The sequence below is a fragment of the Emticicia sp. GW821-FHT11C11 genome (assembly GCF_058808615.1).
Genome location: NZ_JBXARV010000002.1, coordinates 1 through 922,746, shown reverse-complemented (window position 1 = coordinate 922,746; position 922,746 = coordinate 1). Strand labels below are relative to the sequence as shown.

Sequence of the window (922,746 nt, the reverse complement as noted above, 5' to 3'; positions counted from 1 at the left end):
AAATTTCAGCTACACTCATCTTATCGGCCATAAGCAATTTACAGGCGTGCTCAATACGTATTTCAGCAAGAAATTGAGAGAAAGTACGTCTTGTACGTTTTTTAAAGTATCTGCTAAAGGCCGATTCGCTCATATTGGCTAACTCGGCTACATCACTTAGCTGAATCTCTTCCTGATACTTCAGCATTACAAACTCAAATACTTTATTCATACGTGCCGAATCCACCTCGTTCCGCAAAGATATCGGGTTAGTGGTCAGGTCTTGTTTATCTTCGCTTTCACTCAGGATTGTCAGAATCGAAATCATTTCCAGCAGGCGGCTCATCCCTGTAAGATTAGGCAGATTCTTAAATTTAGGCTCTACCTTCTGAACCGTTTTAGCACCGAAAATAAGGCCTCTTTTTGATCGTTCAAGTAAAGCTTTTATAGATTGGCTTTCAGGAATCTCCAGAAACTTTTCTCCCAGAAAATCCTCCAGAAAATGGATTACCAGCGAGCGCGCCTTCAGGCCCGAATCCTTGGCATAAAACTCATCATCATTTCTGTAATAATGGGGCAGATAAGAACCAATCATACACAGGTCGCCGGGGCCGTAGTCGGTTATGCTGCTGCCGATAAATTTCTTTCCGGTGCTTTCAAGAATCAGAACAATTTCATATTCAGGATGATAGTGCCAGGGTGTTGGAAAGAAAGGGCATTCCTGCACATATAAGTTAAATGAGTAGTCGGCCGGGTTCGATATTTTCAGTAGTTGAGGTTTCATTTAACTTGTCGCAATTAACGCCTGTCCAGTCTATACTCTTCGACTATTGATAGCAGTTCTTAAAAAACATGTAAATATAGTATCAAAATTCATTACCCCTGCGTTTTATTTCCTTAATGTTTGGATTATTAGTCAAAAAAATATTAGAAAATGACTAAATTTTAGTGGTAAAACCCTATACATATCCCTAAATTTGTAATTATTCCAATAATAAATTTTCATTTTTTTAGCGGAATCCTAATTTTATATTAATCTTAATTAATTTGTATGAAACAACTACTACAAAAAATGTTGTTTGTGTTTACTGTATGCTTAAGCGTTCAGTTCGCACAAGCCCAAAACCGGACTGTCTCGGGTAAAGTATCTGATACAGGAGGCTCTTCTCTCCCGGGCGTTAGTGTTACGGTAAAAGGTACTACGCAAGGTTCAATCACCGATTCTGATGGTAAGTTCTCGGTGCAGGCTGCTGGTAATGCAGTTTTAGTGTTTAGCTACATTGGCTACAAAGCTATTGAAGTTAATGTTGGTGGCAAAACTACCTTAAACGTAAGTTTGGAGGAAGACGCCGCCACTTTAAGTGAGGTAATTGTTGTAGGTTACGGTTCACAAAAGAAAAGCCAGACCACCGGTGCTATTTCGCAGGTAAGTGCGAAACAGATTCAGGAAATGCCTATCACCAGTTTAGGTCAGGCCATGCAAGGCCGTGTGGCCGGTGTTGACGTTTCTCAGGCAGGTTCAAGACCCGGTTCAGTACCAAAAATTCTGATTCGTGGTCGTCGTTCATTCAATGCGAGTAACGACCCCCTGTATGTAGTTGATGGTATTCCGTTATCTGCGGGGTATGAAGACCTGAACCCTAGTGATGTTCAGTCGATGGAAGTATTGAAAGATGCAACCGCAACAGCTATTTATGGTGCTCGTGGTGCCAATGGGGTGGTATTGGTAACTACCAAAAGAGGGGCTGTAAAAGGAAAAACTACTGTAAGTTTTGACACTTACGGTGGGGTGTCTACGCCACTAGACAAAATTAAATTATTCAGTGGCCCTGAATTTCTTGAGTATGTTAGAGAAGCCTACAGAGCTACCAACAATTATAAAGATGCTAATGGTAACCCTGTACCAACAGGCGTAGGTGACCCTGCGGCTGATGCCAAAGTGGCCGTATTAGGTGGTGACCCTGCCGTTGCCAGAGGGATTGCCAATGGAACAGATACTGACTGGCAGGATTTGATTTTGCACAATGGTGTAATGCAAAACCACTCTTTGGGTGTTCAGGGCGGAAACGATAAAACTCAGTTTTATATTTCCGGAGGTTATTTTCAGGATAAAGGAATTAACGACGGATTGGATTATACTCGTATGTCGTTGAGAATTAATCTTGACCATAGTATTAATAATAATCTGAAAGTTGGTATTTCGTCTTATACTATGTATAGCATCAGAAATGGAGAGGGTCTGAACCCTTTTGGTATGACCATCCAGCAAAATCCTTTGGCGGTACCTTATGATGACAAAGGTAAGATTATCTTCTCGCCAACGAACGATGCGTTATTAACTAACCCATTGGCAGAGATCGTGCCGGGTGCTCAAATTGAAGAGAATAAAAAATACCGCTTGTTTAATAGCCTTTATGCAGAGGTTAAAATTATTGAAGGTTTGAAATACCGTGTAAACTTCGGCCCTGACTTTACGATTTCAAGATGGGGAAGATTTATCGGTGCGGCTACCAATGCCCGTAAAGGAGGAGATGCTCAGGCGCTGTCCCAAAGTAACCTAGGGTTTAACTGGACACTTGAAAATATCGTAACTTATAACAAAACATTTGGTGGCAAACATAATCTTGGTGTTACAGGATTACATTCAATCCAGAGAGATAATTATGAGAATTTCAGAACTGAGGTACAAGGTGTTCCGGCTGAATCACAGGAATTTTACGGACTAGGTTACGCCAGTTCAGTACAAGCAGTTAGTAGTAGCATTACTCAGTGGACTATTAACTCTTATATGGCGCGCGTTAACTACGATTTCAACGATAAATATCTTTTAACTGCAACGCTACGTCGTGATGGTTCAAGCCGATTCGGTAAAAATACCAAGTATGGTAATTTCCCTGGTATAGCTTTGGGTTGGAATATCAGCAATGAGCCTTTCATGAAACAAGTAACATGGTTAGACTTATTGAAACTAAGAGTGGGTTGGGGTGTAGTGGGTAACCAAGGGGTGGCTCCATACCAGACACAAGGATTATTAGCCAGAACAGCTTATGCCTGGAATGCTACTGCTGCGTATGGTTACAGACCTAATACAATCGGAAATCCTGATTTGAAATGGGAATCTTCTGCAACAGCCAATATCGGTTTAGACTTCAGCTTCCTGAGAGGAAGAATCCAGGGTTCATTAGAATTGTATGAAACTAATACCACTGACCTTTTATTATCTGATCAGTTACCAGGTTCAATCGGATTTAATGCCGTAACAAGAAACGTTGGTCAGACACGTAATAAAGGTATTGAGCTAGGTTTCTCTACTGTAAACGTAAACACTCCGGGTGGTTTCAAATGGACTACCGACTTCACGTTTACCAAAAACAAAGAGGAAATCGTATCATTATATAATGGAAAAGTAGACGATTTCGGAAACCGTTGGTTCATAGGCAAACCACTTAATTCATACTATGATTACAAGAAAGCCGGTATCTGGCAAACCAACGAAGCTGACCTTGCAAAATCTTATGGTAGTGAGGTAGGGCAGATCAAAGTACAGGATACCAATGGTGATGGTAAAATTACGGGTGATGACAGAGTAATAATTGGCTCTGATATTCCGGACTTCAGTGCAGGCTTCACAACCAGATTTGAGTATAAAGGGTTTGATTTGTCAGCTTTCTTATTTGGCCGTTTCGGAAACATGATTGTGAGTGGTTTCCACCAAAACAGAAACCAGTTAGCAGGTCGTTACCAACAAATTGAAGTAGATTACTGGACACCAAATAACCCTACTAACGAGTTCCCTCGTCCGAAGAGTAATCAGGAGTTCCCTGTATACAACACCACTTTGATTTACTATGATGGTACTTTTGTTAAAATAAGAAATATCAATTTTGGTTACACATTCTCACCAAAAATTGCCAAAAAATTGGGAATGGAGTCTCTGCGTGTGTATACAAGTATTCAGCAGCCTAAAATCTGGTCTAAATATCGTGACAAATACAATGGTATTGACCCTGAAGCAACGATTACTTCTACCAATAACGGAACAACATCAATTAGTGAAAATATTGTTCCTGCCACTTCGGTTACCACCTTTGGTTTAAATGTGAGATTCTAAGTCGGCCATATTTACAAGATATTTTAATTATATAAGAAAATGAAACTAAAAAATATATTAAAACCAATCAAGGTCTTAGGAGTAATGTCAATACTTTTGACAACTCAATCCTGCAAAGATTTATTGGACGAAAAAGTAATAAAGGATATCCCTAACGATTACGTAAATACTCCGAAGGGTTTTGAAGATGCCGTAAAAGCGGCTTATTCTTCACTTCGTTATTATTATGGTGGAGAAGAAGGCTTGACTATGAGCGAGTATGGTACTGACATTTATGCTACCGGAGCTGATGGCGGCTATAAAGGATTCCATTTTTATGATGCGCAGTTAAATCCTAACGTTGATTATCTGGGAAACACATGGGATGAGCTTTACAAAGGTGTTAATGCCTGTAATGCCATCATAGAAAGAGCACCTAAATCAACAGTTGCAGATGCCACTAAAAAGCTAAGAGTGGCTGAGGCTAAATTTTTGAGAGCACATTATTATTACCTTTTGCATCAGCAATGGGGTGGTGTTGATTTAAGATTGACAGAAACCTTAGCTCCTACCAAGGACACTAAAAGAGCTACTGATGCAGAAATGTATAATGCAATCATTAAGGATTTGACTGAAGCTATCGCAGACTTAGAGGCAAAAGCACAGTCAACGGATTATGGGCGTGCCACAAAACCTGCAGCTGAAATGCTTTTGGCAAGGGTTTATCTGACAAGAGCTTATGGAACGTCAAAAGCCGCTGATGATTTCAGTAAAGCTGCAACACTTCTTAAATCAGTTACAACTAACTATGGTTTTAAGTTGTTAGATGATTTTGCAAGTGTATTTGACGAAAATAATCAGGTAAATAGTGAGATTATTTTTGCTGTACAGTTTACGTCAGACCCGTTATCCAACCTTACTAATAACACTGCTGCTGCCAATGGTGGTAATAACCTCCACTTATTCTTTGGCATGCAATATGATGTGCAACCGGGTTTGAAACGCGATGTATTTTATGGCAGACCATTTAAACGTCTGCGTCCTACACCGTATTTATTGAATACTTGTTTTGCAGACAGAACCAATGATTCTCGTTATAAGAAGACTTTCAGAGATACCTGGTTGAGCAATAACCCGGGTGCAAACCTGAATGCTTCTTTTGATAACTCTAAAAGCAAGCTTACTTTTGCCGCAGGCGATACCGCCATCTTTATTCCGGGCTATGAGATGCCTTTAGCAGAACGTGCTGCAAAGAAATATCAGGTATTGGTACCAAGTGCTTATAGCGAAGCATTGTTCCCGACTTTGACTAAATTCTTCGATACCAAACGCCCTGACTTAACTTATGAGCCGGGAAGCCGTGACTATTTTGTATTCCGTTTAGCAGATGCTTATCTGTTGTTGGCTGAAGCAGAACTAAAATCTGGCAATACTTCAGAAGCGACCAAAGCGTTGAATATGGTACGTTACAGAGCGGGCTGGCCAGGTAAAAAAGATGCCATGTTAATTACCGATGCTCAGATGACATTCGATATGATAATTCAGGAAAGAGCAAGAGAACTGGCTGGTGAGTGTGTACGCTGGTTAGATTTGAAACGTTGGGGTTTATTGGTAGAAAGAGTAAAACAATATAACCCACAAGCCGCGGTTAATGTTAGTGATAAATTTTATGTGCGTCCGATTCCTCAAACGCAAATTGACAGATCTGCTAAAGGAGTGTTTGCACAAAATCCAGGATTTTAGTTAGTTTTGTTTCATCATAGTTATGGGAGAGGCTCCTTCATTTCAAGGAGTCCTCTCTTTTTAAGTTTTAGTAAATTCAATATTCATTCATATTAAACCACTTCAACCCCATGAACCGCAGAGATTTCCTGGCTCAGGCATCAATACTGACAGCTTCTTCACTTATTTCTCTTGAAAGCTTAGCTGCTGCAAAAGGCAAACACAAAATGGCTTATTCAGCTATTACCTGGAACGGTAACGACCTTATTGCCATTAAAGATATTGCAGCTTTAGGCTTTAAAGGTATTCAGTTAAGAGCTAATACCTATGCACCTTTTAAAGACAAACCACAGGACTTAAAAGATTTATTAGACCAGAATGGACTTACACTGGCTATGTTCTCTAGCGGAAACGTAGGCATACAGGATGATATCACTAAAGATATTGAAACGCATGTGAACCATGCCCGCTTTGTAAAAGCCTTAGGAGGAAAATCACTGCAGATAACCAACGTTTCTCGTCCGAAAGACAGAAACCCTACTACCGAAGAATTGAAAAAATACGCAAAGAATATGTCGGAGGTAGCCAAACGAGTGTTGGAAGAAACTGGTGTTCAACCTGCATGGCATAACCACATGCATCAATTGGGTGAAACACCTGAAGAGGTAGAAATTGTTGCTACAAGTATGGACACTAAATACATTAAGTTGGAATTGGACGTGGCACATTATACACAAGGAGGAGGAAACGCAGCTGACGCAGTAATTAAGTATAAAGATATTCTACACGCTACTCATATAAAGGATACAAAGCCAGTAGAGAGTAAATCGGGTTATCAGTTTGTAGAATTGGGACAAGGACGTGTAGATTTCCCGGCTATCTTTAAGGCATTAGATAAAATCAAGTTCAATGGCTGGAATGTAATTGAATTGGACTCTGTACCAGTAAAAGGGCGTACGGCATTAGAGAGCGGACAGACCAGCAAAAAGTATCTGGAAACAATAAATGTGAAATTTTGACCTATAGCTTTGAATGTTTGTCAAATTTTATGAATTTTTAGCTAAATTGATATTAGACAGATTGATGCATAGCACGTAATTTTGATAGAAATTATTCAACTCTATTTTAGGTAAATGAAAAAAGTATTTATTGTTTGTTTGCTCATGCATTTTGTTCTGGGCACAACTACTGCACAAAAATGGACAAGCCTGTTTAACGGCAAAGACCTGAAAGGTTGGAAACAACGGAATGGCAAAGCTAAGTATACGATTGAAAACGGCGAGATTGTAGGTACTACTGTAGCCGATACACCTAACTCTTTTTTGGCTACTGAGCAGGATTATGGCGATTTCATCCTGGAATTAGAACTGAAGGTCGATAACTCGATGAATTCAGGTATACAATTCCGTAGTTTGTCGAAGGCAGACTACAAAGATGGCCGCGTACATGGATATCAGATGGAAATAGATCCATCAGACCGCGCCTGGTCGGGTGGTATTTATGATGAAGCCCGCCGCGACTGGTTGTATATTCCAAATGCAAATCCGGAAGGTAAAAAGGCCTTTAAGAAAGATGCATGGAATAAATACCGCATTGAAGCCATTGGTAACATTATCCGCACTTGGGTAAATGGTGTGCCTGTAGCGTATCTGGTTGATGATGTAACCGCTAAAGGCTTTATTGCTTTGCAGGTGCATGCCATTGGTAAAGACGATAAACCGGGCAAACAGATTCGTTGGAGAAATATCAGAATCCAGACAGAAAACCTGAAACCAAGCCCTGCTGATAATACACCGGTAGTGAATCTGTTGCTGAACAATCTTTCTCCACAGGAAAAGGCACAGGGTTTCAAATTGCTTTTTAATGGCAAAGACTTTACCGGCTGGAGAGGGGTTCACCAAACCAAAATGCCTGAGAAGCACTGGCATGTAATTGACGGTACCATCAACGTGAGTCCGTCAGATGGTTCAGAAACTGGGAATGACATCGTAACAGACGAACAGTTTGGTGCATTTGAACTTACTTTTGAATTCAGACTGACAGAGGGTGCCAATTCAGGCTTAAAGTACTTTGTGAATGAAGCTTTCGACTCAGGGGGTAAATCAGGGATTGGGCTGGAGTTTCAGGTACTTGATGATGAACGCCATCCTGATGCCAAAATGGGCGTGGTAGGCAACCGTACACTGGCAAGTTTGTATGATTTGATACCTTCTTATAAGCTGGATAAGCGTTTCCAACGCAAAATCGGTGACTGGAATCAGGCACGATTGGTGGTGTATCCGAATAACATCGTTCAGCACTGGCTTAATGGCTTCAAGGTATTAGAATACGAAAGAAAAAGTAATATTTTCAATGCTTTAGTAGCCCGAAGTAAATATGCGAAGTATAATAACTTTGGAGCAGGCGATAAAGGTAATCTATTGCTACAAGACCACGGCAATAATGTGTCTTTCAAAAACCTGAAAATAAGAGAATTAAAATAATTGTATAAACACTAACATCTGTCACTCATATTCAATCCAATAAAACTATGACAACCCGCAGAGATTTTATTATCAAATCAGTGCTGGCTACTGCAGCTACTGGTTTTTCGGCAAAAAGTTATGGAAAAATAATAGGAGCCAACGACCGCGTGCGTGTAGGCTGTGTGGGTTTTTCAGACCGCCACCGTGCCTCTCACGTAGCTCCGTTTAAAGCCATGCAAAAAGGCATGAATTTCGAAATGGTTGCGCTTTCAGATCTGTGGAATCGCCGTCGTGAAGAAGGAAAAGCGTATTTAGATAAACAATTAGGTAGCGATGTAAAAGTTTTCCGTAACAACGAAGAGCTTTATGCCTCTAAAATGGTAGATGCGGTATTTATTTCAACTGCTGACTTCCAACACGCTTTGCATACTATTGAAGCCGTAAAAGCAGGCTGTGATACTTATACAGAGAAACCATTGGCAGAAACAATGGAAGACAACCGTGCGGTATTGAAAGCTGTAAAAGCATCAGGCAAAATTGTTCAGATTGGTTCTCAACGCAGAAGTGGTGAAAACTACTTTGCGGCAGAAGACTTCATTAAATCAGGCAAATTCGGCCCGATTGTAATGGTTGAATTGATGTGGAATGTAAACCAACCCGGCCGTTGGAGAAGACCTGAACTGACTAAAGATTTGAAAGAGTCTGATGTTGACTGGAAACGCTATCTGATGAACCGTCCGATGGTTCCGTTCGACCCACGTAAATATCTAGAATATCGTTTATTCTGGCCTTATTCGTCTGGTATTCCAGGCCAATGGATGAGCCACCAGATTGATACTGTACACTGGTTTTCAGGTTTACCACACCCTCGTTCGGTGGTTGCCAACGGTGGTATCTACCAATGGAAAGACGGCAGAACCAATGCCGATACATTAACAGTAGTATTTGATTACGGCCCGTTGAATGACCCTAAAACCGGCTTCCAGGTACAGTTTACTTCACGCTTCTCTAACTCAGCAGGTGAAACAAAAGAATTATACTACTCTAACGGGGGTATGATTAACCTAGACACCAACGAGATTTCTCCGACGGGTGGTCTTCGTGAGCGTGAAGCAGGTGCGATGGGCCTAAAAGCTAACTTGTTGCCTACCGTGAAACTGGAAGGAGCAAAAGTAGAATCAGGTGCTAACACAGGTGGTGACCCGTTGACATTTGCTCACATCAAAAACTGGATGGAATGCGTACGCAGTCGTAAAACTCCTCATGCGCCAATTGAAGCAGGATACTCGCACTCAATTGCAACTATCATGTCGAATGCGGCTTATCGTACAGGTCTGAAAGTAACTTTCGATGAAAAAACACAGGAGGTATTAGCCGGTGGCAAACCGTTTAAATATTGATATTTCGACGAGTACAATAAAACAGGGCTTCTTTCCAACCGGAGGGAAGCCCTGTTACTTTATTTCGCCCGCAATTCCCGCTTCAATATCTTACCTGAAGCTCCCATGGGCAGGCTTGACAGAAACTCCACAATGCGCGGGTATTTGTAAGAAGCAATTCGCTCTTTTGTCCAACTTATCAAGTCTTTCTCTGATACCTCAATGCCTGGTTTCAGAACCACACAGGCCTTTATTTCTTCTCCGTATTCTTGGCAGGGCATACCGATTACTGCTACCATCGAAACCGCCGGGTGTTGTATCATCAACTCTTCTATCTCTCGCGGATAGACATTGTACCCACCTCTGATAATCATGTCTTTGGTACGGTCAACAATAAAATAATAACCGGCTTCATCCCGATAGCCCACATCACCGGAGTGTAGCCATCCGTTTATAATGGTTTCTGCGGTGGCGTCCGGGCGTTTGTAATAGCCTTTCATTACATTGTGGCCACGGTAACATACTTCTCCTTTTTCGTTTGCACCTAGCTGATTCCCATGTTCATCCATGATGCAGACCTCTACCCCCCACACAGGCCATCCTATCGAGCCGGGTTTCCGTGATTTGCCCTTCTGATTAAAAGTAACTACCGGTGAGCCCTCTGACATGCCATAACCTTCAAGAATCGGCACGTCAAACTTTTGTTCAAAATCTTTTAATACCTGTACAGGCAAAGCTGCCCCGCCTGACATACACAGTTTGAGATTATTTTTAATGGCTGCCATATCAAACTTATGCGTATCGGGGTAACTTAATAATCCCCAGTACATGGTGGGTACTCCGGCAAAATGAGTGATTTTTTCGTTCTGCATCAGTGTAAGCACCTGTTCAGCATCAAACCTTGATACAAGTACAGATTTAGCACCTATATAAATACTGGCCAGCATACACACCGTTTGGCCGAAAATGTGAAACAAAGGCAACACCAGCATCGACGTATCGTCCGGCCCTAAGTCCTGCAAATCTTTGCTCAGAACTGCATTCAGAAACAGATTTGAATGGGTCAGTTCGGCGCCTTTTGGTCGACCGGTAGTGCCTGAAGTATAAATGATTACGGCCGTATCGTCTGGTGAGGTAAAATAACTTTGAAACACAGGCGATTGACCTGTCATCAACATGCCCAATGTCTTCGTGCCTTCTATAGGAGAAGCATCAGTAAAAGAAGGGGTTATTATAAAGAAATCTTTACAGGTATCGGTCATTTCAAAACCTGCATTTCCCTCTTGTCCCATAGGCATTTCGGGTGTTCCTGTAAAACAGAAGTAGGCTTTCGCGTCCGAATCCTGCAAATGATACGCTATTTCATGGCGTTTTAATAACACGCTTAAAGGAACTACCGTCGCGCCCGTCTTCAGGATACCGAAGTAAACCATCGGAAAATAAGGCAGGTTCGGACAAGTAAGAGCAACCTTATCGCCTGATCCGATACCCAAAGCAGCGAGCCCGTTAGCGATCTGATTACTAACGGCGTCTAATTGCCCGAAAGTAATGCGTTTATCGGCAAAAATAAGTGCCTCTTTGGCTGGTGATGAGCGTGCGTGGTGTTCAAGAATGGTTGATAGGTTAAACATAGGGTTACAGGTTTTATTGCTTGTGCAATTTATAGATTAAATAGTACTATGAAAAGAATTGTTGCTTTGAAAATTCTTTTCCGACTTCATATATTTATTGCATATCAGGTCAGGGCTTCAGTTGATTTTCAATAGTTATACTAAAAAACTACTTAAAAAGCACATTCCTACAGAAGATAAATCTTAACTTCGCACTCTTAAAACACAATTACTACCATAATCACAATGAAACGATTCAACGTAAAGTTATTTATTATCTGTACCATTATTTCAGTTTCCGGTTTTACGCAAATCAATACCCCTGCTGCCAGTCCCTCAACAACAGTTTCTCAAGGATTGGGTCTTACTAAAATTACCATAGATTATAGCCGTCCGTCGGTAAAGGGGCGTAAGATATTCGGCGATTTAGTGCCGTTTGGTAAAGTATGGAGAACCGGAGCAAACAAAATCACTTCTATAAAGTTTGATGATGAAGTAATAGTAAACGGAACACAGATTAAAGCAGGTAGCTATGGTTTATATACCATTCCTAATGCTGCCGAGTGGACAATCATTCTGAATGCTGATGATAAACAGTGGGGCTCATATGGCTATGACGAAAAGAAAGACGTGTATCGTTTTAAAGTAAAGCCGGCCAAAACGAAATATTTTGTAGAGCAAATGGCGATTGATGTTGAGGGAATAAATCCTACGACAGCTGATATCGTGATTAAATGGGAAAACACCGAAGCCAGATTTAGGGTAGAACAACAGGTTGACGCCAAAATTATGGCCGAAATTGAAGAGAAAACAGCAAAGCCGGACGCATCTATTGATACTTATTTCTCAGCCGCTGATTACTATTATCAGAAAGGTGTTCATCTGGATAAAGCGTTGGTTTGGGCCAATAAAGTAACAGAGAAAAATAAAGAATACTGGGCATACCAATTGGTAGCAAGAGTAGCAGCAAAACAAGGAAACTGTGCGGTAGCATTGCCAAACGCCGAGAAGTCGATGGAGCTAGCTAAAAAAGCAGGTGATGACGCTTACATCAAGCTGAATGAGGCTGTTTTTAAGCAATGTAAAAAATAATTTAAGCCTGAACGATAACTCCGCGGACCAGGTTCTGTGGAGTTTTTTTTAATAGTGTGATAAACCTATGTTAGAACAGTTAGAAGCCATAAAGGAGAGATTTGAAGAGGTTTCTCAGCAAATTACGATGCCCGAAGTAGTATCGGACATGACAAAGTTTAAGCGCTTAAGCAAAGAATATAAAGACCTCGACAAGATTGTCAATCAGTTCAATGCTTTTAAGAATATCCTGTCGAACATTGAGGGAGCCAAGGATATTATTGCCAATGAGAAAGACGAAGAAATGCGCGACATGGCAAAGGAAGAATTGGACATTCTGGTGCCACAGAAAGAAGAAGCAGAGGCTATTCTGAAGGAAATGCTGATACCCAAAGATCCGAATGACAGCAAAAATGTGATTCTGGAGATACGGGCAGGTACCGGCGGGGACGAGGCTTCAATTTTTGCCGGAGATTTATTCAGAATGTATCAGCGTTATATTGAACGGCAGGAAGGCTGGACCATGTCTCTTCTTGACCATAACGAGGGTACGGCCGGTGGCTACAAAGAGATTATTTTACAGGTAGAGGGAGAAGATGTATACGGTAAGCTGAAATATGAGTCAGGAGTACATCGGGTACAACGTGTTCCGGCTACTGAATCACAAGGTCGTGTGCATACTTCTGCAGCATCGGTAGCTGCCATGCCTGAGGCCGACGAAGTAGACGTTCAATTGAATATGAATGATATCAGGGTTGATACCTTCAACTCATCGGGTGCAGGCGGGCAGTCAGTAAACACCACTTATTCTGCCGTGCGTATGACACACATTCCGTCAGGAATTGTAGTGTCTTGTCAGGACGAACGTTCGCAGATTAAAAACCGCGAAAAGGCTTTGTCAGTGTTGCGTTCACGACTATATGAGATGGAACTCGCCAAGCACAATGCAGCCATTGCTGACGCCCGTAAGATATTAGTAGGAACCGGCGACCGTTCAGATAAGATTCGCACGTATAATTATCCGCAAAGCCGCGTAACAGATCACCGCATCGGATACACTGTGTATAACCTGCCGAGTGTAATGGACGGTGAGATAGACGATTTTGTTGAGCAATTACGTATTGCCGATAATACTGAAAAAATGAAAGAAGGCTATGCTTAAGAACAATGGAGAACGGAACAAGGTTAAAGCAAAAGCGAAGTGTTTTTCGCATTTTCCCTGTTCCGTTCTCCATTGTTCGTGTTTATAAATAGAAAATTCCTTTCTCCTTTAACCTTTCTCCAGATTTACTATGGTACTATGTCTCGCAACCAATAATCAGCATAAAGTAGAAGAACTGCAGGCTATGTTGGGCAGCAGGTATGAACTGAAAACATTGGCTGAAATAGGCTGTTTCGATGAAATTCCGGAAACAGAAAATACTTTTCAGGGAAATTCACGTCAGAAAGCCATTTATGTACGAGAAAGGTTTGGGGTGAATTGCATCTCAGACGACTCAGGGTTGGAAGTAGATGCCTTAAACGGAGAACCGGGTGTTTTTTCGGCCCGTTATGCCGGTGAGCATGGTAACCATGCCAAGAACAATGCCCTGCTTCTTAAGAATCTGAAAGATATAAGCGACCGTGGGGCACAATTCAGATGTATTATTACGCTGATTCTGGGTGATGAGGTACATCAGTTTGACGGTATCATCCGTGGCACTATCACACATGAGACAAAAGGTATAAAAGGCTTCGGGTATGATCCGCTCTTTATTCCTGACGGCTACGAAAAAAGTTTTGCAGAAATGAGTCCGGATGAAAAGAATCCGATCAGCCATAGAGGAATAGCGGTGGCAAAACTGATAGACTTTTTAGACACGTTTCCGGAGCATTAATAAATTAACATCGTAAGAAAACACAGTAAAACGATGCGTTGGATGGGTAATGAGGAGAGAAAATAAAAAAGCGAAGCCTTGGCTTCGCTAAATCAATTATCATAGGTAAAGTATATTTGTCAAAAGAAAGGCTACAACTCTGCGCCGTTACAGTTACAAAATTGTGGTATTTTTCTACAATAAACTATTCCATCATTATCAAATACTTGTACTTTATTAACATATTCTATAATTTTGTTATGCTGATAATGATAATAAAGTATGAAAGTTGAATACGAAAAAATCTCTCCAGACACGGGCAGTTCTTTCCGTTTCATTCATTGGAAATCGCAAAACGACAGGTTTTTCTGGCACTACCATCCGGAGTATGAAATCGTATTCGTACGTAAAGGTTCAGGGAAATTGCATATCGGAAATCACCTGACTACCTACAAGGAGGGAGAATTAGTGTTTATTGGGCCTAATTTACCCCATACAGGTTTTGGATATGGCATAATCGGAGAACACGAAGAAATAGTAGTGCAGCTGAAAGAGGATTTTCTGGGTGAAAGGTTTTTGCATACGCCCGAAATGCAACAAATAAGAGCTTTATTTGATAAAGCAAGGCAAGGGCTATCCTTTCATGGCAAAGCGCAGAAACTTGTGGCAGCGAAACTGCAAAAAATGCTTCATCTGTCTCATTTTGAGCGCCTGGTTGAATTATTGAACATATTTCAGGTGCTAGCCACTACTACTGAATATTCAGCCTTGAATCCATCCGAAATCTCGTTTGACTTCAGCCATAAAGATGAAGACCGCATCAATAAGGTATATGAGTACGTAGAGCAGAATTATCAGCAACCGATTGATATTCAGGTCGTGTCAGATCTCGTAAATCTTACCGTACCCTCTTTTTGCCGATATTTTAAAAAAATCACCCATATTACTTATACCGACTTTGTGAATGAATACCGTGTGAATCAGGCTTGCAGGATGTTGCTCGAAAACCATTCCATTGCTGATATCTGTTTCGAGGTAGGCTTTAACAATATTTCTCATTTCAATAAAACTTTTAAGCAGCTGAAGGGTAAAAGCCCTCGTGAATATAGGCTGGCCCTGTCAAAATGATTGAACTAGACAAAGTATTTGTACAGAAAGGAGACCGGACGGTCTTGCACAACATTAGTTGGCAAGTGAAAGAAAATGAAAACTGGGTGATAACAGGCGGCAATGGCGCCGGTAAAACCACACTTCTGGAAATCATTGCCGGTAAAATATTTCCGTATAAGGGTACTGCCACTACTCCGCATCACTCTAAAATAGCTTTTGTAGCCAAAGATTACAGTTTTAACCGGATAGTCCAGTCGGCTACTCAATATTATCAGCAACGCTTCAATTCGATGGATGCCGAAATTGCACCTACAGTAATTGAAATTCTGCGGAACAGAATCAAACCTGTAGGTACTGTTGATGAGGCTTCGGTTAAACTGTCACCTCCGGAGCATACAGATGAAGAAATAAACCGTGTGGCAGGTTTATTGAAAATCACTCATTTGCTTGATCGCAGCATCGTTACACTATCAAACGGAGAAACCCGCCGGGCACTTATTACTTTGTCGTTGCTCAAAAAGCCTCAATACATTGTTTTAGATAATCCTTTTATTGGCCTTGATGTTGAAAGCCGCAAAACGCTTCATGAGGTACTAAATCATATTGCTCAATCAGGCATTCATATTATATTGGTCAGTTCTGCCAAAGAGATACCCGATTGTATCACTCACCTGCTTGAGTTGGAAGACGGCAAGATCCGTAATATTCAAGCCAGACCTTTCGATTTTGGAAAAGAAGAAACGAAAGCCGAAAAACTGTTGTATCCGGCTATTCTGGAAAAACTTAAACAGAACCCTGCCCGGGGCGATTTCCAATATGCTTTGAATATGCGCAAAATCACGGTTACCTATAAAAACAAGAATGTGGTTGACGGGGTAAACTGGAAAGTAAAAAGAGGGGAGAGGTGGGCATTGATGGGACCAAACGGCTCGGGGAAAAGTACTTTATTGAGCCTGATTACAGCCGATAATCCACAAGGATACCAGAATGATTATGAGCTGTTTGACAGAAAGCGCGGTTCGGGTGAAAGTATATGGGATATTAAGCAGCGGATAGGATACGTTTCTCCTGAGCTACACTTGTATTTTAATCGACATACAGAGGTATGGAAAGCGGTGGCTTCCGGATTATTTGATTCAGCCGGTTTGTTTAAAAAGCTGACACCCGAAGAACAAACTACAGTAGAGGACTACATGAAGCTGCTCAATATCGGGCATCTTGCCAAGCGACAGATTACCCAGCTTTCGTCCGGTGAGCAAAGACAGGTATTTCTTGCCAGAGCCTTAGTTAAAAATCCATCTTTACTGCTGTTAGATGAACCATGCCAGGGGCTTGACTATAACCACATGGTATATTTCAGAGAGTTGGTAAATGAATTGGTGCTTGAACTTAACAAGACGCTTATTTATGTAACTCATTACACCGACGAAATTCCTGCTTGTGTTGACAAGGTAATCAGACTTGAAAACGGGAAAACCGTAGAACTGGGCAAGAGAAAATCCGGATGAGGATATAGATACTTGAAACTTTCAATAGTAATGGTAGAGGAAAAACCCAAAAGAAAAACACCCGAAAGACGAATTGGTCAGATAAACACGTTCTTAAAAAAAGATGAATTTGATTTCAAGACCGGATAATTTAGGCTAATTTTAAATCAGATAATAAACTTCTATTCTAGCTAATGAAAAAAGTTTTGTTGTTTTTATTGATACCTGTTATTTATCTTTCTTGTAATCACTCCAAATCTTCTGATGCAGACTCCTTGCAGTTAGCTAAGCCTGAACCCGTTGTATTAAGTTCAACCGACTCCGTTTCAATTGATTTGTTAGAACTGAAAGAAAAGGGCTTGCTGGAGGAAACAAAGATTATCACCATAAGCAAAGACCCGGTATATCTGAAAAAGAAACGATACAATGCTATTTCGTTGAAGGAGATACTTGAAACCTACTCTTCGGCTAAAAAACAAAAACCTGCCGATACAAAAGTAGTATTTGAATGTGAAGACGGTTACAAACCGGAAATGTCGCTTGAAAAACTCTTAAACTCGAAGGCTTATCTGGTAGTGAGTGATGTAGATGCTCCGAAAGGCAAAGAATGGGAACCCCTCTTTGATAAGGGAGATGAAATAAAAATGGAACCGTTCTATGTGGTTTATGAAGGCGTATCAGCCGAAGATATTACCTATAAATGGCCTTACAATTTGGTAAAGATACATCTGGCGCCTTTGCACGAAAATGATGCCGCCCTGTTGCCCAAATCAGAAGCAGCAACAGCCGGATACGAACTGTTTAAAACCCGATGCCAGACCTGCCACAGCATCAATAAAATAGGTGGAAAAATGGGGCCGGAATTGAATTTCCCGAAAAGTGTAACAGAGTATTGGAAAACAGAAGATTTGAAAGCCTTTATTCAGAATCCGGAGGCTTATCGGAATGAGGTGAAAATGCCGAATCTGGGAATAAAACCGAAAGAAGCAGAAGCAATTATAAGATATCTGGAATATATGAGTAACAATAAAATAGACTGAAAAGAGGAAACGCCTTTCTCAATCAGAAAGGCGTTTCCTGCTTAATCAAAACCGGTAATTAAAGCCATAATTTAGACCAAACATTTGTGGCCTCATGTTCAGATCTACAGAAGAGGTCATGCCCGAAAATAAGGCTCTCTGATATGATGTTCCTATATTGGCCTGCCAGTGCTTGCTGATCAGATAAGTTGCTCTTACACCACCCAATCCACTGAAATTAACAGGTTTATAGATTCTGTTTTCTCCGCTAATAGTATTTTTGCTTTTTACGAGCCCGTTATCCGTCGTGATACTATTTTGTAGGAAGATATCCGTCGAAATCCCCGCCAGCAGGTTCAGCCCCAGTTTTTTGGTAAGCCCTATTTCATAAGCCATCTGCATCGGAACCATCAGGTACTCATACCTGTTGCCAAACGCTGAGGCATCGGCCACTACGGTATTGCTCTTATAAGCCGATGAATATTCTTTTGCAGAGTTTTGAAGAAGGTAATTAGTCAGAAAAGTATTCACATAGCCATTGTTCTGAAAGGCGTAAGTGTTGGTCTCTAAAGTTGAATTACCCCTTAAGTATCTCACACCGCTTTCTATATGCCATTTTTTAGAAACCTTATAACCAAAAGCTACACCATTATTAATGGCAATACCCGATCTCATAACATTTTGTGGTTTTGAAACCGTTAATGAGCCTTTATCTCCAGGATTAGCCAAACTACCATTGGCAAGCTGGGCAAAATCGTTAGCCGCACTGTAGGCCATACTGTTTATCCCTCCGAGTTTCATATTAGGATCAAACGGAGCAATGCCGGATTGTAACCCGACCCAGAATTTCGAATCGTTCGAGGCAAGTGCTGTATTCTCATCATTTTCAAGCATTTCCGGATCAAAAGCCAGCTTATTTCTTTGCATGGTGTATCGGCTACCAAGATAACGGTACTTTTTACCCTCCAATTTATCTATTGGGTTCAAAGCATTAGTATTTGCAGCCAATGCGTCCGTCGTTGTCAGAGTAGCTTTATCATTAATGCTATTGGTTAAACCTTTTACATCAGCCTTGCCGGTTTCAGTAAGTGTTATATTAATTGCCGTTGATGTTTCAGCAATACGGGTGTAACGGGTCTTTCCGACAATGGCAAGCGAACCTGCTTCCTTCGAATCAGGAGAATTTGCTCCTGTTGTACTTGATTTTTTAACATCTGGTGCAATCGCAGCTGTTTCAGCAAGTAAGGTTTCAGAACCCTGCTTATTGGCTTCTATTTTATTCTGAGGTTTTTCTCTGGCAGCAATCGAACCATTCTTTTCTCCTGAAATGCCGTTTGTGTTTTGAGCTATGTCTGCTTTGGGTTCCTGGTTAAAGAATAAAATACCTCCCAACACCAAAGCTAAAGCTGCTGCCAGCCCCGTAGCCATTAGTGATGGTTTAAGGAAAAATATAAAAGGGCGTTTCTTCTTCTTTTCTAATTCCGACTCAATGCGCCCCCACAATTCATCCGAAGGAGTCATTGAAGCGCTTTCAAACGCTTTTCTCCATTCTTCTTCAAAATTGTTTTGTTTTTCAAATTCCATTTTTTTGTATCACGAAATTACCGTATTCGTGTCGTAAGTGTTTACTATTAAATTTTGTTTACCGGGGTTTTACTTTCCATTTTCTTCGTACTGCCCCCCAGTTTTACTTGTAATAAAGTTCGAGCCCTTGAATATTGCGATTTAGAAGTACCTTCTGATATCCCCAGTAGTGCTGCTATTTCATTGTGCTGATATCCCTCAATGGCATACAGGTTAAAAACGGTTCTGCAACCATCAGGCAGGCTGTTTACCATTTCAAGCAGTTGTTCAAACTGAAAATTCGAAAGTGTAAAATCGGCATCTTCAAGTTTATCACTCACCAGCTCACTATCTGTATGCTGCATCCAGTTGGGTTGATTCTGAAGTTGTTTCAGGGCGGTGTTTACTAAAATTTTTCTTAGCCATGCTTCCAGTGGACAATCGAATCGAAAGGTAGGTAGCTTCTGATAAATCTTCATAAACGCGTCTTGCAGAACATCTTCGGCATCTGGCTTATTTTTCATGTACCGCATAGCCGTAACAAGCAACTTCGACGCAAACATCTCATAGAGTCGTCGCTGCGCCACACGTTCTTGTCGAATACAAGCCTGCACTAATTCATATTCGCGGTGCATGAAAAGGGTAATTTTTTATCCAACCGTCTGGACTGAAAAGGTTTCTTATACAAGAAGATTACTTTAAGCCCGAAAAGGTTGGAACATAAGGGAAATATTTATCAATAATACACGGCAAAATTACGCTAAATATTTTCAGTAAGTAATTTTAATGTGTGTACTTCAATAACTCAAGGATGAAAGGTATTATTGTCGGCCAAAGCTCCTTATAGGTTGGCTGTTGATATACCACATCTGGATTTTAACTTGTTTCTAAAAACCCTTCCTACCTGTTTTTTGTTCCTATTAAGTAATTTTGCAATTGATGTTCATACAGTAACAGAAAAGTATATGATGGAATTTGGAAAGCTCTCAGATATTTCAGGAGTAGATTTCACGCTGCCTGCCGATAACACGCTTACAGAGAAAATACTATTGTCAACAAACGATACAACACCTCCCAGGATTTACGTTGGTTTGCCTGCATGGGCAGAAAAGAGCTGGAAAGGAAAGTTATATCCACATGATGCAAAAGATGGTGAATATCTATATCATTATTCCAGACAATTTAATGCAATTGAGTTGAATCAGTCACTTTATAGAATGCCGGATGTTGACACACTTAATAAATGGAAAGCAGAATGTGCCGAAGGATTTAAGTTTTTTCCCAAGTTTCATCAGAGTATCAGTCACGAGCGGAAATTAATAGGTGCCGAAGTGCAAACCGCTGAGTTTTGCAATGCAATATTTTCATTGGGTGATAAGCTCGGAAGGGCGTTCCTGCAAATGTCAGAAACTTATCAGCCCAATCAGTTAAAAAATCTGGAGAAGTATTTACAGTCTCTGGCGCCCACATTGCCTGTATCTGTAGAATTAAGGCATGAAAAATGGTTTAAGCCAGGTATCTGGCAGGAAACCTGTGCCATGCTGCAATCGCTTGGTGTAGGTACGGTGATAGCTGATGTAGCCGGAAGGAGAGATGCCCTGCACATGACGCTGACCACCAACCACCTGATGCTTCGTTTTACAGGTAATGACTTACATCCCACTGACTATGCAAGAACCGATGAATGGTGTGTAAGAATAATTGACTGGATACAGAAAGACCTGAAAAATATCTACCTTTTTATTCACTGCAACAATAATAAATTTGCTCCCGAGCTGGCGCTTTACTGGATAAAAAAACTAAACGAATTGGGCAATTTACGTATACAGGAGCCGAAGCTCAGAGAACAGGGTTTTCAGGGCAGTCTCTTCTGAAAAATATCTTGCATTATTACAGTTTAGTCTATAAATTGCACAATAATCATTCGAAAAACGGGCATAAATTGTACGTATATCCATGAGTGATTTAACCACCTGAAGCCATTGAAAACAAAGATTTTTTTCCTGACAAATTTAGCGAACAAATAAACCCGGCACCTTGTTGGGTTTTATTTTTTTGAAAAATTAAACCCTGAAAATATCCAGAAAACAAATGAAAAGCATTTTAGTGTATTGTGGCGCAAACGAGGGCAAAAGCCCCGCCTATAAAGAAGCTGCTCAGGCATTGGGCAACAAATTGGTTGAGAAAAACATGAAGCTGGTATTTGGCGGAGGAAGTGTGGGGCTGATGGGTGTAGTTGCTGATACTATGTTGGATTTAGGCGGACATGTGATTGGCATTATCCCCGATTTCCTGATTAAAATGGAAGTAGGGCATAAAGGGCTATCAGAACTGCATACGGTTGAGTCGATGCATGAACGCAAAGCGCTGATGGAAAAGATGAGCGATGGCATTATTGCCATACCCGGTGGCTTCGGTACCATAGACGAACTATTTGAGATATTAACCTGGGCGCAACTGGGTTTGCACGAAAAACCCATCGGCATACTGAATGTCAATGGGTTTTATAATTTCCTGCTGAAGCAGTTGGAAGTGATGATGCAAGAGGGTTTTCTGAAACAGGAAAGCCTCGATTTGCTGCTCGTATCTGACAATATTGAAGATCTATTGCAACAAATGGAGCACTTCAAGCCGTCGCCTCACAAAAAATGGTTGAAGCGAGGTGATACCTGATGCGCTTTATTTCTTAGCAGGATTATCTATCACTAAAGTAGGAGACCGGATAACACTTTTCAGATAGATGTTCTCATAATAATCAGTAGTCATCAGATCAATCTGAAAATAGTGCTTGCCATAATTAATAGCGTTTTTCATTAGTTTACTATTAAAGTAATTCCCTATGTCGCTGGCCTTATATTTAGCTAATTCGCTATTGGCAATTCTTTTGTCGTTCAGCCATATTCCATACATTTTAGAGTCTTGCCATTTTTCCATTTGTTCCTGAGTGGGTACTTCTCTTTCCAGATATAGTACCCTCATGGGCATATTTTTCTCTGCTTCTGTTAATTCGCTGTATTTTTTGTGCTCAGGAAGAATACCTTTTCCTCTAACCAATACAGTTGCATTTTGGTAATTGACATCCTCTTTAGTTAGTTTATGAGGTTTCAGTGCCAGTGTAAGCACAGGAGAGCTAAGTTTTAAGGTTACAGGCTCTTGTGCTATTAATTGAAAATTGGCCAGGCAAAAACCTAATGCAATAAATAATGAGGCACACATAGCTTTTTTTACAAAAGCCGTTGATGCGGAGGTGATTTTGGTCATCATGAGTAAACGCTTTTTAGTTATTTGAAAGTTTAAGTTGCTTGTTAAAGAGAGTCCACTGGCTTGTGAAGCCTTGCTGAGTAATAAATACTGATAAGCCCTTACATCCTGATAAGTTGTATTAACCGCCTCATCAGCCAGAAATTCATGGTTCAATTGAATAGCCCGCTTGAACAGATAAAGCAGCGGATTAAACCAGAAAACAATGCGAAGTAATTCAAGCAAGAGTACATCTAAAGAGTGCTTCTGCCGCACATGTGCCAGTTCATGACTGAATAGCTCAGGTTCAATATTAGATTTATTGTAATGTGCCCTGTTAATAAAAATGTAGTTCAGAAAAGTATAGGGTAGTATCTTTTCTTCCATCAGCACCAATGTGGCCCCCTGCCATTTAATGGTGGTGTTTTTCTTTATCGTTTTGTGAATACTGTTGAGATTATACACAAAGCGCACAAAGAAGAAAACAGAAATGAGGCCAATGGATACAATCAGGTATTCTGACCATGTATTTGCTTGCGGCGCTATTGCGGCTTCTACAGCATCTGTACCGTATAGTATGGCAGGTTGCGCTTCTAAAGTCTTGACCAACAGGCTCATATTATTTTCTGCGGAGGAATCTAACTCTATACTTACCAAAGGAATAGTAAAAGCGAACACAAGGCTTGCCAGCAGGTAGAACCTGTTAAATACATGCATTTTTTCAGCCTCTAAGAATAGCTTATAGATACCCCAGAGTATGACTAAAGCCGCCGTTGATTTTAAAAGATAGAGTATCATTGGTCTTTCTTTTTTTGAATCTCATTTTCAATAATTGCTTTCAATTCATCTAATTCCTTGCCCGACAGGTTGGTTTCGGTCGTAAAAAAAGAAGCAAACTGTGACGCCGAGTTATTAAAAAAGGTTTTGATTAACCCATTGACATGATTACTAAAGTAGTCAATTTTATTGATTACAGGATAATACTCTCTCGAATTGCCATATTCTTTATAACCTATAAAGCCTTTATCCGTCATTCTTTTCAATAAAGTGGCAATAGTAGTAACTGCTGGCTTAGGCTCAGGATAGGCCTCAAGCAAATCTTTCATAAAGGCTTTTTCAGCAGTCCATAAATACTGCATCAAGGTTTCCTCAGTGGGTGACAACTTCATGTTCTACAATGTTAGAGTTTGTTCTACAAATGTAGAGATAAATTTTTTTCTTCCAAATATTTTTAACTAATTTTTTAGTTTATTCTTTTCTTCATCAGCTCATTGTCATGCCCAATTGTTTTTACATCACCGGAACAAACGTTCATCATGAAAAACTTCTGCTTTATCATTTAAAACTTTCTGCCTTGGGCTATCGTTAATAGTTTTGTAATCAACTTCATTTTGTTTTATTATTTCCGCATAAAACATTTGTTATCAACAGTAGTTGCTTGAAAAAATACAATTTATGAAAAGAATACTCCTATTTGTTTTATGCCTGTTTTGCTTTACACATCTGCATGCACAAGAAAAGTTTACGGTTAGTGGTTATATTAAAGATGCTGCCAACGGGGAAGGGTTGATTGGTGTTTCGGTATATGTACAGGAAATAAAATCGGGTACCCAAACCAATGCCTATGGTTTTTACTCACTTACCTTACCCAAAGGGAAATATAATCTGGTGTATACATATGTAGGTTATGAAAAGATAACCAGAGCCATTGATTTAGAAACCCAGGATCAGAAACTGGACATTGAGTTAAAAGATGACTCGAAAGTGCTGCAAGAGGTGGTAATTACTACTAAAAAGGCTGACGAGAACGTGAAAAGTCTGGAGATGTCGGTCAATAAGGTGGATATCAAGACCATCCAGAAAATGCCTGCTTTACTAGGCGAGGTAGATATCATCAAGAGTATTCAGTATTTACCGGGTGTAACTTCAGTTGGCGAAGGCACCTCGGGTTTTAATGTGAGAGGAGGAAGCATTGACCAGAATCTGGTATTGCTCGATGAGGCTCCCGTATATAACTCATCGCATCTGTTCGGGTTTTTCTCAGTCTTTAATCCGGATGCCGTTAAGGATGTCAAGCTCATTAAAGGCGGGATACCGGCGCAATATGGTGGCAGGGTATCATCTATTCTGGATGTGAGGATGAAAGAGGGCAATGCTAAAAAGCCACAGTTTTCTGGGGGTATCGGCAGCATTTTTTCAAGATTTACTTACGAGCGACCAATCTTTAAAGATAAAGGCTCTTTTATAGTAGCGCTTCGTCGTTCTTATATAGATATTCTGGCCAAGCCATTTCTGAAAGATGATTTGAAAGGGTCACGTTTCTATTTTTATGATTTTACTGCCAAAGGTAATCTGCGAATTAATGACAAGAACACCATATTTCTTTCGGGCTATTTTGGTCGGGATACTTTTGGTGCCGATTTTGGTTTCAACTGGGGCAATTCCACTACCAGTTTACGCTGGAATCACGTGTTCAACAACAAGCTATTCCTAAACAACACCATCTTCTATAGTAATTACGATTACGCACTGCAGTCAGACTTAAAAGAAAAGAACACGCAGGATGCCTTCCGCTGGAAATCAAACATTATTACCTATAGTATCAAGCCTGATTTTACTTACTATCCCAATGCCAATAATACCATTACTTTCGGTGGGCAGCTAACTTATTATTCATTCAACCCCGGACAGGCCGTAGCTATTTCAGGCGGTGTTGAAAGAGCGATAGGTCTTGATGATAAATTTGCTACAGAGTCAGCCTTGTATGTAGGTAATGAGCAAAAAATCAATTCGAAGATTTCGTTACAGTACGGACTCAGATATTCTTTGTATGACTATATGGGCAAAGGCACAGCCGTTGAGTTAGGCGAAGCTCCATCTCCGGGTGAGCGACGTCCGGTAGTGAGTACCACCTCGTATGGACAAGGTGAGTCGATTAAGAAGTACGGTAATTTTGAGCCGCGTTTTGCTGCCAATTTTAGCTTAGGGGAGAATAACTCAATCAAGTTAAGTTATAACCGCCTGGTGCAGTATCTGCATTTATTGTCAAATACCACGGCGTCATCTCCACTCGATGTCTGGACACCGAGCAGTAACAATATCAAACCTCAAATTGCTGATCAGGTAGCCCTAGGATATTTCCATAATCTGGCCGACAATATGTATGAGACCTCGGTAGAAGTGTACTATAAAAAGCTATATAACCAGATAGACTATGTACGGAATGCCGACTTGCTTCTAAACCCTAACGTAGAAGCAGATTTGTTGTTTGGCGATGGAAGAGCGTATGGCGCAGAATTTTATGTCAAGAAAACACAAGGTAAATTCAATGGCTGGGTGAGTTATACACTGGCACGAACAGAAAGAAAAATACCCGGTCTTAATCAAGAACAGTGGTTCCCGAGTAGAATTGATAAATTGCATAATCTGGCCATTGTCGGAATCTATGACCTGAACAGCAAATGGTCGTTCTCAACGAATTTCATATTTAGCACCGGCACACCGGCCAGTTTCCCGACCAACAAGTTTGTATGGCAGGATATTGCGCTACCGCATAATTATTACGACAGCCGCAACTCTTACCGGATTCCTGCCTCGCACCGCTTAGATATATCGGCTACCAGGCAAAACAAGCATGCTTTCTTTAAAAAGGGCACGAGTGAGTGGGTATTCTCTATCTATAACGTGTATAACCGTCGCAATCCGTTCTCGGTATTTGTACGCCAGAATGAAAACAACCAGACACAGACCGAAGCCGTGAGATATGCCGTTTTCGGAACGGTGATTCCGGCAGTAACCTACAATTTTAAATTCTGACAAATCCGACAATGAAAATGATAAAACCAATGAAAAAGATATTTGTAATTGTTTCTATAAGCCTGTTATCGTTCTCACTGTTTTCGTGCGAAGATGTAGTTGACCTTGATGTACAGGAGGGCGTTTCTCAACTGGCGGTTGATGCGCTGGTTACCAACAAGGCAGAGGTTCAAACCATTAAGCTTTCGTTATCGCAGGCTTATTTTGATAATTCACCCGTGAAACCGGCTTTAGGTGCAACAGTCACAGTATTTGATGAAGACAGTGTAGCGCATGAGTTTGTAGACATAAAGAACAACGGTAACTACGTGTATGATGCCACCAAAAAGCCGCTGAACAAAACTGGCAAGCAGTATGCGTTGTATATTAAATATCAGGGGGAAGAATACGTGTCGTTATCTAAACTGAACCGTGTGCCGAAAATAGATTCGATAGACTACAAGGTAGAGCGTTTTCCTATCAAGCCGGATAACGGCCCGCAGGATGGTTTTCAGCCTCAGTTTTATGCGCACGATTTTGAAGGCGAGGGCGATTGTTACTGGATAAAATCGGCCAAAAACCACAAGTATTTTTCTAAGTCCACGCAAATCAGCGTATCGTATGACGGTGGATTCAGTCCCGGTTCCAAAACAGATGGTCTGTTATTTATCTTACCTGTTCGTCAGTCGCTGGGAGGAGAATTATATTCAGATAAAGACACGCTTACAGTAGATGTTTATTCCGTTACCCAAGAGCAGTTTTACTATTTACAGATTGTTCAGCAGGTTTCATCAAACGGAGGGCTTTTTGCCACGCCTTTGTCTAATCTGCCTACCAACATTCTCAATTATAATACACAATCAACCAAGAAAGCAGTTGGTTTCTTCGGGATTTCAGCAGTTAGCTCGGCAGAAGCGGTCATTGATAAAACTAAAGCCAAGCCGAAGGACTGATTTCAAACGAAAAATTTCACCCAATGAATCCGGTGTCTAAAGAAACAAAGGACATTTTTATGAATTATAGCCGACTTAAGTCGGCTTTTGCAATGCAATAATACCTTTGTTATAGTAGCTGGTGAATTCATTCACCGAATCCAATAAAAAAGAGAGACGCACTGACGCGTCTCTCTTTTCATATCCCAAGGAATCAATATCAATACAAAATCACCATCATGCTTCTGGCGCCGTGCGCACCTATTACCAATGCCTGCTCAATGTCGGCCGTTTTAGAGGGGCCAGCAATAAAAGCGCCATAATTACCTACAGAACTTAGCTTTTGGTAGGCTTCATGCATATTAGCTACTACGTTTTGCCTATCAAGCACCAGAACCAGATGCTGGGTAATGAAAGGTAATGCTCTGTTTATCATGTTTACTTCCGGCACCCAGATGGCTCCGTTTTCTGCGACACCTATTTCACCCTCAATTACGGCTAAATCAACGTCTTTAAGCACTTCTTTAGGTGTGTTTGTATCAATGGTTACAGTGGCTTTCACCAATTCTGACGCAACGGTTTTCAGATCTGAATAATGCGTATCGATTACCTCCTGACAATCAGCCTTACTGTTTACTTCTACAGCATGGCCGCCAATGCTTAATAAAACGGTTTTGAATCGTTCAATGCTGCCGTCTGCTTCAAATACCGGAACAACAGGCATATCCACAAACACCGGCTTGTTGGCTTTTACATTGGCTAATATTTTCTCTCGACTACTCATGGGCTGTCAGGACATTTTATTTTTGCTATACCACTCCTTAAAGCTTTGCTTCGGAGCATCGGGCAGTTCTCGGGCTTTTGCCCAGGGGTTAAGGCCTTGTGCATGTGTAAGGCCATGCGGAAGTATCCGTAAGGCACCTCTCGCCAGCTTACCGCCAAGGTTATACACTTTAGGCATAGCCAGCATTTTAGCCAGACCTTTCATGCCCCATTTTTTGGCTGCGGGCAGTTCATTTTCTTTTGCCACTACCTGTCGCCATTTATACAACTGCACATGAATGTCTATCTTCACAGGGCAAACATCAGAACAAGAGCCGCATAACGTACTGGCAAAGGGCAAGGAACTGTATTTATGTAAATCTATATTCGGTGATAGAATGGCTCCGATTGGCCCCGGTACGGTGAAATCGTAACTATGCCCGCCACTGCGTCTGTAAACAGGACAAGTGTTCATACAGGCACCACAACGAATACATTTCAGAGAATTTCTGAAATCGGAGCGGCCTAATTGCTGCGTACGACCGTTGTCTACAATCACAATGTGCATTTCTTTACCTTCTGGCGGGCTCGTAAAATGCGAAGTATAGGTAGTAACGGGTTGTCCGGTAGCACTGCGTGCCAACAGACGGATAAAGACCGATAAATGCTCAACTCTGGGTATCAGTTTTTCCATGCCCATGCAGGCAATATGTACTTTAGCCAGATTAACACCTAAATCAGCATTGCCTTCGTTGGTGCAAACCACCACACTGCCTGTTTCGGCTATGGCAAAGTTTACACCCGTAAGTGCGATATCAGCCTCAATAAATTTCTCTCGAAGGTGCTGGCGGGCAGCTTCTGTTAAGGCCTGCGGGTCTTTTTCGCCTTTAGGCGTACCCAGATGTTCATGAAAAGTTTCGCCCACATCTTCTTTTTTAAGATGGATGGCGGGCATTACAATATGGCTTGGGGGTTCGTTTCTGAACTGCACAATGCGTTCACCAAGGTCAGTATCAACTACTTCGATACCGTTTTTTTGCAGATAAGGGTTCAAGTGGCATTCTTCAGTAAGCATCGACTTACTTTTTACCATTTTTATAGGGCCTGTCTTATCTTTTACCGAAGCCGCATTTTTAATGATGTTGAGTACAATCTCATTGTGCTCATGTCCATCGGCTGCCCAATGCACCTTTACTCCATTTTTTCTGGCGTTTTCTTCAAATTCAATCAGATAATTATCCAGGTTGCCTAAAGTATGGTCTTTAATCTGCGATGCCAGCTGACGTAACTCCTGAAATTCGGGAATAGGATAGATGGCCCTGTCTCTTTTCTGACGGACAAACCACAGCGTTTCATCATGCCAGGTGGTTCGGTCGAAATCTTTATTGAATTTTTCAGCTAAGGCAGGGTGGTTCATGGTTGGCTTCCGTTCAGAATTTCTGCAATATGCATTACTTTCATGGGTAACTGTTGGCGTTTCACTATTCCTTCCAGATGCATCAGGCAGGACATATCTCCTCCGGTAAGTACTGTGGTACCATTACGTACGTGGTCAGCAATTCTGTCGTGTCCCATGCGTGCCGAAACAGCTTCTTCCGAAATACAGAAAGAACCGCCGAATCCGCAGCATTCGTCGTTGCGTTCCAGTTGGGTAATTTCAATGCCACGCAGTTTTTTTAGCAGAGTAAGAATCTGGCCGCCTTTATCACCAGTTACTTCAGAAGCATTGGCTTGCCGCAAACCTCTCTGTCCGTGGCAACTTAAATGCAAGCCCACCTTGTGTGGAAAATCAACCGGTATTTCTTCTACTTTCAGCACGTTCTCCAGAAAGTCTACCAGTTCATATACGGTTTTTCTTACCTTTTGTACAGCCGGAGTCTGGTCGATGATGTCATAATGCTTGCGTACATGATACGTACAACTGCCTGATGGGGTAACCACGTAATCGTAATTGGCAAAGGTATTTACGAAATGATGATATACTTCTTTAGAGTCCTGTTCACAGCCGCTATTGGCCATGGGTTGTCCACAGCAGGTTTGCTGCATGGGGTAATGCACCTCTACGCCCAGTTTTTGCAGCAATTGCAGGGTGTTGATGCCCACATTCGGATAAAACTGGTCAACATAACATGGAATAAACAGGGCTACTTTCATCGCTTTCTCACAGATACACCTTATTTCTTGCCTTTTTTCTTATAAGTGCAAGTTTTGTTATCAGACTTTACGTAATAAGATTTATAATTGCTTGCTTTCGGGTCCGTGCAACCACAAAGGTTTAAGATTTCTACCTTGCGGAAATCGACAGGGTGGCTTTCGCTTTGCAGAGAAATAGTACCTTCTGCCAGTGGTTTACCTTCTACCATCAGGCTTGGGTCATGGCCGCTTACGTTTCCACCTCCGGTTTGTGTTTTGGTATATTCCAATACCTGCTCACCATTGATGTAGTGACGGATTAGTGAGTCGCCCAATACCAGTACTTCTGCACGAACCCATTGCTCACCATCGTATGTTTTTGAAGTAGAGTTAATGCAGTGGCGTTTATCCAGTTTATCCTGATAAAATACGTTCGTGCCGGGTGTACATAGATTACAGGTAGTGCGTTTGCCTGTACCTAAACCGCCTAATAACTGCACTTCTATAGAGATGGGGAAATCCTGATCTTTACCCATAGTTTCAGGAGCCTGTCCATGGATCATAATACCGCTGTTGCGGGTAGCCCAACCCGGGCCGTCTTTTGCCTGATCGCCTACGAAACGGTACTCGGTCGCAATCCGGTAATAGGAGTATTTATCCTTATAAAAGATATGTCCGAATTTCTCCGCAAAAGAATCATACGCATCATAACGAACTTTCATGAGTCCGTCTTCTACTCTGAACGTCTTACCGAAGTTGTCGTCTAAGGCATAATTGCGGATTTTCACATGCCAGCCGTCCAGGTTTTTTCCGTTAAAAATTTGCTTCCATTCTTTAGGGTCAATTTCTTGCGAAAAAGCTGAAGAGGGAAGAATGGCGAATAAGGCCAAAGTCAGGATTTTTTTCATGAGTTTAATAGTCGGGTGTGATTGATAATAAATGATTGAAACCATGCAAAATAACATCAAGTTTTGTAAAGAAAGACATCACTTGATGAGTATTTTACATTAAAAAGTTCAGGTACGCAATTTACAGGCCGGTAGCTACACTCAGTTTGCCTCTTTTCGTGATTAAACCATCGCGAACTTTCTCATTCCGGAAAGTAGCAACGGGGTCAATGGCGCCACCTACCTGATGGCTGGCTTCTGCCACTAAGGCTCGCACATCTGTAAAGAACGTATCTCTCAGCAATTCTTCGGCGCGTAGCACATCATTGCTATCCTGCGCATCGGCTAAAGCCTCCCGGTCTACCAGTAGGGCTTTGGTATAAGTAGCCAGAATAGCATTGACCGATTGCAGCAAATCCTCGATTGGGTCTTTGGTGTTGTGGCTGGCGTCAATCATCCAGGCCAATGGTGGGTTTTTCACCGCCGCATCCTGCATCCCGTCTACCAATTCATTGAATATTAAGAAAAACTGATAGGGTTTGATACTTCCCGTAGTTAAATCATCGTCGCCATACATAGAGCCATTGAAGTGAAAACCACCCAAACGGCCGAAGTGCATCAATCGACCTACAATCTGCTCTATGTTGGTGTTTGGTAGATGGTGTCCTAAATCGACCAATACCTGAGCGTTTTTACCAATCTGTTGGCAAAGCGAGTAGGAGGTACCCCAGTCGGGTATTACCATTGAGTAGAAAAACGGCTCATAAGGCTTATATTCAATCAGCATGGTCCAGTCAGACGGCATGGCTTCATAAATATTGGTCAGTGCATCGGCCGTGCGTTGATACGCCTTACGGAAATGCTGTTGTCCCGGGAAATTGGAACCATCGGCCAGCCAGACTGTCAGCACTTTTGAGTCCAATTGTTTGCCATATTCAATACATGCTATATTGTGTTCTATGGCCAGACTGCGGCTATCGGTTTGCGTGTGCGATAAAGAGCCGAATTTATAGGAAAAAGGCTGATCTTTCTGATCCTGAAAAGTATTTGAATTGACAGAGTCGATAGTCAGATGGTGCGCTTTCAACAATTGTTTGATAGCATTGGAGTCTGATGGGATATCCCACGGAATATGTAAAGAGATAGAGTTAGACGACCCGTTCAGTTGGTGGATCAAGCCTACATCTTCAATTTTTTCTTCCAGATTTCTGGGTTCTCCGCCATTCGGGAAACGACCGAAACGAGTACCACCAGTACCCAGCGCCCAACTCGGAATAGCTACCTGAAAAGCTTTTATTTTATCAATAATGGCCTGGGCATCAATGCCTTTGCGATGGAGTAATTCGGTAATATAAGCTAGTTTAAACTGATGCTCGGCTTCTAAGGTTTTATTATGGTCTTGAATAATGTCAGTAGTAAGCATGTAATTATAGGGTTTTGGTTGAATCGGACTTAAAGGCTTTTACGGCGGATAATATAGAACGGATTTTTTACTTTAATCTGTTTCTTGTCAAGCAGCAGGGCAGCGGCTGTTCGGCCCATGGTTTCAAAATCAGTGGTAATTACGGTTATTTCCAGTAATTCTTTCAGAGTGGTATCGTTGAACGAAACAATGCCGATATCCTGCCCCAGAATATAGTTAGTCTGCCGGGTTTTCTTGATTAAATCGGCCAGATCAGTTTCTTCTACTATTACATAGGCAGTTTTAGGCTGAAGAATCTCATCAATGGCATTTTCTTTAATGCTGAACTCCTTGTGCGTATTGATACAGAAGAAACGGAATCCTTTGACGATTTCTTTCGGATAATTACCATCGCTCGGGAAAATAAGTACCAGTTGTTCGTATTTGGCCAGCAAATCGTTGGCAGACTCCAGGGCATCGAAAATATCGTTTTCGAAATCCTGATACACACTCAAGGTCGGTTTTTGGTATTCGGGCAGGTCTTTGTCTAAAAAGACCAGTTCCTGGGCCGGAATTTTCTCCAGTGTTTTTAAAGCCAGGGCTTTATCGTTTTCCGGGAAGAAATGAGGCATCACCACGTAATAATTATACTTGCCCAGGTTTTTCTCGATTATTTCCTCAAAAATACGGGCATTATAATGGTGTATCTGCAGGTCGACAGTTGCTTTATTGCCCAATGCTCTCAGAAAGGCATAGTAAATAAGTTTTTTGTAAGAACTTAGTTTGTTGAAAATCAGCAGGATACGCATCCTGTTGTGTTCTTCACCGTTGACATAAAAGCCTTTACCCTGTACAGCAGTAATGAACCCCAGCTCCTTTAGTTCCCGATAGGCTTTTTCAACTGTATCCCTTGCCAGATAGTATTCTTCGCTTAGTTCGCTGATAGACGGCAGTTGCTCATTTTTCTTTAAAACTGTTCGCTCTATATCCGCAATGACCGACCGTACAATCTGCTTGTACTTGGGGGTTTTATCATTGGGGTTGAGTTGTAGCTTATACATTTTTTCGAATAGTTTAAAAGTCGGAGTACATGCATGGCACATTGCCTCCACTCTCTACGCAGCGGTAGCCGCACCCCAATTGTGGAGAGAGAAACTTGTATTCCCTTCCCCACAATTGGGCAACCCGTGTAGGGAAGGGTTGGAGATGGGGTCGAAATTATCTCACAAAAGCAACCGCTACGCCACCATCTACATTCAGGATATTTCCGGTCGATTTAGATAAACTGCCATCAACAAATACTCTTACGGCTTTGGCAATGTCTTCGGTCAATATTTCTTCGTTCAGAAGCGTACGGGCGGCATACATTTTAGGCAATTCTTCTACTTTAATGCCATAAGCCTTGGCGCGCCCTTCGGCCCACTCACCTTCCCATATTTTACTGCCGCGAAGCACCGCGTCAGGGTTAACGGTGTTTACTCGTATTTTATCTTTGCCCAGCTCAGCAGCCAGTAGGCGGCTCATGTGTGCCTGAGCGGCTTTGGCTGTTCCGTACCCCACATTATTGGGCCCGGCAAATAATGCGTTTTTGCTGGCAATGTTTACAAAATCACCATCTAGGGCCTGTTTGCGCATAATTTTTACAGCTTCCTGCGATATCAGGAACTGCCCTTTCACCAGTACATCCTGTAGTATATTCCAGTCGGCCAGCGTATGGTCTTCCAGAGGTTTCGAAATGGATAGACCGGCACAGTTCACCACAATATCTACTCCTCCGAATTGCAGCACAGCCTGTTTAAAAGCTTCGGCGATCGGTTCGGGCTGGGTAACATCAATTTTTACTGTCAGCACTACATCTTTCCCATATTTTTTGCGTAGCTCGGTTTGCGTTTCTTCCAACAGATCGCGGTCGGCTGCTACAATACAGGCGCCTTCTTTCAGTAGTTCTTCACAAATGGCCTTGCCTATGCCACCGGTGCCACCGGTTACAAAAGCTATTTTGCCTGATAGCGACTTAGGTTTTGGCATGCGTTGAAGCTTAGCTTCTTCCAATAGCCAGTATTCAATATTAAAGGCTTCCTGTTCGGCTAATCCCACGTATTCAGATATGGCCTCGGCACCTTTCATTACATTAATGGCATTGGTATAAAATTCAGCTGCTACACGGGCGGTCTGTTTGTCTTTGGCAAAAGAGAACATACCTACACCCGGATACAGGATCACTACTGGATTGGTATCTCTGATAGCCGGACTATCCGGATGTTTGCAACGTTCATAATATGCAGTATAATCAGCTCTATAGGCTTCAAACTGAGCTTCTATCTCTTCTTTAGTAGTTCCTTTCAATACCAACGGACGAATTTTGGTACGCAAAAAGTGGTCAGGGCAGCTGGTGCCTTTCTGAGCCAGTCTTTCAAGGTCATTAGAGTTAACAAATTCAAGTACGCGGGCGTCGTCAGTAAAATGCCCTACCATTCGTCTGTAGCTTGATGCCAGCCCTCTGAGCGTTGGCATAATTTCGGCAGCGGCAGTTTTTCTGTCTTCTGCTACTTTCGACTCTATTCTGGCTCCGCCAAATACCGGGCTTTTTTTGCCGTAATTTTGCTCCAGATACACCGAAGCCATTTCAATAACCTCTAAGGTGTTGATGTAAGACTCATACGAGGTATCGCCCCAGGTAAAGAGCCCGTGGCCTCCTAAAATAACGCCTCTCAGATTCGGATTCTCTTTTACTGTTTGTTCCAGCTTTAGCCCTAAGTCAAAGCCGGGGCGTTGCCAGGGCAACCAGGCTATGGTATCTCCCCATATCTCTTTCATAATCTGCTCGCCGTCTTTACTGGCGGCAATGGCTATCAGGGCATCGGGGTGCAGGTGATCTATATGTTTGAATGGCAGTAAACCATGTAAAGGTGTATCAATAGAAGGAGCCGCGCATTTAGGGTCGAACAGGCTGTGGTCAAACAGACCTACCATTTCATCTTCAAACTCCAGGCCTCTATAGCGTTTCTTTAAAGCATGCAGGCGGTCTACATATAAATTAGCGCAACCTTTTTTTGTAAGTGTGCCAATGTCTCCGCCTGAACCTTTTACCCACATCACTTCTACCGGGTCACCTGTCAGTGGATCAGTTTCGGTGATTTTACATGAAGTGTTACCTCCGGCATAGTTGGTTAATCGTAGGTCGGCTCCGAGCAGATTAGAGCGGTAGATAAAGAGGTCTACTTCGTTATTGGCTAATTCGGCGGCTTTGTTGTAGTCCCACAGGTAGCTAACATGTTTGAATGTTAGAGTATTTTCCATGCTTTTAAATCAAATTTTGTTGCGTTAAATCATTTTCACTAGCGACAAAATTCGTTATTTTTTTGCAAATATCCTCATGTACTCTCCTGTAAGACGAAGCTTTTACGAGAAAGTTTTCAGAATATGAAAGTGGGGGAATCATAAAAAAATAAAGTGCCAGATTAGCCAGCACTTTATTATCGTAACCCAAAAAGTAAAAAATAATTCTTTCAATATCCTTTAAGACATCCGGATGGTTGTCTTCAATTTTATTGTCGAGGAAACGTTCTGTCCGGTTGTGCGTAAGAATTTTCTGTACTTACGCCGGAACTCCGCAGCTTTTCTTCTCGATATAATGATTTTCTCGTCTTGTATCAGTACTTCGCCACCACGGCAATTAAAATAAAGATCCTTTACGTGTCCGAGGTTTATGATATATGAGCGATGTAATCGCACAAAATTTGTAATATCGTCTAATTCTTCTTCAAATATTCTCAGTGTTTTAGAGCTGATTATCTCTCTTCCGTCTGCCAATTTAAATATTGTATAGTTTTTTGCACTTTTCAAGTATAAAATATCTTCAAGGCTGACCATGTTCCGTTTACCGGCAACTCTCATTGACAAATTAGCCCCGGTATTTTGGCTTTCCACATGTGGGACGATCGTAAACCCTTCAGTATTAAACGGCGTCTTGTAAATCAGCTTACTCATTCTACCCGGAAAGCTTTAAATTGGAGAAAATTTACAGCAAGTTAAAATTGAGGTATAACTGCTACAACTACGATTCGGTAAGTGGCAGAAAAGACTAGATAAGTGGCTGTTAATGACAAAGAGGTAATTTTTTATAAAATAAAAACCGGTTTAGCGGTTTCTATTTATGATCACAAGCGTTTTTTTGCCGGTTTGTGCGAAAAATCGCTAAGTAGATATATTTTGTTTGTTACTTAAGAAATTGATAAAGGCAAAAAAAGACAATAACTGCCAATAATAAAGAACAACAATTAAGCTCCGGATTAAATAGAAAGTAGGCTTCAATGAAATCCTGCAGAAGATAATAAAGAAGTGAACATGATGTAATTGACAACCACAGATTAGATGTTACTTAACCATTCCAGAAACTCTGACTTACGACGGCGCGAAACAGGAAGCTCAGTACCCTGCTCGGTAGTAATGGTTCCTCCTTCTCCTTTGGTATAGCGTTTGATGTAATCGCGGTTGACAAGAAAAGAATGGTGAATACGGAAAAAATCGTAATTGGCCAGTAGGTCTTCAAAGTCTTTGATGCTTTTTGAGACAGTTATTTTCTGGTTGTCGTTCAGATAAATATGTGTGTAGTCTTCGTCGGCTTCACAGTATATAATGCTGTTAACAGGCACAAACTGGAAACCATTAAGAATCGGTAAAGGAATTTTATTGGTTTTATCGCGTGGATTCCGAAGATTCTGAATCAGATGATTGAAATTCTGCTGGCTGTTTTTCTTCTCAATGCGTTCTTTAGCTTTGGCAATAGCCTGTTTCAGCTCTTCAATATTGATTGGTTTTAGTAAATAATCTAAGGCGCTGAATTTTATGGCTGTAACCGCATAATGATCAAAGCCGGTAGTAAATATAACTTCAAATTTTGGGTTGCTGAATTTTTCCAACAGGTCAAAACCACTGCCATGCGGCATCTCCACGTCTAAAAAAACAATGTCCGGTGATTTCTCCTGAATAAGTTGATAAGCCTCTTGTATTGAATTAGCAGTACCGATTACCTCAACTTCTGACGAGCAGAACAGATAAATAATGCTATTTAAAGTTTCAACACTTCGATTTTCGTCATCAACGATTATAGCCTTATACATAAAAGGATTCGTTTACAAGTTTACGCTGTTGTCAACACGATTGACATTGCCACTGGCCAACTGTTAATGAATTACAAAAATAGTCAAAGATAAACCCATTCCAAATTAACTAAATCGCGGAAATTTAATTTCAATTGCCGTGCCAATGTCTGCTCCGGGTTCATAGGGAGGTTTCAGACAGTCTTCAACCATAAAATGAATATCTGCATCTGCAATTAAATTAAAGGTTTGCAGGCGTTCTTCTGTGATTTTCAAACCTTGCGATTTATAACCTTTTCGTGACTTCGATTGTATTTCTTTTGCACGTTGCCGGCCTACTCCGTCATCTTCTATTCTGCATACCAGATACTTACCCTGGTTAAAAAAACTCATATATAAATTACCTTTTGCTTCCTTATATCGCAGTCCGTGATTAATTGCGTTTTCTATAAACGGCTGGAGTATCATGGTCGGAATCTCTATAAAGCGATCAATATCCGGTGCCACATTCAGATGAAACTCAAACTTGTTTTCGAAACGCATCATCTCGATTTCGACATAAAGGCTTAAAAGTTTTATTTCGTCAACAAGTGTAATATATTTACTACGTGAAGAATCCAGAAACAGTCTAATCAGATTGGCAAATTTTGATAAATAATTATTGGCTGCGATGATATCACGGTTCAATATAAAGCTTTGTACGGCATTCAGGGCATTAAATACGAAGTGCGGGTTCATCTGTAACTGCAATGTTCGCAACTCGAGCTCTGTTACTTGTCTGTGATGTCTTTGTTCTTCGTCCGACCAGAATTTCAGAAACCGCTCACGACCGTAGAAAAGACCAAATAAAGTAACAAAGCAGGCTCCCCAGAACCACCATGACCGCCACCAGGGATATTCTATTTTGAACTCTATAATTGTAGGCCGGCTTTCTCTTTTGGCAGTATCAATCGCAACCAGTTCGAAATGATAAACGGCCGGTTTAAGACTATCTACTTTAACTGAGGTATCGGTTGTATAACGCCAGGTAGAAGGTTTAGCGCCTTCAAAACTATATTCAACAATGCGATATTTGTAAGTGGAACTGTTCTCTGCCGGAATTGTTCTGAAACTGAATTTCAGAACATTGTTGTCGTAGTCAACAAGATAATTATTCTGAAGAGGCATGTCTCTGCCTGCAATCTCTACATGTGTAATCTGAACTTTGAAATTGTTAGTTTTTGGAGGTGTTCCTGTTTTCTGACTATAAACAGCATAATTTATAAATAAACACAACAAAACTATTTTTGAGGGCAGCTTTAACATCGGAAGAAATAGGTATTTTGGAACAAGGTAACCTTCTGATGTAAAAATACGTGTTATAATGAGAATCTAAAAATCAGATTCATGATTTGTTGCAGGTAGTGCAATGGCAGTGCTGAAGAATAGCAGGAGATTGATGGAAAAGAAAGACGGTGTAGCCGATTAAAACAGAAGAGCCAGACCTTTGATAATGGCCTGACTCTCCCGATCTGTTAAACCAGATTTAATTCTGTCTGAATAGATGTTACCTTCTCTTTCAAAGAAACCAGTGTAGCATCAAACTCATCTTTTTTCTTTAGCTTGGCGCGTACACCTACATAAAATTTAATCTTTGGTTCAGTTCCTGACGGGCGACAGGTAAATTTGGTGCCGTCGGCCGTAAAAAACTGGAGAACATTAGATGACTCTATCCCCATTTTGCCTGCAGGTATATCTGTTGTTTCACCGGTTTTAAGGTCAGTTGTAGTCAGGGCTTTGTAATCATCCATACGGATTACCTTCGAGCCCGCCAGGCTTTTCGGTGGTTTTGCTCTGAAATCAACCATCATCTGCTGAATCTCCTCCGCTCCGGTTTTACCTTTTTTCGTTAATGAGATGAGCCCTTCATAATAGAAGCCGTTTTTCTGATACATTTCGGCCAGGAAGTCGAACAGACTGATACCCTGATCTTTCGCAAAGGCTGTCAGCTCGGCAATCATGGCGCAGCTGGCAATGGCATCTTTGTCACGAACCTTGTCACCAATCAGGTATCCGTAGCTTTCTTCCCCACCCCCTATGAAAGTCTGCTGACCTTCCAGTTCTCTGATAACCTGCGCAATGTATTTAAAGCCCGTAAGTGTATTATAACAATTTACCCCGGCTTTGGCTGCCATTTCATCAATCAAGTCGGTAGTCACAATTGTTTTAGCTACAAATTCCTTACCGGTAAGTTTTTTGGCTTTTTTCCAGGCTTTCAGTAAATAATAGATGATTAAGCTCGCTGCCTGATTACCATTTAACAGTTGCCATTCGCCTTTCGGGTCTTTCACGGCCATGCCCACACGGTCAGCGTCAGGATCGGTAGCAATAACCAGGTCAGCATTGATGGCCTTCGCCTTTTTCAAAGCAAGGCTCATTGCTTCTTGTTCTTCCGGGTTAGGGTACACCACCGTCGGGAAGTTCCCGTCCGGAGTAGCCTGTTCTTCAACAATATTTACGTTCGTAAAGCCTAACTGAGCCAGTGCTTTAGGTACCATAGTGATACCTGTGCCGTGAATAGACGAAAAAACGATGTTCAAATCAGACTGGCGTTTTATCATACGTGGGTTCACGCAGATGCTCTTCACAGCCTTCAGATAGGCCTTGTCTATCACTTCGCCAATCAGTTTGATGCGTTTTTTTACACCCTTAAATTTAATGTCTTTAACATTCGTAATGGCATTTACTTCGGCCACTATGTTTTTGTCGTGCGGAGCAACAACCTGAGAGCCATCTACCCAGTATACTTTATAACCATTATATTCTCTCGGATTATGCGACGCCGTTATTACAATACCGCTCTGGCAACCCAGCTGGCGAACCGTAAATGACAATTGCGGAGTAGGACGAAGCTCTTTATACAGATAAACAGTAATGCCGTTAGCTGAAAGGATATCGGCGGCAACACGTGCAAATTCAGGAGAAAAATTCCGGCTGTCATGTGCAATGGCTACTTTTATTTCCTGCCCTTGAAAAGTTTTGTTCAGATAGTTTGCCAAGCCTTGGGTAGCCGCTCCAACGGTATATTTGTTCATGCGATTAGAGCCAACTCCAATCTCTCCGCGCATTCCGCCTGTTCCGAACTCCAGATTCTTGTAAAACGAATCGGTTAATTGAGTGGTATTATTTTCGTCAACGAGTTTCTGAATTGCAGTTTTGGTTTCTTCATCATACCTGCCCTTAAGCCAGGTTTTGATATTCTTCTCTGCTGTTGTATCTAGTTTAAGATTTTTTAGCATGACTATGCGAATGAGTTTAATAATAAATAGTTTTGGGCAAATTAAAACAAGTTTTTGATGTTTTTCAAGAATGATTTAGATTTTACTAATATTTATTTGAATGACTCTCAAAAACAGGTTGACAGATTGCCCGGGTGCTTGATATATATCAGAAAATTGACTCAAAAGACTATTAAAAGGGGACAATATCGCCATAAAAAACCTGATAAGCTATGCGGTGTTCTGATTTTCGAATCTTTTGTCTATTTTTATAAAAATCTTCATATATACCATAAACACAATGAAAAAATACTTCATCTTTGGTTTGATGCTCTGTGCCATTGTTGCTGTAGCGCAAGACAAACCTAAACCTCCACTTACCTGGAAAGACGTAGCTTCATGGAAATCTATCCCTACTTTCGGCGGAACACAGTTGTCATCAGACGGCGCCTGGTTTGCCTATGTATTAAACCCGAATGAGGGCGACGCCGAGTTAATCATCAGAAAAACGAGCGATACTACCCAGATCAAGTATCCGATCGGCGCAAATACCTTTTTTTCTATCAGTTTCTCTGACGACGCCAAATGGCTGGCATTTAAAGTTTATCCAAAGGATAAAGACAAAAAAGCAGCAGCCAAAACTCCGGCAGCTAAGCCGCTTTCAGAAAAAGTATTCGTTGTGAACCTTGCCAATAAGAAGAAAACAGAATTTGACAGAGTAAAATCTTTCGCTTTTAACGGTGAACAATCATCAGTACTGGCTCTGCATCTTACACCTGTTACGGCACCTGGCCCTCCAAACCCGGATGGTCCTAAAGGCTCAGACCTGCTTTTGTTCGATTTGGCATCCGGCAAAACTCAGAACATCGGAAATATAGCCGAATATGCCTTTAATAAAAAAGGAGACTGGCTGGCTTTAACGGTAGATGCCGCAGAAAAAGCAGGAAATGGCTTGTGGTTGCGCAACATGGCTACCAATGTAGTGATGATTCTGGATAACGACAAAGCGAGTTATAAGTCGTTGAACTGGACAGAAAAGGGCGACGGCCTGGCACTTCTGAAAGGCATTAAAGATGAAAAATACAAAGCTGATTTAAACAGTGTGCTGGGTGTGAAAAACTTTAGCGCCATACCGGAACTGGTAAGCTATGAGCCTAAAAAAGATACGGCAACTTTTCCGAAAGGAATGACCGTCAGCGGCAACAGAACACCTTATTGGTCAGAAGACCTGGGCAAGCTGTATTTTGGTATAGCCAAAACCGAATTGGCAAAGAAAGAACCGCCAAAAGCCGAAACAAAAAAAGACACGGTCAAAAAAGAGAGTGATACAGAAAAACTGGCAAAAATAAAGGCAGATACCAGCATTAAAACGCTTGATGACCTGACCAAAGCGATTAACAAAGTAAAGACAGATACTACAAAAAAAATTGCAGCTATGCCTGATGCCAATAAAGAAAAACCGGATATGACTATCTGGCACTGGCAGGATAAACGATTACAATCACGCCAGCAGGTAGTTGAAAGCCAGGATAAGAATTTCAGCTTTATTGCCAATTACGATATAAGCAGCAAGAAATTTTTAAGATTGACCGATAGCAGTCTTAAAACCCTGAATATCGCACCGAAGCAATTGTACGGAATAGGGGGTGATATTACTAATTATGAGTTGGATAACAACCTCGATGGCCAGAGCTATGTAGATATCTACACAGTAGATTTAAGTACCGGCAAGCGTACAAAAGTACTGGGAAAGCACTATGTTCCTAATTTTTATGCAAATCCGGGAGCGTCGCCGGACGGCAAGAAATTTTTATACTGGAAAGACGGCAGCTGGATGGTGTACGATTTAACAAATCAGACAACCCTTAATATTTCCAGCAAAGCAGGTACATCTTTTGTTGATGTGGAAGATGACCACAACGTTCGTAAACCACCTTATGATGTGTATGGATGGACGAGCGACAGCCGTTTTATATTGGTTGGTGATGGCTGGGATATCTGGCAATTATCTGCCGATGGCTCTGCAACGCCACAAAACCTGACTAAAAACGGTAGAACAGAGCAGATCCGCTACCAGAACCGTTACGCACTTGATCTGGAAGAAAAAGGTATTGATTTAGCCAAAACACAATACTTTAAAACTTATGGAGAATGGACCAAGAAAAGCGGATTTATAGCTCTTGAGAACGGCCAGATAAAAAGCCTTTTATGGGAAGATACCTCTTTGGGAGGCCTGACCAAAGCAAAAAAAGCGAACGCTTATATTTATACCCGCCAGACATTCAAGGCGTCGCCGGAATATTATCTTTCTACGGCAGTAAGCCTGGAAAACCCACAAAAGGTTAGCCAGAATACACCTTCTCTGAATAATTATGCATGGTCGCCATCAGTAAAACTGATTGATTACAAGAGCGATAAAGGAGATAAACTACAGGGGGCATTATTCTTGCCGGCAGGTTATGAAGCAGGTAAAAAATACCCGACTATTATTTATTACTACGAAAAGCTGTCTCAAACCCTGAATAACTTTACTAATCCGTCATATCCCGGTGGAGGCTGGAACCCAAGCGTCTATACTTCCAACGGTTATGCTGTATTTATTCCGGACATTGTGTATAAACTCAATGACCCGGGTATGTCTGCCGTATGGTGTGTGTTGCCGGGTGTAAAGGCAGCTATTAAGACCGGAATCATCGATGAAACCAAAATGGGTATTCATGGGCACAGTTGGGGTGGGTATCAGACCAGTTTCCTGATTACCCAGACCAATATGTTCAAGGCTGCGGCAGCGGGAGCGCCCCTGACTGACATGATATCGATGTATAACCTGATTTATAAAAACACAGGGACATCTAACGGGGCCATTTTTGAAGCCTCACAAGGCCGTTTATTACCACCCTGGGAAAACTGGGAAGCCTACAACCGTAACTCACCCTTGTATCATGTCAAGAAAGTAAATACACCGCTGTTGCTGTTACATAACGATGCCGATGGTGCCGTAGACTTCACGCAAGGTATTGAGTACTACAACGCATTGCGCCGTCTGAAAAAACCTGTCGTTCTGATTCAGTACAAAGGTGAGAATCACGGTCTGGTTAAATTACCGAACCGTAAAGACTATGCTGTCAGAATGATGGAATTCTTCGACTACCATCTGAAAGGCAAACCGGCTCCTGATTGGTTGGAAAAAGGTATCGACCGCCTGACACTGGACGACCACCTTGAAAAAAGAGCCATGAGTGAAGAGTAATAAAAGAAGTTAATAACCCAGAGGCTTGTTCAAAACAACCTGTGTTTGAAACAAGCCTTTGGGCTATTTTCTTTAGCTATCTCATTTTGAATAAGACAGCAAACCTATTGACAAATAGGTCATCAGATTAAAAGTAATTTTATATAGATACAGATTTGTATCTACTTTTGTGAAAATACAATTTGTTTTTTGATGCACAACTACTATCAGATTTATGGCGTATCGGTCATTTCAGAAATTGAACTTCCAGCATTAGTAATTAACCCGTCAGAGGATACCTCATCGCCCCCGATTTATGTCAGGTTGGGTAACGTACCTGCCGGACTTACAAGCCCGGAATGGGGCAAGACGATCTACAGCGTATTTAATGAAAACGAGTGCCTGACTTCTGTTCCTGAAGTAGCCAACTACTATACAACCGATGGAAACAGTATTGTCGTAGAACCAATCAGTGGCAATATTGAGGAAGTGGCTCTGTTTATTTACAGTACGTGCTTTGCAGTGGTCTTTATTCAGCGTAATCTTTTCCTGATGCATGTTTCCGGTTGTTTTGTGGCTGAGCGAGAAGTACTTCTTCTGGCTGCACCATCTGGCACCGGAAAATCTACTACAGCGGCGATGCTTAACCAAAGCGGATATCCTACATTTACGGACGACACAGCATTGCTTTATATTGAAAATGGTCGATGCTATGCCCGGTCATCCTATCCTGAAACAAGGATTTGGAAAGATGTAGCAGAGATTCAGCAGGTTTATGGTGAGACGGAAGGGAGAAGGGTGAGGCATAAAATAGATAAGTTTGCTTTCTCTTTTGCCGATAGTTTCATTAGCGAAAAGGTAGAGGTTAAAGGTATTGTATTCATGGAAGCCAGTGGTGATGAAATAAAGTTAATGAAATTGTCAGGAGCAGAAATATGGCAATTGTTGCATGAGAATATGTATGGAATCCGATTGATAGAGGGAATGAAAAAGGGGAAACTTCGTTTCAGTTATTTGAGCTCTCTGGCAAACACATTACCTGCCTGGAAAGCAACAAGACCTGAAACCACCAGAAGTTTCGAGACATTCAGCAAAGCTATTGAAGAGCATGTAATAAAAAAACTGAACTGAAAAAACCAGAACGATGAAAATCAATAATGAGAAAATCCTTTTTACACGACTTGGCGATGAAGGGGTAATTTACGATGCTGAAAACAATACGCATTTTACTTTGAATGAAACATTCATCACGATACTGCAAGCTATTGAAGAAGGGCATGACGAAGAAGCAATAGTGAAAAACCTGTGTGAGGAATACGATATCCCTGAAACAGTTTGCAAAAGTGAAGTGCAGAAGGCACTGAAAATATTGGCGGAAAGGGGATATATCATCTATTGAAAAGATAGAAACAGAATTTTCTGTTGAGCAGAAAGATCCTATTTTCGGTCAGAAAGTTATATGTCGGGAAATACCCCGGTCAAGAGCAGAAATTATTGTTAACAAAACAAAGAGTTGCACGCGCATGAGTCTGATTTTTGGTATTATTGATGAACACACAGAGCAGGTATCCACCGCTTTACAGCAAATGTATACGGGTATCAGCGCCATGCCGCACGAAAACCATAGTCATAAAACAGAAGGCGTAGCAGGATTCGGGCATTTACTTACCTATAATACGCCGGAGGCTTTGTTTGAAAAACAGCCGGTTTATCTGCCGGAGCAGCAATTATTGATTACCTCTGAGGCCCGGCTGGATAATCGGGAAGAACTATCCTGGCAATTGGGGCTTCGTCTTCATGCAGAGCTATCTGATGGCGAGCTTATACGGGCTTCGTACCTTAAATGGGGCAAACACAGTCCGAAGTATCTGCTTGGCGACTGGTCGTTTGCTGTGTATGATTACCGCGAGCGGGAGCTTTTCCTGGCACGTGATCACCACGGATACAGAGCTATTTATTACTATTCCGATGGCCGGAGGTTTGCTTTTTCTTCTTCCGCCAAATCCATTTTCGCTTTAGATGGCTTTCATAAGAAAATCAATATGCAGTACTTCATTGGCAGGTTGCTTTTATGGAAACAGGAAGAGGCCAACAGGCAGGCTTATGAAGAGCTTTATACGGTACCGCCTGCGCATACGTTGAGTTTCAAAGAAGGTAAAATAACATTGGCTCGTTATTGGTTTCCTGAAAACGTTCAGGAAAGGAAGTATAAAAATTCTAATGAATACGTCGAAGAGTTCCGCGAGATTTTTAAAGAGGCAGTGCGTGTAAGGCTCCGCAGCCATAAACCGGTGGCTTCTATGCTTAGCGGTGGGCTGGACTCAAGTTCAGTATCAGCCATGGCTGCCTACCTGTTAAAACAAGAAGGCAAACAGCTGACTACTTTCAGCCATGTACCCTTGTTTCCTGAGAAGCTGGATGGCGGAGCATGGCCCCGGCGATTACTGGATGAAACACCACACATCAAGGCTACGTCAGCCCATGCAGGCAACATAGTCCCGATATTATTGAATTCTGCACATATGTTGCCAACAGATGGATTTATCCGGGCAATGGAAGTTTTTGACAGTCATTTTCATGCAGCATCTAATGCGTTCTGGCTGGTAGATTTACCGGAACAAGCCTCTCAGCAGGGTTTTGGAACCATACTATCAGGAGAGATGGGCAATGCCACCATTTCTTATACCGGAATAGATTATCTGCTTCCATGGCACCATCCGGGAATGTTGAGCAACCCGGTAAAACTGGCCAAAAAAATTGCTAAAACACAAATACTTAAATATTACCCAACGTGGTTTGAAAATAGAAAGGGCGGCCTTGTAAAGTATATAAATGCAGGATATGTGAAAGAAGATGTGCTTGAAAAATGGGGTGTGTTAGAAGATATTAAAAAGAACACAAAGGGTTTCAGCAGATATTATGCAAATGCCAAAGAGGGAATACTACATTTACTGGATGCAGGAGCCAATGTACGTTGCCAGTTTGGCGCCAACACATCTAATGCTTTTGGATTGGAGTACAGAGATCCCACCGGAGATGTGAATGTAATAGAGTACTGCTTATCCATTCCTAATCATGCTTTTTTTGACAATAAGCTCAACAGAAAGGCTATCCTTAAAAGAATGATGACAGGTTATTTGCCTGATGAAGTACTTTATTCGTCTAAAAAAGGGGTTCAGGCTTCAGACATTTTGTACAGAACCCAACAGGACGGCAAACATGTCAATGAGCTGTTGTCGGCTTTTGGTACCAGTCCTGCGGTCAAAGAAGTAGTAGATGTAGTGAAACTATCTGAAGATTGGCTTCATATTAATAGAAGCGAAGAGGTAGACCTGCTTAAAATTCAAACTTTTGTGAAAGGATTGATGTATAGCTACTTTATTTGGGATAATGAGCGGAAGTAAGGTGTATGAGTATCTGTAAATTAGCCTGATAGAGAGTGTATAAGTTTACACAAATCTATTATAAAAGAAGGCTACGAGGGAGAAGGCCATCTACACGAATGCCGCTGAAAATACAGTATGTTTTGCTGAAAATTGCACAAAGCCAAGATGAGACCGTCTGACAACAAAAAAGTCCAATCCTTAAGAGAATGGATTTTAAGTACGTATACTTAATTATTTCCAAGGGAAGCCCAGTTAATCTGATCACTATCCCTACACTCAATCTTAAATGACAGGTAAAGTGTATTATGAATCTACTGAACCAGTGTCATTGAAGTCAGTATTCCCAGGAAGTGTATCCTTGATATCAACCTCTTTTATTGTAGGTGTCACCCAGTTTTTTTTCTTTTTATTGTTGTTTTTCATAACGAACAATGGAGTTTAAGATTTATAGATACTGATTACAATAAAGTCTGAAAACAGAAGAAAAACAATTTAATAATCAAAAGAGGTTAATTACTGTACCCAATTGTCAGCAATAGGTAGCAATGCATTAGCCTGCCTGTGAACCAGTACCAGGACCGTCACCGAACTCAAGTACGTCAGACTTGATATCGATTTCTTTTATTATAGGTGTTACCCAATTTTTTTTCTTTTTATTGTTATTTTTCATAACGAATAGTAAAGTTTAAGGTATAGATAAGATTTAATCAATCAAATATAGAAGATTTACATTAATGAAGCAAAAGGAGCTACAGGATTTTTTGAAATAGCATTTAATGTGGATATTCTCCTGGTGTTTCTATTGGCTAAAATCTAATTTACATAGAGTCTGGAAAGTCCGGTTAATTGTGCTTCAAAATTCTTTGTGAAATCTGTTTTTTTGGAAGCCAATATGTGGCACTTTTACTTTGGTGGGTCGCTGTGAGAGTTTTAAATTCAAAGAAATTGGGCATAATAATACTACCGGTTGTAATAGACTAACCAGATTAAGCCACAACTATTACAAAAAATGGAATAATAAAAACCCAATGGTTCATAGATATGAAACCATGAAGATAGAAGAAAACCGACTTAGAATGTTAATAGGATATTAATTGCTACATCTAATTTTTAATAGCATGTAACAATGTATCAGGTATTAATCGAACCAGTATTACTAAAGTCGATATTTCCAGGATTCGAATCCTTAATACAAACTTCTTTTATAGTGGGCGTTATCCAAGTTTTTTTCTTTTTCTTATCATTTTTCATAACAAATAGTAAGGTTTATAAATGCAAAATTACGTATATAGACAGTCAAAGATACATAATTTTCATTAAATTAAGCATTTAGGGTGATTTTTTTTAAATAGGGATTGTTGTGGATGGCCTCTTGGTTAGAAACAGCTTTATTTCGACTTTCGAAGAGATAGTAGATCGGGAACCTTGATATAAGTGTTCCTTATGATTCATAAAGCCAATAAATATAAGAAAAACGGTTTGACAAGTGTATCAATTGCCAGTAATTAGTTAGTAAGCTATTATCTAACGCCAGTCTCCTGAACCTGTTTCATCATAGTCAGTAAGCGCAGTACCCGAATATTTGATATCAATTTCTTTTATGGTGGGCGTTACCCAGTTTTTTTTCTTTTTGCTTTTCTTTTTATTGTTATTTTTCATAACGAATAGTAAAGTTTAAGATTTATAGATACAAATTATGTTATGTATATAAGTAATCAAGTATAGATGATTTCCATTAAATGAAGTGCTCAAAAATCACAACACTCGTTATTAAAAACAACACAAATCAAAGAGCTTCTAAAAACAGAAAATCCAATCTTTTATAGACTGGACTTTTAAGTATCTTCTACTTTGAATCATATAAAACCATAATTCATAAAGCCTGAAAACAGAAAAAAAACGGTTTGACTGTCAAAAGATATTAATTACTACACCCAATTGTCAATAGCCTGTAACAATGTATTAGGTCTCAATCGAACCAGTATTCGCTCCATCTGTAGGCACAGAACCATTATAATTAATATCAACTTCATTTATTGTGGGCGTTACCCAAGTTTTTTTCTTTTTATTGTCATTTTTCATAACGAATAGTGGAGTTTAAGGTATAGATAAAGATTACGTATATAGATATCAAAGATAATTGATTCATATTGATGAAGCAAATGCGGCCATAGGTTTTTTGGAAAATAGAGTTTGATTCACCCTGCTATGTCACTTAATCCTGAAAGCGGCCTTCATTTTATAGCTGAGCTTTATTTTCTGATGCTCAAGGCTGCTGTCTTCCATCGTTTCATCGACTTTCATCATTCGCACATTGGCCAGCATGGGCTGTGGTGTATAGTACTGGTCATCCAGCTCTTCTATGGTCAGTACATCACCTAATTTTTCGTTGATAGATTCTAACAGATATGTTGCCTTCTCTTTAGCTGCCTGCAAGGCTTTTACTTTTATCTCTTTTCTGTATTCCTTTATTTTTGAATGGTCAACATGGTCTATAGATACATATTCAATTCCCCGGTCGTCTATTTCATCCAAAATAACATCCGATTTATAGAGGTTATTCATTTTCAGAATATATCTTTTGCCTTCTAAGAAATACAACGGCTTTTTCTTGCCTGTCCAGTTTCTGTAACCCGAAATAGTGCCGATAGTCAGATTCTCCTTTGGGAAACCCGCCTTGGTAATAGAGGCAATCAGTTGTTTTTCGAGCACATCAATGGTTACCTTGTCTTTCTGGTTTTTTTCATCTTTAAAATACTCTTTCAATGAAATGGCGAAGTAAATTTCGTCGGGCGTAATTTCTATTTCAGACGAACCCGTAACTTCAATTTTTTTAACCGGATCTTTGTCGGTTCTGTCTTGTGCGTTTGCGGTAAATGCTAAGCCTGATAGCAGGAAAGCAAAAAATAATGATTTCATAGCCCTTGTTTTTTATGTTGAGAAATATACGTTGTGTTTGCGAATCATAACGCAATACCCGGCACGATTGTTACATATAGCTCTTCATAAAAGTGTTAATAACGAGTTAACACCTAGCGAACAAAACGCAATCTTTGCCCTCTCTGGCTTTCGTTAAACTGGCCGTTGGCAAATACAATATTCCCGGACACAATGGTATGAGTTACTTTTGAACGAAACTCCGTTGCTTCAAATGGCGACCAGCCGCATTTGCCGTAAAGACTGTTTTTATCAACAAGTGTAGTCTCATTCAAATCAACCAGTGTTAAATCGGCCCAATACCCTTCTCTGATATAACCCCGGCGCTCAATCTGAAAACAATCAGCTACCGCATGCGACATTTTCTCTGCAATGCGTTCCAGCGATATTTTGCCTTGTTTATAAAATTCGAGCATTACGTTGAGCGAGTGTTGTACCAGAGGTAATCCTGAAGGAGCTTGCCAGTATGATTGTTGTTTTTCGTCCCAGGTATGTGGTGCGTGGTCAGTGGCAATTACATCAAAGTGGTCGTCAAGCAGCGCCTGAAACAGTTTTTCTTTGTGGCCGTGTTTAATTGCCGGATTACACTTAATCTGATTGCCGAGCTGTCTGTAATCGTCAGCATCGAACCACAGATGATGTACACACACTTCTGAAGTAATATGTTTATGGGCTATGGGGCCTTTCTCAAACAGAGGTATTTCCTCACTGCTCGAAATGTGCAGTATATGTAATCTGGTTTTGTGTTTCCGGGCCAGTTCTACCGCCAGCGAAGAAGATTTATAGCATGCCTCTTCATTTCTGATAATGGCGTGTATATCATATGGGGGGGTATCGCCGTACAAATTTCTGTATTTTCCCAGATTGGCTTTTACTGTTGCTTCGTCTTCACAATGCGTGGCTATCAAAGCCGGGAAATTGGCAAAAACTTTCGATAATACATGCTCATCATCTACCAGCATATTACCCGTTGAGCTACCCATAAATATCTTGAGCCCGCACACATCCTGAATATCCGTCCGCATTACTTCGTCATAATTGTCATTCGATGTACCCATGTAAAATGAGTAATTGGCAAGTGAGGTCTGAGAAGCTATCTGGTATTTATCAGCCAGCAATTCCTGCGTGAGCGCATTTGGAACAGTGTTCGGCATTTCCATAAAACTGGTAGTGCCGCCTGCTACTGCCGCTTTGGCTTCGGTATAAATGGTAGCCTTATGGGTAAGCCCAGGTTCACGGAAATGTACCTGGTCGTCAATAACACCGGGTAGCAGATATTTGCCTGTGGCATCAATGATACGGTTGGCCTTATGGCTCGATAAGTCGGAGCCTATCTGTTCAATAATGCCGTCTTTGATGAATACATCACGCGGTTCAATCTTTCCTTCGTTAACCAACAGGGCGTTTAATATCAGAATTGTCATAATATGCTGAGTGTAAAGTCTGGCACGAAATTAATAAAAATAAAACGAGCGCGAGTGTATTTATGTAATATATAACCGGGGGTGTATTAAACAGGGCGGGATATTTGCAACTGCAAATATCCCGCCCTGTAAATCAATTGATTCAATAGATCAGATCATTCTTTTCAACTTAAAACTGGTAAATTGTAGTTCACCTTTGCGTCTGATAAATAACTCGACGTCTTTGCCTTCTTTTCTTGACAGAATTTTGTAAATCTCGCTGATGGACATGTTCTTCACATTCTGATTATTGACAAAAATAATCTCATCTCCTTCTCTCAAACCGGCCTCATAGGCAGGAGAGGCATCAAGCACTTTATTGACAAAATATTGATTGAAATTATCACCTTTTGCCCGCACATCCATCCCGCTCATGTCATGTTCAAACGTTTCTTTTAAACGATTCTTAATAGGCTTCAGTATCATGTAGCCATCTCTGTAATTCAGGGTAACGGTAAATCTTCTTAGCAATTCACAACCGATACTGCCCTGGCGCCCCTCTGTTGATGGTGGGAATTTCATACTGAATGAAAGACTATCGGGAAACGATGCCAGAATATCTTTCATTTCGAGTGTGCCCATGCGTATTTTATCAACCCTGCCTATATGGCCGTTAATCTCGCCGTTCAGGCCCCTGCCCAGATTTGCCCTCATTACCTTTTGAGGCAGCTGAATTGGTTCTTTCTCGCTGGCACTCAGCAATAAAGCATGCCCGGCACCGGTGTCAATTACCAGGCGCATCGGTATCTCCTTATTGTTGCTTACCATGGCAATGGCATCTGTGTAAGGCTTAGACTGGGTCAATACAATCGGATAAATGGTACCCTTGGAATTTTTGTATCTGAATTTGTTCGGGTCTGTCAGGTAGAGCATTTTTTGCTCAAAATCGATAGTTACCACAAAGTTATTGAAGATATCATGTCCGAAAATACCGTGAATCGGCACTCCCAGAAATTCAGATAATTTCAATACGTCTTCATCCAGCACAACAATATTTTGGTGTAAGGCCACAATGTCTCCCATTTTGATGGTGTGCCCCACCGACACATTGGCTGTTAGCTCACCCCCTTCACCGGCACCTGAGATCTTTACGCGCCGAACATATTTGAGATCGAGTGTCTGGGCTCGCTTAGGGTCAGTTACAATGGTAGAGGTTACACCTGTATCCAGAATAAAACGCAGTGTATCAGAATCATCAAGTGTAGCTTTTAAAACAATGAGATTCGCATGTAGATCAAATGGGAACTTGGCAAATTTTTGCTTTTTCCCCTTAAAGTGATACCCATATCTGGTATCTTTTTTCCGGTCTTTTTGAGCAAAAGCCGATAGGCTAGTAATCAATAAGATGGCTATTAAGCAGAGCTTGTACAACTTTTCCATAGCTATAGCCTTTTCTGTAAATCATAGGTATTAAAATTCTAAGGAAATTTAGAATAATTTTGATGAAAACAAAAGTTTTTTCAAAAGAGTTTTAGCTTTTCGGGTCATTTTCCGGAATTTTCTCTAAAAAAGGACGTATAATTCTAAATTTCCTTACAACTAACCGACTTTTACCGATTTTACGTAGCTCACTACATCATTCCTGATATCGGATGAGGCTTGAAGAACCCGTATAAACTGGCTGCCAATGATGGCTCCGGCAGCATATTCAGATGCTTTTGTAAAGGTTTCGTGGTCTTTGATACCGAAACCTATTAAACGTGGGTTTTTCAGGTTCATGGCATTTACCCGGTTAAAGTAGGCTTCCATGGTGTCAGAAATACCCGAAGTTTTACCCGTAACACTGGCGCTGCTCACCATGTAGATGAACCCGTCTGAAATCTCGTCGATACGGCGTATACGAGCCTCTGAAGTCTGTGGGGTAATCAGGAAGATATTCAGCAGGCCATACTGGTCAAAAACCGGTTTGTATTCTTCATAATACTCGTCGACGGGCAAATCGGGTAGAATCAAACCGTCAACGCCAACTTCCTGACATTTGCGACAGAAATTTTCTATGCCAAACTGTAGTACCGGGTTCAGATAACCCATCAGAACGACTGGTATCTGCACCTTTTCACGCATGTTTTGCAGTTGCTCAAAAAGTACTTTCAGGCTCATGCCATTATCAAGGGCAATCTGGTTCGACTGCTGAATGGTTTCGCCATCAGCAACGGGGTCTGAGTAAGGCATACCTATTTCGGCAATGTCGGCTCCGGCCTCCTGCAATGCTTCCAGTATAGGTATGGTATCATTTAGAGTCGGATATCCGGCCGTAAAATAGAGATTCAAAACACTATGAAGCTTGGTTTGAAAAAGCTTTGTTATGCGATTCATATAAATATCGGGAAAATATAAAGCGAAGATGAAAAAAGCAGGCGAACGCTTCAACGCGCAGGAATCAACCGTTCGCCTGATAGCAGCACTAGTTATTTAGTAACCCAGTAGTCAAGCACAACTACTTTGTCTAAATACGGCCCCAGTACCTTTCCAAAAGCTTTATGAGCAGGGTGAGGCAGGTAAACTTCACGGTCTTTCTCTGATTTGAAACTCAGAAAAAACATGTGTGTCAAACCCTGGTTCAGATTCTCAGGGCTGTTGTTGGTGCCCCATTCGAAATCGGCGATTTCTTTAATCTGTTTAGGTAGCGCTCTGAACGCATCTTCTACCTTTTTGATGTCTTCAGGACTACTCGAATCTTTAAATTTGAATAAAACAGCGTGGCGAAGTAGTTTCGCAGGCTCATTTTTTTGTGCATTTGCCATGTAACTAAAAGAAAGTAAAGCGATTGCTAATAGAAGGGTTCTCATTGTGTATTAATAGATTTTGATTGACTGATTAAGGTTTCCGCGTTTCAAAGATACTTCATATAAGTAGCCAGATCTTTATCTCCACGGCCCGATAGATTGACAACTACTGTTTCTTGTGCCCCTGCCTTCAGGTGTTTCAGAACGGCCAATGCATGCGCCGATTCTATGGCAGGGATGATACCCTCCAGTTTGGTCAGTTCAAAACCTGCTTCGATCGATTCGTCGTCAGTAATGGCATAGAACTTGGCTCGTCCCGACTCCCATAAATGGGCGTGCAAGGGGCCGATTCCGGGATAATCAAGCCCGGCAGAAATACTGTGCGGCTCAACTACCTGTCCGTCTTCGGTTTGCATCAGGATACTCTTGCTGCCATGTAAAACTCCCGGTTTACCCAAAAAAGTAGTCGCTGCCGACATACCAGAGTTGACACCATGCCCGGCTGCTTCCGCGGCAATGAGTTGTACCGTAGGTTCGTCAAGAAAATGATAGAAAGCACCGGCGGCATTTGAACCACCACCCACACAGGCAATTACGTAGTCAGGATTCTCCTTACCGGTTTGTTCCAAAAGCTGTGCACGGATTTCTTCTGAAATAACTGACTGGAACCGGGCTACCATGTCAGGATAGGGGTGAGGACCCACCACACTTCCGATAATATAGTGCGTATCAACAGGATTATTAATCCAATGTCTCAAGGCCTCGTTGGTAGCATCTTTAAGGGTTTTTGAACCACTGGTGGCGGGGCGTACTTCTGCACCCAGCATTTTCATGCGGGCTACGTTCGGTGCCTGGCGCTGAATATCTATCTCACCCATGTATACAATACATTCCAGACCCATTAAGGCACAAACAGTAGCAGTAGCTACACCGTGTTGCCCTGCACCGGTTTCGGCAACTATTTTATTCTTGCCTAAGCGCTTAGCCAGTAAGATTTGGCCGATCGTATTGTTTACCTTATGCGCACCGGTGTGGCAAAGGTCTTCTCGTTTCAGATAGATGTTGGTTTTGTATTTTTCCGACAAGCGGTTAGCAAAATACAAGGGAGTGGGGCGGCCGACATAGTTTTTCAGTAAGCCGTGAAACTCTTCCTGAAAATCATGACTGTAGATAATATCAAGGTAATTTTGTTGTAACTCTTCAACATTAGGAAAGAGCATTTCCGGAATATAAGCTCCGCCAAACCGGCCATAGTAGCCTTTTTCATTTACTCCGAATGCTGTTTTCTGTTTTTTAGGTTGTTCTATGCTCGTCATTTTTCCTTAGTTGTTCAATATCGTTCAAGTCTCTTGGTCTTCCCGCAGATTTTTTCGCTTCAATTAAATCAGAGTAATTAATTAGGTTAATTTTTAAATTATCCTTTAAAAATCCCATTGAAGATGTTTGCCATTAGACTTCATGTTTACGCATGGAGAAAACGGTTCTGTCCACTTTAGGCGGATTATCTACGCTATAATTATATGCCACACTATTTAAATAGCAAGCCGCGTTTAGTCTGTCTGATGCTGATTGATCGAACCAGAAGTTCTTTATACACTCTTCATTCTCGTCATGCTTTCCTGCCCAAAAAGCTGTCCTGTCAAATCTGAAATTTTCTTTCATACTTTCTCCGATTTTCTTTCCCGCAATTTTGCAATCAATTCTTCAATCTTCTTAATATCTTTCACAGCAGGGGCTGTTTCAAATTTACTGTTGATGTCAATGGCGTAAGGCTTAGGGGTAATCAAATCTAAATCCTCAAGGTTTTCGAGGCTGATGCCACCAGCCAGAAAATAGGGTTTCTCGTTGTTGTATTTTTTCAGAATGCTCCAGTCGAATGTAACACCGTTGCCTCCATAACTATCTCCTTTGGCATCGAAAAGAAAGAAGTCTATATGCGGTTTGTAATTGTTTAACTGGCTGAAAACAAATGTTTCGTCTACACGAAATGCCTTAATGATGTTGACGCCTTTTGTTCGGAGGCTTTTACAGAAGTCCGGCGTTTCATTACCATGTAGCTGAGCATACTGAAGCCCGTACTTTCTGACATTCTGTAAAATGTAATCGACCGATGCATTTACAAAAACCCCGACTTTTCTGATTTCTCTGGGTATTGACTGTACCAGTTCAACATCCAGTTGATTTCCGGCAAACCGTGGTGACTTATCGTAGAGGATAAAGCCAATGAAATCAGGTTTCAGATCAACAAGCGCTTTGATATTCTCGGCATCGCGCATGCCACATACTTTCAGTTTCATAAAAATACTCCCCTGCCCCAAAGGAATTTTAATTTTACTCATACTCAGGACAAAAGCATGAACTTAGAAAAACCTACAAAAAGACGTCAAAATTAACATATTTTATTAGATTTCAGCAATAAATTCAGCGAGTTTTACACCCGGATTTTCGTCTTTCATGAAGGTTTCACCAATGAGAAATCCCTTATATCCTGCCGACCTTAATAATCGGATATTCTCCGGCTGGCTGATACAACTTTCAGAGATTTTCACAATGCTTGCAGGTATCTTGTCGGTCAGATTTAATGAAGCATTGACGTTGTTCTCGGCAAAGTTTTTCAGATTGCGGTTATTGACACCGATTATATCTATGTTGGCTAACGGACTTCTGTTCAATTCTTCTTCGTCATGTATTTCTAACAGTACCTCTAAGCCTAACTCATGGGCTTTCTGACTTAATTCTTCAATCTGATCAGGGCTCAGGCAAGCCGCTATGAGCAGAATTACATCGGCTCCCCAGGCTTTGGCTTCATATATCTGATAGGAATCTATCATGAAATCTTTTCTGAGTAGGGGTGTAGCCGGATTTGCCTCGCGGGCTTTCAGTAAATCTTCTTTAGCCCCTCCAAAAAAATCAACGTCGGTCAATACTGATAAACCTGCCGCACCGGCTGAGGAATAGCCCTGCGTAACAAACTCAACGGTTAATCCGTCGTTAATAACACCCTTTGAAGGAGACTTTCGCTTATGTTCGGCAATGATTCCTGACGACCCATCGGCTAAAAGCACTGCTTTCAATGAATTGGTTTTTCGGGAAAAAAGAGGCTCCCCGCTTAAGTCTTCTATTGAAATGCTGGCTTTAGATTCGGCAACTTCTATGGCTTTGCGTGCTACTATTTTATCTAAAATCGTCATGTTGTGGTTTTGTTGGTTAATCTTCAATGAGTTTCCGGAGGGCATTCAGGGCTTTTTTACTTACCAGCGATTCTTTTGCCTGTTCAATACCTTCAGCGATAGATATTCCTCTGGCCACACTCAAAGCCACACCTGCATTGGCCAGTACCACATTTGTTTGTGCCTGTGTGCCTTTGTTTTCAAGAATATTGATAAGAATACGAGCCGACTCTTCCAAAGTATTGCCTCCATGCAAAGCCGATTGCTCGGTCAAATCAAAGCTAAAATGGGTAGGGGAATGAACTACTACCCCATGCCTGGTACCTATGTTGAAATCGTTGGTAAAAGATATTTCATCGTATCCGCCCAGGTCATAAATAATACCAAACTGTGCGGCTGAGCGATTGAATAACTGCGTGTATAAATCAAACACTTTCATGTCGTAGACACCCGTTAGCTGTTTTTGTACTTTAGCCGGGTTTAGCAATGGCCCCAGCATATTGAAAAAAGTTTTCAGACCTAATTCTTTGCGAATCGGTGCTACGTATTTCATAGCCGGATGAAACAGAGGCGCATGCATGTAGCAGATGCCTGCCGTTTCCAGTTTGCGTTTTAGAAAACTTTCATCATTGGTAAATTGTACTCCCAGATGTTCCAGCACTGTACTTGAGCCTACAGCCGAAGATACCCCATGATTACCATGTTTGGCGATGGCTTGTCCTGCCCCGGCCACTACAAAAGCCGAGGTGGTAGAGATATTGAAGGTATCTTTACCGTCACCACCGGTGCCGCATACATCCATGGGGTCAAAGTCTGATAAATCAATAGGTACGGCCAGTTCAAGCATGGCTTGCTGAAAGCCCTCCAATTCTTCAACAGTAACGCCCCGCATCTGTATAGCCATTAGAAAAGCTGCAATTTGTGATGGATTGCTTTCTCCGCGACCAATCTTCAATAAGGCCTCTCTGGCCTCCTGACCTGAAAGAGGCTGATGCTGAAGTAAAATCTGCAAATATTGTTTCATGATCAGGAGAATTAATTTTTTAACCAGTTTTCTACCATTTTTACCCCATGTTGCGTCAGGTATGCTTCCGGATGGAACTGTACGCCCCTCACATCATATTTGGTATGTGCTTCTGCCATTACAAATCCTTTTTCATCAATGGCCGTTACTTTCAGTTCAGCAGGCATAGTTTCGGGTACTACCGTCCATGAGTGATAACGGCAAACCTCTATTTTTTCCGGAATGCCCTGAAAAAGCTTTTCATTTTTATCTGTAATCAGGCATGAAGTAGTTACACCATGCAGCACGTCACCCATGTTATGAAGTTTGGCTCCGAAGGCTTCGCCGATAGCCTGATGACCCAGACAAACCCCGAAAATGCTTTTCATTGGCGCATATTCTTTAATGAGGTCAATCATGATTCCGGCTTCTTCCGGTATGCCAGGCCCCGGCGAAAGCAGAATCTTGTCATATTGAGCTACTTCTGCCAGTGTTATTTTGTCGTTTCTGAAAACGTCTACATTCCCGCCTAAATCTTTCAGAATATAGACCAGGTTATAGACAAACGAATCATAATTATCAAGAACCAGAATTTTCATTGTATGCCTTTTTAATGAGTGATTTAGTGAATGTGTGATTGAGTGAATGAACAATTATGACTCATTATCACTGCATTCTTACTTTTTCCATTTTTCTTTCTTCTTTCTCCAAAGAAATTATATTTCTTCTGCCATTTCAATGGCTTTTCTTAAAGCGGCCAGTTTCAGATGTATTTCTTTCATTTCCAACTCTATGTCTGACTTGGCCACTACGCCCATACCGGCTTGGTAAAAGAGTGTATTGTTTTTGCTAAGGAATGTACGAATAGCTATGGCATGGTTGAAATTACCTTTGAAATCCATAAACCCGATGGCGCCACCGTAAATGCTTCGGTTGGTAGGCTCAAAACGGTTAATGATGGTCATGGCGTTGTGTTTGGGTGCGCCGGAAAGGGTGCCTGCCGGGAAAGTGTCGGCCACCAGTTGCAACGGATTAGTACCGTTGTGCATTTTTCCGGTTACTTTAGATACCAGATGTATCACATGGCTGTAGAACTGTACTTCCTTAAAAATATCTACTTTCACAGAATCAGAACTGCGAGATAAATCATTGCGGGCTAAATCAACCAACATTACGTGTTCGGCTGATTCTTTAGGGTCTGCATGTAATTGGCGTGCCAATTCAGCATCGCTTTCGTCGTCACCTGTTCTTCTGAAAGTACCCGCAATCGGATGGATTTCGGCCTGTCCGTCTTTAATAAATATCTGTTTTTCGGGAGAGCTGCCAAAAATATGATAGTCGCCGCCATCAAAATAGAATAAATAAGGAGAAGGGTTAATAGAACGAAGCGCCCGGTAAACGTTGAAATCGTCACCTTCAAATTTTCTGGAGAAGCGTCTGGAAGGTACTATCTGAAAAACATCACCTCTTAAACAGTGACCAATACATTTTTTGATGATTTCACGCATGTCATCATCGTTAATGTTGGTCTGTTCATCAGTATCGGCTTTGAATTTCGACGCCGTTACTTTCGGATTCTTCACAAAAAACTCCAGCGTTTCCAACCCTTCCGAAACCGGTTTGGGTTCTTGTCCGTCAGGCGTATAAGTATGCTCAAATATGTATAATTCGTCTTTAAAGTGGTTGATTGCTATTACATAACGATAAACCCTGTAAAGAATCTGCGGAATGGCGTTTTCAGGGCTTTTTGCCTGTATTTCAATATCTTCGAAATATTCTACCGAATCGTAAGTGATGTGTCCGAACAAACCGTTGGTGATAAACTGAAAGTTACTTTTGGGCATTTCAAATCTGGCTGCAAACTCCTGTAGTACACCTACGGCATCTTTTCTGTTGGTGAGCGGAAACTGAGCTGTTGATCCATCAGGAAATTTCTGTGTTACTATGTCGTCATCCAGTTTGAAACTGCCCACTTCGTCGCAGGCAATATAGCTGAAACTGTTATGCATGGCGTGATAGTCGGCACTTTCAAGAATAACCGAATGAGGAAAATGGTTACGGATTCTCTGGAAAATCCCGACCGGAGTCAACATATCGGCCAGTAAGCGTTTGTATCGGGTAGTAATACCAAACTTTTGCATGGGTGTGTCAGAGGTTTGTGCTAATGTTTTTATTAATCAATGTCAATGTTTCTATAAATTCGGCCTGCCGTTCGGGAGAAATAATGACGGAATCATATTTGCCATAGGTAATTTCAATCCGGTGTTGTAACGACAAGGCCGGCGAACTAAGCGGGCTATTGGTTTTTTCTACTTTACGGATACTTTCTACGTCAATTTCCTGCTTAAAAAGAAACCCGCAGATAATGGTCAGCGTATGGTTTTCTATCACATAATATGTCCGAACCAAAAGGTTGACAATTAGTCCCGTTACGAATACCATAATAATCAGCATCGGCCATTTTTTATCAATAACAGCCGTTATTATCAGGGCTATGAATAAACACAGTATTGGCACAAAAAGCCAGTAACTTATTTTGGAATTATATCTTTTGTACATGTTTTTGAACTGTAAAGCGTTGAAAAATGGCACAAAAAAACGGCCTACAGGATGAACTGTAAGCCGCTGAGTATTATATCGTTTGTTCAATACATAGCTAAACTGTTCATCCTTTGTCGGAAGAACGCCACCACCAGATGTTAGCTATAATATTGCCTTGAGTCATTGTTCGTGTCTAAATTCTGGTTACAAAAGTATTTACTATTTTTTAAAAACAAAGAGTTTTTTGAAAATTTTATAAAAACACTTTCTATTAGCTTAATTATGCTAAAATGAAGCACCTGTTGTCATTACTTATACGTATCAATAATACCTCCGTTCTGAAACGATACCTCTTTCACCAGGCTGGCTGCATTAAAATACAGCAGCATTGAGCGTGAATTGGTCGGGTTCTGGATGTGTTCACATTGTGGGCCTTTTTCCAGAAAATACACAAACACTTTCTCATTACGGCGACTTAAAATCTGGTAATCGTATCGCCCGAAATTATCAACAATCTGGTTTTCGGTTAACCCGAGAATCTTCGGTCTCAGGTCTTTCAGAGGGTCAATCAGTTTTACTCGCTTGTCTTCACAACCGCCACGGTCGGTTTTGAAACTCTGTAAATCAAAATCTCCTAAATCAGCTTTTTTATTTTTGCAGGCACCCAGTGCCAATAGAGCAACTATTAATAGTTTACGCATCAGTATTTATATTTTTACTTCTACCATCTGTTTACTTAAACGACTTTTCTCGGCCATAAAGCCCATCACGTGGCTTTCTATGGAAGCCTCAATTGTTGAGGTCAGCAGTTCAGGTTTTTTCTGTGCTACTGCCTGTACAAAGTTTCTGGCTAAGCCATAGTCTCCTCCGGCATGACCGGAAGCCTGACTTTTATATTCAGGCAACTCGCTTGCCCGCCATTTGGTGTTTTGTTTGGTACGGAAATCGTAGGTCTGAATCTCGTCCATATCTCCCCACACTTCTCCGTGCGAAAACATCAATCTCGTTTTGCGGGCCTCAAACGAAGTGAAGGCCTCCATGGCAAAACTAACAGTGGTGCCATCTTCAAACTCCATTGAGGTTGTGTAATGGTCGGGCTGATCATTGTTCATTCGGTATACACATCGGCCGTAAGGTGATGTCTTCAGTTTTTCCATAATCTCATCACCCTGTCTGGTCATATCATCAGTTACATCCAATACTCTTATACGCAGGCGTTGCTTGTGGTAAATATTGATGGCCGAAAACGGGCATTCTTTTTCCACCTTACAACCATCAGTACAGCGTTCGGTGCTGCCTTCAGGTGCATTTTCTTTTCTGAACCAGCTTAATGAACCGTGCGCAGAAATACTCTTACATGGCTTACCGATTACCCATCGCAGGATGTCAAGGTCGTGGCATGATTTAGCCAGAATTATCGGGTTGGTATCTTTCGATACATGCCAGTTGCCACGCACATAAGAATGCGCCATGTGCTGGTATTCAATGCCTTCCAGATGATTAACACTAATCAGCTTACCGAATTGCCCGCTTTGTGCTATTTCTTTCAGTTTTCTGAAATACGGAGTGTAGCGCAACACATGGCACACGGCTATTATCCTTTTGGTTTTTTTAGCCATCGCCAATATATCCAGACATTCCTGATACGAAGGTGAAATAGGTTTCTCCAACAGTACATCATAACCCATTTCCAATGCTTTCATGGCAGGGCCGTAGTGCAGGTCATCTGGCGTTGATATGATAACAGCATCAGCAAATTTCGGAACCTTGAATACATCTTCCCAGGTTTTGAAGCGGTTTTTGTCTTCAATATTATGAGCTTGGGCAAATTTATCGTTCCGAAACGGCACAGGTTCTGCAACACCAATCATATCCAGTTCGTTGGGGAAAGCCAGCGCAAATCGTCCGTAAACACTTCCACGGTTTCCTGCTCCTAACACAATTGCCGTAACCGGTCTATCGAGCGCAACGTATCGGTCATCATGTGGAATTTCTATAGGGGCATCATCAATTGTTTCGGCAAATGATTCTGTATTTAAAAAAGATAATCCTCCGGCGGTAAGGCCAAAGGTCTTAAGAATGTCTCTTCGTGAAAAACTGTCCATAGAAGGGTAGAATAATTAAAGCATGCTTTGCATTTGCAAATATAACACAAACCGGATACATAGATGACCCCGACGAAATTAGAAAGCTGTTCTAAGTTTTTATTTCTGCCATTCCCACACACGCAGTTTGGTTACTTTTGCTTTGCCGCCATTGGCGAACAGTTGCCAGTCCAGACTCTGTGTTTCCGGAAACACCAGACTGGTAATTGTGGCTTCGCCGTCGTTTCCGAATACTTCTACGGCCATTTTATCAACAAATATCTGTAGCCTCACCACGCCTCTGTCCGGTTTCATGGGGTTCGTATCCATAGAAGCAAAGTTTGGAGAAATGATTTTGCCTGAATTAATACGGTTGATATAAAGCTGTTCGCTGTCAGCCTTATATCCAACCAGTGTTTCCTGATTAGTGCCCTGTTTTTTCAGAATCTTTACGCCTACCTCTCTGGCTCCGTTCAGTTCAAACTCTACATCTATCATGTAAGAATCCGTTTGAGCCTTTCGTATAGTACCATTGTCGCCTTCCACACTCAGGTCTTCCATTTGTACTACACCCTTCCAGTTTTTAGCTTTCAGTATTTCTTCGGCAGGTTTTTGTACCAGCCGCAGGCCTTCTTTTGTTCTTTTTAATGACAGTTCTCTGGGCAGACTCATTTGCCCTTTCCATGGAAACGTCGGTATGGCATCTGTAAATTGGGGGCCGGCCATCCAGCCCAGTAAAATCTTTTTCGGTGTGTTGTAGAAAGGAATAGCGGCATATAAATCTTTCCCGTAGTCGACATACAGTTTAGTACTGGCCGGATTATCGTTCGTGAATGTTTTCCCGTCAAAATTTCCCACAAAGTATTGCATCCCCACGTAGTCCTGATGTGGGCCGTTCGAAGACATCATCAGGAGCCATTTTGACGTTTGTTCTCCCTCAACAGGTAGTTCCATCAGCGATGGGCACTCCCATATTTTTCTCATATCCCCATGTGCGGCAAATTCACTCAGAAACGTCCAGTCAGTCAGGTTTTTAGAACCATAAAAATGTGCTTTAAATTCTGAAGGTAGCACTACCGTCAGAATCCACTGTTTAGTAGGTTCATGCCAGAACATGTTAGGGTCACGAAAATCTTTCATCACTTTACCGTTCGGCAGTGGAACCGGTATAATAGGGTTTTTCGCATACTTGGTCCATGTCCTGCCGTTGTCTGTCGAATAAGCCAGATGCTGGTTCTCTTTTTTGCCGTGGTAGTCGGCCGTGTAAATCGCTACCAGGCTATTGGCACCAAAACCACTGGTGTTGTTTTTATCTATAACTATGCCGCCCGAAAAAATCCAGACCGAATCTTCCGGAATCGCCACAGGCAGGTGTTGCCAATGCACCATATCCTTGCTCACGGCGTGTCCCCAGCTCATGTGTCCCCACTTATTTTCAAACGGATTGTGCTGATAAAATATATGCCATTCACCTTCATGATACACCAGACCGTTGGGGTCGTTTGTCCAGTTTTTGGCCGGAGAGAAGTGAAATGCAGGCCTCCATTGTTCAGTAGGGGCCTGTTGTGCCAAAGCCACATAAGAAACTGATAAACACAAGGTTAGCAGAAGATTTTTCATATAAAACAGGTTAAAATAAACTACCTGCAAACATAAGGGAAATTATCAAATCAGCAGGATTTATCTGATTTATTTCTTCAGTTACTGATTGTACGAAATCAGCCACATTATGAAATGTTAAAAAACTGTAAATTATCGTATTTACACATATGTATATCGGCCTTTATATTCGTTTTAGGGCTGTTTGTTTTCCCGGCATTACTTTGTACCTTTGCGGCGCTATGCAAGAGTTTTTCACTGATTCAATACAGAAAATACAGGAATTTAACCATTTATTGGCTTCGCCCAAAAGAATCGTTATCACAACTCATCAAAACCCTGATGCCGATGCGCTTGGGTCGTCGTTGGGTTTAGCTGCTTATTTAAAAAAGAAGAATCATTCAGTACATGTGATTACGCCGACCGATTATCCCGAGTTTCTGCAATGGATGTCGGGCGAGAAAGAAGTAATCAATTTTGAAAGTGAAAAGCAGGAAACGGCCAGACGTTTGATAGCCGAAGCAGAGATGATTTTTTGCCTTGATTTTTCTGCTTTAGGGCGTATCAAAACCATGGAAGGATATGTGAGAGACGCCTCTGCAATAAAGGTTTTGATAGACCATCATCAACAACCGGAGCGTTTTGCTGATTTTGTGTTCTGGAACGAAAAGGCAGCGGCCACCTGCGAGTTAATCTACCAACTGATTGAAATTCTGGGCGACAAAGCACTGATAGATGTATCAGCTGCTGAATGCCTTTATGCCGGTCTGGTAACTGACACGGGGTCATTCCGGTTCGATAGCACCACGAAAGATTTGCATCGCGTAGCAGGCGAATTGATAGAAATAGGTGTAGAAACGAATAGTATTCATAGAAAAATATTTGATAATAATTCTCTGGAACGGATTCAGTTTCTTGGATTTGCATTGAGCCAGAAATTGGTATTTTTGCCTGAATATAAAGTGTCATATATGACAATATCCAAAGAAGAGCTGGCCAGATACGGTTCAAAAAATGGAGATACTGAAGGAATTGTGAACTACGGCCTTTCAATAAAAGGTGTGGAAATGACAGCCATGTTTGTGGAAAGAGACGACATGATCCGGATATCTTTCCGCTCAGTAAAAGATTTTTCGGTAAGTGAATTCGCCAGAAATAATTTCAATGGCGGAGGCCATAAAAATGCAGCAGGGGGGCGGTCGTACGACAGTCTTACCAAAACGCTTGACAAATTTCTGAGCCTTTTGCCTCAGTATCAGGCACAACTTCTAAACAACAATTAATTATTTTAATTCGTAATATCTTATAATCAATAAATTTCATGACAAAATTTTTGAAAACTACCTCGGGTCTTGTGCTAGCAGCAAGTTTGCTTTTTTCTTGTGATCAGTTTAAAGTAACCGAGGAAGCCGACGGCTCAAAATTTCAGATCCACAAATCAGGCAATGGCAAAAAACCCAAAGAGGGCGATATCATAACTTTTGATCTGGTTGTAAAAGCACCAAACGATACTGTATTTACAGATACCTATAAACGCGGCGAACCAATTATGATGCGTTTACAGAAAGGTGTGTTCAAAGGATCGTTCGAAAACAGTCTTTTTCATATTTCTGAGGGTGACAGTGCAACCATTTTCGTCAGTTCAGACTCCTTGTTTACGAGAGCACAACAACCGTTGCCTGTTGGGGTAACAAAAGGCTCGAATATGCTGTTCCTGCTTAAGGTAAAATCGGTACAGACAATGGAAGAATTCCAGAAAGGTCAGGAGGCAAAAAAGAATGATGAAGTGAAAATAATGGATGAGTATGCCAAAAAGAATTTCCCTAACGCAACGAAAACACAATACGGCATGTATCGTATCGTTCAAAAAGAAGGTAGCGGTGCAACCATTGTGTCAGGAAATTCCGTCAAAGTAGAATACACCGGAAAACTTATTAGCGGAAAAGTATTTGATACTTCGGTAGGCAGACAACCATTTGAAGTAACAGTAGGACAAGGACAGGTGATACCGGGTTGGGAGCAGGCACTGATGACGATGAAAAAAGGAGAAAAAAGTATTTTCTTTATCCCGTCAAATCTTGCTTATGGCGAGCAGGGAGCCGGTGGGGTAATTCCTCCGTACAGTCCGCTAATTTTTGAAATGGAAATTATCGATGTGAAATAATTAATTTAAACGTAATGAGAAAGATAGTACTCGGATTAGTTGTTTGTTGTGCTGCTCTGCTGAGCTCTTGTGGAAGCTTTTTGGCTAATGATCTGGAAGAGACCATGAGAAAGAATGAGCAGGAGATGTTGACGTATATCAATTCCAAAAATCTCAACATGACCAAAGCAGATAATGGAATGTATTACCAGATTACAAAGACCAATTCTGCAGGTAAAAGTGTTACTTTGGGTGATGAAGTATTGATCCATTATGTTATTTCATTATTGGACGGAACCAAGGTTGATAGTACTGAAAGACTAAAAAATAAGCCATTATCTCTTATATATGGCGGTACTATCGGTTTGCAGGGGGTGTCTGATGCTATAGGCAAGTTGAAAGAAGGTGAAAGAGGTTTTTTCCTGATTCCATCTTACCTGGCCTACGGCTCACAAACGTATGACAAAATTCCTGGTAAATCTGTTATAGCAATGGATATTGAAATCATCCGTTATCGCACGGAAGATCAACAGATTGAAGATTACATTGCAAACGGAACAGGTGGAGCAACCTTCGTGTCAAGTGAAAAGACAGAATCCGGAGTGCGTATTCTGAAAATGACGCAATCAACAGGTGCGCAATTAACCTCAGGACAAACCGTAGGCGTAGTTTATAACGGCTATCTGGCAAGCACGGTGACAGAATTTGATAAAGGTCAGATTGACGTTTATTTAGGCGGTGGCGGTGTAGTGAAAGGCTTTGAAGAAGGCTTATTAAAACTAAAGGTTGGAGAAAAAGCTGTGCTGGTTTTCCCATCGTCGCTCGGATACGGAACCCAGGGTGTCAGAGATAATAACACAGGTTTGTTTAAAATACCACCTTATTCGCCATTGATTTTTGTGGTTGAAGTAAAAACTGCAAAATAAGATTTAATGATATATTAATCTTTATTGAGGCCCCTGAACTTTTCAGGGGCCTTATGGTTTTATAGGGATAATACTTTTTAAAACGATGCCTAAATTACATAAAGAGCTTGAGAAAGCCATTTTAAGCCTGCCTGCCAAAGAGAAGGATAAAATGCTTCTACGATTAATCGGCAAAAACAATTTGCTGGCGCAGCAATTGCAATACCAGCTGCTTGAAAACGAATCGTTTCTCGGCGACCGGCGGGAGGAAGTAAAAAAGGCAATTTTATCGGTGTCGAAAATGTCCTATAGCCTGCCGGGATGGATGCTGAAAGATATACGCGAACTCAATAGTAAGATTACCACCCATGTAAAGGTTACAAAAGATAAATACGGCGAAGTTGAGCTTACACTATACCTGCTCAATACCTTTTTTGAAAATCAGTTTAAATTACTGGAGAAATACAGTAGTAAATCGGACACGCTGGCGTTATACATAGCCAAGCGTACTGAATTTGTATTAAAAAAACTGCACAAACTGCACGAAGATTATTACGTAGAGTTTGAGCAGGATATCAACAAATTATTACATCATATACACACCTATGCTCCGGCCTATTACGCGCGGCAGATAAGATTACCCCAAAGCTGGGAATATTAGTAACACTGCGCGGGTCTGTTATTAAGAGTAGCGCCTATTCAAAGCTTTTAATGGTATCTGAAATAATTTCAATACAATCCCAGAGTTGAGATTCTGTCATAACCAATGGAGGAGCCAGTCGTATTTTATTACCATGTGTAGGTTTTGCCAGTAAACCATTTTCTTTCAATTTCAGACAAATATCCCAAGCCAGATCCGATTCTTCTGTGGTGTCTATTAGAATGGCATTTAATAAACCTTTACCCCGTACCTGCGTCACAATAGTGGTTTCATGAGCCAGTTTTTGTATTTCATGACGGAAAATCCCTCCCAGATAATCGGCATTCTGTGCCAGGTTTTCATCCTTTACTACTTCCAGTGCCTCCATAGCTACAGCGCAGGCAAGCGGATTACCACCATAAGTTGAGCCATGTTCTCCGGGTTTCAGCGTAAGCATGATTTCGTCATCTGCCAACACTGCCGACACCGGCAACACACCACCCGAAAGAGCTTTGCCGAGAATAATCATATCAGGCCTGATGCCATAATGGTCAGTAGCCAGCATTTTGCCTGTACGGGCAATGCCGGTTTGAATTTCGTCGGCAATAAAAAGTACATGGCTGGCCTTGCAGAGCCGATACGCTTCTGGTAAATAATGGTCGTCAGGTACCACAACGCCGGCTTCGCCTTGTATTGGTTCTACAATAAAACCTGCTATATACGGATCATTGATCAGGGCTTCTTCAAGCGCTTCAATATTGTTATAAGGCACAATTTCTATGCCGGTCATATAAGGCCCGAAATCTTTCCGGGCGGTTGGGTCAGTGGAAGCTGAAATAACAGATAAGGTTCTGCCGTGAAAATTACCTCCGGCAAATATAATTTTTGCTTTGTTTTCTGGAATCCCTTTAACCTGATAGCCCCATTTCCGGCATAATTTCATGGCGGTTTCTACCGCCTCTACACCCGTATTCATAGGCAAAACCCGGTCATAGCCAAAGTATTGCGTAATATATTCTTCGAAACGCCCTAATACTGAATTATAAAATGCGCGGGAAGTAAGTGTGAGCTTTTGAGATTGCTCAATTAAGGCATTAATAATACGAGGATGACAATGCCCCTGATTAACCGCTGAATAGGCCGACAGGAAATCATAATATCTTTTCCCTTCTACATCCCATACATACACACCTTTGCCTTTATCCAGTACTACAGATAGCGGATGATAATTATGGGCTCCATAACGTTCTTCCAGTTCAATCAGTTGTTCGCTTAAATGTGTGTCGGTTATCATGATATAGTAAATTTCTTTGGTTTGGTTCATAAAAGTGTTAAAATGACTCATTATAACCAATTAATGAGTTATATTTACTATAAAATAGGTTATTAAGGTTTATATTTATTTTTAAATTACAATAATAAGTAAAATATGACTTATGGATAATTTGAATTTTTTAGATGCTTATGATAAACAGATTCTTATTCATCTGGAAAAAGACGGCCGGAAGCCCTATTCCGAAATCGCCAAAAATCTGAATATTTCCAATACAATGGTGCATCAGCGTGTTGCCCGTATGAAAAAAGCAGGGATATTGAAAGGAGCCGGAATTATTCTTGATGAACGTAAGTTAGGGTATGAGTGGAGCGCCTTTACAGGTATTATTCTGAAAGAAGACTCAGATTCCAAACTTATTATTGAAGAACTCAGGAAAATACCCGAAGTAACCGAATGCTATTACATAACCGGTCAATATACGCTATACATACGCATTGTTGCCAAATCGAGCGAGCACATGCGGATGGTATTGTATGATAAAATTGACAATATTGACGGTGTACTTAAAACAGAGTCTATGATCGACTTCGGTGCAGCCTTTAAAAGAAACGCCAGCGTGGAGCTGTGATGGGTAGCAAATGATACTTTTGCCAAAGAAAATTTGCTTAGTCTATTAATTCTATGGGTTGTACAATAGAAAAACAAGTATTAATTTTGCAAAAACCAAATAAAGAATGCCTCGCATCTATCTTGACAATGCTGCTACTACTCGTCTTGACGACGAAGTTCTGCAAGCCATGCTGCCTTTAATGACCGAAAACTTCGGTAATCCTTCATCCATACATGCACATGGGCGTCAGGTGCGTTCGGCAATAGAAAAAGCACGCAAATCCATTGCATCGTTATTGAACGCCTCTCCATCTGAAATATTCTTTACATCCGGAGGAACAGAAGCCGATAATACGGCCATTACCTGCAGCATTGATACCTACCAACTGAAGCATGCCATTACGTCTCCTATCGAACACCATGCGGTGTTGCACACTTTAGAGCACCTGGCAAAGCAAGGGGTTGTTGAGCTAAGCTTTGTAAAGTTAGATGAAAAAGGCCGCATTGATTTAAACCATCTGGAAGAGTTGTTGCATACCAAACCGCGTTCGCTGGTTTCTTTGATGCACGGAAACAATGAAATAGGTAACTTGCTCGATTTGAAGCGTGTCAGTGAAATCTGTAAACAGTATGAGGCCGTTTTTCATTCGGATACGGTGCAGACAATGGGGCATTATAAACATGATTTGCAGAACCTTGAAATTGATTTTATTGTAGGAGCTGCCCATAAGTTTCATGGCCCAAAAGGAGTAGGTTTTTTATATATCAATGCCAATAATAAGATACATCCTTTTATTCATGGTGGATCTCAGGAGCGAAACATGCGTGGCGGAACAGAAAATGTATATGGCATTGTAGGTTTGGCCAAGGCGCTGGAAATAGCCTACAGAGACATGAGGGAGCATCAGGCACACATGCAAAGCCTGAAAGCCAGAATGATTGAAAAACTAAAAGCGAATATACCCGGTATCGACTTTAATGGTGATTCAGCAGATGTGGAAAATAGCTTGTATACCGTTCTGAATGTAAGTTTTCCGCCGGGTGAAGATAACGATATGTTGCTGTTTAATCTTGATATTGCTCAGATATCCTGCTCAGGTGGCAGTGCCTGTTCAAGCGGTACCGACGTAGGTTCACATGTATTAGGAGCATTGCAGGTACACCCCGACCGAGGTAACGTACGGTTTTCGTTTGGTAAATATAATACCGTAGAAGAAATAGACAAGGTAATAGAAGTACTGACAGATATTTACGCCAAACAGATATTGGCTTAAAGTAAAAGAAGCTGCCTCTTAGAGGCAGCTTCTTTTACTTATTGATAACTTCCATTGTAAAATAACCTGACATAACACGAGAGCCTGCTTTTTTTTCTGAAATCTCTTAACTTCGCTAATTCCTGCTACAATTGCGTCTGTCAATTCTTCCGTATCCGAAACTAATACAATTGTTTATCTGAATAGACTGAGTATCAAAGCCAATAAAACCTGAGCATAGAGTAGTTACGCAAGGTATTATGACATGAGGCGTAAAAACAAAAAAGGCAGCCTATTGACTGCCTCTTTGCGATATATGTGTTTCGGTAATTATTCTTATTTTTTATCCCACCATACGCGGGTATCTTGTGTATCAGCTCCCTGAGTAGCAATGGCCTTATCGTAATTTACTTTGTTAAGGGTTTGCTCGGTTACCGGATACGCCAAACGGTGTGGAATCTGTCCACTTGGGTTTAGAGTACTGGCCGGTGGGGCCAGAACAGGATATCCTGTGCGGCGCCACTCTGCCCAGGCTTCATTACCCTGATAGAACAGTGCAACCCATTTTTGAGTAGCAATCTGCTCTAATGCTTTGGCATCATTGTATTGCACATCTGGTTGTTGCAAAAAGTCGTTTACTACAGTTGTTGTAGCGCCCGCACCCAGCCATTGTTCTAGCGATGCTTTGATGGCACTCTCATACAAAGCTTTAGCATCACCTGAAATCCAACCCAATTTAACTGCTTCCGCTTGAGAAAACAATACTTGTGCATAAGTTACGACGTTTGCCGGCGAATTTTGTGCGCGCATTGCGCTTGCTGCCAATGAAACATCCTGCGCTTTCCAGGTCGGAGGGAACACACCATAAGGCACACCCACGTACTGTTGAAGAATGTTTTGATCTGCCATTGCTGGCACACGAGGGTCTTTTGTTTTAAGCAGATAATTAACATAAGTGTTACTTAGTGCATAATCCTTGCGGTTAGCAGTGATATAGTTATTGTAGAGAGGGTGCTCGTTATTAGCCTCTGCCAAATAACCATATTTTACATTGTCCGCATTTGAAGCCAACGGGCCATCTGCCAACGCAGCAGCAAATTCAGTTTTACCTTTCGCGGCATCAACCTTTGAAAGACGAAGTGCCATAATCAGGCGTAATGTATTGGCAAACTTCTTCCAACGAGTAGCATTGCCACTCAATAAAATATCCCCCTTTACGGTAGCACCACCGTCAAACTGAGCCTGTGCTTCTTTCAATTCTTTAAACAAGTCAGTATAAATGGCTTGTTGCGTATCGTATGCAGGACTGAAATTATTCTTTCCTTTCAACGCATTAGAGTAAGGAATATCACCCCAGCGGTCGGTCATCCACAAATAGGTATATGCCTTTGCAATACGGGCAATAGCTATCTGGTTATTGTTTGAGCCATTAGCTGCTGCAGTAGTTTTTGTGTCAGCATTTGTGTTCAGATCAATAATGGCCTGGTAAGTAACCAAAGGGCCGGTGTAATAATTATTGAAATTGAAGTTGATGCTTTTATAGCGAGATTCCTCAATATAGGTCACATCACCGAATTGCTGTGTATACAATGCAGGAACGATGTCGGTAGCCATGATACCAACATTGCGCAAAGCTCCAGTCAGGAATGCCGACGTATTAGGTGTCGACGGGTTGTTGGGACTAAGGTTCATATTACCAAAATCACCAGGGTCGCAGGAAGTAGTGACAATTGCTAAACCAAGAGCCACTGTCAGTGATTTGTATGTTGCTAATTTTTTCATGTTTCAATAAGATTTTAGCAGCTGAAAGAAAAATCTTTCATACTGAATTTCTGAATTAGAATCCTAAACTAAGATTGATACCAAATGAACGAACCGGAGGCAGCTGACCGCCCTCTGTCCAGTAAAGCTCAGCTTCCGAAATGTCAATTCCACCACCTGCGGCACTGTAAAGCAACACTGGGTTACGAACAATAAGTGCCACTTTAGCAGATTTGAATGCCTTGCCATTCAAAAATCCTTTAGGAATGTTGTATCCTATAGATACCTCTCTCAGTTTTACATAAGTTTGGTCATAGATCCACGCTTCGTTGAAAGAGAACATTTTGTCTTCATAGAAAGATTGTGTTTCTACGCGAACTGTATTCGGTTTACCATCGGCTGTTACACCAGGTAGTAAAATACCTCCACCATCAGCAACCGGATCACGTTTAGGTTTACCCAATTCGTTCAAGCCTGCTGTTTCTGCTGCCAAACCTGCATATGCATTAAACATACGGGTAGTTGAGAAGAATTTACCACCAACAATAAAGTCGATGTTAGCACGCAGCGAGAAATTCTTATAAGTGAATACGTTCAGGAATCCACCTTTAAATTTCGGAAGAACAGAGCCAAGTTTCTTAGTATTCTGTACTAAATAGTGTCCATCAGCTCCTACTACTCTTTCGCCTTTATCGTTAGTTACATAACCTATACCTTCCAATAGTCCCCATTGCTCACCAACGCGGGCATTTACTGTCAATGTTCTCCAGGTTGGTCCTCCTAATTGATAGTTATTCAGGCCGTCAGCCAGCTCTACTATTTTCGAAGTACTACGATCGAAGTTGATGTCAGTGTCCCAGGTAAAACCTGAAGTTGTTTTTACAGGTGTCGCACCAATATGTAATTCAAAACCTTGTGTTTGAATCAAACCGGCATTGATAAGTGTAGAAGCATAACCACTGGCAGCCGGAACTGTCAGAGGAAGAATCTGGTTTTTGTTGTCGTTTTTATAAGCTGTAAACTCCAGGCTAATACGATTGTTGAAGAATTTCAAATCGATACCTCCTTCATAAGCGGAAGAAAGCCCCGGTTTCAGATCAGCATTAGGCAACTGCGTTGGTAAATATTGTGTTGGGTTTGAACCAAACGCATTACCGGTTGTATAAACCTGATAAATATTATATGGGCCTACATCAGTACCTACCTGTGCATAGCTACCTCTGATTTTAGCAAATGATAATACACTGTTTTTAGGCAGTAACTCTGTAAGCACAACACTGGCACCAATAGAAGGATAAGTGTAAGAATTGTGTGCCACCGGAAGTGTCGACGACCAATCGTTACGAATAGTTCCTTCCAGGAAGTAGGTGTTGTCATAGCCTAAGCTTACGCTACCATACAAGCTGTTAACTTTTCTTTCAAATGTGCTGTTCGAAAAACCCGGACGGTCTTTTGAAGCAGCTATGTTGTAGAAACCAGGAGTTGTAAGACCACCTACTGTGGATTGTGAAATTACTGTAGCTTTAGAGTATCTGATGTTACCTCCAGCATTAGCTACTATTGAGATTTTGCCAAGTGTTTTATCTAATGCCAACAAAGCTTCGTGGTTGTTTTCATATTGTGTTGTAGCATAGTTAGCATAAGCCCCCAAACCACCGGCATTCAACGTACCACTTGCAATTCTTCCTTCTCCATAGTAATTTCTCCAGTCTCTGCGAGTAGTTACAGAAGCTGTCAGGAAGTCGAGTATCTTATAGCTTAATCCAAAACTACCATAGATACGGTCGTTATTGTTCAAGTTAGTGCTCTCATACATTTGCGTGTAGGGGCTATCCCAGTATTTTGGTTTAGGATCAAGAGGCCCTCCGATGTTCCAGCTTCTGAACGTGCCATCCGGGTTTTTGTAGTTTCTTAGATCTTCTATTTTCAACTGACGTTGGAACCACTGGTTGAACGAACCGACAGTTTGGTTATAGCCAACTGCAGCCACTGGCACACCTGTAGGAAGACCTATGCTTCCGGTTGTACCACCCGAAGAACCGTAGTTATCGGCAGGTACATTTTGTGCGCGTGTTGCGGAATAAGTGATGTCAAGTGTAGCGGCAAATCTCTTTGTAATATTGAAAGTATTTTTTGCACTGATGAAATCACGTAATTGCTTACTATTCGGAATAATACCGTGGTTATCTAAGTGCGTATATGATACACGGCTTTGAAAGTTGTCACCACCTCTTGCAAACGCCAGGTTGGTGTTGTGACTGAAAGGTTTTTCGAAGAAATCCTTTACGTTATTTGGTGAGGCCTCATATGGGGTTAATTGCCCGAATTCAGGGCCTTGTTGCCATGAAAATGCAGAGCGGTGAGGTGACCCATCTAAACGTGGCCCCCAGCTTTCGTCAGCTGAATAGTCTAAAAGCTTCTGTCCGTTGAACGAAGCCCAGGAAGCCGGGTGAATGGCAGGATTATATGCGAATGTTTCCCAATCTTGCGAATAACCACCACCATATTCGTTCTGATATTTTGGCAAAAGAGCTACCCGGTCCATCGTGGTGCTGTGATTGATTGTAAAACTGGTTTCTCCAGCTTTCGCACGTTTGGTTGTAATTACAATTACACCACCTGAAGCACGGTTACCATATAGTGCAGTTGCAGAAGGTCCTTTCAGTACAGTAAGGTTTTCTACATCATCCATGTTTACGTCGGCAATACTACCCACAGGTGTACCATCTACTACGTAAAGAGGATCACCACCCGTAAGGGAGTTAACACCACGGATACGGATGTTTGGTGAACCGAATTTGGCACCCGATTGCCCCAATACATGTACCCCGGCAATTTTACCGGCAAGTGCATTACCAACATTGGCATCGCGCGACACAGTCAATTTTTCTGAATTGATGCTTTGGGCCGTGTAAGTAAGCGACTTCTTTTCGCGGGAAATACCCAAAGCGGTTACAACAACTTCGTTTAATTGTGCGGCATCGCTCTTTAAGGTTACGTTAATTACCGACATATTGCCAACGGCAATTGTTTGTGTTTCGAAACCAATAAAGCTGAACAGGAGCGTAGACCCCTTTGTTGCAGCAATAGTATAGTTACCATCAGCATTTGTTTGAGTACCTTTCGTTGTTCCTTTCAGTACAACGCTTACTCCCGGAAGTGCAGATCCGTCATCAGCAGTAACCTTTCCGGTTACAGTCACGTCTTGGGCAAAAGCAAAACTCGCCCACGCCAGCATAAAGCAGGCTAGTAGAAGTTTCTTCATACAGTTCGTTAGTTTGTTTTAACGTTAATAATAGTACAATAAGTTTGTACTTTAACGCTAATATATAGTCTTTTTCTGATTAAATCAGAGAGTTCTTAAAAATTTTTAAATAGGAGGTGAGATTAATCTGTCAATTATAGCGACAGTCTTCTTACAATTTTCGACAAAGACAGGAGAAAAAAACTGAATTATTTAGGGAGGTTTGAATAGAATTTTACGAAATAAAAAAATCGGATCCGGTATTTCGTATTAAAATAGTATGGATTAATTATTTTAAATCTATGTCGTCGTCCGGATATAACTCAGGGCAAATAGTAGGTGGTCTTTTGGTGTATAGAATTTGATTTTTTTCTATATATGGCAACTTGTATCGTGGATGAGTGAAATAATTCAACCAATTCCAGAATTCTCCTGACTGTATTTGAAAGGTTCTATACAATTGAAAATCTGTACTTTTGGGATGACATCTCAGATAATTTTTATGCATTTTTTTTATGCCTTCAACTGAACTACCTTTAAAATTGTCTTCAGTGGCTGAAAATTCTCCGTGCAGTGTCACATACTCTTCAAAAGAAGATACATTTTTTGCTCCTAAAAAGGAAGAGAGAATAAGCGATCGAAATATATCTGAAAAATTACTTAGTAGCAAAAACCCTAAGATAATAGCTACTAATCGTATTATTTTTTTCATTTGTTTTAACCTGCGTTTTTTTTAACCAGTGGCGCTATCGACAACTTCTATTACCGCCGTTTCAAATGTAAAATTTAGTTTTTACAAAGCTCATGAAAGCAACTCTTCAAAAAATTGATTGAGATCATTTTTTATTTCATTCTGGATTTTATTTTCACATGAAAATCCCTGAGAGAATATGTAATAAAAAAAGGGTCTCGGAAGAGACCCTTTTTTAAATATGGTTGAGTGTTGATTAATCAACATCCCAGAAAAGCTTGGTCGCAAACACATCAATAGTACCTTGTGCTTTTACGTTATCTCCGTTTGAACCTAATTCAGTACCAGGATAGAAGAAACGAAGCGGGCGTTTGGTTTCGCCAACCAACTGGATACTTTGAGGAGTAACCGGAAGGTTAGTTCTTCTGTATTCAGCCCAAGCCTCAAGACCGTTGAAGTTTACAAATGAAATCCATTTTTGAATAGCAATGGCGGCCAATTTATCTGTAGAGGCGGTCCAGTCATAATTAACAATGCCGCTACCTTTGTAAGCATCAGCACCTGCTGTGCTTGCACCAAGTACACGGAACGATTGTTTGATACCTTCTTCAAAGTATTCCTGTGCTGTTTTAGGCAGCGTAACATCAGCATATCTTTGTTTTGCTTCGGCCATCAGGAACTGAATTTCAGAAGCAGTCATCAGAATGTACGGTCTGCTGTATTCACCTTTTACAATAAGGCTTGGCCCAAGAGATACTGTGTTGGCAGGCAGATAGCCAGAGCTAACGCCAAAAGGAGTACCTGAATAGTTAGCGGAAACTTCTTTCAACAAACTTGTACCAGGAGCATTACCATTCTCACCACTGTTAGCATAAGCAATTCTTTTCATACGTAGTGTATCACCGGCAGCTTTCAGGCTGTTAATCAGGAACTGAGTAGGGCGAGGGTAATTGTTCAATGCTCTTTTGGCACCGTTTGCATCATATCCCCAACGGTCATAAACCGGGTTCAGTTTACCTGCAGTGGCAAGGAAGAAAGACGAACCACCAAAGCTTACGTCTTCACCAGCAATAACACCTGAACCTTCGCTAACAATTTTGTTGATTTCAGGCTTGATGTATGCATCTCTTCCGGCTATTTTCGACTGACGAATCAGAATACGCAGCTTAAGAGAGTTAGCAAATTGCACCCATTTGGTAGTATTTCCTCTGAAAACCAAATCTGAGCCGGCAAATGCACCTTCAAAAGCATTTGCTTTCAGGTCGGTAATGGCCTCATCAAGTAATTTAATAAGGTTTTCGTAAACTGTTTTCTGGTCATCAAATTTTGGAGCCAGTGAAGATGTTCCTTTCAAAGCATCAGAGTAAGGGATGTTTCCATACATATCAACCAGTTGTTGAAACAATATAGCTTTCATTACTTTTGCAGGTCCTTTCAGAAAGGATTGCTTGTTGGCATCTGCATTCGTTATTACATACTCATAATCAGAAAGGTTATCATAGTAACCATCCCAGTAGTTAAAATCACCATTGGTGAAGAGATAGGCAAACTGAGCGGTGTTTATGATATAACCGTTTCCTTGCGTCCATTGTCCGGCCCAATAAAAGCCAATCTCGCTTGAACCTGTTGAGTTAGTATTCCCGGCAATGTTATTGGCAGATATATTCAAGGCATTGGTAAATACGTAGTTTGGCGAGGCAGTAGGTAGGGAGTTAGGGTTAGTGTTGATGTCGAAGTATGATTCTTGACAACTACTACCAACCAAAACAACCAGTGCTGATATGATTATTGATTTGAATTTCATGTTTTTCAATGATAATGTTGATTAAAATGTAAGATTAATGTTTACACCATATTGACGAACAGGAGGAGTTTGACCTGTGCTGTTAAGACCCAATCCATTTCCGGTACTTCTACTGTATTCAGGGTCAGTATAGTAGTTCATTTTGTCAACTATTGTAAATAAGTTACGTCCATATAGTGCGATACTTGCAGCAGAGAAAATTTTAGTTTTGCTTAGCAGGCTTTGTGGAACGCTATAAGAAAAGTTAATATCGCGCAATTTGATAAACCAGGCCGGGGTTACGAAGTTCTCAGCAATGTTACGGTATTGGTCAACCCAAAGTGCGTATTCAGGCTCGCGAACTTTAACAGTAGTGTTTGGAACAACCTTGCCGTCAGCATCCAGATAAGCAGAGTTCGGGAAAATCTGGTCTGTTCTATTCTCAGTCCATTTACCAGAACCTGTAAAGGTCATTTGTCTTCCTAAGTCGCTAAACATGTAGTTACCACCACGATATTCGAAGTTAAACGTAAAGGCGAAATCACCATAGCTCATTCTTGAACCCAGCCCAACGATATGGCGTGGTAATGTGCCACCTCTAGGTGTAAGGGTTGTCTGACGCAAAGGATAACCTGTAGAAGAGCTTACTAAACGATACCCTGAGCCATCAGACGCATATTGGTAGCCGTCAGTTTTCAGCATTGGGAAGCGAGAACCCTTGATTACGTTGGTGTTTGCATAAGAGAAACCATCAGCAAGTACAAACTCGTTGATACCCGGATATAATTCCAATACTTTATTATCGTTGTACGAGTATCTCACGCTGGCATCCCAAGAGAATTTACTGCCTCTTGAAATCAGATATTTAAATTCACCTTCATATCCGAAGTTTTTAGTTTCACCAACGTTAATTAGCAAGTTAGGGAAACCGGTAGAGTTAGGAACTTTAACTGTAATTACCTGGCCTTTCGAGTTTTGTGTATAGGCCGACACGTCGATGTTCACTCTGTTATCGAACAACTGAAACTCACCACCAATTTCGCCGGATGTTACCGATTCCGGTTTCAGATTCGCGTCTGGTAAGGTATTACCTACTGTTAAACCTACTGTATTACCGAATGGAAAACCTGTACCGTTTGGATAAGTCAGATCCAGACCATAGGTGTCGATATTATCGTTTGCATTTTTGTTATAGTTCACACGTAATTTCGCGTAATTCAATACATTGCTCTTCAATGACGGGAATGCATCAGTCGGGATGAATGACAACGCTACCCCATAATATGGATATGACCAAAGATTTGCAGGACGGCTAGGTTTGTAGAACAATGAAGTCTGATCATAACGGAAAGTACCGTTCAAAATCAACCAGTTTTTGAAATTACTTGATAAGTCAGCATAGTAACCTACACGACGGTTCATATAAGTGTTTTCAAAACCTGTTAACTCACCCTGGCGGTTCGAAACGTTGTATACGTCTGGAACAACAATAGAGCTTGATCCTACCTGTACTTCTTTGATATAACGTTGGTAAACACTGTTACCCAGAATTAATTTGTTAGAGAACGGGCCGAAGTCTTTTTCCAACAAAAGCTGGAACTCGTTGTTAATTACATTTTCAGTTTTTGTATAATCAGTTACACCTCCCAAGATATCGGTAATAGCACGATAGATACCGGTACCGTCACCATCGCGGAAGAATGGCTCAGCAATAAATGCTTTCGATTTGGCGTAGTCAGAGTACAAGAATTTACCAGTAGTACTTTTTTGTGTACGTGAGTTGTTCATTGCACCTAAACGGTTGCTGATTGTTGCCCATGGAGTAGGCTTATAAGTTAAGCTAAGTGTACCAGAAATATTTGCATCTTTATAGACACGACGGTTATTATCCGCATTAAAATACGGGTTATTGTAATAGTCATTGAAGAAACCATTCGGATTAGCAAATTTATCAGTTTGCCAATCACGGTAATCCTGCAAAGGAAGGTTAGCGGGCTGATTGATTACGTCATTATAGAAATCAGACGAAGTTCTGTCATATTTTGCCTGTGTATAGCTTGCGTTGAAACCAACATTTAATTTATTATAGTCTCTTGTAGAGGCAATGCGGGCACCGGTTCTTTCACTTTTGTCATTAGGTACAATACCTTGAATTTTCTGATTTTCTAACGACATATAGAATGAACCGTTGTCGTCGCCACCTGTGAAACTCACTTGGTTGTTCATCGAAACACCGGTATCAAAAGCTTTCATACGGGCACCTTTAGCAGCAGCATAAGGAATTATATTGGTAGAGCCATCTGACGCTGAACGACCTAACTGGCGAAGTGAACCATCAAACGGATCTCCGAATTGTTGGTTTTCATAAGCACGCCAGTTGCCTTTCATACGTACAAGAGGATCGCTGCTGTAGCCTGCCGAACCATAAGAAGGATAGTAGTGAGAACCTGACCCGTATTTATCCTGAAATTCAGGTAAGAAACTGATTTGCTCAAAATTGGTACTGTTTGAGTAGCTTACCTTCAATTTGCCTTTAGATCCTTTTTTGGTTGTAATAACCAATGCACCGTTGATACCGGCAGAACCATACAATGTGGCAGCCTGACCACCTTTCAGAATTGAAATGTTATCAATGTCATTAGGGTTAATCAGTGCTAACACAGTAGAGGTAGTCTGAATACCGTCAAGTACGATCAAAGCTTCGTTGTTACCTGTCAATGAACGGAAACCGCGAAGTACCACTTTTACCTGTGGATCAACGCTATTGTTTACGTTATAAACGGCCAGACCAGTCACTTTACCAGAAAGAGCCTGAGCTAACTGAGGTGAACGACCTACAGTTACATCTTCAGTGCTTACTCTGGAATAAGCATAACCTACTTCTCTCAGGTTTTTACGGATACCCTGAGCAGTTACAACCACTTCATTTAATTGAGCTGCATCACTTTTTAAAGTGATATCGATAGTAGAAGAATTACCGACAGCAACCGTTTGTGATTCAAAACCGATAAAGCTGAATAAAAGGGATGCTCCTTTTTTTGCAGAGATTTTGTAAACACCGCTGGCGTCTGTTTGTACACCTTGATTTGTGCCTTTTACTACGACACTTACTCCTGGTAGAACGGAGCCATCGTCAGCCGTAACTTTTCCAGTTACATTGACATTTTGGGCATAAGCATAGCTACCCAATACCAGCATAATGCCGGCAAGTAGAAGTTTCCTCATACAGTTTGTTTAGTTTGTTTTTTAGTTTAGTAAATATATATGGTGCGTTAAACCATATATGAAGCGTTAAGTTAATAACTTTTTTTGTTAATGTGTCAAGAGAAATTAAAAAAAAATAAAATTTTCATTTTTTTTACAAATAAATGTACAATGAGCCCAATAACATTGGACTATTCCAAGAAAACAACAAAGACCTTCAGAAGAAGGCCTTTGTTGAAAATTTTATCAAAACTTATTTTTGCAGAATATTATTTGGGCATTTGGTTTCTTACTATCATTGAAAGAATGCGCGGGAAAAAGCGTTTCAGGTAAACACCCATTACTTCTTTACGCCCGATGTACACTTCTTCTTTACCCTTATCAATAGCATTGACAATGCTGGCCGCACAGTCTTCCGGAGATATGCCTTTTTCCTGATTCTTGTCCATTTTACCATGCTTGCCGCCATCGCCCGAAATGGCATTGACAGATATATTGGTATGTATATAACCGGGACAAACAATTGTAACCCCGATATTCTCTTTCCAGACTTCGGCTCTTAATGAATCAAAGAAACCATGCAATGCATGTTTGGTAGCACAATAGCCCGAGCGCATGGGTGTTCCCAGTTTACCCGATATACTGCTTGTAACCGCAATGTGCCCGCTTTTTTGCTGAAGCATAACAGGTAATACTGCTTTAGTGAGTGCCACCACACCAAAATAGTTGATATTCATAATTTTATGATACACCTCCATGTCGGTCTCGGCAACGGTACTTCTTTGCGATATACCTGCGTTGTTAAACAGTACGTCGATTCTTCCGAAATGCCGGATCACTTCCTGTACTTTTGCCGGAAACTCATCTTGTTTTTCAACATCAATCGGCAAAATCAGCACATCAGCGTAGGGCAAGGCGGTGTTTTTCTTTACTCTGAGGAGTTCGTCCAGGCGTCGGGCCGATAAAACAAGTCTGGCACCTGATTTGGCAAATTCATAGGCCGTGGCCTCACCGATACCGGATGACGCCCCGGTAATCCAGACAACTTTATTTAAAAATCTTTTCATTTTGGTTTAATTCTTTCAGGAGCTTAAACTTCTATTCGTTTATTATTGTTTACCTAAGCCGGGGTTTAACCATGATAATTTACGATATTTTGGTAAAACCCCCGAATATTTCAGAACTTTGCAAAATAGTTGAAGAAAATATGGAAAAACAAGATATAAGAAAGCTTTCTGTTGACCAGCTGAAAACATGGCTCTCAGCCAATGGTGAGCAGGGCTTTCGGGCTAAGCAGGTTTCGGAATGGTTATGGAAAAAATCCGTAAGAAGTTTCGATGAAATGACGAACCTTTCATTGAAAACCAGAGACCTGCTTAAAGAGAACTACGAGATAAGACCGGTATCTGTTTTAAGAAAGCAGGTTTCGAATGATAAGACCATTAAGTCAGGATTCAGGCTGTTTGACGGCAACCTGGTAGAAGGGGTGTTGATTCCTGCCGATGACCGTATGACGGCCTGTGTGTCATCACAGGTTGGATGCTCGCTTACCTGTAAGTTTTGTGCTACCGGATACATGCCTCGCAAAAGGAATCTGGATGCCGCCGAAATCTACGACCAGGTGGTGTTAATAAAAGAACAGGCTGAGCAACATTATCAAGCTCCACTTACCAATATAGTATATATGGGTATGGGTGAGCCTCTGTTAAATTATGCCAGTGTGTTGGAGTCGGTGAATCGGATTACCTCGCCAGACGGGCTTGGCTGGTCGCCTAAACGTATCACGGTGAGTACAGCCGGTATTGCCAAGATGATTCAGAAATTGGGTGATGATGAAGTGAAGTTCAATCTGGCTTTATCTTTACATGCGGCCAATGATACCAAACGCAACGAGATTATGCCAATTAATGAGACCAATTCGTTGAAAAACCTCGCAGCGGCATTGAATTACTTCTACAAAAAGACCGGTAACCGTATTACTTTTGAGTACATCGTTTTTAATGATTTTAATGACAGCCTGCAGGATGCCAAAGAATTATGGGAGTTTACCAAGAAGGTTCCTGCTAAGGTGAATATTATAGAGTATAACCCCATTGCAGAGGCAGACTTTGTTAATACAACAGAAGATAAGCTCGGCAAATTTGCAAAGTTTCTGGAAGATAGAGGCGTAATAGTTAATGTGCGCCGAAGCCGTGGGAAAGACATTGATGCCGCCTGTGGGCAATTAGCTATTAAAGAGCCCAATGTAGCTGCATAGAACTTTAAACGGGGTACCTGATGAAGGTACCCCGTTTGTTATAGGGGCTTTTACAAAATTCCTCAAGTATTGGAGAAGCTGAACTCCATTCTTCTTTTGAATTTAAATGTATTCAAACCTTTCAGTCTTATTTGCCTATTGGTATATTTGTTCAGGTGATGATTTCTACCCGCCCACTGACAATTTAGAATTACATACAGCACAATTACTTATTGTCACCGGCTATTTGCATACAATTTGCTTGGAGCAAAATAGAATGAACTATGGCCAACAACGACTTAGCAGAAGCACTCGTATTTGAACACAGAGATGTCTGGAGAAAATGGTTGTCAGAAAATCATGACAAAGGAAAAAGTATCTGGCTAAAGCTGTATAAAAAACAGAGCCAGACTGCCGGTCTTTCTTATGATGAAGCCGTAGACGAAGCCCTGTGCTTTGGATGGGTGGATAGTTCTATAAAAGGTAGCAATGAGGATTATTATTATCAGTTTTTTGCGCGTCGCAACCCAAAAAGTAACTGGAGCAAAATAAATAAAGCTAAAGTTGAAAAACTGATAGCCGGAGGACTAATGGCTGAGCCCGGTATGAAGATAATTGATTTTGCTAAGGAAAACGGCAACTGGACAGCCCTGGATGATGTAGATAACCTCATAAACCCTCCTGACTTACAATTGGCCTTAGATAGTAACCCCGTTGCTAAGGCCAATTTTGAGGCATTTCCCCGTTCGGTCAAAAGAAGTATACTGGAGTGGTTGCTGAATGCTAAACAGGAAGAAACCCGAAAGAAGAGGATACTCGAAACAGTAACACTGGCCGAACAAAACATACGCGCAAATCAATATACGCCTAAAGAGAAGTAATAATACCCTTGGCAAACGCAAAAACTACTAAACTAAACTTCCATGAAAAAAAACCTCTTTTTAGCTTTTCTACTCTTGTCGATTGTCAGTTTTGGACAAACGCAGTTTTCCATAACAGTCTATAATCAGAAAGGATTGTTAGATGGCCGTTTGTTGGTCATGCTTTCAACAAACCCAAACCGGGAACCACGCTTTGATGTAACCGATGCCTTGAATACTCAATTAGTATTTGGGATCGATGTTGAGAATTGGAACGCCTCACAAGCAAAAACAGTAAACAACGCCAACGGCTTCGGGTATCCGAAAAGATATATGAAAGAAGTGCCTGCCGGCGAATATTATGTACAGGTATTGTTGCACAAGTATGAAACCTTTCATCGTAAAGACGGGCATACCGTAAAAATGCCAATGGATAGGGGAGAAGGACAGCAGTGGAACAGTGCCCCGGGTAATTTATATTCCAAGCCCGTTAAAATCAGATTTGACCCCAAAGGAGCTTCCATAGTAAAGTTGAGTTTAGACCAGATAATACCACCTGTTCCAGAACCTAAGGATACGAAGTATATTAAGCACATTAAGGTTCAGAGTAAAATGCTGACGGAGTTCTGGGGCAGGCCAATGTATTTGGGTGCACATATTCTACTGCCGGAAGGATTCGACGAGCACCCCGATGTAAAATATCCGCTCGCTATTTTTCATGGGCATTTTCCTGATGATTTCGATGGTTTCCGTACAACTCCGCCGGATGAAAACCTTCCGAATGATTATAATGCCCGTTTCAAGATATACGGTTATAGTAAAATAGTACAGCAGGAAGCCTACGATTTTTATAAAATGTGGACAGGTAAAGATTTTCCACGGGTAATTGCCATTGAAATTCAGCATCCATGTCCGTTTTATGATGATTCGTATGCGGTAAATTCGGAGAACATCGGTCCTTATGGCGACGCCATAACTTATGAGCTGATTCCTGAAATTGAAAAGCGTTTCAGAGGCATAGGTGAAGGTTGGGCAAGGTTTACCTATGGCGGCTCGACAGGCGGATGGGAGGCATTGGCGGTTCAGGTGAAATATCCGGATCAGTACAATGGCTGTTATGCAGCCTGCCCCGACCCGATAGACTTCAGAGCCTTTACAACCGTAAATATCTATGAGGATAAAAACGCTTACTGGTATGAAAGCCAGTTTAAAAAATTACCCAAACCAGGACATAGAGATTATTTGGGTCAAATATCGGCCACAGTAGCAGAAATGAATTTACGAGAACTGGCACTAGGCACCAAAACACGCAGCGGGCAGCAGTTCGATATATGGGAGGCAGTTTATTCGCCGGTTGGTAAAGACGGATACCCCAAAAGAATATGGAATAAAGAAACGGGGGTAATTGATAAGGAGGTGGCGAATTACTGGAAAGAAAATTATGACCTGGCTTATATTATGAAAAGAGACTGGGGTAAAAACGGCGAAAAGTGGAAAGGGAGAATACACATTTATTGTGGAGATATGGACAATTACTATCTTAATAATGCCGTCTATCTGACAGAAGAGATGTTGAAAGGCTTATCGAACCCGGTTTATGATGGTGAGGTAGATTATGGCGACAGAGCTGAGCATTGCTGGAACGGAGACCATACACAACCAAATTATATATCAAGGTTACGCTATCACCGGATGTTTATTCCCAAATGGGCAGAAGAAGTGAAAAAAACAGCGCCGAAAGGTGTAGACCTGAAAAGCTGGAGGTATTAATTGCAGGGCGGACTTAGTGTCTGCCCTCAATATTTAATATACCTGCCTCATAAATTTTTATTACTTTTGGCGTTCTGTTATTAAAGCAATGAATTAACCAAAAGTAAAAAGTAACAACAGTGATAAGATTAGAAGGCAAACTGGCTAAATATAAAGAACTGATTTCGTATTTTCTGATCGCCTGTTCGGGTGTAATGGTGCAGCTTATTGTAAGTTCAATCACACAGAATTTCTTTGGATTCTCGTTTCAGTTGTCAATAGCAATAGGCTACATAATTGCGTTTATTATTGGTTTTTTTCTTACCAAATTCTTTGCCTTTAATCAGCGACACTCAAAAAACTCTTTCCGCGAAGGCATCAAGTTTTTACTCGTTTCTCTTATTTCGGGTATTATTACCGTGAAAGGAGCCTATTATTGTCTGTATCTATTAAATGAGTGGGGAATTTTCGGTAAAGAGCAGATTCTGTTTGGTAAAAGCATTAATATAGCCGCACTCATTTCCCACTTTTTTGGCATGGGTATGAGCTTCGTGATTAATTTTATTTCGCACAAGCATTTTACCTTCAAAACAACAGGTCTCTACCGTAATTTCAAGCTATTATTTCAACGGAATTAATAGATTACGATAGTATAATGACTGATTTCTTCTTCAAAAAAACGCTGAGATAATACTTCTGGCCATTAAAACTCATCTTTCAGTTTTTCATACAGACGCTCAAATTTCTGATGTAAACGCTGATAGATTTCACCGGTAGCAGTATTTGGTAAAAACACCTTACCTGTACTGACACAATTATCGGCTTCTTTCATATTCAGTGCCCGCATGGCTAATATTGCTGCTCCCCAGGCAGAACCCTCAACAGTTTCGCATACAACCACTTTCTTCTGGAATATATCAGCTACGAGTTGCAACCAGAAATCACTTTTGGCAAATCCTCCACTGGCGCATATTTCATGAATACTCTGTTGCTCCATCAGTATTTTACCGATTGAGTACATGTTCAGAATCAGTCCTTCCATTACTGCTTTTACCAGATGCGCCTGTGTATGTGTAATACTTAAGCCGAAAAACACGCCTCTGGCTTCAGCATTCCAGACAGGTGCTCTTTCTCCGAGCAAGTAGGGTAAAAATATTAAATTATCGCTTCCTATTGCCAGCTTTTGCGCTTCCTTTATCAGTTCATTTTTAGAGTTTTTAGATAAAAATATCTGTTCTTCCAGCCATTGCAGGGCAATGCCTCCATTGTTGGACGCACCACCGATGATGAATTCATTTTTATCAAGAAAGAAATTGAAAGTGCGCATGGTCGGGTCAGTGTAAGGCTGTGGCAGACACATTCTCACAGCTCCGCTGGTACCCATGGTAAAAGCCATCTGGCCTGGTTTCATGGCACCGGAACCCAGATTTGCCAAGGGGCCGTCTCCGGCACCAGCTACATAATTTACCAAAGGGAGTAATTGATTCGTCTCATTTTTCCGGATATGAGTAGTGGCAACCAGTTGGGGCAATTGCTTTTCTGAAATACCCAGCATTGATAAAGCCAACGAATCCCAGTTCATTTCATTAAAATTGAACAAACCGCTGCCTGATGCCAGCGAGTAATCAATAACATATTCTCCGAACAGACGAAACCACAGATACTCTTTGATACCGATAAATTGATGGGTGTGGTTAAAAATCTCCGGTTCGTTTTCTTTCAGCCACAATATCTTGCTGAAAACCGAGAACGGGTGTATAGGTATACCCGTGCGGTGATACAATGCCTTACCGGCATCTGTAGGTTTTAACCGTCTGGCTATGTCGGTCGCCCGGTTGTCTGCCCATAGTATCAGATTGGTAAGAGGTTTCCCGGTCTTATCTACTGCTATTAAGCCATGCATGGCCGACGAAAAAGAGATAATGCTCCTATCTGCTATATCAGGAGTTACAACCGCATTTAAGGCTTCCTGAAAGGCTTCATAAATTTCATCCGGATTCTGCTCGCTCCAGTTGGCTTGCGGGTGGGTCATACCATAGCCGACACTATACTGCCGCAACACGTTGCCTGTTTTGTCAAATGCAACGGCTTTGGTGGTAGTGGTGCCCACATCAATACCTACAAAATATTCCATCGTTGTTTCTGTCATACGCTCTATCAGCCGTTCACTTTTTCTACGGCATGTCCGCCAAATTCATTTCTAAGAGCAGCCACCACTTTTCCGGAGAAAGTATCTGCCTGTTGTGAGCGATAACGCATCATTAACGACAAAGCAATTACAGGCGTAGGTACGCCTAAATCAAGGGCGGTTTCCAATGTCCATTTACCTTCTCCTGACGAGTGCATGATCCCCTTGATAGCATCCAGGTGTGGGTCTTTTCTGAAAGCATTTTCGGTTAGTTCCATCAGCCAGCTGCGTACTACCGAGCCATGGTTGAATAACTTGGCAACGGCTTCAAAATTGATATCATATTCTGAATGTTCAAATACTTCGAAGCCTTCAGCAATGGCTTGCATCATGCCATATTCAATACCATTATGAACCATTTTTACGAAATGCCCGCTGCCCGAAGCACCCGTGTAGAGATATCCGTTTTCTAATGAAATATCTTTAAATACGGCTTCAACGTAATCGAAAGTTTCTTTATCGCCGCCAATCATGGTACAGGCGCCGTGCAAAGCACCGCTGGTTCCGCCGCTGGTTCCGCAATCGAGGTACTGAATCTGCTTTGTTTTTAAATAATTATAGCGACGGACAGACTCCTTAAAGTGAGAATTCCCCCCGTCAATCACAATGTCATCAGGTGAAAGGTAGTTCAATAATTCTTCGATGACACCATCAACAATATCTCCTGCAGGAACCATCAACCAGATAACCCTTCTCCCTGTTAGTTTGTCACACACTTCCTGAAGCGTGTTTGCTGTTGTTATGCCACCTTCTTCTCCTATTTTTGCTACCGACCCGGCGTTTACATCCTGTGCCACTACATCGTAGTTATGGTTACGTAAATTAAGAGCCAGGTTATAACCCATTTTACCTAGTCCGACAATTCCGATTTGCATGTTTATGTACCCTCCCGGGTCGATTTAAATGATGAATAGTCTATCCGGCTTGCAATAAATAAAAGCCTGTACATTTTTTCCGGATACAATGTATGTCGGACTCAAAGCTACAAAATTTTCTGTTTCTGTAGCATAACAGACTAACCACAAATGGTAGATTTTATACAGGCAGCAAAGGTATCTGAGTATAATCAAAGATTAATCATACAGGGTAAATTGCTGAAAATGAAGATATTCGCTAACTTGCTGAGAATAACCTAACCCTGACACCAATGAAGCAACGCTTAACTTCATTAGACGTTTTCAGAGGCATGACCATCATGCTTATGACCATTGTAAATAACCCCGGCGACTGGGGGCATATTTATCCGCCTCTTGAGCATGCCGAGTGGCACGGGTGCACACCTACCGACCTCGTATTTCCATTCTTTCTTTTTATTGTGGGTGTTTCAATAGTTTTATCAATGCCTATCAAAAGGCTTGACGGCGCCACCTTTGAACGGATAATTACCCGCACTTTGCGGATTTTTCTTTTGGGTTTATTTCTGAACTTTTTCTCTAAAATACATCCGGGAGGGCTTACGGGTATTCCGCTCATGTTGGTTCGTTTAGCGTTTACGGCCATCATAACTATAGCCCTTTTAGGAGATTATGATAAACGAAGGCAATTTTTTGTAGCCATTGGTTTATTGGGGCTCATGATTACGCTGGCTTTTATGGCAGACGATTTCAGTCAGGTACGTATACCGGGTGTATTGCAACGGATAGCCATAGTATATCTGATTGTTTCAATTCTGTATGCTGCCAGCAATACCCTCACACAGATTTTTGTGGGGCTGATATGCTTGTTCGGATACTGGGCCGTAATGAGTCTGCTGCCAGTTCCCGGTATAGGAGAGGCCAATTTTGAAAAAGGTACCAATCTGGCTGCATGGTTGGATAATCTGCTGCTGCCCGGACACTTATGGGCCATTTCAAAAACCTGGGATCCGGAAGGAATTCTGAGTACAATCCCCGCCATTGGAACAGGAATATTAGGCGTGTTAACAGGGAAACTGCTGACTGTGGGTGGCTTCACCAGAAATAAAAAGGCGCTGTACTTATTAACAGCCGGTGCATTTGGCGTGGGGATTGGCTTATTATGGGATATCGTTTTTCCGATTAACAAAGCCCTCTGGACAAGCTCGTTTGTATTGTATACTGCCGGATGGGCACTGATAACCCTAGCGATATTATATTATTCAATTGATGTAATCGGGTTCGATTTCTGGACAAAACCCTTTGTGATTTTCGGAGTAAACCCCATGGTGGTGTTTTTCTTTTCGGGCATCATTCCTCGAGCACTTGATATGATACAGATTCCGGTAGGAGATAAACCTGCTGACGAAAATCCGGGATTGATAGCGTGGCTCTATGAGTATGGCATTGCTCCGTTTTTTACCGAACCTAAAAATGCTTCTTTAGCCGGGGCTCTGGTTTATGTGTTGATATGGTTCGTTATTCTGCTTTATTTTTACCGGCGAAAATTAATTTTTAAGGTTTAATTTTTGTTTCTTAGTGCAATATTTTCAACATCAATCAACCTTTTATTTAATATGAAGAAATTACTGATTTTAACTTTAACATTAAGCGCCATGAACGCATTTGCTCAGAAAGGGAAATGGGTGAAATTATTTGACGGAAAAACAACCACAGGCTGGCATAACTGGCATGCTACGGGTGTAAAAGGATGGCATGTAATGAACGGCACTTTGATGACTCACGGTAAAAGCGGTGATCTGGTGTCAGATAAAGAATATGAAAACTTTGAACTGGAATTTGAGTATAAGGCGGCTCCTAAGGGCAATAGTGGCATTATCTATAAAGTACTTGAAAAACCAGAGTTGGATGCGTCTTACATGTCAGGCCCTGAGTATCAGATAATTGATGACGTTGCGTATCCTGCCAAGTTGAAAGATACACAAAAAACAGCAGCCAATTATGATATGCAACCAGCCAACGACTTTACAGTAGTGAAACCGGCAGGTGAATGGAATATAGGTAAAATTATTGTGAAAGACAATCACGTAGAACATTGGTTGAACGGGAAGAAATTAGTAGAGTATGAATATGGCAGCACCGACTGGATTGCAATGGTTGCTAAGAGCAAATTTGCTAACTGGGAATACGCCAAGCCACATGCAAAAGGGAAAATAGCCCTGCAAGACCATGGCGATATGATTTCTTTCAAATCAATAAGAATCAAAGAGTTATAATTAAATCAAATGCGGTAAACTCAAGTGCAATGCCCTCAAAAGTTAGTATCTAACCTTTGAGGGCATTTTGCATGTTTGTAAACAAAAGACACGAATCCGGATTAAGGCTTGTTAATGATTACTACCACAGGTAATTGGTTTACCCATTATCAGAACGAACGGGTAAATAACCACGGGGTCTTTGGCTAAGGAAAATATTCTTTCCGAAACTTCTTCCATTGGCTAACAAACAACCACTTCCGAAACTGGCGCAGAAAGAATTACTATCAGCAGAGAAAACATAATAAATCTTTATAGGGGAAATGATGGCTATGGTTGTCTATGAATACAGAAAGGTTACTAAAATACAAAGGTAACAACCGTTATAGGTGCAAAAAGTGGAGACCAGAAACCACACTTAAACGGGGCGTATTCCGAAAAGCCTGATGAGTAGGAGCAGAATTATAAATTTAAATTAAAAATGACAAAAAGATTTGTTTTCCTGGCTATTATCAGCCTTATGATGACCAGTTGTGCCACTATTTTCACGGGTACTAAAGACAGAATTACCTTCAACAGTACACCTGAAGGGGCAACGATCTATAAAGATGGTATTGAGCAATGTAAGACCCCATGTACGCTTAATGTGAAAAGAAGCCTAAGTGACACCCAATTTGAGTATAAATTGGATGGTTACGAAACAAGACTAATTACGCTTGACAAAGAGTTCAATGTTGTAAGTGTAATAAATCTGGGTAATTTATTGGGTTGGGGTATTGATGCGTTGTCGGGTGCGGTATTGAAATATGATAGAAAGGTTTATGATATTACACTGTCGAAAAACAGTAAAACAGCCATGCTGAATCCGGCAAGAATTGATATTGATTCAAAGAAAAACGTTGTTGAATTATATGTAATGGCTAAATAATGTAATAGCCGGACAAAAATAGCCTGTAGAAGAGCCTGGTAATAATATTTAAACAAGTGAGTACCCAACCAATACAGTTTAATTGTGGAGTATGGTATTGGTTGGGTATCTGGGCTCGGCAGCAAGTTTATCTGTTGAACAGTAAGATTTTTACTATGCCCATTAAGGTGTTATTGCCGGAAATCAGAACTTAAGCGTTACGCCTAATGAGGTATAGGGAGCACCGAGTTCTATATATACACCTAGTTTCTCCTGAAAAAAGTACCTGCCCCCTACATACAGCCCGACCAGTCCACGTGTGTAAGAATCTACATAGTTTTCGGCTCTGAAACCAACCAGTAAACCTGCATAAGGGTCAAACTTACTGTCATCAATCCCTAATTCATCGTTAATCAGAGGTCCGAAATGAAAACTCCCTCTGGCGCCTAAACCAACCGAAGTGCGGTTAGGGCCTGCATAATTGCGAGAAGTAAACGCACCGATGGCACCTACACTGATCAATTCATGAACGCCTACATCAAATGATGCGCTCAATCCTGCTCCATAACCTACAGTAAGACCGGCATTAAGGGTTTTTGTGCCTTTTTGAAATGCTTGCGCCTGTACTTTAGGCGCAAAAAAGCAACAGATTGCTGCAATAGCAGCGAGTGAAAGTAAATTTTTCATAATTGTCAATTTTAAATAAACCGAAGATTAGCGAGATGCCGTTCTTAATTATGATAAGAACGTTTAAAAAGACTGAAAAATGTATTTTATGGTCAAATATGCTGATTTATTGTTTAACCAATCAATGTAGATTTATTTGGAAACTTCGTCCAAGAGTTGATTGTAAACTTTCGACCTTCTTTTTTTCTTTTGATTTTCGGCAATAATCGCAGCTTTTTTGTATCCTCCCATGTAGTATCTTTGAAACCATGGAACCATCGTAATAAAAATATCAAAACGTGAAGTGCTGTTAATGGCGGCTAATACAGCCCATGCTACTATTCCGCCGGTCAGAAGTAAAGAGTTAAAGCCATTTTTTACATCACCTGCATAAAACTGCCCCAATCCCGGAAGTATTATACTTAAAGTCTGCGCTGTTTTAGGGTTCAGTCGGCTTATTTTATTGTTTTTTACGAATAACTGATTGATCCGCTGCTGAGCATCCAAATCAGTTGAATCAATTAATGTAAGAAATTCTTTTTTAGAATCTTCATACTTCTCTGTTGAAAAATGAAGAATGGCAGAATAGAAAGTTTTTTTTCTTTGCTGTTCAGGCGTTAGATTTTCAGGAATATTGAACAGCTCTATTTCTGCATATTCAAAATTATTGAGAATCAGGAAACAGGATAATTTCCGGAATAGAATCTCGGCCTTTGTGCTATCAGTTTTTTGTTGGTAAAAAGCCAGTTCATAATAGTCGGCCGCTTCTTCAAAGTTCTGTGTAGCATATAGGCAATCAGCAATGTTTTTATAGCAAAGTTTCCGGAATTCTTCTTTTTTATCAAAAAAAATTACTCTTCTGTAGGTATTGGCTGCTCCCTCATAATCTTTCTTTTCATAGAGTATATTGGCAAAGTCAAAGGTTTGTTTTAAATCTTGTGAATACACAAGACAGGGGCCTGTTAAAAAGAGTAGTATTAAAAATCTGAATATAAACATAAGAAAATGTTGTGCAAGCATTAGAAATAACTGTTGAACAGATTATCAACCCGGTGACGGATTGTCTTATAGCTTTTTTTATTATAGTTTTTTGCCGAAACGACCGAACCATGAATGTTACCTAAATAAAAACCTAACCCAACAGTGCCGTATACCCAGCCTCGGGTACTTTGTGTTCCGCTTTTGCTAAAGCCTCTTATCGACTGAAAGGCCATAGTACCGACAAAAAACATAGATACGATTCCATCTTTCCAGTCCTTTGCGTAAAAACGCCCGGTTCCCGGAACAATTGCTGACATGATTCCGGCCAGAGCAGGGCTTTTCTTCTTAATTCTGACAGCCTCGGCCGTGAGAGATTTATAATCAAAAGCCAGTTTATGGTCTTCGTCTTTTAGTATTGCCAAAATCTCGTTGGCCTCCTTATAGTCGTCTTGTAGTATTTCAGAAGTTGCCAGCAATATTACTTTGTCTGGTTTAGATAATTGGGTATTGATTGCCCAAAAATCTTTTGCAGTTTTAAACTCATTTTTTAATAGCAGAGTCCGGCTGAATTCAATAGCAGATGGCGCTGTCATTAAAGAAAGATTAGGGTATAATTGTCTGCCACGTAGCACGGCGTCTTCCAGTTTCCCTGAGCGGCGATACATCGATAACAGAGAGGTTTTCAGGGTGTCATTCTGTGGGAACATGAAAGTTAAACGTTCATATTCTCTCGACGCTAATTCATATTGTCTTGATTTAGAAAGATACTCGGCAAATTTTTTTGAGTTATCGTAATTATACAGGTCTTGAGCTGAAGAATCTATGAATTTGAAAATAATTAAAAGAATTAGCGTGGTTCGTTTCATCAACTTAGGGTTTATCAATCAATAACTTAGCCTTTAGGTCAAACTCATATTTGGTAGGGGTTAAACCATTGCATCTGGTCAGTCTATCCATCGTTCTGATTCCGCCCATTACCATGCCGTATTTTTTTACAGATAATATGCCGTACTCAGAGCATGAAGGCGAAAATGTGCAAGAAGTTAAATCTTGTGAGGAGAAAAATGTTTTGTAAAACAGGAATAGTCCTGAAAACAGATATTGCACTTCATTTTTGTTGCCTTGTGCCTCTTTATAATTCTTTTTAGGAGCTTGCTGTATGATGTTTCTATGCAGATTTATCTCATCTTTACTTTGGGCCACTAACCGGCTTGGGCAAAGTACGAACAGGTAAAATACGATTATAGATGCTATCTTCACCATTTTCATCAATCATGATATTTTTATAGGTTGTCTGCTGAATATTCTGAGTGCCATCAGAATTATAAGTAATTTGTGTGACCTGTCTTGGAAAAACCACTCCTTTTACATTGACATAGTCTTTAAAAAACTGTTGACTCAGGAGTTTATCTGATACGTCGTAAAAGGCTATAGCGTCTAATTTTTTATCAATATTAGCCATTTTTATTTTACCCATAATTTTTACCAATCTTTTTTCAGCTACTTTCCAGGTTGTAATCACTCTTCCATCCTTATCCTTTTCTACTTTTTCCACTTTGTAAATACCATTTACTTTTCCGGAATTAATTCCGTAATCGGCAAGCCTTCCCGATAGCGATAAGTGAAATATTGAGAATTCGTTCATTATCGATACACTTTGTAAAGCCAGTAGAGAATCCTTTTTATTTAATCTGTATAAAGTGGTATCTCTGATAATGACCGTCTCTTCATTTGGAAAATGAAGTTTATAAGTCAGACTTAAAGAGGGTTTATCATAATATACCTTTCCTACTGTCAGGCGGTAAGCTCCTGTGGAAAGTTTATCTTTAATAGAGACATCGGCTTTTAAGCGATAGAATTCTTGTGCAAAAGAATATTGATATCCAAGAACAAAAAGTAAGAAAATAAGTTTTTTCATAATACAGAATGAACTTAAACAGAAAAAGCTCAACAAGCCGTTGAGCTTTCTACTGTCAGATCTTTATCAAAAGAAGAAGAAGCTTCTACTATATTAATTTGCCGCGGCAACCAAGAGCAAGTATATAAGCCAGATGCCCGTCCAGGTTAAACAACCATATAAAGCCATTCTGGTTTGTGCCTTGTCTTTTTCAGTTATAATATAAACAAGTATTACACCCACTAACCCTAGTACGCAACCCCACCAGAAAGCTGGAATATTTAATGGAAGCTCATCTACGGCAAGCGTAGCTGTAGAGTTAGTGTCAAGTTTTACGTCTTTCACCAATTCGGTTTCTTTTATATCTTCAAGTGTAGTGCCTTCATTGGCATTTACATAGGTTTCAAGTTTGTTTAACTTTTCAAACGCGGCATCAATGTTTTTTTCATCATACTTTAATGTTTCAACTGAAGCCGGAGTAGTCAATGCTGTAGTAGGAGCAGTTATTTCAGTTGATGCCGTGAAGGTCTCAACCGGATTGGCTATCGTAGTAGCAATTTCTTCAGAACCGGTAATGGTTACTTTTTCAGTAGTTGAAGCAGCAATTGAGGTTGTTTTATTATTGGTTTTTTGTGCCTGCGCATAAGTCTCAACTTTTTCTTGTTGAACGTAAGCATATTGCTTCTTCTGGCAAGCTACAAAAAGAAAAGAAATGGCAGTTGCAAAAATGATAGGTAGTTTTTGTTTCATTTACTTAAAAGTTTTTGAAAGTAATAAAGGAGAGTTTTCTGATTGCAATATACAATTGTGTTTTAAAAAAAGTAATTTTTTGATCAATAATTTACTGTAAACTTAGTTAACGGTCCTCCATTAAAATAGACTATAGATAATTAATGATATTTTTAAAGTTTGGTGAACCTCTATATTATCTTACCATAAATTCCTGTTCTAATTTCTTACACTTTTGGTTTTTACTGAAAAAACTTGTAATTTTGCACCCCGAAAGAAGCCCTTAAGGCTTTTTCTCAAAAAATCAATAATTAGTTATTGATAATCTTTTTAGAAACTCTTTATATTATATAAAATCATGAATATTACAGCAGCAGATGTAAATAAACTCCGTCAGATGACTGGCGCTGGTATGATGGACTGCAAAAAAGCTTTAACAGAAGCGGAAGGCGATTTCGAAAAAGCCGTTGAGATTCTTCGTAAAGCTGGTCAGAAAGTAGCAGCTAAACGCGCTGACAACGAAACTAAAGAAGGAATTGTATTAACAAACGTAAGCGCAGACGGTACAAGTGCTACTATTTTAGCCCTTGCCTGCGAAACCGAGCCGGTATCTAAAGTTGAGGCTTTCCGTACCCTGGCAGAAGAAATTCTTCAGGTTGGTGTTGCAAACAATATTAAAGATAAAGAAACGCTATTGAGTACTACTTTAGCAGATGGCCGCTCGGTAGAAGAAGGCATTACTGAATTGATTGGTAAAATCGGTGAGAAATTAGTGATTACCGACTACACTAATCTTGAAGCAGCACAAGTGGTTTCATACAACCACTCAACAGGTAAACTAGGTGTGTTAGTGGCATTTGACAATACGCAGGGAAGTGATGTAACGGAAGTAGGTAAAGATATTGCCATGCAGATTGCTGCCATGAAACCGGTAGGTTTGGATAAAGAAGATGTTGATCCTGCGGTTGTTCAGAAAGAAATTGAAATCGGTATGGAAGTGGCTCGTCAAGAAGGTAAACCGGAAGCAATGTTAGAGAAAATCGCTTTGGGTAAATTAGGTAAATTCTACAAAGAGAATACTTTGTTGAATCAGGAGTTCGTAAAAGACAGCTCTATCACTATTGCTCAATTGCTTGAAAATACGCAAAAAGGTTTGAAAGTTACAGCATTCAAACGTGTACAAATCTAATTTGTAACACGATTTTGATACGTTGTTTATCGCAATTGACCCCTTTCTCCGGAAAGGGGTTTTATTTTTTATGAGCGCCCCGGAAAATAAAAGCGAATAGTGATTGACGGTTGATCGGTCGTTTTTAAATGAGCTATTTTAGCTAAGTAGTTTTTGTAACTTTGTAAACAATTGAATAGAGTCTTCGTCATGAATCAGTGCGCAGAAATAAACTGAGTAAGACGACTTTACTAAATCATAGATAATGAAATTACCCGAAGCTTTTGCACAGCAAATGCAGTCTGTTCTGGGAGATGACTATCCGGCTTTTGTTAAGAGCCTTTCAGAACCGGCACCCGTTACTATCAGGCTGAATGATAGAAAGAAAACAACAGAACCTGCTGTATTGCAAGATAAAGTGCTGTGGCATCCTGATGCGGCTTATTTAGCTGAGCGGCCTGTTTTTACGTTAGACCCGGCCTTCCATGCGGGGGCGTATTATGTGCAGGAGGCCTCATCCATGTTTGTGGCAGAGGCAGTTAAGCAAACAACTGATTTGAGCCATTCGCTGCGGGTAATGGATTTATGCGCGGCACCGGGTGGTAAAAGTACGTTATTGGCTTCTTTGCTAAACGATAGAAGCCTGTTGGTTGCCAATGAGGTAATCAAAAGCAGGGTAGGGGTTTTGAAAGAAAATCTTGAAAAATGGGGATTCCCGAATTATCTGGTTAGTAATCAGGATCCTGAAGAAATGATTGATTTGGAGGGCTTTTTTGATGTGGTTTTAACAGATGCTCCATGCTCGGGTGAGGGACTATTCAGAAAAGACCCCAAGGCGATGAATGAATGGTCGGAGAATAGCGTTCAGATGTGTTGTGCCAGACAAAAACGGATTTTACAGGCAGCGGCCATGTTGGTAGCACCCGGAGGCATTTTGTGTTATTCGACCTGTACCTACAATGATAAAGAAAATGAATTAAACGCACAATGGTTAACACAGATGGCGGACTTCGAACCTGTTAAGCTGAATATACCTGCTGAATGGGGGATAACCGAGAGAAAATTCGGGTATCAGTTCTTCCCGCACAAAGTGAAAGGAGAAGGGTTTTATCTGGCGGTTTTTAGAAAAACCAAAGGCAAAAGACAAGAGGGTAGCGGCAAAGTAAAACTAAACCGTGTGCCTCAAAAAAAAATAGATGTTCTGAAAGACTGGCTGCACGAACCTACTGCTTTTGAATATTTTGAAAAGCCTGACGGACAGATAGTAGCCATACCTGCAGCATTGACTGCCGATTACGCCGTGGTTTTCAGAGCCCTGCAAAAACGTTCGTCGGGTTTGGAAATCGGTCAGTTTAAAGGTAATGACTTTATTCCTAGTCATGACCTGGCTTTAAGCACAGCTATTGCCAGAGATTTGCCTGCCATTGAATTGTCGAAAGAAGAAGCCCTGCGGTTTCTGAAAAAAGAGAATCTTTCTATTGATTTCTCAGACCAACCGAAAGGATGGCTACTGGCAAGGTATCAGGGTTTAAATCTGGGTTTCATGAAGGTAATCGGTGATAGAATTAATAATTACCTGCCCAAAGAATGGCGCATACGAATGGAGATTCCGGAGTAAATAGATAAGCAAGGGCTAAGCGGGTTAATCGTTTAGCCTTTTTGTTTCAGATATATTTCTTCATCAGATAGTCAGTCTGTACGTCATCTCCTAGCAGAAAGGTATGCTCACCAAAGCGCTCGTAACCCATCTTTTCATAGAACCGAAGTGCATTTTGGTTATGTTCCCAGACACCCAGCCATATTACTTTAAAATCGTTTTCTTTTGCCCAGCCGGTACAGAAATCGATTAGTTTACGACCCAATTGCATGCCATGAAAAGCTTTCTGCACATATATTCGTTCTATCTCCACGGCATTTTCGGTCTCTAAGCTTTTGGCTGTGTGATTCCTCACCAGCTTTACGAAAGCTATTAGATCCTCTCCTTTTTCGCAGACCACATATTGAGTAGCGGAATTCTGCAGCTCTTGTTGGATCTGCTCAATAGAGAAATTTTTGCTTACATGTTTCTCCATGTTTTCAGGAGTATTGTATGCTGTATAGGTATCACGAAAAGTAGTTTCTGAAAGCTCACGTAGTCGTGGCCCATCGGCCGGAACAGCAAGTCGGAATAACATAAATCAAACGATAGTTTTTGCAAATAAAAGCGATGGTGGGCTTTGAAGCAAAGGAAAAATAGGAGTAACAACCTTTTTGTATTCCGTCGTTGATTAATCTATGAAATCGATAGTCAAAAATGCAATTTTTAATGTATATCAATTATGATAAAATGTTTACATTTAAGCAATTAAACCTAAGCCCTAAAAAAATGAGTGAAAGTACTCCTTCACAAAGACTCTATTCGCTTGATGCACTGCGCGGTTTCGATATGTTCTGGATAATGGGCGCAGAAGATTTTTTCCACGAATTAATGCTGGCTACCAAGCATCCCACAGCTATCTGGATAGCCACCCAGCTTTCACATGTTGAATGGAATGGTTTTCGTTTCTACGACCTCATCTTTCCTTTGTTTTTATTTATGTCGGGCGTTTCGACTCCTTATTCTGTTGGACGTGAACTGGAGAAAGGCACAGATAAATCTAAGTTGCTCGGCAGAGTAATTAAAAGAGGGCTTATTCTGGTTTTGTTAGGGGTCATCTATAATAATGGCCTGCATATTAAACCATTAGAAGAAATACGTTTCCCTAGTGTATTAGGGCGTATCGGAATCGCCTATATGTTTGCCTGTATTATTTATTTATATGCCAGCCAGCGGTTCCAGTATGTGTGGTTTGCAGGTATTCTTATAGGCTATTGGCTGTTGCTGAAGTTTACCTCGGCACCGGGTTTCCCTGCCGGCGACTTAACAATGGAAGGCAACTTTGCTTCGTGGATCGACAGAAGTATTCTTCCGGGGCACCTGCACCGGGGTATTCATGACCCCGAAGGGCTCGTGTCGGCTTTTCCGGCTATAGGTACGGGTCTATTAGGAATCTTTGCAGGTAATTTTCTAAAAAACAGTCCTATCGATATAAAAAGAAAAGCACCCTCGTTAGCGCTTGCCGGAGTGGTATGTCTGATAATAGGTGGTTTCTGGGATTTATTCTTTCCCATCAACAAGAATCTCTGGACTAGTTCTTTTGTGCTCTATGTGGGTGGATGCAGTTTGTTGCTGTTAGCCGTTTTTTATTTTATCATCGATGTGCTCGGATACCGCAGATGGGCATTTTTCTTTATGATCATAGGTGTGAACTCTATTCTGATTTATATGTCAGTAAAGTTCATCAACTGGTATTATACTTCTAAAGGATTCTTTCAATGGTTGGCTGATATAGCCGGAGAAAATTATGAGGGTGTAGTGTTAGTAGGGGGCGTAATAGTTGTAAAATGGGTTTTCTTGTGGTTGATGTACCGAGGCAAGATATTTTTGAGAGTGTAACCGGAATAATCAAAAACAGAAGTGGCCTGTGTTTAAAGCATCAGGCCACTTCTGTTTTTATATCTTGTTTCGATTTGAAAAATCGAGATACACACCCTTTAAATCTTTTTAATCAATTCTGATATCACAAAACTACCTATCAGAATAGCAAAAAATACAAGTGCCAGCATAGGGTTATAGATAGTCATGGCTAATAGCGCAACAGAGGCTATTATTAAGGCTATCATAGGCGAAACCGGATATAAAGGTACACGAAACGGTCGGTTGAGTTCAGGCTCTTTTTTGCGCAAGACCAGTAAAGAAACAACCGAGAAAATATACATGGTCAAAGCGCCGAAGGCTGAAAGGATGATGATGTCGGCAGTAGAGTTAGTAAGCAAAGCCAGAATACCAAGAACCATATTGAGTAATAAAGCATTGGCAGGAGTTTTGAATCGTGTATTCACTCTGCCTAGAAACTTAGGCGCATTACCTACACGGCCAAACTCAAACGTAGAGCGTCCTGCGGCTAAAACCAGTCCGTGGAATGACGCAATCAGTCCGCAGGTGCCAATACCTACTATCATTTGATAAATGATGCTGGTATTGCCAATTACCTTGCTCATAGCCATAGGCAGAGGAGAATCAGAAGTACCTCCGTCAGCATTAAATACGATGGTTTCCCAGCCGTTTACACCCACAGCAGCAAGAAAAGTAAGCAAGCAAAGGATAACCAGGGTTGTCATGGCCGAACCAAAACCCCAGGTAATATCTTTTTGCGGATTAACAGATTCTTCGGCTACATTGGCCAGGCCCTCAATCCCCAGAAAAAACCAGATGGCAAAAGGCAAAGCCGCAAAACTGCCCGACCAACCATTAGGCAAAGCGTTTATATGCAGGTTTTTAAATTCGAAATCAGGGAACACAACTATCCAGAAAATAATCAGACCTAATACGGCCAGTATGGTAATAATCAACTCAAATGCAGAAGCCAGTTTAGTACCAAGTATATTCAGTAGCGTGAAAAGCAGATAAGCAGTAATTGCAATGGCAGTAACAGAAAATTGCGGAAAAATAACATTGAAATAAGAACCTATACCCACAGCTATTGCCGGAGGGGCAAAAAGAAACTCAATGTTTTGCGACATACCTGCCAGAAACCCCCATTTTTTGCCCAGTGCCCGGTTGGCATAATCAAAAGCACCTCCGGCCTTAGGAATAGCACAGGCTAATTCGGCATAACTCAACGAAAAAGTGATATACAGAATAATGACTACAATAGTAGCAATAGCCATACCCAGCGTGCCGCCTTTTTCGAGGCCCAGATTCCAGCCGAAATACATTCCGGAAATAACGTAACCAACACCTAAACCCCATAGTAGTGTAGGGGTAAGACTTTTCTGTAGTTTTTCTTCTTGTGATTGTGCCATGTGTAAATTTATTAAATACTTCGAATAAATGAAATCAGAGCATTTAAAAAATACAATTTATTTTGGCGGTTTGGAATCATGAACTTAAATTTGTGCAAATTTAAAGACCATCATTTTTTGACATGAAAAAGGTAAGCGTGTTATTATTTGCAGTTGTTGCTATTTCATTGGCTTCATGCAGTTATCAAAAAAATAATGTAATAGAGCAAAAAAATGTCCGTCAAGGAGATGAGTGGGTGTATGGTGTAAGCCCGGATTCTGCTGCCAGACAGTTAAAAAATAAATATACGGCTAATCCTGATCTCGAAAAACGTGCGAGCGATATTCGTGAGAAATTATATGGGAAAACCGGAGCTTGATTATCAGCTCATATAGTAGGCAAATTACAATCTCCATGAAGCGATAAGCAACTGTGCGTTTGTAATATGCCTATTTTTGTTTTTCACACTTTTATAATAACTAATACTCGGAAATGAAAATAGCACTAGTAACTGGTTCTGCGGGTTTGATAGGTAGTGAGTCGGTAGCTTTTTTTGCAGAAAAATTTGATTTAGTAATTGGTGTAGATAACAATCTTCGTTCTTATTTCTTTGGTTCTGAAGCCTCAACCGACTGGAACCGGAACCGCCTTGAAGAGCGATTCAGCAATTATAAACACTACAATGCAGATATCCGTTCGGAAGAGCAAATCGGTAAGATTTTCAAAGAATACGGCAATGATATTAAGTTGATTGTTCATACTGCTGCGCAACCAAGCCACGACTGGGCGGCCAGAGAACCTTTTACCGATTTTACTGTAAATGCAAATGGTACGCTTGTCATGCTTGAGATGACCCGCCAGCATTGTCCGGATGCAGTTTTTATTTTTACTTCTACCAACAAAGTATACGGCGACACACCTAATTATCTGCCATTGGTAGAATTGGAAACACGCTGGGAAATAGATCAGGCGCATCCTTATTACAAAAATGGTATTGATGAGCTGATGTCTATCGATCATTCAAAACACTCCATTTTCGGAGCGTCGAAAGTGGCTGCAGATGTAATGGTGCAAGAGTATGGTCGTTATTTTGGTATGAAAACTGCAGTTTTCCGCGGCGGTTGTTTAACAGGCCCTAACCATTCAGGTGCGCAGTTGCATGGTTTTCTGGCTTATCTGATGAAATGTGCCATTACCGGAAACCACTATACTATTTTCGGATACAAAGGAAAACAGGTAAGAGATAACATTCACAGCTGGGATCTGGTGAATATGTTCTGGCATTTTTACAATGCCCCTCGCCCGGGTGAAGTCTACAATGCCGGTGGTGGACGTTTTGCCAACTGTTCAATGACGGAAGGGATTGCACTTTGTGAGGAAATAACAGGCAATAAAATGAAATATAGCTACGCAGAAGATAACCGTAGCGGCGACCATATCTGGTATATTTCAGATTTGACCAAATTCAAAACACATTATCCGGAATGGACCTGGAAATATGACCTGAAAGAAACACTGACACAGATGTATGATAACATCAGCAAGCGTGTTTAAGAAGATATCAAACGAAAAAATCCTAATCGGTATCGATTAGGATTTTTCATTTATAACAAGATTGGTGCTGGTCATCAAGTACTTTTCAAAAAGCAATGGCCGGATGGATAAATTATCTCATTCTATCGGCGTCTCTTACTGTTTTCTCATCGCGGCGAATCAAACGATTGGCTATCCAGTTAGATACCAAAGCGACGAATGCCGCCCAGAAACCGATACCAAACTCACCTTGTTGTTCCGGTGCGAAAAACTTCGTGGCTTCAAATTGTATAAGATAGACCGTTGCACCAAGCAAACCGGCACCTATCAATGAGTTAAGCGCTACATAAAGCATCTGGCGTACACGGTTTTTATACTGAAAAACAGTGAATATGGATACTCCGGCCGAAAAAACAGCCATTACGGCCAGATAATAAACAGGTTTGGCCACAGCGGCCAATGTGCCTTTCATATGTACCAGATAGTAAGGACTCAGTATGGCTTCTTCTCCTATGCCTACCTTATGCCACACAGGGGTAGCTAAAAACAGGATCATACAAATGGTGGTAAGAAGCAATAATAAAGATTGGGGGCGTTGTAACATTTCAACAATACGTTAATAATTTTAAATACAGATTTTAATACAAAGGTAAAGAATCGTGCAAAACCTTTCTGAATCCCGGGTGTTTTTTTATTAGAGTGTCAGAAGTTTGATTATTTCACTGTGTTCGGGATACTTCTGCAAAAGCTTTTCCCGGCTTGCCAGTTCGAAGTCGGCAAAACTGAAACCCGGAGCAACGGTGCATCCAACCAGTGAATAACTATCAGGTTGAACAGGCTTACTGCCAAACCACACACCGGCAGGCACAACTGCCTGAAATACCTCACCATTCTCTGGGTTACTGCCCAGCTTTATGGTTTGCACCAGGCCCTGATGGTCAATGTAAAAAATATATAAAGGTGAGCCATAGTAAAAATGCCACATTTCGTCAGATTGAATGCGATGCAGTGAAGAAAACTGGTGGCCTTCGAGCAAAAAATAAATTCCGGTACTAAAATTTCTATCTCCCTCAAAACGTTTAGGAAGAGCATCTTGTGGAATAATTTCTGCCGAACGGTAAGTCTCAGCAAAGTAACCACCTTCCGGGTGTGCCTGCATCTGATATTTTTCGATCCAATATTGGGCGGTTTTCATTTTAATGTGGAAATAGATGAACGAATATCTTATTTTTGGGCAAAATTAAAAGAACCGGTTTCTTCCGAATACCTTAATGAAAAGTAAATTTATAAAAATCCTTTCTATTGTTGGTGGTATCGTGGTGCTAAATGTGCTGGCATCTTTTGTTTTCTTCCGAGTTGACCTTACGGAAGAGAAACGTTATTCAATTTCTGATGCGACTAAAAGCCTATTGGAAAATCTGGATAAAGAGGTACTGATAAAAGTGTATCTGGAAGGAACAGAGTTGCCCGGAGGCTTTGAAAGACTGAAACGTGCCGTGAATACAACGCTTGATGAATTTAAAGTATACGGAGGCACAAACATTGAGTTCAGGGCAATAGACCCCAATGCAGAAAATGACACCAAAAAGCGTGAAGAATTTTATGCTGAGCTTATGAAGCGGGGCATGCAACCCACAAGGGTAGTAGATAATAAAAACGGCCGTCAGATTGAAAGCATTATTTTCCCCTATGCCTCAGTTGTTTATGAAGGCAAAGAAGTGCCTGTACTATTGCTGAAAGGAACAGAGGGCAGAACTGCTCAGGAAAAACTCAATCAGTCGTACGAAAATGTAGAGTATGAACTGGCTACGGCCATTCGTAAGCTGACCCTGAAAGAAAAGAAGAAAATAGGTTTGCTGACAGAGTTCACGAAACTGAAACCTATCAGCTTTGCTGACCTGATTACATCTCTGCAGGAGCGTTATGATATTTTTATAGTAGATGCCAAATTATCGCCGACTTTTGATGGTTTGGATGCACTTATTTTACCCAAACCAGATTTACCGATTGACGACAGCACCAAGTACAAGATAGATCAATATGTAATGAGTGGGGGCCGTGTCTTGTTTTTTGTAGACGGATTAAAGGTGGATTCTGTAAGCCTTGAAAGCACCTACGCTCAACCTCTGGAATTGAATCTGACAGACCTGTTCTTTAAATATGGTGTGCGCATCAACAGCAATATCGTGAAAGATGGTGCGAGTTCGGCGGCTATTCCGATGGTAGTGGGTAATATGGGCGATAAACCTAATATCCAACCTATTCCATATAGGTATTTTCCGGTTATTAATAATTTTGGCAAGAGTCTGATAACGAATAATCTGGACTTGGTTTTCTGTCGGTATGTGGCGTCTATTGACACGGTGAGTGCTCCAGCTATTACTAAAATACCCTTGCTGATGACCACCCCATACACAAAGGTATTGAATGCCCCGGCATTGGTTACTTACAACGAGGCACATACAGAAGCCCAACAGGATGAATACAACAACGGGGTAAAAACCATAGCGTATTTGCTGGAAGGGAAATTCGAATCGCTCTATAAGAACCGCTTGCTGCCTTCAGACCCTAATTATAAAACATTCAGAGCCGGAAGTGCACCGACAAAAATATTGGTGTGTTCGGATGGAGATTTGATTGTGAACGAAATTAATCCAAAAAACGGTAACCCACTGCCACTGGGTTTCGATAAAACCACCCAGCATGTATTTGGTAATAAAGACTTTGTGATGAACGCCGTCGACTACCTGATTGATGAAAACGGGGTGATACAGGCACGTAGCAAAGAAGTAAAACTACGACCTCTGGATAAACTACGCACCCGCGATGAACGCACCAAATGGCAGGTTATCAATATCGCTATACCGTTAGCGCTAGTAGTTTTATTTGGAATGAGTTTATATATATTGCGCAAAAGAAAATTTGCCTACTGAAAGGTCTTTTTTTTAGTAAAAAAAGTACTACATTTAAATCTCGAATTTTTTTCTTATACTCTATTTACGACCAGATAAACATGAACCTGTTTGAAATTAAAGAGCAGCCCAAAGTCTATGATGTTGTTATTGTGGGCTCAGGTGCTGGTGGTGGTATGGCCGCTTATCAGCTTACTAAAGCCGGTGCAAAGGTTTGCTTGCTAGAAGCGGGTGGATACTTCGACCCCGCAGATCCTAAATACATCACTCAGTTAAAAAATCCTTGGGAATCTCCTCGTCGTGGTGCCAGCACGCGCACTCGTCCATTCGGAGATTTTGATGCAGCCTGGGGCGGTTGGGATATTGAAGGTGAGCCTTATACTGCTATGCCGGGCACTCAATTCCGTTGGTTCCGCTCAAGAATGCTTGGTGGTAGAACCAACCACTGGGGGCGTATCTCGATGCGCTTCGGTCCGGACGACTTCCGCAGAGGCTCTATGACTGGTATCGGTGACGACTGGCCTACCAGCTATGAGGATTACGCACCTTATTACGATAAAGTAGATAGATTAATCGGTTTGTTTGGTACAAAAGAAGGTATCCGTAACGAACCGGATGGTATTTTCTTGCCTCCTCCAAAACCACGTCTGCACGAGTTGATGTTGAAGAAAGCGGCAACTGGTATTGGTATCCCCGTTATTCCATCACGTATGGCCATGCTTACCAAGCCTATCAATGATTCACGCGGTGCCTGTTTCTATTGTGCGCAATGTGGTAGAGCTTGTCAGGCCTATGCAGATTTCTCGTCTTCGTCAGTATTATGTATTCCTGCGGCTAAAACAGGAAACCTTACATTGATTAACAACGCGATGGTAAGAGAAGTGTTGACAGACCCTAATACAGGTCTTTCTACAGGCGTTTCTTATGTAAATAAACTTGATCTGAAAGAATACCAGATAAAAGGCAAAATTGTCATTTTAGCTGCCAGTACGTGTGAAACTGCCCGTATTATGCTTAACTCTAAATCGTCAAGATTCCAGAGAGGTATAGCTAACGAAAGTGGCGTTATCGGTAAATACCTGAACGACTCAACAGGTGCCAGCCGTTCGGCATTTATTCCTGCTTTGATGGATCGTAAACGCTACAATGAAGATGGCGTAGGCGGTATGCACGTATTTACACCTTGGTGGGTAGATAACAGCAAATTAGATTTCCCGCGTGGTTATCATATTGAATATGGTGGCGGTATGGGCATGCCGGGCTTTGGCTTTGGCGGTGGCATTGAACGTGTAAACGGACTTTTCCCTGATAAAAACGGTAATAAGAGAAAAGCGGGGGGCTATGGTTCACGCCTGAAAGAAGATATCCGTCTTACATATGGTGCTTATATCGGTATGGCAGGTCGTGGAGAGCCTATTCCGTTGGAGTCAAACTATTGTGAGATTGACCCTAATGGTGTAGATAAATATGGTATACCAACGTTGCGTTACCACTACAAATGGAGCGAAAACGAAGTCAAACAGGCCAAGCACATGCAGGATACTTTCGAGCAGATTATCCACGCAATGGGTGGAATTCCGATGGGTAAAAAACCTGATGCAAGCAATAATTACGGTTTAGCTCAGCCGGGTGAAATTATCCACGAAGTAGGAACCGTTCGTATGGGTAATGACCCTAAAAAATCGGCTCTGAATGGCTGGCAACAAGCGCATGATGTGAAAAACCTGTTTGTGGTTGATGCAGCTCCGTTTGTATCTCAAGGTGATAAAAACGTTACGTGGACTATCCTTGCAAGCTCGTGGCGTACTTCTGATTATATCATTGAGCAGAGAAAAGCAAAAACCATTTAAAACCATTTTCAAGACATGAAACGTAGAGATACACTAAAAGCACTTTCATTGAGCTCGTTGGGAATGGCTGTTTTACCTACTACCGAGCTAGTAGCTGCACCAGACCCGAAGCCGTTTAAGACTACTCCGGCACGTATTCCGGAAGAAATAGAGAGAGATAAAAAGATAATGGCTGATAAATTCCTGACGGTATCAGAATTAGCCACTATTGCCATATTAGTAGATATTATTATTCCGGCAGATAGCAAATCGGGTAGCGCTACGCAAGCTGGTGTACCTGCTTTTATCGAATTTATCGTAAAAGATATGCCGCAATATCAGACACCTATCAGAGGTGGTTTGAAATGGTTGGATAACCAAAGCGGCAAACGATTCGGCAAATCTTTTGCGCTAATTACCCCGGCACAGCGTATTGAGATAATAGAAGATATAGCCTACCCGGACGATGTAAAACCGGAATACAGTCAAGGTGCGTCTTTTTTCTCACAAATCCGAAATCTGACAGTTACTGGCTTTTATACAACTCGTATGGGTTTTGATGACCTGGGCTACATGGGGAATACTCCTAACGACTGGAAAGGCGTACCGCAGGATGTATTAGATAAATACGGTCTGAAATACGATCCGCTTTATGACAAGCAGGATGGATAAGTAAAATTCATCGGGTAAGGAAAAATTTTGAAAATACCGGATTAAGTATCATAGCCTGCCTCTTCCAGAGGTGGGCTATGTTGTTATTGAGATTGTTTAGAAGTAAAAGCCTGAAATTAAATGTGTCAGAAATTGAAGTTTATATAATAGGTATTAATGAACATTTAAAGTAGTTGGCTGGTTTAAATGATTTCTTAGAGTAGTTTTACTATCTTGTCGAGAAAACTTACTGTGTTTAGCATTATTATAAAATGACTACCCTATTATTAGTTATCTGCCTTTTATTACTCATCATCAATTTTTATTTTCTTATTTTACCAGTAGTTAAGGGTAAGATAAGTCATGAAAAGATGATTGCGTTCCAAACTTTGGATGATATAAGGACGCCGATAATTAACGCCGGGCTAAAGATGCTTACTTCAAAGAAAGTCTATATGTCTTTTTCTGAAAAACAAAGCTTTTACATTTTTTTATCAAGAATTAAGAGTAAGCTCAGAGGCAAGAAAAGGGTATATGCGTATTTTAATTTCCCCAGAGCATTTTTAATGAACGGCCTGCTGGATATATATGATAAAAATAAAGATAATACCATTTTTAGCTCAATTAAAGAGCAGGTATCTAAAGTTATTGATGATACCGGAAACCTTAAATTTAAGTTTGATAAAGTAGACCAGGCATTATTTGGTTTGGTCTTGTTAAAAATGTACCAGATTGAAAAGGAGGACAAATATCTGAAGGCATTAGCTCATATCGAAAAGGGAATGAGGCAATTTATTAATTCAGAGGGATTAATCCTTTATCGGGCGAATACTAATGTTCTATTTGTGGATACTTTGGGAATGATTTGTCCGTTTTTGTATGCTTACGGTAGTTTCTCAGGCAAAGAAGAATTGATTGAACTAGCCAACAGGCAGCTTGAATTCTATATTGATAAAGGCTTTGATAAAGAAAATGCATTGCCTTTTCATGCATTCGATCTCAATAATCAATTTAGACTTGGCCCGACAAACTGGGGCAGAGGGATAGGGTGGTTCATGACTGGTGCGGCTTATGCACTTAAATATACAACACCCGGCAGCAATCCAGTTTATTCATTATTTAAAGAAACATTTGAAGGCATTAGCAATAAACTTGCAGATTTAAGGATTAGTAATAGCTATTGGTCACAATTTGTCGGACATACTAACGATGTAATGATTGATTCATCGGTTACGTTTATGATGTATCATGCTGAAATACTAAGTGGTAAGCCGTTGGATCGTACTCTTCTTGAAAGTATATTAAAACTCTCGGTGAATAAAGAAGGCTTTGCTGTAAACTGCTCCGGCGATACATTTTATATAAATCGATATGCCACTAAAAAAACGAAGTCTGAGTTAGTCCAGGGAGTATTGTTATCCATTCTTTCAAAGACCTGAGTATCCTGTAGTACTAATATTTAATAAGCATGATATACAAAATGATATAAACGAGAAAAGTCCTATTAATAGGACTTTTCTCATTTATATCATTGATTAAAATAGTAAGGAAATAGCTCTTAATACAACATCCTGAACCGTATCGTCTCTTCAATATCCTTAATCTCTTGGATGAACTCGTCAGTATATCCTTTGTCGATATCCATAATCACATAACCTATTTTTTCGTTCGTTTTCAGGTACTGACCATTGATGTTAATGGCGTGTTTGGCAAAAATATTGTTGATTTTAGCCAGAATACCCGGCACATTCTTATGGATGTGCAACAAACGATGTGAGTCTTTCAAAAGTGGTAATTGCAACTCAGGGAAGTTGACACTGCCGGTTGTGCTACCGTTATTCATGAACTCCAGCAAGCGTTCAGGTACGTAGTGCCCGATGCTCTCCTGGGCTTCTTCGGTGCTGCCGCCTATATGCGGGGTCAGTATTACATTTGGTAAACCCCGTAATTCATTGATAAACTCTTCGTTATTGGTTTTCGGTTCGTACGGAAACACATCTACCCCGGCACCGGCTACTTTGCCTTCTTTAATAGCTTCTACCAGCGCAGGTACATCTACTACATGGCCGCGGGCAAGGTTCAGGAATATAACCCCGTGTTTCATCAGTTCAAACTCACGCTTGCCAAAAATATTGGTGTTGTCCTTACGTCCGTCAATATGCATACTCACTACATCTGCTACTCGCAGCACTTCTTCTAAGGAACGGCATTTTTTAGCGTTACCGATAGGCATTTTATCTACAATATCATAAAAGTATACCTCCATACCCAGCGCCTCACCAATAACCGATAACTGCGTGCCTATATGACCGTAACCTATTAAACCTAGTTTTTTACCTCGTACCTCAAAGCTGTTATTGGCAGACTTATCCCATTTGCCGGCGTGCATGCCAATGCTTTTCTCGAAGATGTTACGGATCAGCATAATCATTTCGCCAACAGCCAGCTCAACAACCGAGCGGGTATTGCTGTAGGGTGCGTTGAAAACGGCAATGCCCCGTTCGGTGCAATCTTTTAAGTCAACCTGATTGGTGCCGATACAAAAAGCACCGATAATCATCAGTTTATCTGCATTTTCGAGTACTTTTTTGGTGACGTTGGTTTTTGAGCGTAATCCCAGAATAGAAACCCCCTTAATTTTTTCAGCCAGTTCGGCTTCGTCCATTGCTCCTTTGTGGAATTCTACATCGAAACCTTCGAATCTGAAAGATTCTATCGCTACCGGATGCACATTTTCCAGTAAAAGTACTTTGATACGGCTTTTCGGATAAGACTGGCTGCGGGGCAGCTTATTCAGGTACAAAAATTCGTCAAGTGAGGGCACTATGTGGTCGGCAATAGCAATTACTTTTTCACGTTCTACGTTTTCAGTAAACGCATAAAACCGGTTAGCTAAGCCCGAGGCTCTCAATTCATAGTCGGTATAGCCGTCACCAATGGCATAGATATCACCCTCCAGATTCAACGAACGCAGCAAATTTACCTTACCGTTGGCGTGAGCTAATACGTTATCATTGTCAACACCGATAATGTTTCCTTCTTCATCAAATATAAAACTATTGGCATAGACGTTGGCTTCTCGCAGACCCATAGCTGTTACAACAGGTACGATAAATTCTTTGAAGCCGCCGGATAAAATCAATATGTTATCAGCATATTCACGAAGAAATTTCCCATTTCTTTGAAAAGAATCTGATACTTTAGTGTGCAGAAAATCAATCAGTTTTTCAATATGGCTGCGGTTAGCGCTCAACAGTTCAATTCTTCTGCTCAGGGCTTCGCCGAAAGAAATCTCACCATTCATGCCCATTTCGGTCAGTTTTCTGATCTCCCCAACAATTTTTTCCTGATTGGCATTACCGGTTAAGGCTATATTGGCTAGTTCGTCCAGTCCTTCTACTTTCGTAAAGGTGCTGTCGAAATCTATAATAAAATAAGGATTGCTCATGAATTAAGATTCTCTAAAGAATAGGTAATGATGTTAAATTCTGATTAAGCGTAAAAGAATTACTGCGGATTCTCCAACGCAATTTTGATATGTTCCAGATGATGCACACAGTGCCAGGCTCCCATGTGTAAGGCCTGAGCCAAAGTCACGTTAATCTGGCGCCCTACATGGAAAAAGCTTCTGCTGAAGTCACCGGATGTCATCGTTTTCAACAAATGTGTCCATCGTTTATGTGTTGCCTCCAATAGCAACAGTGCATCGGCCAATGGTATACTCGGTACCTCCGGATTATTGGCCCAACCATTAATATTGGGGCCGAATCCCTGTGGGTTATCCTCACATAGCGCCTGTTTAAAACGGGCAAAATGTAAAATGTGCATGTCTGAAACATGCACTACCACCTTATGGATATTCCATGCACCTTCCCGATATGACCTTGCCAGTTCTTCTGCAGAGAGGCTTTCCGTCAACGCGGCATACTTAGCCGGATAATGCTCAATAATGCTGATGTTCTGAGCTATTTCTTCATCAGAATAAAACTGTTCTGGTTTCCACTTGCCAATCGGAAACTGCCGCTCTTCGAGAGTCATTACTTTAGGGAGGTTTTGTTGCAGGCTCAAATTTACAGACTATTTCAGAAGCAAAAATGAGCTAAGCTATTGATTTTCAATAAATAAATAAATTATCAAGGTTTTTCTTGATATAATACAAAATATCAATAGTTGATGAAGAAGAATGCAAATATAACAATTTTCAGGGAACCGGATCATATCCGTGGCCACCCCAGGGATGACAACGACCTATACGCTTGACGGTAAGGAGCAAGCCCTTAAAAAAACCATATTTCTGGAATGCTTCAACCGAGTACTGAGAGCACGTGGGAGTATAACGACAGGAAGCAGGAAACCAGGGCGAAATGCCTGCCTGATAGAGTCGGACCAGAAAAATGGCGATGTACTTCATGGCTTATTCGAATAAAAAATATAGGGTAACGGTGTGCGTTGTAAGGCGGTCTATCCCTGCTATGGCTGTTCCTCGCGAAGTAGCCGGATTGATCAGATTTGCTATGCCATGTGAAAAATGGAGTTCGGGCGAAAACTTGAAATATTCTCTGAAAATCTCAATCCCGGTGCCGTATTCTATGCATAAATCGCTTGTTTTAGTGCTAAATTGCTGGCGACTTTTTCTATTAACGGTATTGGTTTCAATACCATAGCGAAGCCCTCCAAAAATATACATGCGCACGTTACCACGGCGTTCTGACTTGTATTTCAGCATCACGGGTAACTCAAACCAGGCACTTTCGCGTGTTTCTTTTCTTTCGCCCAGTAGGTTATCTGGGTCTGTTGAGTCCGTATCTACATAACGGTACTCAAGTTTTCTTCCATAAAGGGCTACTGTAGGCAAAATCCGGAAATCGAAGTAATCGTTCAATCGTATATTGGCCAGGCCACCAATTTTTATACCTAAGGCGCCCGGTGAAGTAATAGAATAGTAATTGTCCTGATTAACGAAGTAATTATTGAATTTTACATTGTAGTTGGTATAAGGTATACCAATAAAATATCCGAATTTTACCGTTTTCGCATCATAATCCTGCTGATAAAGTCGTCTATTCTGCTGTGCATGCAAAGCCTGCACCGAAAGAACGGAGATAACCAGATAAACCGCCCCTGACAGGAAAGTTTTTCGTAAAGTAGTGGTTAGATAAAGTGAAAAGAGTACCTTAAAATTTTTCATTCAATATAAGAAAAGGAATCATCCATAATCCGATGGCAATGTCAGGCCTTTTTCTTACCAATATAGACCGTACAAATGCCGAAAGTAAGAGGCACACTTTTGGTATCAGAATAGCCCGCTCTCTCAAATACCCGAAGAAAGTCTTCTCCTTCAGGAAATGCCTTGACCGACTCGGGCAGATAACTGTAAGCTGCTTTGTCTTTAGAAATTATTTTCCCGATTAAGGGTACAATAGTAGAATTATAGAACCAATATAATTGCTTGATAACAGGTGTTTTAGGCTTTGAAAATTCTATGATCAGACAAGTGCCTCCCTCTTTTGTTACACGATACATGTCGGTAAGCCCTTTCTCCAGATTTTCAAAGTTCCTTACTCCAAATGAAACGATGACGGCATCAAAAGTATTGTTGTCGAACAGTAATTTCTCCGAGTCGCCGCTTCTGAGTTCTATTACGTCATCCATGCCGATTTTTTTCATCTTCTCACGGCCCATAGCCAGCATTCCTTCCGAAATATCAACACCGATTACTTTTTCGGGCTTTAATTGTTTTGCTGCCTCAATGGCCAGGTCACCAGTACCTGTAGCAATATCCAGAATCAACTTTGGCTGAGCCACGCGCAACATTGAAATAGCTTTTTTACGCCACCATACATCAATGCCTACACTCAATAAACGATTCAGAAAGTCATATTTTGGCGAAATGTTATCAAACATCTCTGCTATTTGCTCACGCTTTCCCTGTTCTTTTTCTTTATAAGGTACAACCATATTTCAATCGGCAAAATCATTGTTACAATTACAAACAGCAAAGTTACAATCACAATTCCACATTAGATAGATTTTAGGTCGATAAATACGGCCTGTACAGTAAATTATTTGAGATAATCTATATACGAATACTGCCGGAAATAAGCCTGCAGAAAGTCCTGAAACAAGATAAAAAAGTACACTATACGAATAGGGTCATTGTTGGAACTGAAAGAAATTTCGTAATTTTTTTTAATTTTTTATTTATCTGATTTTCAGTCAGATAAGCCCTTTTCAAAATAATTCTTGGCTGCAGATTCCAACCATATTTTTTTAAACCGAATCAATATAGCAAACAAATCAAATAGAAATTTATGAAAAAAATCATTTTAAGTGTTGTTTCGGCAGCTATTTTGTTCTCTTGTTCAAAAGAAGAAACCACCACCCCACAACTGTCGTTAAACGACCAGTTTAATGTTACAACGCAAGGTTGGAGTGCAGATTTTGCAGATTATCCGGTGGGAGAGGAAACTTTCTATGAATTGGCGACTAAAAAAGATGCCAAATTACCGGCTCCGTTAGACACACTGAAAAAAGGATTCCGGATTTCAGGGAATAATCACAGCGATGACTTGTTTATGTTCCTTACCAAGAAAATGACCGTTCCGAAAGCCAATCAGTCGTACAAAGGTACTTTTGAAATTGAATTTGCTTCTAATGCTCCGGACGGCTCAGTAGGTGTTGGCGGTTCTCCGGCCGAAAGCGTGTACGTAGGTATTGGTCTTACATCTGTAGAACCAAAGAAAGTAGCTAATACTACTACCAAGCATTATGATATGAACATCAAGAAAATGCAACAAGCTACTAGTGGCGATGACATGAAAGTGATTGGTAACATTGCCAACGGTACTACTGAAAGCAAGTACAAGCTAATAAAAAGAACCGGTGAATTTACTGGTAAATCAGATGCTAACGGTAACCTTTGGGTAATTATCGGTACAGATTCAGGCTTTGAAGCTACAACTACACTTTATTATACCGGTGTGAAAGTAGATTTAAAAGAAGTAACACCTGCAGCTCAGTAAGTATTTTATCTGGAAAGGCTTCATGAGCCGTTTCCGGGGTTTGTTCTCAACTTAAAGCCGCTACGACTAAAGTCAAAATGCAATCGCAATTTATGAAGCGATAGCTTATAAGAATTTGAGATACATGTTTTTCGGTAATTAAATAACGATTTTTAAAAGGCCCATAAGTTTTCTTATCGGGCCTTTTTCATTGTAATTACCTTCTGCTAGCTAAAAAATGGAGACAATTAAACTTTAATAGTCGTGTAATGTCGCCGTTTAATCAGTTATTGTAAAAAATATAGATGTATTGCAGTGAAATTTGCAGATTGAAGCAGAGTTTTAGGCACACTTGTTGCTATTATATTTTTTTATAAATTGGGGTGTGATATTCCTGGACGACAGAAAATCTCGCAACGAAACAGGAAGAATCCTGGCAAGTAACAGACAATTGGTATTTACGGTTTTTCTGTAGATTAATTGGCCGGAATACATAGAAAAGCCTGCAAAACGATTACACTGATACATGATAAAACTTTTATGGAATGCTAAAAGATGCTTTGCATTAATACTGACAGGGATTTTCCTGTTGGCAGGGATTTCAATATCTTTTGCGCAGTCACTTAAAGACGGTGAGTTGGATTTAAGAAAAATTGATTTTAGCAATACCGATAATCACATCGATTTATCGGGTGAATGGGCTTTTTACTGGAATAAATTACTTCAACCCGGCGAGGTAGCAGGTCTTAAACCCGATTATTACGTACCGCAAACAACCATCTGGAATAACCATGAAAAATTGGGGAAGCCTTTTAAAGCATTTGGTTATGCTACCTATGCATTAAAAGTCTATATTGATCATAAAACAAATCCTCAGATTTCTTTTTTTGTACCGGCAGCTTATTCTAGTTATAAATTATGGATTAACGGTCAGGAGTTCACACAAAACGGGGTGGTAGGAACCAGCAAGGAAACCTATAAGCCATACTGGATGCCGATAAAGAAGCTGTATCTTGCTCAGTCTGATACCCTGCAACTGGTAATGCAGGTATCGAATTTCGACCATTATAGAGGCGGTTTTTCCCAACCGATTGTTCTGGGTAGCAATCAGTATCTGGAAGACTTCTGGATTACCGAACTCTCAATTGTGCTGATTCTGACCGGAATACTCCTGATGGTGTCTCTTATTTTCTTCGGTTTGTATTTTCTGGGGCAAAAAGACCCGGTCGTGATTTACTTTGCCCTGTACTGTTTATGTTATATATATAGGTTAATAGGAGTCGATAAAATTTATTACCTCAACCAGAAATTCCCGAATATTGATTTCAGGATTACCTTCTTCTTCGAATATTTTACTATTTTCTTCTGTATTTACTTATTTGCTAAGTTTTTAAAGGCATTGTATGTCGGGAAAGATTTTATCATAGATCTGATAGGGTATATCTGTCTGTTTTATATTGCAGTGCTCATTCTTGCGCCTATTTACATCATTACCTTTATATCGCAGGCATTCTTTTTTATTATTCTCTTTTTTGTAACGTATAATTTTTACAAATCGCTGATAGCATTTATACGAAAGCGAAAAGGGGCGATTTTTGCCTTGCTCAGTATGTCTTCCATTGGTATGGCGGTAGCACTGAATATTCTGGGCTACTTTGGTTATATCCAGTCTTCATCCTACTATCTGTTTTTTGGATATTTCGGGTTTATTTTCTTTCAGGTGCTTATTCTATCATATCGATTTGTGTTTTCGTTTCGTAGAGCGCGCGAAGAAGCAGAGCAGGCCGCCAAGGCAAAATCGGAGTTTCTGGCCAATATGAGTCATGAAATCAGAACGCCTCTGAACGGTGTAATCGGGTTTACAGACCTGCTGATGAAAACCAGATTGGACAACACCCAACAGCAGTATATGTCTACCGTTTTTCAGTCGGCTAATACTTTGCTTGATATTATTAATGATATACTCGATTTCTCAAAAATTGAAGCGGGTAAACTTGAAATTGTGATAGCGAAAACTAACATACATGAGATGATGACTCAGGTTACCGATATCATTACCTTTCAGGCAAGTCAGAAGAATCTGGAAGTGTTATTGAATATTCCGGTAAATGTACCCAAGTATATTTGGGTAGATGTAGTACGATTAAAACAGATTCTGGTCAATTTGCTGAGCAATGCCGTAAAATTTACAGAAACGGGAGAGATAGAATTAAAGGTAGAGATTTCAGGCAATGTGAAGAGCAACAGCAATACATTCAGATTTATAGTAAAAGATACCGGAATTGGCATTGCTCCTGAGAATCAGGAGCGGATATTCCAGGCATTTTCACAGGAGGACTCCTCCACTACCCGTAAATTCGGAGGTACTGGTCTGGGGCTGACGATTTCTAACAAGCTGCTGGCGTTAATGCAAAGCAAGCTGAATGTAGAGAGTGTAATCAACAAAGGAACTTCGTTTTATTTCGACCTTAAATTGAAGTCGGAAACAGGAGAAACGGATGAATGGGAAAATCTCGAAATATTTAAACGGGTATTAATTGCCGATGACAATAAAACCAACCGCTCGCTGTTGAAGAGCATGCTTGACCTACGGAACATTGCCTATGAAGAAGTAGAAAACGGACAGGAGGTAATAGATATATTGGAAAGCGGGGAAAAGTTTGATCTGTTGATTATTGATTACCACATGCCGTTTCTTGACGGGCTCGATACCGTTCGTATTTTAAGACAAAAACCTGAATTCAGCGCTGACAAACTACCCGTAATGTTGATTTACAGTTCTCATAATCATGAATACATCAATTCAGAATCTGAGAAACTGCAAATCAGGCAGCGATTGGTGAAACCGGTGATAATGCAGAAAGTGTTTGAGGCGATGTCGAAAATTGCCACCAAGTCTATGGAAGAGATTCAAAAAGCAGAAGCCCCGAAACCTGCGCAATACACAGACCAAAGATACCTGACCATTCTGATTGTAGAAGACAACAAAGTAAATATGTTGTTTGCCCGGACCATCTTTAAATCGGTTTTTCCGAACGGGCGTATTTTGGAAGCCGAAAATGGAAAGCTGGCTGTTGATATTTTCCAAGCAGAGCAGCCTGATATTATTTTTATGGATATGCAGATGCCCGAAATGAATGGCCTGGAAGCCACACAAGAGATACGCGGAATGGAAAAAAACAAGAACAGAGTGCCGATTATTGCCTTAACAGCCGGAACAGTTAAGGGAGAAAAGGAGAAATGTCTGGAAGCAGGAATGGACGATTATATCACTAAACCATTTGTGAAAGATACGATTGTAAAAGTTATTCAACGCTTCTTAGGTAAACCCTGAAACGGCAGCTTTACCGGTGCAGGCGTTTACCATAAAACATAAACTTGGTAGTGTTGCCAAGTTTTTTTTATTTTGTTGCTCACTTGTTAATGAACAGATGCCTTTAGAAGATTTTTTTAGTGCAATTGAAAGCGAGATCGGCCGCATAGAATACGGCGAAAATCCGATAGAATTATACCAACCCATCGAATATCTGATGTCGCTTGGGGGAAAACGGATTCGCCCTTTGCTTACAGTTTTGGCCACGGATATATTCTCGGATAACTGGCAGGCGGCAGTTAAACCGGCTATTGGAGTAGAAGTTTTTCATAACTTCACCCTGATGCATGACGACATAATGGATGCAGCTCCATTGCGACGAGGAAAACCAACAGTTCACGAGAAATGGAACCCGAATGTGGCGATTCTCTCTGGTGATGTGATGTTGATCTGTGCTTATGAATTAATGACAACCGTAGAAGATGATATTTTCAAACAGGTGATCAGAAGATTTAATCGTACGGCTGCCGAAGTGTGTGAAGGCCAGCAACAGGATATGAACTTTGCCGTCCGTAAAGATGTAACAGAAGAAGAGTATATAGAGATGATCAGGCAGAAAACTTCTGTTTTACTGGGTTTTGCCCTGGAGTTGGGAGGAATAATTGCCAAGGCAGACGAGGCCAATACAAAATTGCTTTTTGAAATAGGCACTAACGTAGGTATTGGTTTTCAGCTGAAAGATGACATCCTTGATGTATACGGCGACCCCAGCAAATTTGGGAAACAGGTGGGGGGTGACATTATAGAAAACAAGAAAACGCTTTTACTGATAGAAGCACTTGCCCAGGCCAAAGGCAAACCCGAAGAAAAGGAACTAAATCAATGGCTTTCAGTTACTGATTTTGATAGAGCTGAAAAGGTAAAGGCTGTTACTTTTATCTATGATAAGTTGAAAATAAAGCAAATGGCTGAAGCCAGAATGAACGAATATTTTACCAAAGGGCTTAGCGATTTAGAGAAATTAAATGCTCCGGCAGAAAAAAAACAACCATTGCTTCAGCTGATACAAAATCTGATTGAACGCGAAAACTAAAACACGATGTCTATAACAATTATTATCATTATTATTACTGCGGTTGTGAGCATTGCAGCATTTAATAACAGTCGTTTAATGTACCAGTATATACTGAATCCTTATACTGTACACCGACGCAACGAATGGTGGCGATTACTTACCTCCGGCTTTCTTCATGGCGACTTCGGCCATCTATTTTTTAATATGTTCAGTTTATATATTTTCGGCGAAGGTGTAGAAGCTTATTTCCGGAGTATTTTCGGCGCAAAAGCTACCCTTTTATATTTACTCTTATATTTGTCGGGTATCATTGTAGCCAATCTGCCTGATACCTTCAGTAAAAAGAACAATTCGGGCTATAATGCTTTAGGAGCATCAGGTGGGGTAGCATCTGTTGTTTTTGCGTTTATTATGTTCGAGCCTACGGCTAAAATGGGCTTTATTCCACTTCCTCCAATCATTCCTGCATGGATATTCGGTATTTTATACCTGTTATATTCCCGATACATGGCTCAAAAACAGTATGATAACATTGGCCATACTGCACACATGTGGGGCGCTTTATGGGGTGTTATATTCGTCATTCTGTCATTTCCGTCAATAGTTCAGGTGTTTTTCCAAAAGATTGCCCATACTTTTCAGTGATGTTTAAAATATTACAGCAGCCGTATCCTTATCATCGAAAATCAATACGCAACCGTTTCTGGATGTGTCTGGTAGAAGGGGGTGGGGTTGCTTTGTTTTTTTTGATTTTTCAGCCTTTCGGCCTCAATGAATGGGAGCATCCGGCCAAAGTATGGGTGTTTGCAGGTTTTGGGGCTATTGTAAGTGTTTGTACGGCCATTCATCGTTTCTTATTGCCCTCGCTTTTTCCAAAGGTTTTTAATGAACAACACTGGGTAGTATGGAAAGAGATAGCAGATATACTCCTTTTGCTGTTGCTCATTACATGTGCCAATATGTTGTATTCCAAATATTTTTTCAGTTACATTCCGCTTTCGCTGCTGGGTTTTCTTGTCATGTTTTTTATTGTGGCCCTGATAGGCCTTATCCCCATTTCGTTCGGTGTGATGTCGAACTACATCTATCAGCTGAAAAAGTATAACCAGACCATTATGGTGCATGCGGGCAATCCTGTTTCGGCAGAAGGAAAAATAGAACGGACCTTAAAGCTGATTGCTGAAAATGAAAAAGATATACTGGAATTAAACACGAATGATTTACTTTTCATAGAGTCGTCTGATAATTACTCTACTGTTGTCTATCAGGAGTCTAATACACTTCATAAAGAATTAATCAGAAGCAGCCTTACCCGGCTGGAAAGCCAGATCAATCAACCCTCTGTTGTTCGTTGTCATCGATCATATATTGTCAACCTGGATAAGGTCGAAAAAGTGACAGGCAATGCGCAGGGGTATAAATTGCATCTTCAATCGCTCGACAGCGCGGTTCCTGTTGCCCGCAAGTATTCAGAAATAGTCGAGAGGCTGAAATGATTGCTCAATCGTTTGCTTTGTGATTCTTCCCTAAAGCATGCCGTTCTTCCCACCGCTTTGTCAAACAACCCAAAGCCTTGATAACCAACCCTTTCATTTGACCATTACGGGCGGGCTGATATACATTTGTGTCATCAAAAACACGAACGTAAATCAATTATACAAATGAAAAATCTAGTCAGAACCTTCGCTCTTTCAATTATTCTTGGTTTTATTTCTGCTTTCTCTTTCGCACAAAACAAATACACGGTTACCGTAGTGGTGAACGGCATTCAGTTACGCCAGGGCAAAGTGTATGCGTCTATCACCAACGATGCCAATAGTTTTCCGAGAGGAGGTATGAAATCTGCCATAGCCGAAGTAACACCTACGGGTGAAGTCTCTTTGAAATTTGAGAATATACTCGAAGGCAAATATGCCATAGTACTATATCAGGACCTGAACGACAACAAGCAACTGGATATGAACGGCGAAATACCTGCTGAACCTTTCGGTTTTTCGAACGTGACCATGCTGATGGGGCCGCCGAATTTTGAGCAATGTGCCTTTGACGTAAACGAAAACAAAGTGATTGCCGTAGGACTGATGGCATTCTGATAATCAGTATAGTGCCCTTACTATTCTTTCATCTCTGATATTGACAAAACTATGGAAAAGCTAATTTTCAATTTCTTTCTGGTGATACACGTAATCTGCGGTTTTTTATCTCTGCTGACCGGATTAATAGCCATGATAGCCGAAAAAGGAAAAAAAGTGCACAACATGAGCGGTATAATCTTTTATTGGGCCATGATGGGCGTATTCATCACCACCATTATATTCTTTGCTATCTACCCGTCGCAATTGAAGTATCAGTTTTTTCTTACCATAGGTATCATCAGCTTTTATCCTAATTTTTCGGGAAAACGACTGTTAAGCATGAAAAAAGCCATCAATCCGAAATTGATTGATTGGATTGCCGCCTGGGGAGTAGGTCTGTGTGGAATAGTAATGATGGGTTATTCAGCGTATGGATTTTTGAATCTACAGGGGTTGAATGGTATGGCCATCTTATTTGCTGTTTTTGGGGTTGTGTGCCTGATAAATGCTTATGGCGATTTAAAAATATATCTGGGTTACCAGAAACCAGAAAAAATGCACTGGTTTTTAGGACATGGGGGTAAAATGATGGGCGCCTATTCTGCTGCTTTAATTGCCTTTTTTGTAAATATAGTGCCAAGATATTTGCCACAGAATACACCAGCATTTGTATTTATTATGATATGGATATTGCCGGGTGTGGTTGTCGGTATAGTTGCAGCCCGAATTCTGAAGAAGTATAAAATGAAGTTTAATGTAAAAATGCCAAAACCGGTTTTGCAGGAAGCCTGATTAAAGGATTTCGAAATTATCGGCATCAAGATAAGCCGGGAAATTCCGACGGAATTCGTCTAAAACAGCTTTATTGAGGGTGTGTTGATGAACTACTTCTCGGTCAACCTCCCGAAACAGTACTTTACCGGTAAAATCAATAACAGCCGAATGGCCTGCATGAGACATATTGTTGCCATCAAGGCCTGTACGGTTTACACCCACTACATAGCTTTGATTTTCAATGGCACGCGCTACCAGCAGCGAATCCCAGGGGTGCATGCGTATCTGCGGCCAGTTAGCTACATAAATGAGCAGGTCATAAGCAAGGTCAGTATTGCGGCTCCAGACCGGAAAACGGAGATCATAACAGATAAGCGGACAGATTTTCCAGCCTTTAAGTTCCTTGATAAGCCTTTGAGTTCCACCGGCATAAATCTCGTGTTCATTACCCATTCTGAAAAGATGGCGCTTGTCATAAGATTCCACTTTTCCGTCAGGGCTAACCCAAAGCAGGCGATTATAATAGTTGTTCTGATCTTTTATGACTACGCTGCCCGTTATTACGGCACCTGTTTGAGCGGCCATCTGTTGCATCCAGCGGGTAGTATACAGATTCATCGGCTCTGCCACCTTAGCCGGATTCATGGAGAAGCCTGTAGTAAACATTTCAGGCAGAATAATCAGATCTGTAGGGCTGGAAATGCCGAAAATCTTCTCTTCCAACATGGCTCTGTTGGCGGTGGCATCTTCCCAGTACAAATTGGTTTGTACGAGCGTCACGTTTAAATCCTGAAGAGAAGAAGTCGGTTCGGCCATCTTAGCGATTACTTAGGGAATTTCATTCGGTATTCTACATCTACATCACCTTTGGTAATATTTGCCAGTTTTTTCTTCAGCATTTGTTTTTTCAGAGGTGTAATCAGATCGGTAAACAGAATACCGTCAATGTGGTCATATTCATGTTGAATAATTCTGGCAGCCATACTTTCGTAGGTTTCAGTATGTTCTACCCAGTCGGTATCAAAATACTTGATGGTTACAAACTCAGGGCGGTATACATCGGCACGGATACCCGGGATACTCAGACAGCCCTCTTCGTAGGCCCATTCGTCGCCATCTTCTTCAATAATTTCGGCATTAATAAATACTTTTTTGAAATCAATCAGCGACTCGTCAATATCCTCTTCCGTTTCAGCACTTTCGTTAATAGGCGTGCCGTCTACTATAAAAATACGGAGGTCGAGCCCGATTTGAGGAGCTGCCAACCCTACGCCTGAGGCCGCATACATGGTTTCGAACATGTCTTCAGCCAGTTTTTTTACATCAATTTCGCCAGGCACAATATCACGCGCTTCTTTTCTCAAAACAGGATCTCCGTAGGCTACTATAGGATAAATCATTGTATCAGTTTATATGGTAAGTGATTAATTTCTTTCGAAGAATAATTCTATAATCTTCAATATTTTCTTTTGGTTCCACTTTTTCAATGCAGAAGCCGTTTTTCAGGGCAAATACCAGCATGGCTTTAAAGCGGTTGCGCGTTTTTAGCACAATGGCGTTAAATCCCTCGCTTACAGCCCATTCTTCCTGTTTGCCTGCCAGTCTTTGGGCAATGTGTAGTTTTCTGTAAGCCGGTAAAACTCCACCCAGCCAGGTATAAAAACTGCCGTCAGTATCCCGCTGATACCCCACCTTAAACCCAACGGGGGTTTCTTGGTCGAGCGCAACTAAAATCAGATATTTGGTGTTAAATAAGCGTTCTGCGTAGGCTTTTTCGTCATAATTCCCAGTCAAAAATTCAGGAATTTGCTTAGAAATCGCTACACATTCGGCAATGGTGCCTTTCCGAATCGTTACATTTGCACCCGTATTCATATTACAAAGTTACAAAACTGATGAATAATATTCTTAATAAAAAAGTAAGGTTTGTTAATTTAGGGCTGATTGACTACCAGAATGGCTGGGATTTTCAGGAAAAACTTTTTGCCGAAATCATAGATCTTAAAGTAAAAAACAGAAATCTTGCACCGGAACAACAAATAGCAACCCATAATTATCTGCTTTTCTGTCAGCATCCACACGTATATACTTTGGGTAAAAGTGGTAAAATGGAAAACCTTTTACTGGATGAACAAAGTCTTTCGGCCAGAGAGGCAAAATTCTATAAAATCAACCGGGGGGGCGACATTACGTATCATGGCCCGGGTCAGTTAGTTGGGTATCCTATTCTGGACCTGGAAAACTTCTTTACTGACATACACAAGTACATGCGGTTGTTGGAAGAGGCAATTATACGCACACTGGCAGAATATGGCTTGGACGCAGGAAGAATTGACGGACTGACGGGCGTATGGCTGGATTATAAAGAACAGAAGAACCCCCGGAAAGTATGCGCCATGGGGGTGAAATCGAGCCGATGGGTAACCATGCATGGCTTTGCCCTGAATGTAAATACCGATCTGGGCTATTTCAGCAACATAGTTCCCTGTGGAATTGATGACAAAGCCGTAACCTCTTTGGCCCTGGAATTGGGCCGGCTGATTGAAATAGATGAAGTGGCAGAAAAACTGAAAGGGCATCTGGCCGAATTGTTTGAAATGGAGCTTGAAGTGTCTGTAGAAGAGAAATTTGTAGAGAATTAACTTTAAATTGGAATATTTCCTTGCTACAAATTATCTTCATTGAGATTTATTTTTAATTTTGAGGGAAATATGAAAAACCTTTTGAAAAATTACTTTTTAAGATACTTAAACCGAATAAAATAACAAAACTATAATAAATGGCAACGGAATATTTGGGCATTGATATTGGCGGTACAAATGTCAAAATGGGCATTGTAGAAGCAGAAACTGGTAAACTTTCGAATTTTTATAGTCACGATACTGCCAGTTGGCGCAAATCAGGACGTTTTATAGACCGCTTGGGAGATGCCATAGCTATTCAGTTAACAGAAAACAAAAGTGTTCAGAAAGTCGGAATCGGCGTCCCGGGTCTGATAACCAGAGACAGATCTACGCTTATTGAAATCACGGCTATTCCCGAAATCAATGGTATAACCATTATACCCGACCTGAAAGAGCGTTTCCCGAATCATGATTTTTTCCTTGAAAATGATGCCAATGCAGCCGCTTTAGGTGAATATTACTTTGGTGAAGGAGATATTCCGGAAGACTACATCATGGTTACGCTCGGCACAGGTATTGGCGGAGCAGCTATTATAGATAAACAGGTGTTTAAAGGTGGTGGCGGTAATGCCATGGAGCCGGGACACATACCATCAAAAAACGGAAAAGTATTAGAAAGAAACATAGGTAAAAATGAGTTGCTAGACCTGGCTAATGCGATGCGAAAAGGCTATTCAGGTAAAACACAGCTTCCTGATGATGGCACTATTTCTACTACCGGACTGGTAGCAGCAGCAGCAGAGGGCGATGAATTGGCACAGAAAATATTTGATGAAGTAGGTGAAATGCTGGGCAGCGGACTTGTATCAATGATCAGAATTCTGGACATCACCACAATATTGATAGGCGGTGGGCTGTCGGCATCTTTCGATTACATTATGCCGGCTATTAACAAGCAGCTGGAATATTGGCTTACTCCTTATTACTTAAAGACCCTGAACATCAAAAAAGCAACATTGGGCAATGATGCCGGCCTTTTAGGCGCAGCAAGCTTGTGTTTCTGATGTAGAGATATACCTCATGCAGGAAGTATTCTGAGGAGTACTTCCTTTTTTTATGATTTTCTAAACCAGATTGTGATTGATGGAACTCTCGCATGCCATTTCAGATGCTGTACTTACCCTGACAGGTTTTTTTGTTTTCTTCCGCTATTTACTCAAACTTAAACTATCCGTTTGTCTCACCTGGGGAGCCTTTATTCTATCAGTAACTCTGGCTGCTCTTTTTGGAACACTGCGTTTCCTGGGAGTATGGTCTTATGCCATTACTGTTTCTGAATTTTTTCAACATTCGGCAGGGAGTATCGGAGCATTCGGATTAGTATTTGCCAGTTTGTATCTGGCATTAAGAAAACCAATGCCCGCCTTTGCGGCATATGCAGTATTGGCGCTTGGACTTGTAATTTTTGGATGGGTGAAACTGACAAATAACCATCAATTACTCAGCACTATACTGACCGTGGCGGTGCCTGCGGTATTTCTTATCGGTCTATTAGGATTAATTAAAGGAGAACGAACTGCAGCAATATGGTTGATTATGGCCGTAGTGGCACTAATTGTAGGGACTTTTAACAAGAATCTTATTACGAATGTAGTTGTTGATAGCACTGATATCTATCATTATATGCTAAGTGTAAGTCTGCTTTGCTTCGGAAAAGCGGCACGGTATCAGACTTATTGATTATTGTTCAATTACTTTCGGCACCAGAAAGTATTCACCATCTTGTTTAGGTGCGTTTTTCAGACCCTTCTCGCGGGATAACTGGTTTTTTGCAACATCTTCTCTGAACACATTTACCTCTTCGCTCATGTGGGTCAAAGGTGCTACCTCTGTAGTATCCAGTTCTTTGAGTTGATCCATCCAGTTAAGAATTTTAGATAAATCTTCTACCATTTTCACTTCTTCCTGCTCGGTCAACTCTAATCGCGCCAGGTGCGCTATTTTCTTTACAGTTTGCTGTTCTATTTTCATACTCTGCCACTATCGTATTTAAACAAGAATATCCGGCTATAAAATCTGATCATTATCGGTGCTGCAAATGTACGGTTAATCCTTAAAATGATTCGCGATTAGTCCTTATATTTATCTAAAGTACTCTGAATAACCTCATAAACCTGTTTTTTCAGTATGTCTACGTCTTTTTTCGTCAAGCCTGTGGTTTCTACCGGCTTGTGAAATATGACTCGTATCCGGTGTGGGCGCATCAGTATTTCGGGCATCACTTTATAATTATCAACCAGAGAAATAGGTACAACAGGTACCTGTTGTTCGATAGCCATAGAAAAAGCCCCATCCTTAAAAGGGTGAATCATTTGTGGAAAATTGGTTGAATGAATACCACCTTCTGGGAAAATCATGATACTTCTACCGGATTTCAAGGCTTTCAGCGAGCGGGCAAGCGCTTTAGTACGGCTGCCTTTATCGCTTCTGTCGACCTGTATATGCAGTTTGGCAAACATATAGCCAAACAAGGGAATACTTTTTACCGAGCTTTTGCCTACAAATGCAAAATAGTTCTTAATAACTGTACCCATAAGGGCTATGTCGAGGTAGCTGAAGTGATTGGCACAAAATACGTAGTTCTTTTTCGTGTCGATTTCCGCCTCATAAATGATTTTTACAGGCATACCTGCTATGAAAAAAAAGATATGTCCCCAGATACGGTTGCAATGATGGGCTACGATTTTCCACTTTTCTTTTTGCAAACTAATGTAGACAACCGGGTATAGCAGCAGGAAAATTAATAAAAACCAGAAAATACACCAGCCAGTATAAAGTTGGGATAGTAGTTTTTTCAGACTGCGCATCGGTACTTGTTCAGGGGAATGATAACACAAATATAAGTGTAATCTATTCCCCTGAAAAAGAATCAGTTTATTTTATCTCTTTGCGTAAATCGACAGGTTTGTCGCTTTTGCGCATTTTGATGTTCAATATTTCGACTAAGAATGAGAACGCCATGGCAAAATAGATATAGCCTTTAGGTACATGTACTTTAAATGCTTCTGCAACTAATAAAGTACCTATCATTACCAGAAACGCCAGTGCCAGCATTTTAACTGTTGGGTGTTTCTCAACAAATTCGCCTACACTGCCCGCAAATAGAAGCATGGCAATGGTTGATAATATTACTGAAATAGCCATTACTGTTATGTCGCTGGTCATACCGATGGCAGTAATAATAGAATCAATAGAGAAAACGAGATTGATAACCGCGATGTCAAGAATGGCTCTCGAAAGTTTGGATGCGGTTTTCTTGCCGGACACGTTTTCTTCATGACCCTCCAGTTTGTGATGGATTTCAGAAGTTGATTTGTATAATAAAAACAACCCACCCAGCAACAGAATGATGTCTTTACCGCTGAAACCGATTTCAAGTGGTAGACCGATATCCTGGAGATTGAATAATTCTTTTTCTAAACCGAGGATCCACCCTAATACAAAAAGTAAGCCGATACGTATGGCCATGGCCATGATAAGCCCGATGCGTCGTGCCTTCTTTTGCTCAGTTTTAGGAAGTTTCGACGAAATGATAGAAACGAATATGATGTTATCCACTCCCAATACAATTTCTAAAATTGTAAGGGTAATAATACTTGTCAATGCTGCGGTTGTAAAAATCTGTTCCATTATTGTTTGATACGGTTTATTTACTTACGAAAGTATTGGTTTTAATGTTTTATGCCAAATATGAACTTGATAAATGGATAATATAATACACTGACCACGCCCGAACACCTGATGAAAATATGGATGGTCGCAAAAAAGTATTAGAATTAAATGGAATATTAGTTGATATAAGAACCTGTATTCTCTATTTTTGTTCTACTCAATCTATTTTACGTTAACCTTAATGAAACTTGATAAATCGTTACTTTCTGAACCTTCTTTAACTCAGCTTCCCGAAAAAGTCTTACAATTTGGTACAGGTGTTTTACTTCGCGGTTTGTGTGATTATTTTATTGACAAAGCTAATAAAGAAGGGATTTTCAATGGCAGAATCGTTGTTGTTAAATCGACCGATTCTGGTGGAGCCGATACTTTTGCCGAACAGGATAATCTATATACTATCTGTGTAAGAGGTATTGATAAGGGTATGCCGAAAGAAGAAAATATTGTTTCTTCAGCTATCAGCCGGGTGCTATCAGCACAAAGCCAGTGGGCCGATATTCTGGCAACAGCCAACAACCCTGCTATTGAAATCGTTATATCGAATACGACCGAAGTCGGTTTGCAATATGTTGAAGAAAGCATTACTCAGACGCCACCGGCTTCGTTCCCAGCAAAACTGACAGCTTGGTTATATCAGCGGTTTCAGGCAGGACTACCAGGAACAGTAATTATACCAACCGAACTGATAGTAGGCAATGGAGATAAACTAAAAGAAATTACTCTTCAACTCTGCGCATTTAATCAATTGCCTGACAACTTTATAGATTGGCTTAATAAAGAGAATCATTTCTGTAATTCGCTTGTCGACAGAATTGTGCCGGGCAAACCCAAGGGAGAAAAACTAACACAATTATACGAGAAACTGGGATATGAAGATGACCTGCTGACTATTGCCGAGGTGTATCGCTTATGGGCCATAGAAGGAGGTGAGAAAGTGAAAGAAGTTTTATCTTTCCATGAAGCCGACCCGGGCGTGAAAATAGAAAAAAACATAGAGCAGTATCGGGAACTGAAACTCCGCATGCTGAATGGTACCCACACCCTGATGTGCGGAATAGCCTATTTATCAGGCTTTGAAACCGTTAAAGAAGCTCTGGCAGACGAATTGACAGAGAAATATATTACGAATCTGATGACCACCGAAATTGTTCCGGCTATTCCGTATAAGATAGAGCCGAAAGTTTCGCAGCGTTATGGAAGAGAGGTGTTAGACCGGTTCAGAAACCCCTATCTGGAACACCAATGGATTAGCATTACCCTGCAGTATACCATGAAGATGCGTATGCGGAATATCCCGCTGTTGCTCAATTACTACAAAGAGTTCAACACCGTGCCGCAGTATTTCACCCGTGGGTTTGCCGCTTATCTGTTGTTCATGAAAGCAGTAAAAGAAGAAAACGGTAAATATTACGGCCAAAAAGACAATGAATTATACCTGATTCAATGTGATTCGGCTGAGTATTTCTATAAAGTATGGCAGAATCATACAGTAGAGCAGGTAGTAGACAAAGTGTTAGCTAATACAGCACTTTGGGGTAATGATTTGACCAAGCTACCGGGATTTGCGGAAAACGTAAGTACGCACCTGTCGAACATGAGGATGGCTGGTGTGCGCGAAGTAGTTGCGGCATTAAATGTTTACGCATAAGTAATATACCAGACATAAAAGAAGAAGCCGTCTCAAATCTAATGATGAGACGGCTTCTTCTTTTAATATAATTTAACTGATTTACCCTTTCCTGTTAAACCACAAATACACCGGTACACCAATGGCAACAATGCCGAGCCCCGGATATGTAAACTGCGGTTTTTCTTTGATCAATATCAGAACAATAACCGAAGCGATAATTACATACAACATAGGAATTATCGGGAAACCGGGCGCTTTGATAGGGCGCTCTGCATCCGGCATTTTACGACGCAGAATAAATATGCCATAGATAGTAAAGGCATAAAATAAAATAACCACACCCATCAGGTAATCAAGCAGGTCACCGTATTTACCGGTCAGGCATAAGAAGCTTGCCCAGAAACACTGCCACCAAAGGGCATTCTGAGGTACTCCTCTGTCAGATAATTTACCGAAATTTTTGAAGAACAAACCATCTTTGGCCATGGTATAATATACCCGCGCACCCGAAAGGATAAGCCCGTTATTACACCCGAAAGTAGAAACCATAATCAACAAGGCCACTACAATAGAAAAACCTTGTCCGCCTATTAGATTAGCTGCAGCTGCAGCTACACGATCTTCACTGGCAAACTGTATACCTCTGCTGAAAACATCGGTACCGTTAGGGTCTCCTTTAAGCGGTAGAATACACAAATAGGCTACATTCATAAGCAGATAGAGTACCGTTACCACCATAGTACCGATGGCCAACCCTCTCGGAATCGTTTTCTTAGGTTCTACCACTTCATCGCCGGCAAAGGTAAGGCCGTTCCAGGCATCGCTCGAAAATAAAGTACCTACCTGGGTTACACCTATCGCCAGAATAATGGCAAAACCGCCAATGGCAGTGGTAACCCACTCATCACCTACCTTCGCAGAGCTTGTGGCATCAAATATATTGGAGAAGTTCAACGAAATCACGTCGGCATTAGCACCCAGAATAAAACCCAGAATAATCAGCAGGGCTATGGCCCCCAACTTGGTAGTACTGAATACATTCTGAATAATCTTACCTTCTTTCACCCCTCTGGTATTGGCATAAGTTAGAATAATGATGCTTACAATGGCCAGTAAACGTTGGGAAGTTAATTTAAATGAAGTATCGCCCAAGGCAAAAATTTCATGTTTATCACTGATGAAATCAGGAAACAACACACCTGAGTACTTGGCAAAAGCAACTGCTACTGCGGCAATGGTACCGGTCTGTATAACGGCAAAAAACGACCACCCGTAAAGAAACCCCGTTAGTTTACCATAAGCTTTTTGCAAAAATACATATTGCCCACCTGCGTGAGGGAACATGGCCGTTAGCTCGCCGTAGCACAAAGCGCCAACCATAGTGAGTACACCTGCCAGCAGCCATGAGGCCAGTAACCAGCCTGAAGAACCAACCTGGCGTGCCACATCGGCACTTACAATGAAAATTCCGGAGCCAATCATAGACCCCGATACGAGCATCACAGCATCGTATAAGCGGATTTCTTTCTTAAAATTTGCCAATTGTGTTTTGTTAAGGTTTATAGATAGAATGATGGTTAATCAACCAAATTGTGTTCTTTCAGGTAGTCAAATATGAGTTTGTCAACGGCTGAGCTTTTCTCTTTATCTGCATAGGTAAGCCAGGCTATTTCTTCAATTTCGGCATCAGGTTGTAATGAACCTATATAGTCAGCCTCATAACAGGTCATCATTACCTGTATTCCTTCCGCATGCCCGTGTGCCTGTGCTTCAAATCTTCCGAAGAATTGGATAGATTCCGGCAGTAAATCAACTGTTAACTCTTCTTTTATTTCCCTCCACAGTGCCGCTTCGTCATTTTCACCGGTTTCTCTTTTACCACCCGGAAAATAAAAAGTATCCTTGCCCCGGCTTCTGGTACTTAAAATCTTACGGTTTTCGATCCGTATCCAGGCAAGTTTATCAATCTTTTTCATGGCTTACTGCTTGGCCAGTTTACTGTTCTGGTAGCCGTAAGCAAAGTAAATTACCAGCCCTAGAATCATCCAGATAATGAACATACGCCAGTTAGACCAGCCCAGTTCTGTCATCAGATACAGGTTCGTTAAGATACCCAGCACAGGCAGCAGAGATAAATTATGTTTGAAGCTTAAAACCGCCATAGTTATCCAGACCAACCAGAATACAAACAAGAGGGGTCTTTCTTCCATATGCTTCAGCACGTCACCCTCCGAATAGGTCAGATACAAGGCTACCAGCATCAGCAGTGCGGTGAGATATTTGGCATTGACATAAGGAATCCTGAATTTGGCATCTTTGCTGAGTCCTTTGGTATCCAGATACAAAACACCGGCACAAACCAGAATAAAAGCAAAGAAAGTGCCCACACTGGTGAGGTCTACAAAGAAGCTCATTTTGAAGAAAAGAGATGGCACGGCCACTAAAATACCGGTGATAATAGTAGAAAAACCCGGCGTTTTGAATTTAGGGTGAATCTCACCGAATTTTTTACCCAGTAAACCATCACGGCTCATGGCCATCCAGATACGTGGCTGACCGATTTGATAAGCAAGTAAAGCACTGGTAATGGCAATTACGGCACTTACTGAAATAATTCCTGCCACAAAATCGAAACCTACTTTTGAAAACACGTAAGCGAGCGGGTCAGCTACGTTTAATTCCGTGTAATTCACCATTCCGGTCAGCACGGTTGTAATGAGTATATATAAAACTGTACAGATAAGCAGACACAACAACATGGCTCTGGGTAAATCTCGCTGTGGATTTTTGGCTTCTTCGGCAGTAGTAGAGATGGAGTCAAATCCAATGAAAGCAAAGAAAACAGAAGCAACCCCGCTGAGTACCCCCTCAACACCGTTAGGTGCAAAAGGTGACCAGTTTTCAGGTTTTATGTAAAACGCACCAGCCAGAATTACTAATAAAATAACCCCCATTTTTAGGGCAACCAATATGTTACTGGCATTGCGCGATTCCTTAATACCAATATAGCAAAGTGAAGTAATCAGTACGGTAATAAGCCCGGCAGGCAGATTGAATATAATTTTGATGAATCCCAGATCCGGAGCATTCTGAAACGCACTGGCGAATAGTTTTTGGCCTTCGCTTATATTAAGGCCTCCGGCCTGTACGGCCTCATAGGCTTCTTTGGCAGATGTATAATCAATAGCCAGCCACATGGGAAACTGAATGCCGAACCCTGCAAGCATGGATACAAAATAGCTTGACCATGAAATAGCCACCACCATGTTAGATACCGCATATTCAAGAATAAGCGCCCAGCCGATTATCCAGGCCAGCACTTCACCAAATGATACATAAGCATAAGTATAAGCGCTACCACTCACGGGTACCATTGATGCAAACTGTGCATAGCTGAGTGCCGTGAAAACACAAGCAATAGCAACAAATACAAATAGGAGTGATACGGCAGGGCCACCGTTGAAACTGGCCAGCCCGATGGTACTGAATATACCCGCGCCAACAATGGCGGCAATTCCCAATACGGTTAGGTCTCTTACACCAAGAATTCTCGCTAAAGAGTGGCTTTCATCACCTGATTCTGATTCCTGAACGGCCTTATTGACATCTTTCCTGCGAAATAGCGAATTACTCATGAGTGTTTAGATATTTAGGTTTTTATGAGTTTGTTATGGTATATTCTTCAAAACTAATTGAAAAAAGACAATACTTTTATCAAAAATAAGATTTTTGTCGGAGTAAGCTTATTTTTGGAAGTAATTTTTGAAAATACGATATGATTGAAAGGCAGTATTCTGAAATTTTATTGGTCAAAATCTTGTCTGTACCTGATTTGAAAACTAACTTTGTTGCACTCAACTTGTCTAGACAAGTTAGATAAAAAAATGATTCTTCAATTTTTAAGTATATAAAAGTGAAAGCAGCGGTTTATCGTGGTAAAGAAGCAATAGCAATAGAAGAAGTAGCTGTGCCGACTCTTGATGAGGGCGAAATACTGCTTGAAATTGAAACCTGCAATGTATGCGGAACAGATTTGCGTACTTACCGGCATGGAGATAAGAAAATAACACCACCGCGTATTTTAGGACATGAGTTCTGCGGCAGGGTGGTGGAATCAAGAAATACGGATACCGATATAAAAGTAGGCGACAGGGTGCTGATGTACATTGTTTTGTCGTGCGGGGAATGCCGATACTGCAAAGCCGGAAGAGAGAATCTTTGCCAGAGCCGTACAACCATGTCCTATCACCTCGATGGTGCTTTTGCCCCTTATATGAAAGTACCTGCCAAAGCGGTGCGTCGTAAGCAATTATTTAAAGTAAGTGAAGAACTGCCTGCGGAGCATCTGAGCCTTGCCGAGCCTTTAGGTTGTGTGATTAATGCACATGGGCGTGGCCGGCTGGAAGTGGGCCTGAAAGATAAAGTGGCTATAATAGGTGCCGGGCCAATCGGGGTAATGCATGCATTGGTTTCACGTTATCAGGGGGCACAGCAGGTAGATATGTATGATGTAATGCAAACCCGGTTGGAAAAAGCCACTACCTTTGATATCGACCATGTGATAAAAGCCGATAAAGAGGGCAGCCATTTGGAAAGAGCGCTTGAACTGACCGATGGACTGGGCTACGACGTAGTGATTGTTGCCGTAAGCGTGGCACAGGCACAGGCCGATGCCCTTGAAATAGCAGGAAAAGCGGGCCGGGTAGAATACTTTGGTGGGTTACCAAAAAGCAATCCTTTTGCTACGCTCAATACCAATCATCTGCATTATAAAGAATTGCGTATCAGCGGGTCTTATTCCGAAAAAATGAGTGATTTTCAGGCTGCTACGGCTTTGGTTCAGAAAAAGAATTTCCCGGCAGATAAGATTGTAACACACCTATTGCCATTGGACAGAATTACGGAAGCATTCACGTTGATGGAGTCGGGCGAGGCTTTAAAAGTGAGTATCAAACCTAATTTGTAGAGACATTTTATGAATACAGCATTGATAAATAGTGTAAAAGGGCTTGAATGGGGGCTTTTTATTGATGGGGAATCTGTTCCGGCAGAAGATGGGTCAACTATTACCATCTATTCTCCTGCTGACAGAGAGCCTGTTGCTACCATTGCGCGTGCTACACCCAATGATATAAATAAAGCTGTTGAAACAGTTCAGACGGGATTTAAAGAATGGGCAAAGCTGACGGCCTATCAGCGGGAGAGTATCATTAAAAAAGCTACGGCTTACGTACGCACACAGGCTGACCGGATAGGTATGCTGATGGCGCTGGAACAAGGTAAGCCCTTCAACCAGTCGAAATCTGAAATTACAGGCTCCTGCGATACACTCGATTATTTTGCCTCAGAGGGTGTGCGGGTAGAGGGATATGTAAACCAGACTGAAAAACAAGGGGTTTTCTCGATGGTAAAATATTATCCAGTGGGGGTTTGTGCACTCATTACACCCTGGAACTACCCCGTTTCTTTATTATCCTGGAAACTGGGGCCTGCTTTGGCTGTCGGTTGTTCTGTAGTGGTTAAACCTACCACAGTTACACCGTTATCGCCAATGGCGTTTTGTCAGGCGCTGGTAGAAGGAGGCATTCCGGCTAAGGTTATCAGTGTGGTAACCGGACAAGGTGCGGTAGTGGGTGACGCGCTTGCAAAGCACCCATTGGTGAAGAAAGTAGCTATGACGGGCTCAACAGAAACCGGCAGGAAACTGATGCAAACCGTAGCGCCTTATCTGAAAAAAATATCATTGGAACTGGGCGGGCAATGCCCGGCTATTGTTTGCGAAGATGCCGATATAAAGAATGCAGCGGCAGTAATAGCCTATAAGGGATTCAGAAATATGGGGCAGTCGTGCAGTAGCGTCAACAGAGTATATGTGCATGCCACAAAACATCAGGAACTCGTGGCAGAATTAAAGAGGAACGCAGAAAAACTAACCATTGGTGACGGCGTAAGCGATGGCGCAGTGGATTTAGGGCCAATGACTACAGCCGACGGCGTTATGACCTCAAAACAACATATTGAAGATGCTATCGGTAAGGGCGCTTCATTGGTTACAGGAGGAAGGGCGCCGGAAGGTGCGCCATATGAAAAGGGATTTTATTTTCTGCCTACCATACTAGATAACTGCAATGCTAACATGAAAGTAATGCAGGAAGAAACATTTGGTTGTTTAGTAGGGGTTGAAACCTTTGAAACACTTGATGAAGCTATCACCAAGGCCAATGATACCAGCTACGGGCTGGTGGCTTATGCTTTTACAAAAGATTTTAAAACAAGTATGCACCTGAGTGATGCTCTGGAGGCTGGAACGGTATGTATCAACAATGGAGCAGTAAATACCAATTATGCACCCTATGCAGGCTGGAAAGATTCGGGTTATGGGGTAGAGTTATCAAGAAATGCTGTTTTTGAATACCTTGAAACCAAGCATATTAAAATTGAAAGCGTATAGCTTTTAAGAGCGATACCGGGCAAAAATATGTTCGTCGTACAATTGTCCTTCTTTGTACAGAGATTTTTTCAATATACCCTCTTTTTCATAACCTGCCTTTTGAAGTGCTTTCATAGAGGCAAGGTTATATTCAAATACTCCGGCATAGATCCGGTGAATATTGTAGTTGGCAAAGGTGTAGTCGGTTATCTCGGCAATAGCTGTTGAGATAATGCCATGACCCCAATACGGCTCACCCAACCAGTAGCCTATTTCTGCATTTTGGCGGTAGATATCGTCTTTCAGCATAATACCAATGCCTCCGACAGCTTTGTTGCCAACTTGTATGGCAAAATTCTCGGGAGAATCTCCTGCAATTTTCACCCATTCATAAGCGTCTGTAATGGTATAGGGGTGAGGGAAAATGTCTTTCAGGTTCTTCCAGATGCGATAATTATTGGCATTTTCGGCCAAGGATTGCTCATCGCCTGCCTGCCATTTTCTTAAGAAGAAATTCATTCAGTTCGGTAGATAATCTCTTGTTTAGTCAAAAGCTCCTTGATTCGTGCACTGTCAGAAAACGCAAAAATAAGTTCTTTTTTAGGCAAATCGTTATCTCCGTCTTCCCAACGCCAATCTTCACAGATAGCATCCAGTAAATTGAACAGCGTGCCAATTTTTTCCGGGTTTCGTTCTTTTTCAATAAAATGCTCAGACGGAGATATGTATAATACTATTTTCTCGTCTTCCAGCCACGACAGGTCGCTTAACAGTTCGTCGAGCTCGTCTAATGTAAAACCGAATTCTTCCGGAAACGCCAGCGCATCGGCTATTTCTTCGTAGAAGCCGCGCAGTGTCTGCGTTTTAAGACCGTCCAGTTCAACGATGGAATAATTATCCGGAAGTTCTAAATTATTGGTAATCAGAAAATTAGGCATAAGATTGATTAGGCAGGAATAATTTGTGGTCTGAAACTCAGACCACATAAAAATCAGTTCAATGAAAATGTAGGGACCTTCATCACTATCGAATTATTAAACATTAATTCGGTAATGGTGGGAGTCATATAATCTATCAAAGGAAATTCGGCAATAATATCCATTACTTCCAGCTCGTCCTGAGCGTTTATAATACACCATAATCTGCTTCTGTCAGACGACAACGCGTATGAATGCAGTTTTCCTTCTTCTAACAATTGATTTACAGCAATTCGTTGATAAGGAATTTTGGCAATGAAACCTTCAGGGAAAGGCACCGGCAAATCAAATTCCACCATAAATTGAGTCATAATCTCTTCTCTTGTTTTATTAAATAGCACAAAATCTATACCACACTACCGAATTTACTTTGGTTTAGCTTTATGAAGTAGTGTTCAGGTCATAAATTTCTATCACTAATATAAACAAGTTTTCTAAAAAAAACGTTTTCTTTGCACAACTTATCTCAAAAGGGGTGCCTTAATATAACGGGCTGAGATTATACCCATTGAACCTGATGCAGGTAATTCTGCCGAAGGGACAGAGAATAGTACTGTAGGATGCGCACCTGCAGAGCTATTTGCTTTCATTTAAAATTTTGTTTAACCAAATGAGCCTGATAGGGCTCACAAGATTTTACTCCTTTGCCTTGTTAAAATTTTCGTGATACAATGAAAAAATTAACAAAAAGTGTTTTAAGTACCTATTTAAATCAATCAAAATTCTTCCGATTGACCGTATCGGTCGTTTTACTGTTTCAGATTTTTGCTTTTTCTGCCATTGCTCAGGATTCTACCAGAATCAATGCACTGAATGAGGTAGTGGTGAAGTCGACCCGTGCCAATGAAAAAACCGGGATGGCTTTTACGAACGTGTATCAGCGCGACATCAAAAAACAGAATCTGGGGCAAGACCTGCCTTTTCTGCTCAATCAGCTGCCGTCAGTAGTGGTCAGTTCAGACGCCGGAGCCGGTGTCGGCTATACCGGTATCCGTATCCGTGGGTCCGATCCTACCCGTATCAATGTTACACTTAATGGAATACCCTATAATGACTCTGAGTCGCAGGGTACATTCTGGGTAAATATGCCCGATTTTGCTTCCAGCGTGCAGAGTATTCAGGTGCAAAGAGGGGTTGGAACTTCCACCAATGGCGCCGGGGCTTTCGGAGCCAGTCTGAATATCAGTACTTTGGGCTATGAGCGTGAGGCTTTTGGAGAAACCAATCTGTCGTATGGCTCATTCAATACCGTGAAAGCCAATGTGCTGGCAAGCACAGGTTTGCTGAACAATCATTTTGTAGTAGATGCCCGTTTATCAAAATTATCATCAGACGGATACATCGACAGAGCCAGTTCAGACCTGAAATCGTTCTATTTTTCGACAGGCTACTACAATAAAAGCAATTTTGTAAGACTGAATATTTTCTCAGGGAAAGAAGTGACCTATCAAGCCTGGGAAGGAGTGCCGGAGTACTACTTAAAGACGAATCGTACTTACAACCCGTATACTTATCCTAACCAAGTGGATAACTACCAGCAGGATAATTATCAGCTGATTTCTTCTTTTAAACTGAACGAGAAGTGGACTTTTAACCCGACTCTACATTATACCCGTGGAAAAGGGTACTATGAGCAGTTCAGAGCAATGGATGAGCTTTCGGTCTATAATCTGCCGAATCTGGTGCTGGGTGGAGATACCATCACAAATACTGATTTGGTGCGAAGAAAATGGCTTGACAATCATTTCTATGGTGTTACCTATTCATTCGACTATCAGAGCAATAAAAAGCTGTCGGCCAATATCGGTGGCGCATGGAACAAGTATGACGGGTATCATTTCGGAGAGGTAATCTGGACAAAAATGGCTGAGACACCGTCGAACGATTACCGTTGGTACAAGAGCCGTTCCATCAAAACTGACTTCAATATTTTCGGTAAGCTATTCTATCAGTTCACCGACAAGTTTAACTTATTTGCCGATGTGCAATATCGTACAGTTAACTATGATATGAATGGCATAGCCGATAAACTGCAGGATATTACCCGGAATACTTCGTTTCAGTTTGTTAATCCTAAGCTGGGGCTTAATTACCAGTTAGGCACCGTAGCATCAGTCTATGCTTCTTATGCAGTGGGTAATAAAGAGCCGAATCGTACGGATTTTATTGATAATGTGAAAGTACCGAAACCGGAGCATCTGGAAGATTTAGAAGCAGGATATCGTTGGGCGAATCAAAAACTGAGTTTTGATGCCAACTTTTACTATATGAACTACCGGAATCAGTTGGTACTGACCGGGCAAGTGAACGGAGTAGGGGAGGCAATCCGTGTGAATGTTCCGAAAAGTTACAGAGCAGGCATAGAGTTGGTAGCCAACTGGAAATTTGCTCCGCAATGGAGGCTCAATGCCAATGCTACTTTTAGTCAGAACAAGATTAATAACTTTACTGAAACCGTTGTGAACTATGACGGCGACCCTGATAAAGTAAATCAGTTTGCCAAAACAGATATCTCGTTTTCACCCAATGTAATAGCAGGAGGGCAGTTGTCATATTCTCCAATAAAGAATCTGGAATTTACCTGGTTGCCTAAGTATGTAGGCAAGCAATATATGGACAATACATCGGACGAGAACCGGAAACTGAATGGCTTTTTCGTGAATGATCTGCGAGCCAATTACACCGTGCATCCAAAGATTGTGAAAGAGATAACCTTTAGCCTTTTAGCCAATAATACCCTTAATCATCTGTATGAGTCGAACGGGTATACTTACAGCTACATTTACGGGCAACAGGTAGTTACCGAGAATTTCTACTATCCACAGGCAGGCACTAATTTCCTGCTGGCAGTTAGGGTGAGGTTGTAAAGCAAGGTAAGTTAAAACCGACCCTGACCCTACAGTTGGGGAGAGGGTCGGTTTATAATGTCATAGTTCTCATAATAACAGACAATGGATTGTGTAGCATTTGGATTAGAATCGACTAGTTTTTTTTTGTGGCTTTCTGATAAAAAAGATGCGAATGCCTTGATTATTCAGAAGCCGGTTCAGAGGGGTGAAAAATCTCTCTTTCTTCCTCTTTAGACTTACGAAAATCTACGCTTAATTTTATTTACTTCTACAGGTTTTATGATTATTGATCCACAAAATGTTTATCAATTGAAAGTGGTACGTTCATTGCCGATTTTATTGCAAATATGAGGAGAGAAAATGTAGATATGAAAAAGTAAAGCCTCACAATCTATTGATTATGAGGCTTTTATCAGTGTGGGAGTTATAGGATTCGAACCTATGACCCTCTGCTTGTAAGGCAGATGCTCTGAACCAGCTGAGCTAAACTCCCATATCCCCGTTGTGATTTGGGACTGCAAAGGTGCAGGTTTGTTTTTAAATATCCAAATCGCATCTCAAAAAAAGTTGAAATTTTTTATTTTTCTTGGTAAAGTTATATTTGAAATTTCCATAGTTCAATTAAATAAAATGCTTCCAGGTGGAATCGCCTTTTCTGCTGTCAAAAAAGTACTTATTTTTATCAAAATATTATTTGAAGACTCAGCTACTAAAACATAATTTTGTAGCTTACCATTTCAACCTTTAATCTTATGGCTCTTGAGCAAACCTGGCGTTGGTTCGGCCCAAACGACCCTGTAAGTTTGTCAGATGTGAAGCAGGCAGGAGCAACGGGAATCGTATCGGCTCTTCATCATATTCCGAACGGACAAGTCTGGACAAAATCTGAAATAGAAATCCGTAAAACCGAAATAGAAAAACAAGGCCTCACGTGGTCGGTGGTGGAAAGCGTGCCCGTGCATGAAGACATCAAGAAAGCCTCTGGAAATTACAAACAGTATATAGAAAACTATAAAGAAAGTCTGGCTAATCTCGCGGCTTGCGGTATTGATACGGTTTGCTATAATTTCATGCCGATACTTGATTGGACCCGTACAGACCTTGACTATCCCATGCCCGACGGTTCTACAGCCTTGAGATTCGATATGACAGAATTCTGCGCTTTCGAGATTTACATTCTCAAAAGAACCAACGCAGAGCAATCCTATTCTGAAAGCCAACTGAAAAAAGCCAAAGAATGGTTTGATAAAGCAAGTGAAGCAGACGTTCATCGTCTTACCAGAAATATAATAGCCGGCTTGCCCGGTAGTGAAGAAAGCTTTACTATCGAGGCTTTCCGCGATACACTTGATACTTACAAATTTGTCGGAGAGGCAGAACTCCGTAAGAATCTGTATAGCTTCATTCAGGCCATTACGCCGGTTGCTGAAGAAAATGGCGTATTGTTATCGATTCACCCGGATGACCCACCTTATCCGATTCTGGGTTTGCCTCGTGTGGTAAGTACTGAAACAGATGCTGAACAGTTGTTAGCAGCAGCCGAGAGTAAAAATAATGGCTTGTGTTTCTGTACAGGCAGCTACGGTGTAAGAGCTGATAATGATCTGGTAGGTATGGTTGAAAGATTAGGAAACAGAGTTAACTTTATACACCTGAGAGCTACAAAGCGTGATGCCGAAGGGAATTTCCATGAAGCTGATCACCTGGCCGGTGACGTAGATATGTATGGCGTTGTAAAAGCACTACTTAGCGAGCAACAAAGAAGAATTAACGAAGGCAGAAAAGACATCAGATTACCTTTCAGACCCGACCACGGGCATAAAATGCTGGACGACCTGAACGCTGGTAAACGAACCAATCCAGGCTATACAGCCATTGGACGTTTACGTGGTCTGGCCGAATTAAGAGGCCTGGAATTAGGAATTATTCGTTCTTCATTCGGCAAGTAATAATCAGTACCTTTGTTGGGTATTGAATATATTTAAAGATTTATACAAGATATAGCACCTACGCAAATGCCTAAAATAGTCACATTCGGCGAGATACTCCTTCGTCTGTCAACACCCAATTTTCAAAAGATTGAGCAGGCTCAGTCTTTCAATGCTACTTTTGGTGGCACTGAAATGAATGTGGGGGCATCTCTGGTAAAATTCGGTTTCGATGCCACGCACGTAACCTGCTTCCCAAATAATCTCATGGGACAGAAAGCGAAGGCCTATTTACGTTTTTTAGGTATTGATACCACTCACGTAAAACTGGAGGGCGATCGCGTAGGCCTATTCTTTCTTGAAACCGGAGCCGTAATGCGGGCAAGCCAGATTGTATATGACCGTATGGATTCAGCCTTTGCCAATCTAGACCCAAGCTGGTTTAACTGGGAAGAGATTCTGAAAGATGCCGATTGGTTCCATTGGTGTGGTATCACTCCTGCCTTGTCGGAAGGAGCAGCTAAAGCTTGTCTGGAGGCCGTTAAAACTGCCAAAAAATTAGGTATTACAGTTTCGTCTGATATTTATTACCGCAGCAACTTATGGAAATACGGCAAAACTCCTCAGGATATTCTGCCTGAACTGGCTTCTTATTCTGACATAATATTGGCAAGCCGTAAGAATATAGAAGAGATTTTCTCATTGAAAGTAACTGCCGAGAAAGGTAAATTTGTAGAGTCGTGTAAATTACTGATGCAGCATTATCCGAATGTGAAAAAGGTGATAGATACTGACCGTGTACAGGTAAGTGCTTCTCACAATCAATATAACGCCAAAATGTGGAACGGTGAAGAACTGCTGGAAACCGACTATCAGGAAATTACCCACATTGTAGACAGAATAGGTACCGGTGATGCGTTTTTAGGTGGATTTATTTATGGACAGCTTGTTTTGCAGGACGACCTGAGATCTCTGCAGTTTGGGGTAGCCGCAGGCGCATTGAAACATACCATTGAGGGCGACCAGAATCTGGTAACTGTGCCTGAAGTGGAAGCAGTAATGGGGGGCGATAAGTCTGGTCGATTGAAAAGATAATATAGTACTAAAAAAATTTGAGCATTAGATATGGCACGATTCGATAAAAATACAACCTTAGCACAGGTAAAAGCCACTGGTCTGGTACCTTTATTTACACACAACGACCTCGATATTTGTCTGGGTGTTTTAGGTGCTTGTTATGAAGCCGGTGTGCGAGTATTTGAATTTACCAATCGTACCGAAAATTCATTCAAAAACTTCAAAGAGCTGATCAGTATCGCGGCAACCGAATTTCCCGAGATGATTCTGGGTATCGGTACCATCTATGATGCCGCCACAGCAAGAAAATACATTGAAATCGGCACTAATTTTATTGTAGCGCCTATCATGAATCCGGAAGTAGGGGCGGTTTGTGTGGAAGCGGGTATTCCGTGGATGCCGGGTGTAATGACCGTTACCGAAATTTACAATGCCCGCCAGGCTGGAGCAGAATTTATTAAGATATTCCCTGGAGAGGTGTTGGGACCGGCTTTTGTGAAAGCGCTCAAAGCACCTATGCCCGATGTACAGGTGATGGTTACCGGAGGTGTTTCTCCAACTGCCGAAAGCCTGAAAACATGGTTTGGTGCCGGAGCAACTGCCGTAGGAATCGGCTCACAACTGGTGCCTAAAGATGTGCTGGCCAGTAAAGATTTCACACAAGTTACAAGCATTGTGGCCAATGCCCTTCAAATTATTCAGGAAGTAAGGGCTTAATCTTCCATAAAATTTTATTTTTTAAATATTTTGCCTCAAAAGGGCAAAAGCGTATCTTTGTGCCACAAAATTCAAAAAGCCCATGTCGTTGACCGCTTCGGTTCGCTAAGAGCGAACATCATTTCTTCTTCAGTTTCTTAATTTACAAAAGTTATTCAGATAGCTTTTTGTAAAACTATATTCATTTATCCTTTTACATTATCCTATTCTATACCTCCGGGTAGGCGGTGCATTGTAGTTTGTATGTAATAAACTATTTTTTATTCATGCGGAAATTCTTCAATTTATTGATACAGGCCATTCGTGGTGAGGAACAAAACTATACAGAGCTAAACGTCAACAAGGCTATTTTCCTCTTGTCGGTACCTATGATACTGGAAATGGTCGGGGAGTCACTTTTTGCCATAGTGGATGCTTTTTTTGTGGCTCGTTATGTAGGTATTGAAGGTGTGGCAACAGTAGGGCTTACCGAATCGGTGCTGACTTTGATTTACTCGGTTGCCATCGGGCTAAGTACGGCGGCCACGGCTATTGTAGCGCGCCGTGTAGGTGAAGGCAACAAAAAAGAGGCAGGTGTGGCGATGGCACAGGTAATCATTATATCGCTCGCCTTTGGTATATTAGTGGGTATTCTGGGCTTTGTATTTGCAGAAGATATCTTACGTTTAATGGGTGGCGATGCGCACCTGATTGAAAAGGGCTCGGGTTTCACCCGGATTATTTTTGCCAGTAGTCCGTCTATTATTTTGTTATATACCCTGAGTGGTGCTTTACGTGGGGCCGGCGATGCCTCTACGGCTATGAAATCAATCATTCTGGCCAATTTCATTAATATCGGTATGGACTTCCTGCTGATTCCCGTATTGGGTTTCGGAGTGGAGGGCGCAGCCATTGCTACCACAATAGGCCGTACAATAGGTGTGATTTATCAGTTATATGCTATTTTTAAAGGAAACGGCAACATGCAGATTACCAAAGACCAGTTTAAACCTAATACTGAGGTAATCAAGAGTTTAATTAACATTTCAGCGGGTGGAACCGGGCAATTCCTGATTCAGTCAGCCAGCTGGATATTCCTGACACGTATTCTGTCAAGCTTTGGCAGCGACGTAGTGGCCGGCTATACCATTGCCATCCGTATCATTGTCTTTACCATATTGCCGTCGTGGGGTATGTCTAACGCAGCCTCAACACTGGTTGGGCAGAATCTTGGAGCTGGTAAGCCCGAGAGAGCGGAGAAATCTGTCTGGCGAACGGCTTTCTTTAATATGGTTTTCCTGCTTCTGGTGGGTATCTTTTTCTCGTTTTTTGCCAGAAATTTCATTAGTATCTTTAATGACAACCCCAAAGTAATAGAAATAGGTGTAGAGTGCTTACAGATAATTTGTCTGGGTTATGTTTTCTTTGGGTATGGAATGGTTATCGCACAATCGCTCAATGGGGCAGGTGATACCAAAACGCCAACCATCATGAACCTGATTTGTTTCTGGGCGCTTGAAATACCCTTGGCTTATCTTTTCGCCATTACTTTCGACTGGGGGCCGTCGGGTGTTTTCTGGTCAATTGCCATCAGCGAATCCATTCTGGCTGTGATTGCCATCTTTGTATTCAGAAGAGGAAAATGGAAAACCATGCAAGTATAGAAGCCGCGTGGCGATGTTAAAATTCATGGCGATAAATAGGATTGTATGCTTCCTTCATCCCGATTCCCTTCCCCATTATTGGGAAGGGGATTGGGATTGGTTTAAGACAATATGTCAACATCAAAATATCAGAATAAATAAACTTTTCAAATCGGCATCAGGCTACTGTGTATTTATATAAATGCCTTATTGACAGATATTTTGCTGGTATATTTTACTTATCTTCTTCCTTTTTCACCATTACCTATTCTTGTTTTTCTTCTATTTGTTTCTTTATTTGCTATATTCGTTCAAATTAATGAAACAAAAGCATGGCTTCTGAAAAGAATAAAGGGGAACTTCTCAAACTTCTGGGTGTTGGTTTCGGTATTGCTGTTACTATCGGTGGTACAATCGGAACAGGGATTCTTCGCAAACCCGGTCCGATTGCTGCTAATCTGGGCGACCCGTCTATAATCATGCTGGTTTGGGTATTAGTTAGTATCTATGCTTTTTTAGGAGTGCTTTGTGCCATTGAACTGGGGGTGTCTATACCTAAAGCCGGAGCCTGGTATGTATATGCTCGCCGCGCTTTTGGCGATTACGTAGGTTTTGTAACCGGAATAACCAGCTGGATGGGTACTGTAGCGGCACTGGGTTTTGGTGCCTATACCATGAGCGAGTTTATAGCCCTGATGATACCCGATGTTGAGCCGGTCGTCAGATATGTGGCTATAGGCATCCTGATACTACTGATGAGTTTCCACTGGTTAGGCACGAAATCGGCAGGGAAATCGCAGGAGATTATCTCTTTTCTGAAAGCCATAGGCCTGTTTGCTTTTGTAATTGTCTGTTTTGTGTATGGCGGTGAAGTAAAAGGCCAGCAATTGGTAGAAACCACAGAAAAAGTATCCGGCCCTGCTATATTGACCGGGTTGATAGTATCGCTTCAATCAGTGTTTTATACGTTTGATGGTTGGCACACGGCAGCCTATTTTTCGGAAGAAAGCACAGACCCTGTCCGTAATCTGCCCAAATCAATGATTAGCGGAGTGCTGGTGATAATTGCCATTTATCTGTTGGTAAACCTGGCCATCTTATACATTATGCCTTTAGATATGCTTGCCAATTCGAAACTGGCGGCGTCAGATGCCATCAAGTTGATTTTTGGGAGTAAATCGGCCAGTATTGTAACTTTTTTCCTGACTATTTCTATTTTCGGTATTCTCAATGCGCAGATTATGTTCTCGCCCAGAGTTATCTATTCTATGAGTAGGGATGGACTGTTCTTAAAGCAGGCGCAGAAAGTTAACAGCGGTGGTACGCCGTCAATCGCTATGCCTTTAACTGGTATTTGCTCGATATTGCTGATTTTAAGTGGGAAAGAAACCTGCGAGAAACTATCTGATATTGCGGTTTTCTTTTTTGTGATGTGCTACATTGCAGGCTTTGCAAGTATTATTATGCTCCGCAAAAAAGAGCCCGAACTGCCAAGACCTTACAAGGTGATAGGATATCCGTTTATACCTTGGTTATTGATTGTTATCTCTTTGCTGTTTTTAGTTGGTGCCGTGTATCAGGATATCAGCAGCAGTGGTTATGCCTTAATCTTCCTCATTATCAGCTATCCCTTGTTTTTATTGACTAAAAAATTAAACCAATAGCGCCTTGTTATTGTTTTTCAAATAGCCATATTTGTGGCAAATTTCGGACTGTTGAAAACAATGAAGTTTAAGACAGCCCATCAGCTATTGTTCATTATTATACGTATTTGATTTTTGCCAAAGAAAGATGAGAAATTTTATTTCGCTGAAAGATGTTGAGAATGTCCGGGATTTAGTGAATGAGGGGCTTCGTCAGAAAAAAACACCTTTTGCAGAACAAGAGTTGGGGAAAAACAAAACCATAGGCTTAATCTTTTTTAACCAGAGTTTAAGAACCCGCCTGAGTACCCAGAAAGCCGCCGAAAACCTGGGCATGAAAGTGCTGATGATGAACGTGGGGCAAGACAGCTGGCAGCTGGAAATGGAAGACGGCATAATAATGAATGGCGATAAAGCAGAGCATGTAAAAGAAGCAGCGGCCGTGATAGGCAGCTATTGCAATATCATTGCGGTAAGAGCTTTTGCTGGCTTGCAAGACCGTGATGCAGATTATCGTGAGCTGGTTATGGAGAAATTCAGACAGTATGCAGGTGTACCGATAGTCAATCTGGAGTCGGCTACGCGGCACCCTTGTCAGTCTCTGGCCGATTTAATTACTATAGAAGAGCATAAGAAAGTAGAAATACCGAAGGTAGTGCTTACCTGGTTGCCTCATTTCAAGCCTTTGCCGCAGGCGGTAGCCAATTCGTTTTGTGAATGGGTAAACCAAACGGATTACGAATTTGTGATTACTCACCCGCAGGGGTACGAACTGGCACCTGAATTTGCCGGAAACGCAAAGGTAATCTACGACCAGAACGAGGCTTTGAAAGGTGCTGACTTTGTTTACGGCAAAAACTGGTCATCATACACGCATTACGGGAAAGTGCTGACGCAAGACCCCTCGTGGATGATTACCAAAGAAAAAATGGATTTGACCAATAATGGTCTTTTTATGCACTGTTTGCCCGTACGCCGGAACCTGAAAGTAACCGACGAGGTGCTCGATCACCGTTCGATAGTAATTCCGCAGGCGGCTAACCGAGAGTGGTCGGCGCAGGCTGTTTTGAAGACAATCCTGAAAAATTTATAAATTGAAACTAAAGTCAGTGACCTATTTTGACTGACTTTTCTGCTTTTTCTGAATTATAGTATGCTTGCATACTATTTTATTTTCGTTTATTTTTACTATTCTATCACAAACAAAAACATTACTAAAATCTCATGGCAGCTACAACATTAGAAGGTATTAATTTTAATCTAACCGAAGAACATCTGGCCGTGCAGGAGGCCGCCCGTGAATTTGCTCAGAACGAGTTGCTCCCTACTGCAATAGAACGTGATACACATTCGAAATTCCCTCATGAAGAAATTAAAAAAATGGGGCAACTGGGTTTTCTGGGCATGATGGTATCACCTGAGTATGGTGGAGGAGGAATGGATACTATCTCATATGTACTGGCCATGGAAGAAATATCAAAGGTAGATGCCTCGGCTTCGGTGGTGATGTCGGTCAATAACTCTCTGGTTTGTTGGGGGCTTGAGAAATTCGGTACAGAAGAGCAAAAGCAAAAATACCTTACCAGGTTAGCGTCCGGAGAAATAATAGGTTCGTTCTGTTTGTCAGAGCCGGAAGCGGGCTCAGATGCCACTTCGCAACAAACCACTGCTATTGACAAAGGAGACCATTATCTGCTCAATGGCACCAAAAACTGGATTACCAACGGCGAATCTTCTTCTGTATCGTTAGTAATTGCGCAAACGAATGTTGAATTAAAGCATAAGGGTATCAACTGTCTGATTGTAGAAAAAGGCTGGGATGGTTTTACTGTCGGTAAAAAAGAAGACAAAATGGGAATTCGCTCATCGGATACGCATTCGTTAATGTTTACCGATGTAAAAGTGCCCAAGGAAAACAGAATTGGTGAGGATGGGTTCGGTTTTAAATTTGCCATGAACACACTGAACGGGGGTAGAATCGGTATTGCGGCACAGGCATTGGGTATTGCCGCCGGAGCCTATGAACTATCGGTGAAGTACTCGAGAGAGAGAAAAACCTTTGGGAAAGCCATTTCAGAGCATCAGGCAGTTCAGTTTAAACTGGCCGAAATGGCCACTAGAATTGAAGCCGCCCGCCTATTGGTATACAAAGCCGCCCGTTTGAAAGACGAAAACAAGGACTTTATACAGGCTGCTGCCATGGCCAAGCTATTTGCCTCTGAGGTGGCCATGTGGGTCACAACTGAAGCGGTGCAAATACATGGTGGATACGGCTATGTGAAGGAGTATCATGTAGAGCGTTTGATGCGTGATGCCAAGATTACGCAGATTTATGAGGGTACTTCAGAGATACAGAAATTGGTAATTGCCCGCGAAATACTCAAGTAATACATTATTTGTTGGTACAAATCATATATTTCGTTGGATTAAAAAAGGCTCAAAAAGAGCCTTTTTTTGTGGGTTAAACGCACATAATATTGGAATATTACCTTAGAATCGGAACAAAGCTATCGCTTCATACTTGCTTTAAATTAGACTTTTTCTAGAAAAATGGTCATATTGCAGTAAAAAAATATAATTAAAGGAACATCTTTTGGTTTCCTATTGTTAGAAAAAAAGAGAAAATATATTAGTTTTGTCCAATATTAGTTAATACATTGCGTTTAGTATTCTAAGCTATTAAGAAAATACTCCTACAAAATGGAAGATTACAATAAGATTATCGAATCGCTGGGTGTGAAATTCGCTAAGGCGCGTCACATTAGAATCTTGCAAACTATCAAGATTAAAAACGTTTATGACGTTGAAAACTCTATTCTGGTATTATACGACGGTGATGTGAAGCTGGCAGGTAATGATGAGCGCGTGCAACCGGGAGATTTACTGTTTATACCCGGAGGGAAAGCAGCGACGATCAGCTATGGAGTAGGAGAGCCTAAAAATATTTCGTTCGAAGAGTTCATGACACGCCGTGAAAGTTATTTCGAGAGCATGACAGACTCTTCAGTTATTGGAAAGGTACCTAATTCATTTGGTCTGATAAATTTCGAAGCCAAGGTTTTTGACTCAGTAAACTTCTTTACGTCGTTAGATATACCTCCGTTTTTCATTAAACAACATTCAAAATTAGGTTCGCTGATTCATGATATTCTGCAAGAGGATTTTCTGGATGAGGTGGGCCGCGGACGAGTTATCAGAAATAAAACTGAAGAGATTGTCATTGAAATTGTTCGCCATATTCTGAAAAACAGAATGTTTGTAGAGCAGTTGGCAACTAACAGTACGTATTTCAAAGATCCACGTCTGATAGATATCTTCACGTATATCAAGAATAGTCTGGCGGGTGATCTGTCGAATAAACAATTGGCTAATGTGGCTAACGTTTCTGAAGATTACGTGGGTCAGTATTTCAAGATGCTGACAGGTATTAATCCGCAGGATTACATTGAATATCAACGTATGGAGGCAGCAGTGAATTTGTTGCGTACCTCTAAGAAAAGTATTCGCGCCATCGGGCATGAGGTGGGTTACAAGGATACAGCCTATTTCTGTCGTCGTTTCAAAATGATGTTTGGTATTCCGGCAGGGAAAATGCGTCGCAGAGAGTCTTTAATGATAGGTTAATCATCTATCTGAATATAAATATAAAAGCCGCTGTCGGGATTCCTGACAGCGGCTTTTAAGTTTATAACCGGATTTCCGTTATTTAATTATTTTCAAATCTTCCAGCTTCTCAATTACCAATTGATTTCTGCCTTTGAAAACGCTTATCTTGCCAGTAGCTACTATTTTTTTACCGGTTATTTCTTCCGGTTCAATAGTGGTTTTTTCCAGTACTTCTTTATAAACAACTACAGTAAGTGGGCTATTCGGGTAATTTTCGTCCAGATTAATCAACAAAAACGGGGCACGCTCATTACCTGAATCAAATCGTCTGGCTCCGGCTACCACTCCTTTCACCGTAACCTGCTTATCAACATAATTAGCTACTTTATCAGTAGTTAAGGTATCTGTTTGGGCATAAGCAGAACTAACTGCGCAGCATAGGAAAGTTATTAAAAGTAATTTTTTCATTGCAAACTGTTTTAAATACCGTATTGTTAATTGATAGAGGGCATTCAAGTGTAAATGTAACGATGTACCGAGAAGTACACATGCCGATACAAAAGCAAAAGAGGTAATTACTTGAAAATCAAATAACTACCTCTTTTTGTTGTTGACCTACTAGGATTCGAACCTAGACATACAGAACCAAAATCTGTTGTACTACCCTTATACTATAGGTCAATCCTGAACTTGTGGGTGCAAAATTAATAGTTTTTACCAAACCAAGCAAGTCATGGTAAATAAAATTTTACCAATTTTTTACTTTAGTATTAATTAGGTCAAGTAAGAATTGAGTCTTCTGTCCGATTTTCCCTGAACCCAATACCGCATCATCCACTCTTGTGATCGGTAAAACCCTTTTGGTCGTGCTTGTTGTAAAGACCTCGTCAGCTTCCAGCAATTCGCTGAATGTCACACTTCTTTCCTCAACTTTAAAATGTGGCTTAGCCAGTTCAAGGGTTGTTCTGCGGGTAATGCCTTTCAGAATATCGGTATCAGGAGTAACCAGTGTATCTCCCTTAAAAATGAACACATTGCTTCGGCTGAGCTCACTTATATATCCGTTTTTATGATACAGTACATCCGACGCCTGAGCGGCTTTGATATCGGCCTGCAGAATCATGAAATGCTTGTAGTCGGTACTTTTAACCTCAGGCAGATCCCTTACAAAATCATAGGCTATTACTTTTATACCATTGATGTATTCTTCTGGTTTTACAGGATGAATATCTTCGCTAATGATAAGCAGGTTGGGTTGAGCCATTGAGACGCTGTCTTCCGAGTATCCACCCGTCAGTATGAAGCGTATGGCGCAATCTTCCAGTCCCGATTTCTCTACCAGTTGCATCACAATTTTGTAGGCTTCATCTTTTTGAACCGGATTTGGTAATCGCAAAAGCCTTGCCGATCGCTCATATCTTTCCCAGTACCAGTCCCACTGGAACGGGCGACCGTTGTAGGTACGGAAATAGTCGAAAAGACCATAGCCACGCATAAGCCCGAGGTCAGTAATGTGTATATTTGTTTGCTCTGCAGCGTCTATTTTGCCATTAAGGTAGCAGTGATGGGCCATTGGTATTGCTTAATTTATTAGAATGCACAAAATTATCATTTTCCGGTATTTATCTCAAAAAAATCTCCCTTATTCCAGGTAGGTCTTTCAGGATTCTGTGCTATCAGATAGCTTATGAGGAAGTTCACCTGAGCATATTTTCTTCCGGCCGACCATACAAATGTGTCATTCACTTCGTCAGACGGTTTATGATAATTGGCCTCTCTCCATGTTTTTACCTTTTGCGCCAGGTTTTTCTCCAGGGTTGTTTTTTTGTAGCCGTATTTGATATGAAGCGCCGGAATACCCGCCTTTACAAAATTGTATTGGTCGCTTCTTACAAAACGCCCTTCTGTGGGGTCTGGATCCGGTTCTACGTTCAGTCCTACATAGCCAGCAGCTTCTTCTACCACTTTAAGCAAACTGCTGTGTTCGGCACCAAGCGGGGCAACCGACTCTAAAGGAGCCAGTATGGTAGGCATATCAGTATTGATGTCGGCTACGATCTGTTGTTTAGGCAAAGTGGACAGGGCATTGAAATAACCTGAACCCAGCAAGCCTAATTCCTCGGCTGTCATCATGGCAAATACGATAGAACGCTTGGGTCTGGTACTGAGTTTTGAGTAGGCCCGGGCAATTTCTAATGCACAGGCTACACCTGAGGCGTTGTCGTGCGCACCATTATAAATTGAATCGCCGTTAACGGGTTTCCCTATTCCCAGGTGATCAAGGTGGGCAGAATGAATCACATATTCATTTTTTAATTTAGGGTCTGAGCCTTCAATCTTACCGATTACATTATAGCTTTGAGTGTCTTCAAAATTCGACTCATAATGGCCGCTCATGGCGCTTTTCAGAGTTCTGCTTACGTATCTGCCTTTTTCCAGAGATTGCCATATTGAGTCTAAATTTTCACCTTCGGCCTGCATCAGGTCTTTCAGCAGCGGTACTGTTATAGCGCCTGCCACTTGTATTTTTCCTCCCAGGGCAGATGCAGAGCTGGCTCTTTTACCGTCGGGTAAAATAGCCGCGCCAATGCCATTGACAGACATATTGTTCGATAGCGCTTTAAACTGCACGCTATTGCTGGTAAAATTACAAACAAACACACCGATGGCACCGTTTTTGGCGGCGAATTCCTGCAATGTAGCTGGATATTGCAAATGCAATTTAACATTGGCCGACAGGTGGTCTGGTACCTTGCGCAATATGATCACTATTTTGCCTTTTACGTCAAGATTTTTGTAATCCTGAATATTGATTTTCGGTGCGTCGAAACCCGTGCCTACAAAAGCCAGAGGCGCATCAAAATCGATTGTTTTTTTCTCCGGATGAGGATATACATAAAAATCAGTGCCCGGTGTCAAAGGTTTTTTATCTCCGTTAGGCAGGGTCAGTACCAGCGTAGTATTGTCTTTGTTTAAACGACTTTTGCGAAGTAGCACTTTTTGCAGATAAGTACCGTTTTCGCCCGCAGGTTGTAAACCAATTTCTTTGTATTGTTTCTGTACATAATCTACAGCCATCTGAAAACCCTCTTTTCCGGGTTGGCGCCCTTTCAGTTTGTCGTCGGCCAGATATACCACATGAGCTTTAATCCGATTAGAATCAATCTGATTGATGGCCCCTAAAGCATCGTTATTTAAAGTTTTTTGAGCGCAGGCAATAAAAGGTAAAAAAGCAAGAAAAAGAGAGAGCGGTCGCTTCATAATTATTATCCGGTAGTTTTGAGATGAAAACATTTCCGCTAAGTTAAGGAAAAAATGTTTAGAGGTGGTTTGTCCTTTTAATAATGTGTATCCTCTACCATCTCTGAATGAAATTTCGACCAAAAAACCTTAACGTGGGTGCTATGTGAATCGTAAAGTTTTATTGATGTTGGGGTCTTTTTTCAAGGAATAAGAGAACTTTTCTCAGATAGTGCCAAATCCCGATTTCCCATCAGGAATTGAAAGGTTTTTTCTGAGAATATGTATAGCTTCCTGATACCTTTTGTCATCCCAGCCTAATTTTCTGACCAGCTGCATGGCTTCTTCTTTTGTTCCGGCTACGAACTTTCCCCTGTCGACATGAAAAGTGCTGATTGTAAATTTTCGGGCTCCTGTTTGCAGCAGCCGTTTTGCGAATTCTTCAGGGTCTTCTAAAGGCAATAGCGGGCTTAATGAGATGCATGTTCTGATGCCAGCTTCATGAAGTTTTTGGATGGCCTCGAGCCTTGCTCTAATTGATGGGCAAAGCGGCTCAAATGTTTTGCGAACTTCTTCACTGTCAGTAGTGACAGACATGTTTACCTGCATATTCTTAAATTGCCTGAACAGGTCAATGTCTCGTACAACAAGCGGGCTCCGTGTTTGTACCACCAGCCGGACCTGATGGTATTTTGTCAGCTCCTCCAGTAGGCTCCTTGTTAATTCCAATTCTCTTTCTATCGGCTGATACGGGTCAGTAGCGCTGCTTAAATAAATCATTTTATTCATTAGCGGGGCTTTTCTGAATTTCATCAGTAAGCGCAAGGCATTGTCTTTAACCCTGACCCAGTATCCCCAGTTAGCCCTGGCGGTGTCTGAATCAACAAAAAAAGCAGCATAACAATAACTACAGGCAAACGAGCAGCCTACATATGGGTTAAGTGTGTAATCAAAGGCTTTCAGAGAGCCTGTGCCCGGTGTCAGAATAGACGATGCTTCATAATAGGAAACACCTGCATGCCCGATTCTTTCCTTTTTGTGTCGGTTGTTTACAAATAATTCAAGTTGGTTCGATTTCATGAGTTATGTGGATTTTTTAAATATCTTTTTTCCTACAAATTATTGCCGCTTTCTCTGTCAGCCGGACCTTCTGATTGATACAATCAGCTAGGTTAGAAATTGACATCAAAAGCCCATTTTTATCAATAATGCTATCAGGGTTGTGCTTTTTTCTTTTGTGTTACACATTTTGTGTGATAAACATAACACAAAATGTGTTTAATTTTATTCCGGAATCGAAGAAATTTTTTAATCCGGTTAATTAATTGGCAAAACGGCATCGACAACAGAGTTACAAATGCTAATAGGAATGATATTAATGTATAGATGAATTGTAGCATCTGATTAAAACCGAGAGAATCCTGATTGTAATTGCTCTATTATGGAATATGTATTAACGAATAATTTTAGTCCTATAAAGGTATTATTGGCAGAAGACGATGCCGATGACCAGTTCTTTTTTTCTGATGCCCTCTCTGAACTTCCGTTTCCGACAGAACTGACCATCGTTAGTAATGGTGAGGCTGTTGTTGAGAAACTTCAATGGACGGAAGCCGTGCCTCATATTATTTTTCTTGATTTGAATATGCCTAAAATGGATGGGAAGGAGTGTTTGAGAATGATCAGAACGAACAAATTATACAGAACCATTCCTTGTATTATTCTTAGTACATCATCGTCGCCTTCAGAAATTGAAGAGACCTATTATGCCGGAGCTAATCTATATATGCTTAAACCCAATCTTGCAGGTAACCTGTTGAAACTGGTCGACAATGTTTTGAAACGGGATTGGAAAGAGCATTTTATTCCCAAAAAAGAATCTTATTTTATATCAGAAAGAACCCTGCAAAGGGCATAAGATAGATATTGTATATAATGTGAGATGTCCCCGAGAAGTACCGGCTCATGCTTTCAGATAAGAGGCATGAGCTTTTTATTTTATGACAATCTTCCCGTCATTACTGCCAGAATATTCAGACAAAAGCGAAGAGATTCTGGAATCTTACAAAAAAATTTTGTGTTTTACACCAAACAGTACCATCTTCGAAATAAAGTCGGTGAACCTACCAGTATTTAAAATCGGTTAAATGAAAATTGAATTTACAGTTAATGGCAAAGCCACTGTTGTTGATGTCGACCCTGACATGCCTCTTCTATGGGTAGTAAGGGATGAACTCGGACTGAAAGCAACCAAATACGGATGCGGAAAAGCCCTCTGTGGTGCCTGTACATTACACATTGATGGTGATGCCGTGCGTTCATGTTCATTTCCGGTGCAATATGCAGCCAATAAAAAAATAACCACTTTAGAAGGTTTGTCGGTTAGTGAGGAATCACTTCACCCTATTCAGCAAGCCTGGATGGATGAAAACGTACCTCAATGCGGGTATTGCCAACCCGGCTTTATGATGGCAGCGGCCAGTTTCATTGAAAAAGGTGGAAGCCCGACAGAAGATGATATTAAGTCAGCCATTACCAACATTTGTCGCTGTGGTACACATCCACGTATATTGAAAGCCATTAAAAGAGCGGCTGATATCAAACAATCTACCCTATCAGAAAAGAAATCATGACCACTGCCAAGGATAAAAAATTTTCGAGACGCAAGTTTTTTCAGAGAGGCGCTATTGTGCTGGGTGGGGTTATAGTGGCAACTTATCTGGGTCGGGGTGTTATCAGACGTTTCGTGGCGCAAATGGCTGAAAATATGGATGCCCCTGCGTTGATTGCCAATAACGAACCTTTAATCTGGTTTGAAATCCAGGCCGATAATACGGTGCTCATTAAGTCGCCCAAATTGGAAATGGGACAGGGCATCTTTACAGGCTTTGCCATGCTGGCTGCCGAAGAACTGGATGTTGCCCTTGACCAGATAAAAGTTACCCATGCCAATACCTTAACCGGACCGGTTGACAGAGTCAGTACCGGGGGGAGCAGCTCGACCTCTTCATTGTATCATTCTATCAGAGAAATGGCGGCTTTTGTGCGTGAAATGCTTAAAGAGACTGCCGCTAAAAATTGGAATGTGCCCGTAGAAACCATCAGTACCAATAATGGCGTATTGATTTCAGGAAAACAGCAGACAACTTATGCGGCACTGGCGAAATCGACCACCCAATGGGAGATGCCGAAGCAACCTGAGTTGAGGTCGCCGGATACATTTAAATTTGTAGGAAAAGAAGTCAAGCGAATCGACCTGAAACCAAAAGTGCTCGGTGAACCGATTTATGCCATAGACCAATCCATTGAGGGTATGGTATATGCGGTTCTGATACAATCGCCATACATTGGGACAAATATTAAAAGTATACAGACATCAGAGGCTGATAAGCAGCCGGGGGTATTGAAAATCATCAATGAATGGGGGCTGCTTGCCGTAGTGGCAAAGAACAGATACGCAGCAGAGAAAGGGCTGGAAAAGATAGTTGCAGAGTGGGAGGTAAACAAAAAATGGCAGCAGGAAGAAATTAAGAAACTAACACAGGTAGGCTTTGGAACCGAGGTTAGTGTTCAGAAAGAAGGTTCGGCAAAATCGGTTTTAGAAGAAAAAGAAGTAGAGATTTACACGCAACAATACCATACGTCTCTGGCGGCACATGCGCATATGGAGCCCAATGGAGCCATTGCACACTTTCAGAAAGATAAAGTTAAAATCATTATTGGTACGCAGGCGCCTGATCTGTTAAGAAAAGCAGTAGCCTCTGCTTTAGATCTGAGCGGCGATGCGGTCGAAGTGCAAATCACCTATTCAGGTGGAGCATTTGGTAGACGGATGGATCCTAAACTGGCGGTTAATGCTGCGCGTCTTTCAAAAATAATGGGTGCGCCGGTATATCTTTTTAACACCCGGGAGCAGGAATTTCAGAACGGTATTTATCGTCCGCAAACACACCATGTATTAAAAGCAGGGATTGCCAAAGACGGAAACATTGTGGCCGTGACGCACGACCAGGCAACGCCGGATCAGATATTTGCCCAGATACCTGCCAATCTGGGGCCAACCATTCTTGGTGCCGATTTCATTTCAGCCGGGCATGGCGCAAGCATCATGTATAACATAGAAAACAGAGCAGCCACTATGTGGCACAAAAAACTGCCGGTTGAAGTGGGCATCTGGCGGGGGGTAGGCATGTTTGCCAATACATTTGCTATTGAGAGCTTTTTCAATGAACTGGCGCATCAGACAGCAAAAGACCCTATAGCCTTACGGATAGAATTGCTTAAAGGAACTGAGAAAATAAATACAAGAGCAGTAAAGGTTCTGGAAACATTGACAGAAAAAACCAGCTGGAAGCAACCAAAACAGGAAGGGATTGGCAGAGGAATGGCTATATGCAATGACAGGAAAACGATTTCGGCGGTTGTGGCAGAAGTAGCCATTAAAGACAAGGCAATAAGTGTAACAAAGATAACTCAGGTAATAGATGCCGGATTGGCCGTGAATCCGGATGGTATCAGAATGCAGGTAGAGGGCGCAACCATGATGGGTATCACGGCTGCTTTATACGAGCAGATTAACATTAAAGACGGACAAATTGTGAATACCAACTTTAACAGTTATCCGATGGCTATGCTTAGAGATACACCAGAAATAGATGTCGTAATTATAGAAGGAGAAGATATTCCATATGGTGTCGGCGAGCCGCCGATTGCTCCTGTTGCTCCGGCTATTGCTGCGGCAGTGTTTGATTTAACCGGACAAAGGCTCAGAAGTCTGCCTCTGACGCTTGCCTCAACTTAAAAATCTGCAATTTTTTATAATAATTTTTCTGCTTTGAAATAAAGAACTGAAATTTTTTCAAAAAAAATGAAAAATGTCTTGGTTCGAATTTTTATATCAATTTACTTTGTCTATCGAATTAGTAGATTAATAAGGTTCGTATGAAAACTGCTGTTGTAGTTATCAGAAATCTTACGAAGGATTTATTCAAAAAAGATTCACATTGCTGGTGTTGTTTTTAATAAAAACTGCTCGCATTCTACTAATTCAGCAACCACTCTTTCATTATTGATTACACTTTAAATTTTTGTAAAATGAAATTTACAGAAAGCACAATCTATTACGAGATACTGGCGCTCTTAATCCTTTTTAGCTTAGCAGAATTTTTCACTGGAGCGTTTAAAAGCGGAAAATGGACAAAAAATGAATGGCACATTACCGTAGCCGGGCTGGCGTTATCGAGTGTCATTACTCGCCCGCTGAGTTTTTTGTTTACTACGTATGTACTGGGTTATTTTTTCTCAGACTACTACAATTATTTTGAGAGTGTGCCTTTCTGGGCCGGATTGCTAATTACCTGTGTGCTTGAAGATTTCACCCAATACTGGTGGCACCGGGCAGCCCACACTTACCCCTGGCTTTGGAAAGGACACAGAGTGCACCACAGTGCTCCGGAAATGAGCGTGTTTCTGTCAGGCCGTAATTCATGGGTATATCTGTTGTTGTTTCCTTCAAGAATAGTATCGGCAACGCTGGTTTTCCTGGGTTTTGGTGAAGCTTTTATCGTAGGGTATTTTCTTAAAATTCTGATAGGTATTTCGTCACATTCAAGTATTCCCTGGGATAAACCCCTTTATAAAATTAAATGGTTGCACCCGATTATGTGGGTGGTAGAACGGATTATTTCGACTCCGGCTACGCATCATGCGCACCACGCAGCCAACGACCATGACGGTATAGGTGTGATTAACGGTAATTATGGCAATATGTTTTTTTTCTGGGATGTGCTGTTTGGTACTGCTAAAATCACCAGGAAATTCCCTGAGAAAATCGGTCTTGATGATTATCATGAAGAACCATGGTACGTTCAATTGGGATATCCGTTATTCAAATCAACAAACGAAAAGAGTGAAATGTCTAAATAAGCAGATTTTTTTAGAGTAGAAACAGCTGCTTGTCTCAGGCAGCTGTTTTTTGGATTCTTTCAGTAAGAATAATTACAAGGTATTATCGTGCTTAGGGCTTTATTATAGAAATATGAGTTTAAACATCAGGTTTTTTATTGTTCTGTTATTGTTCTCCCTACATGCTTCTGCGGGAGATTTCGAGCCTACTCCTGTATTCCAGAAGGCATATTCTGAAATTTTTAAGTTTAAGATTCGGGCGGGCAGGAGCATTTTACTCAATGAGAAGAAAGACAGCCCGTTCAGAGTCTACCTTGAAAACTACATTGATCTGATCGAACTACTGAATGCTGACGATGAGGAATACTATGAGAAAATAAAACACAGAGAGGATGAGCGGCTGGATTTGATAAAAGAACTAGATAGTAAGTCTCCTTATAACAGGTTTCTCAGAGCCGAAATTAAAATGCATTGGGCTCTGATTAAGCTGAGGTTCGGGCATGAGTTTAAAGCGGCATACAATATTATTGAGGCGTCGAAACTTCTGGAAGAGAACCAACGGTTATTTCCTGCTTTTCTTCCCAACAACAAATCACTGGGTTGTCTGCACATTATCATTGGGTCAGTTCCGGATAATTTCAGATGGGCGCTTAGAATTTTAGGTCTGAAAGGTAATGTTAATCAGGGTTTGCTTGAATTAGAGAAAGCATCTAAAGACCCTGTCTGGGGCAATGAAGCTTTATACTGTACTTATTATATTCAGGCATTTGTAACAAAACTGGATGAAAAAGAGCAGGCAAGCCTCTTAAGATTTATCAATGCCCAACCCGACAATTTTAATGTGCATTTTATAGGATTAGCCGTCTCTATGAGATCAAACAACGCTGAGCAGGCGCAAAAAATATTGAAGAAATTACCGGTCGGAAGCGAATATACGGCTTGTCCTATTATTGATTTATACAGAGCCGACGTAGCGTTAATGAAAGGACAGTACCAGCAAGCCAATGGATTTTATACCGATTATCTGAGAAATACAAAAGTAAAAACTTTTCTGAAAGACACTTACTACAAACTTTTTTTGAGTAATTATCTATTGCATAATGATAAACAGGCCATTGCTTATCTGGAAAAAATCCCATCGGTTGGCCATACCATAAGCGAGGCCGACAAAGCAGCAGGTAAGTTTTATGAGACCTATTCCAGAAGCCGCTTGCTACCTCATAAAACTTTGCTGCAAACAAAACTTGCCTTAGATGGTGGCTATTTCCAGCAGGCGCTTGAGATCATACAAACGATTACGTTGCAGGACCCAACGACTCAGAAGGAGAGAACGGAGTATTGTTTTTTAGCCGGTAAAGCCTATCAACAAAACGGGAATACCGATAAGGCTATCACTCATTTTGAAAGAGCTATTGCCCTGAACGAGAAACAGTCATGGTATTTTGGCGCAGGTTCTGCTTTGCAATTGGGCTATATATTTCAGGAAAAGGCTCAGAAAAACCAGGCGAAGGTCTACTTCGAGAAAGCAATTTCTTATAAGAATCACGAATATAAAAATACGATTGACAGCAAAGCAAGGGCCGCCCTTTCTGAAATGGGCTTTGGGCAATAGAGTTTTAGCACTTATATGATATTAAATTAATCAGTCGCCCGAAAAATCCTGAATCACTATATCTGATAAAACCCGGATTTGTATTTCCGATATTAGCACTTGCTTTGATTTGTGTACAATAAAACATCCGATGATATAGTCCACAAAAGCATTTTTTCCTCCGTATCCTCTTGTACTTCATTTTCATAGATTTACGCTACCTCTAAATCTAATATATCTTCCGGAACGAAATTAACAGAGGAAGAAAAGAAGATTCTGTAACTACCGACCACAACAAACGGCTTTTTGAGCTTATTCTTAGTATTATCCTGATATCTTTCCGAACTTTGCATCGTTTAAAATTGTAGTATTCAGAGACTCTCAGTATAGAGTTGATATGCACACCAATGAAGAATTACCTCAGATTACTTTCATACGCCCGTCCTTTAGGAAACTTCATCGTTCCTTTTATTATTACTTCTCTACTGGCGAGTATTTTCGGCGTATTGAATTTTACCTTGTTGATACCGCTTTTAAAAGTGCTTTTTAAGCAGGTAGATGCCGCAGACCTCAACTCGATGCTGGTGGCTCCATCGGGCTTCAACCCTGTACGCGAATTTAATTACCATTTTGCCGGTTATCTGAGCCAACATGGCACACAAGGGGCATTGCAGTTTGTGTGTGTGGTATTGGCAGTTACCATTGTTTTGTCTAATATTTTCAAATACATAAGCATCCGGCTCTTAGAAAAATTCAAGTCGAACATGGTTTCCAACCTGCGTCAGGCAGTGTTCGGCAAGGCTATTCATCTGCATCTGGGCTTTTTCAGTAACGAGCGCAAGGGCAATCTGATTTCCCGTATCGTAACTGACGTGCAGGAGGTTGAAAACTCGGTTGCCAACACTTTCTCGGCAGCTACAAAAGAATTCTTTCTGTTTGTGTCTTATATCGTTACACTCTTTGCAATTTCCTGGAACCTCACGCTTTTTGCCTTGGTGGTAATTCCGATTTCAGGAATATTTATTTCGTCTTTAGTAAAGAAAATGCGACATAATGCCGGTGAAGCCCAAAGAAGATTGAGCAACTTAATCAGCTTGATGGACGAGGTATTTGGCGGTATGCGCGTAGTAAAAGGCTTTGTGGCAGAGAATTTCGTAACCCGGAAATTCAGAGAAGAGAATCAGGCCTACCGCAAATCAGTTTTCAGTCTGGCAGCCAGAAGAGAAATGGCATCACCATTTTCTGAAATCATGGGAGTTTTTGTGGTAATAGGTATTTTGTTGTACGGGGGCTCGCTGATTCTATCAAATGAGTCAACGCTGGAAGCAGCAGAGTTTATTACTTATATCGGCATCTTTTCACAGGTTATGCGCCCGGCTAAGGATATATCCAATGCCTTTAGTTCGGCACAGAGAGGGCTGGCATCAGGGGAAAGAGTACTGAATCTGATAGACAGCCATTCAGAAGTTTTGAACGCCAAGGATGCCATTGAAATAAAGGAATTCAGTGAGCGTGTAGAATTCAAACAAGTAGACTTCTCGTACGATGCCTCTGTTCGGATATTGAACAACATTAATTTCACATTGCCGAAAGGTAAAACCATAGCTTTAGTGGGCTCATCCGGTGGTGGAAAGTCTACCATTGCCGATCTGGTACCTCGATTCTACGATCCTACCGCCGGTGAAATTCTGATTGACGGACAGGATCTTAAAAATGTCTCTCAACAGTCGCTCCGAAATTTAATGGGTATTGTAACACAGGAGGCCGTGTTATTCAATGATACCATTTTTAATAACATTGCGTTCGGAAAACAAGTTACTGAAGCAGAAGTAATGCAGGCAGCCAGAATTGCCAATGCGCACGATTTTATCATGCAGCAGCCTGAGGGGTATCAAACAGTAATTGGTGACAGAGGAACGAAGCTTTCTGGCGGCCAACGCCAACGCTTATCAATTGCCCGAGCTATTCTGCAGAATCCACCGATTCTGATACTGGATGAAGCCACCTCGGCACTGGATACCGAGTCTGAAAAACTGGTGCAGGACGCCCTGACCAAACTGATGCAAAACCGCACTACACTGGTAATAGCCCACCGCTTAAGCACCATACAAAGTGCCGACGAGATTCTGGTGGTGCATAAAGGGGAAATCATTGAAAGGGGCTCGCATGAAGATTTATTGAAAATTGAGAACGGATTTTATAAAAAACTGAGCCTTTTACAGACGCTATAAAGTCATGATTGGGAAGGATAATCTTGTAAAAGCGGCCAATTACTGCGCTTATCAGGAACGCACACAAGCAGAAGTGCGCGAGCGGTTGCAGAAATGGGGAGTATACGGAGACGAAGCTGAAGAAATAATAGTATATCTGATAGAAGATAACTACCTGAACGAGGGACGCTTCGCCAAGGTATTTGCCGGAAGCAAGTTTCGGGTAAAACACTGGGGTAGAAAAAAGATTCTGCATGAACTGAAAGCCCGTAAATTGTCAGAACACGTCATCAGAGAGGCGATGGCAGAAATTGAGGACGAAGATTATCTGGAAACGCTCAAAGAACTGATTGATAAGAAGCGTCACGAGCTGCGAACCGAAAAGAATCCCCTGATTCTGAAACAAAAACTGGTACGCTATGCCGTGGGCAAAGGTTTTGAAAGTGATTTGGTTTGGGAAATAGTCAATAAGATTCTTAATAATAGTCTTTTAAACAGAAGAGCCGGTCTTTAATCAGGGCTGGCTCTTCTGTTTATACTGATTATCTCTTTCTTATTGTTTAGTAAAAACAAGTCTGAACGATGAAGAAGACCCACCTGAGCCCGAAGCATCGCTCCACGACATCTGGTTATTGCTGAAACTGATAATCATTGTTTGTGTAGTGCCTTTACTATCTTTAATAATGAGCTGATCGCTCTTAACTTCATAAGTGCTTCCGTTAAGATCACCTACAAAGCCATTCATAGCAGCCTGGCAAGCTTCCGGTACAGAGGCCGAAATAAGTCCGTTGGCATTGAATGTCATAACAATATTCGAAAAGCATGATAAGGACTGCACAATTAACGGATATTGATCAACTTCTGCCGAATTTCCTGATTTTGTATAAACGGCTGTGATTTTCCAGCTACCCTCTATTGATGTGGTAGGTCCCGATGGTTCATCTTTATCTTTTTTTGAACAATTAATCACTAGTAACGGCAATACAGATAAAGTAAGTAATACAGTAAATTTGCGGATCATAGAAATAGTCATTGAAACGGTCTTTAATGGAAAAAAAACGATTGAAATATATTAACTAACGAACGTTTAGCGAGAAACTTGTTTATGAATTAATTTAATTGTCACTTGGGTATCGTCTGGTGGCCGGTAGGTCTCACTATTATTTTCTTCCGTTTCGTTCATAATTTCTTGATGCTTTTCTAAATTACTTCTCTATTTGTAGTGTGGAACCAAAACCCGGTTTCAGTTTAAATACGAGGCATTAATAGTCTCATTGACATCATCACATGAAAAAAACTTCCATCTTTCTGGCTGGTATCACAGCGTTGCTGATTTCCTGTAGTAAAGGGAAAGAACAGGCTACTTCACCGCAATATAAATCTTTAACCGAAGCCGTCTATGCCTCGGGTAATATTTATCCTGAAAATGAATACAGGCTTACGGCCAATGCTGATGGTTTTTTGGTAAGACAGACGGCATTTGAAGGAGATATTGTAGCCAAAGACCAACTGATTTTTCAATTGGAAAGTGTCTCGCAGGATGCCCGTCTGGAAGCAGCGAGTAATATATTACGTCAGGCTGAGGCTAATTATGGAGCGAATTCTCCGGTATTGGCCGAGCTCACTTCTCAATTGCAAAATGCACGAACAAAATTAGCCAACGACTCAGTGAACTTTAACAGACAAAGAGAATTGTATGACCGTAATGCCACTACCAAAGTAGAATATGAACGTGCCGAACTGGCTTATCAGACCTCAAAAAATGAAGTGATTACCCGGCAAAAAGCCCTGCAAAGAACCAGAAGCCAATTGTATGTAGACTTGCAGAATTCACAGTCAAGTTTTCGGGTCAATGCCCGTGAAGGAGACAATTACCGGATTAAGACCTTTGAAGCGGGTAAGATATATGAGATTTACAAAAAGCAGGGAGAATTGGTACGCAGAGGAGAGCAGATAGCCCTGATTGGCAATGCTAATGAGATTTATGCGCAACTGGCTATTGATGAAAGCGATTTTTCGAAAGTGAAAATAGGACAGGAAGTGCTGGTTAAGATAGATGTGTATAAAGACAAAGTATTCAAAGCCAGCGTAACGAAATTGTATCCTAAGCTCAATAAAGCCGACCAGACGTTCAGGGTAGATGCTGAATTTATTGGTGAGAAACCCAATGCTTTTTATGGCATGACAGTAGAGGCCAATATTATTATTTCTCAGAACGCACGGGTACTGACCATTCCGAAAAGTTATCTGGTGGGTAAAGACTCGGTCTGGATTGATGAAAATGGCGACAAAAAGAAAATCAGAATTACCAAAGGTGTTGAAAACCTTGACCTGATAGAAATAAAAGGTGGCTTGAATGAGAAATCGGTCATTGTAACAGGTAACTAGCAGCTATTGCGATTAAATTTAATACAATGGATATCAAAATATCTTTTCAGATAGCAAAAACGCATTTACTTACCAAAAAGAAGCAAACCCTGATAGCCATGCTGGGTGTAACTTTCGGTATAGCCATGTTTATTGTTATGATTTCGTTCATTAAGGGGGTTAATAAATTTCTGGAAGACTCCGCCCTTGATGCTACACCTCATGTAAGAATCTACAAGGAAATTACGAGTAGTCACCCCAGTCTGATAGAAGAAGCAAATCCGGGGGCTTTTAATGTGATCTATCACCAATTACCCAAAAACGAATTGGCCAACATTAAAAACGGTTTGCAGATTGTATCTAATATCGAAAAAGAACCTACAGTATTGGGGGTTTCACCGCAGATAGGTTCACAAGTGTTTTTTAACAAAGGACCGATTCCTGTCGCAGGGCAGGTGTCCGGGGTTGATATCCTGAAAGAAGATAAGATCTATAATATTAGAAAAAGAATCAAAGCCGGTAGCATGGATGCATTGCTGTCGACTCCTAACGGTATTCTGATGGGAACCATTCTGGCGCGGAATCTGAACGTGAAAGTAGGAGATAAACTGACTATAACCACACCGACGGGGAATCTGAAACTGGTAAAAGTAGTAGGTATTTATGGCTTTGGTATACAGACGGTTGATGGCGTGAAATGTTACGCCAATATGTCGATGGTGCAGGAGATACTGCAGAAAGACAAAAGCTATGTGACCGACATACACATAAAAATGAAAGACTCGCAAGTTGCTATTGATTTTGCTAAAGTGCTGAAAAACCAGTATGGCTACAAAACACAGGATTGGGCCGAGGCAAACTCTGCCTTTATGACCGGTGATAAAATACGGAACGCCATGGTAATTATCGTGTCTATCACCTTGCTGGTTGTGGCTGGCTTTGGTATTTACAATATCATGAATATGAATGTCATCAATAAAATGAAAGACATCGCTATTCTGAAAGCCACAGGTTTTGGCGGAAATGATATCGTAGCTGTTTTCCTGATTCAGTCTATTATTATAGGCGTTCTTGGGGCTTGTCTGGGGCTTCTGATAGGTTTTGGTTTGAGTTATCTCTTATCTATTACTCCTTTCGATGCCGGCGATTTTCTGGATGTAAAAACGTTCCCGGTTATTTTCAGTATCAAATATTATATCATGGGGTTGGGTTTTGGAGTTATCACCACCATTCTGGCCGGTTACATGCCTGCCAGAAAAGCCGCCAGAATAGACCCTGTGGCTATTTTGAGGGGATAAATTATATAATTTTTTGAAAGCATGAACGTCCTATCAGCAAAACATATCAACAAATACTTTTATGAACCTGAAAAATTTCAGGTGCTTAAAAACATATCCTTCGACGCACAGAAAGGCGAGTTTCTGTCATTGGTAGGTAAATCGGGATGCGGCAAATCAACCCTTCTGTATATACTCTCTACTATGGACACCGACTATGAAGGGAATCTGGAAATGAATGGGGAACGCCTTACCGGCAAAACCCAGGATCAGCTGGCCGCCTTCCGGAACGAGCATCTGGGTTTTGTTTTTCAATTTCACTTTCTGCTGCCAGAATTCACCGTGTTACAGAATGTAATGCTACCCGCATTGAAACTTGGGCGGTATTCATCGAAAGAAGTAGAAGAGCGGGCATATCAGAAACTGAAGCTGGTAGATATGCAAGACCATGCTTTGAAACAATCATCGAAACTTTCAGGTGGACAACAGCAGCGGGTGGCTATAGCGCGTGCCTTGATTAACGACCCCACCATTGTGATGGGGGACGAGCCCACCGGAAATCTGGATAAGAAGAATTCGGAAGTGGTATTTAATATTTTCAAGCAAATTGCGCATGAGAATCATCAGACAATCATTACTGTAACACATGACCCCGATTTTGCCAAAGGCAGCGACAGAATCATTGAGATGTCAGACGGACAAATCATCAGAAGCCATAAGACTGAATGAAGAGAAAGAATAAAATAGCGGCTGTTTGTGTAATGATGATGGTGTGCATATCAACCTTTATCAGGTGGTATGTTTTTGAGGTAGATACGAGAACCAATATCATACTGGCTATCATTTCTATTTTTGTGCTGGGGAGTACTGTTGTTTTTTTTCGGAAGCTATATGGATATTTCGACAGAGTGCTTCCCTACGATAGTGGTATTGCGAGGCGTCTTGTTTTACAGATTTTTATTACTTTTATTTTCCTCAGTTTGCTTACACAACTGGTTTTATACATGGCTATCCATGTTTTCAGAATTGAAAAATTCGATTATCTGGTTCGGAATGAGTTTACTCATTTAGCCAAGGTGACCGGATACGTAACCCAGATACTGGCAGTGGTATTGTTAAATGTAGCTCATTTTACTTATTATTCTTTGCAGAAATGGCGGGAGAACTCATTGCGGGCAAGTAATCTGGAAAAAGAGAAGTCGCAGGTGCAGTTCGATAATCTAAAGAATCAGCTGAACCCCCATTTTTTGTTCAATAGCCTTACTTCATTGGATTCGCTGATTCAGGAGAACCCTCCACTGGCAAGAGAATTCCTCCAACAATTGTCGAAGGTGTTCAGATATGTACTGAAAAGCAAAGAAAAAGGGCTGGTAAGTCTGGAAACGGAACTCGGGTTTATTAAAAACTATGTAAGTCTGCTGAACACCCGTTTTGGGGATGCCTTACAGGTAAATTTTGATATGGCCGACAACACATTGGATTTACAGATTACACCTGTTACCTTGCAGATACTGATTGAAAATGCAATTAAGCACAATATTGTTAATGAAAATAACCCTCTGACGATTAACATCAAAAGTGAGGGAAGTATACTGTGGATTGAAAACAATATACAAAGGAAAAAACAGGTGGAATCTTCGAATGGGCAGGGGCTGGTAAATTTACAGGCACTTTACAATTTTTTGAGCGACCGGGAAATAGAAATAAGTGAAAGCGGAGATGTCTTTCTTGTAAAAATACCATTGATCTGACATGAATATATTGATTATAGAAGACGAGCCGCTGGTAGCTAAAAACCTGGAGAAACTGGTGAGCGAACTGGAACCCGCAGCCACACTTATGGCAACCATAGGCAGTGTAAAGGAATCTCTGCACTGGCTTAAAACGAAGCCGGTGCCGGATTTGATATTGTCTGATATTCAGCTTTCAGATGGCGTAAGTTTTGATATATTTCATGAAGCAGGATTAAACTGTCCGATTATTTTTACAACGGCTTATGACGAATACGCCATACGGGCATTTAAGCTAAACAGCATAGATTATCTGCTGAAACCCATCGACAAAACAGAACTGAAAGCAGCGTTTGAAAAATTCAAGAAGACTAGTGCTGTTATTAAATCTGATCTTTATCAGGAGCAACTCGAAAGCCTGCTGACAGATTTGAAGTCAAAGGTGATTATTCAGAAATACAAGACCCGTTTTACGGCGCATCACCAACGAAGTATAGTGGCGGTGCCGGAAAACAAAGTGGCGTGTTTTTACAGGGATGAGGTAATATGGATGCAGACATTTGATGATAAAGATACACAACGCTTGATAACCGACTACAATTCGCTAGATGAAGTAGAAGAATTACTGAACCCGGATAATTTCTTCCGGGCTAACCGGCAGTTTATCGTCAATAAAACAGCTATTGAAAGCTACCGGACACATTTCACCGGGAAAATCGAATTAAAACTACAGGTGCCGGCCAAAGAAGAGATTATTATCAGCAAAGAAAAAGCCCATCATTTTCGTGGATGGTTTGAGCAGGGTTAAACCATGAGCAGGCGCCAGATGCCCGAAATGAGCAGAAACACCAGACAGAATGGCGTAAGAACTTTCCATGACAAGTGCATCAATTGGTCTACCCGTAAACGAGGGAGCGTCCAGCGCAGCCACATCTGAACAAAAATCAGTATATAGGCCTTTGAAAGCAACCAGAAAGCTCCCCATAAGTTACCTGACCAATGGCCCGGTTCTCCGCTTGTCCAATTCGCCAGTTCTATAGGGCCGATATTAGGGAAAGGGGTATTCCAACCGCCTAAGAAAAGGATAACTCCCAGAATACACACCAGAAGCATCATGGCGTACTCCGAAAGCATCATTACTGCCCATCTGAAACCGGAGTATTCGGTATGGAAACCTGATATTAGTTCTGATTCTGCTTCGGGCAGGTCAAACGGTGCCCTGTTACTTTCAGCCAGCGCCGCTATGAAGTATATAACAAAAACAATAATCAAAAACGGATTCCGGAATATATTCCAGGTCAGAAACCCGCCAACGGCACTGGTTTCTATGCCTAATGCTTTAATGCCAAACAGATAGTTTTTCTCGTCCCAGAATATCCCTTGCTGAAAACTGATTTCCTGCAGATCAAGGGTTTGGGTAATCAATATCACGCAAAGCACCGATAAGCCAAGTGGAATTTCATACGAAATAATCTGTGCCACCGAGCGCATGGCGCCCAGCAAAGAGTACTTGTTGTTTGATGCCCAACCGGCCATCAGAATCGCCAGAATATCCAGAGAAACAACCGCCAGCAGAAGAAAAACCCCGGTTTTAGTACCCGAACCGGGCAAGCCTGCAGAAAGTGGGAAAACCGCAAAGCCTGCAAATACCACCATAAACAACATGATAGGAGCAAACTTGAATAAATTGCGGTCGGCATTGGCAGGAGTGATGTCTTCTTTCTGAATGAGCTTCAGTAAGTCGGCAATTAATTGCAGCAACCCCCATTTGCCTACTTCCATAGGGCCGAGGCGGTCTTGTATAAAAGCAGAAACCTTACGCTCGAGATAAACCCCGACCACTACATTGGTAAAAGCAATAGCAAGAAATATAGCGAGCGTAAGGAGCATTAGTAGCTATGATTAAAATTCGGCACTCTTAGGTGTTCTTGGGAACGCGATTACGTCGCGGATGTTGGTCATGCCGGTTACAAACAATACCAGGCGTTCAAAACCTAAGCCAAAACCAGCATGTGGCGCAGAACCGAATTTACGGGTTTCCAGATACCACCAGATGTTTTCAGGGTCTATGCCTACTTCTTTCACACGAGCCACCAGTTTTTCGTAATCGTCTTCACGCTGTGAGCCGCCAATGATTTCACCAATACCCGGGAACAACACGTCCATCGCTCTGACGGTCTTACCGTCGGCATCCTGTTTCATGTAGAATGCCTTGATTTCGCGTGGATAGTTGGTCAGAATAACAGGCTTTTTGAAGTGTTTTTCTACCAGATAACGTTCGTGCTCTGATTGCAAATCTATACCCCATTCAACCGGATACTGGAATTTCTTCTCTTTATGCGCTTTTGATTTCAACAGAATATCAATGGCCTCAGTATAAGTCAGACGCTCAAACTGATTGTCAACCACCAGACGTAATTTTTCAATCAACGACATCGGGCTACGCTCATTCTGTGGTTTGTTTTTCTCTTCTTCCAACAGGCGTTTTTCTAAGAAAGCCAGATCATCAGCGCAGTTTTCGAGTGCATATTGAATCACATACTGCACAAAATCTTCGGCCAGGTTCATGTTGTCTTCCAACTCATAGAAAGCTACTTCCGGCTCTATCATCCAGAACTCAGCCAGGTGGCGGGTGGTATTTGAGTTTTCAGCGCGGAAAGTAGGCCCGAAAGTATAAATTTTCGATAAGGCCATCGCACCTAATTCTCCTTCCAACTGGCCAGATACTGTCAGGCTGGTTTCACGGCCAAAGAAATCTTCTTTATAGTCAATATCGCCTGACTCTGTTTTAGGAGGATTTTTGATGTCCAATGTCGTTACATGAAACATTTCGCCTGCACCCTCGGCATCAGAAGCCGTAATGATAGGCGTATGCAGGTAGAAGAATCCTTTATCGTTAAAATACTTGTGGATAGCAAAAGCCAGCGCATGACGAATGCGAAATACCGCACCGAAAGTGTTGGTACGGAAGCGAAGGTGAGCTTTTTCGCGCAGAAACTCCATTGAGTGGCGTTTCGGTTGCATCGGGAAAGTCTCATCGGCTGTGCCATACACTTCTACTTTTTCTGCTTTTACCTCAACCGCCTGTCCTGAACCTACCGATGCAATGAGTTTTCCGGTTATAGCCACACAGGCTCCGGTAGTAACCAGTTTAAGGGTTTCCTCATTAACTATATTTCCCTCTACTACAGCCTGAATATTATGGATGGTTGAACCATCGTTAATTGCAATGAATGTTACGGCTGCCTGCCCCCTCTTTGTACGCACCCAGCCTTTTACCGTTACTTCTTGTTGTACAGGTGTTTGTGTAAGTATTTCTTTAATCTGCATAAAAATAAAATCTTGTATGAACCGCAAAAATAGAGAAAAATAGCTAGTTATAAGTGGCTTTTTTGGAAATAAAAACAAAGGCTTAATAATAAAGTTAGGAGATTGTTGTAACTTAGTTTCATAAAATAAAAAGAGTGATGGTGATTGAGACAACGAAAAAGACGACTAAGAAGAAAATTCCTGAGGAGTTCATCTATGAAATAATGGATGGAGAGCCGATTTACTATAATGGCTATAAAGAGGCCATGAAAAAACAACTTAATGCTGAAGAAATAATGGGTAGCAGTTCACTACAATCTGAATTAGTAGTTTTTATTTTAGAGATAATTCTTAGGTCTTATAATCGTACAAAGTATAGAATACATACTAATGAATCTGGATTAAAGTTAGGATACAAAGATACTTTGGCAGGAGATATTCTGGTTTATGATAAACAGGTGCTGACACCCGATAAGATTACCACCAAATACTCAGATGTACCACCCAAGTATATTATTGAGATTGACACAAATGCCGATTTGAGTGAAAGTAGCTTTATGGAATACCTGACTCGTAAAACCGGAAAGCTGTTTGAGTTTGGAGTAGAAAAAGTTTTTTGGGTTATTACAGCAACTCAACAGGTAATTGTGACTTCTCCCGATGAAGACTGGTTAATTAAGGACTGGACTAAAGATGTAGAGTTATTTGATGGTATTACCATTAACATCGGGAAGTATCTGGATGATGAAGGCATAAAAGTATCCTAACAGGAGATACCAAAGTAGTACCTCCTGCGGATTTATTCTTCATTCTTCTTGCTCTTTTTTCGTTTTTTCAGAGCATCGTTCAAGATGAATTCTATCTGTCCGTTCAGGCTCCTGAATTCCTCTGCTGACCACTTCTCCAGTTCTTTAAGCACTTCGGGACTGATTCGTAATACAAATGCTTTTTTTTCGTTGGCCATTAGTTATACAAGGTTCCGGTATTTACTACAGGGCTTACAGATTTATCGCCACATAAAACTACTAATAAATTACTTACCATAGCCGCTTTGCGTTCTTCATCCAGGTACACAATTTCTTTTTCAGATAATCTGGCCAAAGCCATTTCTACCATACCTACGGCTCCTTCCACAATTTGTTTACGGGCAGCTACTACAGCTGTGGCTTGCTGACGTTGAAGCATAGCGTGTGCAATTTCCGGCGCATAAGATAAGTGGCTGATACGCGCTTCCATTACCTCTACACCCGCCTGTGTAATGCGCTCGTTCAGTTCTTTTTCCAGCATTTCATTAATTTTGCCTGAGCCGTCACGCAAGGTAATGTTGGCATGTTCGTCTTCAATATTATCATAGGCATACGAACTCGCCAGGTGGCGTACTGCAGCTTCTGACTGGATATCCACAAATTTTTGATAATCATCTACCTCAAAAAGCGCCTTGGCAGTGTCACTCACCCGCCATACTACCACAGCGGCAATCTCTATTGGATTTCCCATTTTGTCGTTTACTTTCAGTTTTTGTCCATTCAGGTTACGGGCACGCAAACTGATTTTCTTACGGCGAAACAGCGGATTCACCCAGCGTAATCCGTTTTGTTTCATAGTACCTTCGTAATTACCAAAGAAAGTAGTAACGGCTGCTTCGTTCGGATTAATGACCGTCAACCCGATAATGAGAATCAAACCTGCCACAGCAGTAATAATAGCCAGAGCGGGCGCATAAGTAACAAAGGTGACAAATGGTACTATCATTAAAAGCAATCCGGCTATTAATAGTAAATAACCCGACTGAGAGTATAATTCTTTTTCTTTCATAGGAAGTTTGATTTGATATTAAATTGATATCACAAAGATATTATAATTTATGAGAATGCAAAAAGAAAAAAATGATGGAAGATGCTTTTTACAGATGAATGGCAATAATTAAATAATCGACATTTTTTTTTAACTTTGCGGCTCATAACGAATTGAAAATAAAAAGATAAAGCGATGGTTCTTAGTGAACAAGAAATTTTACGCCGTCAGAAAAGACAAGATTTAATGGCTATGGGCATTGATCCGTACCCTGCCGAATTATTTGAGGTAAATGTAAATACTGCCGATATTCATAAAAACTACGAGAATAATAAGCTGGACTATAAGAATGTTTCAATTGCCGGCCGCCTGATGAACTTCCGTATCATGGGAAGTGCCTCATTTGCCGAACTGCAGGATTCTACCGGTAGAATCCAGTTGTATTTCCGTCGTGATGATTTGTGCCCGGATGAAGACAAGACTTTATACAACACCGTTTTTAAGAAACTACTCGATATAGGCGATATTATCGGCGTGAAGGGATATGTATTTACTACCCAAACCAACGAGATATCAATACATGTAACAGAATTTAAAATTCTGAATAAATCATTACGCCCGCTTCCGGTTGTGAAAGAGGTAGACGGCAAGGTATTTGATGCCTTCTCGGACCCTGAACAACGTTATCGCCAGCGTTATGTTGATTTAATAGTAAATCCGCAGATCAAAGATATCTTTATCAAAAGGGCAAGGATAATCAGCACCATGCGCCAGATGTTCGACGAAAGAGGTTGGTTAGAGGTAGAAACGCCGATATTGCAGCCTATTCATGGGGGAGCAGCGGCACGGCCGTTCAAAACGCACCACAATACGCTTGATATGCCTTTGTATATGCGTATCGCCAACGAGTTGTATCTGAAACGATTGATTGTAGGTGGTTTTGATGGTGTCTATGAATTCGGCAAGATGTTCCGCAATGAAGGTATGGACAGAACCCACAACCCGGAGTTTACATCTCTTGAATTCTATGTGGCCTACAAAGACTACGAGTGGATGATGAGCATTACCGAAGAAATATTTGAAAAAGTAGCCCTAGCTGTTCATGGGAATACGAAATTCAAATCAGGAGAGCATGAATTGGATTTTGTAGGACCGTTTGCCCGTTTAAGTATTCTGGAAGCCATAGAAAAGTATACAGGCGTTGATGTTGGTGCATTGTCGGAAGAAGAAACACGTCAGTATTGTCGTCAATGGGGAATGGAGATAGACGATACCATGGGTAAGGCAAAATTGATAGATGAGATTTTTGGTGAAAAAGTAGAAGCAAATCTGATCCAGCCGACTTTTATTATTGATTATCCGGTCGAAATGTCGCCATTGACCAAAAAGCACCGCACTAAACCGGGTCTGGTAGAGCGTTTCGAGTTGTTTGTAAACGGGAAAGAGGTAGCCAATGCGTATTCAGAGCTAAACGACCCGATTGACCAGCGCGAGCGTTTTGAAGAACAATTGAAATTGGCTGAAAGAGGAGACGAAGAGGCGATGGCTATGGACGAAGACTTTATCCGTTCGTTGGAATATGGTATGCCTCCAACCGCAGGGATTGGTATCGGTATAGACCGCCTGACCATGATGCTGACAGATAATGCCAGTATTCAGGAGGTGTTGTTTTTCCCACAAATGCGTCCTGAGAAAAAACAGGAAGTATCAACCGATGCAGACTATGAAGCCGTTGGTGTACCAAAAGTCTGGATCCCGGCTTTGCAGAAAATGGGCTTTGTAATGACTGAACAACTGAAAGGTGCCAATGCCAATAAGATTTTCAACGATTTGGGCGGACTGAGGAAAAAACTCAAAATAGAAGAAAAAATGCCGACACTTGATGAAGTGAAGGTGTGGGTGGAGTGATAGATAAAATGAGTCTTCAGCAAAGAGTTGACAACAAAAAATTCAAAAGTTAAAACTATGGTAGCTATTTTTTTTAATATTTAGTGATAATATGTATTTTTCAGTGTATATACGACTTGGAAAACCTTTAAAATCACTTTTTAATGCCTCAGAAGCGATTTATTCGGAATTGTTTGAATCTAATATTACATAAAATACTTATGAAACGATTCAAGTTTTATCTAATATATTAACAATATAAAATAAAGGATTTTTTGTCTATTCACGGACTTAAGTCCGCGAATGTTAAATAAAAAATATGCTTTTTTGTAGATACTTAATCTCTTCTTTTAAAGCATCAATAAACATGATTGCTTTGAGAAATTTAATTATATAAATGTAAAAATAAGAATATGGAAAAAGCGTTACTATTTTTTTGCTGTATTACAATTCTCTCTTCTTCTAGTTGTTCGAAAAGTGAGAATGAATCGATAGATGTATCAATTTCTACTGAGTCAACATTTTATAATGGTGTAGAGACAACTATTACTGCTACAACAAATAAGCAGGTCAATGAAGTCGCTTTTTACTTTGATGGCCAAAGTATAGGCTCATCAATCAAGTCACCTTATAGTATTAAATTTATTCCTAAAGATATAAAACCTAAAATCCATACTATAACATGCATCGCAAGAATTGGCAAAGAAAACCATACAGTTGAAAAGAAAATAGACGTAGCTTTAAGACTAGGTGATGAATTTGGAGGTGGTAGAATTTTTTATCTAGACTCCTCTGGAGAACATGGACTTATCGGTTCAAAAACTGACTTAACTTATGAAAATGAAAGTACTTTTATATGGGGAGGGACAAAATACTTAGGAACAACTCTCGGTAATGGAAAAGCCAATACCGCTCTTATGGCGGCAAATTCAGCCAATGATGGGTACGCTGGCTTTCATTTTAAAAACGGAGTTTACACACAAAACGGTTATTCAGATTGGTATATTCCAAGCTCTAATGAATTAGAGTTGCTTAAAGAAAATAAATTCCATGTTGGAGGTTTCTCAACTTTTTCGGACATACGTGCTATTTATTGGTCTTCTTCCGAATCCTCTGTTACAAATAACGCATTATTGTTAAATTTCAACGCTCTCATGGGAAACTATTGGGATAAGTATCGAGCTTTTCGAGTGCGACCTATTCGTAGCTTTTAATTTTTTGGTTCTTCCATTTTTACATCTTATAGTTGAATTGTTATAATATTATGAAAGAAGTATGACTTTCAATTAATGATAAAAAATATTCTGTTAATTGACAAATGCCTCATTTAGCTTAAGTTGAATATTATCCTCCAATCTATATCTTATAAATGTAAAAGCCATTCTAATGGCCGTCCCGCAAGGCAGCCTTCTTTGCTTTATTTCATTCTCACAATCGTTACACCCTGTCCGCCACGGTCGGCATGTTCGTCGGTCATGCCTGCCACCTGCTTGTAGGTCCGTAAGTGCTGGCGTATCAGATTTCTCAGGATACCATCGCCTTTACCATGAATGATGCGTAATTCCGGATACCCCAGCATGATGGCATCGTTCATCAGACTATCCACTTCTCCCAGCGCTTCTTCTCCACGCTTACCCCGTAAATCGAGGTTGAAACTGAAATTCATCATCTTTTCATTCAGATCTATGCCTGTCATTCTCGGTTTGATGCTTTCCTTTACCGCTTCTTTAAACTCTTTTCGGCTGAGCTTTTCGAGTCTGCTGAGTTTTATATTTGTTTTTAGCTCACCAATGGCCACCTCTGCATCTTTACCTTTCAATGAGAGTACCTCACCAATAGTGGGCTGACCCTTGATTCTCACATAACTTCCTATGGTTATTTCTCCCACTGCCAATTCCCACTCTTCCGAAGCCGGTTTCTTCTCCTCAATTTTTTCAAGTTTGAGTTCCTGATTTTCAAAGTTCTGCAGCTCCTGACGGATAAGCCTTGTTAAATCTTTATCGGCCTTGCCTTCTTTTATGTCCTTGATAGTGCCTTCAATCTTACGATTGGTTTCTTTCAATAGCTCTCTGGCTTGTGCTTTGACGTCGTTCAGAATTTTCTTTTTTTCCGTTTCCAGAAAACTCTTCAGCCCGTTATATTGCTCCAGTGTATTTTTCAACTGCTGGTTTTTCTCAATAAACTCCTTATTTCTGTCTGAAAAAACCTTCCGCTCAATTTCAAGCTCTTTAATCAACTTCTCGAAATCTATCTGCTGGGTACCCAATTTGCGTTTGGCGTTATCTACCACCTGTTTAGGCAGACCTATTTTCTGGGCTACTTCCAGTGCAAAAGAACTACCCGGCTTGCCTATTTCGAGTTCATAGAGCGGTTCCAGATGTTCGGCATCAAATTTCATGGCGCCGTTGATGGTTCCACTGTTTTTGTTGGCAAATACTTTCAGGTTGGTATAGTGCGTATTAATAACACCGTAGGCGTTTGAGCGCAACAATTGTTCCAGAATCGATTCTGCAATGGCTCCGCCCAGGCTGGGTTCAGTGCCTGTTCCGAACTCGTCAATCAGAAACAAAGTGTATTTGTTTGCGAAATTGACAAAGTGTTTCATGTTCGTAAGGTGCGAACTATAAGTACTCAGGTCGTTTTCTATGCTCTGCTCATCACCAATATCAATAAATATATTCTTGAATATACCTACTTTAGAGTCGGGAGAAGCCGGTACTAAAAGCCCGCATTGTGCCATGTATTGCACCAGGCCAATGGTTTTCAGCATGACCGATTTACCTCCGGCGTTTGGCCCCGAAACGAGTACAATTCTATTCTCGTGGTCTAACTTTATCGAAAGCGGAACAATCGCTTTGTTTTGTTTCTGATGCGCCAGATACAACAGCGGGTGTGTTGCTTTAAACCATTCCAGAGCCTGGTTTTCAACTAAAAGGGGCGCAGTTGCATTAATGGTTAAGGCAAATTTAGCCTTAGCTCTTATGAAATCAATTAACCCTAAGAACAGGTAAGCTTTGCGTAAGGCCGGCACATGCGGACGTAAGAATGCGGTGAGTTTCTCCAGTATCTTCACTATCTCGCGGCGTTCGCGGGCTTCCAGTTCTCTTATTTCATTGTTGGCTTCCAGTACTTCGGCAGGCTCTACAAAGGCCATTTGTCCGGTGGCCGATTCATCATGCACAAAGCCTTTCAGCTTACGTTTGTGCTCCGATAAAACCGGAATCACCATTCGCCCGTCACGGATGGTCAGAGACATATCGTCACCAATCCAGCCGCTGTTTCGGGCTGTCCGGAGAATACGTTCGAGCGTTTTTCTTAGTTCGCTTTGTTCAGCTATCAGACGTCGGCGGATATCAGCCAGCTCGGGTGATGCCGAATCACGTACTTTGCCTCGTTCGTCAATAATTTTATCAATCTGAGAAATAACCCCTCCCCAGCCGTCATCGCTTGATGCCGGTAATGAGTTGCTTGTCAGTAATTTTAACTCCGGATAAATGGCTTCTTCTTTGGTTTTGAAGAAATGGATAATCTGCTGAATGGTACGGAGTGAAAGTTTTATTTCAAAAAACTGCTCTTCCCCAATGAATGCCCCCTCGATAGAAGCCCTTGCCAGCGCATCGCTTACATCAATGTAGTTCTGCTCAGGGAAGCCCGGTTCAACCTGTAGAATCAGCTTAAACTCGGCCGCCTGTCTGATTAAACGGTCTATTATTTTATAATCATCCGAAAAACGTATTTTTTCAACAAAGGCTCGCCCGAGCGAACTCACACATTGCTCAGCAATGAGTTCACGAATTTTATCAAATCCTATTTTTTGTTCTATATTTTGTGGGTAAAGCATTTTTTTTATTTGAAAACGGGTGCAAATTTACTAAAAATTTCCGGTCTTTTTTCAGGAGAAGACACACACAAACCTATTCCGTCAGGATACTACATATATCAATTCAAAAGAATTTAAACATTCTTGTTGAATTGATAGTATAAATTATAAAATAAAAACGATGTTTGACATACCTGCTTTTATCCGAACAGAAAATCATATTAAGCCGATTTCTGCTCCATTGCTTTGCTGGGATATAGCCAATCTTGACCTGGACAGACGCATCAGGATTCAGCATGACATAGAACAACTCGATTATCTGACAGAATTGTATCAATGGAAACTTGATAAAAGCTATCATTCATACCTTATTGATAATTGCACATTGGTAGTTACTAATCTTTCAAAAGAAATTATCTGGGCGAGCCGGGCTTTCCGACCCATGACTGGCTATGAAACAGACGATATTATTGGTAAAAGACCCTCGTTTCTGCAAGGGAAAAGAACGAATCTGCAAACGTTGAAGTTTATCAGCGAAAAACTTTTTAATTTTGAACCTCTTGCTGCCCGGATACTGAATTATCGTAAAAGTGGTGAGGCATACTGGTGCGGTATTAAAATTGCTCCGGTTCAGAATAAAGAAAACGTTGTGACACACTTTATTGCCATTGAAAAAGAAGTAAATTAATCGACTACAATCTTTGGTTACACATTCATCACATATTTGTCCCAGATGCCAGCAATTATTTGAGTGCAAGGCGGCAGAAATCGGTATTTGCCAATGTAGTGGCGTTCAACTGAGCAAAGAACTATCTCAACTAATCAGGGCACAATATGAGGCATGTTTGTGTATTAATTGCCTGAAAACCCTTAAACAAGCGCATGACAATCAAAAACAGAAAAATAGTTCTGTATAGTTTTACGGATATGTATGCTTGTTTTTAGATTATCCTTTTAGTTTTTGTCTGATTCTTTCCTTATTTGCGGTAGATTCAGGAAATTTGAATTAAAGTGACTATAAAAAGACAGATTCAGGTTTGATTACCTTCTTAACCAATCATGATAAAGATTGTCCCTATTGCACTACTACTTGTTATTGAGTTAGTAATATTTTATGAAGTGAGCCCCTCATATGCCTACCCGCTCCGCGGACTAATTCATCTGTATATGGCGTACTGGTATTATTCTGAAAGAAAGCATTCGCTTAATATTATCGACCGGCTATTTATTATTTCATGCCTTATTCCAGCCATTACGCCCATTCCTATTTTCATATTCGGCTTTACCTGGGGAACTGTACTGGAAGTTATTTTATTGCTGGTAAGTTATCAGTTGCTTATCAGAATCTTTGCATTGGAAGGGGCGAGAATCAGGTTTTCAAACAATTTCAGAACCTTTAGCAAGGTGCTGGTTCCGTTTGTGTTTTTTCCGCTGGTTTACTTTGTATTCACTATACTTCCGATCGGCAGGGTTGATGTAATCTTAATCTTGTCTGTCTATCTGTTGCAGATTATGTATATGTCGGTGTTGTCGGCATATTTACCCTATCAGGAAAAAAGCAAGTTGTATGTATCTTTAGGAATGTTCTTTATTCTGTTCGCCAGCGGTGCCAGTTTTAATCGGGTGTATGTAGCTTCTTATTTTTTCGATTACGGCATAGTGCGTATCGCCGCTAATATGGGCAGAATACTGATTATTGTAGGGTTATTAAACCGTGTACGGAAAGAGGTTCGGTTATCCCGAACAGCCTAAAATCTATTTTTCAGTATCTTTCTTGCGGTTACGAAGTTTTTTGTCATCAACCGTATTATTCAAAAAGCTGTTGATTTTATCAATTTCAAAGCTCATCTGGATTTCACCGAAAGAGTTTATTTTGATATCAAAGCCATTAAGATCTTTGTGTACACGAGGATTTTCGGCCTGCGCCTTATCGTCTGTTTTCTTCTTTGCCATAGTTTTAGAAGTTTAATAGGTCTAATAGACTTAAACCTGTTTGTTTATACTTTGTTCACTATCACCTGCTGCCCTATCTCGCTGTTATCACATAAGCAACAAAACAGCTTTCACAAATTTAACGGAATAACGCTATCTCTCTACGTGAATGCTCAGATATTTAATCGTTATATTTTGTGTGTTTCATAACCGAGGTTAACTGAAACACACAAAACAATACTATTTTATCCGAGCGTTGTTGTCGCTTTTTCTATTCTTGCAATTACTTCAGCTTTACCCAGAATCTCGAGCATAAGCATCAAATCAGGGCCTTTGCCTACGCCTGTAATCGACAGGCGGAAAGCCTGCATTACTTTACCCGGCTTAAGACCGGCTGCTTCTAATGCCGGGAAGATAGTATCATGAATATTATGTGCCACAAATTGCTCTTCACCAATGCCTTGTAGGGCTTCTTTAATGGCTCCCATTGCCTTGCGGGCATCGTCATTCCATTTGGTTTTCACAATCTCTTCATCATAAGCGGCGGGCGCTTCAAAGATAAAAGGCACTTCGGTTACAATTTCCTGAGGAAAAGTAACACGGTCTTTCATCAGGCGTACCAATTTAGGTGCAATGTCAGCAGATGTTCCTGCCGGAAGCTGAATGATAGCTGCCAGTTCTTCATCCGATTTCTCTTTCAGATAATGCTGATTAAACCATTTGGCTTTGTCAACCATGAAACGGGCACCTGCTTTATGTATTTTTTCAAGGCTGAACGATTCAACCAACTCTTCCATTGAGAAAATCTCCTGCTCGGTTCCCGGATTCCAGCCCAGAAAAGCCAGAAAGTTGACAAGCGCTTCGGGGAAATAGCCGTCTTCTCTGAAACCTCTTGCTTCTTCACCGGTAAAAGGGTCTTTCCATTGGAGCGGAAACACCGGGAAGTTACCCAGTAAACCATCCCTTTTGCTGAGTTTACCGTTCCCTTCGGGTTTCAATAAAAGGGGTAAGTGTGCAAACTCAGGTGCCTGCCAGCCTAAAGCTTTGTACAATAAAATATGAAGCGGAGCCGATGGCAACCATTCTTCTCCGCGAATCACATGCGTGATGCCCATCAGGTGGTCGTCAACTATATTGGCCAGATGGTAAGTAGGCATACCATCTGATTTCAGCAACACTTTGTCGTCAATGGTAGATGAGTGTACAACCACCCACTCACGTATTATGTCTTTAAAACGGATTTCTTCTTTTAAAGGTACTTTCAGGCGTATCACGTGCGGTTCTCCGTTCGCAATTCTTGCGTCTACTTCTTCTTTCGGAAGCGTCAGAGAGTTTTTCATCTGCATTCGGGTAACGGCATTGTAAGACGTATTATCTACTTTGGCTTCTTCCAGGCTTTTGCGCATTTCTTCCAGTTCCTCGGCTGTATCAAAGGCATAATAAGCTTTTCCGGCTTCTAACAGCTGGTCGGCATACTGGCGGTAGATGGCTTTTCTTTCCGATTGTCTGTATGGGGCATCCGGCCCGCCGACACCCTGGCCTTCGTCTATTGTAATACCTATCCAGCTCAGGGCTTCTAATATGTATTCTTCTGCTCCGGGTACGTAGCGGTTCTGGTCGGTATCTTCGATACGAAGCAACATCTTACCGCCCATTTTGCGGGCAAATAAATAATTATACAAAGCCGTGCGGACCCCTCCGATATGGAGCGGGCCTGTCGGGCTGGGAGCAAATCTTACACGAACAGACATAATTTTATACAATGAATTTCTTAATCCCCTGAATCTGAAAAGGGTCTTTGTGACCAAAAATTAAAACGGGGCGCAATTTACGAAAAAATGCAGGCCAATGAGCTAATTTTTAAAAATTAGCAATTCCATAAAGAAGGAGTTTATACTTTGGGTTTCTTATACAAGGGCACTGTACTGCAGGGTTCACCAAACATAATACTCTGTGCATAAGGCTTTAACCGACGAGTGATTTCGACGTAAGCAGCAATTGGTACAGGTACTTTGCTACATCCTTTTACTACCACTTTGGCTCCTGTGTAATCATGGTAATCGATTTTTGCAATGGCTTCATCGTATAGTTTTCTTTCCAGATCATCCAGAGTGCCAAATACTATCATGTTCGCATAGGGCTCCAGATAGGTGGTCAAAAGCATATAGGCCCAGGTAGGTATAATCGCGTCTTCAGAGCAGGTAATGGCAACATTTTTATTGGTATAGTAAACCCAGTCGTGGGTTTTCAGAAATTCACGAAAGTCTTTTTCCCGCAATATTAACCCCATATACAGATTATCCTTAAGGTCGTAAACTATCCTGTCGCCGGGATGATAAAAACCTTCCAGATCTAAAGAAATCAGGCCACTTTTGCTTACTCTGTTTATGATTAGTTCTTCTTCCATAGTAGTAAAATAAAAAAAGTACCATTGAGGGCGTTAAGCACACTACCAATGGCACAATGACTTATGCTCTGATATAACATTTTCTTTAGTCAGAAAGTTTGCTATCGACAGAATCAGATTCTCCTTTTGCTGTATCAGTATTTTGTTTTGTACTGACGGCAAGGGGGACAGGCTTTAAAGAAATATATTCAAATGCCCCGCTGAGCATCCATATTTTAACAAAAACCCTACAGAAAATGAAGGCCTGCTGAACAATAAACATAAGGGCAATTTTAAATGCCGACGTCATACCTACAGCAGATTCAAGAAACAGATATATCAGAATCAGCGCCAATGCTACAATAAGAATGGCCCAGTAGATACGCATGGTTTTGAAATTGTGAAATAGATAGTTTGCAGCTTTCCAGAAGCCCGCTCCGGCACTGAGCGACAGGTTTTTGAACAGGATTACCTTGGCATAGTTGCCGATATTTAACACGATGGTCAGCAAAAAGCCTGAAAGTAACAAAGATGGTGTAAGCCATGCCAGTTGTAGTGGCTCGGTGCTGCCGTCGGAAACTACGAGAGAGACACCTATAAAAGCGAAAGAAATGATTCCTGCTCCAAGCAAAACCACCAGTTCAATCAGAAACACAAGCAGGAATTTACCAAAATAATGCGCTGAGTTTTTGAAAAAGTCGTTTAATCTGAATGTGCCTCGCTTAGCAAATTGAGAGAGTATACCCCCCGCAAAAAAGATATTGAGTATCAGATAAACAACAGACAGCGCAAAACCCAGAAGCCAGAAAGGGCGCAGTGATTTGCGGTTTTCATTGAGAAAATCAGAAATAACGGTAAAATCAAAACCGATAAGCAGTTTTTCGAACTCCAAAGAGTTTTGTGCTTCCGACTGAAGCATATTATAAAGCGGTGTTGCCAGTATTAATCCAAGAGAAAGGTTGAGTATAAAAACTGTCAGAACCATTTTCCAGTTTTGAGCAGTTCTGTTAAAAGCCTGGGAGAGTATCGTAAACATATTACATATTGGTTAGTTTTTCGTTGTTTTGGTGCCGCAATTTATCTCTTTTTGTTTTCTTATCAATGTTTTTGCGAAAAGCTTCTGTTAAATCTATATTTGTTTGATTAGCCAGACATATCAGTACAAACAATACATCGGCCATTTCATCAGCCAGATCTTTATCTTTATCAGATTCTTTTTCTGATTGCTCACCGTATCGGCGGGCCATTATCCGGGCTACTTCTCCTACCTCTTCGGTGAGTATGGCCAGATTGGTAAGTTCGTTAAAATATCGTACTCCAATTGTTTTTATCCAATTATCAACTTCTGACTGGGCCTCGGCTATAGTCATATCAATCATATTTTTTTGAGTGCAAAACTACGCAAAAATAATACTCTGCGAAATACAAGGCCTGGCACATCGTTGTTTTATAACGATACAAAGCGGTATTGTGGTAAAATAAATTGTAAGTTATTTATTATCAGTATGTTGTGAAAATATTTTAGATGATTTCATATACGAATTAATTTTATTTTAATAGCTGAACCGAAAATAAATACCTTTGTAGTTAAAAATTCATGCCAGAGCTGACTTGAGTAAATAAGTCGAATCTAGAGTCAATATTAATTAAATAATGATGAAATCATTTCAAAACCAGACAATCAAAAGAATATATTCCCCCTATCGGGTTATAGTGTTTTTAGTAGCGGTGTTTGTAATAGCAGTTTCGTGCAGGCATAATACGAGCTCTGGTACAACTACCGGAACCGAGCAGATAAAGCTGGCCACCACACCGGATTTCAACGCAGACTCTGCCTATGCTTTGATTGAATCTCAGGTAAAATTCGGTCCGAGGGTACCCGGCACACCTGCGCACGCAAAAACCGGAGACTGGATGATTAAGAAGCTGAAAGCGTATGGCTTTGAAGTAACCGAGCAGCGTTTTATGCCGGTAACTTTTGATGGCAAGGTTCTAAATGCCCGTAATATCATCGGCAGCTATAACCCCGCAGCTACTAAAAGAATATTACTGGCGGCTCATTGGGACACCCGCCCGTTTGCAGATAAAGATACAAAGAAAAAAGAACGGGCTATTGCCGGTGCCAACGATGGCGCCAGTGGGGTAGGCGTGTTGCTGGAAATTGCCCGTGCTATTCATTCGTCACCGCAAAAGCTTAATCTGGGTGTCGATATTATTTTCTTTGATGCCGAAGACTGGGGTGAAAAAGATGACATGCAACCGGCGCAGAATAAAGTGTTCTGGTGTTTAGGCTCACAGTATTGGGCAGCCAATTTGCATAAACCTAACTATTCTGCCTATTTTGGTATTTTGCTTGATATGGTAGGAGCCAAAGGCGCTACTTTTCCGAAGGAAGCGCAGTCGGTACAATTTGCGGGAAGCATTAATAACCGGGTATGGGATATTGCCGGTCGCCTGGGCTTCGGGCAGTATTTTATTCAGCAGGAAGCAGGCGGTGTTACAGATGACCACTACTTTGTAAACACTGTTGCAAGAATACCCATGATTGACATTCTGCATCAGGAGTTGAGCGGTAACCGAACTTTTGGTGCCTATCATCATACTCATGCCGACAATATGAGTATCATTGATAAAAGTACCCTGAAGGCAGTAGGGCAGACGGTTACACAGGTATTATATCAGGAAGACAACGATACTTTCTAAAATAAAAACGGGAGTTAAGGCTCCCGTTTTTATTTTGATTAAAACCTCTTTTCTTTTTCCAATTTCTCCGCTTTTGCAAAGCTCTTCATAGCGGTTGTAATCATCGGGTCGTCGTTAAAGACAATCTGATAGTATTCGTTGTTCAGACCATTCTTTACACTGCGTTGCCACACATGCCTTGCAATAGCCGCTTTAAGCTGCAGTTTTACAAATTCTTTTGAGTCTGCAAATTCCTTAGGATTATACTTTATACCTGTCTGTTCCAGATCTTTGTTCATGCTGCCGAGCATGGCGTCACTAACGGTAAAGTTTTTCAGATAAGCTTCAAACGATTGTTTCAACAAGGCTTTGCGGTTTTCGTTCGCATAGCTCATGGCATATTCGCGGATAATATTCCGGCCGTACAACTCCATCAGATACTTGGTGATATGGCTGGTATCACGGGGTACGAATATGTCAGGACTAATACCACCACCACCGTACACAGTTCTACCTCCTACGGTTTTGAAGCGCATTTTCGGGTTGTTTTTGATACTATCTGCTATAAAATATTCGCCTGATTTACCCCTGTCGTCCAGTTCGTGTTCATAGTTATCCAGGCTACCTTTTACATAAGGTTTCTGAATGCTTCTGCCGCTAGGTATATAATAGCGCGAGATAGTGAGGCGTAATTCAGAACCATCAGAAAGTTGAATAGGTTGTTGTACCAGACCTTTACCGAAAGTTCTGCGACCTACCACCAGAGCTCTGTCATAATCTTGTAGTGAGCCTGATACAATCTCTGAAGCCGAAGCGCTTCCTTCATCAACCAGAACCACAATCGGGCCTTCCTCAAACATGCCATCGGTATGGGCAAAGGTTTTACGATTGTTGCGGGTGTCTTTTCCGTCAGTATATACAATTACTCCTTTTCCGGCTACCATTTCATCTACTATGTCGGTAGCTCTGTCCATATAACCACCCGGGTTACCTCTCAGATCCAGAAGCAATTGCTTCATGCCCTGTTTCTGTAAAGCAGTAAGGTGCCCCTTGAATTCGTCGTAGGTAGTTTCAGTAAAACGGTTAATTTTCAGGTAGCCGGTCTTGTGGTCGTCCATAAGATAGGCCGCATCAATAGAGTATTGCGGTATTTTATCACGAATCACCGAAAATGTCAGCAAATCTTTAAAGCCCTTTCTTTTTACTTCAATTTTCGCTTCCGAGCCGCGTTTCCCTCTCAGGTTTGAAAAAATATTGGTCGAGCTAGACTCCTTGCCTGTCAGGCTATTATTATTGGCTTTGATGATGGCATCACCGCTTTGAATACCTACGGCTTCAGAAGGGCCCCCGGCCAATGCAGTGACCACATATACAGTATCATTGAATACGTTGAATTCGATACCGATGCCATCGAAACCGCTTTCCAGTTGCGAGCGAGCCAGCAGAGCGTCTTGCGGAGGAAAATAATAGGTGTGCGGGTCTAGTTTTTCAAGCATTTTGGTGATTGAATAATCAACCAGACTATCGGTATTGACACTGTCTACATAACTTCTGTTGATGTAAGAAAGAATCTCACGGAATTTACTCGAACTCCGTGACACATCACCGGCCGCACGTCGTCCACCGAAAAACGTTGCCCCGATCAATATCCCCAATGCCAGCGTAGTACCCACAATAATAGGAGTACGAACAGTAGCTTTGTTATTCTGAATTTTATTCTCTTCCACTTTCAGGCTTTATTTATAATAGATGCTTATTTGTAAATAAATATAGTAAATAACTAACAAAATGCTACATCAAAATGTGATTATTCCACGGTTGATACCGTAGCACATTATTAACAGAAAATACGCCAAATAAATTTTGCAAGTACTTGTTTTTCATTACTTTGATAGTTCTTTTGCCCGGCGCTCAGCAGCCAGAATACCACTAACCAATCCTTCAGGCAATTGGCGTTCTTCAAAGGTTCGTAATGCGGCCTCGGTAGTACCTCCTTTCGAAGCCACGGCTTTGATCAAATCGTCAAGACTTTTCTCGGCATTGTTAATGAGATGATAAGACCCCAGCATAGTTTGTTTTACCAGCAGGCTGGCCATTCCTTCATCAAATCCCATTTGTTTACCGGCTTCAATCATGTGTTTTACCAGATAATAGAAATAGGCAGGGCCGCTGCCGCTGAGTGCCGTTACGGCATCAATCATACTTTCGTCTTCCAGATACACCGAGCGGCCGGTGGCATTAATCAAGTTTTCGACCTTACGCAATTTAGAAGCATCTACCTCAGCGGCCGCTGTAAAACCGGTGATTCCCATACCCAGCATGGCAGGAGTATTCGGCATGGCTCTTACAACCAGTCTATGATTGAGGGTCTCCTGTATTTTGCTGATGGGAATCCCGGCCATAATAGACAATACCACCTGTTGCGGCTGAATAACCGTGCTCAGTTCGTCTCTCAATGACGCAAAATCCTGCGGCTTTACCGAAAGTATTATTAGCTCATAGTCGGCTATCTGCGCATTGATGGTGCTTACTACTACACCTTCTTTGGCGCTTTTGAGAGTCTCGCTGCGTTCCTGACTTTTTTCTATCAGTAATAAATCTTCTTTTTTTACTAAATCATACTGCAAAAATGAACGGGCAAAAGCCATTCCCATGTTCCCGCAGCCTATAATGGCAATTTTCATGTATCAGCAGCTCCATACCCTTTATTGGAGCATTTTTGGTGAAAGATGATTACCCTTTAGGGTGAAAGGTAACCGGTTCTACAAAAGTAGCGATGATTTGTAAATTGTCAGTTCATCGCCCGATAAGTTTTGCTTATCAGTTATATCAATATTCTTAGGCATTATAGGTGCTGCTACGCCTTTATGAAAATGACCTGAACAGCGAAAAACACGGATTTCATCAAAAAGCTGCGCCTCAATAAAACTCTCTAACAGTTTAGTGCCGCCTTCAACATAAACCGACTGTATTTTCCTTTGATAAAGCTCATCCAGCAGATTTTTAATAAATGCTTCGCCGAATCCAACCTTAATGTGTGTGTTTCTTCCTTCTGATTTACTTATTGACTCGTTAATAATCCATGTATCCTGTGTCTGGTCGAACAGGTGCAGCGATTGCGGTAATTGCAATTGCCTGTCGACAACGATTCTTATCGGATTTTTACCCCCCTGCCATTCCCGTACGTTGAGCCTGGGATTATCATATCTGGCAGTGTTAGTGCCTACCAATATAGCATCTTCTTCACTACGCCATTTGTGCGCTGCCTTGTGCGATAACGCATTGCTGATTTTCAGGGGTTGATAATTTTCTCCGGCTATAAAGCCGTCGGCAGTTTCAGCCCATTTCAATATGATATAAGGACGTTTTTTTTCAACATAAGTAAAAAAGCGTGCATTGAGTGCCCGTCCTTTTTCTTCCAATAACCCTTTTTCAACTTCAATGCCGGCATTTCGGAGTTTCTCTATCCCCTTGCCAGCTACCAGCGGAAAAGGGTCGTCATTGCAAATGACCACTTTTTTTACCCGGTGTTGCACGAGCAAATCGGCACAGGGAGGGGTTTTGCCAAAATGAGAGCAGGGTTCTAGCGTAACATATACGGTAGATTCGGGCAACACTGAAAGGTCTTTTACTGCATTCACCGCATTCACTTCTGCGTGCCAGTCGCCGTATTTTTTATGCCAGCCTTCACCTACTATCCGGTCGTTATGCACAATCACGCAACCAACCATAGGGTTAGGACTTACCAGTCCCAGACCCAGTTCGGCCAATTGCAAGGCTCTCAGCATGTATTTTTCTTCCATTCTCAATTTACCGGATTAGTGATTAAGCAAATTAGTCAATAATTTTGTGTCTCATTATATTTTAATACATTGAAAGACGGCATCACCGCTAAACAACTTTTTAATCAATTATTACACCAAATTACGGTGTACGACACACAGGAAGCAAAAGAAATTGTTTTCTGGTTGCTTGAGCATGAGCTGAATCTCAGAAAAACAGATATTCTTGCCGACAAACCGTTGAATAATGCTTTAACTATTGACTGGGCTTCGATTATCAGCAGGCTTAATAACCATGAGCCGATTCAGTATATTATAGGTGAAACAATTTTTTACGGAAGAAAATTTCTGGTTAATGATGCGGTTTTAATACCCAGGCCCGAAACTGAAGAACTAATAGCCTTGATTAGTAAATGGGAAGGAGAAACTAATAACCGGACAAAGCCGAAAACGGTACTCGATATAGGCACAGGCAGTGGATGTATTGCCGTATCGTTGGCAAAAGAATTGAGCCATGCCACTGTTTTTGCGTATGATATTTCGGAGAAGGCGCTTGACATGGCACAGAAAAATACATTGATTAATGAGGCAACGGTGACTTTTGAAAAAGTAGACATTCTTCAATACCTGGCGAAAGGCACATCCATTGAACCGGAGTTTGATGTAATTGTCAGTAATCCGCCTTATGTTACCCGGCAGGAGGCCATGAAGATGCGACAGAACGTGCTGGGTTTTGAACCCCATTTGGCACTTTTTGTAGAAGACCATGAGCCTTTGATTTTCTACGAGGCCATTGCCCGCTTTGCCTCCGGGGCTTTGAAAGAAAACGGTGTGGTAGCTGTTGAGATTAACGAGAGCCTTGGGAACGAAACGGCCGGAGTATTTTCAAAAGCAGGTTTTGCAGATGTTTCGCTGATTAAAGACATTCATCAGAAAAACAGATTTGTACTGGCTGCATTTAGCAAAAAGATGAAAAAGGATTAAGGGGTTATGAGGGATTTTCCTAACTTCACACTTTGTAAATCATGATACACAGATGATTTTCCTAAAGTCATCTGATTTTTATATTAACCCTGGCATTTGGTCAAAATCCTGATAAATAGAATGGAAAGTTCGAGAATTTTACATAAAAAGATAAGAGAAGTTTTTTCAGAGACAAGCAAAGTAGTGATTGGTCAGGAGCGATTGATTAACCGCTTGTTGATCGGACTTTTTACAGGGGGTCATATTCTATTAGAGGGCGTTCCCGGGTTGGCCAAAACTAAAACCATTAATATACTAGCCAAGGTGTTAGACCTGGGCTTTAACCGTATACAATTCACGCCCGATTTACTACCGTCTGATCTGGTGGGCACCATGATTTATAACCAGAAATCAGGAGATTTTGAAGTAAAAAAAGGGCCGATTTTCTCAAACCTGATTCTGGCGGACGAGGTAAACCGTGCCCCGGCCAAAGTACAATCGGCATTACTGGAAGCAATGGCCGAAAAACAGGTAACTATCGGCGATGAAACGCATCAACTGGATAAGCCATTTCTGGTAATGGCTACTCAGAACCCGGTAGAGCAGGAGGGAACCTATCCACTGCCGGAAGCACAAGTAGACCGTTTTATGATGAAAGTTTTTGTGGATTACCTTGATAAAAACTCTGAGCTGGAAATGGTAAGAAAAATGGCCAACCTGAACTTTAACTATGTTCCACAACCGATTTTAAATAAGGAAGAGATTTTTGCCATCAGGGAGGAAATTAACCGGATTACTATTTCGGAGGTGCTGGAGAGATACATCATTGAATTGATTTTCTCTACACGCCGTCCGGCGGAATATGGTCTGAAAGACGAAGCCCGCTACATACAATTCGGGGTTTCGCCACGGGCGGGTCTTTCTCTATACAATGCTGCCAAGGCATTAGCATATTTCGACGAAAGAGACTATGTATTGCCGGAAGACATCAAGGCCTTAGTGCATGATGTTTTCAACCACCGGATTATCTTGAACTATGAAGCCGAAGCAGACGGCATCACCACCCGACAGGTGATAGATACGCTGTTGAAGAAAGTAGCAATTGGCAGATGATGGTTGTTATTCATCCAATTTTCGTAAAGACGTATTGCCATACGTCTCCGGTGGCCTTGTAAAACCAGTAAGTTGTTTTTTGCCTGTTCAACAACAAATTCGTAGATAACCTGATTCGCTGATAAGCCGTAATGCATTACGGCTCTACCAGATTCTTTATTGATTACTCATAAACCACACTCAATACCTCCGCTACGCAGGCGGGTTTTTCTGAACCCTCCAATTCAAAAATGGAGTCAATCGTTAACTTCACACCATTCGGTTGCAGGTTTTCAGCATCTTTCAAAACAGCTTTCATACGTATTCTGCTACCTGATGGTACCGGTGAAATAAATCTAACCCTGTTAATGCCATAGTTAAGCCCCATTTTAGCGGATTCAATTTTATACAATTCATAGATGAATCTGGGGAAAAGCGATAATGATAAAAAGCCATGGGCAATGGTTTTACCGAATGGAGAAAGCTGCTTGGCCATTTCTTCATTGACGTGAATCCACTGGTTGTCAAAAGTGGCTCTGGCGAAGTCGTTAATCATTTCCTGCGATACGGTTTGCCAGCTTGATGTCCCCAGTTCTTTGCCTTTAAAATCTTTCAGCTCAGCAATGTTCTTGAAAATAATCGTATTACCCTCTTTTTTTGTTTCCTGCGGTTTTTGCTCTTCTGCTCTTATTTCTTCTTTCGGCGCTTCATATTGCGGCATTTGTATTTCATCAGAAGTTACTACCACGGCTTTACCTACTACCTTCCGGTTCATCATGTCCTGAAGTGCCTCGGCAGCTTTTTCAAGCGGATACAACTGATGAATATGTGGACTAAGCTTACCTTTCATGAAAAATCCGGCCAGTTCCTGAATATTCTGAAAACTTTTGGCTGATTCTTTTTCTGCAAATTGTCCCCAGAAAACACCTACAATAGAACAGCCTTTCAGCAAAGCCAGATTCAACGGTATTTTGGGTATTTCTCCGGCAGCAAAACCTACTACCAGATAGCGGCCTTTCCAGGCCATTGAGCGTAGTGCCGGTTCTGCATATTTATCTCCAACGGCATCATAGACTACGTCTACACCTTTCCCATCGGTTAATAGTTTGATTTGGTCTCGCAGGTCTTCTGTGCTGTAATTGATGGTGTGTTCCGCTCCTTTTTCCTTGCAGACTGCCAGCTTTTCGTCTGTTGAGGCTGCTGCTATTACTTTAGCTCCCATCAGTTTTCCTAATTCAACTGCTGCCAAACCTACTCCACCGGCTGCTCCTAAAACTAGCAGGGTTTCACCAGCCTTTAGCTCTGCCCGGTCTTTCAATGCATGGTAAGAAGTACCATAGTTGTACATGACTGAGGCCGCTGTCACGTAATCCATAGACGGTAACATCGGGAAGACCCTACGGGCATCAACCAGTACTTCTTCCGCCATTCCTCCCCAGCCTGTCAAAGCAAAAGCCTTATCACCCGGCTTCACATGTTTTACGCCTTCGCCTACTTCTTTCACAATACCGGATACCTCTCCACCCGGAGAAAAAGGCAAGGCAGGTTTGAACTGATACAGATTCTGAATGATGAGTGTATCGGGGAAATTAACACTGCAGGCTTTTACACTGATAACCACTTTGCTGGCTTCAGCTTTCAGGGGTTCAATGTCTTCCAGAACCAATGTGTCGGGTGTTCCGAACTGCTTGCACAAAAGGGCTTTCATAGATGGTTTTGTTTAGTAGGGAGGGTTAACGTTATTTTAAAGCAGTAGGCTTAGTCTGTCAATCGGGTAATAGGTGTAAAATCAACTTTACGGAACTCAACCTCTGAACCCTCAGCTTGTAAGGCAATCTGACCCTGGCTGACGGTACAGTTAAAGCCATGATTCACCAGATCTCCGTTCACCCATACTTTTACCTGATTCCCCAGGCATTCTACCCGCATGGTATTCCATTGACCAACCTGTTTTTCTGAGTTATCGGTCAGGTTAATAATTCTACGCTCTTTTCCATCGACTGAGCCCCAGTTCTTTTTCGGGCCTCTTCTTTTTTCCATATCCGGCACACTGATGTCTTCACCAATACACCAGAAATCCCCGGCATTTTTGTGCATCAATTGGGCTTCAATAGCTTTCGGGAACATGCCATACAATACCCGTGGTGTGGAGGCATGCACCAAAACCCCGCAATTGCCCGGTTTGGCAGCAAAGCGATATTCTACTTCCAGCCGATAGTTTTTATAAACCGAATCAGTAATGATATGCCCTTGTGGGTCAGCCAGACTTACCAGCATGCCATTGCGAATAATAAACGGATTTTTGGCGTTGGAGTTATTGTCCATCGCCGGAACGTCAATGTGCCAGCCAGCAAAATTTTTGAAATTAAACAGGCTCCTGGTTTGCCCGCTAGCCACATTAAATGCCAGTATTGATAGAAAGCCCAGAACGAAAATCTTCTTCATGAAAAATTGATTGTGTATGACAGGATTGAACAGGTATTCTATAAAAATAGCCAATAGCTTTTTAAAAGTACTATTGGCTACCTTATTTTTTCTTTCAGATTATTTCAAGAGCCCGGCAGGTACGGGTTTTTCGAGTAAATATTTGTATATAAATCGAGTTTTCAGGTTATCAAAATGCTGCCCTTTATTACCTCTCCAGCCGTGTCTTCCGCCGGGGTACAGCATAAATTCAAAATCCTTTTTGCTGTCTTCCAGCTTGCTGATTAACTGAATACTGTTTTGCATGTGCACGTTGTCGTCCATGGTACCATGTACAATCTGTAGCATGCCTTTGTATTTATCGGTATGTGTCATTACACTGCTGGTTTTATAACCTTCGGGGTTTTCGGCAGGGGTATCCATAAAACGTTCCGTATAAGCGCTGTCGTATAGACTCCAGTCGGTTACACTACCTCCGGCCATGCCGTGTGTAAAGACATCACTGCCATAAGTAAGGGCATAGCAACTCATATAACCACCATAGCTAAAGCCTGTGATGCATATTTTAGTCGGATCAGCAATGCCTTTGTCTATCAGCGATTTTACCAGTGTGGTGTAGTCTTTCATTTCCCAATAACCCAGGTTACGGTGCATGTATGCTACGCCTTCTTTACCAAAGTGCCCACTGGCGCGATGATCAAGCGATACCTGAATCAGTCCTTCCTGCGCATACCATTGGCTTTTAGGCGACCATGTCCATTGATCATATACAGTACCTGCATCCGGGCCACCGTAAATACTGATTAATACAGGATACTTCTTGCCCGCTACCATGTTTTGAGGATAGGTAATGGTCATAGGTAAATCAAACAGACCATCATCGCTTTTTACTCTTAACAGCTCTGTTTTGGCCCGGTTATAATTGTCCATTTCGGAGCCTTTTATACTACCAAGGTCTTTAATTATTTTGCCGTTGTTATCCACTACGGCTATTGAAGTCGGCGTGGTGATACTTGAATAAGTAGTAACGAAGTATTTGAAATCGGGTGAGAGTTGAATCAGACGGTGATTGAAATCTCCGAAAGTGAGACGTTTCAGATTTTTTCCGTCGAAATCCACTCTGTAAAAATCGAAGCGGGCTGAATTCTCCAGTCCGCGTGCCTGGAAATAAACCACTCTGTTTTTCTGGTCAATGCCCTCTACCGATTTGACAGTGAACTTTCCGTCGGTAATGTTGTTTCTGAATTTTCCGTCAGTACCATACAGGTACAGCTGGTTCCAACCGCTTTTATCACTCAGAATAATCATTTCTTTGTTTCCGTCCAGCAAGGTAAGCCGATTATCGGCGTCACTGATATCAATCCATGCTTTTTGAGTTTCGGCATATACTTCTTTTTTGCTGCCATTAACCGGCGAAACATTATAGATTTTCAGGTTGTCGTTCCCCCGGTTAATCCATTGCACGGCCAGGCCACTTCCATCCAGTAGCCACTCCGGCCATCCAAAATATTGTTCTTCTTTTTCGTTGAAATCAGCCCAGACTGTTTTGCCCCCCAGTGGAGAAACAAAACCGATTTTAGCTTCGGGATTCGGGTCGCCACTTTTCGGGTATCTTGTTTCTTCAATAAACCCGTGCTGGCCTTCACTGTTATAAAGCGGAAACATCTGAATTTTGCTTTCATCAAAGTGCATGTAGGCTAGTTTCTTGCTGTCCGGACTCCACCAGAACGCTCTGAAACGCGTAGCACGACCAAAGATTTCTTCCCAATACACCCACGTGGCATAGCCATTTAATGTCGTCTTGGTACCATCGGTAGTGAGTTTAACCTCCTTACTGGTTTTCAGGTTATAAGTATAAAGGTTATTGTCTTTTGTATAGGCAATGAAGTTGCTGTCCGGCGAAAACGTCGGGTTCTTCTCTTCGGCCTTATCGTTAGTCAGTTGTTTCTCCTTGTCGCCATCTTTTAAAAAAATGTCATTGTCTTTTACCAGAACTGATAATCGGGGTTGCGGTATTTTAGAAGAAATATCAGCTTTCCCTTCGGTCATGTTGCCGGTTGTAAGATCCAGTACAAAACTTTTGTTGCCTCCGGTTCTTTGCACCACTGATAGTTTGTCGCCATTGGCCCATTGCACTTGCGGCAGCAACTGCTGGAAATCCTTAGGTGTACGCTCTGCTTTTAAATCATTGATGTCAAATTCCTTTTTTTGGGCAAAAGCGAAGGTATTGCTGATGAGTAAAAGTACTATGACTTTTTTCATGGTTTATGAAGTGTTTAGTTTAATATGATATGTAATCTGTGCCTAAAAATAGATAAATTTTTAATTCTTCTCTTACACAACAGAGGAATTGTAGATAAGTTCTGCGAAAAGATACAGGCAAAAACCGGAGTGAGACATTTTAACATTACGATTGGGTATACAGAAAATACTCCTTGCCAATAAGCCGTTTATGATTTTTTTATTTTTAGTTAATATTAAGATAACATACCGATTCTACTTTTGCGACCTAACTAAAAGAACTTTTATGAAAAAAATTATCCTTCTGGCTTTAGCAGTAAGCATAGCCGTTGTAGCCTGTAATGAAGACGAAGTACCCGCATTAGAATTCACTGTTGAAGAAGATGTAGCAAGCTATCAGGAAATTGCCTCGATTAACCTGGGGGGTTTAGGGGCTGCCGAGATTACTACATTCGACCCTCTTACGAAGCGTTTGTTTGCCGTGAATAACGGAACTACCAACAAAATTGATGTGATTGATTTTGCCAATCCTGCCAGTATCTCGGTTATTCATTCTATCAGCATGACACCATACGGGGGTTATGTAAACAGTGTGGATGCCTATAATGGTAAACTTGCGGCGGCAATTGAGTCTACCGATAAACAGGCTGCCGGAAAGATAGTGGTATTTAATGCCTCTACTTATGCAGAAGAAAAAGTAATTGCTGTAGGATCATTACCTGATATGGTTACCTTCAGCCCTGACGGAAAATACATTTTAAGTGCCAATGAAGGCGAACCGAACACCAGTTATACTAACGACCCTGAAGGCACAGTTTCAATTATTGATGTAGCCAACAACTATGCCGTAAAAACAATCAACTTTTCAGCTTTCAGCAGCCAATTGGCTGACTTAACAGCCAAAGGGTTCAGAATTTTTGGCCCGGGTAAGGATTTCGTGAAAGATATTGAACCTGAGTATATTACAGTGGCCGACGATTCAAAAACGGCATGGGTAACCCTGCAGGAAAACAACGCTATTGCTGAAATTAACCTTACTGCCGGTACTATCACCAAAATTATGCCACTGGGTTTCAAGGATTACAATGCTGCAGGAAACATGGTTGACATCAGCGACAGAGATAATGCTGTAAGTTTCGCCAACTGGAAAGTGTTTGGTACTTACATGCCTGATGCCATTTCATTTCTACGTCATAATGGTGTGCCCTATTTGTTCACGGCTAATGAAGGTGATGCCCGCGAGTATGATGCTTTTGCCGAGGTAAAACGTATGAAAGATTTGAAACTGGATGAAACGGCTTTTCCGAATGGGGCTGCTTTAAAGGCTGACGGACAATTAGGCAGACTGAATCTTACAAGCACATTGGGAGATACAGATGGTGACGGAGACTATGATGCGCTTTATAGCTTTGGCGCGCGCTCGTTTTCGGTATGGAATGCACAAACCGGACAATTGGTTTTTGACAGTAAAAATGAACTGGATGTAAAAGTGAAAGATGCCAATAGTTATGACGATACCAGGAGTGATGATAAATCGGTAGAACCGGAAGCCATTACAATTGGGAGAGTAGGCAGCAAACGAATAGCTTACGTAGGAATGGAAAGAGTAGATGCGGTTGCTATTTATGATGTTACCAACCCTGTGGCTCCTACTTTTATAAAAATACTTCCTACAGGCGATGCCCCGGAAGGTGTATTGTTTATATCAGCCTCGAAAAGCCCTATTCAACAAAGTTTGGTGGTAGTGAGCAGTGAAAACGATGGAGTAGTGAAAGTTTATAAGGCGAATAAATTGTAATAATATATCTGTTTGTAAAATTTGAAAAAGGTGCTAACTCTAGCACCTTTTTTTGTGTCGTTGATTCAATGTTACATTCGCCATTTAATACCGCAGCCAATAGCTTTGGTACTTGTCAGATTCACTGGTTTATTCTCTAACAGTGCATCAACGGCCTGTTTTACGTAATGTGCACTGGCGGCGGCAGCATCGTTCGAATTGTTGTCGATAGCTCCGTGGTAAGCCAGTATGTAATCATTCCCTTCGCGCTTTACTACATACACGGTCGGGGTGCTTTTAGCGCCATAGGTTTTGGCTACTTCCTGAGTGGTGTCGAGCAGATAAGGGAAACCATAGTTCTTGCTTTTGGCTCTTTGCTGCATTTGCTCGAAACTATCGCCGGGTGATAATCCTGCATCGTTGGCGTTGATGGCTATAACCGGGTAACCTTTTGGCGCATAAGTTTTGTTCAAATCTACCACGCGCGCTTCATAAGCTTTGGCTACCGGACAAGTATTGCAGGTAAACACAACAATGTATCCTTTGGCTGACGCATCATGACCCAAAGCAACCATCTTGTTGTCAATGTTTTTCAGATTGAAAACCATCACCTTGTCTCCTACCTTGTAGCCGTCGGCCGGTAAAAGAAAACTGCCAAGCACAAAAACCAGTGCTACTGACAGGCTTAGAAAGATTGTTTTTTTCATAGTTTTAAAAAATTGTGTTAAACAATAAGGAAAGATCTGACTCGTCCTGAAAAAGGATTTATCATTTAATAAAAGCTTTTAATTCGGTCTCTAGCTGACCTTGGGTCAGCGGTTGTTCGAAAGTCTTTCTTGATTTGTTTTGTGGTGCTACTATTAAAGTGAATGGCAGCGCGCCTGACCAGTTGGCTGATACCAGATCAATCCAGCTATTGTAATCGGGTTCGTCCAGAAGATAAATGGCCGATGCTCTCAACTTATTTTTTGCTATGAAGGGCATTACTTTTTTATTCAGGTCAGTCACCATGTCCAGATTAATCAGCACTACCTTCACATTTTTGTCTTTATATTTTGCACTGATTTTTTCAAAATGCGGAAGTTCCTCTATGCAGGGTTTGCACCAGGTTGCCCAGAAATTGACCACCAGCACTGTATCTTTCGTTTGCTTGATTATCTTTTCCAAGGCCGGATACTTAATAGCCTTTACAGCCTGGGCATTAGCAACACACCCGGAGCAGACCAGAAGAAAAAACAATATGTATCCTTTTATTTTCATGGTAGCAAGATAACATTTCCATGAGTGTATAATAAAAACGTCTTTAAAACTGAGATATTTTACGGCGGCAGAATGAATAGGTATGTGCCTGATGCACGGGGTGATAAACAAATTTAACACTAAAAGCCTATCTAAGTCAATGTTTTATTGTTTTTTGTTAATATGGTAATTGCTCCTGCTCTGCGAAGCTCTTGTTTAAACTTAGTGAAGCTCCATAGTAAAGCTGCTGAGTGAAGAATATTATAATGAGTTGTATATTCTTCTGTTGTTACTTTTTTTGCCTGAAAAAAAGTAACCAAAAAAGCAGGCATCATTTAAACTCACACAATTAAAAATCTGAGAGTTTTTTGCTTCTTCTCTGAATCTATATCTCGATTTTTAATTGTGCTCAAACAGGAAATGATGTTTTAAGGTCTTTTATTTTTAGTTGTTATTTTTTGTGGGCATTTAACTTTTACTTAGTAAAGGGATGTAGTTTATTTAGCCTTCACTCCAAACAACAACCTCATAAAATTAAACGGCCTGATGAGAAAATGGAAGATAAACAGGCTGAATCCGAATGTACCCAGTACTAATATCAGGAGCTTTAACCATACATTCATATTCCAATCGGCAATGTGGAAACCAATGGTTACGGTAATAGTCTGATGCAGGATGTAAAAAGGATACACAGCCTCGGTACTATAAGTGAGAAAAGCATTTTTGAAATTGAGGTAGTGCCGTGCAAATCCACAAATGGCCAGTATGGTTGTCCAGAGACTAACCATCGTCAGGAAGCCATTGAGTAGTAATATAAAAGGTCCGTCTTCCGGGATACTTCCGAAAATAGCATCAAAAGACATACGAAACGCAACAATAAAAATGCCCACAGATGCAAGAGGAAATCTGTATCGCTCCATAATAGACCATATCGCCTGATGAGTGCCAATCAGATAACCGTAAAGAAAAATAACCAGCGATATAGAAAAATTATACCAGTCAGAAATCAGGTTGTTGGTTACTTCCCATCGTTCGCGAAGTGTCCAATAGATAATCATAGGTACTACGCTTAATAGCAGTATGCTCCAGATGTTTGAGAAACGTGTGCTGATAGCCTTTACCAGTTTTTTAGAATTATCAGATTTCAGCCATAAAAACAGAGGCGTGGCTATTAGTGAGAAAACCCATAAGTAAGCCACAAACCATAAATGATGCCACGAAAAATCTCCTTTAGGATAAGGGATAAACTGAAGTACTTGTGAGTAAAAGTCGATGTAAGAGCCGTTGAACTGTCTGCTTTGCAAACGCTCGAAGTAAATCTGTGGAGGTACAATTACAAACATACCAAATACAAGGGGCAGCAATAAGCGTTTGGTACGTTCGCCAATAAATTGCCAGCCTGTACGCGACTTCATGGCCAGACTCACGCCTACACCCGAAATAAAGAATAATAAAGGTAAGCGCCACAAGTGTAGCCACTCCATGGGTATTTCCATGGTATGATTGATAACGTTGTTCTTGACATGCCAGCCCCAGCCGACAAAGAACATACTGCTATGGAAAAAGATAAGAATACAAAAAGCCAGTACCCGTATCCAATCTATATAATACTGGCGCTTTGAGGAATGTGTTGTGGTTGTTGAAGTAATAGGTTCCATAATTTTGTTTTGGTTTAAATGATGCCCAAAACTAGATGAACCTATTATAAAAAGAGGCTTTTGCCGATAAGCGTGGCGTTCGAGATTATAAGAAAGAACATTAAAACCGCTTATTTGTGTGTGCGAAACTGTGAGGGAGTCTGCCCCACAATCTTTTTAAATGAGGTATTAAAGGCCGATTTTGAGTTGTAACCTACCATTTCGGCTATTTCTTCAATCTTGATGTGGGCGTTTTCAGGTGCAAGCAGTAATTGCCGAGCCTCTTCAATGCGGTAGGCAGCCGTGAAATCAAAAAAGCTTTGCCCCAGTTTTTCGTTCAGAATTTGTGACAGATGATGTGGAGAAACAGCCAGCATTTTTGCAAGCACCGGTAGTGAAAAGGAAGCATCGAGAAATGGTTTTTGAGTGGTCATCAGCTCAGTTAGCTTAATCAACGTGTTATCCTGAATGTCGGGAGTAAGAGAAGACTTTTCATATTTCTTCCCGGGTTTTACCTGCTCATCATGAAAGAATTTTGAACGACTGATAATTGAGAAGGTAATAGCATAAATAATGAGTGTGATATGCCCGGCGAGGATATGGTCGCCCAGATCATGAATAAAGGTCAGTTTGATAATCAGAAAAATTACGACCATAGAGGTCAGAGAAATGACCTGTGTTCGGCACCAGCTTAATTTTGGATTCCGGTTAGACGTGAACGAAATACCTTCTTTTTTAAAGGCACGCATAACTACGTAGAAACTGGCAGCAAGATAAACAACCATGTGCGCAAACATCAGGTCGTTTACATGATGTTTAAACCAGTAATACCATTCTCTCTCATGATAGTCACAAGGTACTCGGGTAAGGTCCGGATGGAAAGCGTATAAATATGAATTATAATGATGTATGTCTGGAAGCGGGTAAAACAAAACGGACATATAAAGCAGATAAGCCAAAAAAGGGATAAAGTGCAACAACTGGGTTTTATTGAACCGCTCGGTTATGTAGGTCTGTATATAAAGAAAAGAGAGAGGTGCCAGTACAAAATTGGTTGGTTCGGCCATATCTACCAGATACAGCGTGCGAAAAGTATAATTGGTGTAACCCATTAGCACCTCTGTAATGGCAAACGCCATTGAGAATAATAATAAACCCAGATACCGATGCGCTACTTTGTTACCTCTCTGAACTGTCAGGAAGAAAAATGCCAGAAAGAAGCCCTGTACCACTCCGAGCAGTATAATGATGGCAAATAAATCAATTTTGAGAGGTAATGTCCGGAGCATCAGGATGAATTTTCAAGGCAAAATACAAATAAAAAAATACCCCGGCAAATCTGAAAACCTGCCGGGGTAAGCACATCTGACAATAAATTCTTATTTCTCCAAAGGATACTCAGCCAATAATTTAGAGGCGTTGTATATATCCTTCTGATTTTTGGTGGCGGCTCTTACGGCTTTTACTTTCTCCGGTTGTGTGGCCGGGGCATTGTTGCCAAAAGAATTACGCACATAGGTAAGCACGGCCGCTACTTCTTTGTCTGTCAGTAATCCCTCAAATGGGGTCATTGGTACTTGTCCGGGATACTTCTTGCCGTTTACTTCTATCGGCCCCAGTAAACCTTTCAGTACAATCTTGATGGCGCGCTCTTCATTGCCGGTTACCCAGTTGGTACCTGCCAATGGCGGGAATCCCGAGGCTGTAAGGCCCTTGCCATCCGGCTGATGGCAGGTTGAGCAATAACCCTCCTTGGCATAAATAGCTTTACCTATATTGTATAATTCAAGTTCGGCGCCTTTCAGGGGCGATTTTTCTGCTACTTCTTTTGCTTTCTTCACGGGTACACCGTTCAGGTGAGCCACTGCTGTTTCATAGGCATGAATCATCCAGTCGTCCAATGGTTTCTTTTTGGCTTCTGCCAGAATCGGCAGACCTTTTTCTTTACCAATCCATGAAGCCGCTACAATAGCGCCCAAACGTACACGACTGTTTTCGTCACGCGCAGCCTGCATTAGCAAGGCTGCCTGGTCAGGAACCTGATGACCTGTAAACCGAATGACCTCTACAACCCCGGCTCTTACATGATAATCTTTGGCTTTGAGCAACTGGCGAAGCAAATGCTGGTCCACTTTGTCCAGTCCCCAGGTAACCCAGAGAGCCTCTAATGCATGATGTTCGTAACGAGGGTCGGTTTTGTCTAAAGCAGCCACCCATTTGGTCACTTTGGGTAGCACTTCAGCGGCACTTCTGCCTCTTAACTCATTACGTGTACGGTAGCGTGTGCGGTATTCAGGCAGTTTCAGGTTGTCTAACAGGGTTTCAACACTGGCTCCGGCAATTTTAGCGGGTGTTATCAGTGGTCTTGACGGATACGTTATTCTGTAGACACGTCCGTGAGAGTGGTCGCGCAGCGGGTCACGGGCATTGTGTTGCATGTGGCCAATCAGAATATTGTGCCAGTCAATTACATATAGAGAACCATCAGGTGCAAATTCCATATCAACCGGACGGAAGTTACGGTCTTCGCTCACAATCAGGTCTACCCGGTGTTTGCTTTTATAACCTGTGCCATCATCGACAAGACTATGCATTTTGGTGCCTAAAAAACCGATGGTATTGTTGATTAACAAATCGCCCTGAACTTCATCGGGAAAATGGCGGCTAGATACAAATTCTAGTCCGGAGGTGGGACGCACCATGTGGTCTTTTTCAATCAACTGCACGCTTTTGTGGGTATACTCTCCATATCGGGGCAATACACTGCCCGGCATCATCCAACGCACATCAGGGCTTGATGTCTCGGCAAAGAAAGGCTGTCCCCATTCGTCAAAAGCAATCCCCCAGGGATTCGGAATAGAAAGCTGGGCGGTGCGTTCCAGTTTACGCAATTGCGGGCTGTATCTGTAAAAGCCACCATTGGTAGCACGTATGGTGCCGTAAGACGTTTCAACATTGGTGTGCAGGAATACACCCTCACCTGAATAAATAGCCCCCGAAGGGTCAACGGTGTAGGCATGGCTGTTATGATGCGTATCGTGGTCGTCAAAGCCACTCAGAATTATCTCCACTTTATCGGCTTTGTCGTCGCCATTGGTATCAGTATACAATTTTAGATTAGTACCCTGCGATACAAAAACACCCTGATGCGTAATCTCGAATCCTAATGGCAGGTGCAAACCATCGGCAAAAACCGTTTGTTTATCGGCTTTGCCATCGTTGTTGGTATCTTCCAGAATAATTATTTTATCATTAGGCCTGGTATCGCCGGGTTTATAGTGCGGATAACTCGGCATGGCTGCTATCCACAGGCGGCCTTTGTTATCGAACGACATCTGCATAGGTTTAGCCAAATCGGGGAACTCCTGTTCTGAAGCAAAAAGCTCGATTTTGTATCCGGCAGGTACTTTTAGTTTACTCAGAGCCTCTTCTCCATATAGATAAGTCAGGCTGCCATTCTTTTCCGGATTAAAATTGGTTTTTACTTGTGGCAGCGTTTTTGTGTTTTTATCGGCTGTGGACACATCCATTTTTTCTCCTTTCGATGCCGCCAGCCAAATGGCCTGATCGCGGATGTTCGTCATTTCACGAATCTTCTCAATTTCAGCCGGATAATTATCAGGCCCGAACGGATTATAGCGACGCCCATAGACGTGCACTCCATTAGGGATTTTATAATCGTTGTGCCACATCCAGTTTTTTTCATTCACCGCATTCAGAACCAGAGCTCTGTTGGCTTCTGCTGTGGCAGGAACTTTACCGAAAACAGCGTCTGTCAATAAAGTGCTCAGCTTACTGTAGCCTGCTTCGTTTAATTGCGAGCCGTCGATCGTTAAAAACTCCTGAGTAGTATCATACCATTTTTTAGAGGGGGTGTAAGCATCTACAAACAAAACCTTATTGGCATCTGCCACTTCCTTCATGGCTTTGGTATACAACAAAAGGTTTTCGTTTTCTTTCACACCATCGGGCAAATCATATTTGCTGCTTAAGTCTTCAAAGGCTATTGGTGAAACAATCACCAGCTGGGGGGCACTGCTGCCATTGTATTGTTGGTTGAGGGTATATTTAATGAAGGCGTCGAGTTCTGCTTTATAGGTAGCCAGATTGGCTTTGCCCTGAAACGATTCGCTATAACCAAAAAAAGCAATGATGATGTCGGTTTTCAGGCGGGTGAGCCATTGGTCGGGTGTTTCAAAATGGCCTTCGCTGTCAGATTTTTTTGCATATTCGGTCTGAAATTTTTCAGCGCCCGGAAATGCCCAGGGCAGATTACGGCTGGCGTGAGGTCTGAAGCCTGGGGTGTCGCCGCCATCGCACATATTTCTGATATATAAAGAATAATCAGGATAACGAACATGCATTTCGGTTTCAAACAGGCCGTAGTTCATCATTCTGGAACCAAGGTTGCCACCAATCAAAGCAATATGAGCGCCTTTCTGAAGGGTAAGTGCCTGGGGTGGGGGGCTTGTCTGAAATGAGCTGATGCCAAAAACCACCAGCACAAATAAAACAATGAATAATCTGAAATTCATTTTCATAAGTTAGGATAATATGGTCGTATGATAATAGTCGCTAAAGTCTGATTAATGGCATACAATCACTTGGTCATGCCACGGTAAGGTACATTGATATCAATTTTACCTTTCCATTGTTTAGGTACCTTTTTGCCCAGCTCCCAATGAATGGCGTTGATAACGAGCCGCTGAAATGCTTCTACCTGAAAATCTTCCGGATGCCCTAGGGTTGTCATGAACACCTTGCCGCCGAAAGAGTTGGTGCCGGTCCAGGCAACAGGATTTTCGATAGCGGCCTTGTCAGGATTCACCGATTTACCCATCAATAGCCATTCTGAACCTTTGGTCGGGTAATCGGGTAAAACTCTGTACAACCATGAGCGCGCATGAAAATTTGATGATACACCGGTCAGAATCGGGTGTTTGGCTGCTGCCGGGATAACACTCACATCAGTACTGCTTTCATGCCCGTAATGGGTATGTGCTGCTTTGCCACCCCAACCCGGAGGAGAATTGAGCGCAAATTCACCAAACGCATTCCACTTTTCCAGTTCGTGGCCTTTCGGATAGTTGAACGAATGAGTTGAGGTCCGGAAACCCATCACAGGTTTACCTGTTTTCAGATAGGCTTCAATGTGATCCAACTGTTCTTTGGGCAATTGGCGCCAGCGTAGGTAGAAAACGGCCAGATCGGCATCCTTCAGCGCTTCCAGACCTGGAATATCCTTTTCGGCATTCTGATCGGGATACGATTTTATTACTTTGGTTCTAAAACCATAGTTTTTTTCCAGTTCGGCAGCAATAAGGGGCAAGGTGTGTTCACCGCTGTATTCGTGGTCACCGGCTACAAAAACAATCAGGGGAGCGGTTTTCGATTGGGCAAGCAACGTACTGGTGGTTGCGTGGAAAAATAGAACCAACAAGAAAGTGGATAATATGGACTTTGCCATAGTTAACAAAAGGTTTATAGGTATAAGAGGTTTGAATATTCAGATTGCAATTTACATAATTTTAAATAATATCATTCGCCGATACGGTATATTAAAATATGGGTAATTATACGTGTTTAAATCCCGTATTTCTGATAAAAGATTGATAATTAAGACCTGTTTCTACTAAAATATTTAAAAACTGTTTTCTATTTTCAAAAAAAGTATCTACCTTTGCAGCCCTATTTAGGAAATTAGTAACTAAACGAAAAAATAATTTTCAAGACAAAATGCCTACTATACAACAATTAGTAAGAAACGGTAGAGAGCAAATGACTTGGAAGTCGAAGTCTCCGGCACTTGACTCATGCCCGCAACGTCGTGGCGTGTGTACGCGTGTTTACACTACGACTCCAAAGAAACCAAACTCGGCGCTTCGTAAAGTTGCCCGTGTTCGCTTGAGTAACCAAAAAGAAGTAAATGCCTACATTCCGGGCGAAGGACACAACCTGCAAGAGCACTCAATCGTATTGATTCGTGGTGGTCGTGTAAAAGATCTTCCCGGTGTACGTTATCACATTGTTCGCGGAGCCCTGGATACTTCAGGTGTGAGCAATCGTAAACAAAGTCGTTCAAAATATGGTGCGAAACGTCCTAAACCAGGTCAGGTTGCAGCTCCACAAAAAGGCGGCAAGAAAAAATAATCGCATTCATGTTTAGTACCGTCACTACGGCAATTCGTTTAGTTACGGGGTAGTAATCCTGATGGTTCAGGGTGAATTAGTTGTCAAAACGAAACCTTATTAAAAAAAGCAATGAGAAAGGCAAAACCAAAAAAACGTTACGTATTACCTGATCCTAAATTCAGAGATGTAGTAGTAACAAAATTTGTAAACAACTTGATGTACGACGGCAAGAAAAGTATTGCCTACAGCATTTTCTACGGTGCTCTTGACCTTGTAGAAAAACGTACAAAAGAAAACGGCTTGGAGCTTTGGAAAAAAGCTTTGAGTAACGTGTCACCTGCAGTAGAGGTAAAAAGCCGTCGTGTAGGTGGAGCAACATTCCAGGTACCAACAGAGGTACGTTCGGAGCGTAAACAATCTTTAGGGATGAAGTGGTTGATTAGCTATTCACGCAAGCGCGGAGAAAAAACCATGACAGAGCGTCTGGCAGGTGAAATCATCGCGGCTTCAAAAGGTGAAGGTGCAGCAGTGAAGAAAAAAGATGATACGCACCGTATGGCAGAAGCAAACAAAGCGTTTTCACACTTCAGATTCTAATCAGATATCAGAAGTGCTTACATACAAAACCGCAGGTTCCGCAAGGTACCTGCGGTTTTTGTTTTTACTGCAGGTGTGTTAATCAATCTTGTACACGTATTTTTTTGCTATTACGGCCTTATAATTAAACCTGTATCAAAAGAACAATTGAGTGATAAGATTTGAAACAGATTGACCGAAAACGAGCGAAGTGGCATTTGGCAAGGCAGTCTTAGTAAATAAAGTGAAACACTTGTACCCTGCGAATTTGCGACAAGGCAATACTTATATTGCAAGCATCCAAAGCGGTTTAGCTTTTCTGTTTCTGAAAAGTGAGAATAAAAATATGCGAATAAATTTTTTATTATGGGTTCGTCATATATTTTTGTTTTTAATCTTAATATACGTAAATGATTGTGTGAGAGAGAAAAAACATGCACCGTAACATGTTGAGCAGACTTAGATATTGTCCCGGGTATTCAATAAACGACCTTAAACTGACCTATTATTATGTCGAAAGAAGAATTGAGTGACTGGTTTGAAAGCAAACTGGCCGATGAATTAGGTAAAAAACCAAGCGAAGTATCGCTCGCTGTTTCTATTAAAGAATATCACCTCGACTCCATTTCATTAGTATCACTTTCTCAGGATTTAGAAGATTTTGTTGGTTTTTATGTTGAGCCTACTGTTTTCAGTGAATTCGAAACTATTAATGAAGTAATAGAATGGATACTAACTCGCCCAAACTAGTAAGATGGAATCCTACAACGAGTGAATATAATGAAAATCCGTATATAAATCTTGAGGAATGCCTGCAGCATGCTCCTGTTCAGCAAAGTTTGCATGGAGAATGGGTCGTGTTCAAACATGAGCATGTGAAGCAATTGTTGAGAGATCCGACGATTATTACATCCGACCTGGGCGGTTTCTTTGAAAAAAAGGAAAGTGTGCTTTTAAAAAATACTAATCAGTGCCCCTTTTTAGCAAAGAGCACAAAAAGATGGTTAATGTATCAGGACGGAGAAGAACACAAGAAAGGACGAGAACTGGTAGAAAAAGCACTGAAATGCTATGACCTGGAAAGTGTCGTGAACAATTGTGGAGAAAAATGGCTTGCCGGTTTTTTCGAGGAAGACCAACTGGATATGGCTTTTGTGGCATCAGTGTTACCATCTCTGATATTTATGTCGGTTTATCAGCCAAATAGTGATGAATGGTTTTCTTTTGAACAGATGAGAAAAATATGCGGCTCATTGGGCAGGTCGCAGGATTTATTTGTATCTATTAAACAATACCAGGACTACAACGCCGATGCTGGATGGTTGTTTACTACTATAAGTAAGGATTTTGAAGAGACAAGCATGAAAAGTAACAGTCTTGTCAGAAATTTCATAAAGATTAATGAAGAAATTGGTAATCCGTTTACAAACGATGAGCTTGTTTCAATAATCATGGGTTTCTTCCTTGCTTCTATGGAAACAACCATCGATACGATTACTATCTGCGTTATTGAATTTTTGAGAAACCCGTCTCTTCTTGACTATATACAGAATGCAGATGCTAAGCAGATGAATATTTTGGTTGAGGAGCTATTTCGATTTGCTTCACCTCAACAATGTACAGTCAGAATTAACACCCAGCCTATTGAAATAGAGGGCCACCTGATTCCGGCATATTCAAGAATTTCCCTTTGCCTGGCCTCAGCTAACCGCGATCCGGCGGTTTTTGAGAAGCCCAATCAAATATTGACAAATAGAAGCCATAATCCGCATCTGACGTTTAGTAGTGGCGTACACGCATGCCCGGGAGCAAAACTGGCCAGAGTGGAATTGCGCACTTTGTTGAAGCCTTTAGTAGGAATCCTGAGAAATTACAGGTTAGATGATAGCAAGGAAATAGTGTGGAAGAAAGCTATTTTCAAGAGAGGGGCAAAGAGCCTTTGGCTAGTGAAAAAATAGATGCTGAGATAAATACAAAAATGTTTTTATTTACAGGATACCTAGAAAATAGGACATGTATAGTTAAAGTGGATAAAGCATTTTAAGGTTAAGATTACCAGAAAATTGAGCTAAAAATATTCCGATATATTTTATTGTTCGGGATTTGAAGTATATATTTGTTTTGTTGTGCTAAAAAACTAATCCGGGATACCTCGGTATTATCTTGTTGTAAGTTTGAATATAATTCTGATTACTATAACCTAAACTACATTTAAATTGCCCTTTATTATGTCAAAAGAAGAATTGAAAGACTGGTTTGAAAACAAACTGGCCGACGAATTAGGTAAAAAACCAAGCGAAGTGTCACTCGCTGCTCCCATTAAAGAATATCACCTTGATTCCATTTCTTTGGTATCGCTTTCTCAGGATTTAGAGGATTTTGTTGGTTTCTATGTTGAACCTACAGTTTTTAGTGAATTTGAAACTATTAATGAAGTAATAGAATGGATACTAACTCGCCCAAACCAGTAAAGTGGAGTCCTATATCAGCTGAATACAACAAAAATCCGTATATAAACCTCGGTCAATGCCTTGAGCATAACCCTGTTCAGCACGACGGGAATGGAGAGTGGATTTTGTTCCGATATGAACATGTAAAACAGATGTTGAAGGAGCCTACTACACTTACAATGGACCTGCCGGGTTTCTTTGAGAAAAAAGAAGATGTAGTTCTAAAAAACACTAATCAATGCCCTTTTTTAGCCCGGAGTACAAAACAATGGCTATTGTATTTGAATGGAGACGAACATAGGGAATCTCGGGAATTGGCAGATAAGGTGCTGAAATGCTATGATTTAGATAACAAAGTAAAAGAGTGTCTGGAAGAATGGTTTACGAATTTTTTCCTTGATGATACACTCGATATGGCTTATGTAGCATGGATGTTGCCCGCGCTTATTTTCCGGTCGCTTTATCAGCCTGTTACCAATGAATGGTCGTCTTTAGCAAACCTGAATAAGGTGTCCGATTCGGTAGCGATGTCATTAGATATGTACATATCCATTAAGCAGTATCAGCAATACAACGCCGATACCGGATGGTTGTTTGATACCATCAGTAAAGATTTTGAAAAGAACAATCTTGGTGAGAATGCACTTGTAAGCAACTTTATAAGAATTAATGAAGAAATGGGTAGCCCTTTTACTAAAGATGAGCTGGTTTCTTTAACTACTATGTTGTTCTTTACTTCTATAGAAACAACCGTTGATGCCATTACGAACAGTATCAATGAATTTTTTAAGAATCCTGAACTTCTTGACTATATTCTTAAAGCAGATGCAAAGCAAATTAATATTCTGGTTGAAGAATTGTTCCGATTCGCATCACCCGTACAGTATACTATGCGAATAAACACTCACCCTGTTGAAATAGGCGGCCATCTGATTCCGGAAAATTCTAAAATTTACGGGTGCCTGGCTTCTGCTAACCGCGATCCGTCTGTTTTTGAAAGCCCTGATACAATCATACCAGATAGAAATAATAACCCTCATATCGCCTTTGGAAGTGGCTCTCACGTTTGCTTAGGAGCGAAACTGGCCAGAATGGAATTGCGTGCTTTATTGAAACCGTTGGCTGAGATTTTACAAAACTATCGGTTTGATGAAAACAGAAAGGTAGAGTGGCAGAAAGCAATACTTCTGAGAGGAGTGAAAAATATATGGAGTGTAAAAAAATAAGCAAATGACGATAAGCATTCTGTTGATTTTGCTATTTATTCTACTTATTGTAATTGGATTATTAGTGTTTAATAAGCTTGAGGAAAAATGGAAGGTTTTACTTTCAGGAAGTATACTATTCTATATTTTGATAGCCAAATGGGCAATAGTGCTTATTTTTCTTTTTTCTCTGCTTATATATTTCGGAGGGAAACTGACTGAAAGAGCAAAATCTAAAGCAATTTATTATGTGACCATTTTTTTGAGTTTATCGCTTTTATTGACTGATAAACTTGGCATTTTTCCTGAGTTCGGGCTATCTTCCACATTTGCACTTATAGGTGTTTCTTATATTACCTTTAATGGGCTTAGCTATCTTTTTGATATAAAGAAGGGCTACCTGAAGGCAGAGGAAAACTATGGGCTCCTGTTGTTATATCTGCTTTATTTTCCTTATATCTCGGCAGGTCCCTTGAATCGTTATAAGCGAACCGTTGAACAGTTTAAGAACGGGATTGAGCTGTCTAATGAAAATTTCTCATTAGGTTTCAGACTTATTTTGTGGGGGAGCTTTAAAAGCCTGGTGATGGCTCAATTCCTGAAAAAAATTGTAGAGATCGTTATTGATTATCCGGATGCCTATAAGAGTTTTTCTGTCATAATAGGTGGCTTCTTTTTCTTCCTTTATATCTATTGCGACTTCAGTTCGTATATAGATATTATTCGTGGCACCTCTCAGATTTTTGGCATAAAGCTTTCACAGAATTTTCGTAATCGCGTTTATTTATCTTCTTCCAGAAAGCATTTCTGGGATGGCTGGCATATGACGCTTAATCATTGGTTTAGAGATTATGTTTTTTATCAGATAGCCGGTAAGGCGAGAAAAAGATGGCAGATCGACCTGGCCATGTTGTTTACATTTGTGCTGATTGGGCTTTGGCATGATGTATCTCTGAGGTTTATGTTGTGGGGTTTTATAAATGGTATATGGATGATAACGGAGAACAAACTAAGGAAATACTTCCAGTTTGGTCCGGCTGGCGTGCGCCGGATTTTAGGTGTAATTTATCATATTTCTATTGCATCATGTATAGCAATTGTGTTCAGAAGTAACAACTTAGAGGCATCTGTAAAAGCTATATTCTCTGAAAATACGATGTCCAGGACTAGTTATCTCATATTACTTAAGCAGTTTATTACTGTTGCTCCTTTTTTTATATTAATGGACTACTTCTATAAAAAAGCAGGAGAGATGCCGATTGAAGAGTATTTTGGTACTCTCTCTACCAGAGCAAGGTGGGGGATATACACCCTCCTTACTGTTTGTATTATTATTTTTGGCGTGAGTGCAAATGCAGGCGCTTATTACATACAATTCTAAACATGCGATACTCATTAAAAAAATCACTTAAAAAGCTACTAGGCTATTGTTTAATCTTTAGTTTGTTATTAGTGATTGTCTTTGTGTGTATTTCAATTCTTTCTCATAAAAGCAAGGCAAAAGAACATCTGTTAGAGTATATTGAAGTAGACAATACCCTACCCAAGGCTATTTTTATTGGCTCGAGCAGAGTAAAGGCAAGCATTGACCCAACTTTACTGAAGCAGCAATTACCGGCTTATAATTTTTACAATTTTGGGGTATCTGGCTTAGGTGTTTTATATGGCTGCCAATTTGCCGAGAAAATAATTCCGAACATACCCTCGGGTAGTGTTGTTTATGTTGAGCTTTCAGATTTTCGGGTACCTCCATCTCACAGTTTCTATTATTTCAGTACGTATGATGATTTACATCAGATATTGAAAAAAAGATACATGCTTGGTATTGAGTTAGATGAATTAGAGCAGATATTTTTCTCTCTTGTCAATATTTCGACACCTATGAAAGCACATTTTTATCCCGCCAGTAAATTTTTGAATGAAATTGGTTTCAAAAAAGATAAGGCGATGTATACAGGTACAAAGAATCTGTTTTTGAACAAATCCGATATGGTCCGTGCAGAAACGATATTGACTTCTCAGCAGAGAGGTCTTCTTGATATATTAAATAATGTTATAGAATTGGGGAAAAAGAAAAATACAAAAGTTGTGTTTATTATGCCGCTCAATGCAAAAGGAGCTGAGCTGTTACCTATATTTCATGCTATTCCGGAAGCCCATAAATGGATTTATTCAACAGAGTTTCTTGAAAATATATCTCACAATAAATACCTGAAAGACGAATTTCACTTAAACACATTTGGAGCACACCTCTATACGACAGAACTGGTGGAAGAAATAAGAAGACGCAATAATTGATAGTTTCTTTATCAGTATTATTCGATATTCTGATTTTTTTTATGTTTTTTGTATTTTACTAAAAAACTAAAACCAAAATCAACGCATGATGAGAATAATCCTGACTCTATTCTTCCTTTCAAACCTGGTCTTCGCCCAAACTAATTCACAGAAAATCCTGGTAACCGACCTGACTCGAATCAAGCAAGTGATATCTGTCACGGCCTCACCTGACGGAAAAAAAGCTGTCTATGGTATACGCACTATCGAGACCAACGCCGACAATAACTTAGAGTACGATTACCGCACACATTTGTATTTGATTGATTTACAGGCGGGAAGCGCTCCTAAAGCCCTCACCAGAGGTGCAGAGAGCGCCTCGCAGACAACTTTTTCGCCTGATGGCAAAACCATAGCATTTGTACGGGCTACCAAAGGCAAAGCACAGATTTTCATTATGCCATTAGATGGCGGTGAAGCCTGGCAGCTGACCAATTCTAAATATGGTGCCGGCAATCCGTCTTTTTCACCGGATGGTTCAAAAATCCTTTTTAGCGGAGGGCTATCTTTTTCTGAATTGTTGAAAGACTCTACGCTAAATCCATCAAAGGCAGGCCCTTTGTGGTCTTTAGAGAAACCGGGTTTTCCTAAGAACGAGTTTTTGACAAAAGATAAAAAACTAAAAGCTAATCCGGACGGAAGCATTGAAGAAATACGGGCGTATCTGGATAAAGACGTAGAAGATAAGAAAGCAAAGGTGGTGAATCGTCTGAATTTCCAGGGTGAGGCTACCGTAGAGCCGGAAATGAATTTCTCACACATTTTTGTGATTGACGTAAAAGAAAATGCCAAAGCTACACCGCTTACCAAAGGCTTCTTGTCGCACGGACAGGCAACCTGGACCCCTGATGGTAAAAGAGTACTGGTTGTTTGCGGTAAAGATGCCGACCAGCATCCTGACCGTGAGCAGGAAAGCATTGTGATAAGTATCAATCCTGACGGTAGCGATAGAAAAGTATTGGTTTCTGAAAATGGTAAGAGCTTCTCAGGTATTGAGCCATCACCTGACGGTAAATTATTGGCCATGACCATGAATACGCCCAACCTGCTTTCATTCGGGCAGTTGGTGATTGCCAATGCGGATGGCTCAAACCGCCAGGTGGTTGACTTCGACCGGGTGCCGGGTAATCTGAAATGGACTGCCGATAATAAATACCTGTATCTTTCTGCTTCATCAAACGGGGGCATTCCGGTTTTCAGAATGGATGCCAAAACACGTAAAATTGAACGTTTAAGCGATTATGAGTCGGGTGCCACCCCATTTGATTTGGCGGCCGATAAAGTGATATTTGCCAAAACTGAAGTCACTAACCCGTCTGAATTATACATGGCCGACCTGACCATGAAAAATGGAGTGAAACTAAGTGCTCATAATGACAGCTGGTTGAAAGACAGAAAGCTGAGTTTCCCTGAAAAAAGAGTGTATACCAACTCGAAAGGTGAGAAAGTAGATTACTGGATTATGAAGCCTACTTTTATAGAAGCCGGTAAGAAATATCCTTTGGTATTGCAATTGCATGGTGGCCCAACGGCTATGTGGGGCCCGGGAGAGTTTTCTATGTGGCATGAGTTTCAGTATTTCTGTTCTCAGGGCTATGGGGTAGTGTATCCGAATCAGCGTGGCTCTGGTGGCTATGGTAAGACTTTCCAGTTCTCTAACTACCGCGATTGGGGCAAAGGCCCGCAGGAAGATGCGCTAAGCGCCTGTGCTGATGCTGCTAAGGAGGCTTGGGTGGATACAGCCAGACAGGTGATTACGGGCGGATCTTACGCCGGTTATTTAACGGCATGGATTATTGCGCAAGACCACCGCTTTAAGGCGGCTTTTGCTCAGCGGGGCGTATATGACCTGACCACCTTTATGGGTGAAGCCAATGCCTGGAGACTGGTACCCAATTACTTTGGTTTGCCGTGGGAAGATGAGAAAGTAACTAAAATAGATGCGAATTCACCGTATACCTTTGTGCATCAGATTAAAACGCCGTTTCTGATCAAGCATGGTGAAAACGATTTACGCACAGGTGTTGTGCAGTCGGAAATGATGTTTAAAAGTTTGAAGTATCTGGGTAAAGATGTTGAGTATGTGCGTATGCCTGGTGCAACACATGAGCTTTCCCGTACAGGAAATGTACGCCAGAGAATCGACAGAATCCTGCGTATCTACGAGTTTTTTGAGCGTTTTGTTGGGGTGAGGTAATAGCCATCTTAACTTTCTGCCTTCACCGAATGAAGTGGTTCGCCACCGCGGTCGGTGGCTTTTCAAACAAAGGTCTGTTTTTCATTATAAAGCCGACTTATTTATAAAATAATCCCATTGTTTCAATAGACGGCGAATTCATTCGCTGATTTATCGGATAATTTTAAGGAAGGATTCCGCGTTGCAAATGACCATATACCAAACAAAAAAGGCTTCTCACCGAGAAGCCTTTTTTGCTAACTATGATTTTATCTTACTCAGCTACAGATTCAGAATCTTTCTTTTTAGAAAGTTTCTTTTTCTCTCCTTCTACCATTTGCTCTTTCAAAGCAGCAAGGGCATCAAGGTCTCCAAGTGTTGATTTCTCTTCGCTTGTAGAAGCGGTAGATTCTTTTCCACCTTTTTTCTTCACTTCTTTCTTCTCTTCTTCCTTAGGAGCTTCCCAGGTTTTTGAGTGAGAAAGCATGATTTTTTTCTCTTCTTTGTGGAATTCCAATACCTGGAATGGCAATTTCTCACCGGTTTCAGCTGTCGTTCCGTCAGCTTTAGCCAAATGTTTCAACAAGGCGTATCCTTCAATACCGTAAGGTAGTTCAAGCGTTGCTTGTTTGTCATTTTTAGAGATGATTGTACACTCATGTTCAGAACCTACTGTGAAGATGTGCTCGAAAGTATCCCAAGGATTTTCTTCCAGGTGTTTGTGGCTAAGAGCTAAACGACGGTTTTCAACGTCAAGTTCCAGTACCACTACTTCAAGCGTATCACCTACTTTCACGAAGTCAGAAGGATGTTTGATTTTCTTGGTCCAAGACAAATCAGAAACGTGTACAAGACCATCGATACCTTCTTCCAATTCAAGGAAAATACCGAAGTTAGTCATGTTACGTACAGTACCGGTATGTTTAGTACTAACACCGTATTTGCTTAATAAGTCTTGTTTTGTCCAAGGATCTTCAGTCAATTGTTTGATACCCAAAGACATTTTACGCTCTTCACGATCAAGAGTCAATACAACTGCTTCGATTTCGTCACCAATTTTCAAGAAATCAGATGGGTTACGAAGGTGTTGAGACCATGACATTTCAGAAACGTGGATAAGACCTTCAACGCCCGGTTTCAATTCAAGGAATGCACCGTAGTCGGCAATGTTTACAATCTTACCTTTTACTTTAGAACCTACTGAAAGACCTTCAGCCAGTGAATCCCAAGGATGAGACTCTAGTTGTTTCATACCCAACGAAATACGTTTTTTGTCTTCGTCGAAGTCCAGAACAACCACTTTAATGCGTTGATCCAGTTTAAGTAATTCGTTCGGATGGTTGATACGTCCCCACGAAATATCAGTAATGTGAAGTAGACCGTCAACACCACCCAAGTCGATGAACACACCGAAGTTAGTAATGTTTTTAACCACACCTTCCAATACCTGACCTTTCTCCAAGTTATTAAGAATAACCTGACGTTGCGTTTCAAGGTCTTTTTCGATAAGGATTTTGTGAGATACAACCACGTTATCGTTAGTATGGTTGATTTTCACAACTTTAACCTCCATTTTCTTACCTACGAAAATATCAAAATCGCGGATTGGCTTAACGTCGATTTGTGAACCTGGCAAGAACGCCTCGATTCCGTAGATGTCTACAATAAGACCACCTTTCGTACGACGTTTAACAAATGCATCGATGATAGCGTCTTCTGTAAATGATTTTTCGATGTTGTTCCAAGCGGTTAGTACTCTTGCTTTTTTGCGAGAGATAACCAACTGACCCATGGCATCTTCTTGTTTTTCGATGAAAACCTCTACCTGATCACCTACTTTCAGGTTAGGTAGATCGCGGAACTCTGAAATTGAAACAAGACCATCAGATTTAAAACCGATGTTCAATAATACCTCGCGGTCTGAAATACCTACCACTGTAGCCATTACTACGTCTTTCTCGTCAACTTCAGTTAGCGTGTCGCTGTAAAGTTTTTCAAGTTCTGCTTTTTCAGCAGCAGTGTAACCGCTACCGATACCTCTTTTTGAGACTTTGTCCCAGTCAAATTCTGCAACTTGTACCATAATTGATTGATAAATCACCCATTTGTACATCAACTCACCGGGCCTTTGAGCTGAAATTTGGTTAAAATAAAAATCCTTGCGAAAAGGACTGCAAAGGTAGAATATTTTCTAACAAAAACCTAAGCTTAATATATTTATTATTAATTAGTTAGATTGTTTTTGCAGATGAGTTTATTTTGAAGCGCCGCTGAATTTTTCAAGCCAGAATCGCTGCGTTTAAAGGAGTAGGAAATATTATGCGTGCCGAATATTTTTCATTTTTTCTGGCTTCTTTTCGATAAATCGTCTTATTTTTACATTAAAAAATACAACACCTGTTCACTAGTATATAATTTTTAGAAACTGTTATGCCTATTAAAACACAACCGTATCCCTGGTTAAAATTTTATCCGGAGGGGATACCCTATGAAATCAACCCGGAAGCCTATCCGTCTCTGTTAGAACTGATAGATGAAGGCTTTCAAAAATATGCCGATAAATCGGCGTATTCATGTATGGGCAAAGAACTCACTTTCGGAGAGCTTGATAAACACACGCGTAATTTTGCGGCGTATCTTCAGAGTGTCGGCCTTCAGAAAGGTGACCGGCTGGTGATTCAGATGCCTAATTGCCTGCAGTATCCGGTAGCCATGTTCGGTGCGTTGAGAGCCGGTTTGATTATCGTTAATACCAATCCTCTATATACGCCTCGTGAAATGGAGCATCAGTTCAAAGATTCGAGTGCAAAGGCGATTGTGATTGTAGCCAATTTTGCTTCGAATCTGGAAAAAGTGATTGATAAAACCTCCATCAAGCATGTATTTGTAACACAATTGGGCGATATGCTCGGTTTCCCGAAAAAGCAATTGGTAAACTTTGTGGTAAAAACCGTGAAAAAAATGGTGCCGGAGTATCATTTGCCGCAGGCAGTTCCGTTTATGAGTGCCGTTGGCAAAGGAGGTAGTCTGAACTGGACAAAACCTAAACTTACCAATAGCGATTTGGCCTTTATTCAATATACAGGTGGTACTACCGGGGTTTCGAAAGGTGCCATGCTGACACATCGTAACATAATAGCCAACCTGGAGGCCAACTATATATGGCAAAGCGTAATGACCAACAAGATAAAGGCGGATAAAATTGTGGTGGTAGCAGCCTTGCCTTTGTATCATATCTACGCCTTAACGGTCAATGCCCTTACCTCGTTGAAAACAGGTACCATGAACCTGTTGATTACAAACCCGCGCGATTTGAATGCTTTCATTAAAGATTTGAAGAAAAATCCTCCGCATGTATTCACAGGTCTGAATACCCTTTATAACGGTTTATTGAATCATCCGCAGATTAACGAAGTTGATTTCAGTAATCTGGTTATTACCTCTGCTGGCGGTATGGCACTGCAGGGTATCGTAGCGAATCGCTGGAAAGATCTGACAGGTAATCTGCCAGCGGAAGGATACGGTTTGTCTGAAACCTCTCCGGTATTGACCTCGAACCCATTGGTGGGTGAAAACAGAATAGGCACCATTGGTATACCATGGCCAAGTACTGAAATCAGAATATTGAAAGACGACGGTACCTGGGGTGCCGCCGGAGAAGTAGGAGAGATTTGCGCCAATGGCCCACAGGTAATGGCCGGATATTATAACCGACCTGATGAAACCGAAAAAGTGATGCTAAAAGATGAAGATGGTAGAGACTGGTTTAAAACCGGCGATGTTGGTGTGATGGATAACGATGGTTACTTTAAGATAGTTGACCGTAAGAAAGATATGATTCTGGTATCGGGCTTTAACGTGTATCCAAACGAAATTGAAGATGTAGTAGCCACCTGCCCCGGCGTATTGGAAGTGGCCTGTATCGGGGTACCTGATGAAAAATCGACAGAGGCCGTGAAGGTATTCATTGTGAAAAAAGACCCTGAACTGACTGCCGAACAGGTAAAAGCGTATTGTAAGCAAAATCTGACCGGCTATAAGTGCCCGAAACACATTGAGTTCCGTACAGAATTGCCTAAAACCAATGTAGGTAAAATTTTACGCCGGGCCTTGAAAGAAGAAGCGCTGGCGAAAAATTGATTATACATCCCGATTTTAATCGGGATACTGTTATGGCATTTATTCCTTTGTTACAATAGACGGTGAATTTATTCACCGAACTTTAGAGAATAAGCATAAAAATGCCCTCAATCTTTCGATTCGAGGGCATTTTTTTTGATGAAGCATCTGAAATTTAAGCAACCGCTTTATCGATAGAGCCTATTACTTTTTTCATAAAAGCATTGGCTGCATCTTTTTCAGGCATGCCATCAGCTATCAGCTGATGTACTTCCAATGCGCCGCACAGGTTTGAAATCAATTCTCCGATTACATTCACTTCTTCCTCTTTCAAAGACGGAGCTTCAGAAATATTTTCCAACACTGTTATGGCGGCCTCAATCTCTGCTACAGACGAGGTACGCTGCGCTTGTCTAATTAAGGGTAATTTCATCTATCAAAGATTTTAATTGTTCTTCTTTATTAGTTTGAGCCTGGTTCACCAGACTGCCACCTTTAAAACCGGCAAATGTGGGTAAGTTGTTAACACTGGCCAATTTGCGCGACTGTGGAAACTTCTCGGCATCTACAATTACAAAAGCGGTGCTTTCATTTTCGGTAGACAGACGCTTGAATTTCGGCTTCATCAACCGGCAGTTGCCACACCACGATGCCGAAAACTGCACCATTACTTTGTCATTCTGTGCAATGATATCGGCCAGATTATCTTCTGCTAATTCAATTAACATAGTTGTGAGTGTTTCTTAGTTTTGAGAGAAATAACCTACTACACCTGCATTGGTTGCTACCATAGCGGTGTCTCCTTCTTCCCAGTTTGCAGGACAAACCTCGCCGTATTTTTCAACGTGCAATTGCGCATCCAACAGACGAAGATACTCGTCGATATTGCGGCCAAGTGGAATATCATTGATAGATTCATGACGAACAATACCCTCTTTATCAATCAGGAATGTACCGCGGAAAGCTACCGGATTACCCACAAATGACCATGTTCTGGTTTCGTTGTTGAATACATACTCACCACCTAAAACTCCGCTGTTTAATGCAACAACTTTAGATGTATCGGCAATGATAGGATAAGTAATGCCCTGTATACCAGCTTGGTCTTTCGGAGTGTTTAACCAGGCAAGGTGGGTTTCTTCGGTATCAGTTGAGCAGCCCACTATTACAGCGCCTCTTTTCTCGAACTCAGAAAGTTTCTCCTGAAACGCATGTAGCTCAGTAGGGCATACGAAAGTGAAATCTTTCGGATAAAAGAATAAGATTACATAATTTTTGCCCAGATATTGGTCTAAGCTGAAATCTTCTACGATTTCTTCACCATTAATTACGGCAGCTGCCGATATGCGTGGATATTTTTTACCTACAAGTGACATTGTATTATTATTAGTTTATTTGATTTACTATTTAAAATCTCAACACAAAAAAATGCAAAAAAACGGTATCAGCAGGCCAATTATTTGAAACTTCTATTAAGTTCTTTTAATTGTCCAACTGTTGTGCAAAGCTATATTCTGGAGTATAAATAAAATATGATGACAGTCAGGTATGTACTAAAAATGCAATTTTTCTAGTGAATGTAATGTGTATTAAAATTGTTTTTTTAGTAGAATGAATAGTCCGGGAAAGCTGATTTCATGAAGAAAACCAGTATTATTTTGTGCCTAAAATCTTTATAATCAGTTACTAATTATAGTGGTGGGTCTGTTTGTATTCGATATATGGGGTTAATTCTGCTTAGTATATCATAGGCAATTGGCTTAGACCACCATTTTTTTAGGGTAGTCCGTCTTAAAAATCATTTAATCACCTAACTTTGCGAACTTATTTTTATCATGAGCGATTTTAGTTTTGTTTGAGTACTTATTCGCGCAATACCTTTACCTATGCAAAAATACACTGTCACAGCAGCGCTGATTTATGCCAACGGCCCCATTCATATCGGGCATCTGGCGGGTTGTTATATCCCTGCTGATATTTATGTGCGTTATCTTCGTTCTACCGGGGCCGACGTAGCCTTTATCAGTGGTACCGATGAGCACGGCGTGCCTATTACCGTTAAAGCCAAAAAAGAAGGTAAAACGCCGCAACAGGTGGTAGATTTCTACTACGGGCAAATCAAAAAGTCTTTTTCAGATTTCGGGATTTCGTTCGATACCTATTCTCGTACTTCGAACAAAACACACCATGAGCTGTCGCAGGAGATTTTCACTACCTTATATGATAAAGGCTATTTCGATGAAGATGTAAGCGAGCAATATTATGATGAAGTAGCGCAGCAGTTTCTGGCTGACAGATACATTGTAGGCGAATGCCCGGTTTGTGCCAACCCCAATGCCTATGGCGACCAATGTGAACGTTGCGGTTCTACGCTTTCACCAACCGAATTAAAGAATCCGCATTCAACGCTTTCAGGCTCAAAACCTGTCATGAGGTCGACCAAAAACTGGTATCTACCGCTCGACCGCATGCAGCCAGATATTGAAAAATATGTAAACAGCCACACCGAGTGGAAAACCAATGTTTTTGGGCAGTGCCAGTCGTGGTTGAAAGAGGGTCTGAAACCCCGCGCCATGACCCGTGATCTGGACTGGGGTATTAAAGTGCCTTTACCTGATACCGATGGTAAGGTATTGTATGTATGGTTTGATGCACCTATCGGATATATCACCTTTACCAAAGAATGGGCTGACCACAACGGTAAAGACTGGAAAGACTATTGGAAAAACAAAGACACCAAACTGGTACACTTCATAGGTAAAGATAATATCGTTTTCCATTGTATCATTTTCCCGGCTATGCTGATGGCCGAGGGAAGTTATATTTTGCCGGATAACGTACCCGCCAATGAGTTCATGAATCTGGAGGGTGACAAAATCTCTACTTCAAGAAACTGGGCGGTGTGGTTACATGAATATCTGGAGGAATTCCCCGATAAACAGGATGTATTGCGTTATGTGTTATCGGCAAATGCTCCTGAGACCAAAGACAGTGAGTTTACCTGGAAAGACTACCAGACCCGGAATAACAGTGAACTGGTAGGGATTTTCGGTAATTTTGTGAACCGCGCCTTGGTGCTTACGCACAAAAACTTTAATGGAATTGTACCTGCCAGAGGAGAGTTGAAAGAGATAGATACCAAAGCGCTGGAAGATTTAAACAACCTGCCCAATGCTATAGGTGCGGCAATTGCCGGATACAAATTCCGTGAGGCTTTGAGTCTGGTAATGGATTTGGCACGGGTTGGTAACAAGTATCTGGCTGAAACCGAACCTTGGAAAGAAAAAGATCCTGAAAGAGTAGGTACCATTATGAACATAGCCTTGCAGATTACTGCAAGGCTTGCCATTGTAAGTGAGCCTTTTTTACCTTTCACGGCTAATAAAATATTTAGTATGCTGAATATTGACGCCCGGAAATGGGATTCTGCAGGTAATGCAGATATATTATCAGCAGGTCATCAACTGAATCCTACTGAGTTATTGTTTACCAAGATTGAAGACAGTGTAGTAGAGAAACAAGTGCAGAAATTGTTAGATACGAAGAAAATGAACGAGTTAGAGAATAAAAAAATACCGGAACTGAAACCGACTATTCAGTATGATGATTTCTCGAAACTGGATATTCGCGTAGGTACTATTCTGGAAGCAGAGAAAGTAGCCAAGAGTGATAAACTATTGAAGTTTCTGGTTGATGATGGCTTTGAGAAACGGACCATTCTGAGTGGTATTGCCAAGCATTTCACGCCGGAAGAAATGATAGGTAAACAGGTAACGTTTCTTGCTAACCTGGCCCCTCGTAAAATGATGGGAATAGAATCGAACGGAATGATTCTGATGGCTGAAGACCGCGACGGAAGTTTGGCACTCTTACAACCGCATAAGGCAGTCTGGAACGGTGGGCCGGTGAGTTAAAGGAATTGTAATATAATATTTGAGATGGGAATGCGTGTGAACACATTCCCATTTTTATTAATTTTTAAATGCGAAAATCGTTATATTTGTAAAAGAAACGAAACAATTGTGTATGAATCTGAATCGAATCACTTTTGACCCCAATGTTATGGGAGGCAAGCCCTGTATTCGCGGTATGCGGGTTACAGTAGGAACAATTATAGGTTTAATAGCCTCCGGACGTTCAAATAATGAAATCATAGAGGCATATCCTTACTTAGAAATGGAAGATTTACGTCAGGCACTTTCTTATGCAGCTTGGCGCGCAGAAGAGGTGGATATCCCGGTAGTATTTTCATGAAAATATTAATTGACATGAATCTATCTCCCCGTTGGGTTGAATTCTTCTTGAAGAATGATATTGAGGCAACTCATTGGATTATGGTTGGGAAACCTAACGATGCAGATAAAGTTATATTCCAATTTGCTTCTAGCAATAACTACACTGTCTTTACGAATGACCTAGATTTCGGAGCAATTTTAGCAGCTACGCAAACAAAATCTCCCAGTGTTTTTCAATTGAGGAGTCAGGATTTACTCCCTGATACAATAGGTGAAATGGTTATCAAATGTCTGAATCAATACAAAAATTATATTGAAGAAGGGAGTCTCATAACTTTTGACATTAATAAAGTCAGAGTCAGAATACTCCCTTTAAAATAGCCGTTTCACACTCCCGGTTTCACAAATGGAGTTTTAGCAACTACTGCTTTCAACAGCTTATCTCTTACTTTAATAAATACTTCGGTTCCGGCTTTTGAGAACTCAACAGGTACATAACCCATCGCAATACCTTTCTGCAAAGTTGGCGACATCGTTCCCGAAGTAATTTCTCCCAGTTTATTACCATCGGCATCACAGATTTCGTAATGTGAGCGAGGGATCCCCCTGTCAATCATTTCAATTCCAACTAGTTTCCGTTTCAGACCGTTGGCTTTTTGTGCTTGCAGATTAGCTGAATTAACAAAGTTTTTGTTGAATTTGGTTACCCAGCCTAAACCTGCTTCCAGCGGAGAAGTAGTATCTGTAATATCATTGCCGTAAAGACAATAGCCCATTTCCAGTCGCAGGGTGTCTCTTGCTCCTAAGCCAATAGGTTTAATATCAAACTCGGCACCTGCTTCAAATATGGCGTTCCAAAGTGCTTCTGCGTCTTTGTTATCTACGTATAATTCAAAACCACCTGCACCCGTGTAGCCTGTTGCAGATATCAACACAGGCTCAATACCTGCAACAGTACCAGATTTGAACGTATAATAATCCATAGACGCTAAGTCTAAATCGGTCAGTTTCTGTAATGTATCAATAGCCTTTGGTCCTTGCACAGCAAACAGACAGGTGGAATCTGACAGATTCTTCATCGGTACGTTATCTGTATTATGGCTCTGAATCCAGTCCCAGTCCTTTTCAATATTTGCGGCATTTACTACCAGATAATACCAGTCTTCCGTCAGTCTGTAAACCAGCAAATCATCTACTGCGCCACCTTGTCTGTTTGGCAGGTAACTGTATTGTACCTTACCGTCAAACAAGGTTGAAGCATCATTCGCCGAAACTCGTTGGATAAGGTCAAGGGCTTTATCTCCGGTCAACATGAATTCTCCCATATGAGACACATCAAACACGCCCACACCATTGCGCACGCAGTTGTGTTCTTCAATATCAGACGAATACCTGACAGGCATTAGAAAGCCGGCAAATGGCACCATTTTCCCACCAATTTTTTCGTGCAGATCGCTCAGAGGGATTTTCTTTATTTCTGTTGATTCCATGTAATTTAAGATGTGATAGTTTTGGCGACAAAAATAGACAAAATATCGGTTTATGAGGGTATCAAATAAAAAAAGTAGAAGCATGAATCATCATGCTTCTACTCGATATGGCTGCTGAACTAAACCTTAGTTCGGATTTTGATTCTGGTTAAATTGCTCGGTAATTACTTTCCGAAGTGCCTGATGTGGGCGTAGACCATTGTTACGGTATACTTTCGGGCCGGAGTCAGATTTTGAATCCTGCGCATGGCGCATTTGTCGTACAGACGAACTCCTGAACTCCTCATATTCATCGTCGGTCATCTCGCCTCTGTTGGCTGTTCCTTTAGCTACACCGTCATTGAATGAGTTGATACGACGATCCTGATCGGCCAATTTCGCATGCTCAAGCATGTTTTCAATTTCAGCCAGAATCGCCTTTTTATCTTCTTTCAATTCAGCAACTTCAGGCAGAGTCACCAGGTCGTTTTCAAGAATATTCTTTTGCGCCATTTGTTCGGCCAGCGCTTTTTCAGTTTCTTTCAGTGTTTCGGTCAGTTTTACGTTCTTCTTGCGCAATCTTCTTATGGCCGGACCTGACTGCAACCATCGGTACCAGTAAGCATGCATAACCGGCAGGGCAATACCCAGACAGATAGCCCCGGCAATAGCAAATAAAATACCGCTCAAAACAAACGACATCAATGCCCAGGGGCTGTTTACCAGATCGATATTCAGTTTATCATAGGCCTTCAACTGCTCGTCCATTTTCTGAATAAGCGCCTGATTATCGGTTGGTTGTGCCGCTGAAGGGTCTAAAGGCGTGCTGTTTAATTGCATAGCCTTTATCTGTTTGTTAATTCCCTCTTTCAGTTTGTCGGTTTTATAAGCCTCATACCTGAACCACCCGAGAACAAGCATGGTACCAATTGAAAATACCAACAGAAAGCCTTGAAAGATTCCATATACCTTTTTGGTTTTTGGATTATAGTTATGCAGATACGGATGTTCTACCAGACGTTCGTAAGCAGGCTTCAAGAGGATTGACAACATGGCCAAACCGATGGCAAAAGCCCACGCTTCAAAATTATTACGGATATTAAGTGCATAAGCCACAATCTCGTGAGAGATAATCAGATCACCCGACACGAAAGCCGCCCCTGCCAACAGATACAGAATACCGGCAAACAGTGAGTATGGCGACTCATATTTTTTGTGTTTTTCTTCCAGCAAAACAATTTTCTCAGTATTGGCCTGTATTTCTTTCTGAATATAGCCAATATGTAGGGTCTGGGTGTTTGCGCCCAGCACATGTTCCTGCAGCTTATCGTAAGATGCTTTGCGTTTTTCACGATTTTCGGCAATAGCGGTATCTATTTGTGCCAGCTCTTCACGCTTATCATTAATGCGGCCCTGTAGCCATTCATGGCTTACGTGGCTAGACAGATAGCTCTCGTAAGTAGCTTTGTCGACATTCTCAACACCGGTAATGTAACCGTGCTGAAAATCTGTATTATAATAATTTTCGTTTTCTTTTTCCATGTCAGAGATAATGGCTTTTATGCATGAAGATGCTATTCCAGAATTTTCTTGATTTCTTTATTGGTCAGTTTTTCGCGGTAGCTTCTGGCCAGATTAAACTCACTTTCAAAGAGTTTTATCATCATTTCACGTTTTTCGTTCAAACGTTTCAATTCAGCCTCGGGTGCTTTCAACACATCAATAATCTGCCACTTCGCTATTCGTTTTTCATCAATTTCGTGTTTCAATTGATTCACTTCGTTTTCCCAATCGTTCGTCTTATCGGTTTTATCTCTGGCCAGTTTCAGGTTGCTTATCCATAGCCCGGCATCATTTTTAAGAAGCGTGAGGTTGCTCAGAAATAACTTACCGGCAAAAAGGAACAGAAAGAAGCTGAAAAGAAGCAGTGCCAATGCCCTTGCGGTAGACTGATGCTCCAGTGCTTGTACAAATACAAAAACGGACGCGGCTATGGGCATACCGATTTCTTCTAGGATATTTTTCCATGAAATTTCGGTTTCCTTTTCGTGGAAAAGCGACTTCGGTGTGAAAAGATTGAACATACCCGCCAGTAAGATTCCCAGTGCAATAAACTGGTGGTTCTGCGGGAAATTCGGTAGAATAGACTCATCTATCAGGTAGTAATTGCCTATGCACATAGCAGTTGACAACAAAAAGCCGGCTATGGTGCGAGGCAGGTGATGGATGAAAGCCTCCCGGTTTTCGAGCGTAACGGCCTTTTCTTTCAGCTCGTTAATTCGGGTTTCCTTTTGCTCAATGAAAAGATTCAGCTCTCCGATTTTCTCCGAGTAGTACTCAACCGTTTTCTCTAAATTGGCTGTTTTATGGGCGAAATAATTTCTTATAACCCCTATTTTTTCTTCTGCTTTTGATTCCGATAATCCGAAAATCACACCTTCGTCGCGAAGCGCATCTTCATTTTCAAGCCAGAAAGGGGCTAATGGTGCTTCTGCAGGTTGAGGTAACTCCTGAACGGGAACTTCAACAGAATTTGATACAACAGGAGGTTCATTCACAATTAAGGGAACCTCTTCAGGCTCTTCTGAGGGCTGTTCAGACAGCAGCCAGTTTTTTAAACGATTGAGCAGAGACATGGGTTAATTAGTGTTTTAATTATTTCCCCTGGGTACTTAGAAATAATAGCTTTTTTCGGAAATGATGTTAGTGAAACGTATTAATAAGACCACTGAATATCAGCGCTTATAATGCCATAATAACAATAAATTTAGAGAAATATTATGAAATTTCTTAAATAATATGTGAAGAGGGGCTTTGGTGGTGTGTAGGTGGTTGTTTTTGTGACGAAATCTGTTTTGCATTGGTTCGGCTGATAATATAAACCAGATTGAAAAGAGGTTTGGGAAACCATTGTTAATTATCTGAAAAGTGGCTTTTTAAAAGGTTTTTTGTAGGTTTGTCCTAGTTTTAGTTTTTAATTAACCCCAGCAGGATGCTCAATTTGTTTTATAATCTGTCTATATACGCCTATGTGTCTTTGCTTAGGCTGGTATCTCCGTTCAACAAAAAAGCAAAGCTTTGGGTAGAGGGCAGAAAGAATCTTTTTGATAAATTGAAGACCGATGCAGAGCGCAAGCACTGGCGATCAGGCGTTACGAGGCTGGCTTGGTTTCATTGTGCTTCATTGGGGGAGTTTGAGCAGGGCAGACCCGTAATTGAGGCATTCAGAAAAGAGCACCCTGATTATAAAATTCTGCTGACTTTCTTTTCGCCATCAGGCTATGAAATACGGAAAAACTATACAGGCGCAGACTACATTTATTACCTCCCGGCTGATACGCCCGAAAACGCAGCCAGATTTGTAGAGATTGTTAAGCCAAGCATTGCCTTTTTTGTGAAGTATGAATTCTGGAAAAACTATTTGACTCAACTGGAAAAACGCAGAATCCCTGTTATTTCATTTTCAGCCATTTTCAGACCTGACCAAATGTTTTTTAAATTTTATGGCGGATTTTACAAAGAGCTGCTTCATAAATTTGCCCATATTCTAGTGCAGAATCAGCAGTCGCTTGATTTACTGCAAAGCATTGGAATAGAGAATACCACGCTGGCCGGAGATACCCGTTTTGACCGTGTAAAACAGATTGTAGATAATCGGAAAGAGATTCCTGTATTTGAGAAATTTAAAAATGGTAAACAAATATTCATTGTAGGGTCGGCGTGGCAGGCAGATATAGATGTATTGATTCCGCTCATGAACGATTTAAAGGATGATACCAAATTCATTATTGCTCCTCACGAAATCCACGATGCTGAAATTGAAATATGGCGCAAGCAACTCAGTTTAAGAACCGTTTTGTTTTCAGATGCCAGAGAGATTGCAGATTTGGAATCTTACGACGTGTTGTTTATCAACAACATAGGCATGTTGTCGTCGCTCTACCAGTATGCCGAATATGCTTTTATTGGTGGGTCTTTCGGTAAAGGTTTGCATAATATACTGGAGGCAGCCACTTTTGGTATGCCGATTTTCTTTGGTAATAAAGCCTATCACAAATTTCAGGAGGCTACTGATTTGATTCAAGAAGGTGGAGCGTTTCCTATAGAGAGCACGGAAGAACTGAAATCTTTATATAGCGGGCTGAAAACCAATGAGAGCAGCAGAAAGAAAGCGGCAGCAATATGCAGTAATTATGTAATAGATAACATTGGAGCAACCCGGAAGATAATGGAAGTAGTCGGAAGCATAATTAAGCGGTAATCATGCTTCCGAGCCGTCTTAGTTTTTTACAATCATATAAACGCCAATCACAGTAACAATACCGCCCACAATTCTCCACAGTGTGATAGGATGAATTTTGTAGCCAAGCAAACCGTAGTGATCCAGAATCATAGCCGTCAGCAACTGGCCTGCCACAATCAGTGCCAGCATGTTGGCTGAACCAATTTTCTGTACAATCAGAATAACCGTTGTTACAAAAAAGGCTCCCAATATTCCGCCAATCCATTTCCACCAAACCAATGATTTAAGCGTTGACAAAGTAGGGATAGGTTCCTTGAAAAACGGCGTGATAAGTATCAGCCCAACAAGCCCTACAGAAAACGAAATAATGGCCGCAAAAACAGGATTATTAATGCCCTTGCGTAACTCGGCATTAACGCCCGACTGAACGCTGTTGGCTACTCCGCAAAGGATGGCGAAAAAGTAAAAAATGATATTCATTAATTAAAAGCACTGCTATAGGCAGTATATGTTTAGAGAATTACTTTTTCTAACATCTGGATATACAATTGAATACCCTCTTCTATCTCATTCAGGTAAATGTATTCATCGGCGGTATGTGAACGTGCCGAATCACCGGGCCCCATTTTAAGAGAAGGGCAATCCAGCAAGGCCTGATCTGATGTGGTGGGAGAGCCGTAGGTATTTCGTTCCATACTTATCCCTGCCTGCACAATGGGGTGTTCCATCGGGATACTTGAAGGACGTAAACGAATAGAACGCGGTGCTACCTCGCTGTCAATGTTTTTTCTTACTGTTTCAATAATCTCTTCCAGTGTATACTGTTCCGTTACCCGGATATCGACCGTGAACTTGCAGGTATCAGGCACTACATTGTGCTGGGTTCCTGCACCAATGATGGTGACGGTCATTTTGATTGGACCGAGGTTTTCTGATACTTTAGGAAATTGGTAAGTCTGAAACCAGTTGATATCCTGTATAGCTTTATAAATGGCGTTTTCGCCTTCATTTCTTGCTGCATGGCCAGACTTGCCGTGGGCGGTACAATCCAATACCAGAAGTCCTTTTTCTGCCACAGCCAGGTGCATCTGGGTGGGCTCACCCACAATGGCGAACGAAATTTCCGGCAGTTCCGGCGCTACTATTTCAAGCCCTTCACGCCCGGAAATCTCTTCTTCGGCAGTAGCTGCCATTATCACATTATAGGTTAAATCCTGGCGATAGTAGAAATAACAGAAAGTGGCAATTAATGATACCAGGCATCCGCCTGCATCGTTGCTGCCAAGCCCGTATAGCCTGCCGTCTTTCAATAAAGGATTAAACGGGTTCAGTGTCCATGAAGGATTAGGCTTAACGGTATCGTGGTGAGAATTAAGTAAAACAGTAGGTTTTGAGGCATCGAAGTACTTATTTCTTGACCATATATTATTTTTCATTCTACGGTAAGGAATATTTCTTTCCCTGAAAAATTCTTCAATGAGGCCCGCCGTTTCATCTTCCTGCTTACTGAAAGATTCGGTCTGAATTAAATCTTTCAGCAGTTCGATGGCATCTTTTGTCAATGTTTCAACCAGATTGGAGTTCTGAATCATATATCTTCGTAATGAATGGTAGTTCTGCAAAGTTAAAGAATAATTTGTGTTCCGCTTTGTCCTAGCGCTACTGCTTGCTGTAATTCGTCGGCATGGCAGATAATAACCTTGGTTACGCCTTTCTGCAAAGCGGCAAAGGCGTTATCCAGTTTTGGAATCATACCCGCATTAATGGCTCCCGAAGCCTTATAATCGGCATAACTGGCCGGGGTAAGAGAAGGTATCACCGAGTCGTTGTCTTCCGGGTCAGATAACACACCTTTTTTCTCAAAACAATAAATCAGATTCACTTCATAATGCGGCGCCATGGCAACCGCTACTGATGATGCCTGCGTGTCGGCATTGGTATTCAGTATATTGCCGTCTTTATCAAAAGTGAGCGGTGCAAATACAGGTGTCAGTTCGTTGTCTACAAAATTCTTAATGATTTTGTCGTTTACTTGTTCCACATCGCCCACATAACCGTAATCAATTTCTTTTACAGGGCGTTTTCTGGCAAGTATTACTCCGGCATCGGCACCTGTCAGGCCAATGGCATTGCAATGTAAAGCCTGCAGTTGCGCTACTATCTGCTTATTCACCAATCCGCCATAGACCATCGTTACCACCTCCAGCATCGGCAGGTCGGTAATGCGTCTTCCCTCTACCATTTTGGTTTCCACATCAAGCTTAACCGCTATTTTGGTGGCAATTTTACCTCCCCCATGAATCAGAATCTTAGCATCAGATAAAGCCGAGAAGTCTTTCAGGAATTTTGACAAAGCATTAGGATTGTCAATTACATTGCCGCCGATTTTTATAATGTTAAGTTTTTGCTTCATTTATTGGTTATATTTGCCGCCATCGAGGTGGTTATTGAGAAGGAGTACTACCGATAGCCGTTATTAATCCCCAAAATTACACATGAAATTAGAAACTCTAACCATACACACCGGAAATCATGGTGAACCCACCACCGGAGCAGTGACACCACCCATTATTCTTTCTACGACTTTTGAACGTGCCGACGATGGAACTTTTGTGGAAGGAAGAGATATTTATGCCCGGGCATCGAATCCCAACCGACGTATGCTGGAAGAAAAGCTGGCTGTTTTAGAAGGAGGAACCGATGCCATTGCGTTTTCGTCAGGGCAGGCAGCTACCATGAGCGTTTTTCATGCTTTGGGTACCAACAACCACGTGATTCTGCCGGATGATATCTATTATGGCACCCGCTACATGATCGAGAGCCTGTATACACACTGGGGCATGACCTGCACGCCTGTTGACATGACTGACATCAATCAGATAAAGAAAGCAATCAGGAAAAATACTAAGCTTATCTGGATTGAAACGCCCTCCAACCCGAGTTTGAAAATAACTGATATACAAGCGGTAGTGAAACTTGCTAAGACAAAAAATATACTGGTAGGTTGTGACAACACCTGGGCAACTCCCTACTTTACACGCCCGTTCGATTTTGGAGTAGACATCATCATGCACTCTACCACCAAGTATTTCGGGGGGCATTCAGATATTCTCAGTGGTTGCATTATTGTCAATGAAAACTGCCCGCCGGAATTGAAAGCCCGTATCAGGAATTTCCAGACTACAGGTGGCGTGATACCTTCCCCGTTCGACTGCTGGTTGCTTTTCCGCAGCTTATCGACTTTTGCAGTCAGAATGCCGGTGCATGCGCACAATGCCATGAAGCTGGCTACTTTCCTGGAGGCGTATCCTCAGATAGAAAAAGTAAACTATCCGGGTCTGAAATCTAACGAATACCATAAGGTTGCTAAAAAGCAAATGAAGAATGGTTTTGGCGGGATGATGTCGATACTCGTAAAAGGAGGACAAGAAGCAGCCCTAAAGTTAACCTCGAATCTGCAACTGGTAAAACATGCCACAAGTCTGGGAGGTGTAGAAACCTTGATTGAACACCGTAAATCGGCCGAAGGAGCCCATTCTGTAAGCCCTGAAAACCTGTTACGGATTTCAGTGGGTATCGAAAGCATAGACGACCTGCTTGAAGATTTCAGACAGGCGCTTGAAAAAATATAACAAAAAGATAACCCACTCAATAAAATAACCCATTATGGGTTAAATAAAATTTAAAGCAAATCGTTTATATTCGCAATTAACTTATTTTCTTCTGCCGGGCAACAACCGGTAAAGACGATATACTTTAACAGACAAATCTATTTTTAACGAAAAAATTACGCAATGAAGAAAGTACTTGTTTCAATTTTTCTCCTTTCTTTTTTTCTTCAGACTTATGCGCAACAATTAAAAACTAAACCAAACTGGCAAAATCTTGATTTCGAGAAAGACGGTGTGAGAGGTATGAGTGTTGAGCGTGCTTATGCAGAATTACTAAAGGACAGGCCGTCGAAAACCGTTCTGGTGGCTGTAATAGATGGCGGCACGGACATAAATCACGAAGATTTGAAAGACAGAATCTGGGTGAATCCCAAAGAAATCGCCGGCAACGGTAAAGACGACGATAAGAACGGGTTTATTGATGATATCAACGGTTGGGATTTTCTGGGTGGTAAAGACGGTCAGGATGTAAATCATGAGCAGGTTGAGTTAACCCGCCTGTTAAAGCAACTGAAAGATAAATTCGGAGATAAACCTTCTAAAAAGCTGATTCGTAAAAATCAGGCAGATTATGCGCTGTATCAGAAACTTCAGAAAGAATACGAAGAGAAGAAGTCGGAGGCTGAGCAATATGCCCCTTTTTACGCCCAATTGTATAAAAACTACATTGAGTCGGAGAACGTATTAAAGACCTATCTCAAGACTGACAACCTGACCCGTGAAAACATAGCCGATATCGACGAAAACAGTGCCGATCGTGGTGTGAGAGCCGCTAAGCGTACACTTGAGAAATTTATGGAGCTGGGCGCTACGGGCAGTGATATTAAAGATGCGGTGGAACACTACGAAAACGAGCTGAAGTATAATTATAACCTCGATTTTAATCCGCGTATAGTAGTGGGCGACAAGCCGGATAAATTGCAATACGGCGAATACGGCAACAACGAAGTGGTTGGCCCGGACGGTGTTCATGGTACACACGTAGCAGGTATTATAGCGGCAAACCGTAGCAACAATGTTGGTATTAGAGGTGTATGTGACGATGTGCGGATAATGGTGGTGCGTACAGTGCCCGATGGCGACGAAAGAGATAAAGACGTTGCCAATGCCATTCGTTATGCTGCTGATAACGGCGCACAAATTATTAATATGAGTTTCGGGAAACCGTATTCTCCTGAGAAAAAATGGGTAGACGATGCCGTGAAATACGCGCAGTCGAAAGGAGTATTGCTGATAGCCGCCGCTGGTAATGATAATCAGGATACAGACGTGGACATGCATTATCCTACAAATACCTATGAAAACGGCGCAAAAGCCGAAAACTGGATTTCGGTAGGAGCGTTGTCATGGAAAAGCGCACCCGATGCCGTGGCCGAGTTTAGCAATTATGGTAAAAATAACGTAGATGTATTTGCACCGGGCGTAGATATTTATTCTACTATACCGGGTTCTAAATATGAAGAAAAAAGCGGCACGAGTATGGCGGCACCGGCAACTACGGGTGTAGCAGCGCTTTTGAAATCCTATTTCCCTGATTTAACAGCCGCTCAGTTGAAAAAGATTATTCTTGAGTCAGCCGTGAGAGTGCCTGAACTAAGAGTATACAAGCCGGGGTCTAAAGAAATCGTAAAATTTGAAGATTTGTCGGTAACCGGTGGGATAGTAAACGCCTATAACGCCATAAAAATGGCAAAAGAAATGAGCAGAGCAGAATAACAAATGTGTAATATTCAGTTCGGAATCCGTAGTAATCTTTACTACGGATTTTTTATTTTATCGAATCGAAATAATAACAGGAGAGTAGATGAGTGTATTATTGTAGTTTTGATTTTATTTTGTAGAATAGTGCAAAATATTATGGATAAAATTAAATAAGCAATGAGACAAATACTTACCCTGATCATTTGTTTGATGGGCATGAGCGCATTGGCGCAAAACCTGAGTACGTATGATTTAACCTGCGAAAATCGTGTAAATCCCATTGGGCTGGACATCACCAAACCCCGTTTCACCTGGAAAATTGCCGGAACCGGCAGAAACATCCTGCAAACGGCTTATGCCATCAGGGTAGCCACCTCTGCCGATTTCTCAAAGAAAAATCTGGTGTGGGATTCAGGCAAGATAAATTCTGAAGAATCAGTCCTGCAAACCTATCAGGGTGCTCCGCTTAAATCCGGTCAGAAGTATTTCTGGCAGGTGAAAGTCTGGGATAATCAATCGCAGGAATCACCCTGGAGCACTACTGCTTACTGGCAAACAGCGCTTTTGAACCCTGTTTCTGAAATAACAGCACAATGGATTTCATCAGGTATTAAAGGCGACACTGCCTATGGCGTGGTACCACAATTCAGAAAATCATTTAATGCTTCAAAGAAGATTAAATCGGCAATGGCCTATATTACCTCTAAAGGGCTTTATGAGGCCAATATTAACGGACAAAGAGTGGGAGAGGCCTATCTAACCCCGGGTTGGACCAGCTACAACAAGCGTTTATTGTATCAGACCTACGATGTAACTAATCTGGTAAAGCAAGGCAAAAACGCCATTGGTGTTAGCCTGGCTAACGGTTGGTACAGAGGTGAATTAGGCTGGGAGAAGAAGGTCAACTTCTATGGCAAAGAAACTGCCCTGATATGCCAGATAAACATTACCTACAGTGATGGTAAAACAGAAACCATTGTTTCTGATGGTTCATGGAAAGTATCAACAGGGCCGATATTATTCTCAGAACTTTATGACGGAGAGGTGTATGATGCAAGGCTGGAAAAAGCCGGCTGGACAACCGCCGGATATGACGATAAAAACTGGCAAGCGGCCGTAGTAAAAGATTTTCCGAAAGATATTCTGTTTTCATCAAACCATGAATTGATTACTAAGCACGAGACCTTTAAGCCTGTAAAAGTTTTGAGAACCCCGAAAGGTGAGCAGGTGCTTGACTTTGGCCAGAATCTGGTAGGCTGGGTACAAATGAAAGTATCGGGCAACACAGGTGATAAAATAGTGCTTTCGCATGTGGAAGTATTGGACAAAACAGGTGGTCTGTATTTTGATAACCTGAGAAACGCGCTGGCGCAGGATACCTATATTCTGAAAGGACAGGGAGTTGAAACCTATGAGCCTCGTTTTACTTTTCACGGGTTCAGATACGTAAGAATTGAAGGGCTGAAAGAACCGCTGAACCCTGATAACTTTATGGCTGTGGCCTTGTATTCAGATATGAAACCGACAGGCAGCTTTGAGTGTTCGAATCCGCTGGTAAATCAATTGCAAAAGAATATCCAATGGGGGCAAAGAGGCAACTTTCTGGATGTGCCGACCGACTGTCCACAGCGTGATGAACGTCTGGGATGGACGGGCGATGCGGAGGTTTTTTCTCGCACGGCAGCTTTCAACTTCAATGTGAATAACTTCTTTTCTAAGTGGTTAAAAGATGTAGCTGCCGACCAGAACCCTAATGGTGCTATTCCGTTTGTGATTCCCAATGCACTGAAAGGTACTTTCTTTGATACCCCAATTGGAGCAGCGGGTTGGTCTGATGCAGGGATTATTGTGCCCTGGAACATGTATGTAGTATATGGCGACAAACGGGTAGTGGAAGATCAGTATCCGAGCATGAAAGCCTATCTGGAATATGTAAGAAAGGCCGCAAAAAATGACCTATGGAACACGGGCTTTCAGTTTGCAGACTGGCTTTCATACAGAGTTGATGATTCTAAAGGCATGATTGGTCAGAAATCAGCAGTTACAGATAACTATCTGGTAGCACAATGTTTCTTTGCCTATAATACCGAATTGATGATAAAGGCGGCCAGGCTATTGGGCAAAACAGATGATGTGAAAGATTTTGAAGCATTGTTGGAACGTGTAAAAGGAGCATTCCGCAAGGAATTTATGACTGCCGGTGGAAGATTAATCTCTGAAACTCAAACAGCTTATATTCTGGCATTGCAGTTTGATATGCTGCCTGAAGAACTACGTCAGCAGGCAGCTGGTCGTCTGGTAGATAATATCAAAAGCTATAATTATCACCTTACTACCGGGTTTTTGGGCACGCCATTTCTTACGCCCGTACTGACACGTTTCGGTAAAACGGATGTAGCTTATCGCCTATTGTTGCAAGACACATATCCATCATGGTTATATCCGATTAAAATGGGAGCAACCACTATTTGGGAAAGATGGGATTCGATGAAACCCGACAGCACATTTCAGGATCCGAGCATGACCTCATTCAACCATTACGCTTATGGTGCTGTAGGAGACTGGATGTACAGAGATGTAGCCGGAATAGATGTGGATGAAGAAGGAGCAGGGTATAAGAAAATTATCATTAAACCCCATTTGGGAGAGGGACTGACCTCTGCCAGTGCCAGGCTGAATACAAACTATGGCTTAGCCTCATCAGGCTGGAGAAAAGACGGGAAAACTACCGTTTATACTATTGAGGTTCCGGTAAATACCACGGCCACGGTCTATTTACCTACAACAAATATCCCTGATATAGAAGAAGGGGGTAAGCCGGTTTCGTCTGACATCAAAATTGCAGGTATAGAAGGCATTTATACCAAGTTGCAGGTTGGCTCTGGTAAGTATGAATTCAGGGTGAGGAATTGAGATTATTAACCAGCGTATAAAAAGTAAAGCCGAAGCGTATATGCTTCGGCTTTACTTTTTATACTTTATGTGTAAGAATTAATTCTTTCCGCTGGTTTGTACACCTGAAGGCTGATTTTGTTTCGCCTGCTGCATAGGGTTTGGCCCTTGCTGAAAGGCCCTTTGTTTAAACGCCTGAAACTTGCTTGGCTGCTCAGGTTCACGTGGAAATGCGTTATTGGCGGTATCGATATCAGCAATTTCATAGAATGGATCAAGGGTAAACTTCTTAACCTTTTTAGTAGTCGGAAGTGTCTTCTTGACTTCCTTATCATTCAATCGCCATATTTCAGCAGGTATTCTCACAATTTCGTGCGTACCATCTTCAAATTCAAGTTTCACAATCACCGGCATAGGCAAACCGCCTTTGTTCTTGATTTTCAGCACGTAGAAATTTTTTCCTTCTGCCAGCATTTTACGCTCATCATCAGATAAACTCGCTTTGTACTGATCCGATTTTTGTTTGTCGGTAGCAGTTACAGCAAATTTATCATAAGAATTATAGAAGTCTTTCATGGTTGAGTCGGCCTCTACCACTGTTTGTTTAATATCTGTTTTGTTACGGATATTGCTCAACGTTTCACGTTTCGCATCAAAATCGGCTTTATCTGCGGCTTTTTTAGCAATCGGATCCTGATTGTCGATTGAGTACCACTCTACCTCGGCCAGATCCTGATCTACAGGTTCAACTCCGTAGAACCAGCCTTTCCAGAACCAGTCCAGGTCAACACCGGAGGCATCTTCCATTGTGCGGAAGAAGTCGGCAGGTTGAGGCGATTTGAAAGCCCAGCGGCGTGCATATTCCTTGAAGGCGTAGTCGAACAATTCGCGACCCATGATAGTCTCACGAAGCATATTCAAGCCCGTAGCGGGTTTAGCATAGGCATTTGGCCCTAATGAGATAACGTTGTCGGAACTCGACATAATAGGCACCTGCTGTGTCTTATCGGTTTTCATATAAGGCACAATGTATTGTGGCTCACCACGGCGCGATGGGAAGTTACGATCCCACTCCTGTTCAGCCAGATACTGACAGAAAGTGTTCAGACCTTCGTCCATCCATGTCCATTGGCGTTCGTCGGTGTTGACAATCATCGGGAAGAAGTTATGACCTACTTCGTGTATAATTACGCCAATCATACCCGCTTTTGTCAGTTCAGAATAAGTGCCGTCTGCTTCTGGACGACCACCGTTGAACGATATCATTGGGTACTCCATACCGCCGCCTGCAGTGGCGTGGCATGAAATAGCTACCGGATAAGGATACTGGATAGTACGGTTACCATAGCTTCTCAAAGTGTGTTCTACCACACGGGTTGAGTATTGCCCCCAAAGTGGATTACCCTCTTTTGAATAGAATGACATCGACCAGATTTTACGACCGTTGTTGTATACATCAGTCTGCATGGCATCCCATATAAATTTACGAGACGATGCAAAAGCGAAGTCGCGCACGTTGGATGCCTTATAAATCCAGGTTTTTTTACCTGTCGGTTTACCTTTTTCAGCGGCTTCTGCTTCTGCCTGTGTAACAATTACAATAGGTGTTTTTGAGTTTTTAGCCTGATCAAAACGCTTTAATTGCGTAGCAGACAATACTTTGTCGTAGTTCTGGCATTCGCCGGTTGCACCCACCACGTGGTCATTTGGTACAGTGATTTCCACTTTATAATCACCAAAAGGAAGTGTAAACTCACCCTGACCCAGAAACTGTTTGTGCTGCCATCCGTTTACGTCGTCATACACAGCCATCCGTGGAAACCAATGTGCAATAAAGTAGTTATAGTTACCATCTTTCGCGAAATATTCCATACCCGAGCGACCATAGTATTCGGTAATGTTATAGTTCCAGTCTACGCGGAAAGAGTACGATTGTCCTGTTTTCAGAGGAGTAGGTATTTCCACTCGCATCATGGTGTTGTTGATGGTGTAAACCAGATTGGCACCGGTTTTGGCATCTTTCACAAGTGTGATTTTGTATCCGTATTCTTTGTTGCTGGCAATAGTGGCTCTCACAGAGCTGGGAGCATTAATGCCCTGAATGGCTCCGAAAGACATCTGGTTTTCTATGCCACCTGTTTTTGTCATGGCATTGATAGATGTTTTTTCGAACAGGTTCTGATCCAGTTGAAGCCAGATATAGCGCAACTCGTCCGGCGATTTATTGGTATACGTAATTACCTCTGTGCCGATTATGCGCTGATTGGCATCATCCAGCTCAACTTTAATATCGTAGTCCGCTTTTTGTTGCCAGTAATCTTTACCCGGTGCACCTGAAGCGGTACGGTAAGTATTAGGCGTTGGGAGTTCGGTACCCATTTGCTCAAAGCGCGTATTCGCGTTGTATTGAGTGGTGGTTGGCATCTGTGCAAATGCAGCAAATCCAGCCAGTAAACAGATAAATAGAATGGTGTTTTTCATGAACATGATGAAGAAATAGAATGAATAACAAAAATAGTTAAAAACCCGAACGGTTCACATTAAAAATGCTCTTTACGGGTGGTTTAAAGATAATATTTGTCTTATTTACGGCGAACCTGAGGTAAAACAGCTATTACGGCAATTTCAATATTGGCGCCACCGGGCAGATTCGCCACGCCAATGGTAGTGCGGGCAGGGTAATTACCGGTGAAATACTTGCCATATAAATCGTTAACCTTAGCAAAATTGCCAATATCCTTCATATAAATGGTAGTATTCACGAGGTCTTCCATTCTGGCTCCGGCGGCTTCTACAATGGCTTTGATGTTTTCCATTATCTGTACCGTTTCGGCTTCTACTCCTCCTTCAACCAGTTTCCGGCTTTCGGGGTTCAGGCCTATTTGTCCGGCAACATACAGCATGCCATTGGCTTTTACACCCTGACTGTAAGGAGCAATGGGTACGGGAGCTTTATCTGTTTTGACAATTTCTTTCTTTTGTGCAAATGCGAGCGTGGAAGAAAGGGCTATAAGTGCGGTAAATAGAAGTTTGTTCATACAGTTTTAATTTGTGCATACAATTTTCTAAATTTTGTATGTAAAATCAAAGCGTATGAATAGCTAAATCTGATTGAGGGATTCAGAGTTGGGTCTTTTTATGGAACTTTCACGGCATTGAGGCGAAAATGTGGATGTAGCGCGTAAATATTCTACGCTTCATCCTTTGTGGCCCTTATGAGACTAATACCTGAAAGGAAAAATATAAAGCCGATAACACCATAAATGATAAGTGCTTTAATGTTTTTGGCACCTCCAGAAGTATTGACAAACAAAACGGCCGAATAAATAAGACCGATTATACCCAATACGGTTAGCAATGAGCCGAAGATTCTTTTAATATTCATACATTTATTTAAGATTTATGTAAACAGACAGTTGTAAAAAACGGTCTTTCTTTAATAAATGTATGAAAAAACTGTGCCACTGCTGATTGAGCAAAACTGACAGCAAATATCGGTTCTGAGCTATCGTCTATCAACTTAGATCTCCATCAACCTTTTCAGATTGTCTCCATAAGTAGAGCCTGTTTCCAATTTTGTGGTTTTACTATCACGCATCACAACCAGATATTTGCCGTTGAAGTACTTCTGCAATTCTTTAATCAGGAATGAATTAACAATGGCTGAGCGACTCACCCGCACGAAGTTATCGGGCAGTTTTTCTTCCAGGCCTGATATGGTATAATTGGTCAAATACTGTTTGCCCTCAGTTGTATTCAAAAACACATATTTGTCTTCTGCCTCAAAGTAACTGATTTCTGTTAGCGGAATAAACAAAATCCTCTCCCCGGATTTCACTGAAATAGAATGAGCTGTGGTCTGTTTCTGAGTTGGCGCCCGCAGTGCATCTTCTTTCACTTTCAGTTGTTCCAGCAGGTGCATCAAGTTATTACTCAGCGAACTATCTTCCTTTTTATCTCCCAGTTTCTTTAGTTTTTCTATGGTTTTTTCCAGCCTTTCGGGTTCAATGGGTTTCAACAGGTAATCAACAGAGTTTTCTTCAAAGGCTCTGATGGCATATTGGTCGTACGCTGTAGAGAAAATAACCATAGGCATATAAGACAGATTTGCCAGCATCTCAAAACCTGTCAGCAATGGCATTTCAATATCGAGAAATATCAAATCAGGCTTCTGTGATTCTATCTTTTCTAATCCTTCCTGCCCGTTATGCGCTTCATCAATGATTTGAATAAAGGCACTATGATTGGCTAATAATCGTTTCAATCGACTGATGGCCAATGGTTCGTCGTCTATTAATATGGTCTTCAACATAATATGCTGCGGTTTTGTCTTTCTAAACTTCTATATTGGTTTTGTCGGTTGCCTCAACCGGAACTCTGATGATAATAGCTTTGAAATCGTTGTTTTGTATTTGTACTCCGGCTTCATTGCCGTAGATTAATTGCAGTTTATCATTGATGCTTTTCAGTCCGTAACCTCCGCTCAAATCTTCTTTGAACGCCGGGCCGTTGTCATGTATCTGAAAAACAATCAGGGTATCATCCTTACTGATTTTTACATCAATAATGCCATGCTCTGGGATTTTGGAAATACCGTGTTTAATAGCGTTTTCAACAACAGGTTGTAACAGAAAGCGCGGTATTTTAATGTTTTCGAGTCCGGGCTCTATATTGATAGCATAATTGAGGCGGTCACCGAAGCGCATCTGCTCGATAGAAAGATAAGATTTTACGATGTCCAGCTCTTCGGCAATGCTATGGAAACTCTGGTCGGAGCGACCCGTAGTGGCTCTGAACAGTTTCGATAGCTGGATGGTCATTTCTTCGGCCTTATCGGGGTTTTCGTGGATAAGCCCAGTAATGCTGTTCAATGAATTATACAGAAAATGCGGATTGATTCGGGCCTCTAATGCGTTCAGTTGTGCTTTGGTTTTTAGTTTTTCAAGATTCAACAGTTGGTATTCCTGTTCCGAAATTTTACGGTCGAGGTCTTTGGATCGTTGCCAGTTATAGAAAAAAATACAAACGGCTATCATCGGGATTAATAAATACAGCGTACCGGGGTTGATGATACCGGGTCCGTCGAACTTCACCGACATGATTTTCCAATAATGTGTCCAGTATCTCCCACCATCGTTTTCCAGCAGATAGAAAGCCTTCTGGAAAAGACGTATCAGCATCAGCATGCAATAGGTGAAAATAACCAGTATGATGTATTTCGACCAGTTTTTGACAAGGAAACGCTCAATGAACAATATAAACAATACCAAACTGACAAAACACGAAAACCCTGTGGTAAGATTGGCCAGAAATACTGCCTTGTTCTGCTCTGCTTCCAGAGAGGTAGGATTCAGCAGCTCCAGGGAAAAATATAAGATGCTGTTGAGTCCATAAATAAAGAACGTAGCAAAAAACAGGGTATATAATAAAAACTTGGGGTTAAGCCTGTTAACGGCATTTTTAAAGCCCGTTCTGAACCTGTTATGGTGCTCTTTATAATAGGGTCTGACAGGCTTGGAAACAGCAGGGACAGGCTCATTGGGAGAAGCCTTCGAACTGACGTCCGGAGCTTTCTCTACATTCAGACTATCTACCCATGTATACTGTTTTTTTTTAAAGTCTGTTTCCGGAAAATGAGGCTCAACTTTGGGGGCATAGATTTTAATATTGCCCCCGAAAGCCTTTAGTTTTACACTTGCACCCCCACCATTGACACTACCTGACAGGAAACCTGTTCTGTTGATGCCTTGAAAACCCTGTAAATGCGGTGCATTTACCGCTGTTCCATCGGCTTCTATTTGTAAGCCCTGGTGTAAAGGCAATTGCGCCTTTATATTGCCACCACTGGTTTCAATCCAGAGATACTCGTTGATTGACACTGCCTGAATACTGATATTGCCGCCCTTGGTAGATGCACCTATATTTCCTTGCATGTTTTCAAGCCGAATATTACCACCGAAGGTATACGTCTTGAACTCGCCCGAAATGTTATAGGCTTTTATATTGCCGCCGCTGGTTTTAGTGTAGAGTTTTCCGGTGAAATTCTCCATTTTGAAATTACCGCCACTTGTAGAGCAGTTAATTTCTCCCTTAGAATTATGTATGAATATGTTTCCACCTGCTGACGAAAGATCGGCCTTGATGTCACAATTAGCCACTTTTATATTTCCTGCCGAAGCCTTTCCCTGAATATCTCCTGTAGTGTTGGCAATTTTTACATCTCCTACTGTGGTGCGTAACATTTGCTTACCACTGATATTATTCAACGAAATATCTCCGACAGTGGTTGTTATAACAGCATTGATGTTCTTAGGCAGAAAGACCCGGAATGAAACTTGAAAGAAACTCAGCCAGTCCCATTTCCAGAAACCGTTGTTGCGGGCAGCAATTCTGAGATGGTCTCCCTGCTGGGTTACATTCACCAGCTCATAACCCACGTCTTGCGATGTAATGCTTTCCTTTCTGAAGAAATTAATAACCAGGCGTTTCGATGCATATATTTCTATTCGGATCTGGTCTTCCTCATGGCCTAGCAGTTCTATATCACCCGTAATGGTTTCAATCTGCAGGTTTCTGATGCCTTCTGCCGGAATCTCCTTTATTTCTGACGGTAAATAATTCATTATTCAATTAGTTTATTTCTTTCTACAATCCACATCACAAAGCGCGTCTCAAAAACAAGCGTAAACGGAATAATAGAAATATTTTTAAGAAGTAACAATACCGGCCATTTAGATGTGGCCGGACTGATTAACTCAGTCGATTTCAGCCATGCCATAAATGAAGTGTATTCAAACAAGGCAAATAGTGCAATATTGATGATACCTGCTATGATAACATAAATGATAAAGTTGACTAAAATAGCCGGAAAGTTATTAGAGAAATTGTACTTAACATTGGCCCATACCTCATACCAATTGTTTGTTTTCAGGCGAAGTATATTCATAAAATTATTGAACCCAGCCTGTAAATATCCCTGACCAATAATTACAAAAATGATTAAAAGCCGCGCTAAGTTGACTAAAATTTCCAGAATACCGTGGGTGGAAGCGGATATTTCTCCGGCACTCCCCTCCTGAACAAACCTGCCTATGCCCGCCATTAAGCCTAGAATAAATATCAGCAGAAAGTTCTTTTTCAGGTCTGTGTCAGTACTTTCGATGAGGTCTGAGTAACCCAATAAAACAAAGCTATCTTTCATAACAATTAAGGTTAGGCTTAATTAGCTTGTGATAATAACCAGTTGGCAGCTCTTTCTCCCCAGTTAGGTGCAATGCTTGAGGCAGGCTTAAATCTGGCAAACTTCTTCAGGGCGTCTTCAAACAGTGGTGCTGATTTTTTCTTGCCGCCACCGTAGGCCTCAGGGGTAAAGAAAATTCCCTGTGCTTCCAACAATTTGGCTCTTGGGTTTTCAGGGTTTAGTTTGTTAGCATTTTGTAAACCCATGCTTACGGCGCCACCATATTTTTGCCAACGGTCTTGCGGGGCTACAGCCATTCTTGCTCCGGCTATATAAGCTTTCAGTACTTCGATTTCATCATTGCCCGGTTGCAGTTTTTCAGCACTTGCCAGAAATTTGTCGGCCTCGTCGAGCAGCAGGTCTTTCTTGTCGGCATCGGGTTCAGCAAAACTCAGGTTGGTCAGGCCATATGCTGCCCAGTAACCGGGTAGCCACTCTTTAGGTTCGGCTGCTGCAATGCGTTCCAGTTGGCTTACCCCCTGTTTAGTATTTTCAATGTTTTCAAACTCGTTGAATAAACTGATAGCGTTTTCCATAGCCGACACATACTCGGCTTTCTGTGCAAAAGTTTCGACGAAAATTAAAGATAAAAAGCTGATAGTTAAAATAATTCGTTTCATTTTTAACGGTGTTTAAATGATAGATAAATGATTGTCTCCGGTTGATGCTTCAAAATTATAGAGTAGTGGAGGCGCACGACAGGAGTTTCTGACAAAGCCCCTGTTTGCGGGAGTGAAATAGGTTTTTGCAGGAGTAAATACTTTACTATTTTTGATGCACAATAAATATCCCCTGAAAGAAATGAATCGAATAGACCGTCTGATGGCTATCGTAACTACGTTGCAGTCAAAAAAATATGTGAGTGCCGAGAGCATTGCCGATAAGTTCGAAATCAGCATACGTACGGTTTACCGCGACATCAAGGCGCTGGCAGAACTGGGCATTCCGGTTGGATTCGAAAATCAGAAGGGGTATTTTGTAGTAGCGGGGTATTTTCTGCCGCCGGTGGCATTCAGTATTGAAGAAGCCAACGCCCTGTTATTAATGGAAAGCGTAGCGATAGGTTTTGCGGATAAGTCAATCAGGAAGCATTATTCGTCGGCTCTGAACAAGGTGAAATCAGTGTTGCGCGCCAGTCAGAAGGAAGAAATGGAGATGCTGACAGACAATATCAAATTGCAGGTACCTCAAAGGCTGAATAATGACTTTGAATACCTGAGCAGCATTCAGAATGCCATTATCGCAAAAAGTATACTTGAAATTGTCTACGTCAATAATAAAGAAGAAACCAGCCACAGACAGGTAGAGGCCATTGGTCTGGTTTTCTATGCCTTCAGCTGGCACATGATTGCCTGGTGTCATCTGCGGGACGAATACCGCGACTTTAAGGTTTCTCGCATTCGTACTATTCATGATACCGGGCAGTCTTTCCGAAAGAAAAATCACATTAATTTAAACGACTATCAGCTTCCGGTTGAGTATTGAATTTTTTTTAAATTTTCAAAAACAGACTGACATAGGGTTGTCAGTGGGGCCTGTTTTCTTTGCATTATCATTCATTTAAACGCAAAAAAACTATGTCTTTCTTTCAACAATTTGCAAAAGAATTTGAGCAGGAAGCTCTGACTACCCGCAAAATGTTAGCCATTGTACCCAACGACAAGTATGACTGGAAACCTCATGAAAAAAGCATGAGCATCAAGCAACTGGCCACGCATATTGGCGAGCTGCCCTCATGGATAAAAATGACCATGACTACCGATGAGCTCGATTTTGCCAGTAATCCATATACCCCTGCGCAGATTAATGACAATACAGATTTAATGGCGTATTTTGAAAACAATCTGAATGAAGGGAGAGAATATCTAAAAGAAGAGTACGAAAACCTGATTGATAAGGACTGGACGCTTCGCAATGGAGAAACCATCTACGATGTGACCCCCAAGAAAGATGTATTGCGTATGTCGCTGAGCCAGATTATTCACCACCGGGCACAGTTGGGCGTATATTTACGATTGTTGAATATCCCTATCCCGGGTAGTTACGGGCCAAGTGCTGATGAGGGTTTCTGATATTGATTGCGTAACATGGAAAAACTTGATTTAAGCAAACAGCGCCGGAAAAACTAAAAACCATATTACGAGAACCAGTAAAAAGAGTTTAACCATTAAACCTATTAAGAGATGACAAATGAAATAAAAAAAACCATTACAGTGAAAGCATCGGCAGCAGCCGTATGGGATGCCTTGACCAACCCTGAGAAAATAAAACAGTATTTGTTCGGCACCGAAACCAAAACTGACTGGCAGGTGGGTAGCCCGATTGTATTCTCAGGCCAATGGGATGACAAACCTTATGAAGACAAGGGAACCATTCTGGCCATTGAGCCGGGTAAATCAGTTACTTATAATTACTGGAGTAACCTGAGCGGAACAGAAGATATACCTGCAAATTATGCAAACATCACCTACACAGTTGAAGAAAAAGGAGAGGAAACCTTATTGACTGTAGCGCAGGATGGTTTCAAAGACGAGGCCGCAGCCGAACGTTCTGAGAATGACTGGGGCTATGTGCTGGAAGAGTTAAGGAAAGTAGCAGAGCAGGGTTGATGAAAAGGGAGAAAGTGCTTCTCCCTTTTTTGTTTTTCACTTCTTGCGTCTATTGAGAAGTATAATATTTATGTGCGTTTGAAGCAATAGGCAGCCCAATCATCAGCATTAATACGAGCATACCGACTATTGCCTGTGTTAAATTAAACGGTCCGGTGGGGACGTTTGATAATGGCACTATTACTCTGTTCATAATTACCCACACAAAAGCCCCGTACAGAATACCCGATAAAACCCGGTTCGCAGCCAGAAAACCGATTTTGGGGTAAATCCAGAAATAAAGAAAAGTAAAAGTATAGGCAATCAGGTAGTGGAACAACAAACCCCAGAAGATCATTGCATTGCCTCCGGTAAAAGCTTCTTTCCCGAATACACCACTGGCAATGTAATGGAAAATCTTATAAGGGATTTTCTGATTCAGAATAGTAGATGAAACAATGGCGCCTATCAGGTCCAGCGTTCCTGCAATAAGACCCGTCTGTAAAATAACTTTGTAATAAGAATTCATCAGAATGAATAGTTGGATTAGGTTGACAACTGCACAAAAAACCGGATTTTCATTGTATTTTTACAATCAAAAGTTGTTCAATCGCCGTTAAAATACATTCAAAATGAATAGGAGGGATGATAAAGCGCTGGTGCAGCAATGTTTATCTGAGCTAAAAGAGCGGATGGGCTATACCGGTCAGTTCCACGTATCGCAACGCGACCTCGAACATCTTTCTGAGCTGATCGAGACCAGGACCGGAATCAACATCAGTCTGTCTACATTGAAACGCATTCTGAACGGACAATTCGACCACCTGCCTCAAACGTCTACACTCAATGCCCTTACTATTTTTATTGGCTATGAAGGATGGTATGATTTCAAAACAAAGAAACTTTCAGCGAATACGACTCCTACCGGTTTTCCACAAGAATTGGCTACACCTGTTAAAAAGAAACTCCCTGTCTGGATTGCCCTGGTTATAGTTATAATCGGAACGGCCATAGCATTGGCCTTAAAAACCCCCTTGTTTGGTTCTGAGAATGCCAATGTTGATTTTGCTGCACGACAAACAGATGCGGAGCAGATACCCAACAGCGTGATATTCAGCTATGATGTCAGTAAAATGGAAGGCGACAGCTTTTATTTTCAGCAGTCGTGGAATGAGAAAACAAGGGTGGGTATTTCGAAAGATAATCATACACTGACCGACATTTATTATGAGCCCGGGTATCACCGCGCCAAACTAATGCTCAATAATAAAGTGTTGAAAGAAGCGGGTGTGCATATTACAGCCAAAGAGTGGTTTTGTTACGCCAAAGCTGACTTTAATACCATTAAGCCGGATTATCTTAACAAGGGAAATGCTGTGCATGATGGGGTATTGGGTGTAACCGACGAAGCCATTGCAGCCAATGGTGTCGATTTTCAGAAAAACCAGATTTATTTCTATACGTTTCACCCGGGATTGATGAATGTGGAAGGAGATAATTTTCGGTACAAAGCCCGCTTGCGTATGCGCAAAACCAAAGAAACCCATTGCCCCTGGATGATGACAGAAGTATTTTGTGAAAACTCTTTTGTGTTTTTTACCAATACCAGTCCGGGCTGTGTCAGCGATATCAATGCTAAAATAAGCGAGCATTCCTTGAGCGGAAAAACCACTGATTTGTCGGCTTTCGGCTGCAATTTAATGGAATGGCAGGAGATTGAAATACTGTCAGCTAATAAAAACGTTATGGTTTATCTGGCAGGTAAAAAGGTTTTTGAACAAGTGTACTCCCAATCTCTGGGGCGTATAGCCGGAATAGGCTTTGCAGCTAACGGCCTGATTGAAGTAGATAAAGTAGTATTAGAGAATTTGAATGGGAAAGTAATTTATGCGAATGAGTTCTAATATTCGTAGAGCCACAGTGCATTGTGGCTTTTGAGTTAGAGAGTTCTTAAATAAGCCAAAGGCAATTATATATTTTGGCGTTGTTCACCCTTTTTCCATTTTCATTCCTCCAACCAAACAATCCCTACAAATTATCCAGATCCGCTTCCTTCGGTTTATTCATTTGTTTCGATAAATTGATGGAAACGCCTACAAAGAAAGTGCGGTACATAGGCGGAATTACCTCAAAGCGTTGCTTGCCATCGACTGAATAGCGATACCCGAATACATTCTTTCGGGCAAAGAGGTTGTCTAATGTGGCATAGAACACCACAAAATTGCCTTTGATAGTGCGTATATGGCTGGCCGATAAACTCACATTCTGATAGGGTCTGGTGTATTCGGGTACAAAAGAAGTAGTGGCGAAATCGTAATTAGGGCGTCCGCTGGTGTGTGTAAAGGTAACACCCACATTGGTACCTATTTTTTCAATGAATTGTTTGTAGACTACACTTACATTGTGTTTGGAAGCAAAGGTCGGCATGGTTTCTTTCAGGTAATTTCTGAACAGACGCTCAGTATCCAGAAATGAATAGGTCAGCCAGAACTCTCCGCTTTTAATACTTTTCTTGTCTCTGTAGAATACGTCGAATCCCTGTGCATAACCTTTACCGGTGTTATCGGTCGGCCCGGTTGGAAACCGATACGGATTCGGGTCATAATAACTGGTATGTTCCAATATCAGATTTTTGTAGTCTTTTCTGAAGCCCTCCATTCTGAAAGTACGGTCGTTTTTGATGATCTGATAATTCAGAATCAGGTGATTGGCCAGTTCATAGTCCAGATTCTGATTGAGGTACAGATAATTTTTTTCCGGAGTCTGGTAGAACTGCCCTGCAGCGAGTGATACCTGGCTGTATTGCCCTGTTTTATAGGCCAACGATACCCGTGGGGCAATGTTAGCTCTGTCAATCACGCTGGTATATTCAGCCCTCATGCCAAACCTGCCTGCCAGTTTGGGAGTAATGTAAAGTTCAGTTTCAGCAAAAGCAGCGCTGTAATTATCACGTAATCCGAAATCATATTGATTGTAGATATTTCCGACTTTTATAGCATGAAACTCAGCACCGAATAAAACCGAACTGGCATTGTTTTTACCAAATAGCCGGGTCAATACTGTTCTTACCTGTGTGCGTTCATCAAGGCGGTCGCCGTCATCCTTGCCTATTTTTATCTGGTCGGTGTTGCGACTATAAGATAAACCTGTCAGTAATATCCATCGGCCTTCATCAAAACTAACCTGATAGGTGCCGTTGGTGAATACATTTTTATTTTTCAGGTTGAATTGATAAAATGAGTCTGTGGATTCATAAGACGGAAAAGAAATAACCGATTGATTATCGGAATAAGTGCCGTATAATTTCAATGTGCTGTTTTTTGTAAGATTCTCATTGATAGTCAATGATGTATTGAACCCTTGTGGTACTTTATCGAATAAGATGTTCGATTTCATCAGGTTAAAGAAAGGAGTCAAGTTAGTGTAATACAATGCACCTGAAATACTACCCTTATGGGTATAAGTGGCACCTAAGCCTGCCATGTTAGCGTTTATATTCCAACCGCTTGCCTCATCGGTTTTATCTTTGGTTTGCAGTAATAGTACCGACGAAAGCGCCTGACCGTATTGTGCTGAATAACCACCGGTGCTAAACGCAGTACCCTTAAACATAAAAGGGGTAAAACGCCCACGTTGGGGAACATCAGGTGTGCTGCTGAAAAACGGGTTCTGCACAATCATGCCATCAATTACGGTTTTGGTTTCATTGGCCGAGCCACCTCTCACAAAAAGCCCTTCCTGTTCGCCTACTCTTTGTGCACCGGGTAATAGCTGCATCACAGCCGTAATATCGGCACCACCTCCGGCCGTTGTTACAATGTCGAGAGGTTTCAGCATCACCATCTTTTTGCTGTCTGAGGCCTCAAATGTTCCGGCAGTAATGGTGACCATATTCAGCACATTCATTGACTCCTGCATTTTAATGCTGATTTCAATAGAGACATTGTTTACTAAAATTTTCTTTTCATAGTTTTCGTACCCAACAAAACTCGCTACAAGAATAACGGTGTCTTTTTTGCCGGTTCTGAAAGAAAAGGCTCCTTCGGTATCGCTGGAAGTGCCGTCATAGCTGCCTTTGATGAAGACATTCGCACCTGGAATGGCCTCTCCTTTTTTGTCGGTTACTTTGCCTTTGATGTTGGTCTGCCCCCACAACTGTGGGATAAGAAACAGAAAAAACAGAATAAAAGGTAATAGCTTGCTCATGTGAATGCGGGTTTAAATGATGAGACAAACCTATCTGAATCAGGCGTAGAAGGGTAGGAATTTCCGACAGACCCGGTTTTTTGAGGAGTAAATTCTGCTTATTGAGCGATGGAAGAATAGGAATATATAAGAAGATTATCTGGTAGTTTACATACCCGTCTATGGGTAAGGCTATAATCTGGACATAATTTTACCGTTTATCAGTCAATAGAGCCGCTTATCAAAATATTTACAATAGCAAGGTACTATGTATAACAATGTATCTTTTATCGCACTATATTTGTTCATCTAAACGATTCCGAACTGTTTTAATCTTACAATTATGAAAAAGCTATTTAATTTATTTTTGAGTATTGCTTCGGGTCTTATACTGTTCACTTCTTGTGAAAACAAAGGAAATACTTCAATTTTGCACAATGAATCGCCCGAATTGTATAAATTCACTGCTGAGTTTCCGAAAAGCAGAACTAAGGAAGTGCAGCGTTATCTGGATAAAAAATTGGAAAACGAGAGCGATTTCTCATTTGAAAATGCCCGCATTGATGGAGATTTGGTACTTGATAATAAAATGGCATTTTATATCAGGATGTATCCGGGTAGTTTGAAAATAGAGTTTGATAAAACCAAAAATTCATACGAGAATTATACGCTTATGAAAAAAATGGGAGATGATTTAGGAAATGTACTTGCCGATAAAGAATAAAATGAATGGTTGAAATTTTTGACAATATTCATAAAATATATCAGTATCAGTCACCGTGTGACGAACTGGTTGATTATATTGAATTTTTTTCAGAATCTTCACCCGCTGCAACCGGCCTGCACCTGGCCGGACAATCGTTTAATGTCCGGCTGTTTCCAAGCTGGACACCCACTTTCTGGTTTAACCTTGGCTCTCCCTATCAGTTACTGATTGGGGATAAACGCCATGCTGTCGGCTCTGGCGATGACGTTTTGCTTTTAAGAAACAGCATTGTTGAAAGATGCAATCTACCTGCCGACCATATCTTTACTGTTAAATTTTCTCCCGGAGGATTCGAAGCTATTTTTGGCATTCAACAAGGCTATTTTCAGAATAAGCTGATTAATCTTTCGTCGTTTATACCCTATTCGCTGATACAGACACTCAAATCCATTGACAATTTTGAGGAAAGGGTAATTTTATTGCAGACCTATTTTCTGAGTACAATGAAACCTCAAAGCAAGCAGGAGCATTATTTCAGAACAGTACAAAAAGCTATAGAGACTTACCATATCAGCAATATGGAATTTAACAGCACTCAGGTGGCAAAAGAGGTTTTTGCGACGGGTAAAACCATTTATCGGTACTTTAGCCAGGTGGTGGGTACCAATCCTAAAAACTATTTTGCTACGGTTCGGGTCAGAACAGCACTTCAAAATTATGTGGCAGATAAGGCCGGATTCAGTCCCTACGATTTCGGCTATTATGATATGAGTCATTTCTATAAAGACGTAGTGAAATTTACAGGCAAAAAACTAATCGACAACCTCGCTTAAATTGTCCATTTTTTACTAAATTCCTTTCCTCAAAGCCGATAGATTTGTTGAAAAAAACAATAACAATGAAAAAGCTTTCAACAATCATCATTAGTCTTGCATTTCTTTCCTGTCATTTCTCATTCGCACAGAAAAAGGCTGTTTACACGCCTAAAATAGAACCATGTCCCTGTGCTTTCAAGGCTGATAGCAGCCTGAAAACTACCTGTGCTTATCTGATTGTGCCAGAAAACAGAAATAAGCCCAACGGTAAAACTATCAAACTCCCTTTTATTATTGCAGAGAGTAATAATCCAAACAAAAAGAAAGACCCAGTGCTTTTTACGGGCGGTGGGCCAGGTGCCAGCTCATTAAGTTTTATTCGCTCTGTACATAACCGTTCTTTGATTAAAGACCGCGATTTTATTACCTTCGAGCAACGGGGTACTCACTTTGCTGTGCCAAATTTAGATTGTAACGATATAGGTGAGGCTCTGAAAAAAGCCTTTATATACAATCTGCCTAAAGACAGTATGATATTGGTAGGAGTAAAACAATGCAAAGCCAAGCTATTGGCACAAGGCATAGATTTAGCAGCCTACAATACTGTTGAGAGTGCAGCAGATATAGAAGATTTGCGTAAAGCTTTAAAAATTGATTCATTAAATCTGTTTGGAGCCTCTTATAGTGGTGGCCTCATGCCAACCGTTCTTAAAAACCATCCATCCGGTATCAGGTCTTTAATTCTGGATTCGCCATTGCCTGAGTTTGTTAATATTGATGAAGAAGAACTGGTCAATTTTAATGAAGCGCTCAACACGGTTCTGACCAAATATGAAGCTGGTAGTGAATTGAAATACGGACTTCTAAAAGATAGATTCAAACAATATTTTACTGCCATTACCGGTAAAGACTTTACGATTAAGTACCTTCCCAAAGAGGCCAAAGACAGTTTGACTATCCATTATTCTCAAAGTGAATTGATAGGCGTGCTATTAAATACACTCTATGATTTCTCGCGCATTAAAGATGTCCCATTCATCGTTTCGGAAATGATAAAAGGGAACCATCAGATATACATAAAAGACTTTTTAGATGGTATTTTCCATGGCGGGGGGCCGTCAGGTATGCGTATGTCGGTATATTGCTCCGATAAAATGGCTTTTGCATGCGATGTCATTATTAAACAGCAATATGAGTTATATCCTTATATGAAAGGAGCAGGGTTTTATATCAATGATGTATACCGAAGCATGTGCGATTGCTGGAAAGTACCTGCCATACCTGCTGCTACCAAACAACCGTTTTACTCTAAAGTGCCGGTATTATTAGGTGCAGGAGATACAGACCCTGCTACCAGGCCTGTGTATAATGACATGCTGTATCATTTCATGCCTAATAGCCAGCGGATACTTTTCAAGGGGAGGTCGCACGGACCTTTGATCAGAAAAGAAGGGAATGATTTTATAAGTCAGTTTCTGGAGAATCCTTATAAAAAGCTGAAGTCAACCAATGAAGAGATTATTGTTTATTAGAAGTATGAAATGGGGTAAATCAGGTAACTTACCCCATTTCTTATTTTATCTCAGATGCAACGCGCCAAAATATTCGGGTCTATGAAATGCCGGGGTTTTACCGCTCATGGTGGGGCTCCAGCACAAGAAATTGCATTCTTTCGGATTACATTTCCAGTCGCCTTTCTTGTGCGATTGAGTCGATACAATTCTATAGAAATTTACCCGGTAGTCTTTTGTATTCCCTGAGCCAATCAGGCTCAGGGGTATCTGTAAAGTGCCGCTCCAGGTTTCATCTCCTGTTTTTATACTGTGTTTAATACCTGCCTTGTCGTAGCCAATCATTTCTGTTGAATTCCCACCGCCATGCCCTTTGGTCGGGTTGTGTATCTTACCTATCCACAAAACATTGTTGGGGTTAATTTCTAACTCCAGATATCGCTCAGGCACTTCGATGCCTTCTGCTATAAACACCTCAAATACTTCCTGATTATATAACTCACTGTTATGCATCTGATAAGTATTTTCTTTCCAGAAGGGATTCTGCAGACATGCGAAGGTTACGTAAAGGTATTGGTCGTCATACTTCAGCTTCACCAATGTTTCCTGCGGAGCAGTTTCTCCCGTGGTTGAATGTCTGAAATATTTCGCGTCAAGGTCTTTCCATTCGTTTTTCGATAAAGAAATGCTGTAATCGGTTGCTGACATAAACAATAACAGAATATAAGGGTAAAGGAAAAGAAACATTGTATAAGCTTAGTAAAGTGGATAAATAAAAACGTCAGAATCCGGAAGATTCTGACGAATATGCATGCACAAAGACTGAGGTCAGGCGATTATCATGTTATGATAAACATTCTGCACGTCGTCATCTTCTTCCAGTTTTTCTATCAGTTTCTCTACATCGGCAGCTTGCTCTTCTGTAATCGTCTTCATGTCTGTCGGTATTCTCTCAAAATCAGCTTGTAATAATTCAAAGCCTTTTTCTTCCAGAAACTTCTGAATAGCACCGAAGGCCGTAAACTCACCATAGATATTGACCTGACCGGTTTCTTCGTCGAGGAACACTTCTTCTGCACCGTAATCAATCAATTCAAATTCCAGTTCTTCTACATCAATTTTATCAGTTTTAGCAATCTTGAAAACTGATTTTTGGTCGAAAATGAAATCAAGCATGCCCGATGTACCCAAACTACCGCCGCATTTGCTAAAATAGCTGCGCACGTTGGCTACCGAGCGGTTGGTGTTGTCGGTGGTACACTCAACCAGTATGGCAATACCATGTTGTGCGTATCCTTCATATACCATTTCTTTGTAGTCTTCCTGATCTTTAGAAGACGCCCGCTTGATGGCATTCTCTACGTTTGCCTTGGGCATATTGGCTGCCTTGGCATTCTGGATGATGGCTCTCAGGCGCGAGTTACTGTTGGGGTCTGGTCCGGCTGATTTTACAGCAATGGCTATATCTTTGCCAATACGGGTAAATGTTTTGGCCATTTGCCCCCAACGTTTCATTTTACGAGCTTTTCTGAATTCAAACGCTCTTCCCATAATATATAAAGTAAATTCTAATTTTTAATAATATTCCAGCCGGAGGTAATTCTACCGGAAGCCGGAAGTTGAGAGCGCGAAATTAGAAAAATTTACTTTAATAATCCACTTATTTTGTTCTGTATGGTAAATGCTTGGCCACTTGTGCTATCAACTGGCTTGTCAGCTGGTGCGGTGTGTCCATCCTGTTATTCGGGCGTTGTTTCAGATTGGTCTTCCACAAAAGCTCACCACTGGCGGCATCATATAGGTTTACGTTGGTTTCCACACCATCATTGCCTCTGTAGGCCGGCATCATAGAGTATCTGTCCTGGCGGCTGATGACAATTTGTAAATCTCCCCATATAACCGCGTCTACACCCAGTATCCGGGCCAGTTGTGCTTTGTCATGCTTGCCGATATCTTCCAGTCTGATACCCCTTTCAGCCAGTATGTTATTAGTTTTTGTGAAATCCTGAAAAGCCAGCTCATACCTGCCTTTTTGTACTTGTCTGGCGGCATAGGCAAATAACTCCTTTTGGGTGTCCAGACTTGCCTCACGCTCCTGCTGGCTGAAAAAACGTTGTGTGCGAGCATTTGGATTTTTATTAACCGGATTTTCGAACTGTACATCAAATGGCAGTATAGCTACCCGCTGATGTGTGGTTCTTGCCTTCGAAAAGTTATCTGAAAGAAAATCTCTTTGCGCAGAACAGGCCGACAGCACCACGGCCAGAAGAATTATAGCTGCGAAATTTTTATTTATGTGTTTGGTTTTCATTTTTTTATTGTTTTACCGAGTATTTAACGAAATTTGAGAAAATTTCTTTTGTGGTGTATCACGATTTTTTAAATCGTAATCTATATTAGGGTATAATAGTTTCAAAAAAGATTAACAGGAGTCGTTGTTTTCATTTCACGCTGACAAGCTTTAAAATTCATGAGGCATTTTGCGATTGGTATCATTCTACGTATTAGTGTTTTAAGTTTAATCCTTTTAGGGCTGGTCTATTTTTTCTTGCAAAACCAATGGTCGGCTGTAGGATTGTTCAGCATATTTGGGGCACTGGTTTTTTTCTGGTTATTTAATTATACCACTACCATCAACCGTAAACTGGCTCGTTTTTTCGAATCGGTGCGGTACTCCGACTTCGCCGTTAAGTTTCGCGCCGATAATAAACTGGGTAAAAGCTTTGAAGAAGTAAACCAGCAATTCAATGGGGTGCTGGAAGCTTTCCGGCAGGCACGTGCTGAAAAAGAAGCCAATCTGCACTATATAAATACTATTGTGCAACACGTAAATGTAGGGCTTTTGTCTTATGATTCCTCAGGCAATATTGAGTTAATCAACAATGCGGCTTTTCGTATCTTGAATATCTATCGGCTTCGTAATATTAGTGAGTTGACAAAAACGGCCCATGCCGAATTGTATGACATCCTGAATAACATTTCATCAGGCAGCAAGGCGCTGTATCAGACATCCAATGAAAAACAGATTTCAATCAATGCAGCTACCGTAAGCCTGAGAGGGCGCGTGATTAAACTGATTTCCCTGCAGAATATTCAATCCGAACTGCAGCAAAAAGAGCTGGAAGCCTGGCAGAACCTGACCAAGGTACTACGCCATGAAATTATGAACTCGGTAACACCGATTGTTTCGCTGGCCAGCACCATGCGTGAAATTATTGAATTGGATCTGAGTAAAGAAGAGGGGATTCAGGAAACAGTCACTGACTTGAAAGAAGCACTCTACACCATAGAAAACAGAAGCAAAGGCATTATGAACTTTGTGAATGCCTACCGTGAGTTTACGAGTATTCCGAAGCCTGAGTTTGAAGACACAACTTCTGTAAATTTGATCAGTCAGGTGTTGAATCTGGTTCAACCGCAACTGAAAGAAAAACAGATAGAGCTTAAAACGGATTTCAAGGAGACTTTTGAACTGCTGGCCGATACCGAGCTGATAGCTATGGTGCTGATAAACATCATTAAAAATGCAGTTGAAGCGGTTGAGTCTCGCCTGAACCCGCAAATCAAAATCAGAACCTACGAGATAGACGAGCAGAAAATAATAGAAATTTCTGATAACGGAAGCGGTATAGAACCTGAGGCTTTGGAGAAGATTTTCATTCCATTTTATACTACCAAAAAGACCGGTTCAGGTATCGGGCTGAGTCTTTCAAGACAAATTATGCAGATGCACGGGGGCAATCTGAAAGTGGCGTCAAAAGTAGGTGAAGGCACCAGATTCCTGATTATATTCTAGGGTGCCGCATGCTGAAACCGATTGACCAGAATAGGGTATTGCTGCGCTGATATCTGCGGTAATCTGTATTTTCTGCAATGAATAACGGTGTAAGAATCTACAAGCTTTAGAAATCAACATGAAGAGAACAATTACCTTATTATTGTAGGCATGACTCTAAACAAAAAACCAGTGAAGTTACCTCCACTGGTTAATATTTTTGTCAGCCTGTTTCAGGGCAACTTATGAAATCGAGCTAAATTACGCTGCTGTTTCTTCACCAGCTGTTGCAGTTGGCGTTTCTTCAACTGCTACAGCTACAGGTGCTACTGCTGCTGCAGGTGTTGCAGGAGTTTCATCTACTGCACGTTTAGCATCTTCTTCTTCTTGTAAAGCGGCGTTGTCTTTATCCATTTTACGCTCCATGATACCTTCTTCGATAGCCTTACCTAAAGCAAGAGTTACCAAAGCTACAGATTTGTAGGCATCATCGTTCGCAGGGATAGGATACTCAACTGCCTCAGGGTTTGAGTTGGTATCGCACATAGCAATTACCGGAATACCCAAACGATGTGCTTCAGCTACAGCAAGGTGTTCACGTTTTACGTCAACCACAAACAGAGCTGCAGGAAGTCTTGATAGATCAGCTACACCACCCAGTAATCTTTCCAGTTTGATACGTTCACGGTCAAGCATTAAACGCTCACGTTTAGCTATGTTGTTGGCAGTTGCTTCGTCTTTCAACATGCGTTCTACATTCTGCAATTTTTTCAAGGATTTCTTGATAGTTGCAAAGTTAGTCAACATACCACCTAACCAGCGCTCAGTAACGTAAGGCATTTTCAAGCGTTTTGCTTCTTCTGCCACGATTTCCTGTGCTTGTTTTTTGGTAGCAACAAACATGATTTTACGACCAGAACGAACAATTCCTTTTACAACTTGTTGTGCTTCATCTAAACAAGCTAAAGTTTTGTTAAGGTCAATGATATGGATACCGTTTTTCTCCATAAAGATATACGGAGCCATTTTCGGATCCCATTTGCGGGTAAGGTGGCCAAAGTGTACACCTGCATCCAGAAGGTCTTTGTATTGTAATTGTGCCATTTTTGGTAAAATGATAAAATGATGAAAAAAATTAAACTACGCAGCACAGCACGTCGGCATCACTGTAAGTGCTGTCTGGACAAAAAATTCACGAATTACATGCAGCCCACCAAGAATAAACCTCGGAAAAGCCGGATGTAATTCGTAAAAAATATTAACGTTTTGAGAATTGGAATCTCTTACGAGCTTTACGGCGACCGTATTTTTTACGTTCAACCATACGAGAGTCACGAGTTAAGAAACCTTCCTTTTTCAATGCCGGACGGTTCTCTGTGTTAGCTTCGCACAACGCACGGGCAATTGCCATGCGTACGGCTTCTGCCTGACCAGAAATACCACCACCCTGTACATTTACTTTAAGATCATACTGGCCAGTAGCATTTACCGCAGTAAATGGTTGGTTTAGTACAATTTGAAGAATTTCAGAAGGAAAATACTCCTTTAATTCACGACCATTCACAGTAACCGCTCCATTACCCTGTTTCATATAGATACGGGCAACGGCTGTTTTTCTTCTACCTACTGCGTTGATAACTTGCATTATTATATAGGATTTTTGAAAATTTTCTAAAATTATAAATTATTACCCGTTGATGATTACAGTTCAATTGTTTTTGGCAATTGTGCTGCGTGTGGGTGATTTGGTCCTGCGTAAACATACAGATTTGTATAAAGACGACGACCCAAACGACCTTTTGGTAACATACCTTTTACGGCATATTCTACTACGCGACGACCGTCTTTTGCCAATACCTCACGAGGTGTAGCAAAACGTTGTCCACCCGGATGACCAGTATGACGAACATAAACTTTATCAGTCATTTTCTTACCTGTCAGACGGATTTTCTCGGCATTGATAACAATTACGTTATCACCGCAATCAATATGCGGAGTAAAGTTTGTTTTGTTTTTGCCACGAATGATGTTCGCAATCTGGCTGCACAAACGGCCCAATACTTTGTCGGTAGCATCTATAACCACCCATTCTTTATTAACGGTTTCGCTGTTGGCAGAAATCGTTTTGTAACTTAAATATTTCACAATCTTAAATGTTAAATGTGTTTGAAAAAAACAGTTGCCATTCGTAATTCAATAAAGCCCCCAAAGCTGATATTAAACACTATGGCTTTTTTTCGACAATTTTCGAGGTGTTGAGACAACACATAGCAACTCCGGAAACAGTCACTTCTCAAAATTGAAAGACCCCTTGAACTAACGGGCTACGTCTCAAGGGCAGTATTTTGGGGCTGCAAAATTAGAGATTTTCTGAAATAAAAGCAATTGTTTCTTAAATTTTTCTGCTAAATCATTGAAAATTAGTTCCTTTGGCCGGAAGGAGCTAATTTTGTAAGATAATGTGCAAGCAAAAAGCAGGCAATCAAAACAATAGTATGTCCGTTGTATGCATTTGCATAATTAATCACCCGGTAATTAGTAGATATTAAAGTTTTTCCGGTTTCGGCAGCGCCGGCCGGCTAATAAGAATAAAATGGCATTAAAGACATATTTCCTTCAGGTAAAAGAAATTGTAAACGAAACACCTGATTGCGTAACGATTTATTTCTGGCATCCGCTTAGCGAGCAGGTAAAATATAAAGCGGGGCAGTTCATTACTGTAATTGTACCGGTTGAAGGCAAGAAAGTACGTAGAAGTTATTCGATGTCCACGTCACCACATACTGATACTTCCATTGGCATAACCGTAAAGAGAGTAAAAGGAGGGATAGTCTCTAATTACCTTAACGATAAAGTGAAGGTTGGAGATTTTATTGAGGTAATTGAGCCTTTGGGTAACTTTTATGTAGAGCCCGATGCGGCCAACATCCGCCATCTGGTGCTTTTTGCTGCGGGCAGTGGTATTACTCCTATTCTTTCTATAGCCAAATCAATCCTTAAAATGGAGCCGGAATCAAAGGTTACTTTGATTTACGGTAACCGTAGCGAGAGCAGTATTATATTTAAGGATAAAATAGAAGAGATGGAGCGCACCTATCGCGAACGCCTGAAAGTGCACCATATCTTATCTCGGCCGTCAAACTACTGGGTAGGGCAGGTAGGACGTATCAGTCAGGGTATAGGAATCCGGTTCATGAAAGATTCATACACCAATTTCGCAAAAGACGAATTCTTCTTATGCGGGCCTATAGGTATGATTGAAGACGTGGTAAAGGGACTGAACATATACAATGTTGAAAAAAGCCGCATTCATCGTGAAAATTTCCATGCGCCTATGCTCGACGAAATTCATGTGGATGAAAAAGATGATTCGCTTAAACCTCAATTGGTAAAAGTTGTCTATGAAGGTGAAGAATATGAATTTGAGGTGAAACCACATCAGAGTATTCTGGAAGCAGCACTAGATATTGATATAGATTTACCGTATTCGTGCCAGGCAGGAATGTGTACGGCCTGTATGGGTAAATGTATTTCAGGTAAGGTGAAGATGGATGAAGAAGAAGGCCTGACAGACAAGGAAATTCAACAGGGGTATATTCTTACCTGTGTGTCTCATCCGTTAACCGAAGGAGTAGTAGTAGAAATTGATTAAAAAAACATTAAAATGGGTATATACGAATTTCGAAATCTATAATCAACGTATAACTTTACTTAGCGTTTAAAATATAAAAGCTTCTATGCTGGTGTTAAATTTTTAAAATGGAGGGATTCTGTTAGTGAGGAAGATTATTATTGCGGGGGCTTTTGCGTTAACGTTGCTTTCAGTTTTTAGTTCGTTTACATTATCCCCCAACAAACCTAAAGACTATCTGATTGTACAAGGAAAGTGGGCCGACAGCCTGCTATCCACTATGTCGCTGGACCAAAAGGTAGGGCAGCTATTCATGATGGCTACCTACTCTAACCGTACTGAGAAGTACTACCAGCAGGTTGAAAACAACATTGCCAATTACCACATAGGCGGTCTTATCTTCTTTCAGGGTGGGCCTCACCGTCAGGCCAGGTTAACCAATCGTTATCAACAGATTTCACGCATTCCGCTTATGATCGGCATTGATGCTGAATGGGGGCTGGGCATGCGGCTCGACAGTGTCATTGATTTCCCGAAGCAGATTACGCTGGGAGCGATTCAGGACAATCGCTACATTGAGAAATTCGGACAGGAAATAGGCCGGCAATGTAAAAGGCTGGGTATCCAGATCAATTTTGCCCCCTCTATTGATGTCAATACCAATCCGGATAATCCTATTATCAATTATCGCTCCTTTGGTGAGTCGCAGGTAAATGTAGCCGAAAAAGGACTGGCTTACGTGCGTGGTATGAAGAAGTACAACGTACTGGGAAGCGCCAAGCATTTTCCGGGGCATGGAGACACCGATCAGGATTCTCACCATACTTTGCCTGTAGTGTCTCACACGTTAAAGAGATTGAACGAGGTTGAGCTTTATCCGTTTCGCCGATTAATTGCCGATAGCATTGCAACAGTGATGACAGGTCATTTGTTTGTTCCTGCATTGGATTCGAGGGGTAACACTCCCACATCCATTTCCGAACGGATTGTGACAGAAGTGATTAAAAACCAGATGGGCTTTACGGGATTGACCATAACCGATGCTTTGAACATGAAGGGAATCACTCAGGGTTTGCAACCCGGCGAGCCTGAGTTTCTGGCATTTATGGCTGGTAACGATATTTTACTGCAAACGGGAAACCTGCCTGCTGCATTTAACAGGATTAAAAAGGCAGTAGAAACCGAGCAGATTTCTATTGACGTGCTAAATGCAAGGGTAAGGAAAATCCTGATGGCTAAATATTGGGCGGGGCTAAGTAATTATAAACCCGTTGATCTTGCAGGGTTAAGAAACGATCTGAACGGGAAAAAATCACTGGAACTGAAAGCGGCACTTTTTGAACAAGCCATTACCATAGCCAGGAATCAGGATAACCTGATGCCATTTACAAACCTAGATACCCTTTCGTTTGCCTCGGTAGCTATTAGTGCCGACTACGAAAATGACTTTCAGAAAACACTCGGTCAATACGCTAATTTCAAGAATTTTACGGTGCCATTTAAGCCCAGCTCTGATAAAGACCTTACCTGGGTTTTAGATGAGGCAGCCAAATATAAAGTAGTAATAGTAAGTGTGCATGGCATGAACAGCCGGGGCGACAGAAACTACGGGGTGACACCTGCCACGGTAGAGTTTATCAACCAATTGGGTAAAAGGACCAATGTAGTAGTTTGTGCGTTCGGCAACCCTTATGGTTTAAGATTATACGGTCAGGCCCGTAATCTGATATGTGGATATGAAGACGACCCCGTCTCACATCGGATAGTACCACAAATATTGTTCGGTGCTTTGCCGGCTAAAGGACGGCTCCCCGTGTCAGTAGCCAATGATTTGAAAGTAGGAAATGGCATCCAGATGCCCGGATTAGGGCGGGTATCATTCGGCGATGCAGAAAGTGTAGGCATGAATGGTGCAAAACTGGATGAAATCGAGCAGGTAGTAAAACAGGGGATAGACAACAGGGCTTTCCCGGGGTGCCAGGTGCTGGTAGCCAGAAAAGGTAAAATAGTGTATAACCGTAGTTTCGGAACTTTACGTTATGGCGTTTATGAACCTGTAAACAATCAGACGCTGTACGACATTGCCTCCATGACCAAAGTTACCGCAACCTTACAAGGAGTAATGATGCTGAACGAACGTGGAGCTATTCAAATGAACGACAGAATATCTACCTATTTGCCGGAGCTGAAAGGCACAAATAAAGAAAATATGTTGATTTCAGACATATTATTGCATCAGGCAGGTCTGGTAGCATTTGTGCCTTTCTGGGAAAAGACCAAAACAGGCAATACTTTTAAACCGGAATATTACAGTTTTACTAAAGACAGCCTGCAGATACCTGCCAATCTACAAGTAGCTAATGACCTGTACATTAAACCTGCCATTAAGGATTCGGTCTGGAAATGGGTGATTGATTCTAAACTATTGAATGCTCAGGACAGGCAAGGGGGGTATCGCTATACCTATAGTGACCTCGGACTGATAATGCTGCAAAAACTGGTAGAACGGGTAACCAACCAACCACTTGATGAATTTCTGGAGCAGAATCTTTATGAACCACTCGGAATGACCTCTACCCTGTTTAATCCCCTGCAGAAATTTCCGAAAAACAATATTGCACCTACTGAAAATGAAGCTGTTTTCAGAAGCACACAGATACAGGGCACAGTACATGACCCCAACGCTGCCTTGCAAGGTGGGGTTTCAGGTCATGCGGGTTTGTTCAGCAATGCTACTGATCTGGTAAAACTGTTTCAGATGAATCTGCAAAACGGGTTTTATGGTGGCCGGAGTTATCTTTTCCCTGAAACTACCCGCCATTTTGCCAGAAACTATACCACAAAAAGTCACAGAGGCTTAGGTTGGGATAAGCCCGGCTCAACAGAGAGCCCCATTGTGGGCAGCTCAGCTTCACCTAATAGCTACGGGCATTCAGGATTTACAGGCACGGTTGTCTGGGTAGATCCTGACCGCGAGCTTATCTTCATTTTTCTGTCTAACCGGGTTTATCCGGTAGCTACCAACAACAAAATCAATACTCTGAGAATCAGAAAGCGGATTCATGAAATAATCAATGAGTCGCTTATTCTTCAATAGATATTCTCTCTTTTTACCTGTTAAAAAACTCATTTTAAAGAGGTACTAAATCGATTTACGACAGTATTAATATCAGCATGTCAGATGCCGTTCGTTCAACCCTGAAAGAACAAATAATATCTCTGAAAAATCAAAAAACTTAAACAAATACTGTTATTTTTGCCCTTGTGCATCATACCCTGATGCCCGCTTGAATATTCAACTCATATAATCTTTAAAATGGAAATTTCTATTCACAACTGGATGCGCGCAGAATCCATAGGGACTACTATTAAACGAATTGCCGCATTAGGATATGACAAACTTGAAATTGCTGGAAGCCCTGAAGCCTACGACACACAAAAAATCGGTAAACTACTCAAAGACCACGGATTGAAATGCTGGGGCTCGGTTACCCTGATGCTGGAAGACCGCAACCTGCTTGCCAAAGACAAATCTCAAAGAGCAAAATCAATACAATATGTAAAAGATGTGGTGCGGATGGTGAAGGAACTGGAAGGAGAGATGGTATCGGTAGTACCCGGTACAGTAGGTAAGATTATTCCGGAAGGCAGACCTGAAGAAGAATGGAAATGGGCTGTAGAGAGTATGAAAGAAGTATATGAATATGCCGAAAGTGCAGGGATAATTCTGGGTATTGAGCCGATTAACCGTTTCGAGACCTATTTTATCAATAGAGGTGACCAGGCATTAGCATTGGCAAAAGAAGTGGGGCCGAATTGCGGTGTTTGTCTGGACACTTTCCACATGAATATTGAAGAAGACAATACTTATGATGCCATCCGACGAGCAAAAGACCGTCTGGTAGGCTTCCACGTGGCCGATAGCAACCGTATGGCACCTGGAATGGGCACCATCAACTGGCCTAAAATTATTGAAACGCTACGTGAAATTGATTACGACAAAGTCTTGTCGGTTGAATTCTGCTCTCCTTTAGACCGAACACCTGCTAATCCGTATCCGAATTCTATCGAACTGACACCGGAAGGATTGAGTCCTGAGCAAAAGAAATTCCTGGAAGACCACGGAAGTTCTTCAGTTACTGAAGAATTCTATACCATGCTTACCAGGAAATCGATAGAAACACTAAGACCGCTTATCTGATTTTGTGAGGCGAACTTTCAGTTCGCCTACTAAGACTTATATCGTTAAAATGCGTGTGCTATCTGCCACCACCAATCTTTTAATCTTTTTTTGAATGAAAATTACTAATGTAGAAGCGTTCTGGCTCCGTTGTCCTATACCTAAAGAAAAACAACATTTTTCAGACTACGGTCTGCTGACCGATTTTGACATGACGCTGGTGGTGATTACCACCGATACCGGATTGCAGGGATTCGGAGAAGCAAAAGCGGCCGTAGGCTCTTCGGGCGTTTGTGCATCTATCGTGAGTTGTATAGAGAATGAAATAAAACCTTTGCTGATAGGTAAAGATGCACATCATATTACTCGTATCTGGGAGCATATTTACAACGGTACCCGCGACCACTATGCACTGAAAAGAGGGCGTAAATTCCCGATATTAGGTAGAAGAGGCTTAACCATTTCGGCTATGAGTGGGGTAGATACTGCTCTCTGGGATTTGAAAGGCAAAGCTTTGGGTGTGCCGGTGGTTGAGTTGTTGGGAGGAACATGCAGAGAAAAAATGCCTGCCTATGCCAGTGGTGGTTGGGCCGGAACCGATAAAATCGGGGAGCAATTGCTTGGGTATGTATCGAAGGGCTTTCAGGGAGTGAAAATGCGCGTAGGTGTAATGGACGAAACCGTACAGGAAAGTATCCGTCGTGTAAGAGCTGCCAGAGAAGCATTGGGAGAAAATATTAAACTGATGACCGATGCCCACGGCACCTTCAGTGTACCTGAAGCCAAGCAGTTTTGTCGTGGTGTGGAAGACTGTAACTTATACTGGTTCGAAGAACCCATCAGTCCGGATAACAGACACGGTACCGCAGAAGTGAAAGCCTCAACGTCCATCCCGATTGCGGCCGGTGAAAGTGAATATACGGCATTTGATGTAAGAGATTTAATAGAAGTACGTGCGCTGGATGTAGTACAGCCGGATTCGGCCATTATAGGTGGCATTACAGAAGCCATGCGTGTGGCGCATCTGGCACATGCCTATCAGTTAGAACTGGCTCCGCATTGCTGGGGGTCAGCGTTTTCGTTCATGGCCGGGGTAAACGTGGCTTTTGCGGCACCCGCGGCAACTATTATAGAGTTTTCGTCAGGAGGTAACCCGATGATGTATGACCTCGTGAATGAGAAAATTCAGGCGGTTGATGGCATGATAGATGCTCCGACAGCACCGGGTCTGGGGCTAACCCCTAACTGGGACTTTGTAAAAGAATTTAAACAAACGATTTAAGTATTCACCCGAAATATTCTATTAGGCAGCCATGACTTTTCATCTACAAGGCCACCAATAAAATAACCTCTTATAACTATGGCAAAAGCAGTTAAAATAAATCATGTGGCGTTGATTGTAAGCAATCTTGAAAAGGCCTGTGAGTTTTATGAAAATGAATTAGGACTCGAACCACTTCCGGCATTTTTGTTCGACTACCCCACCGCCTTTTTCAAGTTTAACGAAGAACAACAATTGCACTTGACTGAGTGGGATGACACTTACTCATTCAGGGGGCATGTATGTGTTCAAGTCGATGATTTCAATAGTATTTTTAGTCGTATGAAAGAACTCGGTATAATAGATATTCAGCCCTGGGGTAAAATACGGCAATTACCAGATGGCGCCATGCAGATGTTTGTACGTGACCCATCAGGTAATTTGGTAGAGATATCTTCAGCTCCGGGTAGCAATATTAACCCTGCCATTTTTGAAGATGAACTGTATCAGGCAGGAATCTATGTTTCAGGACGTAACGATTTCAGAGGATATAAATCAGCAAACGCTACTTTGTATCACGACAGATAATGAAGAAAAACGTATTGTTATTAGAAACCGTTGCCAACGAGGCAATGGATTTGCTCAATCATGCTGCTGCGGCAGGAGAAATAGAGATTTTTACGGCTTATGGCGAAAAGCTTGTTGCCGATATCCTGAGTGAAAACTCAATTCATGGGGTAATCACCCGTGGAAAAGGGCAGGGAAACAGGCAATTGATGGAAGCATGCCCTGATTTGCAGGTAATAGCCCGTTGCGGAGTTGGATTAGACAATGTGGATATCCGTGAAGCTACATCGCGCCAGATTATGGTAGTAAACGCACCGGGTTCCAACTCAAGCACCATAGCCGAGCACGCCATCACGCTGATGCTGATGTTGCAACGCAATTTATATGAATCAGCCCGGCAGGTAAAAGCCGGTAACTGGGAATGGCGGAACCGGTTTGAAGGAGATGAACTACAAGGCAAAACCCTGGGTGTGTTAGGCATGGGTAATATAGGTAAGCGGGTAGCCAAACTGGGAGATGCTTTCAGCATGAACGTGGTTTACTGGGATAAATTCCCCGTGCAATCTGAATATCAGGCATTGCCATTGGAAGAAGTACTGAAAGTATCAGATATCATCACTTTACATCTGCCATTGTTTGAAGACACTAAGAATCTGATTGGTGAAAAAGAATTGAGTTTAATGAAACCCAATGCCATCTTAGTCAACACAGCCCGGGGAGCATTAGTAGACCAGACAGCTTTATTAAATGCTTTGAACAATAATACTATTTCCGGCTTTGGGGCAGATGTGCTGGTAGTAGAACCTCCGGCCGCTGATGAGCCTTTACTGAGCCACCCGAACACAATTATTACGGCGCATGTGGGTAGCCTCACAGCTACTACTTATAAAAATATGTGTGTGTCAACGGTTAAAAACGTCCTGGCTATATTAGCAGGCAAAGCACCACAACCTGAAAGCGTTTTCAACAGAAGAGAACTGAATTTGTAGTTGTTTTTTATATGCACTGAATATTTCAACCAAGTTTTCGACAGTATTTCACCCCTAAAAAATAAACTATGTATACTCAACCAAATGCACTGAAACTTCTTCTGGGTGTGACGGGGATATTCCTGATGGTGGCTTCTTATACCAGCATAAAGGAGAATCCGGCCACGGCAGAAGAGAACCCTAAGATAGCCAAACTAAAGCTGCAACCCGGTTTTAAAGCGGAGCATCTGTATAGCCCTTCTGAAAACGAACAGGGCTCGTGGGTATCGATGACTTTTGACGACAAAGGCCGTCTGATTGCTTCAGATCAGTATGGCATCTTATATCGGCTGAATATCCCGGCTATCGGCCAAGGTACAACTCCGAAAGTAGAAAAACTGATTGTTCAGGGCGACACCGTTGCTTTAGGAAACGCACAAGGGCTGCTATATGCTTTCAACAGCTTATATGTGATGATGAACAACAGCAGCAATAAGAAATTTCCGAGAAAAAGCGGTTTGTATCGTTTGCAGGATACTAACGGAGACGACCAGTTCGACAAGGTAACTTTATTAAAAGAACTACAAGGTGATGGCGAACATGGCCCACATGGTGTGATACTATCGTTCGATAAAAAATCTTTGTACATAGTGGCTGGTAATTATACCGATCCTCCGAAATTTGACTCGTACCGTTTACCTCCTAACTGGAAATACGACAAGTTATTCCCGCATATCAAAGACCCGAGAGGCCATGCTACAGACCGTAAGGAACCGGGTGGCTGGATAGCCAACGTTGACCCTGAAGGTAAACACTGGGAAATGGTAAGCGGTGGCTACAGAAATACGTATGACATAGCCTTTAATGAAGTGGGCGATTTATTTGCCTATGATTCGGATATGGAGTGGGACTTCGGACTACCGTGGTATCGCCCGACACGTATCTGTCATGTAACAAGCGCCAGTGAATACGGGTGGAGAACGGGCTCAGGAACCTGGGAACCGGTTTTGCCTGATAACCTGCCTCCGGTTTTGAACATCGGTCAGGGCTCACCAACCAACCTTTTACATACCAAAGACGCGAAATTCCCGGCGAAGTATAAAAATGTCTTGCTGGCATTTGACTGGAGCTTCGGTATTGTACATGCCATTCACTTAAAACCAAATGGCTCATCTTATAGTGCAGAAAGAGACGAGTTCTTATCAGGTCTGCCATTACCATTGACAGATGGTACAATCGGTCCGGATGGTGCTTTATACTTCCTGACAGGTGGCCGCAGACTCGAATCAGATTTATACCGTGTCTATTATAATGGCAATGAAGCCGTAGAGTCATCTCTGGCGACAACCCCTACTAAAGAAAATACGCTTAGAAGAGAGATTGAGACTTTCCATACTGATCCTAATCCGCTGGCAATAGATAAAGCCTGGCCTAATTTAAACCATCCTGACAGATTTATTCGTTATGCTTCCAGACTAGCGCTTGAGCATCAACCCGTGGCAGAATGGCAACAAAAAGCCCTGGCTGAAAAAGACCCTGTCAAGGTTATTAATACCATGATTGGCCTGGCTCGTCAAGGCTCACCTGAGTTGAAAGAAAGTATTCTGAAATCTTTGCTAAGTGTAAACTATGCGACTTTGTCAGAATCCCAGAGAATAGATATCCTCCGTGCTTTTGAGTTGGTGATTGTCAGAATGGGTGAACCTGCGGCAACTACCAAACCGAAAATGATTGCGTATCTGAATCCTCAGTTTCCTGCTGCCAGTGATGAACAAAACAAGCTATTAAGCAGAATTCTTGTACATCTGGAAGCTCCGGGTGCTGTGGCCAAATGTGTAGCGCTTTTAGATAAAAAAGAGGCGGCAGGTACCATAGCCGGTGGAAAAACCGCTACGTCATCAGCAGACTTGATCATGAGAAACCCGCAGTATGGTCTCGACATTGCCAAAATGTTGGAAAAGACACCTCCGGTGCAACAAACCTATATTGCTACCGTGCTTACCTCTGCCAATACAGGCTGGACACCACAGTTGAGAGAAAGATACTTTAAATGGTTGCGTAATGCGCTTAACTATAAAGGTGGTGTAAGTTACATTGGTTTCATCGATAGAATGCGTAAGCTGGCCTTGGAACACGTACCGAAGCAACAGGTGGCCTATTATGATAAATTATCAGGAGCAGATATGTTTACCAAGTCGGGTAATGACCTCGTGATACAGAATTATCCGAAAGGCCCCGGCAAAAACTGGAAAGTAGATAACGCCGTGAATGTAGTAGAGAATGGGCTCACCAACCGTAATTTTCAACAGGGTAAAGACATGTACAATGCCATTACCTGCGGGCGTTGCCATAGCATACAAGGCGAAGGCGGCAATGTTGGCCCTGATTTGACCCAGCTAGGTACCCGTTTCTCGACGAAAGATATCCTTGAAGCCATCATAGACCCAAGCAAGGCGGTTTCTGATCAGTATGCGGCTACCCAGCTCATCCTGAAAAACGGTGACTCAGTAGTAGGCAGACTGGCCAATGAAGATAAGAATGCCTATTATATATCGCAGAACCCTTACGCACCTGACGTGTTGATAAAGGTAGCCAAAAAGGATGTGGTTTCAAGTAAGTATTCATCAGTATCAGTAATGCTTCCGGGCTTGATAAACGGTCTGAATGAAGAAGAATTGAAAGACCTGATTGCCTACCTGAAGTCGGGGGGAAATGAGGGTCACGAAATGTTTACCCGCAAAAGCGGAAAATAGATTTTGTATCATCTAAATGAAAGTTCTGAAGTAATGAGAGCATCAATAAAAAAGCGAAGTTTTGCGGGCAGACTTTTGATTATTCTGGCAGCGTTTTTAGCCCTGCCGGCAGAGAATGTCTGGGGGCAGAAAAAAGCAAAACAGCCGATTAATGTTTTGATTATTGATGGGCAGAACAACCACAAGAACTGGCCGCAGACCACACAGTTGATGAAGAGCTACCTGGAGGAAACAGGGCTTTTCAAAGTAAGTGTAGCTACCACTCCTCCGGAAAAAGGTGACATGGAGAGCTTTAAACCCGACTTCTCGGCCTATCAGGTTGTGTTATCGAATTATAACGGAGATTCATGGTCTGATGCCACCAAAGCGGCTTTTGAAAAGTTTGTAAGCAATGGCGGAGGTTTCGTAGTGGTGCATGCAGCTGACAACGCATTTCCGGAATGGGAAGCCTACAATAAAATGATTGGCATTGGCGGTTGGGGCGACCGCACCGAAAAATCAGGCCCTTATGTGTATTATGATGAAGAAAAGCATAACTTCGTACACGATAAAAGTGCCGGTCGGGGAGGTAGTCATGGAGTGGAGCACCAGTTTCTGGTAAAAGTGCATAATACCACGCACCCGATAACCAAAGGCTTGCCTGAAGCATGGCTTCATGAAAAAGACGAATTGTACGATCGACTCAGAGGTCCGGCCGGGAATATGGAAGTGCTGGCAACGGCCTACAGTGATAAGGAGAAACGGGGTTCCGGTAGAATTGAACCCATGCTGATGACCATCAGCTATGGCAAAGGCAGGGTTTTTCATACCACACTGGGGCACGGCAACTATTCTCAGAAATGTAAGGGTTTTATTACTACCCTGCAAAGAGGCACTGAATGGGTAGCTACAGGCAAAGTAACGCAGGTAGTGCCGAAGGATTTCCCTACGGCTGAAAGCGTAAGTATAAGAGATTAAAAACTATTCAAATTTAACTTATATAAACAATGGAATCTAAATCATCCCGTCGTTCGGCCTTGAAGAATATCGTTGGCAGTGCGGCCATATTGTCGGCTCCGATGACATTAACAGAGACCTTTGCGGCCAATGAGAAAGTATTGGGAGCGGACCTGAACGGCAAAATCAACCATTCGGTAGCCCGTTGGTGCTATAGTAAAATACCTTTGGAAGAACTTTGCAAAGAGGCCGCCAGAATGGGTATTAAATCGGTAGAACTACAAGGCCCGGAAGATTGGCCGACGATTAAAAAATATGGCCTTACCTGTGCTTTGCCCTGGGGTGCGGGCTTAGGTATTGAAAAAGGCTTCAACGATCCTGCTTTGCATGCCGAATTAATTGCCAGTTATGAGGGTATTTTCCCGAAACTGAAAGCATACGGTTACAACCAGGTAATTTGTTTCTCGGGCAATAGGAGAGGAATGTCTGATGAGCAGGGTATGGAGAACTGTGCCGTAGGTCTGAAAAAGCTGATGCCATCGGCAGAGAAACATGGTATTACTATGGTGATGGAGCTGCTTAACAGCAAAGTGAACCATAAAGACTATATGTGCGACCTCTCTAAATGGGGAGTAGCCCTTTGTGATAAAGTAGGTTCTGATAAATTCAAGTTGTTGTACGACATCTACCACATGCAGATTATGGAAGGTGACGTAATTGCAACTATCAAGAAATATCACCCGTATTTTGCGCATTATCATACAGGAGGAGTACCGGGCCGTGCAGAAATTGATGATACGCAGGAACTGAACTACCCTGCCATTATGAAAGCCATTGTAGAAACAGGCTATAAAGGCTTTGTAGGACAGGAGTTTGTACCGAAACGTTCAGATATGCTGGCTTCATTGAAGCAAGGCGTTCAGATATGCGATGTAGCTTAATTGCGAAGAGCCTGAGAAACGACAAAAGCCGCTCTCCAGCGGCTTTTGTCGTTTCTATATGATTGTGAAATTTGTGTCTACAGTGTACTTTGTGGCAAAATCAAAAATGCTATTTCTTAAACAACGAATCCACAAATTCCATTTTGTTGAATACCTGCAGGTCGTCCATTTGCTCGCCTACACCAATGTATTTCACCGGAATCTTGAATTCATCAGAAATACCAATCACAACGCCACCTTTGGCAGTTCCGTCCAGCTTGGTAATACTTAATGAGTCTATTTCTGTCACTTTCGTGAACTCACGGGCCTGTATAACCGCATTCTGGCCTGTGCTGCCATCTAATACCAGCATTACCTCATGCGGTGCCTCCGGCAAAAACTTCTGAACCACCCGCTTGATTTTGCCCAATTCATTCATCAGGTTTACTTTGGTATGCAAGCGCCCTGCCGTATCGATTATAATCACATCGGCATCCATTTCCATTCCTTTTTTAACGGCATCGAACGCTACTGACGAAGGGTCGGTATTCATGCCGTGGTCTATCACCGGTACACCCACCCGTTGTCCCCAGAGTTTAAGCTGATCTACAGCGGCAGCTCTGAAAGTATCGGCAGCACCCAAAACAACCTTTTTGCCTCTTTTCTGAAACTGATGTGCCAATTTACCGATAGTAGTGGTTTTACCAACACCATTTACACCTACCACCATCAATACATAAGGTTTGGGCAGATGCTCAGTTTCAAAACTATCTTTCACATCCTGCGAGTTGTTTTCAGCCAATAAAGCTGCCACTTCTTCACGCAGGATTCTGTCTAATTCTTCAACGTTTGTGTATTTATCTCGTTCTACTCTTGCTTCTATTCTTCTGATAATCTTCACGGTTGTTTCCACGCCTACGTCTGAGCTAATCAGAATCTCTTCCAGTTCGTCCAGGATTTCCTCATCCACCTTCGATTTACCGACAATGGCACGAGAAAGTTTATCAAAAATGTTTGTTTTTGATTTTTCTAATCCTTTATCAAGTGTTTCTTTTTTTTCCTTTGAAAAGAAGTCAAATAAGCCCATTTAATAACAATAGTGTAAAATGAATAATCGGATAAGATTGTGCGAATCAGGACAAATCTATAACAATTTTGTTGTACATTCAGTTTAATTTTAAAGATAATCTCAATTTATTCCCTCTCAGCGCCAAAAAACAGACCTGCAATTTCTTCGCTCACTCTTTTGGGTCTGAAGGTCAGGGCATCAAGTGAAACCCACACGGTGCGGGAGCGTGCCAGTACTTCATTTTCCCGTAAAATTTCACAATGGCGGTCGCTTGTTACTCCTGTAAAATTATCTACCCAGGTTTTTACTGTCAGTTCATTATCCAGAAAAGCAGGTTTCAGGTAATCAATCTCATGCCGGCGTACTACCCAGATAATCTGTGAACTCAGTTCTTTGGGTACAACCGTGCGCCAATGGCTCTCTGCGGCTTCCTGCACATAGCGGAGATAAACTATGTTATTGACATGATTGAGGTCATCGATATCAGTGGCAATGACTTTGATCGGGAAGAGGTGATAATTGCTGTGCCGGGTTTCCAAGACTTTAAGCGGTTTGTTAAGAACGTAATTCAAAAATGAATAAAATCGGCTGTAGAACCAATAATATTTAGCCTGAGTTTCCAAAACAAAAAAGCCCTCTTGTTCGTCAAGAAGGCTTCAACCAATATTTTATCGGAATTATGCTTTCAAAGCATTTTGCAATTCTTCCATAGGAACCATTTCTTCCTTAAAAGAATATGCACCGGTTTTAGGAGACTTCACAGCCTTGATAACTTTTGCGAAGTTTTTTCCTGCGGTTTTATCACGAAGCGTAGCGACTACTTTCTTTGCCATTTTAGTATCTTTTTATGATGTATTGATTCAAATGATTTTTCAGGATTCTGATAAAATCTGATGAACCCCTGCAATCAAAAATTATTTAATTTCTTTGTGTAATGTTTGTTTTTTCAGGAATGGGTTATATTTCTTTAACTCCAAACGACTGGTAGTGTTTTTACGATTTTTGGTCGTTACGTAGCGAGACATACCTGCTACACCGCTTGTTTTTTGCTCAGTGCACTCTAAGATAACTTGTACACGATTGCCTTTCTTCGCCATTGTTTTATGTATTTTATATCTTTGCTAATCTAATTCGGGCTGCAAAGATACTAAACTCCTGATTACTAACCAAAACTCTTTTAAAAGTTTTTTAAATATTTCTGAGTTTTTTTACTTACAGTGGCAAATTTATATATAGTGACACGAATTCATCTGAAAAAATGACAATATTTTATTTTAATATCATAGTTTTGAAAAATGGAGATAAAATCAACCTGAAAGCTTATGAAAAACACACGCATTAATTTACAGGCCCGCCCTATTGGTAACCCTACGCCTGAATGTTGGGAGATTGAAGATGTAGATGTTCCTGATTTACAGGAGAACCAGGTGCTGGTTCAGGTACAGTATTTGTCAATTGACCCTGCCATGCGTGGCTGGATGAACGAAGGCAAATCGTATGTCAGACCTGTCAATATCGGCGAAGTAATGCGTGCGCTGGGAGCAGGGGTGGTGGTTGATTCCAAACATCCGGATTTTGTAGCAGGCGATTATGTGACCGGTATTACTGGTGTGCAGGAGTATGCGGTGCTGGATGGCGCGCATCTGGTAAAGGTTGACCCGAATTTTGTACCATTGCCCGCTTATCTGGGTACTTTGGGTATGTCGGGCCTGACAGCTTATTTCGGGTTGCTGGATACCGGCCAGCCTAAAGCAGGCGAAACCGTAGTGATATCAGGCGCGGCGGGTGCGGTAGGGAGTGTAGCCGGGCAAATAGCAAAAATTAAAGGGTGCCGGGTAGTTGGTATAGCCGGTGGTGAGGACAAATGCCGATATGTGGTAGAAGAACTGGACTTTGATGCCTGTGTGGATTATAAAGCGAGAGACTTGCGGAAGAACCTGAAAGAGGCTTGCCCGAACGGAGTAGATGTCTTTTTTGATAACGTTGGTGGTGAAATACTGGATACCGTATTGACGCTGATTAACTTCAAAGCCAGAATAGTTATTTGTGGAGCTATTTCTCAATACAACGCTATTCAGAAACCGGCAGGGCCAAGCAACTATATGTCTTTGTTGGTGAATCGTGCCCGTATGGAAGGTATCGTGGTTTTTGATAATGCAGCCAATTATGGTAAAGCTATTAAAGAAATGGCAGGGTGGGTGGCTCAGGGCAAGCTCAATGCAAATACGGATGTGGCCGAAGGAGGCATAAGGGCTTTTCAGGATACCTTAATGAAACTGTTTAAAGGTGAAAACACAGGTAAACTGGTTCTGAAAATTTAGCTGACGATGATTCAGAAGCCTTCAGATAGTTGTATTGAAACAATCATTCAGAAAATTGCCTCGTTGCAATCACAGGGTGATGCGTATTTCCCGGAGGGTATTTTTCCGTCTTATCGGCAAAATACCTTTTTGCTATATAAACGCCCTGATAACAATATTTTTTATACAGCTTCTATTGTATTGGTGTTAAACCAACTGAAAGCTAATCTGCCTGCCGACAGCCAACTTGTGGTTGAAGAAATTACTTCAAAAGCTATCAGAAATTACCCCGCCTATCAGAACAAAGACGGTTTAAATACCTATAATTTCTGGCAAACACCCAAAGCTGGCAGGGATTCCGGTCATTTTCCCAATGGATATATCTTCCGCCGGATGGAGCATTTCAGGCTTCCGGATGACATTGACGATACGGCCCTGGTGTATCTGACGAGCAAAGCAACGAAGGAAGAGGTTGTGTGGTTGAAAGAAAAGCTAAAATCACATGCCAATTTATCGGCAGGGTCAGCAAAAACAAGACAGGTTAAAAACACATTCGGGTATTATAAAGACCTGAAAATTTACTCAACCTGGTTTGGTAAGAACATGGCCATTGAGTTTGATGCCTGTGCCTTGTGTAATCTGATGTATCTGTTCGAATCGCATGGGTTGCCTTACAATGAATATGATCTGGATACGTACAGGTATCTGGAAGGAATCATTGAACGGAAGGAGTTTATCAGTAATCCGTTTCTGGTTTCACACAATTACGCTACAGCTCCTTTAATTATTTATCATTTTGCCCGTTTGCTCGGAGATTTTGAGGTGAAGCCTCTGGAACATTGCCGTAAGAAACTCATTGAAGCGGCACTCATATTGTTCAAAACCGAAAAATCGGCCATGAATAAGATTATGCTGCAAACAGCACTGATAAAACTTAGCCGGAACAATGACTTTGGGTATAAAGAAGCCATCAACGAATGCTTGCAGGTTAAACTCGAAGTGAAAGTACCTGACCCTGATTTCTGTTATTTTCTGGGGCCTCTGTTAAGCTCCTATGAGCACCCGGTTTTACGGTTCCTGGCGCCTATGAAAATCACACAGATGGATTGGAAATGTGAAGCCCATGAGTGGGCTTTGGTTCTGGAGAATTACATTGAACGTAATAAAAACTAACATTTCATCCTGTGTTTTCCTCGGGTAGTACAGATTCCATTGGCATTGTAAGGCTAAAGTTGTAGTATAGCATACTGATATATCTGGTATTGCCGTTTGTCATTAACAGAAACTTCAATAACGGTTGTTTATAAATAAAGCGCTTATGTATCTTCATTTACCAACACACAGGTCTGTGAATCGCTTGAAAAACAGACTCTTCATTTTATTAGCGATAATTGCTCTGGTGGCTGTAGGTCTGATATTACTATTGATTAACTATTGGAATGGTAACAGGCTTTTTTATGCTGAGCCGGCTCCTTATCAACTTGAGAACGCTTTCCCGAATCTGAAGTTTAATAGTCCCGTTGAAATGGTACATGCCGACGATGGCACAAACCGCCTTTTTGTGCTGGAACAGGAGGGCCGCATCAAGGTATTTAATAATAATCCGGCAGTAAAAGCAGCCACTGACTATCTGGATATCCGCGACAGAGTGGATGATCAAGGGGAGATGGGTTTATTGGGTTTAGCATTTGACCCCAACTTTAAAGAAAACGGATATTTCTATGTGAATTATAACAGAAGAAACCCGTTAGAAACAGTAATCTCCCGTTTCAAGGTTAATAATTTTAAGGATTCGAAAGTAGCAGCGTCGTCAGAAACGGTGCTGATGAGATTTGCTCAACCTTATGATAATCATAATGGGGGCAAAGTAGCCTTTGGCCCTGACGGTTATCTGTATATTGCTGTCGGGGATGGCGGAGCCTGGGGCGACCAGCATAATTATGCACAAAACCGTAGCTCTTTGCTAGGGAAGATATTACGGATTGATGTACATAAAACCGACAAGGGCAATTATGGTATTCCTGCTGATAATCCTTATGTAAACAATAGTGAGGGTTTCAGAGAAGAGATTTATGCCTACGGATTACGTAACCCCTGGCGGTTTAGTTTTGATACTCAAACCGGACAACTGTGGGTAGGTGATGTAGGACAAAATGAGTTTGAAGAGATAGACATTGTGATCAAAGGAGGTAACTATGGTTGGCGGTTGAAAGAAGCAAGCCGATGCTATAACCCAAGAAACGATTGTGACCCTGATAATAGATTAATAGACCCTATTCACCAGTATCCGCGAAATGACGGCGTTTCAATAACAGGAGGGTATGTGTATCATGGAAAACGAATACCTGCTTTACAGGGCAAATACCTGTTTGCTGATTATGCCAAAGGCAATGTATGGGCTCTGTCTTTTAATGGCAGTACCAAGACAGCGGTCGAATTGCTAACGGATGCAGGCGGCTCGGTTTCTTCATTTGGAGTAGATGCCAATCAGGAAATTTACATACTCGACCACTATAGCGGCCAAATCAAACGATTTGCAATGGGTAAATAAAACAGGTACGAGGTTAAATTCGTATAGATATGCCCTTATCTCGCAGGTAATGCTTTAACTCAGGAATACCGATTTCTTTGAAATGGAAAATACTGGCGGCTAGTCCGGCATCGGCTTTTCCGTTGGTGAATACCTCATAAAAATGCTCCATTGTTCCGGCACCGCCTGAGGCTATAATGGGTATATTGGCATTATCTGAAATCTCCGCTGTTAATTCCAGCGCAAAGCCGGCTTTGGTGCCATCAGTATCCATGGATGTCAGCAGTATTTCACCGGCGCCTCTGTCTTCCACTTCCTTGGCCCAGGCAATGGTTCGTAATTCAGTAGGTTTCCGTCCGCCATGCGTATGCACAATATGTTCCTGTAAACCACTCTCAAGCGTAATGTATCGGGTATCAATAGCTACAACAATGCATTGAGAACCAAACTCCAAAGCCAATTCATTAATCAGATCCGGATTACGAACGGCCGATGAATTGATAGAAACCTTGTCGGCTCCGGCATTAAGTAATTTTGATACATCAGAAACCGACCCTATTCCCCCACCCACACAAAAAGGAATATTGACAGTACGGGCCACTCTTCGCACCAGGTCAATCAGAGTTTTTCTTTCTTCAACCGTTGCCGTAATGTCCAGAAACACCAGTTCGTCAGCACCTTGTTCTGCATAAGTGGCGCCTAACTCTACCGGGTCACCGGCATCACGAAGGTTCACAAAATTAGTGCCTTTTACCGTGCGCCCGTCTTTTATATCTAAACAAGGAATAATTCGTTTGGTAAGCATCGTTGTCTGATTAATAAATTTAGTGATTGGGTGAGTTAGTGAATGAGTGATTGAGGTATCGATTCATGAAATCATTAAATCAGATAAATCATAGTTCAGAATTACTCACACATTCACTCAATATTTCCTTCAGTATTCTTCTCTTTCATTTCCACATAAATATTCGGCCGGGCAATCTGCATGATTACATCGGGGTTATCCAAAGGAGTAAAACCGAATTGTGCATATAAGCCGTGGGCATCGCGTGTGGCGAGCGTCCAGCGTCTCAAGCCCTGCAATTCAGGCAATTGCAGTATGCATTCCATCAGCCATTTAGATAATCCCTTGCCACGTTCCGACTCCAGCACAAATACATCGGCCAGATACGCAAAGGTAGCACAGTCAGAAATCACCCGGGCATAGCCCACCTGTTCTCCGGTATTTTTGTAAATACCAAAAGTAATGGAGCCTGCAGCTGCCCGCTTCACTACATCCATAGGAATTTCAGGCGACCAGTAGCTGGTTTTTAGAAAATCATGAATTGCATCAAACTGCAACAAAGTTTGATTGGTACTAATGAGGTACCCGTCTTTTCTGAATTCGTGGCTCATAAAAATCTGCGTTCTATGTCTTTCAGACTAATGCGGTTTTCGTAGATGGCCTTTCCTACAATGACGCCGAAAATATTCAGCTCGGCCAATTCTTCCAGGTCTTGCATGGAACTGACCCCGCCGCTAGCAATCACTTTCAATGTCGGGAATTGATCCTGCATGTTCTTGTATAGATCTACCGATGGCCCCTGCAGCAAGCCATCTTTGGCCACATCGGTGCTAATAGTATATTGAATACCTTTCTGAATCCACTCGCCCACAAAATCATATACCCACACACTGGTTTCTTCTTCCCAACCACTAACCGCAATTTTTTCCTGCTTTGCATCAGCTCCAAGAATGATCGTGTCACCGCCATAGGTTTTTATCCATGATTCAAACAGTTCAGGGTTTTTAATGGCAATACTGCCACCGGTTATTTGGCGAGCACCACAATCAAAAGCCAGTCTAATATCTGTATCAGACTGCACACCACCACCAAAATCAATATGCAGGTTGGTTTTGGAAGCTATTGTTTCAAGTACTTTGGCATTGACTATTTTTTTTTGTTTGGCGCCATCCAGGTCAACCAGATGCAGCCGTTTGATTCCGGCATCTTCAAACATGCGGGCTACCTCAAGCGGATTTTCATTATAGGTTTTCTTCTGTGAATAATCTCCCTGGGTAAGGCGTACGCATTTTCCTTCGATGATGTCAATAGCAGGTATGATTTGTAGCATGGTTTTGTCGTATTCAGGTATCAGGAATGAAGATTTTACAATTTCAGAAAATTCTCAAAGATTTTTTGCCCCACGTCTCCGCTTATCTCCGAATGAAACTGCGCCGCATAGAAATTGTCTTTCTGCAGCATGGCCGAATACTCAAGCATATAATTGGTTTTGGCTACAGTAAAATCGGACAAAGGAGCATAATAGCCATGATTATAATAGACATAAGCGTGAGAGTCGAGCCCGTCAGTCAGCGAAGATGAATAATCGTAAATGTCGTTCCAGCCCGTTTGTGGTACTTTGAAGCCTTTGATTTGCGGAAAACGCAGAATGGGCACATCAAATACGCCCAGACAATCAGTATTATTTTCTTCCGATGACCGGCAGAGCAATTGCATGCCTACACAAGTACCCAGAAAAGGTTGTTTCAGAGTAGGTATCAGCTGGTCAAGACCATTCTCACGCAGGCTTTTCATGGCGGTGCTGGCCTCGCCCACACCCGGGAAAATAATGCGCTCAGCCGAACGAATAATTTCCGGGTCGTCAGACAGCTCATAAGCTACGCCAATGCGTTCCAGCGCATACATAACCGACTGCACATTGCCTGCATTATATTTAATAATGATGACTTTCAAATCAGAAAAAATTGAAGATGATTATTATGGTGTTGTTATTACAAATCTAGGTTTATATACTAATAGTTGCATGTGTTTATAAAAAAAGTACTATTATTTCTTTTCTTGATTCAAGTTATTTGGGAAATTCCGGAAGTATTCAAAAAAACTAGGGGTGAGGGTTCGGGTAAATCAATCTTTATACCCGATTATAAACCCTCCTTTGTATCTTGCAGCAAAATTTGAAACGATACATGAATTGGCAAACGCTTTTTTCGAATAAACGATTAGGAAGAGAAGACAGAATGGCTCAGGACATTTTCCGTAACGATTATATGCGTGATTACGACCGCCTCATATTTTCGTCACAGTTCAGGCGTTTGCAAAACAAAACGCAGGTATTCCCTTTGCCCGGAGCGGTTTTTGTGCATAATCGCCTTACCCATAGTCTGGAAGTAGCCTCTGTGGGGCGTTCATTAGGAAAGGCCATAGGAGAGAAGATAGTAGCTAAATATGAAGAAGAGCTAAGTCAGGAAGCCAGAGAATTTTATAAGTTTGAGTTGTCAGCAGTAGTGATGACCGCCTGCATTGCGCATGATATCGGTAATCCACCTTTCGGACATTCGGGCGAAGATGCCATCCGTACGTTTTTCAAAGAGCTGGAAGGAGATAAACTCAGTACTTTGGAGAAAGAATTGAGCGAAAACCAGTTTAATGATTTTAAGAATTTTGAGGGCAATGCCAACGCATTCAGGATTCTTACCACTATTTTCAACCAGAGCAGTCTGAATCTGACTTATGCCACATTGGCATCTATTGTGAAGTATCCGGCCGATTCAACTTCCGGATTCAAAAAGAATGGATTGGTATCCACCAAAAAATCAGGTTTTTTTGATTCGGAAAGTGCTTTTTTTCAACGCATTGCTGCAGAACTAGGACTCAACCGGCTCAATGAACAAACCAATATTTTTGCGCGCCATCCGTTTGTGTTTCTGGTTGAAGCCGCGGATGATATCTGTTACAGAATCATAGACCTGGAAGACGCCCACAGGCTGGGGATTTTATCAACGCACGAAGCCCGACAATTGCTGGAACCTTTTTTTGAAAAAAGAGAGGGTAAGCCGGACATAGCCGAAACAGTGGATGGAATTGATGACGATAAGCAGAAGTTGTCGTTCCTGAGAGCTACGCTGATAGGGAAGCTGATTGCCAAATGCACCGATGTCTTTTTTGAGTATGAACAAGAGCTATTAGCCGGTACCCTGAACAAGCCCCTGATTGATTTATTAGATGAAAAGACGACAGATCTGATAAAAAAGATAGACGAGATATCTGTCAGAAAAATATATAATGATAAGTCGGTGATTGAGATTGAAATAGCGGGGTATCATATCATAGGAGGTTTACTGAAAGAGTTTGTGTCAGCTGTTCTTTCACCTGAGGCTCCTAAATCCAGAAAATTGCTTAAACTGATACCGAAACAATTTATGATTGGTAAAGACAGAAGCCTTTATGAGAATCTACAGGCAGTTGTAGATTTTATTTCAGGCATGACCGATCTTTTTGCCATTGATTTGTATAGAAAAATTACCGGTATTCAGATACCGCAATTGTAAGAGAAACATTATTTTTTCTTCTTACCCAGTATATAACCAATACCCAGATTTGCCCTGAAAACACCTAAGTCAAATTCTTTGTTGGCGTAAGGAGATAATTCGAAAATCCCCTGAAATTGTGGTAGTTTGCTGAATGGTGAGACCCGCACACCCAGATTCATGAAATATCCTTCCAGCGGGTTTCTTTTTTGAGGGTCATCGTTCAGATAATTCAGAAAATTGGCCTTGACACCCGCACCAACGTAAAATTTGGCTTTTTGACCTTTTGTCAGGTTTACCATGGGCGAAATCTCAGTGCTTAATGAAGAGAAATAAGAATTCATCTGAAACCTGAAATCGGCCCACATGGGTTGATTGGGGTTTGAAGCAATTGAAAAAATAGAGTTAAACGGATAATAGGTAAATGCTTGTGCAAAGCAATTGCTAGTGGCGATGGTAAAAAGACAGATAAACAGTAATTTTTTAAGCATAAACTTACTTTTTTATTGTGGCCGCTAAGTTAAGACAAATATTCGTAGTACTTAGGCAACATTTTTAAGTAATATTGAATATCAATTCGCTTCGTTGCTTAATTGATACTTTTTATTAAAATTTGCATAGCCGATAGTATCTTTCATTGTGAAAATTATTAATCAGAGTACTACTGCCAGCGTAATTTCTGACGTCAGTATCCGGGTTTTGCTGTTTAGGATGTCTGATATTTATCAATGCTATTCAACACAGACATACAGAGGGCAAACCTGTAGGTCGTTTAACTCACAAATCGGAAACAACACCATACCATTCAATGAAAGCCTACAAAACTTTACAGGGATTCGTTATTGAGCACCAGAATCAGTATTTTCTTTCGCGTCATCATGACTGGGACTTATTCATTAATCGCGAAAACCTATTTTTTGAGTTACAGCGTGAAATACAATTGCTGGAACCTGTTACAGAGTATCAGTCATTAATTGAAAACGGTTTGCAGGCACCTATCCAGTCGCAGGAAGTCTGGGCTTCCGGAGTAACCTACCTGAGAAGCAGAGATGCCCGCATGGAAGAGTCTAAGAACTCGGGAGGAGATAATTTTTATGACAGAGTGTACGATGCCGAACGCCCCGAATTATTTTTTAAGTCTGCCCCGGGCAGGGTAGTTGGTTCCGGACAAAAGGTACGTATACGTCGTGATTCTAAGTGGAACGTGCCTGAACCCGAACTGACTTTGTTTATTAATTCGAAAGGCCAGATATCGGGTTATACTGCAGGTAATGATATGAGTTCAAGAGACATAGAAGGTGAAAATCCGCTGTATCTGCCACAGGCCAAATCATACGATAAAAGTGCGGCCATTGGCCCCTGCATTGCCATTCTGGATGAACCTATTTCTTCTGACACACAAATCAAACTGGAGATTCTTCGTTTTGATATTCCTTATTTCACTGATTCTGTGGCTATCAACCGGATGAAACGCAAGCATACTGAGTTGGCGGAGTTCCTGTTCAGAGAAATGTCGTTTCCAAATGGCTGCTTCTTAATGACAGGAACCGGCATTGTGCCGCCTGATGATTTCACGCTTGAAGTGGGAGATGAAATACGAATTACTATTGAAGGAATCGGAACATTGATCAATACAGTAGAAATAAAATAAATCAATTTAAACACGAAAGGGGCTTTATCATAAATTAGAGCTGCTTATTATAACCCTGCTATGCAACTTACAGGAAGAAATATTATAGGTTTTGAGACTTTCTCAGAAGGAACGGTAGCCATACAAGGCATTAATCCGGCAACTGGAGAGACTTTGTCGCCGCTTTTTTTTAAAGCGACGCTTGATGAACTGGATTATGCGGCTGAAAAAGCTGAAAAAGCTTTTCAGATATACCGGAAAAAGTCAGGTTTTGAGAAAGCCAATTTCCTGGAGAAAATCGCTGAAGAGATAGAGAATCTGGGCGAAACCCTGCTGGAAAGATACATGTTGGAGTCGGGTCTGCCACAAGGAAGGGCCATTGGAGAAAGAGGCAGAACAGTAGGGCAGTTAAGACTCTACGCCCAGCTTTTAAGAGAGGGCTCATGGGTGGATGCGCGCATTGATGCGGCTATATTTGATCGCCAACCTGCACCCCGCCCTGATTTGCGCTCAATGGAGCGGCCTTTAGGGGTAGTCGGTGTTTTTGGAGCGAGTAATTTCCCACTGGCATTTTCGGTGGCGGGTGGAGATACCACCTCTGCGTTTGCTGCCGGATGTTGTGTCATTGTGAAGGCACATCCTGCACACTTGGGTACATCAGAATTAGTTGGCCAGGCTGTTCAGAAAGCAGCAGAGGCTACAGGCATGCCTGACGGAGTGTTTTCGTTATTATTTGACGACGGACACGAGATAGGCATGGCATTGGTGAAACATCCTGTAATAAAAGCAATTGGCTTTACAGGCTCCCTGAAAGGCGGTAGGGCATTGTTTGATGCGGCCGTGAGCCGCCCGGAACCGATTCCTGTATATGCGGAAATGGGTAGCGTGAATCCTGTGTTTGTTTTGCCGGGAATTCTGGCTTTAAAGGGTAGAGCTATTGCAAAAAACTACCTGACTTCTGCTACAATGAGTGTCGGACAGTTTTGTACCAATCCGGGAATTTTATTTTTACAAAGCAATAAGGAATTTATTGAAGAAATAGAAAAGAATGCGCCCAATACGCAAGGAGGGATTATGCTTACGCCCGGAATCAGAGACACGTATGTAAGAGGTACGGAACATGCGAAACAATTTACCGATGTTGTGGGGGTAGGTAAGGCTCCTGAAGGGTTTACAGCAGTAGAACCAATTTTTTTACGTACAGACATTGCCTCGTTAAATGCCAAACCCGAACTGGCAGAAGAGATTTTTGGTCCTACCAGCCTGATTGTAGAAGCTAATACAAAAGAAGAGATTCTGATTGCTGCGGGTAATCTGGAAGGACACCTGACGGCAACTGTCCACGGGACACCTGAGGATTTAGTAGAATACGCTGATTTATTAGATATACTTGAGCAGAAAGTAGGGAGGTTAATTCTTAACGGTTTCCCGACGGGAGTAGAAGTGAATCATGCTATGATACATGGCGGGCCTTTCCCGGCTACAACCGATTCGCGCAGTACTTCAGTAGGTACAAGAGCTATTACTCGTTTTACGCGTCCGGTTAGTTTCCAGGATTTCCCTGATGAACTGCTACCTGATGAATTGAAAAGCGATAATCCGCTGAGTATCTGGCGAATGGTAGAAGGCGAGATGAAGAAATAATAAAAAAGAGGAACTGCAAAGTTCCTCTTTTTTGTATGCATTCAATTGAAAGATTATTAAATCAGATTCATTACGTCTTCCGAGATACCGGTATTCACGAAACCACCATCGTGGAATAGGTTCTGCATGGTTACCATTTTGGTAAGGTCAGAGAAAAGCGTGATAACGTAATCTGCACAGGCATCTGCCGAAGCATTACCCAAAGGAGCAATTTTATCGGCAAAATCATAGAATTTATCAAAACCTCCGATACCTGTACCTGCAGTGGTTTTGGTAGGTGATTGTGAAACCGTATTAACACGCACATTTTTCAATTTACCGTAACGATAGCCATAGCTGCGGGCAATTGATTCCAGCATAGCTTTGGCTTCTGCCATATCAGTATAGAATGGAAATGTACGCTGCGCGGCCATATAGGATAAGGCTACTACCGAACCCCACTCGTTGATGGCATCCATTTTCTCGGCTACCTGTAAAAACTTATGGAATGATAAAGCCGATACATCAACACTTTTCAGGAACCAGTCGTAGTTCAGATCACCATACGCTTTGCCTTTACGGATATTAGGAGACATACCGATAGAGTGAAGTACGAAGTCGACCTTTCCACCCAGTACATCCATTGATTTGGTGTAAAGATTTTCGATTTCTTCTACCACAGTGGCATCTGCCGGAATAATCTCGGCTTCACAGGCTTCGGCCAGTTTCTTAATCTCGCCCATGCGCATGGCAATGGGGGCATTTGTTAAAACGATAGATGCACCTTCTTCTTTCGCTTTCAGTGCTACCTTCCAGGCAATAGATTTTTCATCTAATGCGCCTGAAATAATTCCTTTTTTACCCTTAAGTAGTCCGTATGCCATGATATGTAAGTTTAAATCTGAGTCCGTAGCATTAACTACGATAATGTCATAATAGTTTTTAGAGTGCCAAAGGTAGTTAATTTCAAAAAAAATAAAAAACCATCCTGTTTTTTTACTGGCGTAACTCTTATACTAGGCTTACATGGGCAACGGACTACTTTATGCCGCACCTTTCTCAAATAATTCGTCCAGACGTTCAAATCCTTCCTTCACTCCCCGCTCCATGTCAGATCGCAGCATCATGTCAAGGTCTGCTATTGATTGAAAAACAGATAGTGAAGTCACTCTGCTACGGTTTCCCGGTAATGATTCAAAGGAGGCTGTTTCCAGCGATACATGCCCTTTGGCGCCTTCATACTCAAAAGTCTGAATAATGGTTTCCGGAGCTGACACCTCATGGAATATACCTCTGAACGCATAAGCCTCTCCTTTGCCATCGGTATGTATGTATCGGTATCGTCCGCCGGTATGAGCGTCAAAAATTTCAACAACCATTTCATATCCTCTTGGCCCGAGCCATTGTTTTACCATTTCTGCGTCGGTATAGGCTTTAAACAGCAATTCTATTGGGGCTTCAAATTCTCTGGTAATCGTAAGAGCCTGCCCACCCGGCTCTCTGCTGATCGTAGTTTCATTTTTGGTTTTCATAATTGTGTTTTGTTTAATTTTATGAATTGAATAGAGTTTTTAGCATTCATCATTCTCCTGCATGCGCATCTTTCAGTTTCTGAATATCCAGTTTATTCATTTGAAGCATCGCATCCAGAGCTCTTTTGGCTTTTGCCGGATCAGAATCACTCAACAATTTGCCCAGAATATCGGGAACAATTTGCCATGACAAGCCGAATTTGTCGACCAGCCAGCCGCATCTGCTGGGTTGTCCACCATCTGCTATCAGTTTATCCCAGTACTCATCTACTTCTTCCTGTGTTTTGCAATTGACAAACAGCGATATGGCCGGATTGAATGAATAATGAGGGCCGCCATCCAAAGCCAGAAGAACCTGGCCTTCCAGCTCAAATTTGGCATTCATGATTTTGCCATTGACCTTATTAGCATAGTGTACCTTTGTGTTTTTGAAAACAGAAGTATAGAGTTCGATGGCTTCGGCAATATTGCCGTTGAACCATAAGAATGGGGTGATTTTTTGTTCGTTTTCCATCAGGTTTATTTTATTTAATAGTTATGGTATTGTCAGATGTATTTGTATTAAACAACCGCTTGAGCCTGTTACTATCCGGCTTGTGGATTGCCATCATTACTCTGGTTATCTTGTTGAAGTTTGTATAGTAAGTCATCAAGCGCTTGAAACTTGTGTTCCCAAATCTGACGGTACTGCTCAAGCCAGTTCGATACTTCGCTCAATTTCTCAAGTCTGGCAATACAGTAATTCTCCCGGCCTTGCTTTTGGATAACGATCAGACCGCATTCTGTCAGTATCTTAATGTGTTTTGAAACCGCCTGTCGGCTGATGTCAAAAGTCTCGGCAACTGAGTTCAGATTTAATGCCTGTCTGGCTATCACGCCTATAATCTCTCTTCTCGTCGGGTCGGCAATTGCCTGAAAAACATCTCGTCTCATGTGCACTTAGTTTTAATTTGCAACCAATCAGTTGCAAATATATTGGCAACTGATTGGTTGCGCAAGTATTTTTTGGTTTTTTTTCAGGAAAGATAAAATGATTGAGAATGAAGCGGAAAAGAACTGTTTATTAAGAAGTACGAAGAGGCAAACTAAAATAAAAAACCGTCCTCCAAAATGAAAGACGGTTTGTTGATTTTTAGTTATTGATTATTTGAGCTTTAAAAAATGTATTTATTCTCCTCAATCATAGCCTCTGCTACTCTGCGACGGGCATTTTTGAGGTTGAATGGTTCAATCTTTGTAAATCGTTTCAGACCCATCAACATGACACGTAACTCATCGGCTTCGGCAAATGAGGTAATGGCTTCGCGGCCGGCAATATTAATTCTGTTTACGGCCTCATGCAAGTAAATGATGGCCATGTCTTTTTGCAGGGCTGCGTTAGCCTCTCCTTTGGTATTAATGAGTTTTTCAACTCTCAGTAATATTGATTCGGTCACATAGATTTCAATGGCCATATCAGCCAGATTCATCAGAATTTCCTGCTCTTCTGATAGTGACATCATGAATTTCTGTACCGCCGAGCCTGCAACCATTAAAGCTGCCTTTTTCAGGTTTTTCAATACTCTCTTTTCAGCAGCAAAAAGGCCTTCGTCATCAGACCCGCCAAAATCAGGAATAGACAGAATCTCTTTGGCAACAGCCATAGCCGGTGTCATCAGGTCAATTTCACCTTTCAGGGCGCGTTTCAAAAGCATATCGATAATCAACATACGGTTGATCTCGTTGGTGCCTTCAAATATTCTGTTGATGCGTGCATCGCGGTAGGCACGCTCCATCGGAGCATCAGCCGAATACCCCATACCTCCGTATACCTGTAAGCTTTCGTCTACAGTATAATCAAGCACTTCTGAACTATGCACTTTCATAATCGCACATTCAATAGAGAATTGCTCCAACGCTTTCAGTTTGGCTTCGGCATCATTTAAGCCCTGTGCTTTCAGGTCTTCAATGGCGTCATCAATGTTTTGCCCGGCTCTGTAGTTAGCCGATTCAGAAGCAAAAATACGTGTGGCCATTTCAGCCAGCTTGTATTTAATGGCACCAAAAGTAGCAATGGAAACACCGAACTGCTTGCGTTCGTTGGCGTAATTAATGGCATGACCCAACGCGCCTTTAGACCCGCCGATAACAGCAATACCCAGTTTAATACGACCTATATTCAGGATATTTACAGCGATTTTGAAACCATTCCCACGAGAAGACAGCATGTTTTCAACTGGTACGTGGCAATCGGTAAAGAAAATCTGGCGGGTGTCAGAACCCTTGATACCCAACTTATGCTCAGGCTCGTTCATGGTAATACCACTAAACGATTTTTCTATAATGAATGCCGTCAGATTCTTGTCATCGTCAATTTTGGCAAAAACAATGAACAAATCGGCAAAACCACCGTTGGTAATCCACATCTTTTGTCCGTTAATGACATAGTGCTTTCCATCAGCTGACAAAGCAGCTTTGGTTTTACCAGAGTTGGCATCAGAACCCGAATCAGGTTCTGTTAAGCAATAAGCGGCTTTCCATTCGCCGGTGGCTAGTAGCGGGAGGTACTTGGCTTTTTGTTCTTCATTACCGTAATAAACGATAGGTAGCGTACCAATACCCGTGTGTGCTGATTGTGCAACTGAAAACGAATGTCCTTGTCCTAATGCTTCTGCTACCAGCATTGAGGTATTGAAGTTCATGCCGAATCCACCGTATTCTTCCGGAACGGCCGTACCAAGCAAGCCTAATTCACCGGCTTTGGTCATCAACGATGACATCAGCTCGGGCGACTTGGCGTTGTCGATTTCGTTCAGGCGTGGGTGGATCTCTGTACGCAAAAAATCACGACAGGTATTGGCAATCATTTGTTGCTCTTCTGAAAATTCTTCCGGAATGAAAATCTGATGTGCTTCCACATCTTTTATCAAGAACTCTCCCCCTTTAATTGAGGCTTTATTTTCAGTTGCTACCATAATATTATTAGTTGGAATTCGTCGGTTTAGAAATATGCCCATTATTATGCGTGCATACTGTTACAAAGATACTGAAATTTGAAAATATTATGCAAGCATACTATTGATTTTTTTTAGACTTTCAGGATATTAATTTGTTATTATTCAAGGAGCTCAATTGGTAGAAAACTACCGGTTTCTTCCCTTTTCGTCGGGATATAAATCAGGTAGTCTGTCGCTTTGCCAGAATTGTTTGGTGTCTACATCCATTATGGTCAGGCTTCCCCAGAAAGCCGCTCCGGTGTCAATATTCCATACGTTGCCACCATTCATGGGTACTGTTTCGTCATAGTTAAGCGTAGGGGTATGGCCAATGTATATTTCATCAAAAAGTGAGAGTCTTTTAGGATACCGGTTAGAGTCTCTGTCAATGTGGTTGTCCAGAGAGCGGGCTACTTCCCACAGGGTGCGATCCCATTCAAAATTAGAGGCGTGGAATTCCTGTGCAGGCCCATGCATGGAGGTAAATCCGGCATGGACAAACAGCCGGTTATGATGGTCGATGTAATACATCCGCATTCTTTCGAAGAAATTGAGATGTGCCAGGCGCTCTGCATCATTCAGTGATTCATAGCTCTTTACTGTTGAGAAACCCCCATGGAACCCCCAGGTTTTATCCCAGTCTTTCTCTCGTAGCCATTCTTCACACCATGAATCATGATTGCCTTTTATGAATACACAATTGAATGTCTGATCCAGTTCTATCAGAAACTGTATTACCTGTGCCGATTCGCTCCAACCGTCTACATAATCTCCCAGAAAAACGAGCGTGTCGTTTTCGGTCACAGACGACCTCTCCATCACCTGCTTTAGTGCACGTAGTCCGCCATGTATGTCACCTACCACTAAGGTTCTGGGTTTCATAGTAATTCAGTCTATAGAATGGTTGTATTAGTCATCAGCATTTTGATGAAAACCAGCCTGGTAACAAAGAAAGTAGAAAAACACCTTTATGCAAAGCACCTCAACCTGTTTTTGTTTTGATTATTACCGTTAAATGTCAGATACGCGCTACTTGTTTGTTTGAATGGTTCTTTACAAAATCAAGTTTTATAAAGGGGAGCCGTGTGTGGTTGACGGGTGATTATTCTGGTAAATTCAGGCATTTGGCCATCAGGCATAAGGGTTTTATTAGCTGACTAACACCATTTTGAGGGTATGAAAAAATGAGTTTTTCTAATCAGGAAAAAGTACTTAAAATTGTACCCTTGAAAGGAAACTTGTCTTAACAACTATTTTTGCATTTTTCCTTGACAATTTGGTATATTCTTTGTTGTTTCGCAATTGAAATTTTATTTGAGCTTATTTAATATAGTTTATTATGACAGAGACATTAAACTTCGATGTGACCACAGTAGCTGAAAGCAGGATTCATCAGCTTGACCCTAATAATATTCAGTTCGGCTCCCTTTTTACGGACCACATGCTGGTTGCCGATTATGTTAACGGCGAATGGCAGACTCCGAAGATTTTACCATTCGGTGAAATCAGTTATAATCCCGCGCTGGCATCTCTTCACTATGGGCAATCGATTTTTGAAGGAATGAAAGCTTTCAAAAATGATAACGATGAAGTGCTGATGTTCCGCCCGAGAGAAAACTGGAAGCGATTCAATGTTTCGGCAGAGCGCATGTGTATGGCTCAGGTACCGGAAGAAATATTCATCGGAGGCCTTGAAGAATTACTGCGTTTAGATGCCGCCTGGGTACCGAAAGGTGAAGATAACTCTTTGTATCTGCGTCCGTTTATGTTCGCGAGCGATGTTTATCTGGGTGTGCGCCCGTCTCAGAACTATCGTTTTATGATAATCATGAGTCCTGCCGGTCAATACTACTCTACCCCTCCGAAAGTGAAAGTAGAAACAGAGTTTATCCGTGCGGCTCCGGGTGGTGTGGGTTATGCCAAATGTGCCGGTAACTATGCGGCATCGTTGTATCCGGCTAAGTTGGCACAGGAGCAAGGCTATACACAATTGTTGTGGACAGATGCCATTGAACACAAATATTTTGAGGAGTCGGGTACGATGAACGTCATGTTTGTGATTGACGGCAAATTGGTTACTCCTGCCGTGAGCAGCACTATTCTGAAGGGAATCACCCGTGATTCTCTATTGCAATTGGCGAAGTCTTTGAGTATTGAAGTGGAAGAAAGAAAAGTGTTGGTTGAAGAAATATTATCGGGCATTAAAAACGGAAAGGTTACCGAAGTATTCGGTGCCGGAACCGCCGTGGTAGTGTCTCCTTTCTCAGCAATTGGTTATAACGGTGAAGACTATGTATTACCTGCCCTTACAGAGGAGTCGGTTTCATCTAAACTGAAAAAGGCGTTGAACGATGTACGCACAGGCAAGGTAGAAGATACTTTTGGCTGGGTTTGGAAAGTAAACAACTGATAGTATAGAAAACAGTACGAGATCATATCAGGAGCGACCGGGCATGCCCGGTCGCTCTTTTAGTTTTATAACCGGGAGAATGCAGATAATATAAAAGTGGGAATGAGAGTTAAGGAAAAACTAATATTATAAAAACACGGAAGACTTCGTATTCTCAAAATAATTTCTTTAACAGTATGCCTGCATACTGATTTTTTTCTACTTTTGTTTTACCCGAAGCAAAAAATACCAATGAGGAAAGAAAAAACGATAGATTTTTATATTAAATGGGCATGGCACGCCATCTCGCGTATGTATAATGGCTATGCAAGCCAGTATGATATTACAATGGCCATTGGATATGTATTGCTGAATATTGATTCGGAGAAAGGAACACCGGCTACTAAGATAGGTCCTTCAATCGGTATGGAACCAAGAAGCCTGACCCGCATGCTGAAAACACTTGAAGAAAAGGGCTGGATTTATAGGGAGACAGATGCCGACGATAAACGCTTTGTAAAGGTGTATCTGACAGAGGAAGGAAAGAGGAAAAGGAATTTTGCGCGGGAAGGAGTAATTATCTTTAATAAAAAGATTCAGGAGACCATTCCTGCCGAGAAACTGGCTGTTTTTTTTGAGGTAATTAAAGAAATCAATAACCTTGTAGATGAAGAAAACAGTAAGGTAAAAGACAATATTATTTTTGACATAATATCTTAAAGATAAAGGTCTGAGTTAAACTCAGACCTTTATCTTTTCTTTCAGAAACGCTGCAGTATAGTTATTTTCCAGTTTAATCATGTCTTCCGGAGTACCTGCAAAAGTCAGATATCCTCCTTTTTCTCCACCTTCGGGGCCTAAGTCGATTATCCAGTCTGCCGATTTAATGATTTCCATGTTGTGTTCAATAATAATGACTGAATCCCCCTGGTCAACCAGTGCATTAATAGCTTTCAGCAGTTTCTTGATGTCATGAAAGTGGAGCCCGGTGGTAGGCTCATCAAAAACAAAAAGTGTCTTGCCCTTATCGGCATTGCCTTTGCTTAAGAAGAAAGCCAGTTTAACACGCTGTGCCTCTCCACCTGACAAGGTGCTTGACGATTGACCCAAACCTATATAACCCAGACCTACATCCTGCAATGGTTGCAGCTTTTCGGCCAGTTTCGGGTCTGTGTCTTTGAAGAACGCAATGGCCTCATCAACCGTCATGCCCAGAATATCGGCAATGTCTTTGTCTTTATATTTTACTTCCAGAATCTCCTGTTTAAAGCGTTTTCCGCCACAACTTTCACATTTCAGGCGTACATCGGCCATAAACTGCATTTCAATGGTTTGTTCGCCCTCACCCTGGCAAGCCTCACAACGGCCTCCGTCTACGTTAAATGAGAAGAAAGCGGGCTTATAATCACGGGCTTTAGCCAATTGCTGGTCAGACATCAATTGTCTGATAGCGTCATAGGCCTTAATGTAAGTGACCGGATTTGAACGGGAAGATTTACCGATAGGGTTTTGGTCAACCATTTCTATCTGCGTAATTCTGTCCAGCGAACCTACCAGCTCACTATATTTCCCGGCTTCTTCACTGTATTCACCTTTGAGCCTTGCAATAGCAGGGAAAAGGATTTTGCGCACCAGTGTTGATTTCCCTGAGCCGCTAACCCCGGTCACAACCGTAAGCGTACCTAAAGGAAATTTTGCATCTACTTCTTTTAAATTGTTTTCGCGGGCACCTTTAATTTCAATAAAATCAGTAGGTTTTCGTCTTTTCAGCGGAACAGGCACCTGGTCTTCTCCTGTCAGGAACTGGATGGTGTGGCTGATAACCCCACCCCGACCCTCCCCAACTGTGGGGAGGGTTAGGGTTTTAAACCTCATAATATCCTCCCAGTTTCCCTGAAAAATCAGATGTCCGCCCAATGTCCCGGCTTCAGGGCCTATGTCAATGATTTCATCGGCTGCCAGCATTACTTCTTCTTCGTGTTCCACTACCACCACGGTGTTTCCTAAATCTCTCAGCGATTCCAGCACACTTACCAGGCGGCGGGTGTCTCGCGGGTGTAAGCCAATACTTGGCTCATCAAGTATATACATAGAGCCTACCAAAGCACTACCTAAGGAAGTAGCCAGTTTGATACGTTGAAACTCCCCACCTGATAATGAAGAAGTCAGTCGGTTGAGTGTCAGATAACCTAAACCTACACGTTCCATGAAATCAAGCCGACTGTTGATTTCAATCAATATTCTTTTCGAAATACCTTGCAGATAATCAGGTAATTCAAGGTTCTTAAAGAATTGTATCACCCCCGAAATCGGCATCAGAACCAGATCCGTAATAGAAGCGCCGCCCACTTTTACGTAAGCTGCATCTTTGCGAAGGCGAGACCCACGGCATTCAGGACAATCTGTGCGGCCGCGATACCGGGACAGCATGACCCTGTACTGAACCTTATGTACCTGGCTTTCGATGTCGTCAAAGAAAGCATTCAGGCCCTCAAAATAAGAGTTGCCCGTCCAGAGCAAGTCTTTCTGCTCTTGTGTAAGATCTTTATAGGCTCTGTGAATGGGGAAATCGAAACGAATGCCGTTTTTAAGTAAAGGTGCAGCCCATTCGCTCATGCGTTCGGTTCTCCAGGGGGCTACAGCGCCCTCAAAAACAGAAAGGTTTTTGTCAGGAATCACAAGTTCGGGGTCTATCCCTAATATTTTGCCGAATCCTTCGCAGCGTTTACAGGCTCCGTAAGGATTATTGAATGTGAAGAGGTTGACACTCGGTTCCTCAAACGCCATTCCGTCCAGTTCAAATCTGTCAGAAAATGTCTGCTTTTGCTGACCGATTACATCTACAATACATTCGCCCTCTCCCTCAAAAAATGCAGTCTGCACAGAGTCAGAAAAACGGAACTGAGTATCTTCGTCATGCTTTACCACATTGCGGTCTATCAGAATCTCTATGTGATGATGCTTTTCACTAATGGCATCGTCGCCCTCTATTATCTCTTCAATTTGTTTAATTTCTCCATCAATTACCACGCGGGTATACCCTTTCTGAAGCAGTAAATCTAGTTCTTTTTTAATCTTACGGTCGTCTTTTATTTTCAGAGGAGTTAAGATCATCACACGGGTTCCCTCTTCCTGTGAAAGAATAAAATTAACCACATCGGTCACCGTATCTTTTTTTACTTCTTTTCCTGAAACCGGCGAATAAGTGATGCCGATCCGGGCAAATAATAGTTTAAGATAATCATATATCTCGGTGGTGGTACCTACAGTTGAGCGGGGATTTTTAGTAGCTACTTTTTGCTCAATGGCAATGGCCGGAGACACACCTTTAATGTATTCAACATCGGGTTTTTCCATACGGCCCAGAAACTGACGGGCATAAGAGCTGAGGCTTTCTACGTACATCCGCTGGCCTTCGGCAAATAGCGTATCAAACGCCAACGATGATTTCCCGCTACCTGAAAGCCCGGTAATTACCACCAGTTTGTTGCGTGGAATGGCAACATCAATATTTTTTAGATTATTTACTTTGGCGCCTTTAATGATGATGAATTGCTTGGGGTCAAGTGTATCAACATCAGTGTACTTTATAAAATTAAGTGCAGAATTTTCCATTCAGAGAAAGCCCGGTTTCCTTTCTTAGGATTCAGGTATATATATAATTTGGAATTATTTAAATCGTACTGGTAAGATTGAAAAACCTCAAACAATGTAACCAAATATTTGCAGAGATAGTTCTTTTCTTTAATACTAATAATGAAGCCTCAGAGTTCCTTAAAAACCTTTCAATCATTTGCTTCATTATCCGGTTAAAGATAAGCAAAAATTCTCGTGCCTGCTTTTAAATAGATTATTTCATCGGTATCCTTGCTTTATCTGGTGGTATGGTCAATGGGGTACTATAATTGGTAAATAAATGCGTAGCAAACGCAGATCAAAAGCCGTAATTTTACGAAAAATTTGAATAAGAGAAGTATTGGAAACATCATTTGCAGTAATTTTTGACATGGACGGGGTGATTTGTGACACCAACCCTCACCATTCACTGGCCTGGAAGGCCTTCCTGAAAAAATATGATATCGATGCCACTGAAGAAGAGTTTATAGCTCACATGTATGGCAAAAGTAACAGCTATATTCTGAAGTATTTTCTGAAAAGGGAGATTATCGGAGAAGAGTTTAATCTGATGGAATTTGAAAAAGAAGCGCTTTTCAGACAATTGTATGAGCCAGAAGTAATAGCTATTGACGGCTTATTGGAATTTATTGATGATCTGAAAGCGAATGGTATCAAAACTGGGATAGCAACATCGGCTCCCGTAGAAAATCTGGAACTGATTTTAAGCAAACTACCGCTGGCAGATAAAATGCAATCGCTGTTGTCTAGTGCCGATGTGATACACCATAAACCCAACCCGGAAGTATATCTGAAATCAGCCGCGAATCTGGGTATATTACCCGGCAATTGTGTGGTATTTGAAGATTCGCATTCGGGAGTAACAGCCGGAAAAGCAGCCGGGGCAAAAGTAATAGGAGTGTTGAGTACTTATAAAAGGGACGAACTCCCGGTTTGTAATGATTATATTGTTAATTACTGCGGCCTGAGTTATGAGAAAATAAAATCGATGTTTGAATGATAAAAATTGAGCATCTGGCCATTTGGGTACGGGACCTGGAATTGATGCGGCGCTTTTACGTGCAGTATTTCGGCGGAGTGTCGAATGAAAAATATAGAAACGACAGGAAAAACTTCGAATCGTATTTTATCTCGTTCAACTCAGGAGCCAGATTAGAACTCATGCAAATGCCGGGCATTACTGATACCGCCAACAATGGGCATGGGCAATTCATAGGGTTGACACACTTTGCGGTATCGGTGGGCAGCAAAGAAAAAGTGGATGAGCTGACCGAAACTTTCAGAAAAGACGGCTATGAAAATGTAGGTGAACCCCGATGGACAGGAGACGGCTATTATGAAAGTGTGATTCTGGACCCCGAGAAAAACAGAATTGAAATTACCGCTTAGGTGTCGGTTTAAAATTATTTTTAAAAGAAAGTGTATTATCTGCCATCAGGTCAGTATTGTATATGAAATCTCTTATTGGCCCTGTTATTTATGTTTAAGCACCTGTCTACTTTTTTCTTTCATCGGCAAAGTGTTGCCGTAGCGATGGTTTTTACTGCCATGGGAGTCCTGTTTGGCAGTTGGGCTACGCTTATCCCGTTTGTCAAACAAAAATATGCGCTTGACGACGCCCAACTGGGCTTACTGCTGCTTTTTATGCCCCTGGGCGCAGCCGGTATGAACCCGTTCACTACCATTCTCATCAACCGGTTCGGCATGAGAAACACTACCATTGCCGGACTCATCTTTATGTCTGTTGTATATGCCATGCCCGTAACAATGGACTATTTGCCGCTGGTGGCTTTCAGTTTGCTTTTGGTGGGTATCAGCATTTCTACTACCAATGTGGCCATGAATACCTGTGTTACCAGTCTGGAGCACCAATATAGTATCAATATTATGTCAACCTGCCATGGTATGTTCAGTGCCGGACTGATGCTGGGGTCTATTCTGGCAAGTTTCACGCAAGGCATGAAAATACCACCGACGTATCTTATGTGGCTGATCGCTGTCTGTTTTATTTCTCTGGCTTTGTTTATACGCCCTACGGTAATCAGTATTCATGAAGAGAAAATAGAAGCAGACAAAGGTGCAAAATTTGTTTTCCCGAAAGGAGCCTTATTGCTAATGATTCTTATCAGTCTTTGTACCAATATTACCGAAGGAACAATGGCTGACTGGACAGCCGTTTACATGAGAGATGTAGTGCAGACGCAGGACTATTTCATTGGCTGGGGGCTGGCCGGATACTCACTTTGTATGTCGCTCGGTCGTTTTGCCGGTGATGCCCTCATCCCTCGTTATGGTGGGAGTAAAGTGCTAAGAGTAGGCGGCATTATAGCTGCTGCGGGTATTGGTTTGTCTATTTTATTACCTTATACTCTTACGGCCATTATAGGCTTTGCCATGGTGGGTGCCGGGGTTTCCTGTGGAGCGCCCATATTATATGGCAGCTCGGCTCGTGTGCCGGGCATGGCTAAAGGAGCCGGCTTAGCAACTATGAATACCTTTAGTATGGCCGGTTTTCTGGCTGGCCCGGTTTTGATTGGCTTTGTATCTAAAAGTATCAGTCTGCCTTTTGCTTTCGCCCTCATCGCTTCTCTGGCGCTGGTTTGGGTGCTTCTGGTGAACAAAGTGAAACTCTACTAGGCAAGGATTTTCAGTATTTCCAGATGTGGTTTTTATAAGGTGATAAAAAACTGATAACTGCTCGGTATCCAAAGAGAAAAGTAGTTTCAGCCCTTGTAAAAAAATGGCGATAAATGAAAAATAGTAAAATACTATTACCCAATTCCGTCATAAAGCCTCTCATTATTTTCCCATAGGTTATAAAACCATATAATAGAATTTATAAGAAAATATTTTTCTTATAATTAAAATTCTATATTTTTATCAGGTAAAATTAAAGAAGGGTTATATGAAGAAAATTTTCTACTCTTTAGGTGTATGCCTGGTGGCCGGTCAACTACAGGCACAGGTATATAACGGAGCCGAGCTTTTTGTGGGCGAAGGAGCTGTTGTAAGCTTTAATGCCGATGTTGTGAATGAAGGGAAAATCACAAACAACGGGAAGATACATTTTCAGAAAAATTTCGATAACCTGAACCTTGTTAAATCGACCGGGACGATTGCTTTTGACGGTATTGCTGCTCAGACGTTGAAAAGTTCTAAAGAGTTATCCTTCAGCCATCTGCTGCTTGATAATGATTTAAAACTGGAATCACCTTTGCGCATAGAGGAGTCTCTTTCTTTTCGCAGAGGGGTGATCGAATCATCAGCGAAAAATCCGTTGATATTTAGTAGAGGCGGTAAGTATGATGGTGCGTCAGATTTTTCTCATATAAAAGGAGTTGTAAGCAAAGAAGGAAACGAAGCTTTTGAGTTTCCCTTGGGCGACGGCACCAGTTATCGTTCGTTCAGAGTAGCAGGGAATAACGAAAACCAGACACTTACAGCCTCTTATTTATACACAAGTCCACTTACCATATCTGAACAGGTGTCAGAAAATGTGGATGCGATTAATCAGCAGGAATACTGGTCGCTTCAATCGGAGTCATTAAGGGCATCGGCAAAGATTTCCCTGAATAGTAATTCAGATTTAGAGGGTATTGCTTTTCTTGACAGAGGAATCTGGTCAATGAGTGACGATGCCAGTCTTTCATCGGCTACTGACCTTAAAAATGGTACGCTGTTCACACTGGCGAGAAGCCGCAATACGCAAACCGCTATTGGGGTATATCCTAATCCGACAGAAGGTGAGTTTTTTCTGAAACTTTCGGGGATGAATGAAAATGAGCAGATTACCGTAGATATTACAAATCAGGATGGCACTAAAGTTTTACAAAAATCAGGATTTGTAAAAGATCTCCGCAAAGCGTATTTACTGCCTGAGCATCTGCCGGCTACAGAGCTGACAGTGAGGGTTATCAGAGGAGATTCTAAAAAAGCGCTCTACCAGAAAATGATTTTAAACAAGTAATTATTGATAGAAAATACATACAGGAAAGCTGTCTTTGTGAAAAGGCGGCTTTTTTTGTTTTGATAGAAGTAAAAGACAGAAAATTCTGATGGCTTTATGCAACCTTTTTATATTTTTATCATCTATTATTATGTATATACAAAAAAATAACAAAATCATGAAAAAACTATTCATTTTATTCATCTTTTTCTCTACAGTAGCCCTTGCTCAGGAGTCTAAACGTACGTTCGATTTATCAGGCTTTGACAAATTGGATATGGGCAATGCATTTATCATTACAGTTACGAAGGCGAGTAGCTTTAAAATAGAAACAGCCGGCCGTGAGCAGGACCTGAAAGACCTGGTAGTGAAAGTTTCAAACGGTAAATTACATATCGGCTATCCATCGAACTGGAGTGGCTGGAGAAACCATAAAGAAGTGTATGTTACTATCACCATGCCTAGTTTGACAGCCGTTAATTTCTCAGGTGCCAGTAAGTCAAAAGTATCAGGTTTCAGCAGTGAAAGTTTTGATATTAATGTATCCGGAGCATCGCACGCCACTTTTGATATCAACGCGAAAGACCTTGCGCTGGATTGTTCGGGAGCGTCAGGCATTACTATTGTTGGTGACGGACAGAAACTGACTGCAGATGTATCGGGGGCTTCAAGTATCAATGCTTTCGATTTTAAAGTATCTACCGCAAATATTGATGCCTCTGGCGCCAGTGGTGCAAAGGTGTATGTAACAAGTAAAGTTGTAGCTGAAGCCAGTGGAGCGAGCAGTGTACGTTATAAAGGTGGGGCGACATCGGTAGTTGCTAATACCTCAGGGGCAGGTTCGGTGAAATCAGCAAATTAATAGTTGAAACACTCAACAAAAAAGGGGAATGTACATTCCCCTTTTTTGTTACATTACTATTTCTTTTTCGGTCATAATCGTGAGTACTTCCGGATCCATAAGACGGGTCGCTAATCCTTGTGTTTTAGGGAGCTCGTAATGGAAGAAGTATTTCATGGTATGAATCTTACTTTCATAGAAATCGGCATCGTTCGCTCCGGGAATTAATTTCTCCTGCGCCACAACTCCCTGCTTTAACCATTGCCAGGCTATTACATTCAGGCTGAAGAGTTCCATATAAAGCGTGGCATCAGATAAGAATCTTTCAATGTCACCCGTACCGGCAATACCTAATAAGTGTTTGGTTACTTTTTGTAGTTGTCCTGTACTATCGGTGAGCAAACCTGCATATTTCTTTAACTCCTCGTACTGATTAGCCGAGCTGATTGTTTTGCCTACTTCAGCGGCAAGCAATTGCATTGGTTTACCACCGGCCAGCATTACTTTTCTACCCAGTAAGTCTTGTGATTGAATACCCGTTGTGCCTTCATAAATAGGTGTAATACGGATATCCCTATAGTATTGTTCTACCGGAAAATCTTCAGTAAAACCATATCCTCCAAAACATTGAACCGCATTGCTGATAGACTGAACACCGTATTCGCAAGGGAAAGTCTTGGCAATAGGTGTTAGTAATTCAACCAGCAAATGTGCATTTTCTTTTTCTTCGGGGTCATCACCGGCTTCCGACAGGTCGAAATATTTTGATGTTTCAAGAAGCAATGATAAGCTGCCTTCTACTACCGATTTCTGAAACAACAACATCCGTTTTACATCAGGATGCTGAATAATAGGAATCTGCGGCGTATCAAGGGCTGTTTTGGTATTAAGCCTGCGGCTTTGAGGCCGCTCCTGCGCATATTCTAATGCGGCATAATAGGCAGCAGAAGTAATTGAAACGCCTGTAAGACCCACCCCGATACGTGCCTCGTTCATCATCTGAAACATATAGGAAAGACCTTTGTTGGGTTCTCCTACCAGGTAACCTATGCAGTCGTCATTTTTATCGCCGAAACCCAGATGCATGGCAGGAACACCCTTTTGCCCCAGTTTATGATAAATACCCATTGAGGTAATATCGTTGTCGGCTCCATCAAGTCTGTATTTGGGTACTACAAACAGAGAGATACCCTTGGTACCTTTCGGAGCACCTTTGATTCTTGCCAGAAACAGGTGAATGATGTTTTCGGTAGCATCGTGGTCTCCGGCAGAAATGAAAACCTTCTGCCCCCTGATTTTATATGTACCGTCTTCTAAAGGCTCTGCCGATGAAGTAATATCTGACAGAGAACTCCCGGCTTGTGGCTCGGTGAGACACATGGTTCCTTGCCATTTGCCCGAAATCATGTTTTCAATGTATTGTTGCTTGAGCTCATCTGAGCCGAAGCTGGCAATTAAACGGGCGCCTCCGGCTGTCAGTCCGGTATACATCATACCATTATTGGCCGACATCAATATGTATCCTACAGCGCTCGTAATGGTAACCGGTATCTGAGCACCGCCGTCTTCATAATTGAAATCAGCGCCGATAATGCCCGATTCTCCTACTGATTTCAGGTAATTTCTTATAGAAGCATGTACCTGTACTTTGCCGTCTTTCAGTTCAGGTTGGTTTTTATCGACGTCTTTCAGAAACGGGAACATCAGGTTTTCGGCTATCTGAACAGCCGTATCGATGGTCATGTCAAACGTTTCCTTGTTGTGGTCGGCGAAATAACTGTGTCCGGTTAATGATTCTACATCATGCACCTCATAAAGTAGAAAATTTACGTTTCTTTTGCTGAAGAAATTCTTTGCCATGATACTGAGTTGAGAGGTTTTAGAATGCTGAATTCAGGTATAGCAGGCAGCTTGTTACATCAGGCCTAGCATTTTAGCATATTTCATCATGGCACCCGGATTCGATATTTTCAATTTACCCATCATCATGGCCATCATCGGATTCATATCGCCCGTTGCTATTTTTACAAAATCATCTTCTGAAGCTTTAATTACACACTCAGCGTCTCCCTCCATACCTTCTTTTAGTTCAGCTTTTCCGTCTGCCACGTGCATGGTGAAGGCTTCACCACCAAAATCAAAATGCAATGTAGTGTTTACATCTTCAATTTCTGAGGTGTTAAGTTTGGCAGCTGTATTTTGCAAATATTCTTTTGCGGTCATAGTCGTAATTTTTGAATTTAAATGAGAATAGAATGCATAAAGTTAAGAAAATCACTTTGATATTATGCAAGCATACTAATTTTTTTGTGAAAAATTTGATTTTTTGATTGAAACATTAAATATTTGATGCCTCAATCTGAAGCGTTTTAAGCACTGATTGAGGGAATTCCGAAAGGCTTGTATGCCAGAATAAGCAGGAAATGTTGTAAATATTCAGTATCGGAACATGACGCTTAACCGCAATCTTTTTGATTGAACAAACCCCTGATAAAATGAGAAATGTAGTAGTTTTGTTAATTGGTATTTTGTCTGCTTACCCTACATTTGCGCAGGAACCTAAGAAAGCAAAAGCTGTGCCTGACACACTTAAAGAAGTGAAAACACTGAAAGATGCAAAGACGCATGAAGACTCTCTGAAACTGGGATTCTGGAAACCCAGAAATGCGCAGTTCGGGGTCAATTTCAGCCAAGCCTCTTTTAATAACTGGCAGGGTGGGGGTATCAATAACTGGAGTATCGGAGCTCTGTTTAACAACAAGTCGGAATACTATAAGAACAAGGGCTCTTTTATGGGCGATATTCAGTTTCAGTTGGGTACTGTCAATAACCTGGGCCAAAGGCGTGCCAAGAGTATAGATCGTCTGTTTATGGAGGCGAAGTATTCACATAAGATTAATCCGAAAATAAACTGGTTTGGGGGAATCAACTTTTTGTCGCAGTTTGCACATGGGGTTGTTTATGAAGATGATGGCCTGCCTACCGAGCGCAAAAGAACGATATCGGCTTTTCTGGCGCCGGGTTACCTGGCAGAGGTAATAGGTATAGAGTATAAACCGGTTAGCTATTTTGTAGTACAGCTGGGAGGAGCCACTCTACGGCAGACATTTGTGCTGAATGATAAAGTATTTACAGATTTTGCTGAATTCAATAAAAAGGATGATGCCTACGGTATATTGCCGGGTAGAAAAGTGCTGAACGAAATAGGTTTTCAGATTGTAGCTGCATTTGATAAAGATATAATGAAAAATGTGAATCTGAAGTGCAGGTATCAGGCGTTTCAGGCCTATCTGGCCAAAAAAGATTTGCCCAACAAAAATACAATTGACCACAACCTTAACCTGATAACTACGGCTAAAGTGAACCGATACCTGAACGTCAATTTCACTTTGCTGGCCATTTATGACAAAGACCAGATAGATAAATTCCAGATAAGTCAGGGATTTGCGGCAGGATTGCTATTCAAATTATAATTTATAAACCTTTAAAGCCTGAAAAACAATGTTTCAAGAATTCAAAACTTTCATCGCCAAGGGCAATGTGCTCGATCTGGCCATTGGGGTGGTTATCGGTGCTGCCTTTGGTAAAGTTACCACCTCTATGGTTGATGACATTATCATGCCGATAGTAAATGTATTCACTAGCGGTGGTATTACCGGGGGCATAGTTCTGAAAAAAGCTTATGTCGATGAAGCCGGGCAGGCCATTCCGGCCATAGTAATTAACTATGGCAATTTTCTCAGTGTAGTTATCAATTTCTTCATTATTGCCTGGGTGCTCTTTCTGATCGTAAAAGGAGCTAATAAACTACACATAACCAACAAGAAAGATTAGTAAGGATAGAAGTCTCCTGATTAATCTAACGGACTGATCAGGAGGCTTTCTTATGGCTCTGTACTTACAGGTAAATGCCTTAATAAGGGGTAGATTCGCTTATTAAAAGTATTGTCTGTAACTAAATGGGCACGAACTACCCCTTGATAAATTTTGAGATTTTTGTTTTTCTTTCAGTCGCAAATAAATTACATTTGTTATTGTGTTATAGTTTGGGCATGCTTATACGTCTGCTTGAATTTATTTTCGTGCTTATACCTTATAATCTGGCGGTGTTCCGCTCTATTACGTCATGGAAACGTGGTTAAAAGATAAACTGCGTGGCGACTGGCAAATCTGGTTTATTATCGCCGTGCTATCGTTATTCAGTATGCTGGTAGTTTACAGTGCCAGTTCTGCGCTTGCTTATAAACGAGCCGGTGGAAACACCGAAAGCTATCTGCTCTCTCATACCGCCCACTTGCTTGTAGGTATTTTGGTTATCTGGGGCATGCACCGGATCAACTATACAAATTTTGCAGTTATATCAAGGCTTTTACTTTGGGTTACGCCTGCCATTCTATTGTATACCTATTTTTTTGGTACCACTGTAGGAGGCACCAAACGTTGGATAAACATTTTCGGGGTGTCGTTTCAATCGTCCGATCTGGTGCGGTTGGTACTTATCACTAATCTGGCAGCGATGCTTGCCCGGAGACAGAACATGGAGTATAATCCGAAAACGTTGCTCGGCTTGATTTTCTGGTGCGGACTATTGTGTGGTATGCTGGCGGTAACCAACTTTTCAACGGCGGTTATTTTAGGTATTACGTGTTTCATCATTATGTGGGTAGGGCGTGTACCGGCCCGCTATCTGCTGCGTATGGCCACATTTGTAGTGGGAGCCATTATAGTGGTGCTGAGCATCAGTATATTTCTCTATAATAAGGGAATCGACTTTGGCCGTGGTCAGGTGGTTTTGGAGCGTATTGAAGCTTTTGCCAAAGTAGATTTGAACAACGACAAGATAATTGGTAGCCCGGATAGAGACGATACTTACCAGAGAGACCAGGCCATGATAGCCATTGCCCGTGGTGGTGTAGTGGGTATTGGACCCGGTAAAAGCTTCCAGAGGAATTATTTGCCCGATGCGTTTTCAGACTATATCTATGCCATTGTGATAGAAGAATATGGTCTTACGGGGGCAGTTCTTGTAATGTTTATGTATCTTTGGCTTTTGTACAGAGGTTTAAAGAACGTTCAATATACCAATCGTGCCTTCGGAGGGCTTTTGTGTGTAGGGCTTACTTTCAGTATCGTTTTTCAGGCATTTGTGCACATGTTTATCAATGTAGGCCTGGGGCCTGTAACAGGGCAAACTTTACCACTTATGAGTATGGGCGGTACGTCTATTCTATTTACGTCAGTAGCTATAGGCATTGTGTTAAGTGTAACCAAAGGCGAACACGACGAGGGTAAAGTAGTAGCCTAATCTTTAAATATTAACCTATTAAATTTTCCGGCAGAATCTGAATGAGTAAAGGCGCAAAAATAATTATTTCGGGCGGTGGAACAGGCGGGCATATTTACCCGGCAGTGGCAATAGCCAATGAGTTGAAAGCCCAGAACCCGGACACTGAGATTTTATTTGTGGGTGCTGAAGGTAAAATGGAAATGGAGAAAGTGCCGAAGGCGGGCTACCCTATTATAGGTTTACCCATTGCCGGTATTAACCGTTCAAATATGCTGGCCAACATAGGGCTGCCGTTTAAATTACTGCGCAGCTTATGGAAAACCTATCAAGTTATTAAAGATTTTAAGCCGGATGTGGCTATTGGAGTAGGAGGGTATGCAAGTGGGCCGACACTGATTATGGCTAATTTTCTGAAAGTGCCTACGCTGATTCAGGAGCAAAACTCGTTCGCCGGAGTTACCAATAAGAATCTGGCCAAAAAAGCCAGAAAAATATGTGTGGCGTATCCGGGCATGGAACGGTTTTTCCCGAAAGAAAAAATTGTACTTACAGGCAACCCCGTAAGAAAAGATATTCTGGAAACCGCCTCTAAGCGCGAACAGGCACTGGCACATTTTAAACTAAATAGTGATAGAAAAGTTTTACTGATAATAGGTGGTAGCCAGGGGGCTAAAACAATCAATGAATCAATATTGGCCGGTTTGAACGATTTGATTTCAAACGATTTGCAGATTATATGGCAAACAGGGAAGCTATTTATTGATAAAGCGAGATCGGCGGTTGAAGCCTTACAAACCAACAGGGTATTTGTTTCTGATTTTATTTATGAAATGGATTTGGCTTATGCTGCTGCCGATTTGGTGGTTTCAAGAGCAGGAGCTTTGTCCGTTTCAGAATTGTGCCTTACAGCAAAGCCGTCTATACTGGTGCCGTTTCCGGCTGCGGCTGAAGATCATCAGACACAGAATGCACTCAGCCTGGTTAATGTAAACGCGGCCTGGTGGGTAAAAGATGCCGAAGCAAGAGATAAACTGGTAGACAAGGTAATTGAACTGGCCAATGACCCTGCAACCATGAGCGAATTGAGTAAAAATATAAAAACCCTGGGCAAGCCGGATGCAGGGCGGGAAATCGCCAGAGAGGTTTTAGGTTTACTGTAACATCACCGGACACATTACCGTCTTATGAAAATTTTCTTTTCTGAAAACAGAGTTGATTATTCTAATTATACTTTCGATTATGCCATCTATTGCCTGAAAGAATGGCAGGAAGAATTACCTGAGATTTACGAAAAGGGCTTTTTACCTTATACAGGCGATTTGAGTATTGACGGAGATATTTTTTATCTGGCCAGAAGCCTGAGGGTTGAACTGGAAAACTTTGACGATACCTCAGAAAACCGCAGAGTAAACCGGCTGACAGAGCCTTTAAAAATAGAGTTGGAAGTTATAAAAAAAGAAGACTTTAACCTGGAAGACCCCGCATTTGTAGAATTTTGCCAATCGTATATTTCGCAGCGGATAGGTGATGACAACATGAGTATAGAGCGCTGGCAGTATATATTGTCGAGAGAAATCGGTACTCATATTCTGAGGTTTTCATCGGAGGGGAAATTCCTGGGATTTATTCTGGGAGCTATGGGCGACGGTTTTCTACATTACTGGTTTGCGTTTTTTGATACAGAATATATGCGCACCCATTCGCTGGGTAAATGGATGATGTGGCGGGCTATCAGGTGGGCAAAAGACAATGGCCTGAAATACGTGTATCTGGGAACTGCCTATAAGCCATCAGCTTTATATAAAATCAGAGACCACAAAGGGCTGTCATATTTTAATGGGTATGAATGGAGTAAAGACGTTGAGAAACTGAAAGAGCTTTGTAAGACAGACCTGGAATCAAAAGAAGCTGACCAGTTTAAATTATTATCGGATAAAAATTCGTTTTTAAATAAACTGTAAAGCATACGTGCCTCCGTAAAAATTGAGAGCAGCATTCTATAGCCATTTAAAACATTAGTGCTGACCAAAATGGAAAAGAAATTCAATCTGAAGAAAATAGGCCGTTGGCTGATGGCCGGCACTGCTATCGCAGCCGTGGTGGTGCTGATTGTGTTTTCAAGCAATACTTTTTCGACCGATCGCTGCAAAAAAATTGAAGTAAAAATAAAAAATGCCGACGACCAGTTCTTTATCGATAAGCAGGAAATAGAAAATCTGGCCACCAGATACGGGAGTGATCCGCTGAAAGACAAGTTTTTTAAAGACATTGATCTGCAGGAGATAGAAAAAAGAGTATTGAAAAATAAACAAATCAAAAGCTGTCAGGTTTTTAGAGGTATAGAGGGAAGTCTCAATATTGATATTGAACAGCACATACCTATTGCCCGGATACTCGGTACCAATGATCGTGAAGACGTATATGTAGACAAAGAAGGAGGCTTTTTCCCGCTTTCTGAAAGATATTCCGCAAGAATTGTATTGCTTTCGGGCGAATATTTCCGAAATTTGCCGAGTTTAAAGAGTAAACGTCAGGATAAATTGTTAAATTTCATCAATTTAATCAACGATGACAGTTTCTTAAGGGCTCAGTTCACCCAGTTAGACATCAACAAGGCGGGTAACATAAACATTGTACCTTTGCTTGGGAATCATACAATTGAGTTTGGAGAGCCGGAAAACATTCAGAACAGATTAAACAGACTAAAAATATTTTATAAAAAGATTTTGCCTGTGCAGGGTTGGGATAAATTCAGCCACGTGAGTGTAAAATATGACGGGCAATTGGTTTGTAAATGACATAAATAGACATTTATCAAAATCCTTCGGGCTTATGCCTGCGGATAAGTGCCCTAAAAATTAATTGAAATGAGTAAAGGCGTAATAGTAGGTATTGATATTGGCAGCACAAAAATTTGTGCTGTTGCGGGAATAATGGATGATGTCGGGAAAGTAAAAATTCTTGATATAGTGGAAGAACCTACCCAGAGAGGTCGTGTATCTAACGGTACAGTGGTTAACCTGGAGTTTACGGCCAAAGACATTGATCGTATTCTTAATATTCTTTCTGATAAAGCTGAAATCAATATCAGTAATGTTATTGTCAATATTTCAGGCGAAAATGTAGAGGGTAGGACACATCAGAGTTCGCTTACAAGAGATGACAGCCGCAGCACTATTCGCAAAGAAGAAATAGAAAGGCTGGCGGTAGATATCCGTAAATCGTTTCGGCCTACTGCCGGAAATATCATTATCCATACTTTCCCGCAGGAATTCATTGTTGACAGAGCCACTGTACCCGATAATCCTGTCGGGCGGTTTGGTATTATTCTCGGGGGTAATTTCTTTTTGATTTCAACACCTAACGACCCGCATGTAGCACTGCGCAGAACCATTGAGAGTGTTGGGGTGAAAGTGCAGAATAACCGCAAGTTTATTCCGCTTAAAATAGTACATACCCTCTTTACTCCGCTTGCTGATGCAATGGCAGTGCTGAGTGAGATAGACAAAAAACTGGGGGTTGTAGTAGTGAATATAGGTGGCGATACCACCGAGGTCGCCATTTTTCAGGAAAGTGGCCTGCGCCACATAGCGGTAATTCCATTTGCAGGAAAAAGTATTACCAATGATTTGGTAAAAGCGTTCCAGATATTGCCTGACCACGCCGAAAAGCTAAAGCTGATTATGGGGGCTGTGCCGCCTGATCAGGTAGGTAAAAATGATATTATCAAGATTCCGGGTGTTGAAGGGCTGCCTGACAAGGAAATCGTAGCGCAAAATGTGAGCATCATTATAGAAGAGCGTCTCAAAGAAATCGCGACTATGGTTATGGCTGAAATTATGCACTCCGGATACGAAGGGCAGTTGATAAGCGGCATAGTTTTAACGGGTGGAACTGCCAACATTGCCATGATAAAAGAGGTGTTTGGACAGGTAACCAATAGCATGAATATCCGGGTGGGTAATGCTATCAGAAATATAGGCGAAACAGCGGTAAGCAAGATTACAGATCCTAAATATGCTACGGTTGTAGGTTTGGTTTTATCGGGTTTTATGCCATTAGACGAACGTGTGCCGGAAGAGGTGATATGGGGTGAAATACCCGAAAGCCAGATTACTGCCGGTTATGCCAATGGATTTGATACCCATGCAGGCAGAATAAACGGTAAAAAAGAAGAACCCAGTCACGATGAAGAGCCCGCAAGCGGCGGAATATTCGGTTGGTTTAAAAAGAAAGTCTCGTCAGCCGGTAAACTGGACATGGGAGACGACAAAAACTATACAAATTGATAAAGTAAATCCTGTTGTTTACGAGCAAATATTAAAGGGTACTATATACTATAATAGAAAGCCATATTAGCCTATTGGCCTAAATAATTTATATCCCAATCAAACAAGAAGTCATGTTTTGCGGGTGACCGGGTTAGTGCATAACCCGGAACACTGTACTGATGCAGACAATTGCTTTCCTAATCTACATAAATTCATACGTATCATGTCGCCAGAGCCAGAATTTGAAATCGTTTCAAGCAAGAACAAATTTAAGAACATCATCAAGGTGATTGGTGTAGGTGGTGCCGGCTGTAATGCCGTTAAGCACATGCACAAACTGGGTGTTAACGATATAGGCTTAGTCATTTGTAATACTGACCTACAGGCGCTGGAATCGGCTCCTCCGGGCATTCACCGTTTGCAGATAGGAATTGAACTGACCAAAGGTCTGGGGGCAGGTACCGAAGCTGCTATGGGAAAAAAAGCAGCAGAAGAAAGTGAAAAGGCGATTCGCGATATGCTGAAAGACCCCACCGAAATGGTGTTTATTACGGCGGGGATGGGTGGCGGTACCGGTACAGGTGCGGCTCCGGTTATTGCGCGTATTGCGAAAGAAATGGGTCTGCTCACGGTAGCGGTAGTAACTGATCCTTTTACATTTGAAGGTGAAGACAAAATTATTCAGGCACGTGCCGGAATCGAAGAACTGAAAAATTGTAGTGACACTGTATTGATTATCAAGAACGAACGCCTTGAAATGCAATATGGTGATATGGATATTGAAGAAGCCTACGCTAAAGCAGACGATGTGCTGGCAAATGGTGTAAAGAGTATTGCCGAATTAATAACACGCCCGGGAATTATAAACCTCGACTTTGCCGATGTGAAGAAGGTGTTGGGTAATGCCGGTCAGGCTGTAATGGGTACTGCAGAAGCCGAAGGCGAAAAAAGAGCAGAAGATGCCATCAGGTTGGCACTTTCATCGCCATTGCTTGAAAGCAACGGCATAGGTGGAGCGCAACGGGTATTGGTAAGTATTGCCTATAGTCCCGAGCATAAAATCAAGCTTTCAGATCAGACCCTGGTAACCAAATTTATAGAAAACCAGATTCAGACAAAAGCCCGTTTGTTTAAACATGGTTTTGCCATTGATGAGAACCTGAAAGCCAAGGTAAGGGTAACTATAGTTGCGGCAGGTTTTGATCTGCTTCCGGATCAGCCTGAACCCAAAGAACCGGAGGTAAAAACAACCAGAAACGAGAAAAGAACGGAAGAGTCGCAGACAAAGCATAAATCAGCAGCCGGAACAACCACCGTATCTGAAACCCCGAAAGTAGATGATACCGAGAGAATCAGAGCCATGATCCAGCGCTTTATGAGAGAGGGCTACCGTAATCCGGCTTTGAATACCCCAACCTATGCCCGCAACGGCATTGAGTTGCAGGATGCAAAGAAGCTGAGACAGAACGGGAAAGTACTTGAATATGATTTGGATTATTTACTTACCATGATGGAATCGACCCGATAATTTTTTTGTTGTCAGTAAACGAAAGTTTGTTAAAGTAAAACGAATAATGAAACCATCTCACTCAAAAGGTCATTATTGGTTTTACTTTTTCTGTATACAACTGTTAAGATTTATTTAATCATACCTTATGATATTAGACCGTAAAACCGCTCCTCCTTCGCAAACCATAGAACAGGTGAGTATTCCGAAAGCAGAAAAACTGCTGCTTGATAATCAGATACCTGTTTATATGATTAAGGCAGGCGAGCAACCTGTGGTGCGTCTGGAATTGATTTTTGATGCAGGGAGCAGATACGAAAATAAAACCGGAGAATCGTTTTTTACTGCAAAAATGCTTTCTGAAGGAACCTCTCGTCACTCCGCTGCTGAAATCAGCGAGTATTTCGACCGTTTCGGAGCGTTTCTGGAAATCAGTCAGGCAGTAGAGCGACTCACAATAACCGTGCATGGGTTAACCAAGCATTTGCATGAGTTACTGCCGCTTTTACAAGAGATGATTGCCGAGTCGGTGATTCCCGAAAACGAACTGCAGGTTCAGAAGAATATAACTTCGCAAAACCTGAAAATCAATCTGGAAAAAAGTGCCTATGTGGCAGGACAGGTTTTCAGAGAGCAGATTTACGGAACCAATCATCCTTATGGCAAATCACTACATCTGGAATTAATAGAAGATATTGCGAGAGAAGATCTGGTTAATTTCTATGAAAAACAGATCAAAGGAAAGGCGTTTAAAATCTTTATTTCCGGTAAGTTTGGCGATGATGAAATACAGGCGCTGAATAAGTATCTGGGCCAAACCAGGCTTGAATCGCCGGGACAATCAGAATTGCCGGATAGTGCAGATGAGATTAAACGCCCTGAAAGTGTACTAGTTGCCAGGGAAGATAATCTGCAGTCGTCTATACGATTAGGTAAACGCTTGTTTGGCCGTACTCATCCTGACTATTTCAAGTTTATTTTAACCAATGCGCTGTTTGGAGGATATTTTGGTAGCAGATTGATGAAGAATATCCGTGAAGAGAAAGGGTTCACTTATGGTATTTCGTCAGGGCTTGTACCTCAAAAAAAAGGAGGATATCTGGTAATGGGTACTGATGTAAAGAAAGAGTTTACCCAACAAACGCTGGACGAGATTATTAAAGAAATTCAGCTTCTTCAGACGGTTCCAGTAGAAGAAGAGGAAATGGATACAGCCAAGAATTATATGATTGGTTCGTTGATTGGTTCATTGAACACCCCGTTTGAAGTAGCCGACAGACAGAAAATTATTCTGTTGGATGAATTACCGGCCGATTTCTACGATAATTATATTCAAAAGATTCGCGCCGTTACGCCGATGGATGTTATTGAAATGGCAAATACGTATTTTAAGCCGGAAGATTTATGCGAAGTAGTAGTAGGAGGGAAATAAGCAAAGGGCAGGTGTCAGACCTGCCCTTTGTTGTTTAGAATCCTACACCAATGGTTTTGGTTTGTATTCTGAGTAGATACATATCGGCAGTGATATAAAGTGTTGATCCATCATTGCCCCAGGCACAATTGGCTGTTGGCACTCCGGTTTCAATTCGACCTATTAATTTACCTTGGGGCGTTAAAATCAATACACCACCGGGGCCGGTTGTGAAGATATTACCTTTTTTATCTATTTTCAGTCCGTCGGGTAATCCTTGAAGTCCTTCTTTTACCATCGGGGTGGTATCAAACAGAATTTTACCTTTGCCCACTTTGCCATCTGCCAGAACCGGATAAGACATAATATAGGCTTTTTCAGGGTCTGATTGCGCTACATATAAAGTCTTTTCATCCGGCGAAAAAGCCAGTCCATTAGGGCGGGTAAGGTCTTTCACAATCAAAGTTACTTTTCCGTCAGTTGCTCTTCTGTATACGCCGAAAACCGGTGTTTCACGGGTTGGGTCTTTGTCTTTTTGCATTAAGCCATAGGGTGGGTCAGTAAAATAATAATCACCGTTTGACTTCTGTACTATATCATTAGGGCTGTTAAAGCGTTTACCTGCATGGTTATCAGCCAGGGTACGCTTGCCGCCGACGGTCAGAGGCATTACTGAAATACGTCTGTCGCCATGCTCGCAGGAAACCAGCATGCCGTCTTTATTAATGATTAGTCCATTGCTGCCCGGTTCGTCACTATATACGCCAAGACCGGTATAGCCTGATGGTTTCAGAAAAGGTTTGGCGCCTTCTCCTTCTCTCCATCGATAAACCGTATTGGCTGGTACATCAGAAAACAACAGATAATTGCCGTCTTTTACCCATGCAGGGCCCTCAGCCCAGTCATAGCCCTCACTCAGAATTTCAATTTTTGCATCTTTATCTATCAGGTTATCAAGTGCAGGATCAAGGCGGTTTACCTTGCCGAGTGTTTTTAGTTGGGCTGTAGCAGTATAGCTCATAGTCAATATAAAGGCGAATAGTGTTAATGTTTTCATAGAATAGGATGGTAATAGGTTGAATAGCGAAATTAAAAGATTTTTACAAAATATACATAACTCTGTATCAGGAATGTAAAGAAGCCGGAGTAGTCTGATTGCACATTATTTATAAGCAAAACGACAATGTTTTTCTACGCTGATGAGCTAATATATTTCTAGTATCCTTCTTCTTTCAATAGTTTAATTTCGTCGAATATCTTAGAATCAATATCATTGATGATTGAGTCTGAAGATAAATAATAATCTTTAGGCGCAGATAGACCGGCTAAAATAGCATGTTCTACTTTGTTTTTTAATAAAAGCTTGACATTCAGAGTGCCAAAACTTGCGCGTGCAATACCTCTGGTCAGTAAATTTCCGTCAAAGAATTTAATAAAAGTGGGTTTTGGATAAGGAATATTTACAGAGCTGAGCCAATCCATCCATTTGAACTCTGATATCATTGGACCCTCCGTCTGAGGCGTAGTAAGTACAAACCGATGCCAGGGTACTCTCAGGATATCGGCTAAAATAGCTCCATGCATTGCCTCGGAAATAATATATTTTGAAGAGGCTATTTCTCTAAGCGTGTGTTCAATTCCTAGCGCGGGCTCGGGAGATATATAATGATAATTCATTTTTTTACATAAAGCCTCCCAATCAAAATAGTCGATAGACTTAAAGTAAGGCAACACGCTTACCTCATATTTTTTGGGTAATTCTTTAAATTCTCCAAAGAGGTTCGTTAGTCGGGTAGCATAAGCTGCATCGGCAATATATTTGAAATTGTTTCCTAAAAATGAACTGGACAATGGACCTCTTAAGAATCGTATGTCCCATGAATTATCATATTTGAAAGGGCTATAAGTTAATCTGATGCCGGTACCGAAAATGATTTTTTTCTCTGCGGCTAAGGAGCCGATAAGGAAAGATTTATCGCAGAGTATAGAGCCTATTCCTAAAAAAGCAGTTTTGTCTTCTGCATTATGCTCCGTAAAGAATTGCGGCCAAAGCCAGGCATTCAGGTCATCTCCAAAATTGCCATTATGTGATTTGAAATAAACATAATTCATAAAATATAGGCTATAAAGTATACAAAAACTATTGAATCTTTAATTTTTCATTGTAAGATAATAAAAACTATGGGAATAATCATACCATAAACAAAGTCGGGCAAATACGAGAATAGGTAATAACGTGCGATTCAGCTAAAAAGCTAACTGAATTATATTGAGTTGAACTGATAAATGAACCATAACACTCATAAAATAATACTGCACTTTAGCAAAGAGTCATTCCTTAATTCTATCTTTGCCTTTCAGTGAATACAGCACTAAACTATTCTCAATCTTAACTTATAAATACTATCATGCGAACATTTTTTCGGATGCGCTACCTGCTTACAGCTGTGGCAGGAGTGTCTCTACTTTCGGCCTTTGTTTTTGACGAAGCCCCCGCTCCAAGCATTAAAGTTCCTGCCGGATTTTCAGTTTCTGTTTTAGGAAGTGACCTTGGCGCAACCCGTCATATGGCCATCAATAAGAAAGGAGGCGTTTATGCCAAATTATCCAAGTTGAAAGACGGCAAAGGTATGGTTTACCTCTATGACTCTAACGGCGATGGCAAAATAGATGCACAAAAAAACTACATGGACTACAAAGGCACAGGTATTGTTATTAAAGATAACTATCTGTATTCATCGTCTAACACAGGTGTTTATCGCTATCAACTGGATGCCAACGGCGAAATTACCAATATAGATACCCCTGAATTGATAGTAACCGGATTAGTAGCCAAAGGCCGTGACGAATCTAAATCTATTGCTTTAGATAATAACGACAATATCTACGTAACCGTAGGCTCATATGATGAAACCTGCAAGGAAAAAGGTACTAACAAGGGCATTTCGCCATGTGCTTTGCTTGATTCAGTGGGCGGGGTATGGCGCTTTAAAACCAATAAGCTGAACCAGTCTTATGCCGATGGTGTGAGGTATTCAACCGGATTGAAAAATATTGTGGGAATAGACTGGAATACCAAGACCAACAAATTGTTTGTGATGATGCATGGAAGAGGCCAGTTCCATGAAGCATTCCCTAACTATTATACACCTGAGATGAGTACTAAGCTACCTGCCGAAACCATGTATGAATTGCATGAAGGGGCAGATGCAGGCTGGCCTTATGTATATTACGACCAGTTCCAGAAAAAGAAAATATTATGCCCTGAATATGGTGGCGACGGTAAAAAGACCGGAGGAGAAAAAGCAATTGACCCTGCCGCGGCATTCCCGGCGCATTTAGGCCCCAATGGATTGTTGTTTTATACAGGTACGTTGTTCCCGGCTAAATACAGAAACGGCGCTTTCATTGCTTTCCACGGACAATCACCTGAGCTGAAGAAAGGGTATATGGTAGCGTTTGTGCCTTTCAAAAACGGTAAGCCTTCAGGACCCTGGGAAATATTCGCCGATAACTTTGCGGGTATTGACCTGGTTAAACCAACCGGCCCGGTACAACACCGCCCTTGCGGACTGGCACAAGGGCCAGACGGCTCTATTTATGTGTCTGACGACTTAGGAGGAACCATTTACAAAATAAGCTATAAAGCAGGTAAATAGTATTGCTGTTTTTTGAGCAAAGGGCATGTTGACGGCATGCCCTTTTTTTATTCAGACTATATGGAATAAAGTATTCCCTGAGGGCCTGTTGGCCATATTTGCTAAGAATATGAAAACCACAGAGTTATGGAATAAATGGAGCCTGAATGCTTCTGCGGAACAATATTCTGCCTGGCTAAAATCGGGCAATTTCCGGTCTCTGATTAACGATAAAGAGGTTTTCTAAAAATAGTCCTACCTTTTTTATCTTTTTTTGTCTAAAACATCGGAATTGTGAAAATTGTGTAGTAATTTTGCACCCGAAAAATGGAGGTGTACTACCTATTTTCGGATCTACATTTAAAAACTCATCTAAATATAATATGGCATCAGTTAGACCAGATGAAGTTTCGGCTATTCTGCGTGAACAACTAGCAGGTTCAAAAACCGAAGCGGAACTCGAAGAAGTAGGTACAGTGCTGCAAATCGGAGACGGTGTGGCACGTATATATGGTTTATCAAAAGTACAGGCCGGTGAATTGTTGGCTTTTGAAAACGGTTTAAAAGCACTAGCACTTAACCTTGAAGAAGATAACGTAGGAGCGGTACTTTTAGGAGATTCAACAGGTATTAAGGAAGGCGCAACCGTAAAACGTACTGGCGAAATCGCTTCTGTGAAAGTCGGTGACGGTATTATAGGACGCGTTGTGAATACATTGGCAGAACCGATTGACGGTAATGGCCCGATTCAGGGTGAAACCTTCGAAATGCCTGTGGAGCGTAAAGCACCGGGTGTTATCTTTCGCCAGCCTGTAACAGAGCCTCTTCAAACAGGTATCAAAGCGATTGACGCGATGATTCCGATCGGTCGCGGACAACGTGAGTTGGTAATCGGTGACCGCCAAACCGGAAAAACTGCGGTTTGTATTGATGCGATCATCAACCAGAAAGAATTTTACGATAAAGGCGAGCCGGTATACTGTATTTATGTAGCCTGTGGTCAGAAAGCATCAACAATCAAAGCCGTTGAGCAGACTCTTCGCAAATATGGCGCTATGGACTACACAGTAGTTGTAGCAGCAGGTGCATCAGATCCATCACCAATGCAGTTCTTTGCTCCTTTTACAGGTGCAGCTATCGGTGAGTATTTCCGTGACACCGGCCGGCCGGCACTAGTAGTATACGATGACTTGTCGAAACAAGCAGTTGCTTACCGTGAGGTGTCATTATTGCTTCGTCGTCCTCCAGGACGTGAGGCGTATCCGGGAGACGTATTCTATCTTCATAGCCGTTTACTGGAGCGTGCCGCTAAAATCAATGCCAATGATTCAATTGCACAGAACATGAACGACTTGCCTCCTTCATTGAAAGGTAAAGTGAAAGGTGGTGGTTCATTAACGGCTCTTCCGATCATTGAAACACAGGCAGGTGACGTTTCTGCTTATATTCCGACTAACGTAATCTCAATTACTGACGGTCAGATTTTCTTGGAGTCAAACCTTTTCAACGCCGGTATCCGTCCTGCTATCAACGTAGGTATCTCGGTATCACGCGTGGGCGGTAATGCTCAGATCAAATCGATGAAAAAAGTAGCTGGTACCTTGAAACTAGACCAGGCGCAGTTCCGTGAATTGGAAGCCTTCGCTAAGTTTGGTTCAGACCTTGATGCTGCTACCAAATTGACCATCGAGCGTGGTCGTCGTAATCAGGAGATCCTGAAACAAGGACAGTTCTCTCCGTCTCCGGTTGCTGAGCAGGTAGCTATCATCTATGCTTCTATCAATGGTGTGTTAGACAAAGTTCCTGTAAGCAGAGTGAAAGAATACGAGGCTGAATTTGTTACATTATTGAAAGCACAAAACCCTGAGGCGTTGAAAGCGCTTGCAGCCGGTAAACTGGATGATGCCGCTGAAACCATCAAAAAAGTTGGTAAAGAATTAGCTGAAAAATATGCTTAATACTATAGAATGAAGAGCGGATTCTCTCCCTCTTCATTCTTAATTTTATAGAAAGATGCCTTCATTAAAAGAAGTTAGAAATAGAATTGTCTCGGTTAACTCAACCACGCAGATAACAAAAGCCATGAAAATGGTTTCTGCTGCGAAGTTGCGCAGAGCACAGGATGCTATTCTTCAGATGCGTCCGTATGCTAACAAACTGAACGAACTGATCGCTACTGTATCTGCTAATACTGAAGTAGGCGCTACCAGCCCTTACACCAGTGTGCGTCCGGTAGAGAAGGTTCTTGTAGTAGTGGTTACGTCAGACAGAGGACTTTGCGGTGCATTCAATTCAAATATCATTAAAGCAGCAATAGCTGCAATTAATGAAAAGTATCCTTCGCAGGCGGCTAAAGGCAATGTAGAGATATTGGCATTAGGAAAGAAAGGTGGTGAAGCCCTGGCTCGTCGCAGCTTTAAGGTGAACGAGACTTTCATGTCTATCTTCCAGAACCTGAACTTTGCTCATGCACGTTCTGCAGCAGAGTCAATCATGACTGCGTTTGCCGAAGGAAAATATGATGTAGTTGAACTTGTTTACAACGAATTTAAAAATGTAGCTACTCAGATTTTGAGAGTTGATCAGCTGCTTCCTTTAGTAGATAAGAAAGCCGATGCTTCATCAACCAGCAAAATAGATTACATTTTTGAGCCTTCGGAAGAAGAGATTGTATTGGAATTGATACCAAAGGCTATTAAAATGCAATTGTTTAAATCGGTGTTGGAGTCAAACGCATCAGAACATGGCGCACGTATGACAGCCATGGACAAAGCTACAGACAACGCTAATGAGCTGCTTCGTTCGTTAAAAATTGAGTACAACCGTAGCCGTCAGGCTGCTATCACCAAAGAGATTCTGGAGATTGTAGGTGGTGCCGAAGCATTGAAAGGACAATAATTACTCTTCATAAGGTAATATACAAAAAAGAATAGAGGTGAGTCAGCTGACTCACCTCTATTCTTTTTATAATAGTTCTGTATGAATCAATTACCCGGGATTACCAATCCGGGATACGATTATGTTTACATTTCTGTCACGCTCATCACTCCCAGGTTTTCAAAGAGTTTCAGCCAGTAATGCGTAACGGTAGGGTTATTTTCTTTCGATGAGCTGATAGGTTCAAACGGTAGAATCATTGATACCTCCGGATTATTCAATGGGTAATTTTTCAGCTTTTCAGCATCTGTTTTTGCCCATTCTTCGGCTTGTGCTTCGTCTTTCGGCGGGTGTATCTGAAAATCTCTGCCATTTTTTACACTTTCTACCATATCGCTCAGGTAATAGACTTTTGTAATACCGGGGTTTTCTGATAACCGGGCAATTACCGGTATACTGGCAGTAATATTGGTTTCCAGATTAGAGGCGTTGTCGTTCTGCATTTTCAGTCTGTTGAGTGACTGCTGAATAACAAAGTTTCTTTCTTTACGTATGGATAAATCGTAGGCGGTCTTAATAGCCTCCAGATCGGTTGCATTGACACCTTCAGTGTCTTCCATTTCAGTGCGGCAGGTAAGCGAAAGCGTACGCCCTTTTGAGGTATTTTCGTGTATATAATAGATTTCGAAGGTATCACCTGCTTTTCTGAAATTCTGCTCAATAATGGAGCTGAGCGTTTGCTGGTATTTTTGCGCTACAAAGGCTTTTTTTACATCAACACTGGCTGTTTTATCAATGAAGATCAACGTATGTATGCCGGGGCTTTTAGCTTGGTTCTCAGTTTTTTGTGTCTCTTTATCGCCACATGAAAAGAGAACAGGTACGGAAAAGAAAAAAGTAAGTAAATAGAAAGCGATTGAGGCCTTTTTCATCAAAATGGAGTTTTGTTCTAAGATATCGTCCCGATACAGAACCTTGAACGAAAAATACGAAGCAAAATTATGAAATCAGTATGTCAAATTTAACTTTTTTCTATATACGGTATCGGCAGGTGTGTTTTTTTGCCAGAATGGATTTTGAATGGAGCCCTTAAGAATGCCACGCGACGTGAGAGCCTTATTATAGGCTGTGTAACTTTCTTCCCAACCAACAATTTTGTGTGGGAAATTCTTCTCGAATATTATCCGGAGGCTCCTTTTACTTTCAATGTATTGAATGTGGTAATCATACAAAGAATCACCTTTGAAAGTGGAATCACCTTTATACGGTTCTAAGGTAACATCGGCAATGGCAGGTGCCGGTTTTTCACGTCTCAGGCGCAGAGAAGATAAACTGGGCACCAGAATAACTTTACCGACTGGCAACTTTTGTGGGGATGTCATACGGATGCGGGTCCAGAGTTCATCCTCCAGAATCGCTTTATCGATATGATAATCATCTTCTATTTCTTCTTCAAAATAAGACTTACCCAGTACCTGATACCCATTCTGGCGGAAATTCAATTGCAGGAAAGTCTGCCCGCTCCAATCCTGATTGGTATTTGATACTTTCAGAGTTGAAGGATACTCTTGTGTTTGCAAAGGTGTGAAAACAGAGGTATAGAGGGAGAAGTCGTGCACGCCGGTGACAAATCGCTTGATAAAATTGAGTTTTAAAACCTTTATCGCTTTCTCTTTAGCGTCTGATTCCAGTTTTACGTGTTTGTCTTTCCGGAAGTCTTCGGTATTAAATACCATAATGGCTTCACCTTTATTCAGGTTTCCGAATTGGGCTTCCTGTAATGTATAGCTGCTGATTTCAGCTGTACCGGGGTTCCAGTAGGTTCTGAAAGCAATAGTATCATAAAGTTGTTGTTGTGTGTCAGATTCTCTTTTACGGCACGATATCAACAGCGCTACTCCAATCAAGAAGCAAAAATATTTCATAAATTCAGGCTTTGCTTAAACATATATCAAACTTAATAAATAAAATCACGATTCTCTATTAAAACTGCTCCGAAAGATGGAATCTTGTTATTTTTTGCCCTTCCAGCTTACCAGAAACACACCTGCCAGTACCAAAGCCGTGCCTATGATTTGCTCTGCCCAAATGGGTTCATTTAAAAACAGAGTAGCCAGAATAATGGTAAAAATAGGCCCTATGCTGGCAATAATTGAAGCATTGCCCGAGCCTACCCGCTTGATACCTGCCGAAAACATATAGGTGGGCAAGACAGTAGAAAAAAGCGCCATTGATAGTGAAATAACGTAAACCTCAGCCGGATACCGGAAGATATCCAGACGATTGTAAAAATAGCTGTGAATAAGGGTTGGCACTAATGCCGCCAGCATAGCCCAGGAGGTGAAACGTGTGGTGCCTAGTTTATTGATTAACTTGTCGCTGCCGACCAGATAGAAAGAATAGGTAAGTCCACTCAGAATGATCAGAAATGCCCCCAATGCTATATTTTTTTGCTGATGTGCGTGGAAATGCTTTGTAAACGCCACCATAATACCTGCGTAGGTTATCAGAAGTGCCAACCATTGAAGGCCGCTTACTTTTCGTTTGACCAGAAAAGCATTGATTAGTAAAACGAAAGTAGGATAAACAAAAAGCAGTATGCGTTCCAGACTTGCCGAGATGTATTCCAGTCCCAGAAAATTGACATAAGCCGATACATAATAACCAATAAAACCTATCAGTGCTACCTGCCACCAAACAGCACCTGCTACAACCGGATGTGTTTCTTCTTTGAGCCTGGTATGGAAAATGATCAGTAAATAAAACGGTGCAGAAAATAGGAACCGGAGCGCGAGCAGAGAAATAGAGTCGATACCATACTGGTACGCCGATTTTATGAAAATACCTTTTAAGGCAAAGCCAAAAGCCGCTCCAAAAACCAAAAATGCGCCAATTAAATACTTTGTGCGGTCTGACATAAAAAATAAACTACCTGATGATTTCTCAAAATGGTAAAAATGATAGCTTTGCTTTTATTTTCTACACCCCCGTTTGGGTTTTAGTTCATGTATGTTTGAAAAGTTAAATTTTTTATTGTTATTATTAAAAATTATTACATAATTCACTCGTTCAGAATAGATAAATAAATAACCCACATGGTAACGTCCAAAAAACTAAAAAGAGAATCAGAAGAAACAGTCAGCATTCAACCACGTGAGCAAAAAAAACCTTTATTAATGGAAATTGCCTGGGAAGTATGCAACCAGGTGGGAGGGATATATACCGTAATCCGTTCGAAAGTGCCTTCAATGGTAGAAGAGTGGGGCGAAAACTATTGTCTTATCGGCCCGTATTTTCAGAATACAGCAGTTGTTGAATTTGAACCAATTGAAGACCTGGAAGAATCATATTTCGGTAGAATTGTGAAGCGAATGCGGGAGATGGGTTTTGAGGCACACTATGGACGCTGGCTGGTGACCGGAAAACCAAAAATTGTTTTATTGGACTTCAAGAATTTACTACATAAAACAAATGATCTGAAGCATAACCTCTGGAACAAGCATCAGATTTCTACCCTCAATGCCGAACCTCTGGTTGATCAGGTTATTGCTCTGGGTGAAATGATAAGGGTGTTTTTGACGGAGTTCGGAGAAACATACGGGCATAAAAATGATATTATCGCGCATTTCCACGAGTGGATGGTAGCATGTGCCTTGATAGATATTCGTGCCGATAACGTGCCTATCTCGACAGTATTTACCACACATGCTACCATGCTTGGGCGTTATATAGCCAGTAATGAGGCCAGTTTTTATGAAAAATTGCCTTACTACAATTGGGAACACGAAGCACAGCATTTTGGTATATTGGCACAGGCAAAAATAGAGAGGCTGGCAGCACAGAAATGCCACGTACTCACTACTGTGAGTGATGTGACGGCGAAAGAGTGTGAAGTGTTTTTCGGGCGTAATTGTGACCTGATACTCCCTAATGGCCTGAATGTAACGCGATTTGCGGCAACGCATGAATTCCAGAATCTGCATTTAAAGTATAAAGAGAAAATCCACCAGTTTGTGATGGGGCATTTCTTCCAGAGTTATTCGTGGGATCTCGACAACACCCTTTATTTCTTTACCTCTGGCCGTTATGAGTTCCGGAACAAGGGCTATGATCTGACCTTGGAAGCCCTTAAAAGGCTGAATTTCAAGATTGTGCAGGCAGGCTTGGACACAACCATCGTGATGTTTATTATCACCAAAAACCCTGTGTATTCAATTAACCCCGAAGTGCTGCAGTCGAGAGCGGTGATGGAGGAGATCAGACAAAGCTGTGAGGCTATTGAAAAACAGGTAGGCGAACATCTGTTTCATGCATCGGCAGCCGATGAGAACCCGAACTTACCCGATTTGAATGAGTTTGTGGATGAATACTGGCGCTTAAGATTACGCCGGACTATCCAGATATGGAAAACCAAAAAACTACCGCATACAGTTACCCATTTATTGAAACAGGAGGATGAAATAACTAATTATCTGAAATATACCAACCTGCAGAATCACCAGCAGGATCGGGTGAAATTTGTATATCATCCTGACTTTATTTCACCGACCAATCCGCTTTTTGGTATGGAATACAGCCAGTTTGTTCGCGGATGCCACCTGGGTATTTTCCCGAGTTATTATGAGCCGTGGGGTTATACACCTCTGGAGTGTGTGGTGAGAGGGATTCCTACTGTAACGAGCGATTTATCAGGTTTTGGCGACTTCATGATTCAACTCATGAAAGATTACGATAGTGTAGGAGTATATGTGGTAAACCGCCGGACCAAGAGTTATGATGAAGCCGCAGACCAATTGGCTGATATATTATTTAATTTCGTAACGATGAACCGCCGCGACCGTATTATGCAGCGTAACAGAGTGGAGAATATTTCGGAAATTTTCGACTGGACAAACCTGCGCTCGTATTATGATACAGCCCATGACCTAGCGCTTAAACGAAAAGGGATATCAAGAATTTAGAATAACAAAAGAGGGCAGATGATTCATCTGCCCTCTTTTGTTATTTGTGTTATTTAGCTGCTTCGTCTATCCATCTGACCATCTCCTGCACTACCAGTTCGGTAGAACCAAGGAAACCGGTACTCTTGAACTTGATTTTTCCTTCTTTATCTATGCAGAATTTGGCAGGGATGCCGTTGACTCCGTAATCGCCGGCTACTTCTCCTTGCAGATCAAAAATAACAGGAAACGTATTGAAGCCTCTCTGATTTACAAAATTATTGACTGATGGTTTTATCTGATTTTGTTCTAGCCGTTCAAAGGTATTCACAAACAGGAATTGCACGTTGGGATTGTTTTTGTATTTTTCCATGACCTGCTTCATGCCCGGAAAAGACATAATACAAGGCCCGCACCAGGTTGCCCAGAAATCCAGAATCACTACTTTGCCTTTCATATCAGACAATTTTACGTTTTTACCCGACAAATCTACCAGATTGAAATCCGGAGCCTCTGAACCTACTGAACCGGCACTTCGGCGCTTTACATCTTGTATGAAAAGTTTCGCAAAGAAATAGTTCTTCCCTTCTTTTTCTAACTGTGCTGCTGTATTGGCAAAAATTTCAAAATCTTTCTCCGGATTCAGAAAATTATTAACAGCAATTATACCCGCTAATGAAGTGCCCAACTCAGCAATCATGGGTTTAATTGTATTGAAATAATTCTCTTCTGCTGCCATATATTGCGTCTGAATTTCCTTCCTTTTTTTATCGTCTTTTTTCTTTGCTATGACTTCAAACTGTTCATTTAATGCCAGCTGCACCTTACGGAACTTTTGCGCTTCAACCAGTATCTGATTAAACTTTGACATATTAGAAGCACCTTCTATAGTATAAGAAGCAGCCTTATCAGGAGTACTCACACCATCAGCTACCAGATTGATGTCTTCACCACCATCCAGAATCAAACCTATTACTTGCTGATTGGCTATATTTACCTGATAAATGCCCGGTTCGGGTATCAATCCTTTTAAAGAGAAGGTCTGGTCTGCGGCAATATTTACCGAGTCTACTTTTAGCGCAATGTTCCTGTCGTTCATTCTCTCAAAGTACACCTTGCCTGCTACCGGGCTATTGATTTTACCTTTTATGCTAAAGGGTTTTCCGGTAGTTGCCTTTGCTCCGGTTTCCGAAGGTTTATTTTGTGGCTGCGATTGGCAAGCCCAACCGAAAGCCAGAAAACATATTGCAAAAATAGATTGTCTCATAATGTGTGTTTATTCAAATATTCTGATGATAAGCGCCGGTAACTTATTTTAAAGCTTCCGTCAGCAACTGGTTAGTAAGTTTGGGATCGGCCGTGCCTTTCGATTTCTTCATTACTTCTCCTACAAACAGACCAAGCAAGCCTTTTTTTCCACTTTTAAATTCTTTTACCTTGTCAGGATAAGCTGACAGAACTTCGTTGATTAACGACTGTAACGTATCTGTATTGCTTTGTTGAATCAAATTGTTGGCTTCGGCCAATGCCAGTGCCGTTTCGGTGGGGTTATCAAGCAATAAAGGGAAAAGCTTTTGTGCAGCAGTTGAACTGCTGATCTTGTTTTCGTCAACCAGCGAAATCACTTCAGCCAATTGAGCGGGTTTCAATGTAAGTTCATTGATTTCTATGCTTTTCTCGTTCAGATATCCCTTAATAGTAGAAGTAAGCCAATTAGCAATGGCTCTATGGTTTTTGGTAAAGCGGGCAGTTTCTAAGAAATACCAGGCAGTGTCTTTATTATCGGTCAGAACAGCAGCGTGCTCTTCTGTAATGCCGTATTCCTGTATAAACTGTTTAAATAACTGCTGCGGCAAGGCCGGCATCTTGTTCTGAATGGTTTGTAGCCATTCCTCCGAAATTCTGATTGGAGCAAGGTCAGGTTCAGGGAAATAGCGGTAATCGTTCATGGTTTCTTTTACCCGCATGCCGTAGGTTTCACCTGTGTCGGCATCAAACATACGGGTTTCCTGAATAATCTCTTCTCCGGATTCCACCATTCTTACCTGCCGCTTGAACTCAAACTCTACGGCACGTTGCAGATTTCTGATTGAGTTCATGTTTTTCACCTCTACTTTTGTGCCCAGTTTCTCAACTCCAACCGGACGAATAGAAATATTCAGATCGGCGCGCATAGAGCCCTCTTCCATATTGCCGTCGCAGATATCCAGATAACGTACCATTTTACGAATTTCAGTCAGGTATGCCCCAGCTTCTTCGGCACTTTTCATACAGGGTTCTGATACAATCTCAATCAGTGGGGTACCTGCGCGGTTATAATCCAGCCGGGTATATTCGGTATCTCCTTCATGGACTGATTTTCCGGCGTCTTCTTCCAGATGAATATGGTGCAGTTCAAGAAATCTCTCTTTGTATTGTTTTCCCTCTTTAAGCCTCACGGTTACACCACCGCCTTTACAGATGGGGTATTTATCCTGCGATACCTGATAGCCCTTAGGGAGATCAGGGTAGAAGTAGTTCTTACGGTCGAAATAGTTGTTCCGGGTTATGTCGCAGCCGCAGGCCAGACCCATTTTTATGGCATACTCAACCGCCTTTTTGTTTAATTTGGGCAAAACACCGGGATGCCCCAGTGTGATAACACTGATATTAGTATTTGGTTCGCTGCCAAACCGGTTAGAATCAGAAGCAAAAATTTTGCTTTCGGTTGAAAGCTGGCAGTGTACTTCCAGTCCTATAACAATTTCGTATTGCATGAAAAGTGGTTAAATGTAGAGGCTGTTATTTATCAAAGCCCGGTCTCACAAATTTACGAGCATTAGGGAAATCTTTCTCTATTTGTTGGCGTAGTTTTTCTAATTGAAACAAGATTTCCGTGATTTTATTCACTTTTTCAGGGAAATGCACCTGTAGTACCAGCCATGCAGCCATACTACGGTCAATACTGATCAATGTTAATTTAGCTTTGCCGTTGTAGTAGTCTACCATGAAATCGCTCAGGTTGTCTTCAAAAAACAACTGGCAGGCATTTCGTATCTTGATATATATAAGGCTTTGATACCAGTTAATTACTTCAAAGGCATCTTCAATCTGCGATAACGCCTCTTCGGCCTCTTCAACCGAAAGCGCTCCTTTGTTCAAATCGTTCTGAAACTCAACGCCTTTCCCTTTCATAAATCCCTGTTCTTCTCTCAGAAAAGAGCCATAAAGGCGGGTATATTCCCGGGCGTTTTTTACATTCCGGTGTTTATCAGCTTCTTTGTGCGGGTCTCGGGCGGGTGTATTGGTATCAACCTGGCTTACTATTTCTTCCCAACTCAGGCCTTTATCTTCTATTACCTGTTTAATTAAATCGGTGGTTTGCTTAAAAACCTCCGACAAACTGTCGCCCGTACGGCTTTCTTTGTTTTCCTGTTGTTTACGCATGGCAAAGTTCATGCATTTTTCAGTAAAGGCACAGCGTTCACACCAACTATCGCAATAGTTGTAAATCCCGTCGATAAAATCAGGATTCTTCAGAAATTTCAGAAAATCTTTTGGTGTCTGGCCGCTCATTTTCAAAGCCCCGATTGATCGGAAAACGAAATATAGTTCAAACTTAAGGCTATTTTTCAAGAAGTTCAAACCCTAAAGTATCAGGTCTAAACTTCTATAAAACCGTTTATCCATTTCTTGTAGCAAGCTAATACTATTGTTTCGTAAGATTGCCTTATCAAAACTCGTATAAAGCCCTATAAGTTTCATCGAACCGGTTCATCGAAATGAAAAATATTTTCCTCATGAAATTTGCTAAAACTTTCTTACCTACACTATTACTTGTTAATACTTTTGTGCAGGCGCAACAATCTGCGGCAGTAACCTCAAGTGCGAATAGCACACCCGGTGAAAAAATCGGATTACAAGAGGCCGTCAATGTAGCTTTGAAAAACAACCTTTCTATTAAGCAAAGTAATTTGGCTGTAGAGAATGGTATTAACACACTTGATCAGTCGAAATGGGCCAGATACCCCAATCTGAACGGAACTGCCAACCTGAACCTGTTTACCGGTCGTAACATCAACCCCTATACCAATGGTATCATTACCAATACGGTTGGGTCAAACGGATTCGGGCTTTCGTCGGGCGTAACGGTTTTTGACGGTTTCCAGACCAGAAATAATATTGCCCTCAACCAGACGAATCTGGAGGTAGCAAAACTGGATTTGCAAGCCATGAGAAACCAGATTACATTGAATGTGGTGGTAGCGTATCTAAATTTGCTTTCGCAGGAAGATCTGCTGGCCATTGCCCAAAGACAAATAGAGGTTTCAAGAATACAATTAGAGCGTACGCAAAAACTGGTAAACGCCGGGTCGGTTCCTGAAACAAATCTTTTTGATATTCAGGCGCAGTTGGCTAATGATGAAGTGCAGGTTGTAAATGCCGAAAATGCTATTATTTCTGCCAAGTTAGCGTTGAAACAATTGCTTAATTTAGCGGCAGACAGAAACATAGATGTGGTAAGAATTGAGGTGCCAAACCCGAACATACAGCCGTATCCGAACTCTTCTGCAGAGGTATATGAAATAGCCCAGAGTTTTCTGGCAGAGGTGCAGGCAGCTGATATGCGTGTAAAAGCAGCTCAGAAAGGTGTGGATATTGCAAAAGGACTGAGGTCGCCGGTTGTTACCGCTTTCGGAAACATGAATACGACGTCTACTACAGCAGCAGAGAAAGTAATTGTAACACCTACTATTATTGAACAAGAGGCAGGATATGTTAATATAGGAGGAACCCGCTACCCGGTTATCGCCGTGTTGCCAACCACTTCAACTTCAACTGAAAAAATCGGGTATATCCGCCAGTTGACAGGTAACCTTAATACTTCGGTAGGATTAAGCATCAGAGTGCCTATATTTAACGGCTACAATGCTAAATTCCGTACAACGGGTGCCGTAATACAACAGAAACAGGCTGAGGTACAGGCTGAAAACGTACGCCTGCGTTTACGTCAAGACATAGAGACAGCGTATGTAAATATGAGTAATTCGGCGAAGAAATTTTCTGCCTTGGGTAATCAGGTGCGTGCATTGGAAGAATCTTTCAGAGCTGCAGAATCAAGATTCAATGTAGGATCATTAAACTCTCTTGACTACAGTATTTCAAAGACGAATCTGGACCGTGCCAGAGCCAACCAGATTCAGGCTAAATATGATTACATATTCAGAATTAAGATTTTAGATTATTATCAGAATAAACCACTTAATTTCTAAGCCTTTTGCCTTTGGGTCGGAGACTTAAATACTTACCTTATTACTAATTGTTACAAATTTATTTTCTCAATGAAAAAATCAAATAGAATCTGGTGGATTTTGGGCGGAACAGTAGCCCTGTTTGTAATATTTCTATTGGTTGCGAAATCGGCCGGTTGGATAGGTAAAGAAAAACCTACCGAGGTTGAAATTGTAAAAGCCGGAAAAACAGATATCATTGAAACCGTTTCGGCTTCGGGTAAAATCCAACCCGAGGTTGAAGTGAAAATTACACCTGACGTACCCGGTGAAATTATCGGCTTGTATGTAAAAGAGGGTGATTCTGTAAAGAAAGGCCAGCTATTACTTAAAGTACAGCCGGAGAACTATATCTCGATTACGCAACGCGCCGAAGCGATGGTGAACCAGTCGAGAGCCAGTGCCGAGCAGGCAAAGTCAGCCATATCTCAGGCAGAAGCACGGCTCATCAGAACACAGGCGGAGTATAACCGTCAGAAAAAACTGTATGACGACAAAGTTATTTCGGCCTCTGATCTCGAGATTGCAGAAACTAACCTGAAAGTAGCCAGACAGGATGTGTCAGCCTCTAAATCTAATCTGGAAGCAGCCACTTTCAATATCAGAAGTGCCGAGGCCGGATTAAAAGATGCCTCAGAGAATCTTCGTAAAACGAGCATCTATGCCCCTATGAACGGTATTGTATCTAAACAATCTGTAGAGTTGGGTGAGCGCGTAGTAGGTACCTCTCAAATGGCAGGTACGGAGATGCTCCGCATTGCTAACCTGAACAACATGGAAGTGAGAATCAATGTTAACGAAAACGATATTGTGAGAGTAAGCCTGGGTGATACCGCAAATATTGATGTTGACTCGTACTCACTTACCGGAAAGAAATTCAAAGGTATTGTAACCGAAATTGCTAATACGGCTAATGGTGTAGGCGGAACGCTTGCGGCGGCGTCAAGCGCGACCGATGCAGTAACCGAGTTTGAAGTAAGAATCAGAATCTTACCTGAGTCATACAGAGATTTGATAGACAGAAAAGCAAAAAAAGTATATCCGTTTAAACCGGGTATGACCGCAACTGTAGATATCATTACCGAGAAGAAAGAAAAAGTATTGAGCGTGCCGATTGCAGCCGTAACCACGCGTGACGGAAGCAACGAAGAGAAGAGCGAAGAGAAGAAAGAACAAGGCCCGCCAAGCGACCAAAGTACCAATGAGCCCGAAAAGCCGAAGAAAAAAGAGGCACCAAAAGAGGTAGTTTTTATAGTAGGTAAAGACAGCAAAGTAAAAACGCGTGAAGTTAAGACGGGTATTACTGATACTGTTGCCGGAACAATTGAGATTAAAGAAGGTTTGAAAGAAGGAGAGGAAATTGTATCGGGACCGTTTATTGCTGTATCGAAAAAACTGAAAGATGGTGACTTAGTAGGCAAAAAGGTAGAAGGTAAAGACAAGAAAAAAGAATAATTACTATATCAATTCAGCTTATCAGAGAGACTGCCCCAGGGTAGTCTCTTTGTTTTTTCAAGGCTTTTGGTTTACTTAGCATCTTAAACTTATAGGTGGCGGAGTTGATTCATTTTTTTGTCCGTTACATCAAACGTTTAGCTGAAAAGACATGAAAATCACAATAATAGGAGGAGGAAGCTGGGCTACGGCGATCATAAAGATACTAAGCGAGAGCAATGTGCATATCAAATGGTGGATGCGGAACAGCGAAGATGCGGAACATATCAAGCGATTGCATCACAACCCGCATTACCTGAGCAGTGTGGAAATTCACCCTTCAAAAGTGAAACCCTATACCAATCTGAAAGAGGCCTTACGGGATACCGAATGGGTTATACTGGCGGTTCCGGCGGCTTTTCTAACCGATGCCCTCAGAACAATCAATAAAAGCCACCTGCAGGGTAAAAAGGTGATTTCGGCCATTAAGGGGATGATTCCGGCTACTAATCAATTAGTAACTGACTGGATAGAGGAAACGTATGAAGTCCCCGCTGAAAACATCGGTGTGATAGCAGGCCCCTGTCATGCAGAAGAAGTGGCCTTAGAGAAACATTCTTATCTTACCATTGCGTCACCCAATCTCAAACTGGCCAATGATTTTGCTGATATACTGCGTTGCCGCTTTGTGAGTACGTCTGCATTGGCTGACTTATATGGGGTGGAATATGCCGCCGTTATGAAAAACATAGTGGCGTTGGCCTGTGGAATAACACATGGACTGGGCGGTGGTGATAATTTTCAGGCAGTGATGGTAGCCAATGCCATGCAGGAAATAAGCCGGGTGGTTGATAAGATTAATCCTATGGAACGCAATCTGAGCGCGTCTGCTTATCTGGGCGATTTACTCGTTACGTCTTACTCGCAATTCAGCCGCAACCGGACCTTCGGAAATATGATTGGCAGGGGATATAGTGTGCGGGCGGCCCAATTGGAAATGAACATGGTGGCTGAAGGCTATTATGCCACCAAAAGTATTTATGAAATGCTGAAGGAGTATGAGCTAGACATGCCTATTGCCGATTTCACCTATAAGATTTTGTATCAGCAAGCTCCGCTTAGAAAAGAGTTTGAAGATTTAAAAGCCAGATTGAAATAGTATCAATTGTAATTTTATTCCTGACACCTGTTGAATAACACAATATGCCAACTTACGAACAAGTATTCGAAAACAATCTTGCCTGGTTGAAAGAAAAAAAAGGCAGTAACGCATCTTTTTTTGAAAATCTGGCCAAAGAACAGCGTCCTGATTATCTGTATATCGGCTGTAGCGACAGCCGTGTAACCGCAGAAGAACTGATGGGAGCAGGACCCGGTGAGGTTTTTGTACACAGAAATATAGCCAATCTGGTTAATGCTACTGATTTAAACGTGATGTCGGTTATTGAATATGCCGTGCGGTCTCTGGAGGTGAAACACATTGTTATCTGTGGTCATTATAACTGCGGGGGCGTAAAAGCAGCCATGGAGCCCGTAGACATGGGCTTGTTGAACCCCTGGCTGCGAAACATCAGAGACGTTTACCGGCTACATAAAGACGAACTTAATGGCATTAAAAATGTGCCTGAGCGCTATGACCGTCTGGTTGAGTTAAATGTACAGGAGCAATGCATTAATGTGATAAAGCTGGCAAGTGTGCAACAGCAGTATCTCAAAAAAGAATATCCCACTGTGCATGGTTGGGTTTTTGATATCAGAACCGGACTATTGAAAGATTTGAATCTGGATTTTGAAAAACTCCTGAAAGGAATACAGGAGATATATTATCTGGGAGATTAAATAAACGGGGCGCTTTTCAGGCGCCCCGTTTATTTGTTATACTTTATTGATTAGTCGAGTAACCAGAAAAACCACACCCGACATGATGCCCTGCACGGTTGTCAATACGCCCATACTCATATTCGATTTCTCATCGATACCGTCTGTCATAAAATGGTGAATGCTCACACTTATGGAAACGATAATAATTCCGCACAGAACTGCCGTTATAATGCTTTTCATGAAATCAGAAATCTTCGGATTCTTTCTCAGCAAATAAATACATCTGATCGTCAGGAAGAGGGGTAAAATGCAGATAACGACTGCGTAGGCTATTTCCATACTCTTATAAAAAACTTCTGATTTTAGCCGCAGTTGCCGCCAGTTCTTCCTGCGATAGTTTTAGTTTATGATTAAAATTCATGTCGCTCATGCTGTTCATCGGTATCAGGTGTACGTGGGCATGAGGTACCTCCAGGCCAATTACTGCTACGCCAATGCGTTTGCAGGGAATAGCTTTTCTGATGGCCGGCTCTATGCGTTTGGCAAATTGCATCAGGCCTGTATAAAGCTCATCGTCCAGGTCGAAAAGATAATCTATTTCTTTTTTGGGTATCACTAATGTATGACCCACTGCGCAGGGGAAAACATCAAGAAACGCCAGAAATTGGTCAGTTTCAGCGATTTTGTGCGCGGGGATTTCGCCCGCGACTATTTTTGAAAAGATAGAAGGCATATTTGACTTTACTAATTTGCGTGCAAGGTAATAAATTTTGAGGTAATTGGTTTTTACGAAAAGATAAAAACGGGATAGCATGACGGTCTATTTTAACAAATCTGTAAGTGCATCTTCCAATTCAGGGAATTGATACTGAAAAGCCAGTTCTTCGGCCATTTTTTTGTTTTTAATATAGTTACCTCCCAATAAGGCCTTTGATAGTTCGCCCAGCACCAGTTTGAGGGCAAAGGCCGGAACATCAGGCACCCACAAGGGTCGTTTCAGAATTCTGGCAGCGGTTTCGATGAGTTCGTGGTTCTGCACCGGATTCGGCGCTACTGCATTATAAGGGCCGTGTATGGTTTCGTCTTCAATGCTTTGCAGATACAAACGGCAGATGTCGTCAATGTGTATCCAGGAAAACCACTGCCTTCCACTGCCGAAAGATGAGCCTATTCCCCATTTAACCGGCAGCATCATTTTGGGCAAAGCGCCGCCATCCTTGCTGAGTACCATACCTGTTCTGATGCTTACCGTACGCCGGGCAGGAGTAAAGTTCCTTGTCTCTTCCTCCCATAGTTTGCAGCAATTTGCGAGGAAATCGTTTCCGATGGGGCTGTCTTCATCTAACCGGTTTTCGCCGGTGTCAGTACCATAGTAATTGATACCCGAGGCAGATATAAACGCTTTTATTTTTATGCTCTGTTCTTGCAGATGCCGTTTGAGCAACAATATGGGCTTAACACGCGAATCAACGATTTCCTGCTTTCTCTTATCGGTCCAACGTTTATCGGCAATGCCTGCTCCTGCCAGATGAATGATGAAATCAATGTTTTTCAGAGCCTCCGGCTCAATATATCCTGTTTCTAAATTCCACCGGAATACTTTTACACTGGGCACGTTCTCTTTTCTCCGGCTCAGAAATGAGACCTGATATCCTTTCTGTAAAAGAAGCCCGGTGAGATGCCTGCCGATAAGCCCGGTGCCCCCGGTTATTAAGATATTCAAGGTTTTATTTAATTAGTTGCAGTTTTATCAACACCAAAATACGGCAAAATGTTTAATTTATAACTGTATAATTCATTACCTTTGGCAGCCTGTTTCTGCAGCAGAAAATCATGTAAAAAGTCTTAATCAAGTTATACGAAATGAGTGGTCCGCAGCCCAAAGATTATCTTAAACTTCATTTAATTGTTGTTATTTTGGGCTTTACGGCTATTCTTGGCCGGCTGACCGAAGTCTCTGCCCTGGGTGTTGTTTTCTGGCGCACTTTTCTGGCGTCGTTGGGTATGTACCTACTGGCGCGGGTTCAGAAAAGAAATATTCTTATTCCATTCAAAGACAGCCTTCCATTATTAGGAGTAGGGGCTATTATAGCCTTACACTGGATGTGTTTCTTTGGTTCGGCACGGGCGTCAACCATTGCCATCAGTCTGGTAACTTTTTCGATTACTTCTTTTTTTACAAGTATTCTGGAGCCTATCGTAAAGAAAACAAAAATCAGTAAGGTAGAGGTACTTCTGGGTGTTTTAGTGGTGCTGGGTATGTACTTTGTTTTCAAGTTTGAATACAAGTACCTGACAGGCATTATAATCGGAACAATTGCGGCCTTTCTGGCAACTGTTTTTTCTGTACTCAATGCACAGCTCACGCAAAGATATGATTCACAAACCATTACCTTTTACGAGATGACCGGAGCCTTTCTGGCATCATGGGTGTTTATTCCCATCATTATCTTTGCCGCTCCCGACACACATTTTCAACTCATACCCAGCCCGACAGACTGGATATGGATAGCCATTCTGGGACTGGGATGTACCGTTTATCCTTATAACGAAATGCTGAAGCTGCTGAAGAAGATTTCGGCCTTCACGCTTAATCTATCCATTAATATGGAGCCTATCTATGGTATTCTGATGGCCTACTTCATTTTTGGAGAAAGAGAACGCATGACCACCGGTTTTTATATAGGAGGGGTTTTGATTCTCCTTTCGGTAGTGCTGCATCCGTTTCTGAAAAGGGCTGAATAGAGGCGTTAATTACTAACCCGGCTTTCTTCTTCATTCCTTACGTTTTGTCTGATTTTGTAGCCTGATTTGCCAAAATGATAAGTCAGAGCAAAAACTACGCGTTGATTTCCATTCCAATGAGAAAATTCATTATCAATGATACTTTTCTCCCTGAAAACCATCCGGAAATAATAGGTATTAAAAATATCCTGAAAATTAAGTTTGGTGTTCAGTTTCCCTTTTAGCCATGTTTTCTGCAAGCCTAAGTCTATGTAATACACAGGCTTAAAAATATAAAGTCCGGTACCTCTGGTAGAGGTATAGAGGTAGTAAACATCAAACGAAAAGTCTTTCGCTAAAGTGAATACCTGGCTGCCATTAATCATATAGTTCTTAATCGGAATCTGGTACACCTTTTCATGGTAAGGAGTCTGTTCTTTTTTATAATACAGGCCTATGTTGTGGTTCATGCGCCACCATTTTTTTATGGTAACAGACCAGTTGGCTTCTAACGTAGCGAAATCATTGTAGGGCAGGTTTCTACCCAGGTACTCCAATACGTTGGTAACGCGGTTGTATTCAGGGTAACGTGTCATAGGGTCTACTTCGCGGCCCAGATTAAACAACACGTAGTAGTTCTTGTGTGTATAAGTAAGGCTTAATTGCTTGGTTGTAGAGGGCAAAAGGTATGGATTACCCACCCAGTAATTCAGCGGACTGAGATAGAACCGGAAAGGATTCAGCAGCTCGAAGTTCGGTCGGGTCATCCGGTGTGTATAAGAGGCTGTTATTTGATGGTCGTTAGCAAATGGGTACGAAAGATTAACACTGGGCAGCCATTTTAAGTAATTGCGTTCGGTCGCCTGGCCCGTAGTTATCATATTGGCTATGCTGTGGGTGTGTTCGGTGCGTAAACCTGCCTTGTAGGTCAGTTTTCCCCATTTGTGCCCGTATAAGGCATAAGCGGCCGAAATATACTCGCTATAATGAAAATTATTGGTACGACCCGGGTCAAGTACAAAAACGTTGTCTTTGCTTAGGGTATCATACACCAGATCATTTTTAGTGCCTATCAGGGCATATTTGGCACCTGCTTCTATTTTGCCCTTACCTATGCTATTGCTGGCATCTACCTGAGCAGAGCGGATTGCAATGGTATTCTGTAAATTGGTTTTCCAGTAATTCAGCAAATCGCCGGTCAGGGTTTGTGTATTTTTAATATCCTCGTTCCTGTGATTATTTACCTGAGACACAATTCCTAATACATGCCATTCGCTTTTAGCGGTTTTGAAATCATAACTTAGATTAATACTATAATTGGTTTGTTGGGGAGTGTGCTTATTGATACTGCTGATGTTTGACAGCACATATTCATCGGTAGCTTCCGTAAAGTGCAGGGTGTTGTCGGCTAGCGCTTTCCGATTCAGCAGATTAGTGCGCAGAACAAGCCCGATACTATGATTTTTGTTCGGATGGTAGTCTGTTTCAAACTGTAGATTAAGATTGTTGTGAGTAGTTTTTAACCAGGTATCGGTGCGCATAATATTGGTATTAGCCTGATGTTGCAATGCCCGATACCGATAGACAGTAGCCCCGGCCTGATACCCCAACCTTGCGGTATAGGCAATTTTAGATTGATTGTAAGTCAATACAAGGTTATTGTTGAGCAATGTGTAGATATTCTGTTGTAAACCGGCAGTGTAGTTGCCAATCCAACCCAAAGATTTATCGCGTTGCAGTTTAATATCAATAATTGCCTTGTACTCGGCATCATACCTGCCTGACGGATTGGAGATTAACTCAATAGAAGCGATCATCTCGGGAGTAAGGCTATTCAGGTAATTTTGTAGTTGCTCCGGGCTCATGGGCATAGGTTTACCGTCAACAAAAATGGTAGGAACTACTCCACCTGCCATAGAGAGGCTGCCATCGCTATTGATTTGTATACCGGGCATTTTCTTCAAAATATCGAACCCATTGGTTGATGTGCTAAAAAGCTTATTGCCTGCAATAGTTACGGCCAGTTTTTCATCCGACTGCTGAATCTGTATTTTATCAGCTCTGATATTTACTTCATTTAATAATTGATTGGTAACAATCAATGCCGTTTCATTCAGCAGTAAAGTTTGCGGATTGTCGTTTTCTACCAATAAGGGTTGATACTTTCTCTGATATTCTATCGATGAAAAAAGCAGCACATAACTGCCTTTCGGTATAGTGGTTATGCGAAAATAACCTGATGAGTCTGTAACAGCCCCCCTCACCTGAGCCGAATCTTTGGCTGTCAATAAAGAAACGTTCACAAACGGAATACCCTGTTTGCTGGTGTTGTCAATAACTTTCCCCGAGATGGTGACCTGAGCCAAGGCCACAGAATGAATAATGATAAGTAAGATTGTTGCTAGTGATGATTTTGACATGACAATTACATTTAGACAAATATTTGCCAAATGTAATTTTTGAAGAAAACAGACAGGTTTCGGGATTAAGATTCAGGAGTTCTGAATTATAAAACCGGACTTTTGTGAAAATGCGTGTAGGGCTATATTGCTGATAGGCAATAGTTTATGCTTTAGCTCTTTTTTCTGCTTTTTCTTTGTAAAGCATGGGCGTGGTGTGCTTCAATTTTTTGAAAGTTGTATAAAAAGTAGATTTTGAATTAAAGCCAACGTCGTAGCCGATGGCCTCGAGGGTCAGATTAGGCTGCCCGATAATCATTTGGCAGGCCTCTTCGATACGATATTCGTTGATGTAAGTCGAGAAACTTTTACCCAGATTATCGTTTAATAATTGCGATAACTGATGCCCGGAGATATTGATTTTTTTCGATAAATCATTCAGCTTAAGATTCGGATCTTTATAGAGTGCCTGCTCTTGTAATAATTGCTCTAGCTTACGAATTAAAGTGGCAGCCTGCTCGTCGGCGATTTTCTTATTGGCGTATCGGTCTTGTGGAGCAAATATATAAGTATCCATTTTTTCTTTTTTCAGCAAAAACAGAATACTGATGTAAAGAATAAATGTAAAAGAGAGCGGTCCGCTGATATAAAACCCTTGAGCAATATTGGCCAAAGAAAGAATATAACTGATAAGAATAATGGTATTACCTATAAAAAGCAGTAACTGAAATTGCTCTGAAAGACTTAGTTTTTCCTGTGGCTTACCCAGCTTTAAAAATATATCTTTTATGCTTAGCCCGGCAGCAAGGGTATATAAAAGCCACTGCAAATAAATAATTCTGATAAAATAAGGCCCCCACAAATGTGGGTATTCCTGATAGGTAAATACGATACCTGTTGGTACAATGATTGCCAGATGAATGGCAAAGTTCCATTTCCAGTAGGCCGGAATGGCGATAATCTGTTCCCGGATGGATTTGATGAGGTAAAACAGGGTAGGGCCGATAAAGAAGCATGCCGACAATCCTATCTGTAGGTAAATTTTAGCCAGATCGGGCTTGAAAACCAGGAAAACCGATTTGCCGACCCTGATACTGAGGCATAGCAATAACAAGCCTAAAAGGATACTGGCGAAAGTACGGATTTTTTTAAGAAACAGAAAATAAGCAGCTAGCAGCAGGCCATTGAAAACACCTAAACCGCTAAAGAAAAACATTAACTCCTGCTTAATATTCATGATTCCCGATTTTTAGCATAGCTTTTCTACAAAAGTATCTAAAATATTTAAAACGATGCATTGTAGGGTACAAACAAAAAAGGTCTTTCAGCATGCTGAAAGACCTTTTTTGTAAATAATTCTCAGAATTATTTTTTACCGTAACGTTTGTTGAATTTATCAACACGACCGGCTGTATCAAGTAATACGTTTTTACCAGTGTAGAATGGGTGTGAGTTAGAACTAACCTCTACTTTGTAAACAGGGTATTCTTTACCATCTTCCCAAACGATGTTTTCTTTGGTATTAACACAAGAACGTGTTATAAATTTGTAGTCTGTCGACAAATCCCAGAAAACAACTGGTCTATAATTTGGATGAATATCTTTTTTCATTGCTGTATTTGTATTGAACTTCTAAAATTCGCTGAAACGGGTTGCAAAAGTAGGAATATTCTAATACAAAACAAAGTAATTCAAAAAAATATTGTTTTCTTTTTTTGTGCCTGCGGTTATCTGCCTTAATTGAGATAATAACTAACTCAGTACCTCGCGCAAAACCTGAAAGGATTTTATTTCACCAAAATCTTCTACATGTAATTGGTAAAACAGAATAATTACTTCTAAAAGGTGGTTTCTGGCTGCGCGGCTCATCAGAATCGGCGTCTGGTAGTCTGCTATTATGAGTTGATTCAGTAATGCCTGGTATTCGGCATCGAACGGAACCAGGATGTTGGCTTCTTTCAACTGCATTATAATTTCACCGGCATCCTGTGGCGAAAAACCCTGAAAAAAGGAGTACTTCAGCAGGAAAATGAGATGGAAATTCTCGAAATGATGTTCGGTTTCATCAAGAAAAATGAGCGAATGATAGAGGAATTCAAACAATGAATGGTTTTCGCTGGTTTCTTTCAGTGTTTTGTTCAGAATTTCGTCAAGAAACATTCCGATGCTCGATTTGTAGACATCATAAGGCAGTGTTTTAAACGGAAAACCAGAATGAATTTCTGAAATGCGATGAATCTCTTTTTTATCGTCATGATACAGTACCAAATCGAGCAAGGTAAGCGGTTGAAAGAGCGCAATTCTGTTTTTGCCTTTGCTGCTTCGCACGCCGTTTTCTATATACGATTGCACGCCAAATTTTTCAGTATAAATTTTGGCGATGATTGATGTTTCGCGGTAACGAATATAGTTAATGACTATTCCCCGGGTTTTGTATAGCATGATAAAGTAAAAAAAGAAACAGGAGTATCCACAGTACATCAACAAAATGCCAGTAGATACTTATTAGCCTGAGTTTCAGTTGATTTGGCGGGTTGACGCTATATACATAAGAGTCAACATATTCCATACGCTTAAAGGCGTCACGGTTGGCAACTCCCAAAGCTATAATACCTCCTAAAGCATGCACCAGGTGTAGCCCTGATAAAATATAAATGAACATACCGCCGGTATTGTTGCTCATAGTAATGCCGCCTGTAATCATTTGTCTCCAACCCAGTGCCTGCAAAATCAGAAATGCGATACTGCAAATGAAGGTAAGGCTCAGGTTTAAGCGATAACTTCTGAACCTTTCTTCCTTGAACGCCTTGGTGGCCCAATGAAGAGTAGAACTGCTAATTAGAATTGCAAAGGTGCTGCCCCAGAAAACCTCCGGTATTTTTAAGGTAATAGGACGGTTGCCGAGTTCTTTGGCAATAAAAACAATGAGAATGAAAAAAAACAACAAGCTGCTGCTGACAATGCCCAGGTAAAGCATGAATGAAAAAGGTTCACGTCGTTTGCTTAGCTGTTTCAACATTTTCTTTGGTAGTATTGCGGTCAGTTCAGATAACCTTGCCACAAGACAAAGTCAGGAAATTGTGCTTTTAAGTCTTTTTCTGTTTCAAAAATGCCATAAACAGTTGAACCTGAGCCAGTCATGGAGGCATACAAGGCGCCCTGCTGATACAATATTTTTTTTGTCTCGGCAATGGCAGGGTACTTTTGTAACAGCATCTTTTCAAAATCATTTTTAATAAGATTCTTCCAGTCTGCTATAGGTTGCATCAGCGCTTCTTTTAATGGCATTACCGGTTTTTGAGGCGTTACTCCGGCGTATGCCTCGGCTGTCGAGATATGAATGGCCGGATTGACCACCACAATGAATTTACCTTTTAAATTTAGTGAAAATTCTTCAAATTCATCGCCTTTATGGAAACAATATACGGGGCGGTTTTCAATAAAAAAGGCACAGTCAGAACCCAGCCGGCGGGCATAGTGCTGCAAATCGGCGGTGGTGAGCCCCAGACTGAAAATTTCGTTCAGTATTTTCAATGTGAAAGCGCCGTCGGCAGAGCCTCCGCCTAAACCTGCGCCCATAGGTATGACCTTGTGCAGATGAAACGTAGCTGCCTGATTAATTAGACCCGGGTGATTGTTTTGTAACAAATGATAGGCTTTCAGGCATAAATTATTGCTTTCGTCTCCCGGAATAGGAAATCCTGAGCTTTGAAACCGAAGCTGCTCTGAAGGAATGATTTCCAGCGCATCGCACCAGTCAATCGGGTAAAAAACCGACTCAATATTATGAAAACCATCGGGCCGTTTTTCTACAATATTAAGCCCTATATTTATTTTAGCATTTGGAAAAGTAAGCATCTGTCAGAAATAAAACCCAAATTTAGCAGGCGTAATTAAAAATACAGCAAATCGTTTTTTGCTTTTGGAAAAGTAGCTATATTTCTTGATTGTTTCAGAGGTAGCCGGAACATAAATTCCGGCGATTCCGGCATCGGGTTGGTACTGAGCAGATTAGAAAAAAGTGACGAACAACGAGAAATTATTTAGTGATTCGTGAGAACTTCTGCAGGCAGTATCAGCGTTACCCATTTACCTAATAAAAAAATAGTTTGTTTGCATGTCGTCCCATCATATTGTAAGAGAGAAACAAGAACCTGCACTGATTATCGCTAATGGCGAGGCATGCAGTTTTGAGCTGTTGGGGCAATTGCTGGAGTGGAGCCCGTTTGTTGTAGTGCTGGACCAGGCTATTCACCGGGTAATGGAATTGGGAATTAAAGTAGATGTGCTGATGGGTGATTTTGATAGTAATATTGACTTAACAGAGATTGAAAAAAGCCAGTATCCGATTGAAATCATTCATGCGCCGGATCAGGAAAAGACAGATCTCGAAAAAGCCTTTGATATGTTGATAACCCGGGGCTTCCCGGCTGTGAATGTAGTATGGGCAACAGGCCGTAGAGCGGATCATTCCATCACCAATATGACCAATATTGTACGTTACAAAAGTAAACTTCAGATAGTTTTGGTTGATGATTACTCGGTGATTTATCCTTTATTGCCCGCCCCTAATGTATTTGAAAAGTGGTTTGCCAAGGGTACAACTGTTTCTCTGATTCCTGTAGGAACAGCCGAGGGCATTAAGACTGAAAATCTGTTGTATGCGCTTGATAATGAATCGCTTATAATGGGTTACAGAGCAGGGAACAGCAATGAAGCCGCAAATGACGGAATTGTGCGGATTTCGTACCGCCAGGGAGACCTGTTATTGATGGAATGTCATGATTAAATCGGGAATTTTCAATGTGGATAACTTTTTCAGAATTTTTCTTTTTTTCTGAAAATTATATATTTACATTTGTTAATGTAACAATCTACCTAACCGTCCTATATAAAAGTTGTGTTGAAAAGGTCAAAAAAATTGTGCACAGCTTTGTGGATAACTTTTTAATTTGGCTTTTTTCTCTCTCCCCAAAAACTAACTGTTTGATTATTAGGTCTTAACATTTTCTTAATATTTGACTTTTTTACTTTTGCTAAAAAGGTATAGAAGTGAGGTTTTTTCAAGCCTCCAGAATTTGTTAGTTTTACATACTCAAAATGAAACCTGAGGGGAATTTCTGGTTTTGTCTGTGAAAGAAAAGTGCGGCTTACTTTGCTAGTCTAAAAATTTAAACCCAAAAAGTGACAGGGAGTCACCGATAAGTATAAATCATAATTAATGCTGTACCTTTTAAAACGAGTCTGGGCCGTTTGTGCTTGGTCAAATAGAAGTATTTTTGAATCCAAACCCATTACAAAGACGACCTTATGTATGTAATTAAACGAGACGGACGCCGCGAGTCGGTAAAGTTCGACAAAATCACAGCTCGAATAGAGCGTTTATGCTATGGCCTGGAGCCGGCATTTGTCCAACCCGTTGAAGTAGCCATGAAAGTTGTAGCCGGTATTTATGACGGGGTAAACACCTCAGAGTTGGATAATCTTGCTGCAGAAACCGCCGCTTCGATGACCACAAAGCACCCCGATTATGCTATTTTAGCAGCCAGGATTGCTATTTCAAATCTTCACAAAAACACTTTGAAGTCTTTTTCAGGGACCATGAAAATGCTGTATCAGTATGTGGACCCAAAGACAAGCCAGAATGCTTCTTTAATTGCGAAAGACACCTGGAAAGTGATTCAGAAACACGCGGCAACGCTTGATTCTGCCATTATTTATGACCGCGATTTCGGATACGATTACTTTGGTTATAAAACATTAGAAAAATCGTATCTGCTTAAACTAAACAGTAAGATCGTAGAACGCCCGCAACACATGCTGATGCGTGTTTCGGTGGGTATTCACGGTGATGACATTGACCGCGTACTTGAAACTTACGAGTTGTTGTCTGAACGTTGGTTCACACATGCTACTCCTACTTTGTTCAATGCAGGTACACCTAAACCTCAGCTTTCGTCTTGTTTCTTATTAACGATGAAAGAAGACAGTATCACGGGTATTTATGATACATTACGCCAAACCGCGCAGATCTCTCAGTCGGCCGGTGGTATAGGCCTTGCAATACATGATGTACGCGCAACAGGGGCTTATATTAAAGGCACTAATGGTACATCTAACGGTATTGTACCTATGCTGCGTGTTTTCAACGATACCGCCCGTTATGTTGATCAGGGTGGCGGAAAACGCAAAGGCTCATTTGCTATTTACCTTGAGCCCTGGCATGCCGATGTTTTTGAGTTCTTAGACTTAAAGAAAAACCACGGTAAGGAAGAACTACGCGCCCGTGATTTGTTCTACGCTCTTTGGATCTCAGACTTATTCATGAAGCGCGTTGAAGCCAACGACACCTGGTCGTTGTTCTGCCCGCACGAGGCTCCGGGTCTGTCAGAATGCTATGGCGAAGAATTTGAGAAGCTATACGAGAAATACGAGCTGGAAGGCCGTGCCCGTAAGACGATCAAAGCGCAGGATTTGTGGTTTGCCATTATGGAGTCGCAGGTAGAAACCGGCACACCATACATGTTATACAAAGATGCGGCCAACAAAAAATCTAATCAGAAGAACCTGGGTACTATCAGATCTTCAAATTTGTGTACTGAAATCATCGAGTATACCTCGCCTGACGAAGTAGCTGTTTGTAATCTGGCGTCTATTGCTTTGCCGAAATACATCGTAAAAGACACTAAAACAGGCTTTTTGAAATTTGATCATCAGAGATTATATGAAGTTACGAAAGTAATTACCCGTAACTTGAATAAAGTAATTGATATCAATTACTATCCTGTCCCTGAAGCAGAGCGCAGTAACCTACGCCACCGTCCTATCGGTCTGGGTGTGCAAGGTCTGGCTGATGCGTTTATCACTTTAAGAATGCCGTTTGAGTCTGACGAGGCCCGTCAGTTGAACAAAGACATTTTTGAAACGATTTACTATGCTGCCATGGAGGCATCGATGGAATTGGCCATCAAAGAAGGACCCTACGCAACATGGGAGGGATCTCCGATTTCGCAAGGTATCTTCCAATTCGACATGTGGGGCGTTACGCCGACATCAGGTCGTTGGAATTGGGAAGAACTTCGTGACCAAGTGAAGCAAAACGGTGTGCGCAACTCACTTCTGGTAGCTCCGATGCCAACGGCGTCAACCAGCCAGATATTAGGTAACAACGAGTGTTTTGAGCCTTATACTTCAAACATCTATACCCGTCGTGTACTTTCGGGTGAGTTTGTGGTGGTAAACAAGCATTTGTTGAAAGACCTGGTAAAAATCGGCTTGTGGAACGATACCATGAAAAACAAACTGATTGCAGCTAACGGTTCTGTACAGGCTATATCTGAAATACCACAAAATTTGAAGGAAATCTACAAAACAGCGTGGGAAATTAAGCAAAAAACCATTATTGATATGGCGGCCGACCGCGGGGCATACATCTGCCAGAGCCAGTCGTTGAATATCTTTATGGAAAATGCCAATTTCGGTAAATTGACTTCTATGCACTTCCACGCATGGAAATCAGGTCTGAAAACAGGCATGTATTACTTACGCACCAAAGCGGCTACTGATGCTGTGAAATTTACAGTAGACAGACAAGCCATTGCAGAAGTAGTACCGGCTGTTACAACCGTAGAGGAAAAACCTCTGGATTATGCTAAGTATGCCGAAGAACAAACGGCAAAAGCTGCCGCCGCTTCTACTTTCAGTAGTGACGAAGACCTTCAGTACGCTGCTATGCAATGCTCGCTTGATGACCCTGAAGGGTGCGAAATGTGTGGTTCATAAGGATTCCGACTTCTTTCTTTCTTAATCATTCAGTGAAAACCACCTCGCAAGAGGTGGTTTTTTTATTTTAGATTTATAGCGATAGGTACTAGTTATATGCCGACAGACTATTTCAGTCCAAAATCATATCTTTCATCCACCACGCGCATCAACATTCCTATCTGACCGCAATGCCAAAGTGTGTGTTTAATGTTCCAGTCGAGGGCTTCAAATTTGGTTTTAGCTATGGGATGGGGCATGGGAGTGGGAATGAGCGGCTTGTCCAATTCTTCTATGGACAGAGATTGAATGATACCGACGGATTTTTGTTCTATCAACTCAAGGTGTTTCTTTAAATCTTCCGGATTTGTCTTGCCTATGGATTGATGGGCAGAAGTATTATGAAATAACTGTGAATATTCTTTCATAGGAACCTGTTGCAGGATATCCGGTTGATGCCCTACTATTACCATAACCGAGTGGTAATAAAAACTGATAATCAGGTGCCCTGCCTGCCATGTAATGATTCAATTACGGCGGGGATAACATCCCATTTGTGTTCTGGAATGGTGAAAAGAAGTTTGTTTACCCAGTGATAGGCGTCTTCGGTTTGTTTAGCTAATAATTCAATCTGGTTCATGATTTGATAAGATTTTCTTCATGCAAACCTATTGAATTTTATATATACTATTCGTTGACCTAGGTCAATAAAGATGTAGCGCTTATTTTTTTTCTGATTCTGCTGATGGTTTCGGGTTTTATATGCAGGTAGGCAGCAATCAGATATTGCGGAACCCGTTGTGCTAAATCGGGTCTTTGAGCAATCAGTTTTTCGTAGCGTTCCTGGGCTGTGTAAAGAAGTAAAGATTTAATTCGGTCATGCGCCCGTAAAAATAGTTTTTCATTCATCATTCTGCTCATTTTTTCTACGAACGGGTATGAATGCCCCAGCTTTTCTAAAGATTGCCTTGTAATGATGTGTACAACACAAGGGTCTAATGCCCGTATTTCTTTTTGCGAAGGTGTATGTGTCAGAAAGCTGTAATAATTGGTTATAAACCCGTTTTCAAAGCCGAATTCGTCAATTATCTCCTCGCCGTCTTTATTATAAACACAAACCATAAGGCCTTTTTCAATCAAACCTATCATGTGGCATGCTTCCCCCTCCGCAATAAAGACTTCGTTTTTTTGCAGTTCCTTTTTATTGAACTCAGATAGAAAAATGGTGGCTTCGTCGTCCGATAAATCAAAAAGCGAGCGAATCTGTTGTTTGAGTTTTTCCAAGATAGACGGTTTTAAGTCAATGCTTTTCAAAACTAAGCAACAGTAGTTAAATATACAAAAAAGCAGAATCCAACCTCGTTGGAACAATGAGTAGCATAAAGTTTCGAGAAAATTTCTATCAAGGTGTAAGATACTGAATGTCAGTCTTTTACGTTACCTGTTACACATTGAAAGAGCGATTGAGACAAGCCACCCCAGATCGCTCCAAAGAAAGATTTGATACCCGGGCGTTGATAATCAATAGTGCCTACCTTCAGCTGGTTATTTTTGCGGGGGTTAGTATCTTTCAGCACCAAATTATTAACTATAAAAGTAGGCAGCGCACGTTTTTTAAAGAGTCTGAATCTAGGTTTTTTGTCTACGGTTTCTTTATCTACTTTTAAAATGGTGGCTTTCAGGTTTTCATAGTATAATATACCCGAGCCTGTTACGCGGTAATCGTCAGCTTTTAGCTTGAAAACGTATTTATTTATTTGTAACGACTGAATGCTTACTTTGGTAAGCGCAACGGTAATGTTGTTAATGGTAGTACCCTCAAATTGCCCTAGTTGTCCTTCACAGGTAAAATCACCTTTTTTTGAAAGGGTATTAAAAGTAAAAAATACATTCAGACTCCCACTGTTCATAAAATAGCTGTGAAACCTTGCCCGCATAATAGGGTCTTTGGCCAGTGGTAGGCTATCGTTAGTGACATTGAATATTTTACCATTAATCCTGTCAAAGCTGATGTAGCCGGTCAATTTTGCTTCAGGGTCATATTCTGAATAAGTAACCCTTGTATTGCTGATGGAAACGGTATCGATATTCAGATTTAAATCCAGTTTCTTCAGCAACTGATGTGGGTATTCGCCGGTTTTGTCTCGCTGAAACAGCGGATGGGCTTTATTCTTAAATACTTTGATGAGTCCATAGTTAATACTTAAAGAACCGGCATAGAGTTTATTGTCAGGATAAAGCATTTCAGGGCGAATATCCTTGATTAGAATATCTCTGAGAATAACTTCAGCTCTGTTTTTTCCTCCAGACAATTTAGCAAAGTTCATTTCACTTGCCCGGGGTTTAAGATGATACTCCTTAACAGATAATTGGCGATTTCTGAGCGAAAAGACAATGTTTTTAAAAGAATGATCATTCAGTTGATTTTTACTGGGCAGGTCTACTTCTTTAATGCTAAAAGTGTAGTCGTCGGCATAGTAAATTTTTTCAGAATGCTTCTCTGAAAGCGAGTCTAAGACGATATTAGTGATTTCAATATCAAGTTTTTTGATGGTGCTTTTCTTCGAGGTATTGCCCTTGCGGTTATCATAGGTGAAATCTACATTGTCTAAAACCACCCTGTTGATTTGTAGCGACTTAACAAATTTTGAGATGAGTTGGTAAGGTGTTTTTCTTTCAAGAGAGTCTAATGCCTTATTATACTTTTGACTTTTATGAATGACCTCAATAGTAGGCTGATGAATGCTGACGACATTCATATCCAGAATTTTTTTGAAGATAACCTCAAGCGGATTGACACCCGTAAATTTTACCGTCGGAACATGAATCTTCAGTAAATCGTCCGGTGCTTTCTGAATGGCATGAAGCCTTTTATAAACAAGCGTATCCGGAATAAAGTGTACATCGGTAATTGTAATGTCACCGATGCCCGGATTATAACGTATGTCAGAAAAAGAGATGCTATATAGCCTATCTGTGGCCTTCAAAACTCCTTTTTGAATGCGGTCGGAGACCAGAGGTTTTAAGAAGAAAAGACCACCAATGGTTAGTACAATCAGTAAGACTACAATGCAGACCGTAATAACAAGCGCAATTTTCTGCCAACGATGTTTGATAGTCATAGTGGTTGTAAATTTAAAAGGTTGGGGCACATGTCATATTGCATGGCCCAACCCAAGTATGAATCTTAGTCTTGTGAAAGTATCAAGGCGCTGTATGGCCCTACTGACACCGAGGCCTGTATAGTATTATCGGTTGTAAGGGTTTCAACTTCAGAACATCCGGTATGGGCAAAATCAGCACCATAGACTTCGGCATCTCCATTAAAACGTACCACCCATTTGCCTTCTGCGGGGAATCTGATCTGATAGTTGGTATAAGCCTGATGTGAGAAATTCAGTACAACCACTGTTGTGTCTTTATGGCCTCCCTCTTGCCAACGCTGAAAGGCTAACAGTTTGTTGTCGTGGTCGCATGCCAGTAGTTCAGTGTTTTGTCCCATGAGTCCGGCGGTTACACCAGTCAGATTTCTACGCAGGTGAATCATGTCTTTGTACATGTTTGAAATACCCGGAAGATCTTTTAATCGCTCCCAATCAAGCGGTTCAGTATCCTGAAACCAACTGTCCTGCTGAATAGTTTGCCCTTGAAAAATCATCGGGATACCCGGCGATGTAAGTACCATAACAGCGCCCAGAGTAGCCTTTTTACGGGCATACCAGCCGGAGGCATTACCGGGTTCAACTTCTTCGGCTACCCTTGCCTTGCCATTGGCCACTTCATCATGTGACTCGGTAAATATGACTCTTCGCATCGCGTCGTCGTTATATCTGTTGAATAACGCCGTACAAACCTGATTCATGTCAATGTATTCGTCTGATGCCTGTGTGAGTACATTACGAAGCGGATGCACAAAGTCGGCATCCCATTGTGAACCATATCCTAAACCCCCCGCCTGTACATTATCAGTTATAAAGTTCTGTCCGTGCATATCTTCGGCTACCACCAGTGCATTGGGGAAGCGCTCTCTGATTTCACCGTTTATCCATTTAATCATATTTAAACCCTCCTGCAGATCGTTTGCGGGGTTACCGTCGGCATGCACATTTCTGATATAGGGCACCATATCCATCCTCAACCCGTCTACTTTGTAGTCTTCCAGCCACATCATGGCATTGTCTTTAATGTATCGGCCTACCTCAGGGCGCTCATAGTCCGGGCGGGTATCTCCCCACGGAGTAGAAGAGCGCCAGTCGTTATAAAAATAGATGCCGCCTTTACCGTTTTCGTGCCAGCCATCAAATTGCCACAAATCGAGGTCTGAAGGGCCGAAATGGTTATACACAACATCAAGTATTACAGCAATGCCCAGTTTATGTGCTGCTTTAATGAAATCTTTGAACGCAACGGGGCCCCCATACTCGGTTTCAATAGCAAATGGATGAGCAGGGTTGTATCCCCACGAAAGAGCCCCTGCGAATTCAAAAGGAGGCATGATTTCGACGGCATTAATACCCAGTTTCTGCAGATAAGATAATTTTTTGATGGCATCATGAAAAGTACCTACTGTATCACGATTACTTCTATTAAAGGTACCAATGTGCAGTTCATATATCACAAGGTCGTTCCAGGCAGGCATCTGAAATGTTACATTTTCCCAATCATAAGATTTTGGATTATATACTATAGAATTACCCACTGAGTTGGTTACCTGGCGGGCGTAAGGATCGTTTTTGTAAAGATTCAGATCTCCATTCTTAATGAAAAATTTATATTGGTCTCCTTCTTTGGCATGTTCAGCGTTTGCACCCCAACAGCCGTTCTCACCTGCTATGAGTGGGTTCGCTCCTTCGTTCCAATCATTGAAGTCGCCTATTACCGACACGTAACTGGCATGTGGAGCCCATACTCTAAAAAACACGCCATGTTGGTGAGGGGTAGCACCCATTTCATTGATGTAGATTTCAGTTTGATTTTTCACGTTTCGCATATACTTAAGTGGATTTTTAGTAAATAAGTGGATTCGTATGTTCCTTATAATATGAAAAATCTATGCCACAGGGACAGTTTATTTTTTGAGTAAAAAAATCTACAATGATTTGTCACTTAATTGCATTTGTATAATAATTGCTTAATTTTGGTCATAGGAAGATTCTCTATTCTTAAGGAAAAACTCAAGCTTCCTGATACTGAGCGTGACTAAAAATAACACTGTTTTATACAGAATCCTGTTTGCTTTTTCTGAAGCCGGAAAAAGAACTTTTTATTTGTCCATCTGCTTGTTTTGTAGCCTAAACTTAGCTTGGGCACAAACACGACAGCGTCCTGAAATTAATCTGGATGAGTTCACTCAAAGGATTTTCCCTCTGCAACAGGAAAACCTTAACTACGAAGACCTGTACGAATTGTTCTATCAATTGTATCAGAATCCGATTGATTTAAATACGGCTTCTTATGAAGAACTCGCTTCTTTATACGTCTTGTCTGTAACCCAGATTCAGAACTTATTGGTACACCGGGCAAAATTCGGAAACTTATTGAGTGTTTATGAACTTCAGGCTGTGGCGGGCTTTGATTTACATACTATTCAACAATTGCTCCCATTTGTAGAAATAAGAGAAAGCCTTGGCTCCGGGAATCTTAGAAACAAGATAATGGGCGCTAAAGACCATTACCTCGTTTTGCGAAGCGCCCAAACACTTGAACAAAGCAAGGGGTTTCTGGAGCGTAAGTATCAGGGTTCGCCGCAGCAATTGTATATGCGCTATAGATTGAGCACCGCAAAAGACTTTCAGGTTGGGTTTACGGCAGAGAAAGACGCAGGAGAGAAAAATTACCCGGATTTTTACAGCTTTCACCTGCAATTAAAAAACAAGGGTAAGTTGAAAAACCTTGTACTGGGGGATTATCAGATACAGTTTGGACAGGGCTTGGTGCTTGGTGCGGGATTTTTCTTAGGTAAAGGGAGTGAAGCCGTAACTACTGTCCGACGCAGTAATATGGGTATCCGGCCTTATAGTTCTTTACTAGAGGGAGGAAACCTGAGAGGAGCCGCTGCAACTTATCAGGTAGGAAAAACAGACTTTACGGCCTTTTACTCGTATACTAAACGCGATGCAAGTATTGATGAGGCCGATGGAGAAAGGGAAGAGTATTTTAGTTCTATTCTCACCGCAGGGTACCATCGTACGGAAACGGAAATAGCACGTAAAAATCAACTCACGGAGCAAAACATAGGTATGAATAGTACTTTCCGGTTTAATAACGGATACATTGGCGCTACATTTTTACATACCCGATTTGATGCGGTACTGATGCGCCGCCCCAGGCTGTATAATGCATTTGAATTTATCGGTAAGCAGAACACGGTAGTAGGAACCAATTTTAGCTATACCTGGCAGAATTTCAATTTTTTTGGTGAAGCAGCACGAAGTAGTAGCGGAGGGAAAGGCATAACGGGTGGTTGGATAGCAACATTGAGCAGACAGGTAGAATGGGCAGTACATTTCAGGCATTATGACAGGAATTTTCATAGTTTTTACGCGAATGCGCTTGCGGAAGGAAGCCGGAATATTAACGAGCAAGGGACTTATATGGGCTTGAAATACGCTCCGAAAAAATCGCTTGTCTTTAGTGGATTTTATGACCGGTTCCGGTTTCCATGGTTAAAATATCTGGTCGATGCGCCATCAAACGGGTTTGATTACCTGTTAAGAGTTTCTTATCAGATAAGCAAAAAGACCTTAATATATGCACAGTATCACGCTGAGCATAAGGGCAAAAACCTTCCGGATAGTGTTACACCTACAGATGTTGTGGTAAATACAGTTCGGGAGAATATCATGGGTAATCTCGATTATTCTATAACCCGGGCATTCAGTATTCGAACAAGAGTGCAGATAAATAGTTTTCAGTATGAGGGCAGAAGTAAATCTTTAGGATATGCCTTCATGCAGGACTTTGATGCGTCAATTAAAAAACTGAACCTGAAAGGCAGAATAGCCTGGTTTTCAACTGATGATTATGATTCGCGTATTTATGCTTTTGAAAATACGGTTCTGTATGCGGTTTCTTTTCCTGCTTATTACGGTAAAGGCATACGGATGTACCTAACGGCAAGATATGCACTTAACAGCCATCTTGATTTGTGGATGCGCTATGCCCGCACACAATTGAATAATCAGACAAGTATAGGCAGCGGGAATGATATAATTGCTGGTGATCATAAATCAGATGTCCATTTGCAGATACGTTATAATTTTTAGAGAAAGGTATTTTAATCGAATTGAGAATAGATGGAAACAGAACAAAGAGAATTAATGATATATCATTATATTGATGCCTATAATTCCTGTGATGTGGAAGGTATGTTGAGAGACATGGCAGACGATATCCGTTTTGAGAATATTTCCGATGGGCACGTCTCAATGGCTATTTTCGGGGTGGAAGCATTTCGTGAACAGGCAGAAAAAGCCATTGCATTTTTCTCCGGCCGCCAGCAGATAGTTAAAAGTGTCATACATGAGGGGAATCAGACTGAAATAGAAATAGAATATAGGGCTATGCTTGCCATAGATTTACCTAGTGGATTGAAAAAAGGTGATGTATTACAACTTGTCGGAAAATCGATTTTCACTTTTTCCGATTCTAAAATTACCTCTTTAACCGATATAAGCTAACCTACGAGCACACCGATGACACAGAAGGAAAAGGCATTGCAATTAAAAGCGCTGCATCATACAGGGAAACTGCTGATTTTGCCTAATGTATGGGATGTACTGGGGGCTGTTTTACTTGAACAAATGGAGTATCCGGCCGTGGCAACTGCCAGCGCTGCAATGGCATGGTCGAATGGCTACCCTGATGGAGAACAAATGCCTTTTAGTGAAGTAATCACACGGCTGACCCGGATTGCAGGTAGCGTAGGAGTGCCTGTGACGGCTGATATTGAAAGTGCTTATGCTACTACCGATACCCGGTTGCGTGAAAACATAGGAATAGTGATAGATACGGGTATTGTGGGTATCAATATTGAAGATACCAATACCGAAACCGGAGAAATGTATACGTTGGAAGCCCAATGTGAGCGGATACGCATTATCAGAGAAGTAGCTAAAGAAAAAGATATGCCCTTATTTATCAATGCCCGCACCGATGTATTGATTCATGGGGTGCTTTACCCGTCGGAAGAGGCAAAGTTTGAAGAAGTGATACAAAGAGGGTTGGCCTATAAAGAAGCAGGAGCTGATTGCTTTTACCCGATTTTACTAAAAAAGCCGGAGCAGATTCAGAAGCTACTGGCTGCAATAAATATTCCGGTTAATGTGCTGACTATACCGGGGATACCACCTCTCAAAGAATTGGAAGCAATTGGCGTAGCCAGAGTGAGCCTTGGGCCGTCCTTCTTAAAACTGGCACTTAAAACCATGAAAGACACAGCCTTGCAACTAAAGAATTATGAAGGTCTGACTGAGATTATAAATAATGATGTAACGAGTGATTTTGTGAAGACCTTAGTAAACAAGCGTAAATAACCGAGTAGAGAAGAGGACGAAATCTATCCTTTTGTTCTTTTCCCTAACTTCATATAATACTCCTTTGCTTCTTTATCAAAATGTTCCAATGAATACCGCAGTAATGTGCGGGGCATGGTGGCAGCGTATTTATCCAGTAGAGCCCTCAACAATTCCGGGTTCTTGTCTCCTGCAAACCGGAGCATCCAACCGGTACCTTTATTAACTAAATCCTCGGGGTCATGAATCAATATTTCGGCAATGGCAAAAGCATCAGCTACTTCACCTTGTCTGATAAAAAAGCAGGTGCCCAATATGGCTGTCCGGCGTTCCCACCGGTTTTGAGAAATCGCCAGTTCATATAAAATATGGCGTGGTTTATCAAACAGATACTTCCCGACCATATTCAGGCAACCCAAATCTACTAAGTCCCAGTTATTTATCCGGTCGTGCCTTCTGGTATATAAGTCGAACAATTCCTTTAGCCGTTCTTCTGTTACTTTCTTTTCCCGACTGGCTTTGTCCATAATACTTACAGCCCCGGCACGGACTTCATGTATCGGGCTTTCCAGCAGTTTTTCAATTTCTTCTGCCGGCATGTGCCTGTAGCTTTCGGCCAGTGCAAATAGCTGCCCCATTTTTACACCCATAAATTCATCGACTTCGGCATTCTCACCCGACTCCGCTTTAAAATAGCGTTGTATCTTCTGCCTTTCCTCTTCTGATTGCAGGGCTATCAGGTCTTGCATAAAATGCTTGGCATCAAGATTTTGCGGTGATATGGAATCAGTTTTTTTTGCCATTTGCTTATATTTCATACTCAAAAATAAACAAATTGTCGAAAATTTGCTCGTATTTTGGATACTCACAATAACTATTTTATGAAGCAAAAGAGTCTGAAAGAATTAAGCGTAGAAGAACTTCAACAAAAGCAGAAGATTTCAAAAGTAATAATTGGCCTGCAGCTGGGAATGATGATTGTATTATTGGCGGCAGCTGTTTTTGTGTATATCCAGACCAAAAAAACCGCAGTTGTGATTCCATTATTTGTGGTTGCATTTAGTATGCTTCCTATTTCCCTGGCCATCAAAACGGGACTTGGAAAGATTGATGCCGAAATAGCATCAAGAAATTGATAGATTTTACCCTTTACTGATTTCGTCCAGTTCTTTTTCTTTCACTTTGGCTTCGAGACCTTCTTTTTTGATGCCCATTCTGATATGAAAGAATAGACTCATGTAGATGTTGGCTATCCAGACCAATGAAAAAACAGCAATTACATAACCACGCCAGTCGGTAAATAATAATTGATAATCAGTAAAAACGATAAAAAGAATACTTACATAAAAACTGAAGCAATACTCGCAGGTGAATATGTAAAAGAATTTTCTTCGGAAAATGGTTTTCCCTATCAGGCTCTGGTTTTTGCAGTATTCGCGGGGTTCTCTAAAAATCTCTTCATGGGTAACTGTCCAGGCTACACAGGAAATAGGAATAGCGAGTACAAAAAGCCAGATAATTTGTTCGTAAAGATTCATGCTAACATTGCTTGTGATGGTTTACTCGTGTATCTCTGAAAACATTGTTCCACAATCATCTGAGAAATTATTTCCACTGTTCCGGTAAAAGATTTTTACAAGAAACCTATATCAGTAAAGCAGAAAGTGTGGCTTTATTGAATCCTCATACTCATTTTAGCTTAATAGGTACCCATATTTCTTCCTCCGAGTCAGGGTCGGCATTTTTGTATTTTGTTCCCAATAATTCAAAATGTGGGCGGTCGTCCAGCACATAAGCCGAATCAGGTAGCCAGGTACTGAAAATATACTGAAAAGTACTGGTGTCGTTGCTTGAGCCTTTGTGTGTAAACACGGCATATAGGCCACCCTCCAAAATGAAAAAATCCATTTCGTCCGGGATACTTTCCCAATTACTTACCTCAACCGCCGCCCATTTTTCAAAAAGCGCATGTGGATTAAACGACTCAAGGGAAGCCGATTTATACAGCTGTAATGAATACAGGTCTGTATTTACCACATGTTGAATCTCTTTTCTGTGCGGCATAAAACTCCGCCAGAGTTCTGCAGTTTTGTTGTCAGCAAAAGACATGGTCAGGTGTTTGCCAACCAGCTTTTTTTCTTGTAAAGTTTCTATTCGTGGTTCCTGCATCTATTATCTTCTGTATTTATCACCAAATGTAGTACTATTTTCCTGATGTGAAATCGTCCAATCTGAAGTAAAGTAATGAATATGTCCGTCCGCAAGTGGACAAAGTATGTCCGTGAGTGGACGACGCATTTTATCTAAATAAGGCTTGCAGGTGGCTTGGGAAGCGATTTTCAGTATGGCACCATATTTGTACGACAAAATAGAAACTAATAAGACGGATTTATGCACAGAGCAAACTTAGGAGAATTTGAAGAGATGGTTTTATTGATGGTGGCCATTCTGGATACAGAGGCCTATGGCGTATCGGTGAACCAGGCCTTGGAAGAACACACCAGCCGTGTGGTTGCTTTTGGAACAGTACACAATACCCTTATCCGGTTGGAAGAAAAAGGTTTTTTGAGCTCGGAACTGGGCGGCGCCACCAATGAAAGGGGAGGGCGCCGGAAGCGTCTGTTTAAAATTACGGCACTGGGTAGTAGAGCCTTGCAGGAAGTACACGAGTTACGCCAGGGATTGTGGCAGATGATACCCCCGCATACACTTCGCCTGAGCGGCCTTTGAAAAAGCAATAACCCTGTACAAATTATGAAAAACAAACCGCCTGAATGGGCACGATACTTACTGAACCGATTCCATCCGGAAGATACTCTCGAAGAGGTAGAGGGTGACCTTGAAGAACTTTACGTTTATTATTATAAGCGTTCAGGGAGAATGCAGGCAGACCTGCGCTACTGCTTTAGCGTGCTTACGGTTCTGCCTCCGTTTGTGCGCCGCCGGAAAAGAAGAGAATACAATCAACCATCAAAATTAGGACTAGCTATGTTACGAAATTACTTTAAAGTCGCTTTTCGAACTTTATTACGCCACCGCCTGAATAGCTCATTGACTATCATGGGCCTGGCACTTGGTTTAGCCTGTGTGCTATTGATTATTCTGCATGTAAAAGAAGAATTAAACTACGATAAAGGCTTTACTAAGGCCGACCGCATTTATCGGGTTAATATGGAAAATATCGGTGAAACCAACAGACGCTGGACTGCCACGTCCCCCGTTATGGCTGTTGAAATGCAAAAGGAGATTCCTGCCATTCAGACTATCGCCCGGTTTAATCGGCCGTATCCTGACAGGGTATTCAGCTATAGGGCATCTTCTACCAGTGAAGCCAGGCAATTTGAAGAAAAACGCGGATTCTATGCCGATTCGACTGTAGCAGAGGCGTTCGATTTACCGTTTATTAAAGGCAATCCTAAAACTGCACTGAAACAGACTGATGCCATTGTACTTACCGAAGATATGGCAAAAAGATACTTTGGTAATGAAGACCCGATAGGGAAATATATTAAAGACGATTTGGATAATCATCTATTGATGGTAACCGGGGTTATTGAAAACTTTTCATTTCCAACGCACCTGTCTTTTGATTATCTTATTTCTATGTCTACCGTTTATAAAGAGCCTATTCAGGATAGACTTAAAAACAGAACCTGGTCGGGATTTTATAATTTCATCGTGCTGCATAAAAACGCAACGAGAACAGGTGTAGAAGCAAAAATACCTGATTTTATGGTAAAGTTTTATGAGGCCATCGGCGAGAAGCGTCAGGATATTCTGAAGAGTCGGCAAATCTATCTGCAACCCATTACAGATATTCATTTGCACTCGCATTTCGAAAAAGAGATGGGGCCTAACAGCGATATACTGTATGTCTATATTTTTTCAGCCGTTGCTTTTCTTATTCTGTTAGTGGCATCGGTTAATTTTATCAATATGGCAACTGCGCAGGCGTTTAGTCGTATGAAAGAAGTGGGTGTCAGAAAAGTATTGGGGGCCAGAAAATGGGCTTTAATTCAACAGTTTTTAGGTGAGTCTATCATGATGACTCTGGCTGCTGCTTTCATCGCCCTGTTGGTATGTCTGCTTGCGCTACCGTTCTATAATGAGCTCACCGCTAAAAATCTCTCGTTCCGGGCTTTGTTTACTCCTGATAATATGCTGATTATGTTAGCAGTGGTGAGTTTCATTAGCTTCTTAGCCGGAATGTACCCTGCATGGTTTATTTCAAACTTCGAACCCATCAGTTCATTAAAGGGTAAAAAAATTACGGGCTCGTCAGTTAACTTAGTCCGCAAAGGCCTCATTGTATTCCAATTTGTGGTATCTGTGTTTATGATTTTCAGTACCATAGTGGTGTATCAGCAAATGAAGTTTTTTCAGAACAAAAAATTGGGGTTTGAGCAGGAGCATGTAGTAGCTTTTAAACTCTATGGAGATTTACACAATAAAGTAAGCACTATCAAGAATGAACTGTTAAAGAATACTTCTATCAGTCAGGTGGCATTAACTTCCAGTTTGCCGGGTGATAGAATAGGTATGGACAGGTTAGCTCTGCCTGAAAAACCGGAGGAAGATATATCGATGCGTTTGGTGTTTGGTGACGAGAATTTACTGCCTTTGTTGAAAATTGAGTTAAAGTCAGGGCGAAATTTTCTTAGAAACACTGAAGGAACTCCTCCGACTTTTATTATTAATGAGGCGGCAGCCAAAGTCCTGAAAGTTAAAAATCCTGTCGGGCAGAAAATGATTTTCTGGGATACTCCGGGCGAAATAGTGGGCGTAGCCAAAGACTTTCATTTTGCCTCTCTGCACAATTCAATTGAACCACTGGTGATTGTCAATTTCCCTAGAGAAGCAACCTATTATTTGATGAAGGTGAAGGGTGATAATTTATCAGAAACCATACGGGAAGCACAGAATACCATTACCCGTGTTTCACCGGGCAGTTTATTCAGTTATTCGTTTCTGGATGAAAAAATGACACACCTTTATGATTCTGAACAACGTATGGGCAATGTTATGAAAGTTTTTGCTGTGTTTGCCATCTTTATCTCGTGTTTAGGTTTATTTGGATTATCGGCCTATATAGCGCAATTGCGTACCAAAGAGGTAGGTGTACGTAAAGCATTAGGTGCTTCGGTGTCAGGCGTAGTAGTGTTACTATCTAAAGATTTTCTCTGGCTGGTAGTTATTGCCACCGTATTAGCGTTTCCGTTAGCCTGGTGGGCTATGACTCAATGGCTGAAAGAGTTTGCCTATGCTATTAATATACAATGGTGGGTGTTTGTCGCATCGGGTTTATTGGCTATAACCATTGCCCTGTTGACCGTGAGTTTCCAGAGTGTCAAAGCGGCCTTGGTGAATCCGGTGAAGTCTCTGAAAAGTGAGTGATTTTGTTTAATGCGTGAATTAATGATTTAGTGAATGAATGATTAGGATAATCAGATTGTAGTAGTAGTCACTCACTCGCCAAATGAATGGAACTATGAAGAATACTCCTCCTGAATGGGCAAATAAGTTACTCAATCGTTTACATCCCGAAGAAACACTGGAAGAAGTGGAGGGGGATTTGGAGGAATTATATGCCTTTTGGTTTCAGAATTCAGGAAAGTTCTGGGCAGACCTGCGCTATTGTTTTAGTGTGCTTACGGTTCTGCCTCCGTTTGTGCGTCGTCGGAAAAAACGTGAATATTATCAATCTTCAAGCCTGGATTTTGCTATGTTACGAAACTATTTCAAAATCGCTTTTCGGAACCTGATAAAACAAAAACTATATTCAGGCATTAACATTCTCGGGCTTGCCTTAGGAATAACCTGTGCCTTGTTGATAGGTATGTGGGTTCAGGACGAAATCAGTTATAATAAGTTTATACCGGATGCCGGGCGAGTTTACTTCGTAAGAGTCAATTATGCGCTTCCTAATGGAGAAGTTGTTACCGGCCCTGCCACTCCGGGTCCTTTGCAGGAGGCCATTGCGCAGGATATACCGCAAGTCGAAGCTACTGCAAAAATTACTTATGAGCCAGATAATCTGCTTATAAAAGTAGGAGAAAAAGCCGCCAAGGAAAAAGGGTATTATGCGACGGCTGATTTCTTCAAAGTATTTTCGTTACCAGCTATTGCAGGAGACCCTAAAGCAACCCTGAACCATCCCGACCAGATTGTGATTACCCGCAAGATAGCAGGAAAGTATTTCCGGCAGGAACAAGTCATAGGTAAAAAACTTCAACTCGATAACGGAAAGTATTATACTGTTGGCGCCATTATAGAAGACATACCCACCAATACAACTTTTCCGTTTGACTGGGTTGTCAACTTTAGCAATATTGAACAATTCTGGATGAAAAACTGGGGTAATACCATGTTCAAAACGTTTGTTAGGCTTAAAACTGATGTAACAGCCATTCAGGCAGAGTACGCAATGAATAGCCTCTTTCGGCGCTATACCAATGAAGGGACTGATGCGGGATGGCCCATTCTTCAACCCATTACAGATGTATATTTATATAGTGAATACAAAAATGGAAAAGCTTCTGCAGGAAGAATTGAATATGTACGGATTTTCTCATTAGTCGCACTGTTCATTCTGTTAGTGGCTTGTATCAATTTCATGAATTTAGCTACGGCCCGCTCGGCTATGCGGGCTAAAGAAGTGGGTATCCGAAAAGTAGTGGGAGCCATGCGTTCTTCTTTAGTTGGGCAACACCTAAGCGAGTCTATGTTGACCAGTATGCTCGCAGCAGCGTTGGCATTGGTATTTCTTTGGGTAGTATTACCTGCATTTAATACTGCTTTCAATAAACAGCTAATCATCGATTTGACGAGCAAAGCCCTTTGGACAATGTTGGGTAGTGTTGTTCTGATAACCGGAATTTTATCCGGTAGTTACCCAGCTTTGTTTTTGTCTGGCCTTCAACCTCTCAGAATTCTGAAAGGAAAGCTAACACCAGATTCAGGCTCAGCATTCTTTCGAAAGGTACTGGTTATATTCCAGTTTTCGCTTTCTGTTTTCTTGATTATCGGTATGCTGGTTGTAGGTAGGCAGATGGACTATCTGCAAACAAAGAATCTGGGTCTTAACAGGGAAAACGTGCTATATGTACCACTGGAAGGTGAGATTGCAAAACCTGCCAAAATAGAAACGTTTCGACGAGAAGTGATGCATCAGCCATCGGTAGCATCGGCAACAATGACCAGTTCATTGCCTGTGGATGTACAGGGTACATCAGGCGACCTGGACTGGCAGGGTAGAGGGCCAGACCAACCAAGCAATGTAGCTGCTATGGAAGTGGCGGGTGATTTTATCCGCACCCTGAACATTCAATTGATTGAGGGGAGGGACTTCAGGGCCAATAGTCTGGCTGATTCAACTAATTATATTATTAATGAGGCAGCGGCAAAAATGATGAATATGGCATTCCCCGTAGGAAAAGAGGTGAAATTCTGGCAAGGTAAAGGGCAAATTATTGGTTTGATGAAAGACTTTCATATCAATTCGCTCCATCAATCCATTATGCCTTTAATTCTGTGTTTCAATCCTGCTAAAACCAATTACCTTCTGGTTAAAACCCGTGCTGGTCAAACGGAACGGGCCATTGCCGAATTAGAAAAACTGGTAAAACAGTTTAATCCGAATTACCCTTTTACCTATCACTTTGTTGATGATGCCTACGAGAATCTGTATAAAGCCGAAAAGCAGGTGAGTGTGCTTGTTAATTATTTTGGTGTGCTGGCAATTTCCATCTCTTGCATGGGATTGTTTGCTCTGGTAGCATTTACAGCAGAACAGCGTAAGAAGGAAATAAGTGTGCGTAAAGTATTGGGAGCCGGAATATTCAATGTTGTATGGCTATTGTCTACTGACTTTCTGCGACTGGTTTTGATTGCCATAATTATAGCCACCCCACTGACCTGGTGGGCTGTGTCTAATTGGCTCAGTACATTTGCGTATCAAACAACTATCAGTTGGTGGATTTATGCAGTAGCAGGATTAACCGCACTTGCAATTGCTCTGCTGACAGTGAGCTACCAAAGTATTAAAGCCGCGGTATTGAACCCTGTAAAGTCTCTGAAAAGTGAGTGATTTTATTTAACGAGTGAATTAATGATTTAGTGAATGAGTGATTAAGATAATCGGATTGTAGTAGTCACTCAATCACTAAATAAATGGAACTATGAAGAATACTCCTCCTGAATGGGCACATAAGTTACTCAATCGTTTACATCCCGAAGAAACACTGGAAGAAGTGGAGGGGGATTTGGAGGAATTATATGCCTTTTGGTTTCAGAATTCAGGAAAGTTTTGGGCAGACCTGCGCTATTGGTTTAGTGTGCTTACTGTTCTGCCTCCGTTTGTGCGTCGTCGGAAAAAGCAAAATCATCATTCAACCTTAAAAGACATGTTCAATAACCTGCTATCAGTTTCCTTGCTGAAAAGTAATCTGAAACAATTTTTAAGAAGAATTGCCAAAGAGAAAACCTATGCCTTTCTGAATATTTTTGGTCTGGCTATGGGGTTAACCTGCTTTGCCTTTATTGCTCTTTGGGTAAGCGATGAAATAAGCTATGACAAGTTCAATCAGAATTTTGAGAACATTGTAAGGCTCACAACCATCGAAAAAAGCGAGACCAACGTTTCGAATTCAGCCAGGTCAGGCGCACCTGTCGCAAAAGCACTTCAACAAAGCTATGCCGAAATTGAAAATACAGTAAGATTAGATTTGAGAGGAGAAATTATACAGCATGAAGACAAACAGATGCTGGAACCCAATATCCTTTTAGCAGACCCCTCATTCTTTCAGGTGTTTAGTTATCGTTTTATCAGGGGAAATATAACTACTGCTCTAAAAGACCCGTATACACTGATATTGACTGAATCAGCTGCTAAAAAGTACTTCGGTAGTGCAGATCCTATAGGCAAAGCGCTAACAATTTACATGTATGATAGCACCGGACGAGGAGCTGATTACACCATAACAGGTATTGTGGCAGACCCACTCCAAAATGCTCATTTCACGTTTTCAATGATTGCTTCTTTTAAGACCATTGAAGTAGCCCGTCCGGGTGTATTAACAGCAGAGGGATGGAGTGACAACCGCTTTTTTACTTATCTGTTGCTCAAAAAAGGCGTTGATTATGAAGTGCTTTCTGATAAAATCAGCAATTTTTATCAAAAGAAAATAGGAGGTCGCTTAAAAGCCGCTCAAGCTACCTATACCTATCGCCTGCAGGCATTAGGAGATATTCATCTGAAATCAGATTTAGAGCGAGAAATGAGAGTCAATGGCAATATCAATCAGGTATATATTTTCTCAACTATTGGTATTTTCATTTTATTATTGGCTGCTATTAATTATATCAATCTGGCCACGGCTCGTTCAGTAGGTAGGGCTAAAGAAATCAGTATCAAAAAAGTGATTGGGGCAGTTAAGACGCAACTGATATTGCACTATATCGCAGAGGCGGTTTTGTTTGCTATGCTGGCTTTGGGGGTTTCACTTTTGTTATCGGTTTTAATACAGCCCTTTTTCTATCAACTTACCGGCAGAGATGTATCACTGTTTACTTCTCCTCTATTGTTGTTGTTCCTTACAGGTGTCAGTATTTTCCTGGGCGTGCTGGCAGGTATTTATCCGGCTTTTATTCTTTCTGCCTTTAGACCGGCCATAGTGCTTAAAGGGTCGTTTAAATCAAGTGCCGGAGGAATCGGTTTGCGTAAATCTTTAGTGATGGCGCAGTTTGTTATTACACTGCTTTTAGTTACAAGTATCGTAATTATGTATTCACAAATGCAGTACATCAACAACAAGGATTTAGGTTATAATAAAGACGCGCTGCTTTATTTACGGTTAAACGGAAACGCTGATGTTGTAAAAGGTTTTGAGGCGTTTAAAAACGATTTAATGAGCCCCCTCATTAGTGACATAACGACTTTCCGATCAGGCATTATGAATGGCATTGAAACCGGACCTGCCGAAACCATTGATGCCAAAGGGAAAAAGGTTGAAATAAATACCTCAAAAATTCAGGTAGATGCCAGCTACCTGTCGGTTTATGGTATTAAACTGATAGCCGGAAGGAACTTTGGGCTGAATGATGCCGGAGATACGATCAGGAAAATTATTCTGAACGAAAGTGCCGTGAAAAAAGCAGGCTGGCAAACCCCTGAAGTAGCTATTGGCAAACCGTTTATGATAGACAATCAGGCAGGAATTGTAATAGGTGTAACCCGGGACTTCCACTTTAATAGCTTGCAGCAAACGCTTTTGCCTTTGGCTATATCGCCGAGAGACGGGTATTTTTCAAAAATTACCATTAAAATAAACGGGCAGAATCTGAACCAGGCAGTTTCGCTGGTTGAAGACGTTTGGAGAAAGCATTTCCCGGTTGTGTTATTTGATTATGACTTCGTTGATACACTGATTAAAGAGCAGTATCAGGCTAATGAACGCTTCTCGACTATCATCCTTTATTTCTCAGTTTTGTCGCTCATTATTGCGTGTATGGGTTTATATGGGTTGATTGCCTATACCGCTTCTCAAAAAACAAAAGAGATTGGTATACGCAAGGTACTGGGCGCTTCGGCAAAAGGCATTGTAGTGTTGTTGTCAAAAGATTTTCTGAAACTGATAATTTTTGCTGCGGTAGTAGCATTGCCTGTGGCCTGGTATCTGATGGATCAATGGCTGCAAAACTTTGCCTATCGTGTAAACCTTTCCTGGTGGATGTTCGGTTTTTCTTTAGCTGCAGTCTTTATAATTGCATTTTTTACTATCAGTTTTCAGGCAATTAAAGCCGCTCTGGTTGACCCGGTGAAGTCTTTGAAAAGTGAGTGATTGGGTAGTTTAGTGAATGAGCGGTAGCTGTGCGGCGATTTATACAATTGTATTAACAAGCGTATATTAGAGTTTTGTTTTATGAAAAATAAATTGTAATTAAAGCAAAGTGCCCCTTGGTTTAGGAGCACTTTCTTAAAATCTGCTACAGATTTATCTGTAATTAATAATAGTATTTATTCAAATCAGACCTTTGGCAATTCCCACGGAGAGCGGTAACGCGATTTTAGAAACTTGTTGCTTTCAGGGTCATTTTTAAACTGGCGTTTCTCAGCATCCCATTCCAGTTTTTTGCCTGTACGGTAAGCAATATTGCCCAGATGTGCCACTACAGCTGTATCGCGCCCCATCTCAATGGTGCAGTTAGGGTCTTTTCTGTCTTTAATGCACTCTAGCCAGTTTCTGGTATGATTATCCAGCCCGGCATCATAGTTCCGTCTTGGTGGTATAGGGTTCACGAGATATTTACCGTTATCCTGAAGTGGCAGTATTTTCCAATGCACACGATTAATGGCCAGAATACCGTTTTCACCAATAAAGGCCACACCAGGTTCACTTACATCGTCCAGATACGGCGAAGTACCCATGGCCATAAATTGTTCCCAGACCAAGCTAAAGTCGCCAAAGTCATAGACGGTTGTCAGCGTATCAGGGGTTTCCGCGGCATCATCCGGGAACGCCAGTTTACCACCAATGGCCATTACAGCTTTAGGTGATTTGGCATTCATGCCGGCCAGTACCATGTCGAGCATGTGTACACCCCAGTCTGTCATCAGGCCGCCGGCGTAATCCCAGAAATACCTGAATGTGCCATGAAACCTGTTTTTATTAAAAGGCCTTTTAGGAGCAGGCCCCAGCCATCGGTCGTAATCTACACCTTTTGGTGGTTCAGAATCAGGTACTATCTTGAAGTCTCTGCCATAATTTACATCAGCCCATGCTTTTACCTGCCGTATTTTTCCGATAGACCCCGTGCTTAGTTCCTTCAATGCATCTTTCCAGTGGCGGTCGCTTCGTTGCCATTGGCCAACCTGAACCACCCGGTTATACTTACGGGCAATTTTTACCATCAGGTCTGCTTCTTCAACAGTAATGGAAATCGGTTTTTCAACATACACATCTTTACCTGCTGCACAGGCATCACATACCTGTATGCAGTGCCAATGATCTGGCGTGCCGATGATAACCGCATGCAGGTCTTTCAGCTTTAATAAACTCCGGTGGTCATTAAAAGTCTGTGGTTTGTTGCCATAGGCTTTTTCTATTTCTGTGGCTCTTTGGGCAAGCAGGTCGGCATCTACATCGCACAGGGCAATGCATCGGGTATCTGCATTTTTCAGAAAAGAACGTAAATCGGCCCATCCCATACCTCTTACGCCTATCAAGGCAACATTAATCTGATCAGCGGCATTTCCGGCAGGTGAAGCCGCTTGGGCTTCTGCTATAGATACAGCGCCAACGGCGGCAGCACCAAGGGTAGATTTACCTAAATTTTTCAGGAATTTTCGGCGGTCGGTCATAGTAAACAGGTTTTGTTGTAGGTTAAAGTATGGTCTTGGTCTTTTATATCGGCAAATTGTGTACGGCTTTTAGTTTAGCTTGCTCTATATTTTTCAAACCCACTTTTTAAGCTATTCTCCAGTTCTTCAAAAGTACATTGAAGCGTATTATTTGTGATGTTGACCACCACATGATTACCTTCTTTACCTTTCTTCTTTGGACCCGTAGTTTTCTTAAGCACAATATTTACGAATTTCTTATTGAGCAGTTTAGTTGTTTTTATGTTGCTTATTTCTTTCCACGGAATATGCCCTCCCGAAATACCACTCGAATTATCAGTGATGCCCGTCTGGTCTATGATAATGCCCGGTTGCTGGTCGATTATTTTCTTTACAACCACATAGGCACTAAGACCGAACACTGCAATAGATAACATACCAATGCCTGACACAAAGTTCGGATTGCCCACTAATCCGTTTTTGAAATACCCGGGGTTGCTAACAAACCAGATACCAATTGCAAAAAAGGCAACGGTGCTGATTAGTAATAAAATGAGACGTTGTTTGTTCAGAGGAATTTCAATGCGTTCGTCAGTTGTTTTCATATCTTTGGTTTGAGGTGATAGTCTAAAATTAGAATATTAGGTTTGATTAAACAAATATTCGCCAAACTCAGTTAAAATTCCGGTAATGATGATTATCCCGGAGGCAATTCTTTCGATAAATTTGCAGGAGTTCTTAAAAACACTTAGTTTTCGTATTCAACCTAAATGATATTAAACACCAATGAAAAACAACTATTTGAAAACGATAATTTCGGCTATGGCTATAGCTGTGGTAATAAGTTCGTGTAATAAACCGGCAGAAACAAAAACACCTGCCCTTGCAGGCACCTGGAAATTACTGACAGGCACACTGATTGAAAAAGGAGACACAACTGTAACAGACTATACCAAAGGAGTATCGTTTATTAAGATTATTAACGATACTCATTTTGCTTTTATACAGCATGACTTGAATGGCGGTAAGGATTCAACTGCGGCTTTTTCAGCCGGTGGTGGCACTTACTCTCTGAAAGACAATGCTTATACTGAACATCTCGAGTACTGTAACGCCAGAGAGTGGGAAGGGCACGATTTTACTTTTACCATTGAAATCAAAAATGACACATTGGTACAGAGAGGAGTGGAAAAAATAGAAAGTGCGGGTATAGAAAGACTGAATATAGAGCGATATGTAAGGGTAAAATAGCGATAGCTATTAGTATATGCGTGTTGATTTGTTTATTTTCGAAGCAGCATATTCGAAAATAGATACAACCTATGAAACCTCACCTACTTGTTTTGATACTGGTAATAGCTCCCTTTTTTGCAAAGGCAGATATTGCCAGAGAAATCAGTTCTCCTGACCAATCTATTCGCCTTTCGGTCAATCTGGGACAAAAACTAAGCTATAGCGTTTATTACAAAAGTCAGTTGCTGGTGGCACCGTCTGAGATTGACATGATTTTGTATGACGGCAAAAAACTATCTGATGGCTTAGCCAATCCTGTATTTACGCAACGTGCTAACAAGAGCGTTATCATTTCTCCGGTACCCGAGAAGAGAAAACAGATTCCGGATGAATATCAGGAACTGACCATTACTTTAGCTAATTCGTTCGGGGTAATATTCAGAGTGTATAATGATGGGGTAGCTTATAGAATAGTAACCCGGTTCGAAACAGATATTCTGGTGAAAAATGAAGTGGCTTCGTTCCATTTCCCGGCCAACCATCCGGTTTATTTTCCTAAAGTAGTGCCGGATGCCAAAATGGATCGTTATCATACCAGCTTTGAAGAATTGTATACGCTGCAACCTATGGATAGCGTCGCTGCCGGTGATTTATTTTTCAATCCGGTTCTGATAGCTCCTCAGCAGGGGCCTAAAGTGGCCATAACCGAATCGGATTTGGAAGATTACCCCGGCATGTTTCTGACCGGAACCTTAGGAAATGCGCTCAAAGGAGATTTTGCGCCCTATCCGGCTGAAGAAACCGAATCGAAAGAATTGTACTCACTCCGGTATGTAACGAAGCGCTCTGATTTTCTGGCTAAAACCAAAGGAAACAGGGTTTTCCCGTGGCGGGTATTGATGATAGCCCCACACGATAAGGATTTGCCTGCCAACGACCTCGTGTACAGGTTAGCGTCACCGTCCCGTGTGGCGGACGTATCGTGGGTGAAACCCGGCAAGGCTACTGACGAATGGATTATAACTTCTAATATTTTCAATGTGCCTTTTAAGAGCGGTATCAATACGGCTACCTATCTGTATTACATAGATTTTGCCAAAAGATTCGGTTTCGAGCGGATTATGATGGACGCTGGGTGGAGTGATAACAACGACCTGTTCAAAATCAACCCTGAGATTGACATGGACAAAATCATGAGTTACGCCAAAAGCAAAGGAGTAAAAGTGAGCATGTGGACACTGGCGCTGACATTGGAAAAACAGTTGGAACCTGCCTTAGACCAGTTCAATAAGTGGGGTGTGGATTTTATTATGACCGATTTCATTAACAGAGATGATCAGAAAGCCGTACAGTTATTTTATAAAATTGCGGAAGCCTGTGCGCGTCATCGATTGATGCTGATGTTTCACGGGGCTTTTAAACCCGCAGGTTTTAACCGTACTTTCCCGCATGCAGTGGCGCGCGAAGCAGTGCTGGGCTCTGAGTATAACATCTGGAGCAATAAGGTAACACCCGAACATAATTTAAGACTACCCTTTATCAGAATGCTGGCCGGGCCGCTCGACTATGAACCGGGTATGCTTAACAATGCAACTGTAGCCGGTTTTAAACCGCATGCTGAAAACGTGATGTCGATGACCACCCGCACCCAGCAACTGGCCATGTTTGTGATTTATGAAAGCCCGATACAGTTTTTTGCCGGAAACCCTTCTCAAGGACTAATGGAACCGAAATTTATGGAGTTTTTAGGGGGTGTCCCTACCGTTTGGGATACTACAGAGGTAATAGATGCCAAAGTAAGTGATTATATTGTCACAGCCCGGAAGAAGGGCAAAACGTGGTATGTTGCCGCCATGACCGATGCCAATGCCCGCGATTTAATAGTACCGCTGGATTTTCTGGATGAAGGTATGTATACTGCCACTATTTGTAGAGATGGGTTAAATGCCGATAAATATCCGGCAGATTATGATATTTCAAACACAACATTAACCCGAAAGGAAGTACTTAAAATAGCGCTTGCTCCCGGTGGCGGTTATGTGATTAAACTGGTAAAGAAGTAAATAAAAAACCGGGGCACAAATAAAAATTGTGTCCCGGTCTGAAATTTTCCGATAGATAAGAAATTACTTCCGGGCTTTAATTTTGTTATATTCTTCCACTATTTTCTTTATATCGGTGGCTTCATAGCCTGTGCTGCCGATTTTCTTCATAAGCTCAGGGGCATCAGAGAAAAAGGTAAGAGCTATGTCCATAAAATCTTCTTCCTGATTTTTGCGTTTGACAACGGGCACTTCAACGCCCGATTCGTTTGATCGTTTCAGATACAGGCGTTTCACCAAAGCCGTTTCTTCAACAAAAGTCATGCGATTGTTGATGTCTTTGGTTTGTCTTACATGTTCTGTGGCTTCATAAGCAATCAGGCTTATCTCTCCTTTTACCACATAGGCTGCCAGTACAGTCTCTGCCTTACTGCGTTTTTTCTTATTTTCTACGTTAAATTGTGCATATTCTCTGTCTCCATCCGGGCTGTGCTTAATGATTGACTGTACATCTTTACTTTGTATAGTCGATTTCTTACTGGTTTGCGCATCCTTAAAACTAAAGCTATCACCCGCAATTGGCGAAGTGCTGCCTTTCAACACAGTACCATTTTTCAGGGTTATTTCAGTTGAATAGTATTTTACCTTTTTGTTGAGTGTCTGGCAGGCAAAGGTGCCGACAGTCAGCATAAAAAAAGCCAGATAACGATATCTGAATCCGGTTGAAGAGCGATTCATGGAATAGTAATTTTCTTTGATGTATTACGGTAAAACTGGTCTGATAAAGACATTCGCCAATATAGTGAAATTTGCCAAGATTTTAATATTTCTTCCAGAGGCGCATCCATAAAACCAGATATGTCTTTGATGTGAATGCCAGCGTGTAACTGATTGATTGTCAGTATGTAAAGGAATGGTAAAGTGCAAATATTTCTATCATATTCTGTTTGTTTTTCTGATGTTTTATGTAATTTTATTCGTAAAGAACTTGTAAGCGTGATATGATGACAAACGGATAGCGGTTGAATCATGCCACGCTTATTTGCTTTGCAGACTGAAAAACGCTAAAACTTTTAAATTTATGAACCAGTTGACCTATGACAAACCCGATAGAATCCGTTCAGTAGATATACTCCGCGGACTGGTGATGGTACTAATGGCTATTGACCATGTGCGTGTATACGCGGGTGTTCCACCCGGAGGTACTACGGCCGACGTATTTTTTACCCGCTGGGTTACCCATTTTTGTGCTCCCTCGTTTGTGTTTTTTGCCGGAACCAGCGCCTTTTTGTATGGGCAGAAAATAAACAACAAAGCGGGTCTGACGAAATTTCTGCTTACCAGAGGTTTGTTGCTGGTTGCGTTAGAACTTACGCTGATTCGGTTTACCTGGACTTTCAATCTCGACTATAGTTCATTCATCTTAGCAGGCGTTATCTGGATGTTGGGCTGGTGTATGGTATGGCTGGCGCTTTTTATTCGTCTTAATACCGGTTTAATAGGTATCTTGGGCTTGTGCATAATAGCTTTTCAGAAAATATTCAGCGACGTACCCCTGCTTTTCCCTGAATCCATGCGGGCGTCGGTTGGCAGTATCTGGGAGTTTTTCTATCCTGCAGGGTTTGAACCATTTGGTGGAATAGCCGTATTATATGTACTGATTCCCTGGATCGGCGTGATGATGGCAGGATACGGATTTGGGGCAATTTTAAGAAAAACGCCTGCAGTAAGAGACAAAATCTGTCTTGCCATCGGATTGACTGCCATAATCACATTTCTCATCTGGGGTAATATAGAGGTGTATTACAGCAATACGCCTAATAACCCGATACGGCCGCTTTTCAGGCTTCTTAGCCAAAGTAAGTATCCACCGTCGTTATTATATGTTCTTATGACGCTGGGGCCGATAATAACCTTAGTACCTCTGGCAGAACGGGCAAAGGGTTGGGGAGGCAAAATATTGTCAGTTTTCGGACAGGTGCCAATGTTTTATTATTTATTGCATATACCGCTTATTCATATCACGGCCCTGGTAGTAAATTATATCAGAGAAGGTGCCATACATCAGGAATGGTACACCACTGCCCCCTTTTCACAGGTACCTGACACCGGCCGGTGGCCTTTGACCCTGCTCTATCTGATTTTTGTAATAGATGTGGTAATTTTGTATTTCTTATGCCGATGGTATGCCCGGTACAAAAAGGCGAACCCTGAAAAAGGATGGCTGAAATATCTCTGATTTTATAATGAATAAAATTTATGGAATGTGGCGGATTTTCTATCTTTGAGATTATCCGGAAAAGTAATAGCATTAATGACAACAAACCAGCAGATTGACAAGCTCATAGGAGTTGTATATAATTATGAGGTAAGGCAGCAATCAGATTTGAAAAACTTACCTGTTTATGTTGAATTATGTCGGCAGATATTTGCCGAAGTACCCAATCTGAATGAGCGGCAATATCAAAACCTGCTGTATATACTGGTGAGTAAAAAACTCATACAGATTCAAGCCGACAATCTGCAGGATGCCTTTGATAAGCCCATTAGCTTAAGACCCGAAACAATAGCCTGGTATGAACAGTTTCACTCGTATTTTGATTATTTAGATTATCTGGAACAGAAGAATCAGCCCAGAGCTTTTCTGGAAGATTTTGATGATCCTGAACCGGAAGAATCGGAGCAAAAATCTATCTGGGCTAAAATGCCTTTATGGGGTAAGATTCTTGTGTTAATTATCGTAATTACAGGGGTAGTAATAATCGCTACAGGAATTGGTAAGCAATAAATCTTATTTAAAAGCATTCAGAAAATCTTGTGGCCACCCTGGGTTTTTAATAGTTAGTAAAAAAACCACAAAAGCGAAAGTAACAATACACCCGAAAAACATAATAATAAAACTTTTTGTAGGATTATAAGAATCCAGCATGAATTTGTCAGGATCATTCTCTAAATAAATGATTTCAACATTTGTCCCTTTCTCAATGTATTTCTGTTCATTAAACCCATAAGAAGCCTTCGTATGGATTGTTTGTCCGAGATAGGTTCTGAACTTAACAACGGGGAAATAGGACTTCTGACCTTTACTGGTTGATTGTATTTCATAATCAGTAATTTCTCCAATCGCTTTTAGACCATGCTTTCTGAATTGCTTATATTTTAAATAATAGTGTCCTAATATAAAAAGAATAATGATTTGTAGAAGTGCACTGAGAATAATAGAAAGTCCGGTAGTCATAGCAATAGTGTTGAGGTTTGTAAAATAAATAATGTAAAAATAGAGATTTTATAGAGGAGTAGAAATTATTCTTACTAAACGGTGGAATGCAAGTCCGATACCGAATTTAATGTGTGATGAAAGGTTTAATTTTATCAGAACACTTCCCCGAAATTGAAGTATATATTTTTGGAGCCGTCAGTGCCGACTGCATAATCAATAGCCAGATTGGCCCTCGAAAATTTATTGACCCGTATGCGAAGTCCTGTACCAAAAGCGGGAATAACTTTCTGAAATCGATTATTGGCAACTTCACTTACTGTTTGAAGGTTAGAAAATAATACACCGCCTAAAAACTGGCTTCTGGTGAGGGCAAACCTGTATTCTGTTTCGAAATACATCAGGTTCTTCCCTCTGAACCTGCCCTGAATGTACCCTCTCCCCATATTTACATTGGTGTCCCAACCTGTACTGGGCATGTCAAGGTAGGGCAGGTTGCCTCGGGTAAACATATTATATGACCAGAATGCCAGTATATGATTGGTGTTTCCGCTAAGGTCGAAATACTTACGGGCATCTATCAATAAAGACTGGTAATTGGTATTACTACCAAGACTTTTTAAGCTCTGCCTGAATACCAGATTCGTATAGAATCCTTGTGTGGCACTCATGGCATTAGTCCTGCTATCAAATAACAGCGAAAAGGTTGGCCCCGATGAAACTGATTTGCCCGACACACCGAGCGTGTGACCGGAAATGTTTTCCACGCCGATGCCGTCAGCGAAACTCTTTATTTTCCAATGATTATCATATTGATAACCAATACCTAAATACAGGTTTTTACCGATACTGCGCATCAGGGTCTGGTAAAGTCTCAGATACCTGAAATTCATATCTATGGCATTGTTTAAAGAGGTGTTCATCCCCAAGCCATAAGTTGCCTGCGGATAATTCATCAACCGCCAGTCGGTCGAGAAATAATACTTGTTGTTTTTAGAAAAATAACTGGTGGTATACTGCAATATCGATTGTTTGTTTTGTGTATAAGTAGCCGCTAAGTTAAGTATAGACACATTAGCGTTGGTGTTGCGGATGGCCACATTGGTAACTACCTGCAATAAAAATTTACTTTGTGGTGCGTAGCCCGGAGTGGGTAGTATGGCCACTACTCTGCCCCCTTCCTTGAGCGAAGTAGAATCGGTCTTTCTTGGTTTTTTTGTATGGAATATTTTACGAAGCAGATCTGTTACATCTCTTTGCTGAGAATAGGGTATTTGAGCCTGCAATAAACCTGGCGTAAGAAGTAATAATATAAAGACGATTGTGTGTCGGATCATATTTTAAGCGGTAGCCGGTCATGTCATAATTTTACAAATAACGGGCTTAATCACATGTATTAACGAATATAGAATAAAAAAAGGTGGTATTTCAACACCTTTTTTGAAAAGATTTTGATTGATTGGTCTCCGAAAGGAGATTGAATAACAGAAAGGTGGATGGGTTTAGAAAAATTAATGAATTCTATTGGCTGATTGTAGAATAATGAAGAAATTAAGCCTGTGTTTAAACAAATAGTCATGGATATGAAAAAAGGAGGATTATTATTGGTGTTCATATATCTGGTTGGCCTGACCTTCGTCCGGGCGCAATCTCTGGCACAGAAAATCTCTCTGCCGCCTGTACCTGCTTCAATAGAGTTTGCCGGAGAAAAAGTGCTGCTAAATAACCCCATCATCTATGAGCAATTGCAGCAGGAACTAATCAAAAATGTTTACAAACATTCTTCGACTTTGACTATTCTTAGTCGTGTAGCGAGATACAAAGAGAGAATAACCAGTATTTTGCAAAAAAACAAAGTGCCTGAAGACTTCTTTTATCTGGCCGTAATTGAAAGTGAACTTTGGCCCTATGCCAATTCGGGTAAAGCCGCCGGATTCTGGCAGTTCAGAGACTCTACCGCCAAAGAATATAAACTGGAGGTGTCTAAATTCGTAGATCAACGCCGGGACCTGGAGCTGTCAACACAGGCGGCCTGTAATTTTCTGAATAATCTGAACAGGACTTTCAATAACTGGACACTTACCGCTGCCGCCTACAATTCGGGGCGTACCAGTTTAATGAACACACTGAAAATACAAAAAGTACAGTCTTATTATGATTTACACCTGACGCTCGAAACCGGAGATTACGTGTTCAGAATACTGGCCTTGAAATTAATTTGTGAAAACCCCGGCCAATATGGATTTGAGTTGACTAAGAACGAAGCTCCTGATCCGGTGGAGGTTCTGGAAGTAAAAGAAGATATTAACCTGATTGATTTGGCCGGGAAATACAACATCACTTATAAAACGCTGAAATACTATAACCCCTGGCTGGTGTATAATCCCGGCTCGATGAAGACGGATAAGTATTATGAAGAAAATAAATGGATGAATGTGATGTTTGAGGTGAAGCCCGGACGAACTTATAAGTTTCTAATACCCAAAAAGCCCTGAATAGAAAATGAATGAGATGAAGGTGAGACCAGCAAGCATTGACGAGATAGATATACTCCTGACATTTGAACAGGGAATTGTAGAAGCAGAGCGCCCTTTCGACAAAACCTTAAAGGATGGAGAAATTCATTACTATGATTTGAAGTACCTGATTGAGTTGCCGACAGCTGAAGTGGCAGTGGCAGAAATCGGTGAGGAAGTAGTGGGGTCAGGATATGCGGTTATAAAAGAAGCCAAGCCGTATCTGAAACATGACCGGTACGCTTACTTGGGCTTTATGTTTGTAAAGCCCGAATGCAGAGAACTTGGCGTAAACAAAACCATTTTGGAATATTTGAAGAAATGGGCCGCCGGACAAAACATCGCTGAGATTCGCCTGGAAGTATATGATGACAATACGGTTGCGAAAAAAGCCTATGAAAAAGCAGGGTTCAAAGGTAATCTGCTGGAAATGCGGATGGAAATAGATATCAACGATTATGCTTCATAGTTTATAAAACAGATACATAAATGATTGAAAAGGGTTTTGAGGCAATTGATAAACAAACAGCAAGTCATTATTTATGGGGTGATAATTGCGATAGCTGGGTTTTGGTTGATATCGAGGGACTATCAGTCAAGCAGGAATGTATGCCCGCAGATACCAGAGAAAAATTGCATGTGCACGCCCATGCCCGGCAGTTTTTCTTCATATTAAAAGGTACCGCCACATTTTACCCGAACGGTGAAAAGATATTGATTGGCGCACAGACAGGCTTATTAATCAAACAAGGCACTGAACATTTTATTGCGAACGAAACTAATGAAGAACTGGAGTTTCTGGTGATATCGCAACCTGGCACTAATCAGGACAGAATCACGTTGGAGTAGGAGATTTAAAAACAAAAAGAACCGGCTTGTTCTACTATTACAAAACCGGTTCGGGACTCGCATAATGACTATTTCTGACTATACCAACTTACCGTTTGTTTGACAATCTGCTCCGCTGTGGTGGCATGATTCCCGAAGCGATGGATGAACTTGTCATGATTCAACAGATAAGGGTATTCAAACTGGTAAGCCAATTCGTAATATTCTTTAATCAACGGATTAAACAAACCGGCAGCACGAACCACTACCTTAGGTAATACCATTACTTTGGCTTTTCTTTTGGTTTCTTCCTCAAAAAGCTCAATCCATTGGTATAAATTCAAGGCAGGAGCGTTGGGCGTGTGCCATATCTGTCCGAATGCATCTGCTGCCGTACTTACTGCCACAATCGCCTCGGCAAAGTCGTGGATGTAAGTAAATGTATGATGCAAGGCTGGCTTACCCGAAAGCATAATACTTTTACCTGCATAGAGTCTTTCCAGAAAATCGGTACCGAAAAGCCCCTTGTAAATTCTTGGCCCTATGAAGTCGGCCGCTTTTACGAAGGCGACTCTCTGACTGAACTCTTCATTCGAATTCAGAAGTGTATCAATCACCGTTGTACGAATCATGCCTTTTTGAGTAGTAGCCTTGTGAGGCATTGTCTCAATCATGGCTTCTCCTTTCACGTTACCGTATGAGTATAGGTTGTCAGCAAAAACCAGACGCGCCTTGCTTTTGCTTAAAGCCTGCGCCAGTGCATGGGCTGTAGCCGGATAAAACCCCTGCCACAATTGATAAGGTACATCGGTGCAACTGAAAATAACTTCTGACATCGCTGCAATCTCATCCATATCGCTGCTTTTCGTTACATCTGCAGCCATTACATGAACATTATCCGGGAGCGAAATGGCCGTTTCCAATTGTCCTTTTCTGTTTACCAACGTTATTTCTTCGTCTGGATTTTTGCGAATTAGGGCTTCCAGAATGGTAAGCCCTAATTGTCCTGTTCCTAAAATGGTTTTCATTAGTTGCAACAGCTATTAGAAGAAGAATGAATAACTGATCCCCGGTGTCGGATTTATCTTCAGACTTTGTCCCTGAGAAGCCACAGCTATTGCCCCGATTCTAAGGTTAACTCCTTGCCACACCATCCAGCGGAAGCCTGCTTCAATGCCCATGGCATTTTTCCCTTCGTAGTCGCGGTTATATCCTCTCAGGTATGACGCCCCTGCATAGAATGATGACGGATTTTCTTTTTTGCCTACCGGTAAGAACCATACGGTTGCACCTACTTTAAGGAAATTGGTGTTTTCGCCAGATTTGAATGCGGTCGGATAATAGCCCGCATGAACCGATACCTGTTTGTGGCGATACTCGGCTCCGACTGACGGGTTCCTGAATCCGTTAATACTGAGTTCATTTTTAGAAAAACGACTTTGAGCGAAAGAGCCAAGAGATACTACTAAAAGGATGATTGTAAAAATTGATTTCATTTTGATTGATATTTAAATTTTGATAATTGATTTATTTGAATGTGTACATTATTTACTTGCTAATTTGTATTTACCGATGTGAGGCACTACGTCTCCACCCATGTAGAGGTATCCGTTGTGTTCTTTCACTGCGCCTGCTTCAGGCATGGTTATTCCTTTGGTATCGAATAAGGTGTCGAGTATTTTGCCATCGGCTGAAATGTGCATCACCATTCCGAATTTCTCGGCTTTAGGTTGTAGAAACTCAGGTAGCGCATAGACCAGCTTTTTCATACCTGTTTTAGGATGGATTTTATCGAGTGCGTCGGTTCTTTTGGTCGAAAAACCTAACCAGTAGCTGCCGTCGTCTCTGATAGAAATGCCATTGGGAAAGCCCGGGAGATTATCAAGGAATGTTTCGGTCTGGCCTGCCTTACTGCCTTTGAGCCAGTATTTCAGCACTCTGTATTTAGAGGTTTCTACCAATAATGCGTAGTCTTCGGTCTTTGACAGCGTTACGCCATTTCCAAAATAGGTGCCATCGATGAGTGTCTTTACCTGACCAGTGCCTAGGTCGTAACTGTAAAATCCGCCTATCGGGGTCATTTCCAGTATAATCTTTTTACCATACTTGATGGTGTAAGGAGCAACGTGAGAGGTATTAGAGAAGTAGATTTTGCCGTCGGAGGCAATATCCAGCCCGTTTGGAATGTAAAAGGGTTTCCCGTTCTCATCTTTATTGGCCAGCACGGTGACTTTTTTATCAGGACTGATGCGGATGAGCCCTTCACGATGACTAAGTGCAATCAGATTACTGTCTGCGTCGAAATGAAGACCAGCTACCCATGAACGGGCATTGTAGAAGACTTCAACTTTACCAGCCGGACTGATTTTCAGGATTCTGCCATCGTTGAATTCTGTAGTGCCGTTGTGTACACCACAATACAAGTTTCCGGCTTTATCGAAAATGATATCTTCCGGCCCGAAACCTTTTTGGGTATCGGTGTCAATAGATATTTTTTCAGAAGTGCTTAATTTTTCATTCAGAGCCGACTCGGTAAACTTAGGATTATCCATCGGTTTCCATGATTTCGGATGAATGGTACAGGCATTGAGTGCCATTGCTAACACAATGAAACAATGCAGAGATGTATTTTTGAAGATTTGCATATTGTCTTTTTGTTTAATTGACAATGCAAATTTCGGAGTAACAGAACCGCTTTTACTGGACAAATGTCCAAAAAGGAAAATCAGCGGATATTATTTCGGATGCGGCTGAGGTGGCGGGGAGTTACTCCCAGAATTGAGGCTAAATATTGCAGCGGAATGTGTTGCAGCAGATGAGGCTCTTCTTTGAGCATTTTTTCGTAGCGTTGTTCGGCATTTAATACGATGAGGTCGTGCCGGGTGGCATCAATACCGCAGATAGAGCGTTCCAGCAGATGAATATAAAATTCTTTGAAGCCCGGAATCTCATTAACCAATCGCTTTAACTCGGGTTTACTGATGAGGCTGATGGTGCTGTCGACCAATGCCCTTATGTTTTCACGAGCGGGAGCCTCCCCTACAAAGCTTAGTAGAGAAGCTAAAAAAGTACCTTCAATTGAAATATAGGTGGTTATTTCTTCGCCTTCTTTCAGCGAATAATACTGAAACATACCGCTTTCAACAAAACCTATGTATCGGCTTGTTTTGCCTTCTTCTACCAGATGTTCGTTTTTTCTGAAGGTTTTAAAAATGAAGGCATTGAGTATTTTTTCCAGATTTTCTCCAGAAAAACCGATCATTTCAAATTGTTTTCTCAGTTTGGGGGCGGCAGGCATAGGTTCTTAAAGAAGAGACTATACAAAGTTAATAAAACTAAGCAAATCGCAAACGCTTACATTCAGGCGAGCAAAAGTTTTCTGTATTTTAATGGCTTTTTTAAAAACTGAAAGAGAAATAATTGATAAATTTGTATATACCGATTGAATTAAAATCGAACAGAATTATGGAAAACTCAGCTATTAAAGATCCTCTTTTTTTGCGGGCAGTAGAAGCTATTGATGCAGGAGATATCTCAACCTTACAATATCTGCTGGCAGAAAATACCCAGCTGATCAATACAAGACTTGATGTGCCGGATGAGGGCTATTTCAAAAATCCGTACCTGATGTGGTTTGTAGCAGATAACCCCATACGCAACAACAAACTACCTGTCAACATTGTGGACATTACCCGATTGTTGATTGAAAATGCTCGCCTGAATGCCCCTGATAATTTTCAGTTTCAGATTGATTATACTTTCGGGCTGGTGTCAACCGGGAGAGTACCACGCGACTGTGGCGTACAGATTGAGTTAATGGATTTGCTGATAGATGCAGGAGTTACTCCTGCCGGAAGTATAGGTGCATTGGCACATGGAAATGCCGAGGCAGCTCGGTATTTGATAAGTAAAGGAGAGACATTAGCGTTGGGAGTGGCTGTAGGGCTCGACCTCCTGGAAGAATTTGCACAGTTATTAAGCAGCGCCACTCAAACCGATAAACAGATTGCACTGATGGTAGCCGCCTTTTATGGTAAACCGGACATAATAAAACAGCTGATAGCCAGCGGTGTTGATGTGAATGCCTATCTGGAGCCTTCGTCCGGTTTTCATCATCATGCTAGTGCTTTGCATCAGGCGGTTTATTCAGGAAATATTGAAGCTGTAAAACTGTTGCTGAACGCTGGAGCCAATACCCATACTACAGACAGGATTTACGGAGTTACACCCCTTGGTTGGGCCAAGTACAGCCAAACGGAAAATGCTGATAAAGAAATGATAAAGAAATATGCTGAAATTGAACAGCTTTTCTACGTTTAATTGTATTCAATTTCTTTATTGCTTTAACAAGGTGCTGGTCTCATAAAGGTATCGCTGTTAAACAACATCGGTATAGGTTTCTATACATTTTTTGAAGATAGCCTGGTTAATTGTCTTTTGATGGATGGAATTCAATCATTTAAAAATTCTCTTCTATGAGTTCATGATTAACAAATGCTCCTGTCATGGAACCTGAAGATACAGCTAATGCCACAGAACGACCGAAATTTGAATTGTCGCCACAGGCAAAAACACCTGCCACATTGGTTTTTTGAAGACTATTTACCTTGATAAGTCCATGATCATTCAATTCACAACCTAGTTTTTCCGGAATCTCGCAATGTTGCACAAAAGCCGGTCTGTTATAGATCGCATTCAGGTTGATGGACGTGCCATCCTCTAAAACAACAGAAGCGAGCTGTCCGTTTGTATGTGCAATTTTGCTGATGGGGGTTTCAACAATGGGTATATTATGTTTTTTAAGCTTTAAGGTTTGTTCCTCATTGAGTGTTGAAGCTCCATTGGTAAACAGAGTAAGGTCTTTTGTCCATTGATGAATCAGCCTTGCATACTGTATGGCGGCTTCACCATTGGCAATGATTCCCGTTTTCTGTTGCCGTACTTCATAGCCATGGCAATACGGACAGTGAATGACAGAAATCCCCCAGCATTCAGTGAAGCCCTTTATGGCAGGCATTGTGTCTTTTATTCCGGTGGCAAAAATCAGCTTTTTGGCAGAGAAGACCTCTCCGCTTTGGGTTTCTACTTCAAAAACATCAGCCGACCTGACAGAATTCATGGCTAGCCCTTTATGAAAATGAATCGTTTGATACCGGGCAAGTTGTTCCAGAGCTATATCAGCAATCTCCTGTGGCTTGCGGCCATCCTGTGTCAGGAAATTATGTGAATGCGGCGTTTGTCTGTTGCAGGGCAGGCCGGAATCTATTACGAGTACTTTTCTCAATGCGCGCCCTAAACTCATGGCCGCTGATAGCCCGGCGTAACTGCCGCCGATAATGATTACTTCGAATTCCGTACTGCTTTGCATAGGATTGATTGAAACAATGTGCCTGATAGTTTGAATATATTCTTTATTTGCAACAGGGTTGCAAATTTAAAAGTTCGGAAAGATATAATAATATTTTGGCCGGACTCACGTAACTTGGGTGTCGATATAGGAATTTGCATTACATTAAAATCGAACGCAAAATGAGCATTATCAATAAACTGGCATCTTCACTCAACAGAAGAGACGAAGTGCCGAATCAGGAACTGGCTAAAGAGATTGTTGCTAACAACGATGCCTCAGCGGTTGCAGAACTGATTGAAAACCTGGCAAACAAAAACAAGGATATCCAGAGTGACTGCATTAAGGTGCTTTATGAGATAGGAGAGAAGAGTCCGGTCTTAATTGCAGCATATGCTTCGAATTTCATTGCCTTGCTCGACAGTAAGAATAACCGCCTGCAATGGGGTACCATGGCGGCCATTAATACTATTACAGTCTTGAGGCCGGCTGAGGTTTTTGGCGCTTTGGGTAAACTGACTATAGTGGCAGACAAGGGCTCGGTCATTACAAGAGACGGCCTGGTAAGCATACTAACCAAGCTATGCGCTGTTGATACCTATAAGCATGATGCTTTCCAATTACTGAACGAACAACTGCTAAGCTGCCCGTCTAACCAGCTACCCATGTATGCTGAAAATGCACTACCGATTATTGATGAAGACAACAAAGCTGTGTTTATCAAAACCCTGACCGGTAGACTGGGCGATTTTGAGAAAGAAAGCAAACGCGCCAGGGTAGAAAAGGTGCTGAAAAAATTACAAAACAAGAAATAACTACCTGATTTATTATTTTGAATATTTAGTATATTTAAAATAAATAATATTTTCAGAATAAAATGAAATTAATTAAACAGGTATGAAAAACGCCTTTCTTCCATTGGAAGAAAGGCGTTAATAAACTACTCTTTAGGGACGGTCCGACGAATCGGCTGGGGGTTTTAATCATTCAACCCTGTAGTATTGGCAGGTTTCTCATAATTCCACTCTGTGCGAGGCAGCTTCTTTTGTGTCGGATAAATCTCATCTAAAGTGCTGGCATCGTACACACGGCCGTTTTTGATAACCATTTTAAGCGTGTTCGAATTGCGGATGTTTTCCAGCGGATTTTTATCCATAATCAATAAGTCGGCCAGTTTGCCTTTCTCGATACTGCCCAAATCCTGATCAAGACCCAATGCTTTGGCTCCCAGAATAGTAGCTACACGCAGGGCATCATGGTTTTTCATGCCACCGCTTTGCATCGACCACAATTCCCAGTGGTAACCCAATCCCTGGAACTCACCGTGGCTACCGATACCGGCCAGTGAACCGCTTTCAACCATCGATTTCATCGATTTGGCATGCTTCTGGAACACGTGTTCTTCAGGCAGGAACCAGGTGCTTACACGACGTGTTTTTTCTGCCAGCTCTTCATAAGGCATGAAATGCTGCATCTTCTTGTCGTGGTAAGGGTTCTCGGTTTCGAAATAATAGATCTCAGCAAACGGACCACCATAAGACACCAGAAGTGTAGGGGTAACTGCCATTTGCGAGAATGAAATACTCTTGATAACATCATTATACAACGGATACACCGGAATAGCATGCTCATGACCCGGATACCCGTCCAACAGGTTGGTCATGTTCAGTTTGTAGTTCAGACCACCTTCGGTAGTAGGCATTAATTTCTGGTCTTTAGCGGCCTTGATAATCCATTGGCGTGCCTGACGGTTACCTGTCAGATACATCTTAATGTATTTCGTATCATAATACTTGCTGTATTGTTTCAGGGCATTAATGGCTCCGGTTGAGTCCTTAATGTTATATGCCCAGAAACCAACCCCAGGGCCGGTTGAATAGATTCTCGGCCCTGCAATTTTGCCTGATTCCACCATGTCGCCATAAGTAAATACGTCGGTAGTAGCTGTCTGAGGGTCGCGGGTAGTGGTTACGCCATACGCCAGGTTGGTAGCATAAATCCATACCTGATTCTTCTGTATACCCCATTGCGGCCACATGTGCGAGTGGGTATCAACAAAACCCGGTGTAATGGTTTTGCCTTTCACATCTATTACTTTAGCCTTCCCGGCACCCTTAATGGTTCCGCTCTTGCCTATTTCCTTTATCCGGTTGTTTTCAATCAGTATATCACCGTTTTCTATTACTTCGGTGCCTTTCATGGTAATCACGCGGGCACCTTTCAGAAGCACGGTTCCGGTTGGTATATCACGACTGAAATACAATTTTATCTCTGTTTCCTGTGGTTTGTATTTAGGCTCTTCTTTTTTCGGTGCAGGTTTTTGTGCGGCTGTTTTTACTTTCACGCTGTCGGTTTTAATTTTCACCGTGTCAGTCTTCACAGTTTTCAGCGAATCCGCCTTGCGTTTTTCTTCTGCTTTTTTGGCCACTTTCACGCTATCGTCAAAAGTTCTGGCTCTTTCCAGATCATAAACGATATGATAACGACCCAACGACCAATGCACTCTTTTAGAATCACTCGACCACGACGGGAACTCTCCACCCAATTCGGTCAATTTCTTAGCCGGGAATTGTGCCGAGCCCGCGTCTGCCACCGAGATATTCACAGTTTTACCTGTTTGAGGTACATCCAGCGTATAAATTTCATTATTAATCTGTGCCAATGCCTGCTCTCCATTAGGTGCCATGATAATCTGCGACGCCGGAGACGGACGGTTTACCTCCATAGCCTGAGCGGCTTTTTCAGACAGCATGCAATTGTGAGCGAAGTCTTCGCCTTCAATGCTCATACCGTAGGTGGTAATACCCGTTACTTTTACGTGTATTTTTTCGTCGGTACCATCCCATTTGATAGATTGCACCGCACCGTCTCCCGCACTGAAATAGATGCGGTCGGTAGTTTTGCTCACAAAGTGAGGAGTAGAGCGGTCGCGGGCTTTGTCGATAACTGTGACAGGCCCACCATTGGCATCTATCCAACAGATTTCGTCCTCGGCACTATTCGCTCCCGGGCCAATTGATGACTTAAAAGTTTGCAGACGCGTGCGTATAAACACAATACGGTCGTTTTTAGGAGTCCATGCCGGTTGTGCATATAAAGCAGGGCTTTGTGTCAGCTTCTGCAGATTTGGTGTGCCTTCTGTATTTACTTTATATAAATTGCCGCCTTCGGGTGCCCAGGTAGTAAACACCAGACTTTTGCCGTCGTTCGACCATGCCGGTTGAGCTTCGGTGAAATCGTTGGTAGTTATCAGACGCGGAGTGCCGTTCGGATAATCGGCTATATATAGGCGGTTCAATGCCGTAAAAGCCAGTTTTTTACCATCCGGTGAGGGCACTGCATCACGAATCTGTGAGATAAGCGCATGGCTGCTGTCAGAAACCGGATATTTGAATTCCAACTGCGGAGCCATTTCTATTTCCATATCCACACTGAACGGAATGGCTACAGGCGTCGAACCGTCAACCCCGATTTTGTAAATCTTGCCACCATAAGAAGCGATTACAGCCTTGCTGTCTGGCGTAAACGACATACCCGGTAATACACCCATGGTAGCGATAGACTCCTGATCATCGCGTTGGATAGGGTAGGCCAGCCATTTTTCGTCACCGCTTTCCAGATTTCTGAGTACCAATCCGGTTTTGTCTTCATAACGTGTGCCATATACCAGCCATTTACCATCGCCCGATAGGGTAGGTGTAAAGGCCGAGCCGTATCTTGAGGTAACGGTGGTGCGTTTGGCGTTGTCGCGGTCATACACGCCTATCTGATACTGAGGCATCATGGCGTTGTAGTTCCACGCGCCGTAGCGCTGAGAGAAATAGATATAACGGCCGTCGTGTCCGACAGCGGCGTCAATGGTTTTCAGGTTCACGGGTTGGTCAATCAGCTGCACGCCGCCGCCGCTTTCGTGGTGAACCATCCAGAGTTGCACGTTCATACGGCCTTTTGAGAACACAATGTACTTGCCGTCGGGTGTCCAATCGGCAGAGGTGTAGTTCTGGTCGCGGTCTTTGGTAACCTGTATGGTATCCTTTTTCTCGAAGTCGATGTACCAGACGTTGTCTGAACCGGTACGGTCAGAGATAAACAACAGCTTTTTGCCGTCCGGACTGTAGCGCGGGTGGGTGTCAAATGCCAGACCTTTGGTTACATTGGTGGCTTTGCCCCCTCCAAACGGAATGGTGAATAAATCACCCATGACATCGAAAGCAATGGTTTTGCTATCTGGACTCACATCGACCGACAGCCAGGTGCCTTCGGTAGTAGTGGTTTTCAGTTTACGTGTGGCTTTGAGCGGTAAATCTTTGTAACGTATATACTTGGTAGTGTCTTTGGTTTGTTTGGTGGTGTCGTTCAGCGCATGCAAAAGCCGTGCATACACACGGCCTTTAGAGGCAAAGACACCCGCCACTACACAGCACCCGATGCAGACGCCCATCAGTGCCGACTTTAAAGTAATAGTAGATTTCATGAAGAAGATGTTTTTATGGAAGTGTTTTTTGTAAAAATATTAAAAAATTTGTGACATAGGAGAAATAGTTGATTATTTAAAACCATACATTAAGGCAATGCTTGCTAATAGTCAATTATTTTTTTCAGTATAATAATTTAAAATTTGCTAGAAAAAAGTTTTGAAATTATTAATATTATCAAATTATAACCTATTAATACACCGAACTTAATGTAAAACTATGGAAAGATTAGTTAAACCTGACGGACTTCCAAACAGCAAACTTGTAAATGCCTTAATTTCAAAAGAGAATTCGAAAACAAATAATGAAATTGGTTATTTATTTCACTTAGAAGAAATAAGAAAAATAATATCAAAAGAAGTCTCACAGATAAATTTATTATTTCCGGAATATACGCCCCATGATGAGCAATACCATTTAAAAAGATTATTTTATATAGCCGATGAGTTGTTAGGAGACAGTATTATTGGAAATATGAATGCTACCGAATTATTCTTATTAGCTGTATCTCTTTATGCGCACGATTGGGGAATGGCTGTAAGTATTCAAGAGAAGGAATGTATAATTTCTTTAAAAGGTGAAGAAGTAAATTCGAGTTTTTGTTTATTAGATGATGAAGCAAAAAGACTAAAGTTATTCTGCACCAAAAGAAATATTAATAAAGAAAGTCTCAATGATAACGGTTGGCAAGAATATGTTAGAGAAACACATGCATTTAGAAGTGGGAAACGAATAAAGGCATATTTCAAGACAATCAACTCAGGAATAGCGGATTTCTCATCTAGAATTTGCGAGGGACACTGGTTAGATTTTAATATTTTAGAAGATTTTATTTCTTATCCTACTGATGCATCTATAAATACAGATGTTGTAAATGTTAAGGCACTTGCAATCTATGTAAGATTAATAGATATTCTTGATTTAGGTGAAGATAGAACGCCATATATTTTGTGGAAATTTGTAGGTCCTAGGGATAAGGTGTCTAAACTGGAATGGGAAAAACATAAAGCTTTGCAACCTGTCACTTTTCCAAATTATCAACAATTTAGGTCTATACAAGTGGATGGGAGTACAGATGATCAGAATGTTTACATGGGTATTATGGATTTGAAAAGATATGTAGATCAACAATTTAGACAATGTTTAGATATTATTAATAGAATTAACCACCCATATCATAAATTAAATATATCTCACATAGATTGGCGCATAGCAGCTAGGGGCTTCGAACCTGTAGCTATCCAATTTGAATTTGATAGAAATCGAATGTTTGATATATTAAGTGATGAAATATATCAGGGAAATCCATATGTATTTGTTCGAGAATTAGTTCAAAACTCTGTTGATGCTATATATATGAGAAGAGAAATACTTGAGAGAAAGAAGATGTCTTTTATGCCAGAAATAAAAATCGATGTAGATGAAGACGAAGATTTTTTTATTACTAGCATCTCCGACAATGGAATAGGAATGGATGAATACATTATTAGGAATTATCTATCTGTTGCAGGAAGAAGCTACTATAAAAGTATTGACTTCCAAAAAGAGGGTTTAAAAATGGACCCAATTTCACGATTTGGAATTGGAATGTTAAGTTGTTTTATGCACTCAGACTATATAGAAATTGAAACCTTTAAAGACCCTAATACGACATTTAAACAAGAAAGTTTAAAAATAGCAATTCCTGCCAAAGAAAACTATTTTAGAATTTCCAAAAATACAACATCTTCGGAAATAGGGACAAAATTTAAAGTATATGTATTAAAAAAGAAATTACCAAAAAATAGAGATTCAAATGAAACAATAAGATTTAATATTACTGAGTATTTAAAGGGAATTGCAGGATTCATCGATATTCCAATAATAATAGCAGAGAGAAACATAGAAACTGTAATTCATCATCCTGATTCGAAAGAATTGTTACGTCAAAATGAATTTAAACTTACTTATGAATTTCCTTTGGAAAAGTCTATTCATCCTCAATATTTTGAGATTTTAAGGGAAAACTTTTTGGAAAGGCAAGTTTTTTTTAAAAAGGATTTAAATCTGGCAGAATATAATGGTTGTATAACTTTTTTAGTACCAAAAGACGAAAGTATCGATTTTATTAATGATAGTCGAAGCTGGCCTACAGATGCGATAAAATTAATACACTATAAGAATGAATTGAACGAGACAAAAAGAATTAAATGGGATAGAAAGTGGAGTTCATGGTATTGGAGGCCAGTTAGAGATGAGAATTATTGCTTATTAGATAGATATTATATGGTTTATATGAATGGATTTCTGTTTGAAGATATAGTTCCTCCAAAAATAGGAATTCAAGATATTGAAGAACAAGAATTAAATGATTTTGATGATACTCTTGAAGAGATATTTATTAATCCTCAAATTATTGTAAATATACCAAAGCCTGAAGGACTAAAAATTGACTTAGCTAGAACAAAAATAAATACGAATGAAAAGTGGGATAATTCTATTTGGAGAGCTTTTTTTCAATATTTGAAAAACAATATAATAAGAGAAATATTATCGAAACCTTTAAAAGAAAGATTAATTTCTATCGGTAGATTAGCAACATATTACCACTTAAATGCAAACATAGTATTTGAAAGTCTTTTAGAAAAAGATTCATTTGTTCTACCGTTTATAAATGAAGAAGCTGAGCTTTGTTTTTGCGAAAGTAATAGTGACTTACAAGTAGTTAAACTTTTGCCTGAGGGGTTTAATCGAGAATGTTATAATTTCTTTGAAGGCGGTTATATTGACTATCGTAAATACGAAGGTATATTAACAACATGGCGAGGAAATAAAGCATTACTGAATTTTAGGAATTCCAATTATGGTGTAACAAATGCAGCTTCCGTAACTAATGCTAGTCACTTAATAGTAAATTTTATAAAACGATTTTATACACTTTCATATATAGAATTTGTTACATCTCCTTTAGGAAGTAATTATCCTTTAGCTATAGAAACGTATGGGCTCAAGTCTGTACAATTTGGGGCTAAAAATTATAATGATTTCAACTTAAATAATATAGACTTTGAGGTAGTTAAAATAGATACATTGTTTTGTGAACTATTAACAAACTTTTTGCAAAAGGAATTTAAAAACTTTCCCATATTGACATTCTTTTCCAATCCATATAGCAATAAATTTGGTTATTCTTTTAAGTATTTTAATATTGCTAATCCTGCGGTAAAATCTATTCTAAAACTATGTATTAGTCTGTTTAGGGCAAAAGGTCAGAATAAAGCCCCGAAAGATATTATTGGAAAATTGTATGATATGGTTATTGAATTACCATTTATCAAACGAGATTTTGAAGGTTTAAATTTTAATTTTGAATATTTGAATAGTAAGTTGACTGATTTGTTTTTAGAAGCGATAAAACAAAAAGTAATAGATAATGAAGAAAAGTTTAGGTTTAATTTGTCTGAAATGGACTTTGTAGATAATACAATAGAATATGATAAAGAAAAAAAAGCATTTCTTTCAAGAATTGATTATAAGAAATACTTTAATAGTGATAAAGAATGGGGATTCTTGATTTAAGAAATCCCCACATTATATTATTAAGATAAAAATATTTATCTAATAAGAGTTTTTTAGTAGTTGGTTAAAATAAATAATAAATAGAAGCATCAATATTTTTTATAAGTCTTTAGGATAGGGTAAATTTAATAATAATGATAGAGTGTCATCTACTCACAATAACAAGTATTGATATATCCTCCGGAGGAATTTCTTTAAATTATCATCTGAACTTATCAAAAATCCTCCCACCCCCTTCCCAATCTCAAAAGAATTATTAACTTTGTAAAACAAAGTACTTTTAATGATTGACTCGTGTTTACTTTAAGACCTATATATGGATTGTTGGCGGTTGTTTTCTTCATTATTGAGGTAATGATAGCCGTCTATGTACATGATTCGTTTGTGAGGCCGTTTGTGGGAGACTATCTGGTGGTGTTTCTGGTCTATTGTTTCGTTTTTACTTTCTGGAATACCCATTTCCTAAAGGCGTCGGTAGCGGTATTGCTGTTCTCTTATCTGATTGAGGCTTTGCAATATTTCCATTTCGTGCATCGCATGGGTTGGGAAAAGCACCGCATTGTGGCCGTTGCCCTGGGCAGCAGCTTTTCGTGGTATGATATCGTGGCCTATACGCTCGGTGTCCTGACCATCCTTTGGGTAGAGTATCGGAGAAAAAGTGCGGGGAGATTCCTGCAAAAACAAAGCCTTTAAAATTGAATGAGCATGAATGATTTTGTTGACAAGCACTCGATCGTAAGAAAAATATGGGGCAACTCAGATGTGATTCTGTTCATCTTTGCCGGCTCAGCGGCTGAATTTGCCCTGAACAAAGCGGTAGACTGGCTGTACTTTACCGGAAAGATTCCATCTGACCCCTTGGGGCGGTTATTCTCAACTGTCCGCTACGCGCAGATGATTGTCTTTGCCGATAGAGAAAGCGCGATCAAGACCATTGACCAGATAAGCAGTATTCATCAGGGCGTGGAGCAGAGTCGGGGCGCCCGCATTCCTGACTGGGCGTACAGAGACGTACTGTATATGCTGATTGATTATGCTGTGGTGGCATACGAGTTGCTCGAAAGAAAGCTGAGTCAGGAAGAAAAAGAAGAGGTTTTCAATGTTTTTTCGGAGGTGGGCTTACGGATGGGCCTGAAAGACCTGCCGGACGATTATGCCAACTGGCAACATTCACGCGAGGCGCATCTGCAGGCAGACTTACTGAACGGGCATTATACGGCAGACTTGTTTCAGCAATACAAAAAACATCTGGGTGCTACGCGTTACCGTATTTTACTGGAGTGCCAGAAACTGGTGGTTCCGGCAAGGGTGTCTGAGCTGTTGAAATTCGGTAGTTCAATGAAGGGTAAAATTATGCTGAATCTTTATTTATTGAGCCGTAAACTCAAAGCCGATGGGCTGGTAAAGAATATTCTTCTTCCGGCTGAATACAGCGAGCAGATAAATGACTTAAATTATGGTCAATTAGCAAAGACCAAACAAAAAACGGGTATTAACAATCATGCTAGACCTTATCACGCAAATAAAAAACTGCAGGGCATGTGAGCAGCATCTGGTGGCTGGGGTGAATCCAGTAGTAGCAGCAAGCGCAGAGAGCAGAATTGTGATAGTAGGGCAGGCACCGGGCAGAATTGTGCATAACACAAGCATACCGTGGGATGATAAGAGTGGGGATAACCTGAGCAAATGGCTGGGCGTGGACAAGGATACTTTCTATGATACCTCCCTCTTTGCGGTGATACCGATGGGCTTTTGCTATCCCGGCACCGGTAAAAGCGGAGATTTACCTCCGCGACCGGAATGTGCTCCTTTATGGCATCAGGCTTTGCTCAGGCAAATGCCAAATGTAGAACTCATGCTACTGGTAGGGCAATATGCACAGAATCATTACTTAGGGGCATCGACACAAAATACCCTCACTGAAACTGTAAGACACTATCAGGAGTATCTGCCGAAATACTTCCCATTGCCTCACCCGTCTCCGAGAAACAATATCTGGCAGGCAAAGAATGAATGGTTTGCTAGAGAGGTACTGCCGGAGTTGAAAAATGTGGTGCTGGGTGTGTTAGCCAAGTAAGGCTAACAAGTCAGGCCTTTTCTTTCCGCACAATTACCCACAACAAATAGGTAGTAAGGAGTGTCAATGGCGTGAAAACATATTTCTCAAATGAGGCTTTAGCCATTAGGTTGCCAATGGTATTGAATGCAAAAAGAAACAGGAAGAACCACAGGATGGTGTTAATCAGCCTGTCGGGGATATTATTCTTAACATACTGGGCTTTCAGCAATAAGACACCGATAAACAACAGATTGACTGCCAAAGACACTGCCTCAAAGACATACATTTCTTCTTTGGTATTGATTTTCCCTGCCCAAACTATATCGTAAGGAATCACACCGGAAATAACAGCCACATGAAACGCAATAACCACCGGAAACAGTGTGAGCAAGATGCGTAAGGCGACAGTTTTAGTTGTTTTCATAGTTTTCGTTCAATAGTTTATGCAATTTAACGATTCCGGTAGTATTTGTCTACTAATTACTCAGGCGATAGTAGGGTAGGTATAATGCAGGTTCAAAGCCCAGTTTTTGTGCCAGTTTGTAAGAGCCCGTGTTTTCCAGTCGGCAGGCCCATATAGGCTCCAATTGATGCGCTATGCAATAATCGATTAGAGCTGCACATACTTTTTGAGCTAAACCCTTGTTTCTAAATTGAGGGACGGTCTCAATGCCCAATTCCAGTTTATCTGCATACACAAATGAAGAAAAGGCGGTAGCTGCCAGTTGACCCTCATAATACAAACAATAGCCGACACCGTGTTGCTGAAAATCTTCGGCAGAATCCCAGAAGTATCGCGGTACCACACTGCCAGTCATCTGCTCGTACACTTCCTCATTGTTCTGAATAATTTCAATTTTCGGGTCATGGGCTGGCTGTAGCGTTTGGAAGTACTTCTCCTTATCAAACTTGAAATTGACTCTGGTATTTAATTCAATTACACCCCGGGTAAGCTGATTTTTATTGTCTTCTGCATTGATGAGCGTATCCTGAAACAGGTCTTTTAATACGGTTTCCCATCCGGCGGGGTAAATCTGCATCCACTCATGGCTGTTTCTTTGGCCGTCGGCATTTAAGGCATATTCCTTAAAGGCTGCGTTGAAAGACTGATTGGTGGACTCTCCCAATAAAAGTGACATTCCATATGAATGGACAATGTAAAACGTCTTAGGGTCATCTGCTGCATCAGCATATACCCTGCCACTTACACGCTGGTCGATAACTGCTCGTGCAAACAGGTTATTGAATGGTACCTTGCCTAATAAGGCACCTGCTTTAGGATAATGATGGGGTTCCAGAAGTATCATGCTATAAAAATAGCAGATAGCGTTGGTTAGCAAATAAGTAATTTTCGGAATCTGCCCTGATTGCGCAGGAAAGATTCCGAAAGGCGGATTACTTCAATTGATACTGCGTGTTTTCTCCCGATTTCATCATTCTTTCATAGGGGTCTAAGGTCATACTGACAGGTTTTTGCACATGCGTAACGCTGATATATGCCTTATTATGACTGACCGGAAAACGCATCATCTGCTCCTGCCCATCCTGTACATAAAAACCGATTTCGATAATACCGTTAAAGTCAACAGGGGTTTGTTTGCCTTTGCCGTCTTCCTGATATTTGCTCACATTTACCTCAAAACTGGTTTCATATTGATGGCCGACCTTTCGTGTTCGGATAGACGTGGCAGTAGGTTCGTAAATGATGATTCTTTTGAAAAGATCGTCAATTGCAGGATGAACTACAGTATCGGTTATGGCATATAACTCGTTCAGTAAATCACTAGAAACAGGCAGAGTACTACCACCTGCAAACTTCTGGTACAGATTCCGTAAAGCAGTATTTACCTTATCTTCACCTATCAGCTCAGATAGCTGATACATACTGACCAGACCTTTATAATAGGTCAAATGCGCATCATCAGGTCCTGATTTATAGAGCGGGTGTTCATCACTAAAACCGCGATCACTCAGGTACATATTGCGGTACATGCGCACGTTCTCTAAAACCCTTTTACGACCATACATTTTCTTCACCAGCATCAATTCGGTATACATGGCCAGTGTTTCGCTCAGGAACGCTGAGCCTTCGCGGTAGTCGGGTACAAATTGATTGGTGCCCCACCATTCGTGTGAAAGTTCGTGTCCGGCCAGTTCGTTTATTACATCCTGCTGATTATCGCCCTTTACATTGGCATGAAAAACCATGTTTTCGGTCATGAAAACAGTTGCCGGATAGGCCGTAGCTGCAAAACCCCGGGTAAAAGCCGAGATTTCGGCAAAGCGGATGGTTCGGAAGGGGTACTTGCCAAAATTGGCTTCACAATAATCGAGCGTGTTACGGGCATTGGTAATCAAACTTGCAACATTTTCAGCATGCGAAGGATGATAATATACCTCCATGCTGATACCCTTGTGATGGGTCTTTTTAGCTGCATATCGGGCAGATGATACCCCGAAGCGGAATCGTACGGGCACGTCGGTTTTATAGTGAAAATAGTTACGGTTACTCTTTGTCCATTGCCTTATCAACTCTCCTACACCAATGGCTGTCTGGTCGGCAGAGGTTGAAAGTTGCATATCGAGCGTCATCCACTCTGCCGGTTCTACGGGTGTGTCAAGTTTTTTCAAGGGGGTGTTCGCACCTAAATTCCGTTTTTTGCGCTCGGTAATTTCCGTCATTTCATTATCAGACTGATAACCTAATAGTGGAAAATAATTACTGATACGCATAAACGCTCCGTTTTCTACAATGGCATTGAAGGATGTTGGTTTGCTGAATGTATTCTGGGCATAGCTGAATTCAAAATGAGCCGTAATGGTGTCGTTGGGTTGTAAAGGCTGTAGCAGATTAACCCAATAGTGCCCAAATGCCTTATCATCGGTATTGACCTGATGGCTGGCGACTCTCAGGGTTTTCAATGTTATGTCCGTATTAACATAAAACAAAAGCCTGCTTATGGGTTTTGCTGTATTATTGTGCAAAATGTAAGTAGCCGTTACCTCATAGCTGCTGTTTTCAGGATATAAATCTATGGCAGTCTTTACCGCTTTAATAGCAGGCTGAGGCATATCCTGAAACTGACGGAATTTTTTCTCATAGTTTGCCTGCCAATCTAAGGCTATATCGGTATCAGTCAAATCAAGATGATTGTTGGTGTAAATACCTGTACTTGTGGCACCAGCCAATAATATAAGCAGGCTACCCCAAATGACGGGTTCCCGCGTTAATCTATGGCTTTGCAGTAATTGTGTGCTTAGCATCAGAATTAGTATGACAACACAAACACCAAAGAGCATCCGCCAATGAAAAGGGTAGATGCCAGCACCGAAGCCATTCATGGCACTGTATTCGCCACTGAAAGCACTACCGATTCGCAGTAAGGGGTGTTTGATATGTAAAACAGTGCCCATGCTGGTGGTAGTCAATAACACAAAAGCAATTGCCAGCACCAACCCCACATAACGATTTCTGATAGCCTGCTGTAGGACAATAATGATACCTGCACTAAGCGTGAGTGGTAATCCGACAAAATAACCCATACTAATATACGTAAGCCATTCGATGTGTGGATATTGATAGGTTAATTGGAAAACGATTCCGGTGCATACAACACTTAAAAGCAACAAGAGAATGATGCTTATCAGCGACAACCATTTGGCAAACAGTTGAGCTGCCAGATTGATAGGTGTTGTATTTTCTATCAGGTGAAAGTTTGATACCCTGCTGCGCCAGAGCAATTCGTTGCTATAAAACAGAATGACAAGGCTGCACAAAATCGGGAAAGTATCCAGTATGGTGTTGACCATCAGTCCGGTGCTTACATACTGTTCCGGTATCCGCACACCTTGTTCTATTTCACCATACATTTCCATCGAAATAAAGAAAACAATGCCTGCCAGTATCAGCAGAAAGGGTATGCTTTTTATAACGAATGTTAAATCAATTCTGACAATACTTACAATCGACTTTAACTCATAAGCTATATTGAATGGTTGAGGCGTTATGGCTCTGTATGTATATATTTTGCCACTGCTCCGTTTTTTTTCTTTGATCTTTTTATTTTTCTCATCGACCGAGAACCTGAAAAGACGATAGGCGATGAAAAGTATTAAAGCAGAAAACCCCAGATAAAATAGACGGTTAAACAACATGATGCCTGTCAGACCAGTCAGTGTGGTATTGCGTTGCAAAGCCGACCAATGCAGGGTTTGTTGCAAAAAGGCCGACAGACCAAAAGGATCTACCAAAGCCGCTATGCGCATGGACTCTTCGGATGGGGGTAAAGCCCCGGCAATGAGCGGCGAGCCCGAGAAAATAAGTGTTACCTGATAGGCGATGAAAACAAACAGCCCCGCCATGTACACGCTCAATTTATTTCTGGTCAGCAAACCCACACTACAAACCAAAGCTGTGCAGAAAAAAGCGTTGGGAATTATCAGCAGGAAGAAGGGTTGGAGGTAGTAATAAACATGAAAAGGCCCGAATTCGCTTGCGTCAAAGCGAGACATCCGCTGACCTGCCATAAAGCCTGATACAAGCAATAGCATGCAAAAAACGGTTATACCGAAAATAACGAGAAACCTGCTGAAGAAGAAGTTGAATTTTTTGAGCGGTGTTGCATATAAAACCATCGAGAAATGGTGCTCTGACTCGCGAAACAGCACTTGTGCAGCCAGTAAGCTCGTCAGGAAAATACAGAAAAGAGAAAGATACCCCAGAATATAAGTAATAGTAAACGGCGAATTTCTGTAGATGTTTTCGGTAGAAAAAGCAGAAAGTGTAGCGCCTCCGAAAAGCCCGAAACCCAGAAATGCAGCCAGAGTGAGGTATATACCGATTCGTTTAAAAAAGAACAGCAACTCAAATGCCAGCAGATGTTTCAATTGTGTAATCGTTTTCATAGGGCCTGTTTTTGCTGATTCATGATATAAAAATAATAGTCTTCCAGCGTTGGGGTGAGCAGCTCAAAACCACTCTCCGGTTTCTCAGGGGCGTATGCATGAATGCTCAGCTTGCCTTCCGTCAGTTGAGTGGAAATGATATTGAAGTTGGCCTCATATTCGGCTTTGTCCTTTTTGGCAATTGTTTTTTTCCATACCATGCCGTTCAGAGAATTGACAAAGCCGGATGGTTTTCCTTGTGCAATTACGCTGCCCCGATGCATCACGGCCATGTTGGTACAGAGATTTTTAACATCTTCTACCAGATGTGTCGACAGAATGATGATGATATCTTCTCCAATCTCACTCAACAGATTGTTGAAACGATTCCGCTCTTCAGGGTCCAGCCCGGCGGTGGGTTCATCTACAATAATCAGTTGCGGGTTTCCTAGCAGAGCCTGCGCAATGCCAAAGCGCTGGCGCATGCCGCCTGAGAAAGTGTAAACTTCTTTGTTTCGTTGTGCATAGAGATTCACTTTATCCAGCAAGGCCATTACCTGTTCTTTTCGCTCTGCCTTATTGGTCAGGCCTTTGAGCGAAGCCAGATGATTGAGCAGGTCGTAGGCAGATATTTTAGGATAAACGCCGAAATCCTGCGGCAGAAAGCCCAGTTGTCTTTTCACAAATTCGGTATCTCTTACAATGTCGGTACCATTCAGTGTGATGCTGCCGGTGTCAGGCGCTTGTAAGCCCGTAATGGTTTTCATTAAGGATGATTTCCCGGCACCATTCGGTCCCAGCAGTCCGAACATACCATTGCGTATTTCGAGACTTACCCCCTCAATGGCTTTTACACCATTGCTGTAGGTTTTGTTGATGTTTTTAAGTGATAGCTGATTCATAATTTAGGCAATAAAGAGTCAGGCTCCCTTTCAGGAGCTAATGGTAATTGATAGTTTTATTTGAATGATTTGCTTTTGTTGATATGCTTCAAAACGGGCGAGTAAAAATAACAATGAATTGTAACCTTGCTCAGTGCGTCTGATGAAGCAGTTTTAAAATGGTTATTAATTTATCGACACAAATATATAATTAATTATTGTAAAACAATAATTAATTAAAAAAATATAGCATCAGAAGGAACCGATGCTATATTCTGAGCAAAGTTTATTTGTCTGTTGGTGTGAGCTTAATTCTTTTCTTTAATACTATCAATCGTTACCCGTATTTTCCTGTTTACCATTTCGGTCACTACCATTGTGAGGGTAACCTTGTCGTCTTTGCCTTCCAATGTAATTGTAGCATGGAATGTTGAACCGTTAGGATCCTCAAAATCTGCCTTGATGACACTTTTACCTATTTTAAATGGGGTTGCCCAGTCACAGGTAGAAGATGTAATTTTGCCTGTCATGGTATTGCCGCTTCCGGGTGTAATCACTACCTGCGTTTTGGAAATTTCAATGCTGCTGTTTTCTTCAACTGTGCGTTGTACTACCCCTGTGCTGTCGAGATACTCAGTCAATGAAGAAGTCAGAGAAAGATTGCATTGCGCATAACCGGAAAAACCCGCCAGTAGTAATGTGAATAAAAGCAATTTTTTCATAATTGTTATTATTTAGAGTAAAACAAATACCAAATATAATAGCTACTGTGTAAAAACAGGTAGCTTGTAATGTAAATTACTTGAGTGGTTAAATTTAATTATGAGTGGGATTCGCCTGGTTTCCAACCATTTACGGTAAAAAAGAATCCTTTATATTAAAACCTTGCGCTATGGTTAAGATTCTGTCTCTTTTAATTATATTGACTCTCACCGGCATTTCGGCTGGTTGTAAAGAAGAAGAAAATGACCCTTCAAACCCAATTATTGGTCTGTGGACTTTAGATGAAGTTCAAACAGACACAATTGATGTGGTATTCAACTTTCGGAAGACTAAAAAGTTTGAATCTCTTAAGAGCGGATATAGATTTATGGTGAATGGTACAATGACCTCGTATCAACTGGCCGGTTGGTGTGCTACTCCGCCCGTATCATTTGAAGAATCTCCGGGCGATTGGACATTAGATGAAAACAAGCTGAGCATGAAAGTAAAATATTGGGGAGGTATACTGGACAGAAAATATCAAATTGTAAAGCTGGATAAGAATTCCTTACAATTGAAAGAGTTAGATTGAATTTACGAACTGATTCAAAACAGATAAAACTTCATGAAAAAAATAGGGATGTTACTTTTGGTAATGGCATTAATATCTTGCAAGGAATCAATCGATCCTGATACCAGCAATATGTTTCTGATTGAAAGCAGAACTTTTTTACTTTATTTTCCTACTGACGACTGGAAGCTGGTAAATCAACAGGGCACAGACAGCTACGTGGGTTATTTTGAACGGGGTAAGGACAGAATTTATTTTGATCATGGCATGTATAATGGCCGCATTGATAAAAATAAAACGCCCAAACCGCTTTATTATGAAGAAACCACCGTTAACGGTAAAAAAGCAGTTATTGCCAGGGAGCAAACAGGTAGTGGTATTGAGCTGACAGCCACTATCTGGAAAGGGGGAGACGATAATTTTACCTCAACAAAGTTTTATGTCAATGATCCCGGCAATGAAAAAGAAATGATAAAGATATTCAGAACTCACCGGTTCAAATAATGCCATTTGTGGCAGAAATATACAATCAGTGCGAATCCGCTAAGAGTTTTTTCATGTACAGCGCATTTTTTATTGCCGCCATACCCCATGTGTTATTGAAGAATATAAACGAATCTTTCCCGGTATTTTTAATTTCCCCGGCCAGCGCCTGCAATTCATATTCACTGTATTCAGACTTAAAAAGTTCGGGTTTGCCATGAAGGCGATAGTAGATAACTGAATGATGATTGCTGATTACATCTTCAGGAATGTCTTTAGGAATGCTCACCCCGCAAAACACAATGCCGTGTTCATGAAGTATTTCATATACCGACTCATTCCACCAGCTTTTATGTCTGAATTCAACCACATTAAGGTGTCGGTGGTTTAGCCCTTCTAATATATTATTGATGTTTTCTTTAGTGCAGATAAAAGAAGGAGGAAATTGAAATAAAAACCCGCCGAGTTTTTCCCGCAGGCTATTATCGATATGCTTACAGAACTCCGCTATCTCAATGTTAACACCCGCCATTTGGTTAATGTGTGTAATAGCCTGTGGGGCTTTTATAAAAAACAGAAACTTTTCCGGTGTTTGTTCATACCAGTTATTGAGCGTTTTCGCGGTGGGTTTACGATAAAATGAAGAATTGATTTCCACCGAGTTGAAATTTTCAGCATACACAGTCAGATAATCTTTCGATTGAAGACTCTCCGGATAGAAATGACCTTTCCAGTCTTTATTGGAAAAGCCAGAACAACCAATAAAATGATTCATGTAAATGTCTTTTCTTGGGAAAAACTGCTTGATGTCAAAAGAATAATTAAAAAATCTGAGCCATTATTATGTCTGAAACCTGAATTTTGGCTTCGATTTGATTAAACGGAAAATTTTCCTCATTTGTTTATTTACGAATATTAGCTGATTGCCTATTTAATTACACACCGGCAATGATAATGAGGATTATGCGCCACGATAAAAAGGACAGGTTTTGTCAGGAAATGATTTTGGTGGGTGGCATGGATTTTTTCAAGATTTAATAGTAGAAAATTTATTTTCATTATCTATTAAACTTAAAAATTTAAAACTATGGCAACTACAGAAAATAAGCCAAGAGAAGACGAAAGAAATACGTCAACTCAACAATCAGGAGACAGGAATATGAGTCAACAAGGGCAACAATCGAACCCGAACCGAGGCCAACAAGGACAAGAAAACCGAGGTCAACAAGAACAGGAAAACTGGAATCAAGGCCAACAATCGGGTAACCAGGATTCAAATCAACAGGCCGGTAACCGAAACACCAGCCAACAAGGCCAACAAAGTAACTCATCTTCTGGCCAGCAGGGACAATCAGACAGTTGGAACCAGAATCAGCAAGGCAGAAACCGCGATGGAGACAGAGAGGGAATCAATAAAAATGCCGATGCTGATTATTCTGAAACTACGGAGATTGATGAGGACGTTGATGGCAGAAACCGTGATCAGGACAGAGACCCTAATCGTCTCTGAAGTAGATAGACGATTGAATGCCCGTTGGCATAAGATAGTATAAGGTTGATGAAACACAAGACCGGTTTCGACGAATAGATTGCTAATCCTATTCTACGTCTTGTGTTTCATCAATTTTTTTATGGTTTTTGAGCCATTATCAGTCCTTGTCCGGGCACCCACTTATCATACTCCATATAGGTGGCAACATTTTTGGCCATTTCTTTTCCTCTTAATTTTTCAACCAGATGTAGTGCGCCGTCAATACCTGCCGAAATACCTGCGGTTGTAATAATATTGCCATTGTCTACAAATCGGGTGTTGCGAAGTACTTTGGCTGTAGGCACAACTTTCTGAAGATTGTCAATGCTTTCATGAAAAGTAGTTATGGTCAGGTTGTCTAACAAGCCCGCTTTACCTAAAATAAAAGCACCGGTACAAACAGAGAAGTAATACTGGGTAGTAGGTTTACGTGCCTGTATCCAATCAATAACCTGCGGGTCGTTAGAGGCATTGCCCGAGTTGCCCCCGAAGACAGCCAGTATGTCAAACGGTGGAGCATCGGTAATGTCATAGTCTGGAATCACCTTCAGTATACCTTGCGATAGGATAGGTTTTTTCGTTTTTGACACCGTAAAGATTTTGGCACCGGCATAGGAGAAAACCTCCAGTGGACCGGCAAAGTCAAGTACCTCCACACCATCTTGTAGATAGAAACAGACTGTCATTGGTTTTTTGATAAGGTTAGTCTTTTGAATGAGCTCCATGCCGCAGTGGGGGCAGGTGCCGGCTTTGGTAAAGGAAAGATTATCGCAATCATTGTTGCATGGTGGGCAAACAAACGCGTCTGCATCTGATTTCTGCGCAAAAACCGCTGCAGAAAATCCTAAGAACAGATAAATAAGAATAGCTTTCATAATGTTTTTCTTGCAAAGGTATAACCAAGCAACACACTATGAAAGGACAAGAATGGTGAGAATCAGGACAACTTCTTTAGTTCTTTCGGTATATGTCCGGTGTGCTTATTAATGAGAGTTGCTAATTGGTGGAGGCTCCCGATGCCGCATTCTTGTGCAATGGTGGTCATTTTCTCATTTCGTTTCAGTAATTGCAAAGCCCGTTCTACTCTCAGTTTTTCGATATAGGCTCCAATAGTGATTCCCGTTTTGGCTTTAAACAAACGTGTGAGGTTCCGTGGACTCATGTTGGCTTTTTCAGCTAGTAACTCAATAGATATTTTCATTTGCAGGTGCTGAACGAGCCAATCCTGAACCTCATGGATCTGGTAATTAATATGCTGACGGTATTGTAAAAAAATGCTTTCCTGCTTATCGGCACTGTCTCTTCTCAGGTATACAACCAGTTCTTTAGCCAGTTTGTAGGCAAATCGGGCCCCATGTCTTTCTTCTATCAGAAATAACGCAAGGTCAATGCCGGTAGTAATACCTGCGCTGGTGTAAATATTACCGCTTTTAACAAACAGTCGGTTTTGCTGCACTTTTATAGCCGGAAAATGCTTTTGCAGTGTTTCGATGTATTTCCAATGGGTAGTGCATTCAATGTCATTGAGTAGCCCGGCACGGGCTAAAGCAAATACACCTGTGCAGACAGAACAGACGTCTGCCTGCTTATTAGCAGCATCAATCAGCCATTTGTCAAAATCATTGTTGACGGCCAGATTTTTGTCAATGCTGAAACCCGGAATAATGAGGATGTCATCCGGAAGAAGATTAACTTCAGAGAAATGAATCAGTTTATCTGAAAAGAGCCCCGATGAAAACTGTTTTTTATCCTGATCAGAAACAAAAATGATTTCGTAGGGAATGCCATATTCCCCTGATTCATAAAAGACCTGTAAAGGCCCGGCTAAATCAAGAATGTGAACATCGTTCGACAGATAAAAAATGACTCTGTTTTTCAAATGATTGAACGTAGAACTATAAATCAGATATACTATTAATGCATTGAGACAGGCAGGTATACATGAAAAGTGGCACCATAGCCCAGTTCACTCGTAGCAGAAAGAAATCCGTGGTGGTTTTCAACAATCTTTTTGCACAGTGCCAGCCCGATTCCCGTACCTGCATACGATTGCTTATCGTTAAGCCTTTGGAAAATAGTGAAAATCTGCCGTGCAAACTGTTGCTCAAAGCCAATACCGTTGTCTTGAATTTCGATGAGATAATAACTTTTATTAGCATCTAATTCAATTATAGCGTTTATTTCTGTAAAGGTTAATTCGTGACAGCGTATGTTAACTACAGGCGATTCGGTTGAGAATTTGAGTGAATTACTTATTAAATTATAGAACAGCTGTGTTAATTGTAAAGGAATACCGGATACAACAGGAAGTATCTCACTGTTTATTACGGCCGCTTTTTCTTCAATCAGTAATTCAAAATCAACTTTTACAGTTTTCAGAATCTCATTCAGGTCAACCTCTACAAATTGTTCGTCACTTCTTGATAATCGCGAATAATCGAGCACATCTCTGATCAGATTAGACATCCGGTTAGTAGAATTGATGATTCTGTTAAAATAATCGCTCTGCTTATCGGTCAGTTCTAATGATTCATTGAGCAGTTTAGAAAAAGTCTTGATTTTGCGCAAGGGTTCCTGTAAGTCGTGGCTGGCTATGTAAGCAAATTGCTCCAGTTCATTGTTTCTCAGGCGCAGTTCTTCATTCATTGCTTTCAGTTTCAGCTCATGCTGCATCTGATCTGTAATGTCCCGGCCTAAAACGACCACTCCATATGTTTCTTCAGTTTCATCTGAAAGCGGAATATAAAATACTTCATAGAAACGATGAGATATAGGCGAATGATGAATAGGCTTGTGACCCGGAATTCCGCGGAATGCATCCATCATTAACTCATATGTGCCATTTTCTTTAATAACGGGGAAAATATCGGTTATTTTTTCTCCGATTACCTCGTCTCTTTTTCTACCGCTCAGTACTTCATAAGAATGGTTAAAGGTGATGATTTTGAAATCATCATCTACAGCCAGGATATAATCAACCGACGAATCGAGTACCGTTTCAATAAAATCGTTTTGTCTGGAGAGCGTCGTGTTTTTTACCTCAAGCTCTTTCTGATGCGCCAACAATTCCTGCTGTATTAATTTCAGCGCTTTGTTGTCGCGGAGTGTTTCCTCAATGAGTTTCTGTGCATGAATATCAACAAAAAAACCAATCCAGTTGGTTACCAGATCATTATCGTTCTTCACAGGCATTATTGAGATCAGATGCCATATCAGATTGCCTTTTTGCTTTAACCTGCCTTGTGTTTTAAAAATCGTTTTTGTAAGAATGGCTCTCTCCCAGTCAGAGTAAAACCCGCGGTAGTCAGGCTGATGCAGTAAAGAAACCCAGGAAAGATTGTTTGGCGATAAACCCTGTGCCTCAATAAACTCTTTGAGCCATTTATTGGTATAGCTTATTTTGCCATCATTGTTGATGACAAACATCATGAGCGGCAAATTGTCGCTCAGCATGCGGTAGCGGTTTTCGCTTTCGCCCAGTTTGTCAATTAATTCAAGCAGCTGAATGTTTTTCTTTCGGATTTCGTCATAGGCCGAAATAGAGGGTTCGTTCTTAAAGTATTCTTTAAACGACTCTATTTTAGTTTTTGAGAGGATACCGCCAAACTGGACACGGTATTTGAGTGTAGTTTCATGAAAATAATCCTTATAATTGGTCTGGATATCTCCAATAAGCCTGCGGGCATATGAAAACGCTTCGGCATTGATTGTTTTCAGATCCACTTTATCGTAAAGCACAGCCACAATTTCTTTCTGATTAAGGCGAAGCGGATTAATGCTCAATACAATAAAAGACTTATCGCCATAACTGATGGCAAGTCTGGCAACTTCCGAAACGGCAGTGGCAAAAGTTGTCTGCGAAGCTATGGAAAGACCGCACAACTCAGCCAGCCTCATCGTTCTTTTATGAACAATTATGAGGTCCATTTCGTTGTCCAGATTTATTCTTATAATCTCTTCCATAACCTACCTAATTTACTTTCCCTATTAATAGCGTCATGTCATCACTTTTTCTGGCATTGTCTTTAAATATGGCAGCGGCAATAATAGGAGAAGCATATTTCAATATTGCCGGAAACTGATTCAGATCCCAGTGATTTTTAATGCCATCTGAAAACATAACGATATGTTGATAATCTGCATTTGATAAAACATGAGAATTCATGGAAGAAGGGATATTTAAACCAATAATACCGTTGTGCGACATCACTTTTTTGCTATTCAGGCCATCATAAAATCTGGTAGTTATATTGCCGATTCCGCAAGATTTCCACTCTTTTTTAGTATGATGATAGATTGCAATGCTCCCTACCAGCCCCCTTGTTTTTTTTACCTTCTGATGCATAAAGCGCAGTATGTCGGTCGGTTCGGTTTCTTCACATTCTTTAAACGCCTCAATGGCAGTCTGAACCGCCTCGTGTGCATGGTGGCCATGACCTAAGCCGTCGCCCAGGAATATCTGAGTTTCATCGCCATTTTTTTTTATGTGGTAGCCGTCACCGCAAACCGTTTCTCCGGGCATGCATACCTGTAAGGCATCAACATAGATTTCATTTTTTCGCTGAACAATCCTTTTTTGTGCTTCTTCAGGTAATACTTTAGCATAAGCCACCGTGCCCCAGCCAATATTTGAGTAGATTTGAAAAAAGTTACTCAGGCGGTCAATGGCTCCCAGTCCGTGCCCCAGTGTATTTGATGAAGATGCCCCGTCTTTCATCATTTTGTTAATGTTGTTGTTCCCCGGGCCATTGTCTATGCAATAAATTTCAAAAACTTCTTTATTATTGGCTGTAGTAGTTAATCTATACAATATTTCGCCACTTCCGGCATGTTTAATCAGATTAGACAGCAGTTCCGATACTACAATATCCAATTCACCTGCCCGCATCGATGAAAACCCAGTTTTTGCAATAAGATTATGAATTTCTCTTTTCACAAAAGAGAGATAGCTCCTGTCTTCAATCTTATAGGCAAAGAAAAAATTATTATCCATTCTTCCATTTAATTATGCTGATAGTTGTTCCCTTGTCTATAACTGATTGAATATCAAATTCACTTACCAATCTTTGGGCTCCCGGCAATCCTAGTCCTAAACTTTTACCTGTTGTAAATCCATCTTTCATGGCCTGGTTAATATTGCTAATACCAGGGCCTTCATCAACAAAAATCAATCGTACGCCGTTGTCTCTTCCTTTATTCACAATCTCAATATTTACGATTCCTCCTCCGGCATATTTAAGCATATTACGTGCCAGCTCACTGACAGCCGTAATAAGCTTGGTCTGATTTACCAAGCCCATACCAATTTTAGTAGCCCATTCTTTTACCCGGTTGCGCAAAAAAATAGTATCCTGTTCTCTGGCTATTTTAACAATATCTTTATTCAGAACTACTATCATCTTCGTCTTCTTCTTGGGTGTCGAGCACTATTTTCGAACGCAGCAACTCCATTCCTCTTTCAACATTCAGCGCACAATGTATTCCTTTCAGAGGCAGGCCTAATTCTACCAGGGTAATCGCTACAGCAGGTTGCATACCTACTACAACGGTTTCGGCATCCATGATTTTCGACATTGTTGATATGTTGCCTAAGATACGGCCCATAAAAGAATCTATGATAGAAACGGCAGAGATGTCTATCAAAACCCCTTTTGAATTATGTTTTCTGACCATACTGGCTAAATCAGACTCTAACGTTTCTGCTAATTGGTCATATAAATCAACTTGAATGGTGACCAACAAAAAATCACCCATTTTAAGAATAGGTATTCTATCCATAGTCAATTAATGTATACTAAAGTGGTATTTTGTTATATAATCTTTGAAAGTGCTTTTTTCCTTACTTCTAAGTCAAGCATATTAAAAGCCATTTTTAAAGCGCTGGCCAATGTGGCTTTAGTGACAATTTCAGACAAGTCTATACCCAGGTGTACAACCGTTTGAGCAATTTCCGGACGGATACCGCTGATAATACATTCGGCACCCATCAGACGCGTAGCGCTTACGGTTTTTATCAGGTGTTGTGCAACCAGTGTGTCAATGGCAGGTACGCCCGAAATATCAAGAATAGCAATTGAGCTTCCGGTCTCTACTATTTCCTGCAAAAGATTTTCCATTACAATCTGTGTACGGGAGCTGTCTAGCGTGCCAATGATTGGCAAGGCCAGAATCCCATCCCATATTTTAATTACAGGGGTAGAAATTTCAGTAATCTCGTCGGTTTGGCGTAGAATGACATCTTCCCGTCCTTTGATGAACGTTTCAAAGGTAATCATACTGAAATTATCGAGAAGGCTGCTGATTCGCATACTTTCAGTATACAATACAGAGACGTCGGTAATTTCTTCTGATAGTGTTTTTAAGATTGCTGTTTTTAAACTGAGTATATAAGCACCGGTTTCACGCGGAGAAAAACCTTTTCGGGCTCTGGCTACAGCAATACCGGATAGAATCTCTTCAATTTTTTCAAAATCTCTTGATTGAAAATTGTCGAAATTATTCTCGCTAATGCTGGCTGCAAAAGAATTGATTAACTCTTCTGACTGGATACGTTGTTCTTCGTTAGTAATTAAGTCTTCACGTAAACCTTCATTGCTTAACTGATACTGAAACCATAGTTCAAGAATATACTTTTTCTTGGCTTTTATGATTTTCACGGCTTCATTTTTCATATGTATCACCTTATGTTTATTGCTTATTATTAAGCAGGTTGAAAATGCGTTTGAAAAAATTCTTTTAATAAATGTGAAAGCTCCTTAATGCCTGAAGGCTTGGTAATAAAAGCAGCGGCACCTAGTTGCTTGGTTGCTTCTATATCTTTCGGATGCGATGATGTTGAGTATATAACAACAGGTATCTGTTGCAGACGGGAATTTTTCTTTATTTCTGTTAGAAACTGTATGCCATTAATGCGAGGCATGTTTAAATCGAGAAAGATATAGTCAGGTAAAGCGGCTTTTGCCTGCGTCAGGATTTCTAAGGCTTCCATGGCGCTGCTATTAATCACACAATGCATTTTCAGACCTGAATCCTCTAAGGCTAAATTAAAAATCTCCTGGTCGTCCTGATCATCATCTATTAGTAGGCATGTTAAAGCAGTGGGCATATCAAAAAAGTTGAAAAGCAAATATAGCATTTGTTTTAGCAATATAATATTTATTTATTGATGCACGAAAAATTCAGTTATAAACAACGTCTATACGTGTTTTTCTATTCTTTGGACTATGATTTATTGATTAAATGGCTATTTGTTTTTTCAAAATGGCGGCTTAAAACATGAAATAAACAGGCATTTATGCTTACGGGAATTTAACATATATACACTCAATTGATGTGCAACACATGCAGGTATGGGCAACCACTATTCAAACTAATATTTAGTTATCAGTATATCTTTTGTAAATTGGAATCCTGAATAATTATATCATACAACTTAATCTTATTCAACTATATGAAAAAGACGTTATGCCTGTTATTGTTTTTTACATGGTTTAATGCCGTCAGCCAGGAAAAACTGGTTAATGTGAACGGAAAAAATTTTGCAGTCTATACCAAAGGCCTTGAAAAGAGAAAGCCCGGTGCCCCGGTGCTCATTTTTGAAAACGGAATGGGAATGGGTATAGGTAACTGGAACACGGTCATTAATCAATTGGCGGAGGTTGTACCGGTTTTTGCATATGATAGAGCGGGAGTGGAGAAGACAGATAAAATTTATGAAATGCCTACGCCTAAGCGAACGGCTGATAATCTGATGGCCATTCTGAGTACTATGGGTATCGCTCCTCCCTATGTATTGGTCGGGCATTCGATAGGAGGATTATATGCCAGAAGCTTCGCAGGGTTCTATCCGTCAACCGTAGCAGGACTGGTTTTTGTTGATCCGGCTGACTTTACCGAAACGAAAGACAACTGGAATCAGATTTTCAGAGAAATAGGGGTATCTGAAAAGAAAATAGAAGAGATGATGCTCACTCGTTTAAATCAGCAGACGCAAGCTACCAGTCGTGATTCTCTTAATTTTGGGCCTTGGAGTGAAAGGCAGGTTTTGGGTAGTTTACGAAAAACGGATTTTGCCGAGGTAGCGGCATTACCAATGCCCAATGTACCGATTTACTTTTTCGTTGGCGGAAAATTGGAAGTGCCACTTGACAGGCGCAGCAAAGATTATGATCACGAGCGTTTCTTTCATGTGAAAAATGATAAAAATATGGAACGCTGGAGAGCTTTAATACATGCGTCCGGCAAAGGCGGAATGTTGATTTATCTGGCAAACAGTGGCCATTATATTCATTGGGAAGAGCCTGACGCAGTTATTGCGGGTATCAGATTATTGCTGAGCAGTTTAGATAAACAAAAATGAAAAGACTTTGCTGCTATTTAAACAGAAATAAAGTGTAGAATCTGATAGATGTTTGCTCAATCGGATTCAATATTTTCTGTGACCTCTTACTATCTGGATCAAATTACGAGCCCAATCAAAGGAGGGAATAAGACTGATAGTAGATTATTTTGGACAATTAGTTGATTCTTATATAAGTTTCTCTATCGGATAGATATACTATAATAATTTAATTAGCTTTGCTCCTCTCAAGGCCGTAACTTGCGTTTCTGAAAGAATCAATTTGTAATGAAATACTTTCCTTTAGTTGTTTGTGCCGTGTGCCTGTATGCATGTTCCAACAAATCTGTTCCGCGGGGAGCCGGTTTACCCTGGGCGAGTGGAATTCAGCAGATTCCGGGTAAAATTGAATGTGAATACTATAATAAAGGCGGTGAGGGTATTGCCTATCATGATGTAGATAGTGTCAATAATGGTAGCGGGAAGCTGAATCCGGCAAACGGAAGTTTTCTGAATGAGTTCAGAATGGGAGAGGGGGTGGATATTTCCTATACCAAATCTAATGATATTGATAACACAGGCTATAATAAAGTAGCTACGGAAATAAATAAATTGTATGTTGGGTGGACAGAGCCCAGCGAATGGATCAAGTTTTACGTTAATGTATTAGAATCAGGTATGTATGATGTGGGGTTAATGTATACAGCTAACGGAGATGGTCTTATTTCGTTAGAAATAGATGGAAAACCTTTAGCTGAAAACCTGAAAGTAGTTTCAACATTTGATGCGAAAGATCCGGTAGCTTGGCGCCAATGGCATCATTGGAATAAAGCAGAAGCACTGGCACGTGTTAAATTGAAAAAGGGAGTGCATACATTAACACTACGGACAGTAGCCCATGGCAATATGAATTACGATTACCTTGAATTCAAAAAAACACTGAACTAAAATTGTATAAGAATGAATCAGTATGTGATCATCGCCCGGGATGGTTCAGACAATGCAGCCCTTGACCGACGTATTACTGCCCGACCTACACATCTGGCCGGGGCCAGAGAGTTAAAAAATCATAATAATTTTGTTGTAGGAGGAGCCATGCTCGACGATAACGGCAATATGATTGGTTCTGTTATGATAGTTCAGTTTGAAAACGACGAACAATTCAAAAACTGGTATTACAATGAACCTTACATTACCCGTAATGTTTGGCAATCTATTGAAATAAAACCGTTTAGGGTAGCAGATGTTTGAGCTTGAAATTTTTGGCATGATAATTTTAATAAATTATTAAGTCTACAAAATGTGTCATTTTATCCACTATTTTTGATGAAATGGCTATAAAAAGTGCAAAAATCACCTCTTTATTATGAATATCAAATAATATGTTTTTAGCTTGAATTTTTTTTTTAATCACTTTTTAATAATTTTACCCTCCATTTTTTAAATGTGTCTTAATTTTAATAAACAAACTAAACAAACCTTCAAACACATGAGAAAACAATTTCTACTTCTCTTAATGCTGGGGATTATTTTTACCGGATGGCAGGCGTCTGCACAGGAAAGGACGGTATCTGGTAAAGTAACAGCCTCAGAAGACGGTTCACCACTACCGGGTGTAAGTGTTTCGGTAAAGGGTTCAAAACAAGGAACTCAATCAGATGCGTCCGGAGTTTACAAAATCAGTGTGTCAGGTAATGCGACCTTAATTTTCAGTTTCATCGGTACTATCACTCAAGAAGTAGCGGTAGGAACCCGCTCAATTGTTGACGTACAATTGGCTCCAGACAACAAACAATTAAGTGAAGTTGTAGTTGTTGGTTACGGTACTCAGAAAAAAGCTGAATTTACCGGTGCAGCCTCAACAGTAAAGGCACAGCAGATTGCTGAACGCCCCGTACAAAGTTTCTCTCAGGGTTTAACAGGTCAGGCTTCAGGTGTAGCCATTACACAGCCTAACGGTTTGTTAAATAACCCTCCGGTTATTCGTGTACGTGGTCTTAGCTCACTTTCATTGAGCTCGTTCCCATTGGTTGTAATTGACGGTATACCTATTGCTACCGGTGACGTATCTGGTAACGCCAGTACAAACAACCCGTTGGGAGATATTAACCCTGCTGATATTGAATCTATCGACATTTTGAAAGATGCTGCTTCTGCTGCTATCTACGGTTCTCGTGCAGCTGCCGGTGTATTATTGATTACTACTAAACGTGGTAAAACAGGTAAAACCAAAGTTACTATTGATAGCTGGGCTGGTGTAAGCAACGCAGTGCGTCTACCAGACGTATTGAATGCACAACAATACATGGACCACAAAAACATGGCAATTGCCAATGCATTGGCTAATAACCCTGCTGCAATTCCAGCTACTCAGAGAGATGCTAATAATAAATCATTCCTGCCTGCATACAATGCAGATGGTTCTTTGATTGACACCGACTGGTACAAAGAAGTATATCGTACAGGTTTCTCACAAAATCACAACCTTACTCTACAAGGTGGATCAGACAAAACTACTTATTATTTCTCGGCAGGTTTTTCTGATCAGGATGGTTTCTTGAGAGCCAATAGTTTCCAACGTCGTTCTGGTCGTTTGAATATGGACCACCAGGCAACCAATTGGTTGAAATTGTCTGCTAATATCAACTTCTCAAACTCAATGAACAAATCGCCGAACAGTGGTTCTTACTCAGGTGGTGCATTTGCTACATCAGGTTTGGGTCGTATTGCAGTTGCTCAGGTGCCAAACTTACCTGCTTACAATGCAGATGGTACTTACAACCTTGAAAATAACACAGTAGGTCGTAAAAATAACTTGTTGCCTGCACAGTTCCCAAATGCAGCGGTTTTAAGAGACCTGGATAAAAACACCTCTGAAACAAACCGTATTATTGCCAACTTAGGTGCTGAAGTGAAAATATATGATGGCTTAACTTTCAAAACCACGTATTCTTGGGACTTCAGAAATACTGAAAACATTCGTTTCTGGAACCCATATAATGGTGATGGTTGGGCAGCACAAGGTGATGCTTATAATCAGGCAGCTCGCGGTGACAACTGGAACTGGATTAACACCTTGCAGTACATGAAAACAATTGGTGAGAAACACAATATTTCACTTGTTGCGGGTTCTGATGTGCAAAAAAGAAGAACTACTACTTGGGGTGCATCGCGTCAGACATTAGCTGACTTCTTCTTCCAGGATTTCCAGGGTAACTACACTACTAACCTTGCTGGAGGTAACGGTATTTCGCAAGTGGCTTTTGAAGCCTATCTAGGTAGTGTAAGCTATAGCTATGCCGGTAAATATTTCCTTAGTGGTAACTACCGTCGTGATGGTAACTCTGCTTTGGCTGCTCAAAACCGTTGGGGTGATTTCGGTGGGGTTTCTGCAGGTTGGACAATCTCAGAAGAAGAATTCTTCAAATCGCTTGGCTTTGGCAACGCACTTTCTTCATTGCGTTTGAAAGGAAGCTGGGGTAAAGTTGGTAATGGTAACATGAATAACGCCTACGGTTCATACTCTACATTTGGTTCTGGCTTATATGGTTCTGCTGCCACATTGGCATTTAATCAGGCTGGTAACAGAGACCTGAAATGGGAAACAAGTACACAAACTAACATTGGTTTAGATGTTAGCTTCCTGAATGACCGTATCACTTTAGAGGCTAACTGGTATAACAAAGACATCAACAATTTGATTCTTGATGTACCTCAGGCGCCTTCAAAAGGTATCCCGGGTAACACAATTCTTGCAAACGTTGGTTCAATGTACAACAAAGGTTGGGAGTTCTCAATCGCTGCAGTACCTATTAATAAAGGTGGCTTCACATGGTCTACTAACATTAACTTCTCTACCAACAAGAACATGGTTACCAGTATGGTGGATGACAATACGCCAATCCTGACTAATACTTCTGGTTTGGAAGCTACAAACATCACAAAGGTTGGTTATTCTGCAGGTCAGATATATGGTGTAGTAACTCATGGTGTTAACCCTGCTAACGGACGTCGTATTTTCGTTACCCGCGATGGTAAAGAAGTGCAGTACAATCACTTAGGTGGTGCAACAGCATGGACATTCGTTGCCGATGGCTCAGCAACTGTATCTCCATCATCACAACAAGTGGTATTAGGAGGAACAATGCCAACCTGGTATGGTGGTTTCAACAATACATTGAAATACAAAGGATTTGACTTAGGATTAAACTTTACTTTCTCGGGTGGTAACTACATCTATAACGGTAGCAAAGCCGGTTTGAGAGACCAACGCGTTTGGAATAACTCAGTAGATGTATTGAATTCTTGGAAAAAAGCCGGTGATGTTACCGATGTACCTAAAGCAATCTATGGTGACAATATTTCAAACGGTTCATCGTTCTTGATTTCTGAGAACATTGAAAAAGGAGACTTCTTACGTTTGCAAACGGCTACTTTAGGTTATCGTGTGCCGGGTACATTCGGTAAAACAGGTATTACAGCTCTGAGAGTATATGCTCAGGTAAACAATGCCTTCTTGATTACCAAATATACCGGTGTTGACCCTGAAATCTCAACTAACGGAGATTCAAATAATGCTATGGGTATTGAACGTAATTCAATTCCTCAAGGAAGACAATTTACGCTTGGTCTTAACTTAAGTTTCTAATTTCTAAATGACATTGATTTTATGAAAATATTAAATAAAAAGATAGGGTTTCTATCATTGGCATTAACGCTTAGCCTTTCTTCTTGTAAAGAAGATTTCCTGAACGCTGTTCCGGAACTAAGCTTGTCAGATGCAACTGTTTTCAGTACTCCAGCCCGTGTTGAATCGCAGATAACAGGCTTATATGCTTCTGCCAAAAATGGTGCGCTTTTCGGTGGTCGTTATTTGATTTATAACGATATCCGCGCTGAAGAATTTGTAAACCGTACTACTAACTCAGTAACCGGATACTCAACGTATCAGGGTAACCAGGATCCATCGGATACCTATATTGCTAACTTCTGGGTGCAGGGCTACCTGACTATCAACAGAGCTAACTTGTTTTTGGAAGGTATTGTAGCAAATCCGAACGCTGTTAGTGCTGCAGTGGCTACTAACTACAAAGGTGAAGCTAAGTTCATCAGAGCGCTTACTTATTTCTCTTTGGTGCAGCTTTTTGCAAAACCTTATGCTTTAGATAATGGTGCCTCACCTGGTCTGCCTTTAAGATTAAAAGGTGAAGTTACTTCGGCTAATAACAACCTTCCCAGAAGTACTGTAGCTCAGGTATACGAACAGGTATTGAAAGACCTGAACGAAGCAGAAAATGAATTGCCGGACAACTATAGCACTCCATTGTTGCGTACAAGCAGAGCTCATAAAAACGCGGCAATTGCTTTAAAAACCCGTGTATTGTTGGCGAAGAAAGATTATGCAGGTGTGATCACTGAAGCAAACAAAATTGTATCTGCTGCTGCTCCTTTCAAATCTGCTAACAGAGTAGCGCATGAATTGCAACCTGATGTAGTTTCTGTTTTCAGAGCTCCATATACTTCGGTTGAGTCTATTTTCTCATTCCCTATGGCTGAAACAAATGGTCCGGGAGGACAAAACCAGTTGGGGTATTATTTCAATGCAGGTAACGTTGAGTATTATATCAATCCTGGTCCAACAGGTATTTATGCTAATCCGCAATTGAGAGCTTCTGATGATCGTAAATCTAAATTGATGGTTGCTACTACAAGCGTAGCTGCGTTCCCGTCAAGCACTAAGTTCAGCGGTGTGTCTCCTTACATTGATTTCGTACCAAGTATTCGTTATGCAGAGGTATTGTTGAACCTTGCTGAAGCAGAGGCAGAAAATGGTAGCCAAACGCGTGCATTAGCATTATTAAATGCTGTACACCGTCGTTCAGATGCCACTTATGATTTTGGCACACCAGCTAAAGCAGATTTGATTAATTTCATACTTACTGAAAGACGTATCGAGTTATTTGCAGAAGGTTTCAGAACTACTGATATACTGAGAAGAGGACAGCCGATCAATTCATTTGGTGCCGGTGCTTTGATTCAGCCATCAGATCCAAGATATATCTTTGGTATACCGTTGACAGAAATCCAGACTAACCCTGGTATCGGTAACTAAAATATTCCTGGTTTTTAATATATTTGTAATGGGTTGTCTTACGTTAAATTAGACAACCCATTTCTTTTAAACCTAATTAAAGAATACAATGAAAAATTTTGGAAAGCTATTCATTATAAGTTGTTTTGCCTGGATAGCAACTAATGCGCAAGCGCAGATTGCTATATCGGCTGATGCGATAGGAGGGACACCTCTGACCGGGCAATCGTATACCAATGTGAAGGGAACTCCTTATTTATTAGAAACATGGGAAATAGGTACGGTTACTCTGGCATCCGGTAAAAAGTTTGAAAATGTCAGCCTGATGTTTGATCAGGTAGCAAATATGCTGATTTTTAGAGATGTGGATGGAGGTATCAAAACCTTTAGTCAGCCGGTTGCAGCGTTTGTTATAAAAAAAGACCCGTATGTTTACCATTTCGAAAGAGGTTTGGATGGCGTCTTTTATGAGAAACTGGTGACTGGGAAATTGAACCTGTGGAAGAAAAATCATAAGTCATTGATTGATGAAAAACCTTATGGCTCTGCAACAGTGCAAAGAAATATTTTGAATAACACCAGTTATTATATCGGACAACTTGCTCAGCTTACCAAGATTAAAACCGATAGAAAATCTGTGTTAGCTTTATTTGGAGATAAAGCCACAGAAGTGGAAGAGTATATTAAAAAAGGAAAGTTGAATACGAAAGAGGAAGGCGATTTATTGAGAGTGTTTGATTATTATAATAGTTTGTAACAGGCCTATTGAATAGCCTGAAGTAATAATGCCGGTATTCCAGAAAGGAATACCGGCATTATTGCTTTTAGAGATACAGATTTGTTTTATTGGAGCATTTTAACTATTTTTTTATTTGAATGCAGAAAAAAAAAAGAGTGTAGAGTAGAAAATATAATATTGATTTTTGGTAGGATGTAATACCTTAAAATAGATGAAATAAATCAAAGCCAGAATACCCCAAAAAAGCTGAATGATGCTCATAATGGGCTATTTTGGTAAGATATTCCTTTAACTTTCGTATATTCTTTGGTAGTGAGGTTATCAATGTTGATTTCCTCAATTTGAGGAATTCCCAAATGTAAATTTATTAATGCCGATGAAATGATTTTGAGAAAAATGTCGTTAAGAGTTATGTATTAACTTGATAATCAGATATGTTCAATTTTTTTCACCTTGTTTATTTTCTACTTACCCTTAGCTCAGCATTACCCAAAACCGATGAAGCAGGCCGTAGTAAAGTAACAGACAAAAATATTGTTGCCGCAAATAATGTCGTAAAAAATCTATACCAGGAATGTAACCTTGATGGTATTGTGAGTTACGAGGCATTTCAGAAATCGATGGCAGGCTACGAAAAGTATCGCCCTGCCAAGTCAATTATTACTATAGTAGACTTTAATTTACCTTCAACGCGTGAGCGCTTTTTTGTAATAGACTTACTGCAAAAGAAACTTTTGTTTTCTTCTCTGGTTGCTCATGGGCAGAAGTCCGGCAATGATGTGGCACAGTTTTTTTCCAATACAATGGAATCGCACAAAAGCAGTCTCGGATTCTACATGGTCGGGCAGATTATTCGGAGCCCGAAACATGGCATGGCTTTATTGCTGGCAGGTTTGCAGAAAGGTATTAACGACAACGCCCGCCGTCGTGAGATAATTATTCACGGCGCTGATTACGTAAGCGAAAATTTTGTGAAACGTTTTGGAAGATTAGGACGGAGTTTCGGATGCCCAGCCCTGCCGAATGAGTTAATGCCCAAAGTAGTTCCGGTCATTGCCGATGGCAGTTTGCTATACATTCACCGTGAAAACTCATCCGTACAGTATGCTAAAAACTAGGAACTTAATTGTTTTTTTTAGTCTTGTTTTGTTGATTATTTTGAGCCTGAGTGGCTGTAAAAAGGGTAAAAGATTCCGCAGAGGTGCCTTGCAGGACTCAACCGTTTATTCGTCAAAGAATTTTACCGATATACTCCTCGATAGCACCATTGTAAATAATTTCTTCAGAAGTTTCTCAGTAAAAGATACCATCAGAGAAGAAGTAAGCGAGTTTTATGAAAGGAGATCTTATCAATCGGCCTGGTTTAATAAAAAGGGTATGAACCATGCCGCGCTCAATTTCCATAACCAGTTGAAAAACTACGCATATGATTTTGCAGATACTACTTTTCAGAATGCAGAGCTTGACAACCTTATTGGAGACGCCGAAAATGACGAAAAGGATTTTTTGAAACGAACGAAAGACGTGCAACGGCTGGAACTTCTGATGACCACTACTTTTTTTGAGTATGCCGAAAAGGTATATGGAGGGATAGCGAAAAACCCACTTGACCTGGAGTGGTTTATTCCGCGAAAAAAGAAAAATTATCAATTATTGCTTGACTCACTGGTTTCACTAAACAAGGGAGAACGTGTGCAGGAACCTGTAAACGGATATTATGTCCGGCTTAAGGAGAAATTACGGGTTTATAGAAATATTGAGCGACAAGGCGGCTTGCCTAAAGTTGTAACTTCTAGAAAACTGTTAGCCGTTGGCGACAGGGATTCAAGCCTCTTGGTAGCCAAGCAGAGTCTTTTCCTGACTGGTGACTTCAGCATTAAAGATACAAGCCAGACTTACACAGATTCACTTAGGAATGCTGTTATACGTTTTCAGCAACGCATGGGCTTAAAGCCAAGCGGTAAAATTGATGCGCTTACGCTGAAAGAGTTGAATCGACCTATCGATTTCCGTATCAGGCAGATTATGCTTAATATGGAGCGTTTAAGATGGGTACCTGTAGAGCTTGAAAAGAATTACCTGCTGGTAAATATACCTGAGTATATGCTTCATGTTTTTGAAAACGGCCAACAAGTGTGGACGATGGATGTGGTGGTTGGCAAAACAGCATCTCAAACCAGTATTTTCCGGGGTAATCTATCTCAGATAGTGCTGAATCCGTATTGGAATATACCGCAGAGCATTATCCGTAATGAAATTCTGCCTCAATTGAAACGAGGTACGTCTTATCTGAGCCGGAATAACATGGAGGTGCTGTCAGGCAATAAAGTTATTGACCCGTCGAGCATTAATTGGAATGGAATGGGTAACCACGTGCCTTATGCTATCAGGCAGAAACCGGGCAACAAAAACTCGTTGGGGAAAATGAAATTTTTGTTTCCTAACAGCTTCAACATCTATTTGCATGATACTCCGTCCAAAGGTCTTTTTGGTGAATCGAATCGAGCCTTCAGTCATGGTTGTATCCGCTTGTCAAATCCTAAAAAACTGGCCTTGTATCTGTTAAGAGATAATGCAGCCTGGAATGAGACAAAGGTTGATGGCGTACTGAAAACAGATAAGGAAACCGGAATCAAAGTTGCACCAGCCATACCTGTATACATTGTTTATTTCACCGCCTGGGTAGATACCTCTGGTAGAATCAATTTTCGTAACGATTTATATGGGCTGGATGCTAAGCTGTCGGCTGAGATATTTGAAGAATAGATTGATTTCGATCTCATTAATAATAAAATAAGCGAAAGCCGATGAATTTAAAATTCATCGGCTTTCGCTTATTAACCGGTAAAGAGCTTTAATTCAGAAATTCCTTATCTCTTTCATCACTCACCGGAGAGTTTTCACGAATCTCGTTATAGCCCCGGTTGTCGCTGATGTTTCCTTCTTCCGATTTTCTGATACTTTCTTCCCGGCCTTCAACTGCCTCTTTCAATTCTGCATCTTTCTCTTTTATTTTCTCCTTTCTTTCTTCTTCTTCTTTCATTTGTAATTCCTGTGCCTCATCACCTTTTTCTTCTCTGTCGTCTTCGTTGCCAATTGAAGAGGCTGAGCTGATAGATGACCCATAAAATTTCGGTTGTTCTACTCTCGGGATATCCTGTTTGCCGGGATAATTGATTTCGTCCGGTGATTGATCAGGAATAATGTCAGGAGCAGCCGGAGGATCAAGTTCCGTTCTCAACGGAGGGTTGTCTGAACCTTCGTTTTGGTCTGCTTTATCCGCTAGCCGCTGGTCAATAGTTTCCTGTTCCTGCTGCGCAGAGCGTTCCGGCTCTAGTAATGGGCCGTCCCATGTTTTTTCCGGTTGTGATGTACCGGGTTCAATTGCTTGTTCGCCACTTTGACTATAGAAGCTGTTTTCCTGGTCTTTCATATCGTGTGTGTTTATTTGTCTGAAATCAAGTAAAAATTGTATGCCATGTATTCAGGCATTTTATGTTGTGAAAGAAGATACTCATATTGTGGAACAGACGGTAGCCGGCAAAAATCATTCAGTATTCTTATACATGTTCTGTATAATGTCCGGGTTTCATGCGAATCGAAAGTGATTAGAAGCTTTTTGTATTCAATGTTTTACGAATGAATAAAAGCATCGGCCATTTTCAAGTGTTTAGCCTTTAGACCCGTCTGCCTGATTTTCAATTGACTTGGTCGATTTTAAAGAATAGGAAGTCTATTTTGTTAATAGGTTATTTGTCTATGAGCTAATTAATTTGTAATATTCCCATTCAATCGACCTAGTTTTGAACTTCCATTTAATTTCTATTTACTATGAAAACCTTATTGACATTCTTCTGCCTTTGCTGTGCAGCGAGCCTTACAGCATTAGCGCAAACACCAACTTTGACACAGGTATGGGAAACTGACACTACGCTTACCACGCCTGAATCGGTACTTTACGACGCCAAAAAGAACGTATTGTATGTTTCTTGCATTAACGGAAAATCAGTGCCTGAAAATCAGGAAAGCTTTGTTGCGAAGGTGGGTCTCGATGGGAAAATTCAGCAAAGAATTTTTACAGGTGGACTTAACGCAATTAAAGGCATGGGGATTATTGATAATAAACTATATGCGGCGGGTTTCTTTGCCCTGGTAGAAATTGATCTGGCGAGTGGAAAAGTGATTAACAAGTATGAAGTACCGGAGGCTAAAATGTTGAACGATATTACCATTGATGAGAAAAATAAAGTGGTGTACGTAACAGATATGCGGGCCAATAGTGTATGGAAACTGCAGAATGGCAAACTGGAGAAAATACTGGATGGAGGTCTGTTGAAGAATCCTAACGGATTATTTTATGATAGCGGCAAATTGCTGATTGGAAACGGGGAGGGCATTTTGTATGCCTATGATACCAAAACCAAAGAGCTGAACAAATTTGCCGAAGGAATGGGCACAGAAAAAAGTGGTATTGATGGCATTGAGTCGGACGGTAAAAAAGGTTACTTTGTGAGCGAGTGGAGGGGAAGAATATGGCACGTAACTCCACAGGGAAAAACCAGCCTTTTGCTGGATACTATCGACAAACCTATGAACACTGCCGATTTTGAGTATATACCCGCTAAAAAGACTCTTTATGTGCCTACTTTCCTGAAGAACAAAGTCGTAGCCTACAAAGTAAATTAACACACATCTTAAATCAGCCTTATATCCTATTTATTAATCCGGAAATGAATATTATCAGAAAATACAGACCTTTTCTTTCAACCACAAAACCGCTATCGTTTATTGTTGTTTTATTGATCAGTCTTTTGTTTACAGAGGCCGCTCTGGCACAGAGTGCAGGCAAAATGAAGCTTAAAGGCAAAATAGTAGATGCGCAGTCAAACGCCCCGCTGGCTTTTGCCAGTGTGCGTCTGTATAAATTGCCTGACAGCTCTTTTGTAACAGGAAATATTACGAACGACACCGGTGATTTCGCCATTGATGCACCAGCCGGTACTTATTATGCTTTGTTGGAGTTTATAGGATACAAGGCTACCAAAACTGCACCGTTTTCATTAACGCCTGATAAACCTTCTCTTGATTTAGGAACTTTGAAAGTGGCTACATCGAGCAATGTGCTGGAAGAAGTAGAAGTACGTGCCGAGAAAAGCTCCATGGAAATGTCGCTTGACAAACGTATTTTCAATGTTGGTAAAGACCTGGCAAATGCCGGAGGTACAGCCGTTGATATACTGACCAATATTCCATCGGTATCTGTCGATATCGACGGGAACGTGAGCCTGAGAGGTAGCAATAACGTGAGGATTCTTGTGGATGGTAAACCGTCTGGTCTGGTGAGTATTAAAGGAGGCAGCGGTTTGCAGCAATTGCAGGGCAGCAGTATTGAAAGAATAGAAATTATCACCAATCCGTCGGCGCGCTATGAAGCAGAAGGAATGAGCGGTATCATTAACATTATCCTTAAAAAGGAGCGCAAGGAAGGCTTTAATGGTTCTTTTGATGTCATTACCGGATATCCTACCAATCTGGGCCTGGCAGCCAACGTAAATTATCGTCGCAAGAATCTTAATTTCTTTGTCAATTATACTGCGTCGTATCGGAATACCCCCGGTAGAAATTCTATGTATCAGGAGTTTTACAGGGGAGATTCAACGCTTATAACCCAGCAAAACTCTACCAGTAAGCTGAAAGGAGAAAATAATAGCGCAAGAGCCGGTATTGATTATTTCTTTAACGACAACAATATATTAACGGGTTCTTATCTGTGGAGAATAAGCAAAGGAAAGCGGTTTTCGGATATCAGATATCGTGATTACCTGAACAATCTCAATAATCCTACTGGCATCACAAATCGCACGCAGGATGAGACAGAAACCGAACCTAACGCGGAATATGCGCTTACTTACCGACGCAAGTTTGAAAGGAAAGGACATGAGCTGACCGCCGATGTGAGATATCTGGATAACTGGGAGGACTCAGACCAGTATTATAATCAAGAAACTTTCAGACCAGATGGCAGTGCCTCTGATATACCGGCATTGTTGCAGCGTTCGCTTAATTACGAAACCGAAAAGCAGCTATTGTTTCAGGTAGATTATACACAACCGTTTGCCAAAGATGGTAAATTTGAGCTGGGCGCCAGAAGTAGTTCTCGCGACATGACCAACGACTTCTCTCTGACCCAAAAAGGTGAGGATGGCGTGTGGTTCCCGATTGCCGGTTTTACCAATGATTTTCTTTATGAAGAAAACATCAACGCTGCCTATGGTATTATAGGCAACAAAGTGAACAAATTCTCTTATCAGGCAGGTGTGCGGGCCGAATGGACTAATGTAACCACTACGTTAAGAAAGACCAACGAGGTGAATCCGCGTAAATACAACAACCTGTTTCCGAGTGTGCATATCACTTATGAGCTTCCGAAACAGAACTCAATGCAGATTAGTTACAGCCGCCGCATCCGCCGTCCGACGTACAATGATCTGAGTCCGTTCTCAACCTTTAGCGACAGTCGGAATTTCTGGAGCGGGAATCCGGATTTAAATCCTGAGTTTACTGATGTATATGAACTGGGTCATATCAAGTATTTCGAAAAGGGGTCTATCAGTTCATCTTTGTATTACCGATTTACGGATGGCAAGATAGTGCGTATCAGAACAGTTGATGCTTCTGGAAATTCGTTCACAAGACCAGAAAACCTGGCTACTGAAAACTCGTTTGGCTATGAGTTTACAGCCGCTCTGTCACCTTATAAATGGTGGAAACTGGATGGCAGCTTTAACTTTTTCAGAGCCATTACTAATGGAGCTAACTTTGACACGAGTCTTAAAAGCGATACTTACAGCTGGTTTACACGTGTAACCTCACGCTTTACATTCTGGAATAATACCGATTTCCAGATACGGGGTAACTATGAGGCTCCACAGCAAACACCACAGGGAAGAAGAAAGGCCATTGCTGTGATGGATCTTGCCGTAAGCAAAGATATACTGAAAAATAATGCCACGCTTACGCTTAATGTGAGCGACGTTTTCAATTCCAGAATTTATCGTTCTATTACCGAAGGGTCTAATTTTATTACCGAGAGCCGCGGACAAGGGCGTTTGAGACAGGTCAATCTTACATTTAATTATCGCCTGCATCAGGCCAAGAAGAAAAGCAAAGATCCGGTTGACGGAGAGTTTTGATAGAATAGAAGAGCTGCACGAGAGTGTGGCTCTTTTCGTTTATACAAGATAAGTTAAGTTGCCAAATTTGCAGGGTATACATTCTTAATAATATCATAACAAAACTTCTTCCGTTTTTAAGTTGTGGTTTGCGTCTTTTACGCCCTTATTCAAAAACAGAATGGAAACCTCCCGAGTGTTTGCCGGTAGAATAGTCTGTTATAGAATATTAAGGGTATGAACTAAAACACTTTCTAATGAAAAAGACACTTCAACTTTATTTAGCTATTCCTATTTTATGTTTCGTCTCTCTGACCAGTCTGGCACAGAAAGAGCGGAAAGCGCAGTATCCTAAAAACATTATTCTATTAATTGGCGATGGCATGGGCACTGCTCAGATTTATGCCGGTATAACCGTGAGTAAGACACCCCTGAACATTGAGAGAAGCAAAGTGATAGGATTCCATAAAAATCAGGCAACAGATAACTATATTACCGATTCGGCTGCCGGAGCAACGGCCTTTGCAACAGGGAAGAAAACTTATAATGGTGCTATAGGTGTAGACAGCGATAAGAACAGACTGACCACGATTCTTGAAATAGCAGAGCAGAACGGTCTGGCTACGGGGTTGGTAGCTACCTGTGCTATTGTAGACGCCACACCGTCGTCGTTCATTGCGCATCAGCCATCAAGAAAAATGGGCGAAGAAATAGCAGCGGATTTTCTTAAGACAGATATTGATGTTTTTATAGGCGGTGGTCGTAAATACTTCAATCAGAGAAAGGATGGAAAGAATCTAATAGAGGAACTGAAAAGCAAAAATTATCAGATTGCACAGTCGATCGAAGAAGTAGCAAAAGTAAGGAGTGGTAAACTGGTGGGTTTGCTGGCTGAAGAGAACCCTGTGAAAATATCAGAGGGCAGGGGAGATCAGTTACTTGTATCAACTCAGACAGCTTTGAATATACTGAAACAAAACAAAAAAGGCTTTTTCCTGATGGCAGAAGGTTCACAGATTGACTGGGGTGGCCATGCCAATGATACCCAGTACATTGTAAACGAAATGCTTGATTTTGACAAGATAATCGGCGAGGCTTTCGATTTTGCTGATAAAGATGGCAATACGCTGGTAATTATCACTGCTGACCACGAAACCGGAGGTTTCTCGCTCAATGGTCTTAACAAAGACGGCACCATTGACGGTAAATTTACCACCGGCGGGCACACAGGTGTGATGATTCCGGTTTTTGCTTATGGCAAAGGCGCTGAATTATTCTCAGGTATTTATCTGAACAATGAGATTTTCGACAAAATGAAAAAGTCGTTCAATTTTAAATGATAAGATATTGGCCCGCTATACAGGTGGCTCATATATCAAGCTTTTGATGAGGCCGTCAGTATTTTACCTGAGGCAATAAGATTATTAACAGCACCGCCACAAACGGTGCTGTTTTGTTTTGTGGCAATTGATTTTTAAAACAGGGGCGTATGCAACATAACTAATAAAAGTGTGTCGTTTATTATTAGAACCATCACTGCACACTGAAAGCCGGCTTATGGAAAAAACTTTAAACAGAAATCTCTGGGTTGATTATCTTCGTTCGGCTCTTACTGTATTGGTAGTGGCGCATCATGCCAGTCTGTCTTATACTACTTTTGCCCGATTCGATACCGAGGCTTACATCAGGTCTACTCATCCTATAGTAGATTCGGAAAGATGGGTAGGGCTTGATATTTTTGAAAACTTCAATGATGTATTCTTCATGTCGCTGATGTTTCTGATAGCCGGGCTGTTTCTGCAAAAAAGCATTCAGAAAAAGGGAGGGTTTGTTTTCATCAAAGATCGGTTCTACCGATTGTTTGTGCCGTTTATGATTTTGGGCACCGGGCTAATGCTGATTGCCCATTTTCCATCTTTTTACGTGGCTAAAGGCGGTACCAATCTGGCAGACTATGTAAGCGATTTTTTTGTGGTTGAACAATGGCCTGTTGGCCCACCCTGGTTTATCTGGGTACTTTTCGTTTTTAATGTATGGCTGGTTTTGCTTAATCCTCTGATACAGAAAATAAGCATGAAGGCTGGAACTTACATCGATAAGCTGAAAAACAGGCCTCTTTTGTTTTTTCTTATCTGGTTGGCTGTTACGTGGGTTTTGTATGTACCCGTGGCTTATAAAGTGGGTGCCGGTACCTGGACCGGCATCGGCCCGTTTGATTTCCAGCTTAGCCGTGTTCTGCTTTATTTCGGATACTTTCTCATAGGAGTGTTGATAGGTACTTCCGACTTCAATAGTGAACTCTTTTCTTTAAAGGCTCCACTGGTTAAAAAATGGTGGCTATGGACAATCTCCGCTTTGGGGGCTTATACTGTATTGATAGTGATAGAACGCTACGATATATTAACACATATGGTACGAACCAATCAGCTGGAGAGCCTTACCGCCTGGATGCTCTATTTAACAATTTATGTCTTGTCCTGTACGCTCAGCTGTATCGCCTTTATAACTGTGTTCCGGCGTTTTGTTCATTCTGCTAATAAATGGGCGGAATCTCTGGTACAGCATGCTTACCTCATTTACCTCACTCATTATGCCTTTTTAATCTGGCTTCAGTTTTTGTTATTACCTATAGCGATACCGGCTTTGGTGAAATTTCTGATAGTATTTGTGGCTACTTTAGCATTGAGTTGGGGGTTTAGTATCCTGTTAAGAAAAATCCGGATAATTAACCGGTACTTGTAAGCATACCAGATAATTTGAATGGGGCAGCAACTGAAGTGATACTCATTAATTAAAGCGATTGATAAGTTTCCATTTTAAGTCGATAAACGGAGACATTAGGATGATATTCTTAAAATAAGTATTCATAAGTGCCGTTTTTTGTCGATATCCGGTCAAATCAATACTTTCTATCATTTCATCTTCGTAGCTTTTAAGTTTATCTATTCTGCATTTTTCATAAGGAAATCGCTTATACATTTGAATCAACAAAGCGAATTAAGGTTCAAATATTTAAACATTATCAATTATGAAAAAGTCATTCTTTATTCTGGCCCTTGGCTTAACTATAGCCAATTTTAGTTTTGTACAAGCCGAAACACCCGTTGCAGCTATTAAGAAATCTGATCCCAAAATCAGCGTTCAGGATATCAGCAACCTACGCCTTAAAGTGTTGTTCGATAATGTAACGAAAAATACCGCGAGCGTTGAAATCTATAATTCGAAAGGTGAGGTATTTTATCAGGAGTTGAGCGAAACCAACAAGCCTCTGGTTCTGAATCTGGCTCATCTGGAAGACGGAGTTTATACGTTGTCTGTCAGTTCCGGCAATGATAAGTTATCTTACGACTTCAACATTGAAAGTCAGTTAACACGTGTAGCGGTTTTGAAAAACAAATAGTTATTTTTTGTTATCTGAGGGGGGCAAAGCATTTGGCTTTGTCCCCCTCGGTTCTTTTTACTCTTCCCCCAAACAATACTTCAGATTATATCCGGTATTTTCTTTCACAATCCCAACCTTTCTACGCATAGGGGTATCTTCTAAAAAAAAAAGTACACGGCAATTGTCGCATTTCGAAGCGGCGGTACGACTTATCATCAAAATCAAAACTTATAAACAATGAAAACGATGAAATTTCAAATCCGCTTGTTGCTCGTTACCCTCCTTTTTTCAGTATTGGCATTTTCATGTAATCAGGATAATCACATTAACCCTGATGGCAGTGAAGATAAGTTACAAACCAATGAAGCAGAATACGCCCGCTTGTTGAAAGCCCGCACTACGTATAGCGGAACTACGTTTGAACTGGGACAAATAACCAGAGAAGGGGATGTTTTAAAAATTGAAGTAGTAGGAGGGTGCAGCGCCAATAATTACAAAATTGTATGGAATGGCATTGTGATGACCTCGTACCCCGAGCAAACGGGGCTTGTAGTGACTTATGAAGGGCAGGCGGGTGAGACATGTGAGGCAGGTAAGAAATTTACACTGGAAGTAGACATGAATAAGGTGTTCGGCCGATCAGACCTGATTGTTCATATTGCGAATGGCTCAAAAGTAAAAGATATATCGGTTGACCCTGACGGATCTGTAACGAATCGATAAAACAATTCTTTCGAAATTCAATTGTCTACTCCGGCTGGCCTTTACTGAAAGGCCGGCTGTTTACTTGTTTTAATGTGGAATGCTTGTCTGATTGTACCTCACAAGAAAAAGACTGGATAGAAGGTTGTGCGAAGCATAACCCGGCAGCTCAGGAAAAGCTATTCAAACATTTCTTTGGTTTTGCTATGGGTATTTGCCTCCGGTATCTGCCTGACAGGTCTGTGTCGCAAGAGGCTGTGAACGACGCCTTTCTGAAAATTTTCAATCAACTGCCATTCGAATACAAAAAGCTGGGGTCGTTCAGGGCGTGGGCCAGAAAATTGATTGTTAATACGGCCATAGACTATTTCAGAAAAGAGAAGAAACATTTATACTTGAACGACCACGAAATAGAGACTGCCGCACATCAGGAAAGTTTTTTTGACCGGGAGTCAGCCGAAGAGATTATCCGGTTACTGAACCTGCTGCCACCTTTATGGAAAGTGGTCTTTAACCTGTATGAAGTGGAAGGCTATAGCCATGAGGAAATTGCTCAGATGATGCATATTCCGGCGTCTTCATCCCGAACCTATCTTGCCCGGGGTAAACAACAGCTAAGAACATTGATTAATGCGCATAACCGAATAGTGAAGAAAGATGGAACCCTTTGATAAACAGACGACAGACAGACTGAAAGCGTACGAAACTTCTTATCAGGAAGGGGCATGGGAAGACTTTGAGCGGTTCAGAAAGAAAAAGAAAAAAAGACCTGTGCTAATCTTCTGGCGTATGGCGGCGGGTATTGCGATTGCTTTACTATTAGGATGGGGAATATTGAGAATAAATACATCAACCCCTGTGCAAGCGGATAGACCAAGTAAACAGCCTGCAAATAAGGAAGTAAATAAGAGTAGCAGAGCCAATAAAGATGCCAGCGAAAATGGAGCTATACCTTCTCCGGAGGTGAGCATTTATAAGGTTAATACAGTCCGGATAGATTATGATGAAAAAGCGGAGAAAGGAAGAGTGGTGCCGGATAAAAGCTATGAAGTAGCAGAGGATAGGAATGCCAGCAATTTAAAACCTGACTTTCTGGCGTCGCGTGCTATGGGTTTGGTACTGGTAAGACCTAAAACGCTTTTTATGGCACCTTTTGGAGCAAAAGAACCGGATGAGCCGGAGGATAAGAGAAAACGAGACCTACGATTAAGTGTGGCTATTGCTTCGTCATCCAATAAGGCAGAGAATGTGATACAACAACCGAATTTCGGAGTGCGAGGAACTACAGAAGTAACCATTGGTAAAAATATGGAAATAAGCACTGGGCTAAGTGTAGGTCGTGAGAACCTGAATCTGCAAGTGAACAGTGGCCCGTTTATCGGAATGCCTCAGCTTAATCAGGCAAATTATAAATGGGTAAATGTAGAAGTACCTCTCAATCTGAGATACCATTTTCTGAAACATAAAGCGCTTGGACTAAGTGCACAGGCCGGGGTTTCAGTGATAGGGGCGGTCGGTCAATCATCAAGGCTGTTCTACGAAAACCGCCGCACAATCATAACTATGGCGGTAGGATCGAACGGTGAATTGGAAGAAGTAGCAACAACCTTAATTGAAAAACAGGTAAAAGATAACATAAGCGATGCTCAGAAATTAAGTTTTGGCGCTGCGGTTAATCTAATGTTGGGGGTGCATTATCCGCTGGGTAAAAATCAATTGTCTGTTGAGCCATTTTTTAAGTACCCCTTTGGAAGCCTGACGGCGGCTAAGCTCCACTACAGTAGTCTTGGCGTTCAATTACGTTATACCATTGCCAGAGGGATGAAATAGAAGAACCGTTTTTTGATGGAGAACTTTCAATGACATGTAATTCAATGTGTTTCACTTCCTTAAACGTGCGATTAAAGCCGGGAACCTGTCTCAACAAAAAAACCGGTGATTCGAATCCTGTTTTGAGCAGGTCAAATCACCGGAAAACAATTTATTATTTACTTTAATTTTTACTCCTTACGTAAACATTGTTACTGATTGACTCCAGACGTACTTTAGGGCCTCCACCGTTAACAGTACCTTCCAGCAGATAACCTACTATCGGATTAGTCTGTTTTTTGTTTTTAAAAGCAATATTCAAGTCAGAATAAACCTCGCCTGTGATAGTCTTCATCCCCAGATCTCCACCTTTGCCTTTAGGCCAGTTGAGTTCAACAAAACCACTGATGGTTTTAGCCTGAATGGTATTATAGACAGAATTTATCCAGATATTACCATTGATGGTTTCCAGGGCCAGTTCGGCTTGTTTGGGAAGGTAAACCTCGTAATTGATTTTGCTGCACACGTAATAATTTTTACCGTTACGGCTCCACGACGAACGATTACTTTTTTTAGCGTCCGGACAATCTTCTATATTGCCCTTCTCCAGCATGTCGTTGTCGAAATCGGTTTTCAAACTTATTTCGTCGGTTGAGTTACCAGTACTTACGGTAAGGGCATCATTCAACTTACCTGAATTGATTTCAACCGCAATTTTTACGTAAACCTCGGCTTTATCCCAATACTGTACTTTTATGTCGTCGGCGAATTTAAGATTGAGGTTGACCGATTGTCTGGCTGAGAATGGCAGGTGCTTTTCGATTATTTTTTGCGCGTAGCCACTGTACTGGCTGAAAGCCAGCAAGATTAATATTAATAGCTTTTTCATAATTTTATAAAGGACAAAGGTTGTTATTTCTGCTTACGAACGTAGACATTACCACTCACTGTGTTCAGGTTCAGGCTTACGCCTCCGCCATTCAGGTTGCCTGTAATATTATGGCCACCACCTACTTTGGTCAGTCCGTCTTTACCTGATTTCAGATTCAGATCAAGATCACTGTAAATTTCGCCTGTAATTGATTTCATTGATAATGAAGCCTTTGTGGCTGTAGGCAGGGTAACATCAATCTCACCACTTACCAGAGAAATAGCACAGGGTTTAGATTGGTTTACGTTATTGAAAACGGCCGTAAAATTACCACTGATACTGCTGGCTACGATAGGCCCGGTTACATTATTGAGCTTCATGTCGGCATTATTGGTTTTCACTTCCAGGTCGCCCTCAACATTATTGATACCAATGGTTGAGCCCTGCCAGTTAATCTGCGTAAACATAACACTGGCCTTATTTGGGATGAGAATAGTATATTTTGACGACTTCCTTGATGCTTTCTCAATCTTTAATACTCCGCCTTCTAAATTGACGGCAACTCCCAGACCGGTATTGTCTACATTGGTATTGTACAAGGGTTTGAGTCCTTTGGCTTGCTCGGGCAGGGGCTCTGTGCTACCACCTTTGATGATTACTTCGTCGCCGGCATGGCCTTCTATTTTCAGATTGTCGGCATCAAGCTCTATGGCTATTTTGCTGTCTTTGTTATTAGGCAGTTTGTATTTGTATTCCTGTGCCTGAGTATACACGGCAGTTAGAAATAGACAGGCGAATATGAACATGTGTTTTTTCATTGTAATTTGCTTTTAGATAATTCTGAATTGATTAAATAATAGGAGATTCTCTGAACAAGGCCTTACATTTCTTCGAAAATCCGTTTGGGGTTAATTGTTTACAAAGTGATTAATTTAGCTGCGCCTTCCTGGGCTTTCAGACGGACTACATCCATTGCGGCTCTGTCTTGAGAGATTTGCTCCATAGTTGATGAAGCACGTTTCTCTTTCATCAGAACGAGTAACTCAATAAGGGTTATCTGAATATTGGGATCGGTTTGAATTTTGAGCGACTGAATGAGCCCTTCGCGTACCATAGGTTCATTTTCAAAACGAGCCAGTGCCTGACAGGCAGCTAATCGGACGTTTACGTTGTCGTCGAAATTCAGGGTATTTATTAATAATTGAATAAGCTCCTGATCTAACTCTTTCAGTTCAAGACTTTGGTTTACTGCGTCAATCCGCTCACTGGCTGACGTCAGACTCACCTGTTCAAACTTTAGGGTTTCTTTTAGTGTGGATTCAGGTGTATTATTGATAATTGTTATATTGTCCTGATTATTGTTGTACAGATACCCTGCGGCAAATCCACAGATTATCAAGGCTACACCTGCAGCTATTCTTCTGCTTAAAACTGTAAACCGGATAACTCTGCCTCTTTTTTGTATGGCATTAATTACCTGCTCTTTTAGCTGGTCGGAGGGTTTCTCTGTTGCCGCCTTTTTGTAATAAGCAAACTCTGCCATATGGTGCTGCAAATGGGGCGGTACATCACTTTTACTGAAAAAATCTTTGATGTACTTCTCTTCCTGAAGCGTCGTTTCTCCCTCGTAGTACTTCTCTAGTAGTTTCTCAATTTCCTGATACATAATTGTTTACTTTTAAATAACTGTCTCTAACACTCTTTCTGGCTCTTGACAAAATAACTCTGATGTTATTGACGGTCAGTCCCGTTACCTGCTCTATGTCTTCAAAAGAATACTCTTCTACATCGCGCAGATGCAAAATCGTTTTCTGAATTTCAGGCAGGGCGTCGACAATTCTTTTTAATAATTCATTACTATCCGACAATTCGGTGTGTTCATAAGGCGTATAAGTAGCTGCACTTGCATCTATTGCTTCCAGACCTGTATAGGTATGATTATAGGCATAAGATTTCAGTTTATCGAGGCAAAGATTTTTAGTCATTTGCACCGCCAGGGCCTCTACGCTCTGATACGCTTCTAATTGTTGCCGTTTGTCCCATAGTTTTAAAAATATTTCCTGCACGGTGTCTTCTGCTTCTTCCGGATTTTTAAGGAAGAGTTTGGCCACCCGATATAAGCGGGATTGGTGTTGAAGAACCGATTGTGTAAATGCTTTTAAATCCATTTCAATAACATAGACGACCCACCCAATGAAACATTACAGAAATTTTGGAAATTTTTTCGGATTGATAATAAAGGTAAGATTTAAAATAGAAGAAAGGTAATGGATTTGAAGATAAAATGTCACACAAAGAAGGTGTAAATAGTTGTAAATGATAAATAAATTATTGTTTTATGATAATTATGAGTTATTTTTACAACATACTCTGAAATAATGACATGGATAAAGTTAAAATCATTTCTAAAATTCTTTTTTACATCACGCGATTTCTTGCCGCGTTTTATCTGGGTATTACAGCCTATTCTGTTTTTTGTCTGCTAACAGGGTGGTCGCTGACTTTCAGTGATGACATGAAATATTTCCATGTATTGTATCCGTTTACCGAGACTCATTTTCTGAATGGTGATTATAACCTGCCTTATATACTGATTGATTTCATTATGCCCTTGGGCTTATACGGCTATTTCTTTTTACTGGCCAGTAATATATTTAAGGTATTTTTTCAACCCCGGTTGTTTTCGCAATATGGTATCAAGCAATTAAGGTTGTTTTATTTGTCTAACTTGTTTCTTCCGGGCTTGGCTATATTGCTGGCGACCATTTTTACGGAGGTAGAAGACATTGCTGTTATTTTAATTATCTTGCATTTTATATTGGGGGTATTTGCCTACTTTTTTGCAGCTATTTTTAAACAGGGCTTACAGCTTCAGAACGAACAGGATTTATTTATTTAAGATATGCCAATTATTATTAACGTAGATGTGATGCTTGCCAAACGCAAGATGCAAAGCAAGGAGTTGGCAGAAAAAATCGGGATAACCACCGTTAACTTATCTATATTGAAAACAGGTAAAGCCAAAGGTATCCGCTTTGAAACCCTTGAAGCCATCTGTAAAGTACTCAACTGCCAGCCTGGAGATGTGCTGGAGTATGTGGAAGATGAGCAAACAGAGTAATGTTTTGTTGATAATTTTATTCCTTGTGGTGCGATTGGTGCAAGAACCGAATTTGAGCGAATTACAAAAAAATGTTTGTTTCAATTCCTATATGGTGCAGACTAACTGTTGCTGATTATATTTATTCTACATAGTTTCAATTCCTAATATGGTGCGATTGCTGCGTACTGGAGGTTCGTTTGGACATAGATTTACTGTAAAGTTTCAATTCCTATATGGTGCGATTGGTGCCCGGAAAGAGTATCACAGATCTGAGTGAAGCTATCAGTTTCAATTCCTATATGGTGCGATTGGTGCATCCCAATCCGCTCATGTTCGCAAGCATCTGAAGAGTTTCAATTCCTATATGGTGCGATTGGTGCATCAAATTGCCGGGCGGTTAGGGATTAAGGGAGATGTTTCAATTCCTATATGGTGCGATTGGTGCGTTCCTTATAACCTGCCTTACTTGCCTGCCGGGCAAAGTTTCAATTCCTATATGGTGCGATTGGTGCCTGAAATAGTGCCGCTCGGTTGTGCTTACTTTCTTAGTTTCAATTCCTATATGGTGCGATTGGTGCTATAAATAAAGGCGCTAGGCATAATCGTAATCAATGAGTTTCAATTCCTATATGGTGCGATTGGTGCAATATCACCCGGCTTTTGAATAAGCTCTCCAATCATGTTTCAATTCCTATATGGTGCGATTGGTGCGACAATTCGCGCCCTTCACTATCAATTAGTTTCTATGTTTCAATTCCTATATGGTGCGATTGGTGCGGGCAGCTTTCGTTCCGAAAAGTTGAATATCTCGGAAGTTTCAATTCCTATATGGTGCGATTGGTGCTGCCGCGGTGCAAATCCAAAGAGCACTTAAAGACATGTTTCAATTCCTATATGGTGCGATTGGTGCTTTGTCGAAACATAATCTTTCCTGTCAAACTATCGATGTTTCAATTCCTATATGGTGCGATTGGTGCACAGATATGGGACCTGACATTCGAATTCGTGTTATCGGTTTCAATTCCTATATGGTGCGATTGGTGCTTCTCTGGCGGTGAAACTTCTGCCTTTATGTCTCAAGTTTCAATTCCTATATGGTGCGATTGGTGCTTTCGCAGTAGAGTTGTAGGTACCGATAAATTTATTTGTTTCAATTCCTATATGGTGCGATTGGTGCCCCAATGCGCTGGACGAAGCAAAACCGGGTTCAATCAGTTTCAATTCCTATATGGTGCGATTGGTGCAGCTGGAATTTGAAAAGATGTACCCGGGAGAGAATGGTTTCAATTCCTATATGGTGCGATTGGTGCATCAACTGCATCTATCATCCGGATAGCATCTTTCAGACGTTTCAATTCCTATATGGTGCGATTGGTGCTGCTATTGATCTGTAAGGCCGTGGCATCATAAACCAGTTTCAATTCCTATATGGTGCGATTGGTGCTTGTGTCTAAAAATGGCGAAAACCGGGCAATTGGGAGGTTTCAATTCCTATATGGTGCGATTGGTGCAAATATTCAGTTTCCACAGATTTACGCGTTTTCGATGTTTCAATTCCTATATGGTGCGATTGGTGCCCCCCGCACTACTGGCAACGGTAGAAAGCGAACCTTAGTTTCAATTCCTATATGGTGCGATTGGTGCATGTATCGAACCCCAAAGCGTCATAAACGAGGTTTTGTTTCAATTCCTATATGGTGCGATTGGTGCATGAGTGGATAAACAAAAGCGGCCACTTTTATGAGGTTTCAATTCCTATATGGTGCGATTGGTGCTTTTTCTGACCTTTAAAATGAATATACTGCTATTTAAGTTTCAATTCCTATATGGTGCGATTGGTGCTGTTCTAAATACTCAATCGGCCAATACTGTGTTTTGTTTCAATTCCTATATGGTGCGATTGGTGCAAATTCTGCAAATGGCGGTGGATTATCCAGTGCGTTGTTTCAATTCCTATATGGTGCGATTGGTGCTACCCTTAACAGGGTCTCGCCAGATGAAAATGTAGGGTTTCAATTCCTATATGGTGCGATTGGTGCTACAAACCCTGAGTGATTGTATGGAAACTGAGAAAGTTTCAATTCCTATATGGTGCGATTGGTGCTATGGATAGAGGGCAGGCCTTGACCCGGTTCTTTGAGGTTTCAATTCCTATATGGTGCGATTGGTGCATTCCGCCAGCATTGACCGGATAAATCCTTTGTTAGTTTCAATTCCTATATGGTGCGATTGGTGCTGAATCAGTATGAGGGGGGTGAGACGTATATGGTGAAGTTTCAATTCCTATATGGTGCGATTGGTGCTTGATTTGCGAGGTACAAAAATCACCAGCCTGCCGGAGTTTCAATTCCTATATGGTGCGATTGGTGCGGGGAAATGGTTGACCACGTTCAACCTATAAATGAGGGGTTTCAATTCCTATATGGTGCGATTGGTGCTTCAAACCCAGGAGACACCGTTTTAACACCTTTCAGTTTCAATTCCTATATGGTGCGATTGGTGCCAGAGTATTAATAACAAAAACTAAAATTGCCTCATTGTTTCAATTCCTATGTGGTGCGATTGGTGCGTGAAAAGGCGAAGGATAACCCTGATTTTCTCCGAGTTTCAATTCCTATATGGTGCGATTGGTGCCATAAGCAGCTTTGCCCCGGTCAAAGCTTCGAACGGGTTTCAATTCCTATATGGTGCGATTGGTGCAGTAGATAGGAATTGAACCCCAAGTAAGAGATGAGCGTTTCAATTCCTATATGGTGCGATTGGTGCCTTCAATCAGATCTGTTTTACCTTCTTCAAAAAGCGTTTCAATTCCTATATGGTGCGATTGGTGCCCCCCCTTAGCCGCTGAAACATCTTCCAGAAATTTCTGTTTCAATTCCTATATGGTGCGATTGGTGCTTTTTTTTTGAGTGAAAGTAAGTTTTTAAAGAAATCGTTTCAATTCCTATATGGTGCGATTGGTGCTACGTATTCAGTCATTGCCCTGCCAAACTTATACTTGTTTCAATTCCTATATGGTGCGATTGGTGCGCCGTGTGCGCAAATACCTGCTTGAGATTAGCAAAGTTTCAATTCCTATATGGTGCGATTGGTGCTATCGGTCCACTTTCGTCTTCAATCGATACGCCCTGTTTCAATTCCTATATGGTGCGATTGGTGCGTAACCTACCGGTAGTTGAGCTTGATTTTAAGCTATAGTTTCAATTCCTATATGGTGCGATTGGTGCAAAAATATTTTTTGGTAGCGGCTCTGGTGCATACAGTTTCAATTCCTATATGGTGCGATTGGTGCTGTTACCCTTCACAGGATTGTGATCGCCTAGTAAAGTTTCAATTCCTATATGGTGCGATTGGTGCGATACTGCATAGCCAGGTTATGAGCAGCTTTGATACCGTTTCAATTCCTATATGGTGCGATTGGTGCCCGGTTGCACCGTCAAAACGCAGCATCCGGGTTCCGAGTTTCAATTCCTATATGGTGCGATTGGTGCTAGGCAATTTTATAAAATTCACGAAGGACGCTACTCTGTTTCAATTCCTATATGGTGCGATTGGTGCTCTATCACACTGGTTGATTTGCTAAAGAACCTGAGGGAGTTTCAATTCCTATATGGTGCGATTGGTGCAACTTTTTGGAGGAAATTTTCTAATCCAGAAATCTGTTTCAATTCCTATATGGTGCGATTGGTGCCCCGTTTGCTGTCCGGGTCAAACGTCTGCACTTGTTGTTTCAATTCCTATATGGTGCGATTGGTGCTCTGGGTAAGAAAGATGCCACCTAAAAATTTAGGACGTTTCAATTCCTATATGGTGCGATTGGTGCTACTGGGCACAGTCCACTTTGCACCAATTGCACCGAAGTTTCAATTCCTATATGGTGCGATTGGTGCACCGCCCCCAGGCTATTTACATAAACAAACCTTCTTAGTTTCAATTCCTATATGGTGCGATTGGTGCATACCGGGTTACCAGTTTATTCAGGTTCTTTTCAGGTTTCAATTCCTATATGGTGCGATTGGTGCAATTGATTACTGTAAAGCCTAAATAAACAGTTCCGTGTTTCAATTCCTATATGGTGCGATTGGTGCACCTCAAAGCCGCTATTAACGCCTAATAGCGAGCAAGTTTCAATTCCTATATGGTGCGATTGGTGCGGTAATTATGTAGTATAATTATGTTTTACTTGGTATGTTTCAATTCCTATATGGTGCGATTGGTGCTATCTTGCCAATTTTTATCTTACTTACTTCGATCACGTTTCAATTCCTATATGGTGCGATTGGTGCACACGATTATGAATATCAAGGAGGCAGCTGAGTTTTGTTTCAATTCCTATATGGTGCGATTGGTGCCAATATTTATTATATGCACAGAATGGTGATGAACGAAGTTTCAATTCCTATATGGTGCGATTGGTGCTACCATGAGCAAGCGCACCTTCCCCCTCTATGCAAGTTTCAATTCCTATATGGTGCGATTGGTGCCCGTTGAAAAAACGGCTTATTTGATATAAAATAAAAGGTTTTTATGCAGAAAGTCAATAGAAAAGTCGTCGATGCATAATAGTAAGATTTTACTGAGGCATCGACGACTGCTGATAATCAATGAGTTATGGTTATTTTGTTGTTTTTCAATATGTCAAAGAGCTTTGTTTTGATACTTCGACGACGATACTTTACAAAAAATTGTTTGTTGTCATGCGTTCTATACCAATAATTTCCTTATCCAACCAGCGTTCCTCCCTACTTTTAAAAATAATTATACTGTCGGCGTCTTCGTTCATAATCTTTCTGGCTCCTGAAAGCATCTCTTTTAACTTTACTTCAGTTATTTCACCCTCAAAAACAGAATTTTGTATCCAGTTTAAGTATTTTCGACAAAATTTTAACATTTTACCGACTCTTTTTTCGCCAATGTCATAGACTAAAATTACATACATTTCCTCATTAATTTAGTTTAAAACTAGCATTGATTGTGTTACCACAACATCTTAAAAGGTTTGTATTCTTCCATACCTAATAAGTGTTTCTGAAGTTTATAGCATTCTAGTTTTATTAATTGTTTATAAGAGACATTCCGACTTAACTTACGGTGTCTGAATGTTTCTTTCAGTTTTTCTTCAAAGGCTTGTACAAAGATTTTCCTGGCCGAATCTTTTAGCACACAGGCATTCAGTTCTTTTCTAAAATCAGTAGCTTTTATCTGACGCTTATTCAATACCGTAAATATAATTCTATCTATTAATATTGGTTTGAAGATTTCTGCCAGATCAAGGGCCAATGAATATCTGCGGTAACCGGGCTCATGCAAAAAGCTAATGGTAGGGTTAAGTTGTGTGTGGTAAATCTGACTCAGACAAGCTGTGTAACAAAGCATATTGCCAAATGATATCAGAGTGTTAATTTCATTAGTAGGAGGCTGTTTGGTTCGGCTTCCCATTTCAAAATCATTGATTATTTCATCGAAACCTGCATAATAGGCTTGTCGGATATTACCCTCTATGCCCATTAACTCATCTATTTTGGTTGAATCCTGAATTAATAGCACGTAGCTCATGATGCGATCTATGCTGTCAGTAAGGTTTTTTCCGCGATTGACATAATAGTTAAGATTCTTCAGCATATTATATGCCGCTCCTTCAACGAATTTGCGGGCGATTATCAGACGTTTTTTATCGGAATTATAATATTTTGTTTGCTCAATTTGCATTTTTCCGGCTAGTAGGTAATCTTTCGACATAAATGAGCCGGTGTAATGCTCATAGTAGTCAAAGAAATGAACCGAAACATGATTTTTCCCTAGAAAATTATACAAAGCTGAGTTGGCATCCAAACTTCCAAAACAATAGATATTATCTACAGTTTCGATTGGAATGTAACGTGTTTGCCCTTCAATGTTGTTTTCGTCAACGGGTGTGAAACTCAGTGTATTGTCTTTGCGAGACATCCTCCCGGGGTTAAACAAATAATATGTTTTTTTCATGATTAGTATTTATTCTTCTTCAACCCAGCAAAACTCAAAGAAACTACATGATTTACACTTACTGACGGGTAGTCGCGCAGGGCAAGTATTTTGGTTTGCAATTTCATAGGTCTTCAAAATCTGGTTTTCCAATAGTCGTTGGTCGTCATCAGTCAGGCTAACTCTCTCTGTTAAACGTAGCTTGGGGTATTCTATGAGACCGTACCCGGCTTTGATACCGTTGAGCCTGAGGACATACAAATAGAACTGTACCTGTGCCACATGTGCTAGTTCTTTTGCATTGGACTTTTTTATTTCGTGAACTATACCCAAGTGAGGATCGAAGAAATCAATTTTAGCGGCTAATTCGATAGGAGCAGACGCAGGAGAGTGGAATTGCGCTGAGACTTCAATCTCTGTCCAACGCTCGGCGCGTTGGGGGTAGCTTTCCAGCCCGATAAGCTTACCCTCAGCAACTATCTCAGAGGTATGTTCCATCCGGATGCCGTTGGCATGAAGCCAGACTTTCCGATGGCAAACCAAAAGATAATTGATGAGGGTAGCGGTGATGGGCATTATTTTAAAGTATATTAAAGTCTTGCCATGGTTGTTCTTTCTCTTTAGATAAACCTAATTCAGAATCATAAACTTTATTTGTAATAAAGTATTCAATCTTTAGTAGCTCACCCTTTTTATTTTTCTCAAAATAGAAAAATTCTTTCTTTATATTTCCAGTTGCTTTCCATTGACGGAATCGGTTTTTTTTAATAGATACTTTAAGGTTATCCGCATTGATAAAATCAAATGATTTTAAGTAATCCTCGAACTGCTGTTTTAATTCTTGGGGAAGAATTTTAGCACCATCAAATTTACTGTAAAAGTCTTCCTCCTTTTTTTTTGAGTGTTGAAGTGGAATTAGTGAATCCAGAGTTGCTTTCATTGTATCGTAAGTCATATTAAAGTCATTTTCTTGTTCTTTAACCCACTTTGGATACACATAATCAATATATTCTTGCAATACTGCTTCATCTATCGAATCTTTATTTTCAGGTTTTGAGAAAACTTCTAATGTCCTATTTATTACCTCTCGATCATAGATATAAAAATCTGAATCATTATTTTCTTTAAAAACATAACAAGGGGATATACCTCTTTGTCGTTTCCTATTTACTCTTCCAAAGCGCTGTAATAAGGCATCAATAGGTGCAGGCTCAGTATATATTACTTCAAAGTCTATATCTAAGCTAACTTCAATTGCTTGCGTGCCTACAAGCAAGCTAACATCTTTTAAATCATCTCTTTTCTCGGCCTGTAAAAGAGTTTGTTCATGTTTATTCCGATCTATACCATTAAAACCACCATGCAATAAGACAGATTGTAGTGCATAGTCTTTAAGTTCATTATAAATTTTTTGAGCTTGAAAGACAGTATTGCAAACCACTAATACTTTTTTCCCGGTAATCAAGTCGTTAGTGATTATATCTAGATTAGTTTCCAACAAACCATCTTTTAATATTACCTTGTGCCGCTTAAATTCTTTAAAAAGGGAGATGTCAGCAGTTATAGGTGTAAAAACCTTAATGGCATCTTGCAAATGCAGTCTTAGAAAGCGCGGCAGAGTTGCAGTCATTATTATTACTTTGACATTTAAATAGTGGGTGGCGAAATTCAATAGAACTTTGATTTGAGCAAAAGTCTTAGGGTCATATGCATGTATTTCGTCAAAGATAAAATAACTGTTTGTCCATTCGAATAACCCTTGTTCAAAACCTTTTAATCCGAAAATATGCTTTAACAGCTGAAACGGTGTACATACTTTTATTGGAGTGGTGACGTATTTAAATTTATTTTTGAGTTCATCGATAGCTTCTTTTTTGGTGCTATGGCTATATTGATGTTCTTCAAAATAGTCGTTTAAGTAAGCGCTTAATTTCCCATGAAGCATCCCGATTTTTTCTCTTGTAATAACAGAACTAAGCCTCTCAAACATAGCATTAATAGAGGCCGTAAAGGGTAGTACGTAAAAAACACGACCATTTTGGTTTTCGATGAAATGATTTCTTATCCATAAGAATGCGCTTTCGGTTTTTCCTGATCCTGTTGGAGCGGTTAAAATAACATTACCCAAGGTGTGAGCGCAAACTTTTTGATGTTCATAAAAATCGAGCCCTTTAACTTTCAAAAGATTCTGCTGGTCTGAAAGAAACTTGAAGTCGTTTATAGTAACAGATGGAATATGGGTCACTCTGGCAGAGCCTAAATGGTCACAGTTTTTAATAGCACCAAACAATAAAGTTAAAAGCCAATAGTCAGAGCTGTTAAGGGTAATCCCTTTATTGTTGTATTTCCTGATAAAATTAAACTGATTTGAAATCAATATTTTTTGATTGATTTCAATATCGTATTTTTCTTTTAAGATTGTTCGAACACCAACTATATCAACTTTTTTAAATTCATCTTTGAAATTTCTTACTTGTATTGAGCCTAAGTTTAATTGCGAGCCATACGCAGGAGTTTCATCCTGATAGAAATTATTGATATATCTTATATAAAGGGATTCATAGTCTTTATGATGCCCTGCAATTGCTAAAAGCATAAGATATTTTACAGATTCATCTTCTATTCCATTAAAAGCTTCAAAGAAAGGGAGAGAGAACAATTCATGTCTTTGCTTATCCCATTTGTTCTGTTGATTTTTTAGTACCAATTGAAAATCAGCATGACTTTTGCCAAGGTCATGGAAAATCATACAAATTTTAACATAGTCCCAAAACTCCTGTGGAATATTCGGGACTTTTGTTATCTGTGCAAATTGGTCTTTCAGCAATGAATGAATTTTCAAACAATCGTCAATATGCACATATAATGGCAATTGAGGGTCTGATTTGGCTAGGATCTCATTCATAATTATAATTGACCTGGTGCATAAAAATGTTGAGATTTATGTCGTTGTCACGCAAAGCTTCAATTTTTGAAGATATAACACTGTTTTTATGTGAAACAATAGAAAAGGGCTTCGTACCGATGTTTTTCCTAGGAAAAGTATTTGTATAGTATTCTGGCAATGCCTGAATCTGTCCAGCCAAATGGTACGGAAATGTGGGTACTATTTGTCCTTTTATCTCTACATCCTCATTGAGCAATTCCATGTCAATCTCTGAAATATTATCGACGGTTGCCAAGTCGTTCATCCTGCCCAAAAGTATTGGATAAACAGGCTTTCGGAAGTAGTTAGCAATTTCCTGATTAGAAGTATATATAATAAGATGCGGATTGAATAAGAACTGTCGCCTAATGACATTCGACTTGGCCATATTATTTGTGGTTCTACCGTTTCCGTCCATCTGATAAATGGTTTCCAGGTCGGTTCCAATTGCTTCAAACTCAAAATAGTAACCTATTTTGTCATTTTTATACGTAATAAATCTACCAGCAGCAGCATTTATTAGACCCAAAACGGTACTTAATGGAGGTACCTCTAAAGTTGGTTGGTAACCACTAATCAGATTAGGATATCTAAAACTGGCAGTCCAACCCGAAATGTCTATCTTATAGAATTTCATATTATACAATTTGGTTTTCTAATTGCATGCAATATCCATCGACAGCCTGATTAACTGTGGCTACAATTACATTGTCAGATGCCAGACTTTGTAAGTCGTTATTAATCTCATCCATAAATCCGGCTCTCTTGCCAATAAAAACTTGTCCTTTGATTTGATCTTTATAATCCTCTAATACTTCTTTTATTGCCTCAATACTCAAAGTTGCGATATTTTTGAATGCTCCTTCTGCTTTAGCTACATGAGAAAAGGGATGATTACCACTAGTAGTCGTTGCCAATATGATAAACTTGGGTGTTACATCACCCATATTATTAGTTTGCATTGCTCCTCCGGAAATGGTTTTAAGAGCCTTAAGAGTATCTAATATCCTCTGCAATCTGGTTTGCTTTGGTAGTTGAATTAGTTTTTGAGGAATACCCTTTGCATCTTTTACAAAAGTGTCTTCAATTTTAGAACAACCGTTGTTAATTGCTTCTTCTTGTAACTTTGCAGTCAGATTCTTGAATCCTGTTTTATTGTATGTGGCAAATGTGCCTACTTGTGCTAGGTCTATAGAGAACATCCCTTTCATAATCGCACTATACTCCTCTTTGCTGTAAGGGACAGAATCTCCGTCTTGCCGTGCCATACTTGACCAGTGTTCTTCAGTCTTTGTACTTGCAACAGATACCAGAACTGAGTTCTTGAGTGGTGAAACTCGAGTAACTGTAACATCTTCTTTTTTCTCTTTGCCTTTTGAGTCCAGTTCAGGAGTACCATCTTCCTTTAAAATAACATCCTTTGCCGCTTTCATATATCCGAAAACGTCATCGTCAGAATATTTGATTGGATTAGCATCGGTGAAAGCAATTTTACTTTCTCTTGTAATAGGCGATAGATTCCAGTTCAAATCCTTTCTAAGCGTTTCTCTCCACCAATATCGCCAGGCTTGACCTGAAACATAGGTAAATTTACTGCCATTTTTTGAAATGGTTTTTGTAGCAACTCCATTCTCAAAATTTGTGCTAGAACTTTTACCCGCGTTATTAAGGGCGACAACATCTACATCAATCAAAACAAATCCTTGTGTTTTTAGTAAATCCATTTGCTTAATAAGTTTAATAGTTATGACTATGATTGTTCTTCTTCGTTTTCAGATAAGTCTTCAACTGAGACGTAACGATTGGTTTCATGTAACTTCTGATAAATGGCTATTATCAATAAGTCGCGCATCTCTTTCCAGTAAGTCCCATCAGGGAATAAATAGAAAATATAATCTTCCAATGTTATTAGAGAATTAGGATTTTTATTTTCATAATTATCCTTAATCAATTTTATGAGATAAAGCCTGAAATCGCCAGCACCTTTTAAACCATTAAGCCTGACAAGCGACTTTGTAATCTGGTCTTCTGATTTATCATCAAGAATAAATTCCGCCAGTTCTTTAATTTTCTGAATTGTATATTTATCCATTTTTAATATATTTATGCAGTAAATTTCTATGATGCTAAAGCTAAATTGATGATTTTTGCTCCATTGGCGCAAATTTGATATAATTGATGCATTCTTAATTAACTTGTTTAAAATCGGGTTATTCCAGGTCTTATAGTCGTCATATTGAAGCCGTTCTTTTTTATTGTACCATTCTTCTGTTTTTTCATCAAACTGCGCTTCTTTGAACTTTGAAGACTTGTAATGCTGATTGATAAAATCACTCCATTCTTTTGCATGATTTTTTTTGCAATATCCATAGAACTGGAAAAGCAGATTTGAAAAAGTATAAAGTTCAATATCAGGGCTTGCTCCAAAATTTGTAAAATGGTACATATTCAATTGCACGTTCCCTAAAGCAATGTTTTTGTCATCCTCTGTTACTGCTATTGGTAAGCTGTTAATACATAAATCTGCAAAATTGAAAAGTGCGTTTGAAATGATTCCAAACTCCGATTTAAGGGTGCCTTCTGCCAATCCATTCGAAACATTTCTAAGATTGTCTTCAACATTTTTCCTGACTAAGAATCGGCTTACGGTGTCATAATTGCTTTGAAGAAGCGCAATCTTATCACCTACAAAGCATACGCCAAGTGGTAAGAAAAAAGTACGTGTTAATGCTTCTTTCGATAAATATAATCCACTTTCATAAGCGCTATGGAAATTGATAAATGCACTAGAAGCAGACATCATATGATTGTGTCTTCCGGCTGGGTACAGCTTTGTTTCCGTTCCGGTTATTCGACAGTAGCCTATTTTATAATCCTGATTAGTTTCTTTAATAAGACCTCCATAGTATTTTAATGTCTCATCAATTTTTTTTCCGGTGTTAAATGCCGGTTGGGTAATGGACGAATTCAGAAAATAAGTATGAAGTTTCCCACCCCAGTGTTTTACGTATATATCAGTTACATAAGCAATCTGCTGTAATATGGTATTTTTTGGAAACTTTTCATTCAGATATTCAATTATGAAGCCACCTACGTCTATAAATGGATCACCAGTTGGTTTAATAAAATCGTTCATCTTTATATTTAATGATTATGAGTAGAGTTTATTTATTTAATCTCATTTTACGTTTCAAACTTATTAATCTACATAGTGTATTATTCACTCTACCTAAGAAACTTTTCTTCGTATTTTGCTTATTAATATAAGAATTCAGGTTTTAATAAGCTATATAACAGAATTAAAAATTCATTAATTGGGTGTCATAATCTATTATATATTATGAAACAATTACCATTGCAAATCTCACAATCCTTTATTTCATAGGAAAATTCTTTCCCACAACTGCTACATTGTTTTGGTCGATTAATTAGCGGCTTTTCAGAGTGTTTCATGATATAATCTGTTAAGTTTGTACAAACTTAACAGATTATATTATTTAATCATAAGTATATTTCCATAATGTGTAATTACTTATAAAATAAATTTTAATTGCACTTCTTATATTCAAGTTTTAATTTTTAGTTTATATTTGCAATGGCTTTGTAAATCTTAAGGAATTGAAATTAATGAGTAATTACTTGATAATCGTACCATGTTTACAAGGCCATCTTTTTTATTTGGCGAAAGTATAGCCCGCATAGTGCATTATCCACACTACCACTAATTCCCCTAAAACTTTATCCCTGCAGCTATCTTGTTAACATGCTCAACAAGTGATTCAGGCTCCACAATCTCGACTATGTGTTCAAAATAGCCTAAAATGAAGTTTGTTATTCCCAAAAAATGTTCATTTACTTTACACTCAAAATCATAAATACCTTCTTGGTCGGCAGAGGGCTGGATATAAGCCTGAGCCATCGGAAATTGTTCTATTAGCTGGTTCAAAGCACCGGTTTTTAATCGTAAGTGTACATACACCTGTTTGTCATTCACTATTCTAAAAGGATCGGTAGCTGCTATATAATAAAAATTTTCATAATTCCATTTTTCGCTTTGCAATTCTATTCGTTCAATTCTTGAAATTCGGAAATGGCGAATCTGTTTTCTTTCTAAATCATATGCATGTAGTATATCATCTTTGATGCTCACCTGAAACGGCTCTACCAGTCGGTTACTGGTTTTGCTGCTCATAGTTGAGCGATAGTTAATGAGCCGGGTTACACGCCTTTGTTTTTTGGCTTGCTCAAGCAGATTGGCCTTGTCGAGAAAGGTTCTTGAAAACAAACTGCTGCCCAGCTTTGATACATCATAAATGTTTTCAAGTTTTGTTCTTATTTTCTCCAGCCGTTTGTCTGTGCCATTGGCTTTGGTGAGGGCTTCCACCAAAAATTCTTTCTCCGATTCCGTAAAAAACAAAACATCTTCAAGATGCTCCAGTGATTTATCAGAGACAAGATAGTATCGGTATTGATCATCGTACTCTAGCGTAAACCATGCATCTTTCAGCTCTTCAAAATCTTTTTTGATGGTAGATGTACTCACATTATACTTTGCCGCAAAGGTTTTAATGGTATAATGTTGTGGGTATTCTAAAAGATTTTTCAGAATACCCAATAGCCGATTCTTGGGGCTATTGTCGTGGAAAACGTTCATCAGCGTGTTGTTTTTATATAATGCTTAAAAAGCCCATCCCGGCCGACGAAGTATGCTTCCCTACTCCCCCAAAAAATCCAACCTCTATCATTTTTGCAGGAGCTATTAGTTCAAAGGTGAAGTTTTCGTAACCTTTTATTTTGGTTTCGTCGTTGCGGTCTTCTTTTATCCAGATGAGTTTAGACCTCATCTTTTCAGTATCAATCAGTTTAAATTGGATGAGCTTTTCAAGGGTAGAATCGTCCATTGTAATGCCTTTACCATAAACAGACTCATATTTATCCAATAGATTTCTTGCAAAGTATTTAGAAAATCGTGGGTCAGTAGGGGGTAAGTATTCGTCGTTCCCATCGGCGCGTTTTTCAGCAATTACCATTGGCGAGCTGGCTTTCAGAAGCAAGGGAGTGTGTTCAAAATTTGGGGAGGCAAGAGATTCAACCGATTCAATTACAAAATCGGCCTGATATTTTTTGTTGTAGATACTTATACTTTGGTTTTTGAAGAGACCAACAATGAAATTTTCAGCAGCTTTGTCAATAAAGAAAGAAACTGTAATGTATATAGGTCGATCAGAAAGCAGAATAAAATCTTCACCCTTTTCAACAGGTTTGGCCTTATTAGGAATATCGAACTTCGAAAACGTGAAATGTTTGAAGGTTTTGGTTGAATCTTCCGCCTTATAGCCTTTCTGATGAAGAAACGTAGCGTATTGAGTATCTGATTCTTTGAGCCTCGAGTATATCCAGCTTGAGAAAGGATGGTTATAATTGAGGGTCAGTTTCTGATATACAGTAGTAGGTCTTAGGGTCAATTTAAATCGCATCGCAGCAGGGTTGTTTGCGAAACAATGTTAAGCATATATGATAAGATTATCAAGATACCTGCAGGGATTTATTTTTCGGTTCCGGAGGTGTCTCGTGTTAAATACCGCCTATCTGTAACTGAAATTAGTCTATAGGATCATTATACTTAATTATTCGTCCGGGATTCCCCACAACTACTGCGTTATCAGGTACATCTCTTATTATTACAGTGCCTGAACCAATTACAGCATTTTCGCCGATCGTTTTCACCCCAGTGGTAATGGTTGACCCTATTCCACAAAAAGCAAAATTTTTAATAACTATTCCTGCGCCAACATTAGTTCCCTGAGAATAAAAACTCCCTTTCCCCAAAACGGTATGGTGTGCTATGTTTACACCCATACTTATCATAGTATAGTCTTCAATTTTAGTAAAAGGCATAATGTTGCATCCAGGCAGGGCATATATGGTTTTCCCGATATGAACGGATTCGTGAATTTGTGAATGTTTATGAATAAAAGAAGGGAGATTATAGCCTAGTTCTTCCAGCTTTAACATTAGGCACACTCTTGTTTTGTTGTTTCCAATGGGAACAAAAATATTGACAGACTTGTCTATAAATTTAGTTAAGTAATCAAAATTACCTAAGACCGGCGTATCTCGGAATTTTTCTCCTATCAGATCGTCATTATCATCCACAAATCCCACTACGTCATATTCCTCTTTTAAATACTCGCAGTAAACTTGTCCGTAAGTTCCTGCGCCCATAATTAAAGCCTTTTCTTTCATGTGTATTCATAAACGTTTTATTCTGTCATTTAAACTTATCTCTGGACTGGTTCGAAATGAGTTTATCCAAAGTTTAGTTCTTTTTACAGGTGTGGAACCATCTAAAATGTTATGCCGATATCCTAGCTGAGTGAGTGTCTATCTGCAGGTATTTATAAAGCTGAGTTTTTAACAAATTGTAAATTAACCGGGTTGTAATGCATCCCATTGAATGGGACATTACTGAATGATTTTCTTTTATTATCCCTTCTCTAAACAATACTTTCTTAGTAGTTAAAAGAAGAATTCTAGAATACTTATTAAAACTGAAATGATCCACATAGTGGATATCAAATTTAAATTTCTCCGCCGATGAAATTGTATTGCGTCCATTTACTTGTGCCAAGTCGGTAATTCCGACACGAACATCATGACACTGTTTTTGCGTTTCAATATAAAGTGGCAGGTAATGTGCTCTGAAAGCCGATTATAAAGCTTATTTGAATTCAACTAAATTTAACTCAATAGTGTTTTAACTCTTTCGTTTAATCCTATCCCTGTCACTAATTCAAAATTATTTTTATTCCAATTATCGTTTCCTTCAATTAATGTGGGCCCCTGTGGTGTCATGGCTAAATCCCAACCTACTGTTCGGACTTCCGGAACTTCCAAAGATGCTCTCTTGATTATTTCTATTGTTTCTGTCCAATATGGAATTTCCATGCCTGTAATTTTCTCTCCTGTGACAGGATGCGTTTCATAATTTCCCAGAAAAGGTGCTTTAAATCTCGCTCTGGTATTAACAATTCCCGAATCAATGTCAATATTTGCACTGATTCCTCCCATACTAAAATTATCTACCGGATTATTTACCCCCATTCGTATGGTTGCTCCCCATATTTCTACTTCTTTTGAAGCAGTTACAAAAGTTACGATCCGAATGGTATTTACAGACGCCGGGTGTAGTTGTTTCAAACATACATGCTGTTCTATAAAAGATTCAAACAATGTGTAGCCGTTTTTATACAGGATATTGAGAAAACTTTCAGATTCTTTACCCTCAATAAGTAATTCGTTATTAACTAGTTCAATTTTTAAAACTTTGACTCCTTTACCTGAACTGGCTAAAGGTTTTTTCGCAACAATTTTTTCGTAACCGTTGTCTTTAATCCAGATGCTTAAGAGTGATAAATCTTTTTTTGATTTTAGCTCAAAATAGGGAAACATAAAGTAATTACTAAACCTTTTTCTGAATTGTAACTTATCTCTGAAAATCATCCGCTCTTTTCCATTATATTTTTTATGAAAAAGATACATATCCCAAACATTGGTATATCTGGTTTTGTCAACAGTCTTATCAAAAAATTGATTAAAGAAATAATCGATGAAAAGGGTATTCCACTTGAAAAGATGAACGATTAAGTCTTTATAAATTAATAATTTCGGAGTGTTCCTTTCAAAATGTAATTGATTAATTAGTTTATTTAGTTTTGAATAATCAGTTTTTAGTAAGTTGTATATCAGGTATTTTATGTGCATAAGTCAAATTTATTTAACCTATTAAATGAGGCAGGTATTATTGATCCCGTTAGTTATTTCTTTTCAAAATGTTTAGAATTGACTTAGTATCAGAGTCAAATATATAATCTGGAATAATAAAGTAATGATAAAATCTTGATCAGAGAATAATATTTTTTAAAATTCTCTGTGGCTATTGCCTTATCCCAGCTATAGAATATTTGTTGACACGATTTCATTTTAATGCCTGCCTAAACTAACGATCTGATCTTATGGCCTAGCCGCTTATCAGACATCGCCTCGAAAATGCCCCAGTTGTCATTGCCTTCTATAAAAGTAGGTCCTTCCGGCGTAATAGCGATGTCCCAGCCGACTGTTCTTACACCAGTAACTTCCAAAGCTCCTCGCTTAACCATGTCTATTGTTTCATCCCAAAATGGAATTTTTACACCTAGTATAGGTTCATTTGTTGCAGGATGTTTCTCATACCTGATTTTGTGGAAAGGATCTCTTATCCTGGCCGGATTATTGATTATTCCGGACGTGACATCGATATTTGAGCTTAATCCACCACTACTAAAATTGTCTATTGGTGTTCCCCAGCCAAATCGTATAATTGCCCCCCATATTTCAACGTCTTTATCGTCATTAACAAAAGTGACAATCCGGACGGTATTGACAGATTGAGGATTAATCTTTCTTAACTCAGCATGTTGTTCAACAAAAGATTCAAATAAGGTATATTTTTTTTTATATAAGCCGATAAAATAAGATGTGGATTTTTCTCCTTCAATGAATAAATCATCATTGATCTGTGTAATGGATAAAACGGCAACCTCTTTACCAGCACAACCCATAGGTTTTTTTACCACAATTTTTTTGAAGGCATTGTCTTTAATCCATGCTGTTAATAAGTCAATGTCTTTTTCAGATTTTAATACGAAATAAGGATAAACGAAGTAATCTTTAAATCGCTCCCTGAACCGGATTTTATCTCTGAAAATTATGGCATCTTTTCCATTATATTTTTTATGCAAAAGATGCAAATGCCAAACATCAGTATATTCTGAGGGATCAATGTCTGCTTCGAAAAAACCCAGATAAAAATAGTCCAGAAGCTTTGTGTTATACTTAAAAAGATGATTGATAAGGTTTTTATAAATTAGTCTTATTAGAATCTCTCTTTCCCGACTTAATTGATTAACCAATGAGTGGAGCTCCAGGAAGTCAGTTTTAATTAAATTGTAAGCCAGGTATTTTATATGCATTAGTTAAGTTTTAGTTCATCCCATCGAGCAGGACAGTTATCAGATCATCTTCTTTTGTTTCTCTTCCTCTAAAAAATACTTTCTTTATTCTATAATAAGAAGTATGAGAACCTTAATAGAGAAATGTATAGGGTAGGCAATGGAAATCTCTCCTTGAACTTCTCAGTTTGGAGAACCGCCTTCCATCTGTAGCACGATTTTTTCTGCCATGGCAGTATATAATATATCATGTAAAGAATTACTTTGTATTCGGTAAAAGTTGCTATTATCTAATGCCAATTTAACTGTTATACAACAGGCTACTCAGCTTAAGAAAATATGCCTATTATGTCAAATAATCGCTTGCATTTTGTCTATCGTGCAGTATATATTACTCAGAAGGGTGTTCGGTTTTGTTGTTGCTCTGTTTTTAGATTAAAACAATAATAATTTTTAAGTAGTATCATTACAATTTTTTGGGCTTAATAATTTATTAAAATTAAGAGGGGAAGATGATGAAAAGAAATCAGAAATGAAAACGCATTTTTTGTCATGGCAGTTTTTATCAATGAGATTAACAAAAAAAGAAACCAATCCTCCGGATGGCCTCTTTTGATTGCTCACTTATTTTGAGATCAGGAATGATTTATACACCCACCTATCTCTGCAAATAAGCAGAATACATCCATACGAGTTTTTCCTGGGCTCTGATATAGTCGCTCATTAAGGCATTGGTGCCTTCGTCGTTAGTATCGGCAGACAAGGCAAGCAATTCGCGTTGGAAAGAGATTATTATCTTAAACGAATTCAGAATATCATTAACAGCTACCAGACCATCAGAAACCTGACTACTTTCTATAATCTGAGAGATTTTTTTATAGCCCGAATAACTGTGATTCGGCGAGTGTCCGAGGGTCAGGATTCTTTCTGCTATTTCGTCAATTTTAAGAAGTAAATCATTGTATAACTCCTCAAATTTCAGGTGAAGTTCAAAGAATTTTTCACCTCTGATATTCCAGTGATATCCTCTTACATTTTGATAAAAAATTGAATAATTGGCAAGAAGCTCATTTAATTTTTCTGCCAGCGTATTTGCCTTTTCGGCATCAAGACCTATTGCGTTCAGATTTTTCATAGATTATAAATGTTTTGACGTATATATAAAACCGAAAGATTTTAATTTGGTTCAAATAACCTTATTAAAGGTTTTATGAAGGCACAAAACTGATTTGCTGTAGTTGCATAGCCTGAGTTTATAGTTTTTGCAAATGTAGGAAGGGGCAATATGTATATATCTGACATATGACAGAGCAAATTATGAAAATGCTCATAATAACATGCAAATGTTGAATTTAACTATTTGCTTTATGTAAGGTTTATTAACCAAAAAGGAGCTACAAACTAAGTTTGTAGCTCCTTTTTCAATATAGTTATTGGTAATTTACTTGCCCATTGGTTCCAGTCTTTTAGCAAATTTCTGTGCTTTTAAAGATAGTTCAGTAGCCAGAAAACAATGGTCTTGCGTCATGGCGGTTTCGGTTCGGTTCACAATATCGCTCACTAACTGGCCGCCGAATGGCAGTGGTTCGTTGCTGCAATCTATGTATTCGGTTTTTTGGTTGTTAACCAGATATAAGTTATTGCCTTTGTCTTTAATGGCAATGTCGATATTCTTACGAATCTCTATAAAACCTTCGGTACCCAAAATGGTCAGTCGGCCGTCGCCCCAGGTTTTCAGTCCGTCAGGTGTAAACCAGTCTACTCTTATGTATCCGGTGCCACCATTACCTTTCACCATAGCATCGCCGAAATCTTCAAACAACGGAAATTCAGGATGATTGAGATTCCCTATCTGAGAGCTCACAATTTCTCCTTTGGTAGAGCCAGTAAAAAACAAGAACTGGTCGAATTGGTGTGAGGCAATATCAGTAATAATACCACCAAATTTGTTTTTGTCAAAAAACCACTCAGGGCGTGTTTTGGTACTCATTCTGTGAGGCCCCAGCCCAATGGTTTGTACTACTTTGCCAATAGCGCCTGTTTTTATTAATTCACCGGCTTTTACGGTTGCGCGGTTTTCGAATCGCTCGCTATACATAATAGAGTAAATCCGCTTGGTTTCTTTCTGTACTTTTCTTGCCTGTGCCAATTGTTCAAGGCTTGTGATACCGGGTTTGTCAGCCATGAAGTCTTTGCCATGTTGCATGGCTCTGATACCTATAGGGGCACGCTCACTGGCTATGGCTGCACTCAGTATCAATTGAGTCGATTTATCCTCCAATACTTCTTTTTCGCTGGCTGCCTGTTTTACATTCGGATATCGCTTAACATAAGCAGCTAACAGGTCGGGTTCTTTTGCATACACAGACACAAGCTGGCCGCCACCGCGTATTATGGCTTCGGTCATGCCATAAATATGGCCATGGTTGAGTCCGATTACTGAAAAACGAATACTTGGTTCAAGGTTCCTGTGTATATAGGGTGCCTCTATAGGTGCTGATTTTGCGGCAATTTCATTGACAAGGCTTGAAGAAAGTACAAGCCCTGCTGTACTCGCCAGACTATTCTTTAAGAAATTACGGCGGTTATTCTGATTGTTTTCCATAGTTTAATCAGGTTGAATTTATCGGGTTTTGGTTGCCAGCTTTAAGGCCTGGGTAGTTGTATAATATTTGGCAAGCATGTTGGGTACTTCCCATGCAGGTAATTTGCCTTGTTTCAGAAACTCAAGGTATTTTTCAGTTACACGGCCAAAATGTGCTTCATGTCCTTCTTTGTATTTCTCAGGTATTTCAACTTCCCAGCCTTTGGCATTTTTTTTCAGTTTAACACCCGGATACTGCTTCTGAACTACCGCCAGTGCCTTTAATAAGTCGGCCTCATAACCAGCCGCAGGATTTACGGGCTCAATATATAGCGTTGGTTTATAGTTTTGTTCAGCGCCTTGTCTGATAATGAGATTGGCCTTTGTACCACGCATAATCGAATAATGCGTGTCTCCACCACCTTCCGGTGCCTGATACGCCCATATAACCGATGCTTTGGCATGTACCCCTCTTAACTGATAGTTAATTTCACCATTACAGAATACTTTCAACAGGGTGTCTTTCACTACATCTTTTTTCAGATAGTCGGGGAAGCCGGATAACTTGGTAATAGCCTTAAACTGACTCAGCGTCATATCTGTGGTCCAGTGACGGGCATCGTTGATTTTGATATCTTTTTTGTAGTCAATAATCTGATTCGGGAAACACTCCCATTGAATGAGGTCTACTAAGTGTGTGTTTACATCAACAATGCCCTCTCCCTGCTGGGCAATATCCATAAACCAGGCCGGACGCGTAAGCACACTGCCTGAAACATATTTATAGAAATGATGAATGCTCTCCTTGGTTACGGCAGGGTTGTCAGGTGTACCTTTTTCTAATTTACCAAATGCACCGGGCAACATTGAAAACTCCCGTTGCAGCATGGTAGAGATTTCGTAGCGTTCGGTCATGATATCATACAACAACACGTTTTTCTGCGCAGCGGTAGCAAAGGTCTGTTTCAGTTTCTCAAAATCATTGCCATTGATAATCATGGGTTTATCTGCCAGCACATTAAAACCTGCATTGATTGATTTCTGAAGGTAATCGGCTTTGATACGGTTATTACCCGCTATCACCACTACGTTACCGGCTTTTTCTGCCAGCATTTTTTCGAAATAATCGTTGCCTTTATAAACTTTCTCCTGCCATTTGGTCGGGTTATCGGCACGTGTGTTGTAGCTCTGTATCCGTTGTAGATGTAAATCAAGATCGCTTCCGGCCGGAGCATACACCCGCACTTCAGGACTGGCTTCAGGATACATGTTCTTCTGAACCAAAGCTGCGTGGAAATGACCAGGGTCAAGGGTAATGAATTTAATCTCTTTTGGAGTTTGGGCAGATGCTTCTTTATTGAATAACATACTAAGCGCTAAAGCAAACCCAGTTGCCAAAGTTTTTGTTCTCATCAGATAATTGTAGGGTTATTTACGAACTTTAATGGCATATGCACTTCTTTGCGGGCGCGAAAGTAATGCGTTAGCCTCTTTATCATTTTTAAAACGTTCCGTTTTCGGATCCCAGTATAGTTTTCTCTTCAACTTCATGGCTGCATGATGCAACAGACACGCCGTGCATGAACGATGCCCGATTTCTGCCGGGGCAATCGGGTCTTTACGTGTCGCAATGCTTTCGAGCCAATTTCCATGGTGATCAGCGCTTACTGTCATATGTATCTCGTTCGGGCCTATTTCAGACGTAATAATCTTAGGATCGCTGGCATCCAGTTTTTTGGCCGCATTTTGTTTAGCTATTGGGTCGCTTGACGTTACCGCTCCATCGCCACGCGAAACAAAAATCCATCCATCGGTTCCTTCAAATCTGATTCCGTTCGGAATTTCATTGCTGATAATCATCTCTACTCCGTTGTCGTACATGGCATGAGTGGTAAAAATGCCATGAACATTCCATAAGCCACTGGTCGGGAAATCGGCCTTTCCCCATATCTCGGTCGGGCCGGAAAATTCGGTATCCATACCCCAGTGGGCGATATCAATGTGATGTGCGCCCCAGCCGGTTATCATTCCGGCACCAAACTGTTCGCAACGCAACCAACCCGGACGGTCGAAACCTACCTGCGGATGCACACGTTTCTCTGTATAGTAGACTTCCGGCGTAGTACCCAGCCACATATCATAGTTCAGGTTTTTCGGTATTGGCATTTCCGGCTCTTCATTGCCAGACGGGTCTCCGGGTAAACCTACATATACTCTCTGCAATTTACCGATTCTTCCGTTTCTAACCAACTCTACTGCATATCTGAATTGAGAGGTTGAGCGTTGCTGGCTTCCAATCTGTACAATTCTGCCTGTTCTTTTAACGGCATCAGCCATCATTCTTCCTTCTGATATAGTTAATGACGCCGGTTTCTGGCAATATACATCTTTACCTGCCCCTACTGCATGTACTACTATGGGCGCATGCCAATGGTCGGGAGTACTCACTATAACCGCATCAATATCTTTGTTCAACAACAGTTCACGGTAATCTCCGTAGCCTTTTACTCCGTTAAAATCTTTACCGGTCTTTTTGGTATAATAACCATTTACCAGTTTTTGTGCTGCTTCAACCCGGTTGCTGTCCAGGTCACAAACGGCCATAATTTGTGCCGATTCATGTTTCCATACACCCGGCATATCGTGCCCCCGGGATATTCTGCCTACACCGATTGCCGCTATATTGATTCGGTTGCTGGGAGCATTTTTGCCAAAAACAGAAGCCGGAACAATAGTGGGGATTCCGGCTGCCAAGGCGCCTGACGCTAATAGACCTTTACTGCTGAGATCGAGGAATTTCCTTCTTGAAATATGGCTGTTTGATTCGGTAGTCATATTATTATATGTATTTACGATGGTTGAATAGAGCAATCTGAAGGGATGTGTGTGGCTGCAAATCTGCTTTAAATCGCATAGTCTGATTCACAGCCACAGGGTTTAAGGTATCCCGTTACTTGTAGAATTGTTTCACAATAGTTTCATCCGGTTTAATTGTGGATTTGGATAAAAAACAAATATATTCAGGGGTTAGGTAATTCTATAAAAAGTACAACGATATGGTCTGATCGGTATTCCGGAACTAACATTAGTTACACCTCTGACACGCTGAATCCAGAAGAATATTAAGGTAATTTTTGTATTTAAAAAAGACTTTTGTGAATAATTTTAATAAAATATATCGGATTCGTTTTCGGAAACGTTTCCGATAGGCGCTGAAAAATCAATATTGCTGACGCCTTTTTGGATGACCGGGTTAAAGGAGAAAAATACTTCCGGCCGCACTTAAAAGAAGGCCTGATGGCATGTATTAGAAAAGTATAATTCCTGTACTTTGAAACCTATCATAAAATATTGTTGTTACTCCTATCGCTTTTCATTAGTTTTCGATGTATTTCCGGCTGATAAAATAATAAAATGCCATGTTTCTCATAAAAAGCCGTAATTTTGTAGTATGATAATAAGACCAGAGAGACCTATAACAGATTGGCTGCCTCTTACTTTGAAAGAAATAGAGAAAAGAGGCTGGGACGAGGTAGATGTAATCCTCGTTTCAGGCGATGCCTATGTGGACCATCCGGCTTTTGGTACGGCGGTTATAGGGCGTATTATTGAGAGTGAGGGTTTCAGAACGGCCATAATTGCCCAGCCGAACTGGAAAGATGATTTGCGTGACTTTAAAAAATATGGTAAACCAAAATACTTTTTTGGTGTAACGGCCGGCTGCATGGATTCGATGGTGAATCACTATACTGCCAATAAACGCTTACGGTCGAATGATTCTTATACGCCCGGCGGTGAAGCAGGCTATCGCCCTGATTACGCCACTACTGTTTATACGAAGATACTGAAAGAATTGTATCCGGATGTACCCGTACTGATAGGAGGCATAGAGGCATCTCTCAGACGAGTAACTCATTACGATTACTGGAAAGACCAGTTGATGCCTTCTATTCTGGCAGATTCAGGTGCAGATTTGCTGGTATATGGAATGGGGGAGCAGCCCCTGCGCGAAATACTGAAACTGGTTAAAAAAGGGGTACCGCTTAATACCATTAAAAATATTAATCAGGTGGCTTTTATGCAAGATACCGCAGAAGCCTTGCCTGAAGACAGAGGATGGAATACAGTTGAGTTGTCGAGCCACGAAATATGCCTTGCTGATAAGTTGAAATATGCCGCAAACTTTAAGATTGTAGAGGTGGAGTCGAATAAATGGCAGGCAAACCGCATCATTCAAAAAATAGGAGGGCAGACTTTGGTGATAAATCCGCCATTTAAAATAATGGATGAAAAGGAAATTGACCAGTCGTTCGATTTACCCTATACGCGCCTGCCTCACCCGAAATACAAAAAGCGTGGGCCGATTCCAGCCTATGAAATGATTAAGTTCTCGATAAACATGCATCGGGGCTGTTTCGGGGGCTGTAGTTTCTGTACCATTTCGGCGCATCAGGGTAAGTTCATTGCTTCCAGAAGTGAAGAGTCTATCATGAAAGAGGTGAATGAAATCGTGAAGCATCCTGAGTTTAAAGGTTATATCTCTGATTTGGGTGGGCCGTCGGCCAATATGTACCGGATGAAAGGCAAGGATGAATCCATCTGCGCCCGTTGTCAGGCACCAAGTTGTATACATCCGGTTATCTGTTCTAATCTGGATACGTCTCATAAGCCACTCACACAGATTTATCAGAAAGTAGATGCACATCCTGAAATTAAAAAGGCATTTGTGGGTTCAGGCATCAGATATGATTTACTCGTAGACGATTTCAACAAGAATAATAAGGATAATAACCACGATGCCTACATGGAGCAACTGGTAACGCGACATGTGTCTGGTCGTCTGAAAGTGGCGCCTGAGCATACATCAGATGATACGCTACGTGTAATGCGGAAACCATCTTTTAAGTACTTCCGGAAGTTCAAGGAGAAATATGATAGAATACAAGATAAGCATGGCTTGAAACAGCCTCTGATACCCTATTTTATCTCGTCGCACCCTGGTTGTGAAGAAGCGGATATGGCCAATCTGGCTGCAGAAACCAAAGATCTGGGTTTCCAATTGGAACAAGTGCAGGATTTTACTCCTACACCTATGACCGTGGCCGAAGTAATCTATTATTCAGGGGTGCATCCTTATACCTTACAACCGATTAAGACAGCTAAAACCAAGGAAGAAAAACTGGCGCAGAACCGTTTCTTTTTCTGGTATAAACCGGAGTTTAAGAACTGGATTCGCAGTCGCCTATTCAAACTAAATCGGCCCGATCTGGCCGAACGCCTGTTATCAAATCCTAAAAAGAAAACGCAGGGGAATGATTCTGCTGCCTTTGCGAAAGACAAAAAGAAAGGATTTAAGAAGTTCAGGTAAGAATTAGAAGATATTGTAAAGCCTCCTGTTTTGGGATAACAACCAAAACAGGAGGCTTTTTTATTGAGATCTCGTTCATGGCAGGATAAATCATCTATCGAAAAGATTAATTGCTTTTTAATCTGTATGGCGATAACAGGGTGTTTTCTGCTCATTTTTTTAGATTAAATTTAAGCTTTCATTTCTTTGACAAAATCATGAAAGAAAAGAATCTGCAGTTAGAAAGACTGGTGTTCTTCTGCGATGCCGTTGTGGCCATTGCCATCACCTTATTAGCGCTCGAACTGAGAATAGATAAGCCGGATACGATTGTAACACTCTCATTTAAAGATATAGGTGAGGTGTGGCCTAAGTTTTCTGCATTTTTTCTTTCATTTATTCTGATAGCCGTTTTCTGGAAAGTGCACCATCAGTTTTACGTATATATCAGAAAGATTGATGAAAGGCTGCTTGCCTATAACATCGGCTGGCTACTTTTCATAATTTTATTGCCGTTTTCAAGCTCTTTAGTCAGTAACTATTTCGGGCAGACTGTCAGTATTTTTATTTATGCATTCAATACACTTCTCATTACCTTATTTCAGAATCTTATCTGGGATTATGTCGCTGTGCGCCCTGACTTCTTGAATGATAAGGCGAACAAAGAACTGATTTATTATTACCGGCTCGACTGCAACGTTGCTATGATTAATGCGCTTATTGCCATGACTTTGTCTTTCTTAAGTCCAATTGCAGCGATGATTATCTTATTTACCAGACTTCAGATGATGCATGTATCCCGAAGATTCTTTCGCTATAAAGCAGAAAAGGATACAGAAGAGTCTAAAGATTAATTTCATAATCTACTTCCTTTAGAATATTTTTTGTTTGCGTTCAGGAATCTGCTTGCCAGCGATTAAGAATATTGCTCAGATTATTGCGTAACTAAATTGTTACATATATATTTGTAACTGATTGGTTACATAAATAGAAGTAAATATGAGAAGAGACGTTTTTCAGGCTATAGCAGACCCTACCCGACGGAATATCATAGGGTTGATTGCTAATCAGTCTATGAATCTGAATGCTGTAGCCGAGCAATTTGATATCAGCCGTCCTGCTATTTCAAAGCATATCAAGATTCTTACTGAATGCGGGCTTGTCGTGATCCGGCAGGAGGGGCGAGAACGGTATTGTGAAGCCAAGCTCGATAAATTGAATGAGGTGTCGGTTTGGGCAGACCAATACAAGCAATTCTGGTCGCAGAAACTGGATGCACTCGATGTTTTCTTAAAGCAAAATCAGGATAATTCAACCTTATAACCAACAAAATAATGGAGAATCAGCCAATTACAATTGAGCGGGTTTTTGATGCCCCGGCCACAAAAATATGGAAAGCGCTTACCGAAAATGAGCAGTTGAAGCAATGGTATTTTCAACTGGAAGACTTTAAGGCCGAAGTAGGCTTTGAGTTTCAGTTTACAGGCGGGCCTGACGACCGCCAGTACCTGCACCTGTGTAAGGTAACAGAGGTGATACCTGAACAAAAACTGACCTACAGCTGGCGATACGACGGCTACCCCGGTGATTCATTTGTGACTTTTGAGTTGTTCCCGGAAGGAGATAAAACCAGACTGGTTCTTACCCACGCAGGAATTGAAACCTTTGAGTCGTTCAACGCTGATTTTGCGAAGGGTAACTTCGTTAAGGGCTGGACAGATATTGTGAATGTGTTGCTGAAGGAGTATCTGGAGAAGGAGTAAACCTTATATGTTGATAGTCTTATTCTCTGCTTTTTAGTGGAGAATAAGACTACTAATTTTTATAACTATCCTTTCACTTTTAAACGTTATCATTACAATACAATTGATTTCTTCCTACCTTTGGCTTTTAATTTCTGAAAGTTGATGATACACATACATTATTTTACTTTTTCTCCTTTAGCCGAGAACACCTATGTGCTGTGGGATGAAACCAAAGAGGCCGTTATTATTGACCCGGGTTGTCTGGCGCAATATGAGAAAGAAGAGCTGTCCGATTTCATTGCCGATAATCAACTGACGGTGAAGCACCTGTTGCAGACCCATACCCACCTCGACCATGTGTTCGGAAGCGCCTTTGTGAAGCGTAAATTTGGTGTAAAGATGCTGATGCACAAAAATGAAGTACCTGTGCTGCGTGATGTTGAAAACCGGTGTAAGGTGTGGGGAATACCGGGCTATGAACCCGTACAGGAAGATGGTTTTATTGACGAGGGAGATGAGATAAAATTTGGTAATTCAACACTTGAAATATTGTTTGTGCCGGGTCATGCCCCGGGGCATCTGGCTTTTGTGAACCATGCGCAGAAGTTTATTATCGGCGGAGACGTGCTGTTCAGAGGCAGTGTCGGTCGCACCGATTTCCCTCTTTGTAGCCAGGCTGATCTGATGAACAGTATCAAAACTAAACTCCTGACGCTGGACGATGATTACACGGTATATCCCGGCCATAACGACCCTACCACTATCGGGCAAGAACGACGTACCAATCCGTATATTAATCAATAAGATATAATCAGGATTCTTTCTTTTTGGCAGATTTTGACTTGGCTTTCTTCAGGTTTTCTTCTAGTCTGAATAATACAATTTTACGTATTAAATCATAAGGTATGGGTTCATTCAACTGAAATTGGATAGAACCCTTGCCTGTTTTATAAGGAGCCAGATCTTCCTTAAATGCCGCTGTTCCGGTAGGGGCAGGGTAGAACCCAATATGATTTTTGAAAGCCGCAAAGTGCACCAGATTACCATTGAGCACAAAAGTAGGCATGGCATATTTAATGGCTTCTGTGGCTTCCGGTGCTAATTCCTGAATAATCTTTCTTATATTCTGTAATATTTTCTGTACTTCTGGCGAAAACCAGCTAATGAATTCGTCGATGTCTTTGGCTTCTTGATTTATCATAAGGATTTTCAATTTAATAGAATGTAGGCAAGATTATTTAGCCAAAAATAGTGAAAATTAGCAATAGTAAAGAAACCGATAAGAATATAAATAATGATTATTATATTGGAACAAACTTTAATAATCCCCATGAAACTCAACAATACTTTCCTACTCCGCCTAGCAGTAGCCATCATACTGCTGATGCATAGTATCCCTTCCATATTCAATGGTGGTGTAAATGACTTTGGGAATCTCTATCTCAATCAGCAGGGATTTGCTCCGTTGGGCTTACCGCTGGCATGGGCTATTAAAATATCACATGTAGTGGCAGCCGTTTGTTTGTTGCTTGAGAAATATGTGAAATGGGCAGGAGCGGTTACCATCATCATCCTGATAGCAGGTATTGTGATGATTCACTTTAAAGAAGGCTGGTTTGTAGTAGGAGGAGGTAGAAACGGGGTAGAATTCAACTTTCTGTTGATAGCTGCATTGCTGACGATTATGTTTTCGAAGGGGGGAAGAATTGAGTGATTTAGTGAATGAGCGATTTAGTGATTATTATAAAGACGATATTTAAATCAAAATATTCACTCAATCACTAATTCGCACAATTACTCAATAGATATGCTACTACTCCAGATTTTTCAACTCTTTTAGCAGATTATCTATCTGCTCAGGAGTGTTGGATGGGAAGTTCGATATTCTTATCTGAGAGTCTTTGTTAGGCCCGTAGCCACTACCAATTATCATGTTTTTCTCTTTCAGCGCCTCAATAATCACTTTTGAAGGTTTAGTGGTATTGGCCACTATTACGGTTCTTGAGCGATGCTCCGGGTTCTGAACCGCTATGCTGCAAAGGCTGCTGCTTTCAAGGTATTTGTATATCTTACGGGCTTTCTCGTCAGTTTCTTTTCTGATAGTTTCGATGCCTATCCGGTTCATGTCTTCAGCCACTTTGCCCAGCAGATAGATACCTAATACGTTGGGGGTGGCAGGTGTTTCAAAGGTCTCGTAGTTTTTCCAGAGCGCAGGCAACGTATGATGCGCCCCTGTGTGCAGACCTTCCAGTTTTGTCAGTTTTTTAGCTTTATCCAGGCACTTTTCGTTGGCAATCCAAACCCCAAGGCCTGCAGGCAGTCCAAAGGCTTTTTGTACAGAAAAGAATGCGGTATCAATCAACGATAAGTCCAACTCCGGAATAGGGGCCGATGAAACCATATCAACGGCCATAAATTTTTTCTGATGGCTGCGTTTCAACTTATGAATATCTGCCTCACGCATTTGCACACCCGAGCTGGTTTCGTTCTGCGTAGTACAAATCAATTCGGCATATTCCGGTACTTCTACTTCGGCGTAGCTGAAACCCTCACCAATGGGTTTTTCCTGCTTATGGGCAAATTTGTTCAGGCTGCTGGCATATTTGTAGAATTTCTCAGAGAAAGAACCATTCACGAGGTGAAAGCTCTCATGTTCTACCATGTTGAGCAATATACGTTCCCACACTTCAGAAGCCGAACCTGTAAAGAAAATACCCGATGTTTCGGGGATATTCATCAAAACACGAAGATTCTCGGCACAATGCTGATAGATTTTTCTGAATTGTCCGCTTCTATGAGAGATAGAGCCGATTTGTTCTTCAACCGCTTGTTTTAAAAACTCCTCAAATCGGGGATATAATTCGGCCGGACCGGCAGTAAAGTATATATTTTTCATCGCACCAGGATTTTCAAGTAGTCAAAAGTAAAAAAAGTCGGTGAAAGGCTGAGCCGGCTCAAAGAAAATGCTTCGAAAAGTATAATTCTTTCTTGCTATGTTTTTATTCAGGCAGAAACGTCAGGTAGCTTAGCTGATTTTCATCAAACATTTCCTGTGTGGTGTTCTGCAGATCGTCTGCTTCAATTTTCCTTATTGCAGCGAATATGCTTTCCAGCGATTCCACCCTGTCGAGATCCAATATACTCTTGGCCATCATTAGCATATAGCTCTGGTTGCTTTCTTCGGCCATTGCCAGTTGTCCCATCAGCTGTTCTTTGGCCGTATGCAGTTGTAACTTACCCAATGGTTTGTCTTTGAGCAATTGCATTTCTTTCATAATAAGCGATTGCGCCTTGTCAAGATTACCCTTGTCGGTGGCAAAGTATATACCCAGAAAACCGGTATCAATAAACGGTGAATAGTTGGCTTCGATGCCATACACCAGCCCGTATTTTTCGCGCAGGGTCATATTCAGGCGGGAGTTCATGCCCGGACCTCCGAACAGGTTTACCAGCATAAAAAACGGCAGGCGGCGTTCGTCCTTCAGCGCATAAGCAGGGCGACCAATAGCACAATGTGCCTGTGTAATACTTTTAGTAATGGTTACCTGTTGTGGTAAGTAGCTTTGAGGCGGATTACGATTAATCTGCGTCTTTTGGCCGGGTATATCTTTCAGATACTTTTCGGTAATTTGAATAACCTTTTTGAAACGAATATTACCGACAATCGAAAAAACAATCCGGTCGGTATCCATGTTCTGGCTAATGAACTGCTGCAGGCTTTTGCGTGTAAAAGACTTTACGCTGTCTTGAGTACCCAATATGTTGGCACCCAACTGATGGTTGGCAAATACGATACCGTCGAAATCGTCCTGGATAGCATCTTCGGGCGAATCCTGATACATCGACATTTCTTCCAGTATCACCCCTCTTTCTTTTTCAATCTGATTTTCGGGGAAAATAGAGTGGAAGGTAATGTCGGCCAGTAATTCTACCGATTTTTCGAAATGATTATCTAAAACCGATGCATAGAAACAGATTTTCTCTTTAGTTGTATAGGCATTCAGCTCACCACCGACTGATTCTAAGCGATTAATTATATGATAAGATTTACGCTTTTTTGTACCTTTGAACGCCATGTGTTCCCAGAAGTGGGCCAGACCCACCTGATCGGGTTTTTCATCACGGCTACCCATGTCGAGCATTAAACCGCAGTGCACAATCTGGGTATGAGGAACCTGGCGATGTGCAATGCGAATACCATTGGGTAATGTATAAATTTGATATTCCATAAAACCCCTAAGGGAAAAATACTAAATGTGTAAATGGGTGTCTGACAAATGGCAGACCCAATAATTATTTACAAAATTAATGAAAAGATAGTTCAATGAGAATAGGTTTTGATGCAAAGCGGGCGTTTAATAATTATACAGGTCTTGGTAATTACAGCAGATTTATCATAGAATCGCTGCTGGAATATGCTCCCGCGCAGCAGTATTATGCTTATACTCCTAAGATGAAAGGCCAATGGCATACCGGATTGGCTCATTTTTCTGCGCCGTTGCATATAAAACTACCTGCATCTTATGCCTATCTGCCCAATGCTTTGTGGCGAAGCAGATTCATCACTAATGACCTACAGGCTGATAAAATTGATATTTTTCATGGATTAAGCAACGAGATTCCTTATGGCCTGGCAAAAGCAGGGGTAAAGTCTGTCGTAACTATCCATGATCTGATATTCCTGCGGTATCCTGAGCAATACCCAACAATTGACCGTTTTTTCTATCAGCGGAAATTCAGATATGCCTGCGAAAACGCCGATGCCATAGTGGCCATAAGTGAGCAGACCAAGCGAGATATTATGGAGTTTTATGATATTCCGGCTGAAAAGATAAGTGTCATTTATCAGGGGTGTTTGCCTGTTTTTAGTCAGAGAATTGCTGATATGTCTATTCTTGCAAAGGTCAGGCAAAAGTATGGTATCCGGAAAGATTACCTCTTATGTGTGGCGTCGTTCAATGAAAGGAAAAATCAGTTACGGTTAATTAAGGCCTTTGAGCAATTATCAACCAAGGAACATGAGTTGGTTCTGGTAGGAGGGCATTCGGCTTATCTGGCAGAATTGAAGAAGTATGTACAGCAAAACGATATACAATCGGTTCATTTTCTGAACGGGGTGCCCATGGAAGACCTGCCGGCCTTGTATCAGGGTTGTGCACTGTTTGTGTATCCGTCTTTGTTTGAAGGGTTCGGAATACCTATCATCGAAGCATTAAACAGTGGTGTCCCTGTGGTGGCGGCTACCGGTTCCTGTCTGGAAGAGGCTGGGGGAGAAGGAGCCCTCTATGCCAATCCTTTGGATATTACTGATTTATCAGAGAAAATGCATCAGGTGTTAAATAATGAGACTTTACGAAACAGCCTGATAACCAAAGGTGCCAAACATGTTACACAATTTGCTGCCGGGCCTATCGCCGGGCAATTGGTGAAACTTTACAAAAGCCTGTGACTATTTCTTTAGGGCCATCTGCAAACCCAGAAACACCAATACAGTTCCGGAAATCTTATTCTGCCACTGCCAGAATCGCTGGAATCCGCTAAGCCTGGCCACTATCTTGCTGAACAATAGTGCGATAAGCACATTGACCAATGTACCTGAAATATTAAACCACATACCGAGCGCCAATATCTGCGTGGTGGCATTACCGAACTTGTTGTCTATGAACTGAGGCAAAAAAGCCAGAAAGAAAAGCGATACTTTGGGGTTGAGTACGTTTGTTATAGTGCCTTGATGCAGGGTTTTCAGATATGAAGGTTTCTTTTCGGTAGCCCGATTGGGAAGCATGGGTGCAGGTTTTTCTATAAAGCTCCTGATACCGATATAAACCAGATAGGCTGCTCCGGCATACCGGATGACATTGAACAGAAATTCAGACTGGCGGATAATCAGCGAGAGCCCCACCACTGACGCAAAAATATGCACCAGACAGCCCACACCAATACCCAATGCAGCAAAGATACCGGCTTTGGTACCATAGCTAAGGCTGCGAGTAATAACAAAGAGCATGTCATTGCCGGGGGTGATGTTCAACATCAGCGCAGCTAGGGCAAATAAGAGGAAGTTTTGTAAGTCAGGCATGGTTCTGAGATAATTAAACAAAAATAGGAGCAAAATTCCTTTTGCCCCTATTGATTTTCAAACTATGTAATAAAATGTTTTTCGATATTAAAACTCTTCATCAAGCGAGAACGACATCTGCTCTTTTTGAGACATAACACCTGCCTTTTGGTATTCACCTACGCGTTTTTCAAAGAAATTGGTTTTGCCTTGCAACGAAATCATATCCATGAAATCGAACGGATTGGTTGCATTATAGACTTTATCCAGACCCAGCGACTCCAGCAAGTGGTCGGCTACAAACTCAATATACTGGCACATGAGTTCGGAGTTCATACCAATTAAAGAAACAGGCAACGCATCAGTCACAAATTCTTTCTCAATCTCTACGGCATCTTTTATCAGTGCATATACGGTTTCAGCAGGCAGCTGATTTTTAATATAACGGGTATACAACAAACAAGCAAAGTCACGGTGCAGACCTTCATCTCGCGAAATCAACTCGTTTGAGAAAGTAAGGCCGGGCATTAAACCACGTTTTTTTAACCAGAATATAGAGCAGAACGAACCCGAGAAGAAAATACCTTCTACTACTGCAAAAGCCAGCAGACGCTCAATGAAATTACCATTATCGATCCAACGCAAAGCCCAATCGGCTTTTTTCTTCACACATGGTATATGGTCAATCGCGTTCAGCATCTTGTCGCGTTCTACCGGATCTTTTATATAAGTATCTATCAGAAGCGAATAGGTTTCCGAGTGGATGTTTTCCATCATAATCTGGAATCCGTAGAAACATTTAGCTTCGGCATACTGAACGCGGGAAATAAAATTAACTGCCAGATTTTCGTTAACGATACCATCTGAGGCAGCAAAGAAAGCTAATACATGCGAAATGAAATGACGTTCTCCATCATTGAGACTTTCCCAGTCTTTCAAATCGGGCGAAAGGTCAATTTCTTCTGCCGTCCAGAAAGATGCTTCGTGCTTTTTATAAAACTCCCAGATGTCGTTGTGTTTTATGGGAAAAAGGACAAACCTTGTTTTATCCTCAATGAGCAGGGGTTCTACTTCAAATAATTGCTCGTCAGTCATCATTAGTATATTTTTAGGTTTTCTTCAATCGTTTTCATGAACAAGTAGTCAAACTTACTGATTTATATGGCTGTTTCCAATTATTGTTTTTAGAATTTTTCTAAATAATTTTTAAATTACTGATAATCAAGATAAATATATCCGGATAGATTTTGGTCTCTAAACTTTGCTCTATTTGAGGGAATTATTTTTAAAAATTACAATGATAGACATCATTTTACCTGACAGAAAATAATCACTATAAAGGATTCCAGGAGCTGGTTTCCCGGCTGTACAATAGGCTTTTTTGTGTTTAAAAAAGTTTATCTTTGTATAATTCCGGCCTTTAAACGTAATTTTTCGCGGAGTTTTACGTATTTTCCCTGATAATCCTGTTTTTGAACATGAATGTGCTTGACTTAATTTTCATCGTGCCAATTCTGTTTGGTGCCTATAAAGGCTATGTAAAAGGTCTTTTTATCGAAATCATCGGTGTTCTGGCTTTTATTGTAGCCATAGTAGTCGGCTTTAAATTTTTAGGCATAGGCATGAACTGGCTGGCACCTGCCATTGGAGAAAATACGGCTAATCGCTTTCTGCCGTATCTGAGCTTTGCCATTATTTTCTTCCCTACCATATTCTTAATCAATAAATTGGGCTGGATGCTCAGCCGGGCCTTGCGATTCACCATTTTGGGTACTATTGACGGGCTGGCGGGAGCTATGGTGGGCGTATTTACCTGGGTATTTGGTATCAGTACTTTTCTTTGGTTGATAAATGCTATCGACATCAATTTGCCACCGCATCTTACGGAGGAATCAGTTACTTATCCGATTATCACCAAAGTAGCTCCTACGGTTATTTCAAAGGTTTCAGACTGGATTCCGGCCGGGGGCAATCTTATCAGGCAACTGGCCGAGGAGCATAAAGATTTTGTGGAAGATGAAGAAGAGACTAATGATAAATGAAGTTTACAGAATAGATATCAAAAAAGCACCGTTGAGGTGCTTTTTTGATATCTATGCATCTTTTGTTAATATTAAGCAGGGGTATTGCCTTGAGGTGCATCTGCTGATGAAACTTGCTGCAGATTATTGCCTACTCCGAACCAACGGGCCAAAGTATTACCTGGAATAAAAGTCAGAATACTTAACAGTCCTACGATCAATGCTCCTAAAGCCAATAAAATGGCAGACGATGTTTCCATCACTTTGTCGCCTCTGTTAAGCACTATGGCATCTGGGCTTAATTTAATACCTTCCTCTAAAAGCAGATTTTTAATGTCATCCGGTACAGTCGAGCCATCATACTGCCCTTCGATGGAAAACGTTGGAGAGTCAAAATAATGGCCGGTGCTATCCAGATCACTATCCTTCACATGGGTGTCATGAATTACTAGTTTCGCTTCGATATCATCAGTGTTTTTAACAATCTGCAATCTTCCTGAAGTGTCTGTACCAATGACAAATGAAGCAGAGTCTTTATCAGATACATTTTTAATACTATCCAATTTAGAAGTGCTGAAGTTTGTTACTACCCCATTACGTGGATAAACCGGATAGTAGATACCATCCAGAGCATTTGATTTTTCTTTGCGTTGCTCTATATAAGTACCAGAAGGAACAACTGCATCTTTAACTTTCAGATAGCGGGGTAAATCAGATTTCTCGGTTTTAAACAATTGCTCTAGAGTCATTTCTACCGGCTTCCCCGAGGCCATATTGAACTGAATATCCGGGATAGCCACAGAAAAAATGACAAAGAATGCTAAGGGAATAGCAATAAAACGATAGATAATACTGAATCTTTTTAAAAAGACGATGATTTTTACGAGGGCAAGGTTCATATAGTAGTGATTAGTTGTTTTAGCCACAAAAAGGTTCGCAAAAATAGAATAAAAACCAAACCTACCATAGCTATACGTAAAATAATTTACAAAGCTCTTGAGAATCAGACTTTATGCCTCCCAAAAAGAAAAAAGCCCTCGATTGAGGGCCTTTTCTGGAAAAACTATGATGAAACAATTCTACTTAATATTTTTGAATTATTCGTTCAAATATAATGATTTCTTCGTGCAAATTATTGTGTAATCCACAATTTTGTTGTGTTCAGATTAGTTCCACCTGCTGCAGCCTTAAAGTTGTCGGCATTGTAAGTGATTTCATCTTCCGGATACACAAAACGTTGATACGAAGCAAAGTTACCTGTGTAATACTGTGTGTTAGAAGTTGACATCGGTGTTTTGTCACCGGTTCTTCTTTTCAAGGTCCAGGCATCAAATGGTTGTCTGAACTGGTCGATCCACAACTGCGCGTAAATCTGTGTCAAAGCTTTGGCAGGATCTGCTGAGTAAGCTACCACAGTACTATTTACCAAAGTATTGATTTCAGCATCAGTAGCAGTAGCAGAGGCAGGTTTTGCAACTGTCCATACCGCAGATCTGAACGCAATGCCTTTCCACATACTTACAGAGGCTTTGATACCGGCTTCATATTCAGCTTTAGCAGTAGCCGCGTTGGCTGCTACACCCAGACCTCTGTTATAAATTTCAGCTTTGATGAAACGAACCTGTGCAGCCGTAAGGATTAACTCAGGAACTGTAGTTAAATCCTGTTCGAAATAAAGGTTCACAGGTGAGTAAAGGTTACTTGCACCTTTATCGCTCCATGCTGCATAGCGTTTTATATCATACGGAGTACCACCTTCTGTTGGTGTTACACCTGAAACCGGGTTTTGCGGATACGCAGCCCATTCGCCGGCATTATTTGGCTCGTAGAAGATACGTGCACGTGGGTCAAAAATACCACTTCCGTCTTTGTTGTCGTTGGCTGACATCAGGCTCCACATAGTAGAACCCATTCTTAAATAACAGTTAGCCGAAAACGACCACTCACGCCATTGAAGAGAAAGGTTCAATTGAGAAGGCCAGATACCTACGTTGTCAGTATCACTCAACAATGGTTTGCTAAGCGCTTCAGTGATATGAGGAGTTGCCAATGCCTGATCTTTACTATAAATGGTAGTAGCAATATACAAACGCAAGCTGTTGGCGAATTTAACCCACATTGAAATATCACCTTTGAAAAGCGTTTCATAGTTGCCTAATGAAACCTGAGAAGCATCGCTTTTCAAGTTATCAACTGCCCATTTCAAGTTGGTCAGGATATCGGCATAGATTTCCTGCTGCGTGTTGTATTTAGATTTATACACACCTACACCTTTATCGGCTGCTAAAGCTGCATAACCAGCCTCTTTGTAAGGCACTGCGCCAAAATAATTAGTCAATTTGAACGACTTATAAGCCATGATGGTTTTCAACATCGCCGATACATTGTTCATTGAACTTGGGTCTGCAGTTTTCGCAATGCGGTCTTCAATTACTCTTACGTTTGCAAGGGTATAGTAGTAGTTTTCCCATACTGCACCTCTGGCGTTATCGTAAGGATAAGAACCCGAAGTGATAGCTGCCTGCTGTGTAATAGGGTACAACCAGGCATTCATTACTGATTGCTCACCGCCTGTTAATGGTAATGAACTTACCACCGCATTGAACATCTCAGGAGTTGAGGCGCTGTTGGGTTTGTCCCACGGAGCATTGACTTCCTCAAAATCGTTCTTACATGATACTGCCGTAATCAGTAAGGTAACTATAAATATTTTTGAAAGATATTTCATGATTCTGTGTTTAATAGATTATAACCTTGCTTTTAATGAGAAACCTAAATCACGAGTACCCGGGTATTGCGACCATTGGAAACCTTGTGCGTTACCAATACCGTTGATAGCCTCAGGGTTCATTCTGTCAGGCAAGGTTGTGAATAAATAGAACAGGTTACGACCAACAAACGAAACGTCTAATCCTTGTAAGAAGCCGGTACGTTTCACGATAGCCGATGGCACAGAGTAAGTAAGGTTCAACTCACGAAGTTTAGCCCACGAGTTTTCGAAAACCAGGTTGCTTCTTGGCATTTTTACGTTCGACCAACCCATATACTGACCTGCATATTTATACATGTAATGTACTACGTCTGTGTTTTTGGTACCATCTGCAAACACACCTTCAAGAATTACACCGTGGTTGGCTGTGCTTCCGTCAGGATAAGTGTATGGCAAGCCGCCACCATTTCTTTCAACCAATGTGCTTGGCGACAATCCGTGGCCCATTGAAGCACCGTAGTCAGCAGAGTAAATATCACCACCCCATTTAAAGTCAGTCAGAACATACAGGCTGAAGTTTTTGTAACGGAAAGTGTTAGTTAAACCACCGGTTAGTTTCGGAGTAGTATTACCAAGCGCTACAGGGTCAGCAGTTGTTACGTATTGTGTACCTACCACTTTGCCGGTAGTTTTATCAAGTACAGGTTGTACTACTTTTTGTCCGTTCAGGTAAGTATAGTCATAACCGTAGATAGTACCATAGTTTTCACCTGCTTTTACGTACATCAAACCACCGCTGGTTCCCCAAAGGTCACCCAGAGGATAACGCTCGATGCCTTCTGCCAATGAAATAACCTTGTTTTGGTTATGAGCACCGTTAAAGGCAAGATCCCATCTGAAAGAACCGCTGCTTACTGGCGTAGCTCTCACGATAAACTCAAAACCTTTGTTAGATAACTCTCCGGTGTTGAATGTAACCGCAGTAGCACCAGACGAAGTAGCCAATGAAGAGCTCAAAATCTGGCTGGTTGCTCTTGTTTGGTAGTAGGTCAATTCCATGCTCAGTTTACCTGCAAGGAATCCTAACTCTGTACCAATCTCAAACGACTTGTTTCTCTGTGGTTGTAATAAACCGGCAGGAGGCAAAGTAGTTTGCAAGCTGCGCACAGGCAGGCCGCCAAATGAAGTAGCTGCAGTACCATTAATAGTATTAGTAACGGTAGATGTATTGTAAGTGTATTGTGTTAAATACGGGTTAGTACCGTTCGCACTTTCAGCCAATGAGAATTTCAACTTACCGTAGCTTAACAGATTCTGATTTTTGAATGCATCAATCGCTTCTGTGAACACAAAGCTCAAGCTTCCTGATGGGAAGAAGTAAGATGAAGTAGCAATCGGAAGGGTAGAAGACCAGTCATTTCTGCCTGTTAATTGTAAGAACAGATAGTTGTTGTAAGAAAGATCTGCAATACCAAACAACGAGTTAAGGTTCAGATCATATCTGGTTTCACCGGTTGTGATCTTGGTTTTATCCAAGTTGTTGTTCAGATAGTATTTGAAAGGTACGTCGAAGTTACCGGCGTTCCAGGTGTTTACACCGTGGCTTCTGCTGCGAAGTGCCGAGTTACCGACTAATACGCTACCGTTGAATTTCGAACCGAACAGACCGTCTTTATGCAAGGTAGTGAAAGCCTCGAAGTTCAGGTCAGTGTTGTTAATGTTCTCCATACCGTAAGCACCCTGAATACCTGCTACGTCTACCGGAGTATTTTTGCTCTCGATGCTGGTAGTCGATTGGTTTAATGAGGTACGACCGGCGATGTTCAACCATGGAGTGATATCAGCCGACAGGCGGATTGAACCCAACAACTGGTTACGAGAAAGTCTCTGGTTGTTTTCGTAGAATTTCCAGAACATATCCTTAAACGCGTTGTTGTTGTAAGGATAATATTTGAACGGAGAGCTTTGATCGAAAAGATTTTTGCTACCGTCAGCTAATTTGTAAGAATCCAATTCTAACGGAATGTAATCGCGTGATATCCCGTGAATCATGAAGTTAGCCCAACCGTTATCGTTAGCTGACTCAGGGGTGTTCAAACGGTTATAATTAGTGTAGCTGGTAGTGATTTCAGCTTTTACTTTTTTCGAGATATTCAACGACGAACCTAAGTTAACGTTGGTTTGGTCGTAGTTACTGTTAGGAACAATAGCTTTGTTATCCAGTCTGGTTAAACCAACTCTCAAAGTTCCGTAGTCACCACCACCGCTGAACGATAGGTTGTGCGTAGTAGTATTACCAGTGTTGAAGTAAGCTTTTCTGTTGTCTGGTTGTGGCGCCCATTTACGTTTCACACCATCCCACCAGATAAGTTCAGTACCATCCAATTTATGTCCCCATGAAGAGGCAGGGCCATACCAGCTGAAAATATCCCATGATGAATAACCACCCGGAATCGGGCCACCGCTACGGTAGTTGTTGTTTACATCCTGTGCATCCCAAGGGTAATTGCCCGGGTAACGCAACTCACCTGTAGAAGTTGTCGGGAATGGCTGAGTAGCTGACCAAAGTGCAGAAGCTCCACCATATCCGTATTCGTTTTGTACATCCTGGAAGCGATAAGCAGTAGTTGATAATGAAGAGAAGTTATAGTCTAAACCGAAACCGTCTCTTTTACCACCTTTTTTGCTGGTAATCATGATTACCCCGTTAGCACCACGCGCACCATAAAGAGCAGCTGCATTGGCACCTTTCAGTACAGTGATATCTTCAACCTCGTCTGAGTTCACGAAGTTCAGGAACGAACCCCAGTCTTTAGGGCTGGTTACGTCACTGCTTTTACCTTGTGTGCCACCTACAGGGTCGTTTTGAACCTGAATACCGTCAATAACGATCAAAGGCTGGTTGCTGCCCAGGATACTGTTGTTACCACGGATAACGATTCTCTGAGAGCTACCTTGTACACCATTCGGTTGTGAGATATTCAAACCGGCAGCTTTACCCATCAAACCTGAAGCGATATCAGGCGGAGCAGCTTGTACCAGGTCTTTCGAGGCTACTTTCTGAGCCGAATAACCGATTGATTTTGATTCTCTTTTGATACCAAGAGCAGTTACTATTACCTCATTCAATTGCTTGGTATCTTCTGCTAATTCAATATCAATAATAGAACGACCATTGATGTCGATATTTTGAGTAGTAAAACCAATGAACGAAACAACGATAGTACTTTTCAGATTGGGTACATTGAGTGAGTACTTTCCTTCTGTGTCGGTTATGGTTCCGTTAGGCGCACCTTTAACGGCCACGGAAACGCCGGGCAGCGGCTCTCCATTTGAAGTTACCTTACCTGTGATGGTCTGGGCTAATACTGGCAGGCTAAAACCCATCAATAGTATTAACACCAGCTTTGGTAAAAAATTTCTCATATAATTTGACTTGGGTTAAAAATGATTGCTTGAAATTCAGTAATTTTTATCTGACGGCTCATTTTCAGAATTGGCATTGAAGCAGAACAGGAAAATGACCACTCAGTGAACGCGGTTCCTCTATGCCGGAGTCGGCAAAAGCAGGTGACATTGGCTTAAGAGTGACCTACTATATACTTTGCTTCCATAGTAAGTTTAGATTTAGTTTAATTTTTAGCTATACTTTGACGATTTAAGGTTAAACATTCTTAAAAATTAGTACTGTAGCATCTTCCGGCTCCGGGTAGCCAAAGCAGAAGCGGGACAGGTAAAAAATGTAATTTATGTATAGTGGATTTAAGAATGCAATTCAAAAAATTCAATCTAAAATTGATATTGTTATAGTTTAGATTGGCAATAGATTTTTAAAAAAATACTAAATGTGGCTACAAACATAAATAAAAATTGTTTAATAAAAACTAATTATTAAATTATTTTAAAAACATATGAAGTCTTATTAAATTTTATATGATATTTAGGTTCGATTTGCAAAAAAGCGCTATACGTCAATCAGTCTTGTTGTTTTTTTAATAAATTGCTTACTGTTTTTTAAAATTCACCCGAAGCTAAACGAAGATTCATCAGGCTGGCATTTCAGATTACTCCGGCCGGCATGCAATGAACCTAACCTTATTAAATTATTATAAACAATGTCAGAAGTAACATTTGATAATGATATTGAAGTGACCAGCAGAGAGTCGGTCATCGATATTAAAAAAAACAGACAGAAAAAAGGGATCATATCTGAACTGTACTTTAACGAAACCAACACTATTGCTGAACTATCTCATTCATTGCATATCAGCATCCCTTCTATTACAGCCCTCATTGAAGAATTAGTTGAAGAAAAGTGGATTATAGAAACCGGTTTTGGGGTGTCAAAACAGGGGCGACGTCCTGCTATTTACGGTATCAATCCAAAAGAAAAATTTGTGCTGGTGCTTGACATCAACACGCACGACACCAAGGTGTTTCTCCTTAATCTTCGCAATCAGGTGGTTTTCACGCAGGTGTTTGATTTGCAACTCAGAAACAATCCTGTGTTTTTAGAAACGCTATTCTCTTTGGTAGATAACGTAATCGAGCAAAAAATAAGTAAGGGTAAAAAACTGATAGCCCTGGGTGTTTCTATTCCCGGGCTGGTCAATAAGAATACAGGTATTAACTACACTTACAAGAGCCTCAATAGTGAAAATAAATCGCTTGTTAAATCGATAGAAGAACATTTTAAACTTCCGGGTTATGTACTCAACGATTCAAAGGCCACTGCATTTGGTGAATACCGTTTTGGTTTGGCCAAGGGCAAACACCATGTGTTGTCAATCAATGTCGACTGGGGCATTGGTTTAGGAGTGGTAGTGAATGGTGAGATTTTCGATGGCGCATCGGGCTTTGCAGGTGAACTGGGGCATATTCAGGTGAATCCTGACGGTGTGCTTTGTACCTGCGGAAAAGTAGGCTGCCTTGATACCATTACTTCGGCGTCTTCTTTACTGAAAAATATAAAAGACGGACTTCGGCAGGGGAAAGTCTCCAAACTGGGTGAGTTTAAAGACCATATCGAAGATATTAACCTCGAAATGGTGATTGAAGCCGCCCAGCAGGGTGATGCCTTTGCTATCGATATCATTCATAACATAGGTTTGGAACTGGGCAAAGGTCTGTCTATTGCCGTGCACCTGTTTAACCCGCAGATTATCATTATTGACGGCGTACTGTCTAAAGCGCAGAAACTCATCGTTAACCCGATAGAACACGCCATTAATAAATACTGCTTAACCGATTTCAAGGAAGATTTAAGAATCGAAATCTCTCAACTGGGCGAAAATGCCAAAATATATGGCGTGCATACCTACGTGGTTGAGAGCTTACTGAAAGCGGTATAAGGCTTCATATAAGATATATTTCTAAATAACATTTTCTGTTCAATGCAACATCTCGATCGAAGAGCTTTTATCAAGACTACTTCTCTTGCCGGTATGGGCATGCTGGCGGGCGGTAATGCCTTTGCCATCGGTTTTCCGACCGTTCGTGTCGCTCCTGATAAAAGAAATTTCAGCAGTCCGGCCATTGAGGCTACCATTCAACGCATGAAGGTGTCATTAAAAGACCCTGAACTGGCATGGTTGTTTGAAAATTGCTTTCCTAATACCTTAGATACTACGGTTATTTTTAAAACCAAAAACGACAGACCGGATACCTTTGTGATTACGGGTGATATACATGCCATGTGGTTACGCGATAGCACGGCACAGGTTTGGCCGTATCTGCCTTTAATCAAACAGGATGCGCGATTGAAAGACCTGATAGCCGGTGTTATCAACCGGCAGACCGAATGTATACTGATTGACCCGTATGCCAATGCGTTTAATGACGGGCCGGGCAAGTCGGAGTGGTACTCCGACCACACAGATATGAAACCTGAATTGCACGAAAGGAAATGGGAGCTGGATTCGCTTTGCTATACCGTTCGGCTGGCATATCATTACTGGAAAACATCGGGCGATACCAGTGTTTTTGATGCAAAATGGCTACAAGCGGCAAAGTTGATTATTGCCACCTGCAAAGAACAACAGCGTTTTGCAGACAGAGGCAAATACCGTTTCGGTCGCACTACTTCTTGGTCAACCGATACCGTGCCGGGGAATGGCTACGGTAATAATACCAAACCTAACGGATTGATTCACAGTATTTTCCGCCCTTCCGACGACGCCACTCAGTATCCGTTCCTCATTCCGTCCAATCTGTTTGCAGTAGTTTCTTTCCGCCAGTTGGCCGAAATATCGGAGAAAGTAATGCATGATACCGCTTTTGCCGGAACATGCACGGTACTCGCCAATAAGGTTGAAACCGCTATTAAGAAATATGCCATTATTAAACACCCTATTTACGGGCCGATATATGCAATGGAAGTAGATGGTTTTGGCAATTGTCTGTTGCAGGACGACGCCAACGTGCCAAATCTGCTAAGCATGCCTTATCTGGGGGCTTTAAAAGCCACAGACCCGATTTATCAGAACACCCGTCGCTTTGTATTGAGTGGTAGCAACCCTTACTTCTTCAAAGGCAAAGCAGCTGAAGGCATTGGTAGTCCGCATACATTGGTCAACCAGATATGGCCGATGAGCATCATTATGCGTGCCATGACTTCTACCAATGATCAGGAGATTAAAGCGCAGCTGCGTTTTCTTAAAAATACCCATGCAGGCACAGGTTTTATGCACGAGTCTTTCGATAAAGACGATGCCTCTCAATTTACCCGTAAATGGTTCGCCTGGGCAAATACACTTTTTGGTGAACTGCTGCTGAAAATAGAACGCGAACGCCCGCATTTATTGAACGTATGACGAAACGATGTTTCGTCCTTTGGCCTGAGTAAACCAGAATTAATAATTAATATAGATTGACACAGAGAATGAGAAAACAAGATAGAGAAAAAATGGAAAAATCTTTTTTCCATCCTCCCTTCTCACATTCTCCATACTTAGTAAAATGAAAAAAACGCTAATCACTATCTTCATTGCCATTTCGGCACACACACTTTTTGCTCAGCAGCATTCAGAGCAGAATCATGATAAATATGTAATACCCAACGACCCTAAGGTAAAAGAAAAGCTGAACCAATGGCAGAATGTGAAATTTGGTTTAATGATGCACTGGGGTACTTACAGCAAATGGGGCATTGTAGAGAGCTGGAGCCTGTGCCCGGAAGACGAAGGCTGGTGCGAACGCCGCGGGCCTTATAAAGATAATTGGTATGAATATAAAAAGGCTTATGAAGATATACCCAAAACCTTTAATCCGATCCAGTTTAATCCGGATAAATGGGCTGTTGCTGCTAAAAATGCAGGCATGAAATACCTGGTTTTTACTACCAAGCATCATGATGGGTTTGCCATGTTTGATACCAAACAAAGCGATTATAAAATCACCAACACGCCTTTTGCCTCTAACCCGAAGAGCAATATCGCCAAAGAAATTTTCGCAGCCTTCCGCAAGGATAACTTCATGATCGGAGCTTATTTCTCTAAACCTGACTGGCATTCTAACGATTACTGGTGGTCATATTTCCCGCCCAAAGACCGTAACCCGTCGTATCATCCGGCCAAATATCCTGAAAAATGGAAGGCTTTCAAGCAGTTTACTTATAATCAGATTGAAGAACTGATGAGCGACTACGGTAAAATGGATATCCTATGGCTTGATGGCGGTTGGGTGCGTCCGTTCAGTACAATTGACTCGTCTGTATCATGGCAAAAAACGATTCCTTTCGATCAGGATATTGACATGGCACGCATTGCCGGAATGGCACGTGGCCATCAACCGGGCTTGCTGGTAGTAGACAGAACCGTAAGTGGTGAGTTTGAAAACTATGTAACTCCCGAGCAACAGATTCCGGACCATTACATGCCTATACCCTGGGAAACATGTATGACCATGGGGGATTCGTGGAGCTATATTCCGAAAGAGAATTTCAAATCTGCCAGAAAATTAGTTCATATTCTGACCGACGTAGTATCAAAAAATGGTAACTTGCTACTCAATATTGCGCCAAGTCCGGAGGGTGATTTTCACCCTGAGGCGTATCAAAGGCTGGAAGAAATCGGCAAGTGGATGCAGGTAAACGGAGAAGCCATCTATAATACCAGAGGCGATAACGAACTGGGCAAACAAAACAAACTGGTATTTACACACAATGGTAATACTACTTATGCCATTTACAGAGCGGATGAAGGTGAAACACTTCCGGCAAATATTGAAATCAATAAGCTGGCTTTACCCAAAACTGCATCGGTAAGTCTGCTGGGCAGCACAGAGAAATTAAAATGGATAGTAAAGGATGGTAAAATAATTGTTGAGATTCCTGAAAAAACCAGAAAAGCAACAGGTACAAGCTATGCATGGGCGCTGAAAATTAACAGATAATAATCTTATGGATCGTCGGGGATTTCTAAAAAACAGCACTATTGCCGGAGCCATGGTCGGGGTTGAAAGACCTGTTGCACTCCCCCGGAAAAGGGCATTGAGAGTAGCTTATCTATCTGATGTGCACGTTTCACCCATCCGGGAAGCCGAAGAGGGTATGGCAAAGGCTTACCAGAGTGCCAATAGACTTAGCCCCAAGCCCGACTTCATCATGAACGGGGGCGATGCCATATTAGATGCGCTCGAAAACACAAAAGAAGGTACCCGTGAGCAGTTCAACCTCTTTCAGAAGCTTTTGAAGGAAAACAACAGACTGGAAGTAAAACACATGATTGGCAACCATGATATATGGGGATGGTTCAGCAAAACGGAAGATTTGAAAGGCGATCACCTGTATGGCAAGCAATGGGTAGTAGATGAGTTTCAAATGCCTAAACGATACTACTCTTTTACTAAAGGAGGTTGGAAATTCATCGTTTTAGACTCTACTCAGTTATACCCTAAAGGGGGTTTTATGGGTTACATTGATCCTGAACAACTCGAATGGTTAAAGGCAGAATTAGAAGCTACACCAAAGCAGCAATATATCTGTATAGCTTCTCATATACCCATTTTATCAACAGCAGCTAGTTTGTTTTTTGATAAAGAGCCCGAAAACGGTGATTTGCAGCAACCACATTATTTAATACATACTGATGTAAATGCGCTGGTAAAACTATTCAGAAATTACCCAAATCTCAAGGTATGCTTATGCGGGCATTTACACATGCAGGAGTCACTTACCTATTGGGGGGTAACGTATCTGAACAACGGTGCGGTTTCTGGTAACTGGTGGAAAGGTCCGTTCAGAGATTTTGAACCTGCCTATGCCATCCTTGATTTTTATGATGATGGCACAATCGAGCGTAAATTCGTAAAATATTAACATACTCTCAATAACCTAATACGAACAAACTAATGCAATCAAGAAGAAAATTTATACGCTGGTCGGCTTTGAGTTTACCTTTCATGTCGGCAACCAAGGCTTTTTCTAATACGAAGACTGTAGCCAACAAACCGATTGTGGTTTCTACCTGGGATAGCGGCCTTGCTGTAAATGCCGAGGCATGGAAAGTGCTGAAAAAGAACGGTAGAGCACTAGATGCCGTGGAAGTGGCAGCCAATTCAATTGAAGATACCATTAATTGTTGTGTAGGCTTGGGAGGAAATCCTGACCGCGACGGAAAAGTAACGTTGGATGCCTGTATCATGGACGAAAAAGCCAACTGCGGTTCAGTAGCCTTTTTGCAGCATATCAAACATCCTATATCGGTAGCACGGAAACTAATGGAAACTACCCCGCATGTAATGCTGGTGGGTGATGGCGCCTTACAGTTTGCTTTGGAAAACGGTTTCAAAAGAGAGCCGGATAAGCTATCGGCCGATGCAGAAAAAACCTATAAAGAGTGGTTGAAGAAATCAGAATACAAGCCGGTTATCAATATAGAGCAGCAACAGATTAAAGCCAGAAAAAATGGTGGCGGGCCTTTTGCACCGAGCTATTTTGAAGATGGCACAGCCAATCATGATACCATGGGTACCATTGCGCTTGATGCCTCAAGTAATCTTTCGGGCGCCTGTACTACCAGTGGTATGGCTTTTAAACTGCACGGCAGGGTAGGAGATTCGCCCATTATTGGGGCAGGTCTGTTTGTGGATAATGAAATCGGAGCAGCTACTTCGTCCGGTCAGGGAGAAGAGGTAATCAGAGTAGCCGGCACCCATCTGGTTGTAGAAATGATGCGTCTGGGTAAAACACCTGAAGAGGCCTGCAAAATTGCCGTAGATCGTATCGTAAAAATCAATCCTGAAAAAGCCAAAGGTTTTCAGGTAGGCTTTATTGCCATCAATAAACAAGGTGAATACGGAGCTTATTCAATTCAGCATGGTTTTAGCTATTCTGTTACACTTGCTGATGACGGTGGCAAAGTATACATGGCTAAAAGTCATTTTCCTAAGTAACTATTGAAATGATAGCTTGTTAATTCAGATATTCAGGCGTGTCACGGCTTCGAACCATGGCACGCCTTTATTCAACCTATGAAAAAATACCTCATAATCCTTGCAACATTAGTATGTTTACAGACATACGCACAATATCAACCCAATTGGCAGAGTCTCGACCAACGTCCGACACCTGCATGGTTTCAGGATGCCAAGTTTGGAATCTTTATTCATTGGGGTATCTATTCTGTACCCGCATGGGCTACCAATTCAAATGCTGATGGCTTTGGAAGTGGCTATGCCGAATGGTACTGGCAGCGGCTTTTTGCACCCAATCTTAAAATACACAAAGAGTTTGTTGAATTTCACGAGAAGAATTACGGCAAAGCTTCGTATCAGGACTTCGCGCAACAGTTCAAAGCCGAAATGTTTAAGCCCGAAGATTGGGCAAAGATATTCGAGCAGGCCGGTGCTAAATATGTAGTGCTTACATCAAAACACCATGAAGGATTCACACTATGGCCCAGTGCTCAGTCATGGAACTGGAATGCGGTAGATGTGGGTCCGCATAGAGATTTAGCCGGCGACCTGGCAAAGGCAGTGAAAGCCAAAAATCTGCACATGGGGTACTACTATTCTTTATACGAGTGGTTTAATCCGGTTTACAAAAGCGATGTCAATAAATACGTTGACGAACGCATGATTCCGCAAATGAAAGACCTGGTAAGCAAATACCAACCGGATATTTTGTGGACTGATGGAGAATGGGATCACCCCGCTAAAAGCTGGAAGAGTGAAGAGTTCCTGGCCTGGTTATATAATGATTCACCTGTGAAAAACAGTGTGGTGGTAAACGACCGCTGGGGGAATGATACCAAAAGCAAGCACGGCAGTTTCTATACTTCAGAATACGGTCATGGCGGAACTGATAATGCTCCAACCAATGGTTTTGCCCGACCATGGGAAGAGTGCCGTGGGATTGGTGAATCATTCGGCTATAATCGTAATGAGAATCTGGAGGTGTATCAAACTGGTGAGCAATTGATTCATCAACTGGTAGATATTGTAGCACGTGGAGGTAATTTTCTGTTGAACATCGGGCCAACTGCCGATGGCCGGATTCCGGTTATTATGCAGCAAAGATTAAAAGAAATGGGCGACTGGATGAAAGTAAATGGTGAAGCTATCTACGGCTCACGGAAATGGGACAAAACCCCAACATATACCAAGGAAACAAAACTGCATTTTACACAGAAAGGAAAGAATATCTATGCTATTGCCAGCAAATGGCAAGAAAGCATTAGTATTGAAAATGTGGAGAAACCAACCAACGTAAAGCTGTTGGGTTTTGCGGGGGACGTAAAATTTACCCACAAAAACAGGGTGTTGACTATCACGGCTCCACAGGTAAATCCTAATACTATTCCCTGCCAATATGCATGGACTTACGAAATCACCGATGCCCTGAAATAATATGCGCAACTATAAGACCCTCAACCTACTGTTAATCATCTGCTTCTTGGCTATCGGCTATACATTTGCTCAGACACCTAATCAGGACTGGTTAGTGCATCCTTTTACTCAAAAAAGTGAAGTAAAGGCGCTGCAGAATGGTCAATTGCTCGAAATCACCAACGGACTTATCAGCAGGCAAATTCGAATTAGCCCGAATGCGGCTACCGTCAATTTCAAAAACCTGACAACCAACGAGCAATTCGTGCGTTCGGTGAGACCCGAGGCGCGCATGGTCATCAATGGTAAAGCATATAACGTAGGTGGGCTATACGGACAAAAAGAACACGCTTATCTGTTAGATGAGTGGGTAAGTCAGTTCACTAGTCAGCCTGAAGATTTTCAGTTTGTACGCTATGAAACAGGAGAGGTGCAGCCTCATTTCGACTGGAAACCCACAACCTGGACTGCCAACCGTAATCTGCCGAAAGGCAAAAGTCTTGTGTTGTATTTTCAGTCTGATGTACCGGCATTAAAAGGCCTTGAAGTGGCCGTTCATTATGAAGTTTTCGACGGTATTCCACTATTGAGCAAGTGGGTCACTGTCAACAACCAATCGGCAGGAGCGCTTAGATTGACGCAGGTAGTGAGCGAAATTCTGGCCACACCTGAAGAAGAATCTGCCGTGGTAGGCAAGCCCGAGAAAATGAAGAAACCTCAAAAGCTCTATATAGAAAATAACTACGCCTATAACAACGCGATGCGATATGAGCTATCCGATCAGGCAACACACTGGAAGATTGACAGCTCGTATACGTCACAGGTAAATTATAATTTCGAAACACCGTGTGTAGTAGAGATATATCCTACTTTAGGAGTGGGTATAGACCTGAAACCCGGCGACAACTATAAATCTATCCGTTCGTATGAACTACTTTTAGACAGTTATGACAGGGAAAGAAACGGGCTTGCCCGCCGGAAAATGTATCGCACCATTGCCCCATGGACCACCCAGAATCCGATCTTCATGCACCTGATAAGTACAGACCCCGTTAAAGTGAAAAGTGTGGTCGACCAGTGTGCAGAAACCGGTTACGAAATGGTGATTCTGAGTTTTGGCAGCGGCCTCAATATGGAGGATGCGTCAGACGCTAACATCCGCAAGTTTAAAGAACTGGCTGATTATGCGCATAGCAAAGGAATAAAGCTGGGTGGCTATTCATTATTCAGCAGCCGAAGAATTGACGATGCAAACGATGTGATTGACCCAGTAACCGGATTGCCGGACAAGGGCGCTTTCTTTGGCCATGCACCATGCCTGGCAAGCGAATGGGGTATCAACTATATCAAAAGCCTGAAGAAGTTCATCAGTGAAACAGGTTTTGATTTGTTGGAACATGATGGTCCCTATCCGGGTGATGTATGTGCTTCTATCAAACACCCCGGCCATAAAGGGCTTGACGATTCACAATGGGTACAGATGCAAATGCAACAGGAGTTTTATCAATGGCTCAATGCCCGAGGGGTTTACATCAATGCACCCGACTGGTATTTCTTAGATGGTTCGCACAAGATTGCTTTGGGTTACAGAGAGGTAAACTTTTCACTTTCAAGAGAGCAGCAGAAGATTCTGAACCGGCAGAATATCTTTGATGGAACCTGGGACAAAATCCCGTCGATGGGCTGGGGCTTTGTACCACTTACCAAGTATCAGGGTGGTGGAGCGGAAGCCGTATTAGAACCGCTGAGTGAGCATCTGAAAGATTATAAGCAACTGATGATGCAATATTATGGTGCCGGTGTGCAGGCATGCTATCGTGGACCGAGATTGTACGACACAGCAGAAACCAAAAAAGTAGTAACTGAAACCATCAGCTGGTACAAAAAGTATAGAGACATTTTGAATTCAGACATTGTTCACCTTCGCCGGCCTGATGGCAGAGACTGGGATGGTATCATGCATTTGAATCCTGCCATAGCCACCAAAGGACTAGTTATGCTTTACAATCCATTAAAAGAGAGCATCAGTCGTAAAATTAAGCTACCACTTTATTATTCAGGATTAACTAAAGAGGCCAGAGTGAAAACGGAAAACGGCAAAGCAACTACATACCCACTAAACAGAGACTATTCTATTGAAATTACTGTTCAGCTACCGGCCGAGGGCTACACCTGGCTGGTGATTGAATAAATACTAAACCAAATCCAAAGAAAAATGAAAGTTAAATCAGGATTATTGTCGTTACTGATTTTTTCGGTAGTGGCGCATTCTTTATCTGCACAAAACAAAGAGTTTAAAGTGGTGGGGTACTATACTCCGTCTATTCCGGCTGAAAAGTTGCCGTACCATTTGCTGACGCATATTAATTACTCCTTTGCCATTCCGGCAAAAACGGGAGATACCCTTTTGCCGCTTGGCCATCCGGAAACATTGAAAAATCTGGTAAAAGTGGCTCACCAACATAAAAAATCGGTGTTCATTTCTATCGGTGGATGGGGTATTGGTGATGGTGGTGGCGACGACACCCGCTTCCATAAAATGGCAGAACGCGCCGAAGGACGACACACATTTGTGAAAAACGTATTGCAGTTTGTAAGAACCTATGGCGTTGATGGCGTAGATTTAGATTGGGAATACCCGGATGAAGACAGTCCATCTGCCGATCATTATGTAAGTCTGGTGTCAGAACTGGCTGATTCGTTGCATAAAAAGGGCAAGAAACTCACCGCTGCTGTTATATCTTATGGCAAAACAGGTGGTGGGATCAAAAAAGCAGCATTCGATAAAATGGATTGGCTGAATCTGATGGCGTACGATGCCGACTACGGCCCTAGCTATGTAATAGCGCATTCTCCGTATTCGCTAGCTGTGAAAAGTCTGGACTACTGGATAAAAGAACGGGGTCTTCCTGCTCATAAAGCAGTATTGGGTTTACCTTTTTATTCTAAAAAAGGTATGGGCAATTATGGCCCGGGCTACAGCGACTTAATAAAAGACGGGGCAAGTCCGTACGATGATTATTGGAAAGGAGCATTTTATAATGGGACAATCACGATTGAAAACAAAACCAAACTGGCCAAACAGCGGGGTTGTGGTGGTGTGATGATCTGGGAAATTGTTCTGGATACTACTGATGATACTTCGTTGCTGAAGGCTATTCAGAGAGCTAAGTAACTATAAGAAATATATACCCTCTAGTCCCCCTCTCCATTGAGAGGGGTTAGGGGTAAGGTTCTTCTATATCTTCAACTTAATACCAATCTTTCCTAGCAAAGCGGTGATGCCTATTATCAGAAACCCGAAAAGCAGCGATTTCAACAGACCCACAAGGCCAAAAGTGAGACTCATAGGTAAGTCTATCGGAAAGGAATAAACAATATAAGGTATCAGATAGCAGGTCAGCGTACTGGCACCAGCAGGTTTAATGAGATTGAACCAATGGGCTTTGTGCGCTAAATCTACCAACCAGTAAATAATGGCATAGGTAATAAAGGAAATACCGCAACAAATAAACACCCAGGTAGGTGTAGCGTAAATCTTCGATATAATAAAGTGATGTCTAAGTAACAAACCCGCAATAAGCATTCCCACTCCCAGACCCATATAAATGTAGGTTAATTTGACTTTATTGTTAACGGTGTAATAACGTTCTAATAATAAAGTAGCCAGAATACCCGTAAATGTAAAGGCAGAAAAGGCACCATTAGCCAGAATCCAGTCGTTTGGTCCGTCAGGCCACAAGGCTTTTAGCCAATCTGCATGACCTGCTATACATAATAGATTAAAAAACACCCAGGAGGCTATCAGCAACCTGGTACTTTTATAAAAGAACAGATAAAGAATAGCGCAGGTAAGATAGGTCCAGCCAATCAATCCCAGAATACCCCACCACTGCGGTTTCATTATTTCGGCATTTTCACCACCTCTGAACCGATACGCCAGATACAATAGAATGCCTGCTCCGATTACCTGCAGGGCAATGAACAGATACCTTGTGTTTCCCTCGCTTTTGGGATAAACATTCCAGATAAGGAAAAAGGCGATTACTGCACTTACCTGAAAAACAGCCTGACTCATACCCGTAGCTTCCTGGTTCATTTCGGGAATGTTTACAGTAAAGAGCCCCATTACTAATAGGGCGATTGAACGCAGGACAATGTGTTGTACTATCTGAAAATTGTTTTCGCCTCTGGCAATCCTGTTCTTGATGGCAAAGGGGATAGACATCCCCACAATGAATAAGAAACAAGGAAAAATAACATCCGAAAAACCCAGAAAATCAACATGTGCTTCCGAATGCTGCAACCAGTCTGGAATACCCGTCAATGTCCAGAAATCATTAACAAAAATCATCAGAAGCATGGTTATTGCCCTGAATACATCAATAGAAGCAATACGTTTCAGTGAAGTTGTCATGGGGTATATTATTTGCTGTCTTCTATTTTCTTAATCTCATCAAACATGGCTTTGAAACAGGCCGCTTGTGTATTGTCTCCTGCGTCCGGATTCACTTTTACCCCATAAAACTCATCCAGAAACTGTCCGGCACCTGACCACACCGTTTGAAGCATGCCCTGAAAACGCTCTTTCATTACCGGAGTCACAGATTTTCTGTATCTGACCATATCATGTGTTTGTAACACAGCATTTTTAGGGTTTCGCCAGGGGCAGGTCAATACATTAAAACCTTTGGTGGCAAAGTAAACGGCAGTCTGGTCAGGTCGTTCATAGTGCCAGTCGCATATCATTACATCTTTTTCTATCAGGTCAATGGCGCGGTGAGTATTATTAAAGCTCCCTTCCCACATACCTATGCCTGTGGTTTTTCCATCAATCAGGCGGTCTCCCCATATCCAGAGTTTTCTGTTTTTCAATGCCAGGTGATTCCTTATTTTATTCACTTCTCCCGCAAAAAGCTCAGCTTTATCTCTTCCGCCGCATCTGGGGCATTTGTCGTCACCAATATAGAATACCTCGTCCATTCCGGCATGAAAAGCATCAGTCTCAAACGCATCGCATATTTCATCAACCAACGCGAAAACTATTTTGTGCACGTCCGGGTGTTGCGGGCAATAGCTTTTGCAATAAAGACCGTCTTCATTGGGCCATACATATTTTTCAGGCATTTTTACATGCGGCGTTTCATCGAATTGCGGATATACCCGCAACAGGTTATGAGTAGTTTTAGCCCATGATTGATGCCCCAACAGATTGATTTGCGGTATGATACGAATTTTGTTTTTCTGGCAGGCCTTCACCAGTTTTTTCACCTCCTGTTTTGAAAGCGCAATACTGTCACGCAATTCCGGGTGGCTTTCGAACTGATAGTTCCAGTCTACACGCAATATCAGCGTATTTACTTTTCTGGGGGCCAGCTCTTCATTGATAAATTTGATGAATGTATCCAGTTGCCTGGGTTGAGGAGCTGCGATACAAAAACCGCGTATCGGTAAAAGGCTGTCTATTTTTGTTTGTGCGCTCAGTGACTGTGCCACAGCAAGACAGAAAATGACTATCAACAAAGTGACTTGTTTGCTCATCTAAAGTATAGGTTTTTATAGAATTGAATGAATTGACAAGTTAGAAATTATTTAAATGAAATCAAATCGGGCAATTCCGGGGCTGGTGTAATAAAACTGTGATTCAGTCGGTAAATGGTGTTTTGCTATTGATACGCTGTTTTTTTGATTTTTTTTAATGTTCCATACAACTTTTTGCGTATTTTCTGCATTTAGTCTAAAAGCCACGTTTAAACTTTGATTCTAACCTCTACAATCGAACGTCTGCGACAAAAAGACGCCACCGCTCAGAAGGAAATTTTTGAGCACTATGGCAGTTTTTTGTATCGTATTGCGTACAGATATGTACGTGAGCGGATGTTGGCTGAAGACCTAATGGTTGATTCTTTTCTGAAGATTTTTGAGGGAATCGTTCAGTTCAGGTTCGATAACCTAAGGTCTTTTGAAGCCTGGATGAGAAAAATTGTAGTGAATGAATCATTGATGTTATTACGCAGGCAAGCGAGTTTTCATCTGATGCCGGAAAGTGACGCAATTGATGTGCCGGTAGATGAGAATATACTGGATAAGATTTCGACAGAGGAGATTTACCGGGTCATTGCCGAATTGCCCGATGGGTACCGTACCGTTTTTAACCTGTATGCCATTGAAGGGTATACACATAAAGAAATTGCCGAGCAGCTGCATATAAGTGAGGGAACTTCTAAGTCGCAGTTGAATCATGCACGCCGATTATTACAAAAGAAAATACTAATGGCCAATAAAAGTCATGCAAACAGAGAAATTTTATAGTGAAATCAGGGAAAATCTTGAAAACTCAGATTTTACTCCTGAATGGAATAAAAGTCAGGTCTGGCAACGCATTGAACAGAAACAAGGAAAGAAAACCTTGTCGGTTTGGTGGAAGGCCTTGGCTGCTGGTATCGCTCTGGTGAGTCTGGCAGGAGGATATGCATTGCTTGAAAATAAAAACACCACCCTGGCTGGTGATGTAAGTGTCAAAAAACCGGCCACAGTTAAATCTGTTAAGGAGTCTGCATCTGAATCAATAATTGAAGAGCCGGAGCAAGAACTACTGAATCAGGGATTGAAAGCGTCGTCAATTCATAGAAAGAGAATAGTACCTGTTAGTAATGAGGAACAACCGAATATTGCCGGAGACGAGATAGCCAATGAGGAGTTTGACAACATGGTAACTACAGCAGAAGGTGAGCAGGAATTTAGCTATAACAATATTACATCAAGAAATGAGCCCGCCATTGTACGCCCGGTAATTTTTGATGCCCCTATTATTTTCAGACCTAATAAAGCACCGGAAAAAACCACCACAACGGCTCCTGCTAAACGAGAGCGTGTAGCCATACTGGAGATTCCGGAAGAGGAGGAAGACTTTGTAATTGCTCCTAAAGAAAAAAAGAAAAACAAACGAGCACATCTGGCTAAACAGGTGGAGAAAGCTCCTGAGGCTACAGACCCTAATAAACCTAACAAAATCTGGGCATTTGTGAAGCAAAGTTTTAGAAACGAAACCATGCCCGCCGATTCTACGATTAAGTAAGGGCCTTTTAAATTGGCACATAATAGGTTATGGACTATGTTTTCATGTATCTATTATTCAAATGTATTACCAGTAACCTTTAATGAAATATCTGCCATGAAAAAGCTCTTTTTGCTGTTGCTTCTGGTGATAAGTTCTGATACTTATGCCTCTTTAGCATGGAGCAAGGCTGATATGGACTCAATTGTGGTAAACATAGGCAAGCGAAAAAAGATTGTTTTATGGGGTGCAACAAAAGAAGACCTGAAAGCCCTTGAAAAGTATGATTTGAATACGATTATAAGGCAAATGAATCAGGATCTGGAAGAAATGCCCTCTAATGTAAGAAGGAGCATCAGACAGGATTTTGATGGTAACACCTATACCAAAGAAGCGGCGCGCCAACGTGAACTGGAGGGGCTCACACCCTGGCAGAGACTGACCCGTAATACTTACCTGAATTTCTCCGTTGGTTTTACCTCAGTTAAATATCTTCAAAGAGGCAACTCGGCTTTTAAAAATACTGATGAGCTGTTCAGGTATAAAGCGCTGGCTTCACCCAACTTTAACATTGGTCTGATGAGGCAGGAAAGCTTTATCCGTACCGGAAGCAAAGAATTGCTATTGCGTTATGGATTCGATATCAGCTGGTATTATCTGAGCAGTGTAAGTACAAAGAAAACCTCATATCTGTTGAGAGTAAACAATGCAGATGGCAGTGCATTTGATACAGTGGCGGTTTACCGGCCTGCTGTTAAAGGAAATTATTATATGGTTGAAAACTACCAGAACGCCGACAATACAAAGAGAGACCCGGTAAGTACGTCGAATCAATCATTGTTTTACGCTAACTTTAAAATTAACCCGACGGTTAATTTTTATGGGGCTGATAATCAGAAAACTTTTCATTTCGGGTTTGGCGCTTATATCGGTCGATTGATAGGTGGAAGCCAGATTCTTTCGGAGATCAAAGCTATTAATCAGACAGAGACCAAGATTCCGATTAGAAGCAAAGACAATCCGTACCGCTATGGTTTGTTGCTGAATGTAGGATACAAGGCATTCAGTCTCTTTCTGGAAGGAGATGTCAATAATTTCTTTCAGCGCCGTGACACCCGCAATGGGTTTCTGCCCTATGAATCATCAGAGAGGTGGTCGCAGAATCTGACTACTTTCGGTATCAGAATAGGCCGCTAACAATAAACCCCGAATTGCTCCGGGGTTTATCAATATTTCTGCACTGTAGTAATAATCTTATTTTTTGTACAACACGCTCTTCACGGCATCAATCGTACGTTTTACGTTTGGTAACGTAACTTCGATCAATGTAGGAGCATAATGCAACGGTATATCCATATTGTTGACACGAATAACCGGAGCATCCAGATAATCGAAAGCGTAGCGTTGTAAATGATAAGTAATTTCAGAAGAAATAGCTGCCAAAGGCCAGGCTTCTTCTACTACTATACAACGGTTGGTTTTCTTCACTGAATTAACAACGGTAGCGTAATCGATAGGTCTTACGGTACGTAAGTCAATCAATTCAGCTTTGATACCTTCTTTCTCCAATTCGGCAATGGCTGGTAATACAACTCTTGGAATCATCTTTCCGAACGAAACGATGGTTACATCAGAGCCTTCACGAAGCACATTAGCTTTGCCAAGTGGAATCAGGTATTCTTCCTCAGGCACCTCTCCTTTGTCGCCATACATTACTTCCGACTCCATGAAAATAACAGGATCGTTGTCTCTGATGGATGATTTCAACAGACCTTTGGCATCATACGGGCTATGAGGCACTACTACTTTCAAACCCGGAGTATTGGCAAACCAGTTTTCAAAGTTTTGTGAGTGTTGTGCTCCCAATTGTCCGGCATTACCGGTTGGTCCACGAAATACAATCGGACAAGTGTATTGTCCGGCTGACATGGCCATTATTTTGGCAGCAGAGTTAATGATCTGGTCAATAGCTACCAAAGAAAAGTTAAAAGTCATGAACTCTATAACCGGGCGTAATCCGTTGGCGGCTGCACCTACACCAATACCAGCAAAACCAAGCTCGGCAATAGGGGTGTCAATCACACGTTTAGCGCCAAATTCATCTAACATTCCTTGGCTTACTTTATATGCACCGTTGTATTCGGCTACTTCTTCACCCATCAGAAAAACGTTCTCATCACGTCTCATCTCTTCTGAAAGGGCTTCGCGCAGGGCTTCTCTAAATTGTATCTCTCTCATTTTGGCTTAGAATAAAAGCTTATTTTTTGATGTAAAATTAGGGAATTCAATCGGAATTCTCAAATTTGCATAGGTATACATCAATGAAAATTTCATTAATCTTTTCTGTGCATATCAGAGAAGCCCCCTGATTCACCCTACACTTCATACCTCATGCAAAAATTGAAAGCATATTTAGCTGCTAATCCGTGGGCTTTTACGTGGTTTGCTTCTTTGGCAGCCTTTTTTACTTATCTGTGTTTTTATCCGTTCAGAAGGGCATATACGGCCGCTACTTACGACGAACTGTTCTTCTTTGGTATTCATTATAAGATACTTATCATTATAGCACAGGTGTTAGGCTTTGCGGTATCTAAAGGGCTTGGTATTAAGTATGTTTCAGAGATGCAGCCTGCAAACAGGGCAAGGAATCTTATTCTGATTATTCTGGTATCATGGGTTTGTTATTTGTTTTTTGCTTTGGTTCCGGCTCCTTATAATCTCTTTTTTATTTTTCTGGCTAGTTTGCCTTTAGGTATGGTGTATGGCATTATGCTGGGTTTTCTGGAGGGCAGGCGGGTAACCGATTTACTGGTTGCGGTGCTTACTGCTTCTTTTATTTTGGGTTCGGGGTTTGCCAAGAGTATAGGCAAATGGGTGATGACATCATTAAGTATAAGCGAGTTCTGGATGCCTTTTGTAGCTTGTGCCATTATGCTGTTACCCTTTGGCTTTTGTGTATGGTTAATGGGACAGATACCTCCACCGGATACCGCCGATAAGCAGAGCAGGTCTGAACGGAAACCCATGCAGAGGTCTGATAGGAAAGCGTTTGTTAAAGAGTTTATGTTAAGCCTTACCATTTTTGTTGTTTCTTATATTTTACTGACTACTTTCCGTGAGTTTCGTGATAACTTTGCTCCGGAGATATGGAAAACCCTGGGGTATGGAAATAATTCGGCCATTTTTACCCAAACCGAAGTGCCGATAGCCATTGTTGTGTTACTGATAATGGCTGCCATGCGCTGGGTGCAGAATAATTACAAAGCATTTGTTATCATACAAGTACTGATGCTTTTGGGAGGCGCTTTAATAGGGGTGAGTACTTTACTTTATCAACGGGGAGTCTTGTCACCGGTTTCTTGGCTTACACTTCTGGGACTTGGCCTTTACATGGCTTATGCTATGTGTAACAGCTTGTATTTTGAACGGATGATAGCGGCTTTCAAGAGATCGGGTACTGTTGGCTTTATGATTACCTTTGCCGATTATTATGCCTATCTGGGTAGTATTCTGGTGCTTTTGTATAAGAACTTTTTTCAGAAGAGCATTAATTACCATGAGTTCTTTATCTATCTGTCTTATACGGTATCGGTTGTTTATATTGTTTTGATAGCCCTGTCAATGTGGAAGCTGAATGCCTATCACGATTTTATAACTCGTAAGAAATAGGTGAAGATATAAAACTAACGACATAGGTATACGCTAAAGGGTATTCGCCTGATTTCACCACGACTCGTAATACTAACATGACCATTTTTTTAATACCAACCATATTAGCGCCTGACACACAGAATAATGTATTGGCGCCTCAGGTTGTTGAAGTAATTAAACAGCTGAATATTTTTTTCGTTGAAGATGTCCGCAGTGCCCGTCGTTTTATCAGTAGTCTGAAAATCGGTAAAGTGATTGATGAACTTACCTTTTACGAGTTGAATAAGGACACACCGCAGGATCAGACACTGGCACAATTGAGAAAACTGAAAGGCGATGCGGGTATTATCAGTGAAGCAGGATGCCCGGGTATTGCTGACCCCGGTGCGGTAGCGGTTGGATTTGCGCATCAGCTGGCGTATAAAGTGACACCATTGGTAGGGCCGAGTTCTATTTTGCTGGCATTAATGGGTTCCGGATTCAACGGGCAAAGTTTTGTGTTTCATGGATATTTACCCATTGAAAAAGCAGCCAAAGTCAAAGCCCTGAAAAATCTGGAACAAACAGCTAAAAGTAAGAACCAAACCCAGATTTTTATGGAGACACCCTACAGAAACAATCAGCTGCTAGATGATGCCCTGCAAAACCTGAACGCTGAAACATTGCTTTGCATTGCCGCCAATATCACTGCTGAAGATGAACTGATTAAAACCATGTCGGTGAAAGAGTGGAAGAAGCAAAAACCTGATTTGCATAAAAAACCTACCATTTTCCTAATCATTTAGAGAATACCCACCAGTAATTATTCAGTGATATACCCGTGCCTTAGTAGGTCGTCATCGGTATGTATTTTATGCGTTTTTCCTCCACGAATCAGGTATAGATTATCGCTTATCTCCATAATATGCCTGTATAGGTGGTCTGTGATGATGATTCCTTTTTTCAGCTTTTCCCGGTTGATAATTTCTTTCAGTTTTTCTACATGCAATGGCATGAGGTAAGAGAATGGCTCGTCAAGAATTATAAATTCAACCTCCGATTTCAATATAATCATCGTTTCCAGCAGACGGATTTCTCCGCCCGAAAGCGAACCTATCTTCTGATTTTTGTATTTATCCAAAACCGGGAATTCTGCTGCAATGTCTGCGAAAGAGACCTGAAACAATGCACATATTTTTTCAATGGTCAGCTGCTTTGGTATAAATGCCTTTTGTGGCAGATACCTGATAAGCCCCGGCAATGATAATAAAGTTGGCTTGTATTGGCCGTTGATACGTACCGACTGAAAATTACCTTTCATAGAGCCGAAGATAATTTTCATCAGACTGCTTTTACCGCAACCATTGCGACCTAAAAATCCGGTTACTTTTCCGGTTTCTGCGCTTACATATACATCAGAAAGAATGCTCCGCGTACCGAATTCCAGATAAATGCTGTCAGCCTCCAGTAGATTTTTTGTCATAGCAACGCAATCAGTTTTAAACCTGTAATAAAAACCAGCCAATCGAAAAGTAAAGTCCGAAGTATAAGAGAATTCTGTTTGATACCCAGGTTTTCATAAAATGGAAATTCATCAGTTTTATAAAAAAACCTGAGCAGAATAGCCGTTAAAACCAATGTTATGGTTTTAGAAAAAACAAAAAGTGATTGTCCATCCTTAAACTGATAAAAGGTATATAAGAGACCCAAACTGACCATCAGAGTAAATGGAGAGATGTTTTTATAGTAGATCCACAAGGCTTGTATTTGTATTTTACGCATGGTGTGCTATCGAGACTTTGTTTTGTCAATTAAAAGTCGGCTATAATGAATATATATCAAAGCATACCCGGGAACACAAGGCATTATTTAACATTATTTAAGTGATGCAAGCGTGCATCTGCTAAACCGGCCATAAGATTATTGAAGCTGGCATAAGTTTTTGAATTTAATGGTTCAGATATTGACCAATAGCTGAATCTGAGATTTTTAAATTTTTAAGCATACTATGAAAACTACTATTCCCGCACAGAGAGAGGGGGCTTCGTACGATACCATATCAGAAGAGACTTTATCTACAGAGAAACAGGCAAAAGCACATTTTCAGATTGCGAAACAAAGGCTTTTGGCTATTAACCATTGGCACGAGGTAATCGGTACCGACAAGCTGGTATTCACTTTATTTGATACCAGAGCCGAGCAGATAGAACGATTGCCGGCCATTGGAGATTTTATCAGAATTGACATACCGGGGCCACTTAATCAGTCGGGAGATGGATTTGACTGGGTAAGAATCGAAGATATTGTGGAAGATGAGAATGTTCATGAGGAATTTATTTCCATAACTGTGCGGCCATCTGCCAATCCTCAGAAGCAGGAGTCAGAAGGAACAGCCCATTTTTTTGACGATTCGGCCACGAGTACTTTTATTGTAAAGCGAAAAGAAATGAAGCTAAAGGCAGAAGTGCATGGCAGAAACGAGAAACCAAACATTGAAGGTGTGGGGCTGGTGGATAAAATCAGAAATACGTTTGTGGCTTTCGGCGGAATTCTGGGTGCCAGCAAAATGCAATGGAAGAGCCTGACAGACGGCTTATTGGTATAAGTTTAGCAATCATCAATCAGTGGCGGACATGCCCGAAATTCCATTTGGCCAGTAACTCAAATCTATTGGTAGGTGCGCTGCTTAAAACATCGGCAGAAAAACCGTTGCCCCAGCACCCGCGCCCTTCCAGCATCAGTCTTTTGTTACTCATACCGATGCCGGCAATTAAACCCTGCTCGGTTTTACGGTCGAATCCACTAATGAGTTCAGATTTGCCACGGTCTATATCTTCAACAAAGCTTCTGTCGTTGACAATGAGCGCATTGGATATGCCACCCAACACGTAAATAGACGGAGTGCCGACATAAAAGGTATATCTGAATAAATTCTGAAGGCCCAGGTACCGGATATCGTAATGGAAGCGACTTCCGGCATCGGTTGCTGAACTTTTCAATGCATAGGTATGAATTTCGTTTACAATGGCAAACTTGCCTCTACCACGGGCAAATACGTAATTCAGAAATGCCCCTCCTGCGGGCGTAATGCTGCCATTGCCTTTGATATAGATATAGTTGGGCGGTGTTGAAGTAGAAATAATATGCATGATGCGCGAATATCCGGCCCCTGCAATAGCACCATATTCCCATTTGCCATGGCTGTTAAGAGCCATTTCCGGTTTAATGATAATCCTGAAGCATTCGTTATAACTGTCAATCAGTTTTTTGATGTCTCGGGCATAATAATCTGTACTCTGAATCGGAAGTTTTTTACATGCGTCAGTCAGCACTTCATCTAATTGCATCTGATATTGCTTCAGTTTGGCCGTCTGGTTTTCAGTTTCAATAATATGGTAAATCAACGGCTCGGTTTTGTCGCCGTTTTTAACTAAAAAATGTTCTTCAGAATCTTTGTCTACAAAATGATATAACATGGCTTTGCCCGAGGCCAGCACTCTGACAAAAGCATTTTTCTGAATCAGTCTTTTATTACGATTAGCGTATGCCCCCAGGCTTGGGAACATCTCTTTGTTGCCGTTTCGTGGAAGTTTTTCTATTAAAAAACTTAGTGAAGTATAGGTTTCCTGGTTGAAGTCAATAATAAAACCGCTCAACTCAGTGCTGCCATAGACAAAACTGGGTTGATTGATTTCTCTCTTGAAAAAAATCTCTAGTGGACTCTTAATCCATTCTTTGTAATCAATATACCCACTCAGAGTATCTTTATTGAGCGTAATTAACTTCCCTTTGATAAAATTCCTTTGACCAAAACAAAGTCCGGCAATAAAAATAAACGAGAGTGTGGTTAGTAATGTAGCTCTCATAAATCCGGCATTCTCTTATTCAAAGATATTGAAATAACTTAATCGTTATTTCAAGTCCGAACAAAAATTATTGATTAGCGAATAAACGTAAAATTTTATATTCCAGCAACTAAATAGCTGATAATTATATACTTAGGCATGTATGATTATACGTAACCAATAAAGAGCAAATTGTGTATAGTTATAAAAACAGATAGGTTTCCCAATTATTGGTCAGAAAGAGCAAAACAAAAATTAATCAGACAATTTGCCAAAATTCCACTTTAACATTAAATCGAGTCTGGCGTTAGAAGTAGCCGAACTTATACCCGCACTAAAGCCATTTCCTCTATAGTATCTGGCCTCTATCATTAATCTTTTTTTACTGATTCCTAATCCTAAAATGCCTCTTTGCTCGTCGTTCCTGACAGCCCAGGGCAATAGCACAAAGTCTTGTATAGAGCCGTCTCTTCGCTCAATGGTGCTGTTTTGTTTTACTATAGTGGCATAAGAGAGTCCTAGCAGTGCATAAACGGACGGTTGGCCTACATAAATAACATATCTGAAAAGGTGCTGTAGACCCATATAATGCATATTATAATGATAGTATTCGTCGTCATAGAAGGCCTTGCTTTTAAATTGATATGTATGTAATTCATTTAGTAAAGCAAATCGACCTCGTCCTCTGGCAAAAACATAATTCAGAAATGCCCCTCCGACAGGAGTTATATGTGCTTCACCATTCACATTAATGTTTCGGTAAGACGTAGCCATAGAATGGTTCATTTTTGTATATCCGGCTCCGACCATTATTCCATATTCCCACCGACCATTATCCTTTTGTGGCAAAAACGTTTTTACTGCTCCAGTGAAACATTCATTGTAGCTGTCGATCAGTTTGCGCATGGGGCCAATATAGTAATCTGCGTTATATGGTGCCATTCTTTTGCAGGCGTCACTTAACAGCGTTGACAATTGAGAGCGATATTCTCTGAAACTGGCAGAGTAATGTTTGGTTTCAACTATGTGATATACCAGTACAGTTAGCTTTTCGTCTTTCTTTAGCAGAAAATAGGGTTCAGAATCCTTATTGACATAATGATAGAGTGTTGCCTTTCCCTCAGACAGAACCCTTACAAAGGCACTCACCGAATCCAATTTTTTGATACGATTGGTGTATTCTTTCATATGGGAATACACAATCTTATTGCTGGTTCTGGGGAGATTCTCAACCACAAAGTTTAATGAATGATAAACTTCATTATTTTCTTCAATAATAAACCCTGCTATCTGGTGGGTATTTTGTGTAACGGCAGGTTGGCCAGGGTTTTCTTTAAACGAAATCTGATCTGGACTTTTAATCCATTCTTTATAATTAATATATCCGCTAAGGGTATCTTTATCGCCGTTTATGATTCGGGCTTTTATAAAGTTTTTTTGTGCCAGGCCAATATTAGTGCTTATGGCGATAAAGAAAACAATAGCAAGTCTGACTTTCATTTTTAATAATGGTTAGTTAATCAGATAATGGTAATAATGAATCTTTTCTCGACACCTAAGTTAAGTAAGAAAACTTAATCAATTGATTATTTGCTGTACTTACACAAAGAATTATCAGCTTTAAGATAATATGACTTGAAATTAAGTGCTTTAGGATCCATGCAGCCTTTCAGGTTCAATAATTCTACTTTTCTGAATTCTATCGGGTGGCTTTCAGCTTGCAGGGTAATATAACCTTCAGTAAGAGGTGAGCCATCTTTTTTTATCCATTCCTGAGCGGCAGCATCGTCAACGTGGGCATCTTTCCAACTGTAGTCTTTGCTTACAAACCCACCGCCAACTTCCGGCTTTTCAAAAGCAAAAACTACCTGATTGTAAATCAGATGCTGAATCAGTGAGTCGCCTAGTACAAGTGCTTCTACGGTTACCCATTGGTCGCCGTGATAGGTTTTAGACCAGGAATCAATGCAGTGTTGCGTATTCAGTTTACCATTGATGTACACCTGCGTGCCGGGTGTACAAAGGTTGGCGGTATGTCGCTCACCTTTGCCTAAACCTCCCAGGAGCTGGAGTTCAAGAGAAACGGGGAAGTCCTGTCCTTTTGACAAACTGGCAGCCGATTGCGAGTGCAGCATGACACCACTGTTGCGGACATTCCATGAAGCCCCACCTTTTGTTTGATTTCCAACGAAACGATACTCAAACCGTAGCTTGTAATAAGAAAAAGGCTTGTTGTAGTAGAGGTGTCCGAATTTCCCGTCGAATTCCTGGTATTCATCGTAAGCAATCTGTAGTATACCGTCTTTTACTCTGAATGTGTTTTTGTAGTTATCATTCAGTTCCTGACCGGCAATTTTAATATCCCAACCGCTCAGGTCTTTACCATTAAACAGTTGCAGCCAGTCTTCTTTTTTCTGGCTATTTTTTTGAGCTTGTACAGAGAAACAGAGCGTAGCAAGAACTGCTACAAGTAGAAGTGGATTTTTCATTATGATTAATACAGATAAGGTTGATTCCTTAAAGGTATTAAAGTCTGCCCGAAAAATCAAAACTCAATGGCCGCACTCTTGACCTTCGAGTTGAAGAGAAATGTTTTTTTATTGTTACTGTAGAAGAAATTGACCAGGTTTGTCTGGTCATCAAACAGTTCCTGCAGCAGGTCATTATAAAGTACGTGATCCTTTAATAACTGGCCTTCGGGTATTTCTACATACACCCAGGTAGCATCGCCTTCAGGCTCTTTGCCTAAATATTGTATGGCTTTTTTCTGCTTCTGAGGTGTTATAATCGCAAAGTGTTGTTGAACATATTTACTCAGCAGGGCGTCACTATTATCATTTTTGCCTCCAATCATTACCTTCTGACCATTATTGAGTTTTGTCAGTGCATTTTCGAGGTCATCAGTAAACATACGGATAGTTACCTCCAGCGACTTTTCTCTGGCATTGTATTGTATTTCGGTAAGTGAAGTATGAAATGCATGGATAGACCTGTGTTCTCCGGCTTTAGGCAGTTCTGCCGGAAAAATAAGAAGGGATACTGAAAGTATGAAGTGTAAAAATAAATGCATGTGTATAAATGAAAGAAAATCCGGACAGATAGCTACCCGGGTCGAATGATTTATTTAAACAATGCCTTGAAAGTATCGTTGAAGAGCACAAGTACCATTAGTGTTAACAAAATAAATGTGCCTACCTGTTGGGTACGCTCCATAAATTTCTCTGATGGTTTGCGGCGGGTAATCATTTCGTATAATAATACGAGTACGTGTCCACCATCTAAGGCCGGAATCGGCAGGGCATTCATAAACGCTAAGCCCATTGACAGCAGGCCTGTTAAACCCCAGAATCTCTCCCAGTCCCAATATCCGCCAAACCATTGCGCAAGGCCTACAGGGCCACTTACTGCATTGCCGGCCGAGATGTGTCCCTTGAAAATCCGGCTGAAACCTTTGATCTGATTTGGGATAACCGATAAGGCTTCTTTTGCACCTTCACCGAATGCTTCGCCAAAATTATATTTCTGAGTACTTGCTTCAAGGCTAGATAATGCGCCGAAACCAAGTGTAGATTCCTTTGAAACCGTAGGCGTCAGTTTTACCAATTGCTTGTTTCTCTCTACTGTCAGTTCCACTTTTTTACCGGGTACTTTTTTCAGCTCATTCTGGAATTGCTGGAAAAAAGTTACAGGCGTACTGTCTATTTTCACAATCCGGTCACCCTCTTTCAATCCGGCCAGTTCTGCAGGTGAGTCTTTCATCACCTTTCCGACTGTAAATGGCATGATAGGCTCAATAAAAGGTACTTTTGTAGCTACTTTATCTATCAATTCATTCGGAACCGGGATCTCTTTACTTTCTCCGGCTCTGTCAATCGTAAAATAGGTGTTTTCCTGCATCAGCGCAGCACGTGCTTCACTAAAGTCGCTATAATCCTCATTATTTATTTTGATGATTTTGTCGCCTGTTTTCAGACCAATTTCCTGCGCCAATGGATGTGCATATATGCCCAGTTTGTTTACTTCTGCTTTTGAGTAGTATTCATCGCCCCATACGTATTTCACGCCCCAGAAAATCAATATACCCAGAATGACATTCACAATAATACCACCCAGCATTACAAATAAACGCTGCCAGGCAGGTTTCGAACGAAACTCATGCGGCTCGGGCACTGCCGAAAGCTGAGAGGCGTCTTTTGTTTCGTCAATCATACCGGCAATGTCTACATAACCACCCAGAGGAAACCAGCCCAGGCCATATTCGGTGTCACCTTTTTTCTTTTTCCATAAGGCAAAATTCAGCACATTAGGAAGCGGAAAGAGGAAGTCGAAAAATATATAGAATTTATTTACTCTAATACCAAAAATACGAGCGAAGATGAAGTGTCCAAACTCATGCAATCCGACCAGAATTGTCAGGGCAAGCAAAAGTTGCCCAATCATTGTTAATACTGCCATTAGAAAATTTTATAAATTTTAAAGATAATATATAGGTTATCCGGCCTTAAAATATCCTTTTTTGCAAACGTAAATGTTAGGTTGATAGGTTCCCATTCCGTTAAATACATAGGTATACCTTTCAAACCATGCCTGTAGTAACGAAAATACACTCAAAATTAGCATACTTATTAATGAAAAGAACGTTTTTTAATTAAAACTTTGTTAAAGAAACAGATTGTATCAATATTTTACTTACCATTGATGAACCCATTAAAGTACGATTTAATTATTATAGGTGGCGGCCCGATCGGGTTAGCTTGTGGTTTGGAAGCACAGAAAGCAGGTCTGAAATACCTGATTCTGGAAAAAGGGTGTCTGGTTAATTCTTTATACAACTACCCGGCCAATATGACTTTTTTCAGTACTTCTGAAAGATTAGAAATAGGAGAGGTGCCTTTTGTATCTAACAACGCTAAGCCAACCAGAAACGAGGCCTTGGAGTATTACAGAAGGGTGGTGGCCCATAAGCATCTTCATATCCAATTGTTTGAAGAGGTGCAGGAAGTAATACGTGCTAAAGAGAGCGAAACCTATCTGATAATAAGTAAGAAAAATACTTACGAGACCGACCACATAATTATTGCTTCCGGCTTTTATGATATTCCGCAAAAATTGGGAGTGAAAGGAGAGGAACTGCCAAAGGTAACGCATTACTATAAAGACCCTCATTTTTATGCGTTTCAAAAAGTGTTGGTGGTTGGGGCGAATAACTCGGCTGTAGATGCTGCTCTGGAAACCTGGCGCAAAGGGGCAGACGTAACCATGGTTATCCGAAAAGATGAAATAGGCAGGAGAGTAAAATACTGGGCTAAACCTGATATTGAAAACAGAATTAAAGAGGGCTCCGTCAAGGCTTTTTTTAATTCGGAAATTACCGCAATACGTGAGTATGAGGTAGACATAAAAACGCCTGAGGGTATTGTTACTATTGAAAATGACTGGGTGATTTCGATGACGGGGTATCAGCCCAATCTGGCGTTCCTGAATAAGATCGGCATTAATCTGTCAGCTAATGAAATCAGGAAGCCTGAATACAATGATGACACGATGGAAACCAACCTGAAAAATGTGTATCTGGCAGGGGTGATTTGTGGTGGAATGGATACCCATAGTCTGTTTATAGAAAACTCCAGGGTACATGCCGAAAAAATCATTCAGAAGATTATTCAGACCCCTGTTTAGCGCAGGGGTCCGGATATATTCATTGCAATACTAAAGAGATTACTTTTGGTTCTACAATGGCAAAATCGGTGACTTTCCCCAACCCTGAATATTGTACCTGAAAACCTTTGTTTTCTAGCAGATAGATGGCATCTCGCAGGGTCATGCCGGCAACATTGGGTACATCTTCATTTTCGTTTATTTTACTCCAGACTATGCTGCTACCTTTTTTCACTGCTTTTGTCCAACCGGCGTTGGCAGGTACGTTTGTCAGGCCTAACGTTTCACCTACTGCTCTGAAATCTTCTGCATAACCGCTTTGCTCGTGGGCTTCAATTTTCTGCACATTGGCATTCTTGTTTTTAGCAGGGTGCATAGCTACGTCATAAGCAAAGATTTTATCAGCAATGGTGCGGAACACCGGAGCGGCTACATCACGCGCATAAAGATTACTTCCCTGTGGCTCATCAATAATTACAGCACAGCTGTATCTGGGGTTATCGGCCGGAAAAAAACCAATAAATGCCGTATAATACTGCCCCTGCACGTATCCATTTTCTCGTTTCTGCGAGGTGCCGGTTTTACCTGCTACCTTACAAAAACCTGTATTGATGTTTTGGGCTGTTCCGTTTTCAACTACTCCTTTCATCATTTCATGCACCATTCTAACGGTGAGGTCTGAGCAAATCTGCCCTTCTTTTCTACCTTCAAATTTTTCAACAATTCTATCAGCTTCTCGTATCTCTTTTACTATATAAGGTTGCACCCAGCGCCCGCGATTGGCAATAGCATTATAAAAAGTAAGCATTTGCAGCGGTGTCAGGCGGCTTTCATAACCAATGGCCATCCAGGGTATGGTAGTAGAGCTGAAAGTAGAACTTTTACTGTTTTTAATGATAGGGTCTGTTTCACCTTTCAGCTGAAAATCAACAGGCTTGTCAAGTCTGAAATTGCTCAGATAGCTTACAAAATCATTGGCTTTCGAAAACCCGAAGTATTTTTTTACCAGATTGTAAATACCAATATTACATGAATGCTCAAACACTTGTCTTACGGTCTGGCTGCCATGTTTTTCGGCGCATTTCATTTCGATGTTATTATGCATGATTGAGCCCTCGCAGGTGCCGGCAAAATCATCCATATTCAAGTGGCTTTTTTCAAGAATAGCTACCATTGACGCCAGTTTAAAAGTAGAACCGGGATCTGTGCCTCCTTTAACCGCATAATTGAAGTCTTCGATATAATAAGTCTGGTCGTCTTTGGTTCTGCGCGACAGGTTGGTGATAGCCTTGATCTGCCCTGTGGCGACTTCCATTACAATTGCAGAACCGTATTTGGCATTGGTGCTTATAACCTGATTCCGTAGCGAACTTTCAACGATATCCTGAAAATTGATATCAATTGTGGTGACTACGTCCTGTCCGGCTTCCGGACGGACTTCCGGAGAATCTTCTAAAGGCTTCCAGACACCTCCGGCCAGGCGCTGGAAAAGCCCTACGCCGTCTCTTCCGGCCAGATAATTATTAAAACTGAATTCGATTCCGAAATCTCCTTTGGTTTGTGTATTGCGATCAAGTTTGCCGATAGACCGCAATGCCATGTCATCAAAGGGCATTACCCGTCGGTTTAATTGTTCAAATTTACCACCGCCTTTCATGGCTCCTTCACGGAAAAACGGAAATTTCTTGATTTCCTCCATTTCCGGAAAATCTACCAAGCGGTCGCCCAGCACCACAAAATGTACTTTTCGGCCTTTACGGGCATTAAGTATGAGTTCTTTGTATTGATTAGGGGTTCGGTCACGAAAAAAACCAGACAGTAAATAAGTTAAAGAATCCAGTTGCGTGTCAAGATATTTAGACTTGGCCCGGGTAACGTCGAGCCCAACTCTGTAGCGTGGCACCGACGTTGCCAAAAGACTGCTACCGTCGGCTGCATATATGTTGCCACGCGTAGCTTTTATCTGCATGGGCTTGCGTTGCACTTTGGCAACTTTGTCCATCCATTTTTTCTTCTGAAAATTCTGTACAATAAATATCTGAGCGGCTATTGATGTGCCTATCAGAAATACTAACCCAAAGGTAAGTTTGGCTCGCCACTGAATTTCTTCACGGATAGAGGGCTTAGCTGACATGAGTTTATTATAAGATTGTAATCTGGCTATTATTCTTTTACAACTATTTTATTCGGAGGCGTAATGTTTTCTTCAAGGCCTTTATCGGTTAGCTTTTTTGCTATCTCCGACTGCTTGCTTGCAAACATATAACGCGATTTTTGCGAGATATACTCGGCTCGTCTTTCTTCCATATCGAAACGGGTTTTCTCAATTTTTTTGATGAAACCTTCGTAACTGTGCTGAATATAGATATAGAAAATACCCAGTGCTCCCAGCCATATAATGCGCTTGAGTGTTTCGGTAGGAAGAGCATCACCTAAATGCAGCCTTTTTTTAAGCCAGCTGTTGATGGTCTCAAACAGACCGACCCTGGCAGGAGCTTTGGACACAGAAGGAGCAGGACGGTGGCGAAAGGTATTGGTTGCCATTCCGGTAGATGTTTATAAGTTTATTATTAAAGCACGATTGTAAAACAAATGTATGAATTATATCATAACTTTTTGAAAGAGATGATTAGTTTTTTGTGAAACCTAACGAGGGTATTCCGATAAGGCAATAAAAAAATCGTTCTTTTTCAGAGAACGATTTTTTATGAGTATTCTTTTAATTGTAAGTAGAGAAATGATTGTGCATAAATGCGATTTTCTCAGGCTATGATTCTAATCTAAGAAAGAAAGCTTCCAGATGCTGTTTTTCAGGGAAATTTGGCGTTATCAGACCGTCTTCAGGTTTGTATATGTAAGGCATCGGGAAACCCCTTTCCTGAAAGGTGTCCTCGGCTATATTGTTATAGCGGAATTGCACTGACCAACGGATGTTTCTGGTAACGTTTTCTCCTGAACGATGCACCAGAAATGCCGAGAAAACCAACAAGTCACCTGCTTCAAATTCGGTTTGAATGTATTGTTTTTCAGGTAGATTTTCCCGTATACTTCCTAAATAGCCTGAAGCATCGGCTTTTAGAAGTCCAACTTTATGGCTGGCAGGCAAAATCTGAAGAGAGCCCAGCGCTTCATCACAATCTACTAACGGAAACCACATTACGATGCTATCAAGTGAGCCTTGTCCTGTACGCCAATCTTGATGCGCACCCATTCTCCAGTGGCTGCCCTCCTTAGATAAATATCGACTATTAAATTGCATGGCCGGACGAACACCAATAATCGGGGAATCATAACCTATCGACTTCAATAAATCGATAATTCTAGGGTCTGTTCCGAGTCTGTGCAACGAAATAAGGTGTTGCACCTGTTTGCCTGTATTGACAAAAACATCAAAATCTGCTTTAAATAAATCGAACATAGCATGCTCGAAGTCATCCTTGTGGTCTATTTCTACTTTTTTGCCAAGTACTCTTTCGATTTGTATCGCAAATAATTTACGGGCTTCGGTGTATATATTGTTGATTTCTTCCTTGTTGAAAAAATTCTTTATAATAATATAGCCCTCTTTATAGAATTGGTCTTTCATGGTTACTACAACTTAAGATCATCAAACAATAAATAAAATGACGAGTTACGCGCCACAGCAATATGTAGAATGATAGTTATCTGTAAATCATTACTTTTCACGAACAGCATAGCCAAATCCGGCTGTTCCGAAACCGTTGCCATTATATAACAAATATTTCTTGTTTTTGTGTTCGTAACAATAAGCATAATCTATCATCTGGTAATCAAAATCTTCAGGGTTGTCAGATTTATGGATGCCTACCAGCTGATCTTTACGCTCCCATTTAAATCCGTCTTTCGACTCTGCATAACCCAGGCGATAGCTTTGGTTACGGTCGGTGCGGTAGTCGCGGGTATGGCGATACGAATAATACATTTTGAAGATGTTATCTTCAAAAAATACACTTGGGCGGCCCACCGCATGAAGGAAATCATCAAAAGGTAGGGCCACATCTCCGGTTGACTCCCATTTGATGCCGTCTTCAGATACAGCTACACGGCAATCATAATAAGGTTCAGGATAACCGTGGATATATTCGCATTTTTGACCTGATATATACCACATCATCCAACGGCCATTAGCGTACATTACAGATGGTTGCGCAGCCCAAATAGGGTTATGGATAGAACGATCCATAATTGGTCCACGGAACATCTTCTTGAAAGTTAATCCTCCGTCAGTACTTACTGACAGGCCCATAGACAAACGATATGAATTGTGCGTGCGATTCCAGCCGGTATAGTATAGCCAGATGTCACCATTTGATTGCGGTACAAACCATGAAGGCATTGCCCCGGTTTCGTCATATTCACCTGGCCCACCCAAATCGAGAACGAAGGTATCGTGTACATAGAGAATCTTCGTAGGATCGTCATAATCTACATCAATAAACGTAGGACGGGATTGTCCGTGATCATCTCTTGATGAAAAATAAACTCTAAGGAAATCATCATGTTTATACGCATACGGAACCTGTGCATGCGAGCGGCTATGTGCCAGTGTTCCGTCAGGTTTATATATTACTCCTTTTTTTTGCCAAACTTGCCCCCCCGCCCCTAAAGGGGTGCTTTTATTTTCGTTAGCTAACATTTGTTTGATTTTATTTAGTATTTGTTCGGTGGAATTATTTAAAACTTCATTGGTAAATCTTAGCACGGTAATCCCGACCGATCGATAAAACTCGTCTTTTTCTTTATCTATTAATTTTTGTTCTTCATTGTTATGAATACTTCCATCAATTTCAATAACAAGCCTGATTGAGTGGCAATAAAAATCGGCAATGTAATTACCAATAGGATGCTGTCTTTTGAAACGCAATCCTAATTGACTTTTTGACAGAAAATGCCACAAGTGTTGTTCCATTGGTGTAGGATTCGCCCTTAACTTTGCGGCCCTTTCAAAGATAATGTTCCCTGACCCATAAAACATATTATCCTTCATATCTTATGTAATCAATTGCATTCTGCTTTAAACTCCCCCTTTAGGGGTTAGGGGCTTTTTCCTATTTTTTTCTGCCCTAATACGCCAATTATCTTTAAAATCTTTACCGGGTATCTGAAGGTTCACGTTTACTGTTGGCGCTTTTTTTGTTTTCTTAAACTCAAGCACGTAATAACCGTTACCGAAAATCCATTGTAATTTTACATCCTTCACATTTTTAGGCAGATCCTGCAGAGGTACCTGATCTGCAAACATCGGATTGGCGTCCATCAGAATCTGATAGGTTTTCTGGTCTCTCAACCAGGCGCCAACGCTTTCGTCGCCAACAACAACTCTTCCACCCACTTTTACAACGCGGTTAAACTCTTCGAATGCTTTGGCTCTTTCGGCAAATGTATTGATACCTCCAAAATGAAAAACCGCATCAAAGAAGTTGTCTTCAAAAGGCAGATAAGAGCCATTACCTATAAAATAGTCAATCGTCACATCTTTTTTATCTGCAAACTTTTCTTTGGCATGGCCGAGCATAGCGGGCGAAAGATCAGATAATACGGCATGGCCACCTGGGGTGATTTTATCTATTATATACGCTGAGTCTTTTCCGGTACCTGCACCTACTTCTAATACCCGCATACCCGGTTTCAGCTTTAATAAGCCGATCATGAGTTTTCTGGTCGCTGTTTCATTGGCATGTAAGGATTGAAATACCCATGAAACACCACGGTCATACCGCATATGAGCATCATTATACGCAACTTGTTCTTTGCGGTCCTGTTCGAAGAGTTCTTTGGGATACACTAAATCTACAATGTTGTTTATGTCATAAGAAAAAGGTTCTTCCTGAGAGGTATTATGAAGAGTTTTACCATCGGCTGATAGAACAAGTTTAGTTCTGGTTTTCGGACAAATAAGCTGGTCAAAAAATGGAGTCATCGTAAAATATAATCTAAAGTTAAAGCGTCAAAGTTTAAAATTTTTGATGAAAAAACCATAAAACAACGGTTTATTCTATTGGGTGGTTTATTTGACAAAGACCTAACGGTATAGGGAATATGTAAATTTCCTAAGAGTGTCTGTCGCCTCTACAAATTAATATCCTTACTGGAAACCTCTGCCTTTATCGCCGGATTCCCTTTCCAGATACTCCAGGGTTCTGTTTTGGTCTTTGTAAGATTGGCTCCCATGGCAATTAATGTACCTTCACCTAAAGTGCAGCCGTCTCGGATCGTGGCGTTAACACCGAAGAACGAATACTCGCCCACCACACATCTTCCAGACAGCACAACGTGTGAAGTAAAATAAACATGATCTTTGATTTCACCATGATGGCCAATATGGTTGCCGCTCCACAACACTACATTGTTACCGATTTTTACAAATGGTTGAATGGTATTATCTTCCAGAATAAAGCAGTTTTCACCAATCTGGTCCGTTAAAACTGTGGCTTTCGAACTGATGTAAGAAATACATTCGTAGCCGAGGGCTTTTATTTCACCGTAGATTTTGGCACGAATTTGATTCATTTTACGCTCACTCAATGGTGCAAAGAATTTGTATTCTGAAGGTGGGAATAACGTAGGGACATCTTCAAAAGCCACTAGTTGAATACCACAAAAAGTTGTTTCACCTTCTTTTATGTATTCTCTGTTTTTTGTAAAGGCTACAATTTCATGCTCTGAGTCATTTGTGAGATAATAATGGGCTAATTCTGCCACTAGTTCGGTGCCGAAAACTACTACTTTTGCCATTTTGGTGTCTTTATTTTATACCAACTCAAATTCTTTTAAATATTGGTGTATTGCATCAATAGAGCAAAACATCAGGATGTCTATCATTGAAAGCCAGGGAACAAATTCATTTTTGAATTGATCGTATTGAATTGGCTTCGATTTGATAAAATTAAGTAAGATTTTATTATCAGCAAAAAGTTGCTTATCATAGATCGCCATTCCACCAATTGGGTTAATGTAATGATTAGCTTTTTCCTGCTGGCATATATCAAGAATACGTTCCTGGCCTTTCAGATGCTGATTATTATATACAACGGAACTATGAATAAATTCAGTATTTATGCTGAGATAATTACATATTTCTTTTAAACCAGTGGTACAAAGTTCGGCTATATTGAGTGGGTTTGATTCGAACACTTTGGTTAGAATTTCGAAAGTCTGATTATAGTACGGCGCCTTTTTATAAGACTGCTCAATTGTTCTTGAAAACTTTTTGGCCCAGCCCGACAGGTTATCGATTTCGATGTCTCGTATCAGACGATTCTGGCTTGCACTAATGAGTGGCAATGTAAAAAGTGAAGCTTTGCCGCTAATAAGTATATTGTTGCGGTTAATCCAGCCTTTATTAATATAAGCCACATCGTCATAAACGATGAACTTATCAACGGCATTGATTAATTGAAAGTAACCAATGTATGGAAAAATGTATGGTTGCATGATTCCAATAGTCATCGTTTATCAGTATTTTTCGGGTTTAATTTTCTTAAAAAAAAGGCACTTTCTTTTACGGGGGTATCGTCATTTGCATCTTTTTTGCTCAATTCAATATCACCTGTCTCGTATGGAATTACGCCTTCAGAATAAAACAGATATTCGGCCTCAGCCGGAACAGGCTTTACTCTGCTTCTGAACGGATGAATGGGAATTAACCTGCGCTTAAATTCTTTTCCCCAAAGCGGATACTCAAAATCTTCGTGTTCCTGTTGCGTACCTAAAGCAACTATGGCATTTTTAGGTACTATTTCGTCAAACTTCTGGTAAGCCGGGTAAATGTCAGGACGCGCAACGGTCAATTGTTCCATACGCGACATATTGAAAATATTCTTTTGTTCGAACACCGGATGGATACGTGTGAATAGTATTGAGCCAACAGCTGAAACGCCTATTAAAACACAACAAAACAACTGCCAGTACTCCCAGATTTTTTTCTTTTCGGCTAGTGAATAAAATGTAACCAGCAGAGGCATACACCAAACAGCCATATTCAGAAAGTACCTTGACTTGATAGGATCATAAGGAGCAGAGTAACTTAATGATAAAAAATGGAGTAGGGCAGCAACAACCAGCGCAAGTATGCTTTTTTCGGTTGCCGTAGCTGGTTTATATCGACGCACAAAACCATAGAATACTAAGATTGCAACCGGAAGCACCATGCCAAAGCCAATGATTCCCCAGTAGGGGCGCTCAATGTAAAATCTGATGGGGTGGTCAAAAGAAAAATATGAAACTACCGTAAATTTTTCGCCTTCAACACTGAGCTTTCTGAAAAATTTATCAGGAATAATCCTGAATGCGTCATTAACTTTCTTACCGGCAGGCATACTACGTAAACCGTCCAGATTCAGAAAGTCGGAAGAATAACGGGTAATATTCAGTACGGTATTTTTAATTTTTGCCCGGGTGCTGTAGTCTTCAACCCCATGCCATTTCATTACAATTGGTGGTGCTGATAGGCTCCCTAAGCTAAACCTGCCTACTTCCTTTATGTTACCAATATAGCCCGTTGGTAACACATAGATAGCAACACTCAACATAAAGCTTATTAAAAACAAGTTGATATTTTTATAGAATTCCTTTTTTACTAAAACCGTATATACAGCTACCGCAAACGCAGCAGGAGCAATCAGTAAAAAAGTAACCTTATGGCCTATCCAGACTCCAGATATCAAACTTATCAGAATGATATTAAGAGGAGTAGGCTTCTGTTTGAAGCTGAATAATAAATAGACCAGAATACCCAGATATGCGGTTAAAACAATATCTGTTTCGGTAGTAGAGGCCTGTACGAGGGCTATGGGTAGCAGAAGTGTTACCAGCCCGGTAAAAATAGATGCGGTAAAATTTTTAGAGACTTTAAGCGCTATGCCATAACTTGAAAGGGCGAAAATCCAATAAGATAAATAATGAATCAGTTTAAAGCCTTTTTCTCCTAATAAGTGATAAAAGAATATCTGTAATGTTGGCAGAGAGTTGGGATAAAAATCTATCGTCCAGGTTGTACCTTGCAGCCGGTCCATGTTACCGTTTTGAAGATAAAGCGCACATTTTACCAGGTGGCCTGTCATGCTGTCCCATTCGTTAGGAACAGTAACCAAAAAAAAGATAACGTTAATAACAGCCGTAACAAAAACTGCCAGAAACAAAATGCCCAGTGAAATCTGATTGATCAGGGATTGACCCTGCCAGGCCAGAATTGCTTTTGTTCTGAACTGTTGAATACCATTTGAAAGAGAAAATTGCTGCGGATTGGTAACCTGGCGAAACAGAATATAGAACAAAAAGGCAATTACATTTATGCTTATGCCCCATCCTAAAGGCTGATTAATCAAATTGAGCGGTGACAACAGGAACCCTGAAGGAATGATACATAAAACCAGACCAAGGAAGAATTTCAGACCATAATCGCTCAGGCTTTCAGAGATGTGTACTGAGTTTCGATGGATTTGCCATACAAAACCAAGAAACAGGAATAGAAATATCCAATACATTCAATAACGGTGGTTACGTTAAGTACAAAGGTAAGACTGAATGCCATTCCGTCCTACGGTCATATCAAAAACTCAAATAAATCAGGCTTTTTGTTGATGTATTCAAACGGAATATTGTGTTCTTTCAAGCGTTCAATGAGCGGTTGGTAATCAGATTTTTGTTTTAACTCGATTCCGACCAGTGCCGGGCCCCGTTCACGGGATGTTTTCTTGGAATATTCAAAATATACGATGTCGTCTGTGGGGCCTAGTACATCGTTCAGAAACTCCTTAAATGCACCGGCCCGCTGAGGGAAGCGGATGATGAAATAATGTTTCAAACCCTCATAGAGCAACGAACGCTCTTTGATTTCTTCTGTACGGGTGATGTCGTTATTGCCTCCTCCGATGATACACACTACGTTTTTACCTTTTATTTCATCTTTCAGAAAATCAAGGGCAGATACAGATAATGCTCCGGCAGGTTCGGCCACAATGGCTTCTTCGTTATATAGTTCCAGTATAGTAGAGCAAACTTTTCCTTCCGGAATCAGGAGAATTTCATGGTTAAGATTCTGTTTGCAGACTTCAAAAGTCAGATCTCCTGCTCTCTTCACGGCTGCCCCGTCTACAAATTTATTGATTTCGTCAAGGGTTACTACATGGCCAGCTTCCAGCGATTTTTTCATGGTAGGAGAGCCTTCCGGTTCAACCGCTATCAGCTTGGTACGGGGCGACAGTTGTTTGAAGACCGTCGAAACTCCTGAAGCCAAACCACCACCGCCAATGGCAAAAATGAGATAGTCTATCTTAAAATTGGCATCTTTAAATATTTCAAGCCCTACAGTACCTTGGCCTTCAATAACCTGCAGGTCATCAAACGGATGTATGAATGTGGCTTTCTGTTCTTCACAAAAGTTTTTGGCTGCAAAGTAGGCGTCGTCGTAGGTATCACCCACCAGTTCTATTTTAACAAACTCCTTGCCAAACATGCCTACCTGTTTTATTTTCTGCGCCGGGGTGGTGGTGGGCATGAAAATAGTGCCTTTTACTCCTAATTTTTTGCAGGCATAAGCAAGCCCCTGTGCATGGTTGCCCGCACTGGCGCACACTACACCTTTGGCCAGTTGGTCTTTCGAAAGGCTGGCCATTTTGTTATAAGCTCCTCTGATTTTATAAGAACGCACTACCTGCAAATCTTCACGTTTCAGATAAACATTAGCTCCGTAACGTTCAGAAAGATTGAGGTTGTGCATTAATGGCGTATGGGTAGCTACGTCTTCAAGCCTTTCGGCAGCGACATACATATTGTCTATATCCGGAAGAATGAGTTGTTTTTCTGACACTTTTTTGTTGATGGTGGTCATTGGTTAAATCTGTTTTTAACCTGAAATTTTGATTGACTGTATATTATCAGATGGCGTATTAATGCCTACCTGAATTTTTGCCAAATGTAATAAAAAATAAAATGAGTAGGTAAAAAATACCTACTCAATCCATTTTGGTTAATTCTGTAAAAAAACGGAATCAGTTTCTTTCAGGTCTTAAACTACGAACGGTAGCACCGGCCTTCCACATTTCTGAGTCACGTAATTCTGCCAGTTCTACTTCCAATTTCTCACGGTAGTCTGGTTGAGAGTTACGCTCGATAGATTGTGCAGCTTCTTTTTGTGTTTTTACGCTATTATATAGTTTTTTGAATACCGGTTTGGTAGCATCGCGGAAAGGTTTCCACCAGTCAAGCGCACCACGTTGTGCAGTAGTAGAACAGTTGGCGTACATCCAGTCCATACCGTTTTCTGCCACTAAAGGCATCAACGATTGTGTTAACTCTTCTACGGTTTCGTTGAAAGCTTCTGACGGAGAGTGACCGTTTTCGCGAAGGATCTCATATTGTGCTGCGAAAATACCTTGAATAGCACCCATCAAAGTACCTCTTTCGCCGGTAAGGTCAGATGTTACTTCACGGTAGAAATCAGTTTCAAACAAGTATCCTGAACCTACACCGATACCCATAGCAATGGCTGTTTCACGGGCATTGCCTGAGGCATCCTGATAAACTGCAAAGCTCGAGTTCAAGCCTTTACCTTCTACAAACAGACGGCGAAGCGAAGTACCTGAGCCTTTAGGGGCCACCAATACCACGTCAACACTCTTAGGAGGTTTGATACCTGTCTTTTTGCTGTAAGTGATGCCGAAACCGTGCGAGAAATACAAAGTTTTACCTTTTTTAAGATATTTTTTAACGGTTGGCCATAATTGAATTTGAGCTGCATCAGACAAAAGGAAACAGATAACAGTACCTTTTTTCAGTGCGTCTTCAATGTTGAAAAGAGTTTTGCCCGGTACCCAACCATCAGCAACTGCTTTGTCGTAGGTTTTGCCTGGACGTTGTCCAACAATTACGTTGAATCCGTTGTCGCGCATGTTCATTGCCTGACCCGGACCTTGTACGCCGTAGCCTATCACAGCGATGGTTTGTTTTTTCAAAAACTCTCTTGATTTTTCAAGAGGGTATTCTTCGCGGGTTACTACTTCTTCTTCAACACCGCCAAAATTTAACTTTGCCATTTTTATTGTTTTTGTTTTGTGTTATTACTTATTAATTGTGATTGAGCGATTGAAGTGAATGAGTGATTATTTTACGTTAGTAATTTCATTCAGTGTAATCATTAAATCAAAGTTCAAGACAGATTACAAATAATACTCCCATTCGGTGATTTCTTCGGGTAGATACTCGATTAATCCCTGGGGTGTTTTACCAACGGCTACTCTTCCGGAGCGCACAAATTCAATGATGCCATGCGGTTTAATATACCGGAAGAAATCGAAAATTTCTCTTTCCGTACCGGTTTTTTCAATAACAACATAGTCGAGCCCCCAGTAAACTACCCAGGCTTTGTACACTTTGTTGATGTTTTCTACATCAATCACCTTGCCGTCAATGGGTGTAGGAATCTTAAAAAGCGCAATTTCATTGTAAACGATATCTTCGTTCAGATAACCGAAAACGGCTAATACTTCTACTACTTTACGAATCTGGCGCACAAGTTTTTCAACTTCTTCTCTTTTGTCATGTTTAATAACAATCGTGAAGCGGGAGATACCTTTTCGTTCGGTTTCAGAGACAGTCAAAGATTCAATGTTGATTCTTCGTCTGGTAAAAATTATTGTGATTTTGTTGAGTAATCCGATACTGTTTTCGGTAAATACGCAAATAGTGTATGTTGTCATTAGAATTATTAATTGAGTGATTGAGTGAATTAGCGATTGAGTGATTGCAAAGACGTAAAGCGTAAATTAGTTAGTGAATAACTTTACTGAAGGACATATACTTATCTATTGTATGTCGGTCAGCATTTTATTTGTAATGTCGGTTATTTGATCACTAAATCACTAATTCGCTCAATCACTCAATAATTCTACTCTAGTCGTATTTCAGATACACTTGTTCCGGCCGGAACCATCGGGAATACGTTTTCCTCTTTTTCTACCAGAATTTCCAAAAGGTAGGCTTTGTCAGACTTGAGTAGCTTGTCGAGCGACTCACTGAGATGCTCTCTTTCAGAGCAGGTATGGCCTTCAATACCAAATCCTTTGGCTATGGTAATGAAGTCAGGATTCTTTAATTCAACAAATGAATAGCGGTTATCAAAGAACAATTGTTGCCATTGACGCACCATACCCAGATAATTGTTGTTCAGGATAATCATTTTAACAGCCAGGCCGCTCTGTGCAATAGTGCCCAGTTCCTGGATGGTCATCTGGAAACAACCGTCGCCGATGATACCGACTACTTCCCGGTCGGGCGCACCCATTTTCGCTCCGAATGCAGCCGGAATCGCAAAACCCATTGTGCCCAGTCCGCCCGATGCTATAAATGAATGAGGCTTACGGAACTGATAATAGCGTGCCGTTACCATTTGGTGCTGGCCCACGTCTACTACAATACAGGCCTCTCCATTCGTTTTATCTGATAACATGGCGACTGCCTCAGCCATTTTTATTTTACCTTCGCCCTTAAGATCACGAAGCGTAACTTTCTGGTGTTCTTTTGAATCCAGTTTTCTGAATTCGTTTTTCCAGGCGGTAAACTCACCTTTCTTAACCAGAGGCATCAGCATTTTCAGTGCTTCTTTGGCATCACCCACTACGGGTGCTTCGGTTTTCTTTATTTTCTCTATTTCAGAAGGATCAATTTCTATATGAACAATACGCGCCTGTTTGGCAAATTTAGTGGCATCGCCGGTTACACGATCATCAAAACGCATACCTATGGCAATTAGTACATCACATTGGTCGGTCATTACATTAGGTGCATACATGCCATGCATACCAAGCCAGCCCATATAATTAGGGTGGTCAATAGGCATCGCTGAAAGACCTAATAAGGTACTGGCACATGGTATATCTGTTTTTTCGATAAACTCCTTTAGCTCCTGTACGGCATCGGCAATTAATACGCCGTGTCCGAATATGATATAAGGTCGTTTGGCTTTATTAATTAACTCAACTGCCTTTTCTATCTGCTCTTGTTTAGGTACGATACGCGGACGGTACGCAACCAGCTTATTCACTTTTTGATAGTTGAATTTCTCAGTCATTTTACCGGCCTGAGCATCGCGGGTGAAATCTATCACTACTGGGCCGGGTTTACCGGCTTGGGCAATGTAGAAGGCTTTAGCCATTATTTCGGGTACTTCGTCGGGGCTGGTGATTTGATAATTCCATTTACAAACCGGAGTAGTTACGCCAATCATGTCTGTTTCCTGAAACGCATCAGTACCTAATAATGAAGTTTTTACTTGCCCTACTATACAAACTAGTGGTGTACAATCAATAATAGCATCGGCAATGGGTGTAATCAAATTGGTACCGCCGGGGCCGGAAGTTACCAGACAAATACCGGGGCGACCGCTGACACGGGCATAGCCCTGTGCCGCATGCCCGGCTCCCTGCTCATGGCGAACCAGAATGTGGTTGATTCGATCAATATAATCATAGAGGGCATCGTAAGTAGGCATGATGGCCCCTCCCGGATATCCGAAAATAGTTTCAACGTCTTCGGCCAGCAAGCATTCCATCATGGCTTGTGCACCTGTAAGATAATCTCTCTTTTGGGGCTCCTCAAGGGGCAAAGAAAATACCTCTTGTTTTGCTTCTACTTCTAATAAATTTCCCATATCAGAGTGGTTTTAATGTATCCTTGATTGCTTGTAAGTATTTCCTGTATTTTTTTTCACGAATATGCCTTCTCCCTGCATCAGTCTTCCGTTTTTAGGGTCCTTCAGTTCAGGCAAAATGGTAAAAAGCTCAAAACCCAGTTCGTCTAATTTACTGATTACTTCATTATACAATGGACCCTGTTCATACAGAGGCAGGAATGAAATTTCAGCCTGAATAACATTGATGTGGGGTAGTAGTTCGGTGGCTCCTGCCAGTACATTCAGTTCATAACCTTGTACATCAATTTTCAGATATATAGAATGGTATTGCTGCGCTATCTGAGAAGTAATGACTTCGTCCAGTCGTTTTATCTGAATTACTTCCGTTGCCTGATATGCGGTATTCGGCGCAAAGTCGGTATGGTTTTTATGCATGCCGAGTAGAGAACTGCTGGCAAAGTTTCCTGCAATATTAATCGTCAGTTCTTCGCTCTTTGTACCAAACCCTATGTTATGGCAGATCCATTTCGGATCTTTCTCTGCTTTAGCCTTCAGCTTTTCAAAGCTGGCCTTAATAGGCTCGAACGATACAATATCACCGGTATAACCCATTTCTCTGGCTTCTTCTCCGTAAGTTCCTACAAATCCGCCTACATCTAGGAGCAAATCTGTATTGTGCGATTCAAGCAGATGTTTGATTAAGGCAAATGGAGAGTTCATGACGTTGAATCGGCGAACTTCCAGATTCAGATACTTTCTGGCAATTTTTTTTAAAAAGTGAACCATATTTCTGATTATAAATCTGTTACACAACCTTCGCTGGCAGAACTTACATTCTTAATATATTTTCTTAAAACACCTCTTGTAAACAGCGACTCTGTACGTTGCCATGCGGCTCTGCGAGTAGCCAGTTCTTCATCCGATACATGCAAAACCAGCTTGTTTTCTATCGCATCAATGGTGATTTTGTCTCCATCTTTTACCAGTGCTATGGTACCTCCTTCATAGGCTTCCGGAGTAACGTGACCTACCACAAAACCGTGAGTACCACCTGAGAAGCGACCGTCGGTTATCATGGCTACTGAATCACCCAGACCTGCCCCCATAACAGCAGAAGTTGGTTTGAGCATTTCAGGCATACCCGGTCCACCCTTCGGCCCTTCATTACGGATAACCAGCACTTGTCCGGCTTTGATCTCACCCTTACTTAAAAACTCTATCACATCTTCTTCGCGCTCGCAGACTTTGGCAATGCCTTCAAATTTTTCACCTTCTTTTCCGGTAATTTTTGCTACGGCACCTTGCTCGGCCAGATTACCATATAATATCTGTAAGTGGCCTGTTGCTTTAAGCGGGTTTGTAACTGGCCTGATGATGTTCTGTGCGTTGAAATCAAGGTCGACAACGTCTTCCAGGTTTTCAGCTACAGTTTTACCTGTGATAGTCATACAATCACCGTGCAGCAATCCGTTTTTAAGCAGATATTTCATCACGGCAGGTACCCCGCCGATAGGATGCATATCTTCCATATAATACTTGCCCGAAGGTTTCAAATCTCCTAATAGTGGCGTGCGGTCTGAGATGGCCTGGATATCATCAAGCGTGAATGATACGCCCGCCGATGAGGCAATAGCCAGATAATGCAATACTGCATTGGTTGAACCGCCCAGTACCATTACCACAGTAAGTGCATTTTCGAATGCTTTGCGGGTCATGATGTCACTTGGCAGGATTTGTTTCTCCAAAAGGACTTTCATCGCTGCACCAATGGCCAGACACTCCGCCTTTTTTCCTTCGTGGGTGGCAGGGTAAGACGAGCTGTTTGGTAAACTCATGCCCATAGCCTCAATCGACGAAGCCATCGTGTTGGCAGTGTACATACCACCGCAAGCACCCTGACCCGGGATAGAATTCTGGATTACTCCTTTATAATCTTCATCCGATATGTTATTGGCAAATTTTTTACCCAGTGCTTCAAAAGCAGAGACAATATCCAGTTTCTGTCCATGATAATATCCGGATTTTACCGTGCCGCCATACACCAGAATTGCCGGGCGATTCAGACGAGCCATGGCCATCATGGCGCCAGGCATGTTTTTATCACAACCTACTACGGCAATTACGCCATCGTACCATTGGGCAGAAACCACATCTTCAATTGAGTCGGCAATGATATCGCGGCTGGGTAATGAGTAGCTCATACCGTCGTTACCATTTGTCATTCCGTCTGACACCCCAATGGTGTTAAAAATCAGTCCCACCATGCCATTTTCCTGTACTCCTTTTTTTACATGTACCGAAAGCCCGTTCAGGTGAATATTGCAGGGGTTACCTTCGTAGCCTGTACTTGCAATACCAATTTGCGGTTTTTGCATGTCTTCTTCTGTAAGGCCAATGGCATAAAGCATGGCTTGCGCGGCCGGGTTGGTTACTTCCTGGGTAAGTGTTCGACTGAATTTGTTTAGAGCGGTCATTGCTATTGAGTGATGTGATTTACGTAAATACTGTCTTGTTTATAAAAAAACCTTCTTCACTGTGTGAAGAAGGTCGTAAGGCTATGGTCATGCTTCCCTCTTCACACCCGTTTAAACGAGCAGATGAATAATAAGGACGATAATGACTCTATGCTGCATATTGAATAATTTTCTCTATTTGCGAAAATTCGCTAAGTGCGAATCATATTCTATACAAATGTAGGCGAAAGGATTTTTTAATTCCAAATTTTTTAAAACAAAATTTCTGAATTTAATTATTTTTGCACTTTTCTAAGGTTGCTTTAGGCTAATTCGAAGAACTTTTACGCACTCGTAATCTCTTCGTAGGTTGCCTGAACGCTTCTCTGAATACCGTCGCCCTGCATTTGGGTTACGCCTGGAATAGCAGTTGTCTTTAAAATTTCTTCCTTTGTTTTGCCGGCTTTAACCTCTCCTTCCACGAAATTCCACAGCTTCGAAAGGTAATCCTGAAAGACTTTGATGTCTTCTTTCGAGCCTGTTATTTTTTCAGGATCAAACGCATGGCCGAACACAAAGAGTGTTTGGTTATCAAAAGTAGAAAGGGTTTTATCAAGTACTGTAATCCAGTTTTTGACAGATGCCCCTGCTGCACGATCAACAAACGGGTAGCGGCGGTTGAAGAGTAAATCGCCCATGTGTGCAATATTGGCTTGCTCAAAATGGATGATACTATCGCCATTGGTATGACCTGCGCCAAAGTAATGTGCTTTGATGGTCTCTTTACCTACTTTTTGCTTCCAGGTGTCGGTAAATGTTACATCCGGATACAGTTGTTTATCTTCTGTTTTGCTCTTTTCTGCAGCTACTTTCTGGTTTTTTAAAGAATTGGTGTGAGCTACTACGTGTTCTGCAATGCCCTTAAAGGAGATATTACCACCTGAATGATCACCATGGTGATGTGTGTTGATTAATAGTTGGATGGGTTTATCTGAGAGTTTTTTCAGTTCGCCAATCAGGTGTGTTGATTGCTCGGGGAATTGGGAATCTACTACGGCTATGCCTTTTGGGGTAACAAGGTAGGCAATGGTACCACCACGCTCAGTAAAAACACCTACGCCACCGCGTAAGTCCTTCAATTTGTATGGGTTTTGCGCTAACAGATTGGCTAACAGTTCTTTGCCCGATAAGGTAAAGGCACCTAGGGTAAGACCGGTGGTCTGTACAAAATTTCTGCGATTCATTGTTTTGAAGATTAAAGGTTCAGTTTGCTTACTATATTGAATGAATAAGAGGCAATTCTTTTAGTTCTACTCATTTCCCAGAGCCGCTTCCACCATATTCTTTACCGATACATCGTTCGATAGCAGGATTTTCATCAAATGATTCTCGCGCAGTTTCAATGCTTTCATAATTTCTTTAACAGACAAGCCTTTCTGATGCAGACTGCGCACATTTCCTCCAAAGTCTTCAAAATACTGCAATTTTGCCTGTAATTGCTGTTTACCGTCCTTTAATCGAGGATGATGACCGCAGAAAAGCACATCGAAATCATATTCAAGTACTTTTTTAATGGATTCTATCTGTTGCCAGAATTTCTCGCCCTTTCTGAACACCCTTATCCGGATACCGACAAACAGATCACCCGAAAAAAGCCAGCCCATGTCAGGCTCCAGAAAAACCGTGTGGTCGACCGAATGCCCCGGTGTATAAATAGGCAATAAGCGGTGATGCGGCGTTTCAATACTATCCGGAAAATTATGTATGTGATTTGTATAGAGAGTAATATGTCCGAAAAGCACCCTTTCATACGGATACAAATCAAAGCCTCTGCTTATTTTATCTTGCGTAATCGGGTGAGCAAATACTTCTGCCTGATGCTCAACTGCCAGTGCTGCCACATTGCCCGAATGATCTTCATGAAAATGTGTCAGCAGTATTTTCTCAATCGTTTTATCTTTAAAGGTAACGCTTACTTTTTCCTGACAATGGGCTTGTGCGGTATCGATTAATACATTATCAAAAATAAAGCAGTACACATTGAACCAGGGTTTGCCGATGGGAGCGTAACCAAAGCGGAACAACTCTACACCGGCAAACTTTCTGTATTTTAAATATTGCATTTTTCTAAGAAGTAAATCAATACTTTTCGGTCGTTATCACTTCACAGTTTTATAAATCTCGTCACCAATGGCTGTTCTTATGTTCAGTGTACTGATCTTGGTATTGTCGCGTGTAGGATATACACGGTTTGATAAGAACACATAAGCGAAGTTATATTTTGGATCTACCCATACAAAAGTACCTGTAAAACCGGAATGGCCGTAGCTTTCAGGAGTAGCCAGTGTAGGGCCATTAGCTACTTTAGGGTTAAAATCGATTTTATCGAAAGCAATGGCTCTTCTGTTTTTCAATTCAGGAAACTGGTATCTTGTACTTTCTTCAATCACTTCTGGTTTAATGAACTGCTTGCCGCCATAGCTGCCTTTTTGCAGGTACAATTGCATGAGTTTCATGAGGTCATTCGCATTGCCGAATAAACCCGCATGACCCGAAACACCATCAAGCATACCGGCGCCCTCGTCGTGCACCCGGCCGTGAATAAGTGTTTGTCTGAACAAGGTATCTTTTTCACTAGGTACTATCTGCGACTTCGGATAGAAACGCAAAGGATTGTAGGTCAAAGAATTGGCACCGAGTTGTTTGTAAGTTTGTTTCAGGTAGTCTTCCCAGGGCATACCTGTTAGGCGAGGCATGAATGTAGGATAGGTATAATAATGCAAATCACTATATACATAGCCTTGTTCCGGTTTTACAGGCGAGTCTTTAATGGCATTGAAAATCTTCTCTCTATAATCCTTGTGCAGCCATAGGCTGTCTGTCACCTGCACGGTAAATTCGGCAGAAGGGGCATTAGATAGTGTGTTCTTTTTCCATACCAACGTGGCGGGAGATAGGGTTTCTTTCCAGAGCGTTTTGTCTTCTTTAATGGCTTTCATGAGCATGGCATGGTATTTCTTCTTGCTCATCATGAATTTCTTCTTGTATTTCTGTGCGTATTTGGCTTTAAATACCGGGCTGTTCTTTACGGTTTTTACAGAATCAATACAATCCATCCAGAAAGGAATCCAGGCTTTCAACCCTGACTTATGCGTAAGCATGTCTCTGAATCGTAAACTGGCTTTGTTGGAATTATCAAACTCTGCATAGTAATCCTTAAAGGTTTTGTCAAGGTCGAACTTATCGGCGCTCATCAGTTGCATCACAGCTAGTAATGAAGTACTTACTTTGGTAACCGAGGCTAAATCATACAAATCGGTCAACTTTACTTTACCGTTTGATACCGTATTGCTTTGGTTGTTTAGTATTGCGTTGGTGTTTGCATTCTTTACTCTTTCATCCATCACATCATTCTTGTTGTCTGCTCTCAAAACCATGTCACCCGTGGTATTTCCACCTGCTTTTGCAGCTTCGTAAGTATGATACCCAAAGGCTTTGTGATAAATGACACGGCCATCTTTGGCCACTTCTAGCACTGCGCCGGGGTATGCTTTCTCTCTCAGACCCAGATTTACTACCGAATCCATCCGGGCATTAAATACCTTGCTGTCCAGGCCAACCATTTCGGGCACTCCATAGGCCAGACGACCTATAGATTGGGTTTGTTTGCTTAGTTCTAACGGGTAACGCTCATTGACTGTTACCGGCAGCTTACCGATGAACGGAATGGCGCCGAAGATAGCCTGTGCTGAGGCCTCTTCCATGTAGTTTGTCAACTGATAGGCCATCACCACAGCTTTGGCTTTGTCGAGGTCTTCGAATTTGTCTAGCGAATAAGGGTTGCCGAACAAGGTAATAACCGCTTTGCCTGTATTAATCAATGCTTTTACCGCCTTTCTGTTTGCATCGGTTACACCATATTTAGCCGCCGGACGAATGTTGTTCAGATGTACACCCACCAGTATCAGGTCGTGGCCATTGGTTTGTTCCAATACTTTGTTGATGTCAGCATCTGTGGCATTAGCCGGAATAAGGAAATTATCAATAGTAGTATAATTACCTGCCATTTTCTGAAATGCGGTAGTTTGTGCTGCATCAATGGAAACCACTGCTATTTTTGCGGTCAGGTCTTTTACAGGCAAAATACTATTATCATTCTTCACTAAAGTAAGAGCAGCTTCAGCAAACTGGCGATTCAACACATCGGCCTGAGTTGTATTCAGATCTTTTATCAGGTTTTCAATCTGAATAGGTTTATATTTATCCAATCCTACCCACGATTTCGCCATCAGGATTCTTTTCACCCTGAAATCAAGTTCTTCCATGCTTATTTCTTTATTGGCAATGGCGGCTTTAATGGCTGCAATGGCCGCCGGTACATCTTCAAAGGTTTCCAGAATATCGTTACCTGCCAAAATGGCCTTTACATTGGCTTGTCCGTTCGGGAAATACTTCACGGCTCCCTGCATGTCCATAGCATCAGTAAATACAAGGCCTTTGAACTTTAAATCCTGACGCAGCAAATCTGTCACGATATTCTTGGATAGCGTAGATGCCAGATTTTTGGTGCTGTCTAAAGATGGAATACTCAGGTGAGCGGTCATCACACCACTCAAACCGCTGTTTATCAGCATGCGGTAGGGGTAAAGTTCAATATCGTTCAGGCGCTTTTTATCGTGTGTTATCAGAGGTAAATCATAGTGTGAGTCAACGCCGGTATCGCCGTGACCGGGAAAATGCTTGGCTGAAGTAAGAATGCGTTCGCTGTTCATGCCCTGCATGTAGGCAATGGCTTTACTTGCTACGTCATATTTGTTTTCGCCGAAAGAACGGAAATTAATAACCGGATTATTAGGATTGTTATTGACATCAACCACAGGTGCATAATTAACATGTACACCCATTCTGCGACATTGTCGACCGATTTCCGCGCCCATTTCCCGTATATCAGCCTCTCTGCCTCTGATGGCACCGAGGGTCATCTGGTAAGGGAATCGAACGGTGCTGTCGAGCCTCATGGCCAATCCCCATTCCAGATCCATGCCTATCAGCAGGGGTACTTTCGACATACCCTGCAGCTCATTCACAATGCGCGCCTGTGTGGTGGGTTGGCCTGCAAAAAATACGAGCCCGCCCACTTTATATTCCTGTACCCATTTTCTGAGCTTCTCAACCGTGTATCCCTGGCCGGAAGTATTACCCCGTGGCATCAATAACTGACCGATTTTTTCGTCTAATGAAAGGGTTGAGAAAACAGAATCGACCCATCGTTGGTTATAGTTATTAAGAAAATCAGGAGCTTTCTGGGCAAGAGCAGATAATGTGTTGATAAATAGAAAAGCGAGTAACAGTACTTTTTTCATGAGTTTAAGATTTTGTCAGAACAGAAACCAAAATAAATCAAAAATAGCCAATAAATCTGCATGGTTTTTAAAACCTGCACATATTTAATGATTTTACTGCCACAATGCCAGATAAGAGCAATTGGCACTTGTTTTGACCAATAAAAAAAGCATAGAAATGTTTTAATTATACGAAACGTTTTGTACTTTCACTCTGACATTATGGCAGACAAAAACGAGTCGTCAAAGGCTTTAGGAAGGGTGCTTAGTTGAGTTAATTTCGCAGTTAAATAGAAGCGGTTTTTCGTTACGAAGAAACCGCTATAGAAGAACTTAAATTAGTGGTACATGAATAGTGAACTAATCTCCAGCCTTATGATGGGACGCCAAGACGTAGAAAATGTAGAAATGATTGAAATCGCTTCACCTGATGAAGTGATGGAAAATGAAAATAATTTGCCGACAGACCTGGTTCTCCTTCCGCTAAGGAATACGGTTTTGTTTCCGGGTATTGTAATACCGGTTACTGTAACTAGGGCAAAGTTCATTAAGATGGTTAAAAAAGCCTATCGTACTGATAAAACCATTGGTGTGGTGGCACAAATACGCCATACTCCCAACGAACCAACACCGGAAGATTTATATAAAGTCGGAACAATTGCTACTATTCTGAAAATGATCGTATTACCAGATGGTAACGTTACGGTTATCATTCAGGGGCGCCGTCGTTTCGAGGTATTAAACTATGTTCAGACCGACCCCCACCTGAGTGCGTCGGTAAAATACATAGCCGATAATTTTCCGAGCATGCGTAAGAAAGAGGTGAAGGCCCTGGTACAAAGCCTGAAAGAAGCGGCCTATAAAATACTGAGTCTGAACCCGGAAATACCGAAAGATGCGCAAATGGCTATCAGCAATATTGACAGCCCCAGCTTTCTGACACATTTTCTGTCTTCTAATCTGAATATCGAAATCAGCGAAAAGCAATTGCTGCTCGAAACCTTTGATGGAAGTGAACAGGCACATAAATTGCTTGAGCATTTGATGAAGGAGATTCAGATTCTGGAAATCAAGCGTGACATACAAAGCAAGGCCAGTCTGGATATAGACCAGCAGCAAAGAGAATATTATCTGCGCCAGCAAATAAAGGTATTGCAGGAAGAACTTGGAATGGAAACGCCTGATCAGGAAGTAGAAAAGCTACGTACTAAAGGGGCTAAAAAGAAATGGAGCAAAGAAGCCAATGAGCATTTTCATAAAGAACTGAACAAGATTCTGAGAATGAACTCTATGGCGCCGGAATACGGGGTTTCGCTTACTTATGCCGAAACCATGATTGATTTACCCTGGGCAGAATACAGTAAAGATAATTTTGACCTGAAACGGGCAAAAAAGATATTGGACTCAGACCACTCAGGTCTTGAAAAAGTGAAGGAGCGTATCATTGAGTATCTGGCCGTATTGAAATTGCGTAGCGATATGAAAGCGCCGATTCTGTGCTTGTATGGCCCTCCGGGAGTTGGTAAAACTTCTTTGGGGAAATCAATAGCCAAATCGCTGGGGCGTAATTACATACGTATGGCCCTGGGCGGTTTGCATGATGAGGCTGAGATTCGCGGACACAGAAAAACCTATATCGGTGCCATGCCGGGTAAGGTGATTCAGAATCTGCAAAAAGCTAAATCGTCGAATCCTGTATTTGTGCTGGATGAAATTGACAAAGTTTCGCGCGATTTCCGGGGTGATCCGTCTTCCGCTTTGCTGGAGGTATTAGACCCTGAACAAAACTCATCGTTCAAAGACAACTATTTGGAAGTGGACTACGATCTTTCGAAAGTACTGTTCATTGCCACGGCCAACTCATTAGATACCATTCAGCCACCTTTGAGAGACCGTATGGAGATTATTGAAATTTCAGGCTATACAGTTGAAGAGAAAATAGAAATTGCCAGAAAACACCTGGTGCCTAAGCAATTGGAGCAGCATGGTATAAAAGTAAAAGACCTGAAAATTGAAGACAAGGCCATTCAACGTGTAATTGAAGGATATACGCGGGAGTCTGGTGTGAGACGTCTGGAGCAACAAATAGGGGCACTGGTGAGAAAAGTTGCCAAGTCTATTGCCATGCAGGAAGAATATCCGAAGGTGATAAAAGTAGAGCACGTTGAGAAATTACTGGGTGGTGCCGTATTCGATCAGGATTTATATGAAGGGAATGAAATACCGGGAGTTGTAACCGGCCTTGCCTGGACATCAGTAGGAGGAGATATTCTCTTTATAGAGTCGAGCTTAAGTCGTGGAAAAGGACAATTGACACTATCCGGCCAATTGGGAGATGTGATGAAAGAATCAGCCGTTACGGCGCTTTCTTATCTGAAATCGCATGCGGAAGACATAGGTATTGATTATCGCGTTTTCCAGAATTACGATTTGCATGTGCACGTGCCTCAGGGTGCTGTACCAAAAGACGGCCCGTCGGCAGGTATTACAATGGTTACCTCTATGGCATCTATTTTTACACAAAGACAGTTGAAACCTAATCTGGCCATGACGGGTGAGATTACCCTGCGTGGAAAAGTATTACCTGTTGGGGGTATCAAAGAGAAAATACTGGCTGCCAAGCGGGCGGGTATTAAGGAGATTGTGATGTGTTATAAGAACCGTAAGGATGTGGACGAGGTAGGAGCCACCTATACTGAAGGGCTGACCTTCCATTATGTAGATTATGTACAGGAAGTATTGGAAATAGCTCTGCTACCAGGCAAGGTACAAAATGCAATGAGGTTTATTTTGCCGGAAGAAAAGAAAGAGATTGAACCTGTAGAAATGTTATAATACTCAGTTTGAAAATAAAACAGGATAGCAGATGTGTAAACATCTGCTATTTTTTATTCAAGCAACGAGTGCCAGAAGTAGAATGTGGCATATCCGCGCCAGCCGGGCCATAGTGTTGCCATATGATGTAATTCGGCAATGGTTGGTTTAGCAGACAGAGCATACTGATTCTTTACTGCATTATGCAGGCCTACATCTTCTACCGGAAAAGCGTCATAACTTTTCAGACTTTTCATCATTGAATAATTGGCTGTCCAGTTACCTACGCCTTTAATAGCCACTAATTGCTGCCTGATTTCATCGAATGGAAGTGCCGACAGCTGTGCTTGAGACAAGGTGCCTTCTGCAAATGCTTTAGAAATATTGATGATGTATTGTGCTTTTCCGCGACTGAACTGATAAGGTTGGAAATCTTCAATATTTAAACCGGCCAATGTTTGCGGTGTGGGTAATGCATAGAAAGTTTCTCCTTCGTAAACTACGCTTTTGCCAAAATTATGCACCAGACGTTGCTTTAAGGCGTACGCAAAATTGAGATTGATTTGCTGCCCTATAACCGACCAGACCAGCGATTCAAATAAATCGGGCATTCCTACCATTCTAAGGCCGTGGTATTTCCGGCAAAGTTGATGTAAAACAGGGTCTGCCTGCACTGCTTCGTAAAATGTCTTCAGATCTGCAGTGAGATCGAACCAGTTTTCAATATAAGTCTTAACCTTTTGTTTTACCTCTGGTGTCTGGCTACCTGTGTGTATAGTGGCAACAAGACCGTTATCGAAAGCGATGGAGAACAATACCAGTTCTTCGTCAATTTCAAGTACCTTGTAAATGATATTATCTTTAATGGTGTGCAGGCACTCTTTTTCGTTGCGGGATAAAAACCGCAGTAATTCTTTGTAACTGAATTCTTCGGGTGTGGCAATAGGTATCATAGGAGTATACAGGTCTTAAAAATGTAAACAGCGTAGGAGAATTTTAAAGTTTGGTCACTTTGGTGTCTTTAATTATACCATTGCCTTTAAAAATGAAGCTAATTTCTTTCAATTTTCCCAGGTGCTTTTCGTAAGGTGTTTCAAATATCTTTTGGTTGTTCAGCTCAATACTGATTTGCCTCTTCCGGTTCATAACTCTGATGTTCTGCCAGTTGTAAATATAGGTGCCGAAAGCGGTTAAATCTGTCTTTTTACCATCAAATTTCCTGTTGCTGATGCTCAATTTTATTTCGCTTTCGCACCCTTTCGCACCCAGATTGATATACATGTATTCATATTCACCCTTCAACAGCAAGGCCACACCGGGGCAAACCACTCCTGTTGAGTCCATTTTAAAGGAAGACGAAAAAAAGAAGTTGTTACCGTCAATATTAAAATCCTTGCTTTGATGGAAAGTAAGAAAAAAAGGCTCTTTAATATCCAGTTTATTATTTACCAGTACACTCGGACTCACACCTATTATATCTTTTGATATCCAATCGGCCTCTGGTAGTATTTTGTTCTCAATGGTTTGCTGATTTGCAGCTATTACCCAATTATCGGTTTTGATATGTACCGGAATCTCTCTGATAATCGAATCGTCGGCAATGATTTTGGCCATGTAGTATCCCGGCAGGTAGTATATATCAGTCTGTTGGTAATTGCCTTTGGTAATCTCTACCCTCCGCTTTTTATCCCACGACTGCTGAATGAAAAACTTCTTCGCATTCACCGAATCGATGTTATAAGAGAAAATTACAGAATTCGGCACAGAATTGTCAACAGACGTTTTGGCAGAAAACTGAACATCGCCCTTACGAATAGCATTTTTGAAAATTTTATTTTTAAAAACCAATAGAGCAATGACAAGAATGATGCCTGTTATGGCAAACAGACGTGTGTGTGTAGAGCGTGGTCTGATCGATGAAAAAGACTCAGAATTGAAAGGGACATTGGGTTTTGGCAAAGAAATATTTTTTCCTGTTAAGGTTTGTGCCAATTCCAGTTTCAGTGTCAGCCAGTCTTTGCCATACACAATTTTACTGAGCGCATCCAGGGTTGCCACGTGAGGAAGGCGGTTGTACTCATCCCGCCAGATTCTTTTAACCGTAGTGAGACTGATTTTAACGCCCGATTTCTCTTCAATAAAGAATACCAGAAACTCATAGTCTTTCTGCCCCCAAATATCGAGGTGGTCAAGACCCACCATTTGAGTAATCTGTACTTTCAGGATGTCTAACAGTTCTTTATCGATAGGGTTTATATCGCTCATAATCGGGTGTTTTTAAAACAATCGCAAAACAGTTGTAAAACAATTCAATCTTGGGGCATTATTTCTTTCGGGCATGGCAATCTTGCAGTGCAAAATCATTACTCAAAATTTAAAACAAATTATTATGAAAATGCTTAGAATCAAATTATTGATTATCACTTTTTTTATTGGTGTGGCTTACAATCTGCCGGCACAAAATTTAATGAAAGACTGGCAGGCGTTCTCTGAAAACAACACACCCGTTGCTTTGGCCGAGCAAACATACAAAGATAAGACTTGTATAAAACTTGACGGTAAAAATGAAGCGATCGCTATCAATAAAACCAAAAAATATGAGAATTTCCGAATAGACTTTGATATGGCCGGTAGTGTGATGGGTGGTGTGGGGTTTCATGTGAAAAATGAGCAAAACTATCAGTTTCTGTATTTCAGACCCGGATACGGAGGTACACAGGAGGCAATTCAGTACATACCTATTTACAATGGGGGGCTCAGTTGGGTGATGTATCATTATCCGATTTATGAGGCCAAAACAGACATTGCCCGATTGGAATGGTTTCATGCAACTATTGAAGTACGAAGCAGAATCATGAAGGTGTTTGTGAATTACAAAAAAGACCCGGATTTGATTGTGAGCTTGCTGGATACGGATACAGACAACGGGGATATTCTGTTGCGAAGCATGTTCGGGGAGTCGTATTTTGCGAATGTGAATATTCAGGAATTGCCTAAAACGCTGTACGACTGGACCATTTCAGAGCAATTGCCACGAGACAAAGCGTATGAGTATGCAGATATAAAGAAATTGAAGACCTGGACTAAAATAAACGACCGGAGAGATGAAATGGTTAATCTGAAACGATACTATGAGTTTCCGAACGGAACAATCTTCGCTAAGCGGAGCATTGTTTCTGAGGCAGATAAATCGCAGTTGTTATACTTTGACTTTACGGGTAAAATGAAGATTATTTTGAACGGAAAAGAAGTGTTCAACTATGCTAAATTTAAGCTGGACCGATTGGATAGTTACCAGAATTGCACAGTATTGGATTTGAAAAAAGGAGAAAATGAACTGGTATTTATTATTGAAGGCGATGCCTCTTTTTTTGGTGAAGGGTTCAATGCAATGGGTAGAAAACAACATCAGAACTGGGGGTTTGTGGCATCATTAGCAGAGAAAATGAGATAACATGGCAGGTATAAAAACATTTGCAGGAGGGGGCATAACCCTCCTGAATCATTTCAGAAATACAACCGGCTTGGTTTCGGTTTCAAACTGGCGCAAGATCCGGAGCAGTTGACCTTTTTGCTTACTTTCTGCCCAACCGGCTCCTTCAGTATGAATGCCCTCGTAGTCTTCGTCCAGTACCAGACCACTCTGGTAAATAAGAGAATCATTTTTTAACAGATATATCTTGCTTTCAATGTTGAGCGAATCATTACCATTACTGATAAACTCACAGGCTTTTAGTTGATCGAGTATTTGTTTATTTGAAGACTTCAGTACACGATTCCGCGGAATGTCTGACCAGGAATTCATGATATCGCTTACACTTATTACCACATAAGCGGTGTAGTTTTCATGTTGAAAATCAAATTGTTGAAAGGGTTTATTTTCGTCTTGTATGGTTATTAAATTGGCAGAAGTATCTGTTGACTTGCGAAAAATAAAAAAAGGATATAGACCGATATAGTATGCAGAAAGCAACCCTATGCACAATAGTGCAAGTGCAAAGACTATTATCTTTTTCATTCAGTGAGCTCCAGTTTGTTTAGTTTATTGAATGCAAACAGGCCATTCAACACAAGTCTATTTATTTTTTTCTTAAGGTACAAATAAAGTTATTTATCGGCACCTCCTAAACAGAAGAGGCACGCTTGTTGGCGTGCCTCTTAAACTATATAAACGGATTAATCTCTATCATTTAGGTTTTTTGAAAACAGTTTCGTCAACAGTACCATTGATTTTGATTTTGCTGGTAAGAAATGCTAAAGAACCCATTTGATTGGCCATGTCCATAGCATACGCAAACTTGATGCCGTCTACTGCTTTATAATCTGAGAAATTGATTTCTACTTCCACGCCATTAGCCGAAGCCTTGGTTTTGGTTAACAGATAAGTAGTGGCATCAAGATACTGATCAACTACGTCACCGGTTGAAGTGGTAACTTTCAGGTGATAATTGTCTTTTTTGTCTACTTTTTCTTTACCTACCAGTTCAACTTTGTTTCCTTTTTCTTTGTAGTTATAAAGCGGACCGAATGGGTCAAGCTGGCCTTTCAGTTGTTTTAACTGATCAGCAGGCATATCTTCAGGTTCGCCGGTTCCACCCATCATGGCAGGGCGAATCATCCAGGCAGAAGTGCCATCAAATGCTTGTACCATAGCATTACCCATTACAGTTGACTCAGAACGTACGGCCTTATTTACAACCAGTGTGCTGGTAGTTGGAATCTCCATACCCTGAACAGACAAAGAGCGCTCGATATAAAGGGTATTAACAGATTTAAGTTTATCTGCTCCACCTAAAGCGGCCACATGTTTGTCTACAATTTCATCGACAGTCTGAGCAAAGCTGCTGAATGAAACCACAGCGGCTAAAGCTGTAGCATAAAGTTTGTTCATTTTCATTGTTCGATCTAATTTAAGTTTATTCGTTAGTTTAATAAGGTTCTTGCTAAATCACCTCATTAGTGCCAGATACGACCCTAATGAGGCGACTTTATGGTATATTATCTTGGGGTACCGCTCTGGCCTCCCTGTGTGCCGCCACCTTGTTGTCCGTCACTCTTCACGTCATCATTATTTACCGAACGGGCTTTTTTCTTAGGGGCATCCATGGTCATTTTACCGATTTTATAAGTGAACGTTAAACGCACGCCTCTGTTGTACATATAAATGTTACTAACCTGAGTAAACTGTGCCGATTTCAATTCGCTGCTTATTGTGAATCGCTTGTTCAGGAAGTTTTCTCCTGCTAAACCAAGGCTTCCTTTTTTGTTTTTAAAGTCTTTCTTGATACCAATGGTATAGAAGCCGAATCCACCCTGATTACCCTGTAATTGTACCTGATTACCCTGCAAGAAACCAAAAGCCTGAGCTCCCCAGCCATTTTTAAAGGTAGCCTGAGAGAATAACCCACCACTTACGTTAAAGCCTGAATTAGTAATGGTTTCTGATGCATTATCTGTTCCTAGCACCTGCCCTTCAAGCGTAGTGTAGATGATATTGGCAAATATACCTACGTTAATCTTAGAAGTAGCTGCAACGTTAGCAAAAATGTTGGTACCATAGGCATGTTGGCGGCCAATATTTTTGTAAGTGGTAATAATGGCTCCTTCTAAAGTATCAGACGGGATACGAACCTGCGAAATGGCATTGTTAGTTACACGACCAAAGAATGAGGCATTTATAAAGGTTTTCTTGATGTTTTTGCTTAGCGTTAACTCAAAGTTATCGGTTATTTCAGGTTTCAGAGTCGGGTCACCCACTACGATGTTCTGAGGGTTGGCTGAATTGAAGTTGGGGTTCAACTGTTGTAAGCCCGGACGTTGAATACGCTTGTTATACGCTAATTTGAAAGTAGTACCTTTAATACTTTTTGAAGCGTTAATACTTGGTACCAGCACACCGTAGTCTGCTACACCAATTTGACCGCCTTCTTTTGTGCTGGCATCAATAAATGTATGCTCATAGCGTAAACCTCCTTTGATGGTATAACGCTTTTTAGTTGTATAAGTGTATGAGCTATATGCAGCCGCAATATTCTGATGGTAAGTTAATTCGCCTTGTGGCTGATTGATTTCAGTTGAGAAATTTCCGGTCGGGCCGGCAATCAGAAACTTATAATCACTGTTTACTTCACGGAAGATACCTTTACCACCGAACTCTAGCATCTGGTTTTTCTTGATCGGTGTCTGGTAATCACTTTGAAACGTAAACTCCTGATTAGTATTCGTGTTAAGGTTACGCTGACGATTCAACAACTCACCGCCAGGGTTCATCATGTTGGCATCAAAGTTATTTTTCAGATCGTTACGGCTATATAAGGTTGAAACGCTCCATTCCTGCTGTGGTTTTTTGAAGGTATGCAGATAATCGAGGTTCATATCAACTGTTCCTGATAGGTTTTTAGCATCTACGTCTCTTCTTGAACTGGCGCCGTCGTTCATTACACCATTGTTATACAATCTTGTCACCAGATCTTGTTGTGTAGTGAAATTACGCACGCCATAGCGAACACCGGCTGTCAGACTTTGGTTTTTTGCCAGATCATAATCAAAACCGAGATTATACTGTCCAAAAAGACCATGACTTGAACCGTCGCCGGTTTGTTTAGTCAATGTAGTAACGCCGTTCACAATGCTGGTCTGGTCAAGAGTAGATTTTGTAACAGTGTTATAAATACCACGGCCGAAACCACCCAATGTGATACCACCTTTACCTTTTCTGTAGCTACCGTTCAGTCCCAACATTGAGCCTCTGTTACCTAAACCACTGTCAACATTCAGGCTTAAACCCTGAAGACTATTCTTTTTAGTGATAATATTGATAATACCCCCTGAACCTTCTGCGTCATATTTAGCCGAAGGACTGGTGATTACCTCAACGGTTTTAATCTGATCGGCAGGGATTTGTTTCAAAGCATCTGCAACACTGCTCGCAACGATAGTACTTGGCTTATTGTTGATTAATACTCTGATATTCTGGCTGCCTCTCAAAGAAACGTTACCATCAAGGTCTACAGTCAATAGAGGAACTTTACGTAATACGTCTGTCGCATCGCCACCTTTGGCAGCAATGTCTTTTTCAGCATTATAAACCAAACGGTCAACTTTTTCTTCAATCAATGCGGCTTGTCCGGTTACGGTTACCTCATTCAACAATTTGGTACTGCTTGCAATCAGGATATTCCCTAAGTCGAGATCCTGAGCTTTAGCCAGTGTTACATCAATGTTTTTGGTTGTATAGCCAATGAAAGTAATCTGCAATTTAAAAGAACCGGCCGCTACCTTGCTCATGGTGAACTTTCCTTTTTCGTCGGCCATGGTGCCGTCTACCGGTTTGCCGGTGTTTTTGTCAAGCAATGCAACACTTGCAAATTCAACAGTTTTATTGGTTGTTGAGTCTACGATTATACCCGAAATCTTGCTATTACCTTTGGGTGTCTGGTCTCCTGCAGTGCCTGGCAGCGCCTTTGAAGTGGTTGAGCCACCCATCGGGAACTGTGCTGAGGCAGTTGTAAACGAAGTAAAAATAGAAGCGATAAGAATAATGATTAATGTACCTTTTTTCATGATTTAGTTTTTAACGACACAAAGTTGGCTCAGAATGCGCAATCCTGAAATGGAAAATGGATAAGTGTATGTTTTAGGATGATGAATATAGGATATTGGCCGATGAATGTTTTCAGTGTGTGGCGGGTGGTTGGAGGCAGGTTTATGAGCGGTTCAGACAGTTGTTGAGCGGATACAAACGAAATGACAATTAAGTAATAAAATATCTAAAAATAATAATAAAAGCCAAAGGATTGTATAAAATGGCTTATACAATCTCCGGCTTTCGGTAAATCAATATAAAACTCTTGTTCTATTTTTTGTCAACAGGGGTTATTACCAGATTTGTAAAACTGCCGAGGGTCATGGGGCCTGTCCATAAACCAATTTTACCTGCTTTATTTGTTGAAAGACTTTCAACTTCAAGACTTGGTGTGGGATTATTATTTACATAAACTTTAATGAATGGTCTGTCTATGACTACCTTGGCATGAAACCAGCCGTCAGGGTTTGGTACCGGCTTTACTTTATTCTCATATTTACCGGGATATGTCTCTCTTAGCTTAGGCCATGGGAAACCGGGTAGTGAGGCATACTGCACTGCCCGGCTACGACGTGCCGTATCGGCATTCATAAAATTGAATGGTCTGAAATAAACGTGCTCATAAGTTTTGCTGTCTTGCACGTTAAAGGCGATACCAACAAAGCTTTGCTGCAATAGGTTTTGTCCTTTTAAATCAAATTCAATGGTTCCGTTTGTCATATCAAAATCTTTTAAAAGTATCATCCCGTCGGCTTCGGTTTTGTTTACAACAATTGTATCCTTCCAGATTGGAGTTGGTTTATCGTAAATTATCCAGAGCGAAGAATTCTTAAGGTCAGGCCTGATTGATTTGTTTTGTCCTGTAGCGATTTGTGCCAGAAGCATCATCAGCAATAATTGCTTTTTCATAATTTGAAGGTTTTGTTTATTTTAAAAAATTGTACCGACATCATTGGCGGCTGATTGATTTTTGGCAAATTTGTAGAAAAGACGAAGCGAAACTTGTTCAAGTCAGTACCAAATCAGGTTCAAAGTTGTCAATCATCTATAATTGCAGAATTTATATGGGGTATTCAGAAGCTGAAAATCTGGAAATATGCAAAAAGGCAATTGAAAAAAAACTCAATTGGGGGAGCAGTGCTTCCTGGCTGAATTATGATTTTGAGAGATTAAACGAACAGATATTTGCTGAGACCCGTGTACAACTCAGTGTTTCTACCTTGAAGCGCTTATTCGGCAAAACGAATTATCGTAGCTCACCTTCTTTAACTACTCTTAATACGCTGGCTCGTTTCATAGGGTTTGCCGACTGGCGTGAGTTTACACAAAATAATGTGTCGTCTGTCATTAGTGCAGAGAGTGTGTCTGCGCCGGATTCTGCTCCAAATCAGCCGGCTGTTATTCAACCTTCCAGACGGTATCTTATTTATGGCGTTCTCATTACAATTATTGTCATCGGCCTGATAGGCTTCGCGGTTCAGACCAGAGTTGATACCCGTGATTACTCCAAGTATGCCTTTAAGGCTGATAAGATTGTGACGGAAGGGGTGCCTAATTCAGTTATATTTACCTATGATGCCTCTGCTGCGCAACCGCAGGATTCAGTCTTTATCGTACAAACCTGGGACCTCAGCAGAAAAAAACTGATCGACAAAAACGGACATCATCATTCTGCTATTTATTACTTTCCAGGTTATTTTAAGGCTAAGCTGATTGTGAATAAGGAAATAGTAAAGACGCATGATATTCAAATCAAGACCGATAACTGGTTGGCTGTAGCCGAGCCCCCAGGAAACACTAAAATACCCTTGTACTTTACTAAGCCTGAGGTACTGAAAGGTAATGAGATACGAATAGATGAAGAATTATTGAAGAAGTATGATCTGACACTATACCCGGAAGCACCTAAAATCAGGCTTTTTAATCAGACCGATCTGGGAGAGATAAGCACCGATAATTTTACGTTTGAAACAGTGTTGAAAAATGATTTCTCGACAGGAACATCTGCCTGCCAGCGAGTACAGGTGTTAATTCAATGCAAAGATGATATCATCATTATTCCTTTAAGCGCCCCAGCTTGTGTAGGTAGTTTAAGCTTGGCTGCCTGTGGTGCTCATATAGAAAGTACAGATGCAGATTTATCTGGTTTTGGTGCCGATTTACATCAATGGACCAGATTACGGGTTGAAGCCCGTAATAAACAGATGACATTTTTTGTGAACGGCAAAAAGGCGTATGCACTCAAGTTTCCTAATAATACCGCGGATATTGTTGGCTTGCAATATCGTTTTGAAGGAACGGGAGCCGTAAAAGATACCTGGATAGAAGGAGCAGGGCGCAGACATGACTTTGTGATAAAATAATGAGGCAGAGAGCAACCTACTTCTGCTACCCGAAACTATAACACCATAACCTGATTCAAATATACTTATGATTTACATTACGCAGCTTATTTTTATTAAGGAAGGCAAGGAAGAGATTTTCCATGAATTTGAAAACTTTGCCATACCCTTAATGGAAAAATATAATGGCATTCTCCTGTATCGTGTCCGCCCGGATGCCTCGGCTTTTATAGCCGGAGAAGATGAAAAACCCTATGAGATTCATATTGTTTCGTTTGAACTGGAAAGCGATTTACAAGGTTTTATGAAAGACGACGGACGCCTGAAGTTTTTACATTTAAAAGAGGAATCGGTTAAAACCATTCTGATGATAAAGGGTGCGAAAATGGGGTAGTTCTGCATAGGAATTTGACATAGTAAGCCCCGGTTTCCTGAATGCATATAGTGGAAGCCGGGGTTTATTTTGTAAAAACAGAATTACTTGATTTGTGGGCTTTCAAAGCCCAGGTTTTTAAGTCCTTGTTGTATTTCAGGTATGCCCATAAACAATTTCCAGAATAAACCGCTGCGGTGGTTTTCAATCATTACTACAATTGGCCCCTGATCAATAGCCAGATAAGAATCGGCATACCAGTTTTTGGTTTCATTCATGGCGTCTTTAAAACCGTATTCGCCCCATAGTTTGTCGCCTTTTTCTTCATAGAAATACCGTAAGGCCGCCATTGATTCTTTTGGGGTATACGGGAATGCCGATAAAGCCGCTGTTGGTGTAATCACTCCTAAGTCGTTATCGGGTGCATGGGCGTTGTAACCTTCGTGGTTATCGCTGGCTGTTAATCCCCAGCAATTAGGGCCATAACCTTTAAATTTGTTAGGATTTGCCACACAATGTTTATAGTTAATCAATGTGTGGTTCAGGTTTTGCTGCCAGTAATCGGCATAGGAATCTTTCAGACCCCGCGGGTCTAAACCCAGAAACGAGTATTGCGAGAAAAACAAAGGCCCGCCGTAATCAAAACCCAGAGGTAGTTTTACACCATAAAACTCTTTGCCGTTTTTGAAGTGGTCGCTCTGCGTCCAGCATTTTACATAATGTTCGCGTGTGATGGGATAACGCCTTGATGATGCACCCAGAATATAAGTAATGAGGGTTTCGTTCCATCCTCGGAGTTCGAAATTCATTGCCCAACCGTTGTTAGGGCTCCAATGCCAGTATAACTGATTGACAGAACTACGGGTGTACCAGTCGAACTCCAGTTCATCCCACATCCAGGTTATTTTCTGGCGCAGGTCATTCTCTGCTTCGGTGTCTTTATTAAAATAGGCTCTGGCGCAAAGTAATCCCTGAAAGAGATATGCCGTTTCTACTAAATCGCCACCGTCGTCTTTCCGGCTGAAAGGAATGGTTTTTCCGGTTTCTCCGTCTATCCAGTGTGGAAAAGCCCCATGATAGTTGGGTGCCTTAAATAAAAAGTTTACTATTTTTCTGATCCTTGTGGCAGCTTCCTCCCGCTTTATCCAGTTATGCTCTACACCCACTATAATAGCCATTACGCCAAAGCCTGTTCCACCGGAAGTGCAGGTTTCGTGGCCATAGCCGAAGTTGGTATTGCTACGTTCACGGGCAAGTCCGCTGGTTGGATGTCCAAAATCCCAGAAATACCGTAAGGTTTGTTTCTGCACAAGGTCAAGTAATGCATCATCCGATAGTTTTTCAGTGGCTTTACCTGTTTTCTGGCTATAAGCAACCAGCGATATTGATAACAGTAAGCAAATGAGAAAGGAGGTTTTCATAAGTAAAGTATAGGTTGGATTTCTAAAAATAGGGATTTAAAGGCAAATCCGGAATAAGTATTGCTGAAAATGTGCATACCGATTGCTAACGAGTAATTTAAAGAAACGAACCAGTGGATGGGTAACAAACAAAAACACCTGCCTCGAAACCGAAGCAGGTTTTTTTAATATACTTAAGCTAATACTGAATATTAAGCTTTTGATTTTGTAATTACGCCGTCTGCAATGTTTTGCGGAACGATTTCGTAGTGTGAGAATGTCAAGTTAGCAGTAGCACGACCAGACGACATAGTACGTAGGTCAGTTACATAACCGAACAATTCAGAAAGAGGTACATCACCTTTGATTACTTGTGAACCGGCTTTTGTATCCATACCTCTCATTACACCACGACGACGGTTCAAGTCACCTGTGATAGGACCTGTGTACTCGTCAGGAGTTACTACCTCTACCGCCATGATTGGTTCTAATAATTTAGGACCAGCTAGACGTGCAGCTTCTTTGAAGCCCATACGAGCGGCTAGCTCGAAAGATAATGAATCAGAGTCAACGTCGTGGAAAGAGCCATGGAACAGACGAACTTTCATTGAGTCAACAGGGAAACCTGCTAATGGGCCATTTGACATGGCTTGCTCGAAACCTTTCTGAATAGCAGGGATAAACTCTTTAGGAATAATACCACCCACAATGTTGTTTACGAACTCAAGACCTGTTTTCTCGTCTGTACGTGGTCCGATTTCGAATACGATATCGGCAAATTTACCACGACCACCCGATTGTTTCTTGTAAACCTCGCGGTGTTCGATAGATTTGGTAATGGTTTCTTTATAAGCCACCTGTGGTGCACCCTGATTCACTTCTACTTTGAACTCACGACGCATACGGTCGATGATGATTTCAAGGTGAAGCTCACCCATACCACGGATGATAGTCTGACCTGTTTCTTCGTTTGATTCAACCTGTAAGGTTGGATCTTCTTCAATCAGCTTAGTAATAGCTTTAGAGAAGTTATCCTGATCGGCTGTTTTCTTAGGCTCGATGGCATATCCGATAACCGGATCAGGGAATACCATTGATTCAAGAACGATTGGGTTTTTCTCATCAGAAAGTGTATCTCCTGTTTTGATATCTTTGAAACCTACTACCGCACCGATGTCACCAGCACCCAAACGCTCAATTGAGTTTTGTTTGTTGGCGTGCATCTGGAATATACGAGAGATACGCTCTTTGTTACCAGAACGGTTGTTTAATACATATGAACCGGCATCCAGACCACCTGAATAAGCACGGATAAAGCAAAGACGACCAACGTAAGGGTCAGTAGCGATTTTAAACGCAAGCGCTGCAAAAGGATCACTTTCAGTTGGTTTACGGAAAATTTCGTTACCAGTGTCAGGATCAGTTCCTTTAATAGCTTCTTTATCCAATGGTGAAGGCAATAGGGCCATCACGTAGTCAAGCATGGTTTGCACACCTTTGTTTTTGAATGAAGAACCACAAAGCATAGGAACGATTTTCATGGCGATAACCGCCTGGCGAAGCGCCGCAAGAATTTCGTCTTCTGTAATTGAATTAGGATCTTCGAAGTATTTCTCCATCAAAGTATCGTCAAACTCAGCTACTGCTTCCAATAGTTTCTCACGATATTCTGTCGCCTCTTCCATCATATCATCAGGAATCGGTACCTCAGTGAAAGTCATACCTTTATCTTGCTCGTTCCAAACAATACCGCGGAAGTTTACAAGGTCAACCACACCTTTGAAATTATCTTCAGCACCGATGGGCAATTGAAGAGGCACGGCGTTACTTCCCAACATCTCTTTCACTTGCTTACACACATTAAGGAAGTCTGCACCTGAGCGGTCCATTTTGTTAACGAAGCCCAAACGAGCCACGTTATAGTTGTTGGCCAAACGCCAGTTAGTTTCTGATTGAGGCTCAACACCGTCAACCGCACTAAATAAGAACACCAAGCCATCTAATACACGTAGTGAACGGTTTACCTCTACAGTAAAGTCAACGTGACCAGGGGTGTCAATGATGTTGATATGATATTTTTGGTCTCTGTAATTCCAACCAACGGTGGTTGCAGCTGATGTGATGGTGATACCTCTTTCCTGCTCTTGCTCCATCCAGTCCATCGTAGCAGCTCCATCGTGTACCTCACCGATTTTGTGGCTCACGCCGGCATAATAAAGGATACGCTCAGTGGTAGTTGTTTTACCTGCGTCAATGTGGGCAGCAATACCGATGTTTCTTGTAAATTTTAAATCGCGTGCCATTTTTTTAGATTTTTGAAAAAATGTTTTAAGGGTCTGGTTATCAGACAATTTTGTTAAGAAACTTTTATTCCAAGCTAATATTAGAATCCCATTTCGGGGTGCAAAATTATGAATACTTTTTGAGAAAATCAAAAAGCTTTTACTTTTTATGAAGAAATCTTAGAAGTATGCATTAGATTGCTGTTTATATCTTGAAACAGAGGCACTTAATGGCAATATTCATGTGGTTTTTCTTTTTCCCGGAACAGCATTCATTATATGCCTGGCCAATTCAAAAAAGTTTCTGCACGGGTTTATACACAACACGTAATAAAAGCTAAATTAGAGAGTACTAAAATTGTTAAAGAATTAAAACTATGAGAAAGGTAATCTACGGTATTAATGTAACTCTGGATGGTTGTTGTGACCATACCAAAGTAGCTGGCAGTGATGAGGTGCATGAATATTTTACTGACTTGTTGCGAGAAGCCGACCTATTGGTATATGGGCGAAAAACTTATGAATTGATGGTGCCGTTCTGGCCTGACGTAGCCAGACAACAATCTATGGATGATAGATCAAACGAATTTGCCCGGATATTTACCGCCATCAACAAAGTTGTTTTCTCTCATACTCTGGACAGTGTTGATGATAAAAACACAAGAATTGTACGGACTAACCTTCAGGAAGAAATATTGAGATTGAAACAGCAGGAAGGCGGTAATATTTCGATTGGCGGAGTAGACCTCCCATCACAGCTGATAGCGCTTGGTTTAGTAGATGAATACCATTTTGTAGTCCATCCCATCATTGCAGGAGAGGGCAGACGGTTATTAGATAGAATTACCCTGCAGGAAAAATCTGAATTGAAATTAGTGGAGTCAAAGATTTTCAAATCAGGAGGTGTTGCGCTGCGGTACTTAAAACAGTAGCGAAAAAGACTTCAACAGACACTATTATATAATTGTCATAATTTTATCTTTCAATCAGTATCCTTACGGTTGATATTTCGTAATCGGCAATGCTTCTTTCGTTTCTATAAACTACTCTTACGATATACGCACTATGGGGAATGTCACTCACGTCTACCCGAATCATGCCATCGGATACTTTTGAGAAACTTTCTGTAAGTATCCGACCCGAATTATCATATATCTGAACGCTTCGTACTTCCTGAAAGCCGTTTTGCTGAAACCATTGTTCATGTACTGACCTTTCATAAGATGTACCTGTTGAATCAGTAGATGCCATCAGTTGCGGTACCAAAATAAGTTCTCCGTTTTGAACGGCATTGCCCCATACTGTTACTTTTGAAGCGAATTTTGGGAGGGGTATTTTTTTTTCAGTACTGCAATAGCTATTGATGATTGAAATTCCTCCTGTCCGCATATTATATCGTTCCGGTGCAAAGCTCTTTACAGAAACCTCGCCTGAAAGTACAGTTACAGTAGGGTACATTAATACTTCTGATGCGTATATTGCAGATTGCTTTACACTTTCATAGCCGATAAAGCTAAAAATCAGGGTATCACTTTCGTTAGCGGAAACCTGGTATCTGCCTTCAAGGTCAGTCATAACACCCCGTTTGGTTCCTTTGATAGTGATAGAAACATGAGATAATGATTCTCCTGTTTCTATATCCAGCACTTTCCCTGATATCAGTCTTTCTTGAGCAATGCCTTCTTCCATATAGAAGAGGGTGAGTATGGCAGCCGCTACATTTCGGATTAGTTTTAAATGCTTCAAGTGAGGTAGGTTGATGAGTCCTGAGCTGTGCTGATTGCGTAATACATTTACAGGAATTTCAAACTTTACGATACCGTTTTGCTCACTCAGTTTCGGAAACCACTCTTCAATTCTATATGCCCGATTCAACTGGTCTTCGCTGAAACGCCCGCAGAGATTATCTGATGAACCCTGCCTGTCTCTGAAAAAAGCCACTAATTGGCTTTCAGACATTTGGCTGAAATCTATTACATTTTTGGCGCAGGAAGCACAAAAACCACCAATTGAAGTAGGTGTAAATGATTCCCACGGCTCATGGCAGGGGCTGTCTATCTTGAGTTGAAAAGAGGGTTCCATATTTTCTGATTTTTGAATTATACGCTATGGATTCAGACAAAGAAGTTTTTCCATAAAAGATTTTGGTTTTTTAGAAATAAAATACTCAAATTCGGATCCCATAATATTTAACCTTATATGCAAACCTTCGATACAATCGTTGTCGGTGCCGGATATGCCGGACTGACCGCCACCCGTGAACTACTGAAAGCAGGAAAAAATGTGATTTTACTGGAAGCACGCGATAGAGTGGGCGGGCGGGTGCATACTCAATATTTTGAAGATGGTAGTTATGTAGACCTGGGTGCAGCATGGGTTGGCCCGACTCAGGATAAAATTTATGCGCTGGCAAAGGAATTTGGGGTGCAGACTTTCCCGACTTATGATGAGGGCAAGAGTACCTTGTTTTTTAACAACAAGCTGAAACACTATAAGGGTATTATTCCGCCTTTGCCTATTGGCGCACTTTTGAGCCTTGACTTTGCCATTAAACGCATGAATAAGCTGTCGAAAACTGTCGACTTGCAGAATCCCTGGAACACCCCCAATGCAGCTCATTATGACTCTATGACACTGGCGAGCTGGATGGACAAACAGATGTCGTTCAAAACAGCGAAAGTGATGTTTAAACTGGCGGCAGAAGCAATCTGGGCAGCAGACCCGAATGAGATATCGATGCTGCATGCCCTTTTCTATACCAAGTCTGGTGGGGATTTAGATATGCTGATGAATGTTAAAAACGGCGCGCAGGAAGAAAGACTGGTAGGAGGAGCCTCTCAACCTGCAATAAGATTAGCCGAGACATTTAAAGAGCATGTCCGTTTAAACAGTATCGTAAAAAGTATCAGTCAGGATGGTAATCAGATTGCAGTTAAGGGTGATGGTTTTGAACTAACTGCTTCAAAAGTAATAGTTGCCTTGCCTCCATTGTTGGCAGGTAAAATACATTATGAGCCTTTAATGCCTGCCAACAGAGAGCAATTGACCCAACGCATGCCGATGGGAACTGTCTGGAAAACGTATGCCATCTACGACAAACCTTTCTGGCGCGAAGCAGGCTTGAATGGGCTTTCGGCTACTAATGACGGGTATGTGACGGTTACATTCGATAATTCACCAAAAGATGCCAATAAGGGAATCATGATGGGTTTTGTGCTGGGGAATCAGGCAAAAGCATTTGCACAGTTAAGCCTTGACGAAAGGAGAGAAGCTGCATTGAACACTTTCGCAAGATTCTATGGAGAGAAAGCGCGGAACCCTCTTACATATCTTGACCACAGCTGGGCAGAAGAAGAATTTACCAGAGGCTGTTATGCCGGGCTTATGCCTCCGGGTGTATGGACGTCTGTGGGAAAGGCACTTCGGGAACCAGTAGGAAATATCCACTGGGCAGGTACCGAAACGTCAGACGTATGGAATGGCTATATAGACGGAGCCATTCGTTCGGGCGAGAGGGTTGCGAAAGAGATTCTGGCTAGCTAATAAAATCTTAAGGACGCAGGGAAAGCAACCATAAAAATAATGCTGAATCAGGGTAGAAATACCGTTTAATCAAATAGCAATGCGTTTTCCGGATGATTTAAAAGGATTTATTTGGATACCTCAACTTTTTATTTAATTTTAAATATTGTTAGAAAAGCGAAAGCCCTTACTATAGCCAATAGAAAACCATTGCCATGAACAAAACTACAACTAATAAAGCGTTTCAGGCGACAGTACTGGAAGCTTTAGAAAAAAGCGAACTTAGTCCGCAGGAAATTGTCAAAAGCGACTGTAGAGTCTGCCTGATAATTAAAGTCTACGGAGATTTGGTATTCGATAGACTGAAACGCTTCACAAATATACTTGATAATGGAAAATTAAAGTATAACTCTTCTTTTTCACCTAAAGGCGGAATGATGAACATCTCTGTTTTTGAAAAGTGACCGTTAAAATTCTGATGTCTGACACTCAGGACGGTGAGTCCCTGCTATATAAATTAAGAATATAAGAGCCGTATGATAATTGCAGAAAATACATAACTTTGAGCGTTATGGGTTTATTCCTGTTTGTGCATTTCGGTTGTGATTTAAACAGGTATGGGCGATACAGACGACGAACTTAAAATGCTTATGAAAAATCTCAGATTAATTGTGTGGGTGAGCACCATTGTTGGCGCCTTAGGTGGATTTCTCTATTAGAAAGAGATTGGATGTATCGCAGGTACTTGTCCGCTTAAATCGCAATGGCAAACTATGATTCCTATCGGAGCCTATTTCGGTTTTGTGTTCGGAGATGTGCTGAAAGGATTCGTTACGCCCAAGAAAAATAGTGATAGTGAAGCAGATCATGATAAATAAGTATCTTAGCATTGCGCTGCAAACAAAAAATCCGGTATTTCTCGTACCGGATTTTTTGTTTACCGACTGGTTGAAAGGCTGCATATAAATTAATGTAAAATAGGCCCATACCGTACGCTATCGGACAACCCTACTGTACGATTTCGGACACTCGATTTTGAGCGAAACACTCAAAATACGTCATATTTGAGGGTTTTTAGGCTTGGCATGTCATTTGTTCTACAAAAGTTGATATAATTTTACTTACAAAATACAATGGCAGATAATTCGTATGTGTTATTTGTTCTACAAAAGTTGAAATAATAGAATTGTATGAAAAGAACTTACTTAGGTGAATTTGAAGAAATAGTTTTATTGACCGTTGCGATTTTAGGTGATAAGGCTTATGGTGTTTCTATTACTGAAGAAATTGAGCAACAAACCGGACGATCGCTGAGCGTAAGCGCTGTACACGCAGCGCTGCATCGGCTGGAAGAAAAAGGCATGGTGTCGTCGTTAATGGGGGATGCAACTGCCGAAAGGGGTGGTCGGAGAAAACGTATTTTTTCGGTTACTGCTTTAGGCAATCGGACGTTGGATGAAATCCGTTTGTTGCGCAACCGGATGTGGGATTCAATACCCCTAAGCATTTTTTCATCATTACCGGGATGAAGACTTTGAAAAATGAGTGATTGTGAATTGTCGATTTTCGATTTCGGATTGTCGAATGTTTTTGAACTGGTTTAACTGCCTAAGTATAAATAAATCATCATTCAGTTCATTAATCACTCACTCACTAATTCGCTCATTCACTCAATAAACCAATGCATGAAACAGCCAATTCCGCCCCGCTGGGCAAATCGATTACTGGAATGGTTCTGTGCGCCTCATCTGCTGGAAGAGGTGCTCGGGGATTTGCATGAGCGATTCGAGAAAAATGTTAGGGTATTTGGCATTGAAATAGCCCGTTGGGAATATATCAAAGGGGTGCTGGGTTTTATTCGTCCTTTTGCCTTGAAAAGAAAAACAAGATTATCACCGGCATTAAACATACAAATTATGATAAGCAACTATTTTAAAATCGCATTCAGGAATCTGCTCAAATACAAAGGGTATTCCTTCATTAATATCTTCGGGCTGGCTTCGGGTATGTCTGTTGCTATGCTGATTGGGCTCTGGATTTATGATGAACTATCCTTCAACAAATACCATCAGAATTATAACCGCATTGCGAAAGTAATGCAGGGGGCAACGCTTAATGGCGAGTTTGGTGTAGGGGAGCATATGCCTATTCCATTGGGAACAATTCTGAAAACCGATTACGCGGAAGATTTTAAACACGTGGTCATGTCTTCGTGGACGGGTGAGCACATATTGGCTTACAGCGATAAGAAATTTATGAAAATGGGCAATTATATGAGCCCGGAAGCACCTGACATGTTTACATTGAAGATGCTTAAAGGTACACGAGGAGGATTAAAAGACCAGAATTCAATTTTATTGTCTGAATCTGTTGCTAAGGCACTTTTTGGATATGCAGACCCATTGGGCAAGATTGTCAAAATTGATAACAGGTTAAATGTGAAAGTAACCGGTATCTATGAAGATTTTCCGTATAACACAGAATTCCGGGATATGACCTTTATTGCTCCCTGGGATTTATACGTTTCGTCGGAATCGTGGATTAAAGAAAACCCGGGGTGGGGGAATAATTCATGGCAGATTCTCGTGCAAATTGCTCCAAAAGCCGATTTTGATGTAATCTCGGAAAAGATAAAAAATTTAAGAGCGAAAAATGTTCCGGAAACGGCATATATGAATCCGGAGATTTTTTTGCATCCCATGAGTCGCTGGCATTTATATGGAGGGTGGGACAAATGGCGTAATCCGGAAGGGCGGATTCAATATGTCTGGTTATTCGGAATCATCGGTGTATTCGTACTTCTTCTGGCTTGTATCAATTTCATGAACCTCTCTACAGCCCGTTCAGAAAAGCGTGCGAAAGAAGTAGGCGTCCGTAAGGCAGTCGGGTCTGTTCGCTCACAGCTTATCATGCAGTTTTTTAGTGAGTCAATAGTAATGGTTGCTTGTGCTTTTGTGCTGTCGTTAGTGGTGGTATTACTTATGCTTCCATTTTTTAATGAGGTTGCTGATAAAAAATTATCATTACCCTGGAACGAGCCGGTTTTCTGGCTTGCAGGTCTTGGCTTTAGTTTGCTGACAGGTTTGGTAGCCGGTAGTTATCCTGCGCTGTATCTGTCTTCTTTTCAGCCAGTTAAAGTGTTAAAGGGTACATTCAGGGTGGGGCGTCTGGCGTCAATCCCTCGTAAAGTGCTGGTAGTAGTTCAATTTTCGGTTTCAATCACACTTATCATCGGCACAATTATCGTTTTCCGGCAGATCCAGCATGCCAAAAACCGTCCCATTGGCTATGACCGCAATAGTCTGATTACCATTGCCATGAATACGCCCGAACTATATGGTAAGTATAATGCATTGCGAAGCGAATTGAAAAGAACAGGTGCAGTTATGGAAATGTCAACCTCGTCATCATCCACAACAAGGTTAGGTTCAAGACTTATCGGATTTGAATGGCCGGATAAACCGGCGGGCTTTAAAGAGCAGTTCGGGGTTGTTTCCGTGACACATGATTTCGGCAGAACAGTAAACTGGCAATTTATAGCAGGCCGTGATTTTTCCAGAGCTTTTTCTACGGATTCTTCCGGCATAGTTCTTAACGAAACAGCCGTTAAATATATGGGTTTGAAAGATCCTGTCGGTAAGATTGTAAGATGGAATGGCAATCCGTATCAGGTGGTGGGTGTAATTAAAGATATGGTGATGGACTCACCTTTTGAGCCCGTGTATCAAACCGTTTTTGTTCTGAATTACAATTGGTCAAACATAATCAATATCAAGTTGAATCCTGAGCTGAGCGCTAACGAGGCACTGGCTAAGGTTGAACAGGTATTCAGGAAATTCAATCCGGGTAGTCCGTTCGATTACAAATTTACAGACCTGCAATATGCACTGAAATTTTCTACTGAAGACCGTATCGGCAAACTGGCAACTTTCTTTGCTGTTCTTGCTATTTTTATCTCATGTTTAGGTCTGTTTGGTTTAGCTTCTTTCGTTGCTGAACAACGCATCAAAGAAATTGGTATCCGCAAAGTGTTAGGTGCAACAGTATTCAGTTTATGGCGTCTATTATCAGCAGAGTTCGTATTATTTGTGTTGATAGCTCTTATCCTGTCTATTCCGGTTTCTTATTATTTTATGAATAGCTGGTTGCAGAAATATACTTATCACACTGAAATATCCTGGTGGATTTTTGGTCTGTCAGGTTTGGGAGCCGTACTGATTACTTTATTAACTGTCAGTTATCAGGCTATTAAAGCTGCTTTAATGAACCCGGTAAAGACGTTGAAGACAGAATGAGTGGATGAGTGATTGTCGAATGTCGATTGCAGATTGTCGAATTGTCTTTTAATCGTTAATCACTCAATCGCTAAATCACTCATTCACTAAATAAACCAACCCATGCAAAAGCCACAACCACCCCGCTGGGCAGACCAATTACTGGAATGGTTCTGTGCGCCTCATCTGCTGGAAGAGGTGCAGGGGGATTTGCATGAACGATTTGAGAAGAATCTACGGGTATTCGGCCCGGAGATAGCCCGTTGGGAATATATTAAAGGGGTGCTGGGTTTTATACGTCCTTTTGCATTGAAGCGGAAAACAAAGCTATCCAACTCATTAAACATACAAATTATGATAAGTAACTATTTTAAAATCGCATTCAGGAATCTGCTCAAATACAAGGGTTATTCTTTTATTAACATTTTCGGGTTGGCTACTGGCATGGCCGTAGCTATGCTGATTGGGCTATGGGTTTATGATGAGTTGTCTTTTAATAAATCTCATGATAATTATCAGCAGATAGCCCGAGTAATGCAGCATCAGACTGTTCGCGGAGAGAGAAGTACCCGCGAGAATAATCCTATTCCGCTGGGCAAAGAGTTACGCTCTTCCTATCCTGATGATTTCAAATATGTGGTAATGGCAACCCAGACCAAAAAGTATATTCTGGCATCGAATGGCAAAAATATGCGGCAGCGCGGAAGTTACATGGAAGCCGATGCACCAGATTTGCTAGGTCTGACGATGCTGAAAGGTACGCGGACAGGTCTGCAAGAACTGAACACAATTATGCTTTCAGAAACATTGGCAAAAACTCTTTTTGGTGAAGAAGAGGCGCTGAATAGAATAATAAAAATAGATAATGAATTAAATGTAAAGGTTGCCGGTGTGTATGAAGATATTGCGCACAATTCTGAATTTAAAGATATAGCGTTTATTGCTCCTTTTAAATTGCTGGTAGCCTCTTATGACTATATCAGAGACCATCAGGATGATTGGGGGAATAACTTCCTGCATATTTACGCACAGATTTCGCCCAATGCAGATTTCAATCAAGTATCTGCCAAAATAAAAGACATCAAGCTCAAACATGTAAGTGAAGAGTACGCTTCACGCAAACCTGAGCTTTTTCTTGAACCCATGCGTGACTGGCACCTGTATTCGTCATGGGAAAATGGCGTGCAGACAACCAGTGAACCTTTAAAACTGGTATGGTTTTATAGCACAATAGGAATTTTTATTCTGCTCCTGGCCTGTATCAATTTTATTAATCTTAGTACTGCCCGTTCTGAAAAACGAGCAAAAGAAGTAGGTATCCGTAAAGCTGTCGGGTCTATTAGAGGGCAGTTAATTGGTCAGTTTTTCATTGAATCATTTTTATTGGTAGCCGTAGCCTTTGCATTGTCTGTTTTATTGGTGCAGGCTATTCTACCCTGGTTTAATGTTGTTTCAGATAAGAGGCTCTCTATCATTTGGAGCGAACCCTTATTCTGGGTTGGTAATTTAGCTTTTATTGCTGCTACTTCAATATTGGCAGGGTTTTATCCGGCATTCTATCTTTCATCTTTCAAACCTATCAAAGCATTAAAAGGTACATTCAGGGTAGGTCGCTTTGCGTCTTTGCCGCGTAAGAGCCTGGTTATTCTCCAATTCACGGTTTCTATTACACTTATAATCGGTACAATTATAGTATATCAGCAAATTCAGTTCGCCAAAAGCCGCCCGGTTGGTTATTCGCGTGACGGCTTATTGATGATCCCTAAAACCACGGATGAACTCAGAGGCAAATATGACGTGTTGAGAACCGAATTAAAAAACACAGGTGTAGTAGCCGAAATGGCTGAATCGGCGAGTGCCTTGACAGATATAGGTTCAATGAACGGAGGTTTCGACTGGAAAGGCAAAGACCCCGACCTGCAAGCTGATTTTGGAACATTGGGTGTGACTTACGAATACGGCAAGACAATCAGCTGGCAGTTTGTTGACGGAAGAGACTTCTCGCGAGATTTTCCGGCAGATTCTGCAGGCTTTATCGTAAACGAAGCAGCTGCTAAACTAATGGGTATGAAGAATCTGGTAGGAGAGAGCATCAGATGGGATACTGATTTTTTTGATGGGGATAATTTCAAAATAATCGGCGTGGTAAAAGATATGGTCATGAAATCTCCGTTTGAACCCATCAAACCAACTATCTTTTTCTTGCAAGGCTACAAAAACTATGTGCTTGTTAAAATCAATCCGAGGGCAAGCGTCGCTGATGCACTTCCAAAAATAGAGGCTGTATTCAGGAAGATTGCTCCGAATACCCCGTTCGACTATCAGTTTGTTAATGAGACTTATGCCAAAAAATTTGGTGACGAAGAGCGTGTGGCCAACCTGTCTACCTTTTTTGCTGTACTGGCCATATTTATATCCTGCCTGGGTTTGTTTGGTTTGGCTTCGTTTATTGCTGAGCAACGCACGAAAGAAATAGGTATTCGTAAAGTATTGGGAGCAAGTGTAGCCGGTTTGTGGCAGATGCTCTCAAAAGACTTTGTGATTTTGGTCATGCTTTCATGCCTTATTGCTGCGCCTGTTGCTTATTATATTATGAGTGGCTGGTTAGCCAAATATACTTACCGAACAGAAATATCATGGTCGGTATTTGTAATGGTAGGCGCAGGTGCATTAATAATATGTTTATTGACCATCAGCTATCAGGCCATTAAAGCCGCCTTGATGAATCCGGTGAAGACGCTTAAAAATGAGTGAATGAGTGATTTAGTGATTAACGATTTAAAGACAATTCGACAATCTGCAATCGACATTCGACAATCACTCAATCGCTAATTCACTAAATAAACCAACCCATGCAAAAGCCACAACCACCCCGCTGGGCAGATAAATTGCTGCAATGGTTCTGTTCACCTCATCTGTTGGAAGAGGTGCAGGGAGATTTATATGAACGATTCGAGAAGAATCTACGGGTATTTGGCCCGGAGATAGCCCGTTGGGAATACATTAAAGGAGTGCTGGGTTTTATACGCCCATTTGCGCTGAAACATAAAACAAGATTATCACCCTCTATAAGCATACAAATTATGATAAGCAACTATTTTAAAATCGCCTGGAGGAACATCAGAAGAGACCCTCAGTTTACCTCGTTAAACCTCATTGGTCTGGCCATTGGCCTTACCAGTTCCTTATTGATTTACCTATGGGTAAACGACGAATTGATTGTCGACAAAAACAACGAAAACGATGAGCGGCTGTATCAGGTAATGATGAATATTTCTAAAGAAAATAACATTGAAACCGCAGAATATACAGCCGGAATACTGGCCAGCTCAATGGCTGCCGAATTGCCGGAGATAGAAATGGCAACTGCTGTTATTCCGGCCTCATGGTTTTCGAGCGGGGGTATTGTGAATGCGTCTGAAAATAAACTGAAAGCCAGAGGACAGTTTGTGGGCAAAGACTACCTGAAAATGTTTACCACTCATTTCATTCAGGGTGATAAAAACACGGCGCTGAAAGACAAGCATTCAGTGGCTATATCAGAAGACCTGGCCATGAAGCTCTTTCACACAACCCACAATATAGTAGGTAAAACTATTGAATGGAATCAGAACGAATTCAATGGGACGTATATGGTTACGGCTGTTTTTGAAAACAACCCGTCTCAGGTATCAGAACCTTTCGATATACTCTTCAATTTTGATCTTTTTGTAGAAAAACGCCCCGGTATGCTTGAGTGGGGCAATAGTGACCCCCGTACCTATCTGTTATTAAAAGAAGGCACTAACGTAGCCGCCTTCAATAAGAAAATTGAAGATTATCTGAAAAGCAAAGAGAAAAACTCTACCCGTCAGTTATTTGTCAGGAGTTTTTCAGATAAGTATCTCTACGGGCAATATGACAACGGTGTGCAGGTGGGTGGGCGTATTACTTATGTAAAACTGTTTTCTGTCATTGCCCTGTTCATATTACTGATTGCCTGTATCAACTTCATGAATTTGTCTACAGCCAAAGCCTCTCAGCGCATGAAAGAAGTGGGCGTAAAAAAAGTAGTCGGCGCTTCCCGGAGTTCGCTTGTTTTTCAATACATCAGCGAATCTGTACTGTTGAGTTTTCTGGCGTTCCTCGTTGCTTCGGTTTTAATCTTTGCCCTGCTTCCGGCCTTCAATGAGATTACGGGTAAAAACCTTTACCTGAGTTTTAACTGGAAAGTTCTTTTAGCTATGCTGGGTATCACATTGGTGGCGGGTATTCTGGCCGGAAGTTACCCCGCTTTATATATATCAGGTTTTAATCCGGTTTCGGTGCTGAAAGGTAAACTCCGTACCTCCATGGGTGAACTGTGGGTACGCAGAGGCCTGGTAGTATTTCAGTTTACGTTGTCTGTCATTTTTATTGCAGGCGTAATGGTAATGTTTAAACAGATAAACTTTATACAGTCGAAGAACCTGGGTTATAACCGTGACCACGTGATTCACTTTGAAATTCCGTTGGAAATGGATTCGGCCAAAATCAGTGCTGCCATCAGTTTTGTGAATGAACTGAAGAATATTCCGGGAGTGGTAACGGCAGGCAGCTATTATCATAATCTGACCGGAGATCATGGCGGTATAGGTGGATTTAAATGGCCGGGTAAAGATCCCTCGAAAGATTTCGATTTTGCCAATCTGGAAGTGGGACCGAATTTTCTGGAAACGATGGGCATCAAAATCAAAGAGGGTAGAAGTTTCTCGGCTAATCCTGAAAAAGAAATTGTGTTCAACGAAACGGCTATTAAGCAAATGGGATTGAAAAACCCAATAGGCAAAACCATAAAATACTGGGATAGAGAACGCCAGATTGTGGGTATAGCGGAAGACTTCAATTTTGAATCTCTCTATGAGGGCGTTAAACCCTGCTTTTTTCAGATATATCCTGTAATGCCTAATGTGTTGGTTCGTCTTACACCGGGTAACGAGCAGCAAACACTGGAAAGGATTCAACAAGCTTATACAAAGTTCAATAAAGGAATGGTCTTTGAATACAGATTTCTGGACGACGACTATCAGGCGCTTTATATATCCGAAAACAGGGTAGGAGTATTGTCAAGATACTTTGCCGGTCTTGCCATTATCATCTCGTGTCTGGGGTTATTCGGTCTGGCAGCATTCACGGCTCAGCGCAGACAGAAGGAGATAGGTATCCGTAAAGTGGTGGGAGCCACTGTGGCCAATTTGGCCTTTATGTTATCGAAAGATTTTTTCAGACTGGTTGCTATTGCCCTGATAATAGCTATACCATTAGTGGCATGGGGAGCAAGAAATTGGCTTTCGAACTTTGCTTACAGAGCGGATATCGGCGTGGAGATTTATGTGCTCACGGCTGCATTCATTCTAATGATAACATTATTAACAGTGAGCTATCAGGCTATTAAAGCAGCTTTAATGAACCCGGTGAAGACGCTAAAGTCAGAATGAGTGAATTAGTGATTGAGTGAATGAGTGATTGTCGAATGTCGATTGCAGATTGTCGAATTGTCTTTAAATAATTAATCACTAAATCGCTCATTCACTCAATCACCAAATAGATTACCAATGAAACAGCCAACGCCACCCCGCTGGGTAGACCGATTACTGGAATGGTTTTGTGCGCCTCATCTGTTGGAAGAGGTGCAGGGGGATTTACATGAGCGATTTCAGAAGAATCTGCGAGTATTCGGCATTGAAATAGCCCGGTGGGAATACATCAAAGGTGTGCTGGGTTTTATTCGTCCTTTTGCCTTGAAAAGAAAAACAAGATTATCGCCCTCTTTAAATATACAAATTATGATAAGCAACTATTTTAAAATCGCGTTCAGGAATCTGCTCAAATACAAGGGCTATTCCTTTATTAACATTTTCGGGCTGGCCACGGGCATGGCCGTAGCTGTGTTGATTGGACTCTGGGTTTATGATGAATTTAGTTTTAATCAGAATCATCAGAACTATGACAGAATTGCGCAGGTAAGAATCAGAGAAGTAGGCGAAGAAGGCGTAGGTATCAGTTCTTCTTTGCAGTATCCTTTATTGTCAGAACTGCAAACTAACCATCAGGCTAATTTTAAGCATATTATGGCTGCTTCATGGACAGTTGATAATGTATTAACGGCAGGAGAAAGTAAGGCGGCCCGCAAAGGATTATTTGTGAGTGCTTCAGCGCCTGAAATGCTGAGCCTGAAAATGCGGTATGGCACATGGACAGGCTTAAAAGACCTTAATTCGGTTATGCTTTCGGTTTCTACCTCAGAGGCGCTTTTCGGTGACACTAATCCTGTTAACCAGTTGGTGAAGATAAACAATGAGATAAACGTAAAAGTAACAGGTGTTTATGAAGATTTACCGCTGAACTCTCAGTTCAACGACATCAAATTCATGTCTCCTTTTGAACTATGGGTGGCTCAGAATAAATGGATAAGAGAAAAAGCGATAACCGACTGGGATAATCACTTTATCAAAATTTATGGGCAGATAAACGATAAAACTGATTTTGGACAAGCAACTGCCAATATCAAAGATGCCGTTTTAAGCAATTTGGGTGATGGTTATAAAGAACAAGCCAAACGCAAACCTCAGGTATTTTTATTACCTATGAGTGACTGGCACCTACACAATTATAAACGTGGAGAACTGGACACCGAACCCATGCGGATGGTATGGTTAATAGGCATTATCGGTACGTTTGTTTTGCTATTGGCATGCATCAATTTCATGAATCTGAGCACAGCCCGCTCTGAAAAACGTGCTAAGGAAGTAGGTGTCCGCAAAGCCATCGGTTCTTTGCGCGTGCAACTTATCAGTCAGTTTTTCAGTGAGTCATTTCTGGTTGTTATTTTCGCTTTTCTGCTATCGCTCCTTCTTGTAGGCATGAGTTTAAGCTGGTTTAACCAGTTGTCGGCTAAGGCAATGACTATTCCGTTTACCAACCTTTATTTCTGGCTCATTTGTACAGGCTTTATTATTCTGACCAGTCTTCTGGCAGGCAGCTATCCTGCATTATACTTGTCGTCTTTCCAGCCTGTCAAGGTATTGAAAGGCACATTTAGAGCAGGGCGGTTTGCATCGGTGCCACGTCAAGTACTGGTAGTGGTGCAATTTACGGTTTCGGTTACTTTAATTATCGGTACCATTGTGGTTTTCAAGCAAATACAGTTTGCTAAAAACCGCCCTGTCGGTTATACACGTGATGGTCTCCTGATGATTGAAATGAAATCAGGAGATTTTTATGGGAAACATGAATTATTGCGAAATGAGCTAATCAGTACGGGAGCAGTAGCAGAAATGTCGGAATCAATGGGTAGAATTACAGAAGTATGGTCAGGTAACGACGGATTTGAGTGGAAAGGTAAGACTCCGGCCATGAAAGAAAGTTTCGGTACACTGGTAGTAACTCCCGAACATGGGAAAACCATAGGTTGGCAATTTACTCGGGGACGTGATTTTTCGAGAGAACTGGCATCTGATTCGGCAGGTTTAATAATCAATGAGGCGGCTGTAAAATTCATGGGACTGAAAGACCCGGTAGGGGAAGCCGTAAGCTGGCAATTCCAGAAGAGGCCGATTCAGCATTATAAAATTCTTGGGGTGATAAAAGATATGGTCATGGAGTCGCCCTATGAGCCGACAAGTCCGGTTATATTCATGATAAAGGGGCATGGCGGGCCTAATATTATCAATATCAAGATTAATCCTAAAGTGAGTGCCAGTGAGGCTTTGCCCAAAATAGAGGCGGTTTTCAAGAAACTAATACCGACGGCTCCGTTTGAATACAAGTTTGTTGATGAAGAGTACAATAAAAAATTTGCAGCTGAAGAGCGAGTAGGCCAACTGGCCAATGTTTGTGCCATATTGACCATCATTATCTCATGCTTAGGTTTATTCGGATTGGCATCGTTCGTAGCCGAACAACGCACCAAAGAGATAGGCATCAGAAAGATACTGGGCGCTTCAATCAATAATCTATGGGCTTTATTGTCGAAAGATTTCATAGTGCTCGTTATTATCTCGTTGGTCATCGCTTCGCCTATCTCTTATTATTTCATGAACCAGTGGATTCAGAAATTTAACTATCGCACCGAAATACCGTGGTGGATTTTCGCTTTGGCCGCTATTGGTGCCTTGTCTATTACATTATTGACAGTGAGCTATCAGGCCATTAGAACAGCTTTGATGAATCCGGTGAAGACGCTGAAGTCAGAATGAGTGAATTAGTGATTGAGTGAATGAGTGATTGTCGAATGTTGATTGCAGATTGTTGAATTGTCTTTAAATAATTAATCACTCAATCGCTAAATCACTAACTCACTAAATAAATCAACTAATGCAAAAGCCACAACCACCCCGCTGGGCAGACCGATTACTGGAATGGTTCTGTGCGCCTCATCTGCTGGAAGAGGTGCAGGGGGATTTGCATGAGCGATTCGAAAAGAATCTACGGGTATTCGGCTCTGAAATAGCCAGATGGGAATACATCAAAGGGACGCTGGGTTTTATTCGTCCTTTTGCCTTGAAAAGAAAAACAAGATTATCACATGCATTAAACATACAAATTATGATACGCAATTATTTCAAAATCACATTCCGTAACCTTATTAAAAATCTGAGGTTTACAACCATTAATGTGGTAGGTATGACCTTAGGAATGGCTTGTGCTCTGATTATTTTCCTGATAGTAAGACACGAAACAGGCTATGACCTTTACCAAAGCAAAAAGGACAGGATTTTCAGAGTTGAAACAAAAAATGTTAAAGAAAATAATACTTATCCTGGTACCTACACGGGCATGACCAAGGCTTTATATGCCGATTTTCCGGAGGCGGAAAAAGTGGCGCCTATTCTGCAAATGTGGGGGAATACCTTTTCGGCCGCTAATTCTGACAGCCGCTTCAAAGAAAACTATGTGTTTGCAGACAGCAACTTATTTAAAGTATTGGATTATGAATGGATTATGGGTGATGCCGATAAAGCGCTGACACAGCCGAACACGGTTGTTCTGACCCGTAAATACGCTGAAAAATACTTCAGTAGAATCAATGTTCTGGGCGAAACCATCCGCTTCGATAACAAGCAGGATTTAATGGTGAGCGGTGTACTCGAAGATTTTCCGAACAATAGCAGCTTCCCATTCAATATGCTCATTTCATCTTCAAGTCTGAAGAATACCCATCCGAATTATGATACGGATAAATGGAACGGCTGGAACGACAATTTTCAGGTATTGGTGTTGCTTAAAAACGGAATCGATGCGAAGAAGGCGGAGAGTCGTTTTCCAAGAATTGTAGAAAAATACATGGGAAAAGAAGCGATACCTGATAAAAACTTCCTGCTTAACCCTCTGAAAGAATTGCATTATTCACATAATATGAGTGGTCACACGGCAAATGTTAAAATGCTTGGAACGCTATCAGTAATAGGCCTGCTGATATTGCTCATTTCGTGCTTCAATTTTATTAATCTCAGCACAGCGCAATTGTTTAAGCGTGCTAAAGAAGTAGGTGTAAGAAAAGTAATAGGTGGCACCCGCCAGTCTTTAATGGTACAGTTTCTTGTAGAGGCGGGTATTATTACAGGGGCCGCCATTGTTCTGGCTGTTTTTACAGCTTATTTAGCAATGCCGTCCATCGCTACTCTTATGGACATACCTGTGAACATGGCAGATTTGTTTACGCTCAGCAACATGCTATTTGTGCTGGGTTTACTGGTTGCAACAACTATTCTAGCCGGGGCGTATCCTGCTTTAAAGCTATCGGGTATTACGCCAATCAAGGCATTGAATAAGAATAAACAGCCACAGGGTAAGAGCGTATTATCCTTACGACAAGGTCTGGTGGTAGTTCAGTTTACGGTTTCGTTGGTTCTTATCAGTGCGGCCATGCTTATTAATGAACAGTTGAATTTTTTCAAAAAGGCCGATTTGGGTTTCAATAAAGATGCCATCATAACCGTAGGCCTCCCAGATAACAGTCCGGCAAAATTGCAGGCATTCCGTAATCAACTATTGAGCTCTTCTCAAATAAAAGATTTGAGTTTCTCATTGAACAGCGCTTCCTCTGAAGGCAACTGGATGCAGGCAACACAAGTAAGAAACAGTGTAGAGCCGATTGCCATAAAAGCGCAGATGAAAATGGGAGACTCCCATTTTTTAAGTACTTACGGCGTTCAATTACTAGCAGGACAGGCGCTTAAGGATACTGACACTACAGGCAAAGTATTGGCAAACGAAATATATCTCGAAAAAATGGGTCTCACCAACCCACAGGATGCTATCGGCCGGAAGATATATTGGGGTGATAGCGATGACTTTGCAACCATAGTGGGAGTGGTCCGGAACTTCCATGTCAATTCATTGCATCAGAAAATAGACCCTACACTGATACAGGTTACCCCGCAGCATTATTATCAGGCAGGTATTAAGCTCAATAATGCGCATCTGGATACTGAAACAATTCAGACGGTAGTAGTAAATATTGAAAAACTCTGGAAGGCTACTTTCCCGGGGCAGGTATTTGAGTTCAGCTTTTTAGATAAAGAACTGGCAAACGCTTATCAGTCAGAAACGCGTACCGCCCGCTTGATAGAAACTTCCACCTTTATAGCCCTGCTTATTGCCTGTCTGGGTCTGTTTGGTCTGGCTACTTTTATAGCCGAGCAACGTACCAAAGAGATAGGTATCAGAAAAGTGCTTGGCGCATCAGTGCAAAGCATTTTAGTACTGCTGTCGGTAGAGTTTCTTAAGTTGATTCTGATAGCTATTCTGATAGCCACACCATTAGCCTGGTGGGTAATGGAAGGATGGCTGAAAAACTTTGAATTCAAGATTCAGATCAGCTGGCAGGTTTTTGTACTTACAGGCATTATAATGCTGGTAATAGCATTGCTGACGGTCTCTTTCCAGAGCCTAAAAGCTGCGTTGCTGAATCCGGTGAAGACGTTGAAGAGTGAGTGATTTGTGATTGAGTGAATGAGTGATTGTCGGTTTTCGATTGCAGATTGTCGAATTAATTGTCTTTTTAAATAATTAATCACTCAATCGCTCATTCACTCAATCACCAAATAGATTACCAATGAAACAGCCAACCCCACCCCGCTGGGCAGACCGATTACTGGAATGGTTCTGTGCGCCTCATCTGCTGGAAGAGGTGCAGGGAGATTTGCATGAACGATTCGAGAAGAATATACGGGTATTCGGCATTGAAATAGCCCGTTGGGAATATATCAAAGGGGTACTCGGGTTTATTCGTCCTTTTGTCTTGAAAAGAAAAATAAGATTATCACCTGCATTAAACATACAAATTATGATAAGCAACTATTTTAAAATCGCATTCAGGAATCTGCTCAAATACAAGGGCTATTCTTTCATTAACATTTTTGGGTTGGCTACCGGCATGGCCGTAACCATGCTAATAGGTCTATGGGTATATGATGAAGTCTCTTACGATAAGCATTACAAGAATTATGATAGGATAGGCCACCTGTTTCAGTTTGTGAAGTTCGGCCCCGAAAAGTCTACTTATGATGTAATGCCGATACCCTTGGCAGAAGAACTCAGAAGCAAGTATCCTGATTTTGAAGCGGTAAGTCTTTCGTCCAATAATTTTTCATTGGTACTCGCATCCGGAGAAAAGAAACTGGTAAAAACAGGAAATTATGTAGAGCCATCCTTTGTCGATATGTCATCTGTAAAGATGCTTGCAGGCAATAGAAATGGCCTGAAAGATGTGAATGCCATTCTGATTTCAGAGTCTTTGTCGAAAGACCTTTTTGGGATGGAAAACCCTTTGGATAAAATCATAAAAATTGATAATAAGGAGAGTGCGAAAGTGGTAGGTGTATATGAGAATTTTCCCTACAATACCACGTTTAAAGACGTTCTTTTTATGGCTCCGTGGAGCTTATATGAGGCAAGCAGTGAAAACGTAAAACGAGACAAAGACGAATGGGACTCAAACTCGTATCAGATTTATGCGCAGTTGAAATCGGGAGCAGATTTTGACAAAGTTTCAGCAAAAATTAAAGATATCAGAGTAAACAGAGCGGATCCTCCCGGATACAGACCTGAGTTTTTTGTTCACCCCATGAGCAAATGGCATTTGTATTCTGATTTTAAAGACGGAATAAATATCGGTGGATTGATAAAGTTTGTGTGGCTTTTTGGCATTATCGGTGCATTTGTATTGCTGCTTGCTTGCATCAATTTTATGAACCTCAGTACTGCACGGTCAGAGAAAAGAGCTAAAGAAGTGGGTATCCGCAAAGCTGTTGGGTCAATCCGCGGGCAATTGATTATGCAGTTTTTCAGTGAGTCTTTTTTAGTAGTGATATTAGCTTTTGTACTCTCAATCCTGATAGTTCAACTCTCATTGCCACTGTTTAATCTTGTGGCTGATAAGCAAGTAGGTATTCTATGGACAAACCCTGTCTTTTGGCTGTCAGGCATAGGATTTAGCCTATTAACAGGCCTGGTTGCGGGTTCATACCCCGCATTTTATTTGTCTTCTTTTCAGGCTGTTAAGGTATTAAAAGGCACTTTCAGAGTAGGGAGGTATGCATCAGTTCCGCGCAAGGTACTGGTTGTATTGCAGTTTACAGTTTCAGTTACCTTAATTATTGGTACAGTTGTGGTTTTCAGGCAGATTCAGTTTGCTAAAAATCGCTCGGTGGGCTACGATCGCAACAGACTGATTGAAATAAATATGAATACCCCTGAGCTATTCAAAAACTTCAAAGTATTGAAGAACGATCTCATGGCATCGGGGGCTGTTTATGGAGTAGGGGTTTCCTCCGGTTCTATTACTAGTCAGGCAGGTGGAACAACTAATATATCATGGAAAGGAAAAAGCCCTGAAGGTAAACCGTTGTTGATGTCAAACTATGTATCGCACGAGTACGGAAAAGCTATCGGTTGGCAGATTCTTCAGGGTCGCGATTTCTCAAAGGCATTTTCAACAGATACAGCTTCCATGATTATCAACGAATCGGCTTTGAAATTAATGGCCTTTAAAAATCCACTTGACGAAATAGTTACCACCAGTGGTAAAGCATATAAGGTAATAGGAGTAGTAAAAGACATGGTGAAAGAGAACCCATTCAGACCTGTATCGCCTTCGTTCTTTATGGTAAATTCAAGAAATGTGAATACGATTCAGGTTAAACTTGCGCCTGAAATGGGTACAGCAGAAGCTCTGGCCAAGGCAGAAACAATTTTCAGAAAGCATAATCCTGATAGCCCTTTTGTCTATAGTTTTGTCGACGAAATTTATGGTAAGAAATTTGGAGACGAAGAACGAATAGGGAAATTAGCCTTATTCTTTACTGTTCTTGCTGTGCTTATCAGTTGTTTAGGTTTATTTGGTCTGGCTTCTTTTGTGGCTGAGCAACGGACAAAAGAGCTGGGTGTTAGAAAGGTTTTAGGGGCTTCGGTAGTCAATTTGTGGCTGCTATTATCAAGAGATTTTGTTTTCCTTGTAGCTATAGCATTGTTTATTGCTTCACCCGTTGCCTATTATTTTATGAACGATTGGATTCAGAATTATGATTATCGGGCAAGTATATCCTGGTGGATTTTTGCACTGGCCGGAGGAGGAGCCTTGCTGATTACTTTATTGACGGTGAGCTTTCAGGCTATTAAAGCAGCTTTGATGAATCCGGTGAAATCGTTGAAATCAGAATGAGTGATTTGTGAGTGAATGGCAACGAGAGTACTTGTTTTGAAATAGTTAATCCGATAGAAATAGGGATATGCTGTAAAGTTTATACTTTTGGCATATCCTTTTTTGTTTTAGCTGATAGGTCTTATAAAATCATAGAAAAGAGATTATCGGGCGTTTAAAGCAGTTTCTGGTTGATTACTGAATATCCATTCGCTTTTTATAGGCTTCATAAGCACTTTCCAGCAATTGTTTCACAGCCTCTGATTTGATTTGCTCTTCGTTTCTGATTTCAATATAGCGACTGATTTTGCCTGTTCCTTCCAATAATTGGTGAGGGTCAGATAAGTCGATACCACGATAAAAACCCAGTTTTAGGCCTTTTTTGGAAGGAATAATGGTGCAAACCATCTCGGCGTATTTCTGCCCGTAACAGTAAGCCACCATTTTAGCAGGAATATCCAGTTGTTCTATCACATTAGGTAATGTTTCAAGAACTACTTCACGCATGAACAGAGCGTTGGTATATGCCTGCTCAGGATATCCGGAAAGAAATTCTTCTATGCGGGCGTCCATATAATTCAGTGTTTGTCAGGATCCGGATTAAGTAATCTCAAAGCATTGAAAATGGCCTGATGTGTAATCGTACCATGATTTTCTTGTGGCAGGTAATCGAAGTGAACTTCCAGATTTTTGTTCTCAGCCCCTTTTAGTTTTTCGACCAGTAAATTGGCATCTACTTCCATTACCCTGGGGATGTCCGACGGTGTAAGCCCTTCCTTGCCAACGCCGATATATACTTTTGTTTTCCAATTGAAATTCTTTTTCAGAATGTCTGAATCAAGATTGAGTAAAGAGCCGTTATCCCACCAGATGCTGGGGCTGATGATGATATACTGATTAAACATTGCAGGTTTTTTCAGTAAGATTTCAGAAGCCAGTAACCCGCCCAATGATTGTCCGATGATGGTTTTGGAGCCATTGGTTTTGTAGGCCTTTTCAATATAGGGTTGCAGATCCTTTTCAAGAAACCCGATGAATCTCTCTGAATAACCCGCTGTCTTAAACCTCTCTTTGTCTTTCAGAATACTGGTCGGGTACGTAAAATCTCTTCGACGGTCAACATTGACAATACCCACAACAATTGATTTAGGCACTCGGTTGATCCACGAAAAGGTATTGAATTGATAAAGCCCCACCACATGGATAAAGTCTTCATCCTGCGAGCCATCGAGCAGATAAACTACTGCATAGCGGGTAGTATCTTCTTTTGAATAGCCTTCGGGCAGGTAAATATTCAATGTCCTTTTTTCAGAGAGCTGCGTTGAAGTGATTTCATCCACATTGCCTAAAACAAATGGTTTGGGTGTTGTTAATCCTGTTTGTGCCGTTAAAGAAAAGGGCAGGTATAACAAAAGCAGAGTCTTCAGGATTTTCATTTGTTGAACCAATTAATTCTAATCAGGTTAATTTACATTTTAGAAAGCACCACATAGATTATTTTGTCTACCACTTTTATCTGTGGCACCGGATTAACAGCCACGTCAGGAAACTCAAGTGGCTTGCCTTTGATGATATAACCGCTTTCAGCAAGGGTATAGAAAATCTGTTCACCAAACAAGAATGTTTCCACGTCTCGTGCGCCACGTGTAAAGCCCATCGCAACATTATAAGGTTTGGTAAGATGATGCCTGACAATAGCAGATTTTATTTCTTTTGTCAGTTTTGCTTTCAGGTTTTCATCAACCACTCTTTTTCCATTCTCAATTTTGAGGGTAAAAGTAGTATCCTGTCTCACCTTTTGTTCTTTGAAAACAGGCATTTTAGAAACACTCTTTTGTCTGGAAGGCTGAGGACCATCGTTGTCATTTAGGTGGTAGCTGCCAAAACTGAACAGGAATATGGATAATAGTATGCTGAGGTTCATAATCAGAGAATTAAGGTACTTAATTGGTTTTTTCTGCACAGACAATCATTGAAGAAACACTAATGGGTTGTCCGTTGATTTCATGGTCTGGCTCATATTGTTCAAGAATGCGGCTGACTTTAAGCCCATTTTCTGATAACAGGGTTGTGAGGTCTTCTGCATTGTACATGATAAACCCGTATTGTGTAAATGGATAGCTCTCCATAACCGACTTCGATCTGAGTGCAATCAATAATTGTCCTTTGGGTTGGAGCACCCTTTTTATTTCGTTCAGCACCAATGTGGGGTTATCCCAGAAATAGACCGTATTTATGGTGAAAATCTTGTTGAAACTTTCCTGTGTAAAGGGGAGGTTATCTGCCGATGCAAGTTTGAATACGGCCTGACCGCTACTGATAAATGTTTCGTTGAGTTGTGAGGCGGCTTCAACCATTGCTTCTGAGAAATCACAGCCGGTATAGCGAATAGAGGAGTCGGCTGAGAGAATGTCTTTTACAAAAAAGCCGTTTCCCATGCCAATTTCCAGGATAGTATCGTTCGATGCGGGGTTTAGAGCCTCAATGGCAGACAGGTTCATTTGTTGATTGCTCTTGTTCATTCTTTCGCCAATTTCAGTGGCGCCGTCACCATGAGGCTGTCGTAACTGAGATGCTACTTCTTTCCATTGTTCTTCGTCCATAATTGTTGCGGGGTTAATTTTGTTGAGCAAATTAGTAAAAAAAATGATTACGATTTATCCCGGGGTTCATTTTATAGAAAAGTGATATTTGACAAATTGAAAAAACAAGAATAGATTTGGAACTGATCTTTAGCAATTAAAAGAAAATATTTCACGTATCAGAATAGCAGAACTTAAATGGGAAATTTGCCGCATACCAGGATTTCTATTTAAGATTCAGCAGGATATTTATCAACTTAACGGCAATACCATGACCGATTACCTCAGCAGCGCCCGGAAACAATTTGAATACTATAAGTCACTTGGCGAAAAAACAATCGCCCAATTGACTGATGAGCAATTGTTCTGGCAGTATAATGAAGAAAGTAACAGTGTTGCCATAATAGTGAAGCATTTGTGGGGAAATATGCTTTCGCGCTGGACAGATTTTCTGACTACTGACGGGGAGAAAGAGTGGAGACAGCGGGATGCTGAATTTGAAAATGACATAAGTACCAGAGAAGAATTACTCAATAAATGGGAGGCCGGCTGGGGGTGTCTGTTTAAAGCATTGGATGATTTAACCGATGAAGACTTAGAGAAAGAGATTTTTATCCGCAATCAGGGGCATTCGGTTGTGGAAGCCATTAACCGCCAACTGGCGCATTATCCCTACCATGTCGGACAAATTGTGTTTATTGGCAAAATGGTTCGTGACGCAGACTGGGTTTCGTTGTCGATACCGAAAGGTAACTCCGGGGCCTATAATTCAGATAAATTCTCGAAGCCGAAACAAAAACAACATTTTACCGATGAGTTTTTAGCAGAAAGCTAAGGGCATAGGGACTTAATAGCCTATGCCATTAGCCCTCTGCACTGCGCTATTCCGTCTTTAAGCTCTTCACCGGATTCATTAATGCCGATTTGATGCTATGGAAACTCACAGTTAGTACAGCAATCAGAATGGCAGTCATTCCTCCTGCAACGAATACCCACCCTTGTACAGGCACTTGATACGCAAAGCCCTGCAACCACCAATGAACGGCATACCAGGCCAGCGGAGAGGCTACAATAACTGCCCAGAGCACAGGTTTTAGAAAATCTTTAGAAAGTAATACAGCGATACTGTGTATACTGGCTCCCAGTACTTTCCTGACCCCTATTTCTTTCGTACGGCTTCGGGCTGTAAACATAGCCAAGCCTAATAAACCGAGGCAGGCAATGTAAATGGCAAGCCCTGCAAACCAGTTGAATATCTTCGCCAATTGCTGGTCAGACTCATATTGTTGCTGAAAATAAGTGTCGAGAAAGAAATACTCAAAGGCATTGTTCGGAAAAGCATTTTTGTAGATTTCTTCAATCATAAATAAGGTATTCTTGATATCCTGACTTTGCAGAGTGAGTGTTATATAGGCACTATTCCAGGGAATATGGTAAAACACAACCGGTTTTGTATCGTTTTTAAGAGACTCCTGATGAAAATCTTTTACCACACCTACTATCTTTTTGGGTAAAACGTCGCCTATTTTCTGATTCAGGGCGCTTTCCGGCTTTGAAAAACCAAAGACCCTCATGGCTGTTTCGTTAATGATTACAGCATTATCGTCTAAAATCATTTCTTTGACAAAATTACGACCCGCCAGCAATTTGATTTCATAACCCGGAATAAATTCTTCATCAATGGCTACTATCCTGCAAAGTTTAAAGCTATTGGCCGCTTCATGAAAACGATGAAACTCGTTCGTCCAGAATATCTCTCTACCCGGTACAGAAGACGAAGCTGCTACGTTTTTCACGCCTGTATTAGCTAAGATTCTGTCTTTAAAGAAAGTCATATCATTAATAAAACTACCGGTGCGAAGTATCCTGGGGGTATTAATAATCAGTTTCTGGTCTATGTTCATGCCTAAGTCTTGCTTTTGCATAAATTTGATTTGCTGATTGATAACTATGGTGCAGGTTATCAATAGGATAGAGGCTGAAAACTGAAATATCACGAGCCCTTTACGAAATAGTTTGCCGGATGAATTAGTGGTTAAACGCCCTTTTAAAACCAGCATAGGCTTAAAAGAAGATAACGCAAATGCCGGATAGACACCAGATAAAATAAAACCCATGCAAAAGACTATTACTATAGCCAGATAAAATATGGGCTGAGAGAGTATGGAAAAATCAGCGTGGGTGATTATTCTGGTAGTAAGCAGAAAGAGAACGGAGCCTATCACTAAGGCAAGCAGATTGAAAATGAATGACTCTAACAGAAACTGACCCACAAGCTGTCGTTTTTCTGAGCCTAAAGTCTTCCGGATGCCCACTTCCTTGCCTCTCTCCATACCCATAACTGTAGAGAGATTGGTATAATTAAGCCAGCCTATGGCCAGAATCAATAGGGCAACTACGATCAGCACATAGATGATTTCCATCTTACCGCCGGGTTCTATCTCCGAATTACTAAGCGGGTTGAGATGAATGTTGCGGACGGGCTGCAATGTCATGGTCTGATGCGCGTTGTAATTTCGCCATTGGCGCCCGAGATGCTTTTTAATAACACCGGCTATGTTTTTTTCTACTTCAGTAGTGTTTGCATTGGGTTTCAGCAACAGATAAGTATGGAAATTTGCCCAATACCAGCCACCTATAGCAAACTGGTTGTTTTTAAGCAGGTTGGGTATGGCAAAAATAAAATCGAAATGAAAGTGGCTATTAGCAGGCACGTCTGCAAACACACCGCTCACCTGGTAGTCTCCACTCTGCCATTCAGTCTTTAATTGCAGTATTTTTCCGATAGGGTTTTGTTCACCGAAGTACTTCCGGGCCATAGATGCCGAGACAACCACAGATTCGGGATTTTGTAATACCTGATCAGCAGACCCTTTTAACAAAGGGAATGAAAATACCATGAAAAACGAAGCATCGGCATAAAAACCGTTTTTCTCGTGAAAACTTACGGGGCCTCCTTCAGATTTACGGTAATTAATCATGCCGTCTGCCCGGTGCACACGCACAAAGTCTTCTACCTCAGGTACTGATTCTTTAATTGCCGGCCCCTCTGCATGATAACTAAGAGCACTGCTATTGGTTAATACCTTATTTTTATAGTCATTCAGGTTAATACGATAAATCCTGTCGGCATGCTGATGAAAATCGTCGTAACTGATTTGGTCAAATACATATCGGGCAATAAGCATAAAAGCGGCCATACTTAATGATAAACCGATAATCATTATCAGAGAGATGGCTTTGTGTTTAAGCAAAGTGCGCCAGGCAATTGTGAGGTAAATCTTTAGCATAATTTTGTATGTTGAATAGGAACAAATATATAACTAATATTTTAGTTTCAAAACTAATTTATTAGTATTTGTTCCTGTTCAACATAAAAGCCCTTCAATGAATGTATAAATGAAAACCGGAGAGATTAATTAATCTCTCCGGCCCGGTTAATGATTTATTGTATGTCAGGATGTTCACCTCCAGGCGCCTAATATAAAACCGGCAAGAGTATAGTAAACGGTAATGTACCCGCTGTTGATTAGTATGTATTTCAATGATCGCTGCTCAAACAGAGCTACAATTGTGAAAATTAAAGAGCAAAAACCAAAGCCTGTCAGGAACCCCGCAGATGCTCCCCAGACCATATCAGTTTTGTCATCTCCCAGAAAAAACGCTAGATTATAACTCGTTATCAGCGCCAACACAAAGGTAATACCGTAAATCTTTGCCGGATTAGTAGCTTTCAATTGCTCGTCGGTAAGATTATTTGCGGTTTTCCAGCCGTTGAAAAACAGTAGGGGTGAATACCATAAGGCACCTAAAGCCAGACTGACAACTGCGCAGAGCAACACTGCCCAATGGTTAATGTAGAAGTTCTCCATAGTGATAGGGTTTAGAAATATGATTATAAATAATAGAACTTGCTAAGATAAAAACGCATCATAGCCCAAGCCCAAAGGGCATGGACTCTACAGGTCACTTCTCGATATTACATGTACTTGTATAGCTGGTTTTCGCTTAATGTGAGGTTGTAGGATTGGTATTCCGGATAATCGCTCAGGCTTGTATCTATTTCAATAGTTGATTCATAAACCAGGTTGATGAACAACTCCGTGGCGATGTATTCCTGATTATAAGTGAAGTTCTTTTCAAAATGATTAATAAAACCAGACGGGATATGAATTTCAAAAATCATACAGTGAAGATGTTTAAAACAGTTTAGGATACTTATTCAAATATAATAAAAAACAGATTGATATTTCCTAATTGTCGGGTGAAATTATTCGATAAAATCAATAATAGAATGTTTTTAAACGAAAATCGGAGGCATTCTTTCAAATATTTACCTGCCCTGATAATCTATTTTTTAACACTATTTAACATTATTGACATTTGACTTTTTAAACGCAGATTGTCTAACTATTGTTTAGAAAATTAAGGAAAATTATAATTCAATAGTTGAAAAATATGGAAAGCCTATTTAAAAAAGCCCTGCTAATCGGGATGATTGGGCTGGGCATCTCAGGTGCGAAGGCACAGGTAAGTACACACCGGGACCCTGCTGCCGATTTCAGTGAGTATCGTTCATTTGCGTGGATCAAACCTGATATTCAAACGAAAAATCCGCTTTACAATAATGATTTGGTAACGAAGAGGATTCAGACAAACGTTGATAAGATTTTATTGGCAAAGGGTTTGAATATTGATACCAGAAAACCTGATATATTGTTGAAATTCCATACCAATGCAGTCAGGGAAACAACACGTGGATTCAATTCTGGGCCTACTTATCCCACGATAGGTTATAGAAGAGTCGGGCGCTTCGTGGTTCCCTATACTATGGGTTATTGGGGCGGGGGATATTCAACGCCTTATACGTATACTGAAGGTTTGCTGGTAATTGACGCCATCGATGCAAAAACCAATAAATTGGTTTGGCAGGGTAGTATTTCAGCACCAATCAATAACCGGAAACTTGACAAACAGATCGAAAAGGGTGTCAGCAAGATTATGAAGAAATATCCAAACTCATAAGCTGATGTCATTGCCGGATAATTAGTTTGTACAAGAAAGGGAATGTGCCATAGGGTATGTTCCCTTTTGGATTTTATGGAAATACTACATAATCTGTATACATATTTCAGCTGATGTTCTGCACGCTTCCTGATAAAAGTGTTTATCTTTACTTGTCATCTTAAAGCTAAGCGTTATGAAGAATTTCAGAAATTCGGTGCTTCGGTTTCTTTTAGGGCTACGGCGACCATCAGGCAAAGCCAACAGAAGTTTGCTACTTAAAAACGGCGAAAGCCTCGCGGCTTTCATGATACGTGAAGCTACTATTGCCGATCTTGACGCGTTGGTAAGTCTTCATATTCAGACCTGGTACGAAACCTACTGGAATTCCGGACACAAGCTTTCACGTGATTACATTCACAAGCATTGGCAGGATTTCTTTCAGCAAGCCAATACCACTTCGTTTTGTCTGGTGATAGAAAACACACTTACCCAACAACTGGTTGGCTACGCCAGAGGCAAGGCCTATGCATCAGAAGATTTGCCTGATTATAAGGGTGAACTGAACAAGATTTTCATTTTAACTCAATATCAACGGCTGGGATTAGGCAAAAAACTAGTAGCAGAAATAATTAAGCGATTTGTAGCCCAACGTATCCATTCTATGGTGTTGTTCGGAATCCCGCAGAATCCTTCCTGTGGTTTTCATGAAGCCATGGGTGGCAAAAGACTTTATGCGGCCAATGGAAAATTTAATGGAGGCTACGGTTGGAAAGATTTGCAGAAATGGGACAAGCAAGATGCCTCAATTGTGTGAAATATTAGTGATGATTTAGTCCATCAATGAAAAAGTCATGATTCAACCGCATGAATTAAAACATGAGTTGCCTATGGAGGTAGCCAATCAGACCATCAGTACGACTACAATGGTGTGGGAGATGCTTCATGCCAGCTATGACGGCAACCTGGATAAGGTGAAGGAATTGCACAGACATTGTCCTGACCTGATTTATGCGCAATACAATTATACACCGCCTATTCATCTGGCTGTTCGCGAAAAACACTATCACCTGGTTGAATACTTACTCCAATATGGGGCTTACAGTCCCACTTACCGTACTTATCCTTTTCAGGATGATCTGCTTACTGTGGCAAAAGACCGCGAATATGATGATATTGCGGCGCTGTTAGAAGACTATATCAATAATCCGGGCTTGCATGTGTATAATGGAGACAATGGACGGATATTTTATAACAGAACTTCCAAAGAGCAAAGTTTTGAAGATATGGTTGACAGAGGAGATGTGGAAGGAGCAGAACAAGTACTTCAGATAAATGGCGAACAGGTACATGACCTTACGTTCTTTTGGGGCGAGGGTATTCTGATGATGCCCGCCAAGGATAATAACGCTGCTATGGTGCAATTGCTACTGAGTTACGGTGCCAAAGTGCCGGTGTTACTGAAATGGGCACAGGCTTATTATTTTAAACATCCGGATATGGCTGCTTTTTTGATGGATAAGGGCATGAACCCCGGAGTGATGAGCTGGCACCATGTAACATTGCTGCATGACATGGCTCAGAAAGGTGATATAGTCAAAGCAGATTTATTGATTAAGCATGGCGCAGATCTTAACCCTATTGAAGAAGAGTACCAGTCGACACCATTAGGATTAGCGGCCCGTTGGGGGCACCTGCCCATGGTTGAATATTTATTGCATCAGGGGGCTGATCCGTCCAAGGCAGGAGCTCCCTGGGCCACTCCGCTGGCCTGGGCAAAAAAGAAAGGACATACCGCAATAGAGCAATTATTGGTGTCTGTCTTATCATAATAAACCTATCGGTTTGAAGTAAAAAGAGACTAGTGATAAACAGAGATTTAATGATATCAGGCAGATGTTTCAGTCATTTGTAAAAGCATTTTTCTACGGCAATTATTTCTACGGCATTTGTGCAGTAGCGCTTTCAATAGAGGCGTCATTGCAGCAGCAATATGTACTCAATACGCCTTTATATTATGTGTTGGTATTTGCGCTTACTGTGTGGTTTTATACCCTGGCCTATATTAAAGACCCAGCGCTAAAGGCTTCAAGAAACCCGAGAACCCAGTGGTACATTACCAACAGAACATTTGTCGTTTACAGTCAATGGATATGCGTGTCAATCAGCGGGTTGATTTTAATTTATATTGCCTGTAATTATTGGTCAGAGTTGTGGCACATGAACGTAAAACAGTGGATACCGCTTTTATTAACACCTCTGGCTGCCTTGTTGTATTACGGTATCAATTTTCTGCCTCAATACAATTTAAGGAGAATCGGGTGGCTGAAACCTTTTGTTATCGGTTTCACATGGGCGGGGCTTATCACTCTTGCCCCTCTTATTTTTTATCATGTAATCATGGGGAGTGGTGAGGGGATAAGTCTGATCGGGTGGTGGCTGCTGCTGAAGAATTTCATGTTTGTTTCAGTGCTGTGTATCATGTTTGATATCAAAGATTACGCTGCCGATTCGAACAAGAATATCAAAACTTTTGTAGTTAACAGGGGGCTTCGGTACACCATATTCAGTATCGTTCTGCCACTTGTGCTGGCTGGGCTGATAAGTTTTCTGGTCTTTGCATGGCTTAATCATTTTTCGCTGACAAGGCTTCTTCTGAACATCCTTCCATTTGTTGCTATGGTAATTGTAGCCTACGCACTCAAAGAGAGAAGAACCATTTTTTTCTATCTGGCGGTAATCGACGGGCTTATGTTTTTCAAGGCCATTTGCGGTATTACAGCTTCATATATTGAATAAATTTAAGTGTCTGATACTGACGCAGACGGACAATGGCTTTATTGATTGTTTACCGGATTAATGTCCGTTTTACTTGGCAAGATGAGAATTTCCTGTGTGAATTTTTTAAGTTGATCACCACTTTAGGCGCGAAACAGGTAAAATGCAACACACTAGTATTGAGCAGGTTGGCTGCGATATTGTCTCAAAAAAGATTTGTCAGTATATAGACGAGAGTATTAAAATAGCAGAAATTTATTTTGAAACTGTTGTAAGAGCGCTTGTTTGACCTTATATTTGTGCTCAAATTAAACCTTTACCTGAACTGAAAAAAATTAACAATAATGATTGAATATACGTTTCTAGCATTCGTATAATCTTGCTAAAATACCATTCCGGGTATGTCACCAAAGGTGAATCACGGAATGGTATTTTTTGTTAAAATACTCATAGTCAGGTGTTTATAATTTTATTTAAAATTATTCTAAATTACAGTAAAAAATAAAAAAAGTTAAAAAACCTATTTGATTGAAAACAATAGTGGCGTAGTTTTGCAGTCAGAAAATTAGGTTATACTACTTACATATAATATGATTCGTAATTTTTATAAATCACTTTTAGCTCTTGCTGTTGTTGCTACAATTTCTTTCAACAACGCATTTGCACAAGATTCAACAGCTACCGCAGCACCTGCTGGGGGAGGGGATACAGCGAAGGGAGAAAAACTATTTAAAGAGAACTGTGCGCAGTGTCATGCTGCTACTGCCGAGCAGATAGTAGGACCCGGCTTAGCTGGTATCGAATCCCGCAGAGATTTTGCCTGGCTTAAGAAATGGATTAATAATCCGATGGGTGTGATAGCAAGTGGTGACAAATATGCCAACGAACTCTTCGTTAAGTTTAACAAAACCCAGATGACGGCTTTCCCGTCTTTTACGGATGATGACGTAAAAGCAATTCTGGCGTATGTTCAAACTGCATCAGCACCTGCTGCACCCGTTCCAGGGGCCGTCGTAGGAGCGACTACTGCTGCTACAGGTGACACCGGTAGCGGTAAATTTGTTAACGTAATTCTGGTAGCCCTGTTAGTAATTATGGGCTTAGTTCTGGTAGCACTACTCGGAATCCTGCAATTACTAAACAAATTGAGCGGACAACCTGAGGGAGCGCCGAAGGGTATTTCTTTCGGAGAAAAACTTCAGGCTGGCTTAAAAGATGTGGTTGCCAACAAAACTGTTCGCACGGCCGTAATCTGGGTATTCGTTTTATTAGCAACCAAAGCTACTTTCGACGGCCTGTACGGCATAGGTATTCATCAGGGATATGCCCCGAAACAACCTATTTCTTTCTCTCATAAATTGCACGCAGGCGAAATGAAAATCGACTGTGGGTATTGTCACACAGGTGCCTATAAAGGAAAACAATCGGGTATTCCTTCGGCTAATATCTGTATGAACTGCCACAATACCATCAAACGTGAATCGCCTGAAATTCAAAAGATTTATACAGCCATTGAAACCGACAAGCCTATTGAGTGGGTGCGCGTGCATAACCTGCCAGACCTTGCCTACTTTAACCATGCGCAACATACCAATGTGGGTGGCCTGGATTGTAAAAATTGCCATGGCGATATCGACAAAATGGAAGTGGTTCAACAACGTGCTACTTTAACTATGGGATGGTGTATTGACTGTCACCGTAAAACTGATGTAAACGGCAAAGACAATGCTTACTACGACAAGTTAGTGGAAGCACACAATGCCGTAAGCAAAGGATCAATGAAAGTGGAAGATATCGGTGGATTAGAGTGTGCCAGATGCCACTATTGATCTTGAAACTACGGCTTAAAGTTTAGAATAAATTAATCAAAGATATTAAGTCCCTTTAACAAGGATTTAAAATATAAATACTTAAATCAGCAGTTATGCTCATGGAGAATACTAATAAAAGGTATTGGAAAGGGGTTGAAGAATTAAAGAACGATATTGAGGTTGTAAAAAACGCTAATCGTGAATTTAATTTAGACGATATTGACACGGTTGAACCTACTCACCGCCGTGATTTCTTAAAAGTATTAGGGTTTGGATTAGCAGCTGTTTCATTGGCAGCTTGTGATGCACCGGTGCGTAAGGCTATCCCTTATCTTAATAAACCTGAAGATGTTGAGCCGGGTATTCCTAACTGGTATGCTTCGACTTACGCAGAAGGCGGAGATTACTCAAGCATCCTTGTAAAAACCCGTGAGGGGCGTCCGATCAAAATTGAAGGAAACAAGATGTCGAGCCTTACTAAAGGTGGGGTGAGTGCAAGAGTGCACGCTTCGGTTTTGAGCCTTTATGATAACGAGAAATTGAAAGGCCCTAAAAAAGGCACTTCTGATATTTCTTGGGAAGACCTTGACAAAGAAGTAACTGCAGGACTTGCTAAAGGAGGTAATATCCGTATCGTTTCGAATACTATCCTTTCTCCTACATTCAAGAAAGTTATTGCTGATTTCACTGCAAAATATCCTTCTGCCAAACATGTTACTTACGATGCGAATTCGGCCTCTGGTTTGATTCAAGCCAATGCAGAGTCGTTCGGTCAGGCGGTTGTACCTAGCTACGACTTCGGTAAAGCGAAGGTAATGGTTGGTATCAATGCTGATTTCTTAGGTACATGGATTGCTCCTGATGTATATGCCGCACAATGGGCTGAAACCCGTCGTTTGAGCAGTGCTAAACAAGGAGGTAAAAGAGAAATGTCACGTCATTACCAGTTTGAAACCGGAATGACTATTACAGGTGCTTCTGCCGATTATCGTTCAATGATTAAGCCTTCTCAGGAAGGTGCGGTGGTAGTAGCCTTATATAATAAAGTAGCTGCTGCTTTGGGCGGTACGCCTGTCTCTGGTACAGCTATTGAAATACAGAACCTTGATAAATGCGCGAAAGAGCTGGTAGCAGCCAAAGGCGCAGCATTAGTGGTTTCAGGTTCAAACAATCCGGCTGTTCAAACAGTAGTGAATGCATTGAATAGCCTACTCGGAAGCTACGGAACAACTATTGACTTAGCGAATCCGGTATACTTCCGTCAAGGAAATGACACTGAAATGAACGCTTTCATTAATGAAGTAAAAGGCGGTCAGGTTAGCTCGGTGTTGTTCCTTTCAAATCCTGTTTATGATCATATCAGAGGCGCTGAATTGGGTGAAGCACTTAGCAAAGTGGCTACCTCAGTATCATTTGCTGCAAATGCAGACGAAACAGCCGCTAAATGTAAATATATTGCTCCTGCTCCGCATTATCTGGAGTCATGGGGAGATGCAGAACCTAAGAAAGGTTTCTACTCATTAATTCAACCTACTATTTCGCTTATTTATAACACCCGCCAGGCTGAGTCAAGTTTATTGACCTGGGCAGGTGCGCCAAGTGATTATCAGGCTTATCTGAAATCAAACTGGACCAAGAATATCTTAAGCGGTAAATCGTGGGTACAAGCATTGCATGACGGTATCTATGAGCCGGGTGCAGGTGCAGCGGCATCAGGTGCTTCTTTTGGTGGTAATGTGGCAGGTGCAGGTGCAGCTATTGCAGGTATCAAAGGTTCAGGTATTGAGCTTTCTGTATTTGAAACGATTGCAATCGGAACAGGTACGCAGGCTAACAACCCTTGGTTACAGGAGATGCCGGATCCGATCTCTAAAGTAACCTGGGAAAACACCATCGCGATTTCGCAGAAAACAGCGAATGAAGCGGGTATCGATCAAGGAGACTGGGCGAAACTGACCATAGGTAACCAAACAATTGAGTTACCGGTGTTGATTCAGCCGGGTCAGACACACGGTACAGTATCAGTAGCGATCGGTTATGGTCGTACAGCGGCCGGTAAAGCCGGAAACGTAGGTGCTAATGTTTTCCCATTGGTACCAAACGGACAATACTGGGCCAATGATGTTAAATTAGAAAAAACCAAAAGTGGATATACCTTAGCTCAGACACAGACACACAATACGGTGATGGGTCGTGAGTCGATTATTCAGGAATCAGTATTGACTGAGTACGTGAATAATGTGAAGGCGGGTCGTTTCGAACCGAAATTACAAACTTCTGAAGGGCTTAAAGATACTAAGCAGATTACACTCTGGAACGGGCACGAGAAGAAAAACCACAGCTGGGGAATGGTTATTGACCTGAACCTTTGCCATGGTTGCGGCTCATGTCTGGTAAGCTGTCAGGCTGAAAACAACATTCCTGTTGTTGGTAAAGCTGAAGTAGCACGTGCCAGAGAAATGCACTGGATTCGTCTGGATCGTTACTATAGCTCAGATGCACCTCATGAAGAAGGATACAGCCCAAGTGGCTTCAGAGCTATGGAAATAGCTTCTGATAATCCGGAGGTTGTATTCCAGCCGATGACTTGTCAGCACTGCTCAAATGCACCTTGTGAGACTGTTTGTCCGGTATTAGCGACAACACACAGCTCAGAAGGTCTGAATCAAATGACTTATAACCGTTGTATCGGTACTCGTTATTGTGCCAACAACTGTCCTTATAAAGTACGTCGTTTCAACTGGTTCAAATACTTTGAAAATGACAACTTCGATTTCAACATGAACAACGACCTGGGTCGTATGGTGTTGAATCCGGATGTAACGGTTCGTTCAAGAGGGGTAATTGAGAAATGCTCAATGTGTGTGCAACGTATCCAGTCTGGTAAACTGGTAGCTAAGAAAGAAAAACGTCGTCCGGTTGATGGCGAAATTCAGACAGCTTGTTCACAATCTTGTCCTACTAATGCGATTGTATTCGGAGATATGCTTGATCCTGAATCTCAAATTTCAAAAACGCTTGCAGTTGAGAAAGAAGGAAGAGCTTATCATGTTCTGGAAGAAATCAATACACAGCCACAAATCAGCTATTTAACTAAGATTCGTAACAAAGACAGAGCTAAGTCAGAAGCTGGCGTTAAGGCAGAACCGGCGCACGAAGAACATTCATAATTCGGGCTGAGGATTCGCATTTTATTAAGAAAATAGCATATTCAATAAACAAAAAAAACTATGCACGTAGTTTCACCTATAAGAGAGAAGCTGGTATTGAGTGGTAAGTCTTACCATGATATAACAGAAGATATTTGTAAACAGGTTGAGGGAGCACCTACTAAAGAGTGGAAAGTAGCGTTTGGGATATCAGTGTTAGTATTATTGTATGGTACTGCATGGGTACTCTGGACTTGGTGGGAAGGTCTGGGCGTATGGGGTTTGAACAAAACAGTAGGTTGGGCATGGGACATCACCAACTTCGTATGGTGGGTTGGTATTGGTCACGCCGGTACGCTTATCTCAGCTGTATTATTACTTTTCCGTCAGAAATGGAGAACCTCAATTAACCGTGCAGCTGAAGCGATGACAATTTTTGCCGTTATTTGTGCGGCGTCGTTCATTGTGATGCACATGGGGCGTCCGTGGTTAGCTTATTTCGCATTGCCACTTCCTAATACTTTTGGTTCATTGTGGGTAAACTTCAACTCACCATTAGTTTGGGACGTATTCGCCATCTCTACGTATTTCTCGGTATCATGTTTGTTTTGGTATATCGGTTTGATTCCTGACCTTGCGACCATCCGCGACCGTGCCACTGGTGTCCGTAGAAAAGTATATGGTGCTCTGGCAATTGGCTGGACAGGCGGTGCAAGAAGCTGGGCAAGATATGAAGATGTTTCTTTGATTCTGGCCGGTCTTTCTACTCCTCTTGTACTTTCGGTACACACCATCGTATCATTTGACTTTGCAACTTCGGTTATTCCTGGCTGGCACACGACAATCTTCCCTCCATACTTTGTGGCCGGTGCGATTTTCTCAGGCTTTGCCATGGTACAGAACCTGATGCTTGTAACAAGAGTAGTGTATAAATTAGAAGATTACGTGACTCTTGATCACATCTCTCTGATGAACAAAATCATTACCCTTACAGGTTCAGTTGTAGGTATTGCTTATATCACGGAGTTCTTTATTGCAGCTTATTCAGGTGTTGAGTACGAAAAATATGCGTTCATTAACCGTGCTACGGGTCCGCTTTGGTGGTCTTATGCAGCCATGATGACTTGTAACGTGCTTTCTCCACAGTTGTTCTGGTTTGAGAAAATCCGTAGAAATATCGTTGTCTCATTCGTAATGGCAGTTGTGGTAAATATCGGTATGTGGTTTGAGCGTTTTGTAATTATCGTGACCTCGCTTCACAGAGATTACCTTCCATCGAGCTGGACTTATTTTACCCCTCGTTTGGGAGATATTTCAGATTATATTTTCTCATTTGGTTTCTTCTTTACTGCATTCTTCCTGTTTGCTAAGTTTTTACCGGTTATCAATATGGCCGAGGTAAAATCAGTATTGAAGTCAACATCAGAGAAATATCCTGAAAAAGTAAAGAAACAAGCATAATCATTAGAATTAAGAAACCATTATCAGACAATGGCAGATAACAAATATTTAGTTGGTGTTTTTGACGACGAAGATGAAGTATTACATGCGGTCGGCGAAGTAAGACACAGTGGTGTTAAAATCCATGAGGTGTATACACCTTTCGCTATCCACGGGTTAGACCATGCCTTAGGCTATGACCGTCCAAGAATGGGTGTGGCAGCATTTCTTTTCGGTATAACCGGAACCATTTGCGCCCTGGTGTTAACCTTCTGGACAATGGGTATTGACTGGCCGATTAACGTGGGTGGTAAGAATTTCTTCCCGTTTCCGACCAACGTACCAATCATCTTTGAGTTGACAGTACTTTTAGCTTCGTTTGGTATGTCTTTTACTTTCTTTATCATGGAAGGAATGGGACCAACTGCTGAACCGATCATTTTTGATGTAAGAAGCACAGACGATAAATTCGTTATGGCAATTGATTTGGCAAAAAACAAACTATCAGAAGTTGAAATTACTGATATTTTGAAAAAGTCGGGGGCCTCAGAAGTAAATGTGAAAGAGGCATAAGAAATAACGTTAAGGTTATTCGAGACAATTTACAAACAGAACATTGACGGGTTTCCGGTAACGGCCCCAGACAGTTATACATTAATTTGTTTTCAAATGAAATTTTCAGTCAGAAATATCACGCTTGCGGTAGCAGTAGCATCTTTCTCAGCAGTTGCTTTATCATCATGCAATGATAACAACAGCACGGGTTGGGAGTTTGCTCCTAATATGTACAACTCTCGTGCTTACGAACCATTGACACAATGGCGTGACAATACAATTAATCCTGACGGCAAAAATATGCGTCAGCCGGTTCCGGGTACTATAGCTCGTACAAATTACCATACCTCGTTCCTTCAGGACGACAGTACGGTAGTGAATGACCTGATGGTATATAATTTACCGGCAGATAGTATTGCTGTAGCTGAAGCAACTTTAAAGAATCCTATACCGTGGTCGGACGCAGCAGAAACTGAAGGTCAGGTATTGTATGAAAGAAACTGTGCGCATTGTCATGGTACAACCGGCGCAGGTGACGGCCCTGTAGGTAAAGTTTACAAGGGGGTTCCGAACTATGCCAGTGATGCCTATAAGAATATGAACGATGGCCACATCTATCATGTAATTACCTATGGTAAAGGTCGTATGTGGCCGCATGCCTCACAGGTAAACCCTGAAGAGCGCTGGAAGATCGTACACTATGTGCATAGATTACAACTAGGAAATTAATAACGCACCCCCATCCCTAAAGGGGCGTGTTAGAAATACTATACTTATGATTACCTCTCTTTAGGGGCGGGGTTCAAATTTCAAGAATAATGGCTCATAATACTCACGGAATTCCTTCAACTGAAGAAAGATTTGAGTTCACTTCCGGATTGAAAAGCAAGTTGTTGATTGCTGCAGCCTTAGGCGTTGTTTTGGTTGCACTCGGAATGTTTCTTTTACAAAAAGGCTGGTCAATAGGTGTTTGGGAATCGCACGGTGCGGAACACGGAGCCGCTGCAGCACATGGCGGTGGTCATGGCGAGCATGGCGGCGGTGGAGAGCATCATGGGGCTACCCTGATGCATCGCCTGATTGCGAACATTTGGATGAACAGTGTATATTTTCTTGGAATTTCGGTGGTTGGGATGTTCTTCATTGCCTACAATTATGTTGCTAAGGCAGGCTGGTCAGTTTCAATCAAACGTGTTGCTGAAGCTTTCCCTTCATTCATCATTGTTCCGGGCCTTATCCTGATCATCTTATTTGCTATTCCTTCAACACGTCATATGATTTTCCACTGGACACACGAAGGTATCGTGGATAAGGGTAGCGAGAATTATGATAAAATCATTGCCACAAAGGCATGGTATCTGAATGTACCTTTCTTTGCAATCCGTTTGATTGCTTATGTAGGTGTATGGTACTTCTTGTGGACATTGATGCGTAAATATTCATTACTGGAAGATCAGGAAGGAGGTTTAGAAAACTACTACAAGAGTCGTAATATATCTAAAATATTCCTGTTGTTCTTTGCAGTTACTTCTTCAACAGCAGCGTGGGACGTATCGATGTCGATTGATCCTCACTGGTTTTCAACCATGTTTGGCTGGTACCATCTGGCCAGCTGGCACGTAGCAGGTCTTGCTGCCATTATGTTTGCAGTATTGCTTTTGAAAGATCAGGGATATTTGAAATTTGTAAATGACAGCCACTTACACGATCTGGGTAAATTCATTTTCGGTTTCTCTATTTTCTGGACATACGTTTGGTTCTCACAATATCTATTGATATTCTATGCCAACCTGCCTGAGGAAACAATCTATTTCCGTGAGCGCTTTACCGGATATGACGGACGTTACTGGTGGCCATTCCATATCAATTTTGTATTGAACTTCTTCTTCCCGATTCTTGTGCTGATGGCAAGAGGTTCTAAAAGAAGACCAACGTTCCTGAAACTTGCTTGTGCTGCTATTCTGATTGGTCACTGGTTTGACTTCTATCAAATGCACATGCCGGGTATAGCCAAAGAGCAAGGTGGTATTGGTATAATTGAGTGGGGAACAACCCTGACTTTTGCTTCATTGTTCATTTATTTTGTAGCAAATCAGTTGTCAAAAGCGAATCTTATTCCTCAGAAACACCCATTTGCGGAAGAAAGCTTGCACCACGATATCTAATACAGGGATTAAGTATTTCGAAACAAGTTTATTGAATAAATTTTAAAGCATACAAGGATTAAGCACTTATAACTTGTAAATTTTTAGTAACATGACCTTATTAATTGTTATTTTAGCTGTTGTGTTTTTGGTTCTGACCATTATGGTTATTTCCAAAACCCAAACTCTATTGAAAGGTGTAAAAGGTGAGTCAGAAATAGAAGATTCGATTACTGATGGCGCAAATAATACAAATGCCATAGGCTTATTTGTTTTCTGGGTTGTGAGTGTGATCGGCGTAGTGTGGTCATTTAATTATGCTAAGAAAGATTTCTTAATGGCGTTTGGTGATTTGCCTACGGCATCTTCAACGCATGGAAAAGAAACTGACTACTGGTTCTGGTTCGGGATGGTTGTAATTACTGTAGCATTCTTCGTTGTAAACAGCGTCCTTTTTTACTTCCCTTTAAAATACCGTTATAACAAAAACAGAAAGGCATATTTTTATCCGCATAATAATACACTTGAAATAGTTTGGACGTTGATTCCGGCAATTGTTATGGCAGGCTTAGTATTTACAGGTTTGAGAGCCTGGAATAAGATAATGTCAGACGCACCGGAAGATGCAGAAGTAATAGAGATTGTTGGTAAGCAGTTCTCATGGATGGTTCGTTATGGTGGTGTAGATGATGGAAAACTGGGGAATTACAATTATAAACTGACTAGCGATTCTGAAGGAAACGAATTTGGTGTTGATTTTACAGACGAAAATTCTTTTGACGATTTTACAAGTAATACAGAGTTGCACATTCCTAAAGGTAAACCTGTATTATTGAAGATCAGAGCCAGAGATGTATTGCATAGTGTATTTATTCCGCACATGCGTGTAAAGATGGACGCTGTACCGGGTATGCCGACTAAGTTCTGGTTTGTGGCTGAGAAGAGTACTGCAGATATGCGTGCCGAGTTGGGTAACCCTGATTTTAAGTATGAAATTGCCTGTACAGAAGTTTGTGGTCGCAGCCATTTTGCTATGAAATTGAATTTGATAGTAGATGAGCCGGCAGATTACGAAAAATGGAAGAAAGAACAAAAATCATTATTGGCTACTAAACCGGAATTCATTGAAAAGGTACCGGCTAACTTGAAAGCTAAAGCAATGAAATACCTGGGTGTTGATGCGGAAACTACTACCGATTCAACAACAGCAGGCGGGGCTGGAACATCAGCATCTTTGAGATAATTATTAACAACAGAAAATTCTTAAAAATAGTAATATTATGGCAGCAGTAGGACACGCAGACGTACATGCCAACGACCATGACCACGCTCACGAGCACCATGAGCTAAGTTTTATCAGAAAGTATATTTTTTCTGAAGACCATAAAGTAATTGCTAAGCAATATTTGATTTCAGGTATTGTATGGGCTTTGATCGGAGGTTTCTTGTCGTTAGTATTCCGTCTACAATTAGGTTATCCCGGAATAGACTTAGGTTGGTTAAAACCGATTCTAGGAGAGAGATGGTTTGATGAAGCCGGTAAGCTTGACCCTAACTATTACATTGCCCTTGTAACGATGCACGGAACCATCATGGTATTCTTTGTATTGACTGCAGGTTTGAGTGGTACTTTCTCGAATTTCCTTATACCGCTTCAAATAGGAGCAAGAGACATGGCATCAGGTTTTATGAACATGTTGTCATACTGGTTCTTCTTCCTTTCGAGTGTTATTATGTTTGCCTCATTGTTTGTGCATGATGGTCCTGCTGGTGGTGGTTGGGTTGTTTATCCTCCATTAAGTGCATTGCCTGATGCTGCTCCGGGTTCCGGAACTGGTATGACTTTGTGGCTTGTAAGTATGGCAATCTTTATTGTATCAAGTTTATTAGGTAGTGTTAACTATGTTACTACTGTAATCAACCTGCGTACGAGAGGTATGACCTTCGATAAAATGCCATTGACTATCTGGGCGTTTACTTTCACCGCTATATTGGGTATTTTATCATTCCCTGTATTGTTCTCAGCTGCATTATTATTGATTTTTGACCGTAGCTTCGGTACAAGTTTCTACTTGTCTGATATCTATATTAACGGACAAGCATTACCAAACCAGGGAGGTAGCCCGATTTTGTTCCAGCACTTGTTCTGGTTCTTAGGTCACCCTGAGGTTTATATCGTAATCCTTCCGGCTTTAGGTATGACTTCTGAGATCATCGCAACCAACTCAAGAAAACCAATCTTTGGTTACAGAGCCATGATTTTCTCGATGTTAGGTATCATGTTCCTTGCATTCATCGTGTGGGCTCACCACATGTTCATGTCAGGTATGAATCCTTTCTTAGGTTCGGTGTTCATGCTCCTTACCCTGATTATCGCGGTACCATCTGCAGTAAAGGCCTTCAACTATATAACAACCATGTGGAGAGGTAACATTGTGTTTACTCCTGCCATGATGTTCTCTATCGGTCTGGTGTCTTTCTTTGTGTCTGGTGGTGTAACGGGTATCATTTTGGGTAACAGTGCGCTTGATATCCAGTTGCACGATACTTATTTCGTGGTTGCTCACTTTCACCTTGTAATGGGTTCTGCTGCTTTCTTCGGAATGGTAGCGGGTGTATACCACTGGTTCCCTAAAATGTTTGGCAGAATGATGAATGCAAGCCTGGGCTATATTCACTTCTGGATTACGTTCGCAGGTGTTTATGTGGTATTCTTCCCTCAGCATTATCTGGGTATTGCCGGGTTCCCAAGAAGATACTACTCATATACAGGATTTGACTTTACAAATAAATATCAGGATCTGGCCGAATTGAGTACAATAGCCGCCATTGTGGTATTTGCTGCTAACATAATATTCCTGTTTAACTTCTTCTATTCGATGTTCTGGGGTAAAAAAGCAACTGCTAACCCATGGAGATCAAATACATTAGAGTGGACAACACCTATTGAGCCGGGTCATGGTAACTGGGAGGGAGAGATTCCGGCAGTGTATCGTTGGCCTTATGATTACAGCAAGCCTGGTGCTGCTGAAGACTTCATTCCTCAGAATATTCCGTTCTCTGCTACTCCTGAGTCTAACCTTGAAGAGGAGAATGAGCAAATCAAAGATGAGAAGGAAATTGAAGGAATCAAATATGATTACAGTATTCCGGATTGATATTGCGGAGTTCAAAATATAGGGAGGTAGTTTTAGTAATAGAACTACCTGCCGGATAAGTCAACAGGATCATGGTAATTTTCAGAAAACTGGGTGTTTGGACAATAGCTGCTGTTTATGTGCTGATATTGGTTGGGGGGATTGTTCGGGCTACAGGTTCTGGTATGGGTTGCCCTGATTGGCCGAAATGCTTTGGCAGCTGGGTTCCACCCACACACATTTCGCAATTACCTGATAACTATAAGGAGATTTTTGGAGCAAAGCTTAAAGGTGAAATTGAGTTTAATGCCGTTAAGACCTGGGTTGAATATATAAACCGTCTGATTGGTGTTACAATAGGCTTTCTGATTTTTGCGACATTTATAGCTTCCATACGTTCTTTCTGGACAAAAGACAGAACAATCGTTTGGCTGAGTTTCATAGCATTTGTGCTGGTTGGGTTTGAGGGATGGTTGGGTTCTAAAGTGGTTTCCAGTGAACTGCATCCGGTCATGATTACGCTGCACATGTTACTATCGGTTATTATAGTGTTTGTTCTTTTATATGCAGTAGCCAGGTCTTTTACAAAGATTATCAAAGTAGAAGATGTGAAAGAGGCCGGTTCTATCAGTTTTCTGCTCACGGCATTGATGTTAGTTACATTGGGCCAGATATTATTAGGAACACAGGTAAGAGAAATGGTTGATCATGTGGCCATCACAATGGGCCAATCATTAAGGAGCGAATGGGTGGCTAATCTGGGTGGTAAATTTGAAATGCATCGTTGGTTTTCGTTGATAGTAACTGCTTTGCATTTCGTGTTTTTCTATCGGATATTGAAGAATAACGCTTACAAAGGCATCATTTATAAGTTTTCGGTAGGATTGATAGTACTGATAGCAATTGAGATGATATCAGGTTTACTTCTGGCATACTTAGGATTTCTTGCGTATGCTCAACCAATACACCTGACAGTTGCGATATTAATGTTGGGTATTCAGTTTGTTATATATCTGTTATTAAATAAGGAAAGGGTTTTCAGAGGCGTTCCGGAGTTTTCGTTAAAGTAATGAATCAAGCATATAGCCAAAATATAGTAAGTGTAAAACTTAAAGCTTTATATGACATTACCAAGTTTCGCCTTTCGGCAACGGTGGTTTTTTCAGGAGCATTCGGGTTTATATTGGGTTCAGATAAGGTTGATTGGTCTAAATTAGTTCTTTTCTGTATTGCAGCATTTTCAACAACAGCAGCGGCTAACATCATTAATCAGATTATTGAAAAAGATCTGGATAAACTGATGAAGCGCACGCAGGATCGCCCGCTTCCAAGCGGCAGATTATCGGTAAACGAGGCTGCATTTTTTGGATGGGGTCTGGCGGTTATTGCTATGTATATACTGTTCTATGAGTTTAATTTCAGAGCAGGTTTAGTGGCATTGTTGTCGATGGTTTTATATGGGTTTGTTTATACTCCATTAAAGCGTGTAGGCCCGATCGCAGTAGCAGTGGGTGCCTTACCCGGAGCGTTTCCTCCCATGATCGGATGGATAGCGGCTACCAATCATTTTGGCCTTGAGCCAGGTATTCTATTCGCGATTCAGTTTTTCTGGCAATTCCCTCATTTCTGGGCTATTGCGTGGGTGCTTAATGAAGACTATAATAATGCCGGGTTTAAACTATTACCTTCTCGTGGGGGTCAGAATCTGAATTCTGCCATACAGATTATGATTTATACCTTGTTTTTGTTGCCGTTATGTTGGGTGCCTTATTATATGGGCATGACAGGTATTAATTCAGCTGTTGTAGCCATGATTTTCGGAGTGCTTTTTCTGGCACAAACTTTTCATCTGATGAGAAAAGTAGACAGAAAAGCCGCATTACAATTAATGTTCGGGTCATTTATTTATCTTCCGGTAGTGCAGATTGCCTATTTGCTGGACAAGATTTGAACCCTTTAGATTTAGAAGAAAGATGAGTCAGAAAGAGGTAAAAGTTCCGATAAAGAAGTTCGCCGAAGAACCCAAGCAGGTTTTGTCGGTTAACAAATGGAAGTTTATGGTTTGGCTCTTCATTATTACCATCATTATGCTGTTTGCTTCACAAACAAGTGCATATTTGGTAAGAAGGGCAGAAGGAAACTGGGTAGAGTTTGAGATTCCGCAAATATTCTGGTATAGTACTATAGTTTTGATCATCAGCAGTATTTCAATGCATTTTGCGCTGAGAGCTGCCAAAAGTGATAAGCAACCGGTTTTAAAGCTGGCAGTAGCCATTACATTTGTTTTCGGAATCGCGTTTTTGGTGATGCAATATCTGGGTTGGCAGAACCTGCAGCAGCAAGGAGTGTTTTTAAAAGGGAATCCGTCAGGCTCGTTTTTCTATGTGTTTACCGGGCTTCACATGGCACACCTTTTAATAGGCTTAGGAATTCTGATTGCTACGTTTATTATGGCGTTCAGAATGAAGATTGATTCAAGACACACCCTGTTGGTTGAAATCTGCGCAACATCGTGGCATTTCCTTGATTTACTTTGGGTATATTTGTTTGTGTTTTTATTGTATTTTAGATAAACTTTTTACAATTTCAAGATTTAAACAGGTGCATTAACAGGCCTGTTTGAAATTCAGAAACTATCAGCTATGGCAAGTGCAAATACCTCAACAACCGCTGAACATTTGATCTGGAAAGGTGGAACCCAACCGATGAAAGTTGGATACGGAAAACTTATGATGTGGGTTTTTCTCCTTTCAGATACCTTTACTTTTTCAGCATTACTGATTTCTTATGGTTTGGTGCGGTTTAGTTTTCCGACCTTTGAAGGATTAAGAAAAAACTTTGAATTCTCTAACGCCTGGTGGCCTATCCCTGAGCGTGTATTTGAAGCCGTTCCATTCCTGCACGGGATAGAAGCTCCGCTGGTGTTCGTAGGTATCATGACATTTATATTAATCATGAGCTCAGTAACAATGGTGTTAGCGGTAGAGGCCGGTCATCGTCGTGATAGAGCTGATGTGGAGAAATATATGCTTTGGACGATTCTTGGTGGTGTTGCTTTCTTAAGCTCACAAGCTTGGGAATGGGGCCACTTTATTCATGGAACAGAAGAAGGCCTTACTTTGGCTAACGGTACGAAGATTTTCGGAGCCAATCTGGTTCAGAATCAATACGGCCCTCCGGCATTTGCAGATTTCTTCTTCTTCATTACAGGTTTCCATGGTACTCACGTTTTGTCAGGAGTTGTATTAAACGTATTGATTTTCTATAATACAGCAAATGGTGTTTATGAGAAACGCGGACACTATGAAATGGTAGAAAAAGTTGGTTTATACTGGCACTTTGTAGACTTGGTTTGGGTATTCGTATTTACCTTCTTCTACCTGGTATAGTCAGAACATCAGATAATGATTTCAGAAAGTTCAATCCTTGAGATTGAGTAAACTTAAAATATTGATTTAAAAATGGCTCAACATTCAGAACACCACGAAGAGAAACTTCCAGCACAAACCAAAGAGATCTGGAGAACGTTTTGGATACTTTTAATCATTACTTCAATTGAGTTCGTCATTGCATTTGTAGTAGATGCCGACCATTATAAATGGACAAAAATTGGAATCTTCGTGATTCTGACAATTGTAAAAGCCTATTATATTGTGGGTATCTTTATGCACTTGAAACATGAGGTGAAGTCGTTAATATGGACAATTGTACTACCTTGTATATTTGTGGTATGGTTAATTGTGGCGTTGATTGTTGAAGGAGGATACATAGGATTTGAACGTTTCATATTTGGAAAATGAGTAAGAATGCTATCAAAGCCGGAATACTAGTAGTGATATTAGTAATTCCGGCTTTTATATTTATATTTCTGAAGGTATTCGGAAATAATTACTACAAGCTACCTTATCTGATGCCTGAACTGGGTGAAAGAGGTCAGGTATTGATGCGAGGTGCAGATACGGTATACCATCAGATACCTGCCTTTGAACTGACAGATCAGAACGGGCGAAAGTTTTCTTCTGCAGAAACCAAGGGTAAAATTTACGTAGCCAATTTTTTCTTCACTCGCTGCGGAACAATCTGTCCGAAATTAAGTTCGGCAATGCTGCGGGTTCAGGATGTATTTGGCGATAATCCTGATGTGCTGATGGTTTCTCATTCGGTTGATCCTAACCACGACACCCCCGAAGTATTGAAAGAATACGCTAAGAAATATGAAGCAATAGATGGCAGATGGTTCTTTTTGACGGGAGATAAGAAGGCGGTATATGATTTGGCAATAAAGGGCTATAAACTGCCTGTTGCAGATGCCTCTGAATATGATAAAAATATTAAGAACATTGATGATATGTTTATCCATTCGGAGAAACTGATGCTGATAGATAAAGAAGGGTTTATCAGAGGAATTTATGATGGTACATTCAATGCAGATATAGAACGTCTGCAGGCCGAAATAAAAGTGTTAGAGGAAATTTATAAGGATCAAAATAAGTCTCGTTAGAGAAAATACAATGGAAGCGCAATTAGAGAGGAAATCGATGGTATGGATAAATGTGTTATCGGTGGTAATACCGGTAGCAGTGGCATTAATACTGGGTATCCGTCAGAAGTTTGATTTGGGTATCTGGACCAAAACTTTGCCGCATGCAATAGGAATCATTAATTCATTAACGGCTGTTTTATTACTTTATGGATTGTATCTGATTAAGCAACGCCAGATAGAACAGCATAAGCGTGTGATGACCGGAGCATTTGCCCTGGGCGCCTTGTTTCTGGTCTGTTATGTAGCGTATCATATTTCTAACCCAAGTACCAAGTTTGGAGGTGAAGGATTTACGCGCTATCTTTATTTCTTTGTATTGATTAGCCATATCGGATTGTCGTTTATTGTGTTGCCACTGGTTTTGAGATCCTATTATTTTGCCTGGACCAATCAGCTGGAACGACACAGAAAAATAGCGAAGATTGCTTTTCCGATCTGGCTGTATGTATCAATTACGGGTGTAATTGCATATTTGATGATCAGACCATATTATCTGTAAGATTATGAAAGCATTTAAATTAGTGATAGTCACGGCATTTTTTCTTTTAGTGAATTGTGGTGTTTCAATGGCGCAATGTGCCATGTGCCGGGCTACAGTTGGAAGCAATTTAAGTGAAGGGCGCGGAGTAATAGGCTCCGGTATTAATGACGGCATTCTGTATCTTTTGGTGATTACTTATTTATCTGTACCTACCGTGATATTTATCTGGTATCGTACTGCAAGAAAGGAGATGCGGCTAAAGCTGAGCAACTAAGTCATTTTATGACCTTATAATTTTGAATGAAGAGAATCTGCTTACCCGGTGTAGCAGATTCTTTTTTTATTTCAACCTGTTGGGTTTTCTGATTCTTTAGTATCTTGCATTGCGCTTGTATAGACAAGACGTTGGAAATCTATCAACCTTAAAATATTTTAACCATGAGTAATAAACCCCATAGAATCGCTATGTTGGGTACCGGTCTTATTGGCTGGTTCTATACAAAGTCTCTTCATGAACACCGTCGGCCAGACCGCGTGCAAGTTGTTTATTCAAGAAGTGAGGAACGCGGCAAAGCCTTTGCTGACGAATGGAGCATACCAAAGTATACCACCAGCATGGAGGAGGCCATCAAGGATAAAAGCGTAAACGTGGTGATTATCGGTTTGCCGAATGATTTGCACTTTGAGGCGATCAAGCTTTGTTGTAAATATAAGAAGGGTGTTCTCTGCACCAAGCCATTGGCTCGTACTGCGGATGAAGCAAAAAAAATACTGGACATGGTAGAGAAGGCGGGGGTATTTCATGGATATCTGGAAGACCTTGCTTATACGCCTAAAACGCTCCACGCCTTACAATCGGTTAAAAATGGGGTGATAGGTCGGGTTACCTGGGCGAGGTCAAGAGAAGCGCACCCGGGGCCTCATTCAAGCTGGTTCTGGGACCTGAAGAAAGCCGGAGGAGGTGCCATCGTAGATTTAGGATGCCACTGTATTGAAATAGCCCGTAATTATATCGGAAAAGACATCAGACCTGTAGAGGTAATGTGCTGGGCTGCTACGCAGGTAAAACCGATTGAAGCAGAAGACAATGCCATTGCGCTGGTAAAATACGCCAGTGGTGCCATTGCTCAGTTTGAGGTGAGCTGGTCGTTCAGAGGAGGAATGGATCTGAGAGATGAGGTGTCAGGAACGGAAGGCGTTATCAGAACAGATCATTTTATGCGCACAGGCTTTGAGATGTTCACCGCAGCGCAGGAATCGAGCTATGTAGCTGAAAAAGCCGAAACTGCCTCAGGTTGGTTATTCCCTGTGGGTGACGAGGTGAATTCGTTGGGTTATACACACATGTTTACAGATATGTTTGATAGCCTTGATAACGGTACTACACCGATGGAGAGTTTTTATGATGGCTACATAGTAAATGCAGTGATTGATGCGTGTTATAAATCGGCGAAAACTAAAAAATGGGAGCCTGTGATAATTAAAGACTGGCGCGGAAGAACAGATGTAACCGAGCCTTCACCTTTTGTTGAGTTTGATGCAGACCACTGGCACATTAAAGATGAGTTTTTGCCTGATGGACGAAAGAAAGTAATCCTGAAAGAGAAAGCAACCGGGAATATTATTCAGAGAGTTTTGTAATTGTGAAGGTGCGGAGAATCCGCACCTTTATTGTTGAACCTTAGTCCATGCCGACCAATCGCTCGTGGCTTCTAAGCGATTCTGAATATCATCTGGCAGTTTGGCAAAGAAATTTAGCCCGGTTGCCTGTTCTATTTCATCAACGGAAACTACGTAAGTATTCATTTTTTTGTTAAGTGTTTCAGTATTGGGAAGCAAAAAAGCAATGGCTCTAGCCCTTTGGGGTTTGCCTTTAGGGTAGTAAAGCACAATTTTATAATAGTGTTTTGGAACTGATACCTGATTGTACCGGCCAATGGTTTTCATGTTTTTGCTTAAAACCGGGCCTGTTATGATGTATAACTCTTCGTCTCTTACAGCCCAGCTTCTGATGCGGCTTTCGATGTTCTCCCAGATGCCCCTGTTTAAATCGGGGGTTTGCGGGCAGATGTTGCTCATAAAGAAAGTTTCATTCATGAGCTCCTGGCAGCATTTAAAATCTCCTGCCGGTACCATGTGTCCACGGTCATATCCGGAGCCGGTATAGTCGGTCGATAAGGCCGAACCCTGTGTTACTTTCCTGTCAGGCACAAATTGGTTTTCACTTCTATCTGCTTTTCCTTTTGTGTATTCTCCTCTCAGTTTATGCGCTACCCATGACGGGAGCTCATACTTTTCTTCGTAGCAAAGGGTGAAATTCTTGTGGCGGATAATCTCATCAGTTTTCTGAATAGCAGGTAGCGCAAAATCGGGTACTGAAAAATCATTAATATCTCTGCTTTTTAAAGGTTCAGCCAATGATGTAATGGCATCCGCAATTTTTCTGTCCATAGCAGAATCCTGATTAAAAGGGCTAGGTTCAGGAGCCTTATATGGATTGGATTTGCCGGGTGGGGATTCTTTAGATGCAAAAATATGTGTGGCACCTTGCCAGAACTTACTTATGGGGCCGGGCTTATCTTTGTAGTAAAGAAAATATCCGACAGAAAAGAACAGAAGAATAAGAATTATGCGATTGGATTTCATTCACTCAGGCTTAGATTAAGTACTTGCTGCAAGTTTACGACAAAACGAATCAGGATGCTTGTTTATGCCGGCTTTTATTAAAATTCATTGTAATTGATACAGAGAGAGTTGTGTTATCAGGAATAGATTTCTCACGAAAGGCGTTTTCAATTCCTGAGAATTGCTATTACATTTGTCGTTTCAAATCAAAAAATACCTATGAACAGAAAATTCCTTACAAATCTTCTTTTCTGCGGATTAATTGCCGGTGCAGTATCTGCACAACAAGTAATACCACTGAATAGTATGGATGCGTTTAGACCCACACAAGGACAATGGAGTATTGTCGGAGCAGTGGAAGCAGATTTTACAAAACCTAATGACCTGCATAAAAAAGATGCTTCAACGGGTGTAAACACCGGTATTTTGTTGTGTGAGCATCCTCCCGGAAAATATGGAATAGAAATGGACCTGCTCACTAAAATGGAGCATGGAGACCTTGACCTTGATCTTGACTTTATGATGGCAAAAGGCTCTAACTCTGGTATCTATCTGCAAGGACGTTATGAAATTCAATTGTTCGACAGCTGGGGAAAGAAATTGCCTAAATACAACGACTTAGGCGGTATATATGAACGCTGGGATGATTCGAAACCGGAAGGTTCGAAAGGGTATCAGGGAACAGCACCTCGGATTAACGTTGCCAAAGCGCCGGGTCTGTGGCAGAATATAAAAATATCTTTTCAGGCGCCAAGATTTGATGCAACAGGCAAGAAAATAGCCAACGCGCGAATCCTTTCTATTTATCTGAACGGGGTGTTGATTCATGAAAATGTGGAACTGACCGGACAAACGCGTGGTGCCTGGGTAGACAATGAGGTGGCAATGGGGCCGCTTCGTTTTCAGGGAGACCACGGTAATGTGGCCATCAGAAATATCAGATATAAAAGCTATAATCAGAAACTGCTAAGCTTTAAAGACCTGAAATACGGTGTGTATAAAGGTAATTTCAGAACGATAGCCGATATAGAAAAGATAAAGCCGGAATATAGTGGTGCAGGGAATATTCTGAACTGGGCGGTATCAAACGCTGAGAACGAGTTTGCTGTGAAATATGCCGGAAAGATTGTAGTACCCGATGCCGGAACCTACACCTTTACAACTACACATGGGGGAAATACTGAAATAAATATTAACGGTCAAAAAGCATTCAAAAACGGCTGGCGATCATCTGATTTGGAGGGAAGGAAAGTAACTGTTGACTTACCTGCCGGAGAAGTACCTTTTGAATTGTATTACTGGAAAGCCGATGGTTGGTTACAACCTATGCTGGGTTTATATGCAGAGTCAGAAACTGTGCGCAAGCACCCTTTGCATTCGGCTAATTCGGCTATGGTTAATAATCCTTCTTCACCTATCCTGTTAGGTACTGCTGCTGAACCCGTGTTACTCCGCTCGTTTATGGATATAACCGAAGGTGATAAGAATAAACGGATTGTGCATGCCATTTCGGTGGGTAACAAAGAAAATGTGCATTTCACTTATAATCTTGACAACGGTGCCTTGTTTCAGGCATGGAAAGAGAATTATCTGAACACTACACCTATGTGGCAGGACAGAGGCGATGGCAGTTCAAGACCGATGGGTAGTGTATTGTCTTTAGGAGATATACCACTAGTGGCAGTATTAGAAACACAAGACAAACCCTGGGGATTGGTTGATGCTACTTTTCGTACTAAAGGATACGAACTGGATGAAAACGGCCAGCCGACTTTTAAATATGATATCTATGGCGCAAAGGTTTCAGATAAAATAGTGCCGGTAGAAGATGGTAAGATTTTGAAGCGTGATATTACTGTAAGTGGTGCAGTCAATAATTTATACGCCAGGCTGGCAAGTGCTGATGTGATCAGCAAAAAAGCCGATGGGACGTACATTATTGGAGATAATGCCTACCTGATTAAAGTGAATGAGGGTACTGCCAGTATCAGAAGTATAGGGGGTAAGCAGGAGTTGGTAGCACCGCTTGGTGAGAAAATCAGTTATTCGATTATTTGGTAAAACAGAGGTTTTAAAATTCTACAAGAATGAAGAAAATATTAAAAACTATCCTCTTTTCAGTGGCAATGATTTCTGCAGCTTGGGCGCAGAATACCGCTGAAAATGACTACTACCGCATTATTACGCTACCGGTGCCTGAGAACATGCTGCTGGAAGTGGGCGGTATAACCACCCTGCCCAATGGCGATGTGGCATTGGCTACCCGCAGGGGAGATATATGGGTAATTAATAACCCGTACATGGCAGGAACGGCAACGCCTTATTTTAAAAAGTTTGCCAGCGGTTTGCACGAAATTCTGGGGCTGGCCTACAGAAACGGAGCTTTCTATTGTGCTCAGAGAGGAGAATTAACCAAACTGATAGACAAAAACGGTGACGGGAAAGCCGATGTATATGAAACGCTTGCAACACTGCCGATCTCTGGTCATTATCATGAGTACAGCTATGGCCCTAAGTTCCTGCCGGATGGCTCCATGATTGTAACAGGCAATGTGGCCTTTGGTGATGAAGAATGGTGGAGAGGCGAAAGCAGAGTGCCATGGAGAGGCTGGGCTGTAAGAATTACGGAAGACGGTAAAATCGAACCTTATGCTACTGGTATGCGTTCGCCGTGTGGTATCGGGATGATTGACGGCGAGTTCTGGTATGGTGATAATCAGGGTGACTGGATGGGCTCTGGTTTTATTGCACAGGTTAATAAGGGAGACTTTATGGGGCATCCGGCGGGTTTGCGTTGGACAAGCGACCCGGCATCTCCTGTGAAAATTACAGCCGAACAGTTTTTTGCTAAAGTGAACCAAAGAAGAGATAAAGATGCCAATGGCTATTACATTAAGCCTGAAAACATTGAAAACGAGAGAGGGACCTATCTTTTTGAAATGAAGAAAGAAATCCCTGAACTGAAAACCCCTGCCGTATGGTTACCACATGGCGTGTTGGGCATTTCAACTTCAGAAATTCTGAAGGATGAAACGGCCGGTGGTTTCGGGCCATTTGCCGGACAATTGTTTGTGGGTGATCAGGGCAAAAGTAATATATCGCGCGTGTTTATTGAAAAAATAAACGGCGAGTATCAGGGAGCATCTTTTATGTTCCGTGAAGGTTTTCAGTCGGGTATCTTGCGCATGACCTGGGGACAGGACGGTTCGTTGTTTTTAGGAGAAACCAACCGTGGTTGGGGCTCGGCAGGAAACACAACTGCCGGTGTAGAGCGTTTGGTATGGACAGGAAAAATGCCGTTTGAAATGAAGGCCGTAAGAGCTACGCCAGATGGTTTTGAGATTGAGTTCACCAAGCCCGTCAACAAAGCTACTGCTGCCGATTTCAAGAATTATCAGGTGCGTAGCTTCATTTACAAGTATCATCCAGTATATGGAAGCCCGACTGTTGGCGAGAAGTTTTTAAATGTAAAAGGTCTGAAATTATCGGAAGACGGAATGAAAGTTCGTCTTTTGGTTGAAGGCCTGAGAGACCATTTTATACATGAGATAAAAGCTGATGGTGTGAAAGATGCTGAAAACAAAGGTTTGTTGCACAACACCGCTTTTTATACGCTAAACAACATTCCAACTGGTGAAAAGTTGACTGGCCATCTGGTGCGCCCGGCTAACCTACCGGTAGCAGGTACAAGCGTGAAAGCTGAAAAACTGGTAACTCCTGACGACAGAACTGCGAAAGCACCGGCAAAAAAGGTAGTGCCTACTTATGACGAAATCAAGCCATTGTTACAGAAGCATACTTGTGTGGCTTGTCACCAAATTGATAAGCGTCAGGTGGGCCCAGCGTTTAAAGATGTTGCCAAACGCAATTATTCAGACACAAAAATTGTGGGATTAATCGCTAAGCCGAATCCTAAAAACTGGCCTGATTATGCAACCGAAATGCCTCCGATGCCTCAGGTGCCTAAAGAAGATGCCTTAAAGATAGCAACCTGGATAAACTCACTGAAATAAACAATCAGGATTTTAATCCTCCAAAAACCTGCCGGTAATCGGTAGGTTTTTGTTTTTTCAGGATCCGGAAAGAGCGGTTGAAGTTAGACAGATTATGAAAGCCGCAGTCGAAAGCTATTTGTTGGATGCTCTTCTTGTTTTCAATGAGCATACGGCAGGCATATCCGATACGGACTTCGGTCAGAAACTGTATGTAGGTTTTTTGGGTGCGGTTCTTAAAATACCGGCAGAAATTGGGCACTGACATATTGGCAATAGTGGCCGCCTCTTCGATCAGAATTTTACGGTTAAAATGAGAAAGCGTAAATTCATAAATACGATTGACAGTATCTGTACCGAAACGATGATAGGATTCTACGAAACCTTCGCTACTCAGAAAATTCAGCTCATCAGAATTGGCAATGATTTCAAGCATCTGTAACAAAAGACTGATCCGCTGAACCCCGTTCGGATTTTCTGACAGAAAATTAAACAGGCTGAGCACCTTGTCTTTGGTGTTCCCCGAAATTCTTAATCCTCTCCGGGCTTTTTCAAAAAGCCGTCGGATGTTTTCCATCTCTTTCAGATTCAGAAAGTCTTTACCGAAACAATCGGGTAAAAACTGTACTACCAATGCGACTGCTTTCAGGTCAGAATCATCAGCATAGTAACCCACATCATTTCGCCATACATGAGGCAGGTAAGACCCTATCAGAACCAGATCGTCCTCTGCAAATTCTTCGATGCTATCTCCCACAAAGCGGGTTCCTTTGCTTTCAATGATATAAGTCAGTTCCAATTCAGGGTGGAAATGCCACTTGTCATAAAGCACGGGGAGTTCGTCTCTGCGAGCAACGAAAGAGTAATCAGCCGAAATATTAACTTTGCGAAGTACTGCCTGCACTGATTATTGATATAATGTTATCTGAAAAGTAATACCTATGTAAAATTGATAATATTTCATCAAAAGTGTATAATATTTCATAAAAAAAGCCGGGAAACGAATTGTATTTTTGTAAGATATTTTTTAATTACCTTAATAGTATATGCAACATAAAGTTCTAAAAGTAAATCCTTCAGATAATGTGATAGTAGCGCTCCGGAATCTTGAAGCGGGAGAGAGTATAGATTTTGAAGGAGAGAATTACATATTACCCCGTTCTATTGCTGCCAAGCATAAATTTGTAACTGAAGACTTAAATATAGGCGACCACGTAACCATGTATGGTGTGTTGGTTGGGAAAGCTACCCAGGCCATTAAACGTGGTGAGCAGATTACAACGTTTAATCTGAAACATGAGTCGGAAGAATATTCGGTAAGCAAACGTGTGCCGCAAACCGATTGGCAGGCGCCTGATGTGTCGAAATGGAAGGATAGAACTTTTATGGGTTACCATCGTTCGGACGGACAGGTGGGTACGGCTAATTACTGGCTGGTTGTGCCGTTGGTATTTTGTGAAAACCGTAATATATTAAAACTGAAGGAAGCATTTGATAAGGCATTGGGCTATGCTTTCCCGGATATTTATCTGCGTCAGGTAGAGGATCTGGTGCATTTGCATCAAAAGGGTGATTTTGCCAATGTGGAGAGTTATAATCAGGATATGAATGGTTCTGCAAAATCAGATAATCGTTTATTCCCTAATCTGGATGGCATAAAGTTTTTAACCCATGAGTCAGGTTGTGGTGAAAATAATCAGGATTCAGAAGTACTGGCGGCCTTGTTTGCAGCCTATGCTAACAACGCTAACGTGACCGGGATAACTGTATTGAGTCTGGGCTGTCAGAAAACACAGGTTACCGATTTAATGGACGAAATCAAAAAGCGTAACCCTGATTTCGACAAACCCGTTTTGCTGTTTGAACAACAGACCTATGGAACCGAGTTTGATATGATGTCGGCGGCTATCAAGGAAACATTTAAAGGACTGATTGAAGCCAATAAGCTGACACGCAAACCGGCGCCATTATCTAAACTGAATATTGGTTTGAAATGCGGAGGTTCGGATGGTTTCTCGGGTATATCGGCTAATCCGGTACTGGGGCATTTGTCAGACCTTGTAGTGGCTTTGGGAGGATACACTTATCTGGCAGAATTCCCTGAGCTTTGCGGCGTAGAGCAGGAGTTAATTAACCGTTGTGTTACGACAGAGAAAGCAGAGAAATTTGAATACCTGATGCGCGACTACGCTGCTAAAGCTGAAGCAGTAGGTGCAGGATTTGATATGAACCCGTCAGCAGGAAATATAAAAGATGGTCTGATTACTGATGCCATCAAGTCGGCCGGTGCTGCCAAAAAGGGAGGAACCGCACCGATTGTAGACGTGCTGAACTATACTGAATTAGCTAAAGAACCGGGTTTGCATCTGGTATGTACACCGGGCAATGACGTGCTGGCTACGACCGGTAAAGCCGCTGCGGGATGTACCATTATTTTGTTTACGACTGGTTTGGGTACTCCTACGGGAAATCCGGTTTGTCCGGTAGTAAAGGTTTCTACCAATACACAACTGGCTAAGAAGATGCCAGACATTATTGATTTTGATTGTGGTGATATCATTATCGGAGAAAAAACCATTGAGCAAACTGCCGAAGAATTGCTTGAATATTGTATCGGCCTTGCCAGTGGTAAATATATTACAAAAGCACAGCAATTAGGGCAGGACGATTTCATGCCCTGGAAGAGGGGAGTGAATTTATAAGATTAATCGTTGTACATACAGATAAAAAACTTTGATTATGAGATTATTTCGTTTTGGAGAGTTTGAGCAGGAAAAACCGGGTGTTGAACTAATCGACGGCACACGCATAGATGTTTCGGCTTTTGAAGAAGATTATACCGAGAAATTTTTCGGAACCGACGGACTGGCTCGTCTGGCGGCATGGGTGGAAACCAACGCTGAAAGTTGCCCGAAAGTACCAACGGATGTAAGGATAGGTTCTTGCATTGCCAGACCTTCCAAGATTGTTTGTATAGGCTTGAACTATGCCAAACATGCAGAAGAAACCAATGCGTCTATTCCGAAAGAGCCTATCATTTTCTTTAAATCGACCACCGCACTTTGTGGCCCTTATGATAAGGTGGTTATTCCGAAAAACTCGGTGAAAACAGACTGGGAAGTTGAACTGGCAGTGGTTATTTGTAAGAAGGCCTCGTATGTGTCGGAAGAAGAAGCGATGGACTATGTGGCCGGATATGCTTTGCACAACGATTACTCTGAAAGAGAGTTTCAGATAGAAAGAGGCGGCCAATGGGTAAAAGGCAAAAGTGCCGATACCTTTGCACCTCTGGGGCCTTTCCTGGCTACTAAAGATGAGATAGAAGATCCACACAACTTACCATTATGGCTGACAGTAAACGGAGAGAAGCTACAGAACTCCAATACTGACGACATGATTTTTAAAATTCCGTTCCTGATTCATTACCTGAGCCAGTTCATGACTTTATTGCCGGGCGATGTGATTTCTACCGGTACACCGTTCGGAGTAGGCTTAGGATTCAAACCACCTCGTTACCTGAAAGCAGGTGACATAGTAGAACTGGGTATCAACGGTTTGGGAAAACAAAGACAATTTGCAATAGACTATTCAAAAAGCTGAAAGAAATGAATCTGGATTTAAACGATAAAGTGATTATTGTAACCGGAGGTGCCAAAGGCATTGGTGAAGGTATTGTGAAGGTTTTAGCAGGCGAAGGAGCCATTCCGGTGATTATCGGTAGAAATGAAGCGGATAATTCAAAAACTTTAGAAGCCATTGGCGGGAAGGGTTTTCAGGTAGCGGCTGAATTAAATGAGCCCGAAGCATGTAAAAGTGCTGTGGAGCAGGTAATAGCCAAATATGGCCGGATAGACGGACTGGTAAATAATGCCGGAGTGAACGATGGCGTGAATCTGGAAAATGGTAATTATGAAGCGTTTATGGCTTCTCTGCACAAGAACCTGGTTCATTATTACCTGATTGCCCATTATGCCTTGCCTGAATTGAAGAAAAGCAAAGGCAGCATTGTGAATATAGGTTCGAAAACCGGTGAGACCGGACAAGGCGGAACATCTGCCTATGCCGCAGCCAACGGCGGACGTAATGCGCTTACCCGTGAATGGGCAGTTGAATTGTTGAAATACGGTATTCGTGTAAATGCAGTGATAGTGGCAGAATGCTATACGCCACTGTATGAAAAATGGATTAAGACCCTGCCGAATCCGGAAGAAACTTTACAGCAAATCACTGAAAAGATACCTTTGGGGAATAGAATGACCACGGCTGAAGAAATTGCGAATATGGTAGTATTCTTACTGTCGGAACGTTCGAGCCATACCACCGGTCAGTTGATTCATGTAGATGGTGGATATGTACATTTAGACAGAGCTTTGATCTGACAGATATGAAGAAATATTGCCTGGCACTGGATTTAGTAGATGACGCAACGATGATTGCCGAATATGAGAAATACCATAAGCGGATACGGCCTGAGATAGAGGTGAGTATAAGAGAGGCGGGTATTTTAGGCATGGAGATTTATCGCATCGGCAACCGTTTGTTTATGATTATGGAAACGGAAGACGATTTCTCGTTCGAACGAAAAGCAGAGATGGATGCTGCTAATCCGAAAGTGCAGGAATGGGAAGCCCTGATGTGGAAATACCAGCAAGCCTTACCTGTAGCAAAACCCGGAGAGAAGTGGGTTTTTATGGATAAAATCTTTGATATGAATCAACAGTAATCTAAACTTTTATGATATCAATAACAGTCATTTGAAAAATTGGCTGTTATTTTTTTATTTGCGTCTTCTGATTCAACCAACCTTACTTATATGAGACTTAACCTGATATTATTACTGGCCCTTACCGTTTTATTAGGAGCCAGCTCATGGAAAAAACCTTTGGCGTCATCAACTCCTAATATCGTTTTGATTTTTATGGATGATATGGGTTATGGAGATTTGACCAGTACCGGAGCATTGGATTACCAGACACCCAACATTGACAAATTAGGAACAGAAGGAATCCGTTTTACGAATTTTCTGGCGGCGCAGGCAGTCTGTAGTGCATCCAGAGCAGCATTAATGACGGGCTGTTATCCAAACAGGGTCGGTATTTCAGGGGCTTTGAATCCTGCTCAGAAAATCGGGCTTCATACCAAAGAGGTAACCATTGCAGAAATGCTGAAGCAGAAGGGTTATGCCACAGGTATTTTCGGTAAATGGCATTTAGGGCATCACAAACAGTTTTTGCCATTACAGCAGGGCTTTGATGAATACCTGGGGATTCCGTATTCGAACGATATGTGGCCGGTTGATTATGATGGCAAGCCTATAACCGATGAAAACGATTATAGGAAGAAAACTTATCCTGCTTTGCCATTAGTAGAGAACAATGATACGAAGGAGACCATCAATGATTTGGCCGGACAGGATAAGCTGACAACACTTTATACAGAAAGAGCCGTTGGATTTATCAAAAAGAATCGTAACAAACCATTCTTTTTATACCTGCCACATTCCATGGCACACGTGCCGCTTGGAGTTTCGGATAAATTTAAAGGAAAAAGTAAACAGGGAATGTATGGTGATGTGATGATGGAAATCGACTGGTCGGTGGGGCAAATCATGAAAACGTTGAAGGAAAACGGATTAGATAAAAATACATTGGTGATATTTACCAGCGATAATGGACCGTGGATTAACTTCGGTAATCATGCCGGGTCGACAGGCGGATTCAGAGAAGGGAAAGGAACTGTTTTTGAGGGCGGCCAACGAGTGCCGTGCCTGATGCGCTGGAAAGGCACTATACCGGAAGGATTGATTTGTAATCAATTGACATCAACCATTGATATTTTTCCGACTTTAGCCCGAATTTGCGGTACTAAACTTCCGGAGCAGAAGATTGACGGCGTAGAGATTTTATCGTTGATGAAAGGCAATGTCAATGAAGCACCTAGAAAATATTTCTATTATTACTATGCTCAGAATGAGCTGAGGGCTGTAAGAAGAGGTAACTGGAAACTAATGCTGCCCCACCAGATTGAAAGGACTTATGAGAGTGTTTTGCCGGGTAATGATGGCTATGCCGGCAAATACGGAAATATTGAGGTGCCTCTGGCGCTGTATGATTTAAGAAGGGATGCAGGAGAAGAATATGATGTAAAGTCGCAGCACCCCGAAATAGTAGCCGAACTGCAAAAAGTGGCTGACATGGCTCGCGATGATTTAGGTGATGCCTTACAGAAGAAGCAAGGCAAAAATGTACGGCCTGTTGGTGTTTTGAAAGAGTAGAAAATCTTTGAATGTAATAGCAATGCTTTACCGACTAAAGTCGGCGGCTATTCAAACAAAGGATGTATTTTTTAGTATTTGCCGACTTAATTTGGCAAGCATATATAATAACCTTTGTTTGAATAGTCTGTGAATTTATTCACTGCCAGCCAGCGAAGATTCGTGATAAGCCTTCTATTACTTCTGCACGCTAAAAGAATAATCGCCACTGCCTACTTTTACTATCCTGTAGCCTGCTTCGTAGCCTTCTACACTAACATCTTTATTAGTATTCAATGCCGTATTGCTTTCAGTAATTTTCTGATTAACTGTGGACGGAATATATACAAGTGCAGTACTGCCCACGGGTACTTTAATCTTCATTTCAAAAACAGCAGGATTATTCTTCCAACTGATTCCGGCTTTTCCCTGTACGGTTTCATTGAAGTAACTAACCGAATTGAGGTCTGCTACAGGCATGGGTTTAAATACAATCTCTTTGTAACCTGCACCGGTTTCGGAGGTCTTCATACCGGCCAGATGCGTATAAAACCAGCCCAAAGCTCCACCAAACATCGGATGGTTATGTGAACTTTCGTTGTTCCATTGTTCACGGGTGGTGGTGGCACCGAGACTTATCCAGCTACCGAAACTCGGGGCTGTTGTTTTATTCATTGCATTATAGGCGAGGTCGTTTAAACCGTTGTCAGTCAATACTTCAAAAAAGAAACGGGTACCGAATATTCCGGTGTCCAGATGCCCTTCGGCTTCAGCAATGTCTTGTTTCAATGCTGCTATTACTTTGTCGTATTGCTCTTTTTTTACACCCATTCGTAGGGCAAAAATGTTAGCTCCGTATTTGCCGAATGTACCTCGCTTCTCATCATAAAAAGTGTTGAGGAATGCCTCACGGGTTTTATCAGCCAGAGCCTGATAACGCGCTGCTTCCTCAGGTTTATTCAGAATAGTCGCTACTTTAGCCGTAATGTCAGCGCAATACCACAGATAGAAAGTATGCACGAGTTGGTCAGGTGGGAGCGTGCCTACACCTGCCCACTCACCTAAATTCCACCATTGCAGGGGTTTGTTATCATGCCCTACTCGCTGAGAGTGCATAATACCCCTATCATTCACCCAAGTTTGCATGTATCTGATATAGCCTGTCATGCCCTCATAGTTTTCGGCAAGAATATCCCGGTCGTTATATTGCCGGTAAAACTCCAGCGGAATAATATGAATCGCTGCACCCCAGGCCACACCTCCGCCACAACCCGGTTGCCAGGGAGCACCGTTAGGAATGTAGCCTGTAGCGGGAATCTGCGCATCGAGCATATCGCGAATCCATTTTTTATAGAAGGCTTTTACCTCAAAATTGTGCATCACCGTATGGCAGGCCACCTGTGCATCGCCTGTATAGCCTGAACGCTCGCGATGCGGACAGTCAGAAGCGATACCACCATGCATGTTGTCGAGTTGAGAACGTTTCCAGATATGATTAATCTGATTAAAGAGTTTGTTGGATGTCACGAAAGTGGCTGACTCTTTGGCATCTGTATTAACGGCTTCGGCTTGTATGTTTTCAGGTTTTAAATCCCCTTTCCAGTTGCTGATTTCTACGCCGCTGAAAACAAACCAGTTGAATCTTGGCGCATAACTGGCATTGGGCTTGCCACTAAAGGTATAGGTGTTCTCACCGGAATATTGGTTGGCATTGAAGGTAATCCTGATCGTATGTCCGGCCGGTGCAGACACGTTTTTCAACCGCACCCAGCCTGAAATCTCTTCGGGGAAAGAGACCTTATAATTGCCATTGGGCAGTTTATCAATTTTTGTGGGTTGATACACCTTCGTGATTTTGTCGGTCGGTGCGGTATGCGCACTCATTTTACCATAAGGAGTAATCCGGTTAATGGCGTTTTCCCATTGGGCATCATTAAAACCCGGTTGGCACCAGTCGGGTTGTTCCAGCCGTGCATCGTATATTTCTCCGTCATAAACCAGGTCAGAAATGATAGCCGATTTGGCGGCTTTCCAGCTTTTGTCAGACGTAATCACCTCTTCGGTGTTATCGGCATATACAATGTGTAACTGTGCTATAAAACGTGGAGAACCATAAGAGGCAGTCCAGAATTTGGGGGCATTATAAAAACCATTACCCAATATGGCGCCGATGGCATTTTTCCCGTTTTGGAGTTTATTGGTGATATCATAAGCCATATACATAACTCGGTATTCGCGGAATTCGTCCGGTAATGAGATATAGGCTGCCGGTAGTTCAGGCCGTTTGCCGTAATTGGTCTGGTTGGGTACCAGGTAGTCATCTGATACTCGCCTACCATTTGCATAAAATTCAAAATAACCCAGGCCTGTGGTATAGACCACCGCACTTTTAATTTTTTTAGAAACATTGAAAGTCTTTCTTAATAATGGCGCAGGAGGTGGCAATATCTGTGTGCGTTGGTCGGGGCCACCTTTGGGTTTCGGTATGGCTTCTTCACCCTGCCACGGAGCGCCAATCCATTCGGCTTTCCATTCGTTTTTATTTAAAATACCCATGTGCCATTTGGCGGGTTTGCTCCAAGCTGAGGGCTTTCCGTTTTTATCCCAGACACGCACCTGCCAGTAGCAGGTCAATCGTGAGTGCAGATTTGCTCCGGCATACTTAACCGAATGGGCATCGTTGTTCATTACCTTACCTGTATCCCACAAATCAGGTTTTTGAAGTAGGGTAGCAGTTGACGCCACTCGTATCTGATAGGCAGTCTGCACCTGATTTCTCACGCCGGCTTTAGCAATGTTTATCCACGAAAGTCTCGGGTTGGGCTCATCCACTACGGATGGGTCGGTCATATACTCACAGGTGAGATTCTGTACTTCCAGCTGACCGAATGCCAGATTAGCCGATAAAAGAAGACCAATAAAAAGCAGATGTTTCATGGTAAGAGTAAGCCGGTGTTGGCTGGCTTTGTTTATGAGGTTGAATCCATAAAAATAACTATTTTTTGAAGATTGGAAGCAAAACATAAGATATAATAAGAGCAGACACGTAAAAGGTTAGTCTGCCCTTATCAGGTTTATAATCAAGCGATTCGGTGTTGCATGAGTTTGCAACCTTATTCATTTAGTCTGTAATTCTGAAAAGTATGCCTCCAGTTTATCAAGATTTTGTTTCAGACCCTCATCTGCTTTATGAGCTTTCACTACTATTTCTTTCATTTCAGCGGTGTCAAACTCCATAGTCCAGTCTATCAGGGTTTCTTCACCTTTGGCTTCAAACAAAACAGTAGTGATAAAGTGTGGATTGAAGTGTTCGAATACAATCTTCTTAAGCAGAATAATTTCCTTATAGATACTTCTGTTTGGATAATTGGTCCCGTCTGGCCCGTGCATGGTTAGTTTCCATTCACTACCCTCTTTTACATCCATTTCGTGAATGGTTGTGGTGAATCCGTTAGGCCCCCACCATTTGGCAATGTGTTCCGGGGTTGTCCAGACCTCCCACATTAGTTCAATTGGGGCTTTAAACGTTCGTATTATCCGTAGTTCCCGGTTGGCTGAGTTTTCCATAGTTTATATCAGTTTGAATTTGTTTTAAGTAGTTATCCAGGTTATCAAAGCGGGCATCCCATATCTGGCGCAGCTGATCCATCCACAGGTCAATCTCCTGCATTTTCTCCATTCTGATGCTATAATAAATCTCGCGGCCCTGCGGACTGGCTTCAACGAGACCACATTCCTAATGTTCTTATACTTTAGTACGCCTATAGAACGGTTAAAGTGGTTATTTTTTCGCAAATTAGTTTTTTTCGAAGGGTTTTTAATAGAAATTTTAAGTCTCTTTATATACTCGAAAAAATATTTTTAATTTTTTTATTAACTGTAGGGAATATTTTCATATATTTGTACCATAGTTCTTTGAAAAGATGTTTTGAAAGCTTATTACTAAATGGAGCTTTATTTTTTGTTTGATTATTCAAGCAACCCCAATGGGGTTTCAGGTCAATTCTCATCTCAACGCCATCAATGCCGCCCGCCCTTATCGGCTCGGAACTAATTGAGATTATATGGAAGTATGGGATTGATTTAATTATAGAATTGATTTGAATGCTTCTTGTTTTCTAAAAAAGAAGCAGGGATTTTAAAGTGGTGTATAGAGAACATTGTCTACGCATTTAGTAATTAGCTATTGTAAGATAAGCAGGGTGCAATATTGCCTCGATTACTAAAAATTATTTTACAAAATGTCTAGATTAAAAAGACTTCAAAACATCGATGGTTTGATAAAAACATTACAAATCATCTTAAAGAGCCAGTGTTCTCTTTCGGAGAGTGACGTTAATTTATTGAATGATGCAGTCACAAAATTGAATAAATTGAGGATGAAAAAAGGATTGACAGATAATCATTACCAAATGGAAATTGCTGATATCGTTGAGCTGATTCTCAAGTTTTTAATTTAGTATTGCTGAATTCTCATAAAGATTTTACGACAAACACATCTCCGACACCCTTTAAATTTTTCCACTAAATACCTACTAAAATGAATTTAGGTACTGTCATAAAAGATATCAGGAAACAACGAGGGCAAACTCAAGTGGAGTTTGCCGAGAATTGTGGTATTACACAAACTTATCTATCACAGATAGAGAATAATGCCAAGGAACCAAATTTATCAACACTTAAAGAAATAAGTAAGAGTCTCGACCTGCCCCTACCTATATTATTTTTCTTGTCTCTTAATGAAGAAGACATTTCTCCGGAAAAAAGGAAGGCTTTTGAAATTATTAACCCATCTGTAAAATCTCTCATTAATGAGTTCTTTAGAGTGTAGAGATAAGTTACACCTACCTTCAATCATTGGTAAGACAAAAAAGGAGTTAGATGATATTGTCAAAAATATCGATCATCATTACAGAGAGTGGTATGAGATTAAAATTGATAAAAAAACGAACCAGCCTAGAACTTATAAGGATGGTACGATTAAACAAAGGGTAATACGGCCATCTAAAACTTCTTTGAAAGTAATTCAAAAGCACATCAAAGACCGTATTCTATCATCAATTGAACTACCTGAAAATGTTCATGGTGGTATTAAAAAGCGAAGCAATATCACTAATGCTAAACCTCATCAGGGGAAAAAATACAAATTTACTGTTGATTTGCAGGACTTCTATCCTTCAATAAAAACTAAAAGAGTTTACGAAACACTCATGGAGTTAGGTTTTAATACCCAATGTGCTTTTTACATCACCCGATTAACAACTTGGAAAGGAGAATTACCCCAAGGTACCCCGACTAGCACTCATATTTCAAATATCGTTTTCCTTAAAACAGATTATAAGCTTATTGAGCTTTGTAATGCTCATAATATAACATATACAAGATATATTGATGATTTGACATTTTCTTCTCAAACGGATTTTCAAGATGTTATAGAACAGATTCTAGAAATTATTCTTCAGTGCGGACTAAAAGTCAACAGACGGAAAACCATTTATAACAGCTCACAAATCATAACAGGGGTTGAGGTTTTTCTGAACAAGATTGATGCTCCTGAAAAGATACTTGTGAAAGTAAAAGAAGAAGAAATACTTCCGGAGGGTACTATAAAGCCTTATACAAATTATCGAAATAACATTTTAAAAACGAATAAAAGAGACAAGTAGCTTGGTGGGCTATTGAGAACCCTGCAAAAAATCCTCTTAGAAATGAATCTAAGAGGATTTTGTTTGTCGGGATGACAGGATTTGAACCTGCGACCTCACGCCCCCCAGACGTGCACACTACCAAGCTGTGCTACATCCCGAATTTGAGGAGTGTGCAAAAATACATTAAAATCATTTTTCTTGCAAATAGTCTATTTGGCATACTCCAGGCGTTGGTTGTCTTTTAATAATTGAGCCTGCAAGGTGGCATAAGGCAACGCCTGAGGTGTTGTTTTGTTATTAATGGCTAACACCGCTGCTGTAGCTGCCGATTGCCCCAGAATCATAAATACAGGCTCCATACGGATAGAACCATAAGCAATATGAGAGCTTGAAACGCAAACACTTACCAGCAGATTGGTGCATTGGCTTGCTTTGGGCAAAATAGAGCCATATGCAATTGAATAAGGTCGGTCAGGATGCACGCCGATGTCTCCCTCATTCTGTACGTTTCCGTCTTCTTTCACGTATCGTTGAATATTGTGCGAATCAAGCGCATAAGAACCCATACCTACCGGATTAGGTACTTTGGTTTTACCTAATGCATCGGCTTCTGTCATCACAAATTCACCGGTTAATCGTCTGGCTTCGCGGATGTAGAGCTGGTGCGGCCAGCCGCCATTGTCTTTAAATTCATCTTTCGGTAAACCCCATTGCTGCATTTTCTCATGAACATCGGCAGGGATACCCGGGTCATTTTGCAGGAAATACATCAGCCCTTTCTGATACAACTCATGTTCTTTTATAATTTCTTTACGGCGTTCATAGCTGGCTTCGGGGTAATCATAGTTTTTGCCGATATAGTCAGTACTGAAAGGACCGTGATTATTGGTATCCGTTTTCCGATTAGGGATCGGGTCATACTTGTCGAAAGTCTCTCTCCAACCTGAAGCAAATACTCTGGTCACCAGTTCGTAGCGTGCCGGATTGTAGCCTTCAGGTTTGGCAAAAGGAATACGGTTATCGGGGTGGTTACTCAGACACATTCTGAAACAATAGGCCTGAATCTTGTTGTCTGCTGAACCATTTGGTCCGAGTGTTTCTGTAGAAACTTCAGGCAATAAACCACTTGCGGGGTCACCCGGTATTTTATATGGACTTATCTTGCTTTTAAAATAATGCCCATGCTGAAACACACCTGCCTGCACGCCATTCCATTTTTCATTATATACACTATTCGCTTCACGACCCACATGATAAGATACACCTGCCGCGGCCATCAGGTCGCCTTCATAGGTGGCATCGATAAACATTTTACCTTCATACACATTACCGCTTAAAGTACGGAATGAGGTAATATCTAATCCTTTTTTGGTTACTCCTTTATTTGAACGGTCGAGCCACTCATCGCGATAGATAGTCAGTTTATATTCTTTTACAAAATCCTCAAATACTTGTTCGGCCGCATGTGGTTCAAAAATCCACATGGTGCGGTTATTGCCATCTATCGCCGGGGTTCCTTGTCCTTTATTGCCATATTCTTCTCTCTTTTGCCATGACCACGACTCCGTTTTTTGATAATGGTTATAAAGGCGTTGATAGAATTCGCGGGATAAACCGCCGATTACTTCCTTGTTTCCGGTGTCAGTAAATCCCAATCCACCGGAAGAGAGTCCACCCAGATGTTTGTCAGGGGATACCACAATGACCGATTTGCCCATTTTCTTTACCTGTACTGCAGCTATCACAGCAGAAGAAGTACCGCCATAGATAATGACATCCGCTTTGTAGGTGCGAGCTGTTTTGTTTTTAGGTGGATTATAACCCGGTAGTATAATTATGGCTGTAAAGAGCCACATAAAGAGTGAGATTTTTTTCATAGAGGTTGAATAGTTTATAAACAGAATAGGGGATACTTATTGAACCGGTAATTTATTAAATAAAACTGAACCCGCATAAAAAAGTAGACGGGCACTAAAACAAAAAGCTTTATACATATGCATTGTATAAAGCTTATAAGTAGAGAAGAGGTGTTTATTTCACAGCCTTCAGGCTTAAATCGAGGCTTCTGGCTGAATGGGTAAGATAACCTAAAGAAACGTAATCTACTCCGCAGTCGGCATATTGCCTTACATTAGCCGGAGATATACCTCCTGACGCTTCAATAGGATACCGGCCGTCTACCATTTTTACGGCTTCTTTGATATTCTCATAACTAAAGTTGTCAACCATTATCCGTACCACACCGCCTATGGCAAGTACTTGTTTCAGTTCTTCCAGATTTCGCACTTCTATTTCAATGGGCAGGTCTTTTCCGGTGGTTTTCAGGTAATTATGCGCGGCATCCAAAGCGTTTTTTATCCCTCCGGCATAATCCACATGATTGTCCTTAATTAGTATCATATCAAACAATCCGAAACGATGGTTTGTGCCGCCACCTATCAGTACCCCCCATTTTTCCATCATTCTGAATCCGGGAGTTGTCTTTCGGGTGTCCAGCACTTTAGTTTTTGTGCCTTCCAGCAAACTTACTACCTCGTGTGTAGTGGTGGCTATACCACTCATGCGTTGCATACAGTTGAGTACCAGTCGCTCGGCAGTAAGTATAGAACGGTCTCTGCCACTTACATAAAATGCAATGTCACCATATTGAACGGGCTGTCCATCACTAATGAACACTTCTATCTGTAAGTCTTTATCTACCGCTTCAAAAATCATTTTGGCCAGTTCTACTCCTGCCAGTATTCCCTTATCTTTTACAAGCAGTTTTGCTTTCCCCGATGCATCAGCCGGAACAGTCGACAATGAGGTGTGGTCACCATCACCTACATCTTCTGCCAATGCGGCTCCAATAAATTTCTTAATTGTGTGTCTGTCTAACTCCATATTCTTAACCCAAAAGGGTGTTTAATCCGAAAAACTTTTCTATGCGTGTGCTTCTCCTATTATCCTTAATCCTTCAAGGGTCAGCTCGCGGTTTACCTCCACAAATTCGCCATGCAGTGTAGAGATAATAGACGAAAGGCCACCTGTGGCAATGGCTATGCAATCGCCGTTCAGTTCAGCTCTTATTTTATGAATCATGTTTCTTACCAAACCTTCATAGCCCCACAGTATACCAGCCTGTATAGAGTGAACCGTATTTTTGCCGATTACCGATTGCGGTAGCTCCAGAGGTACATCAGGTAGCTGTGCCGTGTTTGAAAACAGCGCCTTTACCGAAGTTCGTAACCCCGGCGCTATTGAAACGCCCAATACTTTGCCCTTGCCCGAAACTACAGTAAATGTGAGTGCAGTACCGAAGTCGACAATTACGCAGTTTCTTTTATATTTGGTATAAGCCGCAACCGCATTGGCTATCAGGTCGCTGCCAATCTCGTTGGGATTGTCGATTGAAATCTCTAAAGAAGGGAAAATGAAGGCATTAACAATGATGGGCTCCACACCAAACATATTGTTTACCAGCAATTTGAAGATCGGGGTGAGCGGAGGCACCACACTACTGAGTACAACTTTGCTGATCTCTGAAAAGCGGAGGCTGTTTTCCAGAAAATATTGCCGGAAGCGATATTCAAAAAAGACGTAGTTCTCGTCTTTCAGCGACTTAATTCTGAATTGATGAAGCAGTTTTTTATCTTCAAAAATTCCGAAAACAGCATCGGTATTTCCGACATCTATCACTAATAAATTATTCAAGAGGCAAATTTTAAGGTTTGTACTTCAAAATTTATAAAATCTTATCAATCTCTCAAACTTTTCAGAAATAATTCAGGAGGCCCAGCCAACTGATTTCTGTATAGTTGCATAACTGTTAATTAGATTAATTAATTCTCCAGGGCGGGTTTTTACGATTGTCGCCAGCATGATAAATAATTAACCGGTTATTATCCGGGTCTTTCAGGCGTGCTTCACGCCATAGCCAGGGTTTATCGGTCGGTATTTCTTCAATGGTTATGCCTTTCCGTATCAATTCACTGATTTTGTCGTCAACATCATCAACCTCAAAGTATATCCACGCTCCGGAGTCTTTGGAAACAGTTCCTTCCTGATGAATCGAGAAAGTAGCGTCTCCCGAAAGACATTCAAACCGTGCATAATGTTCGTCTTTAACAATAAGTTTAAGTCCCAATAGTTCATAGAAATCAATTGAGTGCTCAATACTGCTTACCCGAATGGTTAACTGGTTGAGATTCATAATACTACAAGTTTTTTCGTTTCAGAAACACAAAACCATTTTCTTCTTTGATGAATTCCAGATTCGGATGATTTTTATATTCATCATATCGGTCGATACGTGTCACAAAGAATACGGGCTTATTTACCGGTCCGTTCAAAAGCCAGTCGCCCAGTTGCTCCTGCGTCATGCCTGTAGTGGAAGCAGGCGTACTATTGGGTTGCTTCTGAAAATAAAACAAATGGGCATAGCTTTTAAAACCGATTACGCCGATGTATACGTCTTGCCCTTGTTTAGACTGATAGAAATCTATAGCAGCTCCTTGTGTATAACGTTCAATTTTAGGAACAACCGAAGCACCGAAAATCAGCAGGCTTAAAGCTGTTGAGAGGCTTAGTCCACTTATAAATATCCATTTTCTTTGAATAGATGCTTTGTTCATGAAAATTAATACCAACAGGATGGCGAAATAAACCAAACCTATGAGTACTTCAAAACCGCTCCAGTTAACAACGGCATTAAAGTTTTTAACGGCAAAGGAATCTTTGATATAAGGAATAATTGCCTCCGTGTTCATGCCTATGAGAGGCACAGCCACCAAAGCCAACGACATCACAAAACCGATGAAAATAAAGCCGAACTTTACCCATTTATTCCAGTTCTTTTTATGTGCCAGCCAATTATACAAGGTAGTGGCAGCCAGATAAGAAACCGGAAAATAAGCCATAGACGAATAATGCACAATTTTGGTTGTAACCACGCTGAAGAGAATCATAACAACCCAGAAAGTGACTTTCATCCAGGTGCCGAAGTATTCCTGTCTGGAAGCCAGGGCAGGAATGGCAAAAATAGATATAGGGAAACAGCCGATCAATACGACCAAAAAATGATAGTAGAAAGGTTGCCCGTGCCCGGCATCGGGCGTACTGAATAAGCGGATCTGGTACCGGATAAATTCTTCAAAAAACCAGAAACCATTAGTGACCAACTCCTGAGCAAACCAGAGCGAGGCAATGGCGATACACGTAAGGGCGAAAATCAGTAACTGTTTAATGGTGAAGAGCTTCGAGAATTTTTTGATAAATACCCAATATGATACGACCGTTAACCCCCAGATAAGCCCCCCTACGGGGCCTTTGGTAAGAACGGCCAACCCAATGAATATGCCCGATAAAAGCATCTGTTTTGGATGAAACTGTGCTTTAAAAGAAAAGTAGATACCCAGAAAAATAAACAGATTAAAAGTGGGATCGATAATGCCTGATTTGAAATACAAATGTGGTGTAAAAGAACCCAGATAAATAAGTGACCATATTAACCCGAAATTGGCATTTCTGATATTTTTGCCAATGTAGAATATAACCAGAAGCGTGATACAACCCATGAGGGCATTGGGAAAACGCGCAGCAAACTCATTCACTCCCCACAGCTTCATGGCTGCTACCTGCATCCAGAAAAAAAGCGGAGGTTTTTCCCAGAAAGGCTTGTAATCAATCTGTACTTTGCTGTAGTTTTGGGTAAGAATCATTTCCCGGGCTGACTCGGCGAAATTAATTTCATCCCAGTCGAAAAGGTGCACATTGCCCAGAAAAGGAAAGAAAAACAAGATGCCCAGGGCTAATATAATAAACGGATAATATTTCTGATGGATTTGAAGACTCATTCAATGTGGCATATTTTTCTCAAAGGTAGAAATAAAATTAAAAACACCGAAGTATCTTGGATACTTGTAAGAAGTAATAAAATAAGGGATTATACGTATATATAACAGACTCTTTAGGCGTTAATATGATACGATACAAGAGTGAGTAAATATTGTCCGGATTACAGGAATCAGATTGTGATAATTGCAGAGGTATACCCAATTTTTGCTAGTACAAGTAGAACTTATCGGGGATTTCAATGTATTCTGTCGAATTTATATATGATTTTAGTAAATTTTAATTTGAAAATGATATAAGTTGCTAGAAATATTTCTACCTTTACAAGTCGTAAACAGATAGTATTTGATATTGAGGGGAAGGAAATTGTTTACGAGACTCCGATTTGGGAGATATTTGAATTTAGCAAGATTTTTATAATAGCAGTTGGTGAATAACTGTGGCTCAATGGTTGATAAAACTATTGTTTTTACCACAAATTCAACTAATGGTTCATTTCGCTAAAAAGAGCTTTTTTAGTCACAGCAAAAGTTGTTTTGGGTTCATCGGGGGACAGATTCTGCCCCCTTTGCCTTTTTTAAGGGGTCAATAAAAAAACGCAAGCTGATTGCCTGCGTTTCTTCAATGATAAAATAGCTATCTTCTATTTATATAATTCCGGAAACTCTTTAGGTCGTGCTTCCCGCATCATATCATATACCGCCTCAAAAATGGTCTCAGCATTTGGTTTTGAGAAATAATCACCATCTGCCGCATACGCAGGGCGGTGTTCTTGTGCAGGAATAGCTTTAGGGGCTGAATCCAGCCATCTGTATGCCTGTTGCCCATCAATTACTTGTTGCATCATAAAAGCGGATGCTCCACCGGGTACATCTTCATCAGTGAAAATCACCCGGTTCGTTTTTTTGATTGATTCAACAATGCTGTGGTGTACATCGAAAGGTAACAAAGATTGTACATCGATTACCTCGGCGTGAATACCCACTTGTTCTAAATGATTGGCTGCTTCCATCACAATCCGGCACATAGAGCCGTAAGTAACAATGGTAATATCAGTGCCTTTTTTCAAAATTTCAGGTACGCCGAGCGGTACACAGATTTCTGACAGGTTAGACGGCATTTTTTCTTTAATTCGATACCCATTCAGACATTCGATGATCAAAGCCGGGTCGTCTCCTTTCAGAATCGTATTGTAAAACCCTGCAGCCTGTACAAAATTGCGTGGCACTAATATATGAATGCCCCGTAAAGAACCGAGCATAGCCGACATTGGTGAGCCGGAGTGCCATATACCTTCTAATCGATGCCCACGTGTCCGGATGATCAGAGGTGCCAGCTGTCCACCGGCTGTACGGTAGCGAAGCGAGGCGAGGTCGTCAGTCAGTGTAGCTAAAGCATAGTAGATGTAGTCGAAATACTGAATCTCCACAATGGGTTTTAGTCCCCGCATGGCAGCACCTATGCCTTGTCCGATAATGGTAGTTTCACGAATACCGGTATCAGTTACTCTTATTTCTCCGTATTTTTCCTGCAAACCGGCAAATCCCTGATTTACATCACCTATTTTACCCACATCTTCACCGAGGGCGAATACGCGTGAGTCTCGTTGAAGCAACAAATCAAAATAGGCGTTAATTATTTCTCTGCCATCTACATTGCTATTTCCTTCGGCATATTCAGGGGCAATGCCTTTCACAAACATAGGCGACGTAGGGTACTCGCTCAATAAATGGGTATTAAATCTTTCTTTATTTTCGGCAGCTGATTTTTCCAACCAACTGACAATAGCCTTTTTAGCCTGGTTGTCTTCTGATCGCATCAGGATTACAGCTTTTTTTACAAGGCTGATAATCTCTCTCCGAAGCGGGTTTTCAGTATGCTCCAGTTCTTCTCTCAGTTTGGCTATGGCTGCTGACTGTTTGCTTTCCAGGGTAGCTTTTTTCAAGAGTTGAACAGCTGTTTCAAAATCCGGCTTAATGGATTCGCGGAAGGCTGCCCATGCGGCATTGCGCGCTTTTTTGGCTACATCTTTTGCCTTTATTTCAATTTCGTCCAGTTCTTTCTCTGTGGCGAAGCCGTTAGATAAAATCCATTCTCTGAGGTGCAGGTTACAATCAAACTCTTTTTCAAAATCAAGTCGTTCTCTTGATTTATAGCGTTCGTGCGAGCCCGAGGTTGAGTGCCCCAATTGTTGGGTTACTTCTATGACGTGTACCAGAACAGGCACGTGCTGGTCGCGGGCATAGAGTGCCGCACGTTGGTAGGCTTCAATCAACTCCGGGTAGTTCCAGGCACGGGCAACCAGTATTTCAATACCATTGCTGCCATCTTTTCTCTGGAATCCGGCCAGTGCTTCAGAAATGCTCGATTTAGTGGTCTGATACTCTATCGGAACCGAAATACCGTAGCCGTCGTCCCATACTGAAAAGATAATCGGTATTTGTAATACACCTGCGGCATTAATTGATTCGAAAAACATACCCTGCGAAGTAGAGGCATCACCAATGGTGGCAAAGCAAACTTCGTTTCCGTGTCTTGAAAACTTCGTGAGATGTTTTAAATCGGGGTTATGTCTGAATAATTTGGAGGCATAAGCCAGACCGATAGCGCGGGGCATCTGCCCGGCTGTAGAAGACACATCACTGACTGTATTATATAATTCTGTCTGATTAAGCCATTCTCCTTTGTCGTCTATCCAGCGGTTGCCATAGTGGGCATTCATTGAGCGGCCTGCTGAAAAGGGATCATGGTTAATATCGGGGTGAGCGTATAATTGTGCAAAAAATTGTTGCCAGGTAAGTCCGCCTACGGCCGCCAGAAAAGTCTGGTCACGATAATAGCCGGAACGAAAATCACCTTGTCTGAAAACCTTTGACATTGCTATCTGAGCCAACTCTTTACCGTCGCCGAACACACCGAAATTAGCACGACCCATGAACACATCTTTGCGGCCGATGGTACTTACTTCTCGACTTTCGCAGACAATCTGGTAGTCATTTAATACTTCTTCTTTTGTTAAGAGAACATCTGTTGAGGTAATTAAATTTGTTGCTTCAGTCATTCTGTGAATTTTGAATGGTTAATATGGTAAGAAAATCCATACAAAAAAATAAATATGCCTGACCCAAAGCCAGAACGAAAATTAGTTGTCATGCTAACTAATCATGTTGTAAAGTTAAGACTTTTTATTCCATTTTTCAAAAAAAGAGTTTTGTTAATGACTTGTTAAAAATTTGGTGTTTGTGATGCATTTATTATTTATTTGTAAGAGAAAATATGCGTTACTAATAAAACAGAATTTATTTTTCACTTTAAAATTATTCAAATCGAATGAAAAAATTAATTTCAACAATTGCGGTGGTTTTGGCATTTGTAGCTTCTGTTCAAGCTCAGGGGGTACTAAAATTCAATAAGGAAGTTCATGATTTCGGTAAAGTTGCTGAAGGTCCTTTGGCTACTTACAGTTTTGAGGTTACCAATACCGGCACTGCTCCGGTTGTTATTTCAAATGCGGCGGCCTCATGCGGTTGCACCACTCCTGAGTGGTCAAGAGATCCGATTATGCCGGGTGCAAAAAGCACAATCAAAGTGGGTTATAACACTTCAGGCCGTCCGGGTTCATTTACAAAAACGATCACAGTAACCAGCAATGCTGAAAACGCAACAGTGATTCTGACAATCAAAGGCGAAGTTACTGCTCCGGCAGCATCACCGGCCGCACCAGCTGCGTCGTCTAAAGGAAAGAAAAAAGTATAATCTATCTATATATTCTTCCCTGAAGAAGCCATCTGCCACTAAGGCAGATGGCTTCTTTGCGTTTAAGGGGCCTGATTCAGAAATTTCTACTTTTCGCCTATCAGTGCTTGTCTAAATGGAAAAAAATATCGAATATCGAATTCTATTCATTGGCTCAATATAAACTAAGATCTCACCATATGAATTTTCTTTGCATTTGTACTTACTTTAAGGGTGTAGAGTTTCTGAAATCCTGCAAGGCAGAAGGGAATACGGTTTATCTGCTTACCAATAAAAAGCTGGAGGATAAAGCATGGCCGCGGGAGTCGATTGACGAAATCTTTTACCTTGAAAATATAGACAATACCTTTGATACCTACGGCAAGATAATTCAGGGCATGGCCTATCTGATGCAGGGCAGGAAAATTGACCGCATTGTGGCTCTGGACGATTTTGATGTGGAAAAGGCTGCGTTGGTTCGTGAGCATTTCAGAATACCCGGTATGGGGCAAACCACTGCGCGTTATTTCAGAGATAAACTGGCCATGCGGATTCAGGCCCTGAATTCAGACATTAATGTGCCTCCTTTTACACCACTTTTTCATGATGTTGACATAACCGAATACCTGCAGGCTACGGCTGCTACGTGGGTAATTAAACCCCGCTCCGAAGCCTCGGCTGCAGGTATAAAGAAAGTGCATAGTTTTCAGGAAGCCTGGGATACCATTCATAGTCTGGGACAAGAAAGACACAATTTTCTGATAGAGCAATTCAAACCCGGAGACGTGTATCACGTAGATGCCCTGACGGTAGACGGGAAGGTGATTTTTTCAAGATGCAGCCAATACCTCAATACGCCGTTCGAGGTAGCGCATGGTGGAGGGATTTTCCGTTCGGTAACGGTAGAACATGGTTCGAAAGACGAAAAGGCCTTAAGGAAAGTAAACGAGCAGGTGATGAAGGCCTTTGGTATGAAGTTCAGTGCATCGCATACAGAAGTAATCAAATGCTTTGAAGACGGGAAATTCTATTTTCTTGAAACGGCTTCGAGGGTAGGAGGTGCCAATCTGGCTGAAATGGTCGAGTTTTCGTCAGGTATTAACTTGTGGCGCGAATGGGCGAAGATAGAAACAGCCATAGCCACCGGAGGTACTTATGAATTGCCGCAGGTAGACAATTACTATTCAGGCATTATTATTTCGCTTTCTTCGCATCAATGGCCTGACTACACACCTTTTAATGACCCTGAGGTGGTATGGAAAATGAATGATGAGTATCATGTAGGGCTGATTGTTCGCTCAGAAAGCCGTGAAAGAGTTTTAGAACTGATGGATAAATACGCTTTAATAATTCATAACCTGGGCTACCATGCCTCTGCACCTGCACCTGACAAACCCGTACACTAAAAATGACTACACAAGAAATAATTGATTACGTAAATTCACACCCATCGGGCAAAGTGAAACTGGCCGTTGCCGATATTGATGGTGTACTGAGAGGTAAATATATCAGCAAACAAAAATTCCTGTCGGTGATTGAAGGCGACCTGGGCTTTTGTGATGTGGTATTAGGCTGGGACATGGCCGATGTCTGCTACGATAACACAGATTTTACGGGCTGGCATTCGGGTTATCCCGATGCTAAAGTGAAATTGGATTTATCTACTTTCCGTAAGATTCCATGGGAGAATGACATTCCTTTTTTTCTGGGTGAGTTTATTGAAGAAGCCGCTGAGATATGTCCGCGGAATGTGTTGAAAAAGGTAATTGCAGAGACGGAGAATGATGGCTTCAAACCTTTCTTCTCTCAGGAATTTGAGTGGTTTAATTTTGAAGAAACGCCGGATTCGGCCAATAATAAGGGTTTTCAGAATCTGAAACCAATTACACCGGGTATGTTTGGATACTCTATTTTAAGGAGCACTCTGAGAAACGACTACATGACGGCCTTGTTTGATCAACTGACCCGCTTTGATGTGCCGGTAGAGGGTCTGCATACAGAAACCGGCCCTGGTGTTTATGAAGCGGCCATTATGTATTCTGATATACTGACAGCTGCCGACAGAGCGCTGCTTTTTAAAACTTCAGTAAAAGAGATTGCCTATCAGCAGGGTATTCTGGCTACTTTTATGGCCAAGATTGACGAGAATCTTCCGGGTTGTAGCGGTCACGTGCATCAGAGTCTGTGGGATACGGAAGCCAAAACCAATCTTTTTTATGACGAAAAGGCTCCAAATCACGTAAGCGCATTGATGCAAAGCTATATGGCGGGTCAACTCTATTGCCTGCCGTATATTCTGCCAATGGTTGCACCAACCATCAATAGTTATAAACGACTGGTAGAGGGAGCATGGGCACCAACTACCCTTACCTGGGCGGTTGATAACCGTACGGTCGCTTTGAGAGCATTGCCTATCAGCAAGAAATCATGCCGACTGGAAACCCGTGTGGTGGGTTCAGATACCAATCCGTATCTGGCATTGGCGGCATGTCTGGCTTCGGGTTTATATGGTATTCGTAATAAAATGAAGTTGAATCAACCTGCTACTTTGGGCAATGGCTATCGTGATATTAGCAATGGCATATTACCGGGCAATCTGGACGAAGCTACCAAAGCCATGAAGGATTCGGCCGTGGCCAAAGAGCTTTTTGGCGAGAAATTCGTCGCCCATTTTACTCAAACCCGCAACTGGGAGTGGCGGCAATATGCGAAAGTAGTAACCGACTGGGAGTTGAAAAGATATTTTGAGATTATCTAATAAGCCCGCTGCATGATAATATTCGTTGTTTTTCTGGCCATTGTTTTTATTATTCTGTCTTCTACCTGGTTTAAGCTCCATCCTTTAGTCGGTCTGTTGCTGGCTGCTTTAGGTGTGGGTATTTTTGCCGGTTTACCTATCGATAAGCTGGCCGATACTATTGGGAAAGGTTTTGGCGAACTGATGTCAAAAATCGGGCTGATGGTTATTCTGGGATGTGTAATTGGCGCCATACTTGACAAGTCGGGAGCGGCCATTAAGGTGGCAGATATTATCTTAAAACTCTTTGGCGAGAAATATCCTGCCTTTGCCATGTCGGTTATCGGAGCAATTGTCGGTATTCCTGTGTTCTGCGATTCGGGTTTTATCATTCTGGCAAAGCTTAATAAAATTGTGGCCAAAAAGACCAATCGTCCGTTGGGAACCATAGCCATTGCGCTTTCGGGTGGTCTTTTTGCCACCCATACTTTAGTGCCACCTACGCCCGGACCATTGTCAGCTGCCGGAAATTTGAATCTGGCACATAGCATGGGGCTGGTTATTCTGGTAGGATTGGTGGTGTCGGTACCCAGTTTGTTTTTGTCAACCTGGTTTGCGCAGAAGTTTGCCCGGAATCTGGATATAATCGAAGACAAGGAAGAGAATCTGGATATGGCTCATACAAGTACTTTGCCGGCAGGCTGGAAAGCTTTTATGCCAATAATACTGCCCATTATTTTAATCACTGTTGCTTCTTTTGCCAAAATCCTTAATCTGAGCGAGACGCTGACCCACTGGCTTAATTTTTTCGGCAGTCCGCTGGTTTCGTTTCTGTTAGCTATCTTGTTTTCGTTCAGCCTGTTTCCTGAAAAGCCCCTGGAGAAGATATTCGCCTGTTTCAAAAGCGGTATCGAACATTGCGGAACCACCCTTGTGCTGGTAGGTGCAGGTGGGGCATTCGGTGCTGTATTGAAAGAAACACATCTGAAAGATATTGTGAGCGATTGGCTAATGGCCAATCAAACCTCGGGTATTGTATTCTTGTTGATTGCCTTTCTGGTGGCGGCCTTTTTCAAGACTGCACAAGGTTCTACCACCACTTCAATGGTTTTGACCTCGGGCATTCTGGCTCCTTTACTGATTTCTATGGGTTTTACAGAGCCGTTCGACCTGACATTGTTGGTAATGGCCATTGGCAGCGGAGCCATGACGGTCTCTCATTCCAACGACGCCTGGTTTTGGGTGGTATCGCAGTTTACCGGACTCACGCAGGCCGATGCCTACAAAACGCATACAATTCTTACCGGCCTGCAGGGCATTGTGAGTATCATTACCGTATGCCTGATATATCTTCTCTACCATCTGTTTTAGAAAATATCCTTCCGTAAATAACTATGTGGTATAATAATTTGTTAAGGAGGTATTGATAGTATCAAAACCTATTATTGCATGGAAGAAGTAAGCAAATTAAATAAAATAATAGAAGCGAGAATGAAACTGAAAGCTCGCTTTGAAGAAAAAATAAAGAGCACGCCATCAGTTGCTGACGACCGGCCTTTGGGCACCGGAACAATCAACAGACACGGAATGCCCCAGTTGCCGGCGGGACAAACCCTTACTCAGAAGTGGCCGGTATTAGACCTGGGGTATCATCCGAGTATAACACTCGACCGTTGGCGGTTAACTATTGACGGTGAAGTTGAAAACCCTGTAGCGCTTACCTGGCAGGATTTTATGGACTTGCCTCAGGTAGAAGACACCAGCGATTTTCATTGTGTAACTACCTGGTCTAAAATGGATATGGTCTGGAAAGGTGTAAGGCTGATAGACATTGCCGCTTTGGTACAACCCAAAGAAACAGCCACACACCTGATGTGCTATGGTTATGATACCTACACCACCAATGTATCAATGGAAGAGGCGTTGAAGCCGGATGTTCTGTTGGCGCATACGGTCTATGACGAACCTTTGCCGAAAGAACACGGTGGCCCTGTACGGATGATTACCCCGCAATTATATGCCTGGAAAGGCTCTAAATGGATTAAGCGAATCCAGTTTTTACCGAAAAACAAACTGGGTTTCTGGGAAGAAAGAGGGTATTCAAATACGGCATACCCCTGGAGAAATGACAGATATAGTTGATTCGTCTTTAAGTAATTGATAGATACCAATAAAGGCTGCCTATTCAAAAGCAGCCTTTTGTTGTTTTAAAATCCTGGTGTAATCTAAAGCTATTAATTTTTCTCCAGCAGTTCCTTCGCTTCATTATACTGCCTGTCTTTGGCAACGATGTAATCTTTGTATTTCATCAGTCGGCTTAGGTATGATTTCGCCAGTGCAGTATTATCAGGCAAATAATACTTGGCCAGTTTCATCATGGCATCAAATTTATAGCCTTGTTCCTGATAAGCATCTCCGTCAGCAAGACTTTTTAATAAAGCTATTGATTCGGTTTTTAGTTGTGTATTTTCCAGAATTATACTACCAAAAAAGAGTTTGCCGGGGTGTTGTTCCGGGCTTTGTTTATACTTCAATACAATGGTTTTTCCGAAATCTAAAACCGTTTTGTCTGTTGAGTTGGCAATGACCTCATAAACAGTCGGGGAGTCCCACCTGGTGCTTGAAGGATAATATTTTATTAATAGTTTTAGTAATTCATCACTCGATGGATAGCCCATCGTTAAGGGCTTTGGAGCAAATCTCAACACAGTAGCATAGGCAAATAGCTCTTCAAAATTTAAAGTTGACGGATTGTTTTTTAACTGTTTTTCAATCTCAGAGAGGCTTTCACTAAAAAGAGTGCCTTCTTTTTTATTTGAAACAAACGCTTTGAGGAAAGCACAAACCAATGGTGAATTAAACGGATTGCCAAAGCCTAATCGGTTAGTAGCCGAAGCCATATCAGTTGAGGAGAGCATAACCAGTGTGAGATTCTTAGCCAGAACTCTCAACAGAATAGAAGCATCATTTCCATAGCCATAAGCCCAGTGGATATCCAGTCCTTCAAATTTTGCAACAAACCAACCCATTCCCTGCGGGCTACCTGCATAAAATGGTGTAGTTATCTTTTGATACCGTTCTTTTGAAATAAGCGTTTCCTTGTCAATGGCTGCACTGTACTTTACCAAATCATTGACACTGCTCATAATACCAAAAGCAGGGCCGCTTATCATATTCTTAAAACCAAGAATGGAGCTGGTGTAGGTGTTTTCAGCCTCATTGTAGCCGTAAAGTCTGGCTACGCTATTGGTTAGTGCGTAGTGTCTGGCAGAATCATATCTGGCAATGGTATGTGTCAGATGCAGAGGTTCAATAATGCGTGTATCCACCTCATAAGTATAGGGACGGTAGATATCATCGGCTATGTCAATTTTATTAATGCTTTTGAGCGCATTGTAAACGGTATTGAATTTACCGCCATTATACACAAATGCCTGTCCGATGGGTTTGCTTTCAGAGGTATGACTTAAAATATGCGCCAATGTGGTTTTGTCGTCCCAGCGATTGGTGGTGAAATACTGGTTCGGAAAACTGTTAAGCAAATCGGTTAAGTGAAGTTTATTTTCGGCTTCCATTTGCTGCATCATCACTGACGTAATACTCTTGGTAAGGGATGAAATCACAAAGATATGGTCGGCATTAACAGGCTCTTTCGTATCCGGATTGGCGTAGCCGATTCCCTTGAAGTAAATCAGGCTATCTCCTTTTGCCACACCAATGGCCATTGCCGGAATTTTTAATAGCTGAGTATAAGTCTGAATATCTTTCGAGAAAGCGTTGAAATTCTGCGCGTGTAACAGATGGGTCAGCACACATAACCCAAGTAGTAATAGCTTTTTCATAAGTTTGCATTTAAAACAATACGCCCACAGCAAGGAACAATAGCGAATAGACTGTTTTTATCACTCTGATTGCATTGACCATATGCCGTGGGCGTATGATATATATTTTTATCGCCTCCTGGTAACAGGGTAAGGCTGGTAAAATTATTCCTTGTCCGGAGATAAGTTTACTCTTTTCGTGATGCCGTCTTCACCCTGCGTAACTATTACGAAAACCACGCCTTTTTGCTTGCCGATGTTGATCTGGCCTACATAGTCGCCGCTGAAATCTTTGATTTCGTCTTTGGCAACTACATTACCTTTCAAGTCCAGAACTTTAACGCTTACATCGCCTTTTTGCTGGCTGCTAAAACGAAGATTCAGTATTTCTGTTTTCGGATTGTTCGGATAAACACTCAACCCGCGAACGGTTTTGCTTGACGAACTACCATCAAAGGCAAAAACATCAGGTAGTGCTTTAAACTCAAATTGCAAATCTTTACCCAACTGATTAAGGTTTTCATTTAACCCTTTCATGTCAAGGTCAAAATTAGTATTAAAATCTTTGTCCCCGTCGGAACGATACACTCGGGTACGTGGCTTTTCTCTGATTATTACATCATCATCATTGAATTCAAAATGATTGTCATTTCCGTTTCTGCCACGGCTGTAGGCTCTTACGCGAGGTTTTTCTGAATCAAATTCAAAATGTCTTTCAAAATGGTCGTCATTGCTTGACATGCTCTCTCTTTCATCGCCAGTAAAGCTTTCCACTTCTACCTTGGTGCCACGCACATTCTCTTTGTTTTTGGCCATTACTGAATCCTGATAGTTCTGAATCAGGTCTTCTTTCTGTTTATCGGTGAAACCAGTAGCATCAAAGCTTTTTTCATGTACTTTGGCTTTACCATTGATGTCCTGCTCGATTCTGATACGGACGGTACTTTTTTTCTCTTTCTTTTCTTGTGCGAAAGAGGCAAATGAAGTGACGGCTAATACCGCCAAAAGGCTTGTTTTGATTGAATTTCGGAATGAAGCTTTCATAATTTGTAATTTTTAGAAACTTTGAGATAAATGACATTTACGCCTGATAGAATGTTGCACAAACATAGCGAAGTGATACTTTATTATGCTGTTAAAGTTTCTTAAAAATTGTTAATCCGGCTATTATAACTGTCTCAGGTACAGTTGAATAGTGTTTTCAAGGCCGTAATAAAGTGCATCGCAAATGAGTGCGTGGCCAATGGACACCTCAAGTAGATTAGGGATATTTTGTTTGAAGTAAGCCAGATTCTCCAGGCTCAGGTCATGGCCTGCATTTACTCCCAAACCCACCTGTGCAGCCACCTGTGCTGCTTTGGTGTAGTCTCTGATGGCTTCTTCTTGATTGTGCGGATACACATGTGCGTAGCGCTCGGTATATAATTCAATGCGGTCGGTACCTGTTTCAACGGCTCCCTCAACCATGCGTTCGATAGGGTCAACAAAAATAGATACCCTTATACCCACACTTTTAAAAGTGGCCACTAAGTCTTTCAAACGCTCACGATGGGTGATGGTATCCCAACCTGCGTTTGAGGTAATGGCGTTAAGTGCATCGGGTACCAGCGTTACCTGTGTTGGTTTATTGGCCAGTACCAGTTCTACAAACTTGGCTTCTGTGGGGTTGCCCTCAATATTAAATTCAGTAGTAACAATTTTCTTTAAGTCGTACACATCCTGATAACGGATGTGCCGTTCGTCCGGGCGGGGGTGAACTGTAATACCCTGTGCGCCGAACCTTTCACAGTCAATAGCCGTTTTTACCACATTCGGCATATTTCCTCCACGAGAATTTCTTAAAGTTGCTATTTTATTGATATTTACTGATAATTTTGTCATGGTGATTATTTTAGGAGAAAGGAATAAGGAATATGGAAAAAGGATAAAAACTGGCCGTAATTCCATTTGAATGAATAACTAATTACAATCAATAATGAGTTCCCTGATTGCCCACAAATTGGGTCAAAACTATTTCTTCGGGCAATCGAAACGAAACAACTCGTTCGGTTGTTCAGAAATAATCAGGTAATCGTATATATTATACAATAAACTACCAGCAAAATGGCACTAAAAACAGAAATTGACGCACAGATTAAAGCAGCGATGCTTGCTCGTGACCAGGTAAGACTAATGGCATTGAGAGACATTAAAAAAGTAATTTTATTGGAAGAAACCAAGGAGGGAAAAACAGGTGAACTGACACCAGACGAAGAGTTGAAATTACTGACCAAGGCAGCCAAACAAAGAAAAGATTCGGCAGATATTTACCGTCAACAAAATCGTCCTGACTTATTGGATAAAGAATTAGCCGAATTAGTGATCATTGAAGAATTTTTGCCCAAGCAACTGTCGGAAGATGAACTGAAAGCAAAATTGCAGGAGATTATTGCCCGCGTAGGTGCCGCAGGTCCTTCTGATATGGGTAAGGTAATGGGTGCAGCCACCAAAGAATTGGCCGGTCTGGCTGACGGAAAGGCTATTTCTGCTACTGTTAAATCACTTTTAGCGTAATATAAGTATCAATATTATATACAGTTGTGCCATGTTGTTTAGCATGGCATTGCTGTTTTAAACCATCAAAGCCATGTTTAACAACTTTGTATATCAGAATCCGGTAAAGATACTGTTCGGTAAAGGACAGATTGCTCAACTGAACAAGCAGATTCCGGAAGATGCCAAAATAATGCTTACCTATGGTGGCGGCAGCATCTTTAAAAACGGTGTCTATGAGCAGGTGAAAAGTGCTTTGGCTGATCGAAGCATCATAGAATTTGGAGGCATTGAAGCGAACCCAACCTATGAAACGCTGATGCAGGCAGTTGAATTGGCAAAAAAAGAAAAGGTCAGTTTTCTGCTGGCTGTTGGCGGTGGGTCGGTATTAGATGGCACCAAGTTTATTGCGGCAGCTATTCCTTACGAAAGTGAGGATGCCTGGGCATTGGTAACAGGTGAGACGGTTATTAAGAAAGCTATTCCTTTAGGCTCGGTGCTTACATTGCCCGCTACAGGATCGGAGATGAATTTCTTTGCTGTAATCAGCCGTAAAGAAACGCATGAAAAGAAAGGGATGGGACACCCACGATTGTATCCGGTGTTTTCAATTCTTGACCCGGAGACTACCTATTCATTACCTAAAAGCCAGGTAGCAAATGGTATTGCGGATGCTTTTACGCATGTAATGGAACAGTACATGACCTATCCTGTCAATGCTGAAATTCAGGACCGCATGGCGGAGTCGGTATTGCAGACTTTGATTAACATAGCACCTCAAACACTTGAAAACCCGACTGATTATGAGTCTCGTGCTAACTTTATGTGGGCGGCTACTGTGGCTTTGAATGGTTTTATAGGCGTGGGTGTACCACAGGATTGGGCTACCCATGAGATAGGACATGAGTTGACGGCTGCTCATGGCATTGACCACGCACGTACGCTGGCAGTCGTGTTGCCTCACTTGTTAAGAATCAAAAAGGATGACAAGCGCGGAAAACTGATTCAATATGCACAAAGAGTATGGAACCTGACAGGAACGGATGATGAACTTGTAGAAGGAGCGATTCAGAAAACGATTGATTTCTATGAGTCCTTAGATATACCGACCCGGGCAAAGACCTATGGCATAGGGCAAGAAACCATTCAGAAGATTGTGAAGCGTTTTGAAGAGAAAGGAATAGTTTTAGGTGAGAACGCTGATATTACTCCTGATGTGGTTGAGAAGATATTGGAGTTGAGTGTGGGGTGAGGATAAACTGTAAGTTTTAGAGCGGCTTTGTAATAATTGCAAAGTCGCTTTTTTATTTACTCCATTATTTTGTTGCTATGATTCGCCAAAAAACAAAACAGCCTCTCAATTGAGAAGCTGTTTGTATGATTATTACAATCTATTGTACGTTAGTTTTATTTCACTACTTTCATAGTTCCGAACATTAATCGCCAGTGGCCGGGGAATGTACACACAAACGGATAATTACCTGCTTCGGCCGGAGCGGTGAATTTTAAACGATACGTTTCATTCGGATTCACCAGAGGTGTAGAAGCTATTACCTGCGGAATGCCCGGTACGTAATTCTTCTCGGCACCGTCTTTTTGGGTAATCATTTTATCGGCTGCATTTCCGATTATCTCCATGCTTTTCTGCTTGCCAATTACAATGTTGTGTTGCATGGCATCAGGGTTTTCGAACACCAGTATTACAGGCTTGCCGGCTTTTACTGTAAATTCTTTTTTATCAAACTTCATCTCTTCTTTGATAGCCTTGATACTGATAACAATGGCATTTTTGTCATCGTCGGCAGTGCTGCTTTTCAAGCCCCATGCTACCAGTAGCTTATTCAATCTTTCAGCATTGGTCTCTGTGAGTTTGCTGTTTAAAGAAGCTATGAATTTGGCATTCTCTGCATTTACTGTCCCTTTCTTACGTGGATTCCAACCGTTCGAAATACCTTTCAGCAAGGCTACATTTTCTGTGGCAGGTAATTTATCCCAGTATTTAAGCAAGGCTACCAAAGTATCGGCAGGCATTACAGAAGCGTAACTTCTGGCTGCTCTTTCTAAGGCGAATGTTGAAAGTTTTTGAGCCTGCTGAACCGTGATTTTCTTAATGTAATAATTATTCTTCTCGTTGTTTTCTTCAATCTTGTTCTCATGGTCAACCATAATGCTGAAGGTGTAGTCTCCGGCTATATCGTTTGAGAAGTAGAAGTCACCCGACCAGGGGCCATTGGTATTTTTAGAGATGGTTACGGTTTCGCCCGGAGCTATGCCACTGTTATGCACCATACTCCAAATGGTGAACTTCTGATCTTTACCTGTGATTTCTATTTTCAGAGAAACAACATTCCCTTTCTTTACTGAATCCTTACCGTTGTTTTTCACTTCTACAAAATACCGCATGCCTTCACGTACATAAGGAGACGTGGGCTCAGTACGTAGATTAGTGATTAGTAAGTCAACGCCGGCTACAGGTGCAGGAAGCGCTTTCGGTGCTTCTTTGGCTGGTGTTCCATGATTCATGGCCGAGTGGTCGTGACTCATAGGAGCAGTAGTTTTAGTGCTTGCCAGTCTGTTTAGGTGTTTCTTCAGTAGAACTGATTGATGGCTGGTTAAAGCCACTGCAAAGGCATCAGGTAACCACCGGTCAGTGCTTTCTGTAGCAGTTTCTATGCGTGTCAGTAATGCCTGTTCAGATGCCGGAGTAAGCGGCATTTCGCTTAAAGCCAGAATAGCATTCAATACAACCAATGGTTCTTTGTTGTTCAGCAGGTCGTTCTGTAAAATAACATCCACCGAGTTTTTAGTGGTTGGTAGAATCTGAATAGCATTTTTCTGAACAGCCCATGAAGGGTGCTTCAAAGCGGCTGTTACCGCCTGTAATGCCTGCGGGTTAGTTTCTATTACACCTAAACCTTTCAATGTCCAGAGTGCATGAATAGCCGCGGTGTTCAACCCGATTTCATCTACCGATTGGTCTTTTACAAGGGCAATCAAAGCAGGAACTACGTCAGTTTTGCCGCGTTCAACCAGTAATCTTTGCGCATGACTTCTCCAGAACATATTGGTGTTTTTCAATGCAGCCAATAACTCGTCCGGACGGTCTTTGCTCAGTGACAACGGGGTATAAGCAGGCGCGTCTTTCCAACCTACTCGATAGATGCGTCCGTGTGTAAAATCGCGTAAATCGGTTTGGTAAGCATTACCAAGGCCATTATCAAAGCCCCTAGGAGTAGGATTATGCTGAATAATATAACTATACCAGTCAGCTACCCAAACGGCGCCGTCAGGGCCAACCTCGGCAAACACAGGTGCAAACCATTCGTCGGCACCGGCCATCAAGTTGAATGATTCTTTGTCTTCATAATTGGTACCCTTTTTCTCCATCTGGTTCTGATGCACAATGTGCCCGGTTGGCTCACTTACAAAGGCAATCTGGTTCCAGTAGTTTTTAGGGAAAGCCCTTGCTGTATAAAAATTGTGTCCGGCTGCGGCCGTAAATCCACCAAAAACATCCACCTGTCTTACTTTCTCCGTAATAGGTTTCATGTCTTTGTGCGTATCGGTAGAGCGGCTGCCATTATCTGCATTAAAGCCGGGATTCAGGAAGTTTCTGTGCGGAATAGCCATATACCAGCCGTGTGCATTGTTGGCAGTTGAGCCGAATACATCACCGGCTTCGTTGAAACCCATACCCCAGGTATTATTAGAAGTACTGGTTGTCCATTCCAGTTTCGAACCGTCAGGTTTGAAGCGGAACAATGCCTGCCCAAATTTCAGACTATCTGCCGAACCTACTTTTCCGTAAAAACCAGAATAACCAACACTGCCCCAGATCCAGTTATCAAATCCGTAATGAAGGTTCGATGGCCCGGCGTGTGTATCTCCTGTACCGAATCCTGTAAACAGGATTTTCTTTTCATCGGCTTTGTTGTCTCCGTCATTATCTTTCAGGAATATCATGTGAGGTGCCTGCGATACAATCAAACCACCGTTGGCAAATACCATTCCGGTTGGTATGCTTAATCCGTCAGCAAAGTGGGTAAACTTATCAGCCTTACCGTCTTTGTCAGTATCTTCACACATCAGGATATAGTCGCTGCCGCCACTGTCTTTTCTTTCATTCGGATAATCTTTTGTAATCAGTACATACAAACGACCTTTTTCATCCCACGACATCGCAATCGGGTGCTGCACGTTAGGCTCTGCTGCAAAAAGATCCAATGTAAAATCAACAGGCACCTGCAAGTGTTTCATTGATTCTTCCGGCGAAAGCGGCAATTGTTGCAATTGTACGCCCGGGCGTTTCTCATAATTCGGTAAATTAGCACCTCTGTATTCAAACGGCTTAGGATTTAAAGCTGCATGTGCCGAACGGGCACCTTCATCAACCGCCCACACAATGCCATTATAGAGTAATTGCTGGAAGGCAGAATTACTCCAGGTGTTATCATCATGCCCGTAAGCAGTATAGAATACTCGACCTTTACCATAAGTACGGGTCCATGTATAAGGTTCAATATTGGTTTCAGAACGATCGGCGGTTTGATCGGCCTTTATTTCGCGTACCTGCAATACGTTGTTATCCGCCTGCAAATGACTGTGCAGATAAGTTTCGTCATACGATTTAATCTGAGGTAAATCCTTCACAATCAAATGCGTGGGTAAAACTGTTTTTACCTGAATAGTGTCCATTTTGTGTCGCCAGAATTGTCCACCTACCAATTTGACATATTCAGGTGAATTACGGAAACAGAAAGAGGCACAGTGAATAGGCAGGATTCCCTTGCCCGATGCCACGTATTCCAGCAAAGCCTTTTCGGCTGCCGGAGTGATTTCGTCCCAATTGGCGTAGATCATCAGGGCATCGTATTTTGCCAGATTCTTTGGGTTGATATCTTCCAGACGGTCGGTATAAGTAAAGTTGACACCTTTAGCACCAAGGGCTGCCATCAATGTCGGGAGCCTTTCGATGGGTTGGTGATGACCGTTATCGCCCAGAAACAAAATTTCAAGTCGGCGGGCTTTCTGAGCCTGAACGCTTTGCCATAGCAGAACGATCAGGAGTATGAGTGTTTTTTTCATAAGATTTATAAAAAGCAGGGCAATGAATGTTGAAGAGATCTATAATCAGTTGGGCGAGATAACCCGCCCAACTGTTTGATTATGCATTATTGAAATCGGGTAGGTAAATTATTTTACCACCTTGCATAGCAGATTCGTGAGCCAGAATACCAACGCTTGTCCAGTTGGCCGATTGAGCCGCATTCGGGAATGGTTCGCGGTCTTCAATGAGCGCCATTACGAACTCATGCGCCAGATGCGGGTGAGAACCACCGTGGCCTGAACCCTGTGTGAACGACAAGTGGCCGTTTTCTCCTAAATCGTATACGCCTTTGGTTGTAAATTGCTGAATGCCTTCAGGTAGTAGTTCGGCGTAATCTTTTACCGTTACTTTTTCCGGAATCTCGTGTTCAGGTTTTTTGGCTGTGTGAATGATGTGTTCTTCGTTTTCAACCAGCGCCCACTCGAAAGATTTTTTCGAACCATACACTTCAAAACTTTCACGGTACTGACGAGCCACGTCAAACAACGAGCGATACACATAAGCGCTCAGGTCGCTGTCTTTGAATTTGATATGAGCAGACTCGACCGCAAAAGGAGAATTGTGAATCTGAGCCAGTTCTTCACGAATAGTACCAGAACCAAAACATGAAACGTATTCGGCCTCTAACTTTAATAAACCGGCTACGGGGCCTACGCAGTGGGTTGCATAGTGCATGGGAGGTAAACCCGGCCAATAGTCAGGCCAGCCGTCCATATCCTGTTGGTGGCTCGCTTTCAGGAACTGTACTTTACCCAGCTCGCCTTTTTCATATAATTCTTTTACAAACAGAAACTCGCGGGCATATACCACGGTTTCCATCATCATATATTTTTTGCCTGTTTCTTTTACTGCCTTTACAATGGCCATACAATCTTCTACCGAAGTAGCCATCGGTACAGTACAAGCCACGTGTTTGCCTGCATAAAGGGCTTTCAGACTTTGCTCGGCGTGGTTTGGGATAGGAGAGTTAATGTGTACCGCATCAACATCCGGATCTTTCAGTAGCTCGTCGTAATCTGAATAACGTTTTTCAATGCCGAACGCATCACCAATCTGATTCAGTTTCTCTACGTTGCGTTGGCAGATAGCATACATATTGGTATGCGGATGGCGTTGATAAATAGGGATAAACTCAGCCCCAAAGCCAAGTCCGACGATAGCAATATTGATTTTCTTTGACATGGTTTAATTGTTTTAGGTTAGCGTCAAATCCGTTAAGCGTTAATAAGGAATACTCGGTGTTCCGGGATTTTCGGCAATACTATTTTTTAAAAAACTAAGACTATCTTTCATTAATTGTGTTTCGGAGTCGAACATTTTGCGCCAGATATTGGCCACAGCCAGTTTCTGACTGAAGGCTTCAACTGAAAGCCAGCCATCATATTTGATATCTTCTATTGCTTTAAAAACTTCTTCCCAGTTCACATTGCCTTTGCCTACGGTGCTGCGGTCGTTTTCTGATACCTGAATATGCACCAGATGTTTAGATAGTTTTCTGATGGCATCGCCCAGGTTTTTCTCTTCTATGTTGGCATGGAAGGTATCAAACATAATTTTACAGGCCGGGTGGTCTACGTCTTCTACCAGCTTGATTAGTTCATCTGTTGATGATACCAGATAGCTTTCAAACCGGTTCAAGTATTCAAGTCCCAGCGTAATGCCCAGATTATCGGCATACTCCGCAAGCTCCTGCAGGTTTTCAACTGCCCAGCGCCATTCCTGTTCGGTTGGTGGCTGCCCTGTAAATTGCCCCAAGGCAGAGTGGTATGGGCCGTTTAACAGATTAGCTCCCAATACTAAAGCACAGTCGACTGCCCTTTTGTTGCGTTCCAAAGTGGCTTTTCTCATAGCCGGATCAGGGCTTATCTGGTTAAAATCAGGGCCGCAGATGGTTACCGCAATTCTGTCCAATTCCAGTTCATCCAGTTTTGCACGCCAGGCATACCAATGGGTTGGGTCTGTATCAAAAATGGGTACTTCTACACCGTCAAATCCCAGTGCTTTTATTTCTTCCAATACCGGAAAAAGGCTCTCGTTAATTTCTGTTCCCCACAGAAGGAGATTCATCCCAAACTTCATGCTGATTTTTTATTTTTTCACATTACAAAACTATCTTAAAAAAGTACAAAATAATGAGCCTAATTTTACTAATGATGACTGTATTTTGACTTTATTTGTTTTTATTGCTAGATTTATGGTTAAAATTCAGACTTGTTCGATATGAAGCCTATCCTGAAAAAATCAGTTGAAAGTGCGGTTTATTCTTTTACTTTAAAAGATTTGATAGAGCCCCATTTTGACCCTAACTGGCATTTCCATCCGCATTATCAGTTGTTCACAGTGCTGGAAGGAAGCGGAACAAGATTTATAGGCGATAATATCAGCCATTTTGAAGCCGGTGATACGGTGTTTCTAGGGCCTAATATTCCGCACCTCTGGCAAAGCGACCGGGCTTATTTTGACCAAAACTCAGACCTGCAGACACATGGCATTGTTATTTATTTTACTGAGGATTTTCTGGGGAATGGGTTCTTTGAAAAAAGCGAGATGCATCCGCTAAAGCAATTGCTGGAAAAAGGGGAGCGAGGACTGGATATTTTTGGAGTTACCCGAGACTATATCAGGCATGAACTACAGAATCTGCATTTGAGTGAGGGCTTTGAGCGGGTGATGAAATTTCTCAGTATGCTTCATGAATTGTCTCAATCGACCGAATATGACTACATTGCCAGTTTCGGGTACGTAAATACCCACAAGGTTTCAGAAACCGAGCGCATGCAAAAAGTACATGAGTATGTAATGAAACACTTTAAGGAAGAAGTACGGTTGAGCGAGCTGGCCTCGTTGGTCAGTATGAGTGAGTCGGCTTTTTGCCGTTATTTCAAAAGTCGCACCAATAAGACTTTCTTTGATTTTATTTCCGAAATCCGCATCGGGCATGCCTGTAAGTTGCTGCATGAGGGCAACCTGAATATTACACAGGTAGCTTATGAAAGCGGCTATAATACTATTTCAAACTTTAACAGGCAGTTTAAAGAGATTACAGGTAAAACCCCGTTTTTATATCAAAAGGAATACATCAAAGGCATAAGATAAATTAATGACTGCTCAGCCTTCCACCATCAACGGGTATGCTTGTGCCGGTTACTGATGCCGCAGCCGGTGAGCATAAAAAGGCAATAACCGCCCCGGTTTCTTCCGGAGCAGTGAAGCGGCCAATTGGTATATCTTTCAGTTGCTCTTTTTCAACCTCTTCTATACTTTTATTGCTTGTTTTGGCACGGGTTTCGTTTATTTTTTCCAAGCGGGCGGTGGTGGTGTAGCCGGGCAAAACATTATTGACAGTAATGCCGAATTTGCCTAACTCATTGGCCATCGATTTCCCCCAGTTACCCATAGCAGCACGGATGGTGTTTGATACGCCTAATCCGACGATCGGCTCTTTCATACCCACAGAGGTAATATTAATAATACGGCCATACCCGGCGGTTTTCATAGCAGGTACTGTTGCTTGTGCCAATAGTTGAGCGGCAATGACATGCGCCTGAAAAGTCTCATTGAATTGAGTGATGTCGGCCTCAATAATAGCTCCCGAAGCTGGGCCGCCTGTATTGTTGATGAGAATATGCACCTCCGGGTATTTACTAAGGTGCCTGTCAAGTTTAGCTTTTATAAATCTGGTCTGTGAAAAATCAATTACCAGATAACGGTGTTTCTGGTTTTTCTTGCGTGGTAATTCCTTTACTACCTCTTTCAGTTTTTCTTCGTTGCGGGCTATGAGTGTAACATTGGCACCTAACAGCGCCAGCTCAACGGCAGTGGCTTTACCGATTCCTTGCGTACTACCGCATACCCATGCCGTTTTGCCTGTTAAATCAAGATTCATGCGTAAGTTTTTTGCTCAAAGGTAGCGGTTTACCTTATAATATAGAACTCGCGTCCACAACTATTCATTTCATCAATTGTCCTTTATTTCGTTCAACCTTTTTTCTAGTTCCCCTTTTACATCGGGGTCAACTTTATCTTTGCTTGATTCGAGCAAATCGATGGCTTTTTGTTTCTGGTTATTGGTAGCGTAGGACTTGGACAGGGCAATGATTATCAGATGATTATTGGGGTAAATGCTCAGCAGTCTTTCAAAGTAGAGAACTGATTCTTTTTTATCTTTAGTAACAGCTATTTTCTCTCCCGTGTTAATCAGCTTGTTATAGTTTAGATAGGTCAGTTCATATTCATCATAAGCTTTTTCGGTTTTAGTATAGCTTTCAAAATTGTCCATCGCTTTTTTTACGCCAATGGTTTGAATAAGTGAATCGAGGTAGCCGGAGATTTGCTTTTTGTTTACGTTAAGCGGCTTTACTCCCGACAATACCTTTTTTAAATATGCCGTTGAGTTGACGTACGTAATTCTTTCACCGGTTTTAGTATCAAGTACGCCATTTGAAAAAATGCCTATTAATTTGCCATTTTCATCCAGTATTGGCGAACCACTGGCTCCACCCAGAAAAGCAGCTTTAAGAGCCGGGTCGTTAAATTTTACAAAGAGTATATCACCTTGTTTCTTATTAATGTATCCGTCTGCTGTCAGTGTTTTATCAAAACGATACGGATTCCCTGTCAGATAAACTTTATCACCTACTTTCAAGGGCTCTTCTCTTAATCTGACGGGCTGAATATTGGGAGAAATATATCTGGTAGTAAACACTAGCCAGTCTCTTTGCAGCACGCCGTTATCAGGCCCGTCAAAGAGTTTTTCGGTGGGGTCTTCATTAATCAGCCTATCGATGATAACAGAATCTTCCGGATGATGTCTGGGATACATTTTCCAGGTTTTCAGGTGGTCATTGATATAGACTTTGTCAGAAGCTTTATTGCGTGCTACCCATATCACATGTTTGGCCGTAATTGCTAAGGTGTCTTTTCCGGTATCTAACAAAAAACCACTGGCCGCATACGTGATGGTGGGGTCTTCGTATTTATTCCCGTTTTTGTAGGTGACGTCGTTCACTAAGGCAATGGGCGGCCATTGTTCTTTAGGTTTTAGCAGCCAGGATTCTTTTGTCTGGCTAAACCCCCAAAACGGTAGTACGTACAGAAGTATAACTATTTTTTTCATGGTCTTTTTATTATTGAATCGCATTAAACACCAGACTCAATGAAAGTTTGATATCGTTAGAAATCATCTCATCTTTTACCTGCGACAAGAAATTGTAAGATTTATAGGTAATGCCCCATCGGGTTCTGTCAATGCTGAATTCCGCCTGTGCTTTTGCCTGATTTTTGTTTACCACGATTGTGGCAGGGAATGTAATGGTATTGGCAAAACCCTTCAATGTAAAGTTGCCTGCAATAGTATAGGCATTGGGTTTAAGACCGGGATTAATCCTGTTAATAACAAAAGCAGCCGTAGGATAGCGGAACACCGAGAAAAAGTCTTCTGAGTTCAGATGGTCTTCCAGTTCTTTGCTGCTTTTTTCGGGTTTAATGTCGGTATTATCAATGCTTTTCATGTTGACAATAAAGCTACCGCCTTTGAGTTTCCCGTCCGGCGAAAAGTCCAGACTTCCGGAATTCAATTGAATGGTGCCTTCATGGCCGCCGCCCAATACCTGCGTGCCTTTCCAGATTATCCGGCTTTCGCCGGGGGCAAGAATGAATTTAGTATCGGCAGGTTTTATCTGGCAAAAAGTAGTGAGTGGTAAAAGAAATAAAGAGGTATATAGCTTTTTCATATAATGTAACAGAAGAGCTGTTTCAGATTTACGCCGGTCTGAAACAGCCCGTTTTATTTTACCAGAATTTCGTTGTGTGGTAATGAGTACTGCTTATCCATCGTCAGCAATACAATCTGGTCTCCTTTTTTGCAATGTGACAATACCTTCTGCACATCAACTTTCATGAAGTCTTCTTTAGAAAAAAAACTGAGGGTCTGAGTCTCTTTTTCTTTAATAGCCACACGAAAAGGTATTTTATCAACAGCCTTACTTTCATTAGCTGATAGATTTACCGTGTTCACTGTCAGGTCTCCCGTAGCTTTGAGCGAAATCTCATTTTTGTAGCCTGTTTTAGTGTATTTGTCTACTACCATTTTATTGTCGAGAAAGGCCGCCGAGCAAATTTGCTGGCTAAATGCGCTGCCAGCCAGAACGCAACAAAGGAATGCGGTTGAAATGAGTTTTTTCATAATCGATTTTTTTGATTGAGTAATGGCTCAAATGTAGAAGACTGAAAACCGGCAGAAGTAAAATGAATGTAAAAAAGTGTAAATTGTATGTAATTCTGCTCAACTTGCACCATCTTTACAATACTTTTGTCAGATATATGAAACCGAAAATATACATTACCGGTCTGGCCGTTTTTGCGGCCATAGCACTGTCGGCAGGCACGCTGGCTGTCAATGACTCGCAGGAGTTTCTCGAAAAAAGAGCCATGCTGGTTGTACGAGAAATCGGCCACAGATTATTGCAGCATGCCGGAGATTCAACTTCGAAGATTCTGCCTGTAAAAAAGGTAGGTGACAGAACCTTCCAGCTTGAGTTTCAGAGCGAGTTTACGTTCGTACCTGATACGCTCGTGAAGATTGTGCATGACCGCCTCATCAATGCAAAATTGCCGCTTGATTACATGGTAAATGTATACAGTTGTCAGAAACCCGACGTTGTGTTCGGTTATGAAGTGCGCGCAAAAGACTCAGATGTAATACCTTGCCTAGGTAGAAAACAAACGACAGACTGCTATCAGATTCAGATCGAATTTACGAGTGATTACCAAAAGGCTTCGCCCATGAATCTGTGGTGGGCAGTAGGATTCATACTGACCGGTGGAACACTTTTTTCGTTATTCAACAGGAGGTTGTTCCAAACAAAAAAGAAAGAGGAATGCGTGATTGACAGCCCCTTTGTAGCTGTGGGTGGCTATGTGTTTTATCCGGAAAGAGCCTTGTTGAAGAAAGGGAAAGAAGAGGTGGAGTTGTCGGACAAAGAAGCCCGGCTGCTAAGTATTTTTGCGGCCAATCAGAATCAGGTAGTAGAAAGAGAAAGACTTTTAAAGGAAGTGTGGGAAGACGAAGGCGTGTTTGTAGTGGGCAGAAGCCTGGATGTGTTTGTGTCGAAACTGAGAAAAAAATTGCAGGGAGATGAGACCATCAGGATCACCAGTATTCATGGAAAAGGATATAAACTTGAGATATCGGCTTAGTGTAAATTCTATTTCAGTAGTATCATAAAGTATAGCTGGTATTGACTAAAAGAGGGAATATCACCGGATTTTCTCCATTCATACGCTGAATTCTTCCTTCGGCATAATTTTCGTTTTCTGATAATAATATTATTTTTTTCTTGCTAAAACTCTTAACTTTACCGAAATTATGGAGGACTGTACAATTGAGCTACTACAATACCTATAAATAGCTGTTTGTAGGTTTTTTAAAGCAAATAAGCTTATGGAAGAAGAAATAATAGAAATAGAAAGATATTCTGAAAAAGAAAAATATGCGGTCTTTGACAAGGAGTTTATGCCCCACATTGACTCCATGTATAACTTTGCCTTCAGACTTACGAACGATGAAGACGATGCCAACGACCTGGTGCAGGATACTTATCTGAAAGCATTCAGGTTTATCAATTCATTTGAACGTGGAACTAATGCAAAAGCGTGGTTGTTTAGAATACTGAAAAACAGTTTCATTAACGACTACCGCAAGAAAAGCAAGGAGCCGTCAAAGGTTGATTATCAGGACGTTGAAACGACGTACAATTCGGTAGAAGATGCCGAAATGGACGCAACAACTGACTTGCGGACGGAGACTGTGCAGGACATGATTGGTGATGAAGTAGCCAATGCGTTGAATAGCTTGCCGGTTGATTTTCGTACGGTGATTATCCTTTGTGACATTGAAGGATTTACCTACGAAGAAATGGCAAAGATTTTGGATATACCTATCGGAACGGTACGGTCGAGGTTACACAGAGCAAGAAATTTGTTGAAAGAAAAGCTGAAAAGTTACGCGTCATCAATGGGTTATAAGACCGATGAAATGGCAGAGCAGGATTAAGCTGGCGGTCTCTAATCAGACTATTATTTGAAAAATTACTATCGATAAATAGTGCAGAAGGCTAAATGCCTGAAGCAGTAAACAAAAAAATTAATATAGGGAGTAGATATGGAATCCCCTAAACATTATACTAATGAAAAATAGGTGTGAAAATCATCAGAAGTGCATGCAGATGATACAGGCTGTACTGGATGGATCGGCATCAGAAGCTGAGCTAGAACATTTTAAGCTGCATATGGACGATTGTATGCCCTGCATTGAGGGTTATAAATTGGAGAAGAGCATTAAAGAGGCGCTGCAATTAAAAATGGAAAAGAAATGCTGCCCACAGACAACTGTAGTGGATATAAGAGCGAAAATTGGGTTAGGATTATTGATTTTAATGTTTGTGTTTGCCGAAGTAAAACTGTATCATTTGTTGTTTAGTTGTTGATTTCACTATCTTTGCAAGATATTCAGCCATCAGGTTTTCAAGCCTGATGGCTTTTTTAATAATTTATTTCAGCTATCTGCCTTGTTTTGGCAAGGTACAAATCATTCTCAATGAAAGGTAAAGCCATTATATTTTGTGCTCCCTCGGGCTCGGGCAAAACAACTATTGTTAAGCATTTGCTTGATAAATACGCAAACCTTGGGTTTTCAATCTCTGCATGTACGCGTGACAAACGTGGCAGAAACGAAGAAAACGGCAAGGATTATTACTTTTTGAGCATTCACGATTTCACAGAAAGAATAGACAATGGTGAGTTTATTGAATGGGAAGAAGTATACCCGGGTGCTTACTACGGCACATTGAAATCGGAAATAGAAAGAATGTGGGCAGATGGCAAGAACGTGATTTTTGATGTGGATGTAAAGGGCGGTTTGAACCTGAAAAAATACTTTGGTGACGATGCACTGGCTATCTATGTAAAAGTACCGTCGATGGAAGAACTGGAGAAGCGTTTAAGAAACAGAGGAACCGATAGTGAGGATAGCATTTCGAGACGTCTCTATAAGATGAAATTTGAAATGGAGTTTCAGAATCAGTTTGATGTGATTTTACTGAATGACGACATCGAAACTTCGTGGGATAAGGCAGAACAACTCTATGAAAGCTTTGTGAGAGAAGAATTAAAAATAGAACACAAGCCTCTGGAAGTTTAGAAAATACCACTAATACTAAGCGTGCCACGCCTATACTCGTTGAAGTAAGGGCGTGGCACGCTTAATTTAAGTTTATTGCATATCAATGTAAGAAATGTCTTACACCGGTTAATACCATTGCTACTCCGTTTTTATTGCAGAAATCAATAGAGTCCTGATCACGGATGGAACCGCCCGGCTGAACTACAGCCGTAATACCCGCTTCATGGGCAATTTCAACGCAATCAGGGAATGGGAAAAATGCTTCAGAAGCCATAGCCGCTCCTGTCAAATCAAATCCGAAAGTTTTGGCTTTATCAATGGCTTGTTTTAAAGCGTCTACGCGTGAGGTCTGACCTACACCACAAGCCAGCAACTGGCCATCTTTAGCCAGCACCACATTGTTTGATTTCAGGTGCTTGCATATTTTCAGCGCAAACTCCAATGCTTTTATATCATTTTCAGTCGGCGCTTTTTCGGTAGCTACTTTAAAGTCTTTGCCGGTTTCAATGGAGTTGTCTTTGTCTTGTTCCAGTACCCCATTCAACAGCGTGCGGAATTGTTTCCTGCTCAACTCTACCGGTTTTCTGATCAGCAGGCGGCGGTCTTTTTTCTTTTTCAATATGGTCAGCGCATCTTCGTCAAACGACGGAGCAATCAGTATTTCAAAGAACAACTTATGCAGTTCTTCGGCCGTAGCCACATCAACAGGGGCATTAGTAATAATTACACCGCCAAAGGCAGAAACAGGGTCACAAGCCAGCGCATTTAAATAAGCTTCCTGCGCAGTAGGGGCCGATGCCACCCCACAGGCATTGTTATGTTTGATTATCACAAACGACGTCTCTTCAAACTCATCAATCAATCTTACACAAGCCTCCACATCCATTAAGTTATTGTAAGATAACTCCTTGCCATGAATCTGCTCAAACATCTTGTCAAGGTCACCATAAAAAGTAGCAGCCTGATGCGGGTTTTCACCGTATCTCAGTTCTTTTTTAGGCAATGCCGCAAAGTTTTGGATATTGGTGTAAACATCGTTGGCAAAGTAGGCATGAATAGCAGTGTCATATTGCGAACTCATGGCAAAACCCTCCATGGCGTAACGACGGCGGTCTTCTAAATCTGTTCCGCAGTCTTTAGCTTGCAGAATATTGAAGACATCGTCATATTGATTACGTGACGATACAATCAGCACGTCGTTAAAGTTTTTGGCAGCACCGCGTATCAGCGATATACCACCAATATCTATTTTCTCGATAATGTCTTCTTCGTCGGCACCGGAGGCTACTGTTTCCTGGAACGGGTATAAATCTACAATCACTAAGTCGATTGACGGAATTTCGAATTGCGCAGCAGTTGCTATGTCACCTTCGTTATCCCTGCGGTAGAGGATTCCACCGAAAACTTTGGGGTGAAGCGTTTTTACTCTTCCACCGAAAATAGACGGGTAACTGGTGAGATCTTCAACAGCAGTAACCGGAATACCCAGGTCTTCGATAAAGGTTTGGGTACCACCTGTTGAAAAAATCTGCACATTGTGTGCGTGTAGCAATTCTACTATTTTATCTAAGCCGTCTTTGTAATAAACCGAAATAAGAGCCGATTGTATTTTCTTAGCCATTTTGGAATGTTTTGCTATTTAATGTATGATAATCTATGGTTTGATGTCGCCATAGCTTATGGTTGTAAAAAAGAAAGTGCAAAATTAGTGCTTTTTTGGAATACGACAGCATTTTTGAGCAAACATTAAAAAATGCATGGTATAGGCTAGAAAGCGTGAGGTTTTCTGCCTTTGGTTATACGATATAGAAGTAGAGCGAAAAGACGATATCCCGAAAAAATACAAATTTTAATCAGGATGACCTCATGAAGTTTTACTACATTCTGGGTTTCCAGGTGATTTCTTCGCTGCCCAGCTCCTGAGTCATTTTGCGTGACAATACAAAGAGATAATCGGACAAGCGATTGAGGTACTTCACAACCATCGGGTTTACTTCTTCCTCTTCCGACAGACGAATTACCAGCCGCTCGGCTCTGCGACAAACGGTGCGGCCCAGATGTGCATAAGAAACCGACTGATGCCCGCCCGGCAAAACAAAGGCACGCAAGGGTGGGAGCCCGGCATCCATTTTGTCCATTTCGTTTTCCAGTAAGGAAATATCTCCTTCAAACAGACTTGGCACGGGTTTCTTTCTTACTTCTTCAGGTTCTGAAGCCAGGTCGGCGCCAATGGTGAAAAGTCTGTCCTGAATTTCCTTCAACAAATCACGCCGCGACTCATTGACGGGTTGATCCCGTATCAGTCCAATCCATGAGTTCAGTTCATCTACTGTGCCGTAAGATTCAATTTTTAAGGCCCCTTTACTTACTCTGCGCCCACCTACAAGTGCGGTGGTGCCTTTATCGCCTGTTTTGGTATATATTTTCATTTGCCTGTCAGAAAATCCTTATAAGTACTGCATTCATTAATTAATTCGCTTTCGTAATCTGTGTTTTTATATTTCGTTTTCAGCAGATTGAAATAAACCGCATATTTATCTGTTCTCAGATTGTTCAGGATGTTATTGATTTCGGCTTCTCTTTTGGTGCGTTCTGTATCTGGCAGTAGGTAAAGTCCATCATGAAGCGCATTATAAGCCAGCTCATACCGTATTTTCTGACAAGTGGCTGCCAGATAACAGGCTTTAGCCGCCGCTTCCTGATTCGGTGCTACATTCATGGCTTTATCGAAATAAGATAACGCCTTTGTTGAGGTATAATAATCATCCCGTTCGTTCTTTTGTTCGCCACCACTCCAGCTTCGTCGTTGCAGAATCCAGCTATTGCCGTAATACCCCATATTATAGCTGCCGCAGCCCAGTAGCAACCAGCTTTGATAATCGCCCGGGTTCTTATTGACTTTTTCCTGTAATTCTGCCATACGGAACGCAAAAGACAGTGGCGTCACTTTCTGCTTAGGGCTAGCATCTCCCTGTCCGTCCAGATGAAAAGGATTCACATCCAGATACGTTTTGAAGGGTTCATCTTGCCACACAGCCGGAGAAATATGTTTCCACGCTGCGGCTGCCTGGGCGTATTGGTGTTCTGCCAGTGCTCTTCTTCCCAGAATAGTATACAGATAATCATTATTCAGGCCTGTCAGCTTTATTAAACGTGTGTCAAAATCTGTAGCATTACGCTTGGCAAAATAATCAAGCGTGTGATTGATAGTGGTTGAAGACGTAGAGTCTTCAATAGCATACTGGTCTGCATTACTCATGAAATAGGCTGTTCCGGTTCGCTCTTCTGTTTCTCTGGAATAACCTAATTGAGACGAGGTGAGCAAAGAAATCAGAAAAGCCTTTGCTGTGCTTTCGGGAGATGTTTTTAACTGGGCATCTGTTTTTGATCCGAAACAACCGGCAAACCAACCCAAAGGTTTACTTTTTTTGGCTGAAGTACTATTTACGGCAGGCCTTGTTTCAACTCCTTCGGCAAACTCATCTGCAATCGGCTGGCCTTTGTATTTAGCTGCCAGAATTCTGCAGGCGGCATTGAAATTATTAGCAACACGGAAATTAGCTGAACCTGAAAACCTTTCCAGAAAGGGTATAATTCTGGTTTCCATTTCAGGAGTAACAGTTTCTGATTCGTTTACTATCATCAACATTTCCTGTAGGGCTATTTGATCTTGCACCCCTTTTATGCTTGTTGGTATTGCCTTTGCTTTTTGCAGTAATTCTCCGGTCTTTTGGTAGTCTTTAGTAATAAAAGTGAGATAAGCTGCCGCTGTGTACCAGAAAGGAGACTTGCTCAAAACCGAATTCTCGGCTGATTCAAGCGAGAATTTCAGCAGTTTATTAAAATAAGCCGGGGATTCTTTCTTAAGCGTTGTCTTCTTTAGCGAATCCAGACTCCAGTAAGAATACTTCATGGTCTCCCAGCTATTGAAGAAAAACTCTTCGTTTTTATTAATCTCACGCGCCATTACCAATTCAAGCAAAGGATTGTTGACATCCAGTTCGCGGATACGTTCCAACATAGGCAGTGCATCCTGAAACGGCAGCACGGCAGTGGCTGCATGAACATTGGCTTTCTCAGAATCGGTTTGGCAAAGCTTCAGCGCATCATCCTTTAGTTTCGGCAGATAGGTTCTCAGACTGATATAGGATTCTTTCCGGCGTGTAGGAGCATTCACAAAAAGCTGCGAAAAATGATAATAAGCCTGTGTTGAGTCTCCGGCATGCACATAAGCTCCGGCCATACGGGCACGTGCCCAGTCGCTGATAAAAGTTTTCTGTGCAAGCGGAGATACCAGTTCTTTATAAAACTCAATACTTTGCTGCGGTTTGCCTGCCATATCGGCCACTTTTACAGCCTGATACGCCAGCCGTTCTTTTATAAAAGCATCACTGCTTTGTGCGTATCTGGTTTTAATCAATGTCAGCCAGGAGTCATAGTCTGGTTTGGGTATAGCCTGATCTGAATTGTCGGCATCGGCTGCTGCAATGTTTTTTGCCAGTTCCAGATATTCTACTGCTTCTGCCTTACCTTTTTGTTTCAAAATGGTGGCAAGGCTTGTGGCATTTCTGCGTTCTTCTCCGGGATACAACTCATCAGTAATGATGCTTTCGTCAACACCTGAATAGGTCGACCACGCCTTTGTGTTTTCAACTTCAGCAACATCAACCTTCACTTCGTCACCCCAATAGGCATCGTCGTACAAAAACTGAGGTGTAAAATGATAGCTATGAAATTGAGCCTCATTCATGACGCTTTCAGGTAGGAAAAAACTTTTGAATTCGTCGTAATCGAAAGGCTGTGGCCCACAGGCCATCAGGAACAAAATGACAATCGATTTAGTCCGGTAACTCAAACGAAAGAAAGAGCTGGCTGAGCTGTTCATGGCTGTAGTATGATGTAATGTCTGAATCTAAATAATAGAATGCAAATGTAAGTTTTTGTGCCGGGATTTGCCTACTTACGGCCTTTGAACCTTTCAGTAGGTCTTCATATTTAACTTCTTCTACCCTGATCATGTCTCCCTTACGTAAAGAAATACCAAAAGCTTCGGCATCATGGGTTACATAATATTTGTTGTCTTCTTTTCTTAAGAACTTCTGCAGGTTTAGGGTGGCCTCATCCAGCTTATTAATAACGGTCATGAACCGGTTACTGCGATAAAATATGGCCCATCTGAATAAGGGGAAAACGGTATCGAGGGGTAGTGGGTATTTGTTTAGTGTGGCAGTATATTGAGAAGCAGCATCCAGATTATAGATAGAGTTCTGTATGTGGGGTTTCTTCCAGTCAGACATGTTGTAGAACATCAGCATACCTCTGTCAACAGGAGGAATGCCCGTTTTATGTGCAAATTTGATCTGGTGCAGCCTGATGGTTGCAGAGAGGGTTTTCTCCCGGCTGTATTGCCGGAATAACTCGAGTAACCGGAAATATTTCTGCCGGGTACTGATGGTCCAGTCGCAATCAAATTGAATTTCATCATAAGGCATACCGCGCCAGATTTTCAGTAATTGATTCTGAATGAAACCGGATAAGTTTTCAAGGCTATCCGGCGGTGTTTGTTTCAGTGTTTCGTTTGTAATGAAAATCACCGGCACCAACGAGAGCGTTTCAGGGGGGGATTCTTCAAAGCGTACAGGCGCTTTCAGTAGGGGCCGGGCACTTTTAGAATCCCAATCAACATCAAAGGCTTTGATATACAGTTTATTTATATGGCAGGTATCTAATATCTGTTTGTCGGCAGAGCTAAGTTTAAAAGAAGATTTCCAGTAGTAAAAGGCCCTGTCGAGGTCTTTGGGTGGTGTATCCGGCTTACAGGCCTGAACAAACAAAGCTATGAAAAGCAGATAAAATCGCATGAATGCCCCCGGTCAGAAAAGTTTACCAAATATATAACAGTACTGAATGAAAAAAGTTTTTTTGAGAAAAATCTAATTCTCTGACGTACCTTTGCCTCAAAAATCAGTCGTGCTACGCGATGCATTTGTTTTGAAAGTGATTTACAGAGTAGCCTGTAAACCGAAAACTACCCTCTGATGTCAATATCGAATATATTTTTCAACTTATGGCGTAAAGTATCTATGCCATTCTTAGCTATTACATTGGTTATCTGCTATTTTACCTTGCCTGACGACGTGGCCGTTCATCATACTTCTTCCGGAAGACCTGATGATTTTATCAGCAAGCAGGATTTCTTTTATGTCGCGTTTGGTATCATTATCGTATTCAATTTTTTATTGGGTCTGCTGAAAGCACAGGTGCAGAAACTGAATTTTGCCCGGCTTGCGCCTGCGAGCGCATGGGCCAGGGATTCTGATTCACTGAAAAGATTACTGAATACCTGGTTTGATGTTTTCATTGCTATTGTGAACACTTATATGGTGTTTTTTATGATAGCCGTGAGCCGTGTTAATCGCGCTGAAGACCAGAAAATGGATATTAATTATGATTGGTTTGTGCTGGCAGGTGCGGTAATTCTGCTTTTGGTAATTTTTTATCTTCCTGTTAAATTACTTTATTCTAATCCAAAGACGAACGAATAAGTTTATCGGATAGGTTCAGAGCGTATGATAAATCTGGATTTAGAAAAATACACGTATCATCTGCCCGATGAGCGGATTGCCCGATTTCCGGTTGAACCCCGGGATGTGTCTAAGTTATTAGTCTACAAGCAGTCTGCGATCGGCGAAGACCGGTTCTATAACCTGACGGGACATTTGCCACAGGAAGCTTTTCTGGTTTTTAATAATACAAAGGTGATTCCCGCCCGGTTGTTTTTTCAGAAGGCAAGCGGTGCTTTGATCGAAATATTTCTGCTCAATCCGGTAGCGCCTTCTGTGGTTATATCGCAGGTGATGGAAACCAGACAAACCTGTACCTGGGCCTGCATGATTGGCAATAAGAAAAGGCTCAAAGGCACATTGGTGGGTAAATACAGCATTCATACTACAGATGATCTGGAGTTAACGGCTGAATTGATTGACAATGAAAAGAACCACATACAATTCACCTGGAATAATTCTGAGTTGACATTCGCCGAGATTGTGAAGTACTTCGGACAAATTCCGTTGCCACCTTATCTGAACCGGCAGACGGAAGAGAAAGATTACGACACCTATCAGACGGTTTATTCTAAAAACGACGGTGCGGTGGCTGCGCCAACAGCCGGACTGCATTTTACCGAAAAAATACTGTTTGATTTAGTAACCAATGATATTGAATACGACTTCATTACTCTGCATGTAGGAGCCGGGACATTCCAACCGATAAAGGTGAAGAATGTAGTTGAACACCAGATGCATTCAGAACAGATTGTTTTCGATAAAGCCTTTATTGAGAATCTGCTGAGACAGCAGGGCTGTGTGATTCCGGTTGGAACAACCTCCATGCGGTCGCTGGAAAGTTTGTACTGGTATGGCGTAAAACTGACACAGGGAGAAGAGACTTTTTTTATAGAGAAACTGTTTCCGTATCAGTGGCAGGAAGGCGTAAGTGTTGAGGCTTCGTTGCGGGCGGTTCTTGCCTACATGGAGTCGGAAGGCATAACCCAACTGATTGGAGAAACCGAGATTTTCATCTTTCCCGGTTATAAATTCAGAATCTGTAAAGGTATTATCACTAATTTTCATCAGCCCGATTCCACCTTAATTTTGCTTGTAGCGGCACTGGTGGGGGATAATTGGCGAAAAATTTATGATTTTGCTCTTGAAAATAACTTTCGTTTTCTGAGTTATGGTGATTCTTCGCTATTGATTCCGTAATTTTGCCAGTCGAAATTCGTTATGGTTAAAAACCACTATTCTAAAATATCTTTTTATAATCGCTGATGAAACAATTATTCCAGTCAAAAAATACTTTTTTCGGGGTTTTAACAACTCTGCTTCTTTTTGTTAGTTTGCTGTCGTCAGCGCAAATAAGGCCACTCAGTCAATATGGTTTTAAAATTGGAGCAGGTATTTCGAAGACCGCCATTATAGACAACCCAAGCAATATTATCCCGAAATACAGAAATGATTACAACGCGGGTTTGTTCTATCGTGTCAATTTGAAAAAGTTCAGCATTCAGCCTGAATTATACTATCAGGTAAGGGGTGGCAGCTTTAAGGCGTCTACCAACTTTGCCGAAACAGGTAATACTATTTTGCGTAACCAGTACCGTTACGTGAGTGTGCCTCTTTTGTTCGGGTATGAAGTGGCCAGAAATATATCGATAGTGGCCGGCCCTGAATACGGCTATGCGTTGAATGCTGGCGCCAGCCGCGGGCCTTACAACCAGCACGACCTGAATGTGGTGGGAGGTGTAAGAATTGACATGCTTGATATAGCCCATCTGTTCAGCATCAATATCCGTTATGTACACGGTTTGTCGAATACTACGAACAAAACGTATACGCCGACAGGAAAAGCGCCGATTCCGCTCGACTTCCAGAACAGAACGCTGCAGATATCGGCCACCTACAATTTCAGTGATTATTTTAACTGGTGGAGAAAACACGGCGATCGCAAAAAAAAGAAATAAATATTAGTAACGATGTTTTGTTAAATCGTTTGTAAGTTTGCAAGAGATTAGTGCCACGCCCCCAAAGCGTGGCACACTTATTAAATATACATTCCATTTTTCCTGTAAGATGCAGGCGTGCCGACGAATCGGCTGAGTATGAATTTTATTGAAGAATTACGCTGGCGTGGTATGTTACAAGATGCCATGCCGGGTACAGAAGAGCAACTGAACAAAGAAATGACCGCCGGATACATCGGGTTTGACCCGACGGCCAAGTCGTTGCATATCGGTAATCTGGCCACTGTCATGTTGTTGAAACATTTTCAGTTGGCAGGCCATAAACCTTATGCGTTGGTTGGCGGAGCAACCGGTATGGTGGGCGACCCCTCAGGTAAGTCGGCTGAGCGTCAGTTTCTGTCAGAAGAAACTTTGAAAGAAAATCAGGATGCTATTAAGGCGCAGTTATCGAAGTTCCTTGATTTCGATTGTGGTAATAATTCGGCCGAGATAGTAAATAATTACGACTGGTTTAAGGAAATAGGCTTTTTGCAGTTTCTGCGCGAAGTAGGCAAATATCTGACTGTTAATTACATGATGTCGAAAGACTCCGTGAAGAACCGTTTGCAAACAGGTATTTCGTTCACCGAGTTTTCGTACCAGTTGCTACAAGGGTATGATTACTATTGGTTGTATAAAAATAAGGGAGTTCGTATTCAGATGGGTGGCTCTGATCAGTGGGGAAACATCACTACCGGTACGGAGCTAATCAGAAGGAAAGAATCGGCCATAACAGGCGAGGATAACAGCGAAGAAGGGCTGGTTTATCAGGCTTTTGCATTGACTACACCGCTAGTTACCAAAGCTGACGGAACGAAATTCGGTAAGTCGGAAGGTGGTAATGTGTGGCTGGATGCAAGCATGACCTCTCCCTATGCTTTTTACCAGTTCTGGCTTAATCAGCAGGATGCCGACGTGACACGTTTGCTGAGAGTATTTACTTTATACTCAAAAGTTGAAATTGAAGAAATTGAAAACCAGCATGCCGAAGCACCTCATTTAAGAATTGCACAGAAAGCATTGGGTAAAGATGTAACGATACGTGTACATGGTGAAGAACAATACGAACTGGCGGTGAAGGCATCAGAAGTATTGTTTGGTAAAGCTACATTGGAAACCTTGCAAAGCCTGGATGAAAACACCTTTACGAGCGTTTTTGAAGGAGTACCCCAAACGGAAATCAGCAGAGAAGAGTGGGAGAGTTGCACCAATGTGCTGGACTTAATATCGGTAGTTACCCGTAATGAGGTGTATGCCTCTAAAGGTGAAGCCCGTAGAGCCATTCAGGGCAATGGAGTGAGTATCAACAAAGAGAAGATTACGGACGAAAAACTGGCTTTGTCTGCACTGCAATTGCTGCAGGGTAAATACCTGTTGATAGGCAAAGGTAAGAAAAACCATATTGTGAAAATCGGGTAGGATTTACCTTCGATTTTCGGGATAACGAATAAAAATATTACCAAAGAATATTAGTTTATTTTATTGTCAGATTTGTGAAGAATGAAAAAACTATCTATCTTTGCAACCCCAAAGGATATTTTGGTAGTATACACGGGCATAGTATAAGGGTAGTACGAGGGTCTCCAAAACCTTTGGTCTGGGTTCGAATCCTGGTGCCCGTGCAAGTATAAAAGAACATAAAAATTTTATGGTAGAATTTTTTAAGAACTCTTGGGAAGAAGTAACCAAAGAAGTAACCTGGCCAAAGTGGACCGAACTACAATCGAGTGCAACGCTTGTATTGGTAGCGTCTATTATTTTTGCTTTGGTAGTGGGTGTTATTGATTTTTTGATTGAAAACGGTCTCCGTTTATTTTACCAATCAGTCTAAAACCTTAAATTTTTGCTAGCGATATGAGCGAAATCAATTGGTATGTTGTAAGAGCAGTTTCGGGGCAGGAGAAAAAGATAAAATCCTACATCGAGAATGAAGCCATTCGTCGCAAATTAAGTGATTTGGTTCCTACAATTTTAATCCCGTCAGAAAAAATAACTGAGGTACGTAACGGTAAAAAACGTGTACGTGAGAAAAGCTTTTTTCCGGGCTATATTCTGGTGAATGCCGACCTGAACAACGGTGAGGTATTGCACATGATTAAGAGTATGCCGGGTGTTATCGGTTTTCTTGGCCGCAACAACGGTACTTCTATGACTCCGGAGCCTCTCCGTCAGTCAGAAATCAATCGTATTCTGGGTGTACAGGAAGAAGTAATCGGCGAGGTGATTTCACCGACATTGACCTTTACCAAAGGCGAAAATGTGAAAGTTATCGACGGACCTTTCAGTGGTTTCGACGGTACTGTGGAAGAAATCAACGAAGACAAGAAGAAACTAAGTGTGAGCGTGAAGATTTTCGGCCGCAGCACACCTGTAGAATTAGGATACGTACAAGTAGAAAAGATGTAATACAAGATATTATTCGATTGAAGACCCTTTTGCAAGCGCAGGAGGGTCTTTCGTTTTATAGTATAATCAAATCTAATTGGGCCCCTTCTTTAAGATATCAATCTGCTTTTGAAGCACCTGTTTATCAGCTTGTGTTCTGGCCAGTTGGCAGGCTCTTTCAAAATGATTTCTTGCTTTTGAAGTATCGATGTCTTTATATAACTCGCCCAGCAGTGCAAAGTAGTATTGGTTGTCGGGCAGATTCAATTTTTCGGCTTCGGTAATGGCTTTTGCTTTTCCGTAAACTTTTGAAAAAGCAAAGGTTCGGTTCAATGCTGCTATGGGGGAATACTCGAGTACCAGTAACTGGTTATAAAGCCTTAGTATATTCTCCCACTTTTCCGGAGTATCGGCCTTGATGGTGTGCCAATAGGCAATACCTGCTTCCAGATGATATCTGGATAACCGGTCTCCCTGCGATGCGCCATGCAGGTAATAAGCACCTTTCTCGATCAGGTCTTTGTTCCAGAGATTTTCATTCTGATCCTGATACAAGACAATCTCCCCATTGGCATTTTTTCGTGCCTCAAACCGCGAAGCATGAAAGCACATTAACGACAATAATGCGCTTACTTCCGGCTTATTGGTCATCTTATTGTCAAGAAGCAGATAAGTGAGCCGCATGGCTTCCAGACACAGGTCATTACGGAGTATGGAGTCCTGACTTTCGGAGTAATAGCCTTCGTTAAAAAGCAGGTAAAGTGTGCGTAAAACGGCTTCCAGGCGTTTGGATATTTCTGCCTCAGAAGGAAACGCAATGCTTACTTTTTCGATTCGTAATTTCTCTTTGGCTCTGAACAACCGCTTGTTGATAGTTTCTTTGTTGGTCAGAAATGCCGTGGCAATTTCGTCTATGCCAAAACCGCAAAGGATACGAAGCGCAAGACCTATCTGAGATTCAACCGCGATAGTCGGATGGCAGATAGCAAAGAGCATCTGCAGCTGGCTGTCGCTGATGTTTTTATCTGATAAGTCAATTTCTATTTCAGTGGCTTCCGGTGTTTCAGATGAAACCTGTGCGGTTACTTTATCATTGAATATCTGATTACGGACGATGTAGTTCTTTGCCTTGTTTTTGGCAACTGCATACAACCAGGCCGTCGGATTCGGAGGAATACCCTTATAAGGCCAGGTTTCAAAAGCGAGCAGGAAGGTATCACCGGCGATGTCTTCGGCGGTTTCAATGTGCTCAATACCCATCAGTTTGGATAACACAGCCGTTATCTTCCGGAATTCGGTTCTGAACAAATGGGGTATGAGCTCCTGCTGTTGCATGGTTAAAAGATACCCCCACCGTCAGTGGGGGCAGACTAAGCTTTAATGAACACCATCTCCTTTAGCAATTTTTCTCACCTCAATCGTATTGCCTTCTCCTTGCAAGATAGGTGAGCCTTTGGCAAATGCTACGGCTTCATCAATTGATTCGGCCTTTACGATGATGTATCCACCGAGAGTTTCTTTGATGTCGCCAAACGGGCCGTTGGTTACTACATTGTTGTAATGCACTACTTTGGCGTGGTCATGCGGCAGGCCATTGCCACCTACAAACTTGTTCTGAGCGGCAATGCCGCCAATCCAGTCCATAGTCTGTTTCATCCAGATTTGCATTTGTTCTGGTGAGGCCACTTTGCTGCCATCTTCGTGTCTGAAAATCAAAAGGTATTCGTCCATATTTTTCAAGCGTTTACTGATTGTTAAATGTTATTTATAACATAACAAATGGGTTGGAGCGGATTGGACATAGAGTGTCAATTTATTCAGAAAGTATTCAGGCTTATTGTTTTTTCTGTAAAAGTTTAAAGGAGCTAATGCATATTGAAACCAATATCTAAAGACTTATTTATTGGCTTTCACGATCCTTACTTTAGAGGCATTCTGTTCACTGAGCGTGATATACTTCAAATTAATGGTTGCGAGTCTTAATTCTGTTTGCACACGAGCCAGGCAGGTCAGGGCACTTGAAGAGTTTATCCGTGCATCAATTTTGTTGAAAAAACTGCTGTGGTCAAGCACAAAATTACAGGCCTTGTTGGTTGTGAGCGTGAGGTTCTCAATTTCGCAGCCTATAAAACGAATATAACTGCTTCGGTTGTGTACTATCAGAGAATTAGTAACAAAGTTCGAAAAGAATGTCTGTGTAACCTCACCCCAGTAAGACTGTATATCAGGTGTATGCAGATAAATCTGACGCTCGATAGGGTTGCCTTCTGACGATCTGGGCGTTTTCAGGGTATGAATAATGAGCGTATCTCCTTTATAATTCATTTCCACATATTTCATAAATGTTCTGTGCATTTCGATGAATGATTTCCGGTCAGCCTCAATGTACACCTTTACAGGGCCGAGGTCGCAATTCACTACCACATGCTTAAATGGCTTAAGCGGTACTTTTTTATAAGTGGTCTGTGGAGCAAGCGAATCATATTCGGCAATCCCCTCAATTTCCTTCGGAACTTCCGGTAATCTGAGATAATACCAGATACTACCTGCAGCAAGCACTAAAACAACAATACCAAGAAACCACTTATTTCTGCTTACCATTTTAGTTTTGTGTTCTTCCAAACAAAGAAAAAGTTTTTTTGATTAATATAGCTAATAAGTATCGGTTGAACGAATTGCCGGAACGGATTAGTATTTGAGTTCAGTTTTCAGAAACGCTATAATCTTGTCTTTTGTATAGGGTTCGTCGAACATTTCACCGTAATGTGGGGCATTTTTAACAATAATCAACTCGTTTTTTACGTGCGCCAGTGTCAGCCAGGAGCTGAGTAACTTTGATTGGTTCTGCGGAACAGAGGCATCTTTTTCGCCATGAATAATCAGAAACGGCGGGTCATTTTTATCAACATAAGTAGCCGGGCTGGCTATACGTGCTAAATCCGGCCTGTCGATAGGTGAGGCGCCTAATAAAATGCTGACCGGATCTATGGCACCGTTGGCTTGTTCCGGTTTTGTCATGGCCAGGAAATCTGCCGGTCCGTAAAAATCTACCACGGCAGCTACTTTAAATGATTTCTTAGTACCAGCGGCAACAAACGAAGATATCTGATTATTATGCGATAAGGCCAGCAACGAAGCCAGATGCCCACCTGCCGAAAAACCCATCAGCGCAATTTTATTTTTATCATACCCATATTTACCCGCATTTTGGTAAAGAAATTCAAGTGCCTGATTACAGTCTTGTATCTGTGCCGGAAAAACAGCCTGTGTACTGTGCCGGTAATCAATTGAAGCAAGTGCAAAGCCATTGTTGAGTATGGCAGCAATTGTCTTTTTCATGTAGCTCATGTCGGCATATTTGTCGTTCTGCATCCATCCTCCGCCATGTACCCACACTACCAGTGGCATGCCGGGTTTGGCATTGGCCGGAATGTATACATCTAATAAATGCTTCTGCAGCGTGTCTTTGGCATAGGGAACATTACCGAACAGCCTGGTATCGGTAGGGAAGAAAGAAATTACCCGATTGGCCGGTTGCCCGAAAGTATATAAAGAGACAAACAAGAATAAGAATGAAGCAGTGAGGTTTTTGCCGGGTGAAAGAAGTTTCATAGTGTATAAGTAAATTCAGAGTATAAATATAGGTAAAATGCCAAAAAAATGCGCTTCTTCTCCCTCTTTATTGTTTAAAGGAGAAGAAGAGCCCAATCAGGAATCTTTATAAGAAATTACTCGATAATATGTCCGCAAAACTGGGCGGTGTTGTCTATGATTTTCCCGCCTTTACGGTAGCCCAGGCCACAGGCTTCACCTGCAAAGAATACGCCTGCCTGATAGTAGTTCCCTGCATCATCTTTCAGAAATTCTGTGTATTCCTGAAAGACCGTATTCTGTTCAAAGTATTCACCGTCTTTATGTGCCAGCGAGTCGCCGTCGGCAGCTATAATCCTTACATTCGCTCCCTCACGCCCGAATAAAACCTTTTCAACGCTGGCTTTGCCTTCAATAGCTTTAGACGCAGTCTGGAGCAGTAAAGGGTGGTCAGGGTACAACTCCCATAAAACTTTTAGAATACCTTTCGACTGAAACAATAATGTATAGGCCGGATTCAGGATAACCGCCTTCCGGTTGATCACTATTTCGGTCAGTATATCGGTCAGTTCGGGTTCATCCCAGCCGATGTATTCCCAGGGAACAAGTTTAAACCAGTAGTCATACTTCGTAAAACTACCGTCTTCCGGATTCTGTTTGTAAATGCCCTCAATGGCCGAAAACTCTACCCCATCTATGTATTCAAACGCTACTTCAAAACCGGCTTCTTTGGCTGCTTCGCCCAATACCTGCATATTGGTGTCGTCTTCCGGATAGCCTTTCATGGTTGAAATAAGCAGTGTAGGCTCAAAGCCCGGGTTTTCTATCTGCAACTGCCGGAAATTCTCTACCAGATTTTCATATAAAGTATTGAACTGACTGCTTTCATCAAGGCTATTTGCTTTGAGAGAGGCCCATTGTACAATGGCCGTTTCCGGAATACAGGTGGCCGTATCTGCATTGAATTCAATCAATTTAATGGGTTGGCCATCCAGTCCTCCGCTCAGGTCGAACCGCCCGTAAAGGTGCCAATGTTTATCGGCATCCCACGAATATTTAACTAATCGATGCAGGTTTTCAGGTATACCTAATTCATCCAGACGGTTATTATCAATTACGTGCTGGGCGGCTTCAATGTATAATTCATAGAGATCATTGGTCGCCTTATAGTATGCTTCAGCTTCCTGTTCGGTTACTACCACAGTATCGTCAGTAATGTAGGGCAATGTATCTTCACCTAACATCCAGTCCCAACCCGCATTGCGAAGCGAGGTTTGAGGAGGTGTCAGTAATTTTTTAAGTTTCATGTGTCAGATTTAAATAATTGAGCTTATGAGTGATGGCTGCTATGGCGTGAACTATGAAAGAATCCGGTTCTTCCACCAGCCGGTCTTGCCATAGTAGTACGTGAGTGATTGATGGTCTGATGAATCTGGCTTGATTTCTGAAACGCGGCCGTAGTAGCATAGTACCGCATCAGATGCCCGCCGAAATACCCATGCCTGCGACGAGAAGAACTGTCTCTTCCTGACCTTGAGCTATGCGCAACTCCATTAGATGTGTTTACATCAGGTCTGTATTGAACGTAGTTCGGGCTCATGGTCTTAGCCAGCAGATAACCCATTCCACCATACAGCAGCGCGTTGGAAAGATTATTACTTTGACCTATGTGATTAGGATTTGTATGCACTTCATTATCAATCAGAGCTTTTACAGCTCTCGGTGAAAGCGTTTCTTTCCTGCCATCCAGATAGGTAACAATGGCTTTAGAGCTGTCAACGAGTACTTCTACCTCGTCAGTAATTTTAAATTCACCCGCAGATGTCTCAGTAATATAGGTCTTCACACCTTTGGTATACACCTCTACCTGCTCATATTCATAGTCACTTTCAGAATCATTATTACAACTCTGAATCGTAAAACTACTACCTAATACAGCGAGCGCAAGAGTACTGCTGATGGTAATATCCTTTACTTTTCTGATAAAAGCATGGGTACTGATGGGTGTCATATTTCGGTTTAGTTTTGTACAGCAAAGGTTTCTGAAAAATCGGGATAAACCAAGCAGGTTTGTAAGAACGGTTATTTCTACGAAAAAAATGGGTGAAAATTGATTTAGTGAGACCTCAAATGCTTGGAATTATTTACGGAATCAGTTTGTTGATTGCTATATAACCTACGACATATCCAAAGAAACATCTGATGAAACTTCTTTTACATTATTTAAGCCGCTACTGTTGGCAGGTTGTGATGGCGTTGGCTTTAGCGGCCATTAACCAGACATTCTCACTGCTCGACCCCTATATTTTCGGAAAACTCATTGATAAGTACGCCAACCGGGCTAAAGATTTTACCGAGCCTGAGTTTATGAAAGGAGTACTATGGATGCTATTGGCGATAGTAGGTGTGGCAATGGTGAGCCGCATTGCCAAAACATTGCAGGACTATGTGGTGAATATGATTATTCAGAAACTGGGTGCTAATGTATTTACTGATGGGTTGAGACACACCTTAAAGCTACCTTATCAGCAATTTGAAGACCAGCGAAGCGGTGAAACCTTATCAATACTACAGAAAGTACGTACAGATTCCGAAAAATTTATTACGTCATTTATCAATGTGGCTTTTACCTCATTGGTAGGTATTGTCTTCCTGACAGTCTATTCATTAAGTGTCAATTCATGGTTGATCGCTATTTATTTTATAGGTGCGTTTGCATTGGCGGCTCTTACAAGGGTGCTGAGCAGAAAAATTAAGGAGATTCAAGGAGTTATTGTGAAAGAAACCACCGCACTGGCAGGTACTACTACTGAATCGCTCAGGAACATTGAGTTAATTAAAAGCTTAGGGCTAACGGCACAGGAAATTAAACGATTGAACCAGAATACATTCAAGATTTTACAACTGGAACTGAAAAAGGTAAGAGGTGTGCGTAGTATCAGTTTTATACAGGGTACGTTCGTTAACTTTCTGCGCCAGTGTATTCTGTTTATTCTGTTGTTTCTGATTTTCAGAGAGCAGATGACGGTAGGACAATTGCTGAGCTTACAGTTCTATTCGTTTTTTGTGTTCGGGCCAATGCAGGAAATCGGTAACGTGATTATTGCGTACCGGGAAGCGGAAGCATCATTGAACAATTTTGATAAATTGCTGAAAAAGCCTATTGAAGTAACACCAGAATTCCCTACGCATTTGGGAACCATGAGACACCTGCAGTTTGACAATGTCAGTTTTAAACACCTTACTGCTCATACGAATGCATTAGATCAGGTAACTTTTGAGGTAAACGAAGGCCAGACAGTTGCCTTTGTGGGACCGTCAGGTTCGGGTAAAACTACCTTAGTAAAACTGCTGGTTGGTTTATATAATCCGTCAAGTGGGGTGATTCATTACAATAAACTGGCGTCTGACAGAATCAATATCGAAGAGCTTCGGTCACAGATTGGTTTTGTAACGCAGGATACCCAATTGTTTTCAGGAACAATTAAAGAAAACCTGCTTTTTGCCCATCCGAATGCCACTGATGAGGAGATTATGGAGGTGCTGAACAAAGCCGCTTGCCAGACATTGCTGACGCGTGCAGACAATGGTATTGATACGGTAATAGGAGAGGGAGGGATTAAAATTTCCGGTGGAGAGAAGCAGCGACTTTCAATTGCGAGAGCACTATTGAGAAATCCTAAGATTTTTGTTTTTGATGAGGCTACATCTGCATTAGATTCATTGACCGAAGAGGAAATTACCAATACTGTAAAGAATGTGACAGCACAAGGCGATTATATTACGGTAATGATTGCCCACCGGCTAAGCACAGTAATGCATGCCGACAAAATATTTGTATTGGAACAAGGCCGGATTATTGAAGTAGGCAAGCATGAAGAACTGCTGGCCGAAAAAGGTTTATACTACGCCATGTGGAGACAACAGATAGGGGAGCGGAAGAATACATTGGCGGTGGCGTAACATCAATAAAAAATGCGGATGAGTTATCATCCGCATTTTTTATTGGTTGCGCATCACCTTAGTAATCTCGTTCAGTTTCTGTACTTTTTCCTGAAAATCACCCTTTAGTTTGTTTCTGATAGCCTGCAGGTTATCGAGGGTTTCCTGTAGATTATCCGGTAGGATATCTTCCAGCATTTCCCTGAATCGCTTGGCAAAAGTCGGCGATTTGCCATTGGTTGAAATGGCTATTTTTAAATCATCTTTTTGAACGACCGAGCTCAGGTAAAAATCACAGAGGTCGGGCGTATCAGCTATATTTACCAGAATTTTCCTTGCCTTGCAATCTGTTTGTATCTGTTGATTTACAGCTTTGTCGTCAGTTCCTGCAATTACAATATCAATGCCGTCCAGGTATTTACTATCATATTTTTCAAAAATCAGGGTCAAATCGTGGCTTTGTGTCATGTCTCTGATTTCATCTCTGATTTCGGGGGCAACCAGTGTGATTTTTGCCTGAGGTGAATTTCTTAACACGGCTTCCAGTTTTTCTAAACCGACATTCCCGCCCCCCACAATCAATGTATGCAGGTGCTCAAGTTTCAGAAATATGGGAAACAGCGTGTTCATATCAAACCGTTAAAGTCTTTTCCAATAGTTGCATCATTTTTTCCAGGCCTTCTTTGTCAACTTCCGAAAAATCATTCAGTTGATCACTGTCTACGTCCAGCACCATTAGCACATTGCCGCTGTGATCAAAAACCGGTACGACAATCTCTGATTTCGAAGCTGAGCTGCAGGCAATATGCCCGGGGAACTCATCTACATTGGGTACAATTACCGTTTCTTTTGTGCTATAACAGTATCCGCATACTCCTTTATCGAAATTGATGCGTGTACAGGCAATTGGCCCCTGAAATGGACCCAGCACCAACTGGTTTTCTTTTGTGATATAGAACCCTACCCAAAAGAAACCGAAAGCCTCTTTCAGAACGGCGGCTATATTGGCCAGATTGGCAATGGTATTGGTTTCAGTGCTAATTAGCCCTTCTACCTGTGGCAACAGGCTGTCATAAATTTCCTTTCGTGAGGCTGTCTGTGGTATATATAAGTTCTCGGCCATAAATTTATTTTTCCTTAAAAATGCGGTTGTCTATCTCAGCCTTTCAAAGTTTTTTTCACCTCAGGGGCTACTACTGTACCAAACAATTCAATGGCTTTCAGGATTTTGGTGTGTGGAATATCTCCCTTCACCATTTGCGCCAGAAAACGTGTATGCCCGAAAAGCTCTGACTGATAGAGAATTTTGTCGATTACCTGCTGCGGGCTACCTACAAACAAGGGGCCATCCGGCAAACACAAGAGTTCAAAATGTTCACGCGTAATGGGCGACCAACCGCGTTCTTTGCCTACCCGGTTCATCAGTTTTTCGTAAGACGGCCAGAACTCGTCTTCTGCCTGTTGAGAGGTATCGGCAATATAAAACTGTGAGTTGATACCCAATTGAAAAGTAGACGGTTCATGCCCGGCCTCTTTGAACGACTGCTTGTACAGATTCACGAAAGGTACATACTGGCTGGGTCTGCCACCCAAAATGGCCAGTGTCATGGGCAGATTCATTTTACCGGCTCTGATAGCCGATGCCGGAGTACCACCAACTGCGAGCCAGATAGGTAATGACTCCTGAATTGGCCTTGGATAAACGCCCAGTTTATGAATAGGCGCTCTGAATTTTCCTTTCCAGCTAATAATTTCCGACTGGTTGATTTTAGCGAGTAATTCGAGTTTTTCTACAAACAACTCGTTGTAATCCTGCAAATCGTAACCAAACAAGGGAAAAGACTCTGTAAATGAACCCCGACCGGCCAGAATCTCTGCCCTGCCGTTAGAAATGAGGTCGAGTGTTGAAAAGTTCTGAAATGTCCGTACAGGGTCGGCAGAACTTAAAACAGTTACTGAACTTGACAGACGTATATTTTTGGTGACTGCGGCAATGGCAGCTAGTGCTACTTCGGGTGCTGAAATAATAAAATCAGGGCGATGATGCTCGCCTACTGCAAATACATCCAGACCGACTTCGTCGGCCAGTTTGCCCTCTGCAATTAATTCCTGCATGCGTTCACGGGCATTAATTGCCTTACCTGCTACACCATCGGGGTTTACTTCTCCGAATGTACTGATACCTAATTCCATGTGAATTGCTGTGGAGTTTTATTGAGATAAAGCCTCTGAATGGTTGAAAAATCTTTTCAGATAACTGTCTGAAGCTTTTACCTGCCATTTAGTTGATAAGTCAGCAAGTGTATGAATATTGTTATTATTAACAAAAACGATTGTATTTGTAGTAATCTGTCTGTTTTCTACTGCCTTTTTGGGCTGAAATATTGAAAAGCTTTTAATCTCATCGTTCTCCCAATAAGTTTGCGAGCGGTCGAAAAAGTCTACATTCAATTCGGCACCCAGTTCTTTAAACCAACGCGTAGATGCATCTATTGAACAGCCACTGGCCTCGTACTGGTTTTCATCAAGAGCAATGACCACGAAACGATTAAAGAATACTTTTACAGAGGCTAACAGCGCCGTTCCATGCGCTGCCCATTTGGTTACTGCAGGTTTTAGTGTGGTTTCAATGACAGAAACTTCGGTATTGCTTAGTGTACGATTGGCCTGGTATATCCAGATACGTGCACTTTGAGGGACTTGTTCAAAAGAAATATACATACTACAGGTTTTTATTCTGTTAAGTAAACATTCAATCTGCCTGTAAAAGTTCTTTGTATGAAACAACAAATGTAGAAGCCTTAAAGCGTCTGAAGCAGCAATTCAGCCAGGTCATACACTTTCACTTCATGTTCTTTTTCTTTGTTTTTCACGCCGTCAGACATCATCACCATACAAAACGGACAAGCTACTGCAATGGTTTTGGCTCCGGTTGCCAGTGCTTCTTCAATGCGTTCTACGTTAATATCTTTAAAGCCTTTTTCGGGTTCTTTGAACATCTGGCCGCCTCCGGCGCCACAGCACAGGCCGTTGGTACGGCAGCGTTTCATTTCTACCAGATCGGCATCGAGGGTTGCCAGTAGCTGGCGGGGAGCTTCATAAACTTCATTCGCCCGACCCAGATAGCACGAATCGTGGAAAGTAATCCGCTGGCCCTTGAATGTACCACCGCCTTCAATTTTCACACGGCCATCGTTGATTAACTGTTGCAGGTATTGGGAATGATGTATTACCTCATACGTGCCGCCTAGTTCAGGATATTCGTTTTTTAGTGTATTGAAACAATGCGGACAGGCAGTTACTATTTTTTTGACTCCGTAGCCGTTAAGTACCTGAATATTCTGCTGAGCAAGCATCTGGAAAGTAAATTCATTTCCGGCCCTGCGAGCTGGGTCGCCGGTGCAACTTTCTTCCGTGCCTAATACAGCAAAATTGACTCCGATTTTATTGAGAATCTTGACAAAAGCAATGGTTACTTTCTTGTAGCGGTCGTCAAACGAACCGGCACACCCCACCCAGAAGAGCACTTCGGGTTCTTGCCCGTTTGCTGCCATTTCTGCCATGGTTGGCACTTTATATTCAATAGTATCTGCCATAGTTTTAGTGTTAAGCACCACAGCTATGCGGTGGCATAAAGCAAAAATAGTATGCTTGCATAATATTTGCAATAGTGGATACAAATATTATTGCCGGCGTGTATTGCATTGAGGTACCATTTGAGAGTCAGTGAATAAATTCACCGGCTATTTTAACAATGGTTTCATTGCCAATGCTGACTTAAGTCAGCAAATATTCAATAAAAAATCCTTTGTTTGAATAATCACTGTATTCATTTTGTGAAAATGATAGCATGCATAGAGTACACCCGCTTGTCATTCCTCTACAATAATAGCCATTTATCAAAAACTGACTTACAATCGACTGAAATCATTGTTTCTTTGGAAATTATTTAAAGGGAACTCATGATTCAGTTATTCAACGAACAAAGGAATACATTTGATGTGATGCGGATAAATGAAAATTCGTTGATTTTTTCGTCTTTGAGTCAGTTTTACCAACCTGTTAAATCGGAAGGGTTTGCCATTAAATATGTAGTGGAGGGAGTAGAAAGATATCAATTGAATGGTAAGAGTTATCCGATTGAAGCCGGGAGATACCTACTTACAAACGATACCTGCGAGGGAAGTGTAGAAATAGAAGACCACAGGAATGTGAAGGGAATATGTATTAATGTGTATCCGCATCTGATTGCCGAAGCAATTGCCAGCCAACGACGACCCGATACTGCTTTCAGCGATGGTGAACTGGGACAATTTCTGGTTTCGAATCATTTTTTTGAGAGCGAATATCAGGATACACAAACGCATCTGGGAAAATACCTGAGATACCTGACCGCAAAAGTGTGTGAGGGAGAGGTGGCTGAGGAAAATATATCGAACGAGTTTTTCTATACAATTTCAGAAAAAATAATCGAAGACCAGATTCCGGTTTTCAGACAATTGCAGGCTATCCCAAGCCTTAAACTTGCTACTAAAAAGGATTTATACAGAAGATTGCACCGCGGCCGTGAGTTTATTGATTCTTATTTTGCACTACCTCTATCAATCAATGTCATTGCAAAGGAGGCCTGCATGTCGGAATACCATTTTTTCAGACTCTTCAAGATAGCTTTTGGTTTGTCGCCCAATCAGTATATGATCCGGAAACGTCTGGAATATGGTTTGAACATCTTAAAACAGGACAGACTCTCGGTTTCCATAGCTGCCACTGAATCGGGGTTTGCTGATATACATACCTTCAGTAAGGCATTCAAAAAATATTTCGGTTTTTCACCTTCCAACCTCAGTAAGAAAAAATAATTCCAAAGAATGATCCGGCTGATTCATCGATAAATTCTGAAAATTAGCAGAATTTGACAAAGTATTTTTGTAAACCATTGGTAGTTTTGAGTGAGAAATCATGTAACAAAAAACGATTACAACTATGAAAAAACAAGAAGAATTTATTCAATCAAAAATGTTTAAGGTTTTGGTGGGTATTTCAATAGTGTATAGCGCTATCGCCATATTTAAAGCAGGCTACGCAACCGGACAATGGCTTTTTGTAGTGCTTAAATGAACCTATACAGCATTTCTTATTTTATACTTTATTTAAACACACATCAAAATTATGTACAAAAAGCTATTACTAGTATTACTCATCAGCATTTCGGCTAAAGCACAAAACGGAAACATTAAGGGTACTGTAAAAAACGACAAAAGCGAAGCCATTGTAGGGGCAACCGTTATTCTCTCAAAATTCCCGAAGGGCAGCATTGTTAAATCTTCTTTTACCGATGTCGATGGTAAATTTGAGTTTGAAAAATTGAAATCAGATTCACTTGAAATCTCAGTCAGTTTTGTAGGTATGGGTAAGTATGTTTCAGGCAAGATTAATCTAAGTGAGCAGAACCCGATTATTGATTTGGGTACCATTACTCTCGCCGATACCGATAACCAATTGCAGGAAGTGGCCGTAACGGCTCAAAAGGCGTTTGTAGTACAGAAAATTGACCGCACGGTTGTAAACCCCGATGCCCTGATAAGCAATGCTGGGGTAACCTCACTGGAAGTGCTGGAAAAAGCCCCGGGAGTAACGGTAGATGTAAACGGGAATATTTCATTGAGGGGTAAAAGCGGGGTAGTAGTTTTTGTAGACGATAAACCCACCTATCTATCGGCTTCGGATCTGGCCAATTTTCTGCGAACCATTCCTTCTTCAACCATTGAGTCTATCGAAATCATGCCTAATCCTCCGGCCAAATATGATGCAGCCGGTAATTCAGGTGTAATTAATATCCGACTGAAGAAAAACGTGGCTAAAGGTATGAATGGCGGTTTGAACCTGTCTTACGGTCAGGGTCAAAATCTGCGCACCAACAACAGTTTTAATTTCAACTACCGTATCAATAAATTCAACTTCTTTTCAAATCTGAGTGTCAACCAAAATAATACTTATCAGGATTTGACTATTACCCGGAAGTATTTTACCGAGCAGGGGCAACTAAGTTCTACTTTTGTTCAGAATTCATACATCAGGCCTTCAAACGGAAGCCGGAATCTGAGATTGGGAGCCGACTATTACGTAACCAAGAAAACTACGTTGGGCATAGCTTTGAGCGGATTCATTAATCCGTCAAGCCGGAATGTGAAAAATACGGCCGTTATCAGAGACGGGCAGGGAACGGTTACCGGTTTGGTAGATGCTTATAATCCGATGGACATTCTGTTTAAGAACGGAAGTGTGAACCTGAACATGACGCACCAACTGGATACTAAGGGGAGGGAGATTTCGGCTAATGTCGATAATATCGTGTATAAATCGACCATTGAACAGGTGCTTGAAAACAGCAATCTGAATCCTGACGGCAGTCTGGTGAATAAATCAGTTCTGGCTTCGAACCTGCCTTCTGATATCAGCATCAGGGCCTTTAAAGTGGATTATCTGCATCCATTAACAAAAGGTGGCAGAGTGGAAGCTGGCGCCAAAACCAGTTTCGTAAAAACAGGAAATATTGCCGATTTCTTTGATGTAGTTGATGGTCAGGAACAACCAAATTATACATTCTCGAATAATTTCCAATACAAAGAGAATATCAATGCGGCTTACGCCAATTACTCAAGAGATTTCAAGAAAGTGTCGGTTCAGTTAGGCTTACGTATTGAAAATACTAACATAACCGGAAATCAGCTGGGAAATATAGTAGTGAAAGATTCGTCGTTCAAGCGGAACTATACCAATCTGTTCCCTACTTTTTATACTCAGTATAGAGTTGATTCTGCTTCTAAACATGTGGTTGGGCTATCCATCGGCCGGAGGATTGACCGCCCGAATTATAAAGACATGAATCCGTTTACGTATCCGATGGATCGCTTTACGTATTATGGAGGTAATCCATTTTTGCAACCGACATTCTCTTATAATGTAGAGTTATCTTATACCTACAATAGTTTCGTTACCGCTACGCTGCAATACAGCAAAATCGAAAACGTGATTTCGGAAACTAATGAGCAAAGAGGTAATATCTACTACAGTCGCCCGGGTAATTTTGCCAAGCAGGTATCGTATGGATTGGAAGTGAACGGCTCGTATCCGATTACAAAATGGTGGACATTGCAACTCTATACTGCCTATTTGAACAATACATATGAAGGGCCAATTTATACCGAGATGCTTAACGAATCGCGCTGGTTTTGGGTAGCAGTACCGACCAATCAGTTTATAATCAATAAAAAATGGAGTGCTGAGTTGGCAGGCTCATATCAGACAAAAGTATTGTCGGGGCAGTTTCTGGTAATTCCGATTGGCTCGATAAGAGCAGGGGTTTCGACCAAAATTATGAAAGACAAAGGAACACTCAAACTGAATGTGAACGATATTTTCTATACCAATCAGGTGGGAGGAGATATCCGGAACATCAAGAATGCGGCTGCCAGCTGGTTCAGCTATCTGGATACGCGCGTAGTAACGTTGTCGTTTTCGTATCGATTCAACAAAGGCCAGAACCTGAAATTACGCCAGAGCGGTGGCTCGGATAGCGAGCAGAAGCGTGTGAAGGCGTAACGACCCCACCCTGCCCTCCCCAACAATGGGGAGGGTAAAAAAAGTCCTTCTCCCCACTGTCGGGGCGACCGTCGCACAGAGGGAAATTTAGAGAATAGGGCGGCCACCGCTGCGGTTGTTTGGTGCTAAATATTATATTGGTACTTCTTGACTTTTTAAACACCCTCGAGTAAGAGTCCCCTCCCCACAGTTGGGGAGGGTTAGGGTGGGGTCATATAACATTCTTCCAACCGCCGCCTAAAGCTCTATAAAGCCCGATGACACCGTCAAACTGGCTTTTGCGAAGGTTAATCAATTCTATTTGTGCCTGTAAGGCATTTTTTTGTGCTGTTATTACTTCCAGATAAGTGGCTCGTCCGAATCTGAATAAATCTATCGAAGTATTAATTGATACCTTCAACACTTCTACTTCTTTTGATTTTAACTCATAGATTTCGTTAGTGTTCTCAATCAGATTCAGATAATTGTAAACTTCAGTGAAACCGCTCACGATGGTCTTTCTGTAATTGGTATAGGCAATTTTTTGATCGGCCTCAGAAGCCATTAGTTCGGCAATTAACTGACGTCTGTTGAGCAAAGGGGCAAACAAACCACCTGCCACATTGTACGCAAACGAGCCCGGATTGAAGAGCACCGCAGCTCTGAATGCCTGCAAGCCCATACTGCCATTGATATTGAGCGACGGATAAAAGGCGGCTTTAGCTGAATAAATATCAGCATCGGTAGCAATTAAATCAAACTCAGCTTGCTTGATATCCGGTCGGTTTTCCAGTAATTGTGAGGGCACACCCGCTGAAAGTTTTGGAGGAATCACGTTTTCCCAGGCTACAGTTTTGCGCTCAATGTGTTGCGGGAATCGACCCAACAGAAAATTGATTTTATTTTCGTTTTCAATAATTTTCTGTTTTACTTCCACTTTCAACGATTGAGAACTAAGTAGTTGTGCACTCATTAACTCAACGCCTAACTGATTGGCTTGGCCGGCCTGTTTCATTAACTTTACAATGTCCAGCGCTTCCTGTTGCAGACGGATGTTGTCTTCCAGAATCTTCTGTTCATTGTCCAGAATCAGTAATTCAAAATACGCATCTGCTATTTCGGAGATAAGAGAGGTAATCACCAGATTCCGGCCATGCTCGCTGGCCATGAAGCGGGCGGCAGCTGCTTTCTTTTTACTTTTGAGTTTACCCCACAGGTCAACTTCCCACGATGATTGCAGACCAACGAAATAATCCGGTACATGTGGAGATGGTAGTTGTTGTTTATTATCCAGATTGGTAGAAAACTGTGTGTCGTAGTTACCCACACCATCAATGGTATAATTACCAAACTTACGTACCCCCGCCGACAGCGCAGCAGATAAATCGGGCATGTCAATACCTTGTGTGAAACGTACACCTGCACGAGCCAACTCAACGTTTTGGATGGCAATCCGTAAATCGAAATTGTTTTTCAAGGCGGTATCTATCAGCGCTGTCAATGCAGGGTCTGCAAAAAACTCATTCAGCGTTGCCAGCTGGTTAGAAACCGTATCTGTCTTAGCGCTGAATTGCTGCGGTAGGTTTACAGGTTTATGTTCAGGTACATTCTGTTTGATTTTACAGCCACCTAAAAAGACGGCTGCAATCAGGGTATAAATATATTTAGGCTTCAGCATAAGATTCTTCAGAGATTTTTTTTGCGTTTTTCTTACGATTTATTTTACCTGCAAAAATGATGTATAGTCCAGGGATAACTATCACACCGAATATGGTTCCGAAAAGCATACCCCCTGCGGCCGCAGTACCGATGGTTTTGTTACCAATAGCACCTGCACCCGAGGCAAACATCAGCGGGATCAGACCTGCCACAAAGGCAAAGGAGGTCATGAGGATAGGCCTGAAACGGGCTACCGCACCACCAATGGCTGCTTCCAGTACCGATTTGCCTTCTTTTTGCTGGAGCACGGCAAACTCAACAATCAGGATGGCGTTTTTACCCAGCAAACCTATGAGCATTACCATAGCCACCTGCGCATAGATGTTGTTTTCCAGACCAAATAGATACAGGAAGAACAGCGAACCGAATACCCCCACCGGCAAAGACAAAATAACCGGCAATGGCAGCATGAAACTCTCATATTGGGCTGCCAGCAACAGATATACGAATAAGAGACAGATGATAAAGATGAAGATTACCTGATTACCAGACAGTACCTCTTCGCGGGTCATACCTGACCATTCATAAGTATAGCCGCGCGGCAGTTTCTCTTTCGCTACTTCTTCAATGGCACGAATGGCATCACCACTACTGTAACCATCAGCGGCGTCACCGTTCAGCATCGCCGAAACATACATGTTGTAACGGGTCAGCTGCTCAGGGCCATACACGCGTTCAATACGGCTGAAAATAGAGTAAGGCACCATTTCACCATTTTTATTCTTGATACGCAGTTTCATGATGTCTTCCGGCTGGGCACGATATTTAGGATCGGCCTGAATCATTACCTTGTACATCTGCCCGAAGAGAATGAAGTTGGTAGCATAGAAACTACCGATGAGCGATTGCAGGTTACTCATGGCATTATCAACCGAAATGCCTTTTTTTGCTGCCATATCCTGATCCACATGGATGAGATACTGCGGGAAGTTAGGGTTGAAACTCGAGAACACCTCTTTTATCTCAGGGCGTTTGCGAAGTTCTTCCATAAAATCCCCGGCTATTTCTGCTGTTTTCTGCAGGTCGCCTGAGCCGGTTTTATCCAGCAAACGCATTTCAAAGCCACTGGCATTACCGAAGCCCGGCACGGCAGGTGGAGGGAAAAACTGAATTTCTGCGCCTTTGATATGTCTGGTTTTTTCAATTAACTGCTCAATAATATCATCAGCAGTGGCTTTTCTTTCGCTCCATGCTTTTAGGTTAATGGTACTCATACCGAACGATGCACCCACACCGTCGGTCATCATACTAAAGCCGGAAAGACTTGAGATTGATTCAACTTCCGGCATTTTCTGTGCTATGCGGTCAATTTCATTCATTACTCCTTCGGTTCGCTCTAATGTGGCGCCTACAGGAGTAGTTACATTGACATAAACAGTACCCTGATCTTCGGTCGGGATAAAGCTGGTAGGTAATACCTTGCCTACACCCCAGGTACCTGCACAGAATCCGGCTAGTACTAATACAGTAACCAAACGGCGGTTGGCTATAATTCTTAGCAGGCCTTTGTATCGGTCTGAGAGTTTATCATAACTTCTGTTGAATCCATCAAAGAATTTCGTCAGCAGGTTGTTCTTTTTCTTTTCGTGATGCGGATTTTTCAGCATCAATGCACAAAGGGCAGGAGTAAGCGTAAGGGCATTTACACCCGAAATGACAATGGAGATTGCCATTGTGACCGAGAACTGTCTGTAGAACACACCCACAGGCCCTGACAGAAACGCCACAGGTACGAATACGGCTGACATAACCAAGGTGATGGCAATAATGGCGCTACTGATTTCTCCCATTGATTCTATGGTGGCTTCCCGTGGTCCCAAATCCTTTTCTTCCATTTTGGCGTGTACCCCTTCTACCACCACAATGGCGTTGTCGACCACGATACCGATAGCCAGCACAAGCGCAAAAAGTGTAAGCAGATTGATGGAGAACCCAAACAATTGCATAAACGCAAAAGTACCTACCAATGAAACCGGAACGGCCAGTACCGGAATAAGCGTAGAGCGGAAATCCTGCAGGAATAAGAACACTACTATGGCCACTAAAATAAAGGCCTCAATCAGGGTTTTGATTACTTCATGAATAGAAGCATCTAAGAAGCGTGAAACGTCATAACTTACGGTGTAAGTCATGCCGGGCGGGAAAGTTGTTTCTTTCAGGAACTCTAAACGGGATTTGATATTCTCGATTACCTCACTTGCATTAGAGCCCGGTCTTTGTTTTAATACAATGGCAGCCGATGGCTTGCCGTTTTCTTTCGATAGTACGTCATAGTCCAGAGAACCGAATTCAAGATCTGCCACGTCTTTCAAACGCAGCAATTCACCGTTATCTGAAGCCTTAATTACAATGTTTTCGTATTGCTCTTTCTGGGTCATTTTACCCGTATAGCGCAATACATATTGAAGCGATTGTGCCTGACGGCCGGAGCTTTCTCCGATTTTGCCGGGAGCTGCCTCAACGTTCTGCGCTTTGAGAGCCGTGATGATGTCTTCTGCTGATATTTCGTAGGCATCCATACGGGCAGGTTTCAGCCATACGCGCATGGCGTATTCACGTGAGCCCATGATATCGACAAACCCTACTCCGTCAATTCTTTTCAACTCGGCAAGAACATTGATATCGGCAAAGTTGTAAATGAATTTTTCGTCAAGTGAGGTATCAGAGCTAATCAGGTTGATGTACATCAACATACTGTTCACCTCTTTTTCGGTCGATACCCCGGCTTTGATTACTTCTTCGGGTAACTCGTCGAGCACGGTGGTAACGCGGTTCTGTACGTTTACCGCGGCTACGTCAGGGTCAGTTCCTACTTCAAAATATACCTGTATGATACTGGTGCCGTCGTTACCCGACACCGAGGTCATGTAGGTCATGCCCGGCACACCGTTGATGGCTCTTTCGAGAGGTGTAACAACAGCCTTAGCACACACTTCGGCATTGGCGCCGGTATATTTGGTAATAACTGAAACCGCAGGAGGAGCAATATCAGGATATTGGGTAATGGGTAAACCAACCATTGCCAGAACACCTAACAGTACAATAAATATAGATATAACCAACGACAGAACCGGTCGGTTAATGAAATTTGTAAACATGTCAATCAGGGTTAGTTTGAGGCGTTGCTTGCCACAAGGTCTTTAGATATTTCGTTCATTTCCACAAACTGTGGCTCTACTGTCATGCCATCTTTGATGTTCTGAATACCTTCATAGATGATTTTGTCGTCAGGCGATAAACCTGATTCTATGATATAGAAGTGAGGCATCCGGCTGTTGGTAGAAATGAGTTTGATCTTGACCTTATTGCTTTTGTCAATCACGTAGACATACATCTTGTCCTGAATTTCGAATGTAGCTTTCTGCGGAATAATAAGTGCGTTTTTGTATTTTCGCAGCAGGCGCACTCTACCACTGGCACCGTGTTTCAGAATCTTATCAGGATTACTGAACCGGGCACGGAAAGCAATATTGCCTGTGCTTTGCTCTATTTCGCCTTCTGTGGTTTCTATTCTTCCCTTAAACGGGTGCTCTTCACCGTTGGCCAATATGAGTGTCACGTTTTTTGACTGCTCGCCATCCGTTTTAAGCCCATTGGCATAATTGAGATACTCTTTTTCTGAGACGTCGAAATAAGCAAATACCTCATCGTTTTTAGAAATATTTGTAAGTAAAGTACCGTCTTCGATTAAACTTCCTGGTTTGTTCGGAATACGATTGACAATGCCACTGAACGGGGCTTTTACCTGTGTATAGGTAAGCTGTATTTTGGCAGAGGTTTCATGAGCCTGGGCTTCTTCTACTCTGGCTTTAGCCAACTCAACCTTATTTTTTGCCATTTCTAACTCAGTATTTGAAACGACATTCTTGTCTACCAGTTGTTTCACATTTTTCAATTCCAGCTCTGCCGCTTTCAGTTCAGTAACAGTGCTTTTGAGTGCTGCAGAAGCTTTCAGGATGTTTTCGTTTATCTCAGGGTTATTGATAGTAAATAATACCTGGCCCTGTTTTACATACTTACCCTCATCTATATAGATATTATCGAGGTACCCTTTGATCCTCGCCCTGATTTCGACGTTCTGCACAGCGTTAATCTCTGCAACGTAGTCGATAGGCAATGTGGTGTCAATGGCAATAGGCGATGTAACCGGAAATTTTTCCCTCTCCTGTGTCTTTGTTTTGTCCTTATCGGACGTACAGGAAGATGCCAGAAATAGCATCGAAAGTGTGAATGTGAGATTTTTCATAAAGTTCTTTGGTGAGTCATGTTATTGTAAATAAAAGCGTGCATATGATTAAATTTATCGTATATAAATTGTTAATCCAAGTGATTCTTCGAAAGTCAAATTCTTTTATTAGAATCGTACAATGATATAGAAAGCAATAGCCCGACAAGGACTTTGCCATAAAAAAGAGCATCATTTTGAGCCGGAAGCTAACAGAATAGCCTAATAATGATATTATTCCGCAAAGAACCTTTGCGGTAGTGCAATAACATTAAAGGTAATCTTAAGCGAACAAACCGTTTTGTTCGGGAGGGGGAGTGTTGAGACCTAAGTAGACGTCGTGTACCAAAGAGGTGGAAGAAATAACTTCTTTACTTAAAGCTAAGTCGGTAACAATCGGATTAAAAATGCCGGCATTTAAATATTCTTCGGCATCTTCAACTCCATAAATGTTGGTTTCGAAAGAACAGCTATCCTCTATACTGATATCAATAGACAATTCCAGTTCATTTGTAGTCAATTCATAAATGCGGAATGCATCGCTTACGAATTGTCTGCAAATAAACAAGCACATCAGTAACAGTAAAAAATGTATCTGTATAGTGTTTTTTTTCTTATACACTGACTTCATGTCTTCTTTAGAAAAAGGATACTCGCTGTAAATATAGGTATAAACAACTAAGTTCAGAAATCCGGTTTAACTAAATAGCGAATTTTCTCTATCAATCAGGGCATTTACTCGACCAAAGTGACATGGATTGAATTTCTAAAAGATTAAAACGGAATTTGTTAAGATTGTTATTTTCCCTGTGGCAATTCTATTGAAAAAAGTGTGGAAAGTCACTGAATAAATTCGGTGACTGCAATAACCAAGGAAATTATTCTAATTAAAAAAGCCGACTTAAGTCGGCTGTAAAAGACAAATACCTTTGTTAAAATAGCAGGCGAATTTATTCGCTGACATCCCTAATCAAACAGTTTTTAATACACTTTTTCGTAGTATTCTGTAGCCATTCGATCTGAATCAAAAAAGGCATTTACATCGTTCATGCTCTGTAATATCATTTTCTGCCAGTCGGTAGGGTTATCATAATATATGGGCAGTATTTTATGTTCGAGCAAATCAAACAGATTGTTGATATCCTGATTGTCACGTTCCCATTCCGGATAACCCGGAGCCACGGGTATAACGAATGAGTTCTGGTCATTGGCAAATTCACATATCCAGCCATCAAAAGTTGAGAAATTGAGTGCTGCGTTCATAGCTGCAGTCATTCCGCTTGTGCCTGACGCCTCACGGGTCACTATCGGGGTGTTCAACCATACATCGGCTCCGTCCTTCAAAGTTTTAGATAAGGCCAGTTCGTAGCCTGTCAGTACCGCCATATTAGGAAACAGATGGCTCAGATAGTATAACTGATTAAAAGTATTGATAGCACCACCGTCAAAAGGATAAGGCTTACCCGCCCAGATAAACTGGATGGGGTATCGAGGGTTTCGCATCAACCTTTCGAATCGCTCGCGGTCTCTGGTGAGCAGGTCTGGTCGTTTATAGCCGGCAAAGCGTCTGGTCCATACAATGGTAAGTACCGTTGGGTCGAATAGTTTCCCGCATTGGTCGGCCACGGTTTTAAACAATGTCGTCTTTAATTCCTTTTTCCTTTCCGCTATCTTTTTAGAATCCGCTTTTTTTCTTGCTTTTTCAAGTATTTCATCCGCCCAGTAAAGATTATTCTGGGCATTGGTAACGTGCGTAATCTGACAGATGCCCTCATAGCTGCTCCACATGGTGCGAGATACGTCTCCATGCAATTTTGATACTGCATTGGCTTTTTTACTGAACCTGAGTGCTATCAGCGAATGATTGAAAATATTGTCTTTTATTCCGGTAATCTTTCTCACTTCGGTCAGAGGTATACCGTTAAAAAAGCTCATGCTGTCCAGCAGATTGATGTCGTGTTTATCGTTACCTGCTTCTTCGGGTGTATGCGTGGTAAATACTACGCTCTTTTTTACGTCAGTCGTGTTTCCCAATTTTTTATATAAATGGAAAACTCCGGATACCGCATGCGCCTCGTTCAGATGATAAACGTCAGGCTGGTAGTTGATCTCATCCAGAAATTTCATTCCTCCCAAACCCAGAATCATGCATTGTGCCAGTTTGGTTGTAGCATCCACATCGTAGAGGCGATAAGAGAGCGAACGTGCCCAGTCATCGTTTCCGGTGGTATCGGTGGTCAGAAAAAATAGGGGTACCGTACCAAAGGTTTGGGGAGGTAGGAAATAAGCCGCTATCCACACCGGTCGGTTTTGTATGGTTATCTGGAACCTTACGTCTGTATCTTTTAAAAAACTGTAGATTTTTTCACGAAACTGCACACCCATGCTGTTGTCAGTATTACGAACCTGGTCATAATAGCCGTACTTCCACAACATACCAATGCCAATGAGATTCTGCCTTAGCTGATAAGCGCTGCGCATGTGCGAACCTGCCAGAAAACCGAGCCCGCCCGAATAAGTTTTGAGTGCCTGGTCTATGGCAAATTCCATAGAAAAATAAGCAACTGATTTTTTGAATTTAGGCGTGAAAGCGTAAGGATGAGCAAACTGCTCAGGCAAATTCTTCATACTGCATCATGAGTTTGTGTGGCACAAAAGTAAGAACATTCTCTTTATTTGTATTTCTATAACGTTTATTCTCAGGCTTTTGTCTTTAACTGATTAAAAACACGTGCCACGCATTACCACCTCACCTGTCCGTTGCCGGTAACAACCCACTTTTCTGTAACCAGTTTTTCTAAAGCAAATGGCCCGCGGGCATGCAACTTTTGTGTAGAGATGCCGATTTCAGCACCTAAGCCGAATTGTCCGCCGTCAGTGAAGCGGGTAGAAGCATTATGATACACCGCTGCGGCGTCAACCTCAGATAAAAACTGATTGGCTAATGCCTGATTTTCAGTCAGGATAGCCTCCGAATGCCTTGATGAGTACTGTTGAATATGCGCCAGTGCTTCATTGATGCCGCTGACGGTTTTAATGGAAATTTTATAGTCAAGCCATTCTTTGCCAAAGTCTTCTGGTTGTGCCTCATGTAATTTTGTGTATCCTGCCTGTTTTAAAACCTCATATGCGGGAGCATCGGCATATACTTCTACATTCCATTTGGTGAAATCATCAATAAGCAATGGCAGAAAAGTATCGGCAATAGCTATGTCAACAATGGCGCAATCCAGAGAATTACAAACGGAAGGACGAGACACCCGCGCATTGACAATGATGTCTTTCGCTTTGGCAAGATCGGCCGTTTTTTCTACATAAGTGTGTACCACGCCTGCACCGGTTTCAATGGTGGGAATCAACGAGTTCTGCCGAACAAACTGGATGAGCGCATCTGAGCCTCTGGGAATAATAATATCTACAAAGCGGCTGGCTTTCAGCAATTCTTCTGTGAATTTCCTATCTGCAGGCAATAGCAATACTACGTCTTTAGAAACTCCCGATTCTTCTAACGCCTGATGAATGAGCCCTACCAGACACTGATTAGAATAATGTGCTTCTTTTCCTCCTTTTAAAACGCAGGCATTGCCCGAACGCAGGCACAGAGAAGCAACGTCTACCGTAACGTTAGGTCTTGATTCGTAAATAACGCCCACAACACCCATAGGCACGGCTAGTTTTTTTATAGTCAGGCCGTTTTCTAGTTGTTTTTCCAGCAGAATTTCGCCGGTCGGGTCAGGCAGTAAAGCTACTTCTCTCAAAGACTCGGCTAAGGATTGGATGCGGGCTTCATTTAGCAGAAGGCGGTCATATTTCGGGTCGGCTTTATCCATCAGGTCGAGGTCTTTTTTGTTCTCGACCATAATCAACTCTTTAGAATGCTCAATAAGGTCTGCAAGCCTGGTTAGTAACCGGCTTTTCTGTTCTGATGATAGATTTCGGATACCTGCTGATGCCAGTTGTGTAGCCTGAAGAAGAGGAAGAATGCTGTTCATAAATTTCACGGCAATGTATTGCCTTGCTACTAAATTTTTGTAAAATTACATCGCAATACTCACAAACAAAAGTATAAATACTCACAAGTGACATGTTCATCGAAAAAGACCTTGACAAGATAAAACACAGGGGCGCAAGCCTTGAAACAATTCAGCAGCAGATAGAAAACTTTAAAAATGGGTTTCCGTATCTGAATGTAATAAAAGCTGCAACTATCGGCGATGGCATTATCTCGCTTTCTGACGCACAGGCCGATAAGTATGCCGATTATTTTGATGAAAGAGCCAACGAACTGAAATTATTAAAGTTTGTTCCGGCATCTGGCGCTGCCACACGTATGTTTAAGTCCTTGTTTTCTGCCAAGGATGAAGGAAAGCTGGATAAATCGGTAAATGAGTTTCTGGAACGTCTGAAAGATTTTGCGTTTTATGACAAGCTGATAGAAAGCATAGGGGAAGAGTCTGCCGATTATAAGACTGTGCTGGAACACTTACTTACTGATGCAGGGCTGGATTACGGTAACCTTCCCAAGGGTCTTTTGCATTTCCATAGTTATAACAAGACATCGCGCACGCCAGTGGAAGAACACCTCGTTGAAGGTGCCAAATATGCCAACAGCAATAGAGAGGTAAGACTCCATTTTACTGTATCGCCCGAGCACAGAGAGAAATTCCGGACATTGATAGATTCTGTTTTGCCTAAATATGAAGCAGAACATGGGGTAAAATACAGTATCAGTTTTTCGGAGCAAAAGCCGTCTACAGATACCATCGCAGTAAATATTGATAATACACCGTTTCGCGCAGGGGATGATGAATTGCTGTTCAGGCCGGCAGGACATGGTGCTTTGATTGAAAATCTGAATGAACAGGATGCCGATATTATCTTTATCAAAAACGTAGACAATGTAGTGCCTGACCGCCTCAAGAAAGAAACCATATTGTATAAAAAGGCATTGGCCGGGGTGTTGCTGGAATATCAGGATAAAATATTTGCGTACCTTACTCAACTCTACAATGAACAAGTAGATGAAAACCTGCTAAGTGAAATACTGGATTTTCTGGAAACGAAATTGTGCACGCTTCCTCCTGAAGGATTCGGCAGCTATTCGTTTGACGCCAAAACTGATTACTGCAAACGTAAGCTGAACCGTCCGATTCGCTTGTGTGGTATGGTGAAAAACGTAGGAGAACCGGGTGGCGGACCGTTCTGGGCTAAAGATCCGGATAATTCTATATCACTGCAAGTGGTGGAATCAGCACAGATTGACTTGCAGAATGCCCTACAGAAAGAGATATTTGATAAAGCGACACACTTTAATCCGGTAGATCTGGTGTGTTCTGTAAAAGACTATAAGGGCAACAAGTTTAATTTGTTGCATTTTCGTGACCCGCAGACAGGGTTTATTACACAAAAATCGCAAAGTGGTAAAGACCTGAAAGCGCAGGAATTACCGGGTTTGTGGAACGGAGCGATGTCTGACTGGAACACGCTTTTTGTTGAAGTACCGCTCATTACTTTCAATCCGGTTAAAACGGTAAATGACTTATTAAGGAACGAGCATCAACCAGCCTGAAGGACATGAATTTGATTAAAACAGATTCTCCTACAAGCATCAGGCAGGGAGAAGAAATTGATTTGACAAAACTCAATGCGTTTCTTCGTACCAACCTACCTGATTGTGAACCAGTGGTTGAAATCGCTCAGTTTCCGGGAGGATATTCAAACCTTACTTATCTGCTGAAAACCCGAAGCAGTTCTTTTGTACTGCGCAGGCCGCCCTTTGGTGCAAAGGATATCAAAGGCGGCCATGACATGGGGCGTGAGTATAAAATATTGACGGCCTTACAAAACAGTGGATACCGGAAAATACCCGCACCTGTTGTTTACACGGAAGATGAGAGCATCATGGGTTGTCCGTTTTACATCATGCAGCGAGTAGAGGGGGTGATACTAAGAGCAAAAGATGCGCCTAAATTGCTGAATAACATCAACCCTGAACTGATGCGGCGAATGTCGGAATCTCTGTGTGACAACCTGGTAGATTTGCATGCCATCGATATTGAAGCAGCCGAGGGTGAGCATCAGGCTTTGATTGCTATAGGTAAACCTGAGGGCTATATTCAACGCCAGGTAGAGGGTTGGTATAAGCGCTATCTGGTGTCGCAGACGGACGAAATCCAGACAATGGATAGTCTGGCCGCATGGTTGAAAGCCCATATTCCGGCAGAGGGTAAACCCACGCTGATCCATAATGATTATAAATACGATAACCTGGTTTTGAATGAAAACGACTGGGCAGATATACTGGCGGTACTGGATTGGGAAATGACAACCGTTGGCGACCCGCTTATGGATTTGGGTACTACCTTATCTTACTGGGCTGAAGCAACCGACGGCCTTTTTGAAAAGGGGTTTAATCTGTCGTGGCTACCGGGGAACCTGACCCGTCAGGAATTTGCAGAACGATACGCGGAGAAGAGTGGGAGAGACGTGTCAAACATTTTGTTTTTCTATGTATTCGGGCTTTTCAAGAACTCTGTGGTGATTCAGCAGATCTACGGCCGTTATAAAAAGGGACTAACCAAAGATGAGCGCTTTGCCGATTTGATTATGGGTGTAAAAGCATTGTCGAAGAAAGGTGCACTATCTTTAGAAAAGGAGAATATGCTATAATAGAGTTCTATAAAAATGAACGGGGCTTTGAGTAATCTCAAAGCCCCGTTCATTTTTATTTGTATTGCTCAATGATTCTGAAAAGTGCTTTCTGTGACTCCAGATTCGGAAAGAAATCGTATATCTGCGTGTGCCCTTCATAATTGAGTGTCAGGCCGGTTTCCAGATAATGGTAAGCTTCATTAAAATTTCCTTCCAGAATCAGATATACTGCTGCCCGGTAAAACAAGTCCGGATCGTCAGGTATTTCGGCAATGCCATCATAAATGATTTCAAAAGCCTTGGTGTAGTCACCCTGTTCAAAAAACAATAACGACCAGCTTAACCAGATGTCAGAGTTCTTGGTGTCAAGACTCATGGCACGTCCGTAGGCGTCATTGCTTGAAGCAAAATTCTCCATTTTGGCTTCAGTATCGCCCAGCAATAGCCAATAGTCGGCATTACTGTCGTTTAGTTTGATGGCTTTCTGAGTAAAATGAATGCTTTCATACCAGCGGTCAAGTTCATACAGAGCCGAACCCAGTCCGAACCAGGCTTCATCCCAGGCCTCATCCTGTTTAACGGCTTCATTATAGTATTTATACGCCTCGTCAAACTGCTCAAGTTTCTCACAGGCTATTCCCAGATGCGTATAAACCTCGGCTGTTGGCTTTTCGTTTTTAAGTACATTCAGATAACACTCCTTGGCATCAATGTAGTTTTCCAGATTGATGTAAGTATAGGCCAGATTAAACCATCCTGAAGCAAATTTCTCATTTATGGTTACTGAATAATCATAGGCATGAGCCGCATCGGCATGGTTATTAAGCCTGCCGTGCACCATACCCAGAGCAAACCAAGCCAGATGTGAGTAGGGATTATTATCTATCAGTTCCTGAAAATACGCTATATTCTCTTCTAATTTATTAAGCTGCTCGAGGCAAAACACCAGTTCATAAAAAGTGATTTCTTCATTAAACTGATATTTAATTGCCTTTTTATAAAAATGGGCGGCTTCTTCAAATTTCTGCCAGTTCTGATAAGTCTGCGCCAGCTGAAAGTATACCGATTCTCGTTCTTCCGACATCAGCAAAGCTTCTCTTAAATGCTCTATGGCTTCTTCATAGCTACCCATAAGGTTGCAGATAATACCACGCATGTAAGTGATTTCGTTATCAGAGGGATTAAAGGTAGAGGCCCTGTCGAGCACTTCCATGGCTTCATCAAACTGTTCGTAATTGGCGTGAATCTGAGCCTGGTCCAGTAGAAGATCAAGAGAGTAAGGATACTGCTGAAGGCCCATTTTGCAGGCTTTCATAGCCATTTCCCATTGCCCGACCAGAAGGTAGTATTCAGTTAGTTGTTCGTAAGTTTCTTCACCGAAGAAGACCGCCTCCCGGCTTTTGAGCATTCCTTCAAAACGTTCAACAGTCGCTTTTACATCTGCGTCATCGAAGTTTTCGAATCTGTCGCTGAATTCGTGTTGCATGTAAGATCACCCAAAGTTTTTACGGCCCAACCATAGGACGGTAATTTTATATCCATTTGTTCTGACAAGTCTTATTTTTAACAAACAAACTTCAAGAAAAGGGTCAAAGTGTTTTTAAATAATCGAATCAGTGATGGCAAATGATGATTCAATATAATGTTTTTTTGTTACATGTCAATAGTTTGCATCAATAAAATTTCAAAGCAATTGCTAATCGGTTGAAAATCAATTTCATTCAAAAAAACTATTTACTCTTTAATAAAAACACACTTACGCGCTTTAAGGTTTCGTCGAAAGCAGTAAACTTAAACGAAAGCGTTTTGCGTATTTTATCATTTTTGTATACGAACTTCATCAATGAGTTCTTGGCTGTTTCTCTGGTGATAAGTGGAGCTTTGCCTGTAAGCAAAGAACGAAAGGCTTCCAGACGCCAGATAATTTCGGTAAGAACAGGCGAAACCTTTCTTGTTGGCGGTTTTTTGTTGAATAATGCTGCTGCCTTTTCAAAGAAATCTTTATAGCTCACCGTCCCACCATTTAAGATAAACCGTTCAGCAGTAATAGCAGAGTTGATAAGCTGATAAATGGCTTCAACTACATCTTTTACATCTACATAGTTCAGATTGCCTTCGCTGTAGAAACGATGCTCATCATAGGCATATTTAAACAATTGTGTGCTGCTTTTGGTCCAGTCGCTTTCGCCAAGAATAACAGAAGGATTGACAACCACCACGGGCAGGCCTTCTGCATTTCCGCGCCATACTTCCAGTTCGGCCAGATACTTGGTCTTGGCATAATGTGAATTAACCGGTGATTCTTCCCATTTCTGGTTTTCATCTATTTCAATGTCGGGTGCCGGCAGTTTCAATGACACGTCCGGTTTACCCAGAGCGGCAATTGAACTCACATGGCATAGTTTCTTTACTCCCAACGCAAGGCAGGTGTTTATTACATTAGCTGTGCCTTCCACATTGACTTTGAACATACGGTCTTTGTCTTTAGGCGCGTATGAAACCACCGCTGCGGTGTGCACAACGTAATCTACATTTTCGAGTGCTTGCTCTAAAGACTTAATATCCAGAATATCACCCTCGATAATCTTTATTTTTGTAGTGATTTCCTGCAAAGAGCTTAAATCGCTTTCTGCCCGGCACAATGCCAGCACTTCAAAGTCGTCCTGAATAAATCGCTTAGCCGCGGCACTGCCCAGTAGCCCGTTTGCTCCGGTAATAAGAATGCGTTTCATAGAGTGATGTGATAACAAGGCTGTCTTTATACAAAGGTAATAGCAAAACCCCTAAAAAAAAGGCTCTGTCCATATTCCGTTTATGTCAGAATAAGGTACATAAAAAACTCCCTTACTGAATGTGCATCCAGTAAGGGAGTTCCGGGTTATGAAACAGTATTTCAGGCTTTTGTTTCTTCAGCAATTGTTTCCGTTACTTCTTCTGCTGCCGGGGCAGTGAAGACCTCAGGTAAGTTTTTCGAAAGAACATTATACCAGGTAATGATTTTCTTGATGTCGGAAGAATAAACTCTCTGACGGTCGAAATCAGATACGATGTCAGCAAAGAAATCGAAAAGCTGATTATGAGAAAAATTCTTATATTCTTCACCCACTGTTTCTCCATGCAGCTCGCGGATCTTCAGAAAAATATCAGAAAGCGGTATAGATTTGTTGTGGTCTTCGGTATATATAGAAATATCTTTCAAAACCGACACACGTGCATTGGCGCTTACCATTTCACGTTGTTTTTTATCATCAAGCGTTTCTACTATCACGCCGCTACGGCCTGGTTTCAAGATTTTGTACAATCCGCTTTTCCCTGAAATATGGGCAATGTCTCTTAATAATTCCATTTGAAAAATAAGCTTTTTAAGGCGATAGCCTCTACTTTGTTTTATATGATTTGGACAATAAATTCAGATACTGGTCTTTCGATTAAGCAATCAACGACTAACAGAACTACAAAATTATAAATTATTTTTTAAATGCCTGATTTAACTCATCTATTGCTTTCAATAATTCTTCGCGCCCCGTTCTTTTCTCGGAAGATGTAACAAAATAAGGGGGAACTTTGCTCCAGGTCATCAGCATTGTTTTCTTAAACAAATCTATGTTCTGTTCGGCAATTGCTTTTCCTATCTTGTCGGCCTTGGTAAATATCAGATAGAATGGGATGTCCCTTTCACCCAGTGCATCAATAAAGTTCAGATCAACCGTTTGGGGTTCAAGCCTGATATCAATCAATACAAACACGCACATCAGATTTTCTCTGTGCTCCAGGTAATTCCATATCATTTTGTCCCATTTTTCACGCTCTGCTTTAGGCGCTTTGGCAAAACCATACCCGGGCAAATCGACCAGAAACCAGGCATTGTTTACCACAAAATGATTAATCAGTTGTGTTTTGCCCGGTGTTTGCGAAGTTTTGGCCAGGTTTTTATTGGCAGTAAGCATATTAATCAAAGACGATTTGCCAACATTTGACCTGCCGATAAATGCGTATTCCGGCAACAATGGCTTCGGGCTTTTGCGGTAATCGGAAGCGCTTTGAACGAATTTTGCTTCGATGAGTTTCATAAGCTTATCTGAAGGAAGATACTTTAATATCGACCATTTATATCTGTATAATGAGGTACTTCCTATAATAAAGAAGAGAGAATAAAGTGCAAAGGTAGCACTTTTTTCTCTCTTCTTCCGGTTTGTGAACCGGCGTTTGTCTATAAAACTACTTAACTTCTAATTCGAAAGGTATTCTGGCCTGCAGTTTATCCATGTTCTGAAGGTTTTTTATCTGCTTGGCAAATGGAGCCATACTACCCAGATAAGCTCTCAGTTTTTCTTCTTCTTTATCATTACCGAATTTTTCCATAATGGCTTCTATGCCCGATTTTTGAATCGGATAGTATTTCACCCGGTAACTGCCTTCTTTCAGTTTAGCTTTCTGAGCTGCAATTCTGATGGCATCGTCCATACCACCCAGTACATCTACCAGACCGTTTTCTTTTGCCTGGGTGCCAGTCCATACTCTTCCGCCGGCAATAGATTTCAGCTTTTCTACACTCATATGACGCCCTTTGGCCGCCTTGGTTGTAAAGCTTTCGTAACCGCGATTGACACTGTTCTGAATCATCATTTTTTCAGCGTCGCTCATGGTACGGGTAAGTGACGGGAAGTCAGAAAACTTGTGAGAACCGACACCGTCAAACGTGATGCCCAGTTTCTGGTTCATCAGGTTTTCGACATTAAACAACATACCGAAAATACCAATTGAACCGGTAATGGTAGTCGGTCGGGCTACGATGGTGTCACAAGACATGGCCATATAATACCCACCTGAAGCGGCGTAGTCGCCCATTGAAGCAATGACAGGTTTTACTTTTTTGGTCAACTCTACTTCACGCCACATGACATCTGACGCCAGCGAACTACCTCCACCTGAATTGATTCTTAAAACTACGGCTTTCACCTTACTGTCTTTACGCGCTTTTTGAAGTTCTTTTATTATTTTATCAGAACCGATGGTGCCGTCTTCACCACTACCCGATACAATATCACCTTCACCGACTATTACAGCAATTCTGTTCGATAAACTGCCTTCTTTTACGTATTTTTCGGCTTTCAGATACTTGTGTAAAGCCACATATTCTATTTTCTTGCTATCGCTGATACCCAGCTGACGACGGATGGCCTGCTCGAATTCATCCCAGTAACCGGTGTTTGTAATCAGTTTATATTTGACGGCATCAGACGGCTCCTGTATTAATGCGTTGTTCAGAATATTGTTCAGTTCGTCCATCGGTATTTTTCTGGCCTGTGAAATATCACCGTAGAACCGGGCTGCAATATCATTGATGAAAGACTGTGTTTGCTCACGGTTGGCTGCACTCATATCTGTTCTTATGAATGGTTCTACCGCACTTTTGTATTCGCCTACTCTGAATATCTCAGGTTTTATGCCGATTTTTTCAAAAAGGCCCTTCATGAAAGTATATTTTGCATTCAGACCGTTGAAATCAAGCCCTCCGCTTGGAGTTAAATAGCTTTTATCAGCAACCGACGACAGATATACTGCGCCTTCGGTCATTATTTCGGCATAAGAATAAACGAATTTTCCGGATTTTTTGAAATCTATCAGATAGCCTCTGATTTCTTCAAGTGTTGCGAAACCTGCAGTAGGATACTCAGCATGCAGGTATATTCCCTTAATGTTCGGATCTAGTTTTGCATTGGCAATGGCTTCCTTAATTTGAGGTAAACCTACCTGGCCGGGGCCTCTGCCGCCTGACAGGAATTCGGTGAATGGGTCGTCTTGTGGAGTGTTTTCGCGGATAATCTGATTAAGGTCTACTTTTAGCACAGAGTTTTTTGAGACGAAAGTCTTCTCATCAGCACTAGACATCATTGAGCCAATACCAACCAAAAGGAAAAAACAAACTACTAAAAATAAAAACAGCCCAACGATTGTCGCAAAGACATATTTCAAAAATTGTAACATAATTTATAAAACGGTATAGTTAATTTAGTGTTTCCATGAACTGAAATTATTTTCCGGTAGTGTTACAAGCAGAGTAAAATAGTTCTCTGCTGTTTATAACTTTACACTTTATTCCAGAATAATTTTAGTATGCAAAAGTATATGTATGCACATTAATTTGCATGCATATTTTGATAAATGGCATAAGTATAAGCTAAGAGGAAATTTGACAGGATAAAAAATGGGCGCTTTGATTGTTTCAGAATCAAAGCGCCTTGTTATTAATAGGAAGAAGCCAGAGATGATACCGGTAAAAACTGTTTGATTGCGCCTATACCGCCTTCAACATTTACTACGTTATCGAAGCCTCTTGATTTCAATATGGAGCTGGCTATCATGGAGCGATACCCTCCGGCACAATGAATATAATTAGTCTCGTTTTTAGAGAATTCAGCCATGTTTTCGCTGATATACGCCAGCGGAATATTGTCGGCATTAGCCAGATGCTCGGGTTCGAACTCAGTGGCTTTGCGGACGTCTTTTACGAGCACGTTTTCGTGCTGATATTTTTTAGCAAAATCTTCTGCTGAAATAGATATGATGGTGTCGGTTTCTTTACCGGCAGCCTGCCAGGCCTCAATGCCACCTTTCAGATAACCGAGAATGTTATCGTATCCGACCCTTGACAAGCGAGTGATTACTTCCTGTTCGATGCCTTCGTCGGCAATGAAAAGAATCGGCTGCAATATATCTGTAATAAGGGTGCCTACCCAGGGTGCAAAGTCACCTTTAATGCCTATATTAATACTGTTGGGTACAAATGCGTTTTTGAATACGTCCGGCTGGCGTGTATCTATAATGACGGCTCCGGTTTCATTGGCTGCTACTTCAAAAGCGTCAGGCGAAAGTGGTTGCAAACCATGTTGCATCACGGTTTCCAGACTTGCCGAGCCTGTCTTATTCAATTGTACATTTTTCGGGAAATAATAAGGTGGTGGTGTGAGCCCTTCAGTTACTGCCTGTATAAAATCTTCTTTGTTTTGTTCCTGTAGCGCATAGTTTACCTGTTTCTGATGGCCAAGGGTATCAAAAGTTTCTTTGCTCATATTTTTACCACAGGCAGAACCGGCTCCATGTGCCGGATAAACAATGAGGTGATCGGGCAGCGGAAGTATCTTGTTTCGCAGTGAATCATATAAATAGCCTGCCAGATCCTCTACGGTCAGGTCAGATTTTTGGGCGAGGTCTGGTCGACCTACATCACCAATAAACAGAGTATCACCTGTAAACAGACAGTATTCCCTGCCCTGTTCGTCGAACAACAAAAAGCAGGAAGACTCCATCGTGTGCCCTGGTGTATGCAATACTTTTATCTTTACTTTGCCTAATGAAAACTCCTGACCGTCGGTAGCGATAATGCTCCCAAAGGCCGGATTGGCATTGGGGCCGTATACAATAGAGGCATTGGTTTTTTGTGAAAGCTCAAGATGACCCGACACGAAATCGGCATGAAAATGGGTTTCAAAAATGTACTTGATAGATGCCCCGTCTTTTTGGGCTTTGTTAAGGTAAGTATTTATTTCGCGAAGGGGGTCAATAATGGCAGCTTCTCCGTCTGATTCGATATAATAGGCGCCTTGTGCCAGACAGCCCGTATAGATTTGTTCGACTTTCATGCTTGTTGATGTGATCTGTTTTGATTTTGTCAACGTGAATTTAACAAAAATTGTTCAGATATGCACAGCCTTATCCTCCCTTTCGGAATATGGACAGCGTATATACGTTGTACCTGGATTCCTGAATCTGGTAAGCAGGCAGAATTTGTCAATTAGACCATTTTACCCAGAACATCTGCAATTTTTCGGTCGTTAGATAAGCGAGGGACTTTATTCTGGCCTCCCAGCTTGCCTAATGACCGCATATAATTGATGAAGGCATCTCTTCGCAAAGAAGTAATGACGAGTCGTTTCAGGATACTGCCGGTAATGAGATCATCATAGTAGACATTCAGCTCGGCCATTTTTTTGTCAAGATCTTCGGCGAACTGCTCCATATCTTTAGGAGGAGTGGCAAACTCAATGAGCCATTCGTGATAAGGAAGGCCTTCGGCAGGGCTCACCATCGGGGCTACTGTAAATTCTATTATCTCCACTTCTGGATGGCGTTCGCAGGCAAATTTCATCGCTTTTTCTACTTCTTCACCAATCACGTGTTCACCAAAAGCTGAAATGAAATGCTTGATCCGGCCCGATACAATTACCTTATAGGGGTCGAGAGAGACAAACTTCACTGTATCGCCGATGGAATACCCCCATAATCCGGCGTTGTTGTTGATGATGAGTGCGTAGTTTTTGCCTAATTCTACTTGTTCAATACTCAGGCGTGTGGGTTTTTCATTGAAATATTCTTCGATAGGAACGAATTCGTAGAAAATACCGGTGTCTAACAAAAGCAACATGCCGGGGTCACCCTGTTCGTTCTGATACGCAAAGAATCCTTCAGAGGCAGGGAAAAGCTCCAGAGAATCGACATGCTTACCAATGGATTCGTACAACTTGGCGCGATACGGCTCAAAATTGACACCGCCGTAAACAAACAGATCAAATGCGGGGAATACATCTTTTATTTTCTTACCTGTGCGTGCCTGAATTCGGTCGAAATACATTTGTACCCACGGGGGTATGCCCGATATGAGGCTCATGGGTTGATTGATGGTCTCATCAATGATTTTTTCCAGTTTTTCTTCCCAGTCTTCTATACAATTGGTTTCAAATGAAGGCATGCGGTTGCTTTGCAGATAAGCAGGCACATGGTGGGTAGAAATACCCGACAAGCGACCGATTTTAATGCCGTTTTTGTCTTTCAGCTCCGGACTGCCCGACAGGAAAATAAGTTTGTTGTCAAGGAATTTCGATTTGCCCGTTTCATGAATATAATTGAGCAGGGCGTTTTTAGCTGAATCGATATGATTATGGATAGAATCTTTTGAAATAGGAATGTATTTAGTACCAGACGTGGTACCCGACGTTTTGGCAAAATAAAGGGGCTTACCCGGCCACAGGACATCTTCCCGGCCGTCGAGAATCTGATTGATATACTCTTTTATATCCTCGTAATCGCATAGTGCTATTGCCTGCTTGTAGTCGTCATATGACCTGATATCTTTAAAGTAATGGTCTTTGCCAAAGGCGGTATCGGCAGCTTTTGCAATCAGTTTCTGTCTCCATTCAGCCTGCACTTCAGCCGAACGGGCTATCCATTTTTTTTGCTGTGCAACTACGTAAGCTGCCAGGGGTTTACTAAAAATTGAACGAATTCCCATAATGAGGCAAATATAAAGGTTTAGAATAAATATTATTCAAAAGCCGTTATTTGTTTGTAAGTTTTGAAATGGTAATTGAACCGGAATGCCCGCAATTGTTTAAATTGCCTTGAAAATTATAATTAACCGATAATATTTACGTAATTTACTTGGTGTTTATTTGAGGTTAAAAAATAAAAAACAAAAGCCGTCTAAAGTATTTATAGTATTCGGCCAATTAAAAAGTAAAAAATTTATTTTTCACAAAACTTTGCAAATAATAATTGTAAATTTGCGGGCAAATTTAAAAAACTTATTAACTCATAAAGCTCAATATGGCTGGATTGTTTAATTTTCTCACGAGTGACATCGCGATTGATTTGGGTACGGCAAATACCCTGATTATCTACAAAGACCAGATTGTTGTAGATGAACCTTCTATTATTGCTTTAGACAAGATTACCGGGAAAGTGTTGGCCATTGGTCATAAAGCAATGCAAATGCATGAAAAAACAAATGAAAATATAAAAACTATCCGTCCGCTGAAAGATGGAGTAATTGCTGACTTTACCGCTGCCGAATTAATGATTCGCGGTATGATAAAAATGATAGAGACCGGTCGCAACTGGTTTTTTTCACCATCGCACCGCATGGTAGTTTGTATTCCGTCTGGTATTACTGAGGTTGAGAAACGTGCCGTGAAGGATTCCTGCGAGCATGCCGGAGCCAAAGAAGTGTATATGGTTCATGAGCCTATTGCTGCTGCCATAGGTATTGGTATTGACATTGAACAACCTAACGGGTCAATGATTGCTGATATTGGCGGTGGAACAACAGAGATTGCTGTCATTGCGCTTTCGGGTATTGTTTGCGAAGCATCAATCCGTATTGCCGGTGACTTGTTTACAAGAGATATTGTTGATTACATGCGCCGCGAGCACAACCTGCTGATTGGTGAGCGTTCTGCCGAATTCATCAAGATTCAGGTCGGAGCAGCCTTGCCTGATTTAGACAATCCTCCTGCTGATATTGAGATTCGCGGTCGTGACTTGATGACGGGTATTCCAAAAGAGATTAAAGTTACCTATAGTGAAATTGCCTACGCGCTTGATAAATCTATCTCGAAGATCGAAGAGGCTATTATGCGTGCTCTGGAAATGTCGCCGCCGGAACTTTCTGCTGATATTTATGAAAACGGTATTTATCTTACCGGTGGTGGTGCCTTGCTTCATGGCTTAGATAAGCGTCTGGCTATTAAAACGAAACTTCCTATTCACGTGGCTGACGACCCACTTCGTGCGGTAGTGCGTGGAACCGGAGAGGTTTTGAAAAATATTGAGAAATACAGAGCAGTTATTGTTCAATAGATTTAGTAATCTTCAGACTATAAGCTACAAGGTGAGCCACGGCTCGCCTTGTAGCTTATAGTTTTAATTCATAAAGACTTATGTCGCAACTCTTCCGTTTGATATTTCGGACACGAAATTTCTTGTTGTTTGTGATTTTAGAGCTGCTTAGTTTCTGGCTGATAGTTAAAAACGATTATTACTGGGACGTATCCTTTTTCAATACTTCAAACTATTACGCGGCCAAAACACTTGAGGCATCGAACTACATCAAAAGCTACATGAACCTTGGAAATGTGAATGAGCAATTGGTGACTGAAAACGCCGAATTAAAAAGAACCATGATAGCCATGCAACAGTTAAAGGGGCGTGAAGGAGACTATTACAGGGTAGATTCGGCATTTGCAAACCGGTTTGAGTTTAAAGTAGCTAAGGTGGTTAACAACACGGTTAGTTTGTCAAAAAACTACCTGACTATTGATAAAGGCAAGTTAGATGGCATTGAGCCTGGTATGGGTGTCATTTGTCCGCAAGGAGTTGTAGGGCAGGTGATGCAATGTTCTGACCATTTCTCACGCGTATATTCAATACTGCATTCTGAATTTAATGTATCCAGCGAAGTGTGGAGTGGGGCCCTAAGAGCAAAGAACGAGAAAGCTCTGGGTATTGCTAAGTGGGGCGGGCTTGATCCCCGGTCTATCGACCTTACTACCATTGGTAGATTTAAGCCTATCAAGCAGGGCGATTCTGTTATGACATCGGAGCAGAATGTAATTTTCCCGTCAGGAACAATGGTGGGTAGAATCAGCAAAATAGGCACCAAACAAGATGAAGCCTTTTTTGATATTGAAGTAGAACTCGCAACAGATTTTCAGAACATATCTTATGTATATGTTGTGAATAATAAGCTAAAAAAAGAACAGGAAAAACTGGAGGAATCTACCAAGCCTGAAATTAAAAAGTAATATTGAGACCAACCGCATAGTTAGCGGCTATAACGCAGAGCATTAAAAATTATACTTAAGACTTTAAATGAATTCTCAGACGGTAATAAAGTTAATAGTCACCTTTTTCATTTATTTGATTTTACAGATTGTGGTGCTTCGCAATTTTGTATTTTTTGATGTGGCCTTTTGTTTTGTTTACATTGCCTGCATATTGCTATTGCCCTACGAAATCCCGCCTTTGTGGGTTATACTGATAAGCTTTCTGACCGGGCTGATGGTTGATATCTTTTATAATACAGCCGGCGTACATGCAGCAGCCAGTGTGCTGGTGGGTTATCTGCGTGGTAACATTGTGAAATTTCTTCTTCCTACCAAAGGTATTGATAACGAGATAGTTATATCATTGAAAGACATGGGTGCCGAACGATTTGTAAGGTACGTGTTTATCCTGACTTTGATTCATCATTCAGCCCTGTTTTTTATTGAAGCAGGTGGTGTTACATTCTTCCTTATTACAGTATTGAAAATCATAAGCAGTGTAGTGTTTACTTCGTTTATGATTATCATTCTTCAATACGTAAGAGGAAATTAACCGATGTTGTAAAACGATTTTTTGAATCGTATAAAAAGTAATTGTAAAACTTATTTATTGGGTTTTAAAAATGCGTTTCCATCTATATATTCTAGTTTGCTTCTATTCTGTTTTCAGCCTTTCTTGTCAGAACAAAACCAAAGATACCACTACTAACGGGGGTGCCGTTATAGATAGTGCTGCCTTAAAAAGAAAAGAGGCAAGAGTCAGAAAAGACATTAAGGCCGATATAAAAGCAGCACTGATAGACCAGGTAATGTCAAAAAAACTGGCGCAGGGTTTTAACGGCAATGTGTTGATTGCCCAGAAAGACATTATTATTTACGAAAAAGCCTTTGGCTACGCCAGCTTTAAAGATACCATTCGTAATACTTTACAATCAAAATTCCAGTTAGCGTCTTTGTCAAAGACATTCACGGCTGTTGCAGTAATGAAACTGACCGAACAGGGAAAGTTGGGTCTTGATAACACGGTGAAAGACTATTATCCTGATTTTCCGTACGAAGGCGTAACAATCAGGAGCCTTTTATGTCACCGTTCGGGCTTGCCCTATTATCAATATACCTTTGATAAGGTTGTGAGAGGAGAGAAGATATACCCCACCAATCAGGAAATGATGAAGTGGTTTGCAACTACCAAACCCACCCCCGCCATATTCAATTTGCCCGACCATTTTTTTAGCTACAATAATACCAACTTTGCTATTCTGGCAGCGCTTGTTGAAAAGGTATCCGGAAAACCCTTTGATGAATATATGCGCGACAGTATCTTTTTGCCACTGGGCATGAAAGATTCGTTCATAGCCACCTCAAAAAACGACTCAATCAATATTAATCGCACTAATGGGTATCAGTTTGGTCAAAAACTGCCTAAAGATTATTATGATGATATAACCGGCGACAAAGGTGTGTACTCAACTACCGGAGACTTGCTGAAATGGTATAAGGCATTGAAAGAAAATAGGGTGATTTCGAAAGAATCGCTCAAGGAAATGACTTTACCACGCAGTTTTGAATACCCCGGGTTACGCAATTACGGCTATGGATTCAGGCTATGGGTAAATGCCAAACAGCAAACCGACTATGTGTATCATACAGGCTGGTGGAAAGGTTACAACACCATTATGTTTTTTGATCTTCGTGAAGACTTCGTAATTATTCTGCTGAGTAACCGATATAACCGCTCGGTGTATAATATTAAAGAAATAGTTGATATTCTGCACGAAGGCCGGCAGTCTACTGTAGAAGAAAATATTCTGGATGAATAAAACATTCTAAGCTACTACTACTCTTGACACAACCAACTCTTACAAAATTATGGGCTATCAGCATATCGTGAGCAGTTCTACTGCATTTATAACAAAGAATAAGTCTACAGCTAATCTTATTTCTTACCTGAGACTTCTCTTCGCTCTTCTTGAATTGTATGTGCTGTATGTTATTATAAGAGACGGTTCTTCGGCCACTTTGACAACAGGTGCTTTGCTCACGCTGGCAGTGTTTTTGCTCCTGGTAAATTATCACCAAAGGGTTATCGAAAAAATCGAGTATCATGAATCTGTGCTAAGGGTTTGTGATAAAGAGACGGCAGCCGCAAGTGGTGTCTATGACCAATTTGAAGACGGTAAAGAATACCATGACAAAACCCACTCATTTACTTACGACCTTGATATTTTCGGTAAACACTCCATTTTCCAGTTACTGAACCGGACAATTACACGAGCCGGCAAAGATACGCTGGCGCAGGAATTGAAATTCCCTTTTCTGAATAAATCAATCATAGAAGAAAGACAAACAGCAATTGCTGAGTTATCGGGCAAAATAGATTGGCGGGTCGATTTTCTGGCGACCGGGAATCTGCTTGAAAAGGACGAAACCAAATACTCGGAACTCATCAACTGGTTGAAAACCAAACCGGTTGATTTGCTGGGTAAATACAAATTTATACTGTGGCTGGTACCGGCGCTTAATACAATCATACTGTGTTTGTGGCTTTTTGATGTAATCACGTTTAGGATATGGCTGCTGACATTAATTTTACAATCGGTTTTTTCCTTTATCAATCAGAAGAAACTAAGTTCCCTTTATCTTAAAATCAGTAAGAATGCGTCTAATCTGCAAAGATACACGCAGTTGTTCAGGCTGATTGAGAAAGAAGATTTTGCAACTGCTATGCTGAAAAGGCATAAAGAACTGCTGACCCAACCGGCAGATGTATCGGTTGTTATTAAAAAACTGGCCGATATATCGGCTTATTTTGCTATCAGAAACAGTTTTTTTGCACCTGTTTTGAATGCCTTTTTTATGTGGGACTACCAATGTGCACACCGATTTGAAACCTGGAAAAGAGCGTATAATGAATCATTATTGAATGCGTTTTCTATTTTGCATGAATGGGAGGCACTGGTAAGTATTGCCTGTTATGATTTTGCCAACGATACCTATACTGTACCGCGGGTATCAGATGAAATAATTCTGGATGTTGTTCAGTTGGGGCATCCACTGTTGAAAAAGGGCAAAAGTGTCGATAACGATTTTAAGATTAATAAAACTGAGCAGGTCTTTATTGTTACCGGGGCTAATATGGCAGGTAAAAGTACTTTCCTGCGGGCTGTAGGGTCTAATTTGGTATTAGCCATGATTGGAGCAAAGGTCAGGGCTGATAAGTTCTTATTTAAGCCGATACAGCTATATACCTGCATGCGGATATCTGATTCAATCGATGAAGGCGAATCTTATTTCCATGCCGAATTGTTGCGTTTGCAGCAGGTTGTCAGAATACTGGAGTCGGGGCAGGAGGTATTCGTTATTTTAGATGAATTGCTAAAGGGCACAAACTCAAAAGATAAGCTGAAAGGCTCTGAGTTGTTTCTGGAAAAACTGGTTCAGTATAAAACGGCATTTGGTATGATTGCCACACACGACCTTGACCTGACCGATATGGCAGCAAAACATCCGGAAACGATCAAGAACATTTGTTTCGAAATCATTATTGAAAACAATAAAATGAGATTCGACTACAAGCTCAGAGAAGGGGTAACTCAGAATATGAATGCCTTGTTTCTGATGAAACAGATGGGAATCGTATAGATTATCTCTTAAAACTTTTAAACCAGCTCCATATTTTCATCATTACCACGCCAAACACGGCTTCTCTGAAAATTTTTGTTGACATCTTTGAGACACCCTTGGTGCGGTCTGTAAAAATGATGGGTACTTCGGTAATATTGAATTTATATAAGAAGGCATTGAATTTCATTTCGATCTGAAACGCATAACCTACAAATGCGATTTTGTCGAGCGGTATGGTTTTCAGTACTTCGCGTCTGTAACAGATGAATCCGGCAGTGGGGTCCATAATTTTCATGCCTGTGATGAATCGTACATATACCCCTGCAAAATAGGACATCAGTACGCGCCCCATCGGCCAGTTAACTACATTCACTCCTTTGATATACCTTGAACCGACTGCCACATCAACACCATCTATTTTACAGGCTTTGTAAAGTCTGACCAGGTCTTCAGGGTTATGCGAAAAATCAGCATCCATTTCATACACAAACGCATAGTTGTTTTCAATGGCCCATTTAAAACCATGAATATAGGCTGTACCTAAACCGAGTTTACCATTTCGTTCGATTATATGAAGTTCTGCCGGGAACTCCTGTTGCAATTCTTTTACTTTCAGGGCAGTCTTGTCTGGCGAGCCATCATCAATAACCAGCACATCAAATACTTCGTCAAGGCTGAATACTTTCCTGATGATTGCTTCAATGTTCTCGATTTCGTTGTAGGTCGGTATGATAACAAGGTTTTCTTTAGACATTTATTTAGGTTAGGTTGGGGATTGAATCAATCGGGTTTAATAGCTTTTTTTTGTTTTTTTTCGTCCAGAATATTGAGGGTCTCGTCATAAATCTTCACCATCATTTCGGGGTTTTGCACATAAAATTTATAGCTGGTCTTATAGAGGGTGGTGTCTACTTTATATTTTGCCATTATTCTGCGCTCCAGCTCCAGATAAGCTACCCGGGTAGAGTCGTAGTCCTGAAAAGACAGCTTGTTTATTTTAGCTTCGGTCAGGTGAATATCTGCCAGAATCTTAGCCATCGTTTTAATGTCAATTACATTCTTTGGTTTAGCCGGTTCATTGACACACGAAATGAGTGTTGAAACAATGGCTAAATGTAAGAATATTTTTTTTGTCAGTATTTTCACTTTATCTTCGTTTTCAGATTAAAGGGCAAATTACGGAAAAAAATAAGAGATTGAGTGCGTTAAAGTTTGTTAATCGATTTAAAAAGGTATTACACAAATTCTGAGAAACAAGTGGTAGAAGATATAATTTCTAAGCTCAATAAATATGAGATAAAAATCCGTAAGGCAGTTGATTCACAAATGCACGGAAATTTCCGTTCGGTTTTTAAGGGATCAGGGCTTGAGTTCAGCGATTTGCGCACTTATCAGTATGGCGATGATGTGAGAACCATCGATTGGATTACCACCGCTAAAGGCCACGGTGCTTATGTAAAGATATTTAAAGAAGAGAAAGAACAGACTGTGTTTTTTATGCTCGATGTGAGCGCATCGCAAGAAGTAGGGAATAACGGGCAATTGAAGCTGGATACAGCAAAAGAAATCTGTGGAGTGCTATCACTTTCGGCCATAAAAGAAGCCGGTCACGTGGGGTTGTATTGCTTTTCAGATCAGAAAGAGCTGTATTTCAAACCGGCTAACGGTATGAAACATGGCTACGAAATCATATTGAGCCTTTTCAAAATGAAGCCGCTTTCGCAGCAAACGAATATTTCATCAGCGATTGGTTTTGCGTTGAATATCCTTAAAAGAAAGAGTGTGGTGTTTCTGATTTCGGATTTTCTGGACAAAGACTATGAACATAACCTGAAGGCGCTGGCGCGAAAACACGATCTGGTAGTGATACACATTTATGACCAAAGAGAAATAAAACTTCCCGGACTGGGCATCATCCCGGTTGTCGATAAAGAGAGTAAAAAAACCGTTTGGCTCAACACTTCGTCTCCGGCATTTAAGCGAGAGATGAAAGAAATGTTTGAAAATAATCAGCAACGCCTGGAAAAACTCTGCAAGCAGCACAATGCCAATTATCTGGCTATTGATTCAAGAGAAGATTATGTCTCAAAGCTTATACAATTATTTAGAGTCAGAAAATAGAACCATGTTTGATACGCATCAATTATATAGCAAAAAATACAGTGATGCTATCCGGACTGCTTTTGGCGTGTTTGTATTTTTGGGTTGGCTGATAAGCAACACCTTATATGCGCAAAAACCAAAAGGACGCTTTTTGACTGATAGTGTTGAGCTGGGGCGTCCATTTGACTATGCGTTGAGCTACCGGCATGCACCTTCTGCCGAAGTATTTTTTCCCGATACCACCTATAATTTTTATCCATTTGAAATGGTGCGCAGAAATTATTTTACCACCATTACTACCAATAACACAAGCCTTGACAGTGTAGTGTATACGCTGGTTAGTTTCGATATCAGCAAAACCCAGAAATTTAGTTTACCAGTGTATATTCTGGGTAAAAAAGACTGCACGGCCGTTTTTGCTCCGCTTGATTCGGTTTTTCTGAAAGAATTGATAAAGATCAGCACCGACTCCTTGTCACTGAAGACAGACACCAAGTTGATGGCTTTACAGCAACAGGTGAACTATCCTAAAATTCTGGGATATTTACTCGGGTTATTGGGTATAGTAGGTATTATCTATGCTTTTTTTGGTAAATGGATGCAGAACAGGTACCGTCTTTTTTTGTTTGGCAAACGCCATAAAGACTTTGTGAACAGCTATAGGAAAATTGCCAGAGGTACACTTGACAGTGACAGTATAGCCAGAGCGTTAGTGATGTGGAAAGAACATCTGGAATGGCTGGAAGACCGCCCTTATACCTCCTACACGAGTAAGGAAATTATTAACAGACTTCCCAGTGAGTCGCTTGAAGAGTCTCTCAGAGATGTAGATACCGCTATTTATGGAGGTATTCTCTCTACCTACATGCCGGTAGCAATGAACGTTTTGCTGGATAAGGCTGTTGAATTATACCGGAAACGCAGAGAAGAACTATTGTTGAATTCATAAACTACTCAGAAAGTAGAAACCTAATTATGCAAAACCCCGTTTTAATTTTTGGTGCTGGCACCCTTGGCAAGATTGTACTTGATATTTTTAACCGTAACAATGTATTGGTATACGGTTTTCTGGATGATGATAAAAAACTGCATAATACAGAGATTGGAGAGATAGTTGTGTTGGGTGAAACCGATGACGATGGTTTTCTGAAGATTGTGGGCCAGAAAACAGAGGCCTTTGTAGCCATTGGCAATACAAAAGTGAAAAAGAAACTGGTTGAAATTCTGAACGAACGCCGTCATGTGATGCCGGTTAATGCCATTCATGACCGGGCCGTAGTTTCAGAAGAAGCCAGCATAGGACACGGAAACCTGGTGATGGCCAATGCCACGGTTAATCCTTTTGCCAGTGTGGGTAATCACAGTATTATACATTCGGGTGCGGTAATTGATACCGGTGTCCAAATAGCAGATTATGTTACCATTGGCACAGGAGCCATGGTAAATACAAATGTAGAAATAGCCGAAGGTGCATTTATCGGTTCGGGTGCTGTTATTGTAACAGGCATTAAAGTCGGTAAAAATGCCAGAATAGGAGCAGGCTCTGTGGTAGTAGAAGACGTGCCTGACAACGCTACTGTTTTCGGAAATCCGGCGAAAAAGATTTAATGTTCTTTGGTGTAATTTTTCTCTCCGGCTTCTATGGCCACCTTTAGATGATTCTCACGTGGAGGTATGGGGCAGCTGTAGCCGTCGCCAAAGGCGCAGTAAGGATTATAGGCTTTGTTGAAATCGAGAATGATTTTGTCATTTTCGATTTGACTCATCCGAAGGTCTATGTATCGCCCGCCTCCATAGGTCTCTTTGCCGTTGGTCTGGTCTTTAAACGGAATAAACAGATAATCGCGGTATTGTTGAATACGTTGTAAATCGGGAGAGCGGTAAACTGCCAGTGTATAACTTTTGCCATCAAGCTGGAAAGTTAACTCACCGAATTTGGCATAAGTTTTTGTTTCGCCCGTGGTAGTAGGTAACTGGAAAGGTTTCCCGGCCGTAGTGGCTGTAAAACTGCATTCTACTCTGAACTTTTCATTGGGTTCATAAAAACGCAGGTATTTAAAGTCTTCCTTTTTTACCGGTGAAAACTTCGACTTGAGAAATTCTTCTTTATACTCTTCTCTGAACTTCTCGATTTCAGCTTTAAAATCCTGAGCAAAGGTATTTAATGAGAGAGCCATGAATACCCAGGTTAATATGGTGGTTATCCGTAACATAGTCTTGCGATTTATTTATGAAACGTTTACGGTACTTTCCTTACTAACAATTGGTTGAGCAATTGGATTCACTAAACGTGCAATAAAAATACTGAAGAAGATCATGCTGATGGAAAAGTATCCTACATAGTTGTAGTTTTCAATGTATCCTGACGAGGTCTTATGGATAATCAAACCACCAATGTTGGCAGCTAATGCCTGCGCAAGAAGCTGCAATGATGAATTAATAGCCATAAAACTACCTCTCTGCTGTGGGTTCACCACATTTGAAATCATCGCCTGGGTGGGAATCATTCGGCCGTTAGAAAAAACAAAGAAAATACCTGCCACCACTAAAACAGCCCATACTGCGCCCGAAAACATATTAGTAATCAAATAAATCGGGATCATAGATAAAAAGGCAAAAACGACGAATACCGGATACTTCCCTTTTTTGTCGGCCAGTTTACCTACCATTGGCGCCGAGAAGATGGTGAGCAGGCCACCAACCAGATAAATAAGGAAGATATTCTGCTGGCTGAAACCTACGTTGGCCACCAATGTAGGAGAAATATAAGGAATAATGCTGAAATGTCCCAGCATAATGGTAGCAGACAGCCACAATGCCTTTAACTGGTTAGGGTTTTTCAGAATGTTGGTTATTACATCAAATGGATTGGGTTTAGTTTCACGGGTTTTCAGATGTTTGTCGAGCGAAGGAACGAAACGGATAATAAGGAATATGACCACAATCCCTAAGCAGGCAACTACTAAGAAAGGCGCGTGCCAGCCGAATTTCGAGGCCAGAAATAAACCGGCAGGAATACCTACTACGGAAGCAACCGAGAATGCGGTGGTAATATAGCCTACAGCTGTTGCCCGGCGCTGGTAATCAAAAGTATCGGCTACTATCGACATCACCTGAGCACCAATGAGCCCGCCGAATGTACCTGCCACAATGCGGGCAGCCAGCAGAAACTGGTGAGTAGGGGCAAAGGCGCAGGCAAAAGTGCCTATCACAAAACCAACGTAAGTGAATAAGACTACTTTTTTGCGGTCGTAGTTATCTACAAAAAAGGCCGCCAGAAAACCCGAAATACCGGCGCTTAAGCCATAAGCAGAAACGATGAAACCAAAATGCTGTGGCGAAATATTAAAAATCTGCATTAACTGAGGCCCGAGGGGCATCATAATCATGAAGTCAACAATATGCGTGAAGTTGATGCAGGCCAGTATAAAAAGTAGTAGTTTTTCTTTAGAACTCATAATAGAAACATATCCAAGGTCTATTTGTCAACGCAAACAGACCTTGTGTAGTTCATTATTTGTTGCTATTGGCCAATTGACTGTCCATGCTGTTGACGGGTATTCTGCCTTGTACACTCCAGCCTCCATCTACGAAGAATAATTGTCCGGAAACGTAACTGGAGTCGTCTGATGCCAGAAAGACAGCCGGGCCAACCATTTCTTCCGGCTCACCTGTTCTTCCTAAAGGTACAACCCCGCCCCAATTGGTGCGGTAATTCGGGTCTTCTTTCAGGTTCCTCTCAACATTAATCGGCCCGGGTCCGAATGTATTCACTCTAATGTTATAAGGAGCCAGCTCTACAGCCATTTGCTCAGCCATAGCATGGATGCCTCCTTTGCTGGTGGAATAAGTAATCAGGTTCTTTACACTCAATGCCGCGCAGATAGTTGAGATATTGATAATGCTTCCGCCACCGTTGTTACGCATCATTTTAGCGGCTTCTATTGAGCAGAACAGCGTGCCTTTCAGATTCACGCCCATCACCTTATCAAATACGGCTTCGTCGGTTTCAAAGAAATCGCTCCAGCCGGTTATTCCTGCGTTGTTGACGAGTACGTCCAACTTACCGTACTTTCCGGCTATCTGCGCAAACATGCCTCTTATTTCAGCAACATTTGATATATTGGTATAAATGACCTCTGCCCGTCGGCCGAGCGTTCTGATTTGGGCTGCTACCTCTTCGGCATAATCGGCACCTGCTACCTCATTGATGATCACATCGGACCCTTCTCTGGCAAAGCCTAAAGCAATGGCTGCACCGATACCTCGTCCTGCGCCGGTAATGAGGGTGATTTTATTTTTTAATCGCATGGTTGAATAGAATATTGAAAAATCAAATGTAATAAAATTTACAAAGGATGAAGCGGGAAGACGTTTTAAAATCGGGAGGATTTTTAAAACAAAGAGGCCACCTGTAAGGCAGCCTCCATGCTAAATAGTATTATCTGAGCGATATTAGTTCAGAAATTCATAGATACCTGCTACACCCTGGCCCCCACCTACACAGGCAGTTACCATACCATATTTTTTATTCTGGCGGCGTAACTCGTTAATAATCTGCACTGATAATCGCCCTCCTGTTGAACCCAAGGCATGCCCCAATGCAATGGCGCCACCGTTAGGATTAATTTTATTCAGATCAAGATCTAATTCTTTAATAACTGCTAACGACTGCGCAGCAAAGGCCTCATTCAACTCGATGATATCAATGTCGTCACGTGTCAGGCCTGCCTGCTTTAATGCCAATGGTATGGCAGCTACCGGGCCTATCCCCATAATACGCGGCTCAACCCCTGCTGAGGCATAGGCCATCATACGCGCTACAGGTTTCAGACCCAGATCGTTTACCATTTTCTCCGACATCACTACCACAAACGCAGCGCCGTCTGAAGTTTGCGAAGAGTTACCAGCTGTTACCGTACCACCCATTGTAAACACCGGTTTCAATCTAGCCAATGCCTCAAGGCTGGTGTCGGCACGTGGGCCTTCATCTTTTGCCACTGTATATTCCTTTGTTCTCTTTTTACCCGAGTTTTCATCAAAAAAAGTTTCCTTAACCGTTATCGGTACAATCTCTTCATCAAATCTTCCTGCTGCTTGTGCCGCCAGTGCTTTCTGATGCGAATAATAAGAAAACCTGTCTTGTTCGTCACGGCTGATATTGAATTGCTGAGCTACCTGCTCGGCAGTCAGACCCATACCGATGTAATAGTCCGGATGCATGGTAGCCAGATTATAGTTCAGTGCGGTTTTCCAACCCATGGTTGGTACTAACGACATAGACTCCGTACCCCCTGCAATAATACAATCGGCAAGGCCGGCATGTATTTTAGCTGCAGCTATGGCAATGGTTTCAATGCCTGAACCGCAGTAACGGTTTACTGTTACACCCGGTACACTTTTACCAAGTGCCAATAAAGCAATATAACGCGCCATTTGCATGCCTTGCTCGGCCTCCGGTACTGCATTTCCTACAATAACATCGTCAACCTGAGCCGGGTCAAGCTTTGGAATACTTTCCATCAGATGTTTGATGACTTCTGCTGCGAGGTCGTCAGGACGAGTAAAACGAAATACGCCTTTAGGAGCTTTACCGACAGCACTACGATAGCCGGCAACTATATATGCATTCATGTTTTTATTCGTTTTATAAATGCTTTCAGCAATGCTAAAAGTAAGAGATTATTCAATGTAATTACTGTCAATTAATTTCTCGGAGGTTTGCCGCCACTCAATAGCCCCTGCATACGTTCAAGAGTTTTCTTCTCACCGGTTAGTGAAAGGAATGCTTCTCTTTCCAGATCAAGCAGGTATTGTTCCGATACTTTCTGCGGATAACTCAAATCACCACCACAGATAACGTAAGCCAGTTTTTCGGCAATTTTAGCGTCATGGCGTGAAATGTATTTACCCATCAACATACCGGTGATTCCGGCCTTGAAGAGGGCAATGCCCGTTTTACCCTGCACTTTAATATCGGTGCGTTGCATGGGTTGTGTGTAACCGTCTTCTGCCAGCTTGATTGCTTCGTCTTTCGCTTCGGCAATCAATCGGTTACGATTCAGTACAATCCTGTCTTTATTTGGTTTAAGGTAATTCATATCAAACGCTTCCTGTGCCGATGTCGAAACTTTTGCCTGAGCAATGTTCATAAAGGCATTCTGCAGAATGTTCAGCTCAGTATCACCTGTCTGATACATATCCGAGCAACGAACCGCCATTTCTTTAGTACCACCACCGGCAGGTATCAGACCTACACCCAATTCTACCAGACCCATATAGGTTTCGGCATGTGCCAGCACGCGGTCGGCATGCAAGTTAAGTTCACATCCGCCACCTAGTGCCAGATTGTGAGCAGCCGTTACTACCGGTATAGAAGAATACCGGGCGCGCATCATGGTTTGCTGAAACTGGGCAATCATCAGATTGATTTCGTCATATTCCTGCTCTACCGCAAACATAAACAACATAGCCAGATTGGCGCCTGCCGAGAACGCTTCGTTTGAATCGTTCCCAATCACCAGCCCTCTGAAATCTTTCTCTGCAATGGCATAAGCTTTGTTTAGCCCTTCAACAACTTCGGCACCAAAGGTGTTCATTTTTGAGTGGAACTCCACACCGGCTATACCGTCACCCAGGTCAAAAATAGTTGCTCCGGCATTTTTCCAGACAACATTGTTCTGGCGGAGAGTATCAAGAATGATAAGTGATTCTGAACCCGGTATTGTCTTATAGGTTTTACTCGGAATATCGTAATATTTACGTTTGCCGTCTTCAATTTTATAGAAACTTTCAAAACCTTCATCCAGCATTTCATACACCCATGTGGCCGGTTTCACGTTCATGTTTTCCATGATTTTCAACATGTTACGCACGCCAATGGCATCCCAGGTTTCAAACAGGCCGATCTCCCAGCCGAAACCTGCACAGATTGCTGCATCTATTCTGTAGAGTTCGTCAGCTATTTCAGGGATACGTCTGGTTGCATAGCGGAAGAAATCAGCAAATGTTTTTCTGTAAAATTCTCCTGCGTTGTCTTTGCCATTCAATAATATCGGAAAGCGCTTTTTCAGATTACTGATACTTTTAGTGCCTTCGAGTGTTGCAAATTTTACTTTCTCTGCAGGTTTGTATTCAAAAGTTTTCAGATCTAGTGCCAGAATAACCGTGCCACCGTTTTCATCTTTGGTTTTCTTGTAAAAGCCTTGCCCGGTTTTGTCTCCCAACCATTTGTTTTTCTGAAGTTTGGCCATTACCGTCGGTAGTTGGAAGGCGTCTTTTGACTCGTCAACGCGTAAAACTTTCGACAAGTTGTTACATACGTTTACGGTTGTGTCAAGCCCTACAATATCAGACAAACGGAAGGTGCCCGATTTAGGCCGGCCTATTACAGGGCCTGTTAATTTATCAATTTCCTCAACGGTCAGCCCCATATCTTCAGCTATACGTATGGTTTGTACCATGGCATATATACCCAGTCTGTTTGCAATAAAAGCGGGGGTGTCTTTACACAATACAGTTGTTTTACCCAGAAATAAATCACCGTAATTCATCAGGAAATTGACCACTACTGGATCCGTTTCTGATGTCGGAATAATTTCTAATAAGCGCAGGTATCTCGGCGGGTTAAAAAAGTGCGTACCGCAGAAGTGTTTCCTGAAATCTTCAGAGCGGCCTTTCGCCATTAACTGAATAGGAATACCCGAAGTATTTGACGTGACAAGTGTGCCCGGCTTGCGGAACTCGTCAACTTTTTCATAAATCGTTTTTTTAATATCCAAGCGCTCAACAACTACCTCTATCACCCAATCATAATCCGCAATTTTTGGCATGTCGTCATCAAAATTGCCAAGACTAACAAGTGACAACGCTTTCTGACTATATATAGGCGAAGGACTGGCCTTCACAGCCGAATTAAATAATTCGGTAACGATTCGATTACGAATGGCCGTCTGAGTAGTATCTAATTCTCCGTCTTTTTCTATATCACTTGCTTCTTTGGGTACCATATCGAGCAATAAGACCTCTACTCCAATATTAGCAAAATGCAAGGCAATACGACTACCCATAATACCAGCACCTAAAACAGCTACTTTTTTTATACTACGGTTCATGTTTGATTGAATATTATTTCTTATCTAAATAAGGTTTCTTATGAAACCCACAAATGTAAAGCATTAAACGTAAACGGCCTTTTAATCTGAATAACAAAAAAATAAGTAATTCCCTGATAAAAAAGACATATCAATTCAGTTTTGCTGTTTTATGCTTTCAGGAAAGTTTTTGTTGATTTTCCGGCTACTTTTCTATTGTTAAAAATATGATTTATAATCTAATTTTACTACTAAAACGAGATTGTTTTTATTACCTGGGTGCTCATCAGAATAAGAAGCGCCCGGATTTGCGGAGGAGTCTTTCCAAATGTTGCATTGAATTAAGTTTAAAAGTCTCACAGTGTATGGCATAACCGTATATAAAACACAAATTTAAGCTAACAAGTAAATAAAACTTTCTAATTTACTGAAACTTTTTACCTATTAGTTTTCGCTTTTTAGTTGATATTTAATTTTTTTGGTACCCAGGCCCAGATCATTTCTGCTACAACCACTTCCTCGTCGGTTTCGTCTGTAATTTTCACGGCTACACTTACATCTCCCTTTTCTGTTTCTCTGATTTCTCTTATTTGCTGGTCGGTTAAAGTTGCTATTGCTTTTTGTTGGCCCCGGCTGCGCTTAATGAACCTGACAGAGAGGTTTTTCATCAGCGGAAGCTTGTTGTCAGGTATGTTCATACCCAGCACCATTCCGGTTGCTGTTTCGGCCAGAAGTGTACTGGCGGCAGCGTGTATTTGCCCGATATGATTCTGAACTCTGGTTTTGTTTGGAAGTGTAATTACGACCTCATGGCAAGTCATTTTCTCGAAACGTATACCTGCAGTACCTACAAACTTGACTAATCTGCCGATGGAATAGTTACGTAACCAGCCTTGCAGAAAAACAGGCATTTTCTGAATCTTTGCAAGATTTCGATTAAGAACATTATTGTATTCCATTATGATTGAGCAAAAGATTTGCTATATTTCGGTGATTTTAAGCCATAGATTTTATTGCGTTTTTACTTAAAATAGTATGCAAGCATAATTTTTTTACAAAGATACTGTAAAGAAAATATTATGAAAGCATACTATTATAAAATTTGTTTCAATAAAGTTTATAAAATTCAGACAATAAAAATTTTAATTGGCAGAAGCATTTTTTGAAACCATTTTTTTATGCTGGTGGTTTTTATAAACAGCACTGAAATACAACACTCTACTGTTTTATTATTTTTATTGATTTGGTTTTATTCGATAAAAATTAAATAATTATTGTTTTATGGAACTGATACCTATAGAAAGACGCAGCAACTTAAGCCGGGAGGAGTTCATAGAAAATTATCTGAAGCCTAAGAAGCCGGTAGTATTTACCGATTTAGTGAAGGATTGGCCTGCTTTGGATAAATGGACTTTTGAATGGCTTCGGAAAAATTACGGACACATAGAAGTACCGCTTTTTGATAACCACGTACACGACGCAAAAACTTATTATCAGGCGGCTAAAACGATGCCATTCGGCGACTACCTGAGCCTGATAGAACAGGGGCCAACCGACTTGCGTATTTTCTTATTTGATATTTTTAAGAAAGTACCTGAACTGGCCAACGATATCCGTTTCCCGAATATCATGGATGGCTTCCTGAAGAGTTATAAGTTTATGTTTTTCGGCGGGCAAAACTCTGAAGTGAATCTTCACTACGATATGGATTGTTCACATGTATTCCTGACACAGTTCCAGACCCGTAAAAAGATTGTACTTTTTCCTCCTGAAGAAAGCGTTAATCTATATCAACATCCGTTTACGGTTCAAAGCCATGTGCATCCGCTTAAACCCGATTTTGAAAGATTTCCTGCATTTAAAAACTCTGTTGGGTATGAGGCTACTTTCGGGCATGGTGAAACGGTGTTTATTCCTTCTTTGTGGTGGCATTATATTAAATATGTTGATGGTGGTTTTAGCCTTGCTCTAAGAGCCAATGATTCGATCTTCACTACCGTGCGTGGTGGTTGGAATCTGGTTCGACATACTTTTGTAGATAAAGGTATGGCCAAAGTGATGGGTAGCCAATGGAAAGAGTGGAAAGAGAATAAAGCTAAAGAAAAAGCAGAACAATCTTTACAAGAGGCATGATGTATGAACAAAACAGCATTGAGAAAGGAGTACCTGCAGAAAAGAAAAGACCTGTCGGGTGCTGATAGCCGTGGCTATTCAAAGAAAATCCATGACTGGCTTTTCAGGAGTTTCCCTGTTCATAATTATGCTGTTATCCATACTTTTTTGCCCATCAGAAGAAAGAATGAAGTCGATACGCAATTGGTTATCAATACGCTGAAGAAAGATTTCAAGGCTGAAGTGGTAATACCGAAGAGCCATGACGACGGCAGCATGACCAATTATACGCTGAAAGATGACACGATTTTACTGGAAAATAAATTCGGAGTCCCGGAGCCTATCAATAGCTCACCACTAACAGTGGATGCGAAAGAAATAGACCTTGTATTACTGCCTTTGATTATTTTCGACAAACGTGGTTACAGAGTAGGGTATGGCAAGGGATACTATGATCGGTTTCTGGTGCAGTGCCGGCCTGATGTGGTGAAAATCGGCGTTTCTTTTTTTGATCCGGTAGATGCCATTGTGGATGTGAATGAGGCTGATGTAAAGCTGGATTATTGTATTACTCCGAACGGAATCTGGACTTTTTAAAATATTTTGGATTATTCCAAGAAAAGCAAATAAAAAACTATTATTTTTGTACCCCCAAAGCCCCTGTGAAAATTGGGGCTTTGTTGTAAATATATGTCTAACTAAAATTTCATCCTTTAAAAGGGTTGTTAATCATGAAAATCGCAGTTGTAGGTGCTACTGGGCTGGTAGGCACTGAAATCTTGAAAGTCTTGGCGGAACGCAATTTCCCCGTTACCGAAATCATTCCTGTTGCTTCAGAAAAATCAATTGGTAAGCAGGTTGAATTTAAGGGTAAGCAGTTTACAGTAGTAGGCTACGAAGACGCAATCAAGATGAAGCCTGCGGTGGCAATTTTTTCGGCTGGTGGAAGTACTTCGTTGGCCTTGGCTCCGAAATTTGCAGAAGCAGGCATCCCGGTTATTGACAATTCGTCAGCCTGGAGAATGGACCCTACCAAGAAATTGGTTGTGCCTGAAGTAAATGCTGATACGCTGACAGCAGAAGACAAAATTATTGCAAACCCAAACTGCTCTACCATACAGATGGTAGTGGTATTGAAGCCTTTGCATGATAAATACAAGATTAAGCGTGTGGTGGTATCAACGTATCAGTCGGTTACTGGTACAGGTAAAGCAGCTGTTGACCAGCTTTTTGCCGAAAGAAACGGTGACGAAAATGTGGCGAAGGTGTATCCACATAAAATAGACCTGAATGTGTTGCCACACATTGATGTTTTTCTGGACAACGGCTATACGAAAGAAGAAATGAAAATGACCAACGAGACCAAGAAAATTATGGGTGACGACAGCATTGCCGTAACGGCTACTACTGTGCGTATTCCAACAATTGGTGGGCACTCGGAGGCAGTGAATATAGAATTTGAAAATGAGTTTGACCTGGCTGAAGTTACTCAGATTCTGAGCGAAACGGAAGGCGTGATAATACAGGATGACCCCAAGAACTTTGTGTATCCGATGCCTATCAATGCACATGGTAAAGACGAGGTTTTTGTTGGGCGTATCCGTCGTGATGAGTCTCAGCCTAAAACAATCAATCTCTGGATCGTGGCAGATAACCTGCGTAAAGGAGCAGCTACCAATGCAGTTCAGATTGCTGAGTATTTGCTGGGCAAAGGTTTACTGGCATAATAGCCAATCAGGCATAAATAGCATAGAAAAGGGTATCGGTTATCGATACCCTTTTTATGTATTTAACAGGGTAAAAAGATGTTAGTATTTTGCATGAACAGCACTATTTGGGTCGGGGAGTAATGCGAAACTTTTTAATATCCTGTTCTTTTACGAACTTTGTAGTTTGAATAGCCGTTAAACTATTCTATCGTTACCATAATACAATCAATATTAAGTTGAAAACAAAAGGTTCAGTAAAGAATAAAGTAAACATAGTTACATTGGGTTGCTCTAAAAATCTGGTAGATTCTGAGGTGATTTACACGCAGTTAAAGGGCAATGGGTATAATGTAACACACGAGTCGAAAAAGGATGATGCCAATATAGTCATTATCAATACCTGCGGTTTTATTGATAATGCCAAACAGGAGTCCATAGATACCATTCTGCGCTATGCCGATGCCAAAGATGCCGGGGTAGTAGATAAAGTATATGTAACAGGGTGTTTGTCGCACCGATACAAAGACGAATTAGAGTCTGAAATACCGATGGTAGATGCCTGGTTTGGTACCAATGAGTTGCCTCGTTTACTTAAAACATTAAAGGCAGACTATAAACAGGAACTTGTAGGAGAACGTCTGTTGACCACGCCTGCGCATTATGCCTACATGAAGATTTCGGAAGGCTGCGATCGCCCCTGCAGTTTTTGTGCTATTCCGCTTATGCGCGGTAACCACATTTCAAAATCAATAGATGAGTTGGTATTGGAAGCCAGAAACCTGGTAAAAAAAGGCACAAAAGAATTGATACTTATTGCCCAGGATCTGACTTACTACGGGCTTGATATATACAAAAAAAGAGAGCTAGCTAACTTGCTCGATCGGTTGTCGGATGTGGAAGGGGTTGAGTGGATACGATTACAATATGCCTATCCGTCAGGATTCCCGCTTGATGTGCTGGATGTGATTAAAAACCGTTCGAATATCTGCAAGTATCTGGATATGCCTTTACAGCATGGCTCGACCGAAATGCTGAAACTCATGCGCAGAGGTATTACCCGCCAGAAAACCGAAGACCTGATTAAGACTATTCGTGATACCGTACCCGGCATTGCTCTGCGCACGACACTGATAACCGGACACCCCGGTGAAACCGAAGAGCATTTTGAAGAGATGTACCGGTTTGTAGAAGAAACAAGATTTGAACGTTTAGGCGTATTCCAGTATTCGCATGAAGAAAATACGCACGCATATACAATGCCCGACGATATTCCTGCTGAAGTAAAACAGGAACGTAATGATCTGATAATGGAATTACAGCAGGGGATTTCTCAGGAACTGAATCAGGAAAAAATCGGAAAGACTTTCAAGGTGTTGTTCGACCGGAAAGAAGGTGGATACTTTATCGGGCGTACAGAATTTGACTCACCTGAAGTTGATAATGAGGTGCTGGTGCCTGCGTCACAGTATGTTCGTCGTGGTGATTTTGCGAATATAAAAATAACCGGTGCTACCGAATTTGACTTATACGGAGAGGTAATTGCTTGATATTTCGTATAGGCAATTAGTTTCAGAAAAAGCGCAAAGTATTGGTGGAAAGCGGTACATTTAAATAGATTTTCGTTGAATTATTAAAATTTTCAAAAATTCTAATAATTTAGCAAGCCGGACGTTATTTATTTGAAGTTCATTTCAAGAAAAGTGATGAGATTGTATTTGTTTTCGTGTGTAACCTTACTTATTTCAGTAGAACTACTGGCTCAACAACCTGTTTTACGTGCGCAAAGTGCGAGTTTAGGTGCTGCTCCGTCGAACACTTCTCATAGCATTGCCAAGCCCAATTCGTTTGCTCCGGAAACCAAAAATGCTAAGAAACGTTTTGCTCCTACAGGTACTAATATTCATTTGATGCCGCTTTTCGGGGGATACGATAAAACCGAAGCTCAGAAATTAGTTGATGCCGAATTTCTGAAAGTTTGTGATCTGAACTTTAAAAGCCGGAAAGAAGCCAGTGAGTTTTTTTCCTTAAGAGCCTGGGAGTACCTGAGTGAAGGACAGAGAGATACAGCTACCTACCGATTCAATCTGGCATATCTGCTTAATGACGAAAATGTTGACGTATATTGGGGCTTGGGCGTGATAAACTATCAGAACGAGAAATATGAAGAGGCGATAAATCTGATGGAACACGGACTGCAATTAGACAATGAAGATAACACTACGCTGATGGTCGATTTGTCGACAGTATATCTGAAATGGTATATGGTTGATAAGAAGACAGAGCATCTTGACAAAACATTCAGTTTATTGACAGAGGTAGTCAGGAAATCGCCGGAATATGCCAATGCCTACATGCAGTTGTCTTTAGCTAAACTGACCAATAACGAGATTGACGAAGCCTGGGCAAATTTCCATAAAGGCTACGAGCTGGATCCACAAAGTGGTAATCCCGAAATTCTGCAGGCTTTGCTTGAAAAGAAAGAAGATCCTAAACGTATCTTCAAAAAAGCTCAATAGACTTATTTATCCGTATCGCCTTCTGTAAACCAACGGAGTAACTCCTGTCTGGCTTTTGAATATTCTGTGGAAATGCGACAGGTTCTGAAACCCGCATTCAATGCTAATCTGGCTGATATCCAATTGATTATCCATCAACATTTTGCGGGCGTTACTCAGCCTGATTTCGTTCAGAAAATAGATGTACGTCTTTCTGGTACGTGATTTAAAATAACGGCAAAACGATGGAACGGTTAAATTGGCAATTTCGGCTACTGTTTCCAATGAAATATCTTCTTTAAAATTCTCCAGTGTGAACTCCAGAATTTTCCTCATCCGCTCATTTTCGGTTTCATCCGGCTTAATACTGAATCCTTCGCTGGCCAGTAACTGATAATTCTCACATTTTGATAATTGCTCAAGCGCTTCAATCAAAGCAATCAATCGGGCTATTCCGTCCGCTTCAAATACTTTTCTGATGAGAGGCGCCAGCCCCTCGGGGAATCTGATACCGGAAGCCGCCAGGTTTAGAAGTGCTATAATTGATTTGCATTCCGGCAGGCTGCTCAGGATATTATCTGTAAAAACCGGAGAAAACTGAATTACGATGGCTTCATGCAATTCTTCTTCCTTTTTACCCGTAGAATCACTCCGCCAGAAATGCGGGAGATTGGAGCCGAGCAAAACCAGGTCACCTGCTTCAAAAGTTGATACGTGGTCACCCACAAATCTTTTCCCCTGGCCTTTTACAATCAGAGTCAGTTCGTATTCCGGGTGATAGTGCAGCGGAGCATCAAACTGAGGTAAAGCAATATATCTTGTCAGAAATGAAGAACCTTCATTGGTTATTACTTTTTCGAACAGGGCTTTCATTGAGGCAATAGATTGAAACACCGTTACGATTCAGATAACAGTGCATTAATTAACATGTATAAATTTATGAGTTGTAAATTTATGTTAAAATACTATATAAAAATGAGAATAATTAATATTTTTCTTTGAAAAATTCTACCTTATTTTGTGCACTCTATTCAACCTTAACATGATTAGGCAATGATAGCCGGTTTAGAAAAAACATCACTTTTGCTACAACTAAAAGAACCCTTTCAATTGTCGGAAGAATCCATTGCGTTTTACAGAGAAAACGGTTATGTGAAGTTGAAGCATGTACTTTCAGCAGAGGTATTGGCTTATTATGGCGAAATCATTACCGATTGGGTTTTTAAACTCAACAAGCTCACAAAACCCATGGAAGAACGTACCACTTATGAAAGGGCTTTCTTGCAGATTATGAATATGTGGCGAGAGAATGATGATGTAAAAGAGTTTGTTTTTTCTGAACGACTGGCACGCATTGCTGCGGAATTGATGGGAGTCTCCGGCGTGAGACTCTATCATGACCAGGCCCTTTACAAAGAACCTTCGGGAGGTATCACTCCCTGGCATGCCGACCAGTTTTACTGGCCTTTGTCTAATGCCAACACCATTACGGTGTGGATTCCCCTTCAGGCAACTCCTATGGAAATGGGCCCGCTGGCATTTGCAGAAAAAAGCCAGAACGTAGAAATCGGTCGCAACAAAGAAATATCTGACGAGTCTGAAGCCTTACTGACCGAAACGCTGAAACAGTTTTCGATGAACGATACGCCTTTTGAATTAGGAGAAGTCAGTTTTCATGCCGGATGGACTTATCACCGTGCCGGTGCGAATTTATCCAACAAAGCGCGTAAAGTAATGACCATGATTTACATGGACAAAGACATCAGAATCGTAGAACCTACCAACGAATATCGTGTGGCAGACTGGCAAACCTGGCTTGGCAGCAAGCCGGTTGGTAGTATTGCAGACGGAGAGCTAAACCCTATACTATACTTATCCTGAGGATTTCAAGCGGGGCTTTACACCAGTTTTTTTCGTAAAGCTCCGAATCCTATGGTCGCTATCAGACCTAAAGACCCCAGAATATACCAGAGTGCATCATAGCCAAACAGGGCAATGGTTTGTGTGCCTATCAATGGCGCTGAAATCTGTGCAACAGACCAGCTCATGGCATACATGGCTGAATACTGTCCGCGGTTATGAGGTTTCGCCCGCTCAATGCTGAAAGCGTTCATAAATGGCATGGCAAACATTTCGGAAAAAGTAGCAAAGATGATACCCACAATAAGCCAGGCATAATTATGTGTAAGCAAGAAAATAATATAATTGGGTACCACCAGAAATGCCCCCAAACTGATTAATGACAAACGCCTGAATTTTCCTTCAATTTTATAAATAAATATCATCTCAAACAGGGCTACTATCAGGCCATTCAAACCAAGTAAATAGCCGATCTGCACTTCCGATAAATTACATGCCTGTTTGTAGAATAGTGGCCCGATGGTAAATAATTGCGAGAAGGCAATGGCATATAGCGTAGCCAGCAGTATGAAAACCATATACAGCCGGTCTCTTAAAGCCGAATCTTTTTTGTCTGCAACAATGGTTTTTTCTTCAACTGTTTTTTTCTTGCGTGTACTTCTTAAAAATGCCCAGACCATCAGGCCGGCACCCATATTGGTAAAGCCATCGGCCCAGAAAAGCAGGGTGTAATCGTAGGCAGCCAGGAAACCTCCGATAGCAGGGCCAATAGACCAGCCCACATTGATAGCCAGACGAATGAGCGATACTGAACGCGTAAAGTTTTCAGGAGTGCTGAAATCTGCAATAGAGGCTGTGTTAGCAGGTCGGTAAGCCTCCCCGAAAGTACTCAAGCAAAAGGCGCAGATACCTAACATATAAAAGTGCTGAACCTGCACCATTACGATAAACATGATTCCACCGAGAAACAGGCTCCAGAACTGCACCGGGTAGTATCCGATCTTATCGGTGAGTTTTCCGCCCATCCAGGTGCCGAAAATAGAACCGGCTCCGAATAGCGTCATTACCACACCTGCCTCCTGTATACTGAAATGAAGTTTCTGTGTAAGATATACCGTCAGGAAAGCGATTACCATTGTACCGCTGCGGTTGATAAACATTACAATTGCCAATAACCACACCTGCTTTGAAAGACCACCGAAAGCATTGCGAAACAAGGAAATCATCTGGAAGAATAATAAGGTAATAGCGCTTAAGCAAAGGTAATGGTTTCGGTGCTTGCATCAAACTAAACTATTTCTTAGTTTTGTCAGAAGAGTATGCAAGCATACTAATTCTAACAAAACCTATAAAACAAATGGAAGCTTACATATATGACGCCATCAGAACCCCACGTGGGCGTGGCAAGTCAGATGGCACTTTGCACGATATTCAGCCGGTGCAATTGTTATCCACAGTTTTGAAAGCAATAAAAGAGCGCAATAATTTAGACACTTCTTATGTCGATGATTTGATTGTGGGTTGTGTTTCGCCGATAGGTGAGCAAGGAGGAGACATTGCCCGTGCGGCTGTACTTGATTCGGGCTACGCTCAAACAGTAGCAGGTGTGCAGGTGAACCGGTTCTGTTCATCGGGTCTGGAGGCCATCAATATGGCAGCGGCTTATGTAATGTCCGGGCAGTCGGATTTACTGGTTGCCGGGGGAGTAGAATCAATGTCACGAGTACCAATGGGGTCTGACGGAGGCGCTATGATGATGAACCCACAGATAATAGCCCGCCACAACATTGTGCCGCAGGGTATTTCAGCCGATCTGATAGCTACTAAATACGGTTATTCAAGAACAGATTTAGATACATTTGCGGCTGAGTCAGTTCGCCGCGCGGTAGAGGCGCAGAAAAACGGCTTTTATAAATCGATGGTAGCTGTGAAAGATGAAATAGGATTAACCGTACTCGACCGAGACGAGGGTATCCGACCGGACACCACGGTGGAATCACTGAGTAAATTAAAACCTGCCTTTGAAATGATGGGCGGCATGGGTCTTGATGCACTGGCATTGCTTAAGTATAATGAGCTGGTGGCCATTAACCATGTACATCACGCAGGTAATTCATCACAGATTAGTGATGGGGCAGGGGTTTTGTTGATTGGTAACAAAGAAACCGGACAAAAACTCGGACTGAAACCGAGGGCAAAAATAAAAGCCTTTGGTGTAGTGGGGTCAGACCCTACTATTATGCTCACGGGGCCGGTTCCGGCTACGCAGAAAGTATTGAAGCGAGCGGGCATGTCTATTAACGATATTGATATTTTTGAAGTAAATGAAGCCTTTGCAGCCATACCGATGTTGTTTATGGATCAACTGGGGGTAGACCACAGCAAAGTAAATGTGAATGGTGGCGCTATTGCCCTGGGGCATCCGCTAGGAGCAACCGGTGCTATTCTTTCAGGTGCTTTGCTTGATGAGATGGAACGAACTAATAAAGCAACAGGTCTGGTGACGCTTTGCATTGGTGGAGGTATGGGAATTGCAACAGTGTTTGAGAGGGTGTAGTAGTCTGGAAATAATGAAAAGAGTCCGTTTCAATAACATATCTGAAACGGACTCTTCTATTTTATCGCAAAATTTATCAGCGTAAATCAACTATTTCAGCACCCGGATACAATTTTTTATCGAAGGTGAAAAGTTTGTCGTCAGCAGGAAAGTTGGGTATAAACTTGTCGACTCTGAAAACCGTACGTTTACCGCTTTTATCCCATATTTTCCAAGATTTCAAAGATTTATCTTTCTTATCAACTTTCATCTGAATCTTCGCCACATTACCCGATTTGCTTTCAGGCGTAAGCTCTATTAATTCATAAGCCTGATTCCCTTCTTTTGTTTCACCTGCATGAATGTATTTGTAGCCTTTTTTGTAAAGGTTGTAGATACCTGTAGGAGACAGAGCGTCGTCAGAGGCAGGGTCAAACTCTGTAATATTTACTTCATTGGTTTCTTTTACATAAGTATAGAGGTCTTTGCCATTGGTAAAAACTTCCTGACCTGCTATTTTTAAACGGAACTTCTCGCCCTTTACTGTTACATCGCCTTTCGTACTTTCGAGCAACTGCGCATTACTGCCTTCCACACCATATGTGAACGAAGCATTGAATGATTTCATACCCAGATACTTACGGCTCACCTCGTCCAGAATAACCGTGGCTTTAGGGTCTTTCTGGGCAAATGCAATAGTAGTTGAAACAAACAAGCCGCTTATTATTAAAAACAATTTCTTCATCTGTTAAACATTTAATTGAGATTACTTACGTGTTAGACCAAAAATCTGTACCAGGGATTAATATTAACGCAGATTACGTAAAACTTCTTCCAGATGAGTAAGGTCTTTTACCAGTACCTCACGCGCCTTGCTGCCTTCAAATGGCCCTACAATACCGGCACCTTCCAACTGATCAATAATCCGACCGGCCCGGTTATAACCCAGTTTCATTTTTCGTTGTATCAGAGAGGTGCTTCCTTGCTGGTGTGTAACCAACAGGCGTGCGGCTTCTTCAAACATGGAATCCAGTTCAGACGCGTCAAAATCCTGTGTTTCGCCTTCATCGTCACCATAAAACTCAGGTAACATGTAGGCCGACTCATAGGCTCTCTGGCTTCCGATAAACTCGCATATTTCTTCCACCTCCGGCGTATCAACAAACGGACACTGCAGACGAACCATATCAGACCCCATTGAAAGCAGCATGTCGCCATTGCCTACCAGTTGCTCTGATCCTCCGGTATCGAGGATGGTTCGTGAATCAATTTTTGAAGTTACTTTGAACGACAAACGCGCTGGGAAGTTGGCTTTAATAAGCCCTGTGATCACATTTACCGAGGGGCGTTGCGTAGCTACAATCAGGTGAATACCAATGGCACGGGCAAGCTGGGCAAGGCGTGCAATGGGTTGCTCTACTTCTTTTCCGGCGGTCATCATCAAGTCGGCCAACTCATCTATAACAAGTATTATATATGGTAAATATTTATGGCCTTTTTCAGGATTCAGGCGACGTTGCACAAACTTGACATTATATTCACGGATATTCCGTACTCCGGCATCTTTCAGCAGGTTATAGCGGTTATCCATTTCAATACACAAAGAATTGAGCGTATAGATTACTTTTTTGGTATCGGTAATAATGGCCTCTTCAGAGTTTGGCAACATGGCCAGAAAATGCCGTTCTATCTTGTTATAAAGTGTTAACTCTACCTTTTTGGGATCAACCAGCACAAACTTTATTTGCGACGGGTGCTTTTTGTAAAGCAAAGAAGTAAGAATCACATTCAGACCGACTGACTTACCTTGTCCGGTTGCACCGGCCATCAGCAAGTGGGGCATCTTGGCGAGGTCAGTAATAAATACCTCGTTTGAAATAGTCTTGCCTAAAATGATTGGTAGCTCGAAAGTACTTTTCTGAAATTTCTCGTTCGAAATCACCGATTTCATAGTTACCATCTCCCGGTTTTTGTTCGGTACCTCAATACCGATTGTACCCTTACCCGGCATGGGAGCAATGATACGAATACCCAAAGCCGCCAGATTTAGCGCGATATCGTCTTCCAGGTTCTTTATTTTAGATATTCTGATACCGGCATCAGGAACAATTTCATAAAGTGTAACCGTTGGCCCAATGGTAGCTTTGATGCTCGAGATACCAATCTGGAAGTTGCGCATCGTTTCTACGATTTTGTTCTTATTGGCCTCCAATTCCTCTTCGGTTACTTTTCCTCCGGCATTGTTGTATTCGCTCAACAGATTTACCGGTGGATATTGATAATTGCCTAAGTCGAGTGTAGGATCGTACAAGCCGTGGTCTTTCAGTACTTTTTCATTGACATCATCTTCATCCAGGTCGCCGTCTTCATCCTCCTGTGGCGTTTCATTGGTTCTGGTGTCTTCAATAATGAAAGTAGGACCTCCTCTCAAAGACTCATTGGTTTGGGTGCTTTTTGCAGGATCAGCTTTTTCTATTTCCAATTCAACACCGTTACGGCCTGAAGGTGCAGGTGTATGCGTGATATTCTCTGAAAATGCTTTTTCTTCAAAAGGTCTGGGTACTTCTATTTCTTCCAACACTGGCTCAGACCTGCGGAACTCTTCCTGCACAGGCTCTTTCCGTCTGAATGTCGGTTCATCAAAAGGCAATACATCTTCGTCCAGGTCTACCTGTACTGCATTCCGGATACGTTCGGTGGCCAGGTCTTCTTTGGGCGCACGATTGAAAACTTTGACTATAAACCAGTCGTCGATAGTAGAGTAACCGTGAAAAAATATCAACCAGGCAACTAGTACCAGCATGATCATCAATATGCCTCCTGTAGCAATGGTATGATAAAGGAATTTGTTGACCGAATAACCGATGCCGCCACAGAATATCCCGGCGGGTAACTCAAACAATGAAACAAAATAACCGAGACAGATACTTGACCAGAAAATATAGAAAACACTGCCTATAGTGAAGCGATTCAGGCTTTGATTCAATAAGTCTTTTTTGAAAACGAGCCGGAATCCAGCCCAGAATATAATAGGAATCCAGCCGAATGCAGAAATGCCGAACCATTCGAAAATAAAATAGTGTGATAAATAAGCGCCCATTAAGCCCATCATGTTGCGGGGCTTAAGCTCTGTTTGTTCAAGTGAGGCACTGAAAGTACGTTGCACGATATCCTGATCGGCATCTCCTACCATCAGGTGTGAAACGAATGAAACGAGAAGAATGACCGAGAGAACAAGCAGGAAGGCTCCAAATGCCAGCACGTAGCTTTCAGTACTTACGTTAATCTCAATGGGTCCTTGTGTTTCGCTGCTACCCGAACCTTTCGAAGCAGTACGTTGGGTATTCTTCGGTGGCTGCTTTTTACGAAATGTATTACCGGACATCTTATAATTTTATTAGGAAAGCTATGAATTTTAAAACAAATATATAAATCTTAGGATAAAAACCCTTAAAATTCAGGTAAAATAGTATTTAATGGTTCCTTAAAAGGTTGGTAGCCAAGCGAATCGGGAATGTGATTTTCAAGGTAATAGCCGGGTACAATATGCTTGTTAAGAATAAACGTAATGACCTCGTTTTTACTGATAATTTACCTGTAAAAAATTATCTGCCTGCCTTCGTGACCCAGAATCGTTCCCCTCTGAACTGGCACCAGGCTTTGCTGAATACCCCTGACTCGTTTTTCACAAACAGGATATTCATGTTCATTGACGAAAAATAATCGGGGGCATCCTGATAGAGATGAAAGAAATTCCGGGTGTCTCGTCCGTTCCATACAAAATGTAGCGTATTGTCATTCTGGCTTATCACCAGTTTTCTTCCGGTGGCGTCTTCATAAGTACCAACGTACTGCGCAAATTCTGCTGTTCTGTTTTTTATCGAAGGAAGCGCACAAGTAGCAATACTGTCAATTTCTTTCATGAGTTCATGAGCAAACGATGCCAGATTTTTCTCTCCTTTTTCTCTGGTACCCAGAGCGGCATAGCCATTGATTCCGCTGGTGTTCAGGTTTCCTCCTTCAATCATTACAGGTGTCATGTTGCCACTTTTGCCTTTCATGCTCGAGTCGTTCACGGCCTGGCCCATATCAACTAAATCGGGGCGGATGCTTAATACGTTAGAGGTTTCCAGTTCGTCGGCATGTCCGCTATAAGTTTTGGTTCTGAAACGGGCTTCTGCTTTATCGAAAGAGGGGCGGTCGTAACGACTAAAATAGAGTAATATACCTTCCTCAGCAAGCGTTTTTGCTGCGGTTTCAAGCGTGGGGGTGGTGCTGACCCCGACATTGATGATGTAAAACCGTCGTGGCCCGTATCCGGCCAGACTCCTCACAATTTCTACGACCATATTGGTAGCAGTAGCAAAAGAGGTACTGGTAGAACCCGGATATTTAAGAAAAGCCGGATAAAATCCATAGCTGACAGTAGGAGTGATAACTACCTTTTTTTTCGCAGCTACTCTTTTTGCCAGTGCTTCTGCTTGCAGGAAATCAGTTGAAAGGGGTAGATGAGGACCATGTTCTTTAGCACCCGCCCCGAGTGGGATTACAATTACCGTTTCACGGTTCAGTATTTTTCTGGCTTCTGTCCAGCTGATGTCTTCCAGATATATGGCCTCGTTGGTTGCCGGGTTACCTTGTTGTGCAAAACTGTTGAGTGTAATGCTTAGGAGTATAAGGGAGTAGATTTTTTTCATATCAAAGGGAATAATGGTTAGTTATATCGATTACAGTGAATAAATTCACCGGTTATTTTTTATAGATGATACCGAATTAAGTCGGTATTGATAGAATTACAACCTTTGTTTCGATAGACACCCAATTCATTGGGTGTTTTTATGAATTTATTTCAAGCTATCTACAAACGTGCCGGCCAAAGCAGAGGCATTGCTGTTAAGCAACGACTCATTCACCAGTAGATTAAACCCATTGCTTTCATTGGGGCGGGCTATAATGCCGTTTTTCTTCAGGTTTTCGGCCAATGTTTTTGGTGCAATGCCTTTTACAGTTAATTTAAAAATATTTGTTCCGTTAGCAATACGCTCTACTTTAAATGCTTCACGTGCATTCAGTCTCTTTATCAGTTCTTCGGCTATGTTCGTTGCCTTCGCGTATCGCTCAGAAAAGCCATCGAGATAGTGGAGGGCTACAGCCGCATAAGGCCATGCCTGATGCAAACCGCCACCGAACATTCGTCGGGCGTGATACATTGGTGCAATCAGTTCTTTAGGTCCCGCCAGAATAGCACCTGAGGCGGCATTGAAGTACTTATAAAGCGAGACATAAACGGTATCGAACAAAGAGGCATAAGAGGCAGGGCTAATGCCTGTATAGGCCGATGCCAGAAATAGCCTTGCTCCGTCAAGATGCATTTTAATGTCGTTTGCTTTGGCCAAAGTAGCAATCTGCTTCATCAGCTCATAGTCAAACACTTCTCCGGTTTTTCTACGCACAGGCGATTCTATTGAGATTACCCCGACTTTAGAGGCCACTCTACCACCTGCTGTGCGTTTCAGCACTTCGCTTACTTCGTCTACAGTAAAAGTAGCTTTGTCGAAACCTAATGGAATCAGATTAAGATTACTCAGTATCTGGGTACTGTCGCCGGTATCGTTATAGACATGGCTTTCGTGTTGCAGAATCACCCTGCTATTTTTGCCTGCCAGTGTCCTGATGGCCAGATGATTGGCCAGCGTGCCCGTTGGCATAAAAACTGCCGCTTCTTTACCCAATAGTTGAGCCATTTTTATTTCCAGTTCTTCCACGCAACCATTTTGTGAGTAATAATCTGCTGTCAGATTCTTCTTTTTTACTATATCGGCCAGCAATTCAGCATAAGCTGCAGGCGTAAGAACCAAGCCATCGGATACGAAATTGACGGATGCGTTTGGGGTATCAGAAACGTTTTCGTCAGGCATAAAGGCTTGTGCCGATAAGGCAGGCGCCATTGAAAGCAAGGAAGACATTTTCAGGAAACTCCTGCGTTGTAGGTGATTCATGCGTTTGCGAAGTGTTTAAGAGAGAATCACTAAAAATACAGATAAATTTCAAGGTCAGGAAATGATAAACTTATTTTTTAAAGCAAACCGGTAGTCATATTCGCAAACTTGTCGTTATTATTAACAGAATCTGACAATATGAATTAATATTTCAGTATCCCTATGTAAAAACACCCTTTTTTGAATAGATTTGATAATTGATTGAAAAGGAGAAAAAGGGCAGTTTTATTTTTAAATTTTTTTAATAATGTATTAAATTGTTTCATTTTTTCTAGAAAAAGTACTACTTTTGTTTTCCAGGCAATCTTTATTCAAACCCCCTAAATGAAAACTCTGACCGTAAAAATTAAATACTTTTTCCTTCTTTGCCTTGTTACGGTAGGCATTGCTTCTGTGGTCTGGAATTGTACCAGCGCTTCTGCAGAAACATCGGCTATGCCCGATGAAGTAGATTATAACTTTCATATCCGTCCGATCCTGTCAGACCGTTGCTTTAAATGCCACGGCCCCGATGCCAATAAGAGAGAGGCCAACCTGCGGCTGGATACCCCCGAGGGTGCCTATGCAGCCTTAAAAGATAACCCGAAAGCACATGCTATTGTAGCAGGTAACCCGGATATGTCAGAGGTGTTTTTGAGAATTACTGCTAAAGATTCTACACAGATAATGCCCCCGGTAGAATCTAATCTGAAACTAACGCAGCATGAAATTGATCTGATTAAAAAATGGATTAAACAGGGAGCAAAATATAAAGAGCACTGGGCGTTTATTGCACCTGAAAAAATGAATGTGCCGAAAGCAGATGAAGATTGGGTAGTGAACGAAATAGATAATTTTGTGTACCACAAAATGCGCGATAAAGGGCTGAAACCCAACGAAGAGGCAGATAAAGAACAATTGTTGAAAAGAGTGAGTCTTGATTTAATCGGTTTGCCTCCTACGGTTGAAATGCAGGAGCGATTCCTGAAAGATAATTCGGCCAACGCCTATGAGAAAATAGTGGATGAGTTGTTGAAAAATAAGCATTATGGTGAGAAAATGGCTGCCTACTGGCTGGATGTAGCCCGGTATGCCGATTCGCATGGGTATCAGGATGACGGACTGCGCACCATGTGGCCCTGGAGAGACTGGGTGATTCACGCCTATAATGATAATTATCCTTACAGTAAATTTCTGAGCTGGCAATTAGCCGGAGACCTATTGCCTAATCCAGATGGTAGCGGTTCACCGTCGAAGGAAATGCTATTGGCAACCGGATTTAACCGGAACCACAAGATTACGCAGGAAGGCGGTGTAATTGACGAAGAATACAGAATAGAATACGTGACCGACCGCACCAATACTTTTGGTAAGTCGTTTCTGGCACTGACGTTTGAGTGCGCCAAATGCCATGACCATAAGTATGATCCGATCTCTCAGAAAGATTATTACCGCACTTTTGCTTTCTTCAATCAGGTGCCTGAGAAAGGACTTTTCGGAACGATCGATGCCTCTTTTGCTGATCCGCCGAATATGGCCATTACCGATGCCGATGTGAAATCATTATTGAAGTTTATCAATAAGAAAGATACGGCCAAAGTAATGGTAATGGTGATGAAAGATACTTCCAGAACACGCACTACTTATGTGCTGAACCGGGGAAATTATGATTCGCATGGAGATTCGGTGACCTTCGGCTTGCCTAAAAGAGTGATGGCTTTTGATACTCTAAAATATGGCAGAGGTCGGCTAGGGCTGTCAAAATGGATGCTGGATGCTAAAAATCCGCTTACGGCGAGAGTATATGTTAACCGGCTTTGGGCGCAGTTTTTTGGCAGAGGCATTGTGAAAACCCTGGGCGATTTTGGTATGCAGGGAGAGCTGCCATCGCACCCTGAGTTGCTCGACTGGCTGGCTGTGGATTTCAGAGAAAAAGGTTGGAATGTGAAACGACTGGTAAAGAAGATTGTGATGTCGGCCACTTACAGGCAGTCGTCAGTCGTGACAGATAAACATCTGAAAACCGACCCTGAGAATATTTATCTGGCGCGCAGCCCGCGTATTCGTCTGCTGGCTGAAAACGTACGAGACTATGTATTGTCAAGCAGTGGCATATTAAATGATGAAATCGGCGGGCCGAGTATTAAACCGTATCAGCCGAAAGGATTATGGGAAGTGGCTACATCAGGCCGGGGCAGTTTGTCAAGATATGTACAAGACCATGAATCTGACCTGTACAGGCGCGGCATGTATGTATTTATCAAGCGCACCGTTCCACCACCCACCATGTTGATTTTTGATGCCAGCAACCGCGACCAGTGTGAAGTGCAGCGCGTACGTACCAACACACCTTTGCAGGCGTTGGTGATGATGAACGATCCGCAGATGATAGAGGGGTCGAGGGTATTGGCAGAACAACTTTCGCTGGAAAACGACAGCTATGACACCAAACTGGAAAAGGCATTCAGAAAAGTGCTTTGCCGCAAGCCGAATGAAAAAGAGATGGTCATTGTAAAGCAATACTTTACCAACGAAGCAGGGTTATTGAAAAAAGATTTGAAAAGAGCCGAAAGGCTGCTGAATATAGGCGAATACAAGCATGAAGCAGTGAAAGACAAAGCATCAGCCGCTGCCTTGATGCAAACCATTCAGATGTTGTATAACATGGAGGAGGCTATTACCCGCATATAGCCATTTTTGATTGCCATTTATCGATTTTAATTTTCTCAGATGGAAAACGAATTTTTCAAAAACAGATTGAATATTACCCGCAGGCATTTTCTGAGCAAATCGGCAGTGGGTTTGGGTAGCATGGCTTTGGGTTCATTAATGATCCCTAATCTTTTTACAGGTGGAGAAGAAAACCTGGCGCAATTGCCATTGGGCTTGCCACACTTTGCCCCGAAAGCCAAAAGAGTGATTTATCTGTTTCAGAATGGGGCGCCTTCGCAACTGGAAACTTTCGACTATAAACCATTGCTCAACAAAATGGCGGGCGAAGACCTGCCGGAGTCCATCAGAGGAGGGCAACGATTGACGGGCATGACCGCCAATCAGACCAAGTTTCCATTGATTGGCTCTTACTTTGATTTTAAACAGTATGGGCAATCGGGCGCCTGGGTAAGTGATATGTTCCCTAACATGGCCAAGATTGTGGATGAGCTTTGTATCATCAAGACCATGAATACCGAGGCCATTAACCATGACCCTGCTTTGACATTCCTGCAAACGGGTGCACAGGTGGGTAACCGACCGAGTATGGGTGCCTGGATGAGCTACGGGCTGGGCAGCGAGAATAAGAATTTACCTGCCTTTTGTGTATTACTTTCACGCGGACGGGGTAACGGGCAAGGGGTATATTCTAAATTATGGACCAATGGTTTTCTGGATTCTACCCATCAGGGGGTGGTATTCAGCAGTGGAGAAGACCCGATTCTGTATCTGAAAGATTCTGACGGGATAGATAAAGAAACCCGTCGCCGGATGTTAGACAAACTGGCTGAACTGAATCATTTAGGATTTGAAACCAACGGCGACCCGGAAGTGCAAGCCAAAGTACAGCAATACGAAATGGCATACCGCATGCAGACCGCTGTGCCTGAATTGACCGACTTATCGAAAGAGCCTGACCATATCGTGAAAATGTACGGTCCTGAATGCTTGGTGCCTGGTACTTATGCAGCCAATGCATTGCTGGCAAGAAAACTCTCTGAGTCTGGCGTACGATTTGTACAGTTGTATCATCAGGGATGGGATCAGCACGGCAACCTACCCAACGAAATGCCTTTGCAGGCAGAAGACGTAGATCGTTCGTCGGCTGCATTGATTATGGATTTGAAACAAAGAGGCTTGCTGGATGAAACCCTTGTGATATGGGGTGGGGAGTTTGGTAGAACCAATTATTGTCAGGGTAGCTTTACTAAAGATAATTACGGTCGCGACCACCACCCGAGAGCCTATACCATCTGGATGGCAGGTGGAGGCGTAAAACCCGGGATTGTATATGGCGAAACAGACGAGTTTGGATACAATATCATAAAAGACCCGGTGCACATACACGATTTCCATGCGACTGTGATGCACCTGATGGGAATGAACCATGAGCAACTAACCTATAAACATTTAGGCAGAAGATACCGACTGACCGACGTAGCAGGTAAGCTGGTGCCCGGCATTATGGCCTGATCCTGCTTTCTGTCTGAACCACCTATTGCACCCTGAACACATCGATGAATCGTTTCTATAAAGCAAGCTCGTATCTTTTATTAGTTTTTAATATTCTGCTGATTTTTCTGCTCGCATTTGAAGAGCGGGTAAAAATACCATTGTGGGTGAGTCCCTTCGGACGGCTTCATCCCATGTTGTTGCATCTTCCTATCGGGTTCTCTATTATTCTGGTGCTGATTATACTGCTAAGGAAAGAGATTGATCCGAAAAGCTATGGTTTTTTTGTAAAGCTGATGCTTATAATTACAGCACTTACGTCTTGTATAGTGGCTTTGATGGGCTTTTTTCTGTCGAGAGAAGGAGGATATGACGCCCATTTGCTGCAATGGCACAAATGGACGGGTGCGGGTGTAAGTTTATTCACTTATGCTTTAACCTGGTTTTATGAACAATTAAGTCGCAGAACAAAAGTACTTCAATTGCTTTCGGCAGGAGGGTTGATACTGTTCATGGTCGCGGGCCATTATGGTGCAGCCATTACACACGGCGAAAATTATGTGTTTGAGGCTTTTGAAAGTAAAGAGAATGCCCTATCATTCGCACCCGACAACAATCTGTATCAGGCAGCTATTCTGCCTATTCTGGAAAAGAAATGTATGGCCTGCCACAATGACCAGAAGGTGAAAGGGGAATTGAATATGAGCAGTGTAGAAAAAATACTGAAAGGAGGCAAACACGGGGCTTTGTGGAAAGCCGGAGATACCTTGAATAGCTTATTGTTACAAAGGGTACATTTGCCTGTTGAGCAAAAAGAACACATGCCGCCCAAAGGTAAGGAACAACTGACTTTTGAAGAGATCGCTTTACTGACTGCCTGGATTCAGGAAGGAGCCAATATGAAAAAGCTGGTCAGAGATTATCCTGAAATATCCAAAACCCGGACATTGGCATCGAAAATAGCAGGTAACGGGAAAGCTGAAAAAAACTATAATTTTCCGGAGGCATCAGAAAGTACGCTGGCAGAAGTAAATACGCCATTTTGTGTGGTAACGCCTCTGGCGACGGGTTCTCCGGCACTGGAAGCAGCGTTTTTTGTAAGTAAGAAATTTGACCGGAAATCACTCGAAAACCTGTCGAAAGTAAAAGAGCAGTTGATAGAACTGGGCCTGTCTAAAATGCCTGTGAAAGATGAAGATATTAAACTGATTGCTCAATTCCCGAATCTTGAAAAACTTAATCTGAATCAGACCGATATTACCGGTAATACTTTAGATCAATTGGCTTTGTGTAAACAATTGAGCTCGGTGACTTTGTCGGGTACTAAAGTTGGTAAGGCTCAATTACAGAAACTGATGACACTGCCTGCATTGAAAGAGGTCTTTGTATGGAATACCTCGTTGGACTCATTGGCCATTCAGGAGTTTGCCAAAAAATATATAGGCGTAGTATTTGATGCCGGATACAAGGAGAATCCGAACGAAATACTAAAACTGAATCCGCCTATTCTGGTCAATGAGGATTTTATTCTGAGAAAAGGCGTACCGATTGAGTTAAAGCATACGCTCCGGAATGTTCAGATTCATTATACACTGGATGGCACCGACCCTGACTCAACCACCGAAAACATTTATACGAAACCGCTGGTTATTGATAACTATACGCGTATAAAGGCGATGGCCACCAAAGAGAGCTGGCGAGCCAGTGGTAGCGTATCTTACACTTTTTTTAAGTCTGGCTTTGTAGCAGACACCGCTATTCTGTTGACGGCGCCAAAACCCCAATACACTGGTAAAGGAGGAAAAAACCTGATAGATTTGAAGAAAGGCCCGAACGATAATCATGGAGATGCGGCCTGGTTGGGTTATCAGCAGGAAGATTTTGTAAGTTTACTGGAGTTTAAGAAACCCACTACACTTAGTATGATTACCCTTAGTTATTTATTGAGAACAGGCTCTCATATACTGACGCCAGCCACCGTTGAGGTATGGGGAGGTAATAGTGAAGCAGATTTAAAGAAGTTGCAGCGGGTAGTGCCTGAACAACCGGACAAAATGCAAAGTGCTGTGAATCTGGGTATCAACGTACCTATCAAGCCTGGTGAGTATAAGGTGATAAAAGTGATAGTGAAACCTTTGCCGAAACTGCCGAAGTGGCATCCGGATAAAGGGAAACCGGGTTGGTTTTTTATAGATGAAATCCTCTTCAACTAAAAATTGTACTATGCAAATTTCGCGCCGTTCGTTTTTACTGGCCGGTTTGGCGTTATCAGCCTTTAGACAGAGAAAACTGCAGGTAATGACCATCAATGGGCCAATTAATGCTTCTGAGATGGGTAAAACCCTGATACATGAGCATTTTCTGGTTGACTTTATCGGAGCCGACAAAACAAACAAATCACGTTGGGATAAAGAGAAAGTAATAGCCAGAGTATTGCCTTATCTGAACGAAGTAAAAGCCTTTGGTATTAAAACGGTTTTCGACTGTACACCCAACTTTTTAGGACGGGATGTGGAATTGTTTAAATTACTGTCGGAGAAAACAGGCTTACAAATACTCACCAATACAGGGTATTATGGAGCAGTGGGAAACAAGTACCTGCCTCAATGGGCTTTTACGGAATCTGCTCAGGAACTGGCCAATAGATGGATAAAGGAATTTAAAGAGGGTATCGACGGCACCGGAATCAAACCCGGGTTTATCAAAATAGGGGTAGACGGAGGAAAGAGTCTTTCGGATATTCATCAAAAACTGGTTAAAGCGGCAGGACTTACACATCTGGCAACGGGGCTTACCATCTGCTCGCATACAGGCCCCTGGCACATTGCAGCAGAAGAAATTGAAGTATTAAAAAGTGTAGGTGTGAGTCCATCAGCCTTTGTGTGGGTGCATGCACAAGGTGAAAACAATAAAGCAGGGCATACTAAAGCAGCCCGCATGGGTACATGGGTAAGTTTAGATGGCATAGGCTGGGGAGACTTTCAAACCTATGCCGATTCAATAGATTTAATGAAATCAAATGGTGTATTGAACCGCCTGCTGATTTCGCATGATGCCGGTTGGTATAAACCAGATGAACCCGATGGGGGAGAGTTCAAGGGCTTTACCAATATCTTCAAAGAATTGTTCCCTCTGCTAAAGCAAAAAGGGTTTACCGATAAAGATTTCGAACAGCTTCTGGTTAGGAATCCTGCTGAAGCATTTGCATTACGTGTTCGTAAGGTCTGAATAGTCTCTCTTTTCTTAATCAATAACCTATTGCTTTATCTTTTTTGAATGGTTTGCCCGACCAGGCTTTTTGCTGTGTCCATTCTTCATCAGGTGCAGACCAGAATGGGTCAGATTCAGGTAAGCCTAATGGTAGGAATCCCAGTGTGGTCAGGTACATGCTGCCTGCATTGGAGTAAGAATCAGCAATGCCGGGTTGATGCCCTGCAAAACCCAGCGTTAACCAACCGGCCTTATCAAAAGTATCTTCCTGTCCGAACATGCGCTTCATCACTGCAGTTATGGCACATCTAACCTGTGAGGGGCTGACTCCTTCAGGCAATTGATGCAATAAAGCTGAATGAGCTAATGCCTGAAATGCGCCCAGACGATAGGTGACACTGCGACCAAACGGAGGAAAAGAGCCTTCAGGAGAAATCAGCCTTTCCAGAAAATCGGCCTGTCTTTGCATTCTTTTCACGGCTTTATTGTATTGATCTTCCAATGCCTGATTCTTCTTATCAGGCGATTGTCTCTGATGCACTTTCAGCATCGTATCAAGTACATCTACTATCATCGGATGAATCACAAAAGAATTGTAATAATCCATGTGGAAAACCTCTCCGTCTTTAAACCAGCCGTCACCCACATAAAAACTTTCAATTATCCTTAGTCCATAATCAATTCTGAAACGGTCAGCTTCTTCGCCAACATATAATAAAAATACCTCCACAATGGCTGAAAATAACAACCAGTTGTTGTTTCCCGGTACAACCCTTCTTAACAATCGGAATTCTTCTATCACTCGTTTTTTGGTGATTTCATCCAGCGGTTGCCAGAGAGCCTCGGGTGCTTTCAGAAAACTTTGAGCTAAAAATGCGGCATCTACCAGTGTTTGTCCTTCTTTTCGCCAGAGCATGTAGTCAGGACTCGCCGGATCAACACTGTTTTTGATACTTCCGAGTGCATATGTTCTTAGTTTTTTACGCAATTTCCCTTCTTCGGTGTTGGTATCGGGCAGGGCGAGCCAGGGTGCTATGCCTGTCATGGTACGGGCAAAACCTTCCAGAAATGCTACTTTTGCATTTCGATTGTCCCATATAGGGCTGTATTCAACCTGCCAGTTTTTTTGTAGGGTGTTTTCGCTAAGGTTTTTGAGAACGGGCTCGGCAATTTTATAAAGCAGCCTGGCCCAGTAAAGGCGGGTATCGTCTTTGGCGTGAATAATACTGGTCTGAATAGGAGCTTGGGTTGTAACAAGGGCAAAACCTGCCATTGTGTTTTTCTGGATAAAGTCTCGGCGGTTCATGGGTTGAATATAATTTATGGCAAGATATGCCTAAAATCAATGGCATGCAACCCATGCAAAAGATGCCGGTGAATTAAGAGACTAGAATAAGGAATTGAATTAACTTATTTCAATTTCATCTCCGTGTTTATTCAGGAAATGGAATTCGGTGATGCCGATAGAAGAATCTTTCACCAGTTTTATCCAGGTACGATATTTGAAGAACCACTTGAGTTGCTTAGAGATAATGCCTTCGCGGTAGTAAGCATACACAAATGGGTGCAGAATAATACTGATACCCGTTTCGTTTTGTTTCGAAAGGATATAGTCCAGATTATTCTCGATTAAATCGGTAATAACAATGCTCGCCTGAATAGTACCGGTACCACCACAAGTAGGGCAGGTTTCACGGGTTACAATATTCATTTCAGGGCGCACACGCTGACGGGTAATCTGTAGCAGACCGAATTTAGAAATAGGCAGAATGGTGTATTTCGACCTGTCGCCTTTCATTTCCTCTTTCATTGCTTCCTGAATCAAACGACGATTCTCGTTCTTCTTCATGTCAATGAAATCGATCACTATAATACCGCCCATATCACGCATACGCAACTGGCGTGCTATTTCTTTGGCTGCTTCAAGGTTAACTGTCAAAGCAGTTGACTCCTGATCACCCTCCTGTGTTGATTTATTGCCACTGTTGACATCAATCACATGCAATGCCTCAGTATGCTCAATAATCAGGTAACCACCACCCGGCAAACTTACTGAGCGTCCAAACAGAGATTTTATTTGTTTCTCTATACCGAACTGTTCAAAAAGTTTGGTTTTTCCTGAATGGAGTTTCAGAATTCTTTCTTTTTCAGGAGCAATGGTATGCAAAAAACTTTTGATGCCATCAAAGTTCTCTTTCGAATCAACATAGATATTGTCGAAATCGTCATTCAACATATCACGCAGAATGGAAGATGCTCTGTCCATTTCGCTGATAATCCGGTCGCGAGGCTTGGCATCACGCAGGGTTTTCATCCCTGACTCCCATTTGTCTACGCAAAAATCAATGTCTCGTTTTAATTCGTCCAGATCTTTACCTTCGGCAACGGTTCTGACAATCACCCCGAAGTTTTCAGGTTTAGTCGAAGATACTAACTTATGTAAACGCTGGCGTTCTTGTTTGTTAGTTATTTTCTTAGAGATATTAACCGAAGAGCTGAATGGCACGAGTACAATGTTACGACCTGCAATAGAGATATCGCACGATAACCGTGGCCCTTTGGTAGAAATAGGTTCTTTCACGACCTGCACCAGAATAGGAGTATTCTTGGTAACAACTTCGTTAATCTTACCTAGTTTATCAATATCTTTTTCTAAATGAAAACCTTTCAGGCGAAGATTGACAGGACGCTTAGCGATAACGTCTTTGACAAATTTGCTGAGAGAATTATACGAAATGATTTCGTTGTAGTGAAGGAAACCATCTTTATCATAGCCAACATCTACAAAGGCAGCATTGTTGCCTTGTACCACTTTCTTCACAACACCCAAATAGATATCTCCGACGGAAAACTGGTGTTCCGTCTCATCAAAGTGATATTCCAGTAGCCTTTTGTCTTGTACGAGGGCTATCCTATCACCTTTCTGTGTGGTACTGATATATAATTCGTTGCTCAAAACTGAGGTAGAATCAAGAGGTTTAGATATTGTTTTGGCTAAATGATGGTGTTGATAGTCATAAGTGCAAAAATTAATGGAACTTATGACTATCAAATTTTAAGAAAGATTATTTCTTCTTATGACGGTTCTTTCTAAGACGTTTCTTTCTTTTGTGAGTTGACATCTTGTGTCTTTTTCTTTTCTTTCCGCAAGGCATAATTGTAAATGATTAGAAACCCCAACCCCTGAAGAGGTGTATTATTCAATAAAAGTATTTTATATTTTCCCCCCTTCAGGGATGGGGGCGACCGTCAAACGGTGTTTTTTATCGAACCGCAAAGATAGTGAATTATTTTATACTCTCCAAAGTCTTGTTCAGTTCTTCTAATAAAGTCGGTTCTTTAACTTTTTGTTTCAGATCCAGCAGTATTTTTTTTGCCTGCTCTTTTTCGCCAGACTCAAGCAAGCTATAACCTAAACCAAATTGCGCGTTTACATTGGCAGGATTAATACGCAACACCTGTCTGAAACGGTCGGCAGCTTTGGCATATTGGTTCGATTGCATCGATAATACCCCCATATTCATCAGCGCCGGTTCAAAATTAGGTTCTTCTGCCAGCACTTCGCGAAGCATCATAATTGCCTGCATTGGCGAATCGGTCTGCACGTATGTCATGGCCAGATTCGTTTTTGCCTGCAACTGGCGCGGGCTTTTTTCTAATACCTTATTATAGGCCGCCCGTGTTTTATTAGCCAGATATTCAACATTTTCGGGTTTCAGAGCCAGATTGAAAGCCTGGAAATAAGCATCGCCTGTTTTCAGCCAGTTTTCTGTGCTCGGTTGCACCAGCGCTACTTTCTCTACATAGGCGGCGGCACTGTCAAAGCGGTTTCCTTCGGCAAAGACCTCCGCCAGCTGGCCGTAAATGGTTTTTTTTTCGGTGGCAGATGTTAATTTCTGCTTCAGATCAGCTATTTGTTTTTCCTGCTCGGGCGATAGTTTAGGCGCCTGAGTGGTAATGTCTGCCTTTTCGTTGCCGGTAGCAGCCGGTTTGTTATTGGCTACTTTGTCACGATTAGACTTAGCCTCATTTTTAACAACCACTTTGGGTCGATAATAAAGAAAGCCCGTGAGGGCTATCGAGACTGCTATTAGTATTAAAAAATGTCGTTTCATAGATTCTGGATAATCGTGGATAGCGCATCGCGCTATCCACAATCGGTCAATTTGCCCTTTTGAGGCATTGAAATTATTTTACGTTGGTTTTCACTTGTTCCGTAAATTCTTTGGCCGGTTTAAAGCCTGGAACAGAGTGAGCCGGTACGGTTACCGTAGTTTTAGCAGAAATGTTACGAGCTTTTTTAGCAGCTCTTCTCTTGTTTACAAAACTTCCGAAACCTCTAACATAGACTGCATCGCCTTGGGCTAATGTGTCTTTTACTGTGTTAAAAAATGCCTCAAGTGTAGATGATACACTTGCTTTGTCCACGCCAGTCTTGTCGGCAATTGCTGAAATTACTTCTGCTTTAGTCACGTTCGTAACTTATTTTTAGGTTTTATTATTGATTTTACCAAGATAACTACTGAATTGAAAGGACGTAAGAAACTAAATAAAGCAGACGCTTAGTTTTATTAATTTAACATCTCCAAACTCTTTGGTTTTATTTTGGGTTTGCAAAGATACAGGATTTAACAATACTATGCCAAAAAGATTTTAGAAATTTTTCCTATAATTGCTTAATAATTAGTGAGTTATATATTTTTTTATGGCAAAACAAATATTTTGGAAAAGAAAAAATAAGAGATTCTCAAGAAAACTTCAATAAAAATTGGAAAGACAAACGTTTTCCGAAGTACTCCGCAACTGGTATTATGCCAACAAAAGAGATTTACCCTGGAGGAACACAAATGACCCGTATAAGATTTGGTTGTCGGAAGTTATTTTGCAGCAAACCCGTGTAGTGCAGGGATTACCTTACTATAATAAATTTGTTGAAAAATACCCAACCGTAACTGCTCTGGCAGAAGCCGATGAGAAAGATGTTCTGAGGCTCTGGCAGGGTCTGGGCTACTACTCAAGAGCAAGAAATATGCACCAGACAGCCAAAATCATAGTGAACGATTGGGATGGAGTGTTTCCGGGAACCTATAATGATCTGGTGAAATTGAAAGGTATTGGCCCTTATACAGCTGCAGCCATAGCATCTTTTGCTTTTGACGAAAAAGTGGCAGTGGTTGATGGGAATGTCTACCGGGTATTGGCCAGAATATTTGACATAGAAACAGACATTGCCAGTCATGAAGCAAAAAGAATTTTCAGTGAGCTGGCTAATGAGTTGATTCCGGCAGATGCTCCGGCTATACATAATCAGGCGGTAATGGAGTTTGGGGCAACGTATTGCACACCCCTGAATCCGGGCTGTATGTTTTGTATATTTCATGATACCTGCGAGGCCAATCTGCAGGGTAAGCAGGCAGTGCTGCCTGTTAAACTGAAAAAAGTAAAAACCAGAAAGCGATATTTTGATTATTTTGTAATTGAGCAGGCCGGGAAATTACTGATGGGTGCGCGCGGCCCTAAAGATATATGGGAGGGATTGTACGATTTTTATCTTGTTGAAAGCAATGACACCTTAATGAAAATTGAGGAGAACGATAATGATTTTCTACTGGCATTGTTACCTTCGGCTGTTATCAGAAGTACCTCTGAGGTTTACAGGCATATATTGACACATCAGCGGATAGAGGTGCGATTCTGGCATTTAGTAATTGAGGGGGAGTTAAGTATACCATTACCTGTAAACTATGATTTCTTTGATTGGGAAGAAGTAGAGCATTTACCTAAGCCGATTCTGATTGAGAAGTATCTGAAGAAACACCATAAAGAGTTTCAGAACTGAGGTACCAATTGATTTGGCAGCGTATTGTAATCTCGGTATTTTTCTCAAATATCAATAGGTCGGTTTGAGGGTATAAAGTTGGATTGTATAGTGCCCGATTAATAAAATAAATGGTGATTTTTGCGTAGAAAATTTCATATTTTATTAGTAAATTTGTTTTCATTCAAAACGACATAAAATCAAAACATATTAGAAGATGGCTGGTGTAAACAAAGTAATTTTATTAGGAAGATTGGGTTCAGACCCCGAAGTCCGCACGCTTCCGAGTGGTGGTAAAGTAGTAAACTTCAGCATTGCCACCTCAGAAAACTATACCAACAGAAATGGAGAAAGAGTAGAGCAAACAGAATGGCATAGAATAGAGTTGTGGGAGAATCTGGCGAATATCGCCGAACAATATCTGAAAAAAGGTGATATGGCCTATATTGAGGGAAAGATACGTACTGAGAAATGGACTGACCAGAATGGACAGGAGAAATATACAACACGTATTAGAGGCACAGCTATTCAGTTGTTAGGTGGTAGAAGCAGTACTGCCGAAGATAGCGACGCTGCGCCTTCGCAAGGTGGCAGCAATTTTGCACCTAAGACACCTCCTGTACCAACCCCTCCGCCTACTGAAATGGCCGGAGATGGGGCTGATGATTTACCGTTTTAAATAATCACCAATAAAAAAAGATAAGGGGCTCAAACTTTGAGCCCCCTATCTTTTTTATGCCGGTACCTTCTCGATTTTCTCTTTCAATTGCATCATCTCATCTCTGAAACGCGCTGCTTCCAGGAAGTCGAGTTCTTTGGCGGCACGTTCCATTTTCCTTTGTACTTCGTCGAGTAGTTTCTGCAGTTGCCCTTTATTCATATAGTTCACAACAGGGTCGGCTGCTATGCTGACTTCCTGTGGCTCAATATAGTAAGTCTTGGTGCTGTGTCGGCTGTCGGCAATAGAGGTTTGTTCCATAATTGCCTCTTTACTTTTAAACACGGTTTTTGGCACAATTCCGTTGGCTTCATTATAAGCCATTTGTATGGCCCGGCGTCTGTCGGTTTCTTCAATCGCTTTGGCCATAGAACCGGTTATGTTATCGGCATACATTAGTACTTTACCGTTTTCGTTACGGGCAGCACGGCCAATGGTTTGTATCAACGAGCGGATGTCGCGCAGGAATCCCTCTTTATCGGCATCCATAATAGCTACCAGCGATACCTCCGGCAAGTCGAGCCCTTCCCGTAAAAGGTTGACACCCACCAGCACATCAAACACACCGAGTCTGAGTTCTCGCAGAATTTCCACCCGCTCAAAAGTTTTCACTTCCGAGTGAATGTATCGGCCTTTGATACCCACTTTATCCAGATACCGGCTTAGTTCTTCCGCCATTCTTTTGGTAAGCGTAGTAATCAGTACCCGTTCTTTTTTTTCTACACGAATATGAATCTCTTCTAATAAATCATCAATCTGATTAATGCTCGGTCTCACCTCAATTTGTGGATCCAGTAGTCCGGTAGGGCGGATGATCTGTTCTACTACCACGCCTTCGGCTTTGCGTATTTCGTAATCGGCCGGGGTAGCACTTACGTAAATGGTCTGGCCTACCAGTTCTTCAAATTCCTGAAATTTCAACGGGCGGTTGTCCATAGCCGAGGGTAGACGGAAACCATACTCTACCAGAGATTCCTTACGAGAGCGGTCACCACCCCACATAGCCCGTATTTGGGGCATAGATGCATGGCTTTCGTCTACTACTAATATAAAGTCTTCTGGGAAATAATCCAGCAGGCAGAAAGGTCTTTGACCGGGCTGACGCCTGTCGAAAAACCTGGAATAGTTTTCAATGCCCGAGCAGTAGCCCAGTTCCCGCATCATTTCGAGGTCAAATTCGGTTCGTTCCTGTATGCGTTGTGCTTCGAGTCTCCGGCCATCTGACTCGAAATATTTAATCTGTTTTACCATTTCATCCTGAATCTCATGGATGGCGTTGTTCATTACATCCCGACCGGTTACGAACAGGTTAGCAGGGAAAATGGCAATCTGTTTTTCGGATGACAGCTTTTTGCCATTAGTCGGGTCAATCCGGTGAATCTCTTCAATTTCGTCGCCAAAGAAAATAAACCGATAGGCAAAATCAGCATAGCTTGGGTACAAGTCAACGGTATCACCCTTTACTCTGAAACTACCGCGTGTAAATTCGGCTTCGGTGCGGGAATAGAGAATCGATACCAGACGATATAAAAACTGATTACGACTGGCAATTTCTCCTACCTTTACCTGAATGATACTCTGCTTCATTTCATTAGGATTACCCGCACCATATATACAGGAAACAGAAGCTACCACGACGACGTCGCGCCGACCCGACATGAGGGAAGACACCGTTGAAAGCCTCAGTTTGTCAATTTCCTCATTAATCATGAGGTCCTTTTCAATATAAGTATTGGTAGTAGCAATATATGCCTCGGGCTGATAGTAGTCGTAGTAGCTGATGAAATACTCTACCGCGTTTTCTGGAAAGAACTGTTTAAACTCACCATATAGCTGCGCAGCCAGTGTTTTGTTGTGGCTTAGTATAAGTACAGGCCGGTCGAGCTGAGCAATTACATTGGCCACTGTAAATGTTTTACCGGAACCAGTAACACCCAGCAAAACCTGGGTTTCTTCACCGTTTCTCATTCCTTCTACCAGCTTCACAATGGCCTGCGGCTGGTCGCCGGTAGGTTGATAGTCTGAGGTTAGTTTGTATTGCATAAGTATGAATCTTGTCGGTATGCCTATCCAGTCAAAACAAAACTTTGATAGTTATAGTTTCGTGTTTTCCGATATTCAGAATTCGTAAAAGGTTTGTGGTATAATTGGTTAATATCAGGTTTCAGCAAAGATATAATTTGTCTGTGTTACGACAGGATAATTCATAGAATATAAAATTAACTCAGGTTCTGTACAGAAATCAGTATGAGATTTTGATGGAATTGTGTTTATTTTGCTGAAAAAACAAGTTTTATGAAGCCAGTTTACAAAGCACACCCTTGGCATGGTATTCCGGTTGGAGAAAAGGCCCCTGAAACAGTAACCACATTTATTGAGATTGTACCGTCTGACACCATTAAATATGAAATAGACAAAGAATCGGGTTACTTGAAAATAGATCGTCCTCAGAAATATTCAAATATTATCCCCTCATTGTATGGTTTCATACCTCAAACCTATTGTGGCGAAGAGGTGGCCAAACTGGCCCGTGAACGAGGTTCAAATAAAGTAACAGAGGGTGACGGTGACCCTTTGGATATTTGCGTGTTATCGAGCCACCATATTCCCCACGGTGATATTTTGCTGCAGGCTATACCCATCGGTGGGTTGTGTTTGTTAGATAAAGGCGAAGCCGACGATAAGATTATTGCCGTATTGGTAGCTGACCCTATTTATCAGAAATATCAGGATATCAGCGAGCTACCGGAGGCTATACTAGCTCGTTTGAAACACTATTTTCTTACTTACAAAAGCTTGCCGGACGAGAAAAACGCCATTGAGATATCGAACGTATATGGCAGAGAAGGAGCACATGAAGTAATCAGGAAATCGATGATGGACTACCGGGATTTGATTTTTAAGCCGATTTAATCGTAACAGTTAATAATTAATGATGAGGCATAACCCGATAAACGTTATGCCTCTTTTGTTTTATGTGTAGGGTACAATTTAGGAATCTCAATTAATTGTTGTAGCTTTGCACTTGATAATCAATAAATTACAGCAGTGATGCTGCAAACTCAATGAAGAATACAGAAAGACCTCCGAGACCAAGAAGGGAGGGTAAAGATAAACCGGTCTCTCCTAGTTCCGACAGACGTTCGGATAAAAAAAGCTACTCGGACGATAAACGTCCTTATGCCAGTAAGAAAGCTGACTTCTCAGCCAAACCGAAAAGCAATTTCCCCAAAAAAGAAGGATTCGAAAGAAGTTTCTCTGAGCCACGTTTCGGCGAAAAAAGACCATTTGGCGCTAAAAAACCATTTACAAGTGAACCGTCAGAACGCCCATTCTCGAAAAGAGAGGAAGGTGGTTTTGATAAAAAGCGTGCTTATGGCGATAGAAAACCGTCAACAGGTGATCGCCCTGAACGCCCATTTGCAAGAAGAGAGGAAGGTGGATTTGAGAAGAAGCGTGCTTACGGCGATAGAAAACCGTCAACCGGTGATCGCCCGGAACGCCCATTCGCGAGAAGAGAAGAAGGAGGATTTGAGAAGAAAAGTGCTTATGGTGATAAAAAACCATTTACCGGAGATCGCCCTGAACGCCCGTTCGCGAGAAGAGAAGAAGGCGGATTTGAGAAGAAAAGCGCTTATGGTGATAGAAAACCATTTACAGGTGATCGCCCTGAACGCCCATTTGCGAAAAGAGATGGAGGCGGATTTGAGAAGAAAAGCGCTTATGGTGATAGAAAACCATTTACAGGTGATCGCCCTGAACGCCCATTTGCGAAAAGAGATGGAGGCGGATTTGAGAAGAAAAGCGCTTATGGTGATAGAAAACCATTTACCGGAGATCGCCCTGAACGCCCATTCGTGAAAAGAGAAGAAGGCGGATTTGAGAAGAAAGGCGCTTATGGTGATAGAAAACCATTTACAGGAGATCGTCCGGAACGCCCATTCGCAAGAAGAGAGGAAGGCGGATTTGAGAAGAAAAGCACTTATGGTGATAGAAGACCGTCAACAGGAGATCGTCCTGAACGCCCGTTCGCAAGAAGAGAGGAAGGCGGATTTGAGAAGAAAGGCGCTTATGGCGATAGAAGACCGTCAACCGGAGATCGTCCTGAACGCCCATTCGTGAAAAGAGAAGAAGGCGATTTTACTGAAAAGAGATCATTTGACAGAGAGAAACCCCGATTTGACAATCGAGACGATAGACGTGAAGAAAGAGGTTATGGCAGAGGCGGTAAGGTAGAAAGAAAAGATAATCAGGCGACGTCTTCACCGTCAGCTGCGCCTAATTATAATCTTGAAAAAATGAAGAGCAAGCTGCCTGTGAGGGTTCAGAAAAAAGTGGCAGCTCAGGAAGAAAGGAAAACAGATGAGTCAATCAGGCTGAACCGCTACATATCTAATGCAGGTATTGCTTCGCGCCGTGATGCAGACGAACTGATTGCTTCAGGACAGATTACTGTTAACGGGAAAGAAATTATTGAAATGGGTTACAAAGTAAAGCCCAGCGACGTGGTGAAGTATGGAAAGAAAATACTGAACCGTGAAAAAATGGTTTATTTATTACTGAACAAACCCAAGGATTTCATTACCACTACAGAAGACCCGAACGAACGCAAAACCGTGATGGACTTAGTGGCGAATGCTTGCGAAGAACGAGTTTATCCGGTAGGGCGTTTGGATAGAAATACCACAGGTTTACTATTATTGACTAATGATGGCGAACTGGCTGAAAAATTGTCTCATCCTTCTAACGAAATAAGAAAAATTTATCAGGTTGAATTGGATAAACCGATCACTGACGAACACTTTGAGGAAATCAAAAATGGTGTTGAACTGGAAGACGGTTTTGTAAAACCAGACGACCTTGGTTTGGTAACACCAGATGCCGAAGTAGTGGGTATTGAGATTCATAGTGGTAAAAACCGGATTGTACGCCGTATTTTTGAAAATTTCGGATATGAAGTACTAAAACTGGACCGAACCACCTATGCAGGTTTGAACAAGAAAGATTTGCCGAGAGGTAAGTGGCGTTTCCTGACAGAGAAAGAGGTGATCAGATTAAAATATATGATATAACATAAGAAAAGTCTGATATCCGGCAAGCATTACCTGATCAGGAATACAGGCATTTTAATAAAACATAAGATTAATTCGGCTTTATAGCTTCTTTATTTGGGGCTTAAAGCCGATTTTTTTTCGCCTGCTGAAAATGATTTTACCATGCTTATTTAGTAAGTTTGAATCTGAAACGTTTTAATAAACGAATCATTTCTGTGCTCTTTCCTGATTATTCATAACCTTATTGCTCAATTAAATGGCTGCCTCTGCATTATCCGAACGGAGAAATAAAAGTCTCTACTTAGTTCCGTTTATAGTATTACCTGCATGCCTTATCGGGGCATATACCATGCACTATTTTAATATTCCGAAAAGCGTGTGGCTTGCCAATCTGATTGTTACAGGTTTGGGTATTTTAATTACTCAAGTTGTTCAAGTCAAACAGTATAACTTTAAAGCTTTTAATCTCTCGATGACCGCGGTTTTGTTAACGGCATTTCTTTCGCTCACTTTTTTTGATAAAGGGATGGAAGGCGTCCATCGTTGGGTTTTGGCAGGAGGTCTGAATTTAAATGCGGGCTTGATTACCTGCCCTATTTTCCTGATAATTGTTTTTTATCTGGGTGAGTCTCCCAAGTCTTTTTTATTGGCTGCAATAATAACCATTTTATTACTCTGTCAGCCTGATGCATCCCAGGTATCAGCATTTTCAATTCCGGCCTATATTTTGCTGTGGAATAATACCAAAAATAGTATTGTAAGGGTTTTGTTAATGCTCCTGACCCTAAGCTGCAATGCCTACGTATGGTTGAACCTTGACACACTGAAGCCAGTAAATTATGTGGAGAGCATTGTACAATTGGCAGGAATTATAAGTGCTTATTTGAAGTTGGCCGCAATCTTTTCTCTCGCTTTATTGCCTCTGCCGTTTTTTGTTCGGGCTGAAGGTAAATACAGACTACTGGCTGTTTCACTCGGTTTGTATTTTTCTATTAACCTGTGTTCGGCGTTTATCGGCCATTTCCCTATAATGATAATGGGCTATGGAATCTCACCCATTATTGGGTACTTTGTAGGGCTCAACTGGCTTTTGTTAACAATTCAGCATAAGTATGCCTTATAATAGTATAAATGGCTTCACTATACTGTTGGGTATTTTATTTGCTACCACTCAAAGAGATAAATACCTCTGATTATCCAAAAATTATTACATTTGCAAAAAAGTAGAGATATAGAATGAATTATAACCTAAGTCAAGTTCCTAAACGTACAGGTAAGCCCCGGGAGTCAGGTTTAACAATGGTGATGGATAAAGGGTTGAGTATCAGAGAGACAGAAGACATGCTGTCTATTTCTGCACCACATATTGACATCGTAAAACTAGGTTGGGCAACTTCCTTCGTAACACCAAATCTTAAGGATAAATTAAAAGTTTATAAAGATGCGGGTATTCCGGTTTACTTCGGCGGAACACTCTTTGAGGCGTTTGTAGTAAGAGACCAGTTTGAGGACTATCTGAGAGTATTGGATGAATTTAACTTAGAGTATTGTGAGGTTTCTGATGGCTCTATTGAAATTGCTCATGACGAAAAATGCGGATACATTACCCGTCTGGCCAAAAGAGCAAAGGTACTTTCGGAAGTGGGTTCAAAAGATGCAGAGAAGATTTTTGCTCCCTATAAATGGATTGAAATGATGCAGGCCGAGTTGGATGCGGGGGCATGGAAAGTGATTGGCGAGGCACGTGAAGGGGGTAACGTGGGTTTGTTCCGTAGTAGCGGTGAGGTGCGTCAGGGTTTGGTTGATGAGATTATTCATGCTATTCCGGCAGAGAAGATTATATGGGAAGCGCCACAGAAATCGCAACAGGTATATTTTGTAAAACTGGTAGGCCCTAATGTTAACGTAGGAAACATAGCGCCAAACGAGGTAATACCATTAGAGACCATCCGTTTAGGCTTAAGAGGTGATACTTTCGGTACATTCCTGACAGAAAAAACCAAAAAACGCTTCAAATTGGGTAAATACAGTAGCGACCGTCGCATTGCCCAGGATGAATAATTCCCTTCAATAAACAACACTTACGCTTATGGCGGAAGATACACTTTTATGGAAATCATACACTTTCTGATAGACTTATTGAAAGACCCGCTTTTAACATTACAGGGTTTTCTTGATAAATATGATACACTCACTTACGGTATTCTGTTTCTGATAGTTTTTGTTGAAACCGGCCTGATAATCATGCCTCTTTTACCGGGTGACTCTCTTCTTTTTGCGGCAGGCCTGCTGGCCTCGTCAACTGGGAAGCTGGATGTAACCATCATTATCCCGTTGCTTATTCTGGCTGCATTAATGGGAGATAACGTGAATTATCTGGTAGGTAAGAACTTCAGCAATTATATTAAGTCAAGAGATAAAATACTTTTTCTGAAACGCTCTTATATCACTCAAACTGAAGAGTTTTATGAGAAAAACGGGGGCAAAACTGTAATTTTAGCTCGTTTTATGCCTATCGTGCGTACCATTGCCCCCTTTGTAGCCGGTGCCGGAAGCATGAAATACCCGAAATATATCATGTTCTGTATTCTTGGGGCTATCTTGTGGGTAACTTCCATTACGCTTCTCGGATATTTTCTGGGCTCAAATGAATGGGTGAAATCCAACTTCGAAAAAGTTGTGTTAGGAATTGTTTTCATTTCGATTGCCCCTATGATATGGGCGATAATCAAAGCCAAATTTTTCAATAAAGCATAATGAATATCTTTGGACTGATAGGATATCCGCTCGGGCATTCCTTTTCGAAGAAATATTTTACCGAAAAGTTTGAACAGATGGGTATAGCACATAGCCATGCCTATGAGTTGTTCGAGCTTCCTGATATTGAGCAGTTCACTGATTTAATCAGTAACCAGCCTGATCTGAAAGGGCTTAATGTTACTATTCCACATAAACAGGCTGTCACGCCTTTTCTTGATGGTTTCGACGCCTCTGCCCTGAAAGTAGGAGCAGTGAATGTCATCAAGATTGCCGAAGACAGAAAACTGATTGGCTACAATTCTGATTATTACGGTTTCAAAACGTCTTTGGAAGAGTTCATACCCGCCAATGTTTCATTGAAAGCCCTTGTGTTAGGTAATGGTGGTGCTGCCAAGGCAGTAGTTGCTGCCCTGACAGATTTATCGATTCCGTTTAAGATAGTCTCCCGCTCGAAAACTGAAGATACACTGGGGTATGAAGATTTAAAAACAGAGATTGATAATTATCAGCTAATAATCAACTCTTCGCCTGTGGGCACCTACCCTAAGGCTGATATATGCCCTGATATTCCCTATGACCACTTGACTACCAATCATTATCTCTACGATCTGGTTTATAATCCGGTTCAAACTTTGTTTTTGCAAAAGGGAGAGGAACAGGGAGCTAAAACACATAACGGTTTAAAAATGCTGCATCTGCAGGCAGAAAAAGCCTGGGAGATATGGAATTCTTAGTTAAATACGCAGTCTTTCTGAAGCAACCCTTTGTTAAAAAATGGCATCTTGTAAACAGAGTGCATAATTTTAAGCAATTAAATTTTTCACATCAATGAATACAAAACTATCTTTTTTGATAATTTTCCTTTTCGGAATCGTTGTTTCAGTTTTTGCTGCTCCGAAAGATTTGGAGTTCAAAGAAACATCAATCGACAATGAGTTCGCCAGACTTGAGAAACTGGAGAAGTATCTGGCAGAACACCCTGAAGCAACTGTTGAAACAGTTAAGAAGGATAATCCTGAATTATTGAATGGACTGGAGCTGATTACGACTACCGAAACGAATTTTCTGACAATTAAGGATATGCCTGTTGTGGGTGGTTTCTGGTGGGGTTGTTGCCTGGGCATTGTGGGTTTGGGTCTGGTTTATTTGATAACTGAAAATGATCATGATGAAGTTAGAAAAGCACTTTGGGGATGTATTATTTCTACTGTGTTGTGGGGTATAGGTGGTCTGTGGGATCCATTCGGCTGGTTCTGATTTGTTGAAAGAACATTTATAAAATACAAAGACGCCGCAAAGTTTTCGTAGCTTTGTGGCGTCTTTACTTTTAATAACATTTATGAAATTTAAGAAGCACGTTTTTATTTGTACCAACGACAAAGAGGCTCCGAAGAAATCCTGCGGGAGTGTACATGGTATGGAATTGGTTGAAGCCTTCAAGGCATCTTTAAAAGAGAGAGGTTTGCATCTGGATATCAGAGCACAGAAATCGGGTTGTCTGGATGCCTGTGCCTTTGGGCCATCAATGGTGGTGTATCCGGAAGGGGTATGGTATGGCAATGTACAACTGACAGATGTAGAAGAAATTGTTGAAAGCCATTTGGTTAATGACCAACCGGTAGATCGTCTGTCGCTGAAATTTCCTGCAAAGGCATAAGATCCAATTATGTATAAGCATCTATTTTTTGATCTGGATCATACACTTTGGGATTTTGAGAAAAATTCCAGGGAATCGTTGGCTGAATTATATGAAAGCTTCGGATTGAAATCTTCGAATATTGCAGAACTGAGTGTTTTTCAGCGCGAGTTTTCGATAGTAAACAGACGTTACTGGACAATGCTGGAAACAAACCAGATTACGCATGAAGAACTGCGTCGTCGTCGTTTCAGGGATACGCTGGTTAATCTGGGAGTAGAAGCAGATGAACAATTCGGCTTACAATTAAATGAGGCGTTTCTGGAATTACTGCCGCAGAAATCGCACCTGATAGAGGGAACTCTTGAAATACTTGATTTTCTGGCGCCTAACTATGAATTGCATATTATCAGCAACGGCTGGCAGGATGTGCAGGCAAGAAAGATAAAAAGCTCAAAAATTGAGCATTACTTTGGTGAAGTAATTACCAACGAAAGAGCTGAAGCCCGCAAGCCTGACAAAAGAATTTTTGACTATGCGGTTCAGGTTACTAAAGCAAGGCTTGAAGATAGCATTATGATTGGTGACAATTATGAGGCCGATATTCTTGGCGCCATCAACGCCCGTATGGATTCAGTGTTTTATAATCCGGATAGCCTATCGGCTGCACAAAAACCTACCTTTGAAATTAAGAAGCTGATAGAGCTGAAAGAGATTTTATAGATACGCAAGGCCTGGGAGTATTTATTGACCCGAAACTACCAACTAACGATGTATCGGAAAAATACAATTAGTATATAATACGGCAGCAGTATCGGAACAGGATGAAATAAAGAAGTCTGTTCTGATCCGAGATTCAGGAGTCGAGTACCATTTTTTTTCTTATCAGATTATTTTTTTGAGTTTTATTTAGAAGAATCTGTCTCACCGATAACCCTGATAAGCATTTTGTGGAAGATTTACCCCTTCTGAAACTGACGCTTTTCCCCACAAAAACAATGTAATATTATGCAAGCATAATGCATTGATTTTCAGATTGTTATTAAAAAGTGATTAAACAAAATGGTATAAGGCATTTTTCGGTTTTTATTTGGTATAGAACAATAAACTCCGAATATCATTTGGTTTGTTAACAAATTATTAACTAAAATTTTGTGCCAAACTCTTGACAGGAATCATTTTTATTCTCTATCTTTAACCATTCAAAAAAAATCTTCAGAATTTAAACACAGTATATACAATATGATATAAACCTCTACGTTAACTAAATTGAAATACAGAAATGGGAAAAATCCAAGTTAGCGATAGTGAACTAGTATCATTGTATATCCGCGGTAACGAAAAGGCTTTTGCCACACTTGTACAACGTTATAAGTCTAAAGTCTATACTACCATTTACCTTGTTGTTAAAGATCAGTATGTAGCAGAAGATTTGCTACAGGACACTTTTATCAAAGCAGTAGAAGTATTGCGCGAAGGAAAGTACAACGAAGAAGGTAAATTTCTTCCATGGGTATTAAGAATAGCTCACAATTTGGCAATTGACTATTTCCGTAGAGAGAAACGCTACCCTAGCGTAGTGTTTGAAGACGGAAGCAGTGTATTTAACACCCTCGAGTTTGCCGAAGATTCTATTGAGTCGATGCAAATCAAGAGAGAGTCTCATGAGCACCTAAGAGATTTGATTAAACGTCTTCCTGACCAGCAGCGCGAAGTGCTTGTGATGCGTCATTATGACGACATGAGTTTTCAGGAAATCGCAGATGCTACTGGTGTAAGTATCAACACAGCGTTAGGCAGAATGCGTTATGCTCTCATCAACCTTAGAAAAATGATGAGTAAAACCGCATATGCTTATGATACAAACCTTTACCAATACGCAAAATGATGTAATTCGCTATTTGTATAACGAGACATCGGGTCAGGAAAACACAATGATTGAAGGCACTATGCTTCATGATGCTGAGTTACTTGACTTCTATCTTGATTGTGCAGATATTAAATTAGGATTAGACCAGATTCAACTCTCGCCTTCAGAAAAAGCAATTGACAAGATTTTAGATTTCTCTAGAAATTACCAGCCCAAAATTTGATTTTGGGCTTTTTGCATTATGGCAAGCCGGTCTTAAACCCGAAATGTCACTGAGGCGTTTAGTAAATCTTTAAATGATTCATTACCTTTGGTTTTTTAACGAATTAAAGGTAAGATGTCTGTTATTATATCTCCCATAGCCGAAAGCCTGCAGCATTATCTGGCGCAGAAAGATTATTCAAAGATCATCGTTCTGACCGATACCAACACCAAAAGATACTGCTACCCATTTATCAAGAATTCTTTACCAAAGCATACCCTTATTACGGTAAAGAACGGTGAAGAGCATAAAAACCTGAGCACTTGTGAACAGATATGGTCGGCCATGACCAATGCAGAACTAGATCGGCATGCCCTGATGATAAACCTCGGCGGAGGAGTAACAGGCGACATGGGTGGTTTTTGTGCTGCTACCTATAAACGTGGCATAGACTTTATTCAGATTCCTACCACACTGTTGGCACAGGTAGATGCCAGTGTAGGAGGGAAGCTGGGGATAGATTTTCATGGATTCAAAAATCATCTGGGAGTTTTCACCTTGCCTAAGGCGGTTTTGATAGACCCGTTGTTTCTTGAAACGCTTTCTGAAAGAGAAAAACGCTCGGGCTTTGCCGAAATTATCAAGCATTGTCTCATACAGGATGGAGAGAAATGGAATGAAATAAGAAATAAAGATTTAGACCAACAGAACTTGCCAGAACTGATAGCGCATTCGGTTGAAATCAAGAAAAAAGTGGTGGAACAAGACCCGACAGAGAAAGGATTGCGTAAAATTCTGAACTTCGGACACACACTTGGACACGCAGTAGAGACCTATTTTTTAGATAAAGGCAAAAAAAAGCTGCTTCATGGAGAAGCCATTGCAACCGGAATGCTCTGTGAGTCGTATATAGCTTTTGAAAGGAATTTGCTTCATGAGAAAACATTAGCACAGATTGAAGAGTTTATATTTTCGGTGTATGGCAAAGTGCCTGTAAAAGCAGATGATTTTGAGGCAATTATTAAACACACACAGCAAGACAAAAAGAATAAAGGTAAAGAAATACGTTTCTCATTAATTAATGGTGCCGGCAGTTGTTTGTATGATATTGCAGTATCGAAAAACGAGATGAAAAGAGCTTTGGAATACTATGTGAACTGATGGGATAGTTTTTTAGAAGCAATACTGCAAAGACGCGGGTAAACGTATGACATTAGAGCGGAAGGTGATGATTGAGCACTTAAACTTAACTTGACTTTTAATAAAACACGCAGTATATTTGGTGAGCATCCGCTCAACAGCTACGTGAGATTGTTTATTAAGTATTTAGTTCAAAGCTTTATTTAACTGAAAATAATCTAATCTGTATGTCGTATGAAAAAATTGTATTTGCTCTCTGCTCTTGTGGCCTTAGGCTTCGCCTTTTCAGGTTGTAATTCTCTGAAATTACTGGTAGATAATGATTATAGCTATGAAACTGACTTTACTAAGTACAGAACCTACAACTTTTTAAATTGTGAGATCGACACCTCTTTTGTTTGTACCGAAATTCAGGATGCTATCCGTCGGCAAATGAAAGCACGCGGTTATAAAGTAACCGACAAAGAACCTGGTTTATTGGTTAGCTACAGTATTATTCGTGATCGGGTGGATTACAAAGGATATTTCCAGCCTGCTTTAGACCGCTGGGTGAATCATTTTGACGAAGACGATACTTATAAAGCACAGAATTTCCATTTTGGCGGTGGCATGATTCTGGTATCGTTGCTTGATGCCGAAAGCAGCCGTTTAATCTGGAGAGGATATGCCTCGGGTGTATTTAACAAAAATGTTAATAAGCCTATTAACTATTATAGAAGTGTGGTAAGAAATATTTTTGACCAGTATCCGCTTTTTGCCGCCGGAGAAAAACCACGCAAAATACAGGAACTCTAAGGAACAGCTATTTGATGCTTTGCTTCAGGAAATGCACAAAAACGCAGTTTATTTGTTAAATTTGCCATCGATCAGGCCAAAGAAGATTTGTAAAATATTATATCATTAAAATGAGGAATGAGTCCCATTCCTCATTTTTACGTTTATTCAGATGCTTACAGTTTACGGAATACCCAATTGCGACACGATTAAGAAAACATTAGACTGGCTGAAAGCCAATAACATTGCCTACCAGTTTCATGACTACCGGAAAGAAGGCATCAGCGCTGAAAAATTGAAGACCTGGATAGAACAGGCATCTTTCGAAAAAGTGTTTAATAAAGCCAGTACTACGTTTAAAGAATTGCCCGAAGATGTAAAAAACACTATAGGCGATGAAACGAAGGCTATTCAACTGATGACCGAGAATACCTCTATCATTAAGCGCCCGGTTATTGAAGACGGTAATAAAGTTGTGGCCGTCGGTTTCAAGCCGGATCAGTATAAAACCATTTTTGCCACTAACCTCTAAGCGCTTCTACGGCTTTCTTTAATATTCTAACGGCATCTTCGGTCTCTTTCTCGTTCATACCTGCAAACCCCATGCGGCAGGCATTGAGCTCAGGGTTTTCGTCTGCATAGGTTTGTCCGTTGGCCAGATAGAGCCCCTGCACAGCTACTTTTTCTGAAAGGGCCGCCAGTGAAACACCAGAACCAAATTTAGCCCAGATGGCCATCCCACCGTCAGGAATCTTAAAATCGATGTTATCTCCCAATGACTCTTTTAATAGAGCGCAGGTGAAATCCCGCCGTTCTCTATATACTTTAAGGGCTTTGGTTGTGTAGCGTTTCAAATCCCCGTTTTCAAGCATATCTGCCAGGCAGTATTCCAGAACCGAATCGTTCTGCCGATCAATCACGCGCCTGAGTCGGGTCATTTCGTCAATAATGGTTTCATGAGCCGCCACATATCCTACCCGGAAAGTGGGTGCAATTTGTTTAGTAAACGAGCCCAGATAAACTACCCAACCGTATCTATCGGCACTTGCCAGTGGCAGAATAGGCGCGTTGGCATAATGGTAATCGTAATCATAATCGTCTTCCACAATAAAAAACTGATATTTTTCTGCCAGTGCTAATAGTTTCAGGCGTCTTTCAGGTTTCAGCGTAACAGTGGTAGGGTGATAGTGATGTGAGGTGACGTAAACCAGTTTTACTTTTTCGGTTTGACAAATTTCTTCAATGGCATCTACCTGCAGGCCGTCATCATCCACAGGTATTGTAATCAGGCGGGCTCCCAATTGTCTGAATGTGTAATTGGTTGCCCTGTAATTTAACTCACCCACAACGGCTGTATCACCATCCTGAAGCAGAGTCATACCGGCGAGATAAATACCCATCTGGCTCCCGCGGGTACTAACAATATGCTTGTCGGTTACCTGTATACCCCGGGTTTCGTTTAGGTACCGTGCCAGAATTGTGCGGAAACGTATACTTCCCTGTGGGTGAGTGTATCCCATTTCCATCGAATCTGCATAGCGTATATAGTGGGCGTAGAGCCTGGCCCATTCTTCTCTTGGGGCAAGTCGCACGTCCGGTAATCCATCGTTAAAAGCAAGCCTTTGATTGATACTGGGAGGCAGAGGTATACGTCTGTGTACATTCAGTCGGCTTTTCAGTACATTGTCAATCTCCTTTTTTGTGATATCTGTCGCCAGCTTCGCGGGTTGCAGCGTTGGCAATTTCCCTGCAACGAATGTTCCTTTTTGTGGAATGGTCTCAACCCAGTTCTGCGACAGCAACTCATCATAGGCTGCAATTACCGTTTTGCGGTGTACCTGTAGCAATTCAGCCATTTGCCGTGTGCCAGGCAATGGCGTATTTGTTGGCAGAATGCCGGCCTGTATATTTTTGATTACAGCGTTGGCAATTTGTATGTATACCGGGATAGACACTGACTTGTCGAAACTGATAAGGCTTTTAAAAGGTATTTTCATCTGGACTACCTGATTGTGAGAAAATGGATGAGTATGGTAATCCAGTAAAGGTATAGATTTGCAGCATTAATCGCTATTATCTTTTTACTATTATGTATCCGATAACACCAAATACCAAAATCAGTCGCTCTGCTAAAAGAGGGGTTTATGACGAAGAGACCATTTACAAAATTCTTGACGAAGGACTTTTGTGCCACATTGCCTATGTGCAAGAGGGACAACCCATGATGATACCGACAGGATACTGCCGCATGGGCAATAAAATATATATTCATGGTTCGGTGGGAAGCCATTTTATGAGAAACCTGGCCGATGGCCGAAGGGTTTGCCTGACGGTCTCTTTTCTTGATGGTTTAGTGCTGGCACGTTCTGCTTTTAGTCATTCGGTCAATTATCGTTCAGTAGTCCTTTTTAGTGCGGCTACGCTGGTAACCGACGAACAGGAACGTTGGGATGCGCTGGAAGCATTCACGAATCAGGTTATACCAGGGCGTTGGGAGGAGGTAAGGCAGCCTAACACAAAAGAAATGAAAGCCACGATGGTAATTTCGTTTGATATAGAGGAGGTATCTGCCAAGGTAAGAACCGGTAACCCCAATGATGATGAAGACGATTTACAATGGCCGGTATGGGCAGGAGTGCTGCCATTGAGCCAACAGGCGCATCAACCGATACCTGACCCTAAAATGACACAGGAAATACCCGTTCCTGACTATGTGCTGAATTATAAGAGGTAATTCTAGGAAACCAAAGAGAGTGTCTAAAAAGTATTTCGAGCCAAATAATATTTGCCAGAAAACCCCATCCCGACCTTCCCCAACAATGGGGAAGGAGTTAAGAGTCTCTCTCCCCACTGTTGGGGAGAGAGATTAGAGAGTGGGGTTGTTGTTTGACACCTTCTTTTTGAGTAATTTAACAAAGTATTTAAATTCCATATTTCTCCACTCTTCTGTACAATGCCTGGCGCGTCAGACCCATCTCCCGAGCGGCTTCTGTTATATTACCGTTAAACTTCTTCAGCGTTTTGATAATCAGCATTTTTTCCATTTCATCCAGCTGGAATGTTTGCTCGAAAGACGGCATCGAATCCTGTTGTTTTTCGAATGGATGTCCTTCAAAGAAATCTTCCGGTTGAAGTACATTACCCTGGCACAAGATGGCAGCCCTCTCAATGGCATGCTGCAATTCGCGCACATTGCCCGGCCATTGGTAGCGCTGCAGTTGTTTAATCAGTGCAGCACTTATGCTGCTTACCGGACGGTTGTATTTTTTCCTGTAAACTTTAAGGAAATGCTCAGCCAATGGCAGTATGTCTTCAATCCTTTCACGCAAGGGTGGAAGTTTGACTTCTATGGTATTGATACGGTAGAGTAAATCCTGACGGAAAGTTCGTTGCGCTACGCGGGCATGAATTGGCTCGTTGGTAGCACAAATAAGACGAACATCAATACTTTTCGATTTGTTCGCCCCCACTTTGGTTACACTGCGGTTCTGCAAAACGGTCAATAGCTTTGCCTGTAGTGGCAAAGGAATGTTCCCGATTTCGTCAAGGAATATGGTGCCTCCGTTAGCTTCTTCAAAGCGTCCCAAGCGGTCTTCGCGGGCGTCGGTAAAAGCGCCTTTCACATGGCCGAATAATTCGCTTTCAAACAGAGATTCAGAAATAGAGCCCAGATCGGCATGCACAAAGGGACTTTCGGAACGATCCGATTTCTCGTGTATCGCGCGGGCTATCACATCTTTCCCGGTTCCATTTTCACCCAAAATCAGAATGTTGGCATCAGTAGCTGCTACCCTGTCTATGGTTTCGAAGATTTTCTGCATGGCAGGGCTTTTGCCAATAATCTCAACTTTCCCTTCGGTCTTGCGCTTCACAGTCGGGGTTTTACCGGTGCGTTGCTCTCTGATTTCAAGAGCCGACTGCATGGTTGCCAGCAGTTTTTCGTTTTCCCAGGGTTTCAGTACAAAATCGGAGGCACCGACTTTAATGGCACGTACGGCCATTTCCACATCTCCGTAGGCAGTAAACAGTACCACCGAAGCTTTAGGGTCAATATCAAGTATCCGGTCGAGCCATTCAAAACCCTCTTTTCCGGTGTTCACATCTCGTGTGAAGTTCATATCCAGTAAGATAACGTCATAGTCGCCGTTAGAAACTAAAAACGGAATCCGTTCCGGATTTTTTTCAATATCAACTTGAGTAAAATGTCTTTTCAGGAATAATTTGGCAGCACTTAGTACATCTACGTCATCGTCAATTATCAATAGTTTTGACATAATTCGAGTTCAGATTAGAATATCAGGTAGTTTTATGCATTTTACGACAAAAATTATTCCGTTCAAAGGATAAATTTGCGAGGGCTAAGATAACTAATTGATAATAAACTGATTATTTTTTTTTGATATTTTAATGGTTTGGGGGTATTCGTCCGTGAGCGTACAAGCATTGTCCGTTTTCGGACAATTTTAAAGAGTATTTATTTTGTAAATTACTGATAATCAGTTGTTTGAAATATTTGGCACACATTGTGAATTAAAGGATAACAGATTTAAATCGCAATTAATCAATTAAACTAACAGTCACTGCGGCAATTTGCCAGAAACAAATTGTACGGCAATTTTAAAGAATACAATGGACAAGCAGATTAAAAAGAAATTCTGGAATAGACAACGCATCTTGTTAACCGTCGGTGGAGTATTATTTGCTTCATTCGCAGCTTACAGTTTACTTTTTGCTGACAGACGCTCGACCCTGAATGCCGAAAAAGATAAAATGACTATTTCGCAAGTAGCCAATGGTAATTTCGATGAGTTTATAGTTGTAACAGGCGTAGTGTTGCCTTTAAGAATTATTCGTCTGGATGCCATCGTAGGAGGTTATGTAAAGGAAAAAGTTGTGGACGGCGGAAACGTAGTGAAACAAGGACAGATCATATTAAAATTAGAGAATCAGAACTTAAAGCTTAATTTCTTACAGTCAGAAACAGAAGCGAGCCGACTGGTGAACGACTTACAAAATACCCGCCAACGTTTGAGAGTAGAGAAGTTTACGATTCGTAAAAATATGTCAGACCTTGATTTCTTAACCGATCAGGCCAGAGATTTATATGAAAGAAATAGGAAACTCTATACCGACAAGGTAATTCCGGAAGCTGACTATCTGAAAGCAAAACGTGATTACGATAAGCTGGTAAGCCAGAAAGAAATTGACATAGAGTCGCAAAAATATCAGGAAGAAAATGCCGCGATGCAAATTAAACAACTGGAAGGTACTTTGGAGCGTACACAGAAAAACGTACAATTGTGGCGTGAAACGCTTGAAAATCTGGTTGTGAAAGCACCGGTTGCGGGTCTGTTGTCGTCAATTGATGTGGAGGTAGGTTCGAATATCAGCCAGGGACAAAACATTGGGCAGATTGACGACTTAAATGGTTTTAAATTGCGTGTAGATGTAGATGAGCATTATCTTGCAAGAATTTTTGCAGGCTTATCAGGTTCGTTTGAATTTAACGGAAAAGAATATCCTCTGGAGATTACGAAGATTTATCCTGAAATAAAAAGCGGACGCTTTCAGGTAGATATGATTTTCGTCAAAGGTGTACCTGAAGGAATCAAAAGAGGCCAGTCGTCACCTATTCGCCTGGAATTAGGCAAAGCTACTAAAGCCGTACTTTTACCGGTAGGCGGATTCTTCTCTGACACAGGTGGAAACTGGGTGTATGTGTTGGATAAATCAGGTACAAAAGCAATAAAACGTAAAATTACCCTGGGCCGTAAAAACCCTGAGTACTTTGAAGTATTGGAAGGTCTGGAAGTAGGTGAGCGCGTAATTACTTCATCGTACGAAAACTTCGGTGATAATGAAGTACTTCAGTTGAAATAATATAAAGAATTAATAAAAACCCTTGACATTCAAGTATAAAAAACAAAATTATGATTAAAATATCTAATCTTCAGAAAGTGTTCTCAACCGAAGAGGTAGAAACTACAGCCCTAAATGGAATTGATATGAACATTAAAGATGGCGAGTTTGTAGCGATCATGGGGCCATCAGGTTGTGGGAAATCCACCCTGCTCAATATCATGGGCTTACTGGATAACCCAAGTGAAGGAAGCTATGACTTTTATGGAGTTGAAGTGGCTAAACTGAGTGAAAGACAGAGGGCTTCCCATCGCAAAGGAAATATCGGTTTCGTTTTTCAAAGTTTCAACCTGATCGATGAACTAACAGTTTTTGAAAATGTTGAACTGCCGCTTTTGTATTTGAAAACCCCTGCTACTGAGCGCAAGAAAAAAGTAGAAGATGTATTGGAACGCATGAATATCATGCACCGTCGCAATCACTTCCCTCAGCAGTTATCGGGTGGTCAGCAACAACGTGTGGCCATTGCCCGTGCCGTAGTTGCCAAACCAAAATTAATATTGGCCGATGAGCCTACCGGTAACCTTGACTCAACCAATGGTGAAGAGGTAATGAAGTTGCTTCAGGAATTGAACAACGAAGGTACTACTATCATCATGGTAACTCACTCTCCTTATGATGCCGGTTTCTCTCACCGTATTATTAATCTGTTCGACGGAAAGGTAGTAACTGAGAACTTCCACGTATAACCTGACGTATCACCGGGGCTGTAGCCCGGCTGAAAACGAGTAAATAAAGTGAAAATGTTGTTAAATGGGCTTACTGTAACCAAAATTATAGTAAGCTTCATTTGCTATTGCCTTTCTTGGGGTTTGTTTTTTAATCATAAATTATGAAAAAACTATGTTAAAAAATTATTTCAAAATCGCTCTTCGTAACCTCTGGAAAAATAAATCCTATACTTCAATCAACATCGTAGGACTTTCTATTGCATTTGGGTGTGCCATATTGCTGTTTCTCACCGCCTATTTTGAGTTTACCTACGATGACTTCCAGGCCAATAAAGACCGTATTTTTAAAGTCTATTTCAAAATTAACCTTCCTGATAAAATAGATTATCGGGCCAATCTTAGTACACCATTTACGCCCGCACTGGCTACCGATTTCAATGCAGAAATTAAACATGCTACGCGTATTGTGAGTGGTGGTGTGCAGATTATGCAGGGAGAGAAAACAATTGATGAAAGTGCGAGATATGTTGACGCCGGTTTTTTGAAAATGTTTTCTTTTAAAATGTTGAAGGGGAACCCTGCATCAGCGCTGAATGATTTGCGAAGTGTGGTTTTAAATGAGGAAGTGGCAGCAAAGATATTTGGTACTGCAGACCCCATGGGCAAAACAGTCAGCATGAATTTTGGAGGACGCATCGAAAGTTTCGTGGTAACGGGTGTCATCGAGAAAGCCCAAAAAAACTCGTCGATAGACAACGAAATGCTGATGCGTTTTGAGAATAACCCCGAGTATCAGGATTCTAAAGACAAATGGGATTCGAATTATCATGACGTTTACGTGCAATTGGCCGATAAAGTTGATCACCAGGCTTTTGAAAAACGCCTGAGGTCATTCACTGAGAAATATTTCAAGAGTGATATTACTCAATTGAAAAAGGAAGGCGCCAAACCTGATGACAGAGGAGAAATCATGAGCCTTCGACTGGCTCCATTGCCTGAGCTGCATTTCAATAAGCAAGCTGGCGGAGGCCGTTCCATAGAAATAGTTTATCCATACATACTGCTGGTTATCAGTGGTTTGATACTACTTATTGCCTGTATAAATTTTATTAATCTTTCTATTGCACGTTCTATGACCCGCGCCAAAGAAGTGGGCATGAGAAAAGCACTCGGTGCGTTAAAGACCCAGATTGTGGGGCAGTTCTGGGGGGAGGCGTTTATTATTTGTGTACTGGCATTCGGTATCGGGTGCGCATTGACCACTGCTTTAATGCCACAATACAACGCGATGTTCCGAAGCAGCCTTACGTTTGATAACCTGCTTAATCCGACGGCGGGTCTATTGCTGCTCTTTAGTTTTCTGATTATTACACTTATTGCAGGTGGGTATCCTGCTCTGGCGGTAGCCCGATTCAATACCATTGAGGTGCTGAAAGGTAAGGTGAAAGTCAGTTCGAGGTCAGGCGGTATCAGAAGCACGCTGATTATTGCCCAGTTCAGTATAGCAATATTACTGATTAGCTGTACACTGGTGATATGGAAACAGATAGATTATCTCCGTAATAAACCACTGGGTTTTGATGAAGACCACGTTATCAGTTTTCCGATAGGTAATGAAGTACAGGGAAGCAAGGTGCTGGAGTTTATGCGCAACAAGCTAAGCAATGACTCAAGGATTTTGAGTATTACAGGTGCCGATATTAATATAGGCAGAGGCAAAGACGGCTCTGGTTATAAATCGGTATACGGCTTTGAAATGGAAGGTAAAACCTATAGAACCAATGGCTTGACGGTAGACTATGATTACATAAAAACCCTTGGCCTTACATTGGTTAATGGCCGGGATTTCTCTCGCGAATTCACAACTGATAAGGAACGTGCCTGTGTGGTTAATGAAACCATGGCGAAGCAAATGGGTTATAAGGATCCGATAGGGAAACGGATTGCGTTAGGCGATAGTATAGGTAAAACAATTGTTGGTGTGGTAAAAGATTATCATTTTGAATCGCTCCGCAATAAAATTGAAGCCATTACCTACCTTTTGCCTGGCGACTTTGGTATCAATTACATCTTCGTAAAACTAACGCCTGATGCGCCGAAATCTACCATAGATATGGTAGGGAATGCCTACAAGGCAATTGCGCCAAAGTCAGAATTCCTGCCTTCGTTTTTAGACGAAAACACTAATAATCAGTATAAGAAAGAAGAGCGGATGTCGCAGATTGTAATGAGTTCAGCAGTGCTCACCATCATTCTTTCGTGCATGGGGCTGTTTGCCATTGCCTTAATGATTATGGCACAACGCACCAAAGAAATAGGAATACGCAAGGTGCTGGGCGCCAGTATACCTAATCTGGTGAGTTTGCTTTCAAAAGAATTTCTGGCGCTGGTGTTCATTTCTATTCTACTGGCCACGCCATTGGCCTATTACCTGATGGATAAGTGGATACAGGATTTTGCCTACAAAACAAATATAACCTGGTGGGTTTTTGCTGTAGCAGGTGGTGCAGCTTTATTGATTGCCTTGCTCACGGTTAGTTATCAATCGATCCGCGCAGCATTGATGAATCCTGTGAAGTCGTTAAAATCTGAATAAATAGCAGGGGGCAAAGGGCATGGGGCATAGATTAGCCCTTTGCTCTTACCCCTCTGCTCAAAGCCCCCAAAATATGATACGTAACTATCTAAAAATAGCATTCCGCAAGTTGTGGAAAAACAAGACTCACGCTGCCATTAATATCATTGGCTTGGCTGTGGCTTTTGGTAGCAGTATTCTGCTTTATCTTACTGTGGCTTACGAATTCTCGTACGACACGTTTCATAAAGATATCGAGCGTGTGTATTGTCTGTATTTCAATAGTGCTGATAAAAACGGCAAACCGGAATATAGCGCTGCAATGGCCTATCCGCTAACGCCGGCTTTAAAAGCTGAATTTCCCGAGGTAGAGGCAGTTACCAGCTATAGTTGGGGCGGTGGAGAACTCATATATCAGGGAAAGAAATTTGGAAAAACCGTACAAACAGTCGATGCTGACTTCCTGAAAGTGTTTTCTTTCCCACTATTGAAGGGTAGCATTAATACTGCTTTAGCTGATAAAAACAGTATCGTTATCAGTAAGACTACAGCAGAAAATATATTCGGTAAAGAAGAGCCTGTTGGCAAGCAATTATTAATAGACTTGTCGACCGGAAAAACACCATTTATTGTAACAGGCGTGATAGCCGATGCTCCAAGCAATTCTACGGTGAGATACGATGCCTTGATACGGACTGAAAATAATGGTAGCTATGAGGCAATCAAAGATAAATGGACAAGTCAGAATCATCAGGTCTTTGTTAAACTGGCGGCTAATTCCACACAGGTTGCTACTGAAAAACGCTTTGAGTCTCTGATAAATAAATACATGAAGACTTCAGAGGAAGATGCAAAGAAAGCGGGCCGTTTAAAAAATACAAGGGGACAATACCTTAGTTTGTTAATGATGCCTTTGAAAGAGGTTCATTTCGATACCGTTACCGGTTGGGGAAGTGGCGTTAGCAAGAGCTATATCTTTACCTTATTAACCATTGCCTTGCTGATAGTATTAATTGCTTCTATCAATTTTATTAACCTTAGTGTTGCTAAATCGTTTACTCAAGCTAAGGAAGTAGGTGTGCGTAAATCTTTGGGAGCCAATAAAGGACAGCTTTTCTTACAGGGCTGGGGCGAAGCATTTATGATCTGTGTGGTAGCCTTAATCTTAGGCTTGGGCATGGCTTATGCTTTCTTACCGCAATACAATAAACTATTTGACTCTAACCTTTCCATACAAAACTTTTTGGTTACCAATAACTTACTCATTACTCTGGTAAGCTTTATGTTAATCACCCTTATTGCCGGAGGCTATCCGGCATTTGTTTCTTCCCGTTTCAATATTGTTCAGGTACTGAAAGGAAAACTGACTAGTAAGAAACCCGGTGCGTTGCGCAATTCTTTAATGATTGTGCAATTCTCTATTTCCTGCCTGCTTATCTGTTGTACTCTGGCCATTTTTACACAACTCAGTTACCTGAGAAGCAAGCCGCTTGGTTATAATAAAGAACAGATTATCAGTGTACCTATTGGTAATGCATTAAATAACCGCACCGCCGTGCAGCAATTCCGTAATGAATTATCAAAATACCCTGCTATTGAATCAATAAGCGGGTCACAAATCAATTTTGGTAACGGCTTAGATTATAGTTCTTCAAGAAGTACCTACGGATTTGACTATTATCCGAATGAAGGAGATACCAAGCATTCAAAAAGCATTATTACAGACTGGGTTCGTGTGGATTATGATTTTGTAAAAACGATGGGTATCAAAACCATTGACGGCAGAGATTTCAGTCCTGATTTCGGCACAGATTCAACAGCTTTAATTGTAACCGAAAGTATGTTGAAACAAATGGGTGAAAAACACGCGGTAGATAAGTTTTTAATGCCTGATTCGGCCGTAGGTAAACAAAAAATTATTGGTGTTATTGCTGATTTTAATCTATACTCTTTACGTCAGGAAAACCGTACTATTACCTTAGAAATGGCTCCAAAAGGCAGTGTTTCTTATGTGATGATAAGAACGCGAAGCGAGAACCTTGTCGCAGCAATGGATCTGGTGAAAAACACCTGGAAGAAATTAGCCCCGAAAGAGGAGTTTAAAGGCTCTTTTATTAATGAGAACGTTGATCGTTGGTTTAATAAGGAAGAGCGTCTTTCACAGATTTTCAGCCTTGCAGCAGGTATTGCCATTATGCTTTCCTGCATGGGCTTATTTGCCATAGCATTAATGATTATTGAGCAACGTACCAAAGAAATCGGTATCCGTAAGGTATTGGGAGCCAGTATCAGCAGCATTGTGAACCTTATATCTGTCGATTTTCTTAAAATGGTTGGCGTAGCCTTCGTAATAGCTACTCCGGTTGCCTACTTTGCCATGCAGGAATGGCTGAAAGATTTTGCTTATCGCACCGAATTGCCATGGTGGATTTTCGCGCTGGCAGGTGTGCTTTTAGTTGTCATTGCCCTGCTCACAGTAAGCTACCAGTCAATCAAAGCAGCGCTTATGAACCCTGTGAAATCACTTAAATCTGAATAGCACAGGGCAAAGGGCATGGGGCATAGATTAGCCCTTTGCTCTTACCCCTCTGCTCAAAGCCCCCAAAATCATGATACGTAACTATCTCAAAATCGCCATTCGTAGTCTGCTTCGTAATAAGAGCTACACCGTTATTAACGCCGTTGGTTTGGCAGTAGGCATTGCTGCCTGTCTGCTTCTTTTTTTGATTGTGCAGTTTGAATTGAGCTTCGATACTTTCCACACCAAAAAAGACAGGATTCATCAGGTAGTTTCTGAATTCAACTACGGTGGCATCAGCTATGGTAATGGCGCACCTATGCCTGTGCCATTGGCCTTAAGAACCGATTATCCTCAGCTGGAAAAAGTAGCAGGGATAGCCTCAACAGGCTCGCAGATAAATATCTATAATGCGAAAACGCAAACCGTACAAAAGAAATTTAAAGATGAAGGAGGCATGTTTTATGCCGAACCTCAGTTCTTTGAAATGTTTGATTTCCCGATGCTTTCAGGGAATCCTAAAACGATGCTTTCAGAACCTTATACAGCTATTCTGACGCAAGAAATGGCAGAAAAGTTTTTTGGCAACTGGAAAAGCGCCATCGGAAAAACCTTTACCAGAGATAATGAAAAAGAATCCTACCGTGTGACTGGTGTGTTGAAAAATATACCCAAAAATACCGACTTCCCTCTGAAAATAGTATTATCATACAAAAACTTTCTGATTAATAATAAAGGGAATGCCAACGACTGGGAGAGCGTATCAGGCAGCTGGAATTGCTTCGTTTTGCTTCCTCCGCAAATGTCTGAAAAGCAGTTTAATGCCTTAATGCCTGCTTTTGAGAAAAAACATAAAACGGCAGCCCAAAGAAGCCGTGTGCGTAATTTTATTCGCCCATTAAGTGATTCACATTATGATGCCCGATTTGGTAATTTTGCGTACCATACCATTAGCCCTGAAATGATTTGGGTATTGGAGATAATCGGCGCATTTTTATTATTAGTAGCTTGTGTAAACTTCATTAATCTGGCTACGGCACAAGCAGTCAATCGTTCGAAAGAAGTTGGTGTTAGAAAAGCCTTAGGAAGCAATAAAGGGCAGTTAAGAAGTCAGTTTTTAGGCGAAAGTGCTTTAATCACGCTTACATCTGTCTTATTAGCTATTGTATTAGCCGTAATTGCTTTACCTTTCTTAAATGAATTATTGAATTATAAACTAAGTCTTTCATTTATCGATAATCCTGTCTTATTCCTGTTTTTGTTAGCAGTATCTATCGTGGTTATCTTCTTGTCAGGTTTTTATCCGGCTTTGGTTATTTCAGGTTTTAATCCGATTCTGGCTTTGAAAAGCAAGGTTACAGCTAAATCGATAGGTGGAATATCTCTTAGACGAGGTTTAGTTGTCTCTCAATTCGTAATTGCGCAATTCCTGATTATAGCTACCCTGGTAGTAGTGAATCAGATGAATTATTTCCAAACAACATCCATGGGTTTTGATAAAGAAGCAATTATCAGTGTGCCGGTTCCTAACGATAGTGTTGACCGGATTAGATATGAGTCACTAAAAACACTATTGCTACAGCAAACAGGGGTAAGAAATGTAAGTATTGCTTTCAGACTACCGGCAGGTAATAATAGCTGGAATAGCCCTTTTCAATACAACCATCGTCCGAAGGATACTGATTTTTCCGGCTTTCTCAACTGGGCAGATGCCGATTATTTCAAAACCTTTAATTTGAAATTTGTAGCCGGTAAAGCCTATTCACCAAGCGATACTGTTCAGGGTTATGTGGTTAATGAAACCACGGTGAAGAAATTGGGTGCTAAAAGTCCGGATGAGGTATTAGGCAAAGAGATTAATTTCTGGGGCGGCAAAATGCGGGCGCCAATTGTAGGAGTTATTAAAGATTATCATGCTACTTCATTGCATGGAGCTATTCCTCCTTTAGTTATAGCAAGCAATAAAAATTTCTTTAATACGATTGGTATAAAACTGGAAGCCAAAAATACGCAAAGCGCCTTGGATGCAGTAGAAAAAATCTGGAGCAAGTTTTTTCCGAATTATATTTATGAATATCAGTTTGTAGATAAAAATATAGAGAATCTTTATCAGCAAGAAAGACAGCTCTCTATCCTCTATGAAATCTTCGCAGGCGTTGCCATTTTTATCTCATGTCTGGGGCTGTATGGTTTAGTATCGTTCATGGCGCTGCAACGTACTAAAGAGGTAGGTATTCGCAAGACTCTTGGTGCATCTGTGGCACATATTGTGTACCTGTTTTCAAAGGAATTTACTCTATTGATTGGTGTGGCTTTCTTAATTGCTGCTCCGGTGGGCTATTATTTCATGAACGACTGGCTAAAGAAATTTGAGTACAGAATAAATTTAGGCCTGGGCATATTTTTACTGGCCGTTGTCAGCTCAATTGTCATAGCGTGGTTAACGGTGAGCTATCAGGCTATTAAAGCGGCATTGGTTAATCCGATAAAATCATTACGGTCAGAGTAAAACGCCCCCGACCCTTAAAGGGGAGTTGCTTACGCATAATTTTAAAAAACGAATGCAAAGTAATTAAAAGGTGAATTGAGGGAAAATATTTTCTTTACCATAAAACAAGTCCCCCTTTAGGGGCTAGGGGTATTGTATGATTAAGAGCTACATTAAAATCGCCATCCGGAATCTTTTCCGTAACAAGGTATTCAGCTTTATTAATATAGTGGGGCTGTCGTTAGGTTTAGCTGTGTCTACGCTTATCCTGTTGTTTGTTTCACATGAGGTAAGCTATGATAAATTTCATAAAAATTATGAAAGAATTTATCAGGTTGGAGCCTCTGTGAAAATGGGAGAGCAGGAGTTCTTCTTCGCGAACATGTCTCCAAGACTTGGAGATGCGCTCAAAGAGAATGCAGCGTCTGTTCAGGCAGTGGGCCGGAAAGCTGCTGAATGGCAGACTATACTGGAAACTCACCCGAAGCATCGATTCACAGAACCGGGGTTGATTTTTGCAGATGAGGGCTTCTTCAGGATTTTCGACTTTAAAATCTTACAGGGTAGTGTGTCGTCATTGTCCAGACCATATACTATTTTTCTGACTCCCGAAATGGCTTTGAAGTATTTCGGCAACGAAAACCCGATTGGCAAAACCCTGAAATGGAATAAAAAGACAGATCTGGAAGTGGTAGGTATAGTTGAGAAAAGCCCGTCAAACTCCAGCATCAGTTATAGTTTCATAGCCTCGCTTGCCACGCATCTTGCCGAGAATAAAAAGAATTATCCTGAGTTCTATACGGACGAAAAACTGAGTAAAATTTCTACAGGCGACTACGAAACGTTTTTGGTGCTTGATGATGCCGGTAGTCAGAAAAATACGGCAAACATACTTACTAAGCTGGCGTCGCAGAATGCTGATAACAAAGATGTAAAGTATTCGCTACGCTATTTTGCCAATCATTTAGGGCTGGGCAGCGATAAAATTGGTGACAGGCTGATGTATGTTTATATTTTTGCAGGGGTGGCCGTTTTAATATTACTACTGGCTATTGTTAACTTTATGAATCTGGCTACAGCCAGAGCTACTACCAGAGCCAAAGAGGTGGGTGTCCGTAAATCTATCGGTGCCAACAAGGCTGGTCTGGCTACTCAGTTCTATGTAGAATCTACGTTGACTATTATTATATCTACCGTTTTAGCAATAGTTTTATTTCAGGCTTTACAACCGGCATTCTATACAATGCTGGATCTTCAGATTGATACGGGTTTTTTGTTTAATCCATACTTCCTGTTGTCGTTTGTGGCAGTACTGCTCATCAGTATTTTATTGGCAGGCAGCTATCCTGCCATTGTGTTATCGGGCTTTAATCCGATTGAGGTACTTAAAGGTAGATTTCAGGGTAAGGGTAATGCAGGTATCAGGCGTACATTAACGGTATTCCAGTTGGTAGTCTCGTCGGTTCTGATATTCTGCTCTATCATTATCTTCGGACAAATCAAAAAAATGCGGGATAAAAACCTGGGGCTGAACAAAGACCAGATAGTGACCATTAATCTGGATGGACAGGCCCGCGCTAAAAACCAAGCCTTGCTCAATGATGTAAAACAGTTGGATGGGATAGAAGGCGTGTCCGGCTCCAAACACAGGATTTTCTTTGAGGGCTATAATATGACAGGTCTAAAGAAAATAGGGACAAAAGACAACTCCATTGCCTCAATGGTAGGTACCATTGTTTTCGATGTAGACTCTGCCTATGCAAACCTGTTTAGAATGGAATGGAAGGTGAAGCCCGATAAACTGCCGAGCGATCTGAAGAATAAAATATTGCTGAACGAAGCTGCCATGAAAGCTTTGGGAGGAGATGAGTCTTCGATTAAAAATCTGGAGCTAGGAGCAAACGAACCTATCGAGGTGGTGGGCGTTGTGAAGGATTTTAATTACTTCAATGTAAAAAACGAGGTGAAACCTTTGATGTTGAAGTTTATTACAAATATGCAGGAATATGATTTTCTGAATATCAGGATCAGAAAGGATGCAGATATGGTGACCACCATGGCACAAATTGAAAAGATATATAACCGCTATAAGGTGGATAATACCTTTCAATACTACTTTGCCGATGACGCTTTTGACAAACTCTTCAAGGCCGAAGAACGCATTGCCAATATATTCGGTGCGTTTACCGGTATCGCCATTTTCATTGCCAGTCTTGGTTTGTTTGGCTTAATTACATTCATGGCCGAACAGAAAACCAAAGAAATTGGTATCAGAAAAGTGCTGGGGGCATCAGTACTGCATATTACTACTCTGCTTTCGAAAGATTTTATGAGATTGATAATTGTGGCTATTTTGATAGCCTCGCCCATAGCGTATTATGCTATGAATAAATGGCTGCAGGATTTTGCCTACCGCATTGAGATTTCCTGGTGGGTGTTTGCGGCAGGTGGCTTGGGTGTTATGTTAATTGCTTTACTGACAGTGGGTTATAGGGCTATTAGAGCCGCATTGATGAATCCGGTAAAAAGTTTGAAGTCTGAGTAAAACACCCCCGACCCCTAAAGGGGAGTTGAGGGAGAGTATTTCCTGTAACCAGTAAACAAGTTCTAGGGGTGTATATATGATTCGTAACTACTTCAAAATAGCGTTGAGAAGCCTCTGGAAAAACAAGCTTTTTTCGTTCATCAATATTGTTGGGCTTGGCCTGGCCATGACATTCGGACTTATAGCCCTGATGCAGGTGCAGAACGTTTTTGAGTTTGATAATTTTCATCCTTATCCGGAACGGACATATCGTATTCTGACCGATCTGAAAGATGAAAGCGGGCGGCAGACAGCATATGCGTCATCACCCTTTTTATTAGCCGATAAGCTGAAAAACGATTACGGCTTTGTGGAGAAATCGACAAGAGTGGTGCGATTCTTTTCAGGTGATATGAACAACCGCATGAAAACCATCCGTCTGAATGGTATTTATGTTGATCAATCTTTCTTTGATATTTTTGGTTTCCCGCTTGAAAAAGGAGCTTATCCCATCGCACCGAATACCGTTGTGCTGAATAAAGAAACTGCCGAGAAGTTTTTTGGTGACGCTGACCCGGTTGGCAAAACCATCACCCATCACGACTATGGTGTCTTTACCATCACCGGTGTGTTGAAACCCTATAAATACAGAGGTACGCATTTTAGAAGCGACCTGATGGTATCTATGGCTACTTTCGAGAAGCTGAACAATGATAAGCAAGACCTCAGTAACTGGACAAAATACGATACTTACACATTTGTGCTGCTCAATAAAAATACGCAGTTAACTACGCTTAACCGTGCGTTGGCATCAGTAGCGCAGCAGAATAAGAAAGATACCGATTTCGGTAAAACCAGCCATACTTATAGACCTCAGCCATTGAAAGATATTTCGCCTGCATTTGAGCATCTGGAGAAGAATGCCTATGTAGACAGTATCTCTGACCTATCGGTCAATTTCATTATGGCACTGGTTATTATCGTATTGGCAGGCTTTAATTATACCAATCTTACACTGGCGCGTTCGTTAAGCAGAGCCCGTGAGGTAGGGGTCAGGAAAGTTTCGGGTGCGGTACGCAGGCAACTGGTAAGCCAGTTCCTGATTGAAGCCGTTCTATTGGCATGCTTTGCCCTGTTGATAGCCTACTTTAGCTTTATGGCGTTGAAGCAATACATTCATGTGTCGTGGATTGTGTGGGAAGTAGAAGATAAACGATTGATGTGGCTAGTCTTCGCAGGGTTTACTTTAATAACGGGCTTGTTAGCAGGGGTATTCCCTGCCCGCATCTTATCATCTTTTCAGCCTGCTCAGGTGTTGAAAGGTGAGTTGATGCCCGGTTCTTTTGGTAAAATAAGTCTGAGAAAAGCCCTGATTGTGATTCAGTTTGTGGTAACGCTGGTCTATATGGCACTAAATGTGAGCATGTACAGCCAGTTTGAATACATGGCTACCGAAAACGAGAATTTTAATCGTAAAGATATTCTGAATGTAACGCTGGCAGACACTGATTACAAACTACTGAGAAATGAGCTTTCCCGCTTGTCGGGTGTTGAAAGCATAGGGATGAGCTCAGATGCCTTTGGCAACGGCGCAAGTCAGTATGCCATTAAAGGCAAACGAACCGATCAAAACCTGTTGGCTCATTATTTTGCTGTTGATAACCGTTTCATCAACAATATGCAGTTGACATTTGTTGCAGGTAAAAATCTGCCTGACGCTACGGTGGATTCATCAGGCAATTTTGTATTGCTCAACGAAAAAGCCGTGAGGATGCTTCATTTGGGTAGTCCACAGGAAGCCATCGGTAAAATGATATTTCTCAATAACCAGACCGAGGCGTTGGTGAGCGGAGTAGTAAAAGATTTCTGCTTTAATAATTATCAGTTTGAGGTCACACCTGCGGTTTTTCAGTATAATCCCGATCAATTTCATTTGCTTTCCATTAAAACGGCCAAGGGTGTAGACGAGGCTTCTATGATAGCATCCATTCAGCAAATCTGGAAGCGTTATCAGCCTTATGATGCCATGGTTTATACCTGGTATGAGAAAGAACTTTATAACCGCTATTTTCCGGGCGAAGATATGAAATTTTCGGGCCTTACTACACTGGTAGGTTTTGTAATAGCTATTATGGGTTTGCTGGGTATGGTAACTTACAGCACAGAGAGGCGATTGAAAGAAATCGGTATCAGAAAGGTGCTTGGAGCCTCTGAGACCGAAGTTGTGCGGCTGTTATCATGGAGTTTTCTGAAACTACTGTTGATTGCTGCATGTATTGCGTTACCGATAGGGTATTTATGTAGTGTGCTTGTAATGAATTTCTTTGCGTTTAATCCAGGCGTGCGCTTGGGTTTATTAGCGGGCAGTTTTGCCTTGATTTTTCTGATAGCCTTACTGACCATCGGTATTAAGACCTATCAGGCGTCAGTGATGAATCCGGTGAATAGCTTAAGGGCTGAATAACAGAATGTTAAAATAACTTAAACGAAATGAGAATGATTGAAAGAGGGTTTATCTTCCCATTTTAATCATCAAAATTTCAAAATTATGTTACAGAACTATCTGAAAATCTCCTGGCGTAACCTTATGAAACGTAAGTTTTATACGGCGGTTACGATTTTCGGCCTCTCGGTCGGAATCACCTTTGCTTTGCTTATCGGCAGCTATATGTGGAGTGAATGGCAGATAAATACCAACTTACGCCATGTGGAGAATCAATACGTGATTCAAAGTCATTGGGATAAGGAAAACATGGGTCTGGAATTTACTTCGCTGGGGCCTTTAGCTAAGGCATTAAAAGATAATTATCCTGCCCTTGTTGAAAATTATTACAGATTTGATGGCGTAACAACTGTAGTTTCGAAAGGCAGCAAAGTTTTCAGAGAAGATATACAACTGGGCGATTCAACGATATTGAACATGTATGGTTTCCAATTACTGCATGGAAATGCCGGAACTGCACTGAATGAACCTAACACGATGGTGATTTCATCTGACCACGCCCTGAAATACTTCGGTAAAACCGAGGTACTGGGGCAAACCCTCAGACTGGAATCTTTTTCAGGCGATAAACGTGAATTCATGATTACCGGCGTGTTGAAAGAAATGCCCGGTAATTCAGTAACTAATCTGGTTAATATCAACAATAAATTACCCGTATTAATCTCTTTAAGCAGTGCTCCGTTTTTCGGGCGCAATGGTTTCCAATTCTGGAATAACCCTTATATAGGCAGTTATGTAGAATTGAAGGAAGGAGTAAAAAAAGAAGATTTGGAAAAGGCAATGGCACAGCTTATTGCGACCAATGCTCCGAAGCAAATCAGCGAAAACCTGCATGCCTATCTCAAACCCATACGATTGGCTTATCTTGAAACCAACAATGGCCTTGTAAAAAACACCATACTGACGCTGAGTATGGTAGCATTGTTTATTTTGCTGATGGCGGTGGTCAATTTCGTGAATATATCTATCGGCAACTCATCGTCAAGGCTAAAAGAGATAGGAGTAAGAAAAGTGCTGGGAGGCAAAAAGGAGCAGGTACTACGCCAGTTTTTAACCGAATCCATCATCATAAGCTTGTTCAGCCTGGTGGTTTCGTTGTTGTTTTATGCGCTAGCTCGGCCTTATTTTTCCGGTGTGCTTCAAAAAGAAATCGTTTCATTGTTCAGTGCTTCACCTTATTTCTATTTAGCTGCACTGACTTTAAGTTTGTTGATTGGGGTGTTGAGCGGGCTTTACCCATCTTTGGTGCTGGCCAATATTCCTTCTATTGATTCCATGAAAGGTAAATTGAAATCGGTGAAGGAGAACGTTCTTTTCAGACGCATTCTGCTGGCTTCTCAGTTTACGGTGGCTTTGTTTGTATTTGGCGGTGCTGTAGTTGTCTCTCAGCAGGTCGATTATTTTTTCAATAAAGATTTAGGCTATAATAAAGAGGCGGTTTTTTCGGTAAGAGTACCCCGAGACTGGTCGCCAAAGGGCGTGGACAAAATGGAAACCATGCGCAATGAGCTGGCAAAAGTGAAGGAGATTAAAGAGGGTAGCTTATCGTTTGAAATTCCTGATGGTGCCACCGGATTCAGCAGTGCTATTTACAAAGTCGGGCAAGACTCCACGCAGGCGTTTTATGCACCCACCTTAGTAACCGACGCAAAATATGCGCAAACATACGGTATCCCGGTAAAAGAAGGACAGTTTTTCCATGCCGATCGAGGCACATTTCAGGCAGACAGAATGGTACTGAATGAAGCCGCTGTGAAGGCACTGGGGTTTAAAACTCCGGTAGAGGCCATTGGTCAGCAGGTAAGAGCACACTATTTTCCACGCAATTTTACTATTGCAGGTGTAGTGAAAGATTTCCATTTCCAATCGATGCATAATGCCATAGGGCCGATAGCTTTTATGCAGGTGAGAGACAATACTTTTTACAGATTTCTATCATTCAGACTTAATTCGGGCAGCAGCCTGAATGAAGCCGTGGGAAGCATTGAAAAGAAATGGAAGCAACTGATGCCCGATGCGCCATTTGAGTACACATTTATGGATGAAACCGTCCAGAAAATGTATCAATCAGAATTACAAATGAAACAAGCTGCCAGCGTAGCAACCATATTGGCAGTAATCATTGTTTTGCTGGGTGTTTTAGGCATGGTGTCGTTAAATACAGTGAGAAGAACTAAGGAAATCGGTATCCGCAAGGTACTGGGTGCATCAGGTGCAAGTATCACTTATTTGTTTCTGAAAGAATTTATGGTTGTGATGGCCGTGGCGGCAATGATTGCGTTTCCGCTGTCCGTTCTGAGTATGAACAAATGGTTACACAATTATGCTTACCGAATAGAGTTAAGCTGGCTTACATTTGCCGTTATCGGATTGATTTTTGGCGTTTTATTGATTGTTCTGGTAGGTCTGCAGACCCTGAAAGCCGCCAGGCTGAATCCTGTGAAGAGTTTGAAAATTGAATAGTACCCCCAGCCCCTAAAGGGGAGTTGAGGGCGATAACATATATATCTTTTAACTTTAATTCCCCTTTAGGGGTTAGGGGCGCATTATGATACGCAATTACTTAAAAATCGCATTTAGAAATCTGACGAAGCAAAAAGGCTTCACTTTTATTAACATTGCCGGGCTGGCCATTGGGCTTACCTGTTTTTTGTTGATTGGTTTGTATGTGAAAGATGAACTGGCCTACGACCGATTCAACAAAAATGCTGACCGCATTTATCGCGTTACCCGAATTTTCAAATCGAACGATGGTACCGTAAGTCTGCATCTGGGACACGTAGCCCCGGCATTTATGCAGCATTTCGAAAACGATTTCTCGCAGGCAGAACAAATCACCAGATTATTCGGCGCCAATGCAGTAATCAACCGTTCGGATAATACCGAGAAGAAATACCAGGAGCAACGCATGTACTTTGCTGAGGCCAATCTGCTGAAGGTATTTTCAATTAACCTGCTATCAGGCAATGCTGATAAGGTGTTGGCTAATCCGCTTACCATAGCCATATCGAAACCTATGGCTGAGAAATATTTCAGCAATGAAGACCCTATAGGTAAACTGTTGAAAATAGACGGTAAACATGATTTTACTGTCTCAGGCGTATTTGAACCGCTACCAACGCAGTCGCATTTTCATGCAGATTTTCTGATGTCGATGAGTACGCTGAATGATGAACGTTTTTATGGCAAAGACAACATGAATAGTGATTGGGGCGGCAACAATTTCGCTACTTATTTTCTGTTGCCGAAAGGGTACGACATCGTCAATATCGAAAAGAGAATCAAACCTTTTCTTGACCAGCACCTGCCGGCGTATGATGGAAGAAAGGGCTCTCAGTATTCTGATCTGACTTTCCAGAAACTGACCGACATACATTTGTATTCTCACCTTGATTCGGAGCATGAAGCGAACGGTAACATCAAATACGTGTATACCTTTTCGGCCATTGCGTTCTTCATTCTGCTCATTGCCTGTATTAACTATATGAACCTGGCTACAGCGCGCTCGGCGGGCAGAGCCAAAGAGGTAGGTTTGCGCAAAGTGGTAGGGGCAGTGCGTTCTCAATTGATTGCGCAGTTTTTGAGTGAGTCGTTGTTACTTACTTTATTTTCCTTAACCATTGCGCTTATTGCAACAGTGCTGTTGATACCTGTCCTGAATGATTTCACTGGTAAAACCTTAACTTTTGGCAGCCTGCTTAATATTCAGTTTATAGCCTTAATTATAGGCATTATCTTTTTTACGGGTGTGTTGGCCGGAAGTTACCCTGCCTTCTTCCTGACGGCTTTTCAGCCGGTAGAAGTATTGAAAGGAAAGATAAAAAATGCTATGCGGAATGGCCGTCTGCGTCAGGTATTGGTGGTAATGCAGTTTTCCATTGCCTGCATTCTGATTATCAGCACAGGTATTATTTATAAACAATTGAGTTTTATGATGCATCAGGATACCGGTTATAAGAAAGACCAGGTGATTGTGATGCGCGTGGGCAATGATAGCTCAGTTGATTTTGAAAGCTTTAAGCAGGAACTGAAACGCCAGGCAGGTGTGAGGAACGTAAGCCATTCGTCACGAACACCGACAGGCCGTTTGCTTGATTCTCAGGGAGCAAAGGTAGCCAAGGGAGATTCTTTGGCACCAACCAGTACTGAAATAAAGGCGCTCTCTGTTGATCACGACTTTCTGTCAACCTACGAAATACCACTGGTAGCAGGAAGGGACTTATCCAGAGAATTTAAGTCTGACGACTCAACAGCCTATATTCTGAACGAAGCAGCGGTGAAATCAATCGGTTGGAAGAACAATGCCGATGCCATTGATGAAACTTTTGAATATGGCGGAAAAAAAGGAAGGGTAATAGGTGTGGTGAAAGATTTTCATTTTGAGTCTTTGCATCAGAAAATCGTACCGATGGTGATGTTCATTAATAAAGGCTGGAGAAGCTGGCTGTCTGTCAAGATGTCGGCGGGAGATTTCCAGAGTACCATTGCAAGTGTAGAAAAAACCTGGAAGACTTACATGCCGAATACGCCTTTCAGCTACCAGTTTTTAGACGAACGATTTAATAAACAATATGAAGCAGAGCAAAAGCAACGGTCGCTATTTATGATTTTTGCCGGGCTTTCCATCTTTATTTCTTGTCTGGGCTTATTTGCATTGGCCGCCTTTATGGCCGAGCAGCGCAGAAAGGAGATTGGTGTCCGTAAGGTATTGGGTGCTTCAATAAGCAGTATTACTTCGCTGTTATCGAAAGATTTTATCAAGCCTGTCGTGATATCCATTCTTATTGCGTCACCGATAGCCTGGTATGCCATGACCAACTGGCTGACAGACTTTGCGTATAAAGTAAACATTGACTGGTGGATTTTCCCCGTTGCCGGTCTGCTGGCTATTGTGATTGCAATACTTACAGTGAGTTATCAGGCCATTTCAGCAGCGCTGATGAATCCGGTAAAAAGCTTGAAGTCGGAGTAACCCCCGGCCCCTAAAGGGGAGCAAAAAAAGAAGTAAGGAAATGTTTAGAGAAAACTGCCTGTCGCTTTGGAAATGTACGGTTTTCTGCAACTCGTAGCGTATTTATTGCATCTATGTAATTGTAAAAGATACCATTAAAAACATAAACCAATGAGAGAGGAACGTGGAAACAGGAGAATGGAAAATGGAATTTATTCCCCTTCTCCTGTCTCCGTTTTCCTTTCCCCATCTACCTAAAATTATGATACGCAATTACTTGAAAATTGCTTTTAGAAGCCTGAGAAAGCAAAAAGGCTTTACTTTTATCAATATCGCCGGATTAGCCATTGGGCTAACCTGCTTTTTGTTGATTGGTTTGTATGTAAAAGATGAATTGAGTTACGACCGATTCAACAAAGATGCTGACCGTATTTACCGCGTTACCCGTATTTTTAAATCAAATGATGGTGCGGTGAGCCTACATTTAGGACACCTGGCCCCTCCTTTTTTGCGGCATTTCAAAAACGATTTTTCAGAGATAGAACAGGCTACCCGATTGTTTGATGCAACCTACGTATTTAATGTATTAAACCGACCGGAAAGCCCTGAAAAAAAATATCAGGAGCCGAATATGTTTTTTGCTGATGCAAATGTATTCAAAGTATTCTCAATTAATCTACTTTCGGGAAACCCTGACTTGGCTTTAGAAAATCCATTTACAGTTGTTCTCTCTAAGCCAATGGCTGAAAAGTATTTTGGTAATGAAAACCCTGTAGGTAAGCTGTTGAAAATAGATAATAAATATGAATTAACAGTTTCGGGCGTATTTGAGCCAATACCAAACCAATCGCATTTTCATGCTAATTTCCTTTTATCAATGAATACACTAAATGATAACAGGATTTTTGGTAAGGAAGGAATGGAGAATGATTGGGGTGGTAATGCCTTCGCTACCTATTTGCTGATGCCTAAAGGATATGATATATCAAAGATAGAAAGTCGGGTAAAATCTTTCCTGGATGAACATATACCTGGTGGCAAAGGGTCTCAGTGGACAGACCTGACTTTCCAGAAACTGACAGATATACACTTACATTCACACTTAGATTCAGAGCATGAAGCGAATGGTGACATCAAGTCTGTGTATATTTTCTCAGCTATTGCCTTTTTTATATTGCTGATTGCCTGCATCAATTACATGAATTTAGCCACGGCTCGTTCGGCAGGCAGAGCCAAAGAAGTAGGTCTTCGTAAAGTAGTAGGGGCTCTGCGCTCACAGCTGATAGGACAGTTTCTAAGTGAATCGTTGCTACTCACTATGGTCTCTTTGGTTATTGCATTGACGGCCATTGTTTTACTGATTCCGGTATTAAATGATTTCGCCAATAAATCTTTGACATTCGGTAGTTTACTGGATGTTCAATTTATTTTAGTGATCCTGGGTGTCATCTTCTTTACAGGCATTTTAGCAGGTAGCTACCCTGCCTTTTTCCTGACGGCTTTTCAGCCGGTAGAGGTTTTGAAAGGGAAAATAAAAAATGCCATGAAGAATGGTCGGCTACGTCAGACCTTAGTAGTGATGCAGTTTTCAATAGCCTGTGTCCTGATAATCAGTACGGTTATTGTCTATAAACAATTGAGTTTCATGCTCACGGAGGATGCCGGATATAAAAAAGACCAGGTTATTGTGATGAAGAATGATAAAAATGCTTCGTTTGATTTTGCGGGTTTCAAACAAGAGTTGAAACGTCAGGCGGGGGTGAAAAATGTAAGTACTTCTTCCAGAACGCCTACAGATCGTTTGCGTGATTTTCAAGGGGCAAAAGTGGAAAAGGGAGATTCTTTGACTCCTACTACTGCTGTAATAAAAGCACTCGGGGTTGACTATGATTTCTTATCGACTTATGAAATAAAAGTAGTGGCAGGTAGAGGTTTTTCAGAAGATTTCAAATCAGATGATTCAGCCGCCTATATTCTGAACGAGACAGCTGTAAAAGCAATTGGCTGGAAAAACAATACAGAGGCCATTGATCAAATATTTGAATATGGAGATAAGAAAGGTAGAATAGTAGGGGTTGTCAAAGATTTTCATTTCGAGTCTATGCATCAGAAAATAGCTCCTATAGTACTGAGTGTCGGTAAAGGGAAGAATCAGTGGCTTTCAATCAAATTAGCTGCCGGAGATTTCCAGCAATCAATTGCTGATATTGAAAAAACATTTAAAGCTTACATGCCTGATGCTCTATTCAGCTACCAGTTCTTAGATGAACAGTTCAATAAGCAATATCAGGCCGAGCAAAAGCAAAGGTCATTATTCATGATTTTTGCGGGTATTTCCATCTTTATTTCTTGTCTGGGTTTATTTGCACTGGCAGCCTTTATGGCCGAGCAGCGTCGCAAGGAAATAGGTGTACGCAAGGTATTAGGTGCTTCGATAGGAAGCATTACCACTTTACTTTCAAAAGATTTTATTATGTTGGTAGTAATTTCTATTCTGATTGCTTCGCCAATTGCCTGGTTTGCTATGAATAGCTGGTTGAAAGATTTTGCATACCGCGTTGATATTGAATGGTGGGTTTTCCCGGCTGCCGGGCTGTTAGCCATACTGATTGCTGTAGCAACAGTTAGCTATCAGGCTATTTCGGCAGCGTTGATGAATCCCGTGAAGTCACTCAAATCTGAATAAATTGTAGAGGGCATGGGGCGAAGGGCAGAGCTTTTGCCCCATGCCCTTACACCTTTGCCATAAGCACAAAAAAAATGCTAAAAAATTACTTAAAAATCGCATGGAGAAGCTTATTGAAAAGCAAGCTCTTTACTGCTCTCAATTTATTAGGGCTAGCGTTAGGTTTGACAGTGTCACTCTTGTTGATGCTGTATGTAAAAGATGAATTATCTTTTGATAAATATCATTCAAACGCCAAAGACATTTACCGGATAGGCGTAACTGCTACTTTCGACAGCAAAAGTGAGAAATGGGCCAATGCACCGAATGTGGTAGGACCCACCCTGAAAAACGAAGTGCCCGAAGTGGTACAGCAAGCCCGTATTTTGCTGAATGATTATGGACAAACGGCCTTTGTAAATCTGGGCGAGAAGAAATTTGCCGAAAAAAAGCTCTACTGGGTAGATGGTACTATCTTCGATATTTTCGATATAAAGTTGTTACAGGGTAACCCGAAGGTGGCTTTACAAGACCCCAATAAAATAGTGCTGAGCCAATCAACAGCCAGAAAGTATTTTGGAGATGAAAACCCGCTCGGGAAAATTGTGAAAGTAGGGAGTAAATACTCAATGGAAGTAACCGGTGTGTATGAAGATTTGCCTCATAACTTTACATTGGATGCCGATTTGATGGGTTCATTTAACAGTGTGGAATGGGCTTCGAAAAACCTGGTATGGAGCAATTCCAGCTATGAAACCTATTTGTTGTTGAGACCTAATACCAGCCAGCAAAAGATTGAGACGCAAATGACGGCCATTCTGGAAAAAAACATCCCCAAAAAAGAAGACCGCTGGTTTAGCCTTTGGCTGCAACCGCTTACCGATATTCACCTCAATTCTGCTGACATTACCAATACAAATACAAAACGTGTAGGCGATGCCGGACAGGTAAAAATACTATTGATTCTGGCGCTGGTTGTATTGATTATTGCGTGCATTAATTATATGAATCTGGCCACAGCACGGTCGCAGAAGCGATTCAAGGAAGTGGGGATTAACAAAACCATAGGTGCTACCAACGGCCAGTTAATCAGCCGTTTTTATACAGAAACCTTGCTGACAGTTTTTCTGGCTTTAGTGCTGGGTCTGGCAATTCTGATATTAATGCTGCCCTTTTTTAATCAACTGGCCGACAAAGCCTTATCTGTCAAAGATGTATTTACACCAGAGGTAGGCCTGGGTCTGTTAGCCGTATATAGCCTTGTTACATTTATTTCAGGATCTTACCCGGCCTTTTACCTGTCTTCTTTTGCTCCGAAAAGCCTGTTGCAGACCTCTGTCAGTAGAAAAACAGGAGCCGGATTATTCCGCCAGTCGCTTGTCGTGATTCAGTTTTCAGCCTCTATTATTCTGATTATCTGCACCTTCATATTTTTCCAGCAACTGCGGTTTATTCAGAATAAAAAACTGGGGTATAATCCGGAGCAGGTAGTAGCGGTGATGACATCTGCTGCCGAGAATAAAGAACAGATTGATGCTTTAATAAACAATTATAAAGGTTTAAGCAATGTAATTGAAGCCACAAGAGCACAGGCTTATCCGGGCTTTGGCGGTAGTGGTCGTTCAATGAGCAAAGCCAATAACCCTAAGGAATCATTCTTTGTGCGCACCAATCGTGTAAATGGTGATTTTGCGAAAGTACTAGACCTGAAATTTCTGGCGGGTAAAACACTGCCGCTTATCAAAGGTGAAAAAGATACTACCGTGCAGATGGTGGTCAATGAAACCACGACAAAACTACTGGGCTACAAAACACCTCAGGAAGCAATCGGTAAGTTTTCAGATGATTTGTTCTGGAACCGCAAGGCTGAAATAGTGGGTGTGGTGCGCGATTTCCACTATGAATCGTTCCATCAGCCTATAGGCTCTTATGTTTTTCATAATAATGACACTGAATCGAGACCATATTTACTGGTAAAAATTAATACGTCTGATTTAGAACAAACCATGAAACAGCTGGAGGTGGCTTTTAAGAAGAGCATTCCGACCTCTGCTTTTGAGTACCAGTTCCTCGACCAGTTTCTGAACACACTTTACAAAGCCGAGACCCAAACTGCCAATGTGGTGTTTGTATTTTCAGGTCTGGCTATTCTTATTGCCTGTCTGGGTCTGTTTGGGCTGGCCGCTTTTACGGCAGAGCAACGTACTAAAGAGATAGGTATCAGAAAAGTATTGGGTGCCTCGGTGGCAGGTCTGACAGCCTTGTTATCGAATGACTTCTTGAAACTGATATTGGTAGCGGTGCTAATAGCCAGTCCGGTAGCTTATTATTTTATGAGTAGCTGGTTGAAAAACTTTGCCTATCAGGTAACTATTGAATGGTGGGTATTTGCAATAACCGGCTTCATTGCTGTTTTCATAGCATTGCTTACCGTAAGCTATCAGGCCCTCAGAGCCGCACTGACAAACCCTGTGAAATCGTTAAAAACTGAATAAAATAGCAGAGGGCATAGAGCCATAGGGCAGAGGTTTTTTGCCCCTTGCGCGGTGCCCTCTGCCCTATGCAAAAACATGAAACTGAAATTTACACTCCGTGTATTAAGCCGGAACAGGCTCTTCACCTTTCTGAATGTTTTCGGTCTGGCCTTGGGCATGGCCGGAGGAATACTGGTTTTTCAGCTGGTGAAATACCATTCAGGCGTAGATGCCTATCATAAAAATGCAGAGAGGATCTACAGGGCAGTGGTAGACCTGCATCTGGAAGATGGTAGTGTGGAGAGAGGGAAGGGAAGTGCGTATCTCTTGCATCAAACCTGGCCGAAGGAGTATCCCGCCATTGAGCGCACTACTTATCTAGCGCACAAGCCCCTTACTATTGCCATAGTTACAGATAAGGAGGTTCGTAAATACTCAGAGAAAGAATCGGCAGCATTTACGAATGCCGATTACTTTAAAATATTCGATTATGAGTGGAAAGCGGGTAGCCCAAAGGTGTTGGATAGCCCTAATCAGGTGGTTTTGACGGAAAGCTACGCAAGGAAATTCTTTGGCAATGCTGTCCCAATCGGCAGGTCTGTCAAGCTGGAAAATAAACAGGAAGTAGTAGTAGCAGGTATATTGAAAGATTATCCGGCCAATACCGATTTCAAAACTGATATTTTTGTTTCGCTGCCCACCTTAAAAACATTGGTACCGGAGTATGGTTACGAAGACTGGGGTTGGATTGACAGCGGCAGAGAAACTTTTGTGTTGCTGCGCTCTAAAGATTTAAAGGATAAGTTTGAAAGCCAGATGCCCGCCTTTTCGAAAAGGTATTACGGAGCCGACAGCGAGATATTCAGATACCACCTGCAGGATTTATCCGATATTCATTTTAATATTGATTACGGTGGGAAAATCAAGAAATCGACCGTCAATTTGCTGATGGGTATCGGTATATTGATGGTAATCATTGCCTGCATTAACTTTATTAACCTCTCAACAGCTCAGTCGTTCAAACGCTATAAGGAAGTTGGAGTAAGAAAAACCCTGGGAAGCTCGCAGGCGCAGATTTTCTGGCAGTTTATCAGCGAAACCGCAGTGGTAGCGTTATTGTCAGGCATACTGGCTGCTGTTATTGCCTATCTGGCTGCTCCTTTTCTTGCGCAATGGCTCGCTACTCCTATCAGTATCAGTCTTTTCTCTGATGCAACACTCTTGAGTTTCATGGCTCTTTTGCTGGTAGCCGTTGTTTTTCTGGCAGGGTTTTATCCGTCTTTGATTATTGCCAATTTTCAGCCTTTGAAGGCATTGAAGAATATCACCGATTTACCTAGAAAATTCACACTTCGTAAAGGGCTGGTTGTAGCTCAATTCGGCATTGCTTGTGTATTGATTGCTGTTTCTATTCTGGTTGTTTTGCAGCTCGACTACCTGAAGAACAAAGACCTTGGCCTGAGAAAAGACCTGATTCTGCAAGTGAGTGTGCCGGATACTGAAACCGGTAAACTACAAACCCTTAAAAATCAATTACAGCAACAGGCAAATGTTGCACATGTATCTTTCTACCGCACGGCACCTACGTCTCAAACCAGTAGCGGGGGGAGCATTAGGTATGAAAACAGAGATTGGGAGAAATTTGTGGCAAGATCTAAAATAGCTGACGAAGCCTACATTGATACCTATGGTATTAAACTGGTAAGCGGCCGTAAACCTGTGGCGTCTGATACCCTCCGGGAGTTACTTGTTAATCAGAAACTGGTGAAAGATTTAGGTTTGAAATCAGCGGAAGAAATCCTGAACAGGAAATTGCTGGTAGGTGACCTGGGCAAAACCGGAACCATAGTGGGCGTAGTAGCCGATTTTAATAATACAGACCTTTATTCGGGCATTGAACCGACCGTTATCTTTTCGTCAAGAGTGCATTATCGAAAAGTGGCTATTCAGCTAAAATCGCTTGATCAGTCTACTGTGCAGACAATAGCCGGATTGTGGGAGCGCTTATATCCTGAACATGTTTTTGAATATACATTTTTCAACGAAGACGTCGCAAGTTTTTATGAGCGTGAAGAATTAATAGGCAACCTGACCAAGACTTTTGCAACACTGGCCGTTTTTATCTCTTGCCTGGGTTTGTTTAGTCTGGCTACTTTTTCAATCAGACAACGCACCAAAGAGATTGGCATCAGAAAAGTGCTGGGTGCCTCTGTATTCAGTATCACTACCTTGCTTTCTCTTGATTTTGTGAAACTGGTTTTCATGTCTCTTGTGGTGGCTATTCCTGTTGCCTATTATTTCATGGCACAATGGCTACAGGATTTCGCCTATCGTGTGTCTATTGAGTGGTGGATATTTGCTGTCACCGGTGCCGTAGCCATTCTGATAGCCATCATGACGATCAGTTATCAGGCCATTAAAGCAGCATTAGTGAATCCGGTGAAATCGTTGAAATCGGAGTAAATTGCGCCCCTAACCCCTAAAGGGGAACTAAAAAAAGGTGGAACAACTATTACCGTTCTACTTTTTACGGATTGTGGGCTATTAAATAAATTATTATTCACTTTTAACTCCCCTTTAGGGGCTGGGGGCATTATGTTAAAGAATTACTTAAAAATCGCAATTCGTAACCTTTTTCGCAATAAGGTTTACAGTTTTATTAACGTAGCCGGGCTCAGCATAGGTCTTGCTGCGGCTATGCTCATCATGCTTTATACTAAAGATGAAGTGAGCTATGATCGCTTCCATGCCAATCATACTAGCATCTACCGGGTTACTACCGAGTGGATTAATCCTGATGGCAGTGTTAAACAGGCGGACGGAACAACAGGATATTTTCAGGGTCCTAAGTTTAAAGAAGGTGTGCCAGAAATTCAGTCGTTTGTACGTTTGAGAAGTAATTTCAGCAATATCCGCCAGGGCAATGAAATCAAAGGATATGGGATGCTTGAGGCGGACTCCAATTTCTTTTCTGTGTTTTCTTTCCCATTGCTGAGTGGAAATGCCAAAACAGCATTGAAAAACCCTAAGACGATTATACTTTCAGACGAAATGGCTGAGAAATTGTTCAAGCGTACTGATGTATTGGGCAAGACAATTGATTTTGTGGAAGATGATAAACTGGTACCATACGAGATAACCGGAGTGGCAATGAAAGCCCCGCAGAACTCTTCTATTAAGTTTGATTTCCTATTGCCTATGATTGTCGGAAAAGAAGAGTACCAGAATAATGAAAACTGGTTTAATTTCTTTCTGAATACATTCGTGGTGCTTCAACCCAATGCGGGTGAGATAGCCGCCGAAGCCAAAATGAAAAGAGTCTATGAAGCAGATGCAAAGGAAACCATCACAAAGATGCTGAAAGACTATGATGTGAAAGAAAAGGCCAGATATACGCTTCAGCCGTTGACAGATATGCACTTGAGCACAAATTTTACGGCGCAGAATGGTTTAACGGATGCCAGCAATCCGACATTCTCGTATATACTGACGGGGATTGCCATCTTCATTTTATTAATTGCCTGTATCAATTTTATTAATCTCACAGTGGCTCGCTCGTTGAAACGTGCGAAAGAAATTGGTATAAGAAAGGTTGTAGGCGGTGAAAGAAAACAATTGATATTTCAGTTTCTGGGTGAGTCGTCTATGTTATGCCTGATAGCCTTTGTGTTGGCGGTAGTAATTGTGCAGAGTGTACTGCCAACTTTCAACCAGTTGTCGAACAAGGCTCTGGCGTTTTCGTATCTGTTCGACATCAGGCTGATTGCTGCTTATGTAGTGCTTTTTGTAATTACAAGCCTGCTGGCGGGTTTTTATCCAGCGCTTGTGTTGTCAGGTTATGACCCCGTAAAGACCCTGTATAGCCGGTTCAACCTGACAGGTAAAAACTACCTGCAGAAAACATTAGTGGTGGTTCAGTTTAGTCTGGCTTCATTTCTGATTATTGCTACCATGACCATCTATTCTCAATTTAACTACCTGACAACCAAAGAATTAGGTTATGATGACAAAAACCTGATAATGGTTGACAAGTGGCGGATGACCCACAGCCAGTCGCAGTTGTTTGTCAATGAATTGAGAAAAGAACCCAATATTGTTGAGGTAGCCCCTAAAAATGCAGGCTCATGGGGAACTGTGGCAAAAGTGAACGGAGATACGCAAATAGATTTTGCCTATGAAACGGTTAACCCGGTTTTCTTGCCTTTGATGAAAATACCTGTATTAGAAGGCCGCAATTTCTCTCCTGATTTCCCTTCTGATTCGACAAAATCGGTTATTGTAAATGAAGCATTTGTGAAAAAAGCAGGATGGAAGAATCCGATTGGGCGGGAAGTGAATTTCTGGTACAACGACCAGAAGTATACTGTAATAGGGGTCGTGAAAAACCACCACTTTAATTCTCTGAGTCAGGAAATTGGTCCGCAGCTGTTTACCATGAAACCCGGCAATATGTATGGGCGTGTATACATTAAAATCAAGCCCGGTTCAGAAACAGCCAGCTTGAAACATATAGAGAAAACGTTCAAAAAGCTTTTCCCTATTAATTCGTATGACTTCAAGTTTATGGAGGAAGTAAATCTGAAAAACTATGAGTCAGAAGCAAAATGGAAACAGATTATGTTGTTTGGTGCTGCGTTAACCATATTTATTTCCTGCATCGGTTTGTTTGGTCTAGCCACCTTGTCGGCAGAGAAACGTACCAAAGAAATTGGCATACGTAAAGTATTGGGTGCTTCAGTAAGCAGTATCGTACAATTACTATCTTCTGACTTCCTTAAACTGGTGAGTTTTTCGTTCATTTTTGCTTTTCCTCTGGCATTTTTTGCGGCGCAGAAATGGCTTGAAAACTATCCGTATCGTATTTCTATCAGTGCTTATATTTTTATAATAACTGCAGCAGTGACTATTGCGGTTGCACTTCTGACGGTAGGAGGTCAGGCCATCAGAGCAGCTTTGATGAATCCGGTGAAATCGTTGAAGAGCGAGTAGTGCAAAAAATAAGACAAACAAAAAGGCAATGGAAACCACCATTGCCTTTTTTAATTCAATTTCAGACCTTATCTTTTCTTATAAATCAGCACTTCTTTTGTGGGGGTACCAACCAGTATTTTTATCTGCTTTTCGTCAATAATAATCCGGGTTGCCTCCTGAAGATTCTTATAATATTCTGTTTCTGCTTTGTTGGCTGCATCAGGACCGGCCATTTCGGTGGTTATCAGTTCCTTGTTTTTGATAGTTCCTGTTTTTTCGTCATAAGTGTATGTGGCACCGAACATATTCACAAAGCTATAGCCACTCACATATAGTTGTGCGGGGTTATCAGGCGCTTTGGCAATATCCATACCCAGTTTTTCTGATCCGGCCGTTTTACTTACCTGATAGCCTTCAAAGTAATAGGCTGTCTTTGCACGTGGATTCAGAGAGTCTTTGCTTGAGGTAGGTGCATATGGGTTATCCGGATTGGTGCTCAGATTGCCGGGCAAGTCTTTTGCCGACATATCTTCCGCTGTTTTTTCGCATGACATCACCACAGCCATGAATCCCAATAATAGCATTAGTTTTTTCATAAAGAATAGATTTAAGGTAATATTTTAAAGACCCTACAATCTTGATAATGGTTGGAATGCTTTCAGGAAATTTTCTGATAGTCAGGCAGTTGCGCAAAAGCGGATGTAATTTAGTACAAAGATTTATCTCACAAAACAATCGTGCATTATGAAAAAGTATGTTACAATGCATATTTTGATGAATGAACAAAGAAAGCCGTAAACAACCGACGAAATTGTGCACAAAAACACTTGTCCGTGAGCGTACTAAATTCGTCCGAAATCGGACAGAATATTTACTTGTGTTTTGGTTTAAGTTGTTGATTATTAGTAAATTGTGTTTTTGGCATGGCTTTGGTTATTTATAAAGTATAATTATGAAATTATGAAAAAGCTATGTTTAAAAACTATCTGAAAATAGCAATAAGGAATCTGCAAAGAAACAAGGTTTATGCATCCATCAATATCATGGGGCTGGCTTTGAGCATAAGTTGTGGAATCCTTATTTTTGCTTTAGTAAAGCACCACCTGAGTTTCGATAATTTCCATCAAAACTCTGACCGTATTTATCGCATCGTTACTGAGCAACATCGCGATAATATTAGTTATACTTTCAGCGTACCTAATCCACTGGGCAAGGCATTCAGAAATGACTATACTTTCGGCGAGAAAGTGGCACGCATCTGTACTTTTGATGAACAACTCATTACCGTAAAACAAGGCAATGAAATCAAGAAATTTAAGGATGAAGAAGGCATAGCTTTTACAGAGCCCGAGTTTTTCGACATCTTTAATTATCCACTTTTACAGGGTGACAAAAAAACTGTTTTAAGCGAGCCTAATACGGCTATCATGACCGAAAGAGCTGCTAAAAAATATTTTGGTGATGAGAACCCTATCAACAAAACCTTTAAGCTCGATAACCGCGTTGAGTTTAAAGTTACAGGGTTGCTTAAAGATTTACCGGCCAATACCGACAGAAGAACGGAAATTTATGCCTCATATCCTACGCTAAAATCTTTTAACGAATGGTCTGCCAGCGATGACTCATGGGGAGGTATTTCAAGCCAAATGCAATGCTTTGTACTACTACGCCCGGGTATTTCTCCGGCACAGGTAGAGAAGGTGATGCCTGCTTATGTAAAAAAATATCGCCCAACTGCTAAAAACGTACACCATTATAAATTCCAGCCATTGGCCGAAATGCATTTTGATGCCCGATACGACGGGCCAATGGATAAGAAAAATCTATGGGTGCTGTCGTTCATTGGTTTGTTCCTGATAATTACTGCCTGTGTAAACTTCGTTAATCTGGCCACGGCACAGGCACTAAAACGTTCGAAAGAAGTAGGTGTAAGAAAAGTACTGGGCAGTTTAAGATTACAACTTTTCTGGCAGTTTATTGCAGAAACCGGCATCATTACCATATTGGGGGCAATAGTTGCTTCAACTTTAGCTTTTTTAGCTTTGCCTTATGTTAACTCATGGTTTAATTCTCAGATCAGCATCAATTTTTTTAATGATGTGTATCTGGCACTCTTCACAGGTTTATTAATTGTAGTAGTTACATTCTTTTCCGGTTCTTACCCTGGCCTTATTCTGGCCGGATTCCAGCCTGTTCTCGCTCTAAAAGGAAAACTATCACAACAAAACATTGGTGGTTTTAACACACGACGTACTTTAATTATTACCCAGTTCGCTATTTCGCAGGTCTTGATTATAGGCATGGTTATTATTGCTAATCAGATGAGATATGCACAACAATCAGACTTAGGCTTTAAGAAAGATGCCATAGTAATGGTTCCAGTAGGATCGGGTTCAAACTTAAGTACACAAAAAACCTTACAGAATCAGTTTGCTGTCATTAATGGTGTAGAAAAAGTATCTATATTTTTCAAACCGCCTGCTTCTAATGCAGGTTGGAGTACCTCTATTAGATTTGATAACAGGGCAGAAGATGAGGTATTCAGAGTAAATATTAAATCAGCCGATGATCAATACGTGCCGACCTTTGGGTTAGAATTACTGGCAGGCAGAAACGTATTTCCTGCTGATAGCATGAGAGAATGTCTGGTGAATGAAACGTTTATTCGTAAACTGAACCTTAGGTCTCCGCAGGACGTAATCGGCAAAACCATATCAATGAATAATGGTAGGATGACTGGCCCTATTGTGGGTGTAATAAAAGATTTTCATGACAAATCTTTTCATGAAGAAATTAACCCGGTTTGTATTGCTGAAATAGCTCCGAATTATGAAACTTTTGGCATTAAATTGAATATGGCCAATGCGCAGTCAACATTAGCCACTGTAGAAAAGATATGGACGAAAGCACATCCTGACCAGATTTATGAATATCAGTTTCTGGATGAAACCATCGCCGAGTTTTATGAAACAGAAAACGTGATGCTGAAATTGATACAGGCATTTTCGGGAATCGCCATTTTCATTGGCTGTCTGGGGCTGTATGGTATGGTTGCGTTCATGGTGTCGCAGAAAACCAAAGAGATTGGCATCAGAAAAGTATTGGGTGGCACAATCCCTCAGATTATCTGGATATTCGGAAAAGAGTTTTCGGGTCTTATTCTGGTAGCGTTCATTATTGCCGCACCATTTGCCTGGTGGTTAATGAGCAGTTGGCTGCAAGACTTTAAGTTTCATATCAATATTGAGGTTGAAGTATTTATCTTAGCCATTATATCCACATTTGTGGTAGCAGCGCTGACAGTAGGTTATCAGGTGGTTAAAGCCGCATTGATGAACCCGGTGAAGTCGTTAAAATCTGAATAAATTGCAGAGGGCAAAGGGCATGGGGCAGAGGTTTTTCTTCCCTAGGCTCTTACCCCTCTGCCCTAAGCAATAAAATGTATGATACGCAACTATTTCAAAATCGCATTCAGAAATCTTGCTAAAAACAAGGTTTATTCTTTTATCAATATTGGTGGGCTAGCCGTAGGCATTTCGGTTTTTTGCCTCATTTCCATGTATGTGCTTGACGAGCTGAGCTATGATAATTTCCACGAAAAATCAGACAGCATTGTGCGGTTGGTACATCATGCAGAATGGGCAGAAGGAGAAGCGCATCATGCCGTTACTTCAGCGGCTTTTGCACCTGCATTGAAAGCCGAATTTCCCGAGGTAAAAGAAGCTGTCAGAATAGTACCCGAAGGTGGCGGCATCATTACCTTTAAAGATAAAACGGTTAATGCTGGTGGCGTTTTCTTTACCGATAAAAATGTGTTTGATGTTTTCACATTCCCATTTATAGCGGGTAATCCTAAAACTGCATTGGCAGAGCCTAACGCAATTGTTATTACAGAAACTTTAGCCAAAAAAATATTTGGTAATGCGCAAAGTGCCCTCAACCAAACTATAGTTTTTGATAAAACAGAACCTAATAAAGTTACGGGGGTCATTCAGGATATCCCCGGCAATACACATTTACAGTTCGAGGGTTTGCGTTCATTGCCTGCAGGTTTTACAGCAGGATGGCAGGCGTCTAATCTATATACTTATTTACTACTGGATAACGGTGTCGATAAAAACACATTGGAAGCCAAACTTCCGGCTTTTGCAAAGAAAACCATCTTGACTGAAATGGCTGTGAATACTTACAAAATGGAATTGCAGCCATTAAGAGATATTCACCTGCATTCTGATTTACAGTATGAAATAAGTGCCAACAATAGTATCAATCGCGTTTATCTGTTTATGGCATTGGCAGGTTTGATATTGATTATTGCTGTCATTAACTATATGAACCTGGCAACAGCCCGAGCCGGATTACGGGTTCGTGAAGTTGGAGTAAGAAAAGCGATTGGTTCTACAGAGGGTAACCTAATGGGCTTGTTTATAGTTGAAGCGCTCACATTCAGTGCTTTAGCTACCATTATTGCTGCTATTTTAATAAGTGTTTTGCTTCCGTTTTTCAATCAGCTGGCAGGTAAATCTCTAGAACTGAGCGGTTTTGGGGTTATTCCTGCCATAGGCAGTTTAGTTGTAATAAGTCTGTTGGTTGGTTTCCTGAGCGGCAGTTATCCTGCATTTTTCCTTGCCAGGTTCAGAACTATTCTTGCCTTAAAAGGCCTGACCGGAAGTTTGAATCAAAGCATTATTTTCAGGAAATCTTTGGTAGTGTTCCAATTTGTATCAACCATCGTTCTGATAGCCGGTGCCTCGATTATTTATCAGCAATTACAATTCTCAGCAAACAAAGACCTCGGATTTAACAGAAAACAGGTAGTAACAGTACATATTGACGACAGAAACGTGCGGTCGAAAGTGGTTGCGCTTAAGAATCAGCTGATGAAAAACCCTTTGATAGAAAATGTGGCTACGGCGGGTAATCCTATCGGCAATAATAATCTGGGTCAGACTCCCTATTATTTCGAAAAAGCAGATGGTACTATTGCTACCAATTCAAAAATAGTGCAAGAGCTTATAGTGAATGCCTCATTCATACCTACGATGGACATAAAGATGCATTTGGGTAATAATTTTTCAGAAAACAGCGCAAGCGATACTACAGGTGCTGCGCTGATCAATGAAACCTTAATGAAAGAACTTGCATTTCAGAATCCGATAGGAAAAAGAGTTCAGGTTAAAATCAATGACAAAGGTGATGTTGCCGAAAGAAAAATAATTGGTGTATTCAAAGATTTTCATACGTATTCGTTGCAACACAAGGTAGAGCCTATGGTGCTGGTAATGCCTGTGCGGGCCAGTATGGAAGACAATTTGTACATTAAAATTAATACTTCAAAAACTAAGGAAGCATTAACGCATATTGAAAAAACTTTCCGCGAGTTTGACAAAGCTAGTCCAATTGAAATCAGTTTTCTGAATCAGAATTTTGCCAGACAATACGAGTCGGAGCAAAAACAAGGAACGTTATCGCTGTATTTTGCTACTATTTCTGTACTACTGGCTTGCCTTGGTTTATTTGGTCTGGCTGCGTTTACAGCACAGCAACGGGTAAAAGAAATTGGCGTACGAAAAGTGCTGGGTGCCAGTATTGGATCAATATTCATTTTGCTGAACAAAGATTTTATAAAACTGGTGTTGATAGCCTCTGTGATAGCTATACCATTAGCCATGTTTCTCATGAATAAATGGCTTCAGAACTTTGCCTATAAAATCGAAATTCAGTGGTGGGTATATGTAGGTGCGGGCATTATCTCTTTGTTAATCGCTTTGGCAACAGTAAGTTATCAGGCCATCAAAGCAGCGTTGATGAATCCGGTAAAATCATTGAAAACAGAATAGCACAGGGCAAGGGGCAGAGGGCAAAAACCTTTGCCCTCTGCCCCTTGCCTCTTTGCCCTAAGCATACAAAATTATGATATTCAACTACTTCAAAATAGCATTCAGAAACCTTACCAAGAACAAGGTTTATTCGTTCATCAACATTGGTGGGCTGGCTGTGGGTATGTCAGTAGCTATACTGATTGGGCTATGGGTTTATGATGAACTTTCGTACAATAAATACCATAAAAACTATGACTCAATTGCTCAGGTAAAAAACCGCGGCACCGACCCCAACACAGGTATTACCCGTAGTGGAGATGCCCTGCAGTTTCCGCTGGGTACAGCGCTTAAAAATAACTATAAGCATTATTTTAAGCATGTAGTGAAGGCATTCTGGTTTGGTGATTATACGCTTTCAACCACCAATGATAAATTTCCGAAAAGAGGTGAATTTATTGAAGGGGAGGTAATAGACATGTTATCGTTGAAAATGCTGAAAGGAAACACCGCAGCATTACAGGATCCTCATTCAATTATACTTTCAAAGTCTACTGCCGATGCTATTTTCGGAAGTGAAGACCCGCTGAACAAAAGCCTGAAAATAGATAACCGCATGGATGTGGTAGTACGGGGTGTATTTGAAGACCTGCCTAAAAACAATCGTTTCAGTGAGATACAGTTCTTTTCGCCGTGGTCATTGTGGGTGTCATCCAACGACTGGGTAAAGCAATGTGAGAACGAGTGGAACAATAGTTCGTTCAATGTATATGTGCAGTTACAACCCGGCGTAACCATTGAAGATGCAACCGCAGGATTAAAAGGTTTTTATGAGAAAGATCCACCGGCTAATATTGTAAAAGACTGGCGTAAATATAAACCGGGGATGATTCTTCACCCTATGAGTAAATGGCATTTATATTCTGAGTTTAAAAACGGCGAGGTAGTAGGTGGCCGCATTACGTTTGTATGGTTGTTTGGCATTGTGGGCATATTTGTGCTATTGCTGGCCTGTATCAATTTCATGAACCTCAGCACAGCCCGTTCTGAAAAACGCGCCAAAGAAGTAGGTATCCGTAAGGCCATAGGTTCCATCAGGCTGCAATTGGTGCAGCAGTTTCTGAGCGAGTCGTTTTTGGTTGTGTTATTTGCCTTTGTATTGGCTATGAGCTTTGTAATTTTGTCTTTATCCTGGTTTAATGAACTGTCTGATAAAAATATGTCGGTACCCTATACCAATCCGATATTCTGGTTATTAAGCGCAGCATTTATCACATTTACGTCCTGTCTGGCAGGTTTATATCCGGCATTTTATCTTTCATCTTTCCAACCGATTAAGGTTCTGAAGGGTACTTTCAAATTAGGGCGCTTTTCTTCTTTGCCCCGCAAGGTATTGGTGGTACTACAGTTTACGGTATCCGTAGTTCTAATTGTAGGCACTATAGTGGTTTACAGACAGATAGAACATGCACGCAACCGGCCGATTGGATACGAGCGAGAAGGACTCATCAAGGTAGCATTGAACGATCCGAATTACCAGGGTAAACAGGATGTAATCAAAAACCAATTGTTGAATACAGGCATGGTGGCCGACATGGCGCTTTCATCAAGCCCTTTGACAGAAATATGGAGCAATGCCGGTGGATTTGATTGGAAAGGCAAAGACCCGGAACTGGCTTCTGATTTCGGTGTAATTAATGTAACTCACGATTTCGGCAAACTCATTAACTGGGAAATGAAAGATGGCAGGGATTTTTCAAGAAAATTTGCTACTGACTCAAACACCGTTATTATCAACGAAACGGCTGCCAAATATTTAGGTCTTAAAAACCCTGTAGGTGAATTTATAAGTAACCAGGATGGAGATGGGAAAAGAAGCTGGCAGATTATTGGAGTTGTGAAAGACCTAGTGATGCAGTCACCTTATGAGCCCGTTAAGCGTTCGTTTTACTTCCTTGATCCGAAGTATGCTGATGTAAGTCAGATGATTATTAAGATGAAGCCAAGTGTTAGTGCCAATGAAGCATTGCCTAAAATTGAGGCGGTTTTTAAAGAAATTGTACCCTCGGCTTTATTCGATTATAGGTTTGTAGATCAGGAGTACGGTAAGAAATTCAGTCAGGAAGAGCGCATCGGTAAACTGGCAACGTTTTTTGCGCTGTTAGCTATTTTTATTTCCTGCTTAGGTTTGTTTGGGCTGGCTTCTTTCGTAGCAGAGCAGCGGACCAAAGAAATCGGTATCCGCAAGGTATTAGGAGCCACTGTAACCAATCTGTGGCAAATGCTCTCTAAAGACTTTGTAGTGCTGGTGGTTATCTCATGTGTGATAGCCGCACCGATTGCCTACTATTTCATGAACGAGTGGTTACAGAAATACACTTATCATACCGAAATATCGTGGTGGATATTTGCCTTAACGGGTGCGGGTGCACTGTTTATTACTTTGTTAACAGTAAGTTATCAGGCAGTGAAAGCCGCCTTGATGAATCCGGTAAAGTCTTTGAAATCAGAATAAATAGCATAGGGCATGGGGCAGAGGGCATAGGTATTTGCCCTTTGCTCTTGCCCCTCTGCCCTTACCCTCAAAAATTATGATACGCAATTACTTGAAAATCGCCTGGAGGAACCTTGTGAAGAGCAAGGTATACTCATTTATTAATGTCTTTGGTTTAGCTGTAGGAATGGCTGTGGCCATACTGATTGGGCTTTGGATAAACGACGAGATGTCGGCCAATAAGCACCATGCCAATTATGCTACGCTCTACCAGATAAAAATGCATCAGACCTTTGATGGGCGCAGAGGTACGCAGGATGCTATCCCTTTTCCAATGGGAGAAGAACTGAAATCCAAATACCCCGATTTCAAAGGTGTGGCCATGTGCGACTGGGGCAGTACCCGTTCGCTGGTAGTAGGAAACCAGAAGTTTCTCAAATTCGGGCACTTTATTGGTTCCGACGCTGTGGATATGTTCAGCATTCAGGTAACCAATGGTGATAAGCAACCCCTGAAAGAGCCCTATTCAATAGTGCTGACGGAAGAGACCGCCCAGGTGCTTTTTGGTAAACAAGATCCTGTCGGCAAAGTAGTCAGGGTTGATAATACGATGGATTTGAAAGTAACCGGTGTTGTAAAAAAACAACCTAAGAATGCCTCATTGCAATATGACTATCTGATACCATGGCAATTGCAGGAAAAAATATACGAATGGATTCCTAAATTCCATAAAACCAACTGGGGTAATAACTCGTGGCAGGCATTTGTGCAGTTGAAAGACGGTATACAACCGGAAAAAACCAACGCCAAAATAAAGAATATTGTCCTTGACCATTTCAAGGAAGACCAACTGATGCAGAAGAGCATCAAACCAGAGGTGTTTGTTCATCCGATGGAAAAATGGCGCTTGTATTCTGATTTCACCGAAGGTAAAAACACAGGCGGATTTATCAGATACGTCAGGCTTTTTGGTATTTTCGGCATCTTCGTTCTGGTAATTGCCTGTATCAATTTCATGAACCTGAGCACCGCACGTTCTGAAAAACGAGCGAAGGAGGTGGGTGTCCGCAAGGCAGTTGGTTCAGCTCGCAAACAGTTAATCAGCCAGTTTTTGAGTGAGTCTATTCTCATTGCTTTCATGTCTCTGGCTTTGGCTATCGTTTTGGTTGCTATTTCATTGCCATATTTTAATAAAATGACCGAAAAGCAGATGTCAATGGAGCTTGCTAATCCGGTTTTCTGGATAATCATGCTGGCATTTACACTCTTCACGGGTCTGCTTGCGGGCAGCTACCCTGCGCTTTATCTGTCATCGTTCAATCCGGTGAAGATTCTGAAAGGAGGTATTCATGTAGGTAAAAACGCTTCTCTTCCTCGTAAAATACTGGTAGTGCTGCAGTTTACTTTTTCTATCGTGTTGATGATCGGCACGGTTATTATTTACCAGCAAATCCAGTACGCCAAAAACAGACCTATTGGTTTTAGCAGCAAAGGATTGATTGCTATTGAAAGTTCGAGTGATTTAATCAGAAATTACGATGCACTTAATAATGAGTTGTTGGCTACCGGTGTTGTTTCATCAATTTGTAAGACTAATTCACCACCCACTGATATTTATAGTAATAATAATGGCTGGGAGTGGAAAGGCTCTACTCCGGAAGACAAATCGGCCATTTTCAATACCATTGCTACTGATTTTAATTACGTCAAAACCATTGGGGTCAAATTAAAAGAAGGAAGAGATTTTTCCAGAGAATTTTCTACCGATTCTGTTGGGGTGATACTTAACGAAGCAGCTGTGAAACGTATGGGGCTTAAAAACCCTGTGGGAGAAATAGTGAAATGGAATGGCAAAGAAAGACGCATAGTGGGCGTAGTAGCAAATGTGTTGATGGAGTCGCCTTTCAGAAATATTTCGCCCTTAACCATTGTCTTTGAAAAAGGCTGGGTAAACTTTGTAAATGTCCGCCTCAATCCTAACGTTTCAAGTGCGCAGGCTATTAAACAGATACAACCGATTTTCGACAAGTATAATCCGGGCTTCCCATTCGATTATAAGTTTGCAGATAGTGAATACCTGAGAAAATTCAACTATGAAGAGCTAATTGGTAACCTGGCTGCCATTATATCGGCACTAGCCATATTCATCTCGTGTCTTGGTCTTTTTGGACTGGCATCTTTCATGGCAGAACAGCGCAAGAAAGAAATCGGTGTTCGCAAGGTGCTGGGAGCAAGTGTGATGAATTTGTGGGGGCTGTTATCTAAAGATTTTGTGAAGCTGATTGTTATATCTTGTGTCATTGCATCGCCTATTGCCTGGTATGCCATGTCTGAATGGTTGAAAGAATATAGTTATAAAATAGATATCGGAGTGGGAGTATTCCTTTTGGTACTCATAGTCGCCATGCTGGTTACCTTACTCACAGTGAGCTATCAGGCCATTAAAGCCGCATTGGCTAATCCGGTGCAAAGTTTGAAAACAGAATAAATTGCATAGGGCAGGGAGCATAGAGCAGAGGTTTTTCTTCCCTATGCCCCATGCCCTTTGCCCTAAGCTAAAAAGCATGCTAAGAAACTACTTTAAAATCGCCTGGCGGAACTTATTGAAGAATAAGACTTTCTCGCTTATCAATATCTTCGGGCTGGCTATTGGGTTCTGCAGTTTTATTCTGATTGCCCTATATGTGGCAGATGAAATAAGTTTTGATAGATTTCATGAAAAAGCAGACAGGATATACCGATTGGACGTGGATGTCAGATTCGGCGGAACCGATTTGAAACTGGCTACCAGCGCCGACCCCGCCGGGGAATACATGAAGAAGGATTATCCGGAGGTAGAGCAATATACAAGATTTTATGCCAACGAAGGGCCGAAATTTATCCGTAAAGGCAGCGAGTATATCAGAGAATATGATGTGGTTTATGCCGATTCTACTGTGTTTGATGTATTTACTTTGCCTGTTATAGCCGGTAACCCGAAAACGGCATTAGATCAACCCAACACAGCGGTAATTAGTGAAGCTGCGGCAAGAAAATACTTTGGCACAACTAATGCAGTGGGCAAAACGCTGGAAGTAGGCATTGAGGAAAAAACGCTGTACAACGTCACAGCCGTAATGAAAGATATGCCGGAGAACTCGCATTTCCATTTCGACATGTTGTTTTCAATGGATAATCTGGACTATCAGTTCGGGAGTTTTATAAGCAATAATTTTCATACCTATGTTTTGCTGAAAAATGGTGCCGACTACAAGGCACTTGAAAAGAAGCTGGAGAGCATGGTAGTAAAATACGTGATGCCGCAGGCCAAGCAGTTTATGAATATCAATAGTATTGAGGAGTTCAGAAAAGCCGGAAACAAGCTGGACTACAAACTCATGCCGATGACCGATATTCACCTACGGTCAGACCGCACTCCGGAACTGGGTGTAAATGGCAGTATTCAGTATGTATACATCTTCTCGGCCGTGGCCTTGTTTGTTTTGCTTTTGGCTTGTATCAATTTCATGAACCTGTCGACGGCACGCTCAGCCAACAGAGCAAAAGAAGTAGGCATACGCAAGGTGTTGGGCACCCCCAAAGGCATGTTGATGAGCCAATTCATGGCAGAGTCTACTTTTTTGAGTTATCTTTCTTTTGCAGTAGCCTTGCTTATTACATGGCTGGTTCTGCCTTACTTTAATGATATAGCCGCCAAGGCATTCTCTTATCGTGACCTGCTTTCGGAGAAAATATTGCCTTTTCTGATACTGCTACCTTTGGTTGTGGGTGTTCTGGCGGGGTATTATCCGGCATTTTTCTTATCTTCATTCAGACCTATTGTGGTATTGAAAAGTAAACTGAACACAGGTGTTCAGCGCAGCAGTTTCCGCAATGTGCTGGTTACTTTTCAGTTTTTTACGTCTATTACGCTGGTTATTGGTACCATTGTGGTGTACCGTCAGCTGAATTATATCCAAACTAAAAACCTCGGCTTTAATAAAGAACAGGTTTTGGTTATTAACGGAACCGGCGCTTTACGAGATAACAAACAGGCGTTTAAAGAAGAAATTCTGAAAATGTCTGGTGTGCAAAGTGCCGCATCTGCTGGATTCCTACCCGTGTCTAATTCGTCACGTACCGACCATAGTTTCTCAAAAGAAGCCACTATCAGTTCGAAGAGTGGTTTCCAGATGCAGATGTGGAACGTGGACTACGATTACGTACCTACCTTAGGAATGGAGTTGGTAAAAGGAAGAAACTTCTCTAAGCAATATGGTACTGATTCCAGCGGAATTATTATTAATGAATCAGCCGCTAAGGTTCTGGGCTATGACGACCCGATTGGCAAGCGGGTATATTCTATAGAAGATGAGAGAAGCTTTTATCATATTGTTGGAGTGGTGAAGAATTTCCATTTCGAATCCATGCGCCAGAATGTTGGTCCGCTGTGTATGCGGCTGGGTGTCAGTGGCTGGGCAATGGCCTTTAAAGTAAATGCTGCCGATATGCCCGAACTGGTTAAACAAGTAAAGGAAAAATGGAAAGCCATTGCTCCGGAAATGCCTTTTAACTATAGTTTTCTGAATGAACGATTTGACCAGATGTATCGTGCAGAGCAGCGGGTAGGAAAAGTGGCAATAACCTTTGCTATTCTTACTATTCTGATTGCCTGTCTGGGCTTATTCGGGCTGGTTACTTACATGGCTGAACAAAGAACCAAAGAGGTAGGAATCAGAAAAGTATTGGGAGCATCGGTTTTCGGTATAGTGACCCTCCTGACCAAAGATTTTATCAGGCTGATCATACTGGCTTTGATTATTGCCAGCCCCATTGCTTATCTGCTGATGAACAGTTGGCTGCAGGATTTTACTTATCGTATTAATCTGGAATGGTGGTTTTTTATAGTCGCAGGGCTGGTGACATTAACTGTAGCAATACTAACAGTGAGTTATCAGGCGGTTAAAGCCGCTTATATGAATCCGGTGAAGTCATTAAAATCTGAATAATTACCCCCGACCCCTAAAGGGGAGTTGAGGGAATTATTTTCTATAACCATAAAAACAAATCCCCCTTTAGGGGTTAGGGGCATCATGATACGTAATTACTTTAAAATCGCCTGGCGGAATCTGACGAGAAACAAGACCTTCTCGTTTATCAATATTTTCGGCCTTACTATTGGCTTGACGAGTTTCCTGCTGATAGCCCTTTATATTTTTGATGAGCTGACTTTCGACGGGTTTCATACCCAGGCCGACAACATCTACAGAGTTGTAAACAAGAAAACTTCAACCGAGGGCAAAGAGACCAAAGTAACCAGTGTGGCTTATCAGATTTCAGAAGGTGGGCAGGCGACTTTTCCTGAAATAAAAAAAGTAGCCCGTTATACAGGCGCAGGAAGAACGAACGTAGGTACTCAGGAAAACACCAATGTGTTTTATGAAGATTTCATGATTGCCAGCAGTGATTTTTTGCAGGTGCTTGACTTTGATATCTTGTCTGGTAATCCTAAAACGGCTTTAACGGCCCCGTTCTCGGTTGTGTTGACGGAAGAGTCAGCTAAGAAATACTTTAATTCTACCAACGTGATAGGCAAAGCCATTAAGGTTGACAGAGATTCCATTCCCTATACCGTTACGGCAGTGCTGAAGAATATTCCGGTTAATTCTCATGTATCGTTCAATCTGCTTTTTTCAGAATCAAGCATTAACAATAAGCGTTTCAAGGATTTTGTAAGTTCAGACTGGAGTTCTGACAGCTTTACAACGTATCTTTTACTGGACGAAAAAGCCAACGCAGCCAGTCTGCAGGCAAAACTGAATCAATTGGTGCTGACCAGACGCGCAAAAGATATAAAAGATAAACACGTTTACTCATTACAACCACTCAAAGACATACACTTTTATTCGGCCGATATTGAAGGGCAATCAACAAAAGGTAATCTGACGTACATCTACATATTTGCAGTGCTGGCGGCATTTGTGCTCATAATTGCGTGTATCAATTACATGAATCTGACCACAGCCCGATTCGCTAACCGTGCTCGGGAAATAGGTGTGCGCAAAACAGCAGGCGCTTCGAGAGAGAATCTGATCAGACAGTTTATTACCGAGGCTTTTGTGGTTACCTCAATAGCCCTGTTTCTGGCTTTGCTTTTTGTTCAGACCTTGCTTCCTTATTTCAATGCCTTCACTCAAAAAGCACTTACATTGGGTTTCGGTACCGATTATAGAATCTGGATTGGGGTGGGAATAATCGTAATTGTAGCAAGCCTGATGTCGGGTATATATCCTGCTTTGATTCAGTCAGGTATTAAGCCCATTCTGTTATTAAAAAATAAAATCAATGTAGGCAAGGGCAATATATCTGTCCGCCGCTTACTGGTTGTATTCCAGTTTTCGCTCTCTATCATCATGATAGTGGCCACTACCATTGTGTATCAGCAGATGAAATATGTCGATACCAAAGACATGGGTTTTAAAAAGGAACAACTGCTAATTGTGGATATCAACAGTGGAAAGGTAAGACGCGGAGCCGAGACCATCAGAAGAGAATTCGGGAAACTGGCTCAAGTGAATAGTGTAGCCGTGAGCTCGCGTGTACCCGGCGAATGGAAAAATCTGGTGCAGGTAGGGGTGAAGAACGAAAACATTACCGCTGTGGCAGGTAAGAATATGTATTTTCTGGGTATTGATAATCAGTTTCTGAAAACCTACGATATAGAACTGCTGAATGGCAGAAACTTTAGTAATGCAGGAAACGGTGATTCCACGGCTATTATTATTAATCAGAGTGCGGCTAAGCAACTGGGCATAACCGGGGCATCTGACCAGGTAATTGAGATTCCGAGCATAGACTACGGAGGAACCATCGAAAAACTCGACAAACCGTTTTATGCCAGAGTTGTAGGTATTGTGAAAGACTTCAACTTTCAATCGTTACATCAGGCGGTTTCACCAATGATTCTGGGCTATCAGACTAATCCTATCCAGAACATTGATTATTTCAGTTGCCGGGTTTCTACTTCTAATGCAGCAGAGACTCTCAAGCAAATGGATAACGTTCTGAAAAGCATAGATCCAGACCATCTGTTTGAGTATCATTTCCTTGATAAACAGTGGGAGTTATTCTATCAACAAGACCAGATACAGCAAACCATTTTCATGGTAGTGTCCATTTTAACCATTCTGATTGCCTGTTTAGGCTTGTTTGGTCTGGCTACTTATGCGGCTGAACAGCGCATCAAAGAAATCGGTATTCGTAAGGTATTAGGCGCAAGTATTGCCGGCATTATTGTCATATTGACCCGCGATTTTGTAAAACTGGTATTGGTTGCGGCGGTAATTGCCTTTCCGGTTTCATGGTGGGCTATGTATGCATGGTTGCAGAACTTTGCTTATCATATCGAAATAAAATGGTGGGTATTTGCACTGGCAGGTATTATGGCATTGTCCATAGCGCTGATAACGATTAGCTATCAGACCATCAGAGCCGCATTGATGAATCCGGTGAAGTCATTAAAATCTGAATAATTTGCAGAGGGCATGGGGCAGAGGGCAAAGGTTTTGCCCTCTGCTCTCGGCCCTTTGCCCTAAGCTATAAAACCATGATACGTAACTACATTAAAATCGCCTGGAGAAATTTGTTGAAAAACAAAATGCAGACCCTGATCAATATTACCGGTCTGTCTATAGGTATGGCTGCCTGCCTGATGATTCTGATGTATGTTTTCGATGAACTCAGTTTTGATAAATTCTGGGCAAGCGGAGACCGCATTTACCGGATGGCACTTGAAAGAAAATATCCGGGCCGATCGACCCATTATGCCATTATTCCGCCTTCGTATGCACAATCGGTGAAGAAAGAACTGCCGGAGGTAGAAGAATCCACCAGAATTTTTGGCGCCGGTGGCAATACGCTTTTCAGACATAACAATGAAGTATATGAAGAGAAACATATGCTTTGGGCCGACTCCAATTTCTTTAAAGTGTTTAAACTGCCGTTGTTATACGGTAATCCTGAAAAGGCTTTAATGGCACCTAATACAGTAGTGCTCACAGAAAGCACTGCCAAACGCTTTTTCGGTACCAGCAATGCAATGGGCAAGTATCTGGAACTGGTTCAGGGACCAAAATTACAGGTAACAGGTATTTGTGCTGATGTACCAACTAACGCCCATTTCAAGTTCGATTTTTTGGGTGCTGTAAAGGGTAATCGTTTTGCAGAAGCCATCAATCATGTCAGTTTTTCAGCAACTACTTATCTCTTATTAAAACAGCATACCTTACCCGACCAGGTGCAGGCAAAGTTTCCTGCTATTGTTGAAAAGTATGCATCAGGTGAGATTCAGCGTACGTTTGGCGTGTCTTATCAGGATTATGTAAAAGCAGGTAACGGATATTTTTATTTTCTTCAACCCTTAAAAAGTATCCATTTAGAATCGCATCTGGAAGGAGAATTGGGGACTAACGGCAGTAGCAATCTGGTCTATATCTTCATGGTGATTGCCGTTTTTGTGCTACTGATTGCCTGTATCAATTTCATGAATCTGGCAACGGCCCGCTCCACCGAAAGAGCGAAAGAAGTAGGCATACGTAAAGCGCTGGGTTCTACTAAGTCGCAGTTAGCCATTCAGTTTCTTACCGAATCGGTTTTGCTGAGTGTTGCCAGTTTTTTTGTGGCATCCATGATTGTGGTTCTTGCCTTACCGTTTTTTAATAACCTGACAGGCAAGCAATTGCTTTTAGATGACTCCTTTACCTGGCAAACTATTCCGGTGATGTTGGCATTATCGGTATTAATAGGCTTAATGGCAGGGGTGTATCCGGCAGGAGTGCTGTCTTCGTTTCAACCGATTCAGGTACTGAAAGGTAAATTTGCTTCTAAAAAGCAGGGGCATGTACTGCGCAATGGTCTCGTTGTTTTTCAGTTTTCAATATCTATTGTTCTGATTATCAGTACACTGGTTGTGTATAGACAATTGACCTATATTCAGAATAAGGAGCTGGGTTACTCAAAAGATTATGTGATTCACCTGCGTGGAGCAGGGTTTCTCGGTGAACGCACAAAGGCATTTAAAGAAGAGATACAGAAAATTGCAGGGATAGAAGCAGTAGGAGGCACGAGCGCAGAGCCGGGTCAGGAACAGTTTTTCGGTATTACTTTCCGTAAAGGAGGTGAAAAAGAGAGTGTAACAGGTAAAACTATGGTTGCCGATGAAGGCTATCTGCAAACTATGAATATGGAGGTAGCCGAAGGCCGTTTCTTCAACAAAGAGTTCAACGATTCTCTTTCGGTTATTCTGAATCAGGAGGCTGTAAAAGCGCTGGGATTGAAGAATCCTATCGGACAGAAAATATTCAGTCCCGATAATATGGTGAGTGAAGATGGCGGCGAAATGAGCTATACTATTGTAGGCGTAGTGAAAGACTTTCATTTTTCATCGTTGCATCAGAAAATCACGCCTCTTTTTGTCGTTAATAACCGTTTCTTTGCCAGAACGAGCAATCTGATTGGTATAAGAGTGAATAGCGGCGATTTCGGAAATGTAGTACCTAAACTGGAACAGACCTGGAAGAAGTTTTTGCCGGAGCAACCCTTTAACTATGCTTTTCTGGATGCCAATCTGGCTGAGCTTTATCGTGCTGAGAGGGTTTCTCAACAAGTGTTCTGGATATTCTCCTGTCTGGGTATTCTTATTGCCTGCATGGGCTTATTAGGGCTGATAAGCTACATAGTACAGCAACGAACCAAAGAAATCGGCATTCGTAAAGTGTTGGGAGCCAGTGTGCCCGGCATTATTGTTCTGCTATCTAAAGACCTATTAAAACTGGTGCTGATAGCATTGGTTGTGGCATCGCCGCTTGCGTATTATTTGATGAATACCTGGCTGCAGGATTTCGCGTACCGCACAAATATAGCCTGGTGGATATTTGTTCTGGCAGGTCTGGCTGCAGTGCTTATTGCCTTTGTTACAATCAGTCTGCAGTCAATCAAAGCCGCGCTGATGAATCCGGTCAAATCTTTAAAAGCAGAATAAATAGTTAAGGGGCTTTATCAGCCCCTTAGTTTTATCATTTTACCAGCCAGCTCCCTGATGCGTTCAACCGGAATGTCTTCCGTTGGGTCAATTAGAAATATCTTCATCCGGAGCCTTTTTTCAGTTAGTAAATCCGGGTCGTCCAGTTTATTGCCGTCCACAATGCCTATGTAAGGTTGAGGTATATCGTCGACTTTGTATTTTTTGTGTACCCACAAATAGCAGAGCATTTTACCCTTGTAGTAATAGCTGGGTAGTTTGTATTTCCATTCTTCAGTAATGGCAGGGTCTTGTTTCAGAATGCATGCCCGTAAAGAAAGCAGGCAACTTTTGATAGGTTCTGTTTGCTGTGCAAAGAATTCTTCGATAGGTCGGAGCATCATAAATAATCTTCTTGCATAATGTAAAACAATGGTTCAGCCAATATTCATGGCAATTTATGCTTTTTTATCGCGACATTATTCGGTATTATCTTAAAATACTATAGTTTTGACAGGAAATAATTATATTTGGTTTCTATCTATTTAACCTCAAAACTATGAAAAAACCTACTAAAAGGCTTACTTTCAGCTTATGGGTTATTGTTGCCCTTTTTACTATTACTATTTGTCAGGATGCGGCAGCCCAGCAAAAAAGAGTGCTGGTTTTCTCGAAAACGAAAGGCTGGCGGCATTCGAGCATTCCGTTTGGCAAAGAAGCCATCAAAAAACTGGGGCAGGAAAATAATTTCGGTGTCGATATCTCAGAAAACTCAGATGATTTCAATGACGCCAATCTTAAGAAATACAATGCCGTTATTTTCAATTCAACCACCGGAAATATACTGAATAATGGACAGCAGGCTGCATTTGAGCGATACATACAGGCCGGAGGTGGTTTTGTTGGTATACATTCGGCCGCTGATACTGAGTATGAATGGCCCTGGTACGGGCAACTGGTAGGTGCTTATTTTGAGAGCCATCCGAATAACTCAAACGTAAGAAAAGCCACTGTTCTGGTTACGGATAAATCACATATTTCTACGGCTCACCTGCCTGACTCATGGGAACGGACAGACGAATGGTACAATTATAAATCAATCTACAGAGGTATTAAACCTCTGGCATATCTGGATGAAAGTACTTATGACGGAGGAACGAACGGTGGTAACCACCCGATAGCCTGGTATCATGAATTTGATGGGGGCCGCTCATTTTTTACGGGTGGTGGCCATGCCGATGAAAGTTTTTCTGAACCCTTGTTTCTGAAACATCTGTTAGGAGGTATTAATTATGCAATCGGTGATGGTAAACCCCTCGATTACTCAAAGGCGTATTCGGTAACCATGCCGGAAGAAAACAGATTCGAGAAAACCGTATTGGTGAATGACCTGAATAACCCGATGGAACTGGCGGTATCGAACGATGGGAAAGTTTATTTGACCGAGTTAGCCGGAAACCTGTCTGTCTTTAATACTAAAACCAATCAGTTTAAACTGATGCATCGTTTCCCGGTGGTAATGAAAGGCGGAACTGGTGTAATAGGTATTACCCTCGACCCGGATTTTGATACCAACCGCTGGATGTATCTGTATTATTCACCACCAATTGAAGGCGAGCCTATCTATTTTAATTTGTCAAGATTCACTATTTCTACTAAAGACGAAATTGATTTGGCCTCGGAGAAAGTACTGTTGCGCGTACCGGTACAAATTAACAGCGGGTCGCATCATGGTGGTTCTCTGGCGTTTGATAAAGACAAAAACCTGATTCTGTCAACCGGAGATGGTACAACTCCGTTTCCGTCGAACGGGTATGCACCTTTGGACGAGCGCAGTGCACCGGAGCATTATCCGATGGATGCCCAACGTTCGGCCTCAAATACCAATGACCTGAAAGGGAAAATACTACGGATTCATCCGCAGCCTGACGGCACCTATACCATTCCGCAAGGCAACCTGTTTAAAGTAGGCGAACCTTACACCCTGCCCGAAATTTATGCCATGGGTTGCCGGAATCCTTACCGGATAGCCATCAATCCTGAAACAGGTACCATTTACTGGGGTGAGATTGGCCCCGATGCCGGCGAAGACAGCCCGAGAGGCCCAAGAGGATATGACGAGTTTAATCAGGCCAAAAAGCCGGGTAATTTCGGTTGGCCTTATTTTGTAGGTAACAATTATGCTTATTCTGAATGGGATTTTGAAACCGGAAAACCAGGCCCAAACTATGATCCTAAGAAGCCGGTTAACAATTCGCCCAATAATACAGGTCTGAAAGAACTGCCTCCGGCTACACCGCCCATGATATGGTATCCGTATGCACTTTCGCCGGAATTTCCTGAACTGGCAACGGGTGGCCGCAGTGCCATGGCAGGAGAGTTTTATACTTACAATGAGGCGTCAACTACCAAAAATAAAATACCGAAATACTATGACGGCGCCTTGTTTGTGTTCGACTGGATGCGGAACTGGATGCTGGCTACAAGATTCGACAAGAACGAAAACTACCTAAAGACAGAGCCGTTTATGCCTACAAAAGGCGATTTCAGACGGCCGATAGATCTGGCATTCAGTAAAGATGGTATCATGTATGTGTTGGAGTACGGCTCAGTTTACGGTGCCGATAACAAAGATGCCCGTCTGGTAAAAATTGAATATAACTACGACAACCGTGCTCCGCAGGCCATTGCTTCTATTGTTGATACCCTACTGGCTGCCAGAAAACAGAGGGAGTCGTTCATTACTTCAGAAATAAGAGACGTGCCACAATACAAAGAATGGGCAGGTAAAGCGCCTTTGAAACTAAGGTTTTCAGGTAGGGGAGTCGATCTGGATTTTGATGATAAACTCTCATACGAATGGTACATCAATGGAGCTAAACAGGAGGCAGATAAGCCGATGTTTACACATGCCTTTACCAAAAACGGTAACTATAAAGTAGTATTTATGGTTAGAGACGGTGCCGGAAAAACCGGAACAGATACACTATCCGTAAGAGTAGGCAATGCCGTTCCGGTTGTGAAAATCAATGCCAAAAAGAATAAGACTTTTTACTGGGACAACCAGCCGTTTGCCTATACGGTTTCAGTCAATGATACAGAAGATAAAGTGATTAACGCTAAAAAGCGCAGGATAGAGTATAATTACTATCCGAACCCGTATCAGCCGGTTGATATGAGTAAGTCAGACTCTAAAGTAGAATTGGGTTCTTTGGGTAAAACGCTCGTTGATGCCAGCGATTGCAAGGCCTGCCATACGGTAGATAAAACCTCTGTCGGACCATCGTTTCTGGCTATTTCTAAAAAGTATGGTAATGGCGATACTAAGACTATCAAGACACTATCTAAGAAGATTATTGATGGCGGTGGTGGAAGCTGGGGTAAAACACACGTGATGAGCGCTCACCCACAAATATCGCCCCAGGATGCTGATGAGATGGTGAAATATATTCTGGCCATTAATGACCCTAACAAGAATTTTAAACCTATAGCCGCCAGTGGTAGCATTGCTTTGAAAGAACACATAGAAAATAAAACTACCGGATATTATACAGTTAAAGCGACTTATACTGACAACGGAGTACCGGGTGGCAAACCTGAAAAAGCAGAAGATGTAGCGCGTTTGCGTTATCATGAGTTAAGAGCGATGGATTCTGACAGACACCCTGGTTTTGTGTTCGACTGGGGCGAGTTGCGTCAGGGGCCGTCAAAGGCATATCTGGTATTTAAGAACATAGACCTTACCAATATTAAAACCATTGCTTTTGAATATGCCTCGCAGGATAAATCAGGTGTGATAGAGGTGCGGGAGAACTCCGTGGCTGGGCCTGTCATTGCCAGAGTTACCTTTACACCTACCGATGGTTGGGGTAAAATGAAATGGGTTGAAAGTAAACTCGATAAGCCGGTGGATGGATTCCGTGATTTGTATATTCTGGGGGTGAAATCTGACAAACCAAGCGATAATCTGATAAAATTCAAAACACTCAGGTTTGATTAAACGTTATTAATAAGACGGACTATAGTAAATTATGATAACACACTCAGTAGTTTTTAAATTGAAACACCCGGTTGGTTCAGAAGGTGAACAGGTTTTTTTTGACGCCCTTCGTAAATTGACAGCAATAGAGGGTGTACAGAATTTTGTATGCTACAGACAGACAAGTAAGCATAGCGCATACGATTATGGCCTGTTTATGGATTTTGCCGATACGCAAATCTATGAACAATACAACAACCATCCGGCCCATATAGCGTTTGTTGATCAATACTGGCAGAGCAATGTAGAAAGCTTTATGGAGCTTGATTATGAGCCGCTCTAACCATTGCTCATAAAAAAAGTCCGGACACAACGTCCGGACTTTTCATTTCTTGCGCAAATTACAATACAACTACACAGTTTTGAGTAGTGAATTCGTTAGCCACATATTTGTCGGCTGCATCATCATTTACCCAGTCAGTGCCATCCAGCAAATAGCGGAACTGGAACTCTGAACCTAGCGGTAGCTCTACTGAAACTTTATATTGACCATCTTTTTGTTTCTTCAACAAGGTAGCTGTTGAGCTCCAATCGTTGAACTCACCTACTACGGCTACTTTCTTTGCGTTGTTTACGGTTTCTGAAGGTAGCGTGAACGTTACTTTGCAAACTGATTTGGTTTTAGAAAATTGTTTTACAAGTGCCATGATATGCATAAGTTTGATTTTCATTGCAAAATTATATTATATAAATTATAATTAAATGATTATCAGGTTATTATATTATTAATTTCTTTGAAAAATCATACAATATTCTTGAATGGCAATATTTTATATTCAATCCGGCTTAAGTGTTATAATGAATGAGCACGCAATAGATTGGTAAATTGTGCATTATCAATAAAAGGGTTTTGCTTTGAAGTAAATAAGAGGTATTTTTTGCATGCATAATTTTGGGCATAATTTTTGCAAAACTCTTATAGCGTTACGAATGTATTCCGGGCTTTAGGTTTAGCAAAACGAGATTTAGGATTTTATGAATTTACTCGGATTAATTAAAGAGAAACTAACTGACTCATTGATTGAGAAGGTTAGCATTTTTTTGGGAGAATCACCCGAAAATATCAATGCCGCTTTAGAGAGGGTGCTTCCTGCAATATTTGGAGTTATTATTCTGGATACAAACGCTAAGTTGAGTGTTGCAAAACTGATGGATGTTTTGCAGGATGGTGGCCATACAGGAGAAATTCTGGACGATTTGCCCGGCTTGCTAGATGACTTTGAAAAAACGCAGCTATTGATTTCGATCGGAAGCAATATCTTTAATCATTTTTATGGTAATAAAAGCAATGGCATTTTTGAAACCATTGCGACATTAAGTGATATCCGTAAAACTTCAGCCTCGTCGTTGATTGGTTTGAGCACACCACTGGTGCTGGGCGCTTTGGGTAAAGTAGTTGATGAAGAGGGCATGAATGTTTCAGCTCTCATGAAGTTTCTGAATGAACAAAGAGAAAGTGTAATAGTGTCGCTGCCGCCGGTTTTAATAAATAAACTGATTGATCGTGAAGACGGAACGGCTAAAAAAACAAACCGGGGAAAAACGAAGGTAAGTTATGATAACCGGCCGAAGGCTTCAGGCGGTTCCTCATGGATTCCTTGGGTTGTTCTGGTGATAGTTCTGGCCGCTATCGTATTTTATTTATTTAAGTATAAGGAGCAAACAGAACCTAAATTTCAGGCCGGGTTGTCTTCTTTCGCCGATTCTACAATAACGATAATCCCTGACACCTCTGACATAAACGGATTTGAAGATTCTACCGTTGTCTTGAGCCCGGCGGATACTGTGTTTTCTAAGCCTGACGAAAAATTGACCCCAATTGCCGTTAATTCGGAGAGCTCAGCGGTTTCGTTTAGTAACGAAATGCTCAACAGTAATTCTTGGATTGTTATTCCCGGTCTGAGCTTTAAGAACGGAGTGGCAGATATAAAAAATACGGGAGCAGTGACTGATCTGGCAGTATTTCTGAAAAATAACCCCAGGGCTACAGCCACTATTGCCGGCGGATCACAAAGTATAAGCGGCACCTTGGGGAAAGACCGTGCAGCAGCTGTGCAGAAATTACTGTCGGAAAAAGGTATTCAGACAAGTCGTATTAATATTCAACCTAAAGTGGTAAATGCAAGTAATGCAGAGGTAATTATAAAGATTGCCAGGTAAGCATTTAAGGTTGAGATATTTTATAGAAGTGCCCACGAGCTAGCCCGTGGGCATTTTTTTTATGCCGATAGTTCTTTCAATGCTTTTACGAAGGCATCAAGCTCGGTAGTGCTGGTGTAAATATTAGGGGTTATCCGGCAGCCTTTTACTGTAGGTGAATCAATAGCTACTGTCCAGACCTTGTATTTCTCCAGTAGTGTTTTGGCCAGTTCGGCCGGTTTCATGCTGGCAATGCCTACATTGGCAATGCCACAGGCTCTGTGACTTTCTGCAGGGGTATTCAATACAATGTTGGGTAGGTTTCGCACTTGTTTAGTCCAGTATTCCTGCAAGTATCTCAATCTGGCTTCTTTTCTGTCTCGACCTATTTTTTCGTAATACTCAACGGCATTTGCAATGGTTAAGTCAGTATGAACAGGAGTGGTACCGGTATGATTCAGTTTTCTGATATCATCATCTTTATAGCCCATGTCGCCAAACATCTGCCATAGTTTGGCAATTTTGTCTTTTTTCACATAGAGCAATCCGGTACCCAAAGGTACACTCAGCCATTTGTGCATACTGCTGCCGTAGTAATCACAGCCCAGATCACTTATTTTATAATTGATATGAGCAAAAGCATGGGCGCCATCAACCATTACCTCTACTCCTTTGCTGTGTGCCATATCACATATTTTCCTGATTGGCAATATATGTCCGGTAATGTTAATCATGTGGCAAACCATCAGCAACCTGGTTTTAGGTGTGATGGCCTGCTCATATACAGATACAATTTCTTCGTCCGACTTAGGATGATTGGGTACCGACACAATTTTATTAACGATGCCATATCTGCGTGCCTGTAGTTTAAACATATCAAGCATGGCGCCGTAATCCTGTTCGGCCATTACTGCCTCATCGCCTGCTTTCCAGTCGATTCCTGCAATGACAGTATCTAACGATTCTGTAGTGTTCCGTGTAACGATTAATTCCTCATGAGAGCAACCTGCCAGTGCAGCCAGTTTTTTTCTTATGTCAAGTTTGTCATCAAATTGCCTGGTACGCATGTAATACGAGCCCTGCAGGTTTATGTCCTGAACATGCGCCACAAAATGCTGCAGGGTTTGTTGCGGAGTAAAACAATAATACCCGTTTTCGAGATTGATATAATCGGGTTTAATTTTATAGTCTTTTCTTACCTCGGCCCAGAAATCTTCATTGGCGGCAACCTCTTCCGGGGTTTGAAATTGTATTTGATTCAACTTTTTATTAAGGTTTTGCCCGAATACCGGTAAGCTTATACCCGTTGCGGCAATGGTCTTGATAAACTGGCGCTTGTTCATGAAAGTGAAAAATGGTTAATAAAGATGGTTTTATTTTAATTGCATGAAATATTTTCTTCGTTCTTCGGTCATTTTTTCGATGCTATACCTGAGTGCAGTTCGGGGCATGAGCCGTATGTTTTTTTCAAGGAACTGCTCTACCTCACTAATGCCATTCCTGTTAACGGTTTCTTTTTTCCAGATTTCCCGGAGCATCCAGCCTACCGCTTTGTGAATCAGATCATGTTTATGAGATAGTAGTATTTCGGCTATACGGAGGGTATCTTCATACTGACCTTTATTGATGAAATACCAACTGGCAATGATAGCGATGCGCTGCGTCCAGAGGTGCTCAGATTGGGCCATTTCGTATAATATGCTCCGGTCATTATCGAACAAATAATTGCCAACGATATCTCTTGCCGATGCATCGACCAGGTCCCAGTTATTGATATATGGTATGTTTTTCAGATAAAATTCATAGATTGCCTTCCGGGTTTCACCTTTGGCTTTTTTCATCTGACTCACCAGAATCATTAAAGCCGCCATGCGGTATTCATGAATGGGGTCATTGAGTAGAACCTCCAGGTCGTCAAATGAAAGGGAATGATATTTTTTGCAGATTGCGCGTAAATCAGGCGTTGATATGCCTATAAAAACATCTCCTTCTCCATATTGTCCTTTACCGGTTTTGAAGAACCAGGCTGATGCTTTTGCCCTTTCGGGCGTGGCTACTGCCTGTAATTCTGAAATGAGTTCGTTCATGGAAACGATTTGATGTTTTTTTTGTTAAAGATAATAAAATATGATGGCTCACAAGTTGAAGAGATATTTTAATCTTGAGCCTGATATAACAATTTTCCTTTAAGATGATCGGAATAATCATTGGCACCAATCGCAAGAATTCGCTTTCCCGAAAAGTAGGCATATATTATCAGAAATTGTTGCAATCGCTGGGAGCAGAAAGTACCATCATAGATCTGGCTGACTTACCGGAAGATTTTGCCTTTTCGGCGCTTTATCACAATACGGGCCGGAATGATTCTTTCAACGAATTCCAGATTGTTGTTGATACCACTCAGAAATTCGTTTTCATTGTGCCGGAATACAACGGCTCGTTCCCCGGAGTTTTAAAAACATTTCTTGACGGACTGCGGTATCCTGACAGCTTCAATCATAAAAAAGCGGCTTTGGTAGGTATTTCATCGGGGATGCAGGGTAATTCGGTAGGTTTAGGGCACCTGAATGATATACTAAGCTACATGGGCACAGATGTATTAGGATTGCGCATGAAGCTGGGTAGCATAAGAAGCCATTTTGATGGCGAAGACTTTACTTTTGAGATTTATCGTACGTTCTTAGAACGACAGGCTAAGCAATTGATAGCATTTTAACAGGCAGTAAAAAACCGTTTCACTTCTGAAACGGTTTTTTACTGTTATAAGGATATTTCTGGCAGAAACGCTATTTGAATCGCTTCATCATTTTCCATTCCCGACCAGGGTTTATGGTTCTGAAAGTTTCCAGACATTTGCGGTCTTGTAGGGTTACGTAACAGGTCTTGCCATCTTTACCACCAAAGCAGATATTAGACGTTTGCTTGCCTTTCATTTTAACGGTCTGTATTATCTTCCCTTGCGGTGAAACAATATCTACCACACCCAAGCCCCAGCGGGCGATGTACAGGTTGCCTTTGGTATCACATCGCATGCCGTCCATGCCGCCGTCTTCAAATTTTATCAACAGGCGTTTATTAGTTAAGGTACCTTGTGGTGTAATGTCAAAAGCCCACACATTTTTCTGCACCGACTCGTTTACATACAGTGTTTTTTCGTCGGGGCTAACTTCAATGCCATTGGTAGTACCCATGTTGACTACTAGTAATTCAGATTTGCCGTCAGGTGTTACTTTCCATAGTTGGCCAGTGCTTTCTTTCCAGTTCGGGTCGCTGCAAAAAATAGTGCCGTTGCTCATGATAGCCAGATCATTCGGCTGATTCATAGCCGGAACATGCGCCAGTACACTTACCTGTTTGGTCTTCAAATCGACTTTCAATACATTATGCTGCATGAAATCGGCCACAAAAAAAGTATTCCCGGATCCAAACCTGATACCATTGCCTACGCTGCCGTTGGGTAGGGTCAGAAAAACAGAAGTTTGTCCGTCGGGTGTAATTCTGGCAATGGTACCATCCTGATTGATATTAACGGCATACACATTACCGGCTTTGTCAACCGATGGCCCTTCACAGTTATTGGTAAACTGCCCTTCTTGGGTGAAATCGGTGGCTTGAAAAATGTTCTTTTGTGCATACACATAAACAGGACCCAGCAAAAGGGTGCTTAACAGAAAGACTTTTTTCATGGCAAATGAATTTGATATCATAAACTATTGGTAGTAACTCTTTATTTCTTACAATTATCTTTCCGGCGGGTATCTACAATGCCTGCTATTTTCCAGCCTTTGTCGGTTTTAATCATTGTGAATACATCTACACCGCAATGGTTGAATTTATCGTTAACGTAAAACTCGTAGGGTGTCCATGCCATAGCCATTTCACCGTCTATTTTTATGTCGTAGGCTGTTAGTCTTTCGTCTAATACAACGCCTTCACGCTTGGTGCCGACCGATTTCAACCAGCCGCTGATCGGGTCTTCCTGTAATTTAACTTCTCCGTTTTTGTCTTTTCCGATCGATTTGAGAAAGCATGACGGGTATAGAACCTGACGAATAAGCGTGGTATCGTTTTTTCTCATGCCATCGAACACCTGATTGATGCTCGCTTTTATCTGTGCTTCGTCGGTTTGCGCAAAGGCAGTAGCGGTAATTAACAAAAGTAAGACTGCGAATAGGTTTTTCATTGGTAAATAAAGTTTAGGATGATGAAACAGGAAAAATAGAGTATTTATACGTAGCGATTTGCGACTTTTTACTCTAAAATCTGACAATTATACTACTTACCTTTGAATCCTAAATTTTTTTTGTAAAAAAACTTTATAGCCATGTCATCTACAAAATTTAACGTTGTGCTCGAAAACATTGAGTTATCGAAAGAACAAAAACTAGCCTTGCAAAAAGACATCAATGCGGTGGTTTCTAAACATGTGGCCACCATTGATCACTCGGCGGCCCTGGGTAAAAAGGAAATGCTGAGAATCAACCCCGAATGGTTGGGAATCTGGCTTCGTCGGTTTAAAGACATCCGTGCCATTGAACTGTCAAAGACTTTCAAACAGATTAACCGGCAACATTGATGAAGCCGCTTGACAAAGCCTGCCCCAGCGCTGTTTGTGAGCCTGGGGCAGGTGTTATCGGTATTGTCAATCAGGAAGGATTCGTTAGTTTATTGCCTCAGAAAATTGAAGTAACCGATGAATTTATTGAGGTGGCAGTTAAAGGTAATGCGCCGGAAAAACGTTTCAGATTTACAAACAAGTGTGTTGAAGGCGGCTGTCGCCAATGGGATGGGTCAAGATGTACAGTAATTGACAGGGTTTTGCAAATGAATGAGTCTTTTGAGGGTTTCTCTGGTCTCCCTGTTTGTAGTATTCGGGCTAACTGCCGTTGGTATTTCCAGAATGGAAAAAGAGCCTGTGCGGTTTGTCCTTTTATTATTACTGATAGTTTAATAACCGAAGAACAGGAAAAAATCAGAATAACAGCAACACAAACCCTTATGGTTTAGTCTTGTTTTTCAAATTTGGGTGGTTTGTTGTCGGTTTTCATATAGTTACCAATTACAGTTGCAGCGTTACCAAATCCACACTCAAAAGCTTCGTCCTGATAAATAATGGTGGCGCCTCCTTCAAAGAATATGATTTTCAGTTTGCATTTTCCAAACTCGTTGTTTTCATAAATAACCTGATTGCCATTGAGTTTGAGCGAGGTTTTGTTAATAGTAGCCTGATTATAACTGGGTGCGCCTCTGTTGGCCTGCATTTCAACCATAACCTTGTCTTTACCAACCTGATTAACCAAAAGATTGCCTGCACCTGCTTCCTTGCCGAAACTGTAGGCATAAGTGCCTGTTATGTTCACTGCCGCAATTTCTGTTTTGATTTCTGATGCCTTTTTTAATGCAAAGCCCTGTTCTTTTTCTGTGTTGGGTTTTGACCACGACCCCGTAATCTCATCTCCCTTCTTTGTGCCATAAAATACACCGGTTACTTCTGCTTTTGAGTCAAATTCATGCAGCAGAATATTGCCGTTTTCTAATGACCCTATTACTTTGATGGCTTGCCCTACCCGTTTATGTACCAACGTGCCGTAGATCAGGTTATCATCGAAAGTCAGTGTCATCAAAACAGGAACTTTATCGTTGATTAGCCCGTCAAAAGTTTCTTTCGTCAGAGAATTTTGTGCAAAAGAAAACGAAGCCGAAAGGAAAAAAGACAAAAGAAAAACACTGAATATACGCTTTGGCATAGAAATAGTTTTTGCTTGGTGATGCAAGATAAGAAATTTATCTTTTCTTTGTAACAGTAAATAAACTCTATTCAAAATGAAAACAAAACTTCGTTTCCTGACTATTACTTTTTTATTGATTTCTTCTTTAAGCTTTGCGCAAAAGAGCAAAGGACAAAAACTTTTTAATGGTAAAGACCTGACCGGATGGGTAGTATACGGTACTGAGAAATGGTATGTGGAAGATGGTAATCTGGTGTGCGAAAGCGGGCCGGACAAGCAATATGGTTACCTTGGAACTGAGAAAAAATTCAAGAATTTTGAACTGACGCTTGATTTCAAGCAAGAGGCCAACGGCAATAGCGGTGTATTTTTCCATTCATCTATCAATGGCACAACCATAACAGGCTGGCAGGCAGAAGTAGCCCCTCCGGGACACTCAACGGGTGGTATCTACGAGTCACACGGTCGTGGATGGATAATTAAACCAACTGAAGAAAAAGACAAAGCACTGAAAATGGGCGAGTGGAATACCATGACCGTGAGAGTAGTTGACAATGTGGTAACTACCATACTGAATGGCACAGAAATGATTAAACTGGATGATCCGAAAATAGGTGAAAGAGATGGTATTCTGGCCTTGCAGATTCACAGTGGCGGTGGTATTAAAGTAAGATGGAAAAACATTGTGGTAAAAGAATTGTAAGAACATCATACAAGCAGGTCTATTCGGTAGTAAATGTATATCCCTCTCCCCAACCAAAAGGAGAGGGTCTTTTTTAGCCCGATGTTATATTAAACAGACACCGTAAATACCGTTTTAAGCTATAAATGTTCAAACACTCACCAAACTAAAGAAATATTAAACCTGAACTCTATGAAACAAGAAAAGACCACATTACAGCACCTTTTCAGTCTGCCTGTAATTGTTGCTGCCCTCGGTTATTTTGTTGATATCTATGACCTGCAATTGTTTGGTATTGTACGCGTGCAAAGTCTTGAGAGCCTTGGCTTATCTTCAAAAGAAGAGATATCGTCGGTGGGTACCACCATCATTAATTTCCAGATGATCGGGTTATTGATTGGTGGGATTCTATGGGGTGTTCTGGGAGATAAAAAGGGGAGGCTGTCTGTACTATTCGGCTCGATAATTACCTATTCACTGGCTAATATTGCCTGCGGGCTTATTCCGCAGATACACTTTGCTGACAAAATTGAGGCTTACAAGTGGCTGCGTTTCATTGCTGGTATTGGTCTGGCAGGTGAGCTTGGTGCAGGTATCACATTGGTTTCAGAGGTATTGCCTAAACATTTACGGGCCATTGGTACGTCGCTGGTAGCAGGTATAGGGCTTTGTGGTGCCGTGGTGGCTACTTTTACAGTTAAGCTATCGGGCGACTGGACAATAGCTTATCTGATTGGTGGTGGTTTGGGAGTGGCTCTTTTGTTATTAAGGGTAGGGGTAATAGAATCGGGTATTTATAAAGATATTGAGAATAAGAAAAACGTAACGAAAGGTAATTTCTTTGCTTTTTTCACCAATCGGGAGCGTTTCATAAAATACCTGAAATGCATAGGCATCGGGCTGCCGACCTGGTTTTGCATTGGTATTCTTACCTATTTCAGCAATGAGTTTGGCGAAGCCATGGGTATTACCGAAAAAGTTGACCCGGGTCTGGCCATTATGTGGGCTTATGTAGGTATTTCGGTCGGAGATTTCTTTAGCGGATTTATCAGTCATTTATTTCATTCCCGCAAAAAAGCTATTGCCACCATGATGGCCTTTGCTTTTATAGGTGTATTGTTTTTCTTGTTTTCCGGAGGTATTAAAAGCCCGGATATGCTATATGCCGTGTGCTGCTGGCTGGGCTTAGGCACCGGCTATTGGGCTATGTTTGTGACAGTAGGAGCAGAGCAGTTCGGTACAAATCTAAGAGCCACTGCTGCTACTACGGTACCCAATATGGTGAGAGGAACGGTGGTAATTATGACTATGGGCTATAAGTTTTTTAAGCCTGATCAGGGTGTAATTATTGCAGGTGCAATTGTTGGTGCACTTTGTTTTGCCATAGGGTTTTATTCGACCCTCACCATTCAGGAAACACACGGAAAAGACCTGGATTTTCTGGAAGAATAGGTTTTGCCGGTATAAATGATGAATCCGGATAAAGAGATGGTAAAACCGCTCTTTATCCGGATTTTATATTGTGAAATGGACTGATTTATTAAAATAACTGATTCAGCGGTATCATTAGTACGTCATGTGATTTTAAGAATGCGTAAAAACCCCTGATAAATTGCGTATTTTTACGCTATGAAGCCTTGTAGATTCAGCCTAACTTTGTGTCAACAATAGGATAAAGAAACGCTTTACCTGAGTCGTTTCTGGCCTCTCCGAGGAACCCAAAACAATTAATGCTATAATTTAACACTACCGAAAGCCGTCTTATAAGTGCTTTCCTTGTATTTTTCGAAAGTTTCTTTCTTGTAATTATCACCGCCAATAAAAGTAATAACCTGATGAAACGCCCGTGGTTCCATGTAACCCGGAAGCGGTTGAATCATGTTATATTCTGCATCCAGAAAAACAGTGGTAGGATAGCTGAGATTGCCCTGCAGTAAAGTAATAGCTGCCTGATTGGCATTGTTTTTCTGGTCAAAGGTATATTTAACGCCCCCTACTACAATATCCTGCCGGGTTTCTGCGTCCAGCTTTACCATGTAAAAGTTTTTATTCAGATAATCAATTATTGCCCCATTAGAATAGGTCTTCTTATCCATTACTTTACACCAGCCGCACCAATCGGTATATACATCGATAATCGTTTTACGTGGCTCCTTTTGTGTACGATTATACGCCTCTTGTAAGCTTATCCATTGAATTTCTTTTTTACTCTCACCGGCCGTTTGTGCCATTGAAGTAAAACTGAAAGCGATAAGCGCAATTAGAGGAAATATGTTTTTCATGGGTATTTCTTTTTGACAAAACAGTTTTTGCCCCTGTCAAAGTTCAGAAAGGATACTTAACCGAGAAAAATACGCCTGCCGTAGCCAATTTTACTTTTCCGTAGCCTACTTTTCCTAAAGGAGTTTTGAACACAGGCTCTACCTGAAAAGTTAAACGTCTGAAAACCTGACGTTCATATCCTGCTGACAGATTAAATACACTGAACGGATAAGACCCTGTTTCTCCCTCCCATCCTTTATACTTAATGTAGGGGTCAGACGGGTTTTCGTAGTTATAACGATAGGTTTCTTTCAGCATGATATAGCTGGTGAAACCGCCGGACACAAACCATCGGCTATTGGGTCTTGTCGAAAGGTCATATCTTAAATTGATCGGGATATCCAGCATTGTGCACGTTGCATTTATATCTTTCAACGATGATTGCAGCGAGAGATAATCTGCCCATTCGTACTGCTCAGGCAAGGCGTCATATAATTTCGTAGAACGGATAACGCCTGTCTGAACACTGAGACGATTGTTGAAGCGGTATTCAAGCATCGCAGCCCAGTTACTTCCTATCTTACCTATGCGATTGGATGGAATAAAACTGAGGTCGGGAGATAAGGCCAGACGGACATTTAGTCCTTTTCTGAATACTGTATTTTCTGGTATCTGTTGAACTCTTACCTGAGAAACTGTTTTATAAGCTATTTCAGGCAGGTGTAAATGAGTCTCCGGTAGGCGTTGACGTATCGACAGTAAGTGAACCGGTGTTAGCTGAACACGTGTAGAGGTAGCCACTACAGCCGGGTCATTGAACTGGTTCTCTGATTTAGTACCCCGATTGTTGGTGGAATTTTCTGCCGGCTCACTATTACCGGACTTCGCCTTAATAGTAATATCTCCTGAGGTTTTACCTAATTCAACCGTGAGTTTTTGTCTTTTTCGCTTTTCTATACCAGCAGTTGCAATGTCCCTTTCGGTGTTTCCGGCCGAAGCTGGTGTTTGTGTTTTAAGGAGTTTTATACTTCTCTGTTTGTTATCAATTTTTTTAGACGCATCTTCGGATTCTTTTATTTCATTTTCAACCTTGTTTTTGAGTAATCCGGTATCTCCTTTTGGGTTGTCCACGGTTTGGACATTATTTACAATAGCTGTTTTTTTTGTTTCAGTACGCTTCAAATCTGCATTTTTCGTATTTGCCCCGGTTGTTTTTGTTTCATTTAATACACCTGCCGGCTTTTTTATCAGCAAGTAAATGCCACTTATCGTGAATAACAGCACTATAAGCAATGCCAGACCTCTCCTTTTCAGAAGATTACCACCCGTAACAGAACCTGACTGCGGCTTTGCGGCTGAGTCAAGTTTTTGATTCATTTTGTTCCATGCATCAGGGTCAAAGCCGATGTTGGTCTTCTCAGCCGATTGCCTGAAAAGATCATCCAACTCTTCATCTGATAGATCATGTATGTTTTTGCTCATTTTATTTAAAAGGCTTCCTTTGCAGACAGCCTGTTGTTTTAATTGTCTGTTAGTGCCCCATCAATTTTCATAATCATTTTTCTTAAGGCTTCTCTGGCACGTGATAAGTTTGATTTGGATGTTCCCACCGAAATCTGCAATTTTTGTGCGATTTCTTCGTGCGAATATCCGTCTATTACATAGAGATTAAATACCACCCTGTAGCCGGAAGGCAGCCGTTGAACAAGTTCCAGTAATTCTTCGTGATTCAATTGGCTTAAAGCATTGCTTTCGGGTGAAGACACATCATATGCTTCGTCAAGATTCTCGTGGAAATAGTGTTTTTGTTGGCTCCTGTAATAATCTAATGCGGTATTAACAATAATTCTTCTGAACCATGCCTTGAAAGGATAGGCCGAGTGCCTGCCTGCAGCATCGTATTGCTCTCCTTTGGTAAACACTTTCAGAAAACTATCGTTTACAATTTCTAAAGCTTCTTCACGATTGTGGTTATAACGCAGACAAACACCCATGGCGAAGCCATAGTACTGCCTGTAAAGCCTTTCCTGGCTTTGGCGGTCACCTTTCAAACTTGCAATAAGTAATTCTTCCGGACTATCAGGCAAATGATTTACCATAACTAATCTGATTACGCACAAAACGTATTCAGGGTTGCGTGCCTCTGAAAATACTACTCAACGATAATGAAAAATACGACAAAAAGCAATAGATACGCGACTAAAGTACCTGCTTCTCATTCAAAGCTGCTATTTCCCGAACGCAAAAGTTTCATTACATTTGAGTTGGTTTTGAAACGGTCAATAAAATGGTTTATTTATGGCGTCTTATTTAGACATTGCCCTGAGAGCACTGGTAGTTTATCTGTTTATGATTTTTGCCATCCGGCTTTTTGGTAAAAGAGAGCTGGCGCAGCTTTCAGTGATTGATCTGGTGTTTATTTTACTCATCAGTAATGCAGTTCAGAACGCCATGGTTGGTCCTGACAATTCTCTTGCAGGTGGGCTTACCGCTGCAGGCGTGCTTTTTGTGGCTAATTTTATTCTTAAAAAACTGATAGGAAGGTATGATTCCATCAGTAAACTGATACAGGGAGAACCCGTTATGCTGGTTTACAACGGGCAGATAAAAGAAAAGAATCTGGCAGTGGCTGGTTTTACGCTCGCCGAGTTGGAAGCAGCTATCCGTGAACATGGCGTTGAAAAAATTGAAAACGTAGATCTGGCTGTGCTGGAGGTTGACGGAAATATAAGCGTGCTGACCGATGATTTCAAGACGAGATCCCGGCGAAAGCGCATTCATAAGTCACTTCAGAACCCTAACGCAACTACATAAACAGGGCCTGTATTTCTTCTTTCAGAAACCTGAGTGCCTCTGTTGTAGGTTGCTGATTTTCGGTAATGACACGTTCAAAGATTTTTTTCGATAAATCAATGGCCGGTGCATCGGTTGGCAAGCCGGAGGCAGAGGTATTGATTAAGGCAACGACGTCGTTCATGGCCTGACGGATTTTCTCCCAGGCTTCATGCGACAGATACACCTGCTGTGAAAGGTTATGATTAAACTCTTCTCTTATTTCTTTTAATAACAACTGCTGAAAATCGAGCACCTGCATGGCATTGGTGCCTAACCGTACCAATAGATTGTTTGGCGTAATGCGTTCCATGAAGAGTGTCATGCGCTCGTACGCCTGCAAACGTATAGGGGTTATCAGTTCGTTGTTTTTCAGTTTTATTTCCAGCTGCTTTTGTTCAATCTGTTTTTGCAGGAATGTCTGAACGGTCAGGTACATGCCATATAAAATGGCAGCGGCAGGGATAAGTATTTTCAGTAATTCGGTCAATAAAGCCATTATTGCTTCTTCAGAGATTTATGATACAAAATTATAAATTACTCTATTAGGGAATGTAATGGAGTAGTGATTATTTTTGCTTGTATTTATTAACGATGCCGGCCAGATGATAGTATTTACGGAAATAGCAAAAGAAGAAATAATCAGAACCCTGAATTCTCCGCAGATTCCTGACGGTTACGCTTTGCGTGTAGGCATAAAAGGTGGGGCGTGTTCGGCAAATTATCTGTTAGGTTTAGACAAAGCCTCTGAAAGCGACGAGATTTATGAGGTTGAAGGCGTTAAAATAGTGATAGACCGTAAACACCTGATGTACCTGATAGGTGTTAAAATTGATTATACACAAACTGAGGCCGGTATGGGTTTCGTAATTCTGAAAGACTAAGGGTTTTTGGCATGGTTTTCGATTGAGTTTAGTCTCAGAACTTAATCGGTTTTTATGGATTGGAAGTCAGTTAGGAAACCATTATTGCTTATTCTTTCACTCGGATTTTTTGTTGGCGCCGGTCTGAACTTTTTCATCATTGAAAAGGGAACTTTCGTGTCTCCTGAGGAACGCTACGCGGTTTCAGTCAGAAAGAATGTCGGTGCAGCAATTGTTCGTTCGGTGAAAGATTTATCTGATATCATTTCGCGATATCATCAGGTAAAGGGAAATACCTTTGCTGATTACGAACTGGCAACCAGGTATCCCTACTATATTTTTCGTAACCGGCAATTGATCTATTGGTCAGACCACCATTTTGTTCCTCCTTATCAGGCAATTGCCGGAAATACAGAGACTTTCCTGTTAAGTACCGAAAACGCTAAGTATATCGTCAACGGTCAACGCTTCAACCATAATGGTGATAAAATAGAAATCTACTCGCTTGTTAATCTCTACCAGAGAGTTCTTACAGAAGAAGATTATAACCGCAAGATATTCTCAATAGAACCGGAAAACCTGTTGGATTTGCCCGTTAAAAACAGATATCTGAATATCACAGACAACAAAAACCGGTTTCTTTTTTCGGTTGTTCCACCGCAGTTAGAAAAACCGGTTATTCCGACACTTTCAGTTAACACATTGCTATGGGCAATTACCGGGGTCTTTTTACTGGGAATATATTTTGCCTTCTGGATAACCGATTTTGTAAGAATGCGATACTTTGGTCGTGCACTGGCTTTACTGGCGGCATATCTCATTTTTATCAGGCTTATGATGCTGGCCAACGGCATTCCTTTTCTGATTTACGGCTTCGACCTGTTTAACCCCAGAATCTTGACTGTTCATGCCCTCGCTCCTTCATTAGGTGCTTTATTGCTCAATGCTGTTGTGGGCTTTCTCTTGCTGGGTTATGTGGCGGTATATTTCTATAAGTCTAATACCTACTACAAGATTTTCGAGACACCGCCCATTGTACAGCATGTGTTGTCGGTATTGGCCGTAGCAATTACAGTATTGAACGCGTTTTTGTTTTACAGAAATCTGAGTCATATCTACCAAAAATCGGCGTTTACTCTGGAGTTTACGCTGAGCGTATATTTTTCATCATTGAAAATAGCTGTGTTGCTGTTTTATATTATTACATCCTGTGCCTTTTTTCTCACGACTCACCTGCTTTGCTGCCTTTTTTTAAAGCTAAACAAAGAGTTGAAAATGGCAATAGTAAAATGGCTGGTTGGTGTGCTGATTGGGTTATTAGTAATTGCTTTTATTGATAAATTCCGTTGGGTTTATGTAATTGGGCCTCTCTATTTTTTGATACTATATATCGGCCGTTTGCCCAGGTTTTTTTATAGTCTTAAATATAAAACAACACTCTATTTCATTTCAGGTGCTTTTGTTTCTGCGAGTATTGCTGTGTTTGTCATTATGGAAGAGGAGCAAAAAAGAGATTTTTTTGAGAAGCAGGAGTTTGCGAAGAAATATCTGGAAATCAATGATAAATCCGGAGAGCAACAACTTGTCAGGGCAGTTCAGACAATTGAGCAGGATACGGCTTTAGCTTCAGCATTAGCCCGGACAACACCTACGCTAATATCGGATATAGTTGAGCGCAAGATAACCGATTTTAAGCGGTACGATATTAGCATACTGGTTTTTAATAAAACGGGGAGGTCGTTAAATAAACCGGAGGACCCCGATAATTTTGACTTTTATCAGGATAAATTCCACAGGGATGAATATAAAACGGCAGATCCTCATGTTTTTTTGATTGATAGTCAAAATGATAGTATCGCCAATCAATATGTAGCTTTTATTCCTGTTAGTAAAAGTACCGGTCTGATTGGCCACGTGGTTCTGATATTGAAAGACAACCCGGCAGGCAATACCTATCAGAAATTGCTTAATGAAGAAAAATTAAACGAAGAACCTGAAACCCAAAAATATAGTTATGCCATTTTTGATGAAAAGAATCAGTTGATTTTTAATGCAGGTAATTTCAATTACGGCAGGCAACTTCCCGTTTCGGTAATAAATGGCAAAGAACTATATGAAGGGGGGATTGTACTGAATGGTTACCGGCACATTGGTAAATCAGAGCAGAAAGGATACAAAGTTGTTATTTCATCAGAATACTCAATCCTGCAGCGAGCGCTTTCCAACTTTTCGTTTCTGTTTTTCCTCTCAATACTTTTCATAGCAGGGGTATTAGTGATATACGCGCTGATATTTAGTTTCAGAAACAGACACACTAATTTTACGGGCAGGGTGCAGTTATATCTCAATGGTGCCTTTCTGTTGCCGGTAGTGTTGACAGTTATGGTTATTATCTGGGCGATTAAGTCAACTTTTGTAAGCAATCAGGATGAGGCGTATCTGGAAATTACTCAAAGTGTTTCTTCCGTTGTGCAGAGAAAACTAGAGAGTTTTAATAAAGATGGAATTGACAAAGCAACCCTGGTGCAGGAGATAAAAGATTTGGCCCGTGACAAAAAACTGGACATAAATCTGTACAATCTTAATGGAAGATTAAACCTGACGAGCCAGTCAATGATACACAGAGGTGGTTTACTTTCGGACTTCATCAACGCTGTTGCATACCGGCAGATTGTTGAAGGAAAAGACAATGTATGCCTGTTGACGGAGAACCACGGTAGCCTGAGTTATAAAACCGCTTATATGCTTGTGAAAGGATATAACGGGAAACCAACCGGAATAATCGGTGTTCCGTTTTTTGATGCCAAAGCAGAATTAGACCGGCCATTAGGTGCAGCCGTTGCGTCTGTTCTGAATACTTTTACAATACTATTTCTGCTTTTGTTGATTGTATCCTATTTTGTTGGCAGGCAATTGACCAAACCATTACGGACCTTAGCGCATCTATTGAAAAAGACAGATATTAATGAACTGAATGAAAAATTGAATTGGAGCTCGGAGGATGAAATCGGACTTTTAATGAAAGCATACAATAAAATGCTTAAAAGGCTTGAGGATAGTAAAACAGCGCTTGCGCAGAGTCAGAAGCAAACCGCCTGGCGCGAAATGGCCAAACAGGTTGCGCATGAAATCAAGAATCCGCTCACGCCCATGAAATTATCCATTCAACAGTTGCAACGTACTCTGACACTCGACAATCCTAAGGCAAAGGAACGGATTGAGAGAGCACTGAATTCGTTGACAGAGCAGATTGATAACATCAGTGAAATTGCTAACTCTTTTTCTGAATTTGCCAAGATGCCCGTGCCCCGGAGTGATGTTTTTGATCTGGTGCCTTTGATCAGGAAATCGGCTGATTTATATGCAGAAGACGAGAAAATAGCACTGAATGCCTATATTAAAGAAAGAACCGCTCTGGTAATAGGAGACCGGCAGTTTATGAGCCGGGTGATAACCAATCTGATTATCAACGGTATCCAGTCAGTTCCTGCAGGCAGAAGACCCATCATTAATCTGCGACTTTATAAAAGTGATGAAGACAAAGTAATCATTGAGATTCAGGATAACGGCTCAGGAATACCCGAGAACCATCGCCAAAAAGTGTTTCGTCCAAATTTTACTACTAAGGTTGGCGGTTCGGGCTTGGGTCTGGCGATGGCGCGTCGTGGAGTAGAACACGCAGGTGGTAATATCTGGTTTGAAACAGAAAATGGCCGTGGCACTACTTTTTTTATTGATTTACCTTTAAAAGCTATTCGCAGGTAATACAGTTTCATTTAATGATTAGTAGAAATACGGGCGTATATTGCAAAACTAACAACGGCAGGTCTTATCTTGCCGAAAAGAAATAACAAATGGATTTTTTTGATATCGAAAACATATTTTTTGAATTGATGGGGGTAAGAATGAGCTACCTGGAATTTTACGCCACTATAACAGGATTAGTAGCGGTTATTCTATCTGCTCGTGAAAACGTCTGGAGTTGGGTGGTTGGGTTATCTAACGTGGTGTTGGCGTTTATTATGTTTTATCAGATTCAGCTGTATCCGGATATGTTCTTACAGGTATTCTTTTTCATTACCAACCTGATTGGTTTCTGGCAATGGAAATATCCTAAGCAGGAAGAAGCCAACCTGAAAAATGAACTGAAAATAAGCCAGTTGTCGCTTCAACAGTTCGGTTTATTGACATTGATAGGGCTGGCTGGTACGTTTCTGTTAGGTACCTTCGCACGGAATCTGCACGAGTGGCTGCCTCTTGTATTCAGTAAGCCCAGTGCTTTTCCTTATATGGACTCCTTTACTACAATTATGAGTATTTTTGCGACATTTTTATTGATTCGCAAGAAAGTAGAATCGTGGTGGGTGTGGTTGGGAGTAGATATTATCAGTACCTATATGTACTTTGTGAAAGAGGTAAAATTGTACTCGCTCCTTTATGCAGTATTTTGTGTGATTGCCCTGTTTGGTGCTATCAGCTGGACGAAGGAATACAGAAAAGCAAAATAAAAGGGGGCCGTCAAGCGGCCCCCTTAGCATATTATTTCAGGCGTTCTTCAAACAATTTCAGAATCCGTTTATATTCATCCATCCAGGAAGTGGGCTCCACGAACCCGTGGTCTTCCATCGGATAACTCGCCATTTCCCAGTTGTCCTTTTTCAATTCTATCAGTCTTTGCACCAGTCGGTAAGAATCCTGAATATGTACGTTTACATCAACCATGCCGTGACAAATCAGCAGGTGACCTTTCAACCCCGCTGCATGATATATCGGCGAGCTTTTCCGATAGGCCAGGCTGTCGGTCTGCGGTTCATTCAGAATATTGGCTGTATAGCCATGATTATACGCCGCCCAGTCGGTCACAGGTCTCAGAGCCGCTCCGGCTGCAAAAACATCAGGAGTGGTAAACATGGCCATCAATGTGATGAAACCACCGTAAGAGCCACCGTAAATACCTATTTTCTTAGGGTCTATGCCATATTTTTCTACCAGTAATTTAGCGCCATCCACATTATCGGTCAGGTCTTTGCCTCCCATAAAACGATAGATGCCTGTACGAGAATCGCGACCATAGCCTGCACTGGCACGGTAGTCGATATCCAGCACGGTATAGCCTTTGTCAACCAATAGATTGTGGAACATGTATTCGCGGAAATACTGGCTCCACCATTTGTGTACGTTTTGCAGGTATCCGGCACCATGCACAAAAACAACCGCCTTTTTGTTTTTTAGCTTTTTGGCAGGCTCGTAAATACGGGCATAAATATCAACGCCATCGCGGGCTTTAAAAGTAATTACTTGCGGCTCCTTCCAGTTGTAAGCTTTAAATTCATCTGTCAGTGACGAGGTCAACTGCTCGGCTTTAGCTGCCGGGATATTGTCTTGTACAAACAACTCCCATGGTTTGTTCATGTATGAATACCGTACGGCTATGGTTGATTCATCCGGAGAAAGCGTGGCTTCGTTACCACCGGCGATACCGGTTGTTTTGATGCGCTCGCCACCTGTAACAGCCATTTTATACAAATGTGTTTCGCCGGGATGCACTTCGTTGGTACTCAGATAAAACCATTGCTTATCTTTAGAAAGTTGAGCTTGCTGTACTTCAAATTTGCCGGAGGTCAATTGTTTTTTCTCTCCTGTATTTACATTGATTGTATAGAGGTGCGAATACCCATCGGCTTCTGACTGAAAATAGATGGTTTGTTCATCAATCCAGTCGAGGTTACCCATGCTGAGTGTAAAGCCGACACCGGGGCCACCTATCCAGGCTTCGTCATGCTGGCGGTCTAAAAGTTTAAGTTTGCCAGTTTCTGCATTCAGTAGCATAATCCAGCGGTCTTTGTTGTCGAACGAACGAACCACCACTACTGCCTGTGAGCCGTTTTCTGACCATTTGGGTCCTACAACAATTATTTTACGACCCGCCTGTTTTTTTTGCGTCGTGTCTTTTTTAGGATAATCTTTCAGAAATTCAGCTTGTTGGGTAAGACCTGCCAGATCTTTTGTGCCAATCTGGTAAACCGTATCCTTTTTGGTATCGTAAATGAAACTTTCATAGCTGCTCATCGGGCTACCGACTTTGGTACGTGCAGGTAGGTCTTCCGTAAAGCCGGATTCAGTTACGTAGCTTGGCACGATGGTGGTTTTCGCACCAACAGCCGGAGTAGACAAGCGATAAGTAATGAAACGTAAATCGGGGCTTACGATTGGTGTCTCAAGGTTCTTGCCTTCCAGATAAATCTCCTTTGGTCTTTTTGGCTGATCGGCTTTGGTATTTTTTTCAGTAGCGTCTTTCTTATCTTTTCTTTCTTTCAGAATTTCAAACAAGGCCAGTTGGTCTGCTTTGAGCCACTGTTCTTCCTCATTTAATTTCGCCTCCGGTTTTTTGTTGCCTGTTATGAAGTTTGATAGTTGCGAAATGAACCCATCTGCCAGATTGAGGCTAAACAGGTTACCACTTCTTGAAAAAATAATTTTTGTTTCGTCTCCGCTGAAGTACGGGTTCGATTCTCTCTCAATTGTATTGGTGAGTTGTTTGGTTTTCAGGGTTTTGCAATAAAAAAGATAGAGTTCTCCCTGTTTTTCATATACCTTTAATGAATAATCACGGTTATAGATGCTTTGCGGTGCGGGCAGGTTTCTTCTTTCTTTTGGGGTAACTTTTACAGGAGTCTTGCCGGGCAGCACAATCTTGTAAAGCGAATCCGATTTGTTTTTATCGGGGTTCCACGAAAAATAGATGGTTTTAGAGTCTTCTGACCAGAAAATATTGCTTGGCGAAGTCCCTATCCATTTGTAGGGCTCCTGCATAATTTTCTCGACAGTCAGTTGGGCTTGGGTTGTGAAGGAGTACAATAAAACAGTAAGTAGAATGAAGTGTTTTTTCATATGTTTCAGGGTGTAATTAGTTTTGACAAAATTACTGTATTTTATTAAGTTTGCTAATGCGAACCAAGTTATTAGAGAATAGGCTGTTGTGCAAAATTATAAGGTATATTTTTAAATGCAACATTGCCCGACAATGATGGTGGGGCAGGGCAGACAAAATATAGGCTTAGAACTGAAAGGATTTTCAAACTTTTACGTTTAATAATAAAAAACAAAGATACACCCTCAGAACCCGATTATATGCAGTTTCTCTTTCCGTCTTTTTTGTGGGGTTTGTTGGCTATTTCGATACCAATCATTATTCATCTGTTCAACTTTCGTCGTACCAAAAAGGTATTCTTTACCAATGTGGCGTTTCTGAAAGTGGTGGAAACCGAAACAAGTTCTTTCAGACGTATCAAGCAATGGCTTATTCTTGCAGCAAGGGTTTTGTTTCTTATCTTTTTAGCTGTAGCCTTTGCACAGCCCTTTTTACCTGCCCGTAATAATCGTGCCGGGCATTCGACCGGTTTGGGAGTAAGCAGCATGTATCTGGATAATTCGTTAAGTATGCAGAATACTACCGAAAACAAACGTTATTTAGACCTGGCTGTTACAAAGATTGATGAATTGCTGACGTTGTTTAGCCAATCGCCGAATGTGCAATTGATAACCAACGATTTCTCGGGTGAAGATCAGGCCGTGACCAATACTACCAAAATTAAAGACAGGCTTACTTCAGTAGGGTTATCCCCTAATCCGCGAACCCTGGAGAATGTATATAAACGCCAGAGAAGCCTTGCTGAAAAACATAATGCCAGTGCGGGCAACCAGTTTTTCTGGTTTTCTGATTTTCAGAAAAGTACTGCCGGTGATTTGAAAAACATCAGAATAGATTCATTAGACAAGCTGTTTCTGGTGCCGGTGAGGGGTAAGGCCTCACAGAATGTTTTTGTTGACTCCGTTTGGTTAGCTTCACCGTTTATCAGAGAAATGCAGAACAATGTATTGTATGTAAAAGTGTTTAACTCGGGCGATAATGAGGTGGAAAAATTACCGGTGAGATTGTTTATCGATAACACGCAAGCATCTACGGCGTCGGTAGATATTGCACCGAATAGCTCGGCTATAGCAACTTTTAATTTTACTGTAAAAGACAGGGGCTTTCATAAGGGTAAGGTATCTTTCGATGACCAGCCCGTTACCTTCGACAACGATTATTATTTTGTGCTCGATGCATCGCCTGTTATTCAGGTATTGCACTTGTATCAGCAGCGCAGTGCGGCAGATTACATCGGCAAGGTCTTTGAAAACGACAGTCTTTTTGCCTATAAAGCATATAGTGCAGGCAATGTAGATATAGGGCAGTTTAAGAATGCCAATCTGATTGTAGTTGAAGGAGTAGAGGAAATAAACGGAACTTTTAGAGCCAGTCTTGAAGAATTTGTACGGCAGGGAGGAAGTTTACTGATTTTCCCTCCGGCAAGACCCGATGCCGATGATTACGGACAGTTCTTATCCGGTTTTGGTGTTACCAGTATTGCAGTTAATAATCAGGCGGCACTGCCTCAAAGCCAGTTGCCTGTGGCCGAACCTGACCGGAAAAATCCTTTTTATGCCGATGTATTCGAGCGGACAACCCTGCAGGGTGTTACTAATACACCTCTGATGCAACCGGTGCTGAGCTGGTCGGGAATAGGAGAGAAGATATTGACTTTTAAGAACCAGCAGAATTTCATTACTGCTGCTAATATAGCGAAGGGTAAGGTATATGTATGTGCGTCGCCTCTCGAAAGAACCTACGGTAATTTTGCCGAACATGCCTTTTTTGTACCAACCATGTTTAAAATTGCTTCGACGAGTGTGAAACATGAAAGAGCAGCCTATAATTTCAGTGAAGGCAGTATTACGGTTGATGTGCCTGATGCAAAAAAGAATGCCACATACAAGCTCAAAAATATAGTAACAGAAGGAAATACCAATCGTATTGAGATAATTCCGATACAGCGTATCAATGGCAACCAATTGACACTGGAATTACCTAAAGCTACCCAACTAAGCGATAACCAGTTGTTAGAGTCGGGATACTATGAGTTGCAGCTGGATGGTAAGACGGAAAAGCTTCTGGCCCTGAACCACGACAATGAAGAGTCGAAAATGGAGTTTTATACTCCTCAGGAATTGAAAAGTTTTTTTACCGGACAAAAGAATGTAACTGTTTTTGATAATCTGCTGGATGGAGACTTTGTGAAGACTTTCCGGGAAAATAATATCGGAACACCCCTTTGGAAATACTGTGTGATGCTCGCCCTGGTTTTTCTTTTAGCAGAGATTTTGTTGATTCGGTTTATAAAGGGATAAATAGACCATACTAATTAAAAAGCCTTCTGATTATTAATCAGAAGGCTTTTTAATTGATGCGGTATGCATTATTTTGCAGTATTGAACACAAATAAATCGGCAAATGCCCAGTTGCCGTTTTCCTGTCTGCCACGTTGAACCACCAGTTGATTTGGGCCACGTTTTTCATAAATGATTCTGACCGAACCATCTTGTTTTTCGAACAATGCCCAGTCTTTCTTCGACTCAATGAAACGGTAGCGGTCTGACACCTCTTTTTCTTCCACGCCTATCAGGCCCGGTTTAAAGTGTTTTACCAGCACAATGGGGCCATTTTCGGTTTGTTCGAAAATAAGCATTTCGTACATGGTTACTTTGTCGTCTTTCATCATACGTATAAATCCCGTCAGGTTGTCGCCGGCAGGTTTGGCCCAGAAAGCCTCAATAGGCCCGCCATTAAATGTGCCCTGCCAATGGCCATGCATAAAAGCTACATCATTAAGCGTGGCTTTCCCGGATTGAGCCAGGGCTGATTTGCCGGCTATGACGAAATTAAGAAGCAGAGAAAGAAAGAGAATAGTACGTACTGAGTTTTTCATAGTTATATTGTAGGTAAACGGATTGATAATTAGCCAGATACAAAAATAGGGCTTATACGCATATAAGCCCTATTTTGAAGATTTATTTTATTATTGATTTTGGCTCAACTCTCTGTCGGTTTTGCAAAGTCAGAATCGGTAGTCTATGGTAGTTCCGGGCGGTAGTCGAGTGTAAGTAATTCTCCGATTTTTTCATTGCCCCATCGACCCTCAAAAATAACGGCAAGCGGATTGATCCGGTGACCGTTTTTCTCAATTAGGGCAGGAGGTTCCAGCATGGAAAGAACAGAAGTCTGCGGCACGTTCTTCTGTCCGGGGGAAAGAAACTGCGGTTCTTCAAATTCTTTGTTATATACCACGTATAGATGATTGCTGAAATCAAGCGTAAATATATCATCCAATGCACTGATGACTTCAGACTCTTTCAATGGAGTTTTTACCAGGTATTGTACATGGCGGGCAAAGCTGCTGGTCGATAACTTTCTGAGAGATTGATCAGCCTTTAGTTTAACATCGGCAGAATCAATCATCATTTTTTCCGTAGATGCCTGGCTGATGATATTCCCCAGACTGTCTTTTCTTTCAGGCAACAGGGGTACTGAAAAAAACTTTTTTTGCTCCCTTATCAAACGGTGCATTACAAAGCCCTCCTGTTCAAGGCGTTGTTCGATAAGTGCTTTAAAAAAATGCTGGGACGACCCGTAATAGGCTTTGAGTCTGTTTTCTGCCCATTCTTTTCTCTTTTTAGCGCTTTTGGTTTTCATCTCTTCAAAAAACGGATAACCATAAAACGATATATACTGGTTTTTAAAATGATAGCTAAACTCTTCCAGTTGATACTTAATTATGTAACCCAGTTCTTTATTCTCAATTTCCAGTGGTTCGTCTGCTGTGATAATCAATTCGGTGTCATCATCATTCATACTGAAATTCAGTGCTTTCGGGTTTTTCAATTTGCAAGCTGCTGAGAAACTTGTTTTGCCTATAAATCCTTCCTGAAAAAGATAAAAGTATTGTTTATAGCCATCTTTTATTCTCTTGATGGTTACACCCTGCAGCGCAATGGCATCGGCCTGGAGTACAATAAGAAGTGGTCTTTTAAGGGTATCGGTTTTTAGTTGCAACGAAAAGGTGGAATAGCCTACATAACTAATGACCAGGTCTATGGTACCCGACGGTACATTGGTAAGTTTGAATCTCCCTTTTTCATCTGTTTGCTGGCCTTTAGTGGTATTACTGATAAACACGTTGGCAAATATCAACGGTTTCTTGTCAGAAGCGTCAACAACTCTTCCTTCAATGCTTAACTGACCTGAACTCAACAAGGGGAAACCAAGTATCAGGACAAAAAAGGCTGCAATTCGGATATTCATTTGTAGTTGAATAAGATAAATTTAGAATAACAGTACAAATTTAAAAACTAATTTTTTAGTTCTAGGTTAATTAAGGTTAAAATAGATTTCTGGAAGATGTATATTAAAGATTTGTACTACTAAACCGCATTTGAAATGCGCCTGAGTTTTCTTATTATTGAGTAAATTTTCAAACTAATGGAAGAACAGAAGAAAATAACCAAGCACTACACGAATGACGAAGTAACGGTTGTCTGGCAGCCGCATATATGTATCCATTCGGCGATATGTTTCAAAGGGCTGCCCCATGTGTTTGACCCTCGCAAACGTCCGTGGGTTACACCGGAAAAAGAAACAGGGCAAAGAATTATGGAACAGATAGATAAGTGCCCTTCAGGCGCTTTGTCTTATTTTATAAACGAGGTGGGAGAGAAAGAAAAGCAGATTGACAACGAGACTATCATTGAAACCGCACAAAACGGCCCTTTGTTGGTATATGGCAATATTTCAATAAAGGATGCTGAAGGGAACATTACTAAAAAACACAAGGTGACGGCTCTGTGCCGTTGTGGGTCTTCAGAGAATAAACCCTTTTGTGACGGTACCCATACCAAAATAGGTTTTATGGCATAGCACCACTTAAATTATGACCAAAATAAAAGCCACTTGTTTTATGCAAGTGGCTTTTATTTTATAAATACCTATTAGCTATCGCCTTCTTTTTCAAGGTCGGCTAATCGTCTTTTTTCTTCTCGGGCCGATATGATGATACTCACTTCATACAGAATATATAAAGGGAATGCTACCAGCAACTGGCTGGTGATATCGGGCGATGGTGTAATAACCGCTGCTACGATCAGAATAACAACCACTGCGTGGCGGCGGTAGGTTCTCATAAACTGCGGGCCAATGATGCCTATTTTAGTAAGCACAAAAATGGCAATAGGTAATTGAAAGGCCACACCACAGGCTAATGTAAGGGTAGCCAGTAATGAAATATAAGAACTGATATCGAACTGGTTTTCAATACTTGAACTAATCTGGAAATTAACAAGGAAGTTAATGGCCAATGGCGAAACTATAAAATACCCGAACAACACACCAGAAAAGAAAAGAAAAGTAACATAGAAAACCGCGCCTCTGGCCGATTTCTTCTCCGTTACTTTCAAGCCCGGTTTAACAAATCGCCAGATTTCCCAGAAAACATATGGAAATGCAAAGACCAGACCAATGATTGCCGCCGAAGTAAAGGCCATAATGAATTGTCCTGATACCTCACGGCTCATTAAACTAAACTGAAGTTTCTCTACACATAGCCCGGGTGCACCCACGGCTGTCCCAAGTTTACACATCATCCGGTAGGTCCAGAAATCTATTTTCGACGGCCCCAGAATAACGGTATCATAGATATCTCCAATATAAACAAACGCTAGAACCATGAAGATAACGATAGCAACAGCGGCACGAATCAGGTGCCAGCGAAGTTCTTCAAGATGGTCAAGAAACGACATCTCATTCCCTTCTTTCTCCTCGTTATCATTATCGTAATCGTAATAAGGGGTTTGATCTAACGGCATTTTATTTCAATAATTTTCGTTGATGTACTTTATACCGCGTTATTATTTCTTGGCGGTGCTGTCTTTTTCTACGGTTATTTTACCGCTTTTCTTATCTTCAGCGTATTTCTTATTCAATCCTTCCAATACTTGTTTGGTAATATCGAGGTCTTCTTTGGCATACAATACACCACCGCCTTTCGAATATCCGATCACCATGTCATATTTATCACTGGTGTTGAATTCTTTTAGATAATCATGAATTTTATTCAATATATCTTCAGTCTTCTTTGCTTCTTCCTGCCCCAGTTGTTGCGCGTTTTTATCACGATATGCCATCAGATTTTGTTCTTCCTGTTGCAATTGCATCTGCGTGGTTTGTGCCTGCTCCTGAGTCATGTGGCCTTGTTGTGCTCTTTGTTGAAAAAACGCCACTTTGTTCTGGAATGTACGGGCTTTGTTGGCTAAATCGTTTTCCAACTGGAATCTTTTATTTTCTGATGCCTTAAGAATGTCTTTGTAATAATCGTATTTGGTAAGCAAAGTGTCTGTATTTACATAAACAATGCGGCCTGACGACTGCGCGCCACTTGATGGTGTTGAAGTAGAAGCAGATTTGTCACAACCCCAGGCAATAATTGAAACTAATAGAACGAAAACTGAAAGTTTTTTCATGAGAAAATAAATTAGAGTGCACCACAGGTATGATGTACTATTAAAAGGTATTTAATAAATTTTATGCAAATAAAGGCTGCAAAGATAGAAAAACCAAACTAAAAAAGACTGACTAGCAGGGCTTTTATTTGGTTAATTTCCTGAACTGATAGCCTGCCAATGCTGAAAACCCACCCACAAGGCCTCCAATAAGGGCCATTATGACCAAAAAGGAGATTGAGAACGGAATACTGTTAAGAAATTTCAGGTTATCGGCAAAGAGATTTCCTATCCGATTCAGTATGAGTCCGTCGGCAGTAATGTTCAGATAAATGGCGTAGGCGAGCCAGAGTGTAGCAATGGCGCCTGCTCCTGATAACCACGCGCTTTTTCCGGATTTTGATGTGAATAGGCCCACAAGAAAGGCAATTGGTGCAATGACCCACCAGGGCAGAAACACCTGAGCAATGGCACTGATAATTAGAATTCGAATATATGACATGAGATGACTTCGTTTAATAATTGAATTGTAAACTAATAACGATATAGTTATTTCTTAGCTGTTATTTTGGTGGTTGATACAATTTTGCTGCTTTTTTCAGTTTTGGTTTTCATAAACAGCAACTCGTTTAATTCACCATGGGCCCATTTATCTATCATATTGTCATAATAAGGGCTGCCGGGATCACCTGATTGCCCACCCGGATACAAACCATAGGCTTTAGGCCATTCTTTATCCAACTGCACCACCATTCTCCACGACGGCCCGTGGGTTTCTGAAGTGGCATTTACTATACCCGGGCCACCCCCGTTAGGTATATCTTGTTTGCCAAACCCGGCTAATCGCCCTAAGTGGTTAATATCTGTACTTTTTACTTTTGTCCATGCCCATGTTTTGGCATCAAGAGGCCCCAATTTGGCAGTTAAAGAATCAACAGTAGCCTTGAAGCTGCTTTTTACAATATCCTGAGCTGTTTCTACTTTATCTGTGGTATTTATGTTGTCAAACCATTTGGCATTGGGTTGATTTTTTATCAGATCCCAGGTGCGGTCTCTCGTTGGATGCGACATCAGCACGCCGGTATCTTTCGTAGGGAATTCATCTTCCCAGACCCATGCTCTCAATTCTTTTACCCATCTTTCAAAAATAGTAGCGCCTATTTCATCGGGGTCGTTTTTCATGTTCCATTTGGCAAGTGTCTGATACGCCGCATTGTTTTTGTTGGCAGGGTCTTCAGCCAGTATTTTCAAAATATCGGGCAATACGCGACGCGCCTCAACATTGAAATTATCATTCTGTACCGAACGCAGGCTGTCAACGGTTGCCAGGTGCATGGCATTCAGGCGTTCATTGATACGCAGTCCTCTCTCAGCCGGAGCAAATTTCCATCCTAAATAATAAGGATAGGTCGGGTCAGTAGAAAACTGGTTAGCCGAACTCACAAATCCACGTGGCGGATTTTTCACCGTCGGATTCTGCGTTGCTGGTATCCAGCCCTGCCAGTCATGAGCCGGGTTGGAGCCGTCTAATATAAACTTGCCTTGTTCTTTCCACTTTAAAGGAAGCTTGCCACTAGGTGTAATGGCAATGTCATTGTGATTGTCGGCAAAAACAAAGTTCTGCGCTGGAGCCTTATAGTCGATTAGGGCCTTTCGGTAATCGTCATAGTTTTTAGCACGATTCAGATAATAGAACGCCATCAGGTCAGAGTTGTCTTCTATATGTCCCACCCATTTCATGGCATGGCCGATAGGTACATTTTTACTGAAACTATTGTTTTCAGCACGGTTATACAGTACCGGACCATGATGCGTGTAGAAAACGGTATCCTTTAAAGACTCGGTTTTTCCTTTGATTTTGAATTCTTCAATAAGCAGCGTGGTTGGTTTCCATGCTCCGTTATACCAGTATTCTTTCTGAGTTTTGTCTTTGAATTTGATCTGGTAAAAATCCATTACGTCAGACCCCACGTTGGTTACGCCCCAGGCAATGTCTTTGTTGAAACCAATGGTTACACCCGGTGTGCCGGGTAAACAGGCGCCGTAGACATTCATGGTAGGAGTAGACAATTGCATCTGATACCAAATAGATGGCAAGGTTAATTGCAAATGGGGGTCGTTTGACAGAATAGGCAGACCTGTGGCCGATCTGCTGCCACTCACAGCCCAGTTATTACTGCCGATTTCTGGCGCAGGCGCAGCTATATTAAAAGCTACTTTTTCTGAGTTCTCAGGTTTCGCTGCAATTTCGGCAGGAACGGCCGGTACAGGTACCGGAGTGAACTCCCATTTGGTACCTACCGGAATAATAGGAGATTCTATTACGGGGTAGTCCGGAAAAAGTTCTTTTACTACATCAGTCCCGTATTTTGCCAGCACATGGCTCATTCTGAAATCTTCACTGCCTCCGTTGAGCACGTTGCGCATGTTCATGAGCATCAGAATAGTTTTGTAGGGAGACCATTCCTCCGGCTTGTAGCCTATTATTTTATATTCAACCGGTAAATCTTTATATGATAACTGGTTGATGTAAGCGTTTACACCTGCGGCGTATGCTTTCAGTATTTTAAGTGGAGCATCACCCTCTTTATAACTGGCAGTAATTTTTTTGGCTGTTTCTGCCATACCCAATCGGCGATTGTAGCGGTCAAGCTCCAGTGCTCTTTCTCCTACCACTTCTGACAACCTCCCTGCAGCAGCAAGTGTATAAAATTCCATTTGCCATAGACGATCCTGCGCCACCAGGTAGCCTTGGGCAAAGTAGAGATCGTCTTCGTTCTGAGCAAATACGTGCGGCACGCGATTGTCATCAAAAACAACGGTTACTTCCTTTTTGATGCCTTCCAGACGTAGTTCTTCCGGAGCAGGCTTTGCTCCTCCGTTTTGCCAGAAACCCTCAAACGGATTGAATAATTTTCCTAAGGCTGGTAATGCTCCGAGGGGGTTGTTAAAAATGTAAACCAAACCAGCAGCCAGTAATAGACTTACAAAAAACCTGATGAATTTCATAGATGATTCAGTATTGAAATAAGGTAGGATTAAAGTTAATAGTTTGTTTAAATCAGCCTTTTTGCTTGAAAGAAACGGCAAATCAATACATGTTTTTTCTGAGCAGCTTGCCAATTTTTTATGTTGCGAATGTAAAGAAAAGAATTGATGATTTTATTATATGATTAATTTTTAGGATTTTTTTAATGTAGTTTGGCGGGTGTTCTATAAAGAAAAAGCTCAACCGTTACTAATAACGATTGAGCCCGTATATTGGATTGCTTTTAACTCAGTTTTGCATCAGTTTTTCGAGTATAGTCTTCCAGGCGGCGTAAGCTTCCTGATAGGCAGCTACTGCCCGGGTGTCAGGTTCTATCACTTTTAATTTGATCAGCTTGCTCATGGCTTCTTTCGGTGTGCTGTAGTATTGAACGCCATAACCTGCACCTAAAGCAGCTCCTTTTGCACCATCGGTATCGTATAACTCTATAGGTGTATTGGTTACATTCACTAAAGCGCTGCTGAAAATATCACTCAGAAACATATTGGCTTTGCCTGCCCTGATTACCTTTGGGTCAACACCGTTGGCCTGCATGATACCAAAACCATAGTTCAACGAAAAAGCGATGCCTTCCTGCGAAGCACGGAATATATGCGCCTGAGAATGCGTATTGAAATCAAGATTATGGAACGATGCCCCCAGCATACGGTTGTTTAACATGCGCTCAGCTCCGTTGCCAAACGGCATTACCAGCAGACCATTGCTGCCGATAGCTACCTGCGCTGCCTGATTGTTCATTTCAGGATAGCTTAGATTTTTGCCGAAATTATCTTTTACCCAACGGTTCAGGATTCCCGTACCGTTGATACACAGCAGAATCCCTACTCTGTTTTCGCCACCAATCTGGTGATTGACGTGCGCAAACGAATTGATACGCGACTGTTGGTCGTAGGAAATCTGGTCACTTACAGCATAAACCACGCCTGAGGTGCCTGCGGTGGCTGCAATTTCACCGGGATTCAGAACATCCAGTGACAGGGCATTGTTCGGCTGGTCGCCGGCTTTGTAGGTTACGGGTACACCGGCTTTAATGCTTAGCAAATCGGCTATGGTGCTGGTAACTTTGCCGTGTTCGCTGAACACAGGTTTTATTTCAGGTATGATGCTTTCATCAAAACCGTAGTACTTCAATAAATCTTTTGAAACGCTGTTGGTACGGAAATCCCAGAAGATACCTTCCGACAAACCGGAATTTGAAGTAGTGATTTCGTCAGTCAGTTTCATGGCGATATAGTCGCCGGGCAGCATGATTTTATCGCACTGCTCAAAAACCTGCGGTTCATTGGCCTTTACCCAGGCCAGTTTTGAAGCCGTGAAATTGCCGGGAGAATTAAGCAGGTGGTTAAGACATAGTTCCTGCCCCATATCACTGAAAGCCTTGTCTCCAATCTGTACGGCACGGCTATCACACCAGATGATGGACGGGCGCAATACTTTTTTATTTTTATCAACCATTACCAGCCCGTGCATCTGGTAGGCAATACCTATGGCACCAATATCCTGCGGATCGAAGGCCGTAACTCCCTGTTTGCCCAATTCATTCACTCTTTTTATGGCCTCAATGGTGTTGTTCCACCACATTTCGGGGTCTTGTTCTGCCCAACCGGCAAAAGGTGAAGAAATAGGCGCTTCTATATCAGGGTATTGAGCAGAAGCTATCACTTGTTGGGTATCGGCGTTAACCACCGAAGCTTTAATTGAGGAAGTGCCGATATCTATTCCGAGCAGTAACATATAAATCAGGTTGAATTTTAATTGTCAAAGTTACACTTTTGGTGAACGAAAACAAAAAAGGTTGCATGAAGAATCATGACAACCGTTTTCAGAACTTTGAGTCTATGTTTCAATTATTCAGGCTTTGGCGCAGGTGGGTTGATACTTTCTTCCGCTTTTTTTGTGAGGTATTCGGTTGTGTTATCAATTCTGATTTCAACCCACATAGGCAGGTGGTCTGACATCTGAAATGTACGCCAGGTTTTGTATTTCGATAGCAGCGTTTTATTTGCTGCAGCTTCATTCTCCTCGTCAATAGGGTTTTTTATAACATGTTCTTTATAAATGGTTGACTCATCTTCTTTGAAAACCGTTTCATAAAAATCGAAGATGCCTGCTCTGTCGGTAAATTCAAATACGCCATGTCTGTTTAGAAATACAATCTGATCATAAAACATATCCTTTTTTACATTTGACCCTTTCAGGTGGTCTTTTGTAAGAGCAACCGGAACCCTGAAGCCTGTTTGGGTGAGTTCTTTAAAGGTGTCGTCAGTTCTTTTGAAAATGTTGAAATCACCCAGTAGAATAATGCTTTGTGTATTACCTAATTCGATGGCGTCGTCGGCCTTGGCTTTCATAAACTCGGCAATTGCTTTAATTTCTTCTACTCTTTTAGGGTCATTAGCCTTACTGTCTCCATAGTACATATGAACCGTGCAAAGCATAAAATTAGTCCATCCGGCTTTAAAGCCGCACAAAAAAGGCGAACGAACCCATTGTACGCTGGGCAGCGTAACCATTTTATCGTCTTGTTTTTGTCTGATTGGTTTATTGACAACCTCTCCGGCCAGGCCGGTAAATCTTACTTTTCGGGTATCAAACAAGAAAACCATTCTTTCTCCATTACCGGCAGTACCTTCTGTTACATCAGTATAGACGCAGTCCCAATAGCCACCCAAAACCTCCCGGAGCTTACTCAATGCATTTAAGTTTTCTCTCACCTCCTGAATCGCTACAATATCAAACCGATCGATGATTTCGGCAATATAAAAGTAGGATTCAGTCAGGCGTTCTCCACCTTTCGGCGAATCAAATTCCCGGATGTTCCAGGTGGCCAGAAGTAACTTGCTGTTCAGAGTTCTGCCGGGAATTTCTTTATCAAGTGCTGCTCTTAGAGTTAAGATTTTGTCGGCAATACGTTTTTTCGATTCGCCTGACAATTTTTTCTCTTCAAATAGTTTTTTGTAGAATGGCATATAAAAGTTTGATTTTGAGTGAATTTACTAATATTTGATATTGCCGAGGAGAGAAAGATGACGTTTTTATCTATCGGTACCTTATAAAGGTCGAGAAGAAGTACAAGTAATCGGGCTTTCGGTAAATTCTATAAATTAAACTACCTTTGCTAACATCATACTATTGAATTGTGCAAAATAATTATTATTTCTTACGGCAATTGACGGGGCAAATTGAAACCAGAATCAGTGGATTGAAACTGATGGAGTGTTTCAGTCAGGAGAAAGATGAATTGGTTCTGGGTTTTGCCGCTGCCCGTGGAAAGAAAAAGAATTATAAGGAAATTTTTATTAAGGCCGTTGTTTTTCCGGATTTCTCCTGTCTCTATTTTACCGACCAGTTTGAAAGAGCAAAAAAGAACAGCATCGATTTATTTAATCAACTTATTGATTTAGAAGTTACGGGTGTTCGCCAGTTTCTGAACGAGCGCTGCTTTGCCATTGAGTTTGAGCAGGGCTTTTCGTTACTCTTTAAAATGTATGGTAATCGCGCAAATATTATTCTATGTGAGAGCAATGAAGTGATTGATCTTTTTCATAGCAGAATTGTTGCAGATAAAAATTTAAAGACTGGCGCTTTAGACCGACCCATCGACCAGTCGTATGAAGCATTTGTGGCCAATAATCAGGACTATAAAAAGTTGTTTCCTACTTTCGGAAAACTGGTCAATGCCTATCTGGAGCAAGAACCCATAAGCTGGGAAAATATACAGAAGGTTGTTTATCAATTAGAACATCCGCGATATTATCTGATCCGGTGGCAGCATGAACTTCACTTGTCGCTTTTGCCAATGGGAGAAGTGCTGCAGGAGTTTCAGGAACCCATTGAAGCAGTTAATGCCTTTTATGTTCAGTATAACAAGGTAAGTACGCTTGATAAAGAAAAGGCTGAGGTTCTGCGAAAACTCAACAAGGAAAAAAAGCAAACAGAATTATACCTGAAAGATGCGTATCAACGATTGGAGCTGATTGACTCGGATATTAAGAATGAGGAAATAGGTCATATTCTGATGGCGAATCTACATCAGATACCTGAGCGGACAGAAAAAGCAGAATTATTTGATTTCTATAGGAATCAGGATATTGCCATTAAACTGAGAGCCGACCTTACGCCTCAGAAAAACGCCGAGAATTTCTACCGGAAAGCGAAAAATGAGAAGATTGAGATTGAGAAAATCGTGGAGAACATAGAAAATCGTGAAGAGTTACTGCAAAATCTGAATGTGCACATTGAGAAAATTGAGCAAGCCGAGCAACTCAAAGTTCTTCGTAACTATCTGAAAACCAATAAACTTACACGTAATACTACACAGGCGATATCCTACAAAGATTTATTTAAGCGATTTGAAGTGGAAGGCTTTGAAATACTGGTAGGGCGCAACGCAAAAAATAACGATTTACTGACCCAGCAGTATGCCTATAAAGAAGACCTGTGGCTGCATGCGCGCGACGCTCAGGGATCGCATGTGTTGGTGAAGTACAAAGCGGGCAAGAAAATACCGAATTCGGTTAAGGAATCGGCGGCTTCGTTGGCAGCATATTATTCCAAGCGACGCAACGAAACACTGGCGCCGGTGATTCTCACCCAAAAGAAATTTGTGCGTAAAACCAAAGATTTAGCCGAAGGACAAGTGATTGTGGAAAAAGAAGAAGTGGTAATGGTAGAACCGAAACTACCCCACAGCTGATGACTTTCCGGAATCGACTTCAATATTTGCTGGTAAAGAAATTGCGGGTGTCTAATCAGGAGGCGCTGGAAATTATTCTTTCCGGTGCAGTATTGTTGAATGGTGTGCCTGTTTCTACCAATGTTGAACTGAGCCAGACAGATGAGGTAGTTTATAATGATGAAGTGCTAAAGGAAGGAAAGAAACTTATTTACGTAGCATTCTACAAACCCAGAGGCATAGAGACTACATTGAACCGTGATATACCCGATAATCTGAAAGACGTGCTACCTTTTGAGGAAGAACTTTTTCCGGTAGGCAGGCTCGACAAGGCATCGGAAGGTTTATTGCTGCTCACGAACGACGGCACCCTTTACGACAAAGTGCTGAGAAACGAAAACAAAACCGGGAAGGAATATATAGTGACCGTTGATAAGGTAATTGACGAACATTTCCTGGAAGCGATGGCGAACGGTATCAGGATTATGGGGAAAATGACTCTGCCATGTGATATAGAAAAGCTGGACGATTTTATGTTCAGAATTACACTTACGCAGGGGCTGAACCGCCAGATACGGCGGATGTGCTACAAATTGCATTATGAAGTGCTGCAACTGGTGCGTGTGAGAATCGGGTCTCTGAAACTGGGCCACTTAAAACCCGGAGAGCATCAGGTGCTGGATAGCTTTCATATCTGATTCTGGCTGACTGTTCACATATCTGCTCATAAAAAAAGACCACCCCAAAGGGTAGTCTTTTTGATTTGTATCCGATAATATCTTATTCGTCATTATCAACAACGCCATCCTGATCACCGGGTTTGGTGTCCATCAGAGCGTCAGCGTCAATAGCTACAGTAGCTTTGATTTTATCTTCCAGCTCAGCTAACAATTCAGGATTATCTTTCAGCATGTCTCTTACGCCGTCGCGGCCTTGCCCCAGCTTGCTGCCATTATAAGAAAACCATGAACCCGCTTTTTTTACAATTTCAAGGTCTACTGCCAGGTCAAGAATCTCACCGGCTTTAGAAACCCCTTGTCCGTAAAGAATATCAAATTCAACTACTTTAAAAGGAGGTGCTAATTTGTTTTTCACCACTTTCACTCTCGTGCGGTTACCCAGCACTTCGTCGCCGTCTTTGATGGCGCCGATACGACGAATGTCTATTCTGACCGATGCATAGAATTTAAGCGCATTACCACCGGTGGTTGTTTCAGGGTTACCGAACATTACACCGATTTTATCACGCAACTGGTTGATGAATATACAGCAACAACCGGTTTTGTTAATAGTACCTGTCAGCTTACGCATGGCTTGCGACATCATACGTGCTTGCAGACCCATTTTGCTTTCGCCCATTTCACCTTCAAGCTCGGCTTTAGGTACCAATGCGGCTACTGAGTCAATTACACAAACATCAATAGCGCCTGAGCTGATCAAATGTTCAGCAATTTCAAGGGCCTGCTCGCCGTAATCAGGTTGAGAAATAAGTAAATTTTTGGTGTCTATACCCAGTTTTTGTGCATAACCACGGTCGAAAGCGTGTTCTGCATCAATAAATGCGGCGATTCCACCAGCTTTTTGAGCCTCAGCAATTGCCTGCATGGCAAGCGTTGTTTTACCTGACGATTCAGGTCCGTATATTTCGACGATACGTCCTTTAGGAAAACCACCAATGCCTAAGGCCAGGTCCAGGCCAAGCGAACCGGTAGAGATAGAAGGAATTTCTAAAACTTTGGTATCGCTCAAACGCATCACGGTGCCTTTCCCGAAGGTTTTATCTATTTTCTCCATGGTTGTCTGGAGAATCCTTAATTTGTCGCTGTTGTTGTCTTTTTCTGCTGCCATTATTTATTGTTATTGAAAAGTATACACTAAGTTGTCAGATTGAATAATTATTTGGAAGACGTATTTAATGATGCCGGAATGCAATTTTCCTGAATTAATCGCTGAAAATTCGCTAACAGATTCGACACTACCAATACATCCTGAATTTTTTTGTCTGCTTCCTGTTGTCCAGCCATTTTCAGGAGGTCGAAGCAGTCAAAACGGTTTTGTTTTTTGTTCAACGCAGTTTTCATATTTTATTCACAGATTTGACTTTTATAATATAATCTATTTTTCAAGTATGCCTTTCAGGTTATTAAGGCCGGTTTCAAAGTCTTTCCCTATCATTTCGTCCATACTCATAAAAACCAGCGTCAAATTAGTAGGGTAGGCCATTTTTCCTACAAAGCCCCATTTTACTTTGGTGTGTATTGAATCCACACTTTCGGCAATCATATATGCATCAGAGTTTGATTCAAACGGTTCAATAAAGTGCAGTAGATAATCTACTCTTTCACCTTCAGTAATATTCTTTATTGTCTGCTCGCCTTTTCCTACATTGTCGTCCTTACTTTCCCATGCCGACACAAAACCAACCGTGCCATCGGTACCCTGATAAATTTTTTTCATATTTGGGTCCATTTTGGCCCATACACTGAAGTTGTCCTGATTTTTGAGATGCTTTATGTAATCAAAAACTTCGGCTTTGGGTTTGCTGATGACCACTTCTTTTTCTACAGAATAATCTTTCTTTATGAACAAGGCTGCAATTAAAGCAAGAGCAACAATACCGAGAATGATGAACAGGATGGTTTTTAAAGTTTTCATTGTTTTAATAATTTAAGGTTAAATTTTATTTGTAAATAATAGTATGCAATGTTAATACCGCCACTTTTACAATGAATACTTTCCAACCTTTTCCTCCTTGTTCTTATCAATACCCTTGTACCTTGTTAATAATTTTAAAATGAATCATAATTACTATTCTCCATTTTTTTTATTTACTTTTCTGGCTCAAAGAAAAACCTGTATATGGGTGCTTTGCCTTTTTGGGAAACTTTATTGAAAAAATGCAATCGTGTTTTTCTTTACCTGTTATTTTTCAATTGCTGTCTTTCAGTTCTGATTTGAACACCCTGCTAATTTTTAAGACACTACAAAGATATAAAAAATATGAATATTGTACACTCAAAAAATGATAAACGGTTTTTTTTAATGATGAATGGATTTTATAATTGGAAATTTTTTTGTATGGCATTTTTGCTAGGGGTTTCCTTAAAACTACAAGCGCAAACCAGTACCTCGTCGTTGGAGGATACGTTTTCTTATAGTAGGTCTAAACTTGGAAAAGTTCAATTCAAGTTTTCTGCAATGAGCTATGTGAGAAACAACGAATATTTTAATAATATAGCAGATGGCTACACGCTTTTTGGTTATTATCTGAACCCCAGAGTGAGTTATCAGCCACATGAAAAAGTGCAGATCGAATTGGGTGGATTTGTGCGTAAAGAGTTTGGTACCCAGGGTTTTAAGGAATTACAGCCAACTTTTACTGTCAGAGTCAAACAAAACGACTGGCAGTTTTTATTCGGTAATTTAGATGGGAATATCAATCACCGGATGATTGAACCGATGATGAGTTTTGAGCGGTTGGTGACTGTCCCCCTTGAACACGGAATACAGGTTAAGTACCAAAAGACTAAAACAATTGATAAAACTGATATTAAAGATGAGACTTTTTTTGATTCGTGGATAGACCTGCAGCAAAGCACCAGCCCCGGCCAAACCAAACAGGAGTATATCTGGGGTGGGGCGTCGTTCTATAGCCCCGGTGTCATGGTAAAAGGGTTTAAACTGAAAGGATTGGCACAGGGGAGTGTCTATCACATAGGCGGACAAAATCTTCAGTCGCTTCAACCGGTGCGTACTATTATGAATGCTGCCTTGGGTGTAAGGGTACAGAAAGATTTGAGCGCCAAACAAAGCCTGATTGCCGATAATTATTACGTTAGCTATTTTGAGTCGCCATATAAGGGGACCGCCTATTATCTGAATAGTTACTGGCAGAATCCTAAATATCAGGTAGGGATAAGCTATTGGTTCGGGCATTTCATTACTTCACCTATGGGCAATGATTTGTTCCAGTCTTATTCACGGAAATTTGGTAATTACGGTTGGTATGAGGCCTACAGAAGCATATTAATACTGAGATTGGTAAGAGACTGGAAAGTAATTAACGGGATGAACATTTCGCTGCGCGTTGAACCTCATTTCGATGTGCAGAACGGTAAGTTTGAGCACTCAGAAGGGCTTTACCTGAAATATCAGCTGCCATAAGAATATTTAATGCCTGATTCAGAGCCGGGAAAACAAACTCCCGGCTTTCATGATTAAAACCACTTAATAGTACTCGATATCAACTTACAGGTTTTTGACATAATCGTTCTGTTGGGGATGGCACAGGGGTTCATCTGTGCTGTGCTACTTTTTTTGTATAAACCCGCAAGTGTCAACAAGCGTATTCTGGCCTTTATTTTATTGACTTTCCTGATACTAAGTTTTAAGATATTGATTCATACGCTGGGCCTGTGGCAAAAACCGGGCTGGCGATATCTGCCACTGGCTTTTGATTTGCTGATACAGCCTCTTTTTTATCTGTACACCTTGTCGTTGACCCGGAAAGCCTACCGGATTGACAGACAGTCTTTGCTTCATTTTTTACCAGTATTGGCTTTTCTAATACATGCCATTGGGGTATACGTGCTTACCCAGCAGACTGATGTGGTCGAGACCAAAGATCAATTGGCTGAGAGCTGGTATTATAACAAAGTAAAGGAAATTGAAGATGTGCTGTCGGTCATTTCGGGTGTTGTTTATTGGTACCTGAGTTTCAGACAGATACAGACATATAAACAATGGCTGAACAGGAATATCTCTAATGCTTCGCATCCCAGTTACAATTGGGTAAGAAATGTATTGTTGGCTATGGGGCTGTTAGTTGGCATACTGGCCATTAATATTTTTCTGGAAATAGGCTTTAGTCTTGGGGCCAAATACTTTCTTCAATGGCAGTTTTTCTACTTCTATCTGGCTGTGCTGGTTTATTATCTCGGCTTTGTGGGGTATCAGCAAAAAGAATTTGAAGTGGCTTTTCAGCCCGAAAAACGCCCGGCAATTACCGTAGATGAAATACAGACAGCATTGATAAAAGAGCGCTTATTAAATGCCATTGAGATTGACAAGGTCTATCTGGACCCAGATTTGAATCTCAATTCGCTCGCCGGTAGGGTAGGAGTTAGTGATGCGGTACTGTCTGCGGTAATTAATGAAGCTTTTCAGCAGAATTTCAGAAACTTTATTAACTACAAAAGGGTAGAAGAAGTAAAACACAAATTGGGCCATCCTTCCTTCAAGCATCTTTCTATATTAGGTATTGCCCTTGAATCGGGCTTTAATTCCGAAGCCAGCTTTTACAGAGTCTTCAAGTCGGTTACAGGACAGTCGCCCAAAGATTTTCTTCTCAAAAAATAACTCTCAAAACCCTTTTTGAGAGGTTTAGGGTTACTTCAATGTATTTCTTTGCCTAAAAAACAATCATGAAAAAGCAGAAGAAATTAATTGTAGTTGCCGTGTTATTATCAATCCCGGTATTCATCGTATCGTGCGCGCCTAAATTCTGGAATGGTGCCCGCAAAAACTATCAACCGCTGCCCGCTATAAACGCAGTAAAGAGACCTGCCAAAATAAAGCAGGCGTATCAGTTCCTTGAATCAAAAACAGAGTATGATGCTTTTATTGCCATTAAGAACGACAGCGTGCTGGCCGCCTGGGGTGATATCCATTTACCGATTATGACCCACTCGGCGCGTAAGAGTATCCTCAGCGTTTTATATGGCATTGCGATTGACAAAGGCTTGATACGATTGAACCAGACATTAGCAGAATTGAAAATTGACGACAACAAAGCACCTCTCACGAATATTGAAAAGACATGTACCGTAAGAGATTTGCTGATGTCGCGCTCAGGAATTTATATTGAGGCAGCTGGAGAAACCAAAGAAATGAAGGCCATGAGACCGCAACGTGGCATGCACAAGCCGGGAGAGTTTTTTTATTACAACAACTGGGGATTCAATGTATTGGGTACCATTTTTGAGCAGCAAACCCACCTGAGCATTGGCGAGGCCATTGAGCAATGGCTGGCAAAGCCACTGGGCATGAAGAAATTCAAAGCCAATTATGTGATATACAAACAACCGGATTATTCGGAACACATGCAGTACATTATTTTTATGACCGCCGAAGATCTGGCGCGTATAGGCTTGCTCATGCTGAATAATGGCCAATGGAAGGGTAAAACCATTGTATCTGCCAGCTGGGTTGCTGAAAGTACCGCGCCCCGCTCAGAAGACAAAAACAATGAGCCTTTTGACCACTATGCCTATCTATGGCTGAATGATACGGATGAAGGAACCTTCTGGGCCTCGGGTTGGGGTGGCCAATTCATGATTGTGGACCGCCAGCATCAACTTGTGGTGGTATCACGCAATGACACGGGCCGTTCACTTTTGCAGCAGGGGTTGTTTATGTGGAAGGGCAAGCAGGCCTCCAGACAGCATCATCAGGATTTACATCATCTGATGATTGAGGTATGTGACTAAAAATAAAAGGGGGCGTCTAGAAAGTATTTTCAGCCAAATAATCTTTGGAAAAGAACCCCATCCCAGCCTTCCCCAACAATGGGGAAGGGGTTAAAAGTCTCTCTCCCCACTGTTGGGGAGAGAGATTTAGAGAGTGGGGTTCTTTGCTGCCAAATAATCTTTGGCAGTACTTGACTTTTTAGACGCCCCCTTTCAACATCTCTGATTTTTTATTACTTCTTAAATATAGGCTGAATAGGTTTACCCACACAACCGCTTGGCTCCTGAATTTTAAGCAGGGCTGCCAGTGTGGCGGCAATATCGGCAATGTAAGTCTGGTCGGTAGTTTCGCCCACCGGAATATTCCAGCCGTACCATAGAAGCGGCACGTGGCGGTCATATTGCCACATGGTGCCGTGTGTAGTACCTTTTTTGCTACCACTGTGGAACCAGCCCGGTTCTAGCAACACCATGAAATCGCCACTGCGTTTCGGATGGTACACGTTTTCAACCAGCGTTTTGTAGAATGGCGGAATAACTGTATTGGCCATGTCGTGGAAGTTGACAACCTGATAAACCGGAGAACCCAGGGAAATCAACTCTTCTTTTACCAGTTTGAACATGTCGTTCATTTCAACCTTATTTTTCTTCATCAGTTCACGGTTCATGGTTAGCTGATAATTGTCAGTCGACAATATCCATTTGCCTGCTCCGTATTTCTCAACCATTTTGCCATTAAGGTAATTTACCTCTTTAGAGCCTTCCCAGACACCACCGGGCAATTTGTTTTTGTGTAAGAAAGCCGGTATATCAGCTGCTGCGTGGTCGGCAGTTAAGAAAACGGTGTAAGTGCCTTTTCCTAAAGTGGCATCCAGATAATTCAGAATTTCTTCAATGTCACGGTCAAGGCGCAGATAAGTGTCTTCAGTTTCAATAGAATGTGTACCTGTAGCATGGCCCACGTAGTCAGGTGAAGAGAAACTCACACAAAGAAAATCTGTGGCTTGTCCTTGTCCCATTTTCTCGTTTTTCAAAGCAGCAAGCACCATTTCTTTGGTCATGTTGTTACCAAACGGAGAGGTAAGAATAGCATTATTATTATTAATTGAGTGCGGAAACACCGGAAGTTTCTCGCCGCTCATTACGTTTTCATATTCCTGATTGTCTTCATCGCTTTCTGTGTATTGCTCAATCGGGAATAGCGTGTTCCATTTCTGGGTTTTATAGTAATCAGGTAATTTTCTCGCGTTGAAATCTTTCATCCATTGTGGCAGATCCTGCATATAATAAGTGCTTGAAATCCAGTTGCCCGATTTGCCATCGAACCAGTAAGCGGCATTGGCCGAGTGACCCGCCGGAAGAATACCTCCGCGGTCTTTGGCAGCAATACCAATTACTTTCGATTTGAACTGTGTGGCCAAACGCAACTGGTCAGTAATAGTAGTGGTTTTCATATTCACCGGAGAGCGTTTGCCTTCTGTACCGGCTATCTCGGTTCCTACGGCTCTCACGGTTGTGTCTTCCGCTACATATACTACTTTATTCAGGAACGGGTCGTACCAGTCATTGCCAATGATACCATTTATTGCCGGAACCGAACCCGTATACACGGCAGCGTGACCAGGGCCAGTAATAGTGCTGGCATAATGATAGTGGTTATTACGGCAGTTGAAACCCTGATTCATTAATCTCTTGAAGCCACCGTTACTGTATTTGCTATAGTAACGTTCCAGGTAATCGTAACGCATCTGGTCGACCATGATGCCTAAAACCAGTTTTGGTTTGGTGGGAACGGCAGCCTTTTGCGTTTTCTGAGCAAGAACCGGCAGGCTGAATAAAAGTAACAGATAGATAAGACGTCTCATTTTTGTATTTATTATTTATAGAATGTTATTGGTGTTACGTATTGAACAGGTTCCAAAATTAAAAATCTTCTGCAAGCATTTTCAAACATTCGGTGCTAATTTTGTGTTAAGAAGACGATATTGAAAAATTCATAGATTTAAACCTGAAATAACAGCATTAAAATGTTCTTAATTAAAGCTGCAATAATTGTAGGTACGTTCTGCTTTATGGAGTTTATGGCCTGGTTCTCGCATAAATACATTATGCATGGATTCGGCTGGAACTGGCATAAAGACCACCATAACCACCACAAAGGCTTTTTCGAAAAGAACGATTACTATGCACTGGTGTTCAGTATCGTGGCGGCCTCAGCTATTATTTACGGTGACCTGAACCCCCAATACTGGTACCTGACCTGGGTTGGCGCAGGGATTACCTGCTATGGCGTAGCTTATTTTATTTTTCATGACATTATTGTGCATAGAAGGGTAAAAATAAAGTTTGTGGCCAGAAACAAGTATTTAAAAAGAATTGTCAATGCGCATTATGTGCATCATCGGGTGCACACAAAAGAGGGTGCCGAGGCATTCGGATTCTTGTACGCCCCTCCAAAATATGAACCTAAAAAACGCGGGTAGATGTTTATTTCAGATTCTCCCAGCATATCTGCGCCAAATCTCCTATAATCTGCTCGGCTTGTCCGGTATTATGGAAGCCTTCCACAAAAACAGATACAATAAATGGTTGCTTGGTATATACAATGGCGGCATCACCACGTACATACGATAATTCGCCCGTTTTATGTGCAATGGCAATGTGCTTAGGGATATTCCTGGGTATTGTGGTAGTATCGGCACAATTTTTCAATATTTCAATCATCTCGTCGCACAATGCCGGATTCGCCACTTTTCTGTTATAAATGCTACGAAGCAAATCGTTTATTTCTAATGCATTAACATAGTTTTCTCGGCCTTGCTTTGCTGCCAGCGTGTCCATCATAATACGATTCAGGCGGGTTTTCGTACTACCTAGTCGCATTAAATTTTGATTAACGGCTTCCATACCTATTTCTCTTATTAAAATATTTGTGGCCGTGTTATCGCTGGTATGTATCATCTCCCATGCCAGTTCGCGTATGGTAAAAGACTTGCCTTCAGGCATATTGGCAATTACACCAGAACCACCGGCTTTATCGGCCGCTTGCAGTGTGTAGGTTTTGTTTAAATCGATTTTCTGTTGTTTTGTTTGCTCCATCAACTCCATCAGAATCGGTATCTTGATGACACTGGCAGCCGGGACTTTCGCCTCCGGGCGGAAAACAAAATACTTTTCACCCTCTGTGCCTTCTACAGCCATTGAAACCTTAATAAAAGCCGGTAATCGGGATAAGTAATCATTCAACCGGTTAACGTCTACTTTCCGGTTTAGGGTATTTTGCCCGAAAGAGAGTGTCGCAAAGAGGCATAGTGCGGATATTAATACAGGAATTTTCATTTTGTTTTGAAAATATAATTTATATCAAATATTCAATCTTGGTTATTTATTCGGAATTGTTAATTCGTACAGGATAAAATATTAATTTAATGTATTGACTTAAAATAGAGTAAAGCGTGTGCGGAACAAATGAGGGGAGTCTATTTTGTTCGGTCAATCGTGAACTGAATCAGATCATGCAGTGACTGACGGTAGATTGATTCGGGGAAGGTAAACAGAATTTCTTTGGCTTCTGCTACGTAGCGCGTCATTACTTCAGTAGTATACTGAATACCGCCGGAGCTTTTTACGAACGTAATCACCTCATCTACCTTTTTAGGGTTTTCAGAGTGATTTTTTATCAGGTTAATAATATGTCTTTTTTCTGACCAGCCAGAATGATTCAGGGCATAAATAAGCGGTAATGTCATCTTTTTTTCCTTGATATCAATACCTGTAGGTTTGCCTATTTCGGCGTCTCCATAGTCAAACAGATCGTCTTTTATCTGGAAAGCCATGCCTATTTTCTCACCCAACAATTTGGCTTTGGCAATGGTGGCTTCATCACAACCTACTGAGGCGGCTCCAACCGCGCAGCAGGAAGCAATTAAGGAGGCCGTTTTCTGCCGGATTACGTCATAGTAAAGGTCTTCGGTGATATCCAGTCTACGGGCTTTTTCCATTTGCAGCAGCTCACCTTCGCTCATTTCTTTCACGGCCGTAGACATGATTTCGAGCAGGTTGAATTCCTGATTTTTTACACTGAGCAAAAGGCCGCGAGATAATAGATAATCGCCTACCAGAACGGCTATTTTGTTTTTCCAGAGAGCATTGATGGAGAAAAAACCCCGGCGGTAGTTGGAATCGTCAACTACGTCGTCGTGTACCAGCGTAGCCGTATGTAGCAATTCGATCATGGCTGCACCTCTGTGAGTAGACTCACTGATGGTGCCTAATGTACCCGCCGTAAGAAAAACAAACATAGGGCGTACCTGTTTGCCTTTACGGTGTACAATATAGCTCATAATCTGATCGAGCAGCATTACGTCGGTTTTCATGGACTGACGGAATTTCTTCTCGAAAATTTTTAACTCCTGTTCTATGGGAGCCTGTATTTGCTTTATACTTAAAGACATGTAGAAGTGAGCAAGTAGATGGCTTACTCTTATGGTACAATGTTACAACCGAAACCTTATTTTAAAGAAGAATTAAGTAAATTATCTTACTATTAGTGCTTTTATACAAAAAAATATAATAATTGTTTTACTTCAAAAATTCCTTAGTTCAAGAAACAAATTGTTACAACAGGTGTACTTTGTTGTTTTTAAATTTTGTTCAAATATAAAGCGCATAACATTGATAGCCAAATTTAATTTTGGACGATATATTTGAAAAATTTGTGAATTATTCTCTAATTCGCTAATCTATTTTAACATAACCACTATTCATGAAGGCATTAGTTTTGGGGGGAGGCTCACTAAAGGGAGCATGGCAGGTTGGAGCGATTCAGGCAATTTTAGAAACAGGATTCAGACCTGAGATGATATATGGTATTTCTGCCGGGGCACTGAACGCCAGTTTTATGGTCAACGAAGCCGGGAAGCAATATGTGGAGAAAGGAGAAATAAACTGGGATCAGGTCAATAAGAGATTACTTAAATTCTGGCTTGAGAATATCACCAGACCCAGCGACATCGGGATTCTGAAATCGCGGTTCTCGTTAGGTGTAGATACAATCATGAGCCGTTTCGACGGCCTTATTGATACTAACCCGCTACACGATAAACTGCGTAAATACCTCGATGCCAATACGCTGCGCCGCAGTCCGATTTATCTGAAAGTAGGAGCAGTAAATATAAACACAGGAGCCATGAAATATGTAGACCCTTTGGAGCAGCATTTTCTGGATTACCTGCGCGCCAGTAGCTCTTTGCCGTTTATAATGCCGGCTATACAGATAGGTGGCGACCATCGGGAAGCATACATGGACGGAGGGTTAAGAGAGGTGGTTCCGGTAAAAAAGGCAATAGAAGACGGTGCAACAGATATATATTGTATTGCCACCCATCCCAAACACAGGCCTTTAGAACATTTTAATTACAGGAATTTCCTGAGCCTGATAGAACGGGTTAAAGATATAACCGTGAATCAGTTTGAGAATAGTGATATTGAGTGGGCCGAAAATTATGCTGAGAACTACATGAGTTTTGGGTCATTTAAACTTGCCAGAAAAATTAACCTGACCATCATTCGGCCCGACGAACCCATTAATCTGGAATTAACAGATTTTAATTCGAATGATATAAGAGAGGTGATTAAACAAGGATACGAACATGCCTATAAAAAGCTGTTCGAACGTGTGAAATAATCAGGATCCGGCCGATAAAAAAGGTGTGCAAATGTAAATCTGCACACCTTTTTTGTTGAGAATGTTATTACTGTGTTACTTCCTGCAAAGAAACCTCAGTAACAGTTATGTCTTTTCTGATATCAAACAGCACAAAATAAGCAGTTACCAGTATAGAAATGATAAAATAGGCTGCAATGACATACGTAGCCCACGATATTTGAGAACTGATATTAAACCAATCGCCGGTGTAGTAAATGATATACAAGCCAACAAGGCTTTTCAGGGTTTCATAAAGCAAGGCATAAGGGTTTCTGTCCATCAATTCGGTATAGCTGAAAACTATCAGGAATATAAAGCCGCCATAGATAAAAATACCCGGGCTGCCGATGCTCACCAGATTGGCAAAGAAATAGCTGACTAAGGAAAAAGTGAATAGAAACTGAACCCATATCCATACCTGCATCAGCATCGAAGCCTTCGGCGCATATTTTTCAAAATGATAAGGATCTTCAATTTTGTGTACAGGATATCTCTCAATTACATCGGCGGGTCTCCAGCCGGTGGGCATAAACCAGATCCGGAGTTTGTCTCTCCAATTGCTGGCGTGGTAAGCATCTTGTATTAACAACCACAAGTGCTGGAAATTTATCTTGATAGGGTTCCAGGTGCTCACAGGGCGGGTAATACCATACACCGGCGGTACATTGGGTAATTCTACCTGAAATGTACCAAAGAGCTTATCCCAGATAATGAATATCTGTCCATGATTTTTATCCAGATACTCAGGGTTGATAGCATGGTGCACCCGGTGGTGCGAAGGCGTAACAATGATTTTTTCAAAGAAACCCATATTGCCAATATAGGTGGTATGATACCAGAATTGAGCAAATAAATGTAAAGGTGCTATGGTTGCAATCACTTTAGCGTCTACCCCGAGTAAAGCGGCCGGCAGCAAAAAAATAGTGAAGAGATTAATAAAAGTCGAAATGCTTTGTCTTAGGGCGCAAGCCAGGTTAAATTCTTCACTGCTGTGGTGAATGGCATGTTTGTTCCAGAAAAAGTTAATCTGGTGGCTCAGCCGGTGTACCCAGTAGCCCGAGAGATCTAAGGCGATAAAGGCAATGATATACACCCATATGGTTGACTCCACCTTATAAACAGCCCAGTGTTTCACCATGTAGTCGTAGGTCAATAAAGAAATGCTTAAACCCAACACATCTTTTATGATGTTGGTAAAGCCAGAGGTCATGCTCGAAAGCATATCCATGGTTCTGAATGATTCTTTCTTTAAACGCCAACCGTATAGTTTTTCTAATAAAACCAAACCCAGAAATATGGGCATGGCTATGTTCAGGATCTTGCCGTAGGTCTCCATTTTAGTATGCCTGCATAATAATTTATATGCGAAGATAGTAATATTCTGAGATAAATTAAAGTTTTAAGCAGAAATGCGCAGATACTTCTTGTCTATTCGAAATAACGATTGTATAGGGTATTTTATGCTCTGCATGCGCAATCTCTTGTCGAAATTTGCATTTTACTTCTTTTTCACCACTGCATAAACCTTCCGCTGTTCGTTGGTCATGATAAAATCGGTGTTGTTCGTATAATTAATTGCCTCCACCTGATTACGCCCCACTTTGATACATCCCTTGGGTTTCGAGAAGTCAATCTTGCCATTGGCAACATCAAAAGTGAATATTTTACCGTAAGTGAGCAGGGCGAATTCTTTTCCATCAGGGCTTATATCAGCCGAAGTAACCTTACTTTTTATAAAAATACTATCCTGCGGACTTACGCTGTAATCGCCGGGTGCATCAGGCACTATATATAATTTGGTCTGGTGCTTGTCTGACCAGTCTTTTGAGAATAGATACAGATTACCCTCAAACCAGAAGAAAGCCTCGCAGTCAAACACCTTTTGTTTGGGCGGAAACTCCGTTTGGTCGGCATAGCGAAAAGTGATTTTTTCTGTTTTACTGTCTTTGTGTTTGTAGATAGTAAGGTTTTTGCGTGCGTGACTGTTATTACCGAAATCACCTATATAGATATTGCCACTGGTGTCTTTGGTTAGTTCTTCCCAGTCAACATTCTTCGAGTCGTTCACCAACAGAGAGTCAAAAACTTTACCGGTTTTGTCAATCATATATAACTGGTTGTTTCCGCCACTGTCGTTATGTGTCCAATAAAAGCCCGATTTATCAGCCGGTGTCAGTCCTGAACTTTCGTTGACCTTTTCCGGTAATTCCCCGGTTTGTTTGATCGTGTATTCTTTTTTTGCCGATTGAAATCCGCTTTTGTCAACTTCTGAATGACAATTGCACAGCGCAATTTTCATGGCAAACAATAACATGTAAATCTTAGGCATAAATATCTATTGTATGGAGTTTTTTCAAATCGTTTTCTAAAAGCTTGAATTTAGAGAACAAGTTAGTTAATTTTGGATTGTCCGTGTAAATCGTCTCTAAATATTTCTAACCTATCTTTATGAAGCTTCGTCAGCAGCCTTTTTATAGCCGTCTTGCTTATGTGCTTATCTCTATTGTGATTGTTATTTATGGGATGTATATATTGAGAGACCTGCTTATTCCGCTCACTTTTTCGGGCTTGTTTGCCTTGCTATTGTTGCCCGTTTGTCATTTTCTGGAGAAATACGGGGTACCACGCTGGTTGGCCATTACACTGGCTATTATTCTGGCGCTTGCCTTTTTTTGTTTGTTCTGCTACATGATTTATGTGCAGATAATGGATCTGGAAGAGGTGCTGCCTCAGCTGACTGAAAAGGCCGAGAAATGGTACAGAAATCTTCAGTTCATGATTAGGGACACTTTTCATATCAGCCGTACCAAGCAGCGCATAGAAGGACAAAAGTACCTGACCGAGCTTCTGAAAAATAACAGTTATCTGATTACCAACACGCTTTCAACGACGACCGGTCTGCTGGGGAATCTGACGCTGATTCCACTATATGTATTTTTACTGTTGCTTTACAGAGATTTTATTCGGGTGTTTTTCTATAAAGCCTTGAAACCGGTAAGTAACCACAGAGTAGATGTGGTAATGAAGAAAGTTAAGGATGTAGTAGTGAATTATGTGGTAGGGTTGATGATAGTGATAGGTATTATTGGCATTCTGAACACGTTGGGTTTGTTTATAATGGGTATTGACCACGCCTTTTTCTTTGGTTTTTTTGCGGCCATTCTGGTATTGATTCCTTATATCGGTGTAGCGATAGGATCTTTGTTGCCTATAATCTTTGCACTAATTACTAAAGATTCGGCCTGGTATGCCTTTGGTGTGGCAACCTTGTTTGGTGGCGTGCAGTTTCTCGAAGGCAATTTTATTACACCCTACGTGGTGGGCTCAAAAGTGAGTGTCAATTCTATGGCGGCTATTATTGCATTGATTATCTTCGGCAATTTATGGGGGATTTCGGGGCTGGTACTTGCCTTACCGATTACGGCCATTATTAAAGTAATTCTGGATTCAATAGAAAGTCTGCGGCCGTATGGATTTTTGATTGGTGATGCCGATCACATTGACGTAAAAAAGTGGAAAATAGAAAAATAAAATCCTTATACCCTTTCAGGCCAGCGGCCTGAAAGGGTATAAGGATGATGAAACTAGGTTAATTGATTGAGTAGAGTTATATCATAGATCGGCTCCTATCAGTTTTCGTTGAAGAGGCAAGTCGGCTCTTTTTACAAAAGTGATGGGTACAAACTCTTCCGTAGGCGCACCTATGTAATAGAGCGTCCAATCCTGATCGTATCTCGACAACATGTTCCGGATACATTCTGCGCGGTCAATTATCGGGAACTCACACTCGTCCCAATAGAATAACTCTACGCGATAATGTAATTCTTGCTTTAAACCATTAATGGTAACTTCGATTTCGATATCCTGCTTCCCCGGAAGCGACGGAATCGGGATAGCTATGTGTGCCATATTTGTTTTGGTTTTGGCGCAGGGCATAGAGCAAAGAGCTTGGGGAACTACCCCTTGCCCTATGCACTTACCCCTATGCTATTCAGATTTAAGAGATTTCATAGGATTCATTAATGCTGCTTTTATTGATTGATAGCTGACAGTTAATAAAGCAATTGTAACGGCCAGCACACCCGCCACCAGAAAGAACCACCACTGGATTTCTATGCGGTATGCATATTTCTGCAACCAGTTTTTCATCAGATACCACGCTAAAGGGAATGCTATCAGGGCTGCTATTAACACTAATTTCAGAAAATCTTTCGATAGCATGGTTGTGATATTCAACACACTGGCGCCTAATACTTTTCTGACACCAATCTCTTTGGTGCGCTGCTCGGCTGTAAACATGGCTAAGCCAAACAAACCCAGACAAGAGATGAAAATTGCCAGAAACGCAAAATAATTGGCCAGTTTACTCACCACGTTTTCACCTTTATACTGGTTGGCATATTCCTGATCTGTAAACTGGTATCCGAACGGGAAACGCGGATTGAATTTTTTATAGGTCTTTTCCATACTGGCAAGAGCCTGACTGGTTTGCCCCGGTTGCGTGCGTACAATCACTTGTCCCCAGTTCTCTTTTCCACGTTGCAAACTCATAATCAATGGAGGAATGGCCTCATGTAATGAGTTGATATGGAAACTTTTTACAACCCCTATAATAGTGCCTTTTCTGCCCCACATGGTCAATTCTTTACCAACAGGGTTTTTCATATTCATCTTTTTAGCGGCCTCCTCATTAATGATATAATTAGAGGTATCGGTGCTATAAGATTGTGAGAAGTCGCGACCGTCTTTCAGCTTGATTCCCATCGTTGCCAGATAGTCGTATGAAACCGGATTCTGCGAGAATAAGATAATCTTGGTTGTGTCTTTTCCCGGCCAGGTCACACCCTGTGTTGAGCTCCCTACCTGCAGCGGATCGGCCTGCGAACTGGTAACCGACTTAACACCCGGCATGTTAAGCAGTTCTTGCTTAAAAGCCGTAAAATTAGTACTGAGGTCACCTTCTATCGACGTATAAATCATGTTCTCACGGTCAAACCCCAGGTTTTTGGTCTGAATGAATTGTATCTGCCGATATACCACCATCATGCCTACAATAAGCAAAATGGAAAGTGAAAATTGAAAAACCACTAAGCCTTTTCTGAAAAAAGTGGCACTTGGTTTGAATTTCAGGCTTCCTTTCAGTACCACTACAGGTCTCAATGACGACATAAACAGCGCTGGATAACTACCTGCAGCAATACCTGTAATAATTGTAAGACCCAACAGAATCAATAAAAATAGCGGATCAGTGAAATTGAGGTTCAGGTGTTTTTCTGTAAGGGTATTGAATGTAGGTAATATCAGAAAAACAAGAAAAATCGCGCAAATCAGACTCAGAAAGGCAATAATCAACGATTCTCCAAGAAACTGACCTATCAATGAATACCTCACGGCACCCACTACTTTACGAACACCCACTTCTTTGGCTCTTTTAACCGAACGCGCAGTTGCCAGATTCATAAAGTTGATACAAGCAATTACCAGAATAAAAACGGCAATGATGCTGAACATCTTCACGTAGTCAATTCTTCCGCCATCCTGCACACCTGCTTTATAGTTAGAGTACAGATACACGTCTTCGTAAGGCTGCAAAAACAACTCAACGTTGCTGTTTTTGTTTTTAGATTTGATATACCCTTTTACTTTGGCCTGCACCTTACTGATATCGGCATTTTTGTTGAGCATCACGTAGCATCTTGGCCCGTTGTTGCCCCATTCTTTAGCCCAATTGTTACTTTTAAGCCAACGTTCAAAACTCATCAGGAAATCGAACTTGATAGACGACTGCTCGGTAATCTCTTTCAATACTCCGGTTACCATTACATCATCACGATTGTCGACTCTGATGATTTTCCCCATAGGGTCCTGATTCGGGAAATACTTATCGGCTATCTTTTTTGAAATCACCACACCGTCAGGGCGTTTAAGCGCGGTTCGGGCGTCTCCCTGAGCCAAGTCAAAGCTGAACATATTCAGAAAATCGCCGTTTACGTAACGACCTTTCTCTTTTTCAAAAACATTGCCAACCGTAAATAATGGCGCTTCTTCCCAAAGAAACTGGCTGGCCAGTTCAATTTCGGGGATATCCTTCGTGATATGTTCAGATAGAATACCCGGCGTTGAGGCATAAGTAACTACTTCTCCGGCATAGAACTGATTTTCCATGACCCGGTAAAGCCTACTACCGTTTTTGTGAAACTTATCTTTTTGTATTTCATCTTGCAGCCAGAGCATTATCAATAAGCTGCATGTCATACCTAAAGCCAGACCCAGAATATTGAGCAGACTAAAGGTTTTGTTTTTCCATAAATTGCGCCAGGCGACTTTTAAGTAATTGCGTATCATAATTTTGTAAAGGAAAAGATCTTTGGTTAAGTATACGCAAACCTTATACCAATAATTGTAAATAGTTGATTGTTAGCTGTTTATGAGTGTTTCTTGCACTTGTAAATGTCCGAAAACGGACAAGCTTTGTTCAAATATGGACAGGCCGTAAATTTTCTTTTCTTAAACAATTCATGCCTCTTTAAAAATTTGATCAGGATTGCGCGTTAAATGAAATTGATGTGTTGTATTTTTGTATAGATTAAATCTATTGAAATTGAATTTACAGCAGTTAGAATATATTGTGGCGGTTGATAAATACCGACATTTTATGAAAGCAGCAGAGGCTTGCTTTGTGACTCAGGCTACCCTGAGCATGATGATAAAAAAACTGGAAGAAGAACTGGAGGTAATTGTTTTTGACAGAAGCAAGCAGCCGGTTGTTCCGACTGATATAGGCAAGAAAATAGTTGCGCAGGCGCAGGTGATTTTGAAAGAAACGGGGCAATTAAAAGAGGTGGCCAAATCAACAAAGAAAGAAGTACAGGGACAGCTCCGAATTGGGATTATACCCACACTGGCACCCTATCTGCTTCCTTTGTTTCTGTATGATTTACTGAAAAAATATCCGCAGTTAAAGATTCGTATCAGCGAATTGAATACCGGGCAGATTATTGAGCAACTAAGCAATGACCAGATAGACGTGGGGATTCTGGCAACACCTATTAATGCAGAGGGTATGAAAGAGTATCCGATGTTTTATGAAAAACTGGTGGCGTTTGTGTCAGGTAATGAAGAGACACTGAACAAAAAGTATATTATACCGGAAGATATAGACGTGAATCGTCTCTGGCTGCTGGAGGAAGGGCACTGCCTACGCTCACAAATGATGAATCTATGTGAACTGCGCAAGAAAAATACCGATCTGGGGAATCTGGAATACGAAGCCGGGAGTATTGAGTCTTTATTGAAAATTGTGGAAATCAATAAGGGGATTACGGTGATACCCGAACTGGCCATTATTAATTTTGATGAAAAAAAGAAAAGCCAGATCCGGGAATTTATGTCGCCGGTGCCTGTCCGTGAAATCAGTCTGGTTACTTATCGACACTTTATTAAAATCCGCTTGCTGGAAGTACTAAAGCACGAAATAAAAGAAGCCGTTGCCCGGTTTATACCCGAAAAATCGACCGGACAATTTGTGGTAGAGATTTAATCCATAAATTCCCAGGCACTTTGGTAGGTATTCAACTGCTCGGTGTAGGCAATAAAATCGGCATAGAATGGAAACGAAGCCAGGGTGGCGCTATCGCCCACAATAACCAGTTTCTTTCGGGCACGTGTCATGGCTACGTTCATCCGGCGGATGTCTGACAGGAAGCCGATGCTGCCCTCAGCATTACTGCGGGTCATGCTTATATACACAATGTCTCGTTCCTGCCCCTGAAAACTATCAATGGTATTCACAGAAATCTTCGATCGGTACTCCTGCAAATCGGGGCTATGTTCTAATTGCGACTGCAGCAGATTAATCTGTTCCTTATAAGGAGATATAACTGCAATTGTCGGGAAGTTTTCCGGTTTATAATGGTTTTTGAGCTGAGCTACCAGTGAGTTCAGATGTTTGAATACAAACACAGCTTCTTCAGGGTTGGTGGTACTGGTACCTTCCAGTTTTTCATCAAAACTGCAACCGGCGGTATCAATAAAGGCAATGGGCACATCATTGTTAAACAGCAGATGGTTCGCAACCTTGGCGTTGGCTTTCAGGCGATTGCCATAGAATATTTTCGATGAAAAACCCATAATCTGCTCGTGCATACGATACTGCTCTTCCAGTAAAACCACCGCTTCAGGATGCAGGCTAACTAGTTTTTCGAGCAGGGTAGTGGCAAAACCACCTCTGGCTGCTTCGGCCGACTTAATGGTTGGGGGTAGCTGGCAGTGGTCACCGGCTAAAACTACTTTTTGTGCTTTCAGAATCGGAATCCAGCAGGCAGGTTCCAGGGCTTGTCCGGCTTCGTCGATAATCACAGTCTGGTACTTCAGATTTTTGATGGTATAGTTATTAGAGCCTACCAATGTGGCTGTAATTACCTGCGCTTTTGCCACAATATCGTCAATGATATACTGCTCTGAGTTACCCACTTCTTTCATAATCTTGTGAGCCTCATCAAAGAGTAGTTTACGCTGGTCTCTCTCAGACTTTCCGAACTGGCGCTTATATTTGTGCGCCATGTTTTTGTATTCCTGTGCCTGTTTTTTGAGCCTTTTTATCTCTTTCATCTGGCTGTGCTCTGCCATTTTACTGTCGAGGGTCAAAGACATCAGTTTTTCAGTTACTCTGGCCGGGTTACCTACTCTCAATACGCTGAGTCCTTCAACATGCAGTTTTTCACTTAGCAAATCTACGGCTGTGTTGCTGGGTGCTACTACCAGAACGGGCTTATTGTCTTTTTGCCATAAAGCTTTAATGGCCTGCACAAGGGTGGTGGTTTTGCCTGTACCGGGCGGGCCGTGTACAATGGCCAGTTCGTTGGCCTGCAATATTTTCTCAACCGCCGATTGCTGCGAGGCATTCAGATTCTTAGCAAAAAAAATGGGTTTCTCAGTCTGAAAAGTAGGGGTTCCTTCACCTGTCAGTATATCAACCAGTTTGCTTTCATGTTTTTCATTAATGATAGATGCTTGCTTCAAGGCATCCTGCATTTCGTCATAGCTGTTATCGTCGAAGAGCAAGTCAATGCCCAGTTTGCCATCACGGCTCCAGTCGGGTAGTTCATCGGTGCGGAGCGTTATTTTAAGGCGGTTGTTATTCTGAAAGGCAATGGTACCTTCTACACGATCGTTTTTGGCATCATGGTTACTGAAAAGCATAGCCGGCATTCCGGTTCTTAATTGATGGGCAAGGTCTTGATGCGTGGTGCGCTCTACTTCCACAGTCAGATAATCGCCGCGGCTCATTTCCATGCCTCTTATCGCAATCGGATACCAGGTTAGTCCGCTGGCTCTGCGGTTGGCAACAGAGCTTTGTTCAGTAAGTTTTATATATTGATTATGGTCTTCTTCCCGCTCAATCCGGAGTAAGTCAAGTAGTTTTCTGAAGTAATTCATACCACAAAGGTAGCACTAAAAATGTGCTTTTGCGGATTATACATCTGTAGAATGCGAAACAAAATGAGGTTGCCTAAGTATTTGACCAAGACAACCTCATTAATAGAATATTGATTTAGAAATCTAGATTCTTTCCAGTTTAATCGGATAAGTTTTCTTTGAGCTCCACTGTGGTACATAAATATTGTCGTCAGCATCCATATATACATCGTGCGGATGCATGAATACATTGAATGGATCTTGCTTACGTTGTTCTTCCAGCTTTCCGTTGGTGTATACAGGTTCACTTCCACCGGGAGTAGAAATAACCCTGTCGTTCTTATCCAGAATTGTAATATAGCCGGAATTGACGTTGTCACCCGAAGTTGAACGAAAGGCCGCTCCTAATAGGTTTTCTCCTTTAATTACCGGCCTGCATATTAATGTTCCGGGCAATTCAATTGTAGAGATATATTTGCCGTCGAGCGTGAATCTCTTCCAGCAATTTTCTACGCGTGATGTCACCAGTAGCGTAGGCTTTTGTTTATTGCGGGTATCTACAATTACACCATGATTACACTTAAATTCAGTATTGCCTCCCCAATGGCGGATTAGCTTGCCTTTGGCGTCATACTGCATCACGTAGTTGAGACCGTAGCCGTCTACTACATAAATATCTCCGTTGGCCGGATTCACGGCCGTTTCAGTAGGTTTGAACTGATTAGGGTAATCGTACACACCGGTTTCTTTCGGATAATCTATCTTGAAAATTTCTTTACCATTCAGGTCCGTTTTTATAACCTGATGGCGGTCGGTATCGCAAATCAGCAGAAACTGGTCGTTGCCTTGTCCTGCAATGGTCAGCCCATGCCCACCTGGATAAGAGTTTCCCCAGGTTTGAAGCAACTTGCCCGATTTGTCGTAAATAAGTACATTATTTTTCGTCTCGTTGGTCAACAAAATCAGGCGACCTTTTGAGTCCTCTACCATTTCGTGGCAGTCGTTTACAGGGTTTTTAGAGGCATCAAGTATACCCCAGCCTGTTCTGACACGATATTTATGTGTATTATGGCCGATGATGATTTCATCATTTTTGCCGAAAGTCAGTCCCGGTATTAAGGTTGCAGCTGTTGCCAGGCCGCCGAGTTTAACAAAATCGCGTCTGTTCAGGTATTGGTTCATGGTATCAGGTTGAATATATCTTAGAATTGATATCAAATATGAAAAAACTTCAGCAAATAATGATAGAGCATTCCCTAATCTTTTTTGTCGTAGGGAATATAACTCTCCCATTCCCAAGGAGTGAATAAGTCACCGATGGCATAAGCCAGAAGTTCTCTGAATATGCTTTCACCGTTATCATTATTAGTCATGATGACGATGGCAATCTTTTTGTCAGGATAACAAATTGAATAATGTCCCCATCCGTCGTCATGTCCTTCTTTAAAAAATGCACGGCCATAAGGGCTTTTTAGCACACCTACTCCAAAACCATAGCCCAGTTTAATATTGTCGTTATCAGAACTATCCACCCTTGCCAACGGGCCAAATTGCCTTTTAGACCTGATCCGTAGCTGTGTGCTGGTCATGGCATCGAAACTCTTTTTTGATAAGCCTTTATGATTAATGAAAGCTGTATAAAACTTGTTGAAATCTTCCAACGTTGTGCTCATCGAACCACCTGCACTTGCCTCATTCCACTTCATCAGTTCATAAGGTTTGCCGTCGTTGTTATGTCCGAAGGCAATTTCAGTATCAAATTTTTTCTGCCAGACCTGACTTGTGGTCGTCATACCTAAAGGTTTGAAAACCCGTTCCTGCGATAGCGTTTCATAATCTTTACCGGTAATTTGCTCTATTACAAATTGAAGCAGATAGAGTCCTTCGCCGGAATAACTGTAGCGACTTCCCGGTTCAAAATTAATTTTAAGTTTCCGGTCAGCTTCAAACCAGCGCCAATTCGGGAAGCCCGTCGAGTGTGTCAAACACATACGGGCGGTTATTTTTTCATATCGTTTGTCTCCTCTTAAATCGTGGTAGCCTCTGTTCCATCCTTTTATTTTGTAATCAGGAAGAGGTGAGCCAAGATACTGTACCAAAGGTTTATCGAGGTCTATTACTTTTTCATCAACCAACTGCATGGTTATGTATGCAAACACCATTTTGGCAAAAGAAGCCGCATACATGACCGATGTTGGGGTAAATGGCTTCTGCCCCTGCACATCTGCCAACCCAAATGTTTTGCTGAAAATTACCTTATTATTATTGAATACCGAAATGGCCGCTCCTGATACATTAGCTGCTTTCATCAGAAATGCTACTTTCTTTTGAAGACTGTCTGCATGAATCTTTGAGTTGTCAATTCTTTTAATGGTCTGCCCTGATGCTGAGAACCAAATAAAAGTGATACTGAGCAAAGCAACTTTGGCTTTCAATAGCATATACTGGTTAAGCTTAGTTATCTGCGTTTGGCAGATTTTTTTGTAGTACTTTTTCTATTACCGGGCGCATACTTTTTCCCCGTCGATGAAGCCGGTTTACTCTTTTTAACTTCCGGCCTTCTGACTTTCTTTTCATGAAAAGCTCCCTGAAAGGTAGGGTCTTCTTTTTTGCGTTGATCATCAATTTCACGCAGTTGTCCCTGGCGTTCTTCAAATGGTGTAGTAGGAACTTCGACCTCCGCAGGAATCTGTGCCCTCGGAATTTCCATACGGATAATCTTCTCTACTTTTTTAATATGATATTCTTCGGGAGCCGTGAGGAAAGTAATGGCTTCGCCCACATTGTTGGCACGTCCGGTTCGTCCGATCCGGTGTACGTAGTCTTCATAGATTAAAGGCACATCGAAGTTAATCACGTGCGATACCTGCTGAATATCAATTCCTCTGGAGGCCACATCTGTTGCCACTAATACATTTACATCGCCCTCGCGGAAGGCATCCATTGAGTTGATACGCGTATTCTGCCCTTTGTTGGCATGTATGACACGAATCTTGTTAAATGGCACTATCTTTTGTACCATAGAATTATACACATGATCGGCGACTTCTTTCGAGCGGGTGAAAATAATAGCCTTTTGTACGTCTTCGGTTGCAAAAATATGTTTCAGCAGATTGAGTTTTGTCTGAGAGTTGGATACCTCATACATACGCTGCTTCACGGTTTCGGCTGTAGTGGCTTGCGGGGTAACCTCCACACGCACAGGGAATTCAAGAAACTCTTCCGATAACCGTTCAACTTTATCCGAGAAAGTAGCCGAGAAAAGCAGGTTTTGTCTCTTACGTGGAATCACCTCCAGAACTTTACGTATCTGCGGCATAAAGCCCATGTCCATCATTTTGTCGGCTTCGTCCAATATCAGTACTTTCAGGTCTTTCACCCCGATTTCTTCACGCAGATACAAGTCCATGAACCGGCCGGGGGTGGCTACTATAATGTCCACCCCTTTCTTAAGAGTCTCAATCTGTGTTTTAGGCCCTAACCCTCCATAAATAGCTGTGTGGCGTAAATCTGTATACTTGGCCAGTTCAGCAACGGCCGCGTCAATCTGCATTACCAGTTCACGGGTGGGGGCAAAAATAATGCAACGCGGCATGTGGCCCTGTGCATATTTTATTTTCATAAGCACCGGCAAAAGGTAAGTAGCTGTTTTGCCTGTACCTGTCTGAGCAATGCCGAGTACATCATGCCCTTTCATGATTAACGGTATGGCCTTGTCCTGAATAGGAGTGGGGGTGGTATATCCGCTGTCTTCTATGGCATTCAGCAGCTGACGATTCAGCTCAAATTTTTCAAAAGAATTTTCCATTGTATCTGTTCTATTAAGCCGAAACTATCTGCTTAATACTTAATATTTGAGTGCAAAAGTACATAATAATTAAAACTTAGACTAATGAATACTTTTTTACAACCTTTTACCGAAATTTAAGTCATAGTTTGCAAATACATTAAAATATGCAAAAGATATCCATACCGATTATTTTCATTCTGGCTTTTATGGCCAATGCCTGCTGGGAAAAACATGAGCCGTCACCCAACGACAAGATTTCAAATATGGCTGTTTCGGCCAGAAAGGTGAATGATGAGGTACTACTCACCATAACAGCTTATACCTTTAAAAACCACAGCGGCCCCGAGCCCACCAGTTTTGATACAGCCGAGGTATGGATTTCTGAGGGAGCATCCGGATTTTCGAACATGAAATTGGCTTATACTACTTCGCAAGAATCGATTAAACTGGAAAATCTGCAACCTGACAAAAACTATTATGTATCGGTAAAAGGCATTAAGAAAGGAGAAAAAACAGATTTTTCCCGGCAGATAATGTTTACTACAAGTTCGCTGAAACCTAAAGATACGATTCTCGAATTATCTAACAGTTTGTTTATGAGTAGTTCGAGTATCAGCCCGTATCTGGCTTATACCGATACTAATACCGGCGAGATTGTATTGCAGAACTGGGAAGATAAATCGAAGAAAGTAATCTTTAAAAACTCTACAAGTAAAAGCTATCTGGTGAAGGGTTTTTATGCGCAGGGAAGCAGGCTGTATCTTCAAACAACTAAAAACAACGATCGAGCATTTGACTACTACGACATGGCCACACAGAAATTTGTAGAGTTAGAAATACCCGCAGGAGCCAGAGTCTGGAATTACGCCTTTTCACCCGACGGAACCCAACTGGCTTATACTGATTACGACAAGCAGGGTTTATACATTTACAATATAGCAACTAAAGTAAATAAACAGTTTTCAAACGATGGCTTTTACTATTTCGATTGGTCGAACGATGGAAAAAGTATTATTCAGATGAGAAACAAGGTAAATGCAGGTGGTGATATAAAAGAAATAGTAAAACTAAGCCTGAATAACGATGGCCCGCCAACAGCCAGACAATTGTTTGAATGGACTGACTCCATGCAATGGGTAAGTATCTCTCCTAAAGACGAATATCTGCTATTTGGCAGTAGTGTAGCCAATAATCCGGATCTGTGGGTGTATGATATGACCACCAAAAAAACGTGGCAGATATCAGATGCCATTAATTTCGGTTGGTTGTCTGACAAAGAGTTTTTTGTAAATGCCAATAAGTCAACCAATGAAACAAGTTGGAAAACCTATCGATACAAGTTACCTTAAGGTAATATATAAGGCTGCATTTGCCCACTGAAACTTTGCTTGAATCCGCTGCTGTACTTAGACCAGAAGCGGATTTTTTTTATTTTCAGATTGGTTTGACCCTTATTGAGGAAAAAATTAGCAGCCTCTGATTGAGTGGTGACTCTAGGGTTGATGAATATACCTCCTTTCAGTATTTTATCGATTACTCTATAATGCATCATCTGGCCATTTTCATACGTTACTTCGCAATAAAGATAGGGCGGCTGGAAAAACAATCGTGATAATTTGCCTTTCAGGCTATACTCAATATTCGCCGTAAAAAGAATGGGCTTGTCAGTATCTGGCAGAAAAATATCTTCATTGATTTTATAAGTGACTGTTTTTGCTGGTTCAGCCTCCAGTTTTTTAGAGATGGGCTGATGCCGGAATACAAAAAAAGTATCTTTTGCAATCAATGTGGTATCTGTCAGCCGATAGTTTTTCAGCAGCGCTTTCGTTAAATCTGTTTCAACCCAGAAGTGGTTCTGCTCGCGAAACGATGCTATGTGGTAAAAAACATATTCAGGGGCTGTTTTAGAAAGATATTTATCCCCATTTTTTTTCATAAGCCAATCGCTATTTGCCTGATAGGATTGAATGACCGGGCGCGGATTGTAATTGAGTCTGTTGAAATACAAATACTTAATTTCGTGCGGTACAATGTCGACCGTTGCATTGCCTATTTTTTGCAGTATATTCTGCGATAATGGAAACGGATTGTTTTCAAAATTATCATCATAATTATAATGGATAAGCCTGTCAACATAATTGACCGGGTTTTTCAGCTCTATTATGTCCAATAATTGAGAGACTTTAAAATTGCCTTTCATTTTCTCTGCAACCGTTTTGGGCGGATAGGTAAGCCAGTAACTTTCAAAGGTATCTTCTTCACTCATATAGACACGGATCTGTTGTGTGGCGGCTATTTGTATGAGCAAAATCAATACAAATGTCCTGCCAGCCCAAACTTTGTGTTTGTCGGCCGTGAAAAGATACAACAGAATTGCCAGGGGAGGCATAAATAAAAAGAATCCGAAAATATTGTAATACCATACTGCCGTATGCGCCTGCTTAAAACACAGAAACCAGCTTAGTGTGACAAGAAAATAGAGATACAGAGATTGCCATTGGAAACTTCTAAGGATAAACAGACCTGCTACCACCAGAATCACCCCTTCATATATCAATAATGTTATCAGTTCTGATTCTTCAATGATTACCACAGCCATGGCATCCTGATAAGCATCAATAATTTTTAAGCTTGAACCAAGATAAGCGGGTAAATCGACATGAAACAGAAATGATAACGAATAGGTTAAGCCAAGTAATAAAGCAGCCGTAATGATAATGGTTCGTAATGTAAAGTACCGTGCTACATAAAAATAAACAAGCGAGGCAAACATGACTACATAAACTACAATACTCAGATTAAGCTTGATATAGAAAATCAGGACTGACAACAGCACTGAAATGAGCAGACCAATGGTATTACGGGTTTTCTGCGCATGTAAAAGCCAGAATAAAAGAAAATAGAAGAGCGTGAAGGATTTATCGGCAATGAAACCCCAGGGCATAAGAATAAGAATTGCCGAAACCGCCACCACCCACCATTTTTTACCCGCTTTCGCGAACGCAAACCGAAGAATAACCAGATAATTGAGTAATTCGAAAAAAGAGCTGGCAACTAGTATGGCAGGAGAAACAGATTTGGGCAAAAGCCCTGTGTTCATATAACCTAATGGACCATAATTAAAAATGAAGTCGCGGCCGAAAACAAAGTGCTTATCTATAGCCATTGCCAGCGCCTCGTGCCAGGATGCATCCAGGTCAGTGCCGGCATAGCCCACTGGTAGGGATAAAGAGAAATAAATCAGGCTAAAAAAAACAAGAAAGATATTTTGTCTTGTATTATCAGATATTTTTGTCGGTTGCATTAAAAAAAGTCTTTTACCCTATGTTACAAAAGTAAGGTAAAAGACTTTTTGTTGCGTACTTATTACTTGAAATTTTACTTCCCTGCCCGTTTTTTCAGGTCTTCTCTTTTCAGGGTTATCAGATGGCCAATCGGTTTTGCGTTACGGTAAGTAACAACCCGCAGCGTTACCTGCGCATCAGGTATTTCAAAAGGCTGGGTATATTTGTTAGAGAAGCGATCAGGCATGGTGTCGTCTGTGGTATAGTAAATATCCACGTCGGGTAATTCTGATACCAGTTCTGCCAACAGTTTGCCATCTTTGATACTTGCTTTCACAATGGCATCATAAACGGCTTTCGAATAACCCATTTCAGCCACATCGGCTCTGTCAAAGTGGGCTTCCATGCGTTTCGTGAAGTTGTTCCAGTCTTTACTTTCTTTCGGTGACCAGTATATATCCGACAAAGCCCATGCCCTGGGATAGGTCATGTATTCTGCATAACGGATAGTCGGAATCTGCTCTGTCCAAAGGTTGCCTTGTCCGCCCAGAATATATTTAGCTTCTATTTCGTCAGGAACCGGCTCGAAGCTATACGTTTTGCTCAAGCGTAGGGAGGCATAAATAGGAGGGTCAATAGTAGGCTCTCCCTGCATGTAATCCAGATACGCAAAAGTAGTAGGGGTCATTACCACATTATGTTTCATTTTGGCTGCTTCTATGCCGCCTTTTACGCCTCTCCAACTCATAACAGTTGCGGTTGGAGAAATGCCGCCTTCCAGAATTTCATCCCAACCCAATAATTGTTTACCTCGTGCATTCAGTATCTTTTCCACACGTTTCATAAAATACCCCTGTAGTTCTTCCACGTGGGTCATGCCCATTTTTTTCATCAGCGCCTGACAACCCGCGTCTTTTTCCCAGAAACCCTTGTAGCATTCGTCACCGCCTACGTGTATGTACTTATTAGGGAATAAGGCCGCCATTTCGGTAAACACTTTATCCAGAAACTCATACACTTTTTCGTCCGACGGATTCAACGTGTTATCAATAAACATTCTGAATTTACCGTCGCCATACCACTCGGCAAAATTAGTGCCGGGGTTTACCTTTGTTTTAGGGTCTTTGGTACATGAAAGTTCAGGATACGCCGCAAGCGCTGCCATGCTATGGCCGGGCACATCAACTTCGGGCACGATGGTTACTCCGCGGTCAGCAGCATATTTAATAATGTCCTTAATGTCTTCCTGTGTATAGAAACCGCCGTAAGTAGTAGGCTCGCCATCTTCCGGCGCTTTTCTGTCGCCGAATCTTCCGGCTCTTTCCACGCGCCAGGCACCTACTTCTGTCAGTTTCGGTAAAGATTTTATTTCTATTCTCCAGCCGTTATCATCGGTCAGATGCCAGTGCAACGTATTGAATTTATAGCGAACCATGTCATCAATATATCGTTTTACGTCTTCTTTCGAGAAGAAATGCCGGCTTACATCAAGCATTAGTCCACGCCAGCCGAAACGGGGATAATCGGTAATTTTCACACCGGGGATAGTCCAGCTGACATTTTTCACTACAGTTTTGCTCTCTATTTCTTTGGGCAATAATTGCAGTAGAGACTGTAAGCCATAAAATAAGCCTGAAGGCTTGTTGGCTGCAATTTTTACACCCGTGCTATTGGCGTTGAGTGTATAGCCTTCGTCACCAATTTTTGTATTGGGAGTAGTATTAATAGTAAACTGAATAGCTCCGGTCTTTTTGATTTCAGGGGCAAATCCTGTTGCGTTTTTCAACTTCGCAGCAAGCATGGCTGCAATTTTACGGCTTTCGTTATCGTTGGCTCCGATAGCGGTCGCGGCCGTTATCTTAAATGTACCTGCCACCTGCTGAATCTCTACGGGTTTCGGAATAATATTTTGAGCAGAAACATCAAGGGCCAGGATGCTTAATAAAAGCACGACTATGTTTTTTTTCATACGGAAAATTTAGGTTTTTGAATCGAAACGAGTTTCAAAGTAATTAAAAAAAGGGGGGGGAAGCAAATATTTGTGCAGGTTGGCTTAATACGTAGTCAAAGTAAAACGACTAATTCAGCCGTGGGTCGGTAGGGTAGTTAGACAACACCTTGTATTCACCACCCATGCGCTTCAGCACCGCACGCCAGAACTGGTCGGCAGGCGTATCAAAAATAAAGTGGGCGTCGGTTTCGGAGATAATCCATGAGTCGCGCTTCATTTCATCGTCCAATTGTCCGGCCGACCAGCCTGAGTAGCCTACAAACAGGCGAATGTCTTTTTCTGAGACGGTGCCTATGTTAATCAGAGTCTTCACCTTATCAAAATCGCCAGACCAATAGATGCCATTGCCTAATTCTACGGCTCCGTCAATCCGGTCGCCCAGTCTGTGAATAAAATGCAGGGTATTCTGTTCAACAGGGCCACCTAAATACAAAGGCAGGTCGCCATAGACATTTTCCATTACATCATCCAATTTCAGGTTGGTGGTCTGGTTCAATACCAGCCCGAATGAACCCTGCGTATTGTGCTCGCACAAGAGTACCACACTGCGCTCGAAATTAGGATCTCCCAAAAATGGTTCAGCAATTAACAGTTTTCCTTTACTTACCGACATATATCTCAATAATTTTATAAGCAACACCATTGTCAATGGGTTACACCCCTATAGTTTCCCGTTATTGTGTGAAATCGTTCCACAAAATAGAGGTTTTCAAAACAACGAAAAAACAATTTCTTAAAAAACTTGCTATTGTGGTTTTAAAAATTTATGACTACATTGCCTTGCAAATTAAACATCTAATCTTAAATGTTATATGGGCAGGAAAGTTTTAGTTTTGAATGCCGATTATAGTGCATTAAGTATTTGTACGGTACCTAAAGCTTTTGCATTGGTTTATCTCAACAAAGCTGAATTGGTATCAGATTCCCAGCGGGGCTACCTCAGGACAGTGAGCTCCACTTATCCGCTCCCCTCAGTTATCAGGCTCCACCGCTACGTTAGTTTGCCATTTAAAGGTGTGATGCTCAGTAGGCAGAATGTATTCAGGCGGGACGGCAACAAGTGTGTATATTGCGGAAGCCACGAAGATCTGACCCTCGACCACCTGACTCCTAAATCAAAAGGCGGAAAAACAAACTGGGATAACCTGGTAACCGCCTGTCGCCGATGCAACTCCCGAAAAGGCGACCTTTCCCCTGAAGAAGCAAACCTCTCTCTCTCTCGTAAGCCTTACAAACCTTCATTCATTATGTTTCTCCGCGACTTCGCAGGCTCCATTGAGGAGAACTGGGTGCCGTTTCTTGGTATGAAGGAGAAAACCTAAGGATTTGGGTACCTATCATGAATAAGCATGGCATGCAGTGTATAAACTTATACATAAACAGTCTATAATATCAGTAGATTATTTTATAAGTTTGTATATAAACTTTCTGTAACATGCTCGAACTTCTCAAACAACCCTGGCATTGGTCAGTTGCCGGTGTCATCATTGGTCTTTTCGTCCCTTTGCTTTTGATAGCGGGCAATAAGGCCTTCGGAATTTCATCTTCCATGCGGCATATCTGTGCGGCTATTCTGCCCGCCAAAATTCCTTATTTTAAATATAACTGGAAAAAAGAAAGCTGGAATCTGGTCTTTGTAGCCGGAGTGATCATCGGTGGATGGATAGCTTCACATTTGCTGACCAATCCTGAACCGGTTAAAATAGCCGACAGCACCCGTTCCTATCTGCAATCTATCGGTATTCAGGAATACAGCGCATTGGTACCTACCGATTTGTTCAGCTGGGAGAGCCTTTTTACACTTCGCGGGTTCATCTTCATAGTGGTAGGGGGCTTTCTTGTAGGTTTTGGTACCCGCTATGCAGGCGGTTGTACTTCCGGGCATTCCATCATGGGTTTATCAAACCTTCAGTTGCCTTCGCTGATAGCCACCATTTGTTTTATGGTTGGCGGTTTTATTGTTACCTGGTTTGTGATTCCTTACTTATAATTAAATGCCATGAAAGAGATAAAAGACATAGATCAATTAGATTTTGAAACACAGAATCTGTCAGATGAGACATCCGGAAAAATAACGACAGGTAGTTTACTGAAATACCTTGTATTCGGTATCGGGTTTGGCATTGTGCTGGTAAAAGCAGAAGTGATTTCCTGGTTCCGGATTCAGGAGATGTTCAGATTTGAATCGTTCCATATGTATGGTGTTATCGGAACCGCCGTTGTGGTCGGTGCCATTTCGGTGCAGCTCATCAAACGATTGAAAATAAAAAGCCTGAACGGCGAAACCATTAAGCTGGACCCTAAGCCATTCAGCAAGGGGCAGATATTCGGCGGGCTGCTTTTTGGTTTCGGATGGGCTTTAACAGGAGCCTGCCCAGGGCCTATTTATGCGCAAATCGGTACGGGAGTGACGGTATTCATCGTCACGCTGGTCAGTGCCCTGGCCGGAACATGGTTTTATGGCTTGATCAGAGAAAAACTGCCACATTGAGTAAAAGCCTTATTTAAAGTCAAAAAAATATAATAAAAAGCTAATATATCGGTAGAGACATTAGCAAAACCTTGCTTAATTTGCTTAATCATTATTTCAATCCGATATACTCATGAAAAAATTATTGTTGTTATTATTGTTGACTCCGGCTATGCTTTTCGCGCAAACCAAAGAAGTGAAGCTTGTCAGAGACGATGCAGGCAAGAAAGTAAACGTGCTGATAGATGGCAAACCTTTTACTTCTTATTTTTATCCGGGGGCTGATGTACTCAAAAAAGCTGTTTTATATCCGGTTTATACCTCAAAAGGAACGCTTATTACACGTGGATGGCCATTAGATCCTCGTCCGGGTGAAAGAGTTGACCACCCGCACCATGTGGGTATCTGGTTAAACTACGAAGACGTAAACGGCCACGATTTCTGGAATAACTCTAACACACCACCAAGTGCCAAAGGTACCTATGGTACAATTGTGCATACGGGTATTAAATTGGTGAAATCGGGTAAAAACAAAGGTACATTGGTAGTAACTGCCGATTGGCTGGATAAAGCAGGTAAATTGATGTTGACGGAAGAAACTACCTATACTTTTCAGGGAACCGGCAACCAACGCATTGTTGACAGAGCCACTACTTTAACAGCTGCTGACAAAGAGGTGGTATTTAAAGACGTGAAAGACGGTTTATTTGCTATTCGTCTGGCCAGAGAATTAGAGCATCCGTCTAACAAACCGGAAGTATTTACAGATGCCAGCGGTGTAGCTACCAAAGTGCCCGTTTTAGACAATAAAGGTATTGTGGGAAGCTATCGCAACAAAGAGGGCATTGAAGGAGAAGATACCTGGGCAAAGCGCTCGGAGTGGATAAATCTGAGAGGACAAATTGGCGACGAGAAAATCTCGGTAGCTATTATTGACCATCCTAAAAATCCCGGCTATCCGGCTTACTGGCACTCACGTGGGTATGGTCTTTTCTCGGTGAATCCGCTTGGACAGAAAGTGTTCTCAAACGGTAAAGAGACTTTGAATCTGACATTGGCTCCGAAACAATCTACTACTTTCCGTTATCGCGTAGTGGTGACATCGGGCGAAGTTTCAGATGCAGAAATGAACAAACTAACTGCCGATTTTGGTAAGTAAGAGATAGTTTGGATAATAATGAAGGGTGTTACGATTGTTCGTGACACCCTTTATTGTTTATCTTCATATTCTTACAACAACGCCCCAGTTCCATTGACATCCGGGAATATGGGCTTGCCTTTATCGAGATATACGCCCGTAGCAGGGTCGTTTGAAATAAGGATAGAGCCATCCATATCCACGTAATCTAATAGTGGTAGTAATTGTCCGATGGCTGAGATACCAATGCTGGTTTCGGTCATGCAACCGCACATTACTTTCATGCCCAAGGTACGGGCTTCTGCTATCATTCTTCTGGCCGGAGTTAAGCCGCCGCATTTAGCCAGTTTTACATTCACACCGTGGAATCTGCCAAAGCATTTTTTTACATCTTCTTCCACAATACAGCTTTCGTCGGCAATGAGGGGCAATACCGAATGTTTCATTACTTCCTCCATAGATGCATAGGCACCTTTTTCCATCGGTTGCTCAATAAACTCTACATTCAGTTTATTGAATTCAATAGAGTTTTTAATGGTTTCTTCTACACCCCAGGCACAATTGGCATCAACCCTGAAAACTGCATCGGTATGCTTGCGCAGTTCTTTTACAATTTCAACATCGTGATCAGTACCCAGCTTGATTTTGTAAATCGGGAAATCGAATTCCTGCATTTTAGATACCATCTTTTCAATAGTATCGATACCGATGGTGTAGTTAGAATAGGGCACTTTATCGATGGATAATCCCCAGAGTTTATACAAAGGCTGGCCAAGTTTTTTACCCCATAAGTCCCAGGCGGCCATATCTAAGGCACAATGCGCAAAGGGGTTATCTTTCAGGTAAGGGTACATGGTTGCCCAAAAATCTTCGGGATTCTGCAGGTCGTAGTTTTCAATGAGCGACTGGTATTCGGCCAGTTTATCTCTCATCCCCTCGGCTGTTACACCATAGTAGGGGATAGGCGTAGCCTCACCATAGCCGCTGTATTCACCATCTTGCAACTCTACAATAAACGCATCAATATCGTCACGCGAGCCGTGTGCTATGGTAAACGTATGCCGCATTTGCAGCTTCAGAATATGGAATTTCAATTTCATTGACGAAGAATTTGCAATTGAGTGAATGAGTGATTATTTATTCGCATCAATCAAATTTACAGATTTACCAGTTCATTGCCCCGTAAAATCGGTACTACATCATACAGGTCTTTTTGTAGGCAATAGGCAATGTCTTTATGAATACCCAGATTTTGCAGGCGGCGGATGTGTGACGAATTAGCCAGATAACCTATTAAGTCGTTCTTAGCCTGTTGATACAAGCGCAGCGACATGATAGCGCTGTCTTCCGGTACAAAATACTCATCTTCCAGTGCGGCAATCAATGCACCTGCAAATAGTGTATCTTCAATGTTTACACGGCCTTTCCATCCGGCACATAATACGAGTACATCATAAGGCTGTGTTTTCAGGTAATTAACAATGGCGTTCAGGTTCAGAAATGCCCCTGCCAACACCTTTACGGCCGATGCCTTTGCCTTAGCGATAGAATATGTACCGTTAGTAGTAGTCATGGCAATTTTTTCACCTATTAGTTTTTCGCTCATGTAGCTGAACGGAGAATTGTCCAGCTCAAAGCCATCTACTTTACGGGCGTTTCTTTCGGCCGCGGCAATGTAACCCATCTCCTGCAATTGCTTGCATTCTTCTACGGTCTCTACTGGAATGATGCTTTTTACACCATAGGCAAAGCCCGTTATCATGCATGAGGTAGCACGGAAAATATCTGCTATGATTACAATGGAGTTGTCGATGTTATGAAGGTGTAATAAATCGGGTGTAAGGCAAACGTCAATATTTTTCATTCAGTGATTGTAAAAAACTCAGATAAAGTAATTATCTGAGTTGGCTTTAAGACTAAAATTTAGGCAAATATGCCAAAAAATGCTGTAAAAGCCTATTAAAAACGCTAAATTGCAAGCATAAAAATTGACCCGATGATTTCGATAATAGTAGCCATTGCCCAAAACAGAGCCATAGGAAAAAACAACCAGTTGCTGTGGAGGCTTTCAACAGATTTAAAGCATTTCAAGACCTTAACCAGTGGGCATGCCATCATTATGGGCAGAAAAACGTTTGAGTCGATTGGTAAACCTTTACCTAAGCGGACAAACATCGTTATTACCCGCTCAGGCAAGGTGTCTGATGATACGTCAGTGCTGGTAGCCGATTCGATTGGACAAGCCATAGAACTGGCCAGACATGAAGAAGGAGCGAACGAAATATTTATTGTAGGTGGTGGAAATATCTATGAACAGGCGTTAGGTATTACAGACAAAGTATATCTGACGGAAGTAAAAGTAAATATTGAAGGTGATACATTTTTCCCTGAATTAAAGCAGGAAGAGTGGCAGGAGGTTTCGAGGGTACCGTACCAGAAAGACGAGAAAAACGAGTATGATTTTGATATTGTAGAGTTGGTAAGAAAATAAAAAAGAAGCCCGGTTTTGCCGGGCTTCTTGCTTAATGAGCTTTCAACTGTGCAAATTCTTTGGCAAAGTAGCTCAGTATGATATTTGCCCCTGCCCGCTTAATACTCAACAGTAATTCGTACATGGCTTTCTGTCCGTCTATCCAGCCGTTTTGAGAGGCGGCCTTGATCATGGCATATTCGCCTGATACATTGTAGGCAGCTATGGGCAATGGGAAATTCTCTGAGAGGGTTTTGATGACATCCAGGTATGAGAACGCCGGTTTCACCATCAGGAAGTCGGCTCCTTCGTCCATATCCAGCTGGCCTTCAATCAAGGCTTCGCGCACGTTGGCGGGGTTCATCTGGTAGGTCTTTTTATCTCCGAATTTTGGTGCAGAATCCAAAGCATCACGGAAAGGCCCGTAAAACGCACTGGCATATTTAGCAGAATAAGACATGATGCTAATATCTGAAAAGCCTTCGTCTTCCAGCAGTTCACGTATGTAACCCACGCGGCCATCCATCATGTCTGACGGCCCAAGAATATCAGCTCCGGCACGTGCCTGTGCCAAAGCCATTTTACCCAGCACCTCGAGGGTTTCATCGTTCAGAATCTGTCCGTTTTCAACAATACCGTCGTGGCCGTCGCTGCTATACGGATCAAGCGCAATATCGGTCATCAGCGCCAGATCAGGGAATTGGTTTTTGATTTCGCTCAAAGCTCTCAGGTACAGCGTATCCGGATTATAGCTTTCGGTAGCATATTTGTCTTTCTTCGACTCGGGATAATTGGGGAAAAGACAGATAGATTTAATGCCGAGGTCGGTTACTTCTTTGAGTTCTTCCAGCAATGTATCCAAAGAAAAACGATAGATACCCGGCATAGATTTTATTTCACTTTTGATGTCTGCGCCTTCCATCACAAACATCGGGAATATAAAGTCATTGACTGAAAGCGTGGTTTCCTGCACCAGATCTCTGATGGCAGCACTTTTACGATTTCTTCTTGGACGATGAATAAGCATATTGATAGCTGATAATGAAATGATATTTAAAAACTGAGCGGGTCGAATTCTTTAAAGTGGCCGTTCATGGCAATGCGTTCTTTGGTTCGTTCTACTTCTGCCACAATGGGTAGAATGCGTTCCAGATGCGCCACAAGTATCTGCTGACGTTGTGCTTCGGTCGGAATAGTCAACAATTCATACTCTTCGTTGACAGACAGACCTATTTTATGTGCCACACGATAACTGAATGGCTGGTATTCGGGTTTGTGGTAATCAATATTGATTTTGAGTAGTTGATAGAGTCGGGCAATCAGGCTTAATAGAAACGGATTGACTTCTTCACTCAGATTCTGGTTGCCGGTAAAATCAACTTCACCACCCGAATAGAGTTTCCCTTCCACCGGATTCCTGAAATCAACAATTCTGAAAACCTGCAATCCTTTGGTTTTAATATCCATCCGCGCGTCGTCATAGCGTTTGGTCAGCTGGGTAATATGCACTTCGGTGCCGTATCCGGCTACTTTATTGTTGACGAATGTCGGGATGCCGAAAGTCACCTCATTTTCAAGGCACTCGTTAATCAGTTCTTTATAACGGGGCTCGAAAATGTGCAGATTCAGATCTTCATGCGGATAAACAACCAGATTTAATGGAAAAAGAGGTAAGAAACTCATTCCTGTCCAATTTTTGGCATATCAGTTAAACTGATAACGCTGTTTATGTGGCTATTGGTTCGGGGGCAAAGGTTTTTCAACGCTGACACCCATCGACATTATATATGGCAGGGGATCCTGACGCATATACTGTTTCAGTTTGATGGTATATTTGCCTTTTTTCGGAAATAAAAAACCACGGCTCGATATGATTTTGCTGTCGAAGATATCTCCCAGTCCTTTGCCGAGTGGTTTGCCGGTTTTAGGGTCAAATAAAATGACCTGTTCCAGCCGGTTGCTTATCAGTTTGTTGTCCGGCCCATAAATATAGCGGTTCAGATACAGGTTATTGTATGGATACTGAGAGGCATTTCTGATTAACAGATAGATATTGTATGGTATTGTTTCGTCGGTTACCTCAAAGGTAAAAGACGGCTCATCTTTAATATACCACTTCATATCCTTAAAATCAGTAAAAGACTTATATATAGCGTTGCTGTCGCATGAGAATACGACAAAGCAAAGTATGAAGCCTAAAACAAGGTTTTTCATCAGGCAATTGATTTTCAATTCAGATAAGCTCAGTCGGGCTGATTCGGATTATCGTTTTTGTTGTTAGGTTGGGGATTATTCTTCTGCTGATTTTTCTGTGGCTGTTTGTTCCCGCCCTGGTTGTTTGGTTGCTTGGTCGGATTATTCCCATTGGCTCCTTGCTGCTGCGGTGCCTGCTGCTGCGGTTTATTCCCACCCTGATTGTTGGGATTATGCTGTGGCTTAGGCTGGTTTCCTCCCTGTTTATTCGGATTGCCACCCTGATTCTGTGGCCCTTGCTGTTGCGGTTTGTTTCCGCCACCCTGATTATTGGGATTATGCTGTGGCTTAGACTGATTGCCACCCTGATTATTAGGTTGGTTTTGCTGCGGCCTGTTTGGATTACCCTTCTGATTAGGATTCTGCTGCGGTCTGTTGCCATCCTGCGGCTTATTCCCGTTGTTGTTCTGCGGTTTGTTTGGGTTTCCACCCGGGTTAGGGTTATTACCCTGCTTGTGCTGCTGAGGGTTCTGCCCTGGTTTCTGAGCAGGATTTTGAGTCTGCACAGGTTTTTGATTATTACCCTGAGGTCTTACGTCGTTTCTTTGCTCTTTAGACGAAGAGTGCTGAGGCTTCCTGCTCTTGTCAGTATATTTTCTATCCAAACGGTCAAGGTCTGAATTCCTTGGTGCATTTTTATCGTTCACTAGGCTGTCAAGCAGGTTCAGATCTTCTAATGACGTAGGCACTTGTCCCTGTTCGTTCATTTTCATGATTTCAACCACTTTGTGGATCGGAAGCGAATGCCAGTTGATATCGTTGTTGTAACTGAACCACATGATACGACGGAAAATGTCGGTCTTTTGCAGAACCGCAATACCTTTCTCAGTTTTGAGGGGTTTTTCTACAGAAGGGATGTCGCTCAGGGCATCCAGATAAGTTTCCAATTCATAGTTAAGGCAGCATTTCAGACGTCCGCATTGACCCGAAAGTTTGGCAGGATTCAAAGAAAGATTCTGATAACGCGCCGCAGAAGTAGGAATAGCCTTGAAATCGGTAAGCCAGGTTGAACAGCACAGCTCACGCCCGCATGAACCTACACCACCCACCCGGGCCGCTTCCTGACGCAAACTGATTTGCTTCATTTCTACCCGGATCTTGAATTCGGCAGCAAGCAATTTAATTAGTTCACGGAAATCAACACGGTCGTCGGCCGAGTAGTAGAATGTAGCTTTGGTATTGTCTGACTGAAACTCTACGTCAGACACCTTCATCTGCAATTTCAACTCTTTGGCAATTTCGCGTACCCTGTACATGGTTGGCAGGTCGCGGGCTATTGCCTGCTGATGCTTTTCTATGTCTTTTTCCTGGGCAGCTCTCAGTATTTTTCTGATGTCGTCGTTGTCCTGAACTCCCTTTTTTATCATTTGCAGTCGTACCAGTTCGCCCTGTAATGACACACTGCCTATATGATGGCCTGTGGGCATTTCGCAGATGACAAAGTCTCCGGTATAAAGCTCAAGGTTATTGGTATTTCTGAAATATTCTTTTCTACCGCCTTTAAACTTTATTTCGACTACATTATAGCGCATACTGGTTGGCACTTCCATGTTTGAAAGCCAGTCGTATGCATTCATTTTATTACATCCCCCTGTTGAGCAGCCGCCCGAAGAGCACCCTGCTACAGCTTTATGATTCGATTTCTCGGTTCTATCTAAGGCTTTTACTGCTCCGCAGCCACCTGATGAACATTGTCCACAACCCATATCCTCTATATAGTAATGAGTAAATATTTATTTAAGTAATGACGATAAGCTCAGAAATGAGCGAATTAACGATTGAATGAATTAGTGAATATATTAAAGCTGCCAATTCAAAAAAACGTTAAAAACTAATGTTTTCGCCACTATGCAGATAAAGATACAGGAAAAGATTAAGAATCTATTATGTTTCTGAACCTATCAGAATACCCTTATTTTTCTTCTTTCAGATACTTCAAAAGATCTTTGCCTATATCTTTTCTATAGTATTTTTTGTCAAATATAATGTTTTTTGCCAATCGTTGTGATTTCTGACGTGCAGAATTTAGCGTACGTGCCATTGCTACTGATACAATTACCCTGCCACCATTGGTTAATACGCTGTTGTCGTCGGCCAGTTTTGTGCCGGCATGGAAAATAAATGTGTCTTTTTCGGCTTCCGGTATTTGCATTAAATCGCCTTTACTATAGTCTTCCGGATACCCCCCGGCCACAACCACTGTAGCAATGGCTGTCTTCGGATTCACCGTCAGTTTTACTTTGTCGAGCTTACCCTCGGCAGTGGCTTTCATGAGTTTAACCATGTCGGTTTTTATTCTCGGTAACACCACCTCGGTTTCGGGGTCACCCATGCGCGCATTATATTCAATCACATAAGGCTCGCCGTTTACGTTCATGAGACCAACGAAAATAAAGCCAACATATTTGATACCCTCAGCCTGTAAGCCTGCCAAAGTGGGTTTTACCACTTTTTCTTCTACTTTTTGCAAAAAAGCCTCATCGGCAAACGGAACCGGAGAAACCGCTCCCATACCACCGGTGTTCAATCCTTTGTCGCCTTCACCAATGCGTTTGTAGTCTTTGGCTTCAGGTAATATTTTGTAGTTTTTGCCGTCGGTCAATACAAATACCGATAATTCAATGCCACTGAGGAATTGTTCCACCAATACTTTGCTGCTGGCATCGCCGAATTTGGCTTCGGCCAACATTTCATGCAATTCTTGTTGGGCTTCTTTCAGTGTTTCGGCAATAATAACTCCTTTACCGGCTGCCAGTCCATCTGCTTTTAACACGATAGGCAGCGATTGTGTTTCTAAATAAGCCAGTCCTTCTGCCAGTGTCTCTTTCGTGAAAGTTTGTGAGGCGGCTGCAGGCACACCATGCTTTTGCATAAAGGCTTTCGAGAAATCTTTGCTGCCTTCCAACTGTGCACCGGCAGCATCGGGGCCAACTATTCTTATTTTTTTGAGGGTTTTATCTTTCCTGAAAAAATTTACAATGCCTTTTACCAGTGGTTCTTCCGGTCCTACAATCACCATTTCAATATTGTGCTCTTTTACAGCCTGAGCAATACCTGTGAAATCGCTTACTGCAAGAGGTAAGTTGGTAGCAATTTTTGCAGTACCTGCATTACCTGGTGCAACAAAGAGTTGCGTACAGTTTTTTGATTGAGAGAGTTTCCAGGCAAATGCATGTTCACGACCACCAGAGCCAATAATCAAAATGTTCATTTAATCTAAAATTTGAGTGTCAAAGGCGTAAAGGTCGGAAGTTTTTTGGAAAAGAAAAAAATGCTTAGTAAAAATGGCAGGGCCGGAGCTAAAATTCAAACCGGTTTTTCTGCTTTACTTTTTCTACTGTTTCTAAAACAGCGCTTTTACCGCCCACCGCAATTTTGCGCGAAACGACTGACGCAGCACTTAAATAGGCCAGCCGGGTATGTAACTCTCCTTTTCCGAAAAATTCCTTTTCAGTGCTTAGATCATTAAGGGAAAGAGGATGTGGCGTAAGGAATGACAGTTCGGTTTTGTAATCTGTATATCGTTGCGCACTGTCAGATGTGTTCACAAACCGGTAGTCGAGCATCAGGGCAATGCCTTCGTCAAACCAGGTGGGTATATGCGCCTTGGTTTTCCACCAGCCCAGTCGGGTCATCAACTCATCGTGCGACATCTCATGGGCAATCACATCTGCGTTCAGTCCGTCTTTATTAAGAACTATCCACGAGCCTACCGGTGTTCCGATAGTACAGCCGGCTCCCTCGGTGGTTCTGCAATATTGACGATATTGCTCAGCATCATTACAAAAAATGATGGTAGCCCGACCCTGTTGATTTCCCCAGAAACCAATCACTCTTTTTTTAGCAACTTTAATATACTTTTTTAACGAATCCTGTTGTTTTAAAGAAGAGGTACTTCCTGCATACACATTCGGTTGAAGGGTAACGAAGTTATCGTACTCAACCAGTGAGCACCGCAATACCTGTGGGAAAATCCAGATAAAAAGCAAAAAAAGTGAAAGAATACTGACGAGTATGGGCTTGAGAAACTTCATTGAACTGGTAACATTGGAGCGCTAACCGAAAGTTCGCCACATAACATTTATGTTATTAAAAGATTATGACTTAATTTTGACAAAACTTTTATTTATCTAACGGCTTAAATTAAAACTATATGTATCAGATTATCCAACCGATTCACTCATATCTGGCCTATCTCACACTCATACTGCTCGCATTTGCCACTATCAATGGTATATCGGGCGTGGGCAAAGAGAAAGCTTTTGAAGAGAAACACCTGAAAGTTAATAAATTTGCTTTGATAGCTACCCATACCATGTTTTTATTGGGTATCATTCTGTTGTTTACTTCGCCAATCACTCAGTCGGCATTTGCTGATATGAAAGCAGCCATGAAAGACAGCACCCTGCGCTTATATACTATAGAACACCCAACCATTAATCTGATTGCTGTTATTCTGGTAACAATAGGTAATGCCCGTGTGAAACGTGCGATAGGAAACGGAAAGAAATTCAAACAAACCATGATTTTCTTCGGATTGGCGTTGATATTGATTTTAAGCAGAATCCCGTGGTTTGCGTGGTTCGATTGATTGAGAGAAAACGCCGCCCGTTAAACGCGGCTTTTACCGAAATCAATGACCATATAACGATTATAAATTATTTATGTTACGATCATATTTAGGAAATATAGGGCATTTGTCCATTATTGTCGCGTTTGTTGCTGCCTTAGTTTCTACTTATGCTTACTGGCAGGCAAGCCGACCCACAACTCAGGGACTTAAAACCGAAACAGACAATTGGCTCAAATTTGCCCGACGGGCATTTTATGTACATGCATTGGCAGTAGTAACTGTTTGTGCGGCCTTGTTAAGTATTATTTTAAATCATTATTTTGAATACCATTATGCATGGGACAACGCATCGCTGAGTTTGCCGATTGACTATGCAATTTCATGTTTCTGGCAGGACCAGGAGGGGAGCTTTTTGCTCTGGATGTTCTGGAATGTGATTGTGGGAGTAATACTGATTAACTCATCCTTAAGAAAAAACAAAGCCCTTGAAGCACCCACACTTACCATTTTTACTTTGGTGCAAACCTTTCTGGCTTCAATGATTCTGGGAGTAGTGATTTTTGCTGATTTCAAAGTGGGTAGTTCACCTTTCCTTACATTGAAGGAATCTATGCCGGATATTCCGATCTGGAAAACCAATCCGAACTTTGTGCCGAAAGATGGGAGCGGGCTTAATCCGCTCTTGCAGAATTACTGGATGGTTATTCATCCGCCTACTACTTTCTTAGGTTTTGCGCTTTCGCTGGTGCCTTTTGCTTTTTGTATGGCAGGTTTGTGGCGCAAGCAATATACAGAGTGGATAAAACCCGCTTTACCTTGGACACTTGTAGCTGTTGTGGTTCTGGGAACAGGTATTATGATGGGGGGAATCTGGGCTTATGAAACCCTGAACTTTGAAGGGTACTGGAACTGGGATCCTGTAGAGAATGCCGTTTACGTGCCCTGGTTGGTGTTGGTGGCGAGTTTCCATACCATGCTGCTGGCCAGAAAAAACAGTTCGGCTTTGAAGTACTCAATCATTCTGCTTATTGCACAGTATATTCTGATATTGTATTCAACGTTTCTGGCCAGAAGCGGGGTGCTGGGCAATGCCTCTGTGCACTCCTTTACAGACCTGGGTCTTTCCGGTCAGTTATTGTTATATCTGTTTACATTCATCATTGCTGCAATCGTATTATCGGTTATCCGCTGGAAATACCTGCCGAAAGACGAGAAAGAAATTTCTACTTTTTCACGTGAGTTCTGGATTTTTATGGGTGTATTGATGCTGAGCTTGTCAGCCTTTCAGGTGATTGTTACTACGTCAATTCCGGTCTATAATAAAATTGGAGAAGTGTTCGGCGCCAAACTGAATATGGCCTTGCCGAGCAATCAGGTAGAACACTATACGCGTTTCCAGATGTGGTTTTTTGTAGTTATTACCATTCTGACGGGCATCGCGCAATTCTTCTGGTGGAAGCGTGTAAAGAAAGAGAGTCTTTCTAAATTGTTGAATCCGCTCATTATTACGCTTCTTCTGTCGGCTGTCACTATTACTTTTGCTAAAGTAAATAACTGGCAGTATATCATTGTGCTGACGGCCGCTCTTTTCAGTATTGTGGCTAATGCCAGTATTCTGACCGATATTCTGAAAGGTAAATTTAGTGTTGCCGGAGGAGCCATTGCACACATCGGAATAGCTTTAATGCTTATCGGTATTATGTTTTCGTCGGCCTATTCTAAAATAATCTCATTGAACTTTTCCGGTGCTGAGATATTTCAGGGTAACGATAAAGAGAATAAAGAAAATGCCCTGCTATGGCTGAATCGTCCGACGGAATTCAGTAACTTTTCGTTCACCTATAAAGGGCAGTTTGTAGATGTGAGAAATGTGCCGGGTTATATTGAGAAGAAATATATTTTACCAGTACCTGGCAGTAATTTTAAAGGCATTGCCCGCGCTGATGTGGTAGATGGCGACAAGACGTTTTATCACAGAGGAGATACTCTGGAATATGAAGCTGAAAATACTTACTATCAGGTGGAGTATAAAGATAAGAATGATAAAACCTTTAACCTGTACCCTCGTTTTCAGATCAACGAAAAGATGGGTAATGTGGCTTCGCCGGATATCAAGAAATTTTGGAATAAGGATATTTATACCCATGTGCGGTTTGTAACGCTCGATGAAGACAGAGAATGGAGTGTGCCTGAAGAATTTACTGTAGCTATCGGTGATACTTTTTTTGTGAATGATTACGTAGCTATTCTGCAGAACGTAGAAGGAGTAGGAGAGGTTGACGGCATGAAACTGAACCAAGGTGATGCAGCTGCGAGAGCTATAGTTAAAGTGCTCGACAGAAATGTGTCTGTAACCCTGCGACCGGTTTTTGCCATCCGAAACCATGAAATATGGAGTAAGCCTGAGGTAAATACTGAAATGGGATTGCGCGTGCAGCTTACCAAAATTGACCCTGCTTCAGGCAGATTCAGTTTCTCTGTGAGCCGTGGTCAGCGAGAATTCATTGTATTGAAAGCCCTGGAGAAACCTCATATTAATATGCTATGGATCGGCTTCCTGCTGGTGATAGTCGGGCTTGTGCTCTCTGCTGCAAGGAGATTTACAATTGTGAGTGCTGAATAAATTTTGTAGCTTCGATCCGGATGTCTAAAGAAAGAGTTTCCTCTTCTTTAGACATCTGTTTTTAATATGCTTTCAATTAGCTGTTATGATTTTAATATCAGACAATTTATGACCTATCTGGAAAACGCATACCATAATTTTGAACAGAAGATAATGGCCTTTTTAGAGCCGAAGAATTGGGTTTTACGTGTGGTAGTGGTTTCTATAATAATCATGCTGTTGTCTTTTTTTAATAATATTACCCCATTTCAGGACTTTAAGAAGTACTACGAAGAGGTAATAATAAAGCGAGGAGAGTATTATCTGTATCAGATAATCGAAGAACGTGCACAAGATTTAACGCAACATAAAGTTTATCAGGATGGAGCTTCGAACAATAAAGTTTTCCGTTTGACCTTACCCGTAATTGTGAAATTGTTACATATTAAGAATGTAAGTATTTTTGTCTATGGTCTGCAACTAATACTGGGTGTTTTACTGTATTTCCTGCTTACGAAATTCCTTTATAGTTTACTAAAAGATAAGATTGCCACACTGCTGTCTATGATAGCGCTGGCCTGCATTTATTTCGGAACCTCGTTTTTTATAGAGAATTGCGGTTATGGAGATTTTTATTCTTTCTTTTTTTTGTTTTTGGGCATGTACTTCCGAAGCCCTATAATAATTTTCGTTTCTATTTTTGCTGCTACCTGGTGCGATGAGCGCGCTGGTGTAGCCAGTGGATTGGTATTTCTATGGTGGTGGGTTTCACCGGCTATCTGTAAGGGTAAAAAAGTAAGTTTTATACCTAACTGGCAAATGATTGCCGCAGTCTTGGGTGTTATGGCTTATGGCATATTGCGCTGGTATCTGATAAAATATTTGGGGATGAGGGCTGCCTATGAAGATGGTGAGTTTTCTCAATTAATTTGGGATAGCATAGGGTCGTTTGGTTTTAAGTTTGCCTGGATTCTAGAAGGCTTCTGGTTGTTGATGCTCTTGGCTTTTTATATATTATATACTGACAAAGAATATCAGAAGCTGGTTTTGGTTGCCGGAGGCACTTTAGCTATGGTATTTTTAAGTATGATAACTTACGACTCTACCAGAAGCGGTACTTTTGTATTTCCGATGATTTTTCTGGGTCTGCTTGTTGTTCGCACAAAACTTACTGACCGGCAACTTAGAATTTTACTTGCCATTGTAGCTTTGTTATGTTTTTTACACCCGCTTGCTACTAAAACCAGAGGAGTGGGGTATTTTCTGATGTAGGTCGTATCACGGAATGGCATTCCGTGGATTCCAATATTATCTTAATATACAATGCTTAGAGTTCTGCTCTATTTTTTTGCTTTTCAGGCATTTGCACAAATTCCGACCAAAACATGGCGGACACACAACAACTATGTAAACCTGAAAGGCCTGGAAATAGTAGAGAAAAAGGTATATGCTTTTTCTGCAAATGCCCTTTTTTATTTCGATAAAATCAATAATCAGGCAGTTAAATTATCGAAATCGGATGGACTAGCGGAAGCCAATGTGGTTCAGATCAGGTATAGTCCAATCCTGAAAAACCTGCTGATTGCGTATGAAAACGGGAATCTTGATTTGCTGGAAACCGATTCGGAGGGCCGTCCGGAAAGATTTAATAATATCAGTTTCATTAAAGACATAAACACGATACAAACCAGCAAACGTGTGAATGCCATTGAGTTTCAGGGAGACTTCGCTTATCTGGCCTGCGATTTCGGGCTGGTAGTTTTAGATACCAGAAAGACCGAAATAAAAGAAACTTACCGGAATATAGGAAGAGGAGGAAACGAAGTGAGCCTGAAACAGATAGCATTTGCCCGGGACAGTATTTTTGTGAACACTACTGAGGGCATATTAGGTGCCAGGTTTGCGGCCGATGTCAATCTGCAATTTTATGGCAACTGGAAAGCCATTAACAATAACCGCTTGTTTCAACCTGCGCAATATCCGAATGACCCGATTTTGATAAATCCGGTTGAAATGGAAACCGATACAGAGGGTAAACTCTGGATTGCCGATGCTGAGGCCGGACTGATAAGTAACCGGGAGGGACCCTTTAAAAATTACTCGCCCAATGGCACGAGAGGCTTGGTAACAGGACTTTTTTTTCAAGAATCAAAAAGCTACGCACTGGCTACTACGTTATCCAATGTATTTGAAAACGAAAAATGGACAGTAACCTCCCTGAATCAGATTCCTGCCTACTCAAACGATATTACCGATAATTACGGCTTTCGCTGGCAGATTGTATCTAATGGCGTTCGGGTGACGGACGATGTCGGTAAGCAAACCAGATTGTATACGGTAGGAAAAAACTCCGGTAATCTGCCGAGCTCACTTGTGCGTACCATTGCTATAGACAAGGATGGGATCATCTGGATTGGTACCAGCGATGGCATTGCCGCCCTGGTAACGGCAAGAGATATTTTTACCAGACAAATAGATGCTTACACACCATTTAATAGCCGGGGCAGGAGAATTCTGTTGCAGGAAAACGTACGGAAAATAATAGTAGACGGTGGCAACAGAAAATGGATTGGTACCAGTAACGGTTTAAGCCTGTTTGCATCGCCGGTAGATGAACTGATTCTGAATTTTACAGAAGATAACAGCCCGCTGCCATCTAATGAAATAGCAGACCTGAGTATTGACAGGCAGCATGGAGAGCTTTTTGTGTTAACCTCTAAAGGTTTACTTTCTTACAAAACTGACGCATCTGAACCAAAAGAAGATTTGAGCGGAATAAGTATTTTTCCGAACCCTATACGCCCCGATTTTCAGGGGGTACTCACTATTTCAGGATTAAGAGAAAATACAGCAGTAAAAATAACTGATGCCGCAGGCAGGCTGATTTATGAAACGAAATCGAATGGAGGTACGGCTTCGTGGAATCTGAAAGACTCTGCTATCAGCCGTACCTTATCCGGCATTTATATGGTTTTCTGCATTGCCGCAGATGGCTCCGAGAGTTTTGTCGGCAAGGTGGCAGTGGTTAATTAATTTACCTGTTTCACGTTTACGTAAAAGTTTACATCAACTTTGATTTCTTTGGCAGGATTCTGCCATGTTTTCCAACTGGTCGAAGGATAGATGAAATCCATTGGCCCACCATCAATTGCTACTTTTAGGGACATATCAAAACCTTCAACGCAATTAACCCATCTATAAGATAGTTTGCCATCGGTAATTTTGTATTCGAGTTCCGGAATACGAGTATCTCTCAGATACTGGTCAAAAACTTTACTGAAATCTTTGCCACCGGCTTTTGAAACATACTCTTCTATTTGCCTGGTGGTTACTGTCTGATGATAGAACGTTTTATTCAGTCCGCGCAGCACTTGTCGCCAACGTTCATCATCATTTACAATCTGGCGGATGGTGTGAAGCATATTACCACCTTTATAATACATATCGCCCGAGCCACCGTTGTTTAGATCGTAGGTGCCAATAATAGGTTCTTTGTTCTGAATGTTTTTCCGGGTACCAATTACATAAGCCGCTCCGGCTTCTTTACCATAATAGAATTCCGTAAACAGATTTTCTGAGTAGTTGGTAAAACTCTCGTGTATCCACATATCGGCTATATCTTTATAGGTGATGTTATTGGCAAACCACTCATGCCCCGACTCATGTATAATAATAAAATCCCATTTTAACCCCCAGCCTGTTCCTGATAAGTCTCTGCCCAGATATCCGTTCTGATATTTGTTGCCATACGTTACCGAACTTTGATGTTCCATGCCCAGATACGGTACCTCTACCAGCTTGTAACCGTCTTCATAGAAAGGATAAGGCCCGAACCAATGCTCAAATGCTTTCAGCATCAGCGGTACCTGCTTGAATTGTTCTTTAGCTTTTTCCAGATTCTCAGGTAATACATAATAATCAACGGTTAATTTACCTTTTTCTCCGTCATAGGTTTCGTTGAAATGAGTGTAGTTGCCTACATTCATATTGATACCGTAGTTGTTGATGGGGTTTTTAACAAACCATTCGAAGGTTCTGGTGCCATCTTTATTGTCAATAACTTTACGCAAACGGCCGTTGGAGATGTCTTTCAATTTTTCGGGTACAGTAATGCTGATAAGCATACTGTCGCACTCATCATACATATGGTCTTTGTTCGGCCACCAGGCGCTGGCTCCTAAACCCTGGCATGAAGTAGCCACATAATCATTTCCTTCGGCATCTTTTACCCATTGCACGCCACCATCCCAAGGTGGACGTTTGGCTACAATCGGGTTGCCCGAATAATAGACAACGATCGATTCATTCTTGCCCTTTATCTGTTTTTTCTTCAGGTTGATCATGTAGGCATTTTTGCCGTCGAGTTTGAACGAAAGCTCCTTGCCGTCTTGCGTTACTTTGTCTATTTTAAGTGGTGGTTGAAGGTCAATCTGAATAACCTGATGGGGTTTCAGTACCTCATATAAAACAGTAGTACTGCCGGATAGATATTTCTCTGCCGGATTTACCCTGGTGCGCAGTTCATAATATTTCAGATCCCACCAGCTTCGCTCAGGAGTGATGCTTCCCCGGAGTGTATCGTCTCTGCTAAACTCCTTTTTTGAGAATTGCGCACGGGTAGTGAAAATAATGAGTAAGTTGACGAAGAGCAGTAATGCTTTTGGCAATTTCATGGTTGATAAGATTTTGTTAAGCCAAAGTTAGTTTAAATTCGTTATTTTGTAGAAAGCAGGTCAGCAATTTCAAAAATAGGAACTTGCCGTCAAAATATCAAAAAGTATTGCTTGAATGAAAACTGTTTTGCCCTTAAAATTGTACTAAAATAAGATTAGTCGTTTAACTGATCTGAGTACGCAAACAGGCAATGTGCCACAATTAAAAGTATAATGAAACAAGCGAAGGATCCTTATGCCGCCCTCCGGTATCCGGAGTTCAGATATTTTATTACAGCCCAGTTTATATTTACGGTCGCTATTTTGGTGCAGGAAGTAGTAGTAAGCTATTATCTATACGAAATAACACATGACCCCCTTTCTCTGGGGCTGATAGGACTTTTTGAGGCTATCCCTTATATTTCACTGGCGCTGTTTGGCGGATACTTTGCCGACCGTAAAGACAAACGAACCATCATACAGGTTTGTTATGCCATTATCATGATGTGTTCTTTGCTTTTGCTTTGGGTGACACATCCATCAACCGATCATGGCTTCAGTCTGGCGCAGCAGAAAAACTTCATTTATCTGACGGTTTTCTTCCTGGGAGTAGCCCGTGGATTTTACGGACCGGCCTGGTCGTCGTTAAAACCATTTCTGGTACCGGCAGAGCATTATTCAAACTCAGCTTCATGGAGCAGCCAGTTCTGGCAGACGGGCTCTATCTTAGGCCCGGCATCGGCCGGATTTTTATATAGCTGGCTGGGGCTTACCAATACGTTGATACTGGTGATAGTTTTATTTCTGACCGCGTTTGTTTTTGTTTCCCGGATTTCGAAAAAAGGTATTCAGAGCATAGAAAAACAAGTAAATGTTTTCAGCAGCCTGAAAGAGGGAATCAGTTTCGTAACCAAAAACAGAATATTGTTCTATGCCATCATGCTCGATATGTTTTCAGTGTTATTCGGAGGTGTAGTAGCCATATTACCTGTTTTTGCAAAAGACATACTGCATGTTGGTGCTGAAGGACTGGGGGTTATGAGAGCGGCTCCGGGTTTAGGTGCTGTACTAACCATGCTGGGCACTGCTTATTTTCCGCCTACGCGCAGGGCCTGGCGCAATATGCTTATTGCTGTAACAGGCTTCGGATTGGCTACGCTGGTATTTGCGGTTTCAACACATTTCTGGCTCTCAATCGCTGCCTTGTTTTTTACAGGGGCATTTGACAGTATCAGTGTAGTTATCAGACAGACAATTCTGCAGGTATTACCACCCGACGATATGCGTGGCAGGGTAAACTCTGTAAGCGGCATTTTTGTAAGTTGTTCGAACGAATTAGGCGCTTTTGAATCTGGGTTACTCACAAAATTGATGGGAGCGGTGCCAACGGTTATTTTTGGTGGGGTAATGACACTGGTAGTGGCAGGGACACTCTTTTTGCGGTCGAAAGAATTATTTGGTGTCAGGCTTGAAAAAGCTTCTGACTAAGAAAATAAGCAAGAAAGGCCATTCCGCAGAATGGCCTTTCTTGCTTATATAAGTATAAAGAGAATTATTGTCTGCTGATTTCTAATACTTCAACTTCTACCAGTCCGGCTGGTGCCTGAATCTGGGCCATTTCACCTACTTTCTTTCCGAATAAACCTTTTCCGAACGGTGAGTTAACCGAAATCTTACCTTGTTTCAAATCGGCTTCTTCTTCCGACACCAGCGTGTAGGTCATCAAGGCACCATTTTTCTTATTTTTGATTTTTACTTTCGACAACAGTGACACCTTCGACGTATCGATGGTTGATTCATCCAGAATACGGGCATTGGACATCAATTCCTCCAGTTTCGAAATCTCCATTTCCATCAGCCCCTGAGCATCTTTCGCAGCATCGTACTCGGCATTTTCCGACAAATCACCTTTATCACGCGCTTCTGCAATCTGGCGTGCAATATCAGCTCTTCCTTTGGTTTTAAGATCCTGAAGTTTATTTTTTAGGTTATTATACCCTTCTTCTGTGTAATACTGAAATTTTGACATATCTCTTATAAATTTAAAAACCCCTTTCTCATGAGGGGTGGACAAAAAAAGAACGGCGAAAATTCGACCGTTCCTGATAAATTTTTGAATTTTATCAAAGAAACTACCTGAATTTTACTCGAAAAAACACTTTATTTGCTCGACTTTGGTTCATTTGCACAATTTAGATAACAAAGGTACGAAGATTTTTTCAAATCATATATTTTTGATATCACATAATTATACAACATATAAAAGATGAGAATAGTTTTTATGGGTACGCCCGACTTCGCAGTGGCGAGTTTAAGGAGATTGGTTGAAAACGGTTGTGAGGTAGTTGCGGTAGTAACAGCGCCCGACAAACCTTCGGGCAGGGGCTTGCAGATGAACGAAACGCCAGTAAAGAAATATGCGGTTTCGCAGGGTATTCCTGTGCTGCAACCTGAGAAGCTCAGGAACCCTGAATTTCTGGAACAATTGAAACACTTCAATGCAGATTTACAAGTGGTTGTGGCTTTCAGAATGTTGCCAGAGGTAGTGTGGAATATGCCTGCCAAAGGAACCTTCAATCTGCATGGCTCATTGTTGCCGCAATACAGAGGTGCCGCACCCATCAACTGGGCAGTGATAAACGGAGATACAGAAACGGGTGTTACCACTTTTTTTATTAAGCAGGAGATTGACACCGGCAATATCATTTTTGTAGATAAGGAACCGATTTACCCTCATGATAATGCGGGTACAGTACATGATAGGCTGATGGAAAGAGGGGCTGATCTGGTATTGAAAACCGTGAAAGCTATTGAAGCGGGAGACTACCCGCAACTGCCGCAGGAAACAGGCGAAGAGCTACGCCCCGCGCCGAAGATATTTAAAGAAACCTGCGAAATTAACTGGAACCAGCCGGCCGAAAAAGTGCACAATTTTATCAGAGGGCTGTCGCCGTATCCGGCAGCATGGACAACACTGGCAGACAAGATGTGTAAAATCTATCTTTCGGAATTGACCGATATCGAAGCTCCGGAACTGGCAACCGGGGCCTTTCAGACAGATAACAAGGGTTTTCTGGCATTTAAATGTGCAGATAAGCTCCTGAGAATAAAAGAACTACAGATAGAAGGGAAAAAGAAAATGAGTGTAGGGGACTTCCTACGGGGATTCAGATTGTAGTCAATGCAATATTCAAATTTCTTTTTTGTATTGTATTTTGAGCCCGGTGTGTAAATTTTTATATTTTTGCCTTATCGACAATTACCTGAACGTTCATGAATAAACTTAAACAAACTATTCTTTTAGTATTGGTTGGTTTCACCACTTACGGACAAACCACAGAAAAAAAAGCCGACGAAAAACCAAGCATAACTCAGGTGGTACCTGCTCCTGTTGAAACCAAAGGACAGGTAATTATTGGCGGACAAACCATTAATTATACTACCCGCACAGGCTACCTGGTGCTGAAAGACGAAAGCGGTAAGGCTAAAGCCAATATTTTCTTTATTGCCTATACAAGAGACGGTGTAAGTGATGTATCAAAACGCCCGGTTACTTATACTTTCAACGGTGGCCCGGGGTCGGCTTCTGTATGGCTGCACATGGGATGTATCGGGCCGAAACGCATACCGATGAGTGACAAGGGGGAATCGCTGGCACCGCCGTACTCTTATGTCAATAATGAGTATAGCTGGTTAGATAAAACCGACCTGGTTTTTATTGATCCGGTGAATACAGGATACAGCCGCGCAGTGCAGGGAGAAAACGAACGCCAGTTTTTAGGATATGTAGAAGACATAGAATCAGTAGGGGAGTTTATCAGACTGCATGCTACAAAATATGGCCGTTGGGCATCGCCCAAGTTTCTGGCAGGTGAGAGTTATGGCACTACCAGAGCAGCGGGTTTATCGGGTTATCTGCAAGATAAATACAATATGTATATCAACGGGGTGGCGTTGATATCTTCTATTCTGAATTTCCAGACTGCCCTTTTCGATAAAGGTAACGATTTGCCGTTTGAGCTATTCCTGCCTACGTACACTGCGATGGCCTGGTATCATAAAAAGATTGCACCGGAGTATCAGGCAGATTTACAAAAAACTTTGCGAGAAGTAGAGAAGTTTGTACTGAACGAATACGCCACTGTATTGATGAAAGGTGATATGGCCAGTGAGGCAGAAAAGAACACAGTTGCCGAGAAGCTGAGTAAGTTCACGGGCTTGTCGAAAGAATTTATTAAAAACGCCAACAACCGCATTGAGATTGGTCGTTTTGTAAAAGAATTGTTGCGCGGTGAAGGTAAAACTGCCGGCCGATTGGATGGACGTTTTACCGGAACAGACTACGACAATGCCGGAGAAAGATACGAGTTTGACCCAAGTCTCGATGCCACTATCTCGGGGCCTTATTCGGGTACTATTAATCAATACCTCAGACAGGAACTGAAATATGAAAACGATGTGCCGTATCTGATTCTGACGGGGCGCGTACAACCCTGGAATTACAGCAATGTGCAGAACAAATATCTGAACGTGAGTGAAACACTGCGCCAGGCAATGTCGAAGAATCCGTATTTAAAGGTTTGGGTAGCGGCAGGCTATTATGACCTGGCGACACCCTATTTTGCGGCAGAATACACTTTCAACCACATGATGCTACGACCGGAACAAAAGAAAAATGTGAATTTTACTTATTTTGAGGCCGGACACATGATGTATATCCACAAAGAATCGTTAATAAAATTAAAGAAAGACGCAGACAAGTTTTATGACACTGCATTGAAATAACTAGTATTGTCCATAGTGTAATTAATAGTTGCGAAGAGTGTCAGCGAATAAATTCACTGGCTATTTTAACAAAGGTTTTATTTTAGTATACCGACTTAAGTCGATAACTAGTTACATTTAATTTCTTTTGTTTGGGTCGCTACAAATTTGTTCGGTGAATCTGGAATTTATTCACTAATTCGCTCAATCACTAATTCACTCATTATACAAGACCTATTATAAAAATCCACTTCGAGTAGAATAGCTATGAAAATCAGACCGGCTGCTGTCATTGTAGAGAATGGGAAACTACTGACCATGCATTATGAGTATGGGGGTCAGCATGTATATAATTTACCGGGAGGAAACCTGGAGTTCGGCGAGTTGCTTACAACAGCCCTGGAACGTGAACTGGAAGAAGAACTGGAAATAAAAGTGGAGGTAGGCGAACTGCTGATGGTAGGGGAAGTACATTTCTCTGACGCCCAGAAGCAAACCATTCACTTTGTTTTTGAGAGTAGAATTACCGAAGGTGTACCAAAACTTAATCCGGAGCATACCTCCGCACTGGATATCAGATGGGTAGATATCTCTGAACTCGATTCAGTGAACCTGTACCCGAATATCAGCAAAAGCCTGACAGCATACCTGAATGGTACGCTTGCCGATAAATACATTGGTAAGTTAGAACAATCGTGGTTTTAGAAAGCCGCTTTTATACGCCGCACTTTCGGTGAAAATAAGTAAGCAAAAGCCAGAATAGACAGACTACCCATAATCAGGAATGCGTAGGGCATTCGGTAGATTTTATTCTGATAAATCTCAGCCGAAAGGAATGCTCCCAGACCAATACCTGCTTCCATACTGATATACATAGTTGCCAGCGCGCGGCCTCTGTTATGTTCATCACACAGGTCGATTGTCCAGGCCTGCAAAATAGGGGAGAGTACCCCTTGCGCCATGCCGAAGAAAACAGCGGCTATTACAAAAAGATAAACATTGTGCGCAAATGCAGTGAAACCCATGGCGATAATCAGCGCAAAACACCCCCATCGAAGCACCGGCACCCGGCCGTTTTTATCTGATATCTTACCAGCCATGAACCGGATAAACAACGAAGCAAGTGTGTAAACCAGGAAGTACAAACCTTTATTATGAAGCCCTATACTTTTGCTTAAGTCGGGCGATAGCGTGGCAATAGCACCGAAACTGAACGAAGTAAGAAATATTACGATGGCCGCCGGAAGCACCATCTCGTCGAAAATATCCTTCTGAGTAATCTTTAGCGTTTTAAGCGATAGTTTTTCCTGCTGAGATTTCGGCAGGGTCTCCTTCATGTTGTACAAAATGGCAATAGAAATAAGTGCAAACATAGAAGAAACATAAAACAACACATTCATTGAAAAAGTGTCTGCAATCCAGCTGCCTAAAGCGGGGCCAAAGGCCATCCCGAAACTACTCATCAGTCCGTGCATACCCATCGCTTCACCTCTTCTCGATGCCGGTACAATGTCTGCAATATAAGCTGCAGTTCCGGTTGGTTTAAAACCCGTTGAAAACCCATGTGCCAACCGCAAAAACAGGAACGGAAATACAGTGGTAACTAAAGGATAGAAAAAGCCGCATACAAAACATACCAGCGAGCCAAAGGCCATCACAGGTACGCGCCCGATGCGGTCGGTCAGTCGTCCGCTGAAAGGTCTGGAAAAACCTGCCGTAAGTGTAAAAAGGCTAATGATCAGCCCTTTGTGTTCCGCACCTCCCAATTTCGACAAGTAATCGGGCAACTCGGGTATAAGCATGTTGAAGCTTGCAAAGAAAACCAATGAACTTATGCAGAGTAGCCAGTATTGGAAAGAGAAGATACTTTCAGATTGTTGTTCCATCTGCAAAAATAAAGCATCAGTTAAGGCATTTGCAAGACAAACTTTGTTTCGAAATATCATTCAGTAATAAAGTGCAATTTTTTAGATAAGTATAACGGAAGTGCCTTAGAATCAGGCATTCAGAAAATTTGATGCAGCCAGTGCAACCCTTTTCTTTCGGTGTTTCGTCATTGCTTTAGTTTGAATGATTTAACACCCTGAAGATTCACAGATTTATGAGAAGAAGTGTACTCAAATGTTTATTTGTTCACTACTAAAACTAATAAAAACTGATGAGAAAACCCTTTTCAAAACTTGTTACACTGGCCGTTGCACTTGGATTAATGGTAAGCTGTACGAAAGAAGCCGACAATAATTCTGTAACGCCCGGTGCGCAGTCGGCTGTTGTAGCCGATAACCAGACCATTCAGGACGAGTCGGAAGACGCTTATGACCTGATAGACGACATCACTTTTCTGCCTTTTGGTGGGAGAAACTTCCGTGAGACCGGTGGTGATGGCGGTAAACCCGGCGGAGGACATTTCCCGATATTGGGTTTCGGCTGGGACAAACCCTGGAGAGGTAAATTTGATAATTGCGCCGAAGTAAGCAAAACAGTGGCCGACAATAAGATTACCATTGTGTTTGATTATACCACTGTAGCCGGAGGCGTATGTGGCGATAAAGAAGTAGGAGGGAAACTGACAATCACTATTCCGGTAAAACCGGATTCGGGCTTTTCCGGTACTTTAACCAGAACCGTAGCTTATGAAAACCTGAAACGTGACACGCTGGTAATAAATGGTACGCACACCATTATTACTTCTGTAGCCAACGGCAAAGCCACAACTAGTGAAAAACTAGCTAATGTGTCTATCACCAATACCAGTACAGGCAAGGTTATTACCTACACCAGCACTAAAAAACGTGTGGTTGACAATAAAGGAACCGCCGGCAAAGAAGACGATGAGTTTCAGATAACAGGCACCACCACAGCCCAGGGGAGCGATGGAACCCTGTTTACATCGAATATAACTAAGACACTGGTTGTGAAGCACGCATGCCAGAACTCAAGAGGATTCCCGGTGAGTGGAACGATCGAGATTAAGCCGCTTTCAGGTGACACTAAAACTGTTGATTACGGCGACGGCACCTGCGACCTGAAATATACAGTAACCGTAAATGGAGTGACCGAGGAGAAAGAAAAAACAAAACCAACGAAGAAGAAAAAAGGTTAGTAATACGTTTAAATATGTCGGAAAGTGTTGCCTGTTTTTGGCAACACTTTTTTTTTGGTTTTATTTTTTTTTTGTGCTTGGAGGTCAAATCGTTTTTTTTTAATGCGAACGCATGGGTGTTTGGATGCGGTTGCAATGCTGGTGAATTGCTGGGGTAATGCAATCAGAATGTCAGGGCATTGCGTTTGATATTGAAGTACCTTCGTTTGATGATTTATGCTTTAACAAACCTCTATTAGCTTTATAATAAGATTGCTTTGAACTTCTATTCGATGTTGCGGGGGATAGGGAAAGTTTTTACCAGTTTAAAGACCATTGCCATCAGTATCTCGCGAAAACGGGAATCATAAGGGAGCGAAATATTCATACTTTAGTGCCCGAATCTTAAAAAATAACGTTAGTCCATTTGAATAATTTAGCGTGAAAGTTTGAAAAATTGGCAGAGCTATATAAATTGTTAACTTTACTTCTATTGTGACAAAGTTAACAATTAGAAAAACTACGATACAAATAATACAAGAGGTATGACAAAACTTTCGCATATTTAAGAGGTAGCAGCAAGGCTATGAAATAACTCACTAACAAAGTTAAATATAACAAATGAAGCGACTTTATTATTTAGATAATCTTATGATTTTCTTATCTGTTTTGGTTGTACTCCATCATGTTAGTATTGGTTATGGGACAATGGGCGGCTGGTGCTATGTTACGCCAGAAAAACTAACTGGCACAATTCAAATTTTCCTTTCGATATTAACTGGAATCGAGGCATCATTTTCAATGAGCCTTTTCTTTTTCATTTCTGCTTTTTTAACAATTCCTTCATTAGAGAAAAAAGGGGTGCGAAAATTTATGAAAGCAAGATTAATTCGCCTGGTTATACCGCTATTATTTGTAATGATTATTCTTGCCCCAAGTATTTTATATTATATTGAAATCCATAATAGGACAACTCAATTGTCATGGTGGAGTTATGTATTGCAACAAAATGCTAAACCATATACCTCTCATGTATGGTTTATTCTGGTATTGATAATTTTTGAGTTAGTATATATTTGCTATTGGAAGTTCTTAAAACCTAATTTTTCTATTTCAAAATGTCTATCAGATAATATCCCCACACATATAAATATTTTGACGATTATTGTACTATGCAGTGGTCTTACAATACTAGTTCGACATTTTTTTCCACTTGGACAAAATTTTATCGGCATCGAGTTTTCCAATATCACACCTTACATTTTCATGTATGCAATAGGAATATTAGTATATAGAAAGCAATGGCTTAATGGTCTGTCTAGAAAGGTGGCAATAATATGGTTTCCAATCTCAATAGTAGCAGCCACCTACTTTTGCCTGATTATTTATCTTCTTATAAAGCGTCCGACTCAAATTCATAAATTTCTGGAACTTAGCTGGGAATCAGTTTCTCTTTCATTTGCACAAACCTTTTTGTGTATTGGTTTCTCTGGTTTTTTTCTTCATTTTTTTACGAAAAAACTCAACTTCACAAATTTTACACTATCAATAATGAGAGAAAATAGATACGGTGTTTATATTTTCCACTCTGCAGTTGTGGTTAGTGTTACTATTATGCTGGAATCTTTAACACTTAACCCAACTATCAAATATATAATAGCCTGCATTTTATGTATTGCCTTTTCCTACTTGCTTGTTTGGTTAATTCGTAAAATTCCTGTAGTGCAGCGAATAATTTGACCATGTAAAGAAAAGCACGACGGCACAACATAGGAAAAGATTTTCTGACATGCTAGCAGAAAGATAACAATTGACAGTTGTATTGCTATTTTTGAAATTGATAGTATGAAACAGGTTTTATGTGTTTTTTTAGCCCTTATGATCATAGGTTGCTCAACAATGAAGCAGGCAAATCAGAATTCGGTTTTATCACAGTCAGAAAAGGTTTTGATTAAAAATATTTCAGATTCTACTATTCGTCTTCCAAGTAGTCCCCTGGAGAGGTATGCAATATATCTATGATTATTAAAGGACCCGGGCGGGAATTAGCTGCTATTGCTTTCATTGTGTCGTGAAAAACGAGGACATTGATGGAGCGAGAATAGGAGTTTATTTTTGAATATATTTTAAAATTTTCTCTTCAATTTTCATTTAGTGGGTGGGTTAGTCCGTTAGAGATGTATCGCAATACGTCTTTACGAAGCAATAAAAAAGCACCCTTTTGAGGTGCTTTTTTGATTTTTGAGGTCCCGAGCGGATTCGAACCGCTGTAGAAGCTTTTGCAGAGCTCTGCCTAGCCACTCGGCCACAGGACCTTTTGGGAGTGCAAAAGTACAAGCATTGCGCTAAACTCCCAAAGAAAACTGAAAAAAAATCTGAACCGTATCAAAGCAAAAAGCCAGATGGGCATAGAATATTTCATTATCAGGTATTTACCGGAGCTTGGCAATTTCAGGGCTGATGCATTGCACAAAACAAGAATCGCAGAGAAATATTTTATGATGTTCAATATTTTTTTGTTTCAGACGCAACCCTTTCAATTGTTTTTTGCATCTTGCTTATGAACGTATGATTTTATGACCAGAATTTTATCCTTATTCACTAACGAATACGACCTCGCAAAGGCGGTACAGCGGCAGGATCCGAAAGCACAGACTCGTTTATACGAGAAATTTGCTTCGAAGATGCTGGCAGTTTGTAATCGTTATGTGGGAGATAAAATGGAGGCTGAAGACGTAATGATTGAAGGGTTTATGAAGATTTTCGATAAAATAAACCAGTTTACATTTCAGGGAAGCTTTGAGGGATGGGTCAGACGAATCATGATTAACGAAGCGTTAATGTATGTGCGGGGTAAGAAGATGATAGTGGTTGACCTGGAATATGCCATTGAAGAACCCAACGACTTTGCGTTCAGCACAGATTTAGAAGCAGAGGATTTGTTGAGACTGATAGACCAACTACCCGGAGGCTATAAAATGGTGTTTAACCTGTATGCCATAGAGGGTTATAATCATCAGGAAATAGGTGAATTGCTGGGGATTTCGGAAGGGACTTCCAAGTCGCAGCTAAGCAGGGCGAGAGCCATGTTGCAGAGTAAATTAATGAAATTAGAAAAAAGTGTTGTTTAATAATTCCCCCTCAAGGGCGTGCCGACGAATCGGCAGGGGATATGAAAATATCAGTTATAAAAATGAAAAAACATCCAATTGACGAACTTTTTGCCAGAAAACTGGCAGAACACCGCCAGGAGCCTTCTCAGAAAGCTTTTGAGAAATTTCAGGCACGTTTGCAGGAAAAACAGACCAAACGCCGCGGTGGAGTTTTTGCTATCAACCGCAACTGGGCTTACTATGCTGCAGCGGCCGGTGTGGTAGCGGTACTCACTATAGGAGTTTTATCACAAAACAATACCACCAATAACCAGTTGGCAGCGAACAACGGCAAAAGCAATGGTGTTGAGGCTATCAAGCAGCCTGATTCTCCTGTAGCGAAAGAGAACACAGCGCTAATGGCTAAGACAGGAACCGATGCCGGTATCATTACTAATGAAACATTGGCAGGCAGAACGCCTGTATCTCAGGGAATTGCTGCCAAGAACGCCAAAGAAATATTAAAGACACCTTCGTTTGAAGAAAAGGCCATCAATGGTGAGCAGCCGGATAACACACTTGCGCTTAATCCGAAAGAAGATTCACAGCCTGTTCATATAGAACCGTTGGCTGGTAAAAACGCCAGCGTGCTGGCAAATGAAAGCAATGGGGTAACTTCAAAATATAATGTAGCTGAATCAGTTACGCTGATTGTTGCTCCAATTGAAGAAAATACGCTGGCTTCGAATGCAGTGATTGGGAATGAAAGTAATGTGGTGGAAGAAAAGGCCGAAAAAGAGAAGTCTTTTTTAGCAAAACTTTATGGAGAATATAAAAACTTTAAATACGGCGAAAAAGTGGATCTGAAAAAGATAGGTATGAAAGATGCCGTTGCACGTGTAGACGAAGGATTATTTAAAGAGGAACGTGAGGATGTGCGCGACTTTGTGCACCGCCGCATAGGCAGAATACAGAAAAGAGAGTAGAAGTACTGATATCATATCTGGTAAAATTGATTTAACAAGAAAAATTTAATTAGGAATAAAATAATGAAAAGAGTAGGACTTATCCTTTTGTTGCTGTTAGGAGGCATTTCGGTAAAAGCATCTTATAAACAAGACACTACCATTGTGGAGTTTACCGATAGGGGAGTAAAGAAACGTATTACTGTTTATACTTCAAGTAAGAAAGATTTTGAACTGCCCCGGAATCTTAATCTGGAAAGTGTACTGAAAAGTATGGGTGTAGATTCTGCAGAAAGAAATAGAGCGATATCGATGCTGGAACAAAACAACAGTAAGCAGGATACGTTGACGATAACGTCCAGCGATGGCAGAAGCATTAAAATTGTAACCAAAGACGTGACTGATCTGAGCAAAAGAGATACGCGTTCCGGTGAGGGTGGTGATCATTGGAGCCGGTCTGAAAGCAAGGATGATGACGATGATGATAAAAAGCAATATGAAAAACCCAAGAAGAAAACCGGAAATAGCAGGTTCTTCTCCAGATCAGACTTCGGGGTGTACCTGGGGCTGAACAACTGGGCAAACGGACCATCGGATGTGCCGTCGCTTCAAACGTGGGGTTCTCGTTTTATTGCCTTGTCGTTCCAGAGAAACGCTACACTTATTAACGGGAAGCAGGTAGACCTGGCTTTGAGCTATGGGCCTGAGATAGCCTGGAATAACTTTATGTTTGAAGGCAACAACTATATAGATCATACTACCGAGCAGGTTGAGTTTTTTACTGCTACCAAAGACCTAAACAAAAGTAAACTCGTAGTAACAAGTCTTAACCTGCCTTTGATGCTTAACTTCGGCTTCGAGGAAGCCAAACTTAAAATAGGTTTTGGCGGATACGTGGGCTACAGGGTAGGAAGCTACCGTAAGCTGAAATACAGCGACAGCAGTAAAAAAGAAATTAATAAGGATAATTACGGGCTTAACGATTTCCGTTATGGTCTGGTAGCTGAAATCGGAAAACGGAGAGGTATTACTTTCTTTGGCAGATACGATATGGGCGAATTATTTAAATCAAGCCAGAAAAATGTTGCCGGTCTGCAGGCATGGACCATCGGCATACGGCTATAATTTGATTGTTCATAAAAATGGCGAAAACGACTCTGTTTTTGCCATTTTTTGCGTTTAAAGCAACAAGCAGAAAAAAAAATGAAAAAGAATTGATTTTTTTTGTGAGTGAATATTTGACAATTAAAAAAAAGAATATAATTTTGCACTCCCATTCGGAATGAATGTTCTTTGTTGAAGTTTCCGGGGGTTTATAAAAAATGAAGGGGGTGTACCAGAGTGGCCAAATGGGGCAGACTGTAAATCTGCTAGCTTACGCTTACGGTGGTTCGAATCCATCCGCCCCCACCATCAAATTGAGTGATTGAGTTAGTTTGTGAGTGAGTAGTTACAAACAGCAAATCTAACCAATTCATTAAGCGGGAGTAGCTCATTTGGTAGAGCGATAGCCTTCCAAGCTATAGGTGGCGGGTTCGAGACCCGTCTCCCGCTCAGAGAAACACAAGCCTTCGTAGCTCAGTGGTAGAGCACTTCCTTGGTAAGGAAGAGGTCGGCAGTTCAATCCTGCTTGAAGGCTCTAGCTTTGGAAAATAAATCAGAAATTAATAGTTAAAGATTTGAGTTGTGAATTTCTGATTGGTAAATAAAAATAGAGAGTTTTCTTTCATAGCTAATAAACTTAATAAGTTTAATAACTGTTCTGCAAGAAGGCTCATCAAAGTGAATAATTAATAAATTTTGTAATAAATCTAATATTTAGACTTCAATAATCATGGCAAAAGAGAATTTTGACCGTAGCAAACCTCACGTAAACATTGGTACTATTGGTCACGTTGACCACGGTAAGACAACATTGACAGCTGCCATCACAAAGGTACTTTCAGAGAAAGGATTGGCAGATAAAAGAGATTTCTCATCTATTGATAATGCACCTGAAGAAAAAGAGCGTGGTATCACTATCAATACTGCACACGTAGAATATCAAACAGTTAATCGTCACTATGCACACGTTGACTGTCCTGGTCACGCTGACTACGTTAAAAACATGGTAACTGGTGCTGCCCAAATGGATGGCGCTATCCTTGTAGTAGCTGCAACTGACGGTCCAATGCCACAAACGCGTGAGCACATCCTTCTTGCCCGTCAGGTAGGTGTACCTCAGCTGGTTGTGTTCATGAACAAAGTGGATATGGTAGATGATCCTGAGTTATTGGAACTTGTTGAAATGGAGATCCGTGACTTGTTATCATTCTACAAATATGATGGCGATAACATCCCTGTAATTCAAGGTTCAGCTCTTGGTGGCTTGAACGGAGAAGCGAAATGGGTTGCAACTATCGAACAATTGATGGATGCAGTAGATTCGTTTATTCCACTTCCAGCCCGTGCAACTGACAAACCATTCTTGATGCCGGTTGAAGACGTGTTCTCAATCACTGGTCGTGGTACTGTTGCTACAGGCCGTATCGAAACAGGTATCATCAACTCTGGTGAAGCGGTTGAAATCCTAGGTATGGGTGCTGAAAACTTAAAATCAGTTGTAACTGGTGTTGAGATGTTCCGTAAAATCCTTGACCGTGGTGAAGCCGGTGATAACGTTGGTCTATTGCTTCGTGGTATTGAGAAAACCGATATCAAACGTGGTATGGTTATCTGTAAACCAGGTTCAGTTAAACCACATGCTCACTTCAAAGCAGAGGTTTATGTATTGAGCAAAGAAGAAGGTGGTCGTCACACGCCATTCTTTAACAAATACCGTCCTCAATTCTATTTCCGTACAACTGACGTAACAGGTGAAATTACTCTACCTGCAGGTGTGGAAATGGTTATGCCTGGTGATAACATCACTATCGAGGTGAAATTAATCAGTGCCATCGCTATGGATAAAGGTCTTCGTTTCGCGATTCGTGAAGGTGGACGTACCGTAGGTGCTGGTCAGGTAACTGAAATCTTAGCTTAATTTTAATTAAGTTGAAATATAGAAAAGCACTTCCGCAAGGAAGTGCTTTTTGTTTTTATATACTTTCCAACTTTCGGCAATAGTCTGAGCAACAGTTTAGAAAGAAATTAAATTATTTTAATATTTATCTAAATTTTAAAGTGCAACAGGGTTTTCTGCTGAAAAAGTAATTATTTTGCGCAAAACTTACCAAACTGAACCATGTCTGTCAAAAGAAGTGCTGCTACCTCGTTTGTATTAATTACTGTTTTAATTGATTCAATTGGCTTCGGCGTTATTATTCCCGTTTTACCCCGATTAATTTCTGAACTGGCCCATGTCGATATCAGCGGTGCTGCCCGTTATGGAGGTTGGCTTTTTGCTGCCTATTCGGTTATGCAGTTTTTGTTTTCGCCGGTAATGGGTGGGCTTAGTGATCAATATGGTCGCAGACCTGTATTGCTGGCTTCGTTATTCGGTTTTGGGCTCGACTACCTCTTGCTGGTTTTCGCGCCTAACATTGGTTGGTTATTTGTAGGGCGTATTATTGCCGGCATAATGGGGGCTAGTTTCACAACAGCTGCAGCCTATATGGCAGATATCAGTACACCCGAAAAACGTGCACAGAACTTTGGTATGATTGGTGCTGCCTTTGGTTTGGGCTTTATCATCGGGCCATCAATAGGTGGTTTTGTGAGTCATTTGGGTACACGCGCTCCTTTTATGGTAGCCGGTGGACTTACCATCTTAAACTGGTTGTATGGTTACTTTGTATTACCAGAATCGCTGAGCCCTGAAAACCGAAGAAAATTCAACTGGAAGCGCGCCAATCCAATAGGGGCTTTGATAAACTTACGTCGATTCCCAATGATAATAGGTCTGGCGGCAGCGTTGTTTTTGGTATATATATCAAATTTCTCAACTCAGGGCACCTGGACATATTACACCAAGGAGAAATTTAACTGGACAGAACAGGAAGTAGGTTTATCGCTGACTTTTATAGGAGTAATGATAGCGCTGGTGCAAGGCTTTTTAACGCGTTTGGTTATTCCAAAGCTTGGCACTAGAAATTCAATATACATAGGTTTTGCCTTTTCGATATTCGGCTCAATAGCCTATTGCTTTGCTAATGAAGGCTGGATGGTGTATGCTATTATGATACCTTTCTCCTTGGGTGGACTGGCTGGACCTGCCATGCAGGGAATTATTTCGGGTCAGATACCTCCTAATGAACAAGGGGAATTGCAGGGCTCATTGACAAGCCTTAACAGTGTGGCTTCTATTATTGGCCCTATATTAATGACAAGTCTCTTTTATCGGTTTACCGCAAAGGGCGCACCGGTGTATTTCCCAGGCGTAGCGTTTCTGGCAGCTGCCATTTTAACCGCGCTCAGTCTATTATTGATTATCAGAACTTTAAGGAAACATACTACCAAAGTAGAGCAGGCAGAAGCTGCTAAACACTAAGGTATTTCATCAGCATATCGTAGCGCTCTTGTTCAATGCTGTCTATGGGTTCGTGGGCGTAAGCACCTTCAACCATATAGCCGAAACGCTCAAGCGTAGCTACTATGGAAGATATATTCTGGCGGTTGATTTTCAACGTAAGCTTTGAGGTGTCGTCTATAGTATATTCACTACCCGAAAAATAACTGCTTACTATTTTGGCATTATCAGATTCTATTAACCGGCTTATTTCGGCCAGTGAGTAGTCTCTGTTTTTTACGGCAATTACCAATACGGCACCCGGCTCTTGAGTACCGAGCAATTCGCCGAAGCGGTTATATATTTCTACTGCAGTAATGGCACCTACAAATGTTTGGTCTTCGTCAATTACTGCCAGTATCTGTATCTGGTATTTAGATATTAGTCCGAGCGCTTCATACAGATGTTGGTAATCGAAAATGTAAACGCCGGAATATTGAGGCATTATTTCAGAGATAGACAGGTCTTCATCATAATTCAACAATATGTCTTCGCTTAAAATACCCAGGTATTTTTCATTATCGGCAACCACCAGCTGTCCTATGCGATTCTCCTCCATCCAGCTCAAAGCGTCACCAACAGTATCGGTCGGCTTTAAAATGGGTAATTCGTGGTTGATAATTTGGGCGGTTGTCATTCTGTGTATGATTTATAGTGTATTTCAGGAGCCAACTGAAGAATTATCTATAAAATACTATACCAGTACTTCTTCCTGAACTTTGTCCAGGAATTTGGCCAGGTAATGATTAAATTCTTCAGGGCGTTCCATCATAGGTGCATGGCAGCATTTATCAATAAAATATAATTCTGAGTTTTCCAGTAAACGATTGAACTCGAAACCTACATGCGGTGGGGTGATAGTATCATTCAGACCCCAGATCAGACAGGTTTGTACCTTTATATTAGGTATTTCTTTAGCCATGTTGTGGCGTTGTGCCGACTTAGCTATCTGCACTATGTTCATACATTTCGGAATACTCGATGTAATCTCGAAACATTCGTCAATCAATTCTTTAGTAGCAGTTTTAGGGTCATAGAAAGTATAGGCTACACGCTCACGTATGTAGTCATAGCTTCCTCTTTTTGGAAACGAACCCCCCATGGTATTTTCAAACAAACCCGAGCTACCGGTTAATATCAATGCTTTAACGGTGTCCTGATGCGCAAGCGTATATAACAAGCCCACATGGCCGCCTAATGAATTACCCAATAAAATAATATTGTTGAGTTGTTTAAAGGCAATGAATCGTTCAATAAATGACCGTAGTCCTTCAAGGCTGGCTTCACGCATGGGCATATCATAGATAGGCATTACCGGAATCACAATTCTGCAGCGATGTCTGAAACCTTCAATCACATCGTCGAAGTTGCTCAACGCACCAAATAAGCCATGCAAGATAAGCAGCGTATCTCCACTACCTTCATCAATATATTTAAACTCTCCTTCTTGTTGTACTTGATAATTCATCTTAATCGTTAAAATTCTTTAGTAAGCTATTAGAATGTTTTGACAAAGTTTTAATTGCAGAAATACTTAATATATTTGTGCTTTCTACTACAAAATAGTGGTTTAAAATTGAATTTTCAAAACTTTTATATTAAAAACGAAAAACGCCGGGGAAAAGTTTGATGAACGGAATTTATGTGATGTTTACCGGTAATGGAATGATGTAATTTGCCCGGGAAGGTGTCAGAACATAACCGGAATGTTTTCGCGAAGCAGTATTTTTATGATTGTGCCACATAAAGGCAATCGCTGTAACAGGGAAGAAACTACAGGAATGATTAAAAGGATTTGGAGTGTCAGAATCTATTCAAAACTATTTATACCTATGAAGAAAACAGTTTTTTATCTGCTTATGTGTCTGGCTCTGTCCGTGCAGGCACAACAAAAATACCTGACACTCTCTAAAGAAGTTCTGCATGACAAAATAAAAGGAGGTTGGGCAGGACAAACCATTGGTGTTACTTTTGGTGGGCCGATGGAGTTCAGATACAACGGTACCATTATCAATGAATACCAGCCGATACCCTGGTATGATGGGTATCTGAAGAAAGCAATGCTGGAAAACCCCGGCCTCTATGACGATTTGTATATGGATCTGACGTTCGTAGATATTTTTGAAAAAGAAGGACTAGATGCCCCGGTTGAATCACATGCGAAGGCTTACGCCAATGCCGGCTATGCTTTATGGCATGCCAATCAGGCCGGAAGATACAATATCCTACACAACGTAATGCCTCCGCAGTCGGGTCATTGGTTACATAACCCGCATGCCGACTGCATTGATTACCAGATTGAATGCGATTTCGCCGGATTGATGTCACCGGGGATGCCTAACACAGCGTCGGCCATTTCAGATAAAATCGGGCATATCATGAACTATGGTGACGGTTGGTACGGAGGGGTTTTTCTGGGCGCCTGCTATACGCTTGCGTTCAGTTCGAACAACATTGAGTATATTATTAATGAAGCGCTGAAAACAATTCCGAAGCAAAGTGAGTATTATAAATGTATTGCTGATGTGATCAGGTATTACAAGCTATACCCGAACGACTGGAAGAAAACCTGGTTTGCTTTGCAGGAAAGATGGTCGGAAGACATTGGCTGCCCGGACGGAGTATTTACTCCTTTTAATATTGATGCCAAGCTTAATTCGGCATATGTGGTTTTAGGATTATTATATGGTAAAGGCGATTTCACCAAAACTATTGAAATAACTACACGTTGCGGACAAGATGCAGACTGTAATCCATCGTCGGCATGTGGTATTCTGGGAACGATGCTGGGGTATTCAAAAATACCCGCTTACTGGAAACTGGGTTTGAAAGAAGCAGAAGACATTGATTTCAAATATACCACTATTTCTTTGAACGATGTATACGAAATCGGTCTGAAGCATGCCTTACAGAATATTGAACGCAATGGCGGGAAAGTATCAGGCGATAAAGTGAGTATTTTGCTGCAAAAGCCAGAAGTGGTTCAGTTTGAGCAGAGCTTTGAGAAGGTGTATCCGGTCGATAAAATTTTTGTATATAAAAGCCTGAAAGACGAGTACAGCTTTGATTTTGAAGGCACGGGCGTAGTGATAAAAGGATTTGCCGAAAAGAAAGATCAGACAAGTAAAGATATTATATTGAACACAGAAGTGTATATTGACGGCAAGTTGGTTGAAACAGTAGAAATGCCGACCGAGTTTCGTACACGCAGGCATGAAGTATTCTGGAATTATCAATTACCTAAAGGCAAACATAAAGTAGTGGTGAAGTTGCTCAATCCGTCGGCACAGCACGATTTACGGTTAAATGATATAATAGTATATAATGATGCGCCTAACACAGATGCTAACCAGACAATCTATAGATTCGGACAGCAAAAGAAAATTAAACCCTGACTCATAATTAAAGTCTATAGTATATAAATTACCACAAAAGTACGTTAATAGAAAAACCAAAAAGATCAGACAACTCATGAAGAAAGCAATCATCAGTATTATTGCCTTTGCAATCTCTACAAGTTTGGCATTTGCCCAGACAGCCGAAGAAGTATTAAATAAATATGTGGATGCAACCGGAGGACAATCGCTCTGGGATGGTGTAAAAACTTATTCAATGAAGCAAAGTTATAAAGCCGGAACAGCTGCCGATTATGACATGGACTTGAAAGTCTCTTTTGCTGATGGTTCAATGGCAAAGTCTAAGACCATTCTGAAAAGAACTTTTATATATGGTATTAAAGGAAACAGCGGTTGGTTTAAAGTACCGTTAGGTATGGGCGATAAAACTACGCAATATGAAACCAAAGATTTGAATCAGAAAGAGCAAGACAATATGCGTCGGGAGTTGAAAGAAATGGTGCTACCTTTCTGGGACTATCAGAAGAAAGGTTATGTAGCCACTTTGGTAGGTGCTGAAACGCTGAACAACAAAAAGGTGAACCATGTAGAGCTGAGTGGAAAGGGTATTAAATACAATCTGTATTTTGACCAGACTACAGGCTTGTTGACCAGAAAGAAATTAACGTTGTCGCCAAGTGAAGTAATTACTGAAGACTACACCGCTTATGCCACTTCGCCTTATGGTATCAAATATCCTTCAGAAGGTACATATACTAATACCGCGGAAAAGCGTACAGTAAAATTGACCACTAGTATTGTTTTTAACGATAATATTGCGGCGTCAGCATTTGCCAGATAAAATGGGGGAATCCATAAAAATAGCCAGGCGGTAACGTCTGGCTATTTTCATATTATTTCTTTTTTACTTTGATAATCCCTCGCTTCTTTTCCTGTATTTCAGACTTCTCCTCATGTATCTCTGTTGCTTCCTCAATAGAATGAGAAATAAAAGCATCATCTTCGTCCTGAGCCAGATCAGCAAGTTTTCTGTAAAAAGCCTTCGCTTTGTCTAATTCGTCTTCAGTCAGGTCTTCAATATCCACCAGCCGATTACTTGCCTTTTCGCTGGAGGCTATCAATTCGTTGAGTTTAATCTGCAAGGCAATGGTGTCTTTGTTCTGAGACTGCTGAATGATAAACACCATCAGAAACGTAATTATAGTTGTACCGGTATTGATAACTAACTGCCATGTATCGGAGAAATTGAAGAGTGGCCCCGATGCAGCCCAGATGATAATAATAAGAAATGCACTTGCAAAAGCGTAAGGACTACCGGTGGCTTTGGTTACCCTTTTAGAGAGCCGCCCGAATAGCCCCATGATGCCATTAGTATTGGTTTCCATGAGTTATATTATAGTTAATTGTTGATATGGATTTGCCCATAGCTAAATCTATTAAAAAACTATACCACCTTTTTTGTGATTTGAGCAGAACAAAACAAGGAAAGAGGATTGGGTATAAATGACTAAAAACTATAACGAAACCAAGAAAGAATATAAACATAAAAAATAATTGGGGATGTAAGTAGTTAGATATGAGGTAAGTAGGGGTTAGGGGGATAAAAACTTTGTGGGGGGAGCTTGACAAGGGGTAAAAAAAGTCATACCTTTGCAGTCCCAAAAATGAGAGAGGAACCGAGCGTTACATAGCAGGAGCATAGTAAAAAGGTGTAAATCAAGAGTTTGGGGAGTGGTTAAAAAAAAGAGTAAAAATAATTTGGGAATGTAAAAAGTAATTCAGAATTTTGCACCCCGGTTGAATGAGAGAG

773 protein-coding genes, 8 tRNA genes, 1 pseudogene, 1 CRISPR repeat array and 1 riboswitch (1 of these 784 only partly in view) are annotated in these 922,746 nt (G+C 41.4%); of the genes and pseudogenes, 393 read left to right on the top strand and 389 right to left on the bottom strand.

The window, feature by feature from the left end:
- A protein-coding gene (locus tag AC1RRY_RS13870; RefSeq protein WP_492819813.1) for an AraC family transcriptional regulator crosses the window boundary here: on the bottom strand, positions 1–763 show its 5' portion. It extends 101 nt beyond the left edge of the window; only the first 763 of its 864 coding nucleotides appear in the window; the start codon lies at positions 761–763; its stop codon lies beyond the left edge, outside the window.
- A 288-nt stretch (positions 764–1,051) separates the two neighbouring features.
- Here AC1RRY_RS13870 and AC1RRY_RS13865 point away from each other — a divergent pair, with 288 nt between their 5' ends.
- The 5 genes from AC1RRY_RS13865 (at position 1,052) to AC1RRY_RS13845 (ending at position 9,656) form a co-directional block, all read left to right on the top strand.
- Positions 1,052–4,090, top strand: coding sequence for a SusC/RagA family TonB-linked outer membrane protein (locus tag AC1RRY_RS13865; RefSeq protein ID WP_492821299.1), 3,039 nt, complete (start codon positions 1,052–1,054; stop codon positions 4,088–4,090).
- A gap of 39 nt (positions 4,091–4,129) precedes the next feature.
- Positions 4,130–5,812, top strand: coding sequence for a RagB/SusD family nutrient uptake outer membrane protein (locus tag AC1RRY_RS13860; protein ID WP_492819814.1), 1,683 nt, complete (start codon positions 4,130–4,132; stop codon positions 5,810–5,812).
- A 110-nt stretch (positions 5,813–5,922) separates the two neighbouring features.
- Positions 5,923–6,810: a sugar phosphate isomerase/epimerase family protein gene (locus AC1RRY_RS13855; RefSeq protein ID WP_492819815.1), complete on the top strand. Its 888-nt coding sequence runs from the start codon at positions 5,923–5,925 to the stop codon at positions 6,808–6,810.
- A 114-nt stretch (positions 6,811–6,924) separates the two neighbouring features.
- A complete protein-coding gene (locus tag AC1RRY_RS13850) occupies positions 6,925–8,274 on the top strand; it encodes a 3-keto-disaccharide hydrolase (protein WP_492819816.1) in 1,350 nt (449 codons plus the stop codon).
- Between the two features lie 47 nt (positions 8,275–8,321).
- The gene (locus AC1RRY_RS13845) at positions 8,322–9,656 is read left to right on the top strand and encodes a Gfo/Idh/MocA family protein (protein ID WP_492819817.1); all 1,335 of its coding nucleotides are present in this window, start codon (positions 8,322–8,324) and stop codon (positions 9,654–9,656) included.
- Between the two features lie 59 nt (positions 9,657–9,715).
- Here the strand turns inward: AC1RRY_RS13845 and AC1RRY_RS13840 are convergent, their stop codons facing one another.
- Positions 9,716–11,266: a long-chain-fatty-acid--CoA ligase gene (locus AC1RRY_RS13840; RefSeq protein WP_492819818.1), complete on the bottom strand. Its 1,551-nt coding sequence runs from the start codon at positions 11,264–11,266 to the stop codon at positions 9,716–9,718.
- 225 nt (positions 11,267–11,491) lie between these two features.
- On the opposite strand from AC1RRY_RS13840, the gene AC1RRY_RS13835 reads away from it, so the two are divergent.
- From AC1RRY_RS13835 to AC1RRY_RS13810, 6 genes are all read left to right on the top strand, one after another.
- The gene (locus AC1RRY_RS13835) at positions 11,492–12,337 is read left to right on the top strand and encodes a DUF2911 domain-containing protein (protein ID WP_492819819.1); all 846 of its coding nucleotides are present in this window, start codon (positions 11,492–11,494) and stop codon (positions 12,335–12,337) included.
- Between the two features lie 67 nt (positions 12,338–12,404).
- Positions 12,405–13,478, top strand: coding sequence for a peptide chain release factor 1 (gene prfA / locus AC1RRY_RS13830; RefSeq protein ID WP_492819820.1), 1,074 nt, complete (start codon positions 12,405–12,407; stop codon positions 13,476–13,478).
- Positions 13,479–13,608: 130 nt separating this feature from the next.
- The gene (rdgB, locus tag AC1RRY_RS13825; RefSeq protein ID WP_492819821.1) at positions 13,609–14,193 is read left to right on the top strand and encodes an RdgB/HAM1 family non-canonical purine NTP pyrophosphatase; all 585 of its coding nucleotides are present in this window, start codon (positions 13,609–13,611) and stop codon (positions 14,191–14,193) included.
- 261 nt (positions 14,194–14,454) lie between these two features.
- Entirely contained in the window at positions 14,455–15,300 is an 846-nt protein-coding gene (locus tag AC1RRY_RS13820) for an AraC family transcriptional regulator (protein WP_492819822.1), read from the top strand.
- Positions 15,297–16,790 (top strand): ATP-binding cassette domain-containing protein, encoded by a 1,494-nt coding sequence (locus AC1RRY_RS13815; RefSeq protein ID WP_492819823.1) that lies wholly within the window; start codon positions 15,297–15,299, stop codon positions 16,788–16,790. The genes AC1RRY_RS13820 and AC1RRY_RS13815 overlap by 4 nt, the downstream gene beginning before the upstream one ends.
- 173 nt (positions 16,791–16,963) lie before the next feature.
- Positions 16,964–17,809, top strand: a complete 846-nt coding sequence (locus AC1RRY_RS13810; protein WP_492819824.1) for a c-type cytochrome — start codon at positions 16,964–16,966, stop codon at positions 17,807–17,809.
- A 45-nt stretch (positions 17,810–17,854) separates the two neighbouring features.
- Here the strand turns inward: AC1RRY_RS13810 and AC1RRY_RS13805 are convergent, their stop codons facing one another.
- Together AC1RRY_RS13805 and AC1RRY_RS13800 are read right to left on the bottom strand one after the other, a co-directional pair.
- Entirely contained in the window at positions 17,855–19,372 is a 1,518-nt protein-coding gene (locus AC1RRY_RS13805; RefSeq protein WP_492819825.1) for a hypothetical protein, read from the bottom strand.
- Positions 19,373–19,419: 47 nt separating this feature from the next.
- A complete protein-coding gene (locus tag AC1RRY_RS13800; RefSeq protein WP_492819826.1) occupies positions 19,420–19,986 on the bottom strand; it encodes an RNA polymerase sigma factor in 567 nt (188 codons plus the stop codon).
- A gap of 330 nt (positions 19,987–20,316) precedes the next feature.
- On the opposite strand from AC1RRY_RS13800, the gene AC1RRY_RS13795 reads away from it, so the two are divergent.
- Positions 20,317–21,225, top strand: coding sequence for a DUF72 domain-containing protein (locus tag AC1RRY_RS13795; protein WP_492819827.1), 909 nt, complete (start codon positions 20,317–20,319; stop codon positions 21,223–21,225).
- A 217-nt stretch (positions 21,226–21,442) separates the two neighbouring features.
- Complete coding sequence (locus tag AC1RRY_RS13790; RefSeq protein WP_492819828.1) at positions 21,443–22,024, top strand: LOG family protein; 582 nt, start codon at positions 21,443–21,445, stop codon at positions 22,022–22,024.
- Positions 22,025–22,030: 6 nt separating this feature from the next.
- Here AC1RRY_RS13790 and AC1RRY_RS13785 read toward each other — a convergent pair whose 3' ends face one another.
- On the bottom strand, positions 22,031–23,389 hold the full coding sequence (locus AC1RRY_RS13785; RefSeq protein WP_492819830.1) for a M56 family metallopeptidase: 1,359 nt from the start codon (positions 23,387–23,389) through the stop codon (positions 22,031–22,033).
- Complete coding sequence (locus AC1RRY_RS13780) at positions 23,386–23,760, bottom strand: BlaI/MecI/CopY family transcriptional regulator (RefSeq protein ID WP_492819832.1); 375 nt, start codon at positions 23,758–23,760, stop codon at positions 23,386–23,388. Before AC1RRY_RS13780 ends, AC1RRY_RS13785 begins: the two co-directional genes overlap by 4 nt.
- A 286-nt stretch (positions 23,761–24,046) precedes the next feature.
- Here AC1RRY_RS13780 and AC1RRY_RS13775 point away from each other — a divergent pair, with 286 nt between their 5' ends.
- Positions 24,047–26,407, top strand: a complete 2,361-nt coding sequence (locus AC1RRY_RS13775; protein WP_492819834.1) for a TonB-dependent receptor — start codon at positions 24,047–24,049, stop codon at positions 26,405–26,407.
- Positions 26,408–26,436: 29 nt separating this feature from the next.
- Positions 26,437–27,339 (top strand): DUF4249 domain-containing protein, encoded by a 903-nt coding sequence (locus AC1RRY_RS13770; RefSeq protein WP_492819836.1) that lies wholly within the window; start codon positions 26,437–26,439, stop codon positions 27,337–27,339.
- Between the two features lie 199 nt (positions 27,340–27,538).
- Here AC1RRY_RS13770 and AC1RRY_RS13765 read toward each other — a convergent pair whose 3' ends face one another.
- From AC1RRY_RS13765 to AC1RRY_RS13715, 11 genes are all read right to left on the bottom strand, one after another.
- Positions 27,539–28,102, bottom strand: coding sequence for a LutC/YkgG family protein (locus AC1RRY_RS13765; protein ID WP_492819838.1), 564 nt, complete (start codon positions 28,100–28,102; stop codon positions 27,539–27,541).
- Between the two features lie 6 nt (positions 28,103–28,108).
- Complete coding sequence (locus tag AC1RRY_RS13760) at positions 28,109–29,497, bottom strand: lactate utilization protein B (RefSeq protein WP_492819840.1); 1,389 nt, start codon at positions 29,495–29,497, stop codon at positions 28,109–28,111.
- Positions 29,494–30,234: a (Fe-S)-binding protein gene (locus AC1RRY_RS13755; RefSeq protein ID WP_492819842.1), complete on the bottom strand. Its 741-nt coding sequence runs from the start codon at positions 30,232–30,234 to the stop codon at positions 29,494–29,496. The genes AC1RRY_RS13760 and AC1RRY_RS13755 overlap by 4 nt, the downstream gene beginning before the upstream one ends.
- A 20-nt stretch (positions 30,235–30,254) precedes the next feature.
- The gene (locus AC1RRY_RS13750; protein WP_492819844.1) at positions 30,255–31,121 is read right to left on the bottom strand and encodes a 3-keto-disaccharide hydrolase; all 867 of its coding nucleotides are present in this window, start codon (positions 31,119–31,121) and stop codon (positions 30,255–30,257) included.
- Between the two features lie 121 nt (positions 31,122–31,242).
- A complete protein-coding gene (locus tag AC1RRY_RS13745) occupies positions 31,243–32,523 on the bottom strand; it encodes a sugar isomerase (RefSeq protein WP_492819846.1) in 1,281 nt (426 codons plus the stop codon).
- A gap of 29 nt (positions 32,524–32,552) precedes the next feature.
- Positions 32,553–33,563 carry a GntR family transcriptional regulator gene (locus AC1RRY_RS13740; protein ID WP_492819848.1) on the bottom strand — a complete coding sequence of 337 codons (1,011 nt, stop codon included), beginning with the start codon at positions 33,561–33,563 and terminating at the stop codon, positions 32,553–32,555.
- A 157-nt stretch (positions 33,564–33,720) separates the two neighbouring features.
- Positions 33,721–35,802: a bifunctional aldolase/short-chain dehydrogenase gene (locus tag AC1RRY_RS13735; protein ID WP_492819850.1), complete on the bottom strand. Its 2,082-nt coding sequence runs from the start codon at positions 35,800–35,802 to the stop codon at positions 33,721–33,723.
- A 219-nt stretch (positions 35,803–36,021) separates the two neighbouring features.
- Positions 36,022–36,492 carry a LytR/AlgR family response regulator transcription factor gene (locus AC1RRY_RS13730; protein ID WP_492819852.1) on the bottom strand — a complete coding sequence of 157 codons (471 nt, stop codon included), beginning with the start codon at positions 36,490–36,492 and terminating at the stop codon, positions 36,022–36,024.
- A 380-nt stretch (positions 36,493–36,872) separates the two neighbouring features.
- Positions 36,873–37,625 (bottom strand): LytR/AlgR family response regulator transcription factor, encoded by a 753-nt coding sequence (locus AC1RRY_RS13725; RefSeq protein ID WP_492819854.1) that lies wholly within the window; start codon positions 37,623–37,625, stop codon positions 36,873–36,875.
- A gap of 105 nt (positions 37,626–37,730) precedes the next feature.
- Positions 37,731–38,909 (bottom strand): sensor histidine kinase, encoded by a 1,179-nt coding sequence (locus tag AC1RRY_RS13720; protein ID WP_492819856.1) that lies wholly within the window; start codon positions 38,907–38,909, stop codon positions 37,731–37,733.
- Between the two features lie 209 nt (positions 38,910–39,118).
- Complete coding sequence (locus tag AC1RRY_RS13715) at positions 39,119–40,882, bottom strand: phospho-sugar mutase (protein ID WP_492819858.1); 1,764 nt, start codon at positions 40,880–40,882, stop codon at positions 39,119–39,121.
- Positions 40,883–41,162: 280 nt separating this feature from the next.
- On the opposite strand from AC1RRY_RS13715, the gene AC1RRY_RS13710 reads away from it, so the two are divergent.
- The 4 genes from AC1RRY_RS13710 (at position 41,163) to AC1RRY_RS13695 (ending at position 47,494) form a co-directional block, all read left to right on the top strand.
- The gene (locus AC1RRY_RS13710) at positions 41,163–44,111 is read left to right on the top strand and encodes a S9 family peptidase (protein WP_492819860.1); all 2,949 of its coding nucleotides are present in this window, start codon (positions 41,163–41,165) and stop codon (positions 44,109–44,111) included.
- 192 nt (positions 44,112–44,303) lie between these two features.
- Positions 44,304–45,221 (top strand): hypothetical protein, encoded by a 918-nt coding sequence (locus AC1RRY_RS13705; RefSeq protein ID WP_492819862.1) that lies wholly within the window; start codon positions 44,304–44,306, stop codon positions 45,219–45,221.
- 13 nt (positions 45,222–45,234) lie between these two features.
- Positions 45,235–45,489: a PqqD family protein gene (locus tag AC1RRY_RS13700; RefSeq protein WP_492819864.1), complete on the top strand. Its 255-nt coding sequence runs from the start codon at positions 45,235–45,237 to the stop codon at positions 45,487–45,489.
- A 124-nt stretch (positions 45,490–45,613) separates the two neighbouring features.
- Positions 45,614–47,494 (top strand): asparagine synthase-related protein, encoded by a 1,881-nt coding sequence (locus tag AC1RRY_RS13695; protein ID WP_492819866.1) that lies wholly within the window; start codon positions 45,614–45,616, stop codon positions 47,492–47,494.
- A gap of 1,506 nt (positions 47,495–49,000) precedes the next feature.
- Here the strand turns inward: AC1RRY_RS13695 and AC1RRY_RS13690 are convergent.
- The 16 genes from AC1RRY_RS13690 to AC1RRY_RS13615 all read right to left on the bottom strand — a co-directional run bounded on the left by AC1RRY_RS13690 (position 49,001) and on the right by AC1RRY_RS13615 (position 65,020).
- Entirely contained in the window at positions 49,001–49,135 is a 135-nt protein-coding gene (locus tag AC1RRY_RS13690; RefSeq protein ID WP_492819868.1) for a hypothetical protein, read from the bottom strand.
- Between the two features lie 552 nt (positions 49,136–49,687).
- Positions 49,688–50,395 carry an SIMPL domain-containing protein gene (locus tag AC1RRY_RS13685; protein ID WP_492819870.1) on the bottom strand — a complete coding sequence of 236 codons (708 nt, stop codon included), beginning with the start codon at positions 50,393–50,395 and terminating at the stop codon, positions 49,688–49,690.
- A gap of 113 nt (positions 50,396–50,508) precedes the next feature.
- On the bottom strand, positions 50,509–51,837 hold the full coding sequence (locus tag AC1RRY_RS13680; RefSeq protein ID WP_492819871.1) for a dihydroorotase: 1,329 nt from the start codon (positions 51,835–51,837) through the stop codon (positions 50,509–50,511).
- 150 nt (positions 51,838–51,987) lie between these two features.
- The gene (locus AC1RRY_RS13675; protein WP_492819873.1) at positions 51,988–53,256 is read right to left on the bottom strand and encodes an aspartyl protease family protein; all 1,269 of its coding nucleotides are present in this window, start codon (positions 53,254–53,256) and stop codon (positions 51,988–51,990) included.
- A gap of 159 nt (positions 53,257–53,415) precedes the next feature.
- On the bottom strand, positions 53,416–54,192 hold the full coding sequence (gene trpA / locus AC1RRY_RS13670) for a tryptophan synthase subunit alpha (protein WP_492819875.1): 777 nt from the start codon (positions 54,190–54,192) through the stop codon (positions 53,416–53,418).
- A gap of 92 nt (positions 54,193–54,284) precedes the next feature.
- The gene (locus AC1RRY_RS13665; RefSeq protein WP_492819877.1) at positions 54,285–54,665 is read right to left on the bottom strand and encodes a Dabb family protein; all 381 of its coding nucleotides are present in this window, start codon (positions 54,663–54,665) and stop codon (positions 54,285–54,287) included.
- Between the two features lie 44 nt (positions 54,666–54,709).
- A complete protein-coding gene (gene trpB, locus AC1RRY_RS13660; RefSeq protein ID WP_492819879.1) occupies positions 54,710–55,918 on the bottom strand; it encodes a tryptophan synthase subunit beta in 1,209 nt (402 codons plus the stop codon).
- Positions 55,919–56,260: 342 nt separating this feature from the next.
- A complete protein-coding gene (locus AC1RRY_RS13655) occupies positions 56,261–56,899 on the bottom strand; it encodes a phosphoribosylanthranilate isomerase (protein WP_492821301.1) in 639 nt (212 codons plus the stop codon).
- 105 nt (positions 56,900–57,004) lie between these two features.
- Positions 57,005–57,793 carry an indole-3-glycerol phosphate synthase TrpC gene (trpC, locus tag AC1RRY_RS13650; protein WP_492819881.1) on the bottom strand — a complete coding sequence of 263 codons (789 nt, stop codon included), beginning with the start codon at positions 57,791–57,793 and terminating at the stop codon, positions 57,005–57,007.
- A gap of 16 nt (positions 57,794–57,809) precedes the next feature.
- Positions 57,810–58,796, bottom strand: a complete 987-nt coding sequence (trpD, locus tag AC1RRY_RS13645; protein WP_492819883.1) for an anthranilate phosphoribosyltransferase — start codon at positions 58,794–58,796, stop codon at positions 57,810–57,812.
- Positions 58,797–58,807: 11 nt separating this feature from the next.
- Positions 58,808–59,374: an anthranilate synthase component II gene (locus AC1RRY_RS13640; RefSeq protein ID WP_492819885.1), complete on the bottom strand. Its 567-nt coding sequence runs from the start codon at positions 59,372–59,374 to the stop codon at positions 58,808–58,810.
- 117 nt (positions 59,375–59,491) lie between these two features.
- Positions 59,492–60,916 (bottom strand): anthranilate synthase component I family protein, encoded by a 1,425-nt coding sequence (locus AC1RRY_RS13635; RefSeq protein ID WP_492819887.1) that lies wholly within the window; start codon positions 60,914–60,916, stop codon positions 59,492–59,494.
- Positions 60,917–60,923: 7 nt separating this feature from the next.
- Positions 60,924–61,334 (bottom strand): PH domain-containing protein, encoded by a 411-nt coding sequence (locus tag AC1RRY_RS13630; RefSeq protein ID WP_492819889.1) that lies wholly within the window; start codon positions 61,332–61,334, stop codon positions 60,924–60,926.
- Positions 61,335–61,624: 290 nt separating this feature from the next.
- Entirely contained in the window at positions 61,625–62,017 is a 393-nt protein-coding gene (locus tag AC1RRY_RS13625; protein WP_492819891.1) for a hypothetical protein, read from the bottom strand.
- Positions 62,018–62,023: 6 nt separating this feature from the next.
- On the bottom strand, positions 62,024–63,421 hold the full coding sequence (locus AC1RRY_RS13620) for a Gfo/Idh/MocA family protein (protein WP_492819893.1): 1,398 nt from the start codon (positions 63,419–63,421) through the stop codon (positions 62,024–62,026).
- 99 nt (positions 63,422–63,520) lie between these two features.
- On the bottom strand, positions 63,521–65,020 hold the full coding sequence (locus AC1RRY_RS13615; protein WP_492819895.1) for a glycoside hydrolase family 32 protein: 1,500 nt from the start codon (positions 65,018–65,020) through the stop codon (positions 63,521–63,523).
- A gap of 221 nt (positions 65,021–65,241) precedes the next feature.
- On the opposite strand from AC1RRY_RS13615, the gene AC1RRY_RS13610 reads away from it, so the two are divergent.
- The 4 genes from AC1RRY_RS13610 to AC1RRY_RS13595 all read left to right on the top strand — a co-directional run bounded on the left by AC1RRY_RS13610 (position 65,242) and on the right by AC1RRY_RS13595 (position 68,708).
- On the top strand, positions 65,242–66,282 hold the full coding sequence (locus AC1RRY_RS13610; protein WP_492819897.1) for a DHH family phosphoesterase: 1,041 nt from the start codon (positions 65,242–65,244) through the stop codon (positions 66,280–66,282).
- Between the two features lie 38 nt (positions 66,283–66,320).
- The gene (locus AC1RRY_RS13605) at positions 66,321–67,163 is read left to right on the top strand and encodes an FKBP-type peptidyl-prolyl cis-trans isomerase (protein WP_492819899.1); all 843 of its coding nucleotides are present in this window, start codon (positions 66,321–66,323) and stop codon (positions 67,161–67,163) included.
- A gap of 14 nt (positions 67,164–67,177) precedes the next feature.
- The gene (locus tag AC1RRY_RS13600) at positions 67,178–68,068 is read left to right on the top strand and encodes an FKBP-type peptidyl-prolyl cis-trans isomerase (protein WP_492819901.1); all 891 of its coding nucleotides are present in this window, start codon (positions 67,178–67,180) and stop codon (positions 68,066–68,068) included.
- Between the two features lie 85 nt (positions 68,069–68,153).
- Positions 68,154–68,708 (top strand): hypothetical protein, encoded by a 555-nt coding sequence (locus tag AC1RRY_RS13595; RefSeq protein ID WP_492819903.1) that lies wholly within the window; start codon positions 68,154–68,156, stop codon positions 68,706–68,708.
- 34 nt (positions 68,709–68,742) lie between these two features.
- Here the strand turns inward: AC1RRY_RS13595 and rocD are convergent, their stop codons facing one another.
- Positions 68,743–69,981 carry an ornithine--oxo-acid transaminase gene (rocD, locus tag AC1RRY_RS13590; RefSeq protein WP_492821303.1) on the bottom strand — a complete coding sequence of 413 codons (1,239 nt, stop codon included), beginning with the start codon at positions 69,979–69,981 and terminating at the stop codon, positions 68,743–68,745.
- A 142-nt stretch (positions 69,982–70,123) separates the two neighbouring features.
- Here rocD and AC1RRY_RS13585 point away from each other — a divergent pair, with 142 nt between their 5' ends.
- Both AC1RRY_RS13585 and AC1RRY_RS13580 read left to right on the top strand, forming a co-directional pair.
- The gene (locus AC1RRY_RS13585; protein ID WP_492819905.1) at positions 70,124–70,591 is read left to right on the top strand and encodes an Lrp/AsnC family transcriptional regulator; all 468 of its coding nucleotides are present in this window, start codon (positions 70,124–70,126) and stop codon (positions 70,589–70,591) included.
- 106 nt (positions 70,592–70,697) lie between these two features.
- On the top strand, positions 70,698–71,846 hold the full coding sequence (locus AC1RRY_RS13580) for a cysteine desulfurase family protein (RefSeq protein ID WP_492819907.1): 1,149 nt from the start codon (positions 70,698–70,700) through the stop codon (positions 71,844–71,846).
- A 315-nt stretch (positions 71,847–72,161) separates the two neighbouring features.
- Here the strand turns inward: AC1RRY_RS13580 and AC1RRY_RS13575 are convergent, their stop codons facing one another.
- The 6 genes from AC1RRY_RS13575 to AC1RRY_RS13550 form a co-directional block, all read right to left on the bottom strand.
- On the bottom strand, positions 72,162–73,607 hold the full coding sequence (locus AC1RRY_RS13575; protein ID WP_492819909.1) for a SusD/RagB family nutrient-binding outer membrane lipoprotein: 1,446 nt from the start codon (positions 73,605–73,607) through the stop codon (positions 72,162–72,164).
- 55 nt (positions 73,608–73,662) lie between these two features.
- A complete protein-coding gene (locus AC1RRY_RS13570; protein ID WP_492819911.1) occupies positions 73,663–76,851 on the bottom strand; it encodes a SusC/RagA family TonB-linked outer membrane protein in 3,189 nt (1,062 codons plus the stop codon).
- Between the two features lie 268 nt (positions 76,852–77,119).
- A complete protein-coding gene (locus tag AC1RRY_RS13565) occupies positions 77,120–77,542 on the bottom strand; it encodes a hypothetical protein (protein WP_492819913.1) in 423 nt (140 codons plus the stop codon).
- 235 nt (positions 77,543–77,777) lie between these two features.
- Positions 77,778–79,325, bottom strand: a complete 1,548-nt coding sequence (locus tag AC1RRY_RS13560) for a SusD/RagB family nutrient-binding outer membrane lipoprotein (protein ID WP_492819915.1) — start codon at positions 79,323–79,325, stop codon at positions 77,778–77,780.
- A gap of 21 nt (positions 79,326–79,346) precedes the next feature.
- On the bottom strand, positions 79,347–82,529 hold the full coding sequence (locus AC1RRY_RS13555; RefSeq protein WP_492819917.1) for a SusC/RagA family TonB-linked outer membrane protein: 3,183 nt from the start codon (positions 82,527–82,529) through the stop codon (positions 79,347–79,349).
- 248 nt (positions 82,530–82,777) lie between these two features.
- Positions 82,778–83,575, bottom strand: a complete 798-nt coding sequence (locus AC1RRY_RS13550; RefSeq protein ID WP_492819919.1) for an SDR family oxidoreductase — start codon at positions 83,573–83,575, stop codon at positions 82,778–82,780.
- Between the two features lie 140 nt (positions 83,576–83,715).
- On the opposite strand from AC1RRY_RS13550, the gene rlmN reads away from it, so the two are divergent.
- The 4 genes from rlmN to AC1RRY_RS13530 all read left to right on the top strand — a co-directional run bounded on the left by rlmN (position 83,716) and on the right by AC1RRY_RS13530 (position 87,991).
- Entirely contained in the window at positions 83,716–84,765 is a 1,050-nt protein-coding gene (gene rlmN, locus AC1RRY_RS13545) for a dual-specificity RNA methyltransferase RlmN (RefSeq protein WP_492819921.1), read from the top strand.
- Positions 84,766–85,028: 263 nt separating this feature from the next.
- On the top strand, positions 85,029–85,625 hold the full coding sequence (locus AC1RRY_RS13540) for a YdeI/OmpD-associated family protein (protein WP_492819923.1): 597 nt from the start codon (positions 85,029–85,031) through the stop codon (positions 85,623–85,625).
- A 42-nt stretch (positions 85,626–85,667) separates the two neighbouring features.
- Positions 85,668–87,374, top strand: coding sequence for an alpha/beta hydrolase (locus AC1RRY_RS13535; RefSeq protein ID WP_492819925.1), 1,707 nt, complete (start codon positions 85,668–85,670; stop codon positions 87,372–87,374).
- A 119-nt stretch (positions 87,375–87,493) separates the two neighbouring features.
- Positions 87,494–87,991: a GtrA family protein gene (locus AC1RRY_RS13530; RefSeq protein ID WP_492819927.1), complete on the top strand. Its 498-nt coding sequence runs from the start codon at positions 87,494–87,496 to the stop codon at positions 87,989–87,991.
- A 65-nt stretch (positions 87,992–88,056) separates the two neighbouring features.
- Here AC1RRY_RS13530 and AC1RRY_RS13525 read toward each other — a convergent pair whose 3' ends face one another.
- Together AC1RRY_RS13525 and gnd are read right to left on the bottom strand one after the other, a co-directional pair.
- Positions 88,057–89,502 carry a gluconokinase gene (locus AC1RRY_RS13525; protein ID WP_492819929.1) on the bottom strand — a complete coding sequence of 482 codons (1,446 nt, stop codon included), beginning with the start codon at positions 89,500–89,502 and terminating at the stop codon, positions 88,057–88,059.
- Between the two features lie 8 nt (positions 89,503–89,510).
- The gene (gene gnd / locus AC1RRY_RS13520) at positions 89,511–90,416 is read right to left on the bottom strand and encodes a phosphogluconate dehydrogenase (NAD(+)-dependent, decarboxylating) (protein ID WP_492819931.1); all 906 of its coding nucleotides are present in this window, start codon (positions 90,414–90,416) and stop codon (positions 89,511–89,513) included.
- A 272-nt stretch (positions 90,417–90,688) separates the two neighbouring features.
- Here gnd and AC1RRY_RS13515 point away from each other — a divergent pair, with 272 nt between their 5' ends.
- The 3 genes from AC1RRY_RS13515 (at position 90,689) to AC1RRY_RS13505 (ending at position 93,578) form a co-directional block, all read left to right on the top strand.
- Positions 90,689–91,960, top strand: coding sequence for an acyltransferase family protein (locus AC1RRY_RS13515; protein ID WP_492819933.1), 1,272 nt, complete (start codon positions 90,689–90,691; stop codon positions 91,958–91,960).
- 51 nt (positions 91,961–92,011) lie between these two features.
- On the top strand, positions 92,012–92,671 hold the full coding sequence (locus AC1RRY_RS13510; RefSeq protein WP_492819935.1) for a 3-keto-disaccharide hydrolase: 660 nt from the start codon (positions 92,012–92,014) through the stop codon (positions 92,669–92,671).
- Between the two features lie 460 nt (positions 92,672–93,131).
- Positions 93,132–93,578: a PEGA domain-containing protein gene (locus tag AC1RRY_RS13505; protein ID WP_492819937.1), complete on the top strand. Its 447-nt coding sequence runs from the start codon at positions 93,132–93,134 to the stop codon at positions 93,576–93,578.
- Positions 93,579–93,761: 183 nt separating this feature from the next.
- Here the strand turns inward: AC1RRY_RS13505 and AC1RRY_RS13500 are convergent, their stop codons facing one another.
- The 6 genes from AC1RRY_RS13500 to AC1RRY_RS13475 all read right to left on the bottom strand — a co-directional run bounded on the left by AC1RRY_RS13500 (position 93,762) and on the right by AC1RRY_RS13475 (position 97,851).
- Positions 93,762–94,244: a hypothetical protein gene (locus tag AC1RRY_RS13500; RefSeq protein WP_492819939.1), complete on the bottom strand. Its 483-nt coding sequence runs from the start codon at positions 94,242–94,244 to the stop codon at positions 93,762–93,764.
- A 132-nt stretch (positions 94,245–94,376) separates the two neighbouring features.
- A complete protein-coding gene (locus tag AC1RRY_RS13495) occupies positions 94,377–95,171 on the bottom strand; it encodes a tetratricopeptide repeat protein (RefSeq protein ID WP_492819941.1) in 795 nt (264 codons plus the stop codon).
- A 71-nt stretch (positions 95,172–95,242) separates the two neighbouring features.
- A complete protein-coding gene (locus AC1RRY_RS13490; protein ID WP_492819943.1) occupies positions 95,243–96,070 on the bottom strand; it encodes a tetratricopeptide repeat protein in 828 nt (275 codons plus the stop codon).
- Between the two features lie 4 nt (positions 96,071–96,074).
- The gene (gene yidD / locus AC1RRY_RS13485) at positions 96,075–96,407 is read right to left on the bottom strand and encodes a membrane protein insertion efficiency factor YidD (RefSeq protein WP_492819945.1); all 333 of its coding nucleotides are present in this window, start codon (positions 96,405–96,407) and stop codon (positions 96,075–96,077) included.
- Positions 96,394–97,122: a hypothetical protein gene (locus tag AC1RRY_RS13480; RefSeq protein ID WP_492819947.1), complete on the bottom strand. Its 729-nt coding sequence runs from the start codon at positions 97,120–97,122 to the stop codon at positions 96,394–96,396. The genes yidD (AC1RRY_RS13485) and AC1RRY_RS13480 overlap by 14 nt, the downstream gene beginning before the upstream one ends.
- 93 nt (positions 97,123–97,215) lie before the next feature.
- The gene (locus AC1RRY_RS13475) at positions 97,216–97,851 is read right to left on the bottom strand and encodes a hypothetical protein (protein WP_492819949.1); all 636 of its coding nucleotides are present in this window, start codon (positions 97,849–97,851) and stop codon (positions 97,216–97,218) included.
- A 337-nt stretch (positions 97,852–98,188) separates the two neighbouring features.
- On the opposite strand from AC1RRY_RS13475, the gene tsf reads away from it, so the two are divergent.
- The gene (gene tsf, locus AC1RRY_RS13470) at positions 98,189–99,019 is read left to right on the top strand and encodes a translation elongation factor Ts (RefSeq protein ID WP_492819951.1); all 831 of its coding nucleotides are present in this window, start codon (positions 98,189–98,191) and stop codon (positions 99,017–99,019) included.
- A 244-nt stretch (positions 99,020–99,263) separates the two neighbouring features.
- Complete coding sequence (locus AC1RRY_RS13465) at positions 99,264–100,616, top strand: methyltransferase RsmF C-terminal domain-like protein (RefSeq protein ID WP_492819953.1); 1,353 nt, start codon at positions 99,264–99,266, stop codon at positions 100,614–100,616.
- A gap of 46 nt (positions 100,617–100,662) precedes the next feature.
- On the opposite strand, the gene AC1RRY_RS13460 is transcribed toward AC1RRY_RS13465, so the two are convergent.
- Positions 100,663–101,172 (bottom strand): GNAT family N-acetyltransferase, encoded by a 510-nt coding sequence (locus AC1RRY_RS13460; protein WP_492819955.1) that lies wholly within the window; start codon positions 101,170–101,172, stop codon positions 100,663–100,665.
- Positions 101,173–101,363: 191 nt separating this feature from the next.
- On the opposite strand from AC1RRY_RS13460, the gene AC1RRY_RS13455 reads away from it, so the two are divergent.
- Entirely contained in the window at positions 101,364–102,473 is a 1,110-nt protein-coding gene (locus AC1RRY_RS13455) for an acyltransferase family protein (RefSeq protein WP_492819957.1), read from the top strand.
- 98 nt (positions 102,474–102,571) lie between these two features.
- Here the strand turns inward: AC1RRY_RS13455 and eat are convergent, their stop codons facing one another.
- Positions 102,572–103,882 carry an ethanolamine permease gene (gene eat / locus AC1RRY_RS13450; protein ID WP_492819959.1) on the bottom strand — a complete coding sequence of 437 codons (1,311 nt, stop codon included), beginning with the start codon at positions 103,880–103,882 and terminating at the stop codon, positions 102,572–102,574.
- Between the two features lie 122 nt (positions 103,883–104,004).
- On the opposite strand from eat, the gene AC1RRY_RS13445 reads away from it, so the two are divergent.
- Together AC1RRY_RS13445 and AC1RRY_RS13440 are read left to right on the top strand one after the other, a co-directional pair.
- Complete coding sequence (locus tag AC1RRY_RS13445; RefSeq protein ID WP_492819961.1) at positions 104,005–104,241, top strand: hypothetical protein; 237 nt, start codon at positions 104,005–104,007, stop codon at positions 104,239–104,241.
- A gap of 113 nt (positions 104,242–104,354) precedes the next feature.
- Positions 104,355–105,416 (top strand): NAD-dependent epimerase/dehydratase family protein, encoded by a 1,062-nt coding sequence (locus AC1RRY_RS13440; RefSeq protein ID WP_492819963.1) that lies wholly within the window; start codon positions 104,355–104,357, stop codon positions 105,414–105,416.
- Between the two features lie 112 nt (positions 105,417–105,528).
- Here AC1RRY_RS13440 and AC1RRY_RS13435 read toward each other — a convergent pair whose 3' ends face one another.
- Together AC1RRY_RS13435 and AC1RRY_RS13430 are read right to left on the bottom strand one after the other, a co-directional pair.
- Positions 105,529–105,999 (bottom strand): DUF4293 domain-containing protein, encoded by a 471-nt coding sequence (locus AC1RRY_RS13435; protein ID WP_492819965.1) that lies wholly within the window; start codon positions 105,997–105,999, stop codon positions 105,529–105,531.
- A gap of 90 nt (positions 106,000–106,089) precedes the next feature.
- Complete coding sequence (locus AC1RRY_RS13430; protein WP_492819967.1) at positions 106,090–106,590, bottom strand: cupin domain-containing protein; 501 nt, start codon at positions 106,588–106,590, stop codon at positions 106,090–106,092.
- 76 nt (positions 106,591–106,666) lie between these two features.
- On the opposite strand from AC1RRY_RS13430, the gene gldG reads away from it, so the two are divergent.
- The 4 genes from gldG (at position 106,667) to AC1RRY_RS13410 (ending at position 112,226) form a co-directional block, all read left to right on the top strand.
- Entirely contained in the window at positions 106,667–108,328 is a 1,662-nt protein-coding gene (gene gldG / locus AC1RRY_RS13425) for a gliding motility-associated ABC transporter substrate-binding protein GldG (RefSeq protein ID WP_492819969.1), read from the top strand.
- Between the two features lie 80 nt (positions 108,329–108,408).
- Positions 108,409–110,157: a GMC oxidoreductase gene (locus tag AC1RRY_RS13420; protein WP_492819971.1), complete on the top strand. Its 1,749-nt coding sequence runs from the start codon at positions 108,409–108,411 to the stop codon at positions 110,155–110,157.
- A gap of 15 nt (positions 110,158–110,172) precedes the next feature.
- Entirely contained in the window at positions 110,173–110,808 is a 636-nt protein-coding gene (locus AC1RRY_RS13415) for a gluconate 2-dehydrogenase subunit 3 family protein (RefSeq protein WP_492819973.1), read from the top strand.
- A 251-nt stretch (positions 110,809–111,059) separates the two neighbouring features.
- Positions 111,060–112,226, top strand: coding sequence for a glycoside hydrolase family 88 protein (locus tag AC1RRY_RS13410; protein ID WP_492819975.1), 1,167 nt, complete (start codon positions 111,060–111,062; stop codon positions 112,224–112,226).
- Positions 112,227–112,345: 119 nt separating this feature from the next.
- Here the strand turns inward: AC1RRY_RS13410 and serA are convergent, their stop codons facing one another.
- The 5 genes from serA to ubiE form a co-directional block, all read right to left on the bottom strand.
- Entirely contained in the window at positions 112,346–114,235 is a 1,890-nt protein-coding gene (serA, locus tag AC1RRY_RS13405; protein ID WP_492819977.1) for a phosphoglycerate dehydrogenase, read from the bottom strand.
- A gap of 59 nt (positions 114,236–114,294) precedes the next feature.
- Positions 114,295–114,825: a DinB family protein gene (locus tag AC1RRY_RS13400; RefSeq protein WP_492819979.1), complete on the bottom strand. Its 531-nt coding sequence runs from the start codon at positions 114,823–114,825 to the stop codon at positions 114,295–114,297.
- 163 nt (positions 114,826–114,988) lie between these two features.
- Complete coding sequence (gene yidD, locus AC1RRY_RS13395) at positions 114,989–115,198, bottom strand: membrane protein insertion efficiency factor YidD (protein WP_492819981.1); 210 nt, start codon at positions 115,196–115,198, stop codon at positions 114,989–114,991.
- Between the two features lie 3 nt (positions 115,199–115,201).
- Complete coding sequence (gene porT, locus AC1RRY_RS13390; protein ID WP_492819983.1) at positions 115,202–115,975, bottom strand: type IX secretion/gliding motility protein PorT/SprT; 774 nt, start codon at positions 115,973–115,975, stop codon at positions 115,202–115,204.
- Positions 115,976–116,016: 41 nt separating this feature from the next.
- A complete protein-coding gene (gene ubiE / locus AC1RRY_RS13385) occupies positions 116,017–116,745 on the bottom strand; it encodes a bifunctional demethylmenaquinone methyltransferase/2-methoxy-6-polyprenyl-1,4-benzoquinol methylase UbiE (RefSeq protein WP_492819984.1) in 729 nt (242 codons plus the stop codon).
- A 353-nt stretch (positions 116,746–117,098) separates the two neighbouring features.
- Between ubiE and AC1RRY_RS13380 the strand changes: the two genes are divergently transcribed.
- The 7 genes from AC1RRY_RS13380 (at position 117,099) to AC1RRY_RS13350 (ending at position 125,043) form a co-directional block, all read left to right on the top strand.
- Positions 117,099–117,809: a hypothetical protein gene (locus AC1RRY_RS13380; RefSeq protein WP_492819986.1), complete on the top strand. Its 711-nt coding sequence runs from the start codon at positions 117,099–117,101 to the stop codon at positions 117,807–117,809.
- A 505-nt stretch (positions 117,810–118,314) separates the two neighbouring features.
- Positions 118,315–121,122, top strand: a complete 2,808-nt coding sequence (locus AC1RRY_RS13375; protein ID WP_492819988.1) for a response regulator — start codon at positions 118,315–118,317, stop codon at positions 121,120–121,122.
- A gap of 97 nt (positions 121,123–121,219) precedes the next feature.
- Positions 121,220–122,194 (top strand): polyprenyl synthetase family protein, encoded by a 975-nt coding sequence (locus AC1RRY_RS13370; protein WP_492819990.1) that lies wholly within the window; start codon positions 121,220–121,222, stop codon positions 122,192–122,194.
- A gap of 6 nt (positions 122,195–122,200) precedes the next feature.
- The gene (locus AC1RRY_RS13365; protein ID WP_492819992.1) at positions 122,201–122,821 is read left to right on the top strand and encodes a rhomboid family intramembrane serine protease; all 621 of its coding nucleotides are present in this window, start codon (positions 122,201–122,203) and stop codon (positions 122,819–122,821) included.
- Positions 122,821–123,672, top strand: a complete 852-nt coding sequence (locus AC1RRY_RS13360; protein ID WP_492819994.1) for a LytR/AlgR family response regulator transcription factor — start codon at positions 122,821–122,823, stop codon at positions 123,670–123,672. Before AC1RRY_RS13365 ends, AC1RRY_RS13360 begins: the two co-directional genes overlap by 1 nt.
- A gap of 165 nt (positions 123,673–123,837) precedes the next feature.
- Entirely contained in the window at positions 123,838–124,269 is a 432-nt protein-coding gene (locus AC1RRY_RS13355) for a DUF2141 domain-containing protein (RefSeq protein WP_492819996.1), read from the top strand.
- A gap of 51 nt (positions 124,270–124,320) precedes the next feature.
- Positions 124,321–125,043 (top strand): hypothetical protein, encoded by a 723-nt coding sequence (locus AC1RRY_RS13350; RefSeq protein ID WP_492819998.1) that lies wholly within the window; start codon positions 124,321–124,323, stop codon positions 125,041–125,043.
- On the opposite strand, the gene AC1RRY_RS13345 is transcribed toward AC1RRY_RS13350, so the two are convergent.
- Genes AC1RRY_RS13345 through AC1RRY_RS13335 form a run of 3 tightly spaced genes read right to left on the bottom strand, consistent with a single transcriptional unit; the run spans position 125,044 to position 126,900 of the window.
- Positions 125,044–125,841, bottom strand: coding sequence for an amidohydrolase (locus AC1RRY_RS13345; protein WP_492820000.1), 798 nt, complete (start codon positions 125,839–125,841; stop codon positions 125,044–125,046). It lies immediately after the preceding gene.
- 8 nt (positions 125,842–125,849) lie between these two features.
- Positions 125,850–126,425 carry a peptide deformylase gene (gene def, locus AC1RRY_RS13340; protein ID WP_492820002.1) on the bottom strand — a complete coding sequence of 192 codons (576 nt, stop codon included), beginning with the start codon at positions 126,423–126,425 and terminating at the stop codon, positions 125,850–125,852.
- Between the two features lie 4 nt (positions 126,426–126,429).
- Positions 126,430–126,900, bottom strand: coding sequence for a GNAT family N-acetyltransferase (locus AC1RRY_RS13335; protein WP_492820004.1), 471 nt, complete (start codon positions 126,898–126,900; stop codon positions 126,430–126,432).
- A 20-nt stretch (positions 126,901–126,920) separates the two neighbouring features.
- Here AC1RRY_RS13335 and lipB point away from each other — a divergent pair, with 20 nt between their 5' ends.
- From lipB to AC1RRY_RS13320, 3 genes are all read left to right on the top strand, one after another.
- Entirely contained in the window at positions 126,921–127,667 is a 747-nt protein-coding gene (lipB, locus tag AC1RRY_RS13330; RefSeq protein ID WP_492820006.1) for a lipoyl(octanoyl) transferase LipB, read from the top strand.
- A gap of 137 nt (positions 127,668–127,804) precedes the next feature.
- A complete protein-coding gene (locus AC1RRY_RS13325) occupies positions 127,805–128,713 on the top strand; it encodes an ROK family protein (RefSeq protein WP_492820008.1) in 909 nt (302 codons plus the stop codon).
- A 79-nt stretch (positions 128,714–128,792) separates the two neighbouring features.
- Complete coding sequence (locus AC1RRY_RS13320; protein ID WP_492820009.1) at positions 128,793–129,389, top strand: DUF6962 family protein; 597 nt, start codon at positions 128,793–128,795, stop codon at positions 129,387–129,389.
- On the opposite strand, the gene gatC is transcribed toward AC1RRY_RS13320, so the two are convergent.
- From gatC to AC1RRY_RS13305, 3 genes are all read right to left on the bottom strand, one after another.
- Positions 129,390–129,680 carry an Asp-tRNA(Asn)/Glu-tRNA(Gln) amidotransferase subunit GatC gene (gatC, locus tag AC1RRY_RS13315; RefSeq protein WP_492820011.1) on the bottom strand — a complete coding sequence of 97 codons (291 nt, stop codon included), beginning with the start codon at positions 129,678–129,680 and terminating at the stop codon, positions 129,390–129,392.
- Positions 129,681–129,778: 98 nt separating this feature from the next.
- Positions 129,779–130,516, bottom strand: coding sequence for a lysophospholipid acyltransferase family protein (locus tag AC1RRY_RS13310; RefSeq protein ID WP_492820013.1), 738 nt, complete (start codon positions 130,514–130,516; stop codon positions 129,779–129,781).
- A gap of 67 nt (positions 130,517–130,583) precedes the next feature.
- Positions 130,584–131,339: a TerC family protein gene (locus tag AC1RRY_RS13305; protein WP_492820015.1), complete on the bottom strand. Its 756-nt coding sequence runs from the start codon at positions 131,337–131,339 to the stop codon at positions 130,584–130,586.
- A gap of 223 nt (positions 131,340–131,562) precedes the next feature.
- Between AC1RRY_RS13305 and AC1RRY_RS13300 the strand changes: the two genes are divergently transcribed.
- Positions 131,563–133,029 carry a tagaturonate reductase gene (locus AC1RRY_RS13300; RefSeq protein WP_492820017.1) on the top strand — a complete coding sequence of 489 codons (1,467 nt, stop codon included), beginning with the start codon at positions 131,563–131,565 and terminating at the stop codon, positions 133,027–133,029.
- Between the two features lie 81 nt (positions 133,030–133,110).
- On the opposite strand, the gene AC1RRY_RS13295 is transcribed toward AC1RRY_RS13300, so the two are convergent.
- From AC1RRY_RS13295 to AC1RRY_RS13285, 3 genes are read right to left on the bottom strand one after another with little or no spacing between them, the layout of a single operon-like run.
- Entirely contained in the window at positions 133,111–134,553 is a 1,443-nt protein-coding gene (locus tag AC1RRY_RS13295; protein ID WP_492820019.1) for an APC family permease, read from the bottom strand.
- A 35-nt stretch (positions 134,554–134,588) separates the two neighbouring features.
- Entirely contained in the window at positions 134,589–134,987 is a 399-nt protein-coding gene (locus AC1RRY_RS13290) for an NUDIX hydrolase (protein WP_492820021.1), read from the bottom strand.
- 3 nt (positions 134,988–134,990) lie between these two features.
- Complete coding sequence (locus AC1RRY_RS13285) at positions 134,991–136,646, bottom strand: amino acid permease (protein ID WP_492820023.1); 1,656 nt, start codon at positions 136,644–136,646, stop codon at positions 134,991–134,993.
- 278 nt (positions 136,647–136,924) lie between these two features.
- Between AC1RRY_RS13285 and AC1RRY_RS13280 the strand changes: the two genes are divergently transcribed.
- Together AC1RRY_RS13280 and AC1RRY_RS13275 are read left to right on the top strand one after the other, a co-directional pair.
- Positions 136,925–137,977 carry an alcohol dehydrogenase catalytic domain-containing protein gene (locus AC1RRY_RS13280; protein ID WP_492820025.1) on the top strand — a complete coding sequence of 351 codons (1,053 nt, stop codon included), beginning with the start codon at positions 136,925–136,927 and terminating at the stop codon, positions 137,975–137,977.
- A gap of 9 nt (positions 137,978–137,986) precedes the next feature.
- Positions 137,987–139,462 (top strand): aldehyde dehydrogenase family protein, encoded by a 1,476-nt coding sequence (locus AC1RRY_RS13275; protein ID WP_492820027.1) that lies wholly within the window; start codon positions 137,987–137,989, stop codon positions 139,460–139,462.
- A 3-nt stretch (positions 139,463–139,465) separates the two neighbouring features.
- Here the strand turns inward: AC1RRY_RS13275 and AC1RRY_RS13270 are convergent, their stop codons facing one another.
- From AC1RRY_RS13270 to AC1RRY_RS13260, 3 genes are read right to left on the bottom strand one after another with little or no spacing between them, the layout of a single operon-like run.
- Complete coding sequence (locus AC1RRY_RS13270; protein ID WP_492820029.1) at positions 139,466–139,960, bottom strand: GNAT family N-acetyltransferase; 495 nt, start codon at positions 139,958–139,960, stop codon at positions 139,466–139,468.
- On the bottom strand, positions 139,957–140,379 hold the full coding sequence (locus tag AC1RRY_RS13265) for a barstar family protein (RefSeq protein ID WP_492820031.1): 423 nt from the start codon (positions 140,377–140,379) through the stop codon (positions 139,957–139,959). Before AC1RRY_RS13265 ends, AC1RRY_RS13270 begins: the two co-directional genes overlap by 4 nt.
- A gap of 53 nt (positions 140,380–140,432) precedes the next feature.
- Complete coding sequence (locus tag AC1RRY_RS13260) at positions 140,433–140,729, bottom strand: muconolactone Delta-isomerase family protein (protein ID WP_492820033.1); 297 nt, start codon at positions 140,727–140,729, stop codon at positions 140,433–140,435.
- A gap of 150 nt (positions 140,730–140,879) precedes the next feature.
- Positions 140,880–140,977, top strand: a riboswitch (TPP riboswitch).
- A 112-nt stretch (positions 140,978–141,089) separates the two neighbouring features.
- Here AC1RRY_RS13260 and AC1RRY_RS13255 point away from each other — a divergent pair.
- The gene (locus AC1RRY_RS13255) at positions 141,090–143,285 is read left to right on the top strand and encodes a TonB-dependent receptor (RefSeq protein ID WP_492820035.1); all 2,196 of its coding nucleotides are present in this window, start codon (positions 141,090–141,092) and stop codon (positions 143,283–143,285) included.
- Between the two features lie 400 nt (positions 143,286–143,685).
- On the opposite strand, the gene AC1RRY_RS13250 is transcribed toward AC1RRY_RS13255, so the two are convergent.
- Positions 143,686–143,760: transfer RNA gene (locus tag AC1RRY_RS13250), tRNA-Val, on the bottom strand.
- An 11-nt stretch (positions 143,761–143,771) separates the two neighbouring features.
- Here AC1RRY_RS13250 and AC1RRY_RS13245 point away from each other — a divergent pair.
- The 9 genes from AC1RRY_RS13245 (at position 143,772) to AC1RRY_RS13205 (ending at position 153,878) form a co-directional block, all read left to right on the top strand.
- Complete coding sequence (locus tag AC1RRY_RS13245; RefSeq protein ID WP_492820037.1) at positions 143,772–143,987, top strand: hypothetical protein; 216 nt, start codon at positions 143,772–143,774, stop codon at positions 143,985–143,987.
- 32 nt (positions 143,988–144,019) lie between these two features.
- Positions 144,020–145,216 carry a mannonate dehydratase gene (gene uxuA / locus AC1RRY_RS13240; protein WP_492820039.1) on the top strand — a complete coding sequence of 399 codons (1,197 nt, stop codon included), beginning with the start codon at positions 144,020–144,022 and terminating at the stop codon, positions 145,214–145,216.
- A gap of 66 nt (positions 145,217–145,282) precedes the next feature.
- Positions 145,283–146,290 (top strand): PfkB family carbohydrate kinase, encoded by a 1,008-nt coding sequence (locus AC1RRY_RS13235; RefSeq protein WP_492820041.1) that lies wholly within the window; start codon positions 145,283–145,285, stop codon positions 146,288–146,290.
- 30 nt (positions 146,291–146,320) lie between these two features.
- The gene (locus AC1RRY_RS13230; RefSeq protein ID WP_492820043.1) at positions 146,321–146,989 is read left to right on the top strand and encodes a bifunctional 4-hydroxy-2-oxoglutarate aldolase/2-dehydro-3-deoxy-phosphogluconate aldolase; all 669 of its coding nucleotides are present in this window, start codon (positions 146,321–146,323) and stop codon (positions 146,987–146,989) included.
- Between the two features lie 266 nt (positions 146,990–147,255).
- The gene (locus AC1RRY_RS13225; RefSeq protein WP_492820045.1) at positions 147,256–148,632 is read left to right on the top strand and encodes an MATE family efflux transporter; all 1,377 of its coding nucleotides are present in this window, start codon (positions 147,256–147,258) and stop codon (positions 148,630–148,632) included.
- Between the two features lie 311 nt (positions 148,633–148,943).
- Positions 148,944–150,275, top strand: a complete 1,332-nt coding sequence (locus AC1RRY_RS13220) for an APC family permease (RefSeq protein WP_492820047.1) — start codon at positions 148,944–148,946, stop codon at positions 150,273–150,275.
- A 127-nt stretch (positions 150,276–150,402) separates the two neighbouring features.
- Positions 150,403–151,347: an N-acetylornithine carbamoyltransferase gene (locus tag AC1RRY_RS13215; protein WP_492820049.1), complete on the top strand. Its 945-nt coding sequence runs from the start codon at positions 150,403–150,405 to the stop codon at positions 151,345–151,347.
- A gap of 155 nt (positions 151,348–151,502) precedes the next feature.
- Entirely contained in the window at positions 151,503–152,642 is a 1,140-nt protein-coding gene (locus AC1RRY_RS13210; protein ID WP_492821305.1) for an acyl-CoA dehydrogenase, read from the top strand.
- Between the two features lie 312 nt (positions 152,643–152,954).
- A complete protein-coding gene (locus AC1RRY_RS13205; RefSeq protein WP_492820051.1) occupies positions 152,955–153,878 on the top strand; it encodes a helix-turn-helix domain-containing protein in 924 nt (307 codons plus the stop codon).
- 78 nt (positions 153,879–153,956) lie between these two features.
- Here the strand turns inward: AC1RRY_RS13205 and AC1RRY_RS13200 are convergent, their stop codons facing one another.
- The 5 genes from AC1RRY_RS13200 to AC1RRY_RS13180 all read right to left on the bottom strand — a co-directional run bounded on the left by AC1RRY_RS13200 (position 153,957) and on the right by AC1RRY_RS13180 (position 158,180).
- Entirely contained in the window at positions 153,957–154,328 is a 372-nt protein-coding gene (locus AC1RRY_RS13200) for a hypothetical protein (protein ID WP_492820053.1), read from the bottom strand.
- Between the two features lie 142 nt (positions 154,329–154,470).
- A tRNA-Gln gene (locus tag AC1RRY_RS13195) sits at positions 154,471–154,541 on the bottom strand.
- Positions 154,542–154,608: 67 nt separating this feature from the next.
- Entirely contained in the window at positions 154,609–155,433 is an 825-nt protein-coding gene (locus tag AC1RRY_RS13190) for an aminotransferase class IV (protein ID WP_492820055.1), read from the bottom strand.
- A 35-nt stretch (positions 155,434–155,468) separates the two neighbouring features.
- Positions 155,469–157,121, bottom strand: a complete 1,653-nt coding sequence (locus AC1RRY_RS13185; RefSeq protein ID WP_492820057.1) for a M20/M25/M40 family metallo-hydrolase — start codon at positions 157,119–157,121, stop codon at positions 155,469–155,471.
- Between the two features lie 204 nt (positions 157,122–157,325).
- Positions 157,326–158,180, bottom strand: coding sequence for an SPL family radical SAM protein (locus AC1RRY_RS13180; RefSeq protein ID WP_492820059.1), 855 nt, complete (start codon positions 158,178–158,180; stop codon positions 157,326–157,328).
- Between the two features lie 361 nt (positions 158,181–158,541).
- Between AC1RRY_RS13180 and AC1RRY_RS13175 the strand changes: the two genes are divergently transcribed.
- The 7 genes from AC1RRY_RS13175 to AC1RRY_RS13145 all read left to right on the top strand — a co-directional run bounded on the left by AC1RRY_RS13175 (position 158,542) and on the right by AC1RRY_RS13145 (position 167,319).
- On the top strand, positions 158,542–159,018 hold the full coding sequence (locus tag AC1RRY_RS13175; RefSeq protein WP_492820061.1) for a response regulator: 477 nt from the start codon (positions 158,542–158,544) through the stop codon (positions 159,016–159,018).
- 229 nt (positions 159,019–159,247) lie between these two features.
- Positions 159,248–159,733: a (2Fe-2S)-binding protein gene (locus AC1RRY_RS13170; RefSeq protein ID WP_492820063.1), complete on the top strand. Its 486-nt coding sequence runs from the start codon at positions 159,248–159,250 to the stop codon at positions 159,731–159,733.
- Positions 159,730–161,901, top strand: coding sequence for a xanthine dehydrogenase family protein molybdopterin-binding subunit (locus AC1RRY_RS13165; RefSeq protein WP_492820065.1), 2,172 nt, complete (start codon positions 159,730–159,732; stop codon positions 161,899–161,901). Before AC1RRY_RS13170 ends, AC1RRY_RS13165 begins: the two co-directional genes overlap by 4 nt.
- 293 nt (positions 161,902–162,194) lie before the next feature.
- Positions 162,195–163,025, top strand: coding sequence for a sterol desaturase family protein (locus AC1RRY_RS13160; RefSeq protein WP_492820067.1), 831 nt, complete (start codon positions 162,195–162,197; stop codon positions 163,023–163,025).
- A 112-nt stretch (positions 163,026–163,137) separates the two neighbouring features.
- Complete coding sequence (locus AC1RRY_RS13155) at positions 163,138–164,616, top strand: tetratricopeptide repeat protein (RefSeq protein WP_492820069.1); 1,479 nt, start codon at positions 163,138–163,140, stop codon at positions 164,614–164,616.
- A 386-nt stretch (positions 164,617–165,002) separates the two neighbouring features.
- Entirely contained in the window at positions 165,003–166,826 is a 1,824-nt protein-coding gene (locus AC1RRY_RS13150; RefSeq protein WP_492820071.1) for an ABC transporter ATP-binding protein, read from the top strand.
- Between the two features lie 4 nt (positions 166,827–166,830).
- Complete coding sequence (locus AC1RRY_RS13145) at positions 166,831–167,319, top strand: regulatory protein RecX (RefSeq protein WP_492820073.1); 489 nt, start codon at positions 166,831–166,833, stop codon at positions 167,317–167,319.
- Between the two features lie 39 nt (positions 167,320–167,358).
- Here the strand turns inward: AC1RRY_RS13145 and AC1RRY_RS13140 are convergent, their stop codons facing one another.
- On the bottom strand, positions 167,359–167,826 hold the full coding sequence (locus tag AC1RRY_RS13140; protein ID WP_492892887.1) for a lipocalin-like domain-containing protein: 468 nt from the start codon (positions 167,824–167,826) through the stop codon (positions 167,359–167,361).
- A gap of 266 nt (positions 167,827–168,092) precedes the next feature.
- Here AC1RRY_RS13140 and AC1RRY_RS13135 point away from each other — a divergent pair, with 266 nt between their 5' ends.
- The 5 genes from AC1RRY_RS13135 to AC1RRY_RS13115 are packed head-to-tail and all read left to right on the top strand — an operon-like array spanning position 168,093 to position 172,987.
- Entirely contained in the window at positions 168,093–169,193 is a 1,101-nt protein-coding gene (locus AC1RRY_RS13135; RefSeq protein WP_492820077.1) for an efflux RND transporter periplasmic adaptor subunit, read from the top strand.
- Between the two features lie 26 nt (positions 169,194–169,219).
- Entirely contained in the window at positions 169,220–170,470 is a 1,251-nt protein-coding gene (locus tag AC1RRY_RS13130) for an ABC transporter permease (protein WP_492820079.1), read from the top strand.
- Between the two features lie 21 nt (positions 170,471–170,491).
- A complete protein-coding gene (locus AC1RRY_RS13125; protein WP_492820081.1) occupies positions 170,492–171,178 on the top strand; it encodes an ABC transporter ATP-binding protein in 687 nt (228 codons plus the stop codon).
- Positions 171,175–172,200, top strand: a complete 1,026-nt coding sequence (locus AC1RRY_RS13120) for a sensor histidine kinase (RefSeq protein ID WP_492820083.1) — start codon at positions 171,175–171,177, stop codon at positions 172,198–172,200. Before AC1RRY_RS13125 ends, AC1RRY_RS13120 begins: the two co-directional genes overlap by 4 nt.
- Position 172,201: 1 nt before the next feature.
- Complete coding sequence (locus AC1RRY_RS13115; protein ID WP_492820085.1) at positions 172,202–172,987, top strand: LytR/AlgR family response regulator transcription factor; 786 nt, start codon at positions 172,202–172,204, stop codon at positions 172,985–172,987.
- Here AC1RRY_RS13115 and AC1RRY_RS13110 read toward each other — a convergent pair.
- Together AC1RRY_RS13110 and asnS are read right to left on the bottom strand one after the other, a co-directional pair.
- The gene (locus tag AC1RRY_RS13110; RefSeq protein WP_492820087.1) at positions 172,984–174,069 is read right to left on the bottom strand and encodes a complex I subunit 1/NuoH family protein; all 1,086 of its coding nucleotides are present in this window, start codon (positions 174,067–174,069) and stop codon (positions 172,984–172,986) included. The two genes, AC1RRY_RS13115 and AC1RRY_RS13110, sit on opposite strands and share 4 nt — an antisense overlap.
- 12 nt (positions 174,070–174,081) lie before the next feature.
- Positions 174,082–175,509 carry an asparagine--tRNA ligase gene (gene asnS, locus AC1RRY_RS13105; protein WP_492820089.1) on the bottom strand — a complete coding sequence of 476 codons (1,428 nt, stop codon included), beginning with the start codon at positions 175,507–175,509 and terminating at the stop codon, positions 174,082–174,084.
- 137 nt (positions 175,510–175,646) lie between these two features.
- Here asnS and AC1RRY_RS13100 point away from each other — a divergent pair, with 137 nt between their 5' ends.
- Complete coding sequence (locus tag AC1RRY_RS13100; RefSeq protein ID WP_492820091.1) at positions 175,647–176,255, top strand: Uma2 family endonuclease; 609 nt, start codon at positions 175,647–175,649, stop codon at positions 176,253–176,255.
- Positions 176,256–176,287: 32 nt separating this feature from the next.
- Here AC1RRY_RS13100 and AC1RRY_RS13095 read toward each other — a convergent pair whose 3' ends face one another.
- Complete coding sequence (locus AC1RRY_RS13095) at positions 176,288–176,452, bottom strand: type II toxin-antitoxin system antitoxin (protein WP_492820093.1); 165 nt, start codon at positions 176,450–176,452, stop codon at positions 176,288–176,290.
- Complete coding sequence (locus AC1RRY_RS13090) at positions 176,452–177,303, bottom strand: SPFH domain-containing protein (RefSeq protein ID WP_492820095.1); 852 nt, start codon at positions 177,301–177,303, stop codon at positions 176,452–176,454. Before AC1RRY_RS13090 ends, AC1RRY_RS13095 begins: the two co-directional genes overlap by 1 nt.
- Before the next feature lie 174 nt (positions 177,304–177,477).
- On the opposite strand from AC1RRY_RS13090, the gene lysS reads away from it, so the two are divergent.
- Positions 177,478–179,190 (top strand): lysine--tRNA ligase, encoded by a 1,713-nt coding sequence (lysS, locus tag AC1RRY_RS13085; RefSeq protein ID WP_492820097.1) that lies wholly within the window; start codon positions 177,478–177,480, stop codon positions 179,188–179,190.
- Positions 179,191–179,582: 392 nt separating this feature from the next.
- Complete coding sequence (locus AC1RRY_RS13080; protein ID WP_492820099.1) at positions 179,583–180,383, top strand: Ig-like domain-containing protein; 801 nt, start codon at positions 179,583–179,585, stop codon at positions 180,381–180,383.
- Between the two features lie 203 nt (positions 180,384–180,586).
- Here AC1RRY_RS13080 and AC1RRY_RS13075 read toward each other — a convergent pair whose 3' ends face one another.
- Positions 180,587–183,010: an endonuclease MutS2 gene (locus tag AC1RRY_RS13075; protein WP_492820101.1), complete on the bottom strand. Its 2,424-nt coding sequence runs from the start codon at positions 183,008–183,010 to the stop codon at positions 180,587–180,589.
- 160 nt (positions 183,011–183,170) lie between these two features.
- Between AC1RRY_RS13075 and AC1RRY_RS13070 the strand changes: the two genes are divergently transcribed.
- The 3 genes from AC1RRY_RS13070 to AC1RRY_RS13060 all read left to right on the top strand — a co-directional run bounded on the left by AC1RRY_RS13070 (position 183,171) and on the right by AC1RRY_RS13060 (position 184,741).
- Complete coding sequence (locus AC1RRY_RS13070) at positions 183,171–183,677, top strand: PAS domain-containing protein (RefSeq protein WP_492820103.1); 507 nt, start codon at positions 183,171–183,173, stop codon at positions 183,675–183,677.
- 13 nt (positions 183,678–183,690) lie between these two features.
- On the top strand, positions 183,691–183,906 hold the full coding sequence (locus tag AC1RRY_RS13065; RefSeq protein WP_492820105.1) for a cysteine-rich CWC family protein: 216 nt from the start codon (positions 183,691–183,693) through the stop codon (positions 183,904–183,906).
- Between the two features lie 142 nt (positions 183,907–184,048).
- A complete protein-coding gene (locus AC1RRY_RS13060) occupies positions 184,049–184,741 on the top strand; it encodes a hypothetical protein (protein WP_492820107.1) in 693 nt (230 codons plus the stop codon).
- Between the two features lie 3 nt (positions 184,742–184,744).
- Here AC1RRY_RS13060 and AC1RRY_RS13055 read toward each other — a convergent pair whose 3' ends face one another.
- The 5 genes from AC1RRY_RS13055 to AC1RRY_RS13035 all read right to left on the bottom strand — a co-directional run bounded on the left by AC1RRY_RS13055 (position 184,745) and on the right by AC1RRY_RS13035 (position 188,677).
- Positions 184,745–184,942, bottom strand: coding sequence for a hypothetical protein (locus tag AC1RRY_RS13055; protein ID WP_492821326.1), 198 nt, complete (start codon positions 184,940–184,942; stop codon positions 184,745–184,747).
- Positions 184,943–185,166: 224 nt separating this feature from the next.
- Positions 185,167–186,672: a glutamate--tRNA ligase gene (gene gltX, locus AC1RRY_RS13050; RefSeq protein ID WP_492820109.1), complete on the bottom strand. Its 1,506-nt coding sequence runs from the start codon at positions 186,670–186,672 to the stop codon at positions 185,167–185,169.
- A gap of 140 nt (positions 186,673–186,812) precedes the next feature.
- Entirely contained in the window at positions 186,813–187,328 is a 516-nt protein-coding gene (locus tag AC1RRY_RS13045) for a DUF2480 family protein (protein WP_492820111.1), read from the bottom strand.
- Positions 187,329–187,413: 85 nt separating this feature from the next.
- The gene (locus AC1RRY_RS13040; protein ID WP_492820113.1) at positions 187,414–188,343 is read right to left on the bottom strand and encodes a hypothetical protein; all 930 of its coding nucleotides are present in this window, start codon (positions 188,341–188,343) and stop codon (positions 187,414–187,416) included.
- Position 188,344: 1 nt separating this feature from the next.
- Complete coding sequence (locus AC1RRY_RS13035) at positions 188,345–188,677, bottom strand: nucleotide pyrophosphohydrolase (protein ID WP_492820115.1); 333 nt, start codon at positions 188,675–188,677, stop codon at positions 188,345–188,347.
- A 283-nt stretch (positions 188,678–188,960) separates the two neighbouring features.
- On the opposite strand from AC1RRY_RS13035, the gene AC1RRY_RS13030 reads away from it, so the two are divergent.
- Positions 188,961–190,010: a M28 family peptidase gene (locus AC1RRY_RS13030; RefSeq protein ID WP_492820117.1), complete on the top strand. Its 1,050-nt coding sequence runs from the start codon at positions 188,961–188,963 to the stop codon at positions 190,008–190,010.
- Positions 190,011–190,048: 38 nt separating this feature from the next.
- Here the strand turns inward: AC1RRY_RS13030 and AC1RRY_RS13025 are convergent, their stop codons facing one another.
- The 3 genes from AC1RRY_RS13025 to ribD form a co-directional block, all read right to left on the bottom strand.
- Positions 190,049–191,716 carry a S41 family peptidase gene (locus tag AC1RRY_RS13025; protein WP_492820119.1) on the bottom strand — a complete coding sequence of 556 codons (1,668 nt, stop codon included), beginning with the start codon at positions 191,714–191,716 and terminating at the stop codon, positions 190,049–190,051.
- 156 nt (positions 191,717–191,872) lie between these two features.
- Positions 191,873–192,673, bottom strand: a complete 801-nt coding sequence (proC, locus tag AC1RRY_RS13020; protein WP_492820121.1) for a pyrroline-5-carboxylate reductase — start codon at positions 192,671–192,673, stop codon at positions 191,873–191,875.
- 78 nt (positions 192,674–192,751) lie between these two features.
- On the bottom strand, positions 192,752–193,792 hold the full coding sequence (gene ribD, locus AC1RRY_RS13015; RefSeq protein ID WP_492820123.1) for a bifunctional diaminohydroxyphosphoribosylaminopyrimidine deaminase/5-amino-6-(5-phosphoribosylamino)uracil reductase RibD: 1,041 nt from the start codon (positions 193,790–193,792) through the stop codon (positions 192,752–192,754).
- A gap of 126 nt (positions 193,793–193,918) precedes the next feature.
- Here ribD and prmC point away from each other — a divergent pair, with 126 nt between their 5' ends.
- Together prmC and AC1RRY_RS13005 are read left to right on the top strand one after the other, a co-directional pair.
- Positions 193,919–194,755, top strand: a complete 837-nt coding sequence (prmC, locus tag AC1RRY_RS13010; protein ID WP_492820125.1) for a peptide chain release factor N(5)-glutamine methyltransferase — start codon at positions 193,919–193,921, stop codon at positions 194,753–194,755.
- 120 nt (positions 194,756–194,875) lie between these two features.
- Entirely contained in the window at positions 194,876–195,847 is a 972-nt protein-coding gene (locus tag AC1RRY_RS13005) for an AAA family ATPase (protein ID WP_492820127.1), read from the top strand.
- Between the two features lie 163 nt (positions 195,848–196,010).
- Here the strand turns inward: AC1RRY_RS13005 and AC1RRY_RS13000 are convergent, their stop codons facing one another.
- From AC1RRY_RS13000 to AC1RRY_RS12990, 3 genes are all read right to left on the bottom strand, one after another.
- The gene (locus AC1RRY_RS13000; protein WP_492820129.1) at positions 196,011–197,534 is read right to left on the bottom strand and encodes a zinc-binding dehydrogenase; all 1,524 of its coding nucleotides are present in this window, start codon (positions 197,532–197,534) and stop codon (positions 196,011–196,013) included.
- Between the two features lie 50 nt (positions 197,535–197,584).
- Positions 197,585–198,271: a 3-keto-disaccharide hydrolase gene (locus AC1RRY_RS12995; protein ID WP_492820131.1), complete on the bottom strand. Its 687-nt coding sequence runs from the start codon at positions 198,269–198,271 to the stop codon at positions 197,585–197,587.
- Positions 198,272–198,370: 99 nt separating this feature from the next.
- A complete protein-coding gene (locus tag AC1RRY_RS12990; protein WP_492820133.1) occupies positions 198,371–200,512 on the bottom strand; it encodes a S9 family peptidase in 2,142 nt (713 codons plus the stop codon).
- 265 nt (positions 200,513–200,777) lie between these two features.
- On the opposite strand from AC1RRY_RS12990, the gene AC1RRY_RS12985 reads away from it, so the two are divergent.
- Positions 200,778–202,289 (top strand): choice-of-anchor I family protein, encoded by a 1,512-nt coding sequence (locus AC1RRY_RS12985; RefSeq protein ID WP_492820135.1) that lies wholly within the window; start codon positions 200,778–200,780, stop codon positions 202,287–202,289.
- 71 nt (positions 202,290–202,360) lie between these two features.
- Here AC1RRY_RS12985 and AC1RRY_RS12980 read toward each other — a convergent pair whose 3' ends face one another.
- From AC1RRY_RS12980 to AC1RRY_RS12955, 6 genes are all read right to left on the bottom strand, one after another.
- Positions 202,361–202,975, bottom strand: a complete 615-nt coding sequence (locus AC1RRY_RS12980) for a thioredoxin family protein (protein WP_492820137.1) — start codon at positions 202,973–202,975, stop codon at positions 202,361–202,363.
- Between the two features lie 61 nt (positions 202,976–203,036).
- A complete protein-coding gene (locus AC1RRY_RS12975) occupies positions 203,037–203,528 on the bottom strand; it encodes a TlpA disulfide reductase family protein (RefSeq protein ID WP_492820139.1) in 492 nt (163 codons plus the stop codon).
- Between the two features lie 476 nt (positions 203,529–204,004).
- Positions 204,005–205,165 (bottom strand): acyltransferase family protein, encoded by a 1,161-nt coding sequence (locus AC1RRY_RS12970; RefSeq protein WP_492820141.1) that lies wholly within the window; start codon positions 205,163–205,165, stop codon positions 204,005–204,007.
- A 110-nt stretch (positions 205,166–205,275) separates the two neighbouring features.
- Positions 205,276–206,433, bottom strand: a complete 1,158-nt coding sequence (locus AC1RRY_RS12965) for an AraC family transcriptional regulator (protein ID WP_492820143.1) — start codon at positions 206,431–206,433, stop codon at positions 205,276–205,278.
- A gap of 90 nt (positions 206,434–206,523) precedes the next feature.
- Entirely contained in the window at positions 206,524–209,679 is a 3,156-nt protein-coding gene (locus tag AC1RRY_RS12960) for a PVC-type heme-binding CxxCH protein (protein WP_492820145.1), read from the bottom strand.
- A 65-nt stretch (positions 209,680–209,744) separates the two neighbouring features.
- Positions 209,745–210,611, bottom strand: a complete 867-nt coding sequence (locus AC1RRY_RS12955; protein ID WP_492820147.1) for a ThuA domain-containing protein — start codon at positions 210,609–210,611, stop codon at positions 209,745–209,747.
- Positions 210,612–210,880: 269 nt separating this feature from the next.
- On the opposite strand from AC1RRY_RS12955, the gene rpsL reads away from it, so the two are divergent.
- The 9 genes from rpsL to AC1RRY_RS12910 all read left to right on the top strand — a co-directional run bounded on the left by rpsL (position 210,881) and on the right by AC1RRY_RS12910 (position 220,041).
- Entirely contained in the window at positions 210,881–211,294 is a 414-nt protein-coding gene (rpsL, locus tag AC1RRY_RS12950; protein ID WP_492820149.1) for a 30S ribosomal protein S12, read from the top strand.
- A 111-nt stretch (positions 211,295–211,405) separates the two neighbouring features.
- Positions 211,406–211,873 carry a 30S ribosomal protein S7 gene (gene rpsG, locus AC1RRY_RS12945; protein WP_492820151.1) on the top strand — a complete coding sequence of 156 codons (468 nt, stop codon included), beginning with the start codon at positions 211,406–211,408 and terminating at the stop codon, positions 211,871–211,873.
- Between the two features lie 489 nt (positions 211,874–212,362).
- Complete coding sequence (locus AC1RRY_RS12940) at positions 212,363–212,602, top strand: acyl carrier protein (protein ID WP_492820153.1); 240 nt, start codon at positions 212,363–212,365, stop codon at positions 212,600–212,602.
- Positions 212,578–213,810 (top strand): cytochrome P450, encoded by a 1,233-nt coding sequence (locus tag AC1RRY_RS12935; protein WP_492820155.1) that lies wholly within the window; start codon positions 212,578–212,580, stop codon positions 213,808–213,810. Before AC1RRY_RS12940 ends, AC1RRY_RS12935 begins: the two co-directional genes overlap by 25 nt.
- Before the next feature lie 270 nt (positions 213,811–214,080).
- Entirely contained in the window at positions 214,081–214,323 is a 243-nt protein-coding gene (locus AC1RRY_RS12930; protein ID WP_492820157.1) for an acyl carrier protein, read from the top strand.
- The gene (locus tag AC1RRY_RS12925; protein WP_492820159.1) at positions 214,296–215,528 is read left to right on the top strand and encodes a cytochrome P450; all 1,233 of its coding nucleotides are present in this window, start codon (positions 214,296–214,298) and stop codon (positions 215,526–215,528) included. Before AC1RRY_RS12930 ends, AC1RRY_RS12925 begins: the two co-directional genes overlap by 28 nt.
- A gap of 4 nt (positions 215,529–215,532) precedes the next feature.
- Complete coding sequence (locus AC1RRY_RS12920) at positions 215,533–216,888, top strand: MBOAT family O-acyltransferase (protein WP_492820161.1); 1,356 nt, start codon at positions 215,533–215,535, stop codon at positions 216,886–216,888.
- Between the two features lie 2 nt (positions 216,889–216,890).
- Positions 216,891–217,805, top strand: a complete 915-nt coding sequence (locus tag AC1RRY_RS12915) for a hypothetical protein (protein WP_492820163.1) — start codon at positions 216,891–216,893, stop codon at positions 217,803–217,805.
- 88 nt (positions 217,806–217,893) lie between these two features.
- The gene (locus AC1RRY_RS12910; RefSeq protein ID WP_492821307.1) at positions 217,894–220,041 is read left to right on the top strand and encodes a S9 family peptidase; all 2,148 of its coding nucleotides are present in this window, start codon (positions 217,894–217,896) and stop codon (positions 220,039–220,041) included.
- A gap of 253 nt (positions 220,042–220,294) precedes the next feature.
- On the opposite strand, the gene rpsA is transcribed toward AC1RRY_RS12910, so the two are convergent.
- On the bottom strand, positions 220,295–222,103 hold the full coding sequence (gene rpsA / locus AC1RRY_RS12905) for a 30S ribosomal protein S1 (protein ID WP_492820164.1): 1,809 nt from the start codon (positions 222,101–222,103) through the stop codon (positions 220,295–220,297).
- Positions 222,104–222,450: 347 nt separating this feature from the next.
- Here rpsA and AC1RRY_RS12900 point away from each other — a divergent pair, with 347 nt between their 5' ends.
- A complete protein-coding gene (locus AC1RRY_RS12900; RefSeq protein ID WP_492820166.1) occupies positions 222,451–224,160 on the top strand; it encodes an AMP-binding protein in 1,710 nt (569 codons plus the stop codon).
- A gap of 154 nt (positions 224,161–224,314) precedes the next feature.
- On the opposite strand, the gene AC1RRY_RS12895 is transcribed toward AC1RRY_RS12900, so the two are convergent.
- From AC1RRY_RS12895 to AC1RRY_RS12885, 3 genes are read right to left on the bottom strand one after another with little or no spacing between them, the layout of a single operon-like run.
- On the bottom strand, positions 224,315–224,572 hold the full coding sequence (locus tag AC1RRY_RS12895; RefSeq protein WP_492820168.1) for a DUF6952 family protein: 258 nt from the start codon (positions 224,570–224,572) through the stop codon (positions 224,315–224,317).
- Positions 224,553–224,867, bottom strand: coding sequence for a thioredoxin family protein (locus AC1RRY_RS12890; protein ID WP_492820170.1), 315 nt, complete (start codon positions 224,865–224,867; stop codon positions 224,553–224,555). Before AC1RRY_RS12890 ends, AC1RRY_RS12895 begins: the two co-directional genes overlap by 20 nt.
- A gap of 15 nt (positions 224,868–224,882) precedes the next feature.
- The gene (locus AC1RRY_RS12885) at positions 224,883–225,515 is read right to left on the bottom strand and encodes a peroxiredoxin (RefSeq protein WP_492820172.1); all 633 of its coding nucleotides are present in this window, start codon (positions 225,513–225,515) and stop codon (positions 224,883–224,885) included.
- A gap of 510 nt (positions 225,516–226,025) precedes the next feature.
- Here AC1RRY_RS12885 and metG point away from each other — a divergent pair.
- From metG to AC1RRY_RS12870, 3 genes are all read left to right on the top strand, one after another.
- Positions 226,026–228,053: a methionine--tRNA ligase gene (gene metG, locus AC1RRY_RS12880; protein ID WP_492820174.1), complete on the top strand. Its 2,028-nt coding sequence runs from the start codon at positions 226,026–226,028 to the stop codon at positions 228,051–228,053.
- Between the two features lie 112 nt (positions 228,054–228,165).
- Positions 228,166–228,393, top strand: coding sequence for a DUF433 domain-containing protein (locus AC1RRY_RS12875; RefSeq protein WP_492820176.1), 228 nt, complete (start codon positions 228,166–228,168; stop codon positions 228,391–228,393).
- Positions 228,390–228,755, top strand: a complete 366-nt coding sequence (locus tag AC1RRY_RS12870) for a DUF5615 family PIN-like protein (protein ID WP_492820178.1) — start codon at positions 228,390–228,392, stop codon at positions 228,753–228,755. The genes AC1RRY_RS12875 and AC1RRY_RS12870 overlap by 4 nt, the downstream gene beginning before the upstream one ends.
- A gap of 5 nt (positions 228,756–228,760) precedes the next feature.
- Here the strand turns inward: AC1RRY_RS12870 and gcvT are convergent, their stop codons facing one another.
- The 3 genes from gcvT to AC1RRY_RS12855 form a co-directional block, all read right to left on the bottom strand.
- Positions 228,761–229,864, bottom strand: a complete 1,104-nt coding sequence (gene gcvT, locus AC1RRY_RS12865; protein WP_492820180.1) for a glycine cleavage system aminomethyltransferase GcvT — start codon at positions 229,862–229,864, stop codon at positions 228,761–228,763.
- Positions 229,865–229,990: 126 nt separating this feature from the next.
- A complete protein-coding gene (locus tag AC1RRY_RS12860) occupies positions 229,991–231,385 on the bottom strand; it encodes a hypothetical protein (protein WP_492820182.1) in 1,395 nt (464 codons plus the stop codon).
- Between the two features lie 32 nt (positions 231,386–231,417).
- Positions 231,418–232,479: a hypothetical protein gene (locus tag AC1RRY_RS12855; protein WP_492820184.1), complete on the bottom strand. Its 1,062-nt coding sequence runs from the start codon at positions 232,477–232,479 to the stop codon at positions 231,418–231,420.
- Positions 232,480–232,835: 356 nt separating this feature from the next.
- On the opposite strand from AC1RRY_RS12855, the gene AC1RRY_RS12850 reads away from it, so the two are divergent.
- On the top strand, positions 232,836–234,104 hold the full coding sequence (locus AC1RRY_RS12850; RefSeq protein ID WP_492820186.1) for a 3-deoxy-D-manno-octulosonic acid transferase: 1,269 nt from the start codon (positions 232,836–232,838) through the stop codon (positions 234,102–234,104).
- 18 nt (positions 234,105–234,122) lie between these two features.
- On the opposite strand, the gene AC1RRY_RS12845 is transcribed toward AC1RRY_RS12850, so the two are convergent.
- Genes AC1RRY_RS12845 through argB form a run of 3 tightly spaced genes read right to left on the bottom strand, consistent with a single transcriptional unit; the run spans position 234,123 to position 236,499 of the window.
- Positions 234,123–234,566, bottom strand: a complete 444-nt coding sequence (locus tag AC1RRY_RS12845) for a DMT family transporter (RefSeq protein ID WP_492820188.1) — start codon at positions 234,564–234,566, stop codon at positions 234,123–234,125.
- 32 nt (positions 234,567–234,598) lie between these two features.
- Positions 234,599–235,678, bottom strand: a complete 1,080-nt coding sequence (locus AC1RRY_RS12840) for a M20 family metallo-hydrolase (RefSeq protein ID WP_492820190.1) — start codon at positions 235,676–235,678, stop codon at positions 234,599–234,601.
- A 32-nt stretch (positions 235,679–235,710) separates the two neighbouring features.
- Positions 235,711–236,499, bottom strand: a complete 789-nt coding sequence (argB, locus tag AC1RRY_RS12835; RefSeq protein WP_492820191.1) for an acetylglutamate kinase — start codon at positions 236,497–236,499, stop codon at positions 235,711–235,713.
- Between the two features lie 82 nt (positions 236,500–236,581).
- Here argB and AC1RRY_RS12830 point away from each other — a divergent pair, with 82 nt between their 5' ends.
- The 3 genes from AC1RRY_RS12830 (at position 236,582) to AC1RRY_RS12820 (ending at position 242,371) form a co-directional block, all read left to right on the top strand.
- Positions 236,582–237,718: a trans-sulfuration enzyme family protein gene (locus tag AC1RRY_RS12830; RefSeq protein WP_492820193.1), complete on the top strand. Its 1,137-nt coding sequence runs from the start codon at positions 236,582–236,584 to the stop codon at positions 237,716–237,718.
- A gap of 162 nt (positions 237,719–237,880) precedes the next feature.
- Positions 237,881–239,473 (top strand): S8 family peptidase, encoded by a 1,593-nt coding sequence (locus tag AC1RRY_RS12825; RefSeq protein ID WP_492820195.1) that lies wholly within the window; start codon positions 237,881–237,883, stop codon positions 239,471–239,473.
- Positions 239,474–239,635: 162 nt separating this feature from the next.
- Positions 239,636–242,371, top strand: coding sequence for a family 78 glycoside hydrolase catalytic domain (locus AC1RRY_RS12820; RefSeq protein ID WP_492820197.1), 2,736 nt, complete (start codon positions 239,636–239,638; stop codon positions 242,369–242,371).
- A gap of 78 nt (positions 242,372–242,449) precedes the next feature.
- Here the strand turns inward: AC1RRY_RS12820 and AC1RRY_RS12815 are convergent, their stop codons facing one another.
- The 7 genes from AC1RRY_RS12815 to AC1RRY_RS12785 all read right to left on the bottom strand — a co-directional run bounded on the left by AC1RRY_RS12815 (position 242,450) and on the right by AC1RRY_RS12785 (position 250,210).
- On the bottom strand, positions 242,450–244,831 hold the full coding sequence (locus AC1RRY_RS12815; protein ID WP_492820199.1) for a M1 family metallopeptidase: 2,382 nt from the start codon (positions 244,829–244,831) through the stop codon (positions 242,450–242,452).
- 101 nt (positions 244,832–244,932) lie between these two features.
- Positions 244,933–245,388 (bottom strand): RidA family protein, encoded by a 456-nt coding sequence (locus tag AC1RRY_RS12810; protein ID WP_492820201.1) that lies wholly within the window; start codon positions 245,386–245,388, stop codon positions 244,933–244,935.
- A gap of 152 nt (positions 245,389–245,540) precedes the next feature.
- Complete coding sequence (locus AC1RRY_RS12805; protein ID WP_492820203.1) at positions 245,541–245,735, bottom strand: hypothetical protein; 195 nt, start codon at positions 245,733–245,735, stop codon at positions 245,541–245,543.
- 135 nt (positions 245,736–245,870) lie between these two features.
- On the bottom strand, positions 245,871–246,662 hold the full coding sequence (locus AC1RRY_RS12800) for a LytR/AlgR family response regulator transcription factor (RefSeq protein WP_492820205.1): 792 nt from the start codon (positions 246,660–246,662) through the stop codon (positions 245,871–245,873).
- Between the two features lie 22 nt (positions 246,663–246,684).
- Positions 246,685–248,973 (bottom strand): histidine kinase, encoded by a 2,289-nt coding sequence (locus AC1RRY_RS12795; protein ID WP_492820207.1) that lies wholly within the window; start codon positions 248,971–248,973, stop codon positions 246,685–246,687.
- Positions 248,973–249,551: a hypothetical protein gene (locus AC1RRY_RS12790; RefSeq protein ID WP_492820209.1), complete on the bottom strand. Its 579-nt coding sequence runs from the start codon at positions 249,549–249,551 to the stop codon at positions 248,973–248,975. The genes AC1RRY_RS12795 and AC1RRY_RS12790 overlap by 1 nt, the downstream gene beginning before the upstream one ends.
- Positions 249,552–249,568: 17 nt before the next feature.
- A complete protein-coding gene (locus AC1RRY_RS12785; RefSeq protein ID WP_492820211.1) occupies positions 249,569–250,210 on the bottom strand; it encodes a hypothetical protein in 642 nt (213 codons plus the stop codon).
- A gap of 181 nt (positions 250,211–250,391) precedes the next feature.
- Here AC1RRY_RS12785 and AC1RRY_RS12780 point away from each other — a divergent pair, with 181 nt between their 5' ends.
- From AC1RRY_RS12780 to AC1RRY_RS12770, 3 genes are all read left to right on the top strand, one after another.
- Positions 250,392–251,075, top strand: a complete 684-nt coding sequence (locus AC1RRY_RS12780) for a helix-turn-helix transcriptional regulator (RefSeq protein ID WP_492820213.1) — start codon at positions 250,392–250,394, stop codon at positions 251,073–251,075.
- Between the two features lie 92 nt (positions 251,076–251,167).
- Complete coding sequence (locus AC1RRY_RS12775) at positions 251,168–251,662, top strand: DinB family protein (protein ID WP_492820215.1); 495 nt, start codon at positions 251,168–251,170, stop codon at positions 251,660–251,662.
- 111 nt (positions 251,663–251,773) lie between these two features.
- Positions 251,774–252,199 carry an SRPBCC family protein gene (locus tag AC1RRY_RS12770; RefSeq protein ID WP_492820217.1) on the top strand — a complete coding sequence of 142 codons (426 nt, stop codon included), beginning with the start codon at positions 251,774–251,776 and terminating at the stop codon, positions 252,197–252,199.
- Positions 252,200–252,248: 49 nt separating this feature from the next.
- Here the strand turns inward: AC1RRY_RS12770 and AC1RRY_RS12765 are convergent, their stop codons facing one another.
- Entirely contained in the window at positions 252,249–252,707 is a 459-nt protein-coding gene (locus tag AC1RRY_RS12765) for a DUF1440 domain-containing protein (protein ID WP_492820219.1), read from the bottom strand.
- Between the two features lie 103 nt (positions 252,708–252,810).
- On the opposite strand from AC1RRY_RS12765, the gene AC1RRY_RS12760 reads away from it, so the two are divergent.
- The gene (locus AC1RRY_RS12760) at positions 252,811–254,082 is read left to right on the top strand and encodes a hypothetical protein (protein ID WP_492820221.1); all 1,272 of its coding nucleotides are present in this window, start codon (positions 252,811–252,813) and stop codon (positions 254,080–254,082) included.
- Between the two features lie 124 nt (positions 254,083–254,206).
- Here AC1RRY_RS12760 and AC1RRY_RS12755 read toward each other — a convergent pair whose 3' ends face one another.
- Positions 254,207–256,384, bottom strand: a complete 2,178-nt coding sequence (locus AC1RRY_RS12755) for a TonB-dependent receptor (protein ID WP_492820223.1) — start codon at positions 256,382–256,384, stop codon at positions 254,207–254,209.
- 322 nt (positions 256,385–256,706) lie between these two features.
- Here AC1RRY_RS12755 and AC1RRY_RS12750 point away from each other — a divergent pair, with 322 nt between their 5' ends.
- The 3 genes from AC1RRY_RS12750 to AC1RRY_RS12740 all read left to right on the top strand — a co-directional run bounded on the left by AC1RRY_RS12750 (position 256,707) and on the right by AC1RRY_RS12740 (position 259,416).
- Positions 256,707–257,087 carry a hypothetical protein gene (locus tag AC1RRY_RS12750; RefSeq protein WP_492820225.1) on the top strand — a complete coding sequence of 127 codons (381 nt, stop codon included), beginning with the start codon at positions 256,707–256,709 and terminating at the stop codon, positions 257,085–257,087.
- A gap of 5 nt (positions 257,088–257,092) precedes the next feature.
- Complete coding sequence (locus tag AC1RRY_RS12745; protein WP_492820227.1) at positions 257,093–257,902, top strand: helix-turn-helix domain-containing protein; 810 nt, start codon at positions 257,093–257,095, stop codon at positions 257,900–257,902.
- A gap of 65 nt (positions 257,903–257,967) precedes the next feature.
- Complete coding sequence (locus AC1RRY_RS12740) at positions 257,968–259,416, top strand: alpha/beta fold hydrolase (RefSeq protein WP_492820229.1); 1,449 nt, start codon at positions 257,968–257,970, stop codon at positions 259,414–259,416.
- A 45-nt stretch (positions 259,417–259,461) separates the two neighbouring features.
- Here the strand turns inward: AC1RRY_RS12740 and AC1RRY_RS12735 are convergent, their stop codons facing one another.
- From AC1RRY_RS12735 to AC1RRY_RS12725, 3 genes are all read right to left on the bottom strand, one after another.
- Complete coding sequence (locus AC1RRY_RS12735) at positions 259,462–260,142, bottom strand: carbohydrate-binding family 9-like protein (protein WP_492820231.1); 681 nt, start codon at positions 260,140–260,142, stop codon at positions 259,462–259,464.
- A gap of 81 nt (positions 260,143–260,223) precedes the next feature.
- Positions 260,224–260,946, bottom strand: coding sequence for a YebC/PmpR family DNA-binding transcriptional regulator (locus tag AC1RRY_RS12730; RefSeq protein WP_492820233.1), 723 nt, complete (start codon positions 260,944–260,946; stop codon positions 260,224–260,226).
- 109 nt (positions 260,947–261,055) lie between these two features.
- Positions 261,056–261,706, bottom strand: coding sequence for a hypothetical protein (locus AC1RRY_RS12725; RefSeq protein ID WP_492820235.1), 651 nt, complete (start codon positions 261,704–261,706; stop codon positions 261,056–261,058).
- A 159-nt stretch (positions 261,707–261,865) separates the two neighbouring features.
- Between AC1RRY_RS12725 and AC1RRY_RS12720 the strand changes: the two genes are divergently transcribed.
- Complete coding sequence (locus AC1RRY_RS12720; RefSeq protein WP_492820236.1) at positions 261,866–263,191, top strand: sensor histidine kinase; 1,326 nt, start codon at positions 261,866–261,868, stop codon at positions 263,189–263,191.
- A 240-nt stretch (positions 263,192–263,431) separates the two neighbouring features.
- On the opposite strand, the gene rpsB is transcribed toward AC1RRY_RS12720, so the two are convergent.
- The 3 genes from rpsB to rplM form a co-directional block, all read right to left on the bottom strand.
- Positions 263,432–264,274 carry a 30S ribosomal protein S2 gene (gene rpsB / locus AC1RRY_RS12715; protein ID WP_492820238.1) on the bottom strand — a complete coding sequence of 281 codons (843 nt, stop codon included), beginning with the start codon at positions 264,272–264,274 and terminating at the stop codon, positions 263,432–263,434.
- Positions 264,275–264,428: 154 nt separating this feature from the next.
- Complete coding sequence (gene rpsI, locus AC1RRY_RS12710; protein WP_492820240.1) at positions 264,429–264,815, bottom strand: 30S ribosomal protein S9; 387 nt, start codon at positions 264,813–264,815, stop codon at positions 264,429–264,431.
- Between the two features lie 56 nt (positions 264,816–264,871).
- Positions 264,872–265,315: a 50S ribosomal protein L13 gene (gene rplM, locus AC1RRY_RS12705; protein ID WP_492820242.1), complete on the bottom strand. Its 444-nt coding sequence runs from the start codon at positions 265,313–265,315 to the stop codon at positions 264,872–264,874.
- A gap of 448 nt (positions 265,316–265,763) precedes the next feature.
- Here rplM and AC1RRY_RS12700 point away from each other — a divergent pair, with 448 nt between their 5' ends.
- From AC1RRY_RS12700 to AC1RRY_RS12660, 9 genes are all read left to right on the top strand, one after another.
- Positions 265,764–266,822: a 2Fe-2S iron-sulfur cluster-binding protein gene (locus AC1RRY_RS12700; protein WP_492820244.1), complete on the top strand. Its 1,059-nt coding sequence runs from the start codon at positions 265,764–265,766 to the stop codon at positions 266,820–266,822.
- Between the two features lie 124 nt (positions 266,823–266,946).
- Positions 266,947–269,898 carry a serine hydrolase domain-containing protein gene (locus AC1RRY_RS12695; RefSeq protein WP_492820246.1) on the top strand — a complete coding sequence of 984 codons (2,952 nt, stop codon included), beginning with the start codon at positions 266,947–266,949 and terminating at the stop codon, positions 269,896–269,898.
- Positions 269,899–270,117: 219 nt separating this feature from the next.
- The gene (locus AC1RRY_RS12690) at positions 270,118–271,002 is read left to right on the top strand and encodes a sugar phosphate isomerase/epimerase family protein (protein ID WP_492820247.1); all 885 of its coding nucleotides are present in this window, start codon (positions 270,118–270,120) and stop codon (positions 271,000–271,002) included.
- Between the two features lie 94 nt (positions 271,003–271,096).
- Positions 271,097–272,263, top strand: a complete 1,167-nt coding sequence (locus tag AC1RRY_RS12685; RefSeq protein ID WP_492820249.1) for a mandelate racemase/muconate lactonizing enzyme family protein — start codon at positions 271,097–271,099, stop codon at positions 272,261–272,263.
- Between the two features lie 78 nt (positions 272,264–272,341).
- The gene (locus AC1RRY_RS12680; RefSeq protein ID WP_492820251.1) at positions 272,342–272,830 is read left to right on the top strand and encodes a VOC family protein; all 489 of its coding nucleotides are present in this window, start codon (positions 272,342–272,344) and stop codon (positions 272,828–272,830) included.
- Positions 272,830–273,798, top strand: coding sequence for a 2-hydroxyacid dehydrogenase (locus AC1RRY_RS12675; protein ID WP_492820253.1), 969 nt, complete (start codon positions 272,830–272,832; stop codon positions 273,796–273,798). The genes AC1RRY_RS12680 and AC1RRY_RS12675 overlap by 1 nt, the downstream gene beginning before the upstream one ends.
- A gap of 68 nt (positions 273,799–273,866) precedes the next feature.
- On the top strand, positions 273,867–276,530 hold the full coding sequence (locus tag AC1RRY_RS12670) for a c-type cytochrome (RefSeq protein WP_492820255.1): 2,664 nt from the start codon (positions 273,867–273,869) through the stop codon (positions 276,528–276,530).
- A gap of 33 nt (positions 276,531–276,563) precedes the next feature.
- Positions 276,564–277,487 (top strand): ThuA domain-containing protein, encoded by a 924-nt coding sequence (locus AC1RRY_RS12665; protein ID WP_492820257.1) that lies wholly within the window; start codon positions 276,564–276,566, stop codon positions 277,485–277,487.
- 29 nt (positions 277,488–277,516) lie between these two features.
- Positions 277,517–278,407, top strand: coding sequence for a hydroxypyruvate isomerase family protein (locus AC1RRY_RS12660; protein WP_492820259.1), 891 nt, complete (start codon positions 277,517–277,519; stop codon positions 278,405–278,407).
- A 109-nt stretch (positions 278,408–278,516) separates the two neighbouring features.
- Here the strand turns inward: AC1RRY_RS12660 and ftsY are convergent, their stop codons facing one another.
- The 4 genes from ftsY to rpmG form a co-directional block, all read right to left on the bottom strand.
- The gene (gene ftsY / locus AC1RRY_RS12655; protein WP_492820261.1) at positions 278,517–279,473 is read right to left on the bottom strand and encodes a signal recognition particle-docking protein FtsY; all 957 of its coding nucleotides are present in this window, start codon (positions 279,471–279,473) and stop codon (positions 278,517–278,519) included.
- A gap of 107 nt (positions 279,474–279,580) precedes the next feature.
- Entirely contained in the window at positions 279,581–279,994 is a 414-nt protein-coding gene (locus AC1RRY_RS12650; protein WP_492820263.1) for an acyl-CoA thioesterase, read from the bottom strand.
- A gap of 138 nt (positions 279,995–280,132) precedes the next feature.
- Entirely contained in the window at positions 280,133–280,288 is a 156-nt protein-coding gene (locus AC1RRY_RS12645) for a DUF4295 domain-containing protein (RefSeq protein ID WP_492820265.1), read from the bottom strand.
- Positions 280,289–280,369: 81 nt separating this feature from the next.
- Positions 280,370–280,552 carry a 50S ribosomal protein L33 gene (rpmG, locus tag AC1RRY_RS12640; RefSeq protein WP_492820267.1) on the bottom strand — a complete coding sequence of 61 codons (183 nt, stop codon included), beginning with the start codon at positions 280,550–280,552 and terminating at the stop codon, positions 280,370–280,372.
- Positions 280,553–280,777: 225 nt separating this feature from the next.
- Here rpmG and AC1RRY_RS12635 point away from each other — a divergent pair, with 225 nt between their 5' ends.
- The 3 genes from AC1RRY_RS12635 (at position 280,778) to AC1RRY_RS12625 (ending at position 284,306) form a co-directional block, all read left to right on the top strand.
- Positions 280,778–281,776, top strand: a complete 999-nt coding sequence (locus AC1RRY_RS12635; RefSeq protein WP_492820269.1) for an NADP-dependent oxidoreductase — start codon at positions 280,778–280,780, stop codon at positions 281,774–281,776.
- A 6-nt stretch (positions 281,777–281,782) separates the two neighbouring features.
- Positions 281,783–282,928: a hypothetical protein gene (locus AC1RRY_RS12630; protein WP_492820271.1), complete on the top strand. Its 1,146-nt coding sequence runs from the start codon at positions 281,783–281,785 to the stop codon at positions 282,926–282,928.
- Positions 282,929–283,103: 175 nt separating this feature from the next.
- Positions 283,104–284,306: a PQQ-dependent sugar dehydrogenase gene (locus tag AC1RRY_RS12625; protein WP_492820273.1), complete on the top strand. Its 1,203-nt coding sequence runs from the start codon at positions 283,104–283,106 to the stop codon at positions 284,304–284,306.
- Positions 284,307–284,319: 13 nt separating this feature from the next.
- Here AC1RRY_RS12625 and hisF read toward each other — a convergent pair whose 3' ends face one another.
- From hisF to hisH, 4 genes are all read right to left on the bottom strand, one after another.
- Positions 284,320–285,090, bottom strand: a complete 771-nt coding sequence (gene hisF / locus AC1RRY_RS12620) for an imidazole glycerol phosphate synthase subunit HisF (protein ID WP_492820275.1) — start codon at positions 285,088–285,090, stop codon at positions 284,320–284,322.
- Positions 285,091–285,203: 113 nt separating this feature from the next.
- Positions 285,204–285,680, bottom strand: a complete 477-nt coding sequence (locus AC1RRY_RS12615) for a GNAT family N-acetyltransferase (protein WP_492820277.1) — start codon at positions 285,678–285,680, stop codon at positions 285,204–285,206.
- A complete protein-coding gene (hisA, locus tag AC1RRY_RS12610; RefSeq protein ID WP_492820279.1) occupies positions 285,677–286,399 on the bottom strand; it encodes a 1-(5-phosphoribosyl)-5-[(5-phosphoribosylamino)methylideneamino]imidazole-4-carboxamide isomerase in 723 nt (240 codons plus the stop codon). The genes AC1RRY_RS12615 and hisA overlap by 4 nt, the downstream gene beginning before the upstream one ends.
- Before the next feature lie 35 nt (positions 286,400–286,434).
- Entirely contained in the window at positions 286,435–287,022 is a 588-nt protein-coding gene (hisH, locus tag AC1RRY_RS12605) for an imidazole glycerol phosphate synthase subunit HisH (RefSeq protein WP_492820281.1), read from the bottom strand.
- 233 nt (positions 287,023–287,255) lie between these two features.
- On the opposite strand from hisH, the gene AC1RRY_RS12600 reads away from it, so the two are divergent.
- Entirely contained in the window at positions 287,256–288,617 is a 1,362-nt protein-coding gene (locus AC1RRY_RS12600; protein WP_492820283.1) for a deoxyguanosinetriphosphate triphosphohydrolase, read from the top strand.
- A gap of 8 nt (positions 288,618–288,625) precedes the next feature.
- On the opposite strand, the gene AC1RRY_RS12595 is transcribed toward AC1RRY_RS12600, so the two are convergent.
- On the bottom strand, positions 288,626–289,087 hold the full coding sequence (locus tag AC1RRY_RS12595) for a hypothetical protein (protein ID WP_492820285.1): 462 nt from the start codon (positions 289,085–289,087) through the stop codon (positions 288,626–288,628).
- Between the two features lie 317 nt (positions 289,088–289,404).
- Here AC1RRY_RS12595 and AC1RRY_RS12590 point away from each other — a divergent pair, with 317 nt between their 5' ends.
- Both AC1RRY_RS12590 and AC1RRY_RS12585 read left to right on the top strand, forming a co-directional pair.
- The gene (locus tag AC1RRY_RS12590; RefSeq protein WP_492820287.1) at positions 289,405–290,247 is read left to right on the top strand and encodes a fumarylacetoacetate hydrolase family protein; all 843 of its coding nucleotides are present in this window, start codon (positions 289,405–289,407) and stop codon (positions 290,245–290,247) included.
- A 60-nt stretch (positions 290,248–290,307) separates the two neighbouring features.
- Positions 290,308–291,870, top strand: a complete 1,563-nt coding sequence (locus AC1RRY_RS12585) for an aldehyde dehydrogenase (NADP(+)) (protein ID WP_492820289.1) — start codon at positions 290,308–290,310, stop codon at positions 291,868–291,870.
- Between the two features lie 56 nt (positions 291,871–291,926).
- Here AC1RRY_RS12585 and AC1RRY_RS12580 read toward each other — a convergent pair whose 3' ends face one another.
- From AC1RRY_RS12580 to AC1RRY_RS12555, 6 genes are all read right to left on the bottom strand, one after another.
- Positions 291,927–292,733 (bottom strand): enoyl-ACP reductase FabI, encoded by an 807-nt coding sequence (locus AC1RRY_RS12580; protein ID WP_492820291.1) that lies wholly within the window; start codon positions 292,731–292,733, stop codon positions 291,927–291,929.
- 159 nt (positions 292,734–292,892) lie between these two features.
- The gene (locus AC1RRY_RS12575; RefSeq protein ID WP_492820293.1) at positions 292,893–293,381 is read right to left on the bottom strand and encodes an SRPBCC family protein; all 489 of its coding nucleotides are present in this window, start codon (positions 293,379–293,381) and stop codon (positions 292,893–292,895) included.
- A gap of 49 nt (positions 293,382–293,430) precedes the next feature.
- On the bottom strand, positions 293,431–293,895 hold the full coding sequence (locus AC1RRY_RS12570; RefSeq protein WP_492820295.1) for a VOC family protein: 465 nt from the start codon (positions 293,893–293,895) through the stop codon (positions 293,431–293,433).
- A gap of 71 nt (positions 293,896–293,966) precedes the next feature.
- A complete protein-coding gene (locus AC1RRY_RS12565; protein WP_492820297.1) occupies positions 293,967–294,314 on the bottom strand; it encodes an ArsR/SmtB family transcription factor in 348 nt (115 codons plus the stop codon).
- 221 nt (positions 294,315–294,535) lie between these two features.
- The gene (locus AC1RRY_RS12560; RefSeq protein WP_492820299.1) at positions 294,536–296,335 is read right to left on the bottom strand and encodes an acyl-CoA dehydrogenase FadE; all 1,800 of its coding nucleotides are present in this window, start codon (positions 296,333–296,335) and stop codon (positions 294,536–294,538) included.
- 168 nt (positions 296,336–296,503) lie between these two features.
- Complete coding sequence (locus tag AC1RRY_RS12555) at positions 296,504–297,238, bottom strand: metallophosphoesterase family protein (RefSeq protein ID WP_492820301.1); 735 nt, start codon at positions 297,236–297,238, stop codon at positions 296,504–296,506.
- Positions 297,239–297,692: 454 nt separating this feature from the next.
- Here AC1RRY_RS12555 and AC1RRY_RS12550 point away from each other — a divergent pair, with 454 nt between their 5' ends.
- Both AC1RRY_RS12550 and AC1RRY_RS12545 read left to right on the top strand, forming a co-directional pair.
- Positions 297,693–298,766: a branched-chain amino acid aminotransferase gene (locus tag AC1RRY_RS12550; protein ID WP_492821309.1), complete on the top strand. Its 1,074-nt coding sequence runs from the start codon at positions 297,693–297,695 to the stop codon at positions 298,764–298,766.
- Between the two features lie 231 nt (positions 298,767–298,997).
- On the top strand, positions 298,998–299,465 hold the full coding sequence (locus AC1RRY_RS12545; RefSeq protein WP_492820303.1) for a MarR family winged helix-turn-helix transcriptional regulator: 468 nt from the start codon (positions 298,998–299,000) through the stop codon (positions 299,463–299,465).
- A 21-nt stretch (positions 299,466–299,486) separates the two neighbouring features.
- On the opposite strand, the gene uvrA is transcribed toward AC1RRY_RS12545, so the two are convergent.
- Positions 299,487–302,360: an excinuclease ABC subunit UvrA gene (uvrA, locus tag AC1RRY_RS12540; RefSeq protein ID WP_492820305.1), complete on the bottom strand. Its 2,874-nt coding sequence runs from the start codon at positions 302,358–302,360 to the stop codon at positions 299,487–299,489.
- 361 nt (positions 302,361–302,721) lie between these two features.
- Here uvrA and AC1RRY_RS12535 point away from each other — a divergent pair, with 361 nt between their 5' ends.
- The 5 genes from AC1RRY_RS12535 (at position 302,722) to AC1RRY_RS12515 (ending at position 307,189) form a co-directional block, all read left to right on the top strand.
- The gene (locus AC1RRY_RS12535) at positions 302,722–303,381 is read left to right on the top strand and encodes an HAD family hydrolase (protein WP_492820306.1); all 660 of its coding nucleotides are present in this window, start codon (positions 302,722–302,724) and stop codon (positions 303,379–303,381) included.
- Positions 303,381–303,770 (top strand): VOC family protein, encoded by a 390-nt coding sequence (locus AC1RRY_RS12530; RefSeq protein WP_492821311.1) that lies wholly within the window; start codon positions 303,381–303,383, stop codon positions 303,768–303,770. The genes AC1RRY_RS12535 and AC1RRY_RS12530 overlap by 1 nt, the downstream gene beginning before the upstream one ends.
- A gap of 90 nt (positions 303,771–303,860) precedes the next feature.
- Positions 303,861–305,018, top strand: coding sequence for an MFS transporter (locus AC1RRY_RS12525; RefSeq protein ID WP_492820308.1), 1,158 nt, complete (start codon positions 303,861–303,863; stop codon positions 305,016–305,018).
- Positions 305,019–305,286: 268 nt separating this feature from the next.
- Complete coding sequence (locus AC1RRY_RS12520; protein WP_492820310.1) at positions 305,287–306,348, top strand: T9SS type A sorting domain-containing protein; 1,062 nt, start codon at positions 305,287–305,289, stop codon at positions 306,346–306,348.
- A gap of 157 nt (positions 306,349–306,505) precedes the next feature.
- The gene (locus tag AC1RRY_RS12515; RefSeq protein WP_492820312.1) at positions 306,506–307,189 is read left to right on the top strand and encodes a head GIN domain-containing protein; all 684 of its coding nucleotides are present in this window, start codon (positions 306,506–306,508) and stop codon (positions 307,187–307,189) included.
- A 48-nt stretch (positions 307,190–307,237) separates the two neighbouring features.
- Here AC1RRY_RS12515 and AC1RRY_RS12510 read toward each other — a convergent pair whose 3' ends face one another.
- Entirely contained in the window at positions 307,238–309,028 is a 1,791-nt protein-coding gene (locus AC1RRY_RS12510) for an acyl-CoA dehydrogenase (protein ID WP_492820314.1), read from the bottom strand.
- 54 nt (positions 309,029–309,082) lie between these two features.
- Positions 309,083–309,391, bottom strand: coding sequence for an SCP2 sterol-binding domain-containing protein (locus tag AC1RRY_RS12505; RefSeq protein ID WP_492820316.1), 309 nt, complete (start codon positions 309,389–309,391; stop codon positions 309,083–309,085).
- Positions 309,392–309,663: 272 nt separating this feature from the next.
- Between AC1RRY_RS12505 and AC1RRY_RS12500 the strand changes: the two genes are divergently transcribed.
- The 9 genes from AC1RRY_RS12500 to AC1RRY_RS12460 all read left to right on the top strand — a co-directional run bounded on the left by AC1RRY_RS12500 (position 309,664) and on the right by AC1RRY_RS12460 (position 319,665).
- Positions 309,664–310,641, top strand: a complete 978-nt coding sequence (locus AC1RRY_RS12500) for a DUF3078 domain-containing protein (protein WP_492820318.1) — start codon at positions 309,664–309,666, stop codon at positions 310,639–310,641.
- Positions 310,642–310,669: 28 nt separating this feature from the next.
- Positions 310,670–311,002 (top strand): large conductance mechanosensitive channel protein MscL, encoded by a 333-nt coding sequence (mscL, locus tag AC1RRY_RS12495; protein ID WP_492820320.1) that lies wholly within the window; start codon positions 310,670–310,672, stop codon positions 311,000–311,002.
- Positions 311,003–311,294: 292 nt separating this feature from the next.
- A complete protein-coding gene (locus tag AC1RRY_RS12490) occupies positions 311,295–312,473 on the top strand; it encodes an FtsW/RodA/SpoVE family cell cycle protein (RefSeq protein WP_492820322.1) in 1,179 nt (392 codons plus the stop codon).
- 41 nt (positions 312,474–312,514) lie between these two features.
- Positions 312,515–313,615 carry an undecaprenyldiphospho-muramoylpentapeptide beta-N-acetylglucosaminyltransferase gene (gene murG / locus AC1RRY_RS12485; protein ID WP_492820324.1) on the top strand — a complete coding sequence of 367 codons (1,101 nt, stop codon included), beginning with the start codon at positions 312,515–312,517 and terminating at the stop codon, positions 313,613–313,615.
- A 24-nt stretch (positions 313,616–313,639) separates the two neighbouring features.
- A complete protein-coding gene (locus tag AC1RRY_RS12480) occupies positions 313,640–314,416 on the top strand; it encodes a GNAT family N-acetyltransferase (protein WP_492820326.1) in 777 nt (258 codons plus the stop codon).
- Between the two features lie 69 nt (positions 314,417–314,485).
- Positions 314,486–315,253, top strand: a complete 768-nt coding sequence (locus AC1RRY_RS12475; protein WP_492820328.1) for a cell division protein FtsQ/DivIB — start codon at positions 314,486–314,488, stop codon at positions 315,251–315,253.
- Positions 315,254–315,322: 69 nt separating this feature from the next.
- Complete coding sequence (ftsA, locus tag AC1RRY_RS12470; protein ID WP_492820330.1) at positions 315,323–316,744, top strand: cell division protein FtsA; 1,422 nt, start codon at positions 315,323–315,325, stop codon at positions 316,742–316,744.
- Between the two features lie 205 nt (positions 316,745–316,949).
- Positions 316,950–318,254: a cell division protein FtsZ gene (ftsZ, locus tag AC1RRY_RS12465; RefSeq protein WP_492820331.1), complete on the top strand. Its 1,305-nt coding sequence runs from the start codon at positions 316,950–316,952 to the stop codon at positions 318,252–318,254.
- A gap of 127 nt (positions 318,255–318,381) precedes the next feature.
- Positions 318,382–319,665, top strand: a complete 1,284-nt coding sequence (locus AC1RRY_RS12460) for a M16 family metallopeptidase (protein ID WP_492820333.1) — start codon at positions 318,382–318,384, stop codon at positions 319,663–319,665.
- 34 nt (positions 319,666–319,699) lie between these two features.
- Here AC1RRY_RS12460 and AC1RRY_RS12455 read toward each other — a convergent pair whose 3' ends face one another.
- Together AC1RRY_RS12455 and AC1RRY_RS12450 are read right to left on the bottom strand one after the other, a co-directional pair.
- Positions 319,700–320,701 carry an SMP-30/gluconolactonase/LRE family protein gene (locus AC1RRY_RS12455; protein WP_492820334.1) on the bottom strand — a complete coding sequence of 334 codons (1,002 nt, stop codon included), beginning with the start codon at positions 320,699–320,701 and terminating at the stop codon, positions 319,700–319,702.
- A gap of 158 nt (positions 320,702–320,859) precedes the next feature.
- A complete protein-coding gene (locus AC1RRY_RS12450) occupies positions 320,860–321,756 on the bottom strand; it encodes a polysaccharide pyruvyl transferase family protein (protein WP_492820336.1) in 897 nt (298 codons plus the stop codon).
- Positions 321,757–322,049: 293 nt separating this feature from the next.
- Between AC1RRY_RS12450 and AC1RRY_RS12445 the strand changes: the two genes are divergently transcribed.
- The 3 genes from AC1RRY_RS12445 to atpG all read left to right on the top strand — a co-directional run bounded on the left by AC1RRY_RS12445 (position 322,050) and on the right by atpG (position 326,180).
- Positions 322,050–323,303, top strand: coding sequence for a PQQ-dependent sugar dehydrogenase (locus tag AC1RRY_RS12445; protein WP_492821313.1), 1,254 nt, complete (start codon positions 322,050–322,052; stop codon positions 323,301–323,303).
- Between the two features lie 362 nt (positions 323,304–323,665).
- The gene (gene atpA / locus AC1RRY_RS12440) at positions 323,666–325,240 is read left to right on the top strand and encodes a F0F1 ATP synthase subunit alpha (protein ID WP_492820338.1); all 1,575 of its coding nucleotides are present in this window, start codon (positions 323,666–323,668) and stop codon (positions 325,238–325,240) included.
- Between the two features lie 55 nt (positions 325,241–325,295).
- Positions 325,296–326,180, top strand: coding sequence for an ATP synthase F1 subunit gamma (gene atpG, locus AC1RRY_RS12435; RefSeq protein WP_492820340.1), 885 nt, complete (start codon positions 325,296–325,298; stop codon positions 326,178–326,180).
- Positions 326,181–326,305: 125 nt separating this feature from the next.
- On the opposite strand, the gene AC1RRY_RS12430 is transcribed toward atpG, so the two are convergent.
- The 3 genes from AC1RRY_RS12430 to AC1RRY_RS12420 all read right to left on the bottom strand — a co-directional run bounded on the left by AC1RRY_RS12430 (position 326,306) and on the right by AC1RRY_RS12420 (position 329,077).
- Entirely contained in the window at positions 326,306–327,091 is a 786-nt protein-coding gene (locus tag AC1RRY_RS12430; protein ID WP_492820342.1) for a hypothetical protein, read from the bottom strand.
- Positions 327,092–327,166: 75 nt separating this feature from the next.
- Complete coding sequence (locus AC1RRY_RS12425; RefSeq protein ID WP_492820344.1) at positions 327,167–328,084, bottom strand: hypothetical protein; 918 nt, start codon at positions 328,082–328,084, stop codon at positions 327,167–327,169.
- Between the two features lie 87 nt (positions 328,085–328,171).
- Positions 328,172–329,077 (bottom strand): DMT family transporter, encoded by a 906-nt coding sequence (locus AC1RRY_RS12420; protein WP_492820346.1) that lies wholly within the window; start codon positions 329,075–329,077, stop codon positions 328,172–328,174.
- A gap of 177 nt (positions 329,078–329,254) precedes the next feature.
- Between AC1RRY_RS12420 and AC1RRY_RS12415 the strand changes: the two genes are divergently transcribed.
- Entirely contained in the window at positions 329,255–331,120 is a 1,866-nt protein-coding gene (locus AC1RRY_RS12415; protein ID WP_492820348.1) for a glycosyltransferase family protein, read from the top strand.
- A gap of 49 nt (positions 331,121–331,169) precedes the next feature.
- Here the strand turns inward: AC1RRY_RS12415 and AC1RRY_RS12410 are convergent, their stop codons facing one another.
- The 3 genes from AC1RRY_RS12410 to AC1RRY_RS12400 are packed head-to-tail and all read right to left on the bottom strand — an operon-like array spanning position 331,170 to position 334,654.
- Positions 331,170–332,366, bottom strand: a complete 1,197-nt coding sequence (locus tag AC1RRY_RS12410) for a redoxin domain-containing protein (protein WP_492820350.1) — start codon at positions 332,364–332,366, stop codon at positions 331,170–331,172.
- Positions 332,367–332,409: 43 nt separating this feature from the next.
- Entirely contained in the window at positions 332,410–333,855 is a 1,446-nt protein-coding gene (gene gatB / locus AC1RRY_RS12405; RefSeq protein WP_492820352.1) for an Asp-tRNA(Asn)/Glu-tRNA(Gln) amidotransferase subunit GatB, read from the bottom strand.
- Between the two features lie 25 nt (positions 333,856–333,880).
- Positions 333,881–334,654: a hypothetical protein gene (locus AC1RRY_RS12400; protein WP_492820354.1), complete on the bottom strand. Its 774-nt coding sequence runs from the start codon at positions 334,652–334,654 to the stop codon at positions 333,881–333,883.
- A 224-nt stretch (positions 334,655–334,878) separates the two neighbouring features.
- On the opposite strand from AC1RRY_RS12400, the gene AC1RRY_RS12395 reads away from it, so the two are divergent.
- The 4 genes from AC1RRY_RS12395 to AC1RRY_RS12380 all read left to right on the top strand — a co-directional run bounded on the left by AC1RRY_RS12395 (position 334,879) and on the right by AC1RRY_RS12380 (position 339,642).
- Positions 334,879–336,351, top strand: coding sequence for a TolC family protein (locus AC1RRY_RS12395; RefSeq protein WP_492820355.1), 1,473 nt, complete (start codon positions 334,879–334,881; stop codon positions 336,349–336,351).
- 69 nt (positions 336,352–336,420) lie between these two features.
- Positions 336,421–337,824 (top strand): efflux RND transporter periplasmic adaptor subunit, encoded by a 1,404-nt coding sequence (locus tag AC1RRY_RS12390; RefSeq protein ID WP_492820357.1) that lies wholly within the window; start codon positions 336,421–336,423, stop codon positions 337,822–337,824.
- 151 nt (positions 337,825–337,975) lie between these two features.
- Positions 337,976–338,962, top strand: coding sequence for an NAD(P)H-dependent glycerol-3-phosphate dehydrogenase (locus tag AC1RRY_RS12385; RefSeq protein WP_492820359.1), 987 nt, complete (start codon positions 337,976–337,978; stop codon positions 338,960–338,962).
- Between the two features lie 44 nt (positions 338,963–339,006).
- Positions 339,007–339,642: a carbonic anhydrase gene (locus AC1RRY_RS12380; protein ID WP_492820361.1), complete on the top strand. Its 636-nt coding sequence runs from the start codon at positions 339,007–339,009 to the stop codon at positions 339,640–339,642.
- A 36-nt stretch (positions 339,643–339,678) separates the two neighbouring features.
- Here AC1RRY_RS12380 and AC1RRY_RS12375 read toward each other — a convergent pair whose 3' ends face one another.
- From AC1RRY_RS12375 to AC1RRY_RS12365, 3 genes are all read right to left on the bottom strand, one after another.
- Positions 339,679–339,963 carry a hypothetical protein gene (locus AC1RRY_RS12375; RefSeq protein ID WP_492820363.1) on the bottom strand — a complete coding sequence of 95 codons (285 nt, stop codon included), beginning with the start codon at positions 339,961–339,963 and terminating at the stop codon, positions 339,679–339,681.
- Positions 339,964–339,967: 4 nt separating this feature from the next.
- Entirely contained in the window at positions 339,968–340,357 is a 390-nt protein-coding gene (locus AC1RRY_RS12370) for an HIT family protein (protein ID WP_492820365.1), read from the bottom strand.
- A gap of 87 nt (positions 340,358–340,444) precedes the next feature.
- On the bottom strand, positions 340,445–341,347 hold the full coding sequence (locus AC1RRY_RS12365; protein ID WP_492820367.1) for a TIGR01777 family oxidoreductase: 903 nt from the start codon (positions 341,345–341,347) through the stop codon (positions 340,445–340,447).
- A gap of 140 nt (positions 341,348–341,487) precedes the next feature.
- Here AC1RRY_RS12365 and AC1RRY_RS12360 point away from each other — a divergent pair, with 140 nt between their 5' ends.
- Positions 341,488–342,369: a DMT family transporter gene (locus AC1RRY_RS12360; RefSeq protein ID WP_492820369.1), complete on the top strand. Its 882-nt coding sequence runs from the start codon at positions 341,488–341,490 to the stop codon at positions 342,367–342,369.
- A gap of 5 nt (positions 342,370–342,374) precedes the next feature.
- Here the strand turns inward: AC1RRY_RS12360 and AC1RRY_RS12355 are convergent, their stop codons facing one another.
- From AC1RRY_RS12355 to ispE, 6 genes are all read right to left on the bottom strand, one after another.
- On the bottom strand, positions 342,375–344,768 hold the full coding sequence (locus AC1RRY_RS12355; RefSeq protein WP_492820371.1) for a TonB-dependent receptor domain-containing protein: 2,394 nt from the start codon (positions 344,766–344,768) through the stop codon (positions 342,375–342,377).
- 145 nt (positions 344,769–344,913) lie between these two features.
- Positions 344,914–345,984, bottom strand: coding sequence for a helix-turn-helix domain-containing protein (locus tag AC1RRY_RS12350; RefSeq protein WP_492820373.1), 1,071 nt, complete (start codon positions 345,982–345,984; stop codon positions 344,914–344,916).
- A 128-nt stretch (positions 345,985–346,112) separates the two neighbouring features.
- A complete protein-coding gene (locus AC1RRY_RS12345; protein ID WP_492820375.1) occupies positions 346,113–346,358 on the bottom strand; it encodes a type B 50S ribosomal protein L31 in 246 nt (81 codons plus the stop codon).
- Positions 346,359–346,499: 141 nt separating this feature from the next.
- Positions 346,500–347,189 carry a DNA repair protein RecO gene (recO, locus tag AC1RRY_RS12340; RefSeq protein WP_492820377.1) on the bottom strand — a complete coding sequence of 230 codons (690 nt, stop codon included), beginning with the start codon at positions 347,187–347,189 and terminating at the stop codon, positions 346,500–346,502.
- Positions 347,158–347,766, bottom strand: a complete 609-nt coding sequence (locus AC1RRY_RS12335; protein WP_492820379.1) for a cytochrome c oxidase subunit 3 — start codon at positions 347,764–347,766, stop codon at positions 347,158–347,160. Before AC1RRY_RS12335 ends, recO begins: the two co-directional genes overlap by 32 nt.
- 20 nt (positions 347,767–347,786) lie before the next feature.
- Positions 347,787–348,605 (bottom strand): 4-(cytidine 5'-diphospho)-2-C-methyl-D-erythritol kinase, encoded by an 819-nt coding sequence (gene ispE / locus AC1RRY_RS12330; RefSeq protein WP_492820381.1) that lies wholly within the window; start codon positions 348,603–348,605, stop codon positions 347,787–347,789.
- 259 nt (positions 348,606–348,864) lie between these two features.
- Here ispE and AC1RRY_RS12325 point away from each other — a divergent pair, with 259 nt between their 5' ends.
- Positions 348,865–349,536 (top strand): thiamine diphosphokinase, encoded by a 672-nt coding sequence (locus AC1RRY_RS12325; protein WP_492820383.1) that lies wholly within the window; start codon positions 348,865–348,867, stop codon positions 349,534–349,536.
- Between the two features lie 521 nt (positions 349,537–350,057).
- The gene (locus tag AC1RRY_RS12320; protein ID WP_492820385.1) at positions 350,058–352,529 is read left to right on the top strand and encodes a ribonucleoside-diphosphate reductase subunit alpha; all 2,472 of its coding nucleotides are present in this window, start codon (positions 350,058–350,060) and stop codon (positions 352,527–352,529) included.
- Positions 352,530–352,636: 107 nt separating this feature from the next.
- On the opposite strand, the gene AC1RRY_RS12315 is transcribed toward AC1RRY_RS12320, so the two are convergent.
- The 5 genes from AC1RRY_RS12315 to AC1RRY_RS12295 all read right to left on the bottom strand — a co-directional run bounded on the left by AC1RRY_RS12315 (position 352,637) and on the right by AC1RRY_RS12295 (position 357,498).
- Positions 352,637–352,981: a hypothetical protein gene (locus tag AC1RRY_RS12315; RefSeq protein WP_492820387.1), complete on the bottom strand. Its 345-nt coding sequence runs from the start codon at positions 352,979–352,981 to the stop codon at positions 352,637–352,639.
- Positions 352,982–353,007: 26 nt separating this feature from the next.
- Positions 353,008–353,148, bottom strand: coding sequence for a hypothetical protein (locus AC1RRY_RS12310; RefSeq protein WP_492820389.1), 141 nt, complete (start codon positions 353,146–353,148; stop codon positions 353,008–353,010).
- Between the two features lie 59 nt (positions 353,149–353,207).
- Positions 353,208–353,792, bottom strand: coding sequence for a Crp/Fnr family transcriptional regulator (locus AC1RRY_RS12305; protein WP_492820391.1), 585 nt, complete (start codon positions 353,790–353,792; stop codon positions 353,208–353,210).
- A gap of 140 nt (positions 353,793–353,932) precedes the next feature.
- The gene (locus tag AC1RRY_RS12300) at positions 353,933–355,630 is read right to left on the bottom strand and encodes an AsmA family protein (RefSeq protein WP_492820393.1); all 1,698 of its coding nucleotides are present in this window, start codon (positions 355,628–355,630) and stop codon (positions 353,933–353,935) included.
- Between the two features lie 65 nt (positions 355,631–355,695).
- Positions 355,696–357,498 (bottom strand): alpha-amylase family glycosyl hydrolase, encoded by a 1,803-nt coding sequence (locus AC1RRY_RS12295; RefSeq protein ID WP_492856668.1) that lies wholly within the window; start codon positions 357,496–357,498, stop codon positions 355,696–355,698.
- 205 nt (positions 357,499–357,703) lie between these two features.
- Between AC1RRY_RS12295 and AC1RRY_RS12290 the strand changes: the two genes are divergently transcribed.
- The 3 genes from AC1RRY_RS12290 to AC1RRY_RS12280 are packed head-to-tail and all read left to right on the top strand — an operon-like array spanning position 357,704 to position 361,042.
- A complete protein-coding gene (locus AC1RRY_RS12290) occupies positions 357,704–359,773 on the top strand; it encodes a helix-hairpin-helix domain-containing protein (protein WP_492820397.1) in 2,070 nt (689 codons plus the stop codon).
- A 30-nt stretch (positions 359,774–359,803) separates the two neighbouring features.
- Positions 359,804–360,187: a nuclear transport factor 2 family protein gene (locus AC1RRY_RS12285; RefSeq protein WP_492820399.1), complete on the top strand. Its 384-nt coding sequence runs from the start codon at positions 359,804–359,806 to the stop codon at positions 360,185–360,187.
- 15 nt (positions 360,188–360,202) lie between these two features.
- Positions 360,203–361,042, top strand: coding sequence for an isocitrate lyase/PEP mutase family protein (locus tag AC1RRY_RS12280; protein ID WP_492820401.1), 840 nt, complete (start codon positions 360,203–360,205; stop codon positions 361,040–361,042).
- Between the two features lie 23 nt (positions 361,043–361,065).
- Here AC1RRY_RS12280 and AC1RRY_RS12275 read toward each other — a convergent pair whose 3' ends face one another.
- The gene (locus AC1RRY_RS12275; protein WP_492820403.1) at positions 361,066–361,824 is read right to left on the bottom strand and encodes a DNA alkylation repair protein; all 759 of its coding nucleotides are present in this window, start codon (positions 361,822–361,824) and stop codon (positions 361,066–361,068) included.
- A gap of 78 nt (positions 361,825–361,902) precedes the next feature.
- Here AC1RRY_RS12275 and AC1RRY_RS12270 point away from each other — a divergent pair, with 78 nt between their 5' ends.
- Complete coding sequence (locus tag AC1RRY_RS12270) at positions 361,903–362,157, top strand: hypothetical protein (RefSeq protein ID WP_492820405.1); 255 nt, start codon at positions 361,903–361,905, stop codon at positions 362,155–362,157.
- A gap of 6 nt (positions 362,158–362,163) precedes the next feature.
- On the opposite strand, the gene AC1RRY_RS12265 is transcribed toward AC1RRY_RS12270, so the two are convergent.
- Both AC1RRY_RS12265 and AC1RRY_RS12260 read right to left on the bottom strand, forming a co-directional pair.
- Positions 362,164–362,559, bottom strand: a complete 396-nt coding sequence (locus AC1RRY_RS12265) for a hypothetical protein (RefSeq protein WP_492820407.1) — start codon at positions 362,557–362,559, stop codon at positions 362,164–362,166.
- Positions 362,560–362,710: 151 nt separating this feature from the next.
- Positions 362,711–363,190: a GyrI-like domain-containing protein gene (locus AC1RRY_RS12260; protein ID WP_492820408.1), complete on the bottom strand. Its 480-nt coding sequence runs from the start codon at positions 363,188–363,190 to the stop codon at positions 362,711–362,713.
- Positions 363,191–363,412: 222 nt separating this feature from the next.
- On the opposite strand from AC1RRY_RS12260, the gene AC1RRY_RS12255 reads away from it, so the two are divergent.
- The 4 genes from AC1RRY_RS12255 (at position 363,413) to AC1RRY_RS12240 (ending at position 371,859) form a co-directional block, all read left to right on the top strand.
- A complete protein-coding gene (locus AC1RRY_RS12255) occupies positions 363,413–363,751 on the top strand; it encodes a PadR family transcriptional regulator (RefSeq protein WP_492820410.1) in 339 nt (112 codons plus the stop codon).
- Between the two features lie 24 nt (positions 363,752–363,775).
- A complete protein-coding gene (locus AC1RRY_RS12250; protein ID WP_492820412.1) occupies positions 363,776–366,415 on the top strand; it encodes an FtsX-like permease family protein in 2,640 nt (879 codons plus the stop codon).
- Positions 366,416–366,509: 94 nt separating this feature from the next.
- Complete coding sequence (locus AC1RRY_RS12245) at positions 366,510–369,107, top strand: ABC transporter permease (protein ID WP_492820414.1); 2,598 nt, start codon at positions 366,510–366,512, stop codon at positions 369,105–369,107.
- 91 nt (positions 369,108–369,198) lie between these two features.
- Positions 369,199–371,859, top strand: coding sequence for an ABC transporter permease (locus AC1RRY_RS12240; RefSeq protein WP_492820416.1), 2,661 nt, complete (start codon positions 369,199–369,201; stop codon positions 371,857–371,859).
- Positions 371,860–372,044: 185 nt separating this feature from the next.
- On the opposite strand, the gene AC1RRY_RS12235 is transcribed toward AC1RRY_RS12240, so the two are convergent.
- Together AC1RRY_RS12235 and AC1RRY_RS12230 are read right to left on the bottom strand one after the other, a co-directional pair.
- Entirely contained in the window at positions 372,045–373,379 is a 1,335-nt protein-coding gene (locus AC1RRY_RS12235) for a Gfo/Idh/MocA family protein (RefSeq protein ID WP_492820418.1), read from the bottom strand.
- A 74-nt stretch (positions 373,380–373,453) separates the two neighbouring features.
- The gene (locus AC1RRY_RS12230) at positions 373,454–373,963 is read right to left on the bottom strand and encodes an STM3941 family protein (RefSeq protein WP_492820420.1); all 510 of its coding nucleotides are present in this window, start codon (positions 373,961–373,963) and stop codon (positions 373,454–373,456) included.
- Positions 373,964–374,180: 217 nt separating this feature from the next.
- On the opposite strand from AC1RRY_RS12230, the gene AC1RRY_RS12225 reads away from it, so the two are divergent.
- Entirely contained in the window at positions 374,181–374,609 is a 429-nt protein-coding gene (locus AC1RRY_RS12225; protein ID WP_492821315.1) for a hypothetical protein, read from the top strand.
- A gap of 71 nt (positions 374,610–374,680) precedes the next feature.
- A complete protein-coding gene (locus AC1RRY_RS12220; RefSeq protein WP_492820422.1) occupies positions 374,681–376,654 on the top strand; it encodes a glycoside hydrolase family 97 protein in 1,974 nt (657 codons plus the stop codon).
- 63 nt (positions 376,655–376,717) lie between these two features.
- On the opposite strand, the gene AC1RRY_RS12215 is transcribed toward AC1RRY_RS12220, so the two are convergent.
- Both AC1RRY_RS12215 and AC1RRY_RS12210 read right to left on the bottom strand, forming a co-directional pair.
- A complete protein-coding gene (locus AC1RRY_RS12215) occupies positions 376,718–377,371 on the bottom strand; it encodes a hypothetical protein (RefSeq protein ID WP_492820424.1) in 654 nt (217 codons plus the stop codon).
- A complete protein-coding gene (locus AC1RRY_RS12210) occupies positions 377,368–377,664 on the bottom strand; it encodes a hypothetical protein (protein WP_492820426.1) in 297 nt (98 codons plus the stop codon). The genes AC1RRY_RS12215 and AC1RRY_RS12210 overlap by 4 nt, the downstream gene beginning before the upstream one ends.
- 50 nt (positions 377,665–377,714) lie before the next feature.
- On the opposite strand from AC1RRY_RS12210, the gene AC1RRY_RS12205 reads away from it, so the two are divergent.
- Together AC1RRY_RS12205 and AC1RRY_RS12200 are read left to right on the top strand one after the other, a co-directional pair.
- A complete protein-coding gene (locus AC1RRY_RS12205) occupies positions 377,715–378,872 on the top strand; it encodes an acetyltransferase domain-containing protein (protein ID WP_492820428.1) in 1,158 nt (385 codons plus the stop codon).
- Between the two features lie 75 nt (positions 378,873–378,947).
- Complete coding sequence (locus tag AC1RRY_RS12200) at positions 378,948–379,421, top strand: hypothetical protein (protein ID WP_492820430.1); 474 nt, start codon at positions 378,948–378,950, stop codon at positions 379,419–379,421.
- 3 nt (positions 379,422–379,424) lie between these two features.
- Here the strand turns inward: AC1RRY_RS12200 and AC1RRY_RS12195 are convergent, their stop codons facing one another.
- Together AC1RRY_RS12195 and AC1RRY_RS12190 are read right to left on the bottom strand one after the other, a co-directional pair.
- Positions 379,425–379,871, bottom strand: coding sequence for a DUF3592 domain-containing protein (locus tag AC1RRY_RS12195; protein ID WP_492820432.1), 447 nt, complete (start codon positions 379,869–379,871; stop codon positions 379,425–379,427).
- A 134-nt stretch (positions 379,872–380,005) separates the two neighbouring features.
- Positions 380,006–381,187 carry a BamA/TamA family outer membrane protein gene (locus tag AC1RRY_RS12190; protein ID WP_492820434.1) on the bottom strand — a complete coding sequence of 394 codons (1,182 nt, stop codon included), beginning with the start codon at positions 381,185–381,187 and terminating at the stop codon, positions 380,006–380,008.
- A 246-nt stretch (positions 381,188–381,433) separates the two neighbouring features.
- On the opposite strand from AC1RRY_RS12190, the gene AC1RRY_RS12185 reads away from it, so the two are divergent.
- Genes AC1RRY_RS12185 through AC1RRY_RS12175 form a run of 3 tightly spaced genes read left to right on the top strand, consistent with a single transcriptional unit; the run spans position 381,434 to position 383,215 of the window.
- Positions 381,434–382,345 (top strand): lytic transglycosylase domain-containing protein, encoded by a 912-nt coding sequence (locus AC1RRY_RS12185; RefSeq protein WP_492820436.1) that lies wholly within the window; start codon positions 381,434–381,436, stop codon positions 382,343–382,345.
- Positions 382,346–382,352: 7 nt separating this feature from the next.
- Entirely contained in the window at positions 382,353–382,835 is a 483-nt protein-coding gene (locus AC1RRY_RS12180; RefSeq protein ID WP_492820438.1) for a GNAT family N-acetyltransferase, read from the top strand.
- 20 nt (positions 382,836–382,855) lie between these two features.
- Complete coding sequence (locus AC1RRY_RS12175) at positions 382,856–383,215, top strand: cupin domain-containing protein (RefSeq protein ID WP_492820440.1); 360 nt, start codon at positions 382,856–382,858, stop codon at positions 383,213–383,215.
- A 68-nt stretch (positions 383,216–383,283) separates the two neighbouring features.
- Here AC1RRY_RS12175 and AC1RRY_RS12170 read toward each other — a convergent pair whose 3' ends face one another.
- The 4 genes from AC1RRY_RS12170 to AC1RRY_RS12155 form a co-directional block, all read right to left on the bottom strand.
- The gene (locus AC1RRY_RS12170; RefSeq protein WP_492820442.1) at positions 383,284–384,222 is read right to left on the bottom strand and encodes an NAD-dependent epimerase/dehydratase family protein; all 939 of its coding nucleotides are present in this window, start codon (positions 384,220–384,222) and stop codon (positions 383,284–383,286) included.
- Between the two features lie 15 nt (positions 384,223–384,237).
- Positions 384,238–384,690, bottom strand: coding sequence for a hypothetical protein (locus AC1RRY_RS12165; protein ID WP_492820444.1), 453 nt, complete (start codon positions 384,688–384,690; stop codon positions 384,238–384,240).
- 48 nt (positions 384,691–384,738) lie between these two features.
- Positions 384,739–385,839 carry an SMP-30/gluconolactonase/LRE family protein gene (locus tag AC1RRY_RS12160; RefSeq protein ID WP_492820446.1) on the bottom strand — a complete coding sequence of 367 codons (1,101 nt, stop codon included), beginning with the start codon at positions 385,837–385,839 and terminating at the stop codon, positions 384,739–384,741.
- An 80-nt stretch (positions 385,840–385,919) separates the two neighbouring features.
- The gene (locus AC1RRY_RS12155) at positions 385,920–386,456 is read right to left on the bottom strand and encodes a Crp/Fnr family transcriptional regulator (protein WP_492820448.1); all 537 of its coding nucleotides are present in this window, start codon (positions 386,454–386,456) and stop codon (positions 385,920–385,922) included.
- A 203-nt stretch (positions 386,457–386,659) separates the two neighbouring features.
- Here AC1RRY_RS12155 and AC1RRY_RS12150 point away from each other — a divergent pair, with 203 nt between their 5' ends.
- Positions 386,660–387,514 carry an ankyrin repeat domain-containing protein gene (locus AC1RRY_RS12150; protein ID WP_492820450.1) on the top strand — a complete coding sequence of 285 codons (855 nt, stop codon included), beginning with the start codon at positions 386,660–386,662 and terminating at the stop codon, positions 387,512–387,514.
- Positions 387,515–387,653: 139 nt separating this feature from the next.
- Here AC1RRY_RS12150 and AC1RRY_RS12145 read toward each other — a convergent pair whose 3' ends face one another.
- Positions 387,654–388,562 (bottom strand): NAD(P)/FAD-dependent oxidoreductase, encoded by a 909-nt coding sequence (locus AC1RRY_RS12145; protein ID WP_492820452.1) that lies wholly within the window; start codon positions 388,560–388,562, stop codon positions 387,654–387,656.
- A 161-nt stretch (positions 388,563–388,723) separates the two neighbouring features.
- Here AC1RRY_RS12145 and AC1RRY_RS12140 point away from each other — a divergent pair, with 161 nt between their 5' ends.
- Positions 388,724–389,356: a hypothetical protein gene (locus tag AC1RRY_RS12140; RefSeq protein ID WP_492820454.1), complete on the top strand. Its 633-nt coding sequence runs from the start codon at positions 388,724–388,726 to the stop codon at positions 389,354–389,356.
- Between the two features lie 164 nt (positions 389,357–389,520).
- On the opposite strand, the gene AC1RRY_RS12135 is transcribed toward AC1RRY_RS12140, so the two are convergent.
- Positions 389,521–393,015 carry an amidohydrolase family protein gene (locus AC1RRY_RS12135; RefSeq protein ID WP_492820456.1) on the bottom strand — a complete coding sequence of 1,165 codons (3,495 nt, stop codon included), beginning with the start codon at positions 393,013–393,015 and terminating at the stop codon, positions 389,521–389,523.
- Positions 393,016–393,235: 220 nt separating this feature from the next.
- On the opposite strand from AC1RRY_RS12135, the gene AC1RRY_RS12130 reads away from it, so the two are divergent.
- The 4 genes from AC1RRY_RS12130 to AC1RRY_RS12115 all read left to right on the top strand — a co-directional run bounded on the left by AC1RRY_RS12130 (position 393,236) and on the right by AC1RRY_RS12115 (position 398,651).
- The gene (locus AC1RRY_RS12130; protein WP_492820458.1) at positions 393,236–396,574 is read left to right on the top strand and encodes an HD domain-containing protein; all 3,339 of its coding nucleotides are present in this window, start codon (positions 393,236–393,238) and stop codon (positions 396,572–396,574) included.
- A 294-nt stretch (positions 396,575–396,868) separates the two neighbouring features.
- The gene (locus tag AC1RRY_RS12125; protein WP_492820460.1) at positions 396,869–397,267 is read left to right on the top strand and encodes a ribosomal maturation YjgA family protein; all 399 of its coding nucleotides are present in this window, start codon (positions 396,869–396,871) and stop codon (positions 397,265–397,267) included.
- Positions 397,268–397,279: 12 nt separating this feature from the next.
- Entirely contained in the window at positions 397,280–398,119 is an 840-nt protein-coding gene (locus AC1RRY_RS12120; RefSeq protein WP_492820462.1) for an oxygenase MpaB family protein, read from the top strand.
- Positions 398,076–398,651 (top strand): uracil-DNA glycosylase family protein, encoded by a 576-nt coding sequence (locus AC1RRY_RS12115; protein ID WP_492820464.1) that lies wholly within the window; start codon positions 398,076–398,078, stop codon positions 398,649–398,651. The genes AC1RRY_RS12120 and AC1RRY_RS12115 overlap by 44 nt, the downstream gene beginning before the upstream one ends.
- Before the next feature lie 10 nt (positions 398,652–398,661).
- On the opposite strand, the gene AC1RRY_RS12110 is transcribed toward AC1RRY_RS12115, so the two are convergent.
- The 5 genes from AC1RRY_RS12110 to AC1RRY_RS12090 all read right to left on the bottom strand — a co-directional run bounded on the left by AC1RRY_RS12110 (position 398,662) and on the right by AC1RRY_RS12090 (position 405,120).
- On the bottom strand, positions 398,662–399,057 hold the full coding sequence (locus AC1RRY_RS12110) for a hypothetical protein (protein ID WP_492820466.1): 396 nt from the start codon (positions 399,055–399,057) through the stop codon (positions 398,662–398,664).
- A 52-nt stretch (positions 399,058–399,109) separates the two neighbouring features.
- Positions 399,110–399,940 carry a GNAT family N-acetyltransferase gene (locus AC1RRY_RS12105; RefSeq protein ID WP_492820468.1) on the bottom strand — a complete coding sequence of 277 codons (831 nt, stop codon included), beginning with the start codon at positions 399,938–399,940 and terminating at the stop codon, positions 399,110–399,112.
- Positions 399,941–400,028: 88 nt separating this feature from the next.
- Positions 400,029–403,538 (bottom strand): M1 family aminopeptidase, encoded by a 3,510-nt coding sequence (locus AC1RRY_RS12100; RefSeq protein WP_492820470.1) that lies wholly within the window; start codon positions 403,536–403,538, stop codon positions 400,029–400,031.
- A complete protein-coding gene (locus AC1RRY_RS12095; RefSeq protein ID WP_492820472.1) occupies positions 403,535–404,419 on the bottom strand; it encodes an ABC transporter ATP-binding protein in 885 nt (294 codons plus the stop codon). Before AC1RRY_RS12095 ends, AC1RRY_RS12100 begins: the two co-directional genes overlap by 4 nt.
- Before the next feature lie 287 nt (positions 404,420–404,706).
- Positions 404,707–405,120: a hypothetical protein gene (locus tag AC1RRY_RS12090; protein WP_492820474.1), complete on the bottom strand. Its 414-nt coding sequence runs from the start codon at positions 405,118–405,120 to the stop codon at positions 404,707–404,709.
- A gap of 170 nt (positions 405,121–405,290) precedes the next feature.
- On the opposite strand from AC1RRY_RS12090, the gene AC1RRY_RS12085 reads away from it, so the two are divergent.
- Positions 405,291–405,692 carry a lipocalin family protein gene (locus tag AC1RRY_RS12085; RefSeq protein ID WP_492820476.1) on the top strand — a complete coding sequence of 134 codons (402 nt, stop codon included), beginning with the start codon at positions 405,291–405,293 and terminating at the stop codon, positions 405,690–405,692.
- A gap of 33 nt (positions 405,693–405,725) precedes the next feature.
- The gene (locus tag AC1RRY_RS12080; protein WP_492820478.1) at positions 405,726–406,175 is read left to right on the top strand and encodes a hypothetical protein; all 450 of its coding nucleotides are present in this window, start codon (positions 405,726–405,728) and stop codon (positions 406,173–406,175) included.
- A 25-nt stretch (positions 406,176–406,200) separates the two neighbouring features.
- On the opposite strand, the gene AC1RRY_RS12075 is transcribed toward AC1RRY_RS12080, so the two are convergent.
- Positions 406,201–406,929: a DUF72 domain-containing protein gene (locus AC1RRY_RS12075; RefSeq protein WP_492820480.1), complete on the bottom strand. Its 729-nt coding sequence runs from the start codon at positions 406,927–406,929 to the stop codon at positions 406,201–406,203.
- Positions 406,930–407,241: 312 nt separating this feature from the next.
- On the opposite strand from AC1RRY_RS12075, the gene AC1RRY_RS12070 reads away from it, so the two are divergent.
- Complete coding sequence (locus AC1RRY_RS12070) at positions 407,242–407,664, top strand: hypothetical protein (RefSeq protein WP_492820482.1); 423 nt, start codon at positions 407,242–407,244, stop codon at positions 407,662–407,664.
- A gap of 119 nt (positions 407,665–407,783) precedes the next feature.
- Here AC1RRY_RS12070 and AC1RRY_RS12065 read toward each other — a convergent pair whose 3' ends face one another.
- The 8 genes from AC1RRY_RS12065 to AC1RRY_RS12030 form a co-directional block, all read right to left on the bottom strand.
- Positions 407,784–408,560 carry a DJ-1/PfpI family protein gene (locus AC1RRY_RS12065; RefSeq protein WP_492820484.1) on the bottom strand — a complete coding sequence of 259 codons (777 nt, stop codon included), beginning with the start codon at positions 408,558–408,560 and terminating at the stop codon, positions 407,784–407,786.
- 62 nt (positions 408,561–408,622) lie between these two features.
- Entirely contained in the window at positions 408,623–409,564 is a 942-nt protein-coding gene (locus AC1RRY_RS12060; RefSeq protein ID WP_492820486.1) for a GlxA family transcriptional regulator, read from the bottom strand.
- A gap of 35 nt (positions 409,565–409,599) precedes the next feature.
- Entirely contained in the window at positions 409,600–411,648 is a 2,049-nt protein-coding gene (locus tag AC1RRY_RS12055; RefSeq protein WP_492820488.1) for a sensor histidine kinase, read from the bottom strand.
- Between the two features lie 7 nt (positions 411,649–411,655).
- Positions 411,656–412,678 (bottom strand): ATP-binding protein, encoded by a 1,023-nt coding sequence (locus tag AC1RRY_RS12050; RefSeq protein ID WP_492820490.1) that lies wholly within the window; start codon positions 412,676–412,678, stop codon positions 411,656–411,658.
- Positions 412,671–413,084 (bottom strand): anti-sigma regulatory factor, encoded by a 414-nt coding sequence (locus AC1RRY_RS12045; RefSeq protein ID WP_492820492.1) that lies wholly within the window; start codon positions 413,082–413,084, stop codon positions 412,671–412,673. The genes AC1RRY_RS12050 and AC1RRY_RS12045 overlap by 8 nt, the downstream gene beginning before the upstream one ends.
- Entirely contained in the window at positions 413,065–413,463 is a 399-nt protein-coding gene (locus AC1RRY_RS12040; RefSeq protein ID WP_492820494.1) for an STAS domain-containing protein, read from the bottom strand. Before AC1RRY_RS12040 ends, AC1RRY_RS12045 begins: the two co-directional genes overlap by 20 nt.
- A gap of 32 nt (positions 413,464–413,495) precedes the next feature.
- Positions 413,496–414,356 carry an STAS domain-containing protein gene (locus tag AC1RRY_RS12035; protein ID WP_492820496.1) on the bottom strand — a complete coding sequence of 287 codons (861 nt, stop codon included), beginning with the start codon at positions 414,354–414,356 and terminating at the stop codon, positions 413,496–413,498.
- A gap of 29 nt (positions 414,357–414,385) precedes the next feature.
- Positions 414,386–414,790, bottom strand: a complete 405-nt coding sequence (locus AC1RRY_RS12030) for a response regulator (RefSeq protein WP_492820498.1) — start codon at positions 414,788–414,790, stop codon at positions 414,386–414,388.
- Positions 414,791–415,135: 345 nt separating this feature from the next.
- Here AC1RRY_RS12030 and AC1RRY_RS12025 point away from each other — a divergent pair, with 345 nt between their 5' ends.
- From AC1RRY_RS12025 to AC1RRY_RS11990, 8 genes are all read left to right on the top strand, one after another.
- Entirely contained in the window at positions 415,136–416,044 is a 909-nt protein-coding gene (locus tag AC1RRY_RS12025; RefSeq protein ID WP_492820500.1) for an alpha/beta fold hydrolase, read from the top strand.
- A gap of 267 nt (positions 416,045–416,311) precedes the next feature.
- Complete coding sequence (locus AC1RRY_RS12020) at positions 416,312–416,971, top strand: carbohydrate-binding protein (protein WP_492820502.1); 660 nt, start codon at positions 416,312–416,314, stop codon at positions 416,969–416,971.
- Between the two features lie 12 nt (positions 416,972–416,983).
- Complete coding sequence (locus tag AC1RRY_RS12015) at positions 416,984–417,274, top strand: YciI family protein (RefSeq protein WP_492820504.1); 291 nt, start codon at positions 416,984–416,986, stop codon at positions 417,272–417,274.
- 238 nt (positions 417,275–417,512) lie between these two features.
- Positions 417,513–420,671 (top strand): SusC/RagA family TonB-linked outer membrane protein, encoded by a 3,159-nt coding sequence (locus tag AC1RRY_RS12010; RefSeq protein WP_492820506.1) that lies wholly within the window; start codon positions 417,513–417,515, stop codon positions 420,669–420,671.
- A 21-nt stretch (positions 420,672–420,692) separates the two neighbouring features.
- On the top strand, positions 420,693–422,135 hold the full coding sequence (locus AC1RRY_RS12005) for a RagB/SusD family nutrient uptake outer membrane protein (RefSeq protein ID WP_492820508.1): 1,443 nt from the start codon (positions 420,693–420,695) through the stop codon (positions 422,133–422,135).
- Between the two features lie 88 nt (positions 422,136–422,223).
- Positions 422,224–422,871, top strand: a complete 648-nt coding sequence (locus AC1RRY_RS12000) for a hypothetical protein (protein WP_492820510.1) — start codon at positions 422,224–422,226, stop codon at positions 422,869–422,871.
- 416 nt (positions 422,872–423,287) lie between these two features.
- A complete protein-coding gene (locus AC1RRY_RS11995; protein WP_492820511.1) occupies positions 423,288–423,971 on the top strand; it encodes a murein L,D-transpeptidase catalytic domain family protein in 684 nt (227 codons plus the stop codon).
- Positions 423,958–425,619 carry a L,D-transpeptidase family protein gene (locus tag AC1RRY_RS11990; protein ID WP_492820512.1) on the top strand — a complete coding sequence of 554 codons (1,662 nt, stop codon included), beginning with the start codon at positions 423,958–423,960 and terminating at the stop codon, positions 425,617–425,619. Before AC1RRY_RS11995 ends, AC1RRY_RS11990 begins: the two co-directional genes overlap by 14 nt.
- An 88-nt stretch (positions 425,620–425,707) precedes the next feature.
- On the opposite strand, the gene AC1RRY_RS11985 is transcribed toward AC1RRY_RS11990, so the two are convergent.
- Positions 425,708–426,286 carry a hypothetical protein gene (locus AC1RRY_RS11985; RefSeq protein ID WP_492820513.1) on the bottom strand — a complete coding sequence of 193 codons (579 nt, stop codon included), beginning with the start codon at positions 426,284–426,286 and terminating at the stop codon, positions 425,708–425,710.
- Between the two features lie 398 nt (positions 426,287–426,684).
- Here AC1RRY_RS11985 and AC1RRY_RS11980 point away from each other — a divergent pair, with 398 nt between their 5' ends.
- The 8 genes from AC1RRY_RS11980 (at position 426,685) to AC1RRY_RS11945 (ending at position 435,939) form a co-directional block, all read left to right on the top strand.
- Positions 426,685–427,539 (top strand): SMP-30/gluconolactonase/LRE family protein, encoded by an 855-nt coding sequence (locus AC1RRY_RS11980; protein ID WP_492820515.1) that lies wholly within the window; start codon positions 426,685–426,687, stop codon positions 427,537–427,539.
- A 44-nt stretch (positions 427,540–427,583) separates the two neighbouring features.
- Positions 427,584–430,046: a TonB-dependent receptor gene (locus tag AC1RRY_RS11975; protein WP_492820517.1), complete on the top strand. Its 2,463-nt coding sequence runs from the start codon at positions 427,584–427,586 to the stop codon at positions 430,044–430,046.
- Between the two features lie 236 nt (positions 430,047–430,282).
- Complete coding sequence (locus AC1RRY_RS11970) at positions 430,283–431,365, top strand: alkaline phosphatase (protein WP_492820519.1); 1,083 nt, start codon at positions 430,283–430,285, stop codon at positions 431,363–431,365.
- A 217-nt stretch (positions 431,366–431,582) separates the two neighbouring features.
- Positions 431,583–432,767 carry an acyltransferase family protein gene (locus AC1RRY_RS11965; protein ID WP_492820521.1) on the top strand — a complete coding sequence of 395 codons (1,185 nt, stop codon included), beginning with the start codon at positions 431,583–431,585 and terminating at the stop codon, positions 432,765–432,767.
- Positions 432,768–433,053: 286 nt separating this feature from the next.
- On the top strand, positions 433,054–433,425 hold the full coding sequence (locus AC1RRY_RS11960; RefSeq protein WP_492820523.1) for a T9SS type A sorting domain-containing protein: 372 nt from the start codon (positions 433,054–433,056) through the stop codon (positions 433,423–433,425).
- Positions 433,426–433,653: 228 nt separating this feature from the next.
- Complete coding sequence (locus tag AC1RRY_RS11955) at positions 433,654–434,130, top strand: hypothetical protein (protein WP_492820525.1); 477 nt, start codon at positions 433,654–433,656, stop codon at positions 434,128–434,130.
- A gap of 83 nt (positions 434,131–434,213) precedes the next feature.
- Entirely contained in the window at positions 434,214–434,780 is a 567-nt protein-coding gene (locus tag AC1RRY_RS11950; RefSeq protein WP_492820527.1) for an RNA polymerase sigma factor, read from the top strand.
- Positions 434,767–435,939 carry a porin family protein gene (locus tag AC1RRY_RS11945; protein WP_492820529.1) on the top strand — a complete coding sequence of 391 codons (1,173 nt, stop codon included), beginning with the start codon at positions 434,767–434,769 and terminating at the stop codon, positions 435,937–435,939. The genes AC1RRY_RS11950 and AC1RRY_RS11945 overlap by 14 nt, the downstream gene beginning before the upstream one ends.
- A 163-nt stretch (positions 435,940–436,102) precedes the next feature.
- On the opposite strand, the gene AC1RRY_RS11940 is transcribed toward AC1RRY_RS11945, so the two are convergent.
- The 4 genes from AC1RRY_RS11940 to AC1RRY_RS11925 form a co-directional block, all read right to left on the bottom strand.
- Positions 436,103–436,807, bottom strand: coding sequence for a DUF4097 family beta strand repeat-containing protein (locus AC1RRY_RS11940; protein ID WP_492820531.1), 705 nt, complete (start codon positions 436,805–436,807; stop codon positions 436,103–436,105).
- A gap of 23 nt (positions 436,808–436,830) precedes the next feature.
- Complete coding sequence (locus AC1RRY_RS11935; protein WP_492820533.1) at positions 436,831–437,607, bottom strand: DUF4097 family beta strand repeat-containing protein; 777 nt, start codon at positions 437,605–437,607, stop codon at positions 436,831–436,833.
- A 98-nt stretch (positions 437,608–437,705) separates the two neighbouring features.
- Complete coding sequence (locus AC1RRY_RS11930; RefSeq protein WP_492820535.1) at positions 437,706–438,455, bottom strand: HEAT repeat domain-containing protein; 750 nt, start codon at positions 438,453–438,455, stop codon at positions 437,706–437,708.
- On the bottom strand, positions 438,439–438,957 hold the full coding sequence (locus tag AC1RRY_RS11925; protein ID WP_492820537.1) for a GFO_1088 family ECF-type sigma factor: 519 nt from the start codon (positions 438,955–438,957) through the stop codon (positions 438,439–438,441). Before AC1RRY_RS11925 ends, AC1RRY_RS11930 begins: the two co-directional genes overlap by 17 nt.
- Positions 438,958–439,172: 215 nt before the next feature.
- Here AC1RRY_RS11925 and AC1RRY_RS11920 point away from each other — a divergent pair, with 215 nt between their 5' ends.
- Positions 439,173–439,688, top strand: coding sequence for a hypothetical protein (locus tag AC1RRY_RS11920; RefSeq protein WP_492820539.1), 516 nt, complete (start codon positions 439,173–439,175; stop codon positions 439,686–439,688).
- A 3-nt stretch (positions 439,689–439,691) separates the two neighbouring features.
- The gene (locus tag AC1RRY_RS11915; RefSeq protein WP_492820541.1) at positions 439,692–439,910 is read left to right on the top strand and encodes a helix-turn-helix domain-containing protein; all 219 of its coding nucleotides are present in this window, start codon (positions 439,692–439,694) and stop codon (positions 439,908–439,910) included.
- A 201-nt stretch (positions 439,911–440,111) separates the two neighbouring features.
- Positions 440,112–444,376: a CRISPR direct-repeat array (repeat unit 30 nt; unit sequence GTTTCAATTCCTATATGGTGCGATTGGTGC).
- A gap of 191 nt (positions 444,377–444,567) precedes the next feature.
- Here the strand turns inward: AC1RRY_RS11915 and cas2 are convergent.
- From cas2 to AC1RRY_RS11830, 17 genes are all read right to left on the bottom strand, one after another.
- Positions 444,568–444,831: a CRISPR-associated endonuclease Cas2 gene (cas2, locus tag AC1RRY_RS11910; protein WP_492820543.1), complete on the bottom strand. Its 264-nt coding sequence runs from the start codon at positions 444,829–444,831 to the stop codon at positions 444,568–444,570.
- A gap of 38 nt (positions 444,832–444,869) precedes the next feature.
- A complete protein-coding gene (gene cas1b / locus AC1RRY_RS11905; RefSeq protein WP_492820545.1) occupies positions 444,870–445,874 on the bottom strand; it encodes a type I-B CRISPR-associated endonuclease Cas1b in 1,005 nt (334 codons plus the stop codon).
- A 9-nt stretch (positions 445,875–445,883) separates the two neighbouring features.
- Entirely contained in the window at positions 445,884–446,429 is a 546-nt protein-coding gene (gene cas4 / locus AC1RRY_RS11900) for a CRISPR-associated protein Cas4 (protein ID WP_492820547.1), read from the bottom strand.
- 4 nt (positions 446,430–446,433) lie between these two features.
- Positions 446,434–448,758 carry a CRISPR-associated helicase Cas3' gene (gene cas3 / locus AC1RRY_RS11895; RefSeq protein WP_492820549.1) on the bottom strand — a complete coding sequence of 775 codons (2,325 nt, stop codon included), beginning with the start codon at positions 448,756–448,758 and terminating at the stop codon, positions 446,434–446,436.
- Complete coding sequence (gene cas5b, locus AC1RRY_RS11890) at positions 448,751–449,416, bottom strand: type I-B CRISPR-associated protein Cas5b (RefSeq protein ID WP_492820551.1); 666 nt, start codon at positions 449,414–449,416, stop codon at positions 448,751–448,753. Before cas5b ends, cas3 begins: the two co-directional genes overlap by 8 nt.
- Position 449,417: 1 nt before the next feature.
- Positions 449,418–450,503 (bottom strand): type I-B CRISPR-associated protein Cas7/Cst2/DevR, encoded by a 1,086-nt coding sequence (cas7i, locus tag AC1RRY_RS11885; protein WP_492820553.1) that lies wholly within the window; start codon positions 450,501–450,503, stop codon positions 449,418–449,420.
- Positions 450,504–450,529: 26 nt separating this feature from the next.
- Positions 450,530–451,915, bottom strand: a complete 1,386-nt coding sequence (locus AC1RRY_RS11880; protein WP_492820555.1) for a type I-B CRISPR-associated protein Cas8b1/Cst1 — start codon at positions 451,913–451,915, stop codon at positions 450,530–450,532.
- Between the two features lie 594 nt (positions 451,916–452,509).
- Positions 452,510–453,433, bottom strand: coding sequence for a helix-turn-helix transcriptional regulator (locus tag AC1RRY_RS11875; protein WP_492820557.1), 924 nt, complete (start codon positions 453,431–453,433; stop codon positions 452,510–452,512).
- Between the two features lie 13 nt (positions 453,434–453,446).
- Entirely contained in the window at positions 453,447–454,256 is an 810-nt protein-coding gene (gene cas6, locus AC1RRY_RS11870) for a CRISPR-associated endoribonuclease Cas6 (RefSeq protein ID WP_492820559.1), read from the bottom strand.
- 124 nt (positions 454,257–454,380) lie between these two features.
- On the bottom strand, positions 454,381–455,025 hold the full coding sequence (locus tag AC1RRY_RS11865) for an acetyltransferase (protein ID WP_492820561.1): 645 nt from the start codon (positions 455,023–455,025) through the stop codon (positions 454,381–454,383).
- A 109-nt stretch (positions 455,026–455,134) separates the two neighbouring features.
- Positions 455,135–455,458 carry a sugar transferase gene (locus tag AC1RRY_RS11860; protein ID WP_492856716.1) on the bottom strand — a complete coding sequence of 108 codons (324 nt, stop codon included), beginning with the start codon at positions 455,456–455,458 and terminating at the stop codon, positions 455,135–455,137.
- Between the two features lie 62 nt (positions 455,459–455,520).
- Positions 455,521–456,543, bottom strand: a complete 1,023-nt coding sequence (locus AC1RRY_RS11855) for a sugar-transfer associated ATP-grasp domain-containing protein (protein ID WP_492820563.1) — start codon at positions 456,541–456,543, stop codon at positions 455,521–455,523.
- A gap of 230 nt (positions 456,544–456,773) precedes the next feature.
- Positions 456,774–457,790 carry a sugar-transfer associated ATP-grasp domain-containing protein gene (locus tag AC1RRY_RS11850; RefSeq protein ID WP_492820565.1) on the bottom strand — a complete coding sequence of 339 codons (1,017 nt, stop codon included), beginning with the start codon at positions 457,788–457,790 and terminating at the stop codon, positions 456,774–456,776.
- 637 nt (positions 457,791–458,427) lie between these two features.
- Positions 458,428–458,904 carry a Dps family protein gene (locus AC1RRY_RS11845; RefSeq protein WP_492820567.1) on the bottom strand — a complete coding sequence of 159 codons (477 nt, stop codon included), beginning with the start codon at positions 458,902–458,904 and terminating at the stop codon, positions 458,428–458,430.
- A gap of 306 nt (positions 458,905–459,210) precedes the next feature.
- A complete protein-coding gene (locus AC1RRY_RS11840) occupies positions 459,211–460,374 on the bottom strand; it encodes a Gfo/Idh/MocA family protein (protein WP_492820569.1) in 1,164 nt (387 codons plus the stop codon).
- Positions 460,375–460,392: 18 nt separating this feature from the next.
- Positions 460,393–461,721, bottom strand: a complete 1,329-nt coding sequence (locus tag AC1RRY_RS11835) for a putative oxidoreductase C-terminal domain-containing protein (RefSeq protein WP_492821319.1) — start codon at positions 461,719–461,721, stop codon at positions 460,393–460,395.
- A 60-nt stretch (positions 461,722–461,781) separates the two neighbouring features.
- Positions 461,782–463,188, bottom strand: a complete 1,407-nt coding sequence (locus AC1RRY_RS11830) for a Gfo/Idh/MocA family protein (RefSeq protein ID WP_492820571.1) — start codon at positions 463,186–463,188, stop codon at positions 461,782–461,784.
- 616 nt (positions 463,189–463,804) lie between these two features.
- Between AC1RRY_RS11830 and AC1RRY_RS11825 the strand changes: the two genes are divergently transcribed.
- The 5 genes from AC1RRY_RS11825 (at position 463,805) to AC1RRY_RS11805 (ending at position 468,249) form a co-directional block, all read left to right on the top strand.
- Positions 463,805–465,721 (top strand): YgiQ family radical SAM protein, encoded by a 1,917-nt coding sequence (locus tag AC1RRY_RS11825; RefSeq protein ID WP_492820573.1) that lies wholly within the window; start codon positions 463,805–463,807, stop codon positions 465,719–465,721.
- Positions 465,722–465,918: 197 nt separating this feature from the next.
- Positions 465,919–466,554, top strand: a complete 636-nt coding sequence (locus tag AC1RRY_RS11820) for a TMEM175 family protein (RefSeq protein ID WP_492820575.1) — start codon at positions 465,919–465,921, stop codon at positions 466,552–466,554.
- Between the two features lie 145 nt (positions 466,555–466,699).
- A complete protein-coding gene (locus AC1RRY_RS11815; protein WP_492820577.1) occupies positions 466,700–467,023 on the top strand; it encodes an ArsR/SmtB family transcription factor in 324 nt (107 codons plus the stop codon).
- Positions 467,024–467,034: 11 nt separating this feature from the next.
- Positions 467,035–467,463 carry an SRPBCC family protein gene (locus AC1RRY_RS11810; protein ID WP_492820579.1) on the top strand — a complete coding sequence of 143 codons (429 nt, stop codon included), beginning with the start codon at positions 467,035–467,037 and terminating at the stop codon, positions 467,461–467,463.
- 144 nt (positions 467,464–467,607) lie between these two features.
- A complete protein-coding gene (locus tag AC1RRY_RS11805; RefSeq protein WP_492820581.1) occupies positions 467,608–468,249 on the top strand; it encodes an MBL fold metallo-hydrolase in 642 nt (213 codons plus the stop codon).
- Between the two features lie 7 nt (positions 468,250–468,256).
- Here the strand turns inward: AC1RRY_RS11805 and AC1RRY_RS11800 are convergent, their stop codons facing one another.
- Positions 468,257–468,646 (bottom strand): iron chaperone, encoded by a 390-nt coding sequence (locus AC1RRY_RS11800; RefSeq protein ID WP_492820583.1) that lies wholly within the window; start codon positions 468,644–468,646, stop codon positions 468,257–468,259.
- A gap of 129 nt (positions 468,647–468,775) precedes the next feature.
- Here AC1RRY_RS11800 and AC1RRY_RS11795 point away from each other — a divergent pair, with 129 nt between their 5' ends.
- Complete coding sequence (locus AC1RRY_RS11795) at positions 468,776–469,159, top strand: DoxX family protein (protein ID WP_492820585.1); 384 nt, start codon at positions 468,776–468,778, stop codon at positions 469,157–469,159.
- Positions 469,160–469,258: 99 nt separating this feature from the next.
- Here the strand turns inward: AC1RRY_RS11795 and AC1RRY_RS11790 are convergent, their stop codons facing one another.
- Positions 469,259–470,341 (bottom strand): aminotransferase class V-fold PLP-dependent enzyme, encoded by a 1,083-nt coding sequence (locus AC1RRY_RS11790; RefSeq protein ID WP_492820587.1) that lies wholly within the window; start codon positions 470,339–470,341, stop codon positions 469,259–469,261.
- A 103-nt stretch (positions 470,342–470,444) separates the two neighbouring features.
- Positions 470,445–471,674 (bottom strand): M16 family metallopeptidase, encoded by a 1,230-nt coding sequence (locus AC1RRY_RS11785; protein WP_492820589.1) that lies wholly within the window; start codon positions 471,672–471,674, stop codon positions 470,445–470,447.
- Positions 471,675–471,769: 95 nt separating this feature from the next.
- Here AC1RRY_RS11785 and AC1RRY_RS11780 point away from each other — a divergent pair, with 95 nt between their 5' ends.
- On the top strand, positions 471,770–472,894 hold the full coding sequence (locus AC1RRY_RS11780) for a glycosyltransferase family 4 protein (RefSeq protein ID WP_492820591.1): 1,125 nt from the start codon (positions 471,770–471,772) through the stop codon (positions 472,892–472,894).
- Here the strand turns inward: AC1RRY_RS11780 and AC1RRY_RS11775 are convergent, their stop codons facing one another.
- Both AC1RRY_RS11775 and AC1RRY_RS11770 read right to left on the bottom strand, forming a co-directional pair.
- Complete coding sequence (locus AC1RRY_RS11775; RefSeq protein WP_492820593.1) at positions 472,895–473,524, bottom strand: LysE family translocator; 630 nt, start codon at positions 473,522–473,524, stop codon at positions 472,895–472,897.
- 87 nt (positions 473,525–473,611) lie between these two features.
- The gene (locus AC1RRY_RS11770) at positions 473,612–474,598 is read right to left on the bottom strand and encodes a ribonucleotide-diphosphate reductase subunit beta (RefSeq protein WP_492821321.1); all 987 of its coding nucleotides are present in this window, start codon (positions 474,596–474,598) and stop codon (positions 473,612–473,614) included.
- A 383-nt stretch (positions 474,599–474,981) separates the two neighbouring features.
- On the opposite strand from AC1RRY_RS11770, the gene AC1RRY_RS11765 reads away from it, so the two are divergent.
- A complete protein-coding gene (locus AC1RRY_RS11765) occupies positions 474,982–475,545 on the top strand; it encodes a CvpA family protein (RefSeq protein ID WP_492820595.1) in 564 nt (187 codons plus the stop codon).
- A 71-nt stretch (positions 475,546–475,616) separates the two neighbouring features.
- On the opposite strand, the gene AC1RRY_RS11760 is transcribed toward AC1RRY_RS11765, so the two are convergent.
- The 3 genes from AC1RRY_RS11760 to AC1RRY_RS11750 form a co-directional block, all read right to left on the bottom strand.
- Positions 475,617–476,423: a hypothetical protein gene (locus tag AC1RRY_RS11760; RefSeq protein WP_492820597.1), complete on the bottom strand. Its 807-nt coding sequence runs from the start codon at positions 476,421–476,423 to the stop codon at positions 475,617–475,619.
- A 233-nt stretch (positions 476,424–476,656) separates the two neighbouring features.
- A complete protein-coding gene (locus AC1RRY_RS11755; protein WP_492820599.1) occupies positions 476,657–478,252 on the bottom strand; it encodes a SusD/RagB family nutrient-binding outer membrane lipoprotein in 1,596 nt (531 codons plus the stop codon).
- 18 nt (positions 478,253–478,270) lie between these two features.
- On the bottom strand, positions 478,271–481,660 hold the full coding sequence (locus AC1RRY_RS11750; RefSeq protein ID WP_492820601.1) for a SusC/RagA family TonB-linked outer membrane protein: 3,390 nt from the start codon (positions 481,658–481,660) through the stop codon (positions 478,271–478,273).
- 689 nt (positions 481,661–482,349) lie between these two features.
- On the opposite strand from AC1RRY_RS11750, the gene AC1RRY_RS11745 reads away from it, so the two are divergent.
- The 8 genes from AC1RRY_RS11745 to AC1RRY_RS11710 all read left to right on the top strand — a co-directional run bounded on the left by AC1RRY_RS11745 (position 482,350) and on the right by AC1RRY_RS11710 (position 493,235).
- Positions 482,350–483,585, top strand: coding sequence for an ROK family protein (locus tag AC1RRY_RS11745; RefSeq protein ID WP_492820603.1), 1,236 nt, complete (start codon positions 482,350–482,352; stop codon positions 483,583–483,585).
- A 42-nt stretch (positions 483,586–483,627) separates the two neighbouring features.
- Positions 483,628–485,046, top strand: coding sequence for a glycoside hydrolase family 125 protein (locus AC1RRY_RS11740; RefSeq protein ID WP_492820605.1), 1,419 nt, complete (start codon positions 483,628–483,630; stop codon positions 485,044–485,046).
- Positions 485,047–485,191: 145 nt separating this feature from the next.
- The gene (locus AC1RRY_RS11735; RefSeq protein ID WP_492820607.1) at positions 485,192–486,625 is read left to right on the top strand and encodes an alpha-L-fucosidase; all 1,434 of its coding nucleotides are present in this window, start codon (positions 485,192–485,194) and stop codon (positions 486,623–486,625) included.
- A gap of 7 nt (positions 486,626–486,632) precedes the next feature.
- Positions 486,633–487,550 carry a metallophosphoesterase family protein gene (locus AC1RRY_RS11730; RefSeq protein WP_492820609.1) on the top strand — a complete coding sequence of 306 codons (918 nt, stop codon included), beginning with the start codon at positions 486,633–486,635 and terminating at the stop codon, positions 487,548–487,550.
- A 32-nt stretch (positions 487,551–487,582) separates the two neighbouring features.
- Positions 487,583–488,626, top strand: coding sequence for an isoaspartyl peptidase/L-asparaginase family protein (locus tag AC1RRY_RS11725; RefSeq protein WP_492820611.1), 1,044 nt, complete (start codon positions 487,583–487,585; stop codon positions 488,624–488,626).
- Positions 488,627–488,704: 78 nt separating this feature from the next.
- The gene (locus tag AC1RRY_RS11720) at positions 488,705–490,081 is read left to right on the top strand and encodes an alpha-L-fucosidase (protein ID WP_492820613.1); all 1,377 of its coding nucleotides are present in this window, start codon (positions 488,705–488,707) and stop codon (positions 490,079–490,081) included.
- A gap of 1 nt (position 490,082) precedes the next feature.
- Positions 490,083–492,251, top strand: a complete 2,169-nt coding sequence (locus AC1RRY_RS11715; protein ID WP_492820615.1) for an alpha-galactosidase — start codon at positions 490,083–490,085, stop codon at positions 492,249–492,251.
- Between the two features lie 24 nt (positions 492,252–492,275).
- Complete coding sequence (locus AC1RRY_RS11710) at positions 492,276–493,235, top strand: glycosyl hydrolase family 18 protein (protein ID WP_492820617.1); 960 nt, start codon at positions 492,276–492,278, stop codon at positions 493,233–493,235.
- Between the two features lie 63 nt (positions 493,236–493,298).
- On the opposite strand, the gene AC1RRY_RS11705 is transcribed toward AC1RRY_RS11710, so the two are convergent.
- Both AC1RRY_RS11705 and AC1RRY_RS11700 read right to left on the bottom strand, forming a co-directional pair.
- Positions 493,299–494,477 carry a DUF5009 domain-containing protein gene (locus tag AC1RRY_RS11705; protein ID WP_492820619.1) on the bottom strand — a complete coding sequence of 393 codons (1,179 nt, stop codon included), beginning with the start codon at positions 494,475–494,477 and terminating at the stop codon, positions 493,299–493,301.
- Between the two features lie 8 nt (positions 494,478–494,485).
- Complete coding sequence (locus AC1RRY_RS11700; protein WP_492820621.1) at positions 494,486–495,601, bottom strand: family 20 glycosylhydrolase; 1,116 nt, start codon at positions 495,599–495,601, stop codon at positions 494,486–494,488.
- A gap of 216 nt (positions 495,602–495,817) precedes the next feature.
- Between AC1RRY_RS11700 and AC1RRY_RS11695 the strand changes: the two genes are divergently transcribed.
- From AC1RRY_RS11695 to AC1RRY_RS11685, 3 genes are all read left to right on the top strand, one after another.
- Positions 495,818–496,372, top strand: a complete 555-nt coding sequence (locus AC1RRY_RS11695; RefSeq protein WP_492820623.1) for an RNA polymerase sigma factor — start codon at positions 495,818–495,820, stop codon at positions 496,370–496,372.
- Complete coding sequence (locus AC1RRY_RS11690; protein ID WP_492820625.1) at positions 496,350–497,138, top strand: hypothetical protein; 789 nt, start codon at positions 496,350–496,352, stop codon at positions 497,136–497,138. Before AC1RRY_RS11695 ends, AC1RRY_RS11690 begins: the two co-directional genes overlap by 23 nt.
- A gap of 96 nt (positions 497,139–497,234) precedes the next feature.
- Complete coding sequence (locus AC1RRY_RS11685; RefSeq protein WP_492820627.1) at positions 497,235–498,314, top strand: hypothetical protein; 1,080 nt, start codon at positions 497,235–497,237, stop codon at positions 498,312–498,314.
- 57 nt (positions 498,315–498,371) lie between these two features.
- Here the strand turns inward: AC1RRY_RS11685 and AC1RRY_RS11680 are convergent, their stop codons facing one another.
- Positions 498,372–499,355 carry a pyruvate dehydrogenase complex E1 component subunit beta gene (locus AC1RRY_RS11680; protein ID WP_492820629.1) on the bottom strand — a complete coding sequence of 328 codons (984 nt, stop codon included), beginning with the start codon at positions 499,353–499,355 and terminating at the stop codon, positions 498,372–498,374.
- 153 nt (positions 499,356–499,508) lie between these two features.
- Here AC1RRY_RS11680 and AC1RRY_RS11675 point away from each other — a divergent pair, with 153 nt between their 5' ends.
- Together AC1RRY_RS11675 and AC1RRY_RS11670 are read left to right on the top strand one after the other, a co-directional pair.
- Positions 499,509–500,786 (top strand): DUF5690 family protein, encoded by a 1,278-nt coding sequence (locus AC1RRY_RS11675; protein WP_492820631.1) that lies wholly within the window; start codon positions 499,509–499,511, stop codon positions 500,784–500,786.
- A gap of 77 nt (positions 500,787–500,863) precedes the next feature.
- A complete protein-coding gene (locus tag AC1RRY_RS11670) occupies positions 500,864–501,553 on the top strand; it encodes an SAM-dependent methyltransferase (RefSeq protein ID WP_492820633.1) in 690 nt (229 codons plus the stop codon).
- A 17-nt stretch (positions 501,554–501,570) separates the two neighbouring features.
- Here AC1RRY_RS11670 and AC1RRY_RS11665 read toward each other — a convergent pair whose 3' ends face one another.
- Together AC1RRY_RS11665 and AC1RRY_RS11660 are read right to left on the bottom strand one after the other, a co-directional pair.
- Positions 501,571–502,230: an ATP-binding cassette domain-containing protein gene (locus AC1RRY_RS11665; protein WP_492820635.1), complete on the bottom strand. Its 660-nt coding sequence runs from the start codon at positions 502,228–502,230 to the stop codon at positions 501,571–501,573.
- On the bottom strand, positions 502,227–502,529 hold the full coding sequence (locus tag AC1RRY_RS11660) for a hypothetical protein (protein WP_492820637.1): 303 nt from the start codon (positions 502,527–502,529) through the stop codon (positions 502,227–502,229). Before AC1RRY_RS11660 ends, AC1RRY_RS11665 begins: the two co-directional genes overlap by 4 nt.
- Positions 502,530–502,755: 226 nt before the next feature.
- On the opposite strand from AC1RRY_RS11660, the gene AC1RRY_RS11655 reads away from it, so the two are divergent.
- Positions 502,756–503,352 (top strand): hypothetical protein, encoded by a 597-nt coding sequence (locus tag AC1RRY_RS11655; protein ID WP_492820639.1) that lies wholly within the window; start codon positions 502,756–502,758, stop codon positions 503,350–503,352.
- Positions 503,353–503,368: 16 nt separating this feature from the next.
- Here AC1RRY_RS11655 and AC1RRY_RS11650 read toward each other — a convergent pair whose 3' ends face one another.
- From AC1RRY_RS11650 to rseP, 5 genes are all read right to left on the bottom strand, one after another.
- Positions 503,369–504,613 carry a hypothetical protein gene (locus AC1RRY_RS11650; protein WP_492820641.1) on the bottom strand — a complete coding sequence of 415 codons (1,245 nt, stop codon included), beginning with the start codon at positions 504,611–504,613 and terminating at the stop codon, positions 503,369–503,371.
- A 234-nt stretch (positions 504,614–504,847) separates the two neighbouring features.
- Positions 504,848–506,092: a porin family protein gene (locus AC1RRY_RS11645; RefSeq protein WP_492820643.1), complete on the bottom strand. Its 1,245-nt coding sequence runs from the start codon at positions 506,090–506,092 to the stop codon at positions 504,848–504,850.
- Positions 506,093–506,178: 86 nt separating this feature from the next.
- A complete protein-coding gene (locus AC1RRY_RS11640; protein ID WP_492820645.1) occupies positions 506,179–507,081 on the bottom strand; it encodes a 3-keto-disaccharide hydrolase in 903 nt (300 codons plus the stop codon).
- A gap of 56 nt (positions 507,082–507,137) precedes the next feature.
- Complete coding sequence (locus tag AC1RRY_RS11635) at positions 507,138–507,662, bottom strand: DUF6702 family protein (RefSeq protein ID WP_492820647.1); 525 nt, start codon at positions 507,660–507,662, stop codon at positions 507,138–507,140.
- A 50-nt stretch (positions 507,663–507,712) separates the two neighbouring features.
- Positions 507,713–509,047: an RIP metalloprotease RseP gene (gene rseP / locus AC1RRY_RS11630; protein WP_492820649.1), complete on the bottom strand. Its 1,335-nt coding sequence runs from the start codon at positions 509,045–509,047 to the stop codon at positions 507,713–507,715.
- A 243-nt stretch (positions 509,048–509,290) separates the two neighbouring features.
- Here rseP and AC1RRY_RS11625 point away from each other — a divergent pair, with 243 nt between their 5' ends.
- On the top strand, positions 509,291–510,271 hold the full coding sequence (locus AC1RRY_RS11625; RefSeq protein ID WP_492820651.1) for a YpdA family putative bacillithiol disulfide reductase: 981 nt from the start codon (positions 509,291–509,293) through the stop codon (positions 510,269–510,271).
- A 19-nt stretch (positions 510,272–510,290) separates the two neighbouring features.
- Here the strand turns inward: AC1RRY_RS11625 and AC1RRY_RS11620 are convergent, their stop codons facing one another.
- From AC1RRY_RS11620 to AC1RRY_RS11535, 18 genes and pseudogenes are all read right to left on the bottom strand, one after another.
- The gene (locus tag AC1RRY_RS11620) at positions 510,291–512,384 is read right to left on the bottom strand and encodes a penicillin-binding transpeptidase domain-containing protein (RefSeq protein WP_492820653.1); all 2,094 of its coding nucleotides are present in this window, start codon (positions 512,382–512,384) and stop codon (positions 510,291–510,293) included.
- A gap of 29 nt (positions 512,385–512,413) precedes the next feature.
- Positions 512,414–512,794 (bottom strand): FtsL-like putative cell division protein, encoded by a 381-nt coding sequence (locus tag AC1RRY_RS11615; RefSeq protein ID WP_492820655.1) that lies wholly within the window; start codon positions 512,792–512,794, stop codon positions 512,414–512,416.
- Between the two features lie 223 nt (positions 512,795–513,017).
- Positions 513,018–513,836 carry a phytanoyl-CoA dioxygenase family protein gene (locus AC1RRY_RS11610; RefSeq protein ID WP_492820657.1) on the bottom strand — a complete coding sequence of 273 codons (819 nt, stop codon included), beginning with the start codon at positions 513,834–513,836 and terminating at the stop codon, positions 513,018–513,020.
- A 90-nt stretch (positions 513,837–513,926) separates the two neighbouring features.
- Positions 513,927–514,907, bottom strand: coding sequence for a glycoside hydrolase family protein (locus AC1RRY_RS11605; protein WP_492821323.1), 981 nt, complete (start codon positions 514,905–514,907; stop codon positions 513,927–513,929).
- A 6-nt stretch (positions 514,908–514,913) separates the two neighbouring features.
- Positions 514,914–515,246 (bottom strand): annotated as a pseudogene (locus AC1RRY_RS11600) (endonuclease domain-containing protein); the annotation flags it as partial.
- Between the two features lie 39 nt (positions 515,247–515,285).
- The gene (locus AC1RRY_RS11595) at positions 515,286–516,191 is read right to left on the bottom strand and encodes a class I SAM-dependent methyltransferase (RefSeq protein WP_492820659.1); all 906 of its coding nucleotides are present in this window, start codon (positions 516,189–516,191) and stop codon (positions 515,286–515,288) included.
- A gap of 149 nt (positions 516,192–516,340) precedes the next feature.
- Positions 516,341–517,006: an acetyltransferase gene (locus AC1RRY_RS11590; RefSeq protein ID WP_492820661.1), complete on the bottom strand. Its 666-nt coding sequence runs from the start codon at positions 517,004–517,006 to the stop codon at positions 516,341–516,343.
- A gap of 15 nt (positions 517,007–517,021) precedes the next feature.
- Positions 517,022–517,720 carry a WbqC family protein gene (locus tag AC1RRY_RS11585; protein WP_492820663.1) on the bottom strand — a complete coding sequence of 233 codons (699 nt, stop codon included), beginning with the start codon at positions 517,718–517,720 and terminating at the stop codon, positions 517,022–517,024.
- The gene (locus AC1RRY_RS11580; protein WP_492820665.1) at positions 517,717–519,756 is read right to left on the bottom strand and encodes a hypothetical protein; all 2,040 of its coding nucleotides are present in this window, start codon (positions 519,754–519,756) and stop codon (positions 517,717–517,719) included. The genes AC1RRY_RS11585 and AC1RRY_RS11580 overlap by 4 nt, the downstream gene beginning before the upstream one ends.
- 59 nt (positions 519,757–519,815) lie before the next feature.
- A complete protein-coding gene (ilvA, locus tag AC1RRY_RS11575) occupies positions 519,816–521,102 on the bottom strand; it encodes a threonine ammonia-lyase (protein WP_492820667.1) in 1,287 nt (428 codons plus the stop codon).
- A 160-nt stretch (positions 521,103–521,262) separates the two neighbouring features.
- Entirely contained in the window at positions 521,263–522,306 is a 1,044-nt protein-coding gene (ilvC, locus tag AC1RRY_RS11570) for a ketol-acid reductoisomerase (protein ID WP_492820669.1), read from the bottom strand.
- 123 nt (positions 522,307–522,429) lie between these two features.
- Complete coding sequence (gene ilvN, locus AC1RRY_RS11565; protein ID WP_492820671.1) at positions 522,430–522,969, bottom strand: acetolactate synthase small subunit; 540 nt, start codon at positions 522,967–522,969, stop codon at positions 522,430–522,432.
- A gap of 188 nt (positions 522,970–523,157) precedes the next feature.
- Positions 523,158–524,918 carry a biosynthetic-type acetolactate synthase large subunit gene (ilvB, locus tag AC1RRY_RS11560; RefSeq protein WP_492820673.1) on the bottom strand — a complete coding sequence of 587 codons (1,761 nt, stop codon included), beginning with the start codon at positions 524,916–524,918 and terminating at the stop codon, positions 523,158–523,160.
- A gap of 12 nt (positions 524,919–524,930) precedes the next feature.
- Entirely contained in the window at positions 524,931–525,686 is a 756-nt protein-coding gene (locus tag AC1RRY_RS11555) for an FkbM family methyltransferase (protein ID WP_492820675.1), read from the bottom strand.
- 8 nt (positions 525,687–525,694) lie between these two features.
- Positions 525,695–527,374, bottom strand: coding sequence for a dihydroxy-acid dehydratase (gene ilvD, locus AC1RRY_RS11550; protein ID WP_492820677.1), 1,680 nt, complete (start codon positions 527,372–527,374; stop codon positions 525,695–525,697).
- A gap of 323 nt (positions 527,375–527,697) precedes the next feature.
- Complete coding sequence (locus AC1RRY_RS11545) at positions 527,698–528,597, bottom strand: MBL fold metallo-hydrolase (protein ID WP_492820679.1); 900 nt, start codon at positions 528,595–528,597, stop codon at positions 527,698–527,700.
- 66 nt (positions 528,598–528,663) lie between these two features.
- Positions 528,664–529,476 carry an MBL fold metallo-hydrolase gene (locus AC1RRY_RS11540; RefSeq protein ID WP_492820681.1) on the bottom strand — a complete coding sequence of 271 codons (813 nt, stop codon included), beginning with the start codon at positions 529,474–529,476 and terminating at the stop codon, positions 528,664–528,666.
- A gap of 36 nt (positions 529,477–529,512) precedes the next feature.
- The gene (locus tag AC1RRY_RS11535; RefSeq protein ID WP_492820683.1) at positions 529,513–532,716 is read right to left on the bottom strand and encodes a serine hydrolase domain-containing protein; all 3,204 of its coding nucleotides are present in this window, start codon (positions 532,714–532,716) and stop codon (positions 529,513–529,515) included.
- 327 nt (positions 532,717–533,043) lie between these two features.
- Between AC1RRY_RS11535 and lon the strand changes: the two genes are divergently transcribed.
- Positions 533,044–535,530: an endopeptidase La gene (gene lon / locus AC1RRY_RS11530; protein ID WP_492820685.1), complete on the top strand. Its 2,487-nt coding sequence runs from the start codon at positions 533,044–533,046 to the stop codon at positions 535,528–535,530.
- 53 nt (positions 535,531–535,583) lie between these two features.
- On the opposite strand, the gene AC1RRY_RS11525 is transcribed toward lon, so the two are convergent.
- Both AC1RRY_RS11525 and AC1RRY_RS11520 read right to left on the bottom strand, forming a co-directional pair.
- On the bottom strand, positions 535,584–536,462 hold the full coding sequence (locus AC1RRY_RS11525; protein WP_492820687.1) for a DNA-3-methyladenine glycosylase family protein: 879 nt from the start codon (positions 536,460–536,462) through the stop codon (positions 535,584–535,586).
- 43 nt (positions 536,463–536,505) lie between these two features.
- A complete protein-coding gene (locus AC1RRY_RS11520) occupies positions 536,506–537,774 on the bottom strand; it encodes a hypothetical protein (RefSeq protein WP_492820689.1) in 1,269 nt (422 codons plus the stop codon).
- 130 nt (positions 537,775–537,904) lie between these two features.
- On the opposite strand from AC1RRY_RS11520, the gene AC1RRY_RS11515 reads away from it, so the two are divergent.
- Positions 537,905–538,963, top strand: a complete 1,059-nt coding sequence (locus tag AC1RRY_RS11515; protein WP_492820691.1) for a hypothetical protein — start codon at positions 537,905–537,907, stop codon at positions 538,961–538,963.
- A 48-nt stretch (positions 538,964–539,011) separates the two neighbouring features.
- On the opposite strand, the gene AC1RRY_RS11510 is transcribed toward AC1RRY_RS11515, so the two are convergent.
- From AC1RRY_RS11510 to AC1RRY_RS11495, 4 genes are all read right to left on the bottom strand, one after another.
- Complete coding sequence (locus tag AC1RRY_RS11510; protein WP_492820693.1) at positions 539,012–539,527, bottom strand: hypothetical protein; 516 nt, start codon at positions 539,525–539,527, stop codon at positions 539,012–539,014.
- A gap of 168 nt (positions 539,528–539,695) precedes the next feature.
- Positions 539,696–540,400, bottom strand: coding sequence for an outer membrane lipoprotein-sorting protein (locus tag AC1RRY_RS11505; protein WP_492820695.1), 705 nt, complete (start codon positions 540,398–540,400; stop codon positions 539,696–539,698).
- A 107-nt stretch (positions 540,401–540,507) separates the two neighbouring features.
- On the bottom strand, positions 540,508–543,072 hold the full coding sequence (locus AC1RRY_RS11500) for a TonB-dependent receptor (RefSeq protein WP_492820697.1): 2,565 nt from the start codon (positions 543,070–543,072) through the stop codon (positions 540,508–540,510).
- Positions 543,073–543,364: 292 nt separating this feature from the next.
- Positions 543,365–544,003, bottom strand: a complete 639-nt coding sequence (locus AC1RRY_RS11495) for a hypothetical protein (RefSeq protein WP_492820699.1) — start codon at positions 544,001–544,003, stop codon at positions 543,365–543,367.
- Positions 544,004–544,158: 155 nt separating this feature from the next.
- Between AC1RRY_RS11495 and AC1RRY_RS11490 the strand changes: the two genes are divergently transcribed.
- Complete coding sequence (locus AC1RRY_RS11490) at positions 544,159–545,457, top strand: hypothetical protein (RefSeq protein ID WP_492820701.1); 1,299 nt, start codon at positions 544,159–544,161, stop codon at positions 545,455–545,457.
- A 67-nt stretch (positions 545,458–545,524) separates the two neighbouring features.
- Positions 545,525–545,830, top strand: coding sequence for a DUF1330 domain-containing protein (locus AC1RRY_RS11485; protein ID WP_492820703.1), 306 nt, complete (start codon positions 545,525–545,527; stop codon positions 545,828–545,830).
- 83 nt (positions 545,831–545,913) lie between these two features.
- On the opposite strand, the gene AC1RRY_RS11480 is transcribed toward AC1RRY_RS11485, so the two are convergent.
- Entirely contained in the window at positions 545,914–547,230 is a 1,317-nt protein-coding gene (locus AC1RRY_RS11480) for a glucoamylase family protein (RefSeq protein ID WP_492820705.1), read from the bottom strand.
- A 191-nt stretch (positions 547,231–547,421) separates the two neighbouring features.
- Positions 547,422–549,512 carry an elongation factor G gene (fusA, locus tag AC1RRY_RS11475; protein ID WP_492820707.1) on the bottom strand — a complete coding sequence of 697 codons (2,091 nt, stop codon included), beginning with the start codon at positions 549,510–549,512 and terminating at the stop codon, positions 547,422–547,424.
- A 356-nt stretch (positions 549,513–549,868) separates the two neighbouring features.
- On the opposite strand from fusA, the gene AC1RRY_RS11470 reads away from it, so the two are divergent.
- Positions 549,869–550,423, top strand: coding sequence for a dihydrofolate reductase family protein (locus tag AC1RRY_RS11470; protein ID WP_492820709.1), 555 nt, complete (start codon positions 549,869–549,871; stop codon positions 550,421–550,423).
- Between the two features lie 43 nt (positions 550,424–550,466).
- Here the strand turns inward: AC1RRY_RS11470 and AC1RRY_RS11465 are convergent, their stop codons facing one another.
- On the bottom strand, positions 550,467–551,573 hold the full coding sequence (locus AC1RRY_RS11465; RefSeq protein ID WP_492820711.1) for a carboxypeptidase-like regulatory domain-containing protein: 1,107 nt from the start codon (positions 551,571–551,573) through the stop codon (positions 550,467–550,469).
- Between the two features lie 117 nt (positions 551,574–551,690).
- Here AC1RRY_RS11465 and AC1RRY_RS11460 point away from each other — a divergent pair, with 117 nt between their 5' ends.
- The 9 genes from AC1RRY_RS11460 (at position 551,691) to AC1RRY_RS11420 (ending at position 570,971) form a co-directional block, all read left to right on the top strand.
- Positions 551,691–553,034, top strand: a complete 1,344-nt coding sequence (locus tag AC1RRY_RS11460) for a flavin monoamine oxidase family protein (protein ID WP_492820713.1) — start codon at positions 551,691–551,693, stop codon at positions 553,032–553,034.
- A 194-nt stretch (positions 553,035–553,228) separates the two neighbouring features.
- Positions 553,229–553,477, top strand: coding sequence for a hypothetical protein (locus tag AC1RRY_RS11455; RefSeq protein ID WP_492820715.1), 249 nt, complete (start codon positions 553,229–553,231; stop codon positions 553,475–553,477).
- Positions 553,478–554,203: 726 nt separating this feature from the next.
- Positions 554,204–554,542, top strand: a complete 339-nt coding sequence (locus AC1RRY_RS11450; protein WP_492820717.1) for a PadR family transcriptional regulator — start codon at positions 554,204–554,206, stop codon at positions 554,540–554,542.
- A gap of 156 nt (positions 554,543–554,698) precedes the next feature.
- Complete coding sequence (locus tag AC1RRY_RS11445; RefSeq protein ID WP_492820719.1) at positions 554,699–557,308, top strand: ABC transporter permease; 2,610 nt, start codon at positions 554,699–554,701, stop codon at positions 557,306–557,308.
- A 102-nt stretch (positions 557,309–557,410) separates the two neighbouring features.
- Positions 557,411–560,041 carry an ABC transporter permease gene (locus tag AC1RRY_RS11440; RefSeq protein WP_492820722.1) on the top strand — a complete coding sequence of 877 codons (2,631 nt, stop codon included), beginning with the start codon at positions 557,411–557,413 and terminating at the stop codon, positions 560,039–560,041.
- 98 nt (positions 560,042–560,139) lie between these two features.
- Positions 560,140–562,743, top strand: a complete 2,604-nt coding sequence (locus AC1RRY_RS11435; protein ID WP_492820724.1) for a permease prefix domain 2-containing transporter — start codon at positions 560,140–560,142, stop codon at positions 562,741–562,743.
- Between the two features lie 117 nt (positions 562,744–562,860).
- The gene (locus AC1RRY_RS11430) at positions 562,861–565,503 is read left to right on the top strand and encodes a permease prefix domain 2-containing transporter (protein WP_492820726.1); all 2,643 of its coding nucleotides are present in this window, start codon (positions 562,861–562,863) and stop codon (positions 565,501–565,503) included.
- A 118-nt stretch (positions 565,504–565,621) separates the two neighbouring features.
- The gene (locus AC1RRY_RS11425; protein ID WP_492820728.1) at positions 565,622–568,246 is read left to right on the top strand and encodes an ABC transporter permease; all 2,625 of its coding nucleotides are present in this window, start codon (positions 565,622–565,624) and stop codon (positions 568,244–568,246) included.
- Positions 568,247–568,364: 118 nt separating this feature from the next.
- Positions 568,365–570,971, top strand: a complete 2,607-nt coding sequence (locus tag AC1RRY_RS11420) for an ABC transporter permease (RefSeq protein WP_492820730.1) — start codon at positions 568,365–568,367, stop codon at positions 570,969–570,971.
- A gap of 174 nt (positions 570,972–571,145) precedes the next feature.
- Here the strand turns inward: AC1RRY_RS11420 and AC1RRY_RS11415 are convergent, their stop codons facing one another.
- The 4 genes from AC1RRY_RS11415 to AC1RRY_RS11400 are packed head-to-tail and all read right to left on the bottom strand — an operon-like array spanning position 571,146 to position 573,553.
- Positions 571,146–571,523, bottom strand: coding sequence for a DUF1801 domain-containing protein (locus AC1RRY_RS11415; RefSeq protein WP_492820732.1), 378 nt, complete (start codon positions 571,521–571,523; stop codon positions 571,146–571,148).
- 5 nt (positions 571,524–571,528) lie between these two features.
- Positions 571,529–572,386 carry an alpha/beta hydrolase gene (locus AC1RRY_RS11410; protein WP_492820734.1) on the bottom strand — a complete coding sequence of 286 codons (858 nt, stop codon included), beginning with the start codon at positions 572,384–572,386 and terminating at the stop codon, positions 571,529–571,531.
- 32 nt (positions 572,387–572,418) lie between these two features.
- A complete protein-coding gene (locus tag AC1RRY_RS11405; RefSeq protein WP_492820736.1) occupies positions 572,419–572,874 on the bottom strand; it encodes a hypothetical protein in 456 nt (151 codons plus the stop codon).
- 19 nt (positions 572,875–572,893) lie between these two features.
- Entirely contained in the window at positions 572,894–573,553 is a 660-nt protein-coding gene (locus tag AC1RRY_RS11400; protein ID WP_492820738.1) for a class I SAM-dependent methyltransferase, read from the bottom strand.
- 250 nt (positions 573,554–573,803) lie between these two features.
- On the opposite strand from AC1RRY_RS11400, the gene AC1RRY_RS11395 reads away from it, so the two are divergent.
- Entirely contained in the window at positions 573,804–574,367 is a 564-nt protein-coding gene (locus AC1RRY_RS11395; RefSeq protein ID WP_492820740.1) for a DUF1572 domain-containing protein, read from the top strand.
- 46 nt (positions 574,368–574,413) lie between these two features.
- Here the strand turns inward: AC1RRY_RS11395 and AC1RRY_RS11390 are convergent, their stop codons facing one another.
- From AC1RRY_RS11390 to AC1RRY_RS11380, 3 genes are all read right to left on the bottom strand, one after another.
- On the bottom strand, positions 574,414–576,822 hold the full coding sequence (locus tag AC1RRY_RS11390; protein ID WP_492820742.1) for an ABC transporter permease: 2,409 nt from the start codon (positions 576,820–576,822) through the stop codon (positions 574,414–574,416).
- Positions 576,823–576,996: 174 nt separating this feature from the next.
- Entirely contained in the window at positions 576,997–577,404 is a 408-nt protein-coding gene (locus tag AC1RRY_RS11385) for a DUF1761 domain-containing protein (protein ID WP_492820744.1), read from the bottom strand.
- A 107-nt stretch (positions 577,405–577,511) separates the two neighbouring features.
- Positions 577,512–577,718, bottom strand: a complete 207-nt coding sequence (locus AC1RRY_RS11380) for a hypothetical protein (protein ID WP_492820746.1) — start codon at positions 577,716–577,718, stop codon at positions 577,512–577,514.
- Between the two features lie 272 nt (positions 577,719–577,990).
- Here AC1RRY_RS11380 and AC1RRY_RS11375 point away from each other — a divergent pair, with 272 nt between their 5' ends.
- From AC1RRY_RS11375 to AC1RRY_RS11275, 21 genes are all read left to right on the top strand, one after another.
- Positions 577,991–578,557, top strand: coding sequence for a DUF4136 domain-containing protein (locus AC1RRY_RS11375; protein ID WP_492820748.1), 567 nt, complete (start codon positions 577,991–577,993; stop codon positions 578,555–578,557).
- Positions 578,558–578,732: 175 nt separating this feature from the next.
- Entirely contained in the window at positions 578,733–579,353 is a 621-nt protein-coding gene (locus tag AC1RRY_RS11370; RefSeq protein WP_492820750.1) for a GNAT family N-acetyltransferase, read from the top strand.
- A 37-nt stretch (positions 579,354–579,390) separates the two neighbouring features.
- Positions 579,391–580,368, top strand: a complete 978-nt coding sequence (locus AC1RRY_RS11365; RefSeq protein WP_492820752.1) for an ankyrin repeat domain-containing protein — start codon at positions 579,391–579,393, stop codon at positions 580,366–580,368.
- Positions 580,369–580,432: 64 nt separating this feature from the next.
- On the top strand, positions 580,433–581,335 hold the full coding sequence (locus AC1RRY_RS11360) for a UbiA prenyltransferase family protein (RefSeq protein ID WP_492820754.1): 903 nt from the start codon (positions 580,433–580,435) through the stop codon (positions 581,333–581,335).
- Between the two features lie 569 nt (positions 581,336–581,904).
- On the top strand, positions 581,905–583,143 hold the full coding sequence (locus AC1RRY_RS11355; protein ID WP_492820756.1) for a c-type cytochrome: 1,239 nt from the start codon (positions 581,905–581,907) through the stop codon (positions 583,141–583,143).
- 101 nt (positions 583,144–583,244) lie between these two features.
- Complete coding sequence (locus tag AC1RRY_RS11350) at positions 583,245–586,295, top strand: TAT-variant-translocated molybdopterin oxidoreductase (protein WP_492820758.1); 3,051 nt, start codon at positions 583,245–583,247, stop codon at positions 586,293–586,295.
- A gap of 60 nt (positions 586,296–586,355) precedes the next feature.
- Positions 586,356–587,735: an NrfD/PsrC family molybdoenzyme membrane anchor subunit gene (gene nrfD / locus AC1RRY_RS11345; RefSeq protein ID WP_492820759.1), complete on the top strand. Its 1,380-nt coding sequence runs from the start codon at positions 586,356–586,358 to the stop codon at positions 587,733–587,735.
- 30 nt (positions 587,736–587,765) lie between these two features.
- Entirely contained in the window at positions 587,766–588,287 is a 522-nt protein-coding gene (locus tag AC1RRY_RS11340) for a DUF3341 domain-containing protein (RefSeq protein ID WP_492820761.1), read from the top strand.
- Positions 588,288–588,383: 96 nt separating this feature from the next.
- Positions 588,384–588,998 (top strand): c-type cytochrome, encoded by a 615-nt coding sequence (locus AC1RRY_RS11335; protein ID WP_492820763.1) that lies wholly within the window; start codon positions 588,384–588,386, stop codon positions 588,996–588,998.
- An 89-nt stretch (positions 588,999–589,087) separates the two neighbouring features.
- Complete coding sequence (locus AC1RRY_RS11330; RefSeq protein WP_492820765.1) at positions 589,088–590,434, top strand: quinol:cytochrome C oxidoreductase; 1,347 nt, start codon at positions 589,088–589,090, stop codon at positions 590,432–590,434.
- Between the two features lie 91 nt (positions 590,435–590,525).
- On the top strand, positions 590,526–591,656 hold the full coding sequence (locus AC1RRY_RS11325; RefSeq protein WP_492820767.1) for a cytochrome c oxidase subunit II: 1,131 nt from the start codon (positions 590,526–590,528) through the stop codon (positions 591,654–591,656).
- Between the two features lie 37 nt (positions 591,657–591,693).
- Positions 591,694–593,571 (top strand): cytochrome c oxidase subunit I, encoded by a 1,878-nt coding sequence (locus AC1RRY_RS11320; protein ID WP_492820769.1) that lies wholly within the window; start codon positions 591,694–591,696, stop codon positions 593,569–593,571.
- Positions 593,572–593,642: 71 nt separating this feature from the next.
- The gene (locus AC1RRY_RS11315; RefSeq protein WP_492820771.1) at positions 593,643–594,620 is read left to right on the top strand and encodes a COX15/CtaA family protein; all 978 of its coding nucleotides are present in this window, start codon (positions 593,643–593,645) and stop codon (positions 594,618–594,620) included.
- Positions 594,620–595,501, top strand: a complete 882-nt coding sequence (gene cyoE / locus AC1RRY_RS11310) for a heme o synthase (RefSeq protein WP_492820773.1) — start codon at positions 594,620–594,622, stop codon at positions 595,499–595,501. Before AC1RRY_RS11315 ends, cyoE begins: the two co-directional genes overlap by 1 nt.
- A gap of 22 nt (positions 595,502–595,523) precedes the next feature.
- The gene (locus AC1RRY_RS11305) at positions 595,524–596,123 is read left to right on the top strand and encodes a cytochrome c oxidase subunit 3 (protein WP_492820775.1); all 600 of its coding nucleotides are present in this window, start codon (positions 595,524–595,526) and stop codon (positions 596,121–596,123) included.
- Positions 596,124–596,192: 69 nt separating this feature from the next.
- Positions 596,193–596,939 carry a cytochrome c oxidase subunit 3 gene (locus AC1RRY_RS11300; RefSeq protein ID WP_492820777.1) on the top strand — a complete coding sequence of 249 codons (747 nt, stop codon included), beginning with the start codon at positions 596,193–596,195 and terminating at the stop codon, positions 596,937–596,939.
- Positions 596,940–597,011: 72 nt separating this feature from the next.
- Positions 597,012–597,350 (top strand): cytochrome C oxidase subunit IV family protein, encoded by a 339-nt coding sequence (locus tag AC1RRY_RS11295; RefSeq protein WP_492820779.1) that lies wholly within the window; start codon positions 597,012–597,014, stop codon positions 597,348–597,350.
- Positions 597,347–598,051 (top strand): SCO family protein, encoded by a 705-nt coding sequence (locus AC1RRY_RS11290; RefSeq protein ID WP_492820781.1) that lies wholly within the window; start codon positions 597,347–597,349, stop codon positions 598,049–598,051. The genes AC1RRY_RS11295 and AC1RRY_RS11290 overlap by 4 nt, the downstream gene beginning before the upstream one ends.
- Before the next feature lie 10 nt (positions 598,052–598,061).
- Entirely contained in the window at positions 598,062–598,592 is a 531-nt protein-coding gene (locus AC1RRY_RS11285; RefSeq protein WP_492820783.1) for a DUF420 domain-containing protein, read from the top strand.
- Positions 598,593–598,596: 4 nt separating this feature from the next.
- Positions 598,597–598,848, top strand: coding sequence for a hypothetical protein (locus tag AC1RRY_RS11280; protein WP_492820785.1), 252 nt, complete (start codon positions 598,597–598,599; stop codon positions 598,846–598,848).
- Positions 598,849–599,012: 164 nt separating this feature from the next.
- Positions 599,013–600,215 (top strand): Gfo/Idh/MocA family protein, encoded by a 1,203-nt coding sequence (locus AC1RRY_RS11275; RefSeq protein ID WP_492820787.1) that lies wholly within the window; start codon positions 599,013–599,015, stop codon positions 600,213–600,215.
- Positions 600,216–600,242: 27 nt separating this feature from the next.
- Here AC1RRY_RS11275 and AC1RRY_RS11270 read toward each other — a convergent pair whose 3' ends face one another.
- On the bottom strand, positions 600,243–601,220 hold the full coding sequence (locus tag AC1RRY_RS11270; RefSeq protein ID WP_492820789.1) for a DNA/RNA non-specific endonuclease: 978 nt from the start codon (positions 601,218–601,220) through the stop codon (positions 600,243–600,245).
- A 198-nt stretch (positions 601,221–601,418) separates the two neighbouring features.
- On the opposite strand from AC1RRY_RS11270, the gene AC1RRY_RS11265 reads away from it, so the two are divergent.
- Positions 601,419–603,260, top strand: a complete 1,842-nt coding sequence (locus tag AC1RRY_RS11265) for a 3-keto-alpha-glucoside-1,2-lyase-like domain-containing protein (protein ID WP_492820791.1) — start codon at positions 601,419–601,421, stop codon at positions 603,258–603,260.
- Positions 603,261–603,286: 26 nt separating this feature from the next.
- Positions 603,287–605,212 carry a c-type cytochrome gene (locus AC1RRY_RS11260; RefSeq protein ID WP_492820793.1) on the top strand — a complete coding sequence of 642 codons (1,926 nt, stop codon included), beginning with the start codon at positions 603,287–603,289 and terminating at the stop codon, positions 605,210–605,212.
- Between the two features lie 4 nt (positions 605,213–605,216).
- On the opposite strand, the gene AC1RRY_RS11255 is transcribed toward AC1RRY_RS11260, so the two are convergent.
- On the bottom strand, positions 605,217–606,095 hold the full coding sequence (locus tag AC1RRY_RS11255) for an AraC family transcriptional regulator (protein ID WP_492820795.1): 879 nt from the start codon (positions 606,093–606,095) through the stop codon (positions 605,217–605,219).
- A gap of 142 nt (positions 606,096–606,237) precedes the next feature.
- Here AC1RRY_RS11255 and AC1RRY_RS11250 point away from each other — a divergent pair, with 142 nt between their 5' ends.
- From AC1RRY_RS11250 to AC1RRY_RS11230, 5 genes are all read left to right on the top strand, one after another.
- Positions 606,238–607,893 carry a UxaA family hydrolase gene (locus tag AC1RRY_RS11250; protein WP_492820797.1) on the top strand — a complete coding sequence of 552 codons (1,656 nt, stop codon included), beginning with the start codon at positions 606,238–606,240 and terminating at the stop codon, positions 607,891–607,893.
- A 37-nt stretch (positions 607,894–607,930) separates the two neighbouring features.
- On the top strand, positions 607,931–608,791 hold the full coding sequence (locus tag AC1RRY_RS11245) for a fumarylacetoacetate hydrolase family protein (protein ID WP_492820799.1): 861 nt from the start codon (positions 607,931–607,933) through the stop codon (positions 608,789–608,791).
- Between the two features lie 5 nt (positions 608,792–608,796).
- Positions 608,797–609,570, top strand: coding sequence for an L-fucose dehydrogenase (locus tag AC1RRY_RS11240; protein ID WP_492820801.1), 774 nt, complete (start codon positions 608,797–608,799; stop codon positions 609,568–609,570).
- 5 nt (positions 609,571–609,575) lie between these two features.
- On the top strand, positions 609,576–609,914 hold the full coding sequence (locus AC1RRY_RS11235; RefSeq protein ID WP_492820803.1) for an L-rhamnose mutarotase: 339 nt from the start codon (positions 609,576–609,578) through the stop codon (positions 609,912–609,914).
- A gap of 90 nt (positions 609,915–610,004) precedes the next feature.
- Positions 610,005–611,465: a sulfatase family protein gene (locus AC1RRY_RS11230; protein ID WP_492820805.1), complete on the top strand. Its 1,461-nt coding sequence runs from the start codon at positions 610,005–610,007 to the stop codon at positions 611,463–611,465.
- A gap of 177 nt (positions 611,466–611,642) precedes the next feature.
- Here the strand turns inward: AC1RRY_RS11230 and AC1RRY_RS11225 are convergent, their stop codons facing one another.
- A complete protein-coding gene (locus tag AC1RRY_RS11225) occupies positions 611,643–614,381 on the bottom strand; it encodes a family 78 glycoside hydrolase catalytic domain (RefSeq protein WP_492820807.1) in 2,739 nt (912 codons plus the stop codon).
- Positions 614,382–614,561: 180 nt separating this feature from the next.
- Positions 614,562–615,011: an SRPBCC family protein gene (locus tag AC1RRY_RS11220; RefSeq protein ID WP_492820809.1), complete on the bottom strand. Its 450-nt coding sequence runs from the start codon at positions 615,009–615,011 to the stop codon at positions 614,562–614,564.
- A gap of 973 nt (positions 615,012–615,984) precedes the next feature.
- On the opposite strand from AC1RRY_RS11220, the gene AC1RRY_RS11215 reads away from it, so the two are divergent.
- Positions 615,985–616,275 (top strand): helix-turn-helix domain-containing protein, encoded by a 291-nt coding sequence (locus AC1RRY_RS11215; RefSeq protein ID WP_492820811.1) that lies wholly within the window; start codon positions 615,985–615,987, stop codon positions 616,273–616,275.
- A complete protein-coding gene (locus AC1RRY_RS11210) occupies positions 616,256–617,110 on the top strand; it encodes a reverse transcriptase family protein (RefSeq protein WP_492820813.1) in 855 nt (284 codons plus the stop codon). The genes AC1RRY_RS11215 and AC1RRY_RS11210 overlap by 20 nt, the downstream gene beginning before the upstream one ends.
- 66 nt (positions 617,111–617,176) lie before the next feature.
- Here the strand turns inward: AC1RRY_RS11210 and AC1RRY_RS11205 are convergent.
- From AC1RRY_RS11205 to AC1RRY_RS11175, 7 genes are all read right to left on the bottom strand, one after another.
- Positions 617,177–617,250, bottom strand: a tRNA-Pro gene (locus tag AC1RRY_RS11205).
- Between the two features lie 51 nt (positions 617,251–617,301).
- Positions 617,302–618,969 carry an FAD-dependent oxidoreductase gene (locus tag AC1RRY_RS11200; RefSeq protein ID WP_492820815.1) on the bottom strand — a complete coding sequence of 556 codons (1,668 nt, stop codon included), beginning with the start codon at positions 618,967–618,969 and terminating at the stop codon, positions 617,302–617,304.
- Positions 618,970–619,123: 154 nt separating this feature from the next.
- Positions 619,124–619,975, bottom strand: a complete 852-nt coding sequence (gene nadC, locus AC1RRY_RS11195; RefSeq protein ID WP_492820817.1) for a carboxylating nicotinate-nucleotide diphosphorylase — start codon at positions 619,973–619,975, stop codon at positions 619,124–619,126.
- A 39-nt stretch (positions 619,976–620,014) separates the two neighbouring features.
- The gene (locus tag AC1RRY_RS11190; RefSeq protein ID WP_492820819.1) at positions 620,015–620,785 is read right to left on the bottom strand and encodes a type III pantothenate kinase; all 771 of its coding nucleotides are present in this window, start codon (positions 620,783–620,785) and stop codon (positions 620,015–620,017) included.
- 124 nt (positions 620,786–620,909) lie between these two features.
- Positions 620,910–621,284: a VOC family protein gene (locus AC1RRY_RS11185; protein ID WP_492820821.1), complete on the bottom strand. Its 375-nt coding sequence runs from the start codon at positions 621,282–621,284 to the stop codon at positions 620,910–620,912.
- Between the two features lie 4 nt (positions 621,285–621,288).
- Positions 621,289–622,926: an ArnT family glycosyltransferase gene (locus AC1RRY_RS11180; protein ID WP_492820823.1), complete on the bottom strand. Its 1,638-nt coding sequence runs from the start codon at positions 622,924–622,926 to the stop codon at positions 621,289–621,291.
- 641 nt (positions 622,927–623,567) lie between these two features.
- Positions 623,568–625,985, bottom strand: coding sequence for an alpha-ketoacid dehydrogenase subunit alpha/beta (locus tag AC1RRY_RS11175; RefSeq protein ID WP_492820825.1), 2,418 nt, complete (start codon positions 625,983–625,985; stop codon positions 623,568–623,570).
- Positions 625,986–626,254: 269 nt separating this feature from the next.
- Here AC1RRY_RS11175 and AC1RRY_RS11170 point away from each other — a divergent pair, with 269 nt between their 5' ends.
- The 5 genes from AC1RRY_RS11170 to AC1RRY_RS11150 all read left to right on the top strand — a co-directional run bounded on the left by AC1RRY_RS11170 (position 626,255) and on the right by AC1RRY_RS11150 (position 631,538).
- Positions 626,255–626,680, top strand: coding sequence for a DUF1573 domain-containing protein (locus AC1RRY_RS11170; protein WP_492820827.1), 426 nt, complete (start codon positions 626,255–626,257; stop codon positions 626,678–626,680).
- 179 nt (positions 626,681–626,859) lie between these two features.
- Positions 626,860–628,065, top strand: a complete 1,206-nt coding sequence (locus AC1RRY_RS11165; RefSeq protein ID WP_492820829.1) for an ATP-grasp domain-containing protein — start codon at positions 626,860–626,862, stop codon at positions 628,063–628,065.
- A 2-nt stretch (positions 628,066–628,067) separates the two neighbouring features.
- The gene (locus AC1RRY_RS11160) at positions 628,068–629,417 is read left to right on the top strand and encodes a glutamine synthetase family protein (RefSeq protein WP_492820831.1); all 1,350 of its coding nucleotides are present in this window, start codon (positions 628,068–628,070) and stop codon (positions 629,415–629,417) included.
- Positions 629,418–629,429: 12 nt separating this feature from the next.
- Positions 629,430–630,767 carry a GntP family permease gene (locus tag AC1RRY_RS11155; protein ID WP_492820833.1) on the top strand — a complete coding sequence of 446 codons (1,338 nt, stop codon included), beginning with the start codon at positions 629,430–629,432 and terminating at the stop codon, positions 630,765–630,767.
- 78 nt (positions 630,768–630,845) lie between these two features.
- Positions 630,846–631,538, top strand: a complete 693-nt coding sequence (locus AC1RRY_RS11150) for a molybdopterin-dependent oxidoreductase (protein WP_492820835.1) — start codon at positions 630,846–630,848, stop codon at positions 631,536–631,538.
- Positions 631,539–631,630: 92 nt separating this feature from the next.
- Here the strand turns inward: AC1RRY_RS11150 and AC1RRY_RS11145 are convergent, their stop codons facing one another.
- From AC1RRY_RS11145 to AC1RRY_RS11135, 3 genes are all read right to left on the bottom strand, one after another.
- The gene (locus AC1RRY_RS11145; protein ID WP_492820837.1) at positions 631,631–633,238 is read right to left on the bottom strand and encodes a serine hydrolase domain-containing protein; all 1,608 of its coding nucleotides are present in this window, start codon (positions 633,236–633,238) and stop codon (positions 631,631–631,633) included.
- A gap of 144 nt (positions 633,239–633,382) precedes the next feature.
- Complete coding sequence (locus tag AC1RRY_RS11140) at positions 633,383–634,261, bottom strand: T9SS type A sorting domain-containing protein (protein WP_492820839.1); 879 nt, start codon at positions 634,259–634,261, stop codon at positions 633,383–633,385.
- Between the two features lie 123 nt (positions 634,262–634,384).
- Positions 634,385–635,098 (bottom strand): pyridoxine 5'-phosphate synthase, encoded by a 714-nt coding sequence (locus tag AC1RRY_RS11135; protein ID WP_492820841.1) that lies wholly within the window; start codon positions 635,096–635,098, stop codon positions 634,385–634,387.
- A gap of 222 nt (positions 635,099–635,320) precedes the next feature.
- Between AC1RRY_RS11135 and AC1RRY_RS11130 the strand changes: the two genes are divergently transcribed.
- Positions 635,321–635,770, top strand: coding sequence for a GatB/YqeY domain-containing protein (locus tag AC1RRY_RS11130; protein ID WP_492820843.1), 450 nt, complete (start codon positions 635,321–635,323; stop codon positions 635,768–635,770).
- 73 nt (positions 635,771–635,843) lie between these two features.
- Positions 635,844–637,001: an iron-containing alcohol dehydrogenase gene (locus AC1RRY_RS11125; protein ID WP_492820845.1), complete on the top strand. Its 1,158-nt coding sequence runs from the start codon at positions 635,844–635,846 to the stop codon at positions 636,999–637,001.
- 155 nt (positions 637,002–637,156) lie between these two features.
- On the opposite strand, the gene AC1RRY_RS11120 is transcribed toward AC1RRY_RS11125, so the two are convergent.
- The 3 genes from AC1RRY_RS11120 to AC1RRY_RS11110 form a co-directional block, all read right to left on the bottom strand.
- The gene (locus AC1RRY_RS11120) at positions 637,157–640,834 is read right to left on the bottom strand and encodes a PVC-type heme-binding CxxCH protein (RefSeq protein ID WP_492820847.1); all 3,678 of its coding nucleotides are present in this window, start codon (positions 640,832–640,834) and stop codon (positions 637,157–637,159) included.
- 79 nt (positions 640,835–640,913) lie between these two features.
- Complete coding sequence (locus AC1RRY_RS11115) at positions 640,914–642,038, bottom strand: Gfo/Idh/MocA family protein (RefSeq protein ID WP_492820849.1); 1,125 nt, start codon at positions 642,036–642,038, stop codon at positions 640,914–640,916.
- A 39-nt stretch (positions 642,039–642,077) separates the two neighbouring features.
- A complete protein-coding gene (locus AC1RRY_RS11110) occupies positions 642,078–642,923 on the bottom strand; it encodes a sugar phosphate isomerase/epimerase family protein (protein ID WP_492820851.1) in 846 nt (281 codons plus the stop codon).
- A gap of 153 nt (positions 642,924–643,076) precedes the next feature.
- Here AC1RRY_RS11110 and AC1RRY_RS11105 point away from each other — a divergent pair, with 153 nt between their 5' ends.
- On the top strand, positions 643,077–643,952 hold the full coding sequence (locus AC1RRY_RS11105) for an AraC family transcriptional regulator (RefSeq protein WP_492820853.1): 876 nt from the start codon (positions 643,077–643,079) through the stop codon (positions 643,950–643,952).
- 1 nt (position 643,953) lies between these two features.
- Here AC1RRY_RS11105 and AC1RRY_RS11100 read toward each other — a convergent pair whose 3' ends face one another.
- The 4 genes from AC1RRY_RS11100 to AC1RRY_RS11085 all read right to left on the bottom strand — a co-directional run bounded on the left by AC1RRY_RS11100 (position 643,954) and on the right by AC1RRY_RS11085 (position 647,040).
- A complete protein-coding gene (locus AC1RRY_RS11100; protein ID WP_492820855.1) occupies positions 643,954–644,742 on the bottom strand; it encodes an SDR family oxidoreductase in 789 nt (262 codons plus the stop codon).
- A 72-nt stretch (positions 644,743–644,814) separates the two neighbouring features.
- Entirely contained in the window at positions 644,815–645,972 is a 1,158-nt protein-coding gene (locus tag AC1RRY_RS11095; RefSeq protein ID WP_492820857.1) for a S1 family peptidase, read from the bottom strand.
- 10 nt (positions 645,973–645,982) lie between these two features.
- Complete coding sequence (locus AC1RRY_RS11090; RefSeq protein ID WP_492820859.1) at positions 645,983–646,588, bottom strand: YceI family protein; 606 nt, start codon at positions 646,586–646,588, stop codon at positions 645,983–645,985.
- Between the two features lie 53 nt (positions 646,589–646,641).
- The gene (locus tag AC1RRY_RS11085; protein WP_492820861.1) at positions 646,642–647,040 is read right to left on the bottom strand and encodes a hypothetical protein; all 399 of its coding nucleotides are present in this window, start codon (positions 647,038–647,040) and stop codon (positions 646,642–646,644) included.
- A 137-nt stretch (positions 647,041–647,177) separates the two neighbouring features.
- Here AC1RRY_RS11085 and AC1RRY_RS11080 point away from each other — a divergent pair, with 137 nt between their 5' ends.
- The 4 genes from AC1RRY_RS11080 (at position 647,178) to gmk (ending at position 650,055) form a co-directional block, all read left to right on the top strand.
- Positions 647,178–648,053, top strand: a complete 876-nt coding sequence (locus tag AC1RRY_RS11080; RefSeq protein WP_492820863.1) for a winged helix-turn-helix domain-containing protein — start codon at positions 647,178–647,180, stop codon at positions 648,051–648,053.
- Positions 648,054–648,297: 244 nt separating this feature from the next.
- Complete coding sequence (locus tag AC1RRY_RS11075) at positions 648,298–648,909, top strand: sigma-70 family RNA polymerase sigma factor (RefSeq protein WP_101728108.1); 612 nt, start codon at positions 648,298–648,300, stop codon at positions 648,907–648,909.
- Between the two features lie 133 nt (positions 648,910–649,042).
- Entirely contained in the window at positions 649,043–649,342 is a 300-nt protein-coding gene (locus AC1RRY_RS11070; RefSeq protein WP_492820865.1) for a hypothetical protein, read from the top strand.
- A 110-nt stretch (positions 649,343–649,452) separates the two neighbouring features.
- Complete coding sequence (gmk, locus tag AC1RRY_RS11065) at positions 649,453–650,055, top strand: guanylate kinase (protein WP_492820867.1); 603 nt, start codon at positions 649,453–649,455, stop codon at positions 650,053–650,055.
- 82 nt (positions 650,056–650,137) lie between these two features.
- On the opposite strand, the gene purH is transcribed toward gmk, so the two are convergent.
- The 4 genes from purH to AC1RRY_RS11045 form a co-directional block, all read right to left on the bottom strand.
- Positions 650,138–651,658: a bifunctional phosphoribosylaminoimidazolecarboxamide formyltransferase/IMP cyclohydrolase gene (gene purH / locus AC1RRY_RS11060; RefSeq protein WP_492820869.1), complete on the bottom strand. Its 1,521-nt coding sequence runs from the start codon at positions 651,656–651,658 to the stop codon at positions 650,138–650,140.
- Positions 651,659–651,914: 256 nt separating this feature from the next.
- The gene (locus AC1RRY_RS11055; RefSeq protein ID WP_492820871.1) at positions 651,915–652,466 is read right to left on the bottom strand and encodes a cob(I)yrinic acid a,c-diamide adenosyltransferase; all 552 of its coding nucleotides are present in this window, start codon (positions 652,464–652,466) and stop codon (positions 651,915–651,917) included.
- Positions 652,463–654,922 carry a hypothetical protein gene (locus AC1RRY_RS11050; protein ID WP_492820873.1) on the bottom strand — a complete coding sequence of 820 codons (2,460 nt, stop codon included), beginning with the start codon at positions 654,920–654,922 and terminating at the stop codon, positions 652,463–652,465. Before AC1RRY_RS11050 ends, AC1RRY_RS11055 begins: the two co-directional genes overlap by 4 nt.
- On the bottom strand, positions 654,876–655,898 hold the full coding sequence (locus AC1RRY_RS11045) for a hypothetical protein (RefSeq protein WP_492820875.1): 1,023 nt from the start codon (positions 655,896–655,898) through the stop codon (positions 654,876–654,878). The genes AC1RRY_RS11050 and AC1RRY_RS11045 overlap by 47 nt, the downstream gene beginning before the upstream one ends.
- A gap of 177 nt (positions 655,899–656,075) precedes the next feature.
- On the opposite strand from AC1RRY_RS11045, the gene AC1RRY_RS11040 reads away from it, so the two are divergent.
- The 7 genes from AC1RRY_RS11040 (at position 656,076) to nusG (ending at position 661,003) form a co-directional block, all read left to right on the top strand.
- Positions 656,076–656,582: a hypothetical protein gene (locus AC1RRY_RS11040; RefSeq protein WP_492820877.1), complete on the top strand. Its 507-nt coding sequence runs from the start codon at positions 656,076–656,078 to the stop codon at positions 656,580–656,582.
- Between the two features lie 24 nt (positions 656,583–656,606).
- Entirely contained in the window at positions 656,607–657,800 is a 1,194-nt protein-coding gene (locus AC1RRY_RS11035; protein ID WP_492820879.1) for an S-adenosylmethionine:tRNA ribosyltransferase-isomerase, read from the top strand.
- Positions 657,801–657,865: 65 nt separating this feature from the next.
- Positions 657,866–658,558, top strand: coding sequence for a porin family protein (locus tag AC1RRY_RS11030; protein WP_492820881.1), 693 nt, complete (start codon positions 657,866–657,868; stop codon positions 658,556–658,558).
- A 138-nt stretch (positions 658,559–658,696) separates the two neighbouring features.
- Positions 658,697–660,016 carry a tyrosine--tRNA ligase gene (tyrS, locus tag AC1RRY_RS11025; protein ID WP_492820883.1) on the top strand — a complete coding sequence of 440 codons (1,320 nt, stop codon included), beginning with the start codon at positions 658,697–658,699 and terminating at the stop codon, positions 660,014–660,016.
- A 132-nt stretch (positions 660,017–660,148) separates the two neighbouring features.
- Positions 660,149–660,219, top strand: a tRNA-Trp gene (locus tag AC1RRY_RS11020).
- A gap of 26 nt (positions 660,220–660,245) precedes the next feature.
- Positions 660,246–660,428 (top strand): preprotein translocase subunit SecE, encoded by a 183-nt coding sequence (gene secE, locus AC1RRY_RS11015; protein WP_492820885.1) that lies wholly within the window; start codon positions 660,246–660,248, stop codon positions 660,426–660,428.
- A gap of 23 nt (positions 660,429–660,451) precedes the next feature.
- Entirely contained in the window at positions 660,452–661,003 is a 552-nt protein-coding gene (gene nusG, locus AC1RRY_RS11010; RefSeq protein ID WP_492820887.1) for a transcription termination/antitermination protein NusG, read from the top strand.
- 72 nt (positions 661,004–661,075) lie between these two features.
- On the opposite strand, the gene AC1RRY_RS11005 is transcribed toward nusG, so the two are convergent.
- The 6 genes from AC1RRY_RS11005 to AC1RRY_RS10980 all read right to left on the bottom strand — a co-directional run bounded on the left by AC1RRY_RS11005 (position 661,076) and on the right by AC1RRY_RS10980 (position 666,584).
- Positions 661,076–662,317 (bottom strand): RNA polymerase sigma factor, encoded by a 1,242-nt coding sequence (locus AC1RRY_RS11005; RefSeq protein WP_492820889.1) that lies wholly within the window; start codon positions 662,315–662,317, stop codon positions 661,076–661,078.
- A gap of 42 nt (positions 662,318–662,359) precedes the next feature.
- The gene (locus AC1RRY_RS11000; RefSeq protein WP_492820891.1) at positions 662,360–662,713 is read right to left on the bottom strand and encodes a YciI family protein; all 354 of its coding nucleotides are present in this window, start codon (positions 662,711–662,713) and stop codon (positions 662,360–662,362) included.
- Between the two features lie 165 nt (positions 662,714–662,878).
- A complete protein-coding gene (locus AC1RRY_RS10995; protein WP_492820893.1) occupies positions 662,879–663,604 on the bottom strand; it encodes a hypothetical protein in 726 nt (241 codons plus the stop codon).
- Between the two features lie 66 nt (positions 663,605–663,670).
- Positions 663,671–664,594: an alpha/beta hydrolase fold domain-containing protein gene (locus AC1RRY_RS10990; RefSeq protein ID WP_492820895.1), complete on the bottom strand. Its 924-nt coding sequence runs from the start codon at positions 664,592–664,594 to the stop codon at positions 663,671–663,673.
- Between the two features lie 116 nt (positions 664,595–664,710).
- Positions 664,711–665,880, bottom strand: coding sequence for a glutathionylspermidine synthase family protein (locus tag AC1RRY_RS10985; protein ID WP_492820897.1), 1,170 nt, complete (start codon positions 665,878–665,880; stop codon positions 664,711–664,713).
- A 23-nt stretch (positions 665,881–665,903) separates the two neighbouring features.
- The gene (locus AC1RRY_RS10980; RefSeq protein ID WP_492820899.1) at positions 665,904–666,584 is read right to left on the bottom strand and encodes a Cj0371 family chemotaxis-regulating polar lipoprotein; all 681 of its coding nucleotides are present in this window, start codon (positions 666,582–666,584) and stop codon (positions 665,904–665,906) included.
- 191 nt (positions 666,585–666,775) lie between these two features.
- On the opposite strand from AC1RRY_RS10980, the gene AC1RRY_RS10975 reads away from it, so the two are divergent.
- Positions 666,776–668,536, top strand: coding sequence for an ABC transporter ATP-binding protein (locus AC1RRY_RS10975; protein ID WP_492820901.1), 1,761 nt, complete (start codon positions 666,776–666,778; stop codon positions 668,534–668,536).
- A gap of 39 nt (positions 668,537–668,575) precedes the next feature.
- Here the strand turns inward: AC1RRY_RS10975 and AC1RRY_RS10970 are convergent, their stop codons facing one another.
- The 5 genes from AC1RRY_RS10970 to AC1RRY_RS10950 all read right to left on the bottom strand — a co-directional run bounded on the left by AC1RRY_RS10970 (position 668,576) and on the right by AC1RRY_RS10950 (position 672,111).
- Positions 668,576–669,145: a precorrin-2 dehydrogenase/sirohydrochlorin ferrochelatase family protein gene (locus AC1RRY_RS10970; protein ID WP_492820903.1), complete on the bottom strand. Its 570-nt coding sequence runs from the start codon at positions 669,143–669,145 to the stop codon at positions 668,576–668,578.
- A gap of 1 nt (position 669,146) precedes the next feature.
- Positions 669,147–669,638, bottom strand: coding sequence for a GAF domain-containing protein (locus AC1RRY_RS10965; protein ID WP_492820905.1), 492 nt, complete (start codon positions 669,636–669,638; stop codon positions 669,147–669,149).
- A 35-nt stretch (positions 669,639–669,673) separates the two neighbouring features.
- Positions 669,674–670,708 carry an Atu2307/SP_0267 family LLM class monooxygenase gene (locus tag AC1RRY_RS10960; RefSeq protein WP_492820907.1) on the bottom strand — a complete coding sequence of 345 codons (1,035 nt, stop codon included), beginning with the start codon at positions 670,706–670,708 and terminating at the stop codon, positions 669,674–669,676.
- An 18-nt stretch (positions 670,709–670,726) separates the two neighbouring features.
- Positions 670,727–671,236: a hypothetical protein gene (locus AC1RRY_RS10955; protein WP_492820909.1), complete on the bottom strand. Its 510-nt coding sequence runs from the start codon at positions 671,234–671,236 to the stop codon at positions 670,727–670,729.
- Positions 671,237–671,316: 80 nt separating this feature from the next.
- Positions 671,317–672,111, bottom strand: coding sequence for a (Fe-S)-binding protein (locus AC1RRY_RS10950; RefSeq protein ID WP_492820911.1), 795 nt, complete (start codon positions 672,109–672,111; stop codon positions 671,317–671,319).
- Positions 672,112–672,477: 366 nt separating this feature from the next.
- On the opposite strand from AC1RRY_RS10950, the gene AC1RRY_RS10945 reads away from it, so the two are divergent.
- The 3 genes from AC1RRY_RS10945 (at position 672,478) to AC1RRY_RS10935 (ending at position 676,117) form a co-directional block, all read left to right on the top strand.
- A complete protein-coding gene (locus AC1RRY_RS10945; RefSeq protein ID WP_492820913.1) occupies positions 672,478–673,374 on the top strand; it encodes a helix-turn-helix transcriptional regulator in 897 nt (298 codons plus the stop codon).
- 124 nt (positions 673,375–673,498) lie between these two features.
- Positions 673,499–673,633 (top strand): hypothetical protein, encoded by a 135-nt coding sequence (locus AC1RRY_RS10940; RefSeq protein ID WP_492820915.1) that lies wholly within the window; start codon positions 673,499–673,501, stop codon positions 673,631–673,633.
- Between the two features lie 51 nt (positions 673,634–673,684).
- Positions 673,685–676,117, top strand: coding sequence for a TonB-dependent receptor (locus AC1RRY_RS10935; protein WP_492820917.1), 2,433 nt, complete (start codon positions 673,685–673,687; stop codon positions 676,115–676,117).
- Between the two features lie 211 nt (positions 676,118–676,328).
- Here AC1RRY_RS10935 and AC1RRY_RS10930 read toward each other — a convergent pair whose 3' ends face one another.
- The 6 genes from AC1RRY_RS10930 to AC1RRY_RS10905 all read right to left on the bottom strand — a co-directional run bounded on the left by AC1RRY_RS10930 (position 676,329) and on the right by AC1RRY_RS10905 (position 686,032).
- Positions 676,329–677,774, bottom strand: coding sequence for an efflux transporter outer membrane subunit (locus tag AC1RRY_RS10930; RefSeq protein ID WP_492820919.1), 1,446 nt, complete (start codon positions 677,772–677,774; stop codon positions 676,329–676,331).
- Positions 677,761–680,913: an efflux RND transporter permease subunit gene (locus tag AC1RRY_RS10925; protein ID WP_492820921.1), complete on the bottom strand. Its 3,153-nt coding sequence runs from the start codon at positions 680,911–680,913 to the stop codon at positions 677,761–677,763. Before AC1RRY_RS10925 ends, AC1RRY_RS10930 begins: the two co-directional genes overlap by 14 nt.
- An 11-nt stretch (positions 680,914–680,924) precedes the next feature.
- The gene (locus AC1RRY_RS10920) at positions 680,925–682,061 is read right to left on the bottom strand and encodes an efflux RND transporter periplasmic adaptor subunit (protein ID WP_492820923.1); all 1,137 of its coding nucleotides are present in this window, start codon (positions 682,059–682,061) and stop codon (positions 680,925–680,927) included.
- A gap of 262 nt (positions 682,062–682,323) precedes the next feature.
- Entirely contained in the window at positions 682,324–682,671 is a 348-nt protein-coding gene (locus AC1RRY_RS10915; RefSeq protein WP_492820925.1) for a hypothetical protein, read from the bottom strand.
- A 350-nt stretch (positions 682,672–683,021) separates the two neighbouring features.
- Entirely contained in the window at positions 683,022–684,668 is a 1,647-nt protein-coding gene (glgP, locus tag AC1RRY_RS10910; protein ID WP_492820927.1) for an alpha-glucan family phosphorylase, read from the bottom strand.
- Between the two features lie 113 nt (positions 684,669–684,781).
- Positions 684,782–686,032: a glutamate-5-semialdehyde dehydrogenase gene (locus AC1RRY_RS10905; protein ID WP_492820929.1), complete on the bottom strand. Its 1,251-nt coding sequence runs from the start codon at positions 686,030–686,032 to the stop codon at positions 684,782–684,784.
- A gap of 92 nt (positions 686,033–686,124) precedes the next feature.
- On the opposite strand from AC1RRY_RS10905, the gene AC1RRY_RS10900 reads away from it, so the two are divergent.
- Positions 686,125–687,609 carry a DUF4301 family protein gene (locus AC1RRY_RS10900; protein ID WP_492820931.1) on the top strand — a complete coding sequence of 495 codons (1,485 nt, stop codon included), beginning with the start codon at positions 686,125–686,127 and terminating at the stop codon, positions 687,607–687,609.
- A gap of 5 nt (positions 687,610–687,614) precedes the next feature.
- Complete coding sequence (locus AC1RRY_RS10895) at positions 687,615–688,709, top strand: phosphotransferase family protein (protein WP_492820933.1); 1,095 nt, start codon at positions 687,615–687,617, stop codon at positions 688,707–688,709.
- Between the two features lie 55 nt (positions 688,710–688,764).
- Here AC1RRY_RS10895 and AC1RRY_RS10890 read toward each other — a convergent pair whose 3' ends face one another.
- The 7 genes from AC1RRY_RS10890 to AC1RRY_RS10860 form a co-directional block, all read right to left on the bottom strand.
- Positions 688,765–690,177, bottom strand: a complete 1,413-nt coding sequence (locus AC1RRY_RS10890; protein WP_492820935.1) for a tetratricopeptide repeat protein — start codon at positions 690,175–690,177, stop codon at positions 688,765–688,767.
- Positions 690,178–690,421: 244 nt separating this feature from the next.
- Entirely contained in the window at positions 690,422–691,423 is a 1,002-nt protein-coding gene (locus tag AC1RRY_RS10885; RefSeq protein WP_492820937.1) for an SDR family NAD(P)-dependent oxidoreductase, read from the bottom strand.
- 161 nt (positions 691,424–691,584) lie between these two features.
- Positions 691,585–692,037 (bottom strand): DUF5606 family protein, encoded by a 453-nt coding sequence (locus AC1RRY_RS10880; RefSeq protein ID WP_492820939.1) that lies wholly within the window; start codon positions 692,035–692,037, stop codon positions 691,585–691,587.
- 121 nt (positions 692,038–692,158) lie between these two features.
- Positions 692,159–692,761 carry a ribosome biogenesis GTP-binding protein YihA/YsxC gene (gene yihA / locus AC1RRY_RS10875; protein WP_492820941.1) on the bottom strand — a complete coding sequence of 201 codons (603 nt, stop codon included), beginning with the start codon at positions 692,759–692,761 and terminating at the stop codon, positions 692,159–692,161.
- 148 nt (positions 692,762–692,909) lie between these two features.
- Positions 692,910–694,679 (bottom strand): signal peptide peptidase SppA, encoded by a 1,770-nt coding sequence (sppA, locus tag AC1RRY_RS10870; protein WP_492820943.1) that lies wholly within the window; start codon positions 694,677–694,679, stop codon positions 692,910–692,912.
- A gap of 260 nt (positions 694,680–694,939) precedes the next feature.
- Positions 694,940–696,334, bottom strand: a complete 1,395-nt coding sequence (locus tag AC1RRY_RS10865) for an MBL fold metallo-hydrolase (protein WP_492820945.1) — start codon at positions 696,332–696,334, stop codon at positions 694,940–694,942.
- 152 nt (positions 696,335–696,486) lie between these two features.
- Positions 696,487–697,980, bottom strand: a complete 1,494-nt coding sequence (locus AC1RRY_RS10860; protein WP_492820947.1) for a GH3 auxin-responsive promoter family protein — start codon at positions 697,978–697,980, stop codon at positions 696,487–696,489.
- A gap of 314 nt (positions 697,981–698,294) precedes the next feature.
- On the opposite strand from AC1RRY_RS10860, the gene AC1RRY_RS10855 reads away from it, so the two are divergent.
- From AC1RRY_RS10855 to AC1RRY_RS10835, 5 genes are all read left to right on the top strand, one after another.
- The gene (locus AC1RRY_RS10855) at positions 698,295–699,326 is read left to right on the top strand and encodes a rod shape-determining protein (protein WP_101728069.1); all 1,032 of its coding nucleotides are present in this window, start codon (positions 698,295–698,297) and stop codon (positions 699,324–699,326) included.
- An 80-nt stretch (positions 699,327–699,406) separates the two neighbouring features.
- Complete coding sequence (gene mreC / locus AC1RRY_RS10850; RefSeq protein WP_492820949.1) at positions 699,407–700,270, top strand: rod shape-determining protein MreC; 864 nt, start codon at positions 699,407–699,409, stop codon at positions 700,268–700,270.
- 67 nt (positions 700,271–700,337) lie between these two features.
- Positions 700,338–700,844, top strand: a complete 507-nt coding sequence (locus tag AC1RRY_RS10845; RefSeq protein WP_492820951.1) for a hypothetical protein — start codon at positions 700,338–700,340, stop codon at positions 700,842–700,844.
- Between the two features lie 70 nt (positions 700,845–700,914).
- The gene (locus tag AC1RRY_RS10840) at positions 700,915–702,111 is read left to right on the top strand and encodes a serine hydrolase domain-containing protein (RefSeq protein ID WP_492820953.1); all 1,197 of its coding nucleotides are present in this window, start codon (positions 700,915–700,917) and stop codon (positions 702,109–702,111) included.
- Positions 702,112–702,160: 49 nt separating this feature from the next.
- On the top strand, positions 702,161–703,933 hold the full coding sequence (locus tag AC1RRY_RS10835; RefSeq protein ID WP_492820955.1) for a MutS-related protein: 1,773 nt from the start codon (positions 702,161–702,163) through the stop codon (positions 703,931–703,933).
- A gap of 1 nt (position 703,934) precedes the next feature.
- Here AC1RRY_RS10835 and AC1RRY_RS10830 read toward each other — a convergent pair whose 3' ends face one another.
- On the bottom strand, positions 703,935–704,669 hold the full coding sequence (locus tag AC1RRY_RS10830) for a polyprenol monophosphomannose synthase (protein ID WP_492820957.1): 735 nt from the start codon (positions 704,667–704,669) through the stop codon (positions 703,935–703,937).
- A gap of 26 nt (positions 704,670–704,695) precedes the next feature.
- Positions 704,696–705,061 carry a DUF4296 domain-containing protein gene (locus tag AC1RRY_RS10825; protein ID WP_492820959.1) on the bottom strand — a complete coding sequence of 122 codons (366 nt, stop codon included), beginning with the start codon at positions 705,059–705,061 and terminating at the stop codon, positions 704,696–704,698.
- Positions 705,062–705,172: 111 nt separating this feature from the next.
- On the opposite strand from AC1RRY_RS10825, the gene AC1RRY_RS10820 reads away from it, so the two are divergent.
- Genes AC1RRY_RS10820 through AC1RRY_RS10810 form a run of 3 tightly spaced genes read left to right on the top strand, consistent with a single transcriptional unit; the run spans position 705,173 to position 707,626 of the window.
- Positions 705,173–706,036: a DUF58 domain-containing protein gene (locus AC1RRY_RS10820; protein WP_492820961.1), complete on the top strand. Its 864-nt coding sequence runs from the start codon at positions 705,173–705,175 to the stop codon at positions 706,034–706,036.
- Positions 706,037–706,040: 4 nt separating this feature from the next.
- Positions 706,041–706,967, top strand: coding sequence for an SH2 domain-containing protein (locus tag AC1RRY_RS10815; RefSeq protein WP_492820963.1), 927 nt, complete (start codon positions 706,041–706,043; stop codon positions 706,965–706,967).
- Between the two features lie 26 nt (positions 706,968–706,993).
- Entirely contained in the window at positions 706,994–707,626 is a 633-nt protein-coding gene (locus AC1RRY_RS10810; protein ID WP_492820965.1) for an acetyltransferase, read from the top strand.
- Here the strand turns inward: AC1RRY_RS10810 and AC1RRY_RS10805 are convergent.
- From AC1RRY_RS10805 to AC1RRY_RS10780, 6 genes are all read right to left on the bottom strand, one after another.
- Positions 707,623–708,195 (bottom strand): DUF1684 domain-containing protein, encoded by a 573-nt coding sequence (locus tag AC1RRY_RS10805; RefSeq protein WP_492820967.1) that lies wholly within the window; start codon positions 708,193–708,195, stop codon positions 707,623–707,625. The two genes, AC1RRY_RS10810 and AC1RRY_RS10805, sit on opposite strands and share 4 nt — an antisense overlap.
- Positions 708,196–708,246: 51 nt before the next feature.
- A complete protein-coding gene (locus AC1RRY_RS10800; protein ID WP_492820969.1) occupies positions 708,247–709,476 on the bottom strand; it encodes an MFS transporter in 1,230 nt (409 codons plus the stop codon).
- A 55-nt stretch (positions 709,477–709,531) separates the two neighbouring features.
- Positions 709,532–710,329 (bottom strand): SDR family NAD(P)-dependent oxidoreductase, encoded by a 798-nt coding sequence (locus AC1RRY_RS10795; protein ID WP_492820971.1) that lies wholly within the window; start codon positions 710,327–710,329, stop codon positions 709,532–709,534.
- A 144-nt stretch (positions 710,330–710,473) separates the two neighbouring features.
- Positions 710,474–711,652, bottom strand: coding sequence for an acetyl-CoA C-acyltransferase (locus AC1RRY_RS10790; protein WP_492820973.1), 1,179 nt, complete (start codon positions 711,650–711,652; stop codon positions 710,474–710,476).
- Positions 711,653–711,723: 71 nt separating this feature from the next.
- Positions 711,724–714,132: a 3-hydroxyacyl-CoA dehydrogenase/enoyl-CoA hydratase family protein gene (locus AC1RRY_RS10785; RefSeq protein WP_492820975.1), complete on the bottom strand. Its 2,409-nt coding sequence runs from the start codon at positions 714,130–714,132 to the stop codon at positions 711,724–711,726.
- Between the two features lie 437 nt (positions 714,133–714,569).
- Positions 714,570–715,070, bottom strand: a complete 501-nt coding sequence (locus tag AC1RRY_RS10780; RefSeq protein WP_492820977.1) for a DUF4442 domain-containing protein — start codon at positions 715,068–715,070, stop codon at positions 714,570–714,572.
- Positions 715,071–715,392: 322 nt separating this feature from the next.
- On the opposite strand from AC1RRY_RS10780, the gene AC1RRY_RS10775 reads away from it, so the two are divergent.
- The 5 genes from AC1RRY_RS10775 (at position 715,393) to AC1RRY_RS10755 (ending at position 720,448) form a co-directional block, all read left to right on the top strand.
- On the top strand, positions 715,393–716,244 hold the full coding sequence (locus AC1RRY_RS10775) for a cupin-like domain-containing protein (RefSeq protein WP_492820979.1): 852 nt from the start codon (positions 715,393–715,395) through the stop codon (positions 716,242–716,244).
- Positions 716,245–716,247: 3 nt separating this feature from the next.
- Entirely contained in the window at positions 716,248–716,820 is a 573-nt protein-coding gene (locus tag AC1RRY_RS10770) for a 5-formyltetrahydrofolate cyclo-ligase (RefSeq protein WP_492820981.1), read from the top strand.
- Positions 716,821–716,954: 134 nt separating this feature from the next.
- The gene (locus AC1RRY_RS10765; RefSeq protein WP_492820983.1) at positions 716,955–717,950 is read left to right on the top strand and encodes an aspartate-semialdehyde dehydrogenase; all 996 of its coding nucleotides are present in this window, start codon (positions 716,955–716,957) and stop codon (positions 717,948–717,950) included.
- 218 nt (positions 717,951–718,168) lie between these two features.
- A complete protein-coding gene (gene rimO, locus AC1RRY_RS10760) occupies positions 718,169–719,479 on the top strand; it encodes a 30S ribosomal protein S12 methylthiotransferase RimO (RefSeq protein WP_492820985.1) in 1,311 nt (436 codons plus the stop codon).
- A 156-nt stretch (positions 719,480–719,635) separates the two neighbouring features.
- The gene (locus AC1RRY_RS10755) at positions 719,636–720,448 is read left to right on the top strand and encodes a tetratricopeptide repeat protein (RefSeq protein WP_492820987.1); all 813 of its coding nucleotides are present in this window, start codon (positions 719,636–719,638) and stop codon (positions 720,446–720,448) included.
- Positions 720,449–720,454: 6 nt separating this feature from the next.
- Here AC1RRY_RS10755 and AC1RRY_RS10750 read toward each other — a convergent pair whose 3' ends face one another.
- A complete protein-coding gene (locus AC1RRY_RS10750) occupies positions 720,455–721,300 on the bottom strand; it encodes an AraC family transcriptional regulator (RefSeq protein WP_492820989.1) in 846 nt (281 codons plus the stop codon).
- Positions 721,301–721,480: 180 nt separating this feature from the next.
- On the opposite strand from AC1RRY_RS10750, the gene AC1RRY_RS10745 reads away from it, so the two are divergent.
- Positions 721,481–722,308 carry a phytanoyl-CoA dioxygenase family protein gene (locus AC1RRY_RS10745; protein WP_492820991.1) on the top strand — a complete coding sequence of 276 codons (828 nt, stop codon included), beginning with the start codon at positions 721,481–721,483 and terminating at the stop codon, positions 722,306–722,308.
- A gap of 17 nt (positions 722,309–722,325) precedes the next feature.
- Here the strand turns inward: AC1RRY_RS10745 and AC1RRY_RS10740 are convergent, their stop codons facing one another.
- Positions 722,326–723,513, bottom strand: a complete 1,188-nt coding sequence (locus AC1RRY_RS10740) for an MDR family MFS transporter (protein WP_492820993.1) — start codon at positions 723,511–723,513, stop codon at positions 722,326–722,328.
- Positions 723,514–723,644: 131 nt separating this feature from the next.
- On the opposite strand from AC1RRY_RS10740, the gene AC1RRY_RS10735 reads away from it, so the two are divergent.
- On the top strand, positions 723,645–724,844 hold the full coding sequence (locus AC1RRY_RS10735) for an acetyl-CoA C-acetyltransferase (protein WP_492820995.1): 1,200 nt from the start codon (positions 723,645–723,647) through the stop codon (positions 724,842–724,844).
- A gap of 76 nt (positions 724,845–724,920) precedes the next feature.
- On the opposite strand, the gene lolA1 is transcribed toward AC1RRY_RS10735, so the two are convergent.
- From lolA1 to AC1RRY_RS10715, 4 genes are all read right to left on the bottom strand, one after another.
- Complete coding sequence (gene lolA1 / locus AC1RRY_RS10730; RefSeq protein WP_492820996.1) at positions 724,921–725,568, bottom strand: outer membrane lipoprotein periplasmic chaperone LolA1; 648 nt, start codon at positions 725,566–725,568, stop codon at positions 724,921–724,923.
- A gap of 63 nt (positions 725,569–725,631) precedes the next feature.
- Positions 725,632–728,208 carry an FtsK/SpoIIIE family DNA translocase gene (locus AC1RRY_RS10725; protein WP_492820998.1) on the bottom strand — a complete coding sequence of 859 codons (2,577 nt, stop codon included), beginning with the start codon at positions 728,206–728,208 and terminating at the stop codon, positions 725,632–725,634.
- 220 nt (positions 728,209–728,428) lie between these two features.
- Positions 728,429–729,520: a creatininase family protein gene (locus AC1RRY_RS10720; protein ID WP_492821000.1), complete on the bottom strand. Its 1,092-nt coding sequence runs from the start codon at positions 729,518–729,520 to the stop codon at positions 728,429–728,431.
- Positions 729,521–729,667: 147 nt separating this feature from the next.
- Positions 729,668–730,822 carry a threonine aldolase family protein gene (locus tag AC1RRY_RS10715; protein ID WP_492821002.1) on the bottom strand — a complete coding sequence of 385 codons (1,155 nt, stop codon included), beginning with the start codon at positions 730,820–730,822 and terminating at the stop codon, positions 729,668–729,670.
- Positions 730,823–731,146: 324 nt separating this feature from the next.
- Between AC1RRY_RS10715 and AC1RRY_RS10710 the strand changes: the two genes are divergently transcribed.
- The 4 genes from AC1RRY_RS10710 to AC1RRY_RS10695 are packed head-to-tail and all read left to right on the top strand — an operon-like array spanning position 731,147 to position 738,193.
- Positions 731,147–733,492 carry a PSD1 and planctomycete cytochrome C domain-containing protein gene (locus tag AC1RRY_RS10710; RefSeq protein WP_492821004.1) on the top strand — a complete coding sequence of 782 codons (2,346 nt, stop codon included), beginning with the start codon at positions 731,147–731,149 and terminating at the stop codon, positions 733,490–733,492.
- Positions 733,493–733,531: 39 nt separating this feature from the next.
- Positions 733,532–734,986, top strand: coding sequence for a DUF1501 domain-containing protein (locus AC1RRY_RS10705; RefSeq protein WP_492821006.1), 1,455 nt, complete (start codon positions 733,532–733,534; stop codon positions 734,984–734,986).
- Between the two features lie 44 nt (positions 734,987–735,030).
- Positions 735,031–737,178, top strand: a complete 2,148-nt coding sequence (locus AC1RRY_RS10700; RefSeq protein ID WP_492821008.1) for an FN3 associated domain-containing protein — start codon at positions 735,031–735,033, stop codon at positions 737,176–737,178.
- Between the two features lie 10 nt (positions 737,179–737,188).
- A complete protein-coding gene (locus tag AC1RRY_RS10695) occupies positions 737,189–738,193 on the top strand; it encodes a phosphotriesterase family protein (protein WP_492821010.1) in 1,005 nt (334 codons plus the stop codon).
- 19 nt (positions 738,194–738,212) lie between these two features.
- Here AC1RRY_RS10695 and AC1RRY_RS10690 read toward each other — a convergent pair whose 3' ends face one another.
- The 4 genes from AC1RRY_RS10690 to AC1RRY_RS10675 form a co-directional block, all read right to left on the bottom strand.
- A complete protein-coding gene (locus tag AC1RRY_RS10690; protein WP_492821012.1) occupies positions 738,213–739,481 on the bottom strand; it encodes a DUF2264 domain-containing protein in 1,269 nt (422 codons plus the stop codon).
- Positions 739,482–739,580: 99 nt separating this feature from the next.
- The gene (locus tag AC1RRY_RS10685) at positions 739,581–741,131 is read right to left on the bottom strand and encodes an Rne/Rng family ribonuclease (RefSeq protein WP_492821014.1); all 1,551 of its coding nucleotides are present in this window, start codon (positions 741,129–741,131) and stop codon (positions 739,581–739,583) included.
- Between the two features lie 331 nt (positions 741,132–741,462).
- On the bottom strand, positions 741,463–742,290 hold the full coding sequence (locus AC1RRY_RS10680) for a tetratricopeptide repeat protein (protein WP_492821016.1): 828 nt from the start codon (positions 742,288–742,290) through the stop codon (positions 741,463–741,465).
- 73 nt (positions 742,291–742,363) lie between these two features.
- Positions 742,364–742,648, bottom strand: a complete 285-nt coding sequence (locus AC1RRY_RS10675; RefSeq protein WP_492821018.1) for an HU family DNA-binding protein — start codon at positions 742,646–742,648, stop codon at positions 742,364–742,366.
- A gap of 295 nt (positions 742,649–742,943) precedes the next feature.
- Here AC1RRY_RS10675 and mutY point away from each other — a divergent pair, with 295 nt between their 5' ends.
- Positions 742,944–744,014: an A/G-specific adenine glycosylase gene (gene mutY, locus AC1RRY_RS10670; protein ID WP_492821020.1), complete on the top strand. Its 1,071-nt coding sequence runs from the start codon at positions 742,944–742,946 to the stop codon at positions 744,012–744,014.
- A gap of 196 nt (positions 744,015–744,210) precedes the next feature.
- The gene (locus tag AC1RRY_RS10665) at positions 744,211–744,672 is read left to right on the top strand and encodes a single-stranded DNA-binding protein (RefSeq protein ID WP_492821022.1); all 462 of its coding nucleotides are present in this window, start codon (positions 744,211–744,213) and stop codon (positions 744,670–744,672) included.
- A 54-nt stretch (positions 744,673–744,726) separates the two neighbouring features.
- Here the strand turns inward: AC1RRY_RS10665 and uvrB are convergent, their stop codons facing one another.
- Complete coding sequence (gene uvrB, locus AC1RRY_RS10660; RefSeq protein ID WP_492821024.1) at positions 744,727–746,754, bottom strand: excinuclease ABC subunit UvrB; 2,028 nt, start codon at positions 746,752–746,754, stop codon at positions 744,727–744,729.
- A gap of 252 nt (positions 746,755–747,006) precedes the next feature.
- Here uvrB and AC1RRY_RS10655 point away from each other — a divergent pair, with 252 nt between their 5' ends.
- The 14 genes from AC1RRY_RS10655 (at position 747,007) to AC1RRY_RS10590 (ending at position 758,679) form a co-directional block, all read left to right on the top strand.
- A complete protein-coding gene (locus AC1RRY_RS10655; protein WP_492821026.1) occupies positions 747,007–747,624 on the top strand; it encodes an inorganic pyrophosphatase in 618 nt (205 codons plus the stop codon).
- A 152-nt stretch (positions 747,625–747,776) separates the two neighbouring features.
- A complete protein-coding gene (locus AC1RRY_RS10650) occupies positions 747,777–749,783 on the top strand; it encodes a pseudouridine synthase (protein ID WP_492892877.1) in 2,007 nt (668 codons plus the stop codon).
- A gap of 331 nt (positions 749,784–750,114) precedes the next feature.
- Positions 750,115–750,888: a hypothetical protein gene (locus AC1RRY_RS10645; protein ID WP_492821030.1), complete on the top strand. Its 774-nt coding sequence runs from the start codon at positions 750,115–750,117 to the stop codon at positions 750,886–750,888.
- 113 nt (positions 750,889–751,001) lie between these two features.
- The gene (locus AC1RRY_RS10640) at positions 751,002–751,826 is read left to right on the top strand and encodes a phosphosulfolactate synthase (RefSeq protein WP_492821032.1); all 825 of its coding nucleotides are present in this window, start codon (positions 751,002–751,004) and stop codon (positions 751,824–751,826) included.
- 48 nt (positions 751,827–751,874) lie between these two features.
- Positions 751,875–752,522, top strand: a complete 648-nt coding sequence (locus AC1RRY_RS10635; RefSeq protein ID WP_492821034.1) for a VTT domain-containing protein — start codon at positions 751,875–751,877, stop codon at positions 752,520–752,522.
- Complete coding sequence (locus tag AC1RRY_RS10630; protein ID WP_492821036.1) at positions 752,522–753,259, top strand: shikimate dehydrogenase family protein; 738 nt, start codon at positions 752,522–752,524, stop codon at positions 753,257–753,259. The genes AC1RRY_RS10635 and AC1RRY_RS10630 overlap by 1 nt, the downstream gene beginning before the upstream one ends.
- A gap of 94 nt (positions 753,260–753,353) precedes the next feature.
- Complete coding sequence (locus AC1RRY_RS10625; protein ID WP_492821038.1) at positions 753,354–753,782, top strand: hypothetical protein; 429 nt, start codon at positions 753,354–753,356, stop codon at positions 753,780–753,782.
- A gap of 82 nt (positions 753,783–753,864) precedes the next feature.
- Entirely contained in the window at positions 753,865–754,182 is a 318-nt protein-coding gene (locus AC1RRY_RS10620; protein ID WP_492821040.1) for a (2Fe-2S) ferredoxin domain-containing protein, read from the top strand.
- A gap of 9 nt (positions 754,183–754,191) precedes the next feature.
- The gene (locus AC1RRY_RS10615; protein ID WP_492821042.1) at positions 754,192–754,884 is read left to right on the top strand and encodes a YjjG family noncanonical pyrimidine nucleotidase; all 693 of its coding nucleotides are present in this window, start codon (positions 754,192–754,194) and stop codon (positions 754,882–754,884) included.
- Between the two features lie 559 nt (positions 754,885–755,443).
- The gene (locus AC1RRY_RS10610; protein WP_337044707.1) at positions 755,444–756,049 is read left to right on the top strand and encodes an RNA polymerase sigma factor; all 606 of its coding nucleotides are present in this window, start codon (positions 755,444–755,446) and stop codon (positions 756,047–756,049) included.
- Positions 756,018–756,254 carry a hypothetical protein gene (locus AC1RRY_RS10605; protein ID WP_492821044.1) on the top strand — a complete coding sequence of 79 codons (237 nt, stop codon included), beginning with the start codon at positions 756,018–756,020 and terminating at the stop codon, positions 756,252–756,254. The genes AC1RRY_RS10610 and AC1RRY_RS10605 overlap by 32 nt, the downstream gene beginning before the upstream one ends.
- A gap of 114 nt (positions 756,255–756,368) precedes the next feature.
- Positions 756,369–757,394 (top strand): 3-dehydroquinate synthase, encoded by a 1,026-nt coding sequence (gene aroB, locus AC1RRY_RS10600; protein WP_492821046.1) that lies wholly within the window; start codon positions 756,369–756,371, stop codon positions 757,392–757,394.
- A 213-nt stretch (positions 757,395–757,607) separates the two neighbouring features.
- Positions 757,608–758,168, top strand: a complete 561-nt coding sequence (locus AC1RRY_RS10595; protein WP_492821048.1) for a DUF4136 domain-containing protein — start codon at positions 757,608–757,610, stop codon at positions 758,166–758,168.
- A gap of 151 nt (positions 758,169–758,319) precedes the next feature.
- A complete protein-coding gene (locus AC1RRY_RS10590; protein WP_492821050.1) occupies positions 758,320–758,679 on the top strand; it encodes an ArsC family reductase in 360 nt (119 codons plus the stop codon).
- Here AC1RRY_RS10590 and AC1RRY_RS10585 read toward each other — a convergent pair.
- Positions 758,669–760,144: an aminotransferase-like domain-containing protein gene (locus AC1RRY_RS10585; protein ID WP_492821052.1), complete on the bottom strand. Its 1,476-nt coding sequence runs from the start codon at positions 760,142–760,144 to the stop codon at positions 758,669–758,671. The two genes, AC1RRY_RS10590 and AC1RRY_RS10585, sit on opposite strands and share 11 nt — an antisense overlap.
- A 92-nt stretch (positions 760,145–760,236) precedes the next feature.
- Between AC1RRY_RS10585 and AC1RRY_RS10580 the strand changes: the two genes are divergently transcribed.
- On the top strand, positions 760,237–760,881 hold the full coding sequence (locus AC1RRY_RS10580) for a pyridoxamine 5'-phosphate oxidase family protein (RefSeq protein WP_492821054.1): 645 nt from the start codon (positions 760,237–760,239) through the stop codon (positions 760,879–760,881).
- Between the two features lie 187 nt (positions 760,882–761,068).
- Here the strand turns inward: AC1RRY_RS10580 and AC1RRY_RS10575 are convergent, their stop codons facing one another.
- On the bottom strand, positions 761,069–762,421 hold the full coding sequence (locus AC1RRY_RS10575) for a sigma-54-dependent transcriptional regulator (protein ID WP_492821056.1): 1,353 nt from the start codon (positions 762,419–762,421) through the stop codon (positions 761,069–761,071).
- Between the two features lie 355 nt (positions 762,422–762,776).
- Here AC1RRY_RS10575 and AC1RRY_RS10570 point away from each other — a divergent pair, with 355 nt between their 5' ends.
- From AC1RRY_RS10570 to AC1RRY_RS10510, 13 genes are all read left to right on the top strand, one after another.
- Positions 762,777–764,027 carry an efflux RND transporter periplasmic adaptor subunit gene (locus AC1RRY_RS10570; protein WP_492821058.1) on the top strand — a complete coding sequence of 417 codons (1,251 nt, stop codon included), beginning with the start codon at positions 762,777–762,779 and terminating at the stop codon, positions 764,025–764,027.
- A 50-nt stretch (positions 764,028–764,077) separates the two neighbouring features.
- Positions 764,078–764,755, top strand: coding sequence for an ABC transporter ATP-binding protein (locus tag AC1RRY_RS10565; protein WP_492821060.1), 678 nt, complete (start codon positions 764,078–764,080; stop codon positions 764,753–764,755).
- 154 nt (positions 764,756–764,909) lie between these two features.
- A complete protein-coding gene (locus AC1RRY_RS10560; protein WP_492821062.1) occupies positions 764,910–767,333 on the top strand; it encodes an ABC transporter permease in 2,424 nt (807 codons plus the stop codon).
- Between the two features lie 73 nt (positions 767,334–767,406).
- Positions 767,407–769,851 (top strand): ABC transporter permease, encoded by a 2,445-nt coding sequence (locus AC1RRY_RS10555; RefSeq protein ID WP_492821064.1) that lies wholly within the window; start codon positions 767,407–767,409, stop codon positions 769,849–769,851.
- Between the two features lie 70 nt (positions 769,852–769,921).
- On the top strand, positions 769,922–772,339 hold the full coding sequence (locus tag AC1RRY_RS10550) for an ABC transporter permease (RefSeq protein ID WP_492821066.1): 2,418 nt from the start codon (positions 769,922–769,924) through the stop codon (positions 772,337–772,339).
- A 136-nt stretch (positions 772,340–772,475) separates the two neighbouring features.
- The gene (locus AC1RRY_RS10545; RefSeq protein ID WP_492821068.1) at positions 772,476–774,863 is read left to right on the top strand and encodes an ABC transporter permease; all 2,388 of its coding nucleotides are present in this window, start codon (positions 772,476–772,478) and stop codon (positions 774,861–774,863) included.
- Between the two features lie 76 nt (positions 774,864–774,939).
- Positions 774,940–777,306, top strand: coding sequence for an ABC transporter permease (locus AC1RRY_RS10540; RefSeq protein ID WP_492821070.1), 2,367 nt, complete (start codon positions 774,940–774,942; stop codon positions 777,304–777,306).
- Between the two features lie 84 nt (positions 777,307–777,390).
- Positions 777,391–779,808 (top strand): ABC transporter permease, encoded by a 2,418-nt coding sequence (locus AC1RRY_RS10535; RefSeq protein WP_492821072.1) that lies wholly within the window; start codon positions 777,391–777,393, stop codon positions 779,806–779,808.
- Between the two features lie 85 nt (positions 779,809–779,893).
- Complete coding sequence (locus AC1RRY_RS10530; RefSeq protein ID WP_492821074.1) at positions 779,894–782,317, top strand: ABC transporter permease; 2,424 nt, start codon at positions 779,894–779,896, stop codon at positions 782,315–782,317.
- 241 nt (positions 782,318–782,558) lie between these two features.
- Entirely contained in the window at positions 782,559–784,982 is a 2,424-nt protein-coding gene (locus AC1RRY_RS10525) for an ABC transporter permease (protein ID WP_492821076.1), read from the top strand.
- Between the two features lie 74 nt (positions 784,983–785,056).
- Positions 785,057–787,456 carry an ABC transporter permease gene (locus AC1RRY_RS10520; RefSeq protein WP_492821078.1) on the top strand — a complete coding sequence of 800 codons (2,400 nt, stop codon included), beginning with the start codon at positions 785,057–785,059 and terminating at the stop codon, positions 787,454–787,456.
- Positions 787,457–787,531: 75 nt separating this feature from the next.
- On the top strand, positions 787,532–789,898 hold the full coding sequence (locus AC1RRY_RS10515) for an ABC transporter permease (RefSeq protein ID WP_492821080.1): 2,367 nt from the start codon (positions 787,532–787,534) through the stop codon (positions 789,896–789,898).
- A gap of 132 nt (positions 789,899–790,030) precedes the next feature.
- A complete protein-coding gene (locus AC1RRY_RS10510; protein ID WP_492821082.1) occupies positions 790,031–792,424 on the top strand; it encodes an ABC transporter permease in 2,394 nt (797 codons plus the stop codon).
- A gap of 68 nt (positions 792,425–792,492) precedes the next feature.
- Here the strand turns inward: AC1RRY_RS10510 and AC1RRY_RS10505 are convergent, their stop codons facing one another.
- Positions 792,493–793,002: an META domain-containing protein gene (locus AC1RRY_RS10505; RefSeq protein WP_492821084.1), complete on the bottom strand. Its 510-nt coding sequence runs from the start codon at positions 793,000–793,002 to the stop codon at positions 792,493–792,495.
- Between the two features lie 375 nt (positions 793,003–793,377).
- Between AC1RRY_RS10505 and AC1RRY_RS10500 the strand changes: the two genes are divergently transcribed.
- From AC1RRY_RS10500 to AC1RRY_RS10470, 7 genes are all read left to right on the top strand, one after another.
- A complete protein-coding gene (locus tag AC1RRY_RS10500) occupies positions 793,378–795,771 on the top strand; it encodes an ABC transporter permease (RefSeq protein ID WP_492821086.1) in 2,394 nt (797 codons plus the stop codon).
- Positions 795,772–795,849: 78 nt separating this feature from the next.
- On the top strand, positions 795,850–798,246 hold the full coding sequence (locus AC1RRY_RS10495) for an ABC transporter permease (RefSeq protein WP_492821088.1): 2,397 nt from the start codon (positions 795,850–795,852) through the stop codon (positions 798,244–798,246).
- Between the two features lie 73 nt (positions 798,247–798,319).
- Complete coding sequence (locus tag AC1RRY_RS10490) at positions 798,320–800,740, top strand: ABC transporter permease (protein WP_492821090.1); 2,421 nt, start codon at positions 798,320–798,322, stop codon at positions 800,738–800,740.
- A gap of 76 nt (positions 800,741–800,816) precedes the next feature.
- Positions 800,817–803,207: an ABC transporter permease gene (locus tag AC1RRY_RS10485; RefSeq protein WP_492821092.1), complete on the top strand. Its 2,391-nt coding sequence runs from the start codon at positions 800,817–800,819 to the stop codon at positions 803,205–803,207.
- A gap of 76 nt (positions 803,208–803,283) precedes the next feature.
- The gene (locus tag AC1RRY_RS10480; protein WP_492821094.1) at positions 803,284–805,707 is read left to right on the top strand and encodes an ABC transporter permease; all 2,424 of its coding nucleotides are present in this window, start codon (positions 803,284–803,286) and stop codon (positions 805,705–805,707) included.
- Between the two features lie 84 nt (positions 805,708–805,791).
- On the top strand, positions 805,792–808,230 hold the full coding sequence (locus AC1RRY_RS10475; protein WP_492821096.1) for an ABC transporter permease: 2,439 nt from the start codon (positions 805,792–805,794) through the stop codon (positions 808,228–808,230).
- Positions 808,231–808,304: 74 nt separating this feature from the next.
- A complete protein-coding gene (locus AC1RRY_RS10470) occupies positions 808,305–810,737 on the top strand; it encodes an ABC transporter permease (RefSeq protein ID WP_492821098.1) in 2,433 nt (810 codons plus the stop codon).
- Positions 810,738–810,754: 17 nt separating this feature from the next.
- On the opposite strand, the gene AC1RRY_RS10465 is transcribed toward AC1RRY_RS10470, so the two are convergent.
- Positions 810,755–811,120 (bottom strand): DUF1801 domain-containing protein, encoded by a 366-nt coding sequence (locus tag AC1RRY_RS10465; protein ID WP_492821100.1) that lies wholly within the window; start codon positions 811,118–811,120, stop codon positions 810,755–810,757.
- 155 nt (positions 811,121–811,275) lie between these two features.
- Here AC1RRY_RS10465 and AC1RRY_RS10460 point away from each other — a divergent pair, with 155 nt between their 5' ends.
- The gene (locus AC1RRY_RS10460) at positions 811,276–814,716 is read left to right on the top strand and encodes a ThuA domain-containing protein (RefSeq protein ID WP_492821102.1); all 3,441 of its coding nucleotides are present in this window, start codon (positions 811,276–811,278) and stop codon (positions 814,714–814,716) included.
- 31 nt (positions 814,717–814,747) lie between these two features.
- Positions 814,748–815,038, top strand: a complete 291-nt coding sequence (locus AC1RRY_RS10455) for a Dabb family protein (RefSeq protein ID WP_492821104.1) — start codon at positions 814,748–814,750, stop codon at positions 815,036–815,038.
- Positions 815,039–815,096: 58 nt separating this feature from the next.
- Here the strand turns inward: AC1RRY_RS10455 and AC1RRY_RS10450 are convergent, their stop codons facing one another.
- The gene (locus tag AC1RRY_RS10450) at positions 815,097–815,402 is read right to left on the bottom strand and encodes an isoamylase early set domain-containing protein (RefSeq protein ID WP_492821106.1); all 306 of its coding nucleotides are present in this window, start codon (positions 815,400–815,402) and stop codon (positions 815,097–815,099) included.
- A gap of 328 nt (positions 815,403–815,730) precedes the next feature.
- Here AC1RRY_RS10450 and AC1RRY_RS10445 point away from each other — a divergent pair, with 328 nt between their 5' ends.
- Positions 815,731–816,915, top strand: a complete 1,185-nt coding sequence (locus tag AC1RRY_RS10445) for a DUF937 domain-containing protein (protein WP_492821108.1) — start codon at positions 815,731–815,733, stop codon at positions 816,913–816,915.
- A 59-nt stretch (positions 816,916–816,974) separates the two neighbouring features.
- Here AC1RRY_RS10445 and AC1RRY_RS10440 read toward each other — a convergent pair whose 3' ends face one another.
- Both AC1RRY_RS10440 and AC1RRY_RS10435 read right to left on the bottom strand, forming a co-directional pair.
- Entirely contained in the window at positions 816,975–818,237 is a 1,263-nt protein-coding gene (locus AC1RRY_RS10440; protein ID WP_492821110.1) for an aminotransferase class V-fold PLP-dependent enzyme, read from the bottom strand.
- A gap of 30 nt (positions 818,238–818,267) precedes the next feature.
- Positions 818,268–818,981 carry a DNA alkylation repair protein gene (locus tag AC1RRY_RS10435; protein WP_492821112.1) on the bottom strand — a complete coding sequence of 238 codons (714 nt, stop codon included), beginning with the start codon at positions 818,979–818,981 and terminating at the stop codon, positions 818,268–818,270.
- A gap of 104 nt (positions 818,982–819,085) precedes the next feature.
- Here AC1RRY_RS10435 and AC1RRY_RS10430 point away from each other — a divergent pair, with 104 nt between their 5' ends.
- The gene (locus AC1RRY_RS10430) at positions 819,086–819,610 is read left to right on the top strand and encodes an NADPH-dependent FMN reductase (RefSeq protein WP_492821114.1); all 525 of its coding nucleotides are present in this window, start codon (positions 819,086–819,088) and stop codon (positions 819,608–819,610) included.
- A 70-nt stretch (positions 819,611–819,680) separates the two neighbouring features.
- On the opposite strand, the gene AC1RRY_RS10425 is transcribed toward AC1RRY_RS10430, so the two are convergent.
- Entirely contained in the window at positions 819,681–820,580 is a 900-nt protein-coding gene (locus AC1RRY_RS10425) for an SMP-30/gluconolactonase/LRE family protein (RefSeq protein ID WP_492821116.1), read from the bottom strand.
- A gap of 41 nt (positions 820,581–820,621) precedes the next feature.
- Complete coding sequence (locus AC1RRY_RS10420; protein WP_492821118.1) at positions 820,622–821,077, bottom strand: nuclear transport factor 2 family protein; 456 nt, start codon at positions 821,075–821,077, stop codon at positions 820,622–820,624.
- Between the two features lie 141 nt (positions 821,078–821,218).
- Here AC1RRY_RS10420 and AC1RRY_RS10415 point away from each other — a divergent pair, with 141 nt between their 5' ends.
- The gene (locus tag AC1RRY_RS10415) at positions 821,219–821,470 is read left to right on the top strand and encodes a hypothetical protein (RefSeq protein ID WP_492821120.1); all 252 of its coding nucleotides are present in this window, start codon (positions 821,219–821,221) and stop codon (positions 821,468–821,470) included.
- Complete coding sequence (locus tag AC1RRY_RS10410) at positions 821,470–821,901, top strand: hypothetical protein (RefSeq protein ID WP_492821122.1); 432 nt, start codon at positions 821,470–821,472, stop codon at positions 821,899–821,901. Before AC1RRY_RS10415 ends, AC1RRY_RS10410 begins: the two co-directional genes overlap by 1 nt.
- Here AC1RRY_RS10410 and AC1RRY_RS10405 read toward each other — a convergent pair.
- A complete protein-coding gene (locus tag AC1RRY_RS10405) occupies positions 821,898–822,641 on the bottom strand; it encodes a hypothetical protein (RefSeq protein WP_492821124.1) in 744 nt (247 codons plus the stop codon). The genes AC1RRY_RS10410 and AC1RRY_RS10405 overlap by 4 nt on opposite strands.
- A 76-nt stretch (positions 822,642–822,717) precedes the next feature.
- Between AC1RRY_RS10405 and AC1RRY_RS10400 the strand changes: the two genes are divergently transcribed.
- Entirely contained in the window at positions 822,718–823,326 is a 609-nt protein-coding gene (locus AC1RRY_RS10400; RefSeq protein WP_492821126.1) for a 3-keto-disaccharide hydrolase, read from the top strand.
- A gap of 171 nt (positions 823,327–823,497) precedes the next feature.
- Positions 823,498–824,757 carry an MFS transporter gene (locus AC1RRY_RS10395; RefSeq protein ID WP_492821128.1) on the top strand — a complete coding sequence of 420 codons (1,260 nt, stop codon included), beginning with the start codon at positions 823,498–823,500 and terminating at the stop codon, positions 824,755–824,757.
- A 281-nt stretch (positions 824,758–825,038) separates the two neighbouring features.
- On the opposite strand, the gene AC1RRY_RS10390 is transcribed toward AC1RRY_RS10395, so the two are convergent.
- Genes AC1RRY_RS10390 through AC1RRY_RS10380 form a run of 3 tightly spaced genes read right to left on the bottom strand, consistent with a single transcriptional unit; the run spans position 825,039 to position 827,666 of the window.
- Positions 825,039–825,587 (bottom strand): thioredoxin family protein, encoded by a 549-nt coding sequence (locus tag AC1RRY_RS10390; RefSeq protein ID WP_492821130.1) that lies wholly within the window; start codon positions 825,585–825,587, stop codon positions 825,039–825,041.
- Positions 825,588–825,630: 43 nt separating this feature from the next.
- Positions 825,631–827,049, bottom strand: a complete 1,419-nt coding sequence (locus AC1RRY_RS10385) for a porin family protein (RefSeq protein WP_492821132.1) — start codon at positions 827,047–827,049, stop codon at positions 825,631–825,633.
- 38 nt (positions 827,050–827,087) lie between these two features.
- Positions 827,088–827,666: an RNA polymerase sigma factor gene (locus AC1RRY_RS10380; protein WP_492821134.1), complete on the bottom strand. Its 579-nt coding sequence runs from the start codon at positions 827,664–827,666 to the stop codon at positions 827,088–827,090.
- Between the two features lie 199 nt (positions 827,667–827,865).
- On the opposite strand from AC1RRY_RS10380, the gene AC1RRY_RS10375 reads away from it, so the two are divergent.
- A complete protein-coding gene (locus AC1RRY_RS10375; protein WP_492821136.1) occupies positions 827,866–828,381 on the top strand; it encodes a DUF421 domain-containing protein in 516 nt (171 codons plus the stop codon).
- On the opposite strand, the gene AC1RRY_RS10370 is transcribed toward AC1RRY_RS10375, so the two are convergent.
- Positions 828,374–828,898 (bottom strand): DUF7935 family protein, encoded by a 525-nt coding sequence (locus tag AC1RRY_RS10370; RefSeq protein WP_492821138.1) that lies wholly within the window; start codon positions 828,896–828,898, stop codon positions 828,374–828,376. The genes AC1RRY_RS10375 and AC1RRY_RS10370 overlap by 8 nt on opposite strands.
- A gap of 106 nt (positions 828,899–829,004) precedes the next feature.
- Between AC1RRY_RS10370 and AC1RRY_RS10365 the strand changes: the two genes are divergently transcribed.
- From AC1RRY_RS10365 to pnuC, 3 genes are all read left to right on the top strand, one after another.
- On the top strand, positions 829,005–829,283 hold the full coding sequence (locus AC1RRY_RS10365; protein WP_492821140.1) for a HesB/IscA family protein: 279 nt from the start codon (positions 829,005–829,007) through the stop codon (positions 829,281–829,283).
- 54 nt (positions 829,284–829,337) lie between these two features.
- Positions 829,338–833,027 (top strand): sensor histidine kinase, encoded by a 3,690-nt coding sequence (locus AC1RRY_RS10360; RefSeq protein ID WP_492821142.1) that lies wholly within the window; start codon positions 829,338–829,340, stop codon positions 833,025–833,027.
- Positions 833,028–833,116: 89 nt separating this feature from the next.
- Complete coding sequence (pnuC, locus tag AC1RRY_RS10355; protein WP_492821144.1) at positions 833,117–833,770, top strand: nicotinamide riboside transporter PnuC; 654 nt, start codon at positions 833,117–833,119, stop codon at positions 833,768–833,770.
- Between the two features lie 31 nt (positions 833,771–833,801).
- Here the strand turns inward: pnuC and AC1RRY_RS10350 are convergent, their stop codons facing one another.
- Complete coding sequence (locus AC1RRY_RS10350) at positions 833,802–836,153, bottom strand: prolyl oligopeptidase family serine peptidase (protein ID WP_492821146.1); 2,352 nt, start codon at positions 836,151–836,153, stop codon at positions 833,802–833,804.
- Positions 836,154–836,393: 240 nt separating this feature from the next.
- Here AC1RRY_RS10350 and AC1RRY_RS10345 point away from each other — a divergent pair, with 240 nt between their 5' ends.
- A complete protein-coding gene (locus AC1RRY_RS10345; protein ID WP_492821148.1) occupies positions 836,394–838,493 on the top strand; it encodes a BatA domain-containing protein in 2,100 nt (699 codons plus the stop codon).
- Positions 838,494–838,561: 68 nt separating this feature from the next.
- Here the strand turns inward: AC1RRY_RS10345 and AC1RRY_RS10340 are convergent, their stop codons facing one another.
- Both AC1RRY_RS10340 and AC1RRY_RS10335 read right to left on the bottom strand, forming a co-directional pair.
- Positions 838,562–839,071, bottom strand: a complete 510-nt coding sequence (locus AC1RRY_RS10340; protein ID WP_492821150.1) for a DUF6265 family protein — start codon at positions 839,069–839,071, stop codon at positions 838,562–838,564.
- Between the two features lie 143 nt (positions 839,072–839,214).
- The gene (locus AC1RRY_RS10335; RefSeq protein WP_492821152.1) at positions 839,215–840,444 is read right to left on the bottom strand and encodes a carboxypeptidase-like regulatory domain-containing protein; all 1,230 of its coding nucleotides are present in this window, start codon (positions 840,442–840,444) and stop codon (positions 839,215–839,217) included.
- A 177-nt stretch (positions 840,445–840,621) separates the two neighbouring features.
- On the opposite strand from AC1RRY_RS10335, the gene AC1RRY_RS10330 reads away from it, so the two are divergent.
- Positions 840,622–841,056 carry a (4Fe-4S)-binding protein gene (locus AC1RRY_RS10330; RefSeq protein ID WP_492821154.1) on the top strand — a complete coding sequence of 145 codons (435 nt, stop codon included), beginning with the start codon at positions 840,622–840,624 and terminating at the stop codon, positions 841,054–841,056.
- A 71-nt stretch (positions 841,057–841,127) separates the two neighbouring features.
- Here the strand turns inward: AC1RRY_RS10330 and tatC are convergent, their stop codons facing one another.
- The 6 genes from tatC to AC1RRY_RS10300 all read right to left on the bottom strand — a co-directional run bounded on the left by tatC (position 841,128) and on the right by AC1RRY_RS10300 (position 848,651).
- Positions 841,128–842,000: a twin-arginine translocase subunit TatC gene (gene tatC / locus AC1RRY_RS10325; RefSeq protein WP_492821155.1), complete on the bottom strand. Its 873-nt coding sequence runs from the start codon at positions 841,998–842,000 to the stop codon at positions 841,128–841,130.
- Positions 842,001–842,042: 42 nt separating this feature from the next.
- On the bottom strand, positions 842,043–842,654 hold the full coding sequence (locus AC1RRY_RS10320; RefSeq protein ID WP_492821157.1) for an OmpH/Skp family outer membrane protein: 612 nt from the start codon (positions 842,652–842,654) through the stop codon (positions 842,043–842,045).
- Between the two features lie 124 nt (positions 842,655–842,778).
- A complete protein-coding gene (locus tag AC1RRY_RS10315) occupies positions 842,779–843,135 on the bottom strand; it encodes a hypothetical protein (RefSeq protein ID WP_492821159.1) in 357 nt (118 codons plus the stop codon).
- A 47-nt stretch (positions 843,136–843,182) separates the two neighbouring features.
- A complete protein-coding gene (locus AC1RRY_RS10310) occupies positions 843,183–845,642 on the bottom strand; it encodes a penicillin acylase family protein (RefSeq protein WP_492821161.1) in 2,460 nt (819 codons plus the stop codon).
- Between the two features lie 268 nt (positions 845,643–845,910).
- Positions 845,911–847,416: a xylulokinase gene (locus tag AC1RRY_RS10305; RefSeq protein WP_492821163.1), complete on the bottom strand. Its 1,506-nt coding sequence runs from the start codon at positions 847,414–847,416 to the stop codon at positions 845,911–845,913.
- A 113-nt stretch (positions 847,417–847,529) separates the two neighbouring features.
- Positions 847,530–848,651 (bottom strand): endonuclease/exonuclease/phosphatase family protein, encoded by a 1,122-nt coding sequence (locus tag AC1RRY_RS10300; RefSeq protein ID WP_492821165.1) that lies wholly within the window; start codon positions 848,649–848,651, stop codon positions 847,530–847,532.
- A 170-nt stretch (positions 848,652–848,821) separates the two neighbouring features.
- Here AC1RRY_RS10300 and AC1RRY_RS10295 point away from each other — a divergent pair, with 170 nt between their 5' ends.
- Positions 848,822–850,378, top strand: a complete 1,557-nt coding sequence (locus AC1RRY_RS10295) for an NFACT RNA binding domain-containing protein (protein WP_492821167.1) — start codon at positions 848,822–848,824, stop codon at positions 850,376–850,378.
- Entirely contained in the window at positions 850,378–851,055 is a 678-nt protein-coding gene (locus tag AC1RRY_RS10290) for a pseudouridine synthase (RefSeq protein WP_492821169.1), read from the top strand. Before AC1RRY_RS10295 ends, AC1RRY_RS10290 begins: the two co-directional genes overlap by 1 nt.
- A gap of 82 nt (positions 851,056–851,137) precedes the next feature.
- Here AC1RRY_RS10290 and recA read toward each other — a convergent pair whose 3' ends face one another.
- From recA to AC1RRY_RS10275, 3 genes are read right to left on the bottom strand one after another with little or no spacing between them, the layout of a single operon-like run.
- Positions 851,138–852,205, bottom strand: a complete 1,068-nt coding sequence (recA, locus tag AC1RRY_RS10285; RefSeq protein ID WP_492821170.1) for a recombinase RecA — start codon at positions 852,203–852,205, stop codon at positions 851,138–851,140.
- Positions 852,206–852,252: 47 nt separating this feature from the next.
- On the bottom strand, positions 852,253–852,438 hold the full coding sequence (locus AC1RRY_RS10280) for a hypothetical protein (RefSeq protein ID WP_492821172.1): 186 nt from the start codon (positions 852,436–852,438) through the stop codon (positions 852,253–852,255).
- 34 nt (positions 852,439–852,472) lie between these two features.
- Entirely contained in the window at positions 852,473–853,012 is a 540-nt protein-coding gene (locus AC1RRY_RS10275) for an SRPBCC family protein (protein ID WP_492821174.1), read from the bottom strand.
- 423 nt (positions 853,013–853,435) lie between these two features.
- Here AC1RRY_RS10275 and AC1RRY_RS10270 point away from each other — a divergent pair, with 423 nt between their 5' ends.
- From AC1RRY_RS10270 to AC1RRY_RS10260, 3 genes are all read left to right on the top strand, one after another.
- A complete protein-coding gene (locus AC1RRY_RS10270) occupies positions 853,436–854,521 on the top strand; it encodes a lipid A deacylase (RefSeq protein ID WP_492821176.1) in 1,086 nt (361 codons plus the stop codon).
- A 117-nt stretch (positions 854,522–854,638) separates the two neighbouring features.
- On the top strand, positions 854,639–855,715 hold the full coding sequence (locus AC1RRY_RS10265; RefSeq protein WP_492821178.1) for a helix-turn-helix domain-containing protein: 1,077 nt from the start codon (positions 854,639–854,641) through the stop codon (positions 855,713–855,715).
- 65 nt (positions 855,716–855,780) lie between these two features.
- The gene (locus AC1RRY_RS10260) at positions 855,781–856,845 is read left to right on the top strand and encodes a serine hydrolase domain-containing protein (RefSeq protein WP_492821180.1); all 1,065 of its coding nucleotides are present in this window, start codon (positions 855,781–855,783) and stop codon (positions 856,843–856,845) included.
- 212 nt (positions 856,846–857,057) lie between these two features.
- Here the strand turns inward: AC1RRY_RS10260 and pafA are convergent, their stop codons facing one another.
- Positions 857,058–858,689, bottom strand: a complete 1,632-nt coding sequence (gene pafA, locus AC1RRY_RS10255; protein ID WP_492821182.1) for an alkaline phosphatase PafA — start codon at positions 858,687–858,689, stop codon at positions 857,058–857,060.
- Positions 858,690–858,851: 162 nt separating this feature from the next.
- On the opposite strand from pafA, the gene AC1RRY_RS10250 reads away from it, so the two are divergent.
- Positions 858,852–859,307, top strand: a complete 456-nt coding sequence (locus AC1RRY_RS10250) for a sterol desaturase family protein (protein ID WP_492821184.1) — start codon at positions 858,852–858,854, stop codon at positions 859,305–859,307.
- A 4-nt stretch (positions 859,308–859,311) separates the two neighbouring features.
- Here the strand turns inward: AC1RRY_RS10250 and AC1RRY_RS10245 are convergent, their stop codons facing one another.
- Together AC1RRY_RS10245 and AC1RRY_RS10240 are read right to left on the bottom strand one after the other, a co-directional pair.
- Entirely contained in the window at positions 859,312–860,163 is an 852-nt protein-coding gene (locus AC1RRY_RS10245; protein ID WP_492821186.1) for a serine hydrolase, read from the bottom strand.
- Between the two features lie 140 nt (positions 860,164–860,303).
- Entirely contained in the window at positions 860,304–861,278 is a 975-nt protein-coding gene (locus AC1RRY_RS10240) for a polyprenyl synthetase family protein (RefSeq protein WP_492821188.1), read from the bottom strand.
- 311 nt (positions 861,279–861,589) lie between these two features.
- On the opposite strand from AC1RRY_RS10240, the gene AC1RRY_RS10235 reads away from it, so the two are divergent.
- Positions 861,590–862,510 (top strand): patatin-like phospholipase family protein, encoded by a 921-nt coding sequence (locus AC1RRY_RS10235; protein WP_492821190.1) that lies wholly within the window; start codon positions 861,590–861,592, stop codon positions 862,508–862,510.
- A 67-nt stretch (positions 862,511–862,577) separates the two neighbouring features.
- On the opposite strand, the gene AC1RRY_RS10230 is transcribed toward AC1RRY_RS10235, so the two are convergent.
- Both AC1RRY_RS10230 and AC1RRY_RS10225 read right to left on the bottom strand, forming a co-directional pair.
- Positions 862,578–863,867 (bottom strand): sterol desaturase family protein, encoded by a 1,290-nt coding sequence (locus AC1RRY_RS10230; RefSeq protein ID WP_492821192.1) that lies wholly within the window; start codon positions 863,865–863,867, stop codon positions 862,578–862,580.
- A 162-nt stretch (positions 863,868–864,029) separates the two neighbouring features.
- The gene (locus AC1RRY_RS10225) at positions 864,030–864,860 is read right to left on the bottom strand and encodes a hypothetical protein (RefSeq protein WP_492821194.1); all 831 of its coding nucleotides are present in this window, start codon (positions 864,858–864,860) and stop codon (positions 864,030–864,032) included.
- A gap of 119 nt (positions 864,861–864,979) precedes the next feature.
- On the opposite strand from AC1RRY_RS10225, the gene AC1RRY_RS10220 reads away from it, so the two are divergent.
- Positions 864,980–866,062: an AI-2E family transporter gene (locus AC1RRY_RS10220; protein ID WP_492821196.1), complete on the top strand. Its 1,083-nt coding sequence runs from the start codon at positions 864,980–864,982 to the stop codon at positions 866,060–866,062.
- 81 nt (positions 866,063–866,143) lie between these two features.
- Here AC1RRY_RS10220 and AC1RRY_RS10215 read toward each other — a convergent pair whose 3' ends face one another.
- Complete coding sequence (locus AC1RRY_RS10215) at positions 866,144–866,440, bottom strand: hypothetical protein (RefSeq protein ID WP_492821198.1); 297 nt, start codon at positions 866,438–866,440, stop codon at positions 866,144–866,146.
- A gap of 78 nt (positions 866,441–866,518) precedes the next feature.
- On the bottom strand, positions 866,519–868,876 hold the full coding sequence (locus tag AC1RRY_RS10210; RefSeq protein ID WP_492821200.1) for an ABC transporter permease: 2,358 nt from the start codon (positions 868,874–868,876) through the stop codon (positions 866,519–866,521).
- Positions 868,877–869,108: 232 nt separating this feature from the next.
- Here AC1RRY_RS10210 and AC1RRY_RS10205 point away from each other — a divergent pair, with 232 nt between their 5' ends.
- On the top strand, positions 869,109–870,071 hold the full coding sequence (locus tag AC1RRY_RS10205) for a LysR substrate-binding domain-containing protein (RefSeq protein ID WP_492856684.1): 963 nt from the start codon (positions 869,109–869,111) through the stop codon (positions 870,069–870,071).
- Here the strand turns inward: AC1RRY_RS10205 and AC1RRY_RS10200 are convergent.
- The 4 genes from AC1RRY_RS10200 to AC1RRY_RS10185 form a co-directional block, all read right to left on the bottom strand.
- Positions 870,068–871,969, bottom strand: coding sequence for an AAA domain-containing protein (locus AC1RRY_RS10200; protein WP_492821202.1), 1,902 nt, complete (start codon positions 871,967–871,969; stop codon positions 870,068–870,070). The two genes, AC1RRY_RS10205 and AC1RRY_RS10200, sit on opposite strands and share 4 nt — an antisense overlap.
- Before the next feature lie 123 nt (positions 871,970–872,092).
- Positions 872,093–873,130, bottom strand: coding sequence for a 6-bladed beta-propeller (locus tag AC1RRY_RS10195; RefSeq protein ID WP_492821204.1), 1,038 nt, complete (start codon positions 873,128–873,130; stop codon positions 872,093–872,095).
- 74 nt (positions 873,131–873,204) lie between these two features.
- On the bottom strand, positions 873,205–874,389 hold the full coding sequence (locus AC1RRY_RS10190) for a serine hydrolase domain-containing protein (RefSeq protein ID WP_492821206.1): 1,185 nt from the start codon (positions 874,387–874,389) through the stop codon (positions 873,205–873,207).
- 17 nt (positions 874,390–874,406) lie between these two features.
- A complete protein-coding gene (locus AC1RRY_RS10185; protein WP_492821208.1) occupies positions 874,407–875,756 on the bottom strand; it encodes a DEAD/DEAH box helicase in 1,350 nt (449 codons plus the stop codon).
- Positions 875,757–875,902: 146 nt separating this feature from the next.
- Between AC1RRY_RS10185 and AC1RRY_RS10180 the strand changes: the two genes are divergently transcribed.
- Positions 875,903–877,087, top strand: a complete 1,185-nt coding sequence (locus AC1RRY_RS10180) for a TolB family protein (RefSeq protein WP_492821210.1) — start codon at positions 875,903–875,905, stop codon at positions 877,085–877,087.
- Here the strand turns inward: AC1RRY_RS10180 and AC1RRY_RS10175 are convergent.
- The 3 genes from AC1RRY_RS10175 to AC1RRY_RS10165 all read right to left on the bottom strand — a co-directional run bounded on the left by AC1RRY_RS10175 (position 877,084) and on the right by AC1RRY_RS10165 (position 881,646).
- Positions 877,084–879,042 (bottom strand): hypothetical protein, encoded by a 1,959-nt coding sequence (locus AC1RRY_RS10175; protein WP_492821212.1) that lies wholly within the window; start codon positions 879,040–879,042, stop codon positions 877,084–877,086. The genes AC1RRY_RS10180 and AC1RRY_RS10175 overlap by 4 nt on opposite strands.
- Before the next feature lie 74 nt (positions 879,043–879,116).
- Positions 879,117–880,991: a beta-N-acetylhexosaminidase gene (locus AC1RRY_RS10170; protein ID WP_492821214.1), complete on the bottom strand. Its 1,875-nt coding sequence runs from the start codon at positions 880,989–880,991 to the stop codon at positions 879,117–879,119.
- Positions 880,992–881,100: 109 nt separating this feature from the next.
- The gene (locus tag AC1RRY_RS10165) at positions 881,101–881,646 is read right to left on the bottom strand and encodes a YqgE/AlgH family protein (RefSeq protein WP_492821215.1); all 546 of its coding nucleotides are present in this window, start codon (positions 881,644–881,646) and stop codon (positions 881,101–881,103) included.
- A 199-nt stretch (positions 881,647–881,845) separates the two neighbouring features.
- Here AC1RRY_RS10165 and AC1RRY_RS10160 point away from each other — a divergent pair, with 199 nt between their 5' ends.
- The 4 genes from AC1RRY_RS10160 (at position 881,846) to AC1RRY_RS10145 (ending at position 884,662) form a co-directional block, all read left to right on the top strand.
- A complete protein-coding gene (locus tag AC1RRY_RS10160; RefSeq protein WP_492821217.1) occupies positions 881,846–882,355 on the top strand; it encodes an HNH endonuclease in 510 nt (169 codons plus the stop codon).
- Between the two features lie 113 nt (positions 882,356–882,468).
- Positions 882,469–883,023: a YeeE/YedE family protein gene (locus AC1RRY_RS10155; RefSeq protein ID WP_492821219.1), complete on the top strand. Its 555-nt coding sequence runs from the start codon at positions 882,469–882,471 to the stop codon at positions 883,021–883,023.
- Between the two features lie 9 nt (positions 883,024–883,032).
- Positions 883,033–883,524: a DUF6691 family protein gene (locus tag AC1RRY_RS10150; protein WP_492821221.1), complete on the top strand. Its 492-nt coding sequence runs from the start codon at positions 883,033–883,035 to the stop codon at positions 883,522–883,524.
- 112 nt (positions 883,525–883,636) lie between these two features.
- A complete protein-coding gene (locus tag AC1RRY_RS10145; protein ID WP_492821223.1) occupies positions 883,637–884,662 on the top strand; it encodes a DUF6807 domain-containing protein in 1,026 nt (341 codons plus the stop codon).
- Between the two features lie 71 nt (positions 884,663–884,733).
- Here AC1RRY_RS10145 and AC1RRY_RS10140 read toward each other — a convergent pair whose 3' ends face one another.
- Complete coding sequence (locus AC1RRY_RS10140) at positions 884,734–885,741, bottom strand: dipeptide epimerase (RefSeq protein ID WP_492821225.1); 1,008 nt, start codon at positions 885,739–885,741, stop codon at positions 884,734–884,736.
- Between the two features lie 56 nt (positions 885,742–885,797).
- Complete coding sequence (locus tag AC1RRY_RS10135) at positions 885,798–886,505, bottom strand: 2-phosphosulfolactate phosphatase (protein WP_492821227.1); 708 nt, start codon at positions 886,503–886,505, stop codon at positions 885,798–885,800.
- Between the two features lie 132 nt (positions 886,506–886,637).
- Here AC1RRY_RS10135 and AC1RRY_RS10130 point away from each other — a divergent pair, with 132 nt between their 5' ends.
- Positions 886,638–887,132: a dihydrofolate reductase gene (locus AC1RRY_RS10130; RefSeq protein ID WP_492821229.1), complete on the top strand. Its 495-nt coding sequence runs from the start codon at positions 886,638–886,640 to the stop codon at positions 887,130–887,132.
- A gap of 31 nt (positions 887,133–887,163) precedes the next feature.
- On the opposite strand, the gene hemB is transcribed toward AC1RRY_RS10130, so the two are convergent.
- The 6 genes from hemB to AC1RRY_RS10100 all read right to left on the bottom strand — a co-directional run bounded on the left by hemB (position 887,164) and on the right by AC1RRY_RS10100 (position 893,398).
- Positions 887,164–888,138 carry a porphobilinogen synthase gene (gene hemB, locus AC1RRY_RS10125; protein WP_492821231.1) on the bottom strand — a complete coding sequence of 325 codons (975 nt, stop codon included), beginning with the start codon at positions 888,136–888,138 and terminating at the stop codon, positions 887,164–887,166.
- Positions 888,139–888,164: 26 nt separating this feature from the next.
- Positions 888,165–888,794, bottom strand: a complete 630-nt coding sequence (locus AC1RRY_RS10120; protein ID WP_492821233.1) for an LON peptidase substrate-binding domain-containing protein — start codon at positions 888,792–888,794, stop codon at positions 888,165–888,167.
- A 51-nt stretch (positions 888,795–888,845) separates the two neighbouring features.
- On the bottom strand, positions 888,846–889,325 hold the full coding sequence (locus AC1RRY_RS10115) for a gliding motility lipoprotein GldH (protein WP_492821234.1): 480 nt from the start codon (positions 889,323–889,325) through the stop codon (positions 888,846–888,848).
- Positions 889,326–889,354: 29 nt separating this feature from the next.
- Positions 889,355–891,070, bottom strand: a complete 1,716-nt coding sequence (locus tag AC1RRY_RS10110; protein ID WP_492856681.1) for a PSP1 domain-containing protein — start codon at positions 891,068–891,070, stop codon at positions 889,355–889,357.
- Between the two features lie 206 nt (positions 891,071–891,276).
- Complete coding sequence (gene purD, locus AC1RRY_RS10105; RefSeq protein ID WP_492821238.1) at positions 891,277–892,575, bottom strand: phosphoribosylamine--glycine ligase; 1,299 nt, start codon at positions 892,573–892,575, stop codon at positions 891,277–891,279.
- A gap of 88 nt (positions 892,576–892,663) precedes the next feature.
- Positions 892,664–893,398: a hypothetical protein gene (locus AC1RRY_RS10100; protein WP_492821240.1), complete on the bottom strand. Its 735-nt coding sequence runs from the start codon at positions 893,396–893,398 to the stop codon at positions 892,664–892,666.
- Positions 893,399–893,517: 119 nt separating this feature from the next.
- Between AC1RRY_RS10100 and AC1RRY_RS10095 the strand changes: the two genes are divergently transcribed.
- From AC1RRY_RS10095 to AC1RRY_RS10080, 4 genes are all read left to right on the top strand, one after another.
- Complete coding sequence (locus AC1RRY_RS10095; RefSeq protein ID WP_492821242.1) at positions 893,518–893,955, top strand: cytochrome B; 438 nt, start codon at positions 893,518–893,520, stop codon at positions 893,953–893,955.
- A gap of 73 nt (positions 893,956–894,028) precedes the next feature.
- Positions 894,029–896,560, top strand: coding sequence for a cytochrome c biogenesis protein CcsA (gene ccsA, locus AC1RRY_RS10090; RefSeq protein WP_492821244.1), 2,532 nt, complete (start codon positions 894,029–894,031; stop codon positions 896,558–896,560).
- Between the two features lie 108 nt (positions 896,561–896,668).
- Complete coding sequence (locus tag AC1RRY_RS10085; protein WP_492821246.1) at positions 896,669–897,811, top strand: hypothetical protein; 1,143 nt, start codon at positions 896,669–896,671, stop codon at positions 897,809–897,811.
- 51 nt (positions 897,812–897,862) lie between these two features.
- The gene (locus AC1RRY_RS10080) at positions 897,863–899,572 is read left to right on the top strand and encodes a PorZ beta-propeller-like domain-containing protein (RefSeq protein WP_492821248.1); all 1,710 of its coding nucleotides are present in this window, start codon (positions 897,863–897,865) and stop codon (positions 899,570–899,572) included.
- On the opposite strand, the gene AC1RRY_RS10075 is transcribed toward AC1RRY_RS10080, so the two are convergent.
- Positions 899,569–901,212: a M1 family metallopeptidase gene (locus tag AC1RRY_RS10075; protein ID WP_492821250.1), complete on the bottom strand. Its 1,644-nt coding sequence runs from the start codon at positions 901,210–901,212 to the stop codon at positions 899,569–899,571. The two genes, AC1RRY_RS10080 and AC1RRY_RS10075, sit on opposite strands and share 4 nt — an antisense overlap.
- A gap of 213 nt (positions 901,213–901,425) precedes the next feature.
- Between AC1RRY_RS10075 and AC1RRY_RS10070 the strand changes: the two genes are divergently transcribed.
- Positions 901,426–902,679 (top strand): MFS transporter, encoded by a 1,254-nt coding sequence (locus AC1RRY_RS10070; protein ID WP_492821252.1) that lies wholly within the window; start codon positions 901,426–901,428, stop codon positions 902,677–902,679.
- 64 nt (positions 902,680–902,743) lie between these two features.
- Here the strand turns inward: AC1RRY_RS10070 and greA are convergent, their stop codons facing one another.
- Positions 902,744–903,220 (bottom strand): transcription elongation factor GreA, encoded by a 477-nt coding sequence (greA, locus tag AC1RRY_RS10065; protein ID WP_492821254.1) that lies wholly within the window; start codon positions 903,218–903,220, stop codon positions 902,744–902,746.
- 237 nt (positions 903,221–903,457) lie between these two features.
- Here greA and fmt point away from each other — a divergent pair, with 237 nt between their 5' ends.
- The 3 genes from fmt (at position 903,458) to AC1RRY_RS10050 (ending at position 906,660) form a co-directional block, all read left to right on the top strand.
- Positions 903,458–904,369, top strand: a complete 912-nt coding sequence (gene fmt, locus AC1RRY_RS10060) for a methionyl-tRNA formyltransferase (protein WP_492821255.1) — start codon at positions 903,458–903,460, stop codon at positions 904,367–904,369.
- A gap of 95 nt (positions 904,370–904,464) precedes the next feature.
- Positions 904,465–905,976 (top strand): S10 family peptidase, encoded by a 1,512-nt coding sequence (locus AC1RRY_RS10055; protein WP_492821257.1) that lies wholly within the window; start codon positions 904,465–904,467, stop codon positions 905,974–905,976.
- A 246-nt stretch (positions 905,977–906,222) separates the two neighbouring features.
- Complete coding sequence (locus tag AC1RRY_RS10050; RefSeq protein ID WP_492821259.1) at positions 906,223–906,660, top strand: NUDIX domain-containing protein; 438 nt, start codon at positions 906,223–906,225, stop codon at positions 906,658–906,660.
- Here the strand turns inward: AC1RRY_RS10050 and AC1RRY_RS10045 are convergent.
- Positions 906,657–907,841, bottom strand: a complete 1,185-nt coding sequence (locus AC1RRY_RS10045; protein WP_492821261.1) for an MFS transporter — start codon at positions 907,839–907,841, stop codon at positions 906,657–906,659. The genes AC1RRY_RS10050 and AC1RRY_RS10045 overlap by 4 nt on opposite strands.
- Positions 907,842–908,113: 272 nt before the next feature.
- On the opposite strand from AC1RRY_RS10045, the gene AC1RRY_RS10040 reads away from it, so the two are divergent.
- Positions 908,114–909,058, top strand: a complete 945-nt coding sequence (locus AC1RRY_RS10040) for a hypothetical protein (RefSeq protein ID WP_492821263.1) — start codon at positions 908,114–908,116, stop codon at positions 909,056–909,058.
- 600 nt (positions 909,059–909,658) lie between these two features.
- Entirely contained in the window at positions 909,659–910,777 is a 1,119-nt protein-coding gene (locus AC1RRY_RS10035; RefSeq protein WP_492821265.1) for an acyltransferase family protein, read from the top strand.
- A 504-nt stretch (positions 910,778–911,281) separates the two neighbouring features.
- Here the strand turns inward: AC1RRY_RS10035 and AC1RRY_RS10030 are convergent.
- Positions 911,282–911,352, bottom strand: a tRNA-Cys gene (locus AC1RRY_RS10030).
- A gap of 261 nt (positions 911,353–911,613) precedes the next feature.
- Between AC1RRY_RS10030 and AC1RRY_RS10025 the strand changes: the two genes are divergently transcribed.
- From AC1RRY_RS10025 to AC1RRY_RS09990, 8 genes are all read left to right on the top strand, one after another.
- Positions 911,614–912,168, top strand: a complete 555-nt coding sequence (locus AC1RRY_RS10025; RefSeq protein WP_492821267.1) for an RNA polymerase sigma factor — start codon at positions 911,614–911,616, stop codon at positions 912,166–912,168.
- Positions 912,169–912,230: 62 nt separating this feature from the next.
- On the top strand, positions 912,231–913,115 hold the full coding sequence (locus AC1RRY_RS10020) for a hypothetical protein (protein ID WP_492821269.1): 885 nt from the start codon (positions 912,231–912,233) through the stop codon (positions 913,113–913,115).
- A 63-nt stretch (positions 913,116–913,178) separates the two neighbouring features.
- Complete coding sequence (locus AC1RRY_RS10015; RefSeq protein WP_492821271.1) at positions 913,179–914,219, top strand: porin family protein; 1,041 nt, start codon at positions 913,179–913,181, stop codon at positions 914,217–914,219.
- Between the two features lie 202 nt (positions 914,220–914,421).
- Positions 914,422–914,507: transfer RNA gene (locus AC1RRY_RS10010), tRNA-Tyr, on the top strand.
- 68 nt (positions 914,508–914,575) lie between these two features.
- Positions 914,576–914,648 (top strand) — tRNA-Gly (locus tag AC1RRY_RS10005).
- Between the two features lie 13 nt (positions 914,649–914,661).
- Positions 914,662–914,733, top strand: a tRNA-Thr gene (locus AC1RRY_RS10000).
- A gap of 195 nt (positions 914,734–914,928) precedes the next feature.
- Entirely contained in the window at positions 914,929–916,116 is a 1,188-nt protein-coding gene (gene tuf / locus AC1RRY_RS09995; protein WP_492821273.1) for an elongation factor Tu, read from the top strand.
- Positions 916,117–916,317: 201 nt separating this feature from the next.
- Positions 916,318–917,562: a TCR/Tet family MFS transporter gene (locus AC1RRY_RS09990; protein ID WP_492821275.1), complete on the top strand. Its 1,245-nt coding sequence runs from the start codon at positions 916,318–916,320 to the stop codon at positions 917,560–917,562.
- Here AC1RRY_RS09990 and AC1RRY_RS09985 read toward each other — a convergent pair.
- Complete coding sequence (locus AC1RRY_RS09985) at positions 917,552–918,217, bottom strand: CBS domain-containing protein (protein ID WP_492821277.1); 666 nt, start codon at positions 918,215–918,217, stop codon at positions 917,552–917,554. The genes AC1RRY_RS09990 and AC1RRY_RS09985 overlap by 11 nt on opposite strands.
- 57 nt (positions 918,218–918,274) lie before the next feature.
- Entirely contained in the window at positions 918,275–919,048 is a 774-nt protein-coding gene (locus tag AC1RRY_RS09980; RefSeq protein ID WP_492821279.1) for an alpha/beta fold hydrolase, read from the bottom strand.
- 364 nt (positions 919,049–919,412) lie between these two features.
- On the opposite strand from AC1RRY_RS09980, the gene AC1RRY_RS09975 reads away from it, so the two are divergent.
- Entirely contained in the window at positions 919,413–920,975 is a 1,563-nt protein-coding gene (locus AC1RRY_RS09975; RefSeq protein ID WP_492821281.1) for an ADP-ribosylglycohydrolase family protein, read from the top strand.
- 76 nt (positions 920,976–921,051) lie between these two features.
- Positions 921,052–921,777, top strand: coding sequence for a hypothetical protein (locus AC1RRY_RS09970; protein WP_492821283.1), 726 nt, complete (start codon positions 921,052–921,054; stop codon positions 921,775–921,777).
- Between the two features lie 52 nt (positions 921,778–921,829).
- Here the strand turns inward: AC1RRY_RS09970 and AC1RRY_RS09965 are convergent, their stop codons facing one another.
- Positions 921,830–922,321, bottom strand: a complete 492-nt coding sequence (locus tag AC1RRY_RS09965) for a low affinity iron permease family protein (protein WP_492821285.1) — start codon at positions 922,319–922,321, stop codon at positions 921,830–921,832.
- Positions 922,322–922,746 lie beyond the last annotated feature (425 nt).

Bases quoted from the DNA above. Each gene is read 5' to 3' on its own strand.
- AC1RRY_RS10830 (WP_492820957.1), bottom strand. From the start codon at position 704,669: ATGTCTAAAGAAAACCTTGTTATCATACCGACCTACAACGAAATCGAG.
- AC1RRY_RS11330 (WP_492820765.1), top strand. From the start codon at position 589,088: ATGGCTCATAATACTCACGGAATTCCTTCAACTGAAGAAAGATTTGAG.
- AC1RRY_RS12270 (WP_492820405.1), top strand. From the start codon at position 361,903: ATGAAGCAAAAGAGTCTGAAAGAATTAAGCGTAGAAGAACTTCAACAA.
- AC1RRY_RS13170 (WP_492820063.1), top strand. From the start codon at position 159,248: ATGAAAATTGAATTTACAGTTAATGGCAAAGCCACTGTTGTTGATGTC.
- tyrS (WP_492820883.1), top strand. From the start codon at position 658,697: ATGAATTTTATTGAAGAATTACGCTGGCGTGGTATGTTACAAGATGCC.
- AC1RRY_RS10025 (WP_492821267.1), top strand. From the start codon at position 911,614: ATGACCAGAATTTTATCCTTATTCACTAACGAATACGACCTCGCAAAG.
- AC1RRY_RS11420 (WP_492820730.1), top strand. From the start codon at position 568,365: ATGAAACAGCCAACCCCACCCCGCTGGGCAGACCGATTACTGGAATGG.
- AC1RRY_RS13635 (WP_492819887.1), bottom strand. From the start codon at position 60,916: ATGCAAAAGTTTGGTATTACTACCCGATACAAACGCTTACTGGCCGAT.
- AC1RRY_RS11755 (WP_492820599.1), bottom strand. From the start codon at position 478,252: ATGAAATATCTTTCAAAAATATTTATAGTTACCTTACTGATTACGGCA.
- gldG (WP_492819969.1), top strand. From the start codon at position 106,667: ATGAAAAGTAAATTTATAAAAATCCTTTCTATTGTTGGTGGTATCGTG.
- AC1RRY_RS11180 (WP_492820823.1), bottom strand. From the start codon at position 622,926: ATGAGTCTTCAAATCCATCAGAAATATTATCCGTTTATTATATTAGCC.
- AC1RRY_RS12395 (WP_492820355.1), top strand. From the start codon at position 334,879: ATGAAATTTGCTAAAACTTTCTTACCTACACTATTACTTGTTAATACT.
- AC1RRY_RS13760 (WP_492819840.1), bottom strand. From the start codon at position 29,497: ATGAACCACCCTGCCTTAGCTGAAAAATTCAATAAAGATTTCGACCGA.
- AC1RRY_RS12895 (WP_492820168.1), bottom strand. From the start codon at position 224,572: ATGAAATTACCCTTAATTAGACAAGCGCAGCGTACCTCGTCTGTAGCA.
- cas4 (WP_492820547.1), bottom strand. From the start codon at position 446,429: ATGCCCATCACCGCTACCCTCATCAATTATCTTTTGGTTTGCCATCGG.
- AC1RRY_RS13320 (WP_492820009.1), top strand. From the start codon at position 128,793: ATGGAACTCTCGCATGCCATTTCAGATGCTGTACTTACCCTGACAGGT.
- AC1RRY_RS13600 (WP_492819901.1), top strand. From the start codon at position 67,178: ATGAGAAAGATAGTACTCGGATTAGTTGTTTGTTGTGCTGCTCTGCTG.
- AC1RRY_RS12560 (WP_492820299.1), bottom strand. From the start codon at position 296,335: ATGGTAGCAACTGAAAATAAAGCCTCAATTAAAGGGGGAGAGTTCTTG.
- AC1RRY_RS13265 (WP_492820031.1), bottom strand. From the start codon at position 140,379: ATGCCTAATTTTCTGATTACCAATAATTTAGAACTTCCGGATAATTAT.
- lipB (WP_492820006.1), top strand. From the start codon at position 126,921: ATGAATAATATTCTTAATAAAAAAGTAAGGTTTGTTAATTTAGGGCTG.
- AC1RRY_RS10230 (WP_492821192.1), bottom strand. From the start codon at position 863,867: ATGGAGACCTACGGCAAGATCCTGAACATAGCCATGCCCATATTTCTG.
- AC1RRY_RS13430 (WP_492819967.1), bottom strand. From the start codon at position 106,590: ATGAAAACCGCCCAATATTGGATCGAAAAATATCAGATGCAGGCACAC.
- AC1RRY_RS11760 (WP_492820597.1), bottom strand. From the start codon at position 476,423: ATGAACCTTGCCCTCGTAAAAATCATCGTCTTTTTAAAAAGATTCAGT.
- AC1RRY_RS11500 (WP_492820697.1), bottom strand. From the start codon at position 543,072: ATGAAAAAAGGTACATTAATCATTATTCTTATCGCTTCTATTTTTACT.
- AC1RRY_RS10880 (WP_492820939.1), bottom strand. From the start codon at position 692,037: ATGGAATTATTAAGAGACATTGCCCATATTTCAGGGAAAAGCGGATTG.
- AC1RRY_RS10930 (WP_492820919.1), bottom strand. From the start codon at position 677,774: ATGCTGAAGCCTAAATATATTTATACCCTGATTGCAGCCGTCTTTTTA.
- rpsA (WP_492820164.1), bottom strand. From the start codon at position 222,103: ATGGTACAAGTTGCAGAATTTGACTGGGACAAAGTCTCAAAAAGAGGT.
- AC1RRY_RS12730 (WP_492820233.1), bottom strand. From the start codon at position 260,946: ATGGGAAGAGCGTTTGAATTCAGAAAAGCTCGTAAAATGAAACGTTGG.
- AC1RRY_RS12590 (WP_492820287.1), top strand. From the start codon at position 289,405: ATGAAAGCCTACAAAACTTTACAGGGATTCGTTATTGAGCACCAGAAT.
- AC1RRY_RS11110 (WP_492820851.1), bottom strand. From the start codon at position 642,923: ATGAATCTCCTTCTGTGGGGAACAGAAATTAACGAGAGCCTTTTTCCG.
- AC1RRY_RS11770 (WP_492821321.1), bottom strand. From the start codon at position 474,598: ATGACTGACGAGCAATTATTTGAAGTAGAACCCCTGCTCATTGAGGAT.
- AC1RRY_RS11540 (WP_492820681.1), bottom strand. From the start codon at position 529,476: ATGCAATATTTAAAATACAGAAAGTTTGCCGGTGTAGAGTTGTTCCGC.
- AC1RRY_RS12220 (WP_492820422.1), top strand. From the start codon at position 374,681: ATGAAACCTCACCTACTTGTTTTGATACTGGTAATAGCTCCCTTTTTT.
- AC1RRY_RS11270 (WP_492820789.1), bottom strand. From the start codon at position 601,220: ATGAAATCCAATCGCATAATTCTTATTCTTCTGTTCTTTTCTGTCGGA.
- AC1RRY_RS11165 (WP_492820829.1), top strand. From the start codon at position 626,860: ATGAATTTTCTTTGCATTTGTACTTACTTTAAGGGTGTAGAGTTTCTG.
- AC1RRY_RS10400 (WP_492821126.1), top strand. From the start codon at position 822,718: ATGAAAACAAAACTTCGTTTCCTGACTATTACTTTTTTATTGATTTCT.
- AC1RRY_RS10385 (WP_492821132.1), bottom strand. From the start codon at position 827,049: ATGAGCAAAAACATACATGATCTATCAGATGAAGAGTTGGATGATCTT.
- AC1RRY_RS12135 (WP_492820456.1), bottom strand. From the start codon at position 393,015: ATGAAATCTACTATTACTTTAAAGTCGGCACTGATGGGCGTCTGCATC.
- AC1RRY_RS12960 (WP_492820145.1), bottom strand. From the start codon at position 209,679: ATGAATTTCAGATTATTCATTGTTTTATTTGTGCTGGTGGTTTTTGGC.
- AC1RRY_RS12115 (WP_492820464.1), top strand. From the start codon at position 398,076: ATGCTAGACCTTATCACGCAAATAAAAAACTGCAGGGCATGTGAGCAG.
- AC1RRY_RS13005 (WP_492820127.1), top strand. From the start codon at position 194,876: ATGGAAAGTTCGAGAATTTTACATAAAAAGATAAGAGAAGTTTTTTCA.
- AC1RRY_RS12310 (WP_492820389.1), bottom strand. From the start codon at position 353,148: ATGAACCAGATTGAATTATTAGCTAAACAAACCGAAGACGCCTATCAC.
- AC1RRY_RS13130 (WP_492820079.1), top strand. From the start codon at position 169,220: ATGGATATCAAAATATCTTTTCAGATAGCAAAAACGCATTTACTTACC.
- serA (WP_492819977.1), bottom strand. From the start codon at position 114,235: ATGAGCAATCCTTATTTTATTATAGATTTCGACAGCACCTTTACGAAA.
- AC1RRY_RS10740 (WP_492820993.1), bottom strand. From the start codon at position 723,513: ATGATTTCCTTGTTTCGCAATGCTTTCGGTGGTCTTTCAAAGCAGGTG.
- AC1RRY_RS10305 (WP_492821163.1), bottom strand. From the start codon at position 847,416: ATGTTACTGCTCGGAATAGATATCGGCACTTCCTCAATTAAAGCTTCG.
- AC1RRY_RS10130 (WP_492821229.1), top strand. From the start codon at position 886,638: ATGATTTCGATAATAGTAGCCATTGCCCAAAACAGAGCCATAGGAAAA.
- AC1RRY_RS10515 (WP_492821080.1), top strand. From the start codon at position 787,532: ATGAAACTGAAATTTACACTCCGTGTATTAAGCCGGAACAGGCTCTTC.
- AC1RRY_RS13455 (WP_492819957.1), top strand. From the start codon at position 101,364: ATGAGTGAAAGTACTCCTTCACAAAGACTCTATTCGCTTGATGCACTG.
- AC1RRY_RS12140 (WP_492820454.1), top strand. From the start codon at position 388,724: ATGAGCATTATCAATAAACTGGCATCTTCACTCAACAGAAGAGACGAA.
- AC1RRY_RS13765 (WP_492819838.1), bottom strand. From the start codon at position 28,102: ATGAGTAGTCGAGAGAAAATATTAGCCAATGTAAAAGCCAACAAGCCG.
- rseP (WP_492820649.1), bottom strand. From the start codon at position 509,047: ATGGCAGTATTAACAATGATTGGGCAACTTTTGCTTGCCCTGACAATT.
- AC1RRY_RS12350 (WP_492820373.1), bottom strand. From the start codon at position 345,984: ATGAATATTAAGCAGGAGTTAATGTTTTTCTTTAGCGGTTTAGGTGTT.
- AC1RRY_RS11325 (WP_492820767.1), top strand. From the start codon at position 590,526: ATGACCTTATTAATTGTTATTTTAGCTGTTGTGTTTTTGGTTCTGACC.
- AC1RRY_RS11705 (WP_492820619.1), bottom strand. From the start codon at position 494,477: ATGACAACTTCACTGAAACGTATTGCTTCTATTGATGTATTCAGGGCA.
- AC1RRY_RS10100 (WP_492821240.1), bottom strand. From the start codon at position 893,398: ATGAAGTTTCTCAAGCCCATACTCGTCAGTATTCTTTCACTTTTTTTG.
- nrfD (WP_492820759.1), top strand. From the start codon at position 586,356: ATGCACGTAGTTTCACCTATAAGAGAGAAGCTGGTATTGAGTGGTAAG.
- AC1RRY_RS13655 (WP_492821301.1), bottom strand. From the start codon at position 56,899: ATGAAACTGAAAGTATGTGGCATGCGCGATGCCGAGAATATCAAAGCG.
- AC1RRY_RS13625 (WP_492819891.1), bottom strand. From the start codon at position 62,017: ATGCGTAAACTATTAATAGTTGCTCTATTGGCACTGGGTGCCTGCAAA.
- AC1RRY_RS12600 (WP_492820283.1), top strand. From the start codon at position 287,256: ATGAATTGGCAAACGCTTTTTTCGAATAAACGATTAGGAAGAGAAGAC.
- AC1RRY_RS12515 (WP_492820312.1), top strand. From the start codon at position 306,506: ATGAAAAAACTATTCATTTTATTCATCTTTTTCTCTACAGTAGCCCTT.
- AC1RRY_RS10615 (WP_492821042.1), top strand. From the start codon at position 754,192: ATGTATAAGCATCTATTTTTTGATCTGGATCATACACTTTGGGATTTT.
- AC1RRY_RS11450 (WP_492820717.1), top strand. From the start codon at position 554,204: ATGAAAAGAACTTACTTAGGTGAATTTGAAGAAATAGTTTTATTGACC.
- AC1RRY_RS12500 (WP_492820318.1), top strand. From the start codon at position 309,664: ATGAGAAATGTAGTAGTTTTGTTAATTGGTATTTTGTCTGCTTACCCT.
- AC1RRY_RS10575 (WP_492821056.1), bottom strand. From the start codon at position 762,421: ATGTCAAAACTATTGATAATTGACGATGACGTAGATGTACTAAGTGCT.
- AC1RRY_RS13225 (WP_492820045.1), top strand. From the start codon at position 147,256: ATGCGGAAATTCTTCAATTTATTGATACAGGCCATTCGTGGTGAGGAA.
- AC1RRY_RS13775 (WP_492819834.1), top strand. From the start codon at position 24,047: ATGAAAAGAATACTCCTATTTGTTTTATGCCTGTTTTGCTTTACACAT.
- AC1RRY_RS11130 (WP_492820843.1), top strand. From the start codon at position 635,321: ATGGCACTAAAAACAGAAATTGACGCACAGATTAAAGCAGCGATGCTT.
- gmk (WP_492820867.1), top strand. From the start codon at position 649,453: ATGAAAGGTAAAGCCATTATATTTTGTGCTCCCTCGGGCTCGGGCAAA.
- AC1RRY_RS11880 (WP_492820555.1), bottom strand. From the start codon at position 451,915: ATGAACGATTTTATTAAACCAACTGGTGATCCATTTATAGACGTAGGT.
- AC1RRY_RS11965 (WP_492820521.1), top strand. From the start codon at position 431,583: ATGGAAAAAACTTTAAACAGAAATCTCTGGGTTGATTATCTTCGTTCG.
- AC1RRY_RS10975 (WP_492820901.1), top strand. From the start codon at position 666,776: ATGAAACTTCTTTTACATTATTTAAGCCGCTACTGTTGGCAGGTTGTG.
- AC1RRY_RS10055 (WP_492821257.1), top strand. From the start codon at position 904,465: ATGAATAAACTTAAACAAACTATTCTTTTAGTATTGGTTGGTTTCACC.
- AC1RRY_RS13355 (WP_492819996.1), top strand. From the start codon at position 123,838: ATGAAAAATCTAGTCAGAACCTTCGCTCTTTCAATTATTCTTGGTTTT.
- AC1RRY_RS13080 (WP_492820099.1), top strand. From the start codon at position 179,583: ATGGAAAAAGCGTTACTATTTTTTTGCTGTATTACAATTCTCTCTTCT.
- AC1RRY_RS11315 (WP_492820771.1), top strand. From the start codon at position 593,643: ATGGTAATTTTCAGAAAACTGGGTGTTTGGACAATAGCTGCTGTTTAT.
- AC1RRY_RS12235 (WP_492820418.1), bottom strand. From the start codon at position 373,379: ATGACCGACCGCCGAAAATTCCTGAAAAATTTAGGTAAATCTACCCTT.
- AC1RRY_RS12505 (WP_492820316.1), bottom strand. From the start codon at position 309,391: ATGACCGCAAAAGAATATTTGCAAAATACAGCTGCCAAACTTAACACC.
- AC1RRY_RS13100 (WP_492820091.1), top strand. From the start codon at position 175,647: ATGGTGATTGAGACAACGAAAAAGACGACTAAGAAGAAAATTCCTGAG.
- AC1RRY_RS10665 (WP_492821022.1), top strand. From the start codon at position 744,211: ATGGCTGGTGTAAACAAAGTAATTTTATTAGGAAGATTGGGTTCAGAC.
- AC1RRY_RS12130 (WP_492820458.1), top strand. From the start codon at position 393,236: ATGGAAAGATTAGTTAAACCTGACGGACTTCCAAACAGCAAACTTGTA.
- AC1RRY_RS12690 (WP_492820247.1), top strand. From the start codon at position 270,118: ATGGAAATTTCTATTCACAACTGGATGCGCGCAGAATCCATAGGGACT.
- AC1RRY_RS12105 (WP_492820468.1), bottom strand. From the start codon at position 399,940: ATGATACTTCTGGAACCCCATCATTATCCTAAAGCAGGTGCCTTATTA.
- AC1RRY_RS12685 (WP_492820249.1), top strand. From the start codon at position 271,097: ATGAAAATTACTAATGTAGAAGCGTTCTGGCTCCGTTGTCCTATACCT.
- AC1RRY_RS11365 (WP_492820752.1), top strand. From the start codon at position 579,391: ATGATTCAACCGCATGAATTAAAACATGAGTTGCCTATGGAGGTAGCC.
- metG (WP_492820174.1), top strand. From the start codon at position 226,026: ATGCAAAAATACACTGTCACAGCAGCGCTGATTTATGCCAACGGCCCC.
- AC1RRY_RS10110 (WP_492856681.1), bottom strand. From the start codon at position 891,070: ATGGGTTGTGGACAATGTTCATCAGGTGGCTGCGGAGCAGTAAAAGCC.
- AC1RRY_RS12200 (WP_492820430.1), top strand. From the start codon at position 378,948: ATGACAACAAACCAGCAGATTGACAAGCTCATAGGAGTTGTATATAAT.
- AC1RRY_RS11335 (WP_492820763.1), top strand. From the start codon at position 588,384: ATGAAATTTTCAGTCAGAAATATCACGCTTGCGGTAGCAGTAGCATCT.
- AC1RRY_RS10320 (WP_492821157.1), bottom strand. From the start codon at position 842,654: ATGAAAAAACTTTCAGTTTTCGTTCTATTAGTTTCAATTATTGCCTGG.
- AC1RRY_RS10080 (WP_492821248.1), top strand. From the start codon at position 897,863: ATGCTTAGAGTTCTGCTCTATTTTTTTGCTTTTCAGGCATTTGCACAA.
- AC1RRY_RS13180 (WP_492820059.1), bottom strand. From the start codon at position 158,180: ATGAAATCGAACCAACTTGAATTATTTGTAAACAACCGACACAAAAAG.
- AC1RRY_RS12480 (WP_492820326.1), top strand. From the start codon at position 313,640: ATGAAAATTTTCTTTTCTGAAAACAGAGTTGATTATTCTAATTATACT.
- AC1RRY_RS11615 (WP_492820655.1), bottom strand. From the start codon at position 512,794: ATGGCAACCAATACCTTTCGCCACCGTCCTGCTCCTTCTGTGTCCAAA.
- AC1RRY_RS12145 (WP_492820452.1), bottom strand. From the start codon at position 388,562: ATGCAAAGCAGTACGGAATTCGAAGTAATCATTATCGGCGGCAGTTAC.
- AC1RRY_RS11425 (WP_492820728.1), top strand. From the start codon at position 565,622: ATGCAAAAGCCACAACCACCCCGCTGGGCAGACCGATTACTGGAATGG.
- AC1RRY_RS09985 (WP_492821277.1), bottom strand. From the start codon at position 918,217: ATGACAACCGCCCAAATTATCAACCACGAATTACCCATTTTAAAGCCG.
- AC1RRY_RS13685 (WP_492819870.1), bottom strand. From the start codon at position 50,395: ATGAAATCATTATTTTTTGCTTTCCTGCTATCAGGCTTAGCATTTACC.
- AC1RRY_RS11680 (WP_492820629.1), bottom strand. From the start codon at position 499,355: ATGAGAGAGATACAATTTAGAGAAGCCCTGCGCGAAGCCCTTTCAGAA.
- AC1RRY_RS10855 (WP_101728069.1), top strand. From the start codon at position 698,295: ATGGCTGGATTGTTTAATTTTCTCACGAGTGACATCGCGATTGATTTG.
- AC1RRY_RS10520 (WP_492821078.1), top strand. From the start codon at position 785,057: ATGCTAAAAAATTACTTAAAAATCGCATGGAGAAGCTTATTGAAAAGC.
- AC1RRY_RS13560 (WP_492819915.1), bottom strand. From the start codon at position 79,325: ATGAAATTCAAATCAATAATCATATCAGCACTGGTTGTTTTGGTTGGT.
- AC1RRY_RS13580 (WP_492819907.1), top strand. From the start codon at position 70,698: ATGCCTCGCATCTATCTTGACAATGCTGCTACTACTCGTCTTGACGAC.
- AC1RRY_RS10265 (WP_492821178.1), top strand. From the start codon at position 854,639: ATGGCACAGGGGTTCATCTGTGCTGTGCTACTTTTTTTGTATAAACCC.
- AC1RRY_RS12150 (WP_492820450.1), top strand. From the start codon at position 386,660: ATGGAAAACTCAGCTATTAAAGATCCTCTTTTTTTGCGGGCAGTAGAA.
- AC1RRY_RS10840 (WP_492820953.1), top strand. From the start codon at position 700,915: ATGCGTTTCCATCTATATATTCTAGTTTGCTTCTATTCTGTTTTCAGC.
- AC1RRY_RS10375 (WP_492821136.1), top strand. From the start codon at position 827,866: ATGGCGTCTTATTTAGACATTGCCCTGAGAGCACTGGTAGTTTATCTG.
- AC1RRY_RS12810 (WP_492820201.1), bottom strand. From the start codon at position 245,388: ATGAACAAACTTCTATTTACCGCACTTATAGCCCTTTCTTCCACGCTC.
- AC1RRY_RS11080 (WP_492820863.1), top strand. From the start codon at position 647,178: ATGAAACCGAAAATATACATTACCGGTCTGGCCGTTTTTGCGGCCATA.
- AC1RRY_RS12805 (WP_492820203.1), bottom strand. From the start codon at position 245,735: ATGAATATTAAAAGAATCTTCGGCTCATTGCTAACCGTATTGGGTATA.
- AC1RRY_RS13550 (WP_492819919.1), bottom strand. From the start codon at position 83,575: ATGAAAAGATTTTTAAATAAAGTTGTCTGGATTACCGGGGCGTCATCC.
- AC1RRY_RS12430 (WP_492820342.1), bottom strand. From the start codon at position 327,091: ATGAAAAAGGCCTCAATCGCTTTCTATTTACTTACTTTTTTCTTTTCC.
- AC1RRY_RS12420 (WP_492820346.1), bottom strand. From the start codon at position 329,077: ATGTCAGACCGCACAAAGTATTTAATTGGCGCATTTTTGGTTTTTGGA.
- AC1RRY_RS10935 (WP_492820917.1), top strand. From the start codon at position 673,685: ATGTACAAAAAGCTATTACTAGTATTACTCATCAGCATTTCGGCTAAA.
- AC1RRY_RS10765 (WP_492820983.1), top strand. From the start codon at position 716,955: ATGAAAATCGCAGTTGTAGGTGCTACTGGGCTGGTAGGCACTGAAATC.
- AC1RRY_RS10550 (WP_492821066.1), top strand. From the start codon at position 769,922: ATGATACGTAACTATCTCAAAATCGCCATTCGTAGTCTGCTTCGTAAT.
- recO (WP_492820377.1), bottom strand. From the start codon at position 347,189: ATGCTATACAAAACCCGGGGAATAGTCATTAACTATATTCGTTACCGC.
- gcvT (WP_492820180.1), bottom strand. From the start codon at position 229,864: ATGGAATCAACAGAAATAAAGAAAATCCCTCTGAGCGATCTGCACGAA.
- AC1RRY_RS13720 (WP_492819856.1), bottom strand. From the start codon at position 38,909: ATGTTAAAGCTGCCCTCAAAAATAGTTTTGTTGTGTTTATTTATAAAT.
- AC1RRY_RS11670 (WP_492820633.1), top strand. From the start codon at position 500,864: ATGACCATTTTTTTAATACCAACCATATTAGCGCCTGACACACAGAAT.
- AC1RRY_RS10505 (WP_492821084.1), bottom strand. From the start codon at position 793,002: ATGAAAAAACTAATGCTATTATTGGGATTCATGGCTGTGGTGATGTCA.
- AC1RRY_RS11100 (WP_492820855.1), bottom strand. From the start codon at position 644,742: ATGAATCTTGATTTAACAGGCAAAACGGCATGGGTATGCGGTAGTACG.
- AC1RRY_RS12245 (WP_492820414.1), top strand. From the start codon at position 366,510: ATGAAGAATACTCCTCCTGAATGGGCAAATAAGTTACTCAATCGTTTA.
- AC1RRY_RS12675 (WP_492820253.1), top strand. From the start codon at position 272,830: ATGAAGAAAAACGTATTGTTATTAGAAACCGTTGCCAACGAGGCAATG.
- AC1RRY_RS12885 (WP_492820172.1), bottom strand. From the start codon at position 225,515: ATGTCACTTGTAGGTAAAAAATATCCACGCATATCGGCAGCTGCCGTA.
- eat (WP_492819959.1), bottom strand. From the start codon at position 103,882: ATGGCACAATCACAAGAAGAAAAACTACAGAAAAGTCTTACCCCTACA.
- AC1RRY_RS10950 (WP_492820911.1), bottom strand. From the start codon at position 672,111: ATGGCAGATACTATTGAATATAAAGTGCCAACCATGGCAGAAATGGCA.
- AC1RRY_RS12230 (WP_492820420.1), bottom strand. From the start codon at position 373,963: ATGAAAACAACTGACGAACGCATTGAAATTCCTCTGAACAAACAACGT.
- AC1RRY_RS12295 (WP_492856668.1), bottom strand. From the start codon at position 357,498: ATGCGAAACGTGAAAAATCAAACTGAAATCTACATCAATGAAATGGGT.
- AC1RRY_RS13440 (WP_492819963.1), top strand. From the start codon at position 104,355: ATGAAAATAGCACTAGTAACTGGTTCTGCGGGTTTGATAGGTAGTGAG.
- AC1RRY_RS10405 (WP_492821124.1), bottom strand. From the start codon at position 822,641: ATGCCAAAGCGTATATTCAGTGTTTTTCTTTTGTCTTTTTTCCTTTCG.
- AC1RRY_RS10330 (WP_492821154.1), top strand. From the start codon at position 840,622: ATGGAAGAACAGAAGAAAATAACCAAGCACTACACGAATGACGAAGTA.
- AC1RRY_RS13140 (WP_492892887.1), bottom strand. From the start codon at position 167,826: ATGATCCGCAAATTTACTGTATTACTTACTTTATCTGTATTGCCGTTA.
- AC1RRY_RS10470 (WP_492821098.1), top strand. From the start codon at position 808,305: ATGATACGTAACTACATTAAAATCGCCTGGAGAAATTTGTTGAAAAAC.
- AC1RRY_RS11915 (WP_492820541.1), top strand. From the start codon at position 439,692: ATGCCAATTATTATTAACGTAGATGTGATGCTTGCCAAACGCAAGATG.
- AC1RRY_RS12915 (WP_492820163.1), top strand. From the start codon at position 216,891: ATGCGATACTCATTAAAAAAATCACTTAAAAAGCTACTAGGCTATTGT.
- AC1RRY_RS12760 (WP_492820221.1), top strand. From the start codon at position 252,811: ATGAATAGGAGGGATGATAAAGCGCTGGTGCAGCAATGTTTATCTGAG.
- AC1RRY_RS12595 (WP_492820285.1), bottom strand. From the start codon at position 289,087: ATGCTTAAAAAATTACTGTTTATCTGTCTTTTTACCATCGCCACTAGC.
- AC1RRY_RS12745 (WP_492820227.1), top strand. From the start codon at position 257,093: ATGGTTGAAATTTTTGACAATATTCATAAAATATATCAGTATCAGTCA.
- AC1RRY_RS10525 (WP_492821076.1), top strand. From the start codon at position 782,559: ATGATACGCAATTACTTGAAAATTGCTTTTAGAAGCCTGAGAAAGCAA.
- AC1RRY_RS13230 (WP_492820043.1), top strand. From the start codon at position 146,321: ATGGCACGATTCGATAAAAATACAACCTTAGCACAGGTAAAAGCCACT.
- AC1RRY_RS13075 (WP_492820101.1), bottom strand. From the start codon at position 183,010: ATGCTTTACCCACAAAATATAGAACAAAAAATAGGATTTGATAAAATT.
- AC1RRY_RS13350 (WP_492819998.1), top strand. From the start codon at position 124,321: ATGGAAAAGCTAATTTTCAATTTCTTTCTGGTGATACACGTAATCTGC.
- AC1RRY_RS11170 (WP_492820827.1), top strand. From the start codon at position 626,255: ATGAAAAAATTAATTTCAACAATTGCGGTGGTTTTGGCATTTGTAGCT.
- AC1RRY_RS12215 (WP_492820424.1), bottom strand. From the start codon at position 377,371: ATGAATCGCTCTTCAACCGGATTCAGATATCGTTATCTGGCTTTTTTT.
- ilvA (WP_492820667.1), bottom strand. From the start codon at position 521,102: ATGACCACCATCAACAAAAAAGTGTCAGAAAAACAACTCATTCTTCCG.
- purD (WP_492821238.1), bottom strand. From the start codon at position 892,575: ATGAACATTTTGATTATTGGCTCTGGTGGTCGTGAACATGCATTTGCC.
- AC1RRY_RS12375 (WP_492820363.1), bottom strand. From the start codon at position 339,963: ATGGAAATAGCCTACGCAGTCGTTATCTGCATTTTACCCCTCTTCCTG.
- AC1RRY_RS10155 (WP_492821219.1), top strand. From the start codon at position 882,469: ATGCTCGAACTTCTCAAACAACCCTGGCATTGGTCAGTTGCCGGTGTC.
- AC1RRY_RS11605 (WP_492821323.1), bottom strand. From the start codon at position 514,907: ATGTTAGCTAACGAAAATAAAAGCACCCCTTTAGGGGCGGGGGGGCAA.
- AC1RRY_RS11490 (WP_492820701.1), top strand. From the start codon at position 544,159: ATGGGGTATTCAGAAGCTGAAAATCTGGAAATATGCAAAAAGGCAATT.
- AC1RRY_RS10980 (WP_492820899.1), bottom strand. From the start codon at position 666,584: ATGACACCCATCAGTACCCATGCTTTTATCAGAAAAGTAAAGGATATT.
- AC1RRY_RS13400 (WP_492819979.1), bottom strand. From the start codon at position 114,825: ATGACTCTCGAAGAGCGGCAGTTTCCGATTGGCAAGTGGAAACCAGAA.
- AC1RRY_RS12900 (WP_492820166.1), top strand. From the start codon at position 222,451: ATGCCTATTAAAACACAACCGTATCCCTGGTTAAAATTTTATCCGGAG.
- AC1RRY_RS12975 (WP_492820139.1), bottom strand. From the start codon at position 203,528: ATGAAAATAAAAGGATACATATTGTTTTTTCTTCTGGTCTGCTCCGGG.
- AC1RRY_RS11975 (WP_492820517.1), top strand. From the start codon at position 427,584: ATGAATATTATCAGAAAATACAGACCTTTTCTTTCAACCACAAAACCG.
- AC1RRY_RS12280 (WP_492820401.1), top strand. From the start codon at position 360,203: ATGACACAGAAGGAAAAGGCATTGCAATTAAAAGCGCTGCATCATACA.
- AC1RRY_RS10190 (WP_492821206.1), bottom strand. From the start codon at position 874,389: ATGCTATTGAAAGCCAAAGTTGCTTTGCTCAGTATCACTTTTATTTGG.
- AC1RRY_RS10275 (WP_492821174.1), bottom strand. From the start codon at position 853,012: ATGAAAACTTTAAAAACCATCCTGTTCATCATTCTCGGTATTGTTGCT.
- AC1RRY_RS12955 (WP_492820147.1), bottom strand. From the start codon at position 210,611: ATGGCAAAGTCCATATTATCCACTTTCTTGTTGGTTCTATTTTTCCAC.
- AC1RRY_RS12750 (WP_492820225.1), top strand. From the start codon at position 256,707: ATGAAAAAGCTATTTAATTTATTTTTGAGTATTGCTTCGGGTCTTATA.
- AC1RRY_RS10625 (WP_492821038.1), top strand. From the start codon at position 753,354: ATGAATACAAAACTATCTTTTTTGATAATTTTCCTTTTCGGAATCGTT.
- AC1RRY_RS12170 (WP_492820442.1), bottom strand. From the start codon at position 384,222: ATGAAAACCATTTTAGGAACAGGACAATTAGGGCTTACCATTCTGGAA.
- AC1RRY_RS12755 (WP_492820223.1), bottom strand. From the start codon at position 256,384: ATGAGCAAGCTATTACCTTTTATTCTGTTTTTTCTGTTTCTTATCCCA.
- AC1RRY_RS12095 (WP_492820472.1), bottom strand. From the start codon at position 404,419: ATGAATCAGCTATCACTTAAAAACATCAACAAAACCTACAGCAATGGT.
- AC1RRY_RS12665 (WP_492820257.1), top strand. From the start codon at position 276,564: ATGAGAGCATCAATAAAAAAGCGAAGTTTTGCGGGCAGACTTTTGATT.
- AC1RRY_RS12855 (WP_492820184.1), bottom strand. From the start codon at position 232,479: ATGTCTCTGCTCAATCGTTTAAAAAACTGGCTGCTGTCTGAACAGCCC.
- AC1RRY_RS12520 (WP_492820310.1), top strand. From the start codon at position 305,287: ATGAAGAAAATTTTCTACTCTTTAGGTGTATGCCTGGTGGCCGGTCAA.
- AC1RRY_RS13565 (WP_492819913.1), bottom strand. From the start codon at position 77,542: ATGAAAAAAATAATACGATTAGTAGCTATTATCTTAGGGTTTTTGCTA.
- AC1RRY_RS13270 (WP_492820029.1), bottom strand. From the start codon at position 139,960: ATGAATTTCTTCTTAAGAAAATGGCAGGCAGGCGATGAGCAATCCTTG.
- AC1RRY_RS11150 (WP_492820835.1), top strand. From the start codon at position 630,846: ATGGAAGAAGTAAGCAAATTAAATAAAATAATAGAAGCGAGAATGAAA.
- AC1RRY_RS13570 (WP_492819911.1), bottom strand. From the start codon at position 76,851: ATGAAGAAACTTCTACTAGCCTGCTTTATGCTGGCGTGGGCGAGTTTT.
- AC1RRY_RS12545 (WP_492820303.1), top strand. From the start codon at position 298,998: ATGAGGAAAGAAAAAACGATAGATTTTTATATTAAATGGGCATGGCAC.
- AC1RRY_RS11690 (WP_492820625.1), top strand. From the start codon at position 496,350: ATGCAAACAGAGAAATTTTATAGTGAAATCAGGGAAAATCTTGAAAAC.
- AC1RRY_RS10710 (WP_492821004.1), top strand. From the start codon at position 731,147: ATGAAAACTCTGACCGTAAAAATTAAATACTTTTTCCTTCTTTGCCTT.
- AC1RRY_RS10900 (WP_492820931.1), top strand. From the start codon at position 686,125: ATGTTCATCGAAAAAGACCTTGACAAGATAAAACACAGGGGCGCAAGC.
- AC1RRY_RS13305 (WP_492820015.1), bottom strand. From the start codon at position 131,339: ATGGAACAGATTTTTACAACCGCAGCATTGACAAGTATTATTACCCTT.
- AC1RRY_RS12850 (WP_492820186.1), top strand. From the start codon at position 232,836: ATGCTCAATTTGTTTTATAATCTGTCTATATACGCCTATGTGTCTTTG.
- rlmN (WP_492819921.1), top strand. From the start codon at position 83,716: ATGGAAAAACAAGATATAAGAAAGCTTTCTGTTGACCAGCTGAAAACA.
- AC1RRY_RS12165 (WP_492820444.1), bottom strand. From the start codon at position 384,690: ATGAAATCAATTTTTACAATCATCCTTTTAGTAGTATCTCTTGGCTCT.
- AC1RRY_RS10540 (WP_492821070.1), top strand. From the start codon at position 774,940: ATGATTCGTAACTACTTCAAAATAGCGTTGAGAAGCCTCTGGAAAAAC.
- fusA (WP_492820707.1), bottom strand. From the start codon at position 549,512: ATGGCACGCGATTTAAAATTTACAAGAAACATCGGTATTGCTGCCCAC.
- AC1RRY_RS13060 (WP_492820107.1), top strand. From the start codon at position 184,049: ATGATAAAGATTGTCCCTATTGCACTACTACTTGTTATTGAGTTAGTA.
- rpsI (WP_492820240.1), bottom strand. From the start codon at position 264,815: ATGCAAGTTATCAACGCAGTAGGTAGAAGAAAAACAGCCGTTGCCCGT.
- AC1RRY_RS10985 (WP_492820897.1), bottom strand. From the start codon at position 665,880: ATGAAACTTAAAAAATTACTGACACCTCCTCAAACCTCGCTTCGCAAT.
- AC1RRY_RS12630 (WP_492820271.1), top strand. From the start codon at position 281,783: ATGATTCAGAAGCCTTCAGATAGTTGTATTGAAACAATCATTCAGAAA.
- AC1RRY_RS12085 (WP_492820476.1), top strand. From the start codon at position 405,291: ATGGTTAAGATTCTGTCTCTTTTAATTATATTGACTCTCACCGGCATT.
- AC1RRY_RS10185 (WP_492821208.1), bottom strand. From the start codon at position 875,756: ATGGAAAATTCTTTTGAAAAATTTGAGCTGAATCGTCAGCTGCTGAAT.
- AC1RRY_RS11925 (WP_492820537.1), bottom strand. From the start codon at position 438,957: ATGGATTTAAAAGCATTTACACAATCGGTTCTTCAACACCAATCCCGC.
- AC1RRY_RS11185 (WP_492820821.1), bottom strand. From the start codon at position 621,284: ATGAATCTCAACCAGTTAACCATTCGGGTAAGCAGTATTGAGCACTCA.
- AC1RRY_RS11240 (WP_492820801.1), top strand. From the start codon at position 608,797: ATGAATCTGGATTTAAACGATAAAGTGATTATTGTAACCGGAGGTGCC.
- AC1RRY_RS10150 (WP_492821221.1), top strand. From the start codon at position 883,033: ATGAAAGAGATAAAAGACATAGATCAATTAGATTTTGAAACACAGAAT.
- AC1RRY_RS11685 (WP_492820627.1), top strand. From the start codon at position 497,235: ATGAAAAAGCTCTTTTTGCTGTTGCTTCTGGTGATAAGTTCTGATACT.
- AC1RRY_RS10650 (WP_492892877.1), top strand. From the start codon at position 747,777: ATGAAGAATACAGAAAGACCTCCGAGACCAAGAAGGGAGGGTAAAGAT.
- AC1RRY_RS12970 (WP_492820141.1), bottom strand. From the start codon at position 205,165: ATGGAACCTATTACTTCAACAACCACAACACATTCCTCAAAGCGCCAG.
- AC1RRY_RS13375 (WP_492819988.1), top strand. From the start codon at position 118,315: ATGATAAAACTTTTATGGAATGCTAAAAGATGCTTTGCATTAATACTG.
- AC1RRY_RS10415 (WP_492821120.1), top strand. From the start codon at position 821,219: ATGTCATCTACAAAATTTAACGTTGTGCTCGAAAACATTGAGTTATCG.
- aroB (WP_492821046.1), top strand. From the start codon at position 756,369: ATGTCTGTTATTATATCTCCCATAGCCGAAAGCCTGCAGCATTATCTG.
- secE (WP_492820885.1), top strand. From the start codon at position 660,246: ATGGTAGAATTTTTTAAGAACTCTTGGGAAGAAGTAACCAAAGAAGTA.
- AC1RRY_RS10810 (WP_492820965.1), top strand. From the start codon at position 706,994: ATGCAAAACCCCGTTTTAATTTTTGGTGCTGGCACCCTTGGCAAGATT.
- AC1RRY_RS11385 (WP_492820744.1), bottom strand. From the start codon at position 577,404: ATGGAGAACTTCTACATTAACCATTGGGCAGTGTTGCTCTGCGCAGTT.
- ilvB (WP_492820673.1), bottom strand. From the start codon at position 524,918: ATGGGAAATTTATTAGAAGTAGAAGCAAAACAAGAGGTATTTTCTTTG.
- AC1RRY_RS12785 (WP_492820211.1), bottom strand. From the start codon at position 250,210: ATGAAACGAATTATTTTAACTATCAGCTTTTTATCTTTAATTTTCGTC.
- AC1RRY_RS10485 (WP_492821092.1), top strand. From the start codon at position 800,817: ATGATACGCAATTACTTGAAAATCGCCTGGAGGAACCTTGTGAAGAGC.
- AC1RRY_RS12010 (WP_492820506.1), top strand. From the start codon at position 417,513: ATGAGAAAACAATTTCTACTTCTCTTAATGCTGGGGATTATTTTTACC.
- AC1RRY_RS11800 (WP_492820583.1), bottom strand. From the start codon at position 468,646: ATGATAAATCAAGAAGCCAAAGACATCGACGAATTCATTAGCTGGTTT.
- AC1RRY_RS12090 (WP_492820474.1), bottom strand. From the start codon at position 405,120: ATGAAAAAATTGCTTTTATTCACATTACTACTGGCGGGTTTTTCCGGT.
- AC1RRY_RS12725 (WP_492820235.1), bottom strand. From the start codon at position 261,706: ATGAAAACCAAACACATAAATAAAAATTTCGCAGCTATAATTCTTCTG.
- AC1RRY_RS12910 (WP_492821307.1), top strand. From the start codon at position 217,894: ATGAGAATAATCCTGACTCTATTCTTCCTTTCAAACCTGGTCTTCGCC.
- AC1RRY_RS12930 (WP_492820157.1), top strand. From the start codon at position 214,081: ATGTCAAAAGAAGAATTGAAAGACTGGTTTGAAAACAAACTGGCCGAC.
- AC1RRY_RS11200 (WP_492820815.1), bottom strand. From the start codon at position 618,969: ATGAAAAAAATCTCACTCTTTATGTGGCTCTTTACAGCCATAATTATA.
- AC1RRY_RS11775 (WP_492820593.1), bottom strand. From the start codon at position 473,524: ATGCCTGACTTACAAAACTTCCTCTTATTTGCCCTAGCTGCGCTGATG.
- AC1RRY_RS13000 (WP_492820129.1), bottom strand. From the start codon at position 197,534: ATGAAAGCCCTTTTGTGCAAGCAGTTCGGAACACCCGACACATTGGTT.
- AC1RRY_RS11435 (WP_492820724.1), top strand. From the start codon at position 560,140: ATGCAAAAGCCACAACCACCCCGCTGGGCAGATAAATTGCTGCAATGG.
- AC1RRY_RS11480 (WP_492820705.1), bottom strand. From the start codon at position 547,230: ATGAAAACCTCCTTTCTCATTTGCTTACTGTTATCAATATCGCTGGTT.
- AC1RRY_RS10290 (WP_492821169.1), top strand. From the start codon at position 850,378: ATGACTTTCCGGAATCGACTTCAATATTTGCTGGTAAAGAAATTGCGG.
- AC1RRY_RS12580 (WP_492820291.1), bottom strand. From the start codon at position 292,733: ATGGCATACGGACTACTTAAGGGTAAAAAAGGAATTATTTCAGGCGCA.
- AC1RRY_RS11215 (WP_492820811.1), top strand. From the start codon at position 615,985: ATGAATTTAGGTACTGTCATAAAAGATATCAGGAAACAACGAGGGCAA.
- AC1RRY_RS13795 (WP_492819827.1), top strand. From the start codon at position 20,317: ATGATGGAATTTGGAAAGCTCTCAGATATTTCAGGAGTAGATTTCACG.
- trpC (WP_492819881.1), bottom strand. From the start codon at position 57,793: ATGACGATTTTAGATAAAATAGTAGCACGCAAAGCCATAGAAGTTGCC.
- lolA1 (WP_492820996.1), bottom strand. From the start codon at position 725,568: ATGAAGAAATTGTTTTTAATAATAAGCGGCTTGTTTGTTTCAACTACT.
- AC1RRY_RS10500 (WP_492821086.1), top strand. From the start codon at position 793,378: ATGTTTAAAAACTATCTGAAAATAGCAATAAGGAATCTGCAAAGAAAC.
- AC1RRY_RS11005 (WP_492820889.1), bottom strand. From the start codon at position 662,317: ATGCAACAGCAGGAGCTCATACCCCATTTGTTCAGAACCGAATTCCGG.
- AC1RRY_RS11340 (WP_492820761.1), top strand. From the start codon at position 587,766: ATGGCAGATAACAAATATTTAGTTGGTGTTTTTGACGACGAAGATGAA.
- AC1RRY_RS12555 (WP_492820301.1), bottom strand. From the start codon at position 297,238: ATGAAACCCAGAACCTTAGTGGTAGGTGACATACATGGCGGACTACGT.
- AC1RRY_RS10690 (WP_492821012.1), bottom strand. From the start codon at position 739,481: ATGAACCGCCGAGACTTTATCCAGAAAAACACAATGGCAGGTTTTGCC.
- AC1RRY_RS12180 (WP_492820438.1), top strand. From the start codon at position 382,353: ATGAATGAGATGAAGGTGAGACCAGCAAGCATTGACGAGATAGATATA.
- AC1RRY_RS13640 (WP_492819885.1), bottom strand. From the start codon at position 59,374: ATGAAAATTCTGGTTCTTGATAATTATGATTCGTTTGTCTATAACCTG.
- AC1RRY_RS11665 (WP_492820635.1), bottom strand. From the start codon at position 502,230: ATGACAAAAAATCTACTGGAGGCTGACAGCATTTATCTGGAATTCGGT.
- AC1RRY_RS10890 (WP_492820935.1), bottom strand. From the start codon at position 690,177: ATGCAACACGAATTCAGCGACAGATTCGAAAACTTCGATGACGCAGAT.
- AC1RRY_RS10755 (WP_492820987.1), top strand. From the start codon at position 719,636: ATGAGATTGTATTTGTTTTCGTGTGTAACCTTACTTATTTCAGTAGAA.
- AC1RRY_RS11280 (WP_492820785.1), top strand. From the start codon at position 598,597: ATGAAAGCATTTAAATTAGTGATAGTCACGGCATTTTTTCTTTTAGTG.
- rpmG (WP_492820267.1), bottom strand. From the start codon at position 280,552: ATGGCGAAGAAAGGCAATCGTGTACAAGTTATCTTAGAGTGCACTGAG.
- nadC (WP_492820817.1), bottom strand. From the start codon at position 619,975: ATGGAGTTAGACAGACACACAATTAAGAAATTTATTGGAGCCGCATTG.
- AC1RRY_RS11960 (WP_492820523.1), top strand. From the start codon at position 433,054: ATGAAAAAGTCATTCTTTATTCTGGCCCTTGGCTTAACTATAGCCAAT.
- AC1RRY_RS10180 (WP_492821210.1), top strand. From the start codon at position 875,903: ATGCAAAAGATATCCATACCGATTATTTTCATTCTGGCTTTTATGGCC.
- AC1RRY_RS11440 (WP_492820722.1), top strand. From the start codon at position 557,411: ATGCAAAAGCCACAACCACCCCGCTGGGCAGACCAATTACTGGAATGG.
- AC1RRY_RS12940 (WP_492820153.1), top strand. From the start codon at position 212,363: ATGTCGAAAGAAGAATTGAGTGACTGGTTTGAAAGCAAACTGGCCGAT.
- AC1RRY_RS12035 (WP_492820496.1), bottom strand. From the start codon at position 414,356: ATGAAAAATGAAGCCGTGAAAATCATAAAAGCCAAGAAAAAGTATATT.
- AC1RRY_RS11830 (WP_492820571.1), bottom strand. From the start codon at position 463,188: ATGACTACCGAATCAAACAGCCATATTTCAAGAAGGAAATTCCTCGAT.
- AC1RRY_RS10915 (WP_492820925.1), bottom strand. From the start codon at position 682,671: ATGAAGTCAGTGTATAAGAAAAAAAACACTATACAGATACATTTTTTA.
- AC1RRY_RS10680 (WP_492821016.1), bottom strand. From the start codon at position 742,290: ATGAAACGACATTTTTTAATACTAATAGCAGTCTCGATAGCCCTCACG.
- AC1RRY_RS10735 (WP_492820995.1), top strand. From the start codon at position 723,645: ATGGAAGCTTACATATATGACGCCATCAGAACCCCACGTGGGCGTGGC.
- cas7i (WP_492820553.1), bottom strand. From the start codon at position 450,503: ATGGATTTACTAAAAACACAAGGATTTGTTTTGATTGATGTAGATGTT.
- pafA (WP_492821182.1), bottom strand. From the start codon at position 858,689: ATGAGACGTCTTATCTATCTGTTACTTTTATTCAGCCTGCCGGTTCTT.
- AC1RRY_RS10425 (WP_492821116.1), bottom strand. From the start codon at position 820,580: ATGAAAAAAGTCTTTCTGTTAAGCACCCTTTTGCTGGGTCCTGTTTAT.
- porT (WP_492819983.1), bottom strand. From the start codon at position 115,975: ATGAAAAATTTTAAGGTACTCTTTTCACTTTATCTAACCACTACTTTA.
- AC1RRY_RS12800 (WP_492820205.1), bottom strand. From the start codon at position 246,662: ATGTTGAAGACCATATTAATAGACGACGAACCATTGGCCATCAGTCGA.
- AC1RRY_RS11645 (WP_492820643.1), bottom strand. From the start codon at position 506,092: ATGAAAGTCAGACTTGCTATTGTTTTCTTTATCGCCATAAGCACTAAT.
- uxuA (WP_492820039.1), top strand. From the start codon at position 144,020: ATGGCTCTTGAGCAAACCTGGCGTTGGTTCGGCCCAAACGACCCTGTA.
- AC1RRY_RS13235 (WP_492820041.1), top strand. From the start codon at position 145,283: ATGCCTAAAATAGTCACATTCGGCGAGATACTCCTTCGTCTGTCAACA.
- AC1RRY_RS11285 (WP_492820783.1), top strand. From the start codon at position 598,062: ATGGAAGCGCAATTAGAGAGGAAATCGATGGTATGGATAAATGTGTTA.
- AC1RRY_RS11875 (WP_492820557.1), bottom strand. From the start codon at position 453,433: ATGAACGTTTTCCACGACAATAGCCCCAAGAATCGGCTATTGGGTATT.
- AC1RRY_RS12185 (WP_492820436.1), top strand. From the start codon at position 381,434: ATGAAAAAAGGAGGATTATTATTGGTGTTCATATATCTGGTTGGCCTG.
- AC1RRY_RS13365 (WP_492819992.1), top strand. From the start codon at position 122,201: ATGTCTATAACAATTATTATCATTATTATTACTGCGGTTGTGAGCATT.
- AC1RRY_RS12160 (WP_492820446.1), bottom strand. From the start codon at position 385,839: ATGCAAATCTTCAAAAATACATCTCTGCATTGTTTCATTGTGTTAGCA.
- AC1RRY_RS10450 (WP_492821106.1), bottom strand. From the start codon at position 815,402: ATGGCACTTGTAAAACAATTTTCTAAAACCAAATCAGTTTGCAAAGTA.
- AC1RRY_RS12065 (WP_492820484.1), bottom strand. From the start codon at position 408,560: ATGAAAGCTATTCTTATTTATCTGTTCTTAGGATTTTCTGCAGCGGTT.
- AC1RRY_RS10535 (WP_492821072.1), top strand. From the start codon at position 777,391: ATGTTACAGAACTATCTGAAAATCTCCTGGCGTAACCTTATGAAACGT.
- AC1RRY_RS10160 (WP_492821217.1), top strand. From the start codon at position 881,846: ATGGGCAGGAAAGTTTTAGTTTTGAATGCCGATTATAGTGCATTAAGT.
- AC1RRY_RS13695 (WP_492819866.1), top strand. From the start codon at position 45,614: ATGAGTCTGATTTTTGGTATTATTGATGAACACACAGAGCAGGTATCC.
- trpA (WP_492819875.1), bottom strand. From the start codon at position 54,192: ATGAATCGCATAACAAAGCTTTTTCAAACCAAGCTTCATAGTGTTTTG.
- AC1RRY_RS11055 (WP_492820871.1), bottom strand. From the start codon at position 652,466: ATGAAAATATATACCAAAACAGGCGATAAAGGCACCACCGCACTTGTA.
- AC1RRY_RS12660 (WP_492820259.1), top strand. From the start codon at position 277,517: ATGGAATCTAAATCATCCCGTCGTTCGGCCTTGAAGAATATCGTTGGC.
- recA (WP_492821170.1), bottom strand. From the start codon at position 852,205: ATGGCAGCAGAAAAAGACAACAACAGCGACAAATTAAGGATTCTCCAG.
- AC1RRY_RS11445 (WP_492820719.1), top strand. From the start codon at position 554,699: ATGAAACAGCCAATTCCGCCCCGCTGGGCAAATCGATTACTGGAATGG.
- AC1RRY_RS12935 (WP_492820155.1), top strand. From the start codon at position 212,578: ATGGATACTAACTCGCCCAAACTAGTAAGATGGAATCCTACAACGAGT.
- AC1RRY_RS11265 (WP_492820791.1), top strand. From the start codon at position 601,419: ATGAACAGAAAATTCCTTACAAATCTTCTTTTCTGCGGATTAATTGCC.
- AC1RRY_RS13725 (WP_492819854.1), bottom strand. From the start codon at position 37,625: ATGTATAAGGCTATAATCGTTGATGACGAAAATCGAAGTGTTGAAACT.
- AC1RRY_RS10310 (WP_492821161.1), bottom strand. From the start codon at position 845,642: ATGAAATTCATCAGGTTTTTTGTAAGTCTATTACTGGCTGCTGGTTTG.
- AC1RRY_RS13070 (WP_492820103.1), top strand. From the start codon at position 183,171: ATGTTTGACATACCTGCTTTTATCCGAACAGAAAATCATATTAAGCCG.
- cyoE (WP_492820773.1), top strand. From the start codon at position 594,620: ATGAATCAAGCATATAGCCAAAATATAGTAAGTGTAAAACTTAAAGCT.
- AC1RRY_RS10945 (WP_492820913.1), top strand. From the start codon at position 672,478: ATGATTCAGTTATTCAACGAACAAAGGAATACATTTGATGTGATGCGG.
- hemB (WP_492821231.1), bottom strand. From the start codon at position 888,138: ATGCTTATTCATCGTCCAAGAAGAAATCGTAAAAGTGCTGCCATCAGA.
- AC1RRY_RS11390 (WP_492820742.1), bottom strand. From the start codon at position 576,822: ATGCTAAAGATTTACCTCACAATTGCCTGGCGCACTTTGCTTAAACAC.
- sppA (WP_492820943.1), bottom strand. From the start codon at position 694,679: ATGTTACAATTTTTGAAATATGTCTTTGCGACAATCGTTGGGCTGTTT.
- AC1RRY_RS10920 (WP_492820923.1), bottom strand. From the start codon at position 682,061: ATGAAAAATCTCACATTCACACTTTCGATGCTATTTCTGGCATCTTCC.
- hisF (WP_492820275.1), bottom strand. From the start codon at position 285,090: ATGCTTACCAAACGAATTATTCCTTGTTTAGATATAAAAGACGGGCGC.
- AC1RRY_RS10700 (WP_492821008.1), top strand. From the start codon at position 735,031: ATGAATCGTTTCTATAAAGCAAGCTCGTATCTTTTATTAGTTTTTAAT.
- AC1RRY_RS12735 (WP_492820231.1), bottom strand. From the start codon at position 260,142: ATGTTTCTTTTCCTTTACCCTTATATTCTGTTATTGTTTATGTCAGCA.
- AC1RRY_RS10420 (WP_492821118.1), bottom strand. From the start codon at position 821,077: ATGAAAAACCTATTCGCAGTCTTACTTTTGTTAATTACCGCTACTGCC.
- AC1RRY_RS12070 (WP_492820482.1), top strand. From the start codon at position 407,242: ATGGCAACTACAGAAAATAAGCCAAGAGAAGACGAAAGAAATACGTCA.
- murG (WP_492820324.1), top strand. From the start codon at position 312,515: ATGAGTAAAGGCGCAAAAATAATTATTTCGGGCGGTGGAACAGGCGGG.
- AC1RRY_RS11625 (WP_492820651.1), top strand. From the start codon at position 509,291: ATGAACCCATTAAAGTACGATTTAATTATTATAGGTGGCGGCCCGATC.
- AC1RRY_RS12080 (WP_492820478.1), top strand. From the start codon at position 405,726: ATGAAAAAAATAGGGATGTTACTTTTGGTAATGGCATTAATATCTTGC.
- AC1RRY_RS13300 (WP_492820017.1), top strand. From the start codon at position 131,563: ATGAAACTTGATAAATCGTTACTTTCTGAACCTTCTTTAACTCAGCTT.
- AC1RRY_RS10645 (WP_492821030.1), top strand. From the start codon at position 750,115: ATGCACTATTTTAATATTCCGAAAAGCGTGTGGCTTGCCAATCTGATT.
- AC1RRY_RS13715 (WP_492819858.1), bottom strand. From the start codon at position 40,882: ATGCTAAAAAATCTTAAACTAGATACAACAGCAGAGAAGAATATCAAA.
- AC1RRY_RS10510 (WP_492821082.1), top strand. From the start codon at position 790,031: ATGTTAAAGAATTACTTAAAAATCGCAATTCGTAACCTTTTTCGCAAT.
- AC1RRY_RS11295 (WP_492820779.1), top strand. From the start codon at position 597,012: ATGGCTCAACATTCAGAACACCACGAAGAGAAACTTCCAGCACAAACC.
- proC (WP_492820121.1), bottom strand. From the start codon at position 192,673: ATGAAAATTGCCATTATAGGCTGCGGGAACATGGGAATGGCTTTTGCC.
- AC1RRY_RS09965 (WP_492821285.1), bottom strand. From the start codon at position 922,321: ATGGAAACCAATACTAATGGCATCATGGGGCTATTCGGGCGGCTCTCT.
- AC1RRY_RS11865 (WP_492820561.1), bottom strand. From the start codon at position 455,025: ATGAAAGAAAAGGCTTTAATTATGGGCGCAGGAACTTACGGACAAGTT.
- AC1RRY_RS11175 (WP_492820825.1), bottom strand. From the start codon at position 625,985: ATGACTGAAGCAACAAATTTAATTACCTCAACAGATGTTCTCTTAACA.
- AC1RRY_RS10235 (WP_492821190.1), top strand. From the start codon at position 861,590: ATGAAGGCATTAGTTTTGGGGGGAGGCTCACTAAAGGGAGCATGGCAG.
- AC1RRY_RS11720 (WP_492820613.1), top strand. From the start codon at position 488,705: ATGAAAAAATACCTCATAATCCTTGCAACATTAGTATGTTTACAGACA.
- AC1RRY_RS11990 (WP_492820512.1), top strand. From the start codon at position 423,958: ATGCTAAAAACTAGGAACTTAATTGTTTTTTTTAGTCTTGTTTTGTTG.
- AC1RRY_RS13605 (WP_492819899.1), top strand. From the start codon at position 66,321: ATGACAAAATTTTTGAAAACTACCTCGGGTCTTGTGCTAGCAGCAAGT.
- AC1RRY_RS11940 (WP_492820531.1), bottom strand. From the start codon at position 436,807: ATGAAAAAGCTATTAATATTAATCTTGCTGGCTTTCAGCCAGTACAGT.
- AC1RRY_RS12615 (WP_492820277.1), bottom strand. From the start codon at position 285,680: ATGAGCCACGAATTCAGAAAAGACGGGTACCTCATTAGTACCAATCAA.
- AC1RRY_RS12840 (WP_492820190.1), bottom strand. From the start codon at position 235,678: ATGATTCAGAACTCCAATCTGGTTGAAACATTGACAAAAGATGCCATC.
- AC1RRY_RS12175 (WP_492820440.1), top strand. From the start codon at position 382,856: ATGATTGAAAAGGGTTTTGAGGCAATTGATAAACAAACAGCAAGTCAT.
- AC1RRY_RS13745 (WP_492819846.1), bottom strand. From the start codon at position 32,523: ATGCTTACTACTGACATTATTCAAGACCATAATAAAACCTTAGAAGCC.
- AC1RRY_RS11105 (WP_492820853.1), top strand. From the start codon at position 643,077: ATGAAGCCTATCCTGAAAAAATCAGTTGAAAGTGCGGTTTATTCTTTT.
- AC1RRY_RS13540 (WP_492819923.1), top strand. From the start codon at position 85,029: ATGGCCAACAACGACTTAGCAGAAGCACTCGTATTTGAACACAGAGAT.
- ftsZ (WP_492820331.1), top strand. From the start codon at position 316,950: ATGTCGCCAGAGCCAGAATTTGAAATCGTTTCAAGCAAGAACAAATTT.
- AC1RRY_RS10260 (WP_492821180.1), top strand. From the start codon at position 855,781: ATGAAAAAGCAGAAGAAATTAATTGTAGTTGCCGTGTTATTATCAATC.
- AC1RRY_RS11145 (WP_492820837.1), bottom strand. From the start codon at position 633,238: ATGAAAAAGCTATTACTACTTGGGTTATGTGTGCTGACCCATCTGTTA.
- AC1RRY_RS11505 (WP_492820695.1), bottom strand. From the start codon at position 540,400: ATGAACAAACTTTATGCTACAGCTTTAGCCGCTGTGGTTTCATTCAGC.
- AC1RRY_RS11590 (WP_492820661.1), bottom strand. From the start codon at position 517,006: ATGGCAAAAGTAGTAGTTTTCGGCACCGAACTAGTGGCAGAATTAGCC.
- AC1RRY_RS10300 (WP_492821165.1), bottom strand. From the start codon at position 848,651: ATGCCATTCTACAAAAAACTATTTGAAGAGAAAAAATTGTCAGGCGAA.
- AC1RRY_RS11545 (WP_492820679.1), bottom strand. From the start codon at position 528,597: ATGAATCGCAGAAATTTTGTACAGACCACCGGTCTTACCCTAGGTGCC.
- AC1RRY_RS13165 (WP_492820065.1), top strand. From the start codon at position 159,730: ATGACCACTGCCAAGGATAAAAAATTTTCGAGACGCAAGTTTTTTCAG.
- AC1RRY_RS11070 (WP_492820865.1), top strand. From the start codon at position 649,043: ATGAAAAATAGGTGTGAAAATCATCAGAAGTGCATGCAGATGATACAG.
- AC1RRY_RS13160 (WP_492820067.1), top strand. From the start codon at position 162,195: ATGAAATTTACAGAAAGCACAATCTATTACGAGATACTGGCGCTCTTA.
- AC1RRY_RS11650 (WP_492820641.1), bottom strand. From the start codon at position 504,613: ATGAGAGCTACATTACTAACCACACTCTCGTTTATTTTTATTGCCGGA.
- AC1RRY_RS13045 (WP_492820111.1), bottom strand. From the start codon at position 187,328: ATGGAAGAAGAACTAATCATAAACAGAGTAAGCAAAAGTGGCCTGATT.
- AC1RRY_RS11140 (WP_492820839.1), bottom strand. From the start codon at position 634,261: ATGAAAGCTTCATTCCGAAATTCAATCAAAACAAGCCTTTTGGCGGTA.
- AC1RRY_RS13700 (WP_492819864.1), top strand. From the start codon at position 45,235: ATGAAAATCAATAATGAGAAAATCCTTTTTACACGACTTGGCGATGAA.
- AC1RRY_RS11635 (WP_492820647.1), bottom strand. From the start codon at position 507,662: ATGCATTTATTTTTACACTTCATACTTTCAGTATCCCTTCTTATTTTT.
- AC1RRY_RS10795 (WP_492820971.1), bottom strand. From the start codon at position 710,329: ATGCGATTAAAAAATAAAATCACCCTCATTACCGGCGCAGGACGAGGT.
- AC1RRY_RS10705 (WP_492821006.1), top strand. From the start codon at position 733,532: ATGGAAAACGAATTTTTCAAAAACAGATTGAATATTACCCGCAGGCAT.
- AC1RRY_RS13780 (WP_492819832.1), bottom strand. From the start codon at position 23,760: ATGAAGTTGTCACCCACTGAGGAAACCTTGATGCAGTATTTATGGACT.
- AC1RRY_RS10695 (WP_492821010.1), top strand. From the start codon at position 737,189: ATGCAAATTTCGCGCCGTTCGTTTTTACTGGCCGGTTTGGCGTTATCA.
- AC1RRY_RS13835 (WP_492819819.1), top strand. From the start codon at position 11,492: ATGAAACGATTCAACGTAAAGTTATTTATTATCTGTACCATTATTTCA.
- AC1RRY_RS12030 (WP_492820498.1), bottom strand. From the start codon at position 414,790: ATGCCCACTGCTTTAACATGCCTACTAATAGATGATGATCAGGACGAC.
- AC1RRY_RS11125 (WP_492820845.1), top strand. From the start codon at position 635,844: ATGTTTAACAACTTTGTATATCAGAATCCGGTAAAGATACTGTTCGGT.
- AC1RRY_RS13415 (WP_492819973.1), top strand. From the start codon at position 110,173: ATGAAACGTAGAGATACACTAAAAGCACTTTCATTGAGCTCGTTGGGA.
- AC1RRY_RS12780 (WP_492820213.1), top strand. From the start codon at position 250,392: ATGAATCGAATAGACCGTCTGATGGCTATCGTAACTACGTTGCAGTCA.
- cas2 (WP_492820543.1), bottom strand. From the start codon at position 444,831: ATGTATGTAATTTTAGTCTATGACATTGGCGAAAAAAGAGTCGGTAAA.
- AC1RRY_RS10170 (WP_492821214.1), bottom strand. From the start codon at position 880,991: ATGAAAAAAAACATAGTCGTGCTTTTATTAAGCATCCTGGCCCTTGAT.
- AC1RRY_RS11980 (WP_492820515.1), top strand. From the start codon at position 426,685: ATGAAAACCTTATTGACATTCTTCTGCCTTTGCTGTGCAGCGAGCCTT.
- AC1RRY_RS12250 (WP_492820412.1), top strand. From the start codon at position 363,776: ATGAAAAACAAACCGCCTGAATGGGCACGATACTTACTGAACCGATTC.
- AC1RRY_RS11825 (WP_492820573.1), top strand. From the start codon at position 463,805: ATGATAATAAGACCAGAGAGACCTATAACAGATTGGCTGCCTCTTACT.
- AC1RRY_RS13335 (WP_492820004.1), bottom strand. From the start codon at position 126,900: ATGAATACGGGTGCAAATGTAACGATTCGGAAAGGCACCATTGCCGAA.
- AC1RRY_RS12770 (WP_492820217.1), top strand. From the start codon at position 251,774: ATGACAAATGAAATAAAAAAAACCATTACAGTGAAAGCATCGGCAGCA.
- AC1RRY_RS13595 (WP_492819903.1), top strand. From the start codon at position 68,154: ATGCCTAAATTACATAAAGAGCTTGAGAAAGCCATTTTAAGCCTGCCT.
- AC1RRY_RS10140 (WP_492821225.1), bottom strand. From the start codon at position 885,741: ATGAAATTGAAATTCCATATTCTGAAGCTGCAAATGCGGCATACGTTT.
- AC1RRY_RS11410 (WP_492820734.1), bottom strand. From the start codon at position 572,386: ATGAAAATCCTGAAGACTCTGCTTTTGTTATACCTGCCCTTTTCTTTA.
- AC1RRY_RS11395 (WP_492820740.1), top strand. From the start codon at position 573,804: ATGACCGATTACCTCAGCAGCGCCCGGAAACAATTTGAATACTATAAG.
- AC1RRY_RS11740 (WP_492820605.1), top strand. From the start codon at position 483,628: ATGCAACATCTCGATCGAAGAGCTTTTATCAAGACTACTTCTCTTGCC.
- AC1RRY_RS12825 (WP_492820195.1), top strand. From the start codon at position 237,881: ATGAAGAAAGTACTTGTTTCAATTTTTCTCCTTTCTTTTTTTCTTCAG.
- AC1RRY_RS11300 (WP_492820777.1), top strand. From the start codon at position 596,193: ATGGCAAGTGCAAATACCTCAACAACCGCTGAACATTTGATCTGGAAA.
- AC1RRY_RS10390 (WP_492821130.1), bottom strand. From the start codon at position 825,587: ATGAAAAACATATTTCCTCTAATTGCGCTTATCGCTTTCAGTTTTACT.
- AC1RRY_RS12000 (WP_492820510.1), top strand. From the start codon at position 422,224: ATGAAAAATTTTGGAAAGCTATTCATTATAAGTTGTTTTGCCTGGATA.
- AC1RRY_RS11275 (WP_492820787.1), top strand. From the start codon at position 599,013: ATGAGTAATAAACCCCATAGAATCGCTATGTTGGGTACCGGTCTTATT.
- AC1RRY_RS13815 (WP_492819823.1), top strand. From the start codon at position 15,297: ATGATTGAACTAGACAAAGTATTTGTACAGAAAGGAGACCGGACGGTC.
- AC1RRY_RS13770 (WP_492819836.1), top strand. From the start codon at position 26,437: ATGAAAAAGATATTTGTAATTGTTTCTATAAGCCTGTTATCGTTCTCA.
- AC1RRY_RS10620 (WP_492821040.1), top strand. From the start codon at position 753,865: ATGAAATTTAAGAAGCACGTTTTTATTTGTACCAACGACAAAGAGGCT.
- AC1RRY_RS10245 (WP_492821186.1), bottom strand. From the start codon at position 860,163: ATGAAAATTCCTGTATTAATATCCGCACTATGCCTCTTTGCGACACTC.
- AC1RRY_RS10960 (WP_492820907.1), bottom strand. From the start codon at position 670,708: ATGGAATTAGGTATCAGTACATTCGGAGAAGTAAACCCCGATGGTGTA.
- AC1RRY_RS10970 (WP_492820903.1), bottom strand. From the start codon at position 669,145: ATGAACACGCTGTTTCCCATATTTCTGAAACTTGAGCACCTGCATACA.
- AC1RRY_RS13555 (WP_492819917.1), bottom strand. From the start codon at position 82,529: ATGAGGAAACTTCTACTTGCCGGCATTATGCTGGTATTGGGTAGCTAT.
- AC1RRY_RS13095 (WP_492820093.1), bottom strand. From the start codon at position 176,452: ATGGCCAACGAAAAAAAAGCATTTGTATTACGAATCAGTCCCGAAGTG.
- uvrB (WP_492821024.1), bottom strand. From the start codon at position 746,754: ATGCAATACAAACTAACCTCAGACTATCAACCTACCGGCGACCAGCCG.
- AC1RRY_RS12275 (WP_492820403.1), bottom strand. From the start codon at position 361,824: ATGGCAAAAAAAACTGATTCCATATCACCGCAAAATCTTGATGCCAAG.
- AC1RRY_RS13480 (WP_492819947.1), bottom strand. From the start codon at position 97,122: ATGAAAAAACTTATTTTCTTACTTTTTGTTCTTGGATATCAATATTCT.
- AC1RRY_RS11405 (WP_492820736.1), bottom strand. From the start codon at position 572,874: ATGAACCTCAGCATACTATTATCCATATTCCTGTTCAGTTTTGGCAGC.
- AC1RRY_RS13200 (WP_492820053.1), bottom strand. From the start codon at position 154,328: ATGAAAAAATTACTTTTAATAACTTTCCTATGCTGCGCAGTTAGTTCT.
- AC1RRY_RS13110 (WP_492820087.1), bottom strand. From the start codon at position 174,069: ATGCTCCTTACGCTCGCTATATTTCTTGCTATTGCTTTTACCAATGTA.
- AC1RRY_RS10270 (WP_492821176.1), top strand. From the start codon at position 853,436: ATGGCATTTTTGCTAGGGGTTTCCTTAAAACTACAAGCGCAAACCAGT.
- AC1RRY_RS13665 (WP_492819877.1), bottom strand. From the start codon at position 54,665: ATGAGAACCCTTCTATTAGCAATCGCTTTACTTTCTTTTAGTTACATG.
- AC1RRY_RS10835 (WP_492820955.1), top strand. From the start codon at position 702,161: ATGGGCTATCAGCATATCGTGAGCAGTTCTACTGCATTTATAACAAAG.
- AC1RRY_RS10590 (WP_492821050.1), top strand. From the start codon at position 758,320: ATGCTTACAGTTTACGGAATACCCAATTGCGACACGATTAAGAAAACA.
- AC1RRY_RS13755 (WP_492819842.1), bottom strand. From the start codon at position 30,234: ATGAAAGTAGCCCTGTTTATTCCATGTTATGTTGACCAGTTTTATCCG.
- AC1RRY_RS12860 (WP_492820182.1), bottom strand. From the start codon at position 231,385: ATGGAAAAAGAAAACGAAAATTATTATAATACAGATTTTCAGCACGGT.
- ilvN (WP_492820671.1), bottom strand. From the start codon at position 522,969: ATGACAACATACACTATTTGCGTATTTACCGAAAACAGTATCGGATTA.
- tsf (WP_492819951.1), top strand. From the start codon at position 98,189: ATGAATATTACAGCAGCAGATGTAAATAAACTCCGTCAGATGACTGGC.
- AC1RRY_RS13310 (WP_492820013.1), bottom strand. From the start codon at position 130,516: ATGCGCAGTCTGAAAAAACTACTATCCCAACTTTATACTGGCTGGTGT.
- AC1RRY_RS10365 (WP_492821140.1), top strand. From the start codon at position 829,005: ATGATAGTATTTACGGAAATAGCAAAAGAAGAAATAATCAGAACCCTG.
- nusG (WP_492820887.1), top strand. From the start codon at position 660,452: ATGAGCGAAATCAATTGGTATGTTGTAAGAGCAGTTTCGGGGCAGGAG.
- gatC (WP_492820011.1), bottom strand. From the start codon at position 129,680: ATGAAAATAGAACAGCAAACTGTAAAGAAAATAGCGCACCTGGCGCGA.
- AC1RRY_RS11595 (WP_492820659.1), bottom strand. From the start codon at position 516,191: ATGACTCCATTTTTTGACCAGCTTATTTGTCCGAAAACCAGAACTAAA.
- def (WP_492820002.1), bottom strand. From the start codon at position 126,425: ATGATTTATCCTATAGTAGCCTACGGAGATCCTGTTTTGAGAAAAGAA.
- AC1RRY_RS12415 (WP_492820348.1), top strand. From the start codon at position 329,255: ATGGTAACGTCCAAAAAACTAAAAAGAGAATCAGAAGAAACAGTCAGC.
- AC1RRY_RS10570 (WP_492821058.1), top strand. From the start codon at position 762,777: ATGGACAAGCAGATTAAAAAGAAATTCTGGAATAGACAACGCATCTTG.
- AC1RRY_RS10480 (WP_492821094.1), top strand. From the start codon at position 803,284: ATGCTAAGAAACTACTTTAAAATCGCCTGGCGGAACTTATTGAAGAAT.
- rdgB (WP_492819821.1), top strand. From the start codon at position 13,609: ATGGTACTATGTCTCGCAACCAATAATCAGCATAAAGTAGAAGAACTG.
- AC1RRY_RS10565 (WP_492821060.1), top strand. From the start codon at position 764,078: ATGATTAAAATATCTAATCTTCAGAAAGTGTTCTCAACCGAAGAGGTA.
- atpA (WP_492820338.1), top strand. From the start codon at position 323,666: ATGGCATCAGTTAGACCAGATGAAGTTTCGGCTATTCTGCGTGAACAA.
- AC1RRY_RS10335 (WP_492821152.1), bottom strand. From the start codon at position 840,444: ATGAATATCCGAATTGCAGCCTTTTTTGTCCTGATACTTGGTTTCCCC.
- AC1RRY_RS11835 (WP_492821319.1), bottom strand. From the start codon at position 461,721: ATGTTATTCAATAAAGAAGCATCTGCCCAAACTCCAAAAGAGATTAAA.
- AC1RRY_RS11210 (WP_492820813.1), top strand. From the start codon at position 616,256: ATGAGTTCTTTAGAGTGTAGAGATAAGTTACACCTACCTTCAATCATT.
- AC1RRY_RS11305 (WP_492820775.1), top strand. From the start codon at position 595,524: ATGAGTCAGAAAGAGGTAAAAGTTCCGATAAAGAAGTTCGCCGAAGAA.
- AC1RRY_RS10495 (WP_492821088.1), top strand. From the start codon at position 795,850: ATGATACGCAACTATTTCAAAATCGCATTCAGAAATCTTGCTAAAAAC.
- AC1RRY_RS10885 (WP_492820937.1), bottom strand. From the start codon at position 691,423: ATGAAACGCATTCTTATTACCGGAGCAAACGGGCTACTGGGCAGTGCC.
- AC1RRY_RS10360 (WP_492821142.1), top strand. From the start codon at position 829,338: ATGGATTGGAAGTCAGTTAGGAAACCATTATTGCTTATTCTTTCACTC.
- AC1RRY_RS12190 (WP_492820434.1), bottom strand. From the start codon at position 381,187: ATGATCCGACACACAATCGTCTTTATATTATTACTTCTTACGCCAGGT.
- AC1RRY_RS11050 (WP_492820873.1), bottom strand. From the start codon at position 654,922: ATGAACAGCTCAGCCAGCTCTTTCTTTCGTTTGAGTTACCGGACTAAA.
- AC1RRY_RS11030 (WP_492820881.1), top strand. From the start codon at position 657,866: ATGAAACAATTATTCCAGTCAAAAAATACTTTTTTCGGGGTTTTAACA.
- AC1RRY_RS11640 (WP_492820645.1), bottom strand. From the start codon at position 507,081: ATGAAAAATCCACTTCTACTTGTAGCAGTTCTTGCTACGCTCTGTTTC.
- AC1RRY_RS09975 (WP_492821281.1), top strand. From the start codon at position 919,413: ATGAAGAAAACAGTTTTTTATCTGCTTATGTGTCTGGCTCTGTCCGTG.
- AC1RRY_RS11465 (WP_492820711.1), bottom strand. From the start codon at position 551,573: ATGGAACCCTCTTTTCAACTCAAGATAGACAGCCCCTGCCATGAGCCG.
- rpsB (WP_492820238.1), bottom strand. From the start codon at position 264,274: ATGGCACAATTACAATACAAAGACCTTCTGGATGCAGGTGTACACTTT.
- AC1RRY_RS10195 (WP_492821204.1), bottom strand. From the start codon at position 873,130: ATGAACCAATACCTGAACAGACGCGATTTTGTTAAACTCGGCGGCCTG.
- AC1RRY_RS10940 (WP_492820915.1), top strand. From the start codon at position 673,499: ATGAAAAAACAAGAAGAATTTATTCAATCAAAAATGTTTAAGGTTTTG.
- rpsG (WP_492820151.1), top strand. From the start codon at position 211,406: ATGAGAAAGGCAAAACCAAAAAAACGTTACGTATTACCTGATCCTAAA.
- lysS (WP_492820097.1), top strand. From the start codon at position 177,478: ATGGTTCTTAGTGAACAAGAAATTTTACGCCGTCAGAAAAGACAAGAT.
- AC1RRY_RS13690 (WP_492819868.1), bottom strand. From the start codon at position 49,135: ATGAAAAATAACAATAAAAAGAAAAGCAAAAAGAAAAAAAACTGGGTA.
- AC1RRY_RS13805 (WP_492819825.1), bottom strand. From the start codon at position 19,372: ATGGAATTTGAAAAACAAAACAATTTTGAAGAAGAATGGAGAAAAGCG.
- AC1RRY_RS11675 (WP_492820631.1), top strand. From the start codon at position 499,509: ATGCAAAAATTGAAAGCATATTTAGCTGCTAATCCGTGGGCTTTTACG.
- AC1RRY_RS11620 (WP_492820653.1), bottom strand. From the start codon at position 512,384: ATGTCAGCTAAGCCCTCTATCCGTGAAGAAATTCAGTGGCGAGCCAAA.
- AC1RRY_RS13420 (WP_492819971.1), top strand. From the start codon at position 108,409: ATGAACCTGTTTGAAATTAAAGAGCAGCCCAAAGTCTATGATGTTGTT.
- AC1RRY_RS13285 (WP_492820023.1), bottom strand. From the start codon at position 136,646: ATGAGTAATTCGCTATTTCGCAGGAAAGATGTCAATAAGGCCGTTCAG.
- AC1RRY_RS11935 (WP_492820533.1), bottom strand. From the start codon at position 437,607: ATGAAAAAACACATGTTCATATTCGCCTGTCTATTTCTAACTGCCGTG.
- AC1RRY_RS10595 (WP_492821048.1), top strand. From the start codon at position 757,608: ATGAAAAAATTGTATTTGCTCTCTGCTCTTGTGGCCTTAGGCTTCGCC.
- AC1RRY_RS11970 (WP_492820519.1), top strand. From the start codon at position 430,283: ATGAAAAAGACACTTCAACTTTATTTAGCTATTCCTATTTTATGTTTC.
- AC1RRY_RS11075 (WP_101728108.1), top strand. From the start codon at position 648,298: ATGGAAGAAGAAATAATAGAAATAGAAAGATATTCTGAAAAAGAAAAA.
- AC1RRY_RS11460 (WP_492820713.1), top strand. From the start codon at position 551,691: ATGCAAACCTTCGATACAATCGTTGTCGGTGCCGGATATGCCGGACTG.
- AC1RRY_RS12055 (WP_492820488.1), bottom strand. From the start codon at position 411,648: ATGGAAGAGATTATAAGAATAAATCTGGACAACGAAATGGACCTCATA.
- AC1RRY_RS10815 (WP_492820963.1), top strand. From the start codon at position 706,041: ATGTTTGATACGCATCAATTATATAGCAAAAAATACAGTGATGCTATC.
- AC1RRY_RS13810 (WP_492819824.1), top strand. From the start codon at position 16,964: ATGAAAAAAGTTTTGTTGTTTTTATTGATACCTGTTATTTATCTTTCT.
- AC1RRY_RS12225 (WP_492821315.1), top strand. From the start codon at position 374,181: ATGGCTATAGCTGTGGTAATAAGTTCGTGTAATAAACCGGCAGAAACA.
- AC1RRY_RS12720 (WP_492820236.1), top strand. From the start codon at position 261,866: ATGAGGCATTTTGCGATTGGTATCATTCTACGTATTAGTGTTTTAAGT.
- hisA (WP_492820279.1), bottom strand. From the start codon at position 286,399: ATGCTACAAATCATACCTGCTATTGACATCATCGAAGGAAAATGCGTA.
- AC1RRY_RS12870 (WP_492820178.1), top strand. From the start codon at position 228,390: ATGAAAATATTAATTGACATGAATCTATCTCCCCGTTGGGTTGAATTC.
- AC1RRY_RS11250 (WP_492820797.1), top strand. From the start codon at position 606,238: ATGCAACATAAAGTTCTAAAAGTAAATCCTTCAGATAATGTGATAGTA.
- AC1RRY_RS12325 (WP_492820383.1), top strand. From the start codon at position 348,865: ATGTCGTCCCATCATATTGTAAGAGAGAAACAAGAACCTGCACTGATT.
- AC1RRY_RS12980 (WP_492820137.1), bottom strand. From the start codon at position 202,975: ATGAAAAAAACAATCTTTCTAAGCCTGTCAGTAGCACTGGTTTTTGTG.
- AC1RRY_RS13410 (WP_492819975.1), top strand. From the start codon at position 111,060: ATGACTACCCTATTATTAGTTATCTGCCTTTTATTACTCATCATCAAT.
- AC1RRY_RS12460 (WP_492820333.1), top strand. From the start codon at position 318,382: ATGATATTAGACCGTAAAACCGCTCCTCCTTCGCAAACCATAGAACAG.
- AC1RRY_RS11095 (WP_492820857.1), bottom strand. From the start codon at position 645,972: ATGAAAAAAATAGTTATACTTCTGTACGTACTACCGTTTTGGGGGTTT.
- mscL (WP_492820320.1), top strand. From the start codon at position 310,670: ATGTTTCAAGAATTCAAAACTTTCATCGCCAAGGGCAATGTGCTCGAT.
- AC1RRY_RS11945 (WP_492820529.1), top strand. From the start codon at position 434,767: ATGGAACCCTTTGATAAACAGACGACAGACAGACTGAAAGCGTACGAA.
- AC1RRY_RS13185 (WP_492820057.1), bottom strand. From the start codon at position 157,121: ATGAAGCGACCGCTCTCTCTTTTTCTTGCTTTTTTACCTTTTATTGCC.
- AC1RRY_RS10215 (WP_492821198.1), bottom strand. From the start codon at position 866,440: ATGGCACACATAGCTATCCCGATTCCGTCGCTTCCGGGGAAGCAGGAT.
- AC1RRY_RS11765 (WP_492820595.1), top strand. From the start codon at position 474,982: ATGAATGTGCTTGACTTAATTTTCATCGTGCCAATTCTGTTTGGTGCC.
- AC1RRY_RS13840 (WP_492819818.1), bottom strand. From the start codon at position 11,266: ATGTTTAACCTATCAACCATTCTTGAACACCACGCACGCTCATCACCA.
- AC1RRY_RS10610 (WP_337044707.1), top strand. From the start codon at position 755,444: ATGGGAAAAATCCAAGTTAGCGATAGTGAACTAGTATCATTGTATATC.
- AC1RRY_RS10340 (WP_492821150.1), bottom strand. From the start codon at position 839,071: ATGAAAAACTCAGTACGTACTATTCTCTTTCTTTCTCTGCTTCTTAAT.
- AC1RRY_RS13325 (WP_492820008.1), top strand. From the start codon at position 127,805: ATGGCAACGGAATATTTGGGCATTGATATTGGCGGTACAAATGTCAAA.
- AC1RRY_RS12990 (WP_492820133.1), bottom strand. From the start codon at position 200,512: ATGAAAAAAGTCATAGTACTTTTACTCATCAGCAATACCTTCGCTTTT.
- AC1RRY_RS10455 (WP_492821104.1), top strand. From the start codon at position 814,748: ATGATAACACACTCAGTAGTTTTTAAATTGAAACACCCGGTTGGTTCA.
- AC1RRY_RS10210 (WP_492821200.1), bottom strand. From the start codon at position 868,876: ATGATACGCAATTACTTAAAAGTCGCCTGGCGCAATTTATGGAAAAAC.
- AC1RRY_RS13460 (WP_492819955.1), bottom strand. From the start codon at position 101,172: ATGTTATTCCGACTTGCTGTTCCGGCCGATGGGCCACGACTACGTGAG.
- gatB (WP_492820352.1), bottom strand. From the start codon at position 333,855: ATGCAATACGAAATTGTTATAGGACTGGAAGTACACTGCCAGCTTTCA.
- AC1RRY_RS12020 (WP_492820502.1), top strand. From the start codon at position 416,312: ATGAAATACTTTCCTTTAGTTGTTTGTGCCGTGTGCCTGTATGCATGT.
- AC1RRY_RS13630 (WP_492819889.1), bottom strand. From the start codon at position 61,334: ATGTACAAAAGATATAATTCCAAAATAAGTTACTGGCTTTTTGTGCCA.
- AC1RRY_RS13055 (WP_492821326.1), bottom strand. From the start codon at position 184,942: ATGGCAAAGAAGAAAACAGACGATAAGGCGCAGGCCGAAAATCCTCGT.
- AC1RRY_RS12740 (WP_492820229.1), top strand. From the start codon at position 257,968: ATGAAAAAGCTTTCAACAATCATCATTAGTCTTGCATTTCTTTCCTGT.
- trpB (WP_492819879.1), bottom strand. From the start codon at position 55,918: ATGACGAGCATAGAACAACCTAAAAAACAGAAAACAGCATTCGGAGTA.
- AC1RRY_RS11735 (WP_492820607.1), top strand. From the start codon at position 485,192: ATGAAAAAAACGCTAATCACTATCTTCATTGCCATTTCGGCACACACA.
- AC1RRY_RS11370 (WP_492820750.1), top strand. From the start codon at position 578,733: ATGAAGAATTTCAGAAATTCGGTGCTTCGGTTTCTTTTAGGGCTACGG.
- AC1RRY_RS12700 (WP_492820244.1), top strand. From the start codon at position 265,764: ATGGCATTAAAGACATATTTCCTTCAGGTAAAAGAAATTGTAAACGAA.
- AC1RRY_RS10395 (WP_492821128.1), top strand. From the start codon at position 823,498: ATGAAACAAGAAAAGACCACATTACAGCACCTTTTCAGTCTGCCTGTA.
- AC1RRY_RS11000 (WP_492820891.1), bottom strand. From the start codon at position 662,713: ATGGACGAATACCTTTTGATTTTCAGACACGAAGATGGCAGCAAAGTG.
- uvrA (WP_492820305.1), bottom strand. From the start codon at position 302,360: ATGGAAAATTCTGCACTTAATTTTATAAAGTACACTGATGTTGATACA.
- AC1RRY_RS12240 (WP_492820416.1), top strand. From the start codon at position 369,199: ATGAAGAATACTCCTCCTGAATGGGCACATAAGTTACTCAATCGTTTA.
- AC1RRY_RS13125 (WP_492820081.1), top strand. From the start codon at position 170,492: ATGAACGTCCTATCAGCAAAACATATCAACAAATACTTTTATGAACCT.
- AC1RRY_RS11375 (WP_492820748.1), top strand. From the start codon at position 577,991: ATGGAAAGCCTATTTAAAAAAGCCCTGCTAATCGGGATGATTGGGCTG.
- AC1RRY_RS12015 (WP_492820504.1), top strand. From the start codon at position 416,984: ATGAATCAGTATGTGATCATCGCCCGGGATGGTTCAGACAATGCAGCC.
- AC1RRY_RS11230 (WP_492820805.1), top strand. From the start codon at position 610,005: ATGAGACTTAACCTGATATTATTACTGGCCCTTACCGTTTTATTAGGA.
- AC1RRY_RS11995 (WP_492820511.1), top strand. From the start codon at position 423,288: ATGTTCAATTTTTTTCACCTTGTTTATTTTCTACTTACCCTTAGCTCA.
- fmt (WP_492821255.1), top strand. From the start codon at position 903,458: ATGAGAATAGTTTTTATGGGTACGCCCGACTTCGCAGTGGCGAGTTTA.
- AC1RRY_RS13535 (WP_492819925.1), top strand. From the start codon at position 85,668: ATGAAAAAAAACCTCTTTTTAGCTTTTCTACTCTTGTCGATTGTCAGT.
- AC1RRY_RS13345 (WP_492820000.1), bottom strand. From the start codon at position 125,841: ATGGCCGAACCGACTTCTTCTCTTCAGGATTTAAACGTGACGCTCGTA.
- AC1RRY_RS10805 (WP_492820967.1), bottom strand. From the start codon at position 708,195: ATGGCTCTCTCATTAAATACCTTTGCTCAGGATTTTAAAGCTGAAATC.
- prfA (WP_492819820.1), top strand. From the start codon at position 12,405: ATGTTAGAACAGTTAGAAGCCATAAAGGAGAGATTTGAAGAGGTTTCT.
- AC1RRY_RS13220 (WP_492820047.1), top strand. From the start codon at position 148,944: ATGGCTTCTGAAAAGAATAAAGGGGAACTTCTCAAACTTCTGGGTGTT.
- AC1RRY_RS11360 (WP_492820754.1), top strand. From the start codon at position 580,433: ATGTTTCAGTCATTTGTAAAAGCATTTTTCTACGGCAATTATTTCTAC.
- AC1RRY_RS12370 (WP_492820365.1), bottom strand. From the start codon at position 340,357: ATGCCTTCTATCTTTTCAAAAATAGTCGCGGGCGAAATCCCCGCGCAC.
- AC1RRY_RS11525 (WP_492820687.1), bottom strand. From the start codon at position 536,462: ATGATACCTATTGCCACACCCGAAGAATTCAGTTACAAAGAATTACTG.
- AC1RRY_RS12335 (WP_492820379.1), bottom strand. From the start codon at position 347,766: ATGTTGAAACAGCTAAGCAAACGACGTGAACCTTTTTCATTCATGCTT.
- glgP (WP_492820927.1), bottom strand. From the start codon at position 684,668: ATGAAGAATTTGCCTGAGCAGTTTGCTCATCCTTACGCTTTCACGCCT.
- AC1RRY_RS12820 (WP_492820197.1), top strand. From the start codon at position 239,636: ATGAGACAAATACTTACCCTGATCATTTGTTTGATGGGCATGAGCGCA.
- AC1RRY_RS11120 (WP_492820847.1), bottom strand. From the start codon at position 640,834: ATGAAAAAAACACTCATACTCCTGATCGTTCTGCTATGGCAAAGCGTT.
- cas1b (WP_492820545.1), bottom strand. From the start codon at position 445,874: ATGAAAAAAACATATTATTTGTTTAACCCCGGGAGGATGTCTCGCAAA.
- AC1RRY_RS11805 (WP_492820581.1), top strand. From the start codon at position 467,608: ATGATACACATACATTATTTTACTTTTTCTCCTTTAGCCGAGAACACC.
- AC1RRY_RS13175 (WP_492820061.1), top strand. From the start codon at position 158,542: ATGGAATATGTATTAACGAATAATTTTAGTCCTATAAAGGTATTATTG.
- AC1RRY_RS10165 (WP_492821215.1), bottom strand. From the start codon at position 881,646: ATGTCGGTAAGTAAAGGAAAACTGTTAATTGCTGAACCATTTTTGGGA.
- AC1RRY_RS12890 (WP_492820170.1), bottom strand. From the start codon at position 224,867: ATGTTAATTGAATTAGCAGAAGATAATCTGGCCGATATCATTGCACAG.
- AC1RRY_RS10430 (WP_492821114.1), top strand. From the start codon at position 819,086: ATGATCGGAATAATCATTGGCACCAATCGCAAGAATTCGCTTTCCCGA.
- AC1RRY_RS11115 (WP_492820849.1), bottom strand. From the start codon at position 642,038: ATGTCAAAGAAAATCAATATTGCTATCGTCGGACTTGGCTTTGGGGCT.
- AC1RRY_RS12255 (WP_492820410.1), top strand. From the start codon at position 363,413: ATGCACAGAGCAAACTTAGGAGAATTTGAAGAGATGGTTTTATTGATG.
- AC1RRY_RS11485 (WP_492820703.1), top strand. From the start codon at position 545,525: ATGATTTACATTACGCAGCTTATTTTTATTAAGGAAGGCAAGGAAGAG.
- AC1RRY_RS10955 (WP_492820909.1), bottom strand. From the start codon at position 671,236: ATGTATATTTCTTTTGAACAAGTCCCTCAAAGTGCACGTATCTGGATA.
- AC1RRY_RS11555 (WP_492820675.1), bottom strand. From the start codon at position 525,686: ATGGTTCACTTTTTAAAAAAAATTGCCAGAAAGTATCTGAATCTGGAA.
- greA (WP_492821254.1), bottom strand. From the start codon at position 903,220: ATGTCAAAATTTCAGTATTACACAGAAGAAGGGTATAATAACCTAAAA.
- AC1RRY_RS10070 (WP_492821252.1), top strand. From the start codon at position 901,426: ATGAAACAAGCGAAGGATCCTTATGCCGCCCTCCGGTATCCGGAGTTC.
- AC1RRY_RS11715 (WP_492820615.1), top strand. From the start codon at position 490,083: ATGCGCAACTATAAGACCCTCAACCTACTGTTAATCATCTGCTTCTTG.
- AC1RRY_RS12320 (WP_492820385.1), top strand. From the start codon at position 350,058: ATGTATGTAATTAAACGAGACGGACGCCGCGAGTCGGTAAAGTTCGAC.
- AC1RRY_RS11245 (WP_492820799.1), top strand. From the start codon at position 607,931: ATGAGATTATTTCGTTTTGGAGAGTTTGAGCAGGAAAAACCGGGTGTT.
- AC1RRY_RS12155 (WP_492820448.1), bottom strand. From the start codon at position 386,456: ATGATCGGTTTTTCTGGAGAAAATCTGGAAAAAATACTCAATGCCTTC.
- gnd (WP_492819931.1), bottom strand. From the start codon at position 90,416: ATGCAAATCGGAATTGTCGGACTAGGTAAAATGGGTTATAACCTGGCT.
- AC1RRY_RS13525 (WP_492819929.1), bottom strand. From the start codon at position 89,502: ATGACAGAAACAACGATGGAATATTTTGTAGGTATTGATGTGGGCACC.
- AC1RRY_RS10020 (WP_492821269.1), top strand. From the start codon at position 912,231: ATGAAAAAACATCCAATTGACGAACTTTTTGCCAGAAAACTGGCAGAA.
- AC1RRY_RS11355 (WP_492820756.1), top strand. From the start codon at position 581,905: ATGATTCGTAATTTTTATAAATCACTTTTAGCTCTTGCTGTTGTTGCT.
- AC1RRY_RS12380 (WP_492820361.1), top strand. From the start codon at position 339,007: ATGCCAACTTACGAACAAGTATTCGAAAACAATCTTGCCTGGTTGAAA.
- AC1RRY_RS11780 (WP_492820591.1), top strand. From the start codon at position 471,770: ATGAGAATAGGTTTTGATGCAAAGCGGGCGTTTAATAATTATACAGGT.
- AC1RRY_RS12400 (WP_492820354.1), bottom strand. From the start codon at position 334,654: ATGAGCGGCCAGACACCAAAAGATTTTCTGAAATTTCTGAAGAATCCT.
- AC1RRY_RS10240 (WP_492821188.1), bottom strand. From the start codon at position 861,278: ATGTCTTTAAGTATAAAGCAAATACAGGCTCCCATAGAACAGGAGTTA.
- AC1RRY_RS10545 (WP_492821068.1), top strand. From the start codon at position 772,476: ATGATTAAGAGCTACATTAAAATCGCCATCCGGAATCTTTTCCGTAAC.
- AC1RRY_RS12410 (WP_492820350.1), bottom strand. From the start codon at position 332,366: ATGAGACAATCTATTTTTGCAATATGTTTTCTGGCTTTCGGTTGGGCT.
- mreC (WP_492820949.1), top strand. From the start codon at position 699,407: ATGTCGCAACTCTTCCGTTTGATATTTCGGACACGAAATTTCTTGTTG.
- AC1RRY_RS12450 (WP_492820336.1), bottom strand. From the start codon at position 321,756: ATGAATTATGTTTATTTCAAATCACATAATGGCAATTTTGGAGATGAC.
- AC1RRY_RS12360 (WP_492820369.1), top strand. From the start codon at position 341,488: ATGAGTGGTCCGCAGCCCAAAGATTATCTTAAACTTCATTTAATTGTT.
- AC1RRY_RS11795 (WP_492820585.1), top strand. From the start codon at position 468,776: ATGAAACTCAACAATACTTTCCTACTCCGCCTAGCAGTAGCCATCATA.
- AC1RRY_RS11520 (WP_492820689.1), bottom strand. From the start codon at position 537,774: ATGAGCGATATAAACCCTATCGATAAAGAACTGTTAGACATCCTGAAA.
- AC1RRY_RS10775 (WP_492820979.1), top strand. From the start codon at position 715,393: ATGGAACTGATACCTATAGAAAGACGCAGCAACTTAAGCCGGGAGGAG.
- AC1RRY_RS12385 (WP_492820359.1), top strand. From the start codon at position 337,976: ATGAAAATCACAATAATAGGAGGAGGAAGCTGGGCTACGGCGATCATA.
- AC1RRY_RS12455 (WP_492820334.1), bottom strand. From the start codon at position 320,701: ATGAAAACATTAACACTATTCGCCTTTATATTGACTATGAGCTATACT.
- AC1RRY_RS10175 (WP_492821212.1), bottom strand. From the start codon at position 879,042: ATGCAACCGACAAAAATATCTGATAATACAAGACAAAATATCTTTCTT.
- AC1RRY_RS10045 (WP_492821261.1), bottom strand. From the start codon at position 907,841: ATGGAACAACAATCTGAAAGTATCTTCTCTTTCCAATACTGGCTACTC.
- AC1RRY_RS10440 (WP_492821110.1), bottom strand. From the start codon at position 818,237: ATGAACAAGCGCCAGTTTATCAAGACCATTGCCGCAACGGGTATAAGC.
- AC1RRY_RS12195 (WP_492820432.1), bottom strand. From the start codon at position 379,871: ATGACTACCGGACTTTCTATTATTCTCAGTGCACTTCTACAAATCATT.
- AC1RRY_RS11710 (WP_492820617.1), top strand. From the start codon at position 492,276: ATGAAAGTTAAATCAGGATTATTGTCGTTACTGATTTTTTCGGTAGTG.
- AC1RRY_RS10905 (WP_492820929.1), bottom strand. From the start codon at position 686,032: ATGAACAGCATTCTTCCTCTTCTTCAGGCTACACAACTGGCATCAGCA.
- AC1RRY_RS13115 (WP_492820085.1), top strand. From the start codon at position 172,202: ATGAATATATTGATTATAGAAGACGAGCCGCTGGTAGCTAAAAACCTG.
- AC1RRY_RS12210 (WP_492820426.1), bottom strand. From the start codon at position 377,664: ATGATTCAACCGCTATCCGTTTGTCATCATATCACGCTTACAAGTTCT.
- AC1RRY_RS13750 (WP_492819844.1), bottom strand. From the start codon at position 31,121: ATGAAAAAAATCCTGACTTTGGCCTTATTCGCCATTCTTCCCTCTTCA.
- AC1RRY_RS11470 (WP_492820709.1), top strand. From the start codon at position 549,869: ATGAGAAAGGTAATCTACGGTATTAATGTAACTCTGGATGGTTGTTGT.
- AC1RRY_RS12765 (WP_492820219.1), bottom strand. From the start codon at position 252,707: ATGAATTCTTATTACAAAGTTATTTTACAGACGGGTCTTATTGCAGGA.
- AC1RRY_RS13035 (WP_492820115.1), bottom strand. From the start codon at position 188,677: ATGACTATAGCCGAGGCCCAGTCAGAAGTTGATAATTGGATAAAAACA.
- AC1RRY_RS10410 (WP_492821122.1), top strand. From the start codon at position 821,470: ATGAAGCCGCTTGACAAAGCCTGCCCCAGCGCTGTTTGTGAGCCTGGG.
- AC1RRY_RS10790 (WP_492820973.1), bottom strand. From the start codon at position 711,652: ATGAATGCATATATAGTTGCCGGCTATCGTAGTGCTGTCGGTAAAGCT.
- tuf (WP_492821273.1), top strand. From the start codon at position 914,929: ATGGCAAAAGAGAATTTTGACCGTAGCAAACCTCACGTAAACATTGGT.
- AC1RRY_RS12525 (WP_492820308.1), top strand. From the start codon at position 303,861: ATGTTTAAGCACCTGTCTACTTTTTTCTTTCATCGGCAAAGTGTTGCC.
- AC1RRY_RS10035 (WP_492821265.1), top strand. From the start codon at position 909,659: ATGAAGCGACTTTATTATTTAGATAATCTTATGATTTTCTTATCTGTT.
- AC1RRY_RS13465 (WP_492819953.1), top strand. From the start codon at position 99,264: ATGAAATTACCCGAAGCTTTTGCACAGCAAATGCAGTCTGTTCTGGGA.
- ilvC (WP_492820669.1), bottom strand. From the start codon at position 522,306: ATGGCAAAGTTAAATTTTGGCGGTGTTGAAGAAGAAGTAGTAACCCGC.
- AC1RRY_RS11160 (WP_492820831.1), top strand. From the start codon at position 628,068: ATGACTACACAAGAAATAATTGATTACGTAAATTCACACCCATCGGGC.
- AC1RRY_RS10895 (WP_492820933.1), top strand. From the start codon at position 687,615: ATGAATTTGATTAAAACAGATTCTCCTACAAGCATCAGGCAGGGAGAA.
- AC1RRY_RS11815 (WP_492820577.1), top strand. From the start codon at position 466,700: ATGAGAAGAGACGTTTTTCAGGCTATAGCAGACCCTACCCGACGGAAT.
- AC1RRY_RS12110 (WP_492820466.1), bottom strand. From the start codon at position 399,057: ATGAAAACAACTAAAACTGTCGCCTTACGCATCTTGCTCACACTGTTT.
- AC1RRY_RS12475 (WP_492820328.1), top strand. From the start codon at position 314,486: ATGGAAAAGAAATTCAATCTGAAGAAAATAGGCCGTTGGCTGATGGCC.
- AC1RRY_RS11610 (WP_492820657.1), bottom strand. From the start codon at position 513,836: ATGAAAGACCAATTCTATAAAGAGGGCTATATTATTATAAAGAATTTT.
- AC1RRY_RS10925 (WP_492820921.1), bottom strand. From the start codon at position 680,913: ATGTTTACAAATTTCATTAACCGACCGGTTCTGTCGTTGGTTATATCT.
- AC1RRY_RS10145 (WP_492821223.1), top strand. From the start codon at position 883,637: ATGAAAAAATTATTGTTGTTATTATTGTTGACTCCGGCTATGCTTTTC.
- AC1RRY_RS13575 (WP_492819909.1), bottom strand. From the start codon at position 73,607: ATGAAAAAATTAGCAACATACAAATCACTGACAGTGGCTCTTGGTTTA.
- AC1RRY_RS12025 (WP_492820500.1), top strand. From the start codon at position 415,136: ATGAAAAAGACGTTATGCCTGTTATTGTTTTTTACATGGTTTAATGCC.
- AC1RRY_RS13445 (WP_492819961.1), top strand. From the start codon at position 104,005: ATGAAAAAGGTAAGCGTGTTATTATTTGCAGTTGTTGCTATTTCATTG.
- AC1RRY_RS13380 (WP_492819986.1), top strand. From the start codon at position 117,099: ATGAAAAAAATCATTTTAAGTGTTGTTTCGGCAGCTATTTTGTTCTCT.
- AC1RRY_RS13845 (WP_492819817.1), top strand. From the start codon at position 8,322: ATGACAACCCGCAGAGATTTTATTATCAAATCAGTGCTGGCTACTGCA.
- AC1RRY_RS10225 (WP_492821194.1), bottom strand. From the start codon at position 864,860: ATGCCTAAGATTTACATGTTATTGTTTGCCATGAAAATTGCGCTGTGC.
- purH (WP_492820869.1), bottom strand. From the start codon at position 651,658: ATGGCTAAGAAAATACAATCGGCTCTTATTTCGGTTTATTACAAAGAC.
- AC1RRY_RS10280 (WP_492821172.1), bottom strand. From the start codon at position 852,438: ATGAAAACTGCGTTGAACAAAAAACAAAACCGTTTTGACTGCTTCGAC.
- AC1RRY_RS11535 (WP_492820683.1), bottom strand. From the start codon at position 532,716: ATGAAAAAAGTACTGTTACTCGCTTTTCTATTTATCAACACATTATCT.
- AC1RRY_RS11350 (WP_492820758.1), top strand. From the start codon at position 583,245: ATGGAGAATACTAATAAAAGGTATTGGAAAGGGGTTGAAGAATTAAAG.
- argB (WP_492820191.1), bottom strand. From the start codon at position 236,499: ATGAAGCAAAAACTTAACATTATAAAAATCGGCGGCAATGTAATTGAC.
- AC1RRY_RS12510 (WP_492820314.1), bottom strand. From the start codon at position 309,028: ATGGCAAAGAATTTCTTCAGCAAAAGAAACGTAAATTTTCTACTTTAT.
- ftsA (WP_492820330.1), top strand. From the start codon at position 315,323: ATGAGTAAAGGCGTAATAGTAGGTATTGATATTGGCAGCACAAAAATT.
- AC1RRY_RS12005 (WP_492820508.1), top strand. From the start codon at position 420,693: ATGAAAATATTAAATAAAAAGATAGGGTTTCTATCATTGGCATTAACG.
- AC1RRY_RS11035 (WP_492820879.1), top strand. From the start codon at position 656,607: ATGATAAATCTGGATTTAGAAAAATACACGTATCATCTGCCCGATGAG.
- AC1RRY_RS13620 (WP_492819893.1), bottom strand. From the start codon at position 63,421: ATGGACAGTTTTTCACGAAGAGACATTCTTAAGACCTTTGGCCTTACC.
- AC1RRY_RS10015 (WP_492821271.1), top strand. From the start codon at position 913,179: ATGAAAAGAGTAGGACTTATCCTTTTGTTGCTGTTAGGAGGCATTTCG.
- AC1RRY_RS13680 (WP_492819871.1), bottom strand. From the start codon at position 51,837: ATGACAATTCTGATATTAAACGCCCTGTTGGTTAACGAAGGAAAGATT.
- AC1RRY_RS11585 (WP_492820663.1), bottom strand. From the start codon at position 517,720: ATGACTATTGGAATCATGCAACCATACATTTTTCCATACATTGGTTAC.
- AC1RRY_RS10040 (WP_492821263.1), top strand. From the start codon at position 908,114: ATGAGAAAACCCTTTTCAAAACTTGTTACACTGGCCGTTGCACTTGGA.
- AC1RRY_RS11380 (WP_492820746.1), bottom strand. From the start codon at position 577,718: ATGATTTTTGAAATTCATATCCCGTCTGGTTTTATTAATCATTTTGAA.
- AC1RRY_RS13785 (WP_492819830.1), bottom strand. From the start codon at position 23,389: ATGATACTCTATCTTTTAAAATCAACGGCGGCTTTAGTCATACTCTGG.
- AC1RRY_RS11845 (WP_492820567.1), bottom strand. From the start codon at position 458,904: ATGAAAAATCTGAACGCAATAGGTCTTGATGCCGAAAAGGCAAATACG.
- AC1RRY_RS12205 (WP_492820428.1), top strand. From the start codon at position 377,715: ATGAACCAGTTGACCTATGACAAACCCGATAGAATCCGTTCAGTAGAT.
- AC1RRY_RS10745 (WP_492820991.1), top strand. From the start codon at position 721,481: ATGATAGCCGGTTTAGAAAAAACATCACTTTTGCTACAACTAAAAGAA.
- AC1RRY_RS13215 (WP_492820049.1), top strand. From the start codon at position 150,403: ATGAGAAATTTTATTTCGCTGAAAGATGTTGAGAATGTCCGGGATTTA.
- AC1RRY_RS10380 (WP_492821134.1), bottom strand. From the start codon at position 827,666: ATGGTAAATCATTTGCCTGATAGTCCGGAAGAATTACTTATTGCAAGT.
- AC1RRY_RS10860 (WP_492820947.1), bottom strand. From the start codon at position 697,980: ATGGGAATTCGTTCAATTTTTAGTAAACCCCTGGCAGCTTACGTAGTT.
- AC1RRY_RS11495 (WP_492820699.1), bottom strand. From the start codon at position 544,003: ATGAAAAAGCAATTATTGCTGATGATGCTTCTGGCACAAATCGCTACA.
- AC1RRY_RS11580 (WP_492820665.1), bottom strand. From the start codon at position 519,756: ATGTATTGGATATTTCTATTCCTGTTTCTTGGTTTTGTATGGCAAATC.
- AC1RRY_RS11745 (WP_492820603.1), top strand. From the start codon at position 482,350: ATGTCAGAAGTAACATTTGATAATGATATTGAAGTGACCAGCAGAGAG.
- AC1RRY_RS11920 (WP_492820539.1), top strand. From the start codon at position 439,173: ATGGATAAAGTTAAAATCATTTCTAAAATTCTTTTTTACATCACGCGA.
- trpD (WP_492819883.1), bottom strand. From the start codon at position 58,796: ATGAAACAATATTTGCAGATTTTACTTCAGCATCAGCCTCTTTCAGGT.
- AC1RRY_RS12300 (WP_492820393.1), bottom strand. From the start codon at position 355,630: ATGACTATCAAACATCGTTGGCAGAAAATTGCGCTTGTTATTACGGTC.
- AC1RRY_RS11840 (WP_492820569.1), bottom strand. From the start codon at position 460,374: ATGGAAAACAATCAGAATAACCGCCGTAATTTCTTAAAGAATAGTCTG.
- AC1RRY_RS13135 (WP_492820077.1), top strand. From the start codon at position 168,093: ATGAAAAAAACTTCCATCTTTCTGGCTGGTATCACAGCGTTGCTGATT.
- AC1RRY_RS10120 (WP_492821233.1), bottom strand. From the start codon at position 888,794: ATGAGTTTCTTACCTCTTTTTCCATTAAATCTGGTTGTTTATCCGCAT.
- AC1RRY_RS10560 (WP_492821062.1), top strand. From the start codon at position 764,910: ATGTTAAAAAATTATTTCAAAATCGCTCTTCGTAACCTCTGGAAAAAT.
- AC1RRY_RS10800 (WP_492820969.1), bottom strand. From the start codon at position 709,476: ATGAGTTCTAAAGAAAAACTACTACTTTTTATACTGGCCTGCATCAAC.
- AC1RRY_RS10475 (WP_492821096.1), top strand. From the start codon at position 805,792: ATGATACGTAATTACTTTAAAATCGCCTGGCGGAATCTGACGAGAAAC.
- AC1RRY_RS13290 (WP_492820021.1), bottom strand. From the start codon at position 134,987: ATGAAAAAGATTGATAAACTTGCCTGGATACGGATCGAAAACCGTAAG.
- AC1RRY_RS13710 (WP_492819860.1), top strand. From the start codon at position 41,163: ATGAAAAAATACTTCATCTTTGGTTTGATGCTCTGTGCCATTGTTGCT.
- AC1RRY_RS13120 (WP_492820083.1), top strand. From the start codon at position 171,175: ATGAAGAGAAAGAATAAAATAGCGGCTGTTTGTGTAATGATGATGGTG.
- AC1RRY_RS12260 (WP_492820408.1), bottom strand. From the start codon at position 363,190: ATGCAGGAACCACGAATAGAAACTTTACAAGAAAAAAAGCTGGTTGGC.
- AC1RRY_RS12920 (WP_492820161.1), top strand. From the start codon at position 215,533: ATGACGATAAGCATTCTGTTGATTTTGCTATTTATTCTACTTATTGTA.
- AC1RRY_RS10135 (WP_492821227.1), bottom strand. From the start codon at position 886,505: ATGAAAAATATTGACGTTTGCCTTACACCCGATTTATTACACCTTCAT.
- ilvD (WP_492820677.1), bottom strand. From the start codon at position 527,374: ATGACCGCTCTAAACAAATTCAGTCGAACACTTACCCAGGAAGTAACC.
- AC1RRY_RS13705 (WP_492819862.1), top strand. From the start codon at position 44,304: ATGCACAACTACTATCAGATTTATGGCGTATCGGTCATTTCAGAAATT.
- AC1RRY_RS10965 (WP_492820905.1), bottom strand. From the start codon at position 669,638: ATGGCCGAGAACTTATATATACCACAGACAGCCTCACGAAAGGAAATT.
- AC1RRY_RS12315 (WP_492820387.1), bottom strand. From the start codon at position 352,981: ATGGTAATAGTAGGGCATCAACCGGATATCCTGCAACAGGTTCCTATG.
- ribD (WP_492820123.1), bottom strand. From the start codon at position 193,792: ATGGAAGAAAAATACATGCTGAGAGCCTTGCAATTGGCCGAACTGGGT.
- AC1RRY_RS10720 (WP_492821000.1), bottom strand. From the start codon at position 729,520: ATGAAAAAAATCTACTCCCTTATACTCCTAAGCATTACACTCAACAGT.
- AC1RRY_RS12645 (WP_492820265.1), bottom strand. From the start codon at position 280,288: ATGGCAAAGAAAGTAGTCGCTACGCTTCGTGATAAAACCGCAGGAAAA.
- AC1RRY_RS11320 (WP_492820769.1), top strand. From the start codon at position 591,694: ATGGCAGCAGTAGGACACGCAGACGTACATGCCAACGACCATGACCAC.
- AC1RRY_RS12570 (WP_492820295.1), bottom strand. From the start codon at position 293,895: ATGGAAAACGAACAAAAAATCACCCCATTCTTATGGTTCAACGGCAAT.
- AC1RRY_RS11850 (WP_492820565.1), bottom strand. From the start codon at position 457,790: ATGCATATAAAATACCTGGCTTACAATTTAATTAAAACTGACTTCCTG.
- AC1RRY_RS12985 (WP_492820135.1), top strand. From the start codon at position 200,778: ATGAAAAAAATTATCCTTCTGGCTTTAGCAGTAAGCATAGCCGTTGTA.
- AC1RRY_RS12390 (WP_492820357.1), top strand. From the start codon at position 336,421: ATGAAAAAATCAAATAGAATCTGGTGGATTTTGGGCGGAACAGTAGCC.
- AC1RRY_RS13610 (WP_492819897.1), top strand. From the start codon at position 65,242: ATGCAAGAGTTTTTCACTGATTCAATACAGAAAATACAGGAATTTAAC.
- AC1RRY_RS10530 (WP_492821074.1), top strand. From the start codon at position 779,894: ATGATACGCAATTACTTAAAAATCGCATTTAGAAATCTGACGAAGCAA.
- AC1RRY_RS10095 (WP_492821242.1), top strand. From the start codon at position 893,518: ATGTATCAGATTATCCAACCGATTCACTCATATCTGGCCTATCTCACA.
- AC1RRY_RS12120 (WP_492820462.1), top strand. From the start codon at position 397,280: ATGAATGATTTTGTTGACAAGCACTCGATCGTAAGAAAAATATGGGGC.
- AC1RRY_RS11090 (WP_492820859.1), bottom strand. From the start codon at position 646,588: ATGAAAAAGCTATATACCTCTTTATTTCTTTTACCACTCACTACTTTT.
- AC1RRY_RS12075 (WP_492820480.1), bottom strand. From the start codon at position 406,929: ATGAATCATTTTATTGGTTGTTCTGGCTTTTCCAATAAAGACTGGAAA.
- AC1RRY_RS13505 (WP_492819937.1), top strand. From the start codon at position 93,132: ATGACAAAAAGATTTGTTTTCCTGGCTATTATCAGCCTTATGATGACC.
- AC1RRY_RS10585 (WP_492821052.1), bottom strand. From the start codon at position 760,144: ATGAAAATACCTTTTAAAAGCCTTATCAGTTTCGACAAGTCAGTGTCT.
- AC1RRY_RS10445 (WP_492821108.1), top strand. From the start codon at position 815,731: ATGAATTTACTCGGATTAATTAAAGAGAAACTAACTGACTCATTGATT.
- AC1RRY_RS12575 (WP_492820293.1), bottom strand. From the start codon at position 293,381: ATGAAAACCAAAAATGAAACTACGATCAGCAGAGAGCCGGGTGGGCAG.
- AC1RRY_RS11045 (WP_492820875.1), bottom strand. From the start codon at position 655,898: ATGCGATTTTATCTGCTTTTCATAGCTTTGTTTGTTCAGGCCTGTAAG.
- AC1RRY_RS11135 (WP_492820841.1), bottom strand. From the start codon at position 635,098: ATGACAAAATTATCAGTAAATATCAATAAAATAGCAACTTTAAGAAAT.
- AC1RRY_RS10785 (WP_492820975.1), bottom strand. From the start codon at position 714,132: ATGAACCGTAGTATAAAAAAAGTAGCTGTTTTAGGTGCTGGTATTATG.
- pnuC (WP_492821144.1), top strand. From the start codon at position 833,117: ATGGATTTTTTTGATATCGAAAACATATTTTTTGAATTGATGGGGGTA.
- AC1RRY_RS10580 (WP_492821054.1), top strand. From the start codon at position 760,237: ATGTATCCGATAACACCAAATACCAAAATCAGTCGCTCTGCTAAAAGA.
- AC1RRY_RS13255 (WP_492820035.1), top strand. From the start codon at position 141,090: ATGAAAAAATTAACAAAAAGTGTTTTAAGTACCTATTTAAATCAATCA.
- gltX (WP_492820109.1), bottom strand. From the start codon at position 186,672: ATGTCTGTTCGTGTAAGATTTGCTCCCAGCCCGACAGGCCCGCTCCAT.
- AC1RRY_RS11750 (WP_492820601.1), bottom strand. From the start codon at position 481,660: ATGAGAAATTTTTTACCAAAGCTGGTGTTAATACTATTGATGGGTTTT.
- AC1RRY_RS11290 (WP_492820781.1), top strand. From the start codon at position 597,347: ATGAGTAAGAATGCTATCAAAGCCGGAATACTAGTAGTGATATTAGTA.
- AC1RRY_RS10555 (WP_492821064.1), top strand. From the start codon at position 767,407: ATGATACGTAACTATCTAAAAATAGCATTCCGCAAGTTGTGGAAAAAC.
- AC1RRY_RS12925 (WP_492820159.1), top strand. From the start codon at position 214,296: ATGGATACTAACTCGCCCAAACCAGTAAAGTGGAGTCCTATATCAGCT.
- AC1RRY_RS13475 (WP_492819949.1), bottom strand. From the start codon at position 97,851: ATGAAACAAAAACTACCTATCATTTTTGCAACTGCCATTTCTTTTCTT.
- AC1RRY_RS13730 (WP_492819852.1), bottom strand. From the start codon at position 36,492: ATGAGTAAGCTGATTTACAAGACGCCGTTTAATACTGAAGGGTTTACG.
- AC1RRY_RS13585 (WP_492819905.1), top strand. From the start codon at position 70,124: ATGGATAATTTGAATTTTTTAGATGCTTATGATAAACAGATTCTTATT.
- AC1RRY_RS10465 (WP_492821100.1), bottom strand. From the start codon at position 811,120: ATGATGCTCCGACCTATCGAAGAATTCTTTGCACAGCAAACAGAACCT.
- AC1RRY_RS11660 (WP_492820637.1), bottom strand. From the start codon at position 502,529: ATGCGTAAAATACAAATACAAGCCTTGTGGATCTACTATAAAAACATC.
- AC1RRY_RS13790 (WP_492819828.1), top strand. From the start codon at position 21,443: ATGAAAAGCATTTTAGTGTATTGTGGCGCAAACGAGGGCAAAAGCCCC.
- AC1RRY_RS12425 (WP_492820344.1), bottom strand. From the start codon at position 328,084: ATGAAATATTTTTGCTTCTTGATTGGAGTAGCGCTGTTGATATCGTGC.
- AC1RRY_RS10725 (WP_492820998.1), bottom strand. From the start codon at position 728,208: ATGTCCGGTAATACATTTCGTAAAAAGCAGCCACCGAAGAATACCCAA.
- AC1RRY_RS13490 (WP_492819943.1), bottom strand. From the start codon at position 96,070: ATGAAACGAACCACGCTAATTCTTTTAATTATTTTCAAATTCATAGAT.
- yidD (WP_492819981.1), bottom strand. From the start codon at position 115,198: ATGAAGTACATCGCCATTTTTCTGGTCCGACTCTATCAGGCAGGCATT.
- AC1RRY_RS13260 (WP_492820033.1), bottom strand. From the start codon at position 140,729: ATGACTCAATTTATGGTGGAATTTGATTTGCCGGTGCCTTTCCCTGAA.
- tatC (WP_492821155.1), bottom strand. From the start codon at position 842,000: ATGCCGTTAGATCAAACCCCTTATTACGATTACGATAATGATAACGAG.
- AC1RRY_RS11155 (WP_492820833.1), top strand. From the start codon at position 629,430: ATGATAATATTCGTTGTTTTTCTGGCCATTGTTTTTATTATTCTGTCT.
- AC1RRY_RS13370 (WP_492819990.1), top strand. From the start codon at position 121,220: ATGCCTTTAGAAGATTTTTTTAGTGCAATTGAAAGCGAGATCGGCCGC.
- AC1RRY_RS11085 (WP_492820861.1), bottom strand. From the start codon at position 647,040: ATGAAAAAACTCATTTCAACCGCATTCCTTTGTTGCGTTCTGGCTGGC.
- AC1RRY_RS13435 (WP_492819965.1), bottom strand. From the start codon at position 105,999: ATGTTACAACGCCCCCAATCTTTATTATTGCTTCTTACCACCATTTGT.
- AC1RRY_RS10220 (WP_492821196.1), top strand. From the start codon at position 864,980: ATGAAGCTTCGTCAGCAGCCTTTTTATAGCCGTCTTGCTTATGTGCTT.
- AC1RRY_RS13040 (WP_492820113.1), bottom strand. From the start codon at position 188,343: ATGTTTACGATACTCTCCCAGGCTTTTAACAGAACTGCTCAAAACTGG.
- AC1RRY_RS10370 (WP_492821138.1), bottom strand. From the start codon at position 828,898: ATGGCTTTATTGACCGAATTACTGAAAATACTTATCCCTGCCGCTGCC.
- AC1RRY_RS12355 (WP_492820371.1), bottom strand. From the start codon at position 344,768: ATGTCAAAATCATCACTAGCAACAATCTTACTTATCATTATTCATTCT.
- ispE (WP_492820381.1), bottom strand. From the start codon at position 348,605: ATGCTTACTTTTCCAAATGCTAAAATAAATATAGGGCTTAATATTGTA.
- AC1RRY_RS12965 (WP_492820143.1), bottom strand. From the start codon at position 206,433: ATGCTCCGGACATTACCTCTCAAAATTGATTTATTTGCCATCATTATA.
- AC1RRY_RS12585 (WP_492820289.1), top strand. From the start codon at position 290,308: ATGCAACTTACAGGAAGAAATATTATAGGTTTTGAGACTTTCTCAGAA.
- AC1RRY_RS11725 (WP_492820611.1), top strand. From the start codon at position 487,583: ATGCAATCAAGAAGAAAATTTATACGCTGGTCGGCTTTGAGTTTACCT.
- AC1RRY_RS10490 (WP_492821090.1), top strand. From the start codon at position 798,320: ATGATATTCAACTACTTCAAAATAGCATTCAGAAACCTTACCAAGAAC.
- rpsL (WP_492820149.1), top strand. From the start codon at position 210,881: ATGCCTACTATACAACAATTAGTAAGAAACGGTAGAGAGCAAATGACT.
- ccsA (WP_492821244.1), top strand. From the start codon at position 894,029: ATGTTACGATCATATTTAGGAAATATAGGGCATTTGTCCATTATTGTC.
- AC1RRY_RS13515 (WP_492819933.1), top strand. From the start codon at position 90,689: ATGAAGCAACGCTTAACTTCATTAGACGTTTTCAGAGGCATGACCATC.
- AC1RRY_RS13360 (WP_492819994.1), top strand. From the start codon at position 122,821: ATGTTTAAAATATTACAGCAGCCGTATCCTTATCATCGAAAATCAATA.
- AC1RRY_RS10655 (WP_492821026.1), top strand. From the start codon at position 747,007: ATGAAGCCAGTTTACAAAGCACACCCTTGGCATGGTATTCCGGTTGGA.
- asnS (WP_492820089.1), bottom strand. From the start codon at position 175,509: ATGCAGATTAAAGAAATACTTACACAAACACCTGTACAACAAGAAGTA.
- AC1RRY_RS10350 (WP_492821146.1), bottom strand. From the start codon at position 836,153: ATGAAAAAACACTTCATTCTACTTACTGTTTTATTGTACTCCTTCACA.
- AC1RRY_RS10050 (WP_492821259.1), top strand. From the start codon at position 906,223: ATGAAAATCAGACCGGCTGCTGTCATTGTAGAGAATGGGAAACTACTG.
- AC1RRY_RS13615 (WP_492819895.1), bottom strand. From the start codon at position 65,020: ATGAAAAATCTTCTGCTAACCTTGTGTTTATCAGTTTCTTATGTGGCT.
- AC1RRY_RS12490 (WP_492820322.1), top strand. From the start codon at position 311,295: ATGGAAACGTGGTTAAAAGATAAACTGCGTGGCGACTGGCAAATCTGG.
- AC1RRY_RS13820 (WP_492819822.1), top strand. From the start codon at position 14,455: ATGAAAGTTGAATACGAAAAAATCTCTCCAGACACGGGCAGTTCTTTC.
- AC1RRY_RS10770 (WP_492820981.1), top strand. From the start codon at position 716,248: ATGAACAAAACAGCATTGAGAAAGGAGTACCTGCAGAAAAGAAAAGAC.
- AC1RRY_RS13865 (WP_492821299.1), top strand. From the start codon at position 1,052: ATGTTGTTTGTGTTTACTGTATGCTTAAGCGTTCAGTTCGCACAAGCC.
- AC1RRY_RS11260 (WP_492820793.1), top strand. From the start codon at position 603,287: ATGAAGAAAATATTAAAAACTATCCTCTTTTCAGTGGCAATGATTTCT.
- AC1RRY_RS11810 (WP_492820579.1), top strand. From the start codon at position 467,035: ATGGAGAATCAGCCAATTACAATTGAGCGGGTTTTTGATGCCCCGGCC.
- cas6 (WP_492820559.1), bottom strand. From the start codon at position 454,256: ATGCGATTTAAATTGACCCTAAGACCTACTACTGTATATCAGAAACTG.
- cas5b (WP_492820551.1), bottom strand. From the start codon at position 449,416: ATGAAATTCTATAAGATAGACATTTCGGGTTGGACTGCCAGTTTTAGA.
- AC1RRY_RS13855 (WP_492819815.1), top strand. From the start codon at position 5,923: ATGAACCGCAGAGATTTCCTGGCTCAGGCATCAATACTGACAGCTTCT.
- AC1RRY_RS12845 (WP_492820188.1), bottom strand. From the start codon at position 234,566: ATGAATATCATTTTTTACTTTTTCGCCATCCTTTGCGGAGTAGCCAAC.
- AC1RRY_RS13500 (WP_492819939.1), bottom strand. From the start codon at position 94,244: ATGAAAAATTTACTTTCACTCGCTGCTATTGCAGCAATCTGTTGCTTT.
- AC1RRY_RS11400 (WP_492820738.1), bottom strand. From the start codon at position 573,553: ATGGACGAAGAACAATGGAAAGAAGTAGCATCTCAGTTACGACAGCCT.
- AC1RRY_RS10635 (WP_492821034.1), top strand. From the start codon at position 751,875: ATGGAAATCATACACTTTCTGATAGACTTATTGAAAGACCCGCTTTTA.
- AC1RRY_RS12875 (WP_492820176.1), top strand. From the start codon at position 228,166: ATGAATCTGAATCGAATCACTTTTGACCCCAATGTTATGGGAGGCAAG.
- AC1RRY_RS10200 (WP_492821202.1), bottom strand. From the start codon at position 871,969: ATGAATTACTTCAGAAAACTACTTGACTTACTCCGGATTGAGCGGGAA.
- AC1RRY_RS10460 (WP_492821102.1), top strand. From the start codon at position 811,276: ATGAAAAAACCTACTAAAAGGCTTACTTTCAGCTTATGGGTTATTGTT.
- AC1RRY_RS13030 (WP_492820117.1), top strand. From the start codon at position 188,961: ATGATGAAATCATTTCAAAACCAGACAATCAAAAGAATATATTCCCCC.
- AC1RRY_RS12795 (WP_492820207.1), bottom strand. From the start codon at position 248,973: ATGAATTATTTACCGTCAGAAATAAAGGAGATTCCGGCAGAAGGCATC.
- AC1RRY_RS10865 (WP_492820945.1), bottom strand. From the start codon at position 696,334: ATGAAAGTCGAACAAATCTATACGGGCTGTCTGGCACAAGGCGCCTAT.
- AC1RRY_RS09970 (WP_492821283.1), top strand. From the start codon at position 921,052: ATGAAGAAAGCAATCATCAGTATTATTGCCTTTGCAATCTCTACAAGT.
- AC1RRY_RS13740 (WP_492819848.1), bottom strand. From the start codon at position 33,563: ATGTATAAGCTACAACTCAACCCCAATGATAAAACCCCCAAGTACAAG.
- AC1RRY_RS12100 (WP_492820470.1), bottom strand. From the start codon at position 403,538: ATGAAAACGATTACACAATTGAAACATCTGCTGGCATTTGAGTTGCTG.
- AC1RRY_RS11655 (WP_492820639.1), top strand. From the start codon at position 502,756: ATGAAAACTACTATTCCCGCACAGAGAGAGGGGGCTTCGTACGATACC.
- AC1RRY_RS11220 (WP_492820809.1), bottom strand. From the start codon at position 615,011: ATGGAAAACTCAGCCAACCGGGAACTACGGATAATACGAACGTTTAAA.
- AC1RRY_RS12775 (WP_492820215.1), top strand. From the start codon at position 251,168: ATGTCTTTCTTTCAACAATTTGCAAAAGAATTTGAGCAGGAAGCTCTG.
- AC1RRY_RS12345 (WP_492820375.1), bottom strand. From the start codon at position 346,358: ATGAAAAAAGATATTCATCCAAATTATAGACCAGTTGTTTTCTGGGAT.
- AC1RRY_RS10315 (WP_492821159.1), bottom strand. From the start codon at position 843,135: ATGTCATATATTCGAATTCTAATTATCAGTGCCATTGCTCAGGTGTTT.
- rocD (WP_492821303.1), bottom strand. From the start codon at position 69,981: ATGATAACCGACACACATTTAAGCGAACAACTGATTGAACTGGAAGAA.
- AC1RRY_RS13275 (WP_492820027.1), top strand. From the start codon at position 137,987: ATGAATACAGCATTGATAAATAGTGTAAAAGGGCTTGAATGGGGGCTT.
- AC1RRY_RS11855 (WP_492820563.1), bottom strand. From the start codon at position 456,543: ATGCACATAAAATACCTGATATACAACTTACTAAAAACTGATTATTCA.
- AC1RRY_RS10250 (WP_492821184.1), top strand. From the start codon at position 858,852: ATGTTCTTAATTAAAGCTGCAATAATTGTAGGTACGTTCTGCTTTATG.
- AC1RRY_RS13675 (WP_492819873.1), bottom strand. From the start codon at position 53,256: ATGGAAAAGTTGTACAAGCTCTGCTTAATAGCCATCTTATTGATTACT.
- AC1RRY_RS12830 (WP_492820193.1), top strand. From the start codon at position 236,582: ATGAAATTAGAAACTCTAACCATACACACCGGAAATCATGGTGAACCC.
- AC1RRY_RS11700 (WP_492820621.1), bottom strand. From the start codon at position 495,601: ATGAGCAAACAAGTCACTTTGTTGATAGTCATTTTCTGTCTTGCTGTG.
- lon (WP_492820685.1), top strand. From the start codon at position 533,044: ATGAATAGTGAACTAATCTCCAGCCTTATGATGGGACGCCAAGACGTA.
- ftsY (WP_492820261.1), bottom strand. From the start codon at position 279,473: ATGGGCTTATTTGACTTCTTTTCAAAGGAAAAAAAAGAAACACTTGAT.
- AC1RRY_RS11510 (WP_492820693.1), bottom strand. From the start codon at position 539,527: ATGAAAAAGATAATAGTCTTTGCACTTGCACTATTGTGCATAGGGTTG.
- cas3 (WP_492820549.1), bottom strand. From the start codon at position 448,758: ATGAATGAGATCCTAGCCAAATCAGACCCTCAATTGCCATTATATGTG.
- AC1RRY_RS10605 (WP_492821044.1), top strand. From the start codon at position 756,018: ATGATACAAACCTTTACCAATACGCAAAATGATGTAATTCGCTATTTG.
- AC1RRY_RS09980 (WP_492821279.1), bottom strand. From the start codon at position 919,048: ATGAATTATCAAGTACAACAAGAAGGAGAGTTTAAATATATTGATGAA.
- AC1RRY_RS10780 (WP_492820977.1), bottom strand. From the start codon at position 715,070: ATGGAATACAATAATGTTCTTAATCGAAATCTTGCAAAGATTCAGAAA.
- AC1RRY_RS12265 (WP_492820407.1), bottom strand. From the start codon at position 362,559: ATGAATCTTTACGAACAAATTATCTGGCTTTTTGTACTCGCTATTCCT.
- AC1RRY_RS13850 (WP_492819816.1), top strand. From the start codon at position 6,925: ATGAAAAAAGTATTTATTGTTTGTTTGCTCATGCATTTTGTTCTGGGC.
- AC1RRY_RS10630 (WP_492821036.1), top strand. From the start codon at position 752,522: ATGAATATCTTTGGACTGATAGGATATCCGCTCGGGCATTCCTTTTCG.
- AC1RRY_RS13155 (WP_492820069.1), top strand. From the start codon at position 163,138: ATGAGTTTAAACATCAGGTTTTTTATTGTTCTGTTATTGTTCTCCCTA.
- AC1RRY_RS11225 (WP_492820807.1), bottom strand. From the start codon at position 614,381: ATGAAACATCTGCTTTTTATTGGTCTTCTTTTATCGGCTAATCTGGCA.
- AC1RRY_RS12040 (WP_492820494.1), bottom strand. From the start codon at position 413,463: ATGGATAGAATACCTATTCTTAAAATGGGTGATTTTTTGTTGGTCACC.
- AC1RRY_RS11235 (WP_492820803.1), top strand. From the start codon at position 609,576: ATGAAGAAATATTGCCTGGCACTGGATTTAGTAGATGACGCAACGATG.
- AC1RRY_RS10435 (WP_492821112.1), bottom strand. From the start codon at position 818,981: ATGAACGAACTCATTTCAGAATTACAGGCAGTAGCCACGCCCGAAAGG.
- AC1RRY_RS13860 (WP_492819814.1), top strand. From the start codon at position 4,130: ATGAAACTAAAAAATATATTAAAACCAATCAAGGTCTTAGGAGTAATG.
- AC1RRY_RS12285 (WP_492820399.1), top strand. From the start codon at position 359,804: ATGGAAACAGAACAAAGAGAATTAATGATATATCATTATATTGATGCC.
- AC1RRY_RS11040 (WP_492820877.1), top strand. From the start codon at position 656,076: ATGTCAATATCGAATATATTTTTCAACTTATGGCGTAAAGTATCTATG.
- AC1RRY_RS10115 (WP_492821234.1), bottom strand. From the start codon at position 889,325: ATGAAAAACCTTGTTTTAGGCTTCATACTTTGCTTTGTCGTATTCTCA.
- AC1RRY_RS11455 (WP_492820715.1), top strand. From the start codon at position 553,229: ATGAACAAAACTACAACTAATAAAGCGTTTCAGGCGACAGTACTGGAA.
- AC1RRY_RS11515 (WP_492820691.1), top strand. From the start codon at position 537,905: ATGCTTAGAATCAAATTATTGATTATCACTTTTTTTATTGGTGTGGCT.
- AC1RRY_RS12050 (WP_492820490.1), bottom strand. From the start codon at position 412,678: ATGGATAATAATTTTTTCTTTGCCTATAAGATTGAAGACAGGAGCTAT.
- AC1RRY_RS11785 (WP_492820589.1), bottom strand. From the start codon at position 471,674: ATGGAATATCAAATTTATACATTACCCAATGGTATTCGCATTGCACAT.
- AC1RRY_RS10640 (WP_492821032.1), top strand. From the start codon at position 751,002: ATGAATTATAACCTAAGTCAAGTTCCTAAACGTACAGGTAAGCCCCGG.
- AC1RRY_RS12995 (WP_492820131.1), bottom strand. From the start codon at position 198,271: ATGAAGAAGATTTTCGTTCTGGGCTTTCTATCAATACTGGCATTTAAT.
- AC1RRY_RS10075 (WP_492821250.1), bottom strand. From the start codon at position 901,212: ATGAAATTGCCAAAAGCATTACTGCTCTTCGTCAACTTACTCATTATT.
- AC1RRY_RS11415 (WP_492820732.1), bottom strand. From the start codon at position 571,523: ATGGACGCCCGCATAGAAGAATTTCTTTCCGGATATCCTGAGCAGGCA.
- AC1RRY_RS10990 (WP_492820895.1), bottom strand. From the start codon at position 664,594: ATGAAACTTCTTTCACCCGGCAAAAACCTCACTGCTTCATTCTTATTC.
- AC1RRY_RS10845 (WP_492820951.1), top strand. From the start codon at position 700,338: ATGAATTCTCAGACGGTAATAAAGTTAATAGTCACCTTTTTCATTTAT.
- AC1RRY_RS12670 (WP_492820255.1), top strand. From the start codon at position 273,867: ATGTATACTCAACCAAATGCACTGAAACTTCTTCTGGGTGTGACGGGG.
- AC1RRY_RS13190 (WP_492820055.1), bottom strand. From the start codon at position 155,433: ATGGCCCATCACTGCTACCTTAATGGCAAAATAGACGCTGCAGAGCAA.
- AC1RRY_RS09990 (WP_492821275.1), top strand. From the start codon at position 916,318: ATGTCTGTCAAAAGAAGTGCTGCTACCTCGTTTGTATTAATTACTGTT.
- AC1RRY_RS13510 (WP_492819935.1), top strand. From the start codon at position 92,012: ATGAAGAAATTACTGATTTTAACTTTAACATTAAGCGCCATGAACGCA.
- AC1RRY_RS12680 (WP_492820251.1), top strand. From the start codon at position 272,342: ATGGCAAAAGCAGTTAAAATAAATCATGTGGCGTTGATTGTAAGCAAT.
- AC1RRY_RS13735 (WP_492819850.1), bottom strand. From the start codon at position 35,802: ATGGAAAATACTCTAACATTCAAACATGTTAGCTACCTGTGGGACTAC.
- AC1RRY_RS11985 (WP_492820513.1), bottom strand. From the start codon at position 426,286: ATGAAAGACCAGGAAAACAGCTTCTATAGTCAAAGTGGCGAACAAGCA.
- AC1RRY_RS10750 (WP_492820989.1), bottom strand. From the start codon at position 721,300: ATGAAAGCCCTGTTCGAAAAAGTAATAACCAATGAAGGTTCTTCATTT.
- AC1RRY_RS13090 (WP_492820095.1), bottom strand. From the start codon at position 177,303: ATGAAAGAAAAAGAATTATACTCTCAGTCGGGTTATTTACTATTAATA.
- atpG (WP_492820340.1), top strand. From the start codon at position 325,296: ATGCCTTCATTAAAAGAAGTTAGAAATAGAATTGTCTCGGTTAACTCA.
- AC1RRY_RS13150 (WP_492820071.1), top strand. From the start codon at position 165,003: ATGAAGAATTACCTCAGATTACTTTCATACGCCCGTCCTTTAGGAAAC.
- AC1RRY_RS11930 (WP_492820535.1), bottom strand. From the start codon at position 438,455: ATGTATCAGGAAATTGAGAAACTACTAGAGAAGTACTACGAGGGAGAA.
- yihA (WP_492820941.1), bottom strand. From the start codon at position 692,761: ATGAAACTCATCGAAGCAAAATTCGTTCAAAGCGCTTCCGATTACCGC.
- AC1RRY_RS12045 (WP_492820492.1), bottom strand. From the start codon at position 413,084: ATGATAGTAGTTCTGAATAAAGATATTGTTAAAATAGCCAGAGAACAG.
- AC1RRY_RS11820 (WP_492820575.1), top strand. From the start codon at position 465,919: ATGAAAGAAAAGAATCTGCAGTTAGAAAGACTGGTGTTCTTCTGCGAT.
- AC1RRY_RS12565 (WP_492820297.1), bottom strand. From the start codon at position 294,314: ATGAGACGAGATGTTTTTCAGGCAATTGCCGACCCGACGAGAAGAGAG.
- AC1RRY_RS12790 (WP_492820209.1), bottom strand. From the start codon at position 249,551: ATGAAAGATAGCTTTGTTTTATTGGGTTACTCAGACCTCATCGAAAGT.
- AC1RRY_RS10715 (WP_492821002.1), bottom strand. From the start codon at position 730,822: ATGAATCACCTACAACGCAGGAGTTTCCTGAAAATGTCTTCCTTGCTT.
- AC1RRY_RS13145 (WP_492820073.1), top strand. From the start codon at position 166,831: ATGATTGGGAAGGATAATCTTGTAAAAGCGGCCAATTACTGCGCTTAT.
- AC1RRY_RS13800 (WP_492819826.1), bottom strand. From the start codon at position 19,986: ATGCACCGCGAATATGAATTAGTGCAGGCTTGTATTCGACAAGAACGT.
- AC1RRY_RS11430 (WP_492820726.1), top strand. From the start codon at position 562,861: ATGAAACAGCCAACGCCACCCCGCTGGGTAGACCGATTACTGGAATGG.
- AC1RRY_RS11790 (WP_492820587.1), bottom strand. From the start codon at position 470,341: ATGAAAAATATATACTTTACTGCCGGTCCGGCCGAATTATATCCCCGA.
- AC1RRY_RS12815 (WP_492820199.1), bottom strand. From the start codon at position 244,831: ATGAAAAACACCATTCTATTTATCTGTTTACTGGCTGGATTTGCTGCA.
- AC1RRY_RS11730 (WP_492820609.1), top strand. From the start codon at position 486,633: ATGGATCGTCGGGGATTTCTAAAAAACAGCACTATTGCCGGAGCCATG.
- ubiE (WP_492819984.1), bottom strand. From the start codon at position 116,745: ATGGTTGTACCTTATAAAGAAAAAGAACAGGGAAAGCGTGAGCAAATA.
- AC1RRY_RS11955 (WP_492820525.1), top strand. From the start codon at position 433,654: ATGAAATTTCAAATCCGCTTGTTGCTCGTTACCCTCCTTTTTTCAGTA.
- AC1RRY_RS10345 (WP_492821148.1), top strand. From the start codon at position 836,394: ATGCAGTTTCTCTTTCCGTCTTTTTTGTGGGGTTTGTTGGCTATTTCG.
- AC1RRY_RS13205 (WP_492820051.1), top strand. From the start codon at position 152,955: ATGGAAGATTACAATAAGATTATCGAATCGCTGGGTGTGAAATTCGCT.
- AC1RRY_RS10085 (WP_492821246.1), top strand. From the start codon at position 896,669: ATGACCTATCTGGAAAACGCATACCATAATTTTGAACAGAAGATAATG.
- AC1RRY_RS12635 (WP_492820269.1), top strand. From the start codon at position 280,778: ATGAAAAACACACGCATTAATTTACAGGCCCGCCCTATTGGTAACCCT.